The following is a 922746-nucleotide window of genomic DNA, read 5'->3' on the forward strand; positions in this document are numbered from 1 at the left end:
TATGCTATACAAGCTTTATTATAAATAAACGATGCTTAAAGATGATTGATCTCAAACATTTACCTTCACAACAAGTAAGCAGATTAAGATACATAGAGTTTTGCCTAAGATTTTTAGGTAGCTTTACCAGAGCTGATCTTATTAAAAAGTTTGGGATAGGAACTGCGGCTGCAAGTAGAGATATTGCTGAATATAAAACTCTGATGCCAAACAACATCTCTGATTCATCAAATTCAAAAAACTATTTCTTAAGTGAGGATTGGAAAGAGTTATTCAAATTCAAATCTTCAGAGGTTTTAGCACAACTTACAGGAAATGAGATTCAAGCTAATACAAAGTCTTATATATCGAGTGAAGTGATCGATATTATTGATGAACCTGATATTGAGGTTGTAACAGCTATAACAAAAGGAATTCTTCAACGAGCTCCTATCACATGTGAGTATTTCTCCAACTCTAGTGGTGCAAGTGAAAAAATACTAATTCCACACTCTTACATGTTTAATGGTTCAAGATGGCACTTAAGGGCTTATGATAGAACAAAAGGTAGATTTGCCGATTTTGTAATTTCTAGATTTAAAAGTGCTCATACTATTGAAGAACCTGTATTACCTAAAGAGCTTCAAAACGAAGATGTTCAATGGAATCGTCAAGTCGATTTAGAAATTATTCCTCACCCTAGCTTAAAAGATTCAAGTGGCGTTTTAAATGAATTCAACATGACTGATGGCATTCTTCACAAACGAGTACGAGCATCATCAGTTGGTTATTTACTTCAAAAGTTATATGTTGATTGCTCAAAAGATCCTATCGTTGAAGAACATTACTTTAGATTAAAACTTAAAAATCGCTTGGCATTATACGGAGTAGAAGGTCTCCACCTAGCTCCTAATTTTGATGGATTTAATGATTAAAACCTTTAGTAAGTTGATTAAATTTTAACTTGCTCTGTCAGGTTCGATTAATAGAACAAAATCAACATGCTATTAGTTGGTTAACCACCAGATTATTTTATATATTTATTTGATGAAAATTTACACCATGTGTTCAAGGTATTGATTATGGAATTACAGACAAGGCTAGTGTTTATCGATACAAGCGCTTTTGAAAAGAAAAATTATCAATTTGGACAGCACGCTCTAGGTCGTCTTCAAGAACTAATTGAAGATGAGAAAATTCACTTGCTTATTACTGATGTGACAAAGAAATAAACTGTTATAATGAAGCAACCATGTTCTGGACACAGGCAGTAATTACAACGCTACTTTTAATTTTGCCTATTGCTTACTCAGTTTTTGTACAGAAAACTCTTTTTAAGAGAGTGAATAAACGCCCACACAGGAACATCTTTGGACCTGGATTAGTGTGCTATTACGAATGCCAATAAAACTTGTACAGCGACCAATACCTTGGCTGTAAGGGAGTTAAAGCATTGCCGCCTGTAGTTAATCTAACCCTACCATTCTGAAACTAACAAACGGCTCTTGACTCCCCTAATCTGCAAGCCCATAGCTTCAAATACTTCTTCAAAATTATTGCACTGAGCTGGCATGTTAGGTAAAGAGAATGTCGCTTCAGTGAAAAATCGTTGCTGATGCAGAGGATCGCTCCCCCATGCTATCTGCCACCATTCCAAGATTCGCTCTTTAGATTCAAACAATCGCTTAGCTTTTGGTACCCTATCACTTTTGCTTCGATTTTCATTTGTTGTTGCAGGTAAAAGGTTCCATTTGTCATTATTTGGCCAGTAAGCAAAGGGGAGGCAATGATCCACATCGTACTGGCTCTTTAATACCGTATTGCTCCAGGCACTTTGGATAACAGTGCCCCCAGCCTGTAGCTCATCCACACGTTTGCGAACGTCTCGAGTATCACGAGATGAATCAATCCACACGAGGCAGTCATGATATGACTGTAGAGAGATATTTCTGTCTTGATTAAGCTTAAAGCGCTGCATTTCTTTAATCCACTGGTTTACCACCAACGGTTCTATCCAAGAGTGATAAAGCCTAAAGCAACCCCATAGCTTTTCATCCAAAATGAATTGACCAAACCCTGTAAAAAATTCACTATCTAAAATAATGGCATCTGAGTATTTTCTACGCTTTTCTGCTACTTGGATTTCAAACAACTTGTTTTGTTTATCGCCCTGATAGATAAAGGTAACTGGCCCTGCTTTTATCGTACTTATTGTATGAGTAAATAATTTTTGAATAGCTTTAGCTTCTTCCCCGACATAGAGTGCACCAATAGAAAAGTCATCGGCTGATAGATGTTTAAGCTTATTCCAACCATCGTCTTTCACAAAACCCAAGCCTTTCGTTGCATTCGAGTTCTGCTGAATTCCGTGCCCCTCAATATCGACATCAATAAGGCGCTTGAACTGACGAACCCAATATAGAGCAATTAAGCCCGCTGAAAGGATGATTTTACCATCACTACGGTCTAACACAGCCCCAGGGTGAGCATCGGCAATACGAAGTAACGTTCTCAATAGAGCAAGCTTGTAAGTAGCCGCTTTACTGTCGTTAACGATGATTCGACGAACAGTGTTAAGGTTACCGGAACCATCATCTGGCAAATTCAATACAACAGTCTGCCAGGACACATCTGTCCGCTGAAGATTATCCTCACTACCCGAAACTAATTGAAGTTGCAATGCGTGATCTTTTGAAAGTATTTCTAACTCTTCAACGGAGACAGGAAAGCCTTGGCGGCCATCAGTAAACTCTCCATGACGCAAGCTAATAACTAATTTACCATTTGGGGATAATAGATTTGAAAGTTTACGAAATGCTCTTTCACGTAATGAAGGGGCTAAATGCATCCACACAGCACTTACAAGTATTAAGTCAAAACGCATACCTAAGCTTTGCACGTTTTTAAGTACTGGAAGTGAATCATTAAGCCAAGTGACTTCTAGCCCTGTACTTTGTTGCCCTATTTGACGCAATGTATCATTTGGCTCAACAGCGATGACCTCACAACCTTGCTCATTCATCCACTTAGCATCACGCCCAGAACCAGCACCAATATCTAAAACATTCGATCCTGATTCTGGCCAATATAACTTCCACGATTGGTGTACAAACTTAAAATCAAGACCGTTATATTGTTCAGCGAGCTCTATAGCATTCTGACTATAAAAAAGAGAGGTTGAGTTCATGAAAATGCGCCATATGTCCTTGTTAACCCATGATATACGGCTAGGTTACATATGGCGATAGCTTAGTAAAGAACCGTGATTTATTTTTGATTAAAGTCTAAGTGCTCAATAAGCTATTAAGAATGGAAGGTTAGATCGAGGATAATGTTGTAAAAATAAAACTGACAAAAGCGGTGTGGACATCCCTGCTTAGTAATACTTGATAATAGGAAGGTTCTTATCTATTAATGTAAGGAGTTTTCCCAAGCTAACTATCTAGTTTCGATAATCGTTATTAATTTAGAAAAAATTTTTACACTAGGTGTTAGTACTAAACTATCAATAGAAAGATTGAATGCCTCTAAAAAGCTATGGTCACCATTTGGTCACCGTTTGGTCACCAAACAGAAAATACTGAAAAATATGAGTATGAGTTTAAGAGTGATTTGAAGATAGGGGAATGAATAAAACCTAGAAAAGACAAAGGCCTAACATTTCTGCTAGGCCTTCTAAATTTGGCAGGGGTAGCAAGACTCGAACTCGCAACCATCGGTTTTGGAGACCGCTGTTCTACCAATTGGAACTATACCCCTGTTGACGTGGAGCATTATGCTTAAGTAGAGCCAAAAGGTAAAGTACTTTTTAGCTTTAAAGCCACTGACTGCGGCTTTTTCACTCAAGAGAACTATAAAAACACAAATATTAGCCAGTCTGCAAGTAATCGACTTTATTAAGCCTATAAACCGCAAGGTGAAGCCAGCGCAGGTACCATTGGCTCAACTCCATCCACATAATTTATTCGTTGATTCTGAAGTGTTGAAACATTGGCTAATACGTCCTGAGTCGACATTATTTGGTTAGCGTTATGATATACCCAGTCTATGTCTTGTTGGTACTCTCTTACCTCGTCAGAGTCCACTGGGCCAATAGAACCATCTGCACCTTTGGGCATAAACCAAAGGTTAAAGTTAATGGACATTGGCACTTCTGGTGCTACGGCCTCTGAATGAGTAGAAATCAGTACACCATCAACATAGTAATTGACAGCATTCTTCTCAACAGTCATTACTAAAATATGCCAACCAGCGTAACTCCCCTCTTTACGGGTGTATTCATTGACCTTGGTCCATGGGGTTAATTGAAAAGTTTCCCATGTTGTTGTCCACATAGCAGGTGAATTATCACTGCCCCAACCGCCATTTGGCAGGTACTCAAAATCAACTTCACTATAATTGGGGTCTAAAGGATATTCTAAAGGACTGATAGTATAAAAAGTCTGAATGACTTCATCACCATCAGGCCCATAGGTTGGTTTGTCACGAAAAAAGACTCTTGAAGCATAGGTGCCTTCAAGATATTTACGCTTATGACAAAATTGTGTATGACGGGTATTTTCTCCTTCACCAGCCGTAATTGAGCTCATACGTATCGCGCCGTTATGCGCTTCGATGTGTTCAGGATGGAAACTTAAACCTTTCGCAGACCAAGTTGCCCCGCTAATTCCTGGATGACCAGTCTCTGTACGCGCTTTCCAGCCATTATCATTAAAACCTTTGATACTTTCATAGGCAAAGTCATCGAAAAAAATACCTTTTCCATCCGCAAATGCACTGCCTATAAAGCCCATAGCTAACATCAATGTCGTCGCTGAACAAAATTTGTCCTTCTTCATAATAAACATACTCCTTTAAAGTCAATGACAGCGCTGTCAACCCATCATTAGCAACCATCAAATGTTACTAGTATTTATTCTAATAATAGAAATAAAGCTAAAAACATTAAGGAATAGAACAGGAGTTTAAGAGATTTACTTATATGTTCGAGTTTGAGTAATTAAACCAAATTGCAAAACATTTGCTTTGAGATGAACCAATTTAGCAACGGGTTACATATTCGACACAACGAAAAAAGCCTCTACATTGCTGTAGAGGCTTTCGTCTTTGTGTTTTGGGTGAGTACGGCGATAACCGTGAGCTTACGAACGCGAAGCTGGGGCGGACTATTTTTGTAAAAGTCCGCGACACTACAACAAATACCTAAATATTAGACATACGAAAAAGCCCTGCTATTGCTAGCAGGGCTTATCGTAATGTTGGCGGAGCGGACGGGACTCGAACCCGCGACCCCCGGCGTGACAGGCCGGTATTCTAACCAACTGAACTACCGCTCCTTTAGCAAAATGCTTGCGCGTAATGCTAAATGCTTTTTAAGTCGCTAACTTGTCAAGGTTAGGAGACTTGCTTTATCGTAATAAAGCTACTCTTTCGAGTAAATTAGGCGCTTGGCAATGACCTACTTTCACATGGGGAGACCCCACACTATCATCGGCGCTATTGCGTTTCACTACTGAGTTCGGGATGGGATCAGGTGGTACCACAATGCTATTGTCACCAAGCAAATTTGGTGTTAATCGCTTATCGCAATTAACTAAATTCGGAAAGCTGTTTCTTTGAGTTTCAAGTACATGGATGTACTTGATGTCATAAATGCAGGAGCATTTTATGACCTTACTTTATTAAGCGCTTTATATTCTTCACTAAGTCTTACCTTTAACAGTAAGTAATAAATCTAGTTACCATCAACTCAGATAAAAACTTATCTGGGTTGTATGGTTAAGCCTCACGAGTCATTAGTACAGGTTAGCTCAACGCCTCACAACGCTTACACACCCTGCCTATCAACGTCCTAGTCTCGAACGGCTCTTTAGAGGAATTAAATTCCTAGGGATGACTCATCTTAGGACTCGCTTCCCGCTTAGATGCTTTCAGCGGTTATCGATTCCGAACGTAGCTACCGGGCAATGCTATTGGCATAACAACCCGAACACCAGCGGTTCGTCCACTCCGGTCCTCTCGTACTAGGAGCAGCTTCCTTCAATCATCCAACGCCCACGGCAGATAGGGACCGAACTGTCTCACGACGTTCTGAACCCAGCTCGCGTACCACTTTAAATGGCGAACAGCCATACCCTTGGGACCGACTTCAGCCCCAGGATGTGATGAGCCGACATCGAGGTGCCAAACACCGCCGTCGATATGAACTCTTGGGCGGTATCAGCCTGTTATCCCCGGAGTACCTTTTATCCGTTGAGCGATGGCCCTTCCATACAGAACCACCGGATCACTATGACCTACTTTCGTACCTGCTCGACGTGTATGTCTCGCAGTTAAGCTGGCTTATGCCATTGCACTAACCGTACGATGTCCGACCGTACTTAGCCAACCTTCGTGCTCCTCCGTTACTCTTTGGGAGGAGACCGCCCCAGTCAAACTACCCACCAGGCACTGTCCCGAACCCCGATAAGGGGCCACGGTTAGAACATCAAAACTACAAGGGTGGTATTTCAAGATTGACTCCACTCCATCTAGCGACGAAGCTTCAAAGTCTCCCACCTATCCTACACATGTAGGTTCAATGTTCAGTGCCAAGCTATAGTAAAGGTTCACGGGGTCTTTCCGTCTAGCCGCGGGTATACGGCATCTTCACCGCAATTTCAACTTCACTGAGTCTCGGCTGGAGACAGCGTGGCCATCATTACGCCATTCGTGCAGGTCGGAACTTACCCGACAAGGAATTTCGCTACCTTAGGACCGTTATAGTTACGGCCGCCGTTTACTTGGGCTTCGATCATGAGCTTCTCCGAAGATAACCCAATCAATTAACCTTCAAGCACCGGGCAGGCGTCATACCGTATACGTCATCTTGCGATTTTGCACAGTACTGTGTTTTTGATAAACAGTTGCAGCCACCTGGTATCTGCGACTCCCAGCAGCTTAGAGAGCAAGTCTCATCACCGCCAGGAGCGTACCTTCTCCCGAAGTTACGGTACCATTTTGCCTAGTTCCTTCAGCCGAGTTCTCTCAAGCGCCTTGGTATTCTCTACCCGACCACCTGTGTCGGTTTGGGGTACGATTCCTACTAACCTGAAGCTTAGAAGATTTTCCTGGAAGCATGGCATCAACTACTTCATCCCCTTGGGGACTCGTCATCAACTCTCAGCCTAGTGTTCACCCGGATTTGCCTAAGTGAACAGCCTACAGTCTTAAACGCGGACAACCAACGCCGCGCTAGCCTAGCCTTCTCCGTCTCTCCATCGCAGTTAGCAAAAGTACAGGAATATTGACCTGTTTCCCATCGACTACGCCTTTCGGCCTCGCCTTAGGGGTCGACTCACCCTGCCCCGATTAACGTTGGACAGGAACCCTTGGTCTTTCGGCGTGGGGGTTTTTCACCCCCATTATCGTTACTCATGTCAGCATTCGCACTTCTGATACGTCCAGTGTGGGTTACCCCTTCACCTTCAACCGCTTACAGAACGCTCCTCTACCGCTTGCTCCTAAGAGCAAACCCATAGCTTCGGTGTATTGCTTAGCCCCGTTAAATCTTCCGCGCAGGCCGACTCGACTAGTGAGCTATTACGCTTTCTTTAAATGATGGCTGCTTCTAAGCCAACATCCTAGCTGTCTAAGCCTTCCCACATCGTTTCCCACTTAGCAATAACTTTGGGACCTTAGCTGATGGTCTGGGTTGTTTCCCTTTTGACGACGGACGTTAGCACCCGCCGTCTGTCTCCCGAGTAGTACTCACTGGTATTCGGAGTTTGCAAAGGGTTGGTAAGTCGGGATGACCCCCTAGCCTTAACAGTGCTCTACCCCCAGTGGTATTCGCTCGAGGCGCTACCTAAATAGCTTTCGAGGAGAACCAGATATCTCCGAGTTTGATTGGCCTTTCACCCCCAGCCACAAGTCATCCGCTAATTTTTCAACATTAGTCGGTTCGGTCCTCCAGTTGATGTTACTCAACCTTCAACCTGCCCATGGCTAGATCACTCGGTTTCGGGTCTACACCTTGCAACTAAACGCGCAGTTAACACTCGGTTTCCCTACGGCTCCGCTATTCGCTTAACCTCGCTACAAAATGTAAGTCGCTGACCCATTATACAAAAGGTACGCAGTCACGGTCTCAAGAACCGCTCCCACTGCTTGTACGTACACGGTTTCAGGTTCTATTTCACTCCCCTCACAGGGGTTCTTTTCGCCTTTCCCTCACGGTACTGGTTCACTATCGGTCAGTCAGGAGTATTTAGCCTTGGAGGATGGTCCCCCCATATTCAAACAGGATGTCACGTGTCCCGCCTTACTCGATTTCATCTATGGTTAGTTTTCATGTACGGGGCTATCACCCTGTGCCGCTGTGCTTTCCAACACATTCCACTAACACCCCATAGACTTAAGGGCTAATCCCCGTTCGCTCGCCGCTACTAGGGGAATCTCGGTTGATTTCTTTTCCTCTGGGTACTTAGATGTTTCAGTTCCCCAGGTTCGCCTCATAACGCTATGTATTCACGTTATGATGACCACTTATGTGGCCGGGTTTCCCCATTCGGACATCGTTAGCTCAAATGCTTGTTACTAGCTCGCCAACGCTTTTCGCAAGTTACTACGTCCTTCATCGCCTCTGACTGCCAAGGCATCCACCGTATACGCTTAGTCACTTAACCATACAACCCAAATAAGTTTCAAAGAAACTCAAGTTGTACCGTAACTAGCTGGTTTATTACTAATTTGCATCTCTTGCGAGTACACAAATTCGCCTTAGTTTTTAGAATATTCAAGACACTTAATAAAGTGTTTTGAGAACTCAATGTATTACTGAAAAGGGATTAACTTCCCAATAATACGATTTGTAATTAATTAACATGACAGACTCATGCAATTAAATACTATCAGCTTTCCAAATTGTTAAAGAACAATGCTAACCGGCTTGCGGCGCATTTCGCTCAACTCCATAAAGGAGTAACAAGCAATCTGTGTGAACACTCAACAAACATCAAGTTAGTCGTATAGGTAAGGAGGTGATCCAGCCCCAGGTTCCCCTAGGGCTACCTTGTTACGACTTCACCCCAGTCATGAACCACACCGTGGTAAACGTCCCCCCGAAGGTTAGACTATCTACTTCTGGTGCAGCCCACTCCCATGGTGTGACGGGCGGTGTGTACAAGGCCCGGGAACGTATTCACCGTAGCATTCTGATCTACGATTACTAGCGATTCCGACTTCATGGAGTCGAGTTGCAGACTCCAATCCGGACTACGACGTACTTTGTGAGATTAGCTAGACCTTGCGGCTTTGCAACCCTCTGTATACGCCATTGTAGCACGTGTGTAGCCCTACTCGTAAGGGCCATGATGACTTGACGTCGTCCCCACCTTCCTCCGGTTTATCACCGGCAGTCTCCCTAGAGTTCCCACCATAACGTGCTGGCAAATAAGGATAGGGGTTGCGCTCGTTGCGGGACTTAACCCAACATTTCACAACACGAGCTGACGACAGCCATGCAGCACCTGTCTCAGAGTTCCCGAAGGCACTAAGCTATCTCTAGCGAATTCTCTGGATGTCAAGAGTAGGTAAGGTTCTTCGCGTTGCATCGAATTAAACCACATGCTCCACCGCTTGTGCGGGCCCCCGTCAATTCATTTGAGTTTTAACCTTGCGGCCGTACTCCCCAGGCGGTCTACTTAATGCGTTAGCTTGGGAGCCCAGTGCTCAAGGCACCAAACTCCGAGTAGACATCGTTTACGGCGTGGACTACCAGGGTATCTAATCCTGTTTGCTCCCCACGCTTTCGTACATGAGCGTCAGTCTTTGTCCAGGGGGCCGCCTTCGCCACCGGTATTCCTTCAGATCTCTACGCATTTCACCGCTACACCTGAAATTCTACCCCCCTCTACAAGACTCTAGTTCACCAGTTCCAAATGCAATTCCCAGGTTGAGCCCGGGGATTTCACATCTGGCTTAATGAACCGCCTGCGTACGCTTTACGCCCAGTAATTCCGATTAACGCTTGGACCCCTCGTATTACCGCGGCTGCTGGCACGAAGTTAGCCGGTCCTTCTTCTGTAGGTAACGTCACAGCAGTTGTTTATTAAACAACTACCTTTCCTCCCTACTGAAAGTGCTTTACAACCCTAGGGCCTTCTTCACACACGCGGCATGGCTGCATCAGGGTTTCCCCCATTGTGCAATATTCCCCACTGCTGCCTCCCGTAGGAGTCTGGGCCGTGTCTCAGTCCCAGTGTGGCTGATCATCCTCTCAGAACAGCTAGGGATCGTCGCCTTGGTAAGCCATTACCTTACCAACTAGCTAATCCCACCTAGGTTCATCCAATCGCGAAAGGCCCGAAGGTCCCCTCCTTTCCCCCGTAGGGCGTATGCGGTATTAGCAGTCGTTTCCAACTGTTATCCCCCTCGACTGGGCAGATCCCTAGGCATTACTCACCCGTCCGCCGCTCGTCAGCAAAGAAAGCAAGCTTTCTTCCTGTTACCGCTCGACTTGCATGTGTTAGGCCTGCCGCCAGCGTTCAATCTGAGCCATGATCAAACTCTTCAATTAAAGTTTTTTGAAACATTCGAAAACGTTTCGGCTCAATGAATTCTGATTACATTATGAAGACTCGGAAGAATCTACATCCTGTTTGTTACATATTGCTATGAACACTCATCGTTACATTGATAATAATTTTGATTGCCACCTAAGTGACAATTTCGATTAACTCAACACCTGTGAGTGTCCACACAGATTTACTTGTTTGATTGTTAAAGAGCGTTGACCGTGTTGGTCAGGGATGCGTATTCTACGCTTTCCCTCGTTGGCGTCAAGTGTTTTTTCAAACTTCTTTTTGCCGTTGATTTGAGGTAGTTAAAACCGCTTCAAATCAAGCTGACTCAGTGTTGGCTAGTGCCTGTTGCCGTGTCAGTGGATGCGCATTATAGGCAAATACTGAAACACCGCAAGGGCTTTTTTAAATATTTATGACAAACACGACTCAACTGAACAATAGTTAATCACAATGTGGTCTTTTTGCTCTAATTAGCCTGTTTTTAGTGTATTCGCTCGAAATAAACACCTTTGAGAAAGTATCAAAGTAGTGGCCGTGTTCTACTTAATTGCCATTAATAGCGACATGTACTTGTAACAATATTCATTTAGCTATTGGTTTTATGTGCTATTTAGCCTATTTTAATTTTATTAGGGAAAATTATGCTTCACCATATTGTTAGGAATATCTATGTTCAGTTTACGTCTGCTTGCTTTTTTACTTTGTAGTAGTGTTAGTCATATCAGTTTTGCCACTGTCATTTATACATGGGTAGATAAGGATGGTGTGTCTCATTACAGCCAACAGCCACCAGCAGGTGTCGACTCAAAAAAAGTATATAGTGAAGATATTGAACCTGCACAAGTAGGTTATGTGCCAGTGTTACCCACCACATCATCAAGCAAAACAAGTCAAGATTCAGATTTGGCAGCAAAAGCTAAACTCATCAAAGAAAAGGACGCAGAACAAGCCGCTTCAATTTGTGAAAGTGCGAAACACAGTTTAAAAGTATTAAGTACTTATCAACATCTGCATCGTAAGGATGCGGAAACAGGCGAAGAGATTGTAATCACCGAAGAAGAAAGACTGGCGCAGATTGAAAAGAATGAAGAACGTAAAAAACTTTTCTGTAATTAATTTAAAAATACCATAAACATTTAAAGCTAAAAAAGGAGCCCTAGGCTCCTTTTTGTTACTCACTATAAATATCGACTGAAATATTTACTGCGCGTTACGCACTGTATACATAGAACGAAACTCACCATCATTACAAGTTTCTGTACCTGAACGCCAACCATCTTCGAATGCATCAATACCAGATAAGGTTTCATCTTTCATAGACTCTAAAGATTCATTGGTTTGCTTTTCCTTCAATGCACCACTGCAGCCCTTGTTATATCCGTAATGATAAAGGCTGTTATATTCCACATTACCGACACCGATAATATCAGATTCACTTTTTTCAGGTGAACTACTACAACCTGTAGCAGCTATTGACAGTAATGCGATACCTAATACGACAGTTTTCTTCATGGTATATCCTTTTACTTGAATTTAGATTGAAGATTAATAACGCCTCTTTAATCAAATTAGTTTAAAAATCACTCACTATCAAGTAGTTCATCTCAGTTATAACGTCAAACTGGCTGGTTCTGTATCTAATGTGTTCGGATTAAAACGAAAGAAGGAACGATACTTTTGCATCGTTCCTTCCTAATTATCGTTAATAAAGTTTAATTACTGTTTAAATGTCAGCAGTCCATCTACAACATCAATTAGAATTTGCTTACCTGGTAGCAACTCACCTTTTAATAAATGATGCGCTAATGGGTTTTCAATTTCTTGTTGTAATGCCCTTTTAAGTGGACGAGCTCCGTAAGTTGGATCAAAGCCAGCTTCTGCAATCAAGGCTAAGGCATTTTTCGAAATAGACATGGTAAAGTCTTTTTCAGCTAAACGTGCTTTTAAGTTTTCTAACTGGATCTCAGCAATATGAGCAATATGCTCAGCCGCTAAAGGATGGAACACTACGGTTTCATCAATTCGATTCAAAAATTCAGGCCTAAAGCTTTGGGTCACCACACTCATAACAGCTGACTTCATTTGTCCATAGTCTTGAGAGGCAAAGCCATCTTGAATAATGTCAGAGCCTAAGTTGGAGGTCATAATAATCACAGTGTTTCTAAAATCGACTGTTCTTCCTTGACCATCTGTTAAGCGACCATCATCTAATACTTGCAGTAAAATATTAAATACATCTGGATGTGCTTTTTCTACTTCATCTAACAAGATGACTGAATAAGGTTTACGACGCACAGCTTCAGTTAAGTAACCGCCTTCTTCATAGCCAACATAACCAGGAGGTGCGCCAACTAATCTCGATACCGTATGCTTTTCCATAAACTCAGACATATCGATACGTACCATTGCAGATTCAGAATCAAACAAGAAATTCGCCAGAGATTTACATAGCTCGGTTTTACCAACCCCAGTAGGGCCCAAAAATAGGAATGAGCCAATTGGACGATTCGGATCAGCAAGGCCTGCTCGGCTGCGTCTTATCGCATTCGATACCGCTTCGACCGCTTCGTTTTGACCAATGACGCGTTGATGCAGCGCACCTTCCATTTGCAATAACTTATCACGCTCGCCTTCAAGCATTTTTGAAACAGGGATCCCCGTCGCTTTAGATAACACTTCAGCAATTTCAGTATCAGTTACTTTATTGCGCAATAAAGTCATGTCCTGCATTTCTGCTTGCGAGGCTAAATCCAGTTGTTTTTCTAACTCTGGAATACGACCGTATTGAAGCTCAGACATACGGGTCAAATCACCTGCACGTTTTGCCACTTCCATATCCATGCGTGATTGTTCTAAATCCGCTTTAATATGTTGAGTACCTGCAAGTGCTGCTTTTTCTGTATGCCAGATTTCATTTAACTCGCCTGCTTTCTCTTCTACTTGCTTAAGCTCAGTTTGCAAATGATTTAAACGCTTGCGACTAGCTTCATCTTCTTCTTTCGCCAATGCTTGCTCTTCAAGCTTAAGCTGAATAGCACGGCGATCTAAACGATCAAGCGCCTCAGGTTTAGAATCGATTTGCATACGAATGCTCGATGCCGCTTCATCAATCAAGTCGATAGCTTTATCGGGTAACTTTCTGTCTGAGATATAGCGATGCGACATGCTTGCAGCCGCAACAATAGCAGGGTCAGTAATTTCAACATGGTGGTGCAATTCATAACGCTCTTTCAAGCCACGTAAAATCGCAATGGTATCTTCTACATTTGGCTCTTCTACTAGCACTTTTTGAAAACGACGCTCAAGCGCTGCATCTTTTTCAATGTATTGACGATACTCATCTAGCGTAGTCGCACCAACACAATGTAAATCACCGCGAGCTAAAGCAGGTTTAAGCATATTCCCTGCATCCATCGCTCCTTCGCCTTTACCGGCACCGACCATGGTATGAAGTTCATCGATAAATAAAATCACTTGACCTTCTTCTTGAGCAAGTTCATTTAGCACTGCTTTTAAACGCTCTTCGAATTCACCACGGTACTTGGCGCCAGCAATTAACGCGCCCATGTCCAAAGATAATACGCGTTTATTTTTAATCCCTTCGGGTACTTCACCATTAACAATACGCTGAGCTAATCCTTCAACAATGGCAGTTTTACCGACACCTGGCTCACCTATTAGTACCGGGTTATTTTTACTGCGACGTTGCAATACTTGAATAGTGCGACGAATCTCTTCATCACGACCAATCACAGGATCGAGTTTTCCTTGCTCCGCACGCTCAGTGAGATCGACTGTAAACTTGTTTAATGCTTGGCGTTGATCTTCCGCATTGGGATCATCAACCTTTTGTCCACCACGAATTTGCTCGATAGTTTTTTCAAGTAATTCTTTACTGGCACCTGCATCTTTTAGGCACTTACCTAATGGATCTGTACCTTCAAGTGCCGCCAAAACAAACAATTCAGAAGAGATATACTTGTCTTTACGCTTTTGAGCCAACTTATCGCACAAGTTTAATAAACGGATCAGGCTTTGGGATAATTGAATATCACCACCAGCACCTTCAACTTGAGGCTGACGCTCTAATTCTTGGCTAAGTGATGAACGTAAGCCGCTCACATTGATCCCAGCTTGGGTCAATAATGGATGAATTGAGCCTGAATCTTGATTTAATAACGCCATCATCAAATGAATAGGTTCAATAAACTGATGATCACGCCCTAATGCCAAAGATTGGGCATCTGAAATAGCGATTTGAAATTTGTTGGTCATACGATCGAGTCTCATACGGCCTCCTACACAATTTAATAAAAACGGAATGTTTTGATAATTAAAATATGGGGATGTTTATGAAAATTTCAATCTTGGAAGATAAAATCAGTACATTAGTGTTAGATTAATTGATTCAGATCAAATCGAAAAAACAGATTAAGACTTTAACCAAATAAAAGAAGCCATACGACCTGTTTGTTGATCGCGGCGATAAGAAAAGTAATCTTTATCTGAATGCGTGCAGGTATCAGCACTAAAAATTTGCTTAATACCTAACAATGTTAAGCCCATTTTTGCTAGCGCGTTCAAATCGGCAAGATATTTATCAGATGGCTTATCACATGATTCGTTAACAACAGGCTTGAAGTATTGCGCAGAGTGTTTATTTACCATCACAAACTGTTGTTTCACTTCTACACCGACTTCAAATGCTTCAGGTCCAATCGCTGGGCCTAAATAAGCCATTAACTCGGAAGGGGCACAGCTAAACTTTTTTACTGCTGTTTCGATAATGCCATCGCACAAGCCACGCCAACCAGCATGCACCGCCGCAATTTCTGTTCCTGCTTTATTACACAGTAATACCGGCAAACAATCAGCCGTCATAATCGCTAATGAAACATGAGGGGATGAGGAATAACTGCCGTCAGCTTTGGGTGGGACATTATTGACTAACGATGCAGCAGACAAATGAGTGCAATCAACAATCTCAGTGCCATGTACTTGTTCAAGCCACAACAAAGGAGCAGTTATAGATAACCTTTGCTGAATTAAAGCGCGGTTAGCCAATACATCTGACGCCTTATCTCCGACATGTAAACCTAAATTAAGGCTATCGAAGGGAGGCTTGCTTACACCGCCATGACGATTTGTCATAGCGATGCTAACATTATCAGGGATCGGCCAACTGGCTTTATACACGTTTTGCCCTTTTCTTAGCAGAAGTTAAAGATACTCGATTGGGTTTTCTTCAGTATCTTTACGCATTGCTTTAGCAAGCATTTGCATATCTTCAGGAATAGGAGCCTGCCACGACATAATTTCATGAGTGAAAGGATGCGCTAACTCTAAACGTACAGCGTGCAAAGCCTGACGATTGAAGTTTTTCAAAATATCAAAAAACTCAGGGCTGGCTTTTTTAGGCGGACGAGGACGGCCACCATAAACTGGATCGCCCACAAGTACGTGACCAATGTAATCCATGTGAACACGAATTTGGTGAGTACGACCTGTTTCTAGACGTAATCTCAAACGGGTATGCGCTCGGAATTTTTCAGCAACACGGTAATGAGTAACTGAAGGACGTCCACCCATAATGACAGCCATTTGGGTACGACGAGTTTCATGACGCTCAATCGGCTCATCAACAGTGCCACCAGCAGTCATAGTACCAATAACAATCGCTTCATATTCACGAACGATGTCACGGGCCTGCAGTGCAGTCACTAAATGCGTTTGCGCTTCAACGGTTTTAGCAACAACCATTAAACCTGTGGTGTCTTTATCTAAACGATGAACGATACCCGCACGAGGGACGTGCTCAATATCAGGACAATGATGTAATAACGCATTTAATAATGTGCCATCAGCATTGCCAGCTCCTGGGTGAACCACTAGGCCAGCTTGCTTATTAACGACAATAATATGGTCATCTTCATAGACAATATTAAGCTCAATATTTTGCGCTTTATCTTTTACTTCTTCTTCAAGCGTTGCTTCTACCGCAATTAACTGCGACTCTAATACCTTCTCACGAGGTATATCGACAACAACGCCATCGACAGAAACTGCACCAGATAGGATCCATTCTTTGATGCGTGTACGGGAATAATCAGGGAACAATTCAGCCAAAGCTTGGTCTAAACGAAGACCCGTTTGATTTGCTGTGATCTCGCTTTTTAGGTTAATCTCTTGTGTCATAGGAACCGTACCCCTTTTTTGGGGTCCAAAGTGAATGTGCTATCTGTTACAATCGGATTGTTTTCTATTTTACAGTGAAATGGAAAAATTCTTAACAACAACTTATAAAAGAATTGAATTTACATATGTCTAAATTTGCCAAAGGCGCCGCCCTAGTATTGTTTTCATTAGCTTTATCAGCTTGTAGTACCTCAAAAGGTTTTGAGGATGAAGACCTAAATGGTAAGTCTCCAGAAGGCCTTTATAGCCAAGCAAGGACCTCAATGGAGCTTGGGAACTATTCTAAAGCAGTAAGAACCCTTGAAGCTTTAGACTCTCGCTACCCATTTGGACCGCATAAAACTCAAGTACAACTTGATATGATTTTTGCGTATTACAAAATGGATGACGTCGCATCTGGCATTGCCAATATCGATCGTTTCTTACGTTTAAACCCAACGCATCCAGATATTGATTACGTGTATTATATGCGTGGTTTAACAAATATGCAGGCTGATAATTATCTTTTCCATGACATGATGAATATCGACCGTACCGATCGCGACCCTAAAAATGCTCAAGATGCATTTAAAGATTTCGATCGTTTAATCAAAAGTTACCCAAACAGTAAATATTCTGCCGATGCACAACAACGTATGCAGTATCTTAAAAACCGTTTAGCTCAATACTCGATTAAAGTAGCTGAGTATTATATCAAAATGGAAGCATGGAGTGCGGCTGCTGTTCGTGCTCAATCTGTGATGGAGCAGTTCCCAGGAACACCAGCCATTGAACGTGCACTGGAAATCATGTCAGAAGCTTACGGTGAATTAGGTCAAGAGCAGCTAAAACAGAATGTATTAACCGTTATGGCAGCTAACTTCCCTGATAATAAAGAGTTAAGCAACTAACAATTACTAGCCGATTACTTGTAAATACAGAAAAGCCCGCACTCATATCGCGGGCTTTTTTATTGCTTCAACTTAATTTTTAGCTTACACAATGCTGATAAACAAAACCGCCATAAAGGTATTTAGTTGCCTCAGCGCCTAGCACTGCAACCTTATCACCATCTTGTAATTTACCAGAATGAATCAAATTAGATAAACTCACCCAAATAGCTGCAGAACCTAAATTGCCGAACTGTTTCGCATCATTAATGATTCTATCTGGCGTCATCCCTAAAGCTTCGGCCATTAGCACATCAATATGACCATTCGCTTGATGAGGTAAAATATAAGCAAAGTCATCCAACTGGTAGCCGCGGCTTTGTAGTGCTTGCCAGCCAAGTTCAAATAGTTGACTACCCTGCTCTCTAACTGCATGGATATTATGGTGAAAACGCGCCATTCGTTTTTCGCCAACATCTTTTGAGCCGCTATCTAAATAAAACCCAGGTTGTTTTTGGTGGCCTATTTGTCCTAAATAGATATCTGAGACTTTAGCCTTCCCTTCGGTTAATGGCCCTAATACTGTCGCGGCAGCGCCATCTCCCATTTGCACATAATTTACTAATTGTTCGGTGTCGATAAATGTCTTATCCATATCAAAATAAACAGAACCTGTTTCAACCCCAACAATAGCAACCGGTTTTTGATTCACCGCGCAAAAAGCCGAAGCTATCTGTAAACCGTTAGCAAAGCCTGTACATGCTTGCCTTAGCTCTAAATATGGCCCGTGATACGCCATAACATCAGCAAGCCATGCGGCATTAGGCGGCACTTGGGTGTGGGGAGTACAAGTATGAGTGAGTAAGTAATCCAACTCATTACTGTTTATAGCGGCGTTTTGTAATGCTTGAGTTAAAACCTGCTGACTTAACTCAATACTGGTTGGCGAAGCTGAGCTTGTTGCTTTAGTTAAATCTCTCACCAAGTGACGGCCTTCAATACCCAGCCGTTTAGCAATACTTTTAGCTTTACGCGCATTTAAACGACCACATTGTTGAGATAAACAAGCCAAAAGCATTTCATTATCAATATTTATACCCGGCAATTGATGGGCAATTGAATACAATGACAAATCATGTTGAGCAAATTTTACTGCCATTTTTCCTCCAATTTATCTTGTAAGGCATCCAAGCAAATTCCCATATGTTCAAATGCCCTGTCTTGGCTTCGCAATAATTGAAACAGGTTTTGGGTAATTGACTCTTGTTGTTGGTTAAATTCAGCATTATCCGCGCCTAACTCCATTGCATGGTGACGACTGATGTAAACATGTTTGGCTTCATCTTTTTTAATTAAGCCACAAAGCTGACTAAAAGGATGGTTTGCTCCTAAATGGCTATGTTCAAAAGCCTGCATAATTTGAGTGACGCAGGTATCTAACACTGCAATACGGACAAAATGATGACTGTAATTATCTACTCTGCCAAGGCTTGTATAAAAACGTTTAGCAAGCCGTTGCACTTTCGCAACCGAATCAACTTCAGGTAAATTATCCACCACGCTTTGCAAAGCAGTATCATGTCGACACTCGTCAGACTCAACTTCCATCAAGGATGAAATCAGCCTTTCAGAATGCGCAGATATAATAGAGTGATGCTTGATTGAGTTATCTCGTAATCTGATAATTTCTTGGTTGAACACCAGTTGCGCCGATTGCTCTCCACACAAAAGGAGTGGCAATAGATGCGCCATAGCCTCAGCTTGGTCATCATTAAATGACAAGGATGAATGACCAAAGTGGTTTATCCAGCTTTGAAGCCGAAGCGCATTTTTCCCAAACAAGACTTGAGGTGAGGCTTGCTTACCAAAACAACGTTTAACGATCTTACTGCTGCCCATATTGATAGCGCCTCCATTGATGATAAATAACCGGTAAGACCAAAACATCAAACAACCACGCTAATGAAATCACCATACAAGACAACAGACTAAGCTGCGCTATAGGGGCAAAGTCGGATGCTAAACCAATACCGAACCCCAATACTAAGGTTAAGCTGGTAAAACTAATCACAGGAATGATGGCTGAATATTTAGGCCAGAAAAGGTCAAACGCCAAAGCCTTGCTAGGCTCTGGTAGCTTTAATAGAAGATGCAAAGTATCGTCGACAATAATGCCTAACATGATCCCTAACACGACAGCACTACCAATACTGATATAGCCTCCCATTAACTGCCATGCGCCAAATACCCATAGTAGTGGCAAGAAATTCACCATTAAGCCAATCAACGCAAATATCAAACTGCGTTTAATAACACCTAAAATGATACTGAGCATCAGTAATGCAATAGCGAAAGACCACAGCATATTATTGGCATTCTCTACTGATAAATGTGCAAATAACAAACTGTTTCCTAATGCGGGGCTAACGGTAAAATCAGGTTTGTTTTCCCCTAGCCAATCATCTACCTGATGCTCAAACGCTATCATTTGTTTAGCCGTTAAAGGGGCAAGGTAAATAGATAGTAAACTTGATTGATAATCTGCAGATATTTCAGCGCCAAGTCCGAGGGTATTTACTGAATTTTCACTGACAACTCGCTTAAACTGGCTTTGTGTTAATCCAGCACTTTTCACCCAATCGCCAATATGTGTCACCCTGTTCACTTCAGGTTGTTGTTTTAAAAAACGTGCGAATTGATAGAGAAAACTTAAGTATTGTTTGTCATAAATAGAATGCGAAGTTTGAGTGGCACCATTTGAAACATCATCCCCGCTCGCATTATCAGAGCTATCGTCATCTGAGATAGCAGCATTTACGCTGATTTCATAATTAATTAAATTTACTCCATCAAAGTATTGCTGCATCTTCTGCTTAGATTGACTAAAAGGATTTTCAATTGGGAAGTAACTAAATGGATCATCATTGAGTTCAAGTTTGGATGCGCTGAATATCGCCAAAGTTGAGATTAATGCCACGCTAACGAGTATGGCTGTAGGGTATTTAATTCCTCTTTTTGCCATAGTCTCAATGGGGAAGTGAGCTATTTGACTCTGGTCTTTTCGACTAAGAAGCTCGGGTTGTTTTTTTGTAGATCTTTTACCAAGCGAGCTGACAATAACGACCATTAAACTATGACAAAGCAGGTAATGACATAAAACGGCTATAGCCACCAAGATACCGAAAGTTTGAATTGGTGGTGACGGGCTAAAACTCAATAAACCAAAACCTAACATGGTTGTTAGTGTGGCATAAAATAATGGCAGCTTATTATGCTGAAAACTAAACTGAAGTGGGTCGTCATTTTGCTGTTTAAGCGCCAGTTGCCATGCCAAATATAAATGCGCGGAATAAGCTAACGACAAGGTGATAATAATGACGGGAATAAATGCACTAATCGCGGCGATGGTTAGTTTAAACCAACCTGCAATTCCCAAGGTTAGCATTAACGTAACCACACAATTTAATCCAATAGCCAGCAACCATAATCGCGCTCGGATAAATAAAAATGCCATTAAAGTGATTATCAATAATAAACACGGTGCAAACCAAGCTAAATCATGACGTAGCACTTTTGCATATTGCCAATTAAGTGCTTGCTCACCACTTAGGTAAACATTCACTAATGTGTTTTTATTTGAGTCCCAATATCCGTTAGCATTATTCAATAAGCTATCTACATTGTGATCACGCCATAAGGTCTCATTGGCGAAATTTTGTTTACCTACATCACTGAAGTTAATGTTAAGCAGTATGGCTTGACCATCTGCAGATATCACCAGCGGCAATCGTGGATTTTGTTTATAGCTTAATAATTTGGCACGTTTATTTGCATCATCCCCTTTCACAAGATGGAGTATTGAATCATCTATATTAGAAACATCAATAAACGAGGCATAACCACCCACTTGCGCAATAGTACTATCTTGCGCTAACTGTTCGATAAAGTGGGTTAACAACAATTGCTGCTTGGGTTGACGCCAATCTTGTTGGTTTTCCAATATCAAGAGTAAATTATTTCGCTGTTCAAATTTATGGGTAATTCGCTCAAGCCCCAGAAATCCAGCATCGTCATGGGCAAAGTAATCATTGAAGTTCACATCAAGGTTAATTCTAAGTACGCCAAGGACACTGAAAGTAATCAACATCGACACCACTAAACATACCCTAAAAGGATGTTTTTTCGATCGGTTAATCAGGGTCAATTGCCAGCTCAATAGCCTGTTCCTAATGTGAGAATGAGATGATATCCATTGTATTCAATCAATAAGACCTTGTTGCGGTGGATTTCTATTCAAACATAGCTGAAATAGTTGAAAAACGTCTGCACAAGCTTTGCTGATGACCTTTCAAGCTGTTAGTTTAATCCATTAGTTTTAGCTGAACATTTGAGCCTTTTGCGGAATTCTTAGTCAAACAAACCTAAAAATAACCTTATCACTAAAAAAAAGTTGACTATAGACCGCAAAAAACGTTTAATTGCGTCCGTCGCCCGAATAGCTCAGTCGGTAGAGCAGAGGATTGAAAATCCTCGTGTCCCTGGTTCGATTCCGGGTTCGGGCACCATATTTAGATTTGGTGGCTACTGCGACCAAATAACAAAAAAGCCTCGCAATGCGAGGCTTTTTTGTATCTGTCTATTTTGTAATAAGTGTCAAACAGACTCGAATGAATACCAGTGCAGTTACTCAACTATACTGGCTTAAACAAAATAACGATGACCAAAATACTATTATCTATGTTGCTTTGTATAAACAGTCACTTTTCAACAATTGCTGTTATCCCCAAAAAGCTAGGCCGGCTCAATATAATCCACTAGCATTTGCACCGTTTGATTGCCTCTAAACTCGTTCACATCAAGCTTATAAGCCACTCTTGCATGCTTAATTGTCGCGTCAGGCCAAGTGGCTAAATCGACATTAAACGCTATCGCATCCATCATCACTGAACCACAGTCGGTTTCAAGTACTAACTTAAGGTGTTTCTCACCCACTATTCTTTGTTGGATCACGCTAAAGTGGCCATCAAAAAGTGGCTCTTCAAACGACTGCCCCCACGGACCAGACTCCCGTAATAAAAATGCAGTTTCAAGATTCATTAACTGAGCAGGTAACTCACCATCTGATAAAACTTCACCCGTTAGTTGTTCAGGCTTTAGTATTTCACGTACCGCTTTATCATAGGCTGCTTCAAACTCAATAAAGGCATCTGCTTTAAGCGATAAACCTGCAGCCATTGCATGACCGCCAAACTTGATAATCATGCCCGGATGACGGCTATTAATCAGCTCAAGTAAGTCACGCATATGCAGACCTTTGATTGACCTAGCAGAACCTTTAATTTCTCCATCGCCTGCATCAGCAAAAGCAATAACCGGTCGATGATATTTATCTTTGATCCTTGAGGCTAAAATTCCAATCACCCCTTGATGCCAATCATCTTGGAAAATGGCTAAACCCCAAGGCAATTTAGATTCATCTAGGGTGAGTTTTTGCAGGCTTTTAAGTGCTTCTTGCTGCATACCTGCTTCAAGTTCGCGGCGCTCACCGTTAAGGCCATCGAGTTCATCAGCCATTCTGCGCGCTAGCATCATATCTTCACATAAGAGGGTTTCAACACCCAATGCCATTTCATCAAGTCGACCTGCTGCATTAAGTCTTGGCCCTACTGCAAAACCAAAGTCAGATGCCACAATGCGCTGTGGGCTTCGTTTGGCAACTTCTAACAGTGCGGTAATGCCTACACGACAGCGACCACTTTTGACTCGCTGAAGTCCAGCCTGAACTAAAATGCGGTTATTACTATCAAGAGACACCACATCTGCAACCGTACCTAGCGCCACAATATCTAAAAGGCTTCCTAGATTAGGTTCTGCAATATGATTATTTTGAAACCAGTCTCGGCTTTTAAGCTCTGCTCTTAAAGCTGACATCAAATAAAAAGCCACTCCGACTCCCGCAATCGACTTACTGGCAAACTGACAACCATCTTGATTCGGGTTAACGATAGCGTCTGCATCTGGCAGGCTTTTACCTGGTAGATGGTGATCTGTCACCACCACTTGCATGCCTAATTGCTTAGCTGCAGTAACACCATCAATTGATGAAATACCGTTATCAACGGTAATCAATAACTCTGCGCCTTTTGATTGTGCAACGGCGACAATTTCAGGACTTAAGCCATAACCATAATCAAATCGATTCGGAATAAGGTAATCAACTTTAGTCGCCCCCATCATCCGAAGAGCAAGTAAACACACACTAGTGGATGTGGCACCATCGGCGTCAAAATCGCCAACAATCAATATCGATTTTTGGGCAGCAACCGCATCGGCAATGATCGCTGCTGCTTCAGGCAAGCCCAACATAGTATCAGGTCTAAGTAGCTTAGATAGACTTAACTCACACCCAGTTAAATCGACATTTCGACGTGCATAAAGTTGTTTTAACAAAGGATGGATAGTCGCGGGTAAATGGCTGTCATCTACATCAGCACGGCGAACAATTTTGTGAGCCACAAATAAACCTTATCGATAGAAATGAAAAAAGATCAAAAGCAAGATAACAAAAAAGGCGAGCTAAGTGCTCACCTTTTATTAAAATAGCGCGATATAATTATATGAACGAGCCATCGACAACCATCATCAAACCCTACAAGTTAAATGTTAGTTTTAATGGTGTTTAATAACGCTTCTGGTGGCTGGTAACCTGGTACTAAAATACCATTTTCTAACACGATAGCTGGCGTGCCATTAATACCAAATGCTTGGCCTAAACGATATTGACCTTCGATGTTAGCATCACAACTAGCCGCTTTAACGTTACCGCCAGTTTTGGCATCTGTCATTGCCTTCAAAGGATCTTTAGCACACCAAACCGCTTCCATTTCCTGCGCGTTTGCAGATGGAATACCCGCACGAGGGTAAGCTAAGTAACGTACGGTAATACCTAGGTCATTATAACCGTCCATTTCTCTGTGTAGCTTTCGGCAATAACCACAATCTACATCAGTAAAGATAGTCACAACGTGCTTTTCGTTCTTAGCTTTGTAGACCAACATATCGTCTTCAAATGGTTTAAGCATATCAACACGAGGGCCGGCAAGAGCCGCTTCGGTCAAGTTTTGCATGCCATTTTTAAGATCATACATGTTACCGTGAATTAGCTTAGTTCCATCGGGTGAAACATATAATACACCGCGATCAGTAAATGCTTGATACAGACCATCAATAGGTGATGACTGGATTTTCAAAACATTGACACCAAGTACATCTGATACTTGTTTTTTCAATTCAGTTTCATTGGGGATATCTGTTGCTGAAGCTGCCTGTAGCAGTGGGGCAACAGCTAGCGTAATCGCAAAAGAGAATGCTTTGGTTAACTTCATTAATTAATCCTATTGGGTAAAACTGAATGTCTCAGCTAATACATAGACCTGATATTGTCGGCAAAAGTTACAGAGAATATTTTACTAAATCAACCTTAACTCTTTTATTGGTGACTACTACCACCAAATTTTAAGTAACAATTCATTATAGAGTGCTGCATATCACTAGCCTCTTGGGTGGTGCTCACTATGCAATTGCTGCAATCTAGCTTTGGCAACATGAGTATAAATCTGGGTTGTTGATAAGTCGCTGTGTCCTAATAAAAGCTGCACCACGCGCAAGTCTGCACCATGATTCAGTAAATGAGTAGCAAAGGCATGGCGTAATGTGTGCGGCGATAAATGGCAATTAATGCCTGCCCGAATTGCATACAACTTTATTCGATGCCAAAAGGTTTGCCGTGTCATCATTTGACCGCGTTTAGACGGAAACAACACATCACTTTGCTTGTTATTCAGTAATTCAGCCCGTGCCGCTAATAAATATTGCTCAATCTCAGTCACTGCGAGTTCACCCAAAGGCACTAAGCGCTCTTTGCCGCCCTTGCCTACGATTCTCACTAGACCTTGACGCAGACTGATCTGCTCAAGCGTCAGGCTCACTAATTCAGTAACACGCAGCCCTGTTGCGTAGAGTAACTCCAGCATCGCTTTGTCGCGACACTCGATGGCATCTTCAACATTTGGCTCGTCTAACAAAGCATCGATTTGGCTCTCGCTTAACGCATCAGGCAGTTGGCGTGCAAGTTTAGGTGACTCAATTAAACTGGTAGGGTCAATTTCAATAGTCTGCTTAACAATCAAATAGCCATAAAAACGACGCAGGCTACTAAGCAGTCTAGCAGTGCTAGTTTTAGCAAAATTATGTTCAACTCGATAGGCTAAATAATCTCGAATAGTTAGCTGATCAACTTCAATCAAGCACATACCTTGGCTCAGCACAAAACGTTCAAAATGACGTAAATCGGTACGGTAGGATGCAAGGGTATTATCACTTAAGCCTTTTGTTGACCAAAGGTCATCTAAAAAAGCATCTATGATGGGGTCAGCTTGATACTTATCAGTCACTTTTAATCCTAAAAAAACGGCGTTACTTCACATGAAGTAACGCCGTTAGTGTAACCAAAATTAGTTTACTTTGACAAAGTTTGTCATAGGTAAATTATTGATTAGCTTGCTGCAACAGTTTGGTTTTTAGCTGGCACAAATAAGCATGCCACTATCGCGATACCGACAGGTAATAACCAAGCCATACCTTCACTGTGAAGAGGCATAAAGCTTAAGAAGTTAATTTCGAAACCAGCAGCTTTTAAGCCATCAAACACACCGAAGAACAAGGCAACCGATAGCACTAAACGGTGCGAAAACTCAGGGCGTGCAAAGCGTTCAGTTAAGAAAGTAATTGCCACTAATGCAATCGCAACAGGGTAGATAGTCATCAATACTGGAATACTGATATTAATTAACTGAGTTAAGCCAACGTTAGCAACAGTTGCACATACTAAGCTGAAAAAGATAACGAATGCTTTATAAGAAACCTTTGGCAGCAATTCATTGAAGTATTCAGAACAAGCAGTGATTAAACCAACAGCAGTTGTCAAACATGCGATGCTCACGACAGCGGCCAATAACACAGTACCCATAGTACCGAACTCGTGGGTTACATAATTTGTTAGAATTTGACCACCATTTTCAGCGCCAGCTGCAATCTCACCTGCAGTCGCACCTAAATAGAATAATGAGATATAAACAAATGCTAAACCAGACGCAGCTATAATCGCGGCGCGAACAAGGTAACGAGTTTGCGCTTTTGATTCAGTGATGCCTTTCTTACGTAAAATATCAATAATCAACATGCCAAAGATCACTGAAGCCAGTGTATCCATAGTGTTGTAACCTTCTAAAATACCTTTAGAAAGTGGGCTAGTAATATAGTCACCTGTTGCAGCACCTACTGCAGCGCTCGGAGTAACAATGACTGAAACCGCTAAACCCACTAATAAAAAAATCAAAATTGGGGTTAATACTTTACCCACGCTATCAAGCAACTTACCAGGGTATAAAGACAACACCATAGCTAAAGAAAAAAAGCCAATGGTGTAAAATAGTTGAGCTTGATTAAGCGCTAACGCGCCTATTTGAATAACCGCTTCTGCATTATCTAAAAACGGACGAGCGCCAATTTCAAACGCAACTAAACCAGTACGAGGCGCCGCGAATGCAGGGCCAATAATGATATAAATAGAGACAGCAAGTGCTGTTGCAGCAAAAGCGGGCAACATCGCCATGACCTTACCATTTGCCTTAGCGACTGCAATCAGGCCTGCAAGAGGTAAACCCACGGCTGTAACAAGAAAGCCCAACATTGCGAGAGTCATATTCTCGCCAGCTAACATACCTGCAAAAGGAGGAAAAATTAGGTTACCCGCACCTAAGAAAAATGCGAAAGTCATAAAGCCTAAGCCTAATGTATCGCCGATACTCATATTACTGTTTTGCACAAAATGCCCCATCTTGTTGTTTTGTTTTTTAACAAACTTAAGTGATTCATTGATAATTAGCTACCGCTAATCAAAACCAGCCTGTAAGAATGTAAACTTAAAATTACACTTAGTCATATTAAAAACTACTCATAAATGGTTATAAAAAAGCCATTTACTCGCTTTTACAATACTCATTTGTGAGTCGTATTTCATTTTCAGCCATTTAATTGCGCGAAACGCCTTTAAACGGGTAGGAACTAATATCAAATAGCGTTTAGATAAACAAGCGCAAAACCAGCACAATGCAAAATTAACCTTTATCTGAAAACAAGGTTAAAACTCACAAAACATTCCTGCTACAGGCCAACCACATAGCGCGCATTTAGCAACATCTACGCAACGCTAATTATTTTGGGGAATAAACTAAAAGCAGTTACCATGTGTCCTCTAAAGCACCATAGTTAATATCAGAATAAAACCATGCCATTTACCTTTAAGCAGTTCCACATTGATGATAGCCATTGCGGAATGCCTGTCAGTACTGACGGCGTCATATTAGGCGCTTGGGCAAAACTACCGATTACGACTGATGAAAATAAACCGAGAAACCGCTATCGTATTCTCGATATTGGTGCAGGCAGTGGTTTGCTATCATTAATGGCAGTCCAGCGAATCAATAACCTTAATACTGATGTCATTGCAGTTGAACTCGATGACGGTGCTGCCCAAGACTGCCATTTCAACTTTGAGCAAAGCCCATGGCATTCGCAGTTGAGGGTTCAGCACCAAAGTATTCAGCAATTTGCTGATGAGATTGCACGGTCTGGTTCTGCGTTATTTGATGCCATTATTTGTAATCCACCCTACTTTGAAAATGGTCCACAATCTGATGCTAAGCAACGTGCAACAGCAAGACATACCAATACATTAAACTTTGAAACACTGTTAACGCATATTCAACAGTTACTCTCGGCGAATGGTACGGCAAGTCTGATCATTCCTATTCAAAGCGAACTTGGCTTTTTGGCCGCGCTTTCGCAAACTGAGCTGGTTATTACTGCCAAAACCACCATTTGCACAGTTGAAACCAAAGCCACTAGTAGGCTCCTTTTAGCGCTTAAACATCGTTCAGCCTTAAGCAAGCAACTACCCAAACTAATCTCGTCAAATTTGATTATCTCAGACGGTAAAGGTCAGTACACAGAGGCAATGAAACAACTTTGCCGCGACTTTTATTTGAAACTTTAAGGTTTAATCTGCTTTTAACTGATTACTCTCTCGCTGAGATTAACAACTTAGGTTATAATGTCCGGCTATCAATCAGTGAGACCCAAAGCGCATGCTATTTGAAGATTTTGACCTAGATCCACGCCTATTAGACTCTCTAAAGGCCATGGGACATTTAAGCCCGACTACCGTTCAACAACAAACATTGCCAATGGCTATGGAACAACGGGACATTTTAGCTAAAGCGCCTACAGGTACCGGTAAAACTGCTAGCTTCTTGCTACCTGCTTTACAACACTTGATTGACTTCCCGCGCCGCTTTAACGGTCAAGCCAGAATATTAATTCTGACACCGACTCGTGAACTTGCTAGTCAAATCCATCGTTATGCTTGTCATTTAGCCACAGATCTTGAACTAGATGTTGGGATCATCACTGGTGGTGTGCCGTACGGGCCGCAGGAAGAACAACTTGAAGAAAATATCGATCTATTAATCGCCACACCAGGTCGTTTAATGGAATACCTCGATAAAGGTCAATTCGAAGCGACTGAAGTCGAAATGCTGATTATTGATGAAGCTGACCGCATGCTAGACATGGGCTTCTCATCAGTCGTTGAAACTATTGCGATTGAAGCTCAAGGTCGTAAACAAAACATGCTTTTCTCTGCCACCTTAGAAGGTAGCGGTGTTGCCCGTTTTGCTCACGTATTGTTAGAAGATCCTGTCACGATTGATGTTGAGTCTCCACGCAGCGAAAAAGCTAAAATCCACCAATGGGCTCACTTAGCTGATAACAATGCCCATAAATTTGCATTACTGTGCAACATCCTTCAGCAAGAGTCTGTTAAACGCACCATTGTTTTCGTTAAAACTCGTGAAGTGGTTGCTAGCCTTGAAGGCTTACTACTCAAAGCAGGTATTCCTTGTGCTTTCTTGCGTGGTGACATGGAACAAAAGAAACGTTTCCAAGCCTTAAGTAAGTTCAGTAAAGGTGAAGTGAACATTTTGCTCGCAACTGATGTTGCTGCACGCGGTATCGATATTGATGGTATTACTCATGTAATCAACTATGACATGCCACGCTCAGCTGATGCTTATGTTCACCGTATTGGTCGTACTGCCCGTGCTGGCGCAAAAGGGACTGCTATCTCATTAGTTGAAGCTCACGATATGCGTATCGTCAGTAAGATTGAGCGCTACATTGAACAACCATTAAAGCGTCGTTATATCGACGGCCTAAGACCTACGCACAAAGAGGCGAAGGTACCGGGTAAGAAAAAAGATAAAAACAAGATTGCTGCCAAGAAATCTAAGAAGAACAAAAAGAAGAAATAATATTTCTTGATTAACATTTTCATAAAGCCCTGAATTGTAAACACAGCTCAGGGCTTTTTTATGGTCTAAATTCGAATTTGTAGCGTAATCAACTACTCAAGCGCAAAATAAATTTCCTGAAACATTTATTTCACAACTAACGCTTTTTCTTCAATTGGTTGTCTGTTAATTTAGAGCCTATAGTGCTCTAAGTTGTTAATATTTTAATAAGAAACTGAGTTTGAGCTGAGTTTCAAGCAGAGCCGCCCTTTAGAGTTAACATTGTTGTTTTAGTATGGATACGTTTACCGATGAAAAGAATTTTAAGAATCCTCTCTCCTTTCCTTATTCTTATCGTGTTTATTGCACTGGCAGGCTTACTTGTCAGTACCCAGCAAGCACCTGAGCAAAAAGAAGAACAAGAAAAAATCGCCATCGTCGATGTAATAACGGTTGAGCAGCAAACCGTATCATTGAATCTTCCTTCTTACGGTGTGGTTAGCCCGAAGTATAAAACTCAACTGGTGACTGAAGTACAAGGTAGGTTAGTCAGCTTAGACCCAAGCTTTGTTGCGGGCGGAATCGTTCAGCAAGGGCAAGCTTTGGCTCAAATTGAACCTTCTGATTATCAAGCAGACTTTATTCAGGCGGAAGCGACACTTGCCCAAGCCAATGCCGCACTCAACGAAGAAATCGCTCGTGGCGAAGTCGCTAAAATTGAATTTAAGGATTTTGATAATGGCTTACCGCCAGAGCTTGGTTTACGTATTCCTCAGTTAAAGAAAGAACAAGCTAACGTAAAATATGCAAAAGCCGCATTAGCTAGAGCCCAGCGCAACTTAGAACGCACGGTCATTCGCGCACCATTCGATGGGATCATCAAAGCCCGTAATGTTGATTTAGGTCAGTACGTATCATTAGGGACAAACTTAGGCGAACTATACGATACTAGTATCGCAGAAGTGCGCTTACCGCTAACCAATAATGATCTCGCCTATTTAGAGTCTGTCGACAACCCTGATACCTCTGTCATCTTAAGTGCTTCCCTTGCCGGAAAATCATTTACTTGGAACGGCAATATTGTCAGAAGTGAGAATGTCATTGATGAGCAAAACCGCATGGTGTACTTGGTTGCAGAAGTAAAAGACCCGTACCTGCGCAATCAACGTCAAGAAGGTGAATTACCACTTAAATACGGCAGCTTTGTCACGGCAATAATTAAAGGCCGAACGGTAGACGGGATTGTTAAGCTCCCACGCTATGTCGTACGCCAAGATCAAGTCGCAATCATCACCGCTGACAATACGATAGAAATACGTAAAGTGAATATCGTACGCACCGATATCGAGAATGTATTCATCAAAGACAGCTTAAAAACCGATGAGCGCATTTCAATTACCGATATTAACAACATGGTGTCAGGTCAAAAAGTTAAACTGCTAGGTGAGCAACAAGAAGCTGAAATTGAGTCAGAACCTGATAGCGCTGAACAAATTACACTAGCAGGTGAGCAGTAATGGACAATAATAAAGGCATAATAGCTTGGTTTGCCCGTAATAATGTCGCGGCAAATCTGCTCATGTTTGCGCTGCTAATTGGCGGTTTATTTAGCTCATTATTAATCAATAAAGAAGTCTTCCCGACTTTTGAGCTTAACTTACTCAATATTTCAGTTGCCTACCCAGGCGCAGCGCCTCAAGAGATTGAGGAAGGGATTAATATTAAAATCGAAGAGTCGATTCAAGATATTAATGGCATTAAAAAAGTCACCTCTGTAGCCAGTGATGGCGTTGGCTCAGTCACGATTGAAGTTGAAGATGGTTACGAAGTTCAGCAAGTATTAGATGAAGCTAAGCTACGTATCGATGCGATTTCTACTTTCCCCGATAACATTGAAAAGCCCAATATTTATCAGATAAAACCTGAGAACAATGTAATTTGGGTGTCTGTTTATGGGGATTTAAGCCTCCATGAAATGAAAGAAATGGCTAAGACCATACGTGATGACATTACCGACTTACCCGCTGTCACTCGTGCGCAAGTTACTGGTGTACGGGACTACGAAATAGGTATTGAGCTTTCTGAAGATAAATTACGTGAGTACGACCTAACCTTTTCTCAAGTGGCCCAAGCCGTACAAAACTCATCGATTGATTTACCTGGTGGCTCAATTCGCGCCCAAGATGGCGACATCTTACTTCGTACTAAAGGTCAGGCTTATACTGGGGAAGACTTTTCACGCATTGTAGTTACAACCCGCCCTGACGGTAGCCGTATTATGCTGCCAGAAGTCGCCACCATTAAAGATGACTTTGAAGAACGATTAGAGTACACCCGCTTTAATGGTAAACCTGCAGCAATTATCGAAATCACCAGTATTGACGATCAAAATGCGCTCAATATTTCAGAACAAGTCAAAGCCTATATTGCTGAACGTAAAACCACTTTACCCGCCAATATCCAGCTTGATACTTGGGGGGACTTAACTCACTACCTCGAAGGTCGTTTAAACATGATGTTGTCGAACATGTTTTACGGGGCTTTATTGGTGTTTATTATTCTTGCTCTGTTCCTAGATCTTAAATTAGCGTTTTGGGTGATGGTGGGATTACCAGTGTGTTTCCTTGGCACCATATTACTGATGCCACTGGAGCCATTTAACCTATCAATCAATATGCTAACCCTGTTCGCCTTTATTCTGGTGCTGGGGATAGTGGTGGACGACGCCATTGTCATAGGTGAGAGTGCCTATAGTGAAATTGAAAAGAATGGCCAATCACTCACTAACGTGATTACTGGCGTACAAAAAGTTGCGATGCCAGCAACCTTTGGGGTACTAACAACCATTGCTGCATTTATTCCGATGATCATGGTTTCAGGACCAATGGGGATCATTTGGAAATCGATCGGTATGGTCGTTATCCTTGCATTAGCATTCTCGCTCATTGAATCAAAATTAATTTTGCCTGCGCATTTAGCCCACATGAAAGTGAAGAAAAAGCGCCCTCCAACCAATATTTTTTCGAAGTTTAAAGTGAGGCTCAATGAGAAACTGCAATACTTTATTCATAATCAATATCGCACCTTTCTAGGCAAGTGCATTGAAATTCGTTACAGCGTTGTAGCCATATTCATTGGCGTATTAATCCTGTCTTTGGCGTTAGTTGCTAGCGGAAAAGTGCGCTGGGTATTCTTCCCTGATATCCCCTCAGACTTCATTCAAGTTCAGCTTGAAATGGAAGAAGGCAGCTCTGAACTTAACACCTTAGATGTGGTGCAAAAAGTGGAAGAAGCCTTGTATGCCATGAATGATAAGTTTGCAAATGAAGTTGGCTCAGACGTGGTGAAACATAGCTTTATCAATATGAGTTCAAGAAGTTCTGCGTTCATTTTTGCCGAACTGTCAAAGGGCGAAGATCGTGAAATAGATGGAGTAACGATTGCAGAAGAATGGCGTAAACAGCTACCTGAGTTATTATCAGTTAAAAAGCTCAACATCGCTGCCAGTACAAATGATACCGGTGGTGATATCTCTTTTAGATTAACCTCAAGTAACTTAAGCCAACTATCTGAAGCCTCAAAAGAGCTTAAAAAGAAGCTTGCCTCCTATGAAGGTGTTTACGATGTTTCAGATAATTTCTCGTCAGGCAGCCAAGAGATTCGCCTCAATATCCGCCCAGAGGCTGAAGCGCAAGGACTGACATTATCAGATTTAGCGCGCCAGGTTCGATATGGTTTTTACGGCTATGAAGCTCAGCGTATTCTTCGTAATAAAGAAGAAGTGAAAGTGATGGTACGTTACCCACTTGAACAACGCCGCACCATTGGCCACCTTGAAAACATGCTAATTCGCACACCTCAAGGTGTTGCAGTGCCCTTCTCAACAGTGGCAGATATAGAGTTGGGTGAATCTTTTGCATCGATAACACGTGTTGATGGCCGCCGCGCGATTACCATCTCAGCAAACGTCAACAAGAATACCGTTGAGCCATCAAAAGTGGTAAACGAAATTCAACAAGAGTTTTTACCTGAGCTTACTGACACTTACAAAGAAGTGAACGCTTCCTTAGATGGCGGAAGTCAGGATGAGCAAGATGCAATGCTAGGCTTGCTGCAAGGTTTCTTCTTTGCCATGTTTACCATTTACGCATTAATGGCAATACCACTTAAATCTTATACTCAACCCATGATCATCATGTCAGTGATCCCATTCGGCATGATTGGCGCGCTGTTCGGCCACTATATTCTTGGGTTATCAATGAGTGTATTGAGTCTGTGTGGCATCGTGGCACTAGCGGGGGTTGTAGTAAATGACTCATTGATTTTAGTCGACTTTGTTAACCGAGCCCGCAAAGAAGGCCATTCAATTTTGGAGTCTGCGATTAATTCTGGTTGTTACCGTTTCAGAGCAATCATTTTAACCTCAATGACGACCTTTGTTGGTTTAGTGCCGATATTGCTCGAGAAAAGTCTACAGGCCAAAATTGTCATTCCAATGGCGACTTCACTAGCCTTTGGTATCTTATTCTCCACTGTAGTGACACTGATTTTAGTACCTGTGCTGTACATTATTTTAGATGATGCAAAACGCCTTTTACGCAGGTTATTTAACTGGTGGTGGCAACCTAAAAACGACGATGATGAAGCTTATAATTAACTGTTAATGGTAAGAATTAGTTACCTTAAAAAGGGAGCTTTGCTCCCTTTTTATCATTACATTAATACAGAACAAAAGTCCGCATCGGTACTAAATTAGCATTACTGATGTAAATTTTTAGGTATTGCCCAACTTACGGTTTTCAATTTCCCTTGCCAATTTTCTATCGTTAACCAAGCTCTATGATCTGCTTGAATTACTTTAGGTGCAATAGCATGTACTTCTTGCGCATGCTGACTTCCGTGCAAAATCCCTGCGTCAGCATCCTGCATATCAGCAAGTGATAAGGGTGCTGCACCAATATTAAAATAAGCCTGTCGAATATCGGCAACTTCACCCTGACTAAATAATAATAAAAAGTCTTTAGTGTACGTCCCGTCATGCATATAAGGTGAATTAAGGTTATATGGCATTGGCGTGACTTCGAATGAACCTATCGACTTCGTGCTCCAAGCATCTGGGAACTGTGGGAATAAGTTTTTATACAAGAAAAAACAACTTAAAATCAGCACAAGCCCGTTTACTTTATACTTGTAGCGATCCCACATACTGTTAGATAAACGCGCCATTATTTTCCATCCTGTTGAACTAAATGAGTTACAGGTACTTTAGAGAAAATAGACCTTTGATTATCAGTATCTTTAGCAGCTTTCACTGTTCGACCACCCCAGATTAAAAAACCTGTTATGGACATCCCTGTTAATAAGGCACCAAATATAAACCAAATAATTTTTGTCCACAGTCCACCGATATTGCCATAATGTAAAGGGTTGGCGATATGGGATAAGGTTTGTAACGCATTCATTTTCTCAGGGGATCTTTCGCTCTCAACCTTGCCAGTCCAAGGATTGACCGTCACTCCATAAGAATACTGATCATAAAAGATTCCATCACCTTCACCATAAACTTTATATGTATCTCTAAAGTGCTCAGGTAGCATAATGTAAGTGCTTTTGAAGTTTGGAAATTTCTGCTCTGCAATGTTAACCGCATCAGCTAAGCTGTACGGCCTAACTGGAACATCAGCTACACCATATGGAAGTTGACTAACTTCAACTACAGGGGCATGAGCTTCAATTTCAATATCATTTTGCCACATAATGGCTTGAGCTAAATACCATAAGCCCGTGATGCTCATGAGTATTAAAAACCACATCGACCACACTCCCGCTAACCGATGTAAATCAGCTAAAAACGTTTTCTTTCCTTGATGTATTCGTAACTTAGGTTGGGTGTACGATCGCCAAAACTTTTTATAAATCATTAGGCCAGAAACCAGTGCACCCAACATAACAAACGCCATGAAACAAACAAGGTAATAGCCAATGCTATAGCCATTTTGCCATGGAAAAAACAGCCAAGCATGCAACGAACGCATAAAAGATTTAAAAGTAAGACCTTGGATAACCTCTTGAATTTCACCTGTATATTGATTTACATAAGCAATGGCGTAAGGTTTATCGCTATCGGTAAATATAACCGTATTGGCTATATAAGATTCAAAACTCATTACAGTAGAGATACTGGCTGTCGGATATGCATTTTGAACAATATCAACCAGTTGAGATTTAGGCTTTTCAGCTAATTGTTGAGGATTACTTGCACGCGAGTCAGGATTAGTTAACCAAGTCAACTCATGACTAATGACTGATATCGTTCCGGTTAGGCAAACGAAACAGAATATTATCCAAATGGGTAAAGAGAACAAGCCATGAAGCTTGAACCAAAATCGATTACTAAGTTTTGCCATGTTAATTCCGAAATTTATGCAACTAAACACTGAACAGTCAAAGTACAAAGCCTGACGGGAAATTCCACGCCAGACTTTGATTATCAAGAGCGACTTGCTCATTTACCACATATACTTAATGCTACCAACGATGCTACGTGATTCACCGTAGTAGCAGTACCAATTACAAGCCGATATGTATTCATCATCAAGTACATTATTCACGGTGAGTTGTGCACGCCAGCGAGTATTGATGTCGTATTGGACCGATGCATCCCATATCCAATAAGCCGGTACCTTGATGGTTTCAGTTGTCACGGTTGAGTCTTCAGAATCATAAGATGAACCAACGTATCGAACCCCTGTAGCAACACGTACTTGGGGCAACATTTGGTAATCGAGATATACTGATGCCTGATGACGTGGGATCATCGGAGAACGCTTCTCGCCTGTATCGTCATTATTATCGATGTGAGAATCTGTATAAGTGTATGCTGTATTAACTTTAAGTTCGTCAGTAACTTGTACTACAGCTTCAAACTCAATACCTTGCGAGACCATTTCACCTGTTTGAGTAGCACCAAATAACCAATTCCCATCAGGGTCTTGAGCACTTGTACTCACAAGGGCATTAGTTTGCTTTAAGTTATACCAAGCCAGATTAAAATAACCATCCATATAATCAGGTGTATATTTAAAACCAACTTCTGTTTGCTTACCCTCTAACGGCTTATAAAGTTCGCCTGTTATTTGATCAACCGTACTGATCACTTCAAATGACTCTGCGTAACTCACATAGGGGGTGAAGCCAAAATCACTGCGATACATTAATCCTACATTAAATGAAAACTCGTTGTCGACACGGTCATATTGCTTATTGTTGGTCAAATCTTCGTTCTGAGTATCTACATAATCATAGCGACCACCCACAATACCAATCCAGCGGTCATCTAGTACAAGTTGATACTGACCATAGGCACTCAACTGATCCTTATCAATACGGCGCTCTAAGGCATCACTTGTGTCTAATGGATCAGAGTTCCCCGGAGTGAAATTGAATGGATCAATAATGTCATAGGCATAATTGTCCAACTCTTTACCTTCATTTTGGTGGCTTTGAACATCGAGTCCTAATAGCAGGGTTTGTTCTGTGCGATCTCCAGACCAGTTACCAATAAATCGATTATCGAGGGTGATGCTTTGTAACGTTCCCTCACGATATGTCACTCCTCTAGCATAAGTATCGCCAGAAGGATCTCCCCAGTAAGGTGTCGACATAATGTAAGTACTATTTAACAGCAAGTCGTTATAAGCGTAATTGAAATTTTGCTCAAAATCCCAAGTATCATTAATGATATGCTCTAGCTGAAAACCTGCAGTCACTTGGGTTCTGCGGCTGACATCATAATCTGGCTCGCCAAAATTAGTTGTTGGATCAATTTCACCACGAGTGTCATCCACTTGCGTGCCAATCGCAGGAAAGAAACCATTCGTAGGCGTGCCATCATCATGAATGGCAGATGCTAATAAAGTTAACGTCGTGTCTTCCGACAAGTCCATTTCTAAACTTGGCGCGATGTAATAACGAGTATTCTCAGTATCATTAAGTTCACCGTCTGCCTGACTAAACTTACCCACGACACGAAAACGCTTATCGTCAGTAATCTCATCCGATACATCGAAAGCAACACGAGCAGTATCTTTATTACCTATTTGAACATCCACTTCTCCTGCGGGTTCAAGTTTAGGCTTCTTTTGCACTGCATTCACAACGCCACCAGGAGGTGCTTCGCCGTATAAAATTGAAGCGGGACCTTTGAGTATTTCAACTTGCTCTAATCCATAAGGTTCGAGCATCCATACATAGAAGCCATCTTTAAATAAACGGCTACCATCAAGGTAAGTAGCTGCCTCGAAACCGCGAACAGTTAACCAGTCTGTATCGTTATCAGCTCCATAAGGCGAAGACAACACCCCTGAGGTATAGCGAAAACTTTCATCCAGCTTATTAACATTACGAATTTCAAGATCATCTCGTTCCACAACAGACACTGATACAGGCGTCTCGGCCATTGGAGTATGGATTTTCAGGGCTGAAGCTGTAACTTGAATTTTTTCCATTTCAGGCAGTTCTTGTTCAGCGTAAGCTGAATTACTGCTAAATAGAGCTAGGGATAATGCTAAATACACAGGAGAAAGTTTCTCTGCTTTGACTGGTAACATGATAGAGGTATCTCATAAATCACTACAATAATTATGAGAAGTATTATCATTAAGATTTGCAATCATAACAAGGCGATTTTTGAGGTGGCCTTCACAGAAAACGAACAATCTCTCAAAAAACAACGTCAATTAATAATTTTACGTTAACCAGTGTAATAACTGACAATAAATTCTAGTAATCATATACAGCTTTTAGTTGACCTTACACAGCTCAGTCTTCGCAAAATTAATAACCACAGTTTGTTCCCAAATCAGCTCCATAGGCTAATAAAAATTGCTTAAATTGCGAGTTAATAAACGGATATCCCTTTAAAAACTCTTTAAACTACCAAATTGGCTTTTGTTTTAGGTTTTAACTTACATGCACAACTCAGCAAAAAATCATAAACTTACTCTAGATCCATCGTCTATTTCTACAGTAACAGAACAAGATCATCACTCATCAACATTGGTTTATGATATCCGCCAAAGCCGTTACCTTAACATCACTGGTCGCTGCACATTACGATGCCAGTTCTGCCCAAAGCACAACGGCTCTAAACAAGTACATCAATATGAGTTATCACTTGATAAGCAAGTAAAACCAGCTGACATCATCCCTCTATTAGGTCATGTTTCAGACTTTGATGAGTATGTTTTTTGTGGTTATGGCGAGCCTACACTTAACTTAGAAACACTTCTAACAGTTGCAACTCATATCAAAGCGCAAGGTGGGAAAACACGCCTAAATACCGATGGTTTAGGTAATTTATTTCATCGGCGTAATATCCTGCCAGAGCTGGCAACATGTATCGATAGTTTATCAATTTCATTAAATGCTGATACTGAAGCCCTTTATCTTCAACATTGCAGACCAAAGCTAAAAGGCGCTTATGAAGCACTGTTAGCGTTTATTGAGTTAGCACCCCAATATATTTCCCAAGTTCAAGTCTCAGCGATTAACGGCCTAGATCAAGTCGACATCGAACAATGCCGTAAGATAGTGGAACAAAGAGGAGCTGAGTTTAAACAACGTGAACTTGATATTGTCGGTTAACCTGAAACAAGTATGGTAAAAATTTAGTTAAAAAAGCTTTACTAAGGTCAACCTAGTAAAGCTTTCGTGATAACATTGGTTATATCGGGACTGTTAATATAAGTAAGTGAATGTTTAAAAGACAAACCAATAAAAACGTCTCAAAGTTTCTACTCATTTCAGCGCAAGATATCCACTGGAGTCGTCAACAGATCTTAGCCTTAGCAAGCCAAGTCTCTGTGATGGTTATCAGCATCATTATTTTCACCACAATGCTACTCAATTTAGGCGAACGTCGCCTGCAAGAAGATTGGGCCGATAAGCGTTACAGTGAATTACAAACTGTTGGCACACTGGCCTCAGATAAAGTTAACTTCTTAAAATTTCGCACACAAGCTTTCGCCAAAGCTGAGTTAATGAATCAGTACTTAAAAAATCCTTCAGAACAACAAAAGCAAAAGCTAGTCAACAATTGGTCCGGGTTACTGAATCATATTCCAGAACTTTTAGGCTTAACTTTATTTGATCCTCAAGGTAATAAACGTATTGCTAGCACTGATGCTTTTGATAACGTGCCACTCCCTGACGTTGTTCTTAATGGCGACAAAACTATGGGCGGCAATGACGTTTTTTCATCACAAATAAAATTTGTACCCATTAATGGTAAGCTAATCCCTTTTGTTTACCAGCTTGCTTGGATAGAAAACCCTGATCAAAGTATTCGTGGATACTTAGTGACTTATAATTCGATAATCGAAGTTCTGCAATCGATTAAACCTGCCTTTTTTAACCACAACACACCGCTATTATTATTAGGTGAACAAGGCAAATTATATTCAGGCGCAGGACAACAAAATCCACTCAAAAAAATGCCTAATACCTTAGGCGATAGCTTACAGCAAAGTTACCCTAGCCTTTGGCAGCAAATGGCTAATACCAATTTTGGCCAATATCATAATGATGTTGGAACATTTGTTTTTCTTAAAATAGAACTTGCTGCGCACGATACCCTCATTAGAGAGTATTTTTTGCTTTCATATATTCGCCATGAAGATATTGCCGCAAGGTTTGAGCAATGGCGTTATATCTTGATCTTTTTCGGAACACTCATCGGTTTACTCGCGACAGGCTTATTATTCACTCGCCACCGTTTTCAACTTGAGAGAACCGCAAACGCTAACAGCATCAATTTATCAAGTAACTTGTTTAATGTTCACCAAAGTTGTTTATTAGTAAATAATAGCGGACGAATTATTAAAGCAAATCAAAAGGCTGCTGAAACCTTATCTTTAGAGATTGATGAACTGTTAGAGAGAAGATTACAGCGCATACTGCAATTAGAAGATCACACTTATCAAACGTTACTTCAGTCAATGAATGATAATAAGCGCTGGACTGAAACCATTAGCTTTAACGATCAGCCTTGCACGATTAATTTATGCGTTCAGCCTGGTAAAACAAACTTAACCAGCGAAAGTTATTGGGTCGTCACCTTTGAAAATATCACTGAATTATCTGCAGTAAAACAGCAAGCTTACAGTTATCGATTACTTTCAGAAAGTGACGTTGCTACCGCTTTGACCGACGTAAATGGTGAACTCATCAAGTTCAACCATAAGTTCAAAAAACTGTTAGATGTAGAAGATAATAGCAACGCTAGTATTGTTGAGTTACTGGGTGAAGAGGTGACTCAGCAATGGGCCGATATTTCTAGTCGTTTAAGTTTACAAGGTAAGTGGAAAGGCCAAATTATTGCCAATACGGGCACACGATTTGCCAATAGCCTTAAAGCAAGTATTCAAGCCGAACATTCCATTGATGGTGAAATCGAATACTTAGTAATAACACTGCAAGTTTTAAAGCAGCAAACATCGATAAAGCAGTTGCCTTCACAACAATCGCCGTTAAGTTCGATGGTTTTGCCATTATCAGAGCTTGAAGTACACTTTAGTACCTTAACAGAGCCTAATCGTGAACAAACGTGTTTAATGATAATGGACATTAACCCTGAAGGGTTAATCAGCCATATCAGCGATATCGATCACCTCGAAAAACGTCAAAAAGACATTGAGATCCAATTGCTCATCGACTTGCCCACCGGATACCAAATTGCTCATTGGCGTTTGGGCTCATTAGTCATTTTACTGCCTCTGAGCGATTCTATTCAGGCACATAAATATGCCATGAGCACTATGGATAGATTAGAGCAAAATGACTTAAATGAAGGGATTAATATTGGCATTGCTGGCTACCCTGAACAGCAAAGCTTTGAAGGTTACTTAGCCAATGCAGAGGTAGCACTTAAGCGCGCAAAACAAACTGGCGACCAAAATATTTGCCAAGCCTTTACCCGTAAAGTTTAACCTGTAGTTCAGCTGGCTATCGCTTAATTACTTTGCCGCTTAGTCGCTCATTTCTAATAAGTTATTAGGTAACTTGCTGCGAGTAATTTCAATAATATTGGAGCGGCTCATGACCACTTTATAACGGGCGTATTCTAATGGCCCTTTACCATCCTTTAATACCGCCACTAAATTAACTTGGTAACGCCTTTCAACTGATTCATTGCTGACCTTACCGTCTTGTTCTTTATATATTTTTGCCTTACCGCGCTCTAGGTGCCTTGCAAAAGGCACTAAGCTGAAATTCACTTGTTCCTGTATTTGTGAATAGCCCGCTTCAAAGTCTTTGTTAGTGACTTTGGTAGCAATCCGATAATGCAGTACCTCTGCATCAACCTTATTTTGACTATGACGCTGTTTCATAATTTCAGCGACTTCAGCAGGAATGTCTTGTGGCCGAGTAAAATCAAGCCAGACAAGTTGTTTCGCCACTACTGTTTTAGTGGTGGTATCACGAAGAATACGACTCCAGCGAGGACGACCACGTTGAATGAAACGCCACAGCGCATTGCGAACATCTTCTTTAAAAATTTCCCTAAAACCATAAATAATCGCTAACGTAACGATTAAACTCATGGTTAAGCCGCTAAAGACGCCCTGAGCTTTAATAATCATTGCAGAGACAACCAACATCACCAAGGTTGTCGCTAAGCCTGTGACAAACTTTTTAAGGCCGACACCAAGGGTTTTCAGTTCTTCTTTAAGTACCACACCTTGTTGGATCAAACGCCGCAGTAGCAACATCTTATTAGAGATACGATTAGCGTCTTGCTTAGTGCCTGCAGAGTTGTACTTTTTCTCTTCTTCACGGTAATGATTTTCAGCACGGCACAAGTTAACTATCTGCTCTTTAATATCACTGTAATCAGCATTGCGTGGACGATACGCTAGAGTTTTAAGTAACTGCTGCTCACAGAACCAAGACAGGTAATTGTCTGCATTAGCAAAATAAGACTGTAATCGCTCTTCGCTTGGCTCGTTACGACGAAACTTTTTTAGTAATTGAGAGACTGACTTTCCAAGCTCGTCTAAAGCGGGGTAAAACTCTTCTGCCTCAGTAATTTGTCTTAGCTCTTTAGCATCTGTTTCAATAGCGACAGCAAATTGATAGGCGAACAAGTTGAGGTAAAAACGGAACTCTTCTTTAGTCCGCTTATTGATACTGACAAAACGGTTTTGTACTAAAGGTAAATGCAATCCTTTAGAGTAATATGAGCGTCGACCGACTATCGCACTATGATAGTACTCTTCTTCATCTAAGGTTTTATCACCAATGCCCATTTCGGTAGGCAAATAAAAATATAAATCCAACGCACGTTGATGCCCAACCTCCATTTGATGGCTGAACTTAATAGATAATGCTTCTTCTTGTTTTACTTTGATTTTTGCCACTGAGGTGGACTCAATAACGGAGAATATAGCTACTATAGCGAATTTAATTAAAAATGAGAAAAGAGATATGAATTAATCGTGTAATCGACAAGCCCAAAGTGTGTTGTAGGGACTGAATTTAATCAAAATAAAATCTTTTTTAGTATCCATTTCTAACACTTGTAAAGCCACACTTATATCACTACCAGTCACAAGCATACTCTTGACTTCGTCGAGTTCATTAACCAAATAATCTTGCAACTGCGGATCGTCAAGTTGGTATTGTGCATCGGTGATTTTCAAATCTAATTGGTACATTAATTTACCAATTTCAAGCTCTTTCAACTTCCCCTTTAATGAGACTAACTCTCGTTCACCTTCTTTCTCAGCAGTATAGTAGTCCAAATTAATTTGTTTGTTTTGAACCGTTAATGAAAGATAAAGGGGTTCATGTTGGTGGTTCATTATAACATTATCCACCATTTCAAATTGGTATATCTTGCTATTACAATCAAACGCCCAAACACTTCGAGAGTCGGCAAAATTTTCAAGCAACAATATCGAACAACAAAATACTGTTATGCTGATGAATAAAAACACCACTCGACCAAGCTTAGTTAATAGAAATTTAGCAATTCTAGTCAGCACAGACATTGACCTCTTTTAACCAAGCTGGATTCACTACTGATTGCTCGATAGATTCTCTAATCAATTTAATATTGTGAAACTTCCAACCGTCTAAAGTGCGCTTTATCAGGACGACACTGACCGTTTTATTATCACTAGCTGTTGTTGCGGTAATACTATCCCAAAGCATCACTGGACACTTTTTCAGTTCACTAAGTGCATGGTTAGCTCGGAATATGAGTTTGTCACCTTGATACTCTTCACCAGAAGAATAGATGCTTAATGTTGCTAAGTTGCCTTGCTGGGTAAAAAATCGCTCACTAAACGCTGGTACAATATAGTCAGGATCATTTAAGTTTGAATACACGAAATACGAAGCTATTAATGTCATTAAAATAATCAGTATATAATGGGCATTAGAAATAACTTTGACTGGCGTATCCAGTAAACTCGAATGATTGACTGCAACTTTGTTATATAAAATTGCACCTTGATCTGTGATTAACTCAATTAAACCACGGTGATTACTGCCAAAGTAGTCTTGAAAGTTTTCAATGATTTGTTCCATCTCTGCTACAGATAGTTTTTGTTGATAACCATCAAGCCCTTCTGGAAATGATAACAATTCGATAGGCACAACATGACCCCGATGTTTAGCAAGTATGCTTAACACCCAGTACTCATTATTATTGAGTTGCCATTTAGTAGCATTGGATTGGTTGATAAGCTCTTTGTGCTCACCATCAAACCAACAACAACCGATTTGCATGCCGTAATATTCTCTTAAGTCAATATGGAAAAATATTATACGCCAGCAAAATGAGGTAATTTGTGATCAAAACAACTGATAACTCTCCAAGCTTAAATTTCGTGAACTAGACCTCGTAATTTCGAACCTGATCTTTAATAAATCTAAACCTAAAGATACAAGTGTTAACAACCTTAACAATTGCAGCGATTATATCAGTACGTTAGTAGAACAAAAAACGAACTAACATACAGACCTATCCAACCATGACTGTAAATGCAAGCTCCAATATACGAATATTCCACCTGCAGAAATGTAACACTCGTAACAAATAATATAAACGTTGCCAAGAGGTTAACTTTCGTTCACACCAATGGAGTAAAATAAAAAAGAAGGCACAAAAAAGCCGAGTCATACTCGGCTGATAAACGTATAAGCTAGCTAACTTAAATAATTAGAATGCGTATAGTAATGTCATATTGGTTTCTGTATCAGTACTTTTCTTGTCTTCTAGTGGGTCACTATTATAACGAACAATAACAGCAAATTTCATTGCTAGTGCGCCGATAATATTAGCCGTAAGTGCCGTTTCAGAGCGTCCCTCTAAGCTATCACCGTAATCAGCGACAAACAATTGAGTGAATTTTGAGCTCTCTGTAATTTCATAAGAAAAGTTTAGCGCACCGTGAGCAACCACACTGTCTTCAGTATCATAACCAAGGAGTGCAGTCTGTTCATCATCAAGCTTTTTATAAATATAACCAGGACCAATTTCAGCACTTAAAAAGGTGCGCCCAGTATCAATGAACTTATGACCGTAACCCGCAGAAGCGATTGCTTTGTAATCATAACCTGTGAACGGATCAACTTCATAGTTACCAGTAATATACATATAGTTCTTTTCATCGAACTTATAGTCACCTTGAATACCTGCATAGTATCGCTTAGCAGTGTTTTCACCAGAATCTTCTTTATATAAGCCTTCTAGTAAATATGCATTTTCCCAGTTACCTAGTTCTTGCTTAAGGCCTAGACGTGCTTTTAGTGAAGAAGTATCAGTGTTACCTGTTGTTAACGTTGCACCTAACTCCGCTTCACCAGCAAAAGTCTTATCACCCTCTACAAAGTCAGCGCCAGCATTGGCAGCAAATGGCATGGCAAGCGTTACAGCTCCAGCAAGTAGCAGTTTTTTCATGTCATTAAATCCTTTATTTACAAATAATCTAAATTCACCCCAGAAATTGAACCGCATACTAACACTTTGGTAGCAAAATTGAAAAAACTACTGCTTTTTTAATGCTTAATGTAGGCAAATACTGTGTTTACGCCAGTACTAAGCTTTTTGACTGCCAACGACCGCTACGCCAACGCCACAACATGATTAATCCACGAGTCCACTCATCAATAGCAAGGGCGCACCAGATTCCAACTAGGCCCATATCAAGGTAAATTCCGAAAAAATAGGCTAAAGGCACCGCTATGCACCACATTGAGAAGATACCCGCTATAAAGGGAAATCTTGCATCGCCACTAGCACGAAGTGCATTAATGACAATGAGGTTAAACGTTCTTCCTGGTTCCATGAATAAGGTCAGTAAAAATAACTGCCCGACCATTGCCAGAATATCTTGGTCATCAGTGAAAAAAGCTACGAGGTTTTCACCAAGTAATGCAGCCAATGCAGCTACCGCAGTTGTCAGCACTAAACCAATTTTTAAAGCGCGATACATTTGGGTTTCTGCCGATTTATACTGCTTAGCCCCTATCATGTGACCAATCATGATTTCGTTACCGATCCCAATAGATAAACCAAACAATAAAATGAACATGCAAATTTGAAAGTACAAAGCCTGAGCGGCCAGTGCTTTCTCTCCCATCAAGCCGACAAAAGCCGTCACTACCATAAATTGCAGCATCCAAGAGATATTCTCGCCTGCCGCAGGCAAACCAATATGAAAGACTTTGGCTAGCAGATGCTTTTTAGGTTTAATGATTTCTGATATCTTAAGTGGAATTTTGGTGTACTTAACAAATAAATACGCCATTAACGACATGCCAACTAAACGACCAACAACAGTACTTATTGCCACGCCAGCAACGCCCATTTGCGGAATACCAAACCAGCCGTAAAGCAGTAATAAATTGCCGCCAAATGTAATTACATTCATCAGCAGCGTCACCCACATAGCTTGCTGGGTAAAACCATGAGAACGCATACCAGCTGCTAAACACATAGCCATGGCTTCTGGGATTAAACAAATCCCTACAATTTGCAAATACAGTTTAGCGTCAGGAATTAAATCTACTGGAAGATTCATCAGGTGCAATATAAGCCCTGCCCCCATAAATACACCCAATGCTGCGGCTACACCCACCATTAAATTAAAGCCGATGGATGAGTAGACTACATCACTTGCTGTTGCTCTATTTTTAGCGCCTAAGTATTGGGTTATGACCACACTGGCACCAATACTGACGAAGCTGAATAAGGTAATTGATAATTCGAACACCATATTGCCGACAGACAATGCTGCGACACTTTGATAAGAGACGCGGCTGATCATTAAGGTATTTAATGCTGCTGTTAGAAAGTGCAGCGCGAAGTCGAAGAATAATGGCCAAGTTAACGCAAATAGCGATAGTGGTGCGTTGGGTTTTACATGCATTTTGACACTTCAATAATGGTTAAAGGTGAGCATATTCCATTACAAGGATAACAAGCATAAATGACAGTTCATTGATCATTTACGCCATAGATTTTGGCTTCATTCCATTTTTAAGGGCGGGGATAATGCGCTATAAAGCGCTTTGATACAAGCTGTTTCATTCAAGTTTATACATAAAAAAACCAGCGAAAATCGCTGGTTTTTATGAAGTTTTATTAATCAGTTAGTTACGTATTATAAAGTGAGTAAACTTCATGTAACTACAAACCAACTATTAGTTGATTTGTGGGTTTAGTTCACCTGATTGATAAGCTTTGTACATTGCTTGTAGAGACTTAGGCTTAATTTTAGAGCCCATGCCAGCACAACCAAATGCTTCATAACGAGTCGTACAAATGTCAGCCATTGCTTCCATTGACGCCTTTAAGAATTTACGTGGATCAAATTCTGATGGGTTTTCAGCAAGGAACTTACGCACTGCACCTGTTGATGCTAAACGTAAATCAGTATCGATGTTAACTTTACGAACACCGTGCTTAATACCTTCAACAATCTCTTCTAACGGCACACCGTAAGTTTCAGGGATTTCGCCGCCGTATTGGTTAATCACTTCTAACCACTCTTGTGGTACTGAAGAAGAACCGTGCATCACTAAGTGAGTGTTAGGAATACGTGCGTGGATCTCTTTGATACGGTCAATACGTAATACGTCACCGGTCGGTTTACGGCTAAACTTGTAAGCACCATGGCTAGTACCAATTGCAATGGCAAGTGCATCAACATGAGTATCAGCAACAAAACGTGCTGCTTCTTCTGGTGTTGTTAGCATTTGATCCATTGTTAAGATACCAGCTGCGCCAATACCATCTTCTTCGCCAGCTTCGCCTGTTTCTAAGCTACCTAAACAACCGATTTCACCTTCAACTGATACACCACAAGCGTGTGCAAATGCCACTGTGCGACGAGTCACATCAACGTTATATTCGTATGATGCTGGTGTTTTACCATCAGCCATCAAAGACCCATCCATCATTACTGAAGACATACCTAACTGGATAGAACGCTGACAAATATCAGGATCAGTACCATGGTCTTGGTGAATACATACTGGAATATCTGGGTATTGCTCAAGAGCTGCAGCCATCAAGTACTTAAGGAACTGAGGACGAGCATACTTACGCGCACCCGCTGAAGCCTGAACAATGACAGGGCTGTCAGTCGCTTCAGCTGCTTGCATAATTGCACGCATTTGCTCAAGGTTGTTTACGTTGAATGCTGGAACACCGTAGTTGTGTTCTGCAGCATGGTCTAACATTTGACGTAGAGATATTAAGGCCATTTTTTACTCCAAAAATAGGGTGATGTCTCACCTAGGTCGCTATCGCTTTGGATTGATTTTTATACCCTATATTACTCACTGCATTGCTATTTATCTGACGATAACCAACAATTCATTGAAAAACATGGGCGGTTTTTTTCTAATAATTATATTTTTCTAAATAGAAATCTTGCTCGGTTAAGTTGACAGCATGACGTTTACTCTTTGATAAACTGTCAGGCTGCATATTCAACTTAACCTTTTAAATTTTTTCTAATTACGCGCCGCGCTTTTCTAACATTGCAACTGCAGGTAGCTCTTTGCCTTCAAGAAATTCAAGGAAAGCACCACCACCAGTAGAAATATAAGAAACCTTATCAGCGATATCATACTTATCTACAGCCGCTAACGTATCGCCACCACCAGCAATTGAGAATGCATTTGAGTCAGCAATCGCTTGAGCTATACGTTTAGTGCCTTCGCCGAATTGATCAAATTCAAATACGCCAACAGGTCCGTTCCAAACAACCGTACCAGCAGCTTCGATGATTTTAGCTAAAGCTTCTGCGCTATCAGGGCCAATATCAAAAATCATATCGGTATCTGATACATTACTAACAGATTTTAATGTTGCTGCAGCGGTTGGGCTAAACTCGCCAGCTACTACAACATCAGTTGGCACAGGGATATCACCGCCGCGACTTTGAGCATTAGCCACTAAACGCTTAGCTTCATCGACTAAGTCAGCTTCAAATAAAGATTTACCTACTTGATGACCCGCTGCCGCGACGAATGTATTGGCAATACCACCACCAACAACTAGCTGGTCTACTTTAGTTGATAAGCTTTCAAGTACAGTTAGCTTAGTTGAGACTTTTGAGCCACCAACAATGGCAACCATTGGACGTGCCGGGTTATCTAATGCTTTACCCAGAGCAGATAATTCACCCGCTAGAAGTGGGCCTGCACAAGCTACTGATGCGTGAAGTCCAACGCCATGAGTCGATGCTTGTGCGCGATGCGCTGTACCAAATGCATCCATTACATAAACATCACAAAGTGCAGCTAATTTTTTAGCTAAAGCTTCATCGTTCTTCTTCTCACCAAGGTTAAAACGTACGTTTTCAAATACGACTACTTCACCGACTTTAGCATCGACGCCATCAAGGTAATCAGACGCTAGCGTCACAGGGCAATCAAGAGCTTCATTTAAATAGTTAACTACTGGCTGCATTGAGAACTCAGCATTGAACTCTCCTTCAGTTGGGCGACCTAAATGTGACATCACCATTACAGCTGCACCTTTCTCAAGTGCTAACTTAATCGTAGGTAGAGAAGCGCGTAAACGTGCATCACTGGTCACTACACCATCACTCACTGGTACATTTAGATCTTCACGAATAAGCACGCGCTTATTAGTTAAATCCAAGTCAATCATATTGATAATAGCCATTGAGACTTTCCTTTTAATTTAAAAACAAAACTGCTTTTGCTAATGAGCGCTTTACCCCAATTAGATAAAGCGCTCAATAGCAGTAAAATTAGTGTTCAGTATTCTTAGCGAGGATCATAGCTAAACTGGTATCTAGCATTCGATTGGCAAATCCCCACTCGTTATCACACCAAAGCAATAACTTGACCAAGTGGCCATCACTCACACGAGTTTGGGTACCATCAACAATACTGGAACGTGGGTCGTGGTTAAAATCACACGACACTAATGGTGCATCAGTATAGCCTAACACTGCATTAAATAACCCGCTGGCCGCATGCTCTAAAACATTATTTATTTTCTCAATATCAACACGCTCATTTAAGGTCACCGATAAGTCAATTGCGGTGACATTAATGGTCGGAACGCGCACTGAAATCGCTTCAAATTTATCTTTCATGTGCGGCAATATTCTCTCAATACCCCGCGCCAATTTAGTATCCACTGGAATGATTGATTGCCCCGCAGCACGGGTACGACGTAAGTCATCATGATAAGCATCAATCACTTGTTGATCGTTCATTGAAGAATGAATGGTGGTGATTGCACCACTTTTAACACCAAAATGATTATCTAGCACATCAATGACAGGCACAATACAGTTGGTGGTGCATGACGCATTTGATACCACTGTATGCTCGGCTTTAAGCAAATTATCATTCACACCAAATACAATAGTCGCATCCACATCAGCTGAAGATGGGTGGCTAATGAGAACTTGCTTGGCACCGGCTTTGATATGCGCTTCGCATTCAGCTCGATCGCCTAAGCTACCACTGCATTCATAAACGATATCAATATCGAGTTCAGACCAAGGTAATAAACTGGCATCAGGCTGATGAAATAATTGAATAACATCATCGCCGATAACTAGCTGGTCGTCTTTTAACTTAACTGTATTTTGGAAACGGCCATGAGTCGTGTCATATTGCGTGAGATGACTGATTGCGGCAGGTTTGGCAAGTTCATTAATTGCCACGATCTGGATTTCTTGACGTTTACCCGACTCGTATAATGCACGAAGGATAGAACGGCCTATACGGCCATAGCCATTAATAGCGACTCGGATCATTGAGGGTTAAGCTTCCTCTTAACAGTACTCAGTAAAAAGCAGATAAAAAAACGGCCTGCAAGTGTTTGCAGGCCGTCATTATACAGACTTAAAGGGTAAAAGTTTACCCTTATTATTTAACTGTATTTTGGTTAAACCAGTGAGTTTACTGTGTTAACCACATTTTCAACGGTAAAGCCGAAGTGCTTCAATAAGTCTCCGCCTGGCGCTGACTCACCAAAGGTAGACATACCAACAACTGCACCATTAAAGCCAACGTATTTGTACCAGTAATCAACATGAGCGGCTTCAATTGCAACACGCTTAGTAACAGAAGCAGGTAATACAGACTCTTTATAAGCTGCATCTTGCTTATCGAATACGTTAGTAGAAGGCATAGATACTACGCGAACTTTCTGGCCTTTTTCAGTTAAGGCAGCAGCAGAATCAAGTGCAAGTTGCACTTCTGAACCTGTTGCAATCAGAATCACATCAGCAGTACCTTCACAATCAGACAGTACGTAACCACCTTTAGCGACGTTAGCTAATTGCTCAGCGTTACGTGCTTGTGCTTTTAATCCTTGACGGCTAAATACAAGCGACGTTGGTGCTTTACGGTTTTCAATTGCAGACTTCCAAGATACGGCTGTTTCAGCAGCATCACATGGACGCCATACCGTCATGTTTGGCGTCATACGTAAGTTAGCAAGTTGCTCTACTGGTTGGTGAGTAGGACCATCTTCACCTTGACCAATTGAGTCATGGGTATAAACGAATACGTTTTGAATGCCCATTAGCGCAGACATACGTACTGCGTTACGTGCGTACTCCATAAACATCATGAAGGTTGCGCCGTAGTTAATGAAACCACCATGTAGCGAAGCACCATTCATAATGCCGCTCATACCGAATTCACGTACACCGTAGAAGATGTAGTTACCCGCAGGGTCGTCTTGAATACCTTTTGAACCAGACCAAAGCGTTAAGTTAGAACCGGCTAAATCAGCACTGCCGCCTAATAACTCAGGTAGCATTTCACCGAAGAAACCAATCGCATTTTGTGAAGCTTTACGACTTGCGATACCTTCAGCTTTATCTTGACACTCTTGAATGAAAGCGTTCGCTTTCTCTTCAAATTCAACAGGAAGCTCGCCAGTGATAACACGACGTTTGTATTCTGCGGCTAGCTCTGGGAACGCTGCTGTATAAGCTGCGAATTTTTCGTTCCAGCTAGCTTCGTTTGAAGCGCCAGAATCTTTAGCATCCCAACCTTCATAAACGGTTTCAGGAATTTCAAATGCAGCGTGATCCCAACCAAGGAATTCACGTGCAGCAGCAATTTCAGCATCACCAAGTGGAGCACCGTGACAATCATGGCTACCTGATTTGTTTGGCGAACCAAAACCAATCGTGGTTTTACAACAAATCATTGTTGGCTTGTCTGTTACAGACTTAGCTTCTTCGATTGCCGCGCGAATAGCATCGCTATCATGACCATCTACGTTAGCAATTACATGCCAGCCGTAAGACTCAAAACGCTTAGGCGTATCGTCTGTAAACCAACCTTCAACATGACCATCAATAGAAATACCATTGTCATCCCAGAAAGCCACAAGCTTACCAAGACCAAGTGTACCCGCTAATGAACATGCTTCATGAGAGATACCTTCCATCAAACAACCATCACCTAAGAAACAGTAAGTGAAGTGATCAACAATGTCGTGACCTGGTTGGTTGAATTGTGCAGCTAAGGTCTTTTCAGCAATCGCCATACCTACAGCGTTACTGATACCAGCGCCTAACGGGCCAGTGGTTGTTTCAACACCTGGTGTGTAACCATATTCAGGATGACCAGGGGTTTTTGAGTGAAGCTGGCGGAAGTTCTTCAACTCTTCAATAGGTAATGCATAACCTGTTAAATGCAGTAAAGAGTAGATAAGCATTGAACCATGGCCATTTGATAAAACAAAACGGTCACGATCAACCCACTCAGGGTTGTTTGGGTTGTGCTTAAGGAAGTCATTCCATAGCACTTCAGCGATGTCAGCCATCCCCATTGGTGCACCTGGGTGGCCAGAATTGGCTTTTTGAACAGCATCCATGGTTAATGCACGGATTGCGTTAGCGAGTTCTTTACGAGATGACATGCTCTCTCCTGCTTGTTATATGAGGTCTAGCGGGCAATTGTGGGGCATATTTTCCCCTACTAGGCGGTGTGACGCAAATTTTTATTAGATCTATTAACCATTTTTTACGTCTAACAGACTAATCCAAGCTAAACAAAGCGATTATTCAGGCAGACTGACACCATATTACCGATAAAATTTATATAGCTTTTTCTATCAACTAATTACTTTATATCGCTGATATTGATCCCAAACGGTAATATTCCGTAATAACAATGCGTGAATATTTATTGCCAATGGGCAATAAAAAAACCAACAAAGTGATAAACATCGACTAAAGTTATTGTTTTATTTTTAACCTTAAAGCCCTTAATCGTTACGCTATAAATAGAATAATTAGCATAAAATTCATAAGATTAATTTATTAAAAATCTGAAACAGGTCATTTTCAATTTTTCTAAATCTTTGAATGATTGCACAATTATTAACTTATATTAGTTCTAAGGGGTGTTATCCAACCTGATTTGAATTATTATAGACGTCTAGATGTAGATGCTTCTACACGTTCAAATTCCAAAAGACGAGATTTACCAACTATGGCAAACCACTTGTTCACCTCTGAGTCCGTCTCAGAAGGTCATCCAGATAAAATCGCCGATCAGATTTCTGATGCGGTATTAGACGCAATTTTAGAGCAAGACCCTAAAGCACGTGTTGCTTGTGAAACTTACGTTAAGACCGGTATGGTTTTAGTCGGCGGTGAAGTCACAACTTCAGCTTGGGTTGATATCGAAGAAATCACACGTAAGACAGTACGTGAAATTGGTTACACTCATTCAGATATGGGTTTTGATGCTGATTCTTGTGCGATTTTAAATGCCATTGGTAAACAGTCTCCAGACATTAACCAAGGTGTTGACCGTAGCGACCCAGCAGAGCAAGGCGCTGGTGACCAAGGGTTAATGTTCGGTTACGCAAGTAACGAAACCGACGTATTAATGCCTGCACCAATTACGTACGCTCACAAATTAGTGAAGCGTCAATCTGAAGTTCGTAAAGACGGTACATTACCGTGGTTACGTCCAGATGCCAAAAGCCAAGTCACTTTTGCCTATGAAAATGGCAAAATCAAGGGTATCGATGCCATAGTGCTATCGACTCAACATCGTGAAGACGTGACTCAAGAAGACTTGATTGAAGGCGTGATGGAAACCATCATTAAGCCTGTTCTACCATCACAATGGTTAAACAAAGACACTAAGTACTTCATTAACCCAACTGGTCGTTTCGTTATCGGTGGACCTGTAGGTGACTGTGGTTTAACCGGTCGTAAAATCATCGTAGATACCTACGGTGGTATGGCGCGTCACGGTGGCGGTGCTTTCTCAGGTAAAGATCCTTCAAAAGTTGACCGCAGTGCTGCTTACGCTGCACGTTACGTTGCTAAAAACATCGTTGCTGCTGGTCTTGCTGAACGCTGTGAAATCCAAGTGTCTTATGCCATTGGCGTTGCAGAACCTACTTCAATCAGCATTGAAACTTTTGGTACTGGTAAAGTATCTGAAGATGTATTGATTAAGCTTGTGCGTCAGCATTTTGAGCTTCGTCCATACGGCTTAACTGCCATGCTAGACCTTGCACGTCCTATCTATCAAAGTACTGCGGCATATGGTCACTTCGGTCGTAATGAGTTCCCTTGGGAAGCGACTGATAAAGCTGAAATCCTTCGCGCTGATGCTGGTCTATAAGTTTTAAAACTTATTGACGATTAAGCTCAATTCTGAGAAATAAAAAAACCGTCAATTGACGGTTTTTTTGTACCTTTAAAAAGTGAGTTTACCTCACTCAACTCATAAGAATTAAACTAAGACTCGATAGAATAGGTAAATAATAATCGCCCCCACAGTTAACACTGATGGGTAAAACGTTAAACTGAAACCAATCGATCTTGCTCCTGCGCCTTTATCGTATCCTCGCATAAACAAAATTCGGCCAATAAAGAATAAAACTGAAATCAACGCAATTAACGACATGTAATCAGCTGGCATGATAAAAGCCCATAAAAAGTAAACACTCATTACAATACAAAATTGCTCTAAGGTATTTTGCAGCACGTTTTGTAAACGCCTTACCCGCTCCGACTCTTTATTAAAACTGCGTCCATCAATATCTTCAGAGTTAAAAAAACGATGTTTAGCTACTCGGGCAACAGCAATAATCAAACTTAACGTAGGCAAAAGCATGCCATAGGCATAAATAATCAACCTTTCAATTAAGGACTGTGGTTCACTAAATTCAAATGGATTAGCTAACGCGCCATAAATGACGACTGCAAAGGAAACAACCATGCCCACCACTATTCCTTTGGTGACATCACGTTGCTGATTAGCAAATTTTGTTTGGTTTGGATCTACTCTTAAAATTGGCATTATCTCTCCCTGTAATTAATGCTCAACTATCTTTAAAATAGTGACCTAGATGATCCTTCATTGACTCGGTCACTTTCCAAAGCTCACTCCAATGAGCAAGTAGTGCTTAATAATCGACTATCGATTTAGCTGGACCTTCTGCCTAGTTAAACTATAGTCATTGCCAGCCATTCTGCCGATGGCATCTAACTTTTCACTGTCTATTTTAAAGTCGGTGACTGCATCATCACGTACATGAATTGCTACCACATCCCCCAGTACAAGATGCCCAGACATAGGTTCTTGGCCTAAATCAACTATCTGATTTAACCGACATTCAAAACTAACTAAAGCTTGTTTGACTCTATGAGGAGCCACAATTGATGATGCCAGCTTTTCAACACTCGCATATTCAAACTCATCTTCATCGGCAGGTAATTGATGGCAAGTTTGATTCATCACCGCTAAGTCTTGATAACTCACACTATTGATCACAAACTCTTGCTGTTCACGAATATTAGTCAAGGTATCTTTTTCTAGCCCTTTATCAGTGCTCATTGGGTTAAAGCACAACACTGGGGGGTTAGCACTTGCAACCGTAAAGAATGAAAATGGTGCTAAGTTACTCACCCCACTTTTTGATATCGTTGAAACCCAAGCAATAGGTCTTGGACTTACACCACCAATTAATAATTTATAAACCTGTTGCGCTGTTAACGCCTGCGGCAAAAATTCCATTTCAATCTCTAGCTGTTTTAAACAATAACTCACTATTTCCAAACACGGGTTATTTGGTGGAAATAATAAATTAAATAAGTTACTTACTAAGCTATCACCCAATAAATCTTCAAACAAGTCTAAATAAACCAAGTCTAGATGAAACAAGCTATTAACATAATTTATCAGTCATTTTTATTAAATTTTGTATAAATATCCCTCAAAATCACCACTATTAATACGCAAATAATCACAAATAAGCGATACTCTTGCCTCTTTTTAAAGTCAGCTTGTCTGTATTTTCAACCTCGCTGCTTAATTGAAAACCTTCCAAGTCGTGATTTGTTACTATGGAGGTTAATGACATTAAAGGTATATCTTCAACATTAATTAAGGACAAATAATGCACACTGCAAAGTGGTTTTATCCTTCAAAACTTAACTTAAAGAGTGACACGAAGAATGGCCAGATATCTAGCGATCAAAGGAAGTGGTCTGAGCTAAAGCTGTTTTATCGTCAACATTTACCTTATTCTAAACCCAATATTAATGATCAAATAGCACTCATAAGGTTAGCCACTCAGTTGGGGCAGTCAAACCATCAGCCTGATTCGATTCAGTTAGGTTCGATAAAGGTACTCCCTGACTCCGACTTGCAACAAACGAGTGTAATTAATGAAAAGTTACTTAATGAGCAAGCCAAGATAACGGCTGCTATTAGATTAAAAACAATAGGAAAGAGCCAGTTAATCACAGGGCTTGTTGTCGCAAAGCATGCGAGAGGAAAAGGGTTAGCTCACCAGTTAATGAACTTTATTCGTCCTAAACTGTTGAAAACACGCAGTTACGTTTTCGCGATTCCAGAGTTAGAGAGTTTTTATCAAGCTTATGGCTTTCATCAAATCAAAAGCATTAGTCAAAATAATTTGGTTGATAATGATGTACTACAACAGTTTGATAAATACCATAGTCTGGAAAGGCCTCTAATACTGATGAAGAAAGCCACCGAATAACAAGCCTAAATTAACAGTGATCAAAATGAGATGTTTCTAAGCACATAAACGAAATTTGCTGCAAGCTAAGCACTGGCACATTGACGGTCTTAGCCGCTGACAACTCAACTGTTTTATCTTCATCTAGTAAAGTTATTGCTTCTTCATAACCATTGGTGCGACCGCAATCGATAACACCCAACTCAGTGTCGACGATATAAAAAAATCTTGATTTCGAATTACTATCAGTACTTAGTTCGAGCTCATATGCTGAATAGCTTTTATCCAATGATGCCAGTACCCCAACGACAATTTTTAAGTTCTCAAACGCCCCTAACCTTAAATGTAAGTAAGGCTGAAATATTTGCTCAAACTGCTGCTGATTATCTTGCTGGTTTTGTTCCATATGATTACTACTCACCATTAAATACATTTCATTTGATTATTTAGTGCTGTTTGCTGCAAAAAGTTAATTAGTTCTTCATGACCAACAAATAATAATCACGTTGTTGAAAGCTAAAATAGTCCACCACTTCCATTGCTGATTTTTTAGTATGGGCAGCAAAAGAAATCGCATTATCTTCTGCGATAAATGTCACCATAAAACTGTATTTCATCGCAGCTTTACGTTGAATACCTTTTACTAAGTGCTCAAAAATCCCTTGCCCTCGATGGGATGGATGGATCCAAATCGGACCATATTGGCAGCTATTTTGCGATGTCACGCGGCTAAAACCCATTTCGATATCACTGAGTTTTCGTAATACCTGCGCATAAATACCCCAAGCTTGAAACCAAGACCAAGGCCCTGCAATCACGTAACCAATAATCGATTTAACGCTAACTCCTGGTGAAGCTGTATCAGTGTTTAATTCAGCTAACATTATCCAGCCTTGTTTTATTAGCTCGCTGATTTGTACTTTAGAAAAACACTGGCCAGACATTGTATCGGCAGAAGAAGACAATTCATCATTCATGTATTGCAGCTCTAGATCTGCAATATTTACGGCATCAACCTCTGTGGCTAAACGGTATTTAATGCTCATTTATTGTGTTCGTCACTTTTTTCATGTTCATTAGCCTTATTATTTTGATTGGTGTGCTGTTTTTGCGCCCAGTCAAAAACGAGCGCTACAGGATAAGGCGCCATAATGAGTAAACCTACACCTATTAAACTGGCGATAATCAACATCCCACTTATTTCATTAGCGACATCAGTGAGTAAATATAATCCTGCACCAATACCAACACACAACAAACCAAACATATGCAGAACTTTAAAAAATTTACTCATGTGAGACTCTTTCGCTAAAAAATATTGATTTAAAGGATTTCAGTTTGCCATCTGAACATCGAATTAGTTCAAAAACAGCACAATGCATGGTGTGAGTGACAAATATTAGATTAATTCTACTTCAGGATGAAAATAACCCCAAAACACAGTATATACTATCGGAAATAGCGTCCCCATTGGAATAAGTCCATCATGATAAAACCCATTTTCACCGCTTGTGTGGTTATTTTCGGTCTTAGTGCTTGTCAAAGCAACAGCCATCCGGCTGAAGAAATTAATCTAATCGGTAATTGGTATGTAGAATCAGCTTTATCTGAAGCTGTCATTAATCACAGTCCTGCTCAAATTACCTTTGCCGCTGATGGCAAGTTGTCTGGCAATAACAGCTGCAACCAATTTTTTGGTGAATATCAGCAAAATGAAAATCAATTAACTCTGTCACCTGCTGGTTCAAGTATGATGGCTTGTGTCGATATGCTTATGCAGCAAGAGCAACGTATTATGAAGGCCATGCCAATGGTGACTAATATTAAGCGTTCAAAATCTGGCAAGCTATTATTAAAATCAGATGCTGGCGCTAATCTACTGGTATTAAGCCAACTCGATGAATAAGTGCCTTAATTGATTTAAATAGTTAACAATCGTAAAAACGAGTAAAAAAAGAGTGAAGCCATGGCTTCACTCTTTTTTATGCGTTTAGTACGTAACTTTACCAGGTTAACTGCTTGTTTTGACGTTATCTTCAACCTTTTGAGCTAAATCAACTTCAGCATGCTGAGCAATAATCGCTGATTGCTCCATGTCAGCATTGTAGTGTTCAACATCTAATTCATCTTCTGAACGAGCAATAATCGTCGTTGCCACTAAATCACCTGATACGTTAACCACGGTACGTGCCATATCTAGCACACGGTCAATACCAGCAATAATTGCCACACCTTCTAACGGTAAACCAACTGTGGTTAATACTAACGTTAACATCACAAGGCCTGCACCAGGTACGCCAGCAGTACCAATAGACGCAAGTGTAGCGGTTAATATAATGGTGATGTAATCAACCCATGTTAAATCGATACCAAAAGCTTGAGCGACGAATAACGCCGTTACACCTTGATAAAGCGCAGTGCCATCCATGTTGATGGTCGTACCCAGTGGCAGTACAAAACTTGATATCTTCTTGTTGATACCTAAGTTTTCACTGGCACATTTCATACTCGCAGGTAAGGTACCCGCAGAGCTAGAAGTGGTAAATGCCACTGCCATTGCATTACCGATGCCTTTGAAGAACTGCAGTGGATTAAGTTTACCAAATACACTTAACACTAAGCTGTAGAAACCTAAGATATGTAATGCACAACCAACGTAGACTGCCACAATGACCTTAATCAATGGCAATAACATGTCGAGTCCATACTCACCAGCAACCCATGCCATCAAGCCAAATACACCATAAGGTGCTAGCTTCATCACTAAGTCAGTCAGTTTAAACATCGCTTCAGCTAAACTTTCAAATACGCGAATAGCAGGTTTACCGTGATCGCCAATTAACACCAATGAAATACCCAGTGCGACAGCAAACACAATCACTTGTAAAATTTGACCACTTGCTAGAGCGGCAACAGGATTAGTCGGCACGATATTGATCAAAGTGTCCATTAATGTCGGCACTTCTTTCACTTCATTTATAATTTCGCTGCTCTGTAAGCCAAGACCAGTGCCCGGCATCATGATATTACCGACTAGCAAACCAATACTAATTGCGATAGACGTTGTACCTAAATAGAACGCAAATGACTTAAAGCCAATTCGCCCCATTTTGGCCGTGTCTTGCATTGAAGTCACACCCACAATTAAAGAACAAAACACGAGTGGCACAATTAACATTTTAATGGTGTTAACAAACAAGGTACCAATAGGCTTAAGGTAACTCGCATCTTCACCTAGGCTGACCCCGGCGATAATACCTAGCACCATCCCAATAAGGATTTGTAACCATAACGGAACTGACATCCAACGCGACCAAACTCGACGTGGAAAAGACGGAGCATGTTTTGACATGATGTAAACCTTGCTGATTGAGTAAATAAGTAGTGCGTAATTCGCTGCCGAACGGCTTATTAAATTAGAAGATGGCAATAATCAATAAAATCGGCGCGGCATACTAGCACGACAATCATGATTGATTGGATGATCTATATCATCTTACGCAGGTCTAGTAGTGAATAAATTACATTAGGCCTCAAAAATATACTTAACCTTGCCTTTTCCAACTTTTGTAGGATATAACGCTGCTGGCGGTCTCTCCCTTTCAATCAAATAGCTCCAATAATCATCATCAAATCCAGCAAATAGATTTTTGTGCTCACCACGAGACTTTAAAATTAGCCACCACCACACCATCGCCCATAATCCAAAAGTGAATAAGGTCAAAATAAAGTGCAACACATGATTAATTGCAGGCTGTGCATTAGCGGAGGCTGTAGTAGGATGTGACACCTGTATAGGCTTGCTCGCAGCGCAACCAATGCGATTAGAGCGAGCAAAGTAACGGTATACTCTGAATTGATATTTTGATTTATTCATAGCATTCTCTCAAACCATACAAGATGAATATTAAGCATAGCAGCTTAGACTTTAGTCGAATAAAAATGTGGTGAAAATTTATTTATTTTTCGCCTCAAGGAGCCACAATGAAAATAAGAAAAGGCCAACTATCAGATTTACCAGTATTAGTTGAATTCAATCAAGCCATGGCAATGGAGACAGAAAGCTTGTCTTTAGACAATGAACTGCTCACCAAAGGCGTAAGCACTATGCTTAACAGTCCTGAAAAAGGCTTCTATTTAGTGGCCGAAATAGAGGGCGAAATTGCAGGTTCATTAATGGTCACACTTGAATGGAGTGATTGGCGAGCAACAAACTACTGCTGGATACAAAGTGTATATATTCGCCCGCAAAATCGTCGCCAAGGGATATATGCCAAACTTTATCAAACGGTAAAATCAATGGCTGTCGATATTGGCGGCGCGGCGAGTTTCAGACTGTATGTTGAACATGATAATTTACGCGCTCAAAAAACCTATGAATCATTAGGGATGGAGCAAAGCCACTACCTGATGTACGAAGAGCTTACTGAAGGTTCAAAGGCATAACGTATAGCAATAACACGATTGGATGGTATAAATCGCAAACAAAAAAGGCTTTCATTTGAAAGCCTTTTTATTGTTTACAACACTAAGTAGATTAATTAGCGCACGTTTATGCACACAAATTAGTGACCTTAATTGCTAACCCACCTTGGCTGGTTTCACGGTATTTAGAGTGCATGTCCTTTCCTGTTTCGTACATAGTCGCAATCACTTTATCTAAACTAACTCGTGGCTCTGAATTACGGCGTAGCGCCATACGAGATGAGTTAATCGCCTTAACTGACGCTATCGCATTACGTTCAATACACGGTACCTGAACTTGGCCTGCAACAGGATCGCACGTTAAACCTAAGTTGTGCTCCATGCCAATTTCTGCCGCCATACACACTTGCGCAGGTGAGCCGCCCATAAGCTCAGCTAAGCCTGCAGCCGCCATTGAACACGCCACGCCAACTTCCCCCTGACAACCCACCTCGGCGCCCGAAATCGATGCATTACGTTTATAAAGCGAACCCACCGCAGCTGCAGCTAAAAAGAAGCGGCTACATTCTTTTGGACCCACTTTTTGAATGAACTTATTGTAGTAAGCTAGCACAGCTGGAATGATCCCTGCAGCGCCATTGGTAGGCGATGTCACTACACGACCACCAGCTGCATTTTCTTCACTCACAGCTAACGCAAATAAGTTAACCCAGTCAATTATTTCCATCGGATCATTACTGAGTTTTTCACTGCGCATCAATTCACGGTGTAAAGCAGGAGCACGGCGAGATACCTTTAGCGGGCCAGCTAGAACACCTTCAGTATTACAGCCTTTATCAATGGCATTTTGCATTGTTTTCCAGACTAAACTGAAGCCAGAATACATATCTTCTTCACTGCGAAAGCATAACTCATTTTGCTTCATCAAGCCGCTAATGCTTAAACCCGAGTCTTTACAATGAGCGACTAATTCGTCTGCAAAATTAAAGTGATAAGGCACTTCAACACCATTTACATGGCTTTGGTTAAACTCACTTTCTTCAACGATGAAGCCACCGCCGATAGAGTAATAAGTGTTGCTATAAACACATTTGTCACCAATCCAAGCGTGTAATTTCATACCGTTTTCATGTAAAGGTAACGTATCGCTATGGAAAATAAGCGCATCACGTGGAAAATCAACGTGATGAATCGCATCACCAATTATAATTTCCTGAGTTTTCTCAACCTGAGCAATAAAAGGTTCAATACTGTCGATTTCAACCGTTTCAGGCTCGTTACCAGCAAGGCCCATAATAATCGCAATATCAGTATGGTGACCTTTACCAGTCAAAGACAGTGAACCGTATACATCGACGGTAAACTTAGTGATTTGTGTTAGTTGACCTTGCTCGATTAAATCATTAATAAAACAATTTGCCGCTTTCATAGGCCCAACGGTATGAGAACTAGAAGGACCAATACCAATCTTAAAGATTTCAAATGCACTAAACATAAATAAACCTCAATGCTTTACTGCTCAAAACAACAAAGCTAAAAACAAGAAAAAGAGGAGCACGCACTGCACTCCTCGAATCACCACTCACTTGAGTGAGTGGTTTAACTTTATCGACGAATACGAGCGATTAGCTCATTAAACCGAATAGAATTGCTGTCATGGCCAGTAAACCAGCAATCACAACAAACACATTGCTGATACGACCACGGTAAGCTTTTAAAGCAGGCACTTTATGTACAGCGTACATAGGCATAAGGTAAAGAATAGCAGCGATAATTGGACCGCCTAAGGCTTCAATCATACCTAGGATGCTTGGGTTAATTACCGCGACAATCCAGATACTGAAGAACATGAAGGCTAGGATGAACTTGTTCAATTTAGCATCAGAGACTTCTTTATTGCTGCTACGTAATTGCTTAGTGATCATGCCTTTCAAGCCTTCAGTCGCACCTAAGTAGTGGCCAAAGAAAGAAGAGATAATCGCAATGAATGCAATGATAGGACCGAAGTAGCTCACAAAGCCGCTTGAATGTACGTTGGCTAAGTAAGATAAAATCGCTAAATTTTCACTTTTTGCTTCAGCAAGTTGCGCAGGGCTTAAAGACAATACACAAGAGAAAACGAATAACATAACGAAGCCAACCAGCATCATCGATGTATTACGTAAAATCACGTCCGCTTTTTTAGCAGCATTGTTGCCATGTTCACGTTTAAGTGACACAGAGAACTGTGAAATAGCAGGAGAATGGTTAAATGCGAACACTAATACCGGAATGGTTAACCATACAGTACCTAAGAATTCACCCGTTGAAGGAACCACTTGCAATGCATCCATCTTCCAATCTGGAATTAAATAGAAAGACATAAAAGCAAGGATTGCTACTAATGGGTAAACCAAGAATTGAGTCACTTTCAACATGAATTTTTCACCCGCTACCATTACTGACATCATGCCAATAATAAGAACCGCAGATAAAAGAATACGTGGAGGTGAAGCAAAACCAAGTTGGTTAACAATGAAGCTGTCTACCGTGTTAGTAATACCAACACCATAAATAAGCACAATAGGGAAAATAGCAAAGAAATATAGAACTGTGATTGCTTTACCCGCACTAACGCCAAAATGCTCTTCAACCACTTGAGTGATGTCACTACCAGGATTTTTAGAAGAACAAACAAAGCGAGATAGACCACGGTGAGCAAGATAAGTCATAGGGCCAATGATGATTGCCATTAATACTAACGGCCAAAATCCACCCATACCTGCATTGATAGGTAAAAACAAAATACCTGCACCAACAGCAGTACCGAATAAACTAAGCATCCAAGTGGTATCTTGACGTGACCAGCCTTTTACTGAGGTTTGCTCTTCTTGAGCTGAAATTGCAACATCCTGCGCACTGATTGAATCTCTTTGCATAAAAATGACCTTAAATGAGGTAACTAATTTCACAGCGAAGAATATAGAATTCTAAATAGTGAAATATGATCTAGATCATTTTTAATTCCGACTTTTAATAAATCCAATCAATTTGAGAGCGGCGCACGCAACTGGTACGATGAGTGGTTAAAATGATTAACAGAGTTAAACAATTCGATTAACAATTAAACTAATAAAGCAACACCTAATAAACCGACAGTACCTAATATGAGTGGATTTGAAGTGGTAGTATCAGGTGTTAATGCAACTACCACTTTATCTTGAACAATCACTAAATAGGGACATTTGTACAGAAGGTAGGGTTAGCCGGTTCGAAGGGCTAAAATAGCTTGTAGATCGATCGGTTTATCGTAACGGGCAAATTCAACAGTCTTTTGATCAATAGCATAAATAGACATGCGATCAGCGAGTTCATTGCCCTCAATACCAATATGAGCTGCAACATGAGCGATATCCAGCTTATCTTTCATTGCATCGTATAATTCATGAGCTTGTTGAATCACTTCCAAGTTAGCAATATCTCCAGCCACTTTGCGCTTCCAACCTTTGGTTTTCCAACCATAAGCCCAATTGGTAATGCAGTTAATCGAATACTGTGAATCGCTCATGATTTTGGCAGTTTGTTTGGCTTTTACCGCTTTTTCAGCCACTAATAACGCTTGATATAAGGCATTTAACTCTGCGCTATTATTGGTGCCATTAGGATTAAATAAGCCATACCAAAGTTCACTGATTTCACCTTTATGGTAAACCGCCATACCAGATCCTGCTTTGCCAGGGTTTGGTTCGCAGCCACCATCAGTAAAGACGATAATATCGTGAGTACTCAGATCCACATTTTTGGTTTTGATTGACTCAATACCACTACTACTTGTCGATTTCTTGCTGCCTGATGAAGAGGTTGATTTAGTAGCGCTCTTGCCAATGCTACTTGAGGCAGTCCCCGCAAATGCCGCTTTAGCAGCAGCTTCAGTTGGGAAAGATTTATATTTTGCTTGCGGGAATTTGTCCACTAGCTTCTTGGTGTAATCCCAGCTGGTAAAAATACCAGTCTCTCGCCCTGCCCACACCACATAATACTTCTTTGCCATGATGACTCTCTATATAAATCGGGTAATATATTCAATGTGCATCAGTGTAGCCTATGGCGCTATTAAAAATAACTCACTGAGACAAAAACAACGTCTGAACCTACTCAAGCTAAAAAAGAAATCACCATGAAACCATTAACGATCCTTGTCGGCTCAAAAAATCCTGTAAAAGTGAGTGCAGCAAAACACGCTTTCAGCCAATACTTTCCTGATTGCAATATCATTTGTGAGGGCATTCATGCCCCATCGTTAGTGGCTGATCAGCCAATGACCGAAGCAGAAACAAAACTGGGCGCCATTAATCGCGCCGAGTATTGCCAGTCACAGCAAACTGCTGACTTTTATATTGCAATGGAAGGCGGCGTGGATTGTTTTGATCACGGCCCTGCAACTTTTGCTTATATGGCGATCCTCCATAATCAGCAGCTATCTGTCGGTCGTAGCGCTTTACTGCCATTGCCTTTAAAGGTGTTTCAAGCTCTTGAGCAAGGTGAGGAGTTAGGACATGTCATGGACAGACTATTTAATACCGATAACATCAAGCAAAAAGGTGGTGCTATAGGATTACTTACCAAAGGGTTAGCAACCCGTGAAAGTATTTATACCCAAGCCATTATTTTAGCCATGGCACCTTTTGTTAATGATGAAATATTCAACAACTAGTTCGATGATGGAAATAAGTCGCTTTGTTTTATGAATAAAGATTGTTAACTTCAAAGTAACTGCATTCCATAGGAGAATTAAATGGAATATCAACGCATACCCCATTCTAGCCTTGATGTGAGTAAGATTTGTTTAGGTACCATGACATGGGGAGAACAAAACTCCCAGCGTGAAGCATTTGAGCAAATGGATTACGCCATCGGTCGCGGTGTTAATTTTATCGATACCGCCGAAATGTATCCCGTGCCACCTAATGCTGAAAAACAGGGTGAGACTGAACGCATTATTGGTAACTACCTTTCTCAGCGTGATAACCGTGACAATTTAGTCATCGCTACCAAAGTCTCTGCAGCTGGACCTAAAAGTGATTTTATACGCCCTAACATGGCACTCGATTGGGTTAATATTCACCAAGCAGTTGATGCCTCATTAGAACGCTTGCAGGTCGATACCATCGACTTGTATCAATTACACTGGCCTGATAGACACTGCAATTATTTTGGTGAGTTTCTTTATGATCATATAGAGGATGAACACCAAACGCCTATTTTAGAAACCCTAGAAGCACTCGCTGAAGTCATTCGCCAAGGTAAAGTCCGTTATATCGGCGTTTCTAACGAAACCCCATGGGGCTTAATGCAATATCTGCGATTAGCAGAGAAACACGATTTACCCCGAATCATCAGTGTGCAAAATCCCTATAACTTACTTAACCGTAGCTATGAATTAGGCATGTCTGAAATCAGTCACCGTGAAGAGCTACCATTACTGGCTTATTCACCACTGGCATTTGGCGTGCTCACTGGTAAATATGAAAACGATCAATGGCCAGAAGCGGCGCGATTAACGCTGTTTAAACGCTTTGCCCGTTATAACGCAACTCCAATGGCGCTTGAAGCCACTCAAGCTTACGTCAATTTGGCTCGTGAATTTAATTTGAGCCCTGCGCAAATGTCGTTAGCTTTTGTTAACTCAAGAGGCTTTGTCGCTTCAAACATCATAGGCGCCACAAACCTTGAGCAATTAAAAGAGAATATCGATAGCTTAAATGTCAGCTTATCACCAGAGTTACTTGAGCGAATAAACCAATTATCCAATCTATATCGCATTCCCTGCCCATAAGGCAAACAAGTAAAAGCAAATGTATACTTGCAATAAGCGTCACTTTCTATGAAGATCGTGGCGCTTTCTTTTTGAGTTAACTATCTAGCCATACTTAATCAATAAAACACTTCGTCGATAATGAGCCTTTAATGACTATAGCCTTTGAACATGATGCGATCAGAGCCCAATTTCCTACATTAGCCCAGCAGTTGGAAGACCAACCTCTGTGTTACTTGGATACCGCCGCCACCAGTCAAAAACCGCAATCAGTCATTGATGCCATGAACCACTATTATCAACTTGATAATGCCAATGTTCACCGAGCAGCCCATCAGCTTTCAGCCCGAGCAACACTAAATTACGAAAAGGTACGCGAACAAGTTCAAGGGTTTATCAACAGCGCTAGACTCGATGAAGTCATTTTTACTCACGGCACCACTGAGTCCATCAATATTGTGGCTTATGGTATTAGTCAGCAAGTTAACGCCAATGACATCATTTTAGTCGATAGCGCGGCGCACCATGCCAATATTGTTCCTTGGCAACAACTCGCTAAAAAAACTGGCGCTATAATTAAGCCAATCCCCCTCAATGATGAGTTATCTATCGATCATGCAGCATTTGATGAATTACTGAAATTAAGCCCGAAGTTAGTTGCTTTTAGCCATGTAACTAATGCATTAGGCACTGTAAATGACGTTGAAATACTAGTACAAAAAGCAAAATCTGCTGGGGCGATTACCCTTGTTGATGGCGCTCAAGCGATCGCCCACTTTGACATTGATGTCCAAGCAATTGATTGTGACTTTTACGTATTTTCAGGCCATAAAATGTATGGGCCTACTGGTGTTGGTATTCTTTATGGTCGGTTTGATCAACTCGATCAATTAGCGCCTATGCTAACGGGTGGCGAGATGATCAAAACCGTCAGTTTTGCAGGCACTGAATTTGGCGATTTGCCGAATAAGTTAGAAGCGGGAACGCCCGCAATTTCTGCAGTTATTGGATTAGGTGCTGCCATCAGTTTCATCAATGCCTTGCCAAAAGAACAAGTCAGGCAACACGAACAATCACTGCTAACATATTTACAGCAGCAGCTCATCCAATTAGGTGACATTAGGCTTTATGGTGCCAATAAACATAATTGCGGCGTAGTAGCATTTAACGTTAGCAGTGAGCATCATCAAGACGTCGGTATTTTGCTCGATCAGCAAGGTATTGCAGTTAGATGCGGGCATCATTGTGCGATGCCGTTAATGCAACAACTTGCGATTAAAGGCTGCTGCCGTGCATCTATCGGCATTTACAATAATAAGCAGGATATTGACCAATTTATAACTGCACTGCGTAATGTGAAAGAGTTACTGTTATAAGCACCCTTTATAAGAGTAGCTGCGATAACTGTAAGCTGTCTGGCAGACTAGCTGTAACATAGGTCCATTTATAGTAAGTGAAACAATCATTCTAAAACATTGAATGACTCGCCATTGTAATTAGCCCATTTTTTAGAGGTGACTCTTGAGTCAAAACATCACGTCTCAATCTGAAACACTGCAACCTGACAATAGTTACTTTTCACCATTAAGTGAAAAAATATCAGATGCCGTTACCACCATTGAACAAGCTAAAAACTGGCAAGATAAATACCGTCAGATCATGTTGATAGGTAAAGTGCTTGCACCCTTAGCAGAAGCCTATAAAGTAGAAACGGCTCAAGTAAAAGGTTGTGAAAGCCAAGCCTGGCTATATCACCACCAAATTGAGTCACAGCACTTTTTTTGTGCCGACAGCGATTCACGTATAGTTAAGGGTCTTATTGCTATACTGCTAAATGCAACCCATGGAAAGACCACGACTGAGATTGCCAATTTCGATTTAGATCATTATTTCCAGCAATTAGGATTAAGTGGTCAACTCAGTCCATCTCGTACCAATGGGTTAACCGCACTAGCCAATGCTATAAAGCAATTTGCCGCAGCATAATCATGCAACATTGATTACAAGCGTCTAAAAAGGAAACCATATGACACCTAGCGCTTGTAACCAAAGCCGCCGACAATTATTAAAAGGCATTGCCGCTGCCAGTATTCTTTGCCCGCTATACGCCTCATCAGCCATGGCAAAACCTAAATCACGTCTCTATATTGATGGATTAAGTTTCTTACCAGAAAACCTCGCAGATGTTCGCGCATCAAAACTTGATGCCTACATTTGCGATATCTCTGATATTGAAGCCATTACCCAAGCAGATGGTACAACCAATTACAAACGTAGTTACAAAGCTTGTATCGCCAGCATTAAAAAGGCACAAAAAATCGTTAGTGATAACCCAACGATTTTAATGCAAGGCTTAAGTGGTCGCGATATTGCCGTTGCTCGCGAAGAGCAGCGCACTGCCGTTTACTTTCAAATCCAAGGTGCGGATTGTGTTGAAGAGGACACTTTTGAAGGCGATAGCCTAAAAGGAGAAGGTGAACATTGGCAACATCTAAATGAATTCCATCAGCACGGGCTTCGCGTACTGCAACTTACTCATCATTACGGAAACCGTTTTGCCGGCGGCGCATTAGATAATGACGGAACCCAAGGGTTAAATAAGCCACTTACCGCCGATGGCCATCAACTTATAAATGCCCTCAATCAACGTAACATTCTGATTGATGTTAGCCACTCAAGTCCGCAAACGGCGCTTGATACAGCTAAAGTTAGCAACATGCCGATAGTGCAAAGCCATGGCGCTGTGCGCTCTATTGTGAATAATGCTCGCTGCTCACCAGATGAAGTTATTCGTGCGATTGCCGATACTGGAGGTGTATTTGGTGTATTCATGATGAGCTTTTGGCTCACTAATGAACCAGTTCCAACAATAGAGGACTATGTGCGTCAACTTGATAGAGTCGCAAGAATTGGTGGCGTTAACGCCGTAGCAATTGCCAACGATTACCCTCTAAGAGGCCAAGAAAACCTTTTAGCGTTAAAAAATAATAATGCCGAAGGCGTGAAACAATACCATGAGTGGTGGCAAAGCCTAGCAGCAAAGAATGTATTAGGTTTTGAAACCCTACCACAGCATGTGGTTATTCCTGAGCTTAATCATATCGATAGAATGAGCCGTATTGATGATGCTTTAGCAAAAGCGCGCTATAAATCGAGCGATCGAGACCGCTTCTTAGGTGGCAACTGGCAAAGAGTGTTAAACCAAGTCTTGGTATAAGTTTTTTCAACTTTCATCTACTTTTAAAGCTTATTGTTTAGAACAATAAGCCTCGCTCGTCATGTAACAAATACCTATTCAATAATCGAAATAACAAACACAAAAAAGGAAGGCATCTGCCTTCCTTTTATTTTATCGTATTGTTAACTTTTAAATTGCTCAAGCGAGCTAAACTTGCTTCACATCGCTTTCATCAATCTTAACGGGTTGTAATACGCTTTTTGATAGTCAAGCTTCTAAAAGCGCTTTAATTCTTTGGCCGTAGTCAGCATCAGCTTGGCTGAAATGAGCAACCATTTTTTGCTGAACATCAGCAGTCACTTGGCTAAGTGTACCTGCAATCGTTTCAACTAAACGTTGTTTCTCTTCTTCGCTGAAGATGCGGTAAAGGTTACCCGCTTGAGTATAGTCATCTTGGTCATAACGGCTGTATCTATCCGCTTCACCGTCTAGTCTTAGCGGTGGCTCAGCAAATTGACTCGTATCTTTAAGGCCTCCATCGACAGTATTTGGGCCATAGTTTGTACTTGAGTCAGCACCTGTTTGACTACCATTGTATGGACATTGAGTGCCAGCCATCGCTCCTGCACGCTGATGATGGTTAGCTTTAGCAGCATGTGGGCAGTTAACTGGCAGTTGATTGTAATTAGTGCCAATACGGTAACGCTGAGCATCTGCATATGAAAATAAACGTGCTTGCAGCATTTTGTCTGGCGATGCGCCAACACCTGGCACAAAGTTACTTGGCGCTAATGCAACCTGCTCAACTTCGGCAAAGTAGTTTTCCGGCATACGGTTTAATTCAAGCTCACCGATTTCAATTAGTGGGTAATCTGAATGAGGCCAAACTTTGGTTAGATCAAATGGGTTAATAGCATAAGTGTTGGCTTCTGCTTCCGGCATAATTTGAACATTGACAGTCCATTTCGGGAAGTTTTTATCAGCAATTGCTGCAACCATATCACGCTGTGATGAATCAGGATCAATCCCTTTTAGCACATCAGCTTGCTCACCAGTTAAGTTCACCACACCTTGCTGTGATTTAAAATGAAACTTAACCCAAAAACGCTCGCCTTTAGCATTCCAGAAAGAAAAAGTATGCGAACCATAGCCATGCATTTGGCGATAGTTAGCTGGAATACCACGGTCTGACATTAAAATAGTAACCTGATGCATGGCTTCTGGATTAAGTGACCAGAAATCCCACATTGCTTGAGGATCTTTTAAATTGGTTTGCGGATTACGCTTTTGAGTATGAATAAAATCTGGGAACTTAATACCGTCTCTTAAAAAGAAAGTTGGGGTATTGTTACCTACAATATCGTGGTTACCTTGCTTAGTATAAAAACGTAAGCCAAACCCTCGAGGGTCACGCTCTGCATCAGCCGATCCCATTTCGCCGCCAACTGTCGAGAAACGAATGAAAGTTTCAGTTTCTTTGCCAACCCCATTAAAGTGTTCTGCAATTGTATAGTCGCTAAGATCTTTAGTTAAAGTGAACTTACCGTAAACACCAGTACCTTTAGCATGTACGATACGCTCAGGTATTCTTTCGCGATTAAAATGAGCAAGTTTTTCAATTAAATGCCAATCTTGAAGTAGTAAAGGACCTCTCTCCCCCGCAGATAATGAATTTTGATCATCTGCGATAGGTGCACCATTTTGACTCGTTAGATATTGTGACTGACTCATAATTTATTCCTTTTAGTGATCCTGTAACCACAGTTCAATTAAATCGTGGATGGTAGCCATAATGCTCTCTCCTGGCTCATTCATATTTCGATAAATCAATAATAGCCAAATACAAAAACCATTAAAAACGATTAAAGCAGATAATAACAATCTAAATTAACGATTCAATATTAGCTGTTGGCTGTTGGCTGTTGGCTGTTGGCTGTTGGCTGTTGGCTGTTGGCTGTTGGCTGTTGGCTGTTGGCTGTTGGCTGTTGGTCACTGAATTTATGAGGAAAAACTTGTAAGTTATCTAGTAAATTAATAGGTTTTATTTTAAAAGGAAGGATTTAAATTTTAAGATAAAAAAAGAAAAGCAAAACGCACACTGACGAGATATTGGATATTGAATAAATACCAAGCCATTCAAACTACTTGTTGCAAATAAAAAGAGCAGCTCACCGACACTAAGGCTAACCACTCTTATACATATAAGCTAAGTTTGAAAATTAAGCTAAATAGATACTAACTAAGAAGAGCTTTAGCTAGGTGGAGATTCAGGCTCTTTATAAAGTTTCACAAGGTAATAAATATCAATCAGTACAATAAAAAAATTAACTAATGCGACTGGAATGGCTCCAATAGCAAGGCCATACGCTACAAACAAAGCAGCACCAATTAAGTTCCACCAGCGAAGTTTTTTAATATTGGACATCATTAATGAAATTGCTACCACTACCGAAGCAAGATAACCTACCCATTCCCAAATTGTTGCTGCTTCCATTCATATATCCTTCTAAAAAGCGTTATACCATCAGTGTAGTTAATTTTGGCGGCTTACACAGTCTCATGCTGAGACAATTAGCATTATGAAACAGCTTTACGCGCAACCACTGCAGCAGTCATTCTTGAAATACAACATAATTCACCTGCACTATTAGTTATCAATACTTCCCATACCGAACTTCGTTTACCAATATGTACTGGTTTTGTAGTGGCAATTAACTCGCCTTTTCGCGACGCTTTTAAATGGTTCGCGTTAATTTCTTGGCCTACACAATAAAAATGTTCAAAGTCGACGACAAAATTTGCAGCATAACTGGCTACGGTTTCAGCTAAAGCAACATTAGCACCACCATGAACAATGCCCAGAGGATTATGAACAGATGGATCTGCAGGCATGGTTGCCACCATATAGTCATCACCAATTTCGGTCACTTTTATGCCTAACGTTTTCATTAAGGTGCCTTTTCCATGCATCCCGACATCCATTTTGGCACAATCTTCTAATGTAACTTCTCTAAACCAAATGCTCATGACATCCATCCATAGTATAAAATTATCTTTAGTCTACTGATTAGCCTTTTAATATCAAAGCATTTACCGATAAAGTTTAGACATAAAAAAGGGATGGCAAGCCATCCCTTTTTTACTTAATTAAGATTCCAATCTAATAACCGTTAAAAAGCGGCAACGATAGGATCTGAACATAAGCTTGTTGCTGTCTCACAGATTTTATACGTTACTTCTGCAGGTGCATTAGTAAAGCGATCACGATATCGACCATCATTCGGCGTTGTAGCAACCATGACATCATCACGGTAAATTGCCACATCATCACCTACAGCACCGCTCCATGTTAAATCAACCAGAGCACTGCCACGACGCGATTTCATAGTACGAGTCACCGCTGCATCAATTGAATACTCAAACACTTCGATATCCATAGATACGGTATCGGTTTGACCTTCTGCATCAGTCACTAACAACGACACATTATAAGTGCCACCAGTTGCGTACATATAAGCTGGCGACTCATCTGTTGCCGTACTGCCATCACCAAAGTCCCAAGCATAACTAACAATATCGTCATTAATATCAGAACTGGTGTTTGTAAATGTGACCATCAGTCCGTCAACATCATAGTCAAACCCAGCCACAGGTGCTGCAGGAGCTGCTTCACCTAGTGCAGAAATATCTAATCCCCAACTATTAAGTGAACCAGTATCACCGCCGACATTATCTGAAACAGATAATGTCCAAGTACCTGCTGCAATCTCACCATCAAAATCAGATAAACTCCAAGTTTTAACGATATCGTCCGCGCTTCCACCTTCACGATCATGCAAAACAACTTCTGTTCCATCCGGTGAGGTCAAGCTAACGACTAAATCACCAATCCATGTATGAGTAATGTCGACACTAACAGCCAAATCAAAAATTTGTACTGGGTCAGCAATCTCAATTGTGCTTGTGATTAAGGTATTATCAGTGATATCTACAGGTGTATCGTTACCATAACTAAAGTCAGTTAACCCTGCAGGGTAAACCGTTAGCGCAACAGCTTTATCTTTAACTGTTACACCATCGTCTGCAGAAACGGTAATCACATAATCGCCCCAAGCTGCATCATCTAACGTAGCAACATCTAAGGTAAAGTCATCACCAGCCATAGCACTATTGGTTGATAAACTCACACCGTCAAGTGCTGGTGATGAAGCCACAGTTAAGCTAACCTGATCGTCCCAACCAGCAATGCTACCTACAGAGAAGTCATAACTTACTGCACTACCCGCTTCAACCGATTGTGAGCCAGGTGTCACTGATAGCTTAAACGAAGGGTCCGGATCTGCAGCAGCAATAGCATTTGCAACATTCAATCTTGTTCCTGCAACCGTCAATCCAGTTAGATCACCGTTAACATCACCTGAAGTCATCAGTAACTGTTTCATATCCACAGCAGTAATATCTGGCTCAACAGACCAAACTAACGCTGCTGCACCAGTGACATGAGGGGTTGCCATTGAGGTACCCGAAATTGTGCCATATGAATCATTAGGGAATGTTGACAGAATTGAGCTGCCTGGTGCGCCCATATCAACACTTGTTAAGCCCCACTGAGAAAAACTAGACATGTTATCGTTTCTATCTGTACTTGCTATAGAGAGTACGACGTCTGACTCGTAACTTGATGGGTAGTGTGGGTTAACATCATTATCAATGGCATCGTTACCTGCAGCAGCAACAAAGAGAATACCTTGATCGCCAGCAGATTCTATTGAGTCTTTTAACGCTTGGCTAAATCCACCACCACCCCATGAGTTATTGGTCGCTTTAACATCAACACCATGATTAATTTTAAGGTTGGTGAAATAATCGATACATGCAATCGCATCTTCAGTGGTACCAGTGCCGCTGTCTGACAAGAATTTACAACCAATCATGGTCACATCCCAGTTAACACCTACAACACCGACACCATTGTTACCTGTAGCACCAATTGTTCCGGCAACGTGGGTACCATGACCATTGCCATCCATAGGATCACCGCTGCCAGTTATAGGGTTATAACCATGGATATCATCAATAACACCATTAGCATCATCATCAATGCCGTTTCCTGCAATTTCTCCAGGGTTAACCCACATGTTGCTAACAAGGTCAGGGTGGTTGTAATCAACACCTGTATCGATAACACCAATGACAACATTATCGCTACCAGTGGTGATATCCCAAGCTGCAACAGCGTCAATATCAGCACCTGCAGTGCCTGCTGATTGACCGGTATTATGTAACCCCCATAATTCAACAAAACTAGGATCGTCGGGCATTCCTAATGCTCTGTATGTATAGTTTGGTTCTGCATATTTAACAGCTGGATGCTGACTGATTATCTTAATTGCAGCATCAATATCACTGCCATTTTTGAGCTGTAATCTTGCTAATCTACCAGACAACAAGTGCTGAAATTTATCATCAACACCGTCTAAATTTTTGTCCGTTAAGGTACCACTCACTAGACGCTGAGCTGAGAGTTTCTCAAACTTAGTGACATTGTCTTTATAAACAACAAGCAGTTGATCTTGCTTATATTCTACTTTGTTTTTTGCGATAGCAGGAGCGACATTCATCGCCATTACTGAGGCAATTGCAATTGCAATTGGAGACATTTTCTTGATCATTTTCTGGCTTCCTATATTCCATTATTAATTCCCAGAACCGGTACTTCAACACTGGTAGCGTATCCATTTGCTTGAAAGCGAGCTGGTTTTCCACAAAGTGAAATCCGGAAATGTTGTAGCCATTTGATTGTTGTCATATTCAAATCAGAATAATAGTGGTCAGAAGCTAAATAGTAATAAACTACTAATCCTATTAGTGTAGGCAATTTACCACCGCACCATCAAAACTTAATAAAAACGCATTAAATCAAAAGGTTGAAACTAACTAATACGAAAGTTCTGTTGTTTATTTTCTTCTAAAAAGTAGCCATTCTTCCGATTGAGCTATCAGACCTCAATCCGTAAGTTAATCGTGTAACTTGCCTAAATAAGCTAAAGGATGCGGTTTAATAAAATCAAGAGTATCGATCTCACTCAAACCTAACCAAAGCATTAGTTTTAAGCTTACTTAGGTTTACTTCTTGATGATTAATGCCCTAGCTATGTCTTAATTAGTAAAAAGTTAGTGGCAAGATTACTTAATGTTCGCTTATTCCACTCGTCAATTATTGGTTGATATCTTCAGCCGAATTGATGAGTGTTTACTGAAAGTGAATTTAATCATTGAAGAGATGACTGTACGAGCGAATAAGTCACTCAATATTTAAACAGGGAGCGTCAAATGAAGTCGCAAACAAAATTATCTTTAATTTCTCTTGCCATAACAGCCAGTCTAGCCTTACCCGTTTCTGCTACAGGGTTTTCACTTCCTGAAGCAGCATCAACTGAAAAGTCAGCTGCGGTAATCGCTGCTGTTAATAACCAAACAACTGTTGAACAGACTGGTGTAGGACAAGACGCACTTGTTTCTCAATCAGGTACACGCCATGTAGCAGAAGTCACTCAAATTGGTAATGATCAAATTGCCGAAGTGACCCAGTTAGGTGATTGGCAAGAGTCATATATTACTTCAGAAGGTGATGGAAACTTTGTAACGACTAACCAAGTAGATGACTGGCATATTTCGAATGTCGGTATTGAAGGTAACGATAACCAAATCACTGTTGATCAATCAGGTTTTTGGAATACTAGCGAAACCACAGCTATTGGTAATAATAATATCGCAGATACTTTACAGGATGGCGCTCAGAACAATAGCATTATCCAACATGTAGGTAATGATAACCTGACCCAAACCACTCAATATGGAGGTGCTAACTTGGCAGTTTTCCGTGTTGAAGGTAATGGTAATGAAGGGGTCATTACTCAAGATGGCAATAATAACCAAGCTGGACTTGTCGCTTCTGGTGGTACTGCCAATGTTGGTGATGGCAATAGCTTATTCGTTGATCAAATAGGCGATGATAATTTTGGTGCAGTCATCGGTGTAAATGGTAATGACAATAGTTTTGAAATTAACCAGAATGGTTTTGCCAATACTGGTGTTGTAGCAAGCCTTACAGGATCTAACAATGATATTGTTATTGACCAGACCGGCGATTTGAATGGTGCAGTGATTGAGTTCGCAACTGGGGATAATAACCAAGTATTTATTTACCAAGATGGCACAGATAACCAAGTCGGTGATACTAACGTGGCGGTAATATCAGGAAACGACAATATCATCGATATTGACCAATCTGGTATTTCAAATCTGACTGAGTTCGAAACTATTGGTGACGGAAACTTAGTAACAGTGCTACAAGATGGTGAGTCTAACTATGTTGCATCAGGTACGTATGGTTTTGATAATGAAGTGACTATTAGCTCTGAAGGAATGAATAACGAAGCTGCTGTGTTCGTGGAGTTAGATCAGAACATGGTTACGGTGGAACAATCTGGTGAAACGAATTTGGCATATGTTGACACCTTCGGTTTTGAAAATGAAGTATCAATGGAGCAAATTGGTTCAGATAATGAAGCAACGCTAACTAACGTCGGTATTGCTCAAGTCATTGATATAGCTCAAGACGGTGAATTTAACCTTACAGACGTAGCGTCATTTGGTGATGAACATGCCATTGATATAGTTCAAGAAGGTACTGGAAACTGGATTGGTGGTGACGATGGTTACTTCTTGGTTGAAGGTTACAGCAATAACTTGACCATATCGCAAATGGGTAACGATAACTTAGTGATTGGTGCACAAACTGGTGATAACGGTATGATTAATGTCTCGCAAACGGGTGACTTCAATACCGCTACTGTTTACCAAAATTAATCTTAGGTAATTTACAATAAAAAGGGAGCCTTATCGGAAGGCTCCCTTTTATATTTTTGCTAAAAAATTAAATCAAGCACCTGATTTAAGCAAACTCGAAATGGGCTTGATAAGTTTGCGCCCAACGTAATAACTCTACGCGATTTCTAGATTGAGTTTTACGGAAAATTGAAGATATGTGCGCTTTAACGGTATGCTCACTGATACATAAACGATGCGCAATTTCTTTATTTCTTGCCCCACTTGACACTAATTGGATAATTGTTCTTTCGCGACTTGTCAGCATCTGCAACATAGCCACAGTATCTGGTGGTATTTCGGTATTTGCATCTAATTTTTGTACTAACCTGCGGAATATTTTACTGATTAATGGTCTGTCATACCACAATTCATCAGCAACCATTTTACGTAAACCTGTTAGCATTAAATCCATACGTTGATCCGAGTACAGTAAACCTCTCACTCCGAGTAATAACGCAGACTCTTGATCTAAAGAGCCTCGTTCAACTTGATAAAGTGCTACAGGAACGTGATTAACTAAACGTGAAACAAGTAAAGGTATCCCTTTGCTGTCTAATGCTGCTCCTTTTTGAGCAACTAAATAGAAACTATTGGTATTTTTGTCGACTTCCAAATCACTTGCGTGTTTAACAATTCTGGTTTTAAGACCTATTGATTCCGCAAGAATGGCAAGATTACATGGCGCCGCAACTTGGTGTAGGAAAACTAATTCATCAATATTTGAGCTCATCACTTTTCTCCCTGAAAAGCACACCTAACATCTCGACTTAACGAGTTTCTTCCTGAAATGTTGATAACAAAATCACAACAATACTCTATATTAGTACATTTTACCTAGTTCATAAGATATTTTTGTCATACGAAGGCATTAAATCAGTATATAAGTTGTTATAAAACACTCTATTAATAGCATACATAACCATTATTAACGCTAATAAATTAGCATTAGTCACTATTTTTTACTTATTAAATAGTGATGCTAACTGCTTATTATGCCAATGGGTGAGCAACACTAATGCACTAATACCTCCTAATAAGGCCATAAACATATCTGATTGAGTATCCCAAACATAACCTTGGGTCCCTAAAAAGGCCTCTGCGTTTTCGCCTGTACCAACGGCGACCCACCACTCGATTAGCTCGTAAAAAGCAGAAAAAGCTAACACAAAGCACACCGATAAAAATTGGCACCAGTAACCGGGTTGTAAAACTCGATTTCTTAAGAAAACTTCACGAGCTAGAATCGCGGGAATAAAGCCTTGGGCTAAATGGCCAATTTTATCATAGTTATTTCTGTCACTTCCCATCCACTCAGCAATCCAGTGAAACAAAGGCACTTCAGCGTAGGTATATTTCGCACCGACCAGTAACACACAGCAATGAACCAGAATTAATACATAAGAAAGTGACGTTAAGGGAAATCGCTTGCGAGTGAAAAATAAGATAGGAATAGCCAATAAAGCAGGAAGTGCTTCTAACCACCAAGTGAACATATCTTTAGGCGAAGTCACCGACCAAATTAACACTGCACAATAAATTACTATCCATATAACTTTCTTATTCAAACTAAATCCCTCTTAGATGATATTGTTCTAGAATTAGAATATTAACTTTAGCCATCTAGCCCTCTACAAGTGTTAAAAAAAGTGCTATTTTGGTCGAGCGTTTATATCAGCATAACATAAGCATAACTATTGATAAGAGGGTACCCATATCATGGCGAAACACTCGCTTGACAAGGATAAAATAAAAATCCTGCTGTTGGAGGGCGTCCACCAAACTGCGGTCGATGTACTTGAGCGTGCAGGTTACACAAATATTGAATACCACAAAGCATCTTTACCAGAAGGTGAGCTGCTGCAATCCATTAAAGATGCACACTTTGTCGGTTTACGTTCCCGCACTCAATTAACTGCAGACGTGTTAAACCATGCTGAGAAATTAGTCGCCATTGGCTGTTTTTGTATTGGTACTAACCAAGTCGATATTGCTGCAGCAGAAAAGCTCGGTGTACCTGTATTTAATGCACCGTTTTCAAATACTCGCTCGGTCGCAGAACTCGTATTAGGTGAGATCATCATGCTAATGCGTGGGATCCCACAACGAAATGCCCATGCTCATCGTGGCGGTTGGTTAAAAAGTGCAAGTGGCAGTTATGAAGTCCGTGGTAAAACTCTTGGGGTGATTGGGTATGGGCATATTGGTACACAGTTAGGCATTCTTGCTGAAACCCTAGGTATGCGAGTCGTATTTTACGATATCGAAGATAAGTTACCTTTAGGTAATGCTAACCAAATCCACTCTTTGGAACAATTATTGGGCGAGGCTGATGTTATCAGCTTACATGTTCCAGAAACTCCGCAAACAAAAGATATGTTTGGCGAGAAAGAGTTCTCTCAAATGCGAGAAAAAAGCATTTTCATTAATGCTTCTCGTGGCACCGTTGTTGATATTGATGCACTTTCAAACGCATTAAAATCAGAACACCTTGCTGGCGCAGCAATTGACGTATTCCCAGTTGAGCCTAAATCAAATGATGATGAGTTTATTAGCCCATTACGTGGTCAAGACAACGTCATAATTACCCCGCATATTGGTGGTAGCACAGCTGAAGCCCAAGAGAATATTGGGATTGAAGTCGCTGGGAAACTAGCCAAATATTCTGATAACGGCTCTACAGTGTCTGCGGTTAACTTCCCAGAAGTCTCTTTACCTCAGCACAAAGGCACATCGCGTTTACTGCATATTCACCATAACCGTCCTGGTGTACTGATTAAGATTAACCAAGCCTTTTCAGAAAAAGGCATCAACATCGCGGCCCAATACCTGCAAACAACTGCAGAAATTGGTTACGTTGTTATGGAGGTTGATTCTAATCAAGCAGAACAAGCTCTTGGCGAATTAAAAGCGATTGAAGGCACGATTCGAACTCGTGTTTTATTTTAAAATCGAGCATTGAAAAATTGCCATTTAACTAGGCATATAAAGTGTGAAATAAAGCTATCTTCATTCAATTGAAGGTAGCTTTTTCTTTTGAGCGTAACTGAATTCCGTTACACTCAAGCCATATCTTTGTTGGTCATCTTAGGAATTAGTTTATGACACTTGCAACTGCGCAGCCTGATTGGGATTTTTTAAACACTTCCCCAGACTTATTAGTCGCCAATCTCACTCATTTAGGCTTAATTGAAATTACCGGTGAACAAGGTAAAACTTTTATTCACGGTCAAGTGACAACTGACATAGTGTCTTTAAAAGATGATCAATGGCGCTGGGGCGCACATTGTGATGCTAAAGGTAAAATGCTTTCAAGCTTTAGAACTTTTGCCAATGAAGATCAACTCATGGTACTGCTGCCTGTTTCTGTATTGCCTCTAAGCCTTGCCCAGTGGCAAAAGTATGCGGTTTTCAGTAAAGCTGAGTTAACAGATGTCAGTGCAGAAAAAGTCATTCTTGGCTTTGCTGGAGCAAATGCTGAAACATTTATCACTCAACAATTCGGTGATGTCACCGCTGAATTAAGCAGGTTTGATAATGCGACTATCGTTAAAGATAATGAACGCTTTATCGTCATCACTAACAATGAAACAGCTATTGAACTGGTTACAGCTTCAAATCAAACGTTACAAAATTCATCGACTTGGCAAGCTCTTGAGATAAAGTCAGGCTACGCCAATATTGATGCTAACCACAGTGGTGAATTTGTGCCTCAAATGTGTAACGTACAAGCCGTCAATGGCATTAGCTTTGAAAAAGGCTGTTACATGGGCCAAGAAACGATCGCAAGAATGAAATATCGTGGCGGCAATAAACGTGCGTTATACATTCTTACAGGTACCACTTCAGAAACTGTCACCAGTGAATCTCAGATAGAAATCGCTGATGAAGATGGATTTAGACGTGCAGGTAAAGTGATTGAATCCGTGCAGCAAGATGGCAAAGTGTTGCTGACTGCAGTGCTTGCCAACGACACCGAAAATCATGCTAAGCTACGTATAAAAGAAGATACAGCAAGCGAGCTAAGTGTTATTCCATTACCATACTCTTTAGAAGACTAATGGTAACCTAGGCCGCTTATTTAGTTAAGTGCTAGTAAGTTAAGTGCTAGTAAGTTAAGTGCTAGTAAGTTAAGTGCTAGTAAGTTAAGTGCTTAGCAAAATATGTTTTAGGCGCTTTAGCAAAAAAGGATAAATACCTTAAGTATTTATCCTTTTTTACATTTCTAAATCACGTAATGGTTTATTTGAACCAAATCAAAATGTTTCTTCATGTTGTGCTTTAATCGTTTTCACATCATCTAATACCGACTTAAACTTCTCCACCAGCTCTGGATCAAAATGTTTACCGGACTCTTTTTCGATTAAACCCATAGTATCTTCAACCGTCCACGCTTTTTTGTAAGGCCGCGCTGATGTTAACGCATCAAATACATCCGCAATAGCAATTATTCTCCCTTCAATAGGGATTTCCTCTCCACTAAGTCCATTGGGATAACCGCTACCATCCCATTTCTCATGATGACTTAGGGCAATACGTTTAGCCATTTGCAATAACGGATCGTCATGTTCGCCAATAATCTCAGCGCCTATAGCCGCATGAGCTTGCATTTCTTTCCACTCATCCGCATCAAGCTTCCCCGGTTTTCTTAAAATGGCATCAGGAGTGCCTATTTTGCCAATATCATGCATAGGCGCTGCGTTATATAACAACTCACAAAAGCGCGAAGAGTGGCCTGCTGCGATGGCAAGTAATCTGGCATAATGGCTCATACGTATTACATGCAAACCTGTTTCATTATCTTTATATTCTGCAGCTCGCCCTAGCCTTCGAATAATTTCAAAGCGTGTTTCTCTAAGCTCTTTAGTTCTAAGCTCAACTTCTGATTCTAATAGCCGCTTTTGGTCATACAAACTTAAATGAGTTTTTACCCTTGCCTTAACAACAGCTGGACTTACAGGTTTAGTAATATAATCAACAGCACCGAGAGCGAAACCTTGGGTCTCATCTTCAGTATCAGCGAGGGCGGTAACAAAAATCACGGGAATGTGACAGGTTAATGGCTCACTTTTCAATTTTTGACAGACTTCGTAACCATTCATTCCTGGCATCATTACATCTAGCAATATCAAATCAGGAGAGGATTTTTGTGCCAATGCAAGGGCTTTAGGCCCATCAATAGCGACTTTAATTTTGTAATCGGCTCCCAGAATCCCCACTAAGATATCAATATTCTCAGGAGTATCATCAACTATCAGCACGGTCGCTTTTTCCATGTTAATTACCTATATTCCTTGTTTATATTAATCTGTCGATGAATTAAGATTCTGCCGTAATTGCTTTATCTGCTCTAACGCATCTTCAAATTGATAACCTTTAATCATTAACCCAACTGGTTTTAACTGTTGCCAAGTTTGCTGACTCACTTGTTGCTGTAAGCTATCAATCATATCTGTTGCACTAGCATCGCCTTCATCTAGTAACTCTAAAAGCTTATCTAATAACTCAACAAAGGCGTCATTGCTAATGAGTTCAATCGATTCAACACTTTCCTTTAGCTCATTATTATTCAGCCATAAATCTATCGCGTCACATAATGATTGAACCAATTCGTCTGTGGCATTAAGTTCAACTGAAAACTCAACTTCGTCAATCAAGTTCTTTTCAAGTTCCTGAGCAAGTTCAGAGAGTTTATTGCTTGCTAAATTTCCAGATACTCCCTTTAGCGTATGGGCAAAACGAATAGCGTCATCTCGATTATTAGTTTCTACAGCTGTAGATATTTGCGATGCAATATTGCGTTTCCCTTCGACAAAACGGGTCAAAATCTTTCGATACAATCTCGCTGAGTTTTGTACTAACTGTAACCCACGGTCGACATCAATATCAGGATGCTGTGGCCATGTTTCCACTATATCTACAGATGCTTTTTGTGGGCTGGCTAACTCGATAGCGACATTATTTTCGCCCAAATATTTAATTAAAGTTTGATACAGTAAAGAAACTTCTATGGGTTTTGCCACATGATCATTCATGCCAACGTTTAAGCACTTTTCTTTATCACCCGCCATCGCATTTGCGGTCATGGCAATAATAGGTAATAGCTCGTAAGCCGCATTTTTACGAATATGCTCTGTTGCTGTATAACCATCCATCACAGGCATCTGGCAATCCATCAATACTAAGTCAAAGTCTTGCTGGTTAAGTTTGTCTAATGCAATTTGGCCATTGTCAGCAATGGTGAGTTCAATCCCCACTTGCTCTAAAAACTCAGTGGCGACTTCTTGGTTCATATCGTTATCTTCAACTAACAATATTTTCTTGCCTTTGAGCTGGTCTAACAAAGCTTCATTAAGCTCAGTGGCTTTCGCTCTCACAGGCATATGCCCCTGCTTGCCTAGAGCTGACATAATGGCATCAAGCAAACGTGAAGCACTCACTGGTTTGGTTATGTAGCCATTAATGCCCAAGCGATTAATTGAATCAGTAAACTCAGCAGTTGCATGCGCCGATACCATAATCGTCAATGGCGGATTAGCGCTTTGATTGATAATCGTCTCAGCAGTTTTTAATCCATCAAGACCCGGCATTTTCCAATCTATTAAGGCTAGTTGATAATCGTTAGAATGGCACTTGGATATAGCCTCTGTACCATCTTTGGCTAGCGCCACATTAAAGCCCATACTGGTAAGCATAGTTTGCAAAATATCTCGGGCGGTTTGATTGTCATCAACAACCAATATCTCCATTCCTTCCAACTCTTGAGTGACCTTCAGTTGTAAGTCGTCAGCCTGACTCACATTAGCAGTGAAGTAGAATGTACTACCTATACCACGCTTGCTTTCAACTCCAATTTCACCGCCCATGAGCTCAACCAGTTGCTTACAAATCGCTAAGCCTAAGCCAGTACCACCATATTTTCTGGTGGTTGAACTATCAGCTTGGCTAAATGACTTAAACAGTTTATTGCACTGCTCAGGAGTGAGGCCAATACCGCTATCTCTAACACTAAACTTAAGTTCGAGTTCATCACCTTGCTGAGTGATAGATTCAATCGCGAGGATCACTTCGCCCCGCTCAGTAAACTTGATGGCATTATTCATCAAATTAATCAGCACTTGACTCAATCTCAACGGATCGCCCATTAAGTGACTAGGGATATTGGGCGCAACAGAGAACAACAACTCCAATTGTTTATCGGCGGCTTTTGCGGCAAACATATCGCTGAGATCTTCCAGCATGGTATCAAGCTGAAACGGCACTATCTCAATTTCCATTTTGCCGGCTTCAATTTTTGAAAAGTCCAGAATATCGTTAATGATCCCAAGCAAGGATTTTGATGCACGCTCAATTTTTTCAACGAAATTATGCTGTTTTTTGTCTAAGTCCGTTTGTAAACACAGATGAGACATACCAATAATCGCATTCATAGGTGTTCTAATTTCGTGTGACATGTTAGCTAAAAAGTCACTCTTGGCTTTACTTGCCGCATCCGCATCATCTTTCGCTTGTTTTAACTCGTTCGAGACCGTCATTAAGCTGGTAATATCAGCCATAGAAACTACAGATGAAGTCACTTCACCTTGATCGCTCTTAAGCGCAGCAAAGGTCATGTCCATCCAAATAACTTCACCGCTTTGGCTGAGCACTCTCGGTTCAATATTAAAATTATCAAAAGCGCCACTGACTAACAGTTCAAATCTTTCTCTGGCGAGTTTTTTATCCTCGACGGCCATAAACTCGAAAAAGAGCTTACCTTCTAAATCATTTGAGTTAATGCCGATATTACGACCAAAGTGTTCATTACAATTAATGATCACACCATGAATATCGATATTCACAATGCCCATTTCCGCGGTGTTAAGCAGGGTTCGTAAATGCTTTTCTCGGTCTGCAAGGCGATTTTCGGCATTTTTCCTGTCAGTGACATCCATTAAGTAGCCATTCCAGAGCACTGCATCATTGGCTAACGCCTGACCTTTCGCCCCAGCTTGCAGCCAGATAATTTCACCTGAAGGATGTCGATATCTAAATTCTGTGACCCAATGAAGGCCCTGTGTACTTTTACCCGATAGATCATCAATGACGGTTTGTCTTTCGCTATCAATAATTCGACCAATCAATAAATCAAAATCTTGCATTAACATGTCACGTGGAAATCCAATGATGCTTATGCAGGCTTCTGATAAAAAGCTAAACTCCCGCTCAGTCTCTGAATGCCATATCATTTGGTAAACTAAATTAGGTAAGGATTCTGTGATATTCTCTAATTGTTTTTGAGAGTTTTGGATGGTTTCAAGGGCACTTTTTCTTTCAGTAACATCATTGATGCTGCCGTCAAACCATAAAGGTGTGCCCTGCTCGTCATAGCTGGCTTTACCTTTTTCTTGTATCCATTTGATACTGCCATCACGGTGATAAATACGGTACTCAACATCGAAACTTTGCTGAGTGTTAATTGCCTCAGATATTGCAGCAAAACAAGCTGCATCATCATCAGGATGAATAATGGTATTAAATTGCAGCTTGTTACTTTCAATAATGTCAGATGCTGGATAACCAGTAATATCAGCAATATTGTTACTGACATACTCCATAATCCAATGATCACCAATTCGAGTTCGGTAAATTGCCCCTGGAATATTTGCTACCAAGCCTCTAAATCGACTTTCGCTATCTTTGATCTTTCTTTCTATTGCCATTTGATTCGTTAAATCACGGATGGTTGCCGCTATTTGTTTTTTGCCGTCATGTGCAATAGGCAATAAGGCTAAATTAATTTCCACCTGCATTTCAGATGTATCAGACTTTAATGCAACCCAGCCTTCTTTAGGTGTAGTGAAACGTGTTAGTCCTTGCTCTAAAAACACTGCTCTTACAGCATCATGTTTGCTCCTATATCGCTCAGGAAATAACAACTCCACATTAAGCTTTAATAGTGCATCAGCTGAATATCCGAATAACTCTTGGCAGCGGGTATTGGTGAAAATAATCCCCCCCTGCTCATCCACAATTAACATCGCTTGTGGTGATGACTCGATTACAGCATTTGACCATACTGCAGCAGAGAATTGCTCGGTGACATCGGTAAAAAGCATTTCTACAGAAATTAGCTCACCAGAGTCGGCAACTAAAGGTTGCATGAAAACATCTAAGCGTCTTATTTCACTATCACCAGCGAGCATTTCAACTTGATGGGCTGGCACCGATTTGCCCTCAAGTGCTTGTTCCATGTAATTCCAATTAGCTTCATTAATTGGATCACTGGTAAACATACGTTGGTACTTGCGTTTTAGTGTGTCGGCATCGACTTGCAACACCTTTTTAACCCCATCACTCACTTGAGCTAATTGCCCATTAGCATCTAATGAACAATAAAATGATTTATCACTCATACCATCGATTAAGCTTGCGAAACGACTACCGGTAGAGTCCTTTAATGCCAACTCTCTTTCTTCAAGCAAAGCAGCTAGTTGGTTAAATTTTTGGGTTAATGTTGATACCTCGGAAATATTAGAACGATCGGCAGTTAGGCGATCTATCCTACCTTCCCCAAAATCCATAATGCCATTTTCGAGATTTTCTAAGGGTCGACTTAGACGCTTGGAAGCAAGAATACTCGTTAATAACAGCGCAATAGATAAGAGTAATAATATGAATGCTAATCGTGAAAAATTAGACAAAAAGTATTGTCTAAGTTCACTATCACTGGTAGCAATAACCACTTGCCATTTTAACGACGAAACATTGGCAACACTAACAAGAAAACGGTCACCAGAAACGGTTACCGCTTCAGTTTGCCCTGCTATATTATTGGTTAAAAGTGATTTTAATTGGTCATTTTGAGGGTTGTCAGATAGCCACCTATCACTGCTACCTTTTAAGTCACTATTCTTTTCATCGTAAAAAATAATCTGATCATTACTGTCAAGAATCACGAGATTTTTACTGGGGATTTTCATCAAACTTGGTAAGTTGTTTAATGCAAGATCGGCGGTAACAACACCATATCGATCATCAACAGCTCCAAAGGCTTTAGAGTAAGTCATCATTAAGATGTTACCAGCACCTTCATCAAAATAAGGCTCTGACCATACTCCGGTTTTGCTTGCCATCGCGTCAGTCCACCAACTCCAACTTCCATCAGTGTAGTCATACGCTTCTGCCCCAATATCCATAATATGGATCTTGTTACCTTCACGGTAAGCAAACGGAGCATAACGCAGCTTTTGAGTTAAAAAGTTGGGACGGTAAGCAATTGCGCTACCAAAAATACTAGGATTACGTTCGAGTCGGTTGATAAGTAAGTTTTCAACTTTATCGATATCATCATATAAATCATCACTATCGATATAAGTTAAGTAATCAGATAAACCACGAGTGGTATTTTGAACTGAGTCCAGAACAAAATTAAGATGATTGGCTGAAAGAACAGCTTGTTGCTCTAAACGATCATAGACATCATTTTCATGTTCTTGGTAATTAATCCAGCCATTAAACCCATATACTAATGCCATGATTAAAATCAATGGCAAGGCAATATAAGCCAAAATTCGACTTCGAAAACTATGAAGCTTTTGCTTATTTTTATCCATAAATACAAGTCTCATTAGCAAGTCGAAATTAGGTTGTCGTCAAGTTAACCCTGCTGATATCCATAACTTGGCTTACTACAGCAACATTCACATTACGTTATGGTTTGATAATTACCAATACATCATAAGAAGGATTAAACTGCTCAAAAAACACTCTTACCACTATAAACCTTAAGCCTATGATTGCAATTACAAATACATCTAAACAATCCACACTCAGTGTAAGCTTACTCCCTTTAAAGGCTAGTCATCGTCGCCATTAGATACAACTAAAGTCGCAATATATTTTCTGAACTATTTTTAATGAATTTAAAATTCCCTTTTAAGATCGATCCTTAAGATCGAAACTATCGTATGATGATGTAATTAATAGATTTACTGGATCTTGTTATGCGAAGCGATGTGAGCCAAGTTGTCAGCCAACTAACGCAGGTATCAAAAGGGTTTACTGATGGTGACCAATATCATCAAGTACTCGATTGCGTCGATTTAACATTGAACATCGGAGACACCATTGCACTAACAGGGCCAAGTGGAACTGGGAAAAGCACCCTACTTAATATTATTGCAGGTTTTGAAAGAATCGATTCTGGTGCACTGCAGCTATTAGGTCAACAAGCTGAGCAATGGCAGGACAATCATTGGAGTGACTTTCGTCGTCAGCAACTCGGTATTGTATTTCAGCAATTTAATCTACTTACCCCATTAAATGTCATCGATAATATCCGCTTTCCATTACAATTGAATCAGTTGAAATGGAGCCCTTGGTGCGATGAACTGATTGATAAACTTGCACTCACTGAGGTGCTATCAAGACCCGTCGAAACCTTATCCGGTGGCCAACAACAACGTGTTGCCATTGCTAGAGCGCTCGTACATCAACCTGCATTACTACTCGCAGATGAACCAACGGGCAACCTTGATGAAAAAGCCGGCCAACAAGTCATGCAATTGCTATGTGAATTAGCACAAATGGCTAACACAACAGTTTTGATGGTGACTCATAGTAATACTTGCGCCAATTACATGCACAGACGTTGGCATTTAGAGCAAGGTAAAATCCATGAGTAATATTCGTGCTCAAACTGACGATGCCAACAAACCAATTGTGTCCAAGATAAATACATTATCTGAAATAGGTTTTAGTTTACGTGTTTTCTTTGCCCATTACCGGCATGCGCCTTTGCAAGCTGGCGCTATTTTACTTGGCATAATCTTAGCTGTGACCTTACTTATTGGGGTTAAATCAACTAACGAGAATGCTGTTCGAAGTTATAGTGAAGCAACTGAACTCCTAAGCCAAAGAGCCAGTTTACTTATTACACCTACAGCCGGGGAGCGTTACCTTAATGAGCAAGTTTATTTTAGATTACGTCAATCTGGCATAAGCAACGCCTTAGCCATTGTGAATGGCCTTGTAGTGGACTCACAAGGAAGACGCTGGCAAATTCAAGGCAGTGATTTATTTGCAGCAATCAATTTACAAGTCAACCAGACAACATCAAGTGACAACAATGCAGATGATAACGCCAGTCAAAATAACGCCTTTGTTAACCCTAATATCCCTATAGCTAGATTACTCGCGGCTGAAAACATTCTATTAATGAGTGAGTCCTTGGCAGATAAAATCGCCCCTAATGGTGAGTTTTATTTGCAAGATTCCAGCAAGGAGAATGCTGCCACTATCAAACTAGACGTCATCGGATTAAATGATGATTTTGGTCTAGGTAACGCCATCGTGGCTGATATTTCACTGGCACAAAAACTATTACATCAGCCAAACCAGCTCTCTTACATTGCGTTATTTGATAATCCTGAGTTATTGATTAAACGTATTAATCAGCAAAACCTGCTTCAAGAACAAGCTAATATTACCGAACAAGATCAAGGCCAAGCTCTACAAGAGCTCACTCGTAGTTTTCATTTGAATCTCAATGCCATGAGTATGTTGGCATTTGTAGTTGGACTTTTCATCGCCTATAACGGGGTGCGCTACAGTTTAATGAAGCGGCAAAAATTACTGGTGCAATTGCTTCAGTTGGGCATTCAAAAAAAACGTTTAATGCTGGCATTAATTTGCGAACTAATGCTACTGGTTATAATTGGTTCAATAATCGGTTTTATCCTTGGACTGCAACTAAGTTTGTGGCTACAACCTATGGTGGCAATGACCTTAGAGCAACTCTACGGTGCTAGACTTATGCCGGGTTCATGGCAATGGCAATGGTTAGCGCAAGCAATTGGGCTGACTTTATTTGCCGGACTATTAGCTTGCTTACCTCTATATAGACAACTCACCAATCAACCCCTTGCACGAATAAGTACTAAAACTAACCAGGTTCGCCACCTCGTTCGAACCCATAAGGTTCAATTTATCCTTGCAGTACTGAGTCTAATTGCTTGCGCGATTGCCTTTCCTTTTGCCAAGCAGTACCAAGTCAGTTTAGGGTTAATGGGCGTGGTGATTATCGCAATCCCTCTTTTGCTGCCGCTTACCATATACAAAATAAGCCAATGGCTCGCACATATCTTCCCAGCGGGTATATGGCATTACATGATTGCTGAAACCAAAGAGTTAATCGGGCCTTTATCGCTTGCCATGATGGCAATGCTATTAGCGTTAACGGCCAATATCTCTATGAATACCTTAGTGGGAAGCTTTGAAGTCACCCTAAAAACATGGCTCGAAAGCCGTCTACATGCTGACTTATACATGCGCCCTTCAGGCGATAAAATTCTCGATATACAAGACTTTTTAAGCGATAAAGAAAAAGTCAGTGGTGTTTATACCCAGTGGACTGTTCAGTCACAGTATCAAAATATGCCAGTTGAATTGGTAACCCGTGACTTATACTCAACCAAAGTCACCAGCTCATTAAAATCTCAAACCAGTGATTTATGGCAAGAATTTCAATTAGGCAATCAAATCCTCATCAGTGAGCCTATCGCCATAAAATACGGTTTAAACCTTGGTGACACTTTTGAAATAGAAGCTTTTATACAAACCTCGAGCTCACAATTATCTCGAAATACCTTGGAATCTAGTGACACATTACCCACCATTGGCGGAATATTTTTTGATTATGGTAATCCTAAAGGCCAAGTCGTCATTGACCAGGAATTATGGAAAAAAGTAGGTTTACCCGAAAAACCCAAAAGTATTGCAGCCAGTTACCAAGGTGACATCAGCGAACTTGAGCAATTGTTAGTCGACAGTAAACTAATCTCTAACGCGCAAATGTACAACCAAGCCAAGATAAAGCAACAAGCCATCGCCATGTTCAAACAAACGTTTTCTATTACCATGGTGCTCAACAGCTTAACCTTGATGGTTGCGGCCATTGGCTTGTTCAGCGCTTGTTTAATGTTAACCCAAGCTAGGCAAGCACCACTGGCTAAGCTTTATGCTTTAGGAATAAGCAAAGGCAAGTTAAGAATCATGACATTTGTGCAGATGCAGCTCATTGTGCTTCTAACATGCTTGGTAGCATTACCTACTGGCGCCGTTTTGGGGTACTTACTAATTAACAAAGTGACCTTTCAAGCCTTCGGCTGGAGTATCGCCATGTTATGGGACTGGCAAGCTTATATTCGAGTGGTGTTTATAGCATTAGCCACTAGCGCTGTCGCCATTGCAATTCCACTTTACTGGCAAACAAGAAAGCCGCTGATTAATAGTTTGCAGCAGGAGGCCTTATGAAACCGATAATCTGTCCATCATTTGTTGTATCTGTTAAAGCCAAGCTTGAAAGAACCATTTCATGGCTACTGTTGCCAGCTTTATTGATGTTAGTGGCTTGTCAGCCTGAGCCCGCTACAACTATTAGTATGGGCGGTTTATTGGGTGAGTCACCTTCACAAATGGAAGATTACGACAGTGTCACACCTGATTATCAATTTTCTTTTCCTGCCGATCACCAAAGCCATGACAATTTCCGTCAAGAATGGTGGTATTTAACCGCCAACATGCAAACACAAACAGGTGAGCAACTTGGTATTCAATGGACACAATTTAGAATTGCACTTGCAACTAATAGCTCAAGCGATGATAAAAAAACTAATTGGGCAACATCACAGATGTATATGGCTCATGCCGCGTTAACCTCAAAAAGTAATCATCAAGCAGCCGAAAAATGGTCTCGAGGCCATCCAAACCTTGCCACTATTAGTGCCCAGCCATTCACTGCAAAATTAGATAACTGGCAATGGATTAGTGAATCGGATGGGCTTTTTCCTGCGACATTATCTGTAGCAAACGACGATTTTAGTTATCAGTTGTCTTTAATAAGTCACGCTCCAATGCAACTGCAAGGTAATAAGGGTTACAGCATTAAAAGTGCTGATGCTGCCGTCGCCTCCTATTACTATAGCCAACCATTTATAGATCTAACTGGCACGATTACACGCAACGGAAAACAAGAATTGGTTTCTGGTAAAGCTTGGTTAGATAGAGAGTGGAGTTCACAATTTCTCACCAAAGCCCAACAAGGTTGGGACTGGTTTTCCATCAGATTAAATGATGGCTCTGCATTAATGGTGTTTCAGCTTCGCGGCGCAAATAAAGATACGCCCGATTTTTATAGTGCTAGACGAATGTTTTCTGACGGCTCAGGACGAAATATCAATAGTTCGCAATCACCTGATGATATTTCAATGACGCCTATTAATTGGCAGCAAACCGACAGTGGCAACTACCCCACTAGTTGGCAACTAGCAATAAATAGTGAGCAAATCGATGTCACTATCAGTGCGCTAAACCCTGATAGCAATATGCCATTATCCATTGCTTATTGGGAAGGTCCCATTAACGTTATTGGCAGCCATAATGGCAATGGTTATATGGAGTTAACTGGATATTAGTGTGCGTTACTCCCTATGTGATACACACTAAACAATCCGCACAGAAAGCACTAAGGTAAATGGTAAGAGAATAAAGAGTGAATGATTAAATTAAAACCAACTTATGAACAAAATAAAAACAATCAATAAAACCATTTAAATCTACTACTTCCCCTTCATTTTCTCCCATCTTCACCTAGAATCAATGTATCGCTTAAATTAACACCAGCTAAATAAGTGACTGAGTAACTTCTAAAATGTGTTATAGATCACATGATAAAATGTGATCTACGACAATAAATCCCCAGTATACTCATTGCGAGGTATACCCATGATAAATGTGAGGTTTAAACTCAACATTATAGAGATGAATAAAGCCATTATTTGGCATATAAAACGATGATTAACCTTTCAAGGTTATCAACTAACAGCAAAGAGTGAGGAAACACCATGAGCATAAGCCGTCGCGAGTTTCTAAAAGCCAATGCCGCTACTGCAGCCGCGTCGGCTGTTGGGCTTGCCTTACCAATCAAAATGGTTCAAGCAGAAGAAAAATCTGCAGAAATTAAATGGGATAAAGCCCCATGTCGTTTCTGTGGTGTAGGTTGTAGTGTATTAGTCGGAACAAAAGGCGGTAAAGTTGTTGCGACTCAAGGTGACCCAGAAAGCCCTGTAAACAAAGGTCTTAACTGTGTTAAAGGCTACTTCCTTTCTAAGATCATGTACGGTAAGGACCGTTTAACTTCGCCATTATTAAGAATGAAAGATGGCAAGTATGACAAAGAAGGCGAATTCACTCCTGTTAGTTGGGATGTTGCTCTAGACACTATGGCTGACAAGTGGAAAGAAAGCATCGCTAAAAAAGGCCCGACTTCAGTTGGTATGTTTGGTTCTGGTCAATGGACTATTTGGGAAGGCTACGCTGCATCTAAATTGCATAAAGCTGGCTTCTTAACCAACAACATCGATCCTAACGCTCGTCACTGTATGGCATCGGCGGTAGGTGGTTTCATGCGTACTTTTGGCATTGATGAGCCAATGGGTAGTTATGACGACTTCGAAGCGGCAGATCACTTCGTGCTTTGGGGCGCGAACATGGCAGAAATGCATCCAATTTTATGGTCACGCTTAACTGACCGTCGCTTAAGCCATGCTGGCAGCAAAGTTCACGTGCTTTCTACTTTCGAAAACCGTAGCTTTGAATTAGCTGATAACGCGATGGTGTTTAAGCCACAGTCTGACCTAGTTATCTTGAACTACATTGCTAACTACATCATTCAAAACGACGCGGTTAATAAAGACTTCGTTAGCAAACACACAAACTTCGCAGAAGGTGTGACTGATATCGGTTACGGCCTTCGCCCTGAGCACCCTCTTGAGAAGAAAGCAAAGAACCCTGGTAATGGTAAGTCTAAGCCTATCTCTTTTGAAGAATACGCAAAGTTTGTCAGTACTTATACTGCTGAATACGCATCTGAGATGAGTGGCGTGCCTGTTGAGAATCTTGAAGAAATGGCTAAAGCATATGCTGATCCTAACATCAAGATCATGAGCTTATGGACTATGGGTATTAACCAACATACTCGTGGTGTTTGGGCAAATAACATGCTTTATAACATTCACTTGCTAACCGGTAAAATTGCCACTCCAGGTAACAGCCCGTTCTCATTAACTGGCCAACCATCAGCTTGTGGTACTGCTCGTGAAGTCGGTACATTCGCTCACCGTCTCCCTGCTGATATGGTAGTGGCAAATCCTAAGCATCGTGCAATGACTGAAGATTTATGGCAATTACCAGAAGGCACTATTCCGCCTAAACCTGGTTACCATGCTGTTCTTCAAAGCCGTATGCTTAAAGATGGCAAACTAAACTGTTACTGGACTATGTGTACCAATAACATGCAAGCCGGTCCAAACATTAACGATGAAATTTACCCAGGCTTCCGCAACCCTGAAAACTTCATTGTGGTGTCTGATCCATATCCTACAGTAACGGCAACAGCAGCTGACTTGATTCTTCCTACTGCGATGTGGGTTGAGAAAGAAGGTGCATATGGTAATGCAGAACGTCGTACTCATATGTGGCATCAGCAAGTTAAAGCACCTGAAGGCGCTAAGTCTGACTTATGGCAGCTTGTTGAGTTCTCTAAGCGCTTTAAGGTTTCAGAAGTTTGGCCTGCAGAGTTAATTGCTAAAAAGCCTGAATACGCTGAAAAGACTTTATATGACATCTTGTTTGCGAACGGCGTAGTGGATAAATTCCCTACTTCTGAATGTAAAGGCGACTACAACGACGAAAACGATGCATTCGGATTCTACCTTCAAAAAGGTCTGTTTGAAGAATATGCTCAGTTTGGTCGTGGACACGGTCACGATTTAGATGCATTTGACAACTATCATGAAAACCGCGGTAAACGTTGGCCTGTAGTCAATGGTACCGAAACGGTTCGTCGTTTTGTTGAAGGCAGTGACCCATACGTTAAAGCGGGTGAAGGTTATAACTTCTACGGCAAGCCTGATGGTCGCGCAGTGATTTTTGCTCTGCCATTCGAGCCTGCTGCTGAAGAGCCAAATGAAGAGTTTGACCTATGGATGTCAACCGGTCGCGTACTTGAGCATTGGCATACCGCCAGTATGACAGCCCGTGTACCTGAACTACATAAGTCATACCCTGATGCACAAGTATTCATGCATCCTAAAGATGCGAGCAATCGCGGTCTTAAAAATGGTGATGAAGTGAAAGTGATTTCTCCACGCGGTGAAGTTAAAACTCGTGTTGAAACCAAAGGCCGCAACAAGCCACCTGTCGGCGTGGTATTTATGCCATTCTTTGATGCTAGACAGCTGGTAAACAAACTATTACTTGATGCAACGGATCCATTATCGAAAGAAACGGATTTCAAGAAGTGTCCTGTGAAGATTGTTAAAGCCTAACTTGACTGAAGCGATGTCTTATCAAACGGAATATAGGCATCGCAATCACTAATTTTCTCTATCCATTTACAAAAAATAATGGATATGACGGAGTGTAAACCATGAAGAAAATACTCAGCCTTGCTGCGATAGTGCTCAGTCTTAGCGCATGCTCAGGTCAACAAACACCAGAAACAGCAGCTCCTGTGACTGTTAAATCACTAGCTGGCGATGTAGCCATTACAGCAACAATGCCAGCAGACGCTAAAGCGACTTACCCAAGCCGTGGTAAATCATTAGAAAGAACATTTGTGCATATGCCACCACTCATCCCGCACAAAGACTCTTATAAAATTACCATGAAGAAAAATGGTTGTTTATCGTGTCACAGCACAGAGAAAGCAGCGCGTATGAAAGCTACGCCTGTTGATGCATCTCACGTGAAAGCTGATGGCGAATTTGACGATAAGTACTACTTCTGCGTCCAGTGTCACGTTGCTCAAGCTGACAACAAAGAAGCCATTGTTGGTAACACTCACACTAACTAAGCTTTATTGAGCCTGTATAGTGCAAGCAATAAAATGCCACCGTCCTATGACAGTGGCATTTTTGATGGCTGCTAATTTTCTAAAGCACTTTATAAAGTATTTTACAGTACTTTGCGCATGACAAAGTTATTAATCTTCTGACCTCTAACTTCCACTCTTTGAGCCTCTTCTTCCACAAAGCCATATCTGCTGAAAAATGGTTTTGCGGTAATACTCACTTCAGCATACAAACTGTTAAGCTTTAACTTTGTAGCCTGATTGAAGATGGCTTGCATTAATGCAGCACCCACACCTTGTCTCTGAAAGTCTGCGCTACAGTAGAAATGATCGATATAACCATCATCTTGAAGATCTGCAAAACCTGCAATCACATGATTAACCTCAGCCACAAACGGATTAATTTTTGTCACTCTTTCTACCCAAGCGCTTTCATTGTACTCATGAGGCGCCCACGCGGTCACCTCAGCTAACGAATAGTGCTGACGGTTAACATTGTGAATAGTGTTCAGCTTTAGCTGCCATAAAGGCTTTACGTCGCTTTTGGTAAAGCGCCTTACTTTAATCATCACTCTTCCTTGGTACTATTTTCCAACACTCTACATCTTGATACATAAGCAGCAAGGCGCTAAAGACACCCGATCTTGAAAAGACACTTGTTGCTTACTATTAACAATAACCAAAAAGATAAATTGTCAGCTTTGAATTTTGAGCATAAAAAAACCGCTGCAAAGGCAGCGGTTTTTAATTATAGAGTTTAGTTAAGAATTACTTCTTAGCTTCACGCTCTTTAACTTCAGCAATTACTTTTTCAGCAACACTGTTTGGACATGGTGCGTAGTGAGCGAATTCCATAGAGAATTGGCCACGACCAGATGTCATAGTACGTAGTGAACCGATGTAACCGAACATTTCTGATAACGGTACGTCAGCTTTAATACGAACACCAGTAACACCAGCCATTTGGTCTTTGATCATACCACGACGACGGTTAAGGTCACCAATTACGTCACCTACGTTGTCTTCTGGGCTGAATACATCAACGTTCATGATTGGCTCAAGAAGTTGTGCACCGGCTTTAGGCATAGACTGACGGAATGCGCCTTTAGCTGCGATTTCGAACGCGATTGCTGACGAATCAACTGCGTGGAAAGCACCATCAGTAAGTTCTAGTTCAACGTCTAACACAGGGAAACCAGCAACAGTACCGGTGTTCATCATGCTAGCGAAACCTTTCTCAACTGCAGGCCAGAATTCTTTAGGTACGTTACCACCAACAACTGAAGAGCTGAAAGTGAAACCAGTGTTTTGCTCACCAGGCTTAATGATGTAGTCAATTTTACCAAACTGACCAGAACCACCAGACTGTTTCTTATGCGTGTAGCTATCTTCAGTTACCTTAGTGATAGTTTCACGGTAAGCAACTTGAGGCTCACCAACAATTAAGTCAACGCCGTAAGTACGCTTAAGGATGTCAACTTTAATGTCTAAGTGAAGCTCACCCATACCTTTAAGGATGGTTTCGCCTGAATCTTCATCAGTTTCTACACGGAAAGATGGATCTTCTGCAATCATTTTACCGATAGCGATACCCATTTTCTCTGAACCACCTTTATCTTTAGGCGCTACAGCGATAGAGATAACTGGCTCTGGGAATACCATTGCTTCAAGAGTACAAGGATGTTTAACATCACATAAAGTGTGACCAGTTTGAACATTCTTCATACCAACGATAGCGATAATGTCACCAGCTTGAGCTGAATCTAATTCGTTACGCTCATCAGCTTGCATCTCAACCATACGACCAACACGCTCAGTTTTACCTGTAGCAGAGTTAAGGATGGTGTCACCTTTCTTGATCTTACCTGAGTAGATACGAACGAAAGTTAGGGCACCAAAGCGGTCATCCATGATTTTGAATGCTAATGCTTTGAAAGGCTCGTCAACAGAAACTAAAGCGTGTTCGCCAGTTTCGTTACCTTCTTCATCAGTAAGAGGCTGTGGATCAACTTCAACTGGATCAGGTAGGTAGTCAACAACAGCATCAAGAAGAAGCTGCATACCTTTGTTCTTGAATGCAGAACCACAGTAAGTAGGGAAGAATGCCATTGTACGAGTACCAGCACGGATACAACGCTTAATGTCTTCCATAGATGGCTCTTCGCCTTCCATGTAAGCTTCCATTAGATCGTCGTCTTGCTCAACAGCAGTTTCGATTAGCATTTCACGGTATTCTTCTACCATGTCAACCATATCAGCTGGAACGTCTTCGATCTTGTAGTTTTCTGCTTGTCCAGTTTCATCCCATATCCACGCTTTGCGGGTTAGAAGGTCAACTACACCAGTAAATTCGTCTTCGATACCAATCGGTAAAACCATAACCAATGGGTTAGCAGCTAGAACGTCTTGAGTTTGCTTAACAACGCGTAAGAAATCAGCACCCATACGGTCTAATTTGTTTACGAAGATGATACGAGCAACTTCTGATTCGTTAGCATAACGCCAGTTAGTTTCTGACTGAGGCTCAACACCACCAGAACCACAGAATACACCTACACCGCCATCAAGAACTTTAAGCGAACGGTATACTTCAACAGTGAAGTCAACGTGGCCTGGAGTGTCGATAACGTTAAAACGGTGGTCATTCCAGAAACAGCTTACTGCTGCTGACTGAATAGTAATACCGCGCTCAGCTTCCTGTTCCATGAAGTCAGTAGTAGATTCACCATCATGTACTTCACCGATCTTGTGGATCTTACCGGTTAGCTTAAGGATACGCTCGGTGGTCGTGGTTTTACCCGCGTCAACGTGAGCGAAGATACCAATGTTTCTGTATTTGGATAATTCGGTCATGATTCAACTTTAATGATTAGTTAAGAGGTAAACGGAGTATGTAAAAAAGCTAGACACACCGCACATCTGGTTATTTAAGGCGCATATTGTAAGTGGGAACCTTCAAATGCGCAAATAGGACTTGCAAAAATTATCACATTTTGCAAAAAAAAATTGCCTTTAATTTCATTATTCCTAAATAAAACAATAAAATAAAAGTTATTGTTTATTTTTCAAACAACTTAATTTTTCAGACCCAAATCGGGTATTTTTTATGGCGACTAGGTTGAGTAAGACATTTTTTCTGCAATCGGCAACAAAAAAGCGAATTTGTATCAATTAATTCAATCTTAATTACGTTAATTTGTGTCGAGTTCAATCTTGCATAGCGATAAAAAATCCCCAGTTTTTCAACTGAGGATTTATTCAAGCAATTTAGTTAGCGTAATAGCTTTACAATCACGCTAATTGATTGTTACTCACCATCGATAGGTAAAATAACAAACAGTAAATCGCCTTGAGAAACCTGTTGGCCATTACCGTTTAGAATACGTTCAATACGGTATTTCTGATTTTCAGGATAAAGCACAGCGTTTTGACGGTTAAACCCAGCTAGAGTCACTTGCGAGAACATCTTCATCGCTTCTGTAAGCGCCAAATTCTGATCCACAGTAACAATGTCACCTTCTTTAACGAAGTCAGGCTCACCTGGCGCTGGTGACGTATAGAAGATACCTGCACCTTGTGCCAATACTTTAAGCTCATTACTTTCAGCAACACGCAGTGACTCAGTATCTAAACCTACTGTTTCAGCAGCCGCTTCCATTTCAGCAACCAATGCAGGCACGTCTAGCTCTGCCATTAAGCGTGGTAAGTAATTAGTATCGTAAACCCCTTCATTGAACGTCGCATCCTTAAGGATAAGCTTCAATAATGGAATGTTTGTTGCGATACCTTTAATCACTACACTATCAAGGTAAGCTGACATCTTAGTGACGACATCTTCACGTGACTCACCGCGAATAATAATTTGTGCAATCAAGCTATCGTAGTATGGCGATACTTCTTTACCAGTTTCAGCAATAGAGATGATTTCAATACCTTCACCTTCTGGCATGATGCACTCAGTGATCATGCCAGGGTTTGGTAATAACTGAAGAATACCATCGCTATCAAGCGCAGCTTTTTCAGCAGTCACACGAACTTCCATAGCGTAACCTTGATCAACAGGCTCTAAATCTTCAATTGAGCGGCCCGCAGCAATATCAAACTGCGCACTAACAATATCAATACCCGAGGTTGCTTCAGTAACAGGATGCTCTACTTGAAGACGTGTGTTCATTTCCATGAAGTACACTTCGTTAGCATCAAGGTTGTAAATAAACTCAACGGTACCAGCGCCCATGTAATCAGTCGCATCACCTAAGTCTCGAGTGTATTCAAGAACGCGTTGCTTAAGCTCTTCTGGCAACATTGTCGAACCAGATTCTTCAATCACTTTCTGGTTGTTACGTTGCACTGAACAATCACGAATACCCAATACTTTGGTGTTACCAAATTTATCACGTAATAACTGTACTTCGATGTGGCGTAGAGACGTTACATACTTCTCTAAGTACAAATCGCCGTTACCGAATGCTGCTGCAGCTTCAGTAGATGTTTTTTGGAATAAACCAATCATATCTTCAGGTTTAGTTACAACTTGAATACCTTTACCACCACCGCCTTGTACCGCTTTAAGCAATACTGGGTAGCCAATTTCAAGTGCAACATTCACCGCTTGTTCAGCATTAGTCAAAATACCATGCGAACCAGGTACTACAGGTACGTTTTGGTCTTGTGAAGTCTTAATAGCGTTCGACTTGTTACCCATAGTTGTCATTGAGTGTACGCTTGGGCCAACAAAGTTAACGCCATTGTTCACACATAAAGCAGCAAACTGCGGGCTTTCTGATAAGAAACCAATACCTGGGTGAAGTGCATCAACATTTTCGTAGTCAGCAACTTTTAGTACAGAATATGCATTCAAGTAACTTTCGTCAGATGTATTACCACCAATACAAACCAGCTTATCGTTCACCTTAAGCATGTCAGCTGGGACTGAAGTCATATCAGGATCAGATGCCACAAGTACAACGTTAATGTTGTTATCGTGTGCTTTACGGATCAATTTAACCGCTGTACAGCCTCGAGCATGTACTAAAACTTTATCGATAGGCTTCATTAACTCACGAGGATCGTCTTGAACAATCTTCTCTTCAATGGCTTTAACTTCAGGCACTAAGCTTGATAATGCTTTAGCAATAATCTCATTTGCGTGCAGCGTTGGTAGCGGCATCAATGGATCAATACTTGATAAATGACTATCTAAGGTATCGCTGAACGGGTTGTGTACTAAGCCTGTCATTGCACCAGGAACTTTCGACAAGTAGTTCGATAAGGTCGCTGTTGATGGTAAGTACGCAGGAACAACCATTTGACCTGCAAACGGCATGTTAGTACCCGATAGGTAATAAGTTTGCACTAACGGATGGGTCACGAAACTTGCTTGTGCGCCACCGGTACAATCACCAAAACCAAACATCAATACTGGTAATTCGTTATCACGGACAAAACGCGTGATACGGTCGTTCACTACCGCCATTGAGAATAGTGCCGCAGCACCTTCTTTGGTTTGCATACCACCAGAACTGATGAAACACACCACTGGTAATTTACGTTTAGCACATTCAATCAATAGCGCACTGAATTTCTCAGCACTTGCCATATCGAACGCACCCGCTTGGAAAGCGATGTTAGACACAGCAACACCAACACGATGCTTACTGTCACCATGTTCAAAGTCAGCAACACCAGTAATCAAACCACAAGGGCGAATACCTTTATCTAATGCATCTTCAATTGATAAACGGAAACCAGGGAAGTTAAGTAAGTTAGCTGACATTTTGTCGCCATTTAACTCTTCAAATTCGCTGAAGAACTTACCAATGACATTCTCCCAACCCATTTTTCCTTGGCGTTTTTCATCGCGAAGTACTTTTTGGATAAGTAGATCTTGGTAACCCATGGTTAGACGGTTCCAGAAATCTTTACGACGACCAATACGTACAGGGTTAATTGCACCAGTGTATTTGCTTTGGTCCTCTTCACTGTCGAAGTATTCAGGCAGTAAACGCTCAAAGAAGTAGGTCAAAATAACGAATAAACTGTCATTTAATTGCGGGTTACCGACACTCTTCCATTGCTCAACACGCGTTAGCAATTCTGCACGGTTAGATTGATCCATGAAGAATTTAAGCCACTTGTAGAACTTGTTCTTATCGTTCGCATCATCATTTTTTGAAATCGCGATATCGATAGATGTATGAAGTAACTTGTCTACAGATTCACGTGAAAGGCTCTTAGACATCATCGCTTCTTTCGAAATCGATGCTAAGTTCTGCACAACATTGTCGTATAACGCATTAAAGATAAGGACGTTATGACATTGCCAAATAAAATCTTCACGTAGCTCGTCATTAACCACAATATCAAGAACAGTTAATTGGTTTAATTCAGGCCAAGGCGCTTGAGTTTTTGATGCTGGCAATGATTCAAGATGCTTAATTAAGCCTTTGAAGTTGTTGGCCGCATTACTCTTCCAGCGGTGGTATAAAGACCAACCAATATTGAACAATAACGCCTTACGGGCTTTTTTATAGTTCTCTTTTGGCTCACCTAGGATGAAACGTGTGATCACGTTACGTTCAGTTGAGATCTCATTACGCTTGCTATCAAACGTACCCCAAAGCTTATTCAGCTCTTCGTCATAAACAAGCTTGTCAGGTGTTGATAACCAAGCTTGAAAGACACTGTCTTGCTCTTGTTGGATACGTTCAAGTAAGTCACCTTCTGGCACACTCACTTTAGATAAACGACCGTACTGCTCAACCGAAATTGAATGAATACGACTACGCAGCGTTAGGTAACGTAAATAACGGTATGCACTACCAAATAAGTTGTGGTGCATGGTTGGGCTGCTAGCCACAGCTAAACCTTGGTTATTTTCTAGTGCAACGAGGTTCTTAGAAGGATCTAAGTAGCGTGTCAGACTGCGGTCGTAATGCTCACGTAAATCAGCAGAATCACGAACAAAGTTAATCGCTGCAGTTTCTACTGCTTCGATACTGCTGATAATTGCGCGGCGTAAATTATGTTGGCGCTCATCTTTATCATATGGAGAGAAATCAACAATACCGTCGATACAACCTGCAGTCAGTAGCTCTTCAGGGGAAACACCCACTGATTTAGCACATTCCTGCCAAGATAAGTTGTATTTACGCGCAATAGATTGGAGACCTTGTGGCTGAATCGTATTGAAAATACCATCACGCAGTGACAATAAGATGTTGGCCGCAGCTAATGGAATCGCTCCGCCAGAGTAACCTGCACCAATAACGATACCGACAGTTGGTACGTCAACGTTGGCACTTTCAGCAATCGCTTTAGAAATCGTGTGAGCTTGGTTTTGGCTGTTAGCGACTTCACCCGCATCGGCACCAGGAGTATCAATTAAGTAAACGATTGGCATTGATAGTTCTGAAAAATGACGAATCGCTTTACATGCAGCTAGGTGATGCTCAGGCATCCAAGCGCCATTGCCAGTTGTTCTTTCTTGGGCAATAAAACCAACACGGCGAGTACGAGAACCAAAGTTTAACTCGATTTCTGCACTGTAAAACGAGCCAAGATGATTTTCGGCAATTAACTTACCTTTTAAATCAGCAATAACACGTTTTGCACTTGGGCGGTTTTTATCTTGAGTCGGTTGAATAACTTTCGTTACGTAAGTATCGACATCGAGTGTCGCTAACTCTTTTAAGTTTGATTGGATTGCATCTTCAGACAACAATCCTTTGATTTCTTCGGCCAAAGATTGCTTGCTATGAGCAGGAAATAATGAAAAATCTTTAGCTAAATGTTCCGCTTGTAAAAATAGCGGATCAGCCGCTTGAGCTGTTGTCTTGTTTACGGGCTGCTTTTTGCTAGTCATCAAAAGATCCTCTGCTTATATAGCCTCTAAAATTTTTAGACGGTAAATATAACTTTGTTCCCTGTCAAATTACCATTAAACTATCGGAGACGCTTTGTTCCATTTTTGAGACAGTGAGGCTAAGGTGCCTGATTTAAACGGTATGATGCTGTTTGCAGCAGTAGTTAGAGCAAAAGGTTTTTCACAAGCGGCCCGAGACATCGGACAACCAAAATCAACCATTAGTCGCAAGGTTGCTCAGCTAGAAGAGCAGCTAGGCGTGAGGTTACTGCAACGTGACACCCGTAATTTAAGTCTCACTCAAGTTGGTTCGTTATTCTTTCAGCATTGTGATTCTATCAGTCAAGAAATCGATGCGGCAAAAGCCATTATTGAAAATACCCACAGTGATATTTCAGGTTCATTGCGAGTGGCCATACCAGTCTCATTCTCCCAAGAAGTGATTGCTAACTTATGTAGTAGCTTTATGCGCCTTTATCCTAATATCGAACTGGATGTTCAATTTACCGACAGCAATGTTGGCTTAGTAGGCGAAGGCTACGATATTGCTATTAAATATGGTCCGTTAGAATCTTCTGATTTAGTCGCAAAACTGCTATTTGAACGCCAACCTATTTTAGTCGCAAGTCCTGGATATCTCAAAAAATCAGGCACACCTGCGACGCCACAAGAGTTAGCCCAGCACAGTGGTATATTATTAGGCACCAGCTTATCCGCGCCAATTTGGCCTGTAGGTAAAGGAAGTCGAAAAACCATGGCCAGCTTTAAGCGTAAAGTCAGGGTCAATAGTGCCAGTATGGTTAAGCGGTTAGCGCAAGATGATTTTGGTATTGCTATGCTATCCAATAACAGCTGTAAGCAAGAGCTTGCTGCGGGAAGCTTAGTCCCGATTTTACAAGAGTGGCCAATGGAATCATTTAAAGTTTATGGTGTGTATTCTAGCCGTAAGCAATTAGCCAATAATATCAGCGCTTTTCTAGACTTTTTTGCCAAACGATACAGTAGCCAAGAGTCTTTGCAATCAATAATGAATTAGTATCAAAGCCGTGGTAAATTAACCATAACAACGAAAAGACATCCTAAAGGAATAGCCATGTTCAAGCCCCTAATCACCGGCACTTTGTTTGCTGCAGTACTTCTATGTAGCCACTCTGCTTATGCACAAGACTCAAGCAAACTAGACGTAGAAGAACTCCGCCTACCGCAAGTGATGGATGTCATGGCTGATGTAGCCAACCGTTTTGATAACCTCAATACTCAGCTAGACAACCAACTTATTGCTTCCACAGACGAGCTTGCCATTACTCAAATGGTAGCATCTCAAGGCACCAAACTGTGGCAGCAAGCTGTTGCAGATGTCAAAGCGGGTAACTATGATGATCGCGCTCTGTATTGGAGCCGTTTAGCCATGCGAAAAACCTTAAAAACCGCTGATGCCGGATATAATATCGTACCTTGGCAACGAGACATTCTTGTTAAAGCATTCGAAAAATCTTCTCGTGGTTTAAGCGATATTCATTTTATGCCTGAAACTCGCATCAAAATTTTACTAACAGGTTTTGACCCATTCTTTTTAGATAAAGATATTACCCAAAGTAATCCATCAGGATTGACAGCATTAGCTCTCGACGGAATGACCTTCGATGTTGACGGTAAGCAAGCGCAAATTGAAACCGTGATGATTCCAGTCCGATTTGCAGACTTCGATAATGGCATTATCGAATCACTGCTCACGCCTATGTATCGAGATAACAGTATTGATATGATTTTCACAGTCAGCATGGGCCGTGATGATTTTGATATTGAACGATTCCCTGCTCGTGGACGAAGCGCTGCAGCGCCAGATAACTTAAACGTTTATACTGGTGCAAACAAAACTACACCTAAAGCACCGTTATTTAATGGCGGCACCTTAAATGGGCCAGAGTTTGTTGAGTTCTCACTCCCTGTCAAAGCAATGCAACAAACTGAAGGTCAATGGCAGGTCAATGATAACCACCAAGTCACTACCGTTAGTCGTGGCCAGTTTGACGCTAAATCGCTTTATGAGTTAGTTAATGAAACCTCAGTTGAAGGTTCAGGTGGTGGGTATTTATCTAATGAAATTTCCTATCGCAGCATATTACTGAAAGAGCAGTTTAAACGTGATATCCCAGTTGGGCACATCCATACCCCAAAAGTCACTGGCTATAACGCTGATACTGAATGGGCTATCGTGCAACAAATTGTCGAGATGGTGAAACTTGCTGCAGCGCAAAGATAAGTTTTACCAGTAAAAGGTTTGCCGTATAGCTGTTGTTCAAGATTGCGGCAAACCAGTTCAACACGATATACTCAAATGCGTTTTTTAACCCATGATATGATGTGATTCTCATAGCCAAACACTCATTCCAATCATTTTAAGCCTTAACAATCACCTCTTATGTTTAAATCACTATTTAGTCGAAATACACAAACCAAAACTACTAAGACGACAGGTGTACGTTCACCCAAATCACTCATTTCCGCTCCAAGCTGCCTTGCTAAAACTGAAGCACAACAGCAAGTACTTCAAAAAATAGAAACCGATTATCAGCAAGCAGAAGCCATTTTAAAGCGCCAATTTCCAAGACCCGTTGTGCAATTTACGTTAAGAGGAAAAAGTGCAGGAACAGCTCATTTACAAATGAATAAGTTACGTTTTAATCCTGTATTATTGGAAGAGAACAGCGCCGAATTTATTGAACAAGTCGTGCCCCACGAAATCAGCCATTTATTGAGTTTTCAATTATATGGCCGAGTAAAACCTCATGGACTTGAATGGCAGCGCATTATGCATCATGTTTTCAACGTTCCAGCAGATACGACTCACCAACTGAATACTCAATCGGTTGCAGGAAAGCAATTTGAGTATTTCTGTGCTTGCGGCCCAGTGATGCTATCCATTCGACGCCACAATAAAGTCGTTCGTAATCAAACTCAGTACCGCTGTAAAAACTGCGCACAAGTGCTCTCATCAGTATCTAAATAGCTAAAATATATGATAAAAACGTACAAAGGTTTATTTAATACATTACAAGTTAATTGAAAGCATAATAAATAGCATATTCGATTGTTAAACCCCATTGCATCCGCAGTTTCAATCCCTTACCATCCTTCACAAATATCAGGTGATACTAACCCGTATCCCCTGTGCCGTATTGAATGAAGTTAGGGTTTATTTTGTCGTATCAACACGTAAGAAAAAGTTACCAAATTATCGCTGTATTAGTCATCGCTATTATCGCCATTATATCCAGTTATAGCGTAGAAGCAGCAAAGCACCCAACCAGCTTTAGAAGTGCTAAAAAAATCGCGCAGAAAATATATAGTAAGTCATTACCTATGAGCAGTTTCTATTGTGGTTGTGATATTAATGTCATTGGTAAACAATGGAAACCTGATTTAGAAAGCTGTGGTTACCAAGTTAGAAAACAAATTCCACGCGCCAACAGAATTGAATGGGAACATGTGGTACCCGCTTGGGAGTTCGGTCATCAACTACAATGTTGGCAAGACGGTGGTCGTAAAAATTGTGGTAGAAATAGCCCTGAATTTAAAAAAATGGAATCTGACTTACACAACCTCACACCAGCAGTAGGTGAAGTAAACGGTGATAGAAGTAACTATCGTTTCAGTGAATGGAATGGACAAGCTACTCAATATGGCCAATGTGCTATGGTAGTCGACTTTAAAGGTCGAAAAGCGCAGCCTCCTAAACAAAGCCGCGGCGCAATTTCTCGTACATACTTTTACATGCAACAAACTTATGGGTTATCTATCTCTTCAAGCCAGAGACGATTATTCGAAGCATGGAACAAAACTTATCCAGTTGATAGCGTAGAATGTTTACGAAATGAACTAATTGCAAAAAACCAAGGCAATCATAATAATTTTGTCTTAAAACAATGTCAGAATCTCGGCCTCATTGATTAAGGATTTACTATGCGCGTCCCAAGAATTTACCAACCTATCAATGAGCTTACTGTGAATCAGCAAGTAAAATTAGATGAAGATGGCGCTGCTCATATTGGCCGCGTTTTACGTATGAGCGAAGGTGAAAACATCAGCCTGTTTAGTGGTGATGGCTTTGATTACCTTGCAACGATCATAAGTGCCAATAAAAAAAATGTCACCGTTGAAATTATCAACAAAACAGAAAATAACTCAGAGTCGCCACTCGACTTGCATCTAGGACAAGTTATTTCTCGCGGTGACAGAATGGACTTCACCATTCAAAAATCGGTTGAATTAGGTGTTACCACTATTACACCGCTATTTTCTGATCGCTGTGGTGTCAAACTTAATGGCGAACGTTTAGAGAAGAAAATTAACCAATGGCAAAAAATTGTTATCAGTGCCTGTGAGCAATCAGGTCGCAGTTTTGTGCCAACAGTTAGACCTGCAATGACTTTAAGCCAATGGTGCGCTGAACAAACAGATGCATTAAAGTTAAACCTACACCCTCGCGCTGCGCACGGCATTAATGGTTTAGCATTAGAAAATACCAAAGTACGGTTATTAATTGGCCCTGAAGGCGGTCTATCAGAAGAAGAGATAGCGATGACAGAAACGCACCTCTTTACCGACGTATTACTTGGTCCACGAGTATTGCGTACAGAAACAGCTTCACTAACCGCGATTACCGCTTTGCAATTACGATTCGGTGATATCGGTTAATCAATGATATAAGCATTGAGAAAATAAGGATAAAGGTATGATAAAGCTCGGCATAGTAATGGACCCAATCAGCGAAATTAACATTAAGAAAGACTCTAGTTTTGCAATGTTAATGGCTGCTCAATCACGCGGCTACGAACTGTATTACATGGAAATGCAAGATCTCGCTATGGTCAATGGCAAGGCTATGGCAAACATGCGTTCGTTAACTGTTGAAGATAATGCCAGCAAATGGTTTGAACTAGGTGAAAGCATAGACACCCCACTTGCCGATCTTGACGTCATCTTAATGCGCAAAGACCCGCCATTTGATACTGAGTTCATTTACGCCACTTACATGCTAGAGCGCGCTGAAGAAGAAGGCGTATTAATCGTCAATAAGCCGCAAAGCTTACGTGATGCTAATGAAAAGCTATTTACAGCTTGGTTCCCTGAGTTCACGCCTGAAGCCGTGGTCACCCGTGACGCAAAGCGTATTCGCGCTTTCTTAGCAGAAAAAGGCGATATCATTCTAAAACCACTTGACGGTATGGGTGGTGCATCGATTTTCCGCGTAAAACAAGATGATCCCAATATTGGGGTGATTTTAGAAACCTTAACCGAGCACGGTACCCGCTATGCTATGGCTCAAGGTTTTATTCCGGCAATCAAGCAAGGCGATAAACGCATTTTGGTCGTTGATGGTGAACCTGTTCCTTATTCATTGGCGCGTATCCCAATGAAAGGCGAAACCCGCGGTAATTTAGCTGCTGGCGGTAGCGGTGTTCCTCAGCCTTTATCTGAAAGTGATTTTCATATCGCCCGCACTTTAGGTCCAGAGCTTAAAAAGCGTGGACTGATTTTTGTAGGATTAGATGTCATCGGTGACAAGCTAACTGAAATTAACGTCACTAGCCCTACGTGTATAAAAGAAATTGAAGCCGCATTTGATGTGGATATTACCGGCATGCTGATGGATGCCATTGAGGTACGGATTAATAAACAAGCTTAATCTTCGTTTCTGCCTATCATCTTACCTTGATAGGCAGACATGTTAAGCCTTTAACCCCTTTGTATTTTCAGGACTAAAAATGCCAATAAAAACAACACTGAGCTTAATACTCGGGATGTTCCTGTGTTTTTCAACTAGTACATTTGCTAATGCACCATTAGCCAATACTTCAACAACTGAAACGACTCAATCACAAGCAGAACAAACAGCCTCACAGATCCAAGTTCAAATATCTAGTGTGTCTGACACTTCAATCACTAGTACGTCAAAAGCGGCAGAATTAACAAATACTGACCCAGCAAAATTACCAGCAAACATTGTGGCACCAATAACTAATGTTACAGGTAAAAAAACTATTGTTTCATCTGCGCCTTCAAAACCCAAAAATATGATTATCATGATTGGCGACGGTATGGGACCAGCTTATACAACAGCCTATCGCTATTTTAAAAATAACCCTGACACTGAAGAAATAGAACAAACCGTATTTGACCGCTTGTTAGTGGGCATGGCAAGTACTTTTCCTGCATCTGTTAGTGGCTATGTAACCGACTCTGCCGCCTCAGCAACGGCTTTAGCCACCGGTTTTAAAACATACAATGGCGCTATTTCAATTGATGTAGATAAACGCCCGCTCACTACAATCATGGAAATGGCTAAAAAGGTCGGGCTATCAACTGGTGTTGCTGTTAGTAGTCAAGTTAATCACGCAACTCCTGCAGCCTTTCTTGCCCACAACGAGCACCGCCGCAACTATGTACAGATTGCCGAAGGGTATTTAGAGTCTGATGCTGATGTGATTTTAGGCGGCGGGCGAAAATACTTTTCTGATGATTTATTAGGTGAGTTTAAAGCTAAAGGCTATCAGCATATTACTGAAATTGAACAACTCGATAGCATCACCAAACCAAAAGTTTTGGGCTTATTTGCTGATGTGCAACTTCCTTGGGTATTAGATGACCAAGAAGGTTATAAGCTCAGTAGCCTAACTAAGAAATCACTCGAGTTATTATCACAAAATGAACAAGGGTTTATTTTGATGGTTGAAGGCAGCTTAATTGACTGGGCTGGTCACTCAAACGATATCGCTACAGCCATGGGTGAAATGGAGGAGTTTGCCAACGCCATTGAAGTCGTTGAACAGTTTGTACGTGAACGCCAAGACACGCTGATGGTTGTTACCGCAGACCACAACACAGGCGGACTCTCTATCGGTGCCGATGGTGAATATGAGTGGAACCCTGCAATGCTGCATGATATCAAAGCTTCACCGCAAAAGATCTCTGAAGAGTTAATCGCTGTGGATAACTGGCAACAACGTTTTAATCAACTCATTGGCTTCGAAGCTACAGTCGAAGAAATTTCCAGCCTTAACTCTGCAAGAATGCAAGGTCAACAGCAGCTGTTTAAATCAATACTGCAAATTATTGATACTCGCACTAACACCGGTTGGACATCTTTAGGTCACACTGCTGATGATGTGCAAGTATTTGCATCCGGTCCTGGAGCGCTATTATTCAGTGGGCATCAAGACAATACCGAAATCGCGACTAAAATGATGAGCTTATTACCTAAAGCAATCAATTAATCGGAGTCAATTTATTTACCTTAAATAAACACCAAAATCGCTTTCATATAAAGAGCAACCTCATCACAATATGTGGTTTGCGTTGCTCTTTTAGCATACTGCATCATTGTGCTCCGACAAACTGAACAGTTGACCACTTCTTTGCTATAATCCGCCGATATCTATTGCGTTAAAAATATTAAGGTCGATTCTGTGCTCACCAACACTTCTCAAGTTCTGCTACGAAACATTCAATTTATCGAAAACCAGAATGTATTGATTTTAAATCATGAAGCAGATGCATTAGCAGTTGAACTATTAGATGCCGCCTCTTCTGTTACCGCTTTAGCGTTAGACTTTAATCATCACCAACTATTAGCAATGCACACTAAACCTAATTTGCAAGGCTACTTTGGTCATGAATTGCCCGTTGATGCAAAACTGCAAACGTTCGATGCTGTGGTCATTTACTTCCCGAAAGCCAAAGCACTCGCGCCTTATCTTTTCCAACTTGCAGCTAAGCACCTTAGTATTGGTGGCACTTTAATTGTGATTGGAGAAAATAAAGGCGGAGTTAAGTCACTTGCCAAACTATTACCCAATTACTACTCCACGGCCTTAAAGCGTGACAATGCACGACATTGCTTACTCTTTGTTGCTGAATTAATTCAAGATGCACCACAGTTAAACATTAACGATTGGGTCAGCAAGTACCAACTTGCTACACCACAAGGTGAGATTACAATTTGTAATTTAGTTGGGGTATTTAGCGAGAAAAGGCTAGATCAAGGTACAGAACTATTGCTATCACATTTACCAGTTCTTTCTGGTCGAGTGCTTGATTTCGGCTGTGGTGCAGGTGTCATCAGTGCAGCAATGCTTAAAGCGAATACCAGCCTAAAGATTGATTGCATAGATATTAATGCCATGGCATTAAAAGCCTGTGAGCTAACCCTTACCGCAAATAATATGACCGCAAACGTGTATGCTTCAGATGGATTTAAACAAATATCTGGTCAATTTGATGGGATTATCTCCAACCCGCCATTTCATGATGGTTTAGCTGCAACAACTCAAATTGCTAAAGACTTCGTTAAGTCGAGCGCAAACAGCCTATCTAACAATGGGGTATGGCAAATCGTTGCAAATAGAAACCTACCTTATGCCGACACTATTGCGGCTGAATTTGGGCAAGTGAACGTCCCAGCTGAAAACAATAAATATAAATTATACTTTTTCCATAAGTAACAAATAATTAACACTCAGCGTTCTTCATCACGTAATCTGTCAAATAGTCTGGAATCATCAAATAATTGACTAGTTTTTATCACAAAAAACCGCTACATTTTATTAATTAATAATAAAAAATCGCCATAAAGGCGCGTGGCTCGTCTTTAAAAACGGCCTGATAATAAGAGGTTTTATGCTGGATTGGAGCTTAGCGGTTTTTAATGAAAACCAAACTCAGGTTGAGTTTCGTGTTATTCCTAACACTCATGGTCCAGTGTCAGAAGACGATGTCAACCAACTGCTAACGCAGCCAGAGTTTGCCATGTTGCGCCCTATGCAGCACAACATTCATAAAGCCGTAGCAGAAATTAACGCACTAAGTGGCCAAGATAATGGTCAGCATGAATTATATTTTGTTATCGCTGAACGTGCTGATGGCAAAGTCACTATTGAAATCAGTGAAGATAAAATGTCTGCCTCAATGACATTAGAAGCAGCTTGGGGTGGGAAAGACCCTTCACTTCCTATGATCCTCAACGCCCTCAAATCTCACAAAGTAAAAATGGGCTTAAGCAAACCTAAAATTCAGTCTTTAATCCAACAATTATCTATCTTACCTCCAGGGGAATCTTGCGAAGGCCCTATTGCGATAGGCAAACTTGCTGTCAACGGTGTGAATGCGACGCTAGACAGAAAAGTCCCTCTTGCGCGCGAGCGATTATTACAGCCCCAAGAGCGCGAAGATGGCTCAGTCGACATGCGAAACTTGGGCGCCATGATAATGGTAAAACCTGGTGACGTACTTATGGTAAAAACACCTGCAACACTTGGTACTGCAGGTTATAACGTTCATGGTGAAGCGATATTACAAGTTGAAGGAAAAGATCTTTCAATGCAGCCAGGAGCGGGGACTGAAATCTCAGCTGAAGATCCTTATAAATTGATCGCCAATGTAGCTGGCCAGCCAGTGGAAAACCGCAAAGGTATGCAAGTTGATGATGTCCTGCAAATCAAAGATGTGGATGTAAAATATGGCCATGTTGATTTTGAAGGAAGTATTTTAATAACGGGTGACGTTCAAGAAGGCATGCAGGTTAAAAGCAGTGGTGATATTACTGTTATGGGGTTTGTTGAATCGGCTACCCTAGAAGCTGCTGGTGATGTCATTGTCAGTAAAGGCATTATTGGAAGACAAATAAAAGAAAACGAACTAAGTAATAATATCACTGCTCAAGGGCAGATTTGTGCTCAGTTTGTCCAGTATTCAAATTTAACGGCTCACGGTGACATTCTAGTTACTAAGCAACTGCTACATAGCCATTCACAATCAGACAATGCCATTATCGTCAGCGATCCCAATGCTAAACGGGGCGATCTTGTTGGCGGTATAGCAACAGCCCAAAAAGGCATCAAAGCCGTAGCTTTTGGCGCTACAGCAGGTACGAAAACTGAATTATTTTGTGCTATGCATCAAGCAGAAATTAGAGCCGAAGTGAAGAGCTGTGATGCAAAAGCTAAACAGTTGGTGGTTGCAGGGCTTGATATTGAAGCTAGATTAAGAAAGCTGCCTCCAAAAACTGAATGGCAAACTGATGCCGGCATGATTGAGCAAGTTAAAATGATGCTCGATGAAAAAAAACAGGTTGCAAGTAACCGCGCCAAAGCAGAATCCGAATGTAAGCAACTACAGCAAGAAGCCGAAGGGTATTACAACAAAAACTTTATCCAAGCAGAAAAGCATATTTTCGCAAATGTCGAAATTCATATTGGTCCTGCTCAAAATCGCACCCAAAGAGAACACGGTCCGTGCCATATCAAAAACCTCCACAATGAAATAAGTTTTGATTACGGTAGTCACTAAGCTTTAGCTGTAATAAATTACCCTTAGACAGTCAAACCAATAGTGATGGGTTTCATGTATACGATTTATTGGCCTGCAATCATAAAACAGCAACACAGTGAAGAACTCATATACTTAGCCAGCGACAGAGACTGGTTAGAGTTTTGCTGTTTACAACCCCATATAGATGGTAGCCAAGATAAACTATTAGATAGTGCTGGGGTGACATTTGATATTGTTATCCAACCACTGCAGAAGTTTAATTCAACGCCGTCATCAGCAACAGCTGATTTACCGCAACTCATTATTAGTCAACGCCCTATCGATTTAGTCAGCTTTATTCATTATGTTCGTGAACATGCCGTCCTTAATGGTCATTGCTGTAGCGCTAAGTTAGTTTTCAGCGATATAAAACAAGGGATCGAAACCGTCGCATACCTTGAGTCTAATTAACAGAAGACGACTTAGTTAGGGCTGTATTTAAATTCACTTGAGTCACCTACCCCTATCAGGCAAAATGCCTAACGTTTTGAATAATAGATTCATCTTTAGTAAGTCACTAAAACAAGCAAGTCAAAACAAGCAACTTCACTTTTATCAAACACGACAATGGAACAGCTAAATTTATGGAACTGCTGAATATAGAATGCCTTGGCAAACGATTACGATTAGAAGGCTCTATGGCGGGTTGGCAACAGCTTTACTGGGACAATCAAATTGTTTCGCAAAAATCTGCCTCAGTGGATAATCAAGCCTTTAATATTCATGAATTTGAGCTGTCTCGTCCCGCTTCAATGCAAGCTCCAACTGCCGATGATGTGATCACTGAAGCCAGCAAAACTATTATTAAAGTTCGCCTTGAAACCGATGTTCAGTGGCAACCTTTTTTAATTAATTATGTGCTTCTTGTTGATAACAAAACCATTGCTGAAGGGCAACGAAATACTAAAGATATCGAGCAACAAGTGCCTGAAGTGGCTCCGGTAAAAAACCAAAAGTTCAGTATGATTGGTCTTGCTTCTTTAGGTTTTAAACTACTTAAAAGTGCCAAAGTCATTAAAGCAATGTTAGCTGCTGCGAGTGTTGCCGCTTATTCGTGGCTGTTTTCAATTGAATTTGCCCTAGCTTTAATTGCCTGCTTAGTTATCCATGAATACGGCCACATTAAAGCAATGAAACACTTTGGTATGAAGACCAAAGGTATTTACCTTATTCCTTTTATGGGCGGCTTAGCGGTCAGCGACGAAAGAATCAATACCCGCTGGCAGAATGTCGTCATTTCCATCATGGGACCGACATTCGGTTTATTGATGTCCTTAGGCTGTATGCTGGCATATTGGATAACAGGCAATATCTTTTTTGCAGGACTCGCCAGCTTTAATGCCCTATTAAACCTGTTTAATCTACTGCCTATTTTACCCTTAGATGGGGGACATATTCTTAAAAGCATCACCTTCTCCATGAACAGCATGGTCGGGCTTATCGCCTGTATTGCAGGTGCGGCGGTTGGGGTATTTATCAGTTATAGCTTAGGATTAGCTCTACTTGGATTTTTACTGCTTATTGGTAGCTTAGAAATAGTCTTCGAGTGGAAAACCCGCCATCAAAGTCATTTATTACCATTAGATAGATACGGCCAAATCTTCTCAACCATTTGGTACTTTTTAACAGTGGGAATTTTGATTGCAATAATCTGGTACTTTGCCGGCTCAGGTGATGAGATGCTCGCAATGCCGCTCGAGATTTTGAAAAGCTAAAGAATCAAAATTAAAACTTTGACCAGTTGAGCTTTGAAAAACTATGATTGGTAATAATAGATTTTTAAAGCTCAAATAAGTCCGTCATAACTTTATAAAGTTCAGTGCCTTGATGCACCGATGCTGACGCAAAATGTAAAATAGGGACACAATCACAAGGTAAACTTACTGGTAATAACGCTTGTTCAGAGCCATATTGATCAAGCCTTAATAAGTTAACTAAAGGCTCACCTGCAGCTAATGGTTTACCGACTTCAGCACAATACTCAACTAAGCCAGCTTTAGGTGCATGGAATTTCTTATAATTAGCTAGGTAACAGCCCCAACGAGGCATTTCTGCGGGTTTAATCTGCTCTTTTATCACACCGCGATGGCTCAAGTAGGCCAAAATCCCCAACGCATCTTCTTTAGCATCAGCCATATCAATTCGTTCTTGGCTTGCAAGCTCTAAAGTAAACGCTGCTACAGGTACCGCAAATTCACGCCCTTGAGCTGCGCAGTGTTGCTGCAATTTCCACCACGGATAAAACGCTGCTTCATCCATGGCACCGCCAAACTCATTAGGGATAATCAACGAAAACGGAATCGAAAATAACGCTGCTGATCCCATATCATATTCGGGGCAATAGAGATGTTTCGCAGATTTTGGGCCTGTATGTAAATCCAACACAATATCGGCATCATGGGCCATCGACTGCAAAGTCACCGCTAAACGATGGCCAGTGCTTATGCCCCAACCATTATTCAACCGAATTTGACAGCTGCTTAATAGCAACTGTCTAAATGCACTAAATAACTCAACGTCATTCAACTGTTTATTTGCTTCAAACCAGCTAGGGATATCAGCAACGATGGCGGCATGTTCATAATACTCACGATTCCAATTAACCCCGGTGATGGGATCAAATCGGCCTAAAGTAAACTCACCGCTTTTTTGGTTTATCCCCAAAGGATTCGCTAATGGGACACAATGGATATCACCAAGCACAGTGTAGCCTTCAAGCATTGTCATCAACTGATGTATTACTGCATTGCCCTGTACTTCTGCTCCATGGACATTGGCTTGAATATAAACTGACGCAGCATTTGCATCACTTCCCTTATAAGTATAAATCGGCGCCGTTAGTGTTTGGCCTGTTGCCAACTCACCTAACGCCACACTTGATACTAATGCTTTTGAAGTGAAACTTGCTGCAGTCATATTATTAGCCACCGGCACTCATGATAAATAGTGATTTACATTATTCGAATAAATTCTGATGCAGTGAATTCACCACATCAGCAGCTTCTGACTCTGCCACTAAAACACATAAATTATGCGGGCTAGCGCCCTGACAAATCATCCGTACATTATGGTTTTCAAGCACAGAGAACACGCGACTACAGATACCCGCAGTTGACGCTATTTTATTACCAATAATTGCTACCAATGCCAACTTGTCTTCGACTCGAACACGGCAATGTTGTGACAGCTCTTGCAACAATGACTCGCTTAATAAGCCCTGACCACTTGAATCAGAACCTGTTTTATCCAAAGTCAGTGATACATTCACTTCTGAGGTCGTAATCAAGTCTACCGAGATTTTATGTTTTGCAAGCGTTGCAAACGTTTCAGCTAAAAAGCCCTGAGCATGTAACATTTGTAGGCTATGTAAATTCAATAGTGTTTGATCGCGTCTTAGCGCTACTGCTCGAAACACGGGCACTTCTTCAACTTGATGGCGGATCCAGGTTCCGCCCTGTTCTGGTGCTTTACTTGAACCGACAAACACTTGAATTTTTTGACGAACAGCCGGAAGAATAGTTGCTGGGTGTAATACTTTTGCCCCGAAAGTAGCCATTTCAGCCGCTTCGTTAAAGCTAATTTCTGGAATAGGTCGGGCATTCGGTGCTAGACGTGGATCTGTGGTATAAATCCCAGCAACATCAGTCCAAATCTCAACTGCATCCGCCTTTAACGCTTCAGCTAATAATGCTGCAGAGTAATCACTACCACCACGACCTAATGTCGTCGTGCGACCTTCACTGTCAGCACCAATAAAACCTTGAGTCACTATAACCTGCTCAGTTAAAAGCGGTGCTAAATACGCCGCCCCCAATTCAGCAATCTGTTCGATTTGCGGTTCAGCACGACCAAAGTGGCTATCAGTTCTTAGTACTTGCCTGACATCAAATGCGCTTGAGGGTGTGCCTTTTTGACGAATAACCGCCGAAAATAATAACGATGAGCATTGCTCACCCATAGATAAAAGTTCATCAATAATGGCTTTACTTCTATCAAGTACTAATGCATCGCTGAGTGCTGACATACGGCTTAAGAGTTTATCAATCGTAGCCGCAACATCTTGAGGACGATCTAACTTATCTACAATGCCATATTGCACTTGTGCTATTTGAGTCAACAATGTCATGCGGCGCTGATCATTGACGTTTGCTTGAGTCAGTTCGACTAAAAGGTTAGTTACACCACTCGAAGCACTAACGACAACAACACGGGTATGCGGGTTTGCAAGAATGATATCTGCGCAGCGGTTCATTGCAGCATAATCAGCAACTGATGTGCCTCCAAATTTAGCAACAACTAAACTCATGACAACACCTCTACGGCAAACGGATTAGAACATACAGATAGAAATACAAGATTTAAAAACATGATTACACTCCGAACTTACTTCGTTCGAAGAGCCTGGTGCAGTGATAACGCATCCTTAAAGAAGGGAAACAGCAATCTTTCACCAGAAGCTCTCCACCAATTAATAGGTGACAATCGTTAGGATTCAGCCTAAACGACCGATATGAAGTGAAACCAATCACTTGCAATATCTCGGCGCTAATCTCCCTCATAAGTCGTCATTGGAATTGGTTTTCCTCAAACTTACTACCTAGCTAACGCTCCTCTTCTGTTTCTTCCCTAAGGAAGAAAACGAAAAATACCAATAAACACACATCTAAGTCAATTCAGATCTGTACTAAATTTACCAAATAACAGAATATTGAAAACAGGACACTTATTTACTTATTAAGGCAAAGGTGGATATTTACTAAAAATAAAAGCTAAAAGTCTTTAAATACAGCGATAAAGAAAGCAATAAAAAACAGTTTAACGGGTATTTTAACCGATAATGATTCGAGTTTAAGCCTAAAAAATCATAATCAGAAATAATCTATCGATTCACAATGAAGCATTTTTATGTGATTAATTGACTAAAAATTATCTAATCCTATAGGAATTATAGAACAACAATTCAATCCCCAAATTCAGCTGGGTAACAAATACAACTTGAGTACCGTTACATTTGCCACTTTAGTCTTTAGATCGAAGGTATTGAGTAATAGTGCAAATTATTCATGTAAATCAGGTAACTCATTAACAACGCGAGACCGAGTAAAAAAATCACCGATCATTACTTCTGCATCAGGGGCATCACCGCATGCCACCAATGACAATAAGCCTTGGTTAACATAATAAATGGCATGCTGTTTAAATTCTCGACCTAACTCCAGCGCTTGTTGCTTATCAATAAACACAGCCCAACTTTTTTCCATATGGGATAAATCAGGAGCAGCGCCAATTAAAGAGCGATAAGGGCTGTTGTATTGTTCAATCTTTCGCTGTAATCGGCGATCTAATAAGCGGTTTTGGCAGGGAGTCAGAACATTTCCTAGAGGGTTGTGAGCAGTGACAATCGCGAAGGGGATATCATTAGATAGGCCTTGTGTCAGTAGAAATTGTGTTCCTTGATACTTATGCCAAAGGCTATCGATTAAATTATCCATCATTTAATTTTCTCTATTGAACCCAGTTAAGTGTAGTAAACCCTATGTGGCGACAATACCCATGTGACGTAAGTCACAAGAATAATAATTATATTAATTAATATAATCAACAACTTAATTAAAAAACCATTTTTGTAACAATTATGGAGAGTAAATTTGTTAACATTTCATTTGTTAACAAATGCCTAAAACGAGTACAATAATCACCACTAGCTAGATTTTGCTACATAACTATAAGTTGTGATACAAGCTGTTACATTAATCGGTACACTATTTAGCCATTAATTATTCAAGCTTGAACATTTTGTTCTACATTTTAGATAATACAAATATAGAACAATATTAAATTGCCGAGGAACTTTTATGAGCAATTTAATCTCATAGTGTAATGAATCTTTGTTTTAATAGATCTTTCGACTGATTGTGAGTGAGTTAACTCTCATCATACAATCGGAATATTGATTTTTTATGATCACATTTATGTCACGAATGTCTCTTTTAATAATGTATTAAGCTGAGTGTATATAATGTAGCTAGTCATGAAGCGTGTTTTGTTCAGGGCAGACATAGATAAACACCTATCGTGAAATATATAAATTATCGGCGTTTTCATTAATAAGCAGCGCCACCGCCCTAGTGCAACATGACTAGAATCGAATTGTTTTTAATTTAGGTAAATAACATGCAAAACCCACACATTCTTATTGTTGAAGATGAAGCTGTAACCCGTAATACACTGCGCAGTATTTTTGAAGCAGAAGGGTATGTAGTAACTGAAGCAAACGATGGCGCTGAAATGCACAAAGCCATGCAGGATAATAAGATTAATCTTGTAGTTATGGATATCAATCTTCCTGGTAAAAACGGTTTATTGTTAGCTCGTGAACTTCGCGAAATTAACAACATCGGCCTTATCTTCCTTACTGGCCGTGATAACGAAGTTGACAAAATTCTTGGTCTTGAAATTGGCGCTGATGACTACATCACCAAGCCATTCAATCCACGTGAATTAACTATCCGTGCTCGCAACCTATTAACTCGCGTTAATAGTGCAGGTGCAGAAATTGAAGAAAAAGGCTCTGTAGAGTTCTACCGTTTTAACGGTTGGAGCTTAGAGATCAACAGCCGTTCTTTAGTAAGCCCACAAGGTGAGTCTTACAAGCTTCCACGCAGTGAATTCCGTGCGATGCTTCACTTTGTTGAGAACCCTGGCAAAATCTTAACTCGTGCAGACCTATTAATGAAGATGACAGGCCGTGAGCTTAAGCCACATGACCGTACTGTTGACGTAACGATTCGTCGCATACGTAAGCATTTTGAAAGCTTACCTGATACGCCTGAAATCATCGCTACTATTCACGGTGAAGGCTATCGTTTTTGCGGTAACTTAGAAGACTAATTTCACATTAAGTGAAATCAAAAAAGCCAAGTCGATGACTTGGCTTTTTTATTATCTATCTTTTTCCAAAGCTAATATCAGCCACGACTAAACATCTAAATAACCTCTCAATAATTTTTAAATCGAATAAAAGAGATTCTCTTCCCTAAGTAAAAAGTGTTCAGCAATTTAATTTTCACAATTGACTAATGAGCCTAATAATCGTACAAATATCAATTCACTTAAAGCATGGACGAATGGCAGAATGGATACCCAAGCTTCTAAAATTGAAGCGTTAACAGCACAAGTTGCAAAACTAGAACGTGAAAACGAAGCTTTAAAATTGCAACAAAACCAGATACAACAGCAGCTCTCTGCCACGCTAGATGGCACAGGCCTGTGTTTGTGGGAGCAACATGTGCCAACGGGTGATTTACGGATATATAATCAAGAATGGGGATCATTGCTGGGTTATACCCGTGAAGAATATGCCGCAAATATGGAGAGCTGGAAAGGCAGTCTGCACCCTGAAGATAAAGATTGGGTAATAAAAGCCTTTGACGACCATATACAAGGAAAAGAAGAAGTGTACCAAGCTGTACACCGCATGATCCATAAAGATGGCAGCGAACGCTGGGTATCAGACCGAGGAAGAATCGTTGAGTACGCTGCTGATGGTAGCCCGCTTAAAATTCTCGGCACTCATATCGACATAACTCAAGAGAAACGCTATCAACTGGACTTAGCTCGCCTAGCCCATCGCGACCCACTCACTGATTTACTCAACCGTGTCGCAGCAGAGAAAGCCTATAAAAGCATTCAAGCAGAAAGAGAGTTTATCTCTGGTACTCTATTGTTTATCGATGTTGATAACTTTAAACAGATAAATGATCGCCATGGCCATCGCTTTGGCGATTTAACCTTGGTAGAAATCGGCGCGACTCTGAAACATTATTGCGAGAAATTATTACCTAAAGCTAAAGCAAAAATTGCCAGAATTGGCGGCGATGAATTTGTCATCATTACCTCAATTTCAGAATATCAATTAATCAGTATCCTTGCTGGCGCTCTAGTGTGCCACTTTAAGCAGAATCAAACTATCAGTAATAAACCTGTGTCTTTAGGCTTAAGTATTGGCATAAGTTGTTTTAGAAGAGATGATAAATTTACCCAAGTCTGTGAGCAAGCTGATAATGCCATGTACGGGATCAAACAAGCAGGAAAACATAACTACTCTTTTTGGCAACAACCTAAAACCATTTCACAAGTCATTGGCTAAGCTAATTCTTTTTTCGTTTAAAAAGTTAACAATTTGCTATAAAAAACACCGCATTTAGCTGTTTTGAAAATCCACCATGCTATAATCTTTTCAAAGTTACTGTAAACCCTAGTAGTTTTAGGTTTTAATTTGCCCTCTAATTGTTAATTTTTTATTCAAGTTGATTACTGGTAGCTAAGACTATGCCCCGTTATTTGCCTTTTATCCCTCTATTTTTGTGCATCTGTCCGTTTACGGTTTTTGCCAGTGAGAATATTGAAGTTGAACCATTAACTACAACTAAATCGAAATCAGAACCACAATCAACACCTGAATCACAAAGTAGTAAAAATGTTGAGTACTTCCCAAACAAATGGGGGGTGGGAATTGGTGCACGCCGTGCAGACATTCCTTATGCAACAGAAGATGATGTGGTTTCCGATGTCATGCCGCTTATTGAGTTTGAAAATGATTACTTCTTTTTAGATGGATTAGAAGGTGGTGTTCACTTATGGAAAAATGATGAGCATCAAGTGAATATTTATAGTCGTTTTCGATTTGTGGATATTCCCAAAGAGTATCAAAATGAAACTCAGTCTGATGCGTTTGATTTTGGTTTCCAATATCGATTTCAAAAAGATGGTTTAGAAGCTGACGTAGCCTTCATGAGTGATGGCGACAAACGTTACTATGGTTATACTCGCACCCAATATCATTGGACGGGTGGCGATTGGCAACTGAACCCTTACGCTGAATTCCAATGGAAAAGCGACTCCTTTAACGAGCATTATTATGGCTTAGATCAAATAGACCCTGGAGCGGGTTTAGCTTTTTCAGCGGGGGTTAATACTAAATACCATTTGGCGAGTAACTTATATTTACTCGCCAATTTTGGGGTGACTCGTCTTGAAGATGACATTTATGAATTACCGACAATAGAAAATCAATATCAATTTGAATCCTTCTTTGGTTTTGGCTTTTATCCTGATGCTAAGCGCCCAAATAATAATCCTGTACCAAAAGAGAGCGGCAAATTTTTACGAGTAGCTCATGGCTGGGCAACGCCTTCAAATCTCAATGACATTCTAACGGGGAATGCAAAAGGCGATCGCTACAATAACCAACTAACATCATTGTTTTATGGTATCCCACTCTCCGACAGCCTGTTTACTTTACCAATTGATCTGTATTTTACAGCAGGTGGTGTATGGCATCATGACTCTGAAGTACAAGATAACTTGGCCGAAGGTGTTATCGGCGTTAAAGCTTTTTACACCCTTGATTTAGGCTGGCGTTTTCGTATTGGTGTAGCTGAAGGGCTTTCCTATGTTTCAGAAGTAACCTACATAGAAGGCAGTGAGCTCGATGAAAAAGATTATCGACCATCTAAGCTACTCAACTATCTTGATTTCTCATTCGATGTGAATATCGGAGATGTCTTTAATCATGCTCCGCTTAGCAATGCATGGCTCGGCTATAGCATCCATCATCGTTCAGGTATCTTTGAGACTAGCTCAGCTTTTGGACGCATTAAAGGTGGCAGTAATTACAACACTGTATACGTCCAATGGCATTTTTAAATGACGAGCCTGAAGCATTGATCATTTGAAGTATTAGTAAATTATCACTAATTCATACAAAGCAAAGCCTGCTCTTTAGTAAAGTTGCAGGTATTTTTTATTCCGCATTAATCAATTTTGGCGCTTCAGAAAACTGCTCAATCAACCATTGCTCAGCCGATGAGCTTCCCATCAACATCACAAGCGTAGGTTGTAACACCTCAATTAAACGAGCTTGACGCCAAAACATATACCTAGGTAAAGGTTGTGAAGTGCCAGAAGTAAAAGTACGCTGAATTAAGCTAGATATCTCCATTATTTCGGTGTTTTCAATTGACAAAAATTGCGGATATACCTCAGTGATAAAATCGCTATATTCATCATACTGAATAATATCTTCTTGTTGATAATGAGTCAGTAGCCACAATAATTGCGGAGAACTCCAATGGCTCATATTGTCATTATTATTGATAACAGCCATATTGCGACGATGAAACTGCTGCCATGCAAGAGTTAGATTATTGGTTTGATGCGCTACACGCCATGTCAGATAAATATCTGCTAGCCACTCATGCTCATAATGACTTAATCGAATTGGAAGCCCCTTGCCTTGCTGAGCAATATTTTCCAAATGACCAATCTCATGCCACAAAGTTAATTGGCTTTGTTTTGCTAAGTCTAATTGGTATATATCCCCATCTACCACCACACTTTGAGACAATACCGGCAACGAATTATTCAGCACGATAATGCCTGCGATATCATTATCATCAACAGGCATTACTACAGCGCTTCTTAAACCCAAACTGAAGGTAATTGAATCATGACTCGGTAACTGACGAACCACAGTATTTGGAAGTTGCCAAAGGCATTGTTCGTATTCGTCGATAGGACATAACAGTGCTGTTTTGCCTGCTACTGATTCACTTTTAACATCATGTAATTTAGTAGGCTTAAATGGTTCAACAAGAGTTTTTGATGAGACTTGGGGATAACTGTCTTTATCGACTAAATCAAGTTCTGGCTTCAGTTCTAGCTCAAGTTCTGACTGAAATGCATAATTAGTGCTAGGTTCTAAATGAGGAAGAAACTCAGTATCTAGGCTGACAACTAACTTTGGACTGTTAGCTGTCGAAGTAATTGGTAAACTTGAGTCAAAGTCAGCGTTAGCCATTTCTATAGGGCTAACGCTAACGGCACTGATTAGAAAATACAGTGCCGGTAACTGCACTACTTTTTCGCCATAATATTTTCTATTATCGCAGTTGTTGAAACGCCGTCTTCAAAACCAAGAATTTCAACTTTACCACCAGCAGCCATTACCTCGGCACCACCGGCGACCTCTTCAACTTTGTAATCGCCACCTTTTACTAGCGAGTCAGGTAACAAACGACTGATAACACGCTGTGGAGTATCCTCACTAAACGGGATAACCCAATCTACCGATGCTAAACCAGCAAGAACTGCCATACGGCGATCTTCTTGGTTAACAGGTCGACCTTCGCCTTTTAAGCGTTTCACTGATGCATCATCATTTACCGCAACAATAAGGCGATCACCTAATGCTTTAGCTTGTTGTAAATAACTCACATGACCTGCATGTAGAATATCAAAACAACCATTAGTCATTACCACTTTTTCGCCGCGCAAACGTGCTTGTTCAAGTGCGTAAGCAAGTTGATCTTCACTCACAACACCAAATCCTGACTCACCTTGATTCAAGGCTAATGCTTCAATTAACTCAATGCGGCTTACTGTGGCCGTACCTAGTTTCGCAACAACCACACCAGCAGCAATGTTTGCAATAGAACATGCTTGCGCCATAGTGCTACCCGCAGCAAGTGATGTGGCTAAAGCTGAAATAACCGTATCGCCAGCACCCGTTACGTCGTAAACCTCACGCGCAACGGTAGGAATATGCAATTCTGCCTCATCTTGGCTAATTAGCGTCATGCCCTTTTCAGAGCGAGTCACTAGCATGGCTTCAAAATCATATTCTTTAATAAGCTGCTTCGCTTTTTCAATTAAGTCAGCTTCATCAATCACTGTGCCAACAACTGCTTCAAACTCACTCATATTCGGAGTCAATAATGATGCGCCGCGGTATCTTCCAAAATCAGTCCCTTTAGGATCAACTAGCACAGTCACACCTTTGGCACGTGCTTTTGCAATAAACTCAACCGGTGAATCAATTGCACCTTTGGCATAATCTGACAGCACTAATACATCTACGTCATCTAATAGCGCTTCACTGCTGGCAAACAAGTTTTCACTGTCTGCTTTAGCATATTTCTCTTCAAAATCTAAACGGATTAACTGCTGGTTACGAGAAAATACACGTAACTTAGTAATAGTTGGTTTTTCAGCAACAGTTAACCAACGAGGCTCAACACCTTGCGCTTGAACGCCTACGGTTAATGCTTGCGCAGTTTCATCAGCGCCTACAATACCTGCTAGTTGGATTTGCCCACCTAACGCTGCAATGTTTAATGCAACGTTTGCTGCGCCGCCTGGACGGTCTTCAATTTCTTTAATATTTACTACAGGTACGGGGGCTTCTGGTGAAATTCGGCCTGTGGGACCAACCCAATAGCGGTCGAGCATGACATCACCGACGACTAAAACTCGTGCTTTTTCGAATGCTGGGAGAGATACCTTCATAGTAAACTTTTTCTTTTTGCTGACTTAAACCGTGATTGTACCTAATTTTGCTATAAAATTAAGTTAGAATAGAAACTAATTTCGAAATTTGGATGAGTTATTCGTGGTAGAAAAAGCACAATTTGGTTCTCATTTATTACATCCTAAACACTGGCCCTTATGGTTAGGTGTTGGTTTTATGAGACTTACTCAACTATTACCGTTACGTTGGCAAATGACCATGGGGGCAGGTTTAGGTAGGTTAGTCCTTAAGTTTGCCAAGAGTCGCAAGCATACTGCTGAGCGAAACTTACAGCTTTGTTTTCCTGATATGCCTGAGCAAGAAAGAGAACAACTACTTAAACGAAACTTTGAAGAAACCGGCAAAGCCATTTTTGATACTATCAATGCTTGGTGGTGGTCAAACGATAAAATACAGCGTCACATGACAATGAAAGGCGATCAGCATGTGACAGATACACTCGATAGTGGTCACGGCGTTATTTTATTTGCCGTACATTGTTTGCCGTTAGAAATGGGCGCAAGAATGTTCGGTCAATTCCAGCCAGGGATTGGTGTTTATCGCCCACACGATAATCCTGTTATGGAATACCTGCAAGTTAGCGGTCGCCTGCGTTCAAATAAAGGCCTAGTGCCAAAGCGTGATCTTCGCAATATGGTCAGAAGCCTTCGTAATCCAGATGTTATTTGGTATACAGCAGATCAGGACTTTGGACGTTCAAGTGCAGTATTTATTCCTTTGTACGCCGTGCCTGATGCAGCCACAATTACTGGGGCTACAACCTTAGCAAAACTTGGCCGTGCTAAAGTGTTGCCGTTTTTTGTTGAGCGCAATAGTGACGATAAAGGTTATCACATGGAGATCATGCCTCCACTTGATAACTTCCCTGGCGAAGATGAATTAGCAGATGCGATTCGTGGTAATAAAATTATTGAAAACATTATTGATAAGAATCGTAATCAATATATGTGGCTTCATAGACGGTTTAAGACTCGTCCAACTAAAGAAACACCTTCGTTATACAAATAGCCCTAAGCGAATATTAATAGCCCTAAGCGAAATAATAGCCTTAAGCTAAATATTAATAACCTTAAGCTAAATATGAATAGCCTTTGCTATATATGAATAGCCCTTAGCGTAATTCAATTAAGCTTTAAAAAAGGCTGGCAAAGTAGATTAAACAATTAGCAGTAACAAAAGGTGACTAGATACGGTCACCTTTTACATGACTCAAATGAGAAAATGCTAATAAAGTTTCTTGCCAGCTTGAAATCAGTTAAGAAATGATCAACGATGCCATGCTTGCTAGCCTTAGAGTAATGATTAAGTATTATCTTTATGCACTTCTATAAGGATGTGGGATCCGAGTACTAATCATTTTTACTAATACTTTATACCAAAACTTTGGTGGGACTTTGAAACTGGTAGCCCCATAATTAGGAACACGTCGCTCTTATGTTAAAGTCGTTTTGCGCTTCATTGATTGCTATTTCTACTCTTTTTACCAGCTTAAATGTTGCTGCGATAGAGTATCGTTTACCAGCTAAAGATAGCCGACTAATTGGTGAAAACCAATATTATGTTGTTCCTGAAGGTAAGCTCACTTTAGAGGCAATAGCCGCTGAATTTCAATTAGGCTTGAGCAACATGATGGAAGCAAATCCTGGTGTTGACCCTTATCTTCCTAAACCAGGTAGTACCTTAGTTATTCCACATCAACTTATTTTGCCTGACACTCCACGTAAAGGGATTGTAATTAACAGCGCCGAAATGCGTTTATATTATTACCCAAAAGGTAAAAATACAGTTGAAGTACTACCAATCGGTATTGGACAAGTTGGTCGTGACACCCCTGAAAACTGGGTGACTCAAGTCTACCGTAAACGTGCAAATCCGACTTGGACACCGACACAAAATACGCGAAAAATTTATGCAGCCAAAGGCGTCGAGCTACCTGATGTATGGCCTGCTGGTCCCGATAATCCAATGGGGTTATTTGCACTTTATGTCGGTAATTATTTTGCTGTACACGGCACCAATGCCTCTTTCGGGATCGGCCTACGCGTTAGCCAAGGCTGTGTAAGATTACGTGATGAAGACATTGAGCACTTATTCAGTTCGGTTCCTGTCGGTACTCGCGTTGAGTTTATTAATCAACCGATAAAAGCAACCGTAGAGCCAGACGGAAATCGCTATTTAGAAGTCCATCAACCTTTATCTGAAACGATTGAACAGTTTGAGTCTACAGAGCAGTTACCACTAACATTAGATAATAAAATCACTTCTGTTGTTGCCCATGCTGAAACAGACTCTTTCACGTTAAAGCGTTTGTTAGAGCAGCGCACCGGTATACCTACACGGATTAATAGCATACAACAAGCTCAATTAGATGAAGAGATGACACCTTTCGAGTCTGAGTAACAGCTCTTATTTTCAAGTTACTTGCTTAATTTAAAACGCTAAATAGTTTAATCACTATTTAGCGTTTTTGTTTTTCAGGTAGGACGTTAACACTTGAGTCGCATTCGTTAAGCCAGTAGTCTAAATCTCAATACAGGTCTTATTAATGAGGAAGTTTGAAAACGGTTATGGATAAAAGCATCGCTTGCCTAAACACCAATTTTCAGAAAAGCAGCCTAGTCTCAGTTTTGTTTTTAAACAGTATATTTGTATTAGCAGTGAGTTTACTTCCATTTAACTCACATGCATTTCAATGCGATCTAAAGCCTCAATTTGAACAACTCCGACAGATTGAACAACAAATAAGCCTTAATGAGCTCGATAACGGCATGATTGTTAGGCAAGTTAATCGACCGCTACAATCTACAGTGGCAATTGCCAGTCAATTTAATGTGGGTTCTCGCAATGAAACTGAGGGGCAAACAGGTTATGCCCATTTATTTGAGCACCTCTTGTTCAAAGGCAGCGAGAATGCGCCCAAAGATAGCTACCCTCAACAAATGAGTGCCATTGGTGCTCGCTTTAATGCCAGCACTCACTTCGACTATACCAATTATTATTTAACCATCCCTGCGCAGGCATTGGAGTTAAGCTTATTTCTTGAGTCAGACCGATTTATTCGCCCAGTTTTATCTCAAACTACTGTTAAAAACCAGCAAGGAGCAGTACTTGAGGAAATGGCCACTACCATAGATAACCAGCCCTACCTTCGCCCTGCGATGGAGTTTTTATTATCCCAAGTAGCTGAGAGCCCTTATGCCCATGCCATTATTGGCAGTAAGGCAGATGTCATCAGTGCAACCCCCATTGAACTTGAGCAATTTCATCAGCGCTACTACCGCCCCGATGCAATGCAACTGTCATTAGTGGGTAAACTAGAAAGTGATTCACTTCAAACCGTTAAGCAGTATTTTGCCGACTGGCAAGCCCCTAATCATTCTCAAGATACGTTCACATCTATTGCAGTAACCCCAATGGCAATTAAAACTGAAATAGTGGATGGGCGTGGCCCTTGGCCTGCATTACTCATGGCTTGGCACACTGTAGGCAGGAACCATCCCGACTATGAGGCCATTAACCTGTTACAAAATCACTTATTTCAGAATCTCAAAAGTGCACTCGCATCCAACACATTAGAAAACCCACCGCAAATGCTCAGCTACTCCATTCCCTTGACCATGGAAAATCATGGTGTGACCAACCTTGTATTGGTGCCCAGAGCAAATACTTCCTTAAATGAATTACAAGAGTTGGTAGCATCCTTGTTTAATGAAGTAATGCAGACAGGTATTAATGAACAGGCTTTGTGCGGTTTAAAAGCTGCCGCCATTAATAAAGCTCAGCAGCACTATACCAATAGTCAGTCCTTAGCTAAATTTCTCTCAAACACCTCAGTTCGAGATAAGTACCATCCTATAACACAGCCTTGGCAACGAACCGAAGCAGTCTCATCTGCTGATATTCAGCGAGTCACAAAGCAGTACTTCATCGATAAAGCCGTTAGAGTAGATCTGCTTCCGCCTTGGTACATTCGTTGGGGGAAAGCCTTGTTAGAAATCATGCCACAAGGATTTGCGAACTCATTAGAAAGGTGGGCGCTATAGTGGTCATTGCGATAAAGAAATATCAGATCAGCATATTGTTGAGCTTTAGTTTTGTAATACTAGGCTGTCAGCACTCGCCAATTAACTTTACTGATGCGCAGCCTCCTAACTTACCTGAGTTTACAGTCCTTGAGCAGGCCCCTAGTTTACAGCCGTTAACAGCATCAATTTCAGCACAACATAGTATTGAACCCACAAGCGTTAAACTCAGTGAGATTTTCACCACTCACACATGGCCTATAAAAAATGCGGCGACAAATAGCCACAGCCTTAACCGTATTTATTTTATCGGACTCTCGGCTACTGCTTCTCTTGAAAACCCTGACGTGCTTATTGAGGCTTTTTCCCAGCGCCTTAGTGAACTTGCTAATCAACAGCACTTACCGGAGATCTCAGCTTGCTATAATAGCATTCGATTTAGAGCAAGCCTTCACAGTATTACCACCACGATGCAGTGCTCACAACCAATTGAAAATATGTTGCCACTCATCTTGGGCTTCTGGGATATTGAATCACTTAGTCATATCAATATCGAAACAGTTCAACGAAATTTAAATCTCAATAAGCATATTGGTGCATTTACAGGCTCTGAAATAGATAAAGCATTCCGCAACCAATTACTCGGAAAGCAGCACCCATATAACCTTAATATTGCTAATCAAGAGTTAGTAAAAGCATTAGATGAGCCTGAACGTTTATCGCAATTACATCGCTCAACACGTGACAAAATGCAGTGGCATTTATTTAGTGCCACTGCTGATAATAGTGACACTCATAACCTTAGTAGCTCTCATAACCTTAGTAGCAATATGACCAGAGAAATAACATGGCCTAGTTGGTTGATGCAAAATAACAGTCACCACAGTGCCCATAATGGCCAAAGGGGATCGGGGAATGATTCAACACTACACGAAAGCCCTAACGCAGACCCAGACTCACGCTCCAAACTTAATCAAAAGCAAACCATCTATCTAATCGATGCTCCAGATACGGTGCAAACTCAAGTACGATTAGGCTTCATAACAGATAATAAAAAGCAATCACACTCCCTTCTGTCACCACCCCAAGCCACACTTGATAGCAGCTTAGGCTGTAAAACTATTGCGCCTTTACTTGGTAGAAGTTACACCGGAAGACTGTTCTATGATTTACGAGAAACCCGTGGATTAACCTATGGCATTTACGGTCGTTGTATTGATGCACCATTAAGCCAATATCTGTACTTTTATGGCAACACAGCATTAGAAAACTCAGGGGCATTTATAAAAGGGATAGTGGATCACACTCAATTAATAACTCAACAAACTGTTAGTCAGACCGAAATTGATGCCGTTGCTACATATTTAATGGGTCAACGTCAGCTTTCAATGGATAATACCTTTGGCAGAGAAAGTGATTACATACGTAACTTGTTATCTGGCAAATCAGCCATTCAAGCACAGCAGCAAGTCAATGCGATAAACTCATTAACCCCTGAACAATTAAGGCAACTCTCTATCGAAACGTTATCGAGCGTTCCAACGATTGTGCTTCGTGGTGATGCTGATAAAATCTCCCAGGACATTAATGAAAAACTACCGAATTGGAAAATAGAACGCATTTCAGCAAACTAGCTATATCACATCCTTGTACTCAGCTTTCCATATTTCTGAGCTTATCTACGTCTTCTATACTTGGCTGCAGGCTCAGCTATAAGTTTGGTTGCAAGTTAGATATCAAAAACTAAGTGATCCTTTCTTGCTCATAGCGATTGCAGTCATCAGTAATCGTTAACCACGATACTTGGTTTGCGGTATAAATATGGTAGTTAGGTTTAATTAAGCTAGGGTTATCTAAAGAGCCAATCGTGAGGGTAAAGTAGTCTGGGTATCGGGTATCTCGAAAACTTAAATTACAGCCACATTGCTTGCAAAATCCACGTCTAACATAGTCAGATGACATGTATTCAGTCACCTCGCCTTTTACCCAGATAACTTGCTCAATTTTAAAGTCCATCCAAGCTTGAAATACGGCACCAGATGACTTTTGACACTGTTTGCAATGACAGTAATCGGCATCAAATGGTTCAGCAGTTAGTTGGTATCTCACCGCACCACATAAACAACCACCTTCAAGCAATAATGAGTCATGTGTATTGGCCGCTTGTTTACCCATGTCAATTCCTTCGCTATTTTAATCAAAGTGATATTATTCTATATAAATGAGAGGCAAAAAAAAGCCCTCAACAGAGGGCTTTTACGTGGAGTGCTCTTATCAAAATAACAATCTTACTTAGTAAGTTGCTTCGCGCTTTTCAGCTTCAGCATCCCACTTAGGAGCAAGTTCTTTTAAGAATCTTTGCTTATCAGCATTCATCTTATCCATGTCCATACCTAGTGCTTCCTGAGCTTTCTCTTTAGTAGAGATATCAGGGATAGCGACTGGCATTTTCACGCCTTTAGCTGCAAGAAGTTGAGCAAGTTTGATACGTGCATCAGCAGCTTTATCAACCGCGCCACCTAAAATACGTAATGCTTCAGCAGGAGCATGTGCAGCAACACCGTGAGATGCAGTTGCAAAGTCCCAACGCCACTGGCTGTGACGGATATCCATTAGGATAGGTTCCATTTCAGCTTCAGTAGCACCCGCTTCCCAAGCTGCGCCAGCTTCGAAGTGAGCGTGTACAAGTTGAGTCTCAGCTCTTAGCTTTATTTCTGTAACACTTTTTTGATTCGCATGTGTTACTTCCATCATGAACTCTTTCGTTTTGCCTTCATGACAAGTTGCACAAGTTTCGTCGAAACGATCAAATGGGTTACCCACTTTATGGTCTGTGAACTTACCTTTACCATTTGCTTTAGCAACGCGTGGCATGTGACAGTCAGTACAACTTACGTTGTTCTTACCGTGCATACCTTGCATCCAAGTTTCATAACCAGGATGTTGAGCTTTTAGCATTGGTGTTTTAGAAATCGCGTGAGTCCAATCGGCAAATTTAATGGCATCGTAGTAAACTTCCATATCTTCAACAGTAGTACCGTTGTCCCATGGGAATTTCACGTAACCTTTACGATCAGCAGTTTTCTCGAAGTAGTATTCAACGTGACATTGACCACAAACCATAGATTGCTTGTCTTTACGAGATGCTTTATCAAATGGCTTATCAATTGCTTCTAGAGCGCGGTCAACATATGGACGAGAAATACGTAATTTTGGTGAACCTTTTTCATGACAATCGCCACAACCTAAAGAGTTCACGATTTCAGCTCCGCCTTTAGACCATTTACCTTTGAAGTAACCGTCTTCGCCTTGCTCTTCAATCATACGAGGTACATCAGGGCTTTTACAGCTCCAACATGCCATAGGCATTGGGCCATCATCTGGTCCAGTTGGTGCACCAGTACGTAATGTATTACGTAAGTCAGTCACTGTATAATGGTGACCACGTGCCTTGTTATAATCTTTAGCAAAGCCGTAACCTGCCCATAACACAACAAGGTTTGGATCTTCGGCTAACACATCAACAATTTCATCACTTTCTGATGTAGCGTGCCAAGTTTCGTATTGCAGTTTATACTTATCTTTGTAAACTTCATTACGTGGTTCAGTTTTATCGCTAGCCATCGCACTAGACATCATAAAGCTGGTTGCCATCAATGCGCTAAGCGCAACAACTTTTCCTTTCATTTTCATCACCGTTCATCTCCGTGTTACATTTTATTTTAAATATTCACGACATCTCCATGAACAAACTTATCCATTTAAGGTTTAATTAAGAATACCCCTTTATGAGTATTGAACAATAAGCTTGCGCTAGATCAACATGTTAACATGTTGTACATCACGTTTTTGATTATCTGTTAACATAATACAGCAATCACTAATGTAAAATGTGGCAATTATGACCATTAAAAAACAGACTAAAGTTGGAATTAATATGACCAAAAGAGGCAGCCTTACCTCCACTATTCTAAGACTAATGTTAGTCCTAATTTTCATTTCTTCCAGCTTAGCTGTGTATTCAATTATCAATCTGACATTTAGTATCGGTGATGCTAGAGCGATCAATGCCTCTGGCTCACTCCGAATGCAGAGTTATCGTTTAAAATTATATTTAGAACGTGATGAGCAGCTGCTGAATGAGAAAATAAATCAGTTTGAAACAACCCTTCACTCTGAAGCATTAGAGCGCTCGTTAACTTGGTATAGCCCACAAGATTTAACCCAGCAATATTTGTTGGTTGTCGAAAAATGGGGGCAAATGCGAACCTTCATCGAAACTGAACGAGGACCAGCGTATTCAGCCTCTTTAAAAGACTTTGTCGATACCATCGATTTATTAGTATTAGAAATGGAACGTTTTGCAGCCCTAAAGCTTAGGGTATTAGTGATAGGTCAAATCATCGGTTTATTTTTAATGTTAATAGTTGCAACAGCAGCAACTCGCTATACCCGTAAAAGAATGGTTGAGCCTATACTCCAATTGATGGATGTGGCTAACTCCATTTCTAAGGGCAAATTCAAGGTTGACGTACCACAAACAGAATATATTGAGCTGCATGCATTAGGTGAAGCCTTTAAAAAAACCGCTTCTGAGCTTGATACCCTTTATCAAGACCTAGAAGGCCAAGTGAATGAAAAAACCATTGCACTCACTCGCGCTAATAATGAGCTGAGCTTTTTATATGAAAACCTGATTCGATTACATGCTGATACTTTAGACTATAAAGCTCTGAGCGCAGCATTAACCCAAATTCAGCAATTTGAAGACTTAGATTATGTCCGCTTGGTAATCGAACACGATGACGAGACTATAGATAGTATTGAAGCCGATAACGGCTGGTTAGATTCAAATGCTGTCAACTCTGAACAAGCAGCAGTCACTCCAGTTAAGTTTAACTTACAACTTGAAGACAAAAACTTAGGCTATCTTGAGGTCATTTCACTTAAACCGTTAAACAACATGTTGTTTGTTAACTTCGCCATGATGTTGACTCGCTCTATTGTTATTCACAACGCAACAGAAGAGAGACAGCAGCTAGCATTAATGGAAGAACGTGCTGTGATTGCCAGAGAATTGCATGACTCATTAGGGCAATTGCTATCTTATTTAAAAATCCAAGTCAGCTTGCTGCGTAAAAAAATCGAACCTAGCTGCATGACCCAAGATGTAGAAACGCAATTAATTGATATTAATGATGGTGTGAGCACCGCTTACGGCCAACTACGCGAACTCTTATCCACCTTCAGGTTAACCATTAAAGATCCCAATTTAGGCCAAGCAATTGAAGTGATGTTAGCGCAATTGCGTAAACAGACTGGAATCATAATTGAGTTAAACTACCAACTCTCGCCTCACCTGCTCGCAGCTAAGCAACACATTCATGTTTTACAGTTAACACGTGAAGCAACCATTAATGCAATTAAACATGCAAAACCTTCACGAATAGAAATTGATTGTTTTTTGGCAGATTCTGATATGATACATATTAATATCAAGGATGATGGTATTGGCGTGTCGCATTTAAAAGAGCGAGATCAGCATTTCGGTATCGGGATCATGTACGAGCGTGCAACTAAACTGCATGGCACAGTCAAGTTTGATAATAATCCGCAGGGCGGCACAACGGTCTCCCTCGTATTTCCACCCCAGCAGGAGCCTTTAAATGGGTAAACCTTATTCAGTATTAGTAGTAGATGACCACCCACTACTTAGACGTGGTATTTGTCAGTTAATAACCTCAGATGGCGATTTTAGACTATTTGGTGAAGCAGGAACCGGTTTAGATGCACTGACAGCAATTGGCGAAGATGAGCCAGATATTATCTTGCTCGATTTAAACATGAAAGGCATGTCTGGCTTAGACACCTTGAATGCCATGCGCCAAGAAGGTGTTACAGCACGAATCGTTATTTTAACGGTATCCGATGCTAAACAAGACGTGATCCGTCTATTACGCGCTGGCGCTGATGGATACCTTTTGAAAGACACTGAGCCTGATTTATTACTAGAACAACTTAAAAAGGCCATGCTAGGCCATCGAGTGATCAGTGATGAAGTTGAAGAGTACATCTATGAGCTTAAAAATGCTGATAATGATGAAACTTGGATTGCGTCATTAACACCACGTGAATTGCAGATTCTAAAAGAGTTAGCAGAAGGTAAGAGTAATCGCGTTGTCGCTGAAGCGCTGCATATCAGTGAAGGAACCGTAAAAGTTCACGTGAAAAACTTACTTCGTAAAGCCAACGCAAAATCACGAACTGAAATGGCTGTAAGGTATTTAAACCACTAGTCAGTATCAAAACAAAATACTCAGTGCAAAAAAGGCGACTCATTATGAGGCGCCTTTTTAGTTTATAAACTGATACCGTGCTATTTATAAGCTTCACACTTCAGCTTTTAAGCCTGAGACTTGAAGCCTGATTTTTAACGCTAGACGCTTAACGTTTACCGATAAACTCCATCCAGCTTTTAAGTGCTGTTTCAAAATCTTCTAAACCGCAAAATGCTTCAGACTCTGCATCATACATACTCATTGACTCTTCTAAGTCAAAGTCTTCATCAAAATCGATCGCAATGGCAAATACCCTAACCTGCTCACTGTCTATCGCTAACGCTAAATCATGACTTTGCATTAACCAATCATTTTGTTTGTTAGCTCTGATTATCTCAATTTGCTGCAAAATATTATTACATTGCTCAATATCATTACCCAATCGCTCGGCAAAAAAGCGGCCTAAAATAGCATGTTCCATACTAAACTCAGCAAATAAGGTGCCGTCTAAGCTGTTACGGCGAAACTCGTATTCCATGATAAAACTCAAAAATAGGCTTTATCTTATTTTAACCGAAGTTAGCTCAAACTGCGCAGTTACAGTGAGTAAATAATGAAAATGTTGCACAAGAACAAAATAACCGTCAATAATATCTTTAATGCTGCTATTGCTAAGCTTGATAGTCAGGATGACTGAATTTATAACTAGGGCCTGTTGCTCTAAAAACACAAAACCAATCACGCACATCTCATAGAACAGTAGGTTAAGTGTGCCCCATCAATTGCAAGTCAGGACTTATATGGATACAGGTTTTATTTATTGCTTACTCTTGTCAGGCCCTAATGCAGGCCAAAGCATTCCACACTCTGAGCTAGAACAGTGGCAAGCTGAAGATGGATTATTATGGGTTCATCTGCGCTACAGCAATCAAGAAGCGAGAAAGTGGGTTATTGATGCCCAATTACCACCAACTGAAACCGATACCCTACTGGCAGAGCATACTCGACCACGCACATTAAGCTCGCAAAACGGGGTATTAATGGCCCTGCGCGGGATTAATCTGAACCCTAACTCAGCTCCAGAAGACATGGTTTCGATGCGTATTTTTGCTCAGCAGCATCGAATCATTTCGACCTGTGAGCGCCAGCTACAGTCCGTCAAAGACATTGCCGAACAAATTATGTCTAAGCCAAACAGTATTGATTCAAGTGCCGACTTTTTGGTGTCACTGTGCGAACGCTTAACCCATAGAAAAATGGAGTTAATCCACAATCTCGAAGATCAACTAGACGATTTGGACGATCAAATTACTGCGCCAATCAGTTCCTCTCTTCGCTTGGATATTGCTGAACTCAGAAAACAAACTGTCACCTTAAGGCGTTATTTTTCGCCACAAAGAGATGCGTTATCACGGTTATTAAATGACGGGCATGTGCTATTTAACACTGAGCATAAATTACGGATCCGCGAAATAAACGAGACCTTAATCAGAGTCATTGAAGATTTAGATGCAGTGCGAGATAGAGCCAGCGTAACTCAAGAGCAACTTCAATCACAGCAATCAGAACAACTCAACAAGCGCTTATATTTCCTGTCGCTTATTTCAGCTATTTTCTTACCGTTGGGTTTTTTAACCGGTTTACTCGGGGTCAACATCGGCGGCATTCCTGGCACAGAAAGCAGCTGGGCTTTTGCCATATTCAGCGGGGGATTAACCCTACTCGTTGGAATTCAAATGTGGTTATTTTATCGCTTAAAGTGGCTATAAACTGGTGTTTTGATTTAACCTCTCAAAAAAATTTTATTAAATTTTATTTACATTTTATCTTCAGCCACAAAAAAGGACGCTTTCGCGTCCTTTTTAATCGATTATCCCTTCAAGGGATAACTCAACACATTACTGAGCAGCAGGTGCTTCTTCAACTTGTGCTTTCTCAATAGACAGTAATTCAACTTCAAATACTAAGGTTGAATTAGCTGGAATAGTACCAGTATCACGTTCACCGTATGCAAGCTCAGAAGGGATAACGAACTTGTACTTAGCACCGATAGGCATTAATTGAACACCTTCAGTCCAACCAGGAATAACACGGTTTAATGGGAACTTAGCTGGCTCACCACGACTGTATGAGCTATCAAACTCAGTACCGTCGATTAGTGTACCTTTGTAGTGTACTTCAACAGTATCTTCAGCAACTGGCATATCGCCTGCACCAGCTTCTAATACTTCATACTGTAAACCAGACTCAGTTGTTACAACGCCTTCTTTAGCTTTGTTGGTTTCAAGGAATTTCTTACCTTCTTCAACAGCTTGGCTTGCTAATAACTCAGCTTGCTCTGCACGTTTTTCACTTAATTTAACGTCTAAACCTTGAAGAACAGTTTGCATTTCTTCTTCTGTTAAATCTAAAGTATCAGCTAAACCATCGCTGAATCCTTGGATAACTAAAGTACGGTCAACAGCAAAACCTAAGTCTTCTTGTTCGGTAATATGACCAGCCATATAACGGCCAATAGAGCCACCAACACTGTAAGCTTCTTTTTGCGCGTCAGTTGTTAGCTCAACTTTCTTTGCCACGACTTCTTGTTCTTGGTTACATGCAGTAAGACCAACAACAGCCAATGCAACTAACGATAATTTGTAAATAGATTTCATTAAAGCTTCCTCAGCGTCCTATAGCGGTTACAATAACCTGTAGGTAAAAAAATTGTATATATTTGGCCACTTTATACTAATTAAAGTGTTTCTTGCAATGGCCTGAATAATAACACTGGCTTTCAGACAACTTTTATAGGAGCAAGTTCATGTTTCGACTAATTACGCTGATATTGTGTATTTGCCCCCTTACTGCTTGCCAACCTGCGGCCGAAAAAGTGTTTCGTGTCACTAATGACTCAAGCTACAGCGCGAGCTTGTCTGAAGACGCTCAACTGGCTTTGGTTAGCACTGCAAGTAACGGCGTTCAACTGTGGGATCTCAGCCAAGCTGCTTTAAAATACCGCTGGCAACATAGCGCTGATTCAAATGCCACTGACAATAATGTGTTCGATACAGCGCTCTCTGCAAATGCACAATACGCCGCAACATTAACGACGGATTCTTTAGCTATTTGGGATGTCGCCACAGGTAAATCTGTCGGTTGGTGGTCACTACCAGCATCTGCGCAATCTGTCGCCATTGCCAATAATGCCCAAACTTTAGTGGGGTTAGTCGACGGGTCTGTTATGTCATTTTCACCAGAAAAAAGCTTAATTAAGTTTTTAGGCCACCAAGAGCGGGTTTCTAGCGTGTCTATCTCGGCAAATGGTCAACTCGCATTAAGCGGCTCCAATGATGGTTCCGTAATCCTGTGGCAAGCTCAAACAGGCCAACCTGTTCACCAATGGCAACTAGAGTCGCGCATTGGTAAAGTCAATTTAAGCCAAAACGGTAAACTCAGTTTTGCCAGTGATATCACTGGTAATGGTGCAATTTATCACAGCGATACTGGTGACACATTATCAACATTAGCCATAAATCGTCGCCAAATGACCTTCAGCAGTGCTCGCTTTATTGAGCAAGATAAAATCCTCATAACAGGCTCGCCATCAAAAGAAATCATTTTATGGCAAACCCAAACAGGTAAAAAGCTGGCTAATAGACAAATTCAGTTAACTAAAAACAGTCAAAATAGAGGTGCCGTTGTATACTCTATTGCAAGTGATGCCCAGCAACAGATTGTAAGCATCAGTAATCAAGGTTTAGTAGAGTCATGGGGCCGATTACCTTAGGTGTAATCGATGATTCCATGACTGTGAGAGGAAATAATGCAAGACATGCAACAAAAGATTGATGATTTAGAAATGAAAGTGGCGTTTCAAGAAAGTACCCTTGAAGACCTTAACCAAGAAGTGATTAAATTAAATGACTTAGTGGCTTTTCAGCAACATCAAATGTCATTAATCGTCAATAAACTACAAGCTATCGAACCAAGTAACATGGCGACACAGTCCGAAGAAACACCACCGCCACATTATTAAATGTTCGATGAAGTAATATTTGCTACATTATTCAATAATAAATAGTCTTATAGATAGATTATTAGCCGTTAAGCATTAAGGAACCCTATGCCAGCAAGTGACATAATGACAATCGCCCAATCTGGTGAAGCGATTTTAAATCGCCAAACACAGACAGTCATTACATTTGATCAAGCTCTGGTTCAGCTTAGCGACAATATGATAGCAACTATGACAGCTGCAAATGGTGTGGGGATCGCTGCTCCACAAGTTTTTAGTGATTTATCCATATTTATTATGCATTCAAGGCCTAATGAACGTTATCCAAATGCTCCTGAGACATCAGCTACAGTGGTCATAAATCCACAAATTATTGCTTGTTCTGAAGAAATGGAACTTGGCATGGAAGGCTGTTTATCTATCGCAGGTAGACGTGTTGAAGTACTCAGACACAAAACGGTTAATGTGCAATATCAAAACATTCATGGTGACGTAATCCAGCAACAACTGACCGACTTTGTTGCTCGTATTTTTCAGCATGAATTTGATCACTTACAGGGAATAACTTTGCTCGAAAGGATACACATGGCAAATCAATCGCCATCTGCCGATCAAATAGTCACTTCGCAAGGCTTTATACCCAACGACAGCCAACACTTCAAGGTATTGGCTGATGAATAAACTGCTTAGTATCGGGTTAATCTGTTTCAGCCTAACAGGCTGTGCTTATAACAGCGTTTTAATTAATTACCCGTCGCAAATTGCACCGATTAAACAGCAATTAGCGAGCCCAACACCAACAGCCAAACTTTCTGAACTAGCAGGTCAAATCGATACTAATGACGGTCTACTCTACGCTCAAGAAGCAGGCCGAGTAGCACAAGTATCAGGTGATTTTGAAACCAGTAAAACCTATTATCAACAAGCTATACGTGCCTATAAAGACTTTGATGATAGAGCCACTATTAGTGCTTCAGATTTAACGGCAACTGCCAGCAGTTTAGTATTAAATGACAATGCTATCCCTTATCGCGGTCCAGGCTACGAACGTATCATGGTGCATCAGTACCAAGCCTTTAACTATTTATTTTCTGGTGATGCACAAGGCGCATTAGTTGAGGTTCGCCGTAGTAATCAGCTACAAAGCAGCGAACAAGCCCGCTACCAGAAGTCTCAAAAATCAGTTCGAGCTATGGCCAACGGCACAATAGATGCTGAGGTAAATAAACTCGGTCAAGCAACGGGTACTGTCACCAGCTCATTTTTAAACGCTTATAGTTATTACACAACTGGATTACTGCATGAGCTTTTAGGCGAACCCAATGATGCTTATATTGATTACCGTAAAGCGGCGCAGATAACACCAAATAATAAATACTTGCAACAAGACTTAGTCCGCCTTGCTAAACAATTATCAATGCCGCAATACGATGAGTTTAAACGTCGTTGGGGCGATGCTGTATTACCTAAAAAGGGCCAAGGCCAAGTGGTGATGGTGGTCGAGAAAGGATTTGTTCCTGAGAAACAAAGTTTAACTGTACCTTTTACCATTGATGGCAATTGGCAGACTGTTTCACTAGCAACATATCAGCCACACCGCCAAGTTATCCAACCTTCAAGTATTCAAGGTCTGGGAACAGTGTTAAAAGCGGAACCAATCGCTAATATTGATGCCTTAGCTATTAATGCATTAAAAGAAGATTTACCCGCAGCCTTGGTGCGCCAAGCAGCACGAGTCTATACTAAGTCAGAAATGACTCGCAGTGTAGAAAGTGGAAGTAAGCGTCGAAATAACGAAACTGATGCTGCTGCTATTTTGATGCAAATTTTTAATGTAGTGACAGAGCAAGCAGATAGACGTAGCTGGCTTACATTACCAAGACAGGCACAGATTGCCCGCCAATATATTGAACCTGGCGAGTATCAAATCCGTTTAGGCAACAGTCCTGCTGCCAAGATTGATGTAAAACCTAATCGTGCAACATTAATTTGGGTAATAGAGACTGGCAATCAAACCCGTTTTTATTCAATAATTATTTAACTCGACTATTTATAAGTCATATTCAACATGGAACTTACTATGAAACATTTTAAACTGATTTTTGTTTTAGCCGCTGTTATCGGGCTATCAGCTTGTCAATCTAAGGTTGAGTATGGCGATGCAACTGAAGTAGAAACCGTTAACGAAAACTTTGGTTCAACTGACTTACAAGCCATCGCCGCTAAAATGGTCGACAGCATGCTGACCTTCCCACCTGTTATCGTAATGACACAGAACGATCGCCCTATTATCTTTGTTGATAAAATCAAAAACAAAACCTCAGAACATATTGATACAGAATCAGTCACTGACTCTATTAGCAACAAGTTACTACGTTCAGGTAAATTCCGCTTTATCGACATGACTAAAGTTGACTCAGTACGTAAGCAACTAGACTACCAAAACAATGCTGGTATGGTTGACCCATCAACAGCTATCAAGTTTGGTCGCCAAGTCGGTGCTCAGTACATGCTTTACGGCAACCTTTCTAGTATCGTGAAACAAGATGGCAGTACTAAAGACGTTTACTACAAAATGACTATGCGTCTTATGGATTTAGAAACAGGCCTAATCGAATGGTCTGACGAAAAAGAAATCCGCAAAGTTAAATCTAAGTCTTTCTTAGGCCTATAAGCCTCTGATAAAATTGAATTAGCCGACCTCGAGTCGGCTTTTTTATAACTGTAAACAATCGTCATTGAATGAAATATCTGTACCAAAAACAATAATAAATTTTTAGGGAAGTAATTGTGAATCTGTTTAAGTCGTCTTTAGTTGCCCTCGCTTGCACAGGCTTATTAGCTTGTAACAGCACACCGAGTCAATCACCAACACAACGTGACGGAAGCGCTAACATTAGCGAATACCAAGCAATGGCACGTTCAAACGTTGTCTCAGAGGTTGGCTACCAACTGAGTTTTGACCTCACCGGCGATAGTCGCTTTAATGCAACCACCAAAGTTGAATTTAATCTAAGCAACACTAAAGAGCCCCTGACTCTCGACTTAAACAAGGCCCTGATCAGCAAATTTGCTATTAACGGCAAACGCATTTATCCCAACTATAACGATGCCTATATCACAGTTAACCCGCAACTACTGAGCAGCGGCAAAAATACCATAGAAATTGAATATAGCCGTGAACACAGCACTAATGGGGAAGGCTTACATCGATTTGTCGATCCTGTTGATGATAAAGTGTATTTATACTCTCATTTTGAGCCTGCTGCAGCGCAGCAAATGTTTGCCGTATTTGATCAACCAGATTTAAAAGCCACTTATGAAATCACCGTTTCTGCGCCTAAAAGCTGGAGCGTCATCAGTACCATGCGCGAAACCAGCATTGATGAACAAGCTAATCAAAATATTTGGACCTTCCCTGTTACCCCTAAGTTAAGCCCATATAACTTTTCAATGCATGCTGGTCCTTATCATGTTTGGGAAGATAACAGTGGCAAATACCCAATGCGATTATTTGCCCGCCAATCCGTTGCAGAACAAGTCACAGCTGAAGACTGGTTCACTTATACCAAGCAAGGTCTAACATTCTTCGATGACTATTTTGGTATTGACTACCCATTTAAAAAATACGACCAACTATTAGTGCCTGACTTCTTATATGGTGCGATGGAAAATGCAGGTGCAGTTACTTTTGCTGAAAATCGCTTTATGTATAAAGACACCATGACTGCAGCGCAAAGACAGCGCTTAGCCAGTGTGATCATGCATGAAATGGCGCACCAGTGGTTTGGTGATTTAGTCACAATGAAATGGTGGAACGGTTTATGGCTTAATGAAAGCTTCGCCTCGTTTATGGGCACACTCGCCACCAGCGAAGCCACGGAGTTCAAGCATGCATGGCGCACGTTTTATGCCACAGGTAAACAAAGCGCTTACCGCCAAGACAGCCTTGTGACAACGCACCCCATTGAAGTGCCTGTGCCCACCAGCATGAACGCCTTTGATAATATTGATGCCATCACCTACTCGAAAGGTGCATCAACCTTAAAACAACTCAGACACTTATTAGGTGAAGAGACCTTCCAATTAGGGGTGCAACAATACCTATCAAAGTACAGTTACCAGAATGCCACCTTAGATGACTTTATTGGTAGTCTAGCCCAAGCAAGTAATCGCGATTTATCTCAATGGACACAAGATTGGCTTTACCAAGCAGGTGTTAATACCTTAAAAGCGGATTTCCATTGTGAAAACGGCAGAATAAGTCAGTTTTCATTACTTCAAACCGCTCCAAGTAGTGAACTGCCGACCTTACGTGAACAACGTGTGCAAGTGGCACTATTCAGTGCTTCAAAGTACTCAATTCATAGCGGTCCTATAGTCGCAGTGACCTACAAAGGCGATAAAACTGAGGTTCCAGAACTCATTGGAGAGCATTGCCCTAACTTAGTTTACCCAAACTTCGAAGATTGGGGGTACGTTAAAGTTCAGCTAGATGAGCAGTCATTTATCACAGCAAAAGAGCAGCTCAGCAAGGTCAGCGATCCGCTACTGCGTTCGATGCTATGGCAAAGTATGTGGGACAGTGTCAGTGACGGTAAAATTTCTCTTGTTCAATACATTAACGTTGCACTCGTCAACGCTCCAACGGAGCAAGACTACACCATTTTAGGCCAAGTGATTGGTAACCTAAAACAGGCTCAACAGTATTTGAATAGCATGGCACCAAATCATAAAGCTTATGCCACTAAAGTCAGCAAAGGGTTGACTCAAATGAGCTTGCGCATGGCAATGCAGCATTATGACAATGCCGATTTTCAGCGTCGCTGGTTTGATGCCTATGTCAGCATGGCAAGTAGTAAGGATGCCCTTAATCATTTAGCTGAGCTGTTGGCTGGCACCAGTAATATTCGAGGCTTGAATATCAGTCAAGATTTACGCTGGAAAATTATTATTCAACTGAATCGCCATGACTACCCAAGTAGCGCAAAATTATTAACCACTGAAAAGCAGTTAGATGTAAGCGATAGTGGCCAAAAATCTGCTATTGCAGCTGAAGTTATCCGCCCACAAGCACAACTCAAGCGCCAATGGCTGCATACTATTGAGCACAACACTAGTATGCCTTTTTCTAAATTAAGGGTAGCAATGAACTACTTATACCCAAGCGAGCAGAAGTTACTTAGCGCCGCCACTGCCGAGCAACGCTTAGCCAATATCGCGGAAATAGATAAGAAAGGGCCAGTATTTATGCGCGCATATAATCGGAGATTGATCCCAACAGCTTGCAGTAATGCCAGTGTTGAGGCGATAAATGAAGTATTAAATACTGAAACAGGCTTATCACAAATGACACGTCGCGCCTTATTAGAGACTCGTCAAAAAGAACAGCGATGCGTCAATATCAGTGAAATGCTGAACAATTCTAATTAAGTAAAATAGTTTCTCCATTGACTTTAATCAAGTGTTCAAAATATTGGATTGAATAATAAATTCCGCGTAATAAAAGCGCGGAATTTATTAACTAGATAAGCTGACGATATGAGTTATAACGTTGATAAATTTAAATTTGATAAAAGCTTAACTCTTTTATTTTCAAGATCATCAAGAGCTTTTTGATACATATTAAATGAAGGTGAACTCGAGCAAAGAATAAACTTACCCACAGGGTTATAGCTGTAATCACTTATCAGATCGAATGTAAATTTATCAGGACAATGCTGTTGCGTTGAGTTATGTATTAAAGCTTCAGCATATAAATTAGCTGTATCTTGATGTTGAAATAGAGGTAGGAGTAGCCATTCAAAAAAATGTGAAGCTATATTTGCCTTATCATCAACTTTAGTTGCCTCAGTCATGCCCATGAAAAAGTACCACTCACCTAGCTTAACTTTATCAAGAGATAACACCTTTGGTGGCAATGTTTTCAACCAGGTTTTCGGGATCTGATTAGTTGAATTGGCAGTAATTAACGGTGAAATAATTATTTCACCCAGTCGCATATTAGTATCGATGCCAGCATTACTTATAACCTTAGTAAGAAGAAAATGAGTATTAGATGAAATTTTTTGCCAAAATATCATATCTTGATTGATAGCCTTTGCGATTTGATTACTGTCCATCTCACTCGTTTTGACATATATATTAAGTAAGTATAGCTTTTGTGCAGTCAATAAACTGCTCGCAGGTATTTGGTCTATAAATACATTAAAGTAAGTCCCGTCTTGCCAGTCTTTCTGGTTGATCAATTGCTGATAACGATCAATTAGCCAGCCAAACTCTTTTAGTTGCAGTGTAAGTTCACTATCTTGTATAAGTACACCGCTGCACTGCTCAGTAAAGTCATTTTTATTAATACATTGTTGAATGGACAACTTAGGAATTTCAAAGCGTTCAGAGCTAAACTTTTTAGTCGATTCCATAATACTTATATCCTGAAGTTGCTGGAAACGCGCTAATCCTATTTCTTTTGGAGACGCTGATTTTTCAACATCAAAGCCCAATGTAAAAATATAACCATTTTCAATTAAGTTATTCGTCAATCGAAGATTATTTGCTTCGATTTTTGCTAAATTTTCAATTGATTGTTTTGAAGGGGCTTCATCATTTAAATTAATTAAAATAATAATCAGATATAAACTTATTGGTATAAAGATAAAACTAAGTAAAACCCATTTTAATGAGATGAATATATGACGCATTATGCTTCCTTGCCGAAATTTCATATTTGTTAACTAACTTACCAAACTATCACAATACCAATAATTTAACACAGAGGCACATTGTAGCCAGGTGAAACCATTTTACTAGATGGGATTAAAAACATGGATTAGTCTATAAACACCTACAAATATTGACTTTTAAATACTCCTTATACCAGATGTAGAATTAGCTTAGCCCATAAATTTTCGTCTTGTCTTCGTCTTTTAAGAGCCCCTTTCGTCTTATCTACACTTAAACCTTTTTTAAAAAATTAGTTAACGTATCGGAGACACCATGACCCAATTCAATAGCGCATCACAGTTCGCTGAAAACAACTTCATCAAAAGTAAGCCTGAGATGCTCAACAACTTTTATGGCACGACGGATGTGTTTCCTTATTGGGTCGCAGATATGGACTTTAGCGTTGCTGAGCCTATCAGCAACGAATTAAGCCGTTTAGTTGAGCGCGGTGTTTACTCATACGAATTCAATGAACAAGCCGTATTTAGCGCTATTTCAAATTGGCATGCCAAACGACATGATATATCACTCAATCCTGAAAATTTTGTCCAAGTCCCAGGAGTACTATCGGGTATTGCATTACTGCTTCGAGAACTAACCAATGAAGGGGATGCGGTATTAATTCATACACCTGCTTACCATCAATTTGCTAACTTGATAACTAAAGCTGACCGTAAAGTGGTTAAAAATGAACTCGTGATTGCTGATGATAAATATCAAATCGATTTTGATGCCTTTGAAGCGCAAATTAAGCGGCAAAATGTCAAAGCGATGATTTTCTGTAACCCTCATAACCCAACTGGAAGAGTGTGGACACAATCAGAACTGGCTAAGGTTGTTGAAATCGCTAAGCGACATAATGTCATGATAATCAGTGATGAAATACATTCTGATATCATTTTTAAAGGCCACCAATTCACTAGCTTAACCAGCTTTGATTATGACAATGTGGTCACTTTGATTGGCTCTCCTGCTAAAACCTTTGGTATGCACAGTATCTCCAATGGTTATATCTATACAAATAATGCCACCATGCTGACTGGCATTAAAAAACTCATTGGCGCACTTTACCTTGACCACGGCAATGCACTCACCACTTTTGCCACCATAGCTGCTTATGAAAAAGGCGCTGAATGGGTTGATGAGATGCTGGCATATTTGGAGCAAACAGTCTCTTGGATTACAGAGTTTGCCGCGCAACATATTCCGCAATTGAAGGTTTATAAGCCAGAAGGAACCTATCAGATTTGGTTTGATTTTTCAGCACTTGGCTTATCGGAACAGCGCTTAAAAGAAGTGGTTTTTAAGCAAGCTAAAATGGGCTTAACTCCGGGGAATTGGTTTGGTGCTCAAAGTCCACAATTTATGCGGATGAATATTGCAACTTCAAGAGAAAACATCTGCGCTTCGTTCGAGCTACTAAAAGCGGCACTTGAGCAAGTTGATAGCAGTCCAGCTGCGTGCTGCAGCAGTTCAAGTAGTAATTGCTCAAGCCCCAACAGCGAAAATAACAGTTCAGGTAACTCTAGTTGCTGCTAATACCCTTACAAACTAAAACTATAAGCTAATTGGTTCTTGAGTAATGCCGCTCTATTTAAAAGGCGGCATTATTATTTTTCGCTTAATTAACTGCGCAAAGTAAACGTCATCATCACTGGTGCGTGATCTGTACTGTCACTGTCTCGTTCATATTCAGGTCTAACAAGGTGCCTGTCATGAGTTTGATAGTCAGTGACTTCAGCTAAGTTTCTCGGATGGGATGCGTCAAACTCGCACGACGCCAAAATATAATCTAGCACTGAACCAGTATTGCCAAAATAATGAGTCGCTTGGCGAGCATATTTGAGCGGATCAACAGGCGGCAGTACATCTTCAGCAATATCAGAATCTTCATCATGCAAGCCTGACTCATATTCATCTTGAGCCAATGTCGCATTGAGCTTTTGCCCTGTTTGAAAAAGCTCATAACTGTCAAACAAACTGAACTGGGCAAATTCATCCGCTAAGGTTTTATCGTTCATCACTTTAAGTTTAGGATCGATAATATCGTTTCTAAAGACCCGTTTACCATTAGCGCGAAAAGCTTCAAGTGCAGTACTCTGCAAGGTGTCGTTAAAGTCACCCATTAACAACACTGGCAATTGGCTTTTAGTGCGCTGCTTTGCAATTTCATTAAACAATAACGCCGCTTCACTTCCTCGTTGCATGTTGGATGCCCAGCTACCTAACGCTTGTCTTGCCATAATATCCGCGCCACCTTTCATGCCTGAATCATCCAGTGTATCCAAACCCATACCGCTGCGTTTTGACTTCAAATGCACAACGTAACACTCACATTCACCAAATTCAGCTAAAGCAATCTTTACTCTAAGTGGTTGCCGACTAAAGCTAAAATCATTGGCAATGCCCATCAGTGGGAACAAGTTCTCATCAGGAGTCACTAAAACAGATTCTGTGATAGGAAATTTAGATGCGATAGCAACTACGGGGCTTTGATAAACATAATCACTGATCAAACTTGGCTCATCTAATGCGGCAAAATATGGGTATCCCAATGGTCCTAATAGTGCTTTTAACGCATCAGGACTAAACACTTCTTGAAAGCCAATAATGTCAGGTTGGTGTTCATTAATATACTGCGTTAACCAAGTACATTTTTTTTGCCACTGTTGACGAGAATAGATGTTTTCAAAATCATAATATGCCGCAGGCGGCTCGATAAAATTGAATAAATTAAACGACACGACTTTAAAATTTTGCTGTTTTTTACTCGATTGATGTTCCGAATTACTACCGTTTTTTTGAATCACTACCACTGCCTTCAAAGCTCTATTCTGTCTACAGATTAAAGACAAACACCTCCCCTGTCGACGTTAAATCCTCAGCAGATAAAAATGTGCTAATCGATCTCTGTGCAAAATTTTCATTGTTTAAAAATGATCCTAATTTAGCAAATGCCGTATTACCTCTCGAACTCAGCGCCTGAAATCACAACATCAAATGGATTGATAAATCCGCACATACAAGAAATGAATTCGAGGAAAGAACGATGAAAAGGATCTACTCTCTGGCTCTATGTTTTTCACTGGTTGGTTTAACCGCATGTTCAGATGATGACGATGATAATACGGTTGCTGCAGTCGAAACACCTGATATCACTTACGGCGAAATTCGTGTCATTCATGCTGGTAGTGATGCCCCAATGGTCAACGTTACCGCTGATGGTGCATCGCTATTAACCGATGTTGATTACGCCATGTCTAGCGGTTTACTTGAGGTCGCAACTGCCACCTATGCAATCGGTGTGGATGCAAAACTCCCTGACGGTACTACGCTAACAGTATTAGAGGCAGACTTAGCTGTCGCTGAAGATATGGAATATACCGCCGTTGCACTCGGTAATGTTAGCGATGAGACCTTAATGCTAAAACTCATTGCCAATGAAGAAAGCGACATCACCGCAGATAACGCTCGTGTGCAAGTGCTGCACGCAACACCAAATGTTGGTTTAGTCGATATATATGTCACTGCGCCGATGGCTGACATCAGTATGATGGAGCCAACGTTATCAGCAAACTACATGGACAACAGCGACCAGCTAGAAGTCCCAACAAGCGATTACCAAATTAGAATTACGCCAACGGACGATAAAACCGTGGTTTTTGATTCAGGCACTGTGAATTTAGCAGCCGGAATGGATTACTTTATCTCAGCGATTCCAAACGAGTGGTCAGGTGAATCACCTGTAGCTCTACTAGTTGCCCTACCAGAAGGACAAGTACTGTTAAATGATGTGAGCAGCGGTAGTGACATTCGTGTTGTTCATGCTGTAGCTGATGCACCAGCAGTTGATGTATTTTTGGATGGCAGCACCACACCTGCAATCGATATGTTGTCATTTGGGAACTTCGCAGGTTATGTCAATATTCCAGAAGACATGCACACAGTAACAGTTGCAGCAGATGCTGATAACTCAGTAGAAGTGATTAAAGATGCGCCTGTAGACTTAATGCTAGGTTACAGCTACTCAGTACTTGCTGTCGGCTCATTAGCTGACGATGACATCTCACCATGGGCATTTTCTGAGCACACTCGCAGAATAGCAACGGAAGCAAGATTAAACGTTATCCACGCATCTTATTCTGCGGGTAATGTTGATGTGTACTTAACCCCAACAGCCGATATCAGTGATACAGCACCTGCATTATCAAACGTACCATTTAAAGCGGCATCAGGCAGTTTAAGTATCGCACCAGGTGATTACACCGTTAGCGTAACTGTCACTGGCACTAAAACAGTCGCGATTGGCCCACTAGCAGTATCACTAGCCGCTAATGGTATCTATAGCGTAGCCGCAGTCGATGCTGAAAATGACACCTCAATGTTCTCAGTGATTTTGATGGATGACTTTGTCGCTGAGGAGTAACTCACTCAGTACTAGTTATATCTAAACAGTTTAAAGTTTATCTCCGTCCGACCCTTTTGCGGCTTATCTTCCACCCGAGATAAGTCGCTTTTTTATATTCTTGTAATCTGTGCGGTTAAGTTTGAGCAATACAGCACAGGTAACTACAAGTAATGAGGTAAAAATGATAAGCCCACTTATTCTCATCAAACAGTTATGCCACAGGTATACTTCAGCAGTAATCGGCGTACTATTAAAAGGTCTGTTTTTATCCACCAGCTTGTTAGCGACTATGCTATTTCAAACTTCAGTGAGTGCTATGGAAATTCAATTCAGCTCCCAGCAGCAATTAAGCGCAGCCAAAATCAGTAATGACACTGTCATGGGCGGTATTTCATCCAGTGAAATAGAAAATGATGCAGCGCTAGACCAACCTATTTTTAGCGGTAATGTCTCATTAGCCAATAATGGTGGTTTTGCCTCGATGGAGTATCGAATTAATACATCTATTCCTACATCAAGCTCGGTAAAGCTCACCGTCATGGGCGATGGGAAACGATACCAATTACGTTTTAAAACTCCTGAATTGTCTTTTGGTGAGGCATATGTCGCCAACTTTGATACAACAGCTGGCGAGCAAACTGAACATACTTTTATTCCTGCTGATTTTAAGTCACAGTTTCGCGGTAGAAGCGTCAATGCGCCAGCGTTAGTATTTGCAAATGTGGATAGAGTCGGACTGCTTATTGCCGATAAACAAGCGGGCAATTTTTCACTGACACTCGGCAGTATTGATTTTCAGCAGTAAACTTGCGATATGTTAACTCTTCAACGGATTAGCTCTTCTATGAGCAAAACAGGCGATGAGCAAAACAGGCGATGAGCAAACTCTGCCATCAATAGCTTGAATATAATGGATTAGAAATGGAAAAACTGGCAAATATTAAAGGTGTTATCTTTGATTTAGACGGCACCTTAGTTGAATCAGAATTGGACTTTCGAAAAATAAAGCAGCAATTAAACTGCCCCATCGATACAGACATTCTCAACTACATTGATGCAATGACATCCATTGATGATCAGCAACGCGCCCAGCAAATTATTATCGAGCACGAAACTTTTGATGCGAAAAATGCCAAAGCACTACCCCACATGCATTCGCTGCTTACAAGCTTGCAAGAATTAGCTTTACCTGCTGCCATCGTCACTCGCAATAGCAAAGCGGCTACCGCAACCAAGCTTAGCCAAAACGACATCAATATCGCACTGGTGTTAACCCGTGAATGTTACCCAGCAAAACCTGCACCCGATGCGTTACTCGCTATCGCTGACCAATGGCAAATATCGGCTGCAGAACTAATTTATGTAGGTGATTACCTTTACGATATTCAAGCGTCCAAGAATGCTGGCATGATGTCGGTGTTTATCAATCATCACAAGCAGCCAGAATATCAACTTCAAGCAGACATCATTGTCAGGGATTTAAAAGAACTGCAAACCGCGATAGAAGCAAGTCGTCAGGGGTAAAAACCATTAGTGAAGGTCATCTGCACTCAACATAAGTGAGACTCAACATCAGTGGGGCTTAGGATTAGTGGAGTTCTGAATTAGTGGAGCTTTGCAGCCTTATCAGCATTACAAAAGCAGTTATTAAACCCAGACATTCATTGAACAGATTGAACTTATCCGTTTAGCGCTTCGTATCCTTTATTTAACAAGACGATGTTATTTACTCGCCAGAAATAAGGTTAATTAGGATAAAGGGGTTTATGAATCCATTACACCCAAAGAAGTTATTACACAGTAAATGGACCAAAGTGCATGTGATCCAAAAACTGAAACATTTTTCGGTAGTCAAAGTCATTTACGATGAAGACAGTAATGTCATTGAATGTATTATTCGTGCAGAAATGAACGCCGAAGAATTTGCGATTAATTGGCGCGATTTAAAAGACTCTCAACAATGGCTTCAAGGTTGGAAGTAACGCCTAAACAGCCTTTTACTATTCATCATTAGGCGGCCAAATTAGATACTATAAATAACCCTAATAGAATCAAGCTGCCTTTCGCTGTCGCTTTTTTAGCTAAATGTCGATGATCACGATCTTCTTTCGAGACCAAGCGGTGAATCACTTCTTTTCTATCACATGAATCACTGACATTTTGAACATCGTTGCTGTTATTAGCATGGATATTATTATCTTTTAGCTGAGTCACTGTGTTGTTATTAGAGCTTAAACTGCTATTAACACCGTCTTGGTTATTATCAATAGGGATTTGAGCGTTAACTTCAATGCCCTGAGTATCAAATAACTCATCGACAGTAACTAAATCTGAGGGGCTGTGAGTTGTTAGCAGCCCTTTAGCTAACGGCTTAATATTTTGATCTTCACCAAAAAATCGCTGTATATACTGAGCACACATGATGTAGGCCAAACGTTCACTTTCTTCGAAGCGTTGGCTTTCTAAAATATAGGCTTTGAAAGAGAAAGCGAGCACATTAGATAAACAAGCTAGGTTGTCATATAGCTCAACTAATTGCGGATACTGCTCAACGGTTTCATTCCATTGCTCTTTAATCTCAGAATCAACCTCAAACTCATAGCTCATGTCAGGCACATCAACTAAGGCATCTAATGATTTTTCCGCCTGATGATGCAGCCACATTTCGTCATAAGATTTACGCTTAGTCGCACACTTCAAAATGTTATAGGACACTGCGATATTAGCCAGTTTGATATCAATATCAGAATAAACGCTTTGGTACTCGGCTGAATGATAAAAGAGATACAAATCTTCATAAGCCATCATCACAGCTTCATCATCTGCATCTTGGCTTATCCCAAGAGTAAGGTATAAATTTTCCATGAGCGCCCTGTTAATGACTGAGACTGTTTTGACCGAGTATGAGATTTGGAATACTCATCATTTCAACTGAACACTCCGAGAAGGGATAATAGCGACAAATGAACATAATAACGTTAAGCCAGATCTAAAAAAAATATAAAAACAGCAGGGTAACCAAGTAACAGAGCTAAAGAATACGAGACTGAAACACGAGAATAATCGAGTCGAATAAACAGTATCTCTACTCTGTTTGATGTAATCCAATCACGGTCGAGCTGGTAACAGATGCATTAAAATGGCGCTGCTTTACCGACAGATATACTTCGTCGTTAAAAAACGCCTTCATCACTTCTTCCGACGGGAAATCGATAGTAAAAACCCGATTAATCTCAGTGCTTGTTTTAGACTTTAGCACTTCAGATACCGTAAAATCATAGCCAAAGTCACCACCATAAAAATGCAAGATTGGCAGCATGGCATCTCGATAAGCTTGATACTCAGCTTCATCATGAACATGCAAAGCCATTATTCGTTGAAAGCCCATTACTACTCCCTTGTTGTCACACTAAACGAGCCACTGCCTTCAGTAACTCATTCATATCTTGATGTATCTCAATCAGTATCTGGCTAGATAAAGTCACTGATTTCAGCTAATGACTTTTTCTGTAGTGCATGCTCAGGTACTGTTGCGCCATCATCAGGGTAACCAGCAATAATCAACATGTAAGGTCGTTCATTATCACTATCACGGCCACAAACTTTACTTAAAAACGACATCGGTTTTGGCGTATGTGTCAGTGTACCAAGCCCTGCATTATGCAGCGCTTGCAATAAAAAGCCTGTCGCAATTCCCACTGACTCATGGACGTAGTAATTCTGTTTTTGCTCACCATTATCGTCACTGCGCTTTTTAGTGAATACTGCAATTAACCAAGGCGCTGTTTCAAGGTAAGGCTTGCTGGCATTGGTACCAAGTGGCTTTAAGTTATCTAACCATTCTTCACCGCCGCGGCCTGCATAAAAAGCTTGTTCAATAGCTTCTGCTTGTTCACGGATTTGCGCTTTAACACCCGCATCACTGATTGCGACAAAGTGCCAAGGCTGGTGATTAGCACCATTTGGCGCGGTACCTGCAGCAAGAATACATTGCTCAATAATTTCTTGAGGTACGGCTCTATCTGAAAACTTACGAATCGAGTGACGTCTTTTCACATGCTGATAATTTTGCTTAGCACGTTCAAGCATTTCAGCTTGAGGATATTCAATAAAATCAGTTAATGGCAAGTGAGCTTCGGTCATATCTTTTCCTTTTTATTTTCATTAGCTTTGGCTAATCCGTTTTATGCAGCTTTTTTTTAAAATCATCTAAGGTGATTTGCAATGCTTCAATAGCGGTATCTGTATCGATGTTATTTTCTTCAAGCAACTGGATTAAATCGACCGCTAGTTGGACAGATTTAGGTGCATCACTTAATGATTGAGGCTGGTTTTCTTTGCTCATTTACGACTTAATCCAATAATGTTCTTTAAAAAAGAATGTAATAAAATCTGCCTAATCAACATACAAAGTATTTTTATATCAATAAGCTAGCGCTTATTCGTAGCGATTAAAGCGAGAAGTTAGCAATCGCTTTTTGAATACCGACCACATCGGTACCTTTCTTCAACTCTTTGACGATAGGTTGCTCAGTTCCTGAGATATAGATTTTAAGCTCTGCATCCATATCAAAAGTGCCAGCTGTTTCAACCACAAAATGAGTCATCGATTTATACGCTATTGAATGATAACTGACTTTTTTACCCGTCATGCCTTGCTTGTCAATCAGAATAAGCCGTTTATCAGTAAAAACGAACATGTCACGAATAAGTTTATAACCCATTTGAACTGACTCATTGTCAGCCATAATAGGCGATAACTCTTGCTGTAACTCCCCTAAATCCATTTCAGAAGAATTACCTAAAAGCGCGTCAAAAAATCCCATTATTTTCTCCTTGAATATGGTCTTTGCATTCTTCAATAAACAGTGAATAAAATAGTGCGGTATCTACTGGCAATTAACAAGCAAAAAGCTGTTAAAGTATTCCTCCTACACTGTAAACCTCACTAAAGGCCACTATGAACGCAGCAATCATTGGAGCAACAGGTTTAATTGGTCAATGTTTGTTATTAAACATATTGGCAGATAATCGCTATCAGCAAGTTGTGGTCATTGGTCGAAGGCCGCCTAAACTTGAAGCTTCGACACCTGGAATTGAAAAGCTTATCTTTGTCGAAACTCAGTTAAATCAGCTAACCGAGTTAAGCTTACCTGCGAGCATCGACCAAGCATTTTGTTGCCTTGGCACCACCATCAAACAAGCGGGAAATCAGGAGAACTTTATCAAAGTCGACCACACCGCTGTCATCGACTTTGCCAAACTGGTCATAAAGTATCAAGCACAAACTGGGGTTGAGTTATTGGTCGTAACAGCCTTAGATGCCAATGAAAAATCGAGTGTGTTTTACAATCGAGTCAAAGGTGAAGTGCAGCGTGATTTAAGCCAACTTCCCTTGTCTAAACTCTACATATTTCAACCAAGTTTGTTATTAGGGGAGCGTGCACATCAACGCACTTTAGAAGATATTGGCCAGAAATTTTTTGCTATTGCTTCAGGAATATTTATTGGGCCATTAGCCAAGTACAAACCCATTACTGGGAAGCTTGTAGCAGACAATATGTTGGCTGTTGCTGTTAAAGATCAATCAGGTTCAGGCTCAAGTTCAGGTACTGATAGCGGCTCCCAATTAGATAACCTAACGATCAGGATTATTGATAATAAGCAGATGCATCGACTGGTTAATTGAGCCTTGTCCCAAAGCTTGTTTCAAATTTTGAAGTTATCATTTGAAAAAATCAAAGTCGTGGCGCTTCGCCCCTTCAGATTAAATTGCAGGTGTTCTCTCGACTGCCAAACTTCGTTTGGATTGAATCAAAATCGTGGCGCTTCGCCCACACCAGAGCAAGAAGGGTGAAACTGCTCACCCCTCTTGCATCTCCCCAGCAGCCCCGGCGAAATTTTCTGGAAAGCGAAAGATTTCCAACGGGGATTATCCAGCGTTAACCTTCCTTTGCTGCCTGCTTCGGCAAGCTACAAAAATCACTAACGCTTCCAATGGGGCGTCCCTTCCCCTCGAAAGCTAGCCAGAATCTTAAGTGCAGGATGCACTAAATGCCTTGAAACACATGGATTTGCGAGAAAGGCCATGTCTGGACTCACGCGATTTTCTTGCTTGCCTCTATTCAAATTAAGCATTCAAAGAGTATGAAAGCCTACATAACTTGAGCGACTAATTTAGAAATACTCTCAAAAATAACAAATGAACCTGCGGGCTCAATAGTCTCCGCTGGAAGTGTCCGAGTGCGTTGAGCTAATTTACGTGATGGAGGCAGGACGCCGACATAGCCTCAGATTGAGCCAAGGATGGCGAATCTGAGGCGGTAGTTAATTCGCTCTTTAGCATGAGGAAAACACTTCGCCGGAGCGGCAAGGGATATCGAAAAGGGAAATGCTGTTGTTTCCCTTTCGTCGAGTGTGGGCGAAGCGCCACGACGTTGACCTTAATCCAAACGAAGTTTGGAAATGAATTAGGGAAAACGCTCATAATCCAAAGCAAATTTATGCAATAAAAGAAGCTCTTTGCTTCGCTCAAGCTGAAGACTATAATTGATTTTTTTGTGACATAACTCATTCTTGAGGTTTCAGTTTACAGTTACCCCCTCAGCAATTAAAGCCTAGTTTCCGTTCTTATTAGGCCGTTACGATTCATAAATTTTACTCTGACACAACTAATTTGACCCAGCTAATTTGGAGTAAGCTTTATTGTATTCTGTATAATCCTTAATCTAACGAACCACCTTTATACTCTTCACACTTACCCATTCCTTTTCAAAAACGATTTAGATATTTAAATAGTTGTTAGTTATTTAAATACCTATTAGTTACTTAAATGGTTGTTCGTTATTTAAAGATTAATAAATCCACACGCTTTCACCCACATTGTTACATGCTAATTTTTAAAAAGTTAAATAAGCTCAGTTTAAATAATAACCACAATCCAGACTGTATTATAAATACATGTAATATAAAAACATATTAATTAACAGTTTATAAGTTTAGCTCACAAAATATGTCTTACTGTATTTACAGTCTTTTTAATAATGATAATTTACCGTTTTTTTTAAATTAATAACATGGAGTTATCTTGTTAGATAAAATATCTTTTTACATCCCTTCTAAAAAATCATTTAAACATGCATTACCAACAGTACAAGCATTAAATGTTTTATTGGTATCATTATTACTTTGTCTTATTTTTTCAGGGTATTTACCTTTTATTTCAACCTTTGGTGAACCATTAATCCCTTTCAGTAAAGATGGATCATTTTTTGATTATGCGATTATATTCCCATTGGTGTTATTAGTTTTATTGGGGGCGCCGATTAAATTAGTTAGATTTTTGGCTATTGGAGTTCCTATATTTTTCTTAGTCACTAATTTTGAAACCGTGAAAGAATTATTTAACCTAGTAATAGAGTACGTACCAGAGTTTTTTAGATTCTCTCAAACTGACTCTGGTTCATTTTTAGGTTCATTAACTTCATCAATGATTACTTTGGAATATGGAATGTTCGTCTACTTAGCTGGGGTTGTTGGCTATGTGCTGGTTATTATTGGCTTTAGATACCAAGAAAATACCAAGTTTTGGAGTGTATTATTCTTAAAGGATGACGCAACACTTGTAAACCGTGCAACATTCACAACTGTAGAAGCTTGGTTAAAAGCAACAAGAATTGAAATCACCCTATTTGTAACAGAACTTAAAAATAGTGATAAAGATCAAGCTAAAGAGAAGATTAAGAACATATCGGCTAAAAACCTAACCATTTTCGCTCTATTTTTCTGTTTTGTGATTACGCTGTTTGCTTATTTATTTAACGTGTTATTTCTTAGTAAAAACATGGCTGAAAAAGATGTAAAGCAAGCAATTAAAGAAAGTTACACTCAACATATTTGGGGTGTAGAGACAAGTGTTGATATTGATAATTTATCTATTTCAAGCTGTCAACAATACAGTGATAACCCAATCGGTATTGCGTGTCACATTAGAGCCGAAATCACCATACGGCTTAAAAATGAAATTCTGAACGTCATAAGTGTTAATGAGATAGAATCATTTCAGTTAGAACACGGTAGATGGGTTTATTACGACTAATCTAGAATAAGTAGGGTCAGGAATAAGTAGGATCAAAGCAAACTTTATTGCCTACCTAATTACCTGCCTAACAATACCCGACTCAACTTGAGCTAAAAAAACGCTAACCGCTTGGTTGTTACCCAAGTCGATTAGCGTTTTTTTTGTTGTCATTAACGTTTCAAAAATGTTTGCCAATACTTTTCAAACGATATCAAAACGACAACAGCCCTATTAAGCTTCTTTACCTAAATGCTTATACAAGCTTTGGTAATCAGCACTGCTTGCCATTAATTGCTGATGGTCACCACTATCGGTTATTTGTCCATTTTGGATCATATGAATACAATCCATTTCAGCCATGGCGGTTAAACGGTGGCTTATCATCAACATGGTTTTGCCTTTTGCTAAGGCAAATAACAGTCGTAATATTTCGCGTTCGGTGCGCTTATCCAGCCCTTCTGTTGGCTCATCTAGTAATAAAATTGGCGCATCACGCAGTAACGCTCTAGCCACACCAATACGGCGTTGTTCGCCACCAGAGAGTTGGCGACCACCTTCACCAATCCAACTATCTAAGCCGACTTCTTCACCGCGATCTGTGGTGGTTTTTGAACTCAGTAACGTCTCTAAACCAACTTGCTTAAGCACTGCGGTTAAACGCTCATCATTGGCTCGTCTTTTTTGACCTTCAACATAAGGCAGTGCAATGGCTAGGTTGTCTCGTACTGTGCCAGCAAACAAATGAATTCGTTGGCTAACAACAGTCATTGAGCTACGCAATGTTGCTTCATCAAACTCACTAATATCACGTCCGCCCAGGCTAATTTTGCCTTGCTGCGGTTGCCATTCGCGGGTGATTAAGCTGAGTAAACTCGACTTACCACAGCCTGTTGCGCCTAACAGTGCAACCTTACTGCCTTGGGGTAAATCTAAATTCAAGCCAGATAATACTTTCGCATCAGCTTGATAACCAAAGTGAATATTACTGAGCTTTATGTCGCACAGTTCAAGCTTATTAACCTCACCAAACACCACATCAGGTGTTTGCTCGGTGACTTCCGAAATACGTTTAGCCGCTAATACACAACCTGATAAATGCTGGAAGGCACCAGAGATTGGCATCATCATTTCAATGGTGGCCATGGTGGCAAATACCATCATCGCCATTAACGGACCAGGCGGCACGCTGTCACCCACACCTTGGCCAGCAAGATACATCATCATGACGACCGCTGCGCCATTAACCATAATTAATAGTGCTTGGCTTAAGCCAGTAATATGCGCCATTGCGGTTTGGCTGGTAAATAACGATAACTCAGCTTCACGTAGCTTTTGACGATAACGGTCATTTGCCGAAAATAAAGTTAGCTCGGCTTGCCCTTGAATCACATCTAATATCAACACTCGAAAGCTTCGTTTACTATCAACAACAGCTTCGCCCGGCTCTCTACCCAGACGATAAAACACCAAAGGTAAAACAACCCAAGCAGCGATTAACAATGCACATAAGCTAATGGCTAACGAGGCATCAAACCAAGATAAGAAGGCATAAAGTGCAACCACCGTCAGTAATGAAGCGGCCATTGGCACTAATAGGCGTAAATAAAGATGATCAAGGGTGTCGATATCGGCCACTAACCGATTAAGCATATCCCCTTGTCGCAAGCCTTTTAGGTTACTAGCACTTAATGGCAGTAGCTTTTTCCACGACCAAACGCGAAGTTCAGTTAGCAGTTTAAACGTGGCTTCATGGGTCGCTAATCGCTCACCATATCGACTGGCGGTTCGGGCTATTGATAGAAAACGCACCCCACCAGCAGGAGTGAAAAAGTTAAACGCAAGCGCGGTTGCTGCTGTTAATCCTGCAATAGCGGTGGCGGATAAAAACCAACCCGACAGCGACAATAACCCAATACCAGCAATGATCGTGGTGCAAGTTAGCAATAAACCAACCGACATCATTAACCACTGACGCTTAAATAACTTAATGAAAGGCAGTAATAGCTTCATTACACATCCTCCCTTTTAGTTTGCACATCGGTCTGGGTTGACTGTGGCTCATCAACATACAGTGATAAACCGTCATCATCCTGTTGTTGCATGTTTTTAAATAAACCCGCTTGAGCGCTCAGCAAAGCATAATCCCCTTGCTGCACAATCTGACCATGCTCAACCACTAAGATGTTATCCATGCCTTGTAACTGATCAAGTCGATGAGTCACCATCACGCAGGTTTGCTGCGACATGGCTAGTTTAAGAGAATCTGATACCAGTTTTTCACTGTGGCTATCAAGGCTTGCTGTAGGTTCATCAAGTAGAAATAAACTCGCTGGTTGTGCTAACGCACGCGCAAGGGCAATACGTTGCGCTTGGCCTACAGAAACCCCTGCCGCTTGGTCGTTAATCACGGCATCTAGGCCCTGCGGGTGCTGATGAACAAACTCAGCAATACTGGCTTTTTCCAGTAATGCCATTAGTTGAGAGTCGGTTAATTCAGGGTTGGCTAAGCAGACATTTTCGCGGATGCTGCCATGGAATAACTGTGGGTCTTGGCCAAGCCATGCTAGATGAGCTCGCCATTGCTGCTTATCCAATACGCTTAACTCAACACCGTTAACTTTAAGGGAGCCTTTATAAGGAAGAAACCCTAACAATGCATTAAGTAAGCTTGTTTTACCCGCGCCGCTTGGGCCAACAATCGCCACCTTTTGCCCTGCTGCCACCTCAAATGAAATGGGGCCTAACAGTGATGTACCTTCTAAGGTCAGCACTTCTAAATCAGCAGCTGAGATAGCAATATTATCTAATGACACATTATGATGCTGCGCTGTTTGCTCACTAAAATTACCGTCCACCTGTTTTAATGGATTTGGATGTTCAAGTAATTCAACTAGCGCTTCAGCAGCACCAATCGCTTCCGCTTTTGCATGATAATGAGTGCCTAAATCTCGTAGCGGCTGAAAAAACTCAGGGGCTAATATCAGAATAAACAGGCCAGTAAATAGGGTAATCCCTGCGCCATAGTGACCAAAGTTAAGGTGGTCTAAATAGCTAAAGCCAAAATACACCGCCAATACCGCAATCGAAAGCGCAGCAAAAAACTCTAATACTGCCGAGCTTAAAAACGCCATTCGCAGTACCGACATGGTTCTTTGTCTGAAGTCCTCTGAAGCCGTCTCAATTTTATTCACTTCTGTTTCGCCGCGGTGGAACAACTTCAGCGTGCTTAATCCTTTTAAACGATCCATAAAATGGCCACTTAAGCGTGATAATGCGCTGAAGTTTTTACGATTAGCATCAGCAGCGCCCATGCCAACCAAAATCATAAACATAGGAATAAGCGGCGCAGTAGCAAATAATATAAGCCCTGCGGCCCAGTTAAGCGGGAACACCGACACTAAAATAATTAGCGGAATAAATCCGGCCAACATCATTTGCGGTAAATATTTGGCATAAAAGTCGTGTAAATCTTCAACCTGTTCGAGCACGATACTCGCCCAAGCTCCGGCGGGCTTACCTTTAATAAACGCAGGGCCCAAGTCGGTAAGCTTATTTAATACAGCTTCACGAATATCACTACGAAGTCGTTTACCTGCCTCAAAGCTTAAACGTTCACGGGCGTAGGCAAGTACTGCACGAACAATAATGAGTGTCACTAATGCAATAAACTGGCTAGTAAAACTGGCCATAGGTGATTCAAGCATAATCACGCCATGTAAAATATGCGCCAACAAATAAGCTTGCATCACAATCGCGACACCGTTTAGTGCACCGGTAAAAATGGTGAGTTTCAAGAATATGCCACAAGAAGACTTTTGTTGCTTAAGCCACTGGCCGAGAGATTTTTCTAAGGTTTTATCCATTACATTCCTGAAGATGACAGCACTAAATGAGGAAAATTGCCGCAGTATCGCAAGCTAAGAGGTTAGATAACAGCCGCTTATAGAGAAGTGTTAACTGATTCACACATTGCTAATAAACACTGTGTTAATGATGAACTATAATTCTACGCGATAGTCATTGCTAGAGCAGTATAAGAAAGGTAAATTTTTGTTCATTATTTAAAAGCTGAATCACGGCTGACTCTTGCTTAAACTAACAAACTTAAATCTGCTTAAACTAACAAACTTAAATCTTACTTCATTTGAGTTTATACGCTTAAAAGGACTATCACGATTAATTTAAATGCATCACTTTCTAACAGGATGAAGAAGGTATTATTAAATGGACGTTGATCTTTCAGCTCTTAGAGCACAAGCTTTTAACTACTTATTTGATGCAGTGGTTGTCACAGATGCTGCAGGCATTGTCATCGACTGGAACTGTGGTTCTCAACAGCTATACGGCTATAGTAAAGAGGACATTATCGGCCAGCCCGTCAGTCTGCTTCACGTCCCCGAAGACAGCGCTTCCATCACTGATTTAGTCATATCCTCAGTCGAACAACACGGCAAGTGGACAGGGGAAATCCGCTTCTTGCATAAAGATGGCTCTATCGGTTGGGTTGAGTCCATGTGTGTACCGCTATTTGATAACAACCAACAATTTATCGGCGCTTTAGGCATTAATCGTGATATCACTAAACGCATTGAAGATGCACAGCAATTATTAAATTTAGCTTGCTACGACCAACTAACTCAAATCCCAAATCGTCACTTATTGATGGATAGAGTGAAACACTCTATTGAACGCTGTAAGCGCCTTAGCACTAAATTCAGTCTATTTTACTTAGATTTAGATGACTTTAAAAAGATCAATGATACCTATGGTCATTGTAATGGTGACAAAGTGCTTATTGAAACCGTAGCAAGACTAAATGAGGTTATTAGGGAATCTGATACATTAGCGAGAATGGGCGGCGATGAGTTTGTATTACTGCTAGAAGATATCGAAGATAACAATGATAACTCGCACATGGCAGATCTGTTAATTAGTGCGTTAGATAAACAATTTACTATCGATGGACAGAAAATATTACTCAATTGCAGTGTCGGTATCGCGACCTTTCCCGACTCGGGTGATGACTTTGATACCTTAATTAAAGCGGCAGACTTTGCCATGTATAAATCAAAACGCCAAGGCGGCGCAACTTATCGGTTTGGTTAAGCGACTTTATCAGATTTCTTAAACCCCAAACTTAACTAACACATGCCACATTAACTTGAGCTGCTGAATTTGCTGAGCTTGCTTACTTCGCTCACTCCATGACACAGGACTTTCTGACAACACTTGCGCTGCGCGGCCAATAACCTCAGCTGTAATGATATTATCTCGAGCGATGACTTTGGCTAAATCTGGCATCGCGGCACCGCGAAAATCATCTGGCACCTTCACAACCTCAAGCTGATAGCCTTGGTGCCATAGCAGTTGAATATCGTATTCACTGCACAAGGTTTGCATCACCTCTCCGATATCTGTGTCTTTAAAGCTAGGATCCGCTACCAGATAGCCAATATCATTATCTAATGATACTTCTCCATGAATTTGCGCTTCAATGTAATGGTCAAGATTAGACAGCGCACTACGCTCAAACCTAGCATTTACTCCCTTTGAAAGCTGATAAGACACATGCTCAACAATCCCAGCAGGCTTAATGTCTTTAACGCCTAATGCATATTGGCGCTCAAAGCATTCGCTCAATAACGCAGCCAAGACCACTTCAAAGCAATTCAAGGTGCCTTTTTCTTTGGGCAAGCGGTATGAATCCATGTAACTGAACGTACAACGTGAAAGCACTTGAGTATGAGTCAAGAAATAACAGCTACCAAATCGAGGCGCGGGCCCCATCGGGCATAAACCAATATCTAACGCTCCGTACTTAGGGCGCAGCTTCACACCTGAATAGCTATTGCCAAAAAGCTGGTTCTCCCAATGATCTCTTGGCCCACCTAATTCGGGCGATAGCTGCCCATTGGAAATATGAGTTTCAAACTGACTTTTATAACATCCATCTTTCAATAACCCTGCGGCCACTGATAAGCCACGGCTATCGATTCGATCTGGATGAAAGTGTAATGCAACGCGGCCATGCTGATGCAGGGATTGCATTGCTTGCTGGACATTAAAGGTTGGAATGTTGGACATTAGCAGCACATTTTTAATCACAGAGCTGGAATGCTCACGCAAACAAGCAACAGTATGTTCGATATGTAACTGCGCTGCAGACTTTCGATTCATCACTTGCCCTCCCTGTGCTTTTGTTTGATCGTGTCAGAGCACTCTTCCAAGTACACTATTTTAAGTGCAATTTCTCTAGCTCACTTTACTAAGTGTTCAGCCAGGTTCACTGTACTAAACGCTGTGCTAAGTAAGGTGCCAACTGCCCTGCTAAGTGCTTGTATTTCATTGTATGTAAAATAATCGTCATTAGCACAAAAGATTAAAACTAATTCATCATTTGAGCATATAAAGCTGAAATAAAACTAATTAGCAAAGCTTGATACCTTTTAACTCTGCCTCAAAAGCCAATAAAATAAATGGACTGCAATATTGCTCTGCTCAGCTACAGACTTGGATTAAAGAGGAATATTTAAGCGATTAGATGGCGCTCTAGCAGTGTTTCAGGTAAGCTTCACGGCCGCCATTAATGGCCCCCCTATTCAGTCATAGCAACGTATACGTTGCCCAAAGAGATCATTCTATGAGTTTTGCCTCACTAGGCTTAAGCGCAGCAATTTTAAAAGCTGTTGAAAAACAAGGGTATGACACCCCATCAGCAATCCAAGAACAAGCTATTCCTGCCGTCCTAGAAGGCAAAGACGTAATGGCAGCTGCCCAGACAGGTACTGGCAAAACTGCAGGCTTTACTCTGCCGCTATTAGAATTACTCTCAAAAGGTCCGCGCGCTAAGCGTGGCCAAGTCCGTGCATTAGTACTGACACCTACGCGTGAACTTGCAGCTCAAGTGGCTGAAAGCGTATCGACTTACGGCACTAACTTACCGCTGAAATCTGCAGTTGTGTTTGGCGGCGTATCAATAAACCCACAAATTACAACCCTAAGAAATGGTGTTGATATTCTAGTAGCGACCCCTGGGCGTTTATTAGATTTATGCCAACAAAAAGCCTTAAGCTTTAGTCAACTTGAAGTACTGATTTTAGATGAAGCCGACCGCATGTTAGATATGGGCTTTATCCGCGACATCAAAAAAGTATTGGCCATGCTGCCAAAACAACGCCAAAACCTAATGTTCTCAGCTACCTTTTCAGACGAAATCCGTGATTTAGCAAAAGGCTTAGTGAATAACCCCGTTGAGATTTCAGTGACACCGCGTAATGCGACTGCCAACACAGTTGAGCAAAGTGTTTATGCCGTAGACAAAAGCCGTAAAGCGCGCATCTTAACTAAGTTAATTAAAGAGAATAACTGGCATCAAGTACTGGTATTTTCTCGCACCAAGCATGGCGCTAACCGCTTAGCGAAAAACTTAGATGCTGACGGCATTAATGCTGTTGCTATTCACGGTAACAAAAGCCAAGGTGCACGTACTAAAGCCCTTGCTGACTTCAAAGCAGGCAAAGCACAAGTGATGGTAGCAACTGATATTGCTGCCCGCGGCATTGATATTGACCAACTGCCATTTGTGGTTAACTTTGACTTACCTAATGTCCCTGAAGATTATGTTCATCGTATTGGTCGTACCGGCCGCGCTGGTGCAACAGGTTTAGCCGTGTCTTTGGTTAGTGATGAAGAAGTTAAGTTACTGCATGACATCGAAAGACTGATTAAGCGCACTGTTGAACGAAAAGTGATTGAAGGCTATGAAGCTTGCCATGACTTACCTGAAGCAAACTTAAAAGGCGGACATCGCACGGCTAATCATAAAAAGCCTAATCCGAATCGCCGTAAGCATGCCAACCAAACTGATAGCCAAAAACAAGGGCAAAATCAGGGCCAAAAACAAGGTCAACGTCCAGCGCCTAAAGGCAATTCAGATAAGCCAAGCCAGCGTCAACGCGCACGAGCTCGTGCAGAAGCAGAAAATGCGCAGTCAAATGGTGCTAAGAAGCCTCAACGCCGTCAAGGCCGCGCTGATAACGCAAACTCGCAAACGTCGTCAGGAAAAGTTGACCCGTATGCCAATGCAAGACGTTAATAACAGCGCACTCATTACCGCATTAGTACTCGTCTAATTTGTCAGCGTTAAAGCTAATGTGTAAATAGAGTAACCTGTCGTTTCAAAAGCATGAAAGCCTATCGCTTTCATGCTTTTTTTATACTCGTCATTTACCTAAACCCTTGCCTCAAACGTTATTCTGAAACGCTAAAAGTTGCCAGATTGAATGACATCGTTCATGATTATTAAATCATCATTATGAAAATGTCATCATGGAAGATTTATGAAATATTTAGGGTTTTTCACTCTCGTTTTATTGCTGGCTTTAGGTAGCTTATTTGTAGGCTTACAAATAGGAAAAACCATAGATATTAGTGATATTACACAAGCAAAAACAGAACAATCCTTGTCATTAGCAGAGCATGAGCCATCAGCGTTTACTCAACAGCCTTCAGCACTTAAACACGAGTCAGCCCAACTGGTTGCGGAACTGAAAAAAGAGGTGCAACAGCTCAAACAACAACTTGCAGAAAAGAACAGCCTAATTGATGCAATGAACTCTTCAATGGGCTTGTTAGAGCAGCAAGTTGAAATTGCCTATACCGAAATAGATGAGGCGATAGAACAAACCAATAATTCCCCTTTTCACCCTGAGCCATCAAGTATCACTGCCGAGCAAGCTAAACAGTGGGTACCGCAAGCTTTTGCTAATATGCTGGCTAACCAACAAGGGGATATGGTGGATCTATTTAAACGTCATCACCAAGATGAAATCAACCATGATTGGGCCGTTAACCGTGAGCAAGCATTACGTGATGCCATCGATATCAGTGAATCTTCATCAGGGGTCGACATAGAGTCTATCAATTGCAAAACAACCACCTGTGAAATTCGTGGAATGGAATTATCACCCAATGCGTGGATGCAAGTGAGTCAACAAATCCAAGGGGGAAATCTAGGTAAAAATGTCAGCACTTGGTCATATCTCGCCAGTGATGACAATGGCGACACCTTGATTTATATGTTGTCAGAGGTTGATGAGGCTAACGCACAATAATTTTTTATTCCATTATATCGTTAACACCCGCCTTTAAGACTAAAGTCCTATACTCAAAACACAACATAAACAATAAGCTGCATTCAATTCATCACTTAATGAGAATGAGCTTGAAACTGTACTTAGAAGGTTAGCGCAATTAGATAGATCTAAATGCGATAATCCATCGTACACTCTGCATCTATTAGTTTATCAATGTCACCATTTATAAATGTCACGATTTATAATTAGCACTCGTTATTATCGTTACTATTTATCCACAAATAGTGCTAATCGACATTGATGTAAAGGAATACATTACTGCCATGATTGAGCATTCCAATATATCTGCAAGCGCAATGAATAAAGCATTACATATTCAAGTCACGCACATTCCCAATAGTGAGCATTTAATCTGGATTATCGACGATTTTATTGATGACTTTGATGCACTGGTAGAATATAGCAATACCAAAGCTTATTTTAATCCGGCTGGTGCCGACGGAACCTTATTTCCGGGTTTACGTGATGAAATGCCCAAACCCTATTACCAAACCTTGTCATCGTTATTTGAATTACTCGCAATGCAGCCAAAAGGCGAAATGTTTAAACAACATCAAATTGCTAAATGCTGGCTATCAAAGGTCACGTTAACGCCATTACAACTGAATGCACATCAAACTATGCCTCATTTTGATTCCTTAGCCTGCCACGATATGGCTGCAGTGCATTACCTTAATGATAACAATCTGGGTGGCACCAGTTTTTACCGCTATAAAGGCGCAGATAAGCTGAACTTGTCCCATGATGACAAAGACATCATTTTAAAGATGGTTGATGAGGTCAAACAAACTGCCACCAATCGAAAGGGTTATATTAATGATTCAGATGAGCTGTTCGAAAAGGTGTTTAGTGTTGACGCTAAACCTAATCGTTTAGTCATTTACTCGGGCAATATATTACATAGTGCCAATATTACTGATGATGTTGAGTTTGATAAAAAAGCACTGAATAACCGCACTTCAATTAACTCATTTTTTAGTGTGGCTTAACGGCCATTTATATTCAAAAAAAAGCGAGCTTAGTCTGCACTAAGCTCGCTTTCAGTTACTTTTCAAATATTACAAAAACCAAGCGCGGTAAGTCTTACCTTTCAAACGACCTTTGGTAATTTTGTTCAATGCTTTTTTCGAGGCATCACGTTTAACGGCTACAAATGAGCGAATATCGGTGACTTTAATCTTACCAATATCAGCACCATTAATGCCGTTTTCACCTGTTAAACCACCCACAATGTCACCAGGGCGAATTTTATGCTTTTTACCGGCATCGATTTGAATAGTGATCATTTCCGCTTCTTGCGGTTGCTTGTTAAGCACGTTCATTGAAGGCAGTGTTTCACCATCAATTTCTTTGCCAATAAGCTCTTCAATTTCTACCATTCTGTGACCATCTGAATGACTAAAGAAGGTATAAGCTGCGCCTTTACTGCCAGCACGACCTGTACGGCCAATACGGTGAATGTGCACTTCAGTATCGTAAGCAATGTGGTAGTTAAATACTGCTTCTAAGTCTTCGATATCTAAACCACGAGAGGCGACATCAGTTGCCACTAAAATGCGCGCACTGCGGTTAGCAAAACGCAGTAGCATTTGATCGCGATCGCGCTGCTCTAAATCACCGTGCAAAGCCAACACACTAAAACCTTGATCAGCTAAGGTGTCTGCTACTTTTTGAGTCTCACGTTTGGTATTACAAAATACCACGGCGCTTTCAGGCTGCTTTTCAAGTAACAACAAACGCAATGCTTCTAAGCGGGCATCATTATCTTCAGTATGATAAAAATGCTGCTCGATGGTGTGGTTATCATGAGTTGCTTCTACTTTAACCATTAACGGCTTATACATGATTTGATCAACAATCTGCTGAATTTGCTCAGGGAATGTCGCACTGAACAAAAGCGTTTGACGCTCGTGTGGTGTTTCAGCAATGATTTGATCAATATGATCTTGGAAACCCATTTCCAGCATGCGATCCGCTTCATCTAATACCAACATGTTAACGTTGCTTAAATCTAAACGGTTGCGATCTAAATGATCAACGATACGACCGGGTGTCCCCACAATGATATGTGCGCCATGCTCAAGTGAGCCAATTTGTGGGCCCATTGGAACGCCGCCACACAAGGTCAATACTTTGATGTTATGAATGCCACGGGCTAGAGTACGAATGTCTTTAGCAACTTGATCGGCAAGTTCACGAGTTGGACATAGCACCATAGTTTGAATGCGAAAACGTTTCACATCTAACTTATTTAACAGCCCTAAACCGAACGCAGCAGTTTTACCTGAACCGGTTTTTCCTTGGCCAATCACATCATCACCCGCCAGAATAGCTGGTAAGCTTTCAGCTTGGATTTGAGTCATAGACTCGTATCCCAATGTTTTAAGGTTATCAAACAAACCTGGTTTAAGATTAAGTGATGCGAAAGCCGTATTAGCGGCCTGTTCAGTAGACTGACTCAAGGTGAATATCCTCTGATATCAAAGCAAAGTTGGATAGTAGAAACAACTCGGCCAAGGATAAAATACCTTGGCCAAATGTTTGAATGTCTATTGTAGCAATTTTATCCGCTAGTCGCTGACATTTATTTGAATAATGGTGCTGCAATTAGCATAAAACAACTATTAGGCAATCTCACCAAAACGCCCCTGTTGATAATCATCAATAGCCTGATTAATTTCAGCTTGAGTATTCATCACAAACGGCCCCATGTGGACAATTTTTTCATTTATCGGACTGCCTGCTAATAGCAATAACCCAGTGTCTTTGTTGCCAGCTTTAATATGGGTATTTTGCTCAGGTTTTATCACCAATAAGTGACCTTCCGTTGCAACAGCCAACTCTCCTTTGGCATCAGTATATTCAAGCTCACCTTGATAGATATAAGCGCTTACGCTTTGGTGCGCTGACAAATCGATATCCGCTTTGCCGTTTTCATTTAGCATGACATCAGCAATGGCGCCTTGGCCCGCTAAGCCTTGAATACTGGCCTGTATGACCAGATCCGAATCTGCAAATTGCCAGTTTCCTGACAATGCTTTAAGCGCAGCGCCACGGCTATTTGTTGCCGTTGGATTTGGATTTTCAGTGGTGTCTTGGTATATAGCTGGGCGCATCTTGTCCTTGGCTGGCATATTCAACCAAATTTGAAACCCATGCAGTCCTTCATTGGCATCTGCTAGTGGCATTTCAGAATGAATAACACCACTGCCCGTGCTCATCCACTGCACATCACCTGTTCGAATAGCTTTAACATTGCCGAGTTGGTCACGATGCTCAAAGCCGCCTTTACGAATATAGGTAAAGGTTTCAATTCCGCGATGAGGATGCGGCGGGAAACCACCAATAAAATCTTGTTGATCATTTGACTTTATCTCATCGATCATCAAATAAGGGTCGAAGCGGGTATTCATAAAGTCAGCCACTCGCTTGATATTAACTCCATCACCATCCATAGCTGGTCTTGCAGTAAATTTGCTTAATACCTTCATCATTAGCATCTCTGTAAACTGTTAATGAGGTCACTTTAGCAGCCAAATAGTCGAAGGAATATTGCAATTAACAGCAGTTATCATTCGATTTACTAGAACAATAGATTAATTCTCCCTCCAACCACGAAGCTCACAATACAGTTGATACATGTGATTCAATTTGTAACGTCACTTCACGAACAAAAAAGCACAAAGCAGCTTGAACCGTTACTTTTTAAGTGAATACATCTATTTGTTCATTATTTCTGATCCTTTACCACTACTTAACTCAACACAAGTATCCAACAAATGTCTCATCATTAAAGTTTAGAAAACAAACACTATCAAAATCTCCCTATATCAATAAACATAAATATAAACAGCTAGATAAACAGCTAGATAAAGGATTGGTATTATGAGGTTCGGTAAAGGATTAAGCTCAATTTTTATGATATTTGCTTTAGCGGCATGTAATGACTCTGACGAGTTAAATGAGCTGGACTCAATAAGGTTTGAATCTGCGACGGTTCAAAATTGTTTTGATGTACTAAGAGACAGAAGCGGCTGGGAAAACCTCTCTGATATACAGACTTTCTCATGCAGTGGTGATGATTTAGATGCTAAAGGCATCGAAGAAATGGCAATATTTACAAGCTTAAAAGAATTAGACATATCTTCAAGCGGCGCCAAAGATATTGATTTATCTTCATTCAGTACATTGGAGAAAATTAAGCTTACCTTTAACTTATCTTTAAGTAGCTTACATTTATCTGAAAATCATTCACTCACTGAAGTATCACTTTGGAATAATGCCGAAGTACAATTAGACGTAGCTAACTTGGTTAGCCTAAAAACCATTGATGCCGTATCTAACAATATGAGTTACCTTAATATTTATAATACTCCTCAACTAGAATCCCTCAATGTAATGGACAATAATTTGTCTACTATAGATATTTCAGATAATCATAATTTACGAACATTGCACTTAGATATGAATGAATTTAGCCATATCAATTTGCAAGAAAATATCAATTTAGAAACACTCACGATTGGTCTTAATGCAATACAGTCAATTGATTTAACTCAAAATACCCAGCTTAAAACCTTCGACGCAGGCATTTGCCAATTAACAACGATTAATTTAAATGCTAATAGGCTGCTGGAAAGCGTAAGGCTTGATAACAATCCTTTTGATCAAGCCACACTTGATTACTTGAGCGCGATAGACTGGATAGATAGTCAGAGTTTTTAAGTAACTCATTCAATAAAAAAGGACTCTATTGAGTCCTTTTTTATTAACAACCATTACTTAAATAGACAATTAACTACGCCTTCAGTAAAAACTAGCTACGCAGGCCAATACCACGCGAAATTAAGTAATAAGCCACAAACCATAGTCCAGCACAGAAGCTAATCATTATCCCGATTGATAAAGGTACGCTCATATCGGCAAAGCCAAGGAAGCCATAACGGAATACGTTAATCACATAAACCACAGGGTTAAGCGCTGACACCCCTTGCCAGAAATCAGGCAATAGAGATAACGAGTAAAACACCCCTCCTAAATAGGTGAGTGGCGTTAATACAAACGTTGGGATGATACTGATGTCATCGTAGCTTTTAGCAAATACTGCGTTAATAAGACCGGCTAGCGCAAACATGACTGAGGTTAAAAATGCCGTTAGCACCACATAACCTAAATGATGGACACTGATATCAACAAAGAACATGGCCACTAAGGTCACGATACAACCCACTAATAAACCTCGGGCAACACCACCGCCGACGTATCCTGCAATCAGCACATAATGTGGCACAGGCGCGACCATGATTTCTTCGAGGTTTCGCTGAAATTTAGCACTGTAAAATGACGAACCCACATTCGAGAATGAGTTAGTAATCACCGACATCATGATAAGACCTGGTGCAATAAACTCCATGTAGCTCACGCCACCCATTTGGCCAATGCGACTCCCTACAAGATTACCGAAGATTAAGAAATATAATGTCATGGTAATCGCTGGCGGCACGATAGTTTGCACCCAAATACGGGTAAAGCGATTAATCTCTTTGGTCAGAATACTTTTGAAAGCGATTAAATATAACTGGTTCATTTTTTTGCCTCCTTGGCTTTTTCGACCAATTCAACAAACAACTCTTCAAGACGGTTAGCTTTATTACGCATTGAGGTCACTTCGATACCATCGGCAGATAACTGAATAAATACCTCGTTAAGGTTGTCATCTTTAACAACATCGACCTCAAGGGTGTGCGAATCAGTTAAACGACATTTAAATTTACCAAGGTCAGGGGCGGCTTCAATATCATGACGTAAGTCTAAAATGAAGGTTTCCATATTCAGCTTGCTAAGTAAGGACTTCATTGTGGTGCATTCCACCAGCATGCCTTGGTCAATAATACCGATATTACGGCAAAGCATTTCAGCTTCTTCAAGGTAATGGGTGGTGAGAATAATCGTGACACCTTGGGCATTAATTTGCTTTAAAAAATCCCACATTGAACGACGAAGTTCAATATCAACACCCGCGGTTGGTTCGTCCAATATCAGCAGTTTTGGTTCATGCATCAAAGCACGGGCAATCATTAAACGACGTTTCATACCGCCTGATAACTGGCGCGCTTGGGCATGACGTTTTTCCCACAAATCCAGTTGCGATAGGTATTTCTCGGCGCGTTGCAATGCGATATCGCGTTTTACGCCGTAGTAACCAGCTTGATTGACGACAATTTGCTGCACTGTTTCAAACTGATTAAAGTTGAACTCCTGCGGTACTAAACCAATGCATAGCTTGGCTTGTTCAAGCTGTTTATCAATATCGTAGTCAAAAACCTTCACTTGTCCTTGTGTCTTTTGCACCAGCGAACTGATCACACCAATGGTGGTGGACTTACCCGCACCATTTGGGCCTAACAAAGCAAAAAAGTCACCTTGCTTAACAGTGAGGTTGAGGGTTTTAACCGCTTCAACTCCACCCTTATAGGTCTTTTTAAGGTTTTCGATAACTAATGCATTGGCGCTTTCGCCCATGATGAATTCCCTCTACTCAATAAACAAAAACTCCCGCCTATAGCGGGAGTTTACATACCAAAGGTGACATTAATCTAATGGCACAACTTTAGCGATGTAAGGCAGGTTACGATACTGCTCAGCATAGTCGATACCATAACCTACGATGAACTCGTCAGGAATGGTAAAACCGATAAAGTCGACAGGTACGTCTACTTCACGGCGCTCTGGCTTATCTAATAAAGTACACAGCGCTAAGCTTTTTGGCTCACGCAGTAATAGCATTTCGCGTACTTTATTTAAGGTGTTGCCTGAATCAATTAAATCTTCAACGATCAATACGTCACGATCAATGATCTCAGATGAAACATCTTTTAAGATTTTCACATCACGTGTACTAGTCATTGCATTGCCATAGCTAGAAACAGACATAAAGTCGATTTCAACATGGCCCTTAATACGGCGACATAAGTCAGCCATAAAAACCACAGACCCTTTCAATAAGCCGACCATTAACAAACGCTCGCTGTCTGCGTAATGGGCATTAATCCTTTCAGCTAATATATCCAGTTTTTCGTTGATTTCTTCTGCAGAAATCATCACTTCGGTTGTGTGTTTCATATTACTCTCAGTTGTCGTGATTTTAGGACTTAACGTAATTTAAATTGCGGTGTCGTCGCGAGACTTTTGTGAAGCATAACCCCAGCGATTTGTTAGCCCATGTTCAATACCCAAATGATCTAGAATTCGGGAAACCATGAAGTTTACCAGATCTTCTATCGATTGGGGATGGTGATAAAAGCCTGGGGCTGCTGGCATGATGGTCGCGCCGTTACGTGTCAGGCTCAACATATGCTCTAAGTGTATGGCGCTAAAAGGAGTTTCTCTTGGTACAAGGATTAGTTGGCCACGCTCTTTTATGACTACATCTGCCGCTCTTTCTAACAAATTGTTACTCATTCCCGTTGCCACAGCAGCTAAAGTGCCAGTTGAACAAGGGCAAATCACCATTTGCTTTGGCGCTGCGCTACCTGATGCCGGTGGCGAGAACCACTCGTCTTTACCTAAAACCACCAATTCACCGACAGATGAATCAGTCATTTCAAAATGATTTAATAGCTGCTCATGGGCTTTTTCTGAATTAGCACTGAGCTGCAAACCTTCTTCGGTAGCCAGTACAACTCGCGCTGCACTCGATATCATTAAAAATACCTGATAATCGGCAGCTAATAAGCACTGTAATAGTTTTAAACCATAAGGTGCACCTGAAGCGCCAGTCCATGCAAGACTGATCGCTTTAGCGCGTTTGTTGTACTGCGTTGTATTACTCATAAACTCTCTAAATACAGCTAACGGATTAAGTTAACTTGTTATACGTTCAACATACTGCGACAGGCACAATGTTGTTAAAAAATCTTACCCACTAGTTTAAAGCATTAATGAGTTTTTGATGAATACCGTTAAAGCCGCCATTACTCATAATGACGATGGTATCACCAGCGCCAGCCTCAGCACTAACTAAAGCGATAATCTCATTAATGTCTGTTGATACCATTACCGGCAAGCTCGCACTCGCCATATTGGTTTTAATATCCCAACCAATATTGTCAGCTTGGTACAAAAAGGCACAATCCGCCAATGCCATTGATGCGGCTAAGGTGTCTTTGTGTACGCCACTTTTCATGGTGTTAGACCGTGGTTCGAGCACCACAATCAGTTTTCCTGTAGCAGCTTGACCTTCGCCAACTTTAGCTCGTAAGCCCTGCAAGGTCGTTTCAATCGCTGTTGGGTGATGAGCAAAATCATCATACACCGCAATACCATTGACGGTATCAAGCAGCTCTAAACGGCGCTTAGGTGGCGCAAACTTGGTTAACGCTTCAATGGCAAGCGCTGGCGCCACACCCACATGGCGCGCTGCAGCAATAGCCATAACTGCATTTTCAATATTATGCTGGCCAATTAAACCCCAGTTTAAAATGCCTTGAGACTCGCCATTAAACATCACTTCAAATTCATGGCCGTCAGCCGCAATGGAGTTCGCGTACCAACCTTCTTGGCTGCTATTTTGACTATTATTAGTCGCGTGGAACAACTCTTGCTCGCTCCAGCACCCAAGTTCAATCACTTCTTTAACTGCGTTATTTTCAGCAGGCCAAATCACTTTACCTTCGCCCGGCACGGTGCGAATAACATGATTAAATTGCTTTTGAATTGCGGCTAAATCAGCAAAAATATCGGCATGGTCAAACTCAAGGTTATTAATGACTAAAGTGCGTGGACGGTAATGGACAAACTTAGATCGTTTATCGAAAAAGGCGCTGTCATATTCATCAGCCTCAACCACAAAAAAGGGCGAATTACCTAAGCGTGCTGAAACGCCAAAGTTTTGTGGAACACCACCAATTAAAAAGCCTGGTTCATAACCGCAATCTTCTAATACCCACGCCAGCATGCTCGAGGTCGATGTTTTGCCATGAGTCCCAGAAACCGCAAGCACCCAACGTTCAGGCAAAATATATTCTGATAAAAACTGCGGGCCAGAAGTGTATTTAATGCCGCGATTAAGTACCGCTTCAACGCACGCATTACCTCGGCTCATCGCATTGCCAATCACCACAATATCAGGCTGACTTTCGCCTTCTTTACCTAATTGAATTGGGTCAAAGCCTTGAATGAGCTCAATACCTTGCTCTTCAAGCTGAGTGCTCATTGGAGGATAAACATTGGCGTCACTGCCAGTGACTTTGTGTCCCATCGCACGGGCTAATAATGCGAGGCCGCCCATAAAAGTGCCACAGATCCCAAGAATATGTACGTGCATGCAATTGCTCTATTGAGAATGATTTGTGGCTTATTCTAAAGCATTGCGACATAGATTGTCAGGTCACAATAACAAGCTTTAATGTTTAGCCATGACCAACACAAGACGAGCCGCATGACTAACACAAAAGTAAGCAGCGGCTTAGTGAATACAGTAAACAGATTCCCACAGTTTTACCCTTCTGTAACTGAACATTAGGATTGTTAGCTATGTTGCATAATCAATTCTAACTGGTCATGTTTCATTATTGATAAAAAAGCCGTAATAATGGCTTAGCCGATTTTCAACAAGGACTGAAAATGAATAACCTTACCAGCAAAAAGACCAAGCAGTGGATATCACCTTTTAAACGCTCAGCAAGCTTGTTGGCATTTATGAGTATCACTGTACTGGTCAGTCATAGCAGTGTTGCCGGTGAGCAGGATATTCGTTTTAATCAACTTGGGTTTGGGGTGAATGCTGCAAAAACTGCCGTGGTCAATAATACAGCGTCTGAGAGTTTTAGCCTCATTGAGCAAACATCTGGTAAAACGGTTTATCAAGGTAAGCTAAGCGCAGCTAAAGTGTGGTCCCCCTCAGCAGAAACCGTAAAACTCGCTCAATTTGATGATTTTACTCAAGCAGGTGAATACCAGCTAAAAGTTGATTCCCTTGCGCTCTCCCATCCTTTTTCAATCTCTGAATCTCGCTATAATCAGCCATTAAAAACGGCCATACGAGCTTACTTTTATAATCGCAGTGGCGCGGTTATCCAACAAGAGTATGCTGGCATATATGCCCGCCCAGCAGCGCACCCAGATACCATTGTTTATGTTCATCAATCTGCGGCTTCAAAAACTAGGCCCGAAGGCACAGTGATTTCATCGCCAAAAGGTTGGTACGATGCCGGCGATTACAATAAATACATCGTTAATTCTAATATCACGGTTTACACCTTATTAAGCGCACTGGCAGAGCAAGCTGGTGCGCTATCAAACCTCAAGCTTAATATTCCAGAATCAAGCAATAACTTGCCCGACACTCTTGATGAAATCCTGTGGAATATGGAGTGGATGCTCACCATGCAAGATCCTGCCGATGGCGGTTTGTACCACAAGCTCACCACCAAACGCTTTACCGGCGAAGATGAAATGCCCCATATGATGGACCAGCCCCGTTATGTCATTGCTAAATCTACCGCCGCCACTCTGGGTTTTGCAGCAACTATGGCTAAAGCTAGCCAAATATTGGCTCAGTATGATGCAAACTTGCCAGTAACCTCCTTTGATAACACCAGCTACAGCCAGCAATTACTTCGCGCGGCCAAATATGCATGGCAATGGGCGATTAAAAACCCCGACATTCATTATCAACAACCTTCTGATATTCACACAGGTGCTTACGCAACAGCTGGAGACGATTTAAAAGATGAATGGTTATGGGCCGCTGCTGAGTTATTTGCTGCATCTGGCGAAGATGAATACCTCAATGCAATTGAGTTACCCAAAAAACTGCGAATTCCTGAATGGGATAAAGTCGAAACCTTAGCCTTAATCACCATAGCAACCACTGACAAGTCACCTAAAAACTTGAAGCAGCAAGCCCAGTCTCAATTATTACAGCTGACTGATAGCTGGACAAAAGTGGGCGAAGATTCAGCTTATGGCCTTGCTATTAGCGAGCAAGATTTTGTTTGGGGCAGTAACTCCAACATGCTCAATAAAGCCGTGACTTTAGTTAGAGTTAGTCAGCTATTATCCACCACAGAGCAACAAGACAGTTTGTATACCAAACACGCAGAGGCCATTGTCGATTACATTTTTGGTCGCAACCCTCTTGGGATTTCTTTTGTGACAGGTGTAGGGCTTATGTCGCCTATGAATGTTCATCACCGCGCCTCTATGGCTGATGGCATTAAAGCGCCAATTCCTGGCTTTTTAGCAGGCGGACCGCAACCAGGTCAGCAAGATGCGGGCGATTGTAAAAAACAAGGCGGTATTTACCCATCGCCCCATGCTGCTTTGTCTTATATTGATCACGGCTGTAGCTATGCCAGTAACGAAGTGGCGATTAATTGGAATGCGCCGCTGGTATACATGTTAGCGGCGCTATCTGAAACAAAGTAAGTGCATTAGGAGTTAGCCGCGCTTTATGAAACTAAATAAGTTCAAGCGGTTCTGTATTAAAAAATGATAAAAAAAAGTCCTATGCTGAGCACAGTGGTCAATAGGGTATTGCGGGTAAAGTGCGCTAATAGGGTCGCCACAACACCGCAGACTAAATAACTATTATTAAAGCTAATATCTAAATGGCCTTCTGGAGCGAATACAATTGGCGCCAAAATAGCGGTTAATACTGCTGGCGCCGAGTAGCTTAAAAACGTCAGGGTTTTATCGCTGAGTTTTAGTGGCAGTTTAGGCTCTAACAGTAAATAACGGCTAATGAAGACCAACGCAGCCATCGATAAAATAATTATCCATATCATGACTGTTCTCCTACTGAATCAGCTGACTTAACGGGCTCTGAGCGTTTATGTTCACCGGTGAGCTTGGCATAAGTCACCCCAGCAAACATCCCCGACAATGACGCAATTAATAGCCCAGCTTGAATATCAAAAACAGCACACACCACAGCTAAGGTTAATGACACCAACACACAAATAAGTATCGACGGTTTTTTAACTGTCGGAACAACCAACGCAATAAACGTGGCCGCAATGGCAAAATCTAATCCCAGTTCATCAAGATTATCAATCGATTGACCAGCGATAATCCCTAAAAAGGTCGCAATATTCCAACCAATATAGAACGTTAAACCACCACCAAGGGCGTACCAGCGATCAAACTTATGCCTTGGTAATGGTGATTTTGATGATGACAATGGCAGCTTTGGTGAATGGGAAGTGTCAGCAAGTGGTTTATCATTTTGATTATTTTGCAGCTCGACACTGTCATTATTGGCTTTAGCTGTGTGCTGGCTGTGATTAGAAATAGCGAATAATTCATCAGTGAGTAAAAAGCCTAACCCGAGACGCCATTTTAGTGGCAAAGGGCTGATTTGAGATCGCATTGCCATGGCATAGAGCAAATGCCTTGAGGTAATTAATAGCGTAGTAATTAAAATACTGCCTAACCCCACACCCGCTTTAATCATCCCTAGTGCCACTAATTGCGCACTACCTGCAAAAATAATCGCCGACATCGCTTGGCTTTGGCTCGCAGTTAAGCCAATTTCTAACGCAAGTGAACCCGCTAAAATCCCCCAAGGGATCACTGCAATAGTTAGCGGCATAACCGCCAGTAAGCCTTTCAAGAAAGACTGGCGCTTTAACTTGGGATCTCGCTCGTCGGTAATATCATATTCAGGCATGTTATAGCGCTTCCATGAAAGAGAGGTGGCAAGTTATCGTGAGAATCCACATCCTTGTTGCCACAAAGCATCAACTAAAGACTAAACTAGCAAACAAACAAAAATTAGCATATTCGAATAAACGAAATGTAGTTAAATTTTCTTATAAACATAAAAAAGCTGCCCGTAGGCAGCTGATTAACTCACTATATTATTGACTCTCTTTAACTGGCTTTTTTAACTGGCTACCTTTTTAAATGACTATCTTTAAATGACAATCCGTATCTGAAAACCCACTCTAAATATCAAGCAAAGTCAGTATTGTTTTACCTAGTAAAGTTTCTACGATCTCTCGTCCTTCCCCAGGGAAATGACCATCGACCATTTTGATTAAGTTGGTCATGCCATTTACGGTCATATCCGATGGTTCTGGCAGAGTTGAATTAGCCACTAGCATATTCAAAATATAGCGAAAGTGCTTAACCGATAGCGCTTTATGCCAGCTCTCAGTTAATGTCTCTTTTGAACTAAAATCTAATTGCTCAGCAAATATCGGGAATACTTTCCCTTTTAGCGCATGGGCAAACTCTTTATTCGATTCGTAATAGCCTTGTAAGGTACTTTTTCGCACCCCTGCTACTTTGGCAATGTTGTCATACGTTACACAATGCCAGCCACTTTCAAAAAAGATATCCAAAATAATTTGGTTATACTTCTTAAAGTTAGCTTCTTTCTCTTCTTTAGAAATCTTCGCCATTACTTTTAACTCTTTAATTAAGTGCCCTTTCAACTGCTGATCATTGTGCACTAATCTCACATAAAATCAATATTAGGTATTAAATACGAAAAAATACTTGCATTACGTATCGAATACGAATAACCTACACGCAATTCGTACCAAGTACCGTTATAATTTTATCATTGAGAGAGAGAAACATGAAAAAATCAGTATTAGCATTATCAGTCATTTCAGCATTATTTCTTGCAGGTTGTAGTTCAGATGATGACAATGAAGTGGTTACACCTGAGCCCGTAGAAAAATCTCGTGATGTTACTGTTGAGGTTTCTTCAATCTATGGAGAGTTAAGCACTACTCCAATGAGTACTTATTCTGAAGATGGAACTGGATCAATCGCAGAATGTAAATTAGCTATTTCAAAGACAAGTCCATCTGAAGACAGCGCTTCTGTACCATTCGATCTTCAATACTGTAATGACGGTTACACTCTTACTATCGAGCACGATGGTGAAACTATCACCCGAACAGGAATAAGTTTAACTGAAAAAGTTACAGCAGGTAACGTAACTGGTGCAGTCACATTTACACTAACTCACCCTGAATTAGAAAGTATTGAAGATTCTTATTATTACACCTTATCAGGCTCCGCAACTGTTGATGCTTCAGAAGTCGACGTCAAGTTAATAGCTACCAACGAAAATTGGTCTCTAGTTACTGTATCTAACAACTCAGACATCTCCGAAGCTCGATTAAACACAATTAGCATGATTTCTCACGATTCAATGTCTCGCAACACTATTACTCGTACAGACTTCATCATGTACACAAAAGAGTCAGAATCATTCCTAGAAGTAGAGTCTAAAAAGCACTCTAGTTATGGTTCTACTTATGTTGAAACCCAAACGAACAAGCATCATCACTTACCTTTAGTAATCAATGAAGACGGCTCTGTGATCATCAACCCAGGGTTCGGTGGTGATCCTATTAAAGTTACTCCTGCCTCCCCAGTAATGGAAGATAGCGCTTTGCTTGTAAATGGCCTATCTAACTACACTGTTGATAGTTTAAGCGGTGCTGTAACTTACACAATTGATGCACCAAACGCTCGCGATGTTGAACCATACTCATACACTCAAATCTCCATAGCTGATTCGAAGAATACAATTGCTGACTACTCTATCGAGTTTGATGCATTAACTACTCGTCTAGACGAAACAACAGCATTTCCAACTCTATCTATCTATGTAACTGACAATCCTGGTAGTGGTAATAACGGAGACTTAAAACAGAACACTAACTTAAAGTTCTACGGTGTTCGAAATGAATCTGGAAATATGTTAGTAAGAGCATATAAACATGATGGTATTCAGTGGAATGGCAAAGTTGATGATAATAATAGCCCGCTATACGAGCCAATTAGTGAATATAATACATGGCATGTTTCTTCTACTTGGGGCGAAGATGCGACTCAAGGAAATTTTTACATTCGTTACAACGACGACTCAGAAAATACAGGGGCAACAGTAGTAATCACAGAGCATGAATTTTCTTTAAAGTCAGAAACTGAGTAATCTTTGTAGTTGCATTTTATACAAGCAATTTAACCCCTCTGAAATAACTTTTCTTGGGGTTTTATTCTTTAACTTTTATCAGGCTTAAAGCTTTCTCAATAATTAGCTTATTAATTTACCTACTGTTTTATTTTAGATATTTAAAATATTGAAAATAAAAGGCTTCCTCTTGGAAGCCTTTTTTATTTCTAAATCACGGTTAGCTTTTCTTTGCTAGTAACTCTGTCAATTGATCAATCTTGGCATTCAATAATCTAATATCTTCTGATGTTGCCATGTCTGAATTTTTAGGTAACTCGCTCGCTCCCTCAACATTATTTTCAGCTCCAGATTCAGCATCTTTCTCATCCTGCTCTTCTCGCATGATTTTGGTTTCTTCACCCATCACATCAAGCACGGCTCCAACCATCATATTGAGGAAAACAAAGGTGGTTAAGAAGATAAAGCTTAAATAATACAGCCAGCTTAATGGGTATACTTCCATGGTTTCGTACATGATGGACGTCCAGGATTCGAACGTCGAAATACGGAACAAGGTCAGCATCGCAATCGACACATCACCCCACAAAAAGTCATTCACATTGGCAAAAAACATGCTGCCAATAGCGCCGTAGATATAGAAAATAACGAACATTAACAAGGCGATATAGCCCATTCTTGGGATTGCTTTGAGCAATGCATTAATCAGCATTCTTAGCTCTGGCACCATAGAGACCAATCTGAGTACACGGAAAATACGCAGTAATCTTGCCAATAGAATAGTCGAACCACCGAGCGGTACTAAGCTGCCAATGACGATAATAGTGTCAAAGATATTCCAGCCTTTGGAAAAAAATGATTTGGTATTATCGCTCGCCATAAAGCGAATAATTAGCTCAATCAAGAAAAACGCCGTAATTGCGATATCTAATACATATAGGCTGTTTTCAAGCAGCGGTGGTAGCTGGTAAGTATGCGCACCGATCGACAAGGCTGATACGATAATCACAAAGATAACAAAACCTTGGAAGGTTTTACTTTGATCAACTTTTTTGAGTGTATTGAGAACGGCTGAGGCTTGCATACTGGCTTATTAGCTCCTATAAATACCCCCTCAATTTTGAGGATGGATGAGACTACTTAACCAAGATTAAAATAGTCTTAAAATGCGCTCCTATAAGCTCTAGCTTATGTCGCAGTAAATTTGAGAGGCGCTAATATACAAGCTTGTTATCTTTTACGCTAATTAACTAATATTAAAGATATATTGTCAGCTACCATTTATAGACTTTTCAATACACTACACTGTGCGACTTTGTTAAATAAGCTGTAGTAGCTCAGACTTGGTCAGCCAATCACCTTAGCTCCCCATCTAATACACGTTGGAGAATCCAGATCTAAGTCAGCAATTTGCTTTTGTTCTTCCTTTTGTGATTTCTCTATTAAAAAATCCTGTAAGCAAAATAACTCTGAAGTATCAAAGCGATCATTGTTAGCATTGCGAGTAATTCCGCTATTGTTTGGGTTAACTAGGGTATTAACACTTGAATCTGAATTCTTGATTACAGTATTTGTTGAACCTTCTTCACTTGAGCAACCTTGTTTAGTCGGTTTGATTTCTTCAGTCGCAGTAACATCAGAACCAATGCCTGTTGCGATAATCATTAATTCAAGTTCGCTCGCTAACTCAGGCAATATCGTTAAACCGATAATCACCATGGCGCTTGGATCTAATTGTTGCTGCAATATCTCACCTATCGCATTGTATTGGCTTAACTCTATATCCTCTGTGGCCATGACACTGACAATCGCACCTTTAGCGAGACTAAAATCCACTTCTTCTAATAAAGGATTGTTAAGAGCACTATTAATGGTATGAGTTAAATCTTGACCTTCAGCTTGCCTTGCCACTCCCATAGCCGCACGGCCTTGGTGACTTACTACTGCAAAAAAATCATTGAGGTCGATATTAATTAAGCCTGATTGGCTTATTGTCGTGGTTAACCCTTGCAGTACGTCTTGTAAAATACGATTACTTTCAAAAAATGCATTCACAAGCGTGATTTTCTTATCCAGCGTTTTAATCAACTTATCATTAGGTAGCACAATGACAGAGCTTGCTTGTTGCATTAACTTTTCGACGCCTACTTGAGCTAGTAGATTTCTTTGATGGCCTTCAAACTCGAAAGGGGTTGTAACTACTGCCACTAATGGTTTGTTTAACTGCGCGGCAATCGACGCAATAAATGGAATGGCTCCAGTGCCTGTGCCGCCGCCCATACCACCCGTTATAAAAATTACATCCGCTAATTCTATGATTTCTTTAATTTGTTGCTCGGACTCTTGGGCGGCCTCGAATCCTTTTTCTGGGTCTGCACCAGCGCCTAACCCTTTGGTGGTTTCAGTGCCAATTTGAAGTTGGGTGTCACACTGTGAAATCGCCAGCGACTGGGCGTCCGTATTCACTGCAATCAGTTTGATATTGTCATTTAATGCTGACTCACTGAGTTGGTTAATCGTATTGCAGCCGCAACCTCCGACACCAAATACGGTAATACATGGCGCTTTACTGGTGTTTGGAATTAAATCGTACATGGGTCATTCTCCTTAAATAGACCCCTGTAACTTATCCTGCGATAGCGACAACCTCTGACGTAGCGTTTGAATCAATGTCGATTAAATCAATGTCGTTTAAATCAATATTGCTACTTTGATATTGCATGCTCACTTTTGCAATCAGACGAGTAAAATGTGCTCTTAACTTTTCAGGTGCTACTACTTCGATATTATCGGCCATCTCCCACAAAAAAGCTCTCAGCCTTTTACTGTCATTCACCGTCGCTTTAACTTGGTAGCGCCCATCTTTAAGTAATTGAATAGTTTGATTTTCACTTAACTTAGCTTTACGTAAAATAAAGCTAGCTGACGCCGATACTAATAGCTCGATATCAATAATATTTGATTGAGTTTCAGCACCGCTTAAATTGATATCAAAATCATCTCTGGTGACAGCAGGAGTATCAAGCACACGAATATCATTGAGCAAATCAATAGACTGCACATAACGTTTTGTATGCACGCTACCAACAGTAAACGCTAAAAGCGCCACCCCTTCTGAAATGGTTATTCCCTCTGGATTAATAGGGCTGTATTCAACCCAATAGCATTGGCCTTTAATCACTTTTTGAATTTGACAGGCAATCTGACGCTTATGCAGCAAAGCATATTGCACTAGTTTAAATGCGGCTGAATCTTGCTCTGAGTAAATTAATGGTGAAGGTTCAGGTAGCTGCGCCACTCGACAAGCCCAATACAACCATGGGTTATCAGGATCGCTTGCAAGAACTTGATCTGCTCGTTCAAAATAAGGGGTTAGTTGCTTAACGCTTTGTGGAGGTAATAACTGTGCAGCACTATGTTTTAAGGTGTGAAAGGCTAACGCCATGTGCTGATCCATCAAGGTTAAATTAAGACCACGCCAGCATGCAGAAATAGACCAACCAAAGGGTTTACATCGGTCATCAAGTTCTAGGCCAAAAAGCCCCATATCACTCATTGATTTCAGCTCACGCTGCACAGTACGTAAACCGACATCAAAATCCCTGTCTTGTAGTCGCTTAGTCAGCACATTTGCAGTGATCTTTCGTGGATGTCTGGGAATTTGTTCAAGCATTGCTAACTGACGCTGAATATTCGTTTGCATTAACCATCTCCATATCTTGAGTTAATAGCATATCGTCAAGCTGCGTCAAATCCTGTCGCAGCAAACTATTTATATCAATAATCCAGACATTTATCAGAGATATCTGCAGCCATTAACGCAAACTCAATTACTAAACTGCAGCAGGTTTCACTTTATTTTGATGCAATGCAAAAAAGAAAAAAGCCCTAAAAAATACATTTTAGGGCTTTAAGTTGGTATATAAGTGACTTAAACAGAACTTGATTTAAGCTACAAGTACCGTCTACAACTGCGCAAATTGGCGTATTAAGTTGTGATAAACATTGTGCAGTTTATCCAGCTCGGTTCGCTCAGTGTTGCCTTTAGCAATTAACGCTTGAATTGATTGGTCCAGTTGATACAGGTTTTGCCGCAGCGAAGACTCTGCCATCATGCTTTGCATCCAAGTGATTGCGGCAACACGTTCACCACGCGTCACTGCTGTCACTTTATGCAAACTGCTTGATGGGTACACTACCGCATAACCTGCAGGTAACTTTATAGATTGTTCGCCAAACTCAGTAGCAATGATTAGCTCGCCACCATCGTATTCGTCAGGCTCAGAGAGAAATACTGTCATCGAAACATCACTGCGAAGTACCACTTGCGTATTTGGTACTCGCATCACCGCAGCATCGACATGAAAGCCATATTCTTCTGACTTAGCATAACGATTAAAGCAGGGTGGAAAGATTTGATGAGGCAAAGCTGCTGACACCACTTTCGGGGTTTCACCGATTTTAGTGAGCAACTGATTAGCTAACTGCTGCACAGCAGGATCACTTGCTACAGCTTGACTGTTTTGCTTAACCGCAGCTGCCATCCCCATGGCCGTATTTCGGCCATCATTCCAGCTTACATCTGCCAGTTGCTTACGGTACAAAGTCACTTCTTCTTTTGACAGTATTTGTTCAATGACAATCATAACTTACTCAATTCACTTTTGTTTCAATTAAGCACAGGCTTAAAATTCATAGGTCGCTGATAATTTGGCATTTCTAGCATCACCTAAATACATAAATGACCCAGAACGATATGCCGCAGTGAAGTATTCTTCATCTAACACGTTACCCACATTTAAGCGGAAGGTCAGTGACTCAGTGGCATTGTAGTTAGCAAACAAATCAACCACTTGATAGTTTGGCACCACAATGCTGTAGCGACCATTTTCGGTATCGTAGCCTGCAGCTGTATCAGGTTGTCCGCCATACATTTCGCTTTGGTAGGTGTAACCAGCACCAATCACAAATGCTTCATTAAGTTGATAACGCAGTTGCAAGTAGGCACTTTCGTCAGCAAAGTTACTCAGTGCTAGGCCAACGTTTTCTTCAGTGAATGACTCTAATACTTCTGAGTCCATAATAGCCGCAGAAAACTGCACGCTGAATTCTTCAGTAATATTACCTACCATGCCGAATTCAACACCTTGAACGCGGTTTTTACCCGTGTTTAGTGTCCCTAGCGTTGAGTAGCTATCACCCACACTTTCCATTACGTCACTTTTAGTGATTTGGAATACTGATGCAGAAAACATAACCTTGTCTTCAAACATCATCCACTTAGTACCCAGTTCAATGTTTTCAACTAATTCAGGATCTGCCGCTCGCGCTTGATCAACATCACCACACACGCCGCCGTAACCACAACTCGCACCTAAGTCAGATTCGCCACCATTAATATTGGTTGCAGTGCTGTAATTAGCATAAATATTACCGTCATCAGTAATGCTGTAAACTAAGCCGATATGGCCGTTATACATGGTGTCGTCGTATTCATATAAAATGTCGCCATTACGAGTACTCGAAGTATCATTCTGGTAATCAAAGCTGTCTTGTCTTACACCAAAGAAGAGCTCTAACTCGTCGGTAAGCGCAACGGTATCCATAAAGTAAGCTGAAATAGTCTCAATTTGGTACTCAGCATCATTAATGCCTTTGCTGTAAGTACGCCCCATGAGTTTGTCGATATTATCAACCGTATTTCCTTCGCCATCTAAAATACAATAAGCACCCGCATCACCACGACGGCCAGCCGTTATACAGTTGGTTTCATTGCCGTTTACAATATCGTATACACCGTTATCAACTTGCTGGTCTGTGTATTCCAGTCCAAACACAAATTTGTTTTCCATACCTAAAATATTGGTATTCCAAAACAAATTGAACTGAGTACTTAAATAATCGACTTCTTGATTACCTTGGTGAGTACTGAGCGTTAATGTGTCAGCGCCAGGTGCTTCAAGATCCGTCTCGCTGCGTGTAGTACCACGAACACCCGTAGTGATGTAGCCGTTTTCAGTTTTACCCACGCGAGTCGCGTTATAAAACGTCAGGTCGTCGCTAATATCGTATTCAGTTCTTAGGGTAAATGTCATCACTTCTGAGTCTAAAAAGTCAGACTCTTGAGCATAAACAGGAATATCTGAAATTGGCTCACGTGTGTTTTGATCAAAGTAACTGCCTAAATCGGCAACATCTTTAGCATCTAAATAATAACCGTCAGCAACAAAAGATAAATCACTTGTTGGTTCAAACACTGCCGATAACTGCACGCCATTTCGCTCACGGCTTATCCCTTCACGACCTGGCTTATCTTCATCAGATAATAAGCCGTTAAATCTCACACCAACGGTATCTGAAATAGCATGGTTATAATCGACCGTGAGACGACGATGCTCATCAGTGCCTAAACCTAAATCGACTCGGCCTAAGTTATAAGACGTTGACGCCTTTTTAGTCACGCTGTTAATCGCACCGCCAGAAGAACCACGACCAGCAAATGTCGAGCTTGGGCCTTTGGTAATTTCTACCACTTCGGTGGCAAAACTTTCACGGGTTGTCATACCTGGGTCACGAAGACCATCAACAAATACATCACTGCGAGCTTCATGACCACGGATAATGTAACGATCGCCAAAGGCATTACCATTTTCACCCGTACCTAAAGTAATACCCGCTTGGGCTGACAAAATATCTTTTAAATCTGTTTTACCAGACTCTTGTATTTGGTCTTGTGTTAGCACTGTGATCACTTGAGGTGTATCAACCAAATCTGCCACACGGCGAAGATCGCCAGAAGACTCAGATAAGTAAATCGAGTTTTTCACCCCATGAACTTTAATACGTTCGATGGCTTCAGCAGATTGATTTTTATCACATTCAACTCCGCTAATTTCGGTATTACAAGTTTCATTCACCTCTGTTTTAGCAGCTGTGACTTCGGCTGATGCAGCATCTGCAAATACTGCAGGGGAGCCAAATACTAAGGCTGCAGCAACGGCTTGAGCGCCGAGTGATAAGTTTTTTTGCTGTACTGGTTTCATCTTCTGAACTGTCCTTTGTTAACAAAATTATGAAATTCAGGCGGATACTAACAAAAAATCAACATTAATGTAAATCGTTATCATTTAGATTTACATTATCAAATTGGCATATATTAGTCATTTATGTTTTTAGCAGATTTAAAAGGCGGTTAAACAAACAGGTTGAAGTTTTATATAGGTTGATCAATACTTGATTAATCAAGTATTATACAACTATTAATTCAAGAGTGAATACCATGTCAGAATCACTATCAGCATTAATGGCACTTTCAAGTGCCTTTGGCCGCTTTAACAAAAAAATAGATCGTGCCTTAAGCGTCCACGGCATTAGCTTTACTGAGTTTCAAGTACTCGAGAAATTGGCACAATCACCTAATCAAGTGATGAGCCGTGTTGAACTGGCCGAAGCCACTAACCTCACCGCTTCAGGGATCACTCGCTTGTTAATGCCAATGGAGAAGATCCATTTAATCGATAAAGAAAAGAACAGCAGAGATGCCAGAGTCAGCTTAGTCAAATTAACAACGGCTGGAAAAGAGGTCTATCAGGATGCATCGGTAACAAGTCAAAGTTGTAGTGAGGGCACCACAAAGCAATTAACCGAGAAACAAGTGGCGCAATTACAGCTGTTTTTGAGCAAATTAAGTTAATTAAATTAAGTTAAGTTAAGTTAAGTTAAGTTAAGTTAAGTTAAGCAAATTAAATTAACTGTCAGTCTCATAGACTTCTAATGGCAGATCGTCAGGATCGCTAAAAAAAGTAAACTTTTTACCCGTGTATTCATCCACTCTTACGGGCTCAACCTTAATATTATGCCGCCCTAAATAAGCCACCGTTGCGTCAATATCATCAACCTTGAAAGCAAGGTGGCGTAAGCCCTGCGCTTCAGGGTAACTGGGTCGTTTAGGCGAGTTAGGAATAGAGAACAGTTCAATTTGGCTACCATCAGGTAACTGTAAATCAAGCTTATAAGAGTCTCTTGCTTCACGGTAATTTTCTGCAATCACCTTAAAGCCCAATACTTCGGTATAAAACCGTTTTGATACTGAATAGTCATTACAAATGATCGCCACATGATGGATTCCGTTGAACATAAAGCCCCTATTGATACCATTAGAAAACAAATGATAGCGTTAAAAAAAACAAACCCTGATAGATGACTCTATCAGGGTTTGTAATAAACCTCACTGCTGAACCTCATTGATAAAACGCACTGATGAATATCAGCTCAACAATGTATGTCCAAGCATATCAGTTCAATCTCAGTTCAATGTCAGGCGATTACACACCCACTTCAGCGCCGTCATCTTTACGTATAACCACAGTAGCGGCGCGGGCACGGACCGTTGTACCTGCTGGCGTTTCTTCAGTCGCAACAGCAGAATAAGGCCAGTTACTTGGATGCTGGATATTAGCAAATACCGTGGTGTAATCAGGCGTAATAGCAAAGCCTGTTACTTCACAGCCATTAGGGCCAACAAAGAAGCGCTTTAACTCAGCTTGGTTATCAGCACTAACTACTTGCTGCTGACCATTGTCGTCCGTCATTGGCGAAGGCACGATCGCAAGCATTTGATCGTTAGTGTATTCCTCAACTTCATCAGCACCATTATCAGTTTGCACCCATAAAATACCGCGCTTATCAAAAGCTAATCCATCTGGGCTAGCAAATTGGTTAAGGTCAGTTAAGCCTGAACGGTTAGTGTCTTCATCGCCATCAGCTGGAGAACCAAATACAAAGATATCCCAAGTGAACTCAGTAGCATTGCTGCCCTCGTCCCAACGAATAATATGGCCAAAGCTGTTATTTAAACGTGGGTTAGCAGGGTTAGTGCTATCAACACGTTTAGTGTTATTGGTCAGTGTTAAGTAAACCGTGCCAGTAAATGGATCAACACTTGCCCATTCAGGGCGATCCATCGGAGTTGCGCCAACTAAATCTGCCGCGCCTGCCGTATTTAGAATAATTGCAGCAATCGAGTCAAAGCTGTCAGCTAAGGTATTGCCATCAGTGGTGACACTGTCTAGTGTCAGTGGCAACCACTCACCCACACCATCTTCACTGAACTTGGCGACATATAAAGTGCCGTCGTTCATGTACTTATCACCAGTGATGATGCGGTTAGTTGAGTTAGCATCCGCTTCATCCCACAGCGCAGTAGATTCATACTTGTAAAGGTATTCAAAACGAGAATCATGACCGGAATAAAACACTACTGGCTTACCAACAGCTAACTTACCAAAGGTACAACCTTCATGGCGAAAACGCCCAAGTGCAGTACGTTTTACCGCTCGAGAATTGGGGTTATAAGGGTCGATTTCAACAATATAACCATGGCCATTTGCTTCATTACGGTAATCATTAGCCGCACTTGATCCTGAAGGCGTTACATCAAAACGTGCAAATTCATCTAAACGCTCATCATCATTACCAGCAAGGTGATCCCAGCCATAACGAGTGCCTGAAGTTGATAGACCAATACGCTGCTGCTCTTGCGTTAACTCACCACGATTAACAAAATAACCTGGCCAGTTTTCTTCACACGTTAAGTAAGTGCCCCAAGGCGTGTAACCGTTACCACAGTTATTCAGTGTGCCACGGGCTTGGCTACCATCTGGAGAGTAACGCGTTTCAAGGTATGAGCTGTACGCAAGCGGGCCAGCAATATCCATAACTGTCGCACCAGTAAAACGGCGGTTGTGGTCGTCATTTTTAACCGTTTCCCACATGCCATTGTTTAGCTTGATACGTACAACAGAGATGCCATGGGCATTGATTTCTTTACGAATTTCATCAAGCTCGGTGCGATGGCCATCAGCATCTACTGTAGGGCCCATTGGGTGCAATGCTGCTTGGTCAATGTATTCATGATTAACACATAATAGGCCGTCATCACCCGCTTCAGTTAATGGGAAAAAATGCATGCCATCATGATGCATACCCATTGAGTTAGCTTGATCTTCAGCGGTATTTGAACCGTCCTCTTTAAACGCATTCGCTTTATCGTTTAAAGGCTCGCCCCAAGGCGCAAGTACATAAGCAGAGTAACCAGCAGCAACTGTTACCGCATCAGTTTTAGAACCAGCAATAGATTCAAAGCCTAGCGTTGCCAGACTCACATTCGGTGTATCTGGCGTGGTAGGCGTATCATCGACTGGGGTTGAGTCGTTATTAGAATCTGAATCAGAACTACAACCCGCTATTCCAAAACCACTGAAAGCAGTCATTGCACTTAATCCAAGACCACTTTTGACAAAGTTACGTCTTGAAAGGTGTTTATCTAATACTTCGTTAAATGGCGTGTTATTGCTCTTATTAAAACGAGTTGGATCAAATGTAGCCTTGCTCATAAAATATCCTTGCGATCAAAAGTTGCAAACGTTGTTGTATTTTTCGAACAGAGTAAGAATTAAATATGACAAACGAACTTAACTGAGATGACAAAAATAAAACAACTGTATGACACAAGGCGAAATTAACGATACAAATGTAATAAGCTCACTTCTAAACGATTTAAAAACGAAGGTAAAAGGAAGTAAGCAGAAAGGAAATGATGTGAAGAGGATGATGTGAAAGGGAAATAAAACTATTCCCCTATCAAGGCTGGGCTACTTGCGCTTTTTAGCTGATTCAGCCAATGCCTTTTGACGTGCTTGTTGTTTTAGAGAGCCTTTTTTAGCTTTACGTGGGGTAGCGACAGGCTCTTTCGTTAAGTCTGGTTCAAAACCTGGATACCATTGCTGCGGTAAGCGTCTATCTAGCTTTCGCTCTACCGCCACTAGCAAACCTTCATCATCTGGGCTGAGTAAGGTCACCGCAATGCCTTCTTTACCTGCTCTACCAGTACGCCCAATACGGTGAACATAATCTTCTGCTTTAAATGGCAACTCAAAGTTAATGACTGCATCAAGTTGTTCTATATCTAGTCCACGTGCTGCCACATCAGTGGCCACCAGCACGCTTACTTTACCCGTTTTAAAATCAGCTAAAGTAGACTCTCGCACAAATTGAGATAAGTCGGCATGAAACGGAGCAGCGTTGATATTGCTCGATTTTAATTGTTCTGAAATCTTATCTGCACCTTGTTTCGTGCGGCTAAACACTAAAACTTGAGACCAAGACTCTTTGTTAATAACATGGCTGAGTAAAGCAGATTTACGCTCACTATCGAGGTTATAAACCCGTTCAATAATTTTAGCTGCGGTGCTGTTTCTTTTAGCAGTTTCGACTATTTTGGGGCTACGTAATAAACGCTGGCTGAACCTAAAAATTTGATCATCTAAGGTGGCAGAAAATAAGGCAGTTTGGCGCTGTTTAGGCAGACGTTTTAATACTTCAACAATTTCTTCTTTAAAGCCCATATCTAACATGCGATCGGCTTCATCTAATACAAAGTATTCCAATGAGGCTAGTGACATCACTTGATTGCGTAAATGATCCAGTAACCTGCCGGGGGTTGCGATCAAAATATCACAGTCAGCTTGTATCGCATTAACTTGGGCTTTAATACTCACACCGCCATAAACCACAACTGCTTTTATATCAGTACCATTAGCATAATCAGTGACACTCTGATGAACTTGCTGAGCAAGCTCTCGAGTGGGCACTAAAATGAGCGCTTTAATTCGATTGTTATTATCTAGAACGGAGCCTGAAACGGAACTTGTATCCGAAACGGCATTAGCATTCAATATGCCCTGTAAAATCGGCAAGGCAAATGCAGCCGTTTTGCCTGTGCCTGTCTGCGCCCCAGCCATGACATCTTCACCCGCTAACAGTAACGGTATAGCTGCAGCTTGAATGTCAGTAGGCTGCTCGTAGCCTAGAACAGTTAAACGCTGAGTTAATGTGGGGTGTAAACCTAAAGAAGAAAAAGATAACGCTGAGGCAGACATAAATACTCCATGATAATATCGCTACAGTTTACCACGCAGCCAATATACACAAAAGCATACCTCAGCTAATCATCAAGCGCTTAGTTTAAGTAAAACAACTGCATATTGGCTTCAATGGGTAAGCTAAATTGCTCAGGATTAATATTCACAAAACCATTATTTTTCAGCACTTTTATTGAGCCTATGTTGTGCTCTACTACATTCGCCAATAATGGCCGTCTATGACAGCGGGTAATAAATTGTGACACGGCATCAGTCGCAATGCCCTTGCCCCAGTTAGCTGGCCCAATCCAATAACCTAGGTAATGTTCAATCTGAAGTGGTGCATCAGCGCTTTCAGCAGTCATCGACCAACAGACAATACTGCCCACTAACTCCAAAGTACCTGCGTCATCTTTAAGCCAAATGCCTTCAGCTATCGCAGTATCACTTGCCAAGATATTCTGTTGCCAATGGGCGATAAAATCGGCTTTATTGCGCGCAGGAAAGTCAGCCATATCATTGGCAAGTGGATCATTTTGAAACTCAAATAGTAACGGTAAGTCGGCAGACGTGATGGGCTGTAAACTTAGATTAAGTTCTTGGGTTGCACTCATTAATCAGTTAACTCCTTTAATTGATTATTCTTGTAGATTCTTGATTCTCAAATCTTGTGTCTGGCTAACAATAATCACATATTATTTATTGAGCAAATGACTCATTAGCTGAATATCAACCTGAGCGTACTCGACACGCACCATGTTATGAAAATAATTAGATTTATTTCAAATCCTCACCTTACAATCAAAACCAATGAAACACCGATATCGAGAAAGTTAATCAATAATTTTACTGGCAATATGATTACCCTTGAAGCTATCTTTGTATATAAACAATAGGGTTTAGCTTGAGGAGAGCAAAATGGATAAAGCACTTCAAACAATGATTGATAATATGCCTGAAAAAACAGGTAAGTCACTGGCACAATGGTTAGTCATATTATCTGAGCAAAACATTGAAAAACACGGCCAAGCCGTTAAGTACCTAAAAGAGCAACACGGTGTCACCCATGGTTTTGCCAATACCATTGTCACTTTATCAAAGCAAAAAGATGAATCCGCTGATGATTTAGTTTCTCAGCAATATCAAGGTAAAGAGCAGCTCACACCCATTTATGACTTACTCACATCAACCGTTAAAGGTTTTGGTGATGATGTGGTTATTACGCCCAAAAAAGCCAGTGTGAGTATTATCCGCAAAAAGCAATTTGCCCTGATAAAACCTGCCACTAAAAGCCGAATTGATCTTGGTTTAAAGCTTAAAGATACCGCCCCCCAAGGCTGCCTTGAAGGTTCTGGCCCCTTTGGCACCATGTGTAGCCATCGAATACAGCTAAAAGAAGTCGGCGACGTTAATGCAGAAGTTAAACAATGGCTGCTAGAAGCATATAAACAATCGGTTTAGTGTCTATCTCAAACAGAAAATAACAATTAATGCGTGCTGTCCCTTATGGTAAACTACGCGCTAATCGAATATCGACAATTTTAGCTTTCAAGGAAACCCAAAGTGACTGATTCAGCCATGCGTCTTAATAAATACATCAGTGAAAGTGGCATTTGTTCACGCCGTGATGCCGACCGTTTTATTGAGCAAGGCAATGTATTTATCAATGGTAAACGTGCGCAAGTGGGTGACCAAGTTTCCTTTGGCGATAAAGTGAAAGTTAATGGCCAAGATATTGAGCCCCGTGATGCAGAAGACTTAGTATTTATCGCCCTCAACAAACCCGTTGGTATTGTCAGTACCACCGAAGGCACTGAGCGCGATAACATCGTCGATTTTGTTAATCACTCCACTCGTATTTTCCCTATTGGCCGTTTAGATAAAGACTCGCAAGGCTTGATATTTCTGACTAATAATGGTGATTTGGTCAATAAAATCCTCCGCGCTGGCAACAACCACGATAAAGAATACGTGGTCACAGTGAACAAACCGATTACCGATGACTTCATTAAAGGCATGGGCGCAGGCGTACCGATATTAGGTGTGGTAACTAAAAAATGTAAGGTTGAACAAGTCTCGCCTTATGCATTTAAAATCGTTTTAGTCCAAGGACTTAACCGTCAAATTCGCCGTATGTGTGAATACTTCAACTTTGAGGTCACTAAGCTTGAACGTCAACAGATTATGAATGTCAGCCTTAAAGGTCTACCCATTGGTGAGTGGCGTGACTTAGATAAACAAGAATTAGATGTGTTGTTTGACATGATCAAAGATTCTTCATCTGAAGATAAAAAAGCAGCACCAAAGAAAAAGCCTAAACCTAAACCGAAAACCGCTTCAGAGCGCAGCAAAATTGAAGGCCCAGAGCACTTTATGCAGCATAACCGCAGCACCAAGCATAAAGGCCAAGCCAAAGGTGGCGGCAAAGGCCAAACTAAAGGTCAGCAAGCTAAAGGCGCAGGCAAAGGCAGCAAAGGTAAACCAAGTGGTGGTCGCAAGCCTAACCGAGCTCGTTAGTCACGATTTAAAGCAGATATAAACAGGGCGTCAGTAGCAATACCGACGCCCTGTTTTTTAACAAGTTATTACTGCATTATTTGCTTAGTAAAAATGTCATTGGAATACTTAACCTTTCAGCCCAGTCGTTCTCGTTATGGGCTTTACCTTTAAAAAAGTGGCTTTGCCATAGCTCTTTATCATACTCAGCAGCCTCAAACAGTTTATCCACATCAGCTTGAAGCGGCGGATACATAGCATCAAGGGTTTGATCGCCATAATCAAAATACAATTTCACTTGAGGCTTAGTGGCAATCTGCTTAGCTAAATATTGATTAAACACCTGTGGGATCGGGTTATTGTCTTGAGCAAATGATCCTGGCCAATGGGTCGATAAACACGCAGCACCACCAAAGACTTGTGGATACTCTAACACCGTATACCAAGAGATTAACCCTCCCATACTTGAGCCCATAATAAAGGTATTTTGCTTATCTGTTGCGACCTTGAAGTGAGTATCGATATAGGGTTTTAGCTCAGTAACGATAAACTCAGCATACTTATCAGAATACACCGCCTGCGCTAATAGCTTTTCAGTTTCATTGCGCTGGGTTTGATACAAACTGGTTTGCTTATCTTCACTTAAAGACTCAAACGGCTTTTGCGGAAAATACTCACTATGACGAGACTGCTCGGCATTATGAATGCCCACCACAATAAATGGTTTTATGTCCTCACTTTTATTCAAAGTTGCTGCAGTTTCATCCACTTCCCATGCCGTACCGTTCCATGACTTAGATGCATCAAACAGCACCTTGCCGTCATGCATATACACCACGGCATAAGGTGCGTTAGCGGGGTAATCTTCAGGTAACCACACATCAATAGGGCGTGGTTTTATAAGGGTAAATTCAATGTATTTTTCATCAAGACGTTGTAATGTCCCTTGGCTGACAGCAGGTAATGACTTTTGTGAAGATTCAGGTGCTGCACCAGTCTTAGATTCAATATTGACTGCCGCTGCGCTGTATGACAAAAAAGATAACATTACAGTCACTAACAGAGGCGTCGTCACCTTAATAAAAGACGTAGAACCATTATTCTTGTTTAGCTTAAAAGCCATATTGTTTTCCCTTACAACACGATTGATTACCCATAACAAACATAAAAATACATTAATTCAATTAAAAAAATAACACTAGCTAAATTAGCCATGCTTTAAGCTAGTTAGTAATGTCGTCCTAGTTTGAAGTGTCGTGTTACTGCCACAGCCTAAGCCGAACATAACAGCGATAATACATCCCTCCTCCATAAAGCCATAATGTGGTCGTACAATTACCTAATAACAAAAATTCATATCCCACCAACGTAGGGTCAATGACCAAAACAATATGCAGTGAGTAAACCTACATTAGCGAGTTTGGTAAAAAAGGAAGTGGGGATTAGCGATAGAATGTGGTGCAAAAATTTACTTATAAATTGTCGCACTGAAGGCATTTCCTCAACACCAAACCAGTGCAACATATATCAGAAAAGCTCGGTTACGAATCAGTGAGTGCTTTTATCACCATGTTCAAAAAAGCACTGTCGAAATCACCCAAGCGATATATGAAAGAGCTAGCACAATAATGATATTGCCGACTTTTCAGTTTGCTACTTGTTTAAAAATGACAATAACCAACTATGAATCGCATAACTGTATTTAGTCGGTATTTTATAAGCGAGCTGCACTGAGCCTTTACGTGTTATCAAATAAGTTATTTTAGCCACATTAACAACACCTACAACTTCAGATAATGGGTATTTCCTCGCACCAAATAGGCTTGTTTTGACAATCAAATTACCATGGTCAATCTTCAAGCGAGTCGGTACACAATTATTAATGATAAGGAGGCTAATACCGCTTGAAAAGATGAAGGCTGTTAAGTACTGCACTGCAACTGGGATGTATGTAAAACCTTCCAACGCAGATAAATAAAGCAAAAAAACGCTAGTCATTATTGCCCATAAGATAAGGCTAATAGGTATAGCCCATTGTCTAATGATTCCGCCTCGTGTAAAGGCAATTCTTAATTCTTGAAAGCCAGTTTCTTTAACGGTTGAATCATTAGGTAATGTGGTTTTCTGATGATTTTTCAATAAGCCTATAGCGCTAAATTTATGTCTTTTATGCTGCACGATCAAGGCTAAATCAGTATCAAAATGCTGCTCAATAAACAACGCAATATCGAGCATAGTTGGAAAACTTCTAATCAAAAGATTCCATTCCGGATAGCTGTAGAATTTAAGACTGTAGTGATGATTAGCCCGCTCATTACTATCAAAAAACGCCTCTACCTCACCGCTGGTGAAACCTGACATTTCCAGTAAAGATAGACCGTTATTGGTGATGATTTCTTTATTGGTGGTAATACCAAACCAAGACTTAGTTTTGGTTAATTCTTTATTTACAGCATCAATGACTAACCGATTAACTTTAAATACGGGGAAGAAAAAACAATAACCGACAAGGGCGATAATAAGTGGCATGAGTAGCTCGCCAGTATCTTGATAGCCAAACCAACCTAAATAAATAAGCCCTGAACCCAACGCCGCCAATACATTACCAAAAATGAAATCGATGATGCCACCAGTATCTTGTAGCACAATACGCTCATCCGTCTGCTTACAAATTTTATAACTCATTACATCCCTTTAATATTTTTTAGCCATTTAAAAACAAAGCCCTATTGCTTTCGCAGTAGGGCTTTTACTTACCTAATCAAGGTTTTTGAGCTAAGTACCAGCGATTATCTTCAAACTGTTCAAAGCCACACGAACTTCTTCTTACCTTTTCCATTGTGCCTGCTTTATATTTAATTTTTATTCGCTTTATATTATGGCCTTTATACATTTTTTCTGTGAATTCATCCGCTATTTCGAAAATATCGTACTCCGTCAAAGGATCACTGCCAAAGCGCTTTAAATGTCCTTCGTACCATTTTTTCTCTAACCTTTCTTCTCGACTACTTAATGATTTAGGTAGCAGGCGAAAAAACAATTCTGGGTCATTCTTTAAAAAACTATTCACCATATATTCTTGGCAAACTGCTTTTAAATTTTCATCAGAGCCGTCTTCAATTCCTGCAAAGCGCTCTAGAGCACTTGCTGAAAAATTCAAGCCTAGACTTAACATCAAGCTCAAAAACACAAATCTTATTTTCATTACTATTCCTTTAGTTTTATCTTTGAAAATCCAATTATCCATATCGAGAAACTGAGGTTTATTAGTTGTTTTGCTGCGCCCTTCTGCGCTCCACATCTGCTTTAGTCATTCCCATTGCATCTGTCATGTAGCACATTTTAACCATCTGAAACATTTGCACTAACGAGCTGATTCGCCCCGCATGCATTTGTACGTTTAACATCGCCATAGTCGCGCCCATTTCATCATTATCGCCAACGGATGCAGCAACAGTACTCAAGGCTGAATTTGCCTCGGTAATCTCCGCTATCATGCGTTGATATTCCGTGACATTTTCAGGTACATAACAGGTGGATGTTTCGGGTAATTGACTTAAAAAAATCTGATATTCATCAACAAATTTATTGGCCTCAACCAAGGTTTGCTCACCGAGTTGTTGTAACTCTTGCACTTTACCGCTTTTAAACATATCAATGGCACTGGTCTGCGCCTCTGTCATTCGATTAAACTCTTCCATAAGCGCCAGCTGTTTATCGGTTATAACTTGGCTACGTTCCGTTATCGGTAATGTTTTAGCATCAAATGAGGCTATGGCGGCTTGGTTCCCTGCTAGGGATGCAAAACTTGTTGCTGTTAATGCAGCCAACAATAAAGTGCGTTTTATATATTTCATTCTAAAATCCATTTTAGTTTTCGGTTTTTGATAGATTAATCTTATGTTTGCAACACTATAAACAACCGATATAGGCCGTAGCACAACATGATTGATAACCCTAAAGCCAAGTAGTACGGCATTACATTAATGGCTTACGCTCTTAGATTCCAATGCACACCTTCTAAACGAGCAAATAACATACAAAGACAACGCCCATAAGCATTACCTCAAACTAAAAAAACATCCTTTGTAATAATTGCTATCATTATTGATTTAGCCCAGAATTCTGTCTTTACATATTAAGGTTATATAGCAACCTGTTGGTTTAAATTAACAGTCGAATAGATAGTGAATAAATTGCCGCTAGTAAGGTGGCAAACATACGGATATGGAGTTTTAAAATGGATTTTAGTCAACAATGGCGCCCGTCATTAATTGCTGCTGCGCTATCATTAGCATTAGTCGGTTGCGGTGGTTCTTCTGATTCAGAAAAAGAAGCACTGAAAAATATTGCCCCTTTAATTTCCTCAAGTGCCCTGATAACAGCTACAGAAGATATTGAATATAGCTATCAAGTTGCAGTTACAGATCCTGATGACGCCAACAATGGTACTGATTTGAGCTTTTCACTAACCAATGCTCCTGAAGGTATGAGTATTTCTGACACAGGGCTTATCACCTGGACACCTATAGAAGGAATGTTAACTTCTGGGCTGATGTCTGTAATAGTGACAGATGGCGGCGAAGATAGCGCAGTCGCATCAGGGCAAAGTTTTGAAGTCATTGTGACGCCAATTAATGATGCACCAACCGTTACTCCTGTAGCAGAACAAACCGTTGAGTCAGGCTCTACTTTTACTTATCAATTGCTTGTTTCTGATGTTGATGATCTAGATATTGAAAATGATATTAATTTTGAGTTAGTTGAAGGTCCTGCAAGTTTAACTATTTCTGCATCTGGGTTAATAACTTATTCATCTTCTGTTGAAGAAACAACCAAAACGGATATTTCAATCAAGGTATCGGATGGAGAAGAAGACGCTGCGGAACCAGTGATGGTTGATTTTACTCTTGAAGAGCAATTTTTTATCACCATCAATGGTCAAACTATTAATTACTTTAACGGTGAAGCCATTTTAGGAAGCCAAATTAATATTTCGAATGGTTCTGAAATCATTCAAACAATGACTTCAACTGACGATGGAATATTTACTGGGCAAGTTCAAGATATTGAAATAACAGATCGCTTAACCCTTACTGCTGATGCAACAGGGTATGCTGAAGCTGCAATGAGTATTTCCAATGAGGAATTAACTCAACATCAAAATTTATTATTACAACCAGTTCATCAAACCGTAAGCTTTGATGCGACACAAGCTCATGAATTAAGTGTTGAAGATACTCTACTTGTTAACCTTCCAGAAAACAGCCTTGTTGACTCAAATGGAGATTTAGCTGCAACAGCTGTCGTCGCAGAATTAACCATTATCAATCCTGCGATTGATATCGAGATGATGCCAGGAGATATGCTCACCACTGACGAAAATGGCGAGCTTGTACCTATTGAGTCATTTGGTGCAATCACTGTTAGCTTTGAAGATGAACTAGGCAACCCGTTACAACTTGCTGAAGGGAAAAGCGCCGAGATTCAAATTCCTGCAGTAGGAAGTAATTTACCTGCAAACATTCCACTCTATTATTTTGATGAAGTCACTGGACTTTGGATTGAAGAAGGAGAAGCAGATTTAATCACTGATAACGGAAAAATGTTTTATGTGGGAAATGTAAGTCACTTTACCACTTGGAATGCAGACAAAATTTACGAAACCGTGTTAGTTAACGGTTGTGTTGAAGATGGAGAAGGTAATTTAATTAATAATGCACGAATTATTGCTGATGGCCGCGATTATCTGGGACGTTCAGTTAGCTTCTCGATTGAGGATGGTACTTTTAGCTTACCTGTAAGAATCAACTCCACGATTTTACTTGGCGCAACAATAGGCTTTCAAAGTCGTACATCAATCATTAATACTGGTAATACAGACTACTCATTGTCGACTTGTTTGGTCTTATCTGAAGCACTTACAAAAGTAACGCTAAACTGGGGCGAAACCCCTTCTGATTTGGACTCACATTTATATATCACTGATGTCAATGGTGACCAAGAACACGTTTACTTTGCTGACCCAAGTGTCACTATCGGCGAAACTGTTATTTACTTAGATGTAGATGATACAAGTAGTTTCGGCCCTGAAGTCATTTCAATCCCTGATTTTCCAATTGAAGGCAGATATGATTATTATGTTCATAATTATTCTGGCGAACCTGATATAAATCCTGTCATGACAAGAGTTGAATTTATCTTTGACAACCAGCAACACTTATTTACCCCACCGACTGATGGAATAAGTGAATGGTGGCACGTGGCAAAAGTTGAAAAAGATGTTGATGGAGCTTTAGTTTTTACCGAAATCAATGAATGGGTAACTTCCCCAAGCTCTCTAGCACAAACGGCGGAAACAGCTCAAAGGTCACCTGTGGCGATTCCATTGAACAAGTTACAATCCGTTGTAAAAGGCTTAATTAGTAGTAAATACTACAAACAGTAAATTTAGCGAACAAGGGTTAAGCAATTGCTTAACCCTTTCCATATTTTGATTGTTATTAAATACAACTCTCACCTATCCCCTGATGATGCAACTACATTAAAGTAGGTATCTCAATTAACACCTGTTAAATAGGAAAATGTTAATGAAGCTATTCCGTATATTATCGCTTTTTTGCATAGGACTTTTAATACTGAGTTCAAGCTTATTTGCAGCAACTAAACCTCCACTATTTGAGTCACCTGTTGAAGTAAGAAAAAGCAACTCAGTGATAAGAAATTACTCGCCTTATCAGCTCATTAATCAAGTTAATAAATCAATTCACACAACAGAAATCAAAGGCAGATTGACTCGAATTAATTATCGCTTAGACCCCAAGTTCACATCACACAATTTAATCAACAATTATCTTAATCAAATAAATTCATTAGGCGGAGAAATCATTTTCAACTGCCGTGATAATGAGTGTGGCAAAAGCTCAAATCTAAAAAATTTCTTAAAGCCTATTGATAACAACGGAAACGACAACCCAGCCCTTGTTACTGCAAAAATCACTCTTGATAACCGTGAATTATTCACCTCGATTTATATTTCCAGCTGGAAAAAAGCGACTAATATTCAAATCGATACAATTGAAGTGATTGAGGAACCGCTAGATATTATTGCTATTAATAAAGACTATCTACAAGCTGAAGTCAGTGAGATTACCGTAAAAGATAACAGTAACAAGGATGAAAGAGGCGCTAGTGACCATCCTATGCTAACGCGCATTCCTGGCGCTTATATTCAAGAATATAAAACATTCCAATTTGGCCAATCCAGTGTTGTATCGAGCAAAACGGGTAAAAACTTCACCACTGAAGTTGTTGAAGGAAAGATTACCGATATTGCATATAAATTACCTCGTAGTTATTCAGAATACGAAGTTGACGCAAACTACCAAGCTGCACTGAAAAAACTTGACTTTATCGAGACTTTTAGCTGTATAGCAAAAGAATGTGGAACCCACACTAAATTCCAAAGAAACTTCAATGCTCTCGCCACCAATGGCTCCACAGAGAGCCAGTTCTATCGACTTTTTTCACTGAAAAAACCAACAGGTAATGTGTATGCGATGACGTATGTGATTGGTTACATTAATGGCCTTTCGAGCGAATTAAGGATCATTGAAGAAAACACCTTAAACACAGACCGTTTAACCATTGACTTAGATGGATTAACGGACAAAATTGCCCGAACTGGCCATGTCGCGCTTGACGGTTTATTGTTTGAATTCGACAGCGATAAACTGATGCCTGAGGCAATGGATGTAGTAAAAGTAGTTGCTGAGTATCTTAAAAGTCATCCAAAACAACAATTCTATGTTGTAGGACACACAGACGATCAAGGCGGGCAAAGTTATAATAAGGTGCTGTCAGAAAAACGCGCCAAAGCGGTTAGAAGTGCACTCATAAATGACTTTAATATTAAGCCAACTCAAGTTGAATCAACGGGTCTTGGCGAATATGCCCCAGTAGCTAGCAACATGAATGATGCTGGTAAAACACAAAATCGTCGCGTCGAGCTGGTATTGCGGTCGGACAGTAAATAATCGTTAATTCATAACATTGAAATACAGCCACAAAAAAGCCAGCATCTCTGCTGGCTTTTATTGAATAAGCAACAGATCTTAAGCCGTTTTAACTTTCCAGTTAACCGTTTCGCCCGCAAAGAATGGCACGATTGGATTTCCGTTTGGCAAGATGATTTGCTCTGGCACAGTCCACTCTTCTTTCACTAATGTCACTGTGCCTGCGTTACGCGGCAGGCCATAAAAATCAGCTCCGTGTAAGCTGGCAAAGCCTTCTAATTGATCTAGTGCACCTAAGTCATCAAACACTTGAGCGTATAGCTCTAGTGCACTCCATGCGCTGTAACAACCTGCACAACCACACGCTGATTCTTTGCGGTGCTTTTCGTGTGGCGCAGAGTCGGTACCTAAGAAGAACTTGCTTGAGCCTGTTGCCACTGCAGCTTGCAATGCTTGCTGGTGAATATTGCGCTTAAGCACTGGTAAGCAGAAGTTATGTGGGCGCACGCCGCCAACTAATAGGTCGTTACGGTTTAACAATAAATGCTGCGGTGTAATCGTTGCTGCAATGTTGTTTGGTGCATCAGCCACAAACTCAGCCGCATCTTTAGTGGTGATGTGCTCGAATACCACTTTAAGGTTTGGCATCGCCGCAACAATGCGCGCCATGTAGCGATCGATAAATACCTTTTCGCGATCGAAGATATCAATGTGCGACTCGGTCACTTCACCATGAACCAGCAATAACATACCTTGCTCAGCCATCACTTCGAAAATTGGGAATAACGCATCTAATGCTTTCACCGCTGCATCAGAGTTGGTGGTTGCACCCGCAGGGTACAACTTAGCAGCAACAACACCCGCAGCTTTGGCATCAATGATGTCTTGGGCTGTGGTGTTATTGGTTAAAAATAACGTCATTAGAGGTTCAAATGAACTGCCAGCAGGACGCGCCGCTAAAATACGCTCACGGTAAGCAGAAACCATTGTCGCATCGGTTACTGGTGGCACTAGATTTGGCATCACAATCGCACGTTTAAATAAGCGAGCAGTCGCCGGAACCGTTTCTTCTAACATGTCTCCATCACGGAAATGTAAGTGCCAATCGTCAGGCGTAGTAATAGTGATTTGCGTCATTTAGGGTTCCTAAAAAGTCGATTGCGGATAATTGGGCGCTATTGTGCCTCAAAAGCGGTTTTCTTAATAGATGCAATCCTTAAACGCTGAGTTTTACAGAGACAAAAAAGCCCCCTTATTTCACTTCCTTATCTAACGAGATCCGCTAATATAGAGTTTATTTTTCAATCATTTTATAACAATAGTCTTGATAATAACGCCACTATGATTGAATTGAATAGTTTGGCTTAAATAGCTTGGATTAAATTGAATAGATTGAGTTGGCTTTTCAGCACAGGGATGAATAACATGAACAATATATCCGTTTTGGTTAAATCACTAATATGCGGCTTAGGGCTTAACCTGAGCATGTCAGTTACAGCCTACGCCCTACCGTTAGAAAAAATTCAATTGCCTGATGGCTTTAGCATTGAACTCTATGCCGATAATGTTAAAAACGCCCGCCAAATGGCTTTAGGCGACAATGGCACCTTATTTGTGGGCAGTCGCCGCGCTGGTAATGTTTATGCACTTATTGATAGCAATAAAGATAACCGAGCTGACCAGCAAATCACCCTTGCCAAAGACTTGTTCTTACCATCAGGACTTGCCTTCCATGATGGTGACTTATATGTCGCCGAAGTCGATAAAATTTGGCGCTATAACGATATCGAAACCAGTTTACCCACTATCCCAAAGCCAGAACTTGTTTACGATAAATTGCCAAATAAAGCCCATCACGGCTGGAAGAACATCAAATTCGGCCCCGACGGTAAGCTTTATATCCCTATCGGCGCACCTTGTAATGTGTGTGATGATCCCCTGCCATACTCATCAATTTTAAAACTCGATGTCGATACCAAACAAACCACCACTGTCGCCCAAGGCGTGCGCAACAGTGTCGGGTTTGATTTTCACCCCAAGACGGGGGAGCTATGGTTTACTGATAATGGCCGCGACATGATGGGTGATGACTTACCTGACGACGAGTTAAACCGTGTCAGTAAAGAAGGTCAGCATTTTGGTTTCCCTTACGTTCATAACGCTGATATTAAAGACCCTGAATTTTATGATGCAGAAAAAGCCAAACTCAATACACCGCCTGAGCTTAACCTTGGCGCTCACGTTGCCGCATTGGGTATGGAGTTTTATCTTGGTAATCAGTTTCCAGCAAAATATCAAGGCAGTATTTTTATCGCCCAGCACGGCTCTTGGAACCGCAGCAGTAAAGTAGGTTACCGTGTAATGCAGGTGGTGCTTGATGGTAACAAAGTTAAAGATTACCTGCCGTTTGCCACCGGCTGGCTGCAAGGCGAACAAAGTTGGGGGCGACCTGTTGCCGTGCTTACAATGCCTGATGGCGCATTATTGGTGTCAGATGATGCGGCCGATGCCATTTATCGTATCAGCTATCAACCAGACTAATAATCCAAATACTTGAACCATAACACTGTTATGACTATCGTTGCGTTATAGGGAAATCACTACGATGAAATCGACGTTTCGTCTTGCTATTGCAAGCTCGCTGTTACTTGGACATACCGCATTGGCCAGCACCAGTTTTATTGACCCCATTGACGGCTATTTTGATGCTGGCGAATACCTTGCTGAAAATGCTTATGGTTTTCTTCCTGTACCTAGCATCATTACTGAACCCTCAGTTGGCACAGGGCTCTTACTTATGGGCATTTTCCTGCATGAAAGTCCTGAGCAAACCGCCAAGCGTCAGCAAGTAGCCAAAGACTCGGTTGATGGCGGTGCCCAATTACTAACCCCAGGTATTTCAGCAGCAGGCATTGGCGCGACTGATAATGGCTCAAAGTTCGGCTTTTTAGGCCATAGAGAAACATGGCAACAAGATCATATTCGCTACCTTATCGGTGGCGGCTACGGTGATGTGAATATGAACTTTTACAGCCAATCAGACTTTGCTCAAGACATAGCCTTAGACTTGAATATGCAAGGCTATGGTCTCATGCAAAAACTGCAGTTTAGATTATTCGACAGCCCATTATTTTTAGGTGTCACCCAAAAATACGCCAAGGTGGATTTAGCAAGCAACAAAGAGCTATCACTACTGCCACCTGAGTTAGTTGACAGGCTCACCGACATACTTGACCCATCGCCCGCAGTTTCATCCCTCGGCGCCGTGTTGCAATACGACAGCTTAAACAACTTTTTTATGCCTACCAAAGGCTATGACTACACCATCGAATACGACTGGTTTAATACTGCAATAGGCAGTGACTATGATTACCAAACCATCAAGGCCACTGGGATTAATTACTGGCCAATGACACAATCCGTCACCCTTGGGGTAAAACTTAATTATCAAACCATCAGTAGTGATACTCGCCTGCCCGTCTTTACCTATCCCTACATTGAAATGCGAGGCATCCCGCGAAACCGATATCAAGGTGAAGCGGTATCGACCGGAGAAGTTGAGCTAATGTGGCGAATAACTCCACGCTGGATGGTACTGTCGTTTGTGGGTAGCGGCCTTGCTGGCGACAGTAATAGTGATATGTGGGACAGCGACGAGCAAACCGCCTATGGAGCTGGTTTTCGTTACACCATCGCCCGTCGATATGGCCTGCATATGGGAATTGATGTAGCAAAAGGCCCCGAAGATACCGCATGGTATATCAATGTCGGTACAGGGTTTTAGCCTTCTGTGAAACTTGCTTTACGCTGAAAATTAAGTACACCTTTCAGAAGTGATTCTCAGCATTTGTTATTTAGCTGAATTGAGTTGAGCTGAGTTAATAAAACTAGATTCACAACATAGGAGAACCGGATTTAAATTACACTTCAAGATGACCCAAACTAGATTGATTCAGGTTGTCTTAAAACGTCTAAGCAGCTCAGATAATTGTTTGAATTAAAGATGACTAAAGCTAAGTAATTTGCTGAGCGAATATAGCTCAAGTTGTTTAGTTATATTTTACCTTCCCTTTATCTTCTTTAAATAAAATTCGGGAGTGAACTATGTGCCATAACATCGATGTCCATTTCAATAGAAGAATTTCACAGCTAATAACCTTGCCAAATAGTCAGATTCAACAGCCTATAAGTAAAAAGCTTCATGCATGGTGCTTTTTAGTTATTGGTCACTTGCTTATTTCTTGTTAAAATCGCTGCAAATTTATAGGAGCGTTTCAAATGGCAATGTATGTAGTGGGTCACAAGATCCCAGATTCAGATTCAATCTGCGGTGCAATCGCACTAGCTTACTTAAAAAATCAAATCGATGAGCCTGCTATCGCAGCGCGTTTAGGTGAACTTTCACCTGAAACAGCCTACATCCTAGATAGATTCGGTTTTGAAGCCCCAGAATTCAAAGAAAGCTACGCTGGTGAAGAAGTTTACATCGTCGATCATTCAGAGCTAACGCAAGCGCCTGATGATATTGCTGAAGCGACAATTGTTGGTATTGTTGATCACCACAAACTAGGTGACTTAACCACTTCAACACCGCTTGAGTGTTGGATCCGCCCAGTGGGTTGCTCGAACACTGTGATTAAAATGATGTACGATTTCTACCAAGTAGAAATTCCAGCAAACATCGCAGGTATCATGATGTGTGCAATCTTAAGTGACACTGTTATCTTTAAGTCACCTACTTGCACTACTGCTGATATCCGTTGTGTTGAAGCGTTAGCTGAAATTGCTGGTATTGAAGACTTTAAAGAAGTGGGCATGGAAATGTTCAAAGTAAAATCAGCAGTTGAGGGCACTCCAGCTCGTGATCTTGTGATGCGTGATTTTAAAGACTTCAACATGAACGGTAACCTTGTAGGCATTGGCCAGCTAGAAGTTATCGACCTATCTGTGTTTGATGATATTAAAGCGGATTTGGAAGCTGATATTGCCGCACTTAAAGCGGAAGGTAATCGTCACAGCGTATTATTACTGCTTACCGATATCATGAAAGAAGGTTCTGAAATGCTAGTAGTTTCAGACAATGCTGACTTAACTGAACAAGCATACGGTAAAGCAACAGTTGATGGTCGAGTGTGGTTAGATGGCGTATTAAGCCGTAAGAAACAAGTTGTGCCTGCATTACAAGACGTGTTCGCCTAAGCGACTCTTCTATTGATTAAAACGTTAGCTTTTTTTAACGATTTTACTCGCTAGCACTAAAAAAGCTGAATCATTTGATTCAGCTTTTTTGTATTCAGTTATAGCTCGTTTGTTTCTCGTGAGAATTAACTATGAATGTGTCAGTAACTCAATCCAAGCTTCTGAGTCAGCAACCATAAACTTATAGCTTTTATGATTACTCAGCTCAACTTTAATCGCATCTGCTGTTACAGGTAATACCCCACCACCAGTTCCCCAGCACTTTTCGACCTTTTCAATTTCATTAAGGGCAATTTCATATGGGCCCATTTCAAAAATCTTATTTGAGGCTTCAAAGCATAAGCGACTTTCTGTTAATGATAATTTGCCATCACCACTAAAAGCCCCATTTTGCGCTGTTGCAAAAGTGGATTTAATCACTGTCTCATGACCAAAATCTATCGTGCTCATGGATATTTCCTTATTATGTCTTTGGCACCATTCTTAATTTATTCTCAATTACGACTGAACATACGTTAAGCTGTATTAAATCATAGCGATTGTATTAGCCACAGCACTAATGAATAGCATATCTTTGTCATATTTAGCTTGCTGAATCAAACACCATCTTCGCTATAACTAATACAAGTATAGACAGCGCAAGCTGAACAGCCATTGAACTAGTTAAAAATGACCTGATTAAGTTTAAATAAGGAAATTATGCAGCAGAGTAAACAGAGACTTTTAACATTCAGCTTGGTGTTAGCAATCATTACGAGCTTAAGTGGTTGTATCACCTTAGCCGCACCCCAAACACAAGAGATTGAAGTACTATGGTCAGAGCAAGGTGATATGGATGTTTGCGAGCTAAAAGGCACCCTTATTGGCTCGCAAGGTCATTGGTATGATTACTTGTTTATCTCCAATAAAGACCTAACCCAAGGTGCGATTAACCAGTTGCGCAACGAGGCCAGCAGCTTAGGCGCTAATACGATTTTTTTATACAAACCTAAAGCCTTTGCCACCTCGGTGACTTTTATTGCTAATGCATATGTATGCCCTTAAGTTAATACCAACCAATTAGCACTAACTCATATTTAAACTCTTCATTTTTAGGATGATAAATGATTACTCACGAACCCACTTCTCATTATGTTGCCAACCCTAAAAGATATAAAAATATGGCTTATGAACGTTGTGGCCGCAGCGGTATTCGTTTGCCCCAATTATCATTAGGTTTATGGCAAAACTTTGGCGCAGATGATCCTCGTTCCAATGCGCGTAGCATGCTGCAAACAGCTTTTGATAGTGGCATCACTCATTTTGATTTAGCCAACAATTATGGTCCTCATTATGGCGCTGCAGAATCTACTTTTGGCTCTATCTATCAGCAAGATTTTACGCCATACCGTGATGAGTTAATTATTTCCAGTAAGGCAGGTTATGACATGTGGCCAGGGCCATATGGTATGGGAGGTTCTCGTAAATATTTAGTCGCAAGTTGCGATCAAAGCCTTAAACGCACAGGGCTCGAATATTTCGATATTTTTTATCATCACTGTATGGATCCAGACACCCCACTTGAAGAAACCATGCAGGCGCTGGATTATATTGTCCGTTCGGGGCGCGCCTTGTATGTAGGGATTTCAAACTACCAACCAAAGCAGACTCAACAAGCTATCGCTATTTTGCGTCAGTTAGGCACACCATTACTAATCCACCAGCCTCGCTACAATATGTTTGATCGTTGGATTGAAGATGGGCTCACTGATGTGCTTAACGCCGAAGGGGTTGGGTCTATTGTGTTTTCACCTCTAGCTCAAGGGGTATTAACCGACAAATATCTTAATGGCATCCCCGATGATTCTCGGGCTGCGCAGCAACATCAAATCTACCTTGCAAGTAAAGATATTACCCCAGCAAGACTCGCTAAAGTTCAAGCCCTAAATAACATTGCCAAGCAGCGTGGGCAGTCTTTAGCGCAAATGGCTATTGCATGGACATTAAATAATGATGCGGTCACTACCTGCTTGATCGGTGCTAGCCGCTCAGCCCAAATTATCGACTCAGTAAATGCCCTTGATAAACTCGATTTTAGCGAGCAAGAATTAGCGGCTATTAACAACATCCTAAAGGAATAGGACTTTTCATGAATATTAAAATGAACTCAATATTAAAAACCTCTCAACAGATAAAACAGCGCGCTAAAGGAATACTATCAATGACAGTGATGATGACAGCTTTATCTGTGGGAGCGATTAACCCTGCTGCAGCTGAAATCAACCCTGCGCATTTAAATGACATTAAAGCGATCAAAATTAATAACAGCCAAGTGATTACAGCAGGCTTGCCTACCAGCGCTGAGTTTCAGACTTTACAAAAAGCTGGAGTTGAAGTGGTGATCAATTTGATCCCAACCGATAATCCCAATTTCTTAACTGAAGAACCTAAATTGGTATCTGATGCAGGAATGCAATATGAAAATATTGAAGTGAACTGGCAACAACCTAAAATTGAAGATGTTGAACAATTTTTTGCCGTTATGGAGCAGCACAATGATAAATCAATCCTAGTGCACTGCGCAGCTAATTACCGAGCTTCAGCCTTTTATTATTTATACCTAGCAACCCAAGGTATCGATGTTTCTGGAGAAGTACTAGAAGATACGTTATCGCCTTGGGGCGACTTACAACAAAGCTTTGCTAAATACCCGCAATGGCAAGCACTTATCGATGAAGTCAAACTTAAATACTCTACAAGTCAAGTCCAATAAAATTAACAAGTTAGGTGATAAGCAAGGCCTAAATATCTGAAATAAAATACAACAGATAATACGAAAATCGCTAGCTTATTTGAAACGGATAATACAAATATATCATGACGAATATATGTTTCTCTTGAACGTCGCTTTTGATGTTCAAGAGTTTCTTTTGTCACCCAAATAACAAATTATCGTTTCCCAGATCTCATTACTGGCAAAACAACCTGTATCTCAACCAATAAAACCTTTACTCTCGCGCACTTCTGATGTGCCTTCAATATTAGTCAATACTTAGCAGTCGCCTTTTAACCTTGACCCAATCCAAAGTTAATCAAAATTATGGCACTAAACCAAAATGCAAAATAGCGCACAACTAGTCTATATCTATTTAATTCAAATAGAACATTAGATTTCAGAAGGAAGATTAATTCCGCAGCACACTTGAATATTTGTAGATAGGCTAGCATCAAAATACGCCTATCTACTTACCTACATTATTCTTAGTAAATTAGCTGCCTAATTAGTCATCAAAAACCCGTTATCAAGGCAATGATTTGCTCTTCTAGGTTGTCTTATTCAACGATGAAAGCTAAATACTCACCACATTATTGTAAAGCACTTGCCTGCATCAACCTCTAGATTAACAACTGATTTAATTGGCTGATTAATCAAAGTTAACACGCTCAACGATTGTGAATTCCACCAGAAAAAAGTTATTTAGGGGCTGTCAGCGTAATGGGTGCCGATAAATTCAGTAAAGCGCTTAAAAATATAAAATCTACAAATAGAAAGGGAAAAATGATGAAAAAAACCGCCAAGTTTATGTTGTCGATGGTGGCTACAGCAATTGCAATACCTTCAGTGAGTGTAATGGCTGAAGAACAAGAAGATGGCATAAATATCGGAGGCGCTGTGCGCGTTAATTACGCATACAGAGACTACGATGAGTCTAATAAAGATAAATTAGGTGAATTTGATTTTGATATAGCTTCAATCACATTTGACGGAAAAGTAGGTGATTGGGGGATTGCTTCAGATTACCGTTTTACCTCAGATAGCAACTACATAAAATACGGTTATGGCTTCTACGATATTAATCCTGAATGGCAGCTTCAACTTGGTATCAATAAAGTGCCATTTGGTAATCCTGGTTTCATTTCAAACAGCTTTTGGTTCGGTCTTCCTTATTACCTAGGTTTTGAAGATAGCCACGATGTGGGTATTAAAGCTTCTTATGATAATAATGGCTGGAATACTGATATCGCGTTCTACAAAAATCCGGTTTATAGCGCTACTGAAAACAAACGTTACTCAGCGGCATTATACAGTGGCGAAATCAATGGTACTGAATACCACAACGAAGAAACCAACGGCTTTAACTTCAGACAAACCTATACAGCTGAGTATGAAGGTGGCTCGACAACATTTGGTGGTTCAGCCCAGTACGGTCAGATCTATAACAGTGATACAGGCAATATGGGCGACCGTTATGCTGTAGCACTGCATTTAGACAGCACTTACAAAGGATGGAACCTACAGCTACAAGCGATGCAATATGAGTACGATGCAGCAGATTCTGCAGACGACAATAAAATTGGTATTGCAGTGGTTAGCTGGCAGTACGAAATAGCCTCAAAAGGCCAAGCGTACAGTGCAAACATCGCTAAAACATTTGCCACTGATTTTGGTAGTGTTAAATGTTACAACGACTTTGGTTTAATGACCCCAGATGTTGCTAACGATAGCTACGACAACAGTATGCAAAATGTGACGGGTTGTGCCATATCAGCTGGAGCCACCTACACTATGGTTGACTTCATTCTTGGTAAAAACATGACTTTCGCAACAGCTAATAATGACCATATAGGCTTACCAGAATTCGGTAATGACTGGGATAAACGAGTTAATGTGAATTTCGGTTATTATTTTTAAGCAACCGCTGACGCTATTATTGGTAGTTTTACCGATTAATAGCTAAAACATAAGCAAAAACGGCCGCTTTCTTGTTCCAAACGCTTTATTTTAGCTAGCCTAGTCTTTGTTTAAAGACTCTGTATTCATTAAAAAAACGACTAAATCCCAGAAACAAAACGGCCACTTTCTTGTTCCAGAAGAAAGTGGCCTAGTGTTATTTTTTAGCAATAAAAGGATGAAGTAATATTGCTAAATTGAACACTGTTCTTGCTATTTTTACGACTAACTTCTTTGTTAAAACGCCTGTCTTAAATAACGTTTCATTAATAAAGAAGCGTGTGATGTCTAAAGAGAAATGTTCCAGACCTCAAATTAAAACATCACTGTACACTAGGGCTTGTTGATCTTTGCTGGTTGAATTTTGTTCGAGTTAAAAACGTTTTAATTGAGGCGGATGGATTGATGCCTAGTCACCTAAGCAACTCTTCATCCAACAAAGAGTAAAACGTTTTTAGCCGAACCCTTCGGGCAGCATTTGTTGACCATTTTTACTACGTTATCGACATTTTATGTAGAATAACTACACCACAAAGTCTCTGCCTTGTATAAATAGCCAACAACCCGCTGCAAAAACAACCTTGAAAGATTAACAGGCCCTAAACTTTTAGCATTAAAAGGATGAAGTAATAATGCTAAAAATCAGTACCTTGTTACACTCAAGAAAACCAAAGGGTTATCATATAGCCGCAATACAGTGACAACCCTGCTACTATTTTTAGTATTGGTAATCAAACTGCAGAGTGAATTCTGTACCTGGCTCTTTTGCGTATACCACCACATCTTGTTGGTCGTATTCAGTCGTTTCACCAAGGATATTCTTCACTTTAAACTTCACGCCAAAGCTTTCTGTTGGTAAAAAGCTATAGGTGAAATCTAAACTGTGGAATGGTTGCTCGTAAACGTCATCTAAACCACCACGTCCACCATAAGCAATACGTTCACCAAAGACGTTATATACCAGTGTGGCACTATGAGATTCATCGGCTGAGTCATAGCTAAACTGCATGTTAGCTACCCATTCTGAATGACCTGTCATACGGCGTTTATTGTTAGTTGGGTCAATCTCACCGTTGCCAGCGATTTCAATTTCTGAGTCACTCAAGGTTAAGTTACCCGCAACAAAGAAGTCTTCCCAAAAGCCGCCTTCACTACCAATAAAGCCAAGGTCATGTAAAAACTCAGTTTCGACGCCGTAAATCACACCTGATTCAGCGTTATAAAACTTAAGCTGGCGACCTGCTTCCGAAATACGTTGAATCGCTTCAATCGGTGCATCGACATCTTTATAGAAGCCACCGACACTTAAGTTAGCACCATCATCTGAGTAGTATTCCCAGCGTAAATCGAGGTTATATATATCTGAGCTTTCAAGCTCTGGATTACCGAAGAAATCAAAACCAGTAATTGGGTCTTGGAAACGTACCGGCGCAACTTCACGTAAGTCAGGGCGAACCAGTGTTTTACTTGCTCCTAATCGCCATTGACTTTGATCTGATGATTTCCACGTTAACGACATTGACGGGAACCAGCCATCTTCAGCAATAGCGTAATCTTCCATATCATAACGACCACCTTCGTCAGACACTTCACCATCTGGCGTCAGCGGCAAGGTTACACGGCGAAAATCTTCATAACGCACCCCAGCAACAAAGCGCCATACATCATCAAAGTCGATATCAAGATTCACAAAGCCAGCATCAATCATTTCTGCCGCAATGTAATCTTCAGTGTCTGTTGAGGCATCTTTAAGTTCTAAATCTAGATTGTCATTGGCAATGTTTTCATCTGAGAAAATCTTATCAAATTCACCCGATAAAATGTCACCGTTTGGATCTGTTGGGCTTAAGCCCACATCAAAGCCTAAGCGGGTAGCGTAGCTTTCACGAGTACGTTCAAAATATTCATAACCACCGCTAATTTTCATGACGTTCATGCCAAATTCAAACGGCAGGGTTAAGTCAAATTTGTAGTTTTCAGTATTATCATCAAGGCGGCTATATACATACTTTGGCGCATCTTGAGTATTCAAGTTGCGGCTCGTCATGTTGTTCGCATCATCGAATAACACGTTATAAGTGTATGAAAGCTCATTAGGTGCATAACGCTTTGAGCTTGCGTTTGAATACATCCAATTTGCTTCTAAATCCCAAAGGTATTCGAAGAAATGATTACCCTGAATTTGGTTACTGATTAGATTACGTTCTTCATAAGATACGTCATACACTTGCAGAGCATTTGGCTCTGAAATGGTATCGATAGTTTCTTCTATAGCAACTGAAACATCATCAGAAGTATCACGTAGGTAAGTCGAAAAGGTCTGAATTTTATGATCGTAACCAATTTCTAAACCTAGGTTGAGCATCCCGGACATCTGCACGATTGAATCGGTACCCATGACATCTTTTGAATTTTCGATTTGTACGTTGTCAGCATCACCCGCCAACTCAACTTCAGTTTTAGTGTAGTTTTCAGCTTGCTCTTTGTAAGACACAGCTGTCATGGCACCAAAAATAATATCGTCGGTGATATCCCAGCGATCACCAATGGCGATATTGCCACGAATACCTGGGTCAGTGTTTTCAGTGAAAACCGTCATATCACGATACATATCACTGGCTAAGCCACGGTTAATTTCCTGCGCCTGAGCAAAATCAATTGTACCGTTTGAGCCAGTAACGATATCAATTGGGCTAATGCCGCCATACATGTTCGTGACATCATTAATGCTATTTGGCATCTCGCGAGTGCCATCATCTTGTCCCATCCAGTCGTCACCGCCACCGTTATAAGTGAAGGTATCGTCAGAATCATTGGTGTTGTAACGACCACCTAATGAAACTTTAAAAAAGAAATCTGCAGGAATGGATTTAGTTCGAATATCAACGTGACCACCACCAAATGCGGCAGGTGTGCTTGCTGTACTCGCTTTTTGTACTGAGAGTGATTCGATAATTGAAGCTGGGAACATATCCAGCGGAACCACGTTACGAGTAGGGTCTGGTGATGGCACAACGGCACCATTTAAAGAAGTACTTGAATAACGTTCACCTAAACCACGCACATAAATAAACTTGCCATCTTTTAGGGTTAAACCTGTCACACGGCGAAGTGCTGCTGCGGCATCACTGTCACCCGTTCGAGAAATTTGGTCAGCGCCCATAATGTCTACGACAGTAGGCTGCTCGCGACGTTCTTCAACAGCAGCTGAAGCGGAGGTGCGCAAACGACCAGTAACAGCAATAACTTCAATTGGGAAATCTTCACCTGGATCAACCTCAGGCGTTTCTTCCGAGTAAGCAGGCAGTGTTGTAAAAAGTGAGGCTGCTGAAATAGCAGTTACAACAGCTAGGCTTAGCTTGTTAGCGATAAAACTCGGCTTGGTTTTCATAGCGTTTTTCAATCCTGTACACAGTTCAGGTAGCGCCATCTCGATGCAGTTTGACGGCAGCGTCTAGAGCATCAGTGGCAGATAAGTAACTTGGTTATTTCGGTTGTAGCATTAGGACAAACTTTAAAAAGCGCTCAGTGATAGAGACTGTCTGAGCACTTTTTTAAACATCAGAGGAATACCCTCTGATGTTTATGGCTTAGTAACTAATTCAGTTACTTAATAAAAGCCCAACCTTCACGCCAATCAGTCTGGCCATCGAAAGCACCAATATAATCAGTAGAATCGAAGAAGGTGTCAGTTGTGCTCATATCAAGACCTGTACCTAGCAATACTGTGTCAGTACCTGCTGGCATACCGTCTGTTAACGTCACTGCTTGAGCTGAGTTGCCCGTTTGCGCTAAGAACCATGCTTCTGTGTCAACGGCATCAGTCGTTGCAGCATTGTCAGAGCTATACTTGAACGGCTCGTTACAATCGATAACTGAGTGAGAAATCATTAATGACCCATCGTTAACATTGTCCACAAGACCCGCATAAGTCCCGTCTAACTCTAAACACTCACCGGATTCAGTTTCAGACGTTGACCCTTTACGACCTTGAATCAGTAAGTTGTGGATTGAAGCCGCAGTTGCAACGCGAAGGATAATCCCTTCACCTTTGTCGCCACTGGCATTTTCAATATCAACACCTGGTAAAATCGTCACGTTTGAGATAGTTGGGTTAGACACTGGCGTATCGTCAGTCCCTTTATGGCTATCGCCTTCAAAGCCACGGTTAGCTTGACCGTCTTCGTGAGTGATATACACGTATTGTGCTTTACCCTGCCAGCCGTTAGTCCAATCTAAGCTGTCATCGAAGTTGTCTGTTAAGTAAACGTATTTAAGGTTTACCGCACCACCCCAGAACTCCACACCATCATCGCCATTCGCATGAACTTGAATGTGGTCAACTTGAGTTCCGCTACCTACTGCAGCAAACGAGATACCGTTCATTTCTTGAGTATCATTAACTTTGAAACCAGCGTATTTCACTACCACGTAGCTAACTTGACCACTGCTATCAGCATTGTCATTACCGCCGTATGGGAAGTCGCCTACTTCGAATGAAGCATCACAAGCATTTTTATCAGGACAAGTGTTTGTTTCGCCGTTACCCAGTAAAACTAAACCACCCCATTGGCCGCGCTCACCTTCTGCGCCTGCAATCACATCTTGTTGCGATGTCATTACGATTGGGTGCTCAGCACTACCTTGAGCCATGATTTTTGAGCCACGGCTTACTGCAATGTAGCTGTTATCAGTAGCAAACATTTGTGTGCCAGCTTGAATGGCTAATGTTGCGGAATCAGTATTATCACCACCTACAACCACTGCGCCGCCATCTACTTTGTACATCACGTTTTGACCAGCAAGCAGTGTTGTATTTGTAGTAATGTTGCCTTGGATTGAACACACTAAAGTGACGCTGTCATCTTTATAAAGGCCTGCAACCACTTCTTCAGAAGTTGTCCCAACAGGACATGACGTTAATACAGGTAACTCAGTCGGTGCAGGCGCTGCATCTTCGTGAATTGCTGTCGTCCAACCGGTAGTCCAGTCAGTCGTGCCGTCAAATGCACCAATGTACTGCGCATCAACTAAACGGTCATCCATATTGGCTAAATCGGCCGCACCGCCAGTTAAGGCAACTGAAGATGAGTTAGGCATGTAATCAGTTAAGTCAGATGCACCGACTAAGTTGCCTTCTTGCTCAAGGAACCATTGCTCCACATCAAGTGCTAATGTGCGACCTTCTTCAGCATCAGGTTTTGCATCTTTAAACGGCTCAATACAATCGATTAAGCTGTTTTGCATGTTTAAGTTGCCAGCTTCAGCAGCTAAAACGGTATTGTCGTCATTAACTTCTAAACACTCACCTGAAGCAACATCACCTTTAACCAGCATGTTGTAAGCATCTACTGCTGTGCCTTTACGTAATAAAATACCTTCAGCATCGTCACCGCCACTGTTCGTGCCGTTAGCCACTTGAATAGTGAAGTTAGCGAGAGTTGGACGAGATTGCGGCTCTGCATCAGCGCTGCTGTTGCTGTCGGCTTCAATACCACGGTTAGAACCGTTATCTTCTTGGCGGATATAAACGTGTTGTGCACTACCTTGCCAACCGTTAGTCCAATCTAAAGAATCATCAAAGTTTTCTGTTAATACAACGTGTGAAAGTGAAACGTTACCGCCCCAGAATTCAACGCCGTCATCGTTATTTTTATGAATTTGAATATGGTCAACAGTTGTGCCTGCACCTACTGCCGCAAAACTGATGCCGTTCATTTCTTGGGTATCGTTGATTTTAAAACCACCAAACTCAACGCGGACATACTGGATAACACCTGAGTTATCTTCAGTGTCATCACCACCGTAGCTGTGACTTCCTACTTCAAAAGCTGCATCACAACTGGTTAAATCAGGACATGAGTTAACTGGCGCGTTACCTAAAACAACTAAGCCGCCCCACTGTCCCGCTTCGCCTTCTTGACCCAGTGCAGATTCAAGTGACGTAAATACGATAGGCGCTTCAGCGGTACCTTCTGCCATAATTTTTGAATCACGGCTAATGACTAGGTAAGACTCGCTTCCACCCACAATTTTAGTGCCAGCCATAACTGATAACTCAACAGAATCAGCTTTATCAGCACCCGCGATAACAGCACCATCAAGCATCCAAACTACATCATTACCAAGAATGATTTTGTCGCCGTCTTGACCACCAACATTGACTGTTGAAGCTGAAGTTGAAGGAGCAAGTGTGCCAGATAACACCCAAACCTCTTTGCCGTCTATCGCTGCGATTGTCGCGCTCTTCTCAGCAAAACCACCGTAAGCCGCTTCTTGATCTGATACGTCAGGAGTCGTTGGCGTATCTGGGGTCGTTGGCGTGTCCGTGTCTGAACCAGTATCGATATTGATATCACCACCACAACCAGCAAGCAGTAAGGTTGCAGAAAGTGCAGCAGATACAGCGTTAAGTTTAAAAATGTTTTTCAGTTCCATTGTCATCTCCGAAGACGGAATTAAGCGTGTTAAGTAATTTGGCTGGTCGACAAATTAACCTGCAAAAATGACAAAAAGACTTCGCCTAAGTGACAGCAAGATTTCAGAATAATGAAGGGAATATTAAAGTTAATAAAAAACAGAAGGTTACATAGTGAAACGCTTGATATTAATTAGTCACATATTTAACAAATAATTTACTAAGGTCGCCAAAAGTAATTATTTAGGAGGGGTGAGCAGACTATTATTGAACGAAAAGACAGAAAAACAGCACGATTTTTTAACTCTATTTGCACGAAATATTGAAGTAATATGACAGTGAAAAGTCACAGATTTAGCAATTCAAATAGGGAGAACTTACTATCCTAAACACGCTGATTTGAGTTTTTCTTATACATATTAGTCAATGTGTTTTACCATACAAAATATAAGTAAACCCTAATAAACAAGCTGTTAATTCACTTTAAAGGATAAAAGATGGCGATTAACTCAACCTCAGGCTCAATTAAACTCACAAGCACTAAAGGCTTTACGTTAATTGAATTAGTGATTGTTATCATTATTTTAGGGATCCTCGCTGTTATTGCTGCACCTAAATTTATCAATCTTCAAAGTGATGCAAAAATCGCGACCGTACAAGGGGTAAAAGCCGCGATTCAGTCTTCACTTGATTTAGCCTATTCACGCGCTGCTATTGATGGCGTCGAAAAAGATGACCGCAGTTTGATTGATTACAACGGCGAAGTAATAGAGATGAAACTGGGCTACCCAGAAGCCTTTGGCGAAAATGATGGCGGCGGGTTACCACAAATGCTCGAAATCGGCTCTGAGATAGACTTTTGTTTTGGTAGTGGAAGTTGTACACCAAACGTAGAAGCAGGCTCGTCAAATGTGCGCTACGGCTATGATTTAGATGATGAGACAATTAATTGCCATGTACGTTATATAGAACCGACTGGCACTGGTGGCTCAGCAACGACTTACACATTAACGGTCGATATCACTGGCTGTTAACCATCAATATGCTTATTAGATAAAAAATAGGTTTAGCCGTTCAAGCTAAACCTATTTTTTGTTAACTCGCCCTATTAAACCGCAGCTTTATCTTGCGTTTTCCACTGCACAGCCAATAACCCCAATACAACCGCCACGCCAATAAAGCCTGTGCCAAACGGATTAAATAGCACCCAAGGTACTGTGGCGATAGCAACCAATCGCTCAACCGTCGAAAGCGAACGTAACAAATAGCCTTCAATTGATATCGCAATAGCTACGATAATGCTAGCGGTCTGAATAATCGCGAAGGTAAATGCCATCATGCCTGCATCAGGATTAAGCAAATCGGTATAGGCCATCATTATTGGGATTATGAACAAGCCGCCGGCTAGCTTAAATGCCTCAACCGAAGACTTCATTGGGTTGGCATTGGCCACACCTGCTCCCGCAAATGCCGCAAGCGCAATTGGTGGGGTTACATTTGAAGTTTGCGATAACCAGAACACAATTAAGTGCGCAGTTAATAATGGCAAACCAAAGTCACCCAGCATAGGCACAGCCATGACAGCGAGGACAATATAAGCTGCGGTAACCGGTAAGCCCATCCCTAAAACCAGTGCCACAATACTGATAAGTCCCAGCGCGACCAACATATAACCGCCAGAGAAATCCATTACAAATTGGGTGAACTGTAACCCAATCCCCGTCTGGCCTACCACACCAACAATGATACCTGCAGCGCCACAAGCAACAGAGATGGGTAACGCTAATAGCGCACCGTTTTTCATGCCTTCGATAAACTTTTTAATCCCAATTCGGCTGTGTTTTCGCAGTGCAGCAGTCACCAAAATTGCCGCGCAGCCTGCAACACCAACTAACAATGGTGAGTAGGCCATCATCAGTAAAGCGGTGATAATAGCGAGCGGAATAAGGTGATGAGCACCGTGTTTCATGACCTCAATGACGGCTTCAGTGCGACTCGCCGCTTTTAGGTTTAACTTACATGCCATTAAATGCACATAAAGTAAGGTACAGAAGAAGTACAAAATAGCAGGCGCAATAGAGGCCAACATGATCTCGCTGTAAGGCACGCCAGTAAACTGCGCCATAACGAACGCACCTGCGCCCATAATCGGCGGCATAATTTGTCCACCCGTTGAAGCAGAGGCTTCAATACCCGCAGACTGCTCAGGGGTATAACCTAACTTTTTCATCATCGGAATCGTCACTGCACCTGTGGTCACTGTGTTTGCAATTGCCGATCCTGAAATAGAGCCAAGCCCAGCTGATGCCAATACTGCAGCTTTGGCTGGGCCGCCGCGATATTTACCCGCTATAGAAAAAGCGAGATCAATAAAGAACTTACCTGCGCCAGTGACTTCTAAGAATGCACCGAACAGTACAAAAATAAATACCGTGGTGGCCGCAATGCCTAAGGCAGAACCAAACACACCATTAGCTGAATAGATTTGGAATTGAATCAACTCTTGTAGCGAATAGGCTTTGGTTGCCATCGCGCCCGGTAACAAATCACCAAAGCCACTGTAAGCGAGAAACATACCAGCAATCAGTACCATCACCCAACCCACGGTACGTCGACAACCTTCCAGTAATAAGAGTAATAATGCACTGCCCGCCACTAAATCAACTGTGCCTAAACCATAAAGCATATGGTCAATATCGTTGTAGTCGAAAATCGACATCCGATAACCCGCAAACACGGTTAATCCACATAAGGCGAGATCAAATACACGACCAATCAAATAACCTTTTTTGCGACGGTTTTTAATCAGTGGATAATGTAAAAAAATTAGGACTAATACCCAGCACAAATGCACGGGACGAAAATAAGTGGCCGATATCGTTGACGTAATACCTTGCCAGATTTGAAATGAAGACAATAATACTGCAATGATTAACGTAGTGTAGCCTATGATTTTTATCGTTTTTTCATGTGGAAGAGCGTAATCAACCCCTGTACCTTTATCGGTACTCACATACTGCTCGGCTTGGTTGCCTTGTTCTTGGGTCATACTTTTTCCTCTCTGCTAATGATTGTCATAACGCCCAATCAATCGCCTAAATATACAAAGGCAACATTACGTTGCCTTTGTCTTTTTCACGTTCGCCTAAAGGTGTTAAAACAACCTAGAAAACTAAGTTGTTTTTTACTTAATACTATCTAAATACTTTTGCGCACCAGGGTGTAATGGCACACCTTGCAGGCGGTCAGCATTTTCAGGTGTTGTGGCTTCAGCAACCTTCACGACCTTTTGCACTTCTGACATATTCTCAAAAGCAGCTTTAGTTAAGTTAAACGCCATCTCATCACTCATTTTGGCGCTAACCACAATCACATTCCATACACTTAATGTCGGCACAGCGCCCACATTGTTGTATACATCGGCAGGAATGGTGTAATTGCTATAAGCAGGGTTTTGCTTAATAAACGCTGCACTTTCTTCAGCAGAAACAGGAATAATATTAACCTTATGGGTTAATGCCACTTGAGTTACCGCGCCAACACCTTGACCACCCACAATAAAGCCTGCATCAATTTGACCATTAGCTAATGCGTTGGTGGTTTCTGAATAATTCAAGTAAACAGCAGTGATGTCTTTTTTCACATCAATACCAATAGATTCAAGTAGTGCAGCAGACGTTACCGCAGTGCCACTAGCAGGAGCACCTAATGAAATACGTTTTCCTTTAAGATCGGCAAGCGAAGTAATGCCTGACTTTTCAAGACTAATGGCATGCACAAGGTTTGGATATAAGGCAAACAGTGTATTCACTGGCATTGCATTTCTGAACTTACCTTCGCCTTTATAAGCATCAAGGACAACATTACCCATCGCAATACCGGCAATCATATCGCCACGTACCACTTTAATTGTGTTCTCAACTGATGCGGCAGTGACTTCAGCTTTAACGTTAACTTGTGGGACTTCATCTGACCACACTTTGGCTAACGCACCACCAAATGGATAATAAATACCGCTTTGACCACCAGTACCAATTGAATAGTTCTCGGCTTTAACCGCAGTTGGCAATACTAGTAACAAAGACAGTATCAACGCACGATAAAACATAGCCTTCTCCTTCATTTTTATTAATTTCATTAGACTTTACTTAACAAAGCCTTTAAATATTTATACATTTTTTTCGACTCGATAGTCTCTAAAGGGGTAGATAATGTCAAGGTATCGGAAGGTCGTAGAAATCAGAGTGTGACGGCACTAGAAGATATGAACAGTAACCCAACTAAAAAGTTGGGTTACTTTTTGAAGTCTAGAATCAAGAAACTACTTTTAGCGTTTTGCCTTAAACAACCACATATACATAGTTGGCAATACCAACAGCGTTAATGCAGTAGAGCTAAATAAACCGCCAATAATCACTATCGCTAACGGTTGTTGGATTTCACTGCCCACACCCGATGACAGTAATATTGGAATTAGGCCTAATGCCGAGGTTAATGCCGTCATCAACACGGGGCGTAAACGGCCAACAGTGCCTTCAAACACGCTGGTCTGCAGTGATTCTGATTTATTGTGTTCACACCGCTGATTAATGGCATCCACCAACACAACACCATTAAGTACTGCCACGCCAAATAAGGTGATAAATCCAATTGAACTAGGCACCGACAAGTATGTCCCTGTAACGTAAAGCGCAACAACTCCACCGATTAAAGCTAGTGGCACATTAGCCATAATTAAGCCAACTTGCTTAATGCTGCCAAATGAGAAATACAGTAATAGCGCGATTAACACGATAGATACCGGCACCACTAGCATCAGCTTCTGCTGCGCTCGTTGTTGGTTTTCATATTGCCCCCCCACGACCACGGTATAGCCTGCTGGCAGCTGCGCCTTTGGCACAATGGCATAAATATCATTTACAACCGACCCCATATCACGGCCAGACACATTAGCTTGTACCACGACTCGGCGCTGCACATCATCTCGTCGAATATTAGGTGGAGCCATTTCAATGCCGACTTTAGCGACTTCACCTAAACGAACCTGGGCGCCATTTGCACCGCGTAGTATCAAGTCTCGCAGCACATCAGGTGAGTTACGATACTGCGCCGCTAATCGCACATTAATATCATAACGAGCATTGCCATCAATCACTTGCCCAGCACTTGCACCACCAATCCCTTGGCTTACCAAGCTCATCACTTGATCAACGCTTAAACCATATCGCGCCAGTTGATCGCGCATTGGCCGAATGACTAGTTGCGCTTCACCACTGACTTGCTCAAGTGAAACGTCAACTGCCCCTTCAATACCACTAACCAGTTGCGTCAGTTGCTCGCCTTTTGCAGACAATACCGCGAGATCTGGGCCAAATATTTTAATTGCTAGCTGCGCTTTAACTCCTGACAGTAGTTCATCAACGCGGGTGGCTATCGGTTGTGAAAAGGTGAACAACAAGCCAGGAAAAACACTCAGTTCATCTTCCATTAAGTGCTGCAGTTCAAAACGATTTTCAGCACTTTGCCATTCATCAACAGGCTTCAAACCAATGTAGATTTCAATGTTACTGACAGGCTCAGGGTCGCCGCCAAGTTCAGGTGCGCCAATGCGACTTAATGCATATTCCACCTCGGGAAAGTCCATTAATATCGCTTCAATTTTGGGCGCTATATCTAAGGAGGTTTGCAGGCTTGCAGTCGGTGCTAGAGTCACTCGCAGATTTATGGTGCCTTCTTCTAACTCGGGGACAAATTCGGTACCTAAACGCGGTAGCAGTAGCATGCTGGCGGTAAACATCACAAGCGCGGTACCCATTACCACGACAGGCCTGTTAATGGTGGTTAATAGTAGTCGTTTATACGCTCTCTCAATCGGCGCTAATATAGGACTTTGCTTGAGCGTTACCCCACGGCGAAATAAATAAACTGCAGCAGCGGGAACAACGAGTATCGCCACAACTAATGCAGAAAGCATTGCCAGAATAATACTCACCGCCATTGGCTGGAATAATTTGCCCTCAACACCTTCTAGCGCAAATAATGGTGCAAATACCACAATAATGATTGCTGTGGCAAAGAAGATAGGACTGCAAACTTCTTTAGCAGCTGTGACTACTTGTACCGTTATTGATTGAGTTTTTTTTGATTGAGTCTGTATTGATTGAGAGGATATTGATAACGATGCTTGACCGCCTTTTTCCGTGACTTTATTTTGGTTTCGAGTCAGGTGTTTAAAGATGTTTTCAACCATCACCACCGAGCCATCTACCAACATACCTATTGCTACTGCAAGTCCTCCTAATGACATTAAATTAGCTGACATGCCAAAGTACGCCATAACCATTAGCGCTATGCTGATTGATATCGGGATCGACAGCAAAACTAAACTGGTGGCACGTAAGTTAACCAAAAAAAGCGCCAGAATAATCACAATAAACACAAAGGCCATCAGCAGTGCGTCAACAACTGTCGTTACCGCTTGTTTAACTAAGTCTGCTTGATCATAAAAAACCTCAAACGACACGCCTTTAGGTAATGCTTGTTCGATAAGCTCAACCCGAGTATTGATATCATCAATAGTAGCCTTAGTGTTTGCGCCCATGCGTTTTAGCACTACGCCAGCAACCACTTCGCCCATGGCATTAACTTCATTTGTGCCATTAACAGGGTTTAGCTCTTTACGGGTAAAGGTTACTGCGCCCACACGAATTTCACGGCCATATTCAACCTTCGCAATATCAGCGACTCGCACAGGTGTCCCGCCTACTTCGGTCAACGGAATTTGTGCTATTGCCGCTAATCCTGCATCCCCAGATGGCAGTAAACCGTAACCTCGCACCACTAATTGCTCTTGGCCTTGGTCCATAAACCAGCCACCAGCATTGCGATTATTACTCTCTAATGCCTCTGTAACTTGCGCCATACTCAAGCCGTAACTGAGTAGCTTATTGGGATCGACATTCACTTGGTATTGACGCACATCACCGCCAAATGACAATACTTCTGTGACACCACCTACTGGCATCAATATCAATTTGACGAGATAGTCATTTAGGCTACGAAGCTCAGCGGCGTCAACGCCTGATTCTGGTGTCGCTCGTAAAATATATTGATATATTTGTCCCAAACCTGAAGTGTTCGGGCCAATTTCAGGCACGCCAACGCCATCAGGGATCATTTCCCTCGCGGCTTGCAGTTGCTCAAACACTTGCTGGCGAGCGAAATAAATATCGGTGCCTTCTGCAAAAACCACAGTCACTATAGATAAACCAGTACGTGATAATGACCTCACTTCAGTCACTTCTGGTAAAGCATACATGGCTGACTCGACAGGATAACTGATGAGTTTTTCCACTTCTTCGGCTGCTAGGCCCTCTGCGGCAGTATTTACGGTCACCTGCACATTGGTCACATCAGGAAAAGCATCGAGATTTAATTTTGGTAATATGAAAACACTGGCAATCGTTATCGAAACCAGAGCAAGCAACACCAACAGCCGATGACGTACGGCTGATTCAATGAGTTTATTTAGCATCACAGGCTCCTAGTGGTTATGAATATCAAAACCAGCTTTTGCTAGTTCAGATGCCAATAAAAAAGCGCCGCTAATGACAATGTTACTGCTAGCAGCCAAGCCTTTAACCATGTTCATACCACGTTGACGCTCTGTCACTTCAACTTCTATTGCTTCAAAACCGTCTTCATCTTCAATGAATACTTGCCAGTGACCATCAGCACTTCGCGTTAAAGCCGCATCAGGCAATACCACACCTCCATCGATACCACTTGGTAAGTACAACTCAGCAAATTGCCCAGCATGTAAGCCAACGCCTTTATTATTAATACTCACTAAAACCTGTTCAGTGCGCGTGATGCTATCGAGTTCATGTGAACGACCAATAATGGTTCCTTGCACAGAAATCTCACCCACTTTCACTAACGCTGTATCGCCATTGGTTATCCCTTCAGCCTGCGCCGCCGAGAGTTGGGCTTCAACCCATAGGTGTGACTCATCGGTCAATTGCATCAGCGTGCTACCGCCAGTTGAAACTTGACCTAACATAGCCACATCTTGCTGAACTCTGCCATTAATAGGAGCCAGTAGCTGGAACTGACCAATGCTGGCAGGCTGACTAGCAAGTGCAGTAATCTGCGCTGTTGTCATATTGAGCGCTTCAAGATTTGCCCGAGCCAACTGAGTTTGAACTTCTGCAGTTAAACGACGACTCGCACTCACTGTACTGGCATTCATACTTTTCACTCTATTTAGCTCTGCAGCAGCGGTAATGTAATCAGCTTGAGCTTGAGCGACAGCAACGCCACCTAAAGTTAATAGTGCTTGTCCTTGAGTGACTTTTTGTCCTGGTACCACATGACGCTTTAGTACTCTGACATCTAATTGCGGCGCTAATGTCATGGTGCGATCTCGATCCACCACAATGGTTGCCGTTGCGACAGCATTTAAGTTAAAACGACTATTAGATAAATTAACCACCTGTATTCCCGCAAGTTGTTGCTGCCGTGGTGAAAGCACTAATGCATCTACATGCAAATCATCTGAATGTGCTTCAGAACTTTCCAAATCAGCCAGTACTTGACTAGGTATAGTTTGACTAGGTGTAGGTTGATTAGGTGCAGGTTGATTAGATACTGAACTCATTTCGCCATGGTCATGTCCAGGACCTGCCCATGCTTTATTAGCCATTAACCCCATTGAAACTATTAGCGCGATTGAAAGAGCTGAGGCATTTAACACATTAGTCATTTTGAAATTTGCCGATTGGTTTCTTGTTAATTGACTTTCATTTAACTTATTGTTTTTTAGCTGTTCATGTTTCGAGTGAATATTCATTTGTTAACCTTTAATTTGGCTGTTGTCAGGATTAAATTGCGCTGGTTGTTGTTGGCCAGAGAGTTGCTCTAACAACACTTTTTCTAACTGACCACTGTCCCCCATCCAACTCAGCCACTGTTGATATAAGCTAGCTTCTAGGGTTAAACCGGCAATAACACTGCTGCTCATTTGGCGCTGACTTTGAAGGTATTCACTGGTACCAATATCACCGCTCTGCCACTGCACAGATAATGACGCTGCAGCCTCTTGACCTGACAATTCTACTAACGCTATCCAGTCTTGATAGCGCTCTAATAACCTTGGCAGTCCTCGATTAAACTGTCGCCATTGCTGATGTAGCACTCTTTCTGATGCCAAATATTTTTGCTCTGCAATTACAATACTTTCATTGGCACTGTTTAAGGCATCGCTATAATCATTTCTAATAGATAACGGGATTGAAATACCAACGCCAAACTTGTTGTCACTTCCCTCACGCTCGGCGCTTAAGCTAATACTGGGGTCTTGAGCTAACTCAGCTTTTAATTGACCCACACTGAGCTTTGATAGCATGACTTGCTGATAAAAACTTTTAAGGGCAGGAAGACGAGAATCAACCTCTTGGCTTAAGTTAATATCGATCAAACTCATTAACTCAATATGAGGTAGGGATTCACTGCCATATAGGCTATAAGCTGAAGTCTCAGCGTTAATCAGCGCTTGCTCTGCAATAGCAAGCTCTGCGGCGTTATTGGCAACATCAAGGCGCATCAACTGCAACTCAACAAGCGCAATATCACCCGCTTCAACACGTTGCTCGGCTAAGGCGAGTTGCGCCCTTGCTAAGTCAAATTGCTGTTGATTAAACGCCAGTAGCTTTTGCTGTTGCTGTAACGTCACTAATGCCAATAATTGCTGTGACAATAACTGGCTGCGACTCGTTGAAATTTGGGTTAACACAATTTCAGATTCAAGCTGAGCGACTCGAATTGCTGCGCCACGTTTATCGCTCCAATCAATGGTTTGGCTTACAGCAACGGTATAAGTGTCATCATCTGGAGCATATTGATAATCAAGCCCAAGTTCAGGGTTATACACTGCGTTATCAGCAGCTGATAAATTGAGTAAAGCTTGACGTTTAAGTGCAATTTGAGACTGCACCTCAGGCAGTTTTTCAAATGATTGCATTAATTCTGGCAACCATTGCGCTATTGCTGAAGTACTCGGCACTTTCTCTGCCGAATGACCTATAGCTAACTCGCTAGAGGTTGGTTGTGTTTTATAATAAGCCCCTTTTTCATTGGGCGTGTTTGATACATAAAACGTATCTGCTGCGTAAACAGCAGGTATTGAAATAGCACTCGCGGCCATCGCACAAAGGTGCACTGCAAGCGCTGAGGAAATAATAGATTTCTTCATCATTTATTCTCGATTCGACCTAAGTCAAAACCATAAAATTAATTGATGATTAACCGTGCAGGAATTGTTATCCCTTCATCGAGATGTTTCGCTTTAAGCCAGATAACGAATGCTAGAAAACTAATGCCTGATAGCTAATGCTAGATAGCTGTGACAAGTTAACTATTACAAAGTATGTGCGCTCAATAACAAATCATCAGACAAAGAGAAACAGCAGCCAATAATGAGCAGTAAACAAAGCAGTGGTGCTTTGAACTGAATCAGCCAAACAAATCTTTAAGTATGCAAAATTAATCAGTTAAGGGTTAACTGATTAATGAAATTGGCGGGCGGTAACTTAAACGAGCCTCTGGTGGAATGTACGCTTGGATAAAGGTTTGAGGAGCCTCTGATATAACCGCGGTTGGCATTAACTGAGCAATCACATCAATCGTTGCGGAATAACCGCCATGGCACTGACAGTCTAAACACAATTCATAGTTTTCAATGTCGCTTAATGTCACATGGCTATGCAACTCAGATTGGCTCGAGGTGGCATTAAACAGATGGGTAAGATCATCAGCCTTATTACAGATATCAGCAGGCGCTGAAATCACCAAATGAGCATGGTTCACTTGCTCATTTTCACCATCACCAAGATGCAACTGATGCTCACCTAAGTTAGTGCTGATAAATTGCAGCAACATAACGGCGAGCATAACTTTAGCAAATTGTTGAATAACGGCTAATGAATACAAAAAAGACCTTAGTGATAACAAAGACTAAAAAGGATAGTCAACAAACTAACTTTAAATCAGTTATGTGAGTGCGAGTGTAGCTGAAAGTTCAACACTTGCCACCCCTAAATCATTCAATAGTCACTTTGATCACAATTCTAAGTGGTAGTCCTTATTACTGGTTTTTAAGCTGTGCTTCTAATTCTTTTGTCACTACTGTTGTTCTAAACTCTTTATAGAGCATAGCTTCTGAGTTTGGATCCATTGAAACTCCAGCTGATGCGAGTAATTTATCAAAAATGGGTTTAGTATTTTCCATTTCAACTAGCGCGCAAAGTTGCTTTTGGTTATCTATACGTGCAAAGGCAATCTCTTTAGGAATTGCGCCAATTAAGCTTTGCTCGGCAACTTGCTTACTGACCTGAGTAAAAGTAGATTTATTTTGAACTGACGTCCCCTGCTGAGACTGTGTGTTCATAGACTTATCCATCACTTGGGCTCTGGTCTCTATTTGCAACGCTAAATCAGCTTTCGCATTAGCAATAGCCTGGGCCCTTGCCACAGCCATATTGCCCCCCCAAGCAACACAGCTTGAAGATGCCAAACCTTTCTCGCTTGTTGGAAGGTAAACCCAACTTGGTACCGCGTCATTTTCAGCCAATGCTGTTGATTGCGACGCTGGAGTGTTGTTACAACCAACTATAACCAAAAAAGTTGCTGACATAAGTAGTGTTTTTTTCATGAACATATCCATATTTAAAGGTTCCATTGTTTAATTTGAGTTTGATAGCGTCTTTCAAGATCTTTCACCTTAACCAAATACTTTTGAGTTTCTGAGTAAGGTAGATCGTTAACTAATTTTTGGTAAACTTGTTCAGGTGTGAGTGAGTTAATTATGGCGTAAGCCTGATTCACAGAGCGGTTATTACCGCCATTAAACGTTTTAGCCACGTTACCTGCACCAGTGTTATAAGCAGCAATAACGCAATACTGTCGACTTAATGGGTCTTGAATGCCATTTAGGTATCTATCATTAAGTATCGACAAATAACCCGCGCCATAACTGATGTTAAAGCTAGGATTAAACAACTCTTGGGAACTCGGTGCTTGATCTTTTCGATGAATCTTTCTTGCGACATCAACACCCGCTGAAGAGGGTACAATCTGCATCAGACCATAAGCTGGAATATGTGACTTAGCTTTCGGATCAAATGACGACTCAGCATAAGAAATAGCAAGTAATAGTGACAATGGTTGCGAGTACTGTGTCGCCTGTAACTGATAAAATCTCAAATAATTCTTTGAAATTTTATAAAGATAGTCTTCAGGTAACTGTAATTTACTCACTTGTACTTTTTTATATTTAGGGTTCTTTTTTGCTTGAGTCACACGCTGTTTTTCAGCAGCATTGATACGTTGCTTAGTATGCTTTTGGACTTGTGCTACTTTTTGTTCGTTATTAGCAATGTTATTCATTTCCTGCTTGTTCGGAACAACTTGTTCTATCCGTTTTGAATCTTTTACATCCTTTTCATCTTGAGCCAGTAATAAATCTTTTTGCATATCTAATTGAGACAAGATTTGTTGTTCTTGCGCCTTGATCTGCTGATTAATAATCACTTCTGTTTCAGGTATAGATAGTTCAGGCTGAGATACTGGTGCCTTCGCTTGTTGTGTTAATTGAGACTTAAGCTCTTGCTCACCAACTAAAATCACCAACTCACGGGTATTGCTATCTTGCTTAAGCTTTTTAACTAACTGAGCACCATCAATGGCATTATCAGTGAGATGCTCAATAGTGACTCCCCCGGAAACAGCGTCCACTTTGATACGGGTTTGCTTATCTTGGGTATAGATAATATCTTCTTGAATAGAATGCTGCTCTGGCACTCGCCAAAACTTCATTATCTCCCCTCGATAAACATCATATTCTGCCAAATACTGCTCCCGATAATCTGTATAATCGGCTTGTTTTCTATTGTTAAACTCTGTCATTTCTGACTGTTGCTGCTTTTTAAATTTAGCAAAATCATTTTCGGCAAAAGCGACCTCGTTGTTAAAAGTTATTACAATTAACAAGGACTGCAACATACACTTAATGGCACGACTTCGAGAAAGTGTCAGTTTTAGCAACTCATTTTGAATATTCATACGCTTACTTTCGCTCCTTGAAGTGACCTTGTATGTCGTGGATATTTCACAACGAACAAGGTTTTCATCCTTTAAAATAGGCATTAAACTCATAACGAGTTAATAAACTGTCAGCAATAATCTGAGTTTTAACTTCATATATGGCATAAAAATTAGCACGCTGAGAAGTCAGTTCTGCCGCCAAAGGCTTCGCTTGTTCTAACTTATCCATCATCAACGCTTCATCCAGCTTATCTAGTTTGAGCTTTAACCCTGATTGATGGCCATCATATTCGGTAACTCCTGATGCTTGATTCAATTGCATTCCAGCCGAACCAAGATTTCGCGAGGTCATAAAATAAATAAGATTGTTACTATCAAAGTAATAGTCGTTACTTACCTTACTAATTGAGGCAATCGAATCTTTTACGATGAAATACTCACTAAAGGGAACTTGCGGCGCAAACCTATCTAACACTTTGCTATCGCTAGCTAACGAATGAACGACAACTCCCGAGATTCTATTTTGTTCATTAATCAATGTGAGCAAAAACTTATCTGTTTTATAATATCGGTACTCTAGTCCTACATTGATCGAAGAAGCTTTAACGACAATCGGAATACCAATAGACGCTTCAACATGAGGCAAGTAATTCCCTACTCGTAATGACGCTAACTTTTCCTTTTCAATTCTATCGGTAAAGTGTGTAATAAAACCTTGGTAGCCTTCAGTTAGCAGCTCTTTGGAGTCAGACCAATTCCCGAGTCCCATTAATAAAAAGGCAAAATACATCAGCATTCGAGAGGCATTTGCCATTAAACCTGTTTTAACCTCTTCTTCTTCAATCGAAGAGCCTGTCACTAACTTAGCGACCGCTTTTTTTACTGAACTCATGGCGTTACCGGCTTACTTTTAAGTTCGGTTAGGTCAACAAAAAAGTTATCTAAACTATCGCTGATTGCCATTTTTGTTAACTCACCTTGACTTCTATGGCTAAAACTCAGGGCTTTACCTGTATATGTTTTATGCCATATTGGTTTGTATTCTGTATAAATTTTCACAACAAGACTGTTCTTAACCATATCGCTCTGGCTACTAATAATTTTGTTCGAAAGGTGATAGTTTACTTGGCAATTCTTATTAGGTTCAAATACAAAGCCCTGCTGCAATAGCCGCTCTATCATCCACTCTTTAACTTGACGTTTATTCTCACCTTGACTGAACACACAGGCATTTTTTGCGTTCAGTTGTTGCTGTTTCTGCTGCATTTTTTCAGTTATTGCACTGTCAATGTTGGCTTGTGTCACTTTAATTCCAGCATATACAACACAATTTTTGGTATCAGCCCAACGCTCAAAAATGATCGCACTTTTTAAAACTTGCTCACTATCCAAAGATGTTTTGGCACTATACCTTGCGTAACTAGCGCCATCGACAGCACCTATTTTGCTAGATTCCGCCGCTTTTACCCTTGTATTGAGCAATTTTGAAAGCGATATCCTTGCATCGTTATCTGATCTTCTCTCATCTAGACTTTTAAGCCCTGTGCAAATGGAGGACCCTGCAGATATAAATTGAATATCATCAGCTTGCTGCTTCGAAACCCATTCAGGTTGCTCACTTGCTGGATAATAGTTATCACAGCTGCAAGCTGAAGCTTTATAACTAAAAAACAACGTTGCTAGACAAATAACAGTGAAAAAACTGTTCTTTTGCATGAAAAATCCCGAAATTGAAAAATGATAAAGAGCAAAAAATACAGCTCTTCTTTTAAGAGCTGTATTTCATTTACTTTAAAGTCTAGATTGGCTTAAAGAGCTGATAACTTGCATGTCTTTTAAGCGGCCAGCAATACGACTATCACCATCCATGATCAATTTTAATTTATCTATATCGTCAGTCATTGTCGTGGCCTTGGTATAAAATGCTTCAGCCATTTCTATATCAGCTACAAATTCAGCACATACAGCATTGTTATATGTAATCGCGAGTGAGTCAGCGAAGGCACTTTGAGCTTTAGTGAACATTTGGCAAGCATTTTTATACATCTTCTCGTGAGCAAAATCGATTCCCATATCAAACAACTTTTCAGCATCATTACTCATTTTCGAATTATCACTCTCCATCAGTTTTACATCGGTAGTGATAGTGAATGGGGCTAAATCTGCTTTTAATTCGGAAGCGACTTTAGCAATAGCACGACCTTTTAATTGCTCATCTGTTGGCAAAGCTTTATTGGAATCATCACAAACACTAGCCTCAGTCATTTCGCTATAATTCCTAGAGAAAAGAATGCGACCAGACTCTACCGAAACAGCTTTAGGCTCTAAAACGACCATTGCGGTTTTCTTAGTACAGCTTACATTATAAGTTTTAGAGCGCTTACATTTGTACCAGTCATCTCCTTTTTCAACACATTTACTTCGCTCTTCTTTATATCGATTAGAATCCACTTTTGAAGAGTAATTAGCGCTAAGAAGAGTGTCAGCTCCTGTTAATTTTCCTAATCTGATTCGTGTAGCAGAGTCAGTTAACATGCCATCATTTAAAGTCTGCTCTTTTATGATGTTATCAATAGCTGAACGCTCTACAAGCGTAAAATAAGGAGAGTTGTGTAACTTAATACCGGTAAGGTTTGTTTCTAAAATAGACCCACCGCTCAAATTGCGTTTATCATGAATAACTGCAATACGATGTATATTTTGCGCGCTAGATTCTCTTGCAGGTTTTAGCTGGGAAACGGGAATAGTTGGTGTTTGAAAAAGCTTATTTAAGCCGCTAATGCCTTTATTAATAGCACTACAACCAGGCAATAAAACTAAGCAAGAAACAATGGTAGACGCAGCAATGAGTCCTTTCTTCATAAAATGAATTCCTAAATAAATTGTAATCACCTCACTTGAGATTGAGGTTTCTATTAGAATAAGAACTCTACACTAATTCTTAAAAAGTTATAGAGTAAAAAAACCAATAGATACAATTTGTAACCCACTGTAAAGAAAGGACTTTCACCATTAACAGGTAATCAAACTACGTATCTAAATGTTACCTTGATAACAAACTAAAATACACAATGTTTAGCGTAATCTGCAGCTTCGTTAGAGCTCCAATCACCACTTGGTTTTTCTTTCATTTGCTTACACCAAGCTTCACTACCGACTTCAGGGGCACAAGCCGTTAACCCTAAAACAAGAACACCCGCTGATATTAACGCTGCAACTTTTATTGAAACTTTAGATACTGACGTTTTAATAGACATAATGTAATAACTTCCTTGAATTAATAACCTAAATAAACAATTAAATTTAATCTAACAACCAAGCGATCGCTTGCTGTTTTTGCTCTAACGGATACCAAGCCACTTCGCCTTGCATAAATGGCCCTAATAAATTTACTGAATTACCGACCCAGTCAGGGCCACCGACAAATACTAATGCATCAAAGTGTGGAAGTTGGACTTTATCGCCACCCGATAATGAGCTGACATCCCAGCCTTCAAGCAGCACATCGGCTTCGATATATAAACGAACTTTGCCGCTTTGTTCGCGATACTGAGTGATGAGTGGTTGCAGATGAGTTTGATAATCTTGGGTAGATAAACGACCACTGACAAACAAGCTAATAACACCTTCGGCAATATCTGGGATTTGGCACAACATAAAGCAACTCCAACGGTAATGCGGCTGACTGACAAAAAATTTTCTGATTGCAGCCTATATTCTTGCTGATAGTAACAAATCTTATCAGCAGTACTATAGAAAAGTTTGTTAAACTCAACACACTAAAGCGTAAAAAATAGTTAAGTTAACTCTACAAATGATAAATATTACCAACCGTGTCAGCATTGAAGATAATGAAATTGAATGGCAATTCATCCGTTCAAGTGGTGCGGGCGGCCAGCATATTAATAAAGTTTCCACCGCGGCGCAGATCATTTTTGATATTAGGCAATCTTCCTTGCCAGAGTTTTACCAACAAAAACTGCTGGCTAAAGCCGATCATCGCATTACTAAAAGTGGCAAAATCATTATCAAATGTCAGCAAAGTCGCAGCCAAGACTTTAACCGCCAGCTAGCCTTAGAGCAGTTTATTGAGTTGGTAAAAGGTGTTGGAATCGTGCAAAAGGCGCGAATACCGACCAAAGCGACCAAAGGCAGCCAGCGCCGCCGAGTCGATTCGAAAAAGAAACGTGGCGCTACTAAAGCTTTGCGCAGCGGAAAATCAGATTATTAATCTGCGATGATAAATGCGAGTACTTGATTGAAAGCCAGTCTGATTTAACAATCATCAGCACACGAGTTTTTTAATTTGAATCATGAAAATAATTCCCCGCTTGGCAATCATTAACGTGATAAATTACACTGACATAATCGACTTTAATTTAATCTAATTAGATTTAGATTAAAGCTTCGTATAAGCAATGACCCAACTATTTAGCAAGGAACCTCAATGACGACTCAAGCCAAAATATTGTTAGTAAATGGCCCTAATTTAAATTTATTAGGTCGTCGTGAACCAGGTTTATACGGCAGTGATAATTTAGAAACCATTGTCGCCAATGCTAAAGTTCAAGCTGATACTGCTAATATTGCCTTTGACCATATTCAATCTAACGCTGAGTTTGAGCTTATCGATGCTATTCACGCAACTGATGCACAGTTTATTGTGATTAACCCTGCAGCATTTACTCACACTAGTGTGGCACTGCGTGATGCTTTGCTTGGCGTCAATATCCCTTTTATTGAAGTGCATATTTCAAATGTGCATGCGCGCGAGCCTTTTAGACATCACTCTTACCTTTCAGATAAAGCGGTCGGTGTAATTTGCGGTTTAGGCATTCAAGGCTATGAGTTTGCCATGCAGGCTGCGATTAAGCAGTTAACTGAAGCTAAATAGCCGCTCTACATAAAATACATTTAAAGTAATCAGTTATGAGTAAATTGAAAGCCGATGTCAGCATTATCCAGTCAGGTATTTTCAGCCAATGGGATTCTGATAGCGATGAACTGCCGCGTTTTTTAAAAGCCACTGTACATGTACCAGCTGAAATAGATATGGAGTTTGGCTTTGTAACCCGCATTAAAAAAGCCAAGAACCAGGTGCTCCGGTACTGTATTTATCACCCTGATATACCTGATGCTGATGGTAATATTCGCGAGCCCTTCGATGGTGAAGTGTATATTAAAGAGAACGACTGGAAGTTTTATTTAGGCGACTGTATTTGGCCACCTGTAAGCAACAAAGTGGGTAACTGGCGTATGACACTTGAGCTTAATGGTAAAATTATTGCGGATAAAACCTATAAGGTTTACTTGCCTTAACAGGGGATTCCCCTCAAAAACTGCTAAATTTATTGTTCAATTTCCATCATTATCTAAAGCAATCATTTCAAGCTCGCTGATTAAGTAATTACTCATCAGTAGTACAAATAGCACTAACTCAAGCTTTTTATCACGCTTTTACCCACAGCAGCCATTAAGCTTGATATAATTAGCGATTGATTCTTTTCTTCTTTGAGCACTTATCTATGTCTTTGCAGTCTTCACTCACCCAAGCTATCACTCAACGGGCGGAGTTTCTGGCTAATGCTGAACTCAATAACACCGATTGTTTCCGTATTTTCCACGGCACGGTTGAAGGCGAAAATGGGTTAAACATTGATAGATATGGCAATGCTTGGCTTATTCAGACATTTCATCAAACGTTAACTGAAGATCAGCTTGAAGAAGTCACCTCTGTATTAACTAAGCTCAATGACTTACCGGTTATTTATAACGATCGCGCTAAACGTAACTCTCGCATCGAAAATAACCTTCACAGCGAACATCACGAGTTTGCTTGCTCAGAACAAGTCATCCAAGAAAATGGCATTAAATTTACTTCTAAATTGCGTCATGAAGGCCAAGATCCATTACTGTTTCTAGACATGCGCATCGGTCGTGAATTCGTTATAGCTCATAGCCAAGATAAAACTGTATTGAATCTGTTTTCGTACACTTGTGGCATTGGTACAGCAGCAGCCATGGGCGGTGCAAGTCGAGTCGTTAATGTTGATTTTTCATCATTTGCACTGGCAGCAGGTAAAAAGAATGCCGAGCTAAATGATGTTGCTGAAGTATGCGAGTTTATTCAAAGTGATGCCTTTCCTGCACTCAGACAGTTAGCAGGGCTTAAAGTGGGTGGTCGCCGCGGTCAAAAACTACCTAAGTATCCAAAACTTGCAGCAACACAATTTGATTTAGTCTTCTTAGATCCTCCACGTTTTGCTAAAAGCCCTTTTGGCACTGTTGACTTAATCAATGATTACCAAGGCTTATTTAAACCAGCCATGTTAGCAACTAAGGATGGCGGTACTATTGTTTGCTGTAACAACGTGGCCAAAGTTGAACGTGAAGCTTGGTTAAATAGCTTAGTGCGCTGTGTCGAAAAACAAGGGCGTAAAGTATCGTCATTAGAGTGGATTCATTGCCATGAAGATTTCCCTTCTTTCGATAATAACCATCCACTTAAAATGGTGGCGTTAACCTTAGCCTAGACCTTGGCTCAAACCTTAGCCTAAACCTTGGCTCAAACCTTAGCTTCAAAAGAATAAAGCCACGCTATGTGGCTTTTTTATTGAGTCTTTACTATTGAAAGTCGCTTTTTATCAGTTAGATTTATCCCATATATTTTTGCCTGTTTTCAGGTTATATATAAGGTTAATCCCTGAAAGGGTCATTATTAACCCACAAAAAGCCCAAAGATAATCACCTTCTTTAAGGCCTAGCACTAAACTTAAAACACCAATAATAAAAACAAATAATTGACTGAACATGGCAAACATCCTTATTTAACAAGTCTAAGATAAGTTTAAAAATACTTACCTGCCTTCAATACAACCCCATGAAAACCATTATCAACCTTGCTTTAACCAATTAAGTTTAGCCAGATACTTTTGTTGATTATCATCCATTGAGGTCAAATCTAGAGCTTGTTTTAGGGTATTTTTAGCGCTTAAAACCTTGCCTTGTGCACTTTGCGCTTTAGCCAACTCATAATAAGCTTGGTGATAATAAGGCGTATTTTTAATAAACTTTTTAAAGTAAATCTCTGCGGTTGAGTACTCTTGAAGCCTTAACGCCTCAATGCCCATCGAATACCAGCCGTAAGGACTTTCATTTTCAAGCTCTAATAACTGCTGGTTAATCGCTGTAGCCTCACTAACTCTGTCATCTTTTATGAGAGAATAACTATAATTACTCAGCAATGTCAGCGAGTTACTCTCGAAGTGTAATCCGTATAAATAGAAATCTTCCGCCGTTTGAAAATCACCCACTCGTCGATGAACAATCGCCATCATATTAATTAATGGGGTGTACTTTGGCGCCAGTGAAAGGCCTTTCTCAAGCAAGGCATATGACAATAACAAATCTTCATTTAACAATGCGTCAGCAGCTAAATTACGGTAAAACATCGCTAAAAACTCATTATCAGAAACCACACCACCGGTTCTGTCATTTCTATCAGGGAAGTAATCAATCACGATAAAGTCACTGTTATTCACATAAACACCGCCCGCATCGGTTTCATATAAAAAAGTACGCACATGATCTGACGACACCACTAAATCATTAGAGATATGAGTCAATAACGGCGCTGAATGAACCACTTGAAACACAGCTCTTACATCTAAATACTTGGCAACACCATAGGTCAACATTGCCAGTGCCATACAGTTTCCTGACTTATTTTGCCACGCTTGTGAGGTGTTATAGTTTAAGCCTTCATAATTGAAATTAACCATTTTGTATTGGATAAACTCAACAACTTGGTTTCGTTTCGGTAAGTTTTTAATACTATCTCTGGCAATAAACGCATTGAGCTCATCTTTTTGCTCCGGCAGCAAACTTGATAAACTTGCAATAGAAGGAATATCTACAAACTCTTTAGAGTTGATAAAGTACGAACCCGTTTCCGGCAGTGGGATTTCAGATGCGGTATTTTTTTGAGTTGAGCTACAGCCACTAACAACAAGGCACAAACCAGCTAGTAAACTTAAAATATTCGGGGTGATTTTATTTTCTAAAAACTGACTCAATCCAGTATTTTGCAACATCCTTGGCATAACATTCCCTAAATATAGAAGATCGACTCTGTCCATTAGTTTGCTTAACAAGCAAGCACAACCGTTAAGTTAGCATGTAATTTATTTAGAAATCTACTGAGAATGATTATCCATTAAGGAAGCAGATTTAATAGATTGATTCTAAAATATAAATCATCATAATAATTATTCTGATAGCTTTACCATTGTCTCCTCATACACGTAAATAGTCATTTAAAGCACTATATATCCCAGCTTGTTTTAACTCATTTTAGATACAATCAATGAGGTATTTTTAATAATCAAAGTAGTAATAAATTATATTTAAATGATTAATTTAATTTATATTTACTACTTATGAATGACTTTAAATGTGCAAGATAAACTATGCTTTTGTGACTCAAATTGAGATACAGCACTCAAATCTTTAAAATGATCACTAAACAAGTAGCAATTAAGCTTCAATATCATTGCAAATGATTGTTTATAATATAGATTAGCAACATACATCAATATTATGTATAAGTTTATTAACTGGAGATTACAAATTATGAAAATCAGTGCACGCAACTCACTTGTTGGCAAAATTCTTTCTATTGAAGAAGGTTCAGTGAACAACGAAGTGGTAATCGAGCTTGCTCAAGGTGTAGAAATCACTTCAGTTGTGACAAAAAAATCTTGTGAGCAACTAGGATTAGTTGTTGGTGGCAATGCTTACGCAATTATCAAAGCAAGCAATGTGATGGTAGCAGTAGACTAATTTTACGGTCTTTGTCAGTAGCAGGTTTACACAACATGCTACAGGTAAATATGAAGTGGAACTCGGGTCATTATCCGGTTCCATTTTTTTATGCCATGAATAGTCTGTATAAAGTTCATAAGTCGAAACCACTAGTACCTTAATAACTATCTATTTTTATAAAGATAAAAACTAATAATCTCAATATACAAGACTACTAAGCAAATCCATTTCTTACGCAGAATCTACGCCCATCAGCCCCGTAACAAGCAACAAGCAAGTGCTCTACATTTGTATCCATGAGTTTAACATCCTCACCAATGACATTAATGCCATGTTAATTTGCGCCTTTTCCAGCTTGTTAATCCTCCAATTAACTCCGTTATCATTATATTTAGCCTCCTCTTAATCTATAATCAGCATAACTAATCAATTAAGTCATAAATAAAGGCATACCATATGGTGATGCGCTGTAGCAGTGCGTAACATTTTTATTGCTACCCCATAGGAGTTTCATGAATACAGTCTATTCTATTGGAGAACTCGAATCGTTTCTCATCGCGATTTTAGTTTTATTTATCGGCCATTCGGTCAATCGTCACTTAGCCGCTTTCAGAAAATATAATATCCCTGAACCCATTGTCGGTGGGCTTATTGTCGCTGGCTTTATCACCGTCTTGCACTTCAACAACATCAGCATAGAATTCTCTTTATCTATGCAAAATACCTTAATGTTGATGTTTTTCAGTACGGTCGGTTTAGCTGCAAGCTATAAATTACTTTTAAAAGGTGGCAGTAAAGTCTTCCTTTTTCTCGGTATTGCCTCGCTTTATATCATTATCCAGAATGCTGTAGGGGTCAGTTTAGCCACAGCACTAGGACTAGAACCTATTATGGGCTTGATAGCAGGGTCTATTACGCTATCTGGTGGACACGGTACTGGCGCAGCTTGGGCACAAACATTCCAAGAAAATTATGGCATTAACACCCTTGAATTTGCTATGGCAGCCGCGACCTTCGGTTTAGTCATGGGCGGCATTATTGGTGGACCTGTAGCTCAGAGGTTGATTAATAAAAACAACTTAGTTTCTTCTTACGGCATTGGTGGCAATCACCACAAAGACCACCCAGATCTTGTCACTTACGATCAGTTAGAAGAAGATCGCGTCACCGCTAAGAAGATTTTAGAAGTCTTATTTGTACTACTACTGTGTGTTGCTGGCGCTAAATGGTTCGGTAAGTTCGTCTCGGTGATGGACATTGGCTGGCTAAAAATGCCTGAATTTGTTTATGCATTATTCATCGGTGTAGTTATTACCAATACAACAGAGATGACCCGTGGGTTTAAGATTAATAGCGAGTGTGTAGATATTCTCGGTACTGTTTCATTAGCTTTATTCTTATCAATGGCATTAATGAACTTAAAGCTCTGGGAAATTTTTGACCTTGCAATACCGCTATTAATCATCTTATTGACTCAAGGTATTGTGCTGGCATTTTTTGCTTACTTTGTCACTTTCAGGTTAATGGGCAGTAATTATGATGCAGCAGTCATGGCTGGCGGTCATTGCGGCTTCGGTATGGGTGCAACCCCGACTGCGGTTATGAATATGGGTGCATTAGTATCAAGAACAGGCCCTTCACCACAAGCCTTTATGGTGGTACCAATTGTTGGCGCATTCTTCATTGATATCGTTAACGCTATTATCTTGCAGGGCTATTTAAGCGTGATTGGTTAAAACGCTATAAAGTGACTTCCAAATAATGAATACAAAAATGCCAGTCATCGACTGGCATTTTTATTATTTAGCGGTACAACTCTAGTAAGAGTCGCTACTGCAAGATTAACTGGCTTTATTCAGCCATTAATCGTGTGAGTGGCCTTCTTCACCGTGCTCTTTACCAGCACAGTGGCCACACTGATTAATTTGAAAGCCAGCTTCTGTTTCAGTTAAACGGCCATTGCTGATAAACAAATCAACCAATTGTGCACCCGTCATATCGCTTGCACGACAAGTATGAAATTGTGCATTCTCGCCAAATTCCTGCGCCATAAGAGCAAGCCATTGCTGATGTGGTTGTGGCGTATTCTGTGCCTTCATCAACTTAATAACATTACGACCATGAATAGAGTCAGACATTTAACGATTCCTTATATTGAAAAATCCATTTTACGATAAAGCGGCGTGCCCACTCGTGCGATAGCTCATGGTTTAACAAAAATTAATCTACAATTTATCTTCATCGTTAAGATTCGGTATAGTGTAGTTAGAATTAAACACCGTGACAGAAGGCAGTAATGGCGAAAAATATTTCCCAAGAAACCCAAAATGAAGCAATGAAAGTCGCTAAAGCCACTCAAAAACCTTCGCAAACCAAAGAGCAAACTAAGCTGATTGCCCAAGGTATTGAGAAAGGCATTGCGGAATACAAAAAACAACAAAAAGCGAAAGCGCGCGGTCGTGATAAACAGCGTAAACAAGATTTGAAAGCTAAGTCACGACAAGAAAACAATGAAATAGAGTTCAATGCTGAAGCACCGACCTCATCACCTAAGTTCCCCTGGATATTACTGGTCGCAAGCTGGCTAGGATTTTTAAGCTACGCTTTATTAAACGGCTCATAATCACAGTTTTTCATTTGAATTAACCAATAAAAAAGTCAGCTGTTGCTGACTTTTTTGCTTATCTGCTTATCTGCTTATCTGCTTATCTGCTTATCTGCTTATCTGCTTATCAGCAAGGTACGTATTAAGCACTACATTTTTAACGTCACGTCTGAAGTGATTTTAGTTGAGCATGCTAATACATAACCCGCGGCAATTTCATCTTCGGTCAATGTCATCGTACTCGTGGACTCAGTTGTTCCTGAAGTCACTTGGCACTTACATGCACCGCATACACCGCTTCTACACGCTGCAATAATGGGTAACCCTTCAGACTCAATACCATCTAATAAGGTATTCTCAGCCGATAATGGGATGTTTTTATCAGCGATGTTAAGCATAAACTGAGCGCTTTCTCTACCACTCATATCGCTACTTGCATCACTCATAACAGCGCTAGGTTTCGCAGCGCCGCCAAAGCTTTCTTGATGAAAGTTTTCCATGTCAAAACCGCTTGTTTCAAGCAAAGATTTAACTGCAACCATGTAAGGCTCTGGTCCACATACAAAAATGGTTCTTTGCTTAAAGTCAGGGATTAACAATCCAAGCTTTTCAATATCGAAACGACCCAACATTCTGCTATCGCAGCCAGTATGGTTAACACTTTCTGCAAGCTCTGGTGCCGATTCTAATAGGTAATTTAAATTAAACTTAGCGCTTCTATGCGCCATTGAACTTAATCCATCAGCAAAAATAATATCATCATTACTGCGCGCACTGTGTACAAAGCCAATATCACTACCGACTCTGGCATCTAGCAACCAGCGAGACATAGAATACATAGGGGTGATACCGCTGCCTGCACTTAAGAATAAATACTTATCTGCAGTAATATCCACAAGGTTAAATGCGCCATCAGGGCCCATCACAGTGACTACATCGCCTTCATTCACTTTGTCTGCTACAAAGTTAGATACTTTGCCGCCTACAATCCGTTTAACCGTCACCACGATTGAGAAAGGTCTAGAAGGTGAAGATGACATGGTGTAACTGCGATAGACTAATTCACCATCAATGTCTAACTTAAAAGTAATAAATTGGCCCGGCTTGTAATTAAATTTAACAGGCGTTAATCCTTGAAATCGAAAACTGATCACATCATGGGTTTCATGCCATTTCTCAACACAGCGAAGTTTGATATCACCACGCTGCCAATCGTCAGCACTTAATAACGCTTGGTCTTTCCCATTCGATATAGCACTCGACTCAGTATTAGCACTGACTTTAGCTTCAGCATGACTTTCAGCCTTGGCAGCCACATTTGCTAGCGCACCCGACATGGAAAAGCCTGAAGTTGGCTTAGTTAACGTTTTTGGCTTATCAATGGCTTTCTCTATTGTCTCTGCCTTTTCATTTTTAGAAGCAGATTGAGCAGAAGCTGATTGCACTGAGGAGAGCGCTGCTGAAAATGAAAATCCTGATGAGCTCATAGGGCACCTTTCACTGGGTCAATGATAAATAACTAGAGATGTAAACTGAGGAATAATCGGTGATACAAGCTGATAGCCTATATCACCGTATACAGCTGATTAAGCGGCCTTAATCATTGCTTGAAGATCTGATGCAACATCAGTGGTATTACGTAAACCGAATTGATCTTCTAACACTTTTGCCAAGTTTTCAGTTAAGAAAGCAGGCGGTGTAGGACCGGTGCGGATGTTTTTAACACCAAGTGATAGTAACGTCAGTAATACCACAATCGCTTTTTGCTCAAACCAAGATAAAACAAGGCTTAATGGTAGTTCATTGATGTCACATTCAAAGATATCTTTCAGTGCTAATGCTAACTGAATAGCAGAGTAAGCATCGTTACACTGACCCACATCTAATAAGCGAGGAATCCCATTAATGTCGCCAAACTCAAGTTTGTTGAACTTGTACTTACCACAACCAAGTGTCAGGATAATGGTGTCGTCAGGCACTGATTTAGCAAGGTCAGTAAAGTAACTACGCTCTGATTTGTCACCGTCACAACCACCGATTAAGAAGAAATGCTTAATTGAACCATTTTTCACATTTTCAACCACTGTAGGTGCAGCTTCCATTAAGGCATTACGAGCAAAACCAATAGTGATCTTGTGAGGGATTTCATCATAAGTGAATCCTTCAAGCTCTAATGCTTTATCAATCACTTCGCTGAAGTCTTCACCTTCAACGTGAGTCACCCCAGGCCAACCAACAATGCTACGCGTAAAGATGCGGTCTGAGTATTCGCCAACGTTAGGGTCGATAATACAGTTAGATGTCATCACAACAGCGCCTGGGAAAGTACCGAATTCACGCTGCTGGTTTTGCCATGCGCTGCCGTAGTTGCCTACAAGGTGCGGATACTTTTTAAATTCTGGATAAGCTAAAGCCGGTAGCATTTCGCCGTGAGTAAACACGTTAATGCCCTTACCTTCAGTTTGTTGCAAGATAAGCTCAAGATCTTTCATGTCATGACCAGACACTAAAATCGCTTTACCTTTAACTGACTTAGTATTGACTTCAGTTGGCTCAGGGTGACCAAATGCGCTGGTTTCACCTTCATCAAGCATCGCCATCACGCGGTAGTTTAGTTGGCCAATCTCCATCGCTGTGCCAAATAGTCTATCGCCATCAACTGAATCTTCACCAAGGAAAGACATAATTTGATGGAACTCGCCAGCAACGTCAGCATCTGTTTGTTCTAATACGCGCGCATGTTCCATATAAGCTGCTGCGCCTTTAAGGCCGTATAAACATAATAAACGAAGACCAAGGATATCTTCATGCACATCACCACGGTTAGGCAGTGCTAATGGCGCCTGATCTAACATTTCAGGTTTTGAAGCAGCAAGGTTTAGTGAACCTTGTGCAATAACAGCTTCAGGCTCTACGCCATTGTCGGCACACGCTTGCTCGTAAGCCGCTTTTAATTCGTTACGGTAATCTTGCGCCTGATAGGCGTAATCCATTAAACGTTCATCATCGAAGTTCACGTTAGTTAACGTGGCAAAGAATGCTTTAGGCACAAAGGTATCAATTTCAGCATTGATAATATTAAATTCACGCGCTTTTACAGCATATGCAGATACGCCTTGTAGCATATAGATAAGAAGATCTTGAAGGTCCGACGTTGATGCTAACTTACCGCACATACCTTGTGAATAACTACAACCATTGCCTGCTGGGGTTCGAACTGTTTGCTCACATTGAATACAGAACATTGCCTTTCTCCTGATGATGACTTTAATCATGCATTTAATTTACATGTTTAAGATTAGTTTACGCTCATCATCGAAAAGCAAAACCGATTTTTACGATCTTTATCTATTTATTTGAGGTTGATCACTTTCAGTAAAACCTAATATAACGACAGTTTCAGGCAAAAAGTAAGCTTATCATTAGCTTAAACAAGCACCACTAAATCGATAAAGGTTTGAATCACGACCAATAAAATAGCCAGCATTACAGCTGGCTATTTTGTTTAAAAGCTAGAATGAAAAATCGGCATTAATTGGCGATTAACACGCTAAAGCGGCGCTGTAGGTTTTCAGGATCTTGTCTGCCAAATTTAAGCAATAAATCATCTTTACCGTCGGCATTAATATCCACAGCTGATAACATGGCTCCTTCAACAGGGATAGTTACAGACCATTCTTCGGCGCGTTTTTTAAAAGGCTCACTACCTGCTTGACCATAGTAAATATCCAGTTCTTCATTATCGTCTGACAATAATAGCTCTTTAAAACCGTCACCATTAATATCGGCTAAGGCAACCACTGGCTCACCACTTTGGCCAGAGGTTAAACTAAAGCTTAATTCAACTTCCTTACTGACATTGGCTTTGTCTGCAAACAAACTGGCATCATTCATCTTAAAAATATGCACATCTTGATCAATGCTGCCTGAAAGTAATGCACTGACGATTTGTGTCAGCCCAATATCAAAGCCTGCGACAATCACTTCATCAACTTCATCATTATCAAGATCTTCAAAACGTAAGCCTGTTAGTGTGCCATCCGCTTTAATGATGGTATTTGCTTCTCGAGGAAAACTTAACTGGCCGTTATTATTACTGCCTAGGTAAATTTCGTAATCATTAACCCTGTCTAACACACCTGAGCTTTTGGTATAGCGTACAACCAGATCGCTGATGCCATCGCCATTCACATCACCGATGCGCTCAACCTTACGGTAGAGCAAATCACTTTGATCTAAATTCTCGCCATAGGCATCACGTTTATTCCACCAATCAACACCACTGATCGGCTGGCTGACTGAGATAAACTCTGCGATTTCAGAAAACTGCCCATCTTCTTGTTGGTAATAGACTTCAAGTGAGCCTTCACCAACTTTAATGATGTCATCGCGCTGATCAAAGTTCATATCACTGTGATACAGCTTGGCATGACTATATTCTGCCCCATTATTTTTAAGCTCAACCACAGGAAGGAGAGGTAAAGATTGTTGGATAAATCCACCATTAGCTTGGCCTAATAGCACAGCCGTTTCTCTAAAGTCACTGATAAGAATATCGGCAATATCATCATTGTTAATATCAATCACGAAATTACCGCGAGAAATATAATCGGCTTGCGTCGTCACTGAAATAGACTGAATATCTGCCACTTTTTTAAGCGAACCTTGGTTGGGCATGACATCAACGGAGTCTAATTCCTCATCAGGTTCAGTCGTTGATACTAAGAGCTTTTTTTGCGCTGGTGAATATTGCAGTAAGGCATTATCGGTAACGAAAAAGAGTTGTTGAGTAAGTACTTCAGCTTGATTAAAACCTGAGACTTTAGCTGGTTCTAGCTCATTAATATCAAAGCTATATATATCTTTTGAGAGCATTAATTTATCAAGCTGCACTAATGCCTCATTCTCAAAACCATAAATAGCTAACCAGCGTTCGTGATTATCATCAACACCTACAGCAATTAATTCATTGCCTTGATGCTCAAGAATGTTGGCACTCACTATGCCTTGAGTTAGCTCAAAATCAGCATCAATATGATGTGCGGTAAATTGAGGAGTAAACGAGGTTTCAGCAGCGATAGATTGACAGTGAGCAGCTAACAATAGACCTGTGCAACTTACCAGTAGCGTATTCAAACTGGTTCGATTAAATAAGTTCATCCTGAAATCGTATCCTTTGATTTTTTAATAACGTCAACATTAATGATTGCTTATGTTATTAAGATAACGAGTCTTGATGAAAGTTCACACAGTTTAATTGTTACGAGTTAATTATGGAGTTAAGAAAGGAGTGAGTTCCAAGCTGTTGGTCATTACAGAAGTTAATGCTGAAGTGCTTTTTAACGTGTTTTAACCTTCAATCAGTAAATTGTCATAAGCTAATCTCACTTGCTCCTCACCATACGATCGCTCAAGGCGGCGCACAATAAAATGGCCTCTTGCCATGTCTTGGAAATGATCAATAAACAAAGTATTAATGATTGCTCCACCAGCTGCGCCAATTGCAGGTACTGCCTGAGCTGCCATTTTTTGAGTGACTTGTACCCCAAATCGTTCTGCAATCACTGCCACTAATTTCACCATGGCAGGGCCAGCCTCTTTACTAATTCCTTTTGTGGCAACGTACTCAGCAGCTTCAGCCAGTGAATTTGCAATAACGGTTCGCACCGCAAAGTAGCCTTTTTCAGCTTGATCATCGTCATTAGACTCACCACCCAGTGCAAAAACCTCAAGACAAGCTAATTGAGTTTGCACATCGGTGAGCTGTTCGCCTTCACTGCGAGCAACATCAGCAATGGATCGCAGCATAATAGTCGTTGAAATAGGCAGCTCCAGTGCCAATGCTGATAAGCCAAAAAAGCCGCCAACGCCCCCACTCACTGCCACACCTAATTTGTGCCAGCGATCAGATGATTGCTCGCCCGGTACATCTTTCATAGTAAATAACGCTGCACTTGATGCTTTCATCAACGCCGCTTGTGTCACCTTGCCAATCCCTTCACTCACGGTTTTCGGCAGCATAGCAAAACCTTTCTCGATTGGCGTACCAATAAAGTCGGTCATCTTAGCCGCAAGTCCTGGGTTATCGAGTAACTGTTTTGCTTGAGCAAGCTGCAGCTTATCTTGTGGTGTAAGGCTCAAATGAGCTTCCTTTTATATTTGTTCGTTCGGCGCTAGCACAATGACATTGAAATAAAAAATGATATTGAAATAAAAAATGTATCGAAGGCGTATGCTTTCGATACATGCTTTCAGAAAAGCTAAGGCAATGCTCACTCAGCCAAACAAGCCTTACTCTGCAATCGTGACTTTTTCAATGATAATAGGCGTTTTAGGAACATCATCGTGCCCTGCAATAGTGGCTGTCTTAGCCTTTTCAATTTCTTTTACCACTTCAATACCAGCAATCACTTTACCAAATACCGCATAACCCCAACCATTATTAGTCGTAGCGGTATGATCTAAAAAGGTATTGTCAGCAACATTAATAAAAAACTGCCCAGTAGCTGAATGCGGCGCATCGGTTCTCGCCATTGCAATGGTGCCTAATACATTGCTTAAACCACGGTTAGCTTCGTTTACAATCGGATCGCGAGTTGGTTTTTCTTTCATTTTGGCAGTAAATCCGCCACCTTGGATCATAAAGCCTTTAATCACGCGATGAAAAATCGTGTGCTCATAAAAGCCATCTTTACAATACTGTAAGAAGTTCTTTGAACTGACTGGCGCTTTTTCCATATCAAGCTCAATGCAAATATCACCCAAGTTAGTCGTAAACGTAATCATATTGCTCATACCTAAGTTAAATAAGGGATGTCGTCACCCCTTTGATAACGGCTATTATAGCGTGACATCATCAGCGTGAGTTATCTTCTCGCTGTTTTAAATGCTATTTACCATTGAATAAATCCATTGCGGTGCGGGTCATCGCTCGCACGCCAGTTTTAATCGTAAGTGGATAATCTGGCGCAAATTGGCTCGAATGCAATGAAGGTAATGGCTCACCAGAATCTAGACTCGCCTGATACTTTTGGGGCTCTACACCCCCCAACCAAAATAGGGTAATCGGCACATTTTGCTCAGTGCGGCCGTACAATCCAAAATCTTCGCCAGCCATGACTGGCGGCGCGATAACCACATTGTCTTTACCAATTTCAGTTTCAATACTGGCTTGTACTTTTGCAGCTAATTGCGGCTCATTATAGGTTGATGGAATCGTTTCATCGTCATACACATACACTTCAGGTGCCAGCTCTTCAGGTAAGCCTGCACTTAACGCAATCCCTTTGGTAATGCGTTTAATTGCCGCTATTTGCTGCTCCCTTACTTCAGGATTGTACGAGCGCAGCGTTAACTGCAGTTTGACTTCATTAGAGATAATATTGTGCTTAGAACCACCATGAATTGAGCCAACCGTGACCACATTGGGCTCAAGGGGAGATACTTCACGACTTGGGATGGTTTGCAGTGCTAATACTGTTCTTGCTGCGATTACCACGGGATCGATCGTAAGATGAGGATACGCCCCATGGCCGCCTTTACCTTTAATGGTAATATCCACAGAATCTACATTGGCAAGCGCATAACCGCTTACTACGCCCACTTTGCCTGCGGGAATGCCTGCACTCACATGTAAACCAATCACACTATCTGGAGTGGGAAATTTGCTAAACAGGCCTTGTTTTAGCATGGCTTTTGCTCCACCACCGACTTCTTCTGCGGGCTGAGCTACCATCATTAATGTGCCTTTCCAATCTGATTTATGTTTCATCAGTTGTTCTGCTGCACCAATAAAGCTGGTCATATGGATGTCATGACCGCAACCATGCATGATCCCAACGGTATTATTATGTTCATCAACCGTAGTGACTTTTGAAGCATAAGATTTACCTGTTTGTTCAATAATTGGTAGCCCATCAATATCTGCACGGATCATAACCGTTGGCCCCGAACCATTTTTATAAATGCCTACCACACCGTAGCCACCAAAGTTATCAGTCACGTCAAAACCAAGCTCTGATAGCTCTTTAGCCATTCTGGCGCTGGTGTTTTTTTCTTGATAAGACAACTCTGGAAATTGATGCAAATGAGTATAGAGCGCTTCAAGTTTGGGCATAGACTTCATCACTGAAGCATCAAAGTTTTCTGCATAAAGTGAGGTGCTGCTTAATGCTGTGGCTAAAGCCAGTGTGACTGACAATGATACGGGTATAGCAGCAAAGCGTGCTGGTAATTTCATGTTATCTTCCTTGTGAACAGCTAGATGTCTAAGCCGCAGATAAAAACAATTTATTATGCTCTGTTAATAACCTAGCATAGGCTTAGTGAATTTTATAATGTGTATAAAACAATAAACCTTTCAAAGGGAAATAATACGAGTGATGAAGGAAACAGGTCGATTAGTTCGCTGGAATGGCAGTAAAGGCTTCGGGTTTATCGAGCCTGATAAGGGTGGCAAAGACGTGTTTATTCATATCTCAACCCTTAAACATATGGCTAGAAAGCCCATTGTTGGCGATCAAATTGAATATGTTGTAGAGCAGCAAGCTGACGGAAAAGTTAAAGCAGACAAAGCACTCATCGTAGGTGTGGCTATCAATCCTACTCATAAACCTCGCCATAACTCTGGCAAAAATCATCAAGCGAAGCAGCGTCCACCAATAAAAATGAAAAAAGCCACCACGGCTTCGGGCACAATGAGTCGCATTGTTATTATCTTAATTGTCATCGCCATTGGCAGATTTGCTATTCAAGCCTACTACGATGTAACGAATGCTCCCGGTCAATCGAGTCTAGTTCAGCCTGTCACGATAGATAACAGTCCGACTCAATCGACAAAATCTTCACCGCAGTTTAGCTGCGAGGCGGGTAAAACTCACTGCAGCCACATGCGATCATGTGAAGAAGCGATTTTCTATATTAATCATTGTCCTGATACTCAAATGGATGGTGACTTTGACGGTGTGCCATGTGAACGTCAATTCTGTAATTAAATGGCATAGCAAAATTTATAAGGATCATAATGACAATAATTACTGAAACTGACCGCCTAATCATTCGTGAATTTAATCTTGGCGATGCAAAGGCTGTGCTTGAGTTTAATTCAGAAGAAGTCACCCGCTACACTGGCGATGCAGGCTTATGTAACACGCTAAAAGATGCTGAAAATATTATCCAAGAGATATGGTTAGCGGAATATAAAAAGTTCGGCTTTGCCCGTTGGGCTGTAGTCCATAAAGCCACAAATCAAGTCATTGGTTTTTGTGGTTTTAAAAATGACTCGCGAATAAACGCTATCGATATCGGCTACCGTTTACATCAAGATTTTTGGGGAAAGGGCTATGCCACTGAGGCAAATCAAGCCTGTATTGAGTTTGCAAAACAGCACATGGATTTAGATATCGTCTACGGCGAAGTGGTGGACGTGAATCTTGGGTCAGTTAACATCATTAAAAAGTTAGGCATGACGTTTATTAGACAATATGAAGATGAAGGCTTTACCTTACTGAGATACGCAATCTCGTTAAAAGGTAATCCACTACCAGCAAATTAATGCGATAAAGGCACAAAAAAGGCGCCAACGACTTCTATTAGGGCGCCCTTTATACATTCAACTCTTAATCGTCAGCTAAGGCTAAAAGTAAGCTGCCCAACCGATTAGAAAGCCTTGCGATGCCGTATCATAAGCAAAGTTATCTTCATTATCGTAATCAACCCAAGTGGATTTATAAGCCAAATTCAAATCAGACCATGAGTTAATTTGATACCGTGCGCCAGATTGAATAGCGGTAGTAAAATCAGTATCACTACCCATCCCTGCATCAGCACTAATGTAAAATAACCAATCTTGATTTATCGGTTTTATCCAGCGCACACCAACCACAAAGTCAATCCAATCATCTTCAAAGTTAATGTCACTGAATATGGCATTATTGTCTTTACGATACAGTTGCATATCGATGTCGTTATCCCACCAGCGTAAGCCAACCATATAATCTAACGTGCTATCACCATAGTCATAACGCTTAAATCCTTTGGCCTCTAGTACCCCTTGGCGAATATCAATATCCCCCTTCAATACCAAGTTATTAGTATTATCCAAGACGTTATTCGTTTCGCCATTGAGCTTCATGAAACTATAATCAATGTAATATCCCCATTGATTATCATAGATACTCTCAAAGCGAACCATGGCGGTCATTTCCAAGGTATCCAATATGAACTTAGGGTCGACATTTACCTCTAGGTTTTGATCAAGAAGAGTCGTATCGCCGCGGATATTCAACGCCATTCCATAGATTTCAACACTATTTTGCCATGCGGGAGCATTAATGGAATTCCCTTGCCCCTCTGCTAACGCTGTATGGCTTGTAACACCGACAATAGTGAACAAAAACGCGTTAAAAACTACTAACAATGCTGGACTTAGTTTCATAAAACCTTCCTTGTTGAATTCCATAGTAAGCCTTGGGCAAAGGCTCGAAGCGACGCGTTAAAGCAAAAAATCAGTTACCGACACCACCATTATTTACAGCACCTGTATCTGCAGTCATTGGAGGCCACTTTTTAAAGGTTTCAAGATGCTGCTGCACGGCAGCTTGGGCAGGGCCAAATGCCCACATTTTCTGTCCCATCCATTTTAAATACATGCCAGACTCTTCTGCGGCACGTTCGTAAGGGTCACGACGTAAATTGAATAATAATGGCGCATTTAATTCTTCTTTAGCACCAGCCCAACCATTATTCTGTACCACAAAGTGAGCTTTCCAATCCCCGACTCGCACTGCTTGTAGCTTATCTCGCTCATAGTAGAAAATTTCATTTCGCTGTGAAGCCGCACCTTTGGTCAACATATCTAATTGGTTATAACCATCTAAGTGCGCTTTAAATCCTTTGTGTCCTTTAAGCATTTTGCTTTTAAGGTCACTAGGGCCGCCCGCTGCAGCCACTAAGGTTGGTAAAAAGTCCATACCATCAAACATGCCATTTAACACTTGTCCTGCTTTGATTTTTTCAGGCCAGCTAATTAGCATCGGGGCTCGTACACCACCTTCCCAAGTTGTGCCTTTTTCACCATGAAACGGCGTCATTCCGCCATCAGGCCAAGTCATGATCTCAGGGCCATTATCGGCAGTGAAAACGATGATGGTGTTATCAGCAATACCTAACTCTTCCATTTTGGCCAACATTTCACCCACATGATCATCTAAATCTTTCATCACGACTTCTTGTAAGCCCCAACCATTTTTACCGAGCATTTCTTCATACTTTGGTGATAAATGAGTCCAAACATGTCCTCGAGATGGGCAATACCAAGTAAAAAAGGGCTTATCTGCTTTAACGGCTCGCTCAATGAAATTTATCGTATGTTTATTTACTTCATCATCTAAGGTGCGCATACGCTCGATAGATAATGGGCCATCATCTTTAATAGACTGTTTACCTTTGCCCGTTGACTTAGCATGGATCACATTGCGTGGCGCAAAAGATTGAAAATCTGCATCTTTAGGCCAATCAGGGTCTTCGGTATATTCCATAGCATTTAAGTGATACAACCAGCCCCAATATTCATCGAATCCATGCATTGTGGGTAAAAACTCATCTCTGTCACCTAAATGATTCTTACCAAATTGGCCTGTCATGTAGCCCATGGATTTGAGGATCTCAGGAAGGGTTGGCGTGTTGGCATTAAGCCCGACTGGACCGCCAGGTAAACCGACGGTATGCATTCCGGTTCTAACTGGTAGCTGCCCTGTAATAAACGCGGAGCGTCCCGCTGTACATGACGGTTGAGCATAATAATCCGTCATTAGAATCCCTTTTTCGGCGATACTATCAATGTTGGGGGTATCACTACTCATCACACCATTGTGATAAGCGCTTAAATTTGAAATACCAATATCATCAGTAAAAATAACGAATATATTAGGTTTATCAGTGGCTGCGTTGACACTGAAATTCATGCTCACCAAAGTAAACAACGTTATCACTGGGATACGGCAAATAGACCATACGCTCATTGCACCTTTTTGTTTCATAGTGAATTCCTTTTTCAAACACGTTAATCCGAATTAATAAGCTATTGGAGCAGCTTAGAAGTAAATTTTAATAAACGAGATCAATCCTTAAACTGCCTCTTTTTGGCATTTATTAATCATGAGTATTCCCACGACAGCAAAGCCTGCTTCAAGCAACATATAAACCACTAGTAACCAATGCGGCATTCCATCTAAAACTAAACTCAATAAACGACCCAGCCCTAAACCCACCATAAACACAACGAGACTATATAAAGCTGGCAGCCTGATTTTTTGTACAAAAGCGCCTACGACCCAAAAAGTGGCTAAGGCAAAGTAAAGTCCCATAACAGCTCGAAAAATATGAGTGACATTGACAGGTGTGGCGTCAATATTAAAAAGGAAAGACAACGAGGTAGACGGTGAGAAACCATAAGATAATGCGATAGGAGTTAAACCAACAGCGGTGACGAGTAAAAAAATTTGTGGGGATGTCATCGTTACACTTCCTTGTCATTTTAGTATTAACAGTTGGCATCAATCCATGCTCCAACCCTTGATGAGATAGGTTTTCCAATCGATTTAAACCTATGCTTTGTTTACTATTTTAACTAGCTAATATTGAGTGTAGGCAACATTAATCAATTTTCAAATTCAGCTAAAAATTATTCCGAAAATTAAATACGCAACAATCGAAAGCCCTTAGCATGACAGTAATGGAAACGGCACCTTATAACGCTGTCATTATCTTCAACAGCTAATCAATTCTCAGTCTTTTTAGTCATAAACACTTAAGTTAAACAGGTTGAGTAACTTTGTGAAAAATATGATAAATCGTTCTGGCAGTCTGCCGCTAAAACGCATATATTTGATACAGTAACTGGGCTTTTAGGGACATATTCATGGGACGACACCATTGGCGTAAAATTTTCTCAATCTTATTTGTGCTCAGTATTCAATGTAGTGTCCTTTCTGTTACTGCTGCAGATGATATCAACCTAAAAAAAGTCGCTGAAGCTGAAAAGCGCAGCGAAGCCATCACCGAAGCCCAAGGTGGCTTGATCATGGCTCGAGATGGCGAAACACCATTGACCGCCTTAATCGCCATAGGTAAAGCCATAGAAGAAAATGACTGGCAAGCCGCTGCCGAGTTTGTTGATTTACGATACTTGCCAAAAGGTATTAACCCAGAAGATGGCCCCGAATTACTCCGTAAACTGGTCATTTTATGGAACAAACAAAACATCATCGACTTGTCACAAATTAGCGACCAACCAACTGGCCACTTAAATGACAAACTCCCAAGTTACCGAGATTTGCTTGGCGTATTAGAAACGAATACCGGCCCCGTTCCCGTTTATATGCAGCATGTGCCAGATGGTAAAGGCGGTAAGATTTGGAAAATATCTAATGCTACCGTCGCCAAAATACCTGAACTATGGGATGAATACGGATATAGCCCCCAAATAGAAGCACTTGCTAACTTCCTACCTGAGTTCTCTGCTTTTCATATGGAAAACTGGCAATTACTTATTCTCAGTTTAAGCATTCTGTTTGGTTGGATTGGTACGGGGTTAATCAGTCTTGCGGCTATCAGTATCGCAAAGCACTTTGAACCTAAAATCGCAGGATTAAGCCGCTTTTGTGGTCGAAGTTTACGTTGGTTTTTATACTTCTCGATGCTGCAATATGTGGCGCTTGCCCTTGGTTTATCGGTTCGTGCGCGCGTATGGTTTGATAACAGCACCCTACTTTATCTCGCCAACACCATTTTAATAATCGGTTTGGTTGAGCTTTATTCTGCTTATAAATCAAAGCAACTTCATGACCAAGATAAAAGCTATAGCGTCGCCTTGCTCCGCCCTATGGTCGCGATATTAAAAATGGTCATCGTTGTCGTTATCGCATTGATGTGGTTTGAAAGCTCGGGCTACAACATGGCAACCATTTTGACAGGTCTGGGTGTTGGCAGTTTAGCCATTGCACTAGCAGCCCAAAAACCACTAGAAAACGTATTTGGCGCTTTAACCTTATATGCTGCCCGCCCGATTAAACCTGGCGACTTCTGTCGCTTTGGCGCCACATTAGGTGTAGTCGAAGAAATCGGCTTACGCTCAACCCGCATTCGTAAACTCGATCGCACCGTGGTGCATATTCCCAACTCGGTATTTTCATCGCAAGAATTAGAAAACTTCTCAGTGATTGATCGCCGCCGTTATAAACACGATTTACGCATCAGCCTCGACACCACCAAAGAGCAATTACAAATGCTATTGATGGAATTGCGTAAACTATTGCTGTCGCACCCAAGAGTGTTAGAGATTGCCCAGCGAGCACGTTTTCTTGCTATCGAACGTGATGCTTTTGTCGTGAATGTAAATGCCTACATTGATACAGGAGATATCAATGAGTATTTTGGTATTGCTGAAGATCTCAACTTTCATCTATTAAATATTATGAAAGAGCTCGATATTCATATTGCGCCAATAGGTCAAAACGTGGTGTTAAATAATGCCGTACCTGCTGATTTAGAAGTGCAGCAACGGGCAGAACAAACGATTCGCCAACTTATTGATGAAGAAGCACTACCATTCCCTAATTACAGCGAAGACACCCGTGATAAATTTAAAGACAGTGTGGCATATCCCCCTATTGGCAGTGTGACAAAACCCAAAGATGTACTCAAATCTCCAGAAGAATTAGAAGTAGAAAACGAAATCGAAGCAAAATCTTAATGCTACGGCCTTGCTAAACCACAAAAGCCAAGCAGTCGCTTGGCTTTTGATTTTTTCGAATATTGATGCAATGCAGTATCACCTCAATATTAATTCAGTAACGGGTGCTCTGGCGGTAGTTGCTTACTTATCCATAACACCAGTTTGTGTTTTCTGTTTGGACCATCATCTTTATCTTCCGCTAACCCTTGGATCAGGCCGTCTTGTACCAGTAAACGATAAATACATTCCACTTTATCCTTTGGAGAAATACCTTCGCCAAAATTCTTAAAACCTCTTTTTCTTGCGTACGCTTCGCCAATTTCCATGGCCAGTTTTAGCAACTTTGTATCATTTTTTCCTGGTTTCATTCTGAGCTCCAACAGGGTTCAATGTTTTCAAATTACGCTAATTGATTTAAAACTCAATGGCTTTTCCATCAGACTTGAGAACTATTTCACTTATTAGTGAGTTAGCCATACAATTTACCCAGTGCTGCACCTTATCGGCATGTTAAAAATGAAATTGAGATAACTAATACCAATGAATACTGATGCCTTTGAAGTTAACCTACAACTGCTTGAGCAAATTAAACGGCAAACTCGTGCCACTGACATTACTCACGTTGAACTAATCCAATCACTTTGGAGTGGTTACGGAGAATTATTTAGAGCGCACTTGTCAGGTTCAACCTATGACAGCGTCATTGTTAAACATATCAAGCTACCTGTGATGGATTCAAACGATAACACTGCTGCTCAGTCTCACCCTAAAGGCTGGAATACTGCTCTTTCTCATCAGCGCAAAATAACCTCGTATCAAGTAGAGTTTAATTGGTATCAAGAATACGCTAACCAATGCAGTCATGATAATCGGGTGCCAGAGTGTTTATATCTAAAGCAAAACGGTGATGACTGCTTATTGATACTTGAGGACTTAGCCACTGTTGGTTTTAGCAAAGTGCTTTCTTGTGCTGATGATGTCGCTATTAAAGCCTGCCTTAAATGGCTAGGACAGTTTCATGGGCAATTCTTATTCCAAAATCCGGCTACAAAACCTCTACAGCAGCATACTGACACCATAAACCAGAACAGTAATCATTGCAGTAAAGATAGCAGAAAAGTAAGTAACCACTTACATACTAAACTCTGGCAACAAGGCACTTATTGGCATCTTAATACCCGTCCTGACGAATTAGCGGTCTTAACCGATTTACGCTTAAAAGCCGCTGCCCAGCAAATTGATACCGCGCTCAGTAACAGTCCATTTCAAACCTTAGTCCATGGAGATGCCAAGCTCGCTAACTTCTGTTTTACCGAAAATCACCAACAAGCTGCAGCGGTAGATTTTCAATATGTAGGCCAAGGCTGCGGTATGAAAGATGTGGCGTTACTGCTAAGCAGCGTGATGACTTTTTCAGAAGATGAAGCGCAAATTACACAATGGCTTAATTATTACTTTAGCGAGTTAGTCATTAGCACCAAGCATCACCAACCCCACATTTGTACAGATAAATTAGTGCAAACATGGCGGCCATTATATTCAATCGCTTGGGCCGACTTTCAGCGGTTTGTAAAAGGCTGGAGCCCCAACCATTTTAAAATTAACCCTTACACTGAAGCGTTAACCGCTAAGGCACTGGAACAGCTTAAGGAGTTAGGAGTGTCTAGAAGATAAATACCTAAGGGTTAATTTCAACTTAACGTTTAAATCACAATAGGAATGACAAACCCACGAGTAGATAAGCAATTGCACAAATTGAATTGAGAGCAAATAAACTACTCCAAAACCAGCCAGTAAACTGTTTTTCTGTTCGTGCTTTTTTACTTCTCAGCAATACACAAGTCGGAATAGTCAAAACAACTGAAATAGTACACAAAGCAAAAACAACGGCGACTCCAATACCTAAACTTGGCGAACTTGAGCTTTTCATCAATAACGAGTCATAGAACAATGATAAATACCACGCACTAAAAATACTGAGTATAAATCCTATAATCTGTGCAGATTTCATAAGCCTCCATGGCAATAAGGTTCTAGTAATGTCCAGTTTATTGAAAAACATAATAACAAATAGGTTTATTAACGTAATAAAATTATAGACTTGGTTAAGTCTTTTACTCAGATAATCTTAGATTATATAAATGAAAACTCTTAGCCCTACAGCAAGGTCTCAATTAAAAGCAACATCACAACTTGTGCATATTTTAAACTCCTCTATAGAATCATTCGAACCATTTTACCTATCCCCAATTAGTCTGTTTTTTACTCCCTCTTATACTTTAAGTGGTTACAATCTAACCATAAGTTGGTATAAGTAAATACTAATGAAACGCAATCGCGATTAGCTGTTACCGAATGCATGAAGCATAACACTGGGTTTTCAACGGAATGTGATAATGAAAAACGAGATTTTTTTCTTTGGTGAGTGGCAGGTTGACCCCAACAGTAATAGCCTAAAATTCGGTAAAAAAACCAAACAGCTTGAACCCAAAGCAATGGACGTGCTGATCTTGTTATGCGAGCGCAATGGCGAAGTACTCAGTAGCGATGATATCGTCAACGATTGCTGGCCCGACTCCGACATTGGCGACAATCCACTTCATAAAATTATTAACCAATTACGCCGCGCTTTCGATGACAAGGCCACCTCGCCTCGTTATATCGAAACCATACGTAAACGTGGCTATCGCACCATTGCAGACGTCAATTTTCCTATTGGTCATGAAACCGTAGCCGAGCAACAACAATGGCAATCAGGTTCTCCATTTCCTGGGCTTCAAGCCTACTCAGAACAATATTCACAAGTCTTCTTTGGCCGCAGTAAACAAATCAGTGTGTTACTAGAGCGGATAAGCCAGCAAGTAAAATTTGGTCGCGGCTTTTGTTTATTACTGGGCCCTAGCGGCAGTGGCAAGTCATCGTTAATTAATGCAGGGATCATTCCCAACTTAATGGTCGGTTCTGGTTACAACGGTGTTCATGTGGCGACTTACGGTAGCCTCGATTTTGCTGATGTGGCTAAATCGAAATTATTCATCGAACTCGCAGGCATAATGCTCGACTGGGAAATCAATGATATCCCTGTATTTGATGGTGACAGCGCCGACTCTTTATCCCACAGGCTCATTACTGAGCCACAAGCCATCGTTCAGCAATGCAAGCAAGTCATTAAATCGAACCAACAATTGCACACCCACTTTGCGCTATTTATCGATAGACTCGAAGTCTTATTGTCATCACCTTTGTTCAGCCAAGAGCAGCGCAATGCATTTGTAAATATATTGGAGCAGCTTGCTAATTCAGGCTGTGTGTTGGTGCTCAGTGCCTGTCGAAATGAGTTTTACCCATTACTCGTGGCATATCCCAGCTTAATGACAGGCAAAGGCCGTGGAGCGCATTTTGACTTATCACCGCCTACCCGTAGCGAATTACTGCAAATGATCCGCTTACCTGCCGTAGCAGCCAACTTAACGTGGAGCAGCGACCCTGACACTGCCACCCCATTAGATGAAATTTTATGTGCCGAAGCTGCCAGTAACCCAGATGCGCTGCCCATGTTGCAATACATGTTGCAAGCACTGTACTTGCAACGTAGCCAAGACAATCAGCTATTGTTCAGCGTTTACCAAAAACTAGGGGGTATTGAGGGGGCAATCGGTAAAAATGCCGAAGATGCCATCGCAGAACTTACCCCACAACAAAAAGCCAGTTTACCCCATGTGTTTTCGCTACTTGTCACCTTACGGGAAGACGAAACTTCGATCACCAGCCGAACTGCCCGCTGGGCGCAGCTGCATACTAAAGAGGAACGAACCCTTACCCAAGCCATGATCAACAGCCGTTTATTCGTATCCAATTTACAAAATGGCGAACCCAGCTTTAGCATTGCCCACGAGGCGCTGCTAAGACGATGGCCTCGCGCCACATCATGGATAGCAGAACATAATCACAGCATTCGTATTAAAAGCCGACTGCACCATTTATCAAGCCGTTGGGTACAAGAAAATAAAAATCAAGCTTACTTACTGGCTGATGGTAAACCGCTGCGTGAAGCGCAATTGCTCAAAGATAATCCACTGTTTGATTTAGAGCCTCAAGAATTAGAGCTCATTAACGCCTCAAGCAAACATGAAAAAGTGAGGCGCTGGCAAAAAACCTTCACCATCTCATTACTATTTTTACTCACTATCACCTCAATATTTGCCAGTGTTCGCAGTTTTGAGGCAGAGCAAATGGCTTTACAAAAACGTCAAGCAGCCGAAAATTTGCTGGGGTTCATGGTCGGTGATTTCGCCGATAAAATGCGCGGTATTGGTAGAATGGACTTACTTGATGGGATCAGTAATAAAGCATTGGAGTATTTCAGTGACGCCTCTAACCCTAACGATACCAGCTTGAGTTTTGAGTCCCGTTTTCAGCACGGTCAAACACTCGAAGCCATGGGTGAAGTAGCCTATTCAAGGGGTAAAAACACCGAAGCCAAAGAAGCGCTATTAGTATCGAGGGAAAATCTCACCGCATTGTTGATTGAACAACCTGAGCATTTCGAGTTACTCAAAACCTTAGGCGCTAATGCGTTTTGGTTAGGACAATTGGAATACGATCAAAGTGATTGGCAAGCAGCTAAAGCGTGGTTTGAACAATACTTAGCTTACAGTCAAACCATGTATGACTTACTTCCAGATGACCAAGAAGCGTTAATGGAATTGTCTTATGCCCATAATTCCTTGGGCTCAATTGCTATTCAACAGCAAAACTTTGCTACTGCTGTGATTAATTTTGAACAATCGCTTACTTTAAAAAAGCTTGCGAATGAAAAGGAGCCTAATAATATGCAACTGATTGCCGATATTGCAGATACCCGCTCGTGGTTGGCAAAGGCTGCATTATCCCAAGGCGATTTAAATACAGCAATTTACTTACATGAGCAGTTGCAACAAGAACTATTAAGTCAAACTGATGAGTTAACTCCATATGCCCTAGACAGGTTATTTTCCAGTTATCAAAATCATTCAGAGCTATTACTATTTCAGAATAAAAAGCAAAAAGGCTTTGAAATCACTCAACTCAGTTTAACTGCCATTAATAAGGCACTCGTTCAAGACCCTAAAAATAAACAATGGCAACTCGATCGTTTCTACTCACTATTCAGATTACTTGAATTAGCAGATAATCAAACTCAGCACAAAATAAAATATAAAGTCGATGAGTTAGAAGAAATGCTGGATACTAATACGCAATTAGAACATTCATCTAAACCTCAGGTTATATGGGCTAATTTTTATCTATCGGCTGCACGGTATTTTTATAATACAGAGCAACTCAAGAAGAGTCATGACTACTCAACAGTGGCAATTAATCTTTTTACAAAAATATCCGATATACATCCTCAAAGAGTAAAATATAAAGCATTGCTCTCATCGAGTGAACTGCTGGCTTACTCAACAGGTAAACAACTCCACCTGTCGCAAACTGATGTTTCGATGTGTAAACGGTCGAAAATAAGACTAAGCCCTTTAATTCAACACAACAAAACCCCCGAACTAACAATACCTTACGCAAAATCATTATTGTGTTTACAGCAGTTACCCTCTAATTCCCCACTGATGAGCATTATTAATCAGGCAGGGATTGATTTACTTACCGTTCAATAAATAAATGGAGTTAACATGTTAAAAGCCACTAAAAGTGCAGCGTCTACACCTGCAACAGTAACCGTTATCGTTACTGTTAACCTTAATGTAAATGGAGCACCAGTTTTTACTTACAGTGACGAAAATATAGTAATAAATGAGGAAACCACTATCACCTACGCATTAACTGACAATACTGGAAAAGGATTAAAATTTAATGGTGTTGCTTTTTGTAACCCTTTTGATGGGATCATTGATAGTGTGAATGTAATTAATAACGGTGACAGCATTGAATTAACAGATACTGATAAGATCGTTGGGACAACAAGTTTCCAGTTCATTTTAACTAACACAGTAAATACACTGTTGTTAGTCAGTGCTGACCCGCAAGTTATAAATAAAAACAAAGATTAAATCGGATTTACTTATCAGTTATTTGATAAAGGGTTACTACCAAAAAAACTCTCTAAAGAATTAACGATAAGACACAGAAGCTACGCAAGTATTACTAGCTGTTCAGGAATCAAACCTACCCACTTTAATCTAAAAAAGGACTCAAATAGAGTCCTTTTTCAATCCCGCTCCCACAATTACACCCTTAATGATAATTGACAGCATAGGTTTCAGCATAGAAAAAGCGAGCTTTACTGACATGCCCTGAGCCTCAAGTCATCAATAAAGATCAAACATAGTCATTTCGTCCTCGTATAAACATCAATCAGCAAACAATATAAACATTCAATTTCAATAGCTTAAATCGGAAGGTTAGCGAAAGGTTATAGCTGAAAGAGTTCGATAAAGTATTAACTAGAAAACACCTGCTATGCCGATAGTACATTTGCTATCGCTATAATAAATCTAGTAAGGATACTTGATATGTTACAACTTGCTGCCAATTCGCTTCCTTCAGACAACGAAGCATCATATTCAACGTCAGCTGAAATTAATACTGACGCTCTCATTAATGGTGACTTTGGTGCAGCAAAACAGCCGCCTTCTTATAATGAGTTAGCCCTTAAACCTGAACAGCATATTGAACAATTAGGTGGCAATGCCCTAAGTTCACTTGCAAATTTGGTCGAGCATATGATGGAGGCTATGTTAGTGGTTGATGAGTCAGGTCAAATCCAGATGGCAAATCGTCATGCGACGACATTATTATTTGGGTCAAATGAGAAAGAGTCAGCAGAGCTAGTGGGTCAACAGTGGCAAACGTTTTTGTGTGAACCACAAAAAACCTTGTACCAAAAAATGATTATTGAATCGAAACTTGAACCAAGACCCCTGAACCATTTACCTAATGAAACCAGATTAACGTTAGATAATGGCGACACTCTCGATGTGGAAATATCAATTAGCTTTTTTCCAATGAAAACGCCGCTTTTTGCAATTATTATTCGCGACCTCAGTAAATTTCGTGCTGAATATCAGCAACTTTATCATTGGGCTTCTACGGACTGCTTAACCAATCTCGCCAACCGACGTGTATTTGATACAAACTTGAAAAAGCATTGGTATAGCAGTTTATCGCAAGGCTCACCAATCAGTGTATTGATAATTGATATTGACCACTTTAAATCATTTAATGATAACTATGGTCATGTTATGGGCGATCGTTGCTTACAAAAGATAGCTGAAGCAATTAAAAGTGCCTTACCTAATGAAGAGTGCACTGCGGCGCGTTATGGCGGTGAGGAATTTGCACTAGTTTTGCCTAATATTACCGCCGAAGAAGTTGAGAAAGCCGCTCAGCTTATTCAAAAAAATATTAATGCCCTTAGCTATGTGGATTTGGGTTTAGATGTATCGGTAACGGTTAGTGTAAGCCAAGGTCACGCTAGTGAAGTTAACGGCCAATTTAGAACGGCAAATGCATTATTGTGCGCTGCTGACACCGCGCTATATCGCGCTAAAGCTGATGGCCGCAATCGCATTAATGCTTGCTGCTAGTTAACTCAATTGATGCGGGCTTAGTACCTTGGCTATATCTATAGCTAGGGGCTTAGCTACGGCTATACCAAAGCTCGCAATCTTGCCTAACTCACTACAGGTTAATCACTTGCTGATATTTGCCTGCATTGTCTAGCCCACACATTTCATCGTAGGCGGTTTGGTATTCAAGGTTGGCAATAGAATAGTCATGGCTTTTAAGCAGCGCTTTCGCTTCTACAATTGAATGCACACATTCGCCAGCACCTTGACCCGATAAGCCAACAAAGTTATTTCCAGCATCTGTCAGCCCCACTAAATAATGAGTCGCATCTGCCACACCAATAATCGTCGCGATATTGCCTGATTGATTAACATTTTCCATGTAGTGCACCCATTAGTTAACTTGCTTCATAAAGTGCATTACGTAAGCCAGCCGTAAACAGTTCAAAAAACAAGCATCAATACGCTATAGCATTGACGTTAATCGTTTTGCATTACTCCCATAGCCAGCTTGTACACATGTGTATTTTCTAAGGTATTACTGATATAACTATATGATTATAAAGTGAGCTAACTAACAAGGAATGATCATGGATTGGTATATTAAAGTACTGAAGAATTACATTAACTTTAAAGACCGAGCACGCAGAAAGGAATATTGGTTCTTTGTATTATTCAATGTTATTGCTGGAATACTTTTAGGTATCATGGATAACATTACAGGCACGCTTAACCAAGAAACGGGTTACGGGTTATTAAGTGGCATTTATTCTCTAGCGGTATTCTTACCAGCCCTTGGGGTATCTGTGCGCCGCCTTCATGACACTGATCGTTCGGGGTGGTGGATCCTCAGTGCGCTTATACCGCTTATCGGCGCATTGATATTATTGTATTTCTTTGTGTCTGACAGCCAAGAGGAAACCAATCGCTTTGGCCCTAATCCTAAAGGTAACGAAGTCGAAATCTAATCTTTGAAATACACAAGTTCAACGCTATGGGCAGTGAGTTAACTTACTGTCCTTTTGTTACTGCCTGTTTATTACAGCCTGTTTGTTACTGCCTATTTATTACCCCCTTTCACTATCCCCTGTGCAAATTAACTGCAGGTAAACACTCTCAATATCAAACTGTGATCCGCATCTCTTGAGCCATTCAGTGATATCCCGCATGCTAAATGCCCTTTTTGAAGAATGACTTGGGTTACTTAACAAGCATATTCAAAAAGATCCGTTCGGATGAAGGTAGCAGGAGAGTGGGGACTAACCCCACACCGACGAGGCAACTTTAGTTAGTGGATTATCCGCTAGTAAAGCACTCTTTCAGGTGCCACATTGTGGTGAGGACTGTTACTGGACGAGCCTCTGGAGAGACTGTAAGCAAACGCTGTTCGTAAGCGATTGTCATTACAGCGCCGAAGGCGAAAGTGCGACTGCCAAGCAGTCACGCGAAACGCTCAGGCAAAAGGACAGAGGAGAGGATGACTGTATTCATTTATGGTCACTGTCGTTTTTGCTGTGCCTGACTTTTGCCTAACTGTACCCACTCAGTAAGCTGAATACTGTGCCCTCTTTTGCCTCAGTACCACTGATCAGCCATATCTTTTCCTCCTCCATATTAATTTTGTTGTTTAATATTCGAGGAACACCATGAATTTTCACGCGCTATTAGCTGATATCAATGCCATTGTTTGGGGCCCTATCACCCTATGTTTACTGGTTGGTACCGGTCTTTATCTCACTATTCGACTTAAACTATTACAAGTATTTCAGCTCCCTTTTGCATTAAGTTTGTTATTCAAACCTGCAACAGGCAAAGGCGACTTATCATCATTTGCAGCCTTGTGTACTGCCCTATCGGCAACCATAGGTACAGGTAATATTGTTGGTGTTGCCACCGCGATAAAAATTGGTGGCCCAGGGGCACTGTTTTGGATGTGGTTAGCCGCATTTTTTGGCATGGCAACCAAATATGCCGAATGTATGTTGGCAGTTAAATATCGCACCACGGATGCCAAAGGCAATATTGCTGGCGGCCCAATGTATTACATTGAGCGAGGACTTGGCCTTAAATGGCTAGCCAAAATCTTTGCAGTATTTGGCGTTGGAGTGGCCTTTTTTGGTATTGGCACTTTTGCGCAAGTTAATGCGATCAGCGATGCCATGACAATTGCGTTTAATGTACCTACATGGGTGACAGCACTTGTACTGACAACAATGGTGGCAGCTGTCACATTGGGCGGCGTCAAACGTATTGCAAATGTCGCTCAAAAGCTGGTGCCTACAATGGCGCTGGGCTATGTCTTAGCGTGTATTTGGATTCTGTTTAGCTTTTCAGAGCAAATTATACCAGCGCTCGAATTAGTGGTTCACTCAGCCTTTACCCCTATTTCAGCTGCAGGTGGATTCTTAGGAGCCACTGTTGCTCAAGCCATTCAAATTGGTATTGCTCGTGGTGTATTTTCAAATGAATCTGGCTTAGGTAGCGCCCCAATTGCAGCTGCTGCAGCCAAAACAAATGAACCTGTTGAGCAAGGCTTAGTGAGCATGACTGGCACCTTTTTCGACACTATTTTAATTTGTACTATGACAGGCTTAGTACTGATAATTACTGGGGTGTGGAATGGTGATACCGCGGGAGCTGCAATGACCAGCGCCGCATTTGCATCTGGTGGCTCGGTGATTATTGGCCAATATATTGTGACAATTGCGTTGGTTTGTTTTGCCTTTACTACTATTTTAGGCTGGCATTATTACGGCGAACGTTGCTGGAACTACCTCACTAGCAAGCGTTTAGGTGACAAAGGGATTAAGGTATATCAACTGACATTTTTAAGCTTAATTGCGGTGGGAGCTTTCATTCAATTAGATTTAATTTGGATGCTGGCGGATACGGTCAATGGCTTAATGGCAATCCCTAACCTAATTGCGCTAATAGGCTTAAGACATGTGATTTTGACTGAAACCAATCATTATTTTGAAAAGAAAAAGCGCCAAATATCTCAACCTGTACCAGCAAAAAGCAACTAGTGTGACTTGCTCAATCACTGAATAGCTAAGCCATTAAATAGATAAGTTATTAAATAGATAAGTTATTAAATAGATAAGTTATTAAATAGATAAGTCATTAAATAGCTAAGCTTTTGGCATTATTAAAATAACACCCGTCGAGCAATATCAGTTTATTACTGCTGATATTGTTCTGCTTTAGTGTATTTATCCACTAACGCTTGAATAGTGCCATCAGTCTTCAGTTGAGCAATAGCACGATTAATTTGCGGCATCATTTCACTGTGTTCTTTACGAAGGCGCATCACTAACACTCCTCTTGAATGCACTGACGCTAACGCAATGGGCATGCTTAATTTTTTGGCCCAATATAATGCAGGTAAATCCCCTGATATTGCCGCTTGGACACGCTGTTTATGTAAGGCTTTAATCAGTTGTTTCTCAGAACCAAAATCAACCCGAGTAAAGGCATCATCATCATGATAAAGATACCCTCTCACAGTGCCAATGGGCTCACCTTCAATCATAGTAATATCGGCCCATTGGGATTTATTTTGCTTTAAAGTGATGATGTTTTCTTGAATATTGAGGATAGGCTCAGATTGAATGAATAGCTCGCCCATATCACCTTTTGGAAACCAACTTGGACTGACAAAATCAAAATCTAATAATCCCTTTTCTAATGCTTGATTCGTGCGTTTGGGAGGAAAGTTATGTTTTTCGACTTTAATCTCAGCCATAGACAATATTTGCGGCACAAGCTCACCTAAAATCCCGGAATTTTCTACTTGTTCAGGAATGTAATAAGGCACCCATGAGCTAGAACCATTCACATTATATTTGAGGATTGTCGCAGCACTGTTCATTGAGAAAAAACAGATAATAGCAGTCACAGTAAACTGGATGATTTTTTTCAAATAATTATCCCTCACACAGTACAAGCAATAAAAAATTACCATCAAATTTCATAGTATCAACTATTTAAAGTAAAACAATTTATTAACATAGTTAAGTGTTTTTTCAGCTAGTAACGTAAAAACATCATCCTTTATTATGGCAAATACATCCGGTTCACTATTTTAATTTAGGCTTTTATGCACCTAAAGCTTATTAGGCTTAGTCTGCAACACATCAGCAAGCGCTAAACTAACTAATTGGACTTTAAACTGAACACATTTTAAGTCATAGTGAAAAATCTAAATTTAGACTCGAATAATGGATATCGATTAGATTGAAACCGCCGAATAGCAATCAAGCTGAATCAATAGAGAAGCCAACAGTTCCTCTTTTAATAGCGCCCAAATTAGGCTTTTATTTACCAGTCATTATTATTGCTGGGTTATTGCTAACATTTCCCCATAAGACACTCTCAACCTTTAGTTTATCCACCCAATTTTTCCTTGAAAACTTTGATTCTCAATTCATTCAACTTTCCAGTTTATTGTTAATAGTTGCCACCGTTATTTGCTTTAGCCCAATAGGGAAAATACGCATTGGCGGCGACCAAGCCAAAACAGAGTTTAATTTTGCTAGTTGGATAGCCATGTTATTTACCGCAGGAATGGGGTCAGGGCTGATTTTTTGGGGGGTAGCAGAACCTGTTTATCACTTTGTGAATCCCCCTGCCTTTTTACAAGATGACTTTTCATCAGTTTCAGGCGCATTAGCCATTACCTATTTTCATTGGGGATTACATGCATGGGCCATATACGCGATGACAGGTTTAGTAATGGCATGGTTTGCCTATAATCGAAATCGCAGCTTACGGATCAGTGCCAGCTTTAGCGATCAAAAACCAAAGTGGCTCAGCATATTAGATTTACTCGCGGTAGTTGCAATCATATTTGGCATGGCCGGCACCTTCGCCAATACCGTAGCATTAATTCAAACCGGGCTTGAGCAAGCCGTCGGACTTAACGTTGGCAGTGCTAGTTTCAGGATTGGTTTAATACTGTTTATTGCCGTGCTGTTTACCTTGTCATCAATTGCAGGACTCAGCCAAGGCATTAAACGTTTAAGTCAATTCAATACCTTATTTATGGTGGCGATTTTAGTGGTAGTGATTGCCCTAGTTGACCCGATTAACAGCATGAAATTAATGCTGGAATCAACGGTAAGTTACTTGCAACTACTGCCTAAAGTGTCTTTTAGCGTTGGTGAGCCAGCGAAATGGAGCCAAGGTTGGACTGTAATTTACTTAATTTGGTGGATTGCTTGGGCACCTTTTGTTGGTCCTTTTATCGCTAGAATAAGTAAAGGGCGGAGCATTAGGCAGTTTTTGTCTTGCACGATTTTATTACCTACATTGACATCAATTATATGGTTCTCAGGTTTTGCAGGCAGCGTGCTGACGCAACCTTTTGCTGCAGAAGTGATGGCAGCAGTGAATCAAGAGTATACCTTGGGTTTATTTAGCTTTTTTAGCCATTTAAGTGGCGACGGTTTTCCGTTAGGCAGCATTTTATCTGTGGCGGCGATATTGTTATTAGTTACTTTCCTTATCACCAGTGCTGATTCGTCGATATACATCACCAGTATGCTCACTGGCAGCGAAAGCCACACAGCTAAAATGCTTTGGAGTATTGTGCTAATAGCAATAACTATTGCACTTGTGACCATCAATGATGTTGATTTAAATAAACAAATCGCCATTGTTGGCGCCATTCCATTTACCTTAGTGATGAGCGCTCAAATCATATTTTGGTTAAAGGATGTGTTAATTACCAACAAAAATTTGAACTAAAAAAGCCTGATGAGAGCATCAGGCTTTTCATTGATAACAGTTAACTTAAACTGTTATTTCACTTCGGTTACTATGTCTAAATTCAGTTTCACATCCAGTGATAGACGAGCAAGCTTGTTATTTAATATTAACCTTACCTTATGTAAATCAGGCAATAACTGGTGAGACTTTTTAGGGTTAACGTTAATATTCACCATTAATTCTGGCCCAACTTTAGCAATTCCTGTCAGCATCAATTCCTGCGGGCTTGAACCATTCGCCTCAGACACACTTTCGTGAACCAATGAACAGATTTCTTTGCTGGGTTTCATCATCAGAAGCTCTCTAAATGCGCCAATTAACATCATTAATGGTACTTTAATGAAGTACGCTCCGATAAGCAGCATCATTACGGAGTCAGCATACACTGCATAGGTATACCAAGGCGTATATGTAAGAATTAACCCAACAATCAAACCAGCACACACTGCCCCACTCACAACAGTGTCCATTTTCCACAGCTTAATTTCAGCAATAAATAACCCTGAACGTTTCGGTTCATTTTGCTTAACTAAAAACCACCATACTGCGAGACAACCAAACAAGTTAACGAAACCAAATACGGCAGCGAATGACATATCAATTTCTCTACCACCACTTAAAAAGACATTGAGTGCTGATGACAAACTAAAGCCTAATAACATTAAAATCACCGCCCCTTTAATGGCGACGACAATAGGTTCAATGATGGCTTTACCAAACGCGAATTGTGAACGAGAAGAACCACGCATATAACTAGAAGCAGCAAGCGATAACATTGTGAGTAATAATCCAATTAAAGAGTAACCACCGTCAAATAATATGACAATAGAACCACTCATTAACCCTACAACCACGCCCATAACAGCAAACGATAACGCTGCTAAAGCAGATATAATAAGTAATTGTTTATCTTCTATTTTATTTTGTTCACGCATTCATTATCACCAGTAAAAACCTGTGATAAGTATTGCTTTACAAGGCTATTTTCTCAACAGCTCATCAAGTTAATAAGCCATATGATGCATAACCAATTAATTAAACAATTAAAAATCAATACCTTACATTAAATATCAGTGTCAATATTATTGACGCTGAGTGAGTTGGTATCATTTTAGTCGGTGAGATCAGAACTTAAACAGGTAATCACTGATCTGATCACACAGCCAAGATACTGGCTCAGGTATCGCGCTACCCGGCATTGAAAACATGCAATAGTCTTCATGGGTTAGACCATAAGTGTGCTTAATAACAGCCAATTTTTCACTACGTAAATGAGGACGAATAAGCGGTTCAGGTAACACGCCCCAAGCTTTCTCAGAGACTATGGTATTGAGCATGTACTCAAAACTCGAAAATCCAATATGCCTTAAGGAAAAAGGCTGTAGCTCTGGGTTATCTTTGTCGTTTAAATACACCATCACAGCTTGCATCGATTCCCGTAACTGGCTGTCTGACACTCGTTTTAAACTGGCCAAAGGGTGATGACTTTCACATACCGACATCATTCGAATCTTACCCAATGGTAAATAGTCAGTGTTGGCGTCATCTACTCGTTCAAAATCCACCCCAAAGGCAAAGTCTACCTGTCCCGTATTAACCAGATTAGCTAAATCACCACTAGATGCTAAAACTGTATTCACAGTAGTGGCATCAAAGTGATTGTTGAGGGCTAAAATAAAAGTTTGCCAGACTTCATCAGGAAAAGAGTCATCTCTTGCAAGCCAGATTTCAGAGCGAAACTTATCTATGGTTTGCTCGCAGGTCTGCTTTATTCGTTCACAAGTCGACACCACACTTTCGCAATCTTTATAGATAGATTTACCTACTTCCGACAGCACTAAACTATTGCCAGAACGGTTAAACAACTTGGCCTCTAAACTCGACTCAAGCGCTTTAATCGCCATGCTCAATTGGGTGCGATTGCTATTCAGTTGCTTAGCTGCTGCAGTCACCGACCCAGCATCAGCAATGGCGCAAAAAATTTCTAACTGCTTAAGATTCATAGATTGACCGAATGATGCCAATTAAACTTCGATAGTTACTGCTGACGAAGTTGGTATTGTGTTTGAGCTAATTGATTATATTGTTCCAATAAGCTCAGCTGATTATTTGTTTCCGAGCCATTCTGTAATGCCCCATTTTTTATAGGCTTAGCTTCTATAAACTTAGTTTGCGCGGCCATGGCTTGTAAATCAATTTTTAACTGGCCGTGGCTATCGTATTGACTAGCAAACGTGCCCATATTAATCATATCCACTTGCCAATCAGTCAACTGACCAATGACATAGTTGCCATATTGAAAGGCTTCATATTCATTGAGCAAGGTTAAAAAGTCACTGAAACCAAAACCTGTTAATTGTTTCTGTGCGGTAAATGCAGCTAAATAACCTTGTGAAACAACATCTCCCTCTCCAGCCATTGCGCGCTGAAATTGATATGAATGCCGAGTTTCATGGATTAAAAATGCCAATGAGGCAAACGCCTCTTCTTCGGCTAATTTGTCAGGATTTAAGTACACAATACCTTTACCACCCACCTCAACATCAAAGTCAAAATAGACCATTTTTTTAGGGTAGCTGTAATTATCGATAATTAGCTGTGGCGCCTCAGTGCCAAAGCTTTGCACTTCTAAAGCAAACACTTTTTTAAGCCAAGGGATTTGTTCATCTATGGTGAGTGAAGGCCAATTCTTTATGGCGTTAGTTAGAGCTTTATCCTGCGCAATAAGCTCAAGTAAGGTATCGGCATGATCGATGGTTAATTCATACGCTGGGGCTAAAAACGCCTCACTTTGAGGCTGTAAAGCAAATGCTAGTGGTGCTTGTTGTTGCAGTGTTTGGTTAGCATAAAAGCTATCGGCAATAGCTGGCAGCGAAAAGCAAGAAATGCCTATGCCTATCCATAGTATTAATCGGTTAAAAATAGAACTGTTGAGCCTAGGTTTGAACATAGTCATCGTACTTCCATAAGGGTATTTATTATTGTTATTTCGCCTGCAGAATATCACTAATATTTAGCTTGTTCAGCATCATTACGCTTTAGGCTCTAGCTTTGAGCTTTGAGTTTTGAGCTTTGAGTTTTGAGTTTTGAACTTTGAACTTTAGCCTCAGATTTATGACTAATACACTAATATAGCTACATAGTTCCATTACCTTATATTGTTACTGGGTAGAGTTTGACATGAAACCAGATCGCACCACAGCCATGCAAAATATCATATCGCAAGTCAAGTCCGAGTTTCCGTTAACCGAGCCCGAGACCTTCGTATTTGGCCCCGAGGGGAGCTGCCAAGGTTGCCCGAAAAAGTTATTAGAATTGGTCGATAGTGAAATCAGTTACTGGGAAGCTGCAATCAATAATGGTGATACCCCACAGCTAGGTGAAATCAGTCGTTTCGGCAAACTGTGTAAAAACGTCAAGCGTGGATTAGATAGAAATGGAGTGATTGATAAATATCGCGACTATCTGCAAAAAGAATAAATAGCGTAACCCACCCCCAAAAAAAGCATGCCTCCCCACATAACTCCCTATCGCGTTCAAAGTGATCTTTAATACTCTTACCTTAAAGCTTTCATCAAGTTAGCCAATGCTCTATGCTTAATTGAAGCCTAGTAATTAAAAATAACTTCAATACAATGGTCATATAATCGACAAAATAAAATGTACCTAAGTGAGGCAAGAATGGAAAAATCCAAAATAGTCGTTATTGATGATGATCCAGTATGTACTAGCATGTTGCTTGCCATTTTAGGGGATGATTATCTTGTATTGACGGCCAATTCAGGTGATGGCGCTATTGAACTACTGTCATCGGTAAAGCCAGATTTAATCTTCTTAGATATCACCATGCCCGATATCAATGGTTATCAAGTATTGAAGTATGTCAAAGAACAAACACCTAATGCAGACGTGCCTATTGTGGTCGTTAGCTCATTAGTTGAAGAATCAGATCAAGATTTTGCATTAAAACTGGGTGCAAATGATTACCTTACTAAACCTATCTTGCCAAATGCGGTGCAAAAGATGGTAGATATGTATCTAGCGTAAGCACTTTTTAGTTATTAGTCAGAAAGCATCATTTATAAAAAACGCCGTAATGATTTTTCATTGCGGCGTTTTTACATTTTTAACGTATGAAATCAGTGCTTATTTAGCGCCAGGTTCTGCGTGCTGGTTCATCCATTTCTCAACTTCGTTGTACCAGTAAATTGAGTTATTTGGCTTCATGATCCAGTGGTTTTCATCTGGGAAATAAATCATCCGTGATTCAATACCTTTGGTTTGCAAGGTACGGAATAACTCAAAACCTTGGCCTACAGGCACGCGGTAATCTAACTGACCATGTACCACTAATGTCGGCGTATCAAAGTTTTCAGCGCCGTAATGTGGCGAAATTGATTTGTAGATCTCAGGATTATCCCAGTAATCGCCAAAGCGAGTGCTGTGCACCGAGAAATCAGCAGCCATTTGCGAGTACATGTTATATACCGCAGCATGAATAAATAATGCATTAAACGGCTGATCTTTTTGACCTAAAATAATCGATGATAAGTAACCACCGTAGCTTGCACCACCTGCCACTAAACGATCGTTATCGATCCAGTCTTTCGCTTTAAACCAATCAGTCGCTTTGAATACATCTTCCAACGACTTATTTTTCCAGTCAGGGTTAATGCTGTCAGTATAATCTTGACCAAAACTGTTAGAGCCGTGGAAGTTAGGCCATGCCGTTACGTAACCCCAAGAAGCAAATGTTTGTGCATTCCAGCGGTAATGGAAACCATCAGAAATAGCACTATGAGGACCACCGTGGATCAGCATCATTAACGGATACTTTTTGCTTTTATCAAACCCTGGAGGGTAATGAACCCACATTTGTACGTCTTGGTCGTTATAACCTTTGTAGGTCACTGACTCGTAGGTACCCATATCAACATCAGCTAAAATGTCATCGTTAAAGCTGTCTAAACGCGTAGTTTTACCATTGCTTGGGTTAATTTTAACTAGACGGGCTGGGTACAAAAAACTGTCGTTAGCGGCGACGATAGTACCGTCGTTAGCTATAGATGGCGCACCGAAGTTGGTTTGTTTAGTAATCGGTTTCACTTTGCCATTTTTAGCATTGATATGAAAAATGCGTCGAGTTGCAGCATCGTCAATCGCTGCGTAAAACCCTTTGCTATCAGCCGTCCAGCTAAAGCGGGCAACAGAGCGATCCCAGTCAGTGGTGATCACACGTTCTGTGCGCTTTTTCACATCCAATAACACAAGGTTAGCAGTGTCTGCATAAAAGCCGTGGATCAGCTGGCGAGTAAAGGCTAACGTTTTTCCATCTGGGCTAAACGTTGGGCTTGAATCTGGCGCTTCATTTTTAGGGGTTAAGTTAACCACTTTACCACTGCCAATTTTCGCCATGAAAATATCAATTTTTGGATCAACCTGATTCGCCCAACCATTACTATTAAACGCAATGAGTTGCTCGTCAGGTGAAATGTCGTAGTTGCCACTGCTTTGCGATGATCGCGGCAGTTGCTTATTCAATGGCTGAGTAATCGCTTCTACTTCGCCACCTTTAGCTGGAATACGAAATAAATGAGCTTCACGGTCTTCTTCAATCCAGTGATCAAAACTTGAAAATGGCAGTGCATTCCACTGGTGCGCAGAGACTTTATTGTCTTTATTCGCTTTTAGCTGAGTTGCCATTTCGTCCCAATTTTTACCAGGGAAGATACGGCTAATGAAGTAAACATTATCACCAACCCATTTAAGGCCTTTAACGCCACCTGGCACATTGGTTAATCGCTGAGCTTCACCCGCTTTGTCCATTGGTAATAAATACACTTGACCAGCATCATCTTTATTACGCTTACTGATAAACGCGAGTGTTTTACCGTCAGGAGAGAACGTCGCTTCACTTGCACGTTGCCCTTCTGCGGTCAACGCGCGTTGACCTTTACCGTCTTTATCAAATAACCACAACTGAGTGGCGCCTTTGTCTTCAGGCACATTGTACTGAGTCACTGGGGCGATAATATATTCGCCATTTGATGAAATAATTGGATTACCAATTCGGCTTAATTGCCAAAGCACATCAACCGATAAGGTAGTATCTTGTTCCGCTTTATTTTGCACTGAAAGCGCTGATTTTGTTGGCTCTGCCGCTATTGATGCCGCAGGCATCAACAAGCACATGAGCACTATCCCAACTTTCTTCACGAGAGGACTCCTTGATTTATTTATTGTTATTTTCTTCATTACTAGCATTTTTTCGTAATGCCAGTCAGTACAGCTAGTGATGAATGTTAATCGAATTAACAACGAGAGAACGGGACAACCATCACCCTTGTTACATCAGCATAAATCCATTGTCATACTTAACAATTAAATAAAGCTTAAACCGCACTATTCCACTTAGCATCAATCGCATTAGCAAACTGTTGTTTACTTTTCACTCATATATCATCCCACATCAAATTGATACATTGATCAAAATTTCGTACTAAACATCATCAATATGTTTGCCTCCCTCCATACATTTGGCTATTTTGCCAAATAACAAAATGTTTTATCACATTTCAACCAGAAAGGACTTTGCAATGACTGAACAAGAGCAATTAAGGCTGGATGCGCGATCAGCTGTTCTTAAGGCATTAGCGCACCCAACCCGCTTATGGTTACTAGAACAGCTGCAACAAAATGAACGCTGCGTTTGTGATTTAACTGACGGTGTTAATGCTGATATTTCGACGGTATCCAAACACCTTTCAGTACTAAAACAAGCGGGGATTATCAGCAGCCGACGCGAGGGTAAAAAAATATTTTACCGCCTTGAGACGCCATGTTTGCTGAAAATGTTCGACTGCGTAGAAACCGTTATTGAAAAGAACGCCAAAAAACAAGCTGCATTACTTAAACCATAAACCTTAAGCCTTAAGCCTTCACGACCATAAGTAATTAATAAAACTCTGGTTAATTGACTTCTTCGCTGATTAGCCCGTTCCTAAGAAAAGAAGTAGAGGAATAACAAATGAAAATTGAAATACTCGGAAGTGGTTGTAAAAAATGTACTAATTTAGCCAACGACGTATCAGCAGTTGCTGAGCGTTTAGGTGTCAAAGCTGACATTGAGAAAGTCACCGATATGGCAAAGATTTTAGATTATGGGGTGATGTCGACTCCAGCGATTGTGATTAACCACAAAGTCATTACGGCAGGCACTGTGCCATCCTCTGATGAGATTGAAAACATTCTCACGCAGTCTCACTAGTCATTAAAAGGATACGTCATGAATATTCGAACAACAGTGTCTAAATGGCTACTGCCACTTGCGGTTATTTGTAGCTTTGCTGCAATGCAGATCAATGTTCAAGCTCAAGCTGCAACAGAAATAACAATCTTCCCACCAGCAGTGGAAATGACAAACAACCAAACACTTAATGTTTACTACTTCCACGGCAATGTGCGCTGCACTTCTTGCAAGCTAATTGAGAAGTATACTAATCAAGCTATTAGCTCCGGTTTTACGGAGCAAATTAAGCAAGGCGATGTGACTCTCTCGACGATTAACCTTGAAACAAAAGGCAATGAGCACTTCATTGAAGACTTCCAATTGATCACTCGCTCAGTGGTCATTGCAATCGAAAAAGACGGTGAAACATTACAATACCGCCGCTTAGATCGCGTATGGGAATTAATTAAAGATCAGCAAAGTTTCACTCATTATCTGTATCAACAAATCGGCGAACTTACCGACTCTCGCCAAGCCCATGGTCTAAGTGTCAACACTTCAGAGAGTTTAACCCATGGTTGAATGGCTGTTGGTATTAGCCAGCGCACTGTGGTTTGGAGTGCTTACCTCAATCTCACCGTGTCCACTGGCCTCAAATATTGCCGCAGTGTCATTTTTGAGTAAGCAAGTTGAGAAACCCACGCAGTCAATGCTGATGGGAGCATCATACAGTGCTGGACGTATGCTGAGCTACATAGTGTTAGCAGCTTTACTGTTACACAGTGCGATGTCTGCGCCACAAATTTCAAACTTCTTGCAGACCCAAATGAACATGATATTGGGGCCTATACTGCTATTTGTCGGTGCCTGCTTGTTTGGTTGGATTAGTCTGCCGACATCCAATTGGTCGATCTCCAATCAATTACAGCAACGCTTAGCCAAGCGTGGTCAAATCGGTGCATTCAGTTTAGGCAGTATATTTGCTTTATCATTTTGCCCGACATCTGCAGCACTATTTTTTGCATCGCTTCTACCTTTAGCTATGGCTCAGCAATCCAGCTTTTGGTTACCCGCAGCCTATGGCGTAGGCACTGCGCTACCTGTACTTATTTTTGCCTTGTTACTGCAACTAGGCACTGTAAAAGTGGCGACACTGTTTAAACAAGTGACTCTCATCGAAAAAATCACCCGACGGCTGTCTGGTGCCATTTTTATCGCAGCAGGGTGTTATTACTGCTGGTATTACTTAATTCCATTAATGAGGTAGCCAATGTTTGCTTGGTTCTCAATATTTGCCGACTGGTTTGTATACGATATTTTAGCTTTATCAAATCAAACTCAGCTTGGTCAAGCCGTCCACTTTTTTGTGGAAGATACTACTAAGATTTTTGCCTTACTGATCGTGATGATTTATGCCATAGGTTGGCTTAGAGCATCCCTTGATGTTGAGCGTGTTAGAGGTTACTTAGCAGGAAAGCCTAAAGTCGTAGGTTATGGGCTGGGAGCTGGTTTCGGCGCCATCACGCCTTTTTGCTCTTGTTCGAGTATTCCAGTGTTTTTAGGTTTTACCTCTGCGGGGATCCCTATTGGGATCACCATGGCTTTTTTACTGACATCGCCTTTAATCAATGAAGTCGCCATCTTATTATTGTTCAGTTTATTAGGCTTTAAAGTCACCCTAATTTACGCCGTAACAGGCATCGCTATTGGTGTTTTAGGTGGCGCATTACTTGATTTATTAAAGGCTGAGCGTTGGTTGCAACCTTTAGCAGCAAAAGCCTATGCCATGGGCCAAGTTGCATCCGAGCAACAGGCTGATGGCAACACGGCTGCAGCACGTAATGCTAATCCAGAAAAAGACCGAAAAGTCACTTGGCAGCAACGGCATCAATTTGCAAAATCTGAAACCAATGAGATTTTTGGCCGGGTGTGGAAATGGGTGATTATTGGTGTCAGTTTAGGCGCTGCATTACACGGGTTTGTTCCTGCAGGTTGGCTTGAGGCAAATCTAGGCGATGGCCAGTGGTGGTCGGTACCTGCCGCTGTAATGATGGGAATTCCGCTATACGCTAATGCGACAGGGGTAATACCTGTACTTGAAAGCTTATTAATACAAGGGGTGCCTTTAGGCACGACACTGGCTTTTTGCATGAGCACAGTGGCGGCCAGTTTCCCTGAATTCATTATGCTAAAACAAGTCATGCAGTGGCGTTTGCTCGCCCTTATTTTTTCAATATTATTACTGTCCTTTACCCTGATGGGGTGGGTGTTGAACATGGTTTAGTGACTGTAAATATTACCAAATACTTTTCATTCGCTCCCTATCGGGTTTCAATGATAAAATAGCCCTAGTAGTTAACTTAATATGAACATAAGGTATTGCAATGAATCCTATTATTGCCCTGTTAAAAGAGCACAATGTCAGCGATGAAAAAATCAATGAAGTGTTCCAAGCATTAACTCAAAATCCAATGATGGCAATGAACATCATCGGTCAACTGGGTATTCCAGCTGAAAAGCTACAACAGTTAATGGCAATGGTTATGCAAAACCCTGGGCTGATTAAAGAAGCAGTATTAGAGTTAGGTTTAGACTTCTCGAAAGTAGAAGCAGCTAAAGCCCAAATGCAGCAGTAAACCTAAAGGGCTAATACCCTGTATGAAATAAAAAACGGCCAATCAATGATTGGCCGTTTTGTTTTCTATAAGCTGATATTTAGTTCAAAGTGCTGTATTCAGAGTACTTTTAGCTAAAAGAACTTAGCTTAAATGTATTTAGTTTTTATTCTGCTCTTTAGAAAAAGCCTAATGGGTTAACGTCATAGCTCACCAACAAGTTTTTAGTTTGTTGGTAATGATTTAATGCCATTTTGTGGGTTTCTCGCCCTACCCCCGACTTCTTATAACCGCCAAATGCCGCATGGGCTGGGTACATATGATAACAATTGGTCCAAACCCTACCCGCTTGGATCTTACGCCCCATTCGATAGGCTAAATTGGTGTCACGCGTCCACACCCCAGCGCCTAAGCCAAAGTCAGAATTATTGGCCATTTCAAGTGCTTCAGCTTCATCTTTAAAGGTGGTTAACGAAATCACCGGACCAAAAATTTCTTCTTGGAACACCCGCATGTCATTAGTGCCTTTAAGCAAGGTAGGCTGAATGTAATAACCTGTGCCTAAATCATTATCTAAGGCTTCTACTTCACCGCCTAATAACACTTCAGCGCCTTCATCTTTGCCAATATCAATGTAGCTAAGGATCTTATCAAACTGCTCTTTAGACGCTTGTGCGCCCACCATAGTATCGGTATCTAACGGGTTACCACGTTTAATCGCTTTTGAGCGCTCCAGCACTTTTTCCATGAATAAAGGATAAATGTCTTCTTGAATAAGCAGCCTTGATGGACAAGTACACACCTCACCTTGGTTAAAGAAAGCCAGCACTGCCCCTTCAACACATTTACTTAAATATTCATCTTCAAAATTCACCACATCACCAAAGATGATATTTGGTGATTTACCGCCAAGCTCTACCGTTGAAGGAATGATATTCTCTGCTGCACATTTCAATATATGTGAGCCCACAGGCGTCGATCCAGTAAAGGCAATTTTATCAATCCGTTTACTCGTCGCTAATGCTTGCCCAGCCTCTTCGCCAATACCATTGACAATATTTAACACCCCAGCAGGCAGTAAATCCCCAACCAGCTCCATTAAAAACAATATCGATGCAGGCGTTTGTTCGGCAGGTTTTAAAATCACGCAATTACCAGCAGCTAATGCTGGGCCTAACTTCCAAGCCGCCATTAATATTGGGAAATTCCATGGAATAATTTGGCCAACTACGCCCAATGGTTCATGAATATGATACGACAGTGTATTGGCATCAATTTCAGCCGCGCTCCCCTCTTGGGCACGTAAGCAACCTGCAAAATAACGAAAATGATCCACAGCCAAAGGAATATCGGCATTGATCGTTTCACGAATAGCTTTGCCGTTATCCCATGTTTCGGCAACGGCCAATGCGATAAGGTTTGCTTCAATTCTATCGGCTATTTTCAATAAAATATTTGAACGTTCTGCAGCTGAAGTTGCTCCCCAAGCATCTTTAGCGTTATGAGCAGCATCAAGTGCAAACTCAATATCCTGCGCATCTGAACGTGGAATTTTACAAAATACTTGGCCATTAACTGGGCTGATATTATCAAAATACTGGCCATTGATTGGCTCAACCCATTGGCCACCAATGTAATTTTGATAAACAGACTTATAGGACATTTCAGAGCCTGCTTCACCGGGTGCTGCATAAATCATAATACTTTCCTCTAATTGTATTTGTTGGAAACCTAATTAAGCTAAATCACTTAAAGCAGAAATGAGTATTCTGAGAATCCACAGCTGTTGACCCACAGTACAAATGATTGTGTAGCCTGTGTCTGACGCATTGCGCCAATAGCAAGGATTGTTGTAGTCCAACGGATGAGACATAGGTGACAATATGATTAGAGGCAATTTGCAGCGTAAACGCTGCCAGCCCAACTTACTGGTAGAAAACAAAAATAGCTTTGCGGGCCCAGAGTCAGAACTCAGCATTTACGACACTTTTGAACAAGCATCTAGGGTGGCATTAAAGTCCGACCAATTATTATTTTGCGGTATGGTGACAGGTAAAAAAGTCATGCATTCAGAACAAGACTTTGAAGCTGCGTTTTATCCCCATGAGTCTTTCATCATGGCGCCTAACCAAGCCGTTGAAATCGACTTCCCCGAAGCTCAGATACATAAACCCACTACTTGCTTAGCAATAGAGATCTCAACCGATCGTATCCGACAAGTTGCGGATCGACTAAATATCGACTCCCCGATCCAACAAGATTATGGCCATTGGCAGTATCAGCAAGCGTTAGTTCACACACACCACACTCAGCAAACACAAGCCTTACTGAATAGAATGGTGGGGATATATACCGAGAACGAGCAAGACCGCAGTTGCTTAATTGATTTGGCTGTATCTGAATTAATTGTGCGCTTACTCAGACACCAAACTCGTGATTTCTTATTGCAGCACAGTGATAACAATCCTGAATTTAATGGCCTTAATGCCGCGCTACAATACATCAGCCGTCACCTTAACGAGCCATTGGATATTAATGAACTGTGCCGCCGAGCTTGCATGAGCCGCAGTAAATTTTTCCAACAATTTAAAGCTCACTTAGGCTGTAGCCCAGCCGCTTTTCAGCAGCAAGTTCGTTTACGAAAAGCAGCAAGTCTTATTGAGCAAGGTCAGCAAATTACCCAAGTGTGTTTTTCACTCGGTTACAGCAGCACAAGTCATTTCAGCCGACTATTCAAAGCCTGTTTTGGCCTATGTCCTTCAGCTTATAAACAGCGCCATTTAGACAGCTAATCGCTTATAACAGATCCCGAAGTTCATTGAGGGCGGCAACAGAAAAGCCTTGGTCATAGAAATAGATAATTTTCCCTTCAGTATCTAGCAAAATTACGCGAGTGTTGTTGGGGTTTTGATTACCTGTAAAGGCTTGGACTTGTTCGCCATCCTCATAGATGGTCACCACCCCTTTCCATAAAGGTTTTGGAATACCTGCGCGCATACCATTGTCAATCAGGGTACTGAACATTCTTGGAAACATGCCTTGGATAGTGGGCAGTTCATACACTGGCACTTGGGTTTGAGTCATATCCAACCCAATTAACCAGCGATCGATATCAAACTGAGAATCTTGTTTATAGCCAATCAACAAGAGTGTCATTTGTCCACTGACATCTTCTGGAAAGTTTATTGCGACTTGCTCCAAACTCTCACCAGAAACCGACGGAAACACCTGACCTGTTACCTGCTGATTTGGGTAAGTCGTACTACATGCACTCAGCATAAATACCACAACTAACATCAATATGGTTCGCATTTTAAATCCTTTAATTATTTCAACAATTAACCATACGTAGCGAGTAACAATAAAGATTCAAGTTATCAGGTTATTTTTAAGGGCTACTTTAAAAAAACATTCGAATGAATAATGAACCACTAACCTCACACGCTACTCTTGTAATGATATTTGAGGCTCCAGCTTGTTCAGGTCTTCATCAAACATGTTAGTTAACAGCACTGCACCCTGTTTATTGACTCTAAATTCTCCATACTTTGCAGCCTCATACACACTTGCATGACCTTCTTGAAAGAAAAAAGCATTAGTTGCAAATTTTATCATGCCGTCTCGAACTCGATACTGTAAGCGCATTTTGTTGTCAGCAAGTGCAATGTCGTTATCTTTACTTTTGCCAATGGTATTCACTAAGGCTTTATATTTGCCAACATTGCCCTTTTCAACGGTCACAATCACAAAACCATCACTATTAGGCAGTTGCAGCCATTGTTGGTTAGCCTCGCTTTCATCGCTACTATCATTATCTTGTTTGTTAGTTCTAGCGAGTTCTTCATCTGCTTGTCGCTGCTTCAATGCCGTGCGGACGTCATTACTTATTTGAAAACGTAAAGCCATATAGTCACCTTGCATTAAAGAGCGAGGATCCACAGGTGCCAGCTCAAGATAAATTAACTCGCCATGGTGAATGTGTTGCTCTTTTTGATAAATTTGCCAGTTAACTAAACCTAGTATCAATACCAGCGTACCAACCAAAATGATGTTATTGAGGTTTTTCATCATTGATGCTTTAGAGAACTTAGGCATTAGCAAACTCCATATGTTTTGTCACAAACTTGAGCATGCCCCAACGCAGGAACAGTAAAAACAGCCCCATCAACATCAGGATGAAAGACTTCTCTAATAAGCTGAAATGCAAGAAATAGTAATATGCAGACATAAAGGTAACTAAGGCAATAATCCCTAGCCCGATGAGTAACCTGTTACTGGCTGAAAAACCTAATACAATGATTAATAGGCCAACATTAATCCCATGAGCTTCAAAAGAAAGCCCCGAAATAATTAGACTGGTTACGAGTATCGCAGAACGTACTTTAAGGGGTAATTCTTGGTGTCGATTAAGTATCTGCCACACCACATATAACGACACCAAGGCCAATAAAACATCGCCCATCCAAGGTGCAGTAAGTGACTCATTGAATACGAACTCGCTCGCAATCAATTCATACCAACCATAATGAAATGATATAAAACATGTCTGTAATAATGGCGCTAATAATACACCGTAAGCAATTGGACGTTTATGCTGTAAAACTCCTGATAAGAAACGATTTAATATTGGGTTGTTAGCTTTGCCTTCAAATTCGTGCAACCAAAGCCAGCAGGCAAGTAATAACAGAATGCTAGCTGCAATAAATGGCAGCTGAAAAACCGCTAAAGTGACGATAAAGCAGCACGCTGCAAACAAGGCTGAGCAAAAACGATGAATGTCATTGGGCATAATAATCATAAGGCTAAATTGCAACATCGTCGCCAGTAGCCAACAGGTGTCATCATCAAAATGTTGAATGAAACCATAGACAATGAGTAACTGCCCAGTGAAACTGAGTGCCAATGATAAATGCTCGATAAATTCATTTTTATTTAGCTTAAATAATGCATAAGCGCCTGCGGTTAACATTGCTCCTACAATCAAGGCTCCTTGATCGTTATCAAAAATAAACTCCATGCCTATAGCTAAAAAACCTAAAAAGAACAGTGCTGCAATCCAACCAGAAAAGGCCAGTAACAGCTTAACGAACCAAGGCGATGTAACCTCTGCTTTGGCTGGTTGCTCACCTGTTACCACACCATGTTGTAATAAGGTTTGCCATAAAGAAGCTTGGTTGGGATCATTTTCTGAATCGACTGCCTCGGGAGTTAATGACTCATTCATGACTGCCACTCCTTATTGATTTTACGTAACCAAATAGCAGAGCCAGCAGCCATGGCGATCATCATATTTGATATCAATAACAAGCCCAGTTCTTCAAGAGCTTCAAGCCAGTTTGTCGATACGTAGGTGATTACAACGACGTTGACTGACAATAAAGTCCCTGCCAACATGAATAAATCTTGTTGAAAATGACGATAAATCACATACATTGCCAGCAACCATACTGGCCAAACGATGATGGGGAAAAGACCTATTTCATTAAAGCCTGAACTAATATAGAAATCATCACTCAAGCTCAAAATGCAGCCTACCGTTAGCCAAGTAATACAAGTGCCACTGACGACTGCTAATACCCGTGGGGCCCAGCGTGCGTTTAACCAATGATACTTTTTACTGAATAACTCCCAACAGGCTAAAGACAAAATATTAAATAAAAATAGATTCCATAACGCATTAAGTTCTTGGTTAACGAACCACGCGAATGTGCCGCCAAATTGCAGGTGATACAGTAAAATAGATACGTTGATCAGTACAATCCACAACATCCACAGCGCACTAAGGCGACCAATGACAACCCAAGGAAGGATTAATAAAGCCCAGTTGAAAAACAACTGCCAAGGGTCGGCGCCAGTTTGGTAAGTTTGACCAAATAAAGCTAATAGCACCCCAAAGAAAACAGCCGCCATAAATAACGGTATTTTAGCAACTGACTCAGAGACCATATATTTTGTGGATGTAGGTTTTGTGGATGTAGGTTTTGTGGATATAGACTGTGTGGATATAGTCGGTGTGGGTTTAGCGGAGTGATTAGTTAACGTTTGGTTGGAAGGTTTTGATGCTTTATGCGCCAACTTGTTTAGCTGGTAATAGGCACCAACAGCTAATACAACCAGAATTTCCACCAGCGCAAATTTGGCAAACTTACCCATTTCGTGCCAGTTATAAGCAATAAAGAACAGCACTGAACAAGTGATCGCGAGACCACCTAACCAAGCTAGAAGCAGATTAAAAAAATTAACCCATTGGTATTTATCTGGTTGAACCTTGCTGATGATAAGTGCATCTTTTATTTTATCTTTATCAATCGCATTTTGTTCAAGCAACCCAATCAATTGCTGTCGATTTGATATCATATTGAATCCATTCTCTTGCTTCCGTGTTGCGTTGCAATATTCTAAGGCTCATTTGTAATGCTAGTAAAGTCACTATCACAAGATAACGCTTTAATTCACAAAATACTAAGCTTGATAAATAGTATTTTGCATCAAACCTTTACGCTCAAAATAAATCAAATTTTTTTTATTTTAGGATATTCGATTTCTACCTCAATAAATCGACAGAATCACCTTTGTTTAACCTCTATTTCTTTAGTTCAATCACCCACCTCAACATCACCAAAATATATTAGTCGTATGTATGTTATTTTTCTTTTGATTGTATGCACACACGATCGAATTAGCGGTGCTTGAACTATTTTTTAGCCTGCTGTCGATATTGATTGGGGGTCATATTTTTACAGCGTTTAAAGCTATGACTAAAATTCGCGCCATCGCTAAAACCTAGCTGCAGCGCTATTTCCTCAAGCGGTATGGGTTTCAATAACAGCTCTTCGGCAATACCGAATCGAACATTATCTCGTACTTGACGCCAACTGGTTTGCTCAGATTTAAGCTGGCGGTGCAAGGTGCGAGTGGTTCTAGATAAGTAATCGGCAATATCTGCCATTGAAGCCTTTAAACCAAGATGAATTAGTGTCTCTTTAACCAACTTTTCGGTAGGCTTCCAATCTTGTTTTTGCTGTAGTAACTCATTGCATTGAGCTTCACAAATTTTGGCTGTAGCCTCATTGGCTTTCACCAAGGGAGTGTCTAACCAATGTGCTAGGCCGACAAAGCCATTAAAGTCGGCATTGAATTTCACCTCAAAGCCAAATCTTTGCTTAATGCTGTCAGCACAAAAATCAGCGGGTTGAGGAGCAGTAAACTGCAACGTAATCAGTGATCCACTTTGATCAAAAACCGCTTGTTGAATCATTGCCGCGCCTATCATGTCCCTTATTAGCGCGATTTCTCCTAATTTACCCGGTACATGACAATTAAAGGTCAGTACAAGTTCGCCTTTTATCTCAGTCAGCGCAATAGTTGAAAAAGCATAGGTCAGATCAATGTAACGAAGCGCCAGTTCAATCGCTTTTCTTGCCGTACTGCTCGCTAACAAAGCGTACCCCATAATGCCGTAACTGGTTAATTGGTACCGACAACCTAGCTCAACACCCAGTTCAAAAACGCAGGAGTGATACTTCAATAAGTTGTTTAACACAGTCAATTCTTGGCTTGCTTCAACTTGCTGATGGTGATCATTTAACTGCGTACTGACAAGATCAGAGCCTTGCAGCAAATCTTCTTGAGAAATGCCTTGCTCGATGCCATAGGCAACCAGAATTTGCACACTAGTAATGTCCCTTACCGTCATTTGCCACCATTCATAATCTCTTGAGATCCAATCTCTTGAAGTTAAATTCCTTAAAACTAAATGTCTTAAAATTAAATGTCTTAAAATCACAAATATAAGTCCATTTTCAGCCTAGATCAACGTTAATGAATTTTCTATGCTAGACAAATAAACAAATTAATAACAATTTAGAGCGAGTATTCATTAAGCGCTTAAAATCATGTTTCTTGGATAAAATACTGAACTGAGGATGCTATGACCCAATTAAAAAGAAATCCTAAAGTGGTCATCATTGGTGCTGGTATGACAGGCCTGTTAATGGCAATTAGACTTCGTCAGTCAGGCATTACTGACGTGGTTATTTTGGAAAAAAAATCCTCAGTTGGCGGGACTTGGCGAGAGAATACCTACCCAGGAGCGGCGTGTGATGTGCCCTCACACATGTATACCTACTCATTTGAACCTAACCCTAATTGGAGCCATTTTTTTGCTAGAGGGCCAGAGATAAAGCAATATTTTGAGTCTGTTGCCAATAAGTATAAAGTTAAAAAAGACATTCATTTTAATGAAATGGTCACTGATGCATCCTACAACAAGGGGAAATGGTTAATTACCACGCGCGCCAATAGTAACGATTCAGCTAACAGCACTAATGTGAATTCAGACAATACAAACTTAGGCCGTACTGATACAAACAATGCAGATACAAGCAGTAATAAAACCTATGAAGCTGATTTCATCGTGTGCGCCACAGGAATTTTGCATCACCCTAAATTCCCTGATATTCCAGGGATAGCAGACTTTAAAGGCAATTTGTTTCATACCGCTGAGTGGGATCATTCTGTGAATATCAATGAAAACAGTCGAGTCGGTGTAATTGGTACGGGTTCAACTGCGGCGCAATTTATCCCAGAGCTTATTAAAAAAGGCGCGAATGTGTCTGTATTTCAGCGTACACCACAATGGATAATGCACTTACCTGACTTTACTTTTTCAAGCACCATGAAAAAGCTGATGACCCGCTTTCCGATTATCACCACTATGCACCGCAACATGGGGAAATTCATTCTAGAACATCTATTTACCAAGGCGGTGACTGGCCATTTTGTTCAAAAAAACATTCTCAACTTTATGTGCAAAGCAACGTTAAGATTCAGCATAAAAGATAAAGTATTACGTGAAAAACTCAGGCCCGATTATCAAGTTGGCTGCAAGCGCGTGATCATTAACACCAGTTTCTATAAAGGCATTCAGAAGCCCAACGCAAATTTAGTCACTGACAATATTGAACGCATCACTGAAACCGGAATTTTAACCAAAGATGGTAAGCATCATGAGCTAGACGTATTGGTACTCTCAACGGGGTTTAATGCCTTTAATTTTATGCGCCCTATGAACTTAACTGGCCGCAATAACCTCCACATTGATGAAGCATGGCAGCATAAGATTAAAGCTTATCGCTCAATGCTATTAGCCAACTACCCCAACTTCTTTTTAATGCTAGGTCCCAATACACCTATCGGTAACTTTTCAGTGATTGCCATGAGCGAAGTCCAAACTGAATACGTGATCAAGATGATTGATAAATGGCGCCATAACGCATTCGACGAGTTTGAGCCTAAACAACATGCCATTGATGATTTTAATGCTTATGTAAAAGCAGGACTTAAGGGAACAAGCTGGGTGGGAGGCTGCCAAAGCTGGTATTTAGATGCCGATGGTGACCCTATTTTATGGCCTTATACATGGCAAAGGTGGGTAGATGAAATGAAAGAACCCCAGATGGAACATATTAATACGACTTCATTTTAATCTAACGGATTGCGGGTTTATATGATGGCAAAAAGCATATTTATAACAGGTGCAGCATCAGGTATTGGTTTAGCTGCTGCCAAGCACTTTGTTCAGCAGGGTTATAGCGTCGGAATGGCTGATATCAACTTGGCATCACTTAATGAAGTAACCGCCAATTGGAATACTGACAACATTTCACTCTACCAGCTTGATGTTTGTTATTTTGAGCAAGTGACACAAGCCATAGCCGATTTTTGCGCTCAAAATAATAACTGCTTAAGTGTTTTGTTAAATAGTGCCGGCATATTAACTATTGGTACATTCGAAAATATTAGTAATGAGCAGCACCTACGCACCATTAACGTCAATGTGAATGGGACAATTAATACCAGCCAAGCCGCTTTGCCTTTCTTAAAAAATAATCAAACAAGCATTATTATTAATATGTCATCAGCAAGTAGTGATTACGGTGTACCTGAATTAGCCAGCTACTCAGCCAGTAAGTTTGCCGTAAAAGGACTGACAGAAGCACTTGAAATAGAACTTGCACCATATGGCATTAAGGTGTGCGATGTATTACCACCTTTTATCGTGACGAACATGCTGATTACCCAGCACAATACAGCAAATGTGTTAACTAAATTAGGTCGTCATTTAGCCGTAGAAGAAGTGGTTGAAGTGATTGAAAAACAAGTCAGTAAACCTAAAACACATAGAACAGTAGGCATGCTTTATGGCGTATTACACTTGTTAAGCAACATTTCACCTGCTTATATAAATCGCTTATTCATGAAGATTCTGAGTCGATGACCTGCAAAATTAAAAGTATCAAATATAAAAAGGTATGAGTGAATGGGTAGTTTAACTAGCACTGATTCAACGAAAACGGATGATGTTCAAGCTTCATCAATAAGGTTACAAGCACCCGAGTTAGAATCTAAACAACGCCTTGCAGCAAAGTTACTCACCTTAACTCCGCTCCATAAACTGCCACCGAAGTTATTCAGACCTGTTTATAGCGCAATGGATCGATTACTGGGTTTAAGCAAGATTGAAATAGCCAAGGTGATTGATTCAAGCATTGCCATTACCTCGCAACCTCATAAGACGAGCGCTAAAACCATTAAGCTTCGTGCATACTACCCTGTTTTTCAGAAAGCAGATGGCGTCGATAAGGTCAAAACAGCTCAAAAGACCTTAGTGTATTTTCATGGTGGTGGCTGCGTCATTGGCAGTATCGACACCCATGACAGGTTTTGTCGATTCTTAGCTAATCATGGCAAGATGAACGTTATTTCAGTCAATTATCGCCTTGCACCAGAGCACAAATTCCCATCCCCGATTTGCGATGCGATTGAGGCGTGGAATCACGTAAACGAAAATCATCAGCAACTGCATATTAACCCAAATCACATTGGCATTGGTGGAGATAGCGCTGGCGCATACCTTGCTTGCATTATAGGCTTAACTCACGTGCAAAATGAGTTGCCAGTAATAGCGAAAACTCAGCCTGAGTTTCAGTTTTTAATCTACCCGATGCTTGATCTACAAGGTTTAACAGAGTCTTACCGAAAGTTTGATAAACAATTAATTCTGACACGCACTTTAATGGATTATTTTAGGGACCATTACCTAAACTCACTAAATGAAATATCACAGCCACTAGTTAGTCCACTCCTCATAAAAGACATAAGCCAGTCTCCTAAAACGTATCTACTCACCTTAGGTTACGATCCATTAAGAGATGACGGGATTACTTATGCAACGCGTTTAAAAAATGCAGAGGTAATTACCCATCATCAGCATTTTGACGACTGTATGCATGGGTTTATCTCAATAACTAAAACCAGCGCCCGTGCAAAACAAGCATGTCACCAAATTGCGATGGCATTAAACAAATTTAATGATGAATAGAAATTCTAGAAGTGATTGCCTTTATTGAACTCATTTCAGTCACTATGAACAAGCCCATTAAAGTCAGCCCAATTGAAATTTGCCTACCTGGTTAGAACTAAAATTAGAACGAACAACAAGTTAAACCAAATTCCCCCTCAGGTTAGTAGTGGATTATTATCAAACAAAAGTCAGAGCCAAAAATATCTCATTAAAATTTATTTACACCACTGAGCAAATCATCCAACTCGATCACACTATTGTAATACAATAATATTGTAGTATCTTGAGGTAGGTACTAATGACATGTTCCATAAGGAAAGCTCAATGAAAAAACTCCAACTTAGTTTATTGACTGCTACCATCATTGCCAGCTCTGCTGCCATTGCAGTCGAAACTGATACTGCCAAGCAATTTAATCTCGATCCGGCCAAAGCTCCTGCCCAAAACTTTGATTTAACTAATTGGAAAATTACCCTTCCAGAGTTAACCGAAACAGGAAAGCGCAAAGGAAAAGCCTTAGAGATTGATAAATATCAGTTAGGTAATACTAAAACTCCTTATGAGCATTCAGAGTGGTTTTATACTAACAAAGACACTGGCGCGCTGGTTTTTGTTGCACCAAACGAAGCTCCTACCACACCAAATAGTAAAAATACTCGTAGTGAACTACGCGCAATGTTGGCCGATCATTATGGTGAGCCAAAAAACAACTTTGTTGTTGCCTCTCATCCTGATGCCAAAGCATACGGCGCTATCGGTGGTCAGCTAAAAGCAACGCTGTCGGTGGATCAAGTCAGTACCAGCGGTAACTTTAAAAAGAATGGCGCTTTTGCGGTAGTTATTGGCCAAATCCATGGTTCTGATAACGAGCCATTAAAAATTTCATACCGTAAATTACCCGGTCATGAATATGGCTCTTTATCATGGAATTATGAGTTAAACCCTATTCCTGAGCTGCAAGATGCGAAAGATGAAAATGGTAAAAAACTGCGTCAAGATATTCGCCACAATGTATTTGGTCAATACAACCTTCGTGAAGGTAGTGCAGAGCCCATAGATGGCATTAAACTAGGCGAAATTTTTGCTTATCAAGTGGATGTGAAAGGTGACACTATGCACCTAAGCTTCACTAAAAATCCTGGCGCTGAAAATGAGGAAGTGAAAGTGTTTAGCGTCGACCTCGCCAAAGGCAATTACCAGGGACATGAAGTAGACCAAGGCTATGGTAAAGACTGGATGTATTACAAAGCAGGAGCTTATAACCAATGTAATACCAAGAAAGACAGCTCTGATTGCCAGTGGCGCGGTATGGAAGCAGGCGATTACACCCAAGCCACCTTCTATCAATTAGAGTTAAATCAATAATCGGGCTTGGTTAAAATTTTCACTTCACAAAACTCATCATGAAAACGGCCAATCAATGATTGGCCGTTTTAGTGTCTAACACTACCCCGCAATCGGCTTTTGGCCTGACGAAATCGTTTCAGCACTTTTCATCAACATATAAATACTAGTGGTAATTAAGCACACGCCTAAATAAATAATCAGTCCATTGCCAGTTTCAGTAAAAGTCGTGGCTAATAATGGTCCAAGTACCGAACCTACGCTATAACACAGCAACATCATTTCTGTTGCCGACACCATTTTCTCAATCGGTAAATGATCACACGCAAGCGTAATTGCAATTGGATACAATGCAAAGCTGCTGGCACCTAATAACAATAAACTAAACCCCATCATTGCTAACGTGGAAGACTCAAGTACGCCCATAACCGCTAAACAACCTAGCATGCAAAATATTGCCATTAATAAGCTTTTGCTCATGCGGGTCGACATTGCACTAGCAATGGGTTGCACTAACATTCCGCCCATGATGATGCTCGCCATTAACAGCCCTGTGTGGTCAGAAAATGTACTCGTATGAGTTAAATACGACGGCATTAATCCATAAATTGGACCGAGCAATAACCCTGACACCATACAGCCAATAATCGCTGGACGGTTGATATGACGGATTTCGTTACGGCTAATACTTTGTTGATCGTGACTATGGGGCTGACCAGAACGCATCAGAATGGGTGCCAATGTCGCCATAAACAAGAGTAACAATACACACAAGTATGGCTGTATTCCGTCTGTACCAAACACTGAAATGGCCAACTGACCTACAGCACTACCGCCATACAAAGCCGCCATATATAAGCCCAAACGTTTCGCACGTTGCTTAGGGCAATTGGCCATTAATAGCCATGACTCTACAACAACAAATACACCTGCCACCGCCATACCAGCAACAAAGCGAGCGACTAACCAAGTCACTTGATGTGGCACCAATATCATAACGACAACGGTCAGCGCCACCAGAGTCAAAAAAGAGATAAAAGACCGCCTATGTTCAAGCCGTTTAATCACTCGTTGAATACAGGTAGCACCAACCAATAGACCAAAATAAAACACACTGGCTAGCCAAGGTATTAATGATAAATCGATATCAAAATAGGTCACAGATAAAGGAATAAGGCTCATTAAAAAGCCTGATGCGACAGCGAAAAAAGTTAAACCAACTACAGGGGGGACAATGTTACTTTCAACATTGTTTTGCGTGATTATTGTCAATTTCGTACTACTTAATTTGAATTTTTAGGGGTTACAACATTCTTGGCGGCTAAAGGGATAAAACACCCTAAGACTATTTTCGGCGAATGTATTCCTGAACTGAGAACAAGTAAAGATATTTTTGTTAGTTGAGTTAATAAATGAATATAAATCGTTTGAAAATGCGGCGTAAATCACTATTACTTATAATTTCAACGTATCGACAATATCAATAAGTCTTTTATAGCAGCACCATAGCGAATATATTGGTTTTAATGAGCTGTTTAGAGGTTAGTTTTATCATCATTCAATAAGGATAAAAAAACTAAGTGAGCCTAGAATAAGATACCCATATAGAATTAAGCCATCTATAACCAATTCGGAAATAACAACTAAAACAAAGCTTAAGTTTAAAAGCCATAATAAACATATTTAACACCACATTTCAGTGGCTACGCCAATAATTTACACCCAACAAGCCAAAGTTAACAATTTAACTCATCCCCCCATTTTTTGACTAAGTATTCATGTCGGCGCACTCACGTTAATAACGTATTGGTTTTGGTCCTTTGAGCTATGGCTATGGCTATGGCTGTTATTAGAAATTAAAGTGAAAAAGAACAGTAAGCAGTAAGCAGTAAGCAGTAAGCAGTAAGCAGTAAGCAGTAAGCAGTAAGCAGTAAGCAGTAAGCAGTAAGCAGTAAGCAGATAAAAGTCTCAGCAATAGAAAAAGGAATATAGAGCTATATCTCAATGATACAAAATTTAACAAAAACATACTCTTAATGAACAAAACTTATTCAAAATATCATAACTTAAACTGCATTACCTGATACTATCCCAGCTCGACAATAATAAAAATAAATTTTATTTATATCATAATTTTACAGGATTAAAATGCTTAAAATAGCTCCTAAAAATATACTTAGGTATTTACCGATTTGCATCGTTGCGGCCTTTACGTCTTCAGCTCAAGCAAACAGCCACAGTTTTGATGCTCGCTCACATGCTATGGGCGGCGTGGGTGTCAGCAGTGCTGACTTTCTTACAGCCCCATTTCATAACCCAGCACTCGCTGCAAATTTTGAAGATAACGACCATGTGGGATTATTAATCCCTTCAATTGGGGTTAATGCAAATGATCCAAGCGATCTCATCAATAATGTTGAAGACTTTGTCGATATTTACGATGACTTTAAGTTCTTAACCGATCCTACTGAAGCAGACGCCCAAGTTGTGGTTGACCAGCTTAAGAAAATCCAAGGTAACTATGCTCAAGTACAAGTGGGCACACAACTTGCCATCGCCATTCCAACCAACTTAGTAGCGGTGAACCTTTTTGCTCAAGCTTATGCTGATGCCTTAGTTTTTGCTGATATTGCAGATGACGACCTAGATCCAAGTAATATTCTTAACCAAGATCTTAACTCTCAAGCGCTAACGATGGGCGTCATTGTATCTGAAATAGGGGTCAGTCTAGCTCAATCACAACAGTTTGAATCTGGCACGTTTTATTATGGCGTTTCACCTAAATACCAAACGGTAAATACGATCAATTACATTACCGACATTGAAAATTTTGAGTTTGATGACTGGGATGACGACCGTTACCAAAATGATGACAGTAATTTCAACCTTGATGTAGGTATCGCTTTTCAGCACAACGATGGTTATGGCTTTGGCTTTGTTGGTAAAAACCTAATTAAAAATACCTACGACACTGAAATTATCGAAGGGGTACAAGGCCAGTATCAAGTAAGCCCGGTTTACACTGTGAGCGCCAACTATCAAAACCGATACATGGTTGCCGCTATTGATGTGCAGTTAAATGAGTCTGAGGGATACAGCCAAATTGATGGGACATCGACACTATTTGATGCCAATAAGGATAATCAACAAATTGCCGCCATCGGAATCGAGTTTTTCCCGCACAGTTGGGTAAAATTACGCACGGGTTATCAAATGGATTTAACCAATAATACTGACGACAGTATTACTGCTGGTATCGGGATATCTACCTTCAGCTTGTTCCATTTTGACTTATCTGCAAGCTACAGCGACGAACATAGTATGGGAGTTGCACTGCAAACAGGTTTTACTTTCTAATCTGCCATACGTAAATAAAGTAAAATAAGCTGAGGGTCTCTCAGCTTATTTTCAATTATCACATCAACATGAGCCAAATCATTGAAAGGCACGCTAGCGTTCATAACTATAGTTGTTAACCGTTGTTAAAATTAGCTCTTAAAAACAGCTCATCACTGCACTATAGGTTCACACGTTGTAGTGTACGCATTCATCTCAATCACGCCTTGCAAAATAAAGCCATGATAGCGGGCTTTCACCAACTGAAAGTCCATATCAGGGGCAAAGTAATACGTAACTGTTTCAGCACCGGATTGCTCAACAGGAATAACCTTGATTTCCCCCCATGGGGCAATTTGGGTCTTGATGGCAGGCTTTACGTATAATTGATACGGTTCTATTGCATCTGAAGCCTGTCTAATCAAAGCAAATTGACTGCGACCTTGTAGTAAAAACTGACGCATTTGAATCGCCAAAGTATCAACATCTCGCAGCGGAATATGACTTGATTCGTATTGGTCTTTGTCACCGTCAATATCAACTTCAGAACTGAGGCCATCTTGACTAAATTCGACCTTCATATCTCTTGCTCGAAAGCCTGTCACCAGCTGGTGAAACTTTTCAGTAACCCATTCATCTGTCTCATCAGACCAAAATAATTCGGCGCGCTGATTGTATTGAGTACCAATCCCTAAAATACTGGCTTCACTTTCTGACGTCACCACAGCTTCATCGCCTTGCCAAGATTCGGTTCTTTTCATGGTGCCAGTATGTAATCCACTTAGGTAAATATCATAATGAGATGTTCGGCTACACTGTTGAATACCTGACTCTGTTCCTGACTCTGTAATGGGCTCAATAACTGGCTCAATTACAGACACTGATATAGCCTTCACTTCAGTAGCGAATGCATTCACTGTCATTAATAATAGTGATGCTATGGTTACGTTAATTGATAACCGAGCCACATTGATCATTACAATAGATCCCCAACTGAAATACTAAACAAAGTCCTTAAAAGACTTCGTTTACATTAAGGTAAAAGTTCGTTTCATTTTCGCCTACGCCAACATCAAAACGTAAGTTGATATTATCTTTGATTTTAAAGCGAAAGCCCGTACCGTATGATGCTAAAAGCTCTTCAGTTAAGTCGCTAACATTCGGGGCAACACTGCCTACTGCGCCCCAAAAAACCATGCCATAACGCTGAAAAATAGGTAAACGATATTCAACTTGGCCCATCATCATTTGCTCATCACGGTAACGGCCTTTAATAAAGCCGCGCATCGCACTTGAGCCACCTAAATCTGGCAATAAATTCCACGGTACATCGCCACTGGTAAAATGACCTTGTACTTGCCACGCGATTAAACCTGGTGCATTACTTAATATTGAAGTTGAGCTTAAATCAATATAATTAGCAACTTCGACATTGTAAGTTGAAAACGTTGAATATTCGCTATTTTGATACAAACCAGCGTCAATTTGAAATAACCAACCTTGGGTGGCATTTAAACGGTAATCACGTGAATCATAAATACTTGTAACCACGACACCTGAACTAAAGTTGCTCGGTAGTAAGGTGTTTTCATCAACAGGCGCGCCTGTTTCCACTAACTCCAATTTATCAGCACTTGCATAAGTAAAGTCAGCACCAATACCTAAAAAGTAATTATCAGCAACTTCGGTCATCCAGCGAGGTTTAAAGCTATATGCCTGTTCTTCATATTCATGATGGTTAGCATCGATATTACCGTCTTCGATACCTTGGCCATAATAGACAGCGGCTTCATTATATAACTCAAGATCGAGCAATAACCTTTGTTTGCCACCATTGAAAAACGTCATATTCTCAGCTTCAATACCATAGGAGTTGTTCATTGAAATAAATGAATTTAACACCAATGAAGAAGGCTGGTCTTCCGCTTTCGCACCATCGGTTTTATATAAACCGACCATTAATAGTCCGACGCCAAACTTTTTCTCAGGAGTGTAATAAGCTGTCGGTAAGTAACTCATATCAATCGGTTTACTGTCATCAAACTCACCATCTGCGCCAAATACAGACAAGATATCGTCGACCCAAGTGGGTTCCATATCTTTAGATGTATCAAATAGTGGTTCAACTGCTACTGCAGCACTCGAGAAAGCAAATAAACTGAGTAATAAAATCCGTTTCATAATAGCTCTAATTTGAAATGAAGAATAATGGGAATGAAGCCACACGGCTTAGTCGAGCGCATTCTACCACTCACAAGGTTTTCAACAATTAATTTTATTTTAAGTTAGCAATCACCAACTAGTCAGAATAAGCCTGCTCTACACTCGCCATAGCAGGCCATGGTCATTTCACCGCCATAAGGCTGAGAGCACAGACCAGAAATAGCAATGACGGATACCCAAAATGAAACCGCATGTTTTGTCAGTGCGTCAACAAGGTTATCGGGAAACCACTTTTAATTTCCTAAGAAATAGAGCATCTTGAAAGAGGGATAGATAGGAATTGCTTATGAAAATTCAATTAGATGATTATTATATTTTTTGCCAAGTTGCAAAATATGGCAGCATGAAACGAGCTAGTGAGAAAACCCGTTTACCTTTATCAACGGTGAGTCGACGGATTGTATCGCTAGAGGAAAACCTAGGGCTGCAGCTATTTATTCGTAATAAAAATAAATTATCACTGTCTAATGAAGGCGTGAAGTATTACCAAAAGTTAGCGAGTATTATTGAAGAGTTAGCCAATACTGTCGATGAACTTAATGATGACTCAGGGTTACTCAGCGGTCATATTGTTATCTCGACCACTAAGCTTTTTTATAGGCAATTTATCCACCCCGCTATTCTCACTTTGCTTAAAGACAACCCTAAACTCAGTGTCGAACTTAAGCATTCTGTTAATTCAACCGCATTAACTGATGATGTCGATATTGCAGTGGTCAATGGTGAATTACCTGAAAGTAACTTAATTGCCAGAAAGCTCATTGAGCTCGATCTCGCCTTTTTTGCCAATGAAGAGTTTGCACAGCAATATAAAGATGAAATCTCCAATGCCGAGTTTAACAACCTGCCTTATATTTCAACGCTTTCTCACCCTTCATTACCCATTACCAATAAAAGCACCAATGAGATATTTAAAATTCAGCCGAGTCGCAAGCTCACGGTAATGGACGCGGAGATGTTGATCGCTGCCACTAAAGAAGGCTTAGGCTATGCCATTATTCCTTTGTATGCTTTGCCACCCAATAACAACGGCTTAGTCAGTATCTTTGAGCACTACCAATTAGCACCAGTTCCATTCTCACTTCTATATCGAAGCCGTCAATTACAATCAGCAGCTCAACGAGCGGTTGTGGATGCCATCGTAAACGCCTTTAAATAACTTTTCTCCTTTCGCTTCCTCCTATTTAGTTCACTACAAACTGCCAATCTCATTTTTGAGATTGGCAGGCTCGAAATACGCTATATAGAAGATTTTGGTCATTGCTTAATATTACCTCACACAAACAACGCACCAAGTTAAACCAATACTCGAGGTAACATCATGCAACAGATTACATTAGCCACTTACATCCTGACTCGCCTAAAAGAACTTAACACTAATCATGTTTTTGGTATCCCCGGCGATTATGTTCTGCCATTTTTTGATGAGATTTTAGATGGCAACCATGGCGTGAAGCACGTCATGCCACGCAATGAACTTAACGGTACATACGCAGCTGACGGTTATGCAAAAATGAACGGATTCGGTGCCATGGTAGTCACATTCGGTGTAGGGTCACTAAGCTGTACCAATGCCATCGCAGGAGCTTATGCTGATGACACTCCAATGATAGTTATCGCAGGTACTCCAACCGTTAAAGTTCTATCAACCCCAACAGAGCGCCGCTATCATCATGTGATTGAAAACAACTTCAACACCAACATTGATATGTTCAAACACATCACATGTGCAAGCAAGCGTTTGATTGATGTAAGCACTGCCACCTTTGAAGTCGACCAAATGCTACGCAAAGCGATTCAAACTAAAAAGCCTGTGTACCTCGAAGTGCCTTATGACTTACAGACCGCATTAGTACCAGCACCAACTCGTCCTCTGGACTTAATGCTTGAGCAGTCTTCAATGACTAACCTCAATGCTGCACTTGAAGCCAGTGTTGCCTTACTCGAAAAATCACACACTCGCAGTGTATTAACAGGGCACCTTTTACAGCGTGAAGACATGATTAAACAAGGTCTACAGTTAGTGGACCAGCTTAATGCCGCCGTTGCCACCACCTTCACTTGTAAAATGGGCGACTTTGAAGACCACCCAAACAGTGTAGGCATATACATGGGTGAAGTCAGTGAAGATTACACCAAAGAAATGATGGATGGTGCTGATATTGCTATCGCCCTAGGTGTCACGCTGAATGAGTTTGACACTGGCGTATTTTCAACTCGATTAGGTCATCAACAAGACGTTATTTGGATCCGTAAAGACTATGTAGAAATCAATGGCGAGCGATATGACATGGTCTACTTGCGTGATTTTTTACCCGCGCTTTTAGGTGCTATTAGGCATATCGATGCTGGTGAATTAGCACTACAAACTAGACGTAAGTTTGCCTTTGAATTAAAAGATAAATTCACACCAACCGACAATGAGTTAACCATTGACCGACTATTTGTGCAATTTGCTAACTACCTTCAAGCTGGCGACATGCTATACGGCGATACTGGCGGATTCATTAATAGCTCACAAGCCGAATTTCCAGCCGATGTGGTGATGCATGGTTGCGGTAACTGGGGCTCACTCGGTGCAGGCTTTGGCATGTTTGTCGGCGCTAATTTTGCCAATGAGCAACACAAACGCCGCTCAGTTAGTATTCAAGGTGAAGGCGCTTTCACTATGAGTGCACAGGATTTAGCAACCTTAATCGAGCACAAAAAAGACCTCGCTTTATTTATTTTAGATAATTCAGGTTACGGCGCTGAAAGAGCGATTCACCCAGGAGTAGAGCGCGCTTATAACGACATTGCAGTATGGAAATACGAAAAACTTGGCGAAGCCCTTGGCGGCACCGAAGGTGTAGATATCCATAGTTATGTAGCCAATTCTGAAAAAGAAATGGATGAGGTTTTTAACGCATTAAAAGAACCTAAAGGTGTCAACATTGTTCGAGTGATGTTAGACCCTAATGACTCTGCAACCTTCAATCTACGTTTTAGTCAATTGTTACAGCATTAATAACGATCAAAGTCCCTGCATCAGCCTGTAATGGCAGAGCATTCCCCTTCAGTTGTACTGGAATTAACGGTATCTAATGGCGGCCAGAAATCATCAATGGGCGTCATTTATATTCGGCCACTTATCATCAACTGTAAGATAAATTGTTAACTCACCACTCTCACTTGGTTTTTCCCATCTTGCTTAGCGATATACAAGGCTCTATCAGCTTGTCTTATCATAGGCTCGAAGATATCCACATGAAGTGGCTGTTGTTCAAACAGGCTGGCCACAGAGCCTGCAACCCCTATACTGGCTGTTAAGTTTAATGAAAGTTCAAGGATCGAGAATTCGATGTTTTCTATTGCTTCTCTTATTATTTCAGCTTGCATGATGGCGCTATCACGTGAGGTGTCAGGTAAAAACACGATAAACTCTTCCCCGCCCCAACGGGCTGCTATATCGCCATCACGACACGTATCAGCCAACGCTTTAGCAACCACTTTTAGTACTTCATCACCAACACTATGACCATGGGTGTCATTCACCTTTTTAAAGAGATCGATATCAATCAATATTAACGAAGCATTATGCTGTTCAAACACAATTTTCTGCCAAATTGGTTGGGTTAATTCCTGAAAGCCTCGACGATTATTCAATCCTGTTAACGGATCTGTTCGAGCATATTTTTCAGCGATTAATTTATCAATCTGAGCAACCCTAAATTGCCGCGCCAAAATAGAGGCTAATAGAATGGCCTCAAACGCCATACCCACTTCAATTGCTTTAAAAGTGTAGTCATTATAAGGCACTAAAACACCGGCTACAGCTAAGGTAGAAATAGTGATACATAGTGCAGCCGTGACCGAAGATAAGATGAAAATGACTGCAAACGGCTTTTGTGCTTGTAGGGCTTTTACGCCCATAGCGATAAACAGCACGACAAAACAGGTATTTAAAATAAAGGCTAATACCATCGAGAAAAACAGTTGGTTAAAGATAAAGCCGACGAGCATACCAAAAGGAATATAAAGCGTAGTACGCAGAACAAATCGGTCTAGCCTTGGCGCATACTGTTTGGTTTCCAACAAGGAACGAGCAAAATGAAGGCCTGCTACGCTATAGGTAATCATCAAAAATATGTCTAACCAATCTTGGAAGTAGGCACCTAAATCGTAAGTAATAATGGTATGCAATTGGCCGGTATATGAAAGGCTATTGAGTACAAACCCCAATAAATACAAGCCGTATAAGCCGTACTCCCTTTGACGAATAAATCCAAATAAAACCAAATTATATAGCGCTAAAGCCCCCATAATGCCGTATAGGGCGCCATATTGATAACCACTGGTAATATCTCTTTGTATCGCTTGTTCAACTGAACTAAATTGCACAGGTAATGCCATCGGCCCTTTGGTTTCAACTCGCATAATCACCTTTGTTGAACCAGGCAAAAAACCATGTTCAAAAGCATAGAAGCGATACTGCATTGGTCTTGATTCAAAAGGGTAAGCATCACCACCAGCAATATGCTTCACCACAACACCATCTTTGATCAGCCAAGTATCAATGTAATCGATCCAAGGGGTTTCCAATGATAAGCGATAGGAAGCTGACATGTTTGAAGTATTGTTGATGTTAAATGACATCCATACGGGAGCAACATCAATACCTAAGGAAATGGAATTACTAGACCCATGAGAAAGCCTAGTAGACTCAAAACGTTTAATGGCATCGTCTATTGAAACGGTTCCATCTCGCTCTCTAAAATATTGGGTATGTTTACCTAAGCTGCCTTGCTGGAAACCTGGTATATCGACAGTGTCAGCATTCGCTGAAAAACTTAATAGGCTAATTAACACAACAAAAAACAATACCAATCCCATCAATAGAGACTGTAAGTTCTTATTGCGGAGCGCTGTATTATTTTTGTTCTTTAAGTCGCTAAGCTTGGGCATATAGGCCGATGTGAAATTATTGTTATGATTTATAATATCACTGAACAAAAAAATCTTCGATATGCACCATAGACAATATCTGAAACGAAAAAAGAAAGTCACTAATTTTAATTTAGAAAATTACCTCTCTTAAACCGTCATTCAGTAGACTACATCACCAAATTATCCGACCAATCAAAGCGTTAAAACCCTGACTTACAATAGGTAGCATAAACTGCTGCAAACAATGATTGACGAAGCTCAATTTGTTAACAGCAGTTTTTATTTCCTAAACCAGCCTAAATAAGTGAGCTAGATTGCAGAACTAGCGATTATGTGATGTGATCCGCCCACACAAGAAAGCTTAATTGAACCTTAAAGTTGAGCTAGCTTAAATTCGTGACAAACCGTTATGTCATTAACAAGTCGTTGGAATTGCCGTTATGCTAGAAATCTTTCTGCTCACCCTTGCCGTTATCGCTTTACTCAGTATTATTTTTGAAGAAGTTACCCATATAAATAAGGCTAAAACCACACTGTTTTTAGGCTGTGTTTCTTGGATTACGCTATTCATTGCAGCACAAACGCCCGAACAAACAGCGATAATCTCAGAAGAATTAAATGAAAATCTATTGGAAATAGCCACGCTATGGCTGTTTTTAATGTCAACAATGACTTTTGTAGCTTACCTCAATGCCAAAGGCATGATCCAAGTACTAGTACAAAAGATATTTCCACAGCAGGTATCTGTCAGAATGTTGATGCTGCAAGTGGGGGCATTCGCGCTTGTACTTTCAACATTTTGTGACAATGTCACTGCAACGTTAGTCTCACTGGGCTTATTAACCACCTTTAATCTCGATAATCAGATGCGTTGTCGTATGGCTGTGTTGATTATTTTTGCCGTGAACTCCGGCGGAGTAGCGTTAATAACAGGTGATGTGACCACCTTGATGATTTTCTTAGCAGGAAAAGTTCATATTTCAGAGTTATTAGTCTTGTTTATCCCTGCAACCATCAGCGTATTTTTGCTATCAGTCATATTCTCTTTAAATGCTAAAGGCACTGTCAGCACTACACCTATTAAACAATCATTCAATTCGATAGATATTGTTATTGGCATGATTTTCCTTGTGACGATATTCCTTACAATGGTGCTTAATGTGTTGTTTGCCATTCCACCTGTATTAACCTTTTTAGCTGGATTATCGGTTATGTTTTTAGTGGGTAGGAGCAGCAAAACCAAAGACGAAGAAGTCCAGATTTTAGAATATATTCGCCAAGTCGAGTATGACACATTATTGTTTTTCTTAGGAATTCTATTACTAGTCGGCATGTTAAAAGAAATTGGCACCTTAGATTTGCTAACTCAAGTTTATTCAATGTATGACCCAAGTATTTCAAACTTTTTTGCAGGGGTTGGCTCGGCAGTATTAGATAACGTACCGCTAACTGCTGCACTGTTAAAAGCAGATCCAGCCTTAAGTACAGCCCAATGGTTAGGGCTGACTTACTCTGTCGGAGTAGGTGGTTCATTATTAGTGATTGGCTCTGCGGCGGGAATTATTGCCATGAGCAAGGTGCAAGAGCTGACTTTTGTGGCATACCTTAAATTCGTTCCCGCTTTGCTGCTGTGTTATAGCGTTGGCTATGGGTTAACCCTATTTTTAGCAAATCACCTACACAATTAGAAGCAAACTATTGCGCAATATCCGATACCTGAAAAGGCGCTATATGCGCCTTACTACACTTTACAATAGTTTGAGTTAATAACGTCAGTATATGATATTGCTTGAAAGGTTTTTCTCATTCATTAGGTCTCATTCAATAACCACAGATTTATAGCTAACACATTTTAACCAACCGTTTGTAATGCTGACTAATAACAAGTTGCAGTTAAAATATGTTAGCTTCAAAGGAAATGAGATGAGAAAACTGATCAATTTAATGCTGCCGCTATTACTGTCACTTACAGTGATCGGCTGCACCAGTTTGAGTGACAAACCTATTTATAACGACCAAGGTTATGCTGTAACAGGTTATGATGTAGTGGCTTATTTTACTGATAATAAGGCAGTAAAAGGTAACGCAGAGTTTCAAACAGAATATCAAGGTTCGCAATGGTTATTTTCCACTAAGCAACATCAACAGCAATTTGAGCAGTCACCAGACCGATATATGCCGCAATATGGTGGTTACTGTGCTTATGCTATGAGCAGCGGTTTTGTGGTCAGCAGTGACCCCCAAGCCTTTACCGTTTTTGAAGACAAACTGTATTTGAACTATAGCTTGAGCGTGCGAGAGAATTGGCTAGAAAATAGAGACCAATTTATTACAGAAGCTGACGAATATTGGCTAAAGAAAACCACAAAATAACACTAAACCTGTTATAGCCAAGCCTAGTAATTATCTAATCATTACCAAGATAAAAAGGGGCAGAATGATATCATTCTGCCCCTTTAACATATCTACACTTTTGCTATCTCTTGCACCGTAAAGTCAATGGCAGATGTGGTTGAATGAGTTATATCCTTGATAACAAGTCCCTCTTTAACGGGTGAAATACACAATAAGACGGTAGTTGTAATAAACGTATCTGGGAGTTAACTTAAAATTGGTGAAGCTAAGTTCAAACCTTGAAATAAGGTTAGCATAAAGCCGTTATATCAATTTACCCGCCTTCTCAATCTAATGCTTAAAGATCATTTAATACTCGACATAAGTGATATTACTTCTGTTAATAGATTAGCACTTTGTATATTACAAAGAAGACCTTAACCAATAAACCCTCAGGGTAAATATCACCGTTAGACTTTTGAATTTAAATGCAAATAAATCTAATAGATACGACTTATACATTACGTTCTTTTAGCATTCAACTCCGCGAGCACCCTGAAAATTGCGAGTACAATTTCGACATATAACCCTGCACCAAAATCTATCGCTTTATCTAATGTCTCGAATTTAGTGTTATATTGCTTCCATTGATAGCCCACAAAAGCACAAAACATAAAAGCCCCAACAAAGTGCCAGATTGACTTGAATTCCCCTTCAAAAACAAACCAGCCAAATTCAGTAATAGCGACACAGCTCATCACCATGAAAAGCATGGCGGAAAAAGACTCAAAAACAGCGGTAAACTTCGTTAACATCAACATCATTAGTAGTGATACAACAGCTATAAAACCAATAGTCTGCGAAATAATTGGGATCCCAAATGGAGGAATGAAATAACTAAAAAACAGTGCACTACCTATAGTCATACAGTTGTAACCAATAAAACTGAATAATGGCTTATCAGACTTGCAGGCAAGACAAAAACCAAAACTCACAACAACAAAGTACAAGCCCAATACCCATAGCACTTGTTCAGTTGCTAAATGAAATTGCGGAAAATAGTTGAAGATAATATATACACTGGTATATCCCCATATAAGCACCGTAGTGACGACAAGATTAAATACCGAGAGACTGACAGCTCTATCAATAAAAAATAACCATCTAAAGTATTCAACTATTCCACGATCTTGCACCTCTTTCTCCTTAGTATAAATATTAACTCTTTAATAATTAGACAATATTTTACAGTATTCTCCCGTTCTACACCGCGCACAATCCTAAGCATGATTCAACTTTGCGACCTAAACCGCAACAAATTGATACAAGTGCTCTAACTCCCAAGCAGAGGCATTTCAAATATGTCATTTGAAAGTTGTCACCTCAAAAATCAATCATAACTTTTATTGATCTAGATCAGTTATCACGCGGTGAAATCTTAGCTTTTGTGCACTTCTCCACATAAACCACAAATGATAATCATTTGCGTTTGCATCATTAATACTGTCGCCATAGTATTGCAACAAATCTAACAAGCTCGACATACAGATAACAACTGACCCATTAATAATCACAAAAGTTGACAACTATGAAGCATTCAATTTTAGCAGCGGCAGTGCTAAGCGCACTCACCTTTTCAGCACATGCTGAAACAGAAGTAACTACAGATGAAATCGAAAAGATTGAGGTAAGAGGCGTTCGTCAAAAACTACAGCAAGATGGAAGATTGAAAGATGTCATCCAAAAAACTGAAGTGCTTGATGAGCTGATGATTCAAAATAAGAATGCTTTAAGTTTAACCGATGCCATTAATAATGAGCCTGGTGTTAACGTGTCAAATGAGTGTTCTATGTGTGGCGTAAAACGCATCATGCTCAATGGTATGAAGGGCGAACACACCACGATTTTAGTGGACGGTTTACCAACACACACCATGATCTCTGGCTACTATGCTGTCGATGCGATTTCGACAACAGGTGTTGACCGCATTGAAATTGCACGTGGTGCAGGAGCATCATTAATTGCACCTGAAGCCATTGGTGGCACAGTAAATATTGTAACCAAGCAAGCCTATGAAAACGAAGTCTCTGTAGATATCGCTAAAGGATCACACGATTTTACCGCCATGAAAGGTATGGCAACAGGTATTTCTGAAGACGGCAAAACAGGTATCACCTTAATTGGTCAGTACGATAAACAAGATCAAGAAGACCATGATGACAACGGCGTAAGTGAAGCACCTTTCCAAGAAAACTACACTATCAGCTCTTTAGTCAGCCACGATTTAAATGATTCAAACAATGTCCATCTTCGTATTGCTAAAGTGCGCAGCGAAGTCTTTGGCGGCCCAGTAGTTGGCGATAATGTGGGTTCGATTTCAGAGGCCATTAGCAGTTACGACGGGATTGAATCTGAAAGCTTGTTCGTCGGTGATGATGTCCGAAACGAATACATTGGTAAAGCATGGGAAACCACTGAATGGATTGAAACCAATCGTGATGAAGCTTACATCAAGCTACTTAGTGAATTGTCGGATTACACTACATCTGAATTTGCTGTCAGCTATGCCAAACATGAGCAAGACTCCTTTTATGAAGGCATAGACTATCGCGCTGAAGACACCATGTACTATTTCCGCGCCAAGTTTGATACTGAAATCAGCGATAACCACTTTTTGACTTATGGCGCAGACATCCGCACTGAAGAAATGCGTTCACATACCGATGCACTGCATGAAGTAGAGGCTTACGTAAGTGACTCATTCGATTACGATGTAAAAGGTGTATTCATCCAAGATACATGGACGCCAACTGACGATATCGAAATTGCGATGGCATTAAGGGTAGACAAAGTCACAGCTGATTTTGTTGATGAGAAAAAGCCTGGTACTGAAATCGATGAAACCTTTGTCGCGCCTCGTATCGACATGCGTTACTTCCATAGCGATACATGGACTTCTCGCCTATCAGCAGGACGAGGTTACCGAGCGCCATTATCATTCTTTGAAACCGACCACGGCATACTAGATTCAGAAAAAGGCTACTTAATCGAAGTCGACTCATTAGAAGAGTCGTTATCGGCTAACTATGCGTTAAGTTACGATGCAGGCACCCTAACCGGTACTTTCTCTATCGCTCACTCGAACGTACAAAACCTTGCCTCATTACAAGAAAATGAAGATGGTGTACCGGTTCTGTCACAACTTGATGAAGATGCTTCAGTTACCACATTTGATTTAGTTGCAGGGTATAGCCTAACCGATGAGCTGACAGTGAATGCCAGCGCAGAATACTTTGATTACAACGATGTATTCCGTTCATCTTACTCTATTGCACCCGTTGAAACGCGTGCAGGTATTGAGCTTGAATACAAAACGGATGACTTTACAGTCTTCTGGAATACCACTTGGTTTGGTGAGCGTGATTTAACCGAATATGGTTATGAAGGTTACGATATCAAAGGTGACCCAAGTTCACTTAAAAGCCAAGATGCGCCAGCCTTTACCGTATCGGACATTAAAGTACAGTACAGTTTAACCAGTCACATCAAGGTCTATGGCGGTTTATCTAATATCTTTAACTACACCCAAATTGAAGAAGGTGAATCACCACTGTTTTATGATGCCGATGGCGGTTACGACGTAGCTTACATCTATGGTCCACTTCACGGTCGAGAGTTTTATGTTGGCGTTGAAGGCAAGCTTTAACTGCCTTGTGTTACTGACAACACTTGTTGTCAGTAACACTGCTAGCGCAGGCACAAACAGCAACGAACTATCAGTGGCGCAAATCCAGTTAAAGGATTTACGCACCAGCCAATCCTCGGTCAGTTACCATGCAGAAAAACCTACCGTGTTGATGTACTTTCAACCTGATTGCAGTTGGTGTAAAAAGCAGGGCAAAATTATCACCGAGCTATTAGGCGAATGTGGCAATAGCGTCCACTTTACTTTAGTCGGAGATAAAGGCTCTAAAAGCCAACTTAAACGCGAATTACGTCATTTTTCAGCTGATATACCATCACAACAAAGCAATAAAATGTTCGTCCGTAAAAGTGGCGGTGTTAAGGGCTTCCCCACCACTTTAGTGCTCGATACCCAAGGTAATGTGCTGGCTAAACGCCGCGGTTTTACCTCAGAAACCATGCTACGTAAATTAACCAACGAGCTCAGCCAAGGTGAATGTGCACTTAAGTAGCATGTGGGTTCTAGTCATTACCAATATAAAATGGGCAGAATGATGTCATTCTGCCCATTCTATATATCTATGCTTTTGTTATATTTCGCACTATAAAGTCAATGCTCATCTATTAGTAACCAGCCTAATTCAACTAATAGTAACCAGCCTAAAATAGCGACTTAACCTAAACTTTGGTTACTTAACCCAGTGCATAATCTCGTTGGCTTGCATTAAAGCGTACTGTCTTTTAGTCAAGCTGCCAGCAGGTTCAAACATTAATAGTTCAGCTGGTCGTGCTTGATACTTAGCAATAAACTGGTCGCCTTCAGGTGTTCCGATTCGTGCAATAAGAAACGACACATCATCACCTAACGTCGCGCGAGCTGTATTCATTTGCTCGGTCTGACTGTTACTCACCGCAAGGTTAGGGTCGTAAACAAACACTAATACAGGTTTACCAGAACCAATATCTTCATGGCTGGTTTTAAAGCCTTTCGGCAATACACTAAATACCACAGCTATTAAAATCACTATGGATGCAATAACACCGACAACAACTAAAGGCTTACGAGACTTAGCAGATGTGGTTGAATGAGTTGTATCCTTGATAACAAGTCCCTCTTTAACGAGTAAAATACACAATAAGACGGTAATTGTAATAAACGTATCTGAGAATTAGCTTAAAAGCAGTCCCAGTCTTTTAATACTTTTAGATACAAGAGAAACACTCATTTTCATAAGTGTTTCTCAAAGCGAAGACAAGTGTTCTACTTTGACAGTATCACTTTTTCATTGGTGACTAAATCAATCTGATATAGCTTGTTAAAGTCATTAGCGAAAGTTTGTCCCCTTTCATTTTGCTCGAGATCGAAAGGTAAACTAAGCGATGAGTTTTTGCAGACATTATCATCAATATTAAATTGGCTAATGACACGATTAGCGAATAGCAGTGAGTTATCATATTTATTGTATGAAATATGATTTAAGCCGTCATCAACGAAATCCTCTCCTTCACAAGAATTTAATAATAAGCTTCTGTTGCCTGTAGCAAGATCGATGCTAATAATATTCTTGTTTACTTGACTAGCGGCATAAACCAACTGGTTAGCTTCATCTAACGCAATTGAGCTTATCCCATAAATACTAATGCCTTCGCCGACAAGACTATCCGAATTAGATGAAGAAATAATCGCCCTAGAGCCATCAGATAGGTTAACAGCAAGTACTGCTTGACCATGGTAATCAACAACTAAAACTCGCTCGTTAGTCTTATCTAACACTGCATCAGTAATACCACTGAAAAATACACCACTCCCTATTGAGGCGCTGCTAATAACTTCACTAGACTTATCTTCAATATTAATAGCCAAAACTTGATTATTAATCGACGTATACAAAATATTCGTCGCTGGATCGAATGATAAGCCACTCATCATATAGTTATATTCATTTTCAAACCTATATACAGTCTCTCTATCACCAGTTTCCATATCGATTGCTAAAATAAACCCAGGTGAGTTTCCACCGTCATCAGCGATATAAGCAATATTATTCGCACTATCTAAAGATAACTCCCTCGGAGCAATCATGACACGGCCTGTTCCTACCCCATTACTAGCAAATGTAGTTCTTGTTCCTGAGGTTAGATTAACAGCCACAATCACATCTAAATCACTATCCCTCACTAAATACTGATCATTTGATAAATCGAGCCCTGTTGAACGAATTTGAGAAATAGCCAATTCATCTTGATCTGTTTCAAGTGAGAATTCACTATGCTCACCTGTCGTTAAATCTATTCGACTGAATCCTTTATACCCAGCAACATAAGCGGTGTTATTTTGATGGTCAACATCAACACTTGCTGAAGTAATACCTAGATTTCCCGTGATAGCTTTACTATCAGAACCGTCAAACTCAACAATGGACAGTCCATCATCATTTCCCCCAAAAGCACTATTAAAAACGAGTAACCCTTTGGAAGTGTATGCAATATCGCTTGTTGAAACCGAATTGCCTGACAAGGTTTGACCTTCAATTATCGTAGATAAAGAATTGGTATTTAAATCCAGTTTCATAATGACGGATTGTGCCTGGTTAACACCTTCTACAGGAAAATAAGTCAGTAATATGAATAATTCATCTTCTTCAGGGCCAATATCGAGTGATTTAACATGTGCAAATGACCACTTAGATGAGTCGAGTTGTAAATCATGATTTAAAATAACTTCAACATCGCCAGAAGCTACGTCAATTCTCGATAATGTAAGCTGTTCCTCTATTAACTCTGAATGAATAAGACTATTTTGATTTTCGTAATAGGTGAAGGGGTTAGACTCGCCAAGTGATTGCACATTAATGACATGCATGAATTTTGTAGGTAAATCAACTATGGCAAATTGAGTGGGATTTAAATGACCGATTAAACGATTATTGGTTTTATCTACAATAAAATTAGATGGGATTATCGCATTAAATACTTTTATTGATTCAGCAATGTCATCAATATTACCTGCATCATCTTCTGTGGTGATAACCAGATCTTCATCGATGTCTGACTGAATCTCTATTTGCCAATCGACTTTAGCATTGACTACATCATCAAGTTGTCCCGTTGATCCGCTTTCTTGTTGAGTTGCAATATTAGCTAACTCTCCATTTACCCGAACAGCTTTAACCCCACCCTCATCACTGGCAGTGCCTCTAATGGTAATTTTTGAGCCGTTCGCTCTTGAATTTTTGGCTGGAAATAACACATTTACAATGGGAGCTTCATCATCAGTAGATGGGATTAAACTAAACGTTGCTGAAACTTCGCATGTATTCGTCACTGCATCGGTCAGATAGGTATTGCCTGTTAAGTTACCACCGCAGCCCGACACACTAGTAATCATATAGTTTTCGTCGGCCATAACAGTAAAAGAGGCTGTAGAACCGCTTTCAACAGTGAAGCTAATCGGTTCTATTCTCCCACCTTCACTTGCCAAAGTTGAAACAAGGTATGTGGTTTTTTCTGGAGTTACAGTTTCATCACTTCCATTGTCTCCTCCGCAAGCAAATAACAATAAGAATGAGGCAAAAAGGGATATATTTTGAGTACGCGAGAAAAGCATTAAGCATCCTACTTAAGTTGGACTTCCATGTGGGTATGATAATATATCACCCCCACAAACTTAACAACGCAGCAACATATTGATGTATTCATTTGTGCCAATTTCTCTTCCTTAAAGTAGATTTTCGGATTATTATTTTCTTCTACTATGAGGTTCCCGTTAGCCGTTATTGTTATCCAAACTGGTATATAGCTGACTTTCGGTTTATGGGTTTATGGGGCGTGTTACACTTTCAGATAAAGTCAATTATCAATGCAAAATCTAAATATATAGGTACTTTTATGCAGTAAAAACCACTTGAAACTTCAAGGCTTCAAGTGGTTGTTAGACTGCTTATCTTAGATTAAATATGACAGAAATTACTGTAAGCGGAATGTTTGAGCAACTAATCCCCAATCCGAAAGTAATACATCTCTGATCCTTTCGCCATCTTGCTCACTACTACATGCCCATAAGTCGGCACATGTCATGCCAGCTATATTAGTACCCGTACCTTTTTTAGTATCCGGCCTTTGATTATTCAATACTGCAATTCTTTTATTAAATAAATCTTCAAATGATTCAGTAGTAACTGTAATTGTTTCCATTTCATTCTTAGGGAATTCAATTTGATCGCTTCCCTTTTTATTTACTAATGCCTGATTATCTTTTTCAACCATCGCAAATAAATTATCTAATGGAAGATCTTGAGATTTAGGATGACTGTATAGAAGTTCAGCGTAGTCGATTGCCACTGAATTATCAGCCTCATAAGCTAATGAAAGTAATTCATCAGCAGCTTTTAAATCTTTATCAACAAAGCTTCCTGTTAAGTAAATTTTACCCAGCAACAAAGATGAAGGAGAAAAGCCTCTGTTTGACGCATATTGTAAGAAGTCGATACCTTCCTCTATATCCTCAAGCTCAGGATCTTGCAGATAAATGACTCCAGCCTTATGCTTTGCTGACATTACGCCATACTTACCAGCTCGTCGAAACCATTTTAATGCTTTTTTATTATTTTTCTCAGTACCATAACCTGCATAATAAAACTCACCCAATGTTGCCATTGCTTCTGAATGCCCTCGCTTAGTCAATAGTCGGTAAGCTTTAAAGTATTCTTTGCAATTATCGGTGTGGCATTCTTTTAATTGATTATCCCTTGCTAGCACATTAAAGCTAAGCATAGGTAAACAAGCTAGAATTACGGCCATCATTTTTGTACAAGATTTAATATTCACGATTATAAATTCCTTTTTTAACCCTTGAATAGATACTCTTATCTATCTAATAAACTCTGTCCATAGTACAAAACGACTAAATTAAAGTCTGATGTAAAATAAACAGCTAGTGATTCAAATTTGTTATCTCTGCAATAATAAGTGAATTGATGCTAGTGTCTGTTATTGCATTAGATAATAAGTGACGAAAGCACCTAGCATCATTCCTAAGGTTAGCGCCAATATCAATAGTAAATAATATGGCTTCACCTTAACCGTTTGCAGTTGTTGTGGTTCTACCTTTGGTACAATGCATATGTCTTTTTTTGATATTTCAAAAACAACACATAAACTTAATACACTTTCAGTAGAAGCGTTTCCGAACTTTTCTATACGCTGCACTGTTCTTAAGCTAATATCACAAGCATCCGCCAGATGCTGCTGCGTCCAATTTCGATCAGAGCGGAGCCTCTTAACTATTTTATGATTAATTTCCATAACAATTATTCACTTCTATCCAGCAAAATAATTAACTAAAAAACCAATCAAACTTCCAACGAAAAAACCAGCAACTAGAAATAAACCAAATACCTTCAGCAAATCTATTACACATTTAGATGCCGACTCTATATATGCTTTAGTTTGTTCAGCATGTAAATCGTTATCAATATACAATTGGCAAACTAATTCTCCTCGCAGAATACTCGTCATATTAAAAACAACTTTATAACCTTTACCTTGATAATGAAAAGAGTGACTACCTTTAGTGCTAAATAAATTCCTTTTATCTGATACAGGGTTATCGTTAATATAAATAGTTTCTCTACCAGAATAAGCAGAGCCGTGTGCCGCAATTTCTAGCCCATCAACCTCAAAATAAAACCAGTAGCCATTGTGTATTGAGATGGTGTCCATTTTTTTATCCAAACTCTTATTAAGTTGTTCATTAGTCGTCATTGTTACTCCCTCATTTAAATGGAGTAGCAAGTAAAGCATCCAAATAGAGATATAACGACGTCATCCTTATGACAGTCACCTAGTTTGTCATATGACTGTGAAGCTGTCACATGACTCAATTAGAATTAACACATATAAAATAACAAGTTAAGATTTAAAATAAACAAAATTAATTTACACATCTCCTCTCACGTAAAAAATTTAAACAGTTGAAAACTCACAGGAGCAGAACCTTTGTATTTTAGTTATTTCATTTTGCTACCTAGTCTAACCATATCTATCTGGCGGCAGAGCCGCATTTATCACCAGTTTCAACTGTTCACTATTTCCCAATTCCTTTATTAAAAACCAACATGAACAACGCTCATGTTGCAGCGGAAATTTAATCAATTTTCATCATCTACCTAAACACGTATAAAACACACTCGGCTTACAAAAAAGATGAAGACTAATCGCAGGAGCACTTTCAAAAGGATTTGAAAGCCAAGCAAGCATTAGCGACAGGTTCAGGGTTTATTACGAAAAGGGATAGCAGATCATGAGTAACGATTTTACATTTTCGATTAAAAATATTTGTCTTGATGAAAACTACCAGCCATCAGACAGCACTCGCATTACGACTAACTTTGCCAACTTAGCTAGAGGTGAAAGTCGTCAGCAGAACTTACGAAACGCATTGACGATGATCGATAACAGTTTTAATGCCCTCGCCTATTGGGATAACCCCAAAGGTGATCGATATTCTGTCGAACTTGAAATCATTTCTGTAGATATGGAAATTGAAGGAAATAATCAAGCCTTCCCGTCAATTGAGATATTGAAAACCCATATTGTGGATCATCACACCAAGGAACGGATTGAAGGCATTGTCGGCAATAACTTCTCATCCTATGTGCGAGATTATGACTTTAGCGTCTTACTGTCTGAGCATAATAAAGGTCAAAGCCAATTTAGTATCCCTGATACCTTTGGCGATCTGCATGGCAAATTGTTTAAGTATTTCGTGAACTCAGATACCTATAAGCAGCACTTCAAAAAAACACCGGTTATTTGTCTGAGTGTGTCAGACAATAAAACCTACCAGCGAACGGGTAATCAACATCCATTATTGGGGTTTGAGTATCAGCCCAATGAGTCATCGTTAACCGAGCAATACTTCAAAAAAATGGGCTTACAGGTTCGCTACTTTATGCCGCCTAAAAGTGTTGCACCATTAGCGTTCTACTTTTTTGGCGATTTACTGAATGATTACAGCAACCTTGAGTTAATTAGCACCATCAGCACAATGGAAACCTTTCAAAAAATTTATCGACCTGAAATTTATAATGCCAATGCGGTGGCAGGAAACTGCTATCAGCCTAATTTGAAAAACCAAGACCACTCGCTCACGCAAATTATTTATGACCGAGAAGAGCGCAGTAAGTTAGCAGTGAAACAAGGCAAGTTTGCAGAAGAACACTTCATCAAACCTTACCAATCATTACTCGAACAATGGTCAGCGAATTACGCAGTTTAAGTACTCATTTTAGCGATGACATTAAGCTACACACGCAAAAATTTAAGGCACCGCAGCATTATTATGAAAACAAATACACAAACACCCCTACTGCCTACATCAACAGCGGGCAGCTTACCTAAACCGTCATGGCTTGCAGAGCCTGAGGCCTTATGGTCGCCTTGGAAATTACAAGGCAAGGAATTAATTGATGGTAAACACGATGCGCTGCGCTTGTCATTGCATGAGCAGCGACAAGCGGGAATTGATATCGTCAGTGATGGCGAGCAAACCCGCCAACACTTTGTGACCACCTTTATCGAGCACTTAACTGGCGTTGACTTTGAAAATCGAAAAACGGTTAAAATACGTGACCGTTATGATGCGAGCGTGCCTACTGTCGTGGGCGCTGTTTCACGTCCTAAATCGGTCTTTGTTGAAGACGCCAAAGTACTACGCCAGCAAACCAATAAAACCATTAAATGGGCCTTACCTGGCCCAATGACCATGATAGATACCCTTTATGACGACCATTACCACAGCCGCGAAAAACTCGCTTGGGAGTTTGCCAAGATACTCAACCAAGAGGCGAAAGAATTAGAAGCAGCAGGGGTTGATATCATCCAATTTGATGAGCCTGCATTTAACGTGTTTTTTGACGAAGTGAATGAATGGGGGATTGCGTGTTTAGAGCGAGCAATCGAAGGCCTAAAATGCGAAACCGCGGTGCATATTTGCTACGGCTATGGCATAAAAGCCAACACAGATTGGAAAAAGACCTTAGGCACAGAGTGGCGCCAATACGAGCAGGCCTTTCCTAAACTGCAGCAGTCTACTATCGATATTATCTCGTTAGAATGTCATAACTCCCATGTGCCCATCGAACTGCTTGAGCTAATACGAGGTAAAAAAGTGATGGTGGGTGCAATTGATGTCGCCACCGACACCATCGAAACACCTGAAGAAGTCGCAGCAACCCTGCGTGAAGCACTCAAATATGTGGATGCCGACAAGCTGTACCCATGTACTAACTGCGGCATGGCGCCTTTATCACGTGATGTCGCAAGAGGAAAATTGAATGCTCTTAGCAAAGGCGCTGCAATGATTAGACAAGAGCTTGCTGCCAACAACTTGAAAAGTGACTAAAGTAAATTAAAGCGGATAAATAAAACAAAGTGCTCAACATGAGCACTTTGTTTTAAATCGACTAAGTAATATAAATAGAAGTTTAAATAATATGCCTTAATAAAAGGCCTAAATAGAAAACCTAAATAGAAACACTATAGAAAAAGCTGCCCCAACATCCGCACACCCGTGAACAGCAATACACAAGCAAAAACCTTCTTAAGCTTGGCTCCATCTAGCTTGGCCCCTAATGATGTCCCAACAGGTGCAAATAATACTGTTAGCGGCACAATGCAGATAAACCCTACCAGATTAACCAAACCCCAAGTGCCAGCTGGCGCATCGCTTGGGGTACTGCCTAATACCAACATAGTGAACGCCGCAGGCAACGAAATAATTAATCCAATCGCTGCAGCCGTACCTACTGCCTTATGAGCTGGGTAGTTATAAAGCGTCAGTAATGGCACCGAAATCGTACCGCCGCCAATGCCTACCATTGAACTGAAAAAGCCAATCGAAGTCCCCATCACCGTTTGCCCAACTTTACCGGGTAACTGATGATAGAGCGCAGTCTTACCCGTTCTCAATAACATATTAAGCGCTGAAAGCACCGCAATAATCCCAAACAATATAGTCAGTATCGTACCGTCAACACGCGTCACCAACCAACTGCCCAGCAACACGCCAATCAGAATAAATCCAGCCCACCGTTTAAGCAGCTCAAAATCGACATTGCCTTTTTGATTGTGAGAACGAATCGAACTTACCGAGGTCGGCACTATGGTCGCCAGCGAAGTGGCAGTAGCAACTAACATTGCTGACTCAGCAGATACGCCAAATCCTTGAAACAAGAAAAACAGCACTGGCACGATAACAATCCCGCCGCCGACACCTAACAAACCCGCTAAAATTCCAGCGAAAACGCCAGTGGCCACCAAGGCCAAAAAGGTTGTTATATTCGCTGTTATAAATTCAATGATACTCATTAATGGCAACTTCTATTTGTTTTCAATTAAGTCGTTATTGATGTTGAACTGGTCATTGTAATTAAACTCAGCTGATTGATGAATTGATTAAATTTCATCAACACATGAGTGGAATTCAACATAAAAACTGCTCTTTCTAGTAAGTGAACAATCAGTAAACTCTCTTCCCCCTCAAGCTGCGGCCTTACATTTGTTACCAGCTTGATACTAAACTACCAGCAAGCTGTTACACCTAAAGTATATAAATTTATATTTCCGTGACACATCTCTCAATGATAAATGAAAGTTTTTCGCTACTAATCCGCGCGTGTGTTAGATCACGCTAATATAAAATGGCAATGAATAGACTTCGCCCTCAAATTTTGTGGAGCGAAAAACCTAGTGATAAACCGAAGAGACATATTAAAAACCATGGGGTTGGGAGTTCTTTTCTCTCAAGTTTCATATAGCGCACTAGCGAATCAAGAAATACCCAATAAACGTTATGCTATGGTCATTGATGTACGACGCTGCAGTGGCTGTAAGTCTTGTGAAGTCTCGTGTGCTATTGAAAACAAGACACCGGAGGGACGAGGGCGCACTTCAGTGAAACAGCTCAGTCTCGATGAAGCAGGCGTTAAAAATAGCGTTAGTATTCCTATGCAATGCAACCAGTGCTCGAATCCGGTTTGTATTGATGCTTGCCCCGTATCTGCCACAGGATCACTCGACAATGGCATTGTTTATATCGACCATGATGAATGCATTAGCTGTCAGCTTTGCACTGAAGCTTGTCCTTATGGTGCACGCATAGCGGACAGCGAATTTCATTTAACACCACAAAAATGTAACTTTTGTTTCCATAGGTTAGAAGCAGGTTTACTTCCTGCATGTGTGGAATCTTGTACAGGATCTGCCCGTATATTTGGTGACTTATCCGATCCTAAAAGCCAGATATCTGAAACCCTCAAATCCAATAAGTTTTATACGATTCTTGCTAATGCAGGAACAGAGCCAAATATCTTTTATATCGGTTTGCCAGAGCAATTGGTAGATCAACAGCTAATCACTATCTCTACCGAACAATGGCAGCGCTAACATGATTGATAAGTCAAAACGAAACTTCTTAAAAGCTGGCGCTATTGCCTCTGCAAGTGCATCTTTAGTTGCTTGCCACCCTAAGCAACCTAAGCCAAAACCCAATAAAATTAATGTGAGTGGTGAAACTCTACCTCCTGAGTATCAAGTAATAGATGGAAAACTTAAGCTTCATAATGATGTCAGAACTGGTTTTGCTCGCTGTTTCGGCTGTTTCGATGGTTGCTCAGTTCGAGTCCGAATTGATAAGAATACCAATGAAGTTCAGCGAGTATCCGGCAATCCATTTTGTCCCAATAACCGCCTAAAGCCTGAACCATTAGAGAGCTCGGTTGAATCAGCATTAATTAACCTGACCAATCAAAACAGTAGCAATAATCGAGCAACAACTTGCGCTCGAGGAACTGCAGCAGGCCAAGCTGTTGATAGCAAACAGCGTATAACTAGCGTGTTAAAGCGTGTTGGTCAGCGAGGAGAACGTCGCTGGGTAAAAATTCCATATGAGCAGGCGATACAAGAAATCCTCAATGGCGGAAACCTGTTTGGTGAAGGCCATGTTGACGGATTACGTGCTATCCATCAGCCAGATAAACTTGCTTGTCCAAGCGATCCATTATTTGGTCCAGCTTCCAAGCAACTGATGCTTTCATACAGTTCCGTATTGAAAGTAAGAACATCATTACTACGCCGATTTTCAGAGCAATATCGAACAACCATCGGACAAAAAGCTGCCTACTGTGGATTATCTCAAGCCATTGGTATTAGTAGAATATTTAAATCAGGCATTTTTACTGGCGCAGCACAAAACCAACCAGATCTAGACTTCTCATCCGGTCCTGACGGATGTAAATTTGCCCTATATGTTGGTAATGCACCTTCAAATTCAGGCAATTCATTAAACCTAATCAGTGCTCAACTTGCAGAAGCTCGAACGCAATACAACTTCGAGTACGTACAGGTTGATCCGATCCTTCGTAATGCAACAATTCATGGCACAGGAGGCAGTTGGCAGCCTATTTTACCCGGTCAAGATACGCCATTTTTGTTCGGTTTAATGCGTCATATTTTTGAGAATGACTTATACAATGTTACACATTTACAAAATGTATCTGATGCAGCTGCCAAAAAGTCAGGGGAGTTACACCATACCAATGCAAGTTACTTAGTTGTGCAGGAACCCACTCACCCTCAATTCAATAAATTTTTGCGTAATAAGCTTGGAGACATCCAAGTATTAGTGAATGGCAAGTTAACCTCTGTCAATAAAACTGATACTGCAGATTTAATGGTTGAACAAGCTGTAACCTTAGATGGCGAGTCGATTAATGTAATGAGTTCGCTGGCTTTATTGCGCCAGCAGGCTTATGCGCACTCGATGAAAGAATATGCCTCTGTAACAGGGATTGCTGAAAGTCGTATTCGACAAATAGCCACTAAACTCACCCAACATGGACGCAGGGCTACGGTTAAGTTAGCCACAGGCGCTAACAGCTCCGATGCCTCAACAAGTGGTTGGTGCGCAGCCATGCTCAATGTATTAATTGGTTGTCATCATGCTAAAGGTGGTGCGACTACACCGAATGGTGGTGTTTCCAGTTTATCAGGGCCCTATGAACTGGCAAAAGTTGAAGGCGGTTACGGCAAAAAAGATCAGGGTGTTTCAATAAACCGTGAAGGTAAATATGAATTATCAGCTGAGTATCAAAACAAATTAACCTCAGGTCAAAACCCGTACCCATCACAAGACCCTTGGAGCGAAGTATTTCCAATGCAAAATGCCGCGGAAATGCTAACGAGCCATGTCAATAAACGACCATATCAATTAAAGGCGTTTATCTCTTGGCGAGCAAATGTATTATATGGCGCCGCAGGTTTACCCACTCAAGTCTTTGATGCGTTTAAGCATCCCCACGGTGAGTATGGTATTCCATTGGTCATTGGTATCGTTGACCAAATTAGTACCACTACTGAATATGCTGATTACCTCATCCCTGACTTTGTACATCTCGAAGAGGTCGCTCTAGAGTCTCATTGGGGCAGTGAGCGCCAAGGAGTCAGCGCATCTGGTCATATGCTTGAATCAAAAATTGATAAAAATGCAGCAGGGCACACCATCTGTATGGAACAATTTTTAATCGATATCTCCAAAGAGCTGAAGCTAAAAGGTTTTGGCGATAAAGCCATTAAAAAACAAGATGGCAATTATGTTGATCTGCATACTGAAGCGCAGTGGTCCGCTTATTCGTTGGCAAATGCTGCAACTTCCCTTAAGAATAAATTGCCTCAAGCAACAGCACGAGATGTAGAGTTATCGGGTATCCCATTTGCAACACGACTGATAAACTCGCATTTGACGCCTGACGAGCAACAATTAGTTGCGAGGTTATTGTCCCGTGGAGGCTATTATGATGACTCTCCCCGCTACGATGGTGACTTTCAAGCTAACAAGCCAAGATTATGCTTAAATCTTTATAATGAAGGTCTTACAGAAGGTATTCATTGCTACACTGGTGAACACCGCAGTGGCGTGCCTATCTATCGCCCTAACCAGTTCTGGAATGGAGATAAATGGCGTGAACACTGGCCAGAGTCAGAATATCCATTAGTGATTAGCTCATACAAACCTACCGCACGTTCTAACTGGTCGGTGTCTTACCATAGAACCACAGAGTTTAGCCCAACTAACTATGTTTATATGCACCAAAACACAGGCTCAAAGCTTGGGTTAACGGATGGTCAGCAAGTCAAAGTGGCATCAGCAATTAATCGACCTGCTTTAGGAACATTAAAATTGGTCGAGGATATGGTTGAAGGAGCCGTATCTGTTGCAATGGGCTTTGGGCATACAGCCTATGGGGCCAATGATATTTGGATTGACGATCAAAAGTTAAAGGGCGATCCGCGCCGAAGTGCAGGTACCGAGGTCAATACCATTTTGCCAAACGACCCGACCCGTGAAGGTTTTGCTCCATTAGTGGATGTCGATACCTATTGTACTTGTCGTCATGGTGTACCCGTTAAAGTCGTAGCGGCTTAATTCAAAGACCCTAGCAATAATACCCCCGATACCGCTAGGCATCGGGGCTTTCAAATTTCATATTATTAATATGGAGATGTTTAAAAGTTTACTTGACCCAAATCACTTCCTACTAGCGACGTAGCACCGCTATCCAGCGGCCAAGATTGAGCAAGCTGGCTAGCGAGCCTGCTACGTAGGTCAGCGCAGCTGCTTTTAAGATCTTCTCCGCATGTTTTAGGTCACCGTCATGCAGGTATTTGCCCTCTTTTAGAATGGGCAGCGCTTTGCCATAACTGGCGTCGAACTCCACTGGCAAGGTCACCAGATGCACAATAGTGCTCAACCCCATCGATAGCACGCCAATCAAAATAGTCAACGCGCCAGCTTGCGGTATACGGGTTAGCATAAAGACCACTGGCGCCGCTAACATCATTATGCCAGCAATACGTTCACCGACCATTGCGGCTCTAGCGAGCTTTTGTCGCGTGATAAACATCGTCTCGCCGCGAGAGTCCTGTAGAGCATGCCCGACCTCGTGGGCAGCGACAGTCACAGCAGTTAGGGAGTAACCGGAATAGTTATCTGGCGTTAGGCGAACAGTCTTAGCGGCGGGATCATAATGATCGCCGTCGGGCGTCTCTTCAACCTTGACGTCATGCAAGCCAAAACGATCTAGAAGATGACGAGCAAGTTCACCACCGCTCCCTTGCTGACGGTAGCGATCAGCAGGCTGCTTAAACTTGTTAATGATGTGATTGACCCACAAACCGGGCAAGAATACGCAGCCTGCAATGACAATAAGTAAAATGATCCATAGCATGAAAACAAGTATGCCATAAACATACATATAACTCTCACGGCTTTTACTCAAAGCCATTAACCGTTACGCAAAGCTATTAGCCGTGGATGCGTGTCATTGCTTGTTAGAAATAAGTAAGAGCAGAGACAGGCGCACTTACTCGATTTTTATGCCCGAAAGAGAAAGTCGTGGCGCTTCGCCCACACCAGACCAAGAGGGAATAACGGCTACTCCCTCTTGGATCTCCTACCCGCTCCGAAGAAGTGTTATTTCCTCACAATTAGAAGTGAATTAACTACCGCCTCAGATGCGCCATCCATGGCTTAACCGAGGCTATGTTGGCATCCATGCCAACCTCACGCTAATTAACTTCATCGTTTCGGACACTTCCGACGGAGACTATTGAGCCTACAATTTCATTTGAACATTCATCATGACTATTCAATCTACTGAGTTAAATTGAAGAACAAATTACTTATGTAGATGCTGCAGTATTTCTAAATCATCCATCAACTAAAAAGCCCTGATACCGTTAGGTATCAGGGCTTTTTAGTTTCATATTTTAATATGGAATTTTGAAAAGTTTACTCTGACCCCAGTTATTTCAGAGACTCAAAGTGATGGAAAGATCAAAGCGATAAAAGCCAATATCGAAGGTGTCGCAGTCATCTCTACCCGCAAGTCCAATAATAATCGCCGACACGACAATAATAGATCAACAAGCGGCATGCTTATCCCTCTTTTAATCATATTAGCCTTCGGCATATTCGGTTTTCAAAAATACAAAGAAATGACCGCAATACCAGTACTAACTAATCAAGATGTTGAACAAATGCAGTTTAAGCCCGTACAAAATTTCCGCTGTGAGGCAGGAAAAACCCACTGTAGCCATATGCGATCGTGTGATGAAGCAATGTATTACAACAAGTACTGCCCTGACACAAAAATGGATGGTAATAACGATGGAGTCCCCAGCGAAAGGCAGTGATGTAACTAATGCCTAAAGGTCAGAATAAAAGTTTACTCTGACCCACCTACTTTACACCTACTTTCACTTACCCCCTACACAGCCAAGATTACGGCTTTGAAAACCAGTTGGTTAGAATGTTGAAGGAGATTAGGATGTTGAAAGAATTTAAGTTGTTCTGGCCTTATATAACGCAACAAGAAAGCTACTCTTACCAAATGCTTTAACGTCATAGTAATTTATAGCTTCTTCTGCAATTTTATTATCAAGTGGCATATGTTCTAGAAAGTTATAACGTTCGATTAATAAGCGGTATTTATAGAAGGTTCCATTCGGATCTGTACACACACAGTTTACCGCAAGTAGCATAGTGACCTCTGTGCTAAGGAATGACCTTAAAATATTTGAATATAGTTTTTCTTCATTCGATACAGGGGTATTAACTAGCTCCTCGACGGTGAACTCTTCACTAATACCACTGCCATGACAGCTAACAGCAATCACCTTCAATAATTGGTATAACATTCTAAAATAATGTCCGCTGATTTCACCGTGGTCATCATGTAACTTTTGTCTTGCTTTTTCTATTGAATTAACTGCACTAGATTTGTAACAACTCTTAAAAATTTTCTTAATGACACTCGCCTGAAGCACCTCACGTATAGTTATTCTCTCATGAAGTTGTTCCAAAACTTTATTATGCAAATTTAGAAGTGAGAAAAAGGTATCTTCGAAACGCTTCTTTTCTTGAGTTTCTACCTGTAATTTCTGAGATTTACTAGAGTCGACCAAAGCTTTTGTCGTATCATTAAGCTCTTTTTTCTGGATAATTACAGATTGTGTAAGCCAATAAAAAGCCAATAAAGCAATTAATGGATTGAGGATGCCTCCAGTAAAATCACCAAATGTCCCCCATGTTCCACTATCCAACGATAGACTATAATCATTAACAAAATAAAACCAAATGAGGTATGACAGAGGAATAGCTGTAATGATTATGGTTGCAAATATGGTACTATTTCTAACTGCTTTTTCTACACGGTCAAAATTCTCAGAGTTATTTGATGACAAAATTAATCCTACTGTTCATTTAGTTTCTCTAAAAAGAATTGTATCTTAAATTATACAGAGCTAACAATCTCAGTTAATAATTGTTTTACTTAGATTATTAGGGTCAGAGTAAACTTTTCAAAAGCTCTTATTACCCTAAACAAAAAGCCCCGATACCGTTAGGTATCGGGGCTTTCTTTATTCGGTTCTAAGCTTTTAGGCTTCAGACCAGCAATGAATTTTGCATTCTTGGCGCAGGATAAATCGAGTTAGAACAAGGCGCTTTACCACGACGTTTAGTACACTAAACGAGTGGTGAAGCAACGCAGTTATCACCGATTTAGACCAGCAAAGAAGCAATAATTACATCATGCCGCCCATTCCACCCATACCACCACCCATACCGCCCATATCTGGCGCTGCTGCGTCTTGTGGAATTTCAGCTACCATTGCTTCAGTTGTGATCATTAGACCTGCAATAGATGCTGCAAACTGTAATGCACTACGGGTTACTTTAGTTGGGTCAAGAATACCCATCTCTAGCATATCGCCGTAGGTGTCGTTACCCGCGTTGTAACCGAAGTTACCTGTGCCGTTTTTAACTGTGTTCGCTACAACTGACGCTTCTTCACCTGCGTTAGTTGCGATTTGGCGAAGTGGCGCTTCCATTGAACGTAGTGCGATGATCACACCGTGTTTTTGGTCTTCGTTGATCACTTCAACTTCAGAGATTTTAGAAGCAACACGTACTAGTGCAACCCCACCTCCAGGAACAACGCCTTCTTCAACGGCTGCGCGAGTTGCGTGTAGTGCATCTTCAACGCGGGCTTTTTTCTCTTTCATTTCAACTTCAGTTGCTGCGCCAACTTTGATAACAGCTACGCCGCCAGCAAGTTTAGCCATACGCTCTTGAAGTTTTTCTTTGTCGTAATCAGATGTTGATTCTTCAACTTGAATCTTGATTTGCGATACACGACCAGAGATTTGCGCTTGCTCGCCGTTACCATCGATGATGGTTGCGTTATCTTTAGTGATAACTACGCGCTTAGCAGTACCTAAATCTTCTAATGTCGCTTTTTCAATCTCTAGACCGATTTCTTCAGCGATAACAGTACCGCCAGTTAAGATAGCGATGTCTTGTAGCATTGCTTTACGACGGTCACCAAAGCCAGGTGCTTTAACAGCTGCCACTTTAACGATACCGCGCATGTTGTTCACAACTAATGTTGCTAATGCTTCGCCTTCAACGTCTTCTGCAACGATAAGCAATGGCTTACCTGTTTTCGCTAACGCTTCTAGGATTGGTAATAATTCACGGATGTTAGAGATTTTCTTATCAACTAATAAGATGAATGGAGAATCTAACTCAACGCTGCCTGTTTCTGGCTTGTTGATGAAGTATGGTGATAGGTAACCACGGTCAAACTGCATACCTTCAACAACATCTAATTCGTTTTCTAGGGCTTGGCCTTCTTCAACAGTGATAACGCCTTCTTTACCAACACGCTCCATTGCTGTCGCAATGATTTCGCCGATTGATTCGTCAGAGTTAGCTGAGATAGTACCAACTTGTGCAATCGCTTTTGAATCTGAACACTCTTGAGAAAGTGCTTTAAGTTCAGCAACCGCTGCGATAACCGCTTTGTCGATACCGCGCTTAAGATCCATTGGGTTCATGCCAGCTGCAACCGCTTTAAGACCTTCAGTTACGATTGATTGTGCAAGAACAGTAGCGGTAGTCGTACCGTCACCAGCAGCGTCATTGGCTTTAGAAGCGACTTCTTTCACCATTTGAGCGCCCATGTTTTCGAACTTATCTTCTAGTTCGATTTCTTTGGCAACTGAAACACCATCTTTAGTAATTAGTGGTGCGCCAAAGCTTTTGTCTAAAACAACGTTACGACCTTTAGGGCCTAACGTTACTTTAACTGCGTTAGCGAGAATGTTTACGCCCTCTAGCATTTTAACGCGAGCGTCACTGCCAAATTTAACTTCTTTTGCTGACATTTGTCTGTTCCTTAAAATTTGAGATGTTTGAAAGCGAGTTAATAACGAGGATTAACCTACAACTGCCATTAAGTCTGATTCTGATAGGATAAGTACTTCTTCACCATCAATCTTTTCTTTCTTCACGCCGTAACCTTCATTGAAAATCACTACGTCGCCAACTTGTACGTCAAGTGCTTTAACAGTACCGTTCTCTAAAATACGACCATTGCCCACAGCAAGGATTTCACCACGTGTAGAAACTTCTGCAGCGCTACCTGTTAATACGATGCCACCAGCTGAAGTTGATTCTACTTCTAAACGCTTAACGATTACGCGGTCATGTAACGGACGAATATTCATCTACGGACTCTCCTAATGATTGCTGCCCACAAACGAGGCGATTAAAACAAATGATAAGGGCAATACTCCCTTTGATGTTTGATATATGGGGGTCGATGCTCACAGTTCCAAGGGGTTTAATAAAAAAACTGCGATTTTTTTGTAAAAATTGTAGCTAGTATTTATTAAACCATAATAAATACTGATAGAATTTGTCTCCCGTTGTCGTGTTAAGTCCAAATTGATGAATGATAAACATGGGTTGCTAAGTGCGCCGATTGGCCGCGTGCTATTAAATATGAGCCTCCCAAACCTTATCGGTATCCTCACCATTTATGGTGGCAGCCTCATAGATACATTTTTCATCAGTCAGTTAGGTACTGATGCGCTTGCTGCTGTCAGTTTTACTTTCCCTGTCGCCATTGTGTTTGCCAGCATTGCCATTGGTATTGGCGCGGCCACGTCGACAAACCTTTCTCGACTTATCGGTGCAGGCAACACCTCCAAAGCCAAAAGTTTCTTATTTGATGCCATGCTGCTGACATTTATCTTAATCAGTATATTGGTCTCGATTGGCATTATGGCAATTGACCCACTGTTTAATTTGATGGGTGCAAACGAGAAGAGCTTACCGCTGATCCACGACTATATGTTGATATGGTTTTGCAGTGCGCCATTATTAGTCCTGCTGATGGTAGGCAACCAAGGCATTCGTGCAACAGGCGACACTCGCTCACCGGCAATTATTATGGCGGTAGCAGCAATAATTAACTTAATTCTCGACCCATTATTAATTTTTGGTTTAGGGCCTTTTCCCCGACTTGAGATTCAAGGGGCTGCAATTGCGACTTTAGTTTCGTGGGTGGTGGCTTTTACCGTTTCGGGTTACATCCTCATTTATAAAAAGCGCATCTTGGAGTTAATGACCCTTTGCCGAGTTCGTATTACTGCAAATTGGAAAAAGCTTGGTCATATTGCTCGCCCTGCCGCGTTAATGAATATGCTAAACCCTATCGCCAATGGCGTTATTTTAGCGATGCTCGCCCGTGCAGACCAAGCAGCTGTCGCCGCTTTTGGCGCCGGTATTCGCCTTGAAACATTATTTCTGGTGGTGATTATGGCGCTAACTTCAAGTTTAATGCCCTTTGTTGGTCAAAATCTTGGAGCTGGCCAACCTCAACGCGCTAAAGATGGCATGATGCTGGCTTTTCGCTTTGCGTTAGTGTTTCAAACCTTGCTGTATATCCCAATTTTCTTCAGCGGTCATGCTATTGCAGAGTTGTTCAGCCAAGATCCTGCGGTCATTGATTACCTCAGCTTTTATATTCAAGTTTTACCTGCTGCATACGGCCCTTTAGCCATCGTGATTATGTTTGCGACTTGCCTAAATGCTTACCACCGCCCAATGAAATCATTAGTAATTAACCTAGTGCGCTTATTTGCTTTAATGCTGCCTTTAGCGGCTATAGGCTTATATTTAGGTGGCGTTAAGGGCTTACTGATTGCACTGCCTGTGACTAATACCATTATGGGTATAGCTTGTTATGTTATGGCCAGTAAAATCACTGAACCCGACTCAGCCCATTTGCATTACAACAATGACGAAATCAATAGTTCTCCCGACTCTACGCTATAGTGTTATCAAAATAATTTAATCAAGATTACTTTGTGAAGATTGCTTTTATGAAGTTAGCTTCAAGAAATAGCTTTGCAAAGAAGCTTTCGTCGAGATCATGATTAAGCTTAATTCATCAGCTATTGCAGCATTGGGCAATTAGTGGTGTATTGATTTAACGGCTCTATTGAAGAGTAAGCTAATTCGGCAAACAAGTAGGCCCTAATATCGCCAAGGAAAGTTCATGAGTAAATCGGTTAATGCTGCGCTGTTAAACGCTTTTGTATGCCCAGGAACGGGCCATTTATATTTAGGTAAAAAAGCCATTGGTTGGGGCATTATCGCGGCCAGTTTTGTGAGCCTATGTGTAATGATGACAGTAATAATAAAACGTGCTCAAGCCATTGCTGATGAGATCGTTGCTGGTAACATTCCGCTGGATTTTTATAGTATTTACGCTGCCGTGCACGACAGTGTCACCAACAACTTACCCCAATCGTTAAACTTAGCCCTGTGGGTTTTATTAGCTTGCTGGGTTGGCGGCACGATTAGCGCATTCTGGATGGGAAAAAAAATGGATGACGCTGCTAAGCAGTAGTTTGTTAATAATAAAGAATCGTTTAATCATTTTTTAAAACCATAGCTTACCAAAAACGCTCAATAAAAAGCCGCTTAAGTTATATACTCAAGCGGCTTTTTGTATTCAATTTACATCTTAACGTGTGTGGGTTTTATCCGTATCATTACTGTTATCTGAACTAGCAGGCTCTTTATTACTAGCAGTCTCGCTCGCAGCTTTACTTGAAGATTCTGCACCTTTATCTGTATCAGACTCTTTCGCTGGCGTAATGTCTTTTACTTCCACTTGATGAGTTTCAGGCGTTAGGTCATTAGGATCAAACTTACGCTCAAAATCACCATCAAAGGTATTACCGTCTTGCCCACCAAATGGGCCTTGATTACCAAAAGGGCTTTGGCCTGCTTGACCTTGGAAACCACCTTTAAATCCGCCACCAGCAACCACTCGCATTTGCATACGTTTAAATATATAGCTGGCGATCGGTGAACGGGTGAATGGAGTTAATAACAACAAACCAATAAAATCAGTCACAAAACCTGGGAATAATAATAATAAACCCGCTGCCGCTAACATCATGCCTTCGACAATTTCTTTACCCGGTGCTTCACCACGTTCAAGCTTAGATTGCACCGACATTAAGGTGCTTAACCCTTGGCTGCGAACCAGCGATACACCGACAATAGCGGTAAGAAAAACTAGCGCAACAGTATTCAATGGGCCAAACACATCCCCTACTGAAATCAACACTGATAACTCAATAGCAGGAACAAGAATAAAAACTAAAAATAAAACTAACAGCATGTTGGCCTCAATTATTTCATTGGGTATGAACAATATATGGGGGTAATCGGGTCTTAATTCAAGACGCATCAAAATTATCGTTAATCACAACTGGATTACGCGACTCACAACGCTAATGTAATTTGCTATTGTACTGAACAAAAGTGAGATACATTAGCGAATTATGATTAAATTCAAAAAGCATTGGCATTAATCCATTTTAGGTGATTAAGCTTAAGCTAACTTTAAGATAAACCAAGGATGATAGACTCCCTATGTCAGCAAGCTATTTATTAGTTATAACAACTTGTCCAGATATCGCCAGTGCTAAAAAGCTCGCCACGGCATTAGTCACTGCGAAAGTTGCCGCTTGTGTGCAACTGTATCCGCAAATTGAGTCAGTTTATATTTGGGAAGGTGAAGTTTGTCATAGTAGTGAAGTCGCGATGCACATAAAATGCATGGCAGATAATTATGATGTAATAGAAAAAATAGTGATCGATTTGCATCCCTATGAAGTACCAGAATTAATCGCTACGCCTATTACTCAAGGCTTGCCAAATTATTTACATTGGATAAAAGAAACCTCTCAATCATGAAAAAAATATTTACGTTTTTATTGACCAGTTTACTTCTGCTATCCCCGTTAGCACACAGTGAAGACATTTTTAGCAACAACAAGAAGTTCAGCTTCCTTCAGGATGAACCTGAATTAATGCCTGTTGAGCAAGCGTTTGTTTTTGATTACAAGCAAGACGGTAATCGAGTGGCAATTAACTTTGTTATCGCTGAAGGCTATTACCTGTACCGTGACAAACTCACCTTTAGTGCTGATGGTGCCGTTATTGGTGATATCGCGCTGCCCAAAGGTAAGATGCACGACGATGAGTACTTTGGCGAACAAGAAGTTTATTACACGTTTGTTGAACTGCCATTAGCGCTAAAAGAGGCCGCTGCGGGCTCAAAAGTGCAAGTTACTTTTATGGGCTGTGCTGAAGGTAAACTGTGTTATCCGCCAACCAAGCGTGACGTAGACCTTGAAGCGGTTGCTGCCAATGATGGCAAACTGGCTAAAAAGAAAGCCATTATTGGCGATGCACCTAAAAAAGCTGACACCAGCTCACAGGACTATTCAGCGGCCAGTAATCAAGCTGATGCACAAGCTCCTATTACCCAACAAGACAGCTTAAGCCAAATGCTGGCTAACGATAGTCTAATGTGGACCTTAATCATCTTCTTTGGTTTAGGTATTGGTTTAGCACTAACCCCTTGTGTATTCCCAATGTATCCAATCTTGTCAGGCATAATTGTGGGCCAAGGCAAGCAGCTATCGACAGCCAAAGCATTCACTTTGTCGATGGCTTATGTACAAGGTATGGCTATTACCTATTCGCTATTAGGCTTAGTGGTCGCATCGGCAGGACTTAAGTTCCAAGCTGCACTGCAACACCCTGCAATTTTGATTTTCTTAGCAGTGATGTTTGTCCTATTAAGCTTATCGATGTTCGGTCTTTACGAGTTACGTCTGCCGGGTAAATGGCAAGATAAGATGAATAATCTGTCGAATAACCAAAAAGGTGGCAACCTGATTGGTGTATTCTTCATGGGAGTGATTTCAGGCTTAGTTGCTTCACCGTGTACTACCGCTCCTTTGTCTGGTGCATTGATTTACGTGGCGCAAAGCGGTGACTTACTGCAAGGCTTCTTAGCACTTTACGTATTAAGCATGGGCATGGGTGTACCGCTACTCATTATAGGTACATCAGGCGGTAAGTTATTACCACGTGCAGGCGCTTGGATGGATATCATTAAGACCATTTTCGGCTTCTTACTGATTTCAGTGTCTATCGTGATGATCGATCGGATCTGGCCTGGGGTTGTCTCTGACGTATTATGGTCAATTTGGGGAATTAGCTTGACCGGTTACTTAATGCATCAGAATAAACTGTCTGAATTTAACTGGAAGCAAACCACTCGCGGCGTGTTGCTGATGCTAACCTTGCTGGCTAGCTTCTCTTATGGTTTTCAAGCTGTAATGTCGGCAATGGGATTACAAGCACCATCAATGAGCAACGAAATCGCACAAACAGCCCAAGTAAAAAAGGTAGAATTTAAACTGATTAAGTCGGTGGAAGATTTAGAGCTTGAGTTAGATAAAGCCAGCGTAAGCGGTAAAAATGTCATGCTAGATTTATACGCAGACTGGTGCGTAGCTTGTAAAGAGTTTGAGCACATCACCTTTAAAGACCCTGCGGTGGTTGAACGTTTAGATCAAATGATTCTACTCAAAGCTGACTTAACTAAAACCGACGCAATTGATATTGAGTTGATGGAACATTTCAGTGTTTTAGGCTTGCCTGCACTTATCATGTTCGATAAAAACGGTGTTCAACGTGAAGACATGCGAGTAACGGGCTTTATGAAGCCTAAACCTTTTGCTGATCACTTGGATTTATTACTCGAAAAGTAAAATCGCAAAAGCATAACACACTGAAAAAAGACCAATTAAATTTTTATTTGGTCTTTTTTTTATTTTATAATGACTTTTTAATATCAAGTTAATTTATTTCTTATACAATCTACTTACCTACAACCTGTTTTCAACAATTAGAATAAAGGCATTATGGAACCAGCAATTTTCATTATCACCCTAGTCTGCGGCATGCTCGTTAGCCGAGTAGGACTTCCTCCGCTCATCGGATATTTAGCGGCCGGCTTCTTACTGTTTATCTTTGGTGTGCAAGATGAGAGCGTTCCATTATTGCAAGAGCTAGCTGACTTAGGCGTCATGCTATTACTATTCGCTATTGGCTTAAAACTCGATGTAAAAAGTCTGCTTAAATCTGAAGTCTGGGCCAGTTCCAGTCTTCACTTAGTCGGGTCTATTTTATTCTTTTTACCCATACTCAAGCTATTAGGTTTAGTCGGTTTAGATAGACTGATTGATCTTGAAATGAACCAGCTACTGTTGCTGAGTTTTGCGTTAAGTTTCTCCAGTACCGTATTTGCCGTTAAAGTCTTGGATGAGAATGGTGATGGTCAGGCACTTTATGGTCGCATCGCTATTGGTATCTTAATTATGCAAGATATCTTCGCAGTACTGTTCTTAACCATTTCTAAAGGTGAATTCCCCTCTGTTTATGCCTTAGGTTTATTGTTACTGCCCTTATTAAAGCCTGTGATTTATAAAGTGTTTGATCGAGTAGGTCATGGCGAAATGCTGATTTTGTTTGGCCTTGCTATGGCGCTAGTCATGGGCGCTTGGGTATTTGAAGCTGTGGGCTTAAAACCTGATTTAGGCGCGTTGATCATGGGAGTTTTACTCGCTGGTCATGCAAAGTCCTCTGAGCTTGCTAAATCGATTTATTACTTTAAAGAACTGTTCTTAGTCGCCTTCTTCTTAACCATTGGCTTAAATGGTTTACCGACAATTGAGGATGTTGGCTTAGCAGGCTTATTAGTCCTGTTAATGCCGTTTAAAGTGTTACTGTTTTTCTTCATTCTGACTCGCTTTAAACTGCGCGCACGTACCTCGTTGTTCGCCTCGTTTAACTTAGGTAACTACAGCGAATTCGGTCTGATTGTCGCCGCCGTTGCCGCGCAAAAAGGCTGGTTACCGGCAGAGTGGCTCATTATTTTAGCAGTCGCATTAAGTATTAGTTTCTTAATCGCTGCGCCATTAAATGCCAGTGTGAATCGCTTATATCAAAAATTCCACGACACCTTCACCACACTGGAAAGGCACCCACTTCATCCTGAAGATAGACAAATACCTGTGGGTAGCCCTCGCTTCTTAATTTTAGGGATGGGACGAATTGGTTCGGGAGCCTATGATGAGCTTCGTGGTAAGTACAGTGGTGAAATTTTAGGGATTGAACACAAGCAAGATTTAGTCGACTTCCACCGCCAAGAAGGCCGTAATGTCGTACAAGGCGATGCCAGCGATACCGACTTTTGGGAAAAGCTTGAACGTGCACCAAGCCTTGAACTAGTGCTACTGGCTATGCCGCATCATGTCGGTAATATGTTTGCGGTAGAGCAATTAAAAAAGCTCGAATATAAAGGTAAAATCAGCGCAATTGTGCAGTACTCTGAAGATGCACAATCACTTAAAGAGCAAGGTGTGAACAGTGTTTACAACTTGTATGAAGCAGCCGGCGCTGGTTTTGTTGATAACGTGATTCATGAGTTACTTGAGCCCTCATCTGATAATGATACTGAGGCCGATAAAGCCAGTGCGTCACCAGAAATAACTCAGACCTTGAGTAAACCTTAACAGCATAGTTAGCCATTCAATCAGCGTCTTATGATTTCATAAGGCGCTTTTTTATGCTTGAATCAAATCAGCGGTACTGTATTTATAGGAAGCACAAAATTAAATGAGGAATTATGGACATTAGCTGGCTAGCAATGAGTGTATTCATGCTGGTGCTTATCGCGCCACTGGCAATTAACCGCTACTTTCATTTACACCTTGGTAAAGATATTGCCGTTGCCGTACTGCGCATGACGGTGCAAATGGTATTAATTGGCCTTTATCTTAAATTCCTGTTCCACCTCGAAAGCCTTTGGGTAAACTTAATCTGGCTGTTGGTGATGTTATTGGTCGGTGCAAGCGCAATAATTAATAAAGCGAAACTCCCCAAATGGGCAATGATGCTGCCTGTTATCGGAGGCTTATTGCTAGGACTTGTGCCAATACTACTGATAATGATGTTATTTCTGTTTCAACCTACGCCAATTTATAGCACCCAATTTTTAATCCCGACTGCGGGCATGCTGCTGGGTAATAGCCTCAGTGGTAACATTATTGCGCTACAACGTTTATTTTCAGCCTTTGAAGAAAAGCAGCCGCAATATCATGGTGCATTGGCTTTAGGTGCGAGTCCCAAACAAGCGTCGGAGCCGTTTGTTCGACATGCTATGCAGCAATCATTTGCGCCTATTCTTGCTTCAATGACCACCACAGGACTGGTGAGTTTGCCTGGGATGATGACAGGTCAAATATTAGGTGGCGTTGATCCTATTATTGCCGTGAAATATCAAATCATTATTCTCATTGCTATCTTTGCCACCTTAACGATTTCAGTTGCCAGCGCAATTCAGTTAACCATTAATCAATTGCTAAACCACAGCGGAAAGTTGCGATTTAATGCTGCCGATCTTTAATGCTCATTGGATATAGTTCTGACTAAGCGACTAAGCGACTAAGCGACTAAGCGACTAAGCGAAAAATAATAAGCATAAGAAGAGTAAGAATAATAACAAGACAAAAAAAGTGAGCCAAATGGCTCACTTTTAAGTTTGATAGCATCAGGGGAGTAATGCTATCAGTATCTAAATATAAGACTATTTTTTAGAGTAAGCAGCGGCTTGTTCACCCGCTAATCTACCGAAGGTAATGATGTCAGAGATTGCGTTACCACCTAAACGGTTAGCACCATGAACACCACCAGTGACTTCACCTGCGCCGTATAAACCTGGAATCACTTTCTTATCTTCAGATAGGATTTCAGCTTTATCATCAATCGATACACCGCCCATTGTATGGTGAACACCAGGGGTCACTTCAATAGCGTAGTAGTTACCTTCATTCAATGCACGCGGTAAGTTAGGACGTTCAAAGTCAGTATCTTTACCTGAAGCGACCAGTTTGTTGTACTGAGCAATCGATGCCGTTAAGGCTTTACCATCAATGCCAGCTACTTTACCTAGATTCTCAGGAGAGTCAGCTGATGGAACCACGCCAAGCTGGATATACTTATCAATTTTCTTCAGTGATTTACGCACTGAGTCATCAAAGATTAAGTAAGCTACTTTGCCGGTTTGATTAAGAATCGCCGCCGCTGCTTTATCACGAGTAGTGATTTCATTGACGAAGCGTTTACCTTCTTTGTTTACCAAAATTGCGCCGTTACCACGCACCGCTTCAGTTACCATCACGCCACCTTTAACCGATAAGGTTGGGTGAGCTTGAATGTACTTAACGTCAGTCATACCAGCACCAGCATTACCTGCAACATCAAGACCATCACCAGTTGCACCAGGTTGGTTAGTTGAAATAAAGCCTTTTAACTTAGGATCGTATTGAGAAACACGTTCGTTATTGCGACCAAAACCACCCGTTGCCATTACAACAGCATCTGCTTTAATCCAGTAGTAACCTGTGTATTGACCTTTAACCAGTAAACCTTCAACTTTACCAGCATCATCTTTGATGATTTCAACACCACGGGTATTCATGCGCATATCGACTTTACGCTCAAGGGCATTATCGTAAAGCACTTGAATCACGTGAGCACCCACACCTGCACCACCTGTTGGGCGATGTGAACGGTTAGCAGATGCGCCACCCATACGGCCAACATCATTTAAATCAGCGCCCATTGCTGTCATCCAGTCAACAGAGCCTTTAGAGTGAGAAGTCAGTACTTCAACCAATTTAGGGTCGTTTAAGTCACGGCCACCTTTCATAGTGTCTTTGTACATAGACTCAACGCTATCTTTAATGTCTTTGGCTTTTTGTTGATCAGTCCAAGCTGCATTCATGCCGCCAGCTGCAAGTTTTGCGTTACCGCCAATCACAGGCTCTTTCTCAACTAAAATCACTTTAGCGCCTTTATCGCTTGCAGCCACTGCTGCAGAGAAACCTGCCCCGCCTGAACCTACAACCACAACATTCACTGTGTCACTAGGCGCTGCAGCTAATGCCGCTTTACGGTCTGCAGAATCTTTAGCTAGTTCAGCAATTGAAGGCTCGTAACGCTCCCATTTGCTGCCAAATGGCATATCGAAATCGAAGCTATGGCACGAATCACAATAGACCACTGATTTATCATGACCGCTATGACAAGTAGTACACGCTACATCGCCTGGGAAGTGAGATTCATGGGCATTGTAGTTTTCACGAGTATTGCTTTCAGCCACTTCTGCTAAGGTGCCATGACAAGAAACACATTGTTCATTTTCAAATGTCAGGCTGTCGTTTGATAGCTCGCCACTAGGTAAATGGCAGCTTTCACATTCTTGATTTTCTGAGTGAAAATCTGCAAGATTATCAGCTGCAATTGCGCCGCCAACTAACCCTGCTGAACCGAGTAATGCAGCTAAAAGCGCTGCGCATCGTGTTAATTTCATGGTAACTCCTTAAATGTAGCCATGACGCTAATTCGTCACTCTCTGTCATGCCTTATTGGTCATCACATTTGCTACTGAATCTGATTTAACTTAATTTTCACGCTCAATGGCGCTTGGCTCAATCAAACAATTCAGACTCACTTCCAAAGTTAACAGCTGATCACATCTGTCATTTAAAGCTATGCAAAAGTGCATAGTCCAATTGACCACTATGCAATTTCGCATAGTTCTGAGTGATCATCTTCACAATCTCAGTTTGATTAATGGCGCCTATCATATTGGCCACTTTAGTCGCCTTACTGGCATAAGCTTTCTATCAAATTTACGCTCAATGCCACAGTTATGAAGATTATGATTTGCTAAAGTGCAAACTATATCTATCTGTTAGCCATTGAATTTATCTTGATGAAATATTGTCTCTGTTTATTGTTATTACTCAGTTTTCCTTTAACCGCGAAGGAAACGATCGTCTTTGGGGTGCACTCCACGACTGCCCCTTTAGAATGGCGAGATAACGGCGTTGATCAAGGCTTTCATGTAGAACTTATGGATCGCATTGGACAAATGCTAGATAGACCGATAATGGTACGCCGTAAAACCTTTCAACAACTCATGACAGACATGCACGATATTCATAGTCCAATTGATGTTGTGGCGGTAGTTAGCCCAACCAATGTAAGACGTGAGTTAAGCCAATCCGATCCTATTTATGCCACGCATGCCAAAGCGTATACCCTGCAGGGCAAAGATTACATCGACAATTGGTCTGATTTAGTAGGTAAAAGAGTCGCGATTAAAAGTGGTGCTTTTGTTGATGTGTTCTTAACTAATCAACCGCAAAATTTCACACAAGTAAAAGTCGATTTATATGAAACAGGCTTTCAAAAGTTAATGACTAACGAAGTGGATGTGGTGCTGGCTGAAAACTTTGTCGCAAGACGGTTACAGCCTAAATACCCTTTGGTAAGAAGCTCAAGTGATGCATTGATTTTCGGCGCTTTCACATTTGTCAGTAACCCCTCTGATGCCGCTTTACTTCATGAAATAAATGATGCTTTAAGGCAGCTTAAAATTTCAGGGGAGTACGATAGGTTAGTCAACAAATGGTTTGGCATGGGTCGTGAAAAATTCGATATTACTTCGACCCAAAGGAAAATGCTTATTCTATCTATCGTCATTTCGATAATTTCAGCCATAGGTATGTTGTATACCTTTTCAGTCAGCCGCCGCTTAAAGTTCCGCTCTGAAGCCCTTGCCCTTGAGCTGCAACAACGTGAAATTGCCGAGCAAAAAATTCGCTCTTTATCTCAGCAATTTCAGGCAGTACTTGATGGTATTCCCCACGGCATGACCATTTTTGATAAGAAAATGCAGTGCCTGTGGAGCAATGACAATAACCAACTACTAACCCATAGTCAGTTCCATTATGTCGATGGCGCTCCTTTTGTTTTAGCCACTGGTGTGAAATCGGTGATTGAATCTAAAAAGTCTCTTATCGCTGATATGAGATATTTAGCTCAATATTGGCAAGTACAAATTCACCCCATTGCAGAAGAACAAGTCGTTGTATTGCTAGAAGAAAATACCGAACAGCAACACCTTCGCCAAGCGAATGATGAGGCTAGCCGTCTTGCTTCGTTAGGAGAATTGTCAGCAGGGGTTGCCCACGAGATTAACAACCCAACTGGAATCATCATTCATTCAATTGCTCTGTTTGCCGAGGCGATGAAAGATTTGCGCCCTGCAGCAGATTATTACCAACAGCAAAATCCATTTTGGCTAGTGGCAGGGCTTGAGCCTCAATCCGCATTTGATGAAATCAATCACAGTACTGAAGTGGTTGAAGAAAGCGCCAAACGTATTTCACGGATTGTGAATGATTTAAAACGATATGCCTTGCCCAATCTTGCCTCCAATCATCAAGCGATTAGTTTAAATGAAGTGGTGCAAGTCGCTCAGCGCCTAACATCAAACCAACTAAAGCGTTACCAAGTGAGAATGGAACTAGCAGAACCGAGCCCGATGATTAACGGTGATGCCCAGCAATTACATCAAGTGATGATTAATCTGATCCAAAATGCCTGCCATGCGACACAACCCGGCGATGGTCAAATAACTATTAAAACTTATTCGAGTAAGTCAGCGGGCTACATTAGTGTCGAAGATAACGGCAGCGGAATGAACAAAGAAACCTTAAAGCGAATAACAGAGCCATTTTTTACCACGAGGCGATCCCATGGTGGCAGTGGCTTAGGCTTATCGGTTTGCAGCAGAATTTTAAAAGAGCACCATGGCCATATGAAGGTCACCTCAACCATCAATGAAGGCAGTTGCTTCACCTTAGTGTTTAGCTTGCTAACGCCAAACCAACCCAATAATGTTACAGAAGTAGCAAGGAGCTAAATCGTGAAACTCGCCCGTAATATTTTATTAGTTGATGATGAAGCGCCTTGGCTAAGAACATTAGCAGTAACCTTAAACCGTCTTGTGCCAGAGGCCGTGATTGATACTTGCGTTGATAGCCGCCAAGTGATGAACCGCTTAGAAGGAACGGATTATGCGTTAGTGCTATTAGACTTAACCATGCCATTTCATTCGGGTGAGGATTTGTTAGCGCAAATTCGCCTTGAGTACCCAAATACTCGAGTGATTATTGTTACGGGCGTAAATGAAGTCGATACCGCTGTTCGCTGCATCAAAAACGGCGCTTACAATTACTTTATTAAAACTGATGATGTAGCCGATTTAGCCCTAACTGTTCGCCGCGCTTTAGAAGTCGTTGGACTTGAACGTAACTATCACCGCATCAAAGAAAGCTTTTTAAGCAAAACTCTGGCTCAACCGAGCGCATTTAATAATATCCTCACATGCGAGCCTAATTTACTGGATCAATTCCGTTATTTAGAAGCTGTCGCATTTAGCCCAGAACCAATATTAATCTATGGTGAAAGCGGCACAGGTAAAGATGAGTTTGCCAAAAGCTGCCACCAGTTATGCTGTACCGACGCCCCTTTTGTGAATGTAAATTTGGCGGGGATCAGTGAAAGTGCCTTTGAATTACAACTATTTGGTAGACTAAGCCAAGAGCCTGGTAAATCCCAAGCTGGAGCCTTGCATACTGTGGGTAAAGGCTTGCTTTATTTGAACGAAATAGGCGATTTACCCTTATCTTCTCAAGCCAAATTACTGGATGTTCTGCAGCAAAAACAATACTACCCAATTGGCAGTGATCGCCCTTATCCAGTTAATTGCCGCATTATTACCTCAACTCAACACGATTTACTCGAACTGAATAAAAGCGGGCAATTCAGGCGCGACCTGCTGTATCGGTTACGAGCTCATAAAATCCATTTACCACCTTTAAGACAGCGTAAATTAGATATCGCGATGTTGATTAATCACTTTATATCGCTCGCCGCTGAAGAGATGAATTTAACGCCGCCCCAGCAACCCAGTGATTTAGCAATGCAACTGCAAAGCTATGACTTTCCTGGTAATTTACACGAACTGAAAGGAATGGTGTTTGATGCAGTTAGCCGTAGTGATGGCATACAACTGAATATCTCGCCTTTTATGGAGGCAATCAACGAGCTCAAATCAACTGCACCTCATTCGAGTACTAGAATTATCTTCCCGCAAGTACTGCCGACTTTGGCTGATATGAGCCAAGCACTGATTGATGAAGCCATGAGCCGCACGGCAAATAACCAAACAGCTGCAGCGCAAATGCTGGGGATCAGTCAATCAGCATTGAGCCGACGCATCACCAAAAAAGACTGAATTTTTCAGAGTAAACAAGCTGACATATTCAAATTATGAATATGTCAGCTCACTTCAGCAATCACTAACATTGTTCGACAAACAGAATAATCAGCCTCCACTAATACCTCTTTTGTGGCACTTCACAACTTAAACAACATGAATTAACTCAAAAAATACTCACATTGATACTCAAATGAAATCAAAATAGTTAATCCTAGTTACACCTCCGACCAATCGTGATATAAATCACATATCTATCGCGCAATTAACTCACTTTCAGCTAAATTTAAAGTTAAGTAAGTCAGTACGATATAAGAAATTTAGTAAGCAACTAATATAAATAACCAATATAAGTCACTCAGATAAGTAACTAAGTACGTAGCTATTACGTAACTCGGCATTCTTTGGAACTGTAACTGTATGTCTAATCCTGCTCAAAAAGCCATGAAGTTGTTCGTGCAAACATTTGGCACTACGGCTGACGACCTGTATCAAGCACCAGGTCGCGTCAATATTATTGGCGAACACACGGATTATAACGAAGGATTCGTTTTACCCGCTGCAATCAATTTTCACACTGTTATCGCGGTTAAGGAACGTAGCGATAATACTTTCAGAGCTGTTACTGATGCTTTTCCAGGTCAAATTGAACAGTGGAAGTTTGGTGAAGAAAGATCAACCAAAGATCAAAGCAGCTGGGGCAAGTATTTAAAAGGATTTACCGCGTCAATGTTTCAATCAGGCCTTAAAGCTAAAGGCCTTGATCTCGCGATTGTAGGCAATGTGCCTTTAGGCGCTGGCATGTCATCTTCTGCTGCATTAGAAGTGGCATTTGGCACTGCAATTAGCTATGCCAGTCAACTGCACTTGTCTCCACTGGCAATTGCACAAATTGCTCAGCGCGGCGAACATCGTTTCGTCAAAACAGAATCAGGAATTATGGATCAAATCATTAGCGCCTTGGCAGAAGCCGATCACGCTTTATTGATTGACTGTTTAGAACTCGATAGTGAGCCTGTTTCGATCCCTGAAAACCTCAGCTTATTGATCGTTGATCCTAATATTGATCGCCAAAGCCTGATTGAACGTTTTGATAAGCGTAAGCAACAATGTTCTGAAATCAATGATTTATTGGCAGTCGAGTCTTTACGTGAAGTCAGTTTAGTACAACTAAACCGTGAAAAAGACGCCCTAGGTGATGAACTTTTTGCTCGTGCAAGACATGTGTTAAGTGAAAACCAACGTACAGTGAATGCAGCAAGAGCACTTGAGCAAAACGACATTACTCGCTTTAGTCAATTAATGGCACAATCTCACGAGTCGATGAAAACAGACTTTGATATTTCGACCGTAGAAATCGACATCTTAGTCAGCATTATCAAGCAGGTAATTGGCACCCGAGGCGGCGTTCGTATGAGTGATGGCTGTGTTGTGGCATTGATCGATCATGAACTTACTGATGCCGTGGTTAATGCTATTGAGGATAAATACCTTAAAGCGACGGCAATTGAAGCGATTATTTACTTATGCTCAGCCAGTAACGGTGCAGGAAGAATAGACTGAGCTTTGAGAGTTCCGGCTTTTAATACTCAATACAATTAACTTACTCTCATCAGGAAGAGACATTAATGATTCAAATCACAGCCCTTAAGCCATGGCAAGATCCACGCGGTGGTCAAATTGAACGGATTCGATTAGATAACGGCAAAGTGGCTGTTGAAGTATTAAGTCTTGGCGGCATTATCCGCAAATTATCAACCGCAGATAAGCACGGTGAGCACCAAAATATCGTTTTAGGCTGTGATAGCGTTGCTGACTACCTTGCCCAGCAAGCTTATTTAGGCGCTATTGCTGGTCGATATTCTAATCGTATCGCTAACGGTAAAATGAGTTACCAAGGCACTGAATACCAATTAGATGTTAACCAAGCAACTAACTGCCTACACGGCGGCGCTGATGGCTTTCATTTAAAGCAGTGGCAAATGCAGCCCCTTGAAGATGGCGTTCGATTAACAGTGACTAGCCCTGACGGTGAAATGGGCTTTCCGGGTAATTGTGCGGTGCAGCTTGATTATCGTTTAGAGGGTAATAACTTACTGATTGAAATAGAAGCCACAGTTGATAAGGCCTGTCCAATTAGCTTAACCCAACATAGCTATTTCAATTTAGAAGGCGCAAGCAGTAAAACGAATACTCAGCATCAGATCCAAGTGGAAGCGCCGCAGTATTTACCAATGAATGATGTCGGCGTACCTATAGCCATTAACTCAGTGACAGGCAGTGATTTAGACTTATCCCAAACAACCTCATTTTCTGTGCAAACTGAGCGCGGAGCATTAACCGCCACAAACGGTTTTGATCATTGCTATGTATTGCAAACTACTCCAGACAATCTCGTGCGATTTGGCTGCCTTTCAAGCCCATTAAGCGGTCGTACAATGACAATTTATACCAACCAACCTGGCGTACAAGTTTACGGTGCGAACTTTCTTGAAGGTGCTATAGGCTTTAATGGCGAAGTATATCAATCACATCAAGCAGTGTGTATTGAACCACAAATGCTACCAGACTCGCCTAATCAGCCAGCCTTGCTCGGCAACGCTTGGATACCTGCAGGCGGGACGTATCGCCACGTTAGTCGCTACGAGTTTGGTACATTATAGCGTTAGTGGAGCTTTAGCGTTGATTATCTAGGCTTAAGAACAAGATAAATTCGCAATAAAAATGGCGCTCCCAAATAGGTTAGCGCCATTTTTTATGCCTTATTAGCAAGTATTTATTGCTAGTTCTCAATAATAACCTTAGTCGTCATTATCGTCATTCATACTCGCTTCAAAGCCAGTATCTTCAAATTCCATATCGTCATCTGCGTCCAGGACATCATCCATGGGTTCGTCTGTCACCACTGGCGCTTTACTTTTTGTTACTGGCGCAGAGTCCGGCACCGAAGACAGTTCAATGTGCGCTTCATGCTTTGCCATAAACTCAGCTCTTGCTGCAAGCCACGCAACGTCATGCTCAGCTTTTGCCGTTTCTAGTTGTGCAGAATCAAGTTCGTGAAGGTTAACTTTAACGATATCTTCAACGTATTCACCAATGGTGTTTCTATTTACATTGAATAAATATATTCGTCCAGGTGACGCCTCTGGCAATTCATTATCATGAATAACAATAGAAGTGCCTCTCGATGTGCGAAGCTCACCAAACCAAACTTGTTTTTTTGCTGTGTTATACATATATGCTAACGCCCTTAAATCAACACATACCTTTGAAAATGCGCTATTTTCAAGCACACCGTTTAATATATAAACCATACTGCTAACGCATGATTAATGGGGATAATTAATCAAAAAGTTCTCTAAAAATCAATCATTGTTTTATGAACTTTTTGATATTTTGAAGTTGATATGTCTTTTTTAAATCGAGCTTTTCAAGCTGACGTTCCAAAACTCTATCGTTCAAAAAACAACCAAACATTTCAAATTCAAATTTAGTTGAAAAATTGCAGCCTTCAAGTCGATAATTCAAAAAATACTGTTTCAAAAATCGTCAATTGAGTGAATAAAAAAGATAATCATGCAAAATCATTATATTGGATAAAATGATGTCCAAATCAGTAGGGTATTTGATGACTAGTTATCAGCACAATTTGAACACTAAGCTAATCGACAATTTAATAATTAACTAGATAGATCACTTGATAACTTAGTCAATAGAGCATTTGATAATTGCCATAGCGGATTAGGGCTAATCCGCTAGAACCAGGATAAGAATAGAGCTAAGAATTGGACTAAAACTAGGGGGAAATTAGCCCTAAATTAGTTTTAATACAATTTTACCTTGATGCTGCCCTGATTCCATATATTGATGAGCTGAAATAACATCTTTAAAAGCAAAGACTTTATCGACTTTAATATTCATTCTGCCACTATCCAATAAAGGCCATATATGCTGTTTTAGCCCTTTGGCGATTTCCGCTTTAGCTTCAATACTTTGTGGCCTTAGGGTTGAGCCCGTCCAGCGAATACGCTTGGCCATTAGCCTAAAAATATCCACTTCCGCTTTCATCCCTCGCTGCATCGCGACCGACACCATGCGCCCATCCATAGCGACCACTTTAAGGTTACGGTTAACGAAATCACCACCAGCAATATCAAATACAACATTAACGCCTTTACCTTCAGTGGCATCAAGTATTGGCTGCACAAAATCATGTTGATGATAATTAACAGCAAGTGTTGCCCCTTGCTCAAGGCAATAGTGACACTTTTCATCGGAGCCCGAAGTCGCAAACACTTTTGCGCCTAGTGCACTGGCCATTTGAATCGCTGTTGTGCCAATACCACCAGAGCCGCCATGAATAAGTACGCTTTCACCAGCGACTAACTCTGCTCTCACCACCATATTGCCCCAAACGGTAAAACAGGTTTCGGGTAAAGCTGCCGCTTGTTCAAAACTGTAACCTTTTGGGATCGGCAAACAATGACTAGCGTCTGTCACAACTTGTTCGGCATATCCTCCCCCAGGCACTAACGCACACACCTTATCGCCAATGCACCATTGAGTTACACCATCGGCCACAGCGATGATTTCACCAGCGACTTCTAAGCCTAGGATACTACTTGCGCCTTTGGGTGCAGGATAAGCTCCTTCTCGCTGTTTAAGATCTGGGCCATTTACCCCTGCAGCATGCACCTTTATCAACACCTGACCTTGGATTAATGGCCTAAGTTCACTATGACTAAAAGACATCACCTCGGCACTTCCTGTTGTTTCGAATGTCACGTGTTTCATTTAAAAATCCTCTTTGAGGTGTCATTTATTGTTGAACTTGGCCTGCAATGACTGCAATTCTCATCAGCACTGTATTGAATAACTTGGATGCAAAGCCACCTAATTGGTAGATACTTTTGTATCTAGTTGGCATATAAAGGTAATAATAATTAAACTTTATCTTATATAGTGTCGATATAAGGTACTATATGTATCATCATGACTAATGTTGCCGAACAAATACTTTAAAAACGCATTTTCATTATGGTCAGAAATTAACGCATCTATAGCGCTTTTAGCCAAACGACTAAGACTATCTGGAATTAATATCATTGTGAAAATGACACTAAAAACAGCATTAGCCAAAGTTCTATCCTATCGCACTGCATTATTGTTTTGCATTAGCTGCCTAACATCGTCTTCTATTTCTGCTAAGCCTTTACTCATTGCTTCCGACATTTGGTGCCCTTATGTCTGCGAAGGCCAAACAGGCTATGTCACAGAGTTGACCCAACGCGCGTTTGCCGAAATGGATCAACCCGTTCACTTTATCTCAGTCCCTTTTAATCGTGCATTAAAAGAGGTTCAACAAAGTCATATTGATGCCATATTAGCGATTACTCCAGAGCATGTTTCACAATATAACTTATTCACCGATGACATTATCATTGGGTACGCCAGCAAAGATTTTTACACAACTTCAGGTTTTGCTTGGAAATTTAGTAAACTTGATGATTTAGACACGGTTCAAGTGGGAATAATTCGAGGCTATGACTATGGTGAAAAATTAAATGAAAAAATTGCTCATTCAAACCGATTCTATTTTGCTACTGGTAACCAACCACTATCGATGAACCTTAAACGCCTTATTAAAGGTCGTTTTCATATCATGATAGGCAATAAGATCGTTATTGAAGACACTGCTAAAAAAATGCAAATTGATGATAAAATTAAATATGCAGGTAGCTTTGGTAAACCACTGCCTTTATACGTTGGCTTTAGTCAAACAAATACCCAAGCGGCAAAAATGTTCGCTAACGGCTTACAAAAGCTAAAACAGACCGGCGAATTTCAACAGATTTTGGATAAATACAACATAAAACAAACCGACGACACACCATTATGACAACATGATGGATTTTTAGTGCAGAAGAAACACTCAAGCTTAATTAGTCGAATAAGCTTACCAGCTTCAATAGTCAAATTTAAACCACTGTTTATTATCAATTTAATTTAAATATTGCTCAGTAAACCTTGCCATTTTATTTAGCTATTACTGATATTAACTGCAAATTTAACCTACCCCACCAAAAAAAGTTACAAAATGTGTACTTTTGACACATTTGTTATTCCTAGGTGTACAATCCCATTTCGGCCTAAAGCCTCTAATTCACTATTCATAAATAACTAAGCACAAGCCATTAAATACAAGTTACTAAGCATAATAGTCTTTCGTTAAAGTTAAACGTTGCGATTAACCCCATCGTACACAGCTATTTGCCCATCGCTTTAATAAAAATACAAAAATATGTGGCACTCATGGTGTAAATCAAGTGACCACTTTGGAGCAAGCATGAAATTTTATCCTCAGGCTATCGCGCTAGTATTGAGCCTACTGTGTTTACCTTGGGTAAATGCCTCACCCATTGAGCAGACTAAAGGTGACTTCGAAGATAAGTTTCGTCAATTAGAAGAAAGCCATCCGACGCCCAATGATTATCGTAACGCTGCTGGTGAACCCGGCAAGGATTACTGGCAACAGCAAGTCGATTACAAAATCGAAGTTGCGTTAGATGAAACTAAACGCCGCATTGCGGGTAGCGAAACGATTACTTACCATAACAATTCGCCTTATACCCTTAAATATTTATGGCTGCAATTAGAGCAAAACCGTTTTAGTCCAGATTCTATTGCCGAGCGCAGCAGTACTTTTTCAGGGCTTGGCAATAACGCCAGCGCCTCAGCAAAAGCCCAAGACAAAGCCCCAGCTAAAATCAATTTATCTACCCTACGTCGTCAGCAGTTTATGCAAGATGTCGAACTAGGTTATCAGTTATCTAATATCACTGACGCTAAAGGTAAAGCACTTAAATACGTTATTAATGGCGCGCAAATGCGCATTGATTTACCTCAACCGCTTAAGCCAAATCAAACCACTAAAGTGAACATTGATTTCGCCTTTAATATCTTGGAAGAAGACGCTGTAGGCGCACGTTCAGGTTATGAGCATTTTCCTGATGATAAACGAAAAGGCGGCAACGATATTTTCCTGTTAGCCCAGTGGTTCCCTCGAGTATCTTCCTATTCAGATTATGAAGCTTGGCATAATAAGGAGTTTTTAGGTCGCGGTGAATTCACCTTAGAATTTGGTAATTACGATGTAAAAATGACCGTACCAACAGACCATATTGTTGCTGCTACTGGTGTATTACAAAACCCGAAAAAGGTATTGAGCAAAACTCAGCGCAAGCGCTTAGAAGAAGCAAAAGACGCCAAACGCCCAGTATTTATTGTCTCGGCTAACGAGGCATTAAAAAATGAGTCAAGCACGCAATCAGGCCAAAAAACCTGGCATTTTAAAGCCGAAAATGTGCGTGACTTTGCTTGGGCTTCATCGCGCAAATTTATTTGGGATGCCAAAGGTTACCAGCAAGGCGGCGACACGATGCCAGAAGTCATGGCAATGTCTTTTTATCCAAAAGAAGGTGGCGAACTTTGGGAGAAATACTCCACTGAATCTGTTATCCATACCATGGAAGTCTATTCACGCTTTACCTTTGACTATCCATATCCATCGGCCATCAGTGTAAATGGCCCAGTGGGTGGCATGGAATACCCAATGATAAGCTTTAATGGCCCACGAACCATTTGGCATGAAGACGGCACCCGCAGTTATACATTATCTGAGAAGCAATTCTTAATAGGAGTGGTCATTCACGAAGTGGGTCATAACTACTTCCCGATGATTGTGAACTCTGATGAACGTCAGTGGGCGTGGATGGATGAAGGTCTTAACAGCTTTTTAGACGGCGTTGCTAGTAAAGAGTGGGATCCTGATTTAGCTTGGGGGCGTGAACCCAGTGATATCATCGAGTACATGAAGTCCAACGTGCAAGTGCCTATTATGACGCAATCAGATAGCATTCTGAAATACGGCCCTAACGCCTACACTAAGCCTGCTGCAGCGCTCAATATTCTGCGTGAAGTGGTATTAGGTCGTGAGCTTTTCGACTTTGCTTTTCAAGAGTATTCACGTCGCTGGGAAAATAAACGCCCAACGCCTTATGACTTTTTCCGCACCATGGAAGAAGCCTCAGGCGTAGATTTAGATTGGTTTTTCCGTGGCTGGTTTTACACCACAGATCATGTTGATATCAGCATAGATAAAGTCTACCAACTACGTTTAGACACCAAAGATCCTGACATCGACTTTGATCGTTTACGCCAAGAAGAAGCCGATAAGCCAATCTCGTTATTCGTTGAGAAAAACCAACAGGCAGGCATGAAACCTTGGGTTGATTTAAATGGTGATTTAGCTGATTTTCATGATGAAAACGATCGCTTTACTGTCACCAATAAAGAACGTAATAAATACCAGTCAACCCTCGCCAAACTTAAGCCATGGGAACGTAAAGCCTTAGCCAGAGCACTAGAAGAAGACAAGAACTATTATGTTATGAATTTCTCAAATCTAGGTGGTCTAGTGATGCCAATATTACTGGAAATGACCTTCGCTGATGGCTCAACTGAAAAACTCACGTTGCCTGCAGAAATCTGGCGCCGTTCACCGAAGGAAGTGAGTAAATTGATTGTCACTGAAAAGTCACAGCAATTGGTCTCTGTTGAGGTCGATCCAAGTTGGGAAACTGCCGATGTAGATATCGAAAATAACCATTATCCACGTCGTATCATTCCATCACGTATTGAGGCTTATAAGAGCGAAAAACGTAAAGGTAAACATCGCCGTGATGTGATGCATGATATCAACACCGAAGTGAAAGAACCTGAAGCTAAGGAATATAAAAAATAATGTCACCACTTATCAAAGTAATTACTTTTTTGTTAGTTATTGCCGCCGTGAGCATGAGTGATAATAGTTGGGCGCATCAGCAAAAAGAGAGCTATAGCAATGTGCTGTTTAATGAGCGCACTGGTAACTTAGAAGTGCAACACCGTTTTTACTTACACGATGCTGAGCATGCCGCTAAACGCCTTTTCGATAGCCATGCCGATTTATTAAAAGAGCCTGTGAGCCGTGAAGCTTTTGCTTATTATGTGCAAGGTAAATTCCATATCGCTGATGATAACCAACAAGTGATTGAACTTAATTTTGTTGGCACTGAGGTAGAAGGTAAGTATTTATGGGTCTATCAAGAGACTCAAATTAATCATCAAACTATGAGCAGTTTCTACATCAAAATGGAAAGCTTACAAGACCTTTGGCCTAGCCAACTTAACTACATCAATGTTGAACGAGAAAAGCAGGTGAAGTCATTAAGATTAGAGGCTGGTGATGCTTGGCAGCATTTAACCCTAAGCCAATAAATCTAAGGCGTTAAATTTAAGCCATTAGATGTGAGCCAACATATCTGATATTTGATATTGAACGCTAAAAGAGACCTAAGGGTCTCTTTTTTTTGCTGGTTACACGCCAGTTTGTTATCGACGACCACCTCGCCTAGCGCACATTTACTTTCACAAATTGATCTAGCTCAAAAACAGTGTAACTTTTGTTAATTTTTTGTTGTTTTACATTGTTAGGTTGGCACACTGAATGGTGTAACAAACAGAAACCAACCTTGATACTACCTATGCTTTGATAAGAGAACATTTATCTAAGCCTTTGTCATTATTCATATTCACAGGAGGTGGAATGAGCGGATTAGTCAAGTTATTACAATCTATGCTCGGCAGTTTTCGAGATTTAGTTCCCATCATTTTGGTGGTCAGTTTCTTTGAAATTTTTATCCTGCAACAAGCCCCTGCTAACCTGTTTTCTATTCTTGTCGGCGTCGTTTTTATTGTCTTAGGGTTAACCTTTTTTGTATTCGGTTTAGAGATGGGTCTTTTCCCTATTGGCGAGTCATTGGCCCATGCACTTGCCCGTAAAGGTAGTACCTTCTGGTTAGTGGTTTTCTCGTTTGCTTTAGGCTTTGGCACAACATTAGCCGAGCCCGCTTTAACTGCCGTCGCAGCGGAAGCCGCTGAAGTGGCCGCCGAAGGTGGCGCTATCGCGGCAACAGAGCAAGCCATGGACAGTTATGCCATGGGACTGCGACTAACTGTTGCTGTATCTGTGGGTCTAGCCATATTGCTCGGGGTTATCCGCATCGTTAAAGGTTGGCCAATTCATTATTTGATCATTGGCGGCTATGTCATTGTGATGGTGCTAACAAGCTTTGCCCCTGAAAATATTATCGGTATTGCCTATGACTCTGGTGGTGTAACAACCTCCACGATTACCGTGCCCTTAGTCACCGCTTTAGGTGTCGGTTTAGCCACCGTCATTAAAGGTCGAAACCCCATGTTAGATGGATTTGGATTAATTGCTTTTGCAAGCTTAACCCCTGTCATCTTCGTTTTACTCTACGGCATGGTGTTATAACAATGAAAAATCTTATTTCGCTCATAAGTGTCAATCAGACCTCACGGGAGGTTATCAATGGCGTGGATTAGTCAGTTGTTCGATACCTTGTTACTCACTATGCGTGATGTTATCCCAATTGCGACCATCTTATTTGGCTTTCAATTAGGCGTACTAAAACGCCCTATCGCTAACTGGAAAACGGTAGTGCTAGGTTTTGTATACGTGATTTTAGGATTAAGTTTTTTCTTGGTTGGTTTAGAGTTAGCCCTGTTTCCTATTGGTGAAAACCTCGCGAATCAGCTGACCTCACCCAGTATTTTACATCCTGATGGTTCTGCTGGCCCTTACCTGTGGCATGACTATTTATGGGTTTATGTATTTGCTGCAGCCATTGGTTTTAGTACCACCATTGCCGAGCCCTCCTTAATTGCTGTAGCAATCAAAGCTAACGAAGTGTCAGGTGGCACTATTAGCACACAAGGCCTGCGAATTTCGGTGGCCATTGGTGTCGCATTTGGTATCTCACTGGGATGCTTTCGAATTGTAGTCGGTGACCCAATTCATTATTACATCATGGCAGGTTATGTGGTGGTAGTGATCCAAACCTTCTTTGCACCTAAATCAATTATCCCGCTTGCTTATGATTCTGGCGGTGTAACCACATCAACAGTTACTGTGCCGTTAGTTGCAGCTTTAGGCCTGGGCTTAGCCTCTAATGTTGAAGGACGAAACCCATTAATTGATGGCTTTGGACTGATTGCCTTTGCCAGTTTATTCCCGATTATCGCTGTAATGACTTACGCCCAAATAGTGGCGTGGTTAGAGAAACGAAGCAATCAAGCTAGCGAGGAAGAACCGGCAACTGAGCCATCAATGATTAATGCTCAAAACCCAGTATCAAACCTTGAATCTATCTCAAAAAATAGAAACTAATCGATCCGTTAAGGAGTAAACCATGCGATTTAAGCTAATTATCGCGTTTGTAGATGATGTAACCACAGACACAGTACTGGATGCTGCCAGAGAAGCAGGTGCGACTGGTGCAACCGTTATTAACCACGCTAGAGGTGAAGGGCTAAAGAAAAAGAAAACCTTCATGGGCTTAGGATTAGATGTACAAAGAGATGTGATTTTATGGTTGGTAGAAGAGCATATGAGCCGCCATATTTTAGAAACCATTTGCGAAGTGGGTGGATTCAATACCAACCCAGGTCAGGGTATTGCCATTCAAATTGATGTTGAAGATGCCGTAGGTGTTGCACATCAAGTCGAAAAACTCACTAATGATATTAAGGATCAAATATGAAGCCGTCGACGCCCATTAAAAACCGTGATGTATTAATGAATCAATATGCCATGATTGACGGCATGTTAACTATCAGCGAAGCCATTGCCATAGCCGTTGAAAAAGACGTGTCTATTCTAGTGGTCAATAAGCGTCATGATCATGATGAATACGGCATGCTATTACTTAGTGATATCGCCAGAAAAGTACTAGCCACTAACAAATCACCTGAGCGAGTAAATGTGTATGAAATTATGATAAAGCCGGTGATGTCTGTGAGTGCTGATATGGACATCCGCTATACAGCGAGGCTATTTGATCAATTCCAAATCAATAAAGCGCCGGTGGTCGAAAATAACAACATCATAGGTTTTGTTACCTACGATGATATTGTGATAAAAGGCATGGTAAGCCAGTAAATCAACTTGGCTATCACTGCAAGCGATAAGCAAGAGCTATTAGCCAAGCACCAATAAAAAAGCCTTGATGCATTTGCAATCAAGGCTTTAATTTATCGGCGGTTAAGTATTTAACCTGGCATTACTGACCGATGAAATGCTGGTCTTTAAGCCAATCTAAATACTCAGGCACTGCTTGTTCAACCGTTTTGAAGACATGGTCGCAACCCACTGAGCGAAGCAGGGTTAAATCTGCTTGAGTGTAGCTCTGGTAAGCACCCTTCAATTTATCAGGGAAAGGAATGTATTCAATTTCGCCTTTACCATGGTACTGAATAACGGCATTTGCTACATCATTAAAGCTTTGTGCTTCACCTGTTCCGCAGTTAAACACGCCAGACACTGACTTGTTCTGCCATAACCAAATGTTCACTTTAACGACGTCTTCAACAAACACGAAATCACGTAATTGCTGACCATCTTCATAGCCATCAACACCGGCAAATAAACGACACACGCCGTTCGCTTTGATTTGATTATTGAAGTGGAAGGCAACACTTGCCATGCCGCCTTTATGCTGCTCTCTTGGGCCGTAAACGTTAAAGTAACGAAGACCTGCAACTTGGGCATTAGTGTCTTGTTGACGGACATATTGGTCAAACAAGAACTTAGAGTAAGCATACACATTTAGCGGTTTTTCAACTTCACGCTTCTCAACAAAAGTGTCACTGCCACCGTACACAGATGCCGATGATGCATAAATAAATTGCACATCATTTGCTTGGCTATAATGCAGTAATACTTTTGAGTATTCATAGTTATTTTGCATCATAAACTTGCCATCCCACTCAGTGGTCGATGAACAAGCCCCTTGATGGAAAATCACTTCTAATTTACCGTCAAACTCACCCGCTTTAATGCTGGCTAAAAAGGCATCTTTATCTAAGTAATCAGCGATTTCGCAATCTGCTAAGTTAAACATTTGCGTGCCATCAGTGAGATCATCAACTGCGATGATATCTGTACGGCCCATTTCATTAAGTGACTTAACTAAATTACTACCAATAAATCCTGCAGCGCCTGTAACCACGATCATAAGCTCAATTCCTGTGTATTGGCGTGAACATACATCACGCTTAAACCAAATCTTGTTTTGTTAGCCTTAACTTAACGGCTAGCGTCTGAATAAAATGAATCTAGAAACTCTGCAGCCTCTGTAGCTGCTTTGTCAAAATCAACTAACGCCATATTGCGGCCCGTTCTTTTTCCAACTGGCGGTGTATAAGATAAACGGCGATCATCCGCTGATAACGATTGCCAACGAATATGCGGTGCAGAGCGTCTGCCTGCATAAAACCCTAACGTCGGCACATTATGTAGACCTGCTAAATGCAAAGGCCCGGTTGAGCCCGCGATAAACATATCAGCAGCCACTAATGACTCAGCAAATTCGCTCAAGCTAGATAATGGTTTGGCTTTTTCAACCTTAATGCCTTTTCCAGACAAGATAGCCACCATTTCATCGGCAAGCACTTCTTCTTGGCCGCTGTAAGTGACCACAAACCGACAATCTAACGCAGTACGCTGATTGATATCAATAAGCATATTCGAAAATGACTCAACAGGCACTCCACCCGACGAGCCACCTGTACCAGGATGAGCGAAAATCAATTTTTCTTCACCCTGTTTATTGTAATAGTCTTGCCACTTGTGTTTTTTATTACTCATATCCCAAAAAGGTCGTTTCACTTCTGGAATAGGGTAATCGTGCTCTTTTAAAAAGTGCTCAACAACATTACAGCCTCTTCGCCAAACAGAAATGCCATCTTGATATTGTGCGTTAGTTCTGTGTTTATAGAGATATTGGTACCAATTTAGCGTGGGAACCAGTACATAAGGAATTTGAGCGGGTTTAAGTAGCTTATAAACGCGGTATTGTGACAAGGAAACAATAGCAGCATCATAGTTCTGTTCTTTAATCAGCTTTGCAATAGCCGCATCATCACCTGTATCAATTAAGACGTTATCAACATGAGGGCAAGCTTGTGCAAAGCTTTTAACGACGGGTGCAACAAATACGTCAATCGTAGCATCAGGCATCGCTTGCCTGAGCATACTCAGCGCTGGCCACTTGGTAGTGAAGTCACCAATTTTATCATGGCGAACATACAGAATTTTTTTCATTTACACAGACCCTAAAGCTCAGTTCTAACGAATTAAAGCAACACACGAACAAAAAGCCATTTTATACCAAGTAAAATCAGTAAACACCCAAGAGATGTAAAACTTGTTAGCTTGAAATAAAAAAATCCCTGCGTAACAGGGATTCATTTTAACTGACACCGTAGTGCCTTACTAGCCACAACAAGATTGTCGCCCAAGTAAGAACTAAGTTATTGCATTAGTTGTTGATACGTTTTGCTTTGTATAGGCTTTTTAAGAAACCATAAAATTTCATAACGAATACAGTCAATAACATAGGCACACCAATCAATATCAGCTCTTTGACAAACGGTAAGATAAACCGCATATATGACGGAATATCGGGTTTCTCACCATTGCCATGTGAGTAGCCTTGCAGATTAATTTGTTCTGCCCACGGCGTCAGTTCCAGTAATATCAACATCAGACTAATAAGCACTGAAATAGCCAAGGCCACGGTTAACCTTGGCTTTAAACGGTAATTTAAATGCTTCATGCTAGCGTCTCCTTAGTCGTCATTCGTTTAGTGAATTTAATAATCCAACTCCAATGCAACGCTAAATGCACACCCAACATCGGCATAATCAACGTGGCAGAGTCATGGTGTATTTTCGACCAAAAATCTTGTATTTCAAGCGGAATCCCAAGGAAAGGAAATATCGCCTCTGAGACTAAAAAACCGCTAACAAATACCAGCAGCATCATCAAATAAATCAGGTAACTCCAAACGATATTAAAGCGTTCTTTTATCGTTACTTTTGAGCATAAACGCTTAAAACTCGATTTAGCCCAATCCCAATGCAAAAGTAGATGGATCATAAATGGGATAATCAACACCACACTAAACCATTCATGTAATGGTAAGCCTGTGGCTTGAGGTGCTGACACTAACATGAAACCGATGAGAAATATCACATCCATGACATAGCGCGTCTTTTGTAAGTTTTGTTTCCAATCTGACATTATATGGATAACCTTGTCGTTGTTATATTGCGAACTATCTGTTGAAACCAACAGTAATCAAGCTAAAGAGGCTCAACTAACTGTTAAGCCTTGAATTGAATCAAATTTTTGGTACTAGAATATGTATGAAGCACTTAGTTTGAAATTACGACCTGACTCATAATCTTGAACCGTATCACTGGTATATGAAGCGTGTGAGTAATACTGTTCATTGAAAATGTTTTCAATACCAAAGTTCACAGTGAGAGCTTCAACATTTGCAGGTAGCCATTGCATCGAAAAATTATGCACGTCGTAGCCTGCTTTCTCGATGATAGTGCCGTCATATGCCACATCGTTACTCAGCGTGACCAGCGAGGTCCAATTGACGCTGATATCATATTCGCTAAATTCATAACCTAATGTGACAGAAGCACTGTCGCCTACTTCATAACGTAACGCTTCACCGGTCTCTTGATTTTCTGAGTTTGATTTAGAGTAGGTAACTCGTGCATTGAATTCGTCTTTACGCAGATTTAACGTAGATTCAAACCCTTCAATATCGTAATCACCAAAGTTAGTGTATTCACCAATTGGCCTGCCTTTACCCACAGACCAGTTATCGATGTAGTCGTTAATTTCTGTCTTAAATAAGTTTAAAGAGAAACCAAGTTGATCTAAGCCAAGCACATCTTGATCAAGGAACAGGATACCGACGGTATTATTCACCCCCGTTTCAGCTTTCAAATCTTGGTCAAAAATAGTGTCATATTCAGTATACGTTTCCCTTAAACCTGGACCTTGGAATAGCTCAGTAGAACCTGCACTGATGGTCCATTGTTCGTTAATCAGGTACTTAGCAGATAGGCCAAAGGTAAAGTCAGACCACGTTTTCTCTAAACCATCGTTCGTGCCTGGCGAAAACATATCGACTTTATAGTGGTTATAGCGAACACCAGGAGTAATGAATAACTGCTCTGTTAAACCGATTTCATCTTCAATGTAAAAGTCATTTGAATTCGCACTCTCTTCATTGTTTGATATACCATCTTCGATATATTTTGATACTTGCTCATAGCCTTCGCCACCGTAGCGTAAAGTATGCGTCATACTGGCAAGATCAAATGTTGACTCAGCTAATATCGAATAACCGGTATGCTCTGATAGACCTTCAGTGTTTGAAGGAGCATAACTTAATTCATTTTGATAAATGCTGGTACGTAAGTTAATCGCGTCACCAAGATCAAGTTCATAAGCGAGGGATAAGCTAGTACGGGTATAGTCAATATTTTGCGTTTCTAAATCATTACCTTCGTTATACTCACTACCAAAATTGGTTTTAATAAAATAGTCACCTTCATCTGTATAGTGATCATAAGACACGACAAAACGGCTAGACTCGCTGACATCCCAACCTAATTTAACGATACCGTTTGCAATGGTGCCATCATTACCTTCGACTTCATTGCCGTCACCGTCTTCAAAGTTGTTTTTATCTGTATAAGTGAAATACACCAAAGCATCGATATTATCGGTTAATTGTGCAAATGAGGTTGCTGATGCACCTGCATAATCGTTGCTACCATAATTAGCATGCAATCGAAGACCAAAATCCTGCTCAGGATCAAGCAAGTCTTTGGCATCCTTAGTTTCAAATGCCACACCACCAGATAAACCGCCCGTTAACACAGAGTTAGTACCAACATTAATATCTACCGCTTTCAAAATATCGGCATTAATTAATAAATTACCTGAATGATGGAACATATTATTATTCTGACTAATGCCATCCACGGTAATGTTAAGGTCTAATTCATCCACACCACGAATATTAATTCCCTGCACCATTGAGTGCGAACCACCAATATCTATACCTGCTTGATCACGCAATAAGTCACTTAAATGATCGGCTTGTTTCTTTTCTATATCTTCAGAAATTAGTGCTGAATTATTGGTAATAGTTGTGCCCCAAACCTGAACTTTTTCGATATTATCAGGGGCTTCAGCAATAGGGATATTTTGAGCATCATCAGCAATGGCTGAGAAAGAAAGCGTGGTGACTAAGCTACTGATAACAATGGCTAGAGGAGTTCGTGAGAATAAATTTTTCGCTGCGTTCATAATCCTAACTTAAACTTTATTTAATATTGAGAATGATTCGTATTAAGCCTTTTAATACAAATCGTCGCAATGGATTAAACATAGCTAGGATGCATAACGACTATTCACATTGTAAATACTTAGATTTAACGAGTTCTCTAAACCACTTACTTACAGGGTCATTGTGGTAACGCTTGTGCCAATAGAGATACATTTGAGTTTGATTAGCTTTCAATTCAACAGGTGATTTTCGTGAAACTATTGCATTTCGACGGCATAACTCATCTGCAAAATGACTGGGTAAATGAAACAGAATGTCAGTATTCTCGATCACAGTCCCAACACTAAAAAAATCTTTTAAGCGAATAGGAATAGAAACATCTTTTATCCCTAAAGCCTCAAAACAGTGGCCAATTGAGAGGTCGTTTTCTCCCTGCAAAGATATTTGCCCAAAATGACAATGACGCAATACATCAATCGTTAAAGGTGTATCAACAAGAGGATGAGTTTGTGACATGACTAGTTCAAAATCACGTTTGAACAATGGCATTCTATACAGCAATCCTTCAGATGAAGAAGGCTCATGAGCGGTGATAACAAAGTGCACATCTCCCTTCAATAACTCAGAAAAATGCGGTTTGGGTAACGTGTCAATTTCCAATGTAATGTGAGGGGCTTGCTCGCGAAAATCAGCTATCGTTGCATCAATTAATCGATTCATCTGTGGAGGTAAACCAAAAACTTTAATCGTCGCTTCACTGGTTTTTGGATCAAAATTTTGTTTGTTTACTAAATTTTCTACCTTGTTGAGAATGATATTTAAATCTTGCTGAATAGATTCTGCTTTAGGCGTTAATTCATAACCCCCAGCCATTCGTATCAATAAAGGGTCATCAAACAACTCTCGTAATTTACCCAATGAACGGCTAATAGATGGCTGACTCAATCCCATAGATAAAGCCGTATTACTTATATGCTTTTCTTTTAGTAATTGTTTTAAAATAATAAGCTGATTTAGGTCGAGTTGAGATAGATTCATAAAGTTATAATCATGGCCACTAAGCGAGATGGGAGAGCACTTTTATTCTAACATTACTGACCAACAATCCTACAACCACAGCAGTCCAATCTAACAACTAAATCCTCCAATTCATTTAACCTACAAAACCAACGCGCCCAAACAACATATTAGGCATATATCAGTAAGAGAGTGAATTAAGTGATCCTGACTAGGATTGAATATTGCGTATTAAAAAGCCCCCTAAGCGCTTTACTGCACTTAGGGGGCCTCGATAATGTATAACTAAACTCTCAGTCGAAATAGACTAGGCATTTGGCCTCATTCTAAAACGGAATATCGTCATCCCAATCGCCACCTAAATCAGGTGTCGTATTTTGTGGCTGAGGAGTTGGTGCTGGGCGTTGAGCTGGAGCAGATTGCTGCTGGAAACCACCTTGCTGTTGAGCAGGTTGTTGGAATCCACCTTGCTGCTGTGCAGGCGCTGGACGCTGAGCAGGGGCAGATTGTTGGAACCCACCACCTTGTTGTTGAGCTGGAGCTTGAGGCTTAGGCGTGTAAGCCGGCTTTTGAGCAGCTTGTTGCTGAGCTGGCTGTTGGAAACCACCTTGAGCTTGTTGCTGTTGACCGTAACCACCTTGAGACTGCGGAGCACTTTGCTGAGGAGCATTACCGTAACCACCTTGGCCTTGGTTCATGCCGCCTTGTTGACCGCCTTGACCACGACTATCAAGCATCTGCATTTCCATTGCATTGATTTCAGTCTTGTAGCGATCTTGACCCGTAGTTTGATCCTGCCATTTGCTGGTTTGTAGTTTACCTTCTAAGTAAACTTTAGAACCTTTTTTCAGGTATTCACCAGCTACTTCAGCTAAACGACGGTACATAACGATGTTATGCCATTCTGTACGCTCTTGCTGCTGACCTTGTTGGTCTTTCCAAGACTCACTCGTTGCCACGGTAAAGTTAGCGACGGCGTTACCATTTGGCATGTAACGAACCTCTGGGTCCTTTCCTAGGTTACCGACCAAAATTACTTTATTCACACCACGACTGGCCATTGAAATCTCCTGCGATTTACCATGTTCTAAATTTAATTACGTTCAAATTCTGTTGAATCAATTATGTCATTTTTATGGACGCTGAAACATCAGCTGTCACACAAAAAACACGAATTTAATTCTTAGCTGACAGAGCCTAACACAGCTCGAGCTTCTCTTAAATCGAATTGATCATCTACTTTCAAATAAGCGGCTTTCTCTTCTATCACCACAATAGCTTCTACAACGCCTGCAAGCTGTGACAGCTGAGTTGCCATATCTTGAGCATGATTTCTATCTTTCGCTTCAGCTTCAAGCGTATAGCTTTTAAGTAGCACTGGTTTTTCCATGCCGATGGTTAATAACAACCAAACAAACATCAATGCAAGCGCCACAAAAAACACCCCTGAAGCGCCCACTAATTGATAAGCGCCGCCACCTAACATGCCGCCACAAAAAGCACCTAAAAATTGACTTGTCGAGTAAACCCCCATCGCTGAACCTTTATCGCCCATAGGACAGAACTTGGCAATTAGGCTAGGTAGTGATGCTTCTAAATAATTAAAACCGGTAAAAAACAGCACAACTGCGCCACTGAGTACCCATAAATTATCGGCATAAAATCCCATAGCAGCCAAAGCTAGCATCATGATCATGAGTGATATTTGGAACATGGTTTTGGTGTTATTGCGTTTAACCCCGATGATGATTAACGGCACCATCAAGAAAAATGCACCAATAAAGGCAGGGAAATACAACATCCAGTGCTTTTCTTTGACTAAACCAGCATCAACTAAATCCAGCGGCAGCGCCACAAACACGGCTGTTAATACTAAATGAAGAATAAAAATTCCTGCATCTAAACGAAACAACTGTGGGTCCATCAGCATACGTTTAAGCTTCGTCGGTGTTGCAACCGTATCGCCTTTGGGCGCTTGAGATACAGGATTTGGTACCAACACCTGAACAATAACCATACCTAACACGGCTAAAATTGCGGTTAAAAAGAATAAACCTTCAAGGCCTGCATATTGGGCAACAATAGGCCCTGCTAGTAGCGATAAAGCAAAAGAGAAACCGATACACATCCCAATAATCGCCATGACTTTGGTACGTTGTTCATCACGGGTTAAATCAGCAGCGAGTGCTAACACGGCAGCAGCAATTGCGCCCATTCCTTGCAGTGCTCGCCCTAACACCACACCATAAATGTGGTCTGACATAGCCGCAACAATGCTCCCGATGGCAAAAATAACTAAACCACCAAGAATGATCGGTTTGCGGCCATATTTATCTGACAACATGCCCATTGGAATTTGCAAGCAAGCTTGGGTTAACCCATAAGCACCAATGGCGATACCAACCCATAATGGCGAGAATCCTTCCAAGTGTTGGCCGTAAAGCGCAAACACGGGCATGATCATAAATAAGCCCATCATTCGTAAGCCAAACACGCTGGCTAGCGAAAATGCGACCTTCTTTTCAATGCCGGATAGTCCATTTTTGGCCATTAAATTGCCCTTAATACTGTATCGATAAAAAATTTTGAGTTGCGCATATTATCACAGCGTCCTAATTTAGCTCAAAAGGAATAATGAACCAAGGTGCAACTGTTTATCGTATTTGCTAATGAGATTAAACAAACAGGTTATAATGTGTCTTACATCGCAGTTCATTAGTATTCGACTTTACTCAACAATACAGTCAAATGAACTGACAATTTAACACTGTACAATACTGTATAAAATACTGTATAAATACAAATTAAAATCTAATCGCAACCATATGCCTTAACTCGTTTGCTAAGATATATACCCCTATTCCAGCAACCGAGCACAACATCAGAGTGAAGAATGGATACCATTGAAATTCGCGGTGCACGAACCCACAACTTAAAAAACTTTGACCTAAAAATCCCTCGTGACAAGCTGATTGTCATCACTGGCCTTTCTGGTTCAGGTAAATCCTCATTAGCGTTCGACACGTTATATGCCGAGGGTCAACGCCGTTATGTTGAGTCTTTATCAGCATACGCTCGCCAATTTTTAAGTTTGATGGAAAAGCCTGATGTTGACCATATTGAAGGTTTAAGTCCCGCGATTTCAATTGAACAAAAGTCCACCTCACATAACCCACGCTCAACTGTGGGTACCATCACTGAAATATATGATTATTTGCGACTCTTGTTTGCCCGTGTTGGCGAACCTCGCTGTCCGACGCATGGACAAGCATTAGCTGCGCAAACTGTCAGTCAAATGGTCGATAAAGTATTGGAACTGCCAGAAGGCAGTCGCCAAATGTTATTAGCCCCTGTAGTTAAAGCCCGTAAAGGTGAGCATGTAAAACTACTCGAAAGCTTAGCTGCACAAGGCTATGTTCGAGCCCGTATCGATGGTGATGTGTGTGATTTATCCGACCCGCCAACCCTTGATTTACATGTTAAGCACACCATCGAAGTCGTCGTTGACCGTTTCAAGGTTCGTGATGACTTAAAGCAGCGTTTAGCTGAGTCATTTGAAACCACTTTAGAGATGTCTGGCGGCATTGCGGTTGTCGCTGATATGGCTGGTGAAGCTGAAGAAATCGTTTTCTCAGCTAATTTTGCCTGTCCTCATTGTGGCTATTCAATGGCTGAACTTGAGCCACGTATCTTTTCATTCAATAACCCTGCCGGTGCCTGTCAAACCTGTGATGGATTAGGGGTGCAGCAGTACTTTGATGCAGATAGAGTGATAACCAACGGTGAATTATCATTAGCGGGCGGCGCAATTCGCGGCTGGGATAAACGCAACTTTTACTATTTCCAAATGCTCAGTTCGTTAGCTGAGCATTATAAGTTTGATGTTGAAACACCATTTCAGCAGTTAACCGACAAAGTACAAAAGATTGTGCTCCATGGTTCAGGCAAGCAAAGCATTGCGTTTAAATACATTAATGACCGTGGCGATGTAGTGATCCGTAATCATCCATTTGAAGGGATCTTGAATAATATGGATAGACGTTATCGTGAAACAGAGAGTAACTCTGTGCGCGATGAGTTGTCTAAATTCATTAATACCCAATCTTGTAAAAGCTGCGGAGGCTCTCGACTACGTGAAGAGGCTCGTAACGTATTCATTGGCGAATTGACCCTACCTCAACTAACAGAATGGTCCATTGGCGAAGCCATGAACTATTTTAAAAAGGTTGAGTTCACGGGGCAAAAAGCGCAAATCGCGGAAAAAATCCTCAAAGAAGTTGGCGACCGATTAGGTTTCTTAGTCAATGTTGGCCTTAACTATCTTAGCTTAGACCGTTCTGCAGATACCCTTTCAGGTGGTGAAGCTCAGCGTATTCGTTTGGCTAGCCAAATTGGCGCAGGGCTTGTTGGTGTGATGTACGTGCTCGATGAACCTTCTATTGGTCTGCATCAGCGTGATAACGAACGTCTACTTAAAACCTTGATCCACCTTCGGGATTTAGGCAACACGGTTATCGTGGTTGAGCATGATGAAGATGCTATTCGCATGGCGGATCACGTGATTGATATTGGTCCAGGTGCTGGTGTTCACGGCGGCGAAGTGATTTGCTCTGGTGGTTTAAAAGATATTATTGAATGTGAAGAGTCAATTACTGGTCAATACATTTCCGGTAAGAAACAAATTCATGTCAGCGAGCAGCGCACGCCGATGGATCCGAAAAAGGTCATTGAACTTTGCGGCGCTACAGGCAACAACTTAAAAAATGTCGATTTAACGATCCCTATTGGATTGTTCACCTGTGTCACTGGTGTATCAGGTTCGGGTAAGTCGACTCTGATTAATGACACCTTCTATAAAATTGCTCACCGCATGTTAAACGGGGCAACCATTGACGAACCTGCAGCGCACAAAAGCATTAAAGGTATGGAGCAATGTGACAAGGTGGTCGATATTGATCAAAGCCCAATTGGCCGAACACCGCGCTCAAACCCTGCGACTTATACAGGCATATTTACCCCAATTCGTGAACTATTTGCCGCGACCCAAGAGTCAAGAAGCCGTGGGTATTTGCCGGGTAGGTTCTCATTCAATGTAAAAGGCGGACGCTGCGAAGCTTGTCAAGGTGATGGCCTCATTAAAGTAGAAATGCATTTCTTACCCGATGTATATGTACCGTGTGATTCATGTAAAGGTAAACGCTATAACCGCGAAACTTTAGATGTGAAATACAAAGGTAAAAACATTCATGAAGTGCTGCAGATGACCATTGAAGAAGCCCGCGTATTCTTCGATCCGATTCCTGCTATCGCGCGCAAATTACAAACCTTAGTCGATGTCGGTTTATCCTATATTTGCTTAGGCCAAAGCGCCACGACTTTGTCAGGCGGTGAAGCCCAAAGAGTGAAGCTGTCTAAAGAGTTATCTAAACGAGATACGGGTAAAACGCTGTATATTCTAGATGAACCGACCACAGGTTTACACTTTGCTGATATTCAATTGTTATTAGATGTATTACATAGATTAAAAGCGAAGGGTAATACTATTGTAGTGATTGAACACAATTTAGATGTGATTAAAACCGCAGACTGGATTGTCGATTTAGGCCCTGAAGGTGGTTCTGGTGGTGGTATGATTTTGGTCAGTGGCACACCTGAAGATGTCGCCAAAAATACCGAATCACATACTGCACATTTCTTGAAACCATTATTAGAGAAAATGCCTGCAGTTACACAAGCTAAAGTTAAAAAAGCACCTGCGAAAAAAGCGGCAGCCAAGAAAACAGTTAAAAAGGTTGCTGCGAAAACGGATAAATAAAGATGCTAATCTAGTTAACTCAAGTCGGCTTAACCTTATGGGATGATTAGCCAGAGGATATGAAATGGATTTTCAATTAGCGGCTCTGGTGTTAGTTCTAACCGCCACATTTGCTCAGTCGGTAACGTTAGCATTAGTGATGACTCAATTTTTTGTGCGCTATTTAGCTCAAAAAGTTGAGTTTATTCGCCTTACATCAGCTGAAATAGCGTGCAATAAACCTAGCTTGCTCAAAGCAAATATCTCCCTTTTAAAACCACCCGCCTTATTACCGCTAATTTTTACTTTCGCCATAACTGGCTGCGCTACTCAAAATTGTGGCAACAATCCTGTTAATCATTGGAGTAATCAAAGTCAATTACTCGATGATATCCGCATTTTAAGCAGTAAAGAGTTCGAAGGTAGGAAAACCGCAACTCATGGCGCTGAACTTAGCCGAGAATATATCAAACAACGGTTTAGCGAGCTCAATCTCACTCCTTGGCAAGATGACTTCGACGTGCCCTTCACTTATCGATTTAATTTTTCCAATAAACAAGGCATTAATCTCATTGCCACCATCAAGGCTCAAAATGAAACCGATCGCTGGCGTGTAATCACCGCCCATTACGATCACTTAGGTAAAAAGGGCAACAAAGTCTTTGCTGGCGCTGATGATAATGCTTCTGGTGTTGCCGCAATGCTCGCTATAGCGGAGCAATGGCACGCACAAGGCAATCAAAACGTAAACTTGATGCTCGTCGCAACCGACGCTGAAGAGACAGGATTGTTCGGTTCGTACGCCCTAGTTGAACAGTTAATGGCGGCAACTAACATGCAAGTCGAAATATCGTTAAATCTCGACATGATTGGGAATCCCTCCCGCCCTAAAGCCATATATGTAGAAGGTGAGAAAAATTTAACTGAATTTAATCAGCTAAAAACTCAACTCCAAGACTATAATCAATTATGTATTCGAGAGAGCCGTTCACGAATGAAAAACGGCAGCATGGTAAAGATAGATTGGTTGCGTGCTTCGGACCATTATCCGTTCCACAAAGTTGGCATACCTTGGTTGTACTTAGGGGTTCCAACACATAAACAATATCACACCATCGACGATACAATAGATACAATCGATATTGGCTTTTTAGCGGCAGTTACAGAAACCGCATTTGAATTAGTCTCAGTGAATAAGCAACAAATTGCTTTTCAATAATCAGGCCAATTTTAAAAAGTTATTGAAAATATATAGTCATATGGGTGAAAGCTTGCTATAATATCGCCCCTTTGACGCGGGAAATCGACACGGGGTTGATTTTCTGTCTGTGAAACTTTAGCGCGAATGCCACTATATTCGTGCATACCCACAAGGCTACAACTCAATGTCATCCGATGAAAGAACTTTCCGCGAACTTGGTTTATCCGAGAATTTGCTTCGTGCCCTTGACGATCTAGGTTACGAAAAACCAACTCCAATTCAGTCTGCAAGTATCGACCCGCTAATGGCTGGTAAAGATATTTTAGGTCAAGCTCAAACTGGTACTGGTAAAACAGGTGCTTTCGCACTGCCTTTACTAAACAGTGTTGACCAAAAGCTGAACGCTCCTCAAATCCTAGTGCTTGCACCAACTCGTGAACTTGCCGTTCAGGTTGCTGAAGCATTTGGTAGTTACGCTAAACACATGAAAGGCTTCCATGTACTACCTATTTACGGTGGTCAAAGCATGCATCAACAATTAAGTGCGCTACGTCGTGGCCCACAAGTTGTTGTTGGTACGCCTGGTCGTGTTATGGACCACATGCGTCGCGGTACATTAAAGTTAGATTCATTAAAAGCATTGGTGCTTGATGAAGCTGATGAAATGTTAAAAATGGGCTTTATCGACGATATCGAATGGGTATTAGAACATAAGCCTGAGAACAGCCAACTTGCACTTTTCTCTGCGACCATGCCAGAGCAAATTAAGCGCGTTGCTAACAAGCATTTATCAGATCCTGTTCATATTAGCATCTCAACCACTAACTCAACTGTTAAGTCTATTGACCAACGTTTTGTTCAAGTGTCTCAACACAACAAGCTTGAAGCTTTAGTTCGTGTATTAGAAGTTGAAAATACTGAAGGTATTATCATCTTCGTTCGTACTCGTAACAGCTGTGTTGAATTAGCTGAGAAACTAGAAGCCCGTGGTTATGCTTCATCGCCATTACATGGTGACATGAACCAACAAGCACGTGAGCGTGCTGTTGAGCAACTTAAGCGTGGCAAGCTAGATATCCTTATTGCTACTGACGTTGCGGCCCGTGGTCTTGACGTTGAACGTATTGGACACGTAGTAAACTACGATATCCCATATGATTCAGAAGCTTACGTACACCGTATTGGCCGTACAGGTCGTGCTGGTCGTACAGGTATGGCGATTCTTTTCGTAACAAACCGCGAAATGCGTATGTTACGTACCATTGAGCGTGCGACTTCAAGCCGCATTTCGCCAATGAAAGTACCAAGCCCTGAAACTGTTGCAGAGCGTCGTTTATCTCGTTTAGGCGAGCAAATCCAAGAAACCATTAACGGTGACTTAGATTTCATGAAGAACGCTGTTGCTGAGTTATGCCAACAACTTGAAATCGATACAGATTTACTTGCTGCGGCATTATTACAACAAGTTCAAGCTGAGCGTCCATTACAACTTCCTGCGATTCAAGAGCGTCAACGTGATTCTCGTGATAGCAGAGATCGTGACAATGGCCGTGAGCGCCCACGTCGTGATTCACGCGGTGGTCGTCCACAACCAACAAGCTTTGGTAGTGCTGAAGGCTTAAAAGATAAGCCAGATGTTAAGATGTGCCGCTACGTAATCGAAGTAGGTCGTGATAATGGTGTTGGTGTAGGCAACATCGTTGGTGCTATTGCTAACGAAGCAAACATCGATAGCCAGTTCATTGGTCAAATTCAATTATTTGATCAAGTAACTTCAATTGACTTACCAGACGGTATGCCAAAAGATGTTCTGACTCATTTACGTAAAGTACGTGTATGTGGCAAGCCTCTAAACATTAAAGAAGCTAGCGATACCGCTTTCCCTGAGCAAAGCGACCGTCCACGCCGTCCACGTAATGACCGCCCTCGTGGTGACAGACCTCGCGGCGATCGTCCACGCGGTGACCGTCCTCGCGGCGATCGTCCACGTAAGCCTCGCGATAGCGAGTAATCGATCACAATATCAACATTATGTTGAGTCACTGATTTAAAAATGGAGCTTCGGCTCCATTTTTTTATGCCTATTGCTGTATAATCTCTCGCCTATTTTGATACCTATTAATACAAGCTTTAATTTAATGTTACTAAATAAGCCTCTATTTCAATATTCTATTGGTGCTATCTCGCTGATCATCACATTGCTTTCTGCGCCAACGTTGGCACAGGGCGTAGCAAAAAGTGCTGCAGCTAAAGAGAGCCAGCAGCTCCATGCAGGTACCTCAAATGGAGATTGGGTTCAATTTACCTTTGAGAATGATGCATTTGGACTGATTAACACCAGTGATGATGACTATAGTAACGGCATAGAATGGAGCTGGGGCAAAGCTGTCGTCAATGACTTTGACGAGCTTGTATTACCTAAATGGCTGCAAGGTTTATATGGCTATAGTTATTTAAATCATGGCAGCAATAGACAATATCAAATTAGTTATAGCGTTTCTCAGCGCATGTATACACCGGATGACTTACAGCAAGCAGCATTGATTGAATCCGATCGTCCCTATTCTGGAACCTTACTATGGGGCACCAAATTACGAAGCTATGGTGATGGTGTGGCAGATAATTTAAGCCTCACATTGGGAGTAGTGGGCCCGGCATCTTTTGCTGAGCAAACTCAAAAACAAGTTCACGAAATCATTGATGCTAAAGAGCCAATGGGCTGGGATAATCAACTGAGCAACGAACCTGTGTTTAAGGTTGAAGCGCAGCGCCTTTACCAATTAGCGTACACACCTCTTTCTGACAACCTTGAATTTGATACTGTTTTCCACGGTAACGCTGGTGTAGGTAATTTAATGAGTGATGTAGGTGCTGGCATGACATTTCGGTTGGGGAATATTCTTTCTCATAGCTACGCCTTTGTTTCTCAGGCTGCATCAAGAAGCAATAATGGCTACATTGTTAAGTCGGCAGATGAGCTAAGTTGGCAGGTATTTGTTACCTTCTACGGCCGTTATGTATTTAACGATATCACTATCGACGGCAACACCTTTACAGACAGCCACTCAGCAGAGTTAACCCAGCAGCAAGCAATGATTAACATGGGCTTTATGCTTAATTGGCAAAACTGGGGATTAAGCTTTTCAGCTATTCGTGGCACTGAGCAGTATCACGACCAACCCAACAAAGCGAATTTTGCGGCAGTGAACATTAACTATCGCTTTTAATCTTCAAACGCCTTGCTGCTTTTAAGGCGTTTTTGTTGGTACAAAGGCCAGATTTGAACCATAAATACCGAACCAACAATTAAAATAATGCCCAACAACGACCATATATCAATAGCGTCAGCCCTAAAGATATTTGGCCATAATCCTAGTTCAACCACCACAGCATTAGCGGTAAAACTCAGCACTGGCGTCAGAGCTAACATGGCACTGACTTGTGCTGTTGGCCAATACTTCATCGCTTGCCCAAAACATCCGTAGGCTATAAGCGTATTCGCGGCACAGAAAACGATGACTAACCATTGATGATTAGTCATCAACTTGTATTGGCTAAAGTCACTTAATGGCGCCATTAATAAAACACCTAAGCCATAAATAAATAACAACACATTATTTGGCGACAATTTTGTGATTAATGACTTTTGCAGCAGTGCATAACTGGTCCAAGATAGTACAGAAAATTGCACGATTAACACGCCAAAGCCTATTTGACTAGCATTGGAAGCCGATACATCCAAGCTTGGATGGAAAAACAATAAAACCCCTAATGCCAAAGTTGCAAAACAAGTTAACTGCAACGCTGTTAAGCGTTCTTTAAAAAATAACGCGCCGCCAAATGCCAAATAAAACGGTGCAGTTTGAAAATTAAGTTGTGCAGTCCCCGGCGATAAATAATCCAATGAATACACAAAGGAGGTGTAATTACACATTAACAGAATGCCCGCAGTTGATAACCGCAGCCAATCCCCTTGAGATAAATCAACAAATTGCCTAAGTGCACCAAAGCGCCACTGTAAAAAATACGTCACCACGAAAGCGACTAGAAACCGAAACCAAGTCAGCGAAACCGGATCAATAAACCCACCTGATAGCTTAAGCGCTATGGGTAAAATGCCCCAAAAAATAACGGCAACCGAAACAAAGATTAGTCCTAAACGGGTATGACTCACGAAATTGGCAACTCTACTGAAATGAACTCATATTTTGCAACATACTGCCTGAATATAGCCGACTAATAAACCGCTAAAAACGCGGTTTATCGTCTTCAGTATTCGCTATACAGGATTAAGAGTTTAGCCGCCTGATAACCATGGAAATCTTGCTTAATAAAGGTAAAATAGCCGCCATTAAAATAGCTATATATCCTGCTCCATCATGGATAATCCCTACACCTAACATCTAAGGAACACTGGTCATGAGTCTTGCTGATTCAGTTCTCGCAATTAACAATGATTTGCCTATCCGCACCGATAAACCGGTTCATAGCGGTAAAGTCCGCAGTGTTTATTGGCTAACAGATACTGATAGCCGTCGCCTTATTAGCGACAAAGGCTACGATGTCCCTGCTGATACGCCACTGGCTATCATGGTGATCAGTGACCGTATATCTGCGTTTGACTGTATTTTCCACGGTGAAGGTAACCTGCAAGGTATTCCCGGTAAAGGCGCGGCACTCAATGCGATTTCAAACCATTGGTTTAAGCTTTTTGCTGAAAACGGCTTAGCTGACAGCCACATCTTAGATATCCCACACCCATTTGTATGGATTGTTCAAAAAGCGCGTCCAATCAAAGTTGAAGCAATTTGTCGTCAATATATAACTGGCTCAATGTGGCGTGCATACGCTAAAGGTGAGCGTGAGTTTTGCGGAATAACATTGCCTGAAGGGCTAAAGAAAGATCAAAAATTACCTGAGCTACTGATTACGCCTTCAACGAAAGGGATTTTAACTGGAATCCCAGGTGTGCCAGAACAAGATGATGTTAATATTAGCCGCGCAGACATAGAAGCGAATGTTGAAGCATTTGGATTTGAGCAGGCTTCAGATATCGACTTATACGAAAAGCTTCTTAAACAAGGCTTTAAGGTTATTTCTGATGCTTTGAGTAGTCACGATCAAATGTTTGTCGATACTAAGTTTGAATTTGGTTATGTGGACGACAAAGACGGTAACTCAAAACTGATTTACATGGATGAAGTTGGCACACCAGATTCGTCACGTATTTGGGATGGCGCTGCTTACCGTGATGGCAAGATTGTGGAAAATTCTAAAGAAGGTTTCCGTCAGTTCTTACTTAACCATTTTGACGATGCTGACATATTATTAAATAAAGACAGAATGCCTGAGCGTGAAGCTTTAGCACGTGATAACGACTTACCACTAGAAGCGATGATGAATGTATCTCGTACCTATACTGGTGTTGCTGAAAAAGTCACAGGTAGCAGCATTAAGCTTCCTGAAAACCCTAAAGCCGATATCATTAAAGTCTTACGTGAAAATTACGACTTAATCGATTAGCAAATACAATACATCCTAAAAAGGCGCCTCGAGGCGCCTTTTTTGTGTCTTTTACTAATGAGTTTTATAAGTATTTAATCCAAGCTTGTTTGCTCTGGTGTTTATACTGACTAAACCATTTAGTTGGAAAGTACAGTAACACCGCTAAAATCACTGTCACCGTCCATACCCAACCTATATGGATAAAGCCATATAAATCACCATAGTTAGGCCCTATAACGTTGATTGCGAACTGATACATAAACAGCAATAGATATAAATGCACAATATAGAAAAACATCGGTGCTGAACCGAAGGTCGATAATATTTTACCGTACTTAGGGTCGACTTTTTCCAGTGCACGTAAGCACAATAAGGTGCCACCTATTGTAACCAACAGAAACGCTAACGACGGTGGATACTTAGTCACATTAAATACCGACTTTAATGTCATCAATAAGCTTTCACCTTGCTGCCAATCTAAGGTTTCACCATAAATATTAAAGCCACGTAAAATGGCAAAAATTGCAAAACACCCCAAACCCAGCCCTATGAGAATTTTGTGGCGTTTAGCATCATCAAAACTCGCGCTGTAAATAGGCGCCATCACATAGCCTAATAAAATCACTCCAATCCAAGGCAAGACCGGATAACTTGCACGAATACCTACAAAATCGTTTGGTAAAATATTACCGCGATCATGCAGTATTGCCCAAATCGTATAGCCCCACTCACCTGGCTCAAAGTTGATTGGCGTCAATGCGTTATGGCCAAATACAATCACTAACCCAATAATTGCCAACCACACTCTTGGCAAACCTATTAATGCCGCTAGCGCTAGCATACTAATACCGATAGCCCACATGACCTGTAACCAAATCATGTCGTAATTACCCATCCACTGGAAGGTAATGACCGTACATTCTAGGGCGATGATAAATAGGCCGCGTTTCATTAAGAATTCACGCCCATTTCGCTGCGGGCCATGTTGAGGATGACTATAAAGCCATGCTGAAACACCCGTTAAAAATACAAAGGTCGGCGCACAAAAGTGCGCCGCAAAGCGACTTAAAAACAGCCCCGTACTGGTACTGTCTAGCATCATAGGATCGCTGACCTGCTCATGGAAAAAGAAACGTTCTCTCACATGATCTAACAACATAATCAACATGACGATACCACGCATAATATCGATACTATCAATGCGTTTTTTTAGCACCGACGGGCTCATAGTGTTCATTTAAAAGCTCTCTTTGGGGGCGTTAATGCAGAACGTTTATACAGGTTTTGTCATACCGAATGTATAAAAACATCAAATAAATTTCGACTTTAGCATTTGGACTATAGCAATCAACTTGGATTGTTTATGTTCTTTGAAGACCACAGCTCAAAACCAACAGCACAATCTCAATAAAGTATTTTCATAAAATTTACAAAACCCACCAAATGTAAATGATAATGATTTTCATTTATATTTGATCAACTTTTATTTATCATCTGTTGCGAAAAAAACTCAAGCCAGAAAACAACCAAATTTTAATAGTAAGCATTAGGCTTACATAGCAGTTAAGATGATGAAATTATGAAACTTAGTCCCATATACTTGTCCATATTATGTGCTTTTAGTGTCATTCAGTGTGCTTCAGCGGCTGAAAACGATGTTAAAGATACTCCTGATGAAACTACGAACTTAGAAGTCATTGAAGTTAAAGGTCGCTACATCCAAGGCTATAATGCTCACTCTGCAAGCGGCGCATCGCGTCTCGATCTAGCGATTACCGATATTCCTCAATCTGTTTCGGTGATCACTGAAGCACAAATGAAAGACTTCCAGCTAACCGATATCAACTCTGTGCTAGATACCGCGACAGGCATCAATGTTGAACGGATTGAAACTGATAGAACATATTATACCGCACGCGGTTTTGACGTAACCAATTTCCAAATCGATGGTATTGGTTTACCGCTCACCTCGGGTAATAACCATGCTGATGAAGACACCGCAATTTATGACCGAATCGAAGTTATTCGTGGTGCAAATGGACTAATGACGGGAGTCGGTAATCCATCGGCAACAGTTAATTTTATTCGTAAACGTCCAACCGTCGAAGATCAATTATTAATATCAGGCACTTACGGCAGTGATAACAATGCCCGTCTTGAACTTGATGGCTCAATTGCCATTACAGATAAAGTGTCAGCCCGCGCCGTTGCCGTTAAGCACCAACAAGACTCTTACCTTGACCGTTACGAGCAAGATAAGAATGTCTTATATGCGTTTATCGAAGCTGAAATTACTGACAACACGACTATCTCATTGAGCCACAGCTACATTGATAACGATGCAACAGGCAATAACTGGGGCGCTTTACCCCTTTATTATACTGATGGAAGTGCAACCAACTATGATCGCTCAACCAACACTTCTGCTGATTGGTCAAATTGGCAAGTCGAAAAAAATAATACCGTATTTGAAATAAGCCACTACTTTAATGCTGACTGGCGTTTACGAGGAACTTATTCTCATAAAGTCACTGACGAAGATACCGAACTATTCTATGTTTATGGCACTCCAGATAAAACCACAGGCTTGGGCCTTACGGGTTACGGCAGTGAGTATGACCTAGATGAAACCACTGATTTAGCTGACTTATATGTTGATGGTAACTTTGATTTATTCGGTCGCAATCACCAACTTGTTGTCGGTATTAACCATGCTGAATTAACGTACAACGACACTTCGTTATACGACTACACCACAGGTAATGGTTTCCCTGCTATGCCAGATTTAAATGATTGGGATGGTAATACACCTAAGCCTACATTTAGCGATGGATTAACTGGCAGTGATGTTCGCACCAAACAACAAGCCGCTTACTTCACTGGTCGATTCAACCTATTTGAAGATATGCACTTAATTGCAGGTGGGCGTTATAACACTTGGGAAGCGAACGGCGAAGCCTACAGTGTTGACCAAGAAACTGATGCCAGTGAGTTTATTCCTTACTTAGGTATGGTGTATCGCTTTAGACCTGAGGTCATTGCTTACGCCAGTTACACAGAAACCTTCTTAGCCCAAAAAGAGCTTGATATTAATGATCAGATGCTAGATCCGGTCACAGGTGAAAGCAAAGAAATCGGGATCAAGAGTGAGTTATTTGATGGCAATCTGATAGCCAGCCTAGCTTATTTCGATGTGGAACAAACTAACTTAGCCACACTAGATGAATCTACAATTTTGCTTCCACCAGATCAACACCGTTATGTTGGTGCTGACGGAATTAACAGTAAAGGCTTTGAAATCGAATTTGCAGGTGAGCTCTACACAGGCCTTCAAGCCAGTATTGGTTACACAGATTTTGAAATTAAAGGCGATGATGTTGTTGCTGATTACACTCCAGAAAAACTATTAAAGCTAGCTGCAACTTACGAGTTTCAAAATATCGAAGGGTTATTCTTTGGTGTAAACATGCGCTGGCAAGATGATACTTCTCGTAAACAAGGCATCGTCGCAGATGGTTTCGATAATGCAGGACAAGAAATTATCACTGAACAAGAAGCCTATGCCATCGTTGATTTAATGGCTAAATATCAATTTACTGATGATATTCAATTAACTGTTAACGCCAACAATATAACCGATGAAAAATACATCACCAGCTTGTATTGGGCTCAAGGCTTTTATGGCGCTCCAGCAAATTACAGTGCAACATTAACCTGGAAACTTTAAGTTTCATTAAAGGCTTCTTGTCTCAAGGCAAGAAGCCTTTTTATATTAATTAGAGTCAATTATGAGAAAAACATTATTTAAGTGGCACTCTTATGGAGCGCTAATTGCTATGCTGCCGTTATTGATCATTTCAATAACCGGCAGCATTTTGGTTTTTAAAGTCGAAATAGATAGCCTGTTGCGTCCTGCCCACATGGTGGTTGAGGCAGACAATACAACCGAACGTGTCAGCCTAGATACACTGATGCAAACCACACTCGATGCTAATCCAGAGTACGAACTGGGAGGTTGGGAACTATTTGATGATAAGCAGCGTTCTGATGCGGGTTATTTAATAAAGCGCGGTACAGAAGATTGGGAAAAGATTTACATTAACCAGTACACAGGAGAGCTATTGTCTCAATCTCAACCTATGGGACATTACATCACCGATTGGTTATTAGAGCTGCATTATACGTTTTTGCTTGAAGTTAAAGGGGCTTGGGTTGGTTTTGCTGCAGCGTTAATTATGCTGTTTTTAGGTATTAGTGGCATTATTTTATATCGACGCTTTTGGGCTAAATTATTCACCATGCGCATCAAAGCTGTGAGGCGTATTTTATTTAGTGATATCCATAAGTTTATCGGTATTTTAAGCTCGCCAATTTTACTTATCATGGCGTTCACTGGTGGTTATTGGAATATCGCTGGCATATTGCATGAAATCAATGAGCATGGCGACAGCGGACACGTCTATATTACCGCCCCACTTCATAGCCCAGATATTTCGTTTGAAACCTTAAGAATACAAAGCTCAAAAGAGATCCCCACCTATCAAGCAGGGTATCTTGCAATGCCCCATGAGCCTGACCGAAATATTACTTTCTATGGTGCTGTAGAGACCAACAACCCTCTCAATAGCGAATACTCAAGTATTGTCAGCTTTGATAAAACCAGTGGTGACTTAGTCCAAAAACAAGATATACGTGATGCGGGCTTTCTGATGGTATTTCTAGATAGCTTTCGTAAACTACATTTTGGTTACTTTGGCGGGCTGATTACTCGCATAATCTGGTGTGTTGTAGGCCTAATGCCTGTTATTTTAGGCTTCACCGGTCTGTATTTATATTGGAGTCGTCGCCAACAAAAAGTCATAGCCAAACGCACCAGAGTGGCCATAGACTCCCAGTCAGCGGCTTGAATCGATTCCCCCGAAAAAAGGAGCCTTAGGCTCCTTTTTTATTACTTTATTGCAATTCGTAATTTAGTAATTAGTGATGAGTTGATTCACTCGCAGCGTAAACTTGCGACCAAGGCATAAGGCCAATAAAAGTAACAAGCCTAAATAACCTAAACTGCCACCAGCTTTTTCTTTAATTTCACCGTCTTTAGTCTCTGACGCTTGAGGGTATGCTAGGGCAATGAGTACTGGATCGTGATCAGATGAAGAGTAAACATTGTCAGACTTAGCTAGCTCTCCAGTATATTTACTGCTGTATTCGAACAAGTTAGATTCAACTGAATTGATATGCCAATCTTCAATAGCCACCAAACGTGCTGCTAAGCTACTATTACCTAAGGCATGATCTAAATTACCTAGCTCACCATTATAGCTATATGAGTACGTCGCTGCGCCATGTGCTTGAGCATTTAAATTAATCAGTCCAAACCCTTTATCAATCACCATGCCTTTTGGCTCATGAGCAAGTCCATTTAAGCGGGTGTGTGAGGCAGTTTTAATAACACGCTCGTTAAGATTTGCATCATAATCTGTTAGCACTGCTAATGGATCTTCCTTGCCATAGGCATTCAAATCACCTATAACCAGCACATCACCTTCTAAGTCTGTTATCGACTCACCGATAACCTTAGCGGCAGAAACACGAAACGCATTACACTTGCCCTGTAAGTCCTCGGGCTCTGAATCTTCATTAAAGCTTAACCAGTCCTCTAAGCAACCTGAGCCTTTAGATTTAAAGTGATTCACCACAACTGTCAGTTTTTGATCATTTACCAAAAAGCCTTGCATTAAGCTGTGACGTTGATATTTATGATAAGCAGGGTTGGTTTCCTTCACGCCATCATTGATACGTGTCACCACTCCCTCTTCGATGTGTTGTTCAGGCGTAACAATAACCTTTGCTATACCGTCTAAAGTGACAACTTCGGGTCTATATAACAGACCGACAGCAATGGCATCTGAGCCAACAAAGCCACCATTGTCAGTGACTTCAACAAATTGATAAGCAAGTTTAGCTGGCAGCTTTGCATTAAGTACCTCAACTAAGTTCTGTATGGCACTTAACTCACCAAAGCCATTATTTTCAACTTCCATTATGCCAATAATGTCTGCATTCATTGCCGCCATTGCATTAACGATTTTTGTTCGCTGCAACAGCATTTCTGACTCAATCTTTGCACCTCGATTGTGACCTAATGGATTAGGATCACCGCCAAATTCACTATTAAAGAAATTCAGCACATTAAAACTGGCTACACGCAAGTCACCTTGATTAGCGATCGCTGGCTCCACGCTGCGGTCGTTATTACGAACAAAATCGCTGGCGCCAATCTCATTGATTGGCATAAAGCGATATTTATCATAGCTATAGCCAATAACACCCTCAATATTGGTCAAGGTATCACCAATACGAATATAACCATTATCGGCATTAAAGTTTGGAAAATACGGCACTTCGCCATGCTCAGCTTTATAATCAGATTCAACAACAAGCTGATTCGCTATATTGGCACTATGCAATGCGATTGCGTCGGTGGATAACGGTGAATAAACCTGAGTAGCTTTCATCAATGGCGCTTGATGTGACAACACCATGTTATTACGGTATGAGTCATAATCGAGGCTAAATGAACGCGTAACTTTCATGTCGCTCGCTGTTGTTAACACAACTTTCATGCCTTCAAGTCGCTCAAGAGCTTGCACTAAACTTTGGCCTTCTTGAACCTGTAAAGGCGTGGCAGCAAGCTCACCTAGATGGTTGCCGAGTGTAAATTTTTGCTGCTTTTCAATATTGATTTGAGTAAAGCCTGAATACTCTTGTACTTTACCTGTGACACAGATTTCCATCCCTGGGACGATTTTTGCTGGTGCTGAGTCTCCCCAATGCACAAAAATACCATCAGATGTCAAAGGTGAGCCGTCTCCTTGTGGGTCTTGGATAAAGAAACCTTTATACAACCTATCGGCTCGAGCTGTAACCACCCCTGTGGTGGTTACTTCATGTATGGATTCATTGCCACCCTCAGCAACTAATGGACTAGTAGAACCTGCTCCTTGGATCTCATAAATCGGCGTAATGGTTTTGCCTTCACACAAAACCTTCCCCGCAGTTGGCGCGTTTGTTGTAACAACTTTGGCTTGTACCTGCATCGGCACAACCAGAATAGTAGCCAACGACATTACTGATAATATGCTCACTCTCATTTTTCATTCCAATTTTATTTTTATGCTCATTGAAGCAATTTATTAACAGAATTTTTAAGCATTAATTCATTAAGCCAATACATTAAAAAGGAGCCGAAGCTCCTTTATAATTTATCATTCAATTACTATTGAATTATTACTGAATTCTAATAACAGACGTTAGCAATTAATATTTTGCAGCCTCATTTTCTTTTGGCATCGTCGCTTCAATAAACTCACGTAAATCTTGATTCGATTGCTTTAGATCTTCTGAACGCAAGTACATCATATGGCCACTACGGTAACCTTTAAAGCTTAAGCGGTCTTTCATTTTGCTACTTGGATCCAATTGCCACATGCTGTATTTAGCATCAAAGTAATTAGTTGCACCGTCATAATAACCCGCTTGTACCATGACATTTAAATAGGGATTTTGTGCCATTGCCTGACGTAGGTTTTCACCAGTTTTATTGTTCGTGCGATCCCAAGGGTGCACATTACCCAACATGTAATACTTGATGTCAGTTTTATAATTGAGTTCTTCACGCATGTAAGCATTAATCGCAGGCGTGAATGAATGTAACCATGAGGTTAACTCTGCATTGTAATCAGGGCTATCGCCGACATCTTGTTTATCAATACCAAGATAACGAGAGTCTAAACGGCCAATAGTTTGCCCACGTTCACGCAATAACTCTTTCCAAAAAAATCGCGTTGATACATCAAGGTTTGACTTAAGTACCGCATCGACGCTCAAACCTGAGAAGTGAGCCACTTTTTCTGCAATTTTCTGTTTATGATCCGGTGCAATAAAGCCGCCCATCGCCAATGCTGGAATATATTCATTAATCGTGAAGGCTTCAACTTCAGGTAAGAACTCGGTTAAATCAGTCTGTTGTAAATCATCAGCTAATGCCTTGTGAAACCAAGCCGCTGCTGCAAAGTACGGTAAGCGGTTAGCAGACTTAACAGGACCTTTACGTTCAATACCGATATCCGTCGGTGACACGAGTACTACACCATTAAGGTACATCCACTGGCGGTTTTGTAGCTCTAATGCTAAGCCAGAGACTCGTGTAGTACCGTAACTTTCACCAATTAAATATTTAGGTGAGCGCCAGCGTTCGTTGCGGCTCACAAAAGTATTAAGCCACTCAGCAAGGTATTTTATGTCGGCGTTAACACCGAAAAACATCTCTTGTTGCTTATCTTTACTTGGCATCTCGCCATCAGCGTTTGGCAACACTCTTGAATAACCAGTATTAACTGGGTTTACATAAACAATATCTGCAATATCCAAAATTGAATGAGGATTCGCTTTAACCCCGTATGGCTGCAACGGATAACCTTCATCATCCACATTGATTGCTCTTGGGCCTGTATAACCAATATCCATCCATACTGAAGCAGAACCTGGTCCACCATTAAATGAGATCAATAACGGTCTTTTAGCAGTGCTGCGGACATTTTCACGTTGATAATAGGTATAACTAAGGGTTGCTACAGCATCGCCATTGTCATTCCAAACTGGCTGAGTTCCCACAGTGGCGGTATAGGAAAAACTATTACCATTGACTTTGGTTTTATGTTCCGTGACAACGGTTTGATCAACGGCAATTTTACGGCTGTATTCTGCTATCGATGCTGAATTCGATTTGTTTTTAGCTGTATTTTCGGCATATGCCGTTGCTGAAATTAGCATTGGAGAAATGCAAAGCAGCGTTGCTGCAAGAGTAATAGCCTTCATACCTGTTCTCATTTTTTATCAATCTTGGGTACTTGTGTGGGTATATTAAATGTCCAAATGTCTAATAGTGCAATCAAAGTGTTATCCTAAGTACTGCAACACGTTAACAAATAATAGTAAAATATTGATTTAAAGAATGTTTTAGATAGAACATTAATCGTAAGCAAACGTACATTCACATTTTTATAAAATGATCTTGTGAAAAATACGCTTACAAAGGAAAGGGTTAGGGAAGAACCATTCATGAATTATAACGGCACCTTAAGTACAAAAGTACAAAGCTGGCAACAACCCAATTGGCCACAAAATGCTAAACATTGGACAGAGTATGAACTCAATAAAAAGCACTTCCGCTTAATTGGGGAACTGCAACAAGTTAAAGGTTGGACCCTAGGCTATGTTTTAAGGCAGACAACTTATTCTGGCGATGTATTTTTTAAAGCTACGGCTTTCCTGCCTTTATTCTCAAACGAAGCCAGTCTGTGCGCCAAGTTATACGAACTCTTTCCACAATATAGTGCTGAGGTCATCGCATTTGATGCCAGCCAACAATGGATGCTAACAGCAAGTTTTGGTGAAGCATTTGTTGATACTGTGCCCTTGAGCGATTGGGCAAAGCCATTCGCCGCTTTTGCAGACCTGCAGATATCATCTGTTAATTATATTAATGAGTTAGAAAGTGCTGGTTGTATCCGCCGCGATATCACAGCTCTTCCTAAGCAACTTAGAAGCACATTTCAAAATGAAGCAATAACGTCTCGATTACCGCAAGAGCTTAACCTGTCGGCGGAAAACCTAAACCACGTCATTAACCACCTAATCACAGCAATTGCCGCCTTATCAGCATTTAAGATACCCAATACATTGGTTCACAGTGACTTACATATAGAAAATATTGCTCCTGCGAGCGCTCGCCACCAAGAGCTTAATTATGGCGATAATCAAAGGGACAAAGGGTTTGTTTTTTTTGATTGGAGCGATGGCTGCATTAGCCACCCTTTTATCGACGGTACCTATTTATTTAGAATGGATGATAGCGAAGATAAGCAATATGTTATTGATGCGTATTTATCCCGATGGAGCAAATATGGCTCACGCGATGAGCTGATACAAGCTTGGCAGCTCGCTGAGGTTATTTGTTATGCCCATCAAGCTATTTCGTATGCGGGGATGCTGCACATTCTGACTCAGGAAGAAACACCAGATTTAGTCATCGCCTTTGAAAATGCCTTTAAGCGGTTTTTAAGTAAAGCGATGAATTAATAGCAATATCAAACACTACAAATGAGCTTGTTTACCATGTAATACAATAAGCTCAAATTTGCTCGTATTGTCTGCTTACCTCCCATGTAACAAAAGCATTAAAAAAGCACGGAATTTGTCAAAAAATCGTATCAAATCCTGTTTACCTGCTCTAAAATTCGATTAATTTCCATCACTGAAGCATCGGCAATATGAAACAAGTTGAATTTCGTAATATTGATAAGCTGTTTATCAAAATGTCTATTAACGACAAGTTCTGGACGATATTTGGACTATTTTTACTGATTGTTAGCTGTATCTCGATTAACAGTTACTTCAACAGCATAAATCAAATAGAGCAAAGCTCAATGACAGTGCTCACTGAAAAGGTGACTGCTACGGTCAATACGCTTGAAGCAACTGGACAACTTGAGCAAGCGAGTGCTGCAGGGTTATCTGTATCTGATTTTAACCAACAAAGCGATCGTAATGGCCATAACGTTACAGCGGTAGTTCAAGCAAATGGACAATACTTTTCATTAACTGAATCAGTTCGTAACGTTGAAAGTGATGCCAAACAAGCGGCATTATATAGTTTATTACTGTCTTTTTTATGGGTACTGCCTTTTGCATTAGTGATCTACTGGAATGCGACCTTTATTGGTGGTGCATTATGGGTGCTTTGGGACACCACTGCTAAAATCGGTAAAGGTGACTTAACTTCTCGCTTAGGTTTTCACCCAGGTCGAGATGAATTTGGCACCATTGGCTGCGCATTAGATCAAGCAATGGATACATTAACCGAGTTGGTTGTCACTGTTAAAAAGAGTGCCGACACCTTACACACTACATCAAGCTCATTTGCCGATGAGACTCAGCAAAGCGCAGAACAAATCGATCAACAATATATTTCATTGGACTCTGTTGCTACGGCTATGGAAGAAATGACAGCTTCATCTTTAGAAGTATCCAATATAGCTAAAAATACCACGCAACAGGTTGAGCAAGACTCTGAATACACTAAGCAAAGCTACAACCGTGTAAAACGTGCTATTGAAGAAATTCAGCAGTTATCGACTTACATCGAAAAAACTTCAGATTCGGTTGGTAGCTTAAAAGAAAATGCCACCAAAATTAATGAAGTTATCACCACCATTAATGCCATTTCTGAGCAAACAAACTTGCTGGCATTAAACGCCGCTATTGAAGCTGCAAGAGCAGGTGAAATGGGTCGTGGATTTGCCGTAGTTGCCGATGAAGTACGTACTCTTGCCAGCCGAACTCAATCTGCGACAGTTGAAATTCAGACTATGATTGAACAGCTCCAGTCTGAAACTCAAAACATCGATAGCATTACGCAAGATACTGTTAAGCAAGCACAAAGCAGTAGCGACCTTATCACCAATATTGGTACTGATGTTAACGCCATTGCTGAGTCTTCTCGCTCAATCATGGACATGAGTTTCCACATATCAACATCATCAGAAGAGCAAAGCGCTGTGGCCAATGACATTGCCAAAGAGCTAACAGAAATTAGGGTTAAGTCGAATACTATCCGTGATCTTGCTAATCAATCTTCAAATGGTGTAGTTGATTTATCTGAAGCTTCAGCTAATTTAGGCCGAATTTTAAGTAACTACCAAACCGCCAAATAGAGACGCTGCTAAAAAACCAATAAAATGCCGATAATGATTATCGGCATTTTTGTTTTTGAACTTAGCTAATAGGTATTATCCGCTAATTCATTAATCATGCTCGCTACAACGATTGCCAGCAAGTTTATAGCTGATGAAGGGTGTAACCAAACTGACTTTGGCTATCTTTAGTTAATACAAAGCTGTAATTGGTATCACCGTCAAAGCTGATTAATTCAGATTGGTAAAGCAAGGTTTGAGTGCCGTTATCAGACTCATAAACCACATTAATTTCATAATCATCTTGTGGCATGACGAGGCTTTCTTGCTCTGCAAAATCGATATCTTCAATGGTATATTCTGCGGACTCAATGGTTTCAGAACTATTAACAAAGTAAACGGTTAAGTCATCGTAATCTTGCGATAAATTAACGATATCAACATTGTATTCGTAAGCTCTTGGGCGCATATCATGCTCAATAACCATCCCTTTAACGCTGTCATCTTGGTATAACAACAAAGTTCGAATATCGTCCTGATTAAAGGTCACTAGCACATTGTCTAGAATAACCTCAGAACTTTCGGCGTTTGTCACCGTCACCCCGTAGTCATTAAAGCCCGTTTGTTGGAAATCACTCACAGTAAACGGTGTAATATCGTGAAGGTAATGAGACTCTAATTTACTGTCCACATCCACATCTAAGGTGATGTCTTCAAGGCCGTTAAAGACTCTAAAGTCAGCTGTTGAGTCAATATTGGTATATGACACTGGTGTAGAAGTAGAATCAACGCTGTCTAAGGTAATCTTTAAATCCCCAGAACCAAAGCTATTACGAAGTACAAATTTATAAACAGTTTCGGTGGTTAAGCTCATACTGTTAGTGGTATACACCACATTATCAGTACCTTGCTCAGTCAAGTAAATAACATACTCGTCGGTGTCTAACATTAACTCGGTGGTGTAACCACGATAATCGATGCTGCCTAGCATAGTGGCGTCTTGATATTCATCGCTATCAAGCGAAATATAGGCATCATACGCCATGTCTTCAGACGTCACATTAGCAACCAACACCTGCATTTTGCTGTAATCTTCATCGTCATCATCATTCATATCATCCATGTCACTGCGATCGTAGCTGATATCTAATAACTCAGGTGACTGGTAGTCGCCATAGAGCACAAATAAATGATTTTCTTCACTACTGAAGCTCATATCCTCACTATAAATCGTCACTGTGTCTTCATTTTCGTCCTGACCATAAATCTCCATCTCGACGCTACCAGTGTCGTAGCCATAACGTGGCATTGAATCCCCAAACTCAATATCACTGTACTCATAGTCGTCTAAAACAAGGGATGTGGCAGTACTATTGGCTGAGGCATTATAATACTGAATATAGGCCGAACTATCTGAGCTCTCGTCACTGTCATCACTTGAGTCGCATCCAACAAGAGCCACACTTCCTGCGCAAAATATCATCAAGCTGAACACATTTTTATTAAACATATCTACTCCGTTAACTATTTAATTACATTCTCAAGAGATAGGACAAAGCAGGGATGTAAGTGACTGTAAATAAGTGTAAAGATAAGAAATCCAGCGTAAAGACTTAACAATGACAAAATATGGATACAAAAAAGCACTGCCAGTGCAGTGCTTTTGACGATAAAAATACCGAAGGAATTAACTACCCGCGATTTTCATTTCACTCAGTAAAATACCACCGGTACGAATTGAAGAGCGCAAGTCTTGATCTTTAGCGACCCCTTGGATCCCCATAAACATGTCTTTTAAATTACCTGCTATGGTGATTTCTTCAACTGGATACTGGATCACGCCATTTTCAACGTAAAAACCTGCAGCGCCACGAGAATAATCACCCGTGACCATATTCACGCCTTGACCCATAACTTCTGTAACAATAAGGCCAGTACCCATCTCTTTAACTAACTCGTCAAAGGTTTGCCCTGTATTGCTTAAGGTCCAGTTATAAATACCACCAGCATGACCGGTATTCGGTAGTTCAAGCTTACGAGCCGAATAACTGGTTAGTAGATAAGTTTCTAGTTGGCCACGATCAATGATTTGACGCTGCTGAGTCGCAACGCCTTCACTGTCGTAGTTTGCACTTGCCAGTGCGCCGATAAGATGCGGGTCTTCTTCAATGCTGAACCAATCAGGAAAGAGTTGAGTATTGATTGAATCTTGTAAAAAGCTCGATTTACGATACAAACTGCTACCGCTAATTGCGCCAATCAAGTGACCAATCAAACCTGTAGCAATTTCAGGCGAAAACAAAACCGGTAAATTCGAAGTTGGAATTTTACGAGCGTCAAGACGATTTAAAGTCTTATTTGCCGCTAATAATCCAACTGATTCAGGCGTCATTAACTCATTATATTTACGCGCAATCGTATAATCATAATCGCGTTGCATGTTGCCATCAGCTTCTTCGCCAATCACAACACAACTTAAGCTGTAACGTGAGCTGCAATAACCGTTTAAAAAGCCGTGGCTGTTACCGTAAACTTTGGCTGCAGTGTGAGCATTCGCGGTCGCACCATCTGAGTGCTGCACACGCTTATCAACCGATAAACTCGCTTCTTCAGCACGGATAGCTAATTGAGCTAACTCATCTGGAGTAACATCTTGCGGGTGATATAAGTCTAAATCACGAATGGTTTGCGCCATCAGCTCTTTATCCGCTAAACCACTAAAAGGATCTGACGACGTATATTTTGCAATGTCATCAGCAGCTTTTACTGCAACAGCAATTGCTTCAGGGCTCAAATCTGACGTTGATGAGCTACCTTTGCAACCGTCACGATATACGGTAATGCCTAATGCGCCGTCTTTATTAAATTCAACGGTTTCAACTTCTTTTTCACGGGTTGAAACCGATAATCCTTGTTGTTTACTAATGGCGACTTCAGCAGCGCTCGTGCCTAGTTTTTTTGCATGTTCTAATGCTACAGCAACGGCATTTTTTAACGCCGCTAATTCAGTATCAATATTTTGGGTAGACACAAACTTACTCTTTAGTTTCCATTGTTGCGCCTAGCATATCAAATTCAAAACTGTATTGATAACCATCAAAACAAGGATTTAGGCGCACAAATAGGCTTAAATAAACTAACCTATAGGTATCATGTTGAATTATCACTTAATGCATGTGAATTAGTTTTAAAGTAAATCGTCGACTTAACGTATATTCAGTGGCCGCAATAGCCTCTGAAGTGTTATTATTCGCCGATATTTATTAGAGGTTATTTACTATGAAAATTGTCGGCGATTCAGATCACTTCCACCAGCCATATGACAATGACGATGATTACGTCAGCAGAACAGAATTCAAAAAAGAAAGCGAAGATGCGCAAGAACTAGGCATGCGCCTAATTGCGTTGAGTAAGTCACAACTAGACAAAATTGGCTTAGATGAATTCTTGTATGATGCTGTACTAAAAACAAAGAGCATTAAACCTAAAACTGAGGCGTACCGTCGCCACCTTCAGTATATTGGTAAATTGATGCGTGGTTTTGAACACGAACCGATTATTACAGCCCTGAATAATGTGCTGAATAAAAACAATAATGAAACTGCTCAAGTTCAGATTATTGAAAAACTTCGTGCGCGTTTACTTGAAAATCCAAATGAAGAAGTGGAAGCACTATTAGCTGACAATCCGGCATTTGAACGTCAAAAACTACGTCAACTTATTCGCCAGGCCACCAAAGAATTGGCAAAAAGTCCTGATACTGAGTCAAAATCTCATAAAGAATTATTTAAATATTTACGCGCGGGTTTAGCCGACTAAAACTACATTTACAAGGATGTTGCTGATGCTACTAAAAAAAATAAAATACGCACTGCCTTTATCAATAGCTTCACTTGGTTTACTCGGGTTACTTACTGGTTGTAATGGCCCGTCTGATGACAATGACAATGGTGGAGGCGAAGATGGTAGTTATAGTATCAGCGTCAGCTATCAAACCGTTGTTGATGGTCAATGTGATGCTGATACAGACTCACTGACATTTGATATTAACGAAAGCTTTTGTGCTGTTGCTCAGCTAAAGCTATCAAATAGTAATGTTAGCGGCGCCATTGTCAATTTTGTTCCTGATTTTGGCAACGCCAGTGCTGACAGTAAATTAACTGACAGTGATGGCCTTGCCAGCGTCTTCATCAGCTCAACGGACAGTGCGGTTGGCGCAGGCACCCTAACGGTGACATACAATCCTGACGATGCTGATACAGATAGTGTCAGTGCCAGCAAAAACTATCAATTTGAAGATAGCAATACCATCCCCACTCCTGACTCAATCTCAGTGACTGCCAGTATTACTCAATCAGGTCAAACTGTTACCAGTTTCAAAATCGACCAGCCTGTACTGCTGACTGCCAATGTCCTTGATGGCACCAACCAGCCAATTGCGGATCAGCTAGTTACTTTCCAAGCAGGTAATGCAAGCTTATCGCCAAATACTGCGCTGACTTCTGCAGACGGTATTGCGACGGTAAGTTATACCGCAACTAGTAGCGATCTTGGTGCATACACTTTAGTGACCAGCACTGACTATAATGGAACAACGATTACGGGCACTAGTGCATATCAAGTATTAGCCAGTGATGAAGTCATCCCTGATGGCACACTCAAATTTGGTTATATCGACAGTGACAACACTTTCCATGAAAATGAACTTGGTTCAACCTTAGTTGCAAACACTGATGGTGAATACGTTATTGGAGCAGGTGCTAGCTTTGGCGTTATTGCTGATATCATCGTCGAAGCTGATGATGGAAGTTTCACCCCACTACAAACACCAACGAGTGTTTCATTCACTTCCGATTGTGTTGTTAATGCTGATGCCAGCATTGACTCACCAGTGACGTCATCAGCGGGCCAAGCACGTTCGACGTATCAAGATACTAGTTGTAGTGGTAATAGTTTGCGTAGTGAGCAAATCGTGGCATCCGCTGTCGTTGGTAGTGAAACATTCAGTGCCACGTTTGATTTCTCTTTAGAACGTCAAACATTAGGCAGCTTAAGCTTTATTTCTGCAGAACCAACGCAAATTCGCATTAAAGGCGCAGGCGGAACAGGGTCAACAGAAACATCATTGGTGACCTTTTTAGTTAGCAGTGCCAGTGGCCAACCAGCGGCTCAGCAAGCAGTAAACTTTAGCTTAGATACTATCGTTGGCGGCTTGAGTTTCGCCAATGGTGAAACCACCAGCGAAGCTACCAGTAATTCTGAAGGCCTAGTCACAGTGACCGTTCAATCTGGCACCATTCCAACTCCTGTTCGAGTGCTTGCCTCTGCAACAGACTCAGACTCTGGCGATACAATTACTACCCAGTCAGAACAGTTAACTGTGAATACTGGTTTGCCACAACAACTAGGCTTTAGCCTCTCACCATCATTATTTAATCCTGAAGCAGGAAGTATTGATGGCACTGAAGTGACAATGACAGTGTTTGCCTCTGACAGCTTTGGTAACCCCGCACCTGATGACACAACGGTAAATTTCACGACTGAAGGCGGCCAAATACAACCGTCTTGTTCTACTGTAAACGGAACATGCTCAGTGATTTGGACATCTGCTGATCCTCGCCCGACTGATCATCGCGTGACGGTACTAGCCTATGCATTAGGTCATGAAACCTTCTTCGATACCAATGGTAACAACATATTTGATGATGCCGACGGCGGTGTGATTTTAAATGCATGCCTAGACAGTGCTGATAATGCAATTGCCTGTACCGGTAACGGCATGGATAGAGAAACCTATCATCAAGGTGGCTTCAGCGACATAGGCGATGCCTATAGAGATGATGATGAAATAGGAGCCTACGTTCCAGGCAAACCATTCTTCAGTGCACAAGGTAATAGCAGTTACTCAGGTCCTGATGGCAAGTTTAATGGCCCACAATGTGAAGGTAGTCAGTGCGGTGAAGACCAAGCGAATAAAACCTATATCCGCTCAGCTACAGTACTCACCATGGCTGGCTCAGTTGCGAGTATCATTCCAACAGATGTTGATGGTGGATTATTAACTAGCCTAACATTAGCACCAGAAGAAATGACCACGGTATTAATTGAACTATATGATAGTGCACGACAAGTTATGCCAGCAGGTTCTACTCTAACTATCGCAGCCATTAACGGCGCAGTTAACTTTAATGGTTATACCGTGCCAAACGCTACTTGCTTCACATACTCTGATGGAGACTTAACCCACGCCTGTGATCAGGTGGCAACTAAGTTTATTTATACAGCTGCCGATGAAGTTGGTGAAGATATCATCACCTTTACAGTGACAACCCCTGCAGGATTAATAACGAACTCAGATATCAGTGTCACAGTTCAATAAGTAACAACATTATCGACTTCAAATAGTAGATATTAATTTGGTTCATTTTAAAGCTCGCTTCGGCGAGCTTTTTATTTGTTTGTTGAAAAATCAGTTCACTAAGATATACTCGCTCACGATTTAAGAAGACAGGGTTCGTTTTCTTACGATTTAAGTATTCAATTTAAATCTACTCGCTTAAAAGGATCTTTACATGCGTTTTTCCGCTATTTTAGCCACTCTTGCAGGCTGCGCTTTACTGACAGCTTGTGCATCAAAACCTATTATCGCTCAAAACAAAACCGTTGAATATGACGGTCAAACACTGGTATTTTCTGGGATTTACGATACCGATAAAAACAAAATTGAGCTTTCTGTTAATGGCGATCCATTAATGAAAGGCCGTTTCCCTCCATATACACCAACTCAAAACTTAAAGAGTAAATATGGTGACCTTAAGATTGAAGGCAAATGTTACTTTGGCTCTGTATTAGGTGATCAAGGTGGAGCATTCGGTGCTGTAGCTGGGATTATCCAATCTTCCAAATCAAGCACTGGCGATAAATGTGAAATGTTCGTCAATAACAAACCAATGGAAAACCTTTACTTCTAAAAGGTGACCACGACATCGTAAAAAACGAGCCCTAGCCTATTTCAAGCCATTTCTATGGCTTGATCTCAAGTACCTAAAACCTAGTTTTTACCCAAGGTTTGCACTAGTTTGGTGCCAATGAGCAACTGCAGTGATTGCTACGTGAGTTTAAGCTAGCAAAACCGCTTAACTGCAGCCATTCTAGTTGGCTCGGCAATTGCTTCATGAGTTATTTAGTTATACGAGATACCCATGTTACCTTTACATACCTCACTTAGAGGTTTGCGTTGTTTTTGCGTAGCGGCTGAATGCCTCAGCTTCAAAGAAACCGCTAATAGATTATTTCTAACTCCTTCAGCAGTCAGTCATCAGATAAAACAGCTAGAAAAAACACTGCAACAAAGCTTATTTAAACGTCAAACTCGGGCAGTTTTGTTGACAGAAGCTGGTGAACGATTTTATCAGCAAGTGGCTCCAATCATGGTGCAGCTGTCAGAGACCGTTAATAACTTCACTCAATCAACAACAAAGCTTGAAGTCAGTATTTCTATGCCTGAATTTTTTGCCAGCGAACTGTTTGTTCCACAATTAGTTGGTTGGTCGACAGAGTATCCACACATCAACTTAAAGCTAGACACAGTTAAAACCCGCGCAGCTCAAACAAGTCAAACCGATCTTTCTATCGTACTTTCAGGCTCGCGTCGTAATGATGAAAATTGCTATGAGTTGTTTCCCCTCAGATATATTCCCGCATGCAGCCCTGCGCGATACGAACAACTTAAATCTGCTGGCTTAGCTGCGCTTTCCCAATTGCCTTTAATCGTCCATCAGGCAAGACCACACTCATGGGAACAATGGGCGGAGTCGGTCAATATAAGCTCTTTTTCGCCAAAACAGGTCATTCAATTAGACAGCATGTTTAGTGTTGCACGCGCAGCTGAGCAAGGCATTGGTATCGCCTTAATCCCCTTACCCATAAGCCAAGCTTGGTTCGACAATCAAAGCTTAGTCGCTTTGTATTCCGAAACACTTAACAGCCATGATAAGTATTACCTACTCCATCATGGCGGTACTCAAGACAAGCATAAAGCTGCTCCAGAAGTGCAACAATTAATAAATTGGATCTTAAGCCGATTCAATTTTTAATACTCAGCATCGATAAGTGAAAAAAACTCACTTATCGATGCGAATTTTCTCGTTTGTCAGTTAGATATGTTTTGCCTAAATTAGCCATGTAGCAACTCGCTACTACCTATAAAGGAATATAAACATGAAAAACACTAAACTTGCTTCATTGATAACTGCAAGCCTACTACTTGCTTGTTCTGGTAACGTATTTGCCGCAGCAGTTGAGACAACCAGTTATAAAATGGTGTTAATTGAAGATATGCCTGGCGTTGATGCGATTCAGTCAGGCGACTTAGTTGAAGGTATTGAATTAACTAAATCCGCCAAGAACTCAGCCATCGACACTTATACTCGTAACCTCAATTTGTGCGTTGGTTACACTAAAATGTCAAAGTTTGAAATTGCAGAAACCGTCTGCTCTGAAGCAGTAAAAATGGCAGTCAACGCAGACAAATTACCGTCAATGCAAATGCGCGCATACGCATACAATAATCGCGGCGTGATGAAAGTGCTGGCCAATGACAATGTTGGCGCATTGGAAGACTTCAAAAAAGCAGCTAAAGCAACCCATGAGCCAATCTATAAGCAGAATTTAATTCGCTTAGAAACAGCACTGAATAACACTGAAACGGGAACATTATAATTTGGAAGAGGATAAACAGCGACAGCGAAAATTAACGCTGCAAACTCATAATTTAGAGATACCGATAGACATTGAGCTAAAGCAGTCAATGTCTATTTTTTATTTCCCTAAATCGCCACTAAAGATTTAAAGTTGAAGGTTTATGGCTAAAAATTTATGACTAAAGGTTTATAACTAAAGGGTTTATGGCTAAAATTTTATGATTAAGATTTATAACTAAAGCATTGATAAATATATATTAAGGTACAAACTGCAACTATCAGCGCATAGCCAATAAGCAGATTCGACTCTAATTCGCTTCTAGCCTTCGTTTTACACCGATGAAAGCCAGTAACATGAACAAAGCAAACAATGCCCACATTTGCAGCCACTGCGGAAGAACAGTTACCCAATCAGCTCCCATTTGGTTTAACTCCAACATACCTAAAATAGCTGGCACTGCAGGGATAACCTGAGAGACTTGCACTAATAAATCTGGGATCAAGGCCAACGGCCACACAAATCCCGATACAAAGAGTATTGGCATAGACACTAACAATAACACTTGAGTGGGCAGCTCTCGTTTAACGAACAAACTACTCAATGCAATTCCGCAAGCTGCTGTTGATAATAAGAATGGCAACATGAATAAACTGACTTGCCCCAATGTCGACTGAACGCTGACATCGTACCAATAGAAGCAATAACCTAAATAAAAACTAGAGAACAAGGCATAGATAAGGCCAAAAACAGTCAGTCGAGCCCCTATTAATGCGATAGGTGACACTTGATTCCAATAGCCCTTTTTACGCCATTGTCCCGCGCCTAATATCCCTGTACCAATCAGCAAAGTTTGATGCAATATAAGTAAGAATAGTCCCGGTACAACATAAGGGGTGTAACCTAAACTTGGATTAAATGCTGGCACACTATTAATATTGACTGAGTTTAAGCTTTGCTGAGCCTGCTTAGGATTTTGTCCCCGTGCTAATAAACCCACCATTTGAATTTGTTTACCTGCATCCATGCCTGCGCTGATTAAACCTTCTGCAATAGCAGAGTATATGAGGAAGTAACTCGCATCGCCGCCGTAACTTAATGTAGCGCCTTTACCCAGTAACAAGTTGCGCCTAAAGCCCTCGGGTATAACCAACAAACCATGAGCTTTAGATTCAGAGATCCATTGCTGTGCTTCATTTATACTGCCAAGTTGCGCCACAATATTAATTTTGGGGCTAGCGTCAGCATGTCTGAGTAATTGCCGACTTAATGAGGAATTATCGTGATCGACCACGACCACCATTTGCTCTGTGGGTACTTGATTTAAATAAGGCAATGGGTACAAGACTGAATAAAATAGTACTCCGCCAAACATGGTCACCACAATGGCTTTATCCGCTAAAATAGCCTTTAGTTCAGCAAGCAATAATTGTAGCCAACTCATAAGCTCGCCTCTTTATTGGCTTGCTCTTTATTCACTCGTCCTGAAATTAGCGAGTCAGCTTGTTGATCCACACTCTGCTTACCATAGACGACTCTGTATAAACCCCACGCCAGAGCAAGGACAATCAAAAAATACCAGTAAGATAAAAATTGCGTTAGTACCTGTTGGAAACCAGCCCCATAACTGATCACACTGATATGAGAATCGATATAGTGGCTTGAAGGCATGATTAAGCGCCACCACTGAGCTAATAACGGCATATCATTGACCGGAAATGTCACTCCCATAAACGCAAATGCTGGAGCAAATAACGCAGTACAAAAACTAACACTACGAGCAGGCTCTCGCATCAATAAAAATACTAAAATCACTAGGGTCCATAATGCCAGTAGCATCATGACCAATGCCACCACTAATAAGCTTATAGAGCCTGCAATCGGCAAACTCAAATAACCATATAACCACACCAGAATAAAGCTGCCATGAAGCGCCATAATAGGCGTGTAGAAAAGCACTTTGCAGCCAACTTGACGCCAGAAGTCATCGGGTAAAAGGTAGGCATCATTTTTGCTGATTAACGAATCATTAAGCGAATTAACGAACGTCATCATAGCGAGTAATTGCAGCAGCGCAATCAGCACGGGCGGCACTAAAAAACCAACATAGTTGTTGTTGCGATTAAACAATGCCGTAGTTTGGCTAGTCACAGGGCTTAAATTTACCGCCACCGAGGCACTATTCACTCCATTTAGCAGTTGCTTTAATCCAGCAACTTCCATTAAGCCTGCGCCTAAACTCAGTTGTAACTGGCTAGATAGCAACTTACCAACCAATAAAAACTGGCTGTTATAACGAATATCTACTGTTGGAGTGCCACTGGTTAATAGTGACTTTTTAAATTCATAAGGAAACAAAACAATGGCATAAACTTCAGCTTGTTTCATCGCCGCTTCAGCATCAGCTAATTGGGTATAAGCTATCGGTTTGATTACTGAGTTGGCTGTTAAGTTACGAATTAGCGTACGGGTTAACTGACTATTGTCTTGATCAACCACAGCTACAGGTAGTTGCCTTGGTAAGCCTGCGCTAAATAACCACCATAGGCACAAAATACTGATAAGCGGTATGTAAGTCACCAAGGCAAGCTGCCAAGGAGAGCTCCATAAACGCTTAAGTTCTTGTTTTAGTAAAACCCGCATTTTCGCACCTTAATCTTTCGCCTTACTGATAATGCTATTTTGCACTTAGCAGCACAGACATACCCACTCTTAAATCAGTAATAGGTCTATTTGGACGAAGTTCTACTTCAAAGGTTCGCATATCGAAGTCGTGACCGCTTTCTGTAGAACGCCAAGTAGCAAAACTGCCCATCACACTAATATGAGCAATGGTAAACTCTTCCGTTACCTTTAAAGCTGGAATGGTCAGCGATACGGTTTGACCTTGCTTGAAATCAGCTAATTGATCTTCACGCAGTTGCATCACCGCCCAAGCATCTGAAATATCAATCAAGCTCACAACAGGGAAACCACTTGGTGCTAACTCGCCAGCTTGTAGTAACACTTCGCTGACTTCGGCCACCTTAGGCGAGCGCATTTGGCTGTCGGCTAAAATAGCGTTAACTTCTTTTACTGCACCTTCTGCCATACGGGCATTACCGGCAGCTGCGGCTTTCGTTTCTACTCGTGCACCTTCATCAGCCATTTGATACATAGCTAATGCCGCTTGTTCGGTGTATTGCGCCGCTTTCCATTGGGTGAATGCTTCGTCGCGCTTTTGTCTGGCCACTACGCCTTCATCAAATAAGTTTTCTACTCTTTGATAAGTCGTCTCCATTAAGTCTGTTGCGGCTTTAGCTTTTAACCATTGCTCTTTTGAGGCGGTGACTTGCTGTTGGCGCGCACCATTATCCGCTTCTTGCTGCATAGCTTTGGCTGCATCTCTTCCGCCCTCAGCTTGCATCAGTTTTGCATCTAACTCAGGGCTGTTAATCGCAAATAATAAATCACCCACCGCAACCTTATCACCACGGCGAACCATGACTTGTTCAACTCGGCCGGGTACCTTGGATGAGATGTTATATTCACGAGCTTCTATTTGCCCCTGTAAAATGGTCTGTTTCGGCTCAAACGCTAACTTTAGTCCGTAGGCTAATATTCCTAGCAGAAAAATAATTGCGATTACGGCAATAATTCGATTAGCCCGCATGTTGCTGCTCCTGTAATTGGGTTCGACCAATAAATTCATCTAGTTGACCACTAATAGCCATTAATCTTGCATAAGCTTGTACATAACGATATTGCGCCCCGAGTTGCTGTGTTTTAACGGCACTCAGTTTGAGCTCTGCATCCACTCTATCAATTGATGTCGATAGCCCTTGATTGAATGCCAATTCACGTAAACGTAGATTCTCTTTCGCGAGGGCAAGTGAGGTATTTAGCGCTTTTACTTCTTCATCTGCTTGCTGTAATTGACGATAACTTTGATCAACCAATAAGCTTAAATCTTGTTGAGTTTGGGCTTTGGTGTATTTAGCTTGAAGCAATGCACTTTGGGCAGCCTCTACCTTGCCACTACGACCATCTCGGGCAAATAACGGAACATTTACCCCAACACCAACCATCCAATCTGGTTCTATTTGCGAGAACAAACTGTCGTCCTCATACAAGGTGTAATTACCGTATAAAAACACCGTCGGGTGATAACGCCCCTTTTCTAATTGAATAAGACCATTGGCTTGCGCTTCCTTTGCTTCAAGCAATTTCAACGCAGGATGCTGTGTTAACGTTAATTGGCTTAAACGGGGAAGCGATGGCGAGTGAGCTAAGCTGAATAACCCGGAGGTTGGACTCACATCGGTAAGTTGCAACATTCTAGATAGCGCAATTTGTGCCATTTCATTTTGACGCTTAGAACTGCCTAGATTTACCTTGGCATTTTCTAATGCAACTTGAGCATTTAAGCGTTCAACTTTGGCTATCTGCCCCTCACGTTCCAACTTTTGCGCATGGGACTCATGCTCAGCCAACGAATCAACCAATTGTTGATTGGTATTCACTAAGGTTTGGGTAACGGCCACGGCAAAATAACGGTCGACTAACTGGGTAAATAAGTCACGAGAAGTCAGAGCATATTCATGCTTTTTCTCTTCAACATGTGCGGCATGAATACCTTGGGCAGCAGTAATTTTACCCCCCGTATAGATTGGCCACATCGCTTGTAAGCTAGCACGAAAAATATCTTGTTCAGTAAATGGGGTGACAAATAATGAGCCTGGGATAGCTGCTAATGCTTCACCTAATGCAGGAGGCAAGCCTGATGGGTCAATTGCCGCTAATGGATTAAGGTCGCGTAAATCAAGTTCAATTGGTTTTTCTAAACGAGTATAACTACCAGCAAGGTTTAACGAAGGTAAATTCATATCTTCGCCTGCACGCTCTTCTGCTTCAGCGCGGCTAACTTCTTGGGATTGAGCTTTAAGCTTATCGCTAACAGTTAATAATTGCTGCCAAGCGCTGTTAAAGGCGAGGGGCTCTGCCTGAGCAGGAAGGACGAACGAACATAACGCCAGCAAGGATGACAGCAAGGATGACAGCAACCATTTACGCTTCTTGAAAACTGTTGAGTCATTAGCTCTTAAACAATATGCTTTTGTAATCCAAAAGCTTGAGCACAACAAACTCGAACTGAAAACTGCTAAATGCCTCATTAACCTTATCCTTTAAGTAGAGCAATTACTCTATTGATGGCGAATTATAACTAGTTTTACTTTTCACATCTACAACAGTGGTTTACCTATTTCACATTAATAAAAAAGGTGCCATGACGACACCTTTAGCACTTGATTAAGCAGTTCCGCCTACCGTTAAACTATCGAGTTTCAAGGTCGGTTGACCAACCCCAACAGGGACACTTTGGCCATCTTTACCACACACGCCGACACCTTTATCTAGGGCTAAGTCATTACCCACCATCGAAATTTGACTCATGGCTTCAGGGCCATTACCAATCAATGTCGCTCCCTTGATGGCCTCAGTCACTTCACCATTTTCAATTAAATATGCTTCTGATGCTGAGAACACAAACTTACCCGAAGTGATATCAACCTGGCCGCCACCAAAGTTTGGTGCATAAATGCCTTTTTTAACAGATTTAATCATCTCTTCAGGTGTTGAAGTACCCGCTTCCATGTACGTATTGGTCATACGTGGCATAGGTAAATGAGCATAAGACTCACGACGACCATTACCAGTTGTCGTTTCACCCATCAAGCGAGCATTCAGTTTATCTTGCATGTAACCTTTCAAAATACCGTTTTCAATTAAGGTCGTTTTTTGAGTCGGTACACCTTCATCATCGATGCTAAGTGAACCACGGCGATCTGCAATCGTGCCATCATCTACTACTGTTACTAACTTAGAAGCAACTTGCTGACCCACTTTCCCGCTAAATGCACTGCTGCCTTTACGGTTGAAGTCACCTTCTAAGCCATGACCAACAGCTTCATGGAGCAGTACACCAGGCCAGCCATTACCTAATACCACTGGCATTTCACCTGCAGGGGCATCAATCGCGTTCACATTAACCTGAGCTTGACGAACCGCTTCACGGGCAAACTCAAAACACACCGGTAATCCTGCATCGTCAGTAGCAAGGAATACACTGTAATCATGACGGCCACCGCCACCTGCACTACCACGCTCACGTTTACCGTTATCTTCTAAAATCACGCTACAGTTAAAGCGCACTAAAGGACGAATATCAGCAGCCAATGTGCCATCGCTAGCGGCGACTAAAATCTCTTCATGGACGCCAGATAGGCTAACAACTACCTGAATAATGCGACTATCAAGGCTGCGTATGTATGCATCAGTTTGTTTTAACAAGTTAATTTTTGGCGCTTCTTCCATTGCAGCAATAGGATCCGCACTGTTATATAAACTGTTAGTTTGATGGCGTTTGAAGGCATGAACCTTATGTTGCTGACCAGCTAATGCTATACCTCTGGCGGCTTCAGCAGCTGATTGCAGCGCCGCTGGAGTAATTTCATCTGCGTAAGCAAAACCGGTTTTTTCACCAGTGATAGCTCTTACCCCGACACCGCGTTCGATATGGAAGCTACCTTCTTTGATAATGCCATCTTCAAGCGCCCAAGTTTCGTGACGGCTTCCTTGAAAGTACAAGTCTGAAAAATCAATATTATGTTGGTGGATGACCTTTAGATAATCTTGCAGACCATCTAAGGTTAATCCATCTTGTAATAAACTTTGTTCTACTTGAGCTAGAAATGGCATTAATTCTCTCTTTAAGCCTTTTGGGCTTCTAAAATGATGCTAATCAATTACAAGCTTAATGTTGTAATTGTCGATAATCTGTATTTATAACTGTCAGCGCTAACCTAATGTCATTTCAACTTAGCAACTGAGGTGTATCGAATCGGTTATGTTGAGCCACTGGAATTTGTCGTCTGATTTTAGCAAGTTCAGATAAATCGACTTTACTTTGAACCCAGCCTAAACCCGTTTGCCGTTGTGCAACAATTCGTCCCCAAGGGTCAACAATCATGCTTTGCCCCCAAGTTTCACGGCTACCTTGATTATGTTGCCCCCACTGATCGGCAGCTAACAAATAGCACTGACTTTCAATCGCACGCGCCTGAACTAAGGTTTGCCAATGTGCTTCACCTGTCACTTTGGTAAATGCTGATGGTAAGGCTATAACGTCAGCTCCAGCAAGTCTTAAAGCCCGAAAGAGATCAGGGAACCGAATATCGTAACAAATGGCTAAGCCGATATTTCCAAACGGGGTCTTTACCACCGTGATACGTTCGCCAGGGCAAAAAGTATCACTTTCCTTATACGACTTGGTACTGTCAGCAACTTCAACATCGAACAAGTGTAACTTATCATAGCTACCTAAGGTATCACCCGCATCATCAAATAGATAACTGCGGCTATAGACGCGTCCATCTTCAGCTGAAATGGGTATGGTACCCGCCACCATATAAACTTGATGTAACTTGGCTAGACCTGCTAAGGAATTTTTAAGCTCACTGGTTTGGTCATCACCCGCAATGGCTAACTGCTGTTGCTCACGACCACCAAACATTAAGCAGCATTCAGGTAAAACCACTAACTGTGGTTCTGCTTTCTCTCGAGGGAGACTCTTAAGCTGCGAGTCGATAAACGCCAGATTGGCTGCTACATCTTTGCTGCTCTGACATTGCAGTAAACTGATTTGCATCCTTGCCTCCTTGGCTTGCCTTTTGCGCGATAATGCGTCGTTTATAATCAATTAAGGATAGCGTATTGCTGTTGGTATCTACATTGGTATTGGTACTTGATTCAGTATTAGCGTCGGAGTTACCTTCCTCACTAGATTGTGAACCCGTACTGTTCGATGATTCTATAACTTCAGGAGACTCGGTAATTGTAGAACTCACTGAAGGTTCTAGTTCTGGCTTTGGTTCTGTACCGTCTGCTGGCTGAGCTTTACGCGGTAAAATTGATTCAGGGATTTCGATTTCTTTACTTTTACGCTCTAATTCATCTAATTGCGGCTCTGTCATTGTACCGCCTAAACGGAAGCGTATTTCAGAGATAACCTCAATGACAGGTTCCAACACTTTTGTTAATGCAAATGCACCTAACCCTAGTGTCCACGCACTGGTACTCAGTAATACCACTGTCGGCACACTAGATGCCAATTGCGGAATAAAACGAATATCGTAGTTTAAGCTTTGAGTCGTTAAGTCAGTATACCCGCGCACTTTCATGTTGCCTGCAATCGCATCCATTTCAGTATCAGTTGTTTTAACAACGCCATTATCAATATCTAAAGAGCCACCAAAAGAGTCAAAATAGAGCCCTTTACCAAACACATCTGAGAAATCTAACGACAGTTTTCTCACCAGAGAATCTAAACTAAACAATGAAAATATACGTGCGCCTTTATCACTAATTTCTGAAAGGTAACCTTTACCTAAATCAAACCTTAACTTACCGTTCAAGGTGTCAAGTGAGAAAGCGTAAGGTGCGCCTTCCCAAGAAAACTCCCCTACCATGTCCACTGGCGCGTCTTTAAGGCCTGGGTTAATACCAAGCGCTTCTGATAACGCATCAAATTTACTCGCCTTTATATCGACATCAAATTTGGTCAGACTTTTCCCATCTGCAAAGGTCCAATCACCTGAAGCCTGCATACTGACTATTGGACGAGTTAAGGTTAAGGTCTGAAAGCGGTAACCATTTTCGTAGGGAATACCTTGTAGTACTAGATGCCCAAGTTTTGCATTATATAACCCAAAATCATCCACATCGACTGCTAACGGCGGTAAGTTATCCAGTAAGTTGTCCGGCGTATATTCCGCCTTTTCTGGAGATTTTACCTCTGGCGATAAATGCAATTTACTGGCTACAATTTTAAGCCCTTGTTCGCGCCAGCTTGGATAAAAATCAATATGACCATCAAGTTGCTCTGACTGAATATCAAAACGCCATACATGCTTTAATGGTTTTGCGGCAAAAGTTAAGTTATCGAACTTTTGGCTTAAAATATTCAAACTGCCGATACGCGCATCAATCAGGGTTAATGGCGGGAAAAAGCTCACTCTATCATTTTGTCCTGCAACATCATCAATAACGAACCCCCTGTCGTAGTCGCTTACTTGAGTTTCTGACAATTGGTCACTTGATTTTGAGGCGCTAGCTAATTGATTATTCTCAATCGTCTTATCAACAACCGAGTTTGCTTCATTCTCATTTTCTGGCTCATTAACTGATGAACCATTCGTACTTAATACTTGCTGTCCTGACGCTAGGATGATTTCTGTCGGCGCAATTGATTGAGTGTGAACAATCGTGTCAGCCAATGCTGTGATAGTTTTATCAGAAGTTAATTCATTAGATATTGGGTTCTCAGGAAGCGCATCAATAGATGAATTAACCTTATCGGTGAACTTGCTGATAATAGGTAACCATTGCGTTAGCTCGGCTTCAGGTAAGTCGATTTGAATATGCCCTTCACTTTTCGCGAGCTTGTCACCCAACTTAAAATGACGACCTAACAGCAAATCGTAGTGAGCAAGGTAGTCACCACTTTGTTCGTTAAACCCGCCCCAAAATTCAGCGTCTTTGTCTAACTTAATGCTTAACGATGATTGTTTGTTATCACCTACTAACTCTGCACGTAGTGATTTTGCTTGCTGGGCGTCTTTATTAAACGGCGCAGGCAATGACAACGTAGTGCCCACTAAGTCTGAATTAACCTGCACTTGCAATCGATAACCTATAGGGTCGAAAATCATTGTGACCGCACCATCCCAAGCCATAGTCCCTGAATAATATTCACTTAATGGGTTATCGATATAATCAGGCAAGGTATCTAAGTTCCATTCGCCATCTAAATCAACTGTTAATGCGAGATCGCCTGTATTCGTTGGTTCTGTGGCAAAATCGAACATCAAGGGTTGTTCAAACAAATTGGCACTAATTTGCTGTCCGCTCACTTCAGCATTGTTAAACTCGACATTACCCGTCACTTGTTCAAGAGTTAAACCTGGAGTGGTAACATATACAGTGTTGTCATTAAATTTAATCACACCTTTATTGTCAGCTTTAGCGCCATCATAAAGCGGAATAGTCAAATCTAACTCACTGACGATATCACCAGATATTTGCACCACATTTAACGTAGGGCTAATTGAATTTTTTAACGGTGAATTATCAATAACAGCTTTAGCTGCATCGGCATCGGCGCCAACTTTTGCTTCCACTCTTAAGGTCGTTTTGTCACCCATATGTGGAATATAAACATGGGCGCCATCAGCAGGAACATCCAGTAAATTACCCTGATTAACAATGATGTCCATCGCCGCATTTTCAAATAAGGCATATAAACTTAACTCATCAACAGCTGGCCAATCAGGCTGAAATAAAAACGCACCATCGTTGAGGTTAAATCCGGCTTGAAAAATCCCTGAATTATCTTGATATGGGAATTGATTGAGTTGCCCATGCCATATAATTTTAGCGTCCGGAATATCGCCTGCCAGCAAGGAATTATTTAAATAATTGACTAAGTTGTCGCTCATAGTATGCAGCGGGAAATAGCGCCCTGCATTATCTACATCAGCAATCGCCACATTGGCACTTAAGGCTAAATGTGCATCTTGTGCCATATCCAATTGCATTGATGCTCCGATATCAATATCTGGATTTGAAAAATGCACTTTTGGCAAGGTTAAGCGTGATTGTTCAACATTATATTGAACCTGAAATTCGTCACCTTTAAGTGCTAAAGGTGCTTCAAAGCCATCTTTAAAGTCGAGTAAGTAATCTTGTGCAGGAAATTCGGCATTTAATAAGCCATTCCCCCATGAGAGATTGAAATCAATTGGGCCAGTGCCTGGAATACTGTCATATGCAAGCCACTCAAGTTGTGTCACTTCAGTTTTTAATAAAATCGGTTTACCCGGTTCTTTTAAAAGCTGTAATGGTCCAATGGCACCTTTAGGTGATAATGCACGCCACTTTTGCACTCCCTTCTCGCCCATTTTAGGAATAAGCGGTAACAAAGGGGTTAATACTTCTGGTGCTATCTCATTTATGCTTACCGATAAATCACTGTAATTTGTTTGTAGTGATAAATTGAGTTCAGGCCAAGGTTCTCCATTGGTGGAGAAATCTAAATCATGGCTTGTAACTTGCCAACCATTATCCTTGGGCTGCCACTTCAGTGCGCCGCCATTTATTGCGAACTTTTCCTGTTTTTCGGCACTAACCCACTGCAGCCAGCTCGGTTCAAACATCAATAAACCAGTATTGATGGTCCTATATTCAATACCTAGCCAAGCTTTAAGATTGACCACACCTTCGAACTCAATATTGTCAAGCTTAAGTAATGGGTCATGCTGTCTTGACGCCCACTCTCCTAGGTCTAATGATTCAGCCGACAGATAAATTTGTCCAACCAGTTCATCTGGGCTATACCCACTGCCATTTAAATCCACTCGTAAAGCCAATAACTCTTTCGCAGAGGCTTCTGGGTCAAGGTGCATAAACCCTTTACCTCGATGCAAGCTAGGGCGGTTATGCCAAATAAAATTACTGATAAAAATCGGTTTGTAATCGTGATGATGACTTAACAGCTGCAGTGTCCCGTCACTGATAGAAAAGTACTCTAACTGCTCTAACAATAATGCATATAACCAATCTAAATTTGTATTACTGACAGGCTGCGAACTTTTTCTAGATAACTCATCCACATTAAGTGCTACATGAATACCGTCAAATTTTACCGTTTCTATTTTCGGTGATAGGGTTAGCAAGGTTTGCCAAAAGTCGAGTTTAAAATGTACCTTGTTGGCGATTAAGGTCACAGGTAAGGTTTGCTGAGGTGGAATAACCAGATTATTAACGGTTAAAGCAGGTCCAAAAGCCTGCCATTCGGCAGACAATTTGCCTATTTGTACTTCAACTTGGTATTGCTCCTGCAAGTAATTAATAACTTCGTAGCGAGCTTCAGGAAGTTGTGGCAACAAACCACGGATGAGACTAACCGCTAGCGCAAATAGTACTAATACTACGGCTACGGTTTGGAACAGAAAACGACAAGCTTTAACGGTTTTACTTTTGGGCACTACACCATCACCACATCATACTTATTTTGGGTATATAACGTTTCGTTTTGTAGGCGAATTTGCTTACCGATATAAACCTCTAACTCTGCCAATAAATGGCCTTCTTCAGTACTTAAACTCTTATAAACTGCAGGTGAGCAATACAATAAAAACTCATCAGCTGCATAAGCACGGTTTAAGCGAATAATTTCTCTAAATATCTCATATGAAACCGTCTCTACGGTTTTCATTGAGCCGGTGCCATTACAAGCAGGGCACTCTCCACAAACAACATGCTCGAGGCTTTCACGGGTGCGTTTACGGGTCATTTCAACTAACCCTAAACCTGAAAAACCACTGACACTGGTTTTAACTCTGTCGGTGGCTAAAGCGGAGGTTAAACTATCTAAAACACGTTTTTTATGGTCTTCATTCATCATATCGATAAAGTCGATAATGATTATGCCGCCCAAGTTGCGCAATCTAAGTTGTCTGGCAATGGCTTGAGTCGCTTCCAAGTTGGTATTAAAAATAGTTTCGGCTAGATTACGATGGCCGACAAAAGCACCTGTATTAATATCAACAGTTGTCATGGCTTCAGTTTGATCAATAATCAAATAACCACCAGACTTAAGCTCTACCTTACGCCCTAACGCACGCTGAATTTCATTCTCAACATCGTAAAGTTCAAAAATTGGTGATGGACCAGCATAGTGCTCAATCTTTTCGGCAATTTCAGGCATAAATTCCTGAGCAAAGCCTTCAATTTCGTCAAACGTGCGGCGAGAGTCAACTTGGATATGATCGAGTTCAGTACCCACAAAATCGCGAATAATTCGCACTTGCAGCGCCAAATCTTGATACAACAGGCTAGCGCCTTTACGCTTTCTTCGTTCGCTAACTTTGGCCCATACTCGTCGTAAAAATGCGGCATCTTGAGCTAGCTCATCATCCCCAACACCTTCAGCGGCGGTGCGAATAATAAAGCCGCCATCTTCATCGACATAAGGTTCGGTGATTTTTTTTAAGCGGCTTCGCTCTGACTCTTCTTCAATACGCTGAGATACGCCCACATGGCTCGAACCAGGCATGAATACAAGATAACGGGAGGGCAAGGTGATATCAGTCGTTAAGCGGGCGCCTTTGGTGCCAAGAGGGTCTTTAACCACTTGCACCATAATGTCTTGTCCTTGGCGAACAAGTTCAGCTATATCGCGAACAACAAAGTTGCCTTTCTCGACATCTGCTACACATTCAGTGTGAGGCACGATGTCTGACGCATGTAAAAATGCGGCTTTTTCTAGACCAATATCGACAAATGCAGCTTGCATGCCCGGAAGCACACGGCTAATTTTGCCTTTATAAATATTACCCACAAGACCGCGCTTCATGCGGCGCTCAATATGGACTTCTTGTAACACACCATGTTCAACAAGTGCGACCCTTGCTTCAGTTGGCGTGACGTTAATCAGTAATTCAGATCCTTTTTTACGCTGTGCTTTAGTTTGCATAAGCCACCTGTTTAACGCCCCGCTGCAAGGATAATGTATTACTAACGCATATATTTTCTATACTAAGTGCAGTAAAATTCACATGCTTGCGAACGAAAGATTAAGTTAATTCAATATGATTCATTTCATGTAGTAATTCGCGCGCCTCAACAAGAGGCAATCCGACTACCGCTGAATAACTACCCTTTATCGATTTTACAAAGCAGCCACCTAAACCCTGAATGCCATAGGCTCCAGCTTTATCCATAGGCTCTTGTGTTTCGATATAGGCATTAATTGTTGCTAGTGTCATTTGACAAAATGTCACTTGTGTCTGGCACAATCTGGTAAGCGTTGTGGTGCCATTTGTTACAGCCACTGCTGTCATCACCTGATGAGTTTGACCAGATAAATCAGATAAAATTCTTTGTGCATCTTGTTTATCTGTTGGCTTTCCTAAAATTTGCTCGCCTAACACTACAATGGTGTCCGAACCAAGCACTTTAGGATTAGCTTCATCAGTGCACAAGGTGAGCCCTACTTGAGCTTTTTCTATGGCTAAACGAACAACGAAATCAGCAGCTGGTTCACCTAACTGATGCGATTCATCAATATCAGGCGCAACCTGCTTAAATGAGAAATTTGCTTCGGAGAAACCCACTTGAGTAAATAACTCTTTGCGTCTTGGAGAAGTAGAAGCGAGAACCCAGCCCATAGTTAACGTACCTTATAGCTTCGGCGAATATTTCTAAGCACCCAGAATACCCACCACCACATAAAAATACTGGATATTGCAGGTAAAAACATTGACCAATCAAAGGCCACACCGTTTACAACAAATTCAACCCAATAAATAATAAAGTGATAAAAGCAAACAAATATGGCCACTAAAATCGACTGCTGCCAACGGGTAAAGTTACGCAATCGCTGTGATTGCATCACAATCACATAAATCACAATCGAAAATGCTAAGGAGCGAATGCCTAAAGTTGCTCCCAGTAACACATCCAACAGCACCCCTAAAACCCAAGCTGTTAAAATACTATAACGATGAGGTAATGCCATCGCCCAGTAAATCATAACCATAAGCAACCAATCAGGTCGCCAAGCTTCAACGATTTTAGGTAGCGGCATGATTTGAAACATCATCCCGATAAAAATTGTCACTAATACGACAAAGCGGCCATTGGCAATATGCGCACTCATTGGCTTACCCCGTCTTGTGATTCAGTTTGACTTGTCTCACCTTCAACTTCAGGAATTTCAGTGATATTAGAGGCAGGCAAATCATCTACTCCATCATCAGGCCAAATCAATAATACATAGCGAATGCGATCTAGAGCAGCGAGAGGCTGGGCGGAAATGACTGAATAAGCTTGCCCTGCATCGCGAGAGATTTTCATTACGCGAGCAACGGGATAGCCTTCAGGGAAGCGCTGGCCTAAACCTGATGTAACCAATAAATCGCCAACAACAATATCCGTACTTTTGGCCACATGACGTAATTCAATTTCGTCTATATCGCCTGTACCTTGCGCCATAGCGCGAACATCATTTCGAGTAATACGAACAGGAATACCATGAGTTGGGTCGGTAACCAATAGTACGCGACTGGTGAGTTCACTCACTTCAACAACTTGACCAACCACCCCTTGTGCATCCACAACGGACTGACCGACAAACACCCCAGTTCTCGCACCGTGGTTAAGAACCACATAATGCCTAAATGGATCACTTGCGACTTCCATGACTTCAGCAACAACCTTACGGGCATCCATATGAACAGGTGAGCCTAATAATGCCCTTAAGCGTTCGTTCTCTTGTCGTAAGTGTTCAAAGCGTTGCAGCCTTTCTGACATCAATAATTGTTGACGAAGCAATTCTTTATTTTGCATAGCCAGCATGTTGCGGGTCGCAATAGAGTCTGCGGACCAATCCAGTAATAAACCTGGCACATTAGCTAAATATTGTAAGGGACTTAAAACAGAGGAAATAGACTGACGAATAGGATCGAGGCGATCATTAGCGATAAGCAATACCACCGACAAAAAAATTGCCAGTGTTAATCTAAATTGTTGCGATATACCACGAACAAAAATGGGTTTCATAATTTATAGGCGATGACATTCTAAAAATCGTTAAAAACTATTTCATTAAAACAATTTCTTTAGAATCTACACCGCCATTTTTCGCTCTTTAGTTCTCTTCAGAGAATAAGTCGCCACCATGCATGTCTATCATCTCAAGGGCTTTACCGCCGCCTCGAGCAACACATGTTAATGGATCATCTGCAACCATAACCGGAATACCGGTTTCTTGCATTAGTAAGCGGTCTAAATCACGAAGTAATGCACCACCACCGGTTAATACCATGCCTCGTTCAGAAATATCAGAAGCAAGCTCTGGTGGAGACTGCTCTAACGCAACCATCACGGCACTTACAATGCCAGATAGTGGCTCTTGTAAGGCTTCAAGAATTTCATTGCTGTTAAGCGTAAAGCTTCTTGGAACACCTTCGGCAAGATTACGACCACGTACCTCAATTTCAAGTACTTCGTCGCCAGGATAAGCTGTACCAATAGTATGCTTGATACGTTCAGCTGTTGCTTCACCGATTAAGCTACCGTAGTTACGACGTACGTAGTTAATGATGGCATCATCAAACTTATCACCACCAATACGCACTGATGATGAATACACGACACCATTCAATGAAATAATCGCGACCTCAGTAGTACCACCACCGATATCAACAACCATAGAACCGGTTGCTTCTGACACAGGTAAACCTGCACCAATCGCCGCAGCCATTGGTTCTTCAATTAAGTAAACTTCACGAGCACCTGCACCCATGGCTGATTCTCGAATCGCACGACGTTCTACTTGCGTTGCACCTACTGGTACACACACTAAAACCCGCGGACTTGGACGGAAAAAGCTATTGTTATGCACTTGCTTAATGAAGTGTTGTAGCATTTTTTCGGTCACATAGAAGTCGGCAATAACGCCGTCTTTCATCGGGCGAATCGCTTGAATATTACCAGGAGTACGACCCAGCATTTGCTTGGCGTCTGTACCCACAGCAGCTACTGATTTTTGCCCGCTGCTGCCACGTTCGCCACGAATAGCTACAACTGATGGTTCGTTAAGCACGATACCTTCGTCACGAACGTAAATTAATGTATTTGCCGTACCTAAATCGATCGATAGGTCGTTTGAAAAAACTCCACGCAGCTTTTTGAACATGTTCTAGCCTGTATTCTGTAACGTCAGAAGAAAGAAAAATCAGGTAACTTTATCAACGCAGCTCAGTTTCCACAAGACCGAACGGGTTAACAATCGCTAATCTTGGCGATTTTTTTACATAATTGCTCATTTAAATCATCAGCGCATAAAAACAACAAAAAATCGAATAAAAAAACAACATAGATTGACTAAATAAACCCGTCAAAAAGTTGCTGCATGAACATAATTTGACGTTCTGAAATAAATGAATCATTCCAACTTCAAACAATATTCTATTCTTTTGCTTAGATTATCGTTTCTCGCGCCAATAGATTACTCGGTCGTGACCGCGATAGCGCCCAAAATAAGCGCTCGCTCTAGGATCATATAAGGTGGTTGACGAGATATTATCCCAGTTCCAATACCATTGCAGCCAATCAGGGACAATTAATGGCGCAGTAACCTGACCACGATAATCCTCTGCAGAACCTGTAATAATCGCATTCCACAACAAGGTAAATTCACCATTTGTAAAGCTAGCGGTTTGCCCTGTACGCTCAATTACTTGCCCATTCGTTAATGCTGGCTCAAATTGGTACCCCAAGACAACATCATCCACTTGACTGACAAGTGCTGGCGTCACTACAGAGCAACTATCATCGATATTTAGCACCCAAGCAGAACCATTCCAATATTCAGATCGAGTCGGCATTTGAAGGGTATCATTCTCTGCACCATAGGTATTATCCATTACCACTCGCCCATGACGAAAACGTTGGGTTGAAATTTGTTTCGCATCGCAATTAGAACCACAAGAACCAGCTGTAGCCGCATTCATATCAGGATCAGCGACAAAGCTATAGCCCAGAGGATTAAGCGCATCACCATCGTTATCAACAACTATCACCCCAATATCAAAATCTTCAAAGGGTCCATCCTGGCTGGGTGCAACAGCACGGCTTAAGCGTGCCATATAGCTGCTATCGATAGTGGCTACACCAGCAGACCAAGAACTGGCAGACACAGGTAATGCGCTCATTCGATTACGCTTATCATCACCGTCATCGGCATTTTCCCCAACCAATAAAGCCGTGGCATAAGCAAAGCTATCTTGATAGTTTTTAGTGATTTCAGAACCGATATTAAAAGCGCTAATATTCATCGCCATAGAAAAAGGCTGATCCATATAATTAAAAATGCCACAAGCGGGTAAAACACTAACGCCACTAATGACGAATCTATCAGGAATAAAACGACCAATATTACCTGAGCTAGCCAGTGGAATATCGTAAAAACTGGAGCCTAAATAACTCGAAGGGGCCTTCGCGGTAAACTCAAAAACACCCACTTCACTGATGGTCTGGGTAAGGTTATTAACATTATCACTGGCAGCGACATGATCATAAGCCGAGAGCCCTAACATTCCCTCTACTCCACCCGAAGGCGCAACTAAGTTACTTCCTAAAGTGATACCAGCATGAGCATAGTTTGGCGTGCTAGGGTTGTCACAATAATCAGTATCAGTATCCGACTCCCAAGCCATGCCTTTAACAATCAGTTCAAATTCTTCGCCCGCTTTTTTATAAACAGGACAGGTACTATTGCCGGCCGAGCAGCTAGCATTAGCATCTATAGGTTCTACACATAGTCCAACAGGAAAGCTAACAAAAGGATCGGCGCCAACCATCACTAACCCAGCTTCGTCTCCTGTACCATCGTATTGTGCATTCAGTTGTACTTCTCCAGCATCAGGATAATTCACTTCAATTTCTGCGATACCGTTACTGTTAAAATCCAAATTAATCGGTGTTCTTGCTGTTTGAGTCGTACCGATATTGGTAGCAGCCCCTGCACCAGTGACAGATACATTCTGTCCCGATATCACTGCACTCTCATCTGGAGAGACATAATCACTCCAAAAACCAACACTCTTAGTGACATCAGCAAATTGAGGAACGCATTCGAGAGTTTCACTATCTTTTTCCACTGCAGAAATGGAAATAACACCACTGGGTTTATTCGCTAACTTATCAGGGACATCAAAAATAAAACCACTGTCAGCAAAGTTAAAAGTACACTGCGCCGCTGTAGGCGTGTTTCCAGCAACACTACATAAGGTAGTACTGAATGGTTTTGCTCCAGGTGTTGAGCCCGTTACATCGACAGTTACCGATCCTGCAGTATTATTTCTAAGTTCTAAATTGGTGCTACCACCGCTAAAGCTGACCACATTACCGCCGACCCAACCACCGCCAGCTGCAATTGTGGCAGGGCTTAATGTCGCAGTCACAAAATCTGGGACTGTTTGACTACAATCAGCATTGGCACAAGCTTTTAACGTCATTGGCTCAGCGTTACAAGTTAATGCTGCACCAGTATGGGTGAACTCAAAATGGTCAATAACAACACCAATTGGGTTGGAGTCAAGCGCACAAATTTCAACATTATCAATTTCATGATTGTTCGTCGCACCACCGGTAGAGCCAGTAAGTGAAAGTAAAAAATCTGTCGGAACATTTGACTGGTTAGCTTCGGCTGCTGCATCGAAAGGAGCAATCAAGGTCACAAAGCCTGAACCAGTGTCACGTTCAACACTGACCATTGATTGCCCAGCGACTTGAGAATCAACGGTTATACGGTAACGATGGTTTGCATTTTCATTATTATCGACCGTAGGCGTCAAACAATCTCCATTAGGGTTATCTTGACCATTATTACAAGTGCCGCGTAGATAATCATAACCACTAGTGCCCGAACCTGAACCACGAACGGCTACAGATTGCTGCCTTCTACCTGGTCCTCCAGGGCCTCCCTCAGTGGAAAAGTTACCGTATTCATCAATACCAAAACCTAACCAGCCACCAGCAAAGCCATCATCATTCGAACGAGCACCATATCCAAGCGGGCCACCATAAGAACCGGGTTGAGGAGTGATTGATGCATCTGACAGCACAAAGGCGATACCGTCAGCACCACTGCCACCATAAGCGTAGTGATCAAACTCAATTACCACTAGGTTATCTGCTGCAGGGAATAGCCGTTGATATGTTGACGATGTCGCCTGATTTCCAGCGGCTTGTGTTATCCGTAGTCGATTATTGACAATCGCAGGTATAAAGCCACCTCGGCTTTCTGACACCACCCAATCATCACCTACATCACTGCGTTGAAAGTCATCATTAAAACACTCTAAAACCGGCTCCGTTTTCTCAAGTGCAATAAAACTATAGTTTTCCCAAATATGACTTCGGTCGTTATCACGATAGGTATCTTCATCTACAGCTATGCTTACGATAGAGTTCGTCAATTGACAACGCCTTAACCAACCACCATCGCCGCCACGTCGACTATTTTTACCAGCCACAAAAATAGGCGGATTAGTAAACCCTTCAAGATCTGAAGTGTAATTACATTGATAAGCCAAATTTTGAATATTACCATTGGTAAATGTTTGTGCTTCCCCAAAATGAAAATTAAGGTTTTCGCTATTCAGCACCATCGAACCACTGCCAGACTCCACACTAAGATAAGCAACTGTTTCTGATTGGATCTCATTATTATTTAAATTACCTGGCTGACACCTAGTGTTATTTGACCTTACTTCAGAGGTATCCATAGCTAAACCAATACCTGCATTGTTAAACTGAGAAAGACTGGTAAACCAGCAATCATTCACTTGGGTCTGTAATTGATTGAGCACTACATTTTGCGTACTTGGCAGGGCAACATTGACATACTGACTATTCGAGCCAATTAATGCGTTATCTAGTTCAACTGTCCCTGCAATAAGCTCTGTACCATTAGGTAGTTCATGGGTACCTTCAGTCACAGCGATCCAGTGCACTTCTGTCATGTCTTCTGACTGAACATAACGGTTTCCTTGTGATTCTGGCTCTTGCTGTGTCCAATTAAATCCATTTGTTGTTGGCGTTCCCGTTAAAAATACTGACGCAGGTCCATCATTATTGGTATTGGTTTGCTCAATAGTTGGCATTAAGAAAACAAGTGGTGTAACCCCATCTGGGAATGCAGTGTCAAATACCACGCTGCCTGAAGTCGCTTTACCATATTGGATATGAAAAGTATCTGGTGGTGTTGCTATATCACAGTTTGGAGTCACTGAGATTTGATCGGATTGACCGTCGAAGGTTAGTGATGAACTTCCTTCCAAATATATATTGTTGGCCGTCACGGCACCAACTAGTTCAGAAGATCCATCAAGTGTTGCATTTCCTTCAGCAACGACATATGCGCCTAAACTAGTTCCACCATTTAAAGTAAAATCACCATACGTATAAATAAGTAACCTTTCAGGGTCTGCAGTAAATGACTTATTAGAATGGGTATAGTCAGACTTGATAAATAAAGTCACTGTGCCATCTGTAGGAAACGTTACGTTTACGCCATTATTAATGAATAGTGATTCAATCCAATACTGACCTGGAGCAAAAATAATATTTCCAGAGTTAGCGCTCAAATCCTTTATTTTATAGATTCCCTCGGCATTATTCGAAGTAAACTGAACAGTCCTATCACTGCCTCCGTCAACAATTATATTTTGATATTCACCCTCAGGGATCTCAATGGTTTTTTCTTCCCATGATGGAGGGCCAAAATCATCAGTACTATCAGATTCACATTGAGAGAAATCTAGTCTATCAACAGGCAATGAAGCATTAAAATCTCCAGGTTTACAATCTTTAGCATTATTATTTGAAGGCACACACAGCTTGGCCGATGCATTCCCCCCTTGCACGTAATTAAAAGTAGGTAATTGTCCATTAGTGGGCGCGTTATAAATAAAAGAAGTATTTAAGTTGATACTACCTTGATCATTTATGTTATTTACGCCTTCAATGAAGGTATTACTCCAATCTGCTTTCACATGAGTGAATGGAGTAATTAATAACAAACCTAACGCTATTAGTTTGATAGTTGACTGTATTGAATTAATCCCCACGAGCTTCTACCTCCACTTGGCGATTAACTCTTAAACAACTAGTTGTCGCTGCATTACCTGCACAGTCGCCGGTCTCGCATACGGCATTACTGGTGATTTGATACTGAGTTATTCCGTCAACAGTTATCGCATTACACGTTACAGCAACACTGCAACCATGAAAGCCGACAGAACTTGGCGGTGTCCAAGTCGAATTGGCACTGCATACACCCACAGCACCTGATAGCGGAAATAGCTTGGCTAATTCTGCATCCGCTGCACTATTAGCACTAAATAATGCTCTTGCGCCCCACACTTCAACATTGACGGATTCATCTCCATCTTCGAGCATACGAATCAAGGTACCAGCCAGTAGAAACATGACAATTAACACAAACACTGCAATCACAAGCGCGCTGCCTTGTTGCTTATGTAACCCCATAACTTTCATTTGGGTATTTTGAGACGGCTGATGATTAAGGAACATTGGTCACCTGCACTTGATGCTGATACTTGAATGTTTCACCATTCACACTAAAACGAGGCTCCAGATGTACGATAGAATTCGTCATCAAGTTTTGCTCTGTTACTTTAATAGCAGGTTCCAATAATAAATTATTAGTAATATTTTCAGCCATTAATACGCCACTACCCATAGTTAATGGCACTGGCTGACTGACAATATAGCCATAGTTTGAATAGCGATTTAAAATAACTTCAGCTGAGCCAGCTATACTCTCGAAGCAATAACTCACTGGCTGTGCTGCGAAATATATCCTCTTAATAGGCGACTGCTCTGCAAACTGAACAGAACCGCCAAAAGTGAGTGTAATGATATTTGCTGATGAAGAAGCCGATTGCACAGCGAAACGCTTATTTCGAGAAGCTTGGTAAACGTCATTTACACCGGTAATGCTTTCATTCGCTAAGGGATACACAATGGCAAATAACCCATTACCTACGCTAATATTGTTATCTACAATTGTGCCAGTTAATGCTGAAGCATTGGGATAAATTGGTAGCGTTAAATAACTACTGCTTGCTTCTATCGGAAGTAATTCAATACATTGAAAATTGCCACTATTGTCAGTGCGAATTCGAACACTATTAGGCACAGAGTTACGAATATCGCGGGTCATGCGCTCCACTGCAAATCGACTTTGACCAAGTACTTGATCAATTGAACTGGATTCGACAAAAATACGGGTGCCGAAAATAACGAAGCTACTTACGCCAACCACTAAAATACCCAGTATTAGAATAACGGTTACCATTTCAACTAAGGTAAATCCAACTTGCCTCGAACTGTGTTTAAGCTGTATCAATAGTTACTCCTCACCGCTTGGTAAGTGATAACTTCACCCGAAGGTGTAGTAACATCCACAGTGATTAACTTTTCGGCTTGGCCGTTTCGGTATTCAACGGCGACCTGCATTTGATAACCTAAATACACATCGGCATAGGTTTGAGTTGAATCAAGCATGTTGCTGTTGATATTAAGACCATGATAATCATCAACATCATTAAAGTCGTTTCGCCCTTCACCATTGGGACCTAAGACCGTTGAGCAGTTTATTCCGGGGTTACTAGGCGCTGTTGAATTACAGGCTGGAATGCCACCATTAGAATTAGTGTTTTCATCAAAGCGTTTACCCCAAATTTCATTCATTACAGAGTGAGCCAACTCAGCAGAACGAACTCGAGATAACGTTTCTACTGCACGATCCGCTTGAGGAAGTAACATAGAGGTGAGCATGACAATCGCAATACTTAACACCAGCATACCGATAACGAGTTCGATTAACGTAAAACCGAATTGTGATGCTTTAATTGCTGATTTATTGAGTTTAAACTGTGGTAGTTGAGAACTACAAAGCATGGACATACCCCTCAGACTCCATAGCGATATTAAGTGTTTCCCCTGCTATTACAACAAAACAATTACCACTACAATTCAAAGTAGTACGACCTAAGCTATCAAAGTCCATGCTAAAGCTGGTACTGGAATTACTTGCAAGTTCAATATAAGCGCCGCCATTAAATGTTTGTTTTAGATCTGTTCGAATTAGCTGACTATCAATACAACCTGTGAATGCACTACTAACATTATGACGATATGTCGTCAGTTGATAACCATCAGAAACAACACTAATCCGATAACAGCGGTCGCTATTATTTAAGGCTTTTATTTGAACTTGTCGAAGCTCACTGATGAATTCATTTCTGAGGGTGTAAGCGCTATAACTCGATTCAGGCAACAGCTTAGGCAGTACAAACACAGCAATAATTCCTACGATTAGAATCGTAGTTACCAGTTCAATTAACGAAAAACCTGAACAATGCCGTATAAGCCGAGTTTGAAACATCTGAATGATGAGCGCCTTTTGTTACATTTTCCTCTACACAGTATGGCAAAATATAACACAAACGTCTTGATATCCTTTATTAAAAATACAATCAGGCATATATCAATTAAGGTTGCATTTTTGTAGCTATCTTTCTAAACCCTAAGCAATAAAAAAGGCCTGCAAGCAGGCCTTTAAAACAGACTAAGATAAATTAGCACTCAGAAGCTGTTGGCATTGTTAAAGAATTGCCATCACCATCTTCAGCATCACTAGTGAATATTGGCAATGCTCCCTCTGACTGTGATTCAGTATAAATAATATTACACCCTGCAGGCGCACCTACTTGTTGAATAGTCACAACACCGCCAGTTCCAGTAATACTCCAATCATCTGTAGACATATCAACAGCATTAATAACATCTGCAGCACTGCCTGCGGTATAACCATAAACTACATTCAGAACTGTACCTGTTCCAATATCTACAGTTGCTTTACCGTCTGCATCACCTTTTTCAACACCAGCAAGAGCCGACTTTGAGTAAACTAAACTATTGGCACTTTGAATTGCAGCTTTTACACCTTGTAATGTCGATACACGAGCATCGCCTTGAAGGTTAATAAACTTAGGCGCTGCGGTTACCGCTAAAATACCTAGAATGATAATAACAACCACTAATTCGATTAAAGTAAAACCTTGTTGTTTTTGCATGTTGAAAACCTTGTTCTATATTGAATAACTTCAACTCATGAGCAAGCTGCTCATGAGTTTATCCCTTTATATTTACAATTTTATCACTAACAGTTAATCACAGAGTGTTATCAAGGGCACAAAAGGCTTTAATAACTGATATTTAGGCATAAAAAAACCCGCAAAAAAGCGGGTTTAATTAGAGAATAGCATTAACAATCAGTTGTTTTTACTTCGTAAGTTGGTAATTCTCCAATAGCATCTGCTGGAGTATACTCTAGGTGGCAGTCAGCTGCTGCATTTGATCCTGTTCCATCATCATAAGGGGAACTTGTTTGATACAATACTGTTGCATCAGTTAAAGAGGCACCCGCAACGATAGTCCAATCATTAGTCGTATCTAGCTCTAATGCATCTCCCAGAGAAGTCGCATCATTTTGCAAATATCCGTAAGCAATTTTTACAGTATCAGCAGCAGTAGCTCCAATTTGCACAGTAGAATCATCTGCTTTTTCTTCCCCTGCAATAGCAGACTTAGAATAAACAAGCGTATTAGCACCTTGAAGTGACGCCTTTAATCCATCAAGTGTTGATGCATATGCATCACCTTGAAGGTTAATAAATTTAGGTGCTGCAGTTACCGCTAAAATACCTAAAATAATAATGACCACAACTAACTCGATTAATGTGAAACCTTGTTGCTTTTGTTTGATACGCATAATGTAGACCCTTTATTTAAATCAAATATGTGAATGTTGTACATCTGTTCATTTGTGAAATGCCCACTCAATATTCCATATTTTGTGGTTATTCTTTAACGCTTACTACTGCTATATTGCAGTTTTTACTTCTACTCGTGTTTAGTCGTTACTAAAACTAAGCACTTGTCCTGTGCCAGGGTTGTAAGTCACCCCCTTGGCGCCAGCTGTTGATAAATCTGGAGATGGAGATGGAACACCTGTGCTCTGATTTAATGTTAACGATGCCACTTGATGATAAACACACAAATCAATACCTGTCACTTGTGTACCGTCAATGGCAGTTGTATCGCCACCAACACCTTCTAACATTCTGACGGTGTATCTTTGATCTCTCGCATCTTCATTAAATAAAACATTTCTTGGTGCACTTTGCAGTACATTATCAAAAACCTGCTGACACGATTGATTTGTCATCGAAGTAGCATCACTGTTTGAACTACCAGTAGGAAAGCCAAAACGCGTATCTAATGACACTTGAGTACCATCTAGAATAACTGAAGTGTTACGACGACCATCGACTTCCCATTGTGCTCGAACAAACCCTACAGCAGTAGCAAGCCCACCAGCAACCCCATCAACACTGGCATTTTGTGCATCTTCAGTGACATTCAAAAAGCGTGGTATTGCTGTCGCAGCTAATAAGCCAAGAATAACGATAACAATCACTAATTCGATTAACGAAAAGCCCTGTTGTTTTAATTTCATAATAAATTACCTATATTGCGACTTACACTTGTCCGACTTTAATTGCAGCTGTAAGGCCATTGTTACTCAGCCAAAGCTATCGTGTAAATAAATTTTAGCACCATTTAAACATTTAAACATTTGTATTGATTAAATATTAGCTATTGTTATCAAAAAATATCACTCTACCTGTTGATGTTTGATAACTAATGCTGCCACTTTGCTCAGTTGCAAAACGACAAATTTTTGTCTCATTTTGATATATCACCTCAGCTTTTATGTCATGCAAATCACTTGCCATCAGCTGATGCCATAACTCTTTACAACCTTCGACCGAGTCCCTTTTTAACAACGGCCAACCTTCATCTGACATTTGGACGATACTTTTACTGGCGTTGATATTATCAGCTTCAAGTTGTTTACTTGCTGCCCCGCGCCCTGTATCTGCCCAGCTTAACTTGAGCGAATCAGGCCTACCTTGACTAAGCCACTGACTTTTTACCATAGCTAACACATACAACAATCTACTGTGCTCTAGTTCTAAACTTTTGGTGCCGATATTATCAACACTTGAAAAGTGCTTAGTCCCAATTATCGCCATGACCACTGATACGAGTATCAAAGTAATTATACGCGCATAGGTCTTGAGTAGATCGCTTTCTGATTTCTGTTGCTTTCGCATTATGCAATCAACTCATCACTAGTCATTGCTATATGCTGCTTGGGCAAGAACATGATTAACCTCTTCAATCGGAGTCCCTTAGCCTTTAACAACATTGAGCATGTCCCACATAGGTAAATAAATACCCAATGCTAAGATGAGAACAATACAAGCGACAAAGCCAATTAAAATAGGCTCTAACTTAGCGGTTAAGTTTTTTAAATCGTAATCAACTTCACCTTCATAAAAGTCTGCTGCGTCATTGAGTAATTGATCGATTTGGCCTGTTTCTTCACCAACTGCGACCATTTGCAACACTAATGGCGTGAACAAAGCACTTTGATTCGATACCCTAAGCATCGACTCTCCCGATTCAATTCCCCGCCTCATTGCGACAATACGATCATGCATGTAACTATTATCAACAGCGTCAGCAACCAAACTTAATGCTTGAGTCATGGGGACTCCAGCGCCAAGCATCATAGAAAAGCTGCGGCAATAGCGTGACAATGTTGAACGTTCGATAATAGAACCTACAGCTGGTATATGTAGCTTCCACTTATCCCATTGCCGCTCACCTTTTTCGGTGTGATGCCAATAACGTACGCCAACAATTGCAGCAACCAGCGATACCAACATCACATGCCAATAATTCACAAATAAGCTAGAAGTCGCCATCAATATTTTTGTTGCCCATGGCAAGTCAGCGCCAAAGCGGGAAAACATATCAGCGAATTTGGGGATGACCATGATATTCAATATCACCATCGCAATAGTAATCGCAATTAGAACGAAAATGGGATAGCGCATCGCAGACTTAATACGGCGACGAGTTTCTTGCTCACGTTCTATATAGCCAGACAACTGAATAAAAGCATCTTCTAATTTACCGGTGTTTTCTCCCACATGAATCATTGAAATAAACAAAGAATCAAATACATCTTGATGTTGATTCATAGCTGAAGAAAGCGGTCGACCTGAAGTTAATTGCTCCGAAATATCATTCAAAGCATCTTTCATTCGTTGAGAATGCGTCGTTTCAGCCAGCCCAGCAATGGCTCTTAAAATCGGAATGCCTGAGCGTGTTAACGAATACATTTGCCGAGTGAAAATTTGTAACTCTTCTAGCGATACTTTGCTTGCGAAAATACTGCCCAAATTAAAAGGTTGCGATTGCTTCACTTCACGCAGTTCGAGAGGAATAATACCGCGAGACATCAATGTATCAGCAGCACTGCTTTCATTGGCAGATTCAATAAACGCTTCAACCGCAGCGCCTTGATTATTTCGACCTCGATACTGGTAAGTCGGCATAATTACCCCCCTGTCGCTATATCAGTAGACATAACTTCAGCACTAGGCAGCTCACTCACATCTTCAACTAATTTAGCCACTTCCTCAATCGTAGTCATACCGTTATATAAATACTCAAAGGCTGAATCAGCTAAGGGAACAAATGTGGGGCTTTGCTGAGCAGCATGAGCAAAATCTTGCGGGTTGCCGGTTCGCATAGCATCAACCATGGCATCGTCCAGCTCTAAGATTTCAAAAATACCAATACGACCACGATACCCCGAACCATTACAACTTTGACAACCTGTACCTATTTTATAAGTTGCAGCGGCAAAATCTTTTTTAGCGATAGAATTAATCCAAGCGAGTTCCGATGAAGTAGGTTGATGATTCGTCATGCAATTTGGACATACCCGGCGCACGAGTCGCTGAGCAATAATAACCCGCAGTGCACTCGCGACAAGGTAACTTGCTGCGCCCATATCAAGTAAACGCAATGCACTGGTAATGGCATCGTTGGTATGTAGAGTTGATAATACAAAGTGACCAGTTAGTGCGCCTCGAAGACCGATTTCAACGGTCTCTTGGTCACGCATCTCACCAACCATGATGATATCGGGATCTTGTCGTAATGTCGTTCGCAGTACATTAGAGAAATTCAAGCCAATCTTATGGTTAACTTGTACTTGGTTAATACGAGGTAATTGATATTCAACCGGATCTTCAACGGTGATAATTTTAGTGTCTGGTTTATTAAGCTCACTTAAAATGCCGTATAAGGTTGTGGTTTTACCGCTACCAGTTGGCCCTGTGACTAATAGCATTCCATGTGGTCGCCTGATCTGCTTACGGATCCTTTGTAAAATATGATCTGGCATACCGGTTTCATTCAGCGTTAACAAACCCGCTGACTGATCCAGCAAACGCATTACCACAGACTCACCATGATAAATTGGCATGGTCGACATACGGATATCAATCTTATGACCTTTAATTTCAATATGGAAACGGCCATCTTGAGGCATACGTTTTTCAGAAATATCCAGTCCTGCCATCAGCTTTAAACGTAATACTAACGCCGAGGCAATGTTCACTTCATCAAGAGTATTTTCATGCAACTGGCCATCAATACGCTGACGTATCCTTAATACTTTTTCACCCGGTTCAATGTGAATATCCGATGCCCGCATTTGCACTGCATCTTCAAAAATAGATTGCAGTAACTTAACAACCGTTGTTTCATTATCGCTATCACTGTCAGTAATACTCGCCAAATCAAACATATCATCAGCGGCATATTCTTCTTCTAACTCCCCAGCAATTTTGGCTATTTCACCAGTACGGCGATACAAATTATCGAACGCATCTAATAACTGCTGCTCTGGTGTTACCGCAATGGTGATTTTTTTAGGTGCAATAAAGACTTCTAAATTATCGATGGCCTGCAAGTCAGCAGGGTCACTCATTGCTAAAGTAACAGTATCAGCAGTTGCCTCTACGACAAGGGCGCGATAACGCCTAGCCTGAACCTCAGGGATTAAATTAACCACTTCTGATGGGATCGACAGGCGACTAATATCTAAATAAGGTAAATTAAGCTGCTGGGATAAAAACTTAAGTAACTGATCTTCAGTAATGCAATGTAAATCAATTAATGTACGTCCCAGTTTTTTACCTGAGTTTCGCTGTTCAGATAATGCTTGGGTTAATTGGTCGTCAGTAATAATGTGTTCTTGAACGAGAAGATCGCCTAAACGCATTTTCAATTTTGGTTTCATTGGCTACCTCCAAGTTGAATCAATCGTTGTTCTATATAAGTCATAGCGCCAGTTGATAATCCCCGATAAGACAAAGCTTTACGATACGCATCTGCAGCTTGTGGATATTGCTGTTGTGAATCTAGTGCATAAGCTAAGCCCATCCACCAACGCGCTTGCGAAGGCTCTACGGTGATTAGCGAACGATAGGCTGATTCCGCAAGTTCAAAGCGACCATTCTTTTGCGCAATATCACTTTGTAAAATCCATTTATCTCTTGCCCAATCGCTGCTATCACTAACTCCATCAAGAGTCGTCAGGGCTTTAATCGGACTAAATGATGCATTCTCAACTTTGGCTTTTAAAATGGCTAATTCAACTTCTTCAGGAAATTGAGCCACTCCTTGGGCTAATATTTGCTCAGCTCGACCTAAATTGTTCAAAGCATAATATAAAGAAGCTAATTGCTTTCGCGCTTTATGCATTGCAGGATCGAGCATTAATGCTTCATAGTAATATTTCACTGCTTTATCAATTTTTTGTTGTTGCTCAGCAACCTCAGCAATTTCAAATTTCTTTTGAGCAAGTTCTGTATCAGTCAAAACCACTTCTTTCACTGCCATAGCACCTTTTGTGCTTTTAATGGCGCCTGACTCAGAACTCTTTATTACACTGTTTTGCGATTCAGTTTTCACTTCCGACTTCACGTCATCCACAATCGTTGATGTACGAGTATTTTGCGAAAACCTAACTTGCACCGTAGAAGAATCATTACTTGCCGTTGAAGGTTTCAATGCAGTAGATTCAGTGATTGCAGCCATTTTTGAGTCAACTTTAAGGACTCGTGGCTGTGATTGAGCTTTTGGCTCTGCTGCAGTTAACTCCGTTCCTTTAATCTCGGATACCTGAGTCAGTTCATTTTGTTCACTTAATGGCTTATCAGTTAGGGCTATGTTGCTCGCCTCAGGACTCGTTACATCGCTAATAGATTCACTTTCTAAACGATTATTTGAATTACTAGCTGAATCACTAAACGTCACAGCTTCAGGACTGTCTGCATTAGCTTCAAGCTGCAAAGATTCTGCATTGTTATCTAGACTCAAATCAGTATTACTCGTTTGAACAACATTAGAGTCAATAGGTTTAACGTTGACGGCTTTAGCTTGCTTAGTTTCCGCTAAAGGTTGTAGCTTCTTAAGCTGTAAACCTTGGCGATAAAACATCACAGCAAAAACAGCAACCGCGATAAGCATAGCTATCGAGATATAAATACCTTTACGAGAGTGCTCATCTGATGAATCCGACTGCACTTGGCTGATAAACTGCACTTCAGGCTTAACAAACCCAGTTTCAGCAGATGAATCAGTATTAGCTTTTGAAGCTGAGCCGCTATCTTGCGTCGTCGCACTCTTCTGCTTATCAAGGTCTTTTAATACTTTATTAATCACGCTCATATTGACTCTCTTAACTTCAATAACCAGTCAACATCGATAACCAATAGCATTACCAGTGAAGCGCCGATGATAAATAAAACGGTTAACCATCCTATGTTTTGATCTTTAATGTGTATTTGGTCGGCATCTTCAGTATCGACGATGGCCGCTTTACAGTGTTTAGTGAGTACTTTCTTACCACCTTCAGCAAAACATAATAAAAGGGCTTTATTGGCAATAATATTAACCAAACGAGGGATACCTCTAGCCGCTTTTGATACTAACTGAATGTCTTTATCACTAAATAAGGACTCACCTTGATAACCAGCAATACCCAAGCGATAATCAATATAGGCTTGAATTTCATCCCACAATAAAGGACGTAAACTGTAGCTAAAAGTTATCCGCTGCTTTAATTGTCTTAATTTTCTATCTTGTAGTCGGTTATCAAGTTCCGGCTGACCAAATAACACAACTTGAATTAATTTAGTACTTTCAGTTTCTAAATTAGTAAATAGTCTTAATGTTTCTAAGCTCTCGTTCGGTAAAGCTTGCGCCTCATCCAGCACTAGAATGACTTTTAACCCTTGAGTATTGAGTTCCAATAAACGGTTCTGAATCAGAACTGTCAGCTGTTGCTGATTAAGTTTATCTTCTAATGCTAGACCTAACTCTGTAGCTAAAGCCCAACGTAATTCTTCTGGGGTAAGATACGGGTTGGGAACATAAGCACATTGGTAATTATCAGGTAATTCATTTAACAATTTACGACAAATAAGTGTCTTGCCAGTTCCGACTTCACCGGTAACCTTAATGAAGCCTTCGCCATTTTCGATGGCAGTTTGCAATACCTGAAGCGCCTCAACATGAGGAGTTAACCCAAAAAAGAATTTCGTATTTGGGGTTAACGTAAAGGGTAATTGCTCTAGCCCAAAATGTTGCTGATACATGGCATTAATTAACGGTGTAAACCGTTACTCCTGCTCAGGGTACCAACGATCTAATAAGTCTTTAGAACGTTGCAGTTCATTAGTCCAAGTATCAGCGCCTACTACAGTAGGTTTTAGCATAATGATAAGCTCAGTCTTAACTGTCGATTTGCTGCGATTAGTAAAGGCCTCACCTAAGAAAGGAATATCACCCAGTAACGGGACTTTCGAGATAGCTTCAATGTTCTCACTCTTCATCAAACCACCAATCACAACGACGTCGCCTGAAGACGCTTTAATGACAGTATCTGATTCGCGGATCTCACTCTGCGCTAATGGTAATTCAAGGCTAGAACCACTCACTTTAATTTCTTTAACTTGCTCTGAAACATCAATAACTGACGGATGCACGTGCAATAACACATTACCTTCTGCATCAATTTGAGGCGTCACATCCAATGCAATACCAGAGAAAAATGGCGTTAGTTCCACTTGTGGGGTTGTTACTGGCGTTGTACCTGCAACAGTTGTCGAAGACACATCAGTAACAAAGTACTCATCATTACCCACTTTAATCACTGCTTTTTGGTTATTTGATGCTGTAACACGCGGGCTAGAAAGCACGTCTACGTCACCTTGAGTATCCAATAAGCTAATCATGGTACTAAAGTCGGTACCTGTTAAGCTGATTGAAGTCACCCCACCAATCACATTTGTAATTGGATCACTTAGTCCTGAACCTGGAGATGTTCCAAAGTTAATGTCTGTGCTACCTGCATGACCTAACACATTATCCCACTGAATACCTTGCTGATAACCGTCAGAAAGTGTCACTTCAAGAATCTTAGCTTCTAAAATAACTTGGCGTTGTAAATGAGTTTCCGCTTTAGTCAAAAAGGTACTGACTTGGCGTAACTCATCAGGATAAGCACGCACTGTTACCAAACCAGCTTGTGGTGTAATAACCACCTGACGACCTCCGCCAGTATTACCAATAATGGACACTAAGGTTTTTTCTAACTCACCCCAAAAATTGGTTTTGGTTGTTGAGCGGATAAATGTGCCATTAGTATTATCGGTGTTATCGCTATTATTGCTGTTACTGGAATTATTATTGCTATTAGAGCTGCTATTACTCGAAGAGTTGTTATTTGAATTCGAATTGGAGTTATCATTACCATCAGAAATACGACCGGAACTGACAGAAGTAAGCGACAAGCCTTCGCGCTCCATATAGAGATAATTCAGCGGATAAGTTTCGGTGCGCATGCCCGATGGGAAAATACGTAAAATACGCCCTTCTCGGCTCACTTCGTAACCATAGATATCTTCTACAACTTTAATCACTTCCGAAAGCGTTACCCCATTCAAAGAGATTGAGATTGTGCCCGTTACATCCGGATGTACTGCCACACTTAACGGTGTACCTTGGACTAAACTTGGGAAAAACACTTTTGCTTCGACATCATTTGCTGACACATCAAAGCGGCGCTCTTTTGGTAGAACAGGACTTGCACTGCCTAATAAACTTGACCCGTTTAACTCACGCAGCACTTCTTCAGGCATTTGCGCTGGCGGCGGTACCACAGTTTGAGCAGTTTGTGCTTCAGCTAAAGACTGAGTCAATTCAGCTTTTGATGTCGTAGGATCTGGTCTATCTGTGGTTTGACAACCAAGCAAACAAAGAGATAGCAGAGGGGTCATATATTTTATTAAATTCATTATTATTCTTGTCCTATCGCTCTGTTATCGATTGAAATAACTTAAGTTTTCGTCCATCTGACAAATTAACGTAGCTTTTTCCGATATATTCAATTCTTATCCCATCAATACGATCGCCAACGAATAAGATTTTGTTATTAATGACAGCATGTGGCTTAGCGCTGTTTACAATACTATTAAGTACTAATGAATCAGCTCGTTCAGCGTTCCCTGACACGGTGACATAGCCTTGACCTGGTAAAGTTGGGTCTCTTAATGCTTTGCTATGGCTTAAGAAGCTCGCCCCTAGCAAGCTCAATGATATGAGTATAAAAATCGGTTTATTCTGCAACACTGATAAACTCCTTATTAATACTCAAGGTATAAAGCTCTAATTCAACCGTCGCATTAGGGTGTTTATCAACATGATAATTAAGCCGTTTCCAGTATAATTTATCTGGCATCGCTTCTATTGACTCAACAAATTTAAGAATGGAAAAGTAGCTACCTTCAAGGGTCAATTTAATCCCGTGGCTGTATAGGTTCATTTTATGTTCTTCACCCACCTGTAAGAGTGGCGTCGGGGCGATAGAGCCAAAAGAAAGCAACTTAACCCCTTGCACATTACCAAGTAAATTAGTCAACACTGTCGGCATATAACTGGCGGGCACCATAGACACCATCTGCGCATCTAAGTCAGCATCAATTAATTGTGTTTGTTGCTCGATATGGGTCAAACGATTTCGGTAGTCCGTATTAGGATCCATTGCTAAGCGCTGCTGATAAAGATCAATTTGTTGGCTTGATACATTATTTTCAGTTTCAATTTGAACCAACTGTCTTGACAGTTTCTGCCTCTCTTTGAAAACACTTTCAACAGGCAGATAAACCACCATGCCAATAACCACTAGTGCTGCCACACAAATTAAAACTCGCTCTCGCTGGCTAAGAACATTAAATTTGGATTCTAACTGGTGCCAAAACTGTTTCATTGCTTAGCCTCCACTTCTGGAGCACTCGATAGTTTAAAAGCCAGTGGTTGCGATTCACCACGGTCCATCGTCATTGTTGCAAAGGCATAACCTTTTAATGTGTCAGTGTGCTTTAATGCTTCGACCCATTTAGGAATACTCTGCGGTTTCGCGCCAAAACCTTCAAACTCAAAACGTTGTTCGTTAACAGCAATTCGGCTAAGCCAAACAGAGCCATCTGATACGCTGGCTAAATCAGTTAATAAATTTGAATAACCGCGACTAATCACATTATCCCGTTGGTTTAATTCCGTTGATAACAGCTTCTTTAACTCTAAACGTTGCTGCTCTAGTTCTACCCTTGTAACCAGTTCAGGATCAGGTGCGCGATTAGCGATTTGTTGTTCAAGTTGTTGTTTTTGAATATCCAACTGTGATTTTTCAGCCGACACTTTCGCCATATCCGCTTCAAGACTAGAAACCAGCCAATAGCCAATCGACCAACTCAAAATACTGATTAATACTAATCCTCCAACCATCAACATCAATGTTTGAAATGACAGACGCAGCTTTGCAGGTAATAAGTCAGCGCTAAAGAGGTTAACTGTGGTTTTTATCATGCTTCACCCCCAGTTAATTGTTTGAAAGCCATAAATGCTAGGTGTTCAGTCACTGAATCATGCTCTGTGGTAATGACTTTTTGATTAAAATTTTGCGAAACTAACGGGACTAATGTTTGTGATTCACCATCTAAAAATAAGTCAATCGAGCCAACGGGTGCTTGTCGCAATTGGCTTTCGAAATAATCCATTGATCTTTGTATTTCTAAGCTCAAGTTATCCGCTATTCCATATTGAATATCAGCAGCTGTCGCTTTGTCGATTTGAGCAAACCCCCTCACTCGACGTTGCATCAGCAATTCACCTTGTTTCACTACCGTCAGAAGTAAGTCATGTTCTGGCACATGGCTAACAACCATGTGCGTTGCAGCATCATCGAATAACAGCGGCATAGCTAACTCTTCAACACTGATCCCTTCAATGGTAAAGCCTTGTTGTTCACAGGCTTGAGCCAAGGCAGAGAGCTGCATTTTATTGGCAACCACTACATTGATTTTGCCAGTATTGGTCAGCGACGATTCAAAGTAATCCAATTGAATATTAGTAACAGGTTCAGTGGCTAAATCTTTCACTGACCACAACAAGGCTTGGTTAAGCTCGTTTGCTTCGACATTAGGTTTATCAGCAACAATGAGTTGATAAAAAGATTCACTCAATACAATTTGTAGTTTTGCATTGCCGAAAATACCTTTTATCTCAGCAAATGCTTCTAGCCAATCCTCACCGTTAAAAGCAATTTTTTTAGTTACCCCAGAAAGCTCAGACTTTGTGTGGCTTTGGAGTGCAGAATCAGAAACTTGTTTACTGCTGTCTTGTATTTCACCTTGATATACATAAATTGAATCTGCACTGATATATAACCCAAGTTCAGTAGATGCTTGAGTTTGGCGCCAGAATGCTAACTTACTTAAAAAACCATTATTCATTCAAAAACCTGTGCCTTGATATTCAGCGAAGAAACAATACATATGAGACGATATAAATGACAAAATCAGGTGACAACCGCTTAACAATACAACCTATGACAAAACAGCCAACCCCAACAAACATGTAACATAAGGGACAGTTAACATCAAAAAGCATGTCAAAAAAACATCATATGACATATTAACCGCTAATCACTTAATTTTATAGAAAAATAACATCAAAAAAAGTGTATACACTTAAGATAGAATGTTATTTCTTTATTCTCAAGATTCACACCCATAACAAATTTGCAATTTACTAACGTAGTTGGTTATTAAATTGTATAAAGTTGGCGTGTTATAAAAAGAATACAAAACCCGTACCAAGTTAATAGCGTCGTTGTATTTAGAGATAGAATGGTATGGAGTCGCTACTGATTGAAAAAATCACCTTGAGCTGCGCTCACCCCTAAAATTTTCAGGGTTTGCCACTCTTCAAAACTCGTCACGCCTTCAGCAAAGACCTGAACTTCAGCTCGATATAGCCCGCCAATCAAACTTCGAATAAACAGCTGATTCTCAGATTTAAGATGGATTTGATGGATGATTGAACGATGTAATTTCACCAAATCAAAATGACACTCTTGTATGTAATGAGTGCCAACAACTTGCAACCCAACATGATCGACACATAACCTAGCTCCTATTTTGCGAAGCAGATTCAAATTTTCGACCAATGCTTGTTGGTGCTTAACAACAATATCTTCTGAGACTTCAAAAATAAGCCGAGATGCCAGCGGACGGTGTTCCATTAAAGTGGTTCTTAACCAACGCATAAAGGCGCGACTAGTCAGTGAGTCATAACTTAAATTGATACTAAAGCTTTCTTGATTATTCGCCATCAGCTCAAATAACACTGTCTCAATCAGTTGCCTTTCAACTTGAGGCATCAAGCCACACTTGTTTGCCATGGGAATAAACAAAGTCGCTCTGATTTCATTGCCTTGATTATCAATGGCTCGGCTAAAAGCTTCTTTGTGGCAAGCATGCCCATCACTGTCGATAACATTTTCTGTGATCGCCACAAAACGACGATTAACGAGAGTATTTTCTAAGAAGCTTCTCCAACGAACGGAGCCCTTGGCAATCTCTTTATCGACCGCGCCTTTATCGTACATAAACCAATTATTGGTGCGCTGCAGTTGAGCCGCTTTCAGTGCCATTTCAACTTCTTCGAGCACTTGCTCCTGCATATCTCCCGCTTTGTAAAAAGCTGCGCCAAGGTGCACATAGTTATCTTGAGTATCTGATTGATTCTTTAATTGGCTAATCCCTAGTTTAAGCAATTTGTTGGCTAAACTATCTGCTTCAGCCAGTGATGATTGCGGCACAACAATCGCGAATTGATTAAAATCGTAACGAGCAAAAACTGCATCCTCATAGGGTTGCAGTAACTTAGTGATGGCTTGCACTAGATCATTTAATTGCTCATTGATAACTTCATCACCCTCTTGCTGTTGTAGTAGATCTAAATCATCAAAATTAATCAGCATAACTGCGCCATGGGCAATCATGCTGTGATGATGAGTTAACGCTTCAAGACGGTTTTCAAAGAAAATGCGATTACCAATACGAGTGCTGGGATCTAAAAAGGTTTTTGAACGAATAAACTGATCGAAACGACCACGTTCCTTTTGCGCATCTTGTAATTGCTCTAACAGTCTTGTCATCGCACGATTAATCAATCGCGGCCTGCCGGAACCGGGAGAGTTCAATGCTTCTGTATGTTCGCCTTCAAGTACCAGTTTACTGCGCAGGGCAATTTGTTCGATACCATCAAGCTCATGGGTAAACCACCTCAAGCCATAGCGAACAAATAACACTATAGCGATGAGCGATACCAACAAGATCAAATATTCATACCAGCCCAATTGATGCAATAAATACGGTTGCGGCAATTTAAGCTCAATTGCAATATCTGTTTTAGTATCTATGGTGTGTTTATATAGGGTGGGATTGTTTTGTGGTGTAGGTGAATAATATTCAAATACTATTTCGTCACCTTGAGTAAGTTTGAATGAATTAGCATTGTAAGCAATCAAAATGGGTGGCAACCATGCGTGCAAATCCCAATGGCTATCTGATTGATAATGTTCCACCAACATGGACTCTAACTGAGTGACTTTTTGCTGCTGAAATTTGTATGTCAGTTGCACAAAACTCACTAAAGCGCCGATAAAAAAGATAGCGCCAACCGCTGTCAGCGACAATAACCAAAAACTGGTCAATTTTTTTGTCAAAATTTTGGTTAATTTCATTATCAGCGTCCTGCTAAAACACAATGCGGTTTATCATTTTTTAAACGATTGGCTAGCGATAACATCCACTTAACTGAACTCGATTATTCAGTAGCAACCAACAAAACGCAAACTCTATCTGCGTTGTTGTTATTTTAGATACAAAAAAAGGGCTAATGCCCTTTTCTTTCAACAATATCCAGCTGTTTAGCTTCAATAATCGTTTATAGCTTATATTCTGTCGGCACAGCCTTAAGTACAGCAACACCAGAATCAATGGCCGCTTGAGATACCGCACTAGCGATATTTTTCAATAAACGAGGGTCCATTGGTTTAGGCAGTACATATTCAGGGCCAAAACTCATTGATTTAACGTCTGGGTACGCTGCTAATACTTCAGCTGGAACTGGCTCTTTTGCAATCGCAGCTAATGCATTAACCGCTGCAATTTTCATTTCATCGTTGATTTCAGAAGCACGTACATCTAATGCACCTCTAAAGATAAACGGGAAACAAAGTACGTTGTTGACTTGGTTAGGGTAGTCACTTCGACCTGTGCCCATGATCAAATCACTACGGGTTGCATGAGCAAGCTCAGGCTTAATTTCTGGATCTGGGTTTGAACAAGCAAAAATAACTGGGTTTGGCGCCATTAATGCAATATCTTCAGCTGTTAATAAGTCAGCACCCGATAAACCTAAGAATGCATCTGCATCTTTAATCACATCTTGTAATGTGCGCTTATCAGTATTGTTAGCAAACAAAGCTTTATATTCATTGATGTCCTCACGACGGGTATGAATAACGCCTTGCCTATCTAGCATGTATACGTTTTCACGCTGTGCGCCGCACTTAACCATCATAGTCATACAAGCAATAGCCGCTGCACCTGCGCCAAGACAAACAAAGACAGCATCTTCAATTTTCTTACCTTGGATTTCTAAAGCGTTGATCATGCCTGCCGTTGTTACAATCGCTGTACCATGCTGATCATCATGAAATACCGGCACATTACAACGAGCGATCAGTTCACGCTCAATTTCAAAACACTCTGGCGCTTTGATGTCTTCAAGGTTAATACCGCCAAACGTATCAGCGATTGACTCAACAGTATTAATAAAATCAGCGGTGGTTCTGTGCTTTACTTCAATATCTGTTGAATCGATATTAGCAAAACGCTTAAACAATAACGCTTTACCTTCCATCACAGGTTTTGATGCTAACGGACCTAAGTTACCCAAACCTAAAATAGCAGTACCATTTGATATTACCGCAACCGTATTACCTTTATTAGTATAACGGTAAGCATCATCTGGATTGGCCGCGATCTCTCTTACAGGCTCAGCAACACCAGGACTATAGGCCAGCGACAAGTCATGACTCGTTTGAGCAGGTTTAGTAAGGCTAACTGCAGTTTTACCTGCAATTGGAAATTCATGATAATCGAGAGCTTGCTGGCGGAAATCAGACATTTTATGTTCCTGAATGAGGCAATTTATACGGCGAAATAAAGTTAAATTCAGTCAAAACACACAATAATTCAAATTGCTGAATAAATATCAGAGTGAGCTGTTATGCGCTTTGGCAGGCAGTATAAATGAAAATTTAACAAAAGTTATCTTTAATCATCATAATTTGATCAAGTTACAATTTATCGCGCTTAAATAAATCATCACATTAAGAATCAAAGACTTAAAACTGTAGAAAAATAACAAGATTTGACATAAAAAAGCGGAAATTGCTTCATAAAGTTACAAATAGTTTGCCTAAATAACAATATTATTAACCTAAGCAGTAATACATAATTTATAACTAAAAAATAAATATTTTTTGAGGAAAATTAGACCTAAAACAAAAAAAGACGCCGAAGGCGTCTTTTTCTTAAAATAATTGCAGTCGCAATTACTTCTTACCAAGTGCACCAAAGCGCTTGTTGAATTTGTCGATACGACCACCAGTGTCAACAACTTTCTGAGTACCAGTGTAGAATGGGTGACATGCACCACATACGTCTAAATGTAAGTTTTTACCTACAGTAGAGTTTACTTTAATTACGTTACCACAAGTACAAGTTGCAGTTACTTCAGCGTAGTCTGGGTGGATACCTGATTTCATTTGGATTACCTTCAATAGCAGGCCATGTCGCTCTCCCAACCCGAAGTTGAGCACCACATGCGTTCATAACAATAGCGTTAAGGCGCGCAATAGTACAGTATCTGTCCAACTCAAACAAGCAAAAGTTAATTGCCTGTATGTTGTTGCTCTAAACCTTCAAATTTCGCCTTATCATCAATCTTGTTTACATATTGATTTAATTGACTTTGCGAAGGGCACATTAAGGTTACATCTTGTCTAATCAAATGGATTTTTTGCTTTGAAAAAGCTTTAGGATTAGCATCATAAATCGCCAACATAGCGCCATAGACATTGGTTTGCCATTGTTTATGATAACGTGAAGCAATGCGCCATAAAGTATCAGAGCGATCACGTTCAATGGTGCAACCCTCATTTACTATTGGAGTTGAGAGTGTTTGAGTAGAGAGTGTTGAAGAAGCGGAACTCGCTGATACTGAACTTGAATTCGGAGTTTTCTCTACTGCTGTGGTTTGCTGTGCTTTACCGCCTGTATTTGGTATTGGTGCCACTTTCTTAAGTTGATGTCGCGAATCTATTTTAACTTCAGTTTTGTCTGTTACCTTAATAAAGGGCGCATCGAATACTGACAATACTGCATACTGGCGCCAGCTATTTCCTTTATATTCATTCACAATTAATTTCGCGTTAGGATCCCTAACATCGTCTACACCAATAGCAAATAACATATAACCACTGATAGACTGCACCATTAACTCTTCCACCACCTCTTCAGAACCATTTTTCTGACGAAGATGAAGACTAATACGAGATAAATCATTTTTACCAGCCACAATGTTCAGTTTAATCTTGGGGTGCTGCCCAACATCAAACTGACGACTGTTAATACTGATATGACTCAGTGCAGCTTGTGCCACAAATGAAAATAAAAAAAGTGATAGTGCCAATACAGCTCTGTTGATTATTCCTTTTGACATCAATTTTCTCTTATCCTATTTCTTTATGTTCTGGCTCTAGTAAACTAGGCCTTCTCAATTCTTAATGATGATGAATTATGCCTGTGTTTGTTGAGGTTGCTCTGCCCGTTCCTATGCGGCAAACCTTTAGTTACCAAGTTCCTGAATCCAACGTATCACAAATACAGCTTGGGTTGCGGGTAAAAGTTCCTTTTGGTAGACAACAACTTGTAGGCTTAATCACAGCGATAAAAAATGAATGTGACGTTCCAGCTAATAAAATAAAACCATTTTCAGAACTGCTGGACACCAAGCCGCTATTACCTGACTCACTTTACAAACTCACCTTGTGGGCTGCGCGCTATTACTTTGCCAGTCAAGGGCAAATGCTCAGTCAAGCACTGCCGGTAGCTCTGCGTAAAGGTCTCAGTGCACAACCACAAACCGTGACATTTTTTGCCTTAAATGATGCCGGTAAACAAGTGGATATCAGTGTCCTTAAGCGCGCTCCTGCGCAAAAAAAATTATTCGAGCTATTACAACGGTCTTCAATCAGCCAAGATGACTTTACTACCCAAGAGCTTAGCAAGGTTGCCCTTAAAGCCCTTGAAGACAAAGGCTGGATCGATCGCCAGCTCGTTGTAAATGACACAGACTTAAGTTGGCGTGAACAACTTAATATGACTGAAACGCCATTAAAGCTCAATAAGCAACAAGCAGTTGCTGTTTCGGTGTTAAATCAACAACAAGGCTTTCATTGCAGTTTACTTGAAGGTATCACTGGCTCAGGTAAAACAGAAGTCTATTTATCAATTTTAGAAACCATTCTAAAGCAAGGTAAACAGGCACTAATTTTAGTGCCTGAAATCGGCTTAACGCCGCAAACCATTAACCGCTTCAAACGCCGCTTCGATGTCAATATTGCTGTCATTCACTCAGCACTTACCGACAACCAAAGGTTAGAGGCATGGCGGCAGGCAAGGTGCGGTGAAGCAGCGATCATCATTGGTACACGCTCGGCATTATTTACCCCCATGGCTTATCCTGGGCTCATCATTCTTGATGAAGAACATGACAGCAGCTTTAAACAACAAGAAGGGGTGCGTTATCACGCCCGTGATCTTGCAGTGATGCGCGGACACTTAGAGAAGGTGCAAGTCATTTTAGGTTCGGCAACCCCATCGCTAGAAACCTTGCAAAATGCCATTTCAGGTCGTTACACTCACCTTGAACTTGCTGAACGAGCTGGCGCGGCTCAAAAAGTAAAACAAGGCATTATCGATATCCGCTCCCAGCCGTTAAAGTCCGGTATGTCTGCCTCGATGATTAATGAGATGCGCATGCACCTTGATGCGGGTAATCAGGTACTGTTATTTCTGAATCGCCGTGGTTTTTCGCCCGCGCTGTTATGCCATGAATGCGGCCATTTACATGAGTGCGATCGCTGCGATGCATTCTTTACAGTGCATCAAGGTTTGAATGAAATCTGTTGCCACCACTGTGGTAATCAGTATGCGATTCCGCATCAGTGTCATGAATGTGGCAGCACCATGTTAATGGGGCACGGAACTGGCACAGAGCAGCTTGCCCAAGCGCTTGAACAAGAGTTTCCACAATATCCTGTGGTGCGAATCGATCGCGACACCACACGTAAAAAAGGTTCACTGGAAAAACAGCTCAATAGTATTTTAAAAGGCGAATTTAAAATTTTGGTGGGCACCCAAATGCTAGCTAAAGGGCATCATTTTCCTGACGTCACCTTAGTAGGTTTAATGGATGTTGATGGCGCATTGTTTAGTGCCGATTTTAGAGCCCCAGAGCGCTTTGCTCAGCTTTATACCCAAGTATCTGGCCGTGCTGGTCGTGCTGACAAGCCCGGAAAAGTGCTACTGCAGACTCACCAAAGTGAAAACCCAATACTGCATGACTTATTAAAAAATGGTTATGGAAAATTTGCGCGCGCCCAACTTGAAGAGCGCCAACAAGCTTTACTGCCACCCGCATGGCATATGGTGTTATTACGAGCTGACGCCCACTTAGCAGAAGATGCGGATAACTTCTTACAGCAAGTGGCTAACTTATTACCCCAAGATAAAGATTTTGAAGTGATTGGCCCCATGCCTGCACCACTTGACCGTAAAGCAGGTAAATACCGCCGCCAGTTATTATTCCAAGCTAAAAACCGTCAACGTCTGCAACATGAATTTGAACAAATTTTACCGCAAATAGAAGCGCTCAATGAAAGCAAACGTTGTCGTTGGAGCATCGATAGAGACCCCCAAGATCTGATGTAATGCTATTGCAGCATATGAGGTTTATGCTGCGATTTATTTCAAATCAAAAAAATCTTGATTAATTGAGCTGTCGAGATAGCATTTGCATAGCAATAGCGGCTAAAATAGACGGTTACCCCATTCTTTTACTTTAAGTCAGTGCTAATTAACGCCCATGAAATCACATATTGCATCTTTACTAGAACAAACCGTCGACTCTTTTAAGCAACAAGGCATTGTCCCAGCTGATTTTCAGGCGCGAATTCAGGTGGAGCGAACTAAAGATAAAAGCCATGGTGATCTTGCGACTAACTTAGCCATGATGCTGACTAAAGTGGCTAAAAAGAATCCTCGTGATATTGCCCAGTTGATCATCGATAATCTACCAGCTTCTAGCCATGTTGCTAAAGTTGAGATTGCAGGCCCTGGTTTCATCAACTTTTTTATTGATGAAAACGCCCTAGCAAACCAATTACAAGATGCATTAAACGACGACCACTTAGGTGTCACGTTACCGGCTAAGCAAACCATCGTTGTTGATTACTCTTCTCCAAATCTTGCAAAAGAAATGCATGTGGGTCACTTACGTTCAACCATTATTGGTGACAGTGTGGTCCGCGCACTTGAATTTTTAGGTCATGACGTTATCCGTCAAAACCATGTTGGCGATTGGGGCACCCAGTTCGGTATGTTACTGGCTTATATGGAAGAGCTACGTGCAGCAAATGGCGAAAAAGCAGACCTTGAATTATCAGATTTAGAAACCTTCTACCGCGCCGCTAAAGTTCGCTTTGATGAATCAGAAGAGTTCGCTACTCGTGCACGTAACTTAGTGGTATCACTGCAATCTGGTGACGAGTACTGCAATAAGTTATGGCAAGAATTTAACGATATTTCGCTGCATCACTGTCATGACGTTTATGAGCGTTTAGGTGTGAGTTTAACTCGCGCTGACGTCCACGGCGAAAGCGCTTATAACGCTGACTTAGCACAGGTCGTTAAAGATTTAGATGCTAAAGGGTTATTAAGCGAAAGTAATGGCGCTAAAGTGGTTTTCCAAGAGGAGTTCCGCACTAAAGAAGGCGAGCCATTACCAGTTATTATTCAAAAAGCAGATGGTGGCTACTTATATGCCACTTCTGATTTAGCGGCCATGCGTTACCGCTCAAACGTACTTAAAGCTGACCGCGCTTTATACTTCGTGGATTTACGCCAAGCACTGCACTTCCAGCAAGTATTTAGTCTTGCTAAAGCAGCAGGCTTTGTTCGTGAAGAGTTATCGCTAGAGCACACAGGTTTTGGCACCATGAACGGCCCTGATGGTCGTCCATTTAAAACCCGTAGCGGCGGCGTCGTTAAGCTGGTTGATTTACTTGATGAAGCAAATACCCGTGCAATTGAATTAGTGCGCAGCAAAAACCCAGACATGGATGAAGCCACCTTAATTGAAATTGCCCGTGTTGTTGGTATTAGCTCAGTTAAATATGCTGACTTATCAAAAAACCGCAGCAGTGATTACATCTTTAGCTTTGAGCAAATGCTGAGCTTTGAAGGTAATACCGCGCCTTATTTATTATACGCCTACACCCGTATAGCCGGTATTTTCAAACGTGCTGAAGATGTCGATTTAAGCCAAGCTAAAATCGTCCTTGAGCACGATAAAGAAAAAGACCTCGGCACTAAGCTTGCTCAATTTGGTGAAGTCTTAACCCGTATGACTGAAAAAGGCTTACCACATGTCATGTGTGCTTATGTTTATGAGCTAGCGAGTGAATTCTCAAGCTTTTACGAAGCATGTCCTGTACTTGCCGCTGAAACAGAAGAGCAAAAGCAGAGCCGCTTGTTGTTATCGCATCTAACCGCTAAGACACTGAAAACAGGTTTATCTCTGTTAGGTATCGAAACATTAGAGCGCATGTAACATGAGTCGAGATTACGCTAACAAAAAGCCTAGTCCAAAGAAGCGTCAGCCAGCGAGAGGCAAAAAGGCGCAACCTAAGCCTGCGAGCCGCTATTTGTCGACGTTTGTGATAATTCTACTGGTTGCAGGTTTTGGCTATTTCTTATGGTTTATCAGTGGCAGCTCAGAAGATGCGGTTGAGCAATCAACGCCCGCAGTAAAAACTGAAACTAAGCCAAAAGCGCAACCTGTTAAGAAAGATCCTAATGCTCTTCCGCCAAAACCGACGGAAGAGTGGACTTACTTAGAGGAATTAGAAAACAAAAGCATTGATGTTGATGTGCCAGAAGACGCATTAAAGTCTCAAGGGCCTTATCAAATGCAATGTGCTTCGTTCAGAAGACAAGATCAGGCTGAAGAAATGAAAGCCCTGATTGCTTTTCAGGGACTTGAAGCCCAAGTTAGAGCAACCAAAGGTAGTACAGGCACTTGGCATAAAGTGATATTAGGCCCATTTGAGTCTAAACGCGCCGCCGAACGTACCCGCCACAAACTGCAACGCGCAGGAGTGAATGGTTGCCAAATTTGGCTGTGGCAATATTAATTATTATTTAAAATATACCTAATTAAGCAATCTTTGCTTTAAAAAGGCGCTTACTCTCAGTAAGCGCCTTTTTTGTCCCTTGAATTCCTAACAAGCATCCCCATATCTGTTTTATCAACAAGCAGCAGCCTCATTTTTACTGCTGCCGTCGTTAAGAGGATTTACCGTGACTACTATCGTATCCGTTCGCCGCAATAATCAAGTTGTCATCGCAGGTGATGGCCAAGTTTCCCTCGGCAATACCGTCATGAAAGGCAATGCGCGTAAAGTGCGTCGCCTATACCAAAACAAAGTGATCGCCGGTTTCGCTGGCGGCACTGCAGATGCATTTACTCTTTTTGAGCGCTTCGAAACTAAGCTCGAAATGCATCAAGGCCACTTATTAAAATCTGCTGTAGAGCTTGCTAAAGATTGGCGCACCGACAAAATGCTCCGTAACCTAGAAGCCATGCTCATTGTTGCTGATACCAAAGAATCATTAATCATCACAGGTAACGGTGATGTGGTTCAACCAGAGCATGACCTAATTGCCATTGGATCAGGCGGCAATTTTGCCCATGCTTCGGCATTAGCACTACTGCAAAATACTGATTTAAGCGCTCGTGACATAGCTGAAAAATCGCTAACTATCGCCGGTGATATTTGCGTATACACCAACCAACATAAAACGGTTGAGCAAATCGACTACTAAATTAGAACGTAAGGAATTATTTATGTCTGAAATGACCCCTCGCGAGATTGTCCACGAACTAGACTCGCACATCATTGGTCAAAAAAATGCTAAACGTTCTGTGGCAGTTGCGCTTCGTAACCGCTGGCGCCGTATGCAACTTGAACCATCATTTCGTCAAGAAGTGACGCCAAAGAATATCTTAATGATTGGCCCAACAGGTGTAGGTAAAACTGAAATTGCCCGCCGTTTAGCCAAGCTAGCTAATGCACCATTCATTAAAGTTGAAGCGACTAAGTTCACTGAAGTGGGTTATGTAGGTAAAGAAGTTGAGCAAATCATTCGTGATTTAACTGACTCAGCTATCAAAATGACTCGTGAACAGCAAATGAAAAAAGGCCGTCATCGTGCTGAAGAATTAGCTGAAGAACGTATTCTTGATGTGTTATTGCCTAAGCCAAAAGATGATTGGAACACTGAGCAAAAAGACGACTCAAATACCCGTCAAATTTTCCGTAAAAAACTACGTGAAGGTCAGCTTGATGATAAAGAAATCGATATCGATTTAGCGGCACCACAAGTTAGTGCTGAAATCATGGCCCCACCAGGCATGGAAGAAATGACTAACCAGCTTCAAAGCATGTTCCAAAACTTGGGCCAAACCAAAGAGAACCGCAAGAAGGTTAAGATTAAAGAAGCTTTCAAGCTGTTAATTGAAGAAGAAGCTGCCAAGCTAGTCAATCAAGAAGACATGAAAGAACAAGCCATCGATTTGGTTGAACAAAACGGTATTGTGTTTTTAGATGAAATCGACAAAATTTGTAAGCGCGGCGAAAGCTCTGGCCCTGATGTATCTCGCGAAGGTGTGCAACGTGATTTACTGCCGTTGATTGAAGGTTGTACAGTCACGACTAAGCACGGCATGGTTAAAACTGACCACATCTTGTTTATCGCTTCAGGTGCATTCCAGATGTCTAAGCCATCAGACTTGATCCCAGAACTTCAAGGCCGCCTGCCTATCCGTGTGGAATTAAGCGCATTAAGTGCCGATGATTTCAAACGCATTTTAACTGAGCCACATGCATCATTAACTGAGCAATACGTTGCGTTAATGGGTACTGAAGGCGTTAAAGTTGAGTTTGCAGAATCTGGTATCGAAAAGATTGCTCAAGCCGCTTGGCAAGTCAACGAAACCACTGAAAACATTGGTGCGCGTCGTCTACATACTGTGATGGAAAAACTGATGGAAGAGATTTCATATGATGCTTCAGAAAAGTCTGGCAGCACATTTGTCATCGATGAAACTTACGTTACAGATCATCTTGATACCTTAGTAGAAGATGAAGATTTAAGCCGCTTTATTTTGTAATTTGGCAGTGATGTGTGTCAATTGTGACCTATCACTAATTTAGTCATCCTGTTTTTAGTTAACATTAACTAATATACATCAATGACTGCTTTTAAAAGGTGGTGAACTCAATGAGTGACCACCTTTTTTATTATTATCGTTTTATCATTTTTGCTATTCATTGTTAAACTAACAGCATTGCAATAAGAGAGTAACCGTTATGAGTTCACCCAATGTAACTAACCTTAAATTGAAGCGTAAATCAAAGTTACTTGAAGTCACTTTTGATAACGGTGACGTATTTAATATCAGCTGTGAAATGCTCCGAGTCAACTCACCCTCCGCAGAAGTACAGCGTCACGGTAACCCTATTTTAGTAACTCACAAAAAAGCGGTAAACATTAAAGCGATTGAGCCAGTGGGTAATTATGCCGTAAAAATCATCTTTGATGACGGCCATGACACAGGGCTATTCTCATGGAAGTTATTACATGAATTTGGCGCTCATCAGGTAGAGATTTGGGAAAGATACTTAGCAAGACTACGTGCTGAAAAGGGTTCTCGCGAACCATTGATTGATATGAACATTAAGTACTCTTAGCGTTCATTTCCTAACGTGGTTTTGGTTGAGAACAAAGCGCTTCAGATGTATCTCAGTGGCCAAAACTGAAACAAGGGAAATGATAGTATTTCCCTTGCTTACCACTTTGTCATTTCAGAAAAATTGATTCATTCCGATGTTAGCCTAATGACCAATCTTCTCCCCCTCCTTGCTCATCTAACTTTTTAAAAACTTTAATCGCTCTCATCACCCTTACTTAGTATCTTGAGCTTAGCCTAAACCCAAGACTCAATATGTAAATCATGCGTACATTACCGATTACTTATTGAATACTCTGCATGCCAATGATAGATTAGCGACTTATTATGATATAACATATCATTATCATACCTAACCAATTAATCACTTGAGTATCAATATGAATAAGCCCGCCCAAATACTATTAGATCGCCTTGCTATTTCAGCTTCAGCGTTGTGCGCACTCCACTGTATTGCGGGTCCATTATTATTAGTACTTTTTCCAACGATGTTGGCACTGCCTGTCAGTGATCATTTTTATCATATACTCATGGTGTGGTTTATCATCCCAACAAGCAGTATCGCAGTATTCCTAGGCTGTACACGGCACAAAGATCCTACTGTGCTAGTGTTAGCTTTTTTTGGAATGATAACCTTGGCAGTAACAGCTATTTATGGACATGACTTGTTTGGTGAAACAGGAGAGAAGCTAATGACACTGGCATCAACCATCATTCTGGCATGTGCGCATTGGCGTAATTACTCTCTTTGTCGCAGTGATTCTTGTGAGCATGCTGAGAAGTGATTTTTTGATTTTTTGATTTTTTGATTTTTTGATTTTTAAGGAAAGATAAGATCCCAATTAATCTCGACCAAACTCCAAACTTCGTTTGGATTAACGTCGTGGCGCTTCACCCACACCAGAGTCAAGGGGTAAAGCGCTTGTCCCCCTTAACAAACCCTCAGCGCCCCAGACGAAAAATGCTGAAAAGCGCATAATTTTCAATGGGGATTGATCCAGATTTTTACTCCGTTTGTATCCGTCTTCGGTCATTGTCGAAAAGCCCTAACGCTTCCGATAGGCCATCCGTGGCCTAACGAAAGCTAGCTTGGCATCCATGCCAAGCTCACGGCCTTTTCTTTTTGACCTCAATTCAAATGGAGTCAATTCAGCCAGCAAGATCACTTGATTAAATTATATCTATTAATCATTATCATCGATTCTAATTTGAGAATTATTCGGGAGTTCTAGGTCTAGAATTGAAGACTTACCATGCTCTATTGTTATGTAATCCCAGGACTCTAATCTCACTAACTGCTCTCTTACAACTGTTCTAGTCCAACCAATAGCTTCAGATAAATTTCGTTCAGAAGGTAATTTACCACCTACTTTAACGTTACTTTTTAAATATGAAACCAAATCAGATAAAGCTTGGTATTTACTTAGAGCAGCCTCAAAGCTTGCATTTTGTTTGTTTACATCCAACCTAACTTGTTCAGTCTCTTTAACAGCCTCTTCATTTATCTCATTCCCTAAATACTCTTGTGCAAACTTTAAAAAGCTATCAGCCCGATACATATGAAATTTGTTATCAGCACTATCTTTAAACTCTTTTACAAGTTCAGGTCTTGGTCCGATAGTTTTTCCATTCTGACTAAGCCACCAGTCATCTTTTGCATCGTCCGTAACCAAGAAAATATCATTGTTTGCTTCTTTAGCTTGTTCTAGGATCTGCTTCCAAACAATAAAATCACCATATTTCCGACTCTCAGATTGAAAGTTACTTTTATCCTTGGACTTTGATGAGTCCATATACCCAGGAGGAATGTGCTGGGCATACCTATCCTCCCCTTCTACAAAAATATTTTTTAATTCTTCTTTGCTATATGCTTTGCCAACTTTACCTTCAAAAATTCTCGCAATATTATCTTTGATAGGATCATTATTGATTCGATCAGTGTGAGTTTTCTTACTAGAAAAAAGCTCCATTTTTAAAGAAGTAAATGTTTCGTTATATTTTGCTAGAGATTCTTCACTAACAAATGGATGCTGACGAGCATTATCTAATTTTTTCTCTAAAGAATTAATTGCATTTATTGTGTCGTCGTATGATTTTTCTTGTTGAATGATAACTGTAACTCGATTCCTTAAATACTCTTCAGCTACTTGATAAGGTATCCATATGCGATGTTTCTCTGCCTCTAGGATATTTAAAAAAATATTCCTAGTCTTATCTGAATACCTATATAAATTAAGTAAAATATTGGCATCAAAAACCAAAGTTGCACTTTTCCACAATAATTGTAGACGCTCATCACTTTCACTGAAGTAGCCTGGAAACAACTCTCTCATATAATCTATTCCAAATATTTTTGTCAACACTTTGTGTAACCAACGCTACTATATGAATGATTGTTTAGCTAGCCTATAAAACCTAATTAAAATAATTATTTAAACTGGATCATAACCGCTGCAATAAAAGTTTGAGAAACAGATAACCGTCTGATTTGTCAACAACCTCCTTGTGAAGTTGCTGAGGGAGTTGAAGAAAATAGCGTAAGTCCTGACATGGATGTCAGGCTAGCTTTCGTTTAGCCATATATGGCCTATCGGAAGCGTTAACTATTTTCGAATAAAACCGAAGGTGACAACTTCGCTGGAGCGGCTAGGGATAACGAAAAGGGAAAAGCTGTTGTTTCCCTTTCGTCAGGTGTGGGCGAAGCACCACGACCTTGACCTTTATAAAAGTCACAGTGGCCGTAAGGTTATAATTCCCAAAATAAATCCTATACCAAAGTCCAGACACAAAAATGCCAGCTAATTAGCTGGCATTTTTAAGTTTACGCTTTTAAAACGTAACCATCTTATCAAAGATTAAACTGCAGCTTGAAAAATCACGCTGTCAGCTTTCTTAGTGTAAGACTCAATCTCATCGAAGTTCAAGTAACGGTAAGTGTCAGCTGCTGTTGCATCTAACTCTTTCGCGTATTCTTGGTACTCTGCAGGAGATGGTAAACGACCCAATAGTGCAGCTACGGCAGCTAACTCAGCAGATGCTAAGTAAACATTTGCGCCTGTACCTAAACGGTTAGGGAAGTTACGTGTCGACGTTGAAACGACTGTTGAGTTCTCAGCAACACGTGCTTGGTTACCCATACACAGTGAACAACCCGGGATCTCGATACGTGCACCAACACGACCAAAGATGGCGTAATAGCCTTCTTCTGTCAGCTGATCTTTATCCATCTTCGTTGGTGGAGCAATCCACAAACGAGTAGGTAAAGTCGTAGCAAACTTATCAAGCATCTTACCCGTTGCACGGAAATGACCGATGTTAGTCATACAAGAACCAACGAAGACTTCGTCAATTTTAGTATCAACAACTGATGATAATAAAACAGCATCATCTGGATCATTCGGTGCACAAAGAATTGGCTCTTTGATGTCAGCTAAATCAATTTCGATAACTTCTGCGTATTCAGCATCGCTATCAGCATCCATAAGATCTGGATTAGCAATCCACTCTTCCATGCCTTTAATACGACGTTCAATCGTACGACGATCGCCATAACCTTCAGAGATCATCCACTTCAACATCACGATGTTAGACGTTAGGTATTCAATGATTGGCTCTTTATCTAGCTTAATCGTACAACCTGCAGCACTACGCTCAGCTGATGCATCAGATAATTCGAATGCCTGCTCAACTTTAAGTTGCTCAAGACCTTCAATTTCTAGTACACGGCCAGAGAATGCATTGATTTTGCCTTTCTTCTCAACCGTTAGTAAACCCATTTCGATTGCTTTTAATGGGATTGAATGAACAAGGTCACGTAACGTGATACCTGGCTGCATTTCACCTTTAAAGCGAACCAAAATAGACTCTGGCATATCAAGAGGCATAACACCTGTTGCTGCTGCGAATGCAACTAAGCCAGAACCCGCTGGGAATGAAATACCGATTGGGAAACGCGTATGTGAATCACCACCAGTACCAACAGTATCAGGAAGTAACATACGGTTTAACCAAGAGTGAATAACCCCGTCACCTGGACGAAGTGCAACACCGCCACGATTCATGATGAAGTCAGGCAATGTTTGATGCGTGTTCACATCAATTGGCTTTGGATATGCCGCTGTGTGACAGAAAGACTGCATGGTTAAATCGGCACTAAAGCCTAAACATGCTAAATCTTTAAGTTCATCACGAGTCATAGGCCCTGTAGTATCTTGCGATCCTACAGAGGTCATCTTAGGCTCACAATATTGGCCAGGACGAACACCCGTTACGCCACAAGCTTTACCGACCATTTTCTGCGCAAGCGTATAACCCTTGTTAGATGCTGCAACGTCTTGTGGACGAACAAATACATCTGAAACAGCAAGACCTAGTGTTTCACGAGCACGGTCAGTTAGACCACGACCAATGATTAATGGAATACGACCACCAGCACGTACTTCATCAAGCAGTACTTCTGTTTTTAATTCGAAAGTTGAGATGACTTCATCAGTGCCACCACGCTTAACAACGCCTTCGTATGGGTAGATGTCGATAACATCGCCCATTTCCATTTTACTAACGTCTAGCTCAATGGGTAGTGCGCCAGCATCTTCCATAGTATTGAAGAAGATTGGTGCAATTTTGCCACCTAAACAGAAACCACCAGCACGCTTATTTGGTACATAAGGGATATCATCGCCCATGAACCAAAGTACTGAGTTAGTTGCTGATTTACGCGAAGAACCTGTACCAACAACATCACCCACGTAAACTAACGGGTTACCTTTGGCTTTTAGTGCTTCGATTTCTTTGATTGGGCCCACTGTGCCTGCTACGTCTGGTACGATACCGTCACGCGCATTTTTTAGCATGGCTAAAGCGTGTAATGGGATATCTGGACGTGACCATGCATCTGGTGCAGGTGACAAGTCATCAGTGTTGGTTTCGCCAGATACTTTAAATACTGTTAGCGAAATCTTATCAGCAAGTTTAGGGCGGTTTAGGAACCACTCAGCTTCTGCCCAAGAAGTAACGATTTGCTTAGCAAACTCGTTACCTGCTTGCATTTTTTCTACCACATCGTGGTATGCATCAAACATTAATAAGGTATTTGATAATGCTGTTACTGCGATTGGCGCAAGTGCATCATTATCTAATTGAGCGATAAGCGGCTCAATGTTGTAACCACCTTGCATAGTACCAAGTAGTTCAGTAGCACGCTCAGTAGATAGAATTGGTGACGATACAGAGCCCTTTGCTACTGCATCTAAGAATGCCGCTTTTACGTACGCAGCTTCATCAACACCAGGGGGAATACGATTCTCTAATAGGTCAAGAATTACAGCCTCTTCACCAGCAGGCGGAGTCTCAACTAACTTTACTAATTCAGCCACTTGTTGTGCATCTAATGGCTTAGGGACAACACCCTCTGCAGCACGTTCTGCGACGTGTTTACGATATGCTTCTAGCACGGCAACATTCCTCTTTGTTTTGCGCCTAACAGCGAAACTGAACGTCATTTGATATGAAATTTATAAAAAATGACCATTCCACAGGTTCGGGCTTGAAATCCGACCCGTAGTATACTACAGGTTTGCAAAAGTATGAATTAGATCACACTCTAATGGAGACGAAATCGATGCTAATTTTTAGCTCGCAGCGTAATTTACCTGTCACTTTAAACAAATAAAATTAGACAATAGTTTAAAACAACATAAAAAACCATTAAATTCAACCCATTAAACTATACATAAATTTTAAATCAATCCTAGAAAGCAATTGAATAACTTAGATGATTTTTTGCATTTTTTTTATCTTTTCTGCATAGTCTTTGAACAGTTTTGCACCACAAACCACCCAAAGCGTACTTATTCAACTTTTTTGATTAGCTATTCATTATTAACGATTCACTTTAGTAAGGATTTATTATGAGTTCTACCACTTTAGAAGCGGTCATATTTGATATGGACGGTATTATCATCGACACTGAACCCGCTTGGCAGCAAGCTGAGGTTGAAGTACTCAATCAACTTGGGGTGCCTATTACTGTCGAAGATGCCGAGATCACCACAGGATTAAGAATCGATTTTTTAGTGAGCTATTGGTATCAGCGCCATCCTTGGCCTAATTATGATAATCAGCAAGTTGCGCAACAGATTATTGATAAAGTCATCACCTTTATTGAAACTCAAGGTAAGCCGATGCGTGGAGTGATTAATGCATTAAACCTTTGCCAGCAACAACAGCTAAAAATAGGTTTAGCCACATCGTCATCTTCGGATTTAATTGCAGCGGTAATGGGTAAGTTGGGGATTAAAGATTATTTCATGGCAATTGAATCAGCTGAAAACCTTAAATATGGTAAGCCGCACCCTGAGGTTTACCTTAACTGCGCGGATGCATTAGGAGTGCACCCATCACTTTGCTTGGCGATTGAAGACTCCTTTAACGGCTTAGTTGCCGCAAGAGCCGCATCGATGCAAACAGTGGCAATACCTGCAGAAAACGTAGCAGACCAAGAACGCTGGCAGCATATTGCTCACCAACAAATAGCACATTTAGATTTATTAGGTACCGTTTTGAAATAGCTGATGTCTTCAGTTTTCGTCTATAGTTAAGACATGTCGCTTAACAAGAAAGGCCGTCATTGGTGACGGCCTTTCTTAACGAGCAATAGCTAAAGCAATTAGAAATTCTTACCTACGAACAAATAAAATGCTTGTTCACCGGTATCGGTAAAACCAAACCCTAAGGCTGCAGGCCCCCAACTGGTATCTGTACCTAAGTAAACACTCCCTGCGTAGATAAGATCATCTAAGTCAATATCATCTTTATTAATCCAAACATTACCAGTTTCAAAGCTTGTCCCAAGGTAAAGCGGTACATCGGATAACAATACATCTCTACCTAAATCATATTGATAGATAAGCGCGCCAAATACTTTATGCGCTCCCGCTAATGCGCCTTTGTGATAACCTGACAAGTTTAAAAAGCCACCGAGTTCTGAAACATGCAAAGTAAACTCTCTATCGACATCTACTGTTGCTAAAGCCACCTTACCAACAATCGCATGATTACCCAGTTTTAATGCCCCTTTCCAATCGGCCTCATATTGCAACGATAGCTCATCAGATTTTTCCTCTATAGCACCTTTATAACGTTCGTCTCGAATCGATGCCTTAAAGGTCAGTCTTTGTCCCTCTGTCGGGAAACTAATACTGTTTAACGTATCAAACGAAAATGCAAAATAGCCACCTATAGATTCGTAATCTAAATCAATAGAAGATACAGCCCTGTTAGATAAATCTCCTATTTCGCCTACAGCGCCAATTTCTATTAATCCTGCATGCGAATAGTTGTACCCTATGCCAATCTGAACTTGGTTGAGAGTGTTTTTAAGCTCGTAAAGTCGGTCGTTGCCATCATAAAAATCCCAATCTTTGATTTCATACTCATAAGATACTCGACTATAAAAATCTTGGTCTCGGCTTAGGGGTTGATAAAACTCTGTACTGATCCTTTTTTCATAGCCTAAGTCTATTTCATTTCGCCATTCCCCACCATTTTCGGTCAGTTCCCCCATGGTATAGGCTAAGCTTAAGGTAATTGCAGAATCTAGGGTAAAGTCATCTTCCCAGTTAAATCCAATATCAAAGTAATTCGGCCCCCAAGATTTGGCTCGAGTGTTTACGGTTAAAACCCGTCCTTCTTCTGTGTCTTCAAATTCAGCATCAACACGCTCAAATTTGTTTAATGAGTAGAGACGCTTAATCCCCTCCTCTAAAGACTCTTTGGTGATCACTTCTCCTTCATCAAGGTCTAAAGTTTCTCGCAATAATTTTTCGCTAACTTTTGAGTCATTATCAAAAACAATTTTAGTTGAAGGGCGATTTAATTGATTGACTAGCAAGGTTTTCACTTGTTTCTTGTCTGCTTGATACTGCTGGTATTCTTGTTCGCTTACACTTAAATGTGCCAGCATAGGTAAGGCAGCCTCACCAGCAATGCGTCCCGCCTCTAATGCTTGCGGCATAATTGCAAAATCTGTCGTGCTCATGCCATCAATAGCTGGACGAATAAGCACATCTCCTTCAGCCAATAAGGTTTTTTGATGTTCGGTGGTGGCCATAGTCAAAATAGTAGAAAGTTGTTCAAGCACAGCGATAGTACTATCCAATTCCTCTTTCGATGCTAACGGAGAACCTATATCAATGGCGATAACAACATCTGCGCCCATCGCTTTAATCACATCAATAGGCATGTTGTTGGAAATCCCACCATCAACCAATAACATGCCATCGATTTCGGCTGGTTGCAGTGCACCTGGAACGGTGGCAGAGGCTTGCATCGCTTTAACGATACTGCCTTTTTCTAATACTACTGCGTGACTCGTTGCAAGGTTTGTTGCTACTGCACGATAAGGAATTGCTAAATCATCAAAATCGCCAAACTGCTCAACTAAATCTGTTGAATAACGAAGCAACTGTGACATTGTCTGACCACGTAATAATCCACTGGGCGCAGTAAGGCCGCCATTTTTATAACCTACATTTATTGGAATATTAAATTTGTCGCGATGCTGTTTATCACGATAGGTAAGATTTTCACGAGGAATGGTATCAGAATACCCTTCAGCCCAAGGCGAGCTGAGCATAATTTCTTCAATTTCTGCCGCTGTGTAGCCTAATGCGTACATACCACCAACATAAGAACCAATACTGGTACCCGTGACATAATCGATAGGAATACGGTGCTGCTCTAATACTTTAAGCACACCGATATGGGCTGAACCTTTTGCTCCCCCGCCACTTAATACGATACCGACAGAAGGTCGCTCTTTGGCTTGAACAAAACTTGTTACTAAGCTCAGTAAAATCAACAGTGCGATCTTGCGACCCATATATAGCATCCCTATCTTAAAATTATTCTCGGTGCCATTCTAACAAAGAAAAACCAACATTAATAAAACCTTTCAAACCAATAATTAACAACCAAAGCTATGATCAATCATTCTTACCTATATGATTTGATGATAAACCAATAAAACGATCTAGCTGGTTTCGTGGCATTGGCTTAGCGAAGTAATAGCCTTGGATGATGTAGCAACCACGACTGAATACTTGTTCCATCTGCTCATAGGACTCAATACCTTCAGCGACTACATGTAATTTAAGGTTTCTGGCAAGCTCAATAATACTGCTTACAATGGCTTGGTCAGCTTCATTGGTAGCAATATCAATCAGAAATGAACGATCAATTTTTAAGGTATTGACTTCAAAATTTCGTAAATAAGCTAGAGATGAATATCCGGTACCAAAATCATCAATCGCCACTTCAATACCCAGTAGCTTGAGCTGAGTTAAGTGAGAGTTAGCAATTTGCATCTCTTTCATCAAAACCCCTTCAGTGATTTCGATGGCCAAACATTTTGGCGGCATCCCCGTATCAGCTAAAATAATTTTTAAACTATCAATAAAATCAGCTTGCCTAAATTGCACTGCTGATACATTGACTGAAAGTTGAAATGGTTCATCATATAACTCATTCCAACGCGCTCCATCCACACATGCTTGCCTGAGTACCCAGCGATCAATATCAATAATCAGTCCACAGGACTCTGCTACTTTGATAAAAATATCAGGGCGAATAAAACCATCTTGTGGGTGCTGCCAACGAATAAGCGCCTCCATGCCAATAAATTTATCGCCCTGTAAAATATCAATTTGTGGCTGATAAAATAGCTCAAGATCATTGTTCTCTAACGCTTTACGAAGTTCTGATTCTATTCTCAGGTGATACTGAGCCTCAGCGTTTCTCTCTGCTGAGTAATATTGAAAATTACCGCGGCCTTCTTCTTTAGCGTGGTACATTGCCAAGTCAGCATTTTTAATCAAGGTTTCTGGATCTAGGGTATCTTCTGGCCAAATACTGATACCAATACTCGTGGAAACAAAGAACTCGCGACCGAACAACCTAAATGGTGCGCAGATTTCCTGCAGTATGGTTTCAGCAACCAAATTGACTTGATCAACATCGTTTGCATTTCTCAGTAAAATAACAAACTCATCGCCGCCAAAACGACATACTAAGTGTTGTTCGCCCACGCTATTTTGCAACCGTTTAGCCGCTTCCACTAGCAAGGCATCGCCCATACTATGGCCGTAGGAGTCATTCACATGCTTAAAACGATCTAAATCTAAAAACAGTAACGCAAGCTTTTCACCAAACTGGTTGGCATTATCGGTGATGTTGGTCAGTTTACGATTGAACATCGAACGATTAGCCAGTCCTGTGAGCACATCATAATTAGCAAGATTTCGTAAATTTAATTCGTTTTCTTTACGGCTGGTAATGTCAGAAAATACCACAACGTAATGCTGCGCATCCCCTTGTTTGTCCAGCATCACCGAAATATTTATCCATACCGGAAAGGACTGATTATGCTCTCTAATAAAAGTGAGTTCGCCATTCCAAGAGCGCTCAGTAACCAACAAATCATCTATATTGTAAGACTGATTACTTGAATGCATGAGTGATTCAAAGGATTGGCCTATGAGCTTGTCTTGCCTGCAATGCAATAAGGTATTAGCCGCGGAATTTACGACTTTGATGCACTTTTCTCTATCAAGGATCAGCATGCCTTCTGAGGTGTTTTCAAACGCTTTTGCTAATAAGTCTATTTCATTTTGTAATTCTCTTTGCTCAGATATTTCAGTATAGATACCTGCAACGCGCTCTAATTGAGACGTTTCTGAATTACGAGAAACCATCCGGCCACGGATCCGGAGCCACCCAACCATACCGTGGACTCTATGGTAGCGAAACTCTATATCGACAGCATTTTGATCACCTTTTAGCAGCGCTAACCACTGTTGATTAACCGCGTCTTTATCTTCTTCAATAATAGGCAAGTCGGGTAAATAGTAAGAGAACTGTCTACGTTCGCCTAATATCCCAGATTTATTTTCAAAATGAATTTGATTTGATTCGCTATCCCACTCCCATAAATCTGAGTCACTGCCTCGTAATGATTGACGTAACTTATCTTCACTTTCTCTTAGGGCCGAATTAATTCCAATAACACGCTGCACTTGTTTTTGGCGTAACCATACGGATGAAAAAGCGATGAATAAAATAGTAAATAATACAACGGCTTTAAACCATTGCGATGCCCACCAATACTGTTCAACTTCAAATTCGAACTGAAAAGGCTCGTTTGCCCAAACACCATGACGTTGATGGAGTAAATCTAAGGTGTAAACTCCGGCTTTGAGGTCGGCAATGTTGATCTGTGTTTGGCCTACTAGTGAAATATATCGTGGGATTTCAGCTGAACCTTGTGATACTAGACGATATTTAAGGCTCATTGATGCTGTATTGATATAATCAAATGTGGTCATTTGAAAACTGATTAGCTTGGCATCTGGGCGAACTTTATCGAAAGAGCTAGGCAGTAAATTGAGCTCTGTATGGTCTTCATAAAAGACCGATATCGACTCAAGAAAAATATCATCCTCTTCCACACGTTGAGTCAATTTTTCAACATCTATCAACATCGCACCATCAGGGCTTCCTAAATAAAGCCCCAAATTTTCGTCATAAAAAGCAGCAGATTCATTAAACTCTGAGGAAATGAAACCATCATTAGCCGCAAAGACTTCAATTGCTTTAGTCGCTCGGTTTTGACGAATAACGCTCGACGAACACCCCACCACATTGTACTTAGGCAGTTGTTGTATGAAGTAAATCGTCGAACACTCGGCGTTCCACATTTCATTGACTGACACTGCACTATTCGTGGTGGTATTAAATTGGATTAAGCCATCTTGATAGGTACCAAGCCATAAATGTTCTTCATCGATATTAATGATGTTATTAATAGAAATATTACTGAATTGGCTTATTAATATATCGGCAAGAGAATTGAACCTATTATATTGATCAAAATATCCGAAAAACTTTTCTCCTCCCACCCATAGTCGATGCGCTTTATCCCGATACACACTACTGATATTAACTGTACGCTGACTATTATTATCGTCAAATAATGGAATCGAAACGATGTCTTTAAGTTCAGGTTCCCAATAATAAAGGTGATTAAACCCTCCCCACCAAATTCTGCCTTCTAAATAGGGATCTTGATAAGCCGTGAATAAAGCTTCTCCCTTAAGGCCATCACTTAACGAAGCAAATTGATCAAATGGAACTTGTTCATCTGATTGCTTGTTATAGACAAAAACACCGTTAGTTGTAGCAATAGCAATGTGTTCGTCACCTAATTCTGTGATCCCATAAACAGAGTCGCTTGCTTCAAACCCAAAAGGTAAATGTAAACTGGAACTCATATTTTGTTTATCTACAATCAATAATCCGCCATCGCCGCCAAGCCAAACTTTTTCAGGCTCGGCAAAGATGCTCCAAATCATTTCATCTTGTAGGCGGTATTTTGAAGCTTTATTAAAGTAATCAATTAAAAAATCAGGTTTTACTGCTAACAAGGCTAAGCCTTCACCAGAGCCACCAACCCAAATCAAATCATGTGAATCCACTGCGATATAGTCGACGTAATCAATATCGGTATGAAGCTTTAATTGATCTTTATAGGACTCAATGCTGTCATTTGAAGGGTTATATGAGAATAACCCTGATGTGGTGGTCATCCATAACAAGCCTCGACTATCTTCTACAAGTTGATGAATATTAAAGGGCACTGTTGATATAGGTTCGAGCGAGTTATTGGCAATATCAGCCTTAAAAAGCCCTTTACTGGTATATACCCAAACATTGCCGAATGAATCAACGTAAGTTCCTCGAATAGAAATATCATCTCCCCAATCAAGTTGCTTGATCAATTCACCTTGATAATCTCTTACTTCAATTTGATAACGAGAAGAATAGATAAATTTGTTGTCAGCGAGTTGACCAACGCTATTCCAAATTAGCCTATCGTCGAGTTTATATTGATGAATTAATTTGAGTTGTAAGCTGCTTACATCAAGCTCAAACATGCCTCCTGATAAGGTCAATAATGCTAAGTTGCCATTATTCAATTGAGTATATGCATTGATATAATCATCTAAAAAAGTATCTGTTGGACCGAGTAAATCTGAAAATTGATTGTTTTCTATATCGTAGAGGACAAGCGAGGTAAGCGTACCTATGAGTAAGTGCGTTTTATCAACTTTAACGAGGAAGTTAATGTTTTCATCGGTTAATGCATTAGCTGTATCAGGTTGGTCAATTCGGCGAATGACCGAACTACTCACTCTAAAAAGTCCTTGTTCAGTCCCTAGCCAAACATAACCATAGTCATCAAACTCAATATCATTGATGGTGTAATTAGCTAAGCCATCTTGAACATTGAACAAACGCTGAACCACATTAACAGCATAAGCTTGAGTGCAAAAAATGATTGTCAGGCATAAGACTGTAAAAAACCGTAGAACGCTTTTTATCATTATTAGGTAGGTACTCTTTTAAAAACGATGAATATTTTTCGTTGGAGTTTCCTTGCAAAAATAACGTCGGCTTCATGCCTACAACAAATCAGTATTTAAAATATCACTATTGATACAGATTTTAAATATATCACTTACATGTAAATTTAGACCAAAAAAAAGCACCCCGAAAGGTGCTTTAATACAAATTGCTATAAATATTGACAGATTACTTTTTCTTTTTTGCTTTTGGATTTGGCAAATCAGTAATTGAACCTTCGTAAACTTCAGCAGCAAGGCCCACTGATTCATGTAATGTTGGGTGAGCATGGATAGTTAATGCTAAATCTTCAGCATCACAACCCATTTCAATTGCTAGACCAATTTCACCTAATAATTCGCCACCGTTAACACCAACAACTGCACCACCAATTACACGATGAGTTTCTTTGTCGAAGATTAACTTAGTCATACCATCGCTAGCGTCAGAAGCAATTGCACGGCCACTTGCCGCCCAAGGGAAGCTTGCAGTTTCGTATGCAACGCCTTGCTCTTTTGCTTCTTTCTCAGTTAAACCTACCCATGCAACTTCTGGGTCAGTGTAAGCGATTGAAGGAATAACTTTAGGATCGAAGAAGTGCTTAAGACCTGAAATAACTTCAGCAGCAACATGACCTTCATGCACACCTTTATGAGCCAACATTGGTTGACCAACGATATCACCGATAGCGAAGATGTTAGGTACATTAGTACGTAACTGCTTATCAACATTGATAAAGCCACGCTCATCAACATTGACACCCGCTTTTTCAGCGTCAATTGATTTACCGTTAGGAGTACGACCAATAGCCACTAAAACAGCATCGTAACGGATAGGCTCAGCTGGTGCTTTTTTGCCTTCCATTGTGACGTAAATACCGTCTTCTTTCGCTTCAACCGCTGTAACTTTCGTTTCAAGCATCAAGTTGAACTTCTTCTTGATCTTCTTAGTGAAGATACGAACGATATCTTTATCTGCTGCTGGAATCACTTGGTCGAACATTTCAACTACGTCGATTTCACTACCAATTGATGAGTAAACTGTACCCATTTCTAGGCCAATAATACCGCCACCCATCACTAACAACTTGCCAGGAACTTCTTTAAGTTCTAGTGCGTCAGTCGAGTCCCAAATGCGTGGGTCTTCATGTGGAATAAACGGTAATTCGATTGGACGAGAACCCGCAGCAATAATAGCGTGTTCAAAATTGATCACTTTAACGCCGTCTTCACCTTGTACTTCGATAGTGTTTGGCGAAGTGAATTTACCGTAACCGTTAACCACATCAACTTTACGCATTTTAGACATTCCGCCTAAACCACCAGTTAACTGACCAACAACTTTTTCTTTAAAGCCGCGAAGTTTTTCTAAATCAATCGTTGGCTCACCAAATACAACACCGTGATGCGCAACTTCTTTAGCTTCTTCAATCACTTTAGCGACGTGTAAAAGTGCTTTTGACGGGATACAACCCACATTCAAACAAACACCGCCTAACGTGCTAAAACGTTCAACAATAACCGTTTCTAAACCTAAATCTGCAGCTCGGAATGCTGCTGAATAGCCTGCAGGGCCTGAACCAAGTACTACTACCTGAGTTTTGATTTCGTTACTCATGTTTTCCTCTATTTTTCTCTTGTTGGCGGAAAAACCGTCCAAACTGCAAAATGTGGGCAAATCTTGTAAGGTGGCCGCATTTTACCCTTTGTTTGATACTGATCACAATCCTGTGACGAGATAAAAAAGGCTGCTCACAGTGAGCAGCCTTTTTCTTTACAAAATTAACGTACGGATGTCGCTAAGAATGCTAGATAATGTCACGCTGAAACGCGCAGCCATTGCACCATCAATTACGCGGTGATCATATGATAACGACAGTGGCAACATCAGCTTAGGCTCAAAATCACTACCGTTCCATTTAGGCTTCATTTCAGACTTAGACACACCTAAGATAGCCACATCAGGATAGTTAACGATTGGGGTAAATGCTGTACCACCAATGCCACCTAAACTTGAGATAGTAAAACAGCTACCTTGCATATCTGCAGACTTAAGCTTGCCATCACGAGCACGAACTGAAATGTCCATTAGCTCACGAGATAGCTCAACAATGCCTTTCTTATCAACGTCACGTACAACAGGAACCATCAAGCCATTTGGCGTATCAACTGCAACACCAATGTGGAAGTATTTCTTCTGGATTAATGATTCACCATCAGCACTTAAGCTTGAGTTAAACACAGGGAATTCAGCCAATGCTTTCGCTACTGCTTTCATCATAAAGACTAGCGGAGTAATCTTGTAATCAGCTTTCTTTTTCGCTGCAAGTGTATTCTGCTCTTTACGGAATGCTTCTAACTCAGTGATGTCAGCTTCATCAAATTGTGTCACATGTGGAATAGTGACCCAGTTGCGATGTAAATTTGGTCCAGAAATTTTCTGGATACGGCTTAATGGAATCTCTTCCACTTCACCAAACTTACTGAAATCAACTTTAGGAGCAGCAATCACATTCAAGCCACCCGCGCCACCAGCAACAGCAGTTGCAGCAGATGCCTTAGGACGGCTAAGTTCGTACTTAATAAATGCTTGAACGTCTTCTTTAAGAATACGTCCTTTGCGACCTGTCCCCTTAACTAAAGTCAGGTCAGCTCCAAATTCACGCGCTAAGCGGCGAACGGCAGGTGATGCATGCACAGCACCGGTTTTAGGCTGACTACCTGCACTTGGGTGATGCGGTACTGGCGCAGCTTTTGCTGGTGCTTGAGCGACAGGAGCAGGTGCACTCGCAACAGGTGCTGGAGCCGCAACAGGCGCACTAGCAACAGGTGCTGTTGATGTCGTTTCTACAGTAGCAATGATGCTACCTTGAGAAACTTTGTCACCAACGTTAACTGTTAAACTCACTAATTTACCTGCAAATGGTGCTGGTACTTCCATCGTCGCTTTATCAGTTTCAAGGGTAATTAAGCCTGTATCCACTTCAAGTACATCGCCGACAGCAACAAGCACTTCAATGACGTCAACATCAGAAGCATCACCAATATCTGGTACTGCGACTTCTTTAACCTCAACTGTACTCGCGGCAGGTGCCGCTGGTGCAGGAGCCGATGCAGGAGCAGTTGTGGCTGCATCATTTGTAGCAGGCGCCGCAGCGCCTACTTCTAGCATGAGCACTAAAGAGCCTTGAGACACTTTATCGCCAACCACAACTTTAAGCTCTTTAACCACACCAGCTGAAGGTGCTGGCACTTCCATGGTTGCTTTGTCAGTTTCAAGCGTAATTAAACCTGTATCAGCTTCAATGGTTTCACCAACGCTGACCAATACTTCAATAATATCGACATTTTCAGCATCACCGATATCTGGCACAGTCACTTCTATAATTTCAGTACCACCCGTTGATACTGGAGCTGCACTAACAGGTGCAACTGGAGCAACTTCAGGAGTCGGTGTTGGCGCTGCAGCAGGTTGAGCCGCTTCTGCAGGAGCAGATGCTGCGCCTGCGTTAAGCATGGCGATCAACTTCCCTTCTGAAATAGTGTCGCCTACAGCGACTTTAAGCTCAGCAACGGTGCCAGCAAACGGCGCTGGAATATCCATTGTGGCTTTATCGCTTTCAACCGTAACAATCGAGTCTTCTGCTGCAATGTCATCACCGACAGCAACACAGACTTCAATAACCTGAACTTCATCACCACCGATATCAGGAACCAAAACTTCTTTTAATTCAGCCATTTTGTTTCTCTCTATGCGAACTGTGGATTGATCTTATCAACGTCGATACCATATTCTTTGATGGCTTTAGTTAGCACATCAACTGGTATTTCGTTACGGTCAACAAGGGCTTTAAGTGAAGCAATAACAATGAACTTAGCATCAACTTCAAAGTGGTGACGTAAATTGTCACGGCTATCACTGCGGCCGAAACCGTCAGTACCAAGTACTTTGTAGTCAGTTGGGATGTAAGCACGTAATTGTTCGCCGTAAATCTTCATATAATCTGTCGCTACAATAGCAGGTGCATCTTTCGATAACACTTCAGCAATATATGGTACTTTTGGCGCTTCAGTTGGATGCAGCATGTTGTAACGCTCAACAGCTTGACCATCACGAGTTAACTCGTTAAAGCTAGTAACACTGAATACATCAGCAGTGATACCGAAATCTTTCGACAACGCTACAGCCGCTTTACGTACTTGCTCTAAGATAGTACCGCTACCCATTAACTGGACAGAGCCTTTACCACTACCTTGAAGGGTTTCTAACTTGTAGATCCCTTTAACAATACCTTCTTCGCTGCCTTCTGGCATAGCAAGTTGTTCGTAGTTTTCGTTCATCGTTGTTAAGTAGTAGAAAACATCTTCCTGCTCACCGTACATGCGACGAATACCGTCTTGAACTATCACTGCAATCTCATAACCGTAAGTTGGGTCATAAGAAATACAGTTAGGAATAGTGTTAGCTAATACATGGCTGTGACCATCTTGATGCTGAAGACCTTCACCATTCAATGTCGTACGACCTGATGTACCACCAACCATAAAGCCACGAGCTCGCATGTCACCCGCAGCCCATGCCATGTCGCCAATACGTTGGAAACCAAACATTGAGTAGTAGATGTAGAACGGGATCATTGGAGTATCGTTAACAGAGTAACTTGTTGCCGCAGCAACCCAAGATGACATTGCACCTAACTCATTAATACCTTCTTGCAATACTTGACCGGTTTTATCTTCACGGTAGTAAGCAACTTGATCTGAATCTTGTGGCTCGTATTTTTGTCCTTCATGGGCATAAATACCTACTTGGCGGAATAAACCTTCCATGCCAAAGGTACGCGCTTCATCAGGAATAATCGGTACTATTTGTTTACCGATTTTCTTATCTTTAAGCAGTGCAGTTAAGATACGTACAAACGACATCGTGCTTGAAATTTGACGACCGTTAGAACCTTTCAGTACTGAGTCGAAAATCTTTAATGACGGCACTTCGATATCTTGTGAGAACTTTTCAAGACGCTTTGGCATAGCACCATGTAAAGTTTCACGGCGTGCTTTGAGGTACTTAACTTCTTCTGAATCAGCACCAGGATGATAGTAAGGAATATCTTCTAACTGATCATCGCTAATTGGGATATTGAAACGATCGCGGAAGTATTTAAGCGATTCAACGCCCATTTTCTTCACGTTATGCGCGATGTTTTTACCTTCACCCGCATCACCCATACCGTAACCTTTAACTGTTTTAGCAAGGATAACTGTAGGACGACCTTTGGTGTTTTTAGCATGTTGTAATGCAGCATAAATCTTAACTGGATCATGACCACCACGGTTCAAACGCCAAATGTCATCATCTGACATATTCGCGACCATTTCGGCAGTTTCAGGATACTTACCAAAGAAGTGCTCACGCGTATAAGCGCCACCTTTAGCTTTGCAGTTTTGGTATTCACCATCAACGGTTTCTTCCATTAACTGTAGTAATTTACCGCTAGTATCACGTGCAAGTAATGGATCCCAGTAGCGACCCCAAATCACTTTAACTGCTTCCCAGCCTGCGCCGCGGAACTCGCCTTCTAATTCTTGAATGATCTTACCGTTACCACGAACAGGACCATCAAGACGCTGTAAGTTACAGTTAACGATAAAGACTAAGTTATCTAATTCTTCACGGGCAGCAAGACCGATTGCACCTAATGTTTCAGGCTCATCACACTCACCATCACCAAGGAAACAATATACAGTTTGCTCAGAGCAATCTTTTAAGCCACGGTCAGTTAGATACTTAAGAAAACGTGCTTGATAGATAGCTTGAATAGGACCAAGCCCCATTGATACTGTCGGGAACTGCCAATAGTCAGGCATCAATTTAGGATGCGGATATGAAGACAGACCTTTGCCATCAACTTCTTGACGGAAACCGTTCATTTGATCTTCGCTAATGCGGCCTTCAAGGAACGAACGAGAATAGATACCCGGTGCGATATGACCTTGATAATAAACTAAATCGCCACCGTCTTTTTCATTCGGTGCACGGAAGAAGTGGTTAAAACACACATCATAAATAGTCGCACTAGAGGCAAAACTAGAAATGTGACCACCTAGCTCTAAATCTTTCTTAGAACCACGTAATACCATTGCAAGGGCATTCCAGCGAACGATGGCACGAATGCGGCGTTCCATTTCCTGATCACCAGGCATATGCGGCTCTTGGCCTGAAGGAATCGTATTCAAATAAGCGGTAGTCGCTTTGTATGGCAGATGGGTACCATTGCGGCGAGCTTTATCGATTAATTGTTCAAGTAGAAAGTGCGCGCGTTCAGGGCCTTCTTGCTCTAATACCGCTTGCAGTGAATCTACCCACTCTTGAGTTTCTAATGGATCTAAGTCTTGTAGCATATCTTCAGACATGTCGCTGTCCTTCTCTAGATACTGATAATTAATGTGTTTCGGTCAATTTATAATGATTTTTCACTATAATTTGTATCAAACACCGCTCTTTAAACGGCGCAAGCTACGCTGCAACCGACTGTCTTCTTCCCTCACTGACAACATGACTTCTTCGATATAACTTAAATGTTCATTCGAAGCTTCACGTGCCGCGTCAGGGTCGCGGCGAACGATTGCAGCGAGTAATGCTCGTCTGTGCTCATTCGCCATTGTAGATGCTTCTTCGCGACGGCTTAAAAGCTCTAAGTTTTGTGCCACGTTTTTGTGCAACACAGGGGTTAAACTAAGTACTAGGTGTAACATCGCCACATTGTGTGATGCTTCAGCTACTGCACGATAAAAACGTACAATCGCATCCGCTTGCGCTTCCACATTTGCTGCGGCTTCAACTTCATTGATTGAACGCTTAATACTTTGCATATCCGCGTCATTACCACGAAGTGCAGCAAAGTAAGCCATCATTCCTTCTGTTGCATGACGAAACTCCAGTAAATCATACTGACTTTCTGAATCGTTATGCATCAATTCAACAATAGGATCGGCTAGGCTCTGCCATAGTTGTTCTTTTACATAGGTGCCACCACCTTGGCGACGCATTAAAAGCCCTTTGGCTTCTAATTTTTGTATAGCTTCACGCAATGAAGGACGAGACACTTCAAACTGCAAAGCCAGTTCACGCTCTGGCGGTAACTTCTGCCCAGGCTGTAAACTACCTTCAAGGATCATGCGCTCTAGCTGCTCCATGATCACATCTGAAATTTTTGGCTGGGTTATTTTGCTATAAGCCATTTGGCCCTCAGCTCCGTTGTCAATTGGTCTTACCAATTTATATGAGATAGCGCACTTTATCAAATCAAACATTTGATGTCTAGTTAGGCTAGTGTTGAATGGATGTTAGCTGAAGGTTTCAAACGCTCCCACTCTCAAACGATTAAGAGCATAACGAAAAAAACCTTCAAAGGGGTCTGACCATTTGCTAAACGCGACCACTGAGGGGTTGCGAATGAAATAAATGGCTTAACAGCCACTCGTTTCGGATTATTTTCTGTTAAACATTAGCAGTAAATACAACAATTGAGAGGCTAAAAAATAAAAACTGTTTTTCTATTTCAAATTAATATTAGTTATAGATTAATTAATATTAATCATTCTAGCTGTAACTGTAATGCCAATAACTTAAAACTAAGTAATTGACGTTAGCAAACTAGAGCCCAACTTAAGTCTTAAATACCTCAAGCATTAGCTGACCAAGCCAAAAATAGTCAGCACAGATAACACCGTCAGCAGTAATATAAAGTTACGCTTACTCAGTGCGAGTAAAGCTAATGTAGGTTGGACACATACAGGCGCCGAAGTTGATTCAGGAAAGGTTTCTGCAGCCAACGCAGTATAAGAAACAATATTTTTAGCTGAGTTTTTAGCGTTAAAAACTTGCTTGCGCCACTCAGAGATCCCTGATGCAAAATGTCCGCTTAAAACAAAACCAAAACTAAACACTCGACTAGGTAGCCAATCAAGTAAAAATAGTAATTGACCGATAAACGGCATCTCTAATTTATTTTGTTGATTATATTGTTCATAAAAACGTACTGAACAGTAAAGTACGGCACCAACTGGACCAAAACAAATTAAGAATAAGGCAACAGCACCATAATATCGGTAGTTCACCCACGCCACAGTTTTACCGATTTGACGGCCTAAATCTTTTTCATCAATAGCGTCTAAACATTCAGTGCAATCTAAATTTTCAGCATAGTGATAACAGGCCTGAACATCGCCACGACATGCTGCTAGCATATACTTTTTAAAACAGGCACGCAGAGACTGATGGCTTAAACAAAGAATAGAAATAGCCACCCAGAACAATAGCGTTATTAAATCGTAAAATACGCCGTCGATAAGAAATAATATAAGGAAAACAATAATGGCAGGAATGAGTACAACGGCAGACACTGCTATTGCTGAATCTAACTTTTTGTCTTTCCAGAATAATTGCTGATATTTAGCTAACATCGAGTCAAATTGCCAATTTGCTGGCAATAATTTCAGTCGCTCAACCATAATCGCAATTAATAAAGAAAATAATGCCATGTGACCCCTGTTTACAGCCAAAGAAGTGAAAGCTAAAAATATCTATATTTGTTTCTATCTAAGCGTTCATTAAACTTTATATAAACGCTGATCATTTCTGTTAAACACAGTCACGAAACTGGGTTGATAAACTTGATTTGCAGACTAAGCTATATCGACAATAAACGAAAGTAGCGCTGCCAATCAAAGCTCTGCCCAGGATCCGTTTTTCGCCCAGGTGCGATATCACAATGCCCTACAATCTCATTCTGCTTAAGCATAGGATATTCATCAAATAACTCCAAGGTTAATCGAGCTAAAACTTGATATTGCTCATTGGTATACGGATCAGTATCGGTGCCTTCGAGCTCTATGCCAATAGTAAAGTCATTGCAGTTTTCACGCCCCTTTAAATTGGATACACCAGCATGCCAAGCTCTATCATCACAACTAACATATTGCACCACTTCACCGTCACGGCGGATCAGAAAATGAGCCGATACTTCAAGTCCCACTAATTCACTAAAACTTGGATCTGCTGCTTCATCAATACAGCCTTGAAATAAACCATCAATATGCGGCAAACCATAACAACCAGCTGGTAGGCTTATATTGTGGATCACCAAGCCACTAACTTCATTCAAAGGCCGTTGGTTAAAGTGTGGCGATTTACATATTCGTGCGGTTTGATGCCAGCCAGCTTCAATCGTGTTTTTCATAATATTAATCTGTAGCCTAACTATTTCAGTGCTAGAAGGTAGAAAGATAGTTAAAGAGAATAATACGGGATATTCTATCTATCTTAACAAGCTTAATGTACCCGTTAAATGTACCAGTAAAATGAAAAAGTTCAGCGCTATATTTTAAATTAGCAACTGTGGTAAAGTTGCCACATACCTGTTTTATAATCAGTTAGGACTATACTGCTCTTCTAACTGATGTCGCTGTAATAGCAAGGATTATGCACATGATTGAAAATGACATCCGTCAAGCCGTAAAAACCGCTCTTGATGAAGACTTAGGTCATACCCCTTCTCATACACCACAAGATATTTTAGCCGCTGACATTACAGCGCAACTTATTCCTGCAGATAAATACGCAGAAGCCGTATTGATCACTCGAGAAGAAGGCGTGTTTTGCGGTAAAGCCTGGGCAGAGCAAGTGTTCAATCAACTTGGTGGTGATGTTGCACTCCATTGGCATGTAGATGACGGAGACTTGCTCGTGCCTAATCAAGTCTTGTGTGAGTTGTCAGGACCAGCGCGAGCAATATTGACTGGTGAGCGCACCGCGATGAATTTCATTCAAACTTTGTCAGGCGTCGCCAGTTTAACGAAACATTACGTCGATAAAATTGCGGGCACTCACACTCGTTTACTTGATACCCGTAAAACCATTCCAGGATTGCGCACAGCTCAAAAGTATGCGGTCACTTGTGGTGGTGGTAAAAATCATCGTATTGGCTTATTTGATGCTTTTTTGATTAAAGAAAACCATATCATGGCCTGCGGCAATATTGATTTAGCGATAAAAGCGGCAAGAAAGCTGGATAATGAAAAGCCTGTAGAAGTAGAAGTAGAATCGATTGCAGAGCTAACAGAAGCACTTGAAGCTGGATCTGACATTATTATGCTAGATAACTTTGATGTCACCATGATGATTGAAGCCGTAACCTTAAATAATCAATTTAAAGAGCAAGGGAAAGGCGCCAAGCTCGAAGTGTCAGGTAACGTCACTATCGATACCATCGCCGACTTTGCTAAAACGGGCGTCGATTACATTTCAGTAGGGGCACTAACTAAACACGTTAAAGCGTTGGATTTGTCTTTAAGACTGAAGTCATAATAACCCAGTAATGTTAAGCGTCTATGGACGCTGGCTTAATACAGCCTCTTTGTATAGCTAGATCATTCAATGTTTATGTCATCTTCTATCTGTAAGCTAACTAAAACTAGATAACGTTATTTAAGCACTCTAACCAGAGTGCTTTTTTATGTCTTTCATTGTAAAAATGAATTAATCGTTCCACTATTGAAGGCCACTGCATAATGGATACTTGCCTCAAGTAACACTCAATATAATTTCTGCTAACTCTGGAATGAAATAATCTAAGAAACTAAAAAACTCAATTAAACCTAATTGCTAACCCTCTCAAAAAGTGACTTACCATTAATTAGCATCTGGATATATAGTACATATTTCTATATTTCCCAACAAATAACAAAGCCATAAAATTGACTTATCACAAGTCCAGTCAATAAATCATCTACACCTGCTAAATTTGTCACTATTTTGTTGCGAAACCAGCAACAACAAGGCGTTCAATTATACTTTTTACGCTTTTTTTGCACTTTTGCGCGATAAGCTATTCCATTATTGATAACTTTATAATAACGTTCACTACAGGTGAGTCAGATTTCAAACTCAACTTTTTACAAATTAATTTTCAAAGCGTTACGAAGGTAACTTTCTAAAACTTTGAATCGTTATTTATAAAAGCAATGTTGAATGAAACACTCCGTTAACAACATTCTGATAAAGTTATATTGTTTGTTGCCGTTATAGACAAAGTGGCGAATATTTAATCTCTACTCTATCCTATAACAACGAAGCTGTAAGAATTAACTTGTAAGAATGAAGTAATGCATGGGCTCACTAATTTACTTACATAGCAGTTAAGTAACGTCAGTTATATAGCTGTTCAGTTAAGTAGTACCAGACGAGTCATATGTTCAAGTTTTAAAAGTAATAAAAAATACACTAGTTTATTAATGCTAGAAGGATTGCGGTGATAGGACACCAATCAACATACCTAAGGGCCTTTAGTTATGTTGGATTTAACGGATTAGAACAACCCTGAAGCAACACTAAAGCATCATAAGAGAGAGATAAAAAATGAAAAGCATTAACCAAATCAAAAACGCTAAGGGTTTTACTCTTATTGAATTAATGATCGTAGTAGCGATCATCGGTATTCTTGCAGCAATCGCATTGCCTGCTTACCGTGACTATGTAGGTGCAGCACACGGCGGTGCAGCAATGAAAGGTGTAGCGTCGTTCACAACTAAAGCTGTGACTTGTGTTCAGTCAGGTATTTCTTGTGACACAATTAATGCTGAAGTAACCGCTACTACCGGACTAACTTCAACAGCAACGCTAGCTGAAGGGTCAGGTGGCGCTGTTGCATTCTCTGATGGTACATGTGTTGTAACAGCTACAATTACTAATACAGGTACTGTAACTTATGCAGCAACCTTAGTTGCTGATGCAACTGGTGCAACTGCCGCTCAATGTGCTGACGGTGCAGGCCTCTCATAAACATCAGTTAAGAAGATGTTCAAAAAGCAGCTTTATGCTGCTTTTTTTGTCTTTGGAAGCTTTATCATATTGTGCCATAATCAAACCATATCATTATGTTAGCAGAGCAAAAAAGCATGGCAACGTCTGGTCTTAATTTAGGTTTATCAACATTATTTATCCGCAAAAATTTGTTATCTGAAGAGCAAGTTTCTGTTGCCATTAGTCAATCAAGAAAATCAAAAAAATCACTTGTCACCACCATAATTCAATCTAAACTACTTTCTTCGCGCGAGATAGCAGAGCTCTGCTATGAAGAGTATGGTGCTCCGCTTTTAGATTTATCAGAGTTTGACTTTAGTAATATTCCTGAAGAAATTCTTAATAAAAAGCTGATTAATAATCATAAATGTCTGCCTCTATTTAAACGAGGCAATCGACTTTTTATAGCAACTTCTGACCCAACTAATATCGCAGCTTTAGAAGACTTCCAATTCAGCCTAGGGCTACATGCTGAAGCCATTATTGTGGAAGATGACAAGTTAAATATAGCGCTAGAGAAGGTACTTGAAGAAGACATTTCAGGCCTTGGTCTAGATGGTATTGACGAAGAGGCCCTGGCTGGCATTGAAGTAGCAGATACCGACAAACACCATGAAGAAGCCGAATCAGAAAGCAGTGACGATGCCCCTATTGTTATTTACATTAATAAAATATTAACTGATGCCATCCGTAAAGGCGCCTCAGATTTACATTTTGAACCTTACGAAAAACGCTACCGGATACGTTTTCGAATCGATGGTATTTTGCACGAAGTGTCCGAGCCTCCGGTCAACTTATCAAACCGTATTTCAGCTCGATTAAAGGTGATGTCAAAGTTGGACATTGCCGAGCGCCGGGTACCACAAGATGGCCGAATTAAAATGAAGCTGTCACGCACAAAATCAATTGATTTTCGTGTCAGTACCTTGCCCACTATTTGGGGCGAAAAGATTGTAATGCGTATTTTGGATTCATCTTCTGCGCAATTAGGCATTGAAAAACTCGGTTATGAAGACGACCAGCGTTTGCTTTATGAAGAAATGCTAGCAAAACCCCAAGGGATGATTCTAGTTACAGGTCCTACTGGTTCAGGTAAGACTGTCTCGTTATACACAGGCCTTAATATTCTCAATACTGAAGAACGTAATATTTCCACTGCCGAAGATCCAGTTGAGATTAATCTTGAAGGGGTTAACCAAGTTCACATTAATTTAAAGGCAGGCTTAACCTTCGCATCTGCCCTGAGATCATTTTTACGTCAAGATCCTGATGTAGTCATGGTCGGTGAAATTCGAGATTTAGAAACCGCAGAAATTGCCATTAAAGCAGCCCAAACCGGTCACTTGGTATTATCAACACTGCATACTAACTCAGCAGCCGAAACTCTAACCCGTTTAATCAACATGGGCGTACCAGGTTATAACATCGCAAGCTCTGTGAATTTAATTATTGCTCAGCGTCTTGCCCGCCGCTTATGCCTTGAATGCAAAACCCCTGAAGATGTCCCTGTAGAAGAACTACAACGACTTGGCTTTACTCAAGATATCATTAATACTGGGTTCACTGTTTTTAAGCCTGTTGGCTGCGAGCATTGTTCTGGTGGTTATAAAGGGCGGGTCGGTATCTATGAAGTGATGAGAATGACCGATGAAATCTCCAGAACCATTATGGAAGGTGGCAATTCGCTTGAAATAGCGAGACAGGCTAAAACCAGTGGCATGAGAGATTTAAGATTATCAGGTTTACTCAAAGTAACCCATGGAATAACCAGTATTGCCGAAGTTAATCGAGTAACTAGCTTTGGTTAACTTCCTCTAAAATCTTTATTAAAAGCATCTAGAATATTGCTTTATTGCACATAATAAATAAAAAGGATTTGCTTTATGGCAACAGCAGCAAGAAAGCCAAGAACAAACACAAAAACAAAAAAAGAGACCAAGCGTCAGCCTAAGGTTTTTACTTTTGAATGGAAAGGCGTCAATAGAGACGGTCAAAGAACTTCGGGTGAACTGAGGGGCTCTACCATTGCTGAAATCAGAGGCATTTTAAAAGCTCAAGGGGTCACTCCAAAAGGAGTTCGTAAAAAGTCAGCTTCTCTATTTAAGTCTGAGAAAAAAATCACCGCAATGGATATTGCCATGATTACTCGACAGATTGCCACTATGCTTTCAGCTGGTGTCCCGTTAGTTACAACAATTGAACTATTAGGTAGAGGTCATGAAAAAGCAAAGGTTAGAGAACTGCTCGCAGGCATTCTAACGGATGTTCAATCAGGTATACCTTTATCTGATGCCTTACGCCCCAATAGGCTGTATTTTGATGATTTATATGTGGATTTAGTTGCGGCAGGTGAACATTCTGGTTCACTAGATGCTGTATTCGATCGTATTGCAACTTATAAAGAAAAGTCTGAAGCGCTTAAGTCAAAAATTAAAAAAGCAATGTTTTACCCAGCTGCTGTTGTAATTGTCGCGATTGCTGTAACCGTGTTGCTTTTACTTTTTGTTGTTCCTCAATTTGAAGAAATTTTCGCAGGATTCGGCGCTGAATTACCTGCATTTACTCAGTTTGTTTTAGAAATTTCCAGAGCACTACAATCTTCTTGGTATATTATTGGAATTATAATTTTTGCTTCAGTATTTCTTTTTGTAAGAGCCCACAGAAATTCTCAAGCCCTAAGAGATAAAATAGACGCTTTAATATTAAAAATCCCAGCTATTGGCCCTATATTACATAAAGGAGCTATGGCACGCTTTGCTCGTACATTAGCCACAACCTTTTCTGCTGGTGTACCACTCATTGATGGTCTTGAATCAGCTGCAGGTGCGTCAGGAAATGCTGTCTACAAAAAAGCATTGTTGAAAGTTCGCCAAGAAGTGATGTCGGGTATGCAAATGAACGTCGCTATGCGTACAACTGGATTATTTCCCGACATGCTGACTCAAATGGTGATGATTGGCGAAGAATCCGGTGGTTTAGATGACATGCTCAACAAGGTTGCTAATATTTATGAAATGCAAGTAGATGATGCAGTTGATGGACTATCGAGTTTAATCGAGCCGATCATGATGGTGGTAATTGGTACATTAGTCGGCGGTTTGATTGTCGCTATGTATCTTCCTATTTTCCAAATGGGTAAAGTTGTTGGATAACCTATCCACAAGTTAATTTAAATATAAGAATAATAATGAATGAGTTTATGAATACTTTTATTGAATCAATGAGCCAATCACCTTGGCTCTTTATTTCAATTAGCTTTATTTTTGCTGCCACCATTGGCAGCTTTCTCAATGTGGTAATTCATCGCTTTCCAGTAATGATGAAACGTGAATGGCAAAGTGAATGTAATTATTACCTTTCAGAATACCACCCTGATATCGTAAAAGAAGTCGGTGAGAAACGACTGAATAAACGTATTGATAATTATCCTGAGAAATATAACTTAGTTGTACCTGGTTCTGCTTGTCCCAAATGTAAAGCCAATATAAAGCCTTGGCATAATGTACCTATTATAGGTTGGTTAATGATCGGTGGTAAATGTGCAAGTTGTAAGGCATCTATCAGCGCAAGGTATCCAGTATTTGAATTAATAACGGGTCTTTTAGTAGCAACGCTGGCTTGGCACTTTGGTCCAACTTGGCAATTTTTATACGCATCTATTCTTACCTTCGTCTTGATTGCCCTTACCGGTATTGATCTAGATGAAATGCTGCTACCAGATCAATTAACGCTGCCCATTTTATGGTTAGGTCTAATTATTAATCTAAAAGGTGTTTATGCGAGCCCAACAGATGCTGTTATTGGTGCTACTGCAGGTTATTTGAGCCTTTGGTCGGTGTTTTGGCTGTTCAAACTTGCGACAGGCAAAGAAGGCATGGGCTATGGAGACTTTAAACTACTTGCAGTATTTGGTGCATGGTTAGGCTGGCAATTCCTTCCTTTAATTATTTTACTTTCATCATTGGTAGGTGCTGTAATTGGCATTTCGATGATGATAAGCAAGAAAATCACCAGAGAAAACCCAATTCCATTCGGTCCTTATATTGCCATCGCAGGATGGGTTGCCCTTGTATGGGGACAGGATATTATCAACTGGTATCTAGGTACATTCATATAGTATGGCTGATTTCATCGTTGGCCTTACTGGCGGAATTGGCTCAGGTAAAACTACTGTTGCTAATTTGTTCCTAGATTTCGGAATAGAACTGGTTGATGCGGATATCATCGCTCGAAAAGTTGTTGCAAAAGGTTCTCAAGGACTCTGTGAAATTAAAGAGCACTTCGGCTCTGAGGTCATAGACAGCAATGGGTTATTAGATAGAGCAAAGTTACGCTCAAGAGTGTTTGATAATGAAAAAGAAAGACAATGGCTCAATAACTTACTGCACCCTTTAATTCGCAATCATATGCTAAAAGCTGTAGAAGTTGCTAAATCTCCTTATGTTATTATGATTGTTCCCTTGCTTTTTGAGAACGGGTTAGATAGTTTGGTCAATACGACTTTAGTGGTGGATATTCCACCACATGAACAGATAACTAGAACAGCGAAACGAGATGGGGTAACTTCAACAGAAGTTGAAAAAATTCTAAATCGTCAGATAAGTAGAGAATTGAGACTTACTAAGGCTGATACAGTCTTAGACAATACCTTACCTCCCGAAGAATTACGAAAAACTGTTCAGTTATTACATTTGAAGTATTTAGCTCAAGCATCATCAGCATAGATAAAAACAATGAATAACGATTTAATATATGAACAGCCGTTAAATGAAAAAACCAGAAGTTATCTGCGACTCGAATATTTGGCTGATCAATTAAATCTCCATCTTGATACCGATTATCAGCATCATTGTTTTTACCCACTTTTTTCATTAGCTGAATTAACAGACAGATGTGACTACCGAACTGATATTCTAAAGGATATTGACAAACAATTAGTCATCTTAGCTAAATGGCATGCTTTGCCCCATGTAGATAAATCGCAAATACAAAACATAATCGATCAACTCAACGCATCAAAAGCCCCATTACAAACAAATGAACGCATAGGCTGCCATCTAAAACAAGATCGTTTTATTGCCGCACTCAAACAGCGATTTGGTATGCCAGGAGCTTGTTGTAATTTTGACTTACCTCAGCTGCATTATTGGCTAGCAAAGCCATGGCAAGAAAGGCAGTTAGATCTAAATAGCTGGATCGAGAATTTTTTACCAATCCTTAAGCCAATAAAGTTACTGCTTGAACTAACAAGAAGTACCGCAGAATTTAGAACTACAGAAGCACAACAAGGCTTTTTTCAGGGGAACAGCCCACAAACGTTATCTTTGATTAGAGTTCAAATCGATCACACTCAAGATTGTTACCCGACTATTAGCGGCCATAAAAACAGATATGCTATCCACTTCGTTGATTTCGAAAACCAAAAACATACAGATAAATTAGTTAAATTCAAACTAGCTACTTGTAACTAAATTCATTAGGATCTCACTATATTAATTAGCGAGATGACTTATGCCTATTTCTGTAAAATGTCCTATATGCCAAATTGACGTTCTTTGGGAGCCGCAATCGAAATTCAAACCTTTTTGCAGCGAGCGCTGTAAAATGATTGATCTTGGCGATTGGGCAAGTGAGAAACACACTATTCCAGTAAAACCTGAATTTGATCATGAAACTTTAGATACTGAAGGTTTTGATGAAGGTGACTTTTTTAAACACTAAGTTGAGCAAATGAAATGAAAAGAATACATGTCGCTGTTGGCATTATTATAAATAATGAACAACAAATACTGTTAGCTAAGCGCCATGAACACCTTCATCAAGGTGGCAAATGGGAATTTCCTGGTGGTAAGGTGGAAATAGATGAAACGGTTTCACAAGCGCTTATAAGAGAGCTTAAAGAAGAAGTTGATTTAGACGTAGAATCTACAAAGCCCTTCATGGATATCTCTCATAATTACCCAGACAAACATGTCCTACTGGATATTCACCTTGTTACCAACTTTAAAGGTGCTGGACAGGGTTTAGAAGGACAAATAATACAATGGGTAAATAGTGAGGAGTTAGGATCATTTGATTTTCCCGATGCAAACTTACCTATACTAGATAAGATAAAACAGCTGAACCTTTAAATACGAACTGTCCCAAAACTTAAGTGGTGACCTGTAAGTTCATCACTGTCGAATAACACTACTAGACCGTTTTTTATTAACAACCTTCAGAGCTAACAGATAGCTAATCATCCAAAACCTCAAGATACATGTGGCATAGTTTTAAAGGCAAAACTATCCAGCCTTAAACAATGCATAGTGCTTACCCCATTTCTACCGTGGTAAAGTTACCTACATGACGACAGCTATTATTCGCCACTTGTCTATCAGATTTGATTCTTCAATCCCTAAAGTACAGATTCTAAAACATCCATATAAATAAACTTAGTGCTATATTCCGCCTATAGAAATTTTTACTGAAAACAAACTATCTGCTCTCACTTAAAAGAAATTAGGCGCTTGGCTATGACCTACTTTTACATGGGCATATCAATCACACTATGAGCTGTTGATGTATCTAAAATTGAGCTTTAGCTTCGTTTCTGAACATGTTTATCTTAAATGACAAACACAAAAAAGCCCGTTACGTGAACCACGGGCTATCAGCTCTCTTAAAAAGAGGAATTAGGTGCTTGGCAATGACTGAATTTCACATGGGCATATCAATCACACTGTCTTTCGCGGCACTAATTCTTACTCGCTATAAACGAAAAAAGCCCTGACTATTAAGTCAGGGCTTTCTCGACTCTCTAAAAAGAGAAATTAGGTGCTTGGTAATGACCTACTTGCGCATGGGCGTATCAACCACACTATCAACTGTTGGACAGACACAAAAAAGCCCGTTACGTGAGTAACGGGCTATCTGCTCTCTTAAAAAGAGAAATTAGGCGCTTGGCGATGACCTACTTTCACATGGGCATATCGGCCACACTGTCTTTCGCTTCACTAAATTCTTACTCGCTATATACGAAAAAAGCCCTGACTGTTAAGTCAGGGCTTTCTCGACTATCTTAAAAGAGAAATTAAGCGCTTGGCAATGACCTACTTTTGCATGGGCATATCAATCACACTGTCTTTCGCGGCACTAATTCTTACTCGCTATAAACGAAAAAAGCCCTGACTGTTAAGTCAGGGCTTTCTCGACTCTCTAAAAAGAGAAATTAGGTGCTTGGTAATGACCAACTTGCGCATGGACGTATCAACCACACTATCAGCTGTTGCACAGACACAAAAAAGCCCGTTACGTGAGTAACGGGCTATCTGCTCTCTTAAAAAGAGAAATTAGGCGCTTGGCAATGACCTACTTTCACATGGGGAGACCCCACACTATCATCGGCGCTATTGCGTTTCACTACTGAGTTCGGGATGGGATCAGGTGGTACCACAATGCTATTGTCACCAAGCAAATTTGGTGTTAATCGCTTATCGCAATTAACTAAATTCGGAAAGCTGTTTCTTTGAGTTTCAAGTACATGGATGTACTTGATGTCATAAATGCAGGAGCATTTTATGACCTTACTTTATTAAGCGCTTTATATTCTTCACTAAGTCTTACCTTTAACAGTAAGTAATAAATCTAGTTACCATCAACTCAGATAAAAACTCATCTGGGTTGTATGGTTAAGCCTCACGAGTCATTAGTACAGGTTAGCTCAACGCCTCACAACGCTTACACACCCTGCCTATCAACGTCCTAGTCTCGAACGGCTCTTTAGAGGAATTAAATTCCTAGGGATGACTCATCTTAGGACTCGCTTCCCGCTTAGATGCTTTCAGCGGTTATCGATTCCGAACGTAGCTACCGGGCAATGCTATTGGCATAACAACCCGAACACCAGCGGTTCGTCCACTCCGGTCCTCTCGTACTAGGAGCAGCTTCCTTCAATCATCCAACGCCCACGGCAGATAGGGACCGAACTGTCTCACGACGTTCTGAACCCAGCTCGCGTACCACTTTAAATGGCGAACAGCCATACCCTTGGGACCGACTTCAGCCCCAGGATGTGATGAGCCGACATCGAGGTGCCAAACACCGCCGTCGATATGAACTCTTGGGCGGTATCAGCCTGTTATCCCCGGAGTACCTTTTATCCGTTGAGCGATGGCCCTTCCATACAGAACCACCGGATCACTATGACCTACTTTCGTACCTGCTCGACGTGTATGTCTCGCAGTTAAGCTGGCTTATGCCATTGCACTAACCGTACGATGTCCGACCGTACTTAGCCAACCTTCGTGCTCCTCCGTTACTCTTTGGGAGGAGACCGCCCCAGTCAAACTACCCACCAGGCACTGTCCCGAACCCCGATAAGGGGCCGCGGTTAGAACATCAAAACTACAAGGGTGGTATTTCAAGATTGACTCCACTCCATCTAGCGACGAAGCTTCAAAGTCTCCCACCTATCCTACACATGTAGGTTCAATGTTCAGTGCCAAGCTATAGTAAAGGTTCACGGGGTCTTTCCGTCTAGCCGCGGGTATACGGCATCTTCACCGCAATTTCAACTTCACTGAGTCTCGGCTGGAGACAGCGTGGCCATCATTACGCCATTCGTGCAGGTCGGAACTTACCCGACAAGGAATTTCGCTACCTTAGGACCGTTATAGTTACGGCCGCCGTTTACTTGGGCTTCGATCATGAGCTTCTCCGAAGATAACCCAATCAATTAACCTTCAAGCACCGGGCAGGCGTCATACCGTATACGTCATCTTACGATTTTGCACAGTACTGTGTTTTTGATAAACAGTTGCAGCCACCTGGTATCTGCGACTCCCAGCAGCTTAGAGAGCAAGTCTCATCACCGCCAGGAGCGTACCTTCTCCCGAAGTTACGGTACCATTTTGCCTAGTTCCTTCAGCCGAGTTCTCTCAAGCGCCTTGGTATTCTCTACCCGACCACCTGTGTCGGTTTGGGGTACGATTCCTACTAACCTGAAGCTTAGAAGATTTTCCTGGAAGCATGGCATCAACTACTTCATCCCCTTGGGGACTCGTCATCAACTCTCAGCCTAGTGTTCACCCGGATTTGCCTAAGTGAACAGCCTACAGTCTTAAACGCGGACAACCAACGCCGCGCTAGCCTAGCCTTCTCCGTCTCTCCATCGCAGTTAGCAAAAGTACAGGAATATTGACCTGTTTCCCATCGACTACGCCTTTCGGCCTCGCCTTAGGGGTCGACTCACCCTGCCCCGATTAACGTTGGACAGGAACCCTTGGTCTTTCGGCGTGGGGGTTTTTCACCCCCATTATCGTTACTCATGTCAGCATTCGCACTTCTGATACGTCCAGTGTGGGTTACCCCTTCACCTTCAACCGCTTACAGAACGCTCCTCTACCGCTTGCTCCTAAGAGCAAACCCATAGCTTCGGTGTATTGCTTAGCCCCGTTAAATCTTCCGCGCAGGCCGACTCGACTAGTGAGCTATTACGCTTTCTTTAAATGATGGCTGCTTCTAAGCCAACATCCTAGCTGTCTAAGCCTTCCCACATCGTTTCCCACTTAGCAATAACTTTGGGACCTTAGCTGATGGTCTGGGTTGTTTCCCTTTTGACGACGGACGTTAGCACCCGCCGTCTGTCTCCCGAGTAGTACTCACTGGTATTCGGAGTTTGCAAAGGGTTGGTAAGTCGGGATGACCCCCTAGCCTTAACAGTGCTCTACCCCCAGTGGTATTCGCTCGAGGCGCTACCTAAATAGCTTTCGAGGAGAACCAGATATCTCCGAGTTTGATTGGCCTTTCACCCCCAGCCACAAGTCATCCGCTAATTTTTCAACATTAGTCGGTTCGGTCCTCCAGTTGATGTTACTCAACCTTCAACCTGCCCATGGCTAGATCACTCGGTTTCGGGTCTACACCTTGCAACTAAACGCGCAGTTAACACTCGGTTTCCCTACGGCTCCGCTATTCGCTTAACCTCGCTACAAAATGTAAGTCGCTGACCCATTATACAAAAGGTACGCAGTCACGGTCTCAAGAACCGCTCCCACTGCTTGTACGTACACGGTTTCAGGTTCTATTTCACTCCCCTCACAGGGGTTCTTTTCGCCTTTCCCTCACGGTACTGGTTCACTATCGGTCAGTCAGGAGTATTTAGCCTTGGAGGATGGTCCCCCCATATTCAAACAGGATGTCACGTGTCCCGCCTTACTCGATTTCATCTATGGTTAGTTTTCATGTACGGGGCTATCACCCTGTGCCGCTGTGCTTTCCAACACATTCCACTAACACCCCATAGACTTAAGGGCTAATCCCCGTTCGCTCGCCGCTACTAGGGGAATCTCGGTTGATTTCTTTTCCTCTGGGTACTTAGATGTTTCAGTTCCCCAGGTTCGCCTCATAACGCTATGTATTCACGTTATGATGACCACTTATGTGGCCGGGTTTCCCCATTCGGACATCGTTAGCTCAAATGCTTGTTACTAGCTCGCCAACGCTTTTCGCAAGTTACTACGTCCTTCATCGCCTCTGACTGCCAAGGCATCCACCGTATACGCTTAGTCACTTAACCATACAACCCAAATAAGTTTCAAAAGAAACTCAAGTTGTACCGTAACTAGCTGGTTTATTACTAATTTGCATCTCTTACGAGTACACAAATTCGCCTTAGTTTTTAGAATATTCAAGACACTTAATAAAGTGTTTTGAGAACTCAATGTATTACTGAAAAGGGATTAACTTCTCAATAATACGATTTGTATTAATTAACATGACAGACTCATGCAATTAAATACTATCAGCTTTCCAAATTGTTAAAGAACAATGCTAACCGGCTTGCGGCGCATTTCGCTCAACTCCATAAAGGAGTAACAAGCAATCTGTGTGAACACTCAACAAACATCAAGTTAGTCGTATAGGTAAGGAGGTGATCCAGCCCCAGGTTCCCCTAGGGCTACCTTGTTACGACTTCACCCCAGTCATGAACCACACCGTGGTAAACGTCCCCCCGAAGGTTAGACTATCTACTTCTGGTGCAGCCCACTCCCATGGTGTGACGGGCGGTGTGTACAAGGCCCGGGAACGTATTCACCGTAGCATTCTGATCTACGATTACTAGCGATTCCGACTTCATGGAGTCGAGTTGCAGACTCCAATCCGGACTACGACGTACTTTGTGAGATTAGCTAGACCTTGCGGCTTTGCAACCCTCTGTATACGCCATTGTAGCACGTGTGTAGCCCTACTCGTAAGGGCCATGATGACTTGACGTCGTCCCCACCTTCCTCCGGTTTATCACCGGCAGTCTCCCTAGAGTTCCCACCATAACGTGCTGGCAAATAAGGATAGGGGTTGCGCTCGTTGCGGGACTTAACCCAACATTTCACAACACGAGCTGACGACAGCCATGCAGCACCTGTCTCAGAGTTCCCGAAGGCACCAATCCATCTCTGGAAAGTTCTCTGGATGTCAAGAGTAGGTAAGGTTCTTCGCGTTGCATCGAATTAAACCACATGCTCCACCGCTTGTGCGGGCCCCCGTCAATTCATTTGAGTTTTAACCTTGCGGCCGTACTCCCCAGGCGGTCTACTTAATGCGTTAGCTTGGGAGCCCAGTGCTCAAGGCACCAAACTCCGAGTAGACATCGTTTACGGCGTGGACTACCAGGGTATCTAATCCTGTTTGCTCCCCACGCTTTCGTACATGAGCGTCAGTCTTTGTCCAGGGGGCCGCCTTCGCCACCGGTATTCCTTCAGATCTCTACGCATTTCACCGCTACACCTGAAATTCTACCCCCCTCTACAAGACTCTAGTTCACCAGTTCCAAATGCAATTCCCAGGTTGAGCCCGGGGATTTCACATCTGGCTTAATGAACCGCCTGCGTACGCTTTACGCCCAGTAATTCCGATTAACGCTTGGACCCCTCGTATTACCGCGGCTGCTGGCACGAAGTTAGCCGGTCCTTCTTCTGTAGGTAACGTCACAGCAGTTGTTTATTAAACAACTGCCTTTCCTCCCTACTGAAAGTGCTTTACAACCCTAGGGCCTTCTTCACACACGCGGCATGGCTGCATCAGGGTTTCCCCCATTGTGCAATATTCCCCACTGCTGCCTCCCGTAGGAGTCTGGGCCGTGTCTCAGTCCCAGTGTGGCTGATCATCCTCTCAGAACAGCTAGGGATCGTCGCCTTGGTAAGCCATTACCTTACCAACTAGCTAATCCCACCTAGGTTCATCCAATCGCGAAAGGCCCGAAGGTCCCCTCCTTTCCCCCGTAGGGCGTATGCGGTATTAGCAGTCGTTTCCAACTGTTATCCCCCTCGACTGGGCAGATCCCTAGGCATTACTCACCCGTCCGCCGCTCGTCAGCAAAGAAAGCAAGCTTTCTTTCTGTTACCGCTCGACTTGCATGTGTTAGGCCTGCCGCCAGCGTTCAATCTGAGCCATGATCAAACTCTTCAATTAAAGTTTTTTTGAAACATTCACTCTTATAAATAAAAGAGAAGTTTCGGCTCAATGAATTCTGATTACATTATGCAGACTCGGAAGAATCTACATCCTGTTTGTTACATATTGCTATGAACACTCATCGTTACATTGATAATAATTTTGATTGCCACCTAAGTGACAATTTCGATTAACTCAACACCTGTGAGTGTCCACACAGATTTACTTGTTTGATTGTTAAAGAGCGTTGACCGTGTTGGTCAGGGATGCGTATTCTACGCTTTCCCTCGTTGGCGTCAAGTGTTTTTTCAAACTTCTTTTTGCCGTTGATTTGAGGTAGTTAAAACCGCTTCAAATCAAGCTGACTCAGTATTGGCTAGTGCCTGTTGCCGTGTCAGTGGATGCGCATTATAGGCAAATACTGAAACACCGCAAGGGCTTTTTTCAATTAATTTCAGTTTTATTAAACAAAGGTATTTAGCAACAAGATACTCAGAAGTTAACCCCACAGTTATCCACAAAAATAATCATTGTTACCGTTTTTAGGAGTGTCATTGGCCCTCTAACTAACAGTTCGATGTAAGACCAAATTGTATAAAATAGCTTTTATCAATCCAATAACTCACAGTAGTGAGTATTAAGTGGCTTTTATTTTTATCTAATATGTAATTAAGTAATCCTTTTTACAGCTTAGCTTTTAATTAGAGGCATATAAGGCATAAAGGCATAAAGGCATAAAGGTATAAAGGTATAAAGGTATAAAGGTATAGAAGGTATAGAAGGTATAGAAGGTATAGAAGGTATAGAAGGTATAGAAGGTATAGAAGGTATAGAAGGTATAGAAGGTATAGAAGGTATAGAAGGTATAGAAGGTATAGAAGGTATAGAAGGTATAGAAGGTATAGAAGGTATAGAAGGTATAGAAGGTATAGAAGGTATAGAAGGTATAGAATTTTGAAATGCGTATGTCGTTTATACAATTAGCTTCCGCAATCCAAATAAAATGATAATTACATTATTAATTATGTAGCTACAATATTTCGTTCTCTGTCTAGTCTTCGTAAACTGAAAACATTAATAATGACTTTTTATGTAATGTATTGGCGAATGATCTGCGTGCTAGTGAGAAATTTACTGAAATTAAGATTTTATCTATCCAGCCAATTTGCATTGCATGAAGAGCCAATTCTAAACCATCGTAAAACTAGGTTATGAGTAGTTAACTTATAAATAGCCACAGGCTTATAGATCGTACTTATATTCGATAGCAATATCTCTTAAATTTATTCAAATTACAGAAACAAGAAAGCCCATCATATCATTAATGGGCTCGGTTATGATTGAGCGTCATGCAATGGTCTACTTCTTAGTATCCTTGAAAGGGAAGTGGCAACATCGAACGCACTTACATTTGATAGCGTTACTTCTTAAAAATCTTCAATCTACAGAAACAAAAAAGCCCCTTAATTCAGTAATGGACTCTTGAGTAATTGAGCGTCTTACAATACCCTGCTTCTTCCTATCCTGTATGGACTATCAACCATACTTACATTTGATAGCAATACTTCTTAAGAATCAAAATTACAGACACAAAAAAGCCCGTCACATCAGCAACGGGCTCTATCGTAATTTAGCGTCTGGGAATGACCTACTTTCACATGGGGAGACCCCACACTATCATCGGCGCTATTGCGTTTCACTACTGAGTTCGGGATGGGATCAGGTGGGACCACAATGCTATTGTCCCCAGACAAATCTGGTTTTAAAGATGGTGCTGATACCCAGAATCGAACTGGGGACCTCATCCTTACCAAGGATGCGCTCTACCGACTGAGCCATATCAGCATGATCTTGCTCAAGACTACTTTTCAGTAATTTGAGACTTAAATTAGGCGCTTGGCGATGACCTACTTTCACATGGGGAGACCCCACACTATCATCGGCGCTATTGCGTTTCACTACTGAGTTCGGGATGGGATCAGGTGGTACCACAATGCTATTGTCACCAAGCAAATTTGGTGTTAATCGCTTATCGCAATTAACTAAATTCGGAAAGCTGTTTCTTTGAGTTTCAAGTACATGGATGTACTTGATGTCATAAATGCAGGAGCATTTTATGACCTTACTTTATTAAGCGCTTTATATTCTTCACTAAGTCTTACCTTCAACAGTAAGTAATAAATCTAGTTACCATCAACTCAGATAAAAACTCATCTGGGTTGTATGGTTAAGCCTCACGAGTCATTAGTACAGGTTAGCTCAACGCCTCACAACGCTTACACACCCTGCCTATCAACGTCCTAGTCTCGAACGGCTCTTTAGAGGAATTAAATTCCTAGGGATGACTCATCTTAGGACTCGCTTCCCGCTTAGATGCTTTCAGCGGTTATCGATTCCGAACGTAGCTACCGGGCAATGCTATTGGCATAACAACCCGAACACCAGCGGTTCGTCCACTCCGGTCCTCTCGTACTAGGAGCAGCTTCCTTCAATCATCCAACGCCCACGGCAGATAGGGACCGAACTGTCTCACGACGTTCTGAACCCAGCTCGCGTACCACTTTAAATGGCGAACAGCCATACCCTTGGGACCGACTTCAGCCCCAGGATGTGATGAGCCGACATCGAGGTGCCAAACACCGCCGTCGATATGAACTCTTGGGCGGTATCAGCCTGTTATCCCCGGAGTACCTTTTATCCGTTGAGCGATGGCCCTTCCATACAGAACCACCGGATCACTATGACCTACTTTCGTACCTGCTCGACGTGTATGTCTCGCAGTTAAGCTGGCTTATGCCATTGCACTAACCGTACGATGTCCGACCGTACTTAGCCAACCTTCGTGCTCCTCCGTTACTCTTTGGGAGGAGACCGCCCCAGTCAAACTACCCACCAGGCACTGTCCCGAACCCCGATAAGGGGCCGCGGTTAGAACATCAAAACTACAAGGGTGGTATTTCAAGATTGACTCCACTCCATCTAGCGACGAAGCTTCAAAGTCTCCCACCTATCCTACACATGTAGGTTCAATGTTCAGTGCCAAGCTATAGTAAAGGTTCACGGGGTCTTTCCGTCTAGCCGCGGGTATACGGCATCTTCACCGCAATTTCAACTTCACTGAGTCTCGGCTGGAGACAGCGTGGCCATCATTACGCCATTCGTGCAGGTCGGAACTTACCCGACAAGGAATTTCGCTACCTTAGGACCGTTATAGTTACGGCCGCCGTTTACTTGGGCTTCGATCATGAGCTTCTCCGAAGATAACCCAATCAATTAACCTTCAAGCACCGGGCAGGCGTCATACCGTATACGTCATCTTGCGATTTTGCACAGTACTGTGTTTTTGATAAACAGTTGCAGCCACCTGGTATCTGCGACTCCCAGCAGCTTAGAGAGCAAGTCTCATCACCGCCAGGAGCGTACCTTCTCCCGAAGTTACGGTACCATTTTGCCTAGTTCCTTCAGCCGAGTTCTCTCAAGCGCCTTGGTATTCTCTACCCGACCACCTGTGTCGGTTTGGGGTACGATTCCTACTAACCTGAAGCTTAGAAGATTTTCCTGGAAGCATGGCATCAACTACTTCATCCCCTTGGGGACTCGTCATCAACTCTCAGCCTAGTGTTCACCCGGATTTGCCTAAGTGAACAGCCTACAGTCTTAAACGCGGACAACCAACGCCGCGCTAGCCTAGCCTTCTCCGTCTCTCCATCGCAGTTAGCAAAAGTACAGGAATATTGACCTGTTTCCCATCGACTACGCCTTTCGGCCTCGCCTTAGGGGTCGACTCACCCTGCCCCGATTAACGTTGGACAGGAACCCTTGGTCTTTCGGCGTGGGGGTTTTTCACCCCCATTATCGTTACTCATGTCAGCATTCGCACTTCTGATACGTCCAGTGTGGGTTACCCCTTCACCTTCAACCGCTTACAGAACGCTCCTCTACCGCTTGCTCCTAAGAGCAAACCCATAGCTTCGGTGTATTGCTTAGCCCCGTTAAATCTTCCGCGCAGGCCGACTCGACTAGTGAGCTATTACGCTTTCTTTAAATGATGGCTGCTTCTAAGCCAACATCCTAGCTGTCTAAGCCTTCCCACATCGTTTCCCACTTAGCAATAACTTTGGGACCTTAGCTGATGGTCTGGGTTGTTTCCCTTTTGACGACGGACGTTAGCACCCGCCGTCTGTCTCCCGAGTAGTACTCACTGGTATTCGGAGTTTGCAAAGGGTTGGTAAGTCGGGATGACCCCCTAGCCTTAACAGTGCTCTACCCCCAGTGGTATTCGCTCGAGGCGCTACCTAAATAGCTTTCGAGGAGAACCAGATATCTCCGAGTTTGATTGGCCTTTCACCCCCAGCCACAAGTCATCCGCTAATTTTTCAACATTAGTCGGTTCGGTCCTCCAGTTGATGTTACTCAACCTTCAACCTGCCCATGGCTAGATCACTCGGTTTCGGGTCTACACCTTGCAACTAAACGCGCAGTTAACACTCGGTTTCCCTACGGCTCCGCTATTCGCTTAACCTCGCTACAAAATGTAAGTCGCTGACCCATTATACAAAAGGTACGCAGTCACGGTCTCAAGAACCGCTCCCACTGCTTGTACGTACACGGTTTCAGGTTCTATTTCACTCCCCTCACAGGGGTTCTTTTCGCCTTTCCCTCACGGTACTGGTTCACTATCGGTCAGTCAGGAGTATTTAGCCTTGGAGGATGGTCCCCCCATATTCAAACAGGATGTCACGTGTCCCGCCTTACTCGATTTCATCTATGGTTAGTTTTCATGTACGGGGCTATCACCCTGTGCCGCTGTGCTTTCCAACACATTCCACTAACACCCCATAGACTTAAGGGCTAATCCCCGTTCGCTCGCCGCTACTAGGGGAATCTCGGTTGATTTCTTTTCCTCTGGGTACTTAGATGTTTCAGTTCCCCAGGTTCGCCTCATAACGCTATGTATTCACGTTATGATGACCACTTATGTGGCCGGGTTTCCCCATTCGGACATCGTTAGCTCAAATGCTTGTTACTAGCTCGCCAACGCTTTTCGCAAGTTACTACGTCCTTCATCGCCTCTGACTGCCAAGGCATCCACCGTATACGCTTAGTCACTTAACCATACAACCCAAATAAGTTTCAAAAGAAACTCAAGTTGTACCGTAACTAGCTGGTTTATTACTAATTTGCATCTCTTACGAGTACACAAATTCGCCTTAGTTTTTAGAATATTCAAGACACTTAATAAAGTGTTTTGAGAACTCAATGTATTACTGAAAAGGGATTAACTTCTCAATAATACGATTTGTATTAATTAACATGACAGACTCATGCAATTAAATACTATCAGCTTTCCAAATTGTTAAAGAACGGGCTTAAAAAAGCCAAAGATAAAGCTGTCGCTTTATCTTTGGCGTCTCTATCCAAATATGCATGACTTACGTTTAAATAAAAGTAAGTAAATGGTGGAGCTATGCGGGATCGAACCGCAGACCTCCTGCGTGCAAGGCAGGCGCTCTCCCAGCTGAGCTATAGCCCCATTTACATGCAGTCAAACAAAATACGTTAATACAAAACCTTCATTTTAGGAGAAATAGAAGATTTTGGTGGGTCAGAGTGGACTTGAACCACCGACCTCACCCTTATCAGGGGTGCGCTCTAACCAGCTGAGCTACAGACCCAACGTAATTTTGCTCTTTCTTTCTATCAAGTAATCTGTGTGAACACTCAACAAACATTAAGTTAGTCGTATAGGTAAGGAGGTGATCCAGCCCCAGGTTCCCCTAGGGCTACCTTGTTACGACTTCACCCCAGTCATGAACCACACCGTGGTAAACGTCCCCCCGAAGGTTAGACTATCTACTTCTGGTGCAGCCCACTCCCATGGTGTGACGGGCGGTGTGTACAAGGCCCGGGAACGTATTCACCGTAGCATTCTGATCTACGATTACTAGCGATTCCGACTTCATGGAGTCGAGTTGCAGACTCCAATCCGGACTACGACGTACTTTGTGAGATTAGCTAGACCTTGCGGCTTTGCAACCCTCTGTATACGCCATTGTAGCACGTGTGTAGCCCTACTCGTAAGGGCCATGATGACTTGACGTCGTCCCCACCTTCCTCCGGTTTATCACCGGCAGTCTCCCTAGAGTTCCCGCCATTACGCGCTGGCAAATAAGGATAGGGGTTGCGCTCGTTGCGGGACTTAACCCAACATTTCACAACACGAGCTGACGACAGCCATGCAGCACCTGTCTCAGAGTTCCCGAAGGCACTAAGCTATCTCTAGCGAATTCTCTGGATGTCAAGAGTAGGTAAGGTTCTTCGCGTTGCATCGAATTAAACCACATGCTCCACCGCTTGTGCGGGCCCCCGTCAATTCATTTGAGTTTTAACCTTGCGGCCGTACTCCCCAGGCGGTCTACTTAATGCGTTAGCTTGGGAGCCCAGTGCTCAAGGCACCAAACTCCGAGTAGACATCGTTTACGGCGTGGACTACCAGGGTATCTAATCCTGTTTGCTCCCCACGCTTTCGTACATGAGCGTCAGTCTTTGTCCAGGGGGCCGCCTTCGCCACCGGTATTCCTTCAGATCTCTACGCATTTCACCGCTACACCTGAAATTCTACCCCCCTCTACAAGACTCTAGTTCACCAGTTCCAAATGCAATTCCCAGGTTGAGCCCGGGGATTTCACATCTGGCTTAATGAACCGCCTGCGTACGCTTTACGCCCAGTAATTCCGATTAACGCTTGGACCCCTCGTATTACCGCGGCTGCTGGCACGAAGTTAGCCGGTCCTTCTTCTGTAGGTAACGTCACAGTAACAACGTATTAAGCTGCTACCTTTCCTCCCTACTGAAAGTGCTTTACAACCCTAGGGCCTTCTTCACACACGCGGCATGGCTGCATCAGGGTTTCCCCCATTGTGCAATATTCCCCACTGCTGCCTCCCGTAGGAGTCTGGGCCGTGTCTCAGTCCCAGTGTGGCTGATCATCCTCTCAGAACAGCTAGGGATCGTCGCCTTGGTAAGCCATTACCTTACCAACTAGCTAATCCCACCTAGGTTCATCCAATCGCGAAAGGCCCGAAGGTCCCCTCCTTTCCCCCGTAGGGCGTATGCGGTATTAGCAGTCGTTTCCAACTGTTATCCCCCTCGACTGGGCAGATCCCTAGGCATTACTCACCCGTCCGCCGCTCGTCAGCAAAGAAAGCAAGCTTTCTTCCTGTTACCGCTCGACTTGCATGTGTTAGGCCTGCCGCCAGCGTTCAATCTGAGCCATGATCAAACTCTTCAATTAAAGTTTTTTGAAACATTCGAAAATGCTTCGGCTCAATGAATTCTGATTACATTATGCAGACTCGGAAGAATCTACATCCTGTTTGTTACATATTGCTATGAACACTCATCGTTACATTGATAATAATTTTGATTGCCACCTAAGTGACAATTTCGATTAACTCAACACCTGTGAGTGTCCACACAGATTACTTGATAAATTGTTAAAGAGCGTTAGCGCATCTCGGTAAGCCCGAGTGGCTAGGGATGCGTATTTTACGCAATTCCCGTTTCGCGTCAAGTCATTTTTAAACTAATTTAAAAACTCTTTTCAGCGTCACTTTACAGTGAACTGATTTAGCGTGTACACCATGCTATTGCGTGGTTTGCCGTGTCAGTGGATGCGCATTATAGGCAGATTCTGAAACACCGCAAGGGCTTTTTTCAATTAATTTCATTTATTTTAAAAGATTCTATTTAGCCACAAGCTAATCACTATTAATCCACAACTTTATCCACAAACTAGTCTCTAGCGCTTGTTTCTTATACAGTTTTGTCGATATAAAAAAAGCAGCTATCAATAGCTGCTTTAATTAAATGTACTTAGGAAAGCTAAATTAAGTTAGTTTGCCATGGCATTGCTTGTACTTTTTACCTGAACCACATGGACAAGGATCATTACGACCCACTTTTTCCCCATCACGGATAACCGTTCTTGGGATTGCCGCTTCAGCTTCTGTGTTATCAGTTAATGCTTCTGACGCTGCGTGTTGATAATCGCGTTGAATTTTAGCTTCTTCATCACGACGACGCTGCTCCATTTCATCAACATCTGATTGAGCTTGTACCTGAACCTTAGACAATACGCTGATGACATCGAGTTTAAGTGACTCTAGCATTTGCTGGAATAACTCAAAAGATTCACGCTTGTACTCTTGCTTTGGGTTCTTTTGTGCATAACCGCGTAAATGAATACCTTGACGTAAATGGTCCATCGCTGCGAGATGCTCTTTCCAAAGGCCATCTAACGTTTGCAGCATAACCGCTTTTTCAAATTGGCGAAGCACTTGTGCACCGACCATTTCTTCTTTAGCTTTGTATGCATCACTCCAACTCGTTACGATTCGCTCACGTAACGTTTCTTCATGTAAATCATCTTCAGTATCTAACCACTGTTGAATCGTCAGTTTTAAACCATACTCTTGTTCAAGACGTTGTTCTAAACCTGGTACATCCCACAACTCTTCAACCGATTGCTGAGGAATATATTGATCGATAACAGTACTAATCACATCTTGTTCGATGTTTGAAATAGTATCTTCGATACTTTCCGCATCCATCAACTCATTACGTTGTGAGTAAACAACTTGGCGTTGGTCATTTGCAACATCATCATATTCAAGTAATTGCTTACGAATATCGAAGTTACGCGCTTCAACTTTACGTTGAGCATTTTCAATAGCACGTGATACCCATGGATGCTCGATGGCTTCGCCTTCTTCCATACCCAGTTTTTTCATCATGCCCGTTACTTTATCTGATGCAAAGATACGCATTAAGCTATCTTCCATTGATAAGTAGAAACGTGAAGAACCCGCATCACCTTGACGACCAGAACGACCACGTAATTGGTTATCAATACGACGCGACTCATGACGTTCAGTACCAAGAATATGCAGACCACCAGAAGCGATTACAGCATCATGACGCACTTGCCATTCAGCTTTGATACGCGCTATTTGATCTTCAGTTGGGTTATTAAGTGCTTCGACTTCAACTTTCCAGTTACCGCCTAACACGATATCGGTACCACGACCTGCCATGTTAGTTGCAATCGTTACCGTACCGGCACTACCAGCATCAGCAACAATTTGCGCTTCTTTCTCATGGAATTTCGCGTTTAGTACAGAGTGTGGGATCTTAGCTTGCTTTAATAACGTTGCTAATAGCTCCGACTGCTCAATCGAAACTGTACCCACAAGTACAGGCTGACCACGCTCACGACAACCTTTAATATCGGTAATAATAGCATTGTATTTTTCAGTAGCAGTTAGATAAACCAAATCAGCCATGTCATTACGAACCATCGGCTTATTAGTTGGTACTACTACTGTATCAAGTCCGTAAATGTGCTGGAACTCAAATGCTTCAGTATCAGCGGTACCTGTCATACCAGCTAACTTCTCATATTGGCGGAAGTAATTTTGGAATGTAATAGACGCTAACGTTTGGTTTTCGTTTTGAATGTTTACACCTTCTTTAGCTTCTACAGCTTGATGTAAACCTTCAGACCAACGACGACCTGGCATTGTACGACCAGTGTGTTCGTCAACAATAATCACTTCACCATCTTGAACAATATAATCTACATCGCGTTCAAACAATGTATGAGCGCGAAGTGCTGCATTAACGTGATGTAATAAAGAGATGTTGGCAGCCGAATAAAGTGAATCACCTTCGTTTAATACGCCAATATCGATAAGTAGTTGTTCTACCTTTTCTTGTCCACGTTCAGTGAAGTGAACTTGTTTTGCTTTTTCATCGACGCTGAAGTCACCTTCACCAATCTCATCTTCGGTGTCTTCTTTCTCTTGGACAATAAGATTTGGAATTAGCGTGTTTACTTTGATGTATAGCTCAGAACTGTTTTCAGCAGCGCCTGAAATAATTAGCGGTGTACGCGCTTCATCAATCAAGATTGAATCGACTTCATCGATTAGTGCATAGTGAAGTGGACGCTGAACTCGCTCTTGTGGCGAAAACGCCATGTTGTCGCGAAGGTAATCAAAACCAAACTCGTTATTAGTACCATAAGTAATATCTGAGTTATACGCTTCTTTCTTTTCAACTTGGCCAAGACCGGCGACGTTAATGCCGACGGTTAAACCTAGAAATTCAAAAAGAGGACGGTTATTTTCAGCATCACGACCAGCAAGATAGTCATTCACTGTAATAACGTGAACACCTTTACCCGTTAAACCATTTAAATATGCAGGAAGTGTTGCGGTAAGTGTTTTACCTTCACCCGTTCTCATTTCAGCGATACGGTTACTATCTAGCACCATACCACCTAATAATTGGACGTCGAAATGACGCATTTCGAATACACGCTTTGATGCTTCACGAACTGTAGCAAATGCTTCAGCCATAATAGCTTCTAATGTTTCACCATTTTCTATGCGCTGACGAAACTCTTCTGTTTTTGCTTTTAGTTCGTCATCAGTCAGCTTTTCATATTCAGCTTCTAATGCATTAATCTTAGTTACAACTTTACCAAGGCCTTTCAAGGTACGGTCGTTACGACTGCCGAATACTTTTGTCAGTAATTTGCCTAACATCTTAATCACTTATCTCTTGTAGGTTGAGCTCAAATGAGCGACTTAACCGAAAATGTTATTAACTAGCCTTGCGATACACGAACTTTCTTGGATCTATTTGCTGTCCGTTTCGCAACACTTCGTAATGCACGTGGGGACCGGTCGACCGGCCTGTGCTACCCATACTGGCAATTTTATCGCCTTTGGCAACGACGTCACCTAGGTTTACTGACATAGATTTATTGTGCCCATAACGAGTGCGAAGACCATTTCCATGATCAATTTCCACAAGCCCGCCATAACCAAGCATATTTCCTGACCATGTAACTACGCCTGCAGCAGTAGCAATCACATCGCCGCCTTCCTTGCCCGCAAAATCAATGCCTTTATGCAATGTTCTACGACCATTAAAAGGGTCATTTCGTAAACCGTAGGGCGAAGATAACCAACCTTTAACGATTGGTCGCCCTGATATATAACGTTCTTTATCTATATGGAGATTAGTTGCCACTGTTTCAAGTAGTGATAACTGAACATTATTATTATCAATTCTGGAGGCCAACTGTGACATGTCATCTAACAGTTGGTTTAATTCAACACCTGCGCCTATTTCACTTAACCCACCGACACCCACTTCGGTAGAAAAATCGAACTGATCTTCAAGTAAATTATTTTCGGCAACTTGCTGGCCTAACGCCTCAAGACGAGTAACGTTAGCTTGCATACGCGCGACGTGGGCAACTAAGGTGCTTAATTGTGTTTCTGTCGCTTTTTTGAGATTAATGACTTGTTGTTTTTGCTGTTCGCGCAATTTCTGATTTTCATCAACTTTGGTTTGCTGCGCAGCAAAACGATCAGCACTCTGCTGGTAAAGACCAGTTCCTGCCGCCACTAAAAGGATAGGTAGAAGTAACCAACGTTTGCTAGGATGCCAACGCGTTACTCCATTTCGACCTTGAATAAAAACTGTTACACTCATAGCCTAACTCAGCCATCTTATTATCATATGAAAAAGCCCCCTCAAGATCTCAGTAGATTACTACATCAATCGGGAACATTACCGGAACTCGCTGAGAAAGCAGAACTGTTAAACCAACTGAATAACTACGTTAAGCAGTGCTTAAATGGTCCTGTTAGTGAACAGCTAAAAGTCGCTAATCTTCGTCAGGGTGTTCTTGTTATTGAAACTACTTCGGCTGCATGGGCTGCTAGAATAAATTTCCAAAAGACCAAACTACTGCAACAACTTCAGGAAGAAACGCTTCCAATGCTTACCGCTATAGAGGTTAAAGTCAACCCAGGGATAGCAATTACGCCAAGTAAAGCACCAACTAATTATGCAAAAATCAGCCCTGCAGCTGCACAACACCTGCAGTCATTGGCTGATCACGTAGAAGGTTCTCTTGGCGAAAAACTAAAACGGCTGGCTGCATTAGCCAGCCGTAATAGGCAATCTTAATATTTTTACGCTAAAGATACAGCGCCTGGCACCATGAAACTAAGTGGTACATCAACTTCATTCTCAAAGCTGACCAATTCCCAAGCTTCTTGTTGTGCAAGTAATGCTCTAACCAATTGGTTATTTAAAGCATGACCTGTTTTATATGCACAGAACTCACCAACAATGGCGTGTCCTGCTACATATAAATCACCAAATGCGTCAAGAATCTTATGCTTAACAAATTCGTCCTCATATCGCAGACCGTCAGGGTTAAGGACACGATATTCATCAAGCACAACAGCATTTTCCATGCTGCCACCTAATGCTAAATTGTTAGCACGCAGGTATTCGATATCTTGCATAAAGCCGAACGTTCTAGCACGACTAATATCTTTAACAAAAGCAGATGTTGAAAAATCCATCACCATATGTTGTTGACTGCGCGAAATTTCAGGGTGATTAAAGTCGATTTTGAAATCAACTCTGAAGCCTTTGAATGGCTTTAACTCTGCCCACTTATCACCGTCTTCAACGCGAATGGTTTGATTGATTTTAATATATTTTTTAGCTACCGATTGTTCTTTAATTCCTGCACTTTGCAGTAAAAAAACAAACGGACTTGCACTGCCATCCATAATCGGGATTTCAGGAGCATCAACTTCGATAACAGCGTTATCTATGCCAAGGCCTGCAAGTGCTGCAAATAAATGTTCGATAGTAGAAATGCGAACACCTTCATCATTAACTAATGCCGTACACATAGTTGTTTCACGAACAAGATGAGCCTTTGCAGGAATTTCCACTGCAGGGCTTAAATCTGTACGTCTAAGTACGATACCAGTGTTGACAGGTGCGGGCATAATGCACAGAGTTACCTTGTTGCCGGAATGCAATCCGACACCAGTACTCTTCACCATTTTTTGAACAGTTCTTTGAAAAATCATTCAGTTACCCGTTTTAATCACTTTTAAATAAACATTCTTGAGCTATATACTGAGTATACCCAGTAAGCTGAGGCGGTATACTACCATAAAATTGTCTTTTCACAAAAAAACACCCTTTACAGTCTTTTTATCCGCCTCTACTTACATAAGCAACATTTTATCAACATCTTAGGCTTTCTAGATTTTCATTTTACTATCAGCAACTAATCAGCTTGCTTACGTAAAAATGCTGGAATATCTAAGTAATCACCGTCAACTCGTGCTGCAGGTTGCGCTGCTTGCTGAGGAGCAGGAACAGCGTTGCCTGTCGGTGCAACATAGCTTGATGCTACATTTTGCTCTTCAACTGGCTCAACTTTTGTCTCAACAACTGGAGCAGGCTCTGGACGTGAAACAGGCTTAGTCACTAATTGGATATCAGGCTTTTTCTCAGCGCCAATACCTGTAGCAACAACCGTTACACGTAACTCTTCACTCATTTCTGGATCAATCACAGCGCCAACAACCACTGTTGCATTATCAGATGCATAAGCTTTAACGTGATTACCCACAGTTTCTAGCTCTTCAATACTGATGTCCATACCTGCTGTGATGTTAACTAATACGCCGCGCGCACCAGCTAGATCAATATCTTCAAGTAATGGACTTGCAACAGCCGCTTCAGCAGCTTCTTCAGCACGGTCATCACCAGTAGCAACGCCTGTGCCCATCATGGCATTACCCATTTCAGACATTACCGTTTTAACGTCGGCGAAATCCACGTTGATTAAACCAGGACGAGTAATTAACTCAGCAATACCCTGCACAGCGCCTAATAAAACATTGTTGGCTGCAGCAAACGCATCCAGTAGCGAAGTACCACGACCCAATACTTTTAGTAACTTTTCATTTGGGATAGTGATAAGCGAATCAACATGCTTTGCAAGTTCAGCAATACCTTGATCGGCAAATGTCATGCGCTTCTTGCCTTCAAAAGGAAAAGGCTTAGTTACAACTGCAACGGTTAAAATACCTTCTTCACGAGCAATCTCAGCAACGACAGGTGCAGCACCAGTACCAGTACCACCACCCATGCCTGCAGCGATAAAGACCATATCCGAGCCTTTAATTGCAGCGCGGATATTTTCTTTATCTTCAACAGCAGCTTGGCGACCTACATCAGGGTTTGCTCCAGCACCTAGACCTTTAGTGACATCACGTCCTAATTGAATCGTAGAGCCAGCACCTGACTTGCGTAATGCCTGAGCATCCGTATTCGTTACGATAAACTCAACACCTTCGATGCTGTGTTTAACCATATGTTCGACAGCGTTACCGCCACCACCACCGACGCCGATGACCTTGATCACCGCTTCGTCATTATGTGTGTCCATGATCTCAAACATTGTCTGATCTCCGTTAGTCTGCGTTATTAAAATTCACCCTTAAACCAGCTTTTGACCCGATTCAAAAGACTGGTAACCCCTTGACGTTCAGGACGTTCGAACTGACGTTCGATAACACGTCTGGCGCCATAATGAAGCAGCCCTATTCCAGTAGAATAGACAGGCTGATCCACGTATTCATTTAACCCTTTTACTGGTAGCGGTGAGGCTACCCTAACTGGCATGCCGAAAGTCGCTTCAGCAATATCAACAGCACCTGTTATAGATGCTGTACCGCCTGTTAATACTATGCCTGCGGCTATTTGATCTTCTAAACCACAGTCAGTTAATTCTTTTAATACCAGTTCAAATAATTCCTGATATCTTGGCTCAACTACTTCCGCTAATGTATGACGAGACATACTCCGTGATGGCCGCCCACCTACTGAAGGCACTTCAATGCTGTCTTCACGGCTCACCATTGAGCTTCTTGCACTGGCAAATTGCACTTTGATCTGTTCAGCATGAGTTAATGGTGTTCTAAAAATCTTAGCGATATCACTGGTCACTTGATTACCAGCAACCGATATCACTGCACAATGTCTCAATGCACCATTGGTATAAACAGCAATATCAGTGGTTCCGCCACCAATATCGACAATACACACACCTAAGTCTTTTTCATCATTGGTCAATACTGAATCAGCCGAAGCAATACCAGAAAAAACTAAGTCATCTACTGTTAAGCCACAACGCTCAACACTCTTGGTGATATTTTTTGCCATATCATTGGCACAGGTGACAATATGAGCTTTCGCTTCCATTCGCATACCTGACATACCAATAGGGCTTTTAATACCATCTTGAACGTCAATTGAATATTCTTGCGGTAACACGTGTAAAATCCGTCTTTCTGTCGGAATTTTTACCGACCGCGCAGTATGAATAACATTATCAACGTCTTCTTGTGTCACTTCCTCATCGTTAATAGACACCATGCCATTTTCGTTCTGACATGCGATGTGCTTACCTGAAATACTTAAATACACTGATGATACTTGGCAATCGGCCATTAACTCAGCTTGATCTAGTGCTCGTTGCACACTTTTAACGATAGAGTCCAAATCATTCACGCCACCTTTGTCCATGCCACGTGAAGGGTGATTGCCTAAACCGACCACGCTAATCTCACCATCAGGCAGTACTTCACCAATGATCACTGCGACCTTGGACGTACCAATGTCTAAGCCTACGATAAGATTTCTTTCCTGATTCTTGGTCATTTAGTGTCGACTCTCTGTTTTAGTATCGTCCCAGCCAACGGCGACTCCGGTGTCATAGCGCAAATCGATGGTTGCTATTGGCTTTTGATTGCGTGTTATTTCAGGGTAAACATTAATAAATCTTTGTATTCTCGACATTTTATCTTCTCTACCTAGTTCAAGCAGAATGCCGTTATCTAACGTTGCATGCCATGCATGCCTTGGGCTTAAACTTAAACTTGCTAGCTTAAATCCATTAATACTTAATAAATCAGACAATTGCTGATAACTAGTTAACACTTCAGAAGACATTTCTTCTGGGCCTGAAAGGAGTGGCAAACGCTCGATACTTTCATTAGGTTGCGCCACAAAAACTTCACCATTAATGTTTAACCAATCATCGCCATTCCAATGAGCTACAGCATGTTGCTCTTGCAAGGTCACCTTAAGCTTTGCTGGCCACTCTCGTCTTACAGAGGCATGATAAACCCAAGGTAACGCCTCTAATGCTTGCTGCACTTCACCTACATCGGCACTAAAAAAACTACGTTCCATCAATGCCTGCAAAGCCGCTTGAATTTCAGCATCTGAGGTATAAACTCGCTCACCTTTTATCGCGACAGCATCTATTGGCAATGCATCGGCATCATTAAGCAGTACATTTAACTTCAAACCTGCCCAAACTATTGTGAGCAATACCGTCAATAAAAACAGCAAACCTGTATACAAGTACCAATTGACTTCACTCAAATGGCCTTTCAGTTGACGAGCTTTATCACTCCACGCCACAGTTAATGCAACTCCAAACTGTACACTGTCACTTTCATTGGGCAATTCACCATTATATCTAGCATACTGACGGTATTAAAGCTTATATTTACAAACAGTTATAATATAAAATTCATTCATCAATTATTAGCATCCGCCAGTTTGACAATTACTTATCGAAGCCTAAATTACTCGATGACAATAACTTCGACAATGCACCGATATTACCTGCACCTTGGGTCAGCAATAAGTCACCCTCTTGCAGCACATCTGGCAATACATCAGCTAATAGTTCAGGTGATGCCACAAAAATCGGGTCGACCTGCCCACGTAATCTAATTGAGCGACACAAGGTTCGACCATCTGCGCCAGGTATAACGCTTTCGCCTGCAGCATAAACATCTAGCAACAATAGGCCGTCAACTTGTGATAACACTTCAACAAAGTCTTCGTACAAGTCACGTGTTCTACTAAAACGATGTGGTTGATATGCCATAACTAAGCGTTTATCAGGCCAACCAGCTCTAGCCGCTTTAATCGTTGCTAATACTTCGCTTGGGTGATGGCCATAATCATCAACCAACATCACCTTGCCATTCGGAGTATCAAACTCACCAAGATGTTGGAAACGTCTGCCAATACCCTCAAACTCTGCTAACGCAGCAACGATAGCGTCATCAGCAATATCATCTTCACTGGCAACAGCAATGGCCGCTAATGCATTTAACACGTTATGCGCACCAGGAAGATTCAATACAATATCTAAATCTTCACGATTTTTACGACGAACGCTAAATTGGCTTTGATGTCCCACTTGCTTAAAGTTCAGTGCTTGAACATCTGCAATATCACTAAAGCCATAAGTGACAACTTGTCTGCCCACTCTTGGCATTATCTCTTGAATGACTTCATCATCAATACACATCACAGCAACGCCGTAAAAAGGCAAGTTATGTAAAAAGTCCACAAAGGTGGTTTTCAACTTTTCAAAATCGCCACCGTACGTGTCCATATGATCAGCTTCGATGTTAGTGATAACACTAACCATTGGCTGTAAGTGCAAAAAACTTGCATCGCTCTCATCTGCTTCGGCAATCAAATAACGACTGGTACCTAAACGTGCGTTGGTACCTGCACTATTTAACAAACCACCAATAACAAACGTAGGATCGCGCTCAGCTTGACCATAAACGCTAGCAATTAAACTGGTTGTCGTTGTTTTACCGTGAGTACCAGCAATAGCTACACCATGACGATAACGCATCAACTCTGCTAACATTTCAGCACGGCGAACGATTGGAATTCGGCGCTTTTTTGCTGCAATAATTTCAGGATTTTCTTTATCAATTGCAGTTGAAACCACGACAACATCAACGTCTGCAACACTTTCAGCCTGATGACCAATAATGATCTTCGCACCTAAATTTTCTAATCTTTCGGTAACACTGTTAACAGCGATATCTGAGCCACTGATCTGATAACCTTCGTTAACTAATACTTCGGCTATCCCGCCCATACCAGCTCCGCCTATGCCGACGAAATGGATTTTCTTTATCCTTCTCATCTCTGGGATCATGGTGCGTAATTGGGCATACTTTTCTGTTTTAGTCATTTCAATCCTTTCGTGCTAATTCAGCACAAATACTCGCTACACGTTGGGTTGCATCTAACACTGCAACACTTCTGGCTTGTTGCGCCATCTCTAAAACAACGTGTCTTTCTTCAGCAAAAAGGGTTAACTTCTCGGCTAAATTATCTGCGTTTAATATGGTTTGCGGTAATAAAAATGCCGCACCGGCTTCTACTAATACTGAAGCGTTTTTTGTTTGATGATCGTCAACCGCATGGGGATATGGCACCAAAATACTGGCTCTACCCACTGCAGCTAATTCAGAAACGGTTAATGCTCCTGAGCGACAAACCACAACATCGGCCCAGCGATAAGCGGCTTCCATGTCATCTATAAATTCTGCCACATTGACACTGGCCGCTTGACCCTTGTCTTGATAGTGACTTTTCACGGTAGGCTCATTTCCTTTACCTACCTGATGCCATACCGTAATCGAGTGTTGTTGGCTAAGTTGCCCTACAACATCAGGCATCACATCGTTAAATATCTTGGCACCTAAGCTGCCACCCACCACTAATACTTTTAATGCGGTGTCGTCACATACCTTTGCAGTTTGCCCTAACTCGATTAACTCTTGTCGAATAGGGTTACCCACTACCTCGGCGTTCGTCGCTGGTAAAAAGGTATTCGGAAACGCACATAGCACTTTGCTAGCGATTCTTGATAACAACTTATTTGTCATCCCCGGTATCGCATTTTGCTCATGCAATACTAATGGGATGCCTGAAATTCTTGCTGCGACTCCACCTGGACCACTAGCAAAGCCACCCATGCCTAAAATTACGTCCGGCTGATATTCATTGATAAAAGCCTTAGCTTGCATGATGGAGCGTAAAATTTTATATGGCGCAGCGAGCTTTCTAATGATGCCATTGCCACGCACGCCCTTAATATCAATGAACTCAATATCAAAACCGTGTTGAGGCACTAAACGCGCCTCCATTCTATCTGCTGTACCTAACCAGCGTACTTGCCAGCCTTTTTTAGCTAGCGCTTTTGCTACAGCTAACGCCGGGAATACATGTCCACCCGTGCCGCCAGCCATCACCAATAATTTAGGTGCATCTGTCATATTAGGGCTCATTTTTTTACTCTCCCTTGCACCGCTTGTGTCAAACTTAACCGCCTTTCATAATCTATGCGTATCAACAGCATCACCGCTGCAGTCATTACCCACAAGCTACTGCCGCCATAACTAATAAAAGGTAAAGTCAGTCCCTTTGTCGGCAACATGCCAATACTTGCGCCAACGTTTACAACGGTCTGAAAACAAATCCAAATCCCGATACCGTAAGCTAAATAACTTTCAAATGGACGCTGAATACTCAAACATAAATTGCCCAGTCGAATCGCTCTAAACGACACAAAAAACAACACAGTTAATACACAAACAATGCCTACAAAACCTAACTCTTCGCCTATCACTGCAAAGATAAAATCAGTGTGAGCCTCAGGCAGGTAAGACAGCTTTTGAATACTGTTACCCAAACCTTGACCAAATATATCACCGCGTCCATAAGCCATAAGAGACTGCGTTAACTGATAACCACTACCAAATGGATCTTCCCACGGGTCTAAAAATGACGTGACCCTTCGCATACGGTAAGGCTCAAACACCACTAAGAATATAAAAGAGCCAACACCAAAAATCATCAAGACTAAAAAGTCTAAAATTCTTGCCCCAGCAAGGAACAACAAGCTGACTGTACACACAAATAATACAACGACTGTTCCCAAGTCTGGCTGTGCCAAAATCAATAAAGCAAACAGCGTAAAGACAATAATAGGCTTAATAAAACCCTTGCTATTTTCTCTAAGCTCACCATGTCGGCGAACTAAATAGCCGGACATATAAATAATAAAAACAAACTTGGCTATTTCAGCTACTTGGATTCTAACGGGTCCAACAGACAACCACCGTGTTGCACCGTTTACCGTTGTGCCTACCACTAACACGGCAACCAACATGAGTAATACCAGCAACACTAAATAAGCGCTGTAACGCTCCCAAAACTTCAACTCTATGTTCAGTACTGCGTAAGCAATAATCCCGCATCCCATTAGATATGCCACATGGCGATAAATAAAATGAAACGGGTTCTCTGTCAGCTTTTGAGCTTCTGGCATAGAAGCCGACATCACCATCACAAAACCAAAGGCAATAAGTCCTACAACTGCTACAAACAAGCTGCGGTCATAAAGCTGATCGCCTGGCGACGTTTCAGATAATATATCTGGCCAAGACCTCTTTAGGACTTGTTGGAATAAGCTCAGTTGCTGCTCACCCCTCGCCATCTTCAATCTGCTCCACTAATTGTTTAAAGTGATGACCTCTTTCCATGAAGTTCTTGTACATATCTGTACTGGCACAAGCAGGAGATAATAAAACGATATCGCCTGAAAAGGTGATTTCAACCGCTTTCGCTACTGCCTCTTCAAGACTGTTAACTGAAATACTATCTGCTTTTAACGCTGCGATTTTAGGGCCGTCTTTACCAAAGGTAATAACTTGCGTGACATTGCTTAATGAAGATTCCAGCTCTTTAAAGTCTGCGCCTTTACCTTCACCACCGGCGATTAAAATCAAATCACCTAAGTGATCACTTAGTCCATTCAATGCAGCAACGGTGGCGCCAACATTGGTTGCTTTAGAATCATTAATATAAGTGACACCTTGCTTAAGGCCTACCATTTCACATCGGTGCTCTAAACCAACAAAGTTTGATGCAATCTCAATCATGAAGCTCTTATCAATGCCACAAGCATCTGTTAATGCCATAGCTGCTAACAAGTTAGCTTGGTTATGGCTGCCGATTAAGCTGACTTCATGTAAATTCATGATTTCGCTTTCACCATGCAATATCTTGCCGTCAGCAATGCCCCACTCATCTCCTTCAGGAACACCTAAACCAAAAGTGTTTTGGTTTGTTGGTTCATCAGGAAACGTCAGCTGATCGTCACGGTTGAACATGACAAAACGGCTTTGCTGATACAAACGTAATTTTGCAGCGCGATAGGAATGGATGTCGTGGTACCTATCCATATGGTCTTCGCTTATGTTCAAGCAAGTGGCAGCGATACAGTTCAAGCTATGGGTTGTTTCTAATTGAAAGCTCGATAGTTCCAAGACAAAGTATTCTGCGTCAGTCGTTAATAAATCCAACACTGGGATACCAATATTGCCGCCGACAGCAACTTTTTTACCTGCTGCTTCCAATATGTCGTAAACAAGCGTAGTCACAGTGGTTTTACCGTTTGAGCCGGTAATTGCAACAACACAAGGCGCTCTATCTGCTACTGCTTGCGCAAACAGCTCCACATCCCCAATAACTTCAATACCCATATCAATCGCAGCGCGAATTTCTGGAGTATCAACTGCGATGCCTGGGCTTACAATAATTTGTTTCGCTTGCACTAAGTAACGACATACAAATCCGCCTGTAAGCAACTCAACATCAGGAAAATCCTGCGCTAACGTTTCTTGTCCAGGTGGCGCTCGTCTGCTATCCATCACCAATGGTGTAATACCTTGGGACATCAGATAACGCACAACAGATAAACCTGTTGCACCTAACCCCAAAACAATATGTGAATAGCTTGATTGCATTGCTTACTACCTTAACTTAAGGGTTGCCAGTCCTAGCATTACTAGGAATAACGAAATAATCCAAAAGCGAACAATCACTCTTGGCTCTGGCCAACCTTTCAATTCGTAATGGTGGTGAATCGGTGCCATTCTAAAAATACGTTGTCCACGTAATTTATAAGAACCCACTTGTAGAATCACCGACACCGTTTCCATAACGAAAACACCGCCCATAATCACTAATAACACTTCTTGGCGAACTAATACGGCAATCGCACCCAGGCCAGCGCCAAGCGCTAACGATCCAACATCACCCATAAACACTTGTGCTGGGTAGGTGTTAAACCATAAAAATCCTAAGCCAGCACCAACAATCGCGGTACACACAATCACTAACTCACCTGCATCTGGCAGGTGCGGAATATGCAAATAACTAGCAAACTGAGCATGACCTGATAAATAGGCAATCAGTGCAAATGCTGCTGCAACCATGACTGTAGGCATGATTGCTAAACCATCTAGGCCATCGGTTAAGTTCACAGCGTTACTGGCACCCACAATAGTGAAGTAGGCCAACACGATATAAAGCAAACCTAGTTGTGGCATCACATCTTTAAAGAATGGTACGACTAACTGAGTCTCACCCGGAATTGTCGCTGAGCTATATAAGTAAAAAGCAACGGCTAAAGCGGCAATTGATTGCGAAGCATACTTCCAACGGGCAATCAGACCTTTAGAGTCTTTCTTGACTACCTTTAGGTAATCATCGAGGAAACCAATACCACCAAATGTACCCAGTACAAATAGCATCACGAGGACATATCTATTTGATAAATCGCCCCATAATAAAACGCTGACAAAAATCCCTGCGAGGATCAGCAAACCGCCCATTGTCGGTGTGCCACGCTTACTGAAATGTGATTCTGGACCGTCATTACGAACGACTTGTCCAATTTGAAGTAACTGCAAACGTTCAATTAACTTAGGGCCAAACCATAAGCTAAAAATCAGACCTGTCATAAGCCCTAAAATGGCTCTTAAGGTTAGATATGAAAATACATTAAACCCACTATAAAACTGGGTTAAATACTCAGCTAAATAAGCCAGCATCTAAACAAACTCCCCGCGCCTATTGGCATTTAATAATTCTTCGACCACAGTTTCCATCGCTGCGCTTCGAGAACCTTTAACTAAAATAGTTACATCATCCGGTAACTGATTTATCTTTTTCATTAATTTTTTAGCGAGTATATCTGAGTCACTATAGTGCTCAGAACCAAACGCTTTACTAGTCGATTCAGTGAGTTGTCCGCAACAAAACAGGTCATCGATTCCAGCGAGTTTGGCTTGTTGGCCAACCTCAAAATGCAAAAGGGCGCTATTGTCACCTAATTCGCCTAAATCTCCCAGCACTAAACATCGAAAACCACGAGTTTGTTTTAACCAACTGATCGCGGCATCAACAGAAGTCGGATTGGCGTTATAGCTGTCATCAACCAATAAAATTCGTCCTAACTTGTGCGGCACCATTCGCCCCTTAACAGGCGTTAACGTACTTAGCCCCGTTACAATATCTGTAACAGGGATATTCAGAGCGATACAAATGGCGCTAGCAGCTAATGCATTACTCACTTGATGCAAGCCCGCTAATGGAAGTTTTACAGGGTAAGACTGACCTAAAATGACTAAATTAAATTGATAGCAACCGCTATCGTTAGCAACAATATCAACTGCTTTAATATCAGCGTCGATAGTTTCAGAAATTGAAAATGTCAGTTGCTTAAAGGCCGATGCTTTTTTTACCATGAAATCAGCAAAATCATCATCAGCATTAATAATGGCAGTACCGTCTTTACTTAGATGATTAAAGATTTCAGACTTTGCCTCAGCAACGCCTTCAATTGAACCAAAACCTTCAAGGTGAGCACGGCCGACATTATTCACTAATGCCACCTGAGGCGTCACTAAAGATGAAGTATAATTAATTTCACCCTGATGATTTGCGCCTAACTCAAACACACCATACTCATGGCCTTGCTCAAGTCTTAATAGTGTTAATGGCACACCGATTTCATTATTAAAGTTGCCAGCAGTAAACAACACTTTATGGTGCTGAGATAAAATTGTCGCAACGATTTCTTTAACCGTCGTTTTACCATTAGAGCCAGTCAGAGCTATTGAAAGTGGGTTAACTTGCTGGCGAATATAAGCACCAATAGCGCCCATGGCTTTTTGCGTGTTCTCGACAACAAGCTGTGGAATATTGACATCAAGTTGTCGCTCTACCAGTAAGGCTTTTGCACCATTTTCAATTGCTGTTTCAGCAAAGCTATGGCCATCAAAACGTAAACCTTTTAAGGCAACAAACAAACTGCTATCCAGCATTTTCCGGCTGTCACTGGTTACATCATTAATGGTGATGTCAGCGCCGATGAGTTGAGCGTTAAGCTCAGCAGCTAAAGTTGATAATTTAATCTCTATCATCAGATGCCTCCTGTTTTGACAAGAGATTGTTCTGCATCTGGACTGGTTAACATCATGGCTAATGCACGTTCATCGTAATCAATTTTGCTACCTGCGACTTCTTGGTAGGTTTCATGTCCCTTACCCGCGAGTAAGACAATATCACCCGCTTTGGCGAGTTTAGTCACGGCTTTAATCGCTTCAACCCTGTCAATTTGAGTCAATGCCAACTCAGGGTGAGTTAATCCAGCAACCACATCATTGATAATACTCATCGGCTTTTCACTGCGAGCATTATCACTGGTCACCATGACTTTATCAGCAAATTTCTCAGCAGCTTGCGCCATTAAAGGTCGCTTACCTGTATCACGGTCACCACCACAACCAAACACACACCACAAGGTGCCTTGGCAGTGAATTCGCAGCGCTTTTAAAGCATGTTCGATGGCATCAGGCGTATGGGCATAATCAACCACTAAGGTCGGGCCATTAGCTTGATTAAATCGCTCCATACGACCGGCAACAGGGGTCAAATGAGGTACTAACGTAAGCAACTCATCCATTAGGTTTACGCTGCTATCCTGTGCCGTTAACGTACCTTGCAAATACAGTGCACCTAGCGCAGCAACAAGATTTGATAGATTAAAATCACCTAAAAGCGGTGATGACAACTGACCTTTCAATAATGGTGAATCTTGATGATGAATATCAGCAGGGTAATAGAAATCACACGTCACCCCTGCATCATTGAAATGCATGTTATCAGTGTAAAAGCACGCTAAAGGATGCTTGTTAAGGCTAAACCCAAACATACTTGCCGATTTCAGCTCATCAAACCATCTTTCACCTACGGCATCATCAAGATTTAATAAGCCATTTTTGATGCAAGAAAAAGTAAATAAACGCTTCTTTGCCGCGCCATAAGCATCCATGTCACCATGATAATCAAGGTGATCACGACTTAAATTGGTAAACACTGCCGTACTAAAAGGCACAGCTTCTACTCGGCCTTGCACTAAACCATGGCTTGAGACTTCGATCGCGCAAGTATTAACATTTTGCTGCTGAAACTCATGTAATTGACGGACAAGCGTAATGGCATCAGCGGTTGTATTGCCGCTATCGATTAAACTGCCCCAAACACCATTACCTAACGTGCCCATAACAGCGGCTTTTTGCTGTTTAAGGGTCACCAACTGTGCAATCAACTGACTGACCGAAGTTTTACCGTTAGTCCCTGTTACCCCAATAATCGCCATATCGGCGTTGAATAAAGGATATAGCTGCGCAGCAACGGCCGATAACTGGCGGCTTAATTGAAAAAAAGACACCAACACGGCACCAGAATCATGATAATTAACTTGGCCATGTTCATCAGGGTTATCAGTATGAATTAATGCACCTAAGGCGCCCGCTTCAACGGCTTTATTAATAAATTTTCGGCCATCAACTTGATGGCCAGGTAAAGCAACGAACAAACATCCTTGGCTGACTTCACGGCTATCTAATGTCATTGAAGAGACTGACTCACGGCCAGCATAATGAAACCAAGGTGCTAATAAATCACTAAGAAGCATTATTCTGCCCTCCTAGCGATTGCTGCCAATTCAACTTTCTCTTTCTCATTTAATGGTTCTACATTGAGCATCTGTAATGCTCCAGACATAATTTTTGCAAAAGCAGGGCCAGCCACATCGCCGCCATGATATCTATCGCCTTTTGGCTCATTAACCACAATTGAAATCGCTAAACGTGGATTATGTACTGGCGCAACCCCCGCAAACAGTGAAACGTAATCATCTCCGTAACCTCCTGCGATGGACTTACGGCTAGTACCAGTTTTGCCTGCAATAGGGTAGCCATCGATATGTGCTTTAGTTGCTGTGCCACCCCTTTCGGTTACACCTAACATCATTTCCATCACGTCTTTGGCAGTTTGTTCAGAGATAACTTGCTCACCGCGAGGGGCTTGCTTTAACTTAAGAATCGAAACAGGGTATAGAATTCCGCCACTGCCCAATGTTGCGTACATTCTCGCTAATTGAAGCGGCGTGGCAGTAAGGCCGTAACCATAAGACAATGTTGCACGTTCAAAGTCAGACCAACGGCGACGGTCGTGAATAAGACCTGCACTTTCACCCGCTAAATTAATACCTGAGTAATTACCTAAACCCATCGATTGATAAGTCCCCAATAACTCTTGCACTGGCATCGATAAAGACACTTTGCTGATCCCAACGTTACTGGATTTCACCAAAATCTTATCCAAGGTCATATTGCCGTAGTTGATAGTGTCACGCACTTGGCGTCCACCCACTCGCATCCAGCCTGGGGAAGTATTAATTAAGTCATCTCGCTCAACCGTGCCAGCCTCTAAAGCCGCAGCAACCACAAACGGCTTAACTGTAGAACCCGGCTCAAAGGTATCGGTTAATGCGCGATTTCGCATACGATAGGATTGCAAGTTTTCACGAGAATTGGGGTTATAAGATGGCGTATTGACCATCGCCAGTACTTCACCGGTTTTCACGTCTAGCACAACAACAGAGCCTGACGTCGCTTGGTTGATTTCAGTCGTACGTTTTAACTCACGATACGCTAATTGCTGGATACGTTGATCAATGCTGAGCACCAAGTCATTTGAACTTTCGCCTTCTTCAACAATATCTAAACGCTGCACCACTTTACCATCGCGAGATTTTCGCACTTTTTGCTTTGAAGGTGTTCCAGTTAGCCAGCTGTCGTAAGCATTTTCGATACCTTCAATACCAACATCATCAATGTTAGTTAATCCAACTAGCTGCGCTGCAGTTTCACCTGCAGGATAATATCGACGAGATTCAGACTTTAAATAAATACCCGAAATCTTTAATTGCTTAATGTATTCAGCAACAGCAGGAGTAACTTGGCGTTTTAAATAGATAAAGCGACGTTTAGGATCACGCTGTACTTTGTTTACTATCTCATCAACAGGCTCATGCAATACATCCGCAAGCGCTTTCCAGCGGCGCATGTCTTTAAAGGCATCTTTATCATGGGAAATTTTAGGGTCTGCCCAAACGGCACGAACAGGCACACTGACTGCGAGCATTTCGCCATTACGGTCGGTGATCAAGCCACGTTGTACCTGATTACTGCTGGTACGTAAAGTACGCATATCACTTTCGTGACGTAATTTGTCGGGTTCTATAATTTGAATATAGGCGGCACGTGCAATCAAAGCCGTAAATAAAAGCAACACAAAACCAACCACAACGAATAATCGCCATGGGATCAGCTCTGGGTTTAACTTACGTTTGGCTTGTCTGCTCATCGTTTAAACTTGAGTTAGTGACTCAACAATCCTTATTAATTTAACCGCTTATATAATTTCACCGTAACCGAATGACCACTTCTTCTTTCGGTAATGGACGCATCATTTTTAAATCTTTAGTCGCAATCCGTGTCACCCGACTATGTTCTGACTTAGATTGCTCTTCTAACAACAAATTGCGCCATTCAATGTCCAATCGATCGCGCTCTTGTAATAAATGATCCATTTGCGAGGTTAACTTTCGCGTCGCATGACTGGTATAAACCACGCCTACTGCATTGACGAGTACGACCACCGACATTAATAAAATCCACTTATGTCGCCAGATATCGGCAAGCACAATACGTGATAATTTTATCGATGATTGCCCCAAGTTAACCTCATCTATTGTTCTTTTAAGGTCTTTAAATAAGACCGTTAATTTCGTTCTTTAATAATCAAGACGCTGCGCAACACGAAGTACTGAACTGCGTGCACGAGGGTTTTGCTCAATTTCAATATCAGAAGGCTTCATTGCCTTGCCCATTGCTTTTAATTTTTTTGACTTATTGATTTCAGCTTCCGTAATAGGCAAACCATGCGGCACGCTCGCACCTTGGCTATATTTACGAATAAAACGTTTCACCATTCGGTCTTCTAACGAATGGAAACTGATCACCGATAAACGCCCTTCTGGCGCAAGTACAGCAACAGCACCTTCTAATGCTTGCTCTATTTGTTCTAATTCACTATTGATATAAATACGAATAGCTTGGAACACACGCGTAGCAGGATGTTTATTACGTTCTTTATTTTTAGTAATACGTGCAATTAACTCAGCTAAATCTTTGGTTCTTAAAAATGGCTTTTCATCGCGGTCTGCGGCAATACAACGGGCAATATGCCGAGAATTTTTCTCTTCACCATAGGTTTTAAATACCCATGCCATATCTTCAATTTCAGCTTTAGCAATCCACTGCGCAGCTGTTTGACCTTGGCTATTATCCATCCGCATGTCCAAAGGACCATCACGTAGGAAACTAAATCCGCGTTCAGCATCATCTAACTGAGGTGAAGACACACCTAAATCCAATAACACCCCATCGATCTTGCCTTTAAGGCCGAGCTCTGTAACGTATTGTTCTATCTGACCGAAACCACCGTGAACAATCTGAAAGCGCGGATCGTCGGCAAACTGTTTTGCCGCTTCAATAGCTTGAGGGTCGCGATCGATAGCAATCAAGCGGCCATTTTCACCAAGTTGACTCAGCACATGCCTAGAATGACCACCACGTCCAAAAGTACCATCGATATAGATGCCATCTTCATGGATGTTCAAACCGTCAACGGTTTCTTTTAGTAGTACAGATAAATGGGCAAATTCTTGGCTCATCAGACTCTTCTTAATTGGTTATTTATAATGAAAAATTAGCTAATCTTTCATGGCTAGCGAGATCTTCAGCTTGGATAAGCTCATGGCTTTCATCCATTTGCGTCTGCCAAGCGGCTTCATCCCACAATTCAAACTTGTTTAATAAGCCCACCAGCATGGTTTTCTTTTGTAACCCTGCATACTGTCTTAATGCTGGAGGAACTAGCGCACGCCCATTACCATCTAACTCACATTCATGAGCGTGGCCTAATAATCTTCGTTTCATGGAACGTTCAACTTTGTCGGTGTCTGATAGTTGCAACAATTTAGCTTCTATCAATTCCCACTCGTGGATCGGATAGATCAATAAACAATGTGATTGGATGTCTACAGTAATAACGACAATGCCATCGTGCTCGGTGCGTAAGGATTCGCGGTATCGCATTGGAATAGCGATCCGTCCTTTTGCATCCATATTTATCGCACTAGCACCCCGAAACACAGCCATCGATCCCTATTAATTGTTATTAAAATTCCCACAAATATCCACAATTCCCCACAACCCTTAAGTTTAGGGATACAACACAAGTATTGTCAAGCGATGAGAACATTAATTAAATCCAGTTCTGAAGCGGGTTAGCAGCAAATTATAATTACGCTCTTCGAGGTGGAGAAAAGTGGTTTATAGACGGGTAAATGAACGAAACCATAGACATAACAGCGCTAATAACAGTAATAAATGTGGGGAATTTGATCCAAGTTGTGACTATTTTCATATAAAAATAACAATAAGGATCGATTTCAGCTTGTATTTTTATTCAGAAATATCCACCCAATGTGTGATGGGTCTCTTTATAGAAATAATGTGTACCGTGAATTTCAGAAATCGAATTCAAAGTGAAACAAGCAAACGAGACTAGATAATTGTGATTAAAGGCTGAACTACATACAATGAAATAGATTAAATATTAATCAGCCATTGCCGATATAGTAATAACTTAGGTTATTAACGCTAAATCGACGGATGAGATTCGATAAGATGATTATTGCCGAGAGTAAGTTAATAATTAACTGCTAACAGTTCAAAGCTAGAAACTAGAAACTAGAAACTAGAAACTAGAAACTAGAAACTAGAAACTAGAAACTAGAAACTAACAGTATCGTTCAATGTGATTAAGGAGGTCAAAATGAGTTTAGACAGTATTTACGCCATTGTAGCCAGGCCGCCTAGGCAAGTTGATGGAGTTAAAAGAAATGTCAAAAAAGTCAGCGACAGTGACTCGATATCTGCTGATAGCCATGAAGCGCCTCAATCTCAATTACCACCAGAAACCAAGCTAACGCCAAAAGACACTAGCGCTAACAAAGCTTCCCAGCACACTGACGACAATTCAAAAATAAAACACATCGACATAGAAGTTTAATCACAGCGACTGTGACTCACTTTATTACTTTGAAACAGACTGTTAGTTTGAAATAGTCTGCTGAACAGCTTTCTTCCAGCCGGCATACAAATCACTTCTTACCGAATTGTCCATTTGCGCAGTAAACTGCTTATCTGTCGCAGCAATATTTTTAAGCTCGTCTGTTGACTGCCAAAACCCTACCGCCAGTCCAGCCAAATAAGCTGCACCCATCGCTGTGGTCTCAGTGACTTGAGGGCGAATTACATCGACATCACTAATATCAGCTTGGAATTGCATCAAAAAATCATTGGCAACTGCGCCGCCATCCACTCTAATTTGTTTTAGCGCAACACCAGAGTCTTGGCTCATTGCCTCAAGTAAATCTTTACTTTGATATGCGATTGCTTCTAAGGCGGCACGAATAATATGGCTTCGGTTAACACCTCTGGTTAAACCAACAATCGCACCTCGTGCATCAGCATCCCAATAAGGTGCCCCTAAGCCTACAAAAGCGGGCACCAAATAGACGCCATTAGTGTCTGAAACTTTATTGGCAAAATATTCAGTATCTTGTGCATCTTGAATTAAACCCATTTCATCACGTAACCACTGGATCACCGCACCGCCCATAAATACCGCGCCTTCCAAAGCATAGTTAACGGATAAATCGCTACCAATACCTATGGTAGTTAACAAGCCATGGGTCGATAAAACGGCTTTTTCACCTGTGTTCATCAATAAGAAGCAACCTGTGCCATAGGTATTTTTAGCCATACCGGGTTCAAAGCATAGTTGACCAAATAGTGCAGATTGCTGATCGCCAGCCATGCCTGCCACGGCTATCTCGCCACCCGCAATAGTCGTCGTGCCGTAAACCGCACAAGAAGGCTTAACTTCAGGCAACATAGCACGAGGAATATCAAAAGCGGCTAACAACTTTTCATCCCATTGTTGCTGATGAATATTAAACAACATTGTGCGTGAAGCGTTAGTTGGCTCGGTAACATGCACCTTACCCTTAGTCAGCTTCCAAACTAACCAAGTATCAATAGTGCCAAACAGTAAATCACCAGCCTCGGCTTTTTCTCGAGCACCTTCAACATTATCTAATAACCATTTAATTTTACTTGCTGAAAAATAAGGGTCTAACACTAAACCTGTGGCCGATTTTATATACTCTTCTAGACCATCAGCTTTAAATTTCTGGCATATTGCTTGGCTGCGACGGCATTGCCACACAATAGCATTGTGAATTGGCTTGCCGGTATTTTTATCCCACACAACGGTTGTTTCACGTTGGTTAGTGATACCAATTGCGGCAACATCATCACAACTGATCCCCGCTCTGGCTAATACTTCAATTAACGATGAACTTTGGGAAGACCAAATTTCCATAGGATCATGTTCAACCCAACCAGCTTGTGGATATATTTGGCTGAACTCTCGCTGGGACACCGCCACCATATTAGCTTTATGATCAAACACAATTGCTCTTGAACTGGTGGTGCCTTGATCGAGCGCGATAACATATTTCTTTGAATTCATTACTGGCCTATCTACTTATTACTGACGAAAACTTGGTTATCAATTATTTATCGAAGCAAAAGATAAAGGTAAAGCTGAAGCTCTCTTCGCCCGAGCTTTTTCATTATTAATACTGCATGATAATAAGGTAAGACGGATATGACTGAATCACAAGTCAGTAAATAGGGCTAAAGCATGTTATCTAGATAAAATAAGATTTTTGAGCATAAAAAAGCCCCGCATCAGCGAGGCTTTAATCTAAATTGACAAACAAAACCAATAGATTACATTTTGTAGCTAACCTGAATACCCGCTAACCATACGTCAGCTTCAACGTCACCGCTGAAGTTAACTGATGCCAAACCCAATAAATCTTGAGTTTCGTTAATCGGAGCATCACCTACACCTTTAATGTAAGTCACTGCAAAATCGACCGTTAAGTTTTGAGTCGCTTGGTAACCAGCACCCGCACTGAACCATAAACGGTCAGAATCAGGAATTGTAGTTGAACGATACTCGTCCTGCGCAGCGCCTTTATCTAGCGCTACACCACCGCGTACTAACCACTTATCATTAAGCTGGTAAGTCGAACCGACAGCAAAGCGCCAGTTATCTTTAAAGTTCTCTTCTTTAACTAGATCGGACTCAAGATCGCCAGTTGGCTTATTTTCACCAGGGAAATACGCCACTAACTCTTCAAATACACTCCATTGAGTCCAGTTGACACTAGCGTGCATTGCCCAGTTATCAGTGAACTGATGATGCGATGCAAGTTCTGCAAACGCTGGTAATTCGATCGGTAAATAGCCTTCAATGTAAACATCTTGGCCGCCATCATAAAGTAAACCAGATGCATCGCCGTCTAGTTCTAATTCAACGCCACTATGATAAGCAAAGCCTAAACGGTGAGTGTCGTTTATTTGCCAGCTAGTACCTAACTGCCAACCGAAAGCAATATCATCACCTTCCATATATTTAAGGCTTGCACCAGCATCCGGTAACATTGGCGCTAAGTCTGGCACCGCTTGCTTAACACCATCAATCCAACCCGGCATAGATGCACCGACATGGCCTTCACCATAAACAACACGTAAGCCAGCACCGATACTGAATGCTTCATTCACCTTGTAGGCAATATTCGGATTGAACTCAATTGTGGTGATACCAGTTTCGCTACCAAATATAGCAGCTGCATGGCTAGCATCTAGTTCTGTCGCTAAACCATAGTTAGAGTTAACAGCTAAACCCCAAGTCCACTGGTCGTTCAATTGATTCGAGTAATAGAAATTAGGTACTACCGCGCTGTCAGCAATATCAATTGCATCGGCAGGTACCATCACAGGATCGGCCCCTAATAATGGAGAAGAAATACTAACGTCACCAAGTACATCAACATTTGGCATGACATAAATAGCACCACCAGAAAGCTGACGGCCTTCAAGGTACGTTAGCATTGCAGGGTTTCTAGCTTGCGCTGCTGCGTTATCTGCCATTGCAGCTTCACCAGCAAAAGCACGGCCTAAACCAGTCGAAGAATATTCAGCTAACTGGAAACCAGCCGCATTTACTTGAGTCGTTGCCCCGAAAAGCATGGCACTAACTGCCACAGTCAATATTGTCTTTTTCATTATTAGTCTCTGTTTATAGCAAATCTTATGTTTGCCTAATCTCTTACATCATTAGAGCAATTGCTCAATTTGAAATCGCGGCAAGTTTACTGATGCAGAATAAATTTACAACTAAAAGACTTAAATCAGAGTAAATAACTAGCAAAAGACTGATATCAAACATTTTAAGTGACCCAAGTCACACCGCAATTACCCAAATAAGCGTTTTTTCAAGAAATCATTCGCTAAGACTTACATCAAACATATCCAATACAAAGATTAAATACATATTTATCATATAGATATAAGGTTAAAAATGTTAAACACCAGTACGCTAAAATTGATAGTGATTTAAACTAAGTTTTTATCAAACAGAAACCAATAATAGATTTACCATTTAAATTCATAAACTTATTGCGATATCATTTTCTTAATTCAATAAAAAAGCCTCTACTGAAACCAGTAGAGGCTTTAACTAATATAAACTTGGTACAGGTGTACGCTAAACCCTATAACTTAAATAAGGATGTATTTGCGAATCAAAAAATAGCTTAACTCGACACTCTCAGTAAGCTAATAAATGACACTCTATTTATCTACTATTCGCTATTAAGCTCGCCAAGCAGGAATGCTTGTTTCATAGTCGCTAATGGCCGCCGCATATTCAAGCGTTAACCCAATGGCATCTAAGCCGTTTAATAGCTTGTGTCTTGCAGATTCCGCGATAGTAAAATTAAATACACTACCTGATGGAGACGTCACAGTAAGCGACTCTAAATCGACAGTAATGTTAGCGCCTTCAGTTGCTTCAACTTCCGCCATAAGCTGGTTAACTTGCTCATGGGTTAGTTTTACTGGCAATAAACCGTTATTGATCGAGTTGCCATAAAAGATATCGGCAAACGTTGGGGCAATCACGACTCGTAAACCAAAATCAGCTAACGCCCATGGCGCATGTTCACGGCTTGAGCCACAGCCAAAGTTTTCTTGCGCCAATAAAATTGAAGCGCCTTTATAGCGAGGTAAGTTTAAAGAAAACGTTGGGTTATCTTGCTCACCAGCTTCATCTAGGTAACGCCAGTCATGGAATAAGTGAACCCCAAACCCATCACGGGTGACTTTAGATAAAAACTGTTTAGGAATAATTTGGTCGGTATCGATATTCGCGCTGTCAATCGCAACCGCTAGACCAGTATGTTTTGTAAAAGCTTGCATCTGATTTTCCTTTTGGTTGTCGGTTAATAAGGCTTACGAATATCAACAAAGTGGCCTGCAATGGCAGCTGCTGCTGCCATTGCAGGGCTCACTAAGTGAGTGCGACTGCCACGCCCTTGTCTGCCTTCAAAGTTACGGTTACTGGTTGATGCGCAGCGATCGCCCGCTTCTAAGCGGTCATCGTTCATTGCCAAACACATAGAACAACCTGGTAAACGCCACTCAAAACCCGCCTCTAAAAAGACTTTATCTAGACCTTCCGCTTCTGCCTGCAACTTCACTTGGCCAGAACCTGGAACCACAATGGCAACGACGCCATCTGCGACTTTACGGTTTTTAGCGTGATGGGCTGCTGCACGTAAATCTTCGATACGCGAATTAGTACACGAGCCAATAAACACTTTATTTATTGGAATATCGACCATCTTAGTGCCAGAAGTCAGGCCAATGTATTCAAGCGCTTTTTCCATGCTGCCACGGACGGTAGCATTAGATTCAGTCTCAGGATTTGGCACTTCTGCATCAATCGGAACCACCTGCCCTGGATTTGTGCCCCAAGTCAATTGCGGCGCAATATCGGCAGCTTCAAGCACCACTTCTGCATCAAACGTTGCATCAGGGTCAGTTTTAAGTGCAGTCCAATCTTTTACAGCTTGCTCCCAGTCATCGCCTTTAGGAGAAAACTCACGACCTTCTAAATAATCAAATGTAGTTTGATCTGGGGCAACCATACCCGCTTTAGCGCCCATTTCGATGGCCATGTTACATAAGGTCATGCGGCCTTCCATTGATAATGCTTCAATGGCTTCGCCACAAAACTCAACCACGTAACCTGTACCGCCATCCATACCTAAACGACCAATAATCGCCAGTACGATATCTTTTGCAGTAATGCCTTCGGCGACATTACCACGCACTTCCACTTTCATGGTTTTGGCTTTTAATTGACGTAAAGTTTGGGTAGCTAAAACGTGCTCAACTTCAGAGGTACCAATACCAAATGCTAACGCGCCAAATGCACCATGTGTTGCAGTATGTGAATCACCGCAAACAATGACCGTACCAGGTAAAGTAATACCCAGCTCTGGGCCCATTACATGGACAATACCTTGATTAGGATGATGAATATCATAAAGCTTCACGCCAAACTCTTTACAGTTTTGCGCTAGAGTTTCAACCTGAATACGTGCCATAGGGCTCATTGCATCAAGGCTCGCGCTCAATGTAGAGATATTATGATCCATAGTGGCAAAGGTTTTTTCTGGTGCACGCAGCTTTCTGCCCGCCGTTTTTAAACCGCTAAACGCTTGTGGCGAGGTCACTTCATGAACAAGGTGACGGTCGACATAAATAATCGGCGCCTCCGCTTCGGGCGATGCTAATACATGAGCTTCCCATACTTTTTCATACAGGGTTTGAGCAGCACTTACTTGAGTTGCCATTAGACACCTTCCTTAACAGCGTTTGCGATAAAGTCACCCATTTCACTGGTTGATTTAGCATTGTGGCGTTCATCAGCACCCAATAGTTCACCGGTTAAATAACCTTGTGATAATGCTTTGCTAACAGCACGCTCAATCGCACTAGCCGCATCTTCAAGTTTTAAACTATGACGAAGTAATAACGCCGCTGATAAGATTTGCGCCACTGGGTTTGCAATACCTTGACCTGCAATATCTGGCGCACTGCCACCAGCAGGCTCATACATTCCAAAACCTGAGCTATTTAAGCTGGCTGATGATAATAAGCCCATCGACCCCGTTAGCATGGCAATTTCATCAGAAATAATGTCGCCAAATAAGTTTGAACAAAGCATGACATCAAATTCATTCGGACGACGTAACAGCTGCATGGTCGCGTTATCAATGTAAATATGTTCAAGCTCGACATCAGGGAAGTCTTTGGCAACACCTTCAACCACTTCACGCCACAGTACTGAACACGCTAAAACATTAGCTTTATCAACGGACGTGACTTTTTTGCTGCGGCCTTGTGCTGCTTCAAATGCGATACGGGCGATACGTTCGATTTCACGGCGGCTATATCGCATAGTGTCAAACGCTTCTTCATCTGGTCCTTCACCTTGGCGCCCTTTTGGCTTACCAAAGTAAATACCACCCGTTAATTCACGAACACATAGCACATCAAAACCACGTGATGAGATATCACTACGCAGCGGTGACATATGCTCAAGTCCAGTATGCAACTTGGCAGGACGTAAATTACAGAACAAGTCGAAGTGACCACGAAGTGGTAATAAAGCGCCACGTTCAGGTTGATCATTAGGCGCTAAATGTTCCCACTTAGGCCCACCAACACTACCGAATAGCACGGCATCTGAAGCTTCACAGCCTTTTAAAGTTGAATCTGGCAGTGGGCAACCATGGTTATCAATGGCAATACCACCGACATCGTACTCAGCATATTCAATATCTAGTTCAAATCTGGCTTCAACTTCTTTTAACACTTTACGTGCTTCAGCCATGACTTCTGGACCAATACCATCACCTGCTAATACTGCTACTTGATAACTCATACTCCACCTAACTCCCTATCTTTATGAATCTGTTGTTTGAAATCAGCGACCTTATCTGCGCGATACGTTAAGTTCATCACGTGCACTAATGCTTGTGCTGATGACTCAACCACATCTGTCGCTAAGCCGACGCCGTGGAATGTCTGCTTATTGTATTCAGCAGTAATATCCACCTGACCTAGTGCATTTTGGCCTTCGCCTTTAGCACCTAATTTGTAATTAGTAATATTAATTGTACGACCCGTTGCTCGTGCAATGGCGTTATACGCTGCATCGACTGGGCCATTACCTGTAGCGGCTTCAGTAATTTCTTTACCATCCACCACAATACGCACGGTAGCTGTTGCCACACCTTCAGTTGAATCTGAATGCACCATTAAGTGCTGCAGCGAATAGTTATCATCATCTTGAGTTTGCGCTTCCATAAACACTAACGCTTCAAGATCGTAATCAAACACTTGGCCTTTCTTATCTGCTAAATTCAAGAACTGCTCGTACAAAGTATCCATATCGTAATCGGTTTCTTTGTAGCCCATTTCTTCCATTCGATGTTTAATCACATGGCGGCCTGAACGAGAGGTCATATTTAAATTATTACGATTCAAGCCGATGCTTTCTGGGGTCATAATTTCATAGGTATTCTTGGCTTTTAGCATGCCATCTTGGTGAATACCTGATGAATGAGAAAATGCATTGGTTCCCACCACGGCTTTGTTAGCCTGAATAGGCATGTTACATAGCTGGCTCACAAGCGATGAGGTTCGGTGAATTTCTTTAGCATTAATATTACTTTCAAGCCCTAATAAATTCTTGCGGGTTGCAAGGATCATGGCGATTTCTTCTAGTGAACAATTACCTGCACGCTCACCAATGCCATTCATAGTACATTCAATCTGACGCGCACCATGCTCAACTGCGGTAATGGAGTTAGCCACCGACAAACCTAAGTCATCGTGACAATGTACCGAAATCACTGCTTGGTCGATGTTGGGTACACGATTGAATAAAGTTTGAATGATACCGCCAAACTCACTTGGTACGGTGTAGCCCACAGTGTCAGGAATATTAATGGTACGTGCGCCTGCTTTAATGGCTTCTTCAACCATACGGCACAAGTTATCAATCGGTGTACGACCAGCATCTTCACAAGAAAACTCAACATCATCCGTAAAGCGACGCGCATATTTAACCGCGCTTACGGCCATTTCTAATACATCGTCAAAAGAGCGCTTTAGTTTACTTTCAACATGAATGGTCGAGGTTGAAATAAATGTATGAATTCGGAACTGGTCAGCAACAGCCATGGCTTGGGCGGCGGCATCAATGTCTTTTTCTAATGCACGGGATAAGGCACAAACACGGCTATTTTTAATCGTTTTAGCAATCGTTTGTACCGACTGGAAATCACCAGGCGATGACACAGGAAAACCGACTTCCATAACATCAACACCTAAGCGTTCAAGCGCCAGTGCGATTTGAAGTTTTTCTTTCACAGTTAAACTTGCCGCTAACGCCTGTTCGCCGTCTCTCAATGTGGTATCAAATATTATGACTCTATTGGACATCAGTTTTCTCCATCGAACCTATTGTTCACGTAAAAGTTTGCTCGCCTAACTAACGATTTACTGCTGTATTTGGGTACCGCTTAAATCCATTTCGTTAGCTGTATTTGTTCGTTTAATTTGTTTGTTCAAAAATTTAATCGGTTGTAGAAACAAAAAACCCCGCGGCTGTTAGCGCGGGGTTTGTGAATGCCAGTAAACTTATTTAGCAAGTAACACAAAGGACTCCGCGCAAATATTGCGTAAGAGAAGAAGGAGACCTAGGAGAATGTTACCACTATAAATATTCATTAAAGTTAACTAATTATTCTTAAATTAAAATTTTCTATACCCACTTTTTAACGTGACCAGCCTGCTGTGTCAACCCCAATTTATTCATCTTTTAGCCATTGGCAAACATAATGCTGTAGGTTTGCTCTTCATAAATTGAGTTAAACCAATTCATTTGAGCTATGTATCGTGCCGTAAAGCTTGATATACACTGATTTAAGCATTTATTTTCACTCAATTTTACCGTGGTTGAAAACTGTCACTTCAATGGATAAAACTTGCATAAAAAAATTGAAAACGACTAAACAAAAATTGTTATATCAAATATGAAATAAGCTTAATGTGATTGCAGTATCTGCAAACGAAAGAGAGGAATTATTTAGAAATGATGATTGTTCGAAATTAGGGACATAGCACTCAGTGAATACTAAACTTAGTTACTCGTATTGGATTCTGGGCAACAAGAGCTGTAACTAGAGTCTGTGATGACTTTGATTTACAACAGTTAGAGCAATTTAGTTTTCAATCAGGTATTGGCTGATTTCATCTAAAAATGCATTACCAAAGCGACTCAACTTACGCTCACCAACCCCATTCACTGCCAACATTTCACCTGCACTGGTAGGCACCATGGCTGACATTTCAGCTAAGGTTGCATCATTGAATACCAAATACGGTGGTACATCGTGCTCTTCAGCCAACTCACGGCGCAGTAGTTTAAGACGAGCAAACAGTTTGCGGTCATATTGCTGCGGCGCACGAGATGAACTGGTGCGGCGCTTGGTGGTCACTAATTGAATTCGCGGTTCTGCCAGCTTTAACTTAACATCACCCCGTAAAACTGGTCTGGCAGATTCATTTAACTTAACTGACGAGCCACGGGTAATGTCTTGGCTTGCTAAACCTAAATGGATCAGCTGACGAGTAACCGATAACCAATACTCATGGCTCTGATCTTTGCCAATGCCCCAAGTGGATAATTTATTATGGCCACGATCCATCACGTTAGCGGCTTTTGAACCACGCAATACATCAATGACCTGATTCACGCCAAAATACTGCTTAAGCCTAAAGATGCAAGAAAGCACCTTTTTAGCATCTTCAGTGCCATCATATTTCTTAGGAGGGTCGATACACACATCGCAGTTACCGCAAGGCTTATCTGCACTCTCATCAAAATAATGCAGCAATACCTGACGGCGGCAAGTTTGCGCTTCAGCGAAGGCTGCCATGGTATTCATTTTGTGAAACTCTACATCTTGTTGCGGCCCAGGTTCTGACTGCTCGATTAAGTGCTTCACTCGACCGATATCAGCAGGGTCAAACAGCATATAAGCTTCAGCATCTAACCCATCACGGCCAGCACGACCCGTTTCTTGGTAATAAGACTCGACGCTTTTAGGGATATCGTAATGCACCACAAAGCGCACATTGGACTTGTTAATTCCCATACCAAAAGCAACCGTCGCCACCACAATGTCGATTTTGTCTTTTAAAAACTTATCCTGAATATCAATGCGTTCTTCTTGGGTCATACCAGCATGGTACGCCGCAGCACTGAATCCTTGTAGTTTCAGGCGATCAGCCACCTCATCAACGCGTCGTCGACTACTGCAGTAAATGATGCCATTGCTGCCTTTTTGAAGTTGTAAAAACTGCTTTAATTGATTCGCAGCATTGAGCTTTTCAACCACGGTATAACGAATATTAGGTCGATCAAAACTGGATAATAAGCAAAATGGATTAATGCTCAAACGCTGGCAAATGCTATCTCGCGTAGCCTGATCGGCCGTTGCTGTAAGTGCCATTAGCGGAATATACGGGAATATTTCTTTCAATTGACCAAGCGCTGCATATTCAGGTCTAAAATCATGACCCCATTGACTGATGCAATGCGCTTCATCAATAGCAAATAATGACACATGAAGCTCGTGCAATCGTTCAATAAAATCAGGTCTTAATAATCGCTCAGGTGAAACATAAAGCAGTTTAATCTCACCTTGATGCAGTCGGCGCAAAATCGACACGGTCTCGTCACGTGGCAAAGATGAATTCAAATAAGCCGCTGCGACACCAGATTGAGTCAAGCTGTCCACTTGATCTTTCATTAATGAAATTAACGGCGAAACCACTACGGTAAGACCCGGTAAAATTAAGGCTGGTAGTTGGTAGCACATACTCTTGCCACCACCAGTAGGCATGATCACCAAAGTATCTTGGCCACTCAATGTCTGCTCAATAATTTCACGCTGCCCTTCACGGAAGTCTCGATAACCAAATATCTGTTGTAACTGATGCCCAAGCACATCCTGCGCCTCTTGTTGAGTCGCGTTGGGTGCAAAGTCGATTTGATCAACTGTTTGGCTTGAGCTTGAACTGGAAATAGGACTGTCCATCTTTTAGGCTGAAGATAAGAAGCGTCATTTTAAAGCACTGCCACGCATATGTCTCGACCCAATGTCAGCCTGCAATCTTTAACTGCTCAAATATGCAGCATTGATTTTATAAAGCTAATTAAGTTAGATTAAATACTCTAGCTAGTTTGCCCATGCCACTCGACCTCAAATAACAATAAAAAGGTTAACTATGACAACGGAAGTTCAATTAAACGCACTAAAGCAAGTCGCTGAAATTTTTGATAAACATGTACCATTTCATAATCTATTGGGATTAGAAATTAAACGCTATGACACCGAAGGCGTTGAAGTTGTTATTCGTATGAAACCCGAACTTATCGGTAACATCCACCAAAACATTCTCCATGGCGGCGTAACAGCTACTTTATTGGATGTGGTTGGAGGATTAACCGCATTTGCAGGGTTAGTCTCAAGTCGAGAAGATTGGACAATCGAGCAATTAGAAAAACGCTTAACCACCTTAGGAACTATCGACATGCGTGTAGACTTTTTACGTCCAGGTCGTGGTGAAGTATTTACTGGCACAGGTTGTGTTATTCGCTCAGGTAATCGTGTTTCAGTTTGTCGCATGGAGCTACATAACGAGCAAGGGACACATTTAGCTTTTGGTACTGGCACTTATATGGTTGGTTAATATATTGAGCTAAGCGTTAATTTGATGAACTAGGGAAATTTTGCACTAGTTCATCACATACCAGTTAAATCCTTACCTGCTAAATTCTTATTAGTTAATCAGAATGAAACAAATGATTACGCTAATAACTTGAGTGATCATCACCAGCAACCTACAATCGCCCTTTCTCTATTTCCGTGCAGTTGGTTCCCATGCAAGATCTTGAACACCGTAAAGGCATCGCCCTTGCCATTTGTGCCTATTTCCTTTGGGGAATTGCGCCTCTTTATTTTAAATTACTCAGCGATGTCTCGGCGTTTGAAACCTTGGCTCACCGAGTGCTGTGGTCATTTTTCTTCATCATTATTTTAATGCAGTTTATTGGCGGATTTTCGCGCCTTAAATTGGTGCTGAAAAAGCCCAAACAACTGTTAGTGCTAACGGTTACCTCAGTACTGATTGCCGTTAACTGGCTTATTTTCATTTGGGCGATTAATAACGACCATATGCTAGATGCAAGCTTAGGCTATTTTATTAACCCATTATTTAATGTGTTACTGGGAATGGTATTTTTATCTGAGCGCTTACGGAAACTACAATGGCTGGCAGTGGCACTCGCAAGTATTGGTGTGTTAGTTCAACTTATCTCGTTTGGCTCAATTCCATTGGTATCGCTAGCTTTAGCCTGCTCTTTTGGTTTTTACGGTTTACTGCGTAAAAAGGTCAACATTGATGCTAAAACCGGTTTACTGGTTGAGACCGCGATACTATTACCCGTAGCTTTAGGCTATTTGCTGCTGACATTAGATACGGCAACAGCAAACATCTTCACCAACAATATGACGATGAACTTAACGCTCATCGCTGCCGGTATTGTTACCACTGTGCCGCTATTATGTTTTGCGGGGGCGGCGATGCGTATTCCCTTGTCAATGTTAGGATTTTTCCAATATATTGGCCCGAGTATCATGTTCATATTAGCGATTTTTTTATATAACGAACCCTTCGATATTGAAAAAGGCATCACCTTTGGCTTTATTTGGAGTGCGTTAATTATCTTTACTGCGGATATGGCATTGCAACGCAGACGCCGCATCAAGCAAACATAAACTGCTAGCCCATCTCTCTTATTCCTGCAAAGCAGCAATCTTATTCATTGTTGCTTGCGGGTTTTCCACCGATAACAGCAACGTATATCCTCTCTTTGTTGGCACGAGTAATACAGCTTCATTAGTTGTCACCGACACTAGGGCTTTATCGCCATTTTTAAGCGTAAACCAACCTAAAGAGTATCCTGTTAGGCCCAATCCATTAGTTCGCCTGCTAGGCGTGTATTGAGGCTCTTCTAAAAGGTTTATCACCTTAGCTTGCTGCCAATCGACCTCACCAGCCTCAAAATGTTGACCATACAATGGAATATTCACCTCAACAGCGCCCGACTGACTCACAGATACCCTTGATTGGCTCGATTGATACATGGTCAGCGAAAACAAAGCGAATACCGCAATAATGATCCCTAAGCTTGAATAAAACGCCGCACTTGGTAATTTTTTCACTTTCAGCAGTATCGTTAACAGCACTAAGCCAATTAACAAGCCAATAAAATTCGCCATGGCATTACTAGAGAGTCCTGCAAGTTCAATATTCATCATTTTTCCAAAGGCTTAATAGTGCTAATAGTGAGCTGATAGATTTGTCGAGCATAACAAAAATGCCACCCATGTATGACCATGAAGTGGCATTTTATTACGCTAAATTTTTAGGATTATAAATCTAACGCAAGAATTTTAGATTTACGTTGGAAGTTATATAACTGCTTTTTCACATTCGGTAAGGCATCCACTTCAACGATATTAAAGCCATGCTCTAAAAACCAATGAATACTACGTGTGGTTAACGCAAATAAGCGAGAGTAGCCACGCACGCGAGCCTGACCAATAATATTATTGAGTAGCACACTGCCACGATCTGCATCGCGATAATCAGGATGCACCACTAAGCAGGCAAATTCACCGGCGTTATCTTCTTCAAATGGATACAGCGCCGCACAGCCAATTACTAGGCTATCGCGTTCAATCAGCATGAACTGCTCAATTTCCATTTCAAGCTGCTCACGCGAGCGACGTACTAAAATGCCTTGCTCTTCTAATGGACGTATTAAGTCCAGTACCCCACCAATGTCACCAATATTAGCGCGTCTTAAACGTTCGGCGCTTTCGGTAACGATTTGAGTACCAATCCCCTCACGGGAGAATAGCTCTTGTAGCAAGGTGCCATCTTCTAAATAACTCACTAAGTGACAACGTGGCACCCCATTTCGGCATGCATCGATACTGGCTTTTAAAAATGCCATCGTCCCAACACAAGGTTGGTCTGCTTGGTTCATCTCATCCCAAATAGTTTGCGCTTCATTAGGCATAAGCTCAGCAATCACTTCACCCACTTGGTCTAAAATACCGTGGGTGCTACTGAAGCCAATAATTTTGTCTGCTTTCAGTTTTATAGCAACTTTGGTGGCAACCTCTTCCGCAGTTAAGTTAAAGCACTCACCAGTCACTGAGACAGCCATAGGCCCCATCAATACAATACAGTTATTGTTTAACTGACGCTCAAGCCCTTGGGTATCAATACGACGCACTTTACCCGTCAGACAAAAATCTACACCATCATCAATACCAAGCGGCTGAGCAATGACAAAGTTGCCACTGACTAAGTTGATTTGTGCATTTTGCATTGGCGTATTACCAAGGCTCATCGACAACCGAGCGGTAATATCAAACTGGACTGCACCTGCTACTTGTTTAATGACCTTTAGTGAGTCTTCATCAGTAACACGCACGCCATTGTGATAACTAGGTTCAATGTTTGCGTCATGAAGCGCTACATCAATCTGCGGCCTCGCGCCATACACCAGTACCACTTTGATACCAAGCGAATGCAACAGGGCAACATCATTTAAAATGCCGCGAAACTGATTATGCAATAACGCTTCGCCGCCCAACATGACAACGAAGGTTTTTCCCCTATGTACATTGACATACGGTGCTGAATGACGAAAACCATCAACAAGCTCTGTGGTTCTTAAAGGCACATTAACCCCTACACAAATAAATATATCGGTATTAAGTCTCGTTGCGAACAACAAGGTTAATATAATTAATCAATATTATTGCATTTAAATTCACTTTAAAAGGCTTTTATTGGGTTTTTTATGGCTTTTTAGTATTTAACTATTCAAAAATGGTATCAAAACCACCCAAGAGTGACATTCCAATAAATTATTGCAGTGACAATTACTTAGTGAAACTCACAGTAAAACCCAACAACATTGAAAAGTATGCGAAGACATAAGCAAAAATACAATATGTGACAGCCTAGTGGCCAAATATGACAGATTTAATGAATAAGCCAATTTATAAGCTGTGTAACTGTAAAGATTTATTGCTAAAAGGTAGGAGCGATAAATGTAATCATTATTGTCAGCGAATACTAAAAAAAGGCCAAAAAAAAGCCCCAATAAAGGGGCTTTTCAAAAGAACAAAATCAATTACTTGATTTTAGCTTCTTTGTACATAACGTGCTGACGAATAACTGGATCAAATTTCTTGATTTCCATTTTTTCAGGCATGTTACGCTTATTTTTTTCAGTAGTGTAGAAGTGACCAGTTTTAGCACTAGATACTAATTTGATCTTCTCACGATTACCTTTAGATTTAGCCATTTTCTATTATACCTTCTCGCCGCGGGCACGAAGTTCTTTAACTACAACTTCAATACCTTTTTTGTCGATGATACGGATACCTTTAGTAGATACACGTAGTTGCACGAAGCGTTTTTCTTCTTCTAACCAAAAACGGTGGTTTTGTAGGTTAGGTAAAAAACGACGACGAGTCGAATTTTTAGCGTGCGAACGGTTGTTACCAACCATAGGCTTCTTGCCAGTTACTTGGCATACTCTTGACATGTCAATCTTCTCCAAAAACAATTTTAAAACGCTCGAGCATTTATGTGCCTCGTGTGGCCGTCGCCCGAGGCACAAAGAGGGCGCATTTTATACACGATAACAAAACTAAGATCAAGTATTGTTTATAATAACCATCCGCGTTCAGCGAAGGAAACTATCTCCTGATCGCCTACAACCATATGATCCAAAAGGGAAACATCGATGGTTGAAAGGGCTTTTTTTAATCTGTCAGTAATTTGCCGATCTGCCTGACTTGGCTCTGCAATGCCAGACGGGTGATTGTGACACACTATGACTGCCGCAGCCTTTTTCTCCAGCACTAGTGTCACCACTTCACGTGGATAAACTGATGCCGAATTAATCGTTCCGCGGAATAATTCTACAAACTGAATCACTCTATGTTGGCTATCCAACAATAATAATGCGAACACTTCATAGGATCGGTCTGCTAATTGTCTCATTAAATAGTCCCGAGTTAAATCAGGATTTATTAAAATTTGTCCTCGATGCATGTTTTCTTGAAAAATTCGCTTCGAAATCTCCGATGCAGCCTGTAATTGGGCATATTTTACCGGTCCAATACCCGCCAATTGACACACCTGAGATTTAGGCGCTGCAAATAATGGTCTTAAACCGCCAAATTTGCTGATCATCCCACGGGCCAAATCCACCGCATTGTGCCCTGCTAATCCATTGCGTAATAAAACCGCTAATAGTTCTGCATCAGATAAATGCCCTGCGCCATGCTTTAATAATTTATCTCTTGGTCCTTCGCCGTCAGGCCAATCTTTAATTGCCATAAACACTCCCTTGTTTATTGCCTATATATTGCTAATTAATACATCCTTGTGACCTGATATGGCCATTTGCAACTACAGAGTATGGTCTAAATTTTTAATTTCGGATCATCCCCATTTAAGTGGATTGTGATATCGTAGCGGCAATAAAGCGAATAGCAGGATTGAGCCAAACATGCTGACAAATAAAAAAGTCCTTTTAGGAATTGGTGGCGGTATTGCAGCGTATAAAAGCGCTGACTTAATTCGTCGTCTTAAAGAACGCGGCGCAGATGTTCGTGTGGTCATGAGCCAAAGCGCGATGGAATTTATTACTCCCCTGACCATTCAAGCCTTGTCAGGCCACCCTGTCGCCTCCGATTTACTTGATCCAGCAGCAGAAGCAGCAATGGGACACATCGAGCTTGCAAGATGGGCGGATGTGGTTATCGTGGCACCTGCCACCGCCAACCTTATTGCCCGCATTAATGCAGGCATGGCAGATGAGCTATTAACCACCACCTGTTTAGCCACTGAAGCACCTGTGATCATCTGCCCTGCGATGAACCAGCAGATGTACCGCAATCAAGCCACTCAAGAAAACCTCGCCAATGTAGCCCGCAAAGGCATTACAGTGTGGGGGCCGGCGAGTGGCGACCAAGCCTGTGGCGAAGTCGGCCCAGGTCGTATGCAAGAGCCATTAGTCATTGCTGAGCAGCTGGTGCAATTCTTTGGCCCTAAACCGTTAACAGGCCAAAAACTACTGTTAACTGCAGGCCCAACGCGCGAAGCGATTGATCCCGTGCGTTATATCTCTAACCATAGCTCAGGTAAAATGGGCTTTGCTTTAGCAGCGGCAGCAACTCAAATGGGCGCCGAAGTCACCTTAGTCACAGGTCCTGTTAACTTAGCGACGCCACAAGGCGTAAACAGAATTGATGTAGAATCAGCGCAAGACATGCTTAATGCGGTAATGGATAATGTCGATAACCAAGATATCTTCATTGGCTGCGCTGCTGTAGCGGATTATCGAATTGCCGAAGTTGCTGAGTCAAAAATTAAAAAGTCGTCAGAAAATATGCAGCTTGCCCTTGTACGTAACCCTGATATCTTAGCCAGCGTTTCTGCCCTGACTAAACGACCTTTTACTGTAGGTTTTGCCGCTGAGACCGATAACGTAGAAGAATATGCCCGCGGAAAGCTTGAACGTAAAAAGTTGGACTTAATTGCCGCTAACGACGTATCAATCGCTGGCCTTGGCTTTAATGCCGATGCCAATGCATTACATGTTTTTTGGCAAGATGGTAGTCAACAACTGCCTGCAACCGATAAACTGACGCTTGCAAAACAATTACTTACTCTAATAGCGACCAAAATAAAAACATCATGAAAACACCTGTAGAACTGAAGTTACTCGACTCTCGCATTGGCGCTGAGTTCCCATTACCAAGCTATGCCACACCAGGCAGTGCTGGAATGGACCTACGCGCAATGATCGACACCACAATGGTCATTGAGCCAGGTAAAACTGTATTAATCCCTACAGGGATTGCAGTGCACGTTGCTGACCCAAGTCTTGCAGCCGTGATTTTGCCGCGTTCAGGCTTAGGCCATAAGCACGGTATTGTATTAGGTAACTTAGTTGGATTGATTGATTCTGACTATCAAGGGCCGTTAATGGTGTCTTGTTGGAACCGCAGCGATAAACCATTCACATTAGAAATCGGTGACAGACTAGCTCAGCTGGTATTTGTCCCTGTCGTACAAGCACAATTTACCTTAGTCGATGAGTTTGATACCTCAGATCGTGGTGAAGGCGGATTTGGTCACTCAGGTACCAAGTAGCCTTTACAAGTAGTCACAAGCCTAGGAATAACAAATGGCGGCTAGCCCCAAAATAAATCGTCGTGAGCATATTTTACAATGCCTTGCGCACATGCTGGAAACCAGCCCTGGCCAACGTATTACCACTGCTAAATTGGCAGCGGAAGTTGGTGTTTCTGAAGCGGCGCTTTATCGTCACTTCCCAAGTAAAGCTAGAATGTTCGAAGGCTTAATCGAGTTCATCGAAGATGCGATTTTATCTAGATTAAACATCATCATGGATGAAGAAAAAGACACCATGAAACGCTGCGAATTAGTATTGCAGCTGTTATTGGTCTTTTCTGAGCGTAACCCTGGAATATCACGTGTTTTAAATGGCGATGCGTTATTAGGTGAAAATGAGCGTTTACGTAGCCGCATCAGCGGGTTATTTGCCAAAATAGAAACCCAAATCAAGCAAATACTACGTGAAAAAACCTTACGTGAAGGCCATGGTTTTAATTTAGATGAAGCCATTTTAGCTAACTTATTATTAGCTATCGCCGAAGGCAGAATCGCCCAATTTGTTCGTAGTGAATTTAAACAAAAACCTACCGAGCACTTTGACGAGCAATGGCAGTTTGTGCAACAGCAATTGCTGCGTAGCTAGCATTGCTTTGAATATGTTCTATAGTTAATTTTTCTAATTTAGAAGCGTACATGATGTACGCTTTTTTTATGCTTAAACAAGGAACGGCCTTCATAGGCAATACATAACAAGGAACTGTCATGAAACATCTATCATTTATATTTATCATTTTAGTATTTATCCCTTTACCTTCAACTGCATTAATACAAACAACTTCCAAAAGTCTCGTCAATGCATGTGATACGCAAGAATGTCACAATAACTTTGTACGATACAAAAGCTTTTCTAAGCAAGGATATGTCGATGCAATGTACGTTTTAGCTGAGTTTTATTATCAAGGATACGGAACACAGCAAAATACAGAGAGAGCATTAAAGTGGTATAGAAAAGCAGCTAAATACAACTCTGGCCATGCACAATTCAAAGCTGGAGTCATTTACTTGAAAGAAGGTAAATATCAGGATATTGAACGAGGAATAAAATACCTTGAGAAAGCCAGTAAAAATAACTTAAATGCTGCGACACACCTCTTGGGATTAGTATACCTTGAGGGAAAATTAGTCGATAAAGATATCGAAAAAGCAAGTGAGTATTTAACAAAATCTTATGATAATAAATACCCTGATACAGTGAAATTTATTGCTATAAATAAAGATGATAAGAATTTCACTCCTATCTTTGAGTCAGCTCCCCTGAATCTCCAGTCGGTACAAACACCTACTGATGAAATGGAAACAATAAGTGTTACTGCACCCACTCTGAATGAGGTCTTCAAAATTCAAATATCATATTTTGAATCAACATATCCTAATGCAGCAAGAGGCACTGGGACTAGCATTCCAGGCCGTTCATGTGCTGAGGTGATTTCTTGTGGAGTAGAAGCCAATCGAGAAAGAATACGCGACTTTTTCCTGTTGGGTTGGTAAGAAAATAATTCTTCTCCAATTACGACTTAAGTATTGCATAATCCAAATTTAAACTTAGAATGCCATTGAACACATAACAAAAACGCAACATCAAGGACGATTTATGAGGCTTATCATTCTAAGCTATTTATTGATTTGTTTATCACAACTCAATACAGCTACTGCTGCTCCCAAAAATACAATAAAAGAATTCAGCGCATCTGCTGAGTTTACCGAAATAAAAATTTCACCAGAAGGTGAGTACCTCTCCGGTGTTGTTATCGATAAAGAAAGTGATAAACGCACACTCATCATTGTTGAATTAGAAACCCTAAAACCAACTTATATTGTTAACTTTAAAGGTAAGGGTGAGGTCGGAAACTATCACTGGGTAAATGCTGATCGTATTGTGGTTCAAAAAACGTATAAACGAGTCCGTTTTGAAACCTCTTCTTACCGCGGAGAAATGCTTGCAGTAAATGCAGATGGTAGTCGCTCGGAATACATTTTTGGGTATAAAGAAGGCTTTAGAGCATCGGGATATGTCCTAGACACTTTACCTGAAGATAAAAAGAAAATTTTAGTGATGGTATATCCATGGACTGGCACTAATTATGCTGCAACCTCTGTTTACGAAGTCAATGTATACAATGGTAAGCGTAAAAAGCTAACGGTCGCTCCTATAAGTAATGCAAACTTTCTTGCCGACCACGATAAAAATATCCGATTTAGCTTTGCCAGCGATAATAAAAATAACCATCAAGTTTACTATTTTGATAAAGAACTGGATAAATGGGTTTCTGCAGAAAGCTTTATAGAAGGGCTAGAAGAGTTTTATCCGCTTTCATTTTCTGAAGATGGTAAGTCAATTTATGCTTCAGCTATTGAAAACAAGCAAACAAGAGCAATTTATAAAATCAAACTGCCTTCTGGCGAGCGTGAAAAGATAATTCAACACCCGGTAGTAGATCCATCAGAAATCTATATCGATGATCAAACAAAGCTGCTTTATGCTGTTGAGTTTGAGAATGGTTACCCTGAATATGAATTTATTGATAAAGATAGCTCAAAAGCTAAATTCTTAAATCAATTAATGACGGCAATACCTGATCATCGAGTTCGCATTGTGAGTGAAACTCTTGATGGTGGCAAAATGGTTGTTAAAGCCATGAATGACAAAAACCCAGGGGACTACTACCTCTTCGATACTGAAAATAAAAAAATAAAATACCTTTTCTCTGAAAAGAGTTGGTTAGACCCAAGCCATATGTCAGAGGTAAAACCTATTGAGTTTACTAATCGCTATGGAGCTAAAATTCACGGTTACTTAACTCTACCTAAAGACATTGCACACAAAAACATGCCATTTGTAGTTAACCCACATGGTGGGCCGCATGGACCAAGAGATTATTGGGCGTTCAACTCCGAAAACCAATTACTTGCTCAAAATGGTATCGCCGTTTTACAAGTTAATTTCACTGGTTCAGGTGGTTATGGGAAGCAATTTGAAGAAAATGGTTATCGAGCTTGGGGAACAAAAATCCAATACGATATTATTGATGGAACAAAGTTCATCATTGAACAAGGTCTAGCCGACAAAGAAAGAATTTGTATCTCAGGTGGTAGTTTTGGCGGGTATTCTTCTTTAATGGCACCAACAATTGAACCTGACATGTATAAATGTGCCATTGGTACTGCTGGCGTATACGATTTAGAGGAATTATTTGATAGTGGCGATATTCCAGAATCGTACTCAGGTGGAGCATTCTTAGATACGGTTTTAGGTAGTGATAAAGCGCAACTCAAAGCAATGTCACCAAGCCATAATGTTGATAAATTGAAAGCTAAGATTTTATTATTACATGGTGAAGAAGACGTTCGAGCTTCTATGGAGCAATTTGAAGCCATGACTGATGCTTTAGATAAAGCAAACTATCCATATGAGCAACATGTATGGGACAAAGCTGGACATGGTTTTTATGTACCTGAAAGTCGTGAAGAATATTTCAATTTGTCACTGAAGTTCCTAAAAGAAAACCTCAAGCTGTAATTTCACAACCCTACGCTAAAGCCGATACTTGACTAAAAAGGTCGGCTTTTTTATTTCAATAATATTAATTTGACTCAAATCACGCTATTATCCCCGTCCCTTATGATTGCGACGCATGAAGCACAAGTTAATTTGCTGCATCAGCAACAAGGCGATTTTTAACATACACTCAGTAAAACGCACTACCCCTGTGGTTGGAGGATAAGATGGCATTAAGTGAAGCTGCATTACAGGTCAAAACAGCACTGACTGAGCAAGGGCTCGAAACCCCAATGCTGCCGCAAACTCATACTCCAGAAGAGCGTAAGCAAAAAATTGAGCATCACATGAAAGAAGTCTTAACCTTAATGGCGTTAGACTTATCAGATGACAGCTTAATGGATACGCCTCGCCGCATTGCTAAAATGTATGTTGATGAGATTTTCTCAGGGCTTGATTATGAGAACTTCCCTAAAATCACTGTCATCGACAATAAGATGGGCGTTGATGAAATGGTGCGTGTGCAAGACATAAGCTTAACCAGCACCTGTGAGCATCACTTAGTCACCATTGATGGCTATGCCACTGTCGCCTATTTGCCTCGCACTAAAATTATCGGTTTATCAAAAATAAACCGCATCGTGCGCTTTTTTGCCCAGCGCCCACAAGTACAAGAAAGGCTGACCCAGCAAGTCTTAGTTGCATTGCAAACCTTGCTTGAAACCAAAGATGTGGCCGTTAAGATGGATGCGGTGCATTACTGCGTTAAATCTCGCGGCGTGATGGACTCCACCAGCTCAACCACCACCACGGCATTAGGCGGGATTTTTAAATCAAACCCAGCCACCCGTGCTGAGTTTTTACACCAGTCTAAGTGTTAGTTAGCAATCATTAACCCTGCTCACTGAAAAACAAACACAAAAAAGCCAGACATTAAGTCTGGCTTTTACTTTTAACGAAGATGGATTAAATACCGTATTGCTCACGGTAAGCGCTCACTGACGCTAGCTCTTTTTCCATTCCTGGTTTTTCAGATAAGTAATTAATTAAATCACCTAGCTTAATAATAGATACGATAGCGCAGCCAAAGTCACGTTCAACTTCTTGAATCGCTGATAACTCGCCCTTGCCTTTTTCTTGTCTATCAAGTGCGATTAACACACCTGCTAAGCTTGCATCGTGGGCTGCGATGATTTCCATCGACTCGCGAATAGCAGTACCTGCGGTAATCACGTCATCCACTAGCATCACTTTGCCCGCCAGCTCGCTACCCACTAATGAGCCACCTTCACCGTGATCTTTTTTCTCTTTACGGTTAAAGCAGTAAGGCACATCTTTATCATGGTGATCGCAAAGCGCTACAACAGTCGTTGTCGCAATAGGGATACCTTTGTAAGCCGGACCAAACACTAAATCGTAGTCAATACCAGAATCAACCAATGCAGCAGCATAAAAACGACCTAAACGTGCTAAATCACGACCCGTATTAAATAAACCCGCATTAAAAAAGTAAGGGCTAGTACGGCCTGATTTTAAGGTGAACTCACCAAAGCGTAATACCTGACGCTCAAGAGCGAATTCAATAAACTCACGTTGATATGCTTTCACATTATCTCCTTAACACTGTTATCTGTTTTTATTTAATGACGACTAAGCCTAAATAAAGCTTAAAAAAAGGGGCTCTTATTAACAGAGCCCCTTAATCAAATACGTTTTAGCTTAATGCTGCTTTTTGCGTATCCACGATTTCGCGAATACCATGTTTAGCAAGCTCAAGTAAGCTTAATAACTCTTCGTGGCTGAACGGCTCACCTTCGGCAGTGCCTTGGATTTCAATCATCTTGCCAGTTTCAGTCATCACAACGTTCATGTCGGTTTCAGCAGCGCTATCTTCGATATATTCTAAATCGCAGATTGGCTCACCTTTATAGATACCAACACTAACAGCAGCAATTAAGAACTTAAGTGGGTTAGTTTTTAAAATACCTTTTCCACGAGCCCAGTTCAGCGCATCAACTAATGCAACACAAGCACCAGTAATCGCAGCAGTACGTGTGCCGCCATCAGCTTGAATCACGTCACAATCGATAACGATAGTGTTTTCGCCAAGTGCTTTCATATCAACAGCTGCACGTAATGAACGGCCGATTAAGCGTTGGATTTCTTGAGTACGGCCAGATTGCTTGCCACGGGCAGCTTCACGTTGCATACGGCTATGAGTCGAACGCGGTAACATACCGTATTCAGCAGTTACCCAACCTTGGCCTTGGCCTTTAAGAAAACGCGGTACGCCTTCTTCAAAGCTTGCAGTACATAAAACTTTAGTGTCACCAAATTCAACCAACACCGAACCTTCAGCATGAGCTGTAAATTGACGAGTAATCGTAACTGGACGAGATTGTGCAGGTGTTCTGTCGCTTGGGCGCATATGAATTTCCTATTTGTGGAATCGATGACAAATTCTGTATCTAATATTTGAATCTAGACTCAGCATCTAATATTTGAATCTAAGCTTATGCAGTTTAATTTCGTGCATATTTGGCTGCACATTATAGTGACTTGTTTGCACGGATGCCACGCTAAACAAAACCCTTATTGGATTTTTATTAACAAAAAGGCACACTGGGTTAGGATTCGGTGCAAAGGTTAAGGAAAATAATGAACATTGCCATATTTGGAGCAGGATCTACAGGCTGCTACCTCGCAGGCGAACTACTGATGGCAAAGCAGAATGTGAGCCTCATTTGCCGCGAGCGAATTAAGCACAGCATTATTGATAACCAAGGCATCACCCTCACCAGTTACCAAGGTTTGCATCAAAAAGTGATGCCGACAGCCCTTATTACCGAAATTGAAGCCAACACACCAACATTCGACCTAATTTTTGTCACCTTAAAATGCCACCAGCTGAGTAATATTACTGAGCAACTACTGCAACTAACTCATAAGCAAAGCACCATAGTATTAATGCAAAACGGTCTAGGCAGTTTTGATGAGATAACACAGGCATTATCTAAATACCCAGAGCAATCAAGATTCGTCATCCAAGGCATAACGCCGTTTAACGTGCTGCAAAAAGAACTTGCCACCTTTCATAAAGGCACCGAAGGCGAATTCATATTTGCCAACACGCCCCATACGCAGACAGTTCATCAAGCAATGATTTCTAATGGTTTAAGCTGCACCTTGGTCGATGATATGGCGCCAATCATTTATGGCAAATTACTGCTGAATCTCAATAACGCACTTAATGCGATTACTGACGTGCCCATTAAGCAGCAGCTTAGCCAAGCACCGACTCGCAAACTATTAAGCCTTGCGATGAAAGAGTGGCTAAACGTGTGTAAAAAAGCTCACTTACCTTTAGCGCAATTCACCAAAGTTAAGCCGCAATGGTTGCCGCTAATATTATCTCTTCCCGACTTCCTGTTTACCTTACTGGCCAGACAAATGCTCGATATCGACCCCGAGGCGCGCTCTTCCATGTGGGAAGATATACAAGCTAATCGCAAAACCGAAATAGAATACTTAAACCAAGCCGTGGTTAAACTTGGGCAACAACATCAGGTTGCGACACCCGTTAATGCCGCCATCGTCACAGCGGTTAGCAAGCTAGAACAAGGCCAGAAGGTCGACATTCACACACTACTTTAACCAGTCTTAATTAGAGCAAAAAAAGGCCGCGACTTTATCAAGTCACGGCCTGTTATCAGTTAATATTAAACCAATCTAGCGTTTACTTTTGCTTTCTCACAAACGGTAATATCAATAAGGCTACGCCTACCACTAAAAATGGAATACTCAATAACTGCCCTGCACTCATGGTCCACTCAGTGGCATAAGCTGCTTGCTTAACCTTGACCATTTCGATGGCCCAGCGGGCGCTGAACACACTGCACAAGAACAAGCCAAAAATTACGCCGTGCTTCTCTTTTAAGTTAGTAAACTTGTACACCGCATAAAGCGAAATAAAGATAACTAGGTAGCTAATCGCTTCGTATAGCTGCGCAGGGTGACGCGGTAGCATATCCACACGCTCAAAAATAATGCCCCAAGGCTTAGTGGTCGGTAAGCCTAATATTTCTGAATTGGCAAAATTGGCCATACGCACAAAGAAGCCAAATATCGCGGTCGCAATCGCTAATCTGTCGAGCAAAAACAAAAACGGCATATCGGTTTTACGCTTGTAATAATACAGCGCTAAAATCGCCCCTAACCCGCCGCCATGGCTGGCTAAACCGCCTTCCCAAATGGCTAAAATCTTCATCGGGTTGGCAAAGTAGTAACTTGGATCGTAAAAAAAGCAGTGTGCTAAACGTGCGCCAACAATAATCCCTATCACACAGTACATCAGTAGATTATCGAGCGACTCGACATCTAAGCCTTCTTTTTTATACATGCGCTTCATTACCTGAAACCCACTGGCAATGGCCAAGGCAAACAAGGCACCATACCAATGTACTTTAAGACCCATAAACGAAATTAACACAGGGTCGAGATTCCACACAAAATGGTCCAATTGACTACTCCAAAATAATAAAACAGCTAAACCTTTTAGGCACAAGCAGCAGATGTAGGCTTACTATAAACAATTCAATCGTGTAATTCGATGCTCATTGCCAACAACACGTTAATTACCAGTAACAAGCAGCCTTGATAAATCCATTCGCCCGCACATATGTAGCCAATATGACCTAAAAAGTCGGCGTAAGTTGCATATTAATGTAAAACCTAGTCCATAAGCTTTTGTATACTTTGACCTTCACTGCTAGCAGACTATAATCGACACAATACAATTGCCGCTAACTTAATTAGGGTTCAAACATGATCCAAAGTATGACCGCCTACGCTCGCATTGAGCACAAAGCCGAATGGGGCACTGCCTCTTGGGAACTCCGCTCAGTCAATCAACGTTACTTGGAAACTTACCTACGTTTACCAGAGCAAATGCGTAGCCTTGAACCCGTATTACGTGACCGCCTGCGTAAGCGCTTAAACCGCGGCAAAGTAGAAGTAAACCTACGTTACGAATTATCAGAGTCTGGCAGCAGTGAAATGCGCCTAAATCAAGACTTAGCCAAACAACTGCTGAACGCTGCAGATTGGTTAAAGAAAGAATCTAGCCACGGTGAGCTTAACTTAGCAGACATACTACGCTGGCCTGGTGTGATGTCGGGCGCAGAGCAAGACATGGGCGATATCAACAAAGACCTGCTGGTCGCTTTTGATGGCGCAGTAGCGCAATTTATCGAAGCCCGTGGCCGTGAAGGTGAAGCCATCAACACTATGTTGCAAACTCGCCTAGACCAAATTGTTGAGCAAGTGGCAATCGTGCGCGAACACATGCCAGCGGTTATGCAATGGCAACGTGACAAGCTAACCAACCGCTTAGCCGAAATCACTGGCGAACTTGATCCAGCCCGTATGGAACAAGAAATGGTGCTACTTGCACAAAAGATGGATGTCGCAGAAGAGATGGATCGCCTTGACGCACACGTTGCTGAAACGCGTTTAATCCTCAAAAAAGGTGGCGCACAAGGCCGACGCTTAGACTTCATGATGCAAGAGTTTAACCGCGAATCTAACACTCTAGCGTCTAAATCAATCAGCGCAGAAGTCACCGCCGCAGCGGTAGAACTTAAAGTATTGATTGAGCAAATGCGTGAGCAGATCCAAAACGTGGAATAATGTAAAACCTAGTTAAACAACGTTCAATAAATATGATAAAGCCCCTATTTTGGGGCTTTTTTGTTGCCTACAGTAAATTAATGTATCACACTGTCATCTACCAACTGGTACCAAGAGTGGTACCATTTTGAATGAGAATTCTAAAACACTTGTTATTCTTCATTCTTGGTACCACTAAAAGGTGCAGCTATGAACAATAAGCAATTAAACAAAATAATCAAAGATGGCGTCCCTGGTCGAACAGCTATTGGCGGAGGATTATACTTTCGGTTATCGACAAGTGGCACTTGTAGCTGGCAAGTCCGTTACACGATTAATAACAAACGTAAATGGTTTACCTTACTCGATAGCTATCCTCACTTATCCATCGCTGACGCGAAGCATGATGCAGTATTACTACTCAGAGATGTCAAACATGGAAAAGATCCAGCACTAGAAAAAAAGAATGCGCTACAGGAAGAGATAGTAACCGTCCACCAGCTATTTAATGATTGGTTTAAGACTGATATCAACAAGAGACTTAAACACCCTGAGATCCCGCACCGCATTTATACCAAAGAAATCGCACCATTTATCGGTGAACTAAGACTTAAAGATGTCACAGCTCTTCAGGTTAGATCGATCATCCACAAAGTGATTGAAAGCAACCGACCAGCAACAGCTAATGATACGCTGATGTATACAAAGCAACTATTCCGGCATGCTGCAAAATTGGGGGTAGTTGAAAATAATCCAGCCTTAGCTTTTACCATGTCCGATGCTGGTGGCGCAGAAAAAAGTAGAGACAGGGCCTTAGATCTAGATGAAATCAGCCGTATGTTTACTGTACTGCGTTCTCAAGCACATACGTTCACCAGAGATAACTATTTAGCTTGTGCACTCTTGATAACTCTTGGCGTACGAAAGGGTGAATTAATCGCTGCACAGTGGCAAGAAATCGATTTTGATAATGAGGTTTGGCACTTACCCTCAGAGCGCAGTAAAACAGGCATCGCAATATCAATCCCTTTGCCTGCAGATGTCATAGAGTGGCTAAACGAACTTAAAGTTAGATCTGCTGGGTCAATCTACGTCTTCCCTTCACGTCGCGCAAGCGTCAGGCGTGGCTACATTTCTGACGATACGTTAAATCATGCTTTAGCTAAACTGTTCGGCAAAAAAGTAGATAGCAAAAAGCAGCCGACCAAGAATCACTTTGAAGAGCAAGGTGTCAATCACTTCGTTGTGCATGATTTACGACGTACCTGCCGAAGTTTATTAGCCTACCTTGGTGTCTCAAGCCATATTGCAGAGCGATGCCTCAACCATAAACTTAAGGGCGTAGAGGGGATCTATAACCGCCATGATTATCTAGAAGAAAGAAGAGATGCATTGAATAAGCTTTCACATCTCATATCCCCAATTGTTAACCAGAAATGATGAATTAAGGCATTAATAAAAATGACAAAAAGAAAGTTCTCCCCACAAAGCCTAAAGGATATTGATGGTGCTGAATATCATCTCCATAAAGAACTTGATGAGATGGAATTTAGCGGTAAATCAGATGCTGCAGAACTAATATGGGGGATAATTGAAAAGGAAAGACTAATGCACCTTGAGACTCTCCAAACAGCACTAAAGACACAAAGTAATACTCAAAAGGACATCGATTACTATCAGAAACTTATGGCGCATTATTACCATAAAAATAAGAGAAGAGTAAAAAGCTCATCCACTACAGGCAAGTTAAATGAACATCAGCTAAAAAAATTAGCTATTCAAATAGCTCAATTAACCCTGGAGAAGTACCCACAAGCAACAGCAAAAAGTTTGGCAGAAAAAATCACCCTTTACTTAGGTGAACTTGGTTACAAAAACCTTCCTTCTGAAAATACAATGAGTAAAAACTGGATACCTGGAATTCAAATCGATCTTGATATAAAAAAAGACCAAAAACTTCAATACAATCTCGTAATCCCCCAAAACGAAACGACTTAAAAATCTTAGCTACAACGATTCGACGAACTATGAGCAACAATCAATAAATTGTATTTATGGCTTTTTATAACTAAAAGCCATTTTTACTTATTCCTCAATTTAGCTATAAGCCCTACGCCAACCATCGGCTAAACAAAATGCTAATAGCTTAGTAATTAATTAGTGATAAAAAATCACACTTCTCCTTGTAAACCTACTAGACAACAAGCAACGATTGAAAAAAGGAGCTGATGTACATGAGCTCCCGCTGCCAATATCAAATAAGCCATTATCCCCTCCGTAAGTTAAACACAACAACCGGAGGACATATGTCACCCCACCAAACGAAGTTAGAAATAGATAGATTAATTCGCGAAAAAGAATGCGCTCACCGTACAACATTATCTCGCCAACGCCGCTGGCAACTTGAGCGTCTAGGTAAATTTCCTCAACGCATACATTTAGGTGAAAGAACAGTTGCGTGGCGACTCTCTGAAGTCATGGCCTGGATTGATGAAGTGTCTGCTGATAGAAATAGTGAGGTTTAATTGTGTCTGGATATATTAAAAACGTAGTGAATTCCGCAAATGGGCAATGGCGTTCAATTCTCTTAAACCTAGGCATATATGTTCCGCATTCAGGCAAACATGGGCCATGCCCTATATGTGGTGGTCAGGACCGGTTTCACTTTGACAACAAACTGGAGGAAGGAACTTGGCACTGTAGACAATGTGAAGGTCGTGTAGCAGGCGATGGCTTGGACTTAGTAAGTAAGTTTAACGGTATTCCGCTGTATGAGTCCGCCAGAAAAGTAGCTCAAATACTAAGAATCGATACAAGTCTGCCAACAACAACTGAAATAAACTCATATTCGAGAAACGATATTATGACCAGGGATAATGAAGCTTCAAAATTACGCAAACGACGCATTGCAGCAGCTAACCAAGCAACTGCAATCTGGGAAAACTCAATTCCAGCAGACCCAGAGCACATCTATTTAAGACTGAAAGGCATTTATCCTAATGGAGCAAGACAGTTAATTACCACTGTGAAAAATGGTAAAGCATCTTTTCCGCCTAACACTTTAGTTCTTCCCGTAAGAGATTATAAACATAACCTAATTAGCCTAGAGTTTATCCACCTAAGGACGAAACAAGGACTAGCTGGTGGTTTGAGAAAAGGCGGACAATTGATACTTGGTGACCTAACATCAGCAAAGCATATTTGGATTGCAGAAGGATTCGCAACAGGTGCAACAATACATCAGCTAAGTGGTGAACCAGTTATTATTGCTTTTACAGCAAACAACTTATCAACAGTCGCGTTATCAGCACAATATGAATTTCATGAGGCTACTTTATCTATTGCTGGAGATGACGACCCTGCAGGCCGAAAGTATGCAGAAATGGCAGCAATGTTAACAAATTCTAGAATGAAAATACCATCATTTAGTACTGAAGAGATGTTGAAGTTAAATTACTCAGGCAAAAAAATGTATACCGACTGGAATGACTATTGTGCACTTTATGGTGACAAATTCACTTTGCAGGCGCTATACCTATGAAACAGCCACCTAATGAAAATGAATTTGGCCAACAAAGCGATGGATTACCACATTTAACTAACTACAACCCCACCACTCCCACTGGTGATAGCATAACTAACTGTAATAAAAGTGAAAGTGAAGATATGTTATTCGATGCTAATCCCAAGCTAATGCCACCTGAATCCCACTCAATGATATCGACGTCGGACAGGGACAGTAAGATCGCCTCTTTTATAGCCAAAGAGCTAAAAGGCAAATACGCGATCAGCAGTGAGGAGTCAGAAATATATTACTGGGATGACTCTGTTGGCTTTTGGGTACAGTACGGAACGCAAGCAAAGAGCCTTGATAAAATCACTTTCGAAGAGCTAAAACGACATTTAGGGAAGGAAGGATTCAACACTGCAAAAGTCAGCTCTGTAGCTGGTATGCTCCAATACACTTTAGAGGAGATGCCAAAGCAAGATACCGGTTATATCATTTTTAAAAATGGCATGTTAAATCCATCTAACGGAGTGTTTACTCCCTGTTCAATTAAAAATATTTACGCTAGATACAGTACCGGTGTTGATTATATTGCTACTGATGGAAGCACTAATTTTTGCCCTACATTCATGGACTATATTAACTTTATTAGCGGAAGTTACGATCAAACCATATTATCGCAGCGTTCAGAGGATAGAGTTCGAATTATTAAAGCAATACTTGTCATGGTTTTACTTAGGAAGTATGACTGGCAACTATTCGTTGAAATAGTTGGTCCTGGGGGAACAAGTAAAAGTACATTTGCTGCAATGGTTAGTTTGCTGGTGGGGCAATCAAGTGTAAAAACTATTGAAGCCAAAGACCTAGAAACACCGGAACGTCGTGTAGATATTCTAAACGCTGCGCTCCTGTATCTGCCAGATATGGAAACTTATCAAGGTGAAGGCTCTGGCCTGAAAAAAATAACAGGTGGTGATCCTGTCTCCTGTAGAAGATTATACGGGCCTTCATTTTCAGCACATATCAGAGCGATTGTACTTGCCGTAAATAACAGTCCAATGCGCTTTACAGATCACGGCGGTGCGATTGCGCGTCGTAGGGTCCTTTTACACTTAGGACAAGTTGTTCCAAAAGATAGACGAGATCCTAATTTCATTTCAAAATTAAAAAATGAGATACCGGCCATCATTCAATACCTAACAGCATGGACTCTTGAGATTGGAGGAAAAAATGCAGTTAGAAAAATCCTTATGGATGCGACCAATGGTGAAGATGCTAGAGATGTTCTGATTGATTCAGATCCTATGACTGGTTTTGCTAAAGACCTCCATTATTCAGATGAAGCAAGGTGCCAAGTTGGAGGCTTTCCCAGCTCCAAACATCCACCATCGCCACGCAATTACCTGTTTCACGCTTACCTGAAATATTGTGAGTTCTATAATTATGAAACTCGTATAACCCAGAGGACATTTAGTTCTTCACTGGAAATAGCAGCTAAAAGGTTTGGAAACATTACGCGAAGTAAAGTTAATGGTAAATCAACCTTCAAGGGCGTTACAGCCTACGCAAATGCTAATTCACTGCCAGAGTGGATGCAATAGGTGCCCAACATTGAAGCCCTACCTCTCCTGTCCCGCTAACACCATAGCATTGTCGGGAGTGGTGGGATTGTAGGGACTAAATCCTACTTCTAATAAATCAACATAACTTACGTCACTATTTAGTGTTTTCGAGAGAGCATTATGGTCAAAAGAATAAAAATTAATTGGACAAAAACTAAAGCTAAATGGGCAGATGAATACTTAAAGACAGGGCTAACCGTTAAAGATTTTTGTAAAAGGGAACATATTAACTATAACACAGCAAGGAGATACCTCACTGCGCAATGCGCAGAAGAATATGCAGCAGCGCAAATAGAAATTAATCCAGAATATCAATCATTAATACATTCAAAATCGTTTGGGAACGGGCAAGTAAATACAAAACAACTCACTGAGCATACTCTTGGTGGGGCACCTCTGGGTAACCAAAATGCTCGGACCCATGGATTATATTCTCGCTATATTAATCCTGAATATTTAGATGCTGTAAAAGACTTGCAACGTGAACAGGAGTTATTCGCTTTACAGGCGCTTTACTTTGAATGCCTCGAATATCGCCATCAAATAAAAATGGATATTAATAACATTGAAAATACCATTCGTTCAGCACCTGATAGTCTTGAAGGTTTATCTGAACTGCTTACGGCTAATGATAGACGGTTGGTAAACGCCGAGACACACTTACTTAGAATCCAACAGCAAATAGAAAGCCATAGGTTATCAATATTTAAAGAGAAGAAATACGAACAAGAGATTAGGCTGCGGAAATTACAAGCAGATGCTCTTGAGAAACAATCACATCAGGGAGAACAGAGCTTAATCAGCGACATGGTTAAGGATATTCAAAATATGGGAAGTAGTGGAATTATTCAGTTTCCTTATAACCAATAATATCCCTAAGCTTAGTGGTAATCAAAGCTACCACTAAGCAGCCACTTTTCCTAAAAAATTTTAATGGCGTTAAACAAGAAATGATGAATATAGCAAACTAAAAAGTAGGTTCTATTATTCTTCATGAAAAATGACTAAATCTCATCAATGAGCGGTCATAATATCATTACTTCCAAAAGACCTGATGTATGGACTTGGGCTGCCTGACGAAGTTACAAACAACCCCGTAATCGCACGGGTAGCTGCCACATGCAGCAATGCCCGCTCATTAAAGTCATAATCTCTACTTTCAACAGGATCATTTGTATTTACCTTGCAAAGCGGAATAACTCCGTCATTTACAGCTGCAATGAAAATATACTTAAACTCTAAACCTTTAACTCTATGCATCGTCGCTACACGCAGACCCGGCTTGCTCCCATCAGAGTTATTAGCCGATAGAGCATAAGTATCAATACCCAGCTCATTTAAGCTTTTAGCATAATTATCCCTAACATAGTTAGTACGACCTACCAGACAAATATCTTTTAACTCAACATCTTGAGCAATTAGGTTATCGATATTATTTTTAATGAATTGGAGCTCTGACTCAAAGTCCTTATTCATGCTAACTATCGGCTTCTCGCCATGGTATAGCGATAGGTAATCTGTCGACTTGTCCATTTCGCCATCTAAGTCATCAACTTTTACATCTTGTAGTATGGCCGTAGCAAAACGGCGAGTCTCTTCAGTTGTTCGATAGTTGATTCTTAACTTTTGAGAGCGACGACCACGAACATTTATACCACACTGGCCTAAAACTACTTTGTTTCTGTAAATACGCTGGTGACCATCACCAACAATAAACATGTCGTTATTTTGCTCTGGAACCAACGCCCTTAAAAGCATAAATGCTTGACGTCCTATATCTTGCCCTTCATCAACAACGACCGAGCTGTACGGAAGTGAAATGTTTTGTTTCTGAATTATCTTAGTAGCATCTAACATTGCATCATTCATATCTCTTATACGATGACGATTCATTTGATTACGAAACTCTTCAAATACCGGCCAAACTTTTGCTCGTTCCATTCGGCTCAGAGCAGTTCCTCTCCCTAACCTGCTTACATGAAAGTACTCAGCTTTTGACTTGATATCATTCAATTGGACGATATGCCGCCACTCTTCCTCATAAAATGAATCTTGATACCCGAGTGATGAAGGAGCCTGATCCAAAGCATAATTCCAGCACTTCCTCCTTGTTTCATCATTTTCATAAACGACTTTAAAATCATAATTAAATCGCTTTAGAAAACGAGTAACCCAGCCATCAATATTGGTAACCTCAATACGGCTAAGCTCATCTTCAGAAGCTATTTTACATAAGTTAGCCTCAATATCAGAAGCCAAGTTTTTTGTAAAGGTGGTCAGTAAAACCTTAGATTGTTCAGCACCTGATAGTTGCTGCGCCAAATACACAGCACGGTGCATAGCAACAACTGTTTTACCTGTTCCAGCACCACCTAGAACACGAATAGGGCCCTTTGCTTCTTTTGAAACTAGTTTTTGCTGGCAGGGATGCAAAAATACTCTCCATTTTTCTAATGGGGCATTAAGCATCTTTTGTAACTCAAGATCGTCAGTAACTAATTTAAAGTTACGCTGTGTTGACGCTCTATCTAATGCAGCAGCAAAATCTTCAGTATCAATTACCTCATCAGTTGCATCATTGTAAGAAGCAACAACCTCATCATAATCTTCACCTGTTGAAAGTAGATAAAGCGGTTCATACGCTTCAACGGGTAACCTAGACTCTAAACGTTCTAATTCAGCTTCTGATGTTACAGCTAATACTGCACTTAAAAAGCTTTCAGGCACACCAAGAGCTGAGATTTGCTCGGACGAATACTCTTTAAACAACGCATGTTTAACGGATTTTGAAATATGTGGTTGTTCAGGTTCTTTAGCTTCAACATGGCTAACATCGACAATCTGTATGCCACCTGTTGATGGGTGAATCATGCATTCATGTCGCTCGGCCCAAGTGTAAGCATCATCATGCCTATCCACCCACATCAGCATATAAACATTGCCCTTTTCAGGCTTAAATACAATTCCCCTGTAAGCTTGATCGATCCTAACAGAGTGAACGCCTTTACTTTTTGCGTTAACTATTTTTTCATAATTAATACCAGTACTGGTCGGGTTTTGACGAAATTTACTGATGAACTCTTGTACTTTCTTTTGTTGTTTTTTAGGTATTTTGGCAAAAGCAGATAGAAAATCTCCTGCAATAGCAACCTTTGGCATTTCAACAGCAGTCATGTCTTACTCCATTAATTCTTTTAATTGCGTTAAAGTTTGTTCACCTATTTCGCCAACGATAAACTTCCAACCTAGTTGTTTAAATATCTGACTCTTATCTTCCATATAGCTAGGTAGTAAGGCTACTTTAACTTTAGGCCAAGCTAGTTCAGCCTCACCGATCAGCTCGCCTATATCACTTGTCACAGGGTATCCGATTTCAGGGACATCAATACCTAATGAGATCATCAAATCAATCTCAGACTCCTCAAGCAGCTCTAATTCAATAATTTCGCCCCACACTGGTGGGCGAGTACTCATTAATGGCGACGAAGCTAGCTCTTCGCCGCTAGATGCATCAACTGAAACATCTTCAATAGAAGTTGAAACTTGCTCTAAAAGTGCCTTTCTTGAGGTGAATGAGAAGTCAGACATGAATTGGGCTAAATTCACAATCTTCCAAAAACCAAACAATGCAGACTGATATCCATCTTCATCTGTAAAACGGTCATCGAAGCTAATATGTAAACGAGTAGATCGTTCCATATATTCGTAATTTGTTTGCTCTTGCACTTTACCCGCTATTACATTCATAAATGGTTCAACCGGCATAACAGAGGCAATTTCAACTAACTGTGTCGAAGTTCTAACGGCATCAAGCAATCCACCAAAGAAATATGGTTGAGCTAAACAAAGTTCTTTATACCGCTCATCTGATGAATTCTCCTTCATTTCATACTCAAAGCGACTCTTGATAGCAGCATCTCTCGAATCCTGAAGGCCAAGCCAATAAAAGCAATTGGCAAATGATGCTTGTTGATATTCGGCTGATACCTTCTCAGGTTGGTGCAACCATTCCTTTAAGAGTGACCAATTGTTTTGGTTTTCATACTGCACTCGAAGAGTCTGATAATTTCTATCTAAAAACTTAGGATAGAGATCTTTTTTCTGCTGAAGCTCCTTTCTATGTAACCCAAAATACTCAATAAAATTGGCAGAGTCTTCTTTAGTTAAATCATCCCACCCGAGTGTCCATACATGATACCTTCCACTATCTAGTATGGCGGCTCTCTTTCTTACATCATCCTCAACAATCTTGTAATGGTATTGATATCCATCTAAATAAATTGCAATAGGTTTTACGTTCATAGAGCGATCAGATGGATACAATACAAAATCAGCTTCTGTATCTATTAACACACCATCACTAGGGCCTAGATGAACGTGTTGCAACATATGCCACGATGTCTTAGGGTCTTTCTTAGACGATAGAGACCACCCCGCCTTCCCCATCACATAGTCTTTAGAAAAAACAAAATCACGGACAGACTTGGACAAAGTGTCAATAAACAGATCTTCTAGCTCTGAATCAGATAAGGACTGAATTGAAATATTGGATAACGAGGTAATTAGCTTTAGCTTGCTTCCCGTATCTACAATAGACTTAAGTAAACTCTCAGCCCGCTCTCTTGAAATGGCATTCATGCGCCCACGATCACGGTAAGCATAAACACACTTATAACAGCCATCTTTCCCCTCAATGACGCAATCACAAGACTCTATATGCTTTAGTGTTTGACGCAACAAACTCAGCAAGTTTTCAGGCTCCTGCATCATCTGCTTTAATGCTCCGGTTCCACCAGGAATTGAATCATAAATTACAAGGTAATACCGATAGCTCTCCCCAGCATCTTCTGGTTCTTTGTAAATAGCGCCTCTCAGGTGGTCTACGCTACCTTTAAAGTAGAGCTTCATTCCTAATTGCAGTGCAGCACTTAGTGATGACTCTGTAACTTTACCAGCAACTTGATTACTAACAGGCAATAAAATACGGATAGCTTCAGATTCTAGATGACGATAAAGATACAAAAAGTCTTCGAACTCTGCTTCTGTATCGCCCGAACGATACTTACAAGCTATATCATGTTTAAAGTCTTTCTCTTTCCATACCTTACCGCAATCTTTACAAACCTTAAATCCAGTCTTCTGCTTACGCTCACCAGCTACGTAGAACTCTTCTCCCTCTTCACTCGCACTACCAAAGTTAATATCACGTAAGGATACTCGGCTTAAATACTCAAAGCCAAAAGGGACATCTTCATTCTCAACTTGGTAAGCGTAATTCACATCTTCTTTCTTAAACGACACCAACATTTGACGCTGAAAGAAAGCAGGTTGCCTAGTATCCGCATCATCAGATATCTTAGCATCACGTGCACTTGACCTAGCGTAGACTTGACGCAACTTGAGCATCTGCATCTTACGGTCTGGGTCCCCCCAAGAAGGGTGCTCACAATTAGGGCAAACAGTGTGTTGATCAGCTTCTAATTGTTCACTGTGATTACAATGGCTACAAACTCTCCATGTTTCAGGCTCAGAAACCTTCATGTCAATTTGCTCAATTTCAACCTTATGTCCACCAGCATAAAAGTGGTTTGTCGGTGCTAGCTCTGCGATTGCAGATGCTGCAGGACGCTCATATTCAAATGTGCTAGTCACATACTTGCTTTCACCATCATCACCTTGAACCGACTCCTGTTTACGCCATAAAACAGAACGAAGCGTAACCCCAGCCTCAGGGAAGGCATAGTTAGGTAGTAACCCTTCATCAGTCATAAAGTTTAACGTTTTCTTTTTGTTAATCTCTCTGACCAAGGCTAGTAGTGCATGACGCTCATTTTCAAGTTCATCCATAGTTTCTTGAAAATTAAGATCCCTAACAGGTGATTGATTCAACTTATCAATCTGCCTTTTTAGCTTATCCGCTCTAGTCTTCAAGGATTTTCTATCCTTCACTAGTAGTCGAAGTGAGCTCTCAATCTTACCCGCTAGGCTGTACTCTTGCTCACTACCTAAAATAAACAGATCTAACTTTTGCTTAGAGCTATCAGAAATTGAAGCAAAAATGCTAGTAAATTGGTCAAAGAGTGATTTCTTATGACTTTCTACAAACGTCAAAAAGTTGTATGGGTAGCGGTCCTGTTTATTTGCCTCTGTGGCATCAAGCATGCTCTTAACATTCTTGCCAATAACTTCAGGTCCGACACCTGTCTTAATCCATCTATCCATACAAAATGCGGTCAATTGACGTTCAAGAATGGCTGATGCATCTAAAAAGACTCCAGGGGCGGCAACATTACCAGCCATCATCTCTAAAGGCTCTTGATAAAAATAGAGATCGTGTGGATTACCTTCCGCTACTGTTAAGTTAAATGCGTTACCATCTTTACGGCCTGCACGACCAATACGCTGCAAGTAATTAGCTTGCGCCGGTGGAACTGAGCACAACAGTACTGAAGATAACCCTCCAATATCGATTCCCATCTCTAAGGTTGGTGTTGCGGATAACAAATTAACTGACCAGCTTTTCTTTCCTTTCATGAAGGAATTTTCGGTTTGCTCTCTAGCTGTCCTTTCTAGCAGCCCTGTATGCTCTGCAGCATTGACTCTATGAACTTGAGCTAAGGACAACTCCTGTTCAACTCTTGGTTTAACTACCGACATACGGCCAATGCAGGAATCGATACTACATGGCATGTCTAAGTAGTAATCCTCAACCTGGGCTGGAATTACCATTGTTTGGCTGCAGCAATCACAACCTAAAACAGCAGTATTGAGCGTTATACTCAAGGCACTTGGTTCTAGTCCCCATACGGTATCACCACGTGAATCAAAACGTTCCACAGTGCCAACGCTTCTCAGCGCCATCATCATGGCGTGATAAATAGTGACTGTATGGCTATTTATCATTAGGTTGCTATCTTTAGTAAAGCACTTCGTAACCCACTGTTGATGCCAACTAGGTCTAGCTTTTGACCCTAGTAGCGCGTCGAATTTACTATTTTTACCAAAGGTCAGAAATGAAGGTGTTCGAGTTTTATTACCCCAGTTAGGCATATAAAACTTGGTTGGCTTATCGATTCGAGTTAATTTAAATGTCTCACCACCATCTTCTATTAACCGCTTAAGAGCATCATGGGCAACGGCGCCCTTATGGCGCATTCGATTCAAAACCCCAAGCATAAAGTGGTGTATATCCCTATCGGTAATGCCTAAAAACTCACTACCAAGTTCCTCTGTAAGCTGAGCATGTAATCTAGATGCCGCCTCAAAGAAATCATCGTCACACGCATCTATTGTCACTTCGTGGGCACGCTCTAATGTTCGACCAATTGTTGCACGTAAACCCAACTCACTAAATACCTCCCAGTTAAGACGCTTTGCGACCAACTCAGGTAAGTTACTTCCAGCGGGTAAAGTTCCAGACTCACCTTCCTCAACCAATAATCTGTAGTCAGTTAACCACTCCATATTGGGGGCTATAAAGTTTGCGACAAAGGCTTCATGTGATCCTGATTGTGCCTGAGCCTCCTTTACTACTTGGTTTGCAAAGTCTACAAGCGTTTGACCATTACATTGTTGAGCGACAGAACCGATATGACCTCTCACCATTAATGGCCAAGTACGTGCAGAGAAAAAGCCAGCTCTATGGGCGGCATCTTGGACAGAGTCGGAAAAAGTGATTAGTTTTTTGTTTTCGTTATATCTACTGGAATAAATTTGATTAATTGCCACACTCGAAAGTGTTGCCGATTGAGCACCAATAATTGATAAACCATTTTTTGTGTGGCAACAGGGGCAAACGTTTTTAAATTTTGGACCAGCTGCATCACTTGTTGATATCAAATCAGGTATGAATACGCGGATTAAATTCTCACGCTCACAATGATCGCACTCATTTGCCGAATCAGCATTAAGCGTCAAACAGTCACTACATACGCGGCGAACTCTAGCATTTGTTGGCGGGTCCAACTTCTCTTTCAATGGAAATAAAATTCGAACACTATGGTTTTTACCGAAGAACAACCGATAGAACACATCCAATTCAGTTTCAGGTTCTTCATGATGCCCCTTAAAGAAGGTGCCCCACCCAGTTATGTGGCAATCACGGCAATTAATTACAGGTAAAAAGTGCTGTTCACTATCATAGGCAATATCATCACCAAAGCTTAATTGTGGATGTGCATCAACACTTGCAACCAAGCGGCGAAGCTCTCGTAGCCATAGCTGGTGACGAACATTTAAAAGTGGGAGAACAGGGCGAGCTTTACCTTTTTCCTCTCTCTCACGTTTGACACTAGGCTCCTCAACAACAGCCTCACGTGCAATAGATATCAAGCTAACGAAACTTTGAATAACTCGCTCAGCATCCTCAACTGAAATAGCAAAGGCTGGTCCAACTTCAGAAGTTAATGAACTAAGATTCTTTAATCGACCATCAAGCATCTTAAGCAACGTATTAAAAAATCGATGTGACTTAATGGCTTCCCCAAGCAATATTCTCAATCTTCTCCCTTCATCACTGTCAATATCATCAGGAATTTCAATGCTGATTAGCTCGGCATGTTCAGGTGCATCTAGGTTATTAGCAAGCTCTTCAGCAGAAAACCAAAGGCTGATCTGCTTATTAATATAGGCCGCTTCATTAACAAACATGCCATAGGCTAAGTCGTCAAGTTCATCAGATGATGGATATGCAAAATAGTTAACCTTGCTGCTCTCTAGATACTCATCATGATTATAGCGATCCTCTTTCACCACTGAATCATCGTCTAAGTTGGTATCAAAGATGTTACCGGCATACTCGAGTAGTGGCGCAAGTTCATCACCAACAGTGGCTGACGTCCCCACACAAGCGAAACTACTGTTTTCGACTCCAAGGTGGTACTTTAACCTTCTCACCAAACACGCTAAATCTGAGCCTTGCGCACCATCAAAAGTGTGTAACTCATCCACCACTAAGTACTGCAACGTACCAGGCTGATTATATTGCCACAAAGATTGATCTTCGGGGCGCATCAGTAAGTAATCCAACATTTTATAGTTGGTAAGTAAAATATCAGGTGGATTGTTTCTTAGGTGCTCTTTACAGGTGATGACTTGATCGGCGCTCATCGCTTGACTAGCTTGCTCACCTTGTTCCCCCCCCACAAATAAACCAACATTAACCTTACCTTTCAGGCCAGTGTTGCTATCTATCACTTCTGCAAAACGCTTAGCTTGATCTGTTGCCAAGGCATTCATCGGATAGATAATAATCGCCTTCACCCCTTTAAGCTCACTACCTGCACAAGCATTAACGATTGGGTATAAAAAACACTCTGTTTTACCTGAACCTGTTCCTGTTGCAACCAGCGTTGACTGCGGCTGTGCCTTGCTTAAACGCTTATAAGCTATGGCTTGGTGTGCATACGGACGAAACGGCAGGTCAAAGTGCTTAAAAAATTGAAGTGAAACATCACTTTGACGAAACGGTAACTGAACAGAAAGGTAAGGGCCTTTAAGCAGGTTATTTTTGTCATTGATAAACGTATCCATCATCGAGTAGTCATCTTGCTCAAAACAAGGGCTATTCATGGTGAATGCAGACTTGACATACTTCTTTATACTTTCAATTACTTGCTGACTAATGATCGACGGATGCATTATTATTCCTTTTAAACTTCTAACCAGCTAAGCTCAGTCAGAGCCTCATCTACAGTTTTAAATTCCCAGCCATCAAAACTAGGCTTCTGCTCAGCTGTATACACGCCTTTTTTATGCTTAGGCCAAGCTAACTCTAATTCACACACTATTTTTGCGTAGGGGTCTTGTAGCTCAAAACCAACATCAGGTGCGCCAATATCAAGTTCAGAACACTTAAAATACAACTCTTTATGCTTCTCACAATAGAAGAAACCATCATCTATAATGTCATCATCATTTGAAAAGTTAGATAATACTTTCAAGTCTATGCTGTCATCGATGTTATTAAGCGCAATACTCTCTTCGGCAACATGCTTCCAATTGGAGTCAAAACAATAAACATCAATTAGAGCAGCTGGATTAATTAACTTATGTAAATAGGGCTTATTCACTAAATTTTCGACCACGATCAACCAATAACTATCACCATACTCTTGGCATTTCTGCATTTGAGTTTTTGAGAGCGCAAGCCCCATCAGGTTCCAATTTCCAAGCATCCCCTTTACTTCAACTAAAAAAACCTCACCAGTTGTGGGATCTGTTGCACGAATATCAAAACCTGGATTATTGCCACCTAGGTGCTCAACGCCAAAGCCCTCTTGCTGCAAGTATTGAGCAACTAGAGCCTCCGCTTTATCGCCAATTTTCTTTGCACGCTGTTTCTTAGCAGGTTCATTATCATCATTTGGCTCGAGGGCTCTATTCTCTACATAGCTAACCATTCGATAGTTAGGGGACCGAGAGTTTGTATCATTATTATCTTGGTCCGAATGACTCCTATTATCAGTAAATGAACCGGAGGCGTTGGAGCGTTCAGTACCTGTAGTGGAACGATTAGAACTACCTGTACCTGAACCATAAGAACGGCCCGTACCAGAGTCTGTATTATTGGAGTTACCCGCCCCTGCACCAGCGCCTGAAGCTTTGCCACCTGCTCCTGTTCTGGAGCCTGTGCCATTAGAACTACCAGCTCCTGTACCTGAGCCTGCACCATTGGAGCTACCCGCCCGTGCGACAGAGTCTGAATCTTTGTTGCCAGCTCTTTTGGAAGGGCCTGCCCCACTTGAATCTCCCGCTTGGATTCCGTCTCTAGTATCATCAGAACCGCTGAAGCTACCTTTATCAGTCGCAGCCCCCTCTTTATTAGTTTCTGTATCACTTGTAGACGATGAGTCACTTTCAGCTTCAGGGCGCTTTAGTGAGTTAATTATTCTAATCTCTTCTTTAGTTAAAACACTCTCCCAATGCTTTTTCTCAATGCGCTTATTAAAACGTCGAGCGCTGTTCACATTCAAAAGCGGGCGGATATGATCTTGCTCTTCTATAAACGCTTTAGTAACAATCAGCTTACTAATCTCTTCAGCTAAGTCATCGACTAAATCTTCGCTATCCTTACCCTCAGTGTTGTAAACTAAGACACCTTTTTCATCATCGAACAAAACTTCAACGGAATCATAAGCGATACGGTCATTGAGCTCATACTTCACAGGAATATTCGATGTAGTGCAGTATTCAGTAACTGTAAGCAGATCAAAGATTTCTGGTTTGTTAAACCAATCTTCGGCCAACGTTCCTGACTTTGAAATAAATTGCTTATAGTAATATGCAAGCAAGAGGCGACTGTGATTGGTTAATATCTGTTCACTTGGGGGGATCAGGTTTTCAGTATCTAACTTAATTTCACGATAAACCTCTTCACTCACACCCTTTAAGCGCAGTGCATCATACAGTGGCATAAAGTCTGAATGAGTTTTACCTCGAGTTCGCCAGAAAAATTCGACCTTATTCTCGAAGAGCTTTGCAACTCTTCGGTCATCACTAATATAAGTTGTAAACCTACTTTCCCACTGGTAATTTTGTGTAAAACAAAGTGCCTTATCTACAAACTCATCAAACCATGGCTCAGAGTTATTACTGCCTGTCATTTTTATATATGAAATTAGCCGTTCATAAATTGCAGCCAACTTATTTCTCACATGTCTGCTTTTGTCTTTATCTTTGACAGGTAAAGTCTGAAGATGCAGCCATGCATCAGCAAAACTTTTAGGAGCAGGATGCAGTGACACATTGATGGTATTTAGCCAAAATGACATTTTATAGTCAGGGTAAACATCTGATAGCCAATGGAACAGGTCACCTAGCACCTCTTTTTGAGACTTCCAAATAGCTTTACTAGATTTACACCAATTACGCTCACCAGAGGGGCAATAAATCAGTGCTTCATTTGCAAATAAACTTTTAAGATCAGATCCTGTATCTGATAACCGGTTATAAAGCTTTATAACATCATCAATACTTATTTTTTCGTTATGATCTGACCAGCTTCTGAGAACCTTTAACACTGTTTCCGTGTTGACTTCAGATGCAACGCCTAACTTCTCGGATAATGAAGGTGTCAACGTAAAATCATCATCAAGAAAGCTTACCGCATTTCCATACAACTCGCGACTTCCTTGGCTAGCAACAAACGTCTCCTCAGGACGCTTTATTCCATTTTGTGTTGGTAGCCATTTGGTTTGCTTTAACCAGCGATGAAGCTCACTTTCAACTCTCTTGCAGTAATTAGTTCGATAATAATACCTAATAAAAACAGAGCTAAACAACCTACCTTCCACTTCGACAAGCCAATAAAGAAAAGCCTTACGTGATGCTTCATTTAAAAACTCATTAGGAGTATGACAAATTGCAGGCAATTTGTAGCATTCGGCACTAATCACACCAGTAGAATCTATTTGATCAATTATATTGCACAAATAAGATAAGTAACTTTCGGTGAAGTCGCTTGCAACTAACTGGATAGCACCATGACGATATTGCTTTGTTACTTTTACAACCTCTGGCAGTGGGGTTGAAGATATCCCAATAGTTGAGTAAAAACCGTCTTTATCTAGCTTTTCAAACTTTTCAAACAGCTCTAAATAGTCATTCGATAATATTAGAAAATGATTTTGCTCATCTTTATTAAAAACAGCTTGCCAAATAAAAGAGCGTTCATCATCTTCAGGTGTGACTAACTGCCTCTTCCCTTTTAGCTCAAAGTCTCCAGCTTGATTTTTAAATGGCAGGTTTTCATTTAGTAAGCTCTTGGCATAATCATTTATACTGAACCAGTGATGAGCGACAAAACTGTTCAATATCCAAAGTGATTCGGGCTCAATTTCTTGCCAGTGCTCCTCACAAAATGGCAGTGCTACCTTCTCTAGATACTCACCCTGACTTAAGGTTTCAATGTCAAAATACTCTTTTACAAAACTTTGTGTGCCCGCTTCTTTTTGTAATAATTTCTGAAAAGATGCCGAAATGAAACCGTGATTAGTTTTATGTTCAGGAGTGATTAATACCGGATACTCTATATGGGTATTCGATGAAAAAAATAACACCTGTTCATGCAAGGAAAGAACACCTTGGTCGGTTATAAATAGTGGGGCTTTACGCAAGAGCTCTACACCATCTTCATCCTCTTTCCAATGAAACTCATCCTCTTGTTTGGAAAGCCATTGCAGTATGGAAACAAACCAAATTTCAGGTAAGTCAGTCAACGCCACTTGAGCAGCGTTTAAGTAACTTAATATCTCCTCTGCATCGAGTTGGCAGTCGTGTAGTTGCTTCAATGCCTTTTCATATGGATGAGCAATTACAGCTATAACTCTATCAGGAAGCTTAGTTTCATCACCGTTTAATTGAGTCAGTAGATTAGTTACAGTCTTATCTGCAAAACATATATCAGTAGGTAAGTTTTTTAATCCTGATAAAGAGGGGATAAAGGCTGTTTGCTTAAGTGTTTCGATGATTTTTTCAAAAATTGGCTGAAGAAACTCTTCAGAACAATTATCTAGATGTGGGATCTGAGAGAAATATTCAACACTATCACTTTCTCTCAGTAGCGCTGCTAATGTTTCAGCGGCAAAAATTGCCACTTCATCACGCATCCAATGGTTCCATTGCTTATCAACTAACACCGACTCTCGGCTGGCTGGAAGCAGAAAATCGGCATTAACTAGAAATGCAAGCCCGGTATTAAGCTCTGTTGGCAGGTAAGCATAGAGCTTATGATTTGTCTTTTGTTCGGGCTTTAATCCCTTTCTAAAAGCAATACAGAGATCGCGTTTTACCACGCCGTCACGCTTTACTTCAGTTAAAGTAGCAGGCACATCAACTGACTTTTTTGACACTAAATAGCCTGTTGATACAGAGCTATCTCCCTGTTGATTAACTAGTGTGGTGACTTTGCCATCTACTTGCTTTGAATAACGGCGCAGCTTGCCATCAACCTGAACGGTTAGCTCATCAAGCTTATTCAAAAAAAGTAGTATCGAAGCATCAAGGTTATTCAGCTCATGCCTGATTTTTTGCTGGATACTTCGCTCACTATCGGCGCGAAGGGGTAATAAAATACAGGTAGTGTATGTTGCTAACCTTTCCTGCACTAATGCAGGAAGATTATCTATCCAGTAGGGAATGATATAACCAAGCCCAGCAACCTCATCCTTATCTTTAAACAAAAAATGATAGCCGTTTGAAAAGATATGTGGACTGGGTGATACGCTGAAGACCGATTTAAAGCCAATGCCTTTCTCACCGATATAGCCAGCATCTTTACTGCCCGCTTTAGTAGATTTACCAATAGAGGATACGGCTTTAATATTCTTGATATTAAAGCCAGTCTCATTATTAAAAATAGCTAAGCAGCCGTTGGTGCCTTCGGTACCCGTTGGGTCCTCTTGCAACAGTTCAAAATGCAGCTTAGGGGTAACCCCATCTGCATAGTGGTTGTCTTCCGCGTTTTGAATAAGCTCAAACACAAAGTGCACATCTTTAGAGTACAGCTGCTCCGAAATAATATTCACGCTATTGTGCAGATCAGATTTAGCATCCTCTTGAAGCAGGCTTCTTCCTGTCGCCTCTTCAAGCTGATACTTGTCCTTTCTAAAAGCGAGTAACTCTGCTTTTTGTGAGCTCATTAAAATTTCATCCTTAAAATTAATAGTACTTGCTCAATCTGTTCATTTTTAACTGCGGTGATAATTCGTTTTATTATGCTATCACTGGTCATATTAACTATTCTTCTCAGCAAAACGCCGCTCGAACTCAGCCCAAACCTCTTCATAATCAAGTTCGCGATCGCACTTATCAAACGGTGCAACATACTCTACGGTGCGCTCGATTGGACCATCAGGCATAGTATCGTCGATAAAGGTTTTAAACACGCTACCAGATTCAAGCTCGCCGATATCTTCCCAGCCAAGTTTGGCAGCCCCATCAAACCAAGGTTCTCCTTTCGAACCTTCGCCACTGGTTTTATTCAGCAGTACACCGTCCATCACCGCCGTAGAGTAGCCACCATTGTTTTTAAACTTGCGGTCAAGGCCAACACCAATAAGGCCTTTTGATGAGGTGAATACAATACGACCATTTTGGTCATACCAGGTATCGGCTTCATACTGACGCATAACGGGAAACTGCACTCGATAGATAGTTTTTAGTTCTTCGAGTGTCATATCTAGCGCTATAGCTACCAGCACATCGATTTCCACAAGAGCTTGGCGACGTTCATAGTCCGTACGTAAGGCACTGTGACTTCCCCAATTCGCACTTAGCTGGGTGAAAAATGAATTATCTAATCTTGAATCTAATTTAGCCCACCTATTTGTTTCTAATGGCATATCTTGATATATAGATTGCCAAAGGTCACTATACTCTTCAGTTAAACTATTTAATATTAATGCACAAGTCTTAAGGTGCTTATTTATTCGTTCATTACTGGCTTTGTAGGGTAGCATCTTCATAAGCCAAGGTTTGATATGACCAACCCCAGTGGCCTTGACAATAAAATCACAAATAATTGATGAGCTAAAAGCAACAAAGCAAGCCATATCGTGTAAAGAGTTAAACTCGACTGACATGATCGTATTAACATGTAGAAAGCTTGGTGGCAAAATTACTGGCACTAGAGTTCTTTCTAAATTTTCACTTACCATCTCTCGAAAAGCTGCTCTATAAGAGTAAGCAAAGTCACTTCCACCAATATGCGGAGGTATTTTAGCAAGAAGTGCATTTGAGTCTATGACCGTAAACAATGTTTTAGGCTGCAAGCTTGAGCCAAGGCTTAGCAAGTCAACAACATCATAATGGCTTGAGTTAGAATAATTTTCTCTTGGTAGTTTGTAGAACGGATTTGCTAGATAAATATTAGGTCCTGATAGAACCTTAAGTTCATCAACTGCCCTATAATCAACTACCTTTTTAATCAAGTTTAATTTTTGAAAAGCATTTTCATCAAACAGTTGTGAAAAATTTATTGCAGGTTTAATACCATTAACTTTAAACTTATGGTGGCTAAATTTAACCAACGATAACTTTAATACTTCTGAGTGTATGGTTGGAAGCCTACAGCCCCTGACACTCAAAGATTCATTGTCAAATATCTCAAAAAATAGCGCCAACGCTGTTTCATCAATTAATACAACCCTGTCTTTATGACCTTTTACACTCCACTTACCTTCACTATCTTTTACTCCCTCCATTTGATTTGTTGAGTCTGAAAAGCACTCATCGATAGCTTTTGGGTGGAATATGTTAGCAATATTAATAAATGACAAAGCCCCCCTATCACCATAAATATTAATACTATACGGTGTTCCATGATGAACATCAGAAAAAAGTCTTAACTCATTAATAAAATGAAAGTGCGCTTTTAATCGTGAATAAACCTCGACCCTAACATTTTCACCACCTTTAGCTTCATAGAAACCTTCCTGATGGATTAAACCTGATATACCAGACTTTTTGGTATACTCCCAAGACAACACAACAAAGTTCTTATAAAGATTCGCTTTCTGCCCTTCTAATAAACAGAAGTTAACAATTGCATTTAGATAATTTTGAGTTGCTGAAATACTTTCATACTCTGAAAAATACGCCGACCTTAAAGCACTATTATCACTTAATACTTCCTTACGAATCGAAGGAATATCACTTGCGGAGATATTTTTAAGTGCAAACTTTGGTTCAAAGTCTCCTATTACCCCTCTTTCTTGCCACTCAACTTTCAACCATGGCGGATTACCCAAGATCAGGTCAAACCCATCGTTATCATTAAATATATCGGCAAATTCTAGCTCCCAATGAAAAAATCGGTATTGCTTAGCTAGCTCACCTACTAAATGCATTACAGGTATATGCTGGTAAAGCAACGTGTTATCAACTTCACCACTGCGTGATAATGAGAACAGTGAGTGCTCTTGTGGCGCAGCCAATAAATCACCTTGCTGAGCGATTTCACCAAACATATCTGATTGAGAAGTGGCACTTGTTGCTACAGGCTCAATAGTTACCGCCCCTTTAAGCAACAAGGCAATATCATTCAGGTATTGCTCACGAGTGGGTAGCTTGGCATGGCTATCAATAGGCCAGAACCATAACGCACACCAATAATCCATTACCGCTTTTAGCTTCAAGTAAGTAATGCTATTGGCTTGTTGTAGCTGCTTGTCTTTTGAATTAGTTGAGCTCGCTTGAGTTGAGGTCTCAACCTGTGGCCACACTTTTAAGCTGTCAGTGGTTTGGCTGCGATAGTTGCGGCTTTCTGTTACCCAATCGGCCCACAATGATTCTATCTGTTTTGAAAGCGCAACTAACTGTATTTTGTCTTGTTCGGTAAATGACTTAGTAAAGGTTTTACGCCACTCAGTAATGGCTTTGATTTCATCAGTTTTTAAATCTTTAACGACTTTATCTTTGTAGTCTGCCATACCACTGTCAGGCAGTAGGAAGTGATACACCTGATGTGCTGTTAATGGTGTATGGAAGTCTTGCTTTTGTGGCGCAATATTAAGCCAGCTTGGATCTTTAGCATTTCTATAGCTTAAGTCACCCGTTGAAAATAGCTGACGGCGCGCACCAATAAGCGAGTTACCGTTGTATAGCTGGAAACCAAACCAAGGCACAAAAGCTTCATCGCTGATGGCATTTAGCCACAGCGAAACTTCCGCAAGCTCAACAGCAACTGGGTTCAGGTCGACCCCATAAACATTATTATCGGCAATATACATCTTTACCCGTTGCAACTCGCGGGTATAGTCATCTTGCGGAATACGCTTATCTTCTGCTAATTGCTTAAGCTCTAGGTATTTTTCTGCGAGTTGGTTTATCGCTTCATTCAAGAAGGCCGCGCTACCCATAGCTGGCTCACATACATTAAGGCTTAAGATTTTATCTGCCTGTTGGTGTAAGTCTGTTATCGAATCTAGCTGCTCTTTGTAGAGCTCTTTTAGTGCATATTTAACCAGTGACTTAGTTAGCACTTCTGGCGTGTAATATGAAGCTGACTTTTCACGATCTCTACCTGCCATACGATAGATAAAGCTACCTTTGGGATGCTTAACCAGTGAGCCATCTTTACGGTAGACCTTTTCATCTTCTGTGTACTCAGGAAGTTTTTCACCTGAGATAAAATAGCCCGTTTCCAGCTCATTGGTACTATCACCCGCTTTTTTCACTTCATAAAGATCGTCTTGAGCGAAGAAACCACGGTATGAAAGTAGCGCTTCATAAACTGCACCTAATTGGTTAATACCCAGTTGTGCATAAGAGATACGACCACGGCGCTGTCGCTTACTGCGACCGGTACCATTTTTTTCTTTACTGAGCGACATAAGCTCAATAACGCGCTGCAGTGTCTCATTACGAAAAACGATATTACGTAGATAACGCATACGGTCATCATCAAACAGATGGCTTTCAAGCTTACGAATAGAGAAGCTATTGACGATTCCGCCATAGCCTTCGTCTTCGAACATCTGATCTTGATTGCGCTTCTCTTGGCCATTAAAGCCCTTTGCCACTAGCTTAAACAACATTTTCAAACTGTCGTGGATATACCTACCCTGGCGGGACTCTTCAGTAGTTAAATCCACCATTTCAAGCTCACGAAGCGACTCTAAGCTGTATCCCCTAAGATATACGTCTGAATTAATTGGTGCGTAACGAAGCTCTGGCCTTGCTTCCACATAAAACAGAAACAGTAAGCGATACATATAGCGTAAGCACTCCATTGAGAGCTGATCTGCATCAATGTTGTTAGCCCCTGAGTAGGTGTAACCTTTCTCAATGAGCTGGTTTGAGGCTTCATCACCTAGTAGCTCAATAGATTCACGTAGTGCATATTTAAGATCTTCAGAAACTGCAAAAGCATGTTTATGTGATGACTCATCAAGGGTGTCGAGCAGGTTACTACCTTGCTCAGGACAGATAGACTCTTTATGCAGCAAAGCGGCCATCGCTTTGATTGTGTTAGCTTCTTTACGGCCTAATATCTCTTCTATATCAAAACGTAGTAATCGGTTTTGCGCCCACTTTGTTCGGTCAAGTAGTAAGCACTGTCGATTACCTAAAAGTATCACCCAGCGTGGGGGTTCCTCTGCATTAAATACTTTTTTAGATAAAATCTCTTGCCAGGTTAACTCGACACCTTGGGCATTTTTAGTCAGCGCTTTACGGTGTTCTTCATCTATTTGATTAAGTTGATCTGCATGTAATGGCAATGACAATGGGTCGGCACAATCTTCATTTGAGAGGTCGTGCGCTTCAACTATCCATAACAGTGGTGCACCTTGAGAGTCTTCATAGGCAGCCAGCACTGGTAGCTCACCATTTTCGATAAGCACTTTAGTTGGATTAAGTACATCACCTTGAATTGACTGATAGCCTAGAGCAGCGAAGATAGGCTCCCATCGTGCACGTTGGTTTAGTAATCGCTTGGTACGTGAGGTCTCTTTTCGGTGCTGATTGAGTAACCTGAAATACTCGCCAGAGAAACTATTTAAGCGAGTAATTGGCGCACGATATCCTTTGCTTGGGTTACCGCCACGGTCTTTTTCAAGACGCTCCGCTTCTCGCGTTTCTGTTTCAGCCGTCTGCCACTTTTCGAGAACATCTTTTAGATCGTTAACAAAGAGCTCACTAAGGTAGTGGTGTGAGTAAAAGTCGTTTTCGTTTGTAATACCAACTAGTGCCATCTTAGTAACCCTCTGAGCCTGTTAAAACTGCAACCAACTGAATATATGGTGTACGCTCTGTCGTCATAGTGTCTTTAATCCACTGCTGGTATTCATCAAATACATGTTCAATCTCTCGCTGACGTTGAGCTTTTTTAGTTTCAATTAAGGTTTGAGATTGCTTGTTATCAGCAAAATCAAGCTCTAGTTGGCATAGCTGCTTTCCTTTAAGCGTTTCAAGCTTTTCTAATTGAACTTTTAGTCGCTCTTCTAAATCTTTAGATACTTCATCACGCTTGGTGATCATCCATGGCGTGGCCATATCAATTGCTGTTGGCAGAAGTTGTTGCTGACGCTCACTATTACGATCACCGCCACGATTGGTCATTGGGGTATTATGGAATGGATGTTTTTCTACAAAGTGTTCAAACGGTTCAATCCCTGTGAGTACACCTCTATCAAAACTGACCACCAACCACGGGTTAACGACAGGGTGCGACTTACGGTTTGGGAATAGACCTGACAACACAAAATGGTCTTCTTCTGTTTCAAACATACTTGGTATACGAATGATGGGAGATTCATGACGACCAAAGGCGCTTAACATCTTGTCATTTAACCATAATGAGACAGGGTTTATAGGCCATAGGTATTGTACTTGAGGCCATGAAGTTTGGTCACTTCGACAACGTACTATCTCTTCATTGATAAGCTTTACCTTATCACTGAACCTAAGCGTGTATTTGTTATCTTCTTTTGGCTGAATCTCTGCTGGTAAAAACTTGAAGCGTTGACGTAAGTCTTGAGGTGCAAAAAGTGAAAGCACACCTGTTGACTCATCTGTTTCATAGATAAGCCTTTGATCACATGACTTAAGATATTTTAGCGCCTTTTGACAAAAATCTAGCTCACCTGAAAACAGCGAAATATCACAGGCTTCGCCTGCCTCCTCTTGAATATTATCAAGCGATTTAAACATCGCCGCGAGTGGGTCATCATCGGTTGAGTTGGCGTTATCTGTATAGAATGAGTCCATAAATGATGCGACATCGAAAGATGCATCTTCATTCATCATTTGCGCAGCAACTTGCTCCTCCTCCTCTTCAATAGCGTAGGTTTTAGTGAACTCTGAGCTATCACCAATATTCTTTTGTGCCTGCTCATCTTTTTCTACTAGTACTTCTAGTACGCGCATATCTCCACGTATACGTGGATTGTCACTATTGGTGAGTAAGTATCTGATCTGTGGTTGATGAGATTGACCATAACGGTCAATACGTCCATTTCGTTGCTGGAAAGCCATCAGCGACCAAGGTACATCAAAGTGAATCATCTTATGACTTTGGTGGTGTAAGTTAATGCCCTCAGATGCAACATCTGAACACACAAGCAAACGAAGGCCTGAGCTCTCAGTTCCAAACTCCTCTACAATATGCATGATGTCGGTATCTGACATACCACCATGCATCTGTTTAATTGCTTTATCTGTTAGATTAAGATCAGATTTTAAGTGTTCATACAAAAATGCTAATGTTTTTAAGCTTTCAGTAAAGATGACTAGACGATCACCTGAGTCGGACTTTTTCCAACGTAGGTCAGTTTTTATTGTCTTGAGTAGTGAGGCATATTTGCTGAAATTATTCTTATTGATATTTCGAAGTGATGAGGCAAAGGACTCCAGTTCATTTATATCGGGCTGAAACTCAGGGTCCTTTCGTTTAACCAGGTTAGATATGCGATTTTCAACAGTAGATAAGCAAGCCATAGGGCTTGAGAACAAAGCTTTTTCGAGAGTAACCTTAAACAACCTACTAGTATTGCGACCAGTATCCATTGCGGCTAGTTCAAGCTCTGTCAACTGTCTATAAGCCTCTTCCTCTTCGATACTTGCAGTACCGTAGACCTCTTTGATTTCACGTTCAGGGAACTCCCCTGCTATTTGATCTTTTACATCTTTTTTGAAGCGACGAACCACAAGGTTTTTATCTTTAAAGTCTTCATACTCATAATCACTTGGGTTAGCGATTGCTGTTGCATCGAGCATGTTCATCAAGCTGGCAAAACTTTCAGGGCGACCATCGTGTGGGGTAGCAGATAGCATCACTAAGGTGTCACTTCTGCGTGCAAGTAATTTAGCTAATTTACTACGTTGAGAGCCTGAACCTCTTTCAGCAACATTGTGCGCCTCATCGATTACGATAATATCCCAATAGGCAGACTCTAGATAATGTCGATACTCAACATCTTGCTTAATAGTATCTATTGAGACAATAGACTTATCGTAGTAGTGAAACGGGTTATGGTTCGTCGGAATTTTGTTTCTGACTTTTTGCAGACCTGAAGAATCTAAACGTGTAAGAGGAATAGCAAATCGGCTCCAAAACTCTTTTTGGAACTGAGTCAGCATAGACTTAACGGTAAGAACGAGAATACGCTTACCTTTGCCACGGCGGATCATCTCTGATACCAAAATACCTGCTTCTAGAGTTTTACCTAAACCAACAGCATCTGCGATAAGGATTCGTTGGCGAGGCTGTTGAAGTACCATTTTTATTGGATCTAACTGGAACGGCAATGGGTCCATGGCGGCTTTATGGCCTAGATGAACTTGCTCATCTGTCGGCACCCGCTGACGAAGCATACTTTCCATATATAACTTGGATGTCATATATGATGGCGACTCATCTTCAACAAGCTTTGTCTCTTTTGGGTCGAGTATATCGATGTACTCTTCAAGGGTTGTCAAAAAACGCCCCTCATGGCCGCGAACTAACTCAGAAATACCCTCACAAGTGATTAGCGAACCACCATCAGAGGTTGGATCAACCTTCTGTATCACCCATTCCGCATCTCTAATTACAATGCGCATTCCTGGAGCGTAGTTCTTTGTTTCTATAGCCATGATTTATCTCTTTTCCTGTTTAATAAAAACGAGGCGTCAATTTGGCTGTTAGTATATGATGAAAAAGATAAAATAAAATTGATTTTAACGAATTCTAGTTAACTTTCTCAATAAAAAATTAATACAATCACCTAGCTACAATACAGCAATCGGTTTAAGCGCCAGCCACTCAATTAAAATGAGTTTATTGTTCATCATTGATAATTGTTCAATATAAGACCTGGTAGTCATTTCCTGCTCAAGGTGATTTATTCCTATAAATAGGTTAGTGGCAGCTCAGTAATTAAAGAGATAAAAAAGAAGAGAGGATAAGCAGTATTACATACGACAAAAGGTACCAATAACGGTACCAAACACATAAAATCAAACGAATAACTACAACTAAACTATTGATAATAAATCAATAATATCAAACAACCCACATTCAGATCCAGAACGTTGAGTAATTAAATTTACTTTTGTTCAAATACACAAAGCCCAGCGAATGCTGGGCTTTTTATTTTTCTACAATACAACTAGTTATGATTAAAGATAGGTTTACTCTGCCCTAGATTTAAAACAGCGACCGACTAACACAAATAGTGTACGTTGTTACTCTTTTTTTAAATGCCGCCGTATTATTTCATTCAATGTGTACGATCCTACACTTTTGTCTTGAGCAAGAACTAACTGTCTCAACCGTGTAGCTTATTACACCTTTTAAGCACTATCTTGCTCAGGTTGAAGAAATGAAACGCATAAGCTATGGCGTAGTAACTACGTCAAACTTGGAAGCGTTTAATTGAGTTTATCAAATCAGTAAAACCCAGCATCGGCTGGGTTTTGTGTTTCTGCCGTTCAGTGTTTAGGCAATCAAGTTTCACACGCTATAACCGTTAAAATCACTTTTACACGCTATAGGCGGTAAGTTAGTATACTTTATCGCCTTACCTACCTTAAAGCCCATTCAAACTGCTGTTTTTAAAAGATTACCTCAATATTATTCACATCATTCATCTTTACAGATATTTAAGCTATCCTGGCTGACAAATAGCAGATAACAATGAGCTTCCATGAATCAAGCAGGTATATACGAGCAACTCATCACCCAGTTGGTTGAGCACAACTTAGATCGTGATTCTTTTTATGTTGGTGAACGCGCATTGGAAGCTGCTGAAGCGGCCACATTCTTATCTCGATTTTTAACCCGCATTATTGAAATTGCTATGGATTCTGTTCCCAATAGCGATACTAGAGTTCATCAGCAGATCAATTTAGCTAATACAATCGTTCAGTGGCTCAGTACTCATATTCACGATAAAGAATTAATTAACGAAAACTTAATCGATAGCCAAGGTAAAATACTTACCGCGCTATTTGATAAATCCAACCCCATTGCAGCTGATTTACCTAAGCACGTAGAAACCATAATGCCAATAACAGGCCTTACGCAGAGTGAGTTATTTTGTGGCAGCAATGTGGGTGTTTCACTAGAAACTGAAATTAAAAGAGAAATCCTGTCATCTGATAAAATCTATTGGTTAGTTTCATTTATAAAGTGGGCAGGTATTCGAATATTTAAAAAAGAGCTAGAGTCTTTTACCCGCAGTGGCAAACAATTAAAAATTATTACCACTTCATATATGGGCGCCACTGATGCAAAAGCGGTTGAGTTTCTAGCATCACTCCCCAACACCGAAGTTAAACTTAGCTACAACACCAATCGTGAGCGCTTACATGCTAAATCCTATTTATTCATGCGTAACACAGGCTTTCATACAGGCTATATTGGTTCTTCTAACCTGTCTCATTCAGCGCTAACAAGCGGCTTAGAGTGGAACCTAAAAATCACCTCCCAAGAAATCCCACACATCATTGAAAAGTCGTTAAGTACTTTTGAAACCTATTGGGAATCACCTGATTTTGAAATCTTTGACGGTAACATTGAAAGCCGAAAAAAATTGCATGTAGCACTGCAAGCAGCAAAGGGACAATTCAGTACCACAGCACCGAGTTTCTATTTTGATATTCAGCCTCACTCTCACCAGCAAACCATTCTGAATAAGTTAACAGTTGAACGAGAGCTACATGGCAGATGCAGAAACTTAGTGGTTGCGGCGACCGGAACGGGAAAAACCATTATTTCAGCTTTTGATTTCGCGCGCTTTTATCAAAATAATCCCGAAGCCAAATTCTTATTTGTTGCCCATCGCGAAGAAATACTAAAACAAGCACAAGCGGCATATCGTGGTGTATTAAAAAATCGTACCTTTGGTGAATTATGGGTCGGTAATCACAAACCAACACAATTTCAGCAGTTATTTGCCTCTATTCAAAGCCTAAATAATCAAATTGATAGCATATCGTTGAGCGAAGATTACTTTGATTACATCGTCATTGACGAAGTACATCATATTACGGCAAGCAGTTATCGAGCAGTATTAAAGCATTTTACACCTCAAATTCTATTAGGCTTAACTGCAACACCGGAGCGCAATGACGGGGCAGATATTTTAACTGACTTTTGTAATGTTATTGCTGCTGAGATTCGCTTACCAGAGGCAATTAATCAAAGGCACTTATCGCCATTTCAATATTTTGCTATTGATGACGACACCGACTTAACACGAATATCTTGGTCAAAAGGTCGTTATGATATTGCCGAATTGACCCACCTCTATACTTATAACGATCAGCGCCTACTGCGAATATTGCAAAGCCTTTACGAGATAGTGACAGATATAACCCAAATGCGGGCGTTGGCATTTTGTGTTAGTAAAGCTCACGCAAAGTTTATGGCACAAAAGTTTACCTTACATAATATTGCATGTGGCGTATTAACTAGCGATAACAGTAACGACCGTGAAGTGTTGCAACAGCAGTTAAATTTAAAGCAAATAAATGTCTTGTTTGTGGTTGATATCTTTAATGAAGGTGTTGATATTCCCGAGTTAGACACCTTGCTTTTTTTACGCCCGACTGAAAGTTTAACTATATTTTTGCAGCAACTGGGTCGTGGCTTGCGATTAACTAATGATAAAGAATGCTGCACCATTTTAGACTTTGTAGGTAACTCTCGACCTGAGTATGATTTTTCCCATAAATTTAGAGCATTAGTGGGTAAAACCCATCAGCCGATCGCTAAAGAAATAAAGCAAGGATTTCCGCATCTACCTTTAGGCTGCCGCATTGAGTTACAAGAAAAAACTCAATCAATGATCCTGAAAAATATTTCCCAAGCGACCCTCAATAAAAATAAGCTTATTAGCTTAATCATCAATTACCAGCATGTGACCAACCTGCCTTTAACCTTAACTAATTTCTTGCATATCCACCCCAATATAACCCTAGATGACATTTACAAAGTTAAACATGGCAAATTAGGAGGATGGACTGTATTGCTGGCATTGAGTAAAGGAGAAGAAGTATCACCAGATAGCAAAACAATTTATGAAGCCTATTATCGTGCGATTAAGAATAGATTATTAAGCTGTTCATCTATTTCCTATTTACGCTTTGTAAAAGCGCTCTGTGAAAGCAACTTCCATAATCATTTAACAACTGAGCGGCTTTTAGCACTAATGTGCCATTATGATTTTTGGGATAAAACAGGTAAAAACGCGGGCTTTAACACACTTAAAGACAGCCTTCTGACCTTACAAGATCCAACCTTGCAAGATGAGTTAAGCCAAGTCATTTCTATTCTTATACAAAAACTTGGTGTCAATGAGTTTTCCATGCCTGTAGTTGGCAACTCAATGGTCGATACATCACCTTTAAAAATGCATGTTCGTTACCCCAAAGAACATATTTTAGTGGCATTTGGTGATAGTACTTTCGATAAAAAGTCATCGAGTAGAGAAGGGATTTTAGATTTACCAAATTCCAATATTGCGCTGCTATTTGTTACTTTGAATAAATGCGAGAAACAATTCACAGCAGCAACCATGTATCATGATTACGCTATCAGCCCATCATTATTTCACTGGCAAACACAAAATAACACAAGACCTAATACAGGCCGCGGACTAAGTTATATAAATCATAAAAAGAATGGTAAATCTTTTATATTATTTGTTCGAGAACAGGCAAAAGACGAGTACGGAAAAACGGTTGGTTTTGTTAATTTTGGTCCAATTGAGTTTGTTAAATATGAAGGTAGTCAACCAATGAATATCACATGGAAATTAAAGCATCCTATGCCTGCTTATTTATGGCAAGAATCGGCTAAGCTCGCTATGGGCTAAATTAAAGTACCACCGAATAAGTCTGAAAGTAGTCCTGTTTTACACAATGGAACTAATCAGTTAATTTAACAAAAAAATATTTTTTTTGTCAACCGAACACCCCATTTAACGGAAAGGACTTCCTGTGAAAACATCAATAACTCATATTGCTCTAACCACCGCACTCTCTGCCTTAGCTCTAGTGCCAATCACCTCTCAAGCGACTGAACAAGACAAACAGGCTTTGTTACTTGAGTGGATGCAGGGACATTTCGATAGTCAGCAGCAATCAATCGACGATAAAGATTTTTATAATATTCACCTTAATATGGTGCAGATTTGGCCTAAAGATAACTCGACGTGGCTTTACGTAGAGCAAGCTGCTGCAACGCATTTAAATAAGCCATATCGTCAACGCGTTTATGAAGTGACGGCATTGTCTGACACTAAATTTGCCAGCAAGGTTTACACCTTTGAAAATGATAAGCGCTTTGCGGGTGCTTACAAAAATGAGGCGCCGCTTAACGAGCTCACACCAAGTGACTTAACTGAAAAAGCAGGGTGTACGGTCTTTTTAACTTGGTCTGAGGCAGAGCAGCACTTTGCAGGCTCCACCGATGAGAAAACCTGTTTAAGTCAGCTGCGCGGGGCAAGCTATGCCACGTCTGAAGTGACCGTAACCAAAGACAGTATTCTTAGTTGGGATCGCGGCTATGACAGCGAGGATAAGCAAGTGTGGGGCGCAGAAAAGGCTGGCTATATATTCTTGAAGCATTAATCCGCTTTATCACTTCTAGTGCAATTGCATGTTAGCGAAGCTGTAGTTTTATCAAAGCTGGATTTTTATAAAAACGGCATTCTGGCAGCTTCGCTTGCAATTACTATTCTGCATTTTAACGCTATTACCACGGCTAATTTGTCCTTCTTACAGCGAAAGATTTTCCATTAAAATCACTGGTCAAAGCTGACTTAATCTATGGCTATGTTACAGTGAGCCTTATATCTGAATTCATCACCAAGTTATCGTTATTTGAGAAGGTTTTGTGGAACAAGTTACTATCATCATTGATTTTTTAGCAACCTATAAGCTGTTTGTTACTGTACTAATTATCCTACTGCTGTCGATGCTTAAACGCTTTGTGGTGTCTAAGATCCGTGGTGATGTGGCTTTTGTGAGTGAAGGTCAACGTAAATGGATGTCTCGTACTAAAAACGGCACCTTTATTTTAATCGTCATGGTGTTGTTTTTACTGTGGCAAACCGAGATTAATAAGTTTGCGCTGTCTGTTACCGCTATTGCGATTGCCTTTGTGGTGGCGTCAAAAGAAATCATTTTGTGTTTTACCGGCTCGATACAACGTGCAAGCTCACGCTCATTTGTGATTGGCGACTGGATTGAAGTGGGCAAGTTGTGTGGTGAGGTCATCGAGCACAATCTAATGGCGACGGTGATCCAAGAGATTGATTTACACCATGGTCAGTACCATTACACGGGGAAAACGGTCACCTTCCCTAATAGTATGTTCTTTAGTTATGCGGTGAAAAACCTTAACTTTATGAAACGCTATGTGTACCACAGCTTTAATATTACGGTCGTTGAGTTTGTAAACCTGTATCCGCTGTTCCCAGATTTAGTTGAAAAGATTGAAGCACACTGCGAAGACTTTTTAGAAGTCGCGACCCGATATAATAATATTATTGAAAGGCACGCGGGTGTTGACCTACCAGGGCCTGAGCCACACATTCATATTCACAGTGGGCCTGCTGGAGAACAAGTCGTCCATATTATGATATTTTGCCCCACTGAGCGCGCAACCCATTTAGAGCAACATATTAGAGAAGACTTTATGATTGCTTACCATGAGGCTTTCCCTAAATCGGATAAAGCTTAATGCGTTAACCTCAATATCCAATGCGCTTCTAATGCAATAACATCAAAAAGCCACTCAATCGAGTGGTTTTTTTGTGTGTCATTTTAAACGCTGTGCTACTCAAATCTTAAAAAATTCTATTTGTTAAGATAAGAGAAAACTTACTTAGCTGAATGCAGTACATCGTGTAACTGATGCAAATCTTTGACTTCAAAGGTGGGCGTAATGCCATCTACCACATCTTTTCCATGATGATTAAGCCAGCAGGTATCAATACCTGCATTTACGCCGCCTAGAATATCCGAGTGTAGGTTATCACCCACCATCAATACGGTGTTTTTGTCTGGGTTACCCATTAACTCGAAGGTGTGCTCAAAAATACTCACATCGGGCTTGGCTTTGCCAAACTGTTCTGAAATCACCACATGTTCAAATGATGCTTTAAAGCCTGTGCGTTCTAAACGAACATTTTGCAGCTCAGTAAGACCATTGGTAATAATGCCAAGGCTCGCTTTACCTTTAAGGCTTGATACCAATTGTTTAGCACCCGGCAGTGGCTGACAAATATCAACCATGGCGGCTAAAAAGTCACTGTTAAGACGCTTTGTGGTTACGCCAAGTTTTTGCGCCCAATGTAAAAAACGTGTGTGTTGCAGCTCAGCGGCATCGATTAAGCCTTGCTGATAATCTACCCAAAGTTGTTTGTTTACCGACTGATAGAATGCGTAATCAGTAGTATCAAAGTCGATATCAAAACGGGAAAACATTAACTTTAACCCTGCAAAAATATCAAAATCAAACAAGGTTTCGTCGGCGTCAAACAATATCCATTGGTACTTCATTGCTAGCCCTTATGGGGGTTATATCAAGATACTAAAAAGCGTTATTCAAATAGGGTTTTAAGACTTGATTCTTGCGCCACTAAACTCTTGAATACCGTAAGCTGGTTAGCTGCTCGGTCTAGGTTATGGCCTTCTCGATGGATACCAAAGTACACATCACCGTTTAAGTGGTCGGTTAAAAAGCGCGAACCCAGCATGAGCGCCATGACTTTAAGGCCTAACCATAAACTGCGCTTTTCAATTGGCGTTAAAATATCGGCCAATTGCTCGGTATAAGCTTCACACGCGGCGGCAATAATTTCAGGACGAGCAACGACTTTATCAAGTGCGGTTGAGTCCTCTTCCTCTGGTGAGCAAAAAGCGCGAACCATGTCACCAAAGTCATACATCAAGTAGCCTTTCATGCAGGTGTCGATATCTATCACGGCCATGCTCGACATGTCGCGTTTATCAAACAGCATGTTGTTGATTTTGGTGTCATTATGGCAAATACGTAGCGGTAATTGGCTTTCAACTTTTGCAAGTTCATCAAACAAGCTTTGTTGCGACAAGGCTAATTCGGCCCACTCGCGACAGTCAGCCAGTCTGCCCGATTTGTCATCGGCAACCGCTTGCTTAAGCTGTTCTATACGCTGAGGAAGGTTTAAAAAGTTAGGGATAACATCTTCAAGGCTATTGGCATCGAGGTCACTTAATGCATGAGCAAAGTGGCCAAAAGCACTGGCTGCCATTTTCGCTTCATCTTGATTTGTGACCACCTCAATGGTGTGACTGTTAGCCAAATAGCGGATTGCACGCCAAAAGCCTTTGTCGCCTAAATTGACAGACAAGCGGCCGTCTTTTAACACCACAGGGGAAATCACGTCGAGCTGGTATTCGCCATTATTGGCTTTTTGAATGAGGTGATGGCTGACTTTTGCGGCATTGTCGATTAACACTTCTGGCTTAGTAAACACCGTCGTATTAATTTTTTGTAGCACTATGTGGCCTGTTGCCCACCTTACTAAGTAAGTTTGGTTAATATGACCATTGCCTAACGGCGAAACACTCGCATTTTCATCAATAATTCCATACAAAGGCAAAATTGTTTGCCTAATAAACTCAACCACCCAACTCTCCATATCTTTTTGTTGCGAGCGAGACAGTTTAATACGATTGATATAAACCACAACACTTACAATGCTAATTTACTGAGTATCGCCCAGTTTGGCGTAATACTCAGTCGTGAACATCATAATCCTTTGATATATTTTGCAAAGGCTGGCTGACTTGATAACGTTGCCTGGCTGCCTTTTAAGCTAAAGTTATAACCACAAAGCTTAAAGCTGCCGCGCATGGCCACATTATTGATAATTTGATTGTTATCTAGTGGTGAGAACCTCGCCTCTGTGCCACTGTCAGCCATTAAATCGACCTGCATTGGGCGGAATTTGCTGCCATCGTTAAAAGTCAGTTCAGCGCAGCGTTTGTCACCTTCGGCGGTGTCTAAACGCCAAATAGGCTGGGCATCGCCTTCATCACCTAACCAACGAAGCACTAATACATCTTGCTGGAGTATCAGCCAAAAACCATCTGGCAGTTTAACCCTTGCGGTTTCGTTAATAGTTTCTGGTTGGTCTATTGGCGCGATTTCGACAGGTTCCTGCTCTACTTCACCACCTGTAAATAACAGGCTAATGAGGTAAATAAACAAGGTAATCGCTAATACGATGCCTAAACCTTTAGCCACCATCAGCAATACTTTTTGATTGCTTTGGGCCCAAATAAGCCAAGACTTTAATAGTTCCGATAACGAACCTGACTCTAACGCACCGCGATCGACCCGATATGTGGGTTTATCATCGGCGGCATAATGTGACTCACCATCTTGCTGACTTTGGCCTAAATGGTTAACTTTTGAGTGGTTAACAGAGTTATCTGACTCTTCTCTATAAACGGTTTCTTGCTGATATCCCGGCTCAAAATTTTGTTCGTATGTTTGCGCTTCATCAAATTCAGCATCAAAGTGTTGATGACTATGCCCAGACTCGCCAATGGTTGGCTCTCGTCTGCGACGCGCTTGTCCTGAGGCCTCACCTGCTTTTATGTGCGGGCCGTTATAACCCATCACATAAATGGTTTTACGTTGATTAGTTTTTGGGGCAGGAAGCCACGCAAAACCAGCACTCACAATCGCGGCAAGTATAAATAAAATGCTAGTGACAACGGCAGGAAAGCTTAAGCTCAACGATAAACTGAATAGCAATAATAAGGTTAACGGGATAGCAATTAGCGAGTTTGGTTTTGCAGCGTCTTTAACACGGCGCAAGCTGCTCAAACCACAAATAGGCAAAGCTATCACTGCTGCAATTAAGGTTACAGCGGAGTTTGAAAATAATAGCGCGAAGATCAATACAAAAGCTAAGCAGCTTAATTGAATGGCTAAGGCTCTTAGGCCGTTATCTCGACCTTGACGACAAAATAAGGATGCGAATGACACGAGAAATCCTAATATCTAAAAAATGATCTGTTGGCAGACTAAACAATTTCACCGCTAAAGTCAGTGAAACCAAGTAAAAATGGCCTAAAATAATTCTAAAAATATCAATTTGGTGCTAAATAACCTCGAAAGCGCAGCCAGTCAGCTTTTCAATTAAGGTTAATTTCAGCCTACAGCGCCCTTAAGCTAACGCTGCAAAGGCCTTTGATAACAATTAACCACAATAATCAGCTAACTGTTTAAGTGTAGATTTGTGCACTTTTATCCATCACAAATCTCGCAAATTGCATCGCTTTGAGTATAATACTCGCCCTGATAAATAATCTGGTTGGAAATTGCACTATGAGCGCTCGTGGAAATCTATTTATTGTGTCAGCCCCAAGTGGCGCCGGTAAATCTTCACTTATCTCTGCTTTACTAAAAGATAAGCCAAGCGACATGCAAGTGTCTGTGTCACACACCACCCGTCAACCGCGCCCAGGTGAAGTTAATGGTCAACATTACCACTTTGTGTCAGTTGAAGAGTTCAAAGCATTAATCGCTGATGAGGCTTTTTTTGAGTGGGCTGAAGTGTTTGGCAACTATTACGGCACATCCCGCACGGTTATTGAACAAACATTGGCAAATGGTATTGATGTATTTTTAGATATTGATTGGCAAGGCGCCGAGCAAGTCAAAAAAGTCATGCCTGAAGCTATTGGGGTATTTATTTTACCTCCTTCGAGAGCTGAGCTTGAACGCCGCCTAACTGGCCGTGGTCAAGACAGCCAAGACGTGATTGATGGACGTATGGCTGAGGCTGTATCTGAAATGTCACACTATAAAGATGCAGATTATATTATTGTAAATGATGATTTTGATGTCGCTTTAGGCGATCTTTGCGCGATCATTCGCAGTCAAAGATCAACCTGTGCTAGTCAGATCCATACTCACAATGATATGATTAACGATCTGTTGGCAGATTAATTGTCATAGTGTACAATTTTGCGTCATTTTTTCCCATATATAACACTGGAGTTTCACCACATGGCTCGCGTAACTGTAGAAGACGCCGTAGAACAAATCGGCAACCGTTTTGATATGATCCTGGTTGCAGCGCGTCGTGCACGCCAAATCGCTGTGCAAGGTAAAGACCCAATGGTTGAAGAGATGAATGATAAGCCAACGGTTATCGCTTTACGCGAAATCGAATTAGGCTTAGTCACCTCTAACACTTTAGATGCTGATGAGCGTCAAACTGTTCGTGAACGCGAAGCCGCTGAAATTGCCGCTGTTGCAGCAATTGCCGAAGGCCGTTCACTTTAAGGAGTAGCGCCACTTGTATCTGTTTGAAGGTCTTAAGGAGTCTGCGTCAGGGTATTTAGAACCCGCGCAAGTAGAATTACTCAAGCAGGCGTACATTGTTGCGCGTGATGCCCATGAAGGGCAAATGCGCACAAGTGGCGAACCTTATATTACCCATCCCGTTGCGGTAGCCCGCATCGTGGCTGACATGCGTCTTGATCACGAGACATTAATGGCAGCCCTGCTTCATGACACCATCGAAGACACCCCTGTTACCAAAGAAGAGCTCACTGAGTTATTTGGTGTAACTGTGGCTGAACTTGTTGAAGGCGTGTCAAAACTCGACAAAATTAAGTTCCGCGATAAAAAAGAAGCCCAAGCAGAAAACTTCCGCAAGATGATGATGGCAATGACGCAGGATATCCGCGTTATTTTAATCAAGCTTGCAGACAGAACGCATAACATGCGTACTTTGGGTGCATTACGTCCTGACAAGCGTCGTCGTATTGCTCGCGAAACCTTAGAAATTTACGCACCGATCGCCAACCGTCTTGGTATTCATAATATCAAAAGCGAGTTAGAGGATTTAGGTTTCCAAGCCTATTATCCAATGCGTTACCGTGTGCTAAAAGAAGTCGTTAAAGCAGCCCGTGGTAATAGAAAAGAACTCATTAACAGTATTGAAGGTGCTATTACGACTCGTCTTGAAGATGCCGGCATTAAAGGCACAGTCAAAGGTCGTGAGAAAAACCTTTATTCCATCTATCGTAAGATGAGCAATAAAGAGCTGCAGTTTCAAGAAGTCATGGATATCTATGCGTTCAGAGTCATGGTCGACTCTATTGATACCTGTTACCGCGTATTAGGTGCCATGCATGGTCTTTATAAGCCACATCCTGGCCGTTTTAAAGATTATATCGCGATACCAAAAGCCAATGGTTACCAATCATTGCATACCTCATTATTTGGCCCTCATGCGGTTCCAGTTGAAGTACAAATTCGTACTGAAGAAATGGATCTGATGGCGGACAAAGGGGTTGCGGCTCATTGGATGTATAAGAGCGGCACCAGTAGTTCGCAACAAAGTACCACTCAAATTCGCGCCCATAAGTGGATGCAAAGCCTACTTGAACTTCAGCAAAGTGCTAGTAGCTCGTTTGAGTTTGTGGAAAACGTTAAAACCGAACTCTTCCCTGAAGAAATTTACGTGTTTACCCCTGAAGGCCGCATTTTAGAGTTACCCGTTAACTCAACTGCAGTCGATTTTGCTTACGAAGTGCATACCGATGTAGGTAATACCTGTGTTGGCGCACGTGTAAATCGTCAAGCTTACCCGTTAAGCCAGCCATTAATCTCCGGTCAAACTGTTGAGATTATTACCGCTAAAGGCGCTCGCCCGAATGCGGCGTGGCTAAACTTTGTGGTAACCGGTAAAGCCCGTGGCAAAATACGCCAAGTATTAAAGAGCTTAACCAGTGACGATGCTGTAGCACTAGGTAAACGCCTATTGAACCACGCCTTGGGTGAAACCAAGCTTGATAGCATAGATCCTGAGCAGCTCAATAAAGTGATTTCAGAAACCAAGCATGACGACTTAGCTTCATTGCTGGCTGATATCGGTTTAGGCAACGCCATGAGTATTGTTATTGCTCAGCGTTTGTTAGGTCAAAAACTGACGACCACCAATAAAGATGACGATACGGAAGAGCACTTGATGCCGATTCGTGGCGCTGAAGGGATGTTAGTGACCTTTGCTAACTGTTGTCGCCCTATTCCAGGCGATGCGGTTGTTGCTCATGTCAGCCCTGGCAAAGGCTTAGTGGTCCATATGGAAAACTGTGCCAATATCCGTGGTTATCAAGGCGAGCCAGACAAGTATATTCCTGTTCATTGGGATAACGTTGAAGGCGAAACTTACCAAGCTAATCTGCGTGTTGAGATTGTGAATCATCAAGGCGCACTGGCTAAAATCACCAATATCATCGCAGCAGCAGGCTCAAATATTCATAACTTGAGCACTGAAGAACGTGATGGCCGCGTGTACTTAATCAACCTTCGAATTTCGGTCGACGACCGTGTTCACCTCGCCAATGTGATGCGCCGAATTCGCGTATTACCGGAAGTCTTGCGTACCTCACGTAATCGCTAGTAAGATTGCTAATCTAACTTTCCTAAGCTGAATCACTCTAACTTAATGAGGCAGCTTAGGTTTGCTTGCATCTTAATTTTATTTCGTAGGTTTTAATTTCGCAGAGGGCGTCATGGCAGAAAAAATCATTATCGCAACCGATAAAGCTCCACAAGCAATTGGCACATATTCTCAAGCTGTAAAAGTAGGTAGCACTGTTTACCTATCGGGCCAAATTCCACTCGTACCTAGCACCATGCAAATGGTTAGCGATGACTTCTCTGAGCAAGTGGTTCAAGTTTTTGAAAACTTAACCGCTGTTACTGAAGCTGCCGGCGGCACTATGGCTGATATCGTTAAGCTTAATATCTTCCTAACTGACTTATCGCACTTTGCCACCGTGAATGAAATTATGTCTCGTTACTTCACTCAACCTTACCCTGCACGAGCTGCAATTGGCGTAAAACAACTGCCAAAAGACTCTTTAGTAGAAATGGATGGAATAATGGAGATCTAGGTCACAAACCGAACTTTCCACTGCAGGGCGCCTATTGGCGCCCTTTTTATTAGAGTCATTACTCGATATTAGTTCACTTTTCAGCAAAACCTGCTAGTTTATTAGTCGTAATTGCCTAAATTTTATAGGTTATCGTTTGCGCGGGTATCTTTATAAAGCCATACTGATACCAATCGTATTTAAAATCTTATCGTTCATTGGGGGCTAATCAAGGTGCGTTTTTTAGTTTGAGCATTCAGAAGTTGTTATTCGCTTTTGCTGCATAAAACTAATTTATAGCGGATTTAGACTGGTCTGAACTGATTAAATATTCAATACGATTACAATAGATTATTGCGTTAATGACATTGAAATATGTACGTCCTACATTAAAACAAAAACGAACACGGAATTGTCGATGGAAAATCTAATGAAAACACCAGTAGAAATGTTATCGCACTGGGTTGAGACTCAAGGCGACGAAGTATACTTACGCCAACCTATAAACGGTCATTATGTTGACTTTACATGGCGTGAAGTACAACAAAAAGTACAGCAAGTAGCTGGCGCATTACGCCACCTAGGCCTAGAACCTGGCGATAAAATCGCTGTACTTTCAAAAAACTGTGCTGAGTGGTTTATTACTGACTTAGCCTTAATGCATGGCGGCTATATTAGCGTGCCTATTTACCCAACCGCTAACGCTGAAACGATTCGTTATGTACTAGAACATAGCGGCGCGAAAGCTATTTTTACGGGTAAACTCGATTACTGGGCCGATCAAGAAGCTGGTGTTGGCGGCGAAATTTTACGTATTTCGATGCCTTATGAAACGATGCCTTCTCAGTATCACTGGGATAAGTTCCTTGAGTTAGGCACGCCGTTAGTTGATGCACCTACGCCAACCGCAGAACAAATGATGACCCTGATTTATACCTCAGGTTCAACAGGCAAACCAAAAGGCGCAATGCAAACTTTTGGCAGCTATGGCTGGACGTGTGAAGCCGTGGTTCGCGACTTAAAAACAACCACATCTGACAGATTAATTTCATACCTGCCTTTAGCACACATTACTGAACGCGTGGCGATTCAGGGCTCTTCATTTTATTCAGGTTCTTCTGTGGCGTTTGTTGAAAGCCTCGACTCGTTTGTTGCTGATGTTCAGCGCTGCCGACCGACGGTATTTTTCTCAGTGCCACGCTTATGGACTCTGTTTCAGCTCAATATTATTAATAAAGCGGGCGAAGCAAAACTGGATTTCTTACTTAAAATCCCAGTTATTAGCAGCTTAGTAAAACGTAAAATCCAAAAAGGATTGGGTCTTGAGCATTGTCGCTTATTGGGTTCAGGTTCTGCGCCAATTCCACCGACTCAATTAGAGTGGTACAACAGAATAGGCATGAACATCTCTGAAGCTTGGGGCATGACCGAAAACTGTGCTTATTCCATTATTAACTTCCCGTTCGACGCTAGCAAAATCGGCACCGTTGGCCGCCCTGTAGAAGGTTGCCAAGTGCGCCGTACTGACGACGGTGAGCTAATGGTGAAAAGCCCTGGTTTAATGACGGGTTATTACAAGCAAGAAGAAGCCACTAAAGCCTGTTTTGACGAAGATGGTTTTTTCCACACTGGTGATTTGTGTGAAATCGATGAAGATGGCTACATTTCAATTACTGGCCGCGTTAAAGATAATTTTAAAACCTCAAAAGGTAAGTACGTAGCGCCAGTGCCAATTGAGCGTAAGTTAGCGCAGGATTCTCACATTGAATTATTGTGTGTCATTGGTTCAGGTTTACCGCATCCAGTAGCCTTAGTGCAGTTATCTGAAGGTTCAGCCCTTCAGCCTCGCGAAGAAGTGCGTTCGTCGCTCAAGGCAACGCTTGATAGCATTAACCCTAACCTTGAATCACATGAACATGTAGACGCGGTTTTGGTTGTTAAAGAACCATGGACTGTCGAAAATGATGCACTAACGCCGACTTTAAAAATTAAGCGACATGTGCTTGAAAAGCAGTTTAGTGCCAAAGTTGATGGTGTACGCGGCGCTAAAGTGGTCTGGGAAGATGAGCTTTAACTTAGCAACACTTGCTCGTTGAACTAAATAAATATCAGTTTAAAGCACACTTTCGAGTGTGCTTTTTCTTGATGTTAATGTCTCAGCAGGAGTGATGACTAAACAAAAATTAACCATCAACAAGCAAATTTAAATTGCGCAAAAATAAAAAGTCTCTATGCTTGCCATCCTTTTCGATTTAACCCATTTGTGAGCGTTGATCATGTTAATTCTATTATCGATTATTGGCGGTTTTTTAATCCTAACAATAGGGGCTGAAGCCCTAGTAAGGGGGGCGAGTCAGATAGCACTCAAGTTAGGCCTAACTCCGTTAATTATCGGTCTGACGATTGTGGCTTTTGGTACCAGTGCACCTGAGTTAGCCGTGAGTGTAAAGTCGGCTATGGCAGGCAATAGTGGTATCGCTTTAGGTAATGTGATTGGCTCCAACATTGCCAATATTGGCCTTATTTTAGGTATTACGGCATTAATCCGTCCCATTAAAATTGAGTCGCAAATGGTTCGCCGCGATATTCCAATTATGATTGCCGCATCTGTATTGTTCTGGAGTCTGCTTCTCGACGGTGGCTTAAGCATTTGGAATGGTATGTTGCTTACCACGTTATTAGTCGGTTACTTATCTTTTAGCTATATCACCGCTGACAAACAAAGTAATGAAGACGGATTAGCAGTTAATACGCAAAGTAACTGGTTGTCAGTAGTCTTGATTATTATTGGTATTTCAATGCTTGTAGGTGGCGGAATATTATTTGTTGATGGCGCGGTAGCTATGGCTAAATCATTTGGTATTAGCGAAGTGATTATAGGTTTAACCATCGTCGCGATTGGTACTAGCATGCCTGAATTGGTTACCTCCATTGTTGCTGCAATGAAAGGTGAGAGTGATATTGCCATTGGTAATGTGATTGGCTCAAACCTGTTTAATATCCTAGGGATTTTAGGTGTCACCGCATTAATTCATCCAATTTTGGATAGTGAAATCAGCTCGATAGATTGGTTCACCATGATTGCCCTTGCGATGGTATTGCTGCCTTTTGCTTATACAGGGCTGCGCATTGGCCGTCGTGAAGCGAGCTTTTTAGTATTAAGCTACTTAGGCTATATCGGCTACTTGGTAGTGCAAGCATGATTGCGGCGATGGCATATCGAGTTCAACCCAACCTTCAGTCTTAACAGATAAGCAATTCAGCTCCACCTTAACGCAAGCATTAACGCCAGCCTATCGAAAGATATGCTGGCGTTTTTGTGTGTTGGTCACTAAACCCAATGTTTTAAAATCAATAATTTAATATCGGTGCTTTTACATTGATGACATTTGTCATATCAAACTGATGACGTTTGTGCCTGCATATATTAATCCAAATCTTGAATACTAGCTCTGTACCCAAACACATCAATCCATTGAATAAACGGAGTTACTCATGAAAACATTATTTATTGCAGTTACCTTGTCATTAGTTAGCCATAGCAGCATGGCAGATATCAGCGCAATTGATGCTGCAGCCAATACCATGAACATCAATGAACTAAAGCAATTGAGTGAACAAAGCGTTGACTATGAACGTGCATACGCTCAATACCGTACAGCCATTACTGCCAACATTGTTGGTCAACGTGGTGTATCAAAACGTGCATTAGATGAAGCGCAATCCACCTTAGAAAGTATTCTGACTCGTGAAGATGACGTCGAATCTATGACGTTACTTGCCTCGGTTTACGGCATGCAAATATCAGCGGATCCTAGCAAAGGAAGAAGCCTAGGAATGAAATCTGGGGTTTTACTTGAGCAAGCAGAGCAACTTGAACCTGAAAACCCACGCATTGCCTTAGTTAAAGCCATGAGCGCTTTTTACACTCCCACTCAGTATGGTGGCGGTTTTGAAAAAGCTAAGCAATATGCATCCATTGCCATTGAACGTTATCAAAATCCTTGTGATGACATTTGCTGGGGACACAGCGAAGCGTATACGTGGCGAGGACTTGCTCAGCAAGAGTTAGGTAATCAACAAGGTGCCGAGCAAGACTGGCAACAGGCTATCGACATTAACCCTAATTACGCATGGGCAAGCTTTTTACTTAACCCTGCAGCAACTAGCAGCACAGATTAGCCTAGCGAATAGATTTATCCCTATCGGTTTTGTAAAGAAACCAACCCAGAAATTGGCTGACGGTAAAGTCAGCCTCTTGAATAGTGCTACTGTTACAGTATGCTAACTTGGCAAGGAGAGGTTATGAATAATCAAGGATTAACCCGTCAAAATGAGCAAGGAAAGGTTCAACAAATAATGGCTAACAACAATACCATTCACCCTGAACGGGAATATAAACAAAAAACCGCATGGGTATATTTATTTAACCTGATTTTCTATTTCATCCCGCTGTGGTTTATGAAAGAAGATCTATTGCGTGTCGGTGTGAGTTTGTTGCTGTTAATCCCTTTTCTTTACAGCTACTTTTGGGCATATAAAAGCTCATCAGCAAAAGGCATATACCCTATTGGATTGATGCTACTTACCGCCAGTGTTGCAGCGCCATTTACTAGTGGCGCAATTTCATTTTTCAGTTTTGCCGCCTTTTTTATTGGATTTTTCTATTCGCTGCGCACTGCGGCATTAAGCTTTATTGTCATATCAGCTTGGCTATGGGCGCTCGATTACCTGGTTGGTTATCAAGGCTATTACTTCCCACTCTACGGAATGTTAATCGTATTCATTGTCGGTGTTTTTGGTGTCATCGAACATAATAGTGAACGCTTTAGGCGTCAGCAGCGCCAATCAAAAGATGAAATAGCCAGTCTTGCTACCGCATTGGAACGTGAACGTATAGCCCGTGATTTACACGACATTATGGGTCACAACTTGTCCTCTATTGCCCTTAAAGCCCAACTGGCAGAAAAGCTTGTGGAAACTGGCAATTTAGCCTTAGCTCAAGAGCACCTGAGCCAACTAGCCAATATAGCCCGAGAAAGTCTAAGCCAAATTCGCCAAACTGTATCTGACTACAAACATAAAGGACTGGCCGATACACTTCAGCAATTAACCGAGCGACTACGTGAGCAAAGCATTGAAGTACAAGTGAGTGGTTCACTGCCAAATATGCCCAGCCTAATAGCGTCCCAATTAGGATTAATGCTCACTGAATTGGTCAACAACACGATTAAACATGGAAACGCGACACAATGTCTGTGGCAGTTTGAAACTACCAATGAACAATTAACTATAAACTTTAGCGACAATGCCGCCACTAAAGAAATCATTGAAGGCAATGGCCTTAAAGGCATTCGAGAGCGAGTGGAATTATTATCTGGTGAATTCAACTATGAAACGACTAATGGTTATCGGTTTATGATTTCACTGCCAATAACCACGAGCGAGATAAATGACGAGCAAGTAACACCCAACAAGGACGTGAATTAATGAGAATTTTGCTGGCTGAAGATCAAGCTATGGTGCGCGGTGCACTTTCAGCATTATTAACCCTCACTGACGACGCTGAGCTTGGGCAAGTAGAAGTCACTGAAGCTGAAGATGGCGCACAAGCCATGGCGCTACTGAAACAGCAATCATTTGATTTACTGCTGAGCGATATTGAAATGCCCCAACATACGGGGCTCGAGCTTGCCCAGTGGTTACAGGACTTTCAGTCAAAATCTGACCAAAAGACCAAGATAATTATTCTAACGACCTTTGGCCGCGCAGGTTATATCAAGCGAGCACTCAGCGCTGGGGTTGAAGGTTTTTTACTGAAAGATGCGCCAACCGAAAGCTTATTGTCCGCCATCAAGCAAGTGATGTCGGGTAAAAAAGTTATTGACCCTGAACTTGCGATCAGTGCCATTGGTGATATCGACCCACTAAATGATAAAGAGCGCAAAGCACTAAGGCTTGCCAGCGAAGGTTTATCCACCAGCGATATTGCCGCTCAGCTTTTTATTGCCGAGGGCACCCTGCGTAACTATCTGTCAGAAGCCATCAGTAAACTAAATGCTACAAATCGAATTGATGCTGCCCGTATTGCTAAGCAAAAAGGTTGGTTATAGAGTCGCTTAGCAGACAAAACGGTAATAATATTGCCTTGTTTTAAAACTCTGCTAAGATAAGCCATACATCTGTATATATTTACAGTACTATTGTCCCTAGCAGCCATCAACGCTGAATAGTGAGTTGTATAACTCTTTGGATAACTCTATTTAGCTATTTAAATACGGATTTAGCTAAACAGTACATAAAGGCGTCAACGATAATATAAAGGCATTGTGGATTTGCAACCATTGGATCAGGTTCCTATAACCGACTTAAAAGGCGTCGCTAAAAAAGTCGCCGAAAAGCTCGAAAAACTCGGTATTAAAACAGTGCAAGATGTACTGTTTCATTTACCTATGCGCTACGAAGACCGCACCCAAATCTACCCTATTGCCAGTTTATACCCTGCCATGTACGGCACTGTTGAAGCAGAAATCATTTCGACTCAAATCGTCCCCGGTCGTAGGCGCATGCTGACCTGCACCATTGCAGATGACAGTGGCATGCTGACGTTACGTTTTTTTAATTTTTCTGTCGCCCAACGTAACGGCATGCAAAACGGCGCGATTATCCGTGCCTATGGTGAAATTAAGCGCGGCAAGCGCCATTTCGAGATCATTCATCCAGAATACAAAATCATCAAAGAAGGTGAAAACCCTGCTTTGAGCGAGTCGCTTACGCCTATTTATCCATCCACTGAAGGCTTGAAACAAGCCAGCTGGATTAAGCTAACAGAACAAGCTTTGAGTAAACTAACCCAAGGCGGCCTTACCGAACTATTACCCAATGAATTGCAGCCTAATAACATGAGTATTGGCCGTGCGCTTCATCTTATCCACCGTCCACCTAACGATATCGAACAAGCAGATTTAGAACTCGGCATGCATCCAGCCCAGCAGCGGTTAGTACAAGAAGAATTGCTAGCCCATAACCTGAGTATGCTAAAGCTTCGCCAACGTAATAACCTTGATAAAGCAGTAATCTTGCCTGCTACAGGCCAATTACTTAATCCGTTTTTAAAAGCCTTACCTTTCAAGCCAACTGGCGCTCAGCAACGAGTGGGCACAGATATATCCCAAGATATTGAAAAGCCAACCCCAATGATGCGCCTAGTGCAAGGTGATGTAGGTTCAGGTAAAACGCTCGTTGCTGCACTTGCCGCGCTGCAAGCGATTGAAAATGGATATCAAGTTGCCATGATGGCGCCCACTGAATTATTGGCCGAGCAGCACGCAATAAATTTTGCCACTTGGTTTGAACCATTGGGCCTTAAAGTCGGCTGGCTTGCAGGTAAGTTAAAAGGTAAAGCAAGAACGCAGTCTCTAGCAGATATTGCTGACGGTAGTGCCCAAATGGTGGTTGGTACTCACGCTATATTTCAGGAGCAAGTTAGCTTTAATAAACTGGCGTTAATTATCATTGATGAGCAACACCGTTTTGGGGTTCACCAGCGTTTAGGATTACGTGAAAAAGGCGTTAGCCAGGGCTTTCATCCGCACCAATTGATCATGACAGCCACTCCAATACCACGCACCCTTGCGATGACAGCTTACGCTGACTTAGAAACCTCCGTGATTGATGAGTTACCACCAGGGCGAACACCCGTATCGACCGTCGCGGTCAGTGATAACCGCCGAGATCAGGTAATAGAGCGGGTAAAACAAGCGGCACTGAACGACAACCGACAAATTTATTGGGTCTGTACCTTAATTGAAGAGTCTGAAGTACTAGAGTGCCAAGCAGCTGAAGATACAGCAGAAGAGCTCAGTCGATTGCTGCCAGAACTTAAAATTGGCTTAGTACATGGGCGGATGAAAAGCGCCGAAAAGCAGCAAATAATGGCCCAATTTAAGGCAGGTGAGCTACATTTATTAGTGGCAACCACAGTGATTGAAGTTGGAGTAGATGTACCAAATGCCAGTTTAATGATTATCGAAAATCCTGAACGCTTAGGCTTGGCGCAATTGCATCAGCTACGTGGCCGAGTGGGCCGAGGCTCAATTGCCAGCCATTGTGTACTGCTCTATAAAGCGCCTTTATCGCAAACCGCGACTAAACGTTTAGGGGTATTACGAGAAAGCAGCGACGGCTTCGTGATTGCACAAAAAGATTTAGAAATTCGTGGCCCAGGTGAAGTGCTTGGTACCCGCCAAACCGGTCTTGCAGAAATGAAAATTGCCGACTTGGTTCGTGACCAGTATTTAATTGAGAACACCCAAAAATTAGCGGTACATGTCATGCAACAAGTACCAGATAATGTTGATGGCATCATTCACCGCTGGTTGGGTGATCGCCAACAATATGTACAAGCATAAATTATTGTTAACCTAAGTCTGTTATCACTAGACAAGTCTTAGGAATATTGCAGAATGAGATTTGAGCTTAAGGTTTAATCTATTTATCCCGTGTTCAGTTCCACTTTCGACGTTTAAAGCTAAGGAATAGAAATGCAAGTCAATCAAGAAGACAGAGCGACACCACAATCAGATAAAGCAAGTGGTAGCAATGCAGGCGTCATCGGAATCACTATAGCCGTATTATTAGCGGCGGCTGGTTATTTCTATTTCACTTCAGAGAAAGAACCTGAGGTGGTAGCACCAATTCCAGTTCAATTACCTGAACCTGTACCTGAACAGCCAATCGAGCAAGAGCCGATTGAAGAAGTGATTGTAGAACCTGAGGTTATTGAATCTGAAGTCATTCCTGCTGAGCCTGAAGTCGTCGTTGAGCCATTACCAGCACTGACTGAAAGTGATGATTTTGTTGAACAAAAAACCATTGAAATGGCTGATGGCATGAAAATCGATTCGATAATCCTTAAAAAGGATATCGCGCGTCAGTTTGTGGTATTTGTCGATAACATGGCTCAAGGCGAAGTTATTCGTAAAGCTAGCCCGTTAAAAGGTCCTAAAGACAGCTTTAGTGTAAGTGAGATTACTGATAAAACTTATCTAAACCCTGACAGTTACCATCGTTATGACTTATATGCAGACATGATTGCTGGCATGAATGACGAACAATTAGTTGCCACCTTTAAAGAGTTATCACCACTGTTCAATCAAGCATTTGATGAACTAGGTTACGGTGACATGAGCTTTGAAGACAGAATGCAAGATGCCTTCAAAATGATCTTAGCAGCGCCAATCATTGAAGATCCGATTGAGCTCTCTTCAATCAGTGTGAATTACCAGTTCGTCGACACTAAACTTGAAGCCTTACCTAATGTGCAAAAATTCATGGTCAGAATGGGCCCTGAAAACACCCGTAAGATTAAAGGCGCAGTGAGAAAGCTACAACAGCAACTGAAATAAGCCTTTAACGTAATTGCTTAATTTTTATCTCTATTGAGGTGTAAGCTTAAGGTTTGAATCGTTTAAAAATAGTGACATTCGTGTCGCTATTTTTTATTTTTGCTTGTAGTAAAAAACTTCATTAAATTGCTAATATTACGGTACAATCTCATAGCTACTTTAGAACGGCTAGTTAATAACGTTTCTAACTATCAAAGCACGAAAACTTAGCTCAGCGAGGGATCACTGAGCCATATCAGAGGCAATGTAGTGCAATTAGTATTTGATATTCTGTCGTGGGGCGCATGGTCTGTCGATTTTCAAGATAAAGAAAGTTGGCGCCAGTGGGATCCCAGCGCAACATCGTCATCAGACAATAAAACTTCCCCTGCATTAGCTCACGTTCCAGCGATGCAGCGCCGCCGTTTTAGCCGCTTGACTAAAATGATGCTCACTGCTGCCCATGATTGTCAGCCCGCGAACGATTGCCGCAGTGTGTTTGCCTCAAGACATGGCGAACTCACCCGCACGCTTGGTTTATTAAAAGATATTGTCGCTAAAGAAGCGCTATCCCCACTCGCCTTTAGTCAGTCGGTGCACAATACTGCCAGCGGCATTTACGGCATTGTCAGTGGCAATACCGCGCCATCAACTTCTATTGCCGCGGGTGAAGAGACTTTATCTCAAGCATTCATTGAAGCTTATGCGCAACTCGCAGAAAACCCTGCGCCTGTATTACTGGTGTTTGGCGATGACCCTGTGCCGCCTGTTTATAACCAATACACTCAAGAATTTGAACTACCGTTAGCATTAGGCTTGTATTTAGCGCCAGCCAATAATGATAACCAGCCAGCTATTGCGCAGTTGACCTTAAGCCAAACAGCCAGCGATAACGCGACAAGCAAAGCACTAAGTTTTGCAGAATTAATTAACGCAATTACTTGTCAAAAGGCACTATCAGGCCATTTATGTCATTGGCATTGGCAGCTATCAATGCCATCTGAACTTGGCGCACGGCTCTAATCAATGAGCCCAAACGATAACCTAATCCGTCCCAAGCCATTTCCTTATTTAACAGGCATGGCCTATATCCCACGCTGGATAGGCGGAGTTATGTGTTACGTGGTATTTGGTCTAGGTGGGTTGTTAAGCTCACTCACTGTATTGCCAGTATTACGTTTTTGGCCTGGCACGAAACAGCAGCGTATCGCTAGAGTGCAAAAAGCCGTTCACATCATGTTTAAAGGCTTTGTGTGGATGCTAACCTTCACAGGTTTAATAAAAGTACATAGCCAACATACCCAAGCATTAAGTCATGCCAAGGGGGTGATTGTGATAGCTAACCACCCCACTCTAATTGATGTGGTGGTATTAATTAGCTTGATACCCAATGCTGGATGTATTGTAAAACAAGCACTTTGGCGCAATCCCTTTATGCGCGGGGTATTGTCATCGGCGGGTTATATCCCTAATCGTGGCGCAGATTTACTGCTAAGTGACTGCCAACAAGTGCTAGATAGCCATACAAACTTGATCATTTTCCCTGAAGGCACACGTACAATCGTTGGTACTAAGATTAATCCTTTTGCCCGCGGCGCAGCTAACATAGCCATTCGCACTCGCACTGATATTGTGCCAGTGATGCTGCATGTGGATGTGGCAGGATTGACAAAGCAGCAACCTTGGTACGAACCACCAAGGCAAACTGTAAATATGTCAGTAGAAATCGGCGCAGCTTTTGACCACCTGAGGTATGATACAAGTCAAAGTAGTGACGCAAAAATGGCCCGTGTACTAACCAGAGAGTTAGAGCAGCTTTATTCGCAACAGATAACCGCTCTACCGCCGTTACCTAAAACGAACAACAAATAATTACAATCAGATAAATTAGAATATTAATATGAATCTACATAACGAAATTAAACAACTCATTATCGACTGTCTCGACTTAGAAGATGTCAGTATTGATGATATTGAAACCGATGCACCACTTTTTGGTGAAGGTCTGGGGTTAGACTCGATTGATGCGCTTGAATTAGGCTTGGCAATAAAAAAACAATTCGACATTAAAATCGAAGCAAACTCAGATGCCACTAAAGCACACTTTTTCAGTGTGGCTAGCTTAGCCAGCTTTATTGAATCTCAGCGTTCGTAGGAGTCATCATGCAAAATCGTGATCAAATCCTTGAGATGCTAACGCAAATTCTAGTCGATGAATTTGAAATCGACGCTGATGATATCAGTCTAGATGCTTCACTTTATGAGTCGCTAGATTTAGATAGCATCGATGCGGTAGATTTAGTCATTAAGCTACAGCAAATGACCGGCAAAAAAATTCAGCCTGAGCAGTTTAAAACCGTGCGTACGGTTGAAGATGTTGTTAATGCCATCGAAGGCCTAATGAAAGATTAATGGTGCTGCTACTGCAAATCGTCACCGCCATCGTCATTATCTGTTACCCGTTAGCAGTGTACTTTGGCCTGCAGTACCTTCCACCTGGCACCATAGCACTATTACTTTGTGGAATATTAATCGCTCGGTTAGTGCTAAATAAACAGCAGTTAAAAACCATGGCACTGCCTATATTGGTGGGTATTGGTTTAACCGCTGCTAGTTTTATTGCCAAACGTAATGATTGGCTGCTGTATTACCCAGTGGTGATTAACTTAACCATGCTTGGCTTGTTTAGTTACTCGCTAAAAAATGGCCCAAGCATGATAGAGCGCTTGGCCAAATTAAAAGAGCCTGATTTACCAGACTCAGCAATTCCATATTTAAATAATGTCACCCGACTTTGGTGCGGATTATTTATCATTAATGGCTCAGCTGCGTTTTACACTGCAGAATTTGCCACTTTGGAATTGTGGACACTTTATAATGGATTAATTGCCTATATCTTCATGGGTTTATTGCTCGGTGGAGAATGGATATACCGCAACTTTTGGTTGAAAAAACATGAATAACTTGCTGATAAATTGGCTCAATACAGGCCCTAAAACGCAACAACTGATTAGTTTCAATCATCATGACATCGTGACAGGCTCTCTGTTTACTGCTCATGTTGCCCATTTATTCGAGCAACTTAATGCCAGTCCTATTAAACGTTGGTTATTGGCAGCCGAGACCAGTGATTTATTTGCCGCTGGCATTTGTGCTGCGCTACTTGCAGGCAAACAAGTGGTATTACCGTCTAACACCCAAGGCGGCACATTAAATGAATTAAACCATGCTTACGATGGCATTATTGCCGATCAGCCTTTGTCTGAAGTTAAGCACTTTATTTTATTAAAAAAAGAAATGGGCTTAGCCAATAAGCCTTGGCCACAATCATCGCAAATTGGCGACTTAGTACTGTTCACATCAGGCAGCAGCGGTGATCCTAAGGCCGTTGAAAAGTCTATTGAACAACTGGATGCCGAAGTCAGCGTACTTGAAAGCACATTTGCATCAAGGTTACCCCAATGTAGCGTTGTTTCAACGGTTTCTCATCAGCATATTTACGGCTTATTATTTAAGATTTTATGGCCATTAGCTGCAAGTCGCCCATTTTTAAGCGACTTAATTGAGTATCCTGAAACCTTAAGCTACTACATCGCCTTGATGCCAAACTTATGCTTAGTCAGCAGTCCCGCACAATTATCGCGCTTACCTGAAGCACTAGAATTTGAGCAGCAACAACTCGCGCCAAGTCTTATCTTTAGTTCTGGCGGTCCATTAAGCTACGAAGCATCGCAACATATTCATACTTGTTACGGACAATTCCCTATTGAAGTCTTTGGTAGCACTGAAACTGGCGGTATTGCGTATCGCCGCCAAATGTCCCCCAACAGAACTTGGCTGCCATTCAGTCAAATCGATATCGCGGCAGATCCTGTAGATGGCGCCTTGATGATCAAGTCACCTTACTTAACCTCAAATGCTGAGTGGCTTAAATGTGATGACAAAATTGAGCTTGCAGCCGACGGTCGTTTTAGTCTGCTGCATCGACTAGATCGCATCGTTAAAGTGGAAGAAAAACGCTTATCATTGGCACAAATGGAAAGTCTGTTATGCACCCACCCATTTGTTAATGAAGCGGCAGTAGTTCAATTAACAGAGCCAAGAATGATGCTTGGCGCAGCAATAACATTGACCGATGAAGGCCTGACTCAACTTGATGAGTCAGGTAAGTTAAGCGTAAACAACCATCTTAAAAAACATTTACTTAGCGAGTTCGAGCGAGTGACATTACCTCGTCGTTGGCGCTACCCAGAAACCTTACCGGTCAATGCACAAGGTAAGCGAGTACAAACGGATTTATTAACAGTATTCAATGATGATTAAATCAGCTTTACCCCAAATAATCAGTCAGCAAACCACTGACGATGGGATCTGTTGGCAAATATTTGTCGCAGCAGAGCTCGACTATTTTAAAGGCCACTTTGAAGAGCAAGCCGTATTACCTGGAGTCACTCAACTTGATTGGGCTATTCAACTAGGTTGTCAGGCTTTTGGATATAAGCCAGAAATTGCTAGCCTTGAAGTACTTAAGTTTCAACAGCTTATGTTACCAAACAGCCAAGTAGAATTATTGATTAGTCATAACTCTGCTAAATCAAAGCTGACGTTCAGTTATCGTGATGGCGATAAGCGTTACGCTTCCGGGCGGATTGCATTAGCGCCGACTCAAAATAAGGAAAGCCAATCATGAAGCTGGCTCTTATTATTCCCAACTACAATCATCAACAAGCCATTGCAGACACCTTAGTCGCTTTGGAGCCATTTGGCCTTCCTTGTTATTTGATTAATGACGGCAGTAATGACGAAACTCGTCATTTATTACAATCCTTAGCGGATAAATATGACTGGGTTACACTGTTAACTCACCCATTTAACCGCGGTAAAGGCGCAGCGGTAACCACAGGTCTGCGTGCAGCATTTGCCGATGGTTTTACTCATGCATTACAAGTCGATGCGGATGGTCAGCACTGCTTAGACGATATACCGACCATGATAGAAGCCAGTGAAGCCGAGCCGCTTGCGCTGATTTCAGGTAAACCACAATATGATGAGTCGGTACCTAAAGGTCGTTTATACGGCCGTTATATCACCCACTTTTGGGTGTGGGTTGAAACCTTAAGTTTTGATATTCAGGATTCAATGTGTGGTTTTAGAATTTACCCTTTAGCCGCAACTGAGCAGCTATTTCGTGAGCAAGCGTTAGGCGAGCGCATGGATTTCGATATTGAAATTATGGTGAAACTCCATTGGCAAGGTGTACCAGTCACTCATATTCCTACCAAAGTGATTTATCCAGAAGACGGTATTAGTCACTTTCAGGGCGTAAAAGATAACATTCGCATCTCAGCAATGCACACCGGGTTATTTTTCGGCATGTTAAAGCGTTTACCGCAAATATTGTCAAAAAAAAACGCCAATAAACATTGGTCAGCCATGGGTGAACGTGGCAGTTATTGGGGCATTAAACTCATCGCCGATAGCTATCGCTTAGGCGGTCATTGGTTATGTAGAGCCATCATGTACCCGGTGATTTGCTATTTTTTCCTTACTGGCGTTACCGCAAGAAATGCCTCGATGGACTTTTTACGCCGCGTCAAACTCAAGCATCCTGAGCATGAGCAACTATCTGACCCTATCACTTGGCGCGACAGTCTTAAGCACTTTTTTGCTTTTGGTAATGCCGCTTTAGATAGAATTGATGCTTGGTGCGACAGGATTAAGCTGGCTCAAGTCGATTTTCCAGATAGACACGTTTTAGCTGACCAAGTGGCATCAGGCCAAGGCGCTGTATTGTTAGTGTCTCATTTAGGCAACCTCGAACTTTGCCGCGCAATTTCAATCCACCAGCAGCAAGTTAAAGTCAATGTCATGGTGCTCACCAGCCATGCGGCTAACTTTAATAATGTGCTAAAGCAATTAAACCCAAACAGCGGTTTAAACCTTATTCAAGTCAATGAGCTTGGACCAAGCACTGCAATGCTACTGCAAGACAAAATTGCTGCAGGGGAACTTGTCGTTATTGCTGCAGATCGCACCTCATCAGATACTGCTGGGCGGGTTTTTTACAATGATTTTATCAATCAGCAAGCGGCATTTCCTCAAGGTCCGTTTATCCTTGCAGGCTTGCTAGATTGCCCGGTATACACCATGTTCTGTTTACAAGAACAAGGTCGCTATCGTGTTCATGTAGAGCACTTATCAAATAGTTTAAAAGGCTCTCGCAAAGGCCGCACAGAACGTTTAGCTCAAGCCGCGACTGAATATAGCCGCCGCCTAGAACACTTTGCTACCAGCCAACCGCTACAGTGGTTTAACTTTTATGATTTTTGGCGTCGTGACGAGCACTCACAAAGAGCAAAATCTGAATCAACGAAGCCTCTGAATGAGCCTCAAAACGAGACTTGTCAATCACAGCAAAACCAACCTAACACTAAGCAGGAACAGTAATACCATGAGCCAATCTACTTCACCTTCATCAGCATCGACCTTGGCAACGGTAAACTTTGGTCAACGATCTATTAGCCTTGAGCAAGTAGTGAGCGTGGCAAAAGGCGCACCTGTGAAGTTAAATGAAACAGCCCAATACCAAGAGTACATTCAAAAAGGCGCACGCTTCATCGATAGCCTACTCAGTGAAGAAGGTGTGGTATATGGCGTAACCACTGGTTACGGTGATTCCTGTACTGTCACTGTTGGGCTCGATTTGGTCCACGAGTTACCACTGCATTTATCTCGATTTCACGGTTGTGGCTTAGGTGATATTTTCTCGCCAATGCAATCTAGAGCCATTATGGCTTGTCGATTAAACTCACTAGCTGTGGGTAAGTCTGGCGTTACCTACGAGTTATTACAACGTATTGAGTTGCTGTTAAATCTTGATATAACCCCAGTAATCCCAGAAGAAGGTTCAGTGGGTGCCAGCGGTGATTTAACCCCACTATCATACTTAGCTGCAGTATTGATTGGTGAGCGAGATGTGATTTATCAAGGCAAACGCCGCCCAACAAAAGAAGTGTATGCTGAGCTTAATATTGTGCCATTAACATTGCGCCCCAAAGAAGGTTTAGCGTTAATGAATGGCACGGCAGTCATGACCGCTTTAGCCTGTTTAGCTTACGATCGCGCCCAATACCTTGCTCGATTGTCGAGTCGTATTACCGCAATGGCGTCGCTCACTCTTAAAGGTAATTCAAACCATTTTGATGACATCTTATTTGATGCTAAACCCCATCCTGGTCAAAACCAAATTGCCACTTGGATCCGTGAAGATTTAAATCATCACACTCATCCAAGAAACTCTGACCGATTACAAGACCGATACTCAATTCGCTGCGCACCTCATATCATCGGTGTATTGCAAGATGCATTGCCATTCATGCGCCAATTCATTGAAACCGAATTAAACAGCGCCAATGACAACCCAATTGTAGATGGTGAAGGTGAACACATCCTTCATGGCGGCCATTTCTACGGTGGTCATATCGCCTTTGTAATGGACTCTATGAAAAACACCGTTGCCAACTTAGCAGACTTAATTGATCGTCAAATGGCGTTAGTGATGGACCCTAAATTTAATAATGGTTTACCTGCTAACTTATCGGCCTCAGTTGGCGCACGCCAAGCCATTAACCACGGCTTTAAAGCGGTGCAAATTGGTGTATCAGCGTGGACTGCTGAAGCGTTAAAAAACACCATGCCTGCCAGTGTGTTTTCTCGCTCAACGGAGTGCCATAACCAAGATAAAGTCAGCATGGGCACCATTGCAGCTCGAGATTGCATGCGAGTATTACAACTTACTGAACAAGTTGCTGCTGCTGCCTTACTTGCCATGACTCAAGGTATTCATTTACGTATTGCTCAAAGCGAGTTAGCTCAGGATTCGTTAACTCCTTCATTAGCTAAAACCGTTACCCAAGTTAGCGAAGACTTTGAACTACTGACCGAAGATCGCCCACTAGAAGCCGTTTTACGTCAAACGGTCGAGAAGATTCAATTGGGTCAGTGGGAGGTTTGCTGATATGAAAGCTATTTTCAGCACTGAACTTACTATGGTAGTGCCTTTTCATGATGTGGATTCTATGGGCATCACTTGGCACGGTAACTACTTACGTTACTTTGAAGTCGCGCGCTGTAAATTGCTCGATGAACTGGGCTATAACTACCGCCAAATGATGCATTCTGGCTACGCTTGGCCCATTGTGGACACGCAACTTAAATATGTAAAAAGCAGCACCTTTGATCAACACTTGATCGTGCATGCAGCTATTGTTGAGTGGGAAAATCGCCTTAAGATTAATTACCAAATTCGAGATGCCGAAACAGGCCAGCGAATAACTAAAGGCTATACCATTCAAGCGGCTGTTGAGATAGAAACAGAAGAGCTTTGTTTTGTCACCCCACCAGTATTTAGACAAAAAATCTTGCCATTACTTGAAGAGGGTGAACTAAAACAAGAGCTAGCAGCTGAACTTGCTAAAGGTGCTCCTCTTAAACATGAACTTAACCATGAGCTTGGTAATCAATGAGACTGCTGCTAACTGCGTTACTCAGCTTCACTTTATGCTTAGGCACAGCAAAAGCTGAGCAGGCTGAATTAACCAATGATCAATTAGCCAGCTTATTTAGCACTAGCGCTAACTCAAACAGCACCGTACAAGTTAATAATCAACAGCTCAGCCTATTGGCGCAGCAACTGCAACTTGGTTCGCAAGCTAAAGGTGAGTTCCAACAAACCCGTTACCTCGCAGCGCTTAAAAGACCGCTAAAAAGTACTGGGGAATTTATCTTCAGCCAAGACATTGGCTTGTTATGGAAGCAAACAACGCCATTTGCCAGCGCTTTAGTGTTAAAGCAAAATACCCTGATACAACAAGATAGTTTTGGCAATATTACCCACAGCCAAGCAAATCAAACCAGCTCTGCAATGGCTGAGCAATTACCACAATTGATGCAGGCACTGTTAACAGGTGATCTTGACGCTTTAGCCCAAGACTTTGAATTATTTATGCCCGAGAATATAGCGACTAGCAGTGACTCGGCGCAGATAATAAATTGGCAATTAGGTTTAGTGGCAAAAGACCCATTAATTCAAAAAGCCATTGGCGCAATGGTACTAGAAGGAGGCGCTGTTGACACTAAGCAGCAAATCAACCGCCTCACTATGCTATCTACACTCCCAAACAAAACATCAATAGTTACTGATACTGGCGATAGAACCATCATTAATTTTTTCAATGTGGTTCAAAAGCTTACTCCTGCTGATATTCAAAGTTTTGAGCTCTCAGCAACTAAAGAGTCAGAATCTAAAGAACAAGTAACTCGTTCTAACAACTCTGATAGCGAAACCAACTAATGGCCAAATTGGTTAGTTGGTTTAACTCACCCAAACAAGCCTATTCTCGTTTTATTATCTGGTGTTTACTGGTTATATCGGTCTGTGTTTATGGTGCCAGCTTATGGCAATCAGGCGCAAAAATACAAAGTAACATATTGGCCATGCTGCCAACACTCAGCGAAGCGCCATTGACTCAAAAGGCGTTAGACAAAGTTGAGTTTCGCCTTGCCGATCAAGTTTATATTGGCTTAGCTGTAGAGAATAAGCAGCAAGCGATTAGCGCGGCAACTCAGTTTATTGAACAATTACAGCAATCACCAGATGTCTTTACTGACATTCAAAGTGGTGAAAGCAAACAGATGCAGGCGTTGAGTCAATATTACTTTGATAAGCGTTTTATGTTGCTAACTGATGAACAACAAAAACAGCTAAGTGACGATGAAGCCTCGAACCAGTGGCGACAGTTATTACAGGCGGCACAGCAGCAGTTATATAGCAGTTTTGGATACGCCAGTAGCGCACTGTTAACTCAAGACCCATTAATGCTATTTCCTAACAACATCATGGCACTGGCACCATCTAAGCGGTTAACCAGCGAGCAAGATATTCTATTGGGTCAATCAGGCAACAAAACCGTCGCGATCATCATTGCTAAAGGGGTCAAAAGTGCATTTAACCCTGATGGCCAGCAACAACAGATCGCTAGGTTAAACGATGCCTTTTCCGAGTTAACCCTTCAATACCCTGATATTGAAGTGATAAAGGCGGGCACCCTCTTCCATGCTCAGGCGGCAACGCAAACCGCCAAATTCGAAGTGTCTACTATCGGCAGCTTATCGTTATTAGGGGTGATGCTATTAGTCTGGCTTGGCTTTAGAAGTATCATGCCGCTGTCGTTAGCGATGTTGACCTTATCCTGTGGTTTTTTGTTTGCCACCGTAGCTACATTGGCCATTTTTGGCGAGTTACACCTTCTCACATTAGTATTTGGCACTAGCTTGATTGGCGTTGCCATCGACTACAGCTTTCATTTTTACTGCGAAAAACTGCGGCTTAAAATCTCAAGCGCAACTGATGTTATTCAACAGATTTTACCTGCGATGACATTAGCTTTGTTAACCAGTGCAATCGCGTTTATTGCAATTGGCTTTACACCGTTTCCGGGCATGCAGCAGGTCGCTATATTCTGCGCTGCAGGCCTTATAGGCGCGTATCTGACTTTGGTATTTGCTTATCCATTACTGGCTAATCATAATCTGCCCACTTCACCTTACCTGCTTGTGTGGTCAGAAAAATATTTGCTTTGGCTAACAAAGCTTACGCATAACGTCACGGCTCAGCAATCTACGAATAAACCCCTAAAAATGGCATTACTAGCGTTAGCAACGGTAGCCTTTTTAACTGTAGGCTTTAGCAAGCTCACCAGTAATGACGATATTCGGAATCTTCAGCAAAGCCCAGCGAATATTATCACCGAAGAAAATAAGTTAAGACAGGTATTAAGCGGCGGCACAGATAATCAATTTATCCTCGTCAGCGCTGCCACCGAGCAAAGCCTATTAACTGAGTTAACACTCGCCGCAAAAGTGTTATCAACAGCAGTTAATGCGAAAGAAATCAGTAGTTTTGTTAGCTTGAGTCGCTATTTACCTAGCAAGCAAATACAACAAGATAATTACCTCGCTTACCAGCAGTTATATCATCAGCATTTAGATGAAATTATTGATACCCTTGGTTTAGATGAGTCCATCAAGCCTGACTTACTAAATAGTCTTGCTCAAAGTAAAAATGATTTTATAACGCCCGATGCGGTTCTTGATATTGCTGGTAAAGACTTAGCGGGGCTTTGGTTAAGCCCTGATGTTGGAGCTGATACCGGAACTGATATCGGAGCTGGGGCCCAGTCAACACAATTTGGCAGTATCATTTTATTAGGCGGAATTAATGATTTAGCGGCACTTAACCTTCGGGTCACTCAAAGTAAATTATCAATGCAAGTGGTTGATAAGGTCGGTGAGATATCAGCATTAATGGCTAAGTTCAAACAACTCACTCTGCAGCTATTAGTCTTGGTCTGCGTGATTGCCATTGGCATCTTTAGCTTCAAATTTGGGGTTAAACTTGCTGTTCGTATTGTAATGATTCCAGCGAGCTCAATCCTACTGACTCTAGCTTGCCTTGGTTTAGTAGGCTCACCACTGAGTTTATTCCACGCATTAGCGCTTATCCTCGTTTTGGGAATTGGTATTGATTACAGTTTGTTTTTCGCCTCCGTTAAATCAAACTCTACGGCTTCTGCAAGCGGAGTAATGATGGCAGTATTAATGTCAGCCTGCTCAACGCTGTTGGCTTTTGGCTTACTCGCTTTAAGTCAAACAAACGCCATTCATTACTTTGGCCTCACGTTATTATTTGGTATCGGATTTACATTTTTACTCGCACCACTCATAAGCATGCATGTTGAAAAAACAACTAGAGAAGTAGCACATAATGGAAAGTAACCCAGTAAGTTTAAGCAAGGATGCAATACAAGATAAAGCTATCAGTGGTAATAATATTGATGCTGATGTGGTTATCATAGGTGCTGGGCCTTCTGGAGCCATTGCCGCAAGCTTATTACATCAGCAAGGCAAGCAAGTTTTGGTGATTGAAAAACAACATTTCCCTCGTTTCTCAATTGGTGAAAGTTTACTGCCTTATTGCATGCAGTTTATTGAACAAGCGGGCATGTTAGACGCAGTTAAGCAGGCTGGATTTCAGTTTAAAAATGGCGCAGCTTTTCGCCATGATGGCACATACACCACATTTAACTTTACTGAGAAATTCACCCAAGGCCCAGGTACCACTTTTCAAGTTCAGCGTGGTCAATTTGATAAATTGTTAGCAGACACTGCAGTATCCCAAGGCGTAGAGATCCGTTACGGGCATAGCGTTAACGATATCGATTTGGGAGATAGCCTGTCATCATCACCTAAGCTAAGTGTCACAGATGAGCAAAAAAATCCATATCAAATTACCGCGAAATATGTCCTTGATGCCAGCGGTTTTGGCCGAGTGTTACCGAGATTATTAGATTTAGAAAAGCCATCTGACTTACCAGCTCGTAGCGCCATATTTACCCATATCAAAGACAATATTACTGATCCTAATTTTGATCGTGAAAAGATCTTAATTAGCGTTCATCCAACTCAAAAAGATATTTGGTATTGGTTAATTCCTTTCAGTGATGGTCGCTGCTCGGTGGGCGTAGTGGCTGAGCCACATTTAATTGAACATTATCGCTCTGGGGTTGAACGTGGAGCCAAAGGTGAAATTAAAGACGACAACAAAGACGAACTAGAGCAACAACTTTGGCAGTTAATCAATGAGGAACCGGGCCTAAAGGCGTTACTTGCCAACGCGACAGTTTTACAGCCTTGTGCAACTTTAAAGGGCTATTCTGCCAACGTATCAACCTTAGCCACATCGCAATTTGCTCTGCTCGGCAATGCTGGTGAGTTTTTAGACCCTGTTTTCTCATCAGGGGTGACCATCGCCATGCAATCTGCCGCAATGGCCGTTGAGGCCTTAATCAAACAGCTTGATGGTGAAGAAGTAGACTGGCAACAAGATTACGCCCAGCCATTAATGCAAGGGGTTAATACCTTCCGAACTTATGTTCAAGCTTGGTACGATGGCCGTTTTCAGGATGTGATTTTTTACGAAGATCCAAACCCAATCATAAAACAAATGATTTGTTCTATCTTGGCGGGTTATGCTTGGGATACTAATAACCCATTTGTGAAAGATTCAGAGCGTCGACTGAATATGATTGTCGACTTATGTCGCGACCACACTAAAGCGAGTTAATGATGCATCGATTCATTCAATTTTCGATTGTGATTATAGCCTTGTTAGTTTCAGGTTGTAGTCAACAATTACTGCGCCAAACCTGCGTTAAACTGACGCCTGAAGTCAATTATTGCCTCGCACCTATGTTGCAAACACAGGCCAGTGACGAACAATTTTTAAGTCAAAAAATCAGTTTCATCCATGGCGAGAAACATCATGAATTACTGACTCAACTTGAACTGACGACAACAAAAATGACCATGGTCGGTCTTGCGCCTATTGGCCAAGCTTTATTCACTGTCACCTTTGATGGCGATGAAGTTATTAGTCAGCAAAATGTATTAATGGGTGAGGATTTTAAAGCTGAGTATTTAATGGCAATCATGCAGTTGATATATTGGCCTCATGAGCAAGTTAACCCATACTTTAGCCAAGGTGAAATGCGCGATATAGATTGTGACCAGCAGCGTTGTAGCGCTTTGTTCGTCAATAACGAGCCTGCAATTACCATTGATTACTCAAATAAGAATCCATGGATTTCTGAGGTGACATTGCATTTTCCTGCAGCGAATATCACCTTATCGATTTCGCCATTGCTTTAACTCGATAGCGTTAATAAAAGCCTATAACTAAACTGATGTAAACCATCATCATTAAGATAAGTACCAATAACTATGTCAATCACTATGCGCCGTTCCATAGCAATTACACACATTGGACTATGTACCCCAATAGGTCATACGCCTGAGTCAGTACTGGCAAATTTACTTGCTGGAAATACTGATGCGATGGTGATGAGAGATGACTTAATGTTTAATGCTGAAACGCGAGTTGGCGCCATCAATGATACTGACTTGTTGACCATTCCTGATGAGCTAGAGCAATTTAATTGTCGCAATAACCGCTTGTTGTATACAGCGGCTATGCAGCTAACACGCAGTATTGAACAAGCCAAAAACGTGTATGGTAAAGAAAGAGTTGGCGTGGTTTTAGGCACGAGTACTTCAGGTATTTCAAAAGGCGAAGCAGCGCTTGAGTATCATCAGCAACACGGTAAATTTCCACCAAGTTACCATTACGCTCAACAAGAACTTGGCAGCACCAGTGACTTTTTACGCAAGCTTTACGACTTAAATGGCCCTTGCTATACCGTTTCAACCGCTTGTTCTTCAAGTACCAAAGTGTTTGCCAGTGCACAGAGATTACTCAAGGCAAACATGTGTGATGTGGTTATCGTTGGTGGAGTCGATAGTTTATGTCAGTTAACGTTAAATGGGTTCAATGCGCTCGAATCAGTTTCTAAAGGTTTGTGCAATCCATTCAGCGAACATCGTGATGGCATTAACATTGGCGAAGGTGCTGCATTATTTATGTTACAGCTTACAGATGCTGAAGATACTCAAGCTCAATCAGCTCCTGAAGTGTTATTGGCAGGTATCGGCGAGTCATCTGATGCACACCATATTTCGGCGCCCCATCCGCAAGGTGTAGGTGCAATAGCCGCAATGGAAGCTGCACTTAATGATGCAGATATCAATGCAAGCAAAGTGTCATACGTTAATTTACATGGCACTGCGACCCCTAAGAATGATGCGATGGAATCAGTCGCCATGCATCATGTGTTTGCAGATAAAATAGCCAATACTATTTCTAACACTAGTACTCCAAATGCAATTCCTCAATGCAGCTCAACTAAGCCTTTAACGGGTCATTGTTTAGGTGCTGCAGGCGCTATTGAGGCTGCATTTTGTTATTTGTTATTAAGCTCATACAATCAAGATCAATTACTGCCCCCTCACATATGGGATAAGCAACAAGATCCAAACAATCCAGTATTACCTTTGGTGGGCTCAGCACAGTCAAACCCGCTTAATTATATTATGAGTAACTCATTTGCTTTTGGTGGCAGCAATGCCAGTATCATTTTCGCGAAAGCAGGAAACCAAGATGTCTGAACATATTGCAACTATGGCTTTACTAGCCAAGGATATTGCTGAGTTTGTGCCCCATAGAGCACCGATGATATTGATAGATAGAGTCATCAAACATCAGCAAGACAGTCTGATTACACAAGTTGAGATAACTGAACAAAGCGCTTATTTTAATGCAGCTATCAATGGCGTCCCCAATTACGTCGGCATCGAATATATGGCGCAAAGTATTGCCGCTTTAGCTGGTGTTGAAGCGCACCTTAGAAATGATAAAATTCGTGTTGGATTTTTACTGGGCACGCGTAAATTACTAATGCACCAGCCCCTTTATCAACTGGGTCATAAATATCAAATTAGCGTAGCAAGGTTATATCAAGAAGACTCTGGTTTAGCAGTTTTTGACTGCCAAATATTAGCAGATGAAACCGTTATAGCCTCAGCCAATGTGAACGTATTTCAGCCCCAAGATACCCAAGCATATATACAGGAAAGTTCGGTGTAGCCAATCATGTCAGTTCAACACAATATCAAGCTGATGCTGCACTTTATGGAGATTAAGAGGTATTTATAAAAGATGACAACAAATAAAAGAGCTTTAGTCACAGGTTCTAGCCGTGGTATTGGTAAAGCGATAGCACTAAAACTCGCATCCCAAGGTTTTGATATTGCAGTTCACTACCACAGCAATATTACCGCAGCCAAGCAAACCCAAGCTGAAATCCAAGCTCTTGGTGTCAGCGCCAGTTTAATTGCATTTGATGTTGCTGACAGACAAGCTGCTAAAGCGCATATTGAACAAGATATTGAACAACATGGCGCCTATTATGGCGTAATCTTAAACGCTGGGATCACCAAAGATACCGCTTTTCCTGCCATGACAGAAGAAGAATGGGACAGTGTTATTCACACCAATCTCGATGGGTTTTATAACGTCATTCAGCCCACCATTATGCCAATGATACAAGCCAGAAATGGTGGTCGTATTATTACTATGGCTTCAGTCTCAGGTATTGCGGGTAATCGCGGACAAGTGAATTACAGCGCCTCAAAAGCTGGACTAATTGGTGCAACCAAAGCGCTGTCTTTAGAGCTAGCCAAACGAAAAATTACTGTTAACTGTATTGCACCAGGCTTAATTGAAACCGATATGGTCAATGATTTCCCTAAAGATATGGTCAATCAAATCGTGCCAATGCGCCGTATGGGCAAAGTTAATGAAATCGCCGGACTGGCTAACTTTTTAATGTCCGATGACGCAGCTTATATTACTCGCCAAGTGATCTCTGTTAATGGAGGCATGATATGAGCCGCAGAGTTGTTATTACAGGCATTGGTGGAGTGTCCGCATTAGGTCATGACTGGCCAACGATCGCCAAGCGGTTACAACAAAAACATAATTGTGTCGTCACTATGGATGAGTGGGATAAGTACCCTTCTCTTAATACACGCCTTGCTGCACCGATTACTGATTTTGAACAACCAAAACATTATTCGCGCAAAAAAATCCGCTCAATGGGGCGAGTTTCAATCATGGCTACCCGCGCCAGCGAAGTGGCTTTAGAAGATGCAGGCCTGTTAGATGATCCTATCGTGTCATCGGGAGCAATGGGCATTGCCTACGGTTCCTCAACTGGTAGTACTGAACCCATTATTGGCTTTGGCGATATGCTAAAAAATGGTGATATGTCGGGTATCAATGCCACTAGTTATATTCGAATGATGGCCCATACGACTGCGGTTAATGTCGGGGTTTTCTTCGGTCTTAAAGGTCGCGTACACACCACTAGCAGCGCATGTACATCTGGCAGTCAGGCGATTGGCTATGCCTATGAAGCAATTAAATTTGGCCAGCAAACACTGATGCTTGCAGGCGGCGGTGAAGAGCTATGCCCAACAGAAGCGGTAGTATTTGATACCTTATTCGCAACCAGCACTAAAAATGAGCAGCCACACACCACACCAAGGCCTTTTGATAGTCAGCGCGATGGCTTAGTGATTGGCGAAGGCGCTTGCACTTTAGTGCTTGAAGAGCTCGAACATGCCAAGTCCCGCGGAGCAACTATCTATGCAGAACTTGTCGGTTTTGGCACTAACTCTGATGGTTTGCACATCACTCAACCGAATGCAGACACGATGGAAGTGGCCATTAGACAAGCACTGAGTAATGCTGATATTGATGCTAGCCAAATTGGCTATATCAATGCCCATGGCACAGCGACCGATCGCGGAGATATCGCTGAAACTAAGGCGACTTATGCCGTCTTTGGTGAACAAACACCTATTTCATCACTCAAGAGTTACACCGGCCATACTCTAGGTGCTTGTGGTGCTTTAGAAGCTTGGGTAAGTATTGAAATGATGAATGCCGGATGGTTTGCGCCTAGCCTTAACCTCGAAGAGGTCGACCCTGAATGCGCCCAACTTGATTATATTAAAGACGATATAAGACAGCTTAGTACCGATTATGTCATGAGTAATAATTTCGCCTTTGGCGGCATTAATACCTCATTGATCTTTAAACGTTGGCAGGCTTAAAACGGTGATTTCAAGGAAGGTAAATACCTTCCTTGGATTCAAAACTATATCGTTAAAGCACGTTTATTGAATTTAGAATACTTTGTTCATGACATGAATCTGACGTTAAACACCTAAAATCATTTCGAAAAACCATTTAGAAATAATCACTTCACCTGGCAATATTTTATGGGAACTCAAGAGCTTAATTAAAATCGTTAATATTTCATATAAATATTAGCACCTTACCTTCATCTTCCCGCTCAACTCCTCTCGATAAATAAACAACCTATCAATACAGACTATCTTTTTTTAACTTGCTTAAAATATCATATTAGAATAATCTTATTAAAATAAATCTAATGAACTTTATTCAATTAACTGATATAACTCGTGAATTATAACTAAACAGGTGGGCTAGTAATGCAAGATGTAAGTTTAGAAAAGATGGCTGAGACTGATACTAGCACTGCAATAAAGCTTTCAGGCAAACAAGAAACTAATATTTGCTGGCAACTAGTTAAGCAAGGTGCACCGCTAATAGATGTCAGAAATCCAGATGAATTTGCCTCTGGTCACTTACCTGAAGCGATTAATGTACCACTTACTGAATTAGATAATTGGTTATCTGCACATGATAAATTACAGCAGTTTGTTGTTTATTGTGGTGCTGGTATTAGAGCTCAAAAAGGCTGTGATATCTTTGAAGCAAAGGGGTTTAGCTGCGCAGTGAATGGCGGAGCAATGAAAGACTTGCTGTGTTGTGAGTCGTTGAGTGCTTGATAACTATTGAGCGCTAAATCTCTGTTGAACCTTAATAACTAAAATACAAGCCACTAAACGTTGCGCACAGTTTATCCGCGCAATGTAGTTGTACTTCAAGTTTTACTTTCGCTTTTCCGCCTGTTGTTAGAGGCATCAGCGAGGCTGTTTCTGGCCAAACAACACTGATGATAGGATCTTGATTGATCGGCGCATGGTAACGAATATGCGCATCGGCCAATACAATATTACCTTCAACACCTAGCAGCCGCTGTCGCAACCACATCATCCCCCAGCCCGTTAGGGTCATTAAGGTGTAAATACTGCCGGCAAACATGGTTTGATGAAGGTTGATATTAGGTGCCATGGGCGCGGTCACAGTGAAGTGTTGCCTATTAAAGGTCTGTGGTGAGATCTGCATAAACTGACTCACCGGAATGGTCTGATACCAAGTTTGCTTTAACTCAGTTAACCATCCCTCAAACTTTTGCAGATCTTGTGGCGACAAACATATATGAGTTTGAGTTGAGTCTGTATTCATCAGGAGTAAGTTATACCTGCAAGTTAAACGTGACAGGACCATCATTGAGCAATTCGACTTTCATGTCTGCACCAAATGAGCCCGTTTGTGTATTAACGCCTTGTTCGCGGCAAAACGCGACAAAAGCTTCATATAGCTCGTGAGCTTTATCTGGTGTTGCTGCACTCGAAAAGCTTGGACGTAAGCCTCGTCCCGTATCTGCAGCCAAGGTAAATTGAGATACGACTAATAGCTCACCATCTGCCTGCTGCAAATTTAGGTTCATTTTGCCGTTTTCATCATTAAAAATTCGGTAACCAATTACCTTCTTGGCAAGCTTACGCATTTTTTCAATGTCGTCATCTTTCTCGACACCTAACAAAACTAATAAGCCTTTATTGATGCTGCCAGTGACCTGCTTGCCTTCAACAGTATCAATAGTGACACTTGCATGTGCCACTCTTTGGATTAACCCAATCAATGTTATTTCCTATTGCTGTGTTCATCATATGGTTGATGAACACATTCTACAATATTACGCCCCTATTACGCCCCTGTGTCAGGCTTAATTACAGGAATTGGTTTAATCAGCTCTTCTGAGCCTTTAGGAAGTGATTTGCCTACTTGCTTCAAGCCTTCATCAGTCCACAGCATGAAACGACGCAACTCTTCTAACTCAATAGAATCAACAAAAGTAGCTGCACCTTGCACCTGAATCACGCCACCATTTTCACGAATAACAAATTTAGCAAAGTTAAGTTTTTGGTTTAGTGAACCAATCAATACCAAAAGTTCTTTACTGCCATGTAATTGCGGATGAACAGCGAACAAACGGTTTGTTAAAATTCTATCAACGCCTTGCTCGCTCATGCTTGGCTGTAACACAAACTGGTTATCACCAAATTGCACAGCGACGCTATTAGGGCTAAGTTTAGTGGCTAAATAGCTCGACTTTAATAAGGCGTTATAAAGCTCATCAGTCGCTTGCTGATCTGTCATGCCAGCCATGTTAATTGTTTTAGGCGCCGCGTTCGTTTCGCTGGTTTCTGATGAATTGTCGGTTGCAGCACAAGCTGTTAAACCTAATACACATGCTGCAATAATCAATTTTTTCATTTGCTATCCTTGTAGAGTACAGCTGCATAAACTCTTGGTTAGAGTGAAAACAACTTAGATTTTTTTATTTAACACTTACATAGCAATATACCGTGTAGAGACAATTTAAGCACAACTAAATTATTCATCTAAGACACTTTATTTTATCGCTATTCTCATCGCGCGCTCTGTTACTAAGTTTTATCTTTAACTATGTAGGTTTGATGTCACTCTCTACATTCGACTCGGCAAGCTGCTCAACCACCGTATTAGGTGTAATAGTCTGTTTATTTTTTTTAAGCGAAAAAATGCCTGAATCTAAATACTCAGGTAACGCAGCGGTAATTTCAGCTCCCAGCAGTACAATGACCCAAGATAAATACACCCAAACAAACAAAATAGGAATCGTCGCTAACGCACCATAAATCGCCTCATAGCTCGGAAACTGAGTAACATAAAAAGCAAAACCCTTTTTACCCGCTTCAAATAGTATTGCAGCCACTATCGCACCGATTAACGCATGCCAAAAATGGACTTTTTTATTCGGCACCACCATATAAAGCAGCAAAATTGAAGCCACAGAAAATAGCATAGGCAAACGTTCAACCAGCCAAGTCATTAATCCAGATATTTCCGACATTTCAAAGACTTTAAGTGAAACGACGTAAGACGTTGCCACTAAGCTGGCGCCAATTAATACCGGCCCTAATGTCAGCACCATCCAGTACATTGAAAATGACACCACATAGGAGCGTTTATCGGTTGTTCGCCAAATATTATTTAATGCTTTATCAATGGCTGAGATCAGCATCAACGCCACGACCACCAATGCCATGACACCTACAAAGGTGGCTTTAGAAGCATTATCGACAAACTCATTAATATAAATTTGCACGGTATCGCCCGACGCTGGCATGAAATTACTATAAATGAAGCTTTCGATTTTACCGCGGAGCCCCTCAAACCCAGGAAAAGCAGACAACATCGACATCATCACAGCCACCATCGGCACCAGTGATAATAAGGTCACATAAGCTAAATGACCTGCTTTGACATTTATTTGATCTTCCTGCAGCCTGCACTTTAGATGAACTAAAAATTGCCAAATACTGACTCTCATATTTTTGTAATACGCTACATCTATCTTATTTGTCACAATATTCTCTGATTATTTAATTTCAATTATGCGGTTATCTTCGTACAATGTTATAACACGATAGTTACACTCCTAGGGAGTAATTTAATGTCTCAACAAGGTTCGGCAGGCAATGTGATTGCTGCAATTGCCAGCGTATTTTTCCCAGGCTTAGGACAACTGGTTCAAGGCCGCATTATTGCTGCAATTCTATTTTTCTGTATTACAGCGGTGTGTTATTTCTTCTGGGTATTAATTATCCCAGCAATCATAGGTGCGGTGATCCATCTTTGGAGCATCATTGATGCGGCAACGTTCAAAGCCGAATAGCAACAATTAACGACAATAAGAGAGCACAAGATGAAGAAATGGATATCACTCACATTCCTCAGCGTAAGTTTACTACTTAGTGGTTGTCAAAGTGCCTATTACGGTGCGATGGAAAAAGTGGGCTATCACAAGCGTGACATCATGGTCGATCGCGTACAAGAAGCGAAAGAATCTCAAGAAGAAGCTCAAGAGCAATTCAGTTCAGCACTAGAAGAAATGCAAGCTTTGCTCGCGTTTGATGGTGGTGATTTAGAAGACGCTTACAACAAAGCTAAAGATGAATATGAATCAGCCCAGTCAGCAGCTGATGAAGTCGGTAACCGTATTGATAAAGTGGAAGACGTTGCCGAAGCTTTATTTGACGAATGGGAAACTGAAATTCAAGAAATCAGTAAAGCGAGCCTTCGCCGCAACAGCACCAATAAACTAAATGAAACCCAACGTTCATACAATTCATTAGTGAAAGGAATGCGCCGCGCTGAAGCGAAAATGCCACCGATTTTAACGGCAATGAAAGATAACATGCTGTACTTAAAACATAACCTTAATGCCCAAGCGATTGGTGCTATTAAAGGCGAGTTTAATAGCTTACAGTCTGACATCTCAAGCTTGATAACAGAAATGAATAAGTCGATTGCTGAATCAAATAAATTCATCGAAGCGATGGAGAAAGGTTAAGCCTTTTGCTCATTACTGACTTTCTAAATCATTACGCTAAAGGCGCAACCTAACCCGTTGCGCTTTTTTATACCAGCTATAACGCATTAACAGAATATGCTGGCGCTGCATAAATTATCTGCAAATCGCTTTAGCAATCAATCCATTTGATTTATATTTCAGTTTGGTGATGACAAGGTCGCTTTGATAGAGGAGTTTTTAATTTATTAAAAATGTAACTTGTCAGTTTTAAACGGTTCATTCAGCAATGCCGCCGTGAATATTTTCTTTTCAACTCGCTAACGTTAGCTTTATTACGGTGGATTCAATGAGCAGCTTAATGCATACCATGCGCTTTTTTATACTGCCTATCTTTATCACTTTTTTATCATTAGGCTTATTAGTACATTTTCAAAGTCATTGGATAGACTGGCAAGACACCCTACATTTTGCGCCTTATTGGCTACTCGCAGCTTCCTCATTAATCTGCTTACAGTTTAATCGCAGTAGATTATTTTATATTGGCTTATTACTGCTAATTTTTTACACATTACAAAATAATCGATTATTTCTCTCACCCATTATTCATCAATTTTTACCTCTATTTGGCACCTTAGTGATTTGCATGTTCTGTTTTATTAAAGACCGTGGAGTTCTGAGTGTGCATAGCTTCTTCCGTATAGGTGGGATCGTTATTTGCGGTATTATTGCTTATATTTGGGTCTATCTCACCATGAAGTACCCTGTTGCTATAAGCCAATTTCAGCAGAGCTTTGGCCTGAGCACCGAAGGCTCTCCTTTACACTTATTACCCATTTATCCGCTGGCAATCGTGTTATTTGCCAAACTCAGTTGGAACAGCAATTTAGCCCAAACTAGCTTAGGCATTTGCTTACTATTGTGGCTTTGCTATTTTTTAGTGCCAACCAACCTTCCCCTATCTATTTTATTTTGCTGTATTGCGGTGAGCTTCTTAGTCACAGTGTTATTTGACTCCTACTTTTTAGCCTATCGAGACGAGTTAACCGGCCTGCCTTCAAGACGTGCATTGTTCAATTTAAGTCTAGCTTTAGGCCGAAAATACACCGTAGCCATGGTCGATATCGACCACTTTAAGAGCTTCAACGACACTTATGGCCATGATGTAGGTGATGACGTATTAAAGCTGGTAGCAGTAAAGCTAGCTAAAGTCACTGGCGGTGGTAAGACATTCCGCTATGGCGGAGAAGAATTTACCATTGTGTTCCCACGTAAAGACATAGACCAAGTTTACTCACACCTTGATGATGTCAGACAAAGCATTGAAGATTATGACATTGTCCTTCGTGATGAGAGCCGTAAAACAAGTTCCAAGAAAAACCGCAGTAAAGCACCAGTGAAAAAGAAAACCGTTAATGTGACTGTCTCTATTGGCTGCGCTGAACATAAGTCAGACCAAAGCTTTGAACAAAGCATGAAACAAGCGGATAAAGCCTTATATCGCGCCAAAGATCGTGGCCGTAACCAAGTGAGGTTTTAATTAAGGCTTCAGAGTTAAAATTAAAGAATTAAGACTTAAGTTCTAAATAGGAATAAGAAGCTAAGTAAAAAACCAAATTATCCGCACATTAAACAGATAACAAAAAGCCCAAATCAGCTTAATTTGGGCTTTTTCGTTTACACATATGCCATGCTTAGATCATAAGCAAAGCGCTTTAAAAGGCTTAAGACTTATTCTGTTAGCTATCATAACTAGCCTAACTGCCCCGCTACCATTAACTCTCGGTTTTCAGGGATTTCATTGTAAGACAGCACATGTAACCCTCTGGCAAAGGCTAGTGCATAGCGTGCGAGAATTGGTCTTAATTGAGGCGCTACTAACAACATAGGGCTATGACCTTGCTCTTTCGCGTCAGCTAAAATCTGCGGCATGCCTTGTTGCAGTTGAGCCAGTAATGTTGGGTCAACTGGGAAGCTATCTAAAGCCACTTGCCCTTGCTGCTGCGACTGAGTAAGCGCGTTCATCAATGTTTGCTCAAGCTCAGGCGCAAGAGTTAACACATTAAGCTTAGGTTCGGCCCCCGCGATGCTGTGAACAATGTTGTTTCGAAGGGCACAACGTACATCAGCAGCTAACAACACTGGGTCTTTACTGTTTTCGCTGCAATCCAATAACGTCGTAGCGATAGTCCGGATATCTTTAAGCGACACCTGCTCTTTAAGCAATAAGCGATACACCTTTAACTGCACAATCGGCGTTAGCGCATTATTTAATGCTTCAGCCAGTTTAGGCGACTGCTTAGCTAAGCGGTCGCTTAATGCTAGAACATCATCATGCTGCAACATATCAGGTAAGTTTTCGCGAATGAGTTTACTCACATGCGTAGCTATCACAGTGGCGTTATCAACCACTGAATAACCTAAATTAAGCGCTCGGGCTTTTAAGTCCTGCTCAATCCAAATAGCATCCATGTTATACGCAGGTTCTTTAGTAATAATGCCATCAATATCCCCAAAAACAGGACCACTTTGAATTGCCATTAACTTTTCAGATTGCAGCTCTGCTATCACCGCTGGATTACCCATCATATTAATTTGATAAGCATTGGGTGCTAATGACAGGTTATCTCTCACCCGCACTTCTGCTAATAAAAATCCTGCTTGTTCTGACAAGGTGCGGCGAATACCTGTTAGACGTTTTTGCAACTCAGCACCTTTAGTGCGCTCAACCAAATGCACTAATTGATAGCCTAATCTAACTTCAATTAAGTCAGTATAAGGCAGCGCATCCCAACTGGGCGGTGACGGTTCAGCGGTATTGCTTTCTAGCTTTTGCTCAAGCTTGGTTTCCACCACCTCGGGCTTATTCTGGCTCTGTTTCCACGATGCAAATGCAAGTATCGCTGCAAACGAAATAAAGACCATCGCAGGCATACCTGGCACCACACCGAGTATCAGCATCACTATAGAGGCGGTCGCTAAGGTTTTTGGATTAGCAAGCAGCTGTTTTTGTAGTTGCTCTGGCATTTCTTCAGCATCAGAAACACGAGTAACAATGATTGCAGCTGCTGTTGCCAGTAATAACGACGGGATTTGCGCAACCAGACCATCACCAATAGCCAAGAGTACAAAAGTTTTAAAAGCATCAGATGCGCCCATATCGTGCATGAACACACCAATGGAAATACCGCCGATGATGTTAATCATCAGAATCAAAATACCAGCAATGGCGTCACCACGAACAAACTTAGAAGCACCATCCATCGAGCCATAAAAGTCCGCTTCTCGCGCTACTTCTTGGCGACGAATTCGTGCCTGCTCTTGAGTAAGAACTCCAGCATTTAAGTCGGCATCAATGGCCATTTGTTTGCCTGGTAAGGCATCTAGTGTAAAACGAGCTGATACTTCTGAAATACGCTCGCCACCTTTGGTGATCACCACAAAATTAATGATCATTAAGATTAAAAAGATGACTGCACCGACAACATAATTACCGCCAATAACCACTTCACCAAAGGCTTGAATTACCTTACCTGCAGAATCCCCACCATTATGACCCTCGATCAATACCACACGAGTAGAGGCCACGTTCAGGGTTAAACGCATTAAAGTGGCGATGAGCAAAATTGTCGGGAACACCGAAAACTCTAGCGGCCTACGAATAGACACACTGACCAGTAACACCATCACAGCTAAGACAATGTTGAAGGTGAAAAGAATATCCAGTAACCAAGGTGGCAAAGGTAAAATCACCATTGCCAAAATGGCTAATAACATTATCGGAATACCGATATAGCTCCGATTGCCAGTAAATACTTGCGCAAACCAATTCATGGCTTAATGCTTCCTTTAATCATGTCGTAAATGTGGAGGAATATAAAAATGCGGTAACGGTTCAGGCTTATCCTGAGAGCCCGTTCTTGCTGCTTTAATTTGCAGCACGTAACTTAATACATGTGCAATGGCGACAAATAATGCCGCCGGAATTTGTTGTTCAATTTTGGTGGAATAATATATTGCACGAGCAAGCGCTGGGATTTCGATAATCTCAACATCATGTCGCTGGGCAACTTCACGCATATATAAGGCCAGCTCATCTACACCTTTAGAAATGACATAAGGTGCATCTGCCTTACCGGCATCATAACGAAGTGCAACGGAATAATGAGTTGGGTTAACCAGTAATACATCCGCTTGAGGCACCGCATTATCAGCGCGAGATCGACTGATTTTTTGCTGCATCTGGCGAATTTTAGCTTTTATTTCTGGCTTACCATCTTGCTGTTTATGCTCATCTTTAACTTCTTGATGAGACATTTTTAACTCTTTGTGATGATGCCAATACTGATAAGGCACGTCGATAAAAGTAATGATCAATAAGCCCACACCGAGGTAGAACATACCAGCGGAAATCGTATCAATGCTATATCGCACCGCTTCATCAACAGGCAACTGACTGCTGGCCATAATGCCCTGCATATTACTTTTTAAGAAATACAGCATAATGCCAATCAACAAGGTAATTTTAAGTATCGACTTAACGAGTTCAACTAAGGATTTTATCGATACCATTCGCCCTAAACCTGCTATAGGGTCAATACGGCTATATTTAAAAAATGCATTTTTAATACTAAAAAGTGGCCCACCAGGCATAGCCCCTGCAATCATCGCAATCGCGCCCACTAAGATGAATAAAGGCCCAAGAATATGCAGAATACCCATTACAGCTGCGCCCATATGCATCTCTAGCATTTTGGGTTCATCGAGTTGCTCTCTAGTGATATTCATATTAAAGCGAGTGATTTCAGCCATTTCACTGGCAATCCAATCGGCACTACTAGTTAGCATAACCGCGCAGCCAATAATCAACGCTGATGCAGCTAAATCTTTTGAACGGGGAACTTGCCCTTGCTCGCGGGCTTTTTTTAACTTCTGCGGAGTTGCGTCTTCTGTTTTGCTTTGACCAGTATCTTTATTACTCATGCATTACCCCCCGATAAACTGATGCATAGCAGACAAGGCATCGAGGCAAATATCACTATAGCGGCTTGCTAAACCACTAAATGAAAAGAACACGCAAAACAGCCCCATTAACATCGACATGGGGAAACCAAGAGCAAAGACGTTCAATGATGGCGCAGACTTGCTGAGAACACCAAAGGTCAGGTTAACCATCAGCATGGCTACAATAGCAGGCAAAGCCAGCATAAATGCAGCAGCAAATAACCAGCCGACTCGCTCAACAAGTCCCATTAACGGCAATTCGAATACACCCCTACCAATTGGCCATAAATAGAAACTATCAACAATCACCCCAATAGCCACTAAGTGGCCATCTAAAGCTAAAAATAATAGTGTGCCGTATAGCAAGAACCACTGACCTAATATTGGATTAGAGTTGCCATTAGCAGGGTCGTTCATGATCGCCATGGCTAGACCCATTTGCATCGACATCATCGCGCCCATTTTTGTCATCACACTAATAAGCAATAATAAAAACAGTGCCAACATAAAGCCCACTAGTAATTGTTCAATAGCGAGCAGTAATGCACCAAATGATAAAGCATCAACTGCTGGCACTGGCGGCAATAATGGAGCCACTAGAGCGCTAAGCAATACTGCAAATAAGATTCGAATCTTCGCAGGAATATAATTACTGCTTAAAAAAGGCATCACAATAAATGCCCCCATAAAACGACAAAACGGCCACCAAAAGGTACCGATAAATGAACTGATTTGAATTGATGTTAGCGACAGCATGTTATGGCTGAACTTAGCGCTAAGGCTGAATCATTTGTTGATAAACTCGCATTCATTAACAGTAACCTAGCCAATCACATGGGGAATGCTAAAGAACAGGCGCTCGAACAAATCACTGATTTTCATCAGTAACCATTCTCCTGCAAACAGCACCATCAATAATGTCAGCACTAAACGAGGTAAGAAACTCAAGGTTTGCTCGTTGACTTGGGTAGCAGCCTGAAATACTGCAACACATAAACCCACCAGTAAGCCCGGTACAACAAGTACCGCAACCATCATCACCACTAAAAATATGGCTTCAGCAAAGAATGACGTTAACTCATTCACATCCATTAGATTGCTCCTGCAGGAAAACGAGCTTTACATGTTTGATCAATGACGCGTAACTGGCGTTCATCATTTGAATACTCTGACTGAACACAGCTAACCAAAACTCGCTGTTAAGGTGCCAACGGTCATCGCCCACCCATCAACGAGTACAAAAACCATTAATTTAAAGGGTAAGGAGATAATCAGAGGTGACAACATCATCATCCCCATCGACATCAACACACTCGCAACCACCAAATCAATCACTAGAAAGGGGATATAAAGTAAAAAACCGATTTGAAAAGCCGTTTTTAGCTCACTTAGTACAAACGCAGGCATCAACACAAAAAATGGAATTTCATCAGCAGTTAAAGTGACTGGCTCATTAGCAATTTTTAACATCTGCTCTAAATCGGTCTCACGAGTTTGCGCCAGCATAAACTGCCTGATTGGCACTTCTGCACGGACAATCAATTCTGTTAATTCAATTTCACCTTGGTCATATGGTAAGAAAGCATCGTCGTAAATGACCTCACCTACTGGGCGCATGATAAATACCGACAGCACTAATGCGATACCAATAAGCACTTTATTAGGCGGGCTTTGCTGTAGACCTAAAGCCTGCCTTAAAATCGCTAATACGATAATGATCCGAGTAAAACTGGTCATCATCATCAACATCGCTGGAATGAAACTTAGCATGGTCATCATGGCTAAGATTTCTAACTTGACGTTGACGGTCTGGGACTGGTCGCCATCCGCTAATGTGAATAACGTTAAGCCATCATTAGCATAAACATTGGGAGCTAAAAATAGGCACAACAATAGCAGGATGACACGAACCATATTAGTCGTTCGCTCCAGTTAAACTGATAGCTTCTACTTCTAGCAATCTCACGCCGTAACGGCCATTCACTTCAACCACTTCACCGCGACCGAGTAAGGCACCGTTAACACGAATATCCAATGGCTCACCTACCATACGATCAAGCGCAACAACATCCCCTTCACCCATTTGGGTTAGCTCACCCAATGACATTTCAGTGCTGGCTAACTCAAGCGTCACTTGCACTGGCAGTTGATGAAAAAACGACATATCTTTTAATGTTTTTGCTTTTGGTGCTGGTTGAGACTCTACCAAGGTATCTTCTAACAATAAGTCGTCATCAAGTAAGAAATCATCATCTTGTAAAAGTATATTTTCAGGCATGGGTAGTGTCCTCTGAGCGAAACGCTTCCTGGGTAAGTTTGGCAACCATTTGTCCATCATCATTATGAACAGTGGCGTAAAATAATGGTCTGCGACCGATAGTAACGGGGCAACGAGAATGTAAATTCATCGGTAAAATATCGCCCACTTTCAATCCTTCAAGAGACGTTACGGGCACCAATTGATGACCGAGTTCTAATGTCGCTTTAATCGGGATTTGTCTTAATCGTTGGCTCAATTTAGCGCTTAGATCTGTCGCAGCTTGAAATTCACTTGGCTGCTCAGCCATAAGCCCGAGAGCAAACTCCGTCATACATAACATCATTGGCGGCCCAACATGTTCTGCAGGAAAACTTAAAGTCCATGCCAGTGGCACTTCCATAGGAGTGGTATTCACCACCAATTCGAGATCTAAGCCATCCTCATCCAATTCGGTTACAGGCAACACATCTAATGCTGAACGCATTAGCCGTTTCACTAGACGAAATTCAGACAAACTTGGCGCTCGCAGTGGTGACTGCAGTGGACTTGAGAAACTACCGTAATAGCCACTAGCTAGCTGATCTAAAGTGCATTTATCAATTCGCCACCATGCTAATGGCGTACGTCTATAGCTCATTAAAAACCAAGCATGACTCAAGTTAGGTGTGACAGGGCTAAGCTCAGTAGATAGCTCAACTCTTGATAACGCATGATGACCTTGACCGATAATTGGGCCGAGTAAGTCATTAATATTATCTAGCAACGAGCGATGACACCGCTCTAATTGAAGAACAAGGCGACTACGGGCTAATTTTTCTTGTACTAGCGCGACAGTTCTGACTTTCTGAAGTTGCTGTTTTTTTATTAAACTTGCTTTGGCTGTGGTTTTCATTTTAATTTAAAACTCACTTCAACATAAATACATTTATTAATGAATAATTAATACTGGTAATAATTTGTATCGCTCTACTTAACCTTACAAAGAAGCTAATCGAACTAAAACCAATCAAACTCATCAATTAAAAACTAAATCGACATTATTTTGACCAAATAATGAATTTTGACATACTGCAAAAATTAATAAGGTGTAAAACAATTAATGATGGCGACAGTACATTCAAAAAACAAAACAACAAAATAACAAAATAAATTAATACAAGCTTAATTAAATAATAAAATCTTTATACAAGGCGACCTAATCAAACAAAAACTAAAACATTATTTAAAAATAAGTTAGCAAGTAATTTTTAGTAATTTAAATCAGATATTTAAACATTAAACATCTACTCTTCTTTTTAAGATATCTCAGCAAAACCAGTATTTCGGCAAGATACTACATCATTTATTAAATCAATAACAACGCCAATATCATTAATAGTTCACAAAGTTTGTTCTATTTATAACTTTTACAAAAAATTCATTTGAATAGTTTTTTATTTAGTGTTTAATACTGCAAAACTTTATTAAGCCATTCAAATAGAAATTAATATAGGATATTGATAGTTGAAAAAATTAATACCAATTACAATTATATTTCTTATTTTTTCATTACATTCCCATGCCGAAACCATAGAGAATATTTATAAGACACCTATGGAAAAATCTTCTTGGGAATTCTCAGGCAATATCTTTCAGTGTGATATTAGCCATGACGTTGAAGGGTTCGGGAAATTTAAACTCACAGCAACTCCAGGTGAAGAGTTAATCATAAGTTTGCAAGCCGATTGGTTAAAACTTCAGAACCAATCCAGTGAGATAGTGATTGAAAGCTCTACTTGGCAACAGCAGCGCAATAAGCCTTTCGCAATGTCTGAATTAAACTGGCAAGGTCACTTTGCTCACACGAGTCGCAACAGTGCTGCATTTTTAGAAGCGCTTGAACAAGGGCTCACGTGGCAAGTTAATATTGACCCAAACAGCAACGTCAAATATCAGGTGAAATCTACCCCTGTAGCGACCCGTGGGGTCGTGAAACAATTTCGTTTATGCAAACAAGATTTATTGCCAAAGCCCTTTTCCTATGTACGTCGCGTTGACTTACATTTTCACAGTAACTCTAGTCGTTTAGAAAATCATTTCGAACCTGACCTTGTGGCAATTGCGCGCTACATTGAAGCCGATGCCAATATCACAGAAGTGTTGATAGATGGACATGCTGATGCAACTGGCGAACGCTTGGTCAATTTACAGCTGAGTAAAGAACGTGCTTTCGAGATCCAATCAAGATTAGTTGAGCTAGGCGTGCCGGCAAACATGATTCAAGTCAGAAACCATGGTTCACGAAATCCTATTGCCAGTAATAACAACGCTCAAGGTCGTGAATTAAATCGTCGCGTAATGGTGAGATTAGTGAAAGGCAATACGCTCGCTGCAGTTCAGCCATATAAGGCAGTTAGATGAAGCAGCAATATTCAATTCAATTAGTTGATACCCAGATATCTGAAGCGGGTGCCACATTGCTGTTAAAACATGGGTTTCAACTTTGGAATACACCGCAAACTCAGCCTTGGCTTAATTTGGTTAACTTATCAGATTGTGAGCCTGAACAAGTCGCTCAACGATTAGCCATGTATCCAAGCAATAATCAAATTGCCTTGCTAGATCCTGAACAAACTGAACTCGCTGGGATTGCCATGCAGTCAGGTGTGCAAGATTATTTATTATTACCTATTGATAATCTGCAGCTTATTTCTTTACTGAATCGCCTCAAAACCTTAGATAAAACAGATTCTGAGATTATTGCTTCATCTGCGGTGAGTCGCCAATTATTGATGCTAGCTCAACGCGCTGCAGTCACTAATGCCACCGTATTGCTAACTGGCGAGAGTGGTACAGGTAAAGAGCCGCTAGCTCGATATATTCATCGTCACTCGAGCCGCGCTGATGCACCGTTTATTTCAATCAATTGCGCCGCAATCCCAGAAAGCATTTTAGAGTCGATTTTGTTTGGCCATGTTAAAGGCGCTTTTACTGGTGCAGTCAACGATCAACCAGGCAAATTCGAACAAGCTAACGGCGGCACCCTATTACTCGATGAAATAGGCGAAATGCCAATACTACTGCAAGCAAAATTACTACGCGTACTACAAGAGAGAGAAGTGGAACGTTTAGGTAGCCATAAATCTATTTCTTTAGATATTCGCGTGATTGCGTCAACCAATAAAGATTTGCGACTGGCGGTAGATAACGGAGAGTTTAGACAAGATCTATTCTATCGCCTTGATGTGTTGCCATTAAAAATCACCCCATTACGCCAGCGCCGCGAAGATATATTGCCCATTGCTGAACATTTCTTAGCGATTTACCACAATAACAACACCGAGCAGACCTGTTATTTCAGCGATCAAGCGCGAAACTTACTACTGAGCCATGATTGGAGCGGTAATGTCAGAGAATTAGAAAACACGATTCAACGTGCTTTAGTCATGCGCCGCGGCCAAGCAATACAAGTTGCCGAGCTTGGTATTGAACAAGCACAATCGCCCCAATTAGCTACCCAAGAATCGGGACTTAAAGGCTCAAAACGTCAAGCTGAGTTCCAATATATTCTCGATACCTTAAAGCGCTTTAACGGCCAACGAAATCTCACCGCAGATTCCTTAGGCATGACGACCCGAGCGCTGCGCTACAAGCTGGCTCAAATGCGAGAACAAGGCATTGATATTGAACTTGCTCTTGGAAAAGTGGCTTAAATAACCCTCTTACTCTTAGTATCTTAGAAATAGATAGGAAAATAGATGTCTAATGCAACTATGGTGAATACACCTATGGTGAACGTTCAATCTATGATGGATCAGATGAATGTGCATTCAGAAATGGCCAAGGGGGCTATCAAAGTCGCTGCAAACCCGCGGGACTTTGGCACACAAACACCCTCTTTTACAGAATTAATGGAACAAAAAGTCGCAGCCGTAAACACCGACCAAAATACATCCTCCGCATTAATGCGCGCCGTAGATAGTGGCGAAAGTGATGATCTAGTTGGCGCTATGGTTGCTTCTCAAAAAGCCAGCTTATCTTTTTCAACCATGATCCAAATTCGTAACCGCTTAGTGCAAGCCTTTGATGAAGTGATGAAAATGCCTATTTAAATGTAGAGTCTTAACGAGCTCAAAAACGATAAATCCCTATAGATAAATAAGCATCTCAGCCCAAGGATATTAGAAACAATGCCTACAACTCTTACTCAACCAAACCAACCCGTTACTGATGTTGGTGAGAAAGCATCGCCATTTAAGACGATAAAAGAGAAATGGACTAGCTTTAACCAAGGTGACAAACAAGTCGCTGTATTAGCTATTTTTGCCATTGTAGTGGCTTGTGTCATCGTATTAATGCTATGGACAGCCAGTCAAGGTTATCGCCCGCTATATGGCAGCCAAGAAAAAGTTGAGACGGCGCAAATTATTGAAGTGCTTGAAACTGAAGGAATTAGCTATCGCCTTGATACCAATTCTGGTTTAGTACTCGTACCTGAAGATAGATTGGGTAAAGCAAGAATGATCTTGGCAGCTCGTGGCGTTAAAGCTCAAATGCCTATGGGGATGGAGTCGCTTGGGGACTCAGGCATAGGCACGAGCCAATTTATGGAGCAAGCTAAATATCGCTATAGTTTAGAGGGCGAGTTATCTCGCACTATTATGGCTTTACGCGCAGTGAGAACAGCGCGAGTACATCTTGCTATCCCTAAAAAGACCTTATTTATTCGTCAGCAACCTGAGTTGCCTTCAGCTTCAGTCATGCTAGACCTTTATGCGGGCAGCAATATTCAATCTGAACAAGTGGAATCGATTGTAAATTTAGTGGCAGGTAGCGTCACAGGCATGACAGCTGAGCAAGTGCAAGTCGTTGACCAGCAAGGTAATCATTTAAGTTCAGCATTAACGCTCAACAATGACATCACCCAAGCCCGTGACCGTCAGCTTAAATATACTCACGAGCTTGAACAAAACTTAATCAACCGCGCATCTAGCATGTTAATGCCTATTTTGGGTCAAGAAAATTTCCAAGTACAAGTTGCAGCCCAAGTTAACTTTAACCAAGTTGAAGAAACAAACGAGTCTTTAGATCCACAATCTGTGATGCGTACTGAGCAGCAAAGCTCTAATGAAGTTAACGGTGATATGGCCATGGGTATTCCTGGTGCGTTAGCTAACCAGCCGCCAGCCCCTGCTGTTGAAGGTGAAGACAATAACCAACGTCGTAATTTAACCCAGCAAACCAATCGTAATTTCGACGTTGGTCGCACCGTCACCCATACTCGTTTCCAGCAAATGCAGTTAGAGAATATTTCGGTTTCTGTACTGCTTAACAACCAAGCCGCTGGCGAAAATGGCTGGACTCAAGCACAACTAGACTCGATGAGTTCTATGGTGCAAGACGCTATTGGCTTTGCGGCAGTTCGTGGCGATCAATTCAGTATCAATAGCTTTGACTTTGCTCCAGTAAGAATCGCTGAATTCCAGCCAATGCCTTGGTGGCAAACTGAAGGGTATGAATCTTATCTTCGCTACTTTATCGGACTATTGCTCGGTATCGGATTAATCTTCTTTGTCTTGCGTCCGCTAGTACGTCACTTAACCAAGACCGTTGATTTAAGTGCGCTTAAAGACGTGGAAGAAGAAAAAGAAAATTACCAATATCAAGAAACCAGTAACGCGAAATTGGCCAGCAGCAGTGATGACGCTCAATCCCTTGCAGATGAACTGATGGGTCTAGGTCAACCGCAAGCAGATGATGACTTAATGAGTATTGGGTTACCTGAAACCAGCTCTCCACTGAAAGTGAAAATGGAACACCTTAGCGTGCTAGCAGAAAAAGAACCGGCACGCGTTGCTGAAGTCATCGCTCACTGGATCAGCGATAAAGACGCTAAACAACAGTAATTGCTGAACAGGAATAAATACAATGATGAATGAACTTGATATCAACTTAGATAACCTAGATCAAGCTGCCATGATCCTGCTCAGTATGGGTGAAAAAGGCGCTGCACAGGTGATGGCACATTTAGACCGCAATGATGTGCAGCATCTCAGTCATAAGATGGCAAGGCTATCGAGCATTACCCAAAACGAAGCTGACTTTGTTATTGGACGCTTTTTTAAACGCTACCAAGAGCAATCAGGTATCGCCAGAGCTTCGCGTTCATACTTACAAAAAACGTTAGATTTAGCCTTAGGCGATCGCGTGGCTAAAAGTTTAATCGACAATATTTATGGCGATGAAATTAAAACACTAGTTAAACGCTTAGAATGGGTAGATCCAAAACTACTAGCGCGAGAAATCACTAATGAGCACAGCCAATTACAAGCTGTTTTATTAGGCTTATTGCCACCAGAAAGTGCCGCGCAGGTATTATCTGGATTACCAGAAGCAGGCCAAGATGAATTATTGGTACGTATTGCGCAACTGGGCGAATTAGAACGTGGCGTGGTTGAAGAATTACGTCATTTAGTTGAACGCTGCATGCTGATTGCAATGGAAAAAAGCCATACCCAAGTGTCGGGAGTTCGCCAAGTGGCAGATATCTTAAATCGCTTCGAAGGTAACCGTGAGCAGTTAATGGAAATGATTAAACTCCATGATAAAAAGCTCGCAGGCGAAGTCGCTGACAACATGTTCGACTTTATTATTTTGGGTCGCCAAAAAGCTGAAACCTTACAAGAAATCATGGCACTCGTTCCGGCTGATACCTTAGCGTTAGCGCTAAAAGGCATTGAGCCAGAGCTGAAAAAGACCTTACTGCGTGCACTGCCAAAACGTATGTCTTCCGCCATTGAAACCCAAATTGAAGCCATCGGCACAGTACCATTAAGCCAAGCAACAGCAGCCCGTAAAGACATTATGGAGCTCGCTAAGCAAATGATGGATGAAGGTCAAATTGAACTGCAATTGTTCGAAGAACAGGTTGTTGAATAATGAGCCAATTTTTGAGCGACCAACAGAGTGCCCTTATGAACAAGACTCGCAGCTCCGATATTCGATTTCGCCTCAATGGAGAGCGTATTCGCCGTCACCAATTTAGTCCACTACACGCCAATGAAGCAGATCCAGCACAAGGTGAACCTTCGTGGCAAGATTATCAACAAGCCTTCGATAAAGGCTACGATGAAGGTGTTGTAAAAGGTCATGAAGCAGGCTTAGTGTCTGGCCATGAAGAAGGTCAACAATCTGGTTACGCAGCAGGGTTTAACCAAGGCCGAATTGAAGGCCAACAAAAAGGCAAAGATGCCATTGATGAGCAGCTAAATCAGCTTATCGCACCACTGTCTGCAGTCAAATCCTTGCTGGAAGAAGGTCACAGCCATCAAATCATGCAACAACAAGAGCTGATTGTAGATTTAGTCCGCCGCGTATCAATTCAAGTGATTCGCTGCGAACTCACCCTACAACCACAGCAAATTCTTGCACTAGTAGAAGAGACATTAGCCGCTATTCCTGACGATCCAACCGAAGTAAAAATTCACTTAGAGCCAACGGCTGTGAATAAACTCAAAGAACTGGCAGCAGATAAAATTCAGCACTGGACATTAGTGCCTGATAGCAGCATCAGCGCTGGCGGTTGCCGTATTGTGAGTGAAAAATCAGATGCCGATGCCTCAATGGAAACCCGTTTGAATGCCTGTTTAGACCAAGTCGAAAACCATTTAAAGCGCGCAGATATCGAACAAAAACTAGCACAAAACGCTGAAGTTAACATTGACGAAAATGACGTGCTGGCGAATGAGACAGCCCATGGCTGATGCTGGATTAATAGCTAATACGTCACCGGCTAGCGCCCAAATTATTGACTGGCCAACAGTGCCAGTGGCGCAGGTTTACGGCAAGCTAACTCGGGTTAACGGTCTATTACTTGAAGCTGTTGGTTGTCAGTTAGGTACAGGCGATCGCTGTCATATTGAGTGCCGCGATGGTCGCCTCGTTGAAGCTGAAGTTGTTGGCTTTTACAAAGATACCGTGTGCTTAATGCCTATTGAGCAAACCTCAGGTTTAATGCCAGGGGCACGCGTCATGCCCATCGCTGAGCGCTGCCAAATTCCAGTTGGCAACGGATTATTGGGTCGAGTATTAAACGGCTTAGGCCAGCCATTAGATGACTTAGGGCCGCTGACTCAAGTTCAACAAATCCCTATGCTGTCAATGAGCACTAACCCACTCAAGCGCAAGCCGATTAGTGAACCACTGGATGTGGGGATCAGAGCCATCAACGCCCTGCTGCCAGTCGGACGCGGCCAACGCTTGGGCTTATTCGCAGGCTCAGGTGTAGGTAAAAGTGTTTTGCTAGGCATGATGACCCGCTTTACTGAAGCCGACATTGTCATCGTTGGCTTAATCGGTGAGCGTGGCCGTGAAGTACGCGAATTTATCGAACAATCTTTAGGTGAAGAAGGTCGGCAGCGTTCAGTGGTGATTGCCGCCCCCGCCGACACCACACCATTAATGCGCATGCGCGCAATGCGCTTATGTCATCACATTGCTTGCGCCTACCGCGACCAAGGTAAACGCGTACTGTTACTGGTTGACTCGCTCACTCGTTACGCCCAAGCGCAACGTGAAATCGCCCTGAGTTTAGGTGAACCACCCGCTACTAAAGGTTATCCGCCTTCAGCATTTGCTCAGCTGCCAAGTTTGGTTGAAATGGCAGGTAACGGCCAACACCCTATAGGCACATTAACCGCATTTTATACGGTATTAACCGAAGGCGATGATCAACAAGATCCCATTGCTGACGCCGCGAGAGCCATCCTTGATGGCCACATAGTATTAGACAGAAAATTGGCTGAACAAGGCCACTATCCTGCCATTGATATCGGCGCATCAGTGAGCCGACTCGCCGCGCAAGTGGCAAGCCCTGACAGCTTATCCCATGGGCAAGTGTTCAGGCATTTAAACAGCAAATATCAGCAGGTCAAAGAGCTACTGCCATTAGGTGGTTACCAACCAGGCCAAGACAAAGAGTTAGATATTGCCGTACAAGCGTACCCACAAATGGCCGCTTTTTTACAGCAAGCGACCCATAGTCAGGCAGACCATCAACATAGCATCAGCCAATTACAACAATTGATCGAAGGCTTAGGTTATCAAGCGCCAATAAGCTCAAACTAGAGCTAGAACTTGGGCTAGAGCTAAGCCTTAGCTAATGATTAACTGACTATCGTTTAGAGAATTAACATGAAACAGCTTTTACAGTTATGCCAGCAAGAAGAAAAAAAACTGCATAAGCTGAGTCAGCAAAAAAATGCCAGCCAACAGCGCCTGCTTGAGATAGGTCACCAGCAACAACAACTTTCCAGTATGGTGAGTCAGTATCATGCTTATCCACAGCAATGTGCGAATCCATTGTTAATGCAAAATAGTGTGCAGATGATTAATGCGATTAAGCCACTGCAAAAGAAGCTCACACGGCAAAAGATTTTATTGGAACAAGAACACCAAAGAGTGGATAAAATTTGGCGTAGCCAGTTAGGACGCCAACAAGGGATTAATTGGTTCTATCAAGATCGCCTGAAACAACGACAAGCCCATATGGATAAGCAAGAGCAAAAGCAATTGGATGATTTGGCCTGTCGGTATCAGCTTAAGTAAACATACTTAAATGATGTTTTTTATTGCCAAACTTCGTTTGGATTAGATCAAAGTCGTGGCGCTTCATCCAATTTTAGTATTCGTGATTTCTTCCCGTATTTCCAAACTCCGTTTGGATTAAGGTCAACGTCGTGGCGCTTCGCCCACACCAGACGAAAGGGAAACAACAGCATTTCCCTTTTCGATATCCCTTGCCGCCCCTACGAAATTGCTCTGAAAAGCGAGCAAGCCTCATGCTTATTCGAAAATAGCTAACGCTTTAGAAAGGCCATCCATGGCCAACTAAAGCTAGCCTGACGTCCTGTCAGGCTTACGCTATTTTCTTCAACACATTTCAGCAATTTCTATGGGGATCTGTTGCACAGGCAGGTTCATTTATTTTAGTTAAAACCAGCATAGAGTTTTTTTAGGTTATGAATGTTCGATTTGAATTGAGGCAAGCAAGAAAATTGCGTGAGTCTAGCCATGGATGGCTAGCTAGCTTTCAAGGGGAAGGGACGCCCCATCGTAAGCGTTAGTGATTTTGTAGCTTGCCGAAGCAGTCTACAAGCAAAGTTAAACGCTATGAATAACTCCATTGGAAGTTTCGCTTTTTAAACTTCGTTGGAGCGGGAGGGTGTTCCAAGAGGGAGTTGCCGTTCACTCCCTTTTGGTCGGGTGTGGGTGAAGCGCCACGACTTTGATTTTTGATAAATGTAATATTAGCTTTTTTGTAAGAAAAAAGGTTAGTCTTTACCTAGCATGCCCATAGTCATTTTGACTTTCTGGCTGCTTGTTCAACAAAGAGTTAATCACTTCTTGCTGGCTCACCAACAACTTGCCATTTTCTTCATTAAACTGTTGGCTTTCTTTGACCAATTTCACTAAGTTGCGCCACAACAAAAGTACCTGTTGCTGGCTTGCTTGTGGCAGTCTAGCAATCAGGTCTTCCATGCCTTTACTGTTACCAGAAAAACCCAACGCGACCAGCGTGACTGAACGCTTTTTCGCCCGTTCCATGAGTAATTCGCACAATTTAGTTTGCTCATCATTATGCAAAGCCAACCCTGCATTATCACGACGTTTCATTAAGTCTCGCTGACGCACTAATAATGCGTGTAGCTGCTTGTAACCATCGATATCTAAACGAACACCGCGCAATAAGCCTTGCACTTGTTCACGCTTAGAAACTTGTTCTGGTCTGATGGTTTTTTTTACTGACATATTTGATTCATTAGCCATGATTTTGCTTCATCGCCTCTGCAATTTTTATCACATCTAAACTGAATGTGCCTGTTTGCAACGCTTGGCGTAATTCAGCCACCTTTTCAGCATTAAAGTCACTGATATTTGCCAGTTCAGGTTGTGTTTTTTCTATGAGTTTCCAATCATCGCTGACGGTGCTTTGCACAGGCATTTTACGTGGCTTAATTTCTGCCACTTCTGGTTGTTGCGAAGTATTAGATTTGCTCTTCGTCGTCCCCATGTCCGCAGTGACTGGACTCGATATTTTGTTGATATCCATAATGGTTCACCATGTATGTCGTCGATATCTATATATAGGCGGCAGAAGTCACAAAAAACTAAAATAAAATCATCAGAAAAACCATGGGTTCACCAGAGCCAATGGGAAATGGGTTAAACGAAGCGAATTGGAAGGAGTAGGCTTAAAACAGGGTTCTAACTCGGCCTTTTTCTGTGGGGTAAACATGAATCACTTTGCCAGAACTTAAGTTACGTACCCGAATAGTCGAGCCTTGGCCGCCCGACTCTAGCGCTTCACCGGGCATATTGGCATAAAAACCATTCATCCTAGCTTCTATCACCACCCGATCACCAATATTAATCCATTGTGGATTAGTGACTTGGCTAGCTTTAATGGCGCGAAAACGTCTCACTTTATGGCTGACCTGATGACCAACAAGTTGCGATTTTTTAGTGATGAGATCTCTATCAGACGCTGATAATTTGAGCCATTGCAATTCAATATCCGTCGCAGAAATCTGCTCGCCTCGTGCTAACGGTCTATTCGCAACTGGGACGTTTGCTGTGACATCCACTTTTGCCCGAATAAACAAACTCCAGCCCAATACATCACAAGTCGCTCGGCGCTGCACATTACCAAAAGGTAATCTTGAGCCAGTAGCAATAGACACACCATTGGGACATTTTCGAAGATTCGCTGCCCCTGATGGCAGGTTAACTTGAATGGTTTGCTTAATTGATTCAAGCCCTGCTTGGCGTTGCCAATGTTGTAATTCTGCTTCCAATACTTGAGTCAATGTCTGCTCAAGTTGCCTTGTGGCCGCAATGTGATCTTCGGCACTGCTTGTCAGCGGAAACAAACAGGAACACATGAGTACCACATAGGAAACAGCAGTTCCGATCTTATCTTTTAAATAGCCACAAACCATTGATAAAACTCGCTTTAAACTTTTGGCACACTAATTGGATAGACGTGGCATATATTGAAATTGTTCATACCATACTAGGAGTTTTAATGGCTATCAACCTCGACACCGCCTTAGGCATTCACGCGCAAACGTTAGATTTTCGAGTCGAGCGTAGCAAGATGCTCGCAGGTAATTTAGCCAATGCCGAAACTCCCGGTTATAAAGCGCAAGATTTGGATTTTAAAGCGGTTATGACTCAAATCAATGCTGGTATGGAAGTAGGTCGAGATTATCAAACTGCATATCGTGTGCCTTATCAAACCTCAGCAGATCAAAACACAGTTGAGCTTGGTAAAGAGCAAGCTAGATACTCGCAAAATGCCATGGACTATCAAACCAGCCTGACATTTTTAAACATGAAGATTTCCGGCTTACGCTCAGCCATCGAAGGCCAATAAATCTAAGGGCTATACATAAAGGACAATAGGAACTGATATGTCATTTGGTGAAATTTATAACATTGCTGGCGCGGGCATGCATGCACAGACAATTCGCTTAAATACCGTTGCAAGTAACCTTGCTAATGCAGGCGCTGCGGCAGAAAACCCTGACGATGCTTATCGCGCATTAAAACCGGTTTTCTCGACAATTTACAACCAAACCAACGAAGGTAAAGCCGCTGGAGCCCATGTTGAAGTAGCTGCAGTTGTCGAAACTGATGCGCCACTTGATATGCGTTATGAGCCTGACCATCCCTTTTCTGATGAACAAGGTTATGTGGCCTACTCCAACGTTAATACCGTTGAAGAAATGGCTGACATGATGGCAGCGAGTCGTTCATTTGAAACCAATGTTGAAGTAATGAACCGTGCTCGCTCAATGCAACAAGGGCTATTACAGCTAGGAAATAAATAATGAATGTGACCCCAAGTACCACGAGTAGTGATCCTGCAGCGACTGCCACCGAAGTGATGAATTCACCGGGTAATGATGCCTCATCTATTCGCAATGAATTCTTAACACTGATGATTGCTCAAATTCAGAATCAAGATCCAACTAACCCTATTGATGGCACTGAATATGTCACTCAATTAGCACAGTTTTCACAAGTAGAAAGTCTTGAACATATGCGCGCTAACCAAGCGACCAGCATGGTGATGATGGAAAACTTAGCCATTGTTCAGTCGGCGCAACTTGTGGGTAAAACGGCCATGGTTCCTGCTTCTGAGCTTGAGTTAGATACCGACCCAGTTGAAGGTAAAGTTTACTTAGGCAATGCAGTCGAAGAACTCAGCATTGATATTTTAGATGAACATGGCGATGTAGTGCATACCTTAGAGCTTGGCTCACAAGAACCTGGCGATGTGGCTTTTACCATTGACCCAGAAGCCCTCGATTTGCCGCCAGGTGAATACAGTATCGAAGCAAACATGACGGCAGATGACGTCACAGAAACCGCCGATACATTCATCGCAGCAACCATTGAAAAAGTACATTTTGTCAGCGCTTCTGGCGTGATGATGGCCGAATTAGGTAACGGACTCGGAACGGTTTCAGTACTCGAAATCTCTGAAGTCTCATAACTGGAATTAAAAGGATTACACCATGTCGTTCAATATCGCATTAAGTGGTTTACAAGCAACAACACAAGACCTAAACACGATCAGTAATAACATTGCTAACGGCTCAACTGTTGGCTTCCGCAGCGGTCGTAGTGAATTTGCCGCAGTTTACAATGGTGGCCAACCAGGCGGTGTTAATACTATGTCAACCAGCCAAAACTTCTCGATGGCGGGTAGCTTAGCTTACACAGGTCGCCAACTTGATATGGGTATCCAAGGCGACGGTTTCTTCGTATTAAGCGGTCAAGACGGCAGCACTATGTACTCACGTGCAGGTATGTTTAACCAAGATGCTAACGGTTATGTGACAGATCCTGCGGGCAACCGTTTACAAGGTTACAGTGTCGGTCCTGGTGGACAATTGCAAAATGGTAACGTAACAGACCTTCAAGTACAGGCAGGCTCCCTTCCTGCTTCAGCCACCAGTACCATAGGTTTAGTGTCAAACCTTGACTCTCGTGTCGATGCTATCGACCAAACTGACACGCCTTTTGATAAAGACGATGCGTCGACTTATCACTCTTCAAGCACTGTGACGACCTATGACTCACAGGGTAATGAGCATGCCCTAACACAATACTTTGTTAAAACAGCAGATAACGAATGGTCGGTACATTACGTAATGGGTGACGACGATATTACCCCAGCTGGCGGTCACCAAATGTCATTCGATGAAAACGGCTTACTGACTGCGGGTGCCGATTTTGAATTGGATATCCCAAGAGATATCACAGGTGGCGCTGCAGCGATGGTGCTTTCATTAAGCTTTGATAAAAGCACTCAGTATGCCTCTGACTACAACAACTCAAGCCTAAGCCAAAACGGTTACACCTCTGGTGAACTTAACGGCATTCGTTTAGATGATGGCGGCAACTTATACGGCACATACACCAATGGTGAAGAGCAGTTACAAGGCCAAGTGGTACTCGCTGACTTTAACAATCCAAATGGCTTAAGTCCTGTGGGTCAAAATGCTTGGGTTGCCACCAACTCAGCCGGCCAGCCAATGATTGGCACCCCTACAACTGGCACTTTAGGGTCAGTTAATGCGGGTTACCTTGAAAGCTCAAACGTCGATAACACCGCAGAAATGGTTAACTTGATGACTGCGCAGCGTAACTACCAGTCAAATGCAAAAGTATTGGATGCTAACTCAACAATGCAGCAAGCATTACTGAACGTTATTTAAGGGTAAACCATGGATAAGATGCTATACACCGCAGCCAGCGGCGCAACGCGAGTCATGGAAGCGCAAGCTATCAGAGCTAACAACCTGGCCAATGCCGATACCACAGGGTTTAAAGCTGATCTTGAACGCGTTAATGCCAAAACGATTACGCCGACAGGTAACAGCTTACACACTCGTGTCTTAGCGCAAACCGAGAGCAGTGGTTTTAGCCAGCAAGCAGGCACGTTAAATCCTACTGGCCGCACCTTAGATCTTGCCATTAGCGACCAAGGGTTATTCAGTGTGATGACGGCTGACGGTGAAGCATATACACGTTCTGGCGTTGTGGTTCCTGATGCACAAGGGCAACTTACCATTGATGGTCGCCCTGTTGCAGGTATCGAAGGACCAATTGTGGTCCCTGAATACCGTGAATTATTTATCGGTGATGATGGCCGAATTAGCATTGTCGCTGATATGGGCAATATCACAGAAGAAATTGGTCAACTTAAGTTGGTTAATCCTGAATTACAGCAAATGACCAAAGGGCAAGATGGCTTGTTTTATAGCAATGATGGCCAGCCTTTAGAAGCAGATGAAGACGTGCTTGTTCGCAGTGGCTTCCTTGAGTCTAGCAACGTCCAAGCGGTCAGTGAGTTAATTGCCTCGATGGACTTAAGCCGTCAATTTGAAGTGCAAGTGAAGCTAATGCAAAGCGCAGAAAAGCTATCAGAGGCAGGCAACCGCTTACTTCGAGATGCCTAAGCTAGCGATTCATCAAAACAGCTGATTTAACAAAGCATTCAGAAACTTGCGCTGGTCAATTATAAAATATTGGCAGCGCAAACGACAAAAAGAATTTGAAGGAATAACATTATGCAGTCTGCATTATGGGTAAGTAAAACAGGTTTAAGCGCACAAGATACCAAAATGACCACCATTGCCAACAACTTGGCAAACGTGAACACCACCGGCTTTAAACGTGACCGAGTGGCCTTTAATGACTTGTTTTATCAAGTACAGCGCCAGCCTGGTGGCCAAGTTGATGAGCAAAACGAATTACCGTCTGGCCTTCAGTTAGGTACAGGTACCCGTGTTGCAGGAACTCAAAAAGTCTTTACTACAGGTGATATTCTCACTACAGGTCAGCAACTCGATATGGCTATTCAAGGCCAAGGTTTTTTCCAAATTGAAGAAGCAAACGGCGACTTAGGTTTTACCCGTGACGGCCAATTTTTTCGCAGCAGCGATGGCTTAATGGTGACATCACAAGGTTTACCATTAGTGCCAAACATCGAAATCCCTGAAGATGCATTAACAGTCACTATCGCCTCAGACGGTCAAGTGTCTGCGCAAATGGCAGGGCAAGCTGAAGCACAGGAGTTAGGCCAAATCACCCTAGTTAACTTTACCAATCCAGCAGGCCTCGAAGCTCGCGGCGACAACTTATACCGTGAAACTGGTGCATCTGGCGCTGCCATTGAAGGAATAGCAGGCGATCAAGCCATTGGTCAAATTCGCCAAGGCTCTCTTGAAGGCGCCAACGTTAACGTGGTTGAAGAAATGGTTGAAATGATTTCTACCCAACGCGCCTATGAAATGAATGCCAAAGTGGTGTCTTCGTCAGATGACATGCTGAAGTTCTTAAACCAAGCGCTGTAGCACTGATTTAAAGCTTTAACAAAGGAGCACTGGCTTAAAGCTTTAACAAGGGATTGCAATGTTTACGCTAGCGAAATGTACATCGCTAGCTCTGATTAATAGGCTAACACTGACCGTTATGATGCACAGAACAAAGAGCTTGATACGACATAGTTGGATTGCGATTGCACTGCTACTTGCAGGTTGTGCATCACACCTTCCTGAGCCAGATACTGCTCCAGGAAAGCCTGAATGGGCACCTCCTGAAATTGACTACAGCTTACCTGAAGCCAGTAACGGCAGCTTATATCGTCAGGGATATATGTTGACTTTATTCAAGGATAAACGTGCATTTCGTGAAGGCGACATTTTAACTGTGTCACTGGATGAAAAAACTTATTCAAGTAAAAAAGCAGATACCAAAACCAACAAAGAAAGCTCGATGTCGATAGGTGCACAAGGGTCATCAGGAAACAGTAGCTTTGGCGGAAGTGGCGGCGCTGATACGGGTCGCTCATTTAATGGCACAGGCTCAAGCACCCAGCAAAATCAGTTAACAGGTTCAATTACTGTCACGGTAGCCAAAGTTTTGCCTAACGGCGCCCTGCTAATTCGCGGTGAAAAATGGCTAAGACTAAACCAAGGTGACGAATACCTACGCTTATTGGGCCTTATCCGCACCGATGATATTGGCAACGATAATACGATTTCATCCCAGAGAATTGCTGATGCACGGATCATCTACGGTGGCCAAGGCGCAATTTCAGATAGCAATCAAATGGGCTGGGCATCACGTTACTTTAATAGCCCGTGGTTTCCACTGTAATGAACGTAAAATTACCAATGAACGTCTTTATATTTAATGTTGTTAGTGCCCCTGTTTTAGCACTGGCATGGAGCGTGAAATGAAACAAGCTATCGCGTTTTTTGCGAGCGTAATAATGACTCTCATGTCATTTCAAATCGCCGCTGCACCACAAGGTGAACAGGCAGTTCAAAACCGTTATTTAATGGATATTGTTGATGTACAAGGTATCCGTGATAACCAACTAGTGGGCTACGGTTTGGTTGTGGGTTTAGATGGCACAGGGGATAGAACCCAAGTGCGTTTCACCAGCCAATCAATTGTGAATATGTTGAAGCAATTCGGCGTTCAAATTGATGACAGAACCGACCCAAAACTTAAGAACGTAGCCGCTGTTGCAGTCCATGCCAACATTCCCCCACTAGCAAGCCCAGGACAAACGATTGATGTCACGGTGTCATCGCTAGGTGATGCCAAAAGCCTACGTGGCGGTACATTGTTAATGACCCCACTTCGCGCAGTGGATGGCGAGGTTTACGCTGTGGCTCAGGGTAACTTAGTGGTTGGCGGTGTTTCAGCTCAAGGCCGAAATGGCACATCACTGACCATTAATGTTCCCACTGTCGGCAGAATTCCCAACGGTGGTTTACTGGAAGCGGAAATACACAGTAACTTCAACGAAAGCGAACATATTGTGTTAAACCTACGCGACCCAAGCTTTAAAACCGCGCGCAATATTGAGCGCGCCGTGAATGATTTATTTGGCCCTGATGTCGCTGAAGCTGACAGCAGTGCAAAAGTATTGGTACGTGCTCCACAGTCAAATCGCGAGCGCGTCACCTTTATGTCAATTTTAGAAGAACTGCAGATAGCCCAAGGTCGAAAGTCCCCCCGCGTAGTCTTTAACAGCCGAACAGGCACCGTGGTTATGGGCGGTAATGTGGTAGTCCGTAAAGCCGCGGTGAGCCATGGCAATTTAGTGGTGTCGATTGTTGAACAAGAATTTGTCAGTCAACCTAATGCCCCTTTTATCGGGCAAGGTCAGGGGCAAACTGTCGTGGGCAGTGACAGCGAAATAGATATCGATACTGGTGACGGCCATATGTTTGTTTGGCCAGAGGGCATCGCATTAAATGATGTGGTGCGTGCTGTGAATAGTCTCGGCGCTTCGCCAATGGACTTAATGGCCATTTTGCAGGCGCTTGACGAAGCTGGCGCCCTAGAAGCTGAATTAGTGGTGATTTAATGAAATTAGATAACAACCACGGTTATTTAAATAACCTCAATGCCAAAGACTTAATCGAGGCCAATGGCGAGCATGGCGCATTAGAATTGGTGAGCCAACAATTTGAAGCTCAGTTTTTACAAACCGTGCTTAAACAAATGCGTTCTGCTTCTGATGTTATGGCCGATAAAGACAGCCCGCTATCATCGCAAAACGATGGCATGTACCGTGACTGGCATGACGCTGAACTCGCAGGGCGTTTAAGTCAGTTGCAAAGTACTGGTCTTGCTAGCGTGATGACAAAACAATTGTCGGCAGCGCTTAAGTCACCGCCTGATAGTGTCGCTTCTAATAACCAAACCGAACACGCCACACAAGTTAAGAATACGTTAGCCACAACGTCTGCAAGCACAGAGCAACAACCAGTGTTGCCGGTTAATACCACCGCTATGCAGCCAGCGCTCAATATTCCACTAATGGCCACCCCGTATAAATAACCACAGCAGTGATTTGCCGTTGTGAAATAAGGATTAGATATGAGCATGCTTAATATTGGTATGTCGGGCATTAATGCCAGTATGGCGGCGCTCAATGCCACATCAAATAACATTGCCAATGCAATGGTGCCGGGTTACTCACGCCAGTCCGTATTAATGAGTTCTGTAGGCAGTAATACCTATGGCGGTGGCATGGGTGTAATGGTTGATGGCGTGCGCCGGATATCAGATCAATATGAAGTAGCGCAGCTTTGGAAAACCACCAGTGACGTAGGTTTTACCAGTGTTCAAGCCAGTTATTACACCCAAGCTGAACAGATTTTTGGTTCTGAAGGTAACAGCATTGCTGCAGGTCTTGATTTACTGTTTGCGTCATTGAATTCAGCCATGGAGCAACCCAATGAGATTGCTCACCGCCAGAGTGTTCTCAATGAATCTCGTGCACTGACCCAGCGCTTTAACTCTATTAACGATGGTATCGATTCACAGTTAAAACAAATTGACGGTCAATTAGGTGCATCTGCTAAAGAAGTTAACGCTTTACTGGAAACTATCGCTAGCTTTAATGCAGAAATTCAGTCTAGTGGTAGCAATCCTCCGATGGCGTTACTGGACGCCCGTGACGCCGCCATTGATGACTTAGCTGTTATCGTTGATATTCGGGTGGTTGAAGACTCTCAAGGGATGAAGAACATCTCGTTAAGCCAAGGACAACCTTTAGTGTCAGGCACTAAATCGTCGACGCTTTCAACTCAGCCAGACCCGAATAACCCACAGTTATCGCAAGTTAGTCTTCAGTTTGGTAACTCTACTTTTCCGATTGATGCATCGGCAGGCGGCAGCTTCGGCGCCTTGTTAGATTACCGCGACACTAGCCTTGCTGAGTCGATGGAATTCATCAATGAATTAGCTCAAACCGTTGCTGATGAGTTTAACGCCGTATTACGCGAAGGTACCGACCTCAACGGCGACTCACCGACCATTGATTTATTCACATACGACCCATCAAATCCGGCTGGGACCATTAAAATCAGCGACGGGTTTACTGCAGAAATGCTCGCGTTTGGTAAAGATGGTACACCTGGTGATAACGAAAACTTAAAGGACTTAGTTGAGCTAGCGAATACCGAATTCACCTTTGATTCTATGGGTGTCACCACCACCATGAGCGACGTATTTGCCAGTAAAGTGGGACAATTAGGCTCGGCTTCTCGTCAAGCACAAATGGCGCAAGACACTGCCGTTAAATTGCAAATGGAAGCTCAATCACAATGGGCTAGCACCAGTGGCGTCAGCATGGATGAAGAAGGCGTTAACTTGATTATTTATCAACAATCATATCAAGCCAATGCCAAGGTCATCTCAACCGCTGACCAATTGTTCCAAACCCTTTTACTGTCAGTCTAATTGAAGGAATTCTGTAATGCGCGTTAGCACGATGAATATGTACAGCCAAAACCTACTGAGCATGCAACACTTAACCAGTGATGTTGCTAAGGTTAACCAACAAATGGCAACTGGTAAGTCTATTTTACGTCCCTCAGATGACCCGATTGGCATGGCTAAAGTCATTACCACTCAACGAGATTTAGCCTCGACTTCTCAATATTTAAAAAATACAGAATCATTAAGCACTAGCTTAGATCGCTCAGAAACTTACCTTTCGAGCATGACCAACCTGCAAGCTCGGATGCGTGAAATTACCATTGGTGCTAACAACGGTGCACTCTCTCCTGAAGACAGAGCCGCATATGCAGCTGAACTCAGTGAATTATTAGAATCGTTCGTAGATGTAGTTAACGCCAAAGATGATGGCGGTAATTACCTTTTTTCAGGTAATGAAACAGGCACACCGCCAATTGGTATTGATGCCGATGGCAATTATTTCTACCAAGGCGATGATGGCCACCGCGAAGTACAAATCTCAGGTTCAGCTTGGATGACTGGTAACGTGACTGCGCAAGAGTTTTTATTCTCTGGCGGCGGCACCGACATCCTCAACCAAACCAAGCAGTTTATTGATGTATTGAATGACCCTGATTTATCGCCAGGTGACGACGCTTTTGCACAAGCTGCCAGCGATATGATTGATGCACTTGATGATTCTCTGGCTTCTATCAGTGGTGCAATTACAGATATTGGTGGTAAGCAAAACGCATTAAGCTTAATGCAAACCACTCATACAGAACGCATTCTATTCAGTGAAGAAGTTATCGGTGAAACCGAAGGGTTAGATTACGCTCAAGCCACCGCTGAGTTTAATTTGAAGTTGACCACATTACAGGTGACGCAACAATCTTTTGTACAAGTGAGTCAGTTATCATTGTTCAATCACATGTAAGTTAGTCAGTAAAACTCATGCTTAAAGGTATATCGGAAAGTTTAAATGTATTGCAGCGCAACCAAACAGTTGCGCCTGCACCTACTGCTGTGCACGACACAAAACCCGCTGCGACGAAAGCAGTGCCATCCATTCCGACTCATCGACTTGCCAGTTATCAAAAGTGGGCAAAAGTGACCCAAGGTCAACATGCTATCTCAGCAAACCAAGTGGCTGAACAAGGCTTATTACGGGTATCGCAGCTGTTAAAAAAGCTTCAAGTTCCACTAAACAATGCTAGCCCACAATCTGGTTTAACCGAGCAACAAACAGATACTGCCAAGCAAATTCAGCAGCAACTTGTGGCATTAGACATCAGCTACCAGCAACAACCTTTGGTGGATCATCAGCTTAATCTGATTAATGCTGAGCGCCCAGCGGCTAAACATTTTTTTCAATTAAAATCAGTTGATCTAGTGGGTGTTAAATCTCGGGATGAGCGAATCACGATTCAGTATGGCGAAAATAATGCTCGTGCTTTTTTACCTGCGCACCAAAATAGTCAATTCTTGGCTAAACAACTGACTAGTGCGTTTAAAGACATAGGGATAGCAGTACAGGCGCCTGCACGTAATGCCGCAATGCTTAGTTCAGATCATGCTGAATGGTTACAAATCCAAACGGGTTTATTAATGTCAGGTCAAGGTCAGCGCTTACCTGCAGGTGAAGCACGTACAGTGAAAGTCGTGGAGATTTTATCATGGCAAGATCCCAAAGAATGGTGCTTTGACAACGCTGAAGATGTAAAACAAACCCAAGTCAAAGTGATTAAGAGCCAACAAAAAGTTAATCAGCAACTGGTAGAGCTACGCACCAGTAAGCAAAAAGTGCAGCAACAATTAAAACGAGCTAATCATCAGCAACAGCTAGATGGCAGTCTTGATATCAATTTGGCAAAACTAAAAGAAGTTATGCAGCCCAATCCGTTTTCATCCCAAGTGACTTCCTTAATGGCACAAGCAAATATCAGCCGTGATCATGTTTCGTCATTATTGAAAGTTAAGCCTTAAACACCGACCTTTCATACCTGTCTATATCGTAATGTAAGCGTAAATTATCTGTGATGATTAAAATCTCATTTTTTAAATGATTATCAGAAAAGCCTACAAATGTGGGCTTTAGACACTACTGCCTATCCAATAAGTGAAAATATACGTATTCATTAACAATGATTTTCCAAATTATTTTATTCTCATGATTCAGTTTCGTTTTCCAGTGTCGTTTTAATTAGTGGTAACACCAATAACTTTAATCCTATAGGAAGACCTTATGTTATCTGTTCATACTAATATCGCTTCAAACATTGCACAAAGCTCAGTCGCTAAAAGTAACGATCTAATGACTAACGCCATGGAGCGTTTATCTACAGGTCTTCGCATCAACAGCGCAGCTGACGATGCTGCAGGTCTACAAATCGCTACACGTTTGAACGCAAATGTAACAGGCATGGAGCAAGCTAGCCGTAACGTTAACGATGCAACGTCTATGCTACAAACTGCTGATGGTGCACTGGAAGAAATAACGACAATTGCCATGCGTCAACAAGAATTAGCCACTCAAGCTGCTAACGGTGTGAACTCTACAGAAGACCTTGAAGCACTTGAAAATGAATACAATGCATTGAACGAAGAAATTACTCGTATTGTTGAGAAAACCGAATTTGCTGGCAATAAGTTATTTAGCGCGGAGTCAGTCGCTGATGCTGGTGATGGTGGTGTACTAGTTGAGGGGGTTAGTTTCCAAATTGGCGCTGGCAGTGATGAAACTTTGGAGGTTGCTATTAATGGTGGTTACACAGTTACAGATGTCGATTGGAGTAGTTTTGATGGAGAGGATGCTGGAGACGATCCTACAGAAACTATTGACGCTGTTAAAGCTCTCACTCAAGAAGTTGGCGAAGACCGTTCAGAACTTGGTGCTAACATCAACCGCTTAAGTCACACAGCATCAAACCTAACTAACGTGACTGAAAACACGAAAGCGGCTGCTGGTCGTATCATGGATGCCGATTTCGCCGTTGAATCAGCTAACATGACTAAAAACCAATTATTAGTTCAAGCAGGTACGACTGTACTTTCTAACGCTAACCAAAACACCGGTTTAGTAATGAACTTATTACGCTAATATTGCGTTTTAAAACTTAAAAAAGGGCCTTAGGGCCCTTTTTGTTTTATACCTTTCGATATAAGACGCTTTCACTTCTAACATCAGTTTTTCTTTTCACAACACACTAATTTTATTAATAAAAATTGTCTTATGCTTTAGCCACCGGTTATCCCTGTCGCCTTTAATCACTGTTACAAATTCTTTTTCGGCACCCGATGAATCAAACGGAAGCTCAGCTTCCATTGTGTTCAACTAAACGGAAGTTGCCTAACCGAAATAAAAATCGAAAAAACAATAAATATATATTAAACAATAACTTAACCATTGGCATAAAGATTGCCATTTAAGTCAGTTAGCCAATAGGAGTTGCCATGATTTCAGGTATGAGTGCCGCCTCATTTGCCGAGCAATTAGTTGCCGCAGAGCGAATGAGTAAAGATGCGTTGTTTAAAACCAATTTAACCAACAGCAAAGCACAGATTGATGCTTATAAAATTCTCGAAAAAACCTTAAATAAGATGACCAGTAATCTGGACAACTTAAACGGTGATGCTTTTGAAGGTAAAAGCTCTGAAATAAGCGATGATAGTGCCACCATCACAGTAGACAATGATGCGCCAGCTGGTGTGTACGATTTGTATGTAAAGCAACTGGCACAAGCTCACCAAATCACTAAATCCTTTGCTAGCGAAGATGAAATTTTGCCTACCACAGGTGTGGTCAGCATCGATGTCGGTGGTAATACCATCGAAATCGATATGGCAGAACTTAATGCCTCGGGCACTCGCACTGTGGCCGATTTACGAGATGCTATCAATAAACATCCAGATAACCCAGGTGTTCAAGCTTCACTAGTACGAACTGGCGGCCAAGTTGAGTTAATGCTCACCTCTGAAGAGACCGGCGCTGATAGCACCATCACCATGGAAATGAATGGTGCAGACTGGGGAACTCAAGAAAGAATCAAAGCCCAAGATGCCGAATTTACCCTGAACGGTATTGATATCACCAGTAGCACGAACTACTTAGACAACGTCATTGATGGCGTCAATATCGAGCTTAAAAAAGCCCATAGCATCGGTGAAAGCGCCACTATCACCATAGCTAACGACACCGAAGGCACTGAAAAAGCTGTTAATGATTTTGTTGATTCTTTTAATGAATTAATGACTCAGCTAAACCAACTGACTCGCTCAATGGGTAGCTCGGTTTTAGATGATATTAATGACGACAAAGATAAAGATGATGACGATGATGACGATGATGATGACGAAAATTCATCCGTCGGCGAAGATCAGATCGGTATTCTCAAAGGTGATTCAAGTCTGCGTATGCTGCAAAACAGTATCCGTAATGCCATTTTCGATGAAGCGCCAAATGGTATGCGCTTATCAGATATCGGTATCGAAATGGGCCGTGATGGCAAATTATCTGTTGATGAAGACAAGCTCTCTCAAGCCATAAGCAGCGACTCTGATTCTATCAAAGAGATGTTCACCGCTGACGGTGGATATATCGATAACATTAGTACCATCATTGATCCTTTTACTAAATCTGATGGCTATATCGATTTAAAGCAAAAAAACCTCGACTCTCAAGTGGTTCAAATCGAAGACAACATGTCTCGTCATGACAATCTCATGAGCCAACGCTATCAAATTTTACTCACCCAATTTACCGCAATGGAAAACACCATTAACAAGCTAAATACTGCTAGTGGCCTATTTTAATTAGGAATAAATGAACAATGTTGAACGAATACGACCCTTTTAATGCTTATAAGCAAACCACATTAGATGCCAGAGTCGCCTCGGCTAATCCCCATGAAATGGTGCGTATGTTGCTGGATGGTTTGTTGGAAGAAATAGAGCGTACCAGCGGCCACATGGAGCGAAAAAACTTTGAAGATAAGGGTAAAAGCGTCAACAAATGCCTCAACATTGTTCATGGCTTAGATTCCATGCTCGATCTTGAAAATGGTGGCGAAGTTGCCACCTCACTCAATCGTTTATACGACTACTGTAGTCGTCAACTGGTGACCGCTAGTGTTGAAAATAGTGTCACTGAGCTTACCCCCGTGATTAAGGTCATTACAGATGTCAGAGCCGGCTGGGCCAACCTCAACTAATCAATGGCAACAATTTGAAATTGCCCTTGTGAAATACGCCAATTTAAAAGATTGGCAGAAAGTAGAAAAGGTGAATGAGTTAATGATGATAGCGCTCACCGTTCAGGGTAAACCCAAAACTCGATCGCAATTATTGGCAAGGCAATCTTTAGCAAAGGTGCATCAAACCGTTATTGCACAAGCGATAGCAGAGAAAGAGTCTCTTAGTTCTGAAATGAAACAATTTCAGGCAACTAAAGATGGTATTTCAGCTTACAAGCTGACCAGTCTTTGTGGTGAACTATATGATAACTAATACGTTAAGCCTCACAAGTGTTGGTACTTCTTCCCAACAACCATTTCGATCATTAGAGGCTGAAAATGGGGAACAGGGTGTTATAGGGTTTGTGATGCCTGAGTCCCAAACCACGCCAACAAATTTAACCAAAACGGCATCATCTCAGACTGCTGCAATGCCAGAGCATATCTTAGCTGAACTAAAGCAACATCCTCAGCTGTTTAATGCACTCTCTGAGTATTCAAACCTGTTATCGAAGCCTGAAACAGGTATATCGCAGTCTTCAATAACTCAGGCTCAGTTGCCTTTGGGTGAATTGCGTCTATCTAACCTGATTGCGGCTGATGCAAAGCCTTTAAGCTCAGAGCTAATGGCAATGCTTGCCAATTTAACGCAACAAGCAAGCAGTGTTAATAGCCAGCAAAACAATGCAGTTTTGCACAGTCGATTTAACCCGCAATCAACAACGGTACAGCCTCAAGGTGCCTTATCTGCTCCAGCTATGCCAAGCAGTTTACCTGCTGTCGATATGCAAACAGCGCAAACCCAAATACCGTCAGTACTTAATGCGCAAGCCGGCTTTCAACCTGTGATCGCCGATGCTGCCAGCACTGAGTTAGACAATATTAATCAAGTCATTAACCAACTCACACAAGCGAATACAAAAAGCCAAGCAGTAACTCAATGGGGCCCCGTTTCTGTGACGCAATCAGCGCCAATGCTGCAACAAACCAATGAAATGATGTCACCACTGCGAGATCAACTTAGATTTCAGATCGATCAGCAAATCAAATCAGCAGAACTCAGACTCGATCCGCCAGAGCTTGGCAAAGTTGAACTTAACATCCGTTTAGATGGCGACAGACTGCACATTCAAATGCACGCAGCAAACTCAGCGGTTCGCGATGCGTTACTCATGGGTCTAGACCGTTTACGTATGGAGTTAGCCATGGATCACGGAGGCCAAATCGATATCGATATGGGGCAATCTCAGTCAGAGCAACAGCCACAAAGGCAACAAGTTAGCAGCGCCCAAAGCAGCAATATTGAATTTCAAGCAAGTGAGCAACACCAAGCCACTGAATTAAAACAACAAGATCAGGTTGATTTACTCGCCTAAAAAGGAAAATAACAATGGCTATTGGTAATAAAAAAGTCGGTAGATTAAGTATGTTAACCCTGGTTTTTCTTACATGGTCGGCAGGTATGTTTTATGTAGGGTGGAAGTCGCCAGAAATCATCGGTGCGCCATTTAGTGCTTTTGAACCTGCACCTAAAGTCGCCAAATTCTATCCGTTAGAAAAATTTATTTTTTCTGTCCCAGGTAAAGACACTTCTCATTATCTATTGCTAGAGATGGCATTAAAAAGTCGCTCTGAAAACGCAGAAAGAACCATTCGAGAAGCCGATCCATTAATCAAAAATGCGTTAATGGTGATGTTTGCAGATAAAGACTATGAACAGCTTCAGGCCAATAACCATCTACAACTATTGCAAAAAGAAGCTCAGGTATTACTGGCGACGGTACTGAATGAAAACAATTTTACTATTGAATTAGACGACGTTCTGTTTACCAGAATGGTTGTCCAATAAAGAGAGACTGTCATATGCAAACCGGTCAATTAGCGTACCAAGAGGCATTCGATGAAAAGAATGTTCATCGGTTATCTGAAGCCCAAGTCATGAAACAGTACTTACCTTTAGTTAAAAAGTCAGTTTCGAACTTAAGGACGCATTGCGGCGCTGCATTGGCCATCGAGGACATGGAACAAATTGGCATGATGGCCTTGCTAGAGTCTGCTAGGCGTTATCCTGGTGAGTACGACAATGGCTTTATTTCATTTGCAGGGCAACGGATCCGCGGTGCAATTTTGGATGAATTACGCCGCCAAGACTGGCGTCCCCGTCCTGTCAGGCAACAAGCCCATGAACTTAACGACACGGTAAGAAAACTGATCCGAGAGCTTGGCCGCGAGCCGACGGATGTCGAAGTCGCTGAGTGCTTAGGCTTAAATAAAGAACAGTATCGAGACCGTCTCTTTGCCACTCAATCTGAGTCAATGAAAAGCCTTGATGAACTATTAACTGATGGGGTCAACTTTAAAGATAAAAGTTGCTTTATTGAGCAAATAACCAATAAAGACACATTATTTAAAGCAATTTCGAAATTAAACAAAAGAGAGCAAGTGATCCTGTCGCTTTACTATCAACATGAACTTAATTTAAAAGAAATCGCTGCAACTCTTGGATTAACTGAAACTCGAATATGTCAACTGCATAAGCAAACTATTACGAATCTTCAGCAAATATATCAACAGTGGGAGCGATAATACCAGGCAGGAAATATGAGCAAGCTAATTGGGATATCGATCATTATTTTTTCAGTATTTGGTGGATATGTTTGGGCTGGAGGTAGCCTAACCTCATTATGGCAGCCTGCAGAAATCCTGATTATTTTTGGTGCGGGTCTGGGTGCATTAATCATCGCTTCGCCACGGGCAGTACTCGACGAAATGGTTGAGCAAGTTAAAACCGTTTTTACACGTGAAAAGGAAGACCCTGAACTTTACCCGCAATTGTTTGGCTTAATGGGAATGTTAATGAGCCAAATCCAATCTCAAGGTCTTAAAGTCCTTGATGAGCACATCGATAAACCAAACGAGAGTTCTCTGTTTTTAATGTATCCAGCAGTACTTGAGCACCCTCATGTGCTGCAATTTCTTATCGACAATCTTCGTTTACAATCAATTGGCAAGTTATCTCCTCATGACTTAGAGCACATGCTCGCTGAAGAGATTGAGCGAATCGAAGACGATAGCATGCGCCCTTCTCACGCATTATCCAAAATAGCTGAAGCCATGCCTGGTTTTGGTATTTTAGCTGCAGTGATGGGTATCATCATCACCATGTCTAATATCGACGGACCAATTACCATGATTGGCGTTAAGGTCGCAGCAGCATTAGTCGGTACTTTTATCGGTATTTTTGCTTGTTACTGTTTCTTTGACCCGCTTTCAAAGTCGCTCGAACATTTAGTTGAACGCAATACCGCGCAACTACGTTGTGTCGCTGCAGCACTGTGTGCGTTTGCTAAAGGTAAACCACCGATGCTGGCGTTGGATGCTGGACGTAAGCAGATTCAATCTGAAAATCGCCCTTCATTCATTGAACTGGAGCGCTGGATTGAGGAGCAACGTGGCTAATGGCGATTCAACCAGAACCGGTCATTATCAGCCGGAAAAAGCGTAAAAAGAAGTCAGCTACCCATGGTGGAGCTTGGAAAGTCGCATTTGCAGACTTTACCTTAGCGATGATGGCCTTGTTTATGGTGCTGTGGATCATGCAAGTGGCTGATCAACGTGAGCGAACCTTGATTGTTCAATATCTTAAGGGTGACATGTACTCTTCAGGGCCAATTAATCCATTCGACTTGAGTAACTCATCTTCAATTATTGATTTGAGCGGCGGTATGAGCATTGAAACATCAATCGTACCCACACCCGGCCAAGGAAAAAGCGAAACAGCGATTAGCAAGCGTCACGCACTAGGTGAGCAATCATCTCCTTCTGGTGATGGTGTAGAGCTCAATTCGATATTACCCGGCGAGTTTGAAACCCAAGCGCAACTTGAGATTTTAGCCCGTGAACTAGATTACATAATCTCTAGCGTCAATATGAACGCTAATGTGGACTTACAAATCGTGCCCCAAGGCATTCGAATCCTAGTACACGATAATGTCGAGCAGTTTATGTTTACCCGTGGAAGTGCTGAAATCCAGCATTATTTTGAAGATTTACTCTTAGCGCTTGGTGAGTTACTCGGACAAATCAACAATGGATTAAGCATTTCAGGCCATACAGATTCACTGCCATTTGCAGGTAGCACGTTTACCAATTGGGAGCTTTCCAGCCAGCGAGCTTTACTTGCAAGGCGCATACTCGAAGCGGGTGGCGTTGACTATAAGCAAGTGGTTCAGGTGACTGGAATGGCGGATCAATCACCTTATGTATTGGATGATCCCGCTGCGGCAGCAAACCGCAGAATTGAGTTATTGGTATTAACCCAAGAAGCGGAAGAAAACCTCAGAATGATGACTGGATTACAAAGCAGACACACAAAAGCTAACCGTAATATCAGTGGCAAAGTCGACGAGGCCATTCAAGCTGCAGAAGATAATATGCCAAGAATGCGGTATCCAAATTAATGACTGACGAACATAAACCAATAGAATTCATTGAGAGAGCTCGCCGAGAAGAGTCCGCCGAGCCTATCACTGAAGATAACCGTGACCATGTCAGGTTAAGCCTCAGAGACTCCAAAGAAGAGCTATCTCAAGCATGTGACGGCATCAGTGTAAAGCTACACAAAAAAGGTTGGTTTCTCATGGAAGAGATAGGCATAGCCAATATCAAAGACATGAGCTTAGGTGGTGTTGGGTTAATCACCCCATTGACGCTTGAGTTAAAGCAAGAAGTTTGGGTAGAAATTCAGCAATCCTTTTTTGCCTTCACCATTATGCGTCAGTACCCAATAAATCAAAAATTAAATTTTATTGGTGGTAAGTGGAATTCGAATTACCAAAAAAAAATTAACAAGCTATTAGTCGAGATCAACAACTTAAAACCTTAGCAAAAATCGCGGTATTTTATAGTGTTTTTCCGACATAAAAATAGGGAGGTATTATGCGGACCAGAGAAAAAAGAAAAGGACCTGATGGCCTGCAAAAAATATTTCTGTATTTGATATTACTTGAATGGTTTTTACTGATTTATACCACAACAACCATCAGCAGAATGACCTTTAGACAGGGGTTATTAACCTTAGCATTATTACTCGGGTTTAATTTAATATTGGGTAAGTTGTGTACTAAAAGAGCCAAAAGAACCACTGACGGTTACATTATTTATCCAGTAATCTGCGGCGGATTATTATCTTTCCTACTACTGGTTTATTTCATATTTTAAACGCTGTGAACCAGCGTCTAATGAAAGCATAATATTGTTTATCAAATATGATTAATAACCAAACTGACATATATTTTCACTCGACGAACATGGCACAACAGAAGCGCTGACCCCTGTCAGTGTTTCTTGGGTTTCAACCATAAATCCACTCAGTTCAGCTAACTCTTTCATCTTGATAAAATCATTATTTTTCTGCGATTCAAACTGAAACGTATCGCCTAAAGTAAATAAATTTTCTGGTGCTAAATCAAGATAATTACCGTTAGCATCTTTAAGATCCATAAACCTAAAATGTAATTGACTTTCCGAGTCAATAAAATCAACCTCAACGTAGATTTCCGAGCCATCAGCAAAAGTAACGACAATAGGTGGTGACAAGTTTTTCAACGGCAAACTCGCTTGAAGACTTGCGAATTCACCTTGTTGCCATCTAGCTAGCAATGCTGCATATTCATATTGGTATTGCTCTTGCCAATTAAACATCACCTTGCTGGCGGCATAACTGCGCTTAACCAACTCCCAAGCCGTGATAGCGATTTGTGGATCAGCCTGTATATATTGGCGTTGAAAAAAGTCTAACTGATACAGCTGCTCAGACAGCAAAATGACTTTCTCGCGCGCAATATTAGTGATTTTCAAAGGCTCAACCGAAGAGCCATCATCCATCTTGCAATAGCCTTTTGTCGCTGATTTACCATAATCACTGCACACTTCAATTTGTAGCTTTTTCACATCAAATTTACGCACATCGAATTGATTAAAATTAATCACATTAACAACTTTTTGTTCTCTATCTTTAAGGGCTGATAATGCGGCGGTTTGATAATCTGAATCAGCAGTACAATGATTACATTGTATACTCACAACCGTGTTGAACACATTTGCCATGACTTGAGGGCTCAAGTACAGCGTAAATAAAAACACTAACGCACAAACTAAACCATTCATTAACTAAAAATTCCATTTCACAGGGGTCACCTGAGTATTTAAAGAAGCTTCCATATCTAAACTAAAATATTAGCCAACTTGGTTACATAAACTTACTGACTGAAAGTGAATAAAACAATCAATTTAAGAGGGGGCATTAACAACCAGCTAAGTCTCTTTCGACTACTGGAGTTTCTGCTACTGCCTGTGGTTCGGAGTAACGGATTTCGCAGTCATTCACTGAATAATCTGCCGCAGGTCTAATCCGTAATCCAGCGCGCCCCGCAATGTTATATGTGGTAATTTCAAAATCGTCACCATCAACGATATTAATAGCACGAGCAATGCCAGCATTTGTATGTCTCGGGTAACCATAAGCTAGAGTTATGTTTTGCCCTTCTACCTCGATCGTATTTCCGGTACCAGGCCCTTCTGTTTCATCGCAATCTTGACTTAACACACAAGCCGAATAGATTAAATCTTTGGCACTACTAATTGCCCCTGACACCCCTTGCATTTGGCTAGCATAGGCATCTTCTTTTAGGGTAATAAACTTTGGGGCAGCAATCACAGCGAGTACCGCTAAAATAATAATCACTACAACCAGCTCAATTAGGGTAAAACCACCTGAGTGATATTGGGGAGGTTTCATAAAAAGTGAAGTTGAGATTTCATTGTTATCAGTAACCTTATATACAGCAAAGTTTTTCCCCATATAACCTCCTAATAATACTGATATATCATCTAATATAGATTCTAGTACATCGTTGCTTATTACATTGACTAACTTGCCACCATCACTTTGTTTTTGCCTTGATGTTTAGCGAGGTACATCGCAGTGTCAGCACGATGGATCAAACTATCAGTATCTTTATCTAAACCGGTCGATAATGCCACACCAATACAAGCACTAATCGCAATCACTTTGTCTTCAATAATCACTGGCTCAGAGAAAAGCTGCAGTAACTTTTCAGCAGCACACTGTGCTGCGGTAGTAGAATCCATACTCGGCAGTAATACTACAAATTCATCTCCGCCATATCTGGCAAGAATATCGTGAATAAATAGATGCTTATTCGCTTTATCTGCTAATGATTTGAGTAGCTCATCACCGACTCGATGACCATGTCTATCGTTAACACTTTTAAAGCCGTCTAAATCAATAAATAATAGTGAAAAGTGCTTTTTCTGCTGCAATAGCGATTCAATTTCACCTCTAATTGCCACTCTATTTGCTAAACCTGTAACGGTATCATGATTCGCTAGATGTAAAGCTTTGGCTTGCGCTTCAGCTAAATCAGCAGTGCGATCTGCCACTCTAACTTCTAACTCTTCGCGTCCGTTTTTAATCTCTAAAGACATTTGCCTAAAACTATCAAATAGCTTGGCAAATTCAGCAGTATGAATGCCCCGAGGGTGACGATGAATGTCTCTAACTTCATCGGTAATGCCACGAGTTTTAGCTGTTAAAATATCAATTGGTCGAGTAATCAGTCCAACAATCCACCAACTAAATATGCTACAAACAAGCAGTGAAATTAATGCCACCAATAGGGTAAATTTAATCACGACAAACGCACGTTGATCGAGCTCCACTATGGGTTGTGGGATCATCACCCCCCACCCCGTGAGAGGCACAACATCAAAACCTGCAATCATGTCAGCTTTTACCGCTGGAGAATAAAACTGACTAACTCCGCTTTCACCATTCATCATTTGCTGCACGATACTCACCTTGCTAATGTTTTTAGCCTCGGCCTGCCACTGAACATTAGGATGAGCCAACACATTGCCCTGCTGATCCACAATGGCAGCGTGACCTTTTTGACCAAACATAATGGCTGATTGTAATTGCTTAATATAAGTCGCGTGCATTGTGGCTAACCAAATGCGGTTATCGGTAGTTTGACGGATCATATACAAGGTCGGCTGCACAACGCCTTCTTTATGAATAGGCGTAAAATGAGCTTGTGATAAATTAGATAAATCGAATAAATTAACCGAATCGGTCAAACTGAGAGGTTGGGATTGTTCTGAGCCATATACCACGGTTTCGCGTTGACCGTGCTGATCAAACACTCCAATAGATACCACATCAATGGTGCTTAATAAACTAAACATCTCCTCAGCAATACCCTGTTCCTGATTAGCTTGTTGCAGGCTAATGTTAGTGACAGAGGTGAAAATTGCCAAAGCATCCATTGCATAACGGTTCAATGCTTTAGTGATGTTTTGGGCAAGCAACAAATGCTTGTCATGCACCATATTGTATTCGTTTTCGAGAGCTGAATTCGCGGACCAAAATGAAATTGCAGTAATAGGGATAAGTGACGTTAATATCATCACCAAAAATAACAAATGGCGAAACGGTAATTTCATTGAGATTCCATGCTCGGGTTATCGTATCAATACGTTTTATCGTGACGTTTTTAATTATCTAAACGAGTAACAAACACTTGCTAAGTTACTTGTTTCAAATTGAAAACAATTGTTACAAAACAAGGGGCGCATTGTTACATACGCTCAAAGACTGTTCAACTATTAGCTTTTAAAACAGAATAGTTACTCTAAAAGGTATTATTGAAATTATTTAAGTATGAAAGTTGACGGTAAATAGCGACTTAAACAAAAAACACCGTAGCCCAAGGCGACGGTGTTGATATGATGACTTTAGCAAATAGCCAGCTCCGATAAGCTAACAGTGAGTTACTCTTCTGGCATATCCGCTGTTTGATAGTATTTACCATTAATCCGCTCAATAATTTGAGTGGCAGTCAGATCATGCACCACATTAATCACGGTTGACGCAGCATCAGTTATCGCACCTAAAACCACAAGAATAGGGATCACTTCTAATGGTAAACCTAACGTGGTGACAATAAATATCTCTCCAAGAAAAGCGCCACCTGGCACACCGCCGATAACAAATGCTGATAGAACAGAGATCAATATGGTCAGCATAAATACATCACTGGTGAACTCCATGCCTAATAGCGAATAAATAAATACGATCTTAAGCGCAGTAATCATCGCGGCGCCACCTTTATTGAGATTAACTAATAAAGGCAAACTAATTTCGGCTATTTGTTCGTTTAGTCCCATTTTACCCGCGCTTCTTAAATTGACTGGTAGAGTGGCCAGGGATGAGCTTGTCCCTAATGCTGTTACAGCAGGTTCAAGCATGTTTTGCCAAAACCGCTTAACGCCCGAAACTCCACCACCAAGCCAAGCATAAACGGTTGAACCTAATGTGAGATAAACTAAGGTTGCCACTAAAAATAGTCCAACAGCTCTCGCAAATGTTCCCATTAGCTCTGCATCTTGGCTCGCCATAGTGGCAGCAAAATATGCCCCTAAACCGATTGGAGCGACAAACATTAATATTGAAACAATCTTCATGATGACGGTGTTCAGACTATCAAGTAACGCTGAAACCTTTCGACCATCTTCACCTGACTGTCCAATCGCTATCCCACTTATCACCGACATGATAATGAGTGCCAAAATGTTGGATTTTGATAGTAAGCCAACAAAGTCGTTAGTCGTCAGTAAGCTAACAAAATCCATGCTGCCAGCAACCTCAACAGTATCTTTTAATTCCAACGTCACGCCTTGAGCAGGATCATACGCTATTGCTAACAACACAATGCCAATCGCGGGCACCATTGCCATGACCACTGATACGCCCATGATCGTTGCCAGTATAGAGCCAAGTTTCTTTAAGTCGGTCATCTTTGCAATTGACGACATCACGCTAACCGCAACTAACGGCACAATAATCATGAATAACAAATTTAAAAATATTTGCCCTATAGGCTTAAGCTTTATAGCCAACTCTGGGAACGTAAAACCCAATAATCCGCCGAGCATCAGTGCTGATAATAAGATGATTGATGAACGATAAGCGCTAAGGGCATTCCACATAAATATGTTCCATATAATATTGTGTAGCTAAATGTTGTACTTAATAGTCAGAATAATAAAAAAGCCTGCAACTTGCAGGCTTATTTGACCATGCACTAATTAAAGCACACGTTAACGATGTCCACGACTTCGTCCTTCACGCGCCATTCCTGATTGACGGGCTTGACGAGAACGATTCAAGCTTTGATGATCAAAGCCACCGCTTGGGCGACTGCGATTGATTGAATTGTTCATGTTAGAAGGCCTCGTTGAAGGCATCGTCGTAGGACGCGAAGAAGGCATCGTACTTGGCTTGCTGATATTGCTCGGTTTACTGATATTGCTCGGCTTATTCAAATTAGTCGGTTTACTCACATCACGAGTCGATGGGGCAGTATTCCATTTACCGTCACTGCGGTTTTCCCACTTTCCTTGATTATCACGAGCAACATTACCATGCTTATCGGCAAAAACATCATTGGTGCGATTCTTATTGTGAGTCGCCTTCTTGAAGTTTTTGTTCGCAACCGCAGGGCTTGCTAACCTATCGCGAGTCGCAGGACGATTATACAAGTTATTCTGCTTACCAATTTTGTTGCCATTAATATTAGTCGAATTCATACGATTAGAAATATTGGTACGGTTGCCCACACTAATACTGTTACCAATGTTGATATCACCTGTGTTAATCACTACAGGTCGGCGATAGCCACCACCATAATAACCACCACAACAACGATAAGGTCTATGGTATCCATACCCACCACCCCACACGACACCTGCGCGGAAGAAGCCGTTGCTCCAACTTACACCGACATTCCAACCTGTCCATGGGTTATAACCTACATGTAAACCCCAAGTCGGCGGACGAGGGTAATAATACCGTCCCCAATATGGTGGGTAATACCAACCTGTCCCATAAATAGGTACACCATAATATGGATACGACCACATATAACCTGGGGTATAACCGACATACACGACCTCAGGAGTCGAATCATAAACTTGCACATAGGTAGTGTTGTAAACAGGTGAACTAGCTGGTATTTGCGCTATTTCTTCGTTAGGAATGTCATCAGCTACAATCCACGGACCTTTTGCGGATGCAGAAGTAAACCACACACCATTATCGACTGCGTAATACACCTTATTAATCAATAATACTTGAGTTGAAGTATTAACGGCATAGGAGACTGAAGTGCCCGTTACTGCTTCAAATTTAGGTTCGCCATCATATTCCACTTCAAGCTTAGCTTCATCGCGTTTAATCGCTGCAGTTTGCGGAATTTGCGCATCTAACATTGCTTGATTTGCTTCATCAGTGCCAGCAACTGATACTCTCAGGCCACCAATATCTGACTCAGGTGGAATATCATTAAAGCTGTCAGGTAACTTATCACCTCTCACAAAGGCCCAAGGGCCTGCTTGTTTCTTAGACTTAAACCAACGACCAGACAACAATACATACATATCACCTGATGTCGTTTCGCGAATCCATGCTGTTTCTGTGTTGGCTACATAAAGTAATTTACCGTCAATCAAGCTCTGCCAATTAGGCGAACCATCAGTAGCAACAAGTTCAGTTGGTTTATCAGCGGTAATAATGTGCGGCGCATTAGCCGTGCTTTTTGCAGGTTCATCTTCATCTGTATTCACCATACTGACCAAATCTTCTGGAGGGTAAAGAGTCACTTGCCAAGGCCCCATTGGATCGTCCGCAACGTACCAATACGTGCCACTGCTTAAATAAAGTTTCTTTGATTGAGTATCACGAGCAACTGCAAAAGGCGTATTAAGAATACGCTCATAAGGACTATTTTCAATTTCTCTAAATTGTGGCTCACCATCATAGGACAACAATACGCTGAGCTTAGTGCTAAAGAGAATATCAGGAGCATCGTTTTTAATGTTATCTAAACTGCGTTTAACTTGGTCAGCCGTTTCTAAACTAGCAGATAAGCGATCCATCGAGATTTCAAATCGCGTCTCTGCCAATGCTTCAGACACTGTATCGGTAAAGGTTTGTTGATCTTCCTCTGTTGAAGAAGGCCAGCGGACTTCAGTAACTTGAATATTACGCACAGTGGTGACATCGTCATTAGTATCGATTCTGGCACTAAACCAAAAAGCGCCAAATACAGGGTCTGCTTGGTCTTTCACTTCAAACGACATTGCAGCACGACTTTGCAATACATTGCCATTAAGAGACTCTGGTTGTGGCTGATATACCACTAACGTACCTAGCTTAGTTTCGACTTCTTGAGGCCATTCGAGAGCAAATACAGAGAAGGACATCAACCAAAGTGAGAAAACACCATAGATTAACCCGAATAATGAACGCGGCAGTTTTACTTTCATAACAATTCCTTAGGTATACCCCTATTCACTAACGCTAGCATAACTGAATAATTTTTGAACTAATATGAATGTGCTATTTGCACTTTTTTACAACGAACCAACAAAAAAGCCCTTGATGATTATCATCAAGGGCTTTGAATTTAGCCGATGGCCGATTTACATGAGCGTTAAGCTAAGGCTTATAAGCTGTAGTAAAGTTGGAATTCCATTGGGTGAGTAGTACGAGATACTTGCTCACATTCTTCAGACTTAAGTGCAATGTAAGACTCAATAAAGTCTTTACTGAATACATCACCTTTAGTTAAGAAATCATGATCAGCAGCTAGGTTTTCTAGTGCATTCTCTAATGAAGTCGCAACTTGTGGGATCTCAGCCGCTTCTTCAGCAGGTAGGTCATATAGATCTTTATCCATTGCTTCACCTGGGTGAATCTTGTTTTGGATACCGTCAAGACCAGCCATTAGCAATGCAGAGAATGCTAAGTATGGGTTAGCGGTTGGATCTGGGAAACGTGTTTCAATACGACGAGCTTTAGGGCTAGGTACCACTGGGATACGGATTGAAGCACTACGGTTACGTGCAGAGTAAGCAAGCATTACAGGCGCTTCAAAATGTGGAACAAGACGCTTGTATGAGTTGGTGCTTGGGTTAGTGAATGCGTTCAAAGCACGAGCATGCTTGATGATACCACCAATGTAGTAAAGCGCTAATTCACTTAAACCAGCGTACTTGTCGCCAGAGAATAAGTTAACGCCATCTTTAGCTAAAGATTGGTGAACGTGCATACCACTACCATTATCACCAACAATAGGCTTTGGCATGAATGTCGCTGTTTTACCGTAAGCATGAGCAGTGTTATGCACAACATACTTCATGATTTGGATTTCATCAGCTTTGTTTGAAAGCGTGTTAAAGCGTGTCGCAATTTCGTTTTGACCAGCTGTAGCAACTTCGTGGTGATGCGCTTCAACTACTTGACCTAATTCTTCAAGAATTAGACACATTGCACTACGAATGTCTTGTGATGAATCAACTGGTGCAACTGGGAAGTAACCGCCTTTAACGAATGGACGGTGACCAGTATTACCATCTTCATAGCTAGTACCTGAGTTCCATGCAGCTTCTTTCGCATCAACTTTCACGAAAGTACCTGACATATCAGTACCAAACTTAACATCGTCAAATAAGAAGAACTCTGGCTCAGGACCAATTAATACTGTATCAGCAATACCAGTCGACTTTAGGTATTCTTCAGCTTTCTTAGCGATTGAGCGTGGGTCACGTTCGTAACCTGTCATTGTCGCTGGCTCTAAAATGTCACAACGAATAAGACCAGTCACTTCTTCAGTAAAAGGATCCAATAAGAAAGAAGAAGGGTCTGGCATTAATACCATGTCTGATTCGTTGATGCCTTTCCAACCGTTGATAGATGAGCCATCGAACATTTTGCCATCTTCAAAAAAGTCTTCGTTCACTTGGTGAGAAGGAATAGAGACGTGCTGCTCTTTACCTTTAGTGTCTGTAAAACGTAAATCTACGAACTTAACTTCTAGTTCTTCAATTTGTTTTAGGATTGATTCAACTGACATTCTTAAGCCTCCGGTAGGGTAAAGGGTGGTCCCTTAATGTAATCTTGTTATTCGTCAGACATAATATCTGTAGTTCGAATTTGTTTTGTTATAAGCGACTTTCATGCCAGAAAGATAAACTACTGATTTAGAAAACAATAAAAATATCCACATAACCGAAAACACCAATAACGCACAACTTCGGTGCACCACTATGCGCACTAATGGTGCAAAAGTCCATTTCGGTGCATTGCTTTCAGTAGCATCATTGATCTAGTTCATTAAAGCGTCACTTTATTGCGGTAATATGATCCTTTTCTATTTTTATCTTCTATCTTTAAGTCGTAAATTTTTATTAAAAACGACCTGTTCAAAAATAATCCTATCTACTGAGCCCTCGCTGGAGTAGAATGGCACGCTTTTTTATAGTGGCTATACTTATCAGCCCTATGAATTCCTATTTTTATTTGATGGTATAGAGGTTTTATCCGTGTTAGAGAATTTACGTAACATCGCCATTATTGCTCACGTTGACCATGGCAAAACGACCCTGGTAGACAAGCTATTGGCTCAGTCAGGCACCCTTGAAAGTCGAGGCGAAGCCGCAGAACGTGTAATGGATTCTAACGATCTTGAAAAAGAACGTGGTATCACCATTCTGGCAAAAAACACTGCCATCAAATGGAACGACTACCGTATTAACATCGTAGACACCCCTGGTCACGCCGATTTCGGTGGTGAAGTAGAACGTGTTCTATCTATGGTAGATTCAGTTTTATTATTAGTAGATGCAGTTGATGGTCCTATGCCACAAACTCGCTTCGTAACTAAAAAAGCATTCGCACAGGGCCTTAAGCCAATCGTTGTTATCAACAAGATTGACCGTCCTGGTGCTCGTCCTGATTGGGTTATCGACCAAGTATTCGATTTATTCGACAACTTAGGTGCAACTGACGAACAGTTAGACTTCCCTATCGTATATGCTTCTGCATTAAATGGTTTCGCAACATTAGATCCTGATGAAACAAGCGAAGACATGACCCCACTTTTCCAAGCTATCGTTGAGAAAGTATCTTCTCCTGACGCTGATGCTGAAGGTGAGTTCCAAATGCAAATTTCTCAAATCGATTACAACTCATATGTAGGTGTTATCGGTATTGGTCGTATTAAGCGCGGTAGCGTTAAAACTAACCAGCAAGTGACCATTATTGGTGCTGATGGTAAGAAACGTAACGGTAAAATGGGCCAAGTATTAGGTTACATGGGTCTAGAGCGTCACGAAGTTGAAGAAGCTAACGCTGGTGACATCGTAGCAATCACTGGTTTAGGTGAGCTTAAGATTTCTGACACTATTTGTGCGCCAACAGCTGTTGAAGCATTGCCTGCACTTTCTGTTGATGAGCCAACACTAACCATGACTTTCCAAGTAAACACTTCACCGTTTGCTGGTAAAGAAGGTAAGTATGTAACTTCACGTAATATCCTAGAACGTCTAGAGCAAGAGCTAATTCATAACGTTGCATTACGTGTTGAAGAAACTGAATCTCCAGATCGTTTCCGTGTATCAGGCCGTGGTGAATTACACTTAGGTATCTTGATTGAAAACATGCGTCGTGAAGGTTACGAGTTAGCAGTATCTCGTCCTGAAGTTATCGAAAAAGAAATCGATGGCGAAATGTGTGAGCCATACGAAACATTAACTGTCGATGTTGAAGAAGAGCATCAAGGTAGTGTTATCGAAAAACTTGGTACTCGTAAGGGTGACATGCGCGACATGCAGTTAGATGGTAAGGGTCGTGTACGTATCGATTTCGTTATCCCTAGCCGTGGCTTAATCGGTTTCCAAACTGAATTCATGACTGCTACCTCTGGTACTGGTCTTATTTACCATTCATTCGACCATTACGGTCCAGTGAAAGGCGGTGATATTGGTCAACGTGCTCGTGGCGTATTGATTTCTAACGCAACAGGTAAAGCACTGACATTCGCATTATTTAACCTTCAAGAACGTGGTCGCCTATTTATTGGTCACGCAGCCGAAGTTTACGAAGGCCAAGTCGTTGGTTTACATGCTCGTGCAAATGACTTAACAGTTAACTGTTTGAAAGGTAAGCAACTTACAAACATGCGTGCATCAGGTACTGATGAAGCACAAGTACTAACACCACATATCGAAATGACACTTGAGCAAGCGCTTGAGTTCATCGATGACGATGAGTTAGTAGAAGTAACACCAGAGAACATTCGTGTTCGTAAGCGTTACTTAACTGAAAACGAGCGTAAGCGTCACAACCGTGGTTCTTAATCGTTTTTAATCATGTAATATGATTAAAAAAACCCGCTTAGGCGGGTTTTTTATTACCTGTAAATCACTCATATTTAAAACTAAAACTACGTATCCAACCGATAAACTTTTCCATCTAACCTATAACTATCTATTACTTTATATTCAATCAAAATGAATTTATATTCACAGGTGTAACACTATTTTACTTTAAGTTTATCCATTAGGAGAGCAGTAATGAGCGTGATTTCACAGGTCGATGTCGCAACACAAGCTAATGTCTATTTTGATGGTAAAGTCATCAGCCGCACCATTCATTTTGCAAATGGCAGCCACCAAACCCTAGGCGTGGTGATGCCTGGAGAATATGATTTCGACACCACACAAGCAGAAGTAATGAATATTACCTCTGGTAAATTTGATGTTTTACTCCCAGAAGCCGCTGAGTGGAAAACCATTGTCGCAGGTAGCCTATTTGAGTTAGATGCCAATGTGAACTTTAAGATCCGCACAGAAGTCGTGAGCGAATATCGCTGTCAGTACAAGTAATTAACCAAGATTTACACCAGTGATAGACTAAAGCTATACATCAGTAATTGCTGATTTTTTGTTTAAAAGAGGCTAGTATTAAGGTGATTAAAGCCCAAGGTGAAGGAACCTCCAATGCGCTCGACTCTAATGACCAGTTTAATAACTAGCCTAATTATCAGCCTGATTTTGTGCAGTATGGCTATCTCGAACAGCCACGCAACGGTTTATCGCTGGGTCGATGAAAATGGTAAAGTCCATTATAGTGACGAACCCAAAGGGAATGCTGAAGAGGTTGAACTTAACCAAAATACTCAAAATAACATTTCAGTGAGCCTGCCCGCTGAAACAGAATCTCATGCTAAGCCCACTGAAGCAATTACCTACCGCGTGCGCATTGTTAATCCCACCCAAGAAGAAACCATCCGCAATAACCAAGGCAATTTTACCGTTGTTGCCAGTGCCGCACCTGAATTACCTAACGGTTACCTTCTCGCCTTATATATTGACGACATCCTTTACGGTCAACCACAATCTGGCGCTATTTTTAATGTCACCGAAGTAAATCGAGGTGAACATAACTTAGTGGTTAAGATTTTGACCCAAAACGGCAAAGTCCTTGCATCTAGTTCTGCTAGAAAGATATTTCTACATCAGGCATCAATTGCATTAAAGGCTAAACCTACGCCAATGCCAGCTAAAAATTGATATATATCAAATAGATAAATTTAAGCTGTAAAAATTATTTATTGTTGATTGTCGATGTAGAATAAGTTGCACAACGCACCAAATCGGTGCAACATGATGGTGCAACTTCATTATGCAGGACAATTGATGGACACAAATAATCTGCTGAATCATTTAGTTACCGCCGTTTTCGTTATTGATAGCGAATTACGGCCTCATTATGCCAATGCAGCAGCAGAGCAGTTGTTAGGTGTTGGTGCAAACAAGCTACTTGAGCAACGTCTACCTGAACTTTACCAATTCATGGGCGTTGAAAATCAGTTATTAATTGATTCAGTCAATGCTAACCAAGGTATTACCGTCAACACTGCTGCGCTCATCACATTAGATGGCGTACACCACATCATCGACATCACGTTAAGCCCGATGGAAAGCGAAGATAACTTAAGTTTATTAGAGCTACGTCAAGTCGACCAACAACACCGTATTCATCAGCAACTAAACCTCGATGCCCAGCAACAAGCTGCACAATTCTTAGTTCGTAACTTAGCTCACGAGATCAAAAACCCGCTGGGAGGGCTTCGTGGTGCAGCTCAATTACTTTCTCGAGAATTGGCTGAACCTGAGTTAAAAGAGTTTACCGATCTCATCATCGAGCAAGCAGATAGATTACGTAACTTAGTCGATAAACTTTTAGGACCACAACGCCCAACTCAGCACACTGAACACAATATCCATCAAGTGGTACAGAAAGTCTTAAAGCTGATTGAGCTAACTTTACCCGAAAAGGTGACTCTCTCACGCGATTATGACCCATCGATTCCTGATATGAATATGGATCCCGACCAACTGCAACAAGCGGTGCTTAATATAGTGCAAAACGCCATTCAAGCCCTGGAGCATCGAGGGGGTGAAATCTTAATTAGAACCCGAACCCAGCATCAGGTCACCATTGGTACCCAAAGGTTTAAGCTAGTGTTGGCGTTATCAATTATTGATAACGGTCCAGGTATCCCTGCTGAACTGTTAGATACATTGTTTTATCCGATGGTAACAGGCCGAGAAGAAGGTTCAGGCTTAGGGCTATCTATTGCACATAATATTGCTCGACTACATGGAGGTCGAATCGATTGTGTATCGGCGCCAGGACACACAGAATTTACTATTATCCTGCCATTACAATAACATGCCATTGATGGCTATAGAGGAAGTAACATGAGTATAAGCGAACAAGTTTGGATCCTCGACGATGACAGTTCTATTCGCTGGGTATTAGAAAGAGCCCTACTCGGGGCCAAAATATCTACAGCCAGTTTTGCAGCTGCAGAGTCATTGTGGCAAGCATTAGAGATCTCACAACCAATAGTGATTGTGTCAGACATTCGCATGCCTGGGACCGACGGACTAACTTTGCTTGATCGCTTACAAATGCATTATCCGCATATTCCTGTGATAATCATGACTGCTCACTCTGATTTAGATAGTGCAGTAAGTGCCTACCAAGCAGGGGCATTTGAATACTTACCTAAACCTTTTGATATTGATGAAGCCATTGCACTGGTTGAGCGTGCCTTAACTCATGCAACCGAGCAAGTTCCAGCTCCGAGTGCAGAACCTGAAGTGGTCAAAACACCAGAAATTATTGGTGAAGCTCCCTCAATGCAGGAAGTATTCAGAGCCATCGGCCGCCTTTCACGTTCTTCAATCAGTGTGTTAATTAATGGGCAATCTGGTACTGGTAAAGAGCTGGTCGCAGGTGCTCTGCACAAACATAGCCCACGAAAAGACAGCCCTTTTATTGCTCTTAATATGGCTGCAATTCCAAAAGACTTAATTGAGTCAGAATTGTTTGGCCATGAAAAAGGCGCCTTTACTGGTGCAGCCAACGTTCGCCAAGGTCGCTTTGAACAAGCTAACGGCGGAACTTTGTTTTTAGATGAAATTGGCGACATGCCACTTGATGTGCAAACCCGTTTATTGCGTGTGCTAGCTGATGGGCAGTTTTATCGTGTCGGTGGTCATATTGCAGTACAGGTCGATGTTCGGATCATTGCCGCAACGCACCAAGACTTAGAATTACTGGTGCAAAAAGGCGATTTTCGTGAAGATTTATTTCACCGCTTAAACGTAATTCGAGTACACCTACCACCACTGTCACAACGACGTGAAGATATTGCTCAATTGGCGACTCACTTCCTTATTTCGGCAGCGAAAGAAATTGGCGTCGAACCGAAAATTCTCACCAAAGAAACTGCTACCAAACTTGAGCAACTGCCATGGCCTGGTAACGTCAGACAACTTGAAAATACTTGTCGCTGGTTAACCGTCATGGCATCGGGTCAAGAGATTCTGCCGCAAGATTTGCCGACTGAGTTACTTAAAGATCCTGTCAGTGCAGGCGAAAGGGTCAACGGTGTATCTGATTGGCAAGTGGCATTAACTCAATGGATAGATGAAAAGCTAGCTGCAGGCGAAAGTGATTTACTCACCGAGGTTCAACCAGCGTTTGAGCGGATTTTACTTAAAACTGCGCTCAAACATACTCAAGGGCACAAGCAAGAAGCCGCCAAACGATTAGGCTGGGGACGTAACACCCTCACCCGTAAACTCAAAGAATTAGAAATGGATTAATTTACGGCAAGAGTTGAAACAGAAAGGATAGCGAAAGCTATCCTTTTTAACTTAACTCGCTTTATCTTTTTATGCTAAAGAGCACTCAGTTTAAAACTGGTAATGCAGGCCTAATGCTAACTGTGAAGTATCTGCATCAATATCTAGCATTTCAGAACGATCGGCATCTAAGTCACCGGTGACATACTCATAACTTAAACGTAAGCGCAGCGATTCGGAAACTGCAGCTGTTATGCCAACACCATAAAGCACATTAACACCACTCCAATCGGCAGTATCAAAGCCTTCGTCATAATCGTAATCTGGGTCAACTTCGAGTGCACGAATCGCTAAGCCCACTTTACCAAAAACAGAAAAGGTATCATTGATAGCCCAAGTAAATTTCGGTGCAGCCGAAAAAACAGCTAAACCAAGATCAACACGACCATCTTGTAGATCATTGCTCAGCATCCATTTTCCTTCAATGCCAAACCAATGATTGAAGTTATAACCACCATAAGCACCGAAACCAGCACCAGAATCGTCAAAACTGCCGACTTCCAGTTGTACATTACTCAGTTCACCACCCACATACCAACCCGTATCGCGGGCTTTGTGTTCTTCGGCTGTGACATTAAAAGATAAACCAACCATTAATATTGCACTTGCTACTACAGATAAGCGTTTCATTATCATTCCTTAATAATTCTATCAGCGCAGGCAGCATAGCAGAAAGCACTCACTCATCAATCATTTCAAATGTAGGTATTTGTTCGAAAATGTGTCAATTACGATAAGCTAATAAAAAGGAGTATTGCTGCTCCTTCTTATCATTAACTAATAGATTAATACTGGCTTAACTTATTAAAAACCTGAATTCAGACTAGATAATCATGCTCAGTACACCGACAATAATAAAGGCGATAGTCCCAAGTAATGTTTCCATCACGGTCCACGTCTTTAAAGTGGTTTTCTCATCCATTTCCATTAAACGACCCACAAGCCAGAAGCCTGAATCATTAAAGTGAGACAATACCGTCGAGCCACCAGCAATGGCAATGACAATAAAGCACAGATCAAACTGTGTCAGACCCGAAGTGACAGCGACCATTGGCGCAATCAACGCTGCTGTTGTGGTTAAAGCAACCGTTGCAGAACCTTGAGCAACCCGCAAACAAGTAGCGATAACAAAAGCAGCCACAATGATGGGCATACCAGTATCATTCAATACACCTGCTAAGGCTTCACCGATACCACTGGCACGTAATACACCACCAAACATACCACCAGCGCCTGTCACTAAAATTGCACCACAAATAGGAGCGAGCGAATCACCACACAATTTCTCAAGCTGCTTCATACCGTAATCTTTAGCAAACACAGCAAGACAAACGAGTAAGGTTATTAGCAATGCAATGGGAGTTTTACCTAGCATTCGCAGGCTTTCAACCCAAGTGGCACTGCCATCTATCACACCTGCTACGCTCAAGGTGTTCAAGCCTGTATCTAGAAAAATTAGCAATACTGGTAGCAGTAAGATCATTAATACAGTAATGAACCTAGGCTGTTTAGCAGGGTCAATCACGGTTTCAGAGCTTAAAAAGACTTTGGATAATGGAATATCAAACTTCTTGCCTGCATATAAGCCAAATAGGTAAGCACCGAGATACCACGTCGGAATGGCGACTAAAATACCAATCATCAATAACATGCCGATATTTGCGCCCAGTAAATCAGCTGCGGCAACCGGACCTGGGTGCGGCGGCACAAATGCATGCATAACAGCAAAGGCACCCGCTGATGGCAATGCGTATTTTAACGGTGAGCCGCCAAAGCGTTTGGCTACACTGAATATAATCGGCATCATCACAATTAAACCCGCATCAAAAAAGATAGGGAAGCCAAACAGGAGTGAGGCAACACCCAATGCCAATGGCGCTTTTTCTGCACCGAAACGGCCTATGAGGCTGTCGGCTAATACCTGCGCCCCACCTGTAACTTCTAAGATTTTACCAATCATGGCACCTAAGCCTACTAAAAGCGCGACAGCTGCCAGCGTGCCACCAAAGCCTGACATCATCGTCGGCACGACTTGTTCAGTAGAAATTCCTGTAGCAAGGGCAGTTGATAAACTCACTAATGTTAACGCCACAAAGGCGTGCATTTTGAGTTTTATGATCAATAAGAGTAAAGCAGTTATAGCCGCAGCAGCGACCATTAGTAGGTAGGTAGGATCAGCAGATTGAGCTAAAGTGTCCATGGTATGTTCCATCGTTCTTTTAGGTATTCTTTATCAAGTTGATTAAATCTAATCTAGTCAAAAAAAATCAACTCAACGCGGTACTATCACTCAGCTTCGAGATATACTTTCGAAACGGCTAAAGTATATAGATCAACCCTGATTTGAGGTACGTAAATGACCGGTAAAACCATTATTGTGATGGGTGTGTGTGCTTGTGGTAAAAGCACCGTTGGCGAAAAGTTAGCAAATAGCTTGAATGCGAAATTTATTGATGGTGACGACCTACATCCACGAGCTAATATTCAAAAAATGGCCCGTGGCGAGCCATTAAACGATGATGATCGCTCACCGTGGTTAGAGCGTGTTCGTGATGCCGCATACAGTATCGAATCAAAAAATGAAACGGCCATCATTGTTTGCTCTGCATTAAAACAACAATACCGAGACACCATACGAGAAGGTAACCAACAAGTCGCTTTTCTATATCTACAAGGCAGTTACGAGCTTATCTTGGCAAGAATGCAGGCTCGAAGTGGCCACTTTATGAAACAAAACATGGTCGATAGCCAGTTTGCTACCCTTGAAGATCCTAGCCAAGAAAACTTAGTCGTCACTGTTAATGTCGATAACAGTATCGACAATATTGTTTCACTCGCTGTTAAGCAATTTAAACAGCTAGGTTATTAGCCTATCTTGCTCAAACAGACATGAAAAAGCCGCTAACAATCATTATGAAGCGGCTTTATTATGTTAATAATCCAGGTCACATACTGAGAAGCAAACTGATTTAACAGGCTAATCGATGGGGTCTTGGTGAATAATCACTTCCGCACTATCAAATGCTTCACATAAACGTTTCTCAGTGTTGTCGGTTATTTCATGGGCTTCACGTAATAGTAATGAGCCTTTTAACTCGATATGAAACTGGATAAACGTTGTCTTACCCGCTTGTCGAGTACGTAAGTCATGTAAGCCATTCACTCTAGGATCTTGTTTAACAATCTCGACAATTTCTGCACGGGTTGCTTCATCTAGCTCACGATCAAGCAAAGACTGAATAGAGCGATAACCTAAATCTATTGCTTGATGACCTATGTATAAAGCAATCAATACCGCAAATAAACCATCGGCCCACCACCAGCCATATTGTGCCAGTACCAAAGCGAGTAACACTGCACCATTTAAAAAGAGGTCAGATTTATAATGCAGTGAGTCCGCTTCCACCACAGTGCTATTGGTTTTTGCTAACGCTTTTTTCTGCAGCATAACCAAGGCAAATGTCATCACTAGCGCAATGATAGACACCACCACACCTAAACCAGCATGAGTAACTTCAACAGGGTTAAAGAGTCGCTCACCGCCATAAAACATCAGCAAGAAGGCTGACCCAAGAATGAATGCAGATTGGGCTAAAGAAGCTAAAGGCTCCGCTTTACCATGGCCATAACGATGATCGTCATCAGCAGGTAAAATCGCATAACGAATAGCAATGAAGTTAACGATGGAAGCAAGTGCATCGGCAAACGAATCGGTTAACGATGCAAGCATGCTCGCCGACCCAGAGTAGAGCCATGCGAGCAATTTGATCACAATAAGGATTAACGCGGTGGCTACCGCTGCGCGACTAGCTAACTTAACCCAAAAATCGTAGTCTGAATCTGTTGTCATAATAGAGGTCATCACGCCTAAATAAATGCAGTAGTAACCTCCAGTATAACGGAGTCAGTTAACAATTAACCACGACCTTTACCTTTAGCTTTGGTAAAACGTGAGTCAAACTTCGCTTTTTGCTCTTCAGTCAGTAGCTGGTAGATTTCATTTTGCATTTTCATGAAGTTTTTCATGCCTTCTTTTTGCTTCAACTGTTTCGCTTCAATGATTGAATCAGCCTTGGCATCGTCAAAGTTAGCATTGCTGATAAGCGCTAGCATTTCAGTTTTATGTGCAGCACGTTCTTCTGCTGATGGACGCTCGCCTTTCTCTTCTTTGTACTTCTCAATAATCGCTTTTACATCTGTGCGTTGAGTGTCAGTTAAATCGAGTGAACGTAGCATTTTACGAACACTTTTATGCATACTTTTACCGTGGTGCTTACCACCATGTGCTCGCTCACCCTTTTCTTGTGTCTGTTCAGTTTGAGTATTGGTGTCTGTGCTTGTTGCGTACACCTGACCTGCTAATAATGCAGAAGAAGCAACTAGGGCTAATAAACTGTTTTTTACTGTTAAACGTGATTTCATAATCTCACCTATATATTTGCTTAATTCATCATTTGAAGAATGGCTACCAGCACTTGATCAAATTGATTAAATAGCACTGCTAACAGAATTTTGTCTTGTTATACCAAGCTCACTAACTGCAAATCCTTTGAAGTCGTTTTTGGTATGAAGCTAGTTTAGCCAATGCAATGTCAGTTAGGGTTATGAGTCGGTAAAGCTATGTAAAGATCCCATTTTGAACATAAAAGTTATTCTATAAAGCAGAATGGGAGCCAGTTCACGTATATAAAAGCTAATCATTTCCATACTGAACAAAAGCATAAGTTGTGTATCTGAGATAACACTAGCGTCTTCAGTCTGCCTTAATATTTCTAATGGCGACGTAGTGATTCTGGTTAACTCTTTTGATGTTTATAGTTGAGGTTATGGATGAGCAAGTTTTTCACCCGCATAATGATTTTATTCAGCCTGATAGTGTCAGTAACAGGTTTAGCGCACGCAAACGATTCCGATATTTGGGTCAACAAAACTACCAGTGAGCCCTCGGTAAATTTACACTTTTTCTGGTCGCAAACTTGCCCCCATTGTCGTGAGGCACATCCCTTTATCGATGCTTTAGCAGAGCGATACAACTGGATTAATCTCGAAGATTACTTAATCAGCGAACCAGGTAATGTCGATAAGTTGATGGCTATAGGTAAGAAAACAGGAGTAGAGCCTAAATCAGTACCTTACTTTGCAGTTTGTGGTGAAGCGATAACTGGTTATAACAGTCACGACGTTACTGGGCGCTATATACTTGAACGACTTGAAGCTTGTTATCAAAGAAACGGCGGTACTGGAGATCTTAAAGATGTCATGGCTGATTTCTATGAAGATAAAACCACTGCTGATGCGCCATTATTTGAAACATGTTCAGACAGTGCCGATCCTGATGCGGGAACATGCGGAATGGACTTTGAAGCAAGTAATGGCGAACATTCAAACCTAGACTCAAAGCCCCACGTTCAGCCTGTTGATATTCCGCTTATTGGCGCTGTACAACCTGAAAAGATGTCGCTACCTGTATTGACCTTAGTGCTAGCTGGCGTCGATGCCTTTAACCCTTGTGCCTTCTTCGTCTTGCTATTTTTATTAAGCATCATGGTGAATGCGGGCAGCCGTGGACGCATGCTATTAGTGGGCGGGATTTTCGTTTTCTTCTCTGGCTTTATTTACTTCATCTTTATGAGCGCATGGCTCAACCTGTTCCAACTACTAGGTGGTGGAGACGGAGGCTGGATTATCACTGGTGCGGGATTAATTGCACTGGTGGCCGCCTTGATCAACATAAAGGACTTCTTCTATGGCAAGGGAGATGTCAGCTTATCGATGTCGGTTGAAAACCGTGGCAGCTTAATAAAGCGGATGGGTAAATTGTCTAAAACCAGCTCTTTACCAACCTTAATATTCGGTTCTGCGTTATTGGCGATTATGGCCAACGCTTATGAGTTACTTTGTACTGCTGGTTTCCCGATGATTTACACGTCTGTGTTATCAATTTCAGGGTTAGATACCATTGAGCGTTATATGTATCTCATCGCTTATAACGTCATTTACGTTATTCCATTAGCAACCATTGTAATTGTATTTGCTGCTACCCTTGGCAAGCGTAAGCTAACGGAAAAAGAAGGCGAAGTACTTAAACTGATGTCGGGTATTATGATGTTAGGTTTAGGCAGTATGCTTGTTATCAACCCGATGGCGCTGCAAAACGTGGTGTTCTCTATAGGCTTGATTCTAGGCTCTATCTTGTTAACTTATATCATCGTTAAGATTAAACGCTTGAAGCAAAAGTCTTAATCTTGCTATACAAGGCTCATTAGCCTTGCTATTAAAGCGAGTCTTACGCGTAAGACTCGCTTTTTGTATTTAGTTTTCCAATAGACTTTATTGGTAAGCTCCAGCCGAGTAAGTTAACTCATAGCTATGGCTATAGATTTCTAAAATATTGCCGAATGGGTCTTCCATGTAAATCATCCGATATGGCTTCTCGCCAGGGTAATAGTAACGAGGCGCTTTCATGCGTTTTTTACCACCAGCGGCAACAATTTTTTCAGCCAAACCTTCAACATCTGGATCTTGAACACAGAAATGGAAGATACCTGTTTTCCAATATTCAAAATTATCGTCAGGGTTTTGCTGGTTTTTAAATTCAAACAACTCCACTCCAACTCGGTCGCCAGTAGATAAATGGGCTATCTTAAATCGCTCCCACCCTGGACCAAAAACGTCGGTACACATCTCACCAATGGCTGAATCGTCTTCAACAATTTCAGTCGGCTCCATGATTAAGTACCAGCCTAAGACTTCAGTGTAAAACTTAACTGCGGCCTCTAAATCTGGCACCGAGATACCGATATGAGAAAAGGTTCTAGGATACGGTGTAGGCGAATCTGGCATTGCTGCGGCCTCAGCAGTAGCCTCTTGTTGCGAGGTGGTAGACGCACAACCCGTTAATGCCATAGGCAAAGCAGCGGCCCCTAAACTTACACCCAGTAACTTCATGAATTCTCTTCGACTGGGATGATTGATAAACATAGTGTGTTCCTATAACGGCGATACAATTGAGGATGTCTAACAGATTGAAACAGGGGTTACGAAGAACTTAATACCCTCCATAAGCCCCTGTGAATATTATTTATATGCACCACTGGCATAATGTAATTCATAGCTGTGGCTGTAGATTTCTAGGATATTTCCAAATGGATCTTCCATGTAAATCATGCGATACGGTTTTTCACCTGGGTAATAATAACGCGGTGCTTTCATCCGTTTTTTGCCACCAGCAGCAACAATTTTCTCTGCTAGGCCTTCAACATCAGGATCCTGAACACAAAAGTGGAACACGCCAGTTTTCCAATATTCAAAGTTATCTTCTGGATTCTTTTGATTCTTGAATTGAAACAGTTCGACGCCGATACGATCGCCGGTAGACAGATGGGCAATGTTAAAACGCTCCCAACCTGCACCAAATACATCCGTACACATTTCGCCAATAGCAGAATCATCTTCAGTAATTTCTGTTGGTTCCATAATTAAGTACCAACCTAGTACTTCGGTGTAGAACTTCACTGCCGCTTCTAAATCAGGTACTGAAATACCAATATGAGAAAACGTTCTTGGGTAAGGCATAGGTGCAGACATATTTATCTCTCCAGTTGTTGTTCATAAAGTCGGGCTAATTTCGATGAGAAAAGTATAGGAGAACTACAACCAAAAAGTTAAATTATCAATATTTATGTTTTTAATAACATTTTGTAATAATTGAAATTATGATGTGCTGGATTATGCTGATTTGTTTGATACTGTTTCTCACCAAGTGGCCTTTTTGTATTTCCTTTAGCAACTATAATTGACTGATACTTTGAGATTAATTTTAAAAATCTTATTTTAATCACGATATTGAGCACCGACAGAGATCGCAAACATGAATCTATTACACACAGTATTACCGGCCATTTTACTCAGCACTTTACCTGCCATCGCTGTTTTTGCAGAAACCTCCCCCCAGTCAGAAGTCATCACGACAGCTGATATTGACTGGGGTTATTTAAACCCACTTCGTGGCGATAAAAGCCCTGGGGCGGCCAACCTTTGGGGCGATCGCACCCAAAATGTGCCAACGGGTATGTTAGTGAAATTCAATAAAGGGTTTTCCTCACCTCCCCACATTCATAATATTACTTATCGTGGTGTGGTTATTGAGGGGAAAATGCATAATGACGATCCCGATGCGGCAACCATGTGGATGCCAACCGGTTCTTTTTGGACACAACCTGCTGGCGAGAACCACATCACTGCAGCCAATGGCGAAGACAACCTCATCTTCCTTGAAATTGATAGTGGCCCTTATTTGGTTAAACCATCTAGTGAGCAATTTGACAATGGCGAACGACCAATAAATCTTCATCAATCAAATCTTGTTTGGCTAGACCAAACCGACATGAAGTCTATCAATGGAAATAGTGCTGAAATAACCTCATTATGGGGCAGTAACAAAGTCGGGGAACTCGGCGGTGCAATGATAAAATTACCAGCCAACTTTAGCGGAACACTGACAAGCGATGCTGAAGAGTTTAGAGCCATTGTTATCAAAGGTAGCCTTAACTATCAATCTGTTGAAACACCAAACAGTAAGGGATTAACCGCGGGCAGTTATTTTGGCTCTGGTGGTAAATTCAGCCATAACGTGACAACGTCTGCTCAAGGGGCAATGGTATATATTCGCACTGATGGAAAATATCACGTCGCAGAAAAATAGTGAGGCTAAGTGGTAAGGCATAGCAAAATTTATGCTGCACTTACTCATCTTTATGTAAAAGAGTGCAATGTTGCTAAACTTGGATCCTCATTCGTTATATAGTGCAATTAATAAAAGAGTGAGGATCGCAATGAGTCGTATTTTATTAGTTGATGATGACGCAGGTTTATCAGAATTATTAGCACAGCTTTTAGTACTTGAAGGTTTTGAATTAACCCAAGCATTTGATGGCCAACAAGGCCTTGATTATGCCCAAAATCAAGACTTTGATTTAATTCTACTCGATGTCATGCTGCCAAAACTCAATGGCTTTGAAGTGCTGCGCGCCCTAAGAACCCAAAAGCAAACCCCAGTACTCATGTTAACTGCTCGTGGTGATGAAATTGACCGCGTGGTTGGCCTCGAAATTGGCGCTGATGACTACCTACCAAAACCGTTTAACGACCGTGAGTTAATTGCACGTATGCGCGCTATTTTACGCCGCTCAGCTTTAACGCAAACCGAAAGTGGTGAGCAAGATACGATCTCGTTTGGTGACCTAAGTTTAGACCAAGCCAGACAAGAGCTTTACTGCAATGAACAACTCATTATCTTAACGGGTACTGAGTTCTCTTTATTGCACAGCTTAATTACTCAAGCCGGTGATTTAGTCACTAAAGAACAGTTGAGCGAAACAGTGTTAGGTAAAAAACTCATGCCATTTGATCGTAGTTTAGATATGCATTTATCTAATTTACGTAAAAAATTACCTGAGCGCAGTGATGGTCGCCCAAGAGTTAAAACCATTCGTGGTAAAGGCTATATCTGGATCCCGTAATGAAAGCACCTTCTTCGATAAACCGTTTATTTGTTAAATTGCTGCTGGGCTTTTGGTTATGTAGCTCATTAATCATTGCCTTTGTTGGGATATTGCCATTTCTGCAACAAAGCCACGATCAACAACCCCTTTCCCATAAGCAAGAGCAACTACTTAAGCGTGTTGCGAAACACTTCATTGAAGAACCTGAATTATTAAAAGACTCACGGACGCTAAAAAAACTTAACCGCCACCGTGCACCTGACGGTAAATTTCTCAAATTTTACATCCTCGATGATGAAAGCCGCGTCATAAATCATAGAAAAGTACCTCGTACCTTTCGTGAGTTTTTGCTGCTTAGTGAAGACCATAAAGAACCTATAAGTCATCAATTTCGTACAGAGCTTATCTTTGGGCCTTACAAGTTTATCGCAGGTGAGCGTGAATACCGGGTTTACAGCCGTATTGCTGATAACCATCCAAAGCCTTGGTTTTTCTTTTTTAACGATAACAAATTACTCACTATCATCATTGCAATGATGCTCTCTGGCATGTTGTGCGGTTTATTAGCGTGGAATTTAGGTAAACCACTTCGCTCGCTTAAACAAAGCTCAAACGCGCTTGCTGAAGGTGACTTATCTAGTCGAGTTGATAGCAAAGTTGCTAACCGTGGTGATGAAATTGGTGAATTAGCACAGGCTTTTAATAGTATGGCCGATGCGATTGAAACCATGATTCACAATCAGCAACGATTAATGGGTGATATCTCCCATGAACTAAGAACGCCGCTGACTCGGTTACAATTATCGTTAGCTTTAGCGCGTAAGAAAGAACAAAGCAGTATTGAAATTGAGCGTATTGGCTATGAAGCTGAGCAATTAGAAGATTTGATATCTGAATTGCTCACCTTATCTCGCGTGACCATCAGTAACAACGAAAACCTAGTGCATTTAGAACTGGCTGAATCCTTAAGCCAGGTTCTTGATGACGCAGAATTTGAAGCCGAGCAACAGCAGAAACAGCTGGATATTGATATTCCTGAATCTATCAGCTTAGATCATTATCCAAAGTCATTATCACGCGCGATTGAAAATGTGCTGAGAAATGCCATTCGTTATGCTGATAGCGCAGTGAGCATTCATGCGATACAAGAACGACAAAACGTACTGATTACTATCAGTGATAATGGCCCAGGTATTGATGATGCAGAATTAGAAGAGGTCTTTAAACCTTTTTATCGACCAGACAGTGCAAGAGATCGCGAGTCTGGAGGATGGGGGTTAGGGCTGGCAATTACCCATGCCGCTATCAAATTAAACCAAGGTCATATCAGTGCGAGTAACCTTAAGCCTCAAGGCTTAAAGGTACTCATTACTTTACCGGTTAAAATGAAAGGTCAGTAAGCCCTATCATAAAATGACCCTAAGTTTTGATGGATTAGATCGCTTCTGCTGACTTAATCCATCATTACTTTCACACCCAAGCATGTTTGCGTATAATTCCCAGCTCATTCAATCAAGGTAACGCCCATGTTTAATATTGCTCTTTATGAACCAGAAATCGCCCCAAACACCGGCAATATTATCCGCCTATGTGCTAACAATGGCGCAAAACTGCATTTGATTGAGCCATTAGGTTTTGATTTAGAAGAGAAAAAGCTTCGTAGAGCTGGCTTAGATTATGCTGATTTAACCAATATTACCCGTCATAAAAACTTTGAAGCTTTCTTAGAAGCCATGGCAGGCAAGCGCATAATGGCGTGCACGACTAAAGGCAGCCGCCCACATAGTGAGCTTGAATTTGCCGCTGATGACGTATTGTTATTTGGCCCTGAAACCCGTGGCTTGCCAATGGAAATTATTGAATCTATTCCAACCAGCCAGCGTTTACGCATTCCAATGGCGGCCAGTAACCGCAGCTTAAATCTGTCAAATTCTGTGGCGATTATCAGCTACGAAGCGTGGCGTCAGCTAGATTATGTAGGTGCCGAGTAGCCCAATTAATTGATTCAATTTATGGGTTGGTAATAGGGCTCAGCTCAATCGCACGAATTAATTGATACTGCTCGCTATCATCATCAAGGTAGTGAGCGCTTTGGCGCCATAGCCAAGTAACAGAACCATTCTCAGTCTTATTAGCACTCTGCACTACTGTCGTTGAAGCTTTAGGTTCAAACCGTAATCTAATTAAAGCAGGACGTTGATTTAAATGCCCTTTCCCAAGAAAAGTAAAGCTATCACCTCGTTGATATAAGCTAAATAACTGCTCTCTATCTTCACCAACTCCATCGGTATAAGTCAGCAAAACCTCACTCTCTTGCGTTCGAAACCACCACACTTCACTGTTTGGATTACTGTCACCTCGACTTACTGTGAGCATCAAATTTCGTTTATCAGATGAGCAAATTGCAGAGGTTGTGACTTGCCTAGGCGCGACACCATTTTTAGCTGCTGAGCCTTGCCAGTCGCCATCAAGCACAGGGCAAAACTGACTCAATTCTACTTTTGCAGCCAACGCTCTAGGGGCAATCATCATGCCTATAATCACCATAACTAAGAGGATGAGATATTTACCCTTTGATAAACCTGCTTGATACCACATCAACAACGACACCTTTCATTTAAATGGTTTACTAGCAAGAACACTATTTTATTGCGATTATTTTTTCAATTAGAACTTAGTATCGCACCATTAGAATCACGCAATAAAAATGCCTTTCATCAAAGATAAAAGGCATTCAAAATATTAACCACAATGGTAAGGCTATCCGTTACTGACCAAAACCCACGTCCGTCATATTAATTTGGGTCACTTCGCCATATTCTTTTGCGATATCAACTACTTTAGCTGCATTACCAATTAATACAAACTGTAGGTTTTCTTGCGGGAAGTAATTGCGAATCAAACGCTTAGTTTCTTCAAGGGTTAAGCCATCAACCTTAGCTTGAAACTCATTAATGAATGAATCATCAAACTTGTAGATATACATATCAGCCATCAACTCAGCAAGTTGACCGCCGGTTTCAAATTTTGGTGGATATTGACCTTTTACATAGGCTTTAGCCGAATCTAAGGTTTGCTGATCTATGCCTTCCTCCCATAAACGTGCATAGGTTTTTAAGGCTAAGTCCATAGCCTCTTTTGTTGTGCTGGTTTTGGTAAAGGTACTGATTTGAAAAGTACCTGAATCAGAAAACGCATTAAAGCCAGAGCGTGCGCCATAGGTTAAACCTGCATTAACACGTAGTTCGTCATTTAACCACGAGGTAAAACGGCCACCTAAAATGGTGTTGACTACCGTTAGCCCTACATAATCAGGATTATCGCGACTGATACCTAAGCCACCAAAAATAAAGGTCGTTTCAATAGCATCAGGCTTATCCACCAACAACACACGGCTTGACGACAAGCTAGGTAAACCTTGACTTAAATCCGGCTGCACTGCTTTTTCAGAGCCTTGCCAATGACCAAAGGCTTTGGTTAGCTTGGCCTTCATTTCAGCTGCATCAAAGTCACCCACGACATTAATTGCCATGTTGCTTGGCTGGTAATAACTTTTGTGGAATGCGCGCAGTTGAGCAATATTGATTTCGGCTAACGAAGTGCTATTGCCCGTTGTAGGGTTAGCGTAAGGATGCTGTCCAAAGACCATTTTAGAATAGTATCGACCAATCACAGCGCGAGGACTTTCTTTTGCTTGAGATAAGCCAACAATTTCCCGCTGTCTTAGCTTCTCAAATTCAACACTATCAAAGTCAGGCGACATTAGTACGTCTTGCATTATCGCCAGAACTGTATCGACATCTTTACTCATAAAATCAGCACCGATTAGTGTGCTTTCTCGGCCTGAAGCGGTATCTAAGCTAGCACCAAGAAAATCAATCGTCTGCTCAATCTCGGCTTTGGTTTTACCACCTGCGCCAAGCATTAAACTTTTAGCAGTCATGTACGACACGCCAGAGGTAGTGTCATTCACCGCACCTGCTCGAACAACGGCGTTTACATTAATAATGGGCACTTCAGACTGCACCATAAAATTCACTTTAAGGCCATTATCTAACGTCATTGATTGGTACTGCGGCATGCTGAAGCTACCGGTATCAACAGTGTTGGTTTTATCACTGGTACTTGCACAACCTGTTAGCGCCAATGTACAAGCAAGTGCAATGGCCGACACTGTGGTGTTTTGGCTAAATCTTGATAATGAAATCATTGGTCAGCTCCTTCTGTTGCAGCTAACACACCCACTGTGCGATTGGCTTTACGTAAATAAGTTTGAGCAACACGCTGAATGTCTTCAACGGTGACTTTGTTATAGGCTTCTGGCGCACTGAAGAGTTTTTCATAACTACCAAAATACAACTCATAACGGCCTAATGTATTAGCGCGGCCATTAATGGTTTGCATAGTACGGTAAAAGTCCATTAGCTTAATATTCTTAACTTTTTCAAGCTCGTTTTGGCTAACACCTTCTAAGCTAATACGATTGATTTCAGCAATCATATTGGCTTCAAGTTGCACAGCATCAACACCTGAATTGGCAACACCCATAAAGTAAAATAAGTTAGGGTCAAACGACATTGGTAAATACGACATCACGTTTGAAGCGACTTGCTTATCGACTAATCCTTGATAAAGACGCGAGCTATTACCTTCACTGAAAATAGTATTCAGTAAATCTAACGCGTAGTAATCTTCATGCTTTGTTGAAGGCACATGGTAAGCCAGCATCACATTGGGTGTGCTCACTGACGCTTTTTCAACAAATACGCGGCGCTCACCTTTTTGCAGCGGTTCTACTGTGCGTACAGCTTTAGGTGGCGTTTGTGCAGGTATAACACCAAAGTACTGCTTTGCGAGTTTTTTCACTTCAGCCACTTTGACATCGCCAGCAATCACTACCACGGCATTATTCGGTGCATAGTAAGTTTTATGATATTGCTGTAAATCTTCTAAACTCCAAGCGGCAATATCAGACTCATGCCCAATCACTGACCAACTGTAAGGATGCGCTCTGAATGCCGCACTCTTCACCTCTTCTTGAATGGTACGCCAGTTTGAATTTTCAAGCCCTGTAGTGCGCTCTGATTGCACCACACCGCGCTCACTTTCAACCATTTCAGGGTTTATATCCAAATTAGCGATACGGTCTGCTTCTAAATCAAAGATGGTTTCTAACGCATTGGCTGGGAACCAATCGGTATACACAGTAATATCTTCAGTGGTGTAAGCGTTGTTTGCGCCACCAGCGGCTTCCATTGTGCGGTCAAACATTTTTGGGCCGTATTTTTTAGAACCATTAAACATCATGTGTTCAAAAAAGTGAGAAATCCCCGTTATACCGGGTACTTCATTACGCGAGCCCACTTTCCAAAATAAATACATATTGGCATTGGGAATACTGCTGTCTTCCAGCACCATTATTTTCATGCCGTTATCTAACGTAAACGTATTCACATCTTCTTGAGTAGTGGCATTAGCATTAACGCTCACCCAAGTTGTCAGTAATACCACTAACGCGGCGATTCTGCGTTTCATGATTTTTTCCTTTTTATAAATCGTAAAGTACGACATGAGTTCTATTTAGTCGCGCCTAATGCAGTTAAGGCGATTTGAGTCATAGTTTGCACGCCGACTTTAAGCGCGCTTTCATCCACATAAAATGATGGCGAGTGGTTACTTGCAACGGTTGCAGGATCTTTCCCCTCAGGCGTTACCCCAAGAAAATAAAACAAACCCGGTGTTTCTAATGCGTAATAAGAAAAGTCTTCTGCGCCAGTTATCAGCCCTGGTTCAATCAAGTTATCTTCGCCTACTACGCTGCGGATCACTGGGCGCATGTCAGCCACTAATTTAGGATTATTGACTGTCACCGGATAACCAGCATCAATCTCAGTAATCGCTGTCGCACCCAGTGTTTTAGCTGAAAGTGAAGCAATTTCTGCCAGCTTCACTTTAATCTCAGCGCGCATATCTTGATCGAACGTTCTGATCGTGCCAATTAACTCGACTTCATCAGGAATAATGTTCGAACGGATCCCACCATTAATGGCGCCAAAGCTCACAACAGCTGGCGCTTTAGTCACATCAACTTGACGGCTAATAATCGTTTGCACGCTATTAATAATTTGTGCTGATGCAACTATAGGGTCAACGCCCCCCCAAGGGCGAGAGCCGTGAGTTTGGCGGCCTTTAACCGTAATGGTAAATGAATCTTCAGACGCCATCGCAGGGCCAGAACGAAGTCCAATCACACCAGTAGGTAAGCTTGAAGTGACATGCATACCAAACACTTGTTCTGGCACTCGCTTAGCAAATAGTCCCTCTTTGAGCATTAACTCAGCGCCGCCCTCCTCTCCAGCTGGTGCGCCTTCTTCAGCAGGTTGGAAGATAAACATCACATCACCAGCAAGACTCGCTTGTGACTTGACTAAGTTTTCTGCCACGCCCATAAGCATTGCAACATGGGTGTCATGACCACAGGCATGCATGACACCTACAGTTTGATTGCGATAAGTATCCGTCGCTTTTGACGCAAAGGGTAAATCCACTTCTTCTTTAACTGGCAGCGCGTCCATGTCTGCGCGAATACCAATAAGCGGACCAGGCTTTGCCCCTTTTAATATGGCTACAACACCAGTGTGAGCGATACCTGTTTGCACTTCTAAGCCTAAAGACGTTAAGTGCTTGGCAATCACTTTACTGGTTCTGAACTCACGATTAGATAATTCTGGATGTTGGTGTAAGTCGCGGCGCCACTCAATCACTTTCTGTTCTATATCTGCGGTAAGCTTGGCCGCATCGGGAGTGTTCGCTAAAACGGGAGCCGAAATAGGGCTTAATAGTGTCGCTAAACAAAGCGCAATCATTGAGGGACGCATAAATCTTCCATGGTTATTATGGTTTTTGTGCGATTTAATCTACAGGGTATGACTGAAGTTGTTAAATAATTTGTGACTGCAAGTCCGAAGAAATTGTTTCGATTTGTTTACTGACTCAATCGCCCAACTTATAAATAAACAATATTATGGCTTTTATCATCACCTTGTTATGCTTCAAATTAATAGTGATATGGTCATTTTTTGCTGAGTAAAGCGAATAAACCTAGGATGAGATTAATGGATATCAAGTTTCATGAGTTTACTGCCAAAACCAACAGTGTCAGCCTTGATATTGCCGACTGGCATATTTGCCATCAATCATGGGGCGTTTTTTGCGCTCATAGCGATATTGGTTCATTAATTGGCGATGCCCTTTGTCAGCCAAATGATCCTAGCCATAAACTAGACATTATCTCAGGAAGTATCACTAAATCATCTAACAACATCGCCCAAGTATCGTTAACAGAGCAACAAAGGTTACTGGCCTTAGAGCTTGAAAATGATGATACCGACTTTTCCAACGTGGTAGATAAAGGCAGTACGGTTATTGATCTCATTAGCCAACAATTTCATGCCTGCACCGATAACAAAGACGCCCTAGTCAATTCAATATTAACGGATCTGGATTTACACCATTTACAACAGCGTGGGTTTCATGAACTCTCCACCGGCGAAACACGTCGAGTCATGTTGGCGCGCGCGATAGCATCACAGCCTGACTTTTTGGTGTTAGATAATCCATTTGCAGGTTTGGACATAGCTCATAGGCAATCTCTAGCCAGCTATTTAGCCCAGTTCAATATCCCTATGATGGTGATATTTTCCCGCGAAGAAGACATGCCGCAATGGATAGATAACATTGCAATATTCAGCCACGGTAAATTAGACAGCATCATGGATAAAGCCAGCTGGAACAGTCATCCAGTGATAGGGCAAATTAAGTCTCAATCTAAGGTACAAAGCGAGTTAATGCTGGCATTAATGCAGCGTCACCAACATCAAAGTCAGTCTGAAAAACCCGTTTTTGAACTTAAAAATGGCAAAGTGGCTTACAGTGATAAAACCATTTTTACTGATATAAACTGGCGGATTGATAATGGTCAGCATTGGCAAGTAAAAGGGCCTAATGGTTGTGGTAAAAGTACATTACTAGGACTGATTTTCGGTGATCATCCACAGTGCTATAGCAACGATATCCAGATCTTTGGCAAGCAACGTGGAAGTGGCGAAACGATTTGGGAGATTAAACAGCACATAGGAATGGTGTCATCAGCATTGCACCTACAATATCGGGTCAATTGCAGTGCTATGGAGGTGATTCTATCTGGGTTTTATGACTCTATCGGCCTGTATCAACAAGCCAGTGTTAAACAAAAAGAAGTGGCTCATGATTGGCTAACCATTTTACATATGGAGTCGCTGGCCAACACCCCAATGAAGCAATTGGATTACAGTCAACAACGACTGTTACTCATCGCGCGCGCGTTAGTGAAACAACCCACATTGCTAATTTTAGATGAACCTTACCAAGGGTTAGACTACTTAGGGATCCGCTTAGTGAGGAACACGCTTGAATTAATCGCAAGGGAAAACTTAAGTCAATTACTGTATGTGTCTCATTATCACCAAGACAGTTTAGCCAGCATCAAGCATTACCTAGAGTTCGTTTATGATGAAGACAGTGAGGGCTATAAAGCCTGCATCAGTTAATCCTGCTCTTCGATTTTACGCTCTTTAGCAGCGGCCTCTTTGGCTTCACGTAGATATTTGTCTGCGCGAGACTCACGTTCACTGAATTGTGCCTGAGACTTTTTTATCTGCTCTTTTTCCCACTCGCCAGACTCTTGGCGCGCTAGGACTTCTTGTTCGCGGTTTGTGGTATCGCTTGCAGCTTTACGGGCTTTTTCTAGCTGTTCTTGCTCCGTCTTTTTAGAATCAATTCTGCCTTGGTCTGCCTTTTGAGATAAGGTCAGACGCGGTTTATCACTAGCTGTTGCAGTAAAAGAGATTGCTAGCATCAAACTCATAAAAGCCATTGCTATCATGCGGTTCAACATAGTCATTATCTTCCTTGTTTTGTTGCTGCTATTTTTCTTGAGCATAGCGTGCACGCACTGCGGCAGGCATCGCATCTAGCTTATGTTGCACCATAGCGTCAAAGGGTGCAAACATAGGTGCTATGTCCAATGATGGACTTATAGCTTGAAGCATGTACGCTGTCGCTTCTAGGGTTGATAAGCTATCACTGCGCTTTGCCTTACGGATACGGTATTGTGATACACCTTCAAACTCAATATGCAGCGCAGGTAGCTCTAATAGCCACGGATTAAGCTGGAGCATTTTAAAAGCTTTTCGCCAAGTACCGTCAATCAATAAAATAATACACTCTTCAGAAGCTTCAGAGTCCGCTGCACTTTGACTGGTTTCACTCGGATAAACTAAATAAACCGGTTTACCAGCTTGTTGTAAATATACTTGCAGTTCAGCAAAGTCATCTGCCGTTTCCCCCACCACCACCTTCGTCGCAGGCAAGGTTAAACACAATAACTTCACCGTATTTTTAGCGTGCTCAACTTCAGATGGGTGCTGAAGCACAATCACCCCAGTCTTAATCGACATAGGTGACACACTATCGCAAATACAAGTTGTCTTTGGGTAACCACAATCATCACAGATAACTCTAATACTTCACCTCTATGAACATCTTTATGCTTTAAACAATCACTGTAAATTCACACCTTGAAAGACTATTTTAGCGCTAATTAGCTGTACTGTGCCAGAAACAACAATGCCGTTGAGTATTATTCAACGGCATTGCCTTAAATCAGTTTATCGCAAAGGGTTTAATGCTCTGGGTGAACTTGTTCCATATGCAAATGGCTTAAGCTTTTAAGTGACATCATTACCAGTAGTAATAAAGATAACCCACCCATTAAGATGGCAACAGCATATGGGGCTGTAATATCGGTCATTTGTATTAAACCAGCTAACACTGAAGCACCGCTCATTTGAATACAACCTAGCATGGCAGCTGCTGTACCCGCTCTTTCACCGAAAGCTGATAAAGCCATTGACGTTGCAGGGCCGAGCAAAATAGCAAAGCCAATACATAGCAGCATCATAGGCAGCATAAAGCCTAAACCTGCAGCAAAACCTGATTGTGGCCCCACTAATTGCACCACAACTTCAAGTGCGGCAGCCAATAACATCATACCCAGTGCCACAACAACAGCGGGACGATTACCAATATGCTTAACGAGTACTGGCGCAGCAAAACAAGCGGCAATATTCACTGCAGCGTTTAAGCCAAATAAACCACTAAACGCAAGCTCACTTACTCCTAACTCACCAATTAACCACATTGGCGAATACGATACGTAAGTGACGATAGAGGCCATAGCCACCATACAAGTGCTAGCATAAAACAAGAAGTGTGCATCACTTAACACAGGTTTATAACGTGCCCAACGATATAAAGGACCGCTGGTATCGGTGTTCTCTGGACGAGTTTCTGGGAATTTAATTAATACAATAGCAAGTACGATAATGGCGTACAGAGCCATAAAAATAAACGTAGAACGCCAACCAAATTGAAGCGCTAATAAGCCACCTAGTGTTGGTGCCAAAGCAGGAATCACACAAATAGCGCCATTTAAGTAGCTATACATTTTGACGCTTTCTTTGCTGCTATAGCAGTCACGTACAGCACTGAATACCACAATTGAGGTTGAACAAGCCGCTAGGCCTTGTAAAACTCGCGCTAATTGCAGTACTTCAAACTCTTGCGCCATCGCACCAATAAGACTACTGACGCCATAAAGGACAATACCAAATAATGCGATAGGACGACGCCCAAAACGATCCGCTAAAGGACCAATCAGGATTTGCCCTAAGCCCATCGCAAACAAAAACAGCACTAATGTCGACTGAACCTGACTGCCACTCACACCATACTCTAATGCCATGGTTGGCATTGATGGTAAGTAAATATCGATGGCTAATGGGCTTAGTAGCACCATAAACATCAGCGTTGGCAACAAATTACGTCTCATTGTTCAATTCTCTTTCTTTAATTCAAATGTTGATTCTGGCGCGCATTCTAGACTACTCATGGTATGAATAGAAATGGTATGATTTCCTAAGTAAATTTCCCTAGAGGAATATCAGTCAAGGAATGTCACATGAATATTGATAATCTTGCCAAGATTGACTTAAATCTACTGGTCATCTTGCAAGTCCTGCTCGAAGAGCAAAGTGTCACCCGTGCTGCGAGTCGTTTGCACTTAAGCCAATCCGCGCTCAGTAAAAGTCTTAATCGTTTGCGGGTAACCCTTGATGATCCTTTATTTCAGCGAACGGCTCACGGTTTAAAACCGACTGCTCATGCTGTTCAGTTAGGGCACCAATTGCCGCAAATTTTACAAACTTTGCATCAACTCACCCAGCCGCCGACCTTTGTACCTGCCAGTAGCCACCAGCATTTTTCATTCTCTATGGTCGAGAGTGCCTATGAAACGTTACTACCTTATTTCATCGGCAGAATTTTACATGATGCACCCAACGTCAAACTCGACTCTTATGTTTGGACTGAAAAGTCGATGCAAGATTTACAGCTGGGCCAAATTGATTTTGGTATTGCTGGGCGTGATACCCACCCCCAAGCAGATTTGAAAATCGAACAACTTCCAGATGGCATAGAGCACCAAACATTATTCAAAGATAAACAGGTCTGTTTAGTGCGCAAAGGTCATCCAATGTTAGACGTGATCCGCAACAAAAAATGGGACTTAGATACCTATTTAAGTATGTCGCACGTGCAGGTTCGTTGTGAAGGCAATGACTGGTGGGCATTGGATTATCATTTAGCGGATTTAAATTTACGGCGTCAGATCAGTACCACGGTTCCTGACTTTTATGGTGCAGCAAGCATTTGCGCTCATAGTGATTTAATTTTTACCCTGCCATCGAGCTTTGCGCGTCACGCTGTAAAATTATATCCGCTAGAAGAAATACCCTTACCGTTCGAATTTATGCCAATGGCTTATGTGTTGTTATGGCATGAACGCAATAGCCAAGCACCAGGGCATTTGTGGCTAAGAAACATCATTTGTGAAAGTGTCGCTACGGCTGTAAAACAAACTCAAATCGAAATGCTGAAATAATGCTCATGAACTCTATCTATTCATACATTTGTGTTATTTGACCCTCTACATAGGTAGCAATCATGATCAAACATTAATCAGGATTAACGTGACGTTAATAGTGCTTTTATTGCACACTGAAAGTGTCATCACTTTAAAAAGTGATTTTATCAAAGGTTGAAACAGTATCCATCGCCATTTTGATACTCGCTCTATCCATATTGAGGAACATCAATGAATTTTAATCAGTTTGTAAATCAAGCACAGGTCAAACAGCGTGTTGGCACTATGCATCCATTTATTGCATTACTGTCGATTGTGGCCATCGGAATAACATCGATTGTACTGCTACCTTTTTTATTGGTATTTGCGCTAGTGAGCTTTATTGGGCTCAATTTATTAAGCCGTAAATATCTAGCACCTAAAATGCAGCCAATATTCGGTAAACGTCAGCAACAAGATGAAGTGTACCGAGGTAACCCGAATGTACAACGCGAACAGTCGCTGTATAAGTCTGAGATGTTTAAGCGTTCGAACCCATCGTCTGGCGGACGCACTTTCGAGCATCAACCGGACTAAACATTCATATGGTCAGTTAACCTTGATTCCCCCGAGGTTGATTGGCCATGATGTTTATTAAAGCTTTTTGAAAGTTTATAGCTCAAACTAAAACACCGCCAAATGGCGGTGTTTTTTATTGGAGGTAAGATAGAATTACTTATCTACTTATTATTAGCATCATTCTGATATAAAAGTCGTGGCGCTTCGCCCACACCCGACGAAAGGGAAACAACAGCATTTCCCTTTTCGATATCCCTTGCCGTTCCGGCGAAATAATCTGAAAAACGATTATTTCCAACGGAAATTTTTCTAGACTGAAGCCAAATTTGGCATGTTCTTCGTCCACCATCGCAAATCACTAACGCTTCCGATGGGGCGTCCCTTCCCCTCAAAAGCTAGCCAGACATCCCTGCCTGGGCTCACGCAATTTTCTTGATGAACTCTATCAATAGGAGTGTTTATACCAATGGGCTAACAGGCTAAAGATTCTCCGTTTGAAGTGCCCGAAGGCGTTGAGTGCATTTGCGAACGTTCGGCATTAACAATGGAATGGCTCAATTCACTTTTACTAGGTCTAAGATGTAATTTGTGCAGCCTATACACGCTTTCTGATTTTTATTATCGATGTGCCCTTAACGTTTCTGCAGATGTACATGGTGTCGGCTCTTCACGATAAACTGGGCTTCCTTGTGTAACATTTGAAGGGAAATACTTCATGAAGCTTGTTGAAACATGATTAACTTCACAATCGGAAGCAACTCTAGTTCTAAATAGTGCATCTGCCCATATTGGAGTACCTTCAGAGTTTAAGATAATTGCTTGGGCGGAAATAGTTGGTAGCCTATACGTCATCATGGACCCAAAGGATAATATACCTACGACTGCAGCCTCTCGGTCTGCAGCGCTCTCATCGATATCGAGACCATTGGCTTGAACTAAGACCATTACTTCATTTTGACCTAAATTCATTTCTTTTACTTGTGGGAAATAGACTCCTTTAAGAGACATAACAAATTGCTCTCTTTGCTCCCAGCTTAAAGTTACTGAACTTAATTTTTCTGACATAGAGCTGAGAAGAAATTGTTCTTTATCACTGACCGAAATATCACCTTTATATACGGGTAATATGACGATGCTTTGCTCTTCTTTAGTTGATTCAATCTTTTTATATGGTCCCGCCTGAAGACCCGAACTTATAATAGTAGGAGTTACTTCAACACCTAACTCATCCTCAAGCAGTTGGGAAACTTTTCCAGCTAATCGGGTACAAACATCAAGATTTTTATCAACATTTAATTTGTAACTTGTCTCATTCAACACAAAGCAATCTGTAACTAGCCTTACTTTACTTATTTTGCCACTTTGAAAAGGTTTTTCAGGAAAAGCTTCTAAATCCCCATTCCTTACGCATCCAGAAAATGTGACAGATAAACAAGTTACCCATATTAACGCTATAACCTTCTTCATATAACTTCCATATTTAAGAACAACAAATCAAATATCCAAATTTGATCATCCATAATAACAAATAAACCACCACATTTAGTCTAATAAATATCAAGATAACATTGATTGCATAGGTATTAATAGTCACGGCTGGGCCTATAACTCTAAACAAGGAAATCACGCAATTCTCTTGATTGACTCTAAAAATAAGAGTATCCAGACCAATGAGCTAGCAGGCTACAGATTCTCCGTTTGAAGTGTCCGAAGGCGTTGAGTGGATTTGCGTAAGCTCGACATGGATGTCGAGATAGCCTCAGTTGAGCCAGGGATGGCGAGCCTGAGGCGTTAGTAAATTCACTTATAAGACTGAGAAAATAACACTTCAATGGAGCGGATGGGAGATCCAAGAGGGAGTTGACGTTCACTCCCTTTTGGTCAGGTGTGGGCGAAGCACCACTATTTTGATTTTATCAAATACAAACCAATAATTTATCTAATCTTAGAGAGTAAAATTAAGCCAAGATTCCTTGTGCATGAATCAAAGATTTAAGCTCTTCATCGCTAGGTTTAAGCGCGATGACATTATCAATTTGAATTTGCAGCGATTGCCAAATCGGTTCGATAATCTCGGCTTGTTCATCATTAGCATATTGTTTAGCAAGTTTAAGCAATGAGGCCGATTCAACCACATCAATGCGTTTAAATACACCATCAGCAAGCGCTACACTTAGCTCTATCATTGCAGGTACACTGCGGCCGTAGTTAATGACATCACGTAAATAACGCTCAGCTAAACACACATCAGCGCCTAAGCCAGAATCATCGTTTAACATGTGTTGAGCGCGGGTAAACATGGCATCAAGTTGCCCTTGCTCTGCCGCTTCTGCTAACCAATGTTCGCTGGTATTCGCGTTAGCTTCGCAACCTTCGCCGTTAAACAGCATTAGCGCTAAATGGTATTGCGCATGGGGGTAACCAGCCTGCGCAGCTTTATTAATCCACTCAAAGGCTTTGTCTAACTGTTGCTGCTGATAATATAGTACGCCAAGGTTAGACATGGCTTCGGTGTTTTCAGCTAATGCCGCTTTTTCAAGCCATGTAGCTGCTACGGTTAAATCAACGCTGAAGTTTTCACTGCCAACTAAGTAGAAGAAACCTAATAACGCTTTAGCTTCAACCACACCTTCTTTAGCAGCACGTTCAATGGCAAGCTCACCTGCTACGGCATTTTTACTGCCGTTGTATCCGTGAAGTAATGCAACACCGTGCTCAAACAAAGCTTGTTGATGCTTATCTGACGCCAATTCAAACCAATTAGCGGCTTGTTTGAAGGTACTGACTGATTCAGCATGCTCAGCTGCTTCTTGATCAAGAGATTGCTCTTGTTCTTGCTGCATTAATGCTTTTGACTTAAGCGACATACCCACTAAGTACTGAGCTTGATGATCATTATGCATAACGGCTTGATAGCAAAGTTCACGACCTACAAACGAGTCAAAAGCTTCAAACTGATATTCAGGCGCTTTTTTACGATGGATTTTAGGGTAAAGCAGGGTAATTAACGACAAGATATTCTTGATGGTTTTCTCAGCGAGTGAGACTAATTGATCTTGGGTTAAATGGTATTTTTCAGGATGCGCGCCACGATTACCGTCACTTCGCAGTCGATGCAATGCACGCGTCGTTGGTACGTCAATAAAACGCATGCGATTTAACTGTTCGATGCGGTCATAGAGATTAGGGCTATTAAATTTTACTGACTGTTTTTCTGCCAGTAATGAGGTTAATTGATGGGTAAAGCTGCGAACAAACACCAAAGCTTGGGTTGGAATATCCCTGACATAGCTTTTAGCTTTGGTGTAATCATCCATTATTTCAGCTGAGAAGCCGCCAATAAACTCAATATCATTTAACACTGGCGGTTACTCCTCTGCTGTCATTCACTATTCAGTTAGATTTCAGTGGTATCAGATTCACTTTCATCTGTATTACGGTTAACCATATACAATCTAAATAGCGCAACGTTAACGAATAGTCCTAAAAATGCGAACAAGGTATCAATAATAACTCGTAGCGGGAATCCACCGAACTCGGTTAACTGTAAGACGATGCCACCGACCATTGAAAGCGGTAGATATAACATTAAAATCATCATCGTTTTCAATACGATTGGTGACGAAAACTTAAAGCTACTTTTAATGGCTTCTAATGGTGATACACGCTCAACAATGACCATAAAGTTAACGTAAGCAAGACGTGCGAACAGATAAAAACTAATACTTAAACCAATAATCCAAAATGGTCCAAATACTGCAAATAACATCACTGGCGCTAATATAGCTAAACCAGAGAATACCCCGGCAAGTAAAAGTGGTGGCACAAAGGTAAAGCTATTTTTCAGTACTAAACCTGGGGTGACTTCGTGTCCGCGTGAACGAACTTCCAGATATAGAGTTAACGCAGCGATAAGCAACGAGAAGATGAGTAATAGCACCATCATAGCAGCGCCGTGAATAGCACCAAATTGTGGCACCTCAACTTCAGCTTGTGCTGCCAGCTCACCGCCAAGCCAAACTTGGATCATGACCTGAATTAACAGTAGTGGCACTGTAAGTGACGCAAGCTGCGCCACGTGGTTACGAAAGAAATTATATGCTTCAGTCAAAATTGCAGACAATGACATGGGATTTCCAATAATCTAAATAAGACAAATATGCTGCTAAGGATACCGAAAAAACTGCGTTTTTGCACAATTGATATTGTTGCAGCGTAAAGTTAGTTAAATCATTTGTCACATTTTTGTGAATAACGTTAAAATGGTCACAGGATCACGAAAACTAACCTTTAATCATTCAACATGAACCACAGGATGGCCACGATGAAATTAAGCCCAGCAGTAAGTCTTTTAGTTGCGATGTTTGCAGTTACTTCTCCAGCACAAGCGGGTTGGTTAGACAGTATTTTTGGCACTGAAGAAAAGAAAGTAGAAAAAGTAGAAACTACTACAGATGCACAATCTGCTGATTTAGTTGGCAATGTGATGTCACAACTTGGACTGAGTAAAGACCAAGCTGAAGGCGGCTTAGGTTCATTGCTAAGCCTTGCCCAGTCTAACTTAGGCGATTCTGACTTCAGTCAATTATCAAACAGTATCCCTGGTGCTGACGCTCTTTTATCTGCTGTTCCCGCTTTATCTTCAGATGACGGTATGTCTGGTCTTCTATCTCAAGCTGGTGATTTAGGTAAATCTTTTGAAGGCGCAGCAATGGTATACGATGCGTTTGAAGAGTTAGGTATTAAAAAAGAATACGTTGCTCCAATGGTTGATATCGCTAAATCTTACTTAGAAACCAATGGCACTGAAGGGACAACTGATTTGTTAATGAAAGGCCTTGGCTCACTGCTTTAAGCTTGATATCGATAGAGGATTAATTTTAATTAATGCCGAGCTATTCGCTCGGCATTATTGTCTCTGTTAAGCTTATCTTATACTTGTTCAATAATAATGCGTCTCACTTGCTGGCGTTTAGGAGGCAATATGATCGCGAAACTGAAACAGTTTTTACAGTCGCACACCCAAGCAATCACCCCAGAAGAGCAAGCTAAACAGCTTAACCTTGCTGCGGCCAGTTTATTGCTTGAAGTCATGTATGCCGATGAAACGCTCGACGAGCAAGAAGTAGCAATGTTGCCTGATATGCTCAGTAGCAGTTTAGGCATGAGTCTCACCGAAGCCAATGAGCTCATTGATGAAGCAAAGCTTGTGCAAGGCAATGCGACCTCGTTATATGAATTTACCGCTGAAATTAACGCTCAATTCTCGATTGAACAAAAGCAAAAATTACTGCTTTGTATGTGGAAACTTGCTTATTCTGACGGTAAATTATGCCGTAATGAAGACCAAATCATCCGCCGCACTGCTGACTTACTTTACTTAAAGCACAGTGAAGTCATTCAAATGCGTAATATCGCCATGGAAGAACGTTAAGCCTTTTAAGGCGTAAATCAAAACAATACCCAAAAAAAGCGCGGCTCCAGTAACAGAGTCGCGCTTTTATCATTTTTGCCGTTTTTAATTAAGATACTGAATAAATTACGCCGCTTGCTTACGGTGTTGATGTTGTTTTTGCCAATACATAAATGGCGCTACCACCAATACCAGAATAAACGAATACAACATGTTTTCAGCCAGAGCGATACCCACTCCGATACAAAATAGACAACCGCCCACCACTAAGGGTAAAAAGCGTTTACTGAGTAATTTAACCGCTGACAGCATGGTCAATAAGTAGATAATCACAAATACGCCATTGCTCCAAGCAATCAAATCTTCTAGCTTTTGTTCAGTCACAAAAGTAAACGTAATCACCACTACCATGGTTACTAAAATGGTCATTAAGGCGCGTAAAGGCACGCCGAATTGATTGAGCTTACTAAAGTAACTTGGCAGCACACCTTCCTTACTAAAGCTCCAAAGCAAACGGGCCGCACTGGCGCAATACACATTAACGGTAGCAATACCGCTGGCGATCCCTAAAATACCAATGACTTGTGCTCCCATGCCTTGCCATACAAAGCTGCCCAATAAAGCATCAAAGGCATGGATCATTGCTAAGCCTTGTTTATCACTCGGCACCATTAGCAGCAATAGAGTACAAATAAGATAAATGATCCCCACCAGCACTGTGCCAATCATCATCGCTGGTAACATGTCTTTTTTAGGGTTTTTAAAATCATTAGCCAAGTGTGTCATGGCTTCGATTCCTAAAAAGCTCCAAAAGCCAATCCCCATTGCCAGCATCACAGTAGAGACTTCAGGCGTTGCTATATTCGCTAAAGTTTCAACTTCACTGACATTGGTTCCACTGGCGCCAAATAACACTGCAACCACTGCGACAATCGCTAACGTCAACGCAAACTGCAGCTTAGCAGAAACCTGAATACCGCGGTAATTTAGCAGCAAAAGCACCACCACAATGGCAAGTTCAGCAGCAAGTTGTCCCCAGCCCGTAATAGACACCAAAGCATCCATAAACTGGAAGGTCATCAAAATGGCCGCAGGGGCTCCAATAGGAATCACAAACAAGAAAATTAACCCAATGGTTCTTCCTGCAGTAGTGCCAAATGCTTTCTCAATGAAAAAAGCAGGCCCTGCCGCGTGGGGGAAACGGCTAGCTAACAAACCAAACACCACAGCCACAGGCAAAATGGCGACAGTAAGAATAACCCATGCCAGTAAAGCGCCACTATTGGCGACAGCAATGGTCATTTGCGGCAATATAAATACCCCAGTACCAAGCAAAGTGGTGGCCATCAACCCGGCGCCTTGCCAGCGCCCTATCGTTCCTGTAATTTGATTCATTGGCTTATTCTATGGTGAAGTTTGAAAGAATTATAAATTGAATTGAGTAAACAAACTGCCGTTAATGCCCCGCAAGTTTACCTATAAAACCGACATTATGACGTCATTAGCAAAAATAACCGACTATATGTTGGCAGTATAATGGCAATAGATAAAAAGACAGCTTGTAGTATTGATGATTAATCATCTAAATGTTGGCATACCCTTCAGTATTTAAAGATTAAAATTCAGTACCAAAATAATTAATTCTCAGTAACCTGCAATGAGTCTTAAACAAACGATGAGGAAGTAGCATGGATAAATTTGATCAACTCATTATTAATGCATTAAGAGCCAATGCTCGCCAAAGTATTTCTCACATCGCTGATACCGTCAGCTTATCGCGCAGCGCTGTGACCGAGCGGATTAAAAAGCTGGAACATTCAGGGATAATTCGTGGCTACCAAGTACTATTAAGTGAGTCGCAAAAAGAAGGCGTGTCAGCCTACTTTGAAATTCAACATGAACGGGCAAATTGTGCCGATGTCGTACATGTATTTCATGCAATTCCTGAGGTAATAACTTGCCAAGGCATTACCGGTGAAATGGATTTACTGGTTTACGTTAATGCAGCTTCGATGAAACGACTCCACGAAATTCGTGAATTTATTGATGCGCAAGCAGACATCATCAAAATTAAAACCCACGTGGTCATGAGCGAATGGATTAACAATCAAGCGTAACGCACATTTTCAGATTAATTATAATGAAAATAGCCATATATATACTGAAATACGGCTAAGATAAGATGTAGTTTCCAGCTCAATTTGAGCCTACTCTACGTGGTTTATACGATTCAGTTTCAACATCAATTTACAATTGGGTATTTAAGACTATGCAAACACAGCCAACTTCTGACATCAATTTACTTTGGGGTGCCTTAATCCTTGAAGAGCTTGCCCGTCTTGGTGTGAAACACGTTTGTATGGCACCAGGTTCACGCTCAACCCCGCTCACGTTAGCTGCTGCAGCTCAGGATAAACTTGAACGTCATCTGCACTTTGATGAGCGTGGATTAGGCTTTATGGCCTTGGGGTTAGCAAAAGCCAGCAATAGTCCCGTTGCGATTGTCACCACTTCAGGAACCGCGGTTGCGAACCTTTACCCTGCCATCGTTGAAGCTTGGCTGACCCAAGTCCCTTTAATTGTACTAAGCGGCGATCGCCCTCCCGAGCTCATTGGCTGCGGCGCAAACCAAGCCATTATTCAACCGGCAATTTTTGCCGACTATGCTAAGCAAGTAAACCTGCCGACACCAGACTTGGCCATTAGCCCCAATACTTTGCTAACAACTATTGATGAAGTTGTCGCCAACCAAACTCAACCGGTACATTTTAACTGCATGTATCGCGAACCCTTATACCCAACAGAATTAGAAACCTTAGCTCAACTGGCTAAATCAGCTTTATCAGGTTATGTCACTCCCATCGCTGATTGGCTAACGCATAGTTACCCTTACACTGATTATGGCCAAATCTCAGCCTGTAACGTGCCAAGTGAAGACACCATGATGCGTTTCGTCCATGGTAAAGGAATAATTGTCGTCGGCACCTTATCGCCACAAGATAAACCGCAACAGATTATTGAATTAGCGCAGAAGCTTGGCTGGCCTATAGTGGTTGATGCTCAATCGCAGTTAAGACAACACCCAAGTATTATCGGCCATATTGACCAATTAATGCTAAACCCAAAAGCAGCTAAATTTGTTGAACAAGCCGACAGAGTACTAGTCTTTGGTGGGCGATTTATCTCAAAAAGGCTGATTAGCTTTATTGCCCAGCAGCAATGGCACAGTTACTGGCAAATACTGCCAACGCAACAACGCCTCGACCCGAATCATCAATCAAAGCGTATTTGGCAAGCCAGTGTTGCTGAATTATGTAGTGCATCATGGCCTCGTTCGTCTTCAGCTCATTGGGCTTTGCCATTAATTGAAATGAACCAACAACTCGAAGCTTTGCTCACCCAACACATAGATCAAAGCAGTTTTGGTGAGCCTCAAGTGGTGCGCCAAATCGCCAAAGTTCAAACGTCGAATCATCAATGGTTTATCGGTAATAGTTTGCCTGTTCGTTTATATGATATGTACTCGCCAATTACCTGCGATACACCAAATATCTATACCAATCGCGGCGCTTCAGGCATCGATGGCCTAATAGCTACAGCTAGTGGTATGGCATTGGCGACCAAACAGCCAAGCACCCTACTCATTGGTGATATATCAAGCTTGCATGACCTTAACTCGTTAGCCATCACTAAGCACATTAACAATCCGTTAGTGATTGTTATTTTAAATAATGATGGCGGCAATATTTTCAATTTATTACCTGTGCCTAATGAAGCAGTAAGAGATGAGTATTACCGCTTGAGTCACGGACTGGAGTTTGGCTATGCAGCTGCCATGTTTGGCTTGCCGTATAACCAAGTGGACGATTTAACCAGCTTTAATGAAGCTTATGCTGATGCAATGGCCTATACAGGTACTTCAGTGATTGAAGTGAATGTCAGTCCAAATCAAGCAAGCGATCAAATAAAGCTCATTGCACAATGGGTGAAACAACACTAATGCCAACCATTAAACGTTACGGTGACACCGCTTTACCTGCACTGGTTTTATTACATGGTTTTTTAGGTTCTAAAGAAGATTGGCAGGCAAGCTTGCCTGTTTTAAGCCAGTATTTTCATTGTATTTGTATCGATTTACCCGGCCATGGCGAAAACGAGCAGCTACTGCCAACACCGGGGTTTGAAGCGCTAGCCAATACCATTACCGAGAAAGTGATTAATTTAGGCTATCCGCAATTTCACCTGTTGGGGTACTCACTAGGTGGCCGAGTTGCCCTGCACATTGCCAAATATCACCCTCAAGCATTATTAAGTTTAATGCTGGAGGCGGCACATTTAGGTTTATGTTCGACTCGCGATAAACAAGCGCGCCTCAAGCACGATCAAAAATGGGCGGACAAGCTTAATAACATGCCAATAAGTGTGTTCTTATCCGAGTGGTATAAACAACCAGTATTCGCAGATTTAGAGACTAATACACGTGAGGAACTCATCAGTATTCGCAGTAAAAATAACCCTCAAGCCTTACTGCATTGTTTTCAGAGTACTTCGCTTGGCTTACAAGATAATGGCCAAAAAGTACTGAAACAATTACACTGCCCGACATACCTCTTGGTGGGCGAGCAAGATAATAAGTTTTCAAAGCTTGCGGAAAAGTGGCAGCAAAAAATCGATTTATCGGTTATTGCTATTCCTAACTGCGGCCATAACACCCATAAGGCTCAGCCACAGATGTTTGCAGCAAGGATAATTCAGCTGCTTTACCCTTAAAAATTCTGGCAAACATTAAGCTGTCAGTACCTGATTTAAAAGGACGTACGCTTCATGCACACTGATGACCATTCCTCTGACGAGATTGAATCTAATCTAGGCGATAATTCACGAGCTAATATAGATTCGTCAAGTACAACACAGACTCAAGCTGCCATCATCAGTGAGCTTACACTGCATCGTTATAACATCGCCCTGTCACCAAGATTACCAGTGGCAACTCAGCGAATAGATCAACGATTTGGCCTCCTGCTCAGTGCTAAGTTAGATTCAGGTGTAAGCAATGAAGTAGAAATTAGCCCATTGTCAGGACTCGATATTGACGCTAAACCATTAACAGGTTTTAGCTTAGAGACACTTGAGCAGGTTACTAATGAATTAGAGCAACAACTACCTAGGCTAATTAGTAAACCGCTAACAGAACTCAACTTAGTTGCCAATAAAATCAGCTTACCTTCAGCAGCGTTCGGGCTCAGTTTACTCGCGCTTAAGTTTGCTCCTTCATTTCAATATGTACATGTTGACGATCGAAAAATAAGTTTATTTTATTATCAACCAACTATGACAGACGATGAGCTGACCGCAAAAGTACAAGCACTACCCAAACGTACTTATGCGATAAAAGTTAAAGTGGCTCAAGCAAGCATTGAGCAAGAAATTCAGTTTATTCATCAGATATTATCGATAAACCCGAAGCTCAAATTACGCCTAGATGCCAATCAAGGTTTTAGCGCTGAGCAAGCCATTGAGTTTCTGGCTTGTTTGCCTAAAGCCAGCATCGAATATATTGAAGAGCCATGTAAAACGCTAAAAGAAAGCCAATTGGTTTACCAAGCACTCAAAGTCCCTTTTGCGCTGGACGAAACCTTAAACGATACCAACTATCAATTTACCATGCTTGATGGTTTAGCTGCGCTCGTCATTAAACCGATGATTATTGGTAGCATCGACAAGTTAACTCAATTAATTGAAACTGCAACAGAGTATGGTGTTCGCTGTATTTTAAGCTCCAGCTTAGAAGCCAATTTAGGCATTAATGATTTAGCGACGCTAGCGGCGATTTTAACCCCTGATGAAATCCCTGGCTTAGACACCTTAGCTAGCTTTTCCGAGCAGTTAATCCTCGAAAACAATCAAGTAAACTCAAAGGTGAGCCAGCTTATCAATCGCTATAATTGTACGAATAAGCACGATACTCAATCCGATTAACAAGGTTTTGTGATGATTTCTCCACTACACCAAACAGCCCTAAATACACCCAATGCAATAGCAATAAAGCTTACTGAAAGTAGTGCTAATTACATTGGTCTGAATCAAAACGGGGCAATCAGTTATTCGCAGCTGAGTATCATAGTCACCAACTTGGTTGAGTCAATACAAACCCAAGGCGTAGGTCCAAATAGCCGCATCGCATGTATCAGCCGTAATAACCTAGAAATGATTTGCCTCTATTGGGCTTGCGTAGATTTAGGGGCAATATTTTTACCCATATCATCACGTTTCCCAACGGCACAAATCACTCAGTTATGTCAGCGCTTTAAGGTCGACTTTTATTGGTCTGAATCATCATTATTAAAGACTTACAGTAACAACAATACGACTGAGTTAGAGGTTAAGTTAACGACTGCTTCACCCGTTAGTCTTGAGCTGAATGATATAGTTTTAAGTCACAAACCTGTCAATCCGCCAAATATTGATAAACATCGGCCTCTGAATATCATTCTCACTTCAGGCTCTAGCGGCGCCCCTAAAGGCGTGGTGCATTGTCTAGCCAACCACATTGCAAGTGCTGTTGGATCTGCTAAAAATATTGGACTTAAAGAAAATAACAGCTGGTTATTGTCCCTTCCGTTGTTCCATATTGGCGGCTTAGCCATAGTGAATCGTTGCACCCTTGCTGGCGCCTGTGTGGTATTAAGTACTGAACAAGCTTTATGGCAACAAATAACCACGGCTAAAATCAGCCATGTGTCGTTAGTTGCTGCGCAATTAAGCCAAATTTTAGCCCTGCACCCGCAAGCCTTAGATAATGTAGAGGCACTGCTTTTAGGTGGCGGAACCATTGAGCCTCATTTAGTCTCAGCGCTCGCTGACAGGCATATTAATGCTTATTGCAGTTACGGTATGTCTGAGATGAGTTCGCAAATAACCACTGCTTTGATTAACCCTCAAGGACATTTGGGTAAGCCATTAGCCAATAGGCAATTAGAAATTCGAGATGGTACGATTTGGGTTAAAGGTGAATGCTTATTTTTAGGCTATTTAACCAGTGACTCAAGTGGCGAAAGCTCGGAATCGAATAAACCATTATCGCTATCAAAACCAACAGATGCACAAGGCTGGTTTAATACCCAAGATTTAGGTGAGCTTGATGCTAATGGCAACCTAAAACTGCTTGGCCGCGCTGATAATATGTTTATTTGTGGTGGCGAGAACATCCACCCAGAAGAGATTGAAGCAGCGCTAAAATCTCATCCTCAGATCGACAATGCTATTGTATTTGCGCAGGAAGATGCCAAATTTAGTTTATTGCCTGCGGCTATTATTCAGTTTACTCAACCAGAGCAAATATTATCACCAGCAATACGTGATTCATTAGAGCAGCATGTGCTTAATCAGATTGCTCGTTTTAAACGACCTCGTCAATATTACCCTTGGCCAAATGATGTAGTCACTACCAGCCTTAAAGTCCCTCGCAAAGCGATCATTGCAGCTGTTACAAAGTAATCTGTTTAGGCCATTGCTACTTAAACTAGCTTTCAATTCGAGTAATTTCATTGAAACAGCCTGCTCAATGACACCCGCTAAAGCCAACCAGCTATCACGCATGAAGATAAATTTTAGCCATAAAAAAACCTGCCGTAGCAGGTTTTAATGATGTCGTTTCATTTGAAACGCAGGAAACTAGATTTCCATACAAGATTTAAGCTTGTTCATCGCATTTTTTTCAAGCTGTCTGATACGCTCAGCAGACACTTGGTAAGTTGATGCTAATTCTTGCAAAGTGGTTTTATCATCGTCTAACCAGCGCGCACGTAAAATGTGCTGACTACGCTCGTCTAATGTTTTAATTGCTGAGAATAAACGTGCTTGAGAATCAGATTCCCAGTTTTCGTTTTCGACTTCAACAGCTACATCAGATGAATGATCTTCTAAATAATGAACTGGTGCAAAATCAACACTGCTGTCATCGTCATTGTCGCTGGCTAAATCAAATGCAGGATCCTGCGCCGCCATACGCGACTCCATTTCGGTGACGTCTTTTTTAGACACCCCTAGGTTCTCTGCTACCATGCCGACTTCTTCATCGCTAAACCAGCCCAAACGCTTTTTAGTTTTACGAATATTGAAGAATAATTTACGTTGCGCTTTAGTCGTGGCAACTTTCACGATACGCCAGTTTTTAAGCACATATTCATGAATTTCAGCTTTAATCCAATGCACAGCAAAAGACACTAAGCGTACGCCAACACCAGGATCAAAACGTTTTACCGCTTTCATCAAGCCGATGTTACCTTCTTGGATAAGATCTGCTTGTGGCAAGCCATATCCAGAATAACCTTTCGCCACATGCACAACAAAGCGCAAGTGAGACATAATCAATTTCTTTGCAGCTTGTAGGTCGCCCGTCTCTTGCAAGCGCTTGGCTAGCTCATGCTCTTCTTCTGCCCCAAGCATCTCGATGCCTGTGACTGATTGCATATAAGCTTCTAAGCTGCTACTTCCCCTAGGGACAGTGAGTGACATAGATTGCGATTGAAAGGCCATTAAAGCTCCTACTATTTACTGCGTTTTTAACACTTATGTAACTTAAATATTTTAAGTCAAGTGGTGAACTATCTATTATCGGACAACATATGTCAACAGTGGTTCAACACAAGTCTGCGCACAAATCGAGCGCTGAATTATACTCTGCTGAAATCAAAGCAATTGCAAGTGAACAAATGTTCATTTTTAGTCCAAAATAATCTTACCAGCGTATTTTACTCACTTTGTACGACAGTAATATTAAGATGGTTCAATCGCACGTAAATGCTGTCTAACCGACAAATATGAGCCTAACCAGCCCAAGAAAGAAGCCAGTAAAACCAACTTAACTAACTCAGCAAGACTTAATGCCTGAATTTGTAGTTGGCTGCCATATAAGCCCAATAGTTCAGCTAAAGCAGAATCAAGATACCAGACTAAAATATTAATGATGATCCATGCGAGCACGCCGCCAATCACCCCATACCAGATTCCGGTATATAAGAAGGGCCTTTGAATAAAGGCCTCAGTTGCACCGACTAACTTCATCACTTCGATTTCGGTGCGGCGGTTCATAATCGCTAATCGAATCGTGTTACCAATCACCAATACCACAGCCAAGACTAATAAGGCGGCAATAGCGAGCACCGTACGCTCAATGAGTCTCACCATAGCTTGTAGACGCTCTAACCATTCAATATCTAAACGGCCAAAACTCACTTCAGGCTCACGCTCAAGTTGTTCCAGTAGCTTTCTGGCACCTTCTGGGCTTGAGTGACGCGCTAACGGTGTAACAACCACAACTGCAGGTAACGGGTTACTGTCTAAATAAGATAGTGCTTCACCGAAACCTGAAAGACGCTGGAACTCTTCGAGTGCTTGATCGCGATTGATGTAATGCACCACATCGACTTCGGAATAGACATTGATCCGCGAAATCAGGCTTTGTATTGATTGCTCACTACGACCTTCATTAATAAATAATGAAATCTCAGCGGCGTTGTTCCAAGACTGAGTAATATTTTCGGCATTTTTAACCAACACTTGTAATGCAGCCGGTAGGCTCAAGCTAACTCCAAGGACAGCCATGGTCATAATGGATGACACAGGGTTACGCCATAATTCACCAATACTCGCCATGGCTTGTTGAATATGACGCACAAAAAACATCACCAAGCGTCCAGTAAAAGGCAGTTTGCTGGCTGTAATCTTAACTTTTTTAGTCATTAAATCTGCCCCTGCGTTTCAGCTGAATAGATTTCATCACCACCAAGCATTTTGCCTTGGCGTAAAGTTAAGGTGCGGTATTTCATTCGTGCAATTAAACCCAAATCATGGGTCGCAATAAGAACGCTCGTCCCTGCATCATGGAAGGTCTCAAACAAACGTAGAATATCCATTGATAACTTAGGGTCTAAGTTACCTGTTGGCTCATCGGCTAGTAACAAAGGTGGTTTATTAACGATAGCACGAGCGATACCTACACGTTGTTGCTCACCACCAGATAACATCACCGGTAAATGACGTTCTTTGCCGTAGAGGCCAACCATATCTAATGCGCCAGCCACACGTTTACGAATTTCGCCGTGGGAAAAGCCTTCAATCACTAATGGTAGTGCCACATTATCGAACACGCTCTTATCCATTAACAAGTGATGATTTTGAAAAATCATACCGATATTACGGCGAAGGTACGGCACATGTTTCTTACCAAGCTTGGCAGTATCATGACCGTTAATGGAGACCTTACCAGCACTAGCACGCTCAATAACTGTGATCAATTTGAGCAAGGTACTTTTACCTGCGCCAGAATGTCCGGTTAAAAAGGCCATTTCACCTTGTTGAAGACGAAAATTCACTTCAGAGAGTGCTTTTTGGCCACCCGGATATATCTTACTGACTTGCTCAAAATGGATCATATGTGACTATTCTGCCTTATCCTGACTAAATAATGCTTCGATAAAATCGTTTGAATTAAAGGTACGTAAGTCGTCAATCTGCTCACCAACACCGATGTGGCGGATAGGGATATTAAACTTATCTGCAATGGCGAAAATCACCCCGCCTTTTGCCGTGCCATCTAACTTACTAATCGTTATACCTGTAACGCCTACCGCTTCTTGGAATAACTGCGCTTGGCTAATGGCATTTTGCCCCGTACTCGCATCAAGGGTTAGCATGACTTCGTGCGGTGCATTCGGGTCAAGTTTTTTCATGACACGAACCACTTTCTTGAGCTCTTCCATCAAGTGACCTTTGTTTTGCAAGCGCCCTGCTGTATCGGCAATTAATACGTCAACATTACGCGCTTTAGCCGCTTGAAGTGCATCAAATAATACTGACGCACTATCGGCACCAGTGTGTTGAGCAACAACAGGGATTTCATTGCGCTGTCCCCATACTTGTAATTGCTCAACAGCTGCCGCGCGGAAGGTATCACCCGCAGCTAACATGACAGATTTGCCTTGTTTTTGATACTGTTTTGCCAATTTACCAATGGTAGTCGTTTTACCTACGCCATTGACACCAACCATTAAAATAACGAATGGGCCGTCGGTATTTTCAGGCACCAAAGGAATGGCCACAGGATCAAGAATCGTCTGCATTTCATCACGCATTAAATCATAAAGCGCTTCGGCATCTTTAAGCTGTTTACGTGACGCACTGTCAGTAAGGCTGTCGATCAGACGTGTTGTGGTTTCTACGCCAACATCTGCAATTAATAGTTGTTCTTCTAGCTCTTCAAACAACTCATCATCGATTTTTTTACCGCTGAAGATCCCCATAAAGCCACTACCAATGTTTTCACTGGTACGTTTAAGACCACGCTTTAAGCGAGCAAATAGGCCTTCTTTAACGGGTTTAGCTTGAGGCTCTGATACTGCGTCTTCAGTTTGAGCAGTTGCTTCATCTTCAAGTCGCTGTGCTTCAATTCCCTCTGCCTCAACACGTTCAGCTTCTTCTTGTGCTAACTGCTCTTCTGCCAAGCGAGTTTGTTCAGCAACGCGTTGTTGTTCAGCTAATCTATCTGCTTCAATTTTTTCTTGGGCCGCTTTTTCTTGAGCTGCTTGCTCAGCAGCAAGACGTTCTGCCTCTATTTTTTGTGCTTCAGCTTTTTCTGCAGCTAAGCGTTCAGCCTCTAAACGCTCCATCTCTAGACGCTCTGCTTCTAATCGCGCTAACTCGACGCGCTCAGCTTCCAATCTTTCCGCTTCAAGCTTTTCTGCTTCAAGTCTTTCTTTTTCAAGACGGCTTTTCTCTTCAATACGCTGCTGTTCAGCTAAACGCTCTGCTTCAGCACATTCTTCTGCTGCTTTTTGTTCTGCAGCAAGACGTTCGGTTTCCAAACGCTCCGCTTCAGCTTTATCGACTGCGGCTTGTTCTTGAGCAGCCTGCTCTTGAGAAGCTTTTTCTTGAGAAGAATGGTCGGCAACTTGTTGCTCAACAGCCGCTTGCTCAGAGGTTTGCTCTATACTTGTAGTATCTATTTGCTCTTGTGCGTTCTCGGTTGTAACGTTCTCTTGTTCTTTGGTTTTGTCTTTACGAAACCACGAAAAAAAACCTTTCTTTGCCATGTCTACTACCAGTGCTTATTGAGCTAAAAAATTCGGAAAAATATTCTCGATAACCTATAACCTATAATGTCAGAAGGATTGCTCACCTTTACGCATCAGTTTGGTATAAAATATCGAGTATTCTAATTGGTTGCATAGTCTACCACTTTCTTTGTTCAGGCAAAATCACGAGGGCAAAATGTCCAAAAATAAGTCCGCCAGCGGCCAGGTCAGGATCATTTCAGGACAATGGCGTTCAAGAAAACTTCCTATTCATGACCTTGAAGGCCTTCGTCCAACCACAGATCGTGTTCGTGAAACCTTATTCAATTGGTTGGCTGGTGATATCAGTGGTGCAAGAGTATTGGATTGCTTTGCAGGTAGTGGGGCGCTTAGCTTAGAAGCATTATCACGCTATGCTACCTACGCTCGTATTTTTGAACTGCAAGCCAGTGCCGCTAAACAACTACAACAAAACTTACAGACATTAAAATGTGAAACCGCCGATGTCGTTAATGGTGATAGTTTAGCGCTGTTAGGAAATGTTAATAAAGATAAAGGGTTTGATATCGTATTCGTCGACCCTCCTTTTCGTAAAGGTCTCGCTAATAAAACCATTGCATTGCTGGATGAAAAACAATGGTTAAATGAAAATGCACAAATTTATGTCGAAACGGAATCCGACCTAGCTCACCTCGAAGTCCCGAATACATGGGTTGAACTTAAACGAAAATCGGCAGGACAAGTCACCTACCGTTTATTCCAATATCAAATCGATTAAAGGTTAACGATGAAATTTTTTATTCTGGCAGGTAAAAGCTTTACTCTGCTTACTTGGTTGGTGATGTTTTATAACCTGTTCATGCCATTTGAAGGTCAAGTGAGCATTATTCTCAACATTCTGTTGTTGATTACTGCTTTTATGCACTTTTTCCAATTACTGATTTTCCATACTATGTTCAGCACGCTACTGAAACTTAAGTTTGTGGATTTCATTAAAGTCTATTTCACTGGGGTATTCGGCTTACTTGAGTATCGCCAAAAAGTTATCGACTTACCTAAAACTGAAGGTGAATAAACAATTTTAATCAATGAGATAGTTTATTTAATCCAGCTTATTAGCCTCACATTAGTGGGGCTTTTTTGTATATTCAAGTCATCATATCTCTACCTTTAGTTCATCACTCCAACCTGAAAGCTACCGAATGATGCTCAACAAACAAAATAGTTATGACAATCTACACAAGTCTTTCTGCCTAGAATAAAAGTCGCCTTCTTGCAGTGCTTTGAGCTCACAACACTAAATCGCAGTCATAAAAAAAACTCACCGAAGTGAGGCTTTATTACATCTTCGGGTCATCACTCCCGATTCACTCTTTATTGTGAAGGTCGACTTACTTTTTAGGGTAAAGGTGAGCAACACCTTTATGACAATCTACACAAGTTTTTCTGCCTGAAATAAAAGTCGCCTTCTTGCTGTGATTTGAGCTCACAACACTAAATCGCAGCCATAAAAAAACCTCACCGAAGTGAGGCTTTATTATATCTTCGGGTCATCACTCCCGATTCACTCTCTATTGTGAAGGTCGACTTACTTTTTAGGGTAAAGGTGAGCAACACCTTTATGACAATCTACACAAGTTTTTCTGCCTGGAATAAAAGTCGCCTTCTTGCAGTGCTTTGAGCTCACAACACTAAATCGCAGCCATAAAAAAACCTCACCGAAGTGAGGCTTTATTACATCTTCGGGTCATCACTCCCGATTCACTCTCTATTGTGAAGGTCGACTTACTTTTTAGGGTAAGGGTGAGCAACACCTTTATGACAATCTACACAAGTTTTTCTCTTGTCGCCTTCTTGCTTCGCGTTACGCTCATGCATTCTTTTCGCCATTTTCTTCATATCTTCTGGTTGGTTTTCGTAGATACGAGTATGACAATGTTGGCAGTTAGCAGAATCAGTCGCTTCGAAATATTTAAGCGCTAAGTCAGCTTGCTCTTTACGGTTTTCATCTAACCAAGCCTGCGTATTGAAATCTTTAATTGTCATGAAACCATATAAATCTTTAGATACAATGATTTTCTTAACCAAGTAATCAACTGGGCCGTGTGGAAGGTGACAATCTTGACACTGAACAGTCACACCAGCGCGACCGCCGCCATGTGCCGAAGCTAATACTTCATCTTTCAATGAATGGTTACTGTGACAAGTCATACAGAACTCATCTGTACTTGTCGCATGTAAAGTCTGTTGGGTAGCGAAGTAACCCACTACGCCCATAACCACACCGACTATAATCAGTGCGATAATTGAATATTTTGCGCTTGGTTTGAAAAGTGCACGCCAGTTCATCGGTCATCTCCAGTAAAAATTTTTAATTTATAATTCTTAAACTCTAAAATATAATTTTTAAATTCTAAAAAATAATAATTGTATTCTAGGTGGTTTTAGCCTTAAAAAAACGATTTAAGGACATGTTTTAATTAATAAGTTGCCATATTATGCTCAAAATGAGAGCTAGATCTAATAAACCACAATATTAGTGATACAATCCAACTTACTTAAACCTAATACAAGCCGAGCATATTGGCAAAGATTCTTTAACATTCTTAGTAAGGTTCATATAAATCACATTCATGATAAAAGTAATGAACTATCATTAACTTAATGACTCTACATTTTAGGTTCTTGATTGGTTCGAGGCTTTAGACAATTGTTAAAGTCTGAAAGTGTTAACAAAACATACTTACTTGGTTGGATATGAACACACTCATATTGTTATCACTGTTTTAATTAACTGAAATTTACCAATATAGGGTCAAGGTGAAATTAACTAACAAGGTTGTTATTCGCTCAAAATGGCAATTCGGTTAGTGATTGTTTTAGTGCTATCACTTAAGACGTCGATATCAGCTCTGTAGTTTACTGTTTTAACGACAGAATCCGTACAAAGTAAAAACGTGAACTTTATCAACACATGATGTGAGAACTATTGCTAAACTCAACGCTGCTTTTTTATTGGAATATTCATGTTTAACAAACTTCGTCATTCATTTATAGTTTTTACACTGCTCACAATGTTGAGCCAGGTGATGCTAACTAATGGTTCATTGATGATAAGCAACGCCCAAGCTCATGAAGCTCCAATGCAAAGCATGCAAGTCGAAACACATCACCAGCAAACCAATCAAGCCGCAAATACTGACTGTTGTAAAACAGCGCAGATTGCACAGCAAGCTATTGAATCAACGCACTGTTGTGAAGGTAAGATGAGCTGTGAACTCGATTGTAATCATTGTTTGGTGATAACAGTAACAGGTACGTTGTTAAGCTTTTCACCTTGGCCAGGTAACAACATATCCGACATTGCAATGGCTACTCCAATGCCTCATTTCCACTCTATCTCTTTGCTGCAAGATCTAAGACCTCCAATAGCCTAATTCGCATCGTTTTAGCCCTATTTTAATCTTTTTAATTTCGCAAAATATTTGTGCCGCCTTGCTATTGCGCTGATACGCAACAGTTCCGGCCATCTCTATGATGGAGTTACGTTATGAAAACCTTTATTAGTATGGTATTAACTACCTTTCTGTTTTTTACATTGTCCCCTGCGGTTTCTGCACACGAGCATAAACATGATCACGGCATGCATCAGAGTTCATCAACTCAGACTCATGCTGAATATGTCTGCCCAATGCATAAAGATGTCACAGGTAAAAAAGGCGACACCTGTCCTCAGTGCGGTATGTATTTAGAGCAAACCCAAGCTCCAACTAAATGCTGTGACAACTGCCCAAACAAGGCTGAGTCAAAAGGCAAATGCTGTGATAACTGTCCGAACAAGGCTGAATCAAACGGCAAATGCTGTGATAACTGCCCGAACAAGGCTGAATCAAAAGGCAAGTGTTGTGATAATTGCTCGAACAAAGCTGACTCAAAAGGCAAATCTTGTGACAACTGCCCTAACAAAGCTGAGTCAAAAGGCAAATCTTGTGATAATTGCCCGAACAAAGCTGAGTCAGCTCACACACATGCGTGCCCAATGAACCCCGCTATTACAGGGAAAGCTGGAGACACATGTCCAAAGTGTGGCATGAACCTAGAGCCAATCGCTAAGCAAACAACAGAGCACCAGCATCACTAAGAAATAAAGTGGAGATAGGCATTATGAGTACATTCATATTTTCAGCATTCAGGAATTATGCTGTTGGTGCATTAAGTTTGGTATTAATAGCGACGCCACAAATAGGACTAGCCCAAGAGTCACAATCAATGGCAAGCCAAGCAACATCATCGCAGAAACTACAAAACAATTATTACTGCCCAATGCACCCCGAAGAAACCAGCCATGAGGCTGGACGATGCTCGTTGTGCAATATGTTTTTAGTCAAAGAAGAGGCTGCAATTAAAGATGAACATGCAGAGCATACACATAACTCTGCACAAACATCATCACAGAACCAGCAAAACAATTATTACTGCCCAATGCACCCCGAAGAAACTAGCCATGAGGCTGGACGATGCTCGCAATGTAATATGTTTTTAGTGAAAAACGAGACAACAAATAAAGATGAGCATGCTGAGCATGCACAAACATTACCACAGAACCAACAAGACAATTATTACTGCCCGATGCACCCTGAAGAAACTAGCCATGAGGCAGGACGATGTTCGCAATGCAATATGTTTTTAGTCAAAGAAGAGGAAGAGGAGTCAAGCGTAGATGAACATGCTGGTCATGCACATCAAGCTGTATCAGAGCAACAATCGGCTTCGGCTTCAAATGCAACTGGAACTCAAACCAAAGCAGACGCATTACTCAGTCAGCCCAAGCCTACATTGAAAGCAGCTCAGTCAAATGATGAAGCCAATATAAAATACGTTTGTCCAATGCATCCCCATGTCATTTCAGATGAACAGGGTACCTGTCCAATATGTGGGATGGATTTAGAAAAAGTTACCATGGGCGCTTCAACAGGTGAAGAGCTCACCGTTGATGTTTCAGGCGGGATGCAGCAAGCCTTAGGCATGCGCAGTGAACAAGTTACCAAAGGAACCTTATGGAAGCTTGTCAAAACCATAGGCACCGTCGAATACAATGAAAACCGTATCGGTCACGCCCATACTCGTGTTGACGGCTGGCTTGAAACTTTAATGGTGCACAATGTCGGCCAAAAAGTGAAGAAAGGCCAACTGCTCTACGAGCTTTACTCACCTGAGTTAATCACCGCCCAAGATGATTACATGCAAGCTGTTGACTACCTTAAGCAAGATAAAAACCGCGGCGCGAGTTTACTGCGTAAAGCGCGTATGCGCCTTGAATTGTTAGGCGTCAGCAATAGCACAATTAAGCAACTTGAACGTACTGGTGAAACCATTTACCGCGTCCCTTATTATGCGGACCAAGACGGCTTTGTCAGCAAGTTATCTGTGCGTCACGGCATGTTTGTAGAGCCTGGCACTACCTTATTTGAAATCGTCGATTTAAAAAGTGTCTGGGTCATTGCAGATGTATTTGAAAACGAACAAAGCTGGCTTGAGCTAGGTCGACCAGTTGAAGTCACTTCAGCTGCTCAAGGTATTTTCGATTTAGAATCGACTATTGACTACATTTACCCTGAACTAGACCCTGTTTCGAAAGCTATGCGTGTGCGCATCAAGCTCGATAACCCAAGTAAGCTGTTGAAACCCGGCACATTAGTGGATGTGAAATTGTTCGGTGGCCCTAAGCGCGGAGTATTATCGATCCCAACTGAAGCCTTAATCCAAACTGGTCGAGAAAATCGAGTCGTTGTGCAGCGTGACGACAATAGCTTTGCCTCTGTCGCAGTAAAAGTTGGCATGATAGCCCAAGGCAAAGCCGAAATTATCGACGGACTGCAAGATGGTGAAAAAGTGATTGTTTCAGGACAATTCTTACTCGATTCAGAAGCCAGTATTCAAGGTAGCTTACAGCGCTTAAGTGGTGGTAACACCAAACCTGAACTTACACCTGATGCGCACGCACATCACTAATCGGAGACTGCTATGTTAGAAAGAATTATCAGCGCCTCGATTAGACAAAGGGCGATGGTGTTAGTGCTTACTGCAGTGATTGCCTTAATTGGTTATCAAGCCATGCGCATGACACCACTCGATGCACTACCTGACTTGTCAGATGTGCAAGTGATTGTAAAAACCTCTTATCCAGGACAAGCACCACAATTAGTTGAAGATCAGATAACTTACCCGTTATCGACCGCAATGCTCGCCGTACCTGGAGCTAAAACTGTCCGCGGCTTTTCAATGTTTGGCGACTCTTACGTCTACATTATTTTTGAAGACGGCACAGACATTTATTGGGCTCGATCACGAGTATTGGAGTATTTATCACAAACCCAAGGTCAACTACCTGACAATGTCACCCCCACTCTGGGGCCTGATGCATCAGGGGTTGGTTGGGTATTTCAATACGCTTTGGTTGATCGAAAAGGCCAACATGATTTAGCCCAGTTACGCTCATTACAAGATTGGTTTTTAAAACTTGAATTGCAAAGCGTCAGCGGCGTATCAGAAGTGGCCACTATTGGCGGCATGGAGCAGTCATACCAAATCATTGTTGATCCGCATAAGTTGGCTTTGTATCAAATTGATTTAATGACTGTAAAAAATGCCTTAGACAATTCTAATAGCTCAACTGGTGGTTCAGTCATTGAAATGGCAGAAGCCGAGTACATGATAACTTCAACAGGTTATCGTCAAACACTGGCTGACTTTAGGGAAATTCCGTTAGGCATAGTCTCTGAATCTGGCACACCAATATTGATGAAAGATGTGGCGCAACTGCGCACAGGACCTGCGGCAAGGCGAGGCATTGCAGAGCTTGATGGCAAAGGTGAAGTCGTCGGCGGTATTGTCGTCATGCGTTACGGCGAAAACGCTCTCGCCACCATCAATAACGTTAAAGATAAACTCAAAGAAATTGAAAACGGTCTACCTGACGGCGTTGAGTTAGTTATCACTTACGATCGCTCTGAGCTTATCCTCAATTCAGTGGATAACCTCAAAAACAAAGTACTCGAAGAAATGATGGTCGTCGGCATTATCTGCCTGATTTTCTTACTCCATGCTCGCTCAACACTCGTAGCCATTATCTCGTTACCAATCTCAATATTAATCAGCTTTATTGTGATGAATATTATCGGGGTAAACGCCAACATTATGAGTTTAGGGGGGATAGCCATTGCCATAGGAGCGGTGGTGGATGCCGCCATTGTGATGGTCGAAAACGTTCATAAACATTTAGAGCAATATCGGGAAAAACATAATGGCCAAACGCCCACTGGCGAAACCCATTGGGAACTAGTCCGTAAAGCGTCTGTGGAAGTGGGGCCAGCACTGTTTTTCAGCTTATTGATAATCACCTTAAGCTTTGTGCCCGTATTTGCCCTTGAAGCTCAAGAAGGGCGATTATTCCACCCTCTGGCATTTACTAAAACCTTTGCCATGGCTGCCAGTGCAATTCTCGCTATTACTTTAATTCCGGTATTAATGGGTTACTTTGTCCGAGGCAAAATCCCTGATGAGAAGAAAAACCCTCTTAGTAGATTTTTAATTGCTATTTACGAACCAATACTGCGCTTAGTGCTGCGTTTTCCAAAGTTCACCATTTTATTGGCCATCATTGCTCTTGGCAGTGCGGTTTATCCAATGACAAAAATGGGCAGCGAATTTATGCCTGAACTTGAAGAAGGTGATTTGCTTTATATGCCAACCACCCTACCAAGTGTTAGCGCTGGTAAAGCCGCTGAAATTTTGCAGCAAACCGACCGACTCATTAAAACTGTCCCTGAAGTTAAACGGGTATTTGGTAAGGTTGGCCGAGCAATGACAGCTACCGATCCTGCGCCGTTAACTATGTTAGAAACCACGATAATGCTTAATCCTCGTGATACATGGCGTGAAGGAATGACACTTGAAGGGATCATTGCTGAGCTGCAAAAAACCGTCAAAGTACCGGGCATGACCAACGCATGGGTGCAACCGATTAAAACCCGTATCGACATGCTATCGACAGGAGTGCGAACACCAGTAGGAATTAAAATTTCCGGTGCAGATATTGATGAGTTACAACGTATCGGTACTGAAATTGAAGCTGTGGTGAGTCAGTTACCAGGGACTAAGTCTGCCTTTGCACAGCGTACCAGTGGTGGTCGTTATATTGATATCGAGCCAAACCTTAAAAGTGCAGCGCGATACGGTATGACACTTAAAGACATCCAAGATGTGGTGCAAATGGCCATAGGTGGTATGCAAGTGGGTCAGTCTATTCAAGGTCAAGAACGCTATCCGATTAATATTCGTTACCCACGCGAATTACGTGACAGCATTGAAAAGCTTAGAGACTTACCCGTGCTAACTAAAACAGGTAAGTACTTACCCCTTGGCAATTTAGCCACCATTACCATTAGTGATGGTGCGCCTATGTTGGCTAGTGAAAACGGTCGACTGATCAGCTGGGTATTTGTCGATTTAGATAACATATCCATTGGTGAGTACATTACCACGGCGAAAGAAGCTTTAAACGAGCAAATTCAGTTACCTCCTCGATACAGCTACAGCTTTGCAGGTCAATATGAGTACATGCAGCGAGTTGAAGCGAAAATGGGGCTAGTGATCCCGCTCATGCTGGCAGTGATCTTCATGCTATTAATGATGACCTTTAGTTCATTTATTCAAGCATCGGTGATCATGCTAAGCCTGCCGTTCTCATTAGTAGGCAGTGCATGGTTATTGTACTTATTAGACTTTAATTTCTCAGTTGCAGTATCCGTTGGGATGATTGCGTTAGCAGGTGTTGCAGCTGAGTTTGGTGTGGTTATGCAAGTGTATTTAAATAACAGCATTAAGGACAGACAAGCCAAGGGGCAATACAACCAACGTAGCGATTTAAGTGAAGCATTAATTCACGGGGCCGTAATGCGAATACGCCCAAAAGCCATGACTGTAGCCACCATATTTTTCGGCTTACTGCCTATTATGTGGGGAAGTGGTACGGGTAATGAGGTGATGCAGAAGATTGCTGCCCCGATGGTGGGCGGTATGGTCACAGCGCCGCTACTATCATTGTTTGTCATTCCGGCTATTTACTTACTGATATATGGCAGGAAGTTGCCTAAATCGCTGAGCTAAACGATAACAATTTGCGAATAAGCACATACTAAAAAGGCGCCTAGGGCGCCTTTTTTACTGATACTCTCACCATAGTTTGCTAGTCACTATGACTCATCATTCTGAACTTGCTGTTTCAGCTTGGCTAATTGGAACATTTTCATCAGCCCCCACAACATAATCACTCCACCTATACCTAACATGGCAAAATGGACATTGGAGTTATCTAACATTGGCATCGTCTCGATACCAAAGCCTGAAAATATGCCATATAAGCCCGCGGCTACTAACAAAGTACCAGGAAAATCAATCACTGCCACCATGGTCATTTTCTTTTGAATATCAGCTAATTTTTGTTGTTTTGTCTGCTGCATGCTGCTTGGTTGATTAGAGGTAAAGCTTTGCTTTCTTTATAAACAAAAGTGATAAGCAAAGCTAACTTAAGCTAACAAACCCTTAGCCTTGGTTAAAGCAAATTATCTTTTAGCAATCAGTAGCAGCCAGTTTAATGATTGAAAATGTCCCACCTTGAGGGTCGTCTATCACCGCAAAGCGCCCCACATCAGGTATATCAGTCGGTGGCACACAAATCTTGCCACCCAATTCATCTGCTTTAGCCGCAATCGCATCACAATCATCAACGCTAAAGTACAGCATCCAGTGGGATGGCATATCACCGAATTCTTCGGTCATTTCCATCATGCCACCAACGGCTTGCTTGGCAACCATCCATTGCACGTAATCTCCAATACCCATTTCTGACATATCCACCGTTTCGGTATCAAAACCCAATACTTGGCAATAAAAGCTTTTAGATACAGCAGCGTTTCGGCACATGTATTCAACCCAACACAGGGTATTAGGCTCAAAAGTACGTTTAATTCCGATATGCTCAATGGCTTGCCAAATGGAGAAACGCGCACCTTCAGGATCATGACACACAGCCATTCGACCGGAGTCGCCAACCTCATGGGGGCCTGCAATAATTTCACCGCCTGCATGTTTAATGGCTTTTACCGTTTCATCGACATTATCAACGGCAAAATATAACTCCCAATGAGTCGGCTGTGACGCCATCTCTTTTGGCATTTGATACATTGCACCTATATCATCACCGTCGATTTGCAACATGGTGTAATGCCCTTCAGGCATCGGCATGTCGTCAGCATGCCATTGAAATAAATTCTGATAGAAACCTTTAGCTGAAAACCAGTCATGGCTTGCCAGTTCAACCCAACATGGTTGCCCTTGTAAGTATTGAGTCACGTTCATAATGAGCCGTCCTTGAACTATTAATCATCGTAATCCGCTGCAGTATTGCCAATGGCAACCTGTCCATGGATAAGAAAGAGTGAGGATGAGTACTATAGTTAAGACCGTTTTAAGCCTGCTGTCGAGTGACTTTGGTAACTATTTATCCCATAAAAAAACGCCCTCATTGGAGGACGTTTTTATGATGGTGTAATCTAACCTTCTAATTATCAATATTTATTAGCTATACATTTAGGTTTACAGTAAGCAATGATTATTGATTCGCCGCAAAACAACCTTAAAAGATCAGCAGGTCCTAATTTCGTTATATAGACCAAATGTAGTAAATCTGAGATTTCATTCGAATAATAATGCCACGAATCACATCTAAAAAGCCCATGAACTCAGCAGGTTTAGTACCCGATACCCAAGCTAAGCCTACCGAGCCTACTGGAATATCATAGTTGTCTGACTCATGTAGCTTCAAGCGGACAAAGTGATGCTTATTATTAATATTCTGCCCAGTAGTTTGCCTTACATTGTCATCACGGGCCAGTAAACTGCCTTGTGCTTCACCTGTCGCTTCAATAATCCCTTCAACCTCAGCATTAAAGATCTTGCTTGGGTAAACCGCCGATGCAAATTCAGCCATTTGCCCTACTTCTACATTACGAATGGCTTGATGATTCACTCGCATCAACACATACTTTTCATCGGTATACATTTGAATCCGCGGTGCCACACCAACATACTGGCCTTCACGCATGATAAAGTTCGTCAAATAACCATTGGCGGGTGCGTAAACCTTGGTATTATCAAGATTCCACTGGGCTTGAGCCACGTTTTCAATTTCACTTTCTAAGTCCGATTGACGGCTTTCAACAGTTAAGTGGGCCTTTTGAATATCAAGCTTAGCTTTTTGCACTTCAGTTTTAGCTTTTGCTATCTGAGTGGTGTATGAGTCCACTTTAGCTTGAGCTAAATCCACACTAGTTTGTTGCTCATCTAACTGACTTTCAGTGATGGTATCTGGAACTTTACTATTTTGCTCTACATAACGCGCAAGAGTTGTTTGTTTCCACGCTAAATCTTTCTGCGCTGCATGTAACTGGTTTTTACTTATGGCTTCATCAGAATCCGCTGCTTGTAGTTCTTTCTCCGCAATATTGATATCTTCTTTTGCTAAAGATAATGCGACTGCAGCAGTTTGCTTACCAACAACAGCCTTATTTAGCGCTATTTGATACGGCTCATCATCCAATTCATATATCAACTGCCCTGCCACTACTCTTTCATTAGGTTCAACATAAATGCCCTTTACATTGCCCTTGATTTTTGTTGAAGCAGGACGCAATTGAATATGAGGTGATTGCACCACCGAACCGCCTGTTATATCCATAGGTGCGTAATTTAATAAACCGACCCAAACAAACATTAACCAACCTGTTCCACCTAAATAGGCAAACGCTTTAGTACCTTTATTCCACGGCATACCAACCATGCGTAGAATATAAATAAACAGTGCCCAAACGGCTAAACCTTCAATCATGAGCTAGTCTCCTCTTTTTCGGGAGTGGCGGTAACAGGGACTTCCCGTTCATTCTCTCGCCAAATATCTCTTATCCTTCTTAGCGCTTTTCCGCTGTCAATGAAGGCAACCATCACAGCTAAAACCCACACCCAATGCCACAGAAACCCTATCCAGGTGAGCGCAGTAATCAACCCTATTTGCTGATGGTTTTCTTTGTGCGCCTTATCAATTGGCAGCTCATGGACCTTCCAAAATCCAATACCTGCGGCGGCAACCACACCTACAAGTACCACTAAGGCTACGCCATGAAGTGCAGCATCAACACCTGTATCGACGAATGGCATACTGAATAAACTCATATTGATCTCACCTCGGTAAACTTAGATGTTGCGTAGTTTGCATCCAAAACCCAAAAGAGCAACACTAAGTACCCATAGGTATCAATATTCGACTATTTTTGATATGTTTAGACATCTACATATCGTTAACCTTTTCAATAAATCTATGAGAAATTGACATGGCATTTGATGTTTCTTTTATCCGCGTTTGCTGTATTTTACCTGTGCTTAAAGGGGTTCAAGAACACTTTAAGATAAGCCATAAAGACTTATCGATACCTGAAAGCTTGCTTAATGAGCCAATGACGCTAATTCCCTTCACTGAAGTATCCAAATGGCTGAGCAAAATAGAGCAATTGTCTAACTCTCAGGATTACATGCTAACAATCCAAAATGATTTAAAAGTCAGTCGATTTAACATGCCTAATAATTGGTTCCTTGCCACACCGGATTTAGCCATTACTTTTAGGCGAATCAATTATGCGATGGCCTGCTTTCATTCAGGCGCAAGTTATTACGGCGCTCAGTCGAATAGAATCATAAAGTGGTGTTACCGTAATGATTATGTCAGCTCAAAAGCTAAGTCACATGACTCATTAAGAGTAGCGCTAACATTATTAAACACTTGCAAATATTTTCTCGGTAAAGATTACCAACCCAAGAAAGTACTATTAAGTGGACCTTCGATGGGACAACTAGGAGTTGAGAAAGCGTTTGGCTGCCAAGTCAGTTGGAATGCACCACTGACGGAGATTTGGTTAGATATCGATTCACTCATTAGCTCAGAGCAGAATTTTTTAGCCTCATTTTCGACCTCAAGTCACATTCAAAAAAGCAACTCCAGCAGCATTACCCTCAACCAACTTGATTCATATTTAAATATGCCGCAAACCCATGACACCCCTAAGGTACTTTATGAATTAGTGAATTATATTCGCTTTTACGGATTACCCACATTGGACTCACTTGCTGATCAATGCGGCCTTTCACGGCAGCAATTACAACGCCGCTTGCAAAGTAACGGATTCAGTTTTACAGAGTTAATGCGTTATATTTTGGGGAATTTAGCAATTAAATACATGCTGGAAGGAAAAACAGTAAAGGAGATATCCCAACTGCTTGGCTACGCAAGTGTGCGCAGTTTTAGTAAAAGCTTTCATCGATTACACCGACAATCACCGACACAATATGTTGAAAAATTGCATCAAAAAAGCCCTCAATAGAGGGCTTTTTATTATTAAACAATAAAAAATTAATTACTTATACACAGGCAATAAATCAGCCATAGCCAATAAATGACATGCTGCAGTTAATACACCAAACAAGATAACAATCACAACTAAAGGCGTACCGCCCGGGACTCGGAAACTATTTTCGTCAGGGAACATTTTACGCGACTTGTACGCCATCATAGCTGGCACAATAGCTGCCCAAATGGTTGCCGCTAATGCTGCAAAACCAATTGCAATCAAAAAGCCGTTCGGGAATAACAAACCTAAAACCGTAGGAGGAATAAAAGTAACTGCTGCTGTTTTAATTCGTCCATTAACCGACTCATCAAAACCAAATAGATCAGCAAGGTAATCGAATAAACCTAAGGTAACGCCTAAGAATGAAGAAGCGACTGCCAAATTAGCAAATAGAGTCAGCATGGTGTTCAACCAAGCGTTAGAGATTACATCCGATAATGCACCAACCAATACGCCCATATTACCACCTTGAGCAATAATATCGTTGAAATGACTGCGAGGAATATTACCCATGGTTGCCACTAACCAGCAGCTATAAATCACTAACGCGATAAAGGTACCAATACAGATGGCTTTAATAATTAAATTAGGCTGCTTGCCGTAATACTTAACTAAACTTGGCACATTGCCATGGTAACCAAAACTGGTTAAACCAAATGGAATGGCAGCTAAAATATAAGGTGCAAAACTCGCTTCGCCATCAGGCACTAATAACTTAACGCTATCAACATCAATGAGCAGATTACCGACTGCTAAAAAGAAGGTAATGATCATGCCGCCCAGCATCACAGTAGTAATGCGATCGACTACCTTAGTACTGATCATCACAATCGCCGCCAAGACTAGCGCAAACACTAAGCCAGCAATACTTTGTGGCAAATGGATTCCCATACCGGAAAGCGTATGGTTTACGATTGAACCACCGCCACTGATGTAGGCGTAGGTGAGAATATAAAGCACGAAGGTAATCGACAGGCCGTTAACAATACGCCAAAACTGGCCTAAGGTAACTTTGGTTAAGGTGTCAAAACTATCACCTGGTTTAAAGTGTAAGTTAGTCTCAAGCAACATTAAGCCAGACACCAACATACAAAACCAAATACCTATCAGTACTGCGATTGAGTAGCCAAACCACATACCGGCACTGACGACAGGAAGGGAAAACATGCCAGCACCGACCGTGGTACCAGCAATAATCATTGCGCCGCCTAACAAAGATTTATTTTTCGGCTGCGTTTGTGTTGAACTCATAAAGTTATTCGTTACCCATGTTCCATAGTCACACTGTCGACTATGGTTTTACGAACAGATAGTCGCAACATACCATTGGCATGATCGCGGATTCGGATGACAGCAAATTGATTGTCACTACCCGATAAGTGCCCTAATTCTTTTAATTTTACACTCAAATTATTGTAGAGTTTTTTATCATAAAACTCTGGCGCAGTAATTCCGTGTAAAGCACCTAAACGCTGAGCTAGCATGTGGCTCGCGCTTTCTAGATCTGAACGTTCAATATCCGGTTTGTAAGCCAGTAAATTAAAGATAATCGCGTAACGTTGTAATGTCTCACTGACAGTTTCAGACAATAACATTAACTGGGTAATATTACCTTGATTGACTTCAAACTCAGTTGTTCCGGTAATTAGCCCTTGCTCAACAAACAAGTCTAAAACATGATCTACATAAGCTGGTAAATCTTCAATCCCCATAAACAATTCTGCTTTTAGTAATGGGTAAAAATCATTGACGATGCTATGGATCTTCTCACGGCTATGTTCTTCGTATTGCACTAAACAACTAGCAATTAACGAAGGTACGGCCATCAAGTGAATAATGTTATTACGGTAGTAACTCATTGCAATGACAGCATGCTCTTCAATCGCAATAATTTCACCAAGCTGATCGCTAGTTGAAGTGAACTTTTTAAGCGACAAACATTGTTCAACCACTTCAGTAGGGTTACCTTCCGCCACTGAGGTATAACCGGTATAAGGCACCTCTTTTAATAGCTTAAGATATAAACCTAGCTGTCTTTCAAGCTCACCGCGCTCCAGCGCATTTTGCTCAGAAGCCAATAACACCATACTGGTTAGTGTGACTGAACTAGCCGCAGCAGCGCTATTAATGTTAGTCATCACTTTATTGGCAAGTGTATTTACCGCTGGGGTTAACCAAGTTGGTTTTTGCTCAGGATCTTGAGCAATTTCTTCGCGCCAATCAGGTGCTTGCTGGTTTAAGAATTGCTGCACGTTAATTGGCTCACCAAAGTTCACATAACCTTGGCCAAAGTTACCTAATTTACGCAGTGCACCAAATACCTGCCATACCGATTCTTTTTGCTTTTTCTTACCGCTTAATTCTTTGTGATAAGTCGATACTTCCATCACGTGATCGTAGCCTAAGTAAACTGGCACCAGCGTTACAGGGCGCTCGATACCTCGTAGTACACTGTTCACTGTCATTGCTAACATGCCAGTTTTAGGCGCAAGCAAACGGCCTGTACGTGAACGACCACCTTCAGTGAAGTACTCAACTGAATAGCCTTTGGCAAATAGTTGATCTAAATACTCTCTGAATACTGCGGTATAAAGCTTATTACCGTTAAAACTACGACGGATAAAGAAGGCACCACCGCGGCGGAACATCGGCCCTGCAGGCCAAAAGTTCAAGTTAATACCAGCCGCAATGTGCGGAGGAACCATCCCTTGATAATAGAGGATATAAGATAGTAATAAGTAATCCATGTGGCTACGATGACATGGCACATAGACAATTTCGTGACCATCATGATGCAGTTTACGAACTTGCTCAGCACTCTTAATGCTAATGCCGCTGTATAACTTGTTCCATAACCAAGTTAAAAAGCGCTCTGCAATACGAATCAGGTTATCTGAGTAGTCAGCTGCGATTTCATCTAAATATTCAATGGCCTTTTCACGCGCCTTTTCTTCAGAAATCTTCTTGTTTGCTGCTTCTTCTTGAATCGCTTTGGTGATCGATTCAGATTTGAGTAACGAGTTAAACATGGCTTGACGGTTAGGCAACTGTGGCCCCGTCATCACTTTACGTTGACGTCGGAAATGCACGCGGGCAACACGAATTAACTTGTGAGCAATGCTGACATCAGTACCGTGTTCATCGGCCATATAACGTAAAGACATGGCATTTGAGAATTGAATAAAGTTATGACGACCTAAAAATAAAATCATTAGCCACTTGCGTAGCCAAGTCGGATTTTCACGCTCAAATACTGCAGCTGTCATGGTGTCATCTTCTTTACCCGGGATACGTCCCCAATAAAGGCTAACTGGCACCAATTGAATATCTAACTGCTTATTCTTTTGGTGTAAGTCGAGTAATTTGGTGAAGTTAGCAACAAACTTCTCGCCACTATGACGTTTGCCAAATAAGGGTTTACGGCCTTCAACACACACAATTCTTGGCGTGTTCAGCCCATCGATGTCCAAACGCTCATAAGGACTAGGTAGATTGTACTTTGCAGTAATTTCATTTAGTGCCGCGATATCACTCAGCGACTCTGTCTTCATGACATAGACCACTGGTTTTTCAGGATCTAGGTTTAAGTCAGCGAACGGATCTTGAGGTACAACAACACTGTGTACCATTAGTTTCTGAATCCAACGCAACGATTTAGCAATGATAGAATCTGGTTTTAGCATGAGTATTCGCATTATCAACAACGATTTATTGCGCATAGGATACCAGAATCTAGGTGGGATTCACTAACCTGCGTATATGTAGTTAACAATTAAGCATCAAACTAAATCCCTTTAAGGCTAATTATATAAGCAAATAAGTCGCTTATTTATACTTATCAAAAGTGAACATCAGTACTGTATAAATATACTGTATCGACAAAAAACCGAATCATTTGTTTATCAATGTTAATTTAATCAAAATAAATCCCCCTCCAACAGCAACAATATAAATAACTGTTTTTAAACAAATTTAAATTTTGCCAATCTGTTAAAAATGAACTTTAATCGGTATCATCCTTAAAATTCATTGGTTAATACTTGCACGACCAAGGATACTGTATATAATGACAGTCACTGTATAAAAAAACAGGAATCAACATGAGACCTTTAACGCCACGACAAGCTGAAATTCTAGAACTAATTAAATGTAATATTGCCGAGACAGGTATGCCACCAACTCGTGCAGAAATTGCCACTAGATTAGGCTTTAAAAGTGCTAATGCTGCTGAAGAGCATTTAAAAGCACTTGCTAAAAAAGGTTGTATCGAAATTATTCCTGGTACTTCACGCGGCATTCGCATGATTCAGGAAGAAGAGGAAGTCGAAGAAGGATTACCGCTTATCGGTCAGGTTGCGGCTGGTGAACCTATCCTCGCAATGGAACATGTTGAACAGTACTTTCAAGTCGATCCTGAAATGTTCAAACCTAATGCTAATTTCTTACTACGCGTTCGTGGCGACAGTATGAAAGATATTGGCATTATTGAAGGTGACTTATTGGCTGTGCACAAAATGCAGCAAGCCAAAAATGGACAAGTTGTCGTAGCTCGTGTTGACGATGATGTCACCGTTAAACGTTTTGAAAAGAAAGGCAATGTTGTTTATCTGCATGCAGAAAATGAACAATATTCGCCGATAAAAGTCGATTTAACTTGCCAGAGTCTCACCATTGAAGGACTTGCTGTTGGCGTTATCCGAAATGGAGGTTGGTTATGAACACATTATTAGGTAATGCACCACGTCACCCTGGCTTGTGGGTAGACATGACATCAGCCACAGCGCCTGTTAAACAAGGTATTGAAACCAAACAAAGTGCTAATCAAGGCATCACTGAGCTAACCCAGTTATGCAGCCAGTTAGCAGTGTTAAGCCAACAAGGCCGTTGGATTGTATTAATTAATCCACCACATATTGGCTATAAGCAAATATTGGCCAATGCCAATGTTCGTATGGATCGAGTATTGCTTGTTCATACCAAAGATGAAGTTGAAACACTTTGGGCAATGGAAAAAGCACTAACAAGTGGTACTTCCAGTGCGGTTATTACATGGACAACACCATTAGATGCTCGCGATAATCGTCGCATTCAGTTAGTCGCTAAAAGTGCTTTGGCACAAGGTGTAATCATTGAAGATGTAAATACTCACTTACATGATGAACATATGAGCGACAATACTTTAGCAGCACCATCACGGTTAAATTTATCTGCTTTCCACTAAACTAATCTCTCTTAAAAAAGCCCTTCATTACTGTGAAGGGCTTTTTTTACGCCTTTTTTCAGCAAATTAGATGATAAAGTGATCTTGATCAATATTTAATCTCCAAGTAATGTAGTTAACAAGAGGCTAACAAATTGTTATCACTCTTGAGTTAGTAAAACGATAAGAAGCTACAAAACGCTGTAAAGATTGTGCTGGTACCATGCGGTATAGAAAGCCTTGAATAAAAAGCGTCAATTTAAGAATTGAAAAGTTCAGTATTAGGTACAAGTGTGGCCACCATAACCCAATAAAATAATCGAGTATTGATACTCGCAGCCACCGTGTACTTTGAAGTGATCAAACTTTTTCGGGAATTAGAGAAGTTTGCATAGAGCAGAGTATTACTGTGTGACTTTTCCTTGTTGTTATTGCAAATCGCAATTGGCAGAGGAGTGGTCTTGTGAAGCGATTGTTGTATGGATTAATGGTGCTGCTATTTGCAGTGCCGCTTGCTGCGGCTGATATGCCGCTTAACATGACACAAGGTGTGACAGAAATCAGTGGTAGGGTTTATGACCTCCATATGATTATTCTATATATCTGTTGTGCGATTGGTGTTGTGGTCTTTGGGATCATGATTTACTCGATGATCTATCACAGAAAATCTAAAGGCGCTAAACCTGCCGATTTTCATGACAGTACCAAGGTTGAAATAGCATGGACTGTCGTGCCATTTATCATCCTTATCGGTATGGCAATTCCTGCCACTAAAACTCTGATAGCTATGGAAGATCCTAGCGATGCAGATTTAACCATTAAAGTTACCGGCTCTCAGTGGAAGTGGCATTACAGCTATTTCAATGAAGACGTCGAGTTCTTCAGTTTGCTTTCAACTCCAGCAGATCAAATCCAAGGTTCTGCTGAAAAAACTGAAACTTACTTGCTAGAAGTTGATAAGCCGCTCGTATTACCAATCAATCGAAAAGTGCGTTTCTTAATGACCAGTGATGACGTTATTCACTCATGGTGGGTGCCTGCTTTTGCGGTTAAAAAAGACGCTAATCCAGGTTTCATTAATGAAGCATGGACACGCATTGATAAAGTTGGCACCTACCGCGGCCAATGTGCTGAGTTGTGCGGAAAAGATCACGGCTTCATGCCTATTGTGGTCGAAGCACTTTCTGAAGCCGATTATGACCAATGGTTACTTGACCAAAAGCAGCTAGCTGTCGATGCTAAAGCTGCTGCAGAAGCCTCGCTTTCGCAAACACTCACATATGATGAGTTAATGGCTCAAGGTGAGCAAGTCTATATGGGCGTTTGCGCCGCATGTCACCAACCCAATGGTGCTGGTCTTCCTGGTGTTTTCCCATCTCTTATTGGTAGCCCTCTGATTAAGGGGCCTGTTAGCGATCATGTTGATATTGTGGTTAACGGTAAATCAGGCACTGCGATGCAGGCATTTGCTAAACAGCTTACTGCAACTGAAATTGCTGCAGTTGTGACCTACGAGCGAAATGCTTGGGGTAATGACTCTGGCGATGTAGTGCAAGCCGCTGATATCAATGGTGGCGGTTCTGCGGCAAGTTCAGCGGATTCCGCTACTGACCAAGCCGCAACGCCTGTGACCCTTCCTGCTGAAATTAATCCTGAAAATGTTGAACAAGCCGTAACCGAAGCCGCTGCAGAAGTTGTGAAAGAAGTTAAAGCTGAAGTCGTACTAGATGATTTAACCATGGATGAACTCATGACCATGGGCGAGCAAGTCTATATGACCAATTGCGCTGCATGTCATCAGGCTGCAGGCACAGGATTACCGGGGGCTTTCCCTTCATTAATCGGTAGCCCAGCTATTACAGGACCAGTTGAAGGACACATTGAAGTTGTTGTCAATGGCAAGGCTGGTACTGCAATGCAGGCATTTGGTTCTCTACTCACACCGCAACAACTCGCAGCAGTGATTACTTATGAGCGTAACGCTTGGGGTAATGACTCGGGAGATGCTGTACAGGCTTCTGACGTTGATGGTCATGGAAAGTAAGGGATTAAAATGAGCACTATTACACAAGATACAACCGAAGCTCATGATGGTCATTCTCACGATGACCATGGCCATGATGATCACCATCATGGCGCGCCGAAAGGCATCATGCGCTGGATTTTAACCACTAACCATAAAGACATCGGCTCATTATATTTGTGGTTTAGTTTTCTAATGTTTCTCACGGGCGGTGCAATGGCGATGGTTATCCGCGCCGAATTGTTCCAGCCGGGTTTACAATTAGTTGATCCAAACTTTTTCAACCAAATGACCACAGTTCACGGACTTATCATGGTATTTGGTGCCGTTATGCCAGCCTTTACCGGCTTAGCTAACTGGCTTATTCCTATGATGATTGGTGCGCCGGATATGGCTCTGCCTCGAATGAATAACTGGAGTTTTTGGATCCTACCATTCGCGTTTGCCATTCTATTAAGTTCGTTATTTATGGAAGGTGGCGGCCCTAACTTTGGTTGGACGTTCTACGCTCCACTCTCAACGACCTACAGCCCTGATACCACTGCACTATTTGTATTCTCAGTACACATTATGGGAATAAGCTCAATTATGGGCGCGATCAACGTGGTCGTGACAATTGTGAATATGCGTGCACCAGGTATGACTTGGATGAAGTTGCCACTGTTCGTATGGACTTGGTTAATTACCGCATTCTTATTGATAGCGGTGATGCCAGTGCTTGCAGGCGCAGTGACCATGGTATTAACCGATAAATACTTCGGTACCAGCTTCTTCGATGCTGCAGGTGGTGGCGACCCCGTCATGTTCCAGCACATTTTCTGGTTCTTCGGTCACCCCGAAGTTTACATTATGATTTTACCCTCATTCGGTATTATCTCAGCGATTGTGCCGACCTTTAGCCGCAAAAAGCTATTCGGATACTCCTCCATGGTTTACGCCACCTCAAGTATTGCGATTCTGTCTTTCTTGGTGTGGGCGCATCACATGTTTACCACGGGCATGCCAGTATTTGCCGAGTTGTTCTTCATGTATTGCACTATGCTCATTGCGGTGCCCACAGGGGTTAAGGTATTTAACTGGGTTGCGACGATGTGGCGTGGCTCAATAACCTTTGAAACCCCAATGTTGTTTGCAGTTGCCTTTATTATTCTGTTCACAATTGGTGGATTCTCTGGATTAATGCTGGCGATTACACCTGCGGATTTCCAATACCATGATACTTACTTTGTTGTGGCGCATTTCCACTACGTACTAGTAACGGGCGCAGTGTACTCCATTATGGCCGCAGCTTATTACTGGCTGCCGAAATGGACAGGCCACATGTATAGCGAAACCTTAGGCCGCTGGCATTTCTGGTGTAGCACTATTTCAGTCAACGTGTTGTTTTTCCCAATGCACTTCTTAGGACTTGCGGGTATGCCGCGTCGTATTCCTGATTATGCGATTCAATTTGCTGATGTTAACCAAATTGTCTCAATTGGTGGGTTTGCATTTGGTTTATCACAACTTATCTTCTTAGCCGTTGTTATTAAGTGTGTTCGAGGCGGTGAGAAAGCTGCGGATAAACCTTGGGAAGGCGCTGAAGGACTAGAATGGACCATCCCAAGTCCAGCACCTTATCACTCATTCACGACACCTCCAGAGGTAAAGTGATATGAGCCAGCCAACAAAATCAAACCGTAAATTATTAATAGGTCTCGTACTGGGTTCTATCGGTATGTTCGGCTTTGGTTTTGCGCTAGTGCCGCTTTATGACGTGCTGTGCGATACCTTGGGCATTAACGGAAAACCCCAAGGTACCGCAAGTAGTTATGAAGCGGTGGTCGTTGATAAAGACCGCACCATTACTATTGAATTTATCGCCCAAGTACAAGGCAGCATGCCGTGGGAATTTGGCCCTAAGGTGAACAGTATTCAGGTTCACCCAGGCGAGCTCACTCGCACAGCCTTTTTAGCAAAAAATCTATCTGCTAATCCCCTTGTTGGCCAAGCCATACCTTCGGTATCACCAGGCCAAGGCGCGGCGTATTTCAATAAAACCGAGTGCTTTTGTTTTAATCAACAACCCCTAGCTGCAAAGGCTGATGCTGAACTGCCATTAATCTTTTATGTGGATCCAGACTTACCAGATTCCATTAAAACTTTGACTCTCTCTTATACCCTCTATGACATCACAGACAAACAAACTGCGGCCATAGAGCAAGGAGCAGCAAGATGACAACCAAACATGAAAACTACTACGTGCCAGCGCAAAGCGTTTGGCCCATTACCGGCGCAATTGGATTATTCCTCATTGCTTTTGGCGCTGGTTCTTACGTTCAACAGTTAGCCACTGAAGAGACTTCAGGTGGTTATATATTAGTGGCTGGTATTGCAGTCATTATCTTTATGCTATTTGGCTGGTTTAAAAATGTCATTGATGAATCAATGTCAGGCTTATATTCAGCGCAAATGGATCGTTCATTTCGTCAAGGAATGAGCTGGTTTATTTTCTCTGAAATTATGTTCTTCGGCGCATTTTTTGGCGCCTTGTTCTACGCCAGAATGGTCGCAATCCCTTGGCTTGGTGGTAGCTCGAACAACGCCATGACCCACGAGGTGTTATGGCCAACCTTTGAAGCGATGTGGCCTCTTATCAAAACGCCTGATGGCACCACTACAGAAGCTATGCCTTGGACAGGGTTACCACTGTATAACACCCTCATCTTATTAGCCTCTTCAGTCACATTGCACTTTGCTCATGTGTCTTTAGAGAAGTCTAAACGCGGCGCATTAAAAGTCTGGCTAGGGCTTACCATTTTATTAGGTATTGGATTCTTATTCTTGCAGGTAGAGGAATATGTTCATGCATACCAAGAAATGGGGCTAACGCTTTCATCAGGTATTTACGGTAATACCTTCTTTTTGCTTACTGGCTTTCACGGCATGCACGTGACCTTAGGAACGGTCTTTCTAATTATCTTGTTCTTTAGGGTGCTCAAAGGTCATTTCACCCCAGAAAGCCATTTTGCCTTCCAATCAGGTAGTTGGTATTGGCATTTTGTCGATGTAGTTTGGCTATGTTTGTTTATTTTTGTCTACGTGATTTAAATAAATCTAACTAGTACGGCCTAGGGTTGGGCGTTACCCAACCTAGCCCTAAGGCCAGTAATAGCAGCAACATGACTAAAGCAGAAAAGATAACTCTACGTCCTAAAAATTGACTCATAGGTTGTTTCGTTTCAGCTTTCACCATAATAAACAGGGCTCTAGCTAGATTAAATAATATGAATACAAGCAGCAGTACTAATACAAGCTTGAAAATAACTAAGGTATCTAACGCTGCCATGGGCTCTCCTTTGCGAGTCTGGCGACTATCTACTGGGTTATTGCTAGTTGTTACTGTGAGTGTGTTTTGTATTTTGGTCAAGTTAGGTGTTTGGCAACTTGATAGAGCGGAGCAAAAAACCGCGTGGCAAGCGACGTTATCAGCAAGACAAGCAGCCAGTGAATTAAGTTTTGATGAATTGCTTGCTTTTGACGCTGATGAAAGACTCAGTGGTTACCGTTTAAGCGTCAACGCTACGCCTATTAATCAGCAAATATTGCTACTCGATAACCAAGTGTTTGAAGGCCGAGTTGGTTACCTGGCCTACCAAGTATTTCAAATTTCAGATTCTGATTTGCAAGACCTGCCTTGGTTACTGGTTGAGTTAGGGTTTGTCGCAGCCAATATCGATCGTCGAATTTTACCTGACATTACTCCAGTGCCATTGTCAGCCATTGACCTTAATGGCCGCGTTTATCAAAAACAGGTTAACCCCTTAAGCCACCAGCTCCATGCAGAAGACGGCAATGTGATGCGTTTTCAAAACCTCAATTTAGCGGCCTTAGCTGAGAAAATAGGCCACCCACTGGCACCAGTAGTACTGCAGCCAGATTCAATCCCTAATATTGCATTACCTAAGCCTTGGACACCGATTCCATTATCAGCCCAAAAGCACCAAGGCTACGCGCTGCAATGGTTCACTATGGCGGCGGTATTTTTATCGTTAATGCTATGGATTGGATGGAAATACTTGATTAAAGCAACACCTAAAAACACCACTAGCAACGCAATTGACTCTAATAACACCGTAAAGAATGAAACAAAAACTGAAAACGAATAAAACCAAACTAATAAATTAAGCCGTAACAAGAGGAGCAAGTATGAACTCCCCAGCAAAACCTAAAAATAACAAGGCATTGTTTGCCCTAGTACTGGTATTTATCTTACCAGTGGCCGTCGCCAAGCTGGTATTAAGCATGGATTTATATAATGGCGCTGCGACCAATAAAGGCCAACTCATTCCTCCAGAGGTGAGCTATCAAAGCTTAATGATGGATAACCCGCACCCGCAATCTTGGCAGCTGTTATATCTATTGCCAAAAAAATGTTTAGAACAGTGTCAGCAACGCTTATATGTATTGCACCAAAGCCATGTCGCCTTAGGTAAGCATCAAGATCGTGTTAGCCCAATTATCATGTTGCAACCTGATAGTGACACCGCAATTCTTGAAAAGCTCCAAGTACCATTTGAAACAGCCAATGCAAGCCCAGCCATCATTGCAATGATGACAGAGCAGCAAATGATTATTGTCGATCCGCTTGGCAGCTTGGTAATGGAATACCCTGGGATTATCGGCGAGCAAGAAAATATGGCTCAAGGTAAGTCGATGATTGCAGATTTAAGGAAGCTACTTAAGCTATCGAGGGTCGGTTAATGGATATAAAAAACCTCCTCAAATTTACCTTAGTATTTACCTTTGCCGTGATTTTGATGGGCGCTTATACCCGCTTATCAGATGCCGGTTTAGGCTGTCCTGATTGGCCGGGTTGTTATGGCCATATCGGTGTACCCAGTGATGCGGCTGATTTGGCTAAAGTAGAAACAAATTTTCCAGATCTCACCGTCGAGCCAGAAAAAGCTTGGCTTGAAATGATCCACCGTTATATCGCAGGCACATTAGGTCTGCTGGTATTAACTATTTTAATCATTTGCTTAAAGCGTGCTGATGCGCCAAAAAAACTTCCCATATTCATTTCCGCACTGATCTTATTCCAAGCGGCATTAGGCATGTGGACAGTCACCATGAAGCTCATGCCCATCGTGGTAATGGGACATTTAATTGGTGGCTTTAGCTTGTTTGCTTTACTGCTGTTACTTTATTTACGCACTAAACCATTACGGATCCCCGGTGGCGATACCTATGCCAGAAAACTCGGCCCATTAGCGATGGTCAGTTTAGTTGTGTTAGTGGTGCAAATTATTTTAGGCGGTTGGACATCATCAAATTACGCGGCATTAGCCTGCACCACATTACCTATTTGTGAAGGTAACTGGATAGATAATTTACAGTTTGCCAAGGCTTTCTCACCCTTCCAAGGTGACCATCCAAGTTTCGAATTTGGCGTACTTGAATACCCTGCTCGAATGACCATACATGTTACCCATCGTATTTGGGGGGTGATTACTGCCATCAGTTTATGCTGGTTAGCGTTTAAATTACTTAAAGCTCAATCGTCAATCATGCGACAAAGTGCATGGGTTTTATTTGCCCTTGTGGTGTTACAAGTGGGTTTAGGCATAAGCAATATTGTAATGCACCTCCCTCTTGGTATTGCAGTCTCACACAACGGCGGCGCAGCGTTACTGTTGTTAACCGTTATTTTTATTAACTATGCGCTGTGGCGTAAAGCATAAGCAAGGATTCTATTATGGCTAAATCACTATCTTTACCCGCAAGTGCAACCAAGACGGCTGACGTCAGCTCAATGTCGAGTGCTAAAAATGACACTATGCAATGGCGCGCTTATTTTGAAATGACCAAACCCAAAGTGGTCGCACTGATGCTGTTAACTGTGCTGGTCGGTATGTGTCTTGCGCTTCCCGGCGCTGTTCCACTTCAACCGCTTATTTTCGGGATGATTGGCATCGCCATGATGGCAGGTGCTGCAGCAGCTTATAACCATTTAATTGATCGCCGTATAGATGGCTTAATGGCACGTACCTACAACCGCCCACTACCTAAAGGGAAAGTATCAGCAATCAAAGCCATGACCTTTGCCACCTCAATTGGCCTAGGTGGTTTTATTATTTTATACGCGCTGGTAAACCCGTTAACTGCATGGCTAACCTTTGCCAGTTTAATCGGTTACGCCGTGGTCTACACCGCATATTTAAAGCGTGCCACACCACAAAATATCGTTATTGGCGGATTAGCTGGCGCCATGCCACCACTCTTAGGCTGGACTGCAGTCACTAACGAACTGCACGGCAATGCCCTGCTTTTAGTTATCATCATCTTCACATGGACACCGCCACACTTCTGGGCTTTAGCGATTCACCGTAAAAAAGAATACGCCAAAGTCGATGTGCCGATGCTGCCAGTTACCCATGGTGTAGAGTTCACTAAAACTTGCATATTGCTTTACACATTATTACTGGCTATCGCCTGTTTATTACCTGTGCTGGTTGGCATGTGCGGCCCAGTTTATTTAGTCGGTTCAACCTTATTAAGTTGCGGCTTTATCTATAAAGCATGGCAACTTAAATATCACGACAAACCAGGACTGGCGATGGATGTATTTAAGTTTTCGATTTACCACTTAATGATTTTATTCTTGGTGCTACTCGTTGATCACTACTTGTGGGTTTAAGCTATGGGCTTAAGTTATGCGCATAGCAATAACCAATGCTGCAATGAATAAACGGGGAGTGACCGATTGAAAAAAATCCTTTTATTAGCCGTCATCATGTTGGGTTTGGGCGTTGCGGTTGCAGCGCTATTCCCTCGCCAATCAGCAAATACGGCATTGATGACTCAGGTGCCAGATTTAGCCCTTCAAAGTAGTTATCTTTTTGATAACCCAAGACCACTGGCACCGTTTACCCTACATGATCAGTTGGGCAATGAGTTTGGCAATCAACAATTACTCGGTAAGTGGAGTTTACTGTTTGTCGGTTTTACCTCGTGCCCTGATGTGTGCCCGACAACGTTAAATAAGCTCAATGCTGCTTATGCTGAACTGCAATCGGTATCAGAAGATATTCAGGTTGTGTTTGTTTCAGTCGACCCAGACAGAGACTCGCAAACAAAGCGCTTAGATTACATCAACTTTTTTAATCGAGACTTTAAAGCTGTCACAGCTGACCACACTCAACTGTTCCCGTTCACCCGTGATTTAGGCTTCGCCTATGCCATGGTGGGTGACGGCGCTGACTATCAAGTCGACCACAGCGCCAGCTATGTTTTAGTGTCACCAAAAGGGGAAAAGTTTGCTGTGTTTAAACCCAAGCAACAACCAGGGAAGATCCCACAGATTTTGAATAAAGAACTGGTTGCTGATTTGAAATTGATTATTGAAAGTGCATAGTGTTTTTTGATTAGAAATTGAATTATGACAAAGCCTCAATAAGAAAATATTGAGGCTTTTTTAGAAGGTTGATACTGAGAGCTAACTTATATAGTGGACAATTCTGTGTCAGTGACATTGTTAACTTAACAACCAATGAATTAGCTTAGATATGGGACAACCGACTGATTATAAGCGTTGCTTCGCATACCAAATTCCGAAACCAACGACCATAACTAGCTCAACAGCAACCCACATCCAATGCCTTGGTACAGAACCATCAAGGAAAATACCCATTACGCGCGAAATTAGCGCCCCCAATGTTAATGTCATACCGGCTGCAGCAACAGTAAACAAATATGGGGTAATTTGATGATGAAAAATAAGTAACATACCTATCCCCATCAAAAAGCCCCACTGAACTCTTCTTTCAACAGCTTGGAAGGCATCCTCTGGGATGGGTTTATTACTCACTAGTTCAGGGTTATAACTAAGAATACCCCCTAGCAATAAAATGATAAAACCCACCACCTGTAACACGAGTTTATTTTCCATAAATACCCTTAAACCTACGTAGCGCAAAGCCGCCATACCATTGTTTAGTATTTTATTCCTGTTAGTTCTTCAGATAGCGTCCATAGCTTTTGCGCAGCACTGGCATCATGTGACAGCTTGCTTGATTCGACCTTAATAGGTGCCCCGTGCAGTTCAAAGAAATCCTGCGGGCCGAAAAAATCTCCCGACGATGCACTCTCGTCTATTGCCGCACGCAGTGTTGGCAGTGCTCCCATTTCTTTACTCTGCCCGAAAAAGATATTTAGAAACTTCACAAACCCACGCTGAAGTTCTGATGTCGTCCACCCTGGGTGAGCAGCTGTAACCATCGGGTTTCCACCTTCGGATTCAAGTCGTCTTTTCAGCTCATAGGCAAAATAGAGGTTCGCCAGTTTACTATCTGCGTAAGCCGTAAAATTGCTGTATTTTCGTTTTCCCCAATTTAGATCACCCAAATCTAACTTCGAGGACTTGTGAGCGCCAGCAGAAACAACCACCACACGGGAGTTTGCTGTTTTCTTAAGAGTTTCGAGTAAATGACCGACCAATGCAAAGTGACCTAGATGATTCGTCCCCATCAGGATTTCAAATCCGTCCTCAGTCTCTGCATAAGGACACGCTACTCCGGCATTGTTGATCAGTAAATCAAGTCTGTCGAAATTGGCTAAAAACTTGGAACTGAACTCTTGGACGGAACGAAGGCTGGAAAGATCCATCTGCATGACCGAAATGTCAACATCTGGATAGTCTGCTCGGATGTCCTCAGCCACCTTCTCACCTTTTGGCACATTTCTAACAGCGAGTACCACTGTCGATTGTTTCTGTGCTAAGACTTTGGCTGTTTCTTTACCTATACCACTAGATGAACCAGTAACGATAGATACCCTGCCTTTTTGACTCGGTATTTGTTCAGCACTCCAAGATGTTTTTGACATGAATTTTAGTCCTCAAAATGTTCAATAGAGTTATCTTAGAACTAATGGCCAAAGTAAGCAGTACACAAAACAGCAAGAGTTGTATACGAAATAACGAAACGAATCACTACGTTATTTCGTATACACAATACATTGATTAATGCTCTGGGTTTTCAATGCTACTCAACCATAATATGCTTAAACTAGAGGACTATGCTGTGAGACGTCATACTAAAAGGTGAAGCAATGAAAAGGTTCCATTTTGATAGCATTAAAGAACTCAATGCTGTTCTTGGTATACGCCCACCAGAGCGTCCTTTAGTTGATGTAATGAAACTAAAGCCAAACAGTGATGACAATCAATTACTCAATGGTGAGAGCATTTCACTCACCACCAGTTTCTACGCGATATCATTCAAACACATCACGTCAGGCGAAGTCATGTACGGTCGTACCCAATACGATTGTTCAAATGGGACGGTGCTTTTTATTGCTCCTAATCAAGAGCTGACAGCCAGCGGTATAATAATCGACTCAGTTGCCCGCACTATCTGTTTTCACCCCGATTTCATTCGAGGTCATAAGCTACAAGACGAGCTCAAAAAATATCAATTTTTCAATTATTCGGTTAACGAGGCTCTACACCTTACACCAAAAGAAGAGCAACATATGGTTGCGATGTTTGATGCACTTGAGGCAGAAAACAACATGAGCCTAGATGCCTTTAGTAAAGAACTCATTTTATCGCAAATTAGTACCTTATTGATGTACGCAAATCGCTATTACCACCGCCAATTTATGATGCGTAAAGAAGCAAACACATCGGTTTATGACAAGTTTTCAGCGCTATTGGAGGCTCGCTTAGAGGCTGTAATTCAAGAGTCAGCGACCATTCCTGAAGTGGAAGATATGGCGCAAGACATGAATATGACCAGTCGATACTTAAGCGATGCCCTGAAAGCTGAAACAGGTAAAACAACAAAGGATTGGATCCATTATGCTCTGATTGATAAGTCAAAAGATCGCTTACTCTCTAGCAAGGATTCTGTGGCGACCATTGCCTATAGTTTAGGCTTTGAGTACCCACAATATTTTTCTAGATTATTCAAGAACAAAGTTGGAGTGACTCCTTCAGAGTATCGATTACAGAATACCCGGCATTAATATTGCTACTTGAGGGTAATATGCAATTATGAACTCTATTGGCTGGAAATGTCTATTTAACTCACTTTGGGGCAAAGATGAGCTAGCTCTGAAATTTGTAAAACACATGCTTGATTATGATCGTCATTTCCCAAAATTCATTTCCAAACTTCGTTTGAATTAGGATCAAGGTCGTGGTGCTTCGCCCACACCCAACGAAAGGGAAACAACAGCATTTCCCTTTTCGCTGATTTTCATAAGAGCCTTGCCGCCCCTACGAAATTGCTCTTAAAAGCGAGCAAGCCTCATGCTTATTCAATGGGGAATTGTTGTATCCGCAGGTTTGTTTGTCCCAGTTAAGTACGAATAAAAGTCTTAAAAGGCTTGAATGCTCCAATTGAATTGAGGTAAGCAAGAAAATTACGTGAGTCCAGACATGGATGTCTGGCTAGCTTTCGAGGGGAAGGGACGCCCCATCGGAAGCGTTAGTGATTTTCACAGCTTGCCGAAGCTGGCTAAATAAAAGTTTAAAGCTGGATGGTTCTCCATTGAAATAATCGTTTTTCAGATTATTTCGTGGGAGCGGCAAGGGTGATGCAAGAGGGGGATTGCTGTTGTTTCCCCTCTTGCTCTGGTGTGGGCGAAGCGCCACGATCTTGATTTGGCTTCTGCTCAAAAAACTAAACTTATTTAGCCATCAGGCTAAACCAAAAGACTATTCTTTTGGCCAACTCCCATCATTATTAGGTCTCACCCACGCTTGTGAAAACCAATAATAACCACTTTGAGTTTTGCTCGGTGCAGTACAGTTATAACGACTGCGTCCTGCAGGTAAATTGGCTGGTGCTTGAATACTAAACTCAGTTTCAGTCAACCAAGTCGGCTTTTTAGCCCCTTGTCCTTGAACAAAGCACATCACCTGATGCGGGTAAATATCAGTGATATCTAACTCAACTTTTAGCTCTGGACGCCAATTACCTGAAGTCAGTAAAGGATCGCTAATATTTTGTTTCACCACTGGCATATTCAAGCTGGTAAATTTGACCTTTAAACTATCAAGATCCGCGTAAGGCCCAGCAACAGGAAAACGCGGTAAAGCCGTTAAAATTGAATATTTACCCGCCGCACCTGATTGTTGGCCTAAACCAATAAAATCATGCTTTTTAAGAATGTTTTCAACGTCAGCATTGTACTCACCATATGGATAAGCCAGCATTCTCACACTTTGACCCGTATGCTTTTTAATCTCAGCTTCAGTGTCTAATAAATTGTTCTCAATACGTGTTAACCATTGCTGATCACTTTCACCATCAAGCTTGCGATTAAGATGCTCATGAGCCCAGCTATGATTGGCAATGGTCGCACCATCTTTAGCTAACTGATTAATATCATCCCAACTCATCATCCCTGAATAACCTTTTTCAATCGGCTCTACCGAAACAAATAAGGTATAGGAGAAATCATGCTTGGCTAGAATCGGCGCTGCTGCCTTAGCAATGCTGTCGTAGCCATCATCAAAGGTAATCACAATGCTTTTTTCAGCAATGGGCTTATTTTGTTTTATGGCATCTACCGCCTCTGTCAGACTAATGATGGTAAACTCATTATCTGCAAGGTACTGCATTTGCTCTTCAAATTGCGCCGGTGTAACACTAGTACTTGCTGGCGTTGTTTCTGATACATGGTGATATTGCAAAATCACCACTGCGCTGGCATTAAATGAGAATAACCACATTAATCCCAACAGACTTTGTTTTAACATAAGATTCCTATGTCCATAAAAGCATTATTATTTAACAGCCAAAAAAACCGTCAGCTCTTTGCATTAGCACTGCCGATGATTTTATCCAATATCACTATTCCTCTGTTAGGTTTAGTCGATACAGCTGTCATTGGTCATTTATCTGAAGCCTATTATTTAGGCGGTGTGGCACTAGGCAGTACAATTATTACCTTAATTGTCTGGCTATTGGGCTTTTTAAGGATGTCTACAACAGGTCTAGTCGCCCAAGCATATGGTGCTAATGATAACGTAACTCAGCAAAAATTGCTGGTACAAGGTTGTAGCCTAGCACTGATATTTGGTTTAAGTGCGATCATTTTACAGCAGCCCTTGCTTGAGTTTGCCATGTCTCTAAGCCAAGCCAGTGAAGAGGTAAAGCACTTCTGTAGCGAATACGTCAATATTCGTATCTGGTCTATCCCTTTCGCACTTTTGAATTTAGTCTTATTAGGCTGGCTATTAGGCAGACAAGCGCCAAAAGCTGCCATGTGGCAACTCATCATTGCCAACATCGTTAATATCGTGCTCGATGTGGTGTTTGTTATCGGTTTCGAATGGAACGTAAAAGGCGCGGCATTAGCATCGGTCATTGCTGATATTTGTGCTTTTACTGTTGCTGCGGTGATTGTTAAACGTGCTTTGTACCAGCAAAGTGACTTCAATTTAGGCAAGCTGTTTGTCCACTTAAGCTTTAAAGGCTACTCGCAATTACTCAAACTCAATCGTGATATTTTTATCCGTAGTTTATGCCTGCAAGCAAGCTTTACCTTTATGACCTTTTACGGCGCAGGCTTGGGCGATGACATCATTGCCGCCAATGCCGTACTTTTAAATCTTTTAATGCTGATTTCCTATGCATTAGATGGCATTGCCTATTACGCTGAAGCGGAAGTTGGGCGGGCTGTGGGTCAAAGAAACCTAACGTTGCTGCAAGATTCAGTATTACTTGCTGGCTACTGGTCAGCACTATTCTCGTTTGGCTTTTGCTTATTATTCTACTTTGGCGGCAGTGGCATTATCAGTCTGCTCACGAGTATTGAGATTGTGCAGCAGCAAGCCAATATTTATCTCATGTGGTTGGTGTTCATGCCACTACTGGCGTTTGGCTCATACTTATTTGATGGGGTTTATATTGGCGCCGCCCAAGGACGCGCCATGCGAAACAGCATGATTATCGCCACATTTGTAGTGTTTTTCCCATGCTGGTACCTACTACAAGATTATGGCAACCATGGTTTATGGGCAGCAATGAGCGCCTTTATGTTATGCCGCAGTGCCTCACTTGGACTCCATTACAAGTACAGTCAGGCTTTCAAGCAAATATAATCATTACATAGGTTTAGCGTTAGTAAAACTGGATTTGTCCATCTTTTTACTGATAACATGTGTGCAACATATTTATGTTCAACACGGAAAGTTTGAATGAAAAGGATTTTACTTATACTAACAGCATCAATGTTGCTGTTATCTTCACTGATGTCATTTGCAGAAAATCAGCAACTACCTGTTGAAGCGTTTGCCAGTATCCCTGATGTCAGTCATGTCACTATGTCTCCCAATGGTACTAAAATCGCCTCTTTAGTTCGCTCTGAAGCTAAAGGAATGGAAGGCACGTTAGTCAATATTCTCGATATTGATACTCGTGAATCTTCTTACCCCATTCAAACTGACAATGAAAAATTTGTTATTTTATCCATGAGCTGGGCAAATGATGATTTGCTACTCATAAAAGCTAAGTTTCCCGCTGTTCGTTTCGGTACTCCAACCACAGAAACTCGCATCATTAAGTATTCTCTGAGTAAGAAAAAAACCTCTAACTTACTAAGTCGTTTTGGACTTAAAAAGTTTAAATGGATGCCACAAATCCAATCAAATATTATCGATTACCTTCCCGATGACGACAAATACTTGTTACTGGGTACTAATGGCATTGGTAATAAAGCTCAATTTGAGTCGGTCATCCAAGTTAACTTAAATAACGGCAATATCCGTTTTGAGCAACCTGCTGAAGCAAACGTTACAAACTGGATAACGGATAGACAAAATAGAATTCGAATTGGCATTTACCGTAAAGAAACCCAATACCGAATTTACGAGCAAGAAGATGCCCACAAAGGTAGAAGAATTTTATGGGAGTTCGAAGCTTTCGAGGAAGATCAGGTTTGGCCAATGGGCTTTGCTCAGGATAAAAACATCCTCTATGTTCAAGCTTATCATGAAGGTTTTGAAGCTATCTTCAAGGTTGATTTACGCGACCCTGAGCTTGCTAAAGAATTAGTATTCAGTAAAGAGTTTAACGACGTCGAAGGTTCATTGATTTATTCAAAACTCAAACAAAAGATTATTGGTATTGATGATGGCGATGAGTCTGAATATACCTTCTGGGATGAAGAGTATATCGGCCTCGTTAATGGCCTAAACAAAGCTCTGCCTGAATACCGCAATTATATAACCCAGTTTAGTGATAATGAGCGTCGATACATTGTGTATTCAACCAACTCAAAAGAAGCAGGCACTTATCTATTTGGTGACCGCGATGCTGGAGAACTATTCCCGATTGCTTATCGATATAAAAAACTAACACCTGATTTATTGGCTAACACCCAAACCTTATCGTACAAAGCTAGAGATGGTTTAGAGATCCAAGCCTTCTTAACCACACCGTTAGATAAAGAAGCTAAAAAGCTACCAACCATTATCTTCCCCCATGGCGGTCCTATTAGCTATGACTCCAATAGCTTTGACTACTGGACTCAGTTTTTAGCCAACAGAGGCTATGCAGTCTTTAGAATGAACTTTCGAGGCTCTGCAGGATATGGTTACGACTTCATGAAAGCAGGCCTTAAAAACTGGGGGCTCGACATGCAAAATGATGTCGAAGATGGCACTCGCTGGTTAATCGATGAAGGTATCGCCGATCCTGATAAAGTGTGTATTGTTGGCGCCAGTTATGGCGGGTATGCAGCCCTAATGGGAGTGGCAACGACTAAAGATTTATACCAATGCGCAATTAGTGTTGCTGGTGTCACCGATGTTGAATATCTGGTTAAGTCATCTCGACGTTATAGCAATTTCGATATCGTAAAAAAACAGATTGGCGATGATTATGATGCGCTTTATGAACGGTCTCCTTTAAGCAAGGCCAAAGATATCAATGTGCCAGTGTTACTTATTCATGGCGATAAAGACCGCGTTGTTAGGGTTCAACACAGTGAAGATATGTTTGAAGAGTTAGAAGACCTTAAAAAACCAGTTCAATATATCGAGCTTGAAAATGGCGACCATTACCTTAGTAATAATGATCATCGAGTTAAAACCTTTATGGCCATTGAAGCATTTTTGTCGAAAAACTTATAACACCGTAGCTAAGTATTGGACAATAAAAAAGGCCCTAGTGTAATCACAATACACTAGGGCCTTTCACTATAACGCTTTACATATATTTGGTGCTTAATTCTGTGAACTTAACAACCTGTAAATTAGAACTTTGCTTCAAACGCTAAGCTAAAGTTTCTACCTTCACCCACAGTGACGTCAGTGTTAGTACCGCCACCTAAGTAGTCAGTATCAAATAGGTTTTTAACGTTAAAACGCACGCTCATATCAGTATTTTGTACGGCAAATGTATATGCTGCACCAAAATCAAAACGAACATAATCATCTTTAACAATGGTGTTTTGTGTATTAGCAAAACGCTCACCCACATAAATTGCACCAATGTTTAAAGCTAAATCATCAGTGACTTCGTAACGTGTCCAGATATTAGCTGACCACTCAGGTGCATCAACAGGCGTTTTACCGTCAAGCTGTGCAGTATCTTCTGCACTAGTAATGTATTCAGCATCTAAGTACATCATTGAGCTCGTTACGAACACATTGTCGCTAACTTGACCTTGTGCACCCATTTCGAAACCACGGTGTTGCTGCTTACCACTTTGAGTCGTGATGTATTCTTTATCGCCAATTGGTTGTTCAAGTTGTTCTTGCACAGTCACGTTTGTCACTGTGGTATCGAACACGGCACCCGTTAACAATAAGCCACCATCAAACAGTTCCCACTTAGTACCGATTTCGTATTGCTCACCGTACTCAGGCTCTAAATCCATACCATCATTCACATCGTTATCACTGTTAACGATTGATTGAGGGTTGAAACTCTTTGAGTAATTGACATAAATACTGCCATTCTCAGATGGTGAGTAAATCACACCAAACTTAGGTGATACAGCGTAACTGTTCTCACCTTCACCATCTTTCTTTTGCTCATCATAACGAACACCAGCAAGCACTTGCCACTCATCGTTGATGGTCATTAAATCTTGTACATAGAAGCCATAATGCTTATAGCTAGACTCGTATTTAGTGGTATCATTGTTGTAATCTAGACCTGGATTTGGTACCGATTCCCCAGGTTTAACAATTTGCGCTTCGCCACTGTCTTTAAGCTGACCGTAATAATAGTCAAGCATATTAGCGCCGACTAATAATTGATGTTCCATACCAAAGGCATTCACAATACCCGTGAAATCCATATAACCTGTTTTGTGTTGCCAATCATCGTAACGGTCAAAGGCATTAATTTGGTAACCTTCGGTCACAGGATCCATACCCGACACCATAGAAGGAGACGAATCTAAACGTTGGCGAGTAAAGGTTTGGTGGTTATAACCAGTGGTCATTTTCCAGTCGTCAGAAATATACCAAGTTAAGTCAGCACCTAAGTTTTCTACGTTGTTGTCAGTGAATGCCCAAGACATATCCCAGATATCTTCACGGTCGCCAACTAAGTCACCATTGTCGTCTAACCAACCACCTCTATCGATACCCGTTTTGTCATCGGTGTAATCATATTTAACCGACAGCATCACGTCATCGTGTAAGTCAAATTCAAGGTTGATGTAACCTAAAAAGCGGTCACGCTCTTGTTCTTGCTCACCGTTACCGTCTTGGTATTCACGCCAGTATTTCGTATCTTGCTTCACTAACACTGTGCGGTAGCGAATAGATTCAGCATCGTTTAACGCGCCTCCTGCATCTAACTGAAAACGAGTAGAACCGTGAGCATCGGTATCAAATGCGACATCAAATAACGTGTCATAGGTAGGCTTTTTGGTCACCATGTTAATCAAGCCACCAGGACCTGACTGACCGTATAACATGCTTGATGGACCTTTCAACACTTCAACTTGTTGTAGTGTTTCAATCGGTTGAACGTAGTGAGACCATTGTTGCTGACCATTAATTAAAAAGCCGCTACCTGAATCTAATTCAAAACCACGAATGTTGAATACTTGGCGGTTCCACTTTTCACTACCACCCGTCACACTTGAATCATTGACCAATACTTCTGAAAGGTTTCTTGCTAACTGCTCGTCAGTCACAAAATCTGGAATGACGTTAACCGATTGCGGCGTGTCCATTAAATCAATGTCACCACGCATAGCACCTGAAGAAGAGCCAACTTTGTAGTTATTGAAGTTCATACCCGTTACTTGAATACGCTCAATTTCAGCGGTAAACCCCTGACTTGATTCAGTGTTATTAGCAGCTTCTTCTGCTGCCACTGATGCTGACGCTAAGCTTGCTACAACAGCGAACGCAATTGGTGAAATTCTCATACAAAATAGCCCTTAATTTGGCAGTTATCGTTAATGAGATGGATTATCATTTGCGTTTCGTGTTTTGGGAAGTGATTTTTAACGCACAAATAGAGATTTGTGAACAACCGCACTAATGCGATTAAATCTCATTACAATTGTTGAATAGTTATTGCATATTAACTTAAATTAATGTTAATGATTCTTATCTCGTTTATATGATTCACATATACATCTGAAATACTCCTTGATAACAAGAATACACAAAATCAAAATTAACAATGACTTAACAAACTGAATTTTTCATAGAAATACTTATACACTTCACTTCCTTTGCCATTTAATTATCGATTCCACCGAACATTTAAGTGAATAGTTATTCAAATGTAAAATCCACTTATCGACGATTTTAAAACCAATGTGTGATCTTAATAGCAATAATTTGGATTAAACCTCTTCTTTACATTTCTTTAATTGTGTAAATAAATGAGATTAATTATCATTCTCGAAATTTTACTTTTGACGTTAATTTGTTCCACTTGAACTGGTTTTCCGTCACCAATTGGTCACTATTAACGTACTTTGAGAACTTCACTATGAATGTAGTCCCTGCTTTAAAATGGTTTCATAACTGGGTTGGTTTCGTCATCAGTGTTTCTATGCTGATTGTATTGACGACTGGTGTTTATCTTGGCGGCATGGATATGCTTAAAAGAATGGACGACAAAGGGCAGCAATATGTGCCGTTAACGTCTGAGCAAAAAGCACACGTTACCGAAACACTTTTTGAACGTTACCCTGACATGAGCACGGTTCGCTTTCCAACTGAATACTCTCCGTATGTCGAAATTGCCGCAAGAGGTCACTCGATTGCTTTTGATAACGACTTAAATGAACTCTCAACCTATAAAATGAGAGACATTCCACTCTATAGCACCATGTTCTGGCTACACCGTAACTTCTTATTAGGTGATTTTGGTAAATACCTTAATGCATGGGCATCGATGATCGGTGGTGTTATTACCTTAGTGGGTATTTATCTTTGGTGGCGTGTTCGCAAAACATTCAGGTTAAAACATTCAATCCCAAGCAATACTAAGTCAAGCAGCTTAGTAAAAAGCCACATTCAACTAGGGCTTTTCATCTCAGTTCCTTTGTTTTTACTGTGTATTACTGGCTTTTTAATTACCTATAAAGGGTTGTGGACAGGCGCACTTAAAACAACGCCCGATAGCAGTATTCAATACCCAATCAGCCAAGCAAAAGATTGGCAAAGCCAAATTCAAACGGCACAAAGTGTATGGCCAGATTCTGAGTTAGTATCAATCAGCAAGCCACGTCAGCCTAGACCCGATCCAAAAGCGAAGGCAGAGGCACCGAAAAAGCCTGTTGACGCAATTTATAGCTATCGATTTAATACCCATAATGACGTCTGGTTACGTCAAGCTGATAGCATCAACATGAACTATGACAAAGGCACGATTAAGTCGGCACTGCTTCATAGCGAAAGACCACTTTCAGGCCAAATTGCTACGTTTGTTAGACCTTTGCATGACGCGATGAATATGCCGTTTAAGTATGTGGCATTTATCACTGTCATCGCATTGATTGGCACTGTGATTTTAATATTCAGCGCCGTGACTTTTTACCGACGAATTTTTAAAAAGAAGCGTAAGTAACCAACCGTTTGGTTACTCCCTTTAGTTGGGGCTAATGTTTAAACGTTAAAAAGCGGCTTACTGATTTCAGTAAGCCGCTTTTTATATGTTTACGCTTTATTTACGGTCATATTAATCGTCAATGAATTCGTTGACAGTACCTGCTACGGAGTCATAAACAATCTTTATTTCTGCTCGGTTTCTGCCCCGAGTATCACCCAATGTACGCAATACATATGTACACTGCGTCGCACCAGAGCCACCATCAGCACTATGGCGATATGACTCGAAGTCCACATTATCAGCAGTATTTCTTATAGCAACTGAGGGTGGGTCTTCAATAAGGCTATTCCACAAATCAACGCAACCAGCCTGGCCTTGGCCGATGTTGACAGGATTACCCATTGGATTGCCTTTCCCAGTTCCTAATGGATAACCAAAGGCATTCATGTCTAAATCATCATCAGCAAAATCAGGCAAATCATTCATGGCGCCATTTGCACCAATCACTTGCCAACGAGTATGAGAAAAAGTCACTGATTGCTGAAATGATGCCGCAATCGCCTGTACCCGACTGATTTCGGCATCTCGTTTAAGATCAATAAACTTACTAACAGCTACCACAGCCAAAATCGCGAGTACGATAATGACTACCACCAACTCAATTAAGGTAAAGCCTGCAGAACGTGCCAATACATTGTTATTTTTTATTGAAATAAGCACATGTTACTCCTGTGTTACCTCTTTAGATTTAACACAAGCTTGACACTGACGAGCAGTTACCTCAACCCAAAGTGCTATATTTATTCTCTAAATGGAATGATTTTTGACTATTATGCGACCCAGCCTATTCCCTCTAGGCATAAAAAAACGCAGCTTATGAGCTGCGTTTTTATTGTCTATCTTAGTATTAAGATATCACCTTAGTGATTACTGGTAAGAGTGAGAACCATGTTGATGATCTGTCACGTCTTTAACGCCCGATAATTCACCTGGGAACATGTCTAATAATTGCTTCTCAATACCATCTTTCAAGGTGATATCAACTTGAGAACAACCATTACAACCACCACCAAACTGAAGTACTGCAGTACCTTCTTCAGTGATTTCAACTAACATGATGTTACCACCATGGCTGGCTAACTGTGGGTTGATTTCAGATTGAATCACATACTCAATACGCTCTTTTAGCGGTGCATCAGAAGCCACTTTACGCATTTTTGCGTTAGGTGCTTTAAGCGTTAACTGTGAGCCAAGTTGGTCAGTCACAAAATCAATGCTCGCTTCTTCTAAAAATGGCGCACTCTTTTCATCAACCATGGCACTGAAACCAGTAAATGGTAATTCAGTATCGTCAGCTTCAACAGCATCAGGTGGACAATAAGATACACCGCACTCAGCTTGAGCGGTACCTGGACTGATGACAAACACACGGATATGAGTGCCTTCAGGTTGATCGGCCAGTAATTTTACAAAATGAGCCTGAGCCGTATCAGTAATGTTGATCATAAAAACTGCTCCGTTGGGTAGTACTTGAGTAAGGACCAACTTAATTAAGAATCACCTTAAATAAGCTAGTACTTGAGTAATTTAGTAGGTTTAGCGACATGATACTCTTAGTTGCGTCGGCTTTATAGTCCTGCATGAAGCAACTGTGACAAAAAATAGTCTATTTAGGTCGGTTTTTAATGGAGATTTAAGGCTAATCACTTTATTGTTATTACATGGTTTTCTTTTTATGATCTTGTTTCTCATATGATTAGCTTACATGCCTTACTTGCGCGTTTGTCAGTTAGAACACTGATGACTTTTTTTATCTGTATACCTGCTTTGGCCTCTGCCAGCGATCTTTCACACCCAGAAACACGTATTGAGCAACGCCTGCAAGCTGAAGATATTAATACACGTTTGACTCAGCCCGCCCAATACCTCGGCTATCCATTGGGCGAGTGGCACTTGCGACATGATCAAATTAACCATTATTTGCAAAAGCTCGCGAGTGAAAGTAGTCGTGTCTCCTTGGATTCAGCAGGATTCAGTGAAGAGCGCCGCGAGCAATTAACTGCTGTGATAACGTCAGAAGAAAACCAACGAAACCTCGCTGACATTATCGAATACCGCAGCAACATCAAATATGGCACCATGCAAACTAAACGCACCAATAGCAATCCACTGGTGGTGTGGCTCGCTTATTCAATCCATGGTGATGAAGCCAGTGGTGCTCACGCAGCTATAGCATTAAGCCATTACCTCGCCGCAGCCAATGAACCCTGGGTAAAAGAGTTACTCGACAATACCGTAATTTTACTTACACCCACTCAAAATCCAGATGGTTTTGATCGCTTTTCAAACTGGGCTAACAATAATAGAGGTAAAGTTATTGTCACTGACAATAACCATCGCGAGCATAACCAAGATTGGCCAGGCGGACGTTTTAATCACTACTTAGCTGATTTAAACCGCGACTGGTTATTTCTACGCCATCCAGCATCACAAGGTCGAGTGGCCTTTTTCCATAAATGGCAGCCCCACTATGTGGGCGATTTCCATGAAATGTGGCACCAGCAATCTTACTTTTTTCAACCCGGTGTGCCAGACAGAGTGAACCCGTTAACCAAGCCGGAAAATCAGGCGTTATCTAATGAGTTAGCAGCCTTTCATCGCAAAGCATTAGACGAAGTCAAACAAGTCTATTTTAGCGGCCAGATGTTTGATGATTTCTTCTATGGTAAGGGATCAACTTATCCTGATATTAACGGTGCTATCGGGATTTTGTTTGAACAAGCCAGTTCTCGCGGTCAAGCACAGGATTCTCCAAACGGAGTTGTGACTTTAGCAGACAGTATTGATAATCAATTTGCGACTTCACTGTCTAGCCTCAAAGGCGCCCATGCATTACGCAAAAAGTTAATGGCTTATCAAACTAACTTTTTCTCAAGCAATGTTAAACGATTCCGTGACGGTAAACAGTCTGGCCGACTGGTAAAAGCCCATAATGGTTCAGCGCACATTAGTGAGCTTGTCAGTATTCTTGAGCAACATAAAATTAGTTTTAAATATGTGAGTAAATTAATTGAAGATGATGGTATTAATTTTACTCCTCAAGACAGCTTATTTATTCCAAACAGCCAGCCACAGCATGATTTACTGCAGGCGTTATTTGATAAACGCACAGAATTTAAAGATGAAACCTTTTATGACATTTCCACTTGGAATTTTGAATCAGCATTAGGATTAAGCGTCGTCAACAAAGCCAAACCTAGTGCCAAATCCTTATCTGACAAACCAAGCTTTAGCGTTGCTAAATCAGCTTACCCAGCGGACAGTGTGGCGTTGATAATCGATTGGCAGCAAGCTGCAGCAGGGCCAATGCTTCAGCAGCTATTAAACCAAGGCGTATTGGTAAAATATGCACAAAAGCCTTTCAGCCTTTATTCACATGAAACTGCAGATTCGAATAAAAAAGATGATAAAAAGCAGCCGACTAAACTTGTGGCAGGCAGCTTACAAATTCCGTTAAAACAACCCCAATTTAGCGCTACTGAACTTGCTGATATTGTTGCTAACGCTGCACAAAAGTACCAAGTTAATGTCATCGCCTCTGCAAGCTCACATACCGCAACAGGGATGGACTTAGGCAGTGATGATTTCATCAAAATTAACCCGGTCACTCCTTTAGTGATAACGGGAGCTGACACCAATGCCTCAGAAACCGGTCAAATCTGGTTTTACCTTGATAAGACCCTAGGTATTCCCACAACCATGGTCAACACTGAGCGTTTAGTTTCGCTGGATTTATCCGCTTATAGTCATATCTTTATGGCAGATGGACCTTATCATTTAATCAGTGATGCAACATCGAGAAAGTTAGGTAAATACGTCACTGAAGGCGGTACCATCGTGGCGCAAAAAAGGGCATTAATTTGGCTTAATAAGCGTAATATTTTAAATTCTGAACCGAAAACAAAACGCGAATTAGCAAAACTGTTTAGCACCACGGGGATGGATTTCGGTGACAAATCAAAACTGAAAGCCCGCCAATCAATCGGCGGGGCGATTGTATCGTTAAAACTTGATAGTACTCACCCTATTGCCTTTGGTTTGCCTAATCCACTACAGGTAATGAAAAACCGTGAAATTAGTTTTAACCTCACTTCGACGCCATTTATTGTGGCAGCAGAATACGAGAATGACTTATTAGTCAGTGGCTTCCTTGCTAAAGAATATCAACGCTCTTTTGCTAATACGCCAGCAATGATTGTTGAAACAAAAGGCAAAGGGAAAATCGTCGCATTAACCGATAATTTGTTATTTAGGAATATATGGCTGGGCTCAGAAAAGGTCTTCGCCAACGCACTGTACTTTGTGCCCACGATATAACTCTTACTTATAACAGTCCTGGTGCTTCTGCTCTGGCTAAGCACCAGCATTGAACATGCACATATTCTGCAGTAAACAGTTTACTGATTTCATTGATGGTTGTGCCTGTTGTCACGACGTCATCAATTAACGCGACTCGCTGAAAAGTTATTTTCTGGGTTAACTTAAATGCGTCTTCGCAGTTTAAACGCCTTGCTTTACCATCTAAACCTGCTTGCGCTTTGGTATCAAGGTGCCGTCTGAGTAATGCATCATCCATCTTAATTCCCAATTGCTGGCTCAGTATATTGGCAATCAACCATGCTTGATTAAATCCGCGGGATTTTAAACGATTAACATGTAATGGCACAGGAATGATCACCTGTGGTAATTGAATAATACCCCTTGCAACCAAATCCATTACTCGAATAGCCAATACCTGCACTAGCGCATGCAATGGGGCGCACTGTTGCCGATATTTTATCGCGGAGATTAACTCGCCTAGGCCTTGATGATAACTACATGGAGCGACTACCATTATTGGCTCACGCCGCTGACATTGACCGCAATATCGCTGCAGTATTTGGATACCTTTGCCACAACCTAAACACACTTCATGCTGATATAAGCCTGCAATAAGACAGTATTGGCAGATACCTGTCTGTGGTTTTTGTTGTTCAAACCCTTGCAGTTCGTTTTGAAACGGCCTGTAGTGTGGAATGTCTTGGCGACACAACAAACACCGGTTCGGCAGGTTGCGCAAAATCGTGTATTTAATCGCACGTAAGCCTGAATAACAGACTTGTGGGAGTTGCCAATCCATATAATATCCTTATCCTGTATGGAAATTACCCCCCATTACTCAACCGAAAGGGAATCCTGTGCAATCCAATTTACCAAAGCTAGATGCTCATACTATTGGTGAAGGCCAAGATCTTATTTTACTTCATGGTTGGGGGGTAAATTCTGCCGTTTTTCATCCATTACAAACGGCGCTTAGTGAGTATAGAGTGCATTATGTGGATCTGCCGGGATTTGGTAACAGCAAAGAAAATAGCGGAGATATTAGCGCTTGGGCTGCACAACTTTCCGCCCAATTACCTAAAAACGCTATTTGGCTCGGCTGGTCATTAGGTGGATTAGTCGCCAGCCAAATTGCCATTAATCACCCTGAATCTGTCAAAGCATTAATTACAGTCGCTTCATCGCCATGTTTTATGGCACAAGAGGCGAAAACGGACTCAGAGCAAGTAACTTGGCCGGGTATCGCCCCCAAAGTTTTAGCCCAATTTTCCGCTCAACTTAATGTGAATTTAGCTAAAACGGTCGAGCGATTTCTAGCAATACAAGCTATGGGTAGTGACTCAGCTAAAGATGATATTGTCACGATTAAAAAGCTAGTGTTAGCCAAACCATTACCGAGTCAGAGCGTATTAGATCAAGGATTAAGTATGCTACGCACTGTTGATTTGCGGGATCAGCTGCATTTGATTGAACAACCATGGTTAAGAATTTGGGGTAAATGTGACAGTTTGGTGCCGAAGAAGATCCCAACTATTTTACCTCAAGTAACAAATACAACAGACGTCATTCACAATAAAGCATCCCACGCACCGTTCATTTCACACCCTCAGGCATTTTTGGATGAATTACTACCATGGATCAAAAAACAAGCAACTTAACCCTATAAAACCTCTTGCTAATTGACTATAATTTAAACGTTATTAGTCATTGCTTAAGTGAGTTTTATGCTGGTTGTCACCAATTATCCCCAAGTACCGATTGCGACAAGTAATGTTGCAACCGATCTTGCGCGCGCGGATAACCAGCAAGCTAAACCGATATTGCCGCCACAAGAATTATCTAAAGCACATCAAGAACGTGCTTACAATCAACAAAATGAGCGACTAACACGTCATGAGTTGATCGAGCAAAAACAGCAGCAAAAGCAATCTAACGAACAACAGTTATCGCAACAGCAAGCTCAGCAACAAGCTTTGGGGCCAAAAGGCATATTCCCACAATTATTACGAGTTGCGGCTAACAGTAACCCAACTATTCAGCGCCGTGATATTCAACAGAAAAATGCTCAGTCGACCAATGTTGAAGCAGAGAAAAGCACCAACAAAGATAACTCCCGTGCGATTCAAAGCTTATTGTTAAATGAAGCCTCTGCAGAACAGTCAGAAGCGTTTTATCAGCAGCTTGGCGAGCGTGTTGGCCAGTTTTATCAGCAACAAACTACCCCTTCAGGTCAAAACCAACTATTTGCTCTCGTTTAACCCTAAGTTAAATATTCAAGCAAACTTCGTTGCGATTCAGCAAATCTAGATTTTTCTTCATTTAGTGTACTTGATTTAGTGTACTTGATTTAGTGTACTTGAACCTTTTCGTTTCCATAGCACAGCAACCTGTAGCCTTATTTATCTGAAAGTCAGCATATGATTCGCTTAGAAATATCATCATTCAGCTAGCCACTGATAGTTTTTAGCCAGTTCATCACTTAGTGGCTGTCTATAGCTACACCCTAGCTTACTGCACTTGATTCATTAGGTTTCTGATTGAACAATTATCAATTTTTATTTGATAATATTTCAAACTTTACCCTGTTTATTAGGTCTCTTGAAAAGCCTAATATAGCTACATCAAACGGAAACACGCTCACACCAATAAGCCGTTTCTGTTTTAAACTCACAAGCTATAGGACATCCAACATGACTAAATTAACTATCGTTGCCAACATTATTGCTAAAGCCGACAAAGTAGATCTCGTAAAAGCCGAGTTGCTTAAACTGATTGAAATGACTCGAGCGGAAGCAGGTTGCATCAATTATGACTTGCACCAAGACAACGAAAACCCAGCTCACTTCATGTTTTACGAAAACTGGGATACACGTGAATTATGGCAAACACATATGGGTAACACTCATTTAGCTGAATATATGGCAGCAACCGAAGGTGCTGTTGATCAATTCATTTTAAATGAAATGACCCAAATCGCTTAAGTTAGACTTCCTCCCCTTTTGTTATAAATGCGCTAAGCCAGAATTGGTTTAGCGCTTTTTTGCCATAGTAATGACATGTACTGTCCTCTGAATAATCAATTGGTGTTCGATACCGTGCAACGGCAACTCATTCTTCTTAAATCAGTACCAACTGTAGAGCAGATGCAGCAAGCTATTAAATGAGGTATAACGTCTACTTCATCAACTGCAGAAACAAATGAAATAACTCTTTATACCATTCAGGGTAAGACCCGCCAAAGTTGACATGAGATTTACGCTTTTATTGTTATTGAGTATTGATAACTAATTAATTATATTGGGATAGTAATTCAATAAAATACAAATATCGGAGGCAAAAATGACACGTTCAACGTATTTCCTTGCCACGATTATTTGTTTACTTTCCAGCTGTTTTTTTATCGCAAACACCACTCTTGCCAAAGATGTGGTTATTTTCAACCAACCCGCATCAAGTAAAGACTCTCGCTACCAATATAGCTTTGAATTAATGAAGCTCATTTTAAAGCAAACAGAGAATGATTTCGGTGACTGGGAAATTGCGCATTCTGAAGTGTTTATGACCCGCGATAGAGTGCTAAGCGAATTAATCAGCGGTTCATTAATCAACGTAATAGCCGAAGCTCCAAAAGTGGGTTGGAATGAGTCACTTATTCCAATTAAGCTCCCCCTGCGCAAAGGTATTCAAGGCTTTAGAGTTTTCATCATAAAACAAGAAAACTATGAAGCATTTCAACAGATTCAAACCTTAGCTCAACTTAAAAGTTATCCCACTGGCTCTGGTATATTTTGGTCCACAAGAAATGCCTTAGAACAAGCTGGTTTTGACGTTATTGTTGGTTCAAGTTATGAAGGCTTATTCCATATGCTTGAACGAGGTAGGTTTACTAGTTTTGGCCGCGGTATTAATGAAGTGTCAGATGAACTTGCTATCTATTCTCAATCGTTTCCTGAACTCGTATTAGACGATAATGTACTTCTGCATATTCCGCTGATCACCATTTTTTATGTCTCGCCCAATAACCCTAAATTAGCTGAGCGAATTCAAATCGGCATGGAACGAATAATCGCCAATGGTCAATTCGATCATGCTTTTTATAAGCAATATTGCCATGCACTTGAAAACATCAATTTAGACTCGCGAATTATTTTTAATATCGACAACCCATTGATGGAAAACGAAGAGTTCATTCAAATGCAGCAACAAGGGTTATTGCTATCACCAAAGATGAATTTTGATGAGGTTTGCCAAATTCATAGCCAATAACTTATGAGCTGTTTAAGTTATGAACAATTAACGTAGACCATTGTTTCTAAATTAAATAAAAAAGCCCAACAACTCAGTTGTTGGGCTTTTTTATTTTGCAGACTTTGCAGTTACTTGCCGCGATTTACACGTTACTTCTTAAGCTTGGCAAACGCATTAGCAAACGCATCACCCATTGCCGCATTGGCAGGGGCTTTATTTTGCTTACGTTGACCACTCTTAGCTACTGGTTTATTACCTGCAGGCTTATTCGGCTGGCCTTTATTTGATGAAACAGGCTTGTTACTACTCGCTTTTGCTTGTAATGGCTCATCTAAGCGCATGCTTAATGCAATACGGCGACGTTCAACATCCACTTCCATGACTTTCACTTTAACCACATCACCTGCTTTAACAATCGTGTGTGGATCGCTGACAAACTTGTCTGTCAGTGAAGAGATATGCACTAAACCGTCTTGGTGAACACCAACATCAACGAAGGCACCAAAGTTAGTCACATTAGTCACCACGCCTTCGAGGATCATTTCAAGCTTAAGATCTTTAAGCTCTTCAACGCCTTCTTTAAAGCTGGCGGTTTTAAACTCACCACGGGGATCACGTCCGGGTTTATCAAGCTCAGCCAAAATATCGGTAATGGTTGGTAAACCAAATTCTTCAGTAACAAATTCAGCGGCATTAAGCTGGGTTAACAGATCGCTATTCCCCATGAGTTGCTCAACTGTTTGTTGCTTCGCATTAGCAATCGACTCAACTAGCTTATAAGCTTCAGGGTGAACTGATGAGCCATCTAACGGATTTTTAGCTTGGTGAATACGTAAGAAACCTGCTGCCTGTTCATAGGCTTTAGGGCCTAAACGCGCCACTTTAAGTAGCTGTTTACGTGATTCGAACTGACCGTTTTCATCACGGTAACTGACTACGTTTTTGGCCAAGGTTTTATTTAAACCTGCCACTTGAGCCAGTAATGGGGCAGACGCCATGTTCAAGTCGACACCAACACCGTTTACACAGTCTTCAACTACAGCTTCAAGTGAGCTAGATAACTGGCTTTGGCTAACATCATGCTGATACTGCCCGACACCAATTGATTTAGGTTCAATCTTCACCAGCTCTGCTAGCGGATCTTGTAAACGACGTGCAATTGAAACGGCGCCACGAATAGATACATCAAGATTAGGAAACTCTTCCGATGCTAATTCAGAAGCAGAATAGACTGAAGCACCCGCTTCGCTGACCATAATTTTAGTCAAACTTGGGTGGGTTTCTTTCATAAAGCTAATCACTTCAGCTGCCAACTTATCGGTTTCACGAGAAGCTGTACCATTACCAATAGCAATCAACTCTACCTTATGCATTTTCACAAGATTAGATAAAGTTCGAATTGATTTATCCCACACATTTTGCGGTGCATGAGGGAAGATAGTGGTATGAGTGACAAATTTACCTGTGTTATCCACAATCGCCACTTTTACGCCAGTGCGCAAACCAGGATCAAGCCCCATGGTGGCTTTAGCGCCAGCAGGAGCAGCCATTAACAAGTCACCTAAGTTACGGGCAAACACGTTAATCGCTTCTGCTTCAGCACGTTCACGCATTTGGCTAATAAACTCAGTTTCCATTTGCAGCGCAATTTTAATACGCCATGTTGCTGTCACAACCGTTTTTAACCATTGATCGACATCAGAATCGGTCAATTTAAGATTAAAGTGGTCAGCAATAATCACCACACAATAACTGCTTTGCGCCACTTCCGCTTTAGGGTCGGCGTTCATTGATAAACTCAATACGCCTTCGTTGCGGCCGCGGAGCATGGCTAAAGCCCGATGAGACGGCACTTTAGTGATCGCTTCAGTGTGTTCAAAGTAGTCGCGGAATTTAGCGCCTTCTTTCTCTTTTCCTTTTACCATACGACTTTCAAGCACAGCTTGTTGGCTAAGATGCTTACGTACCTTTTGCAAAAGGTCAGCATTTTCAGCAAATCGCTCCATTAAGATGAAACGTGCGCCGTCTAATACTGCTTTGGAGTCAGCAAAACCAGCTTCTACATTAATAAACTCGCTTGCTTTAGCGTCTAGATTGGCTTGGCGATTAACGAGTAAGAAGTCTGCTAAAGCCAATAAACCCGCTTCAATGGCAATTTGCCCTTTAGTGCGGCGTTTAGGCTTGTAAGGCAGATAAAGATCTTCAAGACGGGTTTTACTGTCGGCACTATTAATCGCCTGCTGTAATTCTGGGGTCAGTTTACCTTGGGTATCAATGCTAGAAAGAATCACTTGTCTTCTTTCAGCCAGTTCACGTAAGTAGCCTAAACGACTATCGAGTGTTCTTAACTGAGCATCATCCAATCCACCTGTCGCCTCTTTACGGTATCGAGCAACAAACGGGACGGTGGAGCCATCATCAAGTAACGCAATGGTATCTGAAACTTGTTGCTCACGGACATTCAATTCCTGAGCGATAATCTGAGCAATACTAAGCATAAAAGGTCTTATTCGGTGTTGAATAACAAATATCGCCCAAAGATAGCATAACCAGCAAAAAACGTTTATTGAGAAAGTAAATTTTTACAGAGTATTTTTAACCTAAGATAGGATGCCAGCTCAGTTTAACGGTAATTTAGCTAGGTCTTTTAGGCATTAGCAAAGCTACACAACTGACTAAATTCTTAAAACAGAACAATCAAAATACAGGTTCGTATCAAATTTTAATTTAACGCTAGTAGACTTACTTATAGCAGGGTTATAAAAAACAATGAGTTATTATGGTTAATGAAAATTAAAAACGAGGAAGTCAATAAACAAAAACCAGTTTATACCCATAAAGAGGTACGTTAATTATTTTTATTTATTTAATTTTCTTTAAAAGAAAAAATGTACTAACAAATAACCGTAAATGATAACTATTACCATATGTAACATTTGATACATTTATTTATATACAAAAAATAAACTTATTTATCGTTAATTCGACTGACATATTCAGATGGGCAACATCCAATATTATTAGAAAAGTGACGACTAAATATTGCCAAGCTTTTAAAACCACATTCATATGCAGTAACTTTTATATTATCTTGGTTTTTCTTTAATACTAATTTTAATCTATTTGCTTTCACTTCTTTAATAATATCTTTGACACAAAGACCCATAGATTTCACTTCTCGCTGCAAGCTTCGTGTCGACATTCCTAATGCAACAGCTAATGTATCAACAGATAACTCTGCAGGAATCATACTCTTAGCAGCGGCATGAATCCTGTCTAAGCTAGTAATCGTTTCAATGCATAATGGCCTAATATCATACTGCTTACCTGGTGTTTTTTGGGCAAAAATTGACAAGTTCTGACAGTTAAATTTAACATTTTCTAATATAGCAACATTGTAACCATAAAAGCCACGCTCAAAAGGTAACTCTATAATTATATTGCAATTTACTTCTTTGTGAAAATTCAGGATTTGCATCACAGAGAGATAAACAAATAGATCATCATACTTAGAAGCACGTTCAATAGGATTTCGCTTAGCCACTAGCCCAATGTAGTCACCCGTATCAAGATTCGCCCAATTTAGATCAGATACTTGGCTGTAAAACACTGTGAAATCAATCAACTTCTGAGCGATATCAACATCATCAGATAAGTCTATTTTAGTAAACTCAGTCACTCTTTTAACAAAATATTTCGCTAAATTAAGAAAGAAATAAGGGTCTTCAATATTATTTTCAATATAATTTAATAACTTGGTTATTATATTTATACCAACCCATTCTGTGTCATCAAAATATTTAAAATGGGCAAATTCCACCGGCAAATGAAAATCAATACTATTACAGTATTCACAAACAAGTTTTGTGTGAATTGCAGGTCTGCATTTATATTTTATCATTTGGGGAACTTTTTAAATAAAGGAACTATTGGAAAATATATTTTAGTTTTTTTTGCTACCTATGATGTAGATTTAGATCACAAATGTCGTTTTTTGATAATCACTATTCTTAGATTTGAAATCCTCTCTTCTTTAAAATACCTCCAATTGATTACTCCATTTTTATTTAAGATTTAATAAGGTCAGGTGACATGATGAACTGGTGTCGAAACTTAATAGCTTCTATCAGTGTAATCCTTTGCTTGTGTTCATTTAATGCCGCAGCAGCGCCATGGGATGACATGACAGGTGAAGAGCTCTCTCAAAAACTCGTTGAGAAATTCGCTGAAGGTAAGTATTCCCCTAAAGGAGCAGACAGCTGCTTAATGTGTCACCAACGCACTGAAGGTGTCGCTGACATCTTTAAAGGCGCACATGGCGACTTAACCAGTAAAGACTCACCAATGGCGGGCCTGCAATGTGAAGCCTGTCATGGTCCTCAAGGCAGTCACAACCGTGGCGGCAAAGAGCCAATGATTCAATTTGGCAAAGACAGCAAGCTAGATGCACCAACCCAGAATACCGTTTGCCAAGGCTGTCATAACGACCCTGAGCAAATGGCATGGCATAGCAGCACCCACAATCTAGAAGAGATTGCCTGTGCTGATTGTCACGTGGTTCACGCTGCTAAAGACCCTGCCTTAGACAAACTCACCGTCAATGACACTTGTACTAGCTGTCATACCCGTGAAAAAGCGGACATGAACAAGCGCTCTGCTCATCCAATGAAATGGGACCAGATGACCTGTATTGATTGTCACTCGCCACATGGTTCTATGTCTGAAAGCGCACTGAACAAACCGACCATTAATGACACTTGTTATAGCTGTCATGCAGAAAAACGTGGCCCGATGCTTTGGGAACATGCACCAGTGACTGAAAACTGTGTGACATGTCATAACCCACACGGCAGCGTTAATGAAGGCATGCTAAACAACCGTGCACCTCAGTTATGTCAGCAATGTCACGCTGACGACGGTCACGCAAGTCGCGTTGTACTACAACCTGGAATGGATGCCTTTGGCGGCGCAAAAAGCTGTTTGAACTGTCATAGCCAAATCCATGGTTCTAACCACCCAGCCGGCAGCTTACTGCAGCGCTAATTAGGAGCCATAACATGAACTTTAAACTGAATTTAATTACTGCTTCTTTATTACTGGCTTCAGCACCTGCAATGGCGGCAAACTTTGCCGTCGGTAATGCCAATACTGAAAACCTTAATCAAGAAAAGTATGAGTGTAAGCGTTGTACTAGCTCAATGGGTTATAGCGGTAGTGTCGATATTTCTGCAGGTTACATCGACAGTGATGATGTGCATGCTGCCAACGCATTCGGAACAGACCAAGATGGTTTTGTTACCGCATTGAGCGGCGATATTGAATACCAAGATGAAAATGGCTACCAAGCACGTGCTCAAGCTCATCAACTGGGATTTGAAAACAGCAGCGCTAGCATTAGTGTTGGCCAAAAAGGTTTATTCAATGTTGATGCGGATTACTCGTTAATCACCACTTATCAGTCTGGCGATGCACAAAGTAATCTTTACTACGACAACGGCATGATGACCTCTGGCGAAACCTATGTCTTCGAGCTTTCACAGCAACGTGAAAAAGTCGGCATCGGCGCAGATTTCAAGCAAGACTTTTACCAAGGTTATGTGCGCTTCGATAGTGAAGATAAAACCGGATATAAAAGCAGTAGCTTAGTGAGCCCAAGTCCAACTAACTTTGGCCAACGTGTTGATTCAACCACTGACTCATTCACCGCAGGCGCTGCATTAACCGGTGACAACTGGTTAACTGAATTGAGCTACTTTGGTAGTCAGTATAAAAACAACACCGAAAACTTAAGCCTACCAACCTATTACGATGTGTACTCGGCCACACCTGATAATGAAGCGCATCAAGTATCGTTGTCTGGTCAATATCAACTTGATCGCACCGTGATGTCAGGCCGCTTCATTTTAGGTCGCATGATCCAAGATGATGACTTAATCCAAGTGGCAGGCAATCCGATTCAAAACTGGGACGGCGAAGTCGACACCACAGATGCGAACTTCCGCATCACTTCAATGCTCAGCAATCGTTTACGCGTTGGCGGTAGTTACGACTACAGCAACCGTGAAAACAACAGCTCAGTGTATGAATTCCAACAGTACAACTTCGATAGCGTCAGTGGCACCTTTAAAGAAAATGTCGCCACCGATATTGAGCGCTCAACGTTCAAAGTGAACGCCAGCTACCGCATTGCCAGTGGTTACCGTTTACAAGCAGGATACGACCGTAAAGATATCGAGCGCAGCTACAGCGAACGTGAAGAAACCAACGAAGATAGCTTATGGGCAAAACTGTCTATTCGCGCCATCGACAACTTTACCATCGACGTTAAAGCTGGTCACAGCAACCGTGGTGGCTCTGAGTATCAAGCAACAGAGTTAACTTCTAGCGAAGAAAACTCACTAATGCGCAAGTACTACTTAGCCGACAGAGAACGTAACGAAGTTGAGCTACGTGTTAGCCACACTCCGCTGGATTGGTTAAGCATCGACTTTACTGGTCGTTATGCCAAAGACGATTACGACGACACCGTGATTGGTTTAACTGAATCAGAAGACTACAGCTACGACATCAACGTCAACATGCAGCTAACTAAACAGTTCTCTGCTTATGGTTTTGCAGGTCAGCAGTGGATTAACTCTGCTCAAGCTGGCAGCCAAACATACAGCAGCCCTGACTGGTATGCCGATATTGAAGATGAGTTTATCAACCTTGGCGCAGGCGTAAGCTATGGCGGCTTAATGGAAGACAAACTGACCTTAGGTGCTGATTACCTATTTAGTAATTCAAGCAGTGACACTTATGTCACCGCAGATGGTACGAGTCCGTACGGCGATTACTACTCATATAACCATAGCGCTAGCCTATACGCTAACTATGCCTTGAGTGATGACATGGCATTGAAGCTCACTTACCGCTACGAACGCTATTACGACACCGATGACGCTCAAATGACCCCTGACCAAGTGCCAGGCATGGTTACCCTGGGCGAGCTTAATCACAATTATAACGCCCATCAAATCATGCTGAATTTCAGCTATGTGCTGTAGTCGTTTAACAAACGCGCTGAATTTATTTTAGTAAGAGGAAATAATAATGGAACGCAGAAGTTTCTTAAAAATGAGTGCTGCATTGGGTTGTGCTGCTACAGTCACTGGTTGTAACACCAGTTCAAAAGATGCTGAGCCAGTAGAGCCACAACCACCAGTTGATGAAACACTAACGTGGTCTGCCTGTTTAGTTAACTGTGGCTCAAACTGCCCTGTTAAAGTTTACAGCCGCGACGGGATGATTACCCGCGTTGAGACTGACCACGAAGTAGAAGATGTTTACGGTATGCACCAAGTACGAGCTTGTGCTCGTGGCCGTTCATTACGTCAACGCACTTACGCGTTAGACCGTCTAAAATCACCTATGAAGCGTGTTGGTGAACGTGGTGAAGGTAAATTCGTACCAATCACTTGGGAAGAAGCCGCAAGCACTATCGGTGGTAAACTGACTTCAGTTATCGCTGAGCACGGCAACAAAGCTATTTTCAGAAGTTACGGTTCTGGTGCTTACTACGGTTTCGCATCAAATGGCTGTTTTAACCGTTTATTCAACTTAGTTGGCGGTTGTTTACAATACTTCGGTAACTACTCTTGGGCACAACAAACTGAAGCTGCTAAGCACACTTTTGGTACAGGCAGTACTTCTGGTTCAGCAACAGTAACCTTAGAAAGCAGTGACTTTTTATTAGGTTTTGCTTACAACCCAAGCGAAATTCGTCAGTCAGGTTCTGGCGAAGGTTACGATTACTTACAGGCTCTGCAACGCGCTAACGGCCTTAAAGTGACCATGATTGACCCTCGTTACACTGACTCTATGACAGGTAAAGAATCATCTTGGTTACCAATCCGTCCAGGTACTGATGCTGCATTAGCCGAAGCTATTGCATATTTGATGATCAGCTCAGGTTGGGTTGATGCGAACTCTATCGGTTTTATTAATCAACACAGTGTTGGTTATGACGCTGCTTCTATTGAAGCACAAATTGCTGAGTTTGAAGCAAGCGGCGATGCCAAGAAAATCGAATATGCTGCGGCAATGAACCCTGAGGAAAACTACTTTGACTACATCATGGGTCAAGGTAAATTCTCAGACCGTGAAGCACGCACTCCAGAGTGGGCAGCAAAGATCACTGGTATTTCAGAATCTAACATCCAAAAAGTCGCTGACGACTTAATGGCATCTGAAAAGCCTTATATCATCGCTGGTGCAGGTGTTAACCGCCAAGCAAACGGTGAACAAACAGTTCGTGCTATTTACATGCTAGGTGTATTAGCAGGTAAGTTAGGTCGTGAAGGTTCATCTAACGGTGAACTACCAAACATGACTAACATGTACCGTGCTTCAATCCCTACAGGGACTAACCCAGTAAAAGAAAAAATCTCTTTCTTCACTTGGTCTGAAGCTATTCACAACGGCGAAACCATGACAGCTCGTACCCATGGTATTACCGGTACTGATGATTTAGACACGCCACTAGGCACTAACATCAAAGTGATCATCTCAGCATCTGACAGTTCACTACTAAACCAACACGCAGACATTAACGGCACAGCTGAAATCTTAAAAGATGAAAGCGGTGTTGAGCTAATCGTATCGTGTGATTGTTGGATGACTCCAGGCGCTAAATTTGCCGACATCATCATTCCAGATACGTCATGGTTAGAGTCTAACGACTTAGTGGATGACTCATACGCTTCAGGCGCTATGGGTTACATCACTGCAATGAAAGCAGCAGTAGACCCAATTTGGGACTGTAAGTCTATGTACCAAGTATCAGCAATGATTGCTGAAGCAATGGGCGTAGGCGCAGCATTCACTGAAGGTAAAACTGAAGACGAATGGTTAGAAGAGTTATACCAACAAACTCGCGACAACAGCAAAAACTTAGGTGTTAGCCCAGCGTTCCCTGCCACTTACAAAGAAGCACAAGAAATTGGTTTCTTCCGTAAGAACATGGAAAACCGCAACATTGCACTTCAAGGCTTTGTGAACAGCGGTGACGCACTAGCAACACCTTCAGGAAAAATTGAAATCCACTCAGCTGAGCTTGCATGGCGCGCAGCTAACTGGGAACAAAACAAAGTTAAAGGCGACACCATCACAGCAATCCCGCAGTACACAGTAACTTGGGACGGCTACGAAGATGAAGATACTAAAGAAGATTACCCACTGCAATTAGCAGGTTATCACACTAAAGGTCGTACTCACTCTAGCTACCACAACGTACCTTGGTTACGTGAAGCCGTTGAAGATGCAGTATGGATTAACGCAATTGATGCACAGCAATACGGCGTTGCCTCTGGTGACACAGTTGAAATGTATAACGACCGTGGCTCGATTGAAGTCGTAGTGCGTATCACCCCACGTGTTGTTCCGGGTGTTGTAGCTCTAGGTCAAGGCGCTTGGTTCTTAGCTGATCCAGACGGCCGTACAGGCTCAACAGGTAAAGTGGTTGATATTGGCGGCGCAATTAACTCGCTGACTAAATACATGCCTAGCCCAGTGGCTAAAGGTAATCCACAACACACTAACCGTGTTCAAATTCGTAAAGTTTTATAAGGGAGCGCTACAATGAGCGATGCTATCCAATATAGTTTTTATGTCGATTCGACTAAATGTACTGGCTGTAAAGCCTGCCATATCTCTTGTAAAGACAGACAAGGCGAACAAATCCGTAACGCAACTAAGCCAGTTGAAAACGGTGTACCAAGCCTAAACGGCGTTAACTGGCGTCGTGTATATGAGTACGGTGGCGGAACATGGGCGGTTGACCCAGCAACAGGTACTTTCGAGCAAGACGTATATGCTTACTACATGTCTGTAGGTTGTAACCACTGTAGTGAGCCAGTTTGTGTTAAAGCTTGTCCAACAGGCGCAATGCACAAACGTCGTGAAGACGGTTTAGTCCTAGTGGCTGAAGAGTTATGTATTGCCTGTGAAAGCTGTTCACGTGCATGTCCTTACGATGCGCCACAACTGGACCAAGAACGTAAAGTGATGACCAAATGTGATGGTTGTTATGATCGTTTAGCTGAAGGTCGTAAGCCAGTTTGTGTTGAGTCTTGTCCACTTCGTGCACTTGATTTTGATACCACTGAAAACATCGAAAAGAAATATGGCACAGGTGACGGACATATTGCGCCATTACCAAACCCATCAATCACTACCCCTAACTTGATCATTAAAGCGAATCGCAATGGTCAACCAACAGGTGGTGGTGCGGGCAATATCTTGAACCCGAAAGAAGTATAATCAGATCTGGCAGTGGTGCTTAACCACTGCCCTTTTTGAGGAAAAATAAATGAGTATTAAACAGTCAGTTGAACAGTTAGGCGAATACCAAGCAATAGCGCGTATTCTGCATAACCTATTTTGTCATTATCCTGAGGCTGAGCTTATCACCAGCTTTAAAGACAATGACGTTGCTGCCACTTGGCCAACATTCGCAGGTCGCAGTGATAATCAACAAGGACGTGACGCTCTAACAGCCTATCTCAACCATTGGGATGAAGCTGAACAGTTAATGGATTTAAAAGTCGATTATGGTCAGCTATTTTTTGGCCCTGGTGAGCCTAAAGCAATCCCGCAAGGGTCTGCATATTTAGGTGAAGATCAAGTACATTTTGATGCCTCAACCATTGCCTTGATTGATTTTTATAAGCAGCATGGCGTGAGTTTCGAACTCGAAATGCCGCAACCAGTGGATCATATTGGCCTGTTTTTCAGTGTACTTGATTCAAGTTTTGCCAAGTTGCAAGAAGCCGCAACAAACCCTGATTCAGATACAGATGCGCAGCAGTTAACCCAGTTTATTCAGGTATTATTGCAACAGCATATGCTGCCTTGGGCTGGTCGCTGTTTGGAGCTTGCAAAAGTGAATGCTGAAACTGATTTTTATGTCGGTATTTCATTACTAGCTAACGATTACTTAGCAGAGCTTGCTGATGCGTTTAACGTATTACCAATGCCAAGAAAGTTATTTAGATAAGTGATTAGAGTGACTGATATGAGTTTCTTATAATGAGTCACTTAACGCCGTTTTATACTCATTAACCATAAGCCATAGTTCCTAGTGAACAGTGTTTCTAGTGAAAAGAGTTTCTGGTTAATTAAGTTGTTTTCGTAGGAGTTGTTATGTCAGTGATACATGCCGTAGGCGAGCAATGGGATAAGGCCGAATGGTCTCACCAATTAGTATCATTTTGGCAGCAAGACACCTACGTAAACAGCCTTTTTGCGGGTGCAACCAACGCTACAACTACAGCCAATTTAGTTGCAGCACTGATTGATGAAACTAAACGCCAAGCTTGTATAGACTCTGAATTTGATAATGCCGATGTATTTAGCGCGTTATTCGACTGCTTTTTGCTGTTATTCGTTAAAGAGATCAACAGTAATGATCTCAGCCAAGCTGAAGCATTAATTGTGCAAATGACTGAACACTACGCAAAACAGTGCCTCAAACATGCAGATGAACATGAAAAAACCAACCAAAGTGTTGATGCTCGCCAAGCGGTTATTTGCAATCAAAGTCATAAAGTCATTTCAGCCATGAATCAACTGGCACAATTACGCCAACAGCGTCGCAGCCAAAGTCGAAATATGGGCAGTTAAGTCAAAACGCTAAATTAAAACCAAGCAACGCCGTAGACGTAGACGAAACAAGACCTGAAATATAGTTAGCTAAGTCCTAAAATCATCGACAATCCCACTCCTTTTAGGTAATTTCTCTCTTAAGCTCCACACCATCATCAGCATTGAGTAGAAACCCAAGTGAAGACCAATCTCATCACCCCTGAAGGGATGACCAAGCTAAAAACTGAATTGAACTATTTATGGCGAGAATACCGTCCTGAGATCACCAAAAAAGTGACTTGGGCAGCTAGCCTTGGCGATCGCTCGGAAAATGCTGACTACAAAGAAAATAAACGTTTATTACGCCAAATCGACGGCCGAGTCCGCTTTTTAAGAAAACGTATCGAAAATCTTAAAGTGGTCGAATATGCTACCGAGCAAGAAGGTAAAATCTTCTTTGGTGCTTGGGTTGAAATCGAAAACGATGCCGGTGATATCTTACAGTTTCGCATCGTCGGCCCTGACGAAATTTATGGCGATGCCAAAGGTTATATCTCTATCGATTCCCCAATGGCACGGGCATTACTAAAAAAAGAAGTCGACGACGATGCGGTCGTCCCAACCCCTGCAGGCCCGCAAGATTGGTATATCAATAAAATATCCTATACTGCTTTATAGGTATAAAAAAACTTGACGTCCGCTCTAAAACAGAGCATTAGTTGCTTAAACGTCAACTTTATGGCGATTTAATCTACAATTTCTTGCCCTATTAACGTTCTTTACTAAACTTGAGATCCCATTTTTATTTACCTTATTTTGCGTAAATAACATAAAAAAGGAACTTTTATGTGCTGTAGAGTGTTCTGGTTGGTGTTAATTGGTGCAGCAATATTATTGCTAGTGAGCTTTAAGGCGTTGCCAAGTAGCCACCTCCCCGCGCACATCATAGGTAACTGGCTAAGTCAGCAAGCTGGCCATATCGAGCTACTACAAATTAATGAAGATCAAAGTTATCTTCAAATTGGTTTAGACTTAAAAGAGCCCAGTAATAGTTTTGCAGAATGGGGCAGTTTTGCTTTATCTGATACTGATACTTTTACCACTATGCCTTTATCCATTTCCTTCAATCCCACCTTTAGTAACAATCCTGCTAAAGGGTTTATTACCCTGCTCACCGAACGTAATCGCAGTAACGTTTATCTCAACAATGACGCTTCACGGCTACAATTAAACATGGATAGAATGGGCGACAGTTCCATCGACAGCGTTGTCGAATATGAACAGCTGCGCTCGCGGGACATAGAAGGATATTGGTACAGCCAAGAATTCGATGATTTGTATGCGGTATTGATGCTCGATAATGGCTTGTATGTGCAACTGCAAATTAACTTTGAACATAACGACGAATTAACTGGCATGGAGTGGGGGCAATACCAACATCAAGCAGAATCTGACGAAGTGTATTTCCAAGCTCAATTTGATGACAATCATCAAACAGGTTTCAGTCGTTATGGCGAAATTGCCTCTGCAGCATTTAATGTCAAACTTCATGATGATCAGTTGATCTTTCTGCTAGATAACAATGAAGATGGCGTAATAGATACTTTTTCTCGGCTGATGCGAAAAAACTGATTTAGTTACAATTTCTAATAATCCTACCAAACTCATTAAATTCACTTAATTTCATAGACTTAATGGTATAACTTCGTCATATTGTTCCTGCACAATCACAAACTACTGTTACACCTCTTGTTTGCACTCTAATAAAGTCGCTATATTTAGCTTAATAACTGTATTTAGCGCCGAAATTTAGACAAAAGGATATTTCATGGGCCAGGAAACATCTAAAATTCTCGTTGTCGATGATGACATGCGACTCAGATCATTATTGGAACGCTACTTACTTGAACAAGGTTATCAAGTTCGCAGCGCAGCCAATGCTGAGCAAATGGATCGCTTATTAGAGCGCGAAAACTTTCATTTATTGGTTTTAGACTTAATGCTGCCAGGTGAAGATGGTTTATCCATTTGTCGCCGTTTGCGTCAGCAAGAAAATCCAATTCCGATTGTTATGTTGACAGCTAAAGGCGATGAAGTAGACCGCATTATTGGTTTAGAGTTAGGCGCAGATGATTACTTACCAAAGCCGTTTAATCCACGTGAGCTATTAGCACGAATTAAAGCGGTTATGCGTCGTCAAACCACTGAAGTGCCAGGTGCTCCTGCCCAGCAAGAAGAAGTCATTAGTTTTGGTGATTTTTCACTGAATTTGGCCACCCGCGAAATGTTCCATGAAGATAAGAGCATTGCACTCACCTCTGGTGAATTTGCGGTGCTTAAGGTATTGGTATCTCATCCAAGAGAGCCATTATCTCGCGATAAGCTAATGAACCTTGCCCGTGGTCGGGACTATTCTGCACTAGAACGATCGATTGACGTACAAGTCTCTCGCTTACGCCGTTTAATAGAAGTGGACGCCGCAAACCCTCGCTATATCCAAACAGTATGGGGTTTAGGCTATGTGTTTGTGCCAGATGGCACTGCTCGAGGTTAATTTCCTATCAGCCAGTCAAAAGCAATCAAACTGAAGTGGTGGCAGCGTTTTCTGCCACGCAATTCTTTCAGTCAAACGGTATTACTCATTGGTAGTTTGTTGCTGATTAACCAACTGGTTTCTTATCTTTCTGTGACGGTTTATTTTATTAAGCCTAGCTACGAACAAATTAACCAACTCATTGCCCGTCAAATAAACCTGTTGTTTATTGATGGGGTTGAGCTCTCCCGTGATCATCTCACCATTGTTGATGCGCTAAACGCTAAAGTGCGTGACGATGAGATGAAAATCTATAACCAGCAAAATGCGGTTGCAGCAGGACTTGATTCTGCAACCTACTACGGTTTTTTGTCAGAACAAATGTCAGAGTACCTTGGCGGTGAAGCTGAAGTACGTTTTTCTCAAGGCACACAACTGCAAGTATGGATTCGACCTCCCCAAGCACCCACATTATGGATAAAAGTCCCACTAACTGGCTTAAATGAAAATGATTTATCGCCACTGACACTTTACCTATTAGTCATTGGCGCGCTAAGTGTTGCCGGTGGATGGTGGTTTGCTCGTAGGCTCAACAGACCCCTTAAACGTTTACAGCGTGCTGCAGTGACCGTTTCAAAAGGCGAGTTTCCTAAGCCATTGCCATTAAGTGGCTCTTCTGAGATTGTTGAAGTAACCCATGCTTTTAATCAAATGTCCCATAGCATGAAACAGCTTGAGCAAGACCGCGCCCTACTAATGGCAGGGATATCGCACGATCTTCGCACCCCGCTGACTCGTATTCGCCTCGCATCAGAAATGATGGTCGATGAAGACAAGTATCTTCAAGAAGGCATTATCAATGATATTGAAGATATGGATGACATCATTAAGCAATTTATTGCCTATGTACGTCACGATCAAGAAAGTGTACGCGAGCCTAATCAAATCAATCGCCTAATCCAAGAAATTAGCCAGCAAGAGGTTAATCGTGATGGTGAAATCGAGTTAGATCTACAAGAGTGTCCATTGGTACCCTTTCAAAGTGTCGCCATTAAACGGGTACTGAGTAACTTAGTTGAAAATGGATTTAGATATGGCGGTGGCTGGATAAAAATCAGCTCTAAACATAAGCCCAAATATGTCAGCTTTATTGTCGAAGACAACGGCCCTGGCATTAATGAAGCTAAAATCGATGAACTATTTCAACCATTCACCCAAGGCGATAGCGCCCGTGGTTCAGTAGGGTCTGGCCTAGGTTTGGCCATTGTGAAGCGGATTATTGACCGTCACCACGGAAAAATTGAACTGAGTAACCGTCCTGAAGGCGGCTTAAAAGCACAAGTATGGTTGCCAATAGATAATAGTTAATGACCTTGTTAACAGCCCAAAGTTTGATAACAAAAAAGCGACTGCTATAGATTAAATAGTGAGTCGCTTTTTTCTGATTGGCTATCGCTCAGTTTATAAGTCTGAATGTGGGCCAAACACTTCGTAATGAATTTGCGACTCTGGCACATTAAGCGCGAGTAACTGCTGCTTAATCGCCTTCATAAACCCAATAGGGCCACAGAAATAATACTGTGCATTTGGCACAATACGCTCAGCGATATTTTCCAGTGCAATTGTCCCTTCAAAATCAAAATCTTCAGCGGGTAAATCTGTCGCTAATGGTTGACGATACCACACGTAACTTTCAAGGTGAGTATTGGCATTGCGCTTAGCTTTTATCGCATCTTTAAAGCCATGCTGCGCACCGTCTTCACAGGCATGAACCCACGTAATATCTGCTTGGTGTGATTGAGACAGTAACTGGTTAAGCATGCTCTTCATTGGCGTCACACCCACACCAGCTGATAATAACACTACTGGTGTTTGTGCTGCTGTAGCCAATACAAAGTCACCTGCTGGCGCTACAACATCAATCACATCGCCTACTAGGTAATGATCATGAAGCAAGTTCGACACCTTGCCTTCTGATTCACGCTTAACACTAATGCGGTAAGTGTTGCCATTAGGTGCATCTGATAATGAATACTGACGAATTTCTTTAAACTCTAATTGTTCATGCTCAAGCGACACGCTTAAGTACTGCCCAGGAGTAAAGTCGACAACTGATCCACCGTCTTCTGGCTCTAATAAAAATGAAGTAATCACTGAAGACTCTACTGTTTTAGCCTTTACAACAAAACGGCGCTTACCTTCCCAGCCACCAGTTTTCGCAGCGGTTTGCTGATAAAGCTGCGCTTCACGATTGATAAAGATGTCGGCTAAAAAGCCATAAGCATTGCCCCAAGCGGTTAGGACTTCTTCAGTCACTGCATCACCACCCAACTCTTTTAACGTGGCTAGAAGATGGCCGCCAACAATGGCATATTGCTCAGGTTTAATTAAAAAGCCAGTGTGTTTATGGGCAATACGCTCAACGGCAGTGCCAAGGGCTTCTAAGTTATCTATATTTTTAGCGTAAGCGGCAACGGCATTAAATAATGCAACAGGCTGACCGCCAGTGTGTTGATGAGCCAAGTTAAATACATCTTTTAACTCAGGGTTATGTTCGAACATACGTTGATAAAAATGAGTGGTTAGCGCAGGACCTGCCGCTTCTAGTAATGGAATAGTGCTCTTAACAACGTCTTTAGTATGCTGATCTAACATAAACAACCTCTAATATGTATTTAAAATGCATGTTTTAACGAGATAATAAACATGCATTTGATTTAGATCAATATATTTTAGATTAATTTCATTTTATCTAGCGCAATTTTACGCATCAATTGTATAAATCAGGCCGTTTTCGCGTTACAAACAGCTTCACCCAAACATAGCGTTGTGGTTTAACTCTATTTAGGTGTTAATCATCTACTTCGTTGTATGTAACTGAGCCTCTTTAAATTTAACCATAAATAAAACAAGGATTTAATAAAACAAAGAGATACAAGTTGATACATACGATGTAATCTTTCTGTCATATTTTATTCATAAAATCCACAACACTTAACTTCCAAAAAACTAACATTTCAATGAAGATTTCCACTCTTTCTTTAACAGCTTCGGCGATCTTGTTGCTGCTAGCAGCCCTACTAGCTACTACTGTACTTTGGAGCACTGATAAACGTCAGCAACTAGAGTTACAAGCTTCCGAACTACAACAAATCCAACAAGCTTTTTTGCTTGAAGTCCGCCCTAATATCAATGCGTACCTTCAAGCCGGCGACAGTGGCACATTAAACCAAGCAAGACAGCAACTCACCGACATTTCAGCGAGCATCGACCAAATAAACTTACCTTCAGCAACGAACGACATTCAAACCCTACAGCAATTTCTGCGTGGTTTTGTTGATAACCTGGATAATCGCTACCGCGCAGCAGGAAAGCTTGCGGGCAATCCAAGGCAGCTACTCGCTCACTCAGAGTCCGAAATGCTCGACAACAATATGCGTCTGGCAGCTTATGCCGAACAAGGTTTAGCTATCAATGCTGATTTAGCCCAAGGCTTTTTACACCTTAGCCGCGAGCTACCGCCACTGGTATTTAGGTTATCGCAGCTCACAGATGGCTATTTAATTAACAAAGACTCGCGTTTAGAAGCCAGTTTACAGCGAAGTATTGACGAGCTTAATCAATGGCATAACCAACTCAAAAAACTAGCACTTATTGGTATTTATGAGCTTGAAGAAGTCGATGAGTTTGCCCTAAGCGCCGATGAGCCAGAACAGTTTGAAATTGGTGAAAGTTACCGTAATGAGCTATTAAGTTTAAGCCTACGCTACGATAAAGAAGTGGCCAATACTTACCAAATGTTGGCTGACAACTTAGCCGTTCAGTCGCAGCTCACCGCTGACACGAATCAAGTAGAGCAGCAACTAATGCGCTTGGGTGAAGTCCACAGTAAATACGATCAAAATTTGAAAAAACAATTACAAACCATTCTGTATTCGATGGTGATCATTATTGGTTTATTTGCAGTGATCTATTTATGGCTACAACAACGCCGAGTGGTTAAACCGCTAAAGCAACTTAATGCCGCTTTTTTGCAACTAAGTGAATCAAACCACCGCGAGCAATTACGCATAGATAGCCGCTGCGAAACAGGTCAAATTGCAGGTCATTTTAATCAGTTACTGCATCAGTTCGAGCAAGAAGATGAACAACAGCGACAACAGGTCAGCAAAGTATCACAATCTTTGAGTTTACTGATAGATCGTATTAAACAGTTATCCAATGGTACAGAGCAAACTCAGCAAGTGGTTGATATTGCCCAAACGCAAACTGGGCAAATACGTGAACTTGCCGATCAAGTTAAACAAACGTCATCTGTAGTTGAGCAAAAAGCGGCGCTGACAATGGAACATATGCAAGCAAGCCAGAAACAAGCTGAAGCTGTACTAGATGCCTCCAAAATCTCGCATCAAGCAGTGAGCCACTGTAATCAATCCTTAGACCAACTATCCACTTCGGTGACTGACGTATCACAAATTATTGATGTCATTGGCAACATTGCTGAGCAAACCAATTTGTTAGCATTAAACGCAGCCATTGAAGCAGCCCGTGCAGGTGAGCAAGGGCGAGGCTTTGCGGTTGTTGCAGATGAGGTGCGTAATTTATCTCATCGCACCCAAAGCTCGCTAAAAGACATTCTCAATATTTTGGAGCAGTTAACAGTTTCAAACAAAGCCTTAACCGACAGTGTCCAAGGTATTGGCGAAGCCACCCAAAGCCAGCAAGCGCGGGCAACAAATTTGTTAGACGTGGCGAAAACAGTGCAAGCACAAGCGCAAGAGATGGTCAGTACTGCCAAACAAGGCACTGACTTTGCGAATCAACAAGTGAACTACCTCGATGAATTTGGCACCGCAATGGACAGCTTAAAACACCATGCACAAAGCGCATCAGATCAAAGCCATCATATTGCATCTGAAGTCGCTGAATCTGTTAATTCAATTGAACAAAGCTTAGGGATAGAAGCAGAATTAGTCGCGTCTGCAGCAACAAAGAAAGGGCCTTTTTAGTCATTAAAATGATTCAATAAAGGCTCTTACTCGTCATTAGTTTTCTTCGACTTTTATTCGATTACGTCGATTAAACGCAAATAAAAAAGCGACTTTGTTAAGTCGCTTTTCAAGAGTTAAGCCAGCCAATGCTTTTATAGCGTGGCTAAAATAGCTTCAGCAGTACTGACTTCAAAAGATTTTGGCGCTTCAACATTTAGCGTAGTCACTACGCCGTTATCGACAACCATGGCATAACGTTGCGAGCGAACGCCACCAAACCCAGCGGTATCCATATCTAAGCCTAATGCCTTAGTGAAACTCGCATCACCATCAGCAAGCATAGTCAGCTCAGATGCATTTTGCGCCGCGCCCCATGCTTTCATAACAAAGGCATCATTAACCGAAACACAGGCAATTAAATCCACGCCTTTAGCTTTAAGTTGATCAGCGAAGACTACAAAGCCCGGTAAATGCGACTCTGAACAGGTTGGCGTAAAGGCGCCCGGTACTGCAAATAACACAACCTTCTTATTGGCAAATAATTCACTTACATCGTGATTTAGCATACCGTCAAGAGTGAGTTCAGATAATGTACCAGTAGGTAAGGTTTGTCCTTGTTGAATCATGGTAAGTCCTTAGTGTAGTGCTTAGTGAATTTGAATTTGAATGTGAATGTGAATGTGAATGTGAATGAGGTAAGCATAAAACGAAATCGACTTCACAAACACCGATGCTTTGTATGGTTAATTTATTGACTCGTCTTTAGCTTTAAATTTTAGACTTAAGCTTTAGATTCAGGATTAGTTTTAGCTTTAGGCTTAATGGCTCTATAAGCATGCTTACAGCCTTTGCCACAACCGACTAGGCACAATTCGCAGGCTAACGACAATAACAATCCCAATAATAACCCTATGCTGATCGCTCGTGTATCAAGCATGATCGTATGACTAAAGTGGTGCCAAACCTCTTGGCGAATATCTTCCATAGGCTCAAATGCCACTTGCTTAAAACCACTAAAGTCAGTTTGGTTAAACTGGATTAGCGCAACATTAAGTAGCTGATACCGCTGATATATGGCTTCAATACTGTCACCACCAGCATTAATCACTTGATCAGGATTTTGTTGATAATGGGCAATCAACTGTTGAATATCACCACCAAAGAAACGGTCTGCATCGCGCTGAAACTCAGCCAAACTGAGTTTGGCTTCTTGAGAGTGTGCATGAAGTCGCTGACCATATTGGTCAACAAATGCAGGCACTTGCACACCCAGTAATACGCCACTAACAAACAAAATAAGTCGTAAATACTCCATTATCGACTTCATCAATCGCTCCATTTCTTATATTTGGTCAATGCTCACACTCATAAGGTTAACCTAGGTTGAATAAAGTCAATAAAAGCGGATATGCGCCGCGCCACCGAAGAGGACTTATAGTAAACCGCATTCACTTGCCTACAGCCAGCATTGACTAATTTTTCCGACTCTAACACCTTAACAAGCCTGCCTTCGGCAATATCCTTGTTAATCATAAACCCAGATAGACAACCTATGCCGTGGTCGGCAAGGACTAGCTGCCTGATGGTTTCACCATTACTGCACCTCATAGAGGGTTTAGCTGTAAACCCTCCTTTTAACGGCCATTGATTTAAGTTTTTAGGCTCAGAAAAACCAACCAAGTCGTGATAATTAAGCTCGCACACTTGTTTGGGAGCGCCACGTTGACGGATATATTCTGGTGTTGCCACTAAGTATAAAATACTGTTACCAAGTAGCCTTGCGTGCATAGTTGAATCAACCAGCTCACCAATGCGGATTGCCACATCGGTATGCTTTTCCAGTAAATCAACGAAACCTTCATTTGAGGTAATTTCTAAGTCTATATCTGGATAACAGGCTTTAAATTCATGTATTAAGGGCACAAGTTGATGAAATACAAATGGACTTGCTGCATTCACTCGTAGCCGCCCTTTTGGCAAATCGCCACGGCATATTAAATCATGCTCAGCTTGGTTCAAGCATTGTAATCCTAAGCGCACAGAATCAATAAACTGCCGCCCTTCATCGGTTAAATCGACCCGACGAGTCGTGCGATTTAATATTGTTACCCCCAGTTGTTGCTCTATACGAGTCACTGAACGCGACACCTTTGCCACTTGAATATCAAGCGCCTCAGCGGCGGCAGAGAATCCGCCACTATCAACCACTGTAAGTAATATCTCTAAATCATCTGAACGCGTCAGCATATTGGTTCCACCGGTTTGCAGTTGCTAAAGCTGATATTTTTATTGGCTTACGCCATACTTGCTCTTCAATCACACCATTGGTGCTATTCATTCATCGAGCGATTACTGCTATGTTATTTTTATGGTTATGCAATCACGTCGCAGGGTAGCGATATAAGTTAACCATCAATATGGACATTACATTAAAGGATTAATACATGAAAGCCGCGATTATTTTACCATTACTGCTGTCATCATTTGTCATGACAACATCAACCTATGCTGAAGAACTCACCCCAGAACAATTGGATATGGTGATTCAAATGTCAGTCAATCAAATGAAAAATGAAGGCGAATTTGCCAAGATGGCCACCTGTACTAATCAATCTGAAACCAAAGTTGAGTCGGTGTTTCGCTCGGTCATGCGCACGTGTGTTGAGAGACACATGCTAGATGAAAATGATGAGAAAACCACAGCGTGTTTAGTGTCGAATTTTTCAGATAAGTTGGGGATTTCAGAAGAGAAATTTACCGCCTGTACTGATGAAAGTTAGCTCATCAGCAAACAAAAAAGCACTCACCACAAGTGATGAGTGCTTAATCTTTGATTCTTATACCGTTAGAAAATAAACTGGTATAAGAAACCTGCTGCAATCGCCATTGATATAATGACCACTAAAAACGCCGCAATCATTTGATTTTTAAATATCGATTTAAGCAAGATGACTTCAGTTAAACTGGCACCAGCACTACCAATAATCAGCGCCATGACCGCACCTAGTCCCATCCCTTTTGCAGCTAACGCAGCGCTTAATGGGATCACCGCTTCAGCTCGGATATACAAAGGAATACCAATAACCGCAGCAACCGGAATAGCTAATGGGTTATCTTCGCTAGCAAAACTGGCCACAAACTCCGTTGGCATAAAGCCGTAAATTAATGAACCAATTGCAATACCGCCTAATAAGTAAGGTAAAACCGTTTTAAAATCTGCCCATGTGCTGTTCCACACTTTACGCCATTTGCTGACTTCTTTAGCTTTACCACCACATCCACTACCGCAACCTTTTGACTCAGGGGCGATATAGGCTTCAGGTTTTACATATTTTTCAAACCCAAGTTTTTCAAGGGTGTAACCCGCAATAACTGATACGCCCATTGCCATAACAAAGTAAAATAACGTCACTTTAAGACCGAATGTCACAGCAAATAAACCAATGATAATTGGGTTTAGCAAAGGGCTAGCAAACAAGAACACCATCATGGTGCCAAACCCTGCTTTTGCTCTTAATAGTCCTTTTAAAAAAGGGATGGTCGAGCAAGAACAGAATGGGGTTATTGCGCCTAAAAAACCAGCAACAATGTAACCACGGCCGCCTTTACTGCTCAAAATACTTTGAATTTTTGCCGGTGGAATGTATAGCTGTAATACTCCCACAAAATAACTAATCGCCAAAAATAAGATGGTCAGCTCAACTGCTAAGAACATAAACATGTCGAGCGTTTCTTTGAGCATATCCATATTAATGAAGTTGGAATCAAACATAATTACTACCTAATTTAACCATATTTCTAGAATGATCGAAATATAAACCTTAAAACTGGATAGATCAAGATATTTCTAGTATTATCGAAATATAATTTCAAAAAGGAATCGTCATGGAAATTGAAACTATCGCTAAGGCATTGAAAGAACTCGGACATCCGACAAGACTAACCATTTATAATAAAGTGGTACGTGCGGGTTATCAGGGAGTAGCGGTCGGTGCTCTACAAGAAAGTTTAGCGATTCCTGGTTCAACGTTATCTCACCACATATCAAGTTTGGCTTCTGCTGGACTGATTTCCCAGCGTCGTGAAGGTCGCACCTTATACTGCGTGGCTGAGTTTGAACAACTTGAATCTGTGATTAGTTTTTTACAGAATGAATGCTGCGCTGACGAGGAATGCACTCCAAAGGCGGCATCTTGAACGGCTGGATGATCCCACCAATTGATAGCCTTGTTGCCCGTTATGTCGAATGCTATTGGTTTATTAACACCGTCAAAGATGACGATGGTATCGCTCACCCAAAGCTTAACCCTGATACTTGTGGACATTTAATTCTCACGCCTAAATATCAAGCTTATGACTATCAATCTGAGGCCTACTCCACTCAAGGAAAAGGCAGTCATTGGTTATTTCCTTATAATAAAACCTACACTATGGATCATAGTGAACCGATGACCTTACTTGGAATTAAATTTCATACTGGTGCACTGTACTCATTAAATCTTGAGCCCAATACTGTTGAGGTAAACCGTATTGCTCAAGTTGATGTGGAGCAACTATTCCAGCAATTTCCGCCAAAGCCAGATAGCAATTTAGCAGCTCAATTAAACGTATCTTTAGACTCATATTTAGAATCATCTTTAGCATCATTGCTACAAGTAGGCCAACAGGATCAAACGGCCTGCGCAGAACTGCTAGACCAATTACTGCTGCCTTGGGTGAGCACCGCAAAAGATGATAAACACAGTGAATTAGTCAGAAAAGCCATTGCGCTACCACCTGAAGTGGTCATTTCGCAAATGGGACAGCAGTTACATTGCTCCCAGCGAACCTTAGAGCGCAGCTTTTTACGTGTAACAGGGATGACATTAAAACAATGTCAGTCAATCAATAAGCTCGATAATCTACTGACGCATTTATCAAAACATGAAAATAATGATATTAATTGGAGCGATATTGCGCAGCAATTTGGTTTTAGCGATCAACCGCATTTAATCCGCTATTTGAAAAATGCCATTGGCAATACCCCTAGAGAGTACGCCAAATCAAGAGAGTTCGTGATTGATATATATGGCAATTTTGAGTAACTCGTTGCCATCAGTTTAGTCTTCGCGTACTCGAATAAAGCTATTTGTCACTAAACAACCTAGATGCTGTTGACTGCTGATATGTTTGAATTTTAACGGCGCAGCCAACTCACCAAACAAAGAAATACCGCCGCCGAGTAAAGTCGGAATGGTAGTAATGATCAGCTCATCAATCATATCTTGCTTTAAAAAGTTTTGAATCGTCGCACCGCCATCGATATACAGTTCGTTAAACCCTTTTTGATTAAGCTCATTCACTACTTGTTCAAGTTCACCGTTAACAATAAACACCTTATCCGCCACTTCAGGGGCAACTGTTGTCAGGGTATTGCTAAGTACAAATACAGGTTTGTGATAAGGCCAGTCACAGTCAAAACTCATCACCTTTTCATAGGTATTACGGCCCATAACCAATGCATCGATTCGACTCATAAAAACACTGTACCCCATATCTGAACCTTCTGGGTTTGGCATATCGTGAAGCCAATCAATATTATTGTTTTTGTCAGCGATATAGCCATCAAGGCTAGTTGCAATGAACACAATATTACTCATAAGATTAATGCCTTTTAGTGTTTATTTGAGATAGAAAGCCAAGCTTTTAGTTTAACAGCTTAGGTAAAAAGTGGGAGTTAATTTGAATCATGATCTGTTAACTGGGCATAAAAAAGCCCACTGAACTCAGCGGGCTTATAACTATTTAGCTTTAGACAATGGGGTTAACTTTTCACTAAATAGTTACGCTTCGACTGCCACTTGCTTAGGGGTACCGTGGTGGCCATCGCGCTTCCAATCTACATCTAACAACTCAGCACCAGATAAGCTAAATGCTTGTCCGAAGCCTTTAACGTATAAGCCGTGATGTGGATTAAGTTTAAATAGATTGAAGTCTTTTAATGCTGCTAAGTTATCAATCATTTCACCAAAACGAGTCGATAATGCCGCTACGCCTTTGGTAAATGTATCGGTATCTCTTGCAACTATTTCGGCTGTCGCATCAAAAGTTAATCGTTTACGGGCAAACACGCTTTTCGACTCAGACTCATCTTCAACTAACATAACAGATAGCTTGTCAGAGGCTTTTAAGTTGGTGCCATGGCGAGCCAGCTCACTCACTAGAATATAAAAGCCGTCATCAGCTAGAGCAAAAGGCGCGTAACTGGCATTAGGTATGCCGTCAGCATCTTGGGTAGCAAGCTGTAATGTTGAACGCTGGGCTTTAAATTCTTCAATTTCTGGGAGTAGCTTTTCTCGTAAACGTTGCTCTTTTTCTGTCGACATCACGATTTCCTCTTTCTATATTTATTGAGCGCTCTATTTTATTAAGCGTTAGTTAGGTTGCTGCGGTCATCAAGCCACTGCGAGCACACTGTCTTTCAACGCTTGGAAGCGCTCAACTTGATCGCTTAGCAGCACGCGCTTTTTATCTCGACCTAAATACACTTTAAAGACTACTTCACCTTGTGCACCGAAGAAGTTAATTGAGTGGCTTTCGGTCCCTCTAAACGGTTTACTGATCAAAGCAATAGCACTAATATCATCTAATTTTAAATGACCATGTAGTCCTTCACCTTTGGTGATTAAGTTGTAATAACCATGGGCATATTTTCCTTTAGGAAACGAGCCTTTAAATTCAAAAATACTACCTGAAGCGGATACGATAGTGGTCATGTTGCCCCACTCAGGTAGCGACGCCAATAAGCTATCTTTTTCTGATAAAGGCAGTAATACCAACTGCTCGACTGGTAAGGCGTTAACCACTTCAAGTTCTGTGATTGCTAACTCAGCAGCAACTTGCCCTGGCATTGCTGCTGGGTTATCTGCTAAATACTGTTTAATTTGTTCTACTGATACAGCCATGGAATATCTCCAATTATTTATAAAGCCATGTCGCGGATGCTAATTTTTACAAAACCAGAATCTTGAAAAAGCCGCTCAAGCTTTAGTGCTTGAGAAGCTTATTTCAGTCAGCATTAAACGAATATTTCACTGCATAATGCTGACTTATGATTTATATCCGCTTGTGGATAAAGGATTAAAATGAGTAACGCGCTGACAATTTGAAATTCCTGCCTTGTTCGTACAAGGTTTGCCACGCTTGGCGATATTCCTCATCACCGATATTTTCTACTGCAAAATCAACACGTAGCCCTTCAAAAGTTCCCATTGCAGGTTCCCAAGCTACATATACATCCCACAATTTGTATGAGTCATATTGCTCAAGGTTATCTGCTGGTAAATCGTCTTGCTCAGCAACGTAAGTGAAACGTGTACCAAACTTCATATCGCCTTCCATAATCGACTGCGATAAATCTATGCCCATTTTTTTAGCTGGAATATTTGATAAATACTCATCGGTATTCTTGTCTTTACCTTCGGTCTGACCGTAGTTAAATGTCACACGGGTTTGCTTGTAACGGTAACGAGTATTGAATTCAAAACCGGTTAATTTAGCTTCATCAACATTATCCCAAGAGGTCGTTTGCTCAAGTCCTGGAATGCCATAAAGCGGGTTAGACACCGATTGCTCAATGAAATCGTCAACATCATTTCTGAACACGCTTAAGGTAATCGCTAACTCGTCGTCACCGGCTAAATCAGCAAAGCGCATATCTGCTTTTATCTCTTTGTTTTGAGCTTTTTCAGCTTCCAAATCTGGGTTGATTTCGAAGGTATTACACAGGCCATCAGGTAAGAAACCTGGGATTGAAGGAATACAGTAATGGGTACCAGTTGAATACATTTCTTCCATGCTTGGAGCACGGAAAGCTTCGTCATATCGAGCACTTAAGGTTAACCAGTCAGTGGTGTTCCACACTAAGCCGACAGAAGGGGTAAAAGCGTTATCATCAGATGACAAACCTAAGTTATTACTCTCGTTTTCGAACGTGTCGTAACGTACACCAACGTCTAAAGCGACTGTTTCAGTTAACTTAATGTCTGCTTTAGTAAATGCGCCCCAAACTGTGGTTTCACCATCAATATCTTCTGGTCGCTCACCCACTTGCCCATAATCGTCACGTACTGTGTTAATCGTGTCTTTATAACCGTCAACACCGTAAGTCAGCACAGTATTGCCGAAAGTTGAGCTGTTATTAATGCTAAAACCAATGGTTTCAAATTCAGTGCTATCGAATTGGTCTTTAGTGACACGGTCTTCGTCGTAATTGGTGCTGTTCCAATAAACGGTGGCGTTTAAATCCAATAATGGGTTATCAGTTGGATTTAAGCTGTAATCTAACGTCACGTTTTGATCTTCAGTATCACGTTGTACTAATGGGACTGAACTGCCGACATTAGTTGATGGGTTACTTGGCACTAACTCATCGGTATTTGAAAAACGTGCAGATAACTGTAAGCGTTGGTCATCAGTGGGTTCCCAACCAATTTTTGCTAAACCGCTCGTTGCTTCAGAAGCACTGTTTTCAAGGGTTTGGTCATTACCAATCTTGATATTATTGCTATCGTGGTAGCTACCACTTAATAACCAATCAATGTTGTCAGCTAAACCATATAGCGTACCGCTGGTTTTAATCTTGTCGCCGTTCGTTTCAAAACCTTGCTTGATATAACCACCAAAGGTATCGCCTTCATCTAAAAAGTCTTGGGCTGATTTGGTATTTTGCGCAACCACACCACCAATAGCACCACTGCCCCATAAGCTACTTGCAGGGCCACGCACAACTTCGATTGAGCTTAGTAACTCAGGATCCATGAAGTAAGTGCCACGGTGACCTGAATTAGTATTTTGACGTGCACCATCAATGGTTTGTAATACTCGTTGACCACTTAAACCACGAATTTCAACACCCTGAGAAGAAGCTCGAGGACCATTTGTCACACTGACGTTAGCTTCGTTTTTCAGTGCATCTGCAACCGATGAAGGTTGTGACTCTTGCATTTTCTCTTCGCTGATCACTGTCACGCTTCGGCTAGTATCAGATACTTTTTCACTGATACGCGTTGCTGTGACTAAAACTTCATCAAATTCGGTGACTGTTTTGCTTTCTTGTGCATATGCGGTTGTACTGAAAACCATTGCCATTGCTACTACGAGTGGCTTCTTGGTCATGATTAAATCCTCAAAGTATAAATACAAAATTCGGCTTAGTTCGAGAGAAGTAATGACCACTTTGTGTTAGTGAAAAAGTTAATGAATCATGCTGAAAAACTAATCACAAAGTATTATTACTGCCTGACTAATTGCCGCACTTTACCTGAGAACAAAATATAGATCAAATGAAAATCATTATCATTTGCGATCTCATTAGTATTGATGTACATTTAACTCAATACTAATAAGGAATGAATATAACCTGTTGTTATTAAATGATTTGTAAAGAATGTAAAGATTCTAAGCTAACTAATTACTTCAATTGGAATTGTTCAACCTTTAACCGCATTGATGTTGTAGAAGAATATTGCAGATGACACCTAAACGATATTTTGCTTTCGGATGTTTAACGATTTTAATCCAAGGAGGGGTACTGGCCTCTCAAAATAGCGAGCCTACTATTCAGTTATCTGAAGGTGCTGCAATGGGATCAAATCAAGCTGTCAGCGTCATGATTGCAATGCAAGCCAGCGCACAGGCATCAAGTATTGAAAACACTGTGGCAGAAGTGAAACAACCGGAGCCCGTTACTAAGCCTGAATCCATTGTTAAACCTGAAGTTCAGCCTAAACCAGAAATTAAAACCGATCCTAAAAAGCCAGCACCAGAAAAAGTCATTGCCAAAGTTGAGGAGGTTAAGCCTCCGGTAACTAAACCTGAAATCCCTAAGACAGAAATAGTTGACACTAAAGTTGTTGAGCCAGAAACAATTGAGCAGCCACCAGCAGAAGTAACAGAGTTTGCCAGCGCAGATGCCAGCGCAACTCACAATCAACAGCAAGTTGATGCTAAGCAAGGGATCACTCAAGAAACCGTTGCACTGCAACAACCGACGTTTTCAGCGCCACCATCTCAACCTAATTACCCTAGAAAAGCCCGTAAAAGAGGTTTTGAGGGCACCGCGACAGTGGAAGTCATGTTTAATCAAATTGGTGAGCAACTCTCGCTCACTTTAGTTAATAGTTCAGGTTATAGCTTACTTGATGCAGCAGCTATCGATGCCGTTGAAAAGTGGCAATTTGCCGCACCATCACCACAAACAGCTTTTGCTTACACAGTAAGAGTACCGGTGAAGTTTGCGCTAAATTAATCTGAAGATAGGAAACCAACATGTCTCAACCATTATATTTGCAACTGTCAGAGCAATTAGGCTACTTAACTTGGCCATTATTTATTTGTGCATTCTTAGCCATTCTCATCATATTAGAGCGTGTAGCTTTAATGGCCAACGAGCTTTTAAAGCGAGATGCATGGCTCACTGAACTGAGAAAAAAAACTCGCAGTGCAACCCCAGAACAAAGACAACAACTGCTGACCCAATTAAGTAAAGGCCGCACTATGTTAGCTAAGGGAACAGGCCTGTTGTTATCCCATGGCGATCATCCACGCGCTATGCGAGAAGAGATTTTAAATCTTTGGCTAATAAAGCAAAAAGAAAAGCTGCAATCAGGCTTAAAAGTCCTGCAGATTATCGGCGTAATTACTCCCCTACTTGGTCTATTAGGCACAGTATTAGGTTTGATTGAAATGTTCAGTCAGCTGGGTATTTCTGATGGTCCAGTAACACCATCACAACTCGCAACGGGTCTTGGACTTGCAATGAATACGACTGCTGCGGGGTTAATTATTGCGGTACCAGCTATCACCATGTCTCACTTACTGAGTTTATGGGCTGAAAAGCGCTGCAATAAAATGGCTCATGCTTTAAATCAGCTAAACCTATGGTTAGAAGGTTTTGATCAAGCATTAAACATTGGTTGTGAAGCGCCGTGCGGAGCCAATGCACCTTGCCTTAAAGCGGGTAAGAGCAACACCAATCAACAACAGTCTTCTACTGCCAATATGACTGCACCAATGAATGCAACGCTATCGGAGTCAAACTGATGATCAGCGCAGACCCTAGCGCCGGCTCTTCAGCTCAAGCAAGTGTCGGGATTGATTTAACCCCGCTCATCGACATTATTTTTATTGTGTTGGTGTTCTTGCTGCTGACCGCTAATACCCAGCTGCTGACATTACCTGTGGATGTTCCAACAGAAGTCGACTCTGAACTCGTGGGCTTGTCTCAGGAACAACATATTTCAATCAATATTCTGACTGAAGCGCCACACTGGGCATTAGACAGTCAACAATTTGAAGATTTTGATCAATTTGAAGCAGCCTTTATTCAAGCGTTCACTGAGACACCTGATATCAATGTTGTTGTCGCGGCAGATAAAAATGCACCTGTGCAGCCACTAATGACTGTGCTGGCATTACTACAACGACAGCAAATTACTAATACCCAAATTTTAATGGAGCCCTAATGCTGCGGTCACTTATCTATTAAAGATATTTATCTATTGTATCTATTAAAGATAGTTGTCAGCGCTATTCATTAGGGAATACCCAACTCATTTTATTTATTCGGAGTTTAATAAATTATGCTCAAGCTACAAAATTTCAAGCTTAACAATGTATCACTCACCAGCATGATGACAGCAACCATGCTACTTTCAGCAGCCTTGTTTAGCCAAATGGCAACAGCAGAAAATCGTGTAGTTAGTGCTGGCGCTGGTATCACAGAATTAGTCTTAGCTCTCGATGCTAGCGATGAATTAGTGGGTGTTGATTCAACTAGTCTGATCCCTGATGAGTTAGATGCGGTCGCTAAACTTGGCTATCACCGCATGTTATCTGCAGAAGGGATTTTAGCCCTTTCACCGAGCATATTATTAGGTTCTGAAGCTATGGGACCCAAAAACACTTTAGACATATTATCTAATGCTAATGTTGAAGTGGTCACATTCCCAAGCGCGAATACCAAAGATGAACTTGTCAGTAATGTGGAGCAAATGGGTAAATTGCTCAACCGCGAATCACAAGCCAATGAGCTTAAACAGAAACTCGATTTATCATTTAACCAGCTAGAAACTAAGCAACAAAAAATTAGTCAACACGGTGATGCACCGAAAGTGTTGTTCCTGCTACTTCAACAAGACAGACCTGCCCGCGTCGGCGGTAATAACACAGCAGCAGACATTATTATCAATCTCGCTGGCGGCCAAAACATCGCTGGATTTGATGGTTACAAAAGTGTTTCTCAAGAAGGTATTTTAGCCTTACAGCCTGATGTGATTTTGATTTCAAACCGCAGCGAAGTTGACTCTACCGATCCAGTCAGCGAGTTACTGAAAGCAATGCCATTACTTGAGCACACACCAGCAGGCGAGCATAAACACATTAAGAGCTTGCCGTCTCAAGCATTAATCGGTGGCCTTGGTTTAAGTGCTGTTGCAGCTGCAGATGACTTAGCCAGCGACTTTATCAGTATCAAAAAGCTGTAGTGATATAGGTCTTTTTTACAGAATTAATCAGTCTTACTAGGACGCATTATGGAAAATCAACGTTGGCTTTGGCCTTGTTTACTCACCGCTTTGGTGATTACAAGCCTGTTGTCTGTCAGCATCGGACCATTACAAATTAGCCCGACCACCAGCTTTAATGCCATGGTGAATTGGGCCACAGGCCAAGAGCTGGCATCAGTTGCTCCCCATGAGCAACTGGTCATTAACAATGTTCGCTTACCTCGCACTTTATTAGCACTGGCGGTAGGTGCAACACTGGCACAATGTGGTGCTGTGATGCAGGGGTTATTCCGTAACCCTTTAGCTGACCCAGGCATTATCGGCGTGTCATCTGGCGCGGCATTAGGGGCTGCAATCTGTATCGTATTATTCCCTTTTGGTGGCGAATACTTAGTGGCGTTTAGTGCCTTTGTCGCTGGCCTTGCAACTACATTAATCGTATATCGACTAGCGGCGAGCCCAACCGGTACTTCAGTGGTGTTATTACTGCTTTCTGGTGTTGCTGTTGCTGCACTTGCTGGCGCTGGTATCGGCGTACTCACCTATATGGCTGATGACATGGCTCTAAGGGATTTGACCCTATGGCAAATGGGCTCAGTTGCAGGTGCACAATGGCATTATGTTGTACTCAGTCTAGTGGCGCTTGCGGTTATTAGTTGGCAGTTTAATCAAAGTGCCAAAGCATTAAACGCCCTATTATTAGGTGAATCAGAAGCACGTCACCTCGGCCTTGATGTCGATAACCTAAAACTTAAACTCATTGTGCTTTGCGCCATTGGCGTTGGTATTGCGGTAGCGGCAACGGGCATTATTGGCTTTATCGGCTTAGTGGTACCGCACTTGGTCAGAATGATGATTGGACCCGACCATCGTTTATTACTGCCATTAAGCGCCATGTTAGGTGCGGCAATATTGGTGGTTGCAGATATTGGCGCACGCTCAATTGTTGCGCCGTCTGAATTACCTGTTGGCTTAGTGACAGCTTTATTAGGTGCGCCTTTCTTCATTATTTTATTACTCAAACAGCGCAATAAGTTGGTGTAATATGTTGAGAAATCTAGAGCTAAAATCAATGCTAAAGACACATAAATCAGCACCTGAGCTATCGGGTTTAGAGCTTGCTGGACTTGATAGAGCGGGCATGTCCCGTACCAGTAAAGACAGCGTGATATTCACACCAAAACCTGAGTCATCAGCTGAAAAAGTCCAATCCAATAATGCATTAAATAAATCTGTGGTGAGTATTAATAATCTGTCGGTGCATATTGGTAAAAAACCAGTGCTCAACGACATAAATCTTGAAATCCAACCTGGGCAAGTGACAGCTTTATTAGGGCCTAATGGCGCAGGTAAGTCGACCTTACTTAAAAGCTTATGCCAAGAAACAGCGCTTTCTTCTGGTGATATTTCCATGTTTGGCAAGCCCTTACTTGAATGGAACAGAGCAGAACTTGCCAAGTCATTAGCCGTATTACCACAACACGCCTCGTTGACCTTTCCCTTTAAAGTTCACGAAGTGGTGCAAATGGGTTTGTATCCATTAACCATTGGTCAGCAACAAGGTAGTGATCTCGTCGATAAGCAACTTGAACAAGTCGCGTTATCGGCACTTAAATTTCGCAGTTACCCTACTCTATCTGGAGGGGAAAAACAGCGAGTACAACTGGCCCGAGTATTAACTCAACTTGCTCAAGCACCAAGCAATCCCATTTTATTATTGGACGAACCCACTTCAGCATTAGATTTGGCTCAACAGCATAGAGTACTTGAGTTAGCACAAACCTTAGCTCACCAACATAACTACTGCGTAGTGGTGGTATTACACGACTTGAATCAAGCCTGTCGTTATGCCGATAGATTGGTAGTACTGGAAAAAGGTGAAGTGGTGAGTGATGGTGAACCTCATACAGCGCTGACAGCAGACATCATTGAGAAGGTTTGGCATTACAAACCTACTTTAGTGGTCGACCCTAAAAGCAATCTACCGTTAATTTTTTAACGGTTATCACTGATGTATTCATTTAAATAACCACTCAATACATATCAACTGGCATATATTCCTTGGATACTGAGCTAGCTTTGGCTAGCTCAAGCATTTGTGTAATAACGTTCCGATTAAGGACACTAGTTTTGGCTCAACAAAACCCCCAACACGACAATCAAACCAAACCACACATCAAGCAAGATCAATCAAGACTTAACTGGGCTTGGTTAAAGCAAAAAATCGTTACTCATAAACGTCAGCTTATTCAAGCAAACCTGATTGCTGTATTAGCGACGTTATTAAGCTTACCAATCCCTATGCTCATGCCATTATTGGTTGATGAAGTACTGCTTGGGCAAACGGGTTGGCTGCTCAATAATTTACAGCCAATTTTGCCCGAAGCTTGGCACAAACCCAGTGTCTATATTGTCATTGTATTAGTCGCCGTTATTCTGCTGCGCTTACTCACCATGATCACCCAAGTTGTTCAGGCGCGCGAATTTACCAAAATAGCTAAACGGATCAGTTTAGATGTGCGTCAGCGAATGTTGATGCAATTACCTAAGATGCAAATTAGCGCCTTCGACAAATATGGCAGTGCTGGATTAGCGTCAAGATGTATTACCGATGTCGATACTGTCGAGCGGTTTGTCAGTGACACCCTGTCACGATTAATCATCAGCGTTCTCACCATTGTCGCCATTGCCAGTGTTTTACTGTGGCTAAATTGGCAACTCGGTTTAATGATCATCTTGCTTAATCCATTAGTTATTTATTTTTCATCACGTTTTGCTGAGCATGTAAAAACTTTGCGCCGTAAAGAAAATGCCGCCACCGAAGCTTTTCAACAAGCCCTTGTTGATACAGTAGATGCCACTCGAGAGTTACGTTTAGCTCAACAAGAAAAGCACTACTACCAACGAGTATTTGGACTCGCATCTAGTCTTAGCCACCACGCTATTGCTAATCAGTGGAAAACAGATGCATTAAATAAGCTCAGCTTCACCACCTTCTTATTAGGTTTTGAATGCTTTCGCGCCATGGCTATTTTTATGGTGTTGATATCTGATTTAACGGTAGGACAAATCTTTGCGGTATTTAGCTACCTTTGGTACTTAATGGGGCCAATACAAGAGCTACTCAATATTCAATATGCACGTTTTGGCGCTCAGGCATCGATGGAAAGACTTAACAACTTATTGGATTTAGACGTTGAGCCGACTGAGGAAAATTCAGATTTACCCAAAACTAAATCACAAGACTCTGTGACATCTAAAATCAATATTGATTTCAACAATGTCAGTTTTGGCTTTGAACAAGAACCGCATTTATTCAAGCAATTAAACCTAAATTTAGCGGCGAATGAATCAGTCGCATTACTGGCAATGAGTGGTGGTGGCAAGTCAACCTTAATCAATTTGCTATTGGGCTTTTACATGCCTCAATCAGGCAGTATCAGCATTAACGGCCTAGTGATGTCTGACTATGGCATAAATCGATTTCGTCAACAGGTAGGTTATGTCCCCCAACACCCTAAGTTAATTGCAGGCAGCTTACGCGATAACTTAACCTTTGGTGTTGAGATTGATGATGACACCTTATGGCAAGCATTAGCGCACACAGAGTTAAGCGACACGGTATCTCAATGGGCTGGCAAACTTGATACAGATTTAGGGCGTTCAACAACGCGTCTTTCTGGTGGCCAAATGCAACGTTTAGCCATTGCTAGAATGTTGATAAGCCAGCCTCAAGTGGTCATTTTAGATGAAGCAACATCTGCCCTGGATGCGGTAACCGAAGCCAAAGTGCTCGCTAATCTCGCAGAGTTTTTGCAGCAACGTACCTCGATTATTATCGCTCACAGATTGAATAACTTGCGTTTGGCAGACCGAATACTGGTTCTTGATGATGGCAAAATTAGCCAGTCAGGCACTGAGCAGCATTTAAAGAGTCAACCTGGGCTATTCAAACAACTCTATGTAGACGCGAGCTAATTTCACTCGTTATTCATCAGCAGTAAACCATCGTAAGTCACTTAGAGGTAAAGATGGTTTACTGCTGACAACTTAAGAATCAACCTTTAGCCATTCCAGCAGAATATGCAGATTAAAGAACTTACGTTCAAGAATCTTCCATTAAATAATTCGGCTTTCAATGTCGCTTTACCACCTCAGTAGGATAATGATTTAGTCAGTAATTATAAGCAATGAGTGCGACTTGTATCTATGCCGTAGCTCTCTCGTTATCACCATGTTTAATTTGGTTATTTAACAATCCAGTTGCTATTAAAATATACAAAACTATGCCACTATCCGCCGCCCAAATTAGCTCTGTAGTGACTCGATAACCGACGTCATTACTCTGTTCCACTATTCATGGATATTACCGGTTAATATGAAATCCTATTCGTTAAAACAAAAAATCCTTGTCCCTGTATTAGTTGCGCTTTCAATGGTTATAGCTTTGCTTTCTTGGCAAAGTTACTCCAATCAAAAAGACATACTTCTGCAATCTAACCTTGAGCAAGTACAGCGCTTGAGTACGCAGCAGGCTGAGCGGATAAGCGAATGGCTTGCAACCCGTAAAGATGTCATTAACGCTTTAGGGTCTAAAGCCAATAACAATACCTTAGATGCCTTGCAACAAGCTCAAGCTTCAGGCCGGTTTGAACTGACTTATTTTGGTAAAGCGTCTGGTGAAATGATTGATTCAGATCCAAGCATTGACCGAACAGGATACGACCCCCGCTCTCGCCCTTGGTATCAGCAAGCCACAAGCGAAAGAGAGTTAATTTTAACTAAGCCTTATCTTGATGTTGCCTACAATATCTTAGTGGTTACCATCGCTCAGCAAACACAAAATGGCGTTGTAGGCGGTGATTTATCAATTGATGCACTAGTCGATGACGTCAATAAAATGAAGCTACCGTCAGACGGTTTTGCCATCATGATGCATAAAGATGGGACCGTTATCGCCTACAAAGATGCCAGCAAGGCAATGGGACATGTTAGCGCGATTGATAAAGATCTAGATTACAATTTATTAATTCAAAACCGCTTACCAAACCAACTTATTCCAATTCATTTTGATCCTGAAGGACGTGACAAATTAGTCTGGGCTGAAGATATTCCGAATACCGATTGGGAATTAATTTTAGTGCTAGATAAACAGACTCTTGAAGCGCCATTAAGCTCACTGTTGCTGACCCAATTGGGCATTTCAACCTTAGTGCTTGTCGTTAGTATGATGGTGATTTCATGGTTAATGGGTCAGCTTTTAGCACCACTATCACGTGTTTCTCAAGCATTAGTCCGTATCGCCGATGGCGATGCGGATTTAACCCAACGTATTAAAGTAGACTCTGAAGATGAAGTGGGGACTTTAGCTATCAGCTTTAACCGCTTTGTAGGCAGCCAACATCAGTTGATTAGCCAAATTCGCGAGTTAGCCAGTAAGCTGGATAAAGAAGCGGATGAAAGCCTAAACAATACCCATTTGGCAGAGAAAGAGCTGCAAATTCAGCAGCAAGAAGTCACCATGGTTGCTACTGCGGTAACCGAAATGGCTAGCGCCACTCAAGAAATTGCTGCCAATGCGGAAAGCACTGCCACCGCTGCACAGCAATCGAGCAATAGTAGTGTCCAGGGTCAAAGTTTAGTGGATAACACCCGCCAATCAATCAACTTATTAGCTGATGAAGTGACCCAAGCAACCGATGTCATTGGTGAACTAAGCCGACACGCCAATGCGATTTCGAGCATTCTTTCTACCATTCAAGGGATTGCTGAGCAAACTAACCTACTTGCATTGAACGCTGCAATTGAAGCTGCTCGTGCAGGTGAACAAGGTCGTGGATTTGCCGTGGTAGCAGATGAAGTGCGGGTGTTATCTCGACGCACCCAAGATTCAGCTCAAGAAATCTATGAAACCATTGAAACCTTACAGCAAACCACATCTAATGCGGTCACATTAATGCAAAGCAGCCAAACTTTGGCAGGCAACAGTGTTAATGATGCCAATGAAGCAACTGTCGCCATTGAAGAAATAACCCAAGCGGTTGCTTTGATTTCAGATATGGCAAGCCAAATTGCCACCGCTGCTGAAGAGCAAACCCAAGTCACCAGTGAGATCACTCAAAACACTGTGGCAATTAAAGATGTTACAGATGACATAACCAAAGTGGCTGAGGTAAGCGTTCAAAAGGCAAAAGACTTAAAAGTGCAGGCTAAATCATTAAACGATTTAGTGGCGACGTTTATTCTATAATGAATTGACGCTGTACTTATGACGACTTAGCTGAGCGCTCAATTCGCAGAGCGATATAGTAAATAAAGAAGACGGCTTAAGTTATCAATAAAACGCCCAATAACAATCACTGATGTTAATGGGCTTTTTTATGCTTTCCACTGACAAAATTTACAATGCAAAGCCAGCAAACTTGATCTATCCCTACAAAAGATCAAATGATAATAGTTATCATTACAGTAATAGTTTTCAATTTGCTGAGAATCATCATGATACTAACTCCGACCATGACAGGTATTGCTAGCCCTGATCCATTACAACATGCTTTTAAAGTAAAAAGTGCACCCCATGCTGGTCGAAGCGGCAGTAAACCTCTACAAGTTAGCAATGACTTGTGGATTCAGTGGTGGCAGCAACCAACTGGGGCAGATAAAAGAGCGCTGTATATCCATATTCCGTTCTGCCGTAAACGCTGCAGCTTTTGTAACTTCTTTGAAAATGGTGCTAAACCTGAACGTATCAGCGATTACATGACCAGTTTGTGTCAACAACTGACCATTGCTGCAAAAACACCTCTAGCGCAAAGTCAGCCCTTTGATACCGTTTACGTTGGCGGAGGCACGCCAACCGATATTAAAGCTGAAGAAATTGCGGTGCTGGGTAAGGCCATTCAGCAATTTCCTTTAAGGGCCGATACGGAAATAACCCTTGAAGGCCGCCTTAACGGATTTGATGACGATAAGTGGCATAGCGCCCTTGATAATGGTTTCAATCGATTTTCATTTGGGGTACAAAGTTTTGATACCGAAGTGCGTAAAGCAGCCGGTCGCTTCGATGATAAGCAAACTTTAATTGAGAGGCTGCAGCATTTAAGTAAACACCCTACGGCTAGCATTGTTATTGATTTAATCTTTGGTTTACCGGGTCAAACCATGGAGATTTGGCAGCAAGATATTCAAGCTGCGATGGAAAGTGGAGCCCACGGCGTCGACTTATATCAACTCATTGGTTTGGCGGGCAATCGAATAGATAAAGCCAGTGAAAAAGGCAAAGTTCTGGGTACCGACACCAGCGAGTTTCAAGCCGACAGTCAGACTCGCGCCAATATGTATGCCTATGGTGCAAGCAAGTTAGAATCAAATGACTGGCAACGCTTATCGAGCTGTCATTGGCGTCGTGATAATCGTGAGCGCAGCATTTATAACTCACTGGCTAAAAGTGGCATTGAAATCTTACCCTTCGGCGCAGGAGGCGGCGGCAGTATTCATGGTCATGGCATCATGAATGCCCGAGATTTAAAAGAATGGCATCAAGCACAAACAGCTGAAAAATTGTCAGAGCTAGCACCTGCACAAGTACCAGGAATGGCATTAAGTCCTAATCCATCAGCAGCATTTGATGCCGTATTTAAACGTGGCTTAGACTCTGGAGTTTTGGAATTCGGCAATATAGAAACAACGGTACTCGCTCATTTGCAGCCGTTATTTGAGGCTTGGCAACAAAATGGACTTGCGACACTCGATGACAAAGCGCTTAGTCTCACACTTGCGGGCAGATTCTGGAATGTGAACATGCAAACAGGCCTGTTCGAATATTTGGCTAAAAACCCACTCATACCAGAACAAATCGCCAGCTAGTCTACAGTTATCAATATAAGTTAATCAGCAAGTGGAGTATGTGGTGTTTGCGACGGCATATGCTCCACCAGCAAATCAATAAAGCAGCGCACTTTTGGGGTTAAGTGCTTACGGCTCGGGTAGATCGCATAAATATCCACTTCTGGCTGATGGTAGTCTTGAAACAGCACAGTTAACTTATTTTTAGCTAATGCCTTGGTTAAATAAAACGAAGGCAACCTCGAAATCCCATGACCATCTAGCACCATCGCCAATTCCATATCGGCATTATTACAAGCAATCACCTGTGGTACATCTATGGTAATCGTGTCCTTTTGCGAATGCTCGAACACCCAGCGGTTAGGCTGCTTCAAATTGCTGTAGCAAATGCATTGATGAGTGATTAAATCTTCAGGGGTCAGCGGCGTGCCGTGTTTCGCTAAATAAGCAGGCGTAGCAATGGTATAAGCATGAAACTGACTAATGCGTTTACAAATCAAACTGGAATCATCTAGCTGCTGTGTGGCACGAATCGCTAAATCATAACCATCTTGGACTAAGTCCACATGACGGTCACTAAAATCAATATCCAATTTAATTTGCGGATATAAATTCATATAAATAGACAGAATCGGCTGTAAATATTGCAGGCCAAATGTCACAGGACAACTAATTTTAAGCGTACCTGTCGGCGTTTGCTGATTGCTATCGAGCATCACAACAGCCTGCTCAGCATCGGCCACCATTTGCACGCATTGCTGATGGAATAACTTACCTTCAGGAGTCAAACTCAGTGAACGTGTTGTTCGATGCAATAAGCGAGTTTTTAATCTTTGCTCTAACTTAGTGATCGCTTTACTAATGAAAGACGTCGAATGACCTGTTTTTTCTGCTGCTTCAGAAAAACTGCCAGACTCAATCACTTGAGTAAAAATAACTACACCATCAAACAGCTTAGTATCCAACTTCATATCCCTTCCCTTTTATTGAGCGAAACTTGATAGCCACTCCTATCAAAGAAAGCCATTTCACTTCCTACTTTACCTAGCTTATCGATTCCATAAAAGGCCGAATTAAATAAAACAATACCCATTACAAGCCAAATGGAAACAATAATTTGCTTTTTAGTCACTTAATCACTGTCGCTCAAATCAGTAAAGTAGCTCCATCGGTTAGCAATAATCTACCCAATTGAATCGTCAGGAGAGAGCATGGAACACATCACTCGCATTAATCATTACGGACTACGTGTAAAAGATTTTGAAGTATCAAAAGCCTTTTATGCCCAACTCGGTTTCAAATACATAGCAGGGCCAATGGGGCCTGAGCCCGTAGCCATTGTTGAACATCCAAGTGGAATTAATATCAATTTCATTTTGAATGCTGCAGACGCAGATACCAATGTGTTAATGGACATTCCAACCAAACATACTGGTTACACCCATGTGGCACTGGAAGTGACTGATGCAAAGGCTGTTATGGCAACATTGGCAGAATTGAATATTCCACTCAGTGGCGAGCCAATGACCCATGTAACAGGAACCTCATTTTTTATCAGAGACCCTGACAGAAATGTGGTTGAATTTATTGAATATAAAGGATTAAATCAGCTATAAGCTAGGTTTACTTCTTGTCCAAAAATAATCTTAAATTGGCTTAAAAGCCTAAGGCAATAACATGAAAATTTTAGCATTCGCAGCAAGCAGCAGTCGTCAATCAATCAACAAAAAGCTGGCAAACTATGCCGCTCATCAAGCAGCTAACTTAGCTGAAAACGCAGAAGTTGAACTATTAGATATTAATGACTACGAAATCCCGTTATTCAGTGAAGATCGTGAAAAAGAGCTCGGTCAGCCTGAATTGGCTAAAGCATTTTTTGAAAAAATTGGCAGCGCCGATGCTATCGTGATTTCATTTGCAGAACATAATGGATCTTACACCGCGGCATATAAAAACTTGTTTGATTGGACGTCTCGTATAGATCAAAAAGTATTCCAAGGTAAGCCTACATTGCTACTTGCCACCTCCCCTGGCCCTGGTGGTGCAGGCAGTGTTTTAGCAGCTGCGACGGGATCAGCACCTTACTTTGCCGCTGAAGTAAAAGGCTCAATGTCAGTACCTAGTTTTTATCAGAACTTTGATACTGAAACAGGTGAGTTATCTAACACTGAACTTGCTACACAGCTCACTGAAGCCGTAGTTCAACTGATTAGTTAACCTAGGTTTTAACTTATAACTGTACTCGATAGCGCTGTATTATTGCCGCAGTGTTATCGTCCTCCAACTCAATTTCAGAGTGCAACACACCGCCATTTGCGATAATCATTTTGGCTGAAGCAAGATTGTTTTGATAACAATGAATGTGTAACTCTTCCATGCCCTTAAGTTTCGCTACAGCAATAGTTTGGCCCAAGAGTTCTACCCCTAAACCTTTACCTCTATAGCTTGGGCGAATACCTAAACCTATGTGGCCGCCACAATGACGAATACTGTCATTTAAACTCAAGCGCAAATTCGCCACACCAACAAGCTCTGCTCCTGATACAAGCCAATAGGTTTCGCTAGCCACAAAGCCTTTAGGTAAATTAACTCCATCAGCAAAGTCCTGATTTCTTTGCAGCATGGCTTCAAAATTTTGACAATCAAAATCAAGAGGAAATGGGTAACGCTCTTCATCGCCCAGCTCTACAATGTAATGTAAATAGCTTTGGCGGTATCGCAAACTTGGCTTCACTAATTGCATCAAAACTCCCTATAAATCATGTTAAATAGCCATTTTTAAAACAAAAAAAGAGCCTTGCGGCTCTTTCATTTACAGCCAGCTTGATATTTATTTACGACCCAGAATACGTAAAATTCTGAGGAATAGATTAATAATATCCATGTAAAGTGCTGCTGCACTGTCAATCGCATTATCAACTGTTTTAGGGATTTGATTAGCACGGCCCCAGTCGTAACCAATGTAGCCACAAAATATCAGCACCACTATCCAATCTAATATGCCGTGATGAATACCAAATACATATATTTCAATCAGTTCAACAATGATCACCAGTAATAAAGCAATGGTTAGCGCACCGGCAATTTTACTGAAAAATGCTGGAAATAAAGTGCCTAAACACATCATCCCTATAGTGACCAAACCTGTTATTCGAATCGCCTCTGACACTAATGCCGCGTCATACTGGCTCACCACTAAATTAATAATGAAGCCAAATGGCACCACGACAAAGTTATAACCAATAAAACTGACAATGGGTTTATCAGATGATGAAAAGAGGTAAACACCCAAAAAACATGAGGCAAAGTAACCAATAAAGAAAACCCATGAATTAACAGACGCAATGGCTTCAGGGGAGATGTTAGTGACCATCCACCAATTAACGCCAAAGCCCCAACATAGGGTTAGGCCAATGACTAAATTGTATAAAGGGCCACTGATAATGTTATCTGTGGTGTGCCTACGGTCAAAAACGTTCGTTTCCACTTAATATTCCTTTTAAGCTTTGCACTTAACCAACAAGGAAAGCAGCCGCATATTGGCTTTCTCCTTGCTGGCTATTACCTATCAAAAACGCTTACTTAATTAAACGTAAGGTAAATGGCACTTTGAAATTGTCGCCTTTTGCAGTCGCAATAGCGCCCATGATGCAAAATACTAAGCTGACAACCCAAACTACGAACATCGTCAATATACCGATTGCAATAAACATCAAAATACTTGAAATGAAATAGCCAATAAAAACCGTAATCGAAAAATTTAATGCTTCTTTGGCTTGCTCACGAACATAGTTATCATCGGTTTTAACCAGATATAAAATCAACCCAGGAATAAAACCAAAAAAGATGGTGCCTATCCAGCATAATAACGCCAGATTTTTTGAATCTTGATTAATCTCTTCTACTTGTAAACTTGTTTCTTCGCTCATTGTTAACCTCATTAAACCCACTATCTAGCAGGTATTATTAAACATTAATAACTAATTGTTACTGAAGGCATATTAGGGATAGTTTGTTACAGGAAAATGCAAAGAAAGAGAGAAATATCAACAACTCGAAAGCTCCTTTTCACTTACTCAATAGCAATCCTTCACTATTCGACTCACAATATGTTTCTGCTGTTAGATTAACCAGCTGATTTAAGTAGCGCAATAGTTTTTACGCTTTAATTTGAATTTCACGATTTTATATTAAACATTTAAAAACATTAGTTTAGTACTCTTTTATTAGTCAAATAGTTCGTCACTTTAGTTTTAAACGATTAACGCTCACACAAACTTTACCTCAATGATTTATTAATTCGCAATTACCCTTGGAGATTGGCACACAAAGGTAACTATCAATTAATCCACTCATTTACAGTATCCGCAGAAGAGATTAACTCCATTAATCTCATTTCCGTTTAAGTGAGCAACTAAAACCTATGCATAATACCCTGCGAAATAAGAATATCCGTGTATTCAAACTTATTTTTAGCATCGTACTGATCTTTGGGATCAGCTTAGGCCTATATGTTTTTAATCAATACCTGCGGATTGAGGCGGACCAATCAACTCGCATTAATGATAGCCATAATCAGCGCCTTGCTTTTGCCTCTGAACAATTATCGAGTGAGGTGGAAGATGTCGATGACATCATTAAAAAAATATCCACCAGCCCACAGATCCAGCTATTCACAGAAATGACTAATTCGCGCAATCGTACTGCTTTAGAAAATATGTTTTATTTCATTATGAAGAACGAAAATGTCTACTCACAAATACGCTATTTGAATGAGGCAGGAATTGAGAAAATAAGAGTGAATAACACCCAAAATAGCATTGAGCGAATACCATCAACTCAATTAGAGAACAAATCAAAACGTCCATATTTTTTATATGCACAGCAGCTTAAAAAAGGGGAAATTGGTACTTGGCCAGTGGATATTGACGTTAAAAATGGTCAAATCAGTAAGCCTATTCAAAGCAGTTTAAGAATTATGACACCTGTCTATCATCAATCTGTGCGTCAAGGTTATATAGTGGTTAACCTTAGCGTGACCAATATTCTTAACACCTTTGATGAAATGCAAAGTGAGAACTTTATTACGCGAATTATTGATGAAAATGGCAATATACTCGCCAGTGACAACCCATCTGAAGTATTAAGCCATTTAATCGCAGGAACTGAACAATATAACCTTAAAAATACTGTTCCAATTTTATGGCAACAAATTTTGTCATCGGATGAAGGTCGATTAACTACTGATGATAAAACCTATTCATATACTGAATTAGGCTTAAATGAGGTTTATGCTCATTTAGGAAAGTACATTGTTATTACCACACCAACGAGTTCAGCCTACGTAGTCGAGCAAAAAAAGAACCTATTTATTATTGCCTCTTTATTATTACTGCTCCTTTTAGGCGTCAGTGGCTATATTTTTAAACTGTATAATAATCATGAAAATAACCTGATGAGTGAACAACTCATGGAAGCGGCCTTCAATGGTGTGGCTGGCGTTATTATTACCGACAAGCACTACAAATTAATCAAAACTAACCAGCAATTTGTGCGCGTTTCAGGTTTCACTCACAACGAGTTAATCGGTGAGCCACTCAGTAAGCTTAACTTTCACCTTTCACAGGCCGAAATTACAGACATTGAGCAATATTTACAGCAAGGCTGCTGGCAAGGTGAAATTATGGGACAAAACAAATTAGGCGATGACTATGCACTAATGGCTCGTATTCAAGTTTTAAGAAATGGTTTAGGCGCTGTAGAAAAATATGTGATTACATTTACTGACATCACTCAGCGCAAACATCTTGAAGAAAAGCTACGAAAACAAAGCGAGTCAGACCCTTTAACAGGCTTATGGAGTCGTAGAAAATTTGATAGTGAACTGAACAGCTTGAGCCTGTTTGCCAAACGATACCCGAATGCTCAAGCCTGTTTGGGAATTATCGATATTGATCACTTCAAAAATATTAATGACACTTACGGTCACGATATTGGTGATTTAGCTCTGACTAACTTAGCCGAACTGTTAATTGTTCAATGTCGTGAAACAGACTTATTTGCTAGAGTCGGCGGCGAAGAGTTTGCCTTATTGATGCCTAACACCAGCATAGAACACGCGCATGAGGTGTTAAATAGGCTTAAAGATGTCATTCAGTCTAGTAATATATTGCCATTCACCATTAGTGGTGGCATCGCTAAAATCACAGGTGACGCCGCACTTGCTTATAAACATGCAGATATCGCCTTATATAGCGCCAAAAAGGCGGGGCGTAATTTGATAAAGCAATTTGATGCAAGCTCCTCAGAGCATAAAGCTAAATTAGCCATAGTTAGTCATCAGCGTTATCCAAATGCGAATGACGATATGGCAATTAGTCAATAACACAGTAAACAATATATACGACTAATGAAACTAAGCTCGATGACGTATTAATTCAGAATTAGTCCGTCATCGATCAATTTATAAAATTTCAATAGATATTTATAGAAGCGGAGTATCAAAGCCATACTTTGACAAAATAGCCTGTCCCTCTGTGGACAGAATAAAATGAGCTAAACCTGCCGCATCAGGGTTAGCGTCATTAATCAATGTCAGACCGTATTGTGCCCCCACAGATATAGCATCTGGCACGGTAATAATTTGTAACGCAGGTACTTCTTTTTGCGCCAATACTGCATTAGTACAGTACGTTAAAAAGATATCAGCTTGGTTATTTTCCATCACCCATCCATAAGGGTTTCGTCCCTCAGGTGCTTTGGCAGAGTTTTCTCCTCCTGTTAGTTGCAAAGCTTTAGCCTGAAGTGCCTTTTCGGCACCCACTTGAACTTTTTCAGCTCGTGCAAATAATTTCCACGCATAATCACCCGCAGGATCTGCTTTTGGAGTTGAGGTACCGACTCTGACCTCTTCCTCTAACATTTTATCTAACAGACGTTCACTGCTAACAGTGATATTCTCTTGAGCAATCGCACATAATTTATTGCCAGCAAAACGAACAACGGGGCCAGATTTACCCGCTTTATTTAACGTGCTTGGATGCTTCATATTTGCTGACGCATACAAATCTACGTGTTCCCCTTGCTCTATGCGTTTACGCAATAAACCCGAAGGTGCAAACTGTGAGGTAATATTCACTTCATAGGTATTTTGATAACTGCCAACGAGCTCTGTCATTGCCGTTTTTAAACTACCAGCGGCTCTAAACTCAACCTCTTCAGATGCAATCACATTCATTGAAACCGGGGTTAGTAACACCGCCGCGACTATCCATTTATTCATATTTCCCTCTGACTTTTTAAAACTATTATTCACCAATAAACGACACAAAAGCACTCGCCCAATTCAACATTTATCCAAAGCATGACCTAGGACTCTGTATTATTTATATTGAGTACTCTGCCTTTTCAAATTAGCTCAATCAAAACTTAACTTGTAAAACTGCCTTAATATAAGCGCTAAGCTCTATATTATTTGACGATTTACATTAATCTTTTTTATCGCAACAAAAATCGTTCGCCATCGCAAATTTAAAGATTTATATCAATAATTTACACTTGTAGAGTTCGAGAAAAATTAATTGTCATCATCAACTATTACTCTGCATGCTCTCTATATGGAACAAGCATTTTTTTAAAAGTGAATATAAGTGCTTGGAACGTTTAACTAGATTAGTGTCGAGCAAAATTAAACTTATCTATTTTCACGCCGATAACTCATTAGGTTAAAGAACCCAAAATTTATAAAAAGTTTTCATGAAAACTCAGACTGCGATCTGCCTCGAATTAATCGCACTGAATTCTCGTTACCATGCGACTTTTATGGGATGTATTCGGCTTTAAATGAAATATCGACGCTAAAATTGCGACTTTAAAAATATTTAACCCGAATAAACATATACTCATATATCAGTACAGCAAAACACAACAAACTGACATGCAACCAAGCATTCAATTGTTGCCAAGGAATGACTGAAATGAAACAGATTAACTTTCGTAAAGTAGACGCCATACTCATCAAGCTCAGTTTGAACGGTAAATTCTGGGTAATTTGTGCGCTTGTTACTGCGCTAACCGCTTTAGTCGCCATCAGCAATTACCTAAATACCACTGCACAAATTGAACAGTCTTCTCAGCAATTTGCACAAACTCGTATCGATGCTTTTGCCCAAAGTGCGCAAGTTCAAGGCCTATCAGAACAAGCTTTAAATGAGTTTGCTCAGTCAATCGATGCTCGCGTTTCCTATTCCGCTGAAAACCGCCGCAGTGGCGACAACATTACTGTTAGTGCTCCTGCCGGAAACCAACACCTCGTCAGCACTATTAATGTCGCAAAGATGGAAGATGCAGTACTCTCAAGTGCAAATAACTTATTAATATACGCTTTCCTTAGTCTGTTACCGCTGTATTTAGTCTGCTATTGGACTTCTACCTCACTGGGCGGTGGCTTATGGGATATGTATGTGGCAATCAAGCGCTTAGCTGATGGTGACCTGACTTGCAGACTTAATTTTTTTGGCACCGATGATTTCAGTTTAATCGCACGCGAGATTGATCGCAGCGCAGATAATATGAGTGAAATGGTCACAGCGATTGCCGCTAACGCACACACTCTGTCAGAAGCCGCTAATGAATTTAATCAACAGGCCAATCAAAGCGAAGAACTGACTCAATTCCAGCATGAGTTTTTAGATACGGTATCGGTCGCAATGACACAAATGACCGCCGCTATCGAAGAAGTTTCTAATAATGCCAGTAGCACTTCAGACCAAAGCCAGCAAAATTCAACTCAAGCCAGTAACAGTCAAGCGCAAATTGTTGAAGCGGTTAACCGTATTGGTACTCTCACTAGTCGTATTTCAGAAGCCTCAACCTCTGTAGGCGAGTTATCCCAAGCTGCTGCCAATATTGGTGCGGTTGTGACAACAATTAATAGTATTTCTGAGCAAACAAATTTACTGGCATTGAATGCAGCCATTGAGGCTGCGCGCGCTGGGGAACAAGGTCGAGGTTTTGCAGTCGTTGCCGATGAAGTTCGCACCCTTGCAAGTCGAACCCAACAAGCCACGGTTGAAATTCAAACCATGATTGAAGGGCTGCAAAAAGACACCAATACTTTATCGCATATTACTACCGATATTGTTTCTCAAGCCGATCAAGGCAGAACAGCGATTGAATCTGTAGGCCAAGATGTAGATAACATGGTGGACTCAATTAGCCATGTATTTGATATGAGCTCGCAAATTGCAGCATCTTCAGAAGAACAAAGTGCCGCTTCACGTGATATTGCGGGACAGTTAAATGATATTCGTGGTCAGGCAGAAACCATTCGAGAAACAGCACACCGCTCGGTATCTCTAGCGGCCAATTTATCACAATCATCTGCAGGCCTTGATGATATTTTGAAGCAATATACCCTTGCAGAAAAGTAATCTCTAGACTACATAAAATCATAAAAAAACCAGCATGAATGCTGGTTTTTTTATTCTTGATGGCGAACTTTACGCCACATTACTTATCCATACCGTTTGATAAGGCTCTAGTAACTGCACTGCGGTAATATCACTAATCACTTCACCATCGATTAAATCAAACCAAGTTTCAGTACCGATCAAGTTAAGCTCAGCTAACGGTAAATCCATAGGTTGATCGGTAATATTACTGATACAAAAAATGCTCTGCCTACGATCACGGCTTTGACGCCAAAATCCAAATAACTGCAAGCCCAAATGCAAGGTAAACTGGGTGGCATTGGGATTAAAGGCTTTCTGATTGGTTCGAATACTAATGAGCTTAGTCAATGACGCTAACACTTTACTGTGACTATTTCGCTCATCAGATAGCAAACCATTTAGCGTGTGGTAATCCCAGCGATGACGGTTAATCGATCGGTTATGGGAAGTATTTGCCAGCTTTTCATAATCATTTTCAGTGCCTAACAGGCTATGAATATAAATCCCTGGAATGCCTTCAAGGCCGAGCATAATCGCATGAGCACAAGTAAACCGTGCTAGCCCAAACTGATCTTTACCCTTAGTGGTGCCCTGTAGCGCATCAATGAGCGCAATGTTTATTTCATAAGGCTTTTTCTGGCCATCTTCACTGGTTCTACTGGAGATTTTCCCACCAAATAATGCCATGGTTTCAACTAGCGACTTGACCTCCTCATCCTCCAATATTCCTTCAACAGGTCTTAAACCCACACCATCATGGGAAGCAATAAAGTTAAAGTAAGTTGTACCATCTTGAGCTGGCGGCATACTCATTTGCCAGCGTTTCAAATACAAGCAACTACCTGTAATTAATGTATTTATCAGTAACGGAGGCAATGAGAAATTGTAAATGCAATGGGCTTCATTGGCGTTACCAAAATAGGTCAGGTTTTGAGTATTTGGAATATTAGTTTCGGTGATGACTACAGCATCATGTTGTGCATGCTCTATAAGGGTGCGCAGTAAGCGGATGACCTCATGTGTTTGTGGCAAGTTAATGGATTTAGTCCCAACAATTTTCCATAAAAAAGCCACCGCATCTAAACGGAATATGTTCACTCCGGCATCGAGATATTGGCGAATAATTCGTACAAATTCCATCATGACTTGCGGATTTCGGAAGTCAAAATCAACTTGGTCGTGACTGAATGTACACCATACCTGCTGCCAACCTTTGCTGGTGTGAGTCGGTCTTAATAATTCTGAGGTTCTCGGGCGAACGACTTGAGATAAGTCATCATTAATATTAGCGGTAAAAAAGTAGTCATGACCGACACCTTCGCCTTTAATAAAATTTTGGAACCATGCACTACGGCTAGAGCAATGGTTAATCACTAAATCAGACATCAACCGTCGCTTGTTGGCAATGGTTTTAATGTCAGACCAATCCCCTAAACCGTCATTAACACTGGAGTAATCAATCACTGCAAAACCATCATCTGAACTAAATGGAAAAAACGGTAAAATATGCACCGAATTAATGCACTCAAGATGGGTATTCATAAATTCTGACAAGGTCGCTAACGGCTTTTGATCAGTGCAAATGATGCTATCACCATAAGTAATCATCACCACATCTTGCTCAGACCAATGGTTACTATAGGGCTTTGGGGTAAAGCCACCTTGCTCAATACGCATAGTATCAATTAACGATTCAGCTAATTCATCGCTAGATTGCTTAAGCTCAACATCTTTATAAATACAATCAAGCTGTTGAATAAGTTTGTGTTTTAAACTTTCAATTTCAGTCATAAGTTTTTCTTCTAACATTATTACTTACTGTAAGCCACTTGATGATACTTAACCCAAGGGGCTCACAGTAAAAACGATAGGCCAGAAAATCCAATCATTAGTCTTACATGAACTCGGCATTATCTGCTTCAACCGCTGCTTTAAGCTGTTCAAGCACATCTGGCATAGCACTGATTACACGACTCCACGTCGGCATAAACGGGGTTTCCATCGGGTTATCTAAAAAGCGCTGACCTGCTGTAACAATATTTTGAGTAAACATTTCGACGGCTTTTTCTTCAGTATGGATATCTGTGGTTAAACCATTCATCAACGCATCATTATGGTAGGTTTCAACATAATCCAGCGCGATGCGGTAATAGGTCGCTTTTAATGTTCTAAAGGCTTCAGTATTAAAGGTTTCACCCTGAGTCGCTAATTTTCTAAAAAAGGCTTTAGTAATATCTATCGACATTTTAGATAACCCTTCTTCGGCATTATCTAACGACAAGTCTTGATGTTTATGATCGTAATTATCTGCAATATCTACCTGACAAATACGATTGTGGGCATAGTTACGGTGCATTTCACTGAGCACCCCAATTTCCAAACCCCAATCACTTGGGATACGCAAATCATTCAATACATCACGGCGGAATGAAAATTCACCCGCAAGTGGATAACGAAAGCTATCCATATATTCTAAATAATCGTTATGACCCACGACTCTTTGCAAAGCTTTAATCAATGGCGTGACCAGTAAGCGTGATACTCGACCATTAATTTTTCCATCAGACATGCGGGCATAAAAGCCTTTACTGAACTCATAGTTAAACTGTGGGTTAGCCACGGGATAGAGTAAGCGAGCTAATAATGATTTTTCATAGGTAACGATATCGCAGTCATGCAATGCCACCGATTCAGTTTTACCCGATGCTAAGGTGTAGCCCATGCAATACCACACATTTCGCCCCTTACCGAGCTCTTTGGGAGCTAAACCTAGTTTACTCAGCTTGGCATCTAATGCCTGTAACCTAGGGCCATCATTCCACAACACTCTATGATGCTGCGGCAATTGATTAAAGAAGCTTAACGCTTGCTTATACTGTTCTTTATCGGCTCTGTCGAGACCAATTACAATTTCATTGAGATAAGGCACTTCTTTCAGTTGATTAATAATTTGAGGTAATGCTTCACCTTCTAGCTCAGAATATAGTGAAGGCAAGATTAAGCCTAAAGGACGAGTTTTAGAAAACTTCATCAAGTCCTTTTCCATTTCTTCATGGGTACGCTGAGTTAAATTATGTAGCGTAGTAACAATGCCATTTTGATAAAAATCAGCCATGTTATGCCTCCTCAAGCGTAAATGATGGTGTTGGTGCCGATGATTCCAGTAACAAAGCCTGCAAACATTCAGCCCAACCTTTAGGACCATATTGCTGACTCTGCATTGTTTTGTTGCTAGTAATAATTTTTGGAAAGGTATGAGTTGGAGATTTTATTTGAATAGCCACATCTGCGGCTTCTAGCATCGCACTGTCGTTACCGCTATCGCCCAGTGCAATGGTTTGAACACTTGTTTGGTACACATCGGCGTAGACTTGCGCGAGCCAATCCATCGCTCGACCTTTATCAGTATGCCCACCCACATGTAAAAAACGGCCACCTTGCAACATATTGGCTCCTAGACTGTTCATATGTTTAATGAAGGCTTGCTTACGGTCGATATCTGCCGTCCACAATAACGGTTCTGAATAATGTCTTACGAGGGCTAAAGTGGCTTTATCTTCCGATAAATCAGTCAGTTCACATAGGTCTTGAGATGTTAATGTCGAAAAACCAATATAGTCACTAGCAAACTCATCAGCCTTGGCGTCGAGTAGCTGTAACCAATGCTCGCGGGGTTCGCAAAACTCTTTTACCCAGTAATAACCTTGCGTAAACGTATCTGCTGGTTGGCTGTCGAAATAACCGATAGGGATATACACCACTGCACCATTTTCAGAAATGAATGGTGAATTAAAACCAATGGTTTGTTGAATTTTCTCCATTTCAGCAAAAGTTTTACTGGTATTAGCAATAATGGGAATTTGCTTTTCTATTAGCGCTTCTATCACGCCAATTGCACTGGAGAAGCTGTAATCATAATGATCCAGTAAAGTACCATCCATATCGGTAAAAATAAGCGGTTTTGTCATCATGTGCTTTCCCTTCCATTTCACGCATCACTTGCTGATGAACTTAAACGTTACAGGGAACATGCCAGCTTATCTAAGCTTGCACTACAATGGTTCAATACTTAATGTTAGATGTTGATTTTAAATGTTAAAATAATTATTCCAATTGCATTTTTTGTATACTTGAAATATCAATTCAAACACTGACATGCTGACTTTTAACTCACCCATCGCACCAATAAGGTGCAACAAACATCAAAACATGCTTTTAAAACAAACAGAGCAACTGTGATATCTCAATAAAGTAACGGCAATAGAAAACAGTGAAACACTGTTCGCCTCTGAGTACTTTTATTAACTAAGAGGATTTGATCCTGCAAAGGTGAGTTCGTTAAATTACATTCATCGAGTAAATTCTATCTCGCCTTAGGGCATTAGTCGGCAACGGGAGTACTTATCGCCAATATAAGTACACTTCACCACTCCAAGGGTTCCCGTTGCCGCTTTTTTTATTGTGAGATGGCTTCCCTAATCACTTTGATCACTGCACTGACAACAAATCGATCTCAGGTATACATTCATGTTCAAAAAAATAGTCTTATCATCATTGATGCTGAGTGGTTCTGCCTTTGCAGGCACCGATAGCAGCTTCTATGATCCTGTTGATGGCAAATTTGATATGGGTAATTACCTAGCAGAAAATGCGTATGGTTTTCTACCTGTACCAGTAATCATTACCGAGCCCGCTGTCGGTTTCGGTGGCGGTATTGCAGGATTATTTTTGCATGAATCTGAGGAAGAAAAAGCCCACAGACAAGAAAAGGCCATGGCCTCCTTAGATGGTGGTGCCCAATTAATCCCACCAGCCATGACTGCTATAGGAGCATTAGCCACTGAAAATGGTTCTTGGTTTGCCTTTGCCGGACACCGCCATTCATGGCAGCAAGATCATATTCGTTATACCGTTATTGGAGGAGCGGGTAAGGTCAATTTTGACCTTTACTCTAACTTAGGCGGCTTACTGCCCGTCGACAAACCTGTCAGTTTTGATACCCAAACCACTGCGGCTTTTGCGAGTCAAAAATTGTTGTTTCGCATTCCTGAAACTCAATTAATGTTGGGTGTAAAACAATTTTGGGCACAATCGAGCATTTCGTCTTCAAACCAAATTGTTGATTGGATTTTCCAACAAACGCTTGGAGAACATAACACCTCATCAGGTCTTGGTTTAGCCGCTGAATATGATACCCGCGACAATATATTTTACCCTTCTAAAGGCTATTTAGTGTCAGCAGAATACATGAGTTATAACGAGGCGCTTGGTTCAGACTATCTCTATGATAGCTTTGAAATAAGTGGTCAAAGCTTTTGGCCTGTGGCAGAGAAGTGGACATTGGCTGTTGCGGGAAATTACCAAGCTTTTTACGCAAAAGACGATGCGCTACCGCCTACAGTTAAGCCTTATATTGATTTACGCGGGGTGTCATCATATCGCTATCAAGGGGATCAAACTGCCACATTGCAAACACAGGTTATGTATCACCTTAACCATCGTTGGACTTTATCTGGCTTTTACGGCTTGGGTTACACCTATCAAGATAATGCAGTGCTAAATTCGTCATCGGTAAACGCGATGACAGAGTCTGCATCAGATGAGCTCATCTCTGCATACGGTGTCGGATTTCGCTATCAAATAGCCCGTCGTTATGGCATCCATATGGGGGTTGATATCGCCTTTAGTGAGGAGCAAAGTGCGCTCTACTTTAATGTTGGCAGCGGTTTTTAACCGCTCAATTTTCGGTTATTTAAGCACACTGTTTGGCAAGATAGACTTTATTTTTACCTGAGTATTTAGCTTGATAAAGTGCGTCATCAGCATGTTTACTCAGATCTGCTAATGTCGTTGATACACTATCTAACGTGGCCACACCTAAGCTAATGGTAAATTCAACATCAATGCCATCAAAGTGGAATGACTGGGACGCAATACCGTTACGCAGCCTATCAGAAATAGTAAAGGCTTCATCAAGGTTGGTATTATCCAAAATAATTAAAAACTCTTCGCCGCCAATTCTACCGACTAAGTCAGTCTTTTTAAGCCAACTTCTGGCTCTTTTGGCTGCTGCTTTAATCGCTAAATCACCGATATGATGACCAAAACGATCATTGATCGATTTAAAATTATCAATATCAAAAATAATCACAGAGGCAGGTTGGCGCTTACGGATGGCTCTATCAATAATCTTCTGACCTTTTTGGAAGGTGTAACCGCGATTCGATAAGCCAGTGAGATAATCAGTTTGAGCACGTTCTTTAAGGGTTTTTCTTGAGTGCAATAAAATCAATACTATGCCAAATAACACCACAGCCAGTACTAGAAATAAGGTAAGCCTTAAATCGCTAATTCGTTCTTTATCTTCAACAGCAGCCCAATTTAACTCATTAATAGCAAGGCGATTTTCAAGTAGCTCATTCTCAAATGCTGCGAGTTTAATATTATGATCCAGTGATGTCGTCAGTACTTTACTGTCAATAATGCTCTGGTTGTTCTCTCGCTCAATATCAACAACCTGCAAAAATAAATTAGCCGCTTTTACTGGCTCATTTTCTGCTAATGCAATAATGGCATCAGCCTTTAACATCATGTCCTTCATATTGGCTGGAAATTTATCATCCAACCTAAATATTCTTGCCATTTCAGCCGCTTTATTTAAATCACCACTGCGAGTATAGGCAAGCGCGAGATACAAATAGGTGCTAGTGATAAAGTACTGTTCTCTGGTGGTATCTTGTAACAAAAGCGCCTTTTCAAGATGAACCGCAGCTTGAGTAAAGTCATAGGTTCTCAGTGCCAATTGACCCGCATTCAGGTGCGAGAAAAACAATAAATCACCTTCACCATTGGCAACTCGTGCTAATTCAAATTGCTGTTGGATACTTTCTTCAGCCTTACCCCAATCACCTAACTTAATTGCTTGGCTTAACATGTTGTGCTGCATGTTAAACATATCTTCAATATCGTTAATGGTTTTCCAAGTTTCATAGGCTATTTTGAAGTTTTCATAACCTCGCTGATGTAAGCCAACACGACGATACAAACTGCCAGTGGCATTATAAATCAGAGCCTTACGGTTAACATTGAGATTCTCACTTTTATCCACCACCAGTAAGGCTTCATCAAGTAAATCGATGCCTTTATAGACTGTATCAGGTTCTATGAAACAGAAAGCATTTTGGGTCAGCGTTTTAGCAAGGAGTTCTGAATTGGTGTGTTTGCGGGCATATTCAAGTGCCAGCTTCCTATCAACACAATAGGTTATAGGGTCATTTGATTGAAGATATAGCGCAAAAGAGCGCTCTAAATGGCTATCAATAAGAATGTCTGAAACGGGTAGGTATTTAACCAGCGCAATGCCTTTATCATAACTATTTATCGCTTGATTTAATTGACGGGTCTTTTCGTAAGCTTGACCATAAAGAAAATACACCTGCGCTTGTTCTTCAGGCGAAAAGCCGCTGCTGGTTATATCAAACTTATCCAGCAACACGACAGCTTCAGCAGGACTGACTTTGGCCACTGTTTTTTGCAATTCTAACAGGGTCTCTTTAGCAAATCCGCTAGCGCTGAGTACAAAAAGGCAGCCGAATAGGCAAATACGCCACCTTTTCACCAATAATATGTCCATATAAAACCTCAACATCATAGCCCTTTTGTAGTATATCTTTTTCAGGGTAACACAGTATTTCATCAAGGTTAAAATATTGATTTAAAGGTATATTTGTTACCTTTAGTTACATATATAATAATGCTTCAAAAATTCAGTACTAAAACTCTTGATTCATTTTTTGTAAACATGACAACAGTACTTTGGCTTCTTCAATATCAATATGGCGAGTGAGATCGCCCATTAAATCAAGGTGTAGTTGATGATGTTGATGGTGAATATCTAACCCAGATGAGGTTAATTGCACCACAATTGCACGGCCATCTTCTGGATGAGGAGTTCGCTCCATTAGCCCTAAGTTCACTAATTTATCCACCTGCACAGTAAGCGTTCCTGTGGTGATACCGAGTTTTTGTGCTAATTCCTTCATTCTGAGCGCGCCGAATGTTCCCAGCACTTCGATGGTATGAGTCTGCGCAAGACTATAGCCTGTTTCTTTAACAACAGACTGCTCCCAAGAAGACATCTTGTCGTAAAACTCAATAATCGTTTGATTTAATAACTCAGTATTTGGCATGGATTAACTCATTGGGTGAACTTCAATTGTTAGATGATGAATTTTATCAAATTGACTCAATAAGTTCTTATATTCAGCAATAGAAAAATCAGCCTGTTTTGCAACTAAGGTTAGCGCTGCCGAATAATGATGACCGCTAATTTTCCAAACGTGCATATCTTTAATATCAGCATAAGGCTTTAATACGTCAGCTATCTGCTGTTTATATTGCGAATCAATACTCTCATCCAATAGCACTGGGCTAGTTTGTTTCATTAAACCTAAAGTCCATTTGGTTATTACAATCGCACCAACCATACCCATCACAGCATCGAGCCAATGCCAGCCATAAAACTTACCAAAAACAAGCGCGATAATCGCTAATACAGATGTTAATGCATCGGCTAACACGTGCATATAAGCAGCACGCAAATTATGATCATGATGCTTTTCACCTGACTTGTGTTCGTGCTGTTGGTGCTCATGTTGATGATCTTTACTATGCTCATTATGTTCATGTGCATGATCGTGAAAATGGCCGTGCGAATGCTTTTGTGAAGAGACGTGTGAGTGATCGTGAGAATGGCCATGTGAGTGACTGTGTGAAGGGCCATGCGAATGATCGTGATCATGATGATGGTGCTCGCCCAATAAGAAAATACTGGCAACATTCACAGCCAAACCAATAAAGGCCACCATAATGGCTTCGTTAAAATGAATGGTTTGCGGATTAAGCAGCCGATGAATGGATTCAACCATCATCAATAACGCCACCACACCTAAAACAATCGCGCTGGTGTAGCCACCTAATACACTAACCTTACCCGCTCCGAACGAAAACTTATCAGAATCAGCATGCTTTCGCGCATAGCGATAGGCAAATAAAGTGATACAAAACGCTGCTGCATGGGTTCCCATATGCCAACCATCAGCTAGCAAGGCCATCGAGCCATATACTGTGCCAGCAATGATCTCAACAACCATGGCGGTCACAGTTAATATTAATACGTAGAGTGTTCTCTTTTCGCCAGCACTTTGCTGAGGACAAAAGTCGTGTTGATGTTCGGTAGTAAATCGCACGCGGCACCTTTAGTTTGATTGTCAAAGCATTCAAATAAAATATCTTGATAATCAAACTAAATCAATTTCATTGAAGGTTTTTTTGTTCTCAATCAATTATTCAGTAAAAATTTACACTGTAAATCACACGGGCTCAGTCAATAATCCTCGCTAGTTCATCATTGCTGATATTCAGTTAAGCTTGAAATCAATCCTGACAATCTTTACAATGCCGCTGTCTTTGGGGAGTAACTTGCCACTCATTTAAACAGCCTTTAAATAAGTTGGTTTGTTCGTCAACATAATTGATGCACATCATCATGGCGTTCAAGACTCAGTGCCAACTGAGTTTAGTGAGACCATAGACAATGATCACAACCCGAGGTGGGGAGTGAGCATTGTCTTAGGTTAATCACAATCCCCACCTCCAAAAGAGTATTCTGTGAGTGTATTAGCGATTTCCATTACCACTGTCGCCTTGGCCGAAATTGGTGATAAAACCCAACTGTTATCTTTACTGCTAGCTAGCCGCTACCGTAAACCTATTCCTATTATTGCCGCCATATTCTTAGCCACCATTGCCAATCATGCTTTAGCTGCATATTTAGGTGTGGTGATTGCCGATTACCTTTCTCCTCAGCTATTAACTTGGGTATTAGCAATCAGCTTTTTAGCCATGGCAGCATGGATACTGGTTCCAGATAAGCTCGATGATGATGAAAAAATCTCCAACAGAGGCCCCTTTGTTGCCAGCTTTATTGCCTTTTTCATTGCTGAAATAGGCGATAAAACCCAAATAGCCACCTCCATTCTTGGCGCTCAATACGCTGATGCATTAGTCATGGTGGTAATAGGCACCACTATCGGCATGTTGCTCGCCAATGTGCCAGTTGTGATTATCGGAAAACTGTCTGCAGACAAGTTGCCATTAGCATTAATACGCAGAATTACAGCAGGTTTGTTTGTACTGTTGGCTGCGGCAGCAATGTTAGCTTAAAACCAGTAAGCAATTGATATAAAGCTATTAACTAGATTTAAATTGATAATTTTTTGAGTAGAAGATAAAAAATTCGTCTTTTTTTATCTGCCTTCGTCTTATGAGTAATTAAACAATTAAATTTGCGTTCATCGTAAGAAGGCTCAATCCATGATTAAAATTATCAGCTTTGAAATCTGTCCATTTGTTCAACGTGTTACAGCAACGCTGGCGGCTAAAAATATCGCTTATGAAATCGAATACATCAGCTTAAGTGACAAGCCACAATGGTTTTTAGATATCTCACCCAACGGCCAAGTGCCTGTGATGGTGACAGACAATGGCACTGCCTTGTTTGAGTCTGATGCGATTATTGAATACATCGAAGATGAATTTGGGCCGCTTGAACAAAATGTGACTAACGAGCAACGTGCATTAGATCGTGCATGGAGTTACTTAGGTTCTAAGCATTACTTGGCACAATGTGGCGCGATGAGCAGCAAAGATAAAGCGACCTTAGAAACTCGATTTAAGAAATTGTACAAAGCATTCCAAAAAGCTGAAGAACAGCTTACTGGCAGCACCCAGTTTTTTAAATCTGATGCATTAAGTAACGTCGATTTAGCTTGGCTACCACTACTTCACCGTACTGATATTATTAAGCAAAAGTCGGGCTATGACATGCTGTGTGGTTTACCTAAAATGCAAGCATGGCAACAAGCTATCATGGCAACAGGTTTAGTTGAAAAAACAGTATCGAGTGACTTTGTAGAGAAATTTTCAGGCTTTTACTTAACCAATACCTATTTGGCTGAAGGTAAAAATATTGTGCAAACGGGTTGCAGTGGTAGTGCGAGTTGCTGCGGTTAAATCGCTTTTAAAGTAGCTATTCAGGTTACTAAACAAGAAACTGCAGGCGTTATACATCCTGATAATTCAGCGCTACACTGGATAATGACAACACACGAACTGATCTAAGTATGCTTAGATCAGTTTTTGCGTTCTGAGAAAACAAACATCATAGGAAACACGATGACAACATCAACAGCTATAAGCATTGAAACTATTTGGGCTGAATATCGCACTAGCCTTAAGGGATTTTTGACTAAAAATGTCTCAAATCATGCTGATGTTGATGATTTACTGCAAGAAATCCTAATCAAAAGCTATAACAGCTTAGACAAAATCCAAGACACTAAAAAGCTTAAATCTTGGCTATTTCAAATAGCTAATCACACCATCATCGATTTTTATCGTAAGCGTGCTAGAAACCAAACAAGCGAATTACAAGATCAACATGACTGGGCTTTAGAAGAAAGCGAAGATATTTTTGAACAAATGACTGATTGTATTACGCCCTTTATTAATGGCCTACCACCAGAAGAAGCGGAGTTGCTGACCGCAGTTGAGCTAAATGGTGTCGCCCAAAAAGCCTATGCTGCTCAACAAGATATTAAATACTCGACCTTAAAGTCGCGAGTGCAAAAAAGCCGTCAGTCTCTATACAGCTTATTTAATCAATGTTGTGATTTTCACTTAGATGCTAGAGGAAATCTCGTGTCCTATACCCGCAAAACAGGTAAAGCATGTAGCGGTAAGTGCTAGAGTCAGCTGGTTATTGATGGGTTACATAACCAGCTGTGCTTTAACATTCCGTTTTAGCCAACTCTAACTAACTCGCTTTAACGGGTTCATTGGTAGCAGACTCATTCACAAACGGAGCTGGCGCAAAACTGTCGCCGTAATCTTTATCAAACTCCGCTTCATCGACTTTAACGCCCTTAATACGCTCTACCACCATGTAATTAACCGGCACCAGAATAAGCGTAATAAACGTAGCGAAAATAATACCAAAGCCCAGTGATATCGCCATTGGGACTAAAAACTGTGCTTGAGTTGAACGCTCTAGCAATAGCGGCATTAAGCCAATAAAGGTGGTTAAACTAGTCAGCATCACTGGTCTAAAACGTTTTGCCCCTGCCGTGAGTACTGCTTCCACCAGCGCCATACCTTCTGCGCGTTTTTTATTGATAAAATCAACCAAGACTAGCGAGTCATTCACCACTACCCCCACTAACGCCAACATACCCAAAATACTGAATATCGTTAGTGCAGAACCCATTATCCAATGGCCCATTACAGCACCAATTAAACCAAATGGGATCACGCTCATGACAATCAAGGGTTGTATGTAAGACTTAAATGGAATCGCCAATAAGCTGTAAATCATAAATGTGACAAACACTAAGCCCCATTGTAATGAACCAAAGCTTTCACTTTGCTCTCTAGCCTCACCTTCTAATGAATGACGTACGCCAGGATACTGCGCCACTAACCCATCAAGATAAATTTTTAAATCAGCCTGTAAGACCGTCATATTGGTATTGTCTTTGTCCACATCGGCCGTGACATTTAACACTCGATAACGGTCAATACGTTTGATGGTCGATGGACTCTTACCCGAGGTCATTTTTGCCACATGCCCAAGTGGTACTTGGGAACCATCACTGGTACTGATCAATACTTTTTCAAGATCAGCCAACGACTGACGCTCATCAAGTGGCAAACGTACCATGACCCGAATATCATCACGCCCTCGCTGAATACGTTGCACTTGAGAGCCAAAGTAGAAACTACGGATCTGATTAGTCACTTCTTCACGGGTCAAGCCCAGCGCTTTACCTTGCTCAGTCAGTTCAATCAGTAATTCTTCTTTACCGTTTGATAAGCTATCGGAAATATCAAACACCGTTGGGTAATTAGCTAAATGGATTTTGACTTGATCTGCAATCTCCCTAAGTGTATCCAATGAGTTTGCACTTAACTGCACATCAATAGGGTCGGAGCTACGGCCAATTTCAGCACGATATGTCACTGACTCAGCACCTGGGACATCACCCACCATACGCCGCCATTCCGCTAACAGTTGCCCTGAGGTAATATCCGACTCACGTTTTTCTGGTGGAGTAATTTCAAAACGCACACTACCAGCGTTAGACGTCCCACCACGACCGCCAGTGGTCGCAAGAATATTCAAAATAATGCTTTCGTTAGTGGTTTCATCAATATACTTATCCTGCAAAACCTTGGCTTTAGCGGCGATATCAATAATGTATTGGTTGGTCACCTCAAATGGCGTGCCCGCTGGCATGGTAAGGCTTAAGCGCACCGTTTCACTTGGGATACGTGGGAAGAAAGTAAACTTAGTCCAGCCCGTCATCAACAGGGCAAAAATAATAAACAACACACCCGTAAATAAGCTTAACGTAGCGGCTTTATTTTTTAATGCCACGCGTAAAAATGGCTGATAAAACTTAATAATCGCCTTTTCAAAACCATCAGCAAAATTTTGCTGCATTTTCTCAAAACGATTTTGCTTTTGATTTTCGTGACGCAGCTTTATGTGCTTAAGGTGAGCTGGCAGTACAAACTTAGATTCAATGAGTGAAAATAGCAGAACAGGGATCACCACAATGGCAATTTGGGCAAATATCGCCCCACGATTTCCCTCAATAAACAGCATAGGTAAAAAGGCGGTGACTGTGGTTAAAATACCAAAGGTCACTGGTGCAGCCACTTCTTTAGCCCCGTTAATTGCCGCTATTTCACCGTTAGGTGCGGTTTTTAAATGACTATAGATATTTTCGCCGGTGACAATGGCGTCATCCACCACGATACCCAATACCAAAATAAAACCAAATAAACTCATGACGTTTAGCGATACATTAAAAAACGGCATGAAAATAAATGCGCCCATAAACGATACTGGAATACCAATAAATACCCAGAACGCGATAGAAGGTCGTAAAAATAACGTCAGTAATAGCAGCACTAATATGCCACCTTGCATAGCGCTTCCCACCAGCGTTGAAATACGGTTTTTAACGATTTCTGAATCATCGTCCCAGTAACTTAAACTGTAACCTGCAGGTAAACTGTCTTGGCGTGAGTTGATATAGTTTTTGACTTTATCCGCCACATCAATCGCACTTTGCTGACCAATACGATAAACATCAATAAATGCGGCTTGTTCGCCGTTAAACCGAGTACGCACTGGGGTTTCTTCAAAACCATCAACCACGTTGGCAACATCACTTAAGCGAATGATCGTACCGTCTGTTGCCGTTTTAATGGCAATATTGGCAAACTCATCTTTGTAATACGCTTGGCCTTTTGAGCGAAGCAGAATATCACCGCCTTGGGTTTTTAAGTTACCTGCCGAAATATCCGTACTCGAGCCATTAATAGCACGAGCAATTTCAGTTAAGGTTAATTGGTACTGCTGCAATTTATCCTGTGAGACTTCTAGGGTAACTTCGTAATTTCGCACTCCGCTTAAATCAAGCTGAGTCACCCCTTCAAGGCGCAGCAATTCATCACGCACGACCTCTGCAAACTCTAAGGTTTCTTTTTCGCTATATTTACCGGTAACGGTAACCGCTATAACTTCGCGCTTACGTTGTGCCAGCGCGATAACAGGCTTTTCAGCGTCTGCCGGAAACGTATTAATCGCATCGACGCGGCTTTTAATATCGGCCAATAATTCACGGGGATCATAGCTGCTCTCAACTTCTATGCTGACGTTAGAAGAAGCTTCAGAAGAATTCGAAGTGATCTTTTTTATCCCTTCAAGATCTTGAACCGCTTCTTCAACTCGAATTGTTACCCCTTGTTCAACATCTTCAGGAGTCGCACCGCGCAGCGAAATACTGACAGAAACAATTTCAGAATCCACGCTCGGGAAAACTTCCAGCGGAATACGTGTCGATAACGACCCCAGTCCAATCACCAACAAGAACAACATCAATAAGTTGGCGGCAACATGGTTTCTAGTGAACCAAGCAATCATTATTGCGCCTCCTTAGTTTTAGGGCCTTTTTCACCCTGACGAGGGCCTTTTGCCATCGCTTCATCTGTCGGGCGATTTTCAGGTCGCGCTCTTTGTGGTTTAGCTGCACCAGAAATTAATACAGGCGTACCTGAGCTCACTTGACCTAAAGATGTTGTCACTAAATTATCATTGGCTTTAAGCCCTGACGCTATTACGGCATCTTGGCTGTTTTTCCACAAAATAGAGACCTCGGTACGCAGTAATTTTCCATCCTCTACGATGTAAACGTAACTGCCTTGGTAAATTGATTTTGTAGGGATAACAATTGCGCCAGCTAACACCTTTCCTTGAATTTTCGCAGTAAGATATTGACCGATTTTCAATGGCATTTGCTTATGACTTTGGTAGCTAAATGGCTCATCAATTTGCGCAACGACATAAAGCTGCTGCGAGCTATCATCAATCGCACCTTCAGTGCGATCCAGCTGGCCTTGCCAGTTCTGTAAACCAATTAAGTCTGATTCAAATTGCACAGGTGCAATGACCTTTTTACCTTGTTCAGGCAAGTCGACTAAGGCTAAATCTTTATTGTTAATTGGCAGACGAATTTCAACATAATCAGTGGCGTAAATAGTTGCGAGGGTTGCATTGGTTGACACCACACGGCCAACATCGACACTTTTCTCTAAAATGCGACCGTCAAATGGCGCAACAACTTTAGTTCGCTCTAAGGCGAGTAGTGCTTTATCCAATTGCGCTTGATTAGATAGCATTGATGCCTGCGCGGCAGCTAATTGTGGTTTACGTAACACCAACTCTGTTGGTTCACGACCATTACCTAAACGCTTCCAATCAATTAATGCTTGTTCAACTCGGGCCTGCTCTTCTTGTAAGCCTTGCTTGGCTTGTAATAAACCCGCTTGAGCTATCTTCACTTCAGCCAGATAATCTCGGTCGTCTAATTGAACTAAAACTTCGCCTCTTTCAAAGAAACCACCTTCTCGAAAGTTAGAACTAATTGATAGAATCTGCCCGGATGCTTGGGTGACAAGTGAGCTTTGAGTTCGAGGCTTAACCACGCCAAAGCTACTGACTTCAATTTGATAATCTTGCAAATGGATCTGACGAGTTTCGACAGTGACATTACTCGCCGCCTTTTTAGCACCACGCTTAGATATTGGAGGATTGCTAGTAATGACAAATATCGCGATAACGACAACTGCAATAATGGCGACTGGAACAAGGTATTTTTTATTCATAATATTATTCATCTTGGGTTACACCAGCATCGAGATCGCCACCTAGTGCCAGGTGCAATTGAATACGGTTAGCAATGATTTGATTTTTTAAATTGATCACAGAGGTTTGCGCCACAAACGAGCGAGTTTGCGCATCCAAAACTGTGGTGTAGCTTTCTAGCCCAACTTGATACTGCTCAAATGAAAGTGTTTCGGCTTGCAGTGCATTTTCTTGTGACTTAAGTGTGGCTTGATACTGTTGTTGTAAACTGGCATCTAAACCCAGCGTGTTTTCCACTTGCTCGAATGCAGTAAACAAGGTGCTGAGGTATTGTTGCTCTTGCTGCTTTAAAATCAGCTTTTGCTGCTCAGTTTGCGCTTTTAACCGTCCTGCATTAAAAATCGGTGAGGTTAACCCAGCAAATACAGACCAACTGCTAAAGTCACCATCAAACAGATTATCAAATTCACTGCCACTGCTGCCTACACTGCCGCCTAAACGCAGCGACGGATAGCGCTGTTTTTGAGTATAAGCGACGGTCGCATCTTGAGATAACAGCTGATACCACGCCCCTTGCAAGGAAGGTTTACGCTTAACGAGCTCGCTCGGAATACCAATTTTTATGCCTTGAGGCAATAATGGTAATTTAGCATCCACCAGCAACTTGGCTGCAGGATAACCGCCCAGTAATCGTTCTAATTGGCGTATATCGGAATTTAACTGATTGCGTTGGCCGAAGAGGTTGGATTGTTCGTTGTAAAAAGCATTTTGAGTTAAATACACATCAAGGGCCGTATTAAGCCCTTGGAAATAACCAGACTCAATAATATCAAAGCTTACTCTGGCATTTTCAGTGCGGCGCTCATATAACTTTACTAGCTCTTGAGACGTTACCACTTGGTAATACGCACTTACTACATCTGCGACAAGGTTATCTCGCGCTTGTTGATAGTTGGCTTGTGCAGTTAATAAATCTAGCTTAGTGGCCTTAGCGTTGTCAGATAACTTACCCCAAATATCAAGCTCATAAGTTAAGTCGAAACTCAGGCTATTGGTGTTAGTTTGGGTGTCATTATCACCATTACGACCAGAGGTTAGCCCGCCAGTTAATTCTGGCCAAAAGTTTGAATCGCTGACAGTCTGAAGCTGCTTTTTGATTTCAACGTCTAACGCTAATTTAATCAAATCTTGATTACGATTTAACGCAATACTGGCAAGTTCCAATAATTGGTCAGTGGCAATGGCTTCAACCCAAGGCTGATTTTCTTTTAATGCTTGGGCACTGGTGTACCAAGTTTGTGGAAGCTCAGGGGTCACCTGTTTCTCATCCAAATATGACTGACTGGTGCATCCTGCTAAGACACTTAGCGATAAGGCTATTAACGCTACAGTGAAATGTTTGTTCATCGACCAAAATTCCAAAGTGTGATTATTTTTATGTTAATAATTTTAGAGATTTGCAGCAAAAATTCATACTGATATTGTTCAACTTTGCACGGCTTTACAAAACTACAACCTTAGCCCATTTACATAACCAGCTATATGCCACAAACAACATATCGACCATATTGAAAAACTATTTAAAAACCACAATTAATACTTATAAAACATAAAATTAAATATAAAAAGCAAAATGACCAGTACTGGGAAACTGATAAAACTAGCTAAGCCAGTTGAGACATACTTGCTTACACTCTCAATCGACAATTTGAAAAATGCAACATAATAGACACTATGTGTTTCAGGATGTGGTCTGAGAATGATTAAAATACGGCTGTGATTGCCTCAAGGCTCACTTTTATATTTAACGGCGCTTTGTGTCCATATGGGTGTAAGCCATAAATATTGTTGATTGGGAGATGATACTCAGGGAAAACTAACGCGATATCGTCACTCAATTTAGAAAGGTGAAAATCAGGCACAATTCCGATTCCACAGCCAGATTGAATCAGGGCTAAGCAGGTATGAAACGAATTGGTCACACAATGGGCTTTCGCGGTGTATTGCTTGAACTGATGTGCATTTGACTCAAACTGATGAACAATGTTTTTACCCTGCCAAGTGTTGGCAACATACGGCAGTGTATCAATGTCGGCATTCTCTATAATCGACTTACTGCCCACCAAAACATCTCGAAATGATCCAATACGTTTTTGCATCAACATGCTTTGTTCTGATTGGCCAACCCGAATAGCTAAATCAATATCTTCGGATAATAAATCTAAATGTTGATCATGACTGATTAACTCTGGTTCCAGCAATGGATATTGTTTAAGTAAACCACTAATGGCCGGTGTCACTAACGTTTCCATTAATGCATTCGGTGCAGTAATACGCACTCGCCCTTGAGGAGCAAGTTTAGTTTGCTCGACTTCAAACCAAGCGTCACTGGCAATTTGATTCAAAGCTTTGCATTGCTGATAAAACTGCTCACCCGCAGACGTCAAAGACTGTCTGCGCGTTGTTCGCTTTAACAGCACCACATCAAGTTCTGTTTCTAGTGCTTTTAAGTGCTGGCTGATCACTGACTTTGACAGTTCAAGCGAGTCAGCTGCGCCAGTAATTGATCCAGACTCAACAATATGGGCAAACACGGCCATTTGACGAAATCGATTCATTTTATTGTTCAGTTTTATTAAACAGTGATTGTAAATATAGCTGTTTTTCCGAAGTAGTGACAAGACTAATATCAGTCTCATTCGATGGGTTCATCACTCGCTTAAGGATTAAATAATGACTCAATCAACCACTACAGAAAACCCAGTATTAACCGCATGCAAAAATGGCATTGCAGCGTGGCAAAGCGCTTTTAATAATCAAGATGCCAAAGGATGCGCCGCCCAGTACCAACAAAATTGCATTATGACAGCACGCCCATTTGGCGTATTCGAAGGTCGTGAAGCGATTGAAGCATTCTGGCAAGGTATTATGGATCAAGGATTTAAAGATGTTGACTACACCGATGTCACTTGGGAAGCTGAAGGTGATAATGGCTATATATTGACCTCAAGCTGGACTATGAATAAAGCCTTTGGTGTTGTACATCGTGAGCTTTGGGTTGTTGAAGCAGATGGCAAAGCACGCCTAGCTAGCGATGAATTTGAAGTTCAAGGCGAGCGTTAACGCAGCTGAGTAATAAGGAAAGTAAATCAATGCAGATAACTCACCACAGTTTATATATCAGCAACCCTGAGCAATCTTTGGGGTTTTATCTGCAGCAGTTGGGAATGCAGCTGGTAAAGCAGGATCAAATTGGCGGCCGCTGTCATTATTTATTGCAGTTTCCCAGCGCAGCGAACCATGCGCAACTTAAATTAATACATGATCCTCAGCGCGTCTTTAGTATTGCAAAGCAACCAAGTCGAGTGGATGGCTATTGGAAATTTTCAATTGCGGTAGGCCACTTAAAAACGGCACGTCAAAACCTCATCGATAATGGCATTACCACTACGCCTTGCTTAGAAATCCCTAATCTCGCGTATTTATGTCACCTTGAAGATCCTGACGGCTACAGCATTGAGTTAATCCAAACACATTTGCTTGAACACACCCAAAGTTCATTAATAAAGCAAGCGCCAGATTACCCATTAGGCAGTGCCGCGCACTTCAATTTATCGACCTTAAGAGTCAAAGACATTGCATTAAGTCTGTCGTTTTACCAAGAGTTGGGATTAGAGCTAGTACATACTTTCCGCTCAGACGAGCGCAACATGAGCTTATACTTTCTGGCTGATAAACACGCACAAGCCTTTGCCGATTTACAAGCTGCAATCAATTCAGCCAGCCAATCAGTCGGCAAATCAATGAATGCCGAAATTGTGGAAATATTATGGCAATACCCAGAAACGCTATTAGAACTGCAGCAATTTGACGGCACCGCTGAGGATGAGGACTTTAGTTACCATACATCGACCCACAGCGGTTTTGCAGGACTCACTTTAAAAGGAGTTGAAGAACAGCAAAGTAATAGTGTTAATAAACTCGTTAAAGATCCTGACGGTTTTTTATTGCGAATCGACTAACCCATTAATAAAGACACGCTTACTTCATAGCCGCTTTTACATAAACATCAAAGCGGTTTTTCTTCTGCGCTAATACCATGCTAGGTTTTACCCCATCTAAATCTTCGGCATAATCTGGGCGTTTAACCACCACACGCTTTGTCGCTAATGCTTGGGCAGGTTTTAATAATCCATCGGCATCTAAATCTGCACCAACAAGCGTTTGAAACACGCGCATTTCTTTTTTCACTAGCGCTGACTTCTCACGGTGTGGATACATAGGGTCTAAATACACTACATCAATTTCTTCACCTGATTGCGCAGCCGCATCAACTAACGCTTCAATACTTGAGCCATGAAATAGACTCATGCGTTCACGCATCCAATCACCGATTTCAGCGTCTTCATAAGCGCGGCGCAGGCCATCTTCAAGTAAAGCAGCCACCACAGGGTGACGCTCAACCATAATCACTTTGCAACCTAAACTCGCCAACACAAACGCATCGCGGCCTAAGCCTGCTGTGCCATCGACAACCGTAGGAGAAATACCTTGTTTCAAACCAACGGCTTTAGCAATTGTTTGGCCGCGACCGCCACCGAACTTGCGCCGATGTGCAACCGCACCTGAAACAAAATCGACTTCAATGCCATCAAGCTTAGGTTCGTCACGTTTGTGCAGCGTTAAGGTGTTTTGCTCGAAGCGTAATTCAAACTCAGCTTCTTTATCCCACACTAAGCCCCAGCGTTCGCTGATATCAACTAAAGAAGGATATTGTTGGTTAAAAAAAACAGGTATTTGCAAAGGGTTGTCCAAGGCTCAATGAGATTATGACTATTATGCCAAAAGCCTTCGGGAGTGAATACCTATACCTGATGGCATAGAAAACTTATAATGCAGATATTACACAGCCTTAAGCTGTTCAAATAATCTGGGATTACTCATGTTAAGTTACCGTCACGGTTATCACGCTGGCAATTATGCCGATGTACTCAAGCATTCAATGTTGCTGCAAGTGCTTAAACTCATGCACAAAAAACATAAGCCAATGGCTTACATTGATAGTCATGCGGGTGCTGGCGGTTATGCTCTAACCGATGAGTTTTCTAAGAAAACAGGTGAGTATCTAGATGGTGTCGCTAAGCTTTGGGGCAAAGATGATTTACCAGAACCCTTGCAGCTTTATATTGAAGATGTAAAACACTTCAACCAAGGTGAAGAAGATCTGGCTTTTTACCCTGGCTCTCCTGCTTTTGTTGATATGAACATGCGTGAGAAAGACCGCATGGTATTACATGAGCTACACGGGACTGATTTTGCCTCACTTGATGAGCAATTTGCTGATGACAGACATGTTCGCGTAGTAAAAGGTGATGGCTTAAAAGGGCTGATTGCTGCAGTACCACCGCTCGAGCGCCGCGGTGTTGCACTAATTGATCCAAGTTATGAAATAAAAACTGACTATCAAGATGTAGCCCACGCAATCATTAAGGCTCACAAACGCTTTGCAACAGGTGTATATATGCTTTGGTATCCTGTGGTTGATAGAGCGCAGACTGAAGCTATGTTGAAAATTTTGGCTGATAGCGGCATTAAAAATCAACTTAGAATTGAGCAATCAATTACCCCAGACAACAATGCCTTTGGTATGACAGCTGCTGGATTGTGGGTGATTAACCCACCTTGGCAGCTAGATACCGCGGCTAAAGAAACTTTGGATTACTTAGAGCGCTGCCTAGGTCAAAGTGGCGGAAAAACAGTGGTTAAGCTAGAAGTACCTGAATAGAAAGTACCTGAATAAAAGTGCTTAGTAAAAAGCACCTGAATAAAAAGTGCCAGAGTGAAATAGCTAAAAGCGCTCAATAATTCATCAACAAAAAGCCACCGTTATTGGTGGCTTTTTAATACATGAATTTCAGGTGATAAAATAAAACCAGCTATACGCATCCTTTATCGGCAGAAAAAGGGCGAGTAATCAAACCCATCAAGGCACTGAAAAGGCCCACTGCAACATCTTGCTGTGGATCGCTACGAGTATTACCTGGCCTAGATTCCCATTCGTCGCGCTGAACCTTGTTATTGGCCGCGCCAACGACAAAATCACAACCAGCATTCATCGAAGCTGTTTTAACGTTATTACTAGTGCAAGCTGTGAGCATGCCACTCGCTGCAATGATTACTGACAAGATTAATATTTTATTCAATGTATACATCCTTGTTTAACATTTTTTTGCTCCCTTTTGCTTAACATCTAAAAGCGTTTATATTAAAAAGCGCCAGCTGCACCAGGAAATACCACAGGGCTGGTATTGCCGTCTTTGCCGACAGCAGCAACGCCATAGAGATAATTATCTATCACCATGTTTTTCATAATAAACTCGTTTACTTTGCCAACATAGCGACTGTGGGTCCATTCTGACTCAGTTGTTAGGCGCCAATAAACACGATAGCCAACAACATCTTTATTAATATTATCATTCCACTGAATTTTAGTGTCGGGTTGCATTATCCCTTCAATCTTAACGCCTGTAGGCGGCGCTGGCGCCCATGCCATTGAGGCTAAACTGATCGCATTTAATGCGGTTAGTTTAGCGTTAAAATTGAAATCAACACCTTCAATCACATCGCCATATTCAATACCGTTTTCGGTACGTAAATCTTGGTGCTGACGATCATAATGCTCATTGGTTTCCATCACCCTAACCGCAGGCATGCCCGCTTTATTAAATGGTAAGTGGTGACCACCGCGACCAAAGCGGTCAAGACGGTATACCAACATAACATCTAAATTTGTCATGTATTGGTCAGCCAAGGTTTTAATGTTTCGGGCTAAGTTACGAGAGGCTGAATCGTTTTCGCCGCCACTAAAGTAACGCTCTTTTGCTTCTTCTTTGGTTTCTGCAATTCTGACGCCTTCAGAGAATACCCTAACGGTAGAATTATTAATCACGCCATTAATACCAGCAATGTTGCCAATCATGTCATTATTGAGCACAGCTTGAACTTGCCAGTCATGCTTTTTAGCATAATTAATCAATACATCACCACCGTACAAGCCTTGCTCCTCACCAGACAACGCAGCATAAACAATGGTGCCATTAAACTCATATTTAGATAGTACTCGCGCCGCCTCTAATGCTCCAGCAACGCCTGATGCATTATCGTTGGCACCCGGTGAATCTGAAGTAAAATTCATTGGATCGGTCACGCGAGAGTCAATATCGCCGCTCATCATCACGACTCGCTTAGGATCAATTTTGCCTCGTTGAATTGCAAATACATTAACCACTTCAGTTGGCTCAGGAATTCGCTTACCTGTAACAGTTTCGCCTACCATCACGACTTCAAGACAACCGCCACAGTCAGCTGAAATACGTTCAAATTCTACTTTAATCCAACGCCTTGCCGCGCCAATACCACGCGTATCCGATTTAGTTTCCGATAAGGTATGTCTTGTACCAAAGCTTACTAGTTTGGCGACATCATCATGTAAGCGCTTAGCTTTTGGAGCTGCGGCAATATCATATAAACGTAAGTCTTCTTGAGAAGGTGCTGGGGCAGCACTCGCGCCAAAGCTAATTAATGAGATGAGGCCAGTCAATGCGACGGCCGTTTTGGTGAGTTGTAATGCTTGTTTCATAAGTTCCTCTAACTTTGCAGTGCAGTGCGATAGCGTTTTAAGAGTATTTTGACTCGCTCTACATAGGCTTGGGTTTCAGGATAAGGCGGTATGCCTTGGTATTTAGTGACTGTAGTAGGTCCCGCGTTATAGGCCGCGCAGGCCAAATCAATATCGTTATCGAAGCGTTTTAGTAAATAGGCCAGATACTGACTGCCGCCCCAAATATTTTGCTTAATGTCGAAAGCGTCGCTGACTCCTAACTCTTTGGCGGTTGCTGGCATGAGCTGCATAAGGCCAATTGCACCGACTTTTGAGCGCGCTTTAGCATTAAAAGCGGATTCAGCATGAATAACTGCTCTTATCAGCGCTGGGTCTAAATCAAATTGTTCTGCAGCATCAGTAACATGATCGCTATGTTTAAATGCAAACAAAGGAATACTCTGCCAATCCACTTGCGAGTTCACTTGGCAAGCAAAGCAGTCATAAAGTAAAACTTCAAAATCTGCGCTGTCCGGCACGATATTAGAGAAGGTGGTGATACCACCCTGCTCATATTGATAGATTTTCCGCTTAGGCTTATTACTCGTCTTCAGGCTTTGATCAGAAAAAGAAGCCGTTTTTAATGGCTTAACCCATTTAGGCTTGCTTACTGATTTAGCTGGAGTTTGCACAGTATTTATATCAACCGGTGGCTGCTTGATGACTTTAGGTTGCAGTACTAACATAGGTTTAGGCGACTCATCAGGCAAAGCCACAATTGCAGGGTGAAGTACTTGCTGCTTTTTAGGTTTTAACAGCAGGCGACTTTCTACATCTTTACTTTCTACACCTTGGATCGGTTTTTCTGTAGGGAGTACTACAATTGGGGCTAATAACACCTGCTGTGACTTAGCCTCTGGTTTAACTTCTACCTGAGGCTCATATACTCGGGTAGGTTTAGTATGAGACGAAGATTGAAGATACTGTTTTTTTGGCTTTACTGGTTTTGCTTGCTGTGCTTTTGGTGCCACCTTAGCACTTACTTCGGCTGTAGGAGAAAGAGATTTTTGTAGTTTTAACTCAGTAGCAAGACTTTCTTCTGCCATTGGCGTCATGGATACTTTGGCTTTTTTTATTGCCAATGGTTCAGACTCATACCCAGCAAAGGTACTACCGAGTAGCAAGGCGCTAGCGGCATAAGTAGTAGCAACACTGTTAGTTAAACTCAGTAATTTATTCATTCTTCTTATAATTTTTTTATAAAACTATCTGTCTTTTTTGTATCAATCACAGCTGGTTACTTGAGCAAGTCAATTAGTAAAACACTAGGCTTACTATTTATTCACCTTTGGCTATCGAGTCCAGTTAAGCTTAATGTTATCTGTCTCATCTCCCCATAATAGCCACAAATCAGTTCAAAGTTCATCCTCGTCGGTTAAAAGTGGTGTGTTTTTATTAAACACATTTTTACAATCTAACCAAAAACCCGATTAAAAACAGGATTAAAACCTTATAAAATGAATGCTTTACATTTAGCTACAACGAAATACTGATTAAACTATAAAATCATGAACAAAAAATAGATATTATTTTTTTTATCATTAAAAAACATAAAGCTAAAACAAAACAGTGATGGGTGTTTTTTATACCCTTACACAAAAAAATCATGGTTTTATTGGATGTTTTCATTAAAATGAGTTGTTATTACGTTGCGTTGATTGAATAACTGTTGTTAAGTATTATTTATCAACTTTTTCATCGTTAATTTAAGCTTAATTTAAAATTTATAAGCTAGTCTGTAAGTTGGCAAAATCTCAAACTCATAATAATTAAGCCAAGCTAAAGGGAAGATCATGTCCGTTACATCATCAAATACTACGCCGCCTAATAATGGGGCACCACCAACCAACAATACACCACAAGATCTCGCTTCAAGTGGGGCTTTCGTAAAATTCCTTAATATTGTTGAGCGTTTAGGTAACTTATTACCTCACCCAATTACTTTATTTGCCATGTTCTGTTTAGCCGTGATCGCTCTCAGTGGTATCGCAGGCTATTTCGAACTCACGGTCGCAGACCCTAGACCAATTGGTAGTTCAGGTCGCAGCGAAGACGGCCTTATTCACGTTGTCAGCCTAATGAATGCCGAAGGCTTGAGAATGATTGTCTCAAACCTCGTCACTAACTTTACTGGCTTCACGCCACTAGGTACCGTACTTGTTGCCTTACTAGGTGTAGGTATTGCCGAACGTTCAGGCCTGCTTTCTGCCGCTATGCGTTTATTGGTAATGGGTGCGTCAAAGCGTTTGGTTACCCTAACAATTGTGTTTGCAGGTATTGTCTCGAATACAGCATCTGAGCTAGGTTATGTGGTGCTTATCCCAATGGCAGCAATGATATTCCATTCATTGGGCCGTCATCCTTTAGCGGGTCTAGCAGCTGCCTTTGCTGGGGTTTCAGGTGGTTACAGTGCCAACTTGCTACTCGGCACCGTCGATCCATTACTGTCTGGTATCACTGAAGCCGCTGCGCAAATGATTGACCCTGATTATATCGTTGGCCCTGAAGTAAACTGGTATTTCATGTTCGTGTCGACGTTTTTAATCACCACATTAGGCGCGATTGTTACTGAGAAAATTGTTGAGCCCAAATTAGGTAAATATGATGTTTCAGAAGCGGCTGATGATTTATCTGAACAACAGATGGATAAAGTCACACAAACTGAAAAACATGCATTAAAAATGGCAGGGATTTCAGTATTAGTGTTTTCCGCATTATTAGCCCTAACTATCGTGCCTGACTGGGGTGCATTGCGTAACCCTGATACCGGATTAGTGGCTGGTTCACCTTTCTTAAAGGGAATTGTCGCCTTCATCTTTATTGGTTTTGCGATACCAGGACTAGTTTACGGTAAAGTCGTTGGCACCATGAATAAAGATACTGACGTGATTAATGCAATGTCACACAGTATGAGCACCATGGGCATGTACATCGTTCTTGTGTTCTTTGCTTCGCAGTTTGTTGCTTTCTTTAAATGGACAAACTTAGGCGCAGTTCTTGCGGTAACGGGCGCAGATGCCTTAAGCAGTATTGGCTTAACTGGGCCATTAGTGTTCGTGTTGTTTATTATGCTGTGTGGCGTGATTAACTTAATGCTAGGTAGTGCTTCTGCACAATGGGCAGTCACCGCACCTATTTTTGTGCCTATGTTGATGTTAGTAGGTTATGCCCCAGAAACCATCCAAGCAGCGTATCGTATTGGTGACTCTGTCACTAACTTGATCACCCCAATGATGAGTTACTTCGGGCTTATCCTTGCGGTAGCAAGTCGTTATAAGAAAGACTTAGGTATCGGCACACTCATCGCCACCATGTTGCCATACTCAATCGTGTTCTTTATTGGTTGGACACTGTTCTTCTTCCTATGGGTATTCGTACTTGGTTTCCCTGTAGGTCCTGGTGCTGCGACTTACTACACGCCGTAATGACATAGGTTAAGCTGACAAATAAAAACCAGTAACATGTTTCTTGTTACTGGTTTTTTTATGTTAGCTCATAGCTTTATAAGCTATTTAGGTTGTAAAAGCTCAACCAATTCTTGTTCATATTGCTCGAGTTTATCCAAGTTAAACCCTGTATGCTGCTGCACTAACTCACCTTGGCGATTGAAGATAAAACTGCTTGGCATACCTTTGAGTGCAAATAGCCTTGCGACCTCACTATCTGGATCGTAACGAACGGCAAAATCAGCGGGAAAGTCTTTTAAAAAACTCAATGCTAACGGCAATTCAACATCCAGATTAATGGCAACAACGGCCAAACCTTGTTGCTGATATTTAGCATGCATTTGGTTCATCCACGGGAAAGACTTTCTACAAGGGCCGCACCATGAAGACCAAAAATCCACATACACGACTTTACCTTTAAACTCGCTTAAGCTGACTTGCTCACCCAGCTCGTTTTGTACCATATGACTTAAAGAAGGCGCGGCATCCACTTTCAGCGCAGATACGGCGAGTATAGCCATTAATGCCATACTCAGTATTAATTTTTTGCGCACTATTGCTAATTCCATATCCATTTCCAAACTGGTGTCATTGTATTATCAGCGTGTGTATCTCTTACTATTAAACTTACGTTTATCCCACTACGCAAGGATCAATATAGCGTTAGCCATTTGGTTAAAGCCAATTATTTATGCTCGGACATAAAAAAGCCTGCATATTGCAGGCTTTTAAGTTTATGAATCAGTTAACTTAACGATTAACTTTTTTCAGTAGTTTCCGCTTCAGCTTCAGGTGGCTTGTAACCTTTACGTTCTTTTTTACTGAATATTTTCTCAACTACTACGAAGAATAATGGAATTAAGAAGATACCAATAAAGGTTGAACTCATCATGCCACCTAGTACACCTGTACCTAGGGCATTTTTACTACCAGAACCTACGCCAGTACTGATAGCTAATGGTACAACACCTAAACCGAATGCCAATGAAGTCATTAGGATTGGACGCAAACGTACACGAACTGCGTGCAATGTCGCCTCAATCAAGCCTGCACCTTTGTCGTAGAATTCTTTAGCGAATTCTACAATTAAGATCGCATTTTTGGTTGCGAGCCCCACCGTAGTTAATAGTCCAACCTGGAAGAATACGTCGTTAGGTAAGCCACGACCATTCATCGCAAGCAGTGCACCAATGACACCCAGTGGTACAACTAAGATAACCGCAAACGGTACAGACCAACTTTCATATAGCGCTGCAAGTACCAAAAATACAACTAAAATAGATAAAGCATAAAGCGCTGGCGCTTGGTTACCAGATAATCTTTCTTCGTATGATAAACCGTTCCACTCTAAACCAAATCCTGGTGGAAGTTGTTTCACCATTTCTTCGAAATCGAGCATCGCGTCACCAGTACTATAACCAGGCATTGTTGCACCTTGGATATTAATTGCTGGTAAGCCATTAAAGCGTTGCAGTTGCGGTGAACCGTACTCCCATGTACCTGTTGTAAAGGCTGAGAAAGGGACCATTTCACCTTCAGAGTTACGCACGTACCAAGAATCTAAATCACTTGGTTGCATACGGTATTCTGCTTCACCTTGAACATATACCTTCTTCACACGACCGCGGTCAATGAAGTCATTAACGTAAGAACCACCATAGGCTGTTGCCAGTACGCTATTTACATTATCAATATCAACACCTAAGGCGCGAATTTTAGCTTGATCAACGTGGATTTCGTACATAGGTGCATCTTCTTGTCCGTTAGGACGTACACCAACTAGGTTTGGATTCTGTGCGGCCATACCCAGTAACTGGTTACGAGCTTGAATAAGTGCATCATGACCTTTACCACTGCGATCTTGCAGATACATATCGAAACCATTCGACGTACCTAGCTCGATTACCGCAGGTGGCACAAAGGCAAACACTAACGCCTCTTTCATTTGCATGAAGCGACCCATTGCACGGTTAGACAATGATTGAACATCTTGTCCTTCACCACGCTCAGCCCAGTCTTCAAGACCAACGAATGCAATACCCATATTCTGACCAGAGCCAGCGAAACTGAAGCCTGCAACACTGAATACAGATTTGACCGTATCGCCTTCTTCATTCAGGTAAAAATCACTGACTTCATCAAGCACTTTAATGGTGCTTTCTTGGGTTGAGTTAGTTGGCAAAATAGCCTGAGTGAACAAGATACCTTGGTCTTCATCAGGTAAGAACGCCGTCGGCATACGCATGAAAATCCATGCGGTAGCGATAACCAGAACAAGATAAACACCCATCATACGAACAGTACGTTTTAAGATGGCTGCAACACTGGCTTCATAACGCGAAGTTAACTTATCAAAGCTTCGGTTAAACCAACCAAAGAAACCGGTATTAATGTGAGTATGACCTTTAGGGATAGGCTTAAGCATCGTAGCACACAGTGCCGGAGTTAAGATCATCGCAATCAATACTGACAATGCCATCGCTGACACAATCGTTATCGAGAATTGTCGATAAATCACACCCGTTGAACCAGACATAAATGCCATCGGAACAAATACTGCTGATAGGGTTAAACCAATACCAATCAATGCGCCAGTAATCTGATCCATCGATTTACGGGTTGCTTCAAGTGGGCTTAATCCCTCTTCAGCCATGACCCGCTCGACGTTTTCCACCACAACAATGGCGTCATCCACCAGCAAGCCAATTGCTAACACCATCGCAAACATGGTTAAGGTGTTAATAGTAAAGCCAGTTGCTGATAAAATGGCAAATGTACCCAGCAGTACCACAGGTACAGCAATTGTCGGAATCAATGTTGCTCTGAAGTTCTGTAAGAACAGATACATAATCAGGAACACTAAAATCACAGCTTCAATCAGAGTATGGACAACCCCTTCAATTGATTTCTCAACAAATGGTGTTGTGTCATACGGATAATAAGTTTGTAAACCGTCAGGAAAATAGGCTTCTAACTCGGCAATTTTTTCACGAATATTGTTAGCCGTTTCAAGTGCGTTAGCTCCTGTAGCAAGCTGAACACCGACACCAGAAGCTGGTTTACCGTTATAGAAAGATTCAACTGAATAACTTTCAGAACCTAATTCCACACGAGCAACATCATTAAGATAAACGTTAGCACCTGATGAGTCTGATTTAAGGATAATCTCGCGGAACTGTTCAGGTGTTTGTAAACGGCTTTGCGCTGTTACAGTTGCATTTAACTCTTGACCAGCAATAGAAGGTGCACCACCTAATTGACCCGCTGAAATCTGAGCGTTTTGCTCTTGAATCGCAGCCATAACATCAATACTGGTTAAGTTATATTGAGTTAGCTTTAATGGGTCAAGCCATATACGCATAGCGTACTGTGCACCAAACAATTGGATTTCACCTACACCAGCAACACGGCTAAGTGGATCCTGAATGTTCGCAGCAACATAATCGGCAATATCGCTTTTTTGTAAAGAACCATCTTCAGATACGAACGCAGCAACCATCAAGAAACCCGCACTTGATTTTACAACGTTAACACCTTGAGACTGTACTTCTTGCGGTAACAAGGTCATTGCAGCTTGAAGCTTGTTCTGTACTTGTACTTGCGCAATATCAGGATCTGCTTCAGCGTTGAAGGTTAAGGTAATGGTGGCATTACCGAAACTGTCACTGCTTGAAGCAATGTAGCGTAAGTGGTCAATACCTGTCATACGCTGCTCAATGACCTGAGTTACTGTGTCTTCCATGGTCTTTGCAGACGCACCTGGATAGAACGCTGTAATCTCTACGGTTGGCGGCGCAATACTTGGGTATTGTGCTACTGGAAGATCTTTAATAGCCAAGATCCCTGCCAGCATGATTAAGATTGAGATCACCCAAGCAAAAATAGGGCGATCGATAAAGAAACGAGCCATAACGTTACCCTATTTAGTTGCAGGAGTTGCTGGGGTTGCTGAAAGTACCTGTGGTGTCACAACGGCACCCTGACGAATTTTCTGTAAGCCTTCAACAATCAATTTATCGCCAGCGACTAAACCATCGGTGATACGCCATTGATGATTAATAACTTCTGCCGTGGTCACGATACGAGACTCAACTTTGTTTTCTGCACCAACAACCATAGCAACAGCTTGGCCTTTGGTATTACGCGTCACAGCTTTTTGAGGCACTAAAATTGCTTTAGGATCTTGACCTGCATTCAAAATTGCACGGACATACATACCAGGCAATAACACCCCATCAGGGTTAGGGAATTCAGCACGTAAAGTGACTGAACCTGTTGCTTCATCAACACTCACTTCAGCGAACTGTAATGTACCAGCTTGCTCATAAATAGTGCCGTCTTCAAGAACCAACTTAACTTCAGCGTTATCACTTTGCTGTAGTTTGCCGTCTCTCAGTTTTGCCTTTAAACGTAATAACTGTGCACTTGATTGAGCAATATCAACGTTGATTGGGTCAAGCTGCTGAATTTTAGCTAAGGTGTCAGACTGGTTTGCTGTTACCAAAGCGCCTGGAGTTACACTTGATTTACCAATACGACCTGAAATAGGTGCTTTAACTTCAGTGTATTCAAGGTTAATGTTTGCTGTGTTAATTGCCGCTTTAGCTACCGTTACATTGGCAATCGCTTCTTTGTAAGCTGCATCTGCTTCATCAAAGTCTTGTTTACTAATCGCATTGGTTTGCACAAGTGCAGCGTAACGATCCGCCGTTGCTTTTGCTGATGCTAAAGAAGCATTTGCACTTGCTAAGTCTGCTTCAGCACTGACGAGCGCCGCTTTATATGTAGCTGAATCAATCTGATATAGTGATTGGCCCGCTTCAACATCCTTACCTTCAACAAAACCACGGTTAGTGATAATGCCTGATACCTGTGGACGAACTTCTGCTTCTAAATAAGCGCGGCTACGACCAGGTAACTCAACTTGAATAGCTTGAGGTTGCTCAGTCACACTCAACACTCCTACAGGAACGGGAGGCGCTTTTTGCTGGGTATGGCCTTGATCGGCTTTACCACAAGCGGTAATCCATAAAGCCGCAGTGATAACTGAGGCTATTTTCAGTGCTTTGTGCATGACTGTTCTTACTCCTAATGACATCATCAGTAACCTTACGCTTCATTACGTAACGATTGCTAAATAGCGATAATCCTAACGTTTTAAATTGACTAAACTTTATGGGCACTGTTATCGCATACCCATGTGAACTCAACAACCACTTAAAATATTATAAATTGTAAACAAATAATAAGTTTTGCGGCTTTGTTTCAAGCTTGTTAACAAGGCTGTGCTAACAAAAATTAAACAGCCTAGAATGTTACTACAACGTTACAATTGAATGAGTTAAAAAAAACCCAATATACAACATAACGTTAAAAAAAATGCATATGAAATAGTATTTTATTTGGTTTATTGTAGGTGAAACCAGATATTTTTCTATCTATTAGCAAAAAATTATTGAGATTGTAAAATCCATTCATCATTCGATAGCATCTCACGCCACCAAGCCTGTGTTTTTTGCGGTGAGGCTACATTAACAGGCTCTCCGAAAACGGGAGTAATCACTGACACATTGGCCTGTTTGCCTAAGTCGCTAATCCACTCTAAAGGTTCAAACCAATCATGTAGCGCCAAGTCAAAGGTGCCATTATGAATTGGCATCAACACACTGCTTTCAAATTCAGAACCATTTAAATCAATATGTGCCTGCAGGCTTTGTTCAGGCATCATGTGGATCTGACTCCACATTTCATTATAGGCGCCAGTTTCAATCATCGTGATATCAAATGGCCCATAACGTTCTCCAATTTCTTTAAAACCTGAAAAATATCCGCCATCACCACTGAAAAATAGATTGCTGTTAGTGCCTTTAATAACCCAGCTTGCCCACAACGTTGTATCACGATCACGTAATCCACGACCTGAAAAATGCTGTGCAGGTGTTGCCGCTAAGGTTAACTCTCCAATATTAAGCTCTTGCCACCAAGAAAGCTGACTGACTTTACTCGGCTCAACACCCCATTCAATTAAATAATCGCCCACCTTTTCGGGCGTGACAAAATGCTCGGCTTTGTCGCTTAGCTCGGTAATGGCTGATTTATCAAGGTGATCATAATGATCATGACTAATGATGACCGCTTTAATTGGCGGTAATTGCTCAATACTGATCGGCGATTGATGAAAACGCTTAGGCCCTGCCCATTGTACTGGCGAAGCACGCTGACTGAATACGGGATCTAACAGGATATAATCACCATCAAGACGAATAAGTATCGTTGAATGACCTAGACGAAATAGCTGATCTTCATTACTAAAGCTTAAACTGGTTGCCGTAATCGGCTGTACAGGTACTTCAACCACTGGAGCTGGATGTAAACGTTTGGTTGTCATGTAGCTTTTAGCGATATTCCAAATATCACTGAAGCCTGATTGGTATTGAATATCGGTATTTTCAAATTTAACAACGTCTGTTTTATCAGCTGCAAAAAATGATTTAATTGAAAAAGCCATCACCAATACCCCCACCAAAATCAAAAAATATTTCATTGTAAAACCCAGAAAGTAAACTGCACGGTGCAGTTTATTAAAATATGATTGAAAAGTAAACTACCCAGTGTAGAATGTCTCGAGATTTACATTACGAGTAAAAACCATGCCGACTGAAAAAATGACTTTGAGCCAAAAAAAACGTGCTGCCATCATCAACGCAGCCAAAGTGACCTTCACTGAGTTTGGTGTTGCTGCAACCAGTATGGACAAGCTGGCCGAAGTTGCCGGCGTGTCTAAGCGCACGGTTTACAATCACTTTGACACTAAAGAAGCGATCGTTATGAACTTAATGGCTGATCTATGGGACCGCTCTTTCAAACATAATGTTGCAGAATACCAAAGCAATACACCTTTGCTTGAGCAGTTATCGGAAGTGGTATTTAAAGAAATCAATTTTATCAGTAGCCATGAGTACATAGAGCTGACACGTATGGCTATTGGGCATTTTTTCTATACACCAGAGTCCATGAACCAAGAGTTTCAACGTGTTAAAAAGCAAGAAAGCGCCACAATGCGCTGGATAAGAGCAGCCATGGCCGACAAAAAGATTTCAGTCACTAATGAGGAATTGGCGCTACAGCAAATACATAGCTTGATTAAAGGAAGTTGTTTTTGGCCTCAAGTCATGCAATTTGCTGACAGACTTAACCATGATGAGCAGCAAGAAATAGCCAATGAAGTCGCCAAAATGTTTTTGTGTCGCTATCAAAATGCATCAACTTAGCCCGTCGTTAGACGCGATTGTCACCCACTCCTAATGAAATGATACGGCTGATTTGAGCTTGGCTTAAGCCAGACTCTTGTTGCCAATGGTTAAACGCTGCTTGCGCCTGTCTTAGCGCAGTTTGCGAGGTAAAACCTGCATCAACGACCTTATTGGCTTTTAAATAAGATTGCACATCGTTGGTCAATAAAAAGGTATCTTTACCAACCGTGCGCAAAAAATAAGGCCCTGTATTACCACCCAAGCGACTGCCTTTTTTCTTCAGTACTTGCCAAAGCCCAGTAATGTCATCTTCTGGCCAGTTAGCAATAAACTCAGCGAAGCTGCCATGCTCTGCTGCCAATTGCTGCACCATATAAGCATTATCAACAATGGATTGGGTTTTCTTTTGATGACGAATAAGCGTGGCATCTGTGGCACGCTCTTGAATTTGATCAGGAGACAACATTAAAACTTTAAAAGGCTCAAAGTTAAAGAAGGCTTCTTCATAAGCAGGCCATTTATTCTCAACCACTCGCCAAACAAAGCCACTTTGAAACACTTGCTTGCTCATTGCAGATAGCAATTGGGCATCGGTAAATTGCCCAATCTCATCAGCATCTAATGTTTGCGGCATTAATAAGCCTAGCGCTTTAGCACCACCTTTACGTTCGGCTGCGCGGTCAAAAATATCGCTAAACTTCTCTAATGTGGCCACTTGGGTTACCTACTCAATACATTATTATCTTTGGGTATAATAACGTTTACGAAGCTAAACTCAATTTAGGAGCAAGGTTTTGGTCTTTCTTAACTTGTAAAAATTCTTTCCACTTAACCAGCTCCGGAGGCATAGCGGGTGTCGGCCCTTCATAGCCCGCTGCAGCAACTAAATCAGTAATCGGAACTTGTTTACCCTTACAAATAAACACGCCACGTACATGCATGATGCAATGTAAGCCTCTCGCGGTAACAAAGCGTTGTTCAATATAAAAATATTTCTCATCCCATCCAACAATGCGAGTTTCGATTTCAAATTTTTCCATCGGTTTGATATCACGGAAAAAAGTAAACTCTGATGCGTTCACAATAGGCAGCCATTTCAGCTTTAGAAATTTCTGCATTAGTCCCATTTCTGCAATCATGTGAGTACGAGCAAGATCCATAAACGCAGGATAACGAGAGTTGGTTAAATGCATATTGATGTCGCAATCTAGCGGCAATGCACGGTAACTAATACGGCTTGTATCTAAAAAACCAATTTTTTTAGCTTGGCGATTACGCCACAACATCAACCAAATGAGACGAAAATATAAATTCATATACTGCTTACTCCTTATGAACGCATCAGGCTAACAGAGGTCATACCAGCTATCAAGTCCACTCTCTAAATTAACAAATCATTAAATAGAACAACTTATACGAAAATGTATCCACCAAAGTTCAGCCACCTTGATGATAAAAATATTTATGAACTCTGAGTGCCTTATCACTTTTTAAATCCAAACTTTTGGCTTACCATGACGGCGCTGTTTAGCACATTGGGTGTTAAGCAGATTATTTTTTAATTCTCAGGGCGGGGCGAAATTCCCCACCGGCGGTGATGTTAACTTACCTTCATGTAATCTTAACTAAGCCCGCGAGCGCTCGATTCGTCGAGGTCAGCAGATTTGGTGATGTAGATGTAATGTCTACGATTCCAGAGCCGACGGTTATAGTCCGGATGAGAGAGAATAGAAATACGCCAGTGAGCATTGTGCTTACTGGTGTATTTCGTTTGGCGTAAAAACCCTCTTTAAAGCCCTGATTCTGGTATTTTTTAGGAGTTAACCATGAATCAGCTATCACTACTTTCGCCATTTGGCGATCCTATCGAACGTGTCGAAAAAGCCTTATCTGCTTTACGAGAAGGTAACGGCGTATTATTGCTAGATGATGAAGATCGTGAAAATGAAGGCGATATTATTTATTCAGCAGAGCACCTCACCAGTCAGCAAATGGCATTAATGATCCGTGAATGCAGCGGCATTGTGTGTTTATGTTTAACTGATGAGCAAGCCACCAAGCTAGAACTTCCGCCAATGGTGGCGGATAACAATAGCGCCAATCAAACTGCTTTTACCGTATCCATTGAAGCTAAAGAAGGCGTGACCACGGGCGTTTCAGCTCAAGACCGCGTGACAACAGTTAAAACCGCCACAGCAGCTGACGCTAAAGCATCAGATCTGGCTCGCCCAGGACATGTGTTTCCACTTCGAGCACGTGCTGGCGGTGTTATGTCACGTCGCGGTCACACTGAAGGTACGGTAGATTTAATGCAAATGGCAGGGCTACAGCCTGCTGGCGTTTTATGTGAAGTGACCAACGAAAACGGCACTATGGCAAAAGCCCCTGAAATTGTCGCTTTTGGCCTTAAACACAACATGCCAGTATTGACGATTGAAGACATGGTGATGTATCGCCAGCAATATGATTTGAAGTTAGCTTAACTATACAAGCTAAAATATCGATAATAAAAAAGCGACTGATACCAGTCGCTTTTTTATCTTTATCTCAATTAAGTTCACCCACTACAATTCTATATACAGTTGATTCAGCAAGCTTTTAATCTGTTCGTCATCTTCTTCAAACTTAATACCAACGTTTACCTTACCCTCTTCAAAACGGCTATTACATACCTTGGCAGGGATACAAACCCCCTCATTATTAGGATTGCGTATCATCACGATAATATCTTTCTGACTCACTTTTAGATTGGGGTTGTCAGTTTTAAAAACGAAGCCACATCCTTTGGATGAAATGTCAGAAATAATGCCTTTTAACTGAGTTCCATGGCTGGTGTCATTTTCGTCTTTAGCTTGAATGGCTGCAGGTAAGTGTGTCACGTAACGCTGATGGGTGCGTAATTGGCGGTTTTCAATCTGCTTAGGGTACGACAGAAAAATAAACTTTTCCGGAATTTTAGTGATATTGCGGATGATAGATTTAAATGCATAGCATTCACCCTGTTGACCTTCTAACAGGTAACGCACAACCACACCATTACCCTCAACAAACACGTCTTTATAGTTATTCATTTGCTGTGGTGCAGGGTGTTTTAAAATAATATATTTTCCCAGCTCATGACCCACCAATGTCGCTTTGGTTCTAAATTTTACTGGGAAATCAATTTGTATATCCACCGTTCTACCTGGTGTTAAGGTGAAGAAAACTTGTTCTTCTGGAGAAGGTTGCTCTGTCAAAATACGAATCCGTTCAAATTATGCAATCGATAACATAGTAATGTAACTTTAATGAATTAATAAGCTCAGCAGCAAAATTAATTGACCTAAGTAGCATAAAGACAAAAAAGGCACCCCTGAGGTGCCTTTTATCATTTAATTTTTGCGGTGCCTAAACAATCACTTATAACAGTATGCTTGTCTATTTCTCAAAAGATTACGCATTAATGCCTGAATGACGTAATAATGCGTCAGTATTCGGCTCACGACCCATAAATCGCACAAATAAGGTCATAGGCTCTTCACTGCCCCCCATTTCAAGGATGTTGTTAAGGAAGCTTTTGCCTGTTTCTGGGTTAAAGATCCCTTCATCTTCGAAACGAGAAAATGCATCTGCTGATAACACCTCTGCCCATTTATAGCTGTAGTAACCAGCTGCATAGCCACCAGCAAAGATGTGTGCAAAACCATGTTGGAAACGGTTAAAAGCAGGTGGTACATTCACAGCAACTTGGCTACGAACTTCATCTAAGATCCCTTGAATATCTGCGCCTTTCTCTGCATCAAACTCATGATGCATTCTAAAATCAAACAACGAGAACTCTAACTGACGAAGCATCATCATTCCAGACTGGAAGTTCTTAGCCGCTAGCATCTTGTCTAATAAGGCTTTAGGTAAAGGCTCACCCGTTTCAAAATGACCTGAGATTTCAGCTAATGCCTCTTCTTGCCAGCACCAGTTTTCCATAAATTGACTCGGTAACTCCACTGCATCCCACGGTACACCATTGATACCCGCCACGCCGCCAACTTCGATTTGCGTCAGCATATGGTGAATACCATGACCAAATTCGTGGAATAATGTGGTTACTTCATCGTGAGTAAACAGTGCAGGTTTACCATCGACTGGTCCATTGAAGTTACAGGTTAAATAGGCAACTGGTTTTTGCAGCCCAGAACTTGTTACACGGCGACCACGGCAATCATCCATCCAAGCGCCGCCACGTTTACCGCTGCGTGCATACAAATCAAGGTAGAAACTACCACGATGGGCTTTTTCAGCATCATAAATGTGGAAGAAACGCACATCATCATGCCACTTATCAAAGTCTTGTTGCTCTTCAATGCTCAAACCAAATAGACGTGACACTGTATAGAACAAGCCTGATAACACTTTGTCTTCAGGAAAATATGGTCGTAATAACTCTTGTGACACTTCATACTTATGCTGTTGTAATTTTTCAGCATAAAAACTTAAATCCCAAGATGCCATTTCAGTGACATCAAAGTGTTCTTTCGCAAACGCTTTAAGCTCGGCAAGCTCTGCCTTGCCTTGCTCTTTTGAGCGAAGTGCAAGCTCATTTAAAAATGATAATACTTGGCTAGGGTCATTGGCCATTTTGGTCGCTAGCGACTTATCAGCATAACTATCAAAACCCAATAATTGTGCCAGCTCATGACGTAACGCCAAGATTTCATCCATGTTGGCACTGTTATCAAACTCACCAGCATTCGGGCCTTGATCCGATGCTCGAGTGACGAAGGCGCGATAGCACTCTTCACGCAGTTCACGGTTTTCACTGTAGGTCATCACGGGTAAGTAAGATGGAAAATCTAAAGTAAATAACCAACCTTGTTTATCTTGCGCCTCTGCCATGGCTTTGGCTGCAGCAATCGCTGAGTCTGGTAAGCCTGCGAGCTCAGTTTCATCAGTAATCAATTTAGTCCATGCTTGTGTGGCATCTAATAACTGATTAGAAAAACTGCTAGTCAGTTCAGAAAGGCGTTTTACAATTTCGCCATATCGGATTTTTTGCTGTTCATCGAGTCCAATGCCCGACAATTCAAAGTCACGTAAACTTTGTGTTAACAAGGTTTTTTGTGCGGTTGAAAGCACCTCAAATTCAGCCGATTCTTGAATCGATTTATAAGCTTGATATAACCCTTGATGCTGACCTACAAAGGTACCGTATTCAGACAATAGCGGCAGGCAAGCATCATGAGCTTCACGCCATTCATCAGTACTGGTGACTGAGTTCATGTGTGATACCGGAGACCATATCTTACTCAACTGATCATCTACCTCTTCTAGTGGCTCAATTAAGTTTTCCCATGAGTAAGTACTGTTATCTGCTAACACTTCATCAATTTTGCTGCGACATTGGGCAATAGCATGTTCAACAGCAGGTTGAATATGCTCCGCTTTAATTTTCGAAAACTGCGGCAGCTCGCTTTGCTCTAATAAAGGATTATCTAGCAATGTGTTGCTCATAGGTGATTCCTCGGGAAATAGGGTAATAATTGCCTGTAGTTTATTAATAAGGGCTCGAGTTGATGAATTCAAGTCTACAGCTTGATTGAAGCCAGCTAATTAACAGGCCGCGGACAGTAAAATTAGCACTTATATAGCTTAAACTTTTCAATCAGCATAGATCGATTAAGCTCTACCTTAAAATAACCTTAAAAAACGTGAACCGTTGCACAAACTAATTTACACAGCTTTTACATGATAATTATTGACAAGTCGATCGCAAATCTAACTCGTTCTCATTCCTAATCACTTCAAATCATATATTCTTAGCACATATTTACATCACCGATGAGAATAACACTGATATGAAAACATATTTTAACCCGTTACTTTTATCATTGTTCAGCTTTTCAGCAATTCTATCTAACCAAGTTCATGCTGAAGATTTTGAATTTGATGTTGGTTTAGGCTGGGATTCAAAATACATATCAGAAGGTCGAAATAACTTAGCTGACGGTGGCGTCTATCTTGGCGGTGCATCCGTTACCTCAGGGGACCTCACCACTTACGCAGCAGTAGTGAGAGGTGATACAGAGCACTACACCGAATGGAATTTTGGTTTAGAGTACGCTTTACACCTACATGAAGATTTAGAAACCATAGTGGGTTATCAACGACTTGAGTTTTATGGCGACGAACGCGGCCACGATAATGAGTTTTTTGCTGAAATAGCTTACACAGGTGTAAATTGGTTAATTCCATCAATCGCTTATACCTATGCAACAGAAGCGGGTGGGTATTTTGTCGAGGTCAGCCTGCACAGTCCTTGGCAATTAACCGAACAATTCTCTGTCACCCCATATATCACCCAAGGATTTGATTTCCAATACGCTACCGAAAAACATAATGGCGCAAACCATTTCCAAATGGGGGTTGAAGCCAGCTATGCCTTGAGCAGCAATATGACAATCAGTGCTCACTTTAGCCATGTTATTGCCATGGATGACATTAAAAAAGAAGCGGAAGTTAATGGCTACACTGGCAGCTTAGATGAAAGCTATGGTGGTATTCACTTAAGTTGGAGCTTTTAGGCTTAATGTTAATACTTCAAAATTGACACCTAAAAAAATAACCCACTCGATTCCAGTCACTTCTGGCAAACACCAGTATTCCCTTCTAAGCTAAGTGAGCCGTATCAAGTCATGATGCAGGCTCATTACAAGCAAAGGAATGCTGATGAAACAAATTCAGGGACTTTTCCGTCTATTCAACGATAGACTTGCCAACACGTTTGGCGACAACCAACTCACACCTTTAATCATTGTGATCTTAGCCTTACCACTCATTAGCTCCACTCAAGCTAGCGACCTTAGCCAACTGACTCAATCAAGCAGAACTGAAAGTCATCGTGCACAGCATTCCACTAAAAAGCCATTGCCTTCACTCGCTATTGGCAGCGTACTTGATAACCAAGGCAACCCTATCACTTTGCCAACTCCGCAAAGTGCACTTGAATACTCTGCAGATGAAATGCAATTAGATAGATCTGAGTCAGTGCAGCTATCTTCTAATAAGGCTTCAATAAAAAAGGCATCAAAAAGCGCCAATACAGCAGCTACAATGACAGTCGCCAACGATCCGAGTTGTCGCTGGTTAGCCAGTCGAATAACCTATTTGAAGCGTCACATCAAACAACAGCAAGCTGAATATCATCAAACAGAATTAGGTCACAGACAAAAAGAATGGGATTGTATGAACTGCGCAACCTCGGGGCCTACTCAAGCACAACATTCAAGCTGCCAATATAAACGTTGACGTCAATTTCATCTTACAACCTCTCAAACCGTTGCAATAAATTACAATTTAATACGGTCTTTGAAACTAGCTTGTGATGGCATTCCACCCTACAATGGCTGCAATAAAATCATTCGAACTCAAAAAGACACTTATTAAAGTCAGGCTGTAATTAATTGATAGCTTGGCAGAAGTAATAAATAGAGAGGGTTAACATGGCTCAACATTATGACTATATCTGCCTAGGTGCAGGCAGTGGTGGTATCGCATCTGGTAATCGTGCAGCAATGCGCGGCGCAAAAGTTTTGGTTATTGAAGCAAAACATGTTGGCGGTACGTGCGTAAACGTCGGCTGTGTACCGAAAAAAGTCATGTGGTATGGCGCTCATGTAGCTGAAGCAATGCATTTATTTGCCAAAGATTATGGCTTTGACGTGACCGTAAATAACTTCAACTGGAACACCCTAGTTGATAACCGTGAAGCCTATATCGGTCGTATCCATGATGCTTACGGACGTGGTTTTGCCAGCAATAATGTTACTTTGCTAAACGGTTACGGTAAGTTTGTCGACGGTAGAACCATTGAAGTCGATGGCGAGCATTACACTGCCGATCATATCCTTATCGCCACTGGTGGCGCGCCAACGATTCCTAATATTCCAGGTGCTGAATACGGTATCGATTCTGACGGTTTCTTTGCCCTACGTGAGCAACCTCAACGTGTTGCTGTTGTTGGTGCTGGTTATATTGCCGTGGAACTTGCTGGCGTATTGCATGCGCTAGGTAGCGAAACCCATTTATTAGTTCGCAAACATGCACCACTTCGTAATTTTGACCCAATTTTGACTGACACTTTAGTTGAAGCGATGGACATCAATGGGCCAACACTTCATACCCATAGCATTCCAAAAGCAGTGGTTAAAAATGCTGATGACAGCCTAACACTAGAGCTTGAAAACGGTGAAAGCATAACTGTCGATAGCTTAATTTGGGCGATTGGCCGTTCACCATCAACTGGCAACATCGGTTTAGAAAATACCGATGTAAAACTGAATGACAAGGGCTATGTGGTCACTGACGAGCAACAAAATACCACTGCTAAAGGTATTTACTGTGTCGGTGATATTATGGAAGGCGGCGTTGAGCTGACGCCTGTTGCCGTTAAAGCTGGTCGCTTATTATCAGAGCGTCTATTTGGCAACATGCCAAATGCGAAAATGGACTACAGCGTTATTCCAACCGTAGTATTCAGTCATCCACCGATTGGCACTATGGGCTTAACTGAACCAGAAGCCATTGAACAATACGGCGAAGATAACATTACAGTGTACAAATCAGGGTTTACCTCTATGTATACTGCGATTACTGCACACCGTGAAGCATGCAAAATGAAGTTAATTTGCGCAGGCGAAAACGAAGTCGTTGTGGGTATTCACGGCATTGGTTTTGGTATGGATGAAATCCTCCAAGGCTTTGGCGTAGCCATGAAAATGGGCGCAACCAAAGCAGACTTTGATGCGGTTGTAGCTATTCATCCAACAGGCGCAGAAGAATTTGTTACCATGCGTTAAAGCACTTATTTAACTGCAATTTCAAATGAAAAAAGCCGCGATATGCGGCTTTTTTATGCTAACTAAAAATGTGACTAATTCGGTGTGTTCAACCTTGCTTGAATCGCTTGCTTCACTTCCTCATGAGCCACTAACGCTTCCTCCTCTTCTTTCTCACGCATTAAGGCGTCGAAAGAAACTCGAGCTTGTTGTGCAAGTTCAGACGCTGCCAGCTTCGCTTCTTTTGCTTTTAAGGCATCTTCATTAAGCTGCTGTAAGTTGGCAATAATATCATCAGGCGCATCACCCAAATCGACACTGGATTCTCCGCGAGATAATGCCTCTTTGCGTAATTGCTTTTTGAGTATCCAAATAGAGTCATTGGCTTCTCGTTCTGCATTGGCAGCATCAATAGCATTGTCACGTAACAATTCAAAGCGTGCTAAGGCTTGGCCTTCTTTGCTCCAAGGATCAACATCCGGCAAGTCTGAAATATTAATCACAGGGTCAACATAATCATCTTGATGGCTTAGATCCAATGACGCGGCTTTAACACCTGAAATCATCAACATTACCGCGATAATTAATAAAGGTAATCCGCCTACAATTGCTGCAGTTTGCAAGGTAGCTAAGCCCCCCATAAACATTAATGCTGACGGCATAAACGACAACATAAATGCCCAGAATAATCGGTTCCAACGCATGGGATCTTCGGTGACATTTTTTTGCACCACTGACGCCAAAATATAAGAGATGGAGTCAAAGGTTGTCGCCGTGAAAATGACACACAGCAAAGTAAACAATGCAATGACCACCGTACTAAACGGAAGTTGCTCTAATATGGCAAAAATTGCGCGAGTTGGTCCTTCAGTGTTTAACAGACCCACCACATCTAATTGACCCGATAACTGCAGTGACAGCCCATAGTTACCCAAAATAATAAAGTACATTGAGCAACCTAAAGAACCAAAAAACACCGCTCCTGAGATCATTTGTTTAATGGTTCTGCCACGAGAAATACGGGCAATAAATAGTCCCATGCTCGGCGCAAAAACCAACCACCATGCCCAGTAAAAAATCGTCCAATCCTGCGGAAAGTGGGTATCCTCAAATGTCCCCATGCCACCAAAAGGTTCAGCCCAAGTAGCCATAACAAAGAAGTTAGATAGCATACGGCCAATTGAATCTAGCCCTGTTTCCAACATGAAAATAGTCGGGCCGCAAACCAGTACAAACAGCAATAAGCCTAACGCGCCCCAGAAATTAATATTACTGAGGATTTTAATACCTTTATCCATGCCCATATAGGCTGAGTAAGCAAAAATGGAAGTACAAACCATGAGCACCATGATTTGGCTGCCAGTAGTGGCAGGAATATCAAATAAATAACTAATCCCCTCGTTAATCAATGGTGCAGCAAGACCTAACGTTGTCGCTGCTCCACCTAGTAAACCAAAAATAAACAGCACATCAATGCATTTCCCTAGCTTGCCGAAGCTGTTTGCTTCACCTATTACCGGCATTAATGCAGCAGACACTTTTAGTACTGGTTGCTTACGTACATAGAAAAAATAGGCAATCGGTATTGCTGGGATCATATAAATACACCAAGCAATGGGTCCCCAGTGGAATAAGCCATAAGTCGCCGCCCAGCGAATAGCTTCTTCACTGCCTGGTTCTAACTGAAATGGTGGATTTTGATAGTAATAAGCCCACTCAATGGTGCCCCAATATAAGATACTGGCACCTATACCACCGCAAAACAGCATTGCAGCCCAAGATGCTAGCCCAAATTCTGGAGACTCATCAGGCTCCCCCAATTTAATCTGACCGATATCAGAGAAAACGATGTAAATCATAAAGAAAAAAGCAGCAAGACCTAAACCTAAATAGGCAAAACCTAGCTTGTCTGTCATAAATAATTTAGCGACAGCAATCCATTCAGCACCTTCACTTGGAAAAATCAGTAGAGGAATAACAACAGCAAATAACAAGGTTAACGCACCGAAGAATGTCGGTTTATCAATAAGCTCGAAGTGTTTGTTCATTATATTTATCCGAACAACTAAAACAGATTTTAGAGAGTCCACACACAAGTGCTTCCCCTTCGAGACAGACAGGTTATTAACTAAGTTAAGGAGGTGGGTGTGTGCGAACCGTTTATTTGTAACGCCAATAAGATTTGGTCGCTACTACATCATCAAGTAAATCGAGCGTAAAATAATACCAAACTAATAACATGTCGATTAACTTATGCGTCAATCGATATCAGTTTGTGATCCGCATCTCATTTGGTCTTTGCCGGTTAGATTTCGACATAAAAAAGCCCCTGCAAACATAATTATTGTAGGGGCCTAAGGAAGTTAATTGCCCAGCTTAGTTGGTACCAATGTATTTATCTAAGAAAGCTAATATGGCTTTATTGGCTTCTAAAATATTATCTTCGTTATAGAAACCATGGCCTTCTTTATCTTTCACTAACCACTCATATGGGTGACCTTTTTTATCTAAGGCTTCTTTGAGTGCTAATGCATGTTCAAAGTGAGCGCGTTGATCATCCTCACCATGAATAATCAGTACTGGCGCATTCAGTTTATCGACATTACGACTTGGAGATTGCGCAATAAGTTCAGCAGAATCTGTACCAAGTGTCGTGTTCAGGTATGCCCCTCCCCATGTCGCACCTTTAATATCGCCTTCATCAAACATCATAGGCAAGTCATAAACACCGACATACCCAATGGCGCACTTATACATTTCAGGAGCCCTAATTGCGCTTTGTAAGGCACTGTATCCACCAAAGCTTGCTCCAAAAATACAAACCCGTTCTTTATCTGCTACCCCTGTTTGAATGGCATAATTAAGGGCTAAAGTAATGTCGTCCTGTATCCCTGTGCCCCATTGGCCGTAACCTGCTTCCATAAAGCTTTTTCCGTAACCTTCAGAGCCGCGAAAGTTCACTTTAAGCACGGCATAACCGGCATTAGCCAACATTTGAGCTTGTGGATCAAATTGCCAATAGTCTCGATAATGCGGGCCTCCATGAGGCAATACCACTGTCGGTAAATTTTGCTTTTTGCCTATTGGCAATGTCAGATACCCATTAAGCACTAAGCCGTCTGGTGTTTTGATTCGAAAAGGTTCGGTAGATGCTTGTTGTTCTTTTTTAATCCATTGCTGACTAGACAATAAAAATCGCGCTTTCATCGTGTCGGTATTGAATATATAGAACGAGCCAGGGTTGCGATCACTAGAAACACGCACCACCATTTGCTTACCATCTTTGGTTTTACTGGTAATTTCGACACTATCGCCATTAAATGCTTGAATTAAGGCTTTGTGTAACTTCGCTTCCTGAGTATCTGGTTTAATAAAAATATAGCTAGAATAGTCTTCATCTAACCTCAAGCCATAGACTTCGTTTAAGTCAGAACTAATGGCATAAGTTGGGTCAGCAATCTCACTGCGATATAAAAAGGTTTCTTTTTCAGTTTCTAAATCATACCGGTACAGCCCTTGCGGTTTATTCTCTTCAGTTTTTAACGCATAAACTGATTTATTATCGCTACTAAAAGCCAGTGGGGTAAATTCACCTTCAAACTTTGACTCAAAGGGCTGCCAGTCTTCCCCCTTACCTTCGGAGTAATAAATTTTAGTGTCAAAATTCTTATCGGTACCGACTACAAACCTTGGCACACTATCGTTATCCACTAAAAACTGACTGTAAGAAATGGGTGCCCGTTTAACTCGACGTTCTTTACCAGTATAGACATTAAGCTTGGTCACCTCAGGCAATACATTACCGTCTCGGCTCAGCAATCGCTTGGTAATTAATACGTGCTTTTTATCATCCTCGAGTTTATCCAGTAAAAATCCACCATAACCAGAATAAGCAATGCCTGACTGAGCGCGAATACCGAAAATCATTTTTCGCTTAGAGCCATCATAATTAACCGCAAAAATTTCGCCCAAATTAATCGGTTGCTCTAATCTCCCACGGCTTTGTACCACTTGAACAATCACCCGTTCATTGTTAACCCAGTAATAATCTGCAGGTTGATCCCGACCACTGGAATTAAGCGCAAAAGTGAGTTCAAAGTTGTCGGTACGCAAAAAAGCGAGCTTCTTCTTGCCTTCATCATTCATTAATACGGCTAAATGCTTGCCGTCAGGGGATATTTTGACACTGTGGTAATCACTGTGACGAGAATAGTCTTCTACTGATGCCGCAAAAGTGACATTGGAAATGCACAACAGCACTCCCCATACCATCATTATGATGTACTTCATGGTAGCTCCTTGAAATCTATCTATTACAGATAGTTTTATCCTTAAAAATTCACCTAATGTTAGGTAACAAATCAATGCTCAAGTTAGAAGTAAACAGGGTTATATTAAGAGGTATAATTGATATTCCCGCTTCCTTGGGCAAATGATTCCTGACATAAATATTATGCTATGACGAATTTTGCAGCGTTTGTATTATAGATTCAACAGTAACTTTGTTATTTATAATCAATCACTAGCAATACAGATATTAAGACTATGGTTTGTTTAAAAAACAGTCATTTTATCTATCAAATTCTACGGCTTCGAATTGTTAGTTGTTTGTAGTAAAATAAATTCCGAGGACGACCTCAGTTTATTGGTAAAATCACTATTCAGTGCTTTACTCCAATAGATATTCATACGGGGACGGCCCCATCTGACTAATTTCCAGATAGGAGCCGCCAATGTACCGACCTCAGTTTTTAACTCTATTTTTCATCGCTATAGTTAATCTTATTTCCCCAGCTTCAGATGCAAACGACAGCCACTTTGGCATGCATGGCATGACCCTGTTTGGTAGTCATGAAGGCTTATTTGCATCGCATCTACCTATGTATCACCAACCACACAATGTGCAAATGGTGATGCAATTTCACTTCCGAGATCCCGATATTGATAATGCGGTAAAACAAAAGCTAACCCAACAATCAAACCAAGCAGATCAGTTATGGACCATAGTACCAAAGCCTTTTGATTTAATGCGTTTGCACCCTATACATACTAATCCCCTGAACCACTTGCAGATCGATGTTGTTGAAGGCCACTTTGAACGAGGTGGTAACACCCGTTATTCGGCTCAAGAAATTGTGATTGATAAAGTGATAGTTTTCTCCGAACTCAGTATGTTGACCGATCAAAATAAAGCGCCAAATGCGCAGTATTTGGTGATTGCCGCCAATGCTGAAAGTCAGCATCATTTTTTAATTAAACTCATTGAAAATCGGCCGGAAGCAGACCACCTTTTACGGGTAGTTGACCATAAATTCTCAGCCCAACCCCAAGTCACTGTCCCGTTAATTGGAAACTTGCACCCTAATATTGATGCGCTCGCTAAAAGTCTTTCAATTAAGCCACAACAACTGATTGAAATTTATCTCGAAACAGGCGAGTTACAATAAATGCTGAGTAAAAAAATGCGAAAACTCAAATTAGTTATCATTCAACACCACCCTGCTGAAGGCGCAGGGCGAATAACTGGTTGGGCTGATAATCATCAGCATCAAATCACTCTCTTTATGGCGCCCCATAGCGAGTTACCGAAACTCGCTGACATTGATGGTTTAATCATATTAGGTGGTCCGATGGATGTGATTGATAACCCGCCTTGGATGCAAGAAGAACTCGCGCTTATCAAGCAAGCTGTTCAGTTGGATATGCCTATTCTTGGAATATGCTTAGGAGCACAACTGCTAGCATCAACTTTAGGCGCTAGCTTAGACACTTTGAGTACACCTGAATTAGGCTGGCAAACTGTAAAACTTTCAACGGGTCACTCAATGCTGGTACCACAATGGCATTACCAAGGGTTTAACTTTACTGAATCTAAAGTAAAAATAAGCGCTAGCTCAATGAGTTGGCCACAACAGGTGTTTCATCATCAACGGCAAATTGGCGTTCAATTTCACCCGGAATGGAATGCAAAACAAATTAAAGCGTTACAGCAAGCTTTTGGTGAAGATTGCCCTTTTGATGTAAATAGTGAAAAAGATGAGTTAATTCAATCAGCTCAAAAAGAGCTCGAAGAGTGGTTTTATCATCTTCTTAATAGTACCTTCAAATAACGAAATGCCCTGTTAATGGAGACTCATTAACAGGGCATTTTTAGATGTAATACAATCATTAATAGCAGGAAAAACTACTCACATTGAGCTTTACCGCTAGCATAACAGCTTGGTTGACGTGGGCACACCGCACCCCGTGAGCAGATCACTCTGGCATCGTTTTCAATTCCACGTTCAATCCAATTAATATTGAGGATTTTTGCCACACTGGTGAGATCGGCTTTTATCGCCTTAGGTATCGCGACTAAGCCGCCATTATCAACACAAGCTTGTTTTAAGTCTTGGGTAATTTTGTCGGCATCTTTACCTTGCGCTTCAATGGCGGGGTTTAAATCTATCCCTGCACATAACACATGTGGATTACCCGCTGAATCATCGACTTTTATTGATTCACAACAGTAAATTCGCGGCTCATTACCCACATTCAAAATAGATATTTGCGCTGAGGTTCCTGTTGATGGTTCATTGATTTTTCTAAATACAGCCCAATGATGACAAGGATCTTCCACAATGCGCATATTGCCCCAAGGCAGTGGAATACCATTGCCGCGATACACCGCTTTAAGCTTACCTGGTGCATACGCATCAAAGTAATGCCAATGGGGGTAAGGAGAGACAACTGTCATTCTGCGCATGGCAACCGACGCCGATACTTGTAACTGTTTATGGATATCAATTTCGTAGCCATGACGATCTAATAGCTGTCTGAATGGCACTTTAGGGCAGAGTAATGCCCCTGCAAAAAAGCTTGATTCAAAATCACGCCATGCATGCAAGATATCTTGGGCATTAAGTGTGTTTGACTGCACAGTTGCATCATCATCCGCCTCAACTCGACGCCCCGATGTCATGACACTTTTCAGGCCATCTTTATTGTGGAGCACGCAATGTCCAATGTGCACTGCCAAGTCATATTTAAGCCTTGGCGCATTGGATTTGAGCGCTTTATTGATAAAAATTGTCGCAGGTGGTTCAAAAAATGAGGTGGTTAACCGAGAAGAACGAGCGCCAGTTTCATCTAACACTTCAGTCGGAACTTCATCAATCCATTTGATTTTAAGCCCCATACTCTTAGCAATGCTAAGCATCTCATCAGCGCTAAGCGGCATCTGTTTTCTGCCAATATCTTCAGCGGCGCGTTCTAAATCTGGAAAGTGATTTTGATGATGTTCTTGGTGAGCACGAATAAGTAACTGGGCAAATTGTCTGCCTGATGTGCCTGTTTGTGACAGCATTTCAGGTATCGCGATTTGTAAAATGTCATTCGAAAATAGAAAACTTGGCTCGAGTGGCATACCGCTAATACCGCCACGGCGTCCCTTTTCAGGGGTGATTGATTGCTCTTCTGGCATGTCATCTAAAAACCAGTCGACATCTTTTTGGAACACGGTGGCAATCACCGCCAGCATACCAGCACTGGGCACTCTTTTACCCCGTTCTATCATTGATAGATACGACACCGAAGGCGCTGAACTCGAATCAACACGTATACATCTGGCCGACAAATCTTCCATTGTCAGATGATTACGTTTACGCAGATTGCGAATCTTTGTACCCAGGAAATGTGACTTTCTCATCAAGCTTTGTTCATTACGCATTTGTAAAATTCACACTGTAAAATTTTTATTGTGAAATTGTAGTGAAAAATACACTAGACTACAAATTAAGCAATCGGGAAACAGTTTTTGGAAATCGTTCACCGCAGCTTGCAACTTGAATCAAAGCTAAGAGAAGTAACACTGAACTGACAGATTGACCAGACAGTGTAATGACCCAAACGAAGAGGATAAGGTTATGACTATGACTACAATGCACACCAATACAGCAGCTCACAACCTTAACAGCTTCATTGAGGAACAATTTGTGGCGACCAGTACTAACGCAGATAAAATTACCAATGCGAAAGTATTTTTAGATGACAACTTCCCGCTAACCGAAGGCACACATGCCGATGTGAGTAGCTATGTTATTTACTACACTCATCTTTTAGCGTTTATGAAAGATGGCAGCCAATGTGGATTACAAAATCCGTGTCAGTTTGTTGCTCTAACGGGACATAAAAGCGACCCGACATCAGTGGTATTAAAAAATAACGATACCCATGTTGAAGTATGCTTTGACAGAAATGGCGAGCTAGGCGCTAACGATCCTGCTCACATTGAAGATATTCAAGTGGCACTGCCAATTAAAAACTTACCGACACCTTACAAACAATGGGTAAGCATGCTGCATTCTCGCTGCTTACCTACTGAAGGAAATTGCAAAGTGTTTACTGCAAAAGATGGCACTGATTACGCACTTCACCAGCGTTAATCAGCTCGATAAGCCACTAGATTACATTGCACTCTCAAGGTCGGCATCATTGCCGGCCTTTTTGTCAGTGAATACAAACCTCTCCTCCTGTCGCACCAACAATTAGCTAATAATGCACTAAAATAGCCGTGCTCCTATCCTATAAAAATTAACTTGCTGATTAATATACTATTTAATAATGGTCTAACTCTTGCGAGTTCTTATAGACGTTTATCATGCCTATAGGAATTTATAATGAATAAAGAACAAGTGGTTGAAGCAATTATTTTAGCGAAACATGCCCGCCAACTAAGCTGGCAAAATATTGCAGATGAGTTAGAAATGGGCTGTGTTTGGGTCACCTCAGCATGTTTAGGCATGAACAGCATGCCAGAGAACGTCGCTGATAAATTGTGCCAGCTACTTGAGCTTCCTGCAGGTTCACAAGCTGCGCTCACGGCTTACCCAACCAAACAATGGCAACGTGATGTACCACAAGATCCACTGGTCTATCGCCTCTATGAGGTGGTTGGTGTATATGGCGACACATTGAAAGAAGTCATTCAGGAGCAATTTGGTGATGGCATAATGAGCGCCATTGATTTTTCAATGGATGTTGCAAAACAAACTGATCCTAAGGGCGATAGGGTCGTGATTACCATGAACGGTAAGTTTTTACCTTATAAAGCATGGTAATTAATCCTTGATAGCCTGATGAAAGCTCGATATCGGGTTTGTATTAACGCAGTACTCTTGCTGCTGCGTTAATACTGACAAGCATTAAGGTCGTGCTTAATAAAATAAGGCTATCACTAACCCTAGTGCTAATAAGAAAGATAAACGCTGCCAAAATAAAATGGGGTCTTTATCAATATAAGGCGTGTGCTCACGTATTGATTTAGGGTGAGGATGTTTAAGGTTATAAATAAATTCCGATACTTCAGCAGTGCGTTTTGACGGGGACACTTCAAGAGCTTTTTCAAGGGCATAATCTACCCACTGAGGCACTGCGGCATTTCTACTTCGGGCAGGAACATAGCGTAAGCTTTGCTGCGCTTTTAACGTCGTTGCTTTGGCAACATCCACCCCGTAGGGCAACTGACCTGTCAACATTTGATAAGTTATTACCGCCAGAGAAAAAATATCACTGCGACCATCGCCAAGCTCGCCCACAAAATACTCAGGAGCACTGTATTGGGCAGTCCCCAAAATATGGTCATCAATCCCTTGAGTTTCAATGATTCCTGCAACAGCTGTCGCACCGAAGTCAATAATTTTGACCACACTTTCAGTGGTGATCATGATGTTTTCAGGGCGTAAATCTTGGTGCACCATCTCTTGTCTGTGCATAGCTTGTAACCCCCGAGCGATTTGAACCACTATCGTTCTCACTGAATCTAAATCGGGCTGTTCATGATCGTGGATCCATTGGGCTAGCGTGCAACCTTCAACATACTCAGTTGCCGTATAAAGGTAACCCTTAGGAACACGTGATTTAACTGGTTTTAATAAATGCGTGTTAGATACCCTTTGTGCCACCCATTCTTCCATTAACAAGGTTTCTAAGTGGTCTTCATTTTGGCGCATTTCATCAGAAGGAACCTTAATTGCCACACGCTGACCAGAGGCTTTATCTTGAGCTAGGTAAACTCGGCTGCGACTACTCACATATAGTTCACGTTGAATCACCACATCTTCGAATTCTTGGCCGCTATGTAATGGTGGCGGTAAAGGGAGTCGATTCAATAACTGTTTGAACTCATTGACGTCTGGATCAGGTAGAGAATCTACCCGCACAATTTGAATACTCAAATTATCATCGCTACCAGCATCAAGCGCTTGCTGAACCAGCTCTTGCGCAACATTGGCTAAATTTCTGTTTTGCTCTATTCCATAATTAATGGCCTTGGCAATGGTTCTCGTGGGTAAAAACTCGTGCACACCATCAGTGGTCAATACAAAAATATCGCCCAAGTTAATCGAGCAGGAGTGATAATCACTATTGAGTAACGGGTTAATACCTAAGGCTTGATTAAGGTAACTGACTTCATCGTCGACATAACGTCGATGATCTTCCGTTAATTGCTCTAAACTATTCCCGCTCAATTGGTAGATGCGAGAATCACCACAATGAAAAATATGTGCTGTATTTGATTTAAATACTAGTCCACTAAAAGTGCAGACATAACCTTTATTCAAGTCATGACGATGCGGGCCATTTTGGCTTTGAGCATATAGCCAATGATTAAGTGCCTGCAGCACTTTAAGCGCTGATTTTTTAACTGACCAGGCTTCAGAGGTTGCATAGTAATCACTGATAAAATTACTTATCGCACTTTCACTGGCAACACCACTGACTTCACTAGAACTAATACCATCAGCAATCGCAACCACTACGCCTTTACTATGTATCAAGGCATTATCTGGTTGCATACTGCCACAGCAATCTTGATTGATCTGCTTTAGTCCGCAAACGCTTTGTTGTGCAATCGTGAGTTTAAGCAAATTTTGCATTAAAGGTTCCCTGCCGCCACAACAATTACAGTGTCATTAACGTAACCGTGTGGCGGTAAGAACTCACTTAAGTGTCCAATATTAAGCAAGCTTTTCACGACGAGCTTCAGCTTGTTTGCGCTTACGCACTGGACTTTCTTTTACGTGAGTTAAATACAGCGGTAAACCAACAAGCACAAATCCACCCACTAAATTACCCAGTGCGGTAGGGATTTCATTCCAAACGAGGTAATCCATAACCGTAAAGTCACCACCCATGATCATTGAGAATGGGAACAGGAACATATTGACAATTGAGTGCTCAAAACCCATGAAGAAGAACAGCATAACGGGCATCCACATTGCCATCATTTTGCCGCTTGCAGAAGTAGAAATCATTGCACCAACGACTCCCATTGATACCATCCAGTTACACAACATGCCGCGAATAAAAATGGTCATCCAACCCGCAAAGCCATGTTCTTGATAACCCAGAGTACGTGACTCACCGATGCTACTCACTTTCGCAGCGAGTACGCCACCATCAGTGTTATAACCATAAGTTAAAATAAACGATGCAAAGAAAGCAACCGTGAGGGCGCCGGCGAAATTGCCCACAAACACTAGGCCCCAATTCCGCAGCATTTGGTCTACTGTACAGCCATTTCTTTTATCCAAAACCGCCAATGGCACTAAGGTAAATACCCCAGTTAACAAATCAAACTTCATTAAATATAGCATGATAAAACCAACAGGGAATAAGAGAGACCCCGTTAGCAAACTGCCAGTCTTAACTATCACCGTAATGGCAAAAAATGCTGCTAGACCTAAAATAGCTCCCGCCATAAAAGCACGGACTAATGTATCTTTGGTTGACATGAAAATTTTTTGTTCACCAGCATCGACCATTTTGGCTGCGAACTCTTTTGGTTCAATATACGACATAGCTTCACACTCCTAGATTTAATTCTGGTCATGTTTTGCGAGTTCTATGCCACTATAAAAAAGTCAAATTAAACAACTTGTTAACATAAAGGTGTACCATAAGCTAATTAGTTAAAGCACTATAATAGCTCGTTTTTTATTCATCCTGCCCTATATTGGAACGTCATCAAAAATTTCAATCAAGTTGTATTTATCCTTAAGGTTGAATGACTAAGGCCTAAAAAAGCGTGAAGCTTGAGCCACTTGATTAAGCGGTTTTCCTTGGACAATTTCACCGCCCGAGTTCACTTCGGTGATAAAAAATGTCAGCGTTTCGCGTGTTTGAGATAACCCCTGTTTATCAGGGTGCTTCATCGAGCTGGTGACTGTAATAGGATATTCAAGTTGCTCAGCCGCTTTAATCAACACCACAGTGTCATTTGCAATCGCAAAATCATAAGCTGATAAGTTGTCGTAACTGATACTGATATTATAAAAAGCGGCTTGCTGGGTTTTATTGCGGATTTTGAGTAAATAGCTATTTTCAGTGACCTCTTTGTTTAGCTCGGTGCTGACCACACGATATAGACTTTGACGATCACGAATAACGTTTAATTGAATGTCAGTACGGCTTTGTAAATCCAGTACGATCATGACTAGCATCACCACTAATGCACCCGCATAACCCAATGCTTTTACTGACCAGAACGAAGGTTTTTCACCTTTTTTCAGTGCGTTTTCACTGGTAAAGCTGATTAGGTTTGGAAGATAGCCAAACTTTTCCATCGTTTGATTGCAGGCATCGACACAGGCGCCGCAATTAATACATTCGTATTGCAGGCCATTACGAATATCTATACCTGTTGGGCAAACATCAACACACAAATGGCAATCGACACAGTCACCTAAATCAGCAGGCTTGTTATCATTTACCATTGCTAATTGCTTCTTGTTACGCTTACGCGGACCACGGTTTTCACCACGAGCAGCATCATAGCTAACGGTTTTAGTATTCGCATCGAACATCACAGCTTGAAAACGCGAATATGGGCAACAATGTAAACACATCATTTCTCGCATCCACCCTGCATTAAGGTAAGTACATAGTGCAAAAAACCAAACCCAAACACCGGTCCAAAACCCGCTACTGAAACTAAAAATATCCAAATATAACTCCCGGGCGGGCATGAAGTAGCCCATAAAACCACAGCCAGTCAGCAATGCTATAACAGCCCAAGCAGTGTGCTTTGATACCCTTTTACCGATTTTGGACATAGATAAGGGCGCATTATCTAATGCGGTGCGGTGATGATGATTACCCTCAACTTTCGCTTCAACCCACATAAACATCGCAGTCCACGCAGTTTGTGGGCATAAAAAGCCACACCAAACTCTGCCCCAATATACCGTGACAAAAAACAATGCGAATGCGGCAGCCATAAAGACCCAAGCCAACACGGTAAAATCTTGCGGCCATAAGGTGATATTAAAAAAGAAAAATTGCTGTTCGGTCACATCAAACAAAATAGCCTGACGCCCGTTGAAATTGATGAAAGGGATCAGGAAAAATATCGCAATCAGCAAAGTATTAGTATGCTGACGGATTTCTTGAAATACCCCTTTCTGTTCGCGAACATGAATTTTGCCAGAGGCGCTGACATTAACAACAGGAATGCGCTGGGTAGATGGTGTGGGTAGCCGACTCGAGACTGGCTTTGACGTTGCTGGTTTTGACATTGCTGCTTTTGACATGGTCTGGTCCTAATTTGCCTTTATTAGCTCACAGCTAAATAGCAAAACCTACGCCAACCACTACAGCAAATTAAGCTATTGATTATAAATAACAAAATTAAATTAGGGAATATTAAAAGTCACGACATATCACTTATTAGCGATATATCGTGATCTCAAATTAGAGGTTATGATTCGGTTTATCGGTTAATGGATAGTTTTTTCATTTTTGAACGTAAAGTACTGGGTGGCATATCGAGTATTGCCGCAGCGCCAGTCGGGCCCGAGATCCGCCACTGGACAGCATTAAGTGTCTCTTCAATATGAGCAGTTTCCGCCTGTGCCATGGTTAAAATAGGTTTGGTTACTGAAGCTGTATTTTGCCCACTTACTTGAGCATGACCAAGCGATAGACTATTAAAGTCCAAAGTTTGATTTTGGCTAAGAATAATTTCTCGCTCAATTAAGTTTTGCAACTCGCGTACATTACCAGGCCAAGAATATTGCTGAAGTTTTTTCAAACCTTTTGCACTGACTTTAGTTATCTTTTTACCCAGTTTCTGGCTTAAAGAGTCCACCAAATCGCTCACTAATGCTGGAATATCCTCACTTCGTTGGCGTAAGGGCGGTACCAAAATTGGAAATACATTGAGGCGATAATACAAGTCCATTCTAAACAAGCCTTGCTCTACCCTTGCCTGTAAGTCGTGATGAGTCGCGGCAATTAGGCGAATATTAACCTTTATGGTTTCACTACTGCCAACTCGCTCAAAGGACTGCTCTTGAATAACTCGCAGTAACTTAGATTGGGCTTCAAGGCTTAGCTCAGCAATTTCATCTAAAAATAAGGTACCATTATGGGCCAATTCAAAACGACCTTTACGTCTGCTTATCGCGCCTGTAAATGCGCCTTTTTCGTGACCAAATAACTCACTTTCTAAAATCGAAGCTGAAAATGCCGCGCAGTTTACACTCACTAGTGGGTGATCTTTACGATGACTTAATTGATGAAGGCTTCGTGCCACCAGCTCTTTACCTGTGCCATTTTCACCGCAAATCAACACTGTACTGTCAGTATTAGCCACCAGATTGATTTGCTGAGTTAAATGGCTAATTGCTTGGCTATTACCAGATAGCCCCATTGCACCTTGTTTACCTTGAAGTTCAGTCAGCAAATATTGGTTTTCAGAGGCGAGTCGCTCCGACAGAGCCTGCACCTGTGCTAATGCCTCGCGCAATGAGTCTTCGGTATGCTTTTGAATGCTCACATCTCGAAATATCGCGACTACTCCGATTAAAACGCCATTATCGTAAACAGGTGTAGAGCTATAATAAACAGGGAAGCAAGTGCCATCTTTTCGCCAAAATACATCTTCTGAAACTTGTCGAGCCACACCATCATGCAAAGTGCGATAAATCGGGCAGTCATGCTGTGGATAATGGCTACCATCAGCGTGGCTATGGTGATGACAATCATGGATATTTTTACCAATCAATTCAGCACTTTTCCATCCCGTCATTTGCTCTGCCGCAGGATTAATAAATACTGCATTACCTTCAAGATCAAAGCCATAAACCCCTTCAGTAATCGCGTTAAGCAGTAGTGTGTTCTCTGGTAAAAAGTGACTAGAAGCAAAGTTTTTTGGCGATGTCATTGCATTCCCTTCCATCAAAATGGTCAATATTACTGTTATTATAATCAGGTCACGATATTTCGCGAACTATAACTGAATGTATTTAGTTAACATCCACAATTATCTTTAGCTGATGCTTTTTCATCTTCAGTTATCGTTCAATGACTCTGGAGTTGCTACAATAAGCCATCGATATTTTGAGTGATTGTTCATGACTACTGGTTTTTCTTCGAAATTCAAATTATGGCTTTTTGTCGCTGTAGGTTTAATGTGTCTAGCGCCGTTTATCTCTTCTCCAATAGCTCTGTTAATGGGTTTTACTCTTGCCAGTTTAGGCATGGTGCCAGTCAGTATCGATCTAAATAAAATCACAAAAAAATTATTAGCTTACTCGATTGTCGGTTTAGGTTTTGGCATCAACTTACCTGAAGCGATTGCTGCGAGCAGTAATAATTTAGGCTTAATTGTGGGGTCTATTTTCTTTACCCTTATTTTAGGCTTTGGTTTAACTAAATTAATGAAGCTTGAAGAAAAGACCGGACATTTGATTAGTTGCGGTACTGCAATTTGTGGTGGTAGTGCAATTGCCGCTGTTGCACCAGCAATTAATGCTAAGAATGATCAAATTGCGGTTTCGTTAGCCTGTATTTTTTTACTCAATTCAGCCGCGTTATTCTTATTCCCCACCATTGGTCACGCCTTATCATTAAGCCAATATGATTTTGGGGTTTGGAGCGCCATTGCAATTCACGATACCTCTTCGGTGGTTGGCGCAGCATCAGCCTATGGCGATGAAGCCTTAAAAACAGCAACCACGATTAAACTGGCCCGTGCATTGTGGATTATTCCAATCGCATTACTCAGCGCCATTATATTTGGTGGTGATAAGTCGAAAATATCTATTCCATATTTTATTGGTTTTTATTGTTTAGCCATTCTAACGGCTTACTTTATTCCTCAAGGCCAACCAGCTTATGAAGTACTATTTAACGTATCTAAACAATTATTGATTGTATGCTTATTTTTGATTGGCGCGGGGATCACGGTGAGTAAAATGCGCGCCAACGGGCCTAAACCATTATTATTGGGCGTATTACTCTGGCTTGCTATTGGTAGCTCATCACTTGGATATATTTTATGGATTGGGCAATAAACAGGATTTATCACTAGTTATTTATCGCTGATGACTTATGAGGTTAGAACGATGGGCTTAGAACTACGAGCCTAGAACTAAGAGTTTGAAGGCTGAAAAATTTAAACGCTGACTATTCAGAATCCTGTGCATCTTGCGGCTGAATGTACGGCTTAGCTAACGCCAGCCCAATAAGTCCGCCGAAAGCTAATAGCTCTATCACCGCGCGGGTAAGTCCCGTTGTTTGCACAGATGCAACTATGGCAATAATACACAAACTAATAATCGCAATGACTTTAAATAGTTTGATTTTGGCTTTGCTGTTAAACCTATTTTTAAACAATGAAAAATTGCCTCAGTGAAAATACTCAGGTTCATTATCTAAATTGTCTATTTAAGCCGCCAATACTGATTGTTTCTAAGTTATACACTTACACATTAAAGCTCATTTCTTAACATTAAGTGATATGAGCTCGTTACCTTACCTTTATGCCTCTTTACTTGCCTTACTCATTACTTTTAAACGTTCCCCTTTAAAAGGCTGAGTTGAAGTATTGATAAACAAAGCAGACACCAACCACTGACTAGCAATAGAAAACACACAGTAAGCACTAAAAAAATAAAAGCCAGTTTCAAATTGAGCTGTGGTTTTCAACAACTCCCCCATCCCAGCAGAAGCATTACCCGCCATGTAGACAATGATTAAGGCAACCACAAACACGTCTGCCATTGACCACTTTCCAATAGCGCTAATCACCTTAACCACACTTTGCTGTTGACGAGAAAACCAAGGCAAGCAGATAACTAACAGCAGCGTTAGTTTCATCGCAGGAAATACTACACTAAACAAGCCAACTAACCCTGCCACAACCACATTATTTGACTGATAAAGCTCTTTCACAGTATCGACAATACTGCGGGTTTTATAAAACACCTCAACTTCACCTTCGATAGTGTCAAAACCGAACATACTTATCGCCATGTCCATCATGCTTCGTGCATTACCACGCGAGCTTTCGGATAGACTTTCAGTAAACATATTCACCCCAGTTTCCACCAGTTCAGCTTTTTCAATACTGCCTTGTATGGTCAAAATTGGCTGTGTCACCCCTGGAATAAGTAACGCTAACGAAAGGATAATGATACTGATGCTAACCAAGGATTTCATATTATCTCCGAGAGTGGATTGAGAGTAAGCCAAAGAGAATATACAGCAAGAAAACTTAAAAGTGTGAAGCAGTTAGTAGGAGCTATCAAACCATCAAGAGCAAATGAATAAACAGTTAAGCAATCGCATTTAACAACGACTTAACTATCTATTTAAGTAGTCAAAACTGGAAAAACATTAATAAAATGGGCTAGGGTCGACTTCAAGCGAACGAGGTGAAATACCTCGTTCGATATTTAAATCTGATTTACGTAAATCTACAAAGGTGACATCGGTATAACGTCGATGCTTTTGCGAATAAAAACACTTCACCACAGGGTTTAATGCATCACGCCCCTTTGATTCCCAAACAATGCCGACTCTTTCATCGGATAATTGCACTAGTGAACCCACAGGGTAAATCCCGACGCAGCGGATGAACTCATAAACTAGTGATTGATCGAGATGAAATGGGGTTAACTTCATTAAGATTTTGAATGCAGCTGCTGGGCTCATTGCTTCTTTATAGCAACGAGTGGCTGTAAGGGCATCAAAAATATCCACAATACAGCTCATTCGTCCATGTTGTGGTATTTCATCGCCTTTCAGCCCTTTAGGGTAGCCATTACCGTCAAGTTTCTCATGATGCATTAAGCAAACATCTTTACTCACTTGCGATAAGCCTTCCGCTTCTTTCATAATATCTACGGCATACACTTGATGCTTTTTAATTTCTTCAAACTCTTCGTCAGTCAATTTACCAGGCTTGTGGAGGATTTTATTATCCACTTGAATTTTGCCAATATCATGCAAAATCCCACCTACTGCCATTTCTTTCAGTAATGCCTTATCCAGCTCAAGATGCTTACCAAAAGTGACCAGCAAAAATGCGACATTTACAGAATGCTCAAGTAAATAAGCATCTTTGGTTCTTAGTGCCGATACACACTTAAGTGCATCAGCATCATCCATCACTGATTCAATCATTTTGTCAGCAATATCTTCAAACGGTGCCACTTCAACCGCTTTGCCCTCGTAAGTTTCCGACAGGACTTTACGTACTAGGGTTTTAGCTTCTGAAAGGATTTTTTTCGCTTGGGTTTGCTTCGTTTCGCGAGTGATGACCGGCTTACGTACTAACGGCGCTGAACTTTTGTTCTTTAAGCCACAGCTATCAGATGAACGTTCCACATCAACCCAAACAGATTTAATGCCCGCGTTTTGTAGTTTACCAATCGAGTCACGATGCTTGATTTGCCCCGCATTACTAATAGCCACTTTGCTTTCTTTACGATCGATAGCGACCACAAACATGCCTAAACCTAAACGGCTGACAGGTATGCGAATAACATCTTGTGGCTGATCAATTTGGCTCATGTAAGGGTAACTCTCCGAAGACATCAACTAACAATAATTGCTAATACTTATGACTTAATATGTTGAATATGTAAATTTACTATACCCATTTTATCTCGTCTCAACTAAATACTCCAAATAAAATGTACCAATATGTAACTGTGATTAAATTCAGCCAGTTAGCGGGATTGATTATCATTCTCACAGTAAAAAAGTGATTATATTAGCCTTTAAGATCACAGCATTAACGGCTTAAGATTGACAGTTTTTGAACCCTTCACTAACTTAGGGCATAATTTACATAATCATACTACTCTTCCTCATTTAGCCTATTTGAGTTATCAACTATTGGAGTCCTTGTTGCCTAGCCACATTTTTTCTGAGCAATTTAGCCAGTTAATCGACAAGCTAAACGCTATGAAGTTGGCCCATGCCAAAGAACACATAGTGCAAATCTCAGTGGAAGCAAAGTCAATTCCATTACTTTCATGGCTTGGTGCGCAAACTCAGTACCCACGTATTTATTGGCATGGCCGTGAGAAACAAGAAGAAGTAGCGGCTATCGGCGCATGTAAAGATTTTAAGCAAGAACAAGAGATTGATGATGAGTTATTAGCATCAATTTACCAATCTCAACGTGGTAAAAGCAGTAATCAAGACATTCGATATTATGGCGGTGTCGCTTTCGACCGTACCGTAGAATGCTGGCCTGATTTTGGTCGCACTCGCTTTGTACTACCTCGTATTGAACTGCGTCGTCATGGAAATATTGTCAAATTGCTGGTCAATCTCAATTTTGAAGATACTGATCAACAGACAGAGTGCGAAGCAGCAATTGAAGCTATTAAACAATTAAAACCTGCAAAACCACTATCTCCACCTAACAAGTTGCCGTTAATGGGTCGTAGTGATTTACCTAACTATCAACGTTGGAAAGAGTTAGTGGAACAGGTAACTCAGCCAAAGTTTAATCAAACCACTCCAAAAGTGGTGCTTTCTCGTCAAACGCAACTTGAAATCAATGATGTCGTTGATCCTTGGATGGTGCTGGCGTGTTGGCAAGGTCGCAATCCGAATAGCTTCCAATTTGGTTTTCAGTTTAGCCCTGAAAGAACCTTCATTTCTTGTTCACCAGAGCGTTTGTATTTACGCAGACAAAAAGAGCTGTTTACAGAAGCACTAGCTGGGACAACTGTACGCGGATTAAACCAGGAAGAAGATGATTTTTTGGCGACTCAATTGCTGGAAGACACTAAAAATAGTCATGAAAACCAGTTAGTCAGACAACAAATTGTCAACGTATTAACTCCGCTAAGTCACTATGTTGGTGCTGATGAGTCAGCTAAAATTTTCAAACTAACACATATCCAGCATTTACATCGTTCAATTCGTGCTGAGTTGAAAGCAGGGGTAAATGACTTTCAGTTACTCCAAGCTCTGCACCCAACACCCGCAGTTGGCGGCCTACCTAAAGAGTCTGCATTAAGCTTTATTCGTCAGCGCGAAGGCTATAACCGCGGCTGGTATGCTGGCGCTTGTGGTTACTTAAATAAATATGAAAGTGAATTTTCAGTCGCTATTCGCAGCGCATTAATCGAGCCTGGTCGAATAAACCTCTTTGCAGGTGCCGGCATTGTTGCAGGTTCTGATCCACTTGCCGAATGGCAAGAGCTTGAAAATAAACTCACGACAATATTATCGATATTGGTTGAGCTATAACTCTCATTGTTTGCTTAACCTACTAATTAAGTAAGTTTGCACTGCCGTATCGCTTTTATCGTTGCATGCTATAAGCCTCTTTATCCAAAACAAGTCCCAAAATCACAATTGATGGTTGCATCTTCTTATTTGCTCTCTATAATGCGTCCTCCTTGGCGTAGCTGACGATTTTTACTGCAACTTGGATAAAAACCGATACGTTAGCGATAATCAATAAAATAATACTGCCAACCTCATTCAAATACGGGTTCCCTCACCCCGTCTAATCCAATAAAAAGGCTACAAGATGTTAAAACTATCTCAGGCGCAATGTCGTCGAGCACTGATGTTTTTGGTCAGTTTTCATATTATTATTATTTGTGCCAGTAACTACTTGGTACAACTCCCTTTTCAAATATTTGGCTATCACACCACTTGGGGGGCTTTCAGCTTTCCATTTGTATATTTAGCAACAGATCTTACTGTGCGTATTTTTGGCCAAAAGGCTGCTCGCAGTATTATTTTCAAAGCCATGCTTCCCGCTTTACTGATTTCCTATGTTATGGGCGTCATTTTCCACCAAGGGGCTTTTCAGGGCACATCGTCGTTAGCTGAATGGAATCAGTTTGTATTCCGTATCGCTTTCGCCAGTTTTGTGGCTTATCTTGTTGGCCAACTGATGGACATCACAGTGTTTGCCAAGATGCGTAAAGCAAAAGCATGGTGGATTGCTCCTGCTGCCTCAACCTTGTTTGGCAACCTTGTTGATACTATCGTCTTTTTCAGTGTCGCATTTTACGCCTCAACAGATACCTTTATGGCGCAGCACTGGCCAGAAATCGCAATGGTCGATTACGCATTTAAGCTCATCGTCAGCTTAGGTTTGTTTTTGCCAGCATACGGGGTGTTACTGAAAATCTTAAGCGACAAGTTAATCGCGACTCCAACAGAGTCTGATGCTGTTAACCCTAATCAAGCACGAAAGGTCTAAGCAACTAAACCTTTTTAGCTAGCCGTTTTTGCTGTTAATTTGATCAGCGCGGCATTTTTTAACCAATGCCGCCACCACACTGGTACGATGAGTTATAATGCGCCAGTGTTTTTTGCTGTTAGCAAATTAAGCCTGCTTATATTCACGCATGCCTTTGTTTAGTTGACAGCCCAGTGGAAAATAAAATGTTAAATATCCAAATTCAAGCTCACACAGAGCTCACAGCAGAAGTTGCTGAACAATTAGCAGCGTTAACTGCTCGCATCCATGAACTAGACCACGCTCAATCTATTGAATCGTTACAACAGCGTCTAGCAAACAAGCCATGCTTGATCTTATTTGCCTATGTTGAAGGTGAATTAGCTGGTTTTAAATTGGGTTACCAGACTGATGAAGACTGTTTTTACAGTTGGTTAGGTGGTGTTGAGGCTGACTTTCGTCAATTAGGTTTAGCCAAGTCGATGCTTGAGTACCAAGAGAAATGGGCTACTAAACAAGGATTCCGTCGCCTTGAGGTAAAAACCCGCAACCAATTTAAAGCGATGCTAAACATGTTAGTTGCAAATCAATATCAGATTACTCAGGTTGAGCGTCATGACAACATAGATCAAAACAAACTTTTTTTACAAAAAACATTGTAAAAATAGGTGTTTATCCAAAAAAACAAAGAGTGTAGTTACTTGTTATACCGATTAACAATAATGTTGAAATTAATTGACTAATTAACTTGCAAACGCAAATGATAATGATTACTATTTAGTTGCGTTCCAAAACTCAGTTAAGATTAATAGCTTCATCTCCTATTAACCCCTCTGAGAATTAGCACATCATTGCTCAAACACTCTTTGAAGGCCAGGCTCATCACCTGGCATTTTTTTGCCTAAAATTTAATAACTTAAATTTATTGCTACCCAAATCATCAGCTCAAATTTAACTCATATTTTTATTTTCAAATGCCCAAAACTTGATTAAATCCCACTTAACGTCATGTTTTAAATGTAATTTTAGTCTTTGTTGCTAATTAAATATTTAAACTGCAGGTGTAAAGAGAATGTAAAGTTGTTAATAAACATCAATAAATGATTGCAAACGATAATGAGAATGATTACTATTTATGTGCGTTCCAAAGCTCAGTTTAGTTAATAGCTTCATCTCCTATTAACCCTCTGAGTATGCAAGCACGACATTGCTCACACACTCTTTGTGGCCGGGTTCATCACCCGGCTTTTTTTTGTCTAAAATTTAATACGAGCTAGGGTCTGTTGGTCTTTGCTGGTTAAGTTTTTTTTCGAATAAAAAGCGTTTTAATTAAGGTGGGTGGATTGATGCCTAGTCATCTAAGCAACTCTTCATTTAAAAAGATTCATCCAACAAAGAGTAAAACACTTTTTGTCGAATCCTTTGGGCAAGGTTTGTTGGCGATTTTTACTGCGTTATCGACTTTTTATGTAGGATAACTACACCACAAAGTCTCTGCCTTGTATAATTGGCCAACAATTCGCCGCAAAAATAACCTTGAAAGATCAACAGGCCCTAAACTATCGTGTCGTCAACTGCGCCAAAGTGTAATCCATCATAAGGATTATCAGCCTGCTCTTCTTTAGCCTTATGATAAATACCAATGGTAAATACAGTGCCTTTACCAAGAGTGGATTTCACCTCTATCGTGCCACCTATACGTTTAATAATACCGTAGCTAAGCGATAGCCCTAAACCTGTACCGTCTTTACGCGTGGTATAAAAAGGGTCAAAAATGCGGCTTAAGCGTTCTGGCGCAATACCTACCCCTTCATCTTCTACTTCAACTTTAACACCAACAATTTTTCCACTCTCAATCCAGTCGTCAGCCCTAATCCAAATTCTACCTTTACTCTCAATAGCATGCGCAGCGTTGACCACGAGATTAATCAACACTTGAATGACCTGTGGACGGTTAACCTGCACTTCTGCAGTGGTATTGATTTGCTGAATAAGCTCAACTTTTTGCTTTTCAATTGAATGACGGACAAGTACCAATACTTCTTCAATCATTGACTCAACTTGATGCATTTCAAGCGGGGCATTGAATTCACCAGGGCGGCTATATTGCAATAAACTACGAATAATCGTGCTTATTCTGCCCACCTGCTGGATCACTAGCTCAATTTCTTCTTCAACTACATTTGCATTGGGGCCTAGCTCATACTTCATCAACTCCATGTTCCCCAAAATCACTGCAGTAGGGTTATTAATCTCATGGGCAATACCAGCAGTTAACTCACCTAATGCGGTCAGTTTTTCGTTAGTAACCAGCTGTTGACGGGTTTCATTCAATAAGGCAACGTTACGCTGTAACTCTTCAGTTTTATCTTGCAAGCTTCGTGTCCGTTCTTCAACTTTGACTTCAAGCTGCTCGGCTGCAGACTGGATCTGCAAGTTACGGCGCTGCAATAAATCCAGCATATGATCAAATTGTTCAGCCAGATTAGAAAGCTCATTGTCTCTATCTAGTCCAAGCTCTCCAATGCGCAAATCACGCCCAGACTGAACAGCCTTTACCACATGGTGAATACGTTCAATCGGTTCCAATAAACTGTTTGCGCCACGATAAACTAGAAAGCCAGAAACAAGCAGCACTAACATTAAAATAGTGCCTAATTCGATGATGTTTAAGATATAGGTATGAATGAATGGCGCTTCAGAGAAGCCGGTGTAGATCATCCCAATACGATTGCCACGGATGTCAACTAACGGCGAATAACCCGAAATAAACCAATCATTAAGCACAAAAGCGCGATCAACCCATGGGGTTCCGTCAATCAGCACTTTCTGGCGAACTTCTTCTGAAACCAATGTTCCTAATGCACGAGATTGAAGATCTTTTCGTGGTGCAAACATATCCATCGGCACGTTAGTACTAATGCGCGCGTTGTCTAAAAATATGGTGACAGTACCAATTGAACGCTCCGGAAGCGTGCCTTTGTCGTAAACAAGGTCGCGAATATGGTCGACAATAGCGGTGTCACGATTAAACAAAGTTGCACCGTCTAAATACCAGCTAACTTGACCTGTTTTATCTGGAATTGGCAGCAGTGTCCGGCTTAACATGCCCCTAGTTTCCGCAAGCTTTGTAGGCTCTTCTGCACGCATAGTTGCAGACAATGGAACCCTTGCCAGTTCAGCCAAATTCGGATCTAGCCTGTCTAATCGTTTAGCAGATAACACCATTAAGCCTGAAAAGGCCTTATTTTCAACTCTAGGCAACATCTGACGTAAATCGGGATCGGCATTGGCTTCTTCTAGCCTAATTAAACGTAAAACGTCTAGCTGGAGAATATCTTTTTGCTGTTTAAGGTATCGATTGAGCGCGACTAATTCGCTCTTATTACCTTTATCGACCTCTAAGAAAGCATTTTGAAAGTCCCAAGATTCACTGACATTATACAACTGAATTTCTTGCTGCTTTTGCACCTGCTCTAAAGTATTAGTGGCCACAGTCAAATCAGCTTTCACTTTCATAAACAGCTGCTTGCCCGTGTAACTGATATTCCAGTAAATAGTGATAAAGACTAGACTAATTAGGGTAAGTAAAATGGGTAGCAAGGTTAAAATCAAAATGCGATAACGCACCTTGGCCTGCATTTGCTGCCAACTGACTCCAAAAAACTGACTAAAAGCTGACACGATTTAGTCTTCCTTATCCGATTCGATTTCGAACCATTCTTTATATTTTCGATCCAGTGTTTTACGAGAAACACCAAGATCCCTTGCAGCTGCGGACTTATTGCCGCTATGGGCATCAACAACACTCATAACATGCTGCTTTTCAACTTCCTTAAGTGGCCAACTTAGTGGATAGCCCGCTTGTGCCACTAATTCAGTTTGTTCATTTTTCTTCCAATATTCTGCTGGTGGCTTACCCAATAGAATACAACGCTCAATCATGTTTCGTAGTTCACGTATATTGCCTGGCCACTCATGTTGTTGCAGTACTTGTAAGTCTTCATGACTCCATACGACTTCTTTTACCCCAAGCTCACGAGCCAGTTGCCAGGTAAAGTGATGGGTTAACTCAATCACATCTTCAGGGCGAGTACGTAGCGGCGGAATTAAAATATTCAGGACATTTAAGCGGTAATATAAATCGCTACGGAAATTACCTTCGGCCACTTCTTCCGATAAAGTGCGGTTAGTTGCAGCAACGACTCTGACATCGATAGCGACTTCTTTCTCACTACCAACAGGTCTGATTGCTTTTTGCTCAAGCACTCGCAACAATGCCGTTTGCATTTTCATTGGCATTTCACCAATCTCATCTAAAAAGATCGTACCGCCAGTGGCAAAGTGGAACAAACCTTCACGATTACCTTTTGCACCAGTGAAAGCACCGGCTGTGTGACCAAATAGCTCACTGCCTAGTAACTCAGGGGCTATTGCTCCACAGTTAACTGGCACAAATGGTCCTGTACGCCCGCTTAGCTGATGCAATTGGCGTGCGACAAGCTCTTTACCTGTACCAGATTCACCTTCAATCAATACCACTGCATTTGTTGGCGCTACTCGTTCAATAACCTGCTTCACTTCTATCATCGAATCACTATTACCTATCATAGTGGTTGAATGGCCACTAGACAGCTCTCGACGGAGCATAAAATTTTCACGCTTTAATAAGCGGCGTTCAATACAGCGGTCAACCGAAGTCATCATTTGCTCTAAATGAAACGGTTTCATGATAAAATCTGAGGCGCCAGCTCGCAGCGCTTTAATCGCCACATCCATATCCGCATAACCGGTCATGAAAATAATGTCAGAGCGGCGCTCTTTTTCATTTAACGCTTCATGCCATTCAATCCCTGAACGATCAGGTAAACGAATATCGACAATTAATAAGTCAAAATGGCCGCGGCTACGAAGCTTTTCAGCTTCCTCAATAGTGGATGCCGTTTCGACTAACGCAAACTTCTTTGATAGTGCCTTTTTAAGGAAGCTGCGCATTCCTGGCTCATCATCAACAATCAATACCGAAACAGCAGTAGGTAACGGTTTTGAATTTGATTCATTATTGTTCATAGGGCTTCTACTTTGGACATTTTGACTAGATTTAACATTATCGTACCACTAAAAAATCACTAGTGGGTCAGTTTGCCCTACAGAATTTGAACTGTGGGACAATTTGTCTGTAAACCTTTGATTCATCATGAGACCTTGATCACAATTCCATTTTTGTCGTGATCAGCATATTCTTGCAACAAATTGGCACACTAATTGCCTTTACCCAATTGTAACGGGTATATATTTACCCTCATTTTCGAAATACATTAATTGGCACGGCTTGGTGCCTTTGCAGTTTAGTATTTTCAAGGAGCTAGAATGTTTAATTTTAAATCAGGGTTAACCGCAGTAATCGGTATGGCACTTATGGGAAGCACAATGGTAAGTGATACCGTTGAAGCAACCGAAGTCATCAAGTTAGCCACAACCACCAGCACAGATAATTCTGGTCTTTTACGCGCTATTTTGCCAACGTTTGAAGCGGAATCGGGTTACAAAGTACAAGTGATTGCAACCGGCACGGGCAAAGCATTAAAGCTTGCACGTCAAGGAGATGTAGACGTTGTGATGACTCATGCTCCTGCTGCTGAAGCTAAATTTGTCAATGAAGGTTACGGTACAACCCCTCGTGGAATTATGGAAAATGACTTCGTTGTTTTAGGTCCTAAAGATGACCCAGCCAAAATGTCAGGCAGTAAAGATGTGGTTGAAGCGTTTAAAAAAGTTGCAACAAATAAAAGCACTTTCATCTCTCGCGGAGATAATTCTGGCACCAACATGAAAGAGCTCGCAATTTGGAAAGAAGCTTCTGTAACACCAGATTTTTCAGGCTATACTTCTATTGGTCAAGGCATGGGTAAGACTTTACTGATGGCAGATGAAAAACAAGCGTACACATTAACTGATCGTGGTACGTTTGTTGCTTACAAATCTAAATTAGATTTAGCAATTACTTTTGAAGGTGGTGCTGCATTAGCCAACCCTTATCAAATCATGCTAATTAATGCAGAAAAATATCCTGAGTTAAATCATCAAGGAGCGAAAGCATTGAGCGATTGGTTTATTAGCCCGCAAGCTCAGCAGATGATTAACGATTTTAAAGTTCAGGGAGAACAATTGTTTAAGGCAACATATAAGTAATGAATGAAGGCTGGTTAGCCCTAATGCAGCAAGCTTTTAGCTTGCTGCTTTCTTTAGACCCAGACGTATGGTCTATCATAAGTGTTTCTTTTTCGGTTTCTTTTGCGGCATTAATCATCACATTAATTCCGTCGATCATGCTTGGATTTTTACTCGCCTCTTACCAATTTCCTGGACGTTGGTTTGTCACTAATATCGTCCAAACATTACAATCTATCCCTACCGTCGTTATAGGTTTACTTGCCTACTTGTTACTGACCCGAAATGGGCCTTTAGGTGACTTACGCTGGCTGTTTACCCAACAAGGTATGATCCTTGGGCAAATGATGATTTGCGCTCCGGTATTAATTGCTTTATCACAAGCCGCTTTTAGCAGCATTGATAAACGTGCTTATGAAACATCACGTACATTAGGAGCTTCATGGCAACGTGCGATATGGACTGTTTGTCGTGAATTACGCGTACCATTATTACTTGCTGTTATCGCTGCATTTAGCCGTATCCTTACTGAAGTGGGCTGTTCGATGATGGTCGGCGGTAATATTTTGCACCATACTCGAAATATTCCCACAGCTATTGCACTTGAGACCAGTAAAGGTGACTTTGCCCAAGCGATTGCTTTAGGTCTAGTATTATTAATTTTAGCCATTGTGATTAACTTCGCTATCGGCTCTTTGCGTGGTAAAGCCATGCCTAGGAGTCAATAATGACCGCTAAACTCATTGCAAAAGATATCCGTATTAACTTTAAAGAACGCGAGCTATTTAAGTTTGATGGCTTATCTTTTTGCGAAGGTGACGTGATTTATCTTCAAGGGGATAACGGCAGCGGCAAGTCAACTTTGATGAAATTAATCGCGGGCATCATTAAACCCAGTTCTGGTGAAGTGACCGCCACAGGGTTTGCGCCTAAAAAGTGGTGGCAGTCAAATTCATTACTTGGCAAAGCGGTATATTTACATCAACATGCTTACCTGTTTGATGGTTCGGTTGAATACAACTTACGCTATGCTCTGCCGAAAGGCCATTATAGCCCACAAGAACAGCAAGCCAGAATTAACCAAGCAATTGAAATGGCACAACTTGGCTCACTACTAAAAAGTGATGCTACTGATTTATCTGGCGGAGAAAGGCAACGCTTAGCTCTTGCTAGAGCATGGATATCCCAACCTAAGTTGCTCATGCTTGATGAACCTATTTCTAACATGGATAAACAGTCTCAAAAGCTAGTTTTAGCCATGATTAATATTTTAAAACAACAAGGTACAGGCTTACTAATTAGTAGCCACCAAACCTGTGGGTTAACAGCTTTGTGCCAAAAACACTGGCATATTTCAGAGCAAAAAGTTGTTGAAAGTAACCATATACCTCGCTTTGAGCAGTCTCAGGAGTTTCACTATGTCAGTGCAAATTGATGCGGTGATTTTAGCTGGCGGTATGGCCAGAAGAATGGGTGGTATCGACAAGGGCTTAGTAGAACTCAGCGGCAAACCGATGATCGCCCACACCATCGAACGTGTAAAGCCTCAAGTTGATCGTATTATGATTAATGCTAACCGCAATCAAGAGCAGTATTCTGCTCTTGGGTTTAATGTGATAAGCGATAAAGAAAGCGGTTATTTAGGCCCATTAGCGGGAATGGTCACAGCCATGGGGAATACCCAGGCTGACTTACTACTTGTAGTGCCTTGTGATAGCCCTATGCTACCTAACGATTTATGTGAGCGTATGCATGCATCTCTAAAAGATGCCGACGCTGACATTGTGGTTGCCAGCGATGGTGAGCACCAACAGCCTGTCGTCATGTTATTAAAGCCGCATTTGAAAGATTCAATGCAAGCTTTTCTTGATGCTGGCGACCGTAAAATTTTCCTTTGGTATGAACAACACAAATACGTCGTCACCAGTTTTGCCGACCAACCGAATGCATTTGTAAATGTGAATACACTTGAACAAAAACTTGTCATCGAGAATGCCAAATAACCTGTGGCAACACAGCGATAAGTCAACAATGAGGTCTTTATGAGTATACCGTTTTCCAATCCGCTTAATATTCCAGTTCTCGGATTCTGTGCCTACAGTGGCACCGGTAAAACCACCTTATTAAAGCAATTGATCCCTGAGCTTAATCGCCGTGGTGTTCGTTTAGCTGTCATTAAGCACGCTCATCATAATTTCGATGTTGATATCCCTGGTAAAGACAGCTACGAAATGCGTAAAGCTGGTGCGAAGCAAATGTTGGTTGCCTCGCACGTTCGCTGGGCATTAATGACCGAAGATGCTGTTGAGGGTGATCCGCAGCTACCGCATTTATTAGCACAAATTGAAGCTGATAAAGTGGACATCGTTTTGGTCGAAGGTTTTAAAAAGCTCGAATTACCAAAAATTGAATTACACCGAGCAGCACATGGTAAGCCACTTATTCATACCCACGATGATAATATCGTCGCTATCGCTTGCTGTGATGACACCGAAACACCAGCAGAACTCACTCGCTTAGATTTAAACAATGTCGGCCAAATCGCAGACTTTGTTATTGAGTATCAAACAAACTGGCAAGCTCCTGATGTTGAGTTACCAATCCCAACTAAAGCCACGCCTGTTTCTAATGAGCAAAAATTCTTATCGGTTGCTCAAGGTTTAGAGCAATTAATGGCGATGGTTACACCACTAACTGACAGCGAGCACGTTTCGATTGATGACGCATCAAATCGTGTTTTGGCCGCTGATGCTATTTCGCCAGTGAATGTACCGCAACAAACGAACTCGGCAATGGACGGCTATGCATTTGCTTATAGCAAAGATAATAGTCCTAGTAATCCTGTTGCTCCGCTTAAGTTAATGGGGGAAGTCCTAGCGGGTCACGAATACCCAGGCACCTTAGCTGCTGGCGAAGCGGTGCGTATTATGACAGGCGCAACTGTGCCACAAGGTGCAGACACAGTAGAAGCTCGCGAACTGGTAATCGAGCAAGATGGCCAAGTACAGCTACAAGGTAAAATTCTTGCAGGTCAACATGTTCGTTTAGCCGGTGAAGATATTGCAAAAGATGCACTTGCTCTAGCAAAAGGTCACCGCCTACATGCCGCTGAACAAGGTTTATTAGCCTCATTAGGGCTACCAAAAGCCAATGTGGTTAAACAGCCGACTATCGCTGTATTTTCAACGGGCGATGAAGTCAGCCAACCAGGTGAGCCATTAAAAGCGAACTGTATTTACGACTCTAACCGTTACACCATTAAATCAATGGCGCAAAAGTTAGGCTGTAAAGTCATCGACCTAGGCATTATTGAAGATAGCGAAGCCGCATTAACAACAGCTTTATCTCAAGCAAGTGTTGATGCCGATATTGTTATCAGCTCAGGTGGCGTATCAGTAGGAAATGCTGACTACATCAAAACAGTACTCGCGAAGATTGGCGAGATTAACTTCTGGCGCATTAACATGCGCCCAGGACGACCTTTGGCATTCGGTAAAGTAAATGACAGCTTGTTCTTTGGTTTACCAGGTAACCCAGTGGCGGTAATGGTGTCATTTTTACAGTTCGTGCAACCTGCCATTCGTAAGCTTGCTGGCGAAATCAACTATACGCCACAGTATTTGCCGGCGGTTACCGATAGTATCTTGCGCAGTAGAACTGGACGAACTGAATTTGTTCGTGGTCAATATTATCTAAACAATGATGGACGTTTACATGTTGCCTCAACAGGGGCGCAAGGTTCAGGGATGTTGAACTCAATGGTCAAAGCAAACTGTCTGATTGTTATCGGCGAAGCCGAAGATTCAGTTATGCCAGGCCAACAAGTCTACATTCAGCCTTTTGCTGAACTGTTATAACTAACTAAAAGATGTGCTAATTCATGAGTTTAATAGTCGACAAGTTTAACCGAAAAGTAGAGTACTTACGTTTATCGGTCACTGACCGTTGTGATTTTCGCTGTGTTTATTGTATGAGTGAAGATCCAAGCTTTTTACCTAGAGAACAGGTATTAAGCCTTGAAGAACTTGCATGGATTGCACAGGCTTTTACCGAGTTAGGCGTGAAGAAAATTCGCTTAACTGGCGGTGAGCCATTAGTTAGAACCGACTGCGATAAATTAATTGAGTTACTCGGTCAACTGCCGGGCTTAGATGACTTATCGATGACCACTAATGGTTCACGCTTAAGTAAACAGGCTCAGCCAATGCATGATGCAGGCCTTAAGCGCCTAAACATCAGTTTAGATACCTTAAACCCTGATCTATTTACCGAAATGACTCGCAATGGCAAAGTCGAACGTGTGATTGCGGGAATTGATGCCGCAAAAGCTGCAGGCTTTAAGCACATTAAAATCAATGCGGTAATTTTACGTGGTAAAAACGATCATGAAGTCATTGATTTAATCAATTTCTGCCGTGAGCGAGAACTCGACATCGCCTTTATTGAAGAAATGCCATTAGGTGTCATGGACGAGCGTAAACGCAGCCGTCACTGCTCAAGCGAAGAAGTCAGAGGTATCATTGAAGATACTTACCCATTAATCCCTTCAAGTAAACGTACCGGTGGCCCAGCTCGTTATTACAAGATGGCCGACAGTGATATCCATATCGGTTTCATTTCGCCTCACAGTAACAACTTTTGCCACGAATGTAATCGCGTTCGCGTGACAGTAGAAGGTCGTTTATTGTTATGCTTAGGTAATGAGAACTCAGTTGATTTGAAATCAATCGTCCGTGAATTTCCTGGCGATATTGGCAAACTTAAAGATGCTATATTAGAAGGCATACAACACAAACCCAAAGAACATTATTTTGGCACGGATGATGACGTGCAAATCTTACGTTTTATGAACTCAACTGGCGGCTAGTGAACGTCAACCTCAGTTAACGAAAGGTGATGCCGAATAATGCATCACCTTTTTTATTATCTTTAATGCTCATTAAAACTAACATTGCACTCGCTAAACTAATCACTTTTTGCTCAACACCATTTTGCTATACACTATGTCTTACAATAGAAATCATAATGCATTAGTTTATGGCGCTATCTCGAAAAAAATGGAATAACATCCTCATCATAGCCTGCGTATTCATGGTCGCAGTGCTAACCTTCATTGATTCCAAAACCAACCAAATGCCTGAGGATGCCCACGCATTATTTGATGATCAAAACCAATTAACCCAATTACAATTTAGTGGTCTTTGGCTTAATAAATCAGATAAAAAATGGAGTTGTGAGGAAACGGTATTGAACTGTCAGCCTTTAGCGACAGCTTGGTCTGAACTGGTAATTTCAACCATTAATATGACCGAGGATGAGCTTAAATTGTTGCCGTCCCCGTTACCATTGAGCATTGCAATTAACCACCAGCCGCAAGCTCAACATTGGCAATACTATCCACAGCAAGGCTTATTGCGGTCGGCAGCTGAGAACTGGTATCAAATTCCGCCAAGTTTACGAAGTGATCTAATACCCGTTATCTCTAGTAGATAACCTAATAAAAAACCATATTTAAACGTCACTGACATGGATACTTATGCCTGAATTACCCGAAGTTGAAGTCACCAAACAAGGTATATCTCCACACCTTGTGGATCAGACTGTTCGAGATCTCGTCATTAGAAATGCCTCTCTACGCTGGCCAGTGCCTGACATCTGTAAAAACATCATTGGCCAAACGATTAAACAAGTTCGTCGCCGTGCGAAGTATCTCCTTATCGATACCGATGCGGGCATTACGATAGTACATTTAGGCATGTCAGGAAGCTTACGTATATTGCCTGCCAATACGCCCGTTGAAAAGCACGACCATATCGACCTAGTGTTAGAAAATGGTCGAGTACTGAGATATAACGACCCTCGCAGGTTTGGCGCTTGGCTTTGGTACGAGCTACCAGAAGAGGCTCATCCGTTGCTGATAAAACTCGGCCCTGAACCCCTAAGCGATGACTTTAACCCACAGCAGTTACAAGCAGCATTAGCCAACAAGAAAAAAGCCATTAAGCTATGCCTTATGGACAACCATATCGTCGTTGGCGTTGGGAACATTTATGCCAATGAGGCGCTATTTGCAGCAGGTATTCATCCACAAGCAGCGGCAGGAAATATCGATATAGAAAGACTGACGATATTAGTGAGTGAAGTAAAACAGATCCTTGCGCAAGCAATTAAGCAAGGTGGCACCACGTTGAAAGATTTTACCAATGCCGACGGTAAACCTGGCTACTTCGCTCAAAAGCTCCATGTTTATGGCCGCGGTGGTGAAACTTGTACCGAGTGCGGTAATTTGCTCAGCGAAATAAAGCTCGGCCAGCGCACCACCGTATTTTGTGGGCAGTGCCAAACACGATAACCTTGTAACCATACCTTTAGAAAAAGTAAAACAAAAAAGCCTCAACTTGATTTTCTCGTTGAGGCTTTTTAAGAACTAAGAGACTATTTTGTTTTGTTGTTTTTAATTTTTTGAATGACAGAGCTGGCAACATCAGCATGAACAAACTGGCTCACATCTCCACCGTGCAGCGCAACTTCTTTCACTAAGGTTGATGAGATAAACGAATTCTCTTCAGCCGGAGTCAAAAAGACACTTTCTAGATCAGGGCTTAAGCGACGATTCATATTGGCCAACTGAAATTCATACTCAAAATCAGACACAGCACGAAGTCCCCTGACTAATACACTGGCGTTTTGCTCTTTAGCAAAATCAACCAGTAAGCCGGTAAAACCCACGACTTCAACATTATCAAGATGAGCAGTAACCAAGTTTACTTGAGCTACACGTTCTTCAAGAGTAAAAAGAGGTTGTTTTGAAGGGTTTGAAGCAATGCCGATAATCACATGGCGAAACAATTTCGCCGCTCGCTCAATCAAATCAGCATGTCCATTTGTGACAGGATCAAAAGTACCCGGATAAATCGCGCGTCTATGCATTTAGAATATTCACTATTAAATTAATACAAGTTAGTTTATCAGTATCAAATACTCTCATCAAAGATTGATTTACCTAACCTGTGTGATTTTATGACACATATCTAGTCATTTATTTTATTGAAATGGTAAAATGAAATAACTCTTTTACCCTACAAAAAGCCTCGAATGCCTGCCACCTGCTCACTTATCATCACCACATATAATTGGCCAGAAGCGCTAAATAAATCTTTAGAAAGCTGTCTATTGCAAACCATAACGCCCATTGAAGTCATTATTGCCGATGATGGGTCAAAAGAAGAAACGAGGGAGCTGATAAAATCCTATCAGGCCAAAAGTCTTCCTTTTAACTTAATCCACTGTTGGCAAGAAGATATAGGGTTTCGAGCAGCTCAGAGCAGAAATAATGCCATTAATGCGGCCTCAACTGACTATATAATTTGTATAGATGGCGATATTATTTTGCACCCTAATTTTATTGAAGATCATATTCTCCACGCAAAAAAGAACCAAGTTCTTGCAGGCAAACGCGTGAGATTATCACAACGCTTTAGCCAACGGGTTATTTCATCAAATGAACAAGTTTCACCTGTCTCAGCTTTATTCTATTCAGAAAGAGGCCGCAAAAATGCGATTCGCTCCACACTCCTTAGTCGCTATAGAAGTAAGGTAAGTAGGGATGCTGACAGTGTATTCAGTTGTAATTTTAGCTTTTGGCGTCAAGATGCTATTAACGTTAATGGATTTAATTGTGACTTTATTGGTTGGGGTGCAGAAGATAAGGAGTTTTGTATCCGCCTTATTAATAACGGAGCGGTAAAAAAGCAGTTACAACATTCAGCAGTCTGTTACCACCTCTATCATCCAGAGTTATCTCGCCAAATGGCTGATATAAATCAAAAGATATATGATGACGCCATTTTAAAGCAATTAACTCACTGTAAAAATGGCCTCACCACTATGGGGACAGCTTACTGATTATGTGGCAACTTAGGTAACAGGCCTCTATTAAGCCTTACATTTATTTCGAAGTTGACCTTTTGCCAAATACGCTTTAGTGGACGTTTTTTAGCAAAACTTCTGTTTTCTAAAGAACCTATTTCACTCTCAAAATCGGCTTCTAATACTGGAAATGGTCTAACAACAAAGCAGTCCAATTTTTTTTCAAACCAATATTGGATATCAATATCCACAGGCCTTGCTATAGGCATTGCTGTTGCTAATAATTTTTTAGCACCCGTTAATGAAACAAACTGCCCTCTTGTTGAGGATGGCAGTTTCAAACAAGTGCCTAATGAGAACTGGTCATTAAGCGCAATCGGATCAATCACTTCTTTTTGCTTACGACCATGGCACAGCTTGATGTAGTCCCACTTTTGTTGCAGCTTCCCAACACTATCAATTAAGTCACTCATACCTTTATCGAGTATTGAGTCATCTTCAAGTATCAACGCATAGTCAATGTGATTATCAACCATCTTATTCCAGCAATTAACATGGCTCAAATAACAACCTAACTCACCAACATTAAGCACTTTGTCATATTTTGCCAAGTTAGTTTTCTGATCGAAAACTCGATTTATTTCTGAATCAGATAATTCTTTACCATACACTGCTGGCACTCTTTCATACTCAATGTTTAACTGAGTAAATTGTTGCCGCATAAAAGTCATTCTATCGGTACTTTTATCTAAATTAATAACGAACACTTTAAACTGCATAATGTCTCTGTTTTCCATCCATGGCGTCATTTTATCATTTGCCGATATAATCCATGACGTTCGAGATCATGGGACTTTAGTCATTTAAATTTATGTTGTAAGTAAAAATCTAAAACTCGAAAATATCACGTTCTCAGCCATGCAAGTCCAACAATACGGTTAACCATTAATATCAACCCCATCTAATGATTAAGCATATTGGTTTGAATGAATACTACCTATTAGTTTAAGTAACTGAATTTGGTGTTATATTTAACTTTTGCTTTAACACGGTTGAACTCACATTGGGAGTATAATCAAAATACTCCATTTCACATGTGACTTTGGGGTACTTTCCTTTCCAGTCTGAACCAACTGAAATAGCATCTATATTGTATTGGTCAACAATGTCTTGCTTATTTTTATCAACTTGCGGAATAACCTCATCAACAAATCGATTGGCCTCTAAAATTGAAATCCTTTCTTCAAAAGGAATAATCGGAGGGCGCCCTTTCGACTTAATAATAAGTTCATCAGTGGAAACACCAACGATTAAATAATCACAAAGTTCTTTGGTTTTCTTAAGGATGTTTAAATGCCCTTGATGAAAGATATCAAAGCAACCTGAGGTATACATTCTTCTATAAGGTTTTTTAGCGTCAGTAACAACAGCTTCTGCCACATTGCAAAAATCACTCTTCAATGTTTTAAGTAGTTCATCTCTATAAATTGCTTCTAGCTGCAGCTCGTCGGCCAAACTTGGCGCTTTAGGCCAATGACTGTCTACAAACTCTTTTCCGCAAAAATCAACTGGAAACTCATAGCGAGGGATAATATGAAAGTGAACGGCAGGATCCACCATCATCAACATTAAATAATTTACTTTATTACAATCAAAACGGTACTTTAATACCTTTTCAATATCTGAAATGATTAGTTTCTGCTCATCTGAAGCCGCGTTTGAAATACCAGAGTAATAATGAACACTTTCCTTACAGACCAATACCATTGAACCAAGTGTAGGTTGTCCTGGTCTTAGTAGTAGGTTCCAATGCTGATAGCTTTTTATCAAACTTGCAGGGTAATCGAAAGTTCTCAGGGTAGATTGAGGCATAGTAAAAGTGTCTTCTTAGAGTGAGGTGGATATTTTAATTGAATTCGGTTTAAGCGTCTATAAAGAGCCTTAAACTCTGCTTATGTTCGTTTAGACAAGCTGCTATCAATTAAGTAATTTCTTTCGATTGTCTTATATCATTGAGCTAAATGATTTTTTTGACAGCTTAACTTTCCATAACAGTAGTTTATATTAAACAATCTTTAAATTTGAAAACTTCAGCAATTCTTTAACTTTCAGAAAGATTGTTACATAATGGATAATAACTAGAGTGCTAAACACTGATTAAGTGAGGTTCAATGTGATCCTCACCTCATTAATGACTCCTTTTTTCGACCAAAATAATAAAGGCCGCTTTGATTTTATCGGCTTTGAAGCTCCCAATAGAAATACTTTTTAAAGAGAATGCTATGCTAATCGTGTTTGACACATTGAACGTATATTACTTACCCCAATATGTTCCAATCATCGAACAGCTTAAAAAACGAAATCATAACGTTAAGTTAATTTGTTATAGCAATAAAAATGATCAAAAAGCATTCTCAAACACCATTAATGATCTCAATGTAGATTGCCTCTGGGTAAAAGATAAACATGAAGCTAAGCAAACTTATATATCACTAAAACCTGATTGGATATTCTTTGGTAATGAGTGTGACTTCCTTGATGAAGTTCATCAATATTCTAAAACTGCACAATTAGGTCATGGCGTCGGCCCTAAACCTAGTTATTATCACAAATCAAAAACTCCAATGACGGTTAGATTTATTGAAGGTGAGCTGAGATTAAATAAAATCAAAGAGTATTATCCTAATGATACTTTTATCCAGGTGGGGTTCTCTAAGCTAGATCCAATGTTTAACCAAACTGAAACAGGGTTTGATTTATCCGCTTTAGGTTTGAGTCCAGATAAACAAACCATCTTGTATGCGCCAACCTTTAACCCAAGTTCATTAGAATGCTTTCCAGATAACTGGCCAACAGATTTCACTGACTACAATATTTTAATTAAACCTCACTCGCTAACTCAAGTCAGAGAGCAATATAAAAAACAACGAGAAAAGCTCGCCGAATGGTCTAAATACGGCAATGTATATGTCGCTAAAGAACAAGATATTTCCTTACTACCATTTATGAAAAATGCAGATATTTTGCTCAGTGAAGCATCAAGCACTTTATTTGAATTTGCGGCATTAGGTAAGCCTGTAGTGGTGTGTAATTTTTTCAAATTGAAATGGTCTTATCGTGGCATTTTCAAATATCGTTTCGATAAGCGATTTGGTAAAGACAACGTTTTATATTCTGATATTGGTTATCACGTAAATGATTACCGCTCATTACTTTCTGCAATCCCTCAGCAATTGAATCAACCAGATGAGTTTAAAGAAAACCGTCTAAAATACACTTCGGATCATGTGGGCCCGACCGACGGTTTAGCATCAAGTAGAATTGTCGATTATTTAGAGCTAAACGCCTAAAATATTTTATTTCGAGTCATAACAAACTGAAATGAAAGTATATGGTGCTTCAATTTATCACTATTTTGATTATACGATTTTAATCATTTGACTTTCAGGTTATGCTTTATTATTACTTTTAAAGCATTAAACCTACATATGTCTATCATCTCTTCTGAACAGTTATCAAATAGCAAACGCTTGCTATTTATATCACCATTTGCATTAGGTGATTTTCTCTATTTTAAAACTTTTCTTATTGCTCTCAAGCTTCAGTACCCTCATATAGAAATTGATATCTGGTTAGATGACAACCGTTGTAATACCGATGCATGGCGTTTGTCACGCAGTAAGATTTTACAGCAGTGGATGGAAGCTGAAGGAGTGTTTAATCAAAGTTATGGTTGTACTGACTCTGTGAGTGCTCGAGACTCTCAAATTAAGCAAGCTAATCAAAGAAATTACGACATCATTGTTTGTCATTCGCCGGGCAGTAAAGCAAATCAATTTTCTGATATTGCCAGAAAAATATCCCCTAAAGCCTTTGTCGTATCCAGTGTTTCCAAAGCGCCGTATAAAGGGTTACTTAACTTCGTGCTATTTCGAAATAGCGATAAGGTGTATCAGCTCGATACGGACTCATTGACGGCTAATCACCACATTACAGATCGCTTTATGAAAGTAATGAAGAGTATTTTTGGTTTGCAACTTTCAAAAGAGCAAATGATGCCAAATTTAGTTGTCCCGGACCAAACGACAACTGACTCAAAAGGATGGCTAGCTGACAAATTTCCAACGACAAATGGTAAACTCTTCTTTTTGAATCACCTATCAACAAATACTAAAAAAGACTGGCAATTAACTCAGCTATTCTCTTTGATAAATTCGCTTGAACAAACTGACAAGGGTCATAGATATATCATCAATGTGACACCAGAAAACTTCGAAGCAGTGAAAACTGCAGCGCACGCATTTTCACAAGAAAATAATATCCAATTAGTGGTGTTTACTGTTGATAAGCACTTCTTTGAATTACCTTCATTGATTGCATTATCTGACTTTGTAATAACAGTCGATACCGCAATTTTGCACTTTGCATTTGCAGCTAAACGTCCGCTTTTAGCCATGATGCGCCAGAAAAAACCCTATTGGGCTCCGCCAGCGAGCAAACAGTCTCACGTTTTATATGCCGTTGAAGGTAAGGGGCATGTGTCAGATATTAGTGTTGAAACCGTTTACCAGCAATATCTAACAATGGTTCACTAATATTAAGGGTTAAAAACAGATCAAGATGAAAATAGCAATATTTACTCTCGCCATAGGCGATAACCCAATGTATCGCGCCGCCATCGATAGTTTCAGTTCCTACGCTGACAAAGTAGGCGCTGATTTGATTGTTTCAAACGAGCTACATTATCAGCTTAACGTTAAAAATAAATACTACGATGCAAGTCCTGCTTGGTCTGAAAAGTTATATATAGCCGAGTTATTAAAAGAATACGATAGAGTGCTATATATCGACGCCGATATGATTATTACACCTTGGGCGGAAAATATATTTGAACAGTATAATTCTTTAGAGACTGTGTATATGTTCAATGAAGGGGCATATAAAGATCGCTCTGAACATGCCAACAAAATAAGTAGTATTTTAGGTGAAGTAGACTGGCCTACTCTTGATGATGCCATGGTTTACTTTAACTCTGGTATGATCTTAGTTTCTAAACAATCAAACTTATTCATCAATGCAAGTGCAGAAGAGATGCAAAAGGTATGTAACGAGGTAAAGTTTTACGACCAAACTTACATAAACTATCTTATTTTTCGAGAAAAAATTAAGTACCAGTGTATCGATAAATCATTTAATAGAATGCCTCTGCTTGGCTTAGAAGGCTATAAAGAATCGAGCTTCATTCATTACGCAGGCAGGGGGTATCGCGAAAAAATACCTATGCGTGAACTAAAATATATTATTGATTATTGTGACTTTTTTTCAAACGAGTTATCGGAACAAGCCAAGCTTGAGTTTAAGCAGCAGTCATGGCACTGGTACATGCTTAAGCAACACAGAAAAACTAAACTGCCCATTCCTTTTTTAAGCGCAGTTTTTGGGCTTTTTCATCCTCAACATAAATATTAATGCCCAGACCTCTGTTAAGTTAACTACACCAATTGATTGCAATAATTTAATAGAGGTTAACAAGCAACATGACGCTTTGGCCTAAATGATAGAGCGAAACAATGAGACCACTGTCATTAAATTTCACTCAGGTCATATAACAATACATTAATTCTCACCTATAATTCTCAAACCACAAGTTAAACACAAGCAGCATGACCTGCTAGTTACCTTTTATCACTCAATGTTTTAACCCTATTAAATTTACAAGGTGTATATGAAAAAGGCCATTTTCACTCTCGCTATTGGGGATAACCCAATGTATAAAGCTGCACTAGAAAGCTTTAAAATATACGCAGATAAAGTCGGTGCTGATCTGATTATTTCAGATCAATTGCATTACAAAATTAATATTGAGAATCCGCTGTACTCTGCGAGTCCGGCTTGGCCTGAAAAATTATTTACGGCAGAAATTTTAAAAAAATACGACCGAGTGCTATACCTTGATGCAGATATCTTGGTAACGCCTCATGCACGCGATATTTTTGATGAATATCAAGACCTTGATACTGTATACATGTTCGACGAGGGTCAACACCTTGATCGTAATTTACCCATAAGCCAAATATCTGCAGCGTTAGGTGAAGTTGATGGGTGGAATAAAGTAAACGGTCAGCTTAGTTACTATAATTTTGGCATGTTTTTAATTTCTAAGCCTTGTAAATTATTTGAATTAGCGACCTTAGATGGAATGCAAAAAGTCTGTAACCACGTAAAGTTTTACGATCAGACTTACGTTAATTACATCATACAAAAACATAAAATTTCAAACCAGTGCGTTGATCCCGAATTTAACCGTATGGAGTTTTTGGGCCAAGAAGGCTATAAGAAAGCCGACTTTATTCATTACGCAGGCCGAGGATATCGTATTAAGTGTCCAAGTAGAGAAATTCGTTATGTGGATGACTATTGTCAATTATATTCGGATAATGTCTCTACAGAAGAGAAGCGTCAAATGAAATTGGATGCATGGAATTTATTTACTAAAAACCTTGCTAAAAAAAGCTATATCCCCCAAATCATTTTAAACTTAATTGGTAAATCTACAATTGGTAGAAAGTGGCTATAAATTTAATTTAAAATCGAAACTTAGCAATCATTAGATTGCTAAGTCATACTATCAAACTGCTGAATGACTTTCTCAACGCTTATCAAGCTCATCAAGTCATCCCCTTTGGCCCGTTTCCCCCAAGGGATCGTCATGTTAGGGAATTGCTGACGAATAACCTCATCATAAACACTCACCACTTGCATTAAGGACATATATGGCCCAGTTCGCCCAGGGTTAGAATGTGCGTATAACCCTATCACTGGGGTGCCTTGAGTAACGGCCATATGAGCAGGGCCAGTATCAGGAGCAATCACAACAGAAGCCCTATTTAACACTGCTAATAATTGAGTCAGTGTGGTTTGCCCCACCTTGTTTTCTATAGATTGCGAGGCAAAATGGTTAATTGATGCGGCTAAATCAACTTCAAGCTGACTAGGGCCGCCACACAATATGACCCGATAGCCTTTTGATACGGCATGATCAGCCACTGCAGCATATCGCTCTGGTAACCAATTACGTTCAGCTTTACTAGCTGCAGGGCAAATGACTAACACTTTTTCAATTTCAGCAATCAGCTCATTTGCAAAGTCACTATCTGACTCTGTTACTGGAATGTTCCACTTCGGCGATAAGTCTTTCACACCGATGGCTTTGGCAAACCCCATAAAACCTTCCAGCACATGAGGTGTTGCTAGTGGCTCTACAGCTTTATTAGTCACTAACCATTGCCCTTCTTTAGCACGTGCTTTATCAAAACCGATACGAACCCTAGCCGAAATCATTAAGGATGCTATGGTCGCTCTTAGTGCAACCTGCATATGCAATAACACATCAAACTTCTGCCCTAATAAGCTCTTTCTTAATGCGGCATAACTACGCCAACCTTGGGATTTATCGAATATAACGAATTGCACGTTGGGTAAGTGTTTTAACAGCTGATATTCAACTTTACCGATAACCCAAGTGATGTGTAATTGTGGGTATTGTTTTTGAATAGCTTGCACCATCGCCACCGCATGACAAACATCACCTATGGCAGATAAGCGAAGTAAACAGAGGGATGTCATTGATGCATAGTCAGCTTTCATGGGCGCAATTAACCAGAGTAAGTACAAGAGTTCGATCTTAATGTAGAATAAGCTTTATAGCCACCGACAAATCAAAGCTTTGTAATCCACTTATGCAAATAAAATCAACCAACAAAGGTATTATCGCTTGGTGCGATGATCTCGCTAAAGACCTTACATCTGCTCATTTTAGCCCAGAGTATTGGCAAATAAACGATGCCATTGTTGGCCAATCTAAAGGGCGCTACACAACTTGGTTTGTCCAATACCAAACCCAGCAATGGGTCTTAAGACATTATTGGCGTGGCGGATTAATCGAAAAGTTCAGTAAAGATGCCTATATCTTTACAGGTTTTGAGCGAACCAGAGCAATTGCAGAACTCGCTATTTTGGAAACACTTCACCAAGAAGGCTTCCCAGTCCCCAGACCGATTAGCGCCAACGTTGAACGTTTTGGTATCTGGTATCGTGCAGATTTATTAATTGAATTAGTTAACGGTGCAGATGATTTAGTGGCGCTGCTGACAAAATTGGAGCTAACAGCTGAGCAATGGCAAACGCTCGGTAAAACGATTGCGCAATTTCACGCTCGCGGTGTTTATCACGCAGATCTCAACGCCAAAAACATCTTGTTTGCTAATCAACAGTTCTACCTGATTGATTTTGACAGAGGCGAACTCAAAAAGCCTCATTCAAGTTGGCAGCAAGCAAACTTAAGTCGTTTATTGCGCTCATTTAACAAAGAGCAAACTAAATTACCAAATTTGAAATTTAACGATCAAAACTGGCAACAACTTTTGGCCGGTTACAATCAACATATGAGTTAAAAGAGCTAACCTAGCTCTCTTTACAATTGCTCAGTTGCAGCTGAGATTCAATAAGCTGTAATTGCTGAGCTAACGCGCCTTTATTTTGGCTAACGACTGTCAAACATGCTTGAGCAGCAAGCTGGTGTTGCTGCTTATCAGCAAACATTAACAGTAATTGTTTGGCTAACGAGTCCGCCCCTTCTACCACGCTGAGTCCACCAGCTTGGTCCAATAACGCTGTAATTTCAGAAAAATCCCAATGGTGGGGACCCACACTTACAGGCAGACCCATTGCGGCAGGCTCAAGCGGGTTATGGCCGCCATTTTCAATTAATGTCCCTCCGATGAAAGCATAATCGGCTGCGCCATATAGCATCAGCAACTCTCCCATCGTATCGCCAAGTAGAACTTGAGTTTGCTCGGTTACCGCCTCATTCATACTGCGTCTTGATAATGAAAGACCATGCTGAGTTGTTGCTACCGCTGCGACATTAAACTGCTCTGGGTGCCTTGGCGCCATAATCAACAACGCTTGCGGATATTCGGCTAAGACTTGCTCATGAGCCTTAAGCATTATTTCAAACTCACCGGGGTGAACACTGCCAGCAACCCAAACAGGTACATCTATTTTTTGCCATTGTTGACGTAAAGTTTTAGCTTGTTGATGTTTACTTTCATCGATCTGTAAATCAAATTTTAAACTGCCACATACTACTAACTTTTCAGGATTGACTCCCAAAGACTCAAACCGTTCAGCTTCCAACTTCGTCTGAACAGCAATAGCGTCAAGCGAAGTTAACATAGGTGTGCTTAGTTTCGACTGTTTTTCATATTTGGCTGCAGACTTAGCTGACAATCGAGCATTTGCCAGCACTATTCGAGCTTTGCTAAGTTTGGCGTAGTGAACCAAATTAGGCCAAAGCTCAGTTTCCATAATGATGAATAACTTCGGCTGAACTTGCCCCAAAAAACGCTTCACGCAAACACTAAAATCAAACGGTAAATAACAATGTTGGACTCGCTTACCTAGTTGTTCACTAAATGCTTTGGCCACTTCTGCAGAGCCTGTTGGGCTAGTCGTCGTTATCGTGAACGTTGAGTCAGGATAGGCAGCCATTAGATTTTTAATCAGCGGAATTGCTGCTAAGGTTTCTCCCATAGAAACACTGTGGATCAACACATCTGATTGCGAGAGTCTCGTAACACCAAAACGCTCGCCCCAGCGGTAACGATAATCTGGACTTTTAATACTCCGAAAAGCCAAATACATCACCACAAGCGGAGAAAGAAGATAGAGTATGAAAGAATATAGGCCACGAGTCATGAAAGAGTCTTAATCAGTTTTGCTTGTCGGATAAACACAATGTTAACATAAACCCAAACCACATAAATATGTGATCATTCAACATAAACTCAGCTCAGTGAGCTTGGTTGAATAACCACTAAAAAATTCTACATTCAAACAATTGATGCAGAACTCATTCGGGCGATTAAATATTATTTAATTAAACTAGCCGATGTGATTATGTGTCTTCTGAACTGACCAGATATTAATGTGGTTTGAGATAACATTCATAAGGATATGCGCTAAGCGTCGTATTGAGTCGTCGAGACTCCTGTATTTAGCAATTGATAATTGGAATCGATATGAAAACCCGCGATAAAATAGTTTTTGCCAGTCTTGAACTCTTTAACGAACATGGTGAACGTAATATCACCACTAATCATATTGCTGCGCACCTCAACATTAGTCCGGGCAACCTTTATTATCACTTCCGTAATAAAGAAGATATTATCAACTCGATTTTTGCCTTATACGAAAGTCATTTAGAGTCAGGCTTTAAACCATACGAAGATACCAGTGTCGATATTGAGCTGTTGATGGGTTATTTCGATGCGATGTTTTATACCTTGTGGCAATTTAGATTTATGTACGCCAATCTTGCTGACATTCTTAGTCGTGACGAAGCGCTAAAAGCGCGCTATTTAAAAGCCCAAGAGCAAGTGCTTAGTCGTTCAAGCAATGTATTAAGAAAATTAATTAGCGACGGTTTTCTTGAAATCGAAGACAGTAAAGTTACCGCGTTAGCTGATACCATTAAAATGATGGTGAGCTTTTGGATTAGCTACCAATTGACCCAATCAAGTACTTCAACCATCACCAAAGCCACTCTTTATGAAGGTTTATTGCGAGTGCTGATGATATTTAAGGCATACTCAGCCCCAGGCTCTGAAGCGACTTTTACTCGCCTTGAACAACATTATCTCGAAGTTGCTTCACAAGAGCGTAATGCAGCAGCGTAATGTCTTAATTTATTGCTCAGCCACCAGCACATACAAACTGCCTTTTTAGGACTAAAATAGAGTCATAAAAAGGCGGCCTTCTGTTTTGTTAACACACTAAGTCATTCATAAACCTATAATTAGCCTTCGCTTGTTATGGATTAGTATATCTAATGTGAAAACAGCTCTAGCCCTAATCATTTTGATGTCGCTATTCAGGTTAAAAAAAACACTGTAGAGCCATTAAGATTAAGGTTAGAATGCCGCCAAGCGATTTCCATATTAAAACTATATTTAGGAGAAATCAGGTGGCCTCTACCTCATTTTACGACCGCATAAATCAACAACTTGTCGATGTTAAAGCTGAAGGCTTATATAAGAGTGAACGCGTCATCACTTCTGCCCAAAAAACAGCCATTAACGTAAATAGTGAAGAAGTCATTAACTTCTGTGCCAACAACTATTTAGGTCTCGCAAATCACCCTGAATTAATTAATGCGGCACAAAACGGATTGAACAGCCACGGCTTTGGTATGGCATCAGTTCGTTTCATTTGTGGTACGCAAAATATCCATAAGCAATTAGAAAATAGCCTTAGTGAATTTTTAGGCATGGAAGATACTATTTTGTATTCTTCTTGTTTTGATGCCAACGCAGGTCTATTTGAAACACTACTTGGCCCTGAAGATGCCATCGTATCTGATTCTCTAAACCATGCTTCAATCATTGACGGTGTGCGTTTATGTAAGGCTAAGCGCTTCCGTTATGCCAACAATGACATGAGCGAACTTGAAACTCAGTTAAAAGCTGCTAAAGAAGCTGGCGCACGTGACATTCTTATAGCCACTGACGGTGTGTTCTCAATGGATGGCGTCATCGCTAACCTACAAGGCGTATGTGACTTAGCAGACAAATACGGCGCACTAGTGATGGTTGACGACTCTCACGCTGTTGGTTTTGTCGGTGAAAACGGCCGTGGCACTCACGAGTTTTGCCAAGTAATGGACCGTGTAGACATTATTACAGGCACACTAGGTAAAGCATTAGGTGGCGCATCTGGTGGATTCACTTCTGGTAAAAAAGAAGTCATCGACTGGTTGCGACAGCGATCTCGTCCTTACTTATTCTCAAATTCATTAGCACCTTCAATTGTGAGTGCATCAATTCATGTGCTCGAAATGCTGAAATCTGGTCATGCACTACGTGAAGCAGTATGGGAAAACAGCCGTTATTTCCGTGAAGAAATGACCAAAGCAGGCTTTACTCTAGCTGGTGCTGATCATGCCATTATCCCTGTGATGATTGGCGATGCAAAATTAGCGGGTGACTTCTCAAACCGTCTCTTAGCTGAAAACATCTATGTTGTTGGCTTCTCGTTCCCTGTTGTGCCAAAAGGCCAAGCGCGTATCCGTACGCAAATGTCAGCCGCACATACACGTCCTCAAATCGATAAAGCGATTGAAGCCTTTACCCGTATTGGTAAAGAAATGGGCATTATTTAAGGTCGAAGCTAAGATTGAATGTAAGGTCGAAACAATGAAAGCATTAAGCAAGTTAAACCCTGAAGAAGGCATCTGGATGGTTGATGCACCTAAGCCAGAAATGGGTCATAACGACCTATTAATTAAAATTCGTAAAACCGCCATTTGCGGTACTGACGTGCATATCTATAACTGGGACGAGTGGTCACAAAACACCATTCCTGTGCCTATGGTTGTCGGCCATGAATATGTCGGTGAAGTTGTCGATATGGGCCAAGAAGTTCGTGGTTTTACCGTAGGTGACCGCGTGTCTGGTGAAGGCCATATTACCTGTGGTCATTGTCGTAACTGCCGCGGTGGTCGTACCCATTTATGTCGTAACACTTCTGGTGTTGGTGTGAACCGTGATGGCGCGTTTGCTGAGTACCTTGTCATTCCAGCATTTAATGCCTTTAAAATTCCTGATGATATCTCAGATGACTTAGCTTCAGTATTTGACCCATTTGGCAATGCAGTACACACCGCACTGTCATTTGATGTGGTCGGTGAAGATGTATTGATCACGGGTGCAGGCCCTATCGGTATTATGGCTGCTGCTGTATGTAAGCATGTTGGCGCCCGTCATGTGGTGATTACTGATGTCAACGAATACCGTCTAGATTTGGCCCGTAAAATGGGCGCAACTCGTGCGGTTAACGTGGCTAAAGAAGACTTAAAAGATGTCATGAATGACTTAGGCATGACCGAAGGGTTTGATGTCGGGTTAGAAATGTCAGGCGTGCCTTCAGCATTTCACTCTATGCTCGATACCATGAACCACGGTGGCAAAATTGCCATGTTAGGTATTCCTGGTGGCGACATGGCCATTGATTGGAGTAAGGTTATCTTTAAAGGGCTTATCCTTAAAGGTATTTACGGTCGTGAAATGTTTGAGACATGGTACAAAATGGCAAGTCTAATCCAGTCTGGTTTAGATTTATCACCTATCATTACCCATCACTTCTCAATTGATGACTTCCAACAAGGTTTTGATGCTATGCGTTCAGGCCAGTCAGGTAAGGTCATTTTAAACTGGGATTAACTTCCATCGTAAATTACCGCAATCAATTACCAAATGAATAAAGGGGTTGTATCAATACAGCCCCTTATTAGATACTTCAGTTATTACTTTTATCCCATTTCACATAGCAGCGGTATAGCATGAGCACATTTAAGCACCTTTCAATCAATGAATTAATCCATATGACAGCAGACTCAAATGATGTCCAAATTGTCGATATTCGCGATGCTGCCAGTTACGCAGCCGGTCATATTGAGGGCTCTATTCACCTTACCAATGAAAATATCGCTCACGTTATGGCAGATGCTGACATGGATAACCCACTCGTTGTAGTTTGCTATCATGGAATAAGTAGTCAAGGCGCTGCAGGTTACTTGATTGAGCAAGGTTTTGATGACGTATATAGCCTAGATGGTGGCTTTACTGCATGGAGCGCTGCACACTCATGATTGAAATAGGCCAACTACCTCACGCTCGCGCAGCACAGGCTTTTATCGACTACTTGAAAGGGTTGGATATTGAGTGCGTGCCTATCGTAAATGAACATGGTGTAGCATTGGTCGTGTATCAAGAAGATAAAGCCGAACAAGCTAAATATGAGTTTGAACAGTTTAAGCAAAACCCGTATCAGAAAAAATATCTAGAAGCCTCATGGGACAATGGCTCCACTCAAACTAAGCTAGATTACGGTTCCTCTTCCTTAGGGCTAATTCAGCAGTTCATTACTGGAGCAGGGCCACTCACTTTAGTTACCTTTTTTGTGTGTGTCGCTGTTTTTGCAGCGATGAACCTTGGTTTTGCGAATCAAGTTTTCAGCCATTTATCATTTTTTGGTGCTGTACCAAACAGCGACTTTAGCCAGATATGGCGAGTATTCACCCCAAGCTTAATGCATTTCTCTGCAATGCATCTCCTATTTAACCTACTTTGGTGGTGGTATTTAGGCGGTAAAATTGAAACCAAACTCGGCACTCGGCCACTGGTTTTCTTACTGATCGTTGCAGGTAGTTTACCAAGCCTAGTGCAATACATGATGACAGGTCCCAATTTCGGCGGGCTATCGGGTGTAGTTTACGCTGTGGTTGGTTACACATGGATTATGGGTCAACGCGCCCCAGAATCTGGCATCGGTATCCCGAATAGCTACATGACGTTTATGCTCATTTGGTTAGTGCTCGGTTTTACTGATTTACTCGGCATGCCGATAGCAAACGGTGCTCATATTGGTGGATTGCTAGTTGGGTTAGCCCAAGGGGCATTTGATAGTAAGCAGAAGAATAATTAGGTTATTTTAAAAGGCTTTCTATCAGAAAGCCTTACTCAGACTTAAAACCGCATTATATAAAAGTATAAAAGCTAGCGAATCATTTTTAAAACTTGGTTGACCAGCTTTTCAATGCCGACCTGCGCCTCAGCAATCGAATTCGCCAGCATATAAGCCGGTGTGGATACCACAAGATTATCTATATCGACCACGATTTCTTCAACGGTCGCATCACAATGTTCGCCTCCCATTTCGGTATAGGCTTGCGCAGTGCCGCTATCGTTTCCAATTGTCCCTTTAATTCCTTTTGGATAAAGTACGGGCATCATTACTGGTGCAATACACATGAAACCGATAGGCTTTTTCGCTAATACAAACTCTTGAATGAAACTCTCTACGTCAGCGTTTAATTTGCAGCCACTTCCCGCTACCGCAAAATCACATAAGTTTTTAGCAGCGCCAAAACCGCCAGGTACTATCAAAGCATCGAACTGGTCTATATCTAGCTCAGTTGTATTAAGTACTTCTCCACGAGCAATACGTGCTGACTCTTGCAATACATTACGTGATGCACCAGTGCTAACTTCGCCATTAAGGTGATTAACAACGTGCATTTGTTCTATATCTGGTGCAAAACATTGATAATTCACCCCAGCTTTAGATAGTGCAAGTAGTGTTAATACCGATTCATGAACTTCTGCACCATCGTAAACCCCACACCCACTGAGAAGCACTGCAATATTTTTCATTTCTGTTCCTTGGAAAAGTGATTAATTTAACTTTTTTTAAACAAATCTATTGATCTGATTAAAAAACGTGCTAACTTAGTTTCTCGAATTTATTTCACGGCTTAAAAACTGTACCAAATAATCGAGTAAATCAATAAGAATATTAAAAAAGTCCACATAATCGGAATATTTTTTAAAACTACTATTTAACTCACAAAATTATTAAAAAACAAAACTAATCAATAAGTTAAGAGTTTTATTCCCAGTCGTAATTAAAACACCCTTAGATGATATATTAATTCACTCACAGACTTATCCACAGCCTGAGAGTTAATTTTCCGTGGCCGAAAATCCTTGTATGTGGCATTCTAAGGCCATCTCAGAATACTGAAAATGAAAACAGACTATGCCAACAATCCCCAATAATCCACTCGTCCTTGTGGATGGTTCTTCTTACCTTTATCGCGCATTTTATGCACCACCACATTTGACTAATTCAAAAGGCGAAGCAACTGGTGCTGTTTACGGTGTAGTCAACATGCTTCGCAGTTTAATGAGCCGTTACAATCCCAGTCATATTGCTGTGGTCTTTGACGCCAAAGGCAAAACATTCCGCAATGATATGTACAGCGAATATAAAGCCCAACGTCCGCCGATGCCGGATGATTTACGTTCACAAATTGCGCCGCTACATGCCATCATTCATGCGTTGGGTTTACCCTTAATCTGCATTCCTGGTGTAGAGGCTGATGACGTCATTGGAACAATTGCGCTAAAAGCCAGTAAAGAAGGTCGCGCGACCTTAATTAGTACTGGCGATAAAGATATGGCTCAACTAGTCGACGAGCACGTTACACTAATCAACACCATGACAGATACCATCATGGGGCCTGATGAAGTCACAGAAAAATTTGGTGTCGGACCAGAGCTCATTATTGACCTACTCGCCATGATGGGTGACAAAGCCGATAACATTCCTGGCTTACCTGGAGTTGGTGAAAAAACAGCTTTAGCGATGCTTACTGGAGTAGGCGGTGTCGATAAACTTATCGAAAATCCTAACAGTGTATTAGATGTCACTTTCCGTGGCTCTAAGACAATGCCTAAAAAGATTGAAGATAATAAAGAGATGCTACAGTTGTCTTACGATCTTGCTACCATCAAAACCGATGTTGAATGGGATGATGATTGGGCACCACTTGAGATTAAACCTCAAGATCGAGATGAGCTTATAAAGCTGTTCGGTGAAATGGAGTTTAAACGTTGGTTAGCTGAAGTATTAGACAACAAATCTGGCTTTTCAGCAGCCACATCAACCTCAAATACTGAGGATGTTACGCCACCAGCTCCAGCTTTAGAAGCCGAATATGAAACGATTCTCACCGAAGCGGATCTAGCTAAATGGGTTGCTAAACTATCAAAGGCGGAATTAATTGCTGTAGATACTGAAACTACTAGCCTTAATTATATGGAAGCTAAATTGGTGGGTATTTCGTTCGCAGTAGAAGTCGGAAAAGCTGCTTACTTGCCATTGACTCATGACTATTTAGATGCGCCAGAGCAGCTACCACTTGATTACGCTTTAGAGCAATTAAGACCCATTCTTGAAAGTGATACCATCAAAAAAGTTGGCCAAAACCTTAAATACGATATCAGCATCTTTGCCAATGTAGGTATTACCCTTAAAGGTGTGCGCTTTGATACCATGCTTGAGTCCTATGTGTTTAACTCAGTTGCTTCACGTCATGATATGGATGGATTAGCCCTTAAATATTTAGGTCATAAAAATATCAGTTTTGAAGAAATAGCCGGTAAAGGTGCAAAGCAACTTACCTTTAACCAAATCGATTTAGCGATTGCTAGCCCGTATGCCGCAGAAGATGCCGATATCACTCTACGCTTACATGAACACCTATGGCCAAGAGTTGAAAAAGAATCTTCTCTAGCATCGGTATTCAATGAACTTGAATTACCACTTATTCAAGTTTTATCAGATATTGAACGTCAAGGTGTGTTGATTGATAGCATGTTGCTAAGCCAGCAAAGCGATGAATTAGCGCAAAAGATTGATGAGCTTGAAACCAAAGCCTACGAAATCGCGGGCGAGAAGTTCAACTTGAGTTCTCCTAAGCAGTTACAAGCACTATTTTTTGACAAACTCGGCTACCCGGTCATCAAAAAAACGCCAAAAGGTGCGCCTTCAACAGCTGAAGATGTATTAATTGAACTGGCCTTAGATTATCCATTACCAAAGCTCATTTTACAGCACAGAAGCCTGTCTAAGCTTAAAAGCACTTATACAGACAAGCTACCTTTAATGGTCAACTCAGAAACGGGTCGCGTTCATACCAGCTATCATCAAGCTAATGCTGCAACAGGCCGATTATCATCAAGCGAGCCTAACTTACAGAATATTCCAATTCGTACAGAAGAAGGTCGCAGGATCAGACAAGCCTTTATCGCACCAGAAGGTCGCAAAGTGCTTGCAGCCGATTACTCTCAAATCGAGTTACGCATTATGGCCCATTTATCACAAGATAAAGGGTTATTAACGGCCTTTGCTGAGAATAAAGATATTCATAAAGCAACTGCCGCTGAGGTGTTTGGGGTGCATTTTGAGGAAGTCACCACAGAACAAAGGCGCCGAGCAAAAGCGGTTAACTTTGGATTAATTTACGGTATGTCAGCGTTTGGCTTAGCTAAACAATTAGATATTCCTCGTAAAGAAGCACAAACCTATATCGACACCTATTTTGCTCGTTATCCTGGTGTCCTTAAATACATGGAAGATACCAGAGCCTTAGCAGCTGAAGTTGGATATGTAGAAACACTGTATGGCCGACGTTTATACCTACCAGATATCAAAGATAGAAATGCGATGCGTCGTCAAGCAGCTGAGCGCGCAGCAATTAATGCTCCTATGCAAGGTACGGCAGCCGATATCATCAAAAAAGCGATGATCAGCATTAATCAATGGATTAAGAATGATACCCAAGGCGAAATTACGATGATGATGCAGGTTCACGATGAATTAGTCTTTGAAGTCGCAGAAAACCAAGCTGAGACACTTAAAGCCAAAGTGTGCGAATTGATGGCGCAGGCCGCGAGTTTAGATGTCACCTTACTAGCTGAAGCAGGTCTTGGAGACAACTGGGATGAAGCCCATTAGCGTCTATATATACCGGCTTCAAATCAGCTCAGCCGAAAGACCTGAGCTCCCTTAACAAACAATCCCGTAGTTTTACCACTACGGGATTGTTGTTTCTAGCCTTAAAACACAGCAACAAGGTGAAAAAACCAGCTTCAAATGTGGCAAACTTCACATTATTGTTCATTTTTATAAAAAACAGTTTTTTATTTTAAGGCTAATGGCGTATTATTATCTGCGTAGGGTACAGAGGTTAAGATGTTCCATCTTTCAGACCTTTTTATTTCACTAGAAATAGTGACAAGCCGAATTATGGCGCTCCAGCATCTTAATATGTTGGAGCTTTTTTTTGCCTGAAATTTATTTTAGAGTAAATACTTTAAATCTGAATGAAAAACGATTACTATTCTCTTATTGAGAGTCGTCGATGAGTAGATGGCACTTGAGTCTTGTTGAATTTAGCTTCTCCCCAAAAGAGCTAATTTTTTAACCGATGACAATATGTCGTCGGTTTTTTTTTGATTAAAAATCAGTTCGCAGCATAAACCTCTCAGCAAGAAGCCATAAAAAAACCGCTAAGTTAGTCTAGATAAACTTAGCGGCTTAAATACAGGTAACGTACTAGCTAACACGCAATTAATTTACTCTGGATCTTGTTCAGCTTGTTGCTCTGCTTCTGTTAGCCAGCTTGGGTTGCACCATTCATTAAGAATACCCAATACTTTCGGCTTTCCGGTTCCCTTCGTTGAAGAAAATGGTTCTACTTTTACCCAATCCCCGAATTCAGCTAACTCTTTACGCACAGCATTAACGGTTTTCATTTTCACATTTTGCGCAAGCTTATCTGATTTAGTTAATAAAGCTAACACTGGGATTTCGCTCAAAACAGCCCATTCGATCATTTGCATGTCTAAATCTTTTAACGGATGACGAATATCCATCAATACCACAACACCACTTAAACAAGCGCGTTCCTGCAAATATTCACCTAGGGCTTTTTGCCATTTATTTTTTAATGCTAATGGTACTTTAGCAAAACCATAGCCTGGTAAATCCACTAAACGACGGTTTTCATCTAATTCAAACACATTGATTAACTGGGTACGGCCCGGAGTTTTACTGGTTCTTGCTAAGCCTTTTTGCTCAGTCAAAGCGTTCAATGCACTTGACTTACCTGCATTAGAGCGGCCAGCAAACGCAATTTCTACTCCGGTATCACCAGGTAAATACTCATCAAGATGTGCAATATCTGGCGCACTTATTAAAAACTTGGTTTTTCGAAAATCTATACGCGTTTCTGACACGATTTGCTCCAATAAATTTGGGGTAATACCTTAATTATGTAAGATTTGCTTACTTTTCCACATTTTCGTGTAAAATATTAGCCTGATCACAGTTTGTAGATTTTACCACGCTTGCGGGTCATCCTAGTAAGCTCAGGACAATAAATTAAATAAGAAGTTGGAACGCCATGAAAAAGTTAGCTCTTGCGCTGTCTGTATTTGCCGCTATATCAACGCCTGCAATCGCTGAAGGTGATGTGGAAGCGGGTAAAACTAAATCAGTTATGTGTTCTGCCTGTCACGGTGTTGACGGTAACAGCATTGCTCCTATTTGGCCTAAATTGGCCGGACAGCACGCATCTTATCTAGAAAAACAATTACATGATTTCCAAGCGGCGGCTAAAAGCGGCGGCAAAGAAGGTCGTAGTGATCCTACCATGATTGGTATGTCAGCGACTTTATCAGAACAAGATATTAAAGATGTTTCTGCATATTATGCTAGTCAAACATTAAATGTCGCAGATGTTACCAATGTACCTGCCGAAGGTGAAGCCCTTTATAAAGGTGGTGACATGGCTCGTGGTATTACATCTTGTATGGCATGTCATGGACCAGATGGTAAAGGTGGCGAGCTTGCAGGCTTCCCAGCTATTGGTGGTCAGCATGCTGATTATATCAAAATTCAACTCAATATGTTCCGTGATACAAAGCGTAACAATGATTTGAATGGCATGATGCAAGATGTGTCTAAAAAGTTATCTGACAGTGATATTGAAGCGTTATCTCAATATATTTCAAGCCTTAAGTAATTTTTTCTTCACATTTAAATGAAGCTAAAAGGGTGATTATTCACCCTTTTTTACAACTGCAAGTTGACGTTTACGTAAACTTTATAACATTCATGCTTGACAGAGATCACGGATTTAGGGTTAAATAGCCCCGTACCGAGATGAACCCAGCTGTAAGAACAAAAATATTAATTCCAACTTACAGATTTCGGATACGTTTACATTTAAGATATAAGAATAAAATTAATAAATAACAATAATATAAATAAGACCACTCGCTAATAATAATAAGAGTCGTGATTTCAGCTTGAAATCCAGGTCATATAGAATTTGTAAGGAACAGACCAATTGGTCGACTCGCTTAAATAGCACTCCCTTACGCAACAGAGATAAAACCCCATAAGGAACCTACTTTAAGGATTAAAGTAGCGGCATAGGAAGCTAATTGCTTAGGATGCACTTGCGGAGGCTTGTTATCACTGGAAGGTACTTTTAAACATGGATTGTTTACTAATGTCATTGAAGACAACTAGGATATTGATGAGTCATTGAAGACCATCTACGGAAGCTGTGGTCAGGACGGCAACAGGATTAAGAAAAATGGTCATTGATGACCGATAACAATAAAAAATGCACGGAAAGCTCTAAAAATAAGATGGATATTGACCGGGATAGTCACATAGCAAGTATGGATACTTGGAATATAAATTTGGTGTATTAACACTATTTTGTAAGGTGGCAGTTTACTGCCACCTTTTTTTATTTCTTCTTTTCAAGAAATCTGTTATTGATTGATAATCTTCATCTTGGTTTGGATCACATCTGACTTCAATGATTAAATGCCCGTTGTGCAGTCATACTGCTGAGTTTTTTATTCAAGATAAAAAAAGAGCTTTCTACAGCTGTCCTCAATGCCAACTGGTATTCGCTAACCCTCAATCACATATGATACCTGCCGCTCAACTACAGCGATATGGTCGTGCAAATAAAGCCACCAAACAAAAACAACTTGTCCAATTCATTCAACCTTTACTGAGCCAAATCAGCTGGCACCAAGATGGACCGCTAACAGGCCTTAACTTTGGTAGGGTATTAGATAAGAGCAGTTTAGAAAAAATTGAATCGGCTGGGCATCGTCTTTTTCAATACGACCCCTTTATCAAGACAGATCAACAAGTGTTCAATCAGCAATATGACTTTGTTTGTTGTTATCGCGTTTTAGAACATTTTCAACAACCTTTCAAAGAATGGTCATTGATATCAAGTTTATTAAAAGATAATGGTTGGTTAGCAATAAGCACCTCGCTACTGACCGACTTAACTCATTTTTCTAAATGGCACTTTAAGAACAACCCGACCCATGTCAGCTTTTATCAACAGCAAACTTTTGAGTATTTAGCACAAAACAGCGATTTTAAGCTATTATTTGCAGCAAAAGAGCTCGTATTGATGCAAAAAACATCAAAGTCTGATATAAAGCGCATCCTTATTTAGTGCAAGGTGGATGATTATCTATCTAGCCAACTTTTTACAACCACATGAGATCACTGATGGCTCGTAGTAAAAAATCGCGCAAGGGCGGCGAAAACGGCCCTACACAAGCACCAAGAGTCAAAAAGGCTGATCGTAAAGTCACTGGCAGCAGAAAGAAAGACAACGGTCATAAGTCTGGTAGTCGTCATAATGAAGCCTTGATTGAACAACAATCACCGCATGTTACTACCAGTAAAAGTAATGACCCTCGTCATGGCAGCAAAAAGCCTGTGCCATTAATGATTAAATCAGCCGAAACGACTGCTGCACCTGTAGCTAAAGTTAAACAGCCTAAGCTAACTGATGAGCAAAAATTACTGAAACTAGAAGACGATCCTAGATTCAATAATTTATTGGACCTTTTAGAAGAAGGTAAAGACCTCTCAGCAGACGATCAAAAATGGTTGAATGGTCAACTTGCTAAAATGGAAGCATTAATGGAAAAACTAGGCATTTCTGATGCCGAAGAACTTCCAGTACAAAATGCTAATACTGGCAAGAAGCCAGCTTCTGATGATGATTTATACGAGCGCTTTGAAACAGGTGCAGATGTATTAAAAGACTACCAGTCTTAAATCATTAATAAATGGCATGCCAATTTGGTGTGCCATTTTTCTATGTTTTATGCTCTATATTTAAACCTCTGATTAAGGATAATTTGTGTCTAGCCTTGTTATTGCCCTCGCCGTCATCGTTATAGTACTTTTAGCTTGTTATGCAGGTTATCTCCTATTAAAGGTTAAGAAACAGCAACAGCGAACCACTGAAGCTAATCAACAGCGCTTAAATGAAGCAAAAGCTAAAAAGCAGCAGATACTGGATGATATAAAATATATTGCTGCAGCGATGTTAGAGGAGCGATGTGAGCCTTCAGAAGGTGTCATGCGTATCGCTAAATTATTTGAAGCATTATCAATGTCTGAACAAATGGCTGTTGAGTTCCCAAGCATTTTTGAGCATTACGACTGCATCAAAGCACATCCGATTAAAGACGAACGTAAAGCATTAGCCAAACAACAGCGAATGAAGCTAGATTTAGCACGGATGAAGTCTGAAGCTAAGCTGGAACAAGGCTTACTGGATGATGCAAAAAAAATTACAGAATTTCATTTCGTGCATTAGAGTTTAGTAACTACTAAGACTTCTATTTGATAACAAGTCTCATTATTATCAATAGGTTAATATGAGACTTGTTTCTGCCCCAAGTGAGTAACTAAGGCTGTGAGCCATCCCACAATTTCACAAAACTTCACAGCTTTCAGACTAAATACCGCCTTTCTAGCAACATCAAATTTCAAATTTACAACGTAGTTCAAGGTTTTTTGTCTAATATGACTGCATACTTCGTCTATTGCTAATTTACTCGGAGAACGTGCCTTGAAGCAGCCCACACAAATAAGTTGGGATCAGTCAATGATCGAAAAATATAACTACAGTGGTCCACGCTATACGTCGTACCCAACGGCGCTAGAGTTTGACGATAGTTTCACTGAGCAAAACCTACTTTCTGCGATTGAAACCAGTAAAAGTGACAAACTGTCTTTATATATTCACATTCCTTTCTGTGCCAAGCTTTGTTATTACTGTGGCTGTAATAAAGTCATTACTCGTCATGCACATAAAGCAGATCAGTACATTGAATACCTTGCGAGTGAAATTGTAAAACGTGCTCCGTTATTCAAAAACTACACTGTGACTCAAATGCATTGGGGCGGCGGTACACCAACCTTCCTAAACCCTGAGCAAATTTTAACTTTATCTAAGTTAATCAAAAGCCACTTTAACTTTGCTGACGAAGGTGAGTTTTCGATTGAGGTTGACCCTCGTGAAATCGAACTAACCATGCTTGACACCTTAAAAGAAGCTGGATTTAACCGTATTTCTATTGGTGTTCAGGACTTTAATAAAAAAGTTCAAGTTGCTGTTAACCGCGAACAAGACGAACAGTTCATTTTCGACTTAATGGCGAAAGCAAAAGATATGGGCTTTGTATCGACTAATGCCGATTTGATTTACGGCTTACCGCATCAAACTCCTGAAACATTTGCTGAAACAATTAAGCGTGTGATTGAGTTGTCGCCAGATCGTTTATCTATCTTTAACTACGCTCACTTACCATCGCGCTTTGCCGCTCAGCGTAAAATTAAAGATGAAGATATGGCTTCTCCGCAACAAAAGCTTGATATGTTGCACCAAACTATTGAATCTCTTACTGGTGCTGGTTATCAATTCATCGGTATGGATCACTTTGCTAAGCCAGATGATGAGCTATCGAAGTTACAAAATGCTGGTAAGCTACATCGTAATTTCCAAGGTTACACGACCCAAGAAGAGTGTGACTTACTTGGTTTAGGCGTATCTTCAATCAGCCAAATTGGTGATTGCTACGCGCAAAACCAAAAAGACATTCGTCCTTACTATGAGTCAATTGATGAAACAGGTCATGCCTTATGGAAGGGTTGTAGCTTAAATCGTGATGATGAAATTCGTCGCGTTGTTATCAAGCAGATGATTTGTCATTTCGATTTAGATCTCACTAAGATTGAACAACAGTTTGACCTTAACTTTGAAGAATACTTTGCTGAAGATTTAAAACTGCTTCAAACATTCATTGATGACAAACTTGTTGATATTACTGACCGTAAGCTAACAATTAGCCCAACAGGCCGTTTGTTAATTCGTAATATTTGTATGTGTTTTGATGTTTATTACCGTCAAAAAGCGCGTCAACAACAGTTCTCTCGTGTGATTTAACTGCCTGAAACTAATCATTTCTAAATGATTAGTTTCATCCAATAAAAAACCGCTGATATTCAGCGGTTTTTTTATGCTTATAAACAACTTAACCAATCATTTATAACTTTGATGCGTATAAAGCCTTGCGCTCACTATCTGATAAAAATGCCATTTCTACGCCATTACGTTGTACTTGGCTAATTTGGTCATCTGATAATTTAAGTTCAGACTTAGCAATGCGATACTCATGCTGAATATCAATATTGCTCACACCAGGATCATCAGTATTTAAGCCAATTAACACACCAGCATCTAGAAACTGGTTAAATGGATGTGAGGCGTAATCAGCAACTGTTGAGGTATGTAAGTTACTGGTTGGGCATGACTCAATTCCAATAGCGTGCTTTACCAAATATTCCATCATTTTAGGGTCATGAATTGCATTCACACCGTGACCAATACGTGTTGCACCTAACTCTTGAATCGCCTGCCACATGCTCTCAGAGCCTGCCGCTTCACCTGCATGAGCTGTAATATGTAAACCAGCATCGCGCACACGTTTAAAATGCTCATTAAATAAATCACCAGGGAACCCTAACTCATCACCAGCCAAATCCATACCCACTAAAGCGTCACGGTGAGCTAATAAACCTTCAAGTTCCAAGCGGCATTTTTCCTGGCCAAATGAGCGAGACATAATCCCAATAAGGTTAATTTTAACCGCGTGCTCTTTCATACCAGCTTTAACGCCATCAATTACGGCTTCAACGACACCTTCAATAGGTAAATTATGGTTCATTGCCATGTAATAAGGGCTAAAGCGTAATTCAGCATAATCTAAACCTGAAATAGCAGCATCTGCTACGTTTTCATATGCAACACGTTTAACGGCATCTAAGTCAGCCAATACTGCAACCATCCAATCAAGCTTTTTTAAAAAAGCCACTAAGCTGTTTTCTTTACCTTGGATTTGAACGAAAGGCGCCAGTGCATCTAATGAGTCTGCTGGCAGCTTAATTCCATGCTGATGTCCGAGTTCCCAAATGGTTTTGACTCTAACATTGCCATCTAAATGACGGTGTAAATCAACTAATGGAATGGATGTATTGATCATTATTTACCCCTATTAATTTTTTGAGCTAAATGTGTTTTTTATATAATGAACACCTAGCAGGTCGAAGTTTAACATGCATCCACAAAAAGGTGACGTTTTTATCGCCTGAATAGCATAATCGGTAACAAATATTTCCATTGATACAGCTAGCGTGCTTTAGGTTGAATTGGTATGTTGTAGCTAGTAATTAATTTGTAATTTATTGGCAATAAAGGAATTCATCATGCGTAAGCTCATCTTGCCTGCGATAATCATGCTGGCTGTGACTGGCTGTAAAATGACAACAGGTTCAAAAGCTCAATATTATCTCGGTGAAACTCAAAAAGCTGAGACAAATACCAGCACACCAAAGCAAACCCAAAGTGCAACTGTTGAGGATATGAGCCTAAAAGCAATTATAGATAGCGCATGGCAAATTAACTTAGATTACTCACCTCAGATGGCATATTCATTGGGTGACGAAGCTAAAGCCGCATTGCTACCTGACTTATCGCCGGAAACCCTAGCGGAAAAAAACTTACGCCTAAAAACGTTATTGTCCTCTTTAAAGCAACTAGATATAGATAAGCTATCTAAAACAGATAAAATCAACGCTCAAATCTTGCAATATCAGCTACAAAACGATGTTGATATGTATACTTATAAAGATCACTATCTGCCAATAACTGCAGAAAGTGGTTTTCATGCTTATATTGCGTCGATAGCTAATGGCAGACTTCATAGTGAAGCAGACTACCAAAACTATTTAGCAAAACTGAATGCATTGCCCAAGTATTTTGCCCAGCAAACCTTTTGGTTACAACAAGGTTCAAGCAGTGGTATCACTCCAGCAAAAGTAACCTTAAATGGCTTCGAAGACAGCATTAGTGCTTATATTGTTGATGTCGAAGACAGTGGCTATTACAAGCCTTTTACTGATTTTCCGGAACACTTTTCCGATGCGCAGAAAGCAGAGTTAGCAGCCGAAGGGAAAAAAGTCGTCAAAGAGAAGGTATTGCCCCTGTATCAACAGTTTTTTGATTATATGACTCAGGAATATATCCCTAATGCACGCACATCTATTGCAGCTAAAGATATGCCCAATGGCAAAGCTTTTTATCAAAATAGAGTGGAGTACTACACCACTTTGAATATGACTGCAGATGAAGTTCATCAACTTGGCTTACAAGAAGTTGCCCGTATTCGAGCCGAGATGGAGCAGGTCATTGCTGATGTGGAATTTAAAGGTACGTTTGCAGAATTCTTGCACTTTTTAAGAACCGATCCGCAATTTTATCCGAAAACAGCAGAAGAGTTATTAAAAGAAGCCGCATATATCGCCAAAAAAGCGGATGCGGTTTTGCCACAATACTTTGCCACTCTTCCTCGTACTCCTTATGGAATTAAACCAGTTCCAGCTGAAATAGCCCCTAAATACACCACTGGTCGTTACTCAGGCTCCAATCGTGATGATGAAGCGGGTTACTACTGGGTCAACACTTATGCATTAAATAAACGCCCACTTTACGAAATGGAAGCACTGACTCTACACGAAGCTGTACCAGGGCATCACTTGCAAATATCACTCAATAAAGAATTAACCGATTTACCCAACTTCAGGCGTTATAGCTATATTTCGGCTTTCGGTGAAGGTTGGGGATTATATTCTGAATATTTAGGACTTGAAGCAGGCTTTTATCAAGATCCCTATAGTAACTTTGGTCGGTTAACATATGAAATGTGGCGAGCAGCGCGACTAGTCGTCGATACTGGAATGCACACTAAAGGTTGGAGTCGAGATGAAGCCATTGAATTTATGGCAAGTAACACCGCTTTATCAATGCACAATGTCACAACTGAAATCGACCGTTATATCTCATGGCCAGGACAAGCGCTATCATACAAAATCGGCGAACTGACCATAAAACGATTACGTGATAAAGCAGAGTCAGAGCTAGGTGAGAGGTTTGATATTCGGTTGTTCCATGATGCTTTATTGCAAAATGGCTCAGTGACCATGGACATTCTCGAACAAAAAGTCGATGAATTTATTGAAGAGCAAAAAGCCGCCTAATCATAAATATCTCTATCAGTAATGTTGACTGAAATTGTTTGCAGTCAACATTACTCAATCAAATCACTCCATCTAACGCTTTATCTAAAACTGGTCTCATTAGTTTGCTACACTGCCCCAGTCTTCAAGATACGATCTCAATTAATACGTCATAAACTAGAGGTGTATATAGTGCTTTTTTCGTCAGAACAACAACTAAATAATGATGAACAACAAAAATTCTGGCAATCAGTTACCCAATCTACACTCGAAAAAAATGACGTTTCACTAGCTTATGCTTACATTCAGCACTCTGATAGCTCAAAAGCCATTGTCATCAGTAGTGGTCGAGTTGAAAGTTATCTTAAATATAAAGAGTTGATGTTTGACCTATATCAGCATGGTTACAGCATTTATATTTTGGATCATCGTGGTCAGGGTTTGTCATCAAGAATTACCACGAATCCTCATCAAGGGCATATTAATAAATTTCAAACCTACATCGATGACTTAAATGACTTTGTTGAACAGATAGTAAACCCTAACAAGCATGACAATTTATACCTTGTTGGGCATTCAATGGGCGGAACTATTGGCACCTTATACATGGAGCAATACCCAACAACCTTTAATGCTGCAGTATTCTCAGCGCCAATGTATGGAATAAAACTGCCATTTAATAAAACCTTTATCCGCTCATTAGCAGGTTTACTTGATACATGTAATGACAAACAACCTCATAAACAGCCCAACTATGTCTTAGGAGGAACGGATTATGAGCCTGTTGAGTTTGAAAAAAATCACCTCACTAACAGCCCTAGTCGATATCAACAAATCCTAGATGTCTTTAATCAAAATCCAAACATCCAGTTAGGTTCACCAACGAACCATTGGTTATTAGAAGCAATGGATGCAGCAGATAGAGCGACAAAAGCTGCTGCATTAAGCATCAAACCAATAATGGTTTTACAGGCACTTGATGATGAAATTGTAGATAATGCTGCACAAAATAGAGCTGAAAATATACACTGTCAGATCCGCCGAATAGCAAACTGTCAGCATGAGGTATTTGTTGAAGCTGATGAAGCCCGTAATCAAGCTTTACGAACCTTACTTAGTTTTTTAGATAAATATTAAGCTTATATTGATGCTAAGACATTCGTTAATGGCTAGCGTTTAATTAAAAGGCACTTTCCAAACCACACTTAAGGTCAATTCAGACTCTAACAAGTGCCTGATATCTTGTTGAGTCAATGGACGACTAATAACATACCCTTGGAATAAATTACTTTTTAATTGGGTTAAGGTCGTGAGTTGCTGACGATCTTCAATTTGTTTTACCACCACAGGATATTTAAGCTGATTAGTTAGATTAATCAACGCTGTAAATATATTTCGAGACTCTTCAGAGGTAGTAATATCTTTAATATAATTAGCAGCAAATTTTACTTGAGAAAAGTGGATGCCATGCAGTCGATGCAATGGGCATAGGCCAGAACCAAAGTTATCTAAGGCAATACGGATTCCCTCACGTTGTAAGCTCAATATTTTATCTTTTGCTGTAACCGCATTAATCGAAAATACATCTTCTGATAACTCAAACTGAATAAACTCAGGGCTAATATTATGCTGTTTAATTTTGGCTTGTATAACTTGTACAAACATATCCTGATGGAAGTGTCTTGAGGATATGTTAATTGAAAAGCACGGACAGTTGATTTCCGTTCTTTGTAAACTCTCTATGAATGAACAAACCTCGTCTAACACCCATAACTCTAACTCAAAAATAGAGTTTGATAATTCTGCTACGGGGATAAATTGTTTAGGACTAATAAAACCAAACTCTGGGTGATACCAACGCATTAATACTTCAACGCTTTCAGTATTCCCCTCGATATCGACTACCGGTTGATACACTAACGACAATTGTTTCTGTTTAATCGCTTTCTTCAATTCTTGTTGAAGTTTTTGAGGTTCATGATGACTCCCATCAAGCTGTAAACTATGTAAAACACAAGTATTAGTTTGGCTTTCTATGGCTTTGCCGAGAGCTTTGTCAGCACGAGACAATAACTGACTAGGCTCTAAAGACTCTTTACCGTCAAATACGACCATACCTACTTTGGTGAACACAGATACAGTTTGCCCTGATAAAGTAAAACTTCTACCTACAACTTGACGCACTTCGCTGGCAAGTGATAAAGCCCGTTTATTGGCATGCTCTAGACTCGTACCCAGATTCTTGGCAGCAATTACAAATTCATCATCACCTAAACGGCTCAGTAGACAACTAGCAGAAAATGCACCGGCAAGTCTTGCTGATATTTGCATCAATAATCGATCGCCTAGCTGTTCACCAACGGCTTCATTTACCAATTTAATATTACTGAGATTAATCAGCAACATAGTGCTATATTGATTAGATTTACGAGCATATGCTTGCAAATCAAATAGCTCATTTGCCAAAGCCTCTCTATCAATAATATCTGACACCCCTACATGGCTTTGCCTTTCAACGGTGATTTTCTGATTCTTAAGTTCTAGAGTGACATCTGTAATAGACCCAATCATCCGAATAGGTTTTCCTTCCTCATCCCACTGGATGATTTGCCCTCTATCTAGCACCCAAATAAATTCTTTTGATTTGTTTTGTAACTGATGAACACTTTCATAATGGGAAGTATTTCCTGCTAAACAGTCTTCTATTTCTCTCAGCACGGTATTTTTTTCATCTGGGTGTAATCGCGTCTCCCAAGATTCATAACAATTAGTTATTTCATTTGGTCTGTAGCCTAATATTTCTTTCCAGTTATCAGACATAAACACATCATTGGTTTCAGTATTCCAATCCCAGATCCCGCTACTATTACCGCTAATCGAATATAACCATCTTTGCTCGGAGTTAGTAACCTTCATATTACTTTCTATAAGGTGTTTCTCAACCTTAAGTAGTGACTCGCCTAGGCAATATACTTCTTCAACTAAACAATTGATTCTGGTTTTATCAGGCTTAAACTGAAGTACATTATTAGCTCTTTTAGTGAGTTGTTTAATTGGTCTTATGAGTAGCCAATATAGAGCCCAACAAAAAAAAACAACCAGTATGCCGCCAATCCCCCAAATATAGATAAACCTTTTTTGAAGCTGATCAGAAGCGTCTGCAATTAATGAAGAAATATCATATTCGAGATAGATAACATCAACGGCACTGGAGTAACTGTATTTTGCTGCGGTATTGACGGGATAATAAGCTTGGATGGAAAGGCGATCATAATTGATATTGAAAAATGCTGCTTCAGCTGCAACCACCTCTTGATGTCGCGCATCAGAGTATCCTTCAATCACATTCTTAGCATCACTCTCACGCCATATAACGTGATTAGCAAACTTTATTCGGCTAGATGCATCCAATATGACATATACCATCATATTGCTGTCTGTAGAAATTAAAGAAACTTCTTGCTCAATTCTAGAAATATCTTGAATTGCTAAAGCTGATTCAACAACATGAATCATTCTAAATAAATCTTTTTGAATTTGATCAGATTCATTTTCAGCTAGCTCAGAACGCAGTGCCTCTTTTTCATAATAAAACTCACCGCTAACTAATAATAAGTACAGTGAACATAAGAAAAAAGGCACTAAAAAAGATAGTGAAAAAGAAGGTCGCTTTGGCAAGATTACACCACTAATTGTTAATAAAAATATACCGCTTACGTAACATACTAAAGACCACAACAATCAACAACCATAAAAGGCTTTTCTCAGGAAACATAATCCATTTTAATGAATATCACATCTATAAATTACAGCCTTCAAAATCGCTTCATGAATAACGATCTTCCAATTCCTTAATTAAGCAATTAGTTGGCTTACTTTCACACTGGCAGATTTACTAAACGATGTGGCTAGTAAATATAAATCGTCAATTCATTATATTTTACAAACGTTAAATGGACTGTAACGTGAGTAAAGAGCTATCTACTCTCCGTTAAGAGAAGTAAAACACTTGAAATGGACTGCTTATTTAACCTTGTAAGAACACATGCCAATATCGGCTACTAAATCATTGCTAATTATCTAATCTGACACTCCAGCCTCTCAAATTTCAAGCACAAAAAAGTCCGTTACGTGAGTAACGGGCTATCTGAGCTCATAAAAAGAGAAATTAGGCGCTAGGCTATGACCTACTTTTGCATGGGTATATCATTCACACTATCAGCTGTGGATGAGTCTAAATTTGAATTTTAACATCGTTTCTGAACATGTTTATCTTAAATAACAGACACAAAAAGGCCCGTTACGTGAGTAACGGGCTATCTGCTCTCTTAAAAAGAGAAATTAGGCATATGGCTATGACCTACTTTTACATGGGCATATCAATCACACTGTCTTTCGCGGCACTAAATTCTTACTCGCTATAAACGAAAAAAGCCCTGACTATTAAGTCAGGGCTTTCTCGACTCTCTAAAAAGAGAAATTAGGCGCTAGACAATAACCTACTTTTACATGGGCATATCAATCACACTATCAGCTGTTGATGTGTCTAAACTTGAGCTTTAGCTTCGTTTCTGAACATGTTTATCTTAAATGACAGACACAAAAAAGCCCGTTACGTGAGTAACGGGCTATCTGCTCTCTTAAAAAGAGAAATTAGGCGCTAGGCAATGACTGACTTTCACGTGGGCATATCAATCACACTGTCTTTCGCTGCACTAAATTCTTACTCGCTATATACGAAAAAAGCCCTGACTATTAAGTCAGGGCTTTCTCGACTCTCTAAAAAGAGAAATTAGGCGCTTGGCAATGACCTACTTTCACATGGGGAGACCCCACACTATCATCGGCGCTATTGCGTTTCACTACTGAGTTCGGGATGGGATCAGGTGGTACCACAATGCTATTGTCACCAAGCAAATTCGGTGTTAATCGCTATCACAATTAACTAAATTCGGAAAGCTGTTTGTTTCTTGAGTTTTCTACTTTATTAAGCGCTTTATATTCTTCACTAAGTCTTACCTTTAACAGTAAGTAATAAATCTAGTTACCATCAACTCAGATAAAAACTCATCTGGGTTGTATGGTTAAGCCTCACGAGTCATTAGTACAGGTTAGCTCAACGCCTCACAACGCTTACACACCCTGCCTATCAACGTCCTAGTCTCGAACGGCTCTTTAGAGGAATTAAATTCCTAGGGATGACTCATCTTAGGACTCGCTTCCCGCTTAGATGCTTTCAGCGGTTATCGATTCCGAACGTAGCTACCGGGCAATGCTATTGGCATAACAACCCGAACACCAGCGGTTCGTCCACTCCGGTCCTCTCGTACTAGGAGCAGCTTCCTTCAATCATCCAACGCCCACGGCAGATAGGGACCGAACTGTCTCACGACGTTCTGAACCCAGCTCGCGTACCACTTTAAATGGCGAACAGCCATACCCTTGGGACCGACTTCAGCCCCAGGATGTGATGAGCCGACATCGAGGTGCCAAACACCGCCGTCGATATGAACTCTTGGGCGGTATCAGCCTGTTATCCCCGGAGTACCTTTTATCCGTTGAGCGATGGCCCTTCCATACAGAACCACCGGATCACTATGACCTACTTTCGTACCTGCTCGACGTGTATGTCTCGCAGTTAAGCTGGCTTATGCCATTGCACTAACCGTACGATGTCCGACCGTACTTAGCCAACCTTCGTGCTCCTCCGTTACTCTTTGGGAGGAGACCGCCCCAGTCAAACTACCCACCAGGCACTGTCCCGAACCCCGATAAGGGGCCACGGTTAGAACATCAAAACTACAAGGGTGGTATTTCAAGATTGACTCCACTCCATCTAGCGACGAAGCTTCAAAGTCTCCCACCTATCCTACACATGTAGGTTCAATGTTCAGTGCCAAGCTATAGTAAAGGTTCACGGGGTCTTTCCGTCTAGCCGCGGGTATACGGCATCTTCACCGCAATTTCAACTTCACTGAGTCTCGGCTGGAGACAGCGTGGCCATCATTACGCCATTCGTGCAGGTCGGAACTTACCCGACAAGGAATTTCGCTACCTTAGGACCGTTATAGTTACGGCCGCCGTTTACTTGGGCTTCGATCATGAGCTTCTCCGAAGATAACCCAATCAATTAACCTTCAAGCACCGGGCAGGCGTCATACCGTATACGTCATCTTGCGATTTTGCACAGTACTGTGTTTTTGATAAACAGTTGCAGCCACCTGGTATCTGCGACTCCCAGCAGCTTAGAGAGCAAGTCTCATCACCGCCAGGAGCGTACCTTCTCCCGAAGTTACGGTACCATTTTGCCTAGTTCCTTCAGCCGAGTTCTCTCAAGCGCCTTGGTATTCTCTACCCGACCACCTGTGTCGGTTTGGGGTACGATTCCTACTAACCTGAAGCTTAGAAGATTTTCCTGGAAGCATGGCATCAACTACTTCATCCCCTTGGGGACTCGTCATCAACTCTCAGCCTAGTGTTCACCCGGATTTGCCTAAGTGAACAGCCTACAGTCTTAAACGCGGACAACCAACGCCGCGCTAGCCTAGCCTTCTCCGTCTCTCCATCGCAGTTAGCAAAAGTACAGGAATATTGACCTGTTTCCCATCGACTACGCCTTTCGGCCTCGCCTTAGGGGTCGACTCACCCTGCCCCGATTAACGTTGGACAGGAACCCTTGGTCTTTCGGCGTGGGGGTTTTTCACCCCCATTATCGTTACTCATGTCAGCATTCGCACTTCTGATACGTCCAGTGTGGGTTACCCCTTCACCTTCAACCGCTTACAGAACGCTCCTCTACCGCTTGCTCCTAAGAGCAAACCCATAGCTTCGGTGTATTGCTTAGCCCCGTTAAATCTTCCGCGCAGGCCGACTCGACTAGTGAGCTATTACGCTTTCTTTAAATGATGGCTGCTTCTAAGCCAACATCCTAGCTGTCTAAGCCTTCCCACATCGTTTCCCACTTAGCAATAACTTTGGGACCTTAGCTGATGGTCTGGGTTGTTTCCCTTTTGACGACGGACGTTAGCACCCGCCGTCTGTCTCCCGAGTAGTACTCACTGGTATTCGGAGTTTGCAAAGGGTTGGTAAGTCGGGATGACCCCCTAGCCTTAACAGTGCTCTACCCCCAGTGGTATTCGCTCGAGGCGCTACCTAAATAGCTTTCGAGGAGAACCAGATATCTCCGAGTTTGATTGGCCTTTCACCCCCAGCCACAAGTCATCCGCTAATTTTTCAACATTAGTCGGTTCGGTCCTCCAGTTGATGTTACTCAACCTTCAACCTGCCCATGGCTAGATCACTCGGTTTCGGGTCTACACCTTGCAACTAAACGCGCAGTTAACACTCGGTTTCCCTACGGCTCCGCTATTCGCTTAACCTCGCTACAAAATGTAAGTCGCTGACCCATTATACAAAAGGTACGCAGTCACGGTCTCAAGAACCGCTCCCACTGCTTGTACGTACACGGTTTCAGGTTCTATTTCACTCCCCTCACAGGGGTTCTTTTCGCCTTTCCCTCACGGTACTGGTTCACTATCGGTCAGTCAGGAGTATTTAGCCTTGGAGGATGGTCCCCCCATATTCAAACAGGATGTCACGTGTCCCGCCTTACTCGATTTCATCTATGGTTAGTTTTCATGTACGGGGCTATCACCCTGTGCCGCTGTGCTTTCCAACACATTCCACTAACACCCCATAGACTTAAGGGCTAATCCCCGTTCGCTCGCCGCTACTAGGGGAATCTCGGTTGATTTCTTTTCCTCTGGGTACTTAGATGTTTCAGTTCCCCAGGTTCGCCTCATAACGCTATGTATTCACGTTATGATGACCACTTATGTGGCCGGGTTTCCCCATTCGGACATCGTTAGCTCAAATGCTTGTTACTAGCTCGCCAACGCTTTTCGCAAGTTACTACGTCCTTCATCGCCTCTGACTGCCAAGGCATCCACCGTATACGCTTAGTCACTTAACCATACAACCCAAATAAGTTTCAAAAGAAACTCAAGTTGTACCGTAACTAGCTGGTTTATTACTAATTTGCATCTCTTACGAGTACACAAATTCGCCTTAGTTTTTAGAATATTCAAGACACTTAATAAAGTGTTTTGAGAACTCAATGTATTACTGAAAAGGGATTAACTTCCCAATAATACGATTTGTATTAATTAACATGACAGACTCATGCAATTAAATACTATCAGCTTTCCAAATTGTTAAAGAACAATGCTAACCGGCTTGCGGCGCATTTCGCTCAACTCCATAAAGGAGTAACAAGCAATCTGTGTGAACACTCAACAAACATTAAGTTAGTCGTATAGGTAAGGAGGTGATCCAGCCCCAGGTTCCCCTAGGGCTACCTTGTTACGACTTCACCCCAGTCATGAACCACACCGTGGTAAACGTCCCCCCGAAGGTTAGACTATCTACTTCTGGTGCAGCCCACTCCCATGGTGTGACGGGCGGTGTGTACAAGGCCCGGGAACGTATTCACCGTAGCATTCTGATCTACGATTACTAGCGATTCCGACTTCATGGAGTCGAGTTGCAGACTCCAATCCGGACTACGACGTACTTTGTGAGATTAGCTAGACCTTGCGGCTTTGCAACCCTCTGTATACGCCATTGTAGCACGTGTGTAGCCCTACTCGTAAGGGCCATGATGACTTGACGTCGTCCCCACCTTCCTCCGGTTTATCACCGGCAGTCTCCCTAGAGTTCCCGCCATTACGCGCTGGCAAATAAGGATAGGGGTTGCGCTCGTTGCGGGACTTAACCCAACA

General features: G+C 41.4%; 745 protein-coding genes, 6 tRNA genes, 13 rRNA genes and 4 riboswitches (1 of these 768 running past the window's edge). Of the genes, 381 read left to right on the plus strand and 383 right to left on the minus strand.

What is annotated here, in order from left to right; translation table 11 throughout:
- Nucleotides 1-41: 41 nt before the first annotated feature.
- Nucleotides 42-914 carry a helix-turn-helix transcriptional regulator gene (locus tag QPX86_RS16605; protein WP_182794942.1) on the plus strand — a complete coding sequence of 291 codons (873 nt, stop codon included), beginning with the start codon at nucleotides 42-44 and terminating at the stop codon, nucleotides 912-914.
- A 147-nt stretch (nucleotides 915-1061) separates the two neighbouring features.
- Nucleotides 1062-1211, plus strand: coding sequence for a PIN domain-containing protein (locus QPX86_RS16610; RefSeq protein ID WP_285163254.1), 150 nt, complete (start codon nucleotides 1062-1064; stop codon nucleotides 1209-1211).
- A 245-nt stretch (nucleotides 1212-1456) separates the two neighbouring features.
- Here the strand turns inward: QPX86_RS16610 and QPX86_RS16615 are convergent, their stop codons facing one another.
- The 7 genes from QPX86_RS16615 to QPX86_RS16645 all read right to left on the minus strand — a co-directional run bounded on the left by QPX86_RS16615 (nucleotide 1457) and on the right by QPX86_RS16645 (nucleotide 10537).
- Nucleotides 1457-3166, minus strand: coding sequence for a class I SAM-dependent methyltransferase (locus tag QPX86_RS16615; RefSeq protein ID WP_285163255.1), 1710 nt, complete (start codon nucleotides 3164-3166; stop codon nucleotides 1457-1459).
- Nucleotides 3167-3661: 495 nt separating this feature from the next.
- A tRNA-Trp gene (locus tag QPX86_RS16620) sits at nucleotides 3662-3738 on the minus strand.
- A 143-nt stretch (nucleotides 3739-3881) separates the two neighbouring features.
- Complete coding sequence (locus QPX86_RS16625; RefSeq protein ID WP_285163256.1) at nucleotides 3882-4817, minus strand: glycoside hydrolase family 16 protein; 936 nt, start codon at nucleotides 4815-4817, stop codon at nucleotides 3882-3884.
- Nucleotides 4818-5238: 421 nt separating this feature from the next.
- A tRNA-Asp gene (locus QPX86_RS16630) sits at nucleotides 5239-5315 on the minus strand.
- A 109-nt stretch (nucleotides 5316-5424) separates the two neighbouring features.
- Nucleotides 5425-5540, minus strand: a 5S ribosomal RNA gene (gene rrf / locus QPX86_RS16635).
- A gap of 213 nt (nucleotides 5541-5753) precedes the next feature.
- A 23S ribosomal RNA gene (locus QPX86_RS16640) occupies nucleotides 5754-8645 on the minus strand.
- Between the two features lie 347 nt (nucleotides 8646-8992).
- A 16S ribosomal RNA gene (locus tag QPX86_RS16645) occupies nucleotides 8993-10537 on the minus strand.
- Together the 16S, 23S and 5S rRNA genes with 1 tRNA gene alongside form the textbook arrangement of a ribosomal RNA operon.
- A 676-nt stretch (nucleotides 10538-11213) precedes the next feature.
- Between QPX86_RS16645 and QPX86_RS16650 the strand changes: the two genes are divergently transcribed.
- Nucleotides 11214-11660 (plus strand): DUF4124 domain-containing protein, encoded by a 447-nt coding sequence (locus QPX86_RS16650; RefSeq protein WP_220753954.1) that lies wholly within the window; start codon nucleotides 11214-11216, stop codon nucleotides 11658-11660.
- A gap of 84 nt (nucleotides 11661-11744) precedes the next feature.
- Here the strand turns inward: QPX86_RS16650 and QPX86_RS16655 are convergent, their stop codons facing one another.
- The 4 genes from QPX86_RS16655 to rluD form a co-directional block, all read right to left on the minus strand.
- Nucleotides 11745-12056, minus strand: a complete 312-nt coding sequence (locus tag QPX86_RS16655; RefSeq protein WP_220753953.1) for a hypothetical protein — start codon at nucleotides 12054-12056, stop codon at nucleotides 11745-11747.
- A 204-nt stretch (nucleotides 12057-12260) separates the two neighbouring features.
- Nucleotides 12261-14834, minus strand: coding sequence for an ATP-dependent chaperone ClpB (gene clpB, locus QPX86_RS16660; RefSeq protein WP_220753952.1), 2574 nt, complete (start codon nucleotides 14832-14834; stop codon nucleotides 12261-12263).
- A 141-nt stretch (nucleotides 14835-14975) separates the two neighbouring features.
- Nucleotides 14976-15740 (minus strand): peptidoglycan editing factor PgeF, encoded by a 765-nt coding sequence (pgeF, locus tag QPX86_RS16665; protein WP_285163257.1) that lies wholly within the window; start codon nucleotides 15738-15740, stop codon nucleotides 14976-14978.
- Nucleotides 15741-15764: 24 nt separating this feature from the next.
- A complete protein-coding gene (gene rluD, locus QPX86_RS16670; RefSeq protein ID WP_220753950.1) occupies nucleotides 15765-16739 on the minus strand; it encodes a 23S rRNA pseudouridine(1911/1915/1917) synthase RluD in 975 nt (324 codons plus the stop codon).
- A gap of 125 nt (nucleotides 16740-16864) precedes the next feature.
- On the opposite strand from rluD, the gene QPX86_RS16675 reads away from it, so the two are divergent.
- Nucleotides 16865-17629 carry an outer membrane protein assembly factor BamD gene (locus QPX86_RS16675; protein ID WP_220753949.1) on the plus strand — a complete coding sequence of 255 codons (765 nt, stop codon included), beginning with the start codon at nucleotides 16865-16867 and terminating at the stop codon, nucleotides 17627-17629.
- 79 nt (nucleotides 17630-17708) lie between these two features.
- Here QPX86_RS16675 and QPX86_RS16680 read toward each other — a convergent pair whose 3' ends face one another.
- The 3 genes from QPX86_RS16680 to QPX86_RS16690 are packed head-to-tail and all read right to left on the minus strand — an operon-like array spanning nucleotide 17709 to nucleotide 21824.
- Complete coding sequence (locus tag QPX86_RS16680) at nucleotides 17709-18767, minus strand: 3-oxoacyl-ACP synthase III family protein (RefSeq protein WP_220753948.1); 1059 nt, start codon at nucleotides 18765-18767, stop codon at nucleotides 17709-17711.
- Entirely contained in the window at nucleotides 18758-19507 is a 750-nt protein-coding gene (locus QPX86_RS16685) for a hypothetical protein (protein WP_285163258.1), read from the minus strand. The genes QPX86_RS16680 and QPX86_RS16685 overlap by 10 nt, the downstream gene beginning before the upstream one ends.
- A complete protein-coding gene (locus tag QPX86_RS16690) occupies nucleotides 19494-21824 on the minus strand; it encodes an efflux RND transporter permease subunit (protein ID WP_285163259.1) in 2331 nt (776 codons plus the stop codon). The genes QPX86_RS16685 and QPX86_RS16690 overlap by 14 nt, the downstream gene beginning before the upstream one ends.
- A 273-nt stretch (nucleotides 21825-22097) precedes the next feature.
- Here QPX86_RS16690 and QPX86_RS16695 point away from each other — a divergent pair.
- A tRNA-Phe gene (locus QPX86_RS16695) sits at nucleotides 22098-22173 on the plus strand.
- 226 nt (nucleotides 22174-22399) lie between these two features.
- Here QPX86_RS16695 and recJ read toward each other — a convergent pair.
- The 4 genes from recJ to brnQ all read right to left on the minus strand — a co-directional run bounded on the left by recJ (nucleotide 22400) and on the right by brnQ (nucleotide 27506).
- Nucleotides 22400-24124 (minus strand): single-stranded-DNA-specific exonuclease RecJ, encoded by a 1725-nt coding sequence (gene recJ, locus QPX86_RS16700; protein ID WP_285163260.1) that lies wholly within the window; start codon nucleotides 24122-24124, stop codon nucleotides 22400-22402.
- Nucleotides 24125-24264: 140 nt separating this feature from the next.
- Entirely contained in the window at nucleotides 24265-24993 is a 729-nt protein-coding gene (dsbC, locus tag QPX86_RS16705; RefSeq protein WP_220753944.1) for a bifunctional protein-disulfide isomerase/oxidoreductase DsbC, read from the minus strand.
- Between the two features lie 165 nt (nucleotides 24994-25158).
- Complete coding sequence (gene xerD, locus QPX86_RS16710) at nucleotides 25159-26061, minus strand: site-specific tyrosine recombinase XerD (RefSeq protein WP_220753943.1); 903 nt, start codon at nucleotides 26059-26061, stop codon at nucleotides 25159-25161.
- Nucleotides 26062-26162: 101 nt separating this feature from the next.
- Nucleotides 26163-27506 (minus strand): branched-chain amino acid transport system II carrier protein, encoded by a 1344-nt coding sequence (brnQ, locus tag QPX86_RS16715; protein ID WP_285163261.1) that lies wholly within the window; start codon nucleotides 27504-27506, stop codon nucleotides 26163-26165.
- Nucleotides 27507-27956: 450 nt separating this feature from the next.
- Here brnQ and QPX86_RS16720 point away from each other — a divergent pair, with 450 nt between their 5' ends.
- The 4 genes from QPX86_RS16720 to QPX86_RS16735 all read left to right on the plus strand — a co-directional run bounded on the left by QPX86_RS16720 (nucleotide 27957) and on the right by QPX86_RS16735 (nucleotide 34675).
- On the plus strand, nucleotides 27957-28724 hold the full coding sequence (locus QPX86_RS16720) for a tRNA1(Val) (adenine(37)-N6)-methyltransferase (RefSeq protein ID WP_285163262.1): 768 nt from the start codon (nucleotides 27957-27959) through the stop codon (nucleotides 28722-28724).
- Nucleotides 28725-28815: 91 nt separating this feature from the next.
- Nucleotides 28816-30039, plus strand: a complete 1224-nt coding sequence (srmB, locus tag QPX86_RS16725; protein WP_220753940.1) for an ATP-dependent RNA helicase SrmB — start codon at nucleotides 28816-28818, stop codon at nucleotides 30037-30039.
- Nucleotides 30040-30329: 290 nt separating this feature from the next.
- Nucleotides 30330-31535 carry an efflux RND transporter periplasmic adaptor subunit gene (locus tag QPX86_RS16730; protein ID WP_285163263.1) on the plus strand — a complete coding sequence of 402 codons (1206 nt, stop codon included), beginning with the start codon at nucleotides 30330-30332 and terminating at the stop codon, nucleotides 31533-31535.
- Nucleotides 31535-34675 carry an efflux RND transporter permease subunit gene (locus QPX86_RS16735; protein ID WP_220753938.1) on the plus strand — a complete coding sequence of 1047 codons (3141 nt, stop codon included), beginning with the start codon at nucleotides 31535-31537 and terminating at the stop codon, nucleotides 34673-34675. The genes QPX86_RS16730 and QPX86_RS16735 overlap by 1 nt, the downstream gene beginning before the upstream one ends.
- Before the next feature lie 101 nt (nucleotides 34676-34776).
- On the opposite strand, the gene QPX86_RS16740 is transcribed toward QPX86_RS16735, so the two are convergent.
- The 3 genes from QPX86_RS16740 to QPX86_RS16750 form a co-directional block, all read right to left on the minus strand.
- On the minus strand, nucleotides 34777-35244 hold the full coding sequence (locus QPX86_RS16740) for a hypothetical protein (protein ID WP_220753937.1): 468 nt from the start codon (nucleotides 35242-35244) through the stop codon (nucleotides 34777-34779).
- Nucleotides 35244-36425, minus strand: a complete 1182-nt coding sequence (locus tag QPX86_RS16745) for a PepSY-associated TM helix domain-containing protein (protein WP_220753936.1) — start codon at nucleotides 36423-36425, stop codon at nucleotides 35244-35246. The genes QPX86_RS16740 and QPX86_RS16745 overlap by 1 nt, the downstream gene beginning before the upstream one ends.
- Before the next feature lie 102 nt (nucleotides 36426-36527).
- Nucleotides 36528-38627: a TonB-dependent siderophore receptor gene (locus QPX86_RS16750; RefSeq protein WP_285163264.1), complete on the minus strand. Its 2100-nt coding sequence runs from the start codon at nucleotides 38625-38627 to the stop codon at nucleotides 36528-36530.
- Between the two features lie 361 nt (nucleotides 38628-38988).
- On the opposite strand from QPX86_RS16750, the gene QPX86_RS16755 reads away from it, so the two are divergent.
- Together QPX86_RS16755 and QPX86_RS16760 are read left to right on the plus strand one after the other, a co-directional pair.
- Nucleotides 38989-39663, plus strand: a complete 675-nt coding sequence (locus QPX86_RS16755) for a TatD family nuclease-associated radical SAM protein (protein ID WP_220753934.1) — start codon at nucleotides 38989-38991, stop codon at nucleotides 39661-39663.
- 110 nt (nucleotides 39664-39773) lie between these two features.
- Nucleotides 39774-42005 carry a PAS domain-containing protein gene (locus QPX86_RS16760; RefSeq protein WP_285163265.1) on the plus strand — a complete coding sequence of 744 codons (2232 nt, stop codon included), beginning with the start codon at nucleotides 39774-39776 and terminating at the stop codon, nucleotides 42003-42005.
- Nucleotides 42006-42044: 39 nt separating this feature from the next.
- Here the strand turns inward: QPX86_RS16760 and QPX86_RS16765 are convergent, their stop codons facing one another.
- The 9 genes from QPX86_RS16765 to tkt form a co-directional block, all read right to left on the minus strand.
- Entirely contained in the window at nucleotides 42045-43436 is a 1392-nt protein-coding gene (locus QPX86_RS16765; RefSeq protein WP_220753932.1) for a hypothetical protein, read from the minus strand.
- Between the two features lie 72 nt (nucleotides 43437-43508).
- A complete protein-coding gene (locus tag QPX86_RS16770; RefSeq protein ID WP_220753931.1) occupies nucleotides 43509-44069 on the minus strand; it encodes a hypothetical protein in 561 nt (186 codons plus the stop codon).
- On the minus strand, nucleotides 44053-44811 hold the full coding sequence (locus QPX86_RS16775) for a hypothetical protein (RefSeq protein WP_285163266.1): 759 nt from the start codon (nucleotides 44809-44811) through the stop codon (nucleotides 44053-44055). Before QPX86_RS16775 ends, QPX86_RS16770 begins: the two co-directional genes overlap by 17 nt.
- A gap of 433 nt (nucleotides 44812-45244) precedes the next feature.
- Nucleotides 45245-45985: a DUF481 domain-containing protein gene (locus QPX86_RS16780; protein WP_220753929.1), complete on the minus strand. Its 741-nt coding sequence runs from the start codon at nucleotides 45983-45985 to the stop codon at nucleotides 45245-45247.
- 127 nt (nucleotides 45986-46112) lie between these two features.
- Entirely contained in the window at nucleotides 46113-47456 is a 1344-nt protein-coding gene (locus tag QPX86_RS16785) for an MATE family efflux transporter (protein ID WP_285163267.1), read from the minus strand.
- A gap of 274 nt (nucleotides 47457-47730) precedes the next feature.
- A complete protein-coding gene (gene fba / locus QPX86_RS16790) occupies nucleotides 47731-48795 on the minus strand; it encodes a class II fructose-bisphosphate aldolase (protein WP_220753927.1) in 1065 nt (354 codons plus the stop codon).
- Nucleotides 48796-49051: 256 nt separating this feature from the next.
- Nucleotides 49052-50227, minus strand: coding sequence for a phosphoglycerate kinase (locus QPX86_RS16795; RefSeq protein ID WP_220753926.1), 1176 nt, complete (start codon nucleotides 50225-50227; stop codon nucleotides 49052-49054).
- 88 nt (nucleotides 50228-50315) lie between these two features.
- Nucleotides 50316-51338, minus strand: a complete 1023-nt coding sequence (gene epd, locus QPX86_RS16800) for an erythrose-4-phosphate dehydrogenase (RefSeq protein WP_285163268.1) — start codon at nucleotides 51336-51338, stop codon at nucleotides 50316-50318.
- Between the two features lie 131 nt (nucleotides 51339-51469).
- Complete coding sequence (tkt, locus tag QPX86_RS16805) at nucleotides 51470-53464, minus strand: transketolase (protein ID WP_285163269.1); 1995 nt, start codon at nucleotides 53462-53464, stop codon at nucleotides 51470-51472.
- Nucleotides 53465-54039: 575 nt separating this feature from the next.
- Here tkt and metK point away from each other — a divergent pair.
- Nucleotides 54040-55191, plus strand: a complete 1152-nt coding sequence (metK, locus tag QPX86_RS16810) for a methionine adenosyltransferase (protein WP_220753923.1) — start codon at nucleotides 54040-54042, stop codon at nucleotides 55189-55191.
- A gap of 111 nt (nucleotides 55192-55302) precedes the next feature.
- On the opposite strand, the gene QPX86_RS16815 is transcribed toward metK, so the two are convergent.
- Nucleotides 55303-55872: an MAPEG family protein gene (locus tag QPX86_RS16815; protein WP_220753922.1), complete on the minus strand. Its 570-nt coding sequence runs from the start codon at nucleotides 55870-55872 to the stop codon at nucleotides 55303-55305.
- A 117-nt stretch (nucleotides 55873-55989) separates the two neighbouring features.
- Nucleotides 55990-56589, minus strand: coding sequence for a flavin reductase family protein (locus QPX86_RS16820; protein WP_220753921.1), 600 nt, complete (start codon nucleotides 56587-56589; stop codon nucleotides 55990-55992).
- A 382-nt stretch (nucleotides 56590-56971) separates the two neighbouring features.
- Between QPX86_RS16820 and QPX86_RS16825 the strand changes: the two genes are divergently transcribed.
- Complete coding sequence (locus QPX86_RS16825; RefSeq protein ID WP_285163270.1) at nucleotides 56972-57580, plus strand: GNAT family N-acetyltransferase; 609 nt, start codon at nucleotides 56972-56974, stop codon at nucleotides 57578-57580.
- 10 nt (nucleotides 57581-57590) lie between these two features.
- Here QPX86_RS16825 and QPX86_RS16830 read toward each other — a convergent pair whose 3' ends face one another.
- The 3 genes from QPX86_RS16830 to QPX86_RS16840 all read right to left on the minus strand — a co-directional run bounded on the left by QPX86_RS16830 (nucleotide 57591) and on the right by QPX86_RS16840 (nucleotide 58853).
- Nucleotides 57591-57965, minus strand: coding sequence for a hypothetical protein (locus tag QPX86_RS16830; protein ID WP_285163271.1), 375 nt, complete (start codon nucleotides 57963-57965; stop codon nucleotides 57591-57593).
- Between the two features lie 67 nt (nucleotides 57966-58032).
- Complete coding sequence (locus QPX86_RS16835; protein WP_285163272.1) at nucleotides 58033-58605, minus strand: GNAT family N-acetyltransferase; 573 nt, start codon at nucleotides 58603-58605, stop codon at nucleotides 58033-58035.
- Entirely contained in the window at nucleotides 58602-58853 is a 252-nt protein-coding gene (locus QPX86_RS16840; RefSeq protein WP_220753917.1) for a hypothetical protein, read from the minus strand. Before QPX86_RS16840 ends, QPX86_RS16835 begins: the two co-directional genes overlap by 4 nt.
- Before the next feature lie 192 nt (nucleotides 58854-59045).
- On the opposite strand from QPX86_RS16840, the gene QPX86_RS16845 reads away from it, so the two are divergent.
- Nucleotides 59046-59465, plus strand: a complete 420-nt coding sequence (locus QPX86_RS16845; RefSeq protein ID WP_220753916.1) for an META domain-containing protein — start codon at nucleotides 59046-59048, stop codon at nucleotides 59463-59465.
- Between the two features lie 105 nt (nucleotides 59466-59570).
- Here QPX86_RS16845 and QPX86_RS16850 read toward each other — a convergent pair whose 3' ends face one another.
- Entirely contained in the window at nucleotides 59571-60911 is a 1341-nt protein-coding gene (locus QPX86_RS16850; RefSeq protein ID WP_285163273.1) for a dicarboxylate/amino acid:cation symporter, read from the minus strand.
- A gap of 174 nt (nucleotides 60912-61085) precedes the next feature.
- Nucleotides 61086-61436, minus strand: a complete 351-nt coding sequence (locus QPX86_RS16855) for a hypothetical protein (RefSeq protein WP_285163274.1) — start codon at nucleotides 61434-61436, stop codon at nucleotides 61086-61088.
- A gap of 107 nt (nucleotides 61437-61543) precedes the next feature.
- On the opposite strand from QPX86_RS16855, the gene QPX86_RS16860 reads away from it, so the two are divergent.
- On the plus strand, nucleotides 61544-62005 hold the full coding sequence (locus QPX86_RS16860; protein ID WP_285163275.1) for a GNAT family N-acetyltransferase: 462 nt from the start codon (nucleotides 61544-61546) through the stop codon (nucleotides 62003-62005).
- A 106-nt stretch (nucleotides 62006-62111) separates the two neighbouring features.
- Here the strand turns inward: QPX86_RS16860 and QPX86_RS16865 are convergent, their stop codons facing one another.
- From QPX86_RS16865 to QPX86_RS16875, 3 genes are all read right to left on the minus strand, one after another.
- Entirely contained in the window at nucleotides 62112-63479 is a 1368-nt protein-coding gene (locus tag QPX86_RS16865; RefSeq protein WP_285163276.1) for an L-serine ammonia-lyase, read from the minus strand.
- Between the two features lie 130 nt (nucleotides 63480-63609).
- The gene (locus tag QPX86_RS16870) at nucleotides 63610-64902 is read right to left on the minus strand and encodes a serine/threonine transporter (protein WP_220753912.1); all 1293 of its coding nucleotides are present in this window, start codon (nucleotides 64900-64902) and stop codon (nucleotides 63610-63612) included.
- A gap of 323 nt (nucleotides 64903-65225) precedes the next feature.
- Complete coding sequence (locus QPX86_RS16875; RefSeq protein WP_285163277.1) at nucleotides 65226-66014, minus strand: ribonuclease H family protein; 789 nt, start codon at nucleotides 66012-66014, stop codon at nucleotides 65226-65228.
- Between the two features lie 120 nt (nucleotides 66015-66134).
- Between QPX86_RS16875 and yjjX the strand changes: the two genes are divergently transcribed.
- The 5 genes from yjjX (at nucleotide 66135) to QPX86_RS16900 (ending at nucleotide 70995) form a co-directional block, all read left to right on the plus strand.
- Nucleotides 66135-66677: an inosine/xanthosine triphosphatase gene (gene yjjX, locus QPX86_RS16880; protein ID WP_374758496.1), complete on the plus strand. Its 543-nt coding sequence runs from the start codon at nucleotides 66135-66137 to the stop codon at nucleotides 66675-66677.
- Between the two features lie 81 nt (nucleotides 66678-66758).
- Entirely contained in the window at nucleotides 66759-67799 is a 1041-nt protein-coding gene (locus QPX86_RS16885; protein WP_220753909.1) for an NADP(H)-dependent aldo-keto reductase, read from the plus strand.
- A gap of 131 nt (nucleotides 67800-67930) precedes the next feature.
- Entirely contained in the window at nucleotides 67931-69154 is a 1224-nt protein-coding gene (locus QPX86_RS16890) for a cysteine desulfurase (RefSeq protein WP_285163278.1), read from the plus strand.
- 145 nt (nucleotides 69155-69299) lie between these two features.
- Entirely contained in the window at nucleotides 69300-69764 is a 465-nt protein-coding gene (locus QPX86_RS16895) for a SufE family protein (protein WP_407696599.1), read from the plus strand.
- A 40-nt stretch (nucleotides 69765-69804) separates the two neighbouring features.
- The gene (locus tag QPX86_RS16900) at nucleotides 69805-70995 is read left to right on the plus strand and encodes a membrane dipeptidase (RefSeq protein WP_285163279.1); all 1191 of its coding nucleotides are present in this window, start codon (nucleotides 69805-69807) and stop codon (nucleotides 70993-70995) included.
- 228 nt (nucleotides 70996-71223) lie between these two features.
- On the opposite strand, the gene katB is transcribed toward QPX86_RS16900, so the two are convergent.
- From katB to QPX86_RS16920, 4 genes are all read right to left on the minus strand, one after another.
- Nucleotides 71224-72687, minus strand: coding sequence for a catalase KatB (gene katB, locus QPX86_RS16905; RefSeq protein WP_220753906.1), 1464 nt, complete (start codon nucleotides 72685-72687; stop codon nucleotides 71224-71226).
- A gap of 520 nt (nucleotides 72688-73207) precedes the next feature.
- Nucleotides 73208-73450, minus strand: a complete 243-nt coding sequence (locus QPX86_RS16910; protein ID WP_220753905.1) for a YgjV family protein — start codon at nucleotides 73448-73450, stop codon at nucleotides 73208-73210.
- A gap of 83 nt (nucleotides 73451-73533) precedes the next feature.
- On the minus strand, nucleotides 73534-73983 hold the full coding sequence (locus tag QPX86_RS16915) for a PaaI family thioesterase (RefSeq protein ID WP_220753904.1): 450 nt from the start codon (nucleotides 73981-73983) through the stop codon (nucleotides 73534-73536).
- 143 nt (nucleotides 73984-74126) lie between these two features.
- Entirely contained in the window at nucleotides 74127-76628 is a 2502-nt protein-coding gene (locus QPX86_RS16920; RefSeq protein WP_285163280.1) for a S8 family serine peptidase, read from the minus strand.
- Between the two features lie 521 nt (nucleotides 76629-77149).
- Between QPX86_RS16920 and QPX86_RS16925 the strand changes: the two genes are divergently transcribed.
- Together QPX86_RS16925 and QPX86_RS16930 are read left to right on the plus strand one after the other, a co-directional pair.
- Nucleotides 77150-77275 (plus strand): hypothetical protein, encoded by a 126-nt coding sequence (locus QPX86_RS16925; RefSeq protein WP_259651315.1) that lies wholly within the window; start codon nucleotides 77150-77152, stop codon nucleotides 77273-77275.
- 14 nt (nucleotides 77276-77289) lie between these two features.
- On the plus strand, nucleotides 77290-78828 hold the full coding sequence (locus QPX86_RS16930; RefSeq protein ID WP_220753902.1) for a curlin: 1539 nt from the start codon (nucleotides 77290-77292) through the stop codon (nucleotides 78826-78828).
- Nucleotides 78829-78913: 85 nt separating this feature from the next.
- Here the strand turns inward: QPX86_RS16930 and QPX86_RS16935 are convergent, their stop codons facing one another.
- Nucleotides 78914-79579: a helix-turn-helix transcriptional regulator gene (locus QPX86_RS16935; RefSeq protein ID WP_153912682.1), complete on the minus strand. Its 666-nt coding sequence runs from the start codon at nucleotides 79577-79579 to the stop codon at nucleotides 78914-78916.
- Nucleotides 79580-79808: 229 nt separating this feature from the next.
- Nucleotides 79809-80414, minus strand: a complete 606-nt coding sequence (locus QPX86_RS16940) for a DUF2238 domain-containing protein (protein WP_285163281.1) — start codon at nucleotides 80412-80414, stop codon at nucleotides 79809-79811.
- A 151-nt stretch (nucleotides 80415-80565) separates the two neighbouring features.
- Between QPX86_RS16940 and serA the strand changes: the two genes are divergently transcribed.
- Entirely contained in the window at nucleotides 80566-81795 is a 1230-nt protein-coding gene (gene serA, locus QPX86_RS16945; protein WP_285163282.1) for a phosphoglycerate dehydrogenase, read from the plus strand.
- A 152-nt stretch (nucleotides 81796-81947) separates the two neighbouring features.
- Nucleotides 81948-82907: a tRNA-modifying protein YgfZ gene (gene ygfZ, locus QPX86_RS16950; protein WP_285163283.1), complete on the plus strand. Its 960-nt coding sequence runs from the start codon at nucleotides 81948-81950 to the stop codon at nucleotides 82905-82907.
- A 195-nt stretch (nucleotides 82908-83102) separates the two neighbouring features.
- Here ygfZ and QPX86_RS16955 read toward each other — a convergent pair whose 3' ends face one another.
- Both QPX86_RS16955 and QPX86_RS16960 read right to left on the minus strand, forming a co-directional pair.
- The gene (locus QPX86_RS16955; RefSeq protein WP_285163284.1) at nucleotides 83103-84122 is read right to left on the minus strand and encodes a response regulator; all 1020 of its coding nucleotides are present in this window, start codon (nucleotides 84120-84122) and stop codon (nucleotides 83103-83105) included.
- A 27-nt stretch (nucleotides 84123-84149) separates the two neighbouring features.
- The gene (locus QPX86_RS16960; protein ID WP_285163285.1) at nucleotides 84150-89441 is read right to left on the minus strand and encodes a PAS domain S-box protein; all 5292 of its coding nucleotides are present in this window, start codon (nucleotides 89439-89441) and stop codon (nucleotides 84150-84152) included.
- Nucleotides 89442-89831: 390 nt separating this feature from the next.
- Between QPX86_RS16960 and QPX86_RS16965 the strand changes: the two genes are divergently transcribed.
- The 5 genes from QPX86_RS16965 (at nucleotide 89832) to QPX86_RS16985 (ending at nucleotide 97741) form a co-directional block, all read left to right on the plus strand.
- Nucleotides 89832-90512, plus strand: a complete 681-nt coding sequence (locus tag QPX86_RS16965) for an ABC transporter ATP-binding protein (RefSeq protein WP_220753896.1) — start codon at nucleotides 89832-89834, stop codon at nucleotides 90510-90512.
- The gene (locus QPX86_RS16970; RefSeq protein ID WP_285163286.1) at nucleotides 90505-93141 is read left to right on the plus strand and encodes an ABC transporter permease; all 2637 of its coding nucleotides are present in this window, start codon (nucleotides 90505-90507) and stop codon (nucleotides 93139-93141) included. The genes QPX86_RS16965 and QPX86_RS16970 overlap by 8 nt, the downstream gene beginning before the upstream one ends.
- Nucleotides 93138-94301, plus strand: coding sequence for a lipocalin-like domain-containing protein (locus QPX86_RS16975; RefSeq protein ID WP_407696600.1), 1164 nt, complete (start codon nucleotides 93138-93140; stop codon nucleotides 94299-94301). The genes QPX86_RS16970 and QPX86_RS16975 overlap by 4 nt, the downstream gene beginning before the upstream one ends.
- 429 nt (nucleotides 94302-94730) lie before the next feature.
- Nucleotides 94731-97214 carry a nitrate reductase catalytic subunit NapA gene (napA, locus tag QPX86_RS16980; protein WP_220753894.1) on the plus strand — a complete coding sequence of 828 codons (2484 nt, stop codon included), beginning with the start codon at nucleotides 94731-94733 and terminating at the stop codon, nucleotides 97212-97214.
- A gap of 101 nt (nucleotides 97215-97315) precedes the next feature.
- Nucleotides 97316-97741: a nitrate reductase cytochrome c-type subunit gene (locus QPX86_RS16985; protein ID WP_285163287.1), complete on the plus strand. Its 426-nt coding sequence runs from the start codon at nucleotides 97316-97318 to the stop codon at nucleotides 97739-97741.
- A 101-nt stretch (nucleotides 97742-97842) separates the two neighbouring features.
- On the opposite strand, the gene QPX86_RS16990 is transcribed toward QPX86_RS16985, so the two are convergent.
- From QPX86_RS16990 to QPX86_RS17000, 3 genes are all read right to left on the minus strand, one after another.
- A complete protein-coding gene (locus QPX86_RS16990) occupies nucleotides 97843-98307 on the minus strand; it encodes a GNAT family N-acetyltransferase (protein ID WP_285163288.1) in 465 nt (154 codons plus the stop codon).
- Between the two features lie 199 nt (nucleotides 98308-98506).
- Nucleotides 98507-100591, minus strand: coding sequence for an elongation factor G (fusA, locus tag QPX86_RS16995; protein ID WP_220753891.1), 2085 nt, complete (start codon nucleotides 100589-100591; stop codon nucleotides 98507-98509).
- A 454-nt stretch (nucleotides 100592-101045) separates the two neighbouring features.
- On the minus strand, nucleotides 101046-105602 hold the full coding sequence (locus QPX86_RS17000) for an ATP-binding protein (RefSeq protein ID WP_285163289.1): 4557 nt from the start codon (nucleotides 105600-105602) through the stop codon (nucleotides 101046-101048).
- A gap of 124 nt (nucleotides 105603-105726) precedes the next feature.
- Between QPX86_RS17000 and QPX86_RS17005 the strand changes: the two genes are divergently transcribed.
- From QPX86_RS17005 to QPX86_RS17055, 11 genes are all read left to right on the plus strand, one after another.
- On the plus strand, nucleotides 105727-106638 hold the full coding sequence (locus tag QPX86_RS17005; RefSeq protein ID WP_220753889.1) for a LysR family transcriptional regulator: 912 nt from the start codon (nucleotides 105727-105729) through the stop codon (nucleotides 106636-106638).
- A gap of 57 nt (nucleotides 106639-106695) precedes the next feature.
- Nucleotides 106696-107865 carry a pyroglutamyl-peptidase I family protein gene (locus QPX86_RS17010; RefSeq protein ID WP_220753888.1) on the plus strand — a complete coding sequence of 390 codons (1170 nt, stop codon included), beginning with the start codon at nucleotides 106696-106698 and terminating at the stop codon, nucleotides 107863-107865.
- Between the two features lie 159 nt (nucleotides 107866-108024).
- Entirely contained in the window at nucleotides 108025-108612 is a 588-nt protein-coding gene (locus QPX86_RS17015) for a SprT family zinc-dependent metalloprotease (protein ID WP_220753887.1), read from the plus strand.
- A 191-nt stretch (nucleotides 108613-108803) separates the two neighbouring features.
- Nucleotides 108804-109556 carry an endonuclease gene (locus QPX86_RS17020; RefSeq protein WP_374758494.1) on the plus strand — a complete coding sequence of 251 codons (753 nt, stop codon included), beginning with the start codon at nucleotides 108804-108806 and terminating at the stop codon, nucleotides 109554-109556.
- Nucleotides 109557-109565: 9 nt separating this feature from the next.
- Nucleotides 109566-110300, plus strand: coding sequence for a 16S rRNA (uracil(1498)-N(3))-methyltransferase (rsmE, locus tag QPX86_RS17025; RefSeq protein WP_285163290.1), 735 nt, complete (start codon nucleotides 109566-109568; stop codon nucleotides 110298-110300).
- A 37-nt stretch (nucleotides 110301-110337) separates the two neighbouring features.
- A complete protein-coding gene (gshB, locus tag QPX86_RS17030; RefSeq protein ID WP_285163291.1) occupies nucleotides 110338-111291 on the plus strand; it encodes a glutathione synthase in 954 nt (317 codons plus the stop codon).
- A 79-nt stretch (nucleotides 111292-111370) separates the two neighbouring features.
- Nucleotides 111371-112879, plus strand: coding sequence for an alkaline phosphatase (locus tag QPX86_RS17035; RefSeq protein WP_285163292.1), 1509 nt, complete (start codon nucleotides 111371-111373; stop codon nucleotides 112877-112879).
- 192 nt (nucleotides 112880-113071) lie between these two features.
- Nucleotides 113072-114106 carry a methyltransferase gene (locus tag QPX86_RS17040; RefSeq protein WP_285163293.1) on the plus strand — a complete coding sequence of 345 codons (1035 nt, stop codon included), beginning with the start codon at nucleotides 113072-113074 and terminating at the stop codon, nucleotides 114104-114106.
- A gap of 175 nt (nucleotides 114107-114281) precedes the next feature.
- Entirely contained in the window at nucleotides 114282-115949 is a 1668-nt protein-coding gene (locus tag QPX86_RS17045; protein WP_285163294.1) for a DUF342 domain-containing protein, read from the plus strand.
- A 54-nt stretch (nucleotides 115950-116003) separates the two neighbouring features.
- Nucleotides 116004-116381: a DUF4144 family protein gene (locus QPX86_RS17050; RefSeq protein WP_285163295.1), complete on the plus strand. Its 378-nt coding sequence runs from the start codon at nucleotides 116004-116006 to the stop codon at nucleotides 116379-116381.
- A 173-nt stretch (nucleotides 116382-116554) separates the two neighbouring features.
- Nucleotides 116555-117685 (plus strand): site-2 protease family protein, encoded by a 1131-nt coding sequence (locus tag QPX86_RS17055; RefSeq protein ID WP_220753880.1) that lies wholly within the window; start codon nucleotides 116555-116557, stop codon nucleotides 117683-117685.
- Nucleotides 117686-117749: 64 nt separating this feature from the next.
- On the opposite strand, the gene QPX86_RS17060 is transcribed toward QPX86_RS17055, so the two are convergent.
- The 3 genes from QPX86_RS17060 to QPX86_RS17070 form a co-directional block, all read right to left on the minus strand.
- Nucleotides 117750-118886 (minus strand): succinylglutamate desuccinylase/aspartoacylase family protein, encoded by a 1137-nt coding sequence (locus tag QPX86_RS17060; protein WP_285163296.1) that lies wholly within the window; start codon nucleotides 118884-118886, stop codon nucleotides 117750-117752.
- Nucleotides 118887-118926: 40 nt separating this feature from the next.
- The gene (gene lysC, locus QPX86_RS17065; protein ID WP_220753878.1) at nucleotides 118927-120276 is read right to left on the minus strand and encodes a lysine-sensitive aspartokinase 3; all 1350 of its coding nucleotides are present in this window, start codon (nucleotides 120274-120276) and stop codon (nucleotides 118927-118929) included.
- 140 nt (nucleotides 120277-120416) lie between these two features.
- A riboswitch (Lysine riboswitch) is annotated at nucleotides 120417-120593 on the minus strand.
- Between the two features lie 434 nt (nucleotides 120594-121027).
- A complete protein-coding gene (locus QPX86_RS17070) occupies nucleotides 121028-121462 on the minus strand; it encodes a DUF3293 domain-containing protein (protein WP_285165191.1) in 435 nt (144 codons plus the stop codon).
- A 682-nt stretch (nucleotides 121463-122144) separates the two neighbouring features.
- On the opposite strand from QPX86_RS17070, the gene arcA reads away from it, so the two are divergent.
- The 3 genes from arcA (at nucleotide 122145) to QPX86_RS17085 (ending at nucleotide 125678) form a co-directional block, all read left to right on the plus strand.
- A complete protein-coding gene (gene arcA / locus QPX86_RS17075; protein ID WP_102526580.1) occupies nucleotides 122145-122861 on the plus strand; it encodes a two-component system response regulator ArcA in 717 nt (238 codons plus the stop codon).
- Between the two features lie 244 nt (nucleotides 122862-123105).
- Complete coding sequence (locus QPX86_RS17080; protein WP_220755156.1) at nucleotides 123106-124119, plus strand: sensor domain-containing diguanylate cyclase; 1014 nt, start codon at nucleotides 123106-123108, stop codon at nucleotides 124117-124119.
- Between the two features lie 182 nt (nucleotides 124120-124301).
- Nucleotides 124302-125678, plus strand: a complete 1377-nt coding sequence (locus QPX86_RS17085) for a MipA/OmpV family protein (protein WP_285163297.1) — start codon at nucleotides 124302-124304, stop codon at nucleotides 125676-125678.
- Nucleotides 125679-125775: 97 nt separating this feature from the next.
- On the opposite strand, the gene QPX86_RS17090 is transcribed toward QPX86_RS17085, so the two are convergent.
- Nucleotides 125776-126888: a hypothetical protein gene (locus QPX86_RS17090; RefSeq protein WP_285163298.1), complete on the minus strand. Its 1113-nt coding sequence runs from the start codon at nucleotides 126886-126888 to the stop codon at nucleotides 125776-125778.
- Nucleotides 126888-128318, minus strand: coding sequence for a bifunctional D-glycero-beta-D-manno-heptose-7-phosphate kinase/D-glycero-beta-D-manno-heptose 1-phosphate adenylyltransferase HldE (hldE, locus tag QPX86_RS17095; protein ID WP_220755153.1), 1431 nt, complete (start codon nucleotides 128316-128318; stop codon nucleotides 126888-126890). The genes QPX86_RS17090 and hldE overlap by 1 nt, the downstream gene beginning before the upstream one ends.
- A gap of 103 nt (nucleotides 128319-128421) precedes the next feature.
- Between hldE and QPX86_RS17100 the strand changes: the two genes are divergently transcribed.
- The 4 genes from QPX86_RS17100 to QPX86_RS17115 all read left to right on the plus strand — a co-directional run bounded on the left by QPX86_RS17100 (nucleotide 128422) and on the right by QPX86_RS17115 (nucleotide 133996).
- On the plus strand, nucleotides 128422-129348 hold the full coding sequence (locus QPX86_RS17100; protein ID WP_220755152.1) for an LpxL/LpxP family Kdo(2)-lipid IV(A) lauroyl/palmitoleoyl acyltransferase: 927 nt from the start codon (nucleotides 128422-128424) through the stop codon (nucleotides 129346-129348).
- A gap of 426 nt (nucleotides 129349-129774) precedes the next feature.
- The gene (locus QPX86_RS17105) at nucleotides 129775-130740 is read left to right on the plus strand and encodes a L,D-transpeptidase family protein (protein WP_285163299.1); all 966 of its coding nucleotides are present in this window, start codon (nucleotides 129775-129777) and stop codon (nucleotides 130738-130740) included.
- Nucleotides 130741-130907: 167 nt separating this feature from the next.
- Entirely contained in the window at nucleotides 130908-132383 is a 1476-nt protein-coding gene (locus QPX86_RS17110) for a M16 family metallopeptidase (RefSeq protein WP_285163300.1), read from the plus strand.
- Nucleotides 132383-133996 (plus strand): M16 family metallopeptidase, encoded by a 1614-nt coding sequence (locus QPX86_RS17115; protein ID WP_285163301.1) that lies wholly within the window; start codon nucleotides 132383-132385, stop codon nucleotides 133994-133996. Before QPX86_RS17110 ends, QPX86_RS17115 begins: the two co-directional genes overlap by 1 nt.
- Nucleotides 133997-134105: 109 nt before the next feature.
- Here the strand turns inward: QPX86_RS17115 and QPX86_RS17120 are convergent, their stop codons facing one another.
- The gene (locus tag QPX86_RS17120; protein ID WP_285163302.1) at nucleotides 134106-134537 is read right to left on the minus strand and encodes a GFA family protein; all 432 of its coding nucleotides are present in this window, start codon (nucleotides 134535-134537) and stop codon (nucleotides 134106-134108) included.
- A 117-nt stretch (nucleotides 134538-134654) separates the two neighbouring features.
- Complete coding sequence (nrfA, locus tag QPX86_RS17125) at nucleotides 134655-136049, minus strand: ammonia-forming nitrite reductase cytochrome c552 subunit (protein WP_220755147.1); 1395 nt, start codon at nucleotides 136047-136049, stop codon at nucleotides 134655-134657.
- A 250-nt stretch (nucleotides 136050-136299) separates the two neighbouring features.
- Here nrfA and narQ point away from each other — a divergent pair, with 250 nt between their 5' ends.
- Both narQ and QPX86_RS17135 read left to right on the plus strand, forming a co-directional pair.
- Nucleotides 136300-138036, plus strand: coding sequence for a nitrate/nitrite two-component system sensor histidine kinase NarQ (gene narQ / locus QPX86_RS17130; protein WP_285163303.1), 1737 nt, complete (start codon nucleotides 136300-136302; stop codon nucleotides 138034-138036).
- Complete coding sequence (locus QPX86_RS17135) at nucleotides 138029-138658, plus strand: response regulator (protein ID WP_153915030.1); 630 nt, start codon at nucleotides 138029-138031, stop codon at nucleotides 138656-138658. Before narQ ends, QPX86_RS17135 begins: the two co-directional genes overlap by 8 nt.
- A gap of 148 nt (nucleotides 138659-138806) precedes the next feature.
- On the opposite strand, the gene QPX86_RS17140 is transcribed toward QPX86_RS17135, so the two are convergent.
- Nucleotides 138807-139178, minus strand: a complete 372-nt coding sequence (locus QPX86_RS17140; protein ID WP_220755145.1) for a YacL family protein — start codon at nucleotides 139176-139178, stop codon at nucleotides 138807-138809.
- Between the two features lie 262 nt (nucleotides 139179-139440).
- Between QPX86_RS17140 and QPX86_RS17145 the strand changes: the two genes are divergently transcribed.
- Entirely contained in the window at nucleotides 139441-140409 is a 969-nt protein-coding gene (locus QPX86_RS17145; protein WP_220755144.1) for a zinc transporter ZntB, read from the plus strand.
- 129 nt (nucleotides 140410-140538) lie between these two features.
- On the opposite strand, the gene fkpA is transcribed toward QPX86_RS17145, so the two are convergent.
- Nucleotides 140539-141297 (minus strand): FKBP-type peptidyl-prolyl cis-trans isomerase, encoded by a 759-nt coding sequence (gene fkpA / locus QPX86_RS17150; RefSeq protein ID WP_220755143.1) that lies wholly within the window; start codon nucleotides 141295-141297, stop codon nucleotides 140539-140541.
- 149 nt (nucleotides 141298-141446) lie between these two features.
- Here fkpA and QPX86_RS17155 point away from each other — a divergent pair, with 149 nt between their 5' ends.
- The 6 genes from QPX86_RS17155 to pepN all read left to right on the plus strand — a co-directional run bounded on the left by QPX86_RS17155 (nucleotide 141447) and on the right by pepN (nucleotide 148073).
- The gene (locus QPX86_RS17155; RefSeq protein ID WP_285163304.1) at nucleotides 141447-142412 is read left to right on the plus strand and encodes a WD40 repeat domain-containing protein; all 966 of its coding nucleotides are present in this window, start codon (nucleotides 141447-141449) and stop codon (nucleotides 142410-142412) included.
- Between the two features lie 36 nt (nucleotides 142413-142448).
- Nucleotides 142449-142661 carry a SlyX family protein gene (locus QPX86_RS17160; RefSeq protein WP_153915038.1) on the plus strand — a complete coding sequence of 71 codons (213 nt, stop codon included), beginning with the start codon at nucleotides 142449-142451 and terminating at the stop codon, nucleotides 142659-142661.
- An 87-nt stretch (nucleotides 142662-142748) separates the two neighbouring features.
- Nucleotides 142749-143321 carry a peptide deformylase gene (def, locus tag QPX86_RS17165; protein ID WP_220755141.1) on the plus strand — a complete coding sequence of 191 codons (573 nt, stop codon included), beginning with the start codon at nucleotides 142749-142751 and terminating at the stop codon, nucleotides 143319-143321.
- Nucleotides 143314-144681, plus strand: a complete 1368-nt coding sequence (locus QPX86_RS17170; RefSeq protein WP_285163305.1) for a COG3014 family protein — start codon at nucleotides 143314-143316, stop codon at nucleotides 144679-144681. The genes def and QPX86_RS17170 overlap by 8 nt, the downstream gene beginning before the upstream one ends.
- 39 nt (nucleotides 144682-144720) lie before the next feature.
- On the plus strand, nucleotides 144721-145314 hold the full coding sequence (gene lpoB / locus QPX86_RS17175; protein ID WP_220755139.1) for a penicillin-binding protein activator LpoB: 594 nt from the start codon (nucleotides 144721-144723) through the stop codon (nucleotides 145312-145314).
- A gap of 116 nt (nucleotides 145315-145430) precedes the next feature.
- Nucleotides 145431-148073 (plus strand): aminopeptidase N, encoded by a 2643-nt coding sequence (pepN, locus tag QPX86_RS17180; protein WP_285163306.1) that lies wholly within the window; start codon nucleotides 145431-145433, stop codon nucleotides 148071-148073.
- A gap of 113 nt (nucleotides 148074-148186) precedes the next feature.
- Here pepN and QPX86_RS17185 read toward each other — a convergent pair whose 3' ends face one another.
- Complete coding sequence (locus QPX86_RS17185; RefSeq protein ID WP_285163307.1) at nucleotides 148187-149341, minus strand: hypothetical protein; 1155 nt, start codon at nucleotides 149339-149341, stop codon at nucleotides 148187-148189.
- Nucleotides 149342-149636: 295 nt separating this feature from the next.
- Here QPX86_RS17185 and QPX86_RS17190 point away from each other — a divergent pair, with 295 nt between their 5' ends.
- Nucleotides 149637-150902 carry a MalY/PatB family protein gene (locus tag QPX86_RS17190; RefSeq protein ID WP_285163308.1) on the plus strand — a complete coding sequence of 422 codons (1266 nt, stop codon included), beginning with the start codon at nucleotides 149637-149639 and terminating at the stop codon, nucleotides 150900-150902.
- An 86-nt stretch (nucleotides 150903-150988) separates the two neighbouring features.
- On the opposite strand, the gene QPX86_RS17195 is transcribed toward QPX86_RS17190, so the two are convergent.
- Nucleotides 150989-152173 carry an endonuclease/exonuclease/phosphatase family protein gene (locus QPX86_RS17195; protein WP_285163309.1) on the minus strand — a complete coding sequence of 395 codons (1185 nt, stop codon included), beginning with the start codon at nucleotides 152171-152173 and terminating at the stop codon, nucleotides 150989-150991.
- A gap of 239 nt (nucleotides 152174-152412) precedes the next feature.
- Between QPX86_RS17195 and QPX86_RS17200 the strand changes: the two genes are divergently transcribed.
- The 4 genes from QPX86_RS17200 to QPX86_RS17215 all read left to right on the plus strand — a co-directional run bounded on the left by QPX86_RS17200 (nucleotide 152413) and on the right by QPX86_RS17215 (nucleotide 155753).
- Nucleotides 152413-153789, plus strand: a complete 1377-nt coding sequence (locus tag QPX86_RS17200; RefSeq protein WP_285163310.1) for a DUF4397 domain-containing protein — start codon at nucleotides 152413-152415, stop codon at nucleotides 153787-153789.
- Between the two features lie 163 nt (nucleotides 153790-153952).
- Nucleotides 153953-154576, plus strand: coding sequence for a CIA30 family protein (locus QPX86_RS17205; protein ID WP_285163311.1), 624 nt, complete (start codon nucleotides 153953-153955; stop codon nucleotides 154574-154576).
- A 116-nt stretch (nucleotides 154577-154692) separates the two neighbouring features.
- Nucleotides 154693-155295, plus strand: coding sequence for an HAD family hydrolase (locus QPX86_RS17210; RefSeq protein ID WP_285163312.1), 603 nt, complete (start codon nucleotides 154693-154695; stop codon nucleotides 155293-155295).
- Nucleotides 155296-155537: 242 nt separating this feature from the next.
- Nucleotides 155538-155753: a TIGR02450 family Trp-rich protein gene (locus QPX86_RS17215; protein ID WP_285163313.1), complete on the plus strand. Its 216-nt coding sequence runs from the start codon at nucleotides 155538-155540 to the stop codon at nucleotides 155751-155753.
- 28 nt (nucleotides 155754-155781) lie between these two features.
- On the opposite strand, the gene QPX86_RS17220 is transcribed toward QPX86_RS17215, so the two are convergent.
- From QPX86_RS17220 to QPX86_RS17240, 5 genes are all read right to left on the minus strand, one after another.
- Entirely contained in the window at nucleotides 155782-156636 is an 855-nt protein-coding gene (locus QPX86_RS17220; RefSeq protein ID WP_285163314.1) for a hypothetical protein, read from the minus strand.
- Nucleotides 156637-156856: 220 nt separating this feature from the next.
- Nucleotides 156857-157159 carry a DUF1330 domain-containing protein gene (locus tag QPX86_RS17225; RefSeq protein ID WP_285163315.1) on the minus strand — a complete coding sequence of 101 codons (303 nt, stop codon included), beginning with the start codon at nucleotides 157157-157159 and terminating at the stop codon, nucleotides 156857-156859.
- An 83-nt stretch (nucleotides 157160-157242) separates the two neighbouring features.
- The gene (locus QPX86_RS17230; protein WP_285163316.1) at nucleotides 157243-157914 is read right to left on the minus strand and encodes a nitroreductase family protein; all 672 of its coding nucleotides are present in this window, start codon (nucleotides 157912-157914) and stop codon (nucleotides 157243-157245) included.
- Nucleotides 157915-157945: 31 nt separating this feature from the next.
- Entirely contained in the window at nucleotides 157946-158116 is a 171-nt protein-coding gene (locus QPX86_RS17235; RefSeq protein WP_220755128.1) for a YbaM family protein, read from the minus strand.
- A 106-nt stretch (nucleotides 158117-158222) separates the two neighbouring features.
- Nucleotides 158223-158597 carry a PH domain-containing protein gene (locus tag QPX86_RS17240; RefSeq protein ID WP_285163317.1) on the minus strand — a complete coding sequence of 125 codons (375 nt, stop codon included), beginning with the start codon at nucleotides 158595-158597 and terminating at the stop codon, nucleotides 158223-158225.
- 134 nt (nucleotides 158598-158731) lie between these two features.
- On the opposite strand from QPX86_RS17240, the gene QPX86_RS17245 reads away from it, so the two are divergent.
- Entirely contained in the window at nucleotides 158732-159460 is a 729-nt protein-coding gene (locus tag QPX86_RS17245; protein WP_285163318.1) for a Rossmann-fold NAD(P)-binding domain-containing protein, read from the plus strand.
- 1398 nt (nucleotides 159461-160858) lie between these two features.
- Nucleotides 160859-161869 (plus strand): hypothetical protein, encoded by a 1011-nt coding sequence (locus QPX86_RS17250; RefSeq protein ID WP_285163319.1) that lies wholly within the window; start codon nucleotides 160859-160861, stop codon nucleotides 161867-161869.
- A gap of 213 nt (nucleotides 161870-162082) precedes the next feature.
- Here QPX86_RS17250 and cydC read toward each other — a convergent pair whose 3' ends face one another.
- Complete coding sequence (gene cydC, locus QPX86_RS17255) at nucleotides 162083-163861, minus strand: heme ABC transporter ATP-binding protein/permease CydC (protein WP_285163320.1); 1779 nt, start codon at nucleotides 163859-163861, stop codon at nucleotides 162083-162085.
- The gene (cydD, locus tag QPX86_RS17260; RefSeq protein WP_285163321.1) at nucleotides 163861-165714 is read right to left on the minus strand and encodes a heme ABC transporter permease/ATP-binding protein CydD; all 1854 of its coding nucleotides are present in this window, start codon (nucleotides 165712-165714) and stop codon (nucleotides 163861-163863) included. The genes cydC and cydD overlap by 1 nt, the downstream gene beginning before the upstream one ends.
- A gap of 361 nt (nucleotides 165715-166075) precedes the next feature.
- Here cydD and QPX86_RS17265 point away from each other — a divergent pair, with 361 nt between their 5' ends.
- On the plus strand, nucleotides 166076-166957 hold the full coding sequence (locus QPX86_RS17265; RefSeq protein WP_285163322.1) for a sensor domain-containing diguanylate cyclase: 882 nt from the start codon (nucleotides 166076-166078) through the stop codon (nucleotides 166955-166957).
- A gap of 18 nt (nucleotides 166958-166975) precedes the next feature.
- On the opposite strand, the gene QPX86_RS17270 is transcribed toward QPX86_RS17265, so the two are convergent.
- Nucleotides 166976-168028, minus strand: coding sequence for a DUF3626 domain-containing protein (locus QPX86_RS17270; RefSeq protein WP_285165192.1), 1053 nt, complete (start codon nucleotides 168026-168028; stop codon nucleotides 166976-166978).
- Between the two features lie 463 nt (nucleotides 168029-168491).
- Here QPX86_RS17270 and QPX86_RS17275 point away from each other — a divergent pair, with 463 nt between their 5' ends.
- From QPX86_RS17275 to QPX86_RS17285, 3 genes are all read left to right on the plus strand, one after another.
- Nucleotides 168492-169946: a DEAD/DEAH box helicase gene (locus QPX86_RS17275; RefSeq protein WP_220752935.1), complete on the plus strand. Its 1455-nt coding sequence runs from the start codon at nucleotides 168492-168494 to the stop codon at nucleotides 169944-169946.
- A 244-nt stretch (nucleotides 169947-170190) separates the two neighbouring features.
- The gene (locus QPX86_RS17280) at nucleotides 170191-170964 is read left to right on the plus strand and encodes a hypothetical protein (protein WP_220752936.1); all 774 of its coding nucleotides are present in this window, start codon (nucleotides 170191-170193) and stop codon (nucleotides 170962-170964) included.
- Nucleotides 170965-171269: 305 nt separating this feature from the next.
- Entirely contained in the window at nucleotides 171270-171995 is a 726-nt protein-coding gene (locus tag QPX86_RS17285; protein ID WP_285163323.1) for a DUF6445 family protein, read from the plus strand.
- A 69-nt stretch (nucleotides 171996-172064) separates the two neighbouring features.
- Here QPX86_RS17285 and dbpA read toward each other — a convergent pair whose 3' ends face one another.
- Together dbpA and QPX86_RS17295 are read right to left on the minus strand one after the other, a co-directional pair.
- Complete coding sequence (dbpA, locus tag QPX86_RS17290) at nucleotides 172065-173468, minus strand: ATP-dependent RNA helicase DbpA (RefSeq protein ID WP_220752938.1); 1404 nt, start codon at nucleotides 173466-173468, stop codon at nucleotides 172065-172067.
- A gap of 162 nt (nucleotides 173469-173630) precedes the next feature.
- Nucleotides 173631-174497 (minus strand): pirin family protein, encoded by an 867-nt coding sequence (locus QPX86_RS17295; RefSeq protein ID WP_220752939.1) that lies wholly within the window; start codon nucleotides 174495-174497, stop codon nucleotides 173631-173633.
- Between the two features lie 394 nt (nucleotides 174498-174891).
- Here QPX86_RS17295 and QPX86_RS17300 point away from each other — a divergent pair, with 394 nt between their 5' ends.
- On the plus strand, nucleotides 174892-175731 hold the full coding sequence (locus QPX86_RS17300; protein ID WP_285163324.1) for a leucine-rich repeat domain-containing protein: 840 nt from the start codon (nucleotides 174892-174894) through the stop codon (nucleotides 175729-175731).
- 91 nt (nucleotides 175732-175822) lie between these two features.
- Here the strand turns inward: QPX86_RS17300 and QPX86_RS17305 are convergent, their stop codons facing one another.
- The 5 genes from QPX86_RS17305 to mpl all read right to left on the minus strand — a co-directional run bounded on the left by QPX86_RS17305 (nucleotide 175823) and on the right by mpl (nucleotide 180331).
- On the minus strand, nucleotides 175823-176593 hold the full coding sequence (locus tag QPX86_RS17305; RefSeq protein WP_220752941.1) for an ABC transporter permease: 771 nt from the start codon (nucleotides 176591-176593) through the stop codon (nucleotides 175823-175825).
- Nucleotides 176590-177528, minus strand: a complete 939-nt coding sequence (locus QPX86_RS17310; RefSeq protein ID WP_220752942.1) for an ABC transporter ATP-binding protein — start codon at nucleotides 177526-177528, stop codon at nucleotides 176590-176592. The genes QPX86_RS17305 and QPX86_RS17310 overlap by 4 nt, the downstream gene beginning before the upstream one ends.
- Before the next feature lie 69 nt (nucleotides 177529-177597).
- Nucleotides 177598-178128 (minus strand): hypoxanthine phosphoribosyltransferase, encoded by a 531-nt coding sequence (hpt, locus tag QPX86_RS17315; protein ID WP_102526467.1) that lies wholly within the window; start codon nucleotides 178126-178128, stop codon nucleotides 177598-177600.
- 39 nt (nucleotides 178129-178167) lie between these two features.
- A complete protein-coding gene (locus QPX86_RS17320) occupies nucleotides 178168-178839 on the minus strand; it encodes a flavin prenyltransferase UbiX (protein WP_220752943.1) in 672 nt (223 codons plus the stop codon).
- A gap of 91 nt (nucleotides 178840-178930) precedes the next feature.
- A complete protein-coding gene (gene mpl / locus QPX86_RS17325) occupies nucleotides 178931-180331 on the minus strand; it encodes a UDP-N-acetylmuramate:L-alanyl-gamma-D-glutamyl-meso-diaminopimelate ligase (protein WP_285163325.1) in 1401 nt (466 codons plus the stop codon).
- Nucleotides 180332-180630: 299 nt separating this feature from the next.
- Here mpl and QPX86_RS17330 point away from each other — a divergent pair, with 299 nt between their 5' ends.
- Entirely contained in the window at nucleotides 180631-182436 is a 1806-nt protein-coding gene (locus QPX86_RS17330; protein ID WP_285163326.1) for a glycoside hydrolase family 9 protein, read from the plus strand.
- Between the two features lie 56 nt (nucleotides 182437-182492).
- Here the strand turns inward: QPX86_RS17330 and QPX86_RS17335 are convergent, their stop codons facing one another.
- From QPX86_RS17335 to QPX86_RS17345, 3 genes are all read right to left on the minus strand, one after another.
- A complete protein-coding gene (locus QPX86_RS17335) occupies nucleotides 182493-182795 on the minus strand; it encodes an AzlD domain-containing protein (protein WP_285163327.1) in 303 nt (100 codons plus the stop codon).
- Nucleotides 182792-183679, minus strand: a complete 888-nt coding sequence (locus QPX86_RS17340) for an AzlC family ABC transporter permease (protein WP_285163328.1) — start codon at nucleotides 183677-183679, stop codon at nucleotides 182792-182794. The genes QPX86_RS17335 and QPX86_RS17340 overlap by 4 nt, the downstream gene beginning before the upstream one ends.
- 277 nt (nucleotides 183680-183956) lie before the next feature.
- Nucleotides 183957-184415, minus strand: a complete 459-nt coding sequence (locus QPX86_RS17345) for a hypothetical protein (protein WP_285163329.1) — start codon at nucleotides 184413-184415, stop codon at nucleotides 183957-183959.
- Nucleotides 184416-184594: 179 nt separating this feature from the next.
- Between QPX86_RS17345 and QPX86_RS17350 the strand changes: the two genes are divergently transcribed.
- The gene (locus tag QPX86_RS17350) at nucleotides 184595-185968 is read left to right on the plus strand and encodes a hypothetical protein (RefSeq protein WP_285163330.1); all 1374 of its coding nucleotides are present in this window, start codon (nucleotides 184595-184597) and stop codon (nucleotides 185966-185968) included.
- Nucleotides 185969-186167: 199 nt separating this feature from the next.
- Here QPX86_RS17350 and QPX86_RS17355 read toward each other — a convergent pair whose 3' ends face one another.
- From QPX86_RS17355 to QPX86_RS17375, 5 genes are all read right to left on the minus strand, one after another.
- Nucleotides 186168-187031, minus strand: coding sequence for an ion transporter (locus QPX86_RS17355; protein WP_285163331.1), 864 nt, complete (start codon nucleotides 187029-187031; stop codon nucleotides 186168-186170).
- Between the two features lie 263 nt (nucleotides 187032-187294).
- Entirely contained in the window at nucleotides 187295-188542 is a 1248-nt protein-coding gene (ftsZ, locus tag QPX86_RS17360; protein ID WP_285163332.1) for a cell division protein FtsZ, read from the minus strand.
- Between the two features lie 31 nt (nucleotides 188543-188573).
- Complete coding sequence (locus QPX86_RS17365) at nucleotides 188574-189650, minus strand: helix-turn-helix transcriptional regulator (RefSeq protein ID WP_285163333.1); 1077 nt, start codon at nucleotides 189648-189650, stop codon at nucleotides 188574-188576.
- 262 nt (nucleotides 189651-189912) lie between these two features.
- Entirely contained in the window at nucleotides 189913-190593 is a 681-nt protein-coding gene (locus QPX86_RS17370) for a Fe2+-dependent dioxygenase (RefSeq protein WP_285163334.1), read from the minus strand.
- Nucleotides 190594-190632: 39 nt separating this feature from the next.
- Nucleotides 190633-192990 carry a TonB-dependent receptor gene (locus tag QPX86_RS17375; protein ID WP_285163335.1) on the minus strand — a complete coding sequence of 786 codons (2358 nt, stop codon included), beginning with the start codon at nucleotides 192988-192990 and terminating at the stop codon, nucleotides 190633-190635.
- Between the two features lie 236 nt (nucleotides 192991-193226).
- Here QPX86_RS17375 and QPX86_RS17380 point away from each other — a divergent pair, with 236 nt between their 5' ends.
- Nucleotides 193227-193640, plus strand: a complete 414-nt coding sequence (locus QPX86_RS17380; protein WP_220752953.1) for a MarR family winged helix-turn-helix transcriptional regulator — start codon at nucleotides 193227-193229, stop codon at nucleotides 193638-193640.
- A 54-nt stretch (nucleotides 193641-193694) separates the two neighbouring features.
- Here QPX86_RS17380 and gloA2 read toward each other — a convergent pair whose 3' ends face one another.
- The 4 genes from gloA2 to QPX86_RS17400 form a co-directional block, all read right to left on the minus strand.
- Nucleotides 193695-194084: an SMU1112c/YaeR family gloxylase I-like metalloprotein gene (gene gloA2, locus QPX86_RS17385; RefSeq protein ID WP_220752954.1), complete on the minus strand. Its 390-nt coding sequence runs from the start codon at nucleotides 194082-194084 to the stop codon at nucleotides 193695-193697.
- A 187-nt stretch (nucleotides 194085-194271) separates the two neighbouring features.
- Nucleotides 194272-196341 carry a PhoX family protein gene (locus QPX86_RS17390; protein WP_285163336.1) on the minus strand — a complete coding sequence of 690 codons (2070 nt, stop codon included), beginning with the start codon at nucleotides 196339-196341 and terminating at the stop codon, nucleotides 194272-194274.
- A 258-nt stretch (nucleotides 196342-196599) separates the two neighbouring features.
- On the minus strand, nucleotides 196600-197886 hold the full coding sequence (locus QPX86_RS17395) for a DEAD/DEAH box helicase (RefSeq protein WP_285163337.1): 1287 nt from the start codon (nucleotides 197884-197886) through the stop codon (nucleotides 196600-196602).
- A gap of 80 nt (nucleotides 197887-197966) precedes the next feature.
- Nucleotides 197967-198482, minus strand: coding sequence for a GNAT family N-acetyltransferase (locus QPX86_RS17400; protein ID WP_285163338.1), 516 nt, complete (start codon nucleotides 198480-198482; stop codon nucleotides 197967-197969).
- A 304-nt stretch (nucleotides 198483-198786) separates the two neighbouring features.
- Here QPX86_RS17400 and QPX86_RS17405 point away from each other — a divergent pair, with 304 nt between their 5' ends.
- Both QPX86_RS17405 and rluF read left to right on the plus strand, forming a co-directional pair.
- The gene (locus QPX86_RS17405) at nucleotides 198787-199329 is read left to right on the plus strand and encodes a DUF4287 domain-containing protein (RefSeq protein WP_285163339.1); all 543 of its coding nucleotides are present in this window, start codon (nucleotides 198787-198789) and stop codon (nucleotides 199327-199329) included.
- Between the two features lie 102 nt (nucleotides 199330-199431).
- Nucleotides 199432-200385, plus strand: a complete 954-nt coding sequence (gene rluF / locus QPX86_RS17410; RefSeq protein ID WP_259651245.1) for a 23S rRNA pseudouridine(2604) synthase RluF — start codon at nucleotides 199432-199434, stop codon at nucleotides 200383-200385.
- 76 nt (nucleotides 200386-200461) lie between these two features.
- On the opposite strand, the gene QPX86_RS17415 is transcribed toward rluF, so the two are convergent.
- The 4 genes from QPX86_RS17415 to QPX86_RS17430 all read right to left on the minus strand — a co-directional run bounded on the left by QPX86_RS17415 (nucleotide 200462) and on the right by QPX86_RS17430 (nucleotide 204221).
- Entirely contained in the window at nucleotides 200462-201487 is a 1026-nt protein-coding gene (locus QPX86_RS17415) for an alpha/beta hydrolase (protein WP_285163340.1), read from the minus strand.
- A 530-nt stretch (nucleotides 201488-202017) separates the two neighbouring features.
- The gene (locus QPX86_RS17420; RefSeq protein ID WP_285163341.1) at nucleotides 202018-203049 is read right to left on the minus strand and encodes a hypothetical protein; all 1032 of its coding nucleotides are present in this window, start codon (nucleotides 203047-203049) and stop codon (nucleotides 202018-202020) included.
- A gap of 76 nt (nucleotides 203050-203125) precedes the next feature.
- Nucleotides 203126-203665 carry a hypothetical protein gene (locus QPX86_RS17425; RefSeq protein ID WP_285163342.1) on the minus strand — a complete coding sequence of 180 codons (540 nt, stop codon included), beginning with the start codon at nucleotides 203663-203665 and terminating at the stop codon, nucleotides 203126-203128.
- Entirely contained in the window at nucleotides 203631-204221 is a 591-nt protein-coding gene (locus QPX86_RS17430) for a hypothetical protein (RefSeq protein ID WP_285163343.1), read from the minus strand. The genes QPX86_RS17425 and QPX86_RS17430 overlap by 35 nt, the downstream gene beginning before the upstream one ends.
- Nucleotides 204222-204604: 383 nt before the next feature.
- Between QPX86_RS17430 and QPX86_RS17435 the strand changes: the two genes are divergently transcribed.
- Entirely contained in the window at nucleotides 204605-206812 is a 2208-nt protein-coding gene (locus QPX86_RS17435) for a YfaP family protein (protein ID WP_285163344.1), read from the plus strand.
- Nucleotides 206813-206954: 142 nt separating this feature from the next.
- Nucleotides 206955-208400: an OmpA family protein gene (locus QPX86_RS17440; protein WP_285163345.1), complete on the plus strand. Its 1446-nt coding sequence runs from the start codon at nucleotides 206955-206957 to the stop codon at nucleotides 208398-208400.
- A 78-nt stretch (nucleotides 208401-208478) separates the two neighbouring features.
- On the opposite strand, the gene pyrC is transcribed toward QPX86_RS17440, so the two are convergent.
- Nucleotides 208479-209516, minus strand: coding sequence for a dihydroorotase (gene pyrC / locus QPX86_RS17445; protein ID WP_285163346.1), 1038 nt, complete (start codon nucleotides 209514-209516; stop codon nucleotides 208479-208481).
- Between the two features lie 288 nt (nucleotides 209517-209804).
- Between pyrC and QPX86_RS17450 the strand changes: the two genes are divergently transcribed.
- From QPX86_RS17450 to QPX86_RS17460, 3 genes are all read left to right on the plus strand, one after another.
- On the plus strand, nucleotides 209805-210920 hold the full coding sequence (locus QPX86_RS17450) for a PQQ-dependent sugar dehydrogenase (protein ID WP_285163347.1): 1116 nt from the start codon (nucleotides 209805-209807) through the stop codon (nucleotides 210918-210920).
- A gap of 64 nt (nucleotides 210921-210984) precedes the next feature.
- Complete coding sequence (locus QPX86_RS17455; RefSeq protein ID WP_285163348.1) at nucleotides 210985-212163, plus strand: BamA/TamA family outer membrane protein; 1179 nt, start codon at nucleotides 210985-210987, stop codon at nucleotides 212161-212163.
- A 494-nt stretch (nucleotides 212164-212657) separates the two neighbouring features.
- Complete coding sequence (locus tag QPX86_RS17460; protein WP_220752967.1) at nucleotides 212658-213578, plus strand: manganese-dependent inorganic pyrophosphatase; 921 nt, start codon at nucleotides 212658-212660, stop codon at nucleotides 213576-213578.
- A gap of 129 nt (nucleotides 213579-213707) precedes the next feature.
- Here the strand turns inward: QPX86_RS17460 and QPX86_RS17465 are convergent, their stop codons facing one another.
- Entirely contained in the window at nucleotides 213708-214028 is a 321-nt protein-coding gene (locus tag QPX86_RS17465; RefSeq protein WP_220752968.1) for a GRAM domain-containing protein, read from the minus strand.
- A 249-nt stretch (nucleotides 214029-214277) separates the two neighbouring features.
- Between QPX86_RS17465 and QPX86_RS17470 the strand changes: the two genes are divergently transcribed.
- The 4 genes from QPX86_RS17470 to QPX86_RS17485 all read left to right on the plus strand — a co-directional run bounded on the left by QPX86_RS17470 (nucleotide 214278) and on the right by QPX86_RS17485 (nucleotide 218250).
- Nucleotides 214278-214622, plus strand: coding sequence for a DUF4156 domain-containing protein (locus tag QPX86_RS17470; protein ID WP_220752969.1), 345 nt, complete (start codon nucleotides 214278-214280; stop codon nucleotides 214620-214622).
- A 59-nt stretch (nucleotides 214623-214681) separates the two neighbouring features.
- Nucleotides 214682-215698: an L-glyceraldehyde 3-phosphate reductase gene (mgrA, locus tag QPX86_RS17475; RefSeq protein ID WP_220752970.1), complete on the plus strand. Its 1017-nt coding sequence runs from the start codon at nucleotides 214682-214684 to the stop codon at nucleotides 215696-215698.
- An 8-nt stretch (nucleotides 215699-215706) separates the two neighbouring features.
- A complete protein-coding gene (locus QPX86_RS17480; RefSeq protein ID WP_285163349.1) occupies nucleotides 215707-216330 on the plus strand; it encodes a protein tyrosine phosphatase family protein in 624 nt (207 codons plus the stop codon).
- A gap of 786 nt (nucleotides 216331-217116) precedes the next feature.
- Nucleotides 217117-218250, plus strand: coding sequence for a TonB-dependent receptor (locus QPX86_RS17485; RefSeq protein WP_285163350.1), 1134 nt, complete (start codon nucleotides 217117-217119; stop codon nucleotides 218248-218250).
- Nucleotides 218251-219007: 757 nt separating this feature from the next.
- Here QPX86_RS17485 and QPX86_RS17490 read toward each other — a convergent pair.
- Complete coding sequence (locus QPX86_RS17490; RefSeq protein WP_285163351.1) at nucleotides 219008-221680, minus strand: TonB-dependent receptor domain-containing protein; 2673 nt, start codon at nucleotides 221678-221680, stop codon at nucleotides 219008-219010.
- Between the two features lie 215 nt (nucleotides 221681-221895).
- Nucleotides 221896-224727 carry a hypothetical protein gene (locus QPX86_RS17495; protein ID WP_285163352.1) on the minus strand — a complete coding sequence of 944 codons (2832 nt, stop codon included), beginning with the start codon at nucleotides 224725-224727 and terminating at the stop codon, nucleotides 221896-221898.
- Between the two features lie 477 nt (nucleotides 224728-225204).
- Between QPX86_RS17495 and QPX86_RS17500 the strand changes: the two genes are divergently transcribed.
- Nucleotides 225205-225741, plus strand: coding sequence for a prepilin-type N-terminal cleavage/methylation domain-containing protein (locus tag QPX86_RS17500; protein ID WP_220752974.1), 537 nt, complete (start codon nucleotides 225205-225207; stop codon nucleotides 225739-225741).
- Between the two features lie 74 nt (nucleotides 225742-225815).
- Here QPX86_RS17500 and QPX86_RS17505 read toward each other — a convergent pair whose 3' ends face one another.
- The 13 genes from QPX86_RS17505 to QPX86_RS17565 form a co-directional block, all read right to left on the minus strand.
- The gene (locus QPX86_RS17505) at nucleotides 225816-227756 is read right to left on the minus strand and encodes a TRAP transporter permease (RefSeq protein ID WP_285163353.1); all 1941 of its coding nucleotides are present in this window, start codon (nucleotides 227754-227756) and stop codon (nucleotides 225816-225818) included.
- A gap of 135 nt (nucleotides 227757-227891) precedes the next feature.
- Nucleotides 227892-228845: a TAXI family TRAP transporter solute-binding subunit gene (locus tag QPX86_RS17510; RefSeq protein WP_407696601.1), complete on the minus strand. Its 954-nt coding sequence runs from the start codon at nucleotides 228843-228845 to the stop codon at nucleotides 227892-227894.
- A gap of 189 nt (nucleotides 228846-229034) precedes the next feature.
- Entirely contained in the window at nucleotides 229035-232241 is a 3207-nt protein-coding gene (locus QPX86_RS17515; protein ID WP_285163355.1) for an efflux RND transporter permease subunit, read from the minus strand.
- A gap of 9 nt (nucleotides 232242-232250) precedes the next feature.
- The gene (locus QPX86_RS17520) at nucleotides 232251-233558 is read right to left on the minus strand and encodes an efflux RND transporter periplasmic adaptor subunit (protein WP_285163356.1); all 1308 of its coding nucleotides are present in this window, start codon (nucleotides 233556-233558) and stop codon (nucleotides 232251-232253) included.
- A gap of 3 nt (nucleotides 233559-233561) precedes the next feature.
- Nucleotides 233562-234962: a TolC family protein gene (locus QPX86_RS17525; protein ID WP_285163357.1), complete on the minus strand. Its 1401-nt coding sequence runs from the start codon at nucleotides 234960-234962 to the stop codon at nucleotides 233562-233564.
- A 302-nt stretch (nucleotides 234963-235264) separates the two neighbouring features.
- Nucleotides 235265-235696 carry a hypothetical protein gene (locus QPX86_RS17530; RefSeq protein ID WP_285163358.1) on the minus strand — a complete coding sequence of 144 codons (432 nt, stop codon included), beginning with the start codon at nucleotides 235694-235696 and terminating at the stop codon, nucleotides 235265-235267.
- Between the two features lie 154 nt (nucleotides 235697-235850).
- Nucleotides 235851-236417, minus strand: a complete 567-nt coding sequence (locus tag QPX86_RS17535; RefSeq protein WP_285163359.1) for a hypothetical protein — start codon at nucleotides 236415-236417, stop codon at nucleotides 235851-235853.
- A 14-nt stretch (nucleotides 236418-236431) separates the two neighbouring features.
- Nucleotides 236432-237826, minus strand: coding sequence for a transglycosylase SLT domain-containing protein (locus QPX86_RS17540; RefSeq protein WP_285163360.1), 1395 nt, complete (start codon nucleotides 237824-237826; stop codon nucleotides 236432-236434).
- Nucleotides 237827-237890: 64 nt separating this feature from the next.
- Complete coding sequence (locus QPX86_RS17545) at nucleotides 237891-238700, minus strand: ETEC_3214 domain-containing protein (protein WP_285163361.1); 810 nt, start codon at nucleotides 238698-238700, stop codon at nucleotides 237891-237893.
- Nucleotides 238697-239524, minus strand: a complete 828-nt coding sequence (locus tag QPX86_RS17550) for a hypothetical protein (protein WP_285163362.1) — start codon at nucleotides 239522-239524, stop codon at nucleotides 238697-238699. Before QPX86_RS17550 ends, QPX86_RS17545 begins: the two co-directional genes overlap by 4 nt.
- A 75-nt stretch (nucleotides 239525-239599) precedes the next feature.
- Complete coding sequence (locus QPX86_RS17555) at nucleotides 239600-240700, minus strand: CsgG/HfaB family protein (protein ID WP_285163363.1); 1101 nt, start codon at nucleotides 240698-240700, stop codon at nucleotides 239600-239602.
- A gap of 167 nt (nucleotides 240701-240867) precedes the next feature.
- Nucleotides 240868-241065: a DUF3012 domain-containing protein gene (locus QPX86_RS17560; RefSeq protein ID WP_285163364.1), complete on the minus strand. Its 198-nt coding sequence runs from the start codon at nucleotides 241063-241065 to the stop codon at nucleotides 240868-240870.
- 46 nt (nucleotides 241066-241111) lie between these two features.
- Complete coding sequence (locus QPX86_RS17565) at nucleotides 241112-241465, minus strand: SpoIIAA family protein (protein WP_220752980.1); 354 nt, start codon at nucleotides 241463-241465, stop codon at nucleotides 241112-241114.
- A gap of 157 nt (nucleotides 241466-241622) precedes the next feature.
- On the opposite strand from QPX86_RS17565, the gene arfB reads away from it, so the two are divergent.
- From arfB to QPX86_RS17585, 4 genes are all read left to right on the plus strand, one after another.
- The gene (gene arfB / locus QPX86_RS17570; RefSeq protein ID WP_102528462.1) at nucleotides 241623-242039 is read left to right on the plus strand and encodes an alternative ribosome rescue aminoacyl-tRNA hydrolase ArfB; all 417 of its coding nucleotides are present in this window, start codon (nucleotides 241623-241625) and stop codon (nucleotides 242037-242039) included.
- Nucleotides 242040-242255: 216 nt separating this feature from the next.
- Complete coding sequence (gene aroQ, locus QPX86_RS17575; protein ID WP_285163365.1) at nucleotides 242256-242702, plus strand: type II 3-dehydroquinate dehydratase; 447 nt, start codon at nucleotides 242256-242258, stop codon at nucleotides 242700-242702.
- A gap of 35 nt (nucleotides 242703-242737) precedes the next feature.
- Entirely contained in the window at nucleotides 242738-243127 is a 390-nt protein-coding gene (locus QPX86_RS17580; protein ID WP_285163366.1) for a DUF3859 domain-containing protein, read from the plus strand.
- A gap of 206 nt (nucleotides 243128-243333) precedes the next feature.
- Complete coding sequence (locus tag QPX86_RS17585; RefSeq protein ID WP_285163367.1) at nucleotides 243334-244341, plus strand: class I SAM-dependent rRNA methyltransferase; 1008 nt, start codon at nucleotides 243334-243336, stop codon at nucleotides 244339-244341.
- A 111-nt stretch (nucleotides 244342-244452) separates the two neighbouring features.
- On the opposite strand, the gene QPX86_RS17590 is transcribed toward QPX86_RS17585, so the two are convergent.
- The gene (locus QPX86_RS17590; RefSeq protein ID WP_285163368.1) at nucleotides 244453-244620 is read right to left on the minus strand and encodes a hypothetical protein; all 168 of its coding nucleotides are present in this window, start codon (nucleotides 244618-244620) and stop codon (nucleotides 244453-244455) included.
- Nucleotides 244621-244701: 81 nt separating this feature from the next.
- Nucleotides 244702-245910, minus strand: coding sequence for a tetratricopeptide repeat protein (locus tag QPX86_RS17595; RefSeq protein WP_285163369.1), 1209 nt, complete (start codon nucleotides 245908-245910; stop codon nucleotides 244702-244704).
- A 529-nt stretch (nucleotides 245911-246439) separates the two neighbouring features.
- Here QPX86_RS17595 and QPX86_RS17600 point away from each other — a divergent pair.
- Together QPX86_RS17600 and gltS are read left to right on the plus strand one after the other, a co-directional pair.
- On the plus strand, nucleotides 246440-246649 hold the full coding sequence (locus QPX86_RS17600) for a TOBE domain-containing protein (RefSeq protein WP_102528454.1): 210 nt from the start codon (nucleotides 246440-246442) through the stop codon (nucleotides 246647-246649).
- Between the two features lie 494 nt (nucleotides 246650-247143).
- Nucleotides 247144-248367: a sodium/glutamate symporter gene (gene gltS, locus QPX86_RS17605; RefSeq protein ID WP_285163370.1), complete on the plus strand. Its 1224-nt coding sequence runs from the start codon at nucleotides 247144-247146 to the stop codon at nucleotides 248365-248367.
- A 126-nt stretch (nucleotides 248368-248493) separates the two neighbouring features.
- Here the strand turns inward: gltS and QPX86_RS17610 are convergent, their stop codons facing one another.
- Nucleotides 248494-248769 carry a YecH family protein gene (locus tag QPX86_RS17610; protein WP_220752987.1) on the minus strand — a complete coding sequence of 92 codons (276 nt, stop codon included), beginning with the start codon at nucleotides 248767-248769 and terminating at the stop codon, nucleotides 248494-248496.
- A 158-nt stretch (nucleotides 248770-248927) separates the two neighbouring features.
- Here QPX86_RS17610 and QPX86_RS17615 point away from each other — a divergent pair, with 158 nt between their 5' ends.
- Nucleotides 248928-249254: a DUF2956 domain-containing protein gene (locus QPX86_RS17615; protein ID WP_220752988.1), complete on the plus strand. Its 327-nt coding sequence runs from the start codon at nucleotides 248928-248930 to the stop codon at nucleotides 249252-249254.
- A 131-nt stretch (nucleotides 249255-249385) separates the two neighbouring features.
- Here QPX86_RS17615 and QPX86_RS17620 read toward each other — a convergent pair whose 3' ends face one another.
- The 6 genes from QPX86_RS17620 to QPX86_RS17645 all read right to left on the minus strand — a co-directional run bounded on the left by QPX86_RS17620 (nucleotide 249386) and on the right by QPX86_RS17645 (nucleotide 257475).
- The gene (locus QPX86_RS17620; RefSeq protein ID WP_285163371.1) at nucleotides 249386-250723 is read right to left on the minus strand and encodes a hybrid-cluster NAD(P)-dependent oxidoreductase; all 1338 of its coding nucleotides are present in this window, start codon (nucleotides 250721-250723) and stop codon (nucleotides 249386-249388) included.
- A gap of 99 nt (nucleotides 250724-250822) precedes the next feature.
- Nucleotides 250823-252481 (minus strand): hydroxylamine reductase, encoded by a 1659-nt coding sequence (gene hcp, locus QPX86_RS17625; RefSeq protein ID WP_285163372.1) that lies wholly within the window; start codon nucleotides 252479-252481, stop codon nucleotides 250823-250825.
- A gap of 286 nt (nucleotides 252482-252767) precedes the next feature.
- Nucleotides 252768-254396, minus strand: coding sequence for an FG-GAP repeat domain-containing protein (locus tag QPX86_RS17630; RefSeq protein WP_285163373.1), 1629 nt, complete (start codon nucleotides 254394-254396; stop codon nucleotides 252768-252770).
- A 189-nt stretch (nucleotides 254397-254585) separates the two neighbouring features.
- Nucleotides 254586-255377 carry an EcsC family protein gene (locus QPX86_RS17635; RefSeq protein WP_285163374.1) on the minus strand — a complete coding sequence of 264 codons (792 nt, stop codon included), beginning with the start codon at nucleotides 255375-255377 and terminating at the stop codon, nucleotides 254586-254588.
- Between the two features lie 150 nt (nucleotides 255378-255527).
- Nucleotides 255528-256022 carry a peptidylprolyl isomerase gene (locus QPX86_RS17640; RefSeq protein WP_192022020.1) on the minus strand — a complete coding sequence of 165 codons (495 nt, stop codon included), beginning with the start codon at nucleotides 256020-256022 and terminating at the stop codon, nucleotides 255528-255530.
- A gap of 103 nt (nucleotides 256023-256125) precedes the next feature.
- Entirely contained in the window at nucleotides 256126-257475 is a 1350-nt protein-coding gene (locus tag QPX86_RS17645) for a M20 metallopeptidase family protein (protein WP_285163375.1), read from the minus strand.
- A gap of 142 nt (nucleotides 257476-257617) precedes the next feature.
- Here QPX86_RS17645 and QPX86_RS17650 point away from each other — a divergent pair, with 142 nt between their 5' ends.
- Together QPX86_RS17650 and QPX86_RS17655 are read left to right on the plus strand one after the other, a co-directional pair.
- Complete coding sequence (locus tag QPX86_RS17650) at nucleotides 257618-258229, plus strand: cold shock domain-containing protein (RefSeq protein WP_285165193.1); 612 nt, start codon at nucleotides 257618-257620, stop codon at nucleotides 258227-258229.
- Between the two features lie 29 nt (nucleotides 258230-258258).
- Nucleotides 258259-258789, plus strand: a complete 531-nt coding sequence (locus QPX86_RS17655; protein WP_065109719.1) for a GNAT family N-acetyltransferase — start codon at nucleotides 258259-258261, stop codon at nucleotides 258787-258789.
- Between the two features lie 81 nt (nucleotides 258790-258870).
- On the opposite strand, the gene QPX86_RS17660 is transcribed toward QPX86_RS17655, so the two are convergent.
- From QPX86_RS17660 to QPX86_RS17670, 3 genes are all read right to left on the minus strand, one after another.
- Complete coding sequence (locus tag QPX86_RS17660; RefSeq protein WP_285163376.1) at nucleotides 258871-259671, minus strand: hypothetical protein; 801 nt, start codon at nucleotides 259669-259671, stop codon at nucleotides 258871-258873.
- A gap of 70 nt (nucleotides 259672-259741) precedes the next feature.
- Nucleotides 259742-261274, minus strand: a complete 1533-nt coding sequence (locus tag QPX86_RS17665) for an arylsulfatase (RefSeq protein ID WP_285163377.1) — start codon at nucleotides 261272-261274, stop codon at nucleotides 259742-259744.
- Between the two features lie 87 nt (nucleotides 261275-261361).
- A complete protein-coding gene (locus QPX86_RS17670) occupies nucleotides 261362-261751 on the minus strand; it encodes a DUF4345 domain-containing protein (protein WP_119967745.1) in 390 nt (129 codons plus the stop codon).
- 404 nt (nucleotides 261752-262155) lie between these two features.
- Here QPX86_RS17670 and QPX86_RS17675 point away from each other — a divergent pair, with 404 nt between their 5' ends.
- Entirely contained in the window at nucleotides 262156-263988 is a 1833-nt protein-coding gene (locus QPX86_RS17675; protein WP_285163378.1) for a mechanosensitive ion channel family protein, read from the plus strand.
- 89 nt (nucleotides 263989-264077) lie between these two features.
- On the opposite strand, the gene QPX86_RS17680 is transcribed toward QPX86_RS17675, so the two are convergent.
- Nucleotides 264078-264338, minus strand: a complete 261-nt coding sequence (locus tag QPX86_RS17680) for a DUF5062 family protein (RefSeq protein ID WP_248985199.1) — start codon at nucleotides 264336-264338, stop codon at nucleotides 264078-264080.
- 172 nt (nucleotides 264339-264510) lie between these two features.
- On the opposite strand from QPX86_RS17680, the gene QPX86_RS17685 reads away from it, so the two are divergent.
- Nucleotides 264511-265644, plus strand: coding sequence for a phosphotransferase (locus QPX86_RS17685; protein ID WP_285163379.1), 1134 nt, complete (start codon nucleotides 264511-264513; stop codon nucleotides 265642-265644).
- Nucleotides 265645-265678: 34 nt separating this feature from the next.
- On the opposite strand, the gene QPX86_RS17690 is transcribed toward QPX86_RS17685, so the two are convergent.
- On the minus strand, nucleotides 265679-265981 hold the full coding sequence (locus tag QPX86_RS17690) for a hypothetical protein (RefSeq protein WP_285163380.1): 303 nt from the start codon (nucleotides 265979-265981) through the stop codon (nucleotides 265679-265681).
- A 385-nt stretch (nucleotides 265982-266366) separates the two neighbouring features.
- On the opposite strand from QPX86_RS17690, the gene QPX86_RS17695 reads away from it, so the two are divergent.
- The 3 genes from QPX86_RS17695 (at nucleotide 266367) to QPX86_RS17705 (ending at nucleotide 271553) form a co-directional block, all read left to right on the plus strand.
- A complete protein-coding gene (locus tag QPX86_RS17695) occupies nucleotides 266367-269624 on the plus strand; it encodes an nSTAND1 domain-containing NTPase (RefSeq protein WP_285163381.1) in 3258 nt (1085 codons plus the stop codon).
- A gap of 15 nt (nucleotides 269625-269639) precedes the next feature.
- Nucleotides 269640-270017, plus strand: coding sequence for a DP-EP family protein (locus QPX86_RS17700; RefSeq protein ID WP_285163382.1), 378 nt, complete (start codon nucleotides 269640-269642; stop codon nucleotides 270015-270017).
- Between the two features lie 462 nt (nucleotides 270018-270479).
- Nucleotides 270480-271553 (plus strand): sensor domain-containing diguanylate cyclase, encoded by a 1074-nt coding sequence (locus tag QPX86_RS17705; RefSeq protein WP_285163383.1) that lies wholly within the window; start codon nucleotides 270480-270482, stop codon nucleotides 271551-271553.
- Between the two features lie 94 nt (nucleotides 271554-271647).
- Here the strand turns inward: QPX86_RS17705 and QPX86_RS17710 are convergent, their stop codons facing one another.
- A complete protein-coding gene (locus tag QPX86_RS17710) occupies nucleotides 271648-271917 on the minus strand; it encodes a DUF6482 family protein (protein ID WP_285163384.1) in 270 nt (89 codons plus the stop codon).
- A 208-nt stretch (nucleotides 271918-272125) separates the two neighbouring features.
- Between QPX86_RS17710 and QPX86_RS17715 the strand changes: the two genes are divergently transcribed.
- Both QPX86_RS17715 and QPX86_RS17720 read left to right on the plus strand, forming a co-directional pair.
- Nucleotides 272126-272503, plus strand: a complete 378-nt coding sequence (locus QPX86_RS17715; protein ID WP_285163385.1) for a DUF805 domain-containing protein — start codon at nucleotides 272126-272128, stop codon at nucleotides 272501-272503.
- Nucleotides 272504-272886: 383 nt separating this feature from the next.
- Nucleotides 272887-273014: riboswitch (glycine riboswitch) on the plus strand.
- 167 nt (nucleotides 273015-273181) lie between these two features.
- Entirely contained in the window at nucleotides 273182-274561 is a 1380-nt protein-coding gene (locus QPX86_RS17720) for an alanine/glycine:cation symporter family protein (RefSeq protein WP_285163386.1), read from the plus strand.
- A gap of 155 nt (nucleotides 274562-274716) precedes the next feature.
- Here QPX86_RS17720 and QPX86_RS17725 read toward each other — a convergent pair whose 3' ends face one another.
- Nucleotides 274717-275406 carry a substrate-binding periplasmic protein gene (locus tag QPX86_RS17725; protein ID WP_259651254.1) on the minus strand — a complete coding sequence of 230 codons (690 nt, stop codon included), beginning with the start codon at nucleotides 275404-275406 and terminating at the stop codon, nucleotides 274717-274719.
- Between the two features lie 365 nt (nucleotides 275407-275771).
- Between QPX86_RS17725 and QPX86_RS17730 the strand changes: the two genes are divergently transcribed.
- The gene (locus QPX86_RS17730; RefSeq protein ID WP_285163387.1) at nucleotides 275772-277283 is read left to right on the plus strand and encodes a BCCT family transporter; all 1512 of its coding nucleotides are present in this window, start codon (nucleotides 275772-275774) and stop codon (nucleotides 277281-277283) included.
- A 53-nt stretch (nucleotides 277284-277336) separates the two neighbouring features.
- On the opposite strand, the gene QPX86_RS17735 is transcribed toward QPX86_RS17730, so the two are convergent.
- The 3 genes from QPX86_RS17735 to QPX86_RS17745 form a co-directional block, all read right to left on the minus strand.
- Complete coding sequence (locus QPX86_RS17735; RefSeq protein ID WP_220753003.1) at nucleotides 277337-278239, minus strand: cation transporter; 903 nt, start codon at nucleotides 278237-278239, stop codon at nucleotides 277337-277339.
- A gap of 189 nt (nucleotides 278240-278428) precedes the next feature.
- Nucleotides 278429-279307, minus strand: a complete 879-nt coding sequence (locus QPX86_RS17740; RefSeq protein WP_220753004.1) for a LysR family transcriptional regulator — start codon at nucleotides 279305-279307, stop codon at nucleotides 278429-278431.
- 35 nt (nucleotides 279308-279342) lie between these two features.
- Nucleotides 279343-280260, minus strand: coding sequence for a hypothetical protein (locus QPX86_RS17745; RefSeq protein ID WP_285163388.1), 918 nt, complete (start codon nucleotides 280258-280260; stop codon nucleotides 279343-279345).
- Between the two features lie 224 nt (nucleotides 280261-280484).
- Here QPX86_RS17745 and QPX86_RS17750 point away from each other — a divergent pair, with 224 nt between their 5' ends.
- Both QPX86_RS17750 and QPX86_RS17755 read left to right on the plus strand, forming a co-directional pair.
- Nucleotides 280485-280784, plus strand: a complete 300-nt coding sequence (locus QPX86_RS17750; RefSeq protein WP_285163389.1) for a hypothetical protein — start codon at nucleotides 280485-280487, stop codon at nucleotides 280782-280784.
- A 201-nt stretch (nucleotides 280785-280985) separates the two neighbouring features.
- On the plus strand, nucleotides 280986-281351 hold the full coding sequence (locus QPX86_RS17755) for a response regulator (RefSeq protein ID WP_220753007.1): 366 nt from the start codon (nucleotides 280986-280988) through the stop codon (nucleotides 281349-281351).
- A gap of 99 nt (nucleotides 281352-281450) precedes the next feature.
- On the opposite strand, the gene QPX86_RS17760 is transcribed toward QPX86_RS17755, so the two are convergent.
- A complete protein-coding gene (locus QPX86_RS17760; protein WP_285163390.1) occupies nucleotides 281451-283520 on the minus strand; it encodes an alpha/beta hydrolase family protein in 2070 nt (689 codons plus the stop codon).
- Nucleotides 283521-283900: 380 nt separating this feature from the next.
- On the opposite strand from QPX86_RS17760, the gene QPX86_RS17765 reads away from it, so the two are divergent.
- The 6 genes from QPX86_RS17765 to QPX86_RS17790 all read left to right on the plus strand — a co-directional run bounded on the left by QPX86_RS17765 (nucleotide 283901) and on the right by QPX86_RS17790 (nucleotide 287168).
- Nucleotides 283901-284224 carry an ArsR/SmtB family transcription factor gene (locus QPX86_RS17765; RefSeq protein WP_220753009.1) on the plus strand — a complete coding sequence of 108 codons (324 nt, stop codon included), beginning with the start codon at nucleotides 283901-283903 and terminating at the stop codon, nucleotides 284222-284224.
- Between the two features lie 107 nt (nucleotides 284225-284331).
- Nucleotides 284332-284571: a thioredoxin family protein gene (locus QPX86_RS17770; protein WP_220753010.1), complete on the plus strand. Its 240-nt coding sequence runs from the start codon at nucleotides 284332-284334 to the stop codon at nucleotides 284569-284571.
- A gap of 18 nt (nucleotides 284572-284589) precedes the next feature.
- Entirely contained in the window at nucleotides 284590-285114 is a 525-nt protein-coding gene (locus tag QPX86_RS17775; protein WP_285163391.1) for a nitrophenyl compound nitroreductase subunit ArsF family protein, read from the plus strand.
- Nucleotides 285107-285799: an aromatic aminobenezylarsenical efflux permease ArsG family transporter gene (locus tag QPX86_RS17780; RefSeq protein ID WP_220753012.1), complete on the plus strand. Its 693-nt coding sequence runs from the start codon at nucleotides 285107-285109 to the stop codon at nucleotides 285797-285799. Before QPX86_RS17775 ends, QPX86_RS17780 begins: the two co-directional genes overlap by 8 nt.
- Before the next feature lie 3 nt (nucleotides 285800-285802).
- Nucleotides 285803-286816: a permease gene (locus QPX86_RS17785; protein ID WP_285163392.1), complete on the plus strand. Its 1014-nt coding sequence runs from the start codon at nucleotides 285803-285805 to the stop codon at nucleotides 286814-286816.
- 100 nt (nucleotides 286817-286916) lie between these two features.
- Nucleotides 286917-287168: a DUF2999 family protein gene (locus tag QPX86_RS17790; RefSeq protein ID WP_220753014.1), complete on the plus strand. Its 252-nt coding sequence runs from the start codon at nucleotides 286917-286919 to the stop codon at nucleotides 287166-287168.
- A 157-nt stretch (nucleotides 287169-287325) separates the two neighbouring features.
- On the opposite strand, the gene exaC is transcribed toward QPX86_RS17790, so the two are convergent.
- Nucleotides 287326-288846 (minus strand): acetaldehyde dehydrogenase ExaC, encoded by a 1521-nt coding sequence (exaC, locus tag QPX86_RS17795; protein WP_220753015.1) that lies wholly within the window; start codon nucleotides 288844-288846, stop codon nucleotides 287326-287328.
- A 184-nt stretch (nucleotides 288847-289030) separates the two neighbouring features.
- Here exaC and QPX86_RS17800 point away from each other — a divergent pair, with 184 nt between their 5' ends.
- Nucleotides 289031-289939 (plus strand): AraC family transcriptional regulator, encoded by a 909-nt coding sequence (locus QPX86_RS17800; RefSeq protein ID WP_220753016.1) that lies wholly within the window; start codon nucleotides 289031-289033, stop codon nucleotides 289937-289939.
- Nucleotides 289940-289943: 4 nt separating this feature from the next.
- Here the strand turns inward: QPX86_RS17800 and QPX86_RS17805 are convergent, their stop codons facing one another.
- The 5 genes from QPX86_RS17805 to QPX86_RS17825 form a co-directional block, all read right to left on the minus strand.
- Entirely contained in the window at nucleotides 289944-290459 is a 516-nt protein-coding gene (locus tag QPX86_RS17805; protein WP_285163393.1) for a hypothetical protein, read from the minus strand.
- Nucleotides 290460-290591: 132 nt separating this feature from the next.
- Nucleotides 290592-291242 carry a GDYXXLXY domain-containing protein gene (locus tag QPX86_RS17810; protein ID WP_285163394.1) on the minus strand — a complete coding sequence of 217 codons (651 nt, stop codon included), beginning with the start codon at nucleotides 291240-291242 and terminating at the stop codon, nucleotides 290592-290594.
- A complete protein-coding gene (locus QPX86_RS17815; protein WP_285163395.1) occupies nucleotides 291235-292371 on the minus strand; it encodes a DUF4401 domain-containing protein in 1137 nt (378 codons plus the stop codon). The genes QPX86_RS17810 and QPX86_RS17815 overlap by 8 nt, the downstream gene beginning before the upstream one ends.
- Nucleotides 292368-293504, minus strand: coding sequence for a DUF2157 domain-containing protein (locus QPX86_RS17820; protein WP_285163396.1), 1137 nt, complete (start codon nucleotides 293502-293504; stop codon nucleotides 292368-292370). Before QPX86_RS17820 ends, QPX86_RS17815 begins: the two co-directional genes overlap by 4 nt.
- A 337-nt stretch (nucleotides 293505-293841) precedes the next feature.
- A complete protein-coding gene (locus QPX86_RS17825) occupies nucleotides 293842-294843 on the minus strand; it encodes an AraC family transcriptional regulator (protein WP_220753020.1) in 1002 nt (333 codons plus the stop codon).
- A 234-nt stretch (nucleotides 294844-295077) separates the two neighbouring features.
- Between QPX86_RS17825 and QPX86_RS17830 the strand changes: the two genes are divergently transcribed.
- The 4 genes from QPX86_RS17830 (at nucleotide 295078) to QPX86_RS17845 (ending at nucleotide 299877) form a co-directional block, all read left to right on the plus strand.
- A complete protein-coding gene (locus QPX86_RS17830; RefSeq protein ID WP_285163397.1) occupies nucleotides 295078-296634 on the plus strand; it encodes a flavin-containing monooxygenase in 1557 nt (518 codons plus the stop codon).
- A gap of 24 nt (nucleotides 296635-296658) precedes the next feature.
- Nucleotides 296659-297426, plus strand: a complete 768-nt coding sequence (locus QPX86_RS17835; protein WP_285163398.1) for an SDR family oxidoreductase — start codon at nucleotides 296659-296661, stop codon at nucleotides 297424-297426.
- 42 nt (nucleotides 297427-297468) lie between these two features.
- The gene (locus QPX86_RS17840) at nucleotides 297469-298530 is read left to right on the plus strand and encodes an alpha/beta hydrolase (protein WP_285163399.1); all 1062 of its coding nucleotides are present in this window, start codon (nucleotides 297469-297471) and stop codon (nucleotides 298528-298530) included.
- A gap of 306 nt (nucleotides 298531-298836) precedes the next feature.
- Complete coding sequence (locus QPX86_RS17845; protein ID WP_220753024.1) at nucleotides 298837-299877, plus strand: polysaccharide lyase family 7 protein; 1041 nt, start codon at nucleotides 298837-298839, stop codon at nucleotides 299875-299877.
- An 81-nt stretch (nucleotides 299878-299958) separates the two neighbouring features.
- Here the strand turns inward: QPX86_RS17845 and QPX86_RS17850 are convergent, their stop codons facing one another.
- Nucleotides 299959-301128 (minus strand): MFS transporter, encoded by a 1170-nt coding sequence (locus QPX86_RS17850; RefSeq protein WP_285163400.1) that lies wholly within the window; start codon nucleotides 301126-301128, stop codon nucleotides 299959-299961.
- 876 nt (nucleotides 301129-302004) lie between these two features.
- Between QPX86_RS17850 and traF the strand changes: the two genes are divergently transcribed.
- Entirely contained in the window at nucleotides 302005-303213 is a 1209-nt protein-coding gene (gene traF, locus QPX86_RS17855) for a conjugal transfer protein TraF (RefSeq protein WP_285163401.1), read from the plus strand.
- Nucleotides 303214-303365: 152 nt separating this feature from the next.
- Here traF and QPX86_RS17860 read toward each other — a convergent pair whose 3' ends face one another.
- Together QPX86_RS17860 and QPX86_RS17865 are read right to left on the minus strand one after the other, a co-directional pair.
- Entirely contained in the window at nucleotides 303366-304169 is an 804-nt protein-coding gene (locus QPX86_RS17860) for a hypothetical protein (protein WP_285163402.1), read from the minus strand.
- 37 nt (nucleotides 304170-304206) lie between these two features.
- Nucleotides 304207-305373, minus strand: coding sequence for a BamA/TamA family outer membrane protein (locus QPX86_RS17865; protein WP_285163403.1), 1167 nt, complete (start codon nucleotides 305371-305373; stop codon nucleotides 304207-304209).
- Between the two features lie 328 nt (nucleotides 305374-305701).
- Here QPX86_RS17865 and QPX86_RS17870 point away from each other — a divergent pair, with 328 nt between their 5' ends.
- Both QPX86_RS17870 and QPX86_RS17875 read left to right on the plus strand, forming a co-directional pair.
- Complete coding sequence (locus QPX86_RS17870; RefSeq protein WP_285163404.1) at nucleotides 305702-306574, plus strand: LysR family transcriptional regulator; 873 nt, start codon at nucleotides 305702-305704, stop codon at nucleotides 306572-306574.
- Between the two features lie 162 nt (nucleotides 306575-306736).
- On the plus strand, nucleotides 306737-308422 hold the full coding sequence (locus QPX86_RS17875) for a thiamine pyrophosphate-binding protein (protein ID WP_285163405.1): 1686 nt from the start codon (nucleotides 306737-306739) through the stop codon (nucleotides 308420-308422).
- Between the two features lie 146 nt (nucleotides 308423-308568).
- Here the strand turns inward: QPX86_RS17875 and QPX86_RS17880 are convergent, their stop codons facing one another.
- Nucleotides 308569-310275: a sensor domain-containing diguanylate cyclase gene (locus QPX86_RS17880; protein ID WP_220755257.1), complete on the minus strand. Its 1707-nt coding sequence runs from the start codon at nucleotides 310273-310275 to the stop codon at nucleotides 308569-308571.
- Between the two features lie 506 nt (nucleotides 310276-310781).
- On the opposite strand from QPX86_RS17880, the gene nhaD reads away from it, so the two are divergent.
- Together nhaD and QPX86_RS17890 are read left to right on the plus strand one after the other, a co-directional pair.
- Nucleotides 310782-312029 (plus strand): sodium:proton antiporter NhaD, encoded by a 1248-nt coding sequence (nhaD, locus tag QPX86_RS17885; RefSeq protein ID WP_220755258.1) that lies wholly within the window; start codon nucleotides 310782-310784, stop codon nucleotides 312027-312029.
- Between the two features lie 235 nt (nucleotides 312030-312264).
- Nucleotides 312265-312714 (plus strand): YHS domain-containing (seleno)protein, encoded by a 450-nt coding sequence (locus QPX86_RS17890; protein ID WP_285163406.1) that lies wholly within the window; start codon nucleotides 312265-312267, stop codon nucleotides 312712-312714.
- A gap of 482 nt (nucleotides 312715-313196) precedes the next feature.
- Here the strand turns inward: QPX86_RS17890 and QPX86_RS17895 are convergent, their stop codons facing one another.
- Complete coding sequence (locus QPX86_RS17895) at nucleotides 313197-313871, minus strand: hypothetical protein (RefSeq protein ID WP_285163407.1); 675 nt, start codon at nucleotides 313869-313871, stop codon at nucleotides 313197-313199.
- A 392-nt stretch (nucleotides 313872-314263) separates the two neighbouring features.
- On the opposite strand from QPX86_RS17895, the gene QPX86_RS17900 reads away from it, so the two are divergent.
- Nucleotides 314264-316381, plus strand: a complete 2118-nt coding sequence (locus QPX86_RS17900; RefSeq protein ID WP_285163408.1) for a TonB-dependent receptor plug domain-containing protein — start codon at nucleotides 314264-314266, stop codon at nucleotides 316379-316381.
- On the plus strand, nucleotides 316356-316871 hold the full coding sequence (locus QPX86_RS17905) for a TlpA family protein disulfide reductase (protein WP_285163409.1): 516 nt from the start codon (nucleotides 316356-316358) through the stop codon (nucleotides 316869-316871). Before QPX86_RS17900 ends, QPX86_RS17905 begins: the two co-directional genes overlap by 26 nt.
- A gap of 177 nt (nucleotides 316872-317048) precedes the next feature.
- Here the strand turns inward: QPX86_RS17905 and QPX86_RS17910 are convergent, their stop codons facing one another.
- From QPX86_RS17910 to QPX86_RS17930, 5 genes are all read right to left on the minus strand, one after another.
- A complete protein-coding gene (locus QPX86_RS17910; protein ID WP_285163410.1) occupies nucleotides 317049-317495 on the minus strand; it encodes a hypothetical protein in 447 nt (148 codons plus the stop codon).
- A 125-nt stretch (nucleotides 317496-317620) separates the two neighbouring features.
- Nucleotides 317621-319966, minus strand: coding sequence for a hypothetical protein (locus tag QPX86_RS17915; RefSeq protein ID WP_285163411.1), 2346 nt, complete (start codon nucleotides 319964-319966; stop codon nucleotides 317621-317623).
- Nucleotides 319967-320325: 359 nt separating this feature from the next.
- Nucleotides 320326-321186 (minus strand): tetratricopeptide repeat protein, encoded by an 861-nt coding sequence (locus QPX86_RS17920; RefSeq protein ID WP_285163412.1) that lies wholly within the window; start codon nucleotides 321184-321186, stop codon nucleotides 320326-320328.
- A 162-nt stretch (nucleotides 321187-321348) separates the two neighbouring features.
- Nucleotides 321349-321663: a helix-turn-helix transcriptional regulator gene (locus QPX86_RS17925; protein ID WP_285163413.1), complete on the minus strand. Its 315-nt coding sequence runs from the start codon at nucleotides 321661-321663 to the stop codon at nucleotides 321349-321351.
- A gap of 15 nt (nucleotides 321664-321678) precedes the next feature.
- Entirely contained in the window at nucleotides 321679-322122 is a 444-nt protein-coding gene (locus QPX86_RS17930; protein WP_285163414.1) for a hypothetical protein, read from the minus strand.
- A 538-nt stretch (nucleotides 322123-322660) separates the two neighbouring features.
- Here QPX86_RS17930 and QPX86_RS17935 point away from each other — a divergent pair.
- Together QPX86_RS17935 and QPX86_RS17940 are read left to right on the plus strand one after the other, a co-directional pair.
- Entirely contained in the window at nucleotides 322661-323638 is a 978-nt protein-coding gene (locus QPX86_RS17935) for a DUF1852 domain-containing protein (RefSeq protein WP_065109692.1), read from the plus strand.
- Between the two features lie 63 nt (nucleotides 323639-323701).
- Complete coding sequence (locus tag QPX86_RS17940) at nucleotides 323702-324763, plus strand: methionine synthase (protein WP_285163415.1); 1062 nt, start codon at nucleotides 323702-323704, stop codon at nucleotides 324761-324763.
- A gap of 134 nt (nucleotides 324764-324897) precedes the next feature.
- On the opposite strand, the gene QPX86_RS17945 is transcribed toward QPX86_RS17940, so the two are convergent.
- Nucleotides 324898-325728 carry a sulfite exporter TauE/SafE family protein gene (locus QPX86_RS17945; RefSeq protein WP_285163416.1) on the minus strand — a complete coding sequence of 277 codons (831 nt, stop codon included), beginning with the start codon at nucleotides 325726-325728 and terminating at the stop codon, nucleotides 324898-324900.
- Between the two features lie 381 nt (nucleotides 325729-326109).
- Here QPX86_RS17945 and QPX86_RS17950 point away from each other — a divergent pair, with 381 nt between their 5' ends.
- Both QPX86_RS17950 and QPX86_RS17955 read left to right on the plus strand, forming a co-directional pair.
- On the plus strand, nucleotides 326110-326805 hold the full coding sequence (locus QPX86_RS17950; protein ID WP_285163417.1) for a 4Fe-4S dicluster domain-containing protein: 696 nt from the start codon (nucleotides 326110-326112) through the stop codon (nucleotides 326803-326805).
- A 1-nt stretch (nucleotide 326806) separates the two neighbouring features.
- Nucleotides 326807-329842, plus strand: a complete 3036-nt coding sequence (locus QPX86_RS17955) for a molybdopterin dinucleotide binding domain-containing protein (RefSeq protein ID WP_285163418.1) — start codon at nucleotides 326807-326809, stop codon at nucleotides 329840-329842.
- Between the two features lie 112 nt (nucleotides 329843-329954).
- Here the strand turns inward: QPX86_RS17955 and QPX86_RS17960 are convergent, their stop codons facing one another.
- Nucleotides 329955-330695: a zinc metallopeptidase gene (locus QPX86_RS17960; protein ID WP_285163419.1), complete on the minus strand. Its 741-nt coding sequence runs from the start codon at nucleotides 330693-330695 to the stop codon at nucleotides 329955-329957.
- Nucleotides 330696-331455: 760 nt separating this feature from the next.
- Here QPX86_RS17960 and QPX86_RS20680 point away from each other — a divergent pair.
- The gene (locus QPX86_RS20680) at nucleotides 331456-331611 is read left to right on the plus strand and encodes an excalibur calcium-binding domain-containing protein (RefSeq protein WP_407696637.1); all 156 of its coding nucleotides are present in this window, start codon (nucleotides 331456-331458) and stop codon (nucleotides 331609-331611) included.
- 147 nt (nucleotides 331612-331758) lie between these two features.
- On the opposite strand, the gene QPX86_RS17970 is transcribed toward QPX86_RS20680, so the two are convergent.
- The 3 genes from QPX86_RS17970 to QPX86_RS17980 all read right to left on the minus strand — a co-directional run bounded on the left by QPX86_RS17970 (nucleotide 331759) and on the right by QPX86_RS17980 (nucleotide 334989).
- The gene (locus QPX86_RS17970; protein ID WP_285163420.1) at nucleotides 331759-332661 is read right to left on the minus strand and encodes a putative phage abortive infection protein; all 903 of its coding nucleotides are present in this window, start codon (nucleotides 332659-332661) and stop codon (nucleotides 331759-331761) included.
- A 342-nt stretch (nucleotides 332662-333003) separates the two neighbouring features.
- On the minus strand, nucleotides 333004-334647 hold the full coding sequence (gene groL / locus QPX86_RS17975; protein ID WP_285163421.1) for a chaperonin GroEL: 1644 nt from the start codon (nucleotides 334645-334647) through the stop codon (nucleotides 333004-333006).
- A 51-nt stretch (nucleotides 334648-334698) separates the two neighbouring features.
- Nucleotides 334699-334989, minus strand: coding sequence for a co-chaperone GroES (locus tag QPX86_RS17980; RefSeq protein ID WP_220754134.1), 291 nt, complete (start codon nucleotides 334987-334989; stop codon nucleotides 334699-334701).
- A 223-nt stretch (nucleotides 334990-335212) separates the two neighbouring features.
- Between QPX86_RS17980 and QPX86_RS17985 the strand changes: the two genes are divergently transcribed.
- A complete protein-coding gene (locus QPX86_RS17985; RefSeq protein WP_220754133.1) occupies nucleotides 335213-336604 on the plus strand; it encodes an MATE family efflux transporter in 1392 nt (463 codons plus the stop codon).
- A 223-nt stretch (nucleotides 336605-336827) separates the two neighbouring features.
- Complete coding sequence (locus QPX86_RS17990; protein WP_285163422.1) at nucleotides 336828-337181, plus strand: hypothetical protein; 354 nt, start codon at nucleotides 336828-336830, stop codon at nucleotides 337179-337181.
- Nucleotides 337182-337298: 117 nt separating this feature from the next.
- Here the strand turns inward: QPX86_RS17990 and QPX86_RS17995 are convergent, their stop codons facing one another.
- Nucleotides 337299-337964 (minus strand): FxsA family protein, encoded by a 666-nt coding sequence (locus tag QPX86_RS17995; RefSeq protein WP_285163423.1) that lies wholly within the window; start codon nucleotides 337962-337964, stop codon nucleotides 337299-337301.
- A gap of 254 nt (nucleotides 337965-338218) precedes the next feature.
- Here QPX86_RS17995 and cutA point away from each other — a divergent pair, with 254 nt between their 5' ends.
- From cutA to QPX86_RS18015, 4 genes are all read left to right on the plus strand, one after another.
- Nucleotides 338219-338542, plus strand: a complete 324-nt coding sequence (gene cutA, locus QPX86_RS18000) for a divalent-cation tolerance protein CutA (protein ID WP_220754130.1) — start codon at nucleotides 338219-338221, stop codon at nucleotides 338540-338542.
- Complete coding sequence (locus QPX86_RS18005; RefSeq protein ID WP_285163424.1) at nucleotides 338539-340413, plus strand: protein-disulfide reductase DsbD; 1875 nt, start codon at nucleotides 338539-338541, stop codon at nucleotides 340411-340413. Before cutA ends, QPX86_RS18005 begins: the two co-directional genes overlap by 4 nt.
- 153 nt (nucleotides 340414-340566) lie before the next feature.
- Nucleotides 340567-342219, plus strand: coding sequence for a cation:proton antiporter family protein (locus QPX86_RS18010; protein WP_220754128.1), 1653 nt, complete (start codon nucleotides 340567-340569; stop codon nucleotides 342217-342219).
- Between the two features lie 113 nt (nucleotides 342220-342332).
- Nucleotides 342333-343112, plus strand: coding sequence for an ABC transporter permease (locus tag QPX86_RS18015; RefSeq protein WP_285163425.1), 780 nt, complete (start codon nucleotides 342333-342335; stop codon nucleotides 343110-343112).
- Nucleotides 343113-343292: 180 nt separating this feature from the next.
- On the opposite strand, the gene QPX86_RS18020 is transcribed toward QPX86_RS18015, so the two are convergent.
- Nucleotides 343293-345080 (minus strand): flavocytochrome c, encoded by a 1788-nt coding sequence (locus tag QPX86_RS18020; RefSeq protein WP_220754126.1) that lies wholly within the window; start codon nucleotides 345078-345080, stop codon nucleotides 343293-343295.
- Between the two features lie 405 nt (nucleotides 345081-345485).
- Here QPX86_RS18020 and QPX86_RS18025 point away from each other — a divergent pair, with 405 nt between their 5' ends.
- The 4 genes from QPX86_RS18025 to QPX86_RS18040 all read left to right on the plus strand — a co-directional run bounded on the left by QPX86_RS18025 (nucleotide 345486) and on the right by QPX86_RS18040 (nucleotide 351505).
- Nucleotides 345486-347483, plus strand: coding sequence for an ATP-binding protein (locus QPX86_RS18025; RefSeq protein WP_285163426.1), 1998 nt, complete (start codon nucleotides 345486-345488; stop codon nucleotides 347481-347483).
- A 3-nt stretch (nucleotides 347484-347486) separates the two neighbouring features.
- On the plus strand, nucleotides 347487-348860 hold the full coding sequence (locus tag QPX86_RS18030; RefSeq protein WP_285163427.1) for a sigma-54-dependent transcriptional regulator: 1374 nt from the start codon (nucleotides 347487-347489) through the stop codon (nucleotides 348858-348860).
- A 402-nt stretch (nucleotides 348861-349262) separates the two neighbouring features.
- Nucleotides 349263-350405, plus strand: coding sequence for a galactokinase (gene galK / locus QPX86_RS18035; RefSeq protein ID WP_285163428.1), 1143 nt, complete (start codon nucleotides 349263-349265; stop codon nucleotides 350403-350405).
- A 65-nt stretch (nucleotides 350406-350470) separates the two neighbouring features.
- Nucleotides 350471-351505, plus strand: a complete 1035-nt coding sequence (locus QPX86_RS18040) for an aldose epimerase family protein (protein ID WP_285163429.1) — start codon at nucleotides 350471-350473, stop codon at nucleotides 351503-351505.
- A 138-nt stretch (nucleotides 351506-351643) separates the two neighbouring features.
- Here the strand turns inward: QPX86_RS18040 and QPX86_RS18045 are convergent, their stop codons facing one another.
- Nucleotides 351644-352078, minus strand: a complete 435-nt coding sequence (locus QPX86_RS18045) for a hypothetical protein (RefSeq protein ID WP_220754121.1) — start codon at nucleotides 352076-352078, stop codon at nucleotides 351644-351646.
- A 577-nt stretch (nucleotides 352079-352655) separates the two neighbouring features.
- Nucleotides 352656-353636: an NAD(P)H-quinone oxidoreductase gene (locus QPX86_RS18050; protein ID WP_407696602.1), complete on the minus strand. Its 981-nt coding sequence runs from the start codon at nucleotides 353634-353636 to the stop codon at nucleotides 352656-352658.
- 319 nt (nucleotides 353637-353955) lie between these two features.
- On the opposite strand from QPX86_RS18050, the gene QPX86_RS18055 reads away from it, so the two are divergent.
- The 7 genes from QPX86_RS18055 (at nucleotide 353956) to QPX86_RS18085 (ending at nucleotide 360906) form a co-directional block, all read left to right on the plus strand.
- Nucleotides 353956-354741 carry a substrate-binding periplasmic protein gene (locus QPX86_RS18055; protein ID WP_285165196.1) on the plus strand — a complete coding sequence of 262 codons (786 nt, stop codon included), beginning with the start codon at nucleotides 353956-353958 and terminating at the stop codon, nucleotides 354739-354741.
- Nucleotides 354742-355188: 447 nt separating this feature from the next.
- Entirely contained in the window at nucleotides 355189-357645 is a 2457-nt protein-coding gene (locus tag QPX86_RS18060) for a M1 family metallopeptidase (RefSeq protein ID WP_285163430.1), read from the plus strand.
- On the plus strand, nucleotides 357645-358160 hold the full coding sequence (locus QPX86_RS18065; protein ID WP_220754117.1) for a DUF6702 family protein: 516 nt from the start codon (nucleotides 357645-357647) through the stop codon (nucleotides 358158-358160). Before QPX86_RS18060 ends, QPX86_RS18065 begins: the two co-directional genes overlap by 1 nt.
- A 328-nt stretch (nucleotides 358161-358488) precedes the next feature.
- The gene (locus QPX86_RS18070; protein WP_220754116.1) at nucleotides 358489-359220 is read left to right on the plus strand and encodes a DUF1538 domain-containing protein; all 732 of its coding nucleotides are present in this window, start codon (nucleotides 358489-358491) and stop codon (nucleotides 359218-359220) included.
- A gap of 57 nt (nucleotides 359221-359277) precedes the next feature.
- Nucleotides 359278-360135, plus strand: a complete 858-nt coding sequence (locus QPX86_RS18075; RefSeq protein WP_220754115.1) for a DUF1538 domain-containing protein — start codon at nucleotides 359278-359280, stop codon at nucleotides 360133-360135.
- A 22-nt stretch (nucleotides 360136-360157) separates the two neighbouring features.
- Complete coding sequence (locus tag QPX86_RS18080) at nucleotides 360158-360508, plus strand: P-II family nitrogen regulator (protein WP_220754114.1); 351 nt, start codon at nucleotides 360158-360160, stop codon at nucleotides 360506-360508.
- On the plus strand, nucleotides 360505-360906 hold the full coding sequence (locus QPX86_RS18085; protein ID WP_285163431.1) for a CBS domain-containing protein: 402 nt from the start codon (nucleotides 360505-360507) through the stop codon (nucleotides 360904-360906). Before QPX86_RS18080 ends, QPX86_RS18085 begins: the two co-directional genes overlap by 4 nt.
- Before the next feature lie 121 nt (nucleotides 360907-361027).
- Here QPX86_RS18085 and rfaD read toward each other — a convergent pair whose 3' ends face one another.
- The 8 genes from rfaD to QPX86_RS18125 all read right to left on the minus strand — a co-directional run bounded on the left by rfaD (nucleotide 361028) and on the right by QPX86_RS18125 (nucleotide 369698).
- The gene (rfaD, locus tag QPX86_RS18090) at nucleotides 361028-361981 is read right to left on the minus strand and encodes an ADP-glyceromanno-heptose 6-epimerase (RefSeq protein ID WP_220754112.1); all 954 of its coding nucleotides are present in this window, start codon (nucleotides 361979-361981) and stop codon (nucleotides 361028-361030) included.
- Nucleotides 361982-362052: 71 nt separating this feature from the next.
- On the minus strand, nucleotides 362053-363069 hold the full coding sequence (locus QPX86_RS18095; protein ID WP_285163432.1) for a glycosyltransferase family 9 protein: 1017 nt from the start codon (nucleotides 363067-363069) through the stop codon (nucleotides 362053-362055).
- A 217-nt stretch (nucleotides 363070-363286) separates the two neighbouring features.
- A complete protein-coding gene (locus QPX86_RS18100; protein WP_285163433.1) occupies nucleotides 363287-363583 on the minus strand; it encodes a hypothetical protein in 297 nt (98 codons plus the stop codon).
- Entirely contained in the window at nucleotides 363580-364050 is a 471-nt protein-coding gene (locus tag QPX86_RS18105; RefSeq protein ID WP_220754109.1) for a DUF4405 domain-containing protein, read from the minus strand. The genes QPX86_RS18100 and QPX86_RS18105 overlap by 4 nt, the downstream gene beginning before the upstream one ends.
- A gap of 114 nt (nucleotides 364051-364164) precedes the next feature.
- Nucleotides 364165-366150: a TonB-dependent receptor domain-containing protein gene (locus QPX86_RS18110; protein WP_285163434.1), complete on the minus strand. Its 1986-nt coding sequence runs from the start codon at nucleotides 366148-366150 to the stop codon at nucleotides 364165-364167.
- A 100-nt stretch (nucleotides 366151-366250) separates the two neighbouring features.
- Entirely contained in the window at nucleotides 366251-367168 is a 918-nt protein-coding gene (locus tag QPX86_RS18115) for a LysR family transcriptional regulator (RefSeq protein WP_285163435.1), read from the minus strand.
- A 305-nt stretch (nucleotides 367169-367473) separates the two neighbouring features.
- Complete coding sequence (locus QPX86_RS18120; RefSeq protein ID WP_282166468.1) at nucleotides 367474-368208, minus strand: single-stranded DNA-binding protein; 735 nt, start codon at nucleotides 368206-368208, stop codon at nucleotides 367474-367476.
- Between the two features lie 122 nt (nucleotides 368209-368330).
- Nucleotides 368331-369698 carry an MFS transporter gene (locus QPX86_RS18125; RefSeq protein ID WP_285163436.1) on the minus strand — a complete coding sequence of 456 codons (1368 nt, stop codon included), beginning with the start codon at nucleotides 369696-369698 and terminating at the stop codon, nucleotides 368331-368333.
- Nucleotides 369699-370040: 342 nt separating this feature from the next.
- Here QPX86_RS18125 and uvrA point away from each other — a divergent pair, with 342 nt between their 5' ends.
- From uvrA to QPX86_RS18145, 4 genes are all read left to right on the plus strand, one after another.
- On the plus strand, nucleotides 370041-372962 hold the full coding sequence (gene uvrA, locus QPX86_RS18130) for an excinuclease ABC subunit UvrA (protein ID WP_220754104.1): 2922 nt from the start codon (nucleotides 370041-370043) through the stop codon (nucleotides 372960-372962).
- Nucleotides 372963-373026: 64 nt separating this feature from the next.
- The gene (locus QPX86_RS18135; RefSeq protein ID WP_285163437.1) at nucleotides 373027-374160 is read left to right on the plus strand and encodes a M20/M25/M40 family metallo-hydrolase; all 1134 of its coding nucleotides are present in this window, start codon (nucleotides 373027-373029) and stop codon (nucleotides 374158-374160) included.
- 166 nt (nucleotides 374161-374326) lie between these two features.
- Nucleotides 374327-376153 carry a DEAD/DEAH box helicase gene (locus QPX86_RS18140; RefSeq protein ID WP_220754103.1) on the plus strand — a complete coding sequence of 609 codons (1827 nt, stop codon included), beginning with the start codon at nucleotides 374327-374329 and terminating at the stop codon, nucleotides 376151-376153.
- A gap of 127 nt (nucleotides 376154-376280) precedes the next feature.
- Complete coding sequence (locus tag QPX86_RS18145; protein ID WP_285163438.1) at nucleotides 376281-377369, plus strand: lipid A deacylase LpxR family protein; 1089 nt, start codon at nucleotides 376281-376283, stop codon at nucleotides 377367-377369.
- Here the strand turns inward: QPX86_RS18145 and QPX86_RS18150 are convergent.
- Nucleotides 377366-378316, minus strand: coding sequence for a DMT family transporter (locus QPX86_RS18150; protein WP_285163439.1), 951 nt, complete (start codon nucleotides 378314-378316; stop codon nucleotides 377366-377368). The genes QPX86_RS18145 and QPX86_RS18150 overlap by 4 nt on opposite strands.
- 245 nt (nucleotides 378317-378561) lie before the next feature.
- Between QPX86_RS18150 and QPX86_RS18155 the strand changes: the two genes are divergently transcribed.
- A complete protein-coding gene (locus QPX86_RS18155) occupies nucleotides 378562-379665 on the plus strand; it encodes a phosphoribosylaminoimidazolesuccinocarboxamide synthase (protein ID WP_220754100.1) in 1104 nt (367 codons plus the stop codon).
- A gap of 64 nt (nucleotides 379666-379729) precedes the next feature.
- Here the strand turns inward: QPX86_RS18155 and QPX86_RS18160 are convergent, their stop codons facing one another.
- Entirely contained in the window at nucleotides 379730-380884 is a 1155-nt protein-coding gene (locus tag QPX86_RS18160) for a DUF1624 domain-containing protein (protein WP_407696603.1), read from the minus strand.
- Between the two features lie 342 nt (nucleotides 380885-381226).
- On the opposite strand from QPX86_RS18160, the gene QPX86_RS18165 reads away from it, so the two are divergent.
- Together QPX86_RS18165 and QPX86_RS18170 are read left to right on the plus strand one after the other, a co-directional pair.
- Entirely contained in the window at nucleotides 381227-383374 is a 2148-nt protein-coding gene (locus QPX86_RS18165) for a TonB-dependent siderophore receptor (RefSeq protein ID WP_285163440.1), read from the plus strand.
- Nucleotides 383375-383435: 61 nt separating this feature from the next.
- A complete protein-coding gene (locus QPX86_RS18170) occupies nucleotides 383436-384554 on the plus strand; it encodes a PepSY-associated TM helix domain-containing protein (protein WP_285163441.1) in 1119 nt (372 codons plus the stop codon).
- Between the two features lie 63 nt (nucleotides 384555-384617).
- Here the strand turns inward: QPX86_RS18170 and QPX86_RS18175 are convergent, their stop codons facing one another.
- Together QPX86_RS18175 and QPX86_RS18180 are read right to left on the minus strand one after the other, a co-directional pair.
- Complete coding sequence (locus tag QPX86_RS18175; protein WP_285163442.1) at nucleotides 384618-386798, minus strand: ExeM/NucH family extracellular endonuclease; 2181 nt, start codon at nucleotides 386796-386798, stop codon at nucleotides 384618-384620.
- Between the two features lie 166 nt (nucleotides 386799-386964).
- Entirely contained in the window at nucleotides 386965-388524 is a 1560-nt protein-coding gene (locus tag QPX86_RS18180; protein WP_407696604.1) for a S10 family peptidase, read from the minus strand.
- Nucleotides 388525-388767: 243 nt separating this feature from the next.
- Between QPX86_RS18180 and QPX86_RS18185 the strand changes: the two genes are divergently transcribed.
- Entirely contained in the window at nucleotides 388768-389787 is a 1020-nt protein-coding gene (locus QPX86_RS18185; protein WP_285163443.1) for a hypothetical protein, read from the plus strand.
- A 191-nt stretch (nucleotides 389788-389978) separates the two neighbouring features.
- On the plus strand, nucleotides 389979-391421 hold the full coding sequence (locus QPX86_RS18190) for a methyl-accepting chemotaxis protein (protein WP_285163444.1): 1443 nt from the start codon (nucleotides 389979-389981) through the stop codon (nucleotides 391419-391421).
- 124 nt (nucleotides 391422-391545) lie between these two features.
- On the opposite strand, the gene QPX86_RS18195 is transcribed toward QPX86_RS18190, so the two are convergent.
- Nucleotides 391546-392910: a hypothetical protein gene (locus QPX86_RS18195; RefSeq protein ID WP_220754093.1), complete on the minus strand. Its 1365-nt coding sequence runs from the start codon at nucleotides 392908-392910 to the stop codon at nucleotides 391546-391548.
- 177 nt (nucleotides 392911-393087) lie between these two features.
- Nucleotides 393088-394431: a metalloprotease PmbA gene (gene pmbA / locus QPX86_RS18200; protein ID WP_220754092.1), complete on the minus strand. Its 1344-nt coding sequence runs from the start codon at nucleotides 394429-394431 to the stop codon at nucleotides 393088-393090.
- A gap of 248 nt (nucleotides 394432-394679) precedes the next feature.
- Between pmbA and yjgA the strand changes: the two genes are divergently transcribed.
- The 5 genes from yjgA (at nucleotide 394680) to QPX86_RS18225 (ending at nucleotide 400121) form a co-directional block, all read left to right on the plus strand.
- Nucleotides 394680-395219, plus strand: a complete 540-nt coding sequence (gene yjgA / locus QPX86_RS18205) for a ribosome biogenesis factor YjgA (protein ID WP_220754091.1) — start codon at nucleotides 394680-394682, stop codon at nucleotides 395217-395219.
- A gap of 25 nt (nucleotides 395220-395244) precedes the next feature.
- Nucleotides 395245-397779, plus strand: a complete 2535-nt coding sequence (locus tag QPX86_RS18210) for an Ig-like domain-containing protein (RefSeq protein WP_285163445.1) — start codon at nucleotides 395245-395247, stop codon at nucleotides 397777-397779.
- Between the two features lie 193 nt (nucleotides 397780-397972).
- On the plus strand, nucleotides 397973-398371 hold the full coding sequence (locus QPX86_RS18215; RefSeq protein WP_220754089.1) for a hypothetical protein: 399 nt from the start codon (nucleotides 397973-397975) through the stop codon (nucleotides 398369-398371).
- Nucleotides 398372-398602: 231 nt separating this feature from the next.
- Nucleotides 398603-399496, plus strand: a complete 894-nt coding sequence (locus QPX86_RS18220) for a LysR substrate-binding domain-containing protein (protein ID WP_285163446.1) — start codon at nucleotides 398603-398605, stop codon at nucleotides 399494-399496.
- A 124-nt stretch (nucleotides 399497-399620) separates the two neighbouring features.
- A complete protein-coding gene (locus tag QPX86_RS18225; RefSeq protein ID WP_220754087.1) occupies nucleotides 399621-400121 on the plus strand; it encodes a hypothetical protein in 501 nt (166 codons plus the stop codon).
- Nucleotides 400122-400410: 289 nt separating this feature from the next.
- Here the strand turns inward: QPX86_RS18225 and QPX86_RS18230 are convergent, their stop codons facing one another.
- The 34 genes from QPX86_RS18230 to QPX86_RS18395 all read right to left on the minus strand — a co-directional run bounded on the left by QPX86_RS18230 (nucleotide 400411) and on the right by QPX86_RS18395 (nucleotide 441935).
- Nucleotides 400411-401544: an ABC transporter permease gene (locus QPX86_RS18230; protein WP_285163447.1), complete on the minus strand. Its 1134-nt coding sequence runs from the start codon at nucleotides 401542-401544 to the stop codon at nucleotides 400411-400413.
- Nucleotides 401541-402743, minus strand: a complete 1203-nt coding sequence (locus QPX86_RS18235) for an ABC transporter permease (RefSeq protein WP_285163448.1) — start codon at nucleotides 402741-402743, stop codon at nucleotides 401541-401543. The genes QPX86_RS18230 and QPX86_RS18235 overlap by 4 nt, the downstream gene beginning before the upstream one ends.
- Nucleotides 402744-402777: 34 nt before the next feature.
- Nucleotides 402778-403752 (minus strand): HlyD family secretion protein, encoded by a 975-nt coding sequence (locus QPX86_RS18240; protein ID WP_285163449.1) that lies wholly within the window; start codon nucleotides 403750-403752, stop codon nucleotides 402778-402780.
- Entirely contained in the window at nucleotides 403742-405253 is a 1512-nt protein-coding gene (locus tag QPX86_RS18245; RefSeq protein ID WP_285163450.1) for a TolC family protein, read from the minus strand. Before QPX86_RS18245 ends, QPX86_RS18240 begins: the two co-directional genes overlap by 11 nt.
- Before the next feature lie 136 nt (nucleotides 405254-405389).
- Entirely contained in the window at nucleotides 405390-406838 is a 1449-nt protein-coding gene (gene tldD / locus QPX86_RS18250; RefSeq protein WP_220754082.1) for a metalloprotease TldD, read from the minus strand.
- Nucleotides 406839-406953: 115 nt separating this feature from the next.
- Nucleotides 406954-407787: a carbon-nitrogen hydrolase family protein gene (locus QPX86_RS18255; protein WP_220754081.1), complete on the minus strand. Its 834-nt coding sequence runs from the start codon at nucleotides 407785-407787 to the stop codon at nucleotides 406954-406956.
- Nucleotides 407711-412183 carry a YhdP family protein gene (locus QPX86_RS18260; protein ID WP_285163451.1) on the minus strand — a complete coding sequence of 1491 codons (4473 nt, stop codon included), beginning with the start codon at nucleotides 412181-412183 and terminating at the stop codon, nucleotides 407711-407713. Before QPX86_RS18260 ends, QPX86_RS18255 begins: the two co-directional genes overlap by 77 nt.
- Nucleotides 412183-413673 carry a ribonuclease G gene (rng, locus tag QPX86_RS18265; protein WP_285163452.1) on the minus strand — a complete coding sequence of 497 codons (1491 nt, stop codon included), beginning with the start codon at nucleotides 413671-413673 and terminating at the stop codon, nucleotides 412183-412185. The genes QPX86_RS18260 and rng overlap by 1 nt, the downstream gene beginning before the upstream one ends.
- Before the next feature lie 100 nt (nucleotides 413674-413773).
- A complete protein-coding gene (locus QPX86_RS18270; RefSeq protein WP_285163453.1) occupies nucleotides 413774-414367 on the minus strand; it encodes a Maf family protein in 594 nt (197 codons plus the stop codon).
- 2 nt (nucleotides 414368-414369) lie between these two features.
- Nucleotides 414370-414858 (minus strand): rod shape-determining protein MreD, encoded by a 489-nt coding sequence (mreD, locus tag QPX86_RS18275; RefSeq protein ID WP_220754078.1) that lies wholly within the window; start codon nucleotides 414856-414858, stop codon nucleotides 414370-414372.
- Nucleotides 414855-415760, minus strand: coding sequence for a rod shape-determining protein MreC (mreC, locus tag QPX86_RS18280; protein WP_220754077.1), 906 nt, complete (start codon nucleotides 415758-415760; stop codon nucleotides 414855-414857). The genes mreD and mreC overlap by 4 nt, the downstream gene beginning before the upstream one ends.
- Nucleotides 415761-415848: 88 nt before the next feature.
- A complete protein-coding gene (locus QPX86_RS18285; protein WP_055022908.1) occupies nucleotides 415849-416898 on the minus strand; it encodes a rod shape-determining protein in 1050 nt (349 codons plus the stop codon).
- A gap of 289 nt (nucleotides 416899-417187) precedes the next feature.
- Nucleotides 417188-421837 carry a DUF6701 domain-containing protein gene (locus QPX86_RS18290; RefSeq protein ID WP_285163454.1) on the minus strand — a complete coding sequence of 1550 codons (4650 nt, stop codon included), beginning with the start codon at nucleotides 421835-421837 and terminating at the stop codon, nucleotides 417188-417190.
- The gene (locus QPX86_RS18295; RefSeq protein ID WP_220754075.1) at nucleotides 421827-422303 is read right to left on the minus strand and encodes an MSHA biogenesis protein MshP; all 477 of its coding nucleotides are present in this window, start codon (nucleotides 422301-422303) and stop codon (nucleotides 421827-421829) included. Before QPX86_RS18295 ends, QPX86_RS18290 begins: the two co-directional genes overlap by 11 nt.
- Entirely contained in the window at nucleotides 422293-423138 is an 846-nt protein-coding gene (locus tag QPX86_RS18300; protein WP_407696638.1) for a PilW family protein, read from the minus strand. Before QPX86_RS18300 ends, QPX86_RS18295 begins: the two co-directional genes overlap by 11 nt.
- Nucleotides 423138-423695: a type IV pilus modification PilV family protein gene (locus tag QPX86_RS18305; protein WP_285163455.1), complete on the minus strand. Its 558-nt coding sequence runs from the start codon at nucleotides 423693-423695 to the stop codon at nucleotides 423138-423140. The genes QPX86_RS18300 and QPX86_RS18305 overlap by 1 nt, the downstream gene beginning before the upstream one ends.
- The gene (locus QPX86_RS18310) at nucleotides 423685-424182 is read right to left on the minus strand and encodes a type II secretion system protein (RefSeq protein WP_285163456.1); all 498 of its coding nucleotides are present in this window, start codon (nucleotides 424180-424182) and stop codon (nucleotides 423685-423687) included. The genes QPX86_RS18305 and QPX86_RS18310 overlap by 11 nt, the downstream gene beginning before the upstream one ends.
- Nucleotides 424183-424375: 193 nt before the next feature.
- Nucleotides 424376-424873 carry a prepilin-type N-terminal cleavage/methylation domain-containing protein gene (locus QPX86_RS18315; RefSeq protein WP_220754072.1) on the minus strand — a complete coding sequence of 166 codons (498 nt, stop codon included), beginning with the start codon at nucleotides 424871-424873 and terminating at the stop codon, nucleotides 424376-424378.
- Nucleotides 424874-425064: 191 nt separating this feature from the next.
- A complete protein-coding gene (locus QPX86_RS18320) occupies nucleotides 425065-425571 on the minus strand; it encodes a prepilin-type N-terminal cleavage/methylation domain-containing protein (RefSeq protein ID WP_220754071.1) in 507 nt (168 codons plus the stop codon).
- 141 nt (nucleotides 425572-425712) lie between these two features.
- The gene (locus QPX86_RS18325) at nucleotides 425713-426318 is read right to left on the minus strand and encodes a pilin (protein WP_220754070.1); all 606 of its coding nucleotides are present in this window, start codon (nucleotides 426316-426318) and stop codon (nucleotides 425713-425715) included.
- A gap of 136 nt (nucleotides 426319-426454) precedes the next feature.
- Nucleotides 426455-426979, minus strand: a complete 525-nt coding sequence (locus tag QPX86_RS18330; RefSeq protein WP_220754069.1) for an MSHA biogenesis protein MshF — start codon at nucleotides 426977-426979, stop codon at nucleotides 426455-426457.
- Between the two features lie 78 nt (nucleotides 426980-427057).
- A complete protein-coding gene (locus QPX86_RS18335; protein WP_285163457.1) occupies nucleotides 427058-428272 on the minus strand; it encodes a type II secretion system F family protein in 1215 nt (404 codons plus the stop codon).
- A 2-nt stretch (nucleotides 428273-428274) separates the two neighbouring features.
- Nucleotides 428275-430029, minus strand: a complete 1755-nt coding sequence (locus QPX86_RS18340) for a GspE/PulE family protein (protein ID WP_285163458.1) — start codon at nucleotides 430027-430029, stop codon at nucleotides 428275-428277.
- Complete coding sequence (locus QPX86_RS18345) at nucleotides 430026-431462, minus strand: tetratricopeptide repeat protein (RefSeq protein ID WP_285163459.1); 1437 nt, start codon at nucleotides 431460-431462, stop codon at nucleotides 430026-430028. Before QPX86_RS18345 ends, QPX86_RS18340 begins: the two co-directional genes overlap by 4 nt.
- Nucleotides 431459-432391, minus strand: coding sequence for an ExeA family protein (locus tag QPX86_RS18350; RefSeq protein ID WP_285163460.1), 933 nt, complete (start codon nucleotides 432389-432391; stop codon nucleotides 431459-431461). The genes QPX86_RS18345 and QPX86_RS18350 overlap by 4 nt, the downstream gene beginning before the upstream one ends.
- 24 nt (nucleotides 432392-432415) lie before the next feature.
- Nucleotides 432416-434092 (minus strand): pilus (MSHA type) biogenesis protein MshL, encoded by a 1677-nt coding sequence (gene mshL / locus QPX86_RS18355; RefSeq protein WP_220754064.1) that lies wholly within the window; start codon nucleotides 434090-434092, stop codon nucleotides 432416-432418.
- 13 nt (nucleotides 434093-434105) lie between these two features.
- Nucleotides 434106-434426 (minus strand): MSHA biogenesis protein MshK, encoded by a 321-nt coding sequence (locus QPX86_RS18360; RefSeq protein WP_374758499.1) that lies wholly within the window; start codon nucleotides 434424-434426, stop codon nucleotides 434106-434108.
- On the minus strand, nucleotides 434413-435063 hold the full coding sequence (locus QPX86_RS18365) for an MSHA biogenesis protein MshJ (protein ID WP_220754063.1): 651 nt from the start codon (nucleotides 435061-435063) through the stop codon (nucleotides 434413-434415). Before QPX86_RS18365 ends, QPX86_RS18360 begins: the two co-directional genes overlap by 14 nt.
- On the minus strand, nucleotides 435060-435662 hold the full coding sequence (locus QPX86_RS18370; protein ID WP_220754062.1) for a fimbrial assembly protein: 603 nt from the start codon (nucleotides 435660-435662) through the stop codon (nucleotides 435060-435062). Before QPX86_RS18370 ends, QPX86_RS18365 begins: the two co-directional genes overlap by 4 nt.
- Nucleotides 435659-436588 (minus strand): biogenesis protein MshI, encoded by a 930-nt coding sequence (locus QPX86_RS18375; protein ID WP_285163462.1) that lies wholly within the window; start codon nucleotides 436586-436588, stop codon nucleotides 435659-435661. The genes QPX86_RS18370 and QPX86_RS18375 overlap by 4 nt, the downstream gene beginning before the upstream one ends.
- A 410-nt stretch (nucleotides 436589-436998) precedes the next feature.
- Entirely contained in the window at nucleotides 436999-438885 is a 1887-nt protein-coding gene (gene csrD, locus QPX86_RS18380; RefSeq protein WP_220754060.1) for an RNase E specificity factor CsrD, read from the minus strand.
- A 203-nt stretch (nucleotides 438886-439088) separates the two neighbouring features.
- The gene (locus QPX86_RS18385) at nucleotides 439089-440336 is read right to left on the minus strand and encodes a malic enzyme-like NAD(P)-binding protein (protein WP_220754059.1); all 1248 of its coding nucleotides are present in this window, start codon (nucleotides 440334-440336) and stop codon (nucleotides 439089-439091) included.
- A 430-nt stretch (nucleotides 440337-440766) separates the two neighbouring features.
- Nucleotides 440767-440979, minus strand: coding sequence for a 50S ribosomal protein L31 (gene rpmE, locus QPX86_RS18390; RefSeq protein WP_102527427.1), 213 nt, complete (start codon nucleotides 440977-440979; stop codon nucleotides 440767-440769).
- Nucleotides 440980-441104: 125 nt separating this feature from the next.
- Entirely contained in the window at nucleotides 441105-441935 is an 831-nt protein-coding gene (locus QPX86_RS18395; RefSeq protein WP_285163464.1) for a FimV/HubP family polar landmark protein, read from the minus strand.
- A gap of 77 nt (nucleotides 441936-442012) precedes the next feature.
- On the opposite strand from QPX86_RS18395, the gene priA reads away from it, so the two are divergent.
- The 7 genes from priA (at nucleotide 442013) to QPX86_RS18430 (ending at nucleotide 450094) form a co-directional block, all read left to right on the plus strand.
- A complete protein-coding gene (priA, locus tag QPX86_RS18400; protein ID WP_285163465.1) occupies nucleotides 442013-444208 on the plus strand; it encodes a primosomal protein N' in 2196 nt (731 codons plus the stop codon).
- Nucleotides 444209-444362: 154 nt separating this feature from the next.
- A complete protein-coding gene (argS, locus tag QPX86_RS18405; RefSeq protein WP_285163467.1) occupies nucleotides 444363-446108 on the plus strand; it encodes an arginine--tRNA ligase in 1746 nt (581 codons plus the stop codon).
- 1 nt (nucleotide 446109) lies between these two features.
- Entirely contained in the window at nucleotides 446110-446691 is a 582-nt protein-coding gene (locus QPX86_RS18410) for an SPOR domain-containing protein (protein ID WP_220755039.1), read from the plus strand.
- Nucleotides 446692-446857: 166 nt separating this feature from the next.
- Nucleotides 446858-447382 carry an ATP-dependent protease subunit HslV gene (gene hslV, locus QPX86_RS18415; protein ID WP_220755040.1) on the plus strand — a complete coding sequence of 175 codons (525 nt, stop codon included), beginning with the start codon at nucleotides 446858-446860 and terminating at the stop codon, nucleotides 447380-447382.
- Between the two features lie 22 nt (nucleotides 447383-447404).
- Nucleotides 447405-448730 (plus strand): ATP-dependent protease ATPase subunit HslU, encoded by a 1326-nt coding sequence (gene hslU / locus QPX86_RS18420; RefSeq protein ID WP_285163469.1) that lies wholly within the window; start codon nucleotides 447405-447407, stop codon nucleotides 448728-448730.
- A gap of 199 nt (nucleotides 448731-448929) precedes the next feature.
- Complete coding sequence (locus QPX86_RS18425; protein ID WP_285163471.1) at nucleotides 448930-449310, plus strand: gamma-butyrobetaine hydroxylase-like domain-containing protein; 381 nt, start codon at nucleotides 448930-448932, stop codon at nucleotides 449308-449310.
- 379 nt (nucleotides 449311-449689) lie between these two features.
- Entirely contained in the window at nucleotides 449690-450094 is a 405-nt protein-coding gene (locus QPX86_RS18430; protein WP_285163472.1) for a MerC domain-containing protein, read from the plus strand.
- A 399-nt stretch (nucleotides 450095-450493) separates the two neighbouring features.
- Here the strand turns inward: QPX86_RS18430 and QPX86_RS18435 are convergent, their stop codons facing one another.
- Entirely contained in the window at nucleotides 450494-451672 is a 1179-nt protein-coding gene (locus QPX86_RS18435; RefSeq protein ID WP_285163473.1) for a PIN domain-containing protein, read from the minus strand.
- Nucleotides 451673-452164: 492 nt separating this feature from the next.
- Nucleotides 452165-454762, minus strand: a complete 2598-nt coding sequence (acnB, locus tag QPX86_RS18440) for a bifunctional aconitate hydratase 2/2-methylisocitrate dehydratase (protein ID WP_220755046.1) — start codon at nucleotides 454760-454762, stop codon at nucleotides 452165-452167.
- A 456-nt stretch (nucleotides 454763-455218) separates the two neighbouring features.
- Between acnB and hxpB the strand changes: the two genes are divergently transcribed.
- Entirely contained in the window at nucleotides 455219-455878 is a 660-nt protein-coding gene (hxpB, locus tag QPX86_RS18445; RefSeq protein WP_220755047.1) for a hexitol phosphatase HxpB, read from the plus strand.
- Between the two features lie 98 nt (nucleotides 455879-455976).
- Here the strand turns inward: hxpB and QPX86_RS18450 are convergent, their stop codons facing one another.
- The 8 genes from QPX86_RS18450 to ampD form a co-directional block, all read right to left on the minus strand.
- Complete coding sequence (locus QPX86_RS18450) at nucleotides 455977-458190, minus strand: patatin-like phospholipase family protein (RefSeq protein WP_285163474.1); 2214 nt, start codon at nucleotides 458188-458190, stop codon at nucleotides 455977-455979.
- Nucleotides 458191-458293: 103 nt separating this feature from the next.
- On the minus strand, nucleotides 458294-462748 hold the full coding sequence (locus QPX86_RS18455; protein ID WP_285163475.1) for an EAL domain-containing protein: 4455 nt from the start codon (nucleotides 462746-462748) through the stop codon (nucleotides 458294-458296).
- Between the two features lie 208 nt (nucleotides 462749-462956).
- Nucleotides 462957-464384 carry a dihydrolipoyl dehydrogenase gene (lpdA, locus tag QPX86_RS18460; protein ID WP_153913826.1) on the minus strand — a complete coding sequence of 476 codons (1428 nt, stop codon included), beginning with the start codon at nucleotides 464382-464384 and terminating at the stop codon, nucleotides 462957-462959.
- Between the two features lie 156 nt (nucleotides 464385-464540).
- A complete protein-coding gene (gene aceF, locus QPX86_RS18465; protein WP_285163476.1) occupies nucleotides 464541-466505 on the minus strand; it encodes a dihydrolipoyllysine-residue acetyltransferase in 1965 nt (654 codons plus the stop codon).
- A gap of 11 nt (nucleotides 466506-466516) precedes the next feature.
- Nucleotides 466517-469180, minus strand: coding sequence for a pyruvate dehydrogenase (acetyl-transferring), homodimeric type (gene aceE / locus QPX86_RS18470; protein WP_220755050.1), 2664 nt, complete (start codon nucleotides 469178-469180; stop codon nucleotides 466517-466519).
- A 75-nt stretch (nucleotides 469181-469255) separates the two neighbouring features.
- Nucleotides 469256-470008 carry a pyruvate dehydrogenase complex transcriptional repressor PdhR gene (gene pdhR, locus QPX86_RS18475; RefSeq protein ID WP_102527414.1) on the minus strand — a complete coding sequence of 251 codons (753 nt, stop codon included), beginning with the start codon at nucleotides 470006-470008 and terminating at the stop codon, nucleotides 469256-469258.
- A 450-nt stretch (nucleotides 470009-470458) separates the two neighbouring features.
- On the minus strand, nucleotides 470459-471310 hold the full coding sequence (gene ampE, locus QPX86_RS18480) for a beta-lactamase regulator AmpE (RefSeq protein WP_285163478.1): 852 nt from the start codon (nucleotides 471308-471310) through the stop codon (nucleotides 470459-470461).
- A 149-nt stretch (nucleotides 471311-471459) separates the two neighbouring features.
- Complete coding sequence (gene ampD / locus QPX86_RS18485) at nucleotides 471460-472008, minus strand: 1,6-anhydro-N-acetylmuramyl-L-alanine amidase AmpD (protein ID WP_285163479.1); 549 nt, start codon at nucleotides 472006-472008, stop codon at nucleotides 471460-471462.
- Nucleotides 472009-472256: 248 nt separating this feature from the next.
- On the opposite strand from ampD, the gene nadC reads away from it, so the two are divergent.
- The 9 genes from nadC to mutT all read left to right on the plus strand — a co-directional run bounded on the left by nadC (nucleotide 472257) and on the right by mutT (nucleotide 480760).
- The gene (gene nadC / locus QPX86_RS18490) at nucleotides 472257-473135 is read left to right on the plus strand and encodes a carboxylating nicotinate-nucleotide diphosphorylase (RefSeq protein ID WP_285163480.1); all 879 of its coding nucleotides are present in this window, start codon (nucleotides 472257-472259) and stop codon (nucleotides 473133-473135) included.
- Between the two features lie 1050 nt (nucleotides 473136-474185).
- Nucleotides 474186-474608: a prepilin-type N-terminal cleavage/methylation domain-containing protein gene (locus QPX86_RS18495; protein ID WP_285163481.1), complete on the plus strand. Its 423-nt coding sequence runs from the start codon at nucleotides 474186-474188 to the stop codon at nucleotides 474606-474608.
- 116 nt (nucleotides 474609-474724) lie between these two features.
- Nucleotides 474725-476437, plus strand: a complete 1713-nt coding sequence (pilB, locus tag QPX86_RS18500; protein WP_285163482.1) for a type IV-A pilus assembly ATPase PilB — start codon at nucleotides 474725-474727, stop codon at nucleotides 476435-476437.
- A gap of 75 nt (nucleotides 476438-476512) precedes the next feature.
- Nucleotides 476513-477781: a type II secretion system F family protein gene (locus tag QPX86_RS18505; protein WP_285163483.1), complete on the plus strand. Its 1269-nt coding sequence runs from the start codon at nucleotides 476513-476515 to the stop codon at nucleotides 477779-477781.
- A 47-nt stretch (nucleotides 477782-477828) separates the two neighbouring features.
- Nucleotides 477829-478746 (plus strand): prepilin peptidase, encoded by a 918-nt coding sequence (locus tag QPX86_RS18510; RefSeq protein WP_407696605.1) that lies wholly within the window; start codon nucleotides 477829-477831, stop codon nucleotides 478744-478746.
- A 1-nt stretch (nucleotide 478747) separates the two neighbouring features.
- Nucleotides 478748-479353 (plus strand): dephospho-CoA kinase, encoded by a 606-nt coding sequence (gene coaE, locus QPX86_RS18515; RefSeq protein ID WP_285163485.1) that lies wholly within the window; start codon nucleotides 478748-478750, stop codon nucleotides 479351-479353.
- A gap of 9 nt (nucleotides 479354-479362) precedes the next feature.
- Nucleotides 479363-480100, plus strand: a complete 738-nt coding sequence (gene zapD / locus QPX86_RS18520) for a cell division protein ZapD (protein ID WP_285163486.1) — start codon at nucleotides 479363-479365, stop codon at nucleotides 480098-480100.
- A 40-nt stretch (nucleotides 480101-480140) separates the two neighbouring features.
- Entirely contained in the window at nucleotides 480141-480350 is a 210-nt protein-coding gene (gene yacG, locus QPX86_RS18525; protein ID WP_285163487.1) for a DNA gyrase inhibitor YacG, read from the plus strand.
- 14 nt (nucleotides 480351-480364) lie between these two features.
- Nucleotides 480365-480760 carry an 8-oxo-dGTP diphosphatase MutT gene (gene mutT / locus QPX86_RS18530; protein ID WP_285163488.1) on the plus strand — a complete coding sequence of 132 codons (396 nt, stop codon included), beginning with the start codon at nucleotides 480365-480367 and terminating at the stop codon, nucleotides 480758-480760.
- Nucleotides 480761-481966: 1206 nt separating this feature from the next.
- On the opposite strand, the gene rrf (QPX86_RS18535) is transcribed toward mutT, so the two are convergent.
- The 12 genes from rrf (QPX86_RS18535) to QPX86_RS18590 form a co-directional block, all read right to left on the minus strand.
- Nucleotides 481967-482082: ribosomal RNA gene (gene rrf, locus QPX86_RS18535) — 5S ribosomal RNA — on the minus strand.
- Between the two features lie 213 nt (nucleotides 482083-482295).
- Nucleotides 482296-485187 (minus strand): 23S ribosomal RNA (locus QPX86_RS18540).
- 347 nt (nucleotides 485188-485534) lie between these two features.
- Nucleotides 485535-487079: ribosomal RNA gene (locus QPX86_RS18545) — 16S ribosomal RNA — on the minus strand.
- A gap of 1617 nt (nucleotides 487080-488696) precedes the next feature.
- Nucleotides 488697-488812: ribosomal RNA gene (rrf, locus tag QPX86_RS18550) — 5S ribosomal RNA — on the minus strand.
- An 18-nt stretch (nucleotides 488813-488830) separates the two neighbouring features.
- Nucleotides 488831-488906 (minus strand) — tRNA-Thr (locus tag QPX86_RS18555).
- A gap of 49 nt (nucleotides 488907-488955) precedes the next feature.
- A 5S ribosomal RNA gene (rrf, locus tag QPX86_RS18560) occupies nucleotides 488956-489071 on the minus strand.
- 213 nt (nucleotides 489072-489284) lie between these two features.
- A 23S ribosomal RNA gene (locus QPX86_RS18565) occupies nucleotides 489285-492176 on the minus strand.
- A 342-nt stretch (nucleotides 492177-492518) separates the two neighbouring features.
- Nucleotides 492519-492594, minus strand: a tRNA-Ala gene (locus QPX86_RS18570).
- Nucleotides 492595-492659: 65 nt separating this feature from the next.
- Nucleotides 492660-492736: transfer RNA gene (locus QPX86_RS18575), tRNA-Ile, on the minus strand.
- Nucleotides 492737-492810: 74 nt separating this feature from the next.
- Nucleotides 492811-494355: ribosomal RNA gene (locus tag QPX86_RS18580) — 16S ribosomal RNA — on the minus strand.
- A 595-nt stretch (nucleotides 494356-494950) separates the two neighbouring features.
- Nucleotides 494951-497671, minus strand: coding sequence for a preprotein translocase subunit SecA (gene secA / locus QPX86_RS18585; protein ID WP_285163490.1), 2721 nt, complete (start codon nucleotides 497669-497671; stop codon nucleotides 494951-494953).
- A gap of 58 nt (nucleotides 497672-497729) precedes the next feature.
- On the minus strand, nucleotides 497730-498629 hold the full coding sequence (locus tag QPX86_RS18590) for a M23 family metallopeptidase (RefSeq protein WP_220753619.1): 900 nt from the start codon (nucleotides 498627-498629) through the stop codon (nucleotides 497730-497732).
- Nucleotides 498630-498656: 27 nt separating this feature from the next.
- Here QPX86_RS18590 and QPX86_RS18595 point away from each other — a divergent pair, with 27 nt between their 5' ends.
- Nucleotides 498657-499109, plus strand: coding sequence for a DUF721 domain-containing protein (locus QPX86_RS18595; RefSeq protein WP_220753620.1), 453 nt, complete (start codon nucleotides 498657-498659; stop codon nucleotides 499107-499109).
- A gap of 5 nt (nucleotides 499110-499114) precedes the next feature.
- On the opposite strand, the gene lpxC is transcribed toward QPX86_RS18595, so the two are convergent.
- The 15 genes from lpxC to mraZ form a co-directional block, all read right to left on the minus strand.
- Nucleotides 499115-500035 carry a UDP-3-O-acyl-N-acetylglucosamine deacetylase gene (gene lpxC / locus QPX86_RS18600; protein WP_220753621.1) on the minus strand — a complete coding sequence of 307 codons (921 nt, stop codon included), beginning with the start codon at nucleotides 500033-500035 and terminating at the stop codon, nucleotides 499115-499117.
- Nucleotides 500036-500238: 203 nt separating this feature from the next.
- Nucleotides 500239-501420, minus strand: a complete 1182-nt coding sequence (gene ftsZ / locus QPX86_RS18605; protein ID WP_220753622.1) for a cell division protein FtsZ — start codon at nucleotides 501418-501420, stop codon at nucleotides 500239-500241.
- A 26-nt stretch (nucleotides 501421-501446) separates the two neighbouring features.
- Nucleotides 501447-502682, minus strand: a complete 1236-nt coding sequence (ftsA, locus tag QPX86_RS18610) for a cell division protein FtsA (protein ID WP_102526855.1) — start codon at nucleotides 502680-502682, stop codon at nucleotides 501447-501449.
- On the minus strand, nucleotides 502683-503495 hold the full coding sequence (locus tag QPX86_RS18615; RefSeq protein WP_407696606.1) for a cell division protein FtsQ/DivIB: 813 nt from the start codon (nucleotides 503493-503495) through the stop codon (nucleotides 502683-502685).
- A gap of 103 nt (nucleotides 503496-503598) precedes the next feature.
- Nucleotides 503599-505041, minus strand: coding sequence for a UDP-N-acetylmuramate--L-alanine ligase (gene murC, locus QPX86_RS18620; RefSeq protein ID WP_285163495.1), 1443 nt, complete (start codon nucleotides 505039-505041; stop codon nucleotides 503599-503601).
- Between the two features lies 1 nt (nucleotide 505042).
- Nucleotides 505043-506131, minus strand: coding sequence for an undecaprenyldiphospho-muramoylpentapeptide beta-N-acetylglucosaminyltransferase (gene murG, locus QPX86_RS18625; protein ID WP_285165201.1), 1089 nt, complete (start codon nucleotides 506129-506131; stop codon nucleotides 505043-505045).
- Nucleotides 506132-506139: 8 nt separating this feature from the next.
- On the minus strand, nucleotides 506140-507354 hold the full coding sequence (gene ftsW / locus QPX86_RS18630; RefSeq protein WP_285165202.1) for a cell division protein FtsW: 1215 nt from the start codon (nucleotides 507352-507354) through the stop codon (nucleotides 506140-506142).
- Nucleotides 507341-508666, minus strand: coding sequence for a UDP-N-acetylmuramoyl-L-alanine--D-glutamate ligase (gene murD, locus QPX86_RS18635; RefSeq protein ID WP_220753624.1), 1326 nt, complete (start codon nucleotides 508664-508666; stop codon nucleotides 507341-507343). Before murD ends, ftsW begins: the two co-directional genes overlap by 14 nt.
- Before the next feature lie 6 nt (nucleotides 508667-508672).
- Nucleotides 508673-509755 (minus strand): phospho-N-acetylmuramoyl-pentapeptide-transferase, encoded by a 1083-nt coding sequence (gene mraY / locus QPX86_RS18640; RefSeq protein ID WP_220753625.1) that lies wholly within the window; start codon nucleotides 509753-509755, stop codon nucleotides 508673-508675.
- A complete protein-coding gene (locus QPX86_RS18645; RefSeq protein ID WP_285163497.1) occupies nucleotides 509756-511129 on the minus strand; it encodes a UDP-N-acetylmuramoyl-tripeptide--D-alanyl-D-alanine ligase in 1374 nt (457 codons plus the stop codon).
- Nucleotides 511129-512688 carry a UDP-N-acetylmuramoyl-L-alanyl-D-glutamate--2,6-diaminopimelate ligase gene (murE, locus tag QPX86_RS18650; protein ID WP_285165203.1) on the minus strand — a complete coding sequence of 520 codons (1560 nt, stop codon included), beginning with the start codon at nucleotides 512686-512688 and terminating at the stop codon, nucleotides 511129-511131. Before murE ends, QPX86_RS18645 begins: the two co-directional genes overlap by 1 nt.
- Nucleotides 512685-514421 carry a peptidoglycan D,D-transpeptidase FtsI family protein gene (locus tag QPX86_RS18655; protein ID WP_220753627.1) on the minus strand — a complete coding sequence of 579 codons (1737 nt, stop codon included), beginning with the start codon at nucleotides 514419-514421 and terminating at the stop codon, nucleotides 512685-512687. Before QPX86_RS18655 ends, murE begins: the two co-directional genes overlap by 4 nt.
- Nucleotides 514422-514479: 58 nt before the next feature.
- A complete protein-coding gene (ftsL, locus tag QPX86_RS18660) occupies nucleotides 514480-514794 on the minus strand; it encodes a cell division protein FtsL (protein WP_285163498.1) in 315 nt (104 codons plus the stop codon).
- Nucleotides 514795-514851: 57 nt separating this feature from the next.
- Nucleotides 514852-515793, minus strand: a complete 942-nt coding sequence (gene rsmH, locus QPX86_RS18665) for a 16S rRNA (cytosine(1402)-N(4))-methyltransferase RsmH (protein ID WP_220753629.1) — start codon at nucleotides 515791-515793, stop codon at nucleotides 514852-514854.
- Nucleotides 515794-515815: 22 nt separating this feature from the next.
- A complete protein-coding gene (gene mraZ / locus QPX86_RS18670; protein ID WP_220753710.1) occupies nucleotides 515816-516274 on the minus strand; it encodes a division/cell wall cluster transcriptional repressor MraZ in 459 nt (152 codons plus the stop codon).
- 685 nt (nucleotides 516275-516959) lie between these two features.
- Here mraZ and QPX86_RS18675 point away from each other — a divergent pair.
- Nucleotides 516960-517196, plus strand: a complete 237-nt coding sequence (locus tag QPX86_RS18675) for a hypothetical protein (RefSeq protein WP_285163499.1) — start codon at nucleotides 516960-516962, stop codon at nucleotides 517194-517196.
- Nucleotides 517197-517238: 42 nt separating this feature from the next.
- On the opposite strand, the gene glpK is transcribed toward QPX86_RS18675, so the two are convergent.
- The 7 genes from glpK to recQ form a co-directional block, all read right to left on the minus strand.
- A complete protein-coding gene (glpK, locus tag QPX86_RS18680; protein WP_220753631.1) occupies nucleotides 517239-518723 on the minus strand; it encodes a glycerol kinase GlpK in 1485 nt (494 codons plus the stop codon).
- A 263-nt stretch (nucleotides 518724-518986) separates the two neighbouring features.
- Nucleotides 518987-520330, minus strand: coding sequence for an outer membrane protein transport protein (locus tag QPX86_RS18685; RefSeq protein ID WP_285163500.1), 1344 nt, complete (start codon nucleotides 520328-520330; stop codon nucleotides 518987-518989).
- 588 nt (nucleotides 520331-520918) lie between these two features.
- A complete protein-coding gene (gene leuD, locus QPX86_RS18690) occupies nucleotides 520919-521524 on the minus strand; it encodes a 3-isopropylmalate dehydratase small subunit (protein WP_285163501.1) in 606 nt (201 codons plus the stop codon).
- Nucleotides 521525-521547: 23 nt separating this feature from the next.
- Nucleotides 521548-522966, minus strand: a complete 1419-nt coding sequence (leuC, locus tag QPX86_RS18695; protein WP_220753634.1) for a 3-isopropylmalate dehydratase large subunit — start codon at nucleotides 522964-522966, stop codon at nucleotides 521548-521550.
- Nucleotides 522966-524060 (minus strand): 3-isopropylmalate dehydrogenase, encoded by a 1095-nt coding sequence (gene leuB / locus QPX86_RS18700; protein ID WP_285163502.1) that lies wholly within the window; start codon nucleotides 524058-524060, stop codon nucleotides 522966-522968. The genes leuC and leuB overlap by 1 nt, the downstream gene beginning before the upstream one ends.
- Nucleotides 524057-525625: a 2-isopropylmalate synthase gene (gene leuA / locus QPX86_RS18705; protein WP_220753636.1), complete on the minus strand. Its 1569-nt coding sequence runs from the start codon at nucleotides 525623-525625 to the stop codon at nucleotides 524057-524059. The genes leuB and leuA overlap by 4 nt, the downstream gene beginning before the upstream one ends.
- A 782-nt stretch (nucleotides 525626-526407) precedes the next feature.
- Nucleotides 526408-528288 carry a DNA helicase RecQ gene (recQ, locus tag QPX86_RS18710; RefSeq protein ID WP_285163503.1) on the minus strand — a complete coding sequence of 627 codons (1881 nt, stop codon included), beginning with the start codon at nucleotides 528286-528288 and terminating at the stop codon, nucleotides 526408-526410.
- A gap of 190 nt (nucleotides 528289-528478) precedes the next feature.
- Here recQ and QPX86_RS18715 point away from each other — a divergent pair, with 190 nt between their 5' ends.
- Entirely contained in the window at nucleotides 528479-528943 is a 465-nt protein-coding gene (locus QPX86_RS18715) for a thioesterase family protein (protein WP_220753638.1), read from the plus strand.
- 191 nt (nucleotides 528944-529134) lie between these two features.
- Complete coding sequence (gene rarD, locus QPX86_RS18720) at nucleotides 529135-530031, plus strand: EamA family transporter RarD (protein WP_220753639.1); 897 nt, start codon at nucleotides 529135-529137, stop codon at nucleotides 530029-530031.
- Nucleotides 530032-530049: 18 nt separating this feature from the next.
- Here rarD and QPX86_RS18725 read toward each other — a convergent pair whose 3' ends face one another.
- The 5 genes from QPX86_RS18725 to radC form a co-directional block, all read right to left on the minus strand.
- Nucleotides 530050-530571, minus strand: coding sequence for a PH domain-containing protein (locus tag QPX86_RS18725; protein WP_285163507.1), 522 nt, complete (start codon nucleotides 530569-530571; stop codon nucleotides 530050-530052).
- Nucleotides 530572-530687: 116 nt separating this feature from the next.
- Nucleotides 530688-532013, minus strand: a complete 1326-nt coding sequence (gene argA, locus QPX86_RS18730) for an amino-acid N-acetyltransferase (RefSeq protein WP_285163509.1) — start codon at nucleotides 532011-532013, stop codon at nucleotides 530688-530690.
- Between the two features lie 456 nt (nucleotides 532014-532469).
- Nucleotides 532470-532643: a 50S ribosomal protein L33 gene (gene rpmG, locus QPX86_RS18735; RefSeq protein WP_011494790.1), complete on the minus strand. Its 174-nt coding sequence runs from the start codon at nucleotides 532641-532643 to the stop codon at nucleotides 532470-532472.
- Between the two features lie 6 nt (nucleotides 532644-532649).
- Nucleotides 532650-532886, minus strand: coding sequence for a 50S ribosomal protein L28 (rpmB, locus tag QPX86_RS18740; RefSeq protein WP_055025225.1), 237 nt, complete (start codon nucleotides 532884-532886; stop codon nucleotides 532650-532652).
- A 122-nt stretch (nucleotides 532887-533008) separates the two neighbouring features.
- Entirely contained in the window at nucleotides 533009-533686 is a 678-nt protein-coding gene (gene radC, locus QPX86_RS18745; RefSeq protein ID WP_285163518.1) for a RadC family protein, read from the minus strand.
- 172 nt (nucleotides 533687-533858) lie between these two features.
- Between radC and coaBC the strand changes: the two genes are divergently transcribed.
- The 6 genes from coaBC to folE all read left to right on the plus strand — a co-directional run bounded on the left by coaBC (nucleotide 533859) and on the right by folE (nucleotide 539929).
- Nucleotides 533859-535052 carry a bifunctional phosphopantothenoylcysteine decarboxylase/phosphopantothenate--cysteine ligase CoaBC gene (coaBC, locus tag QPX86_RS18750; protein ID WP_220753642.1) on the plus strand — a complete coding sequence of 398 codons (1194 nt, stop codon included), beginning with the start codon at nucleotides 533859-533861 and terminating at the stop codon, nucleotides 535050-535052.
- Entirely contained in the window at nucleotides 535049-535507 is a 459-nt protein-coding gene (gene dut / locus QPX86_RS18755; protein WP_220753643.1) for a dUTP diphosphatase, read from the plus strand. The genes coaBC and dut overlap by 4 nt, the downstream gene beginning before the upstream one ends.
- Before the next feature lie 34 nt (nucleotides 535508-535541).
- Nucleotides 535542-536135 (plus strand): nucleoid occlusion factor SlmA, encoded by a 594-nt coding sequence (slmA, locus tag QPX86_RS18760; RefSeq protein WP_220753644.1) that lies wholly within the window; start codon nucleotides 535542-535544, stop codon nucleotides 536133-536135.
- Nucleotides 536136-536254: 119 nt separating this feature from the next.
- A complete protein-coding gene (locus QPX86_RS18765) occupies nucleotides 536255-537040 on the plus strand; it encodes a tetratricopeptide repeat protein (protein ID WP_285163520.1) in 786 nt (261 codons plus the stop codon).
- Nucleotides 537041-537143: 103 nt separating this feature from the next.
- On the plus strand, nucleotides 537144-539069 hold the full coding sequence (locus QPX86_RS18770) for an alpha/beta hydrolase family protein (RefSeq protein WP_285163522.1): 1926 nt from the start codon (nucleotides 537144-537146) through the stop codon (nucleotides 539067-539069).
- A gap of 206 nt (nucleotides 539070-539275) precedes the next feature.
- Nucleotides 539276-539929 carry a GTP cyclohydrolase I FolE gene (gene folE / locus QPX86_RS18775; RefSeq protein ID WP_285163524.1) on the plus strand — a complete coding sequence of 218 codons (654 nt, stop codon included), beginning with the start codon at nucleotides 539276-539278 and terminating at the stop codon, nucleotides 539927-539929.
- A gap of 85 nt (nucleotides 539930-540014) precedes the next feature.
- Here folE and pyrE read toward each other — a convergent pair whose 3' ends face one another.
- Entirely contained in the window at nucleotides 540015-540656 is a 642-nt protein-coding gene (gene pyrE / locus QPX86_RS18780; RefSeq protein WP_065110096.1) for an orotate phosphoribosyltransferase, read from the minus strand.
- 106 nt (nucleotides 540657-540762) lie between these two features.
- Nucleotides 540763-541476: a ribonuclease PH gene (gene rph / locus QPX86_RS18785; RefSeq protein ID WP_055025233.1), complete on the minus strand. Its 714-nt coding sequence runs from the start codon at nucleotides 541474-541476 to the stop codon at nucleotides 540763-540765.
- 230 nt (nucleotides 541477-541706) lie between these two features.
- Here rph and QPX86_RS18790 point away from each other — a divergent pair, with 230 nt between their 5' ends.
- Nucleotides 541707-542702: a 2-dehydropantoate 2-reductase gene (locus QPX86_RS18790; RefSeq protein ID WP_285163537.1), complete on the plus strand. Its 996-nt coding sequence runs from the start codon at nucleotides 541707-541709 to the stop codon at nucleotides 542700-542702.
- Nucleotides 542703-542784: 82 nt separating this feature from the next.
- On the opposite strand, the gene lgt is transcribed toward QPX86_RS18790, so the two are convergent.
- Nucleotides 542785-543567 (minus strand): prolipoprotein diacylglyceryl transferase, encoded by a 783-nt coding sequence (gene lgt / locus QPX86_RS18795; protein WP_119968207.1) that lies wholly within the window; start codon nucleotides 543565-543567, stop codon nucleotides 542785-542787.
- A gap of 305 nt (nucleotides 543568-543872) precedes the next feature.
- Here lgt and QPX86_RS18800 point away from each other — a divergent pair, with 305 nt between their 5' ends.
- From QPX86_RS18800 to QPX86_RS18830, 7 genes are all read left to right on the plus strand, one after another.
- Complete coding sequence (locus tag QPX86_RS18800; RefSeq protein ID WP_211030011.1) at nucleotides 543873-544736, plus strand: YicC/YloC family endoribonuclease; 864 nt, start codon at nucleotides 543873-543875, stop codon at nucleotides 544734-544736.
- 189 nt (nucleotides 544737-544925) lie between these two features.
- Nucleotides 544926-546155: a tyrosine-type recombinase/integrase gene (locus tag QPX86_RS18805; RefSeq protein ID WP_285163544.1), complete on the plus strand. Its 1230-nt coding sequence runs from the start codon at nucleotides 544926-544928 to the stop codon at nucleotides 546153-546155.
- Between the two features lie 21 nt (nucleotides 546156-546176).
- Nucleotides 546177-546713 (plus strand): hypothetical protein, encoded by a 537-nt coding sequence (locus QPX86_RS18810; RefSeq protein WP_285163546.1) that lies wholly within the window; start codon nucleotides 546177-546179, stop codon nucleotides 546711-546713.
- A 308-nt stretch (nucleotides 546714-547021) separates the two neighbouring features.
- Nucleotides 547022-547240 (plus strand): helix-turn-helix transcriptional regulator, encoded by a 219-nt coding sequence (locus QPX86_RS18815; RefSeq protein WP_285163547.1) that lies wholly within the window; start codon nucleotides 547022-547024, stop codon nucleotides 547238-547240.
- Nucleotides 547241-547242: 2 nt separating this feature from the next.
- Nucleotides 547243-548256, plus strand: coding sequence for a primase-helicase zinc-binding domain-containing protein (locus QPX86_RS18820; protein WP_285163548.1), 1014 nt, complete (start codon nucleotides 547243-547245; stop codon nucleotides 548254-548256).
- Entirely contained in the window at nucleotides 548253-549824 is a 1572-nt protein-coding gene (locus QPX86_RS18825) for a DNA primase family protein (protein ID WP_285163549.1), read from the plus strand. Before QPX86_RS18820 ends, QPX86_RS18825 begins: the two co-directional genes overlap by 4 nt.
- Before the next feature lie 141 nt (nucleotides 549825-549965).
- Nucleotides 549966-550715 (plus strand): hypothetical protein, encoded by a 750-nt coding sequence (locus QPX86_RS18830; protein WP_285163550.1) that lies wholly within the window; start codon nucleotides 549966-549968, stop codon nucleotides 550713-550715.
- Nucleotides 550716-550859: 144 nt separating this feature from the next.
- On the opposite strand, the gene QPX86_RS18835 is transcribed toward QPX86_RS18830, so the two are convergent.
- From QPX86_RS18835 to QPX86_RS18855, 5 genes are all read right to left on the minus strand, one after another.
- Nucleotides 550860-553019, minus strand: coding sequence for a UvrD-helicase domain-containing protein (locus tag QPX86_RS18835; protein ID WP_285163551.1), 2160 nt, complete (start codon nucleotides 553017-553019; stop codon nucleotides 550860-550862).
- A 3-nt stretch (nucleotides 553020-553022) separates the two neighbouring features.
- Nucleotides 553023-559484 (minus strand): DEAD/DEAH box helicase, encoded by a 6462-nt coding sequence (locus QPX86_RS18840; protein WP_285163552.1) that lies wholly within the window; start codon nucleotides 559482-559484, stop codon nucleotides 553023-553025.
- Between the two features lie 11 nt (nucleotides 559485-559495).
- A complete protein-coding gene (locus QPX86_RS18845) occupies nucleotides 559496-564484 on the minus strand; it encodes a DUF3883 domain-containing protein (protein WP_285163553.1) in 4989 nt (1662 codons plus the stop codon).
- A gap of 93 nt (nucleotides 564485-564577) precedes the next feature.
- A complete protein-coding gene (locus QPX86_RS18850; protein WP_285163554.1) occupies nucleotides 564578-569539 on the minus strand; it encodes an Eco57I restriction-modification methylase domain-containing protein in 4962 nt (1653 codons plus the stop codon).
- A 1-nt stretch (nucleotide 569540) separates the two neighbouring features.
- A complete protein-coding gene (locus tag QPX86_RS18855; RefSeq protein ID WP_285163556.1) occupies nucleotides 569541-572420 on the minus strand; it encodes a DEAD/DEAH box helicase in 2880 nt (959 codons plus the stop codon).
- Nucleotides 572421-573472: 1052 nt separating this feature from the next.
- On the opposite strand from QPX86_RS18855, the gene QPX86_RS18860 reads away from it, so the two are divergent.
- The 3 genes from QPX86_RS18860 (at nucleotide 573473) to QPX86_RS18870 (ending at nucleotide 578517) form a co-directional block, all read left to right on the plus strand.
- Nucleotides 573473-576646, plus strand: coding sequence for a DUF3427 domain-containing protein (locus QPX86_RS18860; RefSeq protein WP_285163557.1), 3174 nt, complete (start codon nucleotides 573473-573475; stop codon nucleotides 576644-576646).
- A gap of 124 nt (nucleotides 576647-576770) precedes the next feature.
- Nucleotides 576771-577403 (plus strand): chromophore lyase CpcT/CpeT, encoded by a 633-nt coding sequence (locus QPX86_RS18865; protein ID WP_285163559.1) that lies wholly within the window; start codon nucleotides 576771-576773, stop codon nucleotides 577401-577403.
- A gap of 265 nt (nucleotides 577404-577668) precedes the next feature.
- Nucleotides 577669-578517 (plus strand): mechanosensitive ion channel family protein, encoded by an 849-nt coding sequence (locus QPX86_RS18870; protein ID WP_285163560.1) that lies wholly within the window; start codon nucleotides 577669-577671, stop codon nucleotides 578515-578517.
- Nucleotides 578518-578657: 140 nt separating this feature from the next.
- On the opposite strand, the gene yjjG is transcribed toward QPX86_RS18870, so the two are convergent.
- The 3 genes from yjjG to QPX86_RS18885 form a co-directional block, all read right to left on the minus strand.
- A complete protein-coding gene (gene yjjG / locus QPX86_RS18875; RefSeq protein WP_285163561.1) occupies nucleotides 578658-579338 on the minus strand; it encodes a pyrimidine 5'-nucleotidase in 681 nt (226 codons plus the stop codon).
- Between the two features lie 41 nt (nucleotides 579339-579379).
- Nucleotides 579380-580447 carry a phosphotransferase enzyme family protein gene (locus QPX86_RS18880; RefSeq protein WP_285165204.1) on the minus strand — a complete coding sequence of 356 codons (1068 nt, stop codon included), beginning with the start codon at nucleotides 580445-580447 and terminating at the stop codon, nucleotides 579380-579382.
- A 122-nt stretch (nucleotides 580448-580569) separates the two neighbouring features.
- Nucleotides 580570-581817 carry a hypothetical protein gene (locus tag QPX86_RS18885; RefSeq protein ID WP_285163563.1) on the minus strand — a complete coding sequence of 416 codons (1248 nt, stop codon included), beginning with the start codon at nucleotides 581815-581817 and terminating at the stop codon, nucleotides 580570-580572.
- A 342-nt stretch (nucleotides 581818-582159) separates the two neighbouring features.
- Here QPX86_RS18885 and gmk point away from each other — a divergent pair, with 342 nt between their 5' ends.
- The 30 genes from gmk to QPX86_RS19035 all read left to right on the plus strand — a co-directional run bounded on the left by gmk (nucleotide 582160) and on the right by QPX86_RS19035 (nucleotide 613504).
- A complete protein-coding gene (gmk, locus tag QPX86_RS18890; protein ID WP_220753661.1) occupies nucleotides 582160-582783 on the plus strand; it encodes a guanylate kinase in 624 nt (207 codons plus the stop codon).
- Nucleotides 582784-582843: 60 nt separating this feature from the next.
- Entirely contained in the window at nucleotides 582844-583122 is a 279-nt protein-coding gene (gene rpoZ / locus QPX86_RS18895; protein WP_102531199.1) for a DNA-directed RNA polymerase subunit omega, read from the plus strand.
- A gap of 13 nt (nucleotides 583123-583135) precedes the next feature.
- Nucleotides 583136-585250: a bifunctional GTP diphosphokinase/guanosine-3',5'-bis pyrophosphate 3'-pyrophosphohydrolase gene (gene spoT / locus QPX86_RS18900; RefSeq protein WP_220753662.1), complete on the plus strand. Its 2115-nt coding sequence runs from the start codon at nucleotides 583136-583138 to the stop codon at nucleotides 585248-585250.
- 112 nt (nucleotides 585251-585362) lie between these two features.
- The gene (locus QPX86_RS18905) at nucleotides 585363-585746 is read left to right on the plus strand and encodes a RidA family protein (RefSeq protein WP_220753663.1); all 384 of its coding nucleotides are present in this window, start codon (nucleotides 585363-585365) and stop codon (nucleotides 585744-585746) included.
- A gap of 397 nt (nucleotides 585747-586143) precedes the next feature.
- Nucleotides 586144-587799 (plus strand): AMP-binding protein, encoded by a 1656-nt coding sequence (locus tag QPX86_RS18910; protein WP_285163571.1) that lies wholly within the window; start codon nucleotides 586144-586146, stop codon nucleotides 587797-587799.
- Between the two features lie 202 nt (nucleotides 587800-588001).
- Entirely contained in the window at nucleotides 588002-588928 is a 927-nt protein-coding gene (locus QPX86_RS18915) for a calcium/sodium antiporter (RefSeq protein ID WP_220753665.1), read from the plus strand.
- 292 nt (nucleotides 588929-589220) lie between these two features.
- A complete protein-coding gene (locus tag QPX86_RS18920) occupies nucleotides 589221-589907 on the plus strand; it encodes a tetratricopeptide repeat protein (RefSeq protein WP_220753666.1) in 687 nt (228 codons plus the stop codon).
- Nucleotides 589908-590030: 123 nt separating this feature from the next.
- Nucleotides 590031-591215, plus strand: coding sequence for a sensor histidine kinase (locus tag QPX86_RS18925; RefSeq protein WP_285163572.1), 1185 nt, complete (start codon nucleotides 590031-590033; stop codon nucleotides 591213-591215).
- The gene (locus tag QPX86_RS18930; protein WP_220753667.1) at nucleotides 591215-591838 is read left to right on the plus strand and encodes a response regulator transcription factor; all 624 of its coding nucleotides are present in this window, start codon (nucleotides 591215-591217) and stop codon (nucleotides 591836-591838) included. The genes QPX86_RS18925 and QPX86_RS18930 overlap by 1 nt, the downstream gene beginning before the upstream one ends.
- Nucleotides 591839-592060: 222 nt before the next feature.
- Nucleotides 592061-594136 (plus strand): ATP-dependent DNA helicase RecG, encoded by a 2076-nt coding sequence (recG, locus tag QPX86_RS18935; RefSeq protein ID WP_285163573.1) that lies wholly within the window; start codon nucleotides 592061-592063, stop codon nucleotides 594134-594136.
- A 132-nt stretch (nucleotides 594137-594268) separates the two neighbouring features.
- Nucleotides 594269-595132, plus strand: a complete 864-nt coding sequence (locus QPX86_RS18940) for a DUF3014 domain-containing protein (protein ID WP_220753669.1) — start codon at nucleotides 594269-594271, stop codon at nucleotides 595130-595132.
- A gap of 249 nt (nucleotides 595133-595381) precedes the next feature.
- The gene (locus tag QPX86_RS18945; protein WP_220753670.1) at nucleotides 595382-596134 is read left to right on the plus strand and encodes a beta-ketoacyl synthase chain length factor; all 753 of its coding nucleotides are present in this window, start codon (nucleotides 595382-595384) and stop codon (nucleotides 596132-596134) included.
- Nucleotides 596135-596137: 3 nt separating this feature from the next.
- Entirely contained in the window at nucleotides 596138-596983 is an 846-nt protein-coding gene (locus QPX86_RS18950; RefSeq protein WP_285163576.1) for a lysophospholipid acyltransferase family protein, read from the plus strand.
- A 28-nt stretch (nucleotides 596984-597011) separates the two neighbouring features.
- Complete coding sequence (locus QPX86_RS18955) at nucleotides 597012-597266, plus strand: phosphopantetheine-binding protein (protein ID WP_153912387.1); 255 nt, start codon at nucleotides 597012-597014, stop codon at nucleotides 597264-597266.
- A gap of 8 nt (nucleotides 597267-597274) precedes the next feature.
- Entirely contained in the window at nucleotides 597275-597523 is a 249-nt protein-coding gene (locus QPX86_RS18960; protein WP_220753672.1) for an acyl carrier protein, read from the plus strand.
- Nucleotides 597523-598074, plus strand: a complete 552-nt coding sequence (locus QPX86_RS18965) for a COG4648 family protein (protein ID WP_220753673.1) — start codon at nucleotides 597523-597525, stop codon at nucleotides 598072-598074. The genes QPX86_RS18960 and QPX86_RS18965 overlap by 1 nt, the downstream gene beginning before the upstream one ends.
- Nucleotides 598067-599434: an AMP-binding protein gene (locus tag QPX86_RS18970; RefSeq protein ID WP_285163579.1), complete on the plus strand. Its 1368-nt coding sequence runs from the start codon at nucleotides 598067-598069 to the stop codon at nucleotides 599432-599434. Before QPX86_RS18965 ends, QPX86_RS18970 begins: the two co-directional genes overlap by 8 nt.
- Nucleotides 599427-599801: an ApeI family dehydratase gene (locus QPX86_RS18975; protein WP_285165205.1), complete on the plus strand. Its 375-nt coding sequence runs from the start codon at nucleotides 599427-599429 to the stop codon at nucleotides 599799-599801. The genes QPX86_RS18970 and QPX86_RS18975 overlap by 8 nt, the downstream gene beginning before the upstream one ends.
- On the plus strand, nucleotides 599798-601558 hold the full coding sequence (locus tag QPX86_RS18980; RefSeq protein WP_285163581.1) for a glycosyltransferase family 2 protein: 1761 nt from the start codon (nucleotides 599798-599800) through the stop codon (nucleotides 601556-601558). The genes QPX86_RS18975 and QPX86_RS18980 overlap by 4 nt, the downstream gene beginning before the upstream one ends.
- Nucleotides 601559-601562: 4 nt before the next feature.
- On the plus strand, nucleotides 601563-603128 hold the full coding sequence (locus tag QPX86_RS18985) for an HAL/PAL/TAL family ammonia-lyase (RefSeq protein ID WP_285163582.1): 1566 nt from the start codon (nucleotides 601563-601565) through the stop codon (nucleotides 603126-603128).
- 1 nt (nucleotide 603129) lies between these two features.
- On the plus strand, nucleotides 603130-603636 hold the full coding sequence (locus QPX86_RS18990) for an acyl-CoA thioesterase (RefSeq protein ID WP_220753677.1): 507 nt from the start codon (nucleotides 603130-603132) through the stop codon (nucleotides 603634-603636).
- A complete protein-coding gene (locus QPX86_RS18995; RefSeq protein ID WP_285163584.1) occupies nucleotides 603633-604463 on the plus strand; it encodes an outer membrane lipoprotein carrier protein LolA in 831 nt (276 codons plus the stop codon). The genes QPX86_RS18990 and QPX86_RS18995 overlap by 4 nt, the downstream gene beginning before the upstream one ends.
- Nucleotides 604463-606946: an MMPL family transporter gene (locus QPX86_RS19000; RefSeq protein WP_285163585.1), complete on the plus strand. Its 2484-nt coding sequence runs from the start codon at nucleotides 604463-604465 to the stop codon at nucleotides 606944-606946. The genes QPX86_RS18995 and QPX86_RS19000 overlap by 1 nt, the downstream gene beginning before the upstream one ends.
- Nucleotides 606936-608294: an NAD(P)/FAD-dependent oxidoreductase gene (locus QPX86_RS19005; protein ID WP_285163587.1), complete on the plus strand. Its 1359-nt coding sequence runs from the start codon at nucleotides 606936-606938 to the stop codon at nucleotides 608292-608294. Before QPX86_RS19000 ends, QPX86_RS19005 begins: the two co-directional genes overlap by 11 nt.
- Entirely contained in the window at nucleotides 608294-608878 is a 585-nt protein-coding gene (locus QPX86_RS19010) for a DUF3261 domain-containing protein (RefSeq protein WP_259651302.1), read from the plus strand. Before QPX86_RS19005 ends, QPX86_RS19010 begins: the two co-directional genes overlap by 1 nt.
- Before the next feature lie 84 nt (nucleotides 608879-608962).
- Nucleotides 608963-610231 carry a beta-ketoacyl-[acyl-carrier-protein] synthase family protein gene (locus QPX86_RS19015; protein WP_285163588.1) on the plus strand — a complete coding sequence of 423 codons (1269 nt, stop codon included), beginning with the start codon at nucleotides 608963-608965 and terminating at the stop codon, nucleotides 610229-610231.
- Entirely contained in the window at nucleotides 610224-610709 is a 486-nt protein-coding gene (locus QPX86_RS19020; protein WP_220753682.1) for a hotdog family protein, read from the plus strand. Before QPX86_RS19015 ends, QPX86_RS19020 begins: the two co-directional genes overlap by 8 nt.
- Before the next feature lie 72 nt (nucleotides 610710-610781).
- A complete protein-coding gene (locus QPX86_RS19025) occupies nucleotides 610782-611513 on the plus strand; it encodes a 3-ketoacyl-ACP reductase FabG2 (RefSeq protein WP_220753683.1) in 732 nt (243 codons plus the stop codon).
- Entirely contained in the window at nucleotides 611510-612742 is a 1233-nt protein-coding gene (locus QPX86_RS19030) for a beta-ketoacyl-ACP synthase (RefSeq protein ID WP_220753684.1), read from the plus strand. Before QPX86_RS19025 ends, QPX86_RS19030 begins: the two co-directional genes overlap by 4 nt.
- 402 nt (nucleotides 612743-613144) lie before the next feature.
- Complete coding sequence (locus QPX86_RS19035; protein WP_374758491.1) at nucleotides 613145-613504, plus strand: rhodanese-like domain-containing protein; 360 nt, start codon at nucleotides 613145-613147, stop codon at nucleotides 613502-613504.
- A 31-nt stretch (nucleotides 613505-613535) separates the two neighbouring features.
- On the opposite strand, the gene QPX86_RS19040 is transcribed toward QPX86_RS19035, so the two are convergent.
- From QPX86_RS19040 to QPX86_RS19055, 4 genes are all read right to left on the minus strand, one after another.
- Nucleotides 613536-614024, minus strand: a complete 489-nt coding sequence (locus QPX86_RS19040; RefSeq protein ID WP_285163591.1) for a thioesterase domain-containing protein — start codon at nucleotides 614022-614024, stop codon at nucleotides 613536-613538.
- Nucleotides 614025-614034: 10 nt separating this feature from the next.
- The gene (gene dtd / locus QPX86_RS19045) at nucleotides 614035-614484 is read right to left on the minus strand and encodes a D-aminoacyl-tRNA deacylase (RefSeq protein ID WP_220753686.1); all 450 of its coding nucleotides are present in this window, start codon (nucleotides 614482-614484) and stop codon (nucleotides 614035-614037) included.
- 65 nt (nucleotides 614485-614549) lie between these two features.
- Nucleotides 614550-615119 (minus strand): hypothetical protein, encoded by a 570-nt coding sequence (locus QPX86_RS19050; protein WP_220753687.1) that lies wholly within the window; start codon nucleotides 615117-615119, stop codon nucleotides 614550-614552.
- A 190-nt stretch (nucleotides 615120-615309) separates the two neighbouring features.
- The gene (locus QPX86_RS19055) at nucleotides 615310-616254 is read right to left on the minus strand and encodes a virulence factor BrkB family protein (RefSeq protein WP_285163593.1); all 945 of its coding nucleotides are present in this window, start codon (nucleotides 616252-616254) and stop codon (nucleotides 615310-615312) included.
- Between the two features lie 87 nt (nucleotides 616255-616341).
- Here QPX86_RS19055 and QPX86_RS19060 point away from each other — a divergent pair, with 87 nt between their 5' ends.
- From QPX86_RS19060 to QPX86_RS19070, 3 genes are all read left to right on the plus strand, one after another.
- A complete protein-coding gene (locus QPX86_RS19060; RefSeq protein WP_220753689.1) occupies nucleotides 616342-616563 on the plus strand; it encodes a hypothetical protein in 222 nt (73 codons plus the stop codon).
- Between the two features lie 30 nt (nucleotides 616564-616593).
- Entirely contained in the window at nucleotides 616594-617241 is a 648-nt protein-coding gene (locus QPX86_RS19065; RefSeq protein ID WP_285163596.1) for a DUF2959 domain-containing protein, read from the plus strand.
- A gap of 307 nt (nucleotides 617242-617548) precedes the next feature.
- The gene (locus QPX86_RS19070) at nucleotides 617549-618739 is read left to right on the plus strand and encodes a GGDEF domain-containing protein (protein WP_285163597.1); all 1191 of its coding nucleotides are present in this window, start codon (nucleotides 617549-617551) and stop codon (nucleotides 618737-618739) included.
- Between the two features lie 212 nt (nucleotides 618740-618951).
- Here the strand turns inward: QPX86_RS19070 and flhA are convergent, their stop codons facing one another.
- The 7 genes from flhA to QPX86_RS19105 all read right to left on the minus strand — a co-directional run bounded on the left by flhA (nucleotide 618952) and on the right by QPX86_RS19105 (nucleotide 625355).
- Nucleotides 618952-621033, minus strand: coding sequence for a flagellar biosynthesis protein FlhA (gene flhA / locus QPX86_RS19075; RefSeq protein WP_285163599.1), 2082 nt, complete (start codon nucleotides 621031-621033; stop codon nucleotides 618952-618954).
- A gap of 15 nt (nucleotides 621034-621048) precedes the next feature.
- On the minus strand, nucleotides 621049-622182 hold the full coding sequence (gene flhB / locus QPX86_RS19080) for a flagellar biosynthesis protein FlhB (protein ID WP_220753693.1): 1134 nt from the start codon (nucleotides 622180-622182) through the stop codon (nucleotides 621049-621051).
- 3 nt (nucleotides 622183-622185) lie between these two features.
- Nucleotides 622186-622959 carry a flagellar biosynthetic protein FliR gene (fliR, locus tag QPX86_RS19085; RefSeq protein ID WP_220753694.1) on the minus strand — a complete coding sequence of 258 codons (774 nt, stop codon included), beginning with the start codon at nucleotides 622957-622959 and terminating at the stop codon, nucleotides 622186-622188.
- A gap of 66 nt (nucleotides 622960-623025) precedes the next feature.
- Complete coding sequence (locus tag QPX86_RS19090; RefSeq protein ID WP_220753695.1) at nucleotides 623026-623295, minus strand: flagellar biosynthetic protein FliQ; 270 nt, start codon at nucleotides 623293-623295, stop codon at nucleotides 623026-623028.
- A gap of 90 nt (nucleotides 623296-623385) precedes the next feature.
- Nucleotides 623386-624117 carry a flagellar type III secretion system pore protein FliP gene (gene fliP, locus QPX86_RS19095; RefSeq protein WP_220753696.1) on the minus strand — a complete coding sequence of 244 codons (732 nt, stop codon included), beginning with the start codon at nucleotides 624115-624117 and terminating at the stop codon, nucleotides 623386-623388.
- 1 nt (nucleotide 624118) lies between these two features.
- Nucleotides 624119-624481 carry a flagellar motor switch protein FliN gene (fliN, locus tag QPX86_RS19100; protein WP_220753697.1) on the minus strand — a complete coding sequence of 121 codons (363 nt, stop codon included), beginning with the start codon at nucleotides 624479-624481 and terminating at the stop codon, nucleotides 624119-624121.
- Complete coding sequence (locus QPX86_RS19105) at nucleotides 624474-625355, minus strand: FliM/FliN family flagellar motor switch protein (protein ID WP_285163601.1); 882 nt, start codon at nucleotides 625353-625355, stop codon at nucleotides 624474-624476. The genes fliN and QPX86_RS19105 overlap by 8 nt, the downstream gene beginning before the upstream one ends.
- A 701-nt stretch (nucleotides 625356-626056) precedes the next feature.
- Here QPX86_RS19105 and QPX86_RS19110 point away from each other — a divergent pair.
- From QPX86_RS19110 to QPX86_RS19145, 8 genes are all read left to right on the plus strand, one after another.
- Complete coding sequence (locus tag QPX86_RS19110; RefSeq protein WP_220753699.1) at nucleotides 626057-626863, plus strand: MotY family protein; 807 nt, start codon at nucleotides 626057-626059, stop codon at nucleotides 626861-626863.
- Nucleotides 626860-628155 carry a sigma-54 interaction domain-containing protein gene (locus QPX86_RS19115; RefSeq protein WP_220753700.1) on the plus strand — a complete coding sequence of 432 codons (1296 nt, stop codon included), beginning with the start codon at nucleotides 626860-626862 and terminating at the stop codon, nucleotides 628153-628155. The genes QPX86_RS19110 and QPX86_RS19115 overlap by 4 nt, the downstream gene beginning before the upstream one ends.
- Before the next feature lie 60 nt (nucleotides 628156-628215).
- Nucleotides 628216-628554 (plus strand): flagellar hook-basal body complex protein FliE, encoded by a 339-nt coding sequence (gene fliE, locus QPX86_RS19120; protein WP_374758492.1) that lies wholly within the window; start codon nucleotides 628216-628218, stop codon nucleotides 628552-628554.
- Nucleotides 628555-628632: 78 nt separating this feature from the next.
- On the plus strand, nucleotides 628633-630348 hold the full coding sequence (gene fliF / locus QPX86_RS19125; protein ID WP_220753702.1) for a flagellar basal-body MS-ring/collar protein FliF: 1716 nt from the start codon (nucleotides 628633-628635) through the stop codon (nucleotides 630346-630348).
- A 22-nt stretch (nucleotides 630349-630370) separates the two neighbouring features.
- The gene (locus QPX86_RS19130) at nucleotides 630371-631381 is read left to right on the plus strand and encodes a flagellar motor switch protein FliG (RefSeq protein WP_220753703.1); all 1011 of its coding nucleotides are present in this window, start codon (nucleotides 630371-630373) and stop codon (nucleotides 631379-631381) included.
- 35 nt (nucleotides 631382-631416) lie between these two features.
- Nucleotides 631417-632205, plus strand: coding sequence for a flagellar assembly protein FliH (fliH, locus tag QPX86_RS19135; RefSeq protein ID WP_220753704.1), 789 nt, complete (start codon nucleotides 631417-631419; stop codon nucleotides 632203-632205).
- Nucleotides 632198-633568, plus strand: coding sequence for a flagellar protein export ATPase FliI (gene fliI / locus QPX86_RS19140; RefSeq protein WP_285163603.1), 1371 nt, complete (start codon nucleotides 632198-632200; stop codon nucleotides 633566-633568). Before fliH ends, fliI begins: the two co-directional genes overlap by 8 nt.
- A gap of 66 nt (nucleotides 633569-633634) precedes the next feature.
- Nucleotides 633635-634048 (plus strand): flagellar FliJ family protein, encoded by a 414-nt coding sequence (locus QPX86_RS19145; RefSeq protein ID WP_220753705.1) that lies wholly within the window; start codon nucleotides 633635-633637, stop codon nucleotides 634046-634048.
- A gap of 732 nt (nucleotides 634049-634780) precedes the next feature.
- Here QPX86_RS19145 and flgN read toward each other — a convergent pair.
- The 3 genes from flgN to flgA form a co-directional block, all read right to left on the minus strand.
- Complete coding sequence (gene flgN, locus QPX86_RS19150; protein ID WP_285163604.1) at nucleotides 634781-635251, minus strand: flagellar export chaperone FlgN; 471 nt, start codon at nucleotides 635249-635251, stop codon at nucleotides 634781-634783.
- Nucleotides 635252-635261: 10 nt separating this feature from the next.
- On the minus strand, nucleotides 635262-635552 hold the full coding sequence (gene flgM / locus QPX86_RS19155; RefSeq protein ID WP_220753328.1) for a flagellar biosynthesis anti-sigma factor FlgM: 291 nt from the start codon (nucleotides 635550-635552) through the stop codon (nucleotides 635262-635264).
- A 142-nt stretch (nucleotides 635553-635694) separates the two neighbouring features.
- On the minus strand, nucleotides 635695-636372 hold the full coding sequence (gene flgA, locus QPX86_RS19160) for a flagellar basal body P-ring formation chaperone FlgA (RefSeq protein WP_285163609.1): 678 nt from the start codon (nucleotides 636370-636372) through the stop codon (nucleotides 635695-635697).
- Nucleotides 636373-636527: 155 nt separating this feature from the next.
- On the opposite strand from flgA, the gene QPX86_RS19165 reads away from it, so the two are divergent.
- The 23 genes from QPX86_RS19165 to QPX86_RS19275 all read left to right on the plus strand — a co-directional run bounded on the left by QPX86_RS19165 (nucleotide 636528) and on the right by QPX86_RS19275 (nucleotide 655233).
- Nucleotides 636528-636878 (plus strand): flagellar basal body rod protein FlgB, encoded by a 351-nt coding sequence (locus QPX86_RS19165; protein ID WP_220753326.1) that lies wholly within the window; start codon nucleotides 636528-636530, stop codon nucleotides 636876-636878.
- Between the two features lie 37 nt (nucleotides 636879-636915).
- Nucleotides 636916-637335 (plus strand): flagellar basal body rod protein FlgC, encoded by a 420-nt coding sequence (gene flgC / locus QPX86_RS19170; RefSeq protein WP_285163610.1) that lies wholly within the window; start codon nucleotides 636916-636918, stop codon nucleotides 637333-637335.
- Nucleotides 637335-638003 (plus strand): flagellar hook capping FlgD N-terminal domain-containing protein, encoded by a 669-nt coding sequence (locus QPX86_RS19175; protein WP_220753324.1) that lies wholly within the window; start codon nucleotides 637335-637337, stop codon nucleotides 638001-638003. The genes flgC and QPX86_RS19175 overlap by 1 nt, the downstream gene beginning before the upstream one ends.
- A gap of 22 nt (nucleotides 638004-638025) precedes the next feature.
- Nucleotides 638026-639231: a flagellar hook protein FlgE gene (flgE, locus tag QPX86_RS19180; RefSeq protein ID WP_220753323.1), complete on the plus strand. Its 1206-nt coding sequence runs from the start codon at nucleotides 638026-638028 to the stop codon at nucleotides 639229-639231.
- A 9-nt stretch (nucleotides 639232-639240) separates the two neighbouring features.
- Entirely contained in the window at nucleotides 639241-639975 is a 735-nt protein-coding gene (locus QPX86_RS19185; protein ID WP_285163612.1) for a flagellar basal body rod protein FlgF, read from the plus strand.
- 111 nt (nucleotides 639976-640086) lie between these two features.
- Nucleotides 640087-640872: a flagellar basal-body rod protein FlgG gene (gene flgG, locus QPX86_RS19190; RefSeq protein ID WP_220753321.1), complete on the plus strand. Its 786-nt coding sequence runs from the start codon at nucleotides 640087-640089 to the stop codon at nucleotides 640870-640872.
- Nucleotides 640873-641014: 142 nt separating this feature from the next.
- Nucleotides 641015-641677 carry a flagellar basal body L-ring protein FlgH gene (flgH, locus tag QPX86_RS19195; protein ID WP_259651273.1) on the plus strand — a complete coding sequence of 221 codons (663 nt, stop codon included), beginning with the start codon at nucleotides 641015-641017 and terminating at the stop codon, nucleotides 641675-641677.
- Between the two features lie 115 nt (nucleotides 641678-641792).
- On the plus strand, nucleotides 641793-642902 hold the full coding sequence (locus QPX86_RS19200; RefSeq protein ID WP_220753336.1) for a flagellar basal body P-ring protein FlgI: 1110 nt from the start codon (nucleotides 641793-641795) through the stop codon (nucleotides 642900-642902).
- Nucleotides 642902-643378, plus strand: a complete 477-nt coding sequence (locus QPX86_RS19205) for a rod-binding protein (protein ID WP_220753320.1) — start codon at nucleotides 642902-642904, stop codon at nucleotides 643376-643378. Before QPX86_RS19200 ends, QPX86_RS19205 begins: the two co-directional genes overlap by 1 nt.
- A gap of 39 nt (nucleotides 643379-643417) precedes the next feature.
- Nucleotides 643418-644785, plus strand: coding sequence for a flagellar hook-associated protein FlgK (gene flgK / locus QPX86_RS19210; RefSeq protein WP_285163613.1), 1368 nt, complete (start codon nucleotides 643418-643420; stop codon nucleotides 644783-644785).
- Between the two features lie 16 nt (nucleotides 644786-644801).
- Nucleotides 644802-645719, plus strand: coding sequence for a flagellar hook-associated protein FlgL (gene flgL / locus QPX86_RS19215; protein ID WP_220753318.1), 918 nt, complete (start codon nucleotides 644802-644804; stop codon nucleotides 645717-645719).
- Between the two features lie 17 nt (nucleotides 645720-645736).
- Entirely contained in the window at nucleotides 645737-646768 is a 1032-nt protein-coding gene (locus QPX86_RS19220; RefSeq protein WP_285163614.1) for a hypothetical protein, read from the plus strand.
- 259 nt (nucleotides 646769-647027) lie between these two features.
- Nucleotides 647028-647882, plus strand: a complete 855-nt coding sequence (locus QPX86_RS19225; protein ID WP_285163616.1) for a flagellin N-terminal helical domain-containing protein — start codon at nucleotides 647028-647030, stop codon at nucleotides 647880-647882.
- Between the two features lie 353 nt (nucleotides 647883-648235).
- A complete protein-coding gene (gene fliD, locus QPX86_RS19230; protein WP_285163617.1) occupies nucleotides 648236-649594 on the plus strand; it encodes a flagellar filament capping protein FliD in 1359 nt (452 codons plus the stop codon).
- Nucleotides 649595-649611: 17 nt separating this feature from the next.
- The gene (gene fliS, locus QPX86_RS19235) at nucleotides 649612-649992 is read left to right on the plus strand and encodes a flagellar export chaperone FliS (protein WP_285163618.1); all 381 of its coding nucleotides are present in this window, start codon (nucleotides 649612-649614) and stop codon (nucleotides 649990-649992) included.
- Nucleotides 649961-650287 (plus strand): hypothetical protein, encoded by a 327-nt coding sequence (locus QPX86_RS19240; protein ID WP_285163619.1) that lies wholly within the window; start codon nucleotides 649961-649963, stop codon nucleotides 650285-650287. Before fliS ends, QPX86_RS19240 begins: the two co-directional genes overlap by 32 nt.
- Nucleotides 650277-651389: a flagellar hook-length control protein FliK gene (locus QPX86_RS19245; RefSeq protein WP_285163620.1), complete on the plus strand. Its 1113-nt coding sequence runs from the start codon at nucleotides 650277-650279 to the stop codon at nucleotides 651387-651389. The genes QPX86_RS19240 and QPX86_RS19245 overlap by 11 nt, the downstream gene beginning before the upstream one ends.
- A 14-nt stretch (nucleotides 651390-651403) precedes the next feature.
- Nucleotides 651404-651862 carry a flagellar basal body-associated FliL family protein gene (locus QPX86_RS19250; RefSeq protein ID WP_285163621.1) on the plus strand — a complete coding sequence of 153 codons (459 nt, stop codon included), beginning with the start codon at nucleotides 651404-651406 and terminating at the stop codon, nucleotides 651860-651862.
- Between the two features lie 14 nt (nucleotides 651863-651876).
- Nucleotides 651877-652599 (plus strand): RNA polymerase sigma factor FliA, encoded by a 723-nt coding sequence (locus QPX86_RS19255; RefSeq protein WP_285163622.1) that lies wholly within the window; start codon nucleotides 651877-651879, stop codon nucleotides 652597-652599.
- Nucleotides 652600-652614: 15 nt separating this feature from the next.
- Complete coding sequence (motA, locus tag QPX86_RS19260) at nucleotides 652615-653472, plus strand: flagellar motor stator protein MotA (protein ID WP_220753309.1); 858 nt, start codon at nucleotides 652615-652617, stop codon at nucleotides 653470-653472.
- A complete protein-coding gene (locus tag QPX86_RS19265; protein WP_220753308.1) occupies nucleotides 653472-654473 on the plus strand; it encodes a flagellar motor protein MotB in 1002 nt (333 codons plus the stop codon). Before motA ends, QPX86_RS19265 begins: the two co-directional genes overlap by 1 nt.
- Nucleotides 654473-654898, plus strand: a complete 426-nt coding sequence (locus QPX86_RS19270) for a hypothetical protein (RefSeq protein ID WP_220753307.1) — start codon at nucleotides 654473-654475, stop codon at nucleotides 654896-654898. Before QPX86_RS19265 ends, QPX86_RS19270 begins: the two co-directional genes overlap by 1 nt.
- Nucleotides 654899-654951: 53 nt before the next feature.
- Entirely contained in the window at nucleotides 654952-655233 is a 282-nt protein-coding gene (locus QPX86_RS19275) for a hypothetical protein (RefSeq protein WP_220753306.1), read from the plus strand.
- 51 nt (nucleotides 655234-655284) lie between these two features.
- On the opposite strand, the gene QPX86_RS19280 is transcribed toward QPX86_RS19275, so the two are convergent.
- From QPX86_RS19280 to glnA, 6 genes are all read right to left on the minus strand, one after another.
- The gene (locus QPX86_RS19280; RefSeq protein ID WP_285163624.1) at nucleotides 655285-656181 is read right to left on the minus strand and encodes a hypothetical protein; all 897 of its coding nucleotides are present in this window, start codon (nucleotides 656179-656181) and stop codon (nucleotides 655285-655287) included.
- A 136-nt stretch (nucleotides 656182-656317) separates the two neighbouring features.
- Complete coding sequence (locus QPX86_RS19285) at nucleotides 656318-656875, minus strand: pilus assembly FimT family protein (RefSeq protein ID WP_285163626.1); 558 nt, start codon at nucleotides 656873-656875, stop codon at nucleotides 656318-656320.
- Between the two features lie 68 nt (nucleotides 656876-656943).
- On the minus strand, nucleotides 656944-658539 hold the full coding sequence (locus QPX86_RS19290; protein ID WP_285163627.1) for a sensor domain-containing diguanylate cyclase: 1596 nt from the start codon (nucleotides 658537-658539) through the stop codon (nucleotides 656944-656946).
- 327 nt (nucleotides 658540-658866) lie between these two features.
- The gene (locus QPX86_RS19295; RefSeq protein WP_220753303.1) at nucleotides 658867-660084 is read right to left on the minus strand and encodes a dicarboxylate/amino acid:cation symporter; all 1218 of its coding nucleotides are present in this window, start codon (nucleotides 660082-660084) and stop codon (nucleotides 658867-658869) included.
- A gap of 111 nt (nucleotides 660085-660195) precedes the next feature.
- Nucleotides 660196-662421, minus strand: coding sequence for a carbohydrate-binding family V/XII (locus QPX86_RS19300; protein WP_285163628.1), 2226 nt, complete (start codon nucleotides 662419-662421; stop codon nucleotides 660196-660198).
- Between the two features lie 179 nt (nucleotides 662422-662600).
- Nucleotides 662601-664010 carry a glutamate--ammonia ligase gene (glnA, locus tag QPX86_RS19305; protein ID WP_285163630.1) on the minus strand — a complete coding sequence of 470 codons (1410 nt, stop codon included), beginning with the start codon at nucleotides 664008-664010 and terminating at the stop codon, nucleotides 662601-662603.
- A gap of 469 nt (nucleotides 664011-664479) precedes the next feature.
- Between glnA and typA the strand changes: the two genes are divergently transcribed.
- From typA to glnG, 5 genes are all read left to right on the plus strand, one after another.
- The gene (gene typA, locus QPX86_RS19310) at nucleotides 664480-666294 is read left to right on the plus strand and encodes a translational GTPase TypA (RefSeq protein ID WP_220753299.1); all 1815 of its coding nucleotides are present in this window, start codon (nucleotides 664480-664482) and stop codon (nucleotides 666292-666294) included.
- A 216-nt stretch (nucleotides 666295-666510) separates the two neighbouring features.
- The gene (gene ppnP / locus QPX86_RS19315) at nucleotides 666511-666822 is read left to right on the plus strand and encodes a pyrimidine/purine nucleoside phosphorylase (RefSeq protein WP_285163632.1); all 312 of its coding nucleotides are present in this window, start codon (nucleotides 666511-666513) and stop codon (nucleotides 666820-666822) included.
- A gap of 114 nt (nucleotides 666823-666936) precedes the next feature.
- Nucleotides 666937-667509 carry a DUF4124 domain-containing protein gene (locus QPX86_RS19320; protein WP_308443216.1) on the plus strand — a complete coding sequence of 191 codons (573 nt, stop codon included), beginning with the start codon at nucleotides 666937-666939 and terminating at the stop codon, nucleotides 667507-667509.
- A 126-nt stretch (nucleotides 667510-667635) separates the two neighbouring features.
- The gene (gene glnL / locus QPX86_RS19325; protein WP_220753297.1) at nucleotides 667636-668673 is read left to right on the plus strand and encodes a nitrogen regulation protein NR(II); all 1038 of its coding nucleotides are present in this window, start codon (nucleotides 667636-667638) and stop codon (nucleotides 668671-668673) included.
- A gap of 30 nt (nucleotides 668674-668703) precedes the next feature.
- The gene (gene glnG, locus QPX86_RS19330; protein ID WP_220753296.1) at nucleotides 668704-670119 is read left to right on the plus strand and encodes a nitrogen regulation protein NR(I); all 1416 of its coding nucleotides are present in this window, start codon (nucleotides 668704-668706) and stop codon (nucleotides 670117-670119) included.
- 90 nt (nucleotides 670120-670209) lie between these two features.
- On the opposite strand, the gene QPX86_RS19335 is transcribed toward glnG, so the two are convergent.
- Together QPX86_RS19335 and QPX86_RS19340 are read right to left on the minus strand one after the other, a co-directional pair.
- Complete coding sequence (locus QPX86_RS19335) at nucleotides 670210-670788, minus strand: outer membrane protein (protein ID WP_220753295.1); 579 nt, start codon at nucleotides 670786-670788, stop codon at nucleotides 670210-670212.
- Between the two features lie 193 nt (nucleotides 670789-670981).
- Nucleotides 670982-672358 (minus strand): GntP family permease, encoded by a 1377-nt coding sequence (locus QPX86_RS19340; protein ID WP_285163636.1) that lies wholly within the window; start codon nucleotides 672356-672358, stop codon nucleotides 670982-670984.
- Nucleotides 672359-672514: 156 nt separating this feature from the next.
- Between QPX86_RS19340 and QPX86_RS19345 the strand changes: the two genes are divergently transcribed.
- The gene (locus tag QPX86_RS19345; protein WP_220753293.1) at nucleotides 672515-673027 is read left to right on the plus strand and encodes a gluconokinase; all 513 of its coding nucleotides are present in this window, start codon (nucleotides 672515-672517) and stop codon (nucleotides 673025-673027) included.
- Nucleotides 673028-673135: 108 nt separating this feature from the next.
- On the opposite strand, the gene fieF is transcribed toward QPX86_RS19345, so the two are convergent.
- Entirely contained in the window at nucleotides 673136-674008 is an 873-nt protein-coding gene (fieF, locus tag QPX86_RS19350) for a cation efflux pump FieF (protein ID WP_285163637.1), read from the minus strand.
- A gap of 65 nt (nucleotides 674009-674073) precedes the next feature.
- The gene (locus QPX86_RS19355) at nucleotides 674074-674580 is read right to left on the minus strand and encodes a Spy/CpxP family protein refolding chaperone (protein ID WP_285163638.1); all 507 of its coding nucleotides are present in this window, start codon (nucleotides 674578-674580) and stop codon (nucleotides 674074-674076) included.
- A 408-nt stretch (nucleotides 674581-674988) separates the two neighbouring features.
- Between QPX86_RS19355 and QPX86_RS19360 the strand changes: the two genes are divergently transcribed.
- The gene (locus QPX86_RS19360; protein ID WP_285163640.1) at nucleotides 674989-676401 is read left to right on the plus strand and encodes a cytochrome C biosynthesis protein; all 1413 of its coding nucleotides are present in this window, start codon (nucleotides 674989-674991) and stop codon (nucleotides 676399-676401) included.
- An 87-nt stretch (nucleotides 676402-676488) separates the two neighbouring features.
- Here QPX86_RS19360 and QPX86_RS19365 read toward each other — a convergent pair whose 3' ends face one another.
- Together QPX86_RS19365 and QPX86_RS19370 are read right to left on the minus strand one after the other, a co-directional pair.
- Entirely contained in the window at nucleotides 676489-677001 is a 513-nt protein-coding gene (locus QPX86_RS19365; protein ID WP_055025412.1) for a lactoylglutathione lyase family protein, read from the minus strand.
- Nucleotides 677002-677235: 234 nt separating this feature from the next.
- Nucleotides 677236-677745, minus strand: a complete 510-nt coding sequence (locus QPX86_RS19370) for a lactoylglutathione lyase family protein (protein ID WP_174567600.1) — start codon at nucleotides 677743-677745, stop codon at nucleotides 677236-677238.
- A 283-nt stretch (nucleotides 677746-678028) separates the two neighbouring features.
- Here QPX86_RS19370 and QPX86_RS19375 point away from each other — a divergent pair, with 283 nt between their 5' ends.
- The 4 genes from QPX86_RS19375 (at nucleotide 678029) to trmL (ending at nucleotide 681652) form a co-directional block, all read left to right on the plus strand.
- On the plus strand, nucleotides 678029-678862 hold the full coding sequence (locus tag QPX86_RS19375; RefSeq protein ID WP_285163642.1) for a DUF4437 domain-containing protein: 834 nt from the start codon (nucleotides 678029-678031) through the stop codon (nucleotides 678860-678862).
- 130 nt (nucleotides 678863-678992) lie between these two features.
- Nucleotides 678993-679679 carry a response regulator gene (locus QPX86_RS19380; RefSeq protein ID WP_220753289.1) on the plus strand — a complete coding sequence of 229 codons (687 nt, stop codon included), beginning with the start codon at nucleotides 678993-678995 and terminating at the stop codon, nucleotides 679677-679679.
- Complete coding sequence (locus QPX86_RS19385) at nucleotides 679679-681061, plus strand: ATP-binding protein (RefSeq protein ID WP_285163644.1); 1383 nt, start codon at nucleotides 679679-679681, stop codon at nucleotides 681059-681061. The genes QPX86_RS19380 and QPX86_RS19385 overlap by 1 nt, the downstream gene beginning before the upstream one ends.
- A 126-nt stretch (nucleotides 681062-681187) precedes the next feature.
- Complete coding sequence (gene trmL, locus QPX86_RS19390; RefSeq protein ID WP_285163645.1) at nucleotides 681188-681652, plus strand: tRNA (uridine(34)/cytosine(34)/5-carboxymethylaminomethyluridine(34)-2'-O)-methyltransferase TrmL; 465 nt, start codon at nucleotides 681188-681190, stop codon at nucleotides 681650-681652.
- A gap of 19 nt (nucleotides 681653-681671) precedes the next feature.
- On the opposite strand, the gene QPX86_RS19395 is transcribed toward trmL, so the two are convergent.
- The 4 genes from QPX86_RS19395 to QPX86_RS19410 form a co-directional block, all read right to left on the minus strand.
- Nucleotides 681672-682259, minus strand: coding sequence for an immunoglobulin domain-containing family protein (locus QPX86_RS19395; RefSeq protein WP_285163646.1), 588 nt, complete (start codon nucleotides 682257-682259; stop codon nucleotides 681672-681674).
- Between the two features lie 169 nt (nucleotides 682260-682428).
- Entirely contained in the window at nucleotides 682429-683871 is a 1443-nt protein-coding gene (locus tag QPX86_RS19400) for a M16 family metallopeptidase (RefSeq protein WP_285163647.1), read from the minus strand.
- Nucleotides 683868-685196 carry a M16 family metallopeptidase gene (locus QPX86_RS19405; protein WP_285163649.1) on the minus strand — a complete coding sequence of 443 codons (1329 nt, stop codon included), beginning with the start codon at nucleotides 685194-685196 and terminating at the stop codon, nucleotides 683868-683870. The genes QPX86_RS19400 and QPX86_RS19405 overlap by 4 nt, the downstream gene beginning before the upstream one ends.
- A gap of 41 nt (nucleotides 685197-685237) precedes the next feature.
- Nucleotides 685238-686527 (minus strand): amidohydrolase, encoded by a 1290-nt coding sequence (locus tag QPX86_RS19410; RefSeq protein WP_407696639.1) that lies wholly within the window; start codon nucleotides 686525-686527, stop codon nucleotides 685238-685240.
- Nucleotides 686528-686776: 249 nt separating this feature from the next.
- Between QPX86_RS19410 and QPX86_RS19415 the strand changes: the two genes are divergently transcribed.
- Nucleotides 686777-688249 carry an ATP-binding cassette domain-containing protein gene (locus QPX86_RS19415; RefSeq protein WP_285163652.1) on the plus strand — a complete coding sequence of 491 codons (1473 nt, stop codon included), beginning with the start codon at nucleotides 686777-686779 and terminating at the stop codon, nucleotides 688247-688249.
- Here the strand turns inward: QPX86_RS19415 and QPX86_RS19420 are convergent.
- From QPX86_RS19420 to QPX86_RS19430, 3 genes are all read right to left on the minus strand, one after another.
- Nucleotides 688246-688602, minus strand: coding sequence for a hypothetical protein (locus QPX86_RS19420; protein WP_285163654.1), 357 nt, complete (start codon nucleotides 688600-688602; stop codon nucleotides 688246-688248). The genes QPX86_RS19415 and QPX86_RS19420 overlap by 4 nt on opposite strands.
- 22 nt (nucleotides 688603-688624) lie before the next feature.
- Entirely contained in the window at nucleotides 688625-689224 is a 600-nt protein-coding gene (locus tag QPX86_RS19425; protein ID WP_220753332.1) for a tRNA-uridine aminocarboxypropyltransferase, read from the minus strand.
- Nucleotides 689225-689382: 158 nt separating this feature from the next.
- Entirely contained in the window at nucleotides 689383-690591 is a 1209-nt protein-coding gene (locus tag QPX86_RS19430; RefSeq protein ID WP_220753281.1) for a multidrug effflux MFS transporter, read from the minus strand.
- Between the two features lie 129 nt (nucleotides 690592-690720).
- On the opposite strand from QPX86_RS19430, the gene QPX86_RS19435 reads away from it, so the two are divergent.
- Nucleotides 690721-691701, plus strand: coding sequence for a LysR family transcriptional regulator (locus QPX86_RS19435; RefSeq protein ID WP_285163657.1), 981 nt, complete (start codon nucleotides 690721-690723; stop codon nucleotides 691699-691701).
- Between the two features lie 213 nt (nucleotides 691702-691914).
- A complete protein-coding gene (locus tag QPX86_RS19440) occupies nucleotides 691915-692259 on the plus strand; it encodes a hypothetical protein (RefSeq protein WP_285163659.1) in 345 nt (114 codons plus the stop codon).
- Nucleotides 692260-692859: 600 nt separating this feature from the next.
- Here QPX86_RS19440 and QPX86_RS19445 read toward each other — a convergent pair.
- From QPX86_RS19445 to QPX86_RS19455, 3 genes are all read right to left on the minus strand, one after another.
- Nucleotides 692860-693708, minus strand: coding sequence for a hypothetical protein (locus QPX86_RS19445; RefSeq protein WP_285163660.1), 849 nt, complete (start codon nucleotides 693706-693708; stop codon nucleotides 692860-692862).
- Between the two features lie 491 nt (nucleotides 693709-694199).
- Nucleotides 694200-695558, minus strand: coding sequence for a tetratricopeptide repeat protein (locus QPX86_RS19450; protein WP_285165206.1), 1359 nt, complete (start codon nucleotides 695556-695558; stop codon nucleotides 694200-694202).
- Nucleotides 695559-695638: 80 nt separating this feature from the next.
- Nucleotides 695639-696370: a hypothetical protein gene (locus QPX86_RS19455; protein WP_285163662.1), complete on the minus strand. Its 732-nt coding sequence runs from the start codon at nucleotides 696368-696370 to the stop codon at nucleotides 695639-695641.
- A gap of 195 nt (nucleotides 696371-696565) precedes the next feature.
- Between QPX86_RS19455 and QPX86_RS19460 the strand changes: the two genes are divergently transcribed.
- Together QPX86_RS19460 and QPX86_RS19465 are read left to right on the plus strand one after the other, a co-directional pair.
- Nucleotides 696566-697096 carry a DUF2780 domain-containing protein gene (locus QPX86_RS19460; protein ID WP_220753276.1) on the plus strand — a complete coding sequence of 177 codons (531 nt, stop codon included), beginning with the start codon at nucleotides 696566-696568 and terminating at the stop codon, nucleotides 697094-697096.
- Nucleotides 697097-697225: 129 nt separating this feature from the next.
- On the plus strand, nucleotides 697226-697675 hold the full coding sequence (locus QPX86_RS19465; protein ID WP_220753275.1) for a tellurite resistance TerB family protein: 450 nt from the start codon (nucleotides 697226-697228) through the stop codon (nucleotides 697673-697675).
- Nucleotides 697676-697780: 105 nt separating this feature from the next.
- Here the strand turns inward: QPX86_RS19465 and yjeH are convergent, their stop codons facing one another.
- Nucleotides 697781-699049, minus strand: a complete 1269-nt coding sequence (yjeH, locus tag QPX86_RS19470; RefSeq protein ID WP_220753274.1) for an L-methionine/branched-chain amino acid transporter — start codon at nucleotides 699047-699049, stop codon at nucleotides 697781-697783.
- 293 nt (nucleotides 699050-699342) lie between these two features.
- On the opposite strand from yjeH, the gene QPX86_RS19475 reads away from it, so the two are divergent.
- The 5 genes from QPX86_RS19475 to menE all read left to right on the plus strand — a co-directional run bounded on the left by QPX86_RS19475 (nucleotide 699343) and on the right by menE (nucleotide 705151).
- Nucleotides 699343-699771 (plus strand): Lrp/AsnC family transcriptional regulator, encoded by a 429-nt coding sequence (locus tag QPX86_RS19475; protein ID WP_220753273.1) that lies wholly within the window; start codon nucleotides 699343-699345, stop codon nucleotides 699769-699771.
- A gap of 152 nt (nucleotides 699772-699923) precedes the next feature.
- Nucleotides 699924-701654 carry a 2-succinyl-5-enolpyruvyl-6-hydroxy-3-cyclohexene-1-carboxylic-acid synthase gene (gene menD / locus QPX86_RS19480; protein ID WP_285163664.1) on the plus strand — a complete coding sequence of 577 codons (1731 nt, stop codon included), beginning with the start codon at nucleotides 699924-699926 and terminating at the stop codon, nucleotides 701652-701654.
- Entirely contained in the window at nucleotides 701654-702424 is a 771-nt protein-coding gene (gene menH, locus QPX86_RS19485) for a 2-succinyl-6-hydroxy-2,4-cyclohexadiene-1-carboxylate synthase (protein ID WP_285163665.1), read from the plus strand. Before menD ends, menH begins: the two co-directional genes overlap by 1 nt.
- Before the next feature lie 54 nt (nucleotides 702425-702478).
- Complete coding sequence (gene menC / locus QPX86_RS19490; RefSeq protein ID WP_220753270.1) at nucleotides 702479-703633, plus strand: o-succinylbenzoate synthase; 1155 nt, start codon at nucleotides 702479-702481, stop codon at nucleotides 703631-703633.
- A 12-nt stretch (nucleotides 703634-703645) separates the two neighbouring features.
- Nucleotides 703646-705151, plus strand: a complete 1506-nt coding sequence (gene menE / locus QPX86_RS19495; protein ID WP_220753269.1) for an o-succinylbenzoate--CoA ligase — start codon at nucleotides 703646-703648, stop codon at nucleotides 705149-705151.
- A gap of 177 nt (nucleotides 705152-705328) precedes the next feature.
- Here the strand turns inward: menE and rpoH are convergent, their stop codons facing one another.
- From rpoH to ftsY, 4 genes are all read right to left on the minus strand, one after another.
- Nucleotides 705329-706192, minus strand: a complete 864-nt coding sequence (gene rpoH, locus QPX86_RS19500) for an RNA polymerase sigma factor RpoH (protein ID WP_220753268.1) — start codon at nucleotides 706190-706192, stop codon at nucleotides 705329-705331.
- Between the two features lie 240 nt (nucleotides 706193-706432).
- Nucleotides 706433-707398 (minus strand): permease-like cell division protein FtsX, encoded by a 966-nt coding sequence (gene ftsX / locus QPX86_RS19505; RefSeq protein WP_220753267.1) that lies wholly within the window; start codon nucleotides 707396-707398, stop codon nucleotides 706433-706435.
- Nucleotides 707398-708090, minus strand: coding sequence for a cell division ATP-binding protein FtsE (gene ftsE / locus QPX86_RS19510; protein WP_220753266.1), 693 nt, complete (start codon nucleotides 708088-708090; stop codon nucleotides 707398-707400). Before ftsE ends, ftsX begins: the two co-directional genes overlap by 1 nt.
- Nucleotides 708091-708096: 6 nt before the next feature.
- On the minus strand, nucleotides 708097-709746 hold the full coding sequence (gene ftsY / locus QPX86_RS19515; protein WP_285163666.1) for a signal recognition particle-docking protein FtsY: 1650 nt from the start codon (nucleotides 709744-709746) through the stop codon (nucleotides 708097-708099).
- 178 nt (nucleotides 709747-709924) lie between these two features.
- On the opposite strand from ftsY, the gene rsmD reads away from it, so the two are divergent.
- Nucleotides 709925-710506, plus strand: a complete 582-nt coding sequence (gene rsmD / locus QPX86_RS19520; RefSeq protein ID WP_220753264.1) for a 16S rRNA (guanine(966)-N(2))-methyltransferase RsmD — start codon at nucleotides 709925-709927, stop codon at nucleotides 710504-710506.
- Between the two features lie 9 nt (nucleotides 710507-710515).
- Complete coding sequence (locus tag QPX86_RS19525) at nucleotides 710516-710803, plus strand: DUF1145 domain-containing protein (protein ID WP_220753263.1); 288 nt, start codon at nucleotides 710516-710518, stop codon at nucleotides 710801-710803.
- A 316-nt stretch (nucleotides 710804-711119) separates the two neighbouring features.
- On the opposite strand, the gene QPX86_RS20685 is transcribed toward QPX86_RS19525, so the two are convergent.
- The 3 genes from QPX86_RS20685 to QPX86_RS19530 all read right to left on the minus strand — a co-directional run bounded on the left by QPX86_RS20685 (nucleotide 711120) and on the right by QPX86_RS19530 (nucleotide 712077).
- Nucleotides 711120-711218, minus strand: a complete 99-nt coding sequence (locus QPX86_RS20685; RefSeq protein WP_299574919.1) for a NapC/NirT family cytochrome c — start codon at nucleotides 711216-711218, stop codon at nucleotides 711120-711122.
- 98 nt (nucleotides 711219-711316) lie between these two features.
- Nucleotides 711317-711415: a NapC/NirT family cytochrome c gene (locus QPX86_RS20690; RefSeq protein WP_220753262.1), complete on the minus strand. Its 99-nt coding sequence runs from the start codon at nucleotides 711413-711415 to the stop codon at nucleotides 711317-711319.
- A 98-nt stretch (nucleotides 711416-711513) separates the two neighbouring features.
- A complete protein-coding gene (locus tag QPX86_RS19530) occupies nucleotides 711514-712077 on the minus strand; it encodes a NapC/NirT family cytochrome c (RefSeq protein WP_220753259.1) in 564 nt (187 codons plus the stop codon).
- A 761-nt stretch (nucleotides 712078-712838) separates the two neighbouring features.
- On the opposite strand from QPX86_RS19530, the gene QPX86_RS19535 reads away from it, so the two are divergent.
- From QPX86_RS19535 to QPX86_RS19550, 4 genes are all read left to right on the plus strand, one after another.
- Nucleotides 712839-713165 carry a hypothetical protein gene (locus QPX86_RS19535; RefSeq protein ID WP_259651268.1) on the plus strand — a complete coding sequence of 109 codons (327 nt, stop codon included), beginning with the start codon at nucleotides 712839-712841 and terminating at the stop codon, nucleotides 713163-713165.
- A gap of 113 nt (nucleotides 713166-713278) precedes the next feature.
- Complete coding sequence (locus tag QPX86_RS19540) at nucleotides 713279-713869, plus strand: heavy metal-binding domain-containing protein (protein WP_285163667.1); 591 nt, start codon at nucleotides 713279-713281, stop codon at nucleotides 713867-713869.
- 23 nt (nucleotides 713870-713892) lie between these two features.
- Nucleotides 713893-715740 carry an efflux RND transporter periplasmic adaptor subunit gene (locus QPX86_RS19545; protein ID WP_285163668.1) on the plus strand — a complete coding sequence of 616 codons (1848 nt, stop codon included), beginning with the start codon at nucleotides 713893-713895 and terminating at the stop codon, nucleotides 715738-715740.
- Nucleotides 715741-715752: 12 nt separating this feature from the next.
- Nucleotides 715753-718896 (plus strand): efflux RND transporter permease subunit, encoded by a 3144-nt coding sequence (locus QPX86_RS19550; RefSeq protein ID WP_285163670.1) that lies wholly within the window; start codon nucleotides 715753-715755, stop codon nucleotides 718894-718896.
- Between the two features lie 86 nt (nucleotides 718897-718982).
- On the opposite strand, the gene QPX86_RS19555 is transcribed toward QPX86_RS19550, so the two are convergent.
- The 4 genes from QPX86_RS19555 to QPX86_RS19570 all read right to left on the minus strand — a co-directional run bounded on the left by QPX86_RS19555 (nucleotide 718983) and on the right by QPX86_RS19570 (nucleotide 722016).
- Entirely contained in the window at nucleotides 718983-719249 is a 267-nt protein-coding gene (locus QPX86_RS19555) for a CorA family divalent cation transporter (RefSeq protein WP_220753254.1), read from the minus strand.
- A 109-nt stretch (nucleotides 719250-719358) separates the two neighbouring features.
- Nucleotides 719359-720147 (minus strand): VOC family protein, encoded by a 789-nt coding sequence (locus QPX86_RS19560; RefSeq protein ID WP_285163673.1) that lies wholly within the window; start codon nucleotides 720145-720147, stop codon nucleotides 719359-719361.
- A 304-nt stretch (nucleotides 720148-720451) separates the two neighbouring features.
- The gene (locus tag QPX86_RS19565) at nucleotides 720452-721675 is read right to left on the minus strand and encodes an HlyD family secretion protein (protein WP_220753252.1); all 1224 of its coding nucleotides are present in this window, start codon (nucleotides 721673-721675) and stop codon (nucleotides 720452-720454) included.
- Nucleotides 721672-722016, minus strand: a complete 345-nt coding sequence (locus QPX86_RS19570; RefSeq protein WP_220753251.1) for an MFS transporter — start codon at nucleotides 722014-722016, stop codon at nucleotides 721672-721674. The genes QPX86_RS19565 and QPX86_RS19570 overlap by 4 nt, the downstream gene beginning before the upstream one ends.
- 158 nt (nucleotides 722017-722174) lie before the next feature.
- Between QPX86_RS19570 and QPX86_RS19575 the strand changes: the two genes are divergently transcribed.
- Complete coding sequence (locus QPX86_RS19575; protein ID WP_220753250.1) at nucleotides 722175-723218, plus strand: helix-turn-helix transcriptional regulator; 1044 nt, start codon at nucleotides 722175-722177, stop codon at nucleotides 723216-723218.
- A gap of 33 nt (nucleotides 723219-723251) precedes the next feature.
- Here the strand turns inward: QPX86_RS19575 and mtr are convergent, their stop codons facing one another.
- Both mtr and plsB read right to left on the minus strand, forming a co-directional pair.
- The gene (mtr, locus tag QPX86_RS19580; RefSeq protein ID WP_220753249.1) at nucleotides 723252-724496 is read right to left on the minus strand and encodes a tryptophan permease; all 1245 of its coding nucleotides are present in this window, start codon (nucleotides 724494-724496) and stop codon (nucleotides 723252-723254) included.
- A gap of 11 nt (nucleotides 724497-724507) precedes the next feature.
- Entirely contained in the window at nucleotides 724508-726928 is a 2421-nt protein-coding gene (plsB, locus tag QPX86_RS19585) for a glycerol-3-phosphate 1-O-acyltransferase PlsB (RefSeq protein WP_285163680.1), read from the minus strand.
- Between the two features lie 417 nt (nucleotides 726929-727345).
- On the opposite strand from plsB, the gene lexA reads away from it, so the two are divergent.
- From lexA to QPX86_RS19615, 6 genes are all read left to right on the plus strand, one after another.
- Nucleotides 727346-727963, plus strand: coding sequence for a transcriptional repressor LexA (lexA, locus tag QPX86_RS19590; RefSeq protein ID WP_220753247.1), 618 nt, complete (start codon nucleotides 727346-727348; stop codon nucleotides 727961-727963).
- Nucleotides 727960-728466: a cell division inhibitor SulA gene (locus QPX86_RS19595; protein ID WP_220753246.1), complete on the plus strand. Its 507-nt coding sequence runs from the start codon at nucleotides 727960-727962 to the stop codon at nucleotides 728464-728466. The genes lexA and QPX86_RS19595 overlap by 4 nt, the downstream gene beginning before the upstream one ends.
- A 442-nt stretch (nucleotides 728467-728908) precedes the next feature.
- A complete protein-coding gene (coxB, locus tag QPX86_RS19600; RefSeq protein WP_285163682.1) occupies nucleotides 728909-730489 on the plus strand; it encodes a cytochrome c oxidase subunit II in 1581 nt (526 codons plus the stop codon).
- A 9-nt stretch (nucleotides 730490-730498) separates the two neighbouring features.
- Nucleotides 730499-732121 (plus strand): cytochrome c oxidase subunit I, encoded by a 1623-nt coding sequence (gene ctaD / locus QPX86_RS19605; RefSeq protein ID WP_220753244.1) that lies wholly within the window; start codon nucleotides 730499-730501, stop codon nucleotides 732119-732121.
- A 1-nt stretch (nucleotide 732122) separates the two neighbouring features.
- Nucleotides 732123-732686 (plus strand): cytochrome c oxidase assembly protein, encoded by a 564-nt coding sequence (locus tag QPX86_RS19610; RefSeq protein WP_220753243.1) that lies wholly within the window; start codon nucleotides 732123-732125, stop codon nucleotides 732684-732686.
- Nucleotides 732683-733558, plus strand: coding sequence for a cytochrome c oxidase subunit 3 (locus tag QPX86_RS19615; RefSeq protein ID WP_285163685.1), 876 nt, complete (start codon nucleotides 732683-732685; stop codon nucleotides 733556-733558). The genes QPX86_RS19610 and QPX86_RS19615 overlap by 4 nt, the downstream gene beginning before the upstream one ends.
- A 10-nt stretch (nucleotides 733559-733568) precedes the next feature.
- Here QPX86_RS19615 and QPX86_RS19620 read toward each other — a convergent pair whose 3' ends face one another.
- Nucleotides 733569-733796, minus strand: coding sequence for a DUF2909 family protein (locus QPX86_RS19620; RefSeq protein WP_220753242.1), 228 nt, complete (start codon nucleotides 733794-733796; stop codon nucleotides 733569-733571).
- Between QPX86_RS19620 and QPX86_RS19625 the strand changes: the two genes are divergently transcribed.
- The 5 genes from QPX86_RS19625 (at nucleotide 733795) to QPX86_RS19645 (ending at nucleotide 737864) form a co-directional block, all read left to right on the plus strand.
- A complete protein-coding gene (locus tag QPX86_RS19625; protein ID WP_285163687.1) occupies nucleotides 733795-734616 on the plus strand; it encodes an SURF1 family protein in 822 nt (273 codons plus the stop codon). The two genes, QPX86_RS19620 and QPX86_RS19625, sit on opposite strands and share 2 nt — an antisense overlap.
- Before the next feature lie 40 nt (nucleotides 734617-734656).
- Nucleotides 734657-735211 carry a hypothetical protein gene (locus tag QPX86_RS19630; protein ID WP_285163688.1) on the plus strand — a complete coding sequence of 185 codons (555 nt, stop codon included), beginning with the start codon at nucleotides 734657-734659 and terminating at the stop codon, nucleotides 735209-735211.
- Nucleotides 735211-736191 carry a COX15/CtaA family protein gene (locus tag QPX86_RS19635; protein WP_220753239.1) on the plus strand — a complete coding sequence of 327 codons (981 nt, stop codon included), beginning with the start codon at nucleotides 735211-735213 and terminating at the stop codon, nucleotides 736189-736191. Before QPX86_RS19630 ends, QPX86_RS19635 begins: the two co-directional genes overlap by 1 nt.
- Nucleotides 736192-736205: 14 nt before the next feature.
- Nucleotides 736206-737147 carry a heme o synthase gene (gene cyoE / locus QPX86_RS19640; RefSeq protein ID WP_220753238.1) on the plus strand — a complete coding sequence of 314 codons (942 nt, stop codon included), beginning with the start codon at nucleotides 736206-736208 and terminating at the stop codon, nucleotides 737145-737147.
- Between the two features lie 96 nt (nucleotides 737148-737243).
- Nucleotides 737244-737864, plus strand: a complete 621-nt coding sequence (locus QPX86_RS19645) for an SCO family protein (protein ID WP_220753331.1) — start codon at nucleotides 737244-737246, stop codon at nucleotides 737862-737864.
- 168 nt (nucleotides 737865-738032) lie between these two features.
- On the opposite strand, the gene QPX86_RS19650 is transcribed toward QPX86_RS19645, so the two are convergent.
- Both QPX86_RS19650 and QPX86_RS19655 read right to left on the minus strand, forming a co-directional pair.
- Nucleotides 738033-738398, minus strand: a complete 366-nt coding sequence (locus QPX86_RS19650) for a hypothetical protein (protein WP_220753237.1) — start codon at nucleotides 738396-738398, stop codon at nucleotides 738033-738035.
- Between the two features lie 44 nt (nucleotides 738399-738442).
- Nucleotides 738443-739333 (minus strand): oxidoreductase, encoded by an 891-nt coding sequence (locus QPX86_RS19655; protein WP_285163689.1) that lies wholly within the window; start codon nucleotides 739331-739333, stop codon nucleotides 738443-738445.
- A gap of 225 nt (nucleotides 739334-739558) precedes the next feature.
- Between QPX86_RS19655 and QPX86_RS19660 the strand changes: the two genes are divergently transcribed.
- Nucleotides 739559-740476: a helix-turn-helix domain-containing protein gene (locus QPX86_RS19660; RefSeq protein WP_220753235.1), complete on the plus strand. Its 918-nt coding sequence runs from the start codon at nucleotides 739559-739561 to the stop codon at nucleotides 740474-740476.
- A gap of 694 nt (nucleotides 740477-741170) precedes the next feature.
- Here the strand turns inward: QPX86_RS19660 and QPX86_RS19665 are convergent.
- Complete coding sequence (locus QPX86_RS19665; RefSeq protein WP_285163690.1) at nucleotides 741171-742217, minus strand: polysaccharide deacetylase family protein; 1047 nt, start codon at nucleotides 742215-742217, stop codon at nucleotides 741171-741173.
- A gap of 9 nt (nucleotides 742218-742226) precedes the next feature.
- Here QPX86_RS19665 and QPX86_RS19670 point away from each other — a divergent pair, with 9 nt between their 5' ends.
- Nucleotides 742227-743564: an MATE family efflux transporter gene (locus QPX86_RS19670; protein ID WP_220753233.1), complete on the plus strand. Its 1338-nt coding sequence runs from the start codon at nucleotides 742227-742229 to the stop codon at nucleotides 743562-743564.
- Nucleotides 743565-743660: 96 nt separating this feature from the next.
- Nucleotides 743661-745595 (plus strand): alpha/beta hydrolase family protein, encoded by a 1935-nt coding sequence (locus QPX86_RS19675; RefSeq protein ID WP_285163691.1) that lies wholly within the window; start codon nucleotides 743661-743663, stop codon nucleotides 745593-745595.
- 122 nt (nucleotides 745596-745717) lie between these two features.
- Here the strand turns inward: QPX86_RS19675 and QPX86_RS19680 are convergent, their stop codons facing one another.
- On the minus strand, nucleotides 745718-747856 hold the full coding sequence (locus QPX86_RS19680; protein ID WP_220753231.1) for a TonB-dependent siderophore receptor: 2139 nt from the start codon (nucleotides 747854-747856) through the stop codon (nucleotides 745718-745720).
- Between the two features lie 575 nt (nucleotides 747857-748431).
- Between QPX86_RS19680 and QPX86_RS19685 the strand changes: the two genes are divergently transcribed.
- A complete protein-coding gene (locus QPX86_RS19685; protein WP_220753230.1) occupies nucleotides 748432-749514 on the plus strand; it encodes a PepSY-associated TM helix domain-containing protein in 1083 nt (360 codons plus the stop codon).
- A 111-nt stretch (nucleotides 749515-749625) separates the two neighbouring features.
- On the opposite strand, the gene QPX86_RS19690 is transcribed toward QPX86_RS19685, so the two are convergent.
- Together QPX86_RS19690 and nfuA are read right to left on the minus strand one after the other, a co-directional pair.
- Nucleotides 749626-750216 (minus strand): prepilin-type N-terminal cleavage/methylation domain-containing protein, encoded by a 591-nt coding sequence (locus QPX86_RS19690; protein WP_259651266.1) that lies wholly within the window; start codon nucleotides 750214-750216, stop codon nucleotides 749626-749628.
- A gap of 207 nt (nucleotides 750217-750423) precedes the next feature.
- On the minus strand, nucleotides 750424-751002 hold the full coding sequence (nfuA, locus tag QPX86_RS19695) for a Fe-S biogenesis protein NfuA (RefSeq protein ID WP_220753229.1): 579 nt from the start codon (nucleotides 751000-751002) through the stop codon (nucleotides 750424-750426).
- A gap of 294 nt (nucleotides 751003-751296) precedes the next feature.
- On the opposite strand from nfuA, the gene QPX86_RS19700 reads away from it, so the two are divergent.
- The gene (locus QPX86_RS19700) at nucleotides 751297-753873 is read left to right on the plus strand and encodes a M14 family metallopeptidase (RefSeq protein ID WP_285163692.1); all 2577 of its coding nucleotides are present in this window, start codon (nucleotides 751297-751299) and stop codon (nucleotides 753871-753873) included.
- 7 nt (nucleotides 753874-753880) lie between these two features.
- Here QPX86_RS19700 and QPX86_RS19705 read toward each other — a convergent pair whose 3' ends face one another.
- Nucleotides 753881-754675 carry a ComF family protein gene (locus QPX86_RS19705; RefSeq protein ID WP_220753227.1) on the minus strand — a complete coding sequence of 265 codons (795 nt, stop codon included), beginning with the start codon at nucleotides 754673-754675 and terminating at the stop codon, nucleotides 753881-753883.
- A gap of 58 nt (nucleotides 754676-754733) precedes the next feature.
- Between QPX86_RS19705 and bioH the strand changes: the two genes are divergently transcribed.
- From bioH to QPX86_RS19725, 4 genes are all read left to right on the plus strand, one after another.
- Nucleotides 754734-755534 carry a pimeloyl-ACP methyl ester esterase BioH gene (gene bioH, locus QPX86_RS19710; protein WP_220753226.1) on the plus strand — a complete coding sequence of 267 codons (801 nt, stop codon included), beginning with the start codon at nucleotides 754734-754736 and terminating at the stop codon, nucleotides 755532-755534.
- A gap of 66 nt (nucleotides 755535-755600) precedes the next feature.
- Complete coding sequence (locus QPX86_RS19715) at nucleotides 755601-756134, plus strand: hypothetical protein (RefSeq protein WP_285163693.1); 534 nt, start codon at nucleotides 755601-755603, stop codon at nucleotides 756132-756134.
- Between the two features lie 432 nt (nucleotides 756135-756566).
- Entirely contained in the window at nucleotides 756567-756857 is a 291-nt protein-coding gene (locus QPX86_RS19720; protein WP_220753224.1) for a putative quinol monooxygenase, read from the plus strand.
- Nucleotides 756858-757215: 358 nt separating this feature from the next.
- Nucleotides 757216-758142 (plus strand): hypothetical protein, encoded by a 927-nt coding sequence (locus QPX86_RS19725; RefSeq protein WP_285163694.1) that lies wholly within the window; start codon nucleotides 757216-757218, stop codon nucleotides 758140-758142.
- 131 nt (nucleotides 758143-758273) lie between these two features.
- Here QPX86_RS19725 and QPX86_RS19730 read toward each other — a convergent pair whose 3' ends face one another.
- A complete protein-coding gene (locus QPX86_RS19730; RefSeq protein ID WP_285163695.1) occupies nucleotides 758274-760622 on the minus strand; it encodes a Tex family protein in 2349 nt (782 codons plus the stop codon).
- A gap of 470 nt (nucleotides 760623-761092) precedes the next feature.
- Entirely contained in the window at nucleotides 761093-762025 is a 933-nt protein-coding gene (locus QPX86_RS19735) for a helix-turn-helix transcriptional regulator (protein WP_285163696.1), read from the minus strand.
- A gap of 191 nt (nucleotides 762026-762216) precedes the next feature.
- Between QPX86_RS19735 and QPX86_RS19740 the strand changes: the two genes are divergently transcribed.
- The 10 genes from QPX86_RS19740 to envZ all read left to right on the plus strand — a co-directional run bounded on the left by QPX86_RS19740 (nucleotide 762217) and on the right by envZ (nucleotide 773647).
- The gene (locus QPX86_RS19740) at nucleotides 762217-763167 is read left to right on the plus strand and encodes a DmsE family decaheme c-type cytochrome (protein WP_374758473.1); all 951 of its coding nucleotides are present in this window, start codon (nucleotides 762217-762219) and stop codon (nucleotides 763165-763167) included.
- A gap of 14 nt (nucleotides 763168-763181) precedes the next feature.
- Nucleotides 763182-765170: an MtrB/PioB family decaheme-associated outer membrane protein gene (locus QPX86_RS19745; protein ID WP_220752494.1), complete on the plus strand. Its 1989-nt coding sequence runs from the start codon at nucleotides 763182-763184 to the stop codon at nucleotides 765168-765170.
- Nucleotides 765171-765216: 46 nt separating this feature from the next.
- Entirely contained in the window at nucleotides 765217-767730 is a 2514-nt protein-coding gene (locus QPX86_RS19750; protein ID WP_220752495.1) for a DMSO/selenate family reductase complex A subunit, read from the plus strand.
- 12 nt (nucleotides 767731-767742) lie between these two features.
- On the plus strand, nucleotides 767743-768423 hold the full coding sequence (locus QPX86_RS19755; RefSeq protein ID WP_220752496.1) for a 4Fe-4S dicluster domain-containing protein: 681 nt from the start codon (nucleotides 767743-767745) through the stop codon (nucleotides 768421-768423).
- A gap of 49 nt (nucleotides 768424-768472) precedes the next feature.
- Nucleotides 768473-769159 carry a TorD/DmsD family molecular chaperone gene (locus tag QPX86_RS19760; protein WP_285163697.1) on the plus strand — a complete coding sequence of 229 codons (687 nt, stop codon included), beginning with the start codon at nucleotides 768473-768475 and terminating at the stop codon, nucleotides 769157-769159.
- Nucleotides 769160-769305: 146 nt separating this feature from the next.
- Nucleotides 769306-769785, plus strand: a complete 480-nt coding sequence (locus tag QPX86_RS19765; RefSeq protein WP_285163698.1) for a hypothetical protein — start codon at nucleotides 769306-769308, stop codon at nucleotides 769783-769785.
- A 159-nt stretch (nucleotides 769786-769944) separates the two neighbouring features.
- Complete coding sequence (greB, locus tag QPX86_RS19770; protein WP_220752499.1) at nucleotides 769945-770424, plus strand: transcription elongation factor GreB; 480 nt, start codon at nucleotides 769945-769947, stop codon at nucleotides 770422-770424.
- A 168-nt stretch (nucleotides 770425-770592) separates the two neighbouring features.
- The gene (locus QPX86_RS19775) at nucleotides 770593-771378 is read left to right on the plus strand and encodes a hypothetical protein (RefSeq protein WP_285163699.1); all 786 of its coding nucleotides are present in this window, start codon (nucleotides 770593-770595) and stop codon (nucleotides 771376-771378) included.
- A 196-nt stretch (nucleotides 771379-771574) separates the two neighbouring features.
- Complete coding sequence (gene ompR, locus QPX86_RS19780; protein ID WP_220752501.1) at nucleotides 771575-772300, plus strand: osmolarity response regulator transcription factor OmpR; 726 nt, start codon at nucleotides 771575-771577, stop codon at nucleotides 772298-772300.
- A 24-nt stretch (nucleotides 772301-772324) separates the two neighbouring features.
- Entirely contained in the window at nucleotides 772325-773647 is a 1323-nt protein-coding gene (gene envZ / locus QPX86_RS19785; protein ID WP_285165207.1) for a two-component system sensor histidine kinase EnvZ, read from the plus strand.
- Between the two features lie 93 nt (nucleotides 773648-773740).
- Here the strand turns inward: envZ and hmpA are convergent, their stop codons facing one another.
- Complete coding sequence (hmpA, locus tag QPX86_RS19790; RefSeq protein WP_285163700.1) at nucleotides 773741-774934, minus strand: NO-inducible flavohemoprotein; 1194 nt, start codon at nucleotides 774932-774934, stop codon at nucleotides 773741-773743.
- 365 nt (nucleotides 774935-775299) lie between these two features.
- Between hmpA and QPX86_RS19795 the strand changes: the two genes are divergently transcribed.
- Nucleotides 775300-777288: a methyl-accepting chemotaxis protein gene (locus QPX86_RS19795; protein WP_285163701.1), complete on the plus strand. Its 1989-nt coding sequence runs from the start codon at nucleotides 775300-775302 to the stop codon at nucleotides 777286-777288.
- A 134-nt stretch (nucleotides 777289-777422) separates the two neighbouring features.
- On the opposite strand, the gene QPX86_RS19800 is transcribed toward QPX86_RS19795, so the two are convergent.
- The 3 genes from QPX86_RS19800 to QPX86_RS19810 all read right to left on the minus strand — a co-directional run bounded on the left by QPX86_RS19800 (nucleotide 777423) and on the right by QPX86_RS19810 (nucleotide 779517).
- Nucleotides 777423-777896 (minus strand): peroxiredoxin, encoded by a 474-nt coding sequence (locus tag QPX86_RS19800; protein ID WP_285163702.1) that lies wholly within the window; start codon nucleotides 777894-777896, stop codon nucleotides 777423-777425.
- 155 nt (nucleotides 777897-778051) lie between these two features.
- Nucleotides 778052-778597, minus strand: a complete 546-nt coding sequence (locus QPX86_RS19805; protein WP_285163703.1) for a DUF2937 family protein — start codon at nucleotides 778595-778597, stop codon at nucleotides 778052-778054.
- A gap of 38 nt (nucleotides 778598-778635) precedes the next feature.
- Nucleotides 778636-779517 (minus strand): LysR family transcriptional regulator, encoded by an 882-nt coding sequence (locus tag QPX86_RS19810; RefSeq protein WP_220752506.1) that lies wholly within the window; start codon nucleotides 779515-779517, stop codon nucleotides 778636-778638.
- Nucleotides 779518-779714: 197 nt separating this feature from the next.
- On the opposite strand from QPX86_RS19810, the gene QPX86_RS19815 reads away from it, so the two are divergent.
- Entirely contained in the window at nucleotides 779715-780050 is a 336-nt protein-coding gene (locus QPX86_RS19815; RefSeq protein ID WP_220752507.1) for a hypothetical protein, read from the plus strand.
- Between the two features lie 65 nt (nucleotides 780051-780115).
- Here QPX86_RS19815 and QPX86_RS19820 read toward each other — a convergent pair whose 3' ends face one another.
- Nucleotides 780116-781042, minus strand: a complete 927-nt coding sequence (locus tag QPX86_RS19820) for a permease (protein WP_285163704.1) — start codon at nucleotides 781040-781042, stop codon at nucleotides 780116-780118.
- 113 nt (nucleotides 781043-781155) lie between these two features.
- Between QPX86_RS19820 and QPX86_RS19825 the strand changes: the two genes are divergently transcribed.
- Complete coding sequence (locus QPX86_RS19825; protein WP_220752509.1) at nucleotides 781156-781467, plus strand: ArsR/SmtB family transcription factor; 312 nt, start codon at nucleotides 781156-781158, stop codon at nucleotides 781465-781467.
- Complete coding sequence (locus QPX86_RS19830; protein ID WP_285163705.1) at nucleotides 781443-782354, plus strand: helix-turn-helix domain-containing protein; 912 nt, start codon at nucleotides 781443-781445, stop codon at nucleotides 782352-782354. The genes QPX86_RS19825 and QPX86_RS19830 overlap by 25 nt, the downstream gene beginning before the upstream one ends.
- A gap of 15 nt (nucleotides 782355-782369) precedes the next feature.
- Here the strand turns inward: QPX86_RS19830 and QPX86_RS19835 are convergent, their stop codons facing one another.
- The 4 genes from QPX86_RS19835 to QPX86_RS19850 form a co-directional block, all read right to left on the minus strand.
- A complete protein-coding gene (locus tag QPX86_RS19835; protein WP_285163706.1) occupies nucleotides 782370-782909 on the minus strand; it encodes a dihydrofolate reductase family protein in 540 nt (179 codons plus the stop codon).
- A 183-nt stretch (nucleotides 782910-783092) separates the two neighbouring features.
- Nucleotides 783093-783635 (minus strand): heme utilization protein HutZ, encoded by a 543-nt coding sequence (gene hutZ / locus QPX86_RS19840; protein WP_220752511.1) that lies wholly within the window; start codon nucleotides 783633-783635, stop codon nucleotides 783093-783095.
- Nucleotides 783636-783704: 69 nt separating this feature from the next.
- A complete protein-coding gene (hutX, locus tag QPX86_RS19845; protein WP_285163707.1) occupies nucleotides 783705-784214 on the minus strand; it encodes a heme utilization cystosolic carrier protein HutX in 510 nt (169 codons plus the stop codon).
- 175 nt (nucleotides 784215-784389) lie between these two features.
- Complete coding sequence (locus QPX86_RS19850; RefSeq protein ID WP_220752513.1) at nucleotides 784390-786426, minus strand: TonB-dependent hemoglobin/transferrin/lactoferrin family receptor; 2037 nt, start codon at nucleotides 786424-786426, stop codon at nucleotides 784390-784392.
- A gap of 355 nt (nucleotides 786427-786781) precedes the next feature.
- On the opposite strand from QPX86_RS19850, the gene QPX86_RS19855 reads away from it, so the two are divergent.
- The 9 genes from QPX86_RS19855 (at nucleotide 786782) to hutW (ending at nucleotide 797681) form a co-directional block, all read left to right on the plus strand.
- Nucleotides 786782-787558 (plus strand): energy transducer TonB, encoded by a 777-nt coding sequence (locus tag QPX86_RS19855; RefSeq protein ID WP_285163708.1) that lies wholly within the window; start codon nucleotides 786782-786784, stop codon nucleotides 787556-787558.
- Between the two features lie 20 nt (nucleotides 787559-787578).
- Nucleotides 787579-788352, plus strand: a complete 774-nt coding sequence (locus QPX86_RS19860; RefSeq protein WP_220752515.1) for a MotA/TolQ/ExbB proton channel family protein — start codon at nucleotides 787579-787581, stop codon at nucleotides 788350-788352.
- Nucleotides 788352-788774: an ExbD/TolR family protein gene (locus QPX86_RS19865; RefSeq protein WP_285163709.1), complete on the plus strand. Its 423-nt coding sequence runs from the start codon at nucleotides 788352-788354 to the stop codon at nucleotides 788772-788774. Before QPX86_RS19860 ends, QPX86_RS19865 begins: the two co-directional genes overlap by 1 nt.
- Nucleotides 788775-788891: 117 nt before the next feature.
- Entirely contained in the window at nucleotides 788892-789794 is a 903-nt protein-coding gene (locus tag QPX86_RS19870; RefSeq protein WP_285163711.1) for a heme/hemin ABC transporter substrate-binding protein, read from the plus strand.
- A 48-nt stretch (nucleotides 789795-789842) separates the two neighbouring features.
- Nucleotides 789843-790859: a FecCD family ABC transporter permease gene (locus QPX86_RS19875; protein WP_220752518.1), complete on the plus strand. Its 1017-nt coding sequence runs from the start codon at nucleotides 789843-789845 to the stop codon at nucleotides 790857-790859.
- Nucleotides 790860-791049: 190 nt separating this feature from the next.
- Nucleotides 791050-791814 (plus strand): heme ABC transporter ATP-binding protein, encoded by a 765-nt coding sequence (locus QPX86_RS19880; protein WP_259651230.1) that lies wholly within the window; start codon nucleotides 791050-791052, stop codon nucleotides 791812-791814.
- Nucleotides 791815-791945: 131 nt separating this feature from the next.
- Nucleotides 791946-793793, plus strand: coding sequence for an ABC transporter ATP-binding protein (locus QPX86_RS19885; protein WP_285163712.1), 1848 nt, complete (start codon nucleotides 791946-791948; stop codon nucleotides 793791-793793).
- A gap of 400 nt (nucleotides 793794-794193) precedes the next feature.
- On the plus strand, nucleotides 794194-796065 hold the full coding sequence (locus QPX86_RS19890; RefSeq protein ID WP_285163713.1) for a methyl-accepting chemotaxis protein: 1872 nt from the start codon (nucleotides 794194-794196) through the stop codon (nucleotides 796063-796065).
- 248 nt (nucleotides 796066-796313) lie between these two features.
- On the plus strand, nucleotides 796314-797681 hold the full coding sequence (gene hutW / locus QPX86_RS19895; protein ID WP_285163714.1) for a heme anaerobic degradation radical SAM methyltransferase ChuW/HutW: 1368 nt from the start codon (nucleotides 796314-796316) through the stop codon (nucleotides 797679-797681).
- A gap of 20 nt (nucleotides 797682-797701) precedes the next feature.
- On the opposite strand, the gene QPX86_RS19900 is transcribed toward hutW, so the two are convergent.
- A complete protein-coding gene (locus QPX86_RS19900) occupies nucleotides 797702-798631 on the minus strand; it encodes a LysR family transcriptional regulator (protein ID WP_220752520.1) in 930 nt (309 codons plus the stop codon).
- A 240-nt stretch (nucleotides 798632-798871) separates the two neighbouring features.
- Here QPX86_RS19900 and QPX86_RS19905 point away from each other — a divergent pair, with 240 nt between their 5' ends.
- Complete coding sequence (locus QPX86_RS19905) at nucleotides 798872-799276, plus strand: VOC family protein (protein WP_220752521.1); 405 nt, start codon at nucleotides 798872-798874, stop codon at nucleotides 799274-799276.
- A gap of 61 nt (nucleotides 799277-799337) precedes the next feature.
- Nucleotides 799338-799877 carry an NADPH-dependent FMN reductase gene (locus QPX86_RS19910; protein ID WP_285163715.1) on the plus strand — a complete coding sequence of 180 codons (540 nt, stop codon included), beginning with the start codon at nucleotides 799338-799340 and terminating at the stop codon, nucleotides 799875-799877.
- 13 nt (nucleotides 799878-799890) lie between these two features.
- Here QPX86_RS19910 and QPX86_RS19915 read toward each other — a convergent pair whose 3' ends face one another.
- From QPX86_RS19915 to QPX86_RS19925, 3 genes are all read right to left on the minus strand, one after another.
- Nucleotides 799891-800403 carry a GNAT family N-acetyltransferase gene (locus tag QPX86_RS19915; protein ID WP_285163716.1) on the minus strand — a complete coding sequence of 171 codons (513 nt, stop codon included), beginning with the start codon at nucleotides 800401-800403 and terminating at the stop codon, nucleotides 799891-799893.
- A gap of 87 nt (nucleotides 800404-800490) precedes the next feature.
- On the minus strand, nucleotides 800491-801147 hold the full coding sequence (locus QPX86_RS19920) for a Bax inhibitor-1 family protein (protein ID WP_220752524.1): 657 nt from the start codon (nucleotides 801145-801147) through the stop codon (nucleotides 800491-800493).
- Between the two features lie 91 nt (nucleotides 801148-801238).
- Nucleotides 801239-801589 (minus strand): DUF4870 domain-containing protein, encoded by a 351-nt coding sequence (locus QPX86_RS19925; RefSeq protein ID WP_285163717.1) that lies wholly within the window; start codon nucleotides 801587-801589, stop codon nucleotides 801239-801241.
- Between the two features lie 494 nt (nucleotides 801590-802083).
- On the opposite strand from QPX86_RS19925, the gene QPX86_RS19930 reads away from it, so the two are divergent.
- Entirely contained in the window at nucleotides 802084-804045 is a 1962-nt protein-coding gene (locus QPX86_RS19930) for a sensor domain-containing diguanylate cyclase (RefSeq protein WP_285163718.1), read from the plus strand.
- A 99-nt stretch (nucleotides 804046-804144) separates the two neighbouring features.
- On the opposite strand, the gene QPX86_RS19935 is transcribed toward QPX86_RS19930, so the two are convergent.
- Nucleotides 804145-804942 carry a molybdate ABC transporter substrate-binding protein gene (locus tag QPX86_RS19935; protein ID WP_285163719.1) on the minus strand — a complete coding sequence of 266 codons (798 nt, stop codon included), beginning with the start codon at nucleotides 804940-804942 and terminating at the stop codon, nucleotides 804145-804147.
- Between the two features lie 694 nt (nucleotides 804943-805636).
- On the opposite strand from QPX86_RS19935, the gene QPX86_RS19940 reads away from it, so the two are divergent.
- On the plus strand, nucleotides 805637-807091 hold the full coding sequence (locus QPX86_RS19940) for a methyl-accepting chemotaxis protein (RefSeq protein ID WP_220752528.1): 1455 nt from the start codon (nucleotides 805637-805639) through the stop codon (nucleotides 807089-807091).
- A 69-nt stretch (nucleotides 807092-807160) separates the two neighbouring features.
- On the opposite strand, the gene QPX86_RS19945 is transcribed toward QPX86_RS19940, so the two are convergent.
- From QPX86_RS19945 to QPX86_RS19955, 3 genes are all read right to left on the minus strand, one after another.
- Complete coding sequence (locus QPX86_RS19945) at nucleotides 807161-808903, minus strand: sugar phosphorylase (protein WP_220752529.1); 1743 nt, start codon at nucleotides 808901-808903, stop codon at nucleotides 807161-807163.
- A 103-nt stretch (nucleotides 808904-809006) separates the two neighbouring features.
- Nucleotides 809007-810227: a glycosyltransferase family protein gene (locus tag QPX86_RS19950; RefSeq protein ID WP_220752530.1), complete on the minus strand. Its 1221-nt coding sequence runs from the start codon at nucleotides 810225-810227 to the stop codon at nucleotides 809007-809009.
- A 1-nt stretch (nucleotide 810228) separates the two neighbouring features.
- Nucleotides 810229-811083 (minus strand): HAD-IIB family hydrolase, encoded by an 855-nt coding sequence (locus QPX86_RS19955; RefSeq protein WP_285163720.1) that lies wholly within the window; start codon nucleotides 811081-811083, stop codon nucleotides 810229-810231.
- Between the two features lie 556 nt (nucleotides 811084-811639).
- Between QPX86_RS19955 and QPX86_RS19960 the strand changes: the two genes are divergently transcribed.
- A complete protein-coding gene (locus QPX86_RS19960; RefSeq protein ID WP_285163721.1) occupies nucleotides 811640-812845 on the plus strand; it encodes a BamA/TamA family outer membrane protein in 1206 nt (401 codons plus the stop codon).
- Between the two features lie 19 nt (nucleotides 812846-812864).
- Here the strand turns inward: QPX86_RS19960 and QPX86_RS19965 are convergent, their stop codons facing one another.
- From QPX86_RS19965 to QPX86_RS19975, 3 genes are all read right to left on the minus strand, one after another.
- Nucleotides 812865-814745, minus strand: coding sequence for a tetratricopeptide repeat-containing diguanylate cyclase (locus QPX86_RS19965; protein WP_220752533.1), 1881 nt, complete (start codon nucleotides 814743-814745; stop codon nucleotides 812865-812867).
- Between the two features lie 139 nt (nucleotides 814746-814884).
- A complete protein-coding gene (locus QPX86_RS19970; RefSeq protein WP_220752534.1) occupies nucleotides 814885-815301 on the minus strand; it encodes a MarR family winged helix-turn-helix transcriptional regulator in 417 nt (138 codons plus the stop codon).
- 3 nt (nucleotides 815302-815304) lie between these two features.
- On the minus strand, nucleotides 815305-816360 hold the full coding sequence (locus QPX86_RS19975; protein ID WP_259651220.1) for a cation diffusion facilitator family transporter: 1056 nt from the start codon (nucleotides 816358-816360) through the stop codon (nucleotides 815305-815307).
- A 210-nt stretch (nucleotides 816361-816570) separates the two neighbouring features.
- A riboswitch (yybP-ykoY riboswitch) is annotated at nucleotides 816571-816691 on the plus strand.
- A gap of 90 nt (nucleotides 816692-816781) precedes the next feature.
- Between QPX86_RS19975 and QPX86_RS19980 the strand changes: the two genes are divergently transcribed.
- From QPX86_RS19980 to sigZ, 3 genes are all read left to right on the plus strand, one after another.
- Nucleotides 816782-817336, plus strand: a complete 555-nt coding sequence (locus QPX86_RS19980; RefSeq protein WP_285163722.1) for a TMEM165/GDT1 family protein — start codon at nucleotides 816782-816784, stop codon at nucleotides 817334-817336.
- Between the two features lie 150 nt (nucleotides 817337-817486).
- Nucleotides 817487-818185 carry a glutathione S-transferase family protein gene (locus QPX86_RS19985; protein ID WP_285163723.1) on the plus strand — a complete coding sequence of 233 codons (699 nt, stop codon included), beginning with the start codon at nucleotides 817487-817489 and terminating at the stop codon, nucleotides 818183-818185.
- Between the two features lie 162 nt (nucleotides 818186-818347).
- Nucleotides 818348-818920 (plus strand): RNA polymerase sigma factor SigZ, encoded by a 573-nt coding sequence (sigZ, locus tag QPX86_RS19990; RefSeq protein WP_285163724.1) that lies wholly within the window; start codon nucleotides 818348-818350, stop codon nucleotides 818918-818920.
- Between the two features lie 67 nt (nucleotides 818921-818987).
- Here sigZ and QPX86_RS19995 read toward each other — a convergent pair whose 3' ends face one another.
- The 4 genes from QPX86_RS19995 to QPX86_RS20010 form a co-directional block, all read right to left on the minus strand.
- Nucleotides 818988-822164, minus strand: a complete 3177-nt coding sequence (locus QPX86_RS19995) for an efflux RND transporter permease subunit (RefSeq protein WP_285163725.1) — start codon at nucleotides 822162-822164, stop codon at nucleotides 818988-818990.
- Nucleotides 822164-823405, minus strand: coding sequence for an efflux RND transporter periplasmic adaptor subunit (locus QPX86_RS20000; RefSeq protein ID WP_285163726.1), 1242 nt, complete (start codon nucleotides 823403-823405; stop codon nucleotides 822164-822166). Before QPX86_RS20000 ends, QPX86_RS19995 begins: the two co-directional genes overlap by 1 nt.
- Nucleotides 823406-823409: 4 nt before the next feature.
- Nucleotides 823410-824792, minus strand: coding sequence for a TolC family protein (locus tag QPX86_RS20005; protein WP_220752540.1), 1383 nt, complete (start codon nucleotides 824790-824792; stop codon nucleotides 823410-823412).
- A 356-nt stretch (nucleotides 824793-825148) separates the two neighbouring features.
- A complete protein-coding gene (locus QPX86_RS20010) occupies nucleotides 825149-826003 on the minus strand; it encodes a LysR family transcriptional regulator (protein ID WP_285163727.1) in 855 nt (284 codons plus the stop codon).
- Between the two features lie 115 nt (nucleotides 826004-826118).
- Here QPX86_RS20010 and QPX86_RS20015 point away from each other — a divergent pair, with 115 nt between their 5' ends.
- Entirely contained in the window at nucleotides 826119-826508 is a 390-nt protein-coding gene (locus QPX86_RS20015) for a YybH family protein (RefSeq protein WP_285163728.1), read from the plus strand.
- A 29-nt stretch (nucleotides 826509-826537) separates the two neighbouring features.
- Entirely contained in the window at nucleotides 826538-827407 is an 870-nt protein-coding gene (locus QPX86_RS20020) for a VOC family protein (RefSeq protein WP_285163729.1), read from the plus strand.
- 19 nt (nucleotides 827408-827426) lie between these two features.
- Here QPX86_RS20020 and QPX86_RS20025 read toward each other — a convergent pair whose 3' ends face one another.
- Nucleotides 827427-828188 (minus strand): class I SAM-dependent methyltransferase, encoded by a 762-nt coding sequence (locus QPX86_RS20025; RefSeq protein ID WP_285163730.1) that lies wholly within the window; start codon nucleotides 828186-828188, stop codon nucleotides 827427-827429.
- A 139-nt stretch (nucleotides 828189-828327) separates the two neighbouring features.
- On the opposite strand from QPX86_RS20025, the gene QPX86_RS20030 reads away from it, so the two are divergent.
- Nucleotides 828328-829170: a 23S rRNA (adenine(2030)-N(6))-methyltransferase RlmJ gene (locus QPX86_RS20030; RefSeq protein ID WP_285163731.1), complete on the plus strand. Its 843-nt coding sequence runs from the start codon at nucleotides 828328-828330 to the stop codon at nucleotides 829168-829170.
- 151 nt (nucleotides 829171-829321) lie between these two features.
- Here QPX86_RS20030 and QPX86_RS20035 read toward each other — a convergent pair whose 3' ends face one another.
- The 3 genes from QPX86_RS20035 to QPX86_RS20695 form a co-directional block, all read right to left on the minus strand.
- Nucleotides 829322-829588 carry a hypothetical protein gene (locus QPX86_RS20035; protein ID WP_220752547.1) on the minus strand — a complete coding sequence of 89 codons (267 nt, stop codon included), beginning with the start codon at nucleotides 829586-829588 and terminating at the stop codon, nucleotides 829322-829324.
- 62 nt (nucleotides 829589-829650) lie between these two features.
- Nucleotides 829651-831024, minus strand: a complete 1374-nt coding sequence (locus QPX86_RS20040; RefSeq protein ID WP_285163732.1) for a M28 family metallopeptidase — start codon at nucleotides 831022-831024, stop codon at nucleotides 829651-829653.
- Nucleotides 831025-831032: 8 nt separating this feature from the next.
- Nucleotides 831033-832226, minus strand: a complete 1194-nt coding sequence (locus tag QPX86_RS20695) for a lytic transglycosylase domain-containing protein (protein ID WP_407696609.1) — start codon at nucleotides 832224-832226, stop codon at nucleotides 831033-831035.
- 612 nt (nucleotides 832227-832838) lie between these two features.
- On the opposite strand from QPX86_RS20695, the gene QPX86_RS20050 reads away from it, so the two are divergent.
- Nucleotides 832839-834470 (plus strand): AbgT family transporter, encoded by a 1632-nt coding sequence (locus QPX86_RS20050; RefSeq protein WP_259651224.1) that lies wholly within the window; start codon nucleotides 832839-832841, stop codon nucleotides 834468-834470.
- Between the two features lie 83 nt (nucleotides 834471-834553).
- On the opposite strand, the gene QPX86_RS20055 is transcribed toward QPX86_RS20050, so the two are convergent.
- The 4 genes from QPX86_RS20055 to QPX86_RS20070 all read right to left on the minus strand — a co-directional run bounded on the left by QPX86_RS20055 (nucleotide 834554) and on the right by QPX86_RS20070 (nucleotide 841035).
- Nucleotides 834554-835060 carry a TlpA disulfide reductase family protein gene (locus QPX86_RS20055; protein WP_285163733.1) on the minus strand — a complete coding sequence of 169 codons (507 nt, stop codon included), beginning with the start codon at nucleotides 835058-835060 and terminating at the stop codon, nucleotides 834554-834556.
- 188 nt (nucleotides 835061-835248) lie between these two features.
- Nucleotides 835249-838401: an efflux RND transporter permease subunit gene (locus QPX86_RS20060; RefSeq protein ID WP_285163734.1), complete on the minus strand. Its 3153-nt coding sequence runs from the start codon at nucleotides 838399-838401 to the stop codon at nucleotides 835249-835251.
- A 9-nt stretch (nucleotides 838402-838410) separates the two neighbouring features.
- Complete coding sequence (locus QPX86_RS20065) at nucleotides 838411-839565, minus strand: efflux RND transporter periplasmic adaptor subunit (RefSeq protein WP_285163735.1); 1155 nt, start codon at nucleotides 839563-839565, stop codon at nucleotides 838411-838413.
- 378 nt (nucleotides 839566-839943) lie between these two features.
- Nucleotides 839944-841035, minus strand: coding sequence for an MBL fold metallo-hydrolase (locus tag QPX86_RS20070; protein ID WP_220752556.1), 1092 nt, complete (start codon nucleotides 841033-841035; stop codon nucleotides 839944-839946).
- Between the two features lie 106 nt (nucleotides 841036-841141).
- Here QPX86_RS20070 and QPX86_RS20075 point away from each other — a divergent pair, with 106 nt between their 5' ends.
- Nucleotides 841142-841762 (plus strand): TetR/AcrR family transcriptional regulator, encoded by a 621-nt coding sequence (locus QPX86_RS20075; protein ID WP_080914550.1) that lies wholly within the window; start codon nucleotides 841142-841144, stop codon nucleotides 841760-841762.
- A 7-nt stretch (nucleotides 841763-841769) separates the two neighbouring features.
- Here QPX86_RS20075 and QPX86_RS20080 read toward each other — a convergent pair whose 3' ends face one another.
- Together QPX86_RS20080 and QPX86_RS20085 are read right to left on the minus strand one after the other, a co-directional pair.
- Nucleotides 841770-842459: a DNA-3-methyladenine glycosylase I gene (locus QPX86_RS20080; RefSeq protein ID WP_055026397.1), complete on the minus strand. Its 690-nt coding sequence runs from the start codon at nucleotides 842457-842459 to the stop codon at nucleotides 841770-841772.
- A gap of 46 nt (nucleotides 842460-842505) precedes the next feature.
- A complete protein-coding gene (locus tag QPX86_RS20085) occupies nucleotides 842506-843060 on the minus strand; it encodes a thioesterase family protein (RefSeq protein WP_055026398.1) in 555 nt (184 codons plus the stop codon).
- Between the two features lie 241 nt (nucleotides 843061-843301).
- Nucleotides 843302-843477: riboswitch (FMN riboswitch) on the plus strand.
- Nucleotides 843478-843570: 93 nt separating this feature from the next.
- Between QPX86_RS20085 and ribB the strand changes: the two genes are divergently transcribed.
- Complete coding sequence (ribB, locus tag QPX86_RS20090; protein ID WP_285163736.1) at nucleotides 843571-844227, plus strand: 3,4-dihydroxy-2-butanone-4-phosphate synthase; 657 nt, start codon at nucleotides 843571-843573, stop codon at nucleotides 844225-844227.
- Nucleotides 844228-844308: 81 nt separating this feature from the next.
- On the opposite strand, the gene QPX86_RS20095 is transcribed toward ribB, so the two are convergent.
- Both QPX86_RS20095 and prlC read right to left on the minus strand, forming a co-directional pair.
- Nucleotides 844309-844980, minus strand: a complete 672-nt coding sequence (locus tag QPX86_RS20095; protein WP_285163737.1) for a flagellar brake protein — start codon at nucleotides 844978-844980, stop codon at nucleotides 844309-844311.
- A gap of 196 nt (nucleotides 844981-845176) precedes the next feature.
- On the minus strand, nucleotides 845177-847231 hold the full coding sequence (prlC, locus tag QPX86_RS20100) for an oligopeptidase A (protein ID WP_285163738.1): 2055 nt from the start codon (nucleotides 847229-847231) through the stop codon (nucleotides 845177-845179).
- A gap of 344 nt (nucleotides 847232-847575) precedes the next feature.
- On the opposite strand from prlC, the gene QPX86_RS20105 reads away from it, so the two are divergent.
- The 3 genes from QPX86_RS20105 to gorA all read left to right on the plus strand — a co-directional run bounded on the left by QPX86_RS20105 (nucleotide 847576) and on the right by gorA (nucleotide 850575).
- On the plus strand, nucleotides 847576-848301 hold the full coding sequence (locus tag QPX86_RS20105; RefSeq protein WP_285163739.1) for a hypothetical protein: 726 nt from the start codon (nucleotides 847576-847578) through the stop codon (nucleotides 848299-848301).
- Nucleotides 848302-848446: 145 nt separating this feature from the next.
- The gene (locus tag QPX86_RS20110) at nucleotides 848447-849025 is read left to right on the plus strand and encodes a hypothetical protein (RefSeq protein ID WP_285163740.1); all 579 of its coding nucleotides are present in this window, start codon (nucleotides 848447-848449) and stop codon (nucleotides 849023-849025) included.
- Between the two features lie 194 nt (nucleotides 849026-849219).
- Nucleotides 849220-850575 carry a glutathione-disulfide reductase gene (gorA, locus tag QPX86_RS20115; RefSeq protein ID WP_220752565.1) on the plus strand — a complete coding sequence of 452 codons (1356 nt, stop codon included), beginning with the start codon at nucleotides 849220-849222 and terminating at the stop codon, nucleotides 850573-850575.
- Between the two features lie 74 nt (nucleotides 850576-850649).
- On the opposite strand, the gene QPX86_RS20120 is transcribed toward gorA, so the two are convergent.
- Complete coding sequence (locus QPX86_RS20120; RefSeq protein ID WP_220752566.1) at nucleotides 850650-852602, minus strand: BCCT family transporter; 1953 nt, start codon at nucleotides 852600-852602, stop codon at nucleotides 850650-850652.
- Nucleotides 852603-852930: 328 nt separating this feature from the next.
- Nucleotides 852931-854844 carry an alpha/beta hydrolase family protein gene (locus QPX86_RS20125; protein ID WP_220752567.1) on the minus strand — a complete coding sequence of 638 codons (1914 nt, stop codon included), beginning with the start codon at nucleotides 854842-854844 and terminating at the stop codon, nucleotides 852931-852933.
- Between the two features lie 443 nt (nucleotides 854845-855287).
- On the opposite strand from QPX86_RS20125, the gene QPX86_RS20130 reads away from it, so the two are divergent.
- Both QPX86_RS20130 and QPX86_RS20135 read left to right on the plus strand, forming a co-directional pair.
- Complete coding sequence (locus tag QPX86_RS20130) at nucleotides 855288-856001, plus strand: hypothetical protein (RefSeq protein ID WP_220752568.1); 714 nt, start codon at nucleotides 855288-855290, stop codon at nucleotides 855999-856001.
- 15 nt (nucleotides 856002-856016) lie between these two features.
- Nucleotides 856017-856664, plus strand: a complete 648-nt coding sequence (locus QPX86_RS20135; RefSeq protein ID WP_220752569.1) for a type 1 glutamine amidotransferase — start codon at nucleotides 856017-856019, stop codon at nucleotides 856662-856664.
- Between the two features lie 74 nt (nucleotides 856665-856738).
- Here QPX86_RS20135 and QPX86_RS20140 read toward each other — a convergent pair whose 3' ends face one another.
- Nucleotides 856739-858262: a DUF3612 domain-containing protein gene (locus tag QPX86_RS20140; RefSeq protein WP_220752570.1), complete on the minus strand. Its 1524-nt coding sequence runs from the start codon at nucleotides 858260-858262 to the stop codon at nucleotides 856739-856741.
- 196 nt (nucleotides 858263-858458) lie between these two features.
- On the opposite strand from QPX86_RS20140, the gene QPX86_RS20145 reads away from it, so the two are divergent.
- Nucleotides 858459-858977, plus strand: coding sequence for an aldolase/citrate lyase/malate synthase family protein (locus QPX86_RS20145; RefSeq protein WP_220752571.1), 519 nt, complete (start codon nucleotides 858459-858461; stop codon nucleotides 858975-858977).
- A gap of 234 nt (nucleotides 858978-859211) precedes the next feature.
- The gene (cynS, locus tag QPX86_RS20150; RefSeq protein WP_080914537.1) at nucleotides 859212-859652 is read left to right on the plus strand and encodes a cyanase; all 441 of its coding nucleotides are present in this window, start codon (nucleotides 859212-859214) and stop codon (nucleotides 859650-859652) included.
- 96 nt (nucleotides 859653-859748) lie between these two features.
- On the opposite strand, the gene QPX86_RS20155 is transcribed toward cynS, so the two are convergent.
- The 4 genes from QPX86_RS20155 to QPX86_RS20170 all read right to left on the minus strand — a co-directional run bounded on the left by QPX86_RS20155 (nucleotide 859749) and on the right by QPX86_RS20170 (nucleotide 865759).
- Complete coding sequence (locus QPX86_RS20155; RefSeq protein ID WP_285163741.1) at nucleotides 859749-861470, minus strand: bifunctional protein-serine/threonine kinase/phosphatase; 1722 nt, start codon at nucleotides 861468-861470, stop codon at nucleotides 859749-859751.
- Between the two features lie 81 nt (nucleotides 861471-861551).
- Nucleotides 861552-862394 carry a formate/nitrite transporter family protein gene (locus QPX86_RS20160; protein ID WP_220752573.1) on the minus strand — a complete coding sequence of 281 codons (843 nt, stop codon included), beginning with the start codon at nucleotides 862392-862394 and terminating at the stop codon, nucleotides 861552-861554.
- A gap of 210 nt (nucleotides 862395-862604) precedes the next feature.
- Entirely contained in the window at nucleotides 862605-864110 is a 1506-nt protein-coding gene (ccoG, locus tag QPX86_RS20165) for a cytochrome c oxidase accessory protein CcoG (RefSeq protein ID WP_285165208.1), read from the minus strand.
- A 194-nt stretch (nucleotides 864111-864304) separates the two neighbouring features.
- Entirely contained in the window at nucleotides 864305-865759 is a 1455-nt protein-coding gene (locus QPX86_RS20170) for a sigma-54 interaction domain-containing protein (protein ID WP_259651225.1), read from the minus strand.
- A gap of 190 nt (nucleotides 865760-865949) precedes the next feature.
- Here QPX86_RS20170 and QPX86_RS20175 point away from each other — a divergent pair, with 190 nt between their 5' ends.
- A complete protein-coding gene (locus tag QPX86_RS20175) occupies nucleotides 865950-866891 on the plus strand; it encodes a YeiH family protein (RefSeq protein ID WP_285163742.1) in 942 nt (313 codons plus the stop codon).
- Nucleotides 866892-867003: 112 nt separating this feature from the next.
- Here the strand turns inward: QPX86_RS20175 and QPX86_RS20180 are convergent, their stop codons facing one another.
- The 3 genes from QPX86_RS20180 to QPX86_RS20190 all read right to left on the minus strand — a co-directional run bounded on the left by QPX86_RS20180 (nucleotide 867004) and on the right by QPX86_RS20190 (nucleotide 869394).
- Nucleotides 867004-867213, minus strand: coding sequence for a hypothetical protein (locus QPX86_RS20180; RefSeq protein ID WP_220752630.1), 210 nt, complete (start codon nucleotides 867211-867213; stop codon nucleotides 867004-867006).
- 144 nt (nucleotides 867214-867357) lie between these two features.
- Nucleotides 867358-868038 (minus strand): paraquat-inducible protein A, encoded by a 681-nt coding sequence (locus QPX86_RS20185; RefSeq protein ID WP_285163743.1) that lies wholly within the window; start codon nucleotides 868036-868038, stop codon nucleotides 867358-867360.
- Nucleotides 868039-868215: 177 nt separating this feature from the next.
- Nucleotides 868216-869394 (minus strand): HD-GYP domain-containing protein, encoded by a 1179-nt coding sequence (locus QPX86_RS20190; RefSeq protein WP_220752577.1) that lies wholly within the window; start codon nucleotides 869392-869394, stop codon nucleotides 868216-868218.
- Nucleotides 869395-869733: 339 nt separating this feature from the next.
- Here QPX86_RS20190 and QPX86_RS20195 point away from each other — a divergent pair, with 339 nt between their 5' ends.
- The 3 genes from QPX86_RS20195 (at nucleotide 869734) to QPX86_RS20205 (ending at nucleotide 872703) form a co-directional block, all read left to right on the plus strand.
- On the plus strand, nucleotides 869734-871092 hold the full coding sequence (locus QPX86_RS20195; protein ID WP_407696611.1) for an isochorismate synthase: 1359 nt from the start codon (nucleotides 869734-869736) through the stop codon (nucleotides 871090-871092).
- Nucleotides 871093-871378: 286 nt separating this feature from the next.
- Complete coding sequence (locus QPX86_RS20200) at nucleotides 871379-872062, plus strand: 7-cyano-7-deazaguanine/7-aminomethyl-7-deazaguanine transporter (protein WP_285163744.1); 684 nt, start codon at nucleotides 871379-871381, stop codon at nucleotides 872060-872062.
- Between the two features lie 185 nt (nucleotides 872063-872247).
- Nucleotides 872248-872703: a GNAT family N-acetyltransferase gene (locus QPX86_RS20205; protein ID WP_285163745.1), complete on the plus strand. Its 456-nt coding sequence runs from the start codon at nucleotides 872248-872250 to the stop codon at nucleotides 872701-872703.
- A gap of 892 nt (nucleotides 872704-873595) precedes the next feature.
- Here QPX86_RS20205 and QPX86_RS20215 read toward each other — a convergent pair.
- Nucleotides 873596-875725, minus strand: a complete 2130-nt coding sequence (locus QPX86_RS20215; protein WP_220752580.1) for a sensor histidine kinase — start codon at nucleotides 875723-875725, stop codon at nucleotides 873596-873598.
- A gap of 3 nt (nucleotides 875726-875728) precedes the next feature.
- The gene (locus tag QPX86_RS20220) at nucleotides 875729-877111 is read right to left on the minus strand and encodes a sigma-54-dependent transcriptional regulator (protein ID WP_220752581.1); all 1383 of its coding nucleotides are present in this window, start codon (nucleotides 877109-877111) and stop codon (nucleotides 875729-875731) included.
- Between the two features lie 300 nt (nucleotides 877112-877411).
- Here QPX86_RS20220 and QPX86_RS20225 point away from each other — a divergent pair, with 300 nt between their 5' ends.
- The 8 genes from QPX86_RS20225 (at nucleotide 877412) to mutM (ending at nucleotide 884564) form a co-directional block, all read left to right on the plus strand.
- The gene (locus tag QPX86_RS20225) at nucleotides 877412-878233 is read left to right on the plus strand and encodes a substrate-binding domain-containing protein (RefSeq protein WP_220752582.1); all 822 of its coding nucleotides are present in this window, start codon (nucleotides 877412-877414) and stop codon (nucleotides 878231-878233) included.
- The gene (locus tag QPX86_RS20230; protein WP_220752583.1) at nucleotides 878233-878940 is read left to right on the plus strand and encodes an ABC transporter permease; all 708 of its coding nucleotides are present in this window, start codon (nucleotides 878233-878235) and stop codon (nucleotides 878938-878940) included. The genes QPX86_RS20225 and QPX86_RS20230 overlap by 1 nt, the downstream gene beginning before the upstream one ends.
- Nucleotides 878937-879647, plus strand: coding sequence for an ABC transporter ATP-binding protein (locus tag QPX86_RS20235; protein ID WP_220752627.1), 711 nt, complete (start codon nucleotides 878937-878939; stop codon nucleotides 879645-879647). Before QPX86_RS20230 ends, QPX86_RS20235 begins: the two co-directional genes overlap by 4 nt.
- Complete coding sequence (gene mobA, locus QPX86_RS20240; protein ID WP_220752584.1) at nucleotides 879631-880215, plus strand: molybdenum cofactor guanylyltransferase MobA; 585 nt, start codon at nucleotides 879631-879633, stop codon at nucleotides 880213-880215. Before QPX86_RS20235 ends, mobA begins: the two co-directional genes overlap by 17 nt.
- 39 nt (nucleotides 880216-880254) lie before the next feature.
- The gene (locus QPX86_RS20245; protein WP_285163746.1) at nucleotides 880255-882069 is read left to right on the plus strand and encodes a bifunctional molybdopterin-guanine dinucleotide biosynthesis adaptor protein MobB/molybdopterin molybdotransferase MoeA; all 1815 of its coding nucleotides are present in this window, start codon (nucleotides 880255-880257) and stop codon (nucleotides 882067-882069) included.
- Between the two features lie 23 nt (nucleotides 882070-882092).
- Complete coding sequence (moaA, locus tag QPX86_RS20250; protein WP_285163747.1) at nucleotides 882093-883079, plus strand: GTP 3',8-cyclase MoaA; 987 nt, start codon at nucleotides 882093-882095, stop codon at nucleotides 883077-883079.
- Nucleotides 883080-883249: 170 nt separating this feature from the next.
- Nucleotides 883250-883705, plus strand: a complete 456-nt coding sequence (locus QPX86_RS20255; RefSeq protein ID WP_285163748.1) for a hypothetical protein — start codon at nucleotides 883250-883252, stop codon at nucleotides 883703-883705.
- 43 nt (nucleotides 883706-883748) lie between these two features.
- Nucleotides 883749-884564: a bifunctional DNA-formamidopyrimidine glycosylase/DNA-(apurinic or apyrimidinic site) lyase gene (mutM, locus tag QPX86_RS20260; protein ID WP_220752588.1), complete on the plus strand. Its 816-nt coding sequence runs from the start codon at nucleotides 883749-883751 to the stop codon at nucleotides 884562-884564.
- Nucleotides 884565-884647: 83 nt separating this feature from the next.
- Here the strand turns inward: mutM and coaD are convergent, their stop codons facing one another.
- Complete coding sequence (coaD, locus tag QPX86_RS20265; RefSeq protein ID WP_285163749.1) at nucleotides 884648-885142, minus strand: pantetheine-phosphate adenylyltransferase; 495 nt, start codon at nucleotides 885140-885142, stop codon at nucleotides 884648-884650.
- A gap of 165 nt (nucleotides 885143-885307) precedes the next feature.
- On the opposite strand from coaD, the gene QPX86_RS20270 reads away from it, so the two are divergent.
- Nucleotides 885308-886117: a glycosyltransferase family 2 protein gene (locus tag QPX86_RS20270; RefSeq protein ID WP_285163750.1), complete on the plus strand. Its 810-nt coding sequence runs from the start codon at nucleotides 885308-885310 to the stop codon at nucleotides 886115-886117.
- Here the strand turns inward: QPX86_RS20270 and QPX86_RS20275 are convergent.
- Complete coding sequence (locus QPX86_RS20275) at nucleotides 886111-886878, minus strand: glycosyltransferase family 25 protein (protein ID WP_285163751.1); 768 nt, start codon at nucleotides 886876-886878, stop codon at nucleotides 886111-886113. The genes QPX86_RS20270 and QPX86_RS20275 overlap by 7 nt on opposite strands.
- Nucleotides 886879-887086: 208 nt before the next feature.
- On the minus strand, nucleotides 887087-887953 hold the full coding sequence (locus QPX86_RS20280; RefSeq protein WP_285163752.1) for an adenylyltransferase/cytidyltransferase family protein: 867 nt from the start codon (nucleotides 887951-887953) through the stop codon (nucleotides 887087-887089).
- 410 nt (nucleotides 887954-888363) lie between these two features.
- Here QPX86_RS20280 and QPX86_RS20285 point away from each other — a divergent pair, with 410 nt between their 5' ends.
- From QPX86_RS20285 to QPX86_RS20300, 4 genes are all read left to right on the plus strand, one after another.
- Nucleotides 888364-889431 (plus strand): CDP-glycerol glycerophosphotransferase family protein, encoded by a 1068-nt coding sequence (locus tag QPX86_RS20285; protein ID WP_285163753.1) that lies wholly within the window; start codon nucleotides 888364-888366, stop codon nucleotides 889429-889431.
- 138 nt (nucleotides 889432-889569) lie between these two features.
- The gene (locus QPX86_RS20290) at nucleotides 889570-890676 is read left to right on the plus strand and encodes a glycosyltransferase family 9 protein (protein WP_285163754.1); all 1107 of its coding nucleotides are present in this window, start codon (nucleotides 889570-889572) and stop codon (nucleotides 890674-890676) included.
- 25 nt (nucleotides 890677-890701) lie between these two features.
- Entirely contained in the window at nucleotides 890702-891550 is an 849-nt protein-coding gene (locus QPX86_RS20295) for a glycosyltransferase (RefSeq protein WP_285163755.1), read from the plus strand.
- A 256-nt stretch (nucleotides 891551-891806) separates the two neighbouring features.
- Nucleotides 891807-892658, plus strand: a complete 852-nt coding sequence (locus QPX86_RS20300; protein WP_285163756.1) for a glycosyltransferase family protein — start codon at nucleotides 891807-891809, stop codon at nucleotides 892656-892658.
- Nucleotides 892659-892696: 38 nt separating this feature from the next.
- Here QPX86_RS20300 and QPX86_RS20305 read toward each other — a convergent pair whose 3' ends face one another.
- Nucleotides 892697-893728: a glycosyltransferase family 9 protein gene (locus tag QPX86_RS20305; RefSeq protein WP_285163757.1), complete on the minus strand. Its 1032-nt coding sequence runs from the start codon at nucleotides 893726-893728 to the stop codon at nucleotides 892697-892699.
- A 92-nt stretch (nucleotides 893729-893820) separates the two neighbouring features.
- On the opposite strand from QPX86_RS20305, the gene QPX86_RS20310 reads away from it, so the two are divergent.
- Nucleotides 893821-894534, plus strand: a complete 714-nt coding sequence (locus QPX86_RS20310; protein ID WP_285163758.1) for a 3-deoxy-D-manno-octulosonic acid kinase — start codon at nucleotides 893821-893823, stop codon at nucleotides 894532-894534.
- A gap of 10 nt (nucleotides 894535-894544) precedes the next feature.
- Here the strand turns inward: QPX86_RS20310 and waaA are convergent, their stop codons facing one another.
- Complete coding sequence (gene waaA / locus QPX86_RS20315; protein ID WP_285163759.1) at nucleotides 894545-895840, minus strand: lipid IV(A) 3-deoxy-D-manno-octulosonic acid transferase; 1296 nt, start codon at nucleotides 895838-895840, stop codon at nucleotides 894545-894547.
- A gap of 323 nt (nucleotides 895841-896163) precedes the next feature.
- Between waaA and QPX86_RS20320 the strand changes: the two genes are divergently transcribed.
- From QPX86_RS20320 to glpG, 5 genes are all read left to right on the plus strand, one after another.
- A complete protein-coding gene (locus QPX86_RS20320; protein ID WP_220752599.1) occupies nucleotides 896164-896820 on the plus strand; it encodes a TetR/AcrR family transcriptional regulator in 657 nt (218 codons plus the stop codon).
- Between the two features lie 287 nt (nucleotides 896821-897107).
- On the plus strand, nucleotides 897108-898301 hold the full coding sequence (locus tag QPX86_RS20325; RefSeq protein WP_285163760.1) for a glycine C-acetyltransferase: 1194 nt from the start codon (nucleotides 897108-897110) through the stop codon (nucleotides 898299-898301).
- 34 nt (nucleotides 898302-898335) lie between these two features.
- A complete protein-coding gene (gene tdh, locus QPX86_RS20330) occupies nucleotides 898336-899361 on the plus strand; it encodes an L-threonine 3-dehydrogenase (protein ID WP_285163761.1) in 1026 nt (341 codons plus the stop codon).
- 119 nt (nucleotides 899362-899480) lie between these two features.
- Nucleotides 899481-899789, plus strand: a complete 309-nt coding sequence (gene glpE, locus QPX86_RS20335; protein ID WP_285163762.1) for a thiosulfate sulfurtransferase GlpE — start codon at nucleotides 899481-899483, stop codon at nucleotides 899787-899789.
- Nucleotides 899786-900625 carry a rhomboid family intramembrane serine protease GlpG gene (glpG, locus tag QPX86_RS20340; protein WP_220752602.1) on the plus strand — a complete coding sequence of 280 codons (840 nt, stop codon included), beginning with the start codon at nucleotides 899786-899788 and terminating at the stop codon, nucleotides 900623-900625. The genes glpE and glpG overlap by 4 nt, the downstream gene beginning before the upstream one ends.
- A gap of 71 nt (nucleotides 900626-900696) precedes the next feature.
- Here the strand turns inward: glpG and elbB are convergent, their stop codons facing one another.
- Complete coding sequence (gene elbB / locus QPX86_RS20345) at nucleotides 900697-901353, minus strand: isoprenoid biosynthesis glyoxalase ElbB (RefSeq protein ID WP_285163763.1); 657 nt, start codon at nucleotides 901351-901353, stop codon at nucleotides 900697-900699.
- Nucleotides 901354-901738: 385 nt separating this feature from the next.
- Between elbB and polA the strand changes: the two genes are divergently transcribed.
- The gene (gene polA, locus QPX86_RS20350; protein WP_285163764.1) at nucleotides 901739-904501 is read left to right on the plus strand and encodes a DNA polymerase I; all 2763 of its coding nucleotides are present in this window, start codon (nucleotides 901739-901741) and stop codon (nucleotides 904499-904501) included.
- Between the two features lie 620 nt (nucleotides 904502-905121).
- On the opposite strand, the gene yihA is transcribed toward polA, so the two are convergent.
- On the minus strand, nucleotides 905122-905784 hold the full coding sequence (gene yihA / locus QPX86_RS20355) for a ribosome biogenesis GTP-binding protein YihA/YsxC (protein ID WP_285163765.1): 663 nt from the start codon (nucleotides 905782-905784) through the stop codon (nucleotides 905122-905124).
- A gap of 167 nt (nucleotides 905785-905951) precedes the next feature.
- Here yihA and QPX86_RS20360 point away from each other — a divergent pair, with 167 nt between their 5' ends.
- From QPX86_RS20360 to hemN, 5 genes are all read left to right on the plus strand, one after another.
- Entirely contained in the window at nucleotides 905952-906572 is a 621-nt protein-coding gene (locus tag QPX86_RS20360) for a c-type cytochrome (protein WP_220752606.1), read from the plus strand.
- An 810-nt stretch (nucleotides 906573-907382) separates the two neighbouring features.
- Nucleotides 907383-908045 carry a methyltransferase domain-containing protein gene (locus QPX86_RS20365; RefSeq protein ID WP_220752607.1) on the plus strand — a complete coding sequence of 221 codons (663 nt, stop codon included), beginning with the start codon at nucleotides 907383-907385 and terminating at the stop codon, nucleotides 908043-908045.
- A 56-nt stretch (nucleotides 908046-908101) separates the two neighbouring features.
- Complete coding sequence (gene yihI, locus QPX86_RS20370; RefSeq protein WP_220752608.1) at nucleotides 908102-908659, plus strand: Der GTPase-activating protein YihI; 558 nt, start codon at nucleotides 908102-908104, stop codon at nucleotides 908657-908659.
- 85 nt (nucleotides 908660-908744) lie between these two features.
- Nucleotides 908745-909206 (plus strand): DUF2489 domain-containing protein, encoded by a 462-nt coding sequence (locus tag QPX86_RS20375; RefSeq protein WP_220752609.1) that lies wholly within the window; start codon nucleotides 908745-908747, stop codon nucleotides 909204-909206.
- A gap of 255 nt (nucleotides 909207-909461) precedes the next feature.
- Nucleotides 909462-910838, plus strand: coding sequence for an oxygen-independent coproporphyrinogen III oxidase (hemN, locus tag QPX86_RS20380; RefSeq protein ID WP_259651228.1), 1377 nt, complete (start codon nucleotides 909462-909464; stop codon nucleotides 910836-910838).
- A 100-nt stretch (nucleotides 910839-910938) separates the two neighbouring features.
- Here the strand turns inward: hemN and add are convergent, their stop codons facing one another.
- Entirely contained in the window at nucleotides 910939-911934 is a 996-nt protein-coding gene (gene add, locus QPX86_RS20385; protein ID WP_220752611.1) for an adenosine deaminase, read from the minus strand.
- A 223-nt stretch (nucleotides 911935-912157) separates the two neighbouring features.
- Here add and QPX86_RS20390 point away from each other — a divergent pair, with 223 nt between their 5' ends.
- Together QPX86_RS20390 and QPX86_RS20395 are read left to right on the plus strand one after the other, a co-directional pair.
- Nucleotides 912158-913987, plus strand: a complete 1830-nt coding sequence (locus tag QPX86_RS20390) for a DUF885 domain-containing protein (RefSeq protein WP_285163766.1) — start codon at nucleotides 912158-912160, stop codon at nucleotides 913985-913987.
- A 171-nt stretch (nucleotides 913988-914158) separates the two neighbouring features.
- Entirely contained in the window at nucleotides 914159-915103 is a 945-nt protein-coding gene (locus QPX86_RS20395) for an alpha/beta fold hydrolase (protein WP_285163767.1), read from the plus strand.
- Between the two features lie 39 nt (nucleotides 915104-915142).
- On the opposite strand, the gene QPX86_RS20400 is transcribed toward QPX86_RS20395, so the two are convergent.
- The 4 genes from QPX86_RS20400 to QPX86_RS20415 form a co-directional block, all read right to left on the minus strand.
- The gene (locus QPX86_RS20400) at nucleotides 915143-917644 is read right to left on the minus strand and encodes a putative bifunctional diguanylate cyclase/phosphodiesterase (protein WP_285163768.1); all 2502 of its coding nucleotides are present in this window, start codon (nucleotides 917642-917644) and stop codon (nucleotides 915143-915145) included.
- A 1120-nt stretch (nucleotides 917645-918764) separates the two neighbouring features.
- A 5S ribosomal RNA gene (rrf, locus tag QPX86_RS20405) occupies nucleotides 918765-918880 on the minus strand.
- 166 nt (nucleotides 918881-919046) lie between these two features.
- Nucleotides 919047-921938, minus strand: a 23S ribosomal RNA gene (locus QPX86_RS20410).
- 347 nt (nucleotides 921939-922285) lie between these two features.
- Nucleotides 922286-922746, minus strand: a 16S ribosomal RNA gene (locus QPX86_RS20415); it runs 1084 nt beyond the window's last position.

Source organism: Shewanella goraebulensis (genome assembly GCF_030252245.1).
Lineage (GTDB): Bacteria > Pseudomonadota > Gammaproteobacteria > Enterobacterales > Shewanellaceae > Shewanella > Shewanella goraebulensis.

Bases quoted from the DNA above. Each gene is read 5' to 3' on its own strand.
- QPX86_RS16605 (WP_182794942.1), top strand. From the start codon at position 42: ATGATTGATCTCAAACATTTACCTTCACAACAAGTAAGCAGATTAAGA.
- QPX86_RS16610 (WP_285163254.1), top strand. From the start codon at position 1,062: ATGGAATTACAGACAAGGCTAGTGTTTATCGATACAAGCGCTTTTGAA.
- QPX86_RS16615 (WP_285163255.1), bottom strand. From the start codon at position 3,166: ATGAACTCAACCTCTCTTTTTTATAGTCAGAATGCTATAGAGCTCGCT.
- QPX86_RS16625 (WP_285163256.1), bottom strand. From the start codon at position 4,817: ATGAAGAAGGACAAATTTTGTTCAGCGACGACATTGATGTTAGCTATG.
- QPX86_RS16650 (WP_220753954.1), top strand. From the start codon at position 11,214: ATGTTCAGTTTACGTCTGCTTGCTTTTTTACTTTGTAGTAGTGTTAGT.
- QPX86_RS16655 (WP_220753953.1), bottom strand. From the start codon at position 12,056: ATGAAGAAAACTGTCGTATTAGGTATCGCATTACTGTCAATAGCTGCT.
- clpB (WP_220753952.1), bottom strand. From the start codon at position 14,834: ATGAGACTCGATCGTATGACCAACAAATTTCAAATCGCTATTTCAGAT.
- rluD (WP_220753950.1), bottom strand. From the start codon at position 16,739: ATGACACAAGAGATTAACCTAAAAAGCGAGATCACAGCAAATCAAACG.
- QPX86_RS16675 (WP_220753949.1), top strand. From the start codon at position 16,865: ATGTCTAAATTTGCCAAAGGCGCCGCCCTAGTATTGTTTTCATTAGCT.
- QPX86_RS16680 (WP_220753948.1), bottom strand. From the start codon at position 18,767: ATGGCAGTAAAATTTGCTCAACATGATTTGTCATTGTATTCAATTGCC.
- QPX86_RS16685 (WP_285163258.1), bottom strand. From the start codon at position 19,507: ATGGGCAGCAGTAAGATCGTTAAACGTTGTTTTGGTAAGCAAGCCTCA.
- dsbC (WP_220753944.1), bottom strand. From the start codon at position 24,993: ATGAAGTTAACCAAAGCATTCTCTTTTGCGATTACGCTAGCTGTTGCC.
- brnQ (WP_285163261.1), bottom strand. From the start codon at position 27,506: ATGGGGCATTTTGTGCAAAACAGTAATATGAGTATCGGCGATACATTA.
- QPX86_RS16720 (WP_285163262.1), top strand. From the start codon at position 27,957: ATGCCATTTACCTTTAAGCAGTTCCACATTGATGATAGCCATTGCGGA.
- srmB (WP_220753940.1), top strand. From the start codon at position 28,816: ATGCTATTTGAAGATTTTGACCTAGATCCACGCCTATTAGACTCTCTA.
- QPX86_RS16730 (WP_285163263.1), top strand. From the start codon at position 30,330: ATGAAAAGAATTTTAAGAATCCTCTCTCCTTTCCTTATTCTTATCGTG.
- QPX86_RS16735 (WP_220753938.1), top strand. From the start codon at position 31,535: ATGGACAATAATAAAGGCATAATAGCTTGGTTTGCCCGTAATAATGTC.
- QPX86_RS16740 (WP_220753937.1), bottom strand. From the start codon at position 35,244: ATGGCGCGTTTATCTAACAGTATGTGGGATCGCTACAAGTATAAAGTA.
- QPX86_RS16745 (WP_220753936.1), bottom strand. From the start codon at position 36,425: ATGGCAAAACTTAGTAATCGATTTTGGTTCAAGCTTCATGGCTTGTTC.
- QPX86_RS16750 (WP_285163264.1), bottom strand. From the start codon at position 38,627: ATGTTACCAGTCAAAGCAGAGAAACTTTCTCCTGTGTATTTAGCATTA.
- QPX86_RS16755 (WP_220753934.1), top strand. From the start codon at position 38,989: ATGCACAACTCAGCAAAAAATCATAAACTTACTCTAGATCCATCGTCT.
- QPX86_RS16760 (WP_285163265.1), top strand. From the start codon at position 39,774: ATGTTTAAAAGACAAACCAATAAAAACGTCTCAAAGTTTCTACTCATT.
- QPX86_RS16770 (WP_220753931.1), bottom strand. From the start codon at position 44,069: ATGTCTGTGCTGACTAGAATTGCTAAATTTCTATTAACTAAGCTTGGT.
- QPX86_RS16775 (WP_285163266.1), bottom strand. From the start codon at position 44,811: ATGCAAATCGGTTGTTGTTGGTTTGATGGTGAGCACAAAGAGCTTATC.
- QPX86_RS16780 (WP_220753929.1), bottom strand. From the start codon at position 45,985: ATGAAAAAACTGCTACTTGCTGGAGCTGTAACGCTTGCCATGCCATTT.
- QPX86_RS16785 (WP_285163267.1), bottom strand. From the start codon at position 47,456: ATGCATGTAAAACCCAACGCACCACTATCGCTATTTGCGTTAACTTGG.
- fba (WP_220753927.1), bottom strand. From the start codon at position 48,795: ATGGCCTTAATATCTCTACGTCAAATGTTAGACCATGCTGCAGAACAC.
- QPX86_RS16795 (WP_220753926.1), bottom strand. From the start codon at position 50,227: ATGGCTATTATCAATATGATTGACTTGGATTTAACTAATAAGCGCGTG.
- epd (WP_285163268.1), bottom strand. From the start codon at position 51,338: ATGATCCGAGTCGCTATTAATGGCTATGGCCGTATAGGCCGTTCTATC.
- tkt (WP_285163269.1), bottom strand. From the start codon at position 53,464: ATGTCATCTCGTAAAGAACTCGCTAACGCAATCCGTGCATTAACCATG.
- metK (WP_220753923.1), top strand. From the start codon at position 54,040: ATGGCAAACCACTTGTTCACCTCTGAGTCCGTCTCAGAAGGTCATCCA.
- QPX86_RS16815 (WP_220753922.1), bottom strand. From the start codon at position 55,872: ATGCCAATTTTAAGAGTAGATCCAAACCAAACAAAATTTGCTAATCAG.
- QPX86_RS16820 (WP_220753921.1), bottom strand. From the start codon at position 56,589: ATGGAATTTTTGCCGCAGGCGTTAACAGCGCAACAGGTTTATAAATTA.
- QPX86_RS16825 (WP_285163270.1), top strand. From the start codon at position 56,972: ATGCACACTGCAAAGTGGTTTTATCCTTCAAAACTTAACTTAAAGAGT.
- QPX86_RS16830 (WP_285163271.1), bottom strand. From the start codon at position 57,965: ATGGAACAAAACCAGCAAGATAATCAGCAGCAGTTTGAGCAAATATTT.
- QPX86_RS16835 (WP_285163272.1), bottom strand. From the start codon at position 58,605: ATGAGCATTAAATACCGTTTAGCCACAGAGGTTGATGCCGTAAATATT.
- QPX86_RS16840 (WP_220753917.1), bottom strand. From the start codon at position 58,853: ATGAGTAAATTTTTTAAAGTTCTGCATATGTTTGGTTTGTTGTGTGTT.
- QPX86_RS16845 (WP_220753916.1), top strand. From the start codon at position 59,046: ATGATAAAACCCATTTTCACCGCTTGTGTGGTTATTTTCGGTCTTAGT.
- QPX86_RS16850 (WP_285163273.1), bottom strand. From the start codon at position 60,911: ATGTCAAAACATGCTCCGTCTTTTCCACGTCGAGTTTGGTCGCGTTGG.
- QPX86_RS16855 (WP_285163274.1), bottom strand. From the start codon at position 61,436: ATGAATAAATCAAAATATCAATTCAGAGTATACCGTTACTTTGCTCGC.
- QPX86_RS16860 (WP_285163275.1), top strand. From the start codon at position 61,544: ATGAAAATAAGAAAAGGCCAACTATCAGATTTACCAGTATTAGTTGAA.
- QPX86_RS16865 (WP_285163276.1), bottom strand. From the start codon at position 63,479: ATGTTTAGTGCATTTGAAATCTTTAAGATTGGTATTGGTCCTTCTAGT.
- QPX86_RS16870 (WP_220753912.1), bottom strand. From the start codon at position 64,902: ATGCAAAGAGATTCAATCAGTGCGCAGGATGTTGCAATTTCAGCTCAA.
- QPX86_RS16875 (WP_285163277.1), bottom strand. From the start codon at position 66,014: ATGGCAAAGAAGTATTATGTGGTGTGGGCAGGGCGAGAGACTGGTATT.
- QPX86_RS16885 (WP_220753909.1), top strand. From the start codon at position 66,759: ATGGAATATCAACGCATACCCCATTCTAGCCTTGATGTGAGTAAGATT.
- QPX86_RS16890 (WP_285163278.1), top strand. From the start codon at position 67,931: ATGACTATAGCCTTTGAACATGATGCGATCAGAGCCCAATTTCCTACA.
- QPX86_RS16900 (WP_285163279.1), top strand. From the start codon at position 69,805: ATGACACCTAGCGCTTGTAACCAAAGCCGCCGACAATTATTAAAAGGC.
- katB (WP_220753906.1), bottom strand. From the start codon at position 72,687: ATGAGTCAGTCACAATATCTAACGAGTCAAAATGGTGCACCTATCGCA.
- QPX86_RS16910 (WP_220753905.1), bottom strand. From the start codon at position 73,450: ATGGAAGCAGCAACAATTTGGGAATGGGTAGGTTATCTTGCTTCGGTA.
- QPX86_RS16915 (WP_220753904.1), bottom strand. From the start codon at position 73,983: ATGAGCATTTGGTTTAGAGAAGTTACATTAGAAGATTGTGCCAAAATG.
- QPX86_RS16920 (WP_285163280.1), bottom strand. From the start codon at position 76,628: ATGATCAAGAAAATGTCTCCAATTGCAATTGCAATTGCCTCAGTAATG.
- QPX86_RS16925 (WP_259651315.1), top strand. From the start codon at position 77,150: ATGTTCGCTTATTCCACTCGTCAATTATTGGTTGATATCTTCAGCCGA.
- QPX86_RS16930 (WP_220753902.1), top strand. From the start codon at position 77,290: ATGAAGTCGCAAACAAAATTATCTTTAATTTCTCTTGCCATAACAGCC.
- QPX86_RS16935 (WP_153912682.1), bottom strand. From the start codon at position 79,579: ATGAGCTCAAATATTGATGAATTAGTTTTCCTACACCAAGTTGCGGCG.
- serA (WP_285163282.1), top strand. From the start codon at position 80,566: ATGGCGAAACACTCGCTTGACAAGGATAAAATAAAAATCCTGCTGTTG.
- ygfZ (WP_285163283.1), top strand. From the start codon at position 81,948: ATGACACTTGCAACTGCGCAGCCTGATTGGGATTTTTTAAACACTTCC.
- QPX86_RS16955 (WP_285163284.1), bottom strand. From the start codon at position 84,122: ATGGAAAAAGCGACCGTGCTGATAGTTGATGATACTCCTGAGAATATT.
- QPX86_RS16960 (WP_285163285.1), bottom strand. From the start codon at position 89,441: ATGGATAAAAATAAGCAAAAGCTTCATAGTTTTCGAAGTCGAATTTTG.
- QPX86_RS16965 (WP_220753896.1), top strand. From the start codon at position 89,832: ATGCGAAGCGATGTGAGCCAAGTTGTCAGCCAACTAACGCAGGTATCA.
- QPX86_RS16970 (WP_285163286.1), top strand. From the start codon at position 90,505: ATGAGTAATATTCGTGCTCAAACTGACGATGCCAACAAACCAATTGTG.
- QPX86_RS16975 (WP_407696600.1), top strand. From the start codon at position 93,138: ATGAAACCGATAATCTGTCCATCATTTGTTGTATCTGTTAAAGCCAAG.
- napA (WP_220753894.1), top strand. From the start codon at position 94,731: ATGAGCATAAGCCGTCGCGAGTTTCTAAAAGCCAATGCCGCTACTGCA.
- QPX86_RS16985 (WP_285163287.1), top strand. From the start codon at position 97,316: ATGAAGAAAATACTCAGCCTTGCTGCGATAGTGCTCAGTCTTAGCGCA.
- QPX86_RS16990 (WP_285163288.1), bottom strand. From the start codon at position 98,307: ATGATTAAAGTAAGGCGCTTTACCAAAAGCGACGTAAAGCCTTTATGG.
- fusA (WP_220753891.1), bottom strand. From the start codon at position 100,591: ATGACCGAATTATCCAAATACAGAAACATTGGTATCTTCGCTCACGTT.
- QPX86_RS17000 (WP_285163289.1), bottom strand. From the start codon at position 105,602: ATGACTAGCAAAAAGCAGCCCGTAAACAAGACAACAGCTCAAGCGGCT.
- QPX86_RS17010 (WP_220753888.1), top strand. From the start codon at position 106,696: ATGTTCAAGCCCCTAATCACCGGCACTTTGTTTGCTGCAGTACTTCTA.
- QPX86_RS17015 (WP_220753887.1), top strand. From the start codon at position 108,025: ATGTTTAAATCACTATTTAGTCGAAATACACAAACCAAAACTACTAAG.
- rsmE (WP_285163290.1), top strand. From the start codon at position 109,566: ATGCGCGTCCCAAGAATTTACCAACCTATCAATGAGCTTACTGTGAAT.
- gshB (WP_285163291.1), top strand. From the start codon at position 110,338: ATGATAAAGCTCGGCATAGTAATGGACCCAATCAGCGAAATTAACATT.
- QPX86_RS17035 (WP_285163292.1), top strand. From the start codon at position 111,371: ATGCCAATAAAAACAACACTGAGCTTAATACTCGGGATGTTCCTGTGT.
- QPX86_RS17045 (WP_285163294.1), top strand. From the start codon at position 114,282: ATGCTGGATTGGAGCTTAGCGGTTTTTAATGAAAACCAAACTCAGGTT.
- QPX86_RS17050 (WP_285163295.1), top strand. From the start codon at position 116,004: ATGTATACGATTTATTGGCCTGCAATCATAAAACAGCAACACAGTGAA.
- QPX86_RS17055 (WP_220753880.1), top strand. From the start codon at position 116,555: ATGGAACTGCTGAATATAGAATGCCTTGGCAAACGATTACGATTAGAA.
- QPX86_RS17060 (WP_285163296.1), bottom strand. From the start codon at position 118,886: ATGACTGCAGCAAGTTTCACTTCAAAAGCATTAGTATCAAGTGTGGCG.
- lysC (WP_220753878.1), bottom strand. From the start codon at position 120,276: ATGAGTTTAGTTGTTGCTAAATTTGGAGGCACATCAGTTGCTGATTAT.
- QPX86_RS17070 (WP_285165191.1), bottom strand. From the start codon at position 121,462: ATGGATAATTTAATCGATAGCCTTTGGCATAAGTATCAAGGAACACAA.
- arcA (WP_102526580.1), top strand. From the start codon at position 122,145: ATGCAAAACCCACACATTCTTATTGTTGAAGATGAAGCTGTAACCCGT.
- QPX86_RS17080 (WP_220755156.1), top strand. From the start codon at position 123,106: ATGGATACCCAAGCTTCTAAAATTGAAGCGTTAACAGCACAAGTTGCA.
- QPX86_RS17085 (WP_285163297.1), top strand. From the start codon at position 124,302: ATGCCCCGTTATTTGCCTTTTATCCCTCTATTTTTGTGCATCTGTCCG.
- hldE (WP_220755153.1), bottom strand. From the start codon at position 128,318: ATGAAGGTATCTCTCCCAGCATTCGAAAAAGCACGAGTTTTAGTCGTC.
- QPX86_RS17105 (WP_285163299.1), top strand. From the start codon at position 129,775: ATGTTAAAGTCGTTTTGCGCTTCATTGATTGCTATTTCTACTCTTTTT.
- QPX86_RS17110 (WP_285163300.1), top strand. From the start codon at position 130,908: ATGGATAAAAGCATCGCTTGCCTAAACACCAATTTTCAGAAAAGCAGC.
- QPX86_RS17120 (WP_285163302.1), bottom strand. From the start codon at position 134,537: ATGGGTAAACAAGCGGCCAATACACATGACTCATTATTGCTTGAAGGT.
- nrfA (WP_220755147.1), bottom strand. From the start codon at position 136,049: ATGAAAGGAAAAGTTGTTGCGCTTAGCGCATTGATGGCAACCAGCTTT.
- narQ (WP_285163303.1), top strand. From the start codon at position 136,300: ATGACCAAAAGAGGCAGCCTTACCTCCACTATTCTAAGACTAATGTTA.
- QPX86_RS17135 (WP_153915030.1), top strand. From the start codon at position 138,029: ATGGGTAAACCTTATTCAGTATTAGTAGTAGATGACCACCCACTACTT.
- QPX86_RS17140 (WP_220755145.1), bottom strand. From the start codon at position 139,178: ATGGAATACGAGTTTCGCCGTAACAGCTTAGACGGCACCTTATTTGCT.
- QPX86_RS17145 (WP_220755144.1), top strand. From the start codon at position 139,441: ATGGATACAGGTTTTATTTATTGCTTACTCTTGTCAGGCCCTAATGCA.
- fkpA (WP_220755143.1), bottom strand. From the start codon at position 141,297: ATGAAATCTATTTACAAATTATCGTTAGTTGCATTGGCTGTTGTTGGT.
- QPX86_RS17155 (WP_285163304.1), top strand. From the start codon at position 141,447: ATGTTTCGACTAATTACGCTGATATTGTGTATTTGCCCCCTTACTGCT.
- QPX86_RS17160 (WP_153915038.1), top strand. From the start codon at position 142,449: ATGCAAGACATGCAACAAAAGATTGATGATTTAGAAATGAAAGTGGCG.
- def (WP_220755141.1), top strand. From the start codon at position 142,749: ATGCCAGCAAGTGACATAATGACAATCGCCCAATCTGGTGAAGCGATT.
- QPX86_RS17170 (WP_285163305.1), top strand. From the start codon at position 143,314: ATGAATAAACTGCTTAGTATCGGGTTAATCTGTTTCAGCCTAACAGGC.
- lpoB (WP_220755139.1), top strand. From the start codon at position 144,721: ATGAAACATTTTAAACTGATTTTTGTTTTAGCCGCTGTTATCGGGCTA.
- QPX86_RS17185 (WP_285163307.1), bottom strand. From the start codon at position 149,341: ATGCGTCATATATTCATCTCATTAAAATGGGTTTTACTTAGTTTTATC.
- QPX86_RS17190 (WP_285163308.1), top strand. From the start codon at position 149,637: ATGACCCAATTCAATAGCGCATCACAGTTCGCTGAAAACAACTTCATC.
- QPX86_RS17200 (WP_285163310.1), top strand. From the start codon at position 152,413: ATGAAAAGGATCTACTCTCTGGCTCTATGTTTTTCACTGGTTGGTTTA.
- QPX86_RS17205 (WP_285163311.1), top strand. From the start codon at position 153,953: ATGATAAGCCCACTTATTCTCATCAAACAGTTATGCCACAGGTATACT.
- QPX86_RS17210 (WP_285163312.1), top strand. From the start codon at position 154,693: ATGGAAAAACTGGCAAATATTAAAGGTGTTATCTTTGATTTAGACGGC.
- QPX86_RS17215 (WP_285163313.1), top strand. From the start codon at position 155,538: ATGAATCCATTACACCCAAAGAAGTTATTACACAGTAAATGGACCAAA.
- QPX86_RS17220 (WP_285163314.1), bottom strand. From the start codon at position 156,636: ATGGAAAATTTATACCTTACTCTTGGGATAAGCCAAGATGCAGATGAT.
- QPX86_RS17225 (WP_285163315.1), bottom strand. From the start codon at position 157,159: ATGGGCTTTCAACGAATAATGGCTTTGCATGTTCATGATGAAGCTGAG.
- QPX86_RS17230 (WP_285163316.1), bottom strand. From the start codon at position 157,914: ATGACCGAAGCTCACTTGCCATTAACTGATTTTATTGAATATCCTCAA.
- QPX86_RS17235 (WP_220755128.1), bottom strand. From the start codon at position 158,116: ATGAGCAAAGAAAACCAGCCTCAATCATTAAGTGATGCACCTAAATCT.
- QPX86_RS17240 (WP_285163317.1), bottom strand. From the start codon at position 158,597: ATGGGATTTTTTGACGCGCTTTTAGGTAATTCTTCTGAAATGGATTTA.
- QPX86_RS17245 (WP_285163318.1), top strand. From the start codon at position 158,732: ATGAACGCAGCAATCATTGGAGCAACAGGTTTAATTGGTCAATGTTTG.
- cydC (WP_285163320.1), bottom strand. From the start codon at position 163,861: ATGAAGCTATTACTGCCTTTCATTAAGTTATTTAAGCGTCAGTGGTTA.
- cydD (WP_285163321.1), bottom strand. From the start codon at position 165,714: ATGGATAAAACCTTAGAAAAATCTCTCGGCCAGTGGCTTAAGCAACAA.
- QPX86_RS17265 (WP_285163322.1), top strand. From the start codon at position 166,076: ATGGACGTTGATCTTTCAGCTCTTAGAGCACAAGCTTTTAACTACTTA.
- QPX86_RS17270 (WP_285165192.1), bottom strand. From the start codon at position 168,028: ATGAATCGAAAGTCTGCAGCGCAGTTACATATCGAACATACTGTTGCT.
- QPX86_RS17275 (WP_220752935.1), top strand. From the start codon at position 168,492: ATGAGTTTTGCCTCACTAGGCTTAAGCGCAGCAATTTTAAAAGCTGTT.
- QPX86_RS17280 (WP_220752936.1), top strand. From the start codon at position 170,191: ATGAAATATTTAGGGTTTTTCACTCTCGTTTTATTGCTGGCTTTAGGT.
- QPX86_RS17285 (WP_285163323.1), top strand. From the start codon at position 171,270: ATGATTGAGCATTCCAATATATCTGCAAGCGCAATGAATAAAGCATTA.
- QPX86_RS17295 (WP_220752939.1), bottom strand. From the start codon at position 174,497: ATGAAGGTATTAAGCAAATTTACTGCAAGACCAGCTATGGATGGTGAT.
- QPX86_RS17300 (WP_285163324.1), top strand. From the start codon at position 174,892: ATGAGGTTCGGTAAAGGATTAAGCTCAATTTTTATGATATTTGCTTTA.
- QPX86_RS17305 (WP_220752941.1), bottom strand. From the start codon at position 176,593: ATGAACCAGTTATATTTAATCGCTTTCAAAAGTATTCTGACCAAAGAG.
- QPX86_RS17310 (WP_220752942.1), bottom strand. From the start codon at position 177,528: ATGGGCGAAAGCGCCAATGCATTAGTTATCGAAAACCTTAAAAAGACC.
- hpt (WP_102526467.1), bottom strand. From the start codon at position 178,128: ATGAAACACACAACCGAAGTGATGATTTCTGCAGAAGAAATCAACGAA.
- QPX86_RS17320 (WP_220752943.1), bottom strand. From the start codon at position 178,839: ATGAGTAATACAACGCAGTACAACAAACGCGCTAAAGCGATCAGTCTT.
- mpl (WP_285163325.1), bottom strand. From the start codon at position 180,331: ATGCACGTACATATTCTTGGGATCTGTGGCACTTTTATGGGCGGCCTC.
- QPX86_RS17330 (WP_285163326.1), top strand. From the start codon at position 180,631: ATGAATAACCTTACCAGCAAAAAGACCAAGCAGTGGATATCACCTTTT.
- QPX86_RS17335 (WP_285163327.1), bottom strand. From the start codon at position 182,795: ATGATATGGATAATTATTTTATCGATGGCTGCGTTGGTCTTCATTAGC.
- QPX86_RS17340 (WP_285163328.1), bottom strand. From the start codon at position 183,679: ATGCCTGAATATGATATTACCGACGAGCGAGATCCCAAGTTAAAGCGC.
- QPX86_RS17345 (WP_285163329.1), bottom strand. From the start codon at position 184,415: ATGGCGAAGATTTCTAAAGAAGAGAAAGAAGCTAACTTTAAGAAGTAT.
- QPX86_RS17350 (WP_285163330.1), top strand. From the start codon at position 184,595: ATGAAAAAATCAGTATTAGCATTATCAGTCATTTCAGCATTATTTCTT.
- QPX86_RS17355 (WP_285163331.1), bottom strand. From the start codon at position 187,031: ATGCAAGCCTCAGCCGTTCTCAATACACTCAAAAAAGTTGATCAAAGT.
- ftsZ (WP_285163332.1), bottom strand. From the start codon at position 188,542: ATGTACGATTTAATTCCAAACACCAGTAAAGCGCCATGTATTACCGTA.
- QPX86_RS17365 (WP_285163333.1), bottom strand. From the start codon at position 189,650: ATGCAAACGAATATTCAGCGTCAGTTAGCAATGCTTGAACAAATTCCC.
- QPX86_RS17370 (WP_285163334.1), bottom strand. From the start codon at position 190,593: ATGATTGTCATTGAACAAATACTGTCAAAAGAAGAAGTGACTTTGTAC.
- QPX86_RS17375 (WP_285163335.1), bottom strand. From the start codon at position 192,990: ATGAAACCAGTACAGCAAAAAAACTTATCACTCGGCGCTCAAGCCGTT.
- QPX86_RS17380 (WP_220752953.1), top strand. From the start codon at position 193,227: ATGTCAGAATCACTATCAGCATTAATGGCACTTTCAAGTGCCTTTGGC.
- gloA2 (WP_220752954.1), bottom strand. From the start codon at position 194,084: ATGTTCAACGGAATCCATCATGTGGCGATCATTTGTAATGACTATTCA.
- QPX86_RS17390 (WP_285163336.1), bottom strand. From the start codon at position 196,341: ATGAGCAAGGCTACATTTGATCCAACTCGTTTTAATAAGAGCAATAAC.
- QPX86_RS17395 (WP_285163337.1), bottom strand. From the start codon at position 197,886: ATGTCTGCCTCAGCGTTATCTTTTTCTTCTTTAGGTTTACACCCCACA.
- QPX86_RS17400 (WP_285163338.1), bottom strand. From the start codon at position 198,482: ATGAGTGCAACCCAAGAACTTAATCTAAGTTTACAGCCCATCACGTCT.
- QPX86_RS17405 (WP_285163339.1), top strand. From the start codon at position 198,787: ATGGATAAAGCACTTCAAACAATGATTGATAATATGCCTGAAAAAACA.
- QPX86_RS17415 (WP_285163340.1), bottom strand. From the start codon at position 201,487: ATGGCTTTTAAGCTAAACAAGAATAATGGTTCTACGTCTTTTATTAAG.
- QPX86_RS17420 (WP_285163341.1), bottom strand. From the start codon at position 203,049: ATGAGTTATAAAATTTGTAAGCAGACGGATGAGCGTATTGTGCTACAA.
- QPX86_RS17425 (WP_285163342.1), bottom strand. From the start codon at position 203,665: ATGTGGAGCGCAGAAGGGCGCAGCAAAACAACTAATAAACCTCAGTTT.
- QPX86_RS17430 (WP_285163343.1), bottom strand. From the start codon at position 204,221: ATGAAATATATAAAACGCACTTTATTGTTGGCTGCATTAACAGCAACA.
- QPX86_RS17435 (WP_285163344.1), top strand. From the start codon at position 204,605: ATGGATTTTAGTCAACAATGGCGCCCGTCATTAATTGCTGCTGCGCTA.
- QPX86_RS17440 (WP_285163345.1), top strand. From the start codon at position 206,955: ATGAAGCTATTCCGTATATTATCGCTTTTTTGCATAGGACTTTTAATA.
- pyrC (WP_285163346.1), bottom strand. From the start codon at position 209,516: ATGACGCAAATCACTATTACTACGCCTGACGATTGGCACTTACATTTC.
- QPX86_RS17450 (WP_285163347.1), top strand. From the start codon at position 209,805: ATGAACAATATATCCGTTTTGGTTAAATCACTAATATGCGGCTTAGGG.
- QPX86_RS17455 (WP_285163348.1), top strand. From the start codon at position 210,985: ATGAAATCGACGTTTCGTCTTGCTATTGCAAGCTCGCTGTTACTTGGA.
- QPX86_RS17460 (WP_220752967.1), top strand. From the start codon at position 212,658: ATGGCAATGTATGTAGTGGGTCACAAGATCCCAGATTCAGATTCAATC.
- QPX86_RS17465 (WP_220752968.1), bottom strand. From the start codon at position 214,028: ATGAGCACGATAGATTTTGGTCATGAGACAGTGATTAAATCCACTTTT.
- QPX86_RS17470 (WP_220752969.1), top strand. From the start codon at position 214,278: ATGCAGCAGAGTAAACAGAGACTTTTAACATTCAGCTTGGTGTTAGCA.
- mgrA (WP_220752970.1), top strand. From the start codon at position 214,682: ATGATTACTCACGAACCCACTTCTCATTATGTTGCCAACCCTAAAAGA.
- QPX86_RS17480 (WP_285163349.1), top strand. From the start codon at position 215,707: ATGAATATTAAAATGAACTCAATATTAAAAACCTCTCAACAGATAAAA.
- QPX86_RS17485 (WP_285163350.1), top strand. From the start codon at position 217,117: ATGATGAAAAAAACCGCCAAGTTTATGTTGTCGATGGTGGCTACAGCA.
- QPX86_RS17490 (WP_285163351.1), bottom strand. From the start codon at position 221,680: ATGAAAACCAAGCCGAGTTTTATCGCTAACAAGCTAAGCCTAGCTGTT.
- QPX86_RS17495 (WP_285163352.1), bottom strand. From the start codon at position 224,727: ATGGAACTGAAAAACATTTTTAAACTTAACGCTGTATCTGCTGCACTT.
- QPX86_RS17500 (WP_220752974.1), top strand. From the start codon at position 225,205: ATGGCGATTAACTCAACCTCAGGCTCAATTAAACTCACAAGCACTAAA.
- QPX86_RS17505 (WP_285163353.1), bottom strand. From the start codon at position 227,756: ATGACCCAAGAACAAGGCAACCAAGCCGAGCAGTATGTGAGTACCGAT.
- QPX86_RS17510 (WP_407696601.1), bottom strand. From the start codon at position 228,845: ATGAAATTAATAAAAATGAAGGAGAAGGCTATGTTTTATCGTGCGTTG.
- QPX86_RS17515 (WP_285163355.1), bottom strand. From the start codon at position 232,241: ATGCTAAATAAACTCATTGAATCAGCCGTACGTCATCGGCTGTTGGTG.
- QPX86_RS17520 (WP_285163356.1), bottom strand. From the start codon at position 233,558: ATGAATATTCACTCGAAACATGAACAGCTAAAAAACAATAAGTTAAAT.
- QPX86_RS17525 (WP_285163357.1), bottom strand. From the start codon at position 234,962: ATGATGAAGAAATCTATTATTTCCTCAGCGCTTGCAGTGCACCTTTGT.
- QPX86_RS17535 (WP_285163359.1), bottom strand. From the start codon at position 236,417: ATGAAAAAAACACTACTTATGTCAGCAACTTTTTTGGTTATAGTTGGT.
- QPX86_RS17540 (WP_285163360.1), bottom strand. From the start codon at position 237,826: ATGAATATTCAAAATGAGTTGCTAAAACTGACACTTTCTCGAAGTCGT.
- QPX86_RS17545 (WP_285163361.1), bottom strand. From the start codon at position 238,700: ATGAGTTCAGTAAAAAAAGCGGTCGCTAAGTTAGTGACAGGCTCTTCG.
- QPX86_RS17550 (WP_285163362.1), bottom strand. From the start codon at position 239,524: ATGCAAAAGAACAGTTTTTTCACTGTTATTTGTCTAGCAACGTTGTTT.
- QPX86_RS17560 (WP_285163364.1), bottom strand. From the start codon at position 241,065: ATGTCTATTAAAACGTCAGTATCTAAAGTTTCAATAAAAGTTGCAGCG.
- QPX86_RS17565 (WP_220752980.1), bottom strand. From the start codon at position 241,465: ATGTTGTGCCAAATCCCAGATATTGCCGAAGGTGTTATTAGCTTGTTT.
- arfB (WP_102528462.1), top strand. From the start codon at position 241,623: ATGATAAATATTACCAACCGTGTCAGCATTGAAGATAATGAAATTGAA.
- aroQ (WP_285163365.1), top strand. From the start codon at position 242,256: ATGACGACTCAAGCCAAAATATTGTTAGTAAATGGCCCTAATTTAAAT.
- QPX86_RS17580 (WP_285163366.1), top strand. From the start codon at position 242,738: ATGAGTAAATTGAAAGCCGATGTCAGCATTATCCAGTCAGGTATTTTC.
- QPX86_RS17585 (WP_285163367.1), top strand. From the start codon at position 243,334: ATGTCTTTGCAGTCTTCACTCACCCAAGCTATCACTCAACGGGCGGAG.
- QPX86_RS17590 (WP_285163368.1), bottom strand. From the start codon at position 244,620: ATGTTCAGTCAATTATTTGTTTTTATTATTGGTGTTTTAAGTTTAGTG.
- QPX86_RS17595 (WP_285163369.1), bottom strand. From the start codon at position 245,910: ATGCCAAGGATGTTGCAAAATACTGGATTGAGTCAGTTTTTAGAAAAT.
- QPX86_RS17600 (WP_102528454.1), top strand. From the start codon at position 246,440: ATGAAAATCAGTGCACGCAACTCACTTGTTGGCAAAATTCTTTCTATT.
- gltS (WP_285163370.1), top strand. From the start codon at position 247,144: ATGAATACAGTCTATTCTATTGGAGAACTCGAATCGTTTCTCATCGCG.
- QPX86_RS17610 (WP_220752987.1), bottom strand. From the start codon at position 248,769: ATGTCTGACTCTATTCATGGTCGTAATGTTATTAAGTTGATGAAGGCA.
- QPX86_RS17615 (WP_220752988.1), top strand. From the start codon at position 248,928: ATGGCGAAAAATATTTCCCAAGAAACCCAAAATGAAGCAATGAAAGTC.
- QPX86_RS17620 (WP_285163371.1), bottom strand. From the start codon at position 250,723: ATGAGCTCATCAGGATTTTCATTTTCAGCAGCGCTCTCCTCAGTGCAA.
- hcp (WP_285163372.1), bottom strand. From the start codon at position 252,481: ATGTTCTGTATTCAATGTGAGCAAACAGTTCGAACCCCAGCAGGCAAT.
- QPX86_RS17630 (WP_285163373.1), bottom strand. From the start codon at position 254,396: ATGAACTTATTTAATCGAACCAGTTTGAATACGCTACTGGTAAGTTGC.
- QPX86_RS17640 (WP_192022020.1), bottom strand. From the start codon at position 256,022: ATGATTACGTTTACGACTAACTTGGGTGATATTTGCATTGAGCTTGAT.
- QPX86_RS17645 (WP_285163375.1), bottom strand. From the start codon at position 257,475: ATGAAATTACCAGCACGCTTTGCTGCTATACCCGTATCATTGTCAGTC.
- QPX86_RS17650 (WP_285165193.1), top strand. From the start codon at position 257,618: ATGAAGGAAACAGGTCGATTAGTTCGCTGGAATGGCAGTAAAGGCTTC.
- QPX86_RS17655 (WP_065109719.1), top strand. From the start codon at position 258,259: ATGACAATAATTACTGAAACTGACCGCCTAATCATTCGTGAATTTAAT.
- QPX86_RS17660 (WP_285163376.1), bottom strand. From the start codon at position 259,671: ATGAAACTAAGTCCAGCATTGTTAGTAGTTTTTAACGCGTTTTTGTTC.
- QPX86_RS17665 (WP_285163377.1), bottom strand. From the start codon at position 261,274: ATGAAACAAAAAGGTGCAATGAGCGTATGGTCTATTTGCCGTATCCCA.
- QPX86_RS17670 (WP_119967745.1), bottom strand. From the start codon at position 261,751: ATGACATCCCCACAAATTTTTTTACTCGTCACCGCTGTTGGTTTAACT.
- QPX86_RS17675 (WP_285163378.1), top strand. From the start codon at position 262,156: ATGGGACGACACCATTGGCGTAAAATTTTCTCAATCTTATTTGTGCTC.
- QPX86_RS17680 (WP_248985199.1), bottom strand. From the start codon at position 264,338: ATGAAACCAGGAAAAAATGATACAAAGTTGCTAAAACTGGCCATGGAA.
- QPX86_RS17685 (WP_285163379.1), top strand. From the start codon at position 264,511: ATGAATACTGATGCCTTTGAAGTTAACCTACAACTGCTTGAGCAAATT.
- QPX86_RS17690 (WP_285163380.1), bottom strand. From the start codon at position 265,981: ATGAAATCTGCACAGATTATAGGATTTATACTCAGTATTTTTAGTGCG.
- QPX86_RS17695 (WP_285163381.1), top strand. From the start codon at position 266,367: ATGAAAAACGAGATTTTTTTCTTTGGTGAGTGGCAGGTTGACCCCAAC.
- QPX86_RS17700 (WP_285163382.1), top strand. From the start codon at position 269,640: ATGTTAAAAGCCACTAAAAGTGCAGCGTCTACACCTGCAACAGTAACC.
- QPX86_RS17705 (WP_285163383.1), top strand. From the start codon at position 270,480: ATGTTACAACTTGCTGCCAATTCGCTTCCTTCAGACAACGAAGCATCA.
- QPX86_RS17710 (WP_285163384.1), bottom strand. From the start codon at position 271,917: ATGGAAAATGTTAATCAATCAGGCAATATCGCGACGATTATTGGTGTG.
- QPX86_RS17715 (WP_285163385.1), top strand. From the start codon at position 272,126: ATGGATTGGTATATTAAAGTACTGAAGAATTACATTAACTTTAAAGAC.
- QPX86_RS17720 (WP_285163386.1), top strand. From the start codon at position 273,182: ATGAATTTTCACGCGCTATTAGCTGATATCAATGCCATTGTTTGGGGC.
- QPX86_RS17725 (WP_259651254.1), bottom strand. From the start codon at position 275,406: ATGAACAGTGCTGCGACAATCCTCAAATATAATGTGAATGGTTCTAGC.
- QPX86_RS17735 (WP_220753003.1), bottom strand. From the start codon at position 278,239: ATGCGTGAACAAAATAAAATAGAAGATAAACAATTACTTATTATATCT.
- QPX86_RS17740 (WP_220753004.1), bottom strand. From the start codon at position 279,307: ATGAATCTTAAGCAGTTAGAAATTTTTTGCGCCATTGCTGATGCTGGG.
- QPX86_RS17745 (WP_285163388.1), bottom strand. From the start codon at position 280,260: ATGACTATGTTCAAACCTAGGCTCAACAGTTCTATTTTTAACCGATTA.
- QPX86_RS17750 (WP_285163389.1), top strand. From the start codon at position 280,485: ATGAAACCAGATCGCACCACAGCCATGCAAAATATCATATCGCAAGTC.
- QPX86_RS17755 (WP_220753007.1), top strand. From the start codon at position 280,986: ATGGAAAAATCCAAAATAGTCGTTATTGATGATGATCCAGTATGTACT.
- QPX86_RS17765 (WP_220753009.1), top strand. From the start codon at position 283,901: ATGACTGAACAAGAGCAATTAAGGCTGGATGCGCGATCAGCTGTTCTT.
- QPX86_RS17770 (WP_220753010.1), top strand. From the start codon at position 284,332: ATGAAAATTGAAATACTCGGAAGTGGTTGTAAAAAATGTACTAATTTA.
- QPX86_RS17775 (WP_285163391.1), top strand. From the start codon at position 284,590: ATGAATATTCGAACAACAGTGTCTAAATGGCTACTGCCACTTGCGGTT.
- QPX86_RS17780 (WP_220753012.1), top strand. From the start codon at position 285,107: ATGGTTGAATGGCTGTTGGTATTAGCCAGCGCACTGTGGTTTGGAGTG.
- QPX86_RS17785 (WP_285163392.1), top strand. From the start codon at position 285,803: ATGTTTGCTTGGTTCTCAATATTTGCCGACTGGTTTGTATACGATATT.
- QPX86_RS17790 (WP_220753014.1), top strand. From the start codon at position 286,917: ATGAATCCTATTATTGCCCTGTTAAAAGAGCACAATGTCAGCGATGAA.
- exaC (WP_220753015.1), bottom strand. From the start codon at position 288,846: ATGATTTATGCAGCACCCGGTGAAGCAGGCTCTGAAATGTCCTATAAG.
- QPX86_RS17800 (WP_220753016.1), top strand. From the start codon at position 289,031: ATGATTAGAGGCAATTTGCAGCGTAAACGCTGCCAGCCCAACTTACTG.
- QPX86_RS17805 (WP_285163393.1), bottom strand. From the start codon at position 290,459: ATGCGAACCATATTGATGTTAGTTGTGGTATTTATGCTGAGTGCATGT.
- QPX86_RS17810 (WP_285163394.1), bottom strand. From the start codon at position 291,242: ATGCCTAAGTTCTCTAAAGCATCAATGATGAAAAACCTCAATAACATC.
- QPX86_RS17815 (WP_285163395.1), bottom strand. From the start codon at position 292,371: ATGAATGAGTCATTAACTCCCGAGGCAGTCGATTCAGAAAATGATCCC.
- QPX86_RS17820 (WP_285163396.1), bottom strand. From the start codon at position 293,504: ATGATATCAAATCGACAGCAATTGATTGGGTTGCTTGAACAAAATGCG.
- QPX86_RS17825 (WP_220753020.1), bottom strand. From the start codon at position 294,843: ATGACGGTAAGGGACATTACTAGTGTGCAAATTCTGGTTGCCTATGGC.
- QPX86_RS17830 (WP_285163397.1), top strand. From the start codon at position 295,078: ATGACCCAATTAAAAAGAAATCCTAAAGTGGTCATCATTGGTGCTGGT.
- QPX86_RS17835 (WP_285163398.1), top strand. From the start codon at position 296,659: ATGGCAAAAAGCATATTTATAACAGGTGCAGCATCAGGTATTGGTTTA.
- QPX86_RS17840 (WP_285163399.1), top strand. From the start codon at position 297,469: ATGGGTAGTTTAACTAGCACTGATTCAACGAAAACGGATGATGTTCAA.
- QPX86_RS17845 (WP_220753024.1), top strand. From the start codon at position 298,837: ATGAAAAAACTCCAACTTAGTTTATTGACTGCTACCATCATTGCCAGC.
- traF (WP_285163401.1), top strand. From the start codon at position 302,005: ATGCTTAAAATAGCTCCTAAAAATATACTTAGGTATTTACCGATTTGC.
- QPX86_RS17860 (WP_285163402.1), bottom strand. From the start codon at position 304,169: ATGATCAATGTGGCTCGGTTATCAATTAACGTAACCATAGCATCACTA.
- QPX86_RS17865 (WP_285163403.1), bottom strand. From the start codon at position 305,373: ATGAAACGGATTTTATTACTCAGTTTATTTGCTTTCTCGAGTGCTGCA.
- QPX86_RS17870 (WP_285163404.1), top strand. From the start codon at position 305,702: ATGAAAATTCAATTAGATGATTATTATATTTTTTGCCAAGTTGCAAAA.
- QPX86_RS17875 (WP_285163405.1), top strand. From the start codon at position 306,737: ATGCAACAGATTACATTAGCCACTTACATCCTGACTCGCCTAAAAGAA.
- nhaD (WP_220755258.1), top strand. From the start codon at position 310,782: ATGCTAGAAATCTTTCTGCTCACCCTTGCCGTTATCGCTTTACTCAGT.
- QPX86_RS17890 (WP_285163406.1), top strand. From the start codon at position 312,265: ATGAGAAAACTGATCAATTTAATGCTGCCGCTATTACTGTCACTTACA.
- QPX86_RS17900 (WP_285163408.1), top strand. From the start codon at position 314,264: ATGAAGCATTCAATTTTAGCAGCGGCAGTGCTAAGCGCACTCACCTTT.
- QPX86_RS17905 (WP_285163409.1), top strand. From the start codon at position 316,356: ATGTTGGCGTTGAAGGCAAGCTTTAACTGCCTTGTGTTACTGACAACA.
- QPX86_RS17915 (WP_285163411.1), bottom strand. From the start codon at position 319,966: ATGCTTTTCTCGCGTACTCAAAATATATCCCTTTTTGCCTCATTCTTA.
- QPX86_RS17925 (WP_285163413.1), bottom strand. From the start codon at position 321,663: ATGGAAATTAATCATAAAATAGTTAAGAGGCTCCGCTCTGATCGAAAT.
- QPX86_RS17930 (WP_285163414.1), bottom strand. From the start codon at position 322,122: ATGACGACTAATGAACAACTTAATAAGAGTTTGGATAAAAAAATGGAC.
- QPX86_RS17935 (WP_065109692.1), top strand. From the start codon at position 322,661: ATGAGTAACGATTTTACATTTTCGATTAAAAATATTTGTCTTGATGAA.
- QPX86_RS17940 (WP_285163415.1), top strand. From the start codon at position 323,702: ATGAAAACAAATACACAAACACCCCTACTGCCTACATCAACAGCGGGC.
- QPX86_RS17945 (WP_285163416.1), bottom strand. From the start codon at position 325,728: ATGAGTATCATTGAATTTATAACAGCGAATATAACAACCTTTTTGGCC.
- QPX86_RS17955 (WP_285163418.1), top strand. From the start codon at position 326,807: ATGATTGATAAGTCAAAACGAAACTTCTTAAAAGCTGGCGCTATTGCC.
- QPX86_RS20680 (WP_407696637.1), top strand. From the start codon at position 331,456: ATGCAGTTTAAGCCCGTACAAAATTTCCGCTGTGAGGCAGGAAAAACC.
- groL (WP_285163421.1), bottom strand. From the start codon at position 334,647: ATGTCAGCAAAAGAAGTTAAATTTGGCAGTGACGCTCGCGTTAAAATG.
- QPX86_RS17980 (WP_220754134.1), bottom strand. From the start codon at position 334,989: ATGAATATTCGTCCGTTACATGACCGCGTAATCGTTAAGCGTTTAGAA.
- QPX86_RS17985 (WP_220754133.1), top strand. From the start codon at position 335,213: ATGAATGATAAACATGGGTTGCTAAGTGCGCCGATTGGCCGCGTGCTA.
- QPX86_RS17990 (WP_285163422.1), top strand. From the start codon at position 336,828: ATGAGTAAATCGGTTAATGCTGCGCTGTTAAACGCTTTTGTATGCCCA.
- QPX86_RS17995 (WP_285163423.1), bottom strand. From the start codon at position 337,964: ATGCTGTTAGTTTTATTTTTAGTTTTTATTCTTGTTCCTGCTATTGAG.
- cutA (WP_220754130.1), top strand. From the start codon at position 338,219: ATGTCAGCAAGCTATTTATTAGTTATAACAACTTGTCCAGATATCGCC.
- QPX86_RS18005 (WP_285163424.1), top strand. From the start codon at position 338,539: ATGAAAAAAATATTTACGTTTTTATTGACCAGTTTACTTCTGCTATCC.
- QPX86_RS18010 (WP_220754128.1), top strand. From the start codon at position 340,567: ATGGAACCAGCAATTTTCATTATCACCCTAGTCTGCGGCATGCTCGTT.
- QPX86_RS18015 (WP_285163425.1), top strand. From the start codon at position 342,333: ATGGACATTAGCTGGCTAGCAATGAGTGTATTCATGCTGGTGCTTATC.
- QPX86_RS18020 (WP_220754126.1), bottom strand. From the start codon at position 345,080: ATGAAATTAACACGATGCGCAGCGCTTTTAGCTGCATTACTCGGTTCA.
- QPX86_RS18025 (WP_285163426.1), top strand. From the start codon at position 345,486: ATGAAATATTGTCTCTGTTTATTGTTATTACTCAGTTTTCCTTTAACC.
- galK (WP_285163428.1), top strand. From the start codon at position 349,263: ATGTCTAATCCTGCTCAAAAAGCCATGAAGTTGTTCGTGCAAACATTT.
- QPX86_RS18040 (WP_285163429.1), top strand. From the start codon at position 350,471: ATGATTCAAATCACAGCCCTTAAGCCATGGCAAGATCCACGCGGTGGT.
- QPX86_RS18045 (WP_220754121.1), bottom strand. From the start codon at position 352,078: ATGTATAACACAGCAAAAAAACAAGTTTGGTTTGGTGAGCTTCGCACA.
- QPX86_RS18050 (WP_407696602.1), bottom strand. From the start codon at position 353,636: ATGAAACACGTGACATTCGAAACAACAGGAAGTGCCGAGGTGATGTCT.
- QPX86_RS18055 (WP_285165196.1), top strand. From the start codon at position 353,956: ATGACACTAAAAACAGCATTAGCCAAAGTTCTATCCTATCGCACTGCA.
- QPX86_RS18060 (WP_285163430.1), top strand. From the start codon at position 355,189: ATGAAATTTTATCCTCAGGCTATCGCGCTAGTATTGAGCCTACTGTGT.
- QPX86_RS18065 (WP_220754117.1), top strand. From the start codon at position 357,645: ATGTCACCACTTATCAAAGTAATTACTTTTTTGTTAGTTATTGCCGCC.
- QPX86_RS18070 (WP_220754116.1), top strand. From the start codon at position 358,489: ATGAGCGGATTAGTCAAGTTATTACAATCTATGCTCGGCAGTTTTCGA.
- QPX86_RS18075 (WP_220754115.1), top strand. From the start codon at position 359,278: ATGGCGTGGATTAGTCAGTTGTTCGATACCTTGTTACTCACTATGCGT.
- QPX86_RS18080 (WP_220754114.1), top strand. From the start codon at position 360,158: ATGCGATTTAAGCTAATTATCGCGTTTGTAGATGATGTAACCACAGAC.
- QPX86_RS18085 (WP_285163431.1), top strand. From the start codon at position 360,505: ATGAAGCCGTCGACGCCCATTAAAAACCGTGATGTATTAATGAATCAA.
- rfaD (WP_220754112.1), bottom strand. From the start codon at position 361,981: ATGATCGTGGTTACAGGCGCTGCAGGATTTATTGGTAGTAATTTAGTT.
- QPX86_RS18095 (WP_285163432.1), bottom strand. From the start codon at position 363,069: ATGAAAAAAATTCTGTATGTTCGCCATGATAAAATTGGTGACTTCACT.
- QPX86_RS18100 (WP_285163433.1), bottom strand. From the start codon at position 363,583: ATGAAGCATTTAAATTACCGTTTAAAGCCAAGGTTAACCGTGGCCTTG.
- QPX86_RS18105 (WP_220754109.1), bottom strand. From the start codon at position 364,050: ATGTCAGATTGGAAACAAAACTTACAAAAGACGCGCTATGTCATGGAT.
- QPX86_RS18110 (WP_285163434.1), bottom strand. From the start codon at position 366,150: ATGAACGCAGCGAAAAATTTATTCTCACGAACTCCTCTAGCCATTGTT.
- QPX86_RS18115 (WP_285163435.1), bottom strand. From the start codon at position 367,168: ATGAATCTATCTCAACTCGACCTAAATCAGCTTATTATTTTAAAACAA.
- QPX86_RS18120 (WP_282166468.1), bottom strand. From the start codon at position 368,208: ATGGCCAGTCGTGGTGTGAATAAAGTAATTTTGGTCGGTAACCTAGGA.
- QPX86_RS18125 (WP_285163436.1), bottom strand. From the start codon at position 369,698: ATGGCCAAAAATGGACTATCCGGCATTGAAAAGAAGGTCGCATTTTCG.
- uvrA (WP_220754104.1), top strand. From the start codon at position 370,041: ATGGATACCATTGAAATTCGCGGTGCACGAACCCACAACTTAAAAAAC.
- QPX86_RS18135 (WP_285163437.1), top strand. From the start codon at position 373,027: ATGGATTTTCAATTAGCGGCTCTGGTGTTAGTTCTAACCGCCACATTT.
- QPX86_RS18140 (WP_220754103.1), top strand. From the start codon at position 374,327: ATGTCATCCGATGAAAGAACTTTCCGCGAACTTGGTTTATCCGAGAAT.
- QPX86_RS18145 (WP_285163438.1), top strand. From the start codon at position 376,281: ATGTTACTAAATAAGCCTCTATTTCAATATTCTATTGGTGCTATCTCG.
- QPX86_RS18155 (WP_220754100.1), top strand. From the start codon at position 378,562: ATGAGTCTTGCTGATTCAGTTCTCGCAATTAACAATGATTTGCCTATC.
- QPX86_RS18160 (WP_407696603.1), bottom strand. From the start codon at position 380,884: ATGAACACTATGAGCCCGTCGGTGCTAAAAAAACGCATTGATAGTATC.
- QPX86_RS18165 (WP_285163440.1), top strand. From the start codon at position 381,227: ATGAAACTTAGTCCCATATACTTGTCCATATTATGTGCTTTTAGTGTC.
- QPX86_RS18170 (WP_285163441.1), top strand. From the start codon at position 383,436: ATGAGAAAAACATTATTTAAGTGGCACTCTTATGGAGCGCTAATTGCT.
- QPX86_RS18175 (WP_285163442.1), bottom strand. From the start codon at position 386,798: ATGAGAGTGAGCATATTATCAGTAATGTCGTTGGCTACTATTCTGGTT.
- QPX86_RS18180 (WP_407696604.1), bottom strand. From the start codon at position 388,524: ATGAAGGCTATTACTCTTGCAGCAACGCTGCTTTGCATTTCTCCAATG.
- QPX86_RS18185 (WP_285163443.1), top strand. From the start codon at position 388,768: ATGAATTATAACGGCACCTTAAGTACAAAAGTACAAAGCTGGCAACAA.
- QPX86_RS18190 (WP_285163444.1), top strand. From the start codon at position 389,979: ATGAAACAAGTTGAATTTCGTAATATTGATAAGCTGTTTATCAAAATG.
- QPX86_RS18195 (WP_220754093.1), bottom strand. From the start codon at position 392,910: ATGTTTAATAAAAATGTGTTCAGCTTGATGATATTTTGCGCAGGAAGT.
- yjgA (WP_220754091.1), top strand. From the start codon at position 394,680: ATGAAAATTGTCGGCGATTCAGATCACTTCCACCAGCCATATGACAAT.
- QPX86_RS18210 (WP_285163445.1), top strand. From the start codon at position 395,245: ATGCTACTAAAAAAAATAAAATACGCACTGCCTTTATCAATAGCTTCA.
- QPX86_RS18215 (WP_220754089.1), top strand. From the start codon at position 397,973: ATGCGTTTTTCCGCTATTTTAGCCACTCTTGCAGGCTGCGCTTTACTG.
- QPX86_RS18220 (WP_285163446.1), top strand. From the start codon at position 398,603: ATGTTACCTTTACATACCTCACTTAGAGGTTTGCGTTGTTTTTGCGTA.
- QPX86_RS18225 (WP_220754087.1), top strand. From the start codon at position 399,621: ATGAAAAACACTAAACTTGCTTCATTGATAACTGCAAGCCTACTACTT.
- QPX86_RS18230 (WP_285163447.1), bottom strand. From the start codon at position 401,544: ATGAGTTGGCTACAATTATTGCTTGCTGAACTAAAGGCTATTTTAGCG.
- QPX86_RS18235 (WP_285163448.1), bottom strand. From the start codon at position 402,743: ATGCGGGTTTTACTAAAACAAGAACTTAAGCGTTTATGGAGCTCTCCT.
- QPX86_RS18240 (WP_285163449.1), bottom strand. From the start codon at position 403,752: ATGCGGGCTAATCGAATTATTGCCGTAATCGCAATTATTTTTCTGCTA.
- QPX86_RS18245 (WP_285163450.1), bottom strand. From the start codon at position 405,253: ATGAGGCATTTAGCAGTTTTCAGTTCGAGTTTGTTGTGCTCAAGCTTT.
- tldD (WP_220754082.1), bottom strand. From the start codon at position 406,838: ATGCCATTTCTAGCTCAAGTAGAACAAAGTTTATTACAAGATGGATTA.
- QPX86_RS18255 (WP_220754081.1), bottom strand. From the start codon at position 407,787: ATGCAAATCAGTTTACTGCAATGTCAGAGCAGCAAAGATGTAGCAGCC.
- rng (WP_285163452.1), bottom strand. From the start codon at position 413,673: ATGCAAACTAAAGCACAGCGTAAAAAAGGATCTGAATTACTGATTAAC.
- QPX86_RS18270 (WP_285163453.1), bottom strand. From the start codon at position 414,367: ATGGGCTGGGTTCTCGCTTCTACTTCTCCAAGACGCAAAGAGTTATTT.
- mreD (WP_220754078.1), bottom strand. From the start codon at position 414,858: ATGAGTGCGCATATTGCCAATGGCCGCTTTGTCGTATTAGTGACAATT.
- mreC (WP_220754077.1), bottom strand. From the start codon at position 415,760: ATGAAACCCATTTTTGTTCGTGGTATATCGCAACAATTTAGATTAACA.
- QPX86_RS18285 (WP_055022908.1), bottom strand. From the start codon at position 416,898: ATGTTCAAAAAGCTGCGTGGAGTTTTTTCAAACGACCTATCGATCGAT.
- QPX86_RS18295 (WP_220754075.1), bottom strand. From the start codon at position 422,303: ATGTTCCTTAATCATCAGCCGTCTCAAAATACCCAAATGAAAGTTATG.
- QPX86_RS18305 (WP_285163455.1), bottom strand. From the start codon at position 423,695: ATGCTTTGTAGTTCTCAACTACCACAGTTTAAACTCAATAAATCAGCA.
- QPX86_RS18310 (WP_285163456.1), bottom strand. From the start codon at position 424,182: ATGTTTCAAACTCGGCTTATACGGCATTGTTCAGGTTTTTCGTTAATT.
- QPX86_RS18315 (WP_220754072.1), bottom strand. From the start codon at position 424,873: ATGCAAAAACAACAAGGTTTTACTTTAATCGAATTAGTGGTTGTTATT.
- QPX86_RS18320 (WP_220754071.1), bottom strand. From the start codon at position 425,571: ATGCGTATCAAACAAAAGCAACAAGGTTTCACATTAATCGAGTTAGTT.
- QPX86_RS18325 (WP_220754070.1), bottom strand. From the start codon at position 426,318: ATGAAATTAAAACAACAGGGCTTTTCGTTAATCGAATTAGTGATTGTT.
- QPX86_RS18330 (WP_220754069.1), bottom strand. From the start codon at position 426,979: ATGCGAAAGCAACAGAAATCAGAAAGCGATCTACTCAAGACCTATGCG.
- QPX86_RS18335 (WP_285163457.1), bottom strand. From the start codon at position 428,272: ATGCCGACTTACCAGTATCGAGGTCGAAATAATCAAGGCGCTGCGGTT.
- QPX86_RS18340 (WP_285163458.1), bottom strand. From the start codon at position 430,029: ATGAAACCAAAATTGAAAATGCGTTTAGGCGATCTTCTCGTTCAAGAA.
- QPX86_RS18345 (WP_285163459.1), bottom strand. From the start codon at position 431,462: ATGAGCGTGATTAATAAAGTATTAAAAGACCTTGATAAGCAGAAGAGT.
- QPX86_RS18350 (WP_285163460.1), bottom strand. From the start codon at position 432,391: ATGTATCAGCAACATTTTGGGCTAGAGCAATTACCCTTTACGTTAACC.
- mshL (WP_220754064.1), bottom strand. From the start codon at position 434,092: ATGAATTTAATAAAATATATGACCCCTCTGCTATCTCTTTGTTTGCTT.
- QPX86_RS18365 (WP_220754063.1), bottom strand. From the start codon at position 435,063: ATGAAACAGTTTTGGCACCAGTTAGAATCCAAATTTAATGTTCTTAGC.
- QPX86_RS18370 (WP_220754062.1), bottom strand. From the start codon at position 435,662: ATGATAAAAACCACAGTTAACCTCTTTAGCGCTGACTTATTACCTGCA.
- QPX86_RS18375 (WP_285163462.1), bottom strand. From the start codon at position 436,588: ATGAATAATGGTTTTTTAAGTAAGTTAGCATTCTGGCGCCAAACTCAA.
- csrD (WP_220754060.1), bottom strand. From the start codon at position 438,885: ATGAAATTAACCAAAATTTTGACAAAAAAATTGACCAGTTTTTGGTTA.
- QPX86_RS18385 (WP_220754059.1), bottom strand. From the start codon at position 440,336: ATGTCTGATTTCCGCCAGCAAGCTCTCGATTATCATGAATTTCCAATT.
- rpmE (WP_102527427.1), bottom strand. From the start codon at position 440,979: ATGAAATCAGGTATCCACCCAGACTACGCTGAAGTAACTGCAACTTGT.
- QPX86_RS18395 (WP_285163464.1), bottom strand. From the start codon at position 441,935: ATGTCAAAAGGAATAATCAACAGAGCTGTATTGGCACTATCACTTTTT.
- priA (WP_285163465.1), top strand. From the start codon at position 442,013: ATGCCTGTGTTTGTTGAGGTTGCTCTGCCCGTTCCTATGCGGCAAACC.
- argS (WP_285163467.1), top strand. From the start codon at position 444,363: ATGAAATCACATATTGCATCTTTACTAGAACAAACCGTCGACTCTTTT.
- QPX86_RS18410 (WP_220755039.1), top strand. From the start codon at position 446,110: ATGAGTCGAGATTACGCTAACAAAAAGCCTAGTCCAAAGAAGCGTCAG.
- hslU (WP_285163469.1), top strand. From the start codon at position 447,405: ATGTCTGAAATGACCCCTCGCGAGATTGTCCACGAACTAGACTCGCAC.
- QPX86_RS18425 (WP_285163471.1), top strand. From the start codon at position 448,930: ATGAGTTCACCCAATGTAACTAACCTTAAATTGAAGCGTAAATCAAAG.
- QPX86_RS18430 (WP_285163472.1), top strand. From the start codon at position 449,690: ATGAATAAGCCCGCCCAAATACTATTAGATCGCCTTGCTATTTCAGCT.
- hxpB (WP_220755047.1), top strand. From the start codon at position 455,219: ATGAGTTCTACCACTTTAGAAGCGGTCATATTTGATATGGACGGTATT.
- QPX86_RS18450 (WP_285163474.1), bottom strand. From the start codon at position 458,190: ATGGGTCGCAAGATCGCACTGTTGATTTTACTGAGCTTAGTAACAAGT.
- QPX86_RS18455 (WP_285163475.1), bottom strand. From the start codon at position 462,748: ATGATAAAAAGCGTTCTACGGTTTTTTACAGTCTTATGCCTGACAATC.
- lpdA (WP_153913826.1), bottom strand. From the start codon at position 464,384: ATGAGTAACGAAATCAAAACTCAGGTAGTAGTACTTGGTTCAGGCCCT.
- aceF (WP_285163476.1), bottom strand. From the start codon at position 466,505: ATGGCTGAATTAAAAGAAGTTTTGGTTCCTGATATCGGTGGTGATGAA.
- aceE (WP_220755050.1), bottom strand. From the start codon at position 469,180: ATGTCTGAAGATATGCTACAAGACTTAGATCCATTAGAAACTCAAGAG.
- pdhR (WP_102527414.1), bottom strand. From the start codon at position 470,008: ATGGCTTATAGCAAAATAACCCAGCCAAAAATTTCAGATGTGATCATG.
- ampE (WP_285163478.1), bottom strand. From the start codon at position 471,310: ATGGCATTATTTTCTTTATTAATTGCGATTATGGTTGAGCGACTGAAA.
- ampD (WP_285163479.1), bottom strand. From the start codon at position 472,008: ATGAAAAACACGATTGAAGCTGGCTGGCATCAAACCGCACGAATATGT.
- nadC (WP_285163480.1), top strand. From the start codon at position 472,257: ATGATTGAAAATGACATCCGTCAAGCCGTAAAAACCGCTCTTGATGAA.
- QPX86_RS18495 (WP_285163481.1), top strand. From the start codon at position 474,186: ATGAAAAGCATTAACCAAATCAAAAACGCTAAGGGTTTTACTCTTATT.
- pilB (WP_285163482.1), top strand. From the start codon at position 474,725: ATGGCAACGTCTGGTCTTAATTTAGGTTTATCAACATTATTTATCCGC.
- QPX86_RS18505 (WP_285163483.1), top strand. From the start codon at position 476,513: ATGGCAACAGCAGCAAGAAAGCCAAGAACAAACACAAAAACAAAAAAA.
- QPX86_RS18510 (WP_407696605.1), top strand. From the start codon at position 477,829: ATGAATACTTTTATTGAATCAATGAGCCAATCACCTTGGCTCTTTATT.
- coaE (WP_285163485.1), top strand. From the start codon at position 478,748: ATGGCTGATTTCATCGTTGGCCTTACTGGCGGAATTGGCTCAGGTAAA.
- zapD (WP_285163486.1), top strand. From the start codon at position 479,363: ATGAATAACGATTTAATATATGAACAGCCGTTAAATGAAAAAACCAGA.
- yacG (WP_285163487.1), top strand. From the start codon at position 480,141: ATGCCTATTTCTGTAAAATGTCCTATATGCCAAATTGACGTTCTTTGG.
- mutT (WP_285163488.1), top strand. From the start codon at position 480,365: ATGAAAAGAATACATGTCGCTGTTGGCATTATTATAAATAATGAACAA.
- secA (WP_285163490.1), bottom strand. From the start codon at position 497,671: ATGTTAGGCAAATTACTGACAAAAGTATTCGGCAGTCGTAACGACCGT.
- QPX86_RS18590 (WP_220753619.1), bottom strand. From the start codon at position 498,629: ATGAGTGTAACAGTTTTTATTCAAGGTCGAAATGGAGTAACGCGTTGG.
- QPX86_RS18595 (WP_220753620.1), top strand. From the start codon at position 498,657: ATGAAAAAGCCCCCTCAAGATCTCAGTAGATTACTACATCAATCGGGA.
- lpxC (WP_220753621.1), bottom strand. From the start codon at position 500,035: ATGATTTTTCAAAGAACTGTTCAAAAAATGGTGAAGAGTACTGGTGTC.
- ftsZ (WP_220753622.1), bottom strand. From the start codon at position 501,420: ATGTTTGAGATCATGGACACACATAATGACGAAGCGGTGATCAAGGTC.
- ftsA (WP_102526855.1), bottom strand. From the start codon at position 502,682: ATGACCAAGAATCAGGAAAGAAATCTTATCGTAGGCTTAGACATTGGT.
- murC (WP_285163495.1), bottom strand. From the start codon at position 505,041: ATGACTAAAACAGAAAAGTATGCCCAATTACGCACCATGATCCCAGAG.
- murG (WP_285165201.1), bottom strand. From the start codon at position 506,131: ATGACAGATGCACCTAAATTATTGGTGATGGCTGGCGGCACGGGTGGA.
- ftsW (WP_285165202.1), bottom strand. From the start codon at position 507,354: ATGGCGAGGGGTGAGCAGCAACTGAGCTTATTCCAACAAGTCCTAAAG.
- murD (WP_220753624.1), bottom strand. From the start codon at position 508,666: ATGCAATCAAGCTATTCACATATTGTTTTGGGGTTAGGTGCAACAGGT.
- mraY (WP_220753625.1), bottom strand. From the start codon at position 509,755: ATGCTGGCTTATTTAGCTGAGTATTTAACCCAGTTTTATAGTGGGTTT.
- QPX86_RS18645 (WP_285163497.1), bottom strand. From the start codon at position 511,129: ATGATAGAGATTAAATTATCAACTTTAGCTGCTGAGCTTAACGCTCAA.
- QPX86_RS18655 (WP_220753627.1), bottom strand. From the start codon at position 514,421: ATGAGCAGACAAGCCAAACGTAAGTTAAACCCAGAGCTGATCCCATGG.
- rsmH (WP_220753629.1), bottom strand. From the start codon at position 515,793: ATGAGCCAAGAATTTGCCCATTTATCTGTACTACTAAAAGAAACCGTT.
- QPX86_RS18675 (WP_285163499.1), top strand. From the start codon at position 516,960: ATGAGTTTAGACAGTATTTACGCCATTGTAGCCAGGCCGCCTAGGCAA.
- glpK (WP_220753631.1), bottom strand. From the start codon at position 518,723: ATGAATTCAAAGAAATATGTTATCGCGCTCGATCAAGGCACCACCAGT.
- QPX86_RS18685 (WP_285163500.1), bottom strand. From the start codon at position 520,330: ATGAAAAAGACAATATTGACTGTGGCAGTTAGTGCCATGCTTTTCGGG.
- leuD (WP_285163501.1), bottom strand. From the start codon at position 521,524: ATGCAAGCTTTTACAAAACATACTGGTCTAGCGGTTGCGATTGACAGC.
- leuC (WP_220753634.1), bottom strand. From the start codon at position 522,966: ATGGCAACTCAAGTAAGTGCTGCTCAAACCCTGTATGAAAAAGTATGG.
- leuB (WP_285163502.1), bottom strand. From the start codon at position 524,060: ATGAGTTATCAAGTAGCAGTATTAGCAGGTGATGGTATTGGTCCAGAA.
- leuA (WP_220753636.1), bottom strand. From the start codon at position 525,625: ATGTCCAATAGAGTCATAATATTTGATACCACATTGAGAGACGGCGAA.
- recQ (WP_285163503.1), bottom strand. From the start codon at position 528,288: ATGGACAGTCCTATTTCCAGTTCAAGCTCAAGCCAAACAGTTGATCAA.
- QPX86_RS18715 (WP_220753638.1), top strand. From the start codon at position 528,479: ATGACAACGGAAGTTCAATTAAACGCACTAAAGCAAGTCGCTGAAATT.
- rarD (WP_220753639.1), top strand. From the start codon at position 529,135: ATGCAAGATCTTGAACACCGTAAAGGCATCGCCCTTGCCATTTGTGCC.
- QPX86_RS18725 (WP_285163507.1), bottom strand. From the start codon at position 530,571: ATGAATATTGAACTTGCAGGACTCTCTAGTAATGCCATGGCGAATTTT.
- rpmG (WP_011494790.1), bottom strand. From the start codon at position 532,643: ATGGCTAAATCTAAAGGTAATCGTGAGAAGATCAAATTAGTATCTAGT.
- rpmB (WP_055025225.1), bottom strand. From the start codon at position 532,886: ATGTCAAGAGTATGCCAAGTAACTGGCAAGAAGCCTATGGTTGGTAAC.
- radC (WP_285163518.1), bottom strand. From the start codon at position 533,686: ATGGCAATTAAAGATTGGCCTGACGGCGAAGGACCAAGAGATAAATTA.
- coaBC (WP_220753642.1), top strand. From the start codon at position 533,859: ATGCTGACAAATAAAAAAGTCCTTTTAGGAATTGGTGGCGGTATTGCA.
- dut (WP_220753643.1), top strand. From the start codon at position 535,049: ATGAAAACACCTGTAGAACTGAAGTTACTCGACTCTCGCATTGGCGCT.
- slmA (WP_220753644.1), top strand. From the start codon at position 535,542: ATGGCGGCTAGCCCCAAAATAAATCGTCGTGAGCATATTTTACAATGC.
- QPX86_RS18765 (WP_285163520.1), top strand. From the start codon at position 536,255: ATGAAACATCTATCATTTATATTTATCATTTTAGTATTTATCCCTTTA.
- QPX86_RS18770 (WP_285163522.1), top strand. From the start codon at position 537,144: ATGAGGCTTATCATTCTAAGCTATTTATTGATTTGTTTATCACAACTC.
- folE (WP_285163524.1), top strand. From the start codon at position 539,276: ATGGCATTAAGTGAAGCTGCATTACAGGTCAAAACAGCACTGACTGAG.
- rph (WP_055025233.1), bottom strand. From the start codon at position 541,476: ATGCGCCCAAGCGACAGAACACCTGCACAATCTCGTCCAGTTACGATT.
- QPX86_RS18790 (WP_285163537.1), top strand. From the start codon at position 541,707: ATGAACATTGCCATATTTGGAGCAGGATCTACAGGCTGCTACCTCGCA.
- QPX86_RS18800 (WP_211030011.1), top strand. From the start codon at position 543,873: ATGATCCAAAGTATGACCGCCTACGCTCGCATTGAGCACAAAGCCGAA.
- QPX86_RS18805 (WP_285163544.1), top strand. From the start codon at position 544,926: ATGAACAATAAGCAATTAAACAAAATAATCAAAGATGGCGTCCCTGGT.
- QPX86_RS18810 (WP_285163546.1), top strand. From the start codon at position 546,177: ATGACAAAAAGAAAGTTCTCCCCACAAAGCCTAAAGGATATTGATGGT.
- QPX86_RS18815 (WP_285163547.1), top strand. From the start codon at position 547,022: ATGTCACCCCACCAAACGAAGTTAGAAATAGATAGATTAATTCGCGAA.
- QPX86_RS18825 (WP_285163549.1), top strand. From the start codon at position 548,253: ATGAAACAGCCACCTAATGAAAATGAATTTGGCCAACAAAGCGATGGA.
- QPX86_RS18830 (WP_285163550.1), top strand. From the start codon at position 549,966: ATGGTCAAAAGAATAAAAATTAATTGGACAAAAACTAAAGCTAAATGG.
- QPX86_RS18835 (WP_285163551.1), bottom strand. From the start codon at position 553,019: ATGACTGCTGTTGAAATGCCAAAGGTTGCTATTGCAGGAGATTTTCTA.
- QPX86_RS18840 (WP_285163552.1), bottom strand. From the start codon at position 559,484: ATGCATCCGTCGATCATTAGTCAGCAAGTAATTGAAAGTATAAAGAAG.
- QPX86_RS18845 (WP_285163553.1), bottom strand. From the start codon at position 564,484: ATGAGCTCACAAAAAGCAGAGTTACTCGCTTTTAGAAAGGACAAGTAT.
- QPX86_RS18850 (WP_285163554.1), bottom strand. From the start codon at position 569,539: ATGGCACTAGTTGGTATTACAAACGAAAACGACTTTTACTCACACCAC.
- QPX86_RS18855 (WP_285163556.1), bottom strand. From the start codon at position 572,420: ATGGCTATAGAAACAAAGAACTACGCTCCAGGAATGCGCATTGTAATT.
- QPX86_RS18860 (WP_285163557.1), top strand. From the start codon at position 573,473: ATGAATCAAGCAGGTATATACGAGCAACTCATCACCCAGTTGGTTGAG.
- yjjG (WP_285163561.1), bottom strand. From the start codon at position 579,338: ATGAAGTACCAATGGATATTGTTTGACGCCGACGAAACCTTGTTTGAT.
- gmk (WP_220753661.1), top strand. From the start codon at position 582,160: ATGAGCGCTCGTGGAAATCTATTTATTGTGTCAGCCCCAAGTGGCGCC.
- rpoZ (WP_102531199.1), top strand. From the start codon at position 582,844: ATGGCTCGCGTAACTGTAGAAGACGCCGTAGAACAAATCGGCAACCGT.
- QPX86_RS18905 (WP_220753663.1), top strand. From the start codon at position 585,363: ATGGCAGAAAAAATCATTATCGCAACCGATAAAGCTCCACAAGCAATT.
- QPX86_RS18910 (WP_285163571.1), top strand. From the start codon at position 586,144: ATGGAAAATCTAATGAAAACACCAGTAGAAATGTTATCGCACTGGGTT.
- QPX86_RS18915 (WP_220753665.1), top strand. From the start codon at position 588,002: ATGTTAATTCTATTATCGATTATTGGCGGTTTTTTAATCCTAACAATA.
- QPX86_RS18920 (WP_220753666.1), top strand. From the start codon at position 589,221: ATGAAAACATTATTTATTGCAGTTACCTTGTCATTAGTTAGCCATAGC.
- QPX86_RS18925 (WP_285163572.1), top strand. From the start codon at position 590,031: ATGAATAATCAAGGATTAACCCGTCAAAATGAGCAAGGAAAGGTTCAA.
- QPX86_RS18930 (WP_220753667.1), top strand. From the start codon at position 591,215: ATGAGAATTTTGCTGGCTGAAGATCAAGCTATGGTGCGCGGTGCACTT.
- QPX86_RS18940 (WP_220753669.1), top strand. From the start codon at position 594,269: ATGCAAGTCAATCAAGAAGACAGAGCGACACCACAATCAGATAAAGCA.
- QPX86_RS18950 (WP_285163576.1), top strand. From the start codon at position 596,138: ATGAGCCCAAACGATAACCTAATCCGTCCCAAGCCATTTCCTTATTTA.
- QPX86_RS18955 (WP_153912387.1), top strand. From the start codon at position 597,012: ATGAATCTACATAACGAAATTAAACAACTCATTATCGACTGTCTCGAC.
- QPX86_RS18960 (WP_220753672.1), top strand. From the start codon at position 597,275: ATGCAAAATCGTGATCAAATCCTTGAGATGCTAACGCAAATTCTAGTC.
- QPX86_RS18965 (WP_220753673.1), top strand. From the start codon at position 597,523: ATGGTGCTGCTACTGCAAATCGTCACCGCCATCGTCATTATCTGTTAC.
- QPX86_RS18970 (WP_285163579.1), top strand. From the start codon at position 598,067: ATGAATAACTTGCTGATAAATTGGCTCAATACAGGCCCTAAAACGCAA.
- QPX86_RS18975 (WP_285165205.1), top strand. From the start codon at position 599,427: ATGATTAAATCAGCTTTACCCCAAATAATCAGTCAGCAAACCACTGAC.
- QPX86_RS18980 (WP_285163581.1), top strand. From the start codon at position 599,798: ATGAAGCTGGCTCTTATTATTCCCAACTACAATCATCAACAAGCCATT.
- QPX86_RS18985 (WP_285163582.1), top strand. From the start codon at position 601,563: ATGAGCCAATCTACTTCACCTTCATCAGCATCGACCTTGGCAACGGTA.
- QPX86_RS18990 (WP_220753677.1), top strand. From the start codon at position 603,130: ATGAAAGCTATTTTCAGCACTGAACTTACTATGGTAGTGCCTTTTCAT.
- QPX86_RS18995 (WP_285163584.1), top strand. From the start codon at position 603,633: ATGAGACTGCTGCTAACTGCGTTACTCAGCTTCACTTTATGCTTAGGC.
- QPX86_RS19000 (WP_285163585.1), top strand. From the start codon at position 604,463: ATGGCCAAATTGGTTAGTTGGTTTAACTCACCCAAACAAGCCTATTCT.
- QPX86_RS19005 (WP_285163587.1), top strand. From the start codon at position 606,936: ATGGAAAGTAACCCAGTAAGTTTAAGCAAGGATGCAATACAAGATAAA.
- QPX86_RS19010 (WP_259651302.1), top strand. From the start codon at position 608,294: ATGATGCATCGATTCATTCAATTTTCGATTGTGATTATAGCCTTGTTA.
- QPX86_RS19015 (WP_285163588.1), top strand. From the start codon at position 608,963: ATGCGCCGTTCCATAGCAATTACACACATTGGACTATGTACCCCAATA.
- QPX86_RS19020 (WP_220753682.1), top strand. From the start codon at position 610,224: ATGTCTGAACATATTGCAACTATGGCTTTACTAGCCAAGGATATTGCT.
- QPX86_RS19025 (WP_220753683.1), top strand. From the start codon at position 610,782: ATGACAACAAATAAAAGAGCTTTAGTCACAGGTTCTAGCCGTGGTATT.
- QPX86_RS19030 (WP_220753684.1), top strand. From the start codon at position 611,510: ATGAGCCGCAGAGTTGTTATTACAGGCATTGGTGGAGTGTCCGCATTA.
- QPX86_RS19035 (WP_374758491.1), top strand. From the start codon at position 613,145: ATGCAAGATGTAAGTTTAGAAAAGATGGCTGAGACTGATACTAGCACT.
- QPX86_RS19040 (WP_285163591.1), bottom strand. From the start codon at position 614,024: ATGAATACAGACTCAACTCAAACTCATATATGTTTGTCGCCACAAGAT.
- QPX86_RS19050 (WP_220753687.1), bottom strand. From the start codon at position 615,119: ATGAAAAAATTGATTATTGCAGCATGTGTATTAGGTTTAACAGCTTGT.
- QPX86_RS19060 (WP_220753689.1), top strand. From the start codon at position 616,342: ATGTCTCAACAAGGTTCGGCAGGCAATGTGATTGCTGCAATTGCCAGC.
- QPX86_RS19065 (WP_285163596.1), top strand. From the start codon at position 616,594: ATGAAGAAATGGATATCACTCACATTCCTCAGCGTAAGTTTACTACTT.
- QPX86_RS19070 (WP_285163597.1), top strand. From the start codon at position 617,549: ATGAGCAGCTTAATGCATACCATGCGCTTTTTTATACTGCCTATCTTT.
- flhA (WP_285163599.1), bottom strand. From the start codon at position 621,033: ATGAATTGGTTTGCGCAAGTATTTACTGGCAATCGGAGCTATATCGGT.
- flhB (WP_220753693.1), bottom strand. From the start codon at position 622,182: ATGAGTAATAAAGATACTGGTCAAAGCAAAACAGAAGACGCAACTCCG.
- fliR (WP_220753694.1), bottom strand. From the start codon at position 622,959: ATGCTGTCGCTAACATCAATTCAAATCAGTTCATTTATCGGTACCTTT.
- QPX86_RS19090 (WP_220753695.1), bottom strand. From the start codon at position 623,295: ATGGATGTGAATGAGTTAACGTCATTCTTTGCTGAAGCCATATTTTTA.
- fliP (WP_220753696.1), bottom strand. From the start codon at position 624,117: ATGGTTCGTGTCATCCTGCTATTGTTGTGCCTATTTTTAGCTCCCAAT.
- fliN (WP_220753697.1), bottom strand. From the start codon at position 624,481: ATGCCTGAAAATATACTTTTACAAGATGATGATTTCTTACTTGATGAC.
- QPX86_RS19105 (WP_285163601.1), bottom strand. From the start codon at position 625,355: ATGAAAACCACAGCCAAAGCAAGTTTAATAAAAAAACAGCAACTTCAG.
- QPX86_RS19110 (WP_220753699.1), top strand. From the start codon at position 626,057: ATGGAAAAATCTTCTTGGGAATTCTCAGGCAATATCTTTCAGTGTGAT.
- QPX86_RS19115 (WP_220753700.1), top strand. From the start codon at position 626,860: ATGAAGCAGCAATATTCAATTCAATTAGTTGATACCCAGATATCTGAA.
- fliE (WP_374758492.1), top strand. From the start codon at position 628,216: ATGGTGAATACACCTATGGTGAACGTTCAATCTATGATGGATCAGATG.
- fliF (WP_220753702.1), top strand. From the start codon at position 628,633: ATGCCTACAACTCTTACTCAACCAAACCAACCCGTTACTGATGTTGGT.
- QPX86_RS19130 (WP_220753703.1), top strand. From the start codon at position 630,371: ATGATGAATGAACTTGATATCAACTTAGATAACCTAGATCAAGCTGCC.
- fliH (WP_220753704.1), top strand. From the start codon at position 631,417: ATGAACAAGACTCGCAGCTCCGATATTCGATTTCGCCTCAATGGAGAG.
- fliI (WP_285163603.1), top strand. From the start codon at position 632,198: ATGGCTGATGCTGGATTAATAGCTAATACGTCACCGGCTAGCGCCCAA.
- QPX86_RS19145 (WP_220753705.1), top strand. From the start codon at position 633,635: ATGAAACAGCTTTTACAGTTATGCCAGCAAGAAGAAAAAAAACTGCAT.
- flgN (WP_285163604.1), bottom strand. From the start codon at position 635,251: ATGTCAGTAAAAAAAACCATCAGACCAGAACAAGTTTCTAAGCGTGAA.
- flgM (WP_220753328.1), bottom strand. From the start codon at position 635,552: ATGGATATCAACAAAATATCGAGTCCAGTCACTGCGGACATGGGGACG.
- QPX86_RS19165 (WP_220753326.1), top strand. From the start codon at position 636,528: ATGGCTATCAACCTCGACACCGCCTTAGGCATTCACGCGCAAACGTTA.
- flgC (WP_285163610.1), top strand. From the start codon at position 636,916: ATGTCATTTGGTGAAATTTATAACATTGCTGGCGCGGGCATGCATGCA.
- QPX86_RS19175 (WP_220753324.1), top strand. From the start codon at position 637,335: ATGAATGTGACCCCAAGTACCACGAGTAGTGATCCTGCAGCGACTGCC.
- flgE (WP_220753323.1), top strand. From the start codon at position 638,026: ATGTCGTTCAATATCGCATTAAGTGGTTTACAAGCAACAACACAAGAC.
- QPX86_RS19185 (WP_285163612.1), top strand. From the start codon at position 639,241: ATGGATAAGATGCTATACACCGCAGCCAGCGGCGCAACGCGAGTCATG.
- flgG (WP_220753321.1), top strand. From the start codon at position 640,087: ATGCAGTCTGCATTATGGGTAAGTAAAACAGGTTTAAGCGCACAAGAT.
- QPX86_RS19200 (WP_220753336.1), top strand. From the start codon at position 641,793: ATGACTCTCATGTCATTTCAAATCGCCGCTGCACCACAAGGTGAACAG.
- QPX86_RS19205 (WP_220753320.1), top strand. From the start codon at position 642,902: ATGAAATTAGATAACAACCACGGTTATTTAAATAACCTCAATGCCAAA.
- flgK (WP_285163613.1), top strand. From the start codon at position 643,418: ATGAGCATGCTTAATATTGGTATGTCGGGCATTAATGCCAGTATGGCG.
- flgL (WP_220753318.1), top strand. From the start codon at position 644,802: ATGCGCGTTAGCACGATGAATATGTACAGCCAAAACCTACTGAGCATG.
- QPX86_RS19220 (WP_285163614.1), top strand. From the start codon at position 645,737: ATGCTTAAAGGTATATCGGAAAGTTTAAATGTATTGCAGCGCAACCAA.
- QPX86_RS19225 (WP_285163616.1), top strand. From the start codon at position 647,028: ATGTTATCTGTTCATACTAATATCGCTTCAAACATTGCACAAAGCTCA.
- fliD (WP_285163617.1), top strand. From the start codon at position 648,236: ATGATTTCAGGTATGAGTGCCGCCTCATTTGCCGAGCAATTAGTTGCC.
- fliS (WP_285163618.1), top strand. From the start codon at position 649,612: ATGTTGAACGAATACGACCCTTTTAATGCTTATAAGCAAACCACATTA.
- QPX86_RS19240 (WP_285163619.1), top strand. From the start codon at position 649,961: ATGTCAGAGCCGGCTGGGCCAACCTCAACTAATCAATGGCAACAATTT.
- QPX86_RS19245 (WP_285163620.1), top strand. From the start codon at position 650,277: ATGATAACTAATACGTTAAGCCTCACAAGTGTTGGTACTTCTTCCCAA.
- QPX86_RS19250 (WP_285163621.1), top strand. From the start codon at position 651,404: ATGGCTATTGGTAATAAAAAAGTCGGTAGATTAAGTATGTTAACCCTG.
- QPX86_RS19255 (WP_285163622.1), top strand. From the start codon at position 651,877: ATGCAAACCGGTCAATTAGCGTACCAAGAGGCATTCGATGAAAAGAAT.
- motA (WP_220753309.1), top strand. From the start codon at position 652,615: ATGAGCAAGCTAATTGGGATATCGATCATTATTTTTTCAGTATTTGGT.
- QPX86_RS19265 (WP_220753308.1), top strand. From the start codon at position 653,472: ATGGCGATTCAACCAGAACCGGTCATTATCAGCCGGAAAAAGCGTAAA.
- QPX86_RS19270 (WP_220753307.1), top strand. From the start codon at position 654,473: ATGACTGACGAACATAAACCAATAGAATTCATTGAGAGAGCTCGCCGA.
- QPX86_RS19275 (WP_220753306.1), top strand. From the start codon at position 654,952: ATGCGGACCAGAGAAAAAAGAAAAGGACCTGATGGCCTGCAAAAAATA.
- QPX86_RS19280 (WP_285163624.1), bottom strand. From the start codon at position 656,181: ATGAATGGTTTAGTTTGTGCGTTAGTGTTTTTATTTACGCTGTACTTG.
- QPX86_RS19285 (WP_285163626.1), bottom strand. From the start codon at position 656,875: ATGGGGAAAAACTTTGCTGTATATAAGGTTACTGATAACAATGAAATC.
- QPX86_RS19290 (WP_285163627.1), bottom strand. From the start codon at position 658,539: ATGAAATTACCGTTTCGCCATTTGTTATTTTTGGTGATGATATTAACG.
- QPX86_RS19295 (WP_220753303.1), bottom strand. From the start codon at position 660,084: ATGTGGAATGCCCTTAGCGCTTATCGTTCATCAATCATCTTATTATCA.
- QPX86_RS19300 (WP_285163628.1), bottom strand. From the start codon at position 662,421: ATGAAAGTAAAACTGCCGCGTTCATTATTCGGGTTAATCTATGGTGTT.
- glnA (WP_285163630.1), bottom strand. From the start codon at position 664,010: ATGTCAGTTGAATCAATCCTAAAACAAATTGAAGAACTAGAAGTTAAG.
- ppnP (WP_285163632.1), top strand. From the start codon at position 666,511: ATGAGCGTGATTTCACAGGTCGATGTCGCAACACAAGCTAATGTCTAT.
- QPX86_RS19320 (WP_308443216.1), top strand. From the start codon at position 666,937: ATGCGCTCGACTCTAATGACCAGTTTAATAACTAGCCTAATTATCAGC.
- glnL (WP_220753297.1), top strand. From the start codon at position 667,636: ATGGACACAAATAATCTGCTGAATCATTTAGTTACCGCCGTTTTCGTT.
- glnG (WP_220753296.1), top strand. From the start codon at position 668,704: ATGAGTATAAGCGAACAAGTTTGGATCCTCGACGATGACAGTTCTATT.
- QPX86_RS19335 (WP_220753295.1), bottom strand. From the start codon at position 670,788: ATGAAACGCTTATCTGTAGTAGCAAGTGCAATATTAATGGTTGGTTTA.
- QPX86_RS19340 (WP_285163636.1), bottom strand. From the start codon at position 672,358: ATGGACACTTTAGCTCAATCTGCTGATCCTACCTACCTACTAATGGTC.
- QPX86_RS19345 (WP_220753293.1), top strand. From the start codon at position 672,515: ATGACCGGTAAAACCATTATTGTGATGGGTGTGTGTGCTTGTGGTAAA.
- fieF (WP_285163637.1), bottom strand. From the start codon at position 674,008: ATGACAACAGATTCAGACTACGATTTTTGGGTTAAGTTAGCTAGTCGC.
- QPX86_RS19355 (WP_285163638.1), bottom strand. From the start codon at position 674,580: ATGAAATCACGTTTAACAGTAAAAAACAGTTTATTAGCCCTAGTTGCT.
- QPX86_RS19360 (WP_285163640.1), top strand. From the start codon at position 674,989: ATGAGCAAGTTTTTCACCCGCATAATGATTTTATTCAGCCTGATAGTG.
- QPX86_RS19365 (WP_055025412.1), bottom strand. From the start codon at position 677,001: ATGCCAGATTCGCCTACACCGTATCCTAGAACCTTTTCTCATATCGGT.
- QPX86_RS19370 (WP_174567600.1), bottom strand. From the start codon at position 677,745: ATGTCTGCACCTATGCCTTACCCAAGAACGTTTTCTCATATTGGTATT.
- QPX86_RS19375 (WP_285163642.1), top strand. From the start codon at position 678,029: ATGAATCTATTACACACAGTATTACCGGCCATTTTACTCAGCACTTTA.
- QPX86_RS19380 (WP_220753289.1), top strand. From the start codon at position 678,993: ATGAGTCGTATTTTATTAGTTGATGATGACGCAGGTTTATCAGAATTA.
- QPX86_RS19385 (WP_285163644.1), top strand. From the start codon at position 679,679: ATGAAAGCACCTTCTTCGATAAACCGTTTATTTGTTAAATTGCTGCTG.
- trmL (WP_285163645.1), top strand. From the start codon at position 681,188: ATGTTTAATATTGCTCTTTATGAACCAGAAATCGCCCCAAACACCGGC.
- QPX86_RS19395 (WP_285163646.1), bottom strand. From the start codon at position 682,259: ATGTGGTATCAAGCAGGTTTATCAAAGGGTAAATATCTCATCCTCTTA.
- QPX86_RS19400 (WP_285163647.1), bottom strand. From the start codon at position 683,871: ATGATTTCATTATCAAGATTTAGCCAAAACACCACAGTGTCGGCCATT.
- QPX86_RS19405 (WP_285163649.1), bottom strand. From the start codon at position 685,196: ATGAAACGCAGAATCGCCGCGTTAGTGGTATTACTGACAACTTGGGTG.
- QPX86_RS19410 (WP_407696639.1), bottom strand. From the start codon at position 686,527: ATGATTGCGCTTTGTTTAGCGACACTATTAAGCCCTATTTCGGCTCCC.
- QPX86_RS19415 (WP_285163652.1), top strand. From the start codon at position 686,777: ATGGATATCAAGTTTCATGAGTTTACTGCCAAAACCAACAGTGTCAGC.
- QPX86_RS19420 (WP_285163654.1), bottom strand. From the start codon at position 688,602: ATGACTATGTTGAACCGCATGATAGCAATGGCTTTTATGAGTTTGATG.
- QPX86_RS19430 (WP_220753281.1), bottom strand. From the start codon at position 690,591: ATGAGACGTAATTTGTTGCCAACGCTGATGTTTATGGTGCTACTAAGC.
- QPX86_RS19435 (WP_285163657.1), top strand. From the start codon at position 690,721: ATGAATATTGATAATCTTGCCAAGATTGACTTAAATCTACTGGTCATC.
- QPX86_RS19440 (WP_285163659.1), top strand. From the start codon at position 691,915: ATGAATTTTAATCAGTTTGTAAATCAAGCACAGGTCAAACAGCGTGTT.
- QPX86_RS19445 (WP_285163660.1), bottom strand. From the start codon at position 693,708: ATGAAGAAGGTTATAGCGTTAATATGGGTAACTTGTTTATCTGTCACA.
- QPX86_RS19450 (WP_285165206.1), bottom strand. From the start codon at position 695,558: ATGGATGATTACACCAAAGCTAAAAGCTATGTCAGGGATATTCCAACC.
- QPX86_RS19455 (WP_285163662.1), bottom strand. From the start codon at position 696,370: ATGTCATTGTCTGCAATTTTGACTGAAGCATATAATTTCTTTCGTAAC.
- QPX86_RS19460 (WP_220753276.1), top strand. From the start codon at position 696,566: ATGAAATTAAGCCCAGCAGTAAGTCTTTTAGTTGCGATGTTTGCAGTT.
- QPX86_RS19465 (WP_220753275.1), top strand. From the start codon at position 697,226: ATGATCGCGAAACTGAAACAGTTTTTACAGTCGCACACCCAAGCAATC.
- yjeH (WP_220753274.1), bottom strand. From the start codon at position 699,049: ATGAATCAAATTACAGGAACGATAGGGCGCTGGCAAGGCGCCGGGTTG.
- QPX86_RS19475 (WP_220753273.1), top strand. From the start codon at position 699,343: ATGGATAAATTTGATCAACTCATTATTAATGCATTAAGAGCCAATGCT.
- menD (WP_285163664.1), top strand. From the start codon at position 699,924: ATGCAAACACAGCCAACTTCTGACATCAATTTACTTTGGGGTGCCTTA.
- menH (WP_285163665.1), top strand. From the start codon at position 701,654: ATGCCAACCATTAAACGTTACGGTGACACCGCTTTACCTGCACTGGTT.
- menC (WP_220753270.1), top strand. From the start codon at position 702,479: ATGCACACTGATGACCATTCCTCTGACGAGATTGAATCTAATCTAGGC.
- menE (WP_220753269.1), top strand. From the start codon at position 703,646: ATGATTTCTCCACTACACCAAACAGCCCTAAATACACCCAATGCAATA.
- rpoH (WP_220753268.1), bottom strand. From the start codon at position 706,192: ATGGCCTTTCAATCGCAATCTATGTCACTCACTGTCCCTAGGGGAAGT.
- ftsX (WP_220753267.1), bottom strand. From the start codon at position 707,398: ATGACTAAAAAAGTTAAGATTACAGCCAGCAAACTGCCTTTTACTGGA.
- ftsE (WP_220753266.1), bottom strand. From the start codon at position 708,090: ATGATCCATTTTGAGCAAGTCAGTAAGATATATCCGGGTGGCCAAAAA.
- ftsY (WP_285163666.1), bottom strand. From the start codon at position 709,746: ATGGCAAAGAAAGGTTTTTTTTCGTGGTTTCGTAAAGACAAAACCAAA.
- rsmD (WP_220753264.1), top strand. From the start codon at position 709,925: ATGTCCAAAAATAAGTCCGCCAGCGGCCAGGTCAGGATCATTTCAGGA.
- QPX86_RS19525 (WP_220753263.1), top strand. From the start codon at position 710,516: ATGAAATTTTTTATTCTGGCAGGTAAAAGCTTTACTCTGCTTACTTGG.
- QPX86_RS19530 (WP_220753259.1), bottom strand. From the start codon at position 712,077: ATGAACTGGCGTGCACTTTTCAAACCAAGCGCAAAATATTCAATTATC.
- QPX86_RS19535 (WP_259651268.1), top strand. From the start codon at position 712,839: ATGATAAGCAACGCCCAAGCTCATGAAGCTCCAATGCAAAGCATGCAA.
- QPX86_RS19540 (WP_285163667.1), top strand. From the start codon at position 713,279: ATGAAAACCTTTATTAGTATGGTATTAACTACCTTTCTGTTTTTTACA.
- QPX86_RS19545 (WP_285163668.1), top strand. From the start codon at position 713,893: ATGAGTACATTCATATTTTCAGCATTCAGGAATTATGCTGTTGGTGCA.
- QPX86_RS19550 (WP_285163670.1), top strand. From the start codon at position 715,753: ATGTTAGAAAGAATTATCAGCGCCTCGATTAGACAAAGGGCGATGGTG.
- QPX86_RS19555 (WP_220753254.1), bottom strand. From the start codon at position 719,249: ATGCAGCAGACAAAACAACAAAAATTAGCTGATATTCAAAAGAAAATG.
- QPX86_RS19560 (WP_285163673.1), bottom strand. From the start codon at position 720,147: ATGAACGTGACTCAATACTTACAAGGGCAACCATGTTGGGTTGAACTG.
- QPX86_RS19565 (WP_220753252.1), bottom strand. From the start codon at position 721,675: ATGATTGAAGGTTTAGCCGTTTGGGCACTGTTTATTTATATTCTACGC.
- QPX86_RS19570 (WP_220753251.1), bottom strand. From the start codon at position 722,016: ATGAGTTTATTCAGTATGCCATTCGTCGATACAGGTGTTGATGCTGCA.
- QPX86_RS19575 (WP_220753250.1), top strand. From the start codon at position 722,175: ATGGCATTTGATGTTTCTTTTATCCGCGTTTGCTGTATTTTACCTGTG.
- mtr (WP_220753249.1), bottom strand. From the start codon at position 724,496: ATGAGTTCAACACAAACGCAGCCGAAAAATAAATCTTTGTTAGGCGGC.
- plsB (WP_285163680.1), bottom strand. From the start codon at position 726,928: ATGCTAAAACCAGATTCTATCATTGCTAAATCGTTGCGTTGGATTCAG.
- lexA (WP_220753247.1), top strand. From the start codon at position 727,346: ATGAGACCTTTAACGCCACGACAAGCTGAAATTCTAGAACTAATTAAA.
- QPX86_RS19595 (WP_220753246.1), top strand. From the start codon at position 727,960: ATGAACACATTATTAGGTAATGCACCACGTCACCCTGGCTTGTGGGTA.
- ctaD (WP_220753244.1), top strand. From the start codon at position 730,499: ATGAGCACTATTACACAAGATACAACCGAAGCTCATGATGGTCATTCT.
- QPX86_RS19610 (WP_220753243.1), top strand. From the start codon at position 732,123: ATGAGCCAGCCAACAAAATCAAACCGTAAATTATTAATAGGTCTCGTA.
- QPX86_RS19615 (WP_285163685.1), top strand. From the start codon at position 732,683: ATGACAACCAAACATGAAAACTACTACGTGCCAGCGCAAAGCGTTTGG.
- QPX86_RS19625 (WP_285163687.1), top strand. From the start codon at position 733,795: ATGGGCTCTCCTTTGCGAGTCTGGCGACTATCTACTGGGTTATTGCTA.
- QPX86_RS19620 (WP_220753242.1), bottom strand. From the start codon at position 733,796: ATGGCAGCGTTAGATACCTTAGTTATTTTCAAGCTTGTATTAGTACTG.
- QPX86_RS19630 (WP_285163688.1), top strand. From the start codon at position 734,657: ATGAACTCCCCAGCAAAACCTAAAAATAACAAGGCATTGTTTGCCCTA.
- QPX86_RS19635 (WP_220753239.1), top strand. From the start codon at position 735,211: ATGGATATAAAAAACCTCCTCAAATTTACCTTAGTATTTACCTTTGCC.
- cyoE (WP_220753238.1), top strand. From the start codon at position 736,206: ATGGCTAAATCACTATCTTTACCCGCAAGTGCAACCAAGACGGCTGAC.
- QPX86_RS19645 (WP_220753331.1), top strand. From the start codon at position 737,244: ATGTTGGGTTTGGGCGTTGCGGTTGCAGCGCTATTCCCTCGCCAATCA.
- QPX86_RS19650 (WP_220753237.1), bottom strand. From the start codon at position 738,398: ATGGAAAATAAACTCGTGTTACAGGTGGTGGGTTTTATCATTTTATTG.
- QPX86_RS19655 (WP_285163689.1), bottom strand. From the start codon at position 739,333: ATGTCAAAAACATCTTGGAGTGCTGAACAAATACCGAGTCAAAAAGGC.
- QPX86_RS19660 (WP_220753235.1), top strand. From the start codon at position 739,559: ATGAAAAGGTTCCATTTTGATAGCATTAAAGAACTCAATGCTGTTCTT.
- QPX86_RS19665 (WP_285163690.1), bottom strand. From the start codon at position 742,217: ATGTTAAAACAAAGTCTGTTGGGATTAATGTGGTTATTCTCATTTAAT.
- QPX86_RS19670 (WP_220753233.1), top strand. From the start codon at position 742,227: ATGTCCATAAAAGCATTATTATTTAACAGCCAAAAAAACCGTCAGCTC.
- QPX86_RS19675 (WP_285163691.1), top strand. From the start codon at position 743,661: ATGAAAAGGATTTTACTTATACTAACAGCATCAATGTTGCTGTTATCT.
- QPX86_RS19680 (WP_220753231.1), bottom strand. From the start codon at position 747,856: ATGAGAATTTCACCAATTGCGTTCGCTGTTGTAGCAAGCTTAGCGTCA.
- QPX86_RS19685 (WP_220753230.1), top strand. From the start codon at position 748,432: ATGAATGTAGTCCCTGCTTTAAAATGGTTTCATAACTGGGTTGGTTTC.
- nfuA (WP_220753229.1), bottom strand. From the start codon at position 751,002: ATGATCAACATTACTGATACGGCTCAGGCTCATTTTGTAAAATTACTG.
- QPX86_RS19700 (WP_285163692.1), top strand. From the start codon at position 751,297: ATGACTTTTTTTATCTGTATACCTGCTTTGGCCTCTGCCAGCGATCTT.
- QPX86_RS19705 (WP_220753227.1), bottom strand. From the start codon at position 754,675: ATGGATTGGCAACTCCCACAAGTCTGTTATTCAGGCTTACGTGCGATT.
- QPX86_RS19715 (WP_285163693.1), top strand. From the start codon at position 755,601: ATGCTGGTTGTCACCAATTATCCCCAAGTACCGATTGCGACAAGTAAT.
- QPX86_RS19720 (WP_220753224.1), top strand. From the start codon at position 756,567: ATGACTAAATTAACTATCGTTGCCAACATTATTGCTAAAGCCGACAAA.
- QPX86_RS19725 (WP_285163694.1), top strand. From the start codon at position 757,216: ATGACACGTTCAACGTATTTCCTTGCCACGATTATTTGTTTACTTTCC.
- QPX86_RS19730 (WP_285163695.1), bottom strand. From the start codon at position 760,622: ATGCTTAGTATTGCTCAGATTATCGCTCAGGAATTGAATGTCCGTGAG.
- QPX86_RS19735 (WP_285163696.1), bottom strand. From the start codon at position 762,025: ATGATAAAATATAAATGCAGACCTGCAATTCACACAAAACTTGTTTGT.
- QPX86_RS19740 (WP_374758473.1), top strand. From the start codon at position 762,217: ATGATGAACTGGTGTCGAAACTTAATAGCTTCTATCAGTGTAATCCTT.
- QPX86_RS19745 (WP_220752494.1), top strand. From the start codon at position 763,182: ATGAACTTTAAACTGAATTTAATTACTGCTTCTTTATTACTGGCTTCA.
- QPX86_RS19750 (WP_220752495.1), top strand. From the start codon at position 765,217: ATGGAACGCAGAAGTTTCTTAAAAATGAGTGCTGCATTGGGTTGTGCT.
- QPX86_RS19755 (WP_220752496.1), top strand. From the start codon at position 767,743: ATGAGCGATGCTATCCAATATAGTTTTTATGTCGATTCGACTAAATGT.
- QPX86_RS19760 (WP_285163697.1), top strand. From the start codon at position 768,473: ATGAGTATTAAACAGTCAGTTGAACAGTTAGGCGAATACCAAGCAATA.
- QPX86_RS19765 (WP_285163698.1), top strand. From the start codon at position 769,306: ATGTCAGTGATACATGCCGTAGGCGAGCAATGGGATAAGGCCGAATGG.
- QPX86_RS19775 (WP_285163699.1), top strand. From the start codon at position 770,593: ATGTGCTGTAGAGTGTTCTGGTTGGTGTTAATTGGTGCAGCAATATTA.
- ompR (WP_220752501.1), top strand. From the start codon at position 771,575: ATGGGCCAGGAAACATCTAAAATTCTCGTTGTCGATGATGACATGCGA.
- hmpA (WP_285163700.1), bottom strand. From the start codon at position 774,934: ATGTTAGATCAGCATACTAAAGACGTTGTTAAGAGCACTATTCCATTA.
- QPX86_RS19795 (WP_285163701.1), top strand. From the start codon at position 775,300: ATGAAGATTTCCACTCTTTCTTTAACAGCTTCGGCGATCTTGTTGCTG.
- QPX86_RS19800 (WP_285163702.1), bottom strand. From the start codon at position 777,896: ATGATTCAACAAGGACAAACCTTACCTACTGGTACATTATCTGAACTC.
- QPX86_RS19805 (WP_285163703.1), bottom strand. From the start codon at position 778,597: ATGAAGTCGATAATGGAGTATTTACGACTTATTTTGTTTGTTAGTGGC.
- QPX86_RS19810 (WP_220752506.1), bottom strand. From the start codon at position 779,517: ATGCTGACGCGTTCAGATGATTTAGAGATATTACTTACAGTGGTTGAT.
- QPX86_RS19815 (WP_220752507.1), top strand. From the start codon at position 779,715: ATGAAAGCCGCGATTATTTTACCATTACTGCTGTCATCATTTGTCATG.
- QPX86_RS19820 (WP_285163704.1), bottom strand. From the start codon at position 781,042: ATGTTTGATTCCAACTTCATTAATATGGATATGCTCAAAGAAACGCTC.
- QPX86_RS19825 (WP_220752509.1), top strand. From the start codon at position 781,156: ATGGAAATTGAAACTATCGCTAAGGCATTGAAAGAACTCGGACATCCG.
- QPX86_RS19830 (WP_285163705.1), top strand. From the start codon at position 781,443: ATGCACTCCAAAGGCGGCATCTTGAACGGCTGGATGATCCCACCAATT.
- QPX86_RS19835 (WP_285163706.1), bottom strand. From the start codon at position 782,909: ATGAGTAATATTGTGTTCATTGCAACTAGCCTTGATGGCTATATCGCT.
- hutZ (WP_220752511.1), bottom strand. From the start codon at position 783,635: ATGTCGACAGAAAAAGAGCAACGTTTACGAGAAAAGCTACTCCCAGAA.
- hutX (WP_285163707.1), bottom strand. From the start codon at position 784,214: ATGGCTGTATCAGTAGAACAAATTAAACAGTATTTAGCAGATAACCCA.
- QPX86_RS19850 (WP_220752513.1), bottom strand. From the start codon at position 786,426: ATGACCAAGAAGCCACTCGTAGTAGCAATGGCAATGGTTTTCAGTACA.
- QPX86_RS19855 (WP_285163708.1), top strand. From the start codon at position 786,782: ATGACACCTAAACGATATTTTGCTTTCGGATGTTTAACGATTTTAATC.
- QPX86_RS19860 (WP_220752515.1), top strand. From the start codon at position 787,579: ATGTCTCAACCATTATATTTGCAACTGTCAGAGCAATTAGGCTACTTA.
- QPX86_RS19865 (WP_285163709.1), top strand. From the start codon at position 788,352: ATGATCAGCGCAGACCCTAGCGCCGGCTCTTCAGCTCAAGCAAGTGTC.
- QPX86_RS19870 (WP_285163711.1), top strand. From the start codon at position 788,892: ATGCTCAAGCTACAAAATTTCAAGCTTAACAATGTATCACTCACCAGC.
- QPX86_RS19875 (WP_220752518.1), top strand. From the start codon at position 789,843: ATGGAAAATCAACGTTGGCTTTGGCCTTGTTTACTCACCGCTTTGGTG.
- QPX86_RS19890 (WP_285163713.1), top strand. From the start codon at position 794,194: ATGAAATCCTATTCGTTAAAACAAAAAATCCTTGTCCCTGTATTAGTT.
- hutW (WP_285163714.1), top strand. From the start codon at position 796,314: ATGATACTAACTCCGACCATGACAGGTATTGCTAGCCCTGATCCATTA.
- QPX86_RS19900 (WP_220752520.1), bottom strand. From the start codon at position 798,631: ATGAAGTTGGATACTAAGCTGTTTGATGGTGTAGTTATTTTTACTCAA.
- QPX86_RS19905 (WP_220752521.1), top strand. From the start codon at position 798,872: ATGGAACACATCACTCGCATTAATCATTACGGACTACGTGTAAAAGAT.
- QPX86_RS19910 (WP_285163715.1), top strand. From the start codon at position 799,338: ATGAAAATTTTAGCATTCGCAGCAAGCAGCAGTCGTCAATCAATCAAC.
- QPX86_RS19915 (WP_285163716.1), bottom strand. From the start codon at position 800,403: ATGCAATTAGTGAAGCCAAGTTTGCGATACCGCCAAAGCTATTTACAT.
- QPX86_RS19925 (WP_285163717.1), bottom strand. From the start codon at position 801,589: ATGAGCGAAGAAACAAGTTTACAAGTAGAAGAGATTAATCAAGATTCA.
- QPX86_RS19930 (WP_285163718.1), top strand. From the start codon at position 802,084: ATGCATAATACCCTGCGAAATAAGAATATCCGTGTATTCAAACTTATT.
- QPX86_RS19935 (WP_285163719.1), bottom strand. From the start codon at position 804,942: ATGAATAAATGGATAGTCGCGGCGGTGTTACTAACCCCGGTTTCAATG.
- QPX86_RS19940 (WP_220752528.1), top strand. From the start codon at position 805,637: ATGAAACAGATTAACTTTCGTAAAGTAGACGCCATACTCATCAAGCTC.
- QPX86_RS19945 (WP_220752529.1), bottom strand. From the start codon at position 808,903: ATGACTGAAATTGAAAGTTTAAAACACAAACTTATTCAACAGCTTGAT.
- QPX86_RS19950 (WP_220752530.1), bottom strand. From the start codon at position 810,227: ATGGCTGATTTTTATCAAAATGGCATTGTTACTACGCTACATAATTTA.
- QPX86_RS19955 (WP_285163720.1), bottom strand. From the start codon at position 811,083: ATGATGACAAAACCGCTTATTTTTACCGATATGGATGGTACTTTACTG.
- QPX86_RS19960 (WP_285163721.1), top strand. From the start codon at position 811,640: ATGTTCAAAAAAATAGTCTTATCATCATTGATGCTGAGTGGTTCTGCC.
- QPX86_RS19965 (WP_220752533.1), bottom strand. From the start codon at position 814,745: ATGGACATATTATTGGTGAAAAGGTGGCGTATTTGCCTATTCGGCTGC.
- QPX86_RS19970 (WP_220752534.1), bottom strand. From the start codon at position 815,301: ATGCCAAATACTGAGTTATTAAATCAAACGATTATTGAGTTTTACGAC.
- QPX86_RS19985 (WP_285163723.1), top strand. From the start codon at position 817,487: ATGATTAAAATTATCAGCTTTGAAATCTGTCCATTTGTTCAACGTGTT.
- sigZ (WP_285163724.1), top strand. From the start codon at position 818,348: ATGACAACATCAACAGCTATAAGCATTGAAACTATTTGGGCTGAATAT.
- QPX86_RS19995 (WP_285163725.1), bottom strand. From the start codon at position 822,164: ATGATTGCTTGGTTCACTAGAAACCATGTTGCCGCCAACTTATTGATG.
- QPX86_RS20000 (WP_285163726.1), bottom strand. From the start codon at position 823,405: ATGAATAAAAAATACCTTGTTCCAGTCGCCATTATTGCAGTTGTCGTT.
- QPX86_RS20005 (WP_220752540.1), bottom strand. From the start codon at position 824,792: ATGAACAAACATTTCACTGTAGCGTTAATAGCCTTATCGCTAAGTGTC.
- QPX86_RS20010 (WP_285163727.1), bottom strand. From the start codon at position 826,003: ATGAATCGATTTCGTCAAATGGCCGTGTTTGCCCATATTGTTGAGTCT.
- QPX86_RS20015 (WP_285163728.1), top strand. From the start codon at position 826,119: ATGACTCAATCAACCACTACAGAAAACCCAGTATTAACCGCATGCAAA.
- QPX86_RS20020 (WP_285163729.1), top strand. From the start codon at position 826,538: ATGCAGATAACTCACCACAGTTTATATATCAGCAACCCTGAGCAATCT.
- QPX86_RS20030 (WP_285163731.1), top strand. From the start codon at position 828,328: ATGTTAAGTTACCGTCACGGTTATCACGCTGGCAATTATGCCGATGTA.
- QPX86_RS20040 (WP_285163732.1), bottom strand. From the start codon at position 831,024: ATGAAACAAGCATTACAACTCACCAAAACGGCCGTCGCATTGACTGGC.
- QPX86_RS20695 (WP_407696609.1), bottom strand. From the start codon at position 832,226: ATGAATAAATTACTGAGTTTAACTAACAGTGTTGCTACTACTTATGCC.
- QPX86_RS20050 (WP_259651224.1), top strand. From the start codon at position 832,839: ATGTCCGTTACATCATCAAATACTACGCCGCCTAATAATGGGGCACCA.
- QPX86_RS20055 (WP_285163733.1), bottom strand. From the start codon at position 835,060: ATGGAATTAGCAATAGTGCGCAAAAAATTAATACTGAGTATGGCATTA.
- QPX86_RS20060 (WP_285163734.1), bottom strand. From the start codon at position 838,401: ATGGCTCGTTTCTTTATCGATCGCCCTATTTTTGCTTGGGTGATCTCA.
- QPX86_RS20065 (WP_285163735.1), bottom strand. From the start codon at position 839,565: ATGCACAAAGCACTGAAAATAGCCTCAGTTATCACTGCGGCTTTATGG.
- QPX86_RS20070 (WP_220752556.1), bottom strand. From the start codon at position 841,035: ATGAAATATTTTTTGATTTTGGTGGGGGTATTGGTGATGGCTTTTTCA.
- QPX86_RS20075 (WP_080914550.1), top strand. From the start codon at position 841,142: ATGCCGACTGAAAAAATGACTTTGAGCCAAAAAAAACGTGCTGCCATC.
- QPX86_RS20085 (WP_055026398.1), bottom strand. From the start codon at position 843,060: ATGAATTTATATTTTCGTCTCATTTGGTTGATGTTGTGGCGTAATCGC.
- ribB (WP_285163736.1), top strand. From the start codon at position 843,571: ATGAATCAGCTATCACTACTTTCGCCATTTGGCGATCCTATCGAACGT.
- prlC (WP_285163738.1), bottom strand. From the start codon at position 847,231: ATGAGCAACACATTGCTAGATAATCCTTTATTAGAGCAAAGCGAGCTG.
- QPX86_RS20105 (WP_285163739.1), top strand. From the start codon at position 847,576: ATGAAAACATATTTTAACCCGTTACTTTTATCATTGTTCAGCTTTTCA.
- QPX86_RS20110 (WP_285163740.1), top strand. From the start codon at position 848,447: ATGAAACAAATTCAGGGACTTTTCCGTCTATTCAACGATAGACTTGCC.
- gorA (WP_220752565.1), top strand. From the start codon at position 849,220: ATGGCTCAACATTATGACTATATCTGCCTAGGTGCAGGCAGTGGTGGT.
- QPX86_RS20120 (WP_220752566.1), bottom strand. From the start codon at position 852,602: ATGAACAAACACTTCGAGCTTATTGATAAACCGACATTCTTCGGTGCG.
- QPX86_RS20125 (WP_220752567.1), bottom strand. From the start codon at position 854,844: ATGAAGTACATCATAATGATGGTATGGGGAGTGCTGTTGTGCATTTCC.
- QPX86_RS20130 (WP_220752568.1), top strand. From the start codon at position 855,288: ATGTACCGACCTCAGTTTTTAACTCTATTTTTCATCGCTATAGTTAAT.
- QPX86_RS20135 (WP_220752569.1), top strand. From the start codon at position 856,017: ATGCGAAAACTCAAATTAGTTATCATTCAACACCACCCTGCTGAAGGC.
- QPX86_RS20140 (WP_220752570.1), bottom strand. From the start codon at position 858,262: ATGCGTAATGAACAAAGCTTGATGAGAAAGTCACATTTCCTGGGTACA.
- QPX86_RS20145 (WP_220752571.1), top strand. From the start codon at position 858,459: ATGACTATGACTACAATGCACACCAATACAGCAGCTCACAACCTTAAC.
- cynS (WP_080914537.1), top strand. From the start codon at position 859,212: ATGAATAAAGAACAAGTGGTTGAAGCAATTATTTTAGCGAAACATGCC.
- QPX86_RS20155 (WP_285163741.1), bottom strand. From the start codon at position 861,470: ATGCAAAATTTGCTTAAACTCACGATTGCACAACAAAGCGTTTGCGGA.
- QPX86_RS20160 (WP_220752573.1), bottom strand. From the start codon at position 862,394: ATGTCGTATATTGAACCAAAAGAGTTCGCAGCCAAAATGGTCGATGCT.
- ccoG (WP_285165208.1), bottom strand. From the start codon at position 864,110: ATGTCAAAACCAGCAACGTCAAAGCCAGTCTCGAGTCGGCTACCCACA.
- QPX86_RS20170 (WP_259651225.1), bottom strand. From the start codon at position 865,759: ATGACATCGCCAAAAAACTTTGCTTCTAGTCACTTTTTACCAGAGAAC.
- QPX86_RS20175 (WP_285163742.1), top strand. From the start codon at position 865,950: ATGACTACTGGTTTTTCTTCGAAATTCAAATTATGGCTTTTTGTCGCT.
- QPX86_RS20185 (WP_285163743.1), bottom strand. From the start codon at position 868,038: ATGAAATCCTTGGTTAGCATCAGTATCATTATCCTTTCGTTAGCGTTA.
- QPX86_RS20190 (WP_220752577.1), bottom strand. From the start codon at position 869,394: ATGAGCCAAATTGATCAGCCACAAGATGTTATTCGCATACCTGTCAGC.
- QPX86_RS20200 (WP_285163744.1), top strand. From the start codon at position 871,379: ATGTTAAAACTATCTCAGGCGCAATGTCGTCGAGCACTGATGTTTTTG.
- QPX86_RS20205 (WP_285163745.1), top strand. From the start codon at position 872,248: ATGTTAAATATCCAAATTCAAGCTCACACAGAGCTCACAGCAGAAGTT.
- QPX86_RS20220 (WP_220752581.1), bottom strand. From the start codon at position 877,111: ATGAACAATAATGAATCAAATTCAAAACCGTTACCTACTGCTGTTTCG.
- QPX86_RS20225 (WP_220752582.1), top strand. From the start codon at position 877,412: ATGTTTAATTTTAAATCAGGGTTAACCGCAGTAATCGGTATGGCACTT.
- QPX86_RS20230 (WP_220752583.1), top strand. From the start codon at position 878,233: ATGAATGAAGGCTGGTTAGCCCTAATGCAGCAAGCTTTTAGCTTGCTG.
- mobA (WP_220752584.1), top strand. From the start codon at position 879,631: ATGTCAGTGCAAATTGATGCGGTGATTTTAGCTGGCGGTATGGCCAGA.
- QPX86_RS20245 (WP_285163746.1), top strand. From the start codon at position 880,255: ATGAGTATACCGTTTTCCAATCCGCTTAATATTCCAGTTCTCGGATTC.
- moaA (WP_285163747.1), top strand. From the start codon at position 882,093: ATGAGTTTAATAGTCGACAAGTTTAACCGAAAAGTAGAGTACTTACGT.
- QPX86_RS20255 (WP_285163748.1), top strand. From the start codon at position 883,250: ATGGCGCTATCTCGAAAAAAATGGAATAACATCCTCATCATAGCCTGC.
- mutM (WP_220752588.1), top strand. From the start codon at position 883,749: ATGCCTGAATTACCCGAAGTTGAAGTCACCAAACAAGGTATATCTCCA.
- coaD (WP_285163749.1), bottom strand. From the start codon at position 885,142: ATGCATAGACGCGCGATTTATCCGGGTACTTTTGATCCTGTCACAAAT.
- QPX86_RS20270 (WP_285163750.1), top strand. From the start codon at position 885,308: ATGCCTGCCACCTGCTCACTTATCATCACCACATATAATTGGCCAGAA.
- QPX86_RS20275 (WP_285163751.1), bottom strand. From the start codon at position 886,878: ATGGAAAACAGAGACATTATGCAGTTTAAAGTGTTCGTTATTAATTTA.
- QPX86_RS20280 (WP_285163752.1), bottom strand. From the start codon at position 887,953: ATGCCTCAATCTACCCTGAGAACTTTCGATTACCCTGCAAGTTTGATA.
- QPX86_RS20285 (WP_285163753.1), top strand. From the start codon at position 888,364: ATGCTAATCGTGTTTGACACATTGAACGTATATTACTTACCCCAATAT.
- QPX86_RS20290 (WP_285163754.1), top strand. From the start codon at position 889,570: ATGTCTATCATCTCTTCTGAACAGTTATCAAATAGCAAACGCTTGCTA.
- QPX86_RS20295 (WP_285163755.1), top strand. From the start codon at position 890,702: ATGAAAATAGCAATATTTACTCTCGCCATAGGCGATAACCCAATGTAT.
- QPX86_RS20300 (WP_285163756.1), top strand. From the start codon at position 891,807: ATGAAAAAGGCCATTTTCACTCTCGCTATTGGGGATAACCCAATGTAT.
- QPX86_RS20305 (WP_285163757.1), bottom strand. From the start codon at position 893,728: ATGAAAGCTGACTATGCATCAATGACATCCCTCTGTTTACTTCGCTTA.
- QPX86_RS20310 (WP_285163758.1), top strand. From the start codon at position 893,821: ATGCAAATAAAATCAACCAACAAAGGTATTATCGCTTGGTGCGATGAT.
- waaA (WP_285163759.1), bottom strand. From the start codon at position 895,840: ATGACTCGTGGCCTATATTCTTTCATACTCTATCTTCTTTCTCCGCTT.
- QPX86_RS20320 (WP_220752599.1), top strand. From the start codon at position 896,164: ATGAAAACCCGCGATAAAATAGTTTTTGCCAGTCTTGAACTCTTTAAC.
- tdh (WP_285163761.1), top strand. From the start codon at position 898,336: ATGAAAGCATTAAGCAAGTTAAACCCTGAAGAAGGCATCTGGATGGTT.
- glpE (WP_285163762.1), top strand. From the start codon at position 899,481: ATGAGCACATTTAAGCACCTTTCAATCAATGAATTAATCCATATGACA.
- glpG (WP_220752602.1), top strand. From the start codon at position 899,786: ATGATTGAAATAGGCCAACTACCTCACGCTCGCGCAGCACAGGCTTTT.
- elbB (WP_285163763.1), bottom strand. From the start codon at position 901,353: ATGAAAAATATTGCAGTGCTTCTCAGTGGGTGTGGGGTTTACGATGGT.
- polA (WP_285163764.1), top strand. From the start codon at position 901,739: ATGCCAACAATCCCCAATAATCCACTCGTCCTTGTGGATGGTTCTTCT.
- QPX86_RS20360 (WP_220752606.1), top strand. From the start codon at position 905,952: ATGAAAAAGTTAGCTCTTGCGCTGTCTGTATTTGCCGCTATATCAACG.
- QPX86_RS20365 (WP_220752607.1), top strand. From the start codon at position 907,383: ATGATTAAATGCCCGTTGTGCAGTCATACTGCTGAGTTTTTTATTCAA.
- yihI (WP_220752608.1), top strand. From the start codon at position 908,102: ATGGCTCGTAGTAAAAAATCGCGCAAGGGCGGCGAAAACGGCCCTACA.
- add (WP_220752611.1), bottom strand. From the start codon at position 911,934: ATGATCAATACATCCATTCCATTAGTTGATTTACACCGTCATTTAGAT.
- QPX86_RS20390 (WP_285163766.1), top strand. From the start codon at position 912,158: ATGCGTAAGCTCATCTTGCCTGCGATAATCATGCTGGCTGTGACTGGC.